General features: G+C 71.2%; 636 protein-coding genes, 4 tRNA genes, 1 other RNA gene, 10 pseudogenes and 2 riboswitches (1 of these 653 cut by a window edge). Of the genes and pseudogenes, 381 read left to right on the top strand and 270 right to left on the bottom strand.

Features of this window, described 5'->3' with window-relative positions; genetic code table 11:
* Positions 1-225: 225 nt before the first annotated feature.
* The gene (locus tag JMF97_RS07800) at positions 226-909 is read right to left on the bottom strand and encodes a hypothetical protein (protein WP_203220852.1); all 684 of its coding nucleotides are present in this window, start codon (positions 907-909) and stop codon (positions 226-228) included.
* A 71-nt stretch (positions 910-980) separates the two neighbouring features.
* Here JMF97_RS07800 and JMF97_RS07795 point away from each other — a divergent pair, with 71 nt between their 5' ends.
* The 3 genes from JMF97_RS07795 (at position 981) to JMF97_RS07785 (ending at position 5391) form a co-directional block, all read left to right on the top strand.
* Positions 981-3599, top strand: coding sequence for a valine--tRNA ligase (locus JMF97_RS07795; RefSeq protein WP_203220851.1), 2619 nt, complete (start codon positions 981-983; stop codon positions 3597-3599).
* Positions 3600-3757: 158 nt separating this feature from the next.
* Positions 3758-5029 (top strand): bifunctional folylpolyglutamate synthase/dihydrofolate synthase, encoded by a 1272-nt coding sequence (locus tag JMF97_RS07790; protein ID WP_238359019.1) that lies wholly within the window; start codon positions 3758-3760, stop codon positions 5027-5029.
* Positions 5026-5391, top strand: a complete 366-nt coding sequence (locus tag JMF97_RS07785; protein WP_013735434.1) for a DUF4233 domain-containing protein — start codon at positions 5026-5028, stop codon at positions 5389-5391. Before JMF97_RS07790 ends, JMF97_RS07785 begins: the two co-directional genes overlap by 4 nt.
* Positions 5392-5398: 7 nt before the next feature.
* Here the strand turns inward: JMF97_RS07785 and JMF97_RS07780 are convergent, their stop codons facing one another.
* Positions 5399-6811 carry a VOC family protein gene (locus JMF97_RS07780; protein WP_203220850.1) on the bottom strand — a complete coding sequence of 471 codons (1413 nt, stop codon included), beginning with the start codon at positions 6809-6811 and terminating at the stop codon, positions 5399-5401.
* Positions 6812-6954: 143 nt separating this feature from the next.
* Between JMF97_RS07780 and ndk the strand changes: the two genes are divergently transcribed.
* The gene (ndk, locus tag JMF97_RS07775; protein WP_102660988.1) at positions 6955-7380 is read left to right on the top strand and encodes a nucleoside-diphosphate kinase; all 426 of its coding nucleotides are present in this window, start codon (positions 6955-6957) and stop codon (positions 7378-7380) included.
* Positions 7381-7408: 28 nt separating this feature from the next.
* On the opposite strand, the gene sigJ is transcribed toward ndk, so the two are convergent.
* Positions 7409-8326, bottom strand: coding sequence for an RNA polymerase sigma factor SigJ (sigJ, locus tag JMF97_RS07770; RefSeq protein WP_307816809.1), 918 nt, complete (start codon positions 8324-8326; stop codon positions 7409-7411).
* Complete coding sequence (locus tag JMF97_RS07765) at positions 8275-8706, bottom strand: carboxymuconolactone decarboxylase family protein (RefSeq protein WP_199743934.1); 432 nt, start codon at positions 8704-8706, stop codon at positions 8275-8277. The genes sigJ and JMF97_RS07765 overlap by 52 nt, the downstream gene beginning before the upstream one ends.
* A gap of 525 nt (positions 8707-9231) precedes the next feature.
* On the opposite strand from JMF97_RS07765, the gene ileS reads away from it, so the two are divergent.
* Both ileS and JMF97_RS07755 read left to right on the top strand, forming a co-directional pair.
* Positions 9232-12408, top strand: a complete 3177-nt coding sequence (gene ileS, locus JMF97_RS07760; protein ID WP_203220849.1) for an isoleucine--tRNA ligase — start codon at positions 9232-9234, stop codon at positions 12406-12408.
* A 166-nt stretch (positions 12409-12574) separates the two neighbouring features.
* Positions 12575-13276, top strand: coding sequence for a lysophospholipid acyltransferase family protein (locus JMF97_RS07755; RefSeq protein WP_203220848.1), 702 nt, complete (start codon positions 12575-12577; stop codon positions 13274-13276).
* Positions 13277-13286: 10 nt separating this feature from the next.
* Here the strand turns inward: JMF97_RS07755 and JMF97_RS07750 are convergent, their stop codons facing one another.
* A complete protein-coding gene (locus tag JMF97_RS07750; RefSeq protein WP_203220847.1) occupies positions 13287-14759 on the bottom strand; it encodes a cryptochrome/photolyase family protein in 1473 nt (490 codons plus the stop codon).
* 50 nt (positions 14760-14809) lie between these two features.
* Positions 14810-15910 (bottom strand): hypothetical protein, encoded by a 1101-nt coding sequence (locus tag JMF97_RS31140; RefSeq protein WP_412101349.1) that lies wholly within the window; start codon positions 15908-15910, stop codon positions 14810-14812.
* Between the two features lie 659 nt (positions 15911-16569).
* Here JMF97_RS31140 and JMF97_RS07740 point away from each other — a divergent pair.
* The 6 genes from JMF97_RS07740 (at position 16570) to obgE (ending at position 25025) form a co-directional block, all read left to right on the top strand.
* Positions 16570-18555, top strand: a complete 1986-nt coding sequence (locus JMF97_RS07740; RefSeq protein WP_203220846.1) for a TIGR03960 family B12-binding radical SAM protein — start codon at positions 16570-16572, stop codon at positions 18553-18555.
* A gap of 26 nt (positions 18556-18581) precedes the next feature.
* Positions 18582-19364, top strand: coding sequence for a TIGR03936 family radical SAM-associated protein (locus JMF97_RS07735; protein WP_203220845.1), 783 nt, complete (start codon positions 18582-18584; stop codon positions 19362-19364).
* Between the two features lie 131 nt (positions 19365-19495).
* Positions 19496-22594, top strand: coding sequence for an Rne/Rng family ribonuclease (locus tag JMF97_RS07730; protein WP_203220844.1), 3099 nt, complete (start codon positions 19496-19498; stop codon positions 22592-22594).
* Positions 22595-22869: 275 nt separating this feature from the next.
* Positions 22870-23184: a 50S ribosomal protein L21 gene (gene rplU, locus JMF97_RS07725; RefSeq protein WP_013735422.1), complete on the top strand. Its 315-nt coding sequence runs from the start codon at positions 22870-22872 to the stop codon at positions 23182-23184.
* 11 nt (positions 23185-23195) lie between these two features.
* Complete coding sequence (gene rpmA, locus JMF97_RS07720; protein ID WP_013735421.1) at positions 23196-23450, top strand: 50S ribosomal protein L27; 255 nt, start codon at positions 23196-23198, stop codon at positions 23448-23450.
* Positions 23451-23540: 90 nt separating this feature from the next.
* Complete coding sequence (obgE, locus tag JMF97_RS07715) at positions 23541-25025, top strand: GTPase ObgE (RefSeq protein WP_203220843.1); 1485 nt, start codon at positions 23541-23543, stop codon at positions 25023-25025.
* A gap of 18 nt (positions 25026-25043) precedes the next feature.
* On the opposite strand, the gene JMF97_RS07710 is transcribed toward obgE, so the two are convergent.
* Complete coding sequence (locus JMF97_RS07710) at positions 25044-25520, bottom strand: DUF4383 domain-containing protein (RefSeq protein ID WP_102659210.1); 477 nt, start codon at positions 25518-25520, stop codon at positions 25044-25046.
* A gap of 421 nt (positions 25521-25941) precedes the next feature.
* Here JMF97_RS07710 and JMF97_RS07705 point away from each other — a divergent pair, with 421 nt between their 5' ends.
* On the top strand, positions 25942-26328 hold the full coding sequence (locus JMF97_RS07705) for a hypothetical protein (protein WP_203220842.1): 387 nt from the start codon (positions 25942-25944) through the stop codon (positions 26326-26328).
* Positions 26329-26391: 63 nt separating this feature from the next.
* Here the strand turns inward: JMF97_RS07705 and JMF97_RS07700 are convergent, their stop codons facing one another.
* Entirely contained in the window at positions 26392-26610 is a 219-nt protein-coding gene (locus tag JMF97_RS07700; protein ID WP_012014682.1) for a DUF397 domain-containing protein, read from the bottom strand.
* A gap of 65 nt (positions 26611-26675) precedes the next feature.
* Here JMF97_RS07700 and pepN point away from each other — a divergent pair, with 65 nt between their 5' ends.
* The 10 genes from pepN (at position 26676) to JMF97_RS07650 (ending at position 38021) form a co-directional block, all read left to right on the top strand.
* Positions 26676-29189 (top strand): aminopeptidase N, encoded by a 2514-nt coding sequence (gene pepN / locus JMF97_RS07695; RefSeq protein ID WP_203220841.1) that lies wholly within the window; start codon positions 26676-26678, stop codon positions 29187-29189.
* A gap of 72 nt (positions 29190-29261) precedes the next feature.
* A complete protein-coding gene (nadD, locus tag JMF97_RS07690; RefSeq protein WP_203220840.1) occupies positions 29262-29858 on the top strand; it encodes a nicotinate-nucleotide adenylyltransferase in 597 nt (198 codons plus the stop codon).
* Between the two features lie 110 nt (positions 29859-29968).
* Complete coding sequence (gene rsfS, locus JMF97_RS07685; protein ID WP_203220839.1) at positions 29969-30373, top strand: ribosome silencing factor; 405 nt, start codon at positions 29969-29971, stop codon at positions 30371-30373.
* Entirely contained in the window at positions 30370-30996 is a 627-nt protein-coding gene (locus JMF97_RS07680; protein ID WP_203220838.1) for a histidine phosphatase family protein, read from the top strand. The genes rsfS and JMF97_RS07680 overlap by 4 nt, the downstream gene beginning before the upstream one ends.
* A 163-nt stretch (positions 30997-31159) precedes the next feature.
* Complete coding sequence (locus JMF97_RS07675) at positions 31160-32008, top strand: DegV family protein (RefSeq protein ID WP_043725501.1); 849 nt, start codon at positions 31160-31162, stop codon at positions 32006-32008.
* A gap of 19 nt (positions 32009-32027) precedes the next feature.
* Positions 32028-32795, top strand: a complete 768-nt coding sequence (locus tag JMF97_RS07670) for an SDR family NAD(P)-dependent oxidoreductase (protein ID WP_203220837.1) — start codon at positions 32028-32030, stop codon at positions 32793-32795.
* Between the two features lie 103 nt (positions 32796-32898).
* The gene (locus JMF97_RS07665; protein WP_412101254.1) at positions 32899-33972 is read left to right on the top strand and encodes a ComEA family DNA-binding protein; all 1074 of its coding nucleotides are present in this window, start codon (positions 32899-32901) and stop codon (positions 33970-33972) included.
* 113 nt (positions 33973-34085) lie between these two features.
* Positions 34086-36443: a ComEC/Rec2 family competence protein gene (locus JMF97_RS07660; protein WP_203220929.1), complete on the top strand. Its 2358-nt coding sequence runs from the start codon at positions 34086-34088 to the stop codon at positions 36441-36443.
* Between the two features lie 145 nt (positions 36444-36588).
* Positions 36589-37569 (top strand): DNA polymerase III subunit delta, encoded by a 981-nt coding sequence (holA, locus tag JMF97_RS07655; RefSeq protein WP_203220836.1) that lies wholly within the window; start codon positions 36589-36591, stop codon positions 37567-37569.
* A complete protein-coding gene (locus JMF97_RS07650; RefSeq protein WP_203220835.1) occupies positions 37566-38021 on the top strand; it encodes a hypothetical protein in 456 nt (151 codons plus the stop codon). The genes holA and JMF97_RS07650 overlap by 4 nt, the downstream gene beginning before the upstream one ends.
* Before the next feature lie 49 nt (positions 38022-38070).
* Here the strand turns inward: JMF97_RS07650 and rpsT are convergent, their stop codons facing one another.
* The gene (rpsT, locus tag JMF97_RS07645) at positions 38071-38337 is read right to left on the bottom strand and encodes a 30S ribosomal protein S20 (RefSeq protein WP_203220834.1); all 267 of its coding nucleotides are present in this window, start codon (positions 38335-38337) and stop codon (positions 38071-38073) included.
* Positions 38338-38460: 123 nt separating this feature from the next.
* Positions 38461-39447 carry a phosphotransferase family protein gene (locus JMF97_RS07640; protein ID WP_307816807.1) on the bottom strand — a complete coding sequence of 329 codons (987 nt, stop codon included), beginning with the start codon at positions 39445-39447 and terminating at the stop codon, positions 38461-38463.
* Positions 39448-39528: 81 nt separating this feature from the next.
* On the opposite strand from JMF97_RS07640, the gene JMF97_RS07635 reads away from it, so the two are divergent.
* The 3 genes from JMF97_RS07635 to JMF97_RS07625 all read left to right on the top strand — a co-directional run bounded on the left by JMF97_RS07635 (position 39529) and on the right by JMF97_RS07625 (position 42549).
* Positions 39529-40062: a DUF4240 domain-containing protein gene (locus tag JMF97_RS07635; protein ID WP_203220833.1), complete on the top strand. Its 534-nt coding sequence runs from the start codon at positions 39529-39531 to the stop codon at positions 40060-40062.
* Positions 40063-40157: 95 nt separating this feature from the next.
* Complete coding sequence (gene lepA / locus JMF97_RS07630) at positions 40158-42035, top strand: translation elongation factor 4 (RefSeq protein WP_203220832.1); 1878 nt, start codon at positions 40158-40160, stop codon at positions 42033-42035.
* A 226-nt stretch (positions 42036-42261) separates the two neighbouring features.
* Complete coding sequence (locus JMF97_RS07625) at positions 42262-42549, top strand: GlsB/YeaQ/YmgE family stress response membrane protein (protein ID WP_203220831.1); 288 nt, start codon at positions 42262-42264, stop codon at positions 42547-42549.
* A gap of 160 nt (positions 42550-42709) precedes the next feature.
* Here the strand turns inward: JMF97_RS07625 and JMF97_RS07620 are convergent, their stop codons facing one another.
* The 3 genes from JMF97_RS07620 to JMF97_RS07610 form a co-directional block, all read right to left on the bottom strand.
* Positions 42710-43615 carry a phytanoyl-CoA dioxygenase family protein gene (locus tag JMF97_RS07620; protein WP_307816805.1) on the bottom strand — a complete coding sequence of 302 codons (906 nt, stop codon included), beginning with the start codon at positions 43613-43615 and terminating at the stop codon, positions 42710-42712.
* Between the two features lie 219 nt (positions 43616-43834).
* The gene (locus JMF97_RS07615) at positions 43835-44698 is read right to left on the bottom strand and encodes a hypothetical protein (RefSeq protein ID WP_203220829.1); all 864 of its coding nucleotides are present in this window, start codon (positions 44696-44698) and stop codon (positions 43835-43837) included.
* A gap of 121 nt (positions 44699-44819) precedes the next feature.
* Complete coding sequence (locus tag JMF97_RS07610; RefSeq protein WP_203220828.1) at positions 44820-45608, bottom strand: enoyl-CoA hydratase-related protein; 789 nt, start codon at positions 45606-45608, stop codon at positions 44820-44822.
* Between the two features lie 20 nt (positions 45609-45628).
* Here JMF97_RS07610 and hemW point away from each other — a divergent pair, with 20 nt between their 5' ends.
* Positions 45629-46852, top strand: coding sequence for a radical SAM family heme chaperone HemW (gene hemW / locus JMF97_RS07605; protein ID WP_203220827.1), 1224 nt, complete (start codon positions 45629-45631; stop codon positions 46850-46852).
* A gap of 7 nt (positions 46853-46859) precedes the next feature.
* Here the strand turns inward: hemW and JMF97_RS31745 are convergent, their stop codons facing one another.
* Entirely contained in the window at positions 46860-47441 is a 582-nt protein-coding gene (locus JMF97_RS31745; RefSeq protein WP_203220826.1) for a DUF4870 domain-containing protein, read from the bottom strand.
* 208 nt (positions 47442-47649) lie between these two features.
* Here JMF97_RS31745 and hrcA point away from each other — a divergent pair, with 208 nt between their 5' ends.
* The 3 genes from hrcA to JMF97_RS07585 all read left to right on the top strand — a co-directional run bounded on the left by hrcA (position 47650) and on the right by JMF97_RS07585 (position 50638).
* Positions 47650-48672 carry a heat-inducible transcriptional repressor HrcA gene (hrcA, locus tag JMF97_RS07595; protein ID WP_203220825.1) on the top strand — a complete coding sequence of 341 codons (1023 nt, stop codon included), beginning with the start codon at positions 47650-47652 and terminating at the stop codon, positions 48670-48672.
* 73 nt (positions 48673-48745) lie between these two features.
* Positions 48746-49891 (top strand): molecular chaperone DnaJ, encoded by a 1146-nt coding sequence (gene dnaJ, locus JMF97_RS07590; RefSeq protein ID WP_203220824.1) that lies wholly within the window; start codon positions 48746-48748, stop codon positions 49889-49891.
* Positions 49892-49903: 12 nt separating this feature from the next.
* On the top strand, positions 49904-50638 hold the full coding sequence (locus JMF97_RS07585) for a 16S rRNA (uracil(1498)-N(3))-methyltransferase (RefSeq protein ID WP_013735393.1): 735 nt from the start codon (positions 49904-49906) through the stop codon (positions 50636-50638).
* Between the two features lie 378 nt (positions 50639-51016).
* Here the strand turns inward: JMF97_RS07585 and JMF97_RS07580 are convergent, their stop codons facing one another.
* Positions 51017-51778, bottom strand: coding sequence for an SDR family NAD(P)-dependent oxidoreductase (locus tag JMF97_RS07580; protein ID WP_203220823.1), 762 nt, complete (start codon positions 51776-51778; stop codon positions 51017-51019).
* 90 nt (positions 51779-51868) lie between these two features.
* On the opposite strand from JMF97_RS07580, the gene JMF97_RS07575 reads away from it, so the two are divergent.
* The 10 genes and pseudogenes from JMF97_RS07575 (at position 51869) to JMF97_RS07540 (ending at position 60394) form a co-directional block, all read left to right on the top strand.
* The gene (locus tag JMF97_RS07575; protein WP_203220822.1) at positions 51869-52228 is read left to right on the top strand and encodes a histidine triad nucleotide-binding protein; all 360 of its coding nucleotides are present in this window, start codon (positions 51869-51871) and stop codon (positions 52226-52228) included.
* Positions 52225-53613 (top strand): serine hydrolase domain-containing protein, encoded by a 1389-nt coding sequence (locus tag JMF97_RS07570; RefSeq protein WP_203220821.1) that lies wholly within the window; start codon positions 52225-52227, stop codon positions 53611-53613. Before JMF97_RS07575 ends, JMF97_RS07570 begins: the two co-directional genes overlap by 4 nt.
* Before the next feature lie 185 nt (positions 53614-53798).
* A pseudogene (locus JMF97_RS31130) lies at positions 53799-54545 on the top strand (PhoH family protein); the annotation flags it as partial.
* Positions 54546-54752: 207 nt separating this feature from the next.
* Positions 54753-55310: pseudogene (locus tag JMF97_RS31940) on the top strand (LAGLIDADG family homing endonuclease); the annotation flags it as partial.
* A 144-nt stretch (positions 55311-55454) separates the two neighbouring features.
* Complete coding sequence (locus JMF97_RS31120; RefSeq protein WP_307816814.1) at positions 55455-55928, top strand: PhoH family protein; 474 nt, start codon at positions 55455-55457, stop codon at positions 55926-55928.
* 15 nt (positions 55929-55943) lie between these two features.
* Positions 55944-56417 carry an rRNA maturation RNase YbeY gene (gene ybeY / locus JMF97_RS07560; RefSeq protein WP_013735388.1) on the top strand — a complete coding sequence of 158 codons (474 nt, stop codon included), beginning with the start codon at positions 55944-55946 and terminating at the stop codon, positions 56415-56417.
* The gene (locus JMF97_RS07555; protein WP_193386335.1) at positions 56393-57799 is read left to right on the top strand and encodes a hemolysin family protein; all 1407 of its coding nucleotides are present in this window, start codon (positions 56393-56395) and stop codon (positions 57797-57799) included. The genes ybeY and JMF97_RS07555 overlap by 25 nt, the downstream gene beginning before the upstream one ends.
* Positions 57792-58169, top strand: coding sequence for a cytidine deaminase-like protein (locus JMF97_RS07550; RefSeq protein ID WP_102659185.1), 378 nt, complete (start codon positions 57792-57794; stop codon positions 58167-58169). The genes JMF97_RS07555 and JMF97_RS07550 overlap by 8 nt, the downstream gene beginning before the upstream one ends.
* Entirely contained in the window at positions 58166-59065 is a 900-nt protein-coding gene (gene era / locus JMF97_RS07545; RefSeq protein WP_013735385.1) for a GTPase Era, read from the top strand. Before JMF97_RS07550 ends, era begins: the two co-directional genes overlap by 4 nt.
* A 159-nt stretch (positions 59066-59224) precedes the next feature.
* Entirely contained in the window at positions 59225-60394 is a 1170-nt protein-coding gene (locus JMF97_RS07540; protein ID WP_203220820.1) for an acyltransferase family protein, read from the top strand.
* Here the strand turns inward: JMF97_RS07540 and JMF97_RS07535 are convergent.
* Positions 60381-61208: a DUF4097 family beta strand repeat-containing protein gene (locus JMF97_RS07535; protein ID WP_238358809.1), complete on the bottom strand. Its 828-nt coding sequence runs from the start codon at positions 61206-61208 to the stop codon at positions 60381-60383. The genes JMF97_RS07540 and JMF97_RS07535 overlap by 14 nt on opposite strands.
* Before the next feature lie 126 nt (positions 61209-61334).
* Here JMF97_RS07535 and recO point away from each other — a divergent pair, with 126 nt between their 5' ends.
* From recO to JMF97_RS07520, 3 genes are all read left to right on the top strand, one after another.
* Positions 61335-62147 (top strand): DNA repair protein RecO, encoded by an 813-nt coding sequence (gene recO / locus JMF97_RS07530; protein WP_203220819.1) that lies wholly within the window; start codon positions 61335-61337, stop codon positions 62145-62147.
* Positions 62148-62179: 32 nt separating this feature from the next.
* Positions 62180-62956, top strand: coding sequence for an isoprenyl transferase (locus JMF97_RS07525; RefSeq protein WP_203220925.1), 777 nt, complete (start codon positions 62180-62182; stop codon positions 62954-62956).
* Positions 62957-63021: 65 nt separating this feature from the next.
* Positions 63022-63207, top strand: a complete 186-nt coding sequence (locus JMF97_RS07520) for a hypothetical protein (protein ID WP_013735380.1) — start codon at positions 63022-63024, stop codon at positions 63205-63207.
* Positions 63208-63265: 58 nt separating this feature from the next.
* On the opposite strand, the gene gnd is transcribed toward JMF97_RS07520, so the two are convergent.
* The 4 genes from gnd to JMF97_RS07500 all read right to left on the bottom strand — a co-directional run bounded on the left by gnd (position 63266) and on the right by JMF97_RS07500 (position 68094).
* Complete coding sequence (gene gnd / locus JMF97_RS07515; RefSeq protein WP_203220818.1) at positions 63266-64711, bottom strand: NADP-dependent phosphogluconate dehydrogenase; 1446 nt, start codon at positions 64709-64711, stop codon at positions 63266-63268.
* 300 nt (positions 64712-65011) lie between these two features.
* On the bottom strand, positions 65012-65812 hold the full coding sequence (locus JMF97_RS07510; protein ID WP_203220817.1) for an energy-coupling factor transporter transmembrane component T family protein: 801 nt from the start codon (positions 65810-65812) through the stop codon (positions 65012-65014).
* Positions 65809-67380: an ABC transporter ATP-binding protein gene (locus tag JMF97_RS07505; protein WP_203220816.1), complete on the bottom strand. Its 1572-nt coding sequence runs from the start codon at positions 67378-67380 to the stop codon at positions 65809-65811. The genes JMF97_RS07510 and JMF97_RS07505 overlap by 4 nt, the downstream gene beginning before the upstream one ends.
* Positions 67381-67503: 123 nt before the next feature.
* Positions 67504-68094 (bottom strand): ECF transporter S component, encoded by a 591-nt coding sequence (locus JMF97_RS07500; RefSeq protein WP_203220815.1) that lies wholly within the window; start codon positions 68092-68094, stop codon positions 67504-67506.
* A gap of 70 nt (positions 68095-68164) precedes the next feature.
* A riboswitch (TPP riboswitch) is annotated at positions 68165-68270 on the bottom strand.
* 264 nt (positions 68271-68534) lie between these two features.
* Here JMF97_RS07500 and JMF97_RS07495 point away from each other — a divergent pair.
* The 5 genes from JMF97_RS07495 to JMF97_RS07475 all read left to right on the top strand — a co-directional run bounded on the left by JMF97_RS07495 (position 68535) and on the right by JMF97_RS07475 (position 72713).
* Complete coding sequence (locus tag JMF97_RS07495; RefSeq protein WP_307816813.1) at positions 68535-69533, top strand: permease; 999 nt, start codon at positions 68535-68537, stop codon at positions 69531-69533.
* The gene (locus JMF97_RS07490) at positions 69530-70255 is read left to right on the top strand and encodes a TIGR03943 family putative permease subunit (RefSeq protein WP_203220814.1); all 726 of its coding nucleotides are present in this window, start codon (positions 69530-69532) and stop codon (positions 70253-70255) included. The genes JMF97_RS07495 and JMF97_RS07490 overlap by 4 nt, the downstream gene beginning before the upstream one ends.
* A 26-nt stretch (positions 70256-70281) precedes the next feature.
* Complete coding sequence (locus tag JMF97_RS07485) at positions 70282-71112, top strand: alpha/beta fold hydrolase (protein ID WP_203220813.1); 831 nt, start codon at positions 70282-70284, stop codon at positions 71110-71112.
* Between the two features lie 135 nt (positions 71113-71247).
* A complete protein-coding gene (locus tag JMF97_RS07480) occupies positions 71248-71997 on the top strand; it encodes a sugar isomerase domain-containing protein (protein ID WP_203220812.1) in 750 nt (249 codons plus the stop codon).
* 215 nt (positions 71998-72212) lie between these two features.
* On the top strand, positions 72213-72713 hold the full coding sequence (locus tag JMF97_RS07475) for a DUF6328 family protein (RefSeq protein WP_013735371.1): 501 nt from the start codon (positions 72213-72215) through the stop codon (positions 72711-72713).
* A gap of 85 nt (positions 72714-72798) precedes the next feature.
* On the opposite strand, the gene JMF97_RS07470 is transcribed toward JMF97_RS07475, so the two are convergent.
* From JMF97_RS07470 to JMF97_RS07440, 7 genes are all read right to left on the bottom strand, one after another.
* The gene (locus tag JMF97_RS07470; protein WP_203220811.1) at positions 72799-73431 is read right to left on the bottom strand and encodes a hypothetical protein; all 633 of its coding nucleotides are present in this window, start codon (positions 73429-73431) and stop codon (positions 72799-72801) included.
* 331 nt (positions 73432-73762) lie between these two features.
* Positions 73763-74161, bottom strand: a complete 399-nt coding sequence (locus JMF97_RS07465; RefSeq protein WP_013735369.1) for a Fur family transcriptional regulator — start codon at positions 74159-74161, stop codon at positions 73763-73765.
* 127 nt (positions 74162-74288) lie between these two features.
* Positions 74289-74588, bottom strand: coding sequence for an ArsR/SmtB family transcription factor (locus JMF97_RS07460; protein WP_013735368.1), 300 nt, complete (start codon positions 74586-74588; stop codon positions 74289-74291).
* 37 nt (positions 74589-74625) lie between these two features.
* Positions 74626-75495 carry a metal ABC transporter permease gene (locus tag JMF97_RS07455; RefSeq protein WP_203220923.1) on the bottom strand — a complete coding sequence of 290 codons (870 nt, stop codon included), beginning with the start codon at positions 75493-75495 and terminating at the stop codon, positions 74626-74628.
* A complete protein-coding gene (locus tag JMF97_RS07450; protein WP_203220810.1) occupies positions 75492-76256 on the bottom strand; it encodes a metal ABC transporter ATP-binding protein in 765 nt (254 codons plus the stop codon). Before JMF97_RS07450 ends, JMF97_RS07455 begins: the two co-directional genes overlap by 4 nt.
* Positions 76253-77227, bottom strand: a complete 975-nt coding sequence (locus JMF97_RS07445) for a metal ABC transporter substrate-binding protein (protein ID WP_203220809.1) — start codon at positions 77225-77227, stop codon at positions 76253-76255. Before JMF97_RS07445 ends, JMF97_RS07450 begins: the two co-directional genes overlap by 4 nt.
* A gap of 68 nt (positions 77228-77295) precedes the next feature.
* Positions 77296-77553 carry a hypothetical protein gene (locus JMF97_RS07440; protein WP_203220808.1) on the bottom strand — a complete coding sequence of 86 codons (258 nt, stop codon included), beginning with the start codon at positions 77551-77553 and terminating at the stop codon, positions 77296-77298.
* Positions 77554-77582: 29 nt separating this feature from the next.
* Between JMF97_RS07440 and JMF97_RS07435 the strand changes: the two genes are divergently transcribed.
* From JMF97_RS07435 to JMF97_RS07425, 3 genes are all read left to right on the top strand, one after another.
* A complete protein-coding gene (locus JMF97_RS07435; protein WP_013735363.1) occupies positions 77583-77924 on the top strand; it encodes an antibiotic biosynthesis monooxygenase family protein in 342 nt (113 codons plus the stop codon).
* 139 nt (positions 77925-78063) lie between these two features.
* Positions 78064-78537: an Rv0361 family membrane protein gene (locus JMF97_RS07430; protein ID WP_203220922.1), complete on the top strand. Its 474-nt coding sequence runs from the start codon at positions 78064-78066 to the stop codon at positions 78535-78537.
* Positions 78538-78650: 113 nt separating this feature from the next.
* Positions 78651-80030, top strand: a complete 1380-nt coding sequence (locus JMF97_RS07425; RefSeq protein WP_013735361.1) for a glycine--tRNA ligase — start codon at positions 78651-78653, stop codon at positions 80028-80030.
* Positions 80031-80093: 63 nt separating this feature from the next.
* Here the strand turns inward: JMF97_RS07425 and JMF97_RS07420 are convergent, their stop codons facing one another.
* Positions 80094-81059, bottom strand: a complete 966-nt coding sequence (locus JMF97_RS07420; protein ID WP_203220807.1) for a type IV toxin-antitoxin system AbiEi family antitoxin domain-containing protein — start codon at positions 81057-81059, stop codon at positions 80094-80096.
* Between the two features lie 185 nt (positions 81060-81244).
* Between JMF97_RS07420 and dusB the strand changes: the two genes are divergently transcribed.
* The 3 genes from dusB (at position 81245) to JMF97_RS07405 (ending at position 83826) form a co-directional block, all read left to right on the top strand.
* Positions 81245-82408 carry a tRNA dihydrouridine synthase DusB gene (gene dusB / locus JMF97_RS07415; protein ID WP_203220921.1) on the top strand — a complete coding sequence of 388 codons (1164 nt, stop codon included), beginning with the start codon at positions 81245-81247 and terminating at the stop codon, positions 82406-82408.
* 97 nt (positions 82409-82505) lie between these two features.
* Positions 82506-83381, top strand: coding sequence for a helix-turn-helix domain-containing protein (locus JMF97_RS07410; protein ID WP_438803745.1), 876 nt, complete (start codon positions 82506-82508; stop codon positions 83379-83381).
* Between the two features lie 28 nt (positions 83382-83409).
* Complete coding sequence (locus JMF97_RS07405) at positions 83410-83826, top strand: nuclear transport factor 2 family protein (RefSeq protein WP_203220805.1); 417 nt, start codon at positions 83410-83412, stop codon at positions 83824-83826.
* A 73-nt stretch (positions 83827-83899) separates the two neighbouring features.
* Here JMF97_RS07405 and JMF97_RS07400 read toward each other — a convergent pair whose 3' ends face one another.
* A complete protein-coding gene (locus JMF97_RS07400; protein ID WP_203220804.1) occupies positions 83900-84553 on the bottom strand; it encodes a C39 family peptidase in 654 nt (217 codons plus the stop codon).
* Positions 84554-85174: 621 nt separating this feature from the next.
* Positions 85175-86995: a beta-N-acetylhexosaminidase gene (locus tag JMF97_RS07395; protein ID WP_438803744.1), complete on the bottom strand. Its 1821-nt coding sequence runs from the start codon at positions 86993-86995 to the stop codon at positions 85175-85177.
* A gap of 347 nt (positions 86996-87342) precedes the next feature.
* Here JMF97_RS07395 and ppdK point away from each other — a divergent pair, with 347 nt between their 5' ends.
* Positions 87343-90051, top strand: coding sequence for a pyruvate, phosphate dikinase (gene ppdK / locus JMF97_RS07390; RefSeq protein WP_203220802.1), 2709 nt, complete (start codon positions 87343-87345; stop codon positions 90049-90051).
* A gap of 44 nt (positions 90052-90095) precedes the next feature.
* On the opposite strand, the gene JMF97_RS07385 is transcribed toward ppdK, so the two are convergent.
* Positions 90096-90599, bottom strand: a complete 504-nt coding sequence (locus JMF97_RS07385; RefSeq protein ID WP_203220801.1) for a roadblock/LC7 domain-containing protein — start codon at positions 90597-90599, stop codon at positions 90096-90098.
* A 290-nt stretch (positions 90600-90889) separates the two neighbouring features.
* Here JMF97_RS07385 and JMF97_RS07380 point away from each other — a divergent pair, with 290 nt between their 5' ends.
* The 22 genes from JMF97_RS07380 to JMF97_RS07275 all read left to right on the top strand — a co-directional run bounded on the left by JMF97_RS07380 (position 90890) and on the right by JMF97_RS07275 (position 119885).
* Positions 90890-91243 carry a VOC family protein gene (locus JMF97_RS07380; RefSeq protein WP_203220800.1) on the top strand — a complete coding sequence of 118 codons (354 nt, stop codon included), beginning with the start codon at positions 90890-90892 and terminating at the stop codon, positions 91241-91243.
* Positions 91233-92456 (top strand): deoxyguanosinetriphosphate triphosphohydrolase, encoded by a 1224-nt coding sequence (locus tag JMF97_RS07375; protein WP_203220799.1) that lies wholly within the window; start codon positions 91233-91235, stop codon positions 92454-92456. The genes JMF97_RS07380 and JMF97_RS07375 overlap by 11 nt, the downstream gene beginning before the upstream one ends.
* A 139-nt stretch (positions 92457-92595) precedes the next feature.
* Entirely contained in the window at positions 92596-93438 is an 843-nt protein-coding gene (locus JMF97_RS07370; RefSeq protein WP_203220798.1) for a siderophore-interacting protein, read from the top strand.
* 134 nt (positions 93439-93572) lie between these two features.
* On the top strand, positions 93573-95438 hold the full coding sequence (gene dnaG / locus JMF97_RS07365) for a DNA primase (protein WP_203220797.1): 1866 nt from the start codon (positions 93573-93575) through the stop codon (positions 95436-95438).
* 2 nt (positions 95439-95440) lie between these two features.
* The gene (locus tag JMF97_RS07360; protein ID WP_203220920.1) at positions 95441-95977 is read left to right on the top strand and encodes a hypothetical protein; all 537 of its coding nucleotides are present in this window, start codon (positions 95441-95443) and stop codon (positions 95975-95977) included.
* 768 nt (positions 95978-96745) lie between these two features.
* Positions 96746-97717 (top strand): hypothetical protein, encoded by a 972-nt coding sequence (locus JMF97_RS07355; RefSeq protein WP_307816803.1) that lies wholly within the window; start codon positions 96746-96748, stop codon positions 97715-97717.
* A 504-nt stretch (positions 97718-98221) separates the two neighbouring features.
* Positions 98222-99400: an ROK family protein gene (locus tag JMF97_RS07350; RefSeq protein WP_102660518.1), complete on the top strand. Its 1179-nt coding sequence runs from the start codon at positions 98222-98224 to the stop codon at positions 99398-99400.
* Between the two features lie 49 nt (positions 99401-99449).
* Positions 99450-101018: a sugar ABC transporter ATP-binding protein gene (locus tag JMF97_RS07345; protein ID WP_203220796.1), complete on the top strand. Its 1569-nt coding sequence runs from the start codon at positions 99450-99452 to the stop codon at positions 101016-101018.
* On the top strand, positions 101015-102124 hold the full coding sequence (locus tag JMF97_RS07340; RefSeq protein ID WP_203220795.1) for an ABC transporter permease: 1110 nt from the start codon (positions 101015-101017) through the stop codon (positions 102122-102124). Before JMF97_RS07345 ends, JMF97_RS07340 begins: the two co-directional genes overlap by 4 nt.
* A gap of 94 nt (positions 102125-102218) precedes the next feature.
* On the top strand, positions 102219-103262 hold the full coding sequence (locus tag JMF97_RS07335; RefSeq protein WP_203220794.1) for a substrate-binding domain-containing protein: 1044 nt from the start codon (positions 102219-102221) through the stop codon (positions 103260-103262).
* Positions 103263-103318: 56 nt separating this feature from the next.
* On the top strand, positions 103319-104494 hold the full coding sequence (locus JMF97_RS07330) for a Gfo/Idh/MocA family protein (protein ID WP_412101348.1): 1176 nt from the start codon (positions 103319-103321) through the stop codon (positions 104492-104494).
* Positions 104495-104945: 451 nt separating this feature from the next.
* On the top strand, positions 104946-106106 hold the full coding sequence (locus JMF97_RS07325; protein ID WP_203220792.1) for an inositol-3-phosphate synthase: 1161 nt from the start codon (positions 104946-104948) through the stop codon (positions 106104-106106).
* Positions 106090-106959 (top strand): SCO3242 family prenyltransferase, encoded by an 870-nt coding sequence (locus JMF97_RS07320; protein WP_203220791.1) that lies wholly within the window; start codon positions 106090-106092, stop codon positions 106957-106959. Before JMF97_RS07325 ends, JMF97_RS07320 begins: the two co-directional genes overlap by 17 nt.
* Positions 106956-108017, top strand: a complete 1062-nt coding sequence (locus JMF97_RS07315; protein WP_203220790.1) for a sugar phosphate isomerase/epimerase family protein — start codon at positions 106956-106958, stop codon at positions 108015-108017. Before JMF97_RS07320 ends, JMF97_RS07315 begins: the two co-directional genes overlap by 4 nt.
* 116 nt (positions 108018-108133) lie before the next feature.
* Positions 108134-108751: an EboA domain-containing protein gene (locus tag JMF97_RS07310; RefSeq protein ID WP_203220789.1), complete on the top strand. Its 618-nt coding sequence runs from the start codon at positions 108134-108136 to the stop codon at positions 108749-108751.
* Positions 108751-109602, top strand: a complete 852-nt coding sequence (locus JMF97_RS07305) for a TatD family hydrolase (RefSeq protein WP_203220788.1) — start codon at positions 108751-108753, stop codon at positions 109600-109602. Before JMF97_RS07310 ends, JMF97_RS07305 begins: the two co-directional genes overlap by 1 nt.
* Positions 109602-110792: a metabolite traffic protein EboE gene (eboE, locus tag JMF97_RS07300; RefSeq protein WP_203220787.1), complete on the top strand. Its 1191-nt coding sequence runs from the start codon at positions 109602-109604 to the stop codon at positions 110790-110792. Before JMF97_RS07305 ends, eboE begins: the two co-directional genes overlap by 1 nt.
* A complete protein-coding gene (locus tag JMF97_RS07295) occupies positions 110789-112177 on the top strand; it encodes an alkaline phosphatase family protein (RefSeq protein ID WP_203220786.1) in 1389 nt (462 codons plus the stop codon). Before eboE ends, JMF97_RS07295 begins: the two co-directional genes overlap by 4 nt.
* Positions 112174-113241 (top strand): polyprenyl synthetase family protein, encoded by a 1068-nt coding sequence (locus JMF97_RS07290; RefSeq protein ID WP_203220785.1) that lies wholly within the window; start codon positions 112174-112176, stop codon positions 113239-113241. Before JMF97_RS07295 ends, JMF97_RS07290 begins: the two co-directional genes overlap by 4 nt.
* Before the next feature lie 306 nt (positions 113242-113547).
* Complete coding sequence (locus JMF97_RS07285; RefSeq protein WP_203220784.1) at positions 113548-116409, top strand: PQQ-dependent sugar dehydrogenase; 2862 nt, start codon at positions 113548-113550, stop codon at positions 116407-116409.
* Between the two features lie 80 nt (positions 116410-116489).
* Positions 116490-118607 carry a ThuA domain-containing protein gene (locus JMF97_RS07280; protein WP_203220783.1) on the top strand — a complete coding sequence of 706 codons (2118 nt, stop codon included), beginning with the start codon at positions 116490-116492 and terminating at the stop codon, positions 118605-118607.
* A gap of 270 nt (positions 118608-118877) precedes the next feature.
* A complete protein-coding gene (locus JMF97_RS07275; RefSeq protein ID WP_203220782.1) occupies positions 118878-119885 on the top strand; it encodes a sugar phosphate isomerase/epimerase family protein in 1008 nt (335 codons plus the stop codon).
* Between the two features lie 47 nt (positions 119886-119932).
* On the opposite strand, the gene JMF97_RS07270 is transcribed toward JMF97_RS07275, so the two are convergent.
* The 4 genes from JMF97_RS07270 to JMF97_RS07255 all read right to left on the bottom strand — a co-directional run bounded on the left by JMF97_RS07270 (position 119933) and on the right by JMF97_RS07255 (position 126459).
* On the bottom strand, positions 119933-121111 hold the full coding sequence (locus JMF97_RS07270; RefSeq protein ID WP_203220781.1) for an ROK family transcriptional regulator: 1179 nt from the start codon (positions 121109-121111) through the stop codon (positions 119933-119935).
* Between the two features lie 180 nt (positions 121112-121291).
* On the bottom strand, positions 121292-122377 hold the full coding sequence (locus JMF97_RS07265; protein ID WP_238358806.1) for a sugar phosphate isomerase/epimerase family protein: 1086 nt from the start codon (positions 122375-122377) through the stop codon (positions 121292-121294).
* Between the two features lie 78 nt (positions 122378-122455).
* A complete protein-coding gene (locus tag JMF97_RS07260; RefSeq protein WP_203220780.1) occupies positions 122456-125800 on the bottom strand; it encodes a ThuA domain-containing protein in 3345 nt (1114 codons plus the stop codon).
* 272 nt (positions 125801-126072) lie between these two features.
* Entirely contained in the window at positions 126073-126459 is a 387-nt protein-coding gene (locus tag JMF97_RS07255) for a hypothetical protein (protein WP_203220779.1), read from the bottom strand.
* A 275-nt stretch (positions 126460-126734) separates the two neighbouring features.
* Here JMF97_RS07255 and JMF97_RS07250 point away from each other — a divergent pair.
* The 4 genes from JMF97_RS07250 to JMF97_RS07235 all read left to right on the top strand — a co-directional run bounded on the left by JMF97_RS07250 (position 126735) and on the right by JMF97_RS07235 (position 127877).
* Positions 126735-126807 (top strand) — tRNA-Asn (locus JMF97_RS07250).
* Positions 126808-127067: 260 nt separating this feature from the next.
* Positions 127068-127141 (top strand) — tRNA-Ile (locus tag JMF97_RS07245).
* 83 nt (positions 127142-127224) lie between these two features.
* Positions 127225-127479, top strand: a complete 255-nt coding sequence (locus JMF97_RS07240; RefSeq protein WP_203220778.1) for a FitA-like ribbon-helix-helix domain-containing protein — start codon at positions 127225-127227, stop codon at positions 127477-127479.
* Positions 127461-127877 (top strand): type II toxin-antitoxin system VapC family toxin, encoded by a 417-nt coding sequence (locus JMF97_RS07235; protein ID WP_203220777.1) that lies wholly within the window; start codon positions 127461-127463, stop codon positions 127875-127877. Before JMF97_RS07240 ends, JMF97_RS07235 begins: the two co-directional genes overlap by 19 nt.
* Positions 127878-127950: 73 nt before the next feature.
* Here the strand turns inward: JMF97_RS07235 and JMF97_RS07230 are convergent, their stop codons facing one another.
* Positions 127951-128535, bottom strand: a complete 585-nt coding sequence (locus JMF97_RS07230; RefSeq protein WP_203220776.1) for a hypothetical protein — start codon at positions 128533-128535, stop codon at positions 127951-127953.
* 218 nt (positions 128536-128753) lie between these two features.
* Between JMF97_RS07230 and JMF97_RS07225 the strand changes: the two genes are divergently transcribed.
* Genes JMF97_RS07225 through JMF97_RS07215 form a run of 3 tightly spaced genes read left to right on the top strand, consistent with a single transcriptional unit; the run spans position 128754 to position 131116 of the window.
* On the top strand, positions 128754-129551 hold the full coding sequence (locus JMF97_RS07225) for an ABC transporter ATP-binding protein (RefSeq protein ID WP_203220775.1): 798 nt from the start codon (positions 128754-128756) through the stop codon (positions 129549-129551).
* The gene (locus JMF97_RS07220) at positions 129548-130309 is read left to right on the top strand and encodes an ABC transporter permease (protein WP_203220774.1); all 762 of its coding nucleotides are present in this window, start codon (positions 129548-129550) and stop codon (positions 130307-130309) included. Before JMF97_RS07225 ends, JMF97_RS07220 begins: the two co-directional genes overlap by 4 nt.
* Before the next feature lie 30 nt (positions 130310-130339).
* A complete protein-coding gene (locus JMF97_RS07215; protein WP_203220773.1) occupies positions 130340-131116 on the top strand; it encodes a helix-turn-helix domain-containing protein in 777 nt (258 codons plus the stop codon).
* A 2-nt stretch (positions 131117-131118) separates the two neighbouring features.
* Here JMF97_RS07215 and JMF97_RS07210 read toward each other — a convergent pair whose 3' ends face one another.
* From JMF97_RS07210 to JMF97_RS07200, 3 genes are all read right to left on the bottom strand, one after another.
* Positions 131119-131691 (bottom strand): hypothetical protein, encoded by a 573-nt coding sequence (locus tag JMF97_RS07210; protein WP_203220772.1) that lies wholly within the window; start codon positions 131689-131691, stop codon positions 131119-131121.
* 5 nt (positions 131692-131696) lie between these two features.
* Positions 131697-133784: a DUF4153 domain-containing protein gene (locus JMF97_RS07205; protein ID WP_307816802.1), complete on the bottom strand. Its 2088-nt coding sequence runs from the start codon at positions 133782-133784 to the stop codon at positions 131697-131699.
* A 127-nt stretch (positions 133785-133911) separates the two neighbouring features.
* Entirely contained in the window at positions 133912-134592 is a 681-nt protein-coding gene (locus JMF97_RS07200; protein WP_203220770.1) for a dihydrofolate reductase family protein, read from the bottom strand.
* Positions 134593-134834: 242 nt separating this feature from the next.
* Here JMF97_RS07200 and JMF97_RS07195 point away from each other — a divergent pair, with 242 nt between their 5' ends.
* A complete protein-coding gene (locus tag JMF97_RS07195; protein ID WP_203220769.1) occupies positions 134835-135644 on the top strand; it encodes a hypothetical protein in 810 nt (269 codons plus the stop codon).
* On the opposite strand, the gene JMF97_RS07190 is transcribed toward JMF97_RS07195, so the two are convergent.
* Complete coding sequence (locus JMF97_RS07190) at positions 135622-136929, bottom strand: RNA polymerase sigma factor (protein ID WP_307816801.1); 1308 nt, start codon at positions 136927-136929, stop codon at positions 135622-135624. The genes JMF97_RS07195 and JMF97_RS07190 overlap by 23 nt on opposite strands.
* Positions 136893-137264 carry a YciI family protein gene (locus JMF97_RS07185; RefSeq protein ID WP_013735319.1) on the bottom strand — a complete coding sequence of 124 codons (372 nt, stop codon included), beginning with the start codon at positions 137262-137264 and terminating at the stop codon, positions 136893-136895. Before JMF97_RS07185 ends, JMF97_RS07190 begins: the two co-directional genes overlap by 37 nt.
* A 132-nt stretch (positions 137265-137396) precedes the next feature.
* Between JMF97_RS07185 and JMF97_RS07180 the strand changes: the two genes are divergently transcribed.
* The 5 genes from JMF97_RS07180 (at position 137397) to JMF97_RS07160 (ending at position 140867) form a co-directional block, all read left to right on the top strand.
* The gene (locus tag JMF97_RS07180; RefSeq protein ID WP_203220768.1) at positions 137397-137666 is read left to right on the top strand and encodes a hypothetical protein; all 270 of its coding nucleotides are present in this window, start codon (positions 137397-137399) and stop codon (positions 137664-137666) included.
* On the top strand, positions 137666-138703 hold the full coding sequence (locus JMF97_RS07175; RefSeq protein WP_203220767.1) for a hypothetical protein: 1038 nt from the start codon (positions 137666-137668) through the stop codon (positions 138701-138703). Before JMF97_RS07180 ends, JMF97_RS07175 begins: the two co-directional genes overlap by 1 nt.
* Before the next feature lie 162 nt (positions 138704-138865).
* On the top strand, positions 138866-139252 hold the full coding sequence (locus JMF97_RS07170; RefSeq protein WP_203220766.1) for a GntR family transcriptional regulator: 387 nt from the start codon (positions 138866-138868) through the stop codon (positions 139250-139252).
* Positions 139249-140175, top strand: coding sequence for an ABC transporter ATP-binding protein (locus JMF97_RS07165; RefSeq protein ID WP_203220765.1), 927 nt, complete (start codon positions 139249-139251; stop codon positions 140173-140175). Before JMF97_RS07170 ends, JMF97_RS07165 begins: the two co-directional genes overlap by 4 nt.
* Positions 140172-140867, top strand: coding sequence for an ABC transporter permease (locus JMF97_RS07160; RefSeq protein WP_203220764.1), 696 nt, complete (start codon positions 140172-140174; stop codon positions 140865-140867). The genes JMF97_RS07165 and JMF97_RS07160 overlap by 4 nt, the downstream gene beginning before the upstream one ends.
* 170 nt (positions 140868-141037) lie before the next feature.
* Here JMF97_RS07160 and JMF97_RS07155 read toward each other — a convergent pair whose 3' ends face one another.
* Entirely contained in the window at positions 141038-143221 is a 2184-nt protein-coding gene (locus JMF97_RS07155; protein ID WP_203220763.1) for a carbohydrate-binding module family 20 domain-containing protein, read from the bottom strand.
* Between the two features lie 266 nt (positions 143222-143487).
* On the opposite strand from JMF97_RS07155, the gene JMF97_RS07150 reads away from it, so the two are divergent.
* Positions 143488-144417 carry an LLM class F420-dependent oxidoreductase gene (locus JMF97_RS07150; RefSeq protein WP_203220762.1) on the top strand — a complete coding sequence of 310 codons (930 nt, stop codon included), beginning with the start codon at positions 143488-143490 and terminating at the stop codon, positions 144415-144417.
* A 2-nt stretch (positions 144418-144419) separates the two neighbouring features.
* Here the strand turns inward: JMF97_RS07150 and JMF97_RS07145 are convergent, their stop codons facing one another.
* Positions 144420-144812, bottom strand: a complete 393-nt coding sequence (locus tag JMF97_RS07145; protein ID WP_203220761.1) for a hypothetical protein — start codon at positions 144810-144812, stop codon at positions 144420-144422.
* 59 nt (positions 144813-144871) lie between these two features.
* Here JMF97_RS07145 and JMF97_RS07140 point away from each other — a divergent pair, with 59 nt between their 5' ends.
* On the top strand, positions 144872-146107 hold the full coding sequence (locus JMF97_RS07140) for a D-arabinono-1,4-lactone oxidase (protein ID WP_203220760.1): 1236 nt from the start codon (positions 144872-144874) through the stop codon (positions 146105-146107).
* A 107-nt stretch (positions 146108-146214) separates the two neighbouring features.
* Here the strand turns inward: JMF97_RS07140 and JMF97_RS07135 are convergent, their stop codons facing one another.
* The 6 genes from JMF97_RS07135 to JMF97_RS07110 form a co-directional block, all read right to left on the bottom strand.
* Positions 146215-147354: a site-2 protease family protein gene (locus JMF97_RS07135; RefSeq protein WP_203220759.1), complete on the bottom strand. Its 1140-nt coding sequence runs from the start codon at positions 147352-147354 to the stop codon at positions 146215-146217.
* A 102-nt stretch (positions 147355-147456) separates the two neighbouring features.
* Positions 147457-147876, bottom strand: a complete 420-nt coding sequence (locus tag JMF97_RS07130; protein WP_203220758.1) for a PIN domain nuclease — start codon at positions 147874-147876, stop codon at positions 147457-147459.
* The gene (locus tag JMF97_RS07125; RefSeq protein ID WP_203220757.1) at positions 147873-148079 is read right to left on the bottom strand and encodes a type II toxin-antitoxin system VapB family antitoxin; all 207 of its coding nucleotides are present in this window, start codon (positions 148077-148079) and stop codon (positions 147873-147875) included. Before JMF97_RS07125 ends, JMF97_RS07130 begins: the two co-directional genes overlap by 4 nt.
* Positions 148080-148207: 128 nt before the next feature.
* Positions 148208-149014, bottom strand: coding sequence for a hypothetical protein (locus tag JMF97_RS07120; protein ID WP_203220756.1), 807 nt, complete (start codon positions 149012-149014; stop codon positions 148208-148210).
* A 105-nt stretch (positions 149015-149119) separates the two neighbouring features.
* Entirely contained in the window at positions 149120-149977 is an 858-nt protein-coding gene (locus JMF97_RS07115; RefSeq protein ID WP_307816800.1) for a L,D-transpeptidase, read from the bottom strand.
* Positions 149978-150243: 266 nt separating this feature from the next.
* The gene (locus JMF97_RS07110; protein ID WP_203220755.1) at positions 150244-151692 is read right to left on the bottom strand and encodes an alpha-amylase; all 1449 of its coding nucleotides are present in this window, start codon (positions 151690-151692) and stop codon (positions 150244-150246) included.
* A 234-nt stretch (positions 151693-151926) separates the two neighbouring features.
* Between JMF97_RS07110 and JMF97_RS07105 the strand changes: the two genes are divergently transcribed.
* The 4 genes from JMF97_RS07105 to JMF97_RS07090 all read left to right on the top strand — a co-directional run bounded on the left by JMF97_RS07105 (position 151927) and on the right by JMF97_RS07090 (position 156956).
* On the top strand, positions 151927-153741 hold the full coding sequence (locus JMF97_RS07105) for a ferric reductase-like transmembrane domain-containing protein (protein WP_307816799.1): 1815 nt from the start codon (positions 151927-151929) through the stop codon (positions 153739-153741).
* A gap of 2 nt (positions 153742-153743) precedes the next feature.
* Complete coding sequence (locus tag JMF97_RS07100) at positions 153744-155204, top strand: NADH-quinone oxidoreductase subunit NuoF family protein (protein ID WP_043721652.1); 1461 nt, start codon at positions 153744-153746, stop codon at positions 155202-155204.
* An 83-nt stretch (positions 155205-155287) separates the two neighbouring features.
* Positions 155288-155881: a redoxin domain-containing protein gene (locus tag JMF97_RS07095; protein WP_203220754.1), complete on the top strand. Its 594-nt coding sequence runs from the start codon at positions 155288-155290 to the stop codon at positions 155879-155881.
* A gap of 43 nt (positions 155882-155924) precedes the next feature.
* Entirely contained in the window at positions 155925-156956 is a 1032-nt protein-coding gene (locus JMF97_RS07090; RefSeq protein ID WP_412101251.1) for a cytochrome c biogenesis CcdA family protein, read from the top strand.
* Here the strand turns inward: JMF97_RS07090 and serS are convergent.
* The 4 genes from serS to JMF97_RS07070 all read right to left on the bottom strand — a co-directional run bounded on the left by serS (position 156942) and on the right by JMF97_RS07070 (position 161125).
* On the bottom strand, positions 156942-158222 hold the full coding sequence (serS, locus tag JMF97_RS07085) for a serine--tRNA ligase (RefSeq protein WP_203220753.1): 1281 nt from the start codon (positions 158220-158222) through the stop codon (positions 156942-156944). The two genes, JMF97_RS07090 and serS, sit on opposite strands and share 15 nt — an antisense overlap.
* Positions 158223-158343: 121 nt before the next feature.
* Positions 158344-159492: a DNA polymerase III subunit beta family protein gene (locus tag JMF97_RS07080; protein WP_307816798.1), complete on the bottom strand. Its 1149-nt coding sequence runs from the start codon at positions 159490-159492 to the stop codon at positions 158344-158346.
* A gap of 33 nt (positions 159493-159525) precedes the next feature.
* Positions 159526-160719: a saccharopine dehydrogenase family protein gene (locus JMF97_RS07075; protein ID WP_203220752.1), complete on the bottom strand. Its 1194-nt coding sequence runs from the start codon at positions 160717-160719 to the stop codon at positions 159526-159528.
* A gap of 43 nt (positions 160720-160762) precedes the next feature.
* A complete protein-coding gene (locus JMF97_RS07070) occupies positions 160763-161125 on the bottom strand; it encodes a hypothetical protein (RefSeq protein ID WP_238358980.1) in 363 nt (120 codons plus the stop codon).
* Between the two features lie 199 nt (positions 161126-161324).
* On the opposite strand from JMF97_RS07070, the gene JMF97_RS07065 reads away from it, so the two are divergent.
* Entirely contained in the window at positions 161325-164093 is a 2769-nt protein-coding gene (locus tag JMF97_RS07065) for a winged helix-turn-helix domain-containing protein (protein ID WP_238358804.1), read from the top strand.
* Between the two features lie 99 nt (positions 164094-164192).
* On the opposite strand, the gene JMF97_RS07060 is transcribed toward JMF97_RS07065, so the two are convergent.
* From JMF97_RS07060 to JMF97_RS07045, 4 genes are all read right to left on the bottom strand, one after another.
* Complete coding sequence (locus tag JMF97_RS07060; RefSeq protein ID WP_203220911.1) at positions 164193-164741, bottom strand: DsbA family protein; 549 nt, start codon at positions 164739-164741, stop codon at positions 164193-164195.
* A gap of 89 nt (positions 164742-164830) precedes the next feature.
* Positions 164831-165520: a BON domain-containing protein gene (locus tag JMF97_RS07055; protein ID WP_013735295.1), complete on the bottom strand. Its 690-nt coding sequence runs from the start codon at positions 165518-165520 to the stop codon at positions 164831-164833.
* 809 nt (positions 165521-166329) lie between these two features.
* Positions 166330-166734 (bottom strand): hypothetical protein, encoded by a 405-nt coding sequence (locus tag JMF97_RS07050; protein WP_013735294.1) that lies wholly within the window; start codon positions 166732-166734, stop codon positions 166330-166332.
* 122 nt (positions 166735-166856) lie between these two features.
* Positions 166857-167003, bottom strand: coding sequence for a hypothetical protein (locus tag JMF97_RS07045; protein WP_013735293.1), 147 nt, complete (start codon positions 167001-167003; stop codon positions 166857-166859).
* A gap of 358 nt (positions 167004-167361) precedes the next feature.
* Between JMF97_RS07045 and JMF97_RS07040 the strand changes: the two genes are divergently transcribed.
* Entirely contained in the window at positions 167362-167724 is a 363-nt protein-coding gene (locus tag JMF97_RS07040; RefSeq protein WP_013735292.1) for an STAS domain-containing protein, read from the top strand.
* A 4-nt stretch (positions 167725-167728) separates the two neighbouring features.
* On the opposite strand, the gene surE is transcribed toward JMF97_RS07040, so the two are convergent.
* The 6 genes from surE to JMF97_RS07010 all read right to left on the bottom strand — a co-directional run bounded on the left by surE (position 167729) and on the right by JMF97_RS07010 (position 174803).
* Positions 167729-168553, bottom strand: coding sequence for a 5'/3'-nucleotidase SurE (surE, locus tag JMF97_RS07035; RefSeq protein WP_203220751.1), 825 nt, complete (start codon positions 168551-168553; stop codon positions 167729-167731).
* Entirely contained in the window at positions 168550-169530 is a 981-nt protein-coding gene (locus tag JMF97_RS07030) for a 1-phosphofructokinase family hexose kinase (protein ID WP_307816796.1), read from the bottom strand. Before JMF97_RS07030 ends, surE begins: the two co-directional genes overlap by 4 nt.
* Before the next feature lie 218 nt (positions 169531-169748).
* Entirely contained in the window at positions 169749-170843 is a 1095-nt protein-coding gene (locus JMF97_RS07025) for a coiled-coil domain-containing protein (RefSeq protein WP_203220750.1), read from the bottom strand.
* 4 nt (positions 170844-170847) lie between these two features.
* A riboswitch (cyclic di-AMP (ydaO/yuaA leader) is annotated at positions 170848-170981 on the bottom strand.
* Between the two features lie 150 nt (positions 170982-171131).
* Complete coding sequence (locus tag JMF97_RS07020) at positions 171132-173246, bottom strand: HelD family protein (RefSeq protein ID WP_203220749.1); 2115 nt, start codon at positions 173244-173246, stop codon at positions 171132-171134.
* A 111-nt stretch (positions 173247-173357) separates the two neighbouring features.
* Positions 173358-174272: an alpha/beta fold hydrolase gene (locus JMF97_RS07015; RefSeq protein WP_203220748.1), complete on the bottom strand. Its 915-nt coding sequence runs from the start codon at positions 174270-174272 to the stop codon at positions 173358-173360.
* Positions 174273-174473: 201 nt separating this feature from the next.
* Positions 174474-174803 carry a hypothetical protein gene (locus JMF97_RS07010; RefSeq protein WP_013735286.1) on the bottom strand — a complete coding sequence of 110 codons (330 nt, stop codon included), beginning with the start codon at positions 174801-174803 and terminating at the stop codon, positions 174474-174476.
* Positions 174804-175116: 313 nt separating this feature from the next.
* Between JMF97_RS07010 and JMF97_RS07005 the strand changes: the two genes are divergently transcribed.
* Both JMF97_RS07005 and JMF97_RS07000 read left to right on the top strand, forming a co-directional pair.
* Positions 175117-175608 (top strand): DUF3145 domain-containing protein, encoded by a 492-nt coding sequence (locus tag JMF97_RS07005; protein WP_203220747.1) that lies wholly within the window; start codon positions 175117-175119, stop codon positions 175606-175608.
* A gap of 95 nt (positions 175609-175703) precedes the next feature.
* A complete protein-coding gene (locus JMF97_RS07000) occupies positions 175704-177452 on the top strand; it encodes a glycoside hydrolase family 3 protein (protein WP_203220746.1) in 1749 nt (582 codons plus the stop codon).
* Between the two features lie 45 nt (positions 177453-177497).
* On the opposite strand, the gene JMF97_RS06995 is transcribed toward JMF97_RS07000, so the two are convergent.
* From JMF97_RS06995 to JMF97_RS06970, 6 genes are all read right to left on the bottom strand, one after another.
* Positions 177498-178148, bottom strand: a complete 651-nt coding sequence (locus JMF97_RS06995) for a lipoprotein (protein ID WP_203220745.1) — start codon at positions 178146-178148, stop codon at positions 177498-177500.
* A gap of 146 nt (positions 178149-178294) precedes the next feature.
* On the bottom strand, positions 178295-179521 hold the full coding sequence (gene fabF / locus JMF97_RS06990; RefSeq protein WP_013735282.1) for a beta-ketoacyl-ACP synthase II: 1227 nt from the start codon (positions 179519-179521) through the stop codon (positions 178295-178297).
* Positions 179522-179523: 2 nt separating this feature from the next.
* Positions 179524-179763 carry an acyl carrier protein gene (locus tag JMF97_RS06985; RefSeq protein WP_013735281.1) on the bottom strand — a complete coding sequence of 80 codons (240 nt, stop codon included), beginning with the start codon at positions 179761-179763 and terminating at the stop codon, positions 179524-179526.
* An 84-nt stretch (positions 179764-179847) separates the two neighbouring features.
* The gene (locus JMF97_RS06980; protein WP_203220744.1) at positions 179848-180792 is read right to left on the bottom strand and encodes a beta-ketoacyl-ACP synthase III; all 945 of its coding nucleotides are present in this window, start codon (positions 180790-180792) and stop codon (positions 179848-179850) included.
* Entirely contained in the window at positions 180789-181787 is a 999-nt protein-coding gene (locus JMF97_RS06975; RefSeq protein ID WP_203220743.1) for an ACP S-malonyltransferase, read from the bottom strand. Before JMF97_RS06975 ends, JMF97_RS06980 begins: the two co-directional genes overlap by 4 nt.
* A 78-nt stretch (positions 181788-181865) precedes the next feature.
* Positions 181866-183149, bottom strand: coding sequence for a PucR family transcriptional regulator (locus JMF97_RS06970; protein WP_307816795.1), 1284 nt, complete (start codon positions 183147-183149; stop codon positions 181866-181868).
* Positions 183150-183280: 131 nt separating this feature from the next.
* On the opposite strand from JMF97_RS06970, the gene JMF97_RS06965 reads away from it, so the two are divergent.
* Complete coding sequence (locus JMF97_RS06965) at positions 183281-183649, top strand: hypothetical protein (RefSeq protein WP_203220741.1); 369 nt, start codon at positions 183281-183283, stop codon at positions 183647-183649.
* Between the two features lie 63 nt (positions 183650-183712).
* On the opposite strand, the gene JMF97_RS06960 is transcribed toward JMF97_RS06965, so the two are convergent.
* From JMF97_RS06960 to JMF97_RS06945, 4 genes are all read right to left on the bottom strand, one after another.
* Positions 183713-184363, bottom strand: a complete 651-nt coding sequence (locus JMF97_RS06960) for a hypothetical protein (RefSeq protein WP_203220740.1) — start codon at positions 184361-184363, stop codon at positions 183713-183715.
* 272 nt (positions 184364-184635) lie between these two features.
* The gene (gltX, locus tag JMF97_RS06955) at positions 184636-186045 is read right to left on the bottom strand and encodes a glutamate--tRNA ligase (RefSeq protein WP_126712825.1); all 1410 of its coding nucleotides are present in this window, start codon (positions 186043-186045) and stop codon (positions 184636-184638) included.
* Positions 186046-186060: 15 nt separating this feature from the next.
* Positions 186061-187332 carry an MFS transporter gene (locus JMF97_RS06950; RefSeq protein ID WP_203220739.1) on the bottom strand — a complete coding sequence of 424 codons (1272 nt, stop codon included), beginning with the start codon at positions 187330-187332 and terminating at the stop codon, positions 186061-186063.
* Complete coding sequence (locus JMF97_RS06945) at positions 187329-188678, bottom strand: GH1 family beta-glucosidase (RefSeq protein ID WP_238358802.1); 1350 nt, start codon at positions 188676-188678, stop codon at positions 187329-187331. The genes JMF97_RS06950 and JMF97_RS06945 overlap by 4 nt, the downstream gene beginning before the upstream one ends.
* A gap of 188 nt (positions 188679-188866) precedes the next feature.
* Here JMF97_RS06945 and JMF97_RS06940 point away from each other — a divergent pair, with 188 nt between their 5' ends.
* Positions 188867-189313 carry an SRPBCC family protein gene (locus JMF97_RS06940; protein WP_013735272.1) on the top strand — a complete coding sequence of 149 codons (447 nt, stop codon included), beginning with the start codon at positions 188867-188869 and terminating at the stop codon, positions 189311-189313.
* A gap of 86 nt (positions 189314-189399) precedes the next feature.
* On the opposite strand, the gene JMF97_RS06935 is transcribed toward JMF97_RS06940, so the two are convergent.
* From JMF97_RS06935 to aceE, 3 genes are all read right to left on the bottom strand, one after another.
* Entirely contained in the window at positions 189400-190326 is a 927-nt protein-coding gene (locus JMF97_RS06935) for a DUF8832 domain-containing protein (RefSeq protein WP_203220738.1), read from the bottom strand.
* Complete coding sequence (locus JMF97_RS06930) at positions 190323-191612, bottom strand: choice-of-anchor B family protein (protein ID WP_203220737.1); 1290 nt, start codon at positions 191610-191612, stop codon at positions 190323-190325. The genes JMF97_RS06935 and JMF97_RS06930 overlap by 4 nt, the downstream gene beginning before the upstream one ends.
* Positions 191613-191970: 358 nt before the next feature.
* A complete protein-coding gene (gene aceE / locus JMF97_RS06925; RefSeq protein ID WP_203220736.1) occupies positions 191971-194715 on the bottom strand; it encodes a pyruvate dehydrogenase (acetyl-transferring), homodimeric type in 2745 nt (914 codons plus the stop codon).
* 247 nt (positions 194716-194962) lie between these two features.
* Here aceE and JMF97_RS06920 point away from each other — a divergent pair, with 247 nt between their 5' ends.
* The 5 genes from JMF97_RS06920 (at position 194963) to JMF97_RS06900 (ending at position 199413) form a co-directional block, all read left to right on the top strand.
* A complete protein-coding gene (locus JMF97_RS06920; RefSeq protein ID WP_203220735.1) occupies positions 194963-195367 on the top strand; it encodes a YjbQ family protein in 405 nt (134 codons plus the stop codon).
* A gap of 94 nt (positions 195368-195461) precedes the next feature.
* Positions 195462-198188: a thiamine pyrophosphate-dependent enzyme gene (locus JMF97_RS06915; protein ID WP_203220734.1), complete on the top strand. Its 2727-nt coding sequence runs from the start codon at positions 195462-195464 to the stop codon at positions 198186-198188.
* Positions 198189-198299: 111 nt separating this feature from the next.
* A complete protein-coding gene (locus JMF97_RS06910; RefSeq protein WP_013735266.1) occupies positions 198300-198737 on the top strand; it encodes a DUF3052 domain-containing protein in 438 nt (145 codons plus the stop codon).
* A gap of 49 nt (positions 198738-198786) precedes the next feature.
* Positions 198787-199251, top strand: a complete 465-nt coding sequence (locus JMF97_RS06905; protein ID WP_203220733.1) for a peroxiredoxin — start codon at positions 198787-198789, stop codon at positions 199249-199251.
* Positions 199252-199338: 87 nt separating this feature from the next.
* Positions 199339-199413, top strand: a tRNA-Val gene (locus tag JMF97_RS06900).
* A gap of 166 nt (positions 199414-199579) precedes the next feature.
* On the opposite strand, the gene JMF97_RS06895 is transcribed toward JMF97_RS06900, so the two are convergent.
* From JMF97_RS06895 to JMF97_RS06880, 4 genes are all read right to left on the bottom strand, one after another.
* Entirely contained in the window at positions 199580-200080 is a 501-nt protein-coding gene (locus JMF97_RS06895; protein WP_203220732.1) for a hypothetical protein, read from the bottom strand.
* A gap of 27 nt (positions 200081-200107) precedes the next feature.
* Positions 200108-200890, bottom strand: a complete 783-nt coding sequence (locus JMF97_RS06890; protein ID WP_203220731.1) for a methyltransferase domain-containing protein — start codon at positions 200888-200890, stop codon at positions 200108-200110.
* A gap of 89 nt (positions 200891-200979) precedes the next feature.
* Positions 200980-201714, bottom strand: coding sequence for a VOC family protein (locus JMF97_RS06885; protein WP_203220730.1), 735 nt, complete (start codon positions 201712-201714; stop codon positions 200980-200982).
* A 63-nt stretch (positions 201715-201777) separates the two neighbouring features.
* Positions 201778-202311 (bottom strand): GNAT family N-acetyltransferase, encoded by a 534-nt coding sequence (locus JMF97_RS06880; RefSeq protein ID WP_203220729.1) that lies wholly within the window; start codon positions 202309-202311, stop codon positions 201778-201780.
* Positions 202312-202466: 155 nt separating this feature from the next.
* On the opposite strand from JMF97_RS06880, the gene JMF97_RS06875 reads away from it, so the two are divergent.
* The gene (locus tag JMF97_RS06875) at positions 202467-203264 is read left to right on the top strand and encodes an alpha/beta fold hydrolase (protein ID WP_203220728.1); all 798 of its coding nucleotides are present in this window, start codon (positions 202467-202469) and stop codon (positions 203262-203264) included.
* A 102-nt stretch (positions 203265-203366) separates the two neighbouring features.
* Here the strand turns inward: JMF97_RS06875 and JMF97_RS06870 are convergent, their stop codons facing one another.
* Complete coding sequence (locus JMF97_RS06870) at positions 203367-203933, bottom strand: dihydrofolate reductase family protein (RefSeq protein WP_203220727.1); 567 nt, start codon at positions 203931-203933, stop codon at positions 203367-203369.
* Positions 203934-204013: 80 nt separating this feature from the next.
* On the opposite strand from JMF97_RS06870, the gene JMF97_RS06865 reads away from it, so the two are divergent.
* Complete coding sequence (locus tag JMF97_RS06865) at positions 204014-204598, top strand: TetR/AcrR family transcriptional regulator (protein ID WP_203220726.1); 585 nt, start codon at positions 204014-204016, stop codon at positions 204596-204598.
* 76 nt (positions 204599-204674) lie between these two features.
* Positions 204675-205820 (top strand): polysaccharide pyruvyl transferase family protein, encoded by a 1146-nt coding sequence (locus JMF97_RS06860; RefSeq protein ID WP_203220725.1) that lies wholly within the window; start codon positions 204675-204677, stop codon positions 205818-205820.
* 55 nt (positions 205821-205875) lie between these two features.
* Here JMF97_RS06860 and JMF97_RS06855 read toward each other — a convergent pair whose 3' ends face one another.
* Positions 205876-206082, bottom strand: coding sequence for a DUF8847 domain-containing protein (locus JMF97_RS06855; RefSeq protein WP_203220724.1), 207 nt, complete (start codon positions 206080-206082; stop codon positions 205876-205878).
* 149 nt (positions 206083-206231) lie between these two features.
* Between JMF97_RS06855 and JMF97_RS06850 the strand changes: the two genes are divergently transcribed.
* Positions 206232-206753 carry a DinB family protein gene (locus JMF97_RS06850; RefSeq protein ID WP_203220723.1) on the top strand — a complete coding sequence of 174 codons (522 nt, stop codon included), beginning with the start codon at positions 206232-206234 and terminating at the stop codon, positions 206751-206753.
* Positions 206754-206955: 202 nt separating this feature from the next.
* On the opposite strand, the gene JMF97_RS06845 is transcribed toward JMF97_RS06850, so the two are convergent.
* Positions 206956-207972 carry a carbohydrate kinase family protein gene (locus tag JMF97_RS06845; RefSeq protein ID WP_203220722.1) on the bottom strand — a complete coding sequence of 339 codons (1017 nt, stop codon included), beginning with the start codon at positions 207970-207972 and terminating at the stop codon, positions 206956-206958.
* 115 nt (positions 207973-208087) lie between these two features.
* On the opposite strand from JMF97_RS06845, the gene JMF97_RS06840 reads away from it, so the two are divergent.
* The 3 genes and pseudogenes from JMF97_RS06840 to JMF97_RS32310 all read left to right on the top strand — a co-directional run.
* Complete coding sequence (locus tag JMF97_RS06840; RefSeq protein ID WP_203220721.1) at positions 208088-211396, top strand: DEAD/DEAH box helicase; 3309 nt, start codon at positions 208088-208090, stop codon at positions 211394-211396.
* Positions 211393-212005 (top strand): annotated as a pseudogene (locus JMF97_RS06835) (SWIM zinc finger family protein); the annotation flags it as partial. The gene JMF97_RS06840 and the pseudogene JMF97_RS06835, both read left to right, overlap by 4 nt.
* 86 nt (positions 212006-212091) lie before the next feature.
* Positions 212092-212319 (top strand): annotated as a pseudogene (locus tag JMF97_RS32310) (SWIM zinc finger family protein); the annotation flags it as partial.
* A gap of 41 nt (positions 212320-212360) precedes the next feature.
* On the opposite strand, the gene JMF97_RS06830 reads toward JMF97_RS32310, so the two are convergent.
* On the bottom strand, positions 212361-212618 hold the full coding sequence (locus tag JMF97_RS06830; RefSeq protein ID WP_013735251.1) for a DUF3040 domain-containing protein: 258 nt from the start codon (positions 212616-212618) through the stop codon (positions 212361-212363).
* A gap of 580 nt (positions 212619-213198) precedes the next feature.
* Positions 213199-213870, bottom strand: a complete 672-nt coding sequence (locus JMF97_RS06825; RefSeq protein ID WP_203220719.1) for a bifunctional DNA primase/polymerase — start codon at positions 213868-213870, stop codon at positions 213199-213201.
* A gap of 246 nt (positions 213871-214116) precedes the next feature.
* On the opposite strand from JMF97_RS06825, the gene JMF97_RS06820 reads away from it, so the two are divergent.
* The 5 genes from JMF97_RS06820 to JMF97_RS06800 all read left to right on the top strand — a co-directional run bounded on the left by JMF97_RS06820 (position 214117) and on the right by JMF97_RS06800 (position 218904).
* The gene (locus JMF97_RS06820) at positions 214117-215346 is read left to right on the top strand and encodes a helix-turn-helix domain-containing protein (protein WP_203220718.1); all 1230 of its coding nucleotides are present in this window, start codon (positions 214117-214119) and stop codon (positions 215344-215346) included.
* A gap of 16 nt (positions 215347-215362) precedes the next feature.
* Complete coding sequence (locus JMF97_RS06815) at positions 215363-215935, top strand: flavoprotein (protein WP_203220717.1); 573 nt, start codon at positions 215363-215365, stop codon at positions 215933-215935.
* Between the two features lie 127 nt (positions 215936-216062).
* A complete protein-coding gene (locus JMF97_RS06810; protein WP_203220716.1) occupies positions 216063-216965 on the top strand; it encodes a Nif3-like dinuclear metal center hexameric protein in 903 nt (300 codons plus the stop codon).
* A complete protein-coding gene (locus JMF97_RS06805; protein WP_203220715.1) occupies positions 216955-217692 on the top strand; it encodes a zinc ribbon domain-containing protein in 738 nt (245 codons plus the stop codon). Before JMF97_RS06810 ends, JMF97_RS06805 begins: the two co-directional genes overlap by 11 nt.
* Before the next feature lie 3 nt (positions 217693-217695).
* Positions 217696-218904 (top strand): bifunctional RNase H/acid phosphatase, encoded by a 1209-nt coding sequence (locus JMF97_RS06800; RefSeq protein WP_203220714.1) that lies wholly within the window; start codon positions 217696-217698, stop codon positions 218902-218904.
* A gap of 8 nt (positions 218905-218912) precedes the next feature.
* Here the strand turns inward: JMF97_RS06800 and JMF97_RS06795 are convergent, their stop codons facing one another.
* Positions 218913-219674 (bottom strand): sulfite exporter TauE/SafE family protein, encoded by a 762-nt coding sequence (locus tag JMF97_RS06795; RefSeq protein WP_203220713.1) that lies wholly within the window; start codon positions 219672-219674, stop codon positions 218913-218915.
* 163 nt (positions 219675-219837) lie between these two features.
* On the opposite strand from JMF97_RS06795, the gene rnpB reads away from it, so the two are divergent.
* An RNA gene (gene rnpB / locus JMF97_RS06790) (RNase P RNA component class A) lies at positions 219838-220253 on the top strand.
* Between the two features lie 697 nt (positions 220254-220950).
* Positions 220951-222525, top strand: a complete 1575-nt coding sequence (locus JMF97_RS06785) for a DUF6119 family protein (protein ID WP_203220712.1) — start codon at positions 220951-220953, stop codon at positions 222523-222525.
* Positions 222526-222582: 57 nt separating this feature from the next.
* On the opposite strand, the gene JMF97_RS06780 is transcribed toward JMF97_RS06785, so the two are convergent.
* Positions 222583-222993 carry a GntR family transcriptional regulator gene (locus JMF97_RS06780; RefSeq protein ID WP_203220711.1) on the bottom strand — a complete coding sequence of 137 codons (411 nt, stop codon included), beginning with the start codon at positions 222991-222993 and terminating at the stop codon, positions 222583-222585.
* A gap of 546 nt (positions 222994-223539) precedes the next feature.
* Between JMF97_RS06780 and JMF97_RS31115 the strand changes: the two genes are divergently transcribed.
* The 13 genes from JMF97_RS31115 (at position 223540) to JMF97_RS06715 (ending at position 234369) form a co-directional block, all read left to right on the top strand.
* Entirely contained in the window at positions 223540-223875 is a 336-nt protein-coding gene (locus tag JMF97_RS31115) for a hypothetical protein (RefSeq protein ID WP_238358800.1), read from the top strand.
* Positions 223862-224215, top strand: coding sequence for a hypothetical protein (locus JMF97_RS31110; protein WP_238358799.1), 354 nt, complete (start codon positions 223862-223864; stop codon positions 224213-224215). Before JMF97_RS31115 ends, JMF97_RS31110 begins: the two co-directional genes overlap by 14 nt.
* Positions 224216-224345: 130 nt before the next feature.
* Positions 224346-225167: a GntR family transcriptional regulator gene (locus JMF97_RS06765; protein WP_203220710.1), complete on the top strand. Its 822-nt coding sequence runs from the start codon at positions 224346-224348 to the stop codon at positions 225165-225167.
* The gene (locus JMF97_RS06760; protein WP_307816793.1) at positions 225155-225931 is read left to right on the top strand and encodes a glycosyltransferase family 2 protein; all 777 of its coding nucleotides are present in this window, start codon (positions 225155-225157) and stop codon (positions 225929-225931) included. The genes JMF97_RS06765 and JMF97_RS06760 overlap by 13 nt, the downstream gene beginning before the upstream one ends.
* A gap of 800 nt (positions 225932-226731) precedes the next feature.
* Positions 226732-227127: a transcriptional regulator gene (locus tag JMF97_RS06755; RefSeq protein ID WP_126711252.1), complete on the top strand. Its 396-nt coding sequence runs from the start codon at positions 226732-226734 to the stop codon at positions 227125-227127.
* A 199-nt stretch (positions 227128-227326) separates the two neighbouring features.
* Complete coding sequence (locus JMF97_RS06750; RefSeq protein WP_203220708.1) at positions 227327-228919, top strand: FtsK/SpoIIIE domain-containing protein; 1593 nt, start codon at positions 227327-227329, stop codon at positions 228917-228919.
* Positions 228916-229164, top strand: coding sequence for a hypothetical protein (locus tag JMF97_RS06745; RefSeq protein ID WP_203220707.1), 249 nt, complete (start codon positions 228916-228918; stop codon positions 229162-229164). Before JMF97_RS06750 ends, JMF97_RS06745 begins: the two co-directional genes overlap by 4 nt.
* A gap of 5 nt (positions 229165-229169) precedes the next feature.
* Positions 229170-229361: a hypothetical protein gene (locus JMF97_RS06740; RefSeq protein WP_203220706.1), complete on the top strand. Its 192-nt coding sequence runs from the start codon at positions 229170-229172 to the stop codon at positions 229359-229361.
* A complete protein-coding gene (locus tag JMF97_RS06735) occupies positions 229358-229900 on the top strand; it encodes a DUF2637 domain-containing protein (protein WP_203220705.1) in 543 nt (180 codons plus the stop codon). Before JMF97_RS06740 ends, JMF97_RS06735 begins: the two co-directional genes overlap by 4 nt.
* Positions 229897-231648: a replication initiator gene (locus JMF97_RS06730; RefSeq protein WP_203220704.1), complete on the top strand. Its 1752-nt coding sequence runs from the start codon at positions 229897-229899 to the stop codon at positions 231646-231648. The genes JMF97_RS06735 and JMF97_RS06730 overlap by 4 nt, the downstream gene beginning before the upstream one ends.
* Complete coding sequence (locus JMF97_RS06725; RefSeq protein WP_203220703.1) at positions 231648-231830, top strand: helix-turn-helix domain-containing protein; 183 nt, start codon at positions 231648-231650, stop codon at positions 231828-231830. Before JMF97_RS06730 ends, JMF97_RS06725 begins: the two co-directional genes overlap by 1 nt.
* Complete coding sequence (locus JMF97_RS06720) at positions 231830-233032, top strand: tyrosine-type recombinase/integrase (protein ID WP_203220702.1); 1203 nt, start codon at positions 231830-231832, stop codon at positions 233030-233032. Before JMF97_RS06725 ends, JMF97_RS06720 begins: the two co-directional genes overlap by 1 nt.
* 119 nt (positions 233033-233151) lie before the next feature.
* A complete protein-coding gene (locus JMF97_RS06715; RefSeq protein ID WP_203220701.1) occupies positions 233152-234369 on the top strand; it encodes a hypothetical protein in 1218 nt (405 codons plus the stop codon).
* Positions 234370-234631: 262 nt separating this feature from the next.
* Here the strand turns inward: JMF97_RS06715 and JMF97_RS06710 are convergent, their stop codons facing one another.
* Positions 234632-234823, bottom strand: a complete 192-nt coding sequence (locus JMF97_RS06710; RefSeq protein ID WP_203220700.1) for a hypothetical protein — start codon at positions 234821-234823, stop codon at positions 234632-234634.
* A 277-nt stretch (positions 234824-235100) separates the two neighbouring features.
* Here JMF97_RS06710 and JMF97_RS06705 point away from each other — a divergent pair, with 277 nt between their 5' ends.
* On the top strand, positions 235101-235538 hold the full coding sequence (locus tag JMF97_RS06705) for a helix-turn-helix domain-containing protein (protein WP_238358798.1): 438 nt from the start codon (positions 235101-235103) through the stop codon (positions 235536-235538).
* Between the two features lie 113 nt (positions 235539-235651).
* On the opposite strand, the pseudogene JMF97_RS06700 reads toward JMF97_RS06705, so the two are convergent.
* The 4 genes and pseudogenes from JMF97_RS06700 to JMF97_RS06685 all read right to left on the bottom strand — a co-directional run bounded on the left by JMF97_RS06700 (position 235652) and on the right by JMF97_RS06685 (position 238820).
* Positions 235652-236824: pseudogene (locus tag JMF97_RS06700) on the bottom strand (IS3 family transposase).
* Between the two features lie 89 nt (positions 236825-236913).
* Positions 236914-237858, bottom strand: coding sequence for a hypothetical protein (locus JMF97_RS06695; protein WP_203220699.1), 945 nt, complete (start codon positions 237856-237858; stop codon positions 236914-236916).
* 64 nt (positions 237859-237922) lie between these two features.
* Complete coding sequence (locus JMF97_RS06690; RefSeq protein ID WP_203220698.1) at positions 237923-238273, bottom strand: hypothetical protein; 351 nt, start codon at positions 238271-238273, stop codon at positions 237923-237925.
* A 106-nt stretch (positions 238274-238379) separates the two neighbouring features.
* Complete coding sequence (locus JMF97_RS06685; protein ID WP_203220697.1) at positions 238380-238820, bottom strand: hypothetical protein; 441 nt, start codon at positions 238818-238820, stop codon at positions 238380-238382.
* Positions 238821-239020: 200 nt separating this feature from the next.
* On the opposite strand from JMF97_RS06685, the gene JMF97_RS06680 reads away from it, so the two are divergent.
* Positions 239021-240865 (top strand): TIR domain-containing protein, encoded by a 1845-nt coding sequence (locus JMF97_RS06680; protein ID WP_203220696.1) that lies wholly within the window; start codon positions 239021-239023, stop codon positions 240863-240865.
* A gap of 99 nt (positions 240866-240964) precedes the next feature.
* Here the strand turns inward: JMF97_RS06680 and JMF97_RS06675 are convergent, their stop codons facing one another.
* Together JMF97_RS06675 and JMF97_RS06670 are read right to left on the bottom strand one after the other, a co-directional pair.
* Complete coding sequence (locus tag JMF97_RS06675; protein ID WP_307816791.1) at positions 240965-241447, bottom strand: roadblock/LC7 domain-containing protein; 483 nt, start codon at positions 241445-241447, stop codon at positions 240965-240967.
* Positions 241444-241815, bottom strand: a complete 372-nt coding sequence (locus JMF97_RS06670) for a roadblock/LC7 domain-containing protein (RefSeq protein WP_203220695.1) — start codon at positions 241813-241815, stop codon at positions 241444-241446. The genes JMF97_RS06675 and JMF97_RS06670 overlap by 4 nt, the downstream gene beginning before the upstream one ends.
* Before the next feature lie 385 nt (positions 241816-242200).
* Between JMF97_RS06670 and JMF97_RS06665 the strand changes: the two genes are divergently transcribed.
* Positions 242201-243067: an AraC family transcriptional regulator gene (locus JMF97_RS06665; protein ID WP_203220694.1), complete on the top strand. Its 867-nt coding sequence runs from the start codon at positions 242201-242203 to the stop codon at positions 243065-243067.
* Positions 243068-243074: 7 nt separating this feature from the next.
* Here JMF97_RS06665 and JMF97_RS06660 read toward each other — a convergent pair whose 3' ends face one another.
* From JMF97_RS06660 to JMF97_RS06650, 3 genes are all read right to left on the bottom strand, one after another.
* Complete coding sequence (locus tag JMF97_RS06660) at positions 243075-243887, bottom strand: nucleotidyltransferase domain-containing protein (RefSeq protein WP_203220693.1); 813 nt, start codon at positions 243885-243887, stop codon at positions 243075-243077.
* A complete protein-coding gene (locus JMF97_RS06655; protein ID WP_203220692.1) occupies positions 243868-244377 on the bottom strand; it encodes an NUDIX hydrolase in 510 nt (169 codons plus the stop codon). Before JMF97_RS06655 ends, JMF97_RS06660 begins: the two co-directional genes overlap by 20 nt.
* A gap of 289 nt (positions 244378-244666) precedes the next feature.
* Positions 244667-245800: a hypothetical protein gene (locus tag JMF97_RS06650; RefSeq protein ID WP_203220691.1), complete on the bottom strand. Its 1134-nt coding sequence runs from the start codon at positions 245798-245800 to the stop codon at positions 244667-244669.
* 85 nt (positions 245801-245885) lie between these two features.
* On the opposite strand from JMF97_RS06650, the gene JMF97_RS06645 reads away from it, so the two are divergent.
* A complete protein-coding gene (locus JMF97_RS06645; protein WP_203220690.1) occupies positions 245886-247313 on the top strand; it encodes an RNB domain-containing ribonuclease in 1428 nt (475 codons plus the stop codon).
* A 91-nt stretch (positions 247314-247404) separates the two neighbouring features.
* Positions 247405-248103 (top strand): NADPH-dependent F420 reductase, encoded by a 699-nt coding sequence (gene npdG, locus JMF97_RS06640; protein WP_203220689.1) that lies wholly within the window; start codon positions 247405-247407, stop codon positions 248101-248103.
* Between the two features lie 52 nt (positions 248104-248155).
* On the opposite strand, the gene JMF97_RS06635 is transcribed toward npdG, so the two are convergent.
* The 3 genes from JMF97_RS06635 to JMF97_RS06625 form a co-directional block, all read right to left on the bottom strand.
* Positions 248156-248662, bottom strand: a complete 507-nt coding sequence (locus JMF97_RS06635) for a hypothetical protein (RefSeq protein ID WP_203220688.1) — start codon at positions 248660-248662, stop codon at positions 248156-248158.
* 82 nt (positions 248663-248744) lie between these two features.
* Positions 248745-249590 carry a 3-methyl-2-oxobutanoate hydroxymethyltransferase gene (gene panB, locus JMF97_RS06630; RefSeq protein ID WP_013735229.1) on the bottom strand — a complete coding sequence of 282 codons (846 nt, stop codon included), beginning with the start codon at positions 249588-249590 and terminating at the stop codon, positions 248745-248747.
* A 112-nt stretch (positions 249591-249702) separates the two neighbouring features.
* The gene (locus JMF97_RS06625) at positions 249703-251469 is read right to left on the bottom strand and encodes an NAD+ synthase (protein WP_203220687.1); all 1767 of its coding nucleotides are present in this window, start codon (positions 251467-251469) and stop codon (positions 249703-249705) included.
* A 212-nt stretch (positions 251470-251681) separates the two neighbouring features.
* Here JMF97_RS06625 and glnA (JMF97_RS06620) point away from each other — a divergent pair, with 212 nt between their 5' ends.
* The 3 genes from glnA (JMF97_RS06620) to JMF97_RS06610 all read left to right on the top strand — a co-directional run bounded on the left by glnA (JMF97_RS06620) (position 251682) and on the right by JMF97_RS06610 (position 256859).
* On the top strand, positions 251682-253031 hold the full coding sequence (gene glnA / locus JMF97_RS06620) for a type I glutamate--ammonia ligase (RefSeq protein ID WP_203220686.1): 1350 nt from the start codon (positions 251682-251684) through the stop codon (positions 253029-253031).
* Between the two features lie 97 nt (positions 253032-253128).
* A complete protein-coding gene (locus tag JMF97_RS06615; protein ID WP_013735226.1) occupies positions 253129-253554 on the top strand; it encodes a DUF350 domain-containing protein in 426 nt (141 codons plus the stop codon).
* A gap of 263 nt (positions 253555-253817) precedes the next feature.
* Positions 253818-256859: a carbohydrate binding domain-containing protein gene (locus tag JMF97_RS06610; protein ID WP_203220685.1), complete on the top strand. Its 3042-nt coding sequence runs from the start codon at positions 253818-253820 to the stop codon at positions 256857-256859.
* Between the two features lie 101 nt (positions 256860-256960).
* Here the strand turns inward: JMF97_RS06610 and JMF97_RS06605 are convergent, their stop codons facing one another.
* Positions 256961-257506, bottom strand: a complete 546-nt coding sequence (locus JMF97_RS06605) for a hypothetical protein (protein ID WP_203220684.1) — start codon at positions 257504-257506, stop codon at positions 256961-256963.
* Between the two features lie 150 nt (positions 257507-257656).
* Positions 257657-258532: a S66 peptidase family protein gene (locus JMF97_RS06600; protein WP_203220905.1), complete on the bottom strand. Its 876-nt coding sequence runs from the start codon at positions 258530-258532 to the stop codon at positions 257657-257659.
* A gap of 126 nt (positions 258533-258658) precedes the next feature.
* Between JMF97_RS06600 and JMF97_RS06595 the strand changes: the two genes are divergently transcribed.
* Complete coding sequence (locus JMF97_RS06595; RefSeq protein WP_203220683.1) at positions 258659-259426, top strand: type 1 glutamine amidotransferase; 768 nt, start codon at positions 258659-258661, stop codon at positions 259424-259426.
* Entirely contained in the window at positions 259426-262536 is a 3111-nt protein-coding gene (locus JMF97_RS06590; RefSeq protein ID WP_203220682.1) for a bifunctional [glutamine synthetase] adenylyltransferase/[glutamine synthetase]-adenylyl-L-tyrosine phosphorylase, read from the top strand. Before JMF97_RS06595 ends, JMF97_RS06590 begins: the two co-directional genes overlap by 1 nt.
* Before the next feature lie 45 nt (positions 262537-262581).
* Here JMF97_RS06590 and JMF97_RS31935 read toward each other — a convergent pair whose 3' ends face one another.
* The 3 genes from JMF97_RS31935 to JMF97_RS06575 form a co-directional block, all read right to left on the bottom strand.
* Positions 262582-266226 (bottom strand): caspase, EACC1-associated type, encoded by a 3645-nt coding sequence (locus JMF97_RS31935; RefSeq protein ID WP_203220681.1) that lies wholly within the window; start codon positions 266224-266226, stop codon positions 262582-262584.
* Positions 266227-266230: 4 nt separating this feature from the next.
* On the bottom strand, positions 266231-266599 hold the full coding sequence (locus tag JMF97_RS06580; RefSeq protein ID WP_203220680.1) for a hypothetical protein: 369 nt from the start codon (positions 266597-266599) through the stop codon (positions 266231-266233).
* Between the two features lie 150 nt (positions 266600-266749).
* Positions 266750-268417, bottom strand: a complete 1668-nt coding sequence (locus tag JMF97_RS06575) for a hypothetical protein (RefSeq protein ID WP_203220679.1) — start codon at positions 268415-268417, stop codon at positions 266750-266752.
* 44 nt (positions 268418-268461) lie between these two features.
* On the opposite strand from JMF97_RS06575, the gene mptB (JMF97_RS06570) reads away from it, so the two are divergent.
* The gene (mptB, locus tag JMF97_RS06570; RefSeq protein WP_203220678.1) at positions 268462-269862 is read left to right on the top strand and encodes a polyprenol phosphomannose-dependent alpha 1,6 mannosyltransferase MptB; all 1401 of its coding nucleotides are present in this window, start codon (positions 268462-268464) and stop codon (positions 269860-269862) included.
* 116 nt (positions 269863-269978) lie between these two features.
* Positions 269979-271499, top strand: a complete 1521-nt coding sequence (gene mptB, locus JMF97_RS06565) for a polyprenol phosphomannose-dependent alpha 1,6 mannosyltransferase MptB (protein WP_203220904.1) — start codon at positions 269979-269981, stop codon at positions 271497-271499.
* A gap of 7 nt (positions 271500-271506) precedes the next feature.
* On the opposite strand, the gene JMF97_RS06560 is transcribed toward mptB (JMF97_RS06565), so the two are convergent.
* The 4 genes from JMF97_RS06560 to glnA (JMF97_RS06545) form a co-directional block, all read right to left on the bottom strand.
* Positions 271507-272490: a hypothetical protein gene (locus tag JMF97_RS06560; protein ID WP_203220677.1), complete on the bottom strand. Its 984-nt coding sequence runs from the start codon at positions 272488-272490 to the stop codon at positions 271507-271509.
* The gene (locus tag JMF97_RS06555; RefSeq protein ID WP_203220676.1) at positions 272487-272846 is read right to left on the bottom strand and encodes a PadR family transcriptional regulator; all 360 of its coding nucleotides are present in this window, start codon (positions 272844-272846) and stop codon (positions 272487-272489) included. The genes JMF97_RS06560 and JMF97_RS06555 overlap by 4 nt, the downstream gene beginning before the upstream one ends.
* A gap of 37 nt (positions 272847-272883) precedes the next feature.
* Positions 272884-273438, bottom strand: a complete 555-nt coding sequence (locus tag JMF97_RS06550) for an RDD family protein (protein WP_203220675.1) — start codon at positions 273436-273438, stop codon at positions 272884-272886.
* 160 nt (positions 273439-273598) lie between these two features.
* Positions 273599-275023, bottom strand: a complete 1425-nt coding sequence (gene glnA, locus JMF97_RS06545) for a type I glutamate--ammonia ligase (protein ID WP_102657836.1) — start codon at positions 275021-275023, stop codon at positions 273599-273601.
* Positions 275024-275345: 322 nt separating this feature from the next.
* On the opposite strand from glnA (JMF97_RS06545), the gene JMF97_RS06540 reads away from it, so the two are divergent.
* Positions 275346-275681 (top strand): RDD family protein, encoded by a 336-nt coding sequence (locus tag JMF97_RS06540; protein WP_050814782.1) that lies wholly within the window; start codon positions 275346-275348, stop codon positions 275679-275681.
* Between the two features lie 152 nt (positions 275682-275833).
* Here JMF97_RS06540 and JMF97_RS06535 read toward each other — a convergent pair whose 3' ends face one another.
* The 3 genes from JMF97_RS06535 to lipA all read right to left on the bottom strand — a co-directional run bounded on the left by JMF97_RS06535 (position 275834) and on the right by lipA (position 279453).
* Positions 275834-276523 (bottom strand): DUF4191 domain-containing protein, encoded by a 690-nt coding sequence (locus JMF97_RS06535; protein WP_013735213.1) that lies wholly within the window; start codon positions 276521-276523, stop codon positions 275834-275836.
* A 96-nt stretch (positions 276524-276619) separates the two neighbouring features.
* Positions 276620-278287: a glycosyltransferase family protein gene (locus tag JMF97_RS06530; RefSeq protein ID WP_438803747.1), complete on the bottom strand. Its 1668-nt coding sequence runs from the start codon at positions 278285-278287 to the stop codon at positions 276620-276622.
* A 119-nt stretch (positions 278288-278406) separates the two neighbouring features.
* A complete protein-coding gene (gene lipA, locus JMF97_RS06525; RefSeq protein WP_203220674.1) occupies positions 278407-279453 on the bottom strand; it encodes a lipoyl synthase in 1047 nt (348 codons plus the stop codon).
* A gap of 416 nt (positions 279454-279869) precedes the next feature.
* Between lipA and aspS the strand changes: the two genes are divergently transcribed.
* A complete protein-coding gene (gene aspS, locus JMF97_RS06520; RefSeq protein ID WP_203220673.1) occupies positions 279870-281156 on the top strand; it encodes an aspartate--tRNA(Asn) ligase in 1287 nt (428 codons plus the stop codon).
* Positions 281157-281222: 66 nt separating this feature from the next.
* Here the strand turns inward: aspS and lipB are convergent, their stop codons facing one another.
* Complete coding sequence (gene lipB, locus JMF97_RS06515) at positions 281223-281864, bottom strand: lipoyl(octanoyl) transferase LipB (RefSeq protein ID WP_203220672.1); 642 nt, start codon at positions 281862-281864, stop codon at positions 281223-281225.
* A 58-nt stretch (positions 281865-281922) separates the two neighbouring features.
* A complete protein-coding gene (locus JMF97_RS06510) occupies positions 281923-283740 on the bottom strand; it encodes a DUF6311 domain-containing protein (protein ID WP_203220671.1) in 1818 nt (605 codons plus the stop codon).
* Between the two features lie 175 nt (positions 283741-283915).
* Between JMF97_RS06510 and JMF97_RS06505 the strand changes: the two genes are divergently transcribed.
* Positions 283916-285166, top strand: a complete 1251-nt coding sequence (locus tag JMF97_RS06505; protein ID WP_203220670.1) for an extracellular catalytic domain type 1 short-chain-length polyhydroxyalkanoate depolymerase — start codon at positions 283916-283918, stop codon at positions 285164-285166.
* A 12-nt stretch (positions 285167-285178) separates the two neighbouring features.
* On the opposite strand, the gene JMF97_RS06500 is transcribed toward JMF97_RS06505, so the two are convergent.
* The 3 genes from JMF97_RS06500 to JMF97_RS06490 are packed head-to-tail and all read right to left on the bottom strand — an operon-like array spanning position 285179 to position 288181.
* Positions 285179-286078 (bottom strand): TIGR01777 family oxidoreductase, encoded by a 900-nt coding sequence (locus JMF97_RS06500; protein WP_203220669.1) that lies wholly within the window; start codon positions 286076-286078, stop codon positions 285179-285181.
* A gap of 46 nt (positions 286079-286124) precedes the next feature.
* The gene (locus tag JMF97_RS06495; protein ID WP_203220668.1) at positions 286125-286778 is read right to left on the bottom strand and encodes a DUF4276 family protein; all 654 of its coding nucleotides are present in this window, start codon (positions 286776-286778) and stop codon (positions 286125-286127) included.
* A complete protein-coding gene (locus JMF97_RS06490; protein ID WP_203220667.1) occupies positions 286775-288181 on the bottom strand; it encodes an AAA family ATPase in 1407 nt (468 codons plus the stop codon). Before JMF97_RS06490 ends, JMF97_RS06495 begins: the two co-directional genes overlap by 4 nt.
* 375 nt (positions 288182-288556) lie before the next feature.
* Here JMF97_RS06490 and JMF97_RS31100 point away from each other — a divergent pair, with 375 nt between their 5' ends.
* Positions 288557-289195 carry a DUF305 domain-containing protein gene (locus tag JMF97_RS31100; protein WP_203220666.1) on the top strand — a complete coding sequence of 213 codons (639 nt, stop codon included), beginning with the start codon at positions 288557-288559 and terminating at the stop codon, positions 289193-289195.
* A gap of 115 nt (positions 289196-289310) precedes the next feature.
* Here the strand turns inward: JMF97_RS31100 and JMF97_RS06480 are convergent, their stop codons facing one another.
* From JMF97_RS06480 to lpdA, 4 genes are all read right to left on the bottom strand, one after another.
* Positions 289311-291080: an LVIVD repeat-containing protein gene (locus JMF97_RS06480; protein WP_238358796.1), complete on the bottom strand. Its 1770-nt coding sequence runs from the start codon at positions 291078-291080 to the stop codon at positions 289311-289313.
* A 252-nt stretch (positions 291081-291332) separates the two neighbouring features.
* The gene (locus JMF97_RS06475) at positions 291333-292664 is read right to left on the bottom strand and encodes a low temperature requirement protein A (protein ID WP_203220665.1); all 1332 of its coding nucleotides are present in this window, start codon (positions 292662-292664) and stop codon (positions 291333-291335) included.
* A 335-nt stretch (positions 292665-292999) separates the two neighbouring features.
* The gene (gene sucB / locus JMF97_RS06470) at positions 293000-294814 is read right to left on the bottom strand and encodes a 2-oxoglutarate dehydrogenase, E2 component, dihydrolipoamide succinyltransferase (RefSeq protein ID WP_203220664.1); all 1815 of its coding nucleotides are present in this window, start codon (positions 294812-294814) and stop codon (positions 293000-293002) included.
* A 73-nt stretch (positions 294815-294887) separates the two neighbouring features.
* Entirely contained in the window at positions 294888-296279 is a 1392-nt protein-coding gene (gene lpdA, locus JMF97_RS06465) for a dihydrolipoyl dehydrogenase (RefSeq protein WP_203220663.1), read from the bottom strand.
* Between the two features lie 180 nt (positions 296280-296459).
* On the opposite strand from lpdA, the gene JMF97_RS06460 reads away from it, so the two are divergent.
* A complete protein-coding gene (locus JMF97_RS06460; protein ID WP_013735200.1) occupies positions 296460-296789 on the top strand; it encodes a hypothetical protein in 330 nt (109 codons plus the stop codon).
* A 64-nt stretch (positions 296790-296853) separates the two neighbouring features.
* On the opposite strand, the gene JMF97_RS06455 is transcribed toward JMF97_RS06460, so the two are convergent.
* Positions 296854-298422, bottom strand: a complete 1569-nt coding sequence (locus JMF97_RS06455; RefSeq protein ID WP_203220662.1) for a leucyl aminopeptidase — start codon at positions 298420-298422, stop codon at positions 296854-296856.
* Between the two features lie 160 nt (positions 298423-298582).
* Here JMF97_RS06455 and gcvT point away from each other — a divergent pair, with 160 nt between their 5' ends.
* A complete protein-coding gene (gene gcvT, locus JMF97_RS06450) occupies positions 298583-299707 on the top strand; it encodes a glycine cleavage system aminomethyltransferase GcvT (RefSeq protein WP_203220661.1) in 1125 nt (374 codons plus the stop codon).
* 130 nt (positions 299708-299837) lie between these two features.
* On the opposite strand, the gene JMF97_RS06445 is transcribed toward gcvT, so the two are convergent.
* From JMF97_RS06445 to JMF97_RS06430, 4 genes are all read right to left on the bottom strand, one after another.
* Positions 299838-301127, bottom strand: a complete 1290-nt coding sequence (locus JMF97_RS06445) for a DUF2314 domain-containing protein (RefSeq protein ID WP_203220660.1) — start codon at positions 301125-301127, stop codon at positions 299838-299840.
* A gap of 66 nt (positions 301128-301193) precedes the next feature.
* On the bottom strand, positions 301194-301967 hold the full coding sequence (locus JMF97_RS06440; RefSeq protein WP_203220659.1) for an adenosylcobinamide-GDP ribazoletransferase: 774 nt from the start codon (positions 301965-301967) through the stop codon (positions 301194-301196).
* Positions 301957-303909, bottom strand: a complete 1953-nt coding sequence (gene cobU, locus JMF97_RS06435; protein WP_203220658.1) for a bifunctional adenosylcobinamide kinase/adenosylcobinamide-phosphate guanylyltransferase — start codon at positions 303907-303909, stop codon at positions 301957-301959. Before cobU ends, JMF97_RS06440 begins: the two co-directional genes overlap by 11 nt.
* Positions 303910-303974: 65 nt before the next feature.
* Entirely contained in the window at positions 303975-304181 is a 207-nt protein-coding gene (locus JMF97_RS06430; protein ID WP_013735194.1) for a hypothetical protein, read from the bottom strand.
* 188 nt (positions 304182-304369) lie between these two features.
* Between JMF97_RS06430 and JMF97_RS06425 the strand changes: the two genes are divergently transcribed.
* Entirely contained in the window at positions 304370-304570 is a 201-nt protein-coding gene (locus JMF97_RS06425) for a hypothetical protein (protein ID WP_013735193.1), read from the top strand.
* Positions 304570-305358 carry a site-2 protease family protein gene (locus JMF97_RS06420; RefSeq protein WP_203220901.1) on the top strand — a complete coding sequence of 263 codons (789 nt, stop codon included), beginning with the start codon at positions 304570-304572 and terminating at the stop codon, positions 305356-305358. The genes JMF97_RS06425 and JMF97_RS06420 overlap by 1 nt, the downstream gene beginning before the upstream one ends.
* A 58-nt stretch (positions 305359-305416) precedes the next feature.
* Here the strand turns inward: JMF97_RS06420 and JMF97_RS06415 are convergent, their stop codons facing one another.
* Together JMF97_RS06415 and JMF97_RS06410 are read right to left on the bottom strand one after the other, a co-directional pair.
* Positions 305417-306415, bottom strand: a complete 999-nt coding sequence (locus JMF97_RS06415) for an aldo/keto reductase family protein (protein WP_013735191.1) — start codon at positions 306413-306415, stop codon at positions 305417-305419.
* Positions 306416-306544: 129 nt separating this feature from the next.
* Positions 306545-308062 (bottom strand): annotated as a pseudogene (locus tag JMF97_RS06410) (WG repeat-containing protein); the annotation flags it as partial.
* Positions 308063-308507: 445 nt separating this feature from the next.
* On the opposite strand from JMF97_RS06410, the gene JMF97_RS06405 reads away from it, so the two are divergent.
* Both JMF97_RS06405 and JMF97_RS06400 read left to right on the top strand, forming a co-directional pair.
* On the top strand, positions 308508-309278 hold the full coding sequence (locus JMF97_RS06405; RefSeq protein WP_203220656.1) for a hypothetical protein: 771 nt from the start codon (positions 308508-308510) through the stop codon (positions 309276-309278).
* A 614-nt stretch (positions 309279-309892) separates the two neighbouring features.
* A complete protein-coding gene (locus JMF97_RS06400) occupies positions 309893-311092 on the top strand; it encodes a hypothetical protein (protein ID WP_203220655.1) in 1200 nt (399 codons plus the stop codon).
* A 359-nt stretch (positions 311093-311451) separates the two neighbouring features.
* On the opposite strand, the gene JMF97_RS06395 is transcribed toward JMF97_RS06400, so the two are convergent.
* Positions 311452-311616 (bottom strand): hypothetical protein, encoded by a 165-nt coding sequence (locus JMF97_RS06395; RefSeq protein WP_203220654.1) that lies wholly within the window; start codon positions 311614-311616, stop codon positions 311452-311454.
* Between the two features lie 254 nt (positions 311617-311870).
* On the bottom strand, positions 311871-312431 hold the full coding sequence (locus JMF97_RS06390) for a helix-turn-helix domain-containing protein (protein ID WP_203220653.1): 561 nt from the start codon (positions 312429-312431) through the stop codon (positions 311871-311873).
* Between the two features lie 66 nt (positions 312432-312497).
* On the opposite strand from JMF97_RS06390, the gene JMF97_RS06385 reads away from it, so the two are divergent.
* Together JMF97_RS06385 and JMF97_RS06380 are read left to right on the top strand one after the other, a co-directional pair.
* Positions 312498-313256 carry an AzlC family ABC transporter permease gene (locus JMF97_RS06385; protein WP_238358795.1) on the top strand — a complete coding sequence of 253 codons (759 nt, stop codon included), beginning with the start codon at positions 312498-312500 and terminating at the stop codon, positions 313254-313256.
* Positions 313250-313558 carry an AzlD domain-containing protein gene (locus JMF97_RS06380; RefSeq protein ID WP_203220652.1) on the top strand — a complete coding sequence of 103 codons (309 nt, stop codon included), beginning with the start codon at positions 313250-313252 and terminating at the stop codon, positions 313556-313558. Before JMF97_RS06385 ends, JMF97_RS06380 begins: the two co-directional genes overlap by 7 nt.
* Before the next feature lie 5 nt (positions 313559-313563).
* Here the strand turns inward: JMF97_RS06380 and JMF97_RS06375 are convergent, their stop codons facing one another.
* From JMF97_RS06375 to nadA, 3 genes are all read right to left on the bottom strand, one after another.
* The gene (locus JMF97_RS06375; RefSeq protein ID WP_203220651.1) at positions 313564-314166 is read right to left on the bottom strand and encodes a DUF3043 domain-containing protein; all 603 of its coding nucleotides are present in this window, start codon (positions 314164-314166) and stop codon (positions 313564-313566) included.
* 85 nt (positions 314167-314251) lie between these two features.
* Positions 314252-315607, bottom strand: a complete 1356-nt coding sequence (murA, locus tag JMF97_RS06370; RefSeq protein ID WP_013735182.1) for a UDP-N-acetylglucosamine 1-carboxyvinyltransferase — start codon at positions 315605-315607, stop codon at positions 314252-314254.
* Positions 315608-315830: 223 nt separating this feature from the next.
* Complete coding sequence (nadA, locus tag JMF97_RS06365) at positions 315831-317006, bottom strand: quinolinate synthase NadA (protein ID WP_203220650.1); 1176 nt, start codon at positions 317004-317006, stop codon at positions 315831-315833.
* A 68-nt stretch (positions 317007-317074) separates the two neighbouring features.
* Between nadA and JMF97_RS06360 the strand changes: the two genes are divergently transcribed.
* The 4 genes from JMF97_RS06360 to JMF97_RS06345 all read left to right on the top strand — a co-directional run bounded on the left by JMF97_RS06360 (position 317075) and on the right by JMF97_RS06345 (position 320491).
* Complete coding sequence (locus JMF97_RS06360; RefSeq protein ID WP_203220649.1) at positions 317075-318214, top strand: glycerate kinase family protein; 1140 nt, start codon at positions 317075-317077, stop codon at positions 318212-318214.
* A gap of 184 nt (positions 318215-318398) precedes the next feature.
* Entirely contained in the window at positions 318399-318767 is a 369-nt protein-coding gene (gene erpA / locus JMF97_RS06355; protein WP_007072244.1) for an iron-sulfur cluster insertion protein ErpA, read from the top strand.
* 214 nt (positions 318768-318981) lie between these two features.
* Complete coding sequence (locus JMF97_RS06350; RefSeq protein WP_203220648.1) at positions 318982-319959, top strand: carbohydrate kinase family protein; 978 nt, start codon at positions 318982-318984, stop codon at positions 319957-319959.
* 43 nt (positions 319960-320002) lie between these two features.
* Positions 320003-320491 (top strand): hypothetical protein, encoded by a 489-nt coding sequence (locus JMF97_RS06345; protein WP_203220647.1) that lies wholly within the window; start codon positions 320003-320005, stop codon positions 320489-320491.
* A gap of 137 nt (positions 320492-320628) precedes the next feature.
* On the opposite strand, the gene JMF97_RS06340 is transcribed toward JMF97_RS06345, so the two are convergent.
* Both JMF97_RS06340 and JMF97_RS06335 read right to left on the bottom strand, forming a co-directional pair.
* Positions 320629-320850, bottom strand: coding sequence for a sulfurtransferase TusA family protein (locus tag JMF97_RS06340; protein ID WP_203220899.1), 222 nt, complete (start codon positions 320848-320850; stop codon positions 320629-320631).
* A complete protein-coding gene (locus JMF97_RS06335; protein WP_203220646.1) occupies positions 320850-322001 on the bottom strand; it encodes a cysteine desulfurase family protein in 1152 nt (383 codons plus the stop codon). The genes JMF97_RS06340 and JMF97_RS06335 overlap by 1 nt, the downstream gene beginning before the upstream one ends.
* 193 nt (positions 322002-322194) lie before the next feature.
* Between JMF97_RS06335 and ctaC the strand changes: the two genes are divergently transcribed.
* Both ctaC and JMF97_RS06325 read left to right on the top strand, forming a co-directional pair.
* Positions 322195-323166: an aa3-type cytochrome oxidase subunit II gene (gene ctaC / locus JMF97_RS06330; RefSeq protein WP_203220645.1), complete on the top strand. Its 972-nt coding sequence runs from the start codon at positions 322195-322197 to the stop codon at positions 323164-323166.
* A 10-nt stretch (positions 323167-323176) separates the two neighbouring features.
* Positions 323177-323605, top strand: coding sequence for a cytochrome c oxidase subunit 4 (locus tag JMF97_RS06325; RefSeq protein ID WP_203220644.1), 429 nt, complete (start codon positions 323177-323179; stop codon positions 323603-323605).
* Positions 323606-323898: 293 nt separating this feature from the next.
* Here JMF97_RS06325 and JMF97_RS06320 read toward each other — a convergent pair whose 3' ends face one another.
* From JMF97_RS06320 to JMF97_RS06305, 4 genes are all read right to left on the bottom strand, one after another.
* Positions 323899-324087 (bottom strand): hypothetical protein, encoded by a 189-nt coding sequence (locus JMF97_RS06320; RefSeq protein WP_203220643.1) that lies wholly within the window; start codon positions 324085-324087, stop codon positions 323899-323901.
* Positions 324088-324385: 298 nt separating this feature from the next.
* Complete coding sequence (trpD, locus tag JMF97_RS06315) at positions 324386-325441, bottom strand: anthranilate phosphoribosyltransferase (RefSeq protein WP_203220642.1); 1056 nt, start codon at positions 325439-325441, stop codon at positions 324386-324388.
* Between the two features lie 81 nt (positions 325442-325522).
* Positions 325523-325921: a response regulator gene (locus tag JMF97_RS06310; RefSeq protein WP_203220641.1), complete on the bottom strand. Its 399-nt coding sequence runs from the start codon at positions 325919-325921 to the stop codon at positions 325523-325525.
* A 164-nt stretch (positions 325922-326085) separates the two neighbouring features.
* Positions 326086-327009, bottom strand: a complete 924-nt coding sequence (locus JMF97_RS06305; RefSeq protein WP_238358937.1) for a cytochrome c oxidase assembly protein — start codon at positions 327007-327009, stop codon at positions 326086-326088.
* Positions 327010-327176: 167 nt separating this feature from the next.
* On the opposite strand from JMF97_RS06305, the gene ctaE reads away from it, so the two are divergent.
* From ctaE to JMF97_RS06280, 5 genes are all read left to right on the top strand, one after another.
* Positions 327177-327776, top strand: coding sequence for an aa3-type cytochrome oxidase subunit III (gene ctaE, locus JMF97_RS06300; RefSeq protein ID WP_043721570.1), 600 nt, complete (start codon positions 327177-327179; stop codon positions 327774-327776).
* Between the two features lie 65 nt (positions 327777-327841).
* Positions 327842-328681, top strand: a complete 840-nt coding sequence (qcrC, locus tag JMF97_RS06295; protein WP_203220639.1) for a cytochrome bc1 complex diheme cytochrome c subunit — start codon at positions 327842-327844, stop codon at positions 328679-328681.
* A gap of 70 nt (positions 328682-328751) precedes the next feature.
* Positions 328752-329828 (top strand): cytochrome bc1 complex Rieske iron-sulfur subunit, encoded by a 1077-nt coding sequence (gene qcrA, locus JMF97_RS06290; RefSeq protein WP_203220638.1) that lies wholly within the window; start codon positions 328752-328754, stop codon positions 329826-329828.
* Positions 329825-331444: a cytochrome bc1 complex cytochrome b subunit gene (gene qcrB, locus JMF97_RS06285; RefSeq protein ID WP_203220637.1), complete on the top strand. Its 1620-nt coding sequence runs from the start codon at positions 329825-329827 to the stop codon at positions 331442-331444. Before qcrA ends, qcrB begins: the two co-directional genes overlap by 4 nt.
* Positions 331445-331613: 169 nt before the next feature.
* Positions 331614-332312, top strand: a complete 699-nt coding sequence (locus JMF97_RS06280) for a DUF4142 domain-containing protein (RefSeq protein ID WP_203220636.1) — start codon at positions 331614-331616, stop codon at positions 332310-332312.
* A gap of 367 nt (positions 332313-332679) precedes the next feature.
* Here the strand turns inward: JMF97_RS06280 and JMF97_RS06275 are convergent, their stop codons facing one another.
* The 5 genes from JMF97_RS06275 to JMF97_RS06255 form a co-directional block, all read right to left on the bottom strand.
* Complete coding sequence (locus JMF97_RS06275) at positions 332680-332967, bottom strand: Lrp/AsnC family transcriptional regulator (RefSeq protein WP_013735163.1); 288 nt, start codon at positions 332965-332967, stop codon at positions 332680-332682.
* Positions 332968-333065: 98 nt separating this feature from the next.
* Positions 333066-333917: a nucleotidyltransferase family protein gene (locus JMF97_RS06270; RefSeq protein ID WP_203220635.1), complete on the bottom strand. Its 852-nt coding sequence runs from the start codon at positions 333915-333917 to the stop codon at positions 333066-333068.
* A gap of 164 nt (positions 333918-334081) precedes the next feature.
* Positions 334082-334624: an NUDIX hydrolase gene (locus tag JMF97_RS06265; RefSeq protein ID WP_102659478.1), complete on the bottom strand. Its 543-nt coding sequence runs from the start codon at positions 334622-334624 to the stop codon at positions 334082-334084.
* A gap of 70 nt (positions 334625-334694) precedes the next feature.
* Positions 334695-336485, bottom strand: coding sequence for a RelA/SpoT family protein (locus tag JMF97_RS06260; RefSeq protein WP_203220898.1), 1791 nt, complete (start codon positions 336483-336485; stop codon positions 334695-334697).
* Positions 336486-336614: 129 nt separating this feature from the next.
* Positions 336615-338369 carry a DEDD exonuclease domain-containing protein gene (locus JMF97_RS06255; protein ID WP_203220634.1) on the bottom strand — a complete coding sequence of 585 codons (1755 nt, stop codon included), beginning with the start codon at positions 338367-338369 and terminating at the stop codon, positions 336615-336617.
* A gap of 127 nt (positions 338370-338496) precedes the next feature.
* Between JMF97_RS06255 and JMF97_RS06250 the strand changes: the two genes are divergently transcribed.
* From JMF97_RS06250 to JMF97_RS06240, 3 genes are all read left to right on the top strand, one after another.
* On the top strand, positions 338497-339999 hold the full coding sequence (locus JMF97_RS06250) for an NYN domain-containing protein (protein WP_203220633.1): 1503 nt from the start codon (positions 338497-338499) through the stop codon (positions 339997-339999).
* A 156-nt stretch (positions 340000-340155) separates the two neighbouring features.
* Positions 340156-341412: a M48 family metallopeptidase gene (locus tag JMF97_RS06245; RefSeq protein ID WP_203220632.1), complete on the top strand. Its 1257-nt coding sequence runs from the start codon at positions 340156-340158 to the stop codon at positions 341410-341412.
* A complete protein-coding gene (locus tag JMF97_RS06240) occupies positions 341412-342536 on the top strand; it encodes a glycosyltransferase family 4 protein (RefSeq protein WP_203220631.1) in 1125 nt (374 codons plus the stop codon). The genes JMF97_RS06245 and JMF97_RS06240 overlap by 1 nt, the downstream gene beginning before the upstream one ends.
* A gap of 13 nt (positions 342537-342549) precedes the next feature.
* On the opposite strand, the gene JMF97_RS06235 is transcribed toward JMF97_RS06240, so the two are convergent.
* The 5 genes from JMF97_RS06235 to JMF97_RS06215 form a co-directional block, all read right to left on the bottom strand.
* The gene (locus JMF97_RS06235; RefSeq protein ID WP_238358931.1) at positions 342550-344202 is read right to left on the bottom strand and encodes a putative bifunctional diguanylate cyclase/phosphodiesterase; all 1653 of its coding nucleotides are present in this window, start codon (positions 344200-344202) and stop codon (positions 342550-342552) included.
* A 79-nt stretch (positions 344203-344281) separates the two neighbouring features.
* Positions 344282-345091, bottom strand: a complete 810-nt coding sequence (locus tag JMF97_RS06230) for an SAM-dependent methyltransferase (protein ID WP_203220897.1) — start codon at positions 345089-345091, stop codon at positions 344282-344284.
* A 163-nt stretch (positions 345092-345254) separates the two neighbouring features.
* Positions 345255-345923 (bottom strand): response regulator transcription factor, encoded by a 669-nt coding sequence (locus tag JMF97_RS06225; protein ID WP_007072219.1) that lies wholly within the window; start codon positions 345921-345923, stop codon positions 345255-345257.
* 7 nt (positions 345924-345930) lie between these two features.
* Complete coding sequence (locus JMF97_RS06220; protein ID WP_203220629.1) at positions 345931-347625, bottom strand: GAF domain-containing sensor histidine kinase; 1695 nt, start codon at positions 347623-347625, stop codon at positions 345931-345933.
* A 14-nt stretch (positions 347626-347639) separates the two neighbouring features.
* The gene (locus tag JMF97_RS06215) at positions 347640-349439 is read right to left on the bottom strand and encodes an AMP-dependent synthetase/ligase (protein WP_203220896.1); all 1800 of its coding nucleotides are present in this window, start codon (positions 349437-349439) and stop codon (positions 347640-347642) included.
* A 146-nt stretch (positions 349440-349585) separates the two neighbouring features.
* Between JMF97_RS06215 and JMF97_RS06210 the strand changes: the two genes are divergently transcribed.
* The 6 genes from JMF97_RS06210 (at position 349586) to JMF97_RS06185 (ending at position 354816) form a co-directional block, all read left to right on the top strand.
* A complete protein-coding gene (locus tag JMF97_RS06210; RefSeq protein ID WP_203220628.1) occupies positions 349586-350041 on the top strand; it encodes an SRPBCC family protein in 456 nt (151 codons plus the stop codon).
* 40 nt (positions 350042-350081) lie between these two features.
* The gene (locus JMF97_RS06205; protein WP_203220627.1) at positions 350082-350756 is read left to right on the top strand and encodes a hypothetical protein; all 675 of its coding nucleotides are present in this window, start codon (positions 350082-350084) and stop codon (positions 350754-350756) included.
* A gap of 70 nt (positions 350757-350826) precedes the next feature.
* The gene (locus JMF97_RS06200) at positions 350827-351774 is read left to right on the top strand and encodes an ROK family glucokinase (RefSeq protein WP_013735145.1); all 948 of its coding nucleotides are present in this window, start codon (positions 350827-350829) and stop codon (positions 351772-351774) included.
* 1 nt (position 351775) lies between these two features.
* Positions 351776-352486 carry an endonuclease/exonuclease/phosphatase family protein gene (locus JMF97_RS06195; RefSeq protein WP_203220626.1) on the top strand — a complete coding sequence of 237 codons (711 nt, stop codon included), beginning with the start codon at positions 351776-351778 and terminating at the stop codon, positions 352484-352486.
* Positions 352487-352579: 93 nt separating this feature from the next.
* On the top strand, positions 352580-353986 hold the full coding sequence (locus tag JMF97_RS06190) for a flavin-containing monooxygenase (protein WP_203220625.1): 1407 nt from the start codon (positions 352580-352582) through the stop codon (positions 353984-353986).
* Positions 353987-353991: 5 nt separating this feature from the next.
* Positions 353992-354816, top strand: coding sequence for an alpha/beta hydrolase (locus JMF97_RS06185; RefSeq protein WP_203220624.1), 825 nt, complete (start codon positions 353992-353994; stop codon positions 354814-354816).
* Between the two features lie 72 nt (positions 354817-354888).
* Here JMF97_RS06185 and JMF97_RS06180 read toward each other — a convergent pair whose 3' ends face one another.
* The 4 genes from JMF97_RS06180 to JMF97_RS06165 form a co-directional block, all read right to left on the bottom strand.
* Positions 354889-356301, bottom strand: a complete 1413-nt coding sequence (locus JMF97_RS06180) for an alpha,alpha-trehalose-phosphate synthase (UDP-forming) (protein WP_203220623.1) — start codon at positions 356299-356301, stop codon at positions 354889-354891.
* Positions 356302-356479: 178 nt separating this feature from the next.
* Entirely contained in the window at positions 356480-357328 is an 849-nt protein-coding gene (locus JMF97_RS06175; RefSeq protein ID WP_203220622.1) for a DUF308 domain-containing protein, read from the bottom strand.
* Between the two features lie 208 nt (positions 357329-357536).
* Positions 357537-358958 carry a serine hydrolase domain-containing protein gene (locus JMF97_RS06170; protein WP_238358791.1) on the bottom strand — a complete coding sequence of 474 codons (1422 nt, stop codon included), beginning with the start codon at positions 358956-358958 and terminating at the stop codon, positions 357537-357539.
* Between the two features lie 64 nt (positions 358959-359022).
* Positions 359023-362643, bottom strand: coding sequence for an ATP-binding protein (locus tag JMF97_RS06165; RefSeq protein WP_203220620.1), 3621 nt, complete (start codon positions 362641-362643; stop codon positions 359023-359025).
* Positions 362644-362820: 177 nt separating this feature from the next.
* Here JMF97_RS06165 and JMF97_RS06160 point away from each other — a divergent pair, with 177 nt between their 5' ends.
* Positions 362821-363018: a hypothetical protein gene (locus JMF97_RS06160; RefSeq protein ID WP_162097625.1), complete on the top strand. Its 198-nt coding sequence runs from the start codon at positions 362821-362823 to the stop codon at positions 363016-363018.
* An 88-nt stretch (positions 363019-363106) separates the two neighbouring features.
* Here JMF97_RS06160 and JMF97_RS06155 read toward each other — a convergent pair whose 3' ends face one another.
* The gene (locus JMF97_RS06155; protein WP_013735136.1) at positions 363107-363799 is read right to left on the bottom strand and encodes a Crp/Fnr family transcriptional regulator; all 693 of its coding nucleotides are present in this window, start codon (positions 363797-363799) and stop codon (positions 363107-363109) included.
* Between the two features lie 259 nt (positions 363800-364058).
* Between JMF97_RS06155 and JMF97_RS06150 the strand changes: the two genes are divergently transcribed.
* The 7 genes from JMF97_RS06150 to JMF97_RS06120 all read left to right on the top strand — a co-directional run bounded on the left by JMF97_RS06150 (position 364059) and on the right by JMF97_RS06120 (position 368863).
* Positions 364059-364556, top strand: a complete 498-nt coding sequence (locus JMF97_RS06150; protein ID WP_203220619.1) for a polyadenylate-specific 3'-exoribonuclease AS — start codon at positions 364059-364061, stop codon at positions 364554-364556.
* Between the two features lie 81 nt (positions 364557-364637).
* Positions 364638-365168: a pyridoxamine 5'-phosphate oxidase family protein gene (locus JMF97_RS06145; RefSeq protein WP_203220618.1), complete on the top strand. Its 531-nt coding sequence runs from the start codon at positions 364638-364640 to the stop codon at positions 365166-365168.
* A gap of 147 nt (positions 365169-365315) precedes the next feature.
* Complete coding sequence (locus JMF97_RS06140) at positions 365316-366344, top strand: 6-phosphofructokinase (protein WP_013735133.1); 1029 nt, start codon at positions 365316-365318, stop codon at positions 366342-366344.
* A gap of 69 nt (positions 366345-366413) precedes the next feature.
* Entirely contained in the window at positions 366414-367232 is an 819-nt protein-coding gene (gene proC, locus JMF97_RS06135; RefSeq protein WP_043721554.1) for a pyrroline-5-carboxylate reductase, read from the top strand.
* Positions 367233-367358: 126 nt separating this feature from the next.
* Positions 367359-367727, top strand: coding sequence for a DUF2203 domain-containing protein (locus JMF97_RS06130; RefSeq protein ID WP_307816788.1), 369 nt, complete (start codon positions 367359-367361; stop codon positions 367725-367727).
* 113 nt (positions 367728-367840) lie between these two features.
* The gene (locus JMF97_RS06125; protein WP_203220617.1) at positions 367841-368434 is read left to right on the top strand and encodes a GNAT family N-acetyltransferase; all 594 of its coding nucleotides are present in this window, start codon (positions 367841-367843) and stop codon (positions 368432-368434) included.
* Positions 368435-368437: 3 nt separating this feature from the next.
* Positions 368438-368863, top strand: a complete 426-nt coding sequence (locus tag JMF97_RS06120; RefSeq protein WP_203220616.1) for a hypothetical protein — start codon at positions 368438-368440, stop codon at positions 368861-368863.
* Positions 368864-369054: 191 nt separating this feature from the next.
* Here JMF97_RS06120 and JMF97_RS06115 read toward each other — a convergent pair whose 3' ends face one another.
* Together JMF97_RS06115 and JMF97_RS06110 are read right to left on the bottom strand one after the other, a co-directional pair.
* Entirely contained in the window at positions 369055-369744 is a 690-nt protein-coding gene (locus JMF97_RS06115; RefSeq protein ID WP_203220615.1) for an NADPH-dependent F420 reductase, read from the bottom strand.
* Between the two features lie 172 nt (positions 369745-369916).
* Positions 369917-370402 carry a glutathione peroxidase gene (locus JMF97_RS06110; protein WP_203220614.1) on the bottom strand — a complete coding sequence of 162 codons (486 nt, stop codon included), beginning with the start codon at positions 370400-370402 and terminating at the stop codon, positions 369917-369919.
* Between the two features lie 202 nt (positions 370403-370604).
* On the opposite strand from JMF97_RS06110, the gene JMF97_RS06105 reads away from it, so the two are divergent.
* The 4 genes from JMF97_RS06105 to JMF97_RS06090 all read left to right on the top strand — a co-directional run bounded on the left by JMF97_RS06105 (position 370605) and on the right by JMF97_RS06090 (position 375514).
* A complete protein-coding gene (locus JMF97_RS06105; RefSeq protein ID WP_203220613.1) occupies positions 370605-372212 on the top strand; it encodes a glycosyl hydrolase family 18 protein in 1608 nt (535 codons plus the stop codon).
* Positions 372213-372413: 201 nt separating this feature from the next.
* Positions 372414-372893 carry a hypothetical protein gene (locus JMF97_RS06100; protein ID WP_203220612.1) on the top strand — a complete coding sequence of 160 codons (480 nt, stop codon included), beginning with the start codon at positions 372414-372416 and terminating at the stop codon, positions 372891-372893.
* 86 nt (positions 372894-372979) lie between these two features.
* Positions 372980-374386, top strand: coding sequence for a class II 3-deoxy-7-phosphoheptulonate synthase (locus tag JMF97_RS06095; protein WP_203220611.1), 1407 nt, complete (start codon positions 372980-372982; stop codon positions 374384-374386).
* A gap of 105 nt (positions 374387-374491) precedes the next feature.
* Positions 374492-375514 carry a threonine aldolase family protein gene (locus JMF97_RS06090; RefSeq protein WP_203220610.1) on the top strand — a complete coding sequence of 341 codons (1023 nt, stop codon included), beginning with the start codon at positions 374492-374494 and terminating at the stop codon, positions 375512-375514.
* A gap of 187 nt (positions 375515-375701) precedes the next feature.
* On the opposite strand, the gene JMF97_RS06085 is transcribed toward JMF97_RS06090, so the two are convergent.
* Entirely contained in the window at positions 375702-376574 is an 873-nt protein-coding gene (locus JMF97_RS06085; protein ID WP_203220609.1) for a deoxyribonuclease IV, read from the bottom strand.
* Positions 376574-378562 (bottom strand): Stk1 family PASTA domain-containing Ser/Thr kinase, encoded by a 1989-nt coding sequence (pknB, locus tag JMF97_RS06080; RefSeq protein WP_203220608.1) that lies wholly within the window; start codon positions 378560-378562, stop codon positions 376574-376576. Before pknB ends, JMF97_RS06085 begins: the two co-directional genes overlap by 1 nt.
* Before the next feature lie 164 nt (positions 378563-378726).
* Between pknB and JMF97_RS06075 the strand changes: the two genes are divergently transcribed.
* Positions 378727-379104 carry an Rv2175c family DNA-binding protein gene (locus JMF97_RS06075; protein ID WP_203220607.1) on the top strand — a complete coding sequence of 126 codons (378 nt, stop codon included), beginning with the start codon at positions 378727-378729 and terminating at the stop codon, positions 379102-379104.
* Between the two features lie 356 nt (positions 379105-379460).
* Here the strand turns inward: JMF97_RS06075 and JMF97_RS06070 are convergent, their stop codons facing one another.
* Both JMF97_RS06070 and JMF97_RS31090 read right to left on the bottom strand, forming a co-directional pair.
* Positions 379461-380543, bottom strand: coding sequence for a polyprenyl synthetase family protein (locus JMF97_RS06070; protein ID WP_203220606.1), 1083 nt, complete (start codon positions 380541-380543; stop codon positions 379461-379463).
* Between the two features lie 9 nt (positions 380544-380552).
* Positions 380553-380984, bottom strand: coding sequence for a helix-turn-helix domain-containing protein (locus JMF97_RS31090; protein WP_238358790.1), 432 nt, complete (start codon positions 380982-380984; stop codon positions 380553-380555).
* Positions 380985-381216: 232 nt separating this feature from the next.
* Between JMF97_RS31090 and metF the strand changes: the two genes are divergently transcribed.
* From metF to JMF97_RS06050, 3 genes are read left to right on the top strand one after another with little or no spacing between them, the layout of a single operon-like run.
* Positions 381217-382134 carry a methylenetetrahydrofolate reductase [NAD(P)H] gene (metF, locus tag JMF97_RS06060; protein ID WP_203220605.1) on the top strand — a complete coding sequence of 306 codons (918 nt, stop codon included), beginning with the start codon at positions 381217-381219 and terminating at the stop codon, positions 382132-382134.
* 43 nt (positions 382135-382177) lie between these two features.
* Positions 382178-382867: a CDP-alcohol phosphatidyltransferase family protein gene (locus JMF97_RS06055; RefSeq protein ID WP_203220604.1), complete on the top strand. Its 690-nt coding sequence runs from the start codon at positions 382178-382180 to the stop codon at positions 382865-382867.
* Between the two features lie 36 nt (positions 382868-382903).
* The gene (locus tag JMF97_RS06050; protein ID WP_307816785.1) at positions 382904-383851 is read left to right on the top strand and encodes an RNA polymerase sigma factor; all 948 of its coding nucleotides are present in this window, start codon (positions 382904-382906) and stop codon (positions 383849-383851) included.
* A gap of 48 nt (positions 383852-383899) precedes the next feature.
* On the opposite strand, the gene JMF97_RS06045 is transcribed toward JMF97_RS06050, so the two are convergent.
* The 7 genes from JMF97_RS06045 to JMF97_RS06015 all read right to left on the bottom strand — a co-directional run bounded on the left by JMF97_RS06045 (position 383900) and on the right by JMF97_RS06015 (position 390150).
* Positions 383900-384670 carry a GNAT family N-acetyltransferase gene (locus tag JMF97_RS06045; protein ID WP_203220603.1) on the bottom strand — a complete coding sequence of 257 codons (771 nt, stop codon included), beginning with the start codon at positions 384668-384670 and terminating at the stop codon, positions 383900-383902.
* A gap of 105 nt (positions 384671-384775) precedes the next feature.
* The gene (locus JMF97_RS06040) at positions 384776-386263 is read right to left on the bottom strand and encodes a phytoene desaturase family protein (RefSeq protein ID WP_203220602.1); all 1488 of its coding nucleotides are present in this window, start codon (positions 386261-386263) and stop codon (positions 384776-384778) included.
* Between the two features lie 55 nt (positions 386264-386318).
* Positions 386319-387446, bottom strand: coding sequence for a glycosyltransferase family 2 protein (locus tag JMF97_RS06035; RefSeq protein ID WP_203220601.1), 1128 nt, complete (start codon positions 387444-387446; stop codon positions 386319-386321).
* On the bottom strand, positions 387443-388300 hold the full coding sequence (locus JMF97_RS06030) for a carotenoid biosynthesis protein (protein WP_203220600.1): 858 nt from the start codon (positions 388298-388300) through the stop codon (positions 387443-387445). Before JMF97_RS06030 ends, JMF97_RS06035 begins: the two co-directional genes overlap by 4 nt.
* On the bottom strand, positions 388297-388860 hold the full coding sequence (locus tag JMF97_RS06025; RefSeq protein ID WP_203220599.1) for a GNAT family N-acetyltransferase: 564 nt from the start codon (positions 388858-388860) through the stop codon (positions 388297-388299). Before JMF97_RS06025 ends, JMF97_RS06030 begins: the two co-directional genes overlap by 4 nt.
* Positions 388857-389594 carry a monooxygenase gene (locus tag JMF97_RS06020; protein ID WP_203220598.1) on the bottom strand — a complete coding sequence of 246 codons (738 nt, stop codon included), beginning with the start codon at positions 389592-389594 and terminating at the stop codon, positions 388857-388859. Before JMF97_RS06020 ends, JMF97_RS06025 begins: the two co-directional genes overlap by 4 nt.
* A gap of 67 nt (positions 389595-389661) precedes the next feature.
* Complete coding sequence (locus JMF97_RS06015; RefSeq protein ID WP_102660451.1) at positions 389662-390150, bottom strand: YbaK/EbsC family protein; 489 nt, start codon at positions 390148-390150, stop codon at positions 389662-389664.
* Positions 390151-390691: 541 nt separating this feature from the next.
* On the opposite strand from JMF97_RS06015, the gene JMF97_RS06010 reads away from it, so the two are divergent.
* Together JMF97_RS06010 and imuA' are read left to right on the top strand one after the other, a co-directional pair.
* Positions 390692-391141, top strand: a complete 450-nt coding sequence (locus JMF97_RS06010; RefSeq protein ID WP_102660452.1) for an SAV_6107 family HEPN domain-containing protein — start codon at positions 390692-390694, stop codon at positions 391139-391141.
* 158 nt (positions 391142-391299) lie between these two features.
* Entirely contained in the window at positions 391300-392019 is a 720-nt protein-coding gene (imuA', locus tag JMF97_RS06005) for a DnaE2-dependent mutagenesis accessory factor ImuA' (RefSeq protein ID WP_203220597.1), read from the top strand.
* Positions 392020-392057: 38 nt separating this feature from the next.
* On the opposite strand, the gene JMF97_RS06000 is transcribed toward imuA', so the two are convergent.
* Entirely contained in the window at positions 392058-392561 is a 504-nt protein-coding gene (locus tag JMF97_RS06000; protein WP_203220596.1) for a hypothetical protein, read from the bottom strand.
* A gap of 143 nt (positions 392562-392704) precedes the next feature.
* On the opposite strand from JMF97_RS06000, the gene JMF97_RS05995 reads away from it, so the two are divergent.
* The 6 genes from JMF97_RS05995 (at position 392705) to JMF97_RS05970 (ending at position 401718) form a co-directional block, all read left to right on the top strand.
* The gene (locus JMF97_RS05995; RefSeq protein WP_203220595.1) at positions 392705-394309 is read left to right on the top strand and encodes a DNA polymerase Y family protein; all 1605 of its coding nucleotides are present in this window, start codon (positions 392705-392707) and stop codon (positions 394307-394309) included.
* Between the two features lie 72 nt (positions 394310-394381).
* A complete protein-coding gene (locus JMF97_RS05990; protein WP_203220594.1) occupies positions 394382-397837 on the top strand; it encodes an error-prone DNA polymerase in 3456 nt (1151 codons plus the stop codon).
* Between the two features lie 51 nt (positions 397838-397888).
* Positions 397889-398695, top strand: a complete 807-nt coding sequence (locus tag JMF97_RS05985) for a methyltransferase domain-containing protein (RefSeq protein WP_203220593.1) — start codon at positions 397889-397891, stop codon at positions 398693-398695.
* Positions 398692-399909, top strand: a complete 1218-nt coding sequence (locus JMF97_RS05980) for an alkaline phosphatase family protein (RefSeq protein WP_203220592.1) — start codon at positions 398692-398694, stop codon at positions 399907-399909. Before JMF97_RS05985 ends, JMF97_RS05980 begins: the two co-directional genes overlap by 4 nt.
* A 38-nt stretch (positions 399910-399947) precedes the next feature.
* Positions 399948-401207 carry a DNA polymerase IV gene (locus JMF97_RS05975; protein WP_203220591.1) on the top strand — a complete coding sequence of 420 codons (1260 nt, stop codon included), beginning with the start codon at positions 399948-399950 and terminating at the stop codon, positions 401205-401207.
* 115 nt (positions 401208-401322) lie between these two features.
* On the top strand, positions 401323-401718 hold the full coding sequence (locus tag JMF97_RS05970) for an SCO2097 family morphological protein (RefSeq protein WP_013735102.1): 396 nt from the start codon (positions 401323-401325) through the stop codon (positions 401716-401718).
* A gap of 692 nt (positions 401719-402410) precedes the next feature.
* On the opposite strand, the gene JMF97_RS05965 is transcribed toward JMF97_RS05970, so the two are convergent.
* From JMF97_RS05965 to JMF97_RS05955, 3 genes are read right to left on the bottom strand one after another with little or no spacing between them, the layout of a single operon-like run.
* A complete protein-coding gene (locus tag JMF97_RS05965) occupies positions 402411-404885 on the bottom strand; it encodes a transglutaminase TgpA family protein (protein WP_203220590.1) in 2475 nt (824 codons plus the stop codon).
* 16 nt (positions 404886-404901) lie between these two features.
* Positions 404902-406197 (bottom strand): DUF58 domain-containing protein, encoded by a 1296-nt coding sequence (locus tag JMF97_RS05960; RefSeq protein WP_203220589.1) that lies wholly within the window; start codon positions 406195-406197, stop codon positions 404902-404904.
* A gap of 1 nt (position 406198) precedes the next feature.
* Entirely contained in the window at positions 406199-407251 is a 1053-nt protein-coding gene (locus tag JMF97_RS05955) for an AAA family ATPase (protein WP_013735099.1), read from the bottom strand.
* Between the two features lie 456 nt (positions 407252-407707).
* On the opposite strand from JMF97_RS05955, the gene leuS reads away from it, so the two are divergent.
* Complete coding sequence (gene leuS, locus JMF97_RS05950; RefSeq protein ID WP_203220588.1) at positions 407708-410566, top strand: leucine--tRNA ligase; 2859 nt, start codon at positions 407708-407710, stop codon at positions 410564-410566.
* Between the two features lie 73 nt (positions 410567-410639).
* On the opposite strand, the gene JMF97_RS05945 is transcribed toward leuS, so the two are convergent.
* Positions 410640-411485: a hypothetical protein gene (locus tag JMF97_RS05945; protein WP_203220587.1), complete on the bottom strand. Its 846-nt coding sequence runs from the start codon at positions 411483-411485 to the stop codon at positions 410640-410642.
* Positions 411482-412393 carry an ABC transporter ATP-binding protein gene (locus JMF97_RS05940; RefSeq protein WP_203220586.1) on the bottom strand — a complete coding sequence of 304 codons (912 nt, stop codon included), beginning with the start codon at positions 412391-412393 and terminating at the stop codon, positions 411482-411484. Before JMF97_RS05940 ends, JMF97_RS05945 begins: the two co-directional genes overlap by 4 nt.
* A gap of 132 nt (positions 412394-412525) precedes the next feature.
* Here JMF97_RS05940 and JMF97_RS05935 point away from each other — a divergent pair, with 132 nt between their 5' ends.
* The gene (locus tag JMF97_RS05935; RefSeq protein WP_203220585.1) at positions 412526-413794 is read left to right on the top strand and encodes a sensor histidine kinase; all 1269 of its coding nucleotides are present in this window, start codon (positions 412526-412528) and stop codon (positions 413792-413794) included.
* Entirely contained in the window at positions 413791-414447 is a 657-nt protein-coding gene (locus tag JMF97_RS05930) for a response regulator (RefSeq protein WP_203220584.1), read from the top strand. Before JMF97_RS05935 ends, JMF97_RS05930 begins: the two co-directional genes overlap by 4 nt.
* Positions 414448-414607: 160 nt before the next feature.
* Here the strand turns inward: JMF97_RS05930 and JMF97_RS05925 are convergent, their stop codons facing one another.
* The 3 genes from JMF97_RS05925 to JMF97_RS05915 form a co-directional block, all read right to left on the bottom strand.
* A complete protein-coding gene (locus JMF97_RS05925) occupies positions 414608-415237 on the bottom strand; it encodes a TVP38/TMEM64 family protein (RefSeq protein WP_238358912.1) in 630 nt (209 codons plus the stop codon).
* Positions 415238-415386: 149 nt separating this feature from the next.
* On the bottom strand, positions 415387-416109 hold the full coding sequence (locus JMF97_RS05920; RefSeq protein WP_203220582.1) for a type 1 glutamine amidotransferase: 723 nt from the start codon (positions 416107-416109) through the stop codon (positions 415387-415389).
* On the bottom strand, positions 416099-417346 hold the full coding sequence (locus JMF97_RS05915) for a Mur ligase family protein (RefSeq protein WP_043721531.1): 1248 nt from the start codon (positions 417344-417346) through the stop codon (positions 416099-416101). The genes JMF97_RS05920 and JMF97_RS05915 overlap by 11 nt, the downstream gene beginning before the upstream one ends.
* 345 nt (positions 417347-417691) lie before the next feature.
* Here JMF97_RS05915 and mraZ point away from each other — a divergent pair, with 345 nt between their 5' ends.
* The 24 genes from mraZ to JMF97_RS05795 all read left to right on the top strand — a co-directional run bounded on the left by mraZ (position 417692) and on the right by JMF97_RS05795 (position 442807).
* Positions 417692-418123 (top strand): division/cell wall cluster transcriptional repressor MraZ, encoded by a 432-nt coding sequence (gene mraZ, locus JMF97_RS05910; protein ID WP_013735092.1) that lies wholly within the window; start codon positions 417692-417694, stop codon positions 418121-418123.
* Positions 418124-418332: 209 nt separating this feature from the next.
* Positions 418333-419433 carry a 16S rRNA (cytosine(1402)-N(4))-methyltransferase RsmH gene (rsmH, locus tag JMF97_RS05905; RefSeq protein WP_203220893.1) on the top strand — a complete coding sequence of 367 codons (1101 nt, stop codon included), beginning with the start codon at positions 418333-418335 and terminating at the stop codon, positions 419431-419433.
* Positions 419430-420038: a cell division protein FtsL gene (ftsL, locus tag JMF97_RS05900; protein WP_203220581.1), complete on the top strand. Its 609-nt coding sequence runs from the start codon at positions 419430-419432 to the stop codon at positions 420036-420038. Before rsmH ends, ftsL begins: the two co-directional genes overlap by 4 nt.
* A gap of 3 nt (positions 420039-420041) precedes the next feature.
* Positions 420042-422258, top strand: coding sequence for a penicillin-binding transpeptidase domain-containing protein (locus JMF97_RS05895; RefSeq protein ID WP_203220580.1), 2217 nt, complete (start codon positions 420042-420044; stop codon positions 422256-422258).
* 159 nt (positions 422259-422417) lie between these two features.
* Positions 422418-423938 carry a UDP-N-acetylmuramoyl-L-alanyl-D-glutamate--2,6-diaminopimelate ligase gene (locus JMF97_RS05890; RefSeq protein ID WP_203220579.1) on the top strand — a complete coding sequence of 507 codons (1521 nt, stop codon included), beginning with the start codon at positions 422418-422420 and terminating at the stop codon, positions 423936-423938.
* Entirely contained in the window at positions 423935-425359 is a 1425-nt protein-coding gene (locus JMF97_RS05885) for a UDP-N-acetylmuramoyl-tripeptide--D-alanyl-D-alanine ligase (protein ID WP_203220578.1), read from the top strand. Before JMF97_RS05890 ends, JMF97_RS05885 begins: the two co-directional genes overlap by 4 nt.
* Positions 425356-426489: a phospho-N-acetylmuramoyl-pentapeptide-transferase gene (gene mraY, locus JMF97_RS05880; RefSeq protein ID WP_203220577.1), complete on the top strand. Its 1134-nt coding sequence runs from the start codon at positions 425356-425358 to the stop codon at positions 426487-426489. The genes JMF97_RS05885 and mraY overlap by 4 nt, the downstream gene beginning before the upstream one ends.
* A 436-nt stretch (positions 426490-426925) precedes the next feature.
* On the top strand, positions 426926-428338 hold the full coding sequence (locus tag JMF97_RS05875) for an FtsW/RodA/SpoVE family cell cycle protein (protein ID WP_238358906.1): 1413 nt from the start codon (positions 426926-426928) through the stop codon (positions 428336-428338).
* Complete coding sequence (murG, locus tag JMF97_RS05870; protein WP_013735084.1) at positions 428338-429444, top strand: undecaprenyldiphospho-muramoylpentapeptide beta-N-acetylglucosaminyltransferase; 1107 nt, start codon at positions 428338-428340, stop codon at positions 429442-429444. The genes JMF97_RS05875 and murG overlap by 1 nt, the downstream gene beginning before the upstream one ends.
* On the top strand, positions 429441-430973 hold the full coding sequence (murC, locus tag JMF97_RS05865) for a UDP-N-acetylmuramate--L-alanine ligase (protein WP_203220576.1): 1533 nt from the start codon (positions 429441-429443) through the stop codon (positions 430971-430973). Before murG ends, murC (JMF97_RS05865) begins: the two co-directional genes overlap by 4 nt.
* Positions 430970-431785, top strand: a complete 816-nt coding sequence (locus JMF97_RS05860) for a cell division protein FtsQ/DivIB (RefSeq protein WP_203220575.1) — start codon at positions 430970-430972, stop codon at positions 431783-431785. Before murC (JMF97_RS05865) ends, JMF97_RS05860 begins: the two co-directional genes overlap by 4 nt.
* A gap of 242 nt (positions 431786-432027) precedes the next feature.
* On the top strand, positions 432028-433143 hold the full coding sequence (ftsZ, locus tag JMF97_RS05855; RefSeq protein WP_013735081.1) for a cell division protein FtsZ: 1116 nt from the start codon (positions 432028-432030) through the stop codon (positions 433141-433143).
* A gap of 9 nt (positions 433144-433152) precedes the next feature.
* Positions 433153-433899, top strand: a complete 747-nt coding sequence (locus JMF97_RS05850; protein ID WP_203220574.1) for a YggS family pyridoxal phosphate-dependent enzyme — start codon at positions 433153-433155, stop codon at positions 433897-433899.
* 194 nt (positions 433900-434093) lie between these two features.
* A complete protein-coding gene (locus tag JMF97_RS05845) occupies positions 434094-434786 on the top strand; it encodes a cell division protein SepF (protein WP_203220573.1) in 693 nt (230 codons plus the stop codon).
* Positions 434787-434815: 29 nt separating this feature from the next.
* Positions 434816-435121, top strand: coding sequence for a YggT family protein (locus JMF97_RS05840; protein WP_013735078.1), 306 nt, complete (start codon positions 434816-434818; stop codon positions 435119-435121).
* 44 nt (positions 435122-435165) lie between these two features.
* On the top strand, positions 435166-435966 hold the full coding sequence (locus JMF97_RS05835) for a DivIVA domain-containing protein (RefSeq protein WP_013735077.1): 801 nt from the start codon (positions 435166-435168) through the stop codon (positions 435964-435966).
* A gap of 68 nt (positions 435967-436034) precedes the next feature.
* A complete protein-coding gene (locus tag JMF97_RS05830) occupies positions 436035-436589 on the top strand; it encodes a hypothetical protein (protein WP_203220572.1) in 555 nt (184 codons plus the stop codon).
* Positions 436590-436598: 9 nt separating this feature from the next.
* Entirely contained in the window at positions 436599-436895 is a 297-nt protein-coding gene (locus JMF97_RS05825) for a DUF167 domain-containing protein (RefSeq protein WP_203220571.1), read from the top strand.
* Positions 436896-437240: 345 nt separating this feature from the next.
* Positions 437241-437660, top strand: a complete 420-nt coding sequence (locus JMF97_RS05820) for a TraR/DksA family transcriptional regulator (RefSeq protein ID WP_043725316.1) — start codon at positions 437241-437243, stop codon at positions 437658-437660.
* Between the two features lie 68 nt (positions 437661-437728).
* Positions 437729-438352 carry a signal peptidase II gene (gene lspA, locus JMF97_RS05815; RefSeq protein ID WP_203220570.1) on the top strand — a complete coding sequence of 208 codons (624 nt, stop codon included), beginning with the start codon at positions 437729-437731 and terminating at the stop codon, positions 438350-438352.
* The gene (locus tag JMF97_RS05810) at positions 438349-439293 is read left to right on the top strand and encodes an RluA family pseudouridine synthase (RefSeq protein ID WP_203220569.1); all 945 of its coding nucleotides are present in this window, start codon (positions 438349-438351) and stop codon (positions 439291-439293) included. Before lspA ends, JMF97_RS05810 begins: the two co-directional genes overlap by 4 nt.
* Positions 439294-439335: 42 nt before the next feature.
* Complete coding sequence (locus JMF97_RS05805) at positions 439336-440373, top strand: hypothetical protein (RefSeq protein ID WP_203220568.1); 1038 nt, start codon at positions 439336-439338, stop codon at positions 440371-440373.
* A gap of 96 nt (positions 440374-440469) precedes the next feature.
* A complete protein-coding gene (locus tag JMF97_RS05800; RefSeq protein ID WP_203220567.1) occupies positions 440470-441909 on the top strand; it encodes a MinD/ParA family ATP-binding protein in 1440 nt (479 codons plus the stop codon).
* Between the two features lie 49 nt (positions 441910-441958).
* A complete protein-coding gene (locus JMF97_RS05795; RefSeq protein ID WP_203220566.1) occupies positions 441959-442807 on the top strand; it encodes a DUF2567 domain-containing protein in 849 nt (282 codons plus the stop codon).
* Here JMF97_RS05795 and JMF97_RS05790 read toward each other — a convergent pair.
* On the bottom strand, positions 442719-443420 hold the full coding sequence (locus tag JMF97_RS05790; RefSeq protein ID WP_203220565.1) for an LON peptidase substrate-binding domain-containing protein: 702 nt from the start codon (positions 443418-443420) through the stop codon (positions 442719-442721). The genes JMF97_RS05795 and JMF97_RS05790 overlap by 89 nt on opposite strands.
* A 107-nt stretch (positions 443421-443527) precedes the next feature.
* On the opposite strand from JMF97_RS05790, the gene hisD reads away from it, so the two are divergent.
* The 8 genes from hisD to hisF are packed head-to-tail and all read left to right on the top strand — an operon-like array spanning position 443528 to position 449326.
* Entirely contained in the window at positions 443528-444847 is a 1320-nt protein-coding gene (gene hisD / locus JMF97_RS05785; protein ID WP_203220564.1) for a histidinol dehydrogenase, read from the top strand.
* On the top strand, positions 444844-445959 hold the full coding sequence (locus JMF97_RS05780; protein WP_203220563.1) for a histidinol-phosphate transaminase: 1116 nt from the start codon (positions 444844-444846) through the stop codon (positions 445957-445959). The genes hisD and JMF97_RS05780 overlap by 4 nt, the downstream gene beginning before the upstream one ends.
* Positions 445959-446570, top strand: a complete 612-nt coding sequence (gene hisB, locus JMF97_RS05775) for an imidazoleglycerol-phosphate dehydratase HisB (protein WP_203220891.1) — start codon at positions 445959-445961, stop codon at positions 446568-446570. The genes JMF97_RS05780 and hisB overlap by 1 nt, the downstream gene beginning before the upstream one ends.
* Positions 446571-446604: 34 nt before the next feature.
* Positions 446605-446778 carry a CG2302 family histidine operon protein gene (locus tag JMF97_RS05770; protein ID WP_013735064.1) on the top strand — a complete coding sequence of 58 codons (174 nt, stop codon included), beginning with the start codon at positions 446605-446607 and terminating at the stop codon, positions 446776-446778.
* Positions 446775-447428, top strand: coding sequence for an imidazole glycerol phosphate synthase subunit HisH (hisH, locus tag JMF97_RS05765; protein WP_203220562.1), 654 nt, complete (start codon positions 446775-446777; stop codon positions 447426-447428). Before JMF97_RS05770 ends, hisH begins: the two co-directional genes overlap by 4 nt.
* Positions 447429-447479: 51 nt before the next feature.
* Positions 447480-447803 carry a hypothetical protein gene (locus JMF97_RS05760; RefSeq protein WP_102659150.1) on the top strand — a complete coding sequence of 108 codons (324 nt, stop codon included), beginning with the start codon at positions 447480-447482 and terminating at the stop codon, positions 447801-447803.
* A gap of 19 nt (positions 447804-447822) precedes the next feature.
* Positions 447823-448548, top strand: coding sequence for a bifunctional 1-(5-phosphoribosyl)-5-((5-phosphoribosylamino)methylideneamino)imidazole-4-carboxamide isomerase/phosphoribosylanthranilate isomerase PriA (priA, locus tag JMF97_RS05755; protein ID WP_203220561.1), 726 nt, complete (start codon positions 447823-447825; stop codon positions 448546-448548).
* Positions 448549-448558: 10 nt separating this feature from the next.
* On the top strand, positions 448559-449326 hold the full coding sequence (gene hisF, locus JMF97_RS05750; protein ID WP_203220560.1) for an imidazole glycerol phosphate synthase subunit HisF: 768 nt from the start codon (positions 448559-448561) through the stop codon (positions 449324-449326).
* 12 nt (positions 449327-449338) lie between these two features.
* On the opposite strand, the gene JMF97_RS05745 is transcribed toward hisF, so the two are convergent.
* Both JMF97_RS05745 and yczE read right to left on the bottom strand, forming a co-directional pair.
* The gene (locus tag JMF97_RS05745; protein ID WP_203220559.1) at positions 449339-449800 is read right to left on the bottom strand and encodes a hypothetical protein; all 462 of its coding nucleotides are present in this window, start codon (positions 449798-449800) and stop codon (positions 449339-449341) included.
* 143 nt (positions 449801-449943) lie between these two features.
* Complete coding sequence (gene yczE, locus JMF97_RS05740; RefSeq protein WP_238358897.1) at positions 449944-450597, bottom strand: membrane protein YczE; 654 nt, start codon at positions 450595-450597, stop codon at positions 449944-449946.
* Between the two features lie 61 nt (positions 450598-450658).
* Here yczE and yczR point away from each other — a divergent pair, with 61 nt between their 5' ends.
* Both yczR and JMF97_RS05730 read left to right on the top strand, forming a co-directional pair.
* Positions 450659-452116, top strand: coding sequence for a MocR-like transcription factor YczR (yczR, locus tag JMF97_RS05735; protein ID WP_043721521.1), 1458 nt, complete (start codon positions 450659-450661; stop codon positions 452114-452116).
* Positions 452117-452172: 56 nt separating this feature from the next.
* Complete coding sequence (locus JMF97_RS05730) at positions 452173-453471, top strand: low temperature requirement protein A (protein WP_307816783.1); 1299 nt, start codon at positions 452173-452175, stop codon at positions 453469-453471.
* Between the two features lie 75 nt (positions 453472-453546).
* On the opposite strand, the gene JMF97_RS05725 is transcribed toward JMF97_RS05730, so the two are convergent.
* The 3 genes from JMF97_RS05725 to JMF97_RS05715 all read right to left on the bottom strand — a co-directional run bounded on the left by JMF97_RS05725 (position 453547) and on the right by JMF97_RS05715 (position 457197).
* Positions 453547-455370 carry an AMP-dependent synthetase/ligase gene (locus tag JMF97_RS05725; protein WP_203220557.1) on the bottom strand — a complete coding sequence of 608 codons (1824 nt, stop codon included), beginning with the start codon at positions 455368-455370 and terminating at the stop codon, positions 453547-453549.
* Positions 455371-455509: 139 nt separating this feature from the next.
* Positions 455510-456442 (bottom strand): terpene synthase family protein, encoded by a 933-nt coding sequence (locus JMF97_RS05720; protein WP_203220556.1) that lies wholly within the window; start codon positions 456440-456442, stop codon positions 455510-455512.
* 125 nt (positions 456443-456567) lie between these two features.
* Positions 456568-457197 carry a TIGR03085 family metal-binding protein gene (locus JMF97_RS05715; protein ID WP_203220555.1) on the bottom strand — a complete coding sequence of 210 codons (630 nt, stop codon included), beginning with the start codon at positions 457195-457197 and terminating at the stop codon, positions 456568-456570.
* A gap of 160 nt (positions 457198-457357) precedes the next feature.
* Here JMF97_RS05715 and JMF97_RS05710 point away from each other — a divergent pair, with 160 nt between their 5' ends.
* Both JMF97_RS05710 and JMF97_RS05705 read left to right on the top strand, forming a co-directional pair.
* Positions 457358-459226 carry an ABC transporter ATP-binding protein gene (locus tag JMF97_RS05710; protein ID WP_203220554.1) on the top strand — a complete coding sequence of 623 codons (1869 nt, stop codon included), beginning with the start codon at positions 457358-457360 and terminating at the stop codon, positions 459224-459226.
* A gap of 112 nt (positions 459227-459338) precedes the next feature.
* Positions 459339-461108: an ABC transporter ATP-binding protein gene (locus tag JMF97_RS05705; RefSeq protein WP_203220889.1), complete on the top strand. Its 1770-nt coding sequence runs from the start codon at positions 459339-459341 to the stop codon at positions 461106-461108.
* On the opposite strand, the gene JMF97_RS05700 is transcribed toward JMF97_RS05705, so the two are convergent.
* The 3 genes from JMF97_RS05700 to JMF97_RS05690 form a co-directional block, all read right to left on the bottom strand.
* Entirely contained in the window at positions 461109-461714 is a 606-nt protein-coding gene (locus tag JMF97_RS05700) for a TetR/AcrR family transcriptional regulator (protein ID WP_203220553.1), read from the bottom strand.
* A 70-nt stretch (positions 461715-461784) separates the two neighbouring features.
* Positions 461785-462540 (bottom strand): ABC transporter permease, encoded by a 756-nt coding sequence (locus JMF97_RS05695; RefSeq protein WP_203220552.1) that lies wholly within the window; start codon positions 462538-462540, stop codon positions 461785-461787.
* Positions 462540-463271, bottom strand: coding sequence for an ABC transporter ATP-binding protein (locus JMF97_RS05690; protein ID WP_203220551.1), 732 nt, complete (start codon positions 463269-463271; stop codon positions 462540-462542). Before JMF97_RS05690 ends, JMF97_RS05695 begins: the two co-directional genes overlap by 1 nt.
* A gap of 175 nt (positions 463272-463446) precedes the next feature.
* Here JMF97_RS05690 and JMF97_RS31930 point away from each other — a divergent pair.
* The 4 genes and pseudogenes from JMF97_RS31930 to JMF97_RS05675 form a co-directional block, all read left to right on the top strand.
* Positions 463447-464133: pseudogene (locus JMF97_RS31930) on the top strand (phosphoribosyl-AMP cyclohydrolase); the annotation flags it as partial.
* Positions 464134-464379: 246 nt separating this feature from the next.
* Positions 464380-464808: a phosphoribosyl-AMP cyclohydrolase gene (gene hisI / locus JMF97_RS31080; RefSeq protein ID WP_126711057.1), complete on the top strand. Its 429-nt coding sequence runs from the start codon at positions 464380-464382 to the stop codon at positions 464806-464808.
* Complete coding sequence (locus tag JMF97_RS05680; RefSeq protein WP_102659138.1) at positions 464805-466358, top strand: anthranilate synthase component I; 1554 nt, start codon at positions 464805-464807, stop codon at positions 466356-466358. The genes hisI and JMF97_RS05680 overlap by 4 nt, the downstream gene beginning before the upstream one ends.
* A 175-nt stretch (positions 466359-466533) precedes the next feature.
* The gene (locus JMF97_RS05675) at positions 466534-467088 is read left to right on the top strand and encodes a Trp biosynthesis-associated membrane protein (RefSeq protein WP_203220549.1); all 555 of its coding nucleotides are present in this window, start codon (positions 466534-466536) and stop codon (positions 467086-467088) included.
* A 1155-nt stretch (positions 467089-468243) separates the two neighbouring features.
* On the opposite strand, the gene JMF97_RS05670 is transcribed toward JMF97_RS05675, so the two are convergent.
* Positions 468244-468495, bottom strand: coding sequence for a hypothetical protein (locus JMF97_RS05670; protein WP_203220888.1), 252 nt, complete (start codon positions 468493-468495; stop codon positions 468244-468246).
* A gap of 441 nt (positions 468496-468936) precedes the next feature.
* Here JMF97_RS05670 and trpC point away from each other — a divergent pair, with 441 nt between their 5' ends.
* The 5 genes from trpC to JMF97_RS05645 all read left to right on the top strand — a co-directional run bounded on the left by trpC (position 468937) and on the right by JMF97_RS05645 (position 474422).
* The gene (gene trpC, locus JMF97_RS05665) at positions 468937-469740 is read left to right on the top strand and encodes an indole-3-glycerol phosphate synthase TrpC (protein ID WP_013735045.1); all 804 of its coding nucleotides are present in this window, start codon (positions 468937-468939) and stop codon (positions 469738-469740) included.
* A gap of 37 nt (positions 469741-469777) precedes the next feature.
* Positions 469778-471037, top strand: coding sequence for a tryptophan synthase subunit beta (gene trpB, locus JMF97_RS05660; protein WP_013735044.1), 1260 nt, complete (start codon positions 469778-469780; stop codon positions 471035-471037).
* Entirely contained in the window at positions 471034-471849 is an 816-nt protein-coding gene (gene trpA / locus JMF97_RS05655) for a tryptophan synthase subunit alpha (protein WP_203220548.1), read from the top strand. Before trpB ends, trpA begins: the two co-directional genes overlap by 4 nt.
* 163 nt (positions 471850-472012) lie before the next feature.
* Positions 472013-473224, top strand: coding sequence for a prolipoprotein diacylglyceryl transferase (gene lgt, locus JMF97_RS05650; protein ID WP_203220547.1), 1212 nt, complete (start codon positions 472013-472015; stop codon positions 473222-473224).
* 13 nt (positions 473225-473237) lie between these two features.
* Entirely contained in the window at positions 473238-474422 is a 1185-nt protein-coding gene (locus JMF97_RS05645) for an FAD-dependent oxidoreductase (protein ID WP_203220546.1), read from the top strand.
* Positions 474423-474957: 535 nt separating this feature from the next.
* On the opposite strand, the pseudogene JMF97_RS05640 reads toward JMF97_RS05645, so the two are convergent.
* Positions 474958-475794 (bottom strand): annotated as a pseudogene (locus JMF97_RS05640) (GNAT family N-acetyltransferase); the annotation flags it as partial.
* Between the two features lie 148 nt (positions 475795-475942).
* On the opposite strand from JMF97_RS05640, the gene gltB reads away from it, so the two are divergent.
* The 7 genes from gltB (at position 475943) to JMF97_RS05605 (ending at position 487792) form a co-directional block, all read left to right on the top strand.
* Complete coding sequence (gene gltB, locus JMF97_RS05635) at positions 475943-480691, top strand: glutamate synthase large subunit (protein ID WP_203220545.1); 4749 nt, start codon at positions 475943-475945, stop codon at positions 480689-480691.
* On the top strand, positions 480684-482192 hold the full coding sequence (locus JMF97_RS05630) for a glutamate synthase subunit beta (protein ID WP_203220544.1): 1509 nt from the start codon (positions 480684-480686) through the stop codon (positions 482190-482192). Before gltB ends, JMF97_RS05630 begins: the two co-directional genes overlap by 8 nt.
* Positions 482193-482395: 203 nt before the next feature.
* Positions 482396-483199: an SGNH/GDSL hydrolase family protein gene (locus JMF97_RS05625; RefSeq protein WP_203220543.1), complete on the top strand. Its 804-nt coding sequence runs from the start codon at positions 482396-482398 to the stop codon at positions 483197-483199.
* A gap of 155 nt (positions 483200-483354) precedes the next feature.
* Positions 483355-486036, top strand: a complete 2682-nt coding sequence (locus JMF97_RS05620; protein WP_203220542.1) for an FtsK/SpoIIIE domain-containing protein — start codon at positions 483355-483357, stop codon at positions 486034-486036.
* A 2-nt stretch (positions 486037-486038) separates the two neighbouring features.
* Positions 486039-486914, top strand: coding sequence for a hypothetical protein (locus JMF97_RS05615; protein ID WP_203220541.1), 876 nt, complete (start codon positions 486039-486041; stop codon positions 486912-486914).
* 154 nt (positions 486915-487068) lie between these two features.
* Positions 487069-487332, top strand: coding sequence for a DUF6244 family protein (locus tag JMF97_RS05610; RefSeq protein WP_102660593.1), 264 nt, complete (start codon positions 487069-487071; stop codon positions 487330-487332).
* Between the two features lie 34 nt (positions 487333-487366).
* Positions 487367-487792: a calponin homology domain-containing protein gene (locus JMF97_RS05605; protein ID WP_203220540.1), complete on the top strand. Its 426-nt coding sequence runs from the start codon at positions 487367-487369 to the stop codon at positions 487790-487792.
* A gap of 47 nt (positions 487793-487839) precedes the next feature.
* Here JMF97_RS05605 and JMF97_RS05600 read toward each other — a convergent pair whose 3' ends face one another.
* Both JMF97_RS05600 and JMF97_RS05595 read right to left on the bottom strand, forming a co-directional pair.
* Entirely contained in the window at positions 487840-489195 is a 1356-nt protein-coding gene (locus JMF97_RS05600) for a S8 family peptidase (protein ID WP_238358786.1), read from the bottom strand.
* 162 nt (positions 489196-489357) lie between these two features.
* The gene (locus JMF97_RS05595) at positions 489358-489843 is read right to left on the bottom strand and encodes a hypothetical protein (protein WP_203220539.1); all 486 of its coding nucleotides are present in this window, start codon (positions 489841-489843) and stop codon (positions 489358-489360) included.
* A gap of 152 nt (positions 489844-489995) precedes the next feature.
* On the opposite strand from JMF97_RS05595, the gene JMF97_RS05590 reads away from it, so the two are divergent.
* Positions 489996-493754, top strand: coding sequence for an NACHT domain-containing protein (locus tag JMF97_RS05590; RefSeq protein WP_307816780.1), 3759 nt, complete (start codon positions 489996-489998; stop codon positions 493752-493754).
* A 120-nt stretch (positions 493755-493874) separates the two neighbouring features.
* On the opposite strand, the gene JMF97_RS05585 is transcribed toward JMF97_RS05590, so the two are convergent.
* From JMF97_RS05585 to JMF97_RS05570, 4 genes are all read right to left on the bottom strand, one after another.
* Complete coding sequence (locus tag JMF97_RS05585; RefSeq protein ID WP_203220538.1) at positions 493875-494420, bottom strand: Fic/DOC family protein; 546 nt, start codon at positions 494418-494420, stop codon at positions 493875-493877.
* Between the two features lie 28 nt (positions 494421-494448).
* The gene (locus JMF97_RS05580) at positions 494449-495045 is read right to left on the bottom strand and encodes a type II toxin-antitoxin system antitoxin SocA domain-containing protein (RefSeq protein ID WP_203220537.1); all 597 of its coding nucleotides are present in this window, start codon (positions 495043-495045) and stop codon (positions 494449-494451) included.
* Positions 495046-495204: 159 nt separating this feature from the next.
* Complete coding sequence (locus JMF97_RS31075; protein WP_238358785.1) at positions 495205-495342, bottom strand: hypothetical protein; 138 nt, start codon at positions 495340-495342, stop codon at positions 495205-495207.
* Between the two features lie 116 nt (positions 495343-495458).
* Positions 495459-495854, bottom strand: coding sequence for a hypothetical protein (locus JMF97_RS05570; protein WP_238358784.1), 396 nt, complete (start codon positions 495852-495854; stop codon positions 495459-495461).
* A gap of 236 nt (positions 495855-496090) precedes the next feature.
* On the opposite strand from JMF97_RS05570, the gene JMF97_RS05565 reads away from it, so the two are divergent.
* On the top strand, positions 496091-496900 hold the full coding sequence (locus JMF97_RS05565; RefSeq protein ID WP_412101247.1) for a helix-turn-helix domain-containing protein: 810 nt from the start codon (positions 496091-496093) through the stop codon (positions 496898-496900).
* Positions 496888-497082, top strand: coding sequence for a DUF397 domain-containing protein (locus JMF97_RS05560; protein ID WP_203220534.1), 195 nt, complete (start codon positions 496888-496890; stop codon positions 497080-497082). Before JMF97_RS05565 ends, JMF97_RS05560 begins: the two co-directional genes overlap by 13 nt.
* Positions 497083-497203: 121 nt before the next feature.
* Here JMF97_RS05560 and JMF97_RS05555 read toward each other — a convergent pair whose 3' ends face one another.
* On the bottom strand, positions 497204-498313 hold the full coding sequence (locus tag JMF97_RS05555) for a M14 family zinc carboxypeptidase (protein ID WP_238358783.1): 1110 nt from the start codon (positions 498311-498313) through the stop codon (positions 497204-497206).
* Positions 498314-498904: 591 nt separating this feature from the next.
* On the opposite strand from JMF97_RS05555, the gene JMF97_RS05550 reads away from it, so the two are divergent.
* Positions 498905-499714 carry a TerC family protein gene (locus JMF97_RS05550; RefSeq protein WP_203220532.1) on the top strand — a complete coding sequence of 270 codons (810 nt, stop codon included), beginning with the start codon at positions 498905-498907 and terminating at the stop codon, positions 499712-499714.
* Between the two features lie 225 nt (positions 499715-499939).
* A complete protein-coding gene (locus JMF97_RS05545; RefSeq protein WP_203220531.1) occupies positions 499940-500830 on the top strand; it encodes an esterase/lipase family protein in 891 nt (296 codons plus the stop codon).
* Positions 500831-501103: 273 nt separating this feature from the next.
* Here JMF97_RS05545 and JMF97_RS05540 read toward each other — a convergent pair whose 3' ends face one another.
* Entirely contained in the window at positions 501104-501976 is an 873-nt protein-coding gene (locus JMF97_RS05540) for an aldo/keto reductase (protein ID WP_203220530.1), read from the bottom strand.
* A 194-nt stretch (positions 501977-502170) separates the two neighbouring features.
* Between JMF97_RS05540 and JMF97_RS05535 the strand changes: the two genes are divergently transcribed.
* The 5 genes from JMF97_RS05535 (at position 502171) to JMF97_RS05515 (ending at position 507288) form a co-directional block, all read left to right on the top strand.
* Complete coding sequence (locus JMF97_RS05535) at positions 502171-502539, top strand: YciI family protein (RefSeq protein WP_013735016.1); 369 nt, start codon at positions 502171-502173, stop codon at positions 502537-502539.
* Between the two features lie 243 nt (positions 502540-502782).
* Positions 502783-504231 (top strand): pyruvate kinase, encoded by a 1449-nt coding sequence (gene pyk, locus JMF97_RS05530; protein WP_043721498.1) that lies wholly within the window; start codon positions 502783-502785, stop codon positions 504229-504231.
* The gene (locus JMF97_RS05525; protein ID WP_013735014.1) at positions 504228-505112 is read left to right on the top strand and encodes an acyl-CoA thioesterase; all 885 of its coding nucleotides are present in this window, start codon (positions 504228-504230) and stop codon (positions 505110-505112) included. Before pyk ends, JMF97_RS05525 begins: the two co-directional genes overlap by 4 nt.
* A gap of 84 nt (positions 505113-505196) precedes the next feature.
* A complete protein-coding gene (locus JMF97_RS05520; protein WP_013735013.1) occupies positions 505197-505658 on the top strand; it encodes an RrF2 family transcriptional regulator in 462 nt (153 codons plus the stop codon).
* Positions 505659-506325: 667 nt separating this feature from the next.
* Positions 506326-507288, top strand: a complete 963-nt coding sequence (locus JMF97_RS05515; RefSeq protein ID WP_203220529.1) for a sulfite exporter TauE/SafE family protein — start codon at positions 506326-506328, stop codon at positions 507286-507288.
* A 24-nt stretch (positions 507289-507312) separates the two neighbouring features.
* Here JMF97_RS05515 and JMF97_RS05510 read toward each other — a convergent pair whose 3' ends face one another.
* Positions 507313-508740, bottom strand: coding sequence for a pyridoxal-dependent decarboxylase (locus tag JMF97_RS05510; protein WP_307816778.1), 1428 nt, complete (start codon positions 508738-508740; stop codon positions 507313-507315).
* Between the two features lie 212 nt (positions 508741-508952).
* On the opposite strand from JMF97_RS05510, the gene JMF97_RS05505 reads away from it, so the two are divergent.
* Positions 508953-511232, top strand: a complete 2280-nt coding sequence (locus JMF97_RS05505) for a rhamnogalacturonan lyase family protein (RefSeq protein ID WP_203220528.1) — start codon at positions 508953-508955, stop codon at positions 511230-511232.
* A 274-nt stretch (positions 511233-511506) separates the two neighbouring features.
* Here JMF97_RS05505 and JMF97_RS05500 read toward each other — a convergent pair whose 3' ends face one another.
* A complete protein-coding gene (locus JMF97_RS05500) occupies positions 511507-512511 on the bottom strand; it encodes an LLM class flavin-dependent oxidoreductase (protein ID WP_203220527.1) in 1005 nt (334 codons plus the stop codon).
* Between the two features lie 55 nt (positions 512512-512566).
* Positions 512567-513046: an Lrp/AsnC family transcriptional regulator gene (locus tag JMF97_RS05495; protein ID WP_203220526.1), complete on the bottom strand. Its 480-nt coding sequence runs from the start codon at positions 513044-513046 to the stop codon at positions 512567-512569.
* A 101-nt stretch (positions 513047-513147) separates the two neighbouring features.
* Here JMF97_RS05495 and JMF97_RS05490 point away from each other — a divergent pair, with 101 nt between their 5' ends.
* On the top strand, positions 513148-514305 hold the full coding sequence (locus JMF97_RS05490; RefSeq protein ID WP_203220525.1) for a trans-sulfuration enzyme family protein: 1158 nt from the start codon (positions 513148-513150) through the stop codon (positions 514303-514305).
* A gap of 33 nt (positions 514306-514338) precedes the next feature.
* On the opposite strand, the gene JMF97_RS05485 is transcribed toward JMF97_RS05490, so the two are convergent.
* A complete protein-coding gene (locus tag JMF97_RS05485; RefSeq protein ID WP_203220524.1) occupies positions 514339-515079 on the bottom strand; it encodes a terminase gpP N-terminus-related DNA-binding protein in 741 nt (246 codons plus the stop codon).
* Between the two features lie 32 nt (positions 515080-515111).
* A tRNA-Leu gene (locus tag JMF97_RS05480) sits at positions 515112-515188 on the bottom strand.
* A gap of 105 nt (positions 515189-515293) precedes the next feature.
* Here JMF97_RS05480 and JMF97_RS05475 point away from each other — a divergent pair.
* The 11 genes from JMF97_RS05475 (at position 515294) to polA (ending at position 527883) form a co-directional block, all read left to right on the top strand.
* Complete coding sequence (locus JMF97_RS05475; protein ID WP_013735005.1) at positions 515294-515914, top strand: ANTAR domain-containing response regulator; 621 nt, start codon at positions 515294-515296, stop codon at positions 515912-515914.
* Between the two features lie 51 nt (positions 515915-515965).
* Positions 515966-517117, top strand: a complete 1152-nt coding sequence (locus JMF97_RS05470) for a hypothetical protein (RefSeq protein WP_203220523.1) — start codon at positions 515966-515968, stop codon at positions 517115-517117.
* Between the two features lie 273 nt (positions 517118-517390).
* Positions 517391-518557: a branched-chain amino acid ABC transporter substrate-binding protein gene (locus JMF97_RS05465; protein ID WP_203220522.1), complete on the top strand. Its 1167-nt coding sequence runs from the start codon at positions 517391-517393 to the stop codon at positions 518555-518557.
* Positions 518558-518659: 102 nt separating this feature from the next.
* Positions 518660-519613 carry a branched-chain amino acid ABC transporter permease gene (locus tag JMF97_RS05460; RefSeq protein WP_203220521.1) on the top strand — a complete coding sequence of 318 codons (954 nt, stop codon included), beginning with the start codon at positions 518660-518662 and terminating at the stop codon, positions 519611-519613.
* Complete coding sequence (locus tag JMF97_RS05455) at positions 519610-520719, top strand: branched-chain amino acid ABC transporter permease (RefSeq protein WP_203220520.1); 1110 nt, start codon at positions 519610-519612, stop codon at positions 520717-520719. Before JMF97_RS05460 ends, JMF97_RS05455 begins: the two co-directional genes overlap by 4 nt.
* The gene (locus JMF97_RS05450) at positions 520712-521560 is read left to right on the top strand and encodes an ABC transporter ATP-binding protein (protein WP_438803742.1); all 849 of its coding nucleotides are present in this window, start codon (positions 520712-520714) and stop codon (positions 521558-521560) included. Before JMF97_RS05455 ends, JMF97_RS05450 begins: the two co-directional genes overlap by 8 nt.
* Positions 521544-522260: an ABC transporter ATP-binding protein gene (locus JMF97_RS05445; RefSeq protein ID WP_203220519.1), complete on the top strand. Its 717-nt coding sequence runs from the start codon at positions 521544-521546 to the stop codon at positions 522258-522260. The genes JMF97_RS05450 and JMF97_RS05445 overlap by 17 nt, the downstream gene beginning before the upstream one ends.
* A 33-nt stretch (positions 522261-522293) precedes the next feature.
* A complete protein-coding gene (locus JMF97_RS05440; RefSeq protein ID WP_203220518.1) occupies positions 522294-523205 on the top strand; it encodes an ABC transporter substrate-binding protein in 912 nt (303 codons plus the stop codon).
* 1 nt (position 523206) lies between these two features.
* Positions 523207-524187, top strand: a complete 981-nt coding sequence (locus tag JMF97_RS05435) for an amino acid ABC transporter permease (RefSeq protein ID WP_203220517.1) — start codon at positions 523207-523209, stop codon at positions 524185-524187.
* Positions 524184-525008: an amino acid ABC transporter ATP-binding protein gene (locus JMF97_RS05430; RefSeq protein ID WP_438803741.1), complete on the top strand. Its 825-nt coding sequence runs from the start codon at positions 524184-524186 to the stop codon at positions 525006-525008. Before JMF97_RS05435 ends, JMF97_RS05430 begins: the two co-directional genes overlap by 4 nt.
* Before the next feature lie 175 nt (positions 525009-525183).
* On the top strand, positions 525184-527883 hold the full coding sequence (gene polA / locus JMF97_RS05425) for a DNA polymerase I (RefSeq protein WP_203220516.1): 2700 nt from the start codon (positions 525184-525186) through the stop codon (positions 527881-527883).
* A 56-nt stretch (positions 527884-527939) separates the two neighbouring features.
* Here polA and JMF97_RS05420 read toward each other — a convergent pair whose 3' ends face one another.
* Positions 527940-528287 carry a MerR family transcriptional regulator gene (locus JMF97_RS05420; RefSeq protein WP_203220515.1) on the bottom strand — a complete coding sequence of 116 codons (348 nt, stop codon included), beginning with the start codon at positions 528285-528287 and terminating at the stop codon, positions 527940-527942.
* Positions 528288-528518: 231 nt separating this feature from the next.
* On the opposite strand from JMF97_RS05420, the gene JMF97_RS05415 reads away from it, so the two are divergent.
* Positions 528519-529109, top strand: coding sequence for a hypothetical protein (locus tag JMF97_RS05415; RefSeq protein WP_203220514.1), 591 nt, complete (start codon positions 528519-528521; stop codon positions 529107-529109).
* 24 nt (positions 529110-529133) lie between these two features.
* Here JMF97_RS05415 and JMF97_RS05410 read toward each other — a convergent pair whose 3' ends face one another.
* From JMF97_RS05410 to JMF97_RS05370, 9 genes and pseudogenes are all read right to left on the bottom strand, one after another.
* Positions 529134-529883, bottom strand: a complete 750-nt coding sequence (locus JMF97_RS05410) for an SDR family NAD(P)-dependent oxidoreductase (protein ID WP_203220513.1) — start codon at positions 529881-529883, stop codon at positions 529134-529136.
* Positions 529884-529960: 77 nt separating this feature from the next.
* On the bottom strand, positions 529961-530455 hold the full coding sequence (locus tag JMF97_RS05405) for a DinB family protein (protein ID WP_203220512.1): 495 nt from the start codon (positions 530453-530455) through the stop codon (positions 529961-529963).
* Positions 530456-530494: 39 nt separating this feature from the next.
* The gene (locus JMF97_RS05400) at positions 530495-530917 is read right to left on the bottom strand and encodes a DUF3140 domain-containing protein (RefSeq protein WP_203220511.1); all 423 of its coding nucleotides are present in this window, start codon (positions 530915-530917) and stop codon (positions 530495-530497) included.
* Entirely contained in the window at positions 530904-531122 is a 219-nt protein-coding gene (locus JMF97_RS05395) for a hypervirulence associated TUDOR domain-containing protein (protein ID WP_013734991.1), read from the bottom strand. Before JMF97_RS05395 ends, JMF97_RS05400 begins: the two co-directional genes overlap by 14 nt.
* 106 nt (positions 531123-531228) lie before the next feature.
* On the bottom strand, positions 531229-531723 hold the full coding sequence (locus tag JMF97_RS31925) for a Uma2 family endonuclease (RefSeq protein ID WP_307816777.1): 495 nt from the start codon (positions 531721-531723) through the stop codon (positions 531229-531231).
* A 100-nt stretch (positions 531724-531823) separates the two neighbouring features.
* Positions 531824-532126, bottom strand: a pseudogene (locus JMF97_RS05385) (SAM-dependent methyltransferase); the annotation flags it as partial.
* Between the two features lie 83 nt (positions 532127-532209).
* Positions 532210-533034 carry a class I SAM-dependent methyltransferase gene (locus JMF97_RS05380; RefSeq protein ID WP_203220510.1) on the bottom strand — a complete coding sequence of 275 codons (825 nt, stop codon included), beginning with the start codon at positions 533032-533034 and terminating at the stop codon, positions 532210-532212.
* A 132-nt stretch (positions 533035-533166) separates the two neighbouring features.
* Entirely contained in the window at positions 533167-533664 is a 498-nt protein-coding gene (locus tag JMF97_RS05375) for an SAM-dependent methyltransferase (protein ID WP_203220509.1), read from the bottom strand.
* 32 nt (positions 533665-533696) lie between these two features.
* A complete protein-coding gene (locus JMF97_RS05370) occupies positions 533697-535091 on the bottom strand; it encodes an NsdA family TPR-like regulatory protein (protein ID WP_203220508.1) in 1395 nt (464 codons plus the stop codon).
* A 262-nt stretch (positions 535092-535353) separates the two neighbouring features.
* Here JMF97_RS05370 and JMF97_RS05365 point away from each other — a divergent pair, with 262 nt between their 5' ends.
* The 3 genes from JMF97_RS05365 to murC (JMF97_RS05355) all read left to right on the top strand — a co-directional run bounded on the left by JMF97_RS05365 (position 535354) and on the right by murC (JMF97_RS05355) (position 538297).
* Positions 535354-536004: a hypothetical protein gene (locus JMF97_RS05365; RefSeq protein ID WP_203220507.1), complete on the top strand. Its 651-nt coding sequence runs from the start codon at positions 535354-535356 to the stop codon at positions 536002-536004.
* A gap of 2 nt (positions 536005-536006) precedes the next feature.
* Positions 536007-536489: a helix-turn-helix domain-containing protein gene (locus JMF97_RS32195; RefSeq protein ID WP_203220506.1), complete on the top strand. Its 483-nt coding sequence runs from the start codon at positions 536007-536009 to the stop codon at positions 536487-536489.
* A 362-nt stretch (positions 536490-536851) separates the two neighbouring features.
* Positions 536852-538297, top strand: coding sequence for a UDP-N-acetylmuramate--L-alanine ligase (murC, locus tag JMF97_RS05355; RefSeq protein ID WP_203220505.1), 1446 nt, complete (start codon positions 536852-536854; stop codon positions 538295-538297).
* Between the two features lie 3 nt (positions 538298-538300).
* Here murC (JMF97_RS05355) and JMF97_RS05350 read toward each other — a convergent pair whose 3' ends face one another.
* A complete protein-coding gene (locus JMF97_RS05350; RefSeq protein WP_203220504.1) occupies positions 538301-539698 on the bottom strand; it encodes a UDP-N-acetylmuramoyl-tripeptide--D-alanyl-D-alanine ligase in 1398 nt (465 codons plus the stop codon).
* Between the two features lie 465 nt (positions 539699-540163).
* On the opposite strand from JMF97_RS05350, the gene JMF97_RS31065 reads away from it, so the two are divergent.
* Positions 540164-540595 (top strand): hypothetical protein, encoded by a 432-nt coding sequence (locus JMF97_RS31065; protein WP_238358780.1) that lies wholly within the window; start codon positions 540164-540166, stop codon positions 540593-540595.
* A gap of 195 nt (positions 540596-540790) precedes the next feature.
* A protein-coding gene (locus JMF97_RS05340; protein ID WP_373307069.1) for an IS5 family transposase occupies positions 540791-541629 on the top strand; the annotation gives its coding sequence in 2 pieces (ribosomal slippage) (positions 540791-541156 and positions 541159-541629; 837 coding nt in all).
* Between the two features lie 776 nt (positions 541630-542405).
* Here the strand turns inward: JMF97_RS05340 and JMF97_RS05335 are convergent.
* Both JMF97_RS05335 and JMF97_RS05330 read right to left on the bottom strand, forming a co-directional pair.
* Positions 542406-543794 carry an IS701 family transposase gene (locus JMF97_RS05335; RefSeq protein WP_203220259.1) on the bottom strand — a complete coding sequence of 463 codons (1389 nt, stop codon included), beginning with the start codon at positions 543792-543794 and terminating at the stop codon, positions 542406-542408.
* 67 nt (positions 543795-543861) lie between these two features.
* Positions 543862-544875 (bottom strand): hypothetical protein, encoded by a 1014-nt coding sequence (locus JMF97_RS05330; protein ID WP_203220503.1) that lies wholly within the window; start codon positions 544873-544875, stop codon positions 543862-543864.
* 1377 nt (positions 544876-546252) lie between these two features.
* On the opposite strand from JMF97_RS05330, the gene JMF97_RS05325 reads away from it, so the two are divergent.
* Positions 546253-546717: a hypothetical protein gene (locus JMF97_RS05325; protein WP_203220502.1), complete on the top strand. Its 465-nt coding sequence runs from the start codon at positions 546253-546255 to the stop codon at positions 546715-546717.
* Positions 546718-546773: 56 nt separating this feature from the next.
* A complete protein-coding gene (locus JMF97_RS05320; protein ID WP_203220501.1) occupies positions 546774-548213 on the top strand; it encodes an FtsK/SpoIIIE domain-containing protein in 1440 nt (479 codons plus the stop codon).
* Between the two features lie 24 nt (positions 548214-548237).
* Here the strand turns inward: JMF97_RS05320 and JMF97_RS05315 are convergent, their stop codons facing one another.
* Positions 548238-548576 carry a hypothetical protein gene (locus JMF97_RS05315; RefSeq protein ID WP_203220500.1) on the bottom strand — a complete coding sequence of 113 codons (339 nt, stop codon included), beginning with the start codon at positions 548574-548576 and terminating at the stop codon, positions 548238-548240.
* Positions 548577-548699: 123 nt separating this feature from the next.
* Positions 548700-549269 carry a hypothetical protein gene (locus JMF97_RS05310; RefSeq protein ID WP_203220499.1) on the bottom strand — a complete coding sequence of 190 codons (570 nt, stop codon included), beginning with the start codon at positions 549267-549269 and terminating at the stop codon, positions 548700-548702.
* A gap of 457 nt (positions 549270-549726) precedes the next feature.
* Here JMF97_RS05310 and JMF97_RS05305 point away from each other — a divergent pair, with 457 nt between their 5' ends.
* Complete coding sequence (locus JMF97_RS05305; RefSeq protein WP_203220498.1) at positions 549727-551103, top strand: replication initiator; 1377 nt, start codon at positions 549727-549729, stop codon at positions 551101-551103.
* A gap of 217 nt (positions 551104-551320) precedes the next feature.
* Here JMF97_RS05305 and JMF97_RS05300 read toward each other — a convergent pair whose 3' ends face one another.
* Positions 551321-552739, bottom strand: coding sequence for a recombinase family protein (locus JMF97_RS05300; protein ID WP_203220497.1), 1419 nt, complete (start codon positions 552737-552739; stop codon positions 551321-551323).
* 21 nt (positions 552740-552760) lie between these two features.
* Positions 552761-553282, bottom strand: a pseudogene (locus tag JMF97_RS05295) (class I SAM-dependent methyltransferase); the annotation flags it as partial.
* Between the two features lie 325 nt (positions 553283-553607).
* Here JMF97_RS05295 and rpsA point away from each other — a divergent pair.
* Together rpsA and coaE are read left to right on the top strand one after the other, a co-directional pair.
* Positions 553608-555095 carry a 30S ribosomal protein S1 gene (rpsA, locus tag JMF97_RS05290; RefSeq protein WP_013734988.1) on the top strand — a complete coding sequence of 496 codons (1488 nt, stop codon included), beginning with the start codon at positions 553608-553610 and terminating at the stop codon, positions 555093-555095.
* A gap of 196 nt (positions 555096-555291) precedes the next feature.
* Complete coding sequence (gene coaE, locus JMF97_RS05285) at positions 555292-556473, top strand: dephospho-CoA kinase (RefSeq protein WP_203220496.1); 1182 nt, start codon at positions 555292-555294, stop codon at positions 556471-556473.
* 7 nt (positions 556474-556480) lie between these two features.
* Here coaE and JMF97_RS05280 read toward each other — a convergent pair whose 3' ends face one another.
* Complete coding sequence (locus JMF97_RS05280) at positions 556481-558064, bottom strand: hypothetical protein (protein ID WP_203220495.1); 1584 nt, start codon at positions 558062-558064, stop codon at positions 556481-556483.
* A gap of 301 nt (positions 558065-558365) precedes the next feature.
* Between JMF97_RS05280 and uvrB the strand changes: the two genes are divergently transcribed.
* Positions 558366-560474, top strand: a complete 2109-nt coding sequence (uvrB, locus tag JMF97_RS05275; protein WP_203220494.1) for an excinuclease ABC subunit UvrB — start codon at positions 558366-558368, stop codon at positions 560472-560474.
* Between the two features lie 120 nt (positions 560475-560594).
* Complete coding sequence (locus JMF97_RS05270; protein WP_203220493.1) at positions 560595-561449, top strand: helix-turn-helix domain-containing protein; 855 nt, start codon at positions 560595-560597, stop codon at positions 561447-561449.
* A gap of 136 nt (positions 561450-561585) precedes the next feature.
* On the opposite strand, the gene JMF97_RS05265 is transcribed toward JMF97_RS05270, so the two are convergent.
* Positions 561586-561879, bottom strand: coding sequence for an antibiotic biosynthesis monooxygenase family protein (locus JMF97_RS05265; protein WP_203220492.1), 294 nt, complete (start codon positions 561877-561879; stop codon positions 561586-561588).
* Between the two features lie 244 nt (positions 561880-562123).
* Between JMF97_RS05265 and JMF97_RS05260 the strand changes: the two genes are divergently transcribed.
* Entirely contained in the window at positions 562124-563122 is a 999-nt protein-coding gene (locus JMF97_RS05260) for a TerC family protein (RefSeq protein ID WP_203220882.1), read from the top strand.
* A gap of 22 nt (positions 563123-563144) precedes the next feature.
* On the opposite strand, the gene JMF97_RS05255 is transcribed toward JMF97_RS05260, so the two are convergent.
* Positions 563145-564020: a serine hydrolase gene (locus JMF97_RS05255; protein WP_203220491.1), complete on the bottom strand. Its 876-nt coding sequence runs from the start codon at positions 564018-564020 to the stop codon at positions 563145-563147.
* Between the two features lie 82 nt (positions 564021-564102).
* A complete protein-coding gene (gene typA, locus JMF97_RS05250) occupies positions 564103-565971 on the bottom strand; it encodes a translational GTPase TypA (RefSeq protein WP_203220490.1) in 1869 nt (622 codons plus the stop codon).
* 130 nt (positions 565972-566101) lie between these two features.
* On the opposite strand from typA, the gene JMF97_RS05245 reads away from it, so the two are divergent.
* Entirely contained in the window at positions 566102-567493 is a 1392-nt protein-coding gene (locus JMF97_RS05245; RefSeq protein WP_203220489.1) for a DedA family protein, read from the top strand.
* 43 nt (positions 567494-567536) lie between these two features.
* Positions 567537-568427: a lytic transglycosylase domain-containing protein gene (locus JMF97_RS05240; RefSeq protein WP_203220488.1), complete on the top strand. Its 891-nt coding sequence runs from the start codon at positions 567537-567539 to the stop codon at positions 568425-568427.
* On the opposite strand, the gene JMF97_RS05235 is transcribed toward JMF97_RS05240, so the two are convergent.
* On the bottom strand, positions 568421-570508 hold the full coding sequence (locus JMF97_RS05235; protein ID WP_203220487.1) for an MMPL family transporter: 2088 nt from the start codon (positions 570506-570508) through the stop codon (positions 568421-568423). The two genes, JMF97_RS05240 and JMF97_RS05235, sit on opposite strands and share 7 nt — an antisense overlap.
* Positions 570509-570712: 204 nt before the next feature.
* Here JMF97_RS05235 and JMF97_RS05230 point away from each other — a divergent pair, with 204 nt between their 5' ends.
* The 3 genes from JMF97_RS05230 (at position 570713) to JMF97_RS05220 (ending at position 573973) form a co-directional block, all read left to right on the top strand.
* Positions 570713-571231 carry a MarR family winged helix-turn-helix transcriptional regulator gene (locus tag JMF97_RS05230; RefSeq protein WP_203220881.1) on the top strand — a complete coding sequence of 173 codons (519 nt, stop codon included), beginning with the start codon at positions 570713-570715 and terminating at the stop codon, positions 571229-571231.
* Between the two features lie 4 nt (positions 571232-571235).
* The gene (locus JMF97_RS05225; protein ID WP_203220486.1) at positions 571236-572912 is read left to right on the top strand and encodes a CocE/NonD family hydrolase; all 1677 of its coding nucleotides are present in this window, start codon (positions 571236-571238) and stop codon (positions 572910-572912) included.
* A 164-nt stretch (positions 572913-573076) separates the two neighbouring features.
* Positions 573077-573973 carry a hypothetical protein gene (locus tag JMF97_RS05220; protein ID WP_203220485.1) on the top strand — a complete coding sequence of 299 codons (897 nt, stop codon included), beginning with the start codon at positions 573077-573079 and terminating at the stop codon, positions 573971-573973.
* Between the two features lie 67 nt (positions 573974-574040).
* On the opposite strand, the gene JMF97_RS05215 is transcribed toward JMF97_RS05220, so the two are convergent.
* Complete coding sequence (locus JMF97_RS05215) at positions 574041-574244, bottom strand: cold-shock protein (protein WP_013734973.1); 204 nt, start codon at positions 574242-574244, stop codon at positions 574041-574043.
* A gap of 236 nt (positions 574245-574480) precedes the next feature.
* Between JMF97_RS05215 and JMF97_RS05210 the strand changes: the two genes are divergently transcribed.
* Positions 574481-575089 (top strand): DedA family protein, encoded by a 609-nt coding sequence (locus JMF97_RS05210; RefSeq protein ID WP_203220484.1) that lies wholly within the window; start codon positions 574481-574483, stop codon positions 575087-575089.
* Positions 575090-575107: 18 nt separating this feature from the next.
* On the opposite strand, the gene JMF97_RS05205 is transcribed toward JMF97_RS05210, so the two are convergent.
* Together JMF97_RS05205 and JMF97_RS05200 are read right to left on the bottom strand one after the other, a co-directional pair.
* Positions 575108-575761 carry an MBL fold metallo-hydrolase gene (locus tag JMF97_RS05205; protein ID WP_203220483.1) on the bottom strand — a complete coding sequence of 218 codons (654 nt, stop codon included), beginning with the start codon at positions 575759-575761 and terminating at the stop codon, positions 575108-575110.
* A 6-nt stretch (positions 575762-575767) separates the two neighbouring features.
* On the bottom strand, positions 575768-576484 hold the full coding sequence (locus JMF97_RS05200; RefSeq protein WP_203220482.1) for a maleylpyruvate isomerase family mycothiol-dependent enzyme: 717 nt from the start codon (positions 576482-576484) through the stop codon (positions 575768-575770).
* Positions 576485-576651: 167 nt separating this feature from the next.
* Between JMF97_RS05200 and rsgA the strand changes: the two genes are divergently transcribed.
* From rsgA to JMF97_RS05185, 3 genes are all read left to right on the top strand, one after another.
* Complete coding sequence (gene rsgA, locus JMF97_RS05195; protein ID WP_203220481.1) at positions 576652-577665, top strand: ribosome small subunit-dependent GTPase A; 1014 nt, start codon at positions 576652-576654, stop codon at positions 577663-577665.
* Between the two features lie 433 nt (positions 577666-578098).
* Positions 578099-581083: an excinuclease ABC subunit UvrA gene (gene uvrA / locus JMF97_RS05190; protein WP_203220480.1), complete on the top strand. Its 2985-nt coding sequence runs from the start codon at positions 578099-578101 to the stop codon at positions 581081-581083.
* A 261-nt stretch (positions 581084-581344) separates the two neighbouring features.
* Positions 581345-581824 (top strand): Rieske (2Fe-2S) protein, encoded by a 480-nt coding sequence (locus tag JMF97_RS05185; RefSeq protein ID WP_203220479.1) that lies wholly within the window; start codon positions 581345-581347, stop codon positions 581822-581824.
* Between the two features lie 129 nt (positions 581825-581953).
* Here the strand turns inward: JMF97_RS05185 and JMF97_RS05180 are convergent, their stop codons facing one another.
* Entirely contained in the window at positions 581954-585214 is a 3261-nt protein-coding gene (locus JMF97_RS05180; RefSeq protein WP_203220478.1) for a penicillin acylase family protein, read from the bottom strand.
* A 193-nt stretch (positions 585215-585407) separates the two neighbouring features.
* Between JMF97_RS05180 and uvrC the strand changes: the two genes are divergently transcribed.
* On the top strand, positions 585408-587381 hold the full coding sequence (gene uvrC / locus JMF97_RS05175; RefSeq protein ID WP_307816775.1) for an excinuclease ABC subunit UvrC: 1974 nt from the start codon (positions 585408-585410) through the stop codon (positions 587379-587381).
* Between the two features lie 8 nt (positions 587382-587389).
* On the opposite strand, the gene recQ is transcribed toward uvrC, so the two are convergent.
* Positions 587390-589360 carry a DNA helicase RecQ gene (gene recQ / locus JMF97_RS05170; RefSeq protein WP_238358779.1) on the bottom strand — a complete coding sequence of 657 codons (1971 nt, stop codon included), beginning with the start codon at positions 589358-589360 and terminating at the stop codon, positions 587390-587392.
* Between the two features lie 313 nt (positions 589361-589673).
* Between recQ and JMF97_RS05165 the strand changes: the two genes are divergently transcribed.
* Positions 589674-589988, top strand: coding sequence for a hypothetical protein (locus JMF97_RS05165; protein WP_238358778.1), 315 nt, complete (start codon positions 589674-589676; stop codon positions 589986-589988).
* Between the two features lie 476 nt (positions 589989-590464).
* Here the strand turns inward: JMF97_RS05165 and JMF97_RS05160 are convergent, their stop codons facing one another.
* The gene (locus JMF97_RS05160; protein WP_203220477.1) at positions 590465-590857 is read right to left on the bottom strand and encodes a VOC family protein; all 393 of its coding nucleotides are present in this window, start codon (positions 590855-590857) and stop codon (positions 590465-590467) included.
* A gap of 99 nt (positions 590858-590956) precedes the next feature.
* On the opposite strand from JMF97_RS05160, the gene JMF97_RS05155 reads away from it, so the two are divergent.
* Positions 590957-591625, top strand: coding sequence for a hypothetical protein (locus JMF97_RS05155; RefSeq protein ID WP_203220476.1), 669 nt, complete (start codon positions 590957-590959; stop codon positions 591623-591625).
* Between the two features lies 1 nt (position 591626).
* Here the strand turns inward: JMF97_RS05155 and JMF97_RS05150 are convergent, their stop codons facing one another.
* Positions 591627-592271 carry a hypothetical protein gene (locus JMF97_RS05150; RefSeq protein ID WP_203220475.1) on the bottom strand — a complete coding sequence of 215 codons (645 nt, stop codon included), beginning with the start codon at positions 592269-592271 and terminating at the stop codon, positions 591627-591629.
* Between the two features lie 208 nt (positions 592272-592479).
* Between JMF97_RS05150 and rapZ the strand changes: the two genes are divergently transcribed.
* From rapZ to JMF97_RS05110, 8 genes are all read left to right on the top strand, one after another.
* On the top strand, positions 592480-593394 hold the full coding sequence (gene rapZ, locus JMF97_RS05145; protein WP_013734956.1) for an RNase adapter RapZ: 915 nt from the start codon (positions 592480-592482) through the stop codon (positions 593392-593394).
* Complete coding sequence (locus JMF97_RS05140; protein WP_013734955.1) at positions 593391-594365, top strand: gluconeogenesis factor YvcK family protein; 975 nt, start codon at positions 593391-593393, stop codon at positions 594363-594365. The genes rapZ and JMF97_RS05140 overlap by 4 nt, the downstream gene beginning before the upstream one ends.
* Positions 594366-594419: 54 nt before the next feature.
* Entirely contained in the window at positions 594420-595400 is a 981-nt protein-coding gene (gene whiA / locus JMF97_RS05135) for a DNA-binding protein WhiA (RefSeq protein ID WP_013734954.1), read from the top strand.
* A 324-nt stretch (positions 595401-595724) separates the two neighbouring features.
* A complete protein-coding gene (gene gap / locus JMF97_RS05130) occupies positions 595725-596729 on the top strand; it encodes a type I glyceraldehyde-3-phosphate dehydrogenase (protein WP_013734953.1) in 1005 nt (334 codons plus the stop codon).
* Between the two features lie 5 nt (positions 596730-596734).
* Positions 596735-597952 carry a phosphoglycerate kinase gene (locus tag JMF97_RS05125; RefSeq protein ID WP_203220878.1) on the top strand — a complete coding sequence of 406 codons (1218 nt, stop codon included), beginning with the start codon at positions 596735-596737 and terminating at the stop codon, positions 597950-597952.
* Complete coding sequence (gene tpiA / locus JMF97_RS05120; protein WP_203220474.1) at positions 597952-598743, top strand: triose-phosphate isomerase; 792 nt, start codon at positions 597952-597954, stop codon at positions 598741-598743. The genes JMF97_RS05125 and tpiA overlap by 1 nt, the downstream gene beginning before the upstream one ends.
* A 95-nt stretch (positions 598744-598838) precedes the next feature.
* A complete protein-coding gene (secG, locus tag JMF97_RS05115) occupies positions 598839-599093 on the top strand; it encodes a preprotein translocase subunit SecG (protein WP_013734950.1) in 255 nt (84 codons plus the stop codon).
* 137 nt (positions 599094-599230) lie between these two features.
* A complete protein-coding gene (locus JMF97_RS05110; RefSeq protein WP_203220473.1) occupies positions 599231-599575 on the top strand; it encodes an RNA polymerase-binding protein RbpA in 345 nt (114 codons plus the stop codon).
* Positions 599576-599740: 165 nt separating this feature from the next.
* Here the strand turns inward: JMF97_RS05110 and pgl are convergent, their stop codons facing one another.
* From pgl to tkt, 6 genes are read right to left on the bottom strand one after another with little or no spacing between them, the layout of a single operon-like run.
* Positions 599741-600505 (bottom strand): 6-phosphogluconolactonase, encoded by a 765-nt coding sequence (pgl, locus tag JMF97_RS05105; protein WP_203220472.1) that lies wholly within the window; start codon positions 600503-600505, stop codon positions 599741-599743.
* A gap of 60 nt (positions 600506-600565) precedes the next feature.
* Positions 600566-601582: a glucose-6-phosphate dehydrogenase assembly protein OpcA gene (locus JMF97_RS05100; protein ID WP_203220471.1), complete on the bottom strand. Its 1017-nt coding sequence runs from the start codon at positions 601580-601582 to the stop codon at positions 600566-600568.
* A 31-nt stretch (positions 601583-601613) separates the two neighbouring features.
* A complete protein-coding gene (zwf, locus tag JMF97_RS05095; RefSeq protein ID WP_203220470.1) occupies positions 601614-603128 on the bottom strand; it encodes a glucose-6-phosphate dehydrogenase in 1515 nt (504 codons plus the stop codon).
* Positions 603129-603165: 37 nt separating this feature from the next.
* Complete coding sequence (locus JMF97_RS05090; RefSeq protein ID WP_203220469.1) at positions 603166-604794, bottom strand: glucose-6-phosphate isomerase; 1629 nt, start codon at positions 604792-604794, stop codon at positions 603166-603168.
* Positions 604795-604842: 48 nt separating this feature from the next.
* Complete coding sequence (gene tal, locus JMF97_RS05085) at positions 604843-606000, bottom strand: transaldolase (protein WP_203220468.1); 1158 nt, start codon at positions 605998-606000, stop codon at positions 604843-604845.
* A 17-nt stretch (positions 606001-606017) separates the two neighbouring features.
* Positions 606018-608156: a transketolase gene (tkt, locus tag JMF97_RS05080; protein ID WP_203220467.1), complete on the bottom strand. Its 2139-nt coding sequence runs from the start codon at positions 608154-608156 to the stop codon at positions 606018-606020.
* Between the two features lie 280 nt (positions 608157-608436).
* On the opposite strand from tkt, the gene JMF97_RS05075 reads away from it, so the two are divergent.
* The 3 genes from JMF97_RS05075 (at position 608437) to JMF97_RS05065 (ending at position 610960) form a co-directional block, all read left to right on the top strand.
* Positions 608437-609393 (top strand): heme o synthase, encoded by a 957-nt coding sequence (locus JMF97_RS05075; RefSeq protein ID WP_013734942.1) that lies wholly within the window; start codon positions 608437-608439, stop codon positions 609391-609393.
* Positions 609394-609694: 301 nt separating this feature from the next.
* Positions 609695-610030 (top strand): hypothetical protein, encoded by a 336-nt coding sequence (locus tag JMF97_RS05070; protein WP_203220466.1) that lies wholly within the window; start codon positions 609695-609697, stop codon positions 610028-610030.
* A 6-nt stretch (positions 610031-610036) separates the two neighbouring features.
* The gene (locus tag JMF97_RS05065; protein ID WP_203220465.1) at positions 610037-610960 is read left to right on the top strand and encodes an ATP-grasp domain-containing protein; all 924 of its coding nucleotides are present in this window, start codon (positions 610037-610039) and stop codon (positions 610958-610960) included.
* A 221-nt stretch (positions 610961-611181) separates the two neighbouring features.
* Here JMF97_RS05065 and JMF97_RS05060 read toward each other — a convergent pair whose 3' ends face one another.
* On the bottom strand, positions 611182-612171 hold the full coding sequence (locus tag JMF97_RS05060; protein ID WP_203220464.1) for a COX15/CtaA family protein: 990 nt from the start codon (positions 612169-612171) through the stop codon (positions 611182-611184).
* A gap of 97 nt (positions 612172-612268) precedes the next feature.
* On the opposite strand from JMF97_RS05060, the gene JMF97_RS05055 reads away from it, so the two are divergent.
* The 11 genes from JMF97_RS05055 to JMF97_RS05005 all read left to right on the top strand — a co-directional run bounded on the left by JMF97_RS05055 (position 612269) and on the right by JMF97_RS05005 (position 624748).
* Positions 612269-613060, top strand: a complete 792-nt coding sequence (locus tag JMF97_RS05055; protein ID WP_203220463.1) for a helix-turn-helix transcriptional regulator — start codon at positions 612269-612271, stop codon at positions 613058-613060.
* Positions 613057-614487, top strand: a complete 1431-nt coding sequence (sufB, locus tag JMF97_RS05050; RefSeq protein WP_013734937.1) for a Fe-S cluster assembly protein SufB — start codon at positions 613057-613059, stop codon at positions 614485-614487. Before JMF97_RS05055 ends, sufB begins: the two co-directional genes overlap by 4 nt.
* A gap of 78 nt (positions 614488-614565) precedes the next feature.
* Positions 614566-615708: a Fe-S cluster assembly protein SufD gene (gene sufD, locus JMF97_RS05045; protein WP_203220462.1), complete on the top strand. Its 1143-nt coding sequence runs from the start codon at positions 614566-614568 to the stop codon at positions 615706-615708.
* On the top strand, positions 615708-616052 hold the full coding sequence (locus tag JMF97_RS05040; RefSeq protein WP_203220461.1) for a non-heme iron oxygenase ferredoxin subunit: 345 nt from the start codon (positions 615708-615710) through the stop codon (positions 616050-616052). The genes sufD and JMF97_RS05040 overlap by 1 nt, the downstream gene beginning before the upstream one ends.
* Complete coding sequence (gene sufC, locus JMF97_RS05035) at positions 616052-616825, top strand: Fe-S cluster assembly ATPase SufC (RefSeq protein WP_203220460.1); 774 nt, start codon at positions 616052-616054, stop codon at positions 616823-616825. Before JMF97_RS05040 ends, sufC begins: the two co-directional genes overlap by 1 nt.
* Positions 616826-616850: 25 nt before the next feature.
* Positions 616851-618155 carry a cysteine desulfurase gene (locus JMF97_RS05030; RefSeq protein WP_203220459.1) on the top strand — a complete coding sequence of 435 codons (1305 nt, stop codon included), beginning with the start codon at positions 616851-616853 and terminating at the stop codon, positions 618153-618155.
* 42 nt (positions 618156-618197) lie between these two features.
* On the top strand, positions 618198-618674 hold the full coding sequence (gene sufU, locus JMF97_RS05025) for a Fe-S cluster assembly sulfur transfer protein SufU (protein WP_126710522.1): 477 nt from the start codon (positions 618198-618200) through the stop codon (positions 618672-618674).
* A complete protein-coding gene (locus JMF97_RS05020) occupies positions 618671-619108 on the top strand; it encodes a metal-sulfur cluster assembly factor (protein WP_203220458.1) in 438 nt (145 codons plus the stop codon). The genes sufU and JMF97_RS05020 overlap by 4 nt, the downstream gene beginning before the upstream one ends.
* A 225-nt stretch (positions 619109-619333) precedes the next feature.
* The gene (locus JMF97_RS05015; RefSeq protein ID WP_203220877.1) at positions 619334-619981 is read left to right on the top strand and encodes a LysE family transporter; all 648 of its coding nucleotides are present in this window, start codon (positions 619334-619336) and stop codon (positions 619979-619981) included.
* Positions 619982-620287: 306 nt separating this feature from the next.
* The gene (locus JMF97_RS05010; RefSeq protein WP_238358777.1) at positions 620288-623905 is read left to right on the top strand and encodes a M12 family metallo-peptidase; all 3618 of its coding nucleotides are present in this window, start codon (positions 620288-620290) and stop codon (positions 623903-623905) included.
* Between the two features lie 195 nt (positions 623906-624100).
* Positions 624101-624748, top strand: coding sequence for an acVLRF1 family peptidyl-tRNA hydrolase (locus JMF97_RS05005; protein WP_203220457.1), 648 nt, complete (start codon positions 624101-624103; stop codon positions 624746-624748).
* A gap of 11 nt (positions 624749-624759) precedes the next feature.
* Here JMF97_RS05005 and ypfJ read toward each other — a convergent pair whose 3' ends face one another.
* Positions 624760-625665: a KPN_02809 family neutral zinc metallopeptidase gene (ypfJ, locus tag JMF97_RS05000; protein WP_203220456.1), complete on the bottom strand. Its 906-nt coding sequence runs from the start codon at positions 625663-625665 to the stop codon at positions 624760-624762.
* Positions 625666-625913: 248 nt separating this feature from the next.
* Here ypfJ and JMF97_RS04995 point away from each other — a divergent pair, with 248 nt between their 5' ends.
* The 4 genes from JMF97_RS04995 (at position 625914) to JMF97_RS04980 (ending at position 630902) form a co-directional block, all read left to right on the top strand.
* Entirely contained in the window at positions 625914-627518 is a 1605-nt protein-coding gene (locus JMF97_RS04995; RefSeq protein WP_203220455.1) for an ABC-F family ATP-binding cassette domain-containing protein, read from the top strand.
* 239 nt (positions 627519-627757) lie between these two features.
* Positions 627758-627985 (top strand): helix-turn-helix domain-containing protein, encoded by a 228-nt coding sequence (locus JMF97_RS04990; protein ID WP_007072022.1) that lies wholly within the window; start codon positions 627758-627760, stop codon positions 627983-627985.
* Positions 627986-628028: 43 nt separating this feature from the next.
* Positions 628029-628796, top strand: coding sequence for an enoyl-CoA hydratase/isomerase family protein (locus tag JMF97_RS04985; protein ID WP_203220454.1), 768 nt, complete (start codon positions 628029-628031; stop codon positions 628794-628796).
* Positions 628797-628925: 129 nt separating this feature from the next.
* On the top strand, positions 628926-630902 hold the full coding sequence (locus JMF97_RS04980; protein WP_203220875.1) for an ABC transporter ATP-binding protein: 1977 nt from the start codon (positions 628926-628928) through the stop codon (positions 630900-630902).
* A gap of 24 nt (positions 630903-630926) precedes the next feature.
* On the opposite strand, the gene mug is transcribed toward JMF97_RS04980, so the two are convergent.
* The 6 genes from mug to JMF97_RS04950 form a co-directional block, all read right to left on the bottom strand.
* Positions 630927-631568 (bottom strand): G/U mismatch-specific DNA glycosylase, encoded by a 642-nt coding sequence (gene mug, locus JMF97_RS04975; RefSeq protein ID WP_203220453.1) that lies wholly within the window; start codon positions 631566-631568, stop codon positions 630927-630929.
* Positions 631565-632326 carry an SDR family oxidoreductase gene (locus tag JMF97_RS04970; protein ID WP_203220452.1) on the bottom strand — a complete coding sequence of 254 codons (762 nt, stop codon included), beginning with the start codon at positions 632324-632326 and terminating at the stop codon, positions 631565-631567. The genes mug and JMF97_RS04970 overlap by 4 nt, the downstream gene beginning before the upstream one ends.
* Before the next feature lie 83 nt (positions 632327-632409).
* Entirely contained in the window at positions 632410-632925 is a 516-nt protein-coding gene (locus JMF97_RS04965; RefSeq protein ID WP_238358776.1) for an SCO6045 C-terminal-like domain-containing protein, read from the bottom strand.
* Entirely contained in the window at positions 632922-633740 is an 819-nt protein-coding gene (locus tag JMF97_RS04960; RefSeq protein WP_203220451.1) for an MbnB/TglH/ChrH family RiPP precursor modification enzyme, read from the bottom strand. The genes JMF97_RS04965 and JMF97_RS04960 overlap by 4 nt, the downstream gene beginning before the upstream one ends.
* On the bottom strand, positions 633737-634669 hold the full coding sequence (locus JMF97_RS04955) for a TIGR04222 domain-containing membrane protein (RefSeq protein WP_203220450.1): 933 nt from the start codon (positions 634667-634669) through the stop codon (positions 633737-633739). The genes JMF97_RS04960 and JMF97_RS04955 overlap by 4 nt, the downstream gene beginning before the upstream one ends.
* A gap of 89 nt (positions 634670-634758) precedes the next feature.
* Positions 634759-635331 (bottom strand): TetR/AcrR family transcriptional regulator, encoded by a 573-nt coding sequence (locus tag JMF97_RS04950; protein ID WP_013734917.1) that lies wholly within the window; start codon positions 635329-635331, stop codon positions 634759-634761.
* 154 nt (positions 635332-635485) lie between these two features.
* Between JMF97_RS04950 and JMF97_RS04945 the strand changes: the two genes are divergently transcribed.
* Together JMF97_RS04945 and JMF97_RS04940 are read left to right on the top strand one after the other, a co-directional pair.
* Positions 635486-636130, top strand: a complete 645-nt coding sequence (locus JMF97_RS04945; RefSeq protein WP_013734916.1) for an HAD family hydrolase — start codon at positions 635486-635488, stop codon at positions 636128-636130.
* Positions 636131-636303: 173 nt separating this feature from the next.
* Entirely contained in the window at positions 636304-637239 is a 936-nt protein-coding gene (locus JMF97_RS04940; RefSeq protein WP_203220449.1) for an RIO1 family regulatory kinase/ATPase domain-containing protein, read from the top strand.
* Between the two features lie 50 nt (positions 637240-637289).
* On the opposite strand, the gene JMF97_RS04935 is transcribed toward JMF97_RS04940, so the two are convergent.
* A complete protein-coding gene (locus JMF97_RS04935; protein ID WP_013734914.1) occupies positions 637290-637538 on the bottom strand; it encodes a DUF2630 family protein in 249 nt (82 codons plus the stop codon).
* Between the two features lie 452 nt (positions 637539-637990).
* Here JMF97_RS04935 and JMF97_RS04930 point away from each other — a divergent pair, with 452 nt between their 5' ends.
* The 7 genes from JMF97_RS04930 to JMF97_RS04900 all read left to right on the top strand — a co-directional run bounded on the left by JMF97_RS04930 (position 637991) and on the right by JMF97_RS04900 (position 645998).
* Positions 637991-639328: a cytochrome P450 gene (locus JMF97_RS04930; RefSeq protein ID WP_203220873.1), complete on the top strand. Its 1338-nt coding sequence runs from the start codon at positions 637991-637993 to the stop codon at positions 639326-639328.
* A gap of 5 nt (positions 639329-639333) precedes the next feature.
* Entirely contained in the window at positions 639334-640227 is an 894-nt protein-coding gene (locus JMF97_RS04925; RefSeq protein WP_438803746.1) for a terpene synthase family protein, read from the top strand.
* Complete coding sequence (locus tag JMF97_RS04920; protein ID WP_203220448.1) at positions 640224-641834, top strand: prenyltransferase; 1611 nt, start codon at positions 640224-640226, stop codon at positions 641832-641834. The genes JMF97_RS04925 and JMF97_RS04920 overlap by 4 nt, the downstream gene beginning before the upstream one ends.
* A 109-nt stretch (positions 641835-641943) precedes the next feature.
* The gene (locus JMF97_RS04915; protein WP_203220447.1) at positions 641944-644511 is read left to right on the top strand and encodes a sensor histidine kinase; all 2568 of its coding nucleotides are present in this window, start codon (positions 641944-641946) and stop codon (positions 644509-644511) included.
* 89 nt (positions 644512-644600) lie between these two features.
* Complete coding sequence (locus JMF97_RS04910) at positions 644601-645023, top strand: roadblock/LC7 domain-containing protein (RefSeq protein WP_013734909.1); 423 nt, start codon at positions 644601-644603, stop codon at positions 645021-645023.
* Positions 645024-645028: 5 nt separating this feature from the next.
* Entirely contained in the window at positions 645029-645415 is a 387-nt protein-coding gene (locus tag JMF97_RS04905) for a DUF742 domain-containing protein (protein ID WP_203220446.1), read from the top strand.
* Positions 645396-645998 (top strand): GTP-binding protein, encoded by a 603-nt coding sequence (locus JMF97_RS04900; protein WP_203220445.1) that lies wholly within the window; start codon positions 645396-645398, stop codon positions 645996-645998. Before JMF97_RS04905 ends, JMF97_RS04900 begins: the two co-directional genes overlap by 20 nt.
* A gap of 69 nt (positions 645999-646067) precedes the next feature.
* Here JMF97_RS04900 and JMF97_RS04895 read toward each other — a convergent pair whose 3' ends face one another.
* A complete protein-coding gene (locus JMF97_RS04895) occupies positions 646068-648923 on the bottom strand; it encodes an aconitate hydratase (protein ID WP_203220444.1) in 2856 nt (951 codons plus the stop codon).
* A gap of 159 nt (positions 648924-649082) precedes the next feature.
* On the opposite strand from JMF97_RS04895, the gene JMF97_RS04890 reads away from it, so the two are divergent.
* Positions 649083-649457, top strand: a complete 375-nt coding sequence (locus tag JMF97_RS04890; RefSeq protein WP_203220443.1) for a VOC family protein — start codon at positions 649083-649085, stop codon at positions 649455-649457.
* Positions 649458-649888: 431 nt separating this feature from the next.
* On the opposite strand, the gene JMF97_RS04885 is transcribed toward JMF97_RS04890, so the two are convergent.
* Positions 649889-650542: a C39 family peptidase gene (locus JMF97_RS04885; protein ID WP_203220442.1), complete on the bottom strand. Its 654-nt coding sequence runs from the start codon at positions 650540-650542 to the stop codon at positions 649889-649891.
* A gap of 971 nt (positions 650543-651513) precedes the next feature.
* On the opposite strand from JMF97_RS04885, the gene JMF97_RS04880 reads away from it, so the two are divergent.
* Positions 651514-653187: a right-handed parallel beta-helix repeat-containing protein gene (locus tag JMF97_RS04880; RefSeq protein ID WP_203220441.1), complete on the top strand. Its 1674-nt coding sequence runs from the start codon at positions 651514-651516 to the stop codon at positions 653185-653187.
* 19 nt (positions 653188-653206) lie between these two features.
* Here the strand turns inward: JMF97_RS04880 and JMF97_RS04875 are convergent, their stop codons facing one another.
* Positions 653207-653395, bottom strand: a complete 189-nt coding sequence (locus JMF97_RS04875) for a hypothetical protein (RefSeq protein ID WP_203220935.1) — start codon at positions 653393-653395, stop codon at positions 653207-653209.
* Between the two features lie 19 nt (positions 653396-653414).
* Between JMF97_RS04875 and JMF97_RS04870 the strand changes: the two genes are divergently transcribed.
* The 5 genes from JMF97_RS04870 (at position 653415) to pulA (ending at position 661789) form a co-directional block, all read left to right on the top strand.
* The gene (locus JMF97_RS04870) at positions 653415-654074 is read left to right on the top strand and encodes a hypothetical protein (RefSeq protein WP_203220440.1); all 660 of its coding nucleotides are present in this window, start codon (positions 653415-653417) and stop codon (positions 654072-654074) included.
* Between the two features lie 37 nt (positions 654075-654111).
* Complete coding sequence (locus JMF97_RS04865; protein ID WP_102657599.1) at positions 654112-654501, top strand: DUF6841 family protein; 390 nt, start codon at positions 654112-654114, stop codon at positions 654499-654501.
* A 109-nt stretch (positions 654502-654610) separates the two neighbouring features.
* Entirely contained in the window at positions 654611-655348 is a 738-nt protein-coding gene (locus JMF97_RS04860; protein WP_203220439.1) for a hypothetical protein, read from the top strand.
* An 88-nt stretch (positions 655349-655436) separates the two neighbouring features.
* On the top strand, positions 655437-656165 hold the full coding sequence (locus JMF97_RS04855; RefSeq protein WP_238358775.1) for a cellulose binding domain-containing protein: 729 nt from the start codon (positions 655437-655439) through the stop codon (positions 656163-656165).
* 137 nt (positions 656166-656302) lie between these two features.
* The gene (gene pulA / locus JMF97_RS04850; RefSeq protein ID WP_203220438.1) at positions 656303-661789 is read left to right on the top strand and encodes a pullulanase-type alpha-1,6-glucosidase; all 5487 of its coding nucleotides are present in this window, start codon (positions 656303-656305) and stop codon (positions 661787-661789) included.
* A gap of 222 nt (positions 661790-662011) precedes the next feature.
* On the opposite strand, the gene JMF97_RS04845 is transcribed toward pulA, so the two are convergent.
* From JMF97_RS04845 to JMF97_RS04835, 3 genes are all read right to left on the bottom strand, one after another.
* The gene (locus JMF97_RS04845) at positions 662012-663709 is read right to left on the bottom strand and encodes a right-handed parallel beta-helix repeat-containing protein (protein ID WP_203220437.1); all 1698 of its coding nucleotides are present in this window, start codon (positions 663707-663709) and stop codon (positions 662012-662014) included.
* 369 nt (positions 663710-664078) lie between these two features.
* Positions 664079-665716 (bottom strand): right-handed parallel beta-helix repeat-containing protein, encoded by a 1638-nt coding sequence (locus JMF97_RS04840; RefSeq protein WP_438803740.1) that lies wholly within the window; start codon positions 665714-665716, stop codon positions 664079-664081.
* Between the two features lie 370 nt (positions 665717-666086).
* Positions 666087-667568: an aminopeptidase P family protein gene (locus JMF97_RS04835; RefSeq protein WP_203220435.1), complete on the bottom strand. Its 1482-nt coding sequence runs from the start codon at positions 667566-667568 to the stop codon at positions 666087-666089.
* A 189-nt stretch (positions 667569-667757) separates the two neighbouring features.
* Here JMF97_RS04835 and asnB point away from each other — a divergent pair, with 189 nt between their 5' ends.
* Positions 667758-669719 carry an asparagine synthase (glutamine-hydrolyzing) gene (gene asnB, locus JMF97_RS04830; protein WP_203220434.1) on the top strand — a complete coding sequence of 654 codons (1962 nt, stop codon included), beginning with the start codon at positions 667758-667760 and terminating at the stop codon, positions 669717-669719.
* Between the two features lie 71 nt (positions 669720-669790).
* Here asnB and JMF97_RS04825 read toward each other — a convergent pair whose 3' ends face one another.
* Complete coding sequence (locus JMF97_RS04825; protein WP_203220870.1) at positions 669791-670864, bottom strand: lytic polysaccharide monooxygenase auxiliary activity family 9 protein; 1074 nt, start codon at positions 670862-670864, stop codon at positions 669791-669793.
* A gap of 400 nt (positions 670865-671264) precedes the next feature.
* Between JMF97_RS04825 and JMF97_RS04820 the strand changes: the two genes are divergently transcribed.
* Positions 671265-672200: a PfkB family carbohydrate kinase gene (locus tag JMF97_RS04820; protein ID WP_126710538.1), complete on the top strand. Its 936-nt coding sequence runs from the start codon at positions 671265-671267 to the stop codon at positions 672198-672200.
* Between the two features lie 47 nt (positions 672201-672247).
* Here JMF97_RS04820 and JMF97_RS04815 read toward each other — a convergent pair whose 3' ends face one another.
* From JMF97_RS04815 to JMF97_RS04795, 5 genes are all read right to left on the bottom strand, one after another.
* Complete coding sequence (locus JMF97_RS04815; protein ID WP_203220433.1) at positions 672248-673078, bottom strand: MBL fold metallo-hydrolase; 831 nt, start codon at positions 673076-673078, stop codon at positions 672248-672250.
* Positions 673075-673479 (bottom strand): thioesterase family protein, encoded by a 405-nt coding sequence (locus JMF97_RS04810; protein WP_126710540.1) that lies wholly within the window; start codon positions 673477-673479, stop codon positions 673075-673077. The genes JMF97_RS04815 and JMF97_RS04810 overlap by 4 nt, the downstream gene beginning before the upstream one ends.
* 108 nt (positions 673480-673587) lie before the next feature.
* Complete coding sequence (locus tag JMF97_RS04805) at positions 673588-674976, bottom strand: PH domain-containing protein (protein ID WP_232510836.1); 1389 nt, start codon at positions 674974-674976, stop codon at positions 673588-673590.
* 179 nt (positions 674977-675155) lie between these two features.
* Positions 675156-675695, bottom strand: coding sequence for a PH domain-containing protein (locus JMF97_RS04800; protein ID WP_013734886.1), 540 nt, complete (start codon positions 675693-675695; stop codon positions 675156-675158).
* A 93-nt stretch (positions 675696-675788) separates the two neighbouring features.
* The gene (locus tag JMF97_RS04795) at positions 675789-676064 is read right to left on the bottom strand and encodes a hypothetical protein (RefSeq protein ID WP_203220431.1); all 276 of its coding nucleotides are present in this window, start codon (positions 676062-676064) and stop codon (positions 675789-675791) included.
* Positions 676065-676308: 244 nt separating this feature from the next.
* On the opposite strand from JMF97_RS04795, the gene JMF97_RS04790 reads away from it, so the two are divergent.
* Genes JMF97_RS04790 through JMF97_RS04780 form a run of 3 tightly spaced genes read left to right on the top strand, consistent with a single transcriptional unit; the run spans position 676309 to position 679366 of the window.
* Entirely contained in the window at positions 676309-677418 is a 1110-nt protein-coding gene (locus JMF97_RS04790; RefSeq protein WP_013734884.1) for an AAA family ATPase, read from the top strand.
* On the top strand, positions 677397-678419 hold the full coding sequence (locus JMF97_RS04785) for a DUF58 domain-containing protein (RefSeq protein ID WP_203220430.1): 1023 nt from the start codon (positions 677397-677399) through the stop codon (positions 678417-678419). The genes JMF97_RS04790 and JMF97_RS04785 overlap by 22 nt, the downstream gene beginning before the upstream one ends.
* On the top strand, positions 678416-679366 hold the full coding sequence (locus JMF97_RS04780; protein ID WP_203220429.1) for a VWA domain-containing protein: 951 nt from the start codon (positions 678416-678418) through the stop codon (positions 679364-679366). Before JMF97_RS04785 ends, JMF97_RS04780 begins: the two co-directional genes overlap by 4 nt.
* Positions 679367-679514: 148 nt before the next feature.
* On the opposite strand, the gene JMF97_RS04775 is transcribed toward JMF97_RS04780, so the two are convergent.
* Positions 679515-679676 (bottom strand): hypothetical protein, encoded by a 162-nt coding sequence (locus JMF97_RS04775; protein WP_203220428.1) that lies wholly within the window; start codon positions 679674-679676, stop codon positions 679515-679517.
* 502 nt (positions 679677-680178) lie between these two features.
* Between JMF97_RS04775 and fabG the strand changes: the two genes are divergently transcribed.
* The 4 genes from fabG to JMF97_RS04755 all read left to right on the top strand — a co-directional run bounded on the left by fabG (position 680179) and on the right by JMF97_RS04755 (position 683634).
* Entirely contained in the window at positions 680179-680883 is a 705-nt protein-coding gene (fabG, locus tag JMF97_RS04770; RefSeq protein WP_203220427.1) for a 3-oxoacyl-ACP reductase FabG, read from the top strand.
* Positions 680884-680902: 19 nt separating this feature from the next.
* Entirely contained in the window at positions 680903-681670 is a 768-nt protein-coding gene (gene fabI / locus JMF97_RS04765) for an enoyl-ACP reductase FabI (protein WP_203220426.1), read from the top strand.
* 112 nt (positions 681671-681782) lie between these two features.
* Complete coding sequence (locus JMF97_RS04760) at positions 681783-682814, top strand: ferrochelatase (protein ID WP_203220425.1); 1032 nt, start codon at positions 681783-681785, stop codon at positions 682812-682814.
* A 40-nt stretch (positions 682815-682854) separates the two neighbouring features.
* Positions 682855-683634, top strand: coding sequence for an HAD-IIA family hydrolase (locus tag JMF97_RS04755; RefSeq protein WP_102657660.1), 780 nt, complete (start codon positions 682855-682857; stop codon positions 683632-683634).
* A gap of 24 nt (positions 683635-683658) precedes the next feature.
* On the opposite strand, the gene JMF97_RS04750 is transcribed toward JMF97_RS04755, so the two are convergent.
* The 3 genes from JMF97_RS04750 to JMF97_RS04740 all read right to left on the bottom strand — a co-directional run bounded on the left by JMF97_RS04750 (position 683659) and on the right by JMF97_RS04740 (position 685913).
* The gene (locus JMF97_RS04750; protein WP_203220424.1) at positions 683659-684435 is read right to left on the bottom strand and encodes an alpha/beta fold hydrolase; all 777 of its coding nucleotides are present in this window, start codon (positions 684433-684435) and stop codon (positions 683659-683661) included.
* 113 nt (positions 684436-684548) lie between these two features.
* Positions 684549-684914 (bottom strand): Rossmann-fold NAD(P)-binding domain-containing protein, encoded by a 366-nt coding sequence (locus JMF97_RS04745; RefSeq protein WP_238358851.1) that lies wholly within the window; start codon positions 684912-684914, stop codon positions 684549-684551.
* A gap of 204 nt (positions 684915-685118) precedes the next feature.
* Positions 685119-685913, bottom strand: coding sequence for an Rv1486c family protein (locus JMF97_RS04740; protein ID WP_102657619.1), 795 nt, complete (start codon positions 685911-685913; stop codon positions 685119-685121).
* Positions 685914-686209: 296 nt separating this feature from the next.
* On the opposite strand from JMF97_RS04740, the gene JMF97_RS04735 reads away from it, so the two are divergent.
* Entirely contained in the window at positions 686210-687022 is an 813-nt protein-coding gene (locus JMF97_RS04735; RefSeq protein ID WP_203220423.1) for a DUF3097 domain-containing protein, read from the top strand.
* 138 nt (positions 687023-687160) lie between these two features.
* A complete protein-coding gene (locus JMF97_RS04730; protein WP_203220422.1) occupies positions 687161-688441 on the top strand; it encodes an AI-2E family transporter in 1281 nt (426 codons plus the stop codon).
* 64 nt (positions 688442-688505) lie between these two features.
* On the opposite strand, the gene JMF97_RS04725 is transcribed toward JMF97_RS04730, so the two are convergent.
* The gene (locus tag JMF97_RS04725; RefSeq protein ID WP_203220421.1) at positions 688506-689825 is read right to left on the bottom strand and encodes a serine hydrolase domain-containing protein; all 1320 of its coding nucleotides are present in this window, start codon (positions 689823-689825) and stop codon (positions 688506-688508) included.
* 83 nt (positions 689826-689908) lie between these two features.
* On the opposite strand from JMF97_RS04725, the gene JMF97_RS04720 reads away from it, so the two are divergent.
* From JMF97_RS04720 to JMF97_RS04705, 4 genes are all read left to right on the top strand, one after another.
* Complete coding sequence (locus JMF97_RS04720) at positions 689909-690379, top strand: NfeD family protein (RefSeq protein ID WP_203220420.1); 471 nt, start codon at positions 689909-689911, stop codon at positions 690377-690379.
* A gap of 4 nt (positions 690380-690383) precedes the next feature.
* Entirely contained in the window at positions 690384-691493 is a 1110-nt protein-coding gene (locus tag JMF97_RS04715) for an SPFH domain-containing protein (protein ID WP_203220419.1), read from the top strand.
* 381 nt (positions 691494-691874) lie between these two features.
* Complete coding sequence (locus tag JMF97_RS04710) at positions 691875-692684, top strand: hypothetical protein (RefSeq protein ID WP_203220418.1); 810 nt, start codon at positions 691875-691877, stop codon at positions 692682-692684.
* A 262-nt stretch (positions 692685-692946) separates the two neighbouring features.
* A complete protein-coding gene (locus JMF97_RS04705) occupies positions 692947-695133 on the top strand; it encodes a transglycosylase domain-containing protein (protein WP_238358850.1) in 2187 nt (728 codons plus the stop codon).
* A 301-nt stretch (positions 695134-695434) separates the two neighbouring features.
* Here the strand turns inward: JMF97_RS04705 and JMF97_RS04700 are convergent, their stop codons facing one another.
* Complete coding sequence (locus tag JMF97_RS04700; protein ID WP_307816771.1) at positions 695435-697282, bottom strand: thiamine pyrophosphate-requiring protein; 1848 nt, start codon at positions 697280-697282, stop codon at positions 695435-695437.
* A gap of 91 nt (positions 697283-697373) precedes the next feature.
* Complete coding sequence (locus tag JMF97_RS04695) at positions 697374-698132, bottom strand: CE1 family esterase (RefSeq protein WP_203220417.1); 759 nt, start codon at positions 698130-698132, stop codon at positions 697374-697376.
* A gap of 234 nt (positions 698133-698366) precedes the next feature.
* Between JMF97_RS04695 and JMF97_RS04690 the strand changes: the two genes are divergently transcribed.
* The 5 genes from JMF97_RS04690 (at position 698367) to JMF97_RS04670 (ending at position 702795) form a co-directional block, all read left to right on the top strand.
* Positions 698367-699341 carry an ArsR/SmtB family transcription factor gene (locus JMF97_RS04690; RefSeq protein ID WP_203220416.1) on the top strand — a complete coding sequence of 325 codons (975 nt, stop codon included), beginning with the start codon at positions 698367-698369 and terminating at the stop codon, positions 699339-699341.
* An 89-nt stretch (positions 699342-699430) separates the two neighbouring features.
* Positions 699431-700375, top strand: coding sequence for an RNA polymerase sigma-70 factor (locus JMF97_RS04685; RefSeq protein ID WP_203220415.1), 945 nt, complete (start codon positions 699431-699433; stop codon positions 700373-700375).
* A gap of 115 nt (positions 700376-700490) precedes the next feature.
* Positions 700491-701699 carry an NAD(P)/FAD-dependent oxidoreductase gene (locus tag JMF97_RS04680; RefSeq protein WP_203220414.1) on the top strand — a complete coding sequence of 403 codons (1209 nt, stop codon included), beginning with the start codon at positions 700491-700493 and terminating at the stop codon, positions 701697-701699.
* 9 nt (positions 701700-701708) lie between these two features.
* Complete coding sequence (locus JMF97_RS04675; protein ID WP_203220413.1) at positions 701709-702236, top strand: hypothetical protein; 528 nt, start codon at positions 701709-701711, stop codon at positions 702234-702236.
* A 10-nt stretch (positions 702237-702246) separates the two neighbouring features.
* Positions 702247-702795 (top strand): dihydrofolate reductase family protein, encoded by a 549-nt coding sequence (locus JMF97_RS04670; RefSeq protein ID WP_238358773.1) that lies wholly within the window; start codon positions 702247-702249, stop codon positions 702793-702795.
* Positions 702796-703017: 222 nt separating this feature from the next.
* On the opposite strand, the gene JMF97_RS04665 is transcribed toward JMF97_RS04670, so the two are convergent.
* Both JMF97_RS04665 and JMF97_RS04660 read right to left on the bottom strand, forming a co-directional pair.
* Positions 703018-703206, bottom strand: a complete 189-nt coding sequence (locus JMF97_RS04665; protein WP_203220412.1) for a DUF397 domain-containing protein — start codon at positions 703204-703206, stop codon at positions 703018-703020.
* Complete coding sequence (locus JMF97_RS04660; protein WP_203220411.1) at positions 703193-703990, bottom strand: helix-turn-helix domain-containing protein; 798 nt, start codon at positions 703988-703990, stop codon at positions 703193-703195. The genes JMF97_RS04665 and JMF97_RS04660 overlap by 14 nt, the downstream gene beginning before the upstream one ends.
* A 512-nt stretch (positions 703991-704502) precedes the next feature.
* On the opposite strand from JMF97_RS04660, the gene JMF97_RS04655 reads away from it, so the two are divergent.
* On the top strand, positions 704503-704838 hold the full coding sequence (locus JMF97_RS04655) for a hypothetical protein (RefSeq protein ID WP_203220410.1): 336 nt from the start codon (positions 704503-704505) through the stop codon (positions 704836-704838).
* Here the strand turns inward: JMF97_RS04655 and JMF97_RS04650 are convergent.
* Complete coding sequence (locus JMF97_RS04650) at positions 704744-705334, bottom strand: hypothetical protein (protein WP_238358772.1); 591 nt, start codon at positions 705332-705334, stop codon at positions 704744-704746. The two genes, JMF97_RS04655 and JMF97_RS04650, sit on opposite strands and share 95 nt — an antisense overlap.
* Before the next feature lie 58 nt (positions 705335-705392).
* On the opposite strand from JMF97_RS04650, the gene JMF97_RS04645 reads away from it, so the two are divergent.
* The 6 genes from JMF97_RS04645 (at position 705393) to JMF97_RS04620 (ending at position 712595) form a co-directional block, all read left to right on the top strand.
* Positions 705393-706316, top strand: coding sequence for a LysR family transcriptional regulator (locus tag JMF97_RS04645; RefSeq protein ID WP_203220409.1), 924 nt, complete (start codon positions 705393-705395; stop codon positions 706314-706316).
* Entirely contained in the window at positions 706313-706852 is a 540-nt protein-coding gene (locus tag JMF97_RS04640; RefSeq protein WP_203220408.1) for an RNA 2'-phosphotransferase, read from the top strand. Before JMF97_RS04645 ends, JMF97_RS04640 begins: the two co-directional genes overlap by 4 nt.
* A gap of 328 nt (positions 706853-707180) precedes the next feature.
* Positions 707181-708506: a CE1 family esterase gene (locus JMF97_RS04635; RefSeq protein WP_238358771.1), complete on the top strand. Its 1326-nt coding sequence runs from the start codon at positions 707181-707183 to the stop codon at positions 708504-708506.
* 234 nt (positions 708507-708740) lie between these two features.
* Entirely contained in the window at positions 708741-709892 is a 1152-nt protein-coding gene (gene argJ, locus JMF97_RS04630; RefSeq protein WP_203220407.1) for a bifunctional glutamate N-acetyltransferase/amino-acid acetyltransferase ArgJ, read from the top strand.
* A 67-nt stretch (positions 709893-709959) separates the two neighbouring features.
* A complete protein-coding gene (locus tag JMF97_RS04625) occupies positions 709960-710769 on the top strand; it encodes a TrmH family RNA methyltransferase (protein ID WP_043721406.1) in 810 nt (269 codons plus the stop codon).
* A 50-nt stretch (positions 710770-710819) separates the two neighbouring features.
* Positions 710820-712595, top strand: coding sequence for a PucR family transcriptional regulator (locus tag JMF97_RS04620; protein ID WP_203220406.1), 1776 nt, complete (start codon positions 710820-710822; stop codon positions 712593-712595).
* 60 nt (positions 712596-712655) lie between these two features.
* Here JMF97_RS04620 and JMF97_RS04615 read toward each other — a convergent pair whose 3' ends face one another.
* Positions 712656-714011, bottom strand: a complete 1356-nt coding sequence (locus tag JMF97_RS04615; RefSeq protein ID WP_203220405.1) for a MurL-like N-terminal domain-containing — start codon at positions 714009-714011, stop codon at positions 712656-712658.
* Positions 714012-714100: 89 nt separating this feature from the next.
* Here JMF97_RS04615 and murD point away from each other — a divergent pair, with 89 nt between their 5' ends.
* Entirely contained in the window at positions 714101-715456 is a 1356-nt protein-coding gene (murD, locus tag JMF97_RS04610; RefSeq protein WP_203220404.1) for a UDP-N-acetylmuramoyl-L-alanine--D-glutamate ligase, read from the top strand.
* A gap of 10 nt (positions 715457-715466) precedes the next feature.
* On the opposite strand, the gene JMF97_RS04605 is transcribed toward murD, so the two are convergent.
* Complete coding sequence (locus JMF97_RS04605) at positions 715467-716534, bottom strand: hypothetical protein (RefSeq protein ID WP_498043304.1); 1068 nt, start codon at positions 716532-716534, stop codon at positions 715467-715469.
* 321 nt (positions 716535-716855) lie between these two features.
* On the opposite strand from JMF97_RS04605, the gene JMF97_RS04600 reads away from it, so the two are divergent.
* Together JMF97_RS04600 and JMF97_RS04595 are read left to right on the top strand one after the other, a co-directional pair.
* Positions 716856-718163 carry an aspartate aminotransferase family protein gene (locus JMF97_RS04600; RefSeq protein ID WP_203220403.1) on the top strand — a complete coding sequence of 436 codons (1308 nt, stop codon included), beginning with the start codon at positions 716856-716858 and terminating at the stop codon, positions 718161-718163.
* Positions 718164-718281: 118 nt separating this feature from the next.
* Positions 718282-719772: a CoA-acylating methylmalonate-semialdehyde dehydrogenase gene (locus JMF97_RS04595; RefSeq protein ID WP_203220402.1), complete on the top strand. Its 1491-nt coding sequence runs from the start codon at positions 718282-718284 to the stop codon at positions 719770-719772.
* Here JMF97_RS04595 and JMF97_RS04590 read toward each other — a convergent pair.
* Positions 719744-721255, bottom strand: coding sequence for an acyltransferase family protein (locus tag JMF97_RS04590; RefSeq protein WP_203220401.1), 1512 nt, complete (start codon positions 721253-721255; stop codon positions 719744-719746). The genes JMF97_RS04595 and JMF97_RS04590 overlap by 29 nt on opposite strands.
* A 920-nt stretch (positions 721256-722175) precedes the next feature.
* Positions 722176-723159 carry an N-acetylglucosamine kinase gene (locus JMF97_RS04585; RefSeq protein ID WP_203220400.1) on the bottom strand — a complete coding sequence of 328 codons (984 nt, stop codon included), beginning with the start codon at positions 723157-723159 and terminating at the stop codon, positions 722176-722178.
* Between the two features lie 189 nt (positions 723160-723348).
* Between JMF97_RS04585 and JMF97_RS04580 the strand changes: the two genes are divergently transcribed.
* The 3 genes in view from JMF97_RS04580 to ngcE are tightly spaced (at most 26 nt apart) and all read left to right on the top strand, a layout consistent with a single transcriptional unit that may run on beyond the window.
* On the top strand, positions 723349-724308 hold the full coding sequence (locus tag JMF97_RS04580) for a MurR/RpiR family transcriptional regulator (RefSeq protein ID WP_203220399.1): 960 nt from the start codon (positions 723349-723351) through the stop codon (positions 724306-724308).
* The gene (locus JMF97_RS04575; protein WP_102657641.1) at positions 724305-725054 is read left to right on the top strand and encodes a sugar isomerase domain-containing protein; all 750 of its coding nucleotides are present in this window, start codon (positions 724305-724307) and stop codon (positions 725052-725054) included. Before JMF97_RS04580 ends, JMF97_RS04575 begins: the two co-directional genes overlap by 4 nt.
* Positions 725055-725080: 26 nt before the next feature.
* Positions 725081-725822 carry the 5' portion of an N-acetylglucosamine/diacetylchitobiose ABC transporter substrate-binding protein gene (gene ngcE / locus JMF97_RS04570; RefSeq protein WP_013734838.1) on the top strand. It continues 662 nt past the right edge of the window, so 742 of the gene's 1404 nt are visible here — the first part of the coding sequence; its start codon is at positions 725081-725083; its stop codon lies beyond the right edge, outside the window.

The following is a 725822-nucleotide window of genomic DNA, read 5'->3' as shown; positions in this document are numbered from 1 at the left end:
GAAGCAGAGCAAAGGGGTTCAGGCAGACATGCCCGGCTCGCCGGCTGGTGGCATTGTGTGGTGTCCTGACATGGCCCACGGCACGCCGTTAGGGGCGGTGGGTCGGCGCGAGGGTCATGCGGGCGAGAAGGGCTACTCAACGACGGAGACCGCCGGTGAGAGAGGCTGCTGGCGAGAGAGGGCCGCTGGCGAGACTGAGACTGGCGAGAGAGGTCGGTTGGAGGGTCAGTCACGGGTCTGTGCGGATTCTCTGATTTCGCGGAGGAGTCCTGCTGCTTCGTCGACGGGGCGGAAGGGGAACATGGCGATGGCCACGCTGCCGTGGTCGGCCCAGCCGCAGACGGCGAAGTCGCCGCCCTCGCCGCTGGTGGTGCCGCATTTCATCACGCCGCCGAGTCGGCCCGGGGTCATGTCGCGTAGGCCGGTCACCGCACCCGTCTCGTCGGACATCAGGCCGAAGAGGCTTTCCAGGTCTCGCTCGGGCTGCCAGAGCAGGGTGGTGCCGCCGAAGAACAGTACCGATCGGCGCTCGTCGGCGGGGTCTTGGTAGACGGCACCGAAGCTGGTGTCGAGCTGGATGTCGGCGGCGAGGCCGCTGCGCAGGTAGTCGGCGGTGCTCACGGCCCGTTCGCTGTCGTCGCGGGTGAGCCCTGCGATCGTGTCCGGCGTGGCGATCAGGGTGTCCTTCTGCTGGGCGATGCGCCAGCCCCAGGCGCCGAGCGCACCCACACCCGTCAGCGCCAGGACGGCCAGGAGGACGATCACGATGCGGCGTCGGCGGCCACGGACCGTGGTGCGATCCGGGTCGTCCTGCGGGTCGCGGTTGCTCAGCTCGATCGGCTCGTCGGTCAGGTCAAGCGGCGGAGCCCCCTCGTCGAGCTGGCGCGCGGTGCGATGTGCGTCCGACATAGCCGCCACCGTACGCGAAAGCACCGGTGGTGGACGTCGGGTCTGCGGAAGCGCTCCGTAGACTTTCTTAGGTGACCGAGAACCTGGATACCCGACGCCCCGACGCCCCGACCATCGCCGGCCAGTACCAGCCCGGTGAGGTAGAGCAGCGACGGTACGAGCAGTGGGTAGCCGACGGTCGGTTCCGGGCGTCGGCAGACAGTGACAAGCCACCGTTCACCATCGTGATCCCCCCGCCCAACGTCACCGGCTCGCTGCACATGGGCCACGCGCTCGACCACACGGTGCAGGACGCCCTGGTGCGGCGGAAGCGGATGCAGGGCTTCGAGGCGCTCTGGCTGCCGGGCATGGACCACGCCGGCATCGCCACCCAGAACGTGGTCGAGCGGCAGCTGGCCGCGCAAGGGCTGTCCCGCCACGACCTTGGTCGGGAGAAGTTCGTCGAGCGGGTGTGGCAGTGGAAGGCGGAGTCCGGGGGCGCGATCCTGGGCCAGATGCGTCGCCTCGGTGACTCGGTCGACTGGGACCGTGAGCGCTTCACCATGGACGAGGGCCTGTCGCGGGCCGTACTGACGATGTTCAAGAAGCTGTACGACGACGGCCTGATCTACCGGGCGAACCGGATCATCAACTGGTGTCCGCGCTGCCTGACCGCCCTGTCGGACATCGAGGTGGAGCACTCCGACGACGACGGTGAGCTGGTCTCGATCCGCTACAGCGACGACGTGGTGGTGGCCACCACCCGGGCCGAGACCATGCTCGGTGACACGGCGGTGGCGGTGCACCCGGACGACGAGCGGTACCGGCACCTGATCGGCACCGAGGTCGAGTTGCCGCTGACCGGGCGTCGGATCCCGATCGTCGGTGACGCGCACGTCGACCCGGCCTTCGGTACCGGCATGGTGAAGGTGACCCCGGCGCACGACCCGAACGACTTCGAGATCGGGCAGCGACACGACCTGCCCGCGTTGACGGTCATGGACGAGCGGGGTGTGATCACCGCGCCCGGCCCGTTCGAAGGGCTGGACCGGTTCGAGGCCCGCCCGGCGATCGTCGCGGCGCTGCGCGCCGAAGGGCGCATCGTGGCGGAGAAGCGGCCGTACGTGCACGCCGTCGGGCACTGCTCGCGGTGCCGGACCACCGTCGAGCCGCGGCTGTCGTTGCAGTGGTTCGTCAACACCTCCCCGCTGGCCAAGGCGGCCGGTGACGCGGTGCGTGACGGCCGGGTGGCGATCGAGCCGGCGGATCTGGCCAAGCGGTACTTCGCCTGGGTCGACAACATGCACGACTGGTGCATCTCCCGCCAGCTGTGGTGGGGCCACCGCATCCCGGTCTGGTACGGCCCGGACGGCGAGGTGGTCTGCGTCGGCCCCGACGAGCAGCCGCCGACCGGCGAGGGCTGGCACCAGGACGAGGACGTGCTGGACACCTGGTTCTCCAGCGGGCTGTGGCCGTTCTCCACCCTCGGCTGGCCGGAGCAGACCCCCGAACTGGCGAAGTTCTACCCGACCAGCGTGCTGGTCACCGGGTACGACATCCTGTTCTTCTGGGTCGCCCGGATGATGATGTTCGGCCTGTACGCGATGGACGGCAAGCAGCCGTTCGACGTGATCGCCCTGCACGGCATGGTTCGCGACGAGCACGGCAAGAAGATGTCCAAGTCGTTCGGCAACGTGGTCGATCCGCTGGACTGGATCGACCGGTACGGGGCCGATGCGACCCGGTTCACCCTGGCTCGGGGGGCCAACCCCGGCGGGGACGTGCCGGTCAGCGAGGACTGGTGCCAGGGGTCACGCAACTTCTGCAACAAGCTGTGGAACGCGACCCGCTTCGCGCTGCTCAACGGCGCGCACACCGAGGGGCCGCTGCCGGGTGCGGCCGAGTTGTCGACCGTCGACAGGTGGATCCTGTCCCGGCTGGCGCAGGTCACCGCCGAGGTGGACGAGCAGTTCGAGGCGTACGAGTTCGCCAAGGTCTGTGATCTGCTCTACCACTTCGCCTGGGACGACGTCTGCGACTGGTACGTGGAGTTGAGCAAGCCGGTGCTGGCCGCCGGTGGTGCCGCCGCCGACACCAGCCGCCGGGTCCTCGGGCACGTGCTGGACCAGTTGCTGCGGCTGCTGCACCCGGTGATCCCGTTCGTCACCGAGGAGCTGTGGACCGCGTTGACCGGTGGTGAGACGGTGATGACGGCCGCCTGGCCGGTCGCCGACCGGGCCCGGATCGACAGCGGCGCTGAGGCGGAGATCGCCACCCTGCAACGGGTGGTCACCGAGGTCCGCCGGTTCCGTTCCGACCAGGGGCTGCGTCCGACCCAGCGGGTCGCGGCCCGGCTCGACGGGCTGGCCGGGGCCGGTGTCGCGGCGCACGAGCCGCTGATCCGTTCCCTGGCCCGGCTCGACGCGGCCGGTGACGGCTTCCAGGCCAGCGCGACGTTGGCCATGCCGGGCGAGGTCAGCGTCGCGCTGGACACCCGGGGTTCGATCGACGTCGCCGCCGAACGCGCCCGGCTGACCAAGGACCGCGCGGCGGCCGAGAAGGAGGCCGGGCAGGCGCGGGCGAAGCTGGACAACCCGGCGTTCGTCGGTAAGGCACCGGAACCCGTGGTTGCGAAGATCCGTGATCGGCTCGCCGCGGCCGAGGCCGACCTGACCCGCATCGACGCCGCTCTGGAGGCGCTGCCCTCGTGACCGACAGCAACGAACACGACGACCGCAGTGGTGCGGGCCGACCGGCGGACGCCGGTCGGCCCGGCCGCGCCGACGAGCGCCCCGAGCGGGGCAAAGCCGCCGAGCGGGCCGCCTTCGCCGAGATCGAGGCGGAACTTGCCGGGCGCGGCTTCACCCGGATGGTCTTCGAACTGGACCGCATCTCGGACCTGCTCGACCTGCTGGGCAGCCCGCAGCGGGCGTACCCGTCGATCCACCTGACCGGCACCAACGGCAAGACCTCGACGGCCCGGATGATCGACTCGTTGTTGCGGGCGTTCGGGCTGCACACCGGGCGGTACACCAGCCCGCACCTGGAGACCGTGCGGGAGCGGATCAGCCTGGACGGTGAGCCGGTGGACGAGGCCCGCTTCACCGCCGTGTACCAGGAGGTCAAGCCGCTCGCCGAACTGGTCGACGACCGCTCGGCCGAGCCGCTGACCTACTTCGACATGACCACCGCGTTGGCGTTCGCCACGTTCGCCGACGCACCTGTCGACGTGGCCGTGGTCGAGGTGGGGCTGGGCGGGGCCGAGGACGCCACGAACGTGATCCAGGCCGGGGTGTGCGTACTGACGCCGATCGGGCTGGACCACACCGAGTGGCTCGGTGACACGTTGCAGGACATCGCGGTCGCCAAGTCCGGCATCATCCACCCGGGCGCGACGGTCATCGCCGCCGCCCAGGAGGAGGAAGCCGCGCGGCCGATCCTGCAACGCTGCGCCGAGGTCGGTGCCACCATCGCCCGCGAGGGCTCGGAGTTCGGCGTACTGCGTCGGGCGGTGGCGGTCGGCGGGCAGGTGCTCACGTTGCAGGGCCTCGGCGGGGTGTACGAGGAGGTGTTCGTCCCGCTGCACGGCGCACACCAGGCGCAGAACGCGGCGGTGGCGCTCGCCGCCGTGGAGGCGTTCCTCGGCGCCGGTGCCCGGCGTCAGCTCGACCTGGAGACGGTCCGGGAAGGTTTCGCCACCGCCAGTTCCCCGGGTCGGCTGGAGCGGGTGCGTACCGCCCCGACGATCCTGCTCGACGGCGCGCACAACCCGCAGGGCATGGCGGCCACGGTCACCGCCCTGCAGGAGGAGTTCGCCTTCAGCAAGCTGGTCGCCGTGGTGGGCACGCTTGCCGACAAGGACGCGGCCAGCATGCTGGAGCTGCTGGAGCCGGTGGTCGATCAGGTGGTGGTGACCCGCAACAGCTCGCCACGGGCCCTGCCGGCAAAGGAACTGGCCGCGCTCGCCGCCGAGGTGTTCGGGCCCGACAGGGTCGAGGTGGCCGAGGAGATGCCGGACGCGATCGAGGCGGCGGTGGCGCTGGCCGAGGAGGACGTACCGGGTGAACTGGCCGGGGTCGGTGTGATCGTCACCGGTTCCGTGGTGACGGTGGCCGACGCGCGCCGGTTGTTGAAGCGATGAGCGGGCCGGAGGGCCCGCAGCAGCGGCGCTCGGGGCTGCGTGACCCGCAGCGGGCGGTACGCGGTCTCGGGGCCGGCACCCTGGCCCTGGAGGCGCTGGTGTTGCTGCTGGCCATCCAGCCGATCCGGTTGGTCGGCGGTGACCTGAGCGCTGCCGCGATCGGGGCGGTGGTGGCGCTGGCCGTGGCCGCCGCCATGCTGGCCGGTCTGATGGGCCGGCCGTGGGCGTGGAACGCCGGCACGGTGTTGCAGGGGCTGCTGCTGCTCTCCGGGCTACTGCACTGGTCGCTGCTCGTGCTGGGGGTGATGTTCGCGTTGGTGTGGGCGTACGCCTGGCATGTCCGTCGGGTGATCCTCGGCTGAGCCGTGCTCAGGCGTCGGCGCGTTCCCGCCACTGGGTGAGGGCGATGCCGTGACCGTCCGGGTCACGGAACGCCGCCGCCCACACCTCCAGCCGGTTGCCCCGGTTGACGACCCTCGGGGCGTAGGTGAACCGCACACCGGAGTCGCGTAGCTGTTCGTACGCCCCCTGGATGTCGTCGACGTCGAGGTTGACGTGCACCAGTCGACGGCTGACCGGCTGGGCGCCGGACACCTCGCGCAGCACCAGTCGGGTCGCCCCGGAGGCGAGTACGGCGTTGCCGGAGCCCCGGTCGACCTCGGTGAAGCCGAGCCGCCCCTGGTAGAACGCCAGGGAGCGGGCAAGGTCGGTGACCAGCAGGGTGATGCCGACACCGCTGATCGGCGCGGCCGGGTCCGCGGTGTCGACGGCCTCCGGGTCGTACCCGAAGATCGCCTCGTCCAGCTTGCGGGCCTCGACGGCGTCGTCCACTGCGGCCTCGCTGTCGACGGCGGACGGTGCCGGGTCGCTCGCCGTCGACGGCACTGACGTGAGGTCGCCCGCGGCCGTCGGTCGTGGTTGCGGGTCGTCCAACGGGAGGTCGAGCGGGTCGAGCGGATCGGGTGAGCGGGGGGCCGGGTCGGCCAGTCGGGCCCCGCTCGGCTGGGCGTCGACGAGAGCCTCCGTGGACGCGGTGGCGGCGGCGAACCGTTCCTCGGCCGGGGTACGAGGTGCCGGCGTGGCCCGGCGGGGCAGCTGATGGTCGTTCGACTGTTCCACCACCGTCCCCTCCAGCACGACCGGGCTTCCCGGACGCTGACGGACCCGTACCGGCTCCCGTGGCTCGACCGGCTCGACGGGTTCGTCACCGCCGGGACCCGCCAGCGGATCACTCAGCGGGAAGTCGTCCTCCGGTGCCCGGCCGGCCCACGGCGGGGCCTCCTGACCGATGAGGACCTCGTCCGGGGGTACCTGGGTGGCGTACTCGGGAGGCGGCTCGGTGGGGTCGGTCTCGGCGTGGGTGGGCACCTCGTCCCAGAGCACCCGGACGTGTCGCGGGTCGTCCAGGGCCACCCGGATCGGCAGGCTCTGGCCCAGCGACGGCCACTTCGACACCGGTACCCGAGGCTCGATGATCTTCTTCGACCGGGGCGGTAGGCCCGGGGCGTCGATCACCAGTTGAAGTTCGCAGCGCCCGAAGGCGTACTGGGTGGGTGGCTCCGAGGCGCTGTGCACGTGCCCGGCGCCCACGACCCAGGTGCGCCCGCCGGCGCGGACCGTGGCCAGCGCGATCGCCAGCGCCAGGACCGCGACGCCCAGCGCCACGATGGCCCAGCTGGTCATGCCCAGGCCGAAAAGGATGACGAAGGAGGCCACGGTGCCGAGCACCGCAGCGACCAACTTGCGTACCGGTGCGATGGGTCGGTTCCCGCCGTTCGCCACAGTGGACCTCCCGGGTGGTCAGGGCCAGGCTAGGCCGGATCGGGGATCGGGGGAAGCACCGACCACCGCGCCGGCGCCGGGACCGGGTCGCTAGGCTGACCGTACCCAGCCCGACCGGCTTCCGCTCTGAGGAGGAACCCAGCGTGTCCAGCAGCAGCCCGGACGAGCGTACGCTCGTACTGATCAAGCCCGATGCGGTCCGCCGTGGATTGGTCGGCGAGATCATCTCCCGCTTCGAGCGCAAGGGGCTGCGGATCGACGCCATGGTGTCCAGGACGATGGACGCCGCGCTGGCCGACGAGCACTACGCCGAGCACGTGGACAAGGCGTTCTACCCGCCGCTGAAGACCTTCATGACCGGTGGTCCGCTAGTCGCCCTGGTGCTCTCCGGTGACCAGGTCATCGACGTGGTGCGTGGCCTGATCGGGGCCACCGACGGGCGCAAGGCCGCCGCCGGCACCATCCGGGGTGACCTGTCGCTCTCCAACCGGGAGAACCTGGTGCACGCCTCCGACTCGGCCGACAGCGCCAAGCGCGAGATCGCACTCTGGTTCCCCGAGCTGAGCTGACGACCTGCCGGGCGGCTGTTCAGGCCGCCTAGGTCAGCTTCTCCGGGTTCGCCACCAGGAAGATGTCGGTGATCCGACCGTCGGCGGTGGCGAGGGTGAGGGCGTACCGGTGACCGGCCGCGGTGACCACGACGGCGGCCGGCTGGCCGTTGAGTTCCGTGCGGTGCACGATGAGCGGCCAGCCCTTGGCGCGGATGCCCAGCAGGAAGCGGGCCACCCGGTCGACGCCGGTCACCGGGTTGCGGGCGGACCGCACCCGGCCGCCGCCGTCGCTCCACGCGGTCGCCTCGGCGGCCACCAGGTCGGTCAGCGCGGCCAGATCGCCGCCGTCGACGGCGGCGATGAAGGCGTCCATCAGTCGCTGCTGCTCCGTCCGGTCGACGGTGAAGCGGCGCTGGTCGCGGCCGATCCGCTTGGCGGCCCGATGATGCAGTTGCCGGCAGTCCTCGGCCGAGCGGTCCAGTAGCTCGGCGATCTCGGCGTACGGCATCTCGAAGGCGGTGTGCAGCACGTAGACCGCGCGCTCCGGCGGGGTGAGGCGTTCCAGCAGGTGCAGCAGCGCCATGGCGAGCGAATCGCGCAACTCGGCACGTTCCAGCGGGCCGAACGGCGACGGCGCGGTGGGCACCGGCTCCGGCAGCCACATCCCGACGTACGCCTCCCGGGCCGCCTGCCGAGCGCGGAGCCGGTCGATGGCCAGATGGGTCACCACCCGTGACAGGTAGCGGCGCGGCTCGGCCACGCCGGCCCGGTCGACCCGCATCCACCGCAGGTACGCCTCCTGGAGCACGTCCTCGGCGTCGTGCCGGCTGCCGAGCAGCCGGTAGGCCAGACCGAGCAGCATCGGCCGGTGCGCTTCGAGCGCACCGGCCGCCTCCACCGCGTCGATCGGGCTCAGACCTCGGTCGGCAGGTCCTTGCGGAAGGTCACCGCGATCCGGTTCCACACGTTGATTGTGGCGATCGCCAGCACCAGGTCGGCGAGGGCCTTCTCCGGCCAGACCTTCGCGGCGGCCGCCCAGACGTCGTCGGGTACCCCGTGCTCGCCGAGGCGGGTGACCGCGTCGGTGAGCGCCAGCGCGGTCCGCTCCCGCTCGTCGAAGAAGGGCGCTTCGCGCCACGCCGCCACCGCGAACAGCCGCCGATGCGACTCCCCGGCATCCATCGCATCCCGGCTGTGCATGTCGACGCAGTACGCGCAGCCGTTCAGCATCGACGCCCGCAGTTTCACCAACTCCAGCACGGTGTGATCCACGTTGGCCCGGACGTACTTCTCCAACCCCAGCACGCTCTGGTACGCCTCCGGCGCCACCTCAGCCACATCCATCCGCTGCACGACAACCCCTCCTGACAGTGCCTCCAACACCCCCACGACGCCCCACCCCACCCCCACCGTGACACCCCACCCCTGTGACCCCCACCACCCCCGCCCCCGTCGCCTCGCGCCGCCCTACCCCGCCTCGGCGCCGCCGATCTTGCACTTTGTGTCGGTGCATATCCATCCAGAAGCCGCGTAAGGGCGACCAGAAGTGCAAGATCGCGGGAGAGGGGGTGGGGGAGAGGGAGGGGGTGGGTTATGGGGAGGTGGGGGGCGGGTGGGGTGGGTAGGATGGGGGGAGTGGCGATGATCCGGCTATCACCGGGGAGTCTCCGGAAGAAAGGGCCTTGTGCCCGAGTAGAACCGGACGGGTTCGGCCCGTTACAGCCGGCCTAACGAGCGGGCGGTTGATCCTGACCGTCAAGCGGGGTGGTACCGCGGGCCTTGCCCGGGGCGCTGGTGACGGCGTACCGGAGACGGGCTCGTCCTCGCAGACCCACACACAGTGAGCGTCAGCGAGGAGAGCGACAGGCGATGGCCTATCCGTTGCACGACCCGACCGCCGCCGGTGTCCCGGCGAGCCCGGACCTGCCCGCGGTCGAGCGCCGGGTGCTGGAGCACTGGACGGCCGACAAGACCTTCGAAGCCAGCGTCGAGCAGCGGCCGGCCTCCGGCCGGCAGTCGGAGACGGGCGCCGACGGCGGAGACGCCGACAACGAGTACGTCTTCTACGACGGCCCGCCGTTCGCCAACGGGCTGCCGCACTACGGACACCTGTTCACCGGGTACGTCAAGGACGTGGTGCCGCGCTACCAGACCATGCGCGGTCGGCGGGTGGAGCGGCGCTTCGGCTGGGACTGCCACGGCCTGCCCGCCGAGGTGGTAGCGGAGAAGCAGCTCGGCATCACCAGCAAGGCGGAGATCCTCGACCTGGGCGTGGCCCGGTTCAACGAGGCGTGCCGCACCTCGGTGCTGGAGTTCACCCACGACTGGGAGCGGTACGTCACCCGGCAGGCCCGCTGGGTCGACTTCGCCAACGACTACAAGACCCTCGACCTGGACTACATGGAAAGCGTCATGTGGGCCTTCAAGACCCTGCACGATAAGGGTCTGGTCTACGAGGGCTTCCGGGTGCTGGCGTACTGCTGGCGCTGTGAGACGCCGCTGTCGAACACCGAGACCCGGATGGACGACGTCTACCGGGACCGGCACGACCCGACGCTGACGGTGTGGTTCGAGCTGACCGCCGAGGAGTCCGCGCCGGAACTGGTCCGTGGGCCGGTGCGGCTGGGGGTCTGGACCACCACGCCGTGGACCCTGCCGTCGAACCTGGCGCTCGCCGTCGGCCCGGACATCGAGTACGCCGTGCTGGAGCGCGACGGCGAGCGGTACCTGGTGGGCGCCGGGCGGGTGGCCGCGTACGCCAAGGAACTTGAGGGGTACGAGCAGGTCGGCACGGTGCGCGGGGCGGACCTGGTGGGGCGGCGCTACACCCCGCTGTTCGACTTCCTGGTCGAGCAGGCCGGTGAGAACGCGTACCAGGTGCTCGGGGCGGAGTTCGTGACCACCGAGGACGGTACCGGGATCGTGCACCTGGCCCCGGCCTTCGGTGAGGACGACCAGAACGTCTGCAACGCCGCCGGCATCCCCACCATCGTCACCGTGGACGACCACACCCGGTTCACCGCGCTGGTCCCGCCGTACCAGGGTGAGCAGGTCTTCGACGTCAACAAGCCGGTGATCCGGGAGCTGAAGGACCGGGGGGTGGTGCTCAAGCAGGACACCTACACCCACTCGTACCCGCACTGCTGGCGCTGCGACACCCCGCTGGTCTACAAGGCGGTGTCCTCGTGGTTCGTCGCGGTGACCAAGTTCAAGGACCGGATGGTCGAGCTCAACCAGCAGATCAACTGGACCCCGGGGCACATCAAGGACGGCTCGTTCGGCAAGTGGCTGGCCAATGCCCGGGACTGGTCGATCAGCCGGAACCGGTTCTGGGGCTCCCCGATCCCGGTGTGGCGCTCGGACGACCCGAACTACCCCCGCATCGACGTGTACGGCTCGCTGGCCGAGATCGAGCGGGACTTCGGCGTACGCCTGACCGACCTGCACCGGCCGGCGGTCGACGACCTGGTCCGCCCCAACCCGGACGACCCGACCGGCAAGTCGATGATGCGTCGGGTGCCGGAGGTGCTGGACTGCTGGTTCGAGTCCGGTTCGATGCCGTTCGCCCAGGTGCACTACCCGTTCGAGAACCGGGACTGGTTCGAGCACCACTACCCGGGCGACTTCATCGTCGAGTACATCGGGCAGACCCGCGGCTGGTTCTACACCATGCACGTGCTGGCCACGGCGCTGTTCGACAGGCCGGCGTTCCGTAACTGCCTCAGCCACGGCATCCTGCTCGGCTCGGACGGGCGCAAGATGTCCAAGAGTCTGCGCAACTACCCGGACGTCTACCACGTCTTCGACTCGTACGGCTCGGACGCGATGCGCTGGATGCTGATGTCCTCGCCGGTGCTGCGCGGCGGGGACATGCCGGTCACCGAGTCGGGCATCCGGGACGCCGTCCGGCAGGTGCTGCTGCCGCTGTGGAACGTCTGGTACTTCTTCTCGCTCTACGCCAACGCCGACGGCTACACCGCCCGGCGTCGGACGGACAGCACGCACCTGCTCGACCGGTACGTGCTGGCCAAGACGAACGAGCTGGTGGCGACGGTCGGCGCGCAGATGGACGCGTACGACATCTCCGGCGCCTGCGCCACCGTGCGGTCCTACCTGGACGCGCTGACCAACTGGTACGTGCGTCGCTCCCGGGACAGGTTCTGGTCCGGCGACGCCGACGCGTTCGACACGCTGTCGACGGTGCTGGAGACCCTGTGCCGGGTGGTGGCGCCGCTGGCGCCGCTGACCGCGGAGGAGATCTGGCGCGGGTTGACCGGCGAGCGGTCGGTGCACCTGACCGACTGGCCGGTCGCCGAGGAGTTCCCGGCCGACCACGACCTGGTGGCCGCGATGGACAACGTCCGGGCGGTCGCCTCGGCGGCGCTGTCGCTGCGCAAGGCCAAGGGTCTGCGGGTGCGGTTGCCGCTGTCCACGCTGACCGTGGCCAGCCCGGTCGCCGAGCAGTTGCGTCCCTTCGCCGACCTGGTCGCCGACGAGGTGAACGTCAAGCAGGTCGTCTTCACCGGGGACGTGTCGGCGTACTGCCAGCAGGTGCTGACCGTGGTGCCCCGGGCGCTCGGGCCCCGGGTCGGCAAGCAGGTTCAGCAGGTGATCAAGGCGGTCAAGGCGGGGGAGTGGGAGCTGGTCGACGGCGACCCGGTCGCCGCCGGGGTCACCCTCGCCGAGGGCGAGTACGAGCTGCGCCTGATCGCGGCCGACGCCGAGCACTCGGCACCGCTGCCCGGCGGCGAAGGGGTGGTGGTGCTGGACACCACGGTCACCCCGGAACTGGCCGCCGAGGGGCTGGCCCGCGACGTGGTCCGGGTGGTGCAGCAGGCCCGGCGCGACGCCGACCTGGACATCTCCGACCGGATCGTGGCGACCGTCGACGCCTCGGCGCAGGTGCGGGAGGCGGTGTCGGCATACGCCGACTTCGTGGCCCGGGAGGTGCTGGCCGACCGGGTCGACTTCGCCGAGGGGATCGACGGGTTCGCCGGCGAGGCCGGTGAGGGCGAGCGGGTCACCGTCTCGGTCCGCCGCGTCTGATGGATGAGCAGGGGCCCTTGTCGACGCCCTCGGGCGGCAGCAGGGGCCCCTGTCACGATCCGTCGTCCAGCCAGCGGATCCGGCCCACCTCGCGCATCACGACGTGCGTCCGTCCGCTACGGTGTCAGCGCCCCCACTGCGTACATCACCCATCGTCGGAGGACCAGTGCCGCTGCTCTACACCATCGGCAAGCTCACCGTGGCGCCGACGCTGCGGCTGGCGTTCCGACCGACCGTGGAGGGTCTGGAGCACGTACCGGAGACCGGTGGGGCGATCTTCGCCGGTAACCACCTGTCGGTGGCCGACGAGTTGTTCCTCGGCACGGTCGTCCCCCGGCACCTGGCCTTCTGGGCCAAGTCCGAGTACTTCAGGGGCACCAGCCTCAAGGGGCGGTTCTCGAAGTTCGTCCTCACCGGCCTCGGCGCGATCCCGGTGGAGCGGGCCGGTGGGCGGGCGGCGCTGTCCGCGTTCGACGCGGCCATCCCCGCGCTCAAGGGCGGTGATCTGGTGGCCGTCTATCCCGAGGGCACCCGCTCGCCGGACGGGCGGCTCTACCGGGGCCGCACCGGAGCGGTCCGCCTCGCCATCGCGGCCGGGGTGCCGATCATCCCGGTCGGCATGATCGGGACCGACAAGGTGCAGCCGATCGGCGCTCGGGTGCCGCGCCCCTTCACCGGCAAGAAAATCACCGTCCGGTTCGGCAAACCGCTGGACTTCACCGGCCGGCCGGACGACCGGCTGTCGCTGCGGCAGATGACCGACGAGATGATGGCCGAGATCCAGAAGCTCACCGGTCAGGAGTACGTGCCCCGGTACGCCCCGCCGCGCGCCCAGCCGAAGGCCACCGGCGAGCCGAGCGCCGACTGACCCACGCCGGTCACGGCGCCTTCGAGGCGCGGCGTTTCTCCTGGTCGCGTACGGCGTCGAGGTCGCCGAGCCGGTTCATCTGCGCCATCGTGCGCGCCATCCGGGCGTTGGCCGGGATCCGGTCGCGGTTGCGATCGAGGAACGACCAGTAACCGGCGGTGAACGGGCAGGCCCGCTCACCCAGGCGGACCTTCGGGTCGTACCGGCAGCCGCCGCAGTAGTCGCTCATCCGGTTGATGTACGAGCCGCCGGCCACGTACGGCTTGGTGCTCATCCGTCCCAGGTCGGCGTACTGGCTCATGCCGACGACGTTGACGGTCATCACCCAGTCGTAGCCGTCGACGAAGCTGCGGCGGAAGAAGTCCACCACCTCGGCCGTTCGCCAACCGCGCTGCAACGCGTAGTTGCCGAGCACCATGAGCCGGGGGATGTGGTGCACCCAGCCGTGGTCACGCAGGTCGGCCAGCACATCCGACAGGCAGTGCGCCTGCACCGCGTCGGCGTCCAGGTCGCGGAACCAGCCCGGCATCGCCGCGCGGGCACCCAACGCGTTGCTCCGCTGGTAGCCGGGCTCGAAGTACCAGTACAGGTTCCAGACGAAGTCCCGCCAGCCGAGGATCTGCCGGATGAAGCCCTCCACGCTGGGCAGCGGCACCTTCTCCTTGCGGTACGCCTGCTCCGCGCCCCGGATCGCCGCCATCGGGTCGAGCAGCCCGAGGTTGAACGAGGAGGAGAGCATGCTGTGCGCCAGCCACGGGTCACCGGCGAGCATGGCGTCCTCGTACGGGCCGAAGTGGGGCAGTCGATGCTTGAGGAAGTGCCGCAGCCGTGCCTGGGCCTCCTTGGCGGTGGCCGGGAACCGGCGGGGACCGTCCCGCCCGACGAACCGGATGCCCTCCCGTTCCCAGCGGTCCAGATCCTCGCGCACCTCGGCGTCGATGTCGTCCTCGCGGGGCATCGGCGGAGGCGGTACGTCGAGCCGCTCGACACCCTTCGGTGGCGGCTGGCGGTTCTCGGTGTCGAAGCTCCACCGCCCGCCGACCGGCTCGGCACCGTCGACGAGCACCCGGTGGTGTTCCCGGGCGAACCGGTAGAAGGTCTCCATCCGCAGCGCGCCGCGCCGAGCGTCCGCCCAGTCGGCGAACTCGTCCAGCCCGGTGACGAAGCCGCGGGGCGGCAGTACGGTCACCTGGTCCAGCCCACGGACGAAGTCCAGCGCGGCCCGGGACGTCGGGTGGCAGACCTCCAGCGGTTCGCGTACCCGCCGCAGTGCCTGCCGGTAGGTCTCGGCGCGCAGGAAGATCGCCTGATCGCCCAGTTCGGCCGCCCGGTGGCGCAGGGCGGAGAGCACCAGGTGGGCCTTCTGCCGGTGGAAGGCCCGACGACGGAAGACCGCCTTCGACTCGATCAGCAGCACCGGCTGGCGGCGCTCGTCGAGGAAGTGTGGTCCGAGTTGGTCGGCGAACAGCCAACGCCGAGGCATGACCCGATTGTCCCCGAGCGGGCGCGGGCCGGGGTGGAAACCGGTGCAGGTCAGGCCGGCGTGATGATCTCTTCCCGCAGGGTGTCGAGCAGCCGGGCGCTGTCGTCCACCGAGAGGCCGGTGAACACCGCAGTGGTGAGGCTGCCGTGGTCGACGGAGGTGCAGACGACCACCCCGATGCCGTCGGAGGTGCCCACCGCGCAGCGCCCGTGCCGCCCCCGTACGCCGGTGTCGACCACCTCCGCCGCGCCGAGGGAGTACTCCTGCGTGAGGCGTTCGATCTCGGCGTCGGCGTCGCCTGACGGGTCGAACCGGAAGCCGGTGCCACCGAAGACCGTCACCCGCTTGCCGACGCTTGTGGTGTACACCCCGGCGAAGATGTCGTCGGCGAGCAGGTGCGCCTGGCGGGTCTGGGTCTCCAGCTTCCGGGCGGTCTGCGCGTTGCGCGGATCCTCCCGCAGGCGCAGATCCGCCACCTGCCTGGGAAGCGCGGCGTCCGCCGGGTACTGGGTGGCCATCGGCATGCCGTAGTAGGCCGGGCAGCCGCAGCAGCAGGCCAGCGTCAACAGCAGTACCCAGGGCCAGCGGCGCCGTTTGCGGGCCCGGACGGGCCCGGCGGGCGGTTGCCAGCCGGGCGGCGCGGCCGGTGGCAACTTCTTCGCCTTCCGCCCTCGGGGAGGTGGTGGCGGCGGCCCGACCGGGGCCGGCGGTCGGGCGGCGGGGCGAGTCGACGGCGCGGGCGCCTGGTGCACCGGTGGCGGCGAATACCCTGCTTGCGGATACGCCGGAGACGCCGGTGGCATCGGGGGAGCCGGCGCCGCCGCCGGCGGGGGAAAGCTGGCGGCCGGTGGCTGGTGGGCCGGTGGCGTCGGTGGGCCGGAGTACGGCCGGGTCGGCGGTGGGGCCGGGTAGGACAGTGTCGGCGGGAGCGCCGGGAAGTCGGCCGAGTGCAGTTCCCAGCCGCTGGTGTCGACGCCCGCCCACGGGTCGACCGGGGTCTGGTGCTCCGGCTGGTGGGCCGCGGCGACCGGCGGCGGCGGGGTCGGCTCGGCCGACTCGCCCCAACTGGGGCGGCGCGGCGCTGCCGGCGGTACGGCGGCCGACCCGCTCCAGCGCGGCGCGGGCTCCTCGTCCGGCAGCGGTTGTGGCATCACGCGAGTGCCCTGCGGGCCGACAGCCGTCGGCGGGAGGCCGGCGGGCTGCGCATCGCCCGGGTCGACCGCGGTGCGCTGCGCGTCGCCGGGGTCGATTGCGGTGCGCTGCGCGTCGCCCGGGTCGATTGCGGTGGGGTGCTCGTCACCGGAGCTGCCGGTGGCCTGGCCGGGGCTGCGCGGCTCGTCGTCGGGTTGTCCCGGCGCGGTGGCGGTCGGTGCCGTGGCGTCGGCGTTAGCCGGCGGGGCTGCCGTGGCGTCGCTTCCGACGGGGCTGTCCTCCCGCGTCGGCTGGTCCGCGTCACGCGGCGGGCTGGTGGGGTCGGGCGCGTCGGCAGGCAGCACCTGGGTGCCGTCAGGGCCGGTGGGGGCCCCGAGGACCACCGGGGTGGGCTGTTCCTGGGTGACCGCGGGCTCCCCGTCGCGGTGTGCGTCCGGCCGGTTCCCGTCGACCGGCCGGTCGGTACCCGGCTGCGGCTCCGGCATCGCGGCAATCTCCTCTCACGCCGACCCGAGGTTAGTACCGTCGTGCCAGCGTGTCCGAATCAGGCCGCGTCCGGTACCGGTGGTCGGCCCCGGCAGGGGTACCGGTGGCCCGGCGTGCCGGGGGGACAGGTGTGGCGCGGCCGTCGACGGGCGGGCGCGTACCCTTGGGCATCATGAGCGTCCCGTCCACCACACCGCGCCCCGTCGCGGCCAATTCCGTGTGGCCCCGGCTGGAGCCGCTGCTGCCCCAGGTGACCAAGCCCATCCAGTACGTCGGTGGCGAGCTGGGTGCAGTGGTCAAGGACTGGGACTCGGCGACCGTACGTTGGGCGCTGATGTACCCGGACGCGTACGAGGTCGGCCTGCCCAACCAGGGCGTGCAGATCCTCTACGAGGTGCTCAACGAACTGCCCGACACCCTCGCCGAGCGGACGTACGCGGTCTGGCCGGACCTGGAGAAGCTGATGCGCGCCCACGGCGTGCCGCAGTTCACCGTCGACGCCCACCGGCCGGTACGCGACTTCGACCTGTTCGGCGTGTCGTTCGCCACCGAGCTGGGTTACACCAACCTGCTCACCGCGATCGACCTGGCCGGCATCCCGCTGCTCGCGGCGGACCGGACCGACGCCGACCCGGTGATCGTGGCCGGCGGGCACGCCGCGTTCAACCCGGAGCCGATCGCCGACTTCGTCGACGCCGCCGTGCTGGGCGACGGCGAGGAGGCGGTTCTGGAGATCACCGCGATTCTCCGGGACTGGAAGGCCGAGGGGTGCCCCGGTGGCCGCGACGAGCTGCTGCTGCGGCTGGCGCGTACCGAGAGCGTCTACGTGCCGCGCTTCTACGACGTGGACTACCTGCCCGACGGCCGGATCCAGCGGGTCGTGCCGAACCGGGCGGACGTGCCGTTCCGGGTGCACAAGCGCACGACGATGGACCTGGACGCCTGGCCGTACCCGAAGAAGCCTCTGGTCCCGCTGGCCGAGACGGTGCACGAGCGGTACGCGGTGGAGATCTTCCGGGGTTGCACCCGGGGCTGCCGGTTCTGCCAGGCGGGCATGATCACCCGACCGGTACGCGAGCGGTCCATCACCACCGTCGGGCAGATGGTGCAGCAGGGGCTGGAGTTCTCCGGCTTCCACGAGGTGGGGCTGCTGTCGCTCTCCTCGGCCGACCACTCCGAGATCGGCGACATGTGCTCCGGCCTGGCCGAGCAGTACAAGGGCACGAACGTGTCGCTGTCGCTGCCGTCGACCCGGGTGGACGCGTTCAACATCGAGCTGGCCCAGGAGCTGTCCCGCAACGGGCGGCGGACCGGTCTGACCTTCGCCCCGGAGGGCGGGTCGGAGCGGATCCGCAAGGTCATCAACAAGATGGTCTCCAAGGACGACCTGATCCGTACGGTGGTCACCGCGTACACCAACGGGTGGCGGCAGGTGAAGCTCTACTTCATGTGCGGGCTGCCCACCGAGACCGACGCCGACGTCCTGGAGATCGCCGACATGGCCCACGAGGTCATCCGGGCCGGTCGGGCCGCCACCGGGTCCAAGGACATCCGCTGCACGGTCTCCATCGGCGGGTTCGTGCCGAAGCCGCACACCCCCTTCCAGTGGGCGGCGATGGAACGGCCGGAGGTCATCGACCACCGGCTCAGGCTGCTCAAGCAGGCGATCAACGCGGACCGCTCGCTGGGCCGGGCCATCGGCTACCGCTACCACGACGGTGAGCCGTCCCTGATCGAGGGCCTGCTGTCCCGGGGCGACCGCCGGGTCGGTGCGGTGATCCGCAAGGTCTGGGAGAACGGCGGCCGGTTCGACGGCTGGAGCGAGCACTTCTCGTACCAGCGCTGGGTGGAGGCCGCCGCCGAGGTGCTGCCCGCCTTCGGGGTGGACCTCGACTGGTACACCACCCGCGAGCGCGACGAGCTGGAGGTCCTGCCCTGGGACCACCTGGACTCGGGCCTGGACAAGGACTGGCTCTGGCAGGACTGGCAGGACGCGCTCAGCGAGTACGAGCAGGACGACTGCCGGTGGACGCCGTGTTTCGACTGCGGCGTCTGCCCGACCATGGACACCGAGATCCAGATCGGTCCGACCGGCCGGAAGCTGCTCCCGTTGACCCCGGTCAACGGCTTGAAGCTGCCCACCGGCGCCCAGCAGTGATCTGATCGGGTCTCTCAACGAGGAGCATGAAGATCAGTAAGAGACCACAGCCCGAAGGGGGCCAGGCGCCGGTCGTCCAGCGTGTGCGGATCCGGTACGCCAAACGGGGCCCGTTGCGGTTCACCTCGCACCGGGACTTCGCCCGGGCGTTCGAGCGTGCGTTGCGCCGCGCCGGTGTGCCGATGGCCTTCTCGCAGGGCTTCACCCCGCACCCCAAGATCTCGTACGCCAGTGCGGCGCCGACCGGGGTGGCGAGCGAGGCCGAGTACCTGGAGATCGGCCTGCGTGAACCGGTCGACCCGGACGCGCTGCGCCTGGCGCTGGACGCCGCGCTCTCACCCGGCCTCGACGTGCTCGACGCCGTGGTGGCCACCGGCAGCGGGTTGCCCGACCGGATCGAGGCGTCCCGGTGGCGCGTCGAGTTGCCGCAGGTCGATCCGGAGGTGCTCGCCAAGGCCGTGGCCGCGTTCAGCGCCGCCGAGGAGGTCCAGGTGGAGCGGATGACCAAACAGGGGCGGCGCACCTTCGATGCGCGGGCCGCGGTCATCGCCATCGATGTTGACGTTGCGTCGGTGACGCCTTCCGAGGCATCAGCCGTACCGTGTGCGATACTCGAACTGGTTGTACGGCAGGTCACCCCGTCCGTACGACCCGATGACGTCCTTTCCGGCCTCCGCGTGGTGGCCGGCCTGGAGCCGCCGGTGGCCCCGAAGGTGATCCGGCTGGCTCAGGGCACGCTGACCGCGCAGGGTGCGATCGTGGATCCGCTGGACGCGGATCGCGACGGGGCAACCATCGGCGGACGCTGACCGACGGTCGGCGTCCTGGCAGGCAGACTTCGCCGGTCGCGCACGCCGTGCGCCCGGGGAAACACCTTTTGCGGCATCCCTGCGTGGCAGCGCTCACCCGCGCCCGGGGAAGCCAGAACTGGAGAACGTCCATGCTCGAGAACGAGCCCGAGGGCGGCGAACGGACCGGTGTGAACCCGGCCGCCGAGCCCACCACCGTCGACGCGGCGAGCGAGGCCGGCGGCACCGCCACGCCGCAGGAGACCACTGCCACCGGAGCGGGTGCCACCCCGTCGCAGGAGGCCACCGACACGGTGAGTGGTACGGCCGACCTGGCGGGCGTGCCCACCGGCGAGACACCACCGCGGCGGCGGACCACCCGACGGCGCGCCACCCCGGTCAGCCAGCCCGAACAGACCGATGCTCCGGTGGACGCGCAGAGCACGCCGGCCGTGGGCAGTGCGGAAGCCCCGCAGGCGGAGGTCCTGGCCCCGGTCTCCGGTGACCTGGAGGCGGCACCCAAGACCACACGGCGACGCCGCAAGGCCACCACCGCGGCGAAGAGCACCGAGGAGCCCCTGGCCGCGGCCGAGGTCGAAGTGGCCGCCGGTGACGTCGTACCGCCGGTCAAGGTGACCCGTACCCGGCGGCGGAAGGCCACGCCCGCGGCGGTCGAGCCGGCCGTCGAGACCCCGGCGGAGGTGCCGAGCGCCGAAGAGCCGGAGGTCGCGACCGAACCTGCCGCCGGAACCGACTTCGGAGCCGCAGCCGTTCCGGCCGAGAGCGCTGCCCCCGCACCTGACGAGTCCACCGAAGAGGTCGAGCCGACGGCGCAGACGCCGGCTGCGGGCGCGGCGGCCGAGCCGGCACCGGGCGCGGTGCCGCCACCGGTGACGCAGGTGCCACCGGCGCCGGAGGCGGTCGCGGAGCCGGAGCCTCGGTCGCGCCGCCGCCGGGCCGCGCTCACCGCCCCGACGGTGCTGTTCATGGCCCCCGAGGAGATCACCGCCGCCCGTATCGCCGCCGCCGCGGCGGCGGCCGAGGAGGAGGTCGCCGAGGAATCGGTCGAACCCTCCCGCCGCCGGCGGCGTAGCCGGCGCGAGCCCGAACCGGTCGTGACGGTCGAGGCCGACGAGGAACCCGCCGTCGAGGAGGTCGAGGAGACCGCCGACGAGGACGAGGACGAGGAGACCGCCAGCGCACGGCGTCGTCGTCGGCGTGGTCGCCGGGGCCGGGGACGCGGCAAGGGTGGCGCGGAAGAGGCCGAGGACGGCGAGGACGCCGAGGCCGAGGCCGAGACTGAGACCGCCGAGGCGGGAGAGACCGAAGCCGAGGCCGAGGCCGAGACCGACGAGAACGGCGATGACACCGAGGGCGACGGGTTGACCCGGCGGCGTCGGCGACGGCGTCGGCGCGGTGCCGGTGACACCGAGGGCGCCGCCGATGACGGCGTGCCGACCGTGGTGAAGATCCGGGAGCCCCGTCGTACGGTCGACGAGGTGCAGGGCGTCTCCGGCTCGACCCGGCTGGAGGCCAAGCGGCAGCGCCGTCGGGACGGTCGTGAGCAGCGCCGTACCCGCCCGCCGATCCTCAGCGAGTCCGAGTTCCTGGCCCGCCGGGAAGCCGTCGACCGGGTGATGGCGGTACGCCAGCGCGGTGACCGTACCCAGATCGCGGTGCTCGAGGACGGCGTGCTTGTCGAGCACTACGTCACCCGCAGTTCCACCGGCACCATGGCCGGCAACGTCTACCTCGGCAAGGTGCAGAACGTGCTGCCCAGCATGGAGGCGGCGTTCGTCGACATCGGTCGCGGTCGCAACGCGGTGCTGTATGCCGGCGAGGTCAACTGGGACACCAGCGGCCTGGAGGGTCGGGCCCGCTCGATCGAGCAGGCCCTCAAGTCCGGCGACTCGGTGCTGGTGCAGGTCACCAAGGATCCGATCGGGCACAAGGGCGCCCGGCTGACCAGCCACGTCGCGCTGTCGGGCCGGCACCTGGTGTACGTGCCCGGTGGCAACGCCTCCGGGATCAGCCGCAAGCTGCCCGACACCGAGCGCAAGCGCCTGCGTGACGTGCTGAAGAAGTTGGTGCCCGACGGTGCCGGGGTGATCGTCCGGACCGCGGCCGAGGGGGCCAGCGAGGACGAGCTGGCCCGCGACGTCAAGCGGCTCCAGGCGCAGTGGGAGGACATCCAGGCCAAGGCCGCCGAGGGCGGCGCCCCGGTGCTGCTCTACGAGGAGCCGGACTTGGTCATCCGGGTGGTCCGGGACCTGTTCAACGAGGACTTCCGGGAGCTGGTGATCGAGGGCGACCAGTCGTACGACATGGTCGAGTCGTACCTGTCGCACGTCTCGCCGGACCTGCTCGCCCGGCTGCGCCGGCACGTGGGCACGACGGACGTCTTCGCCGAGTACCGCATCGACGAGCAGATCCTCAAGGGGCTCGACCGCAAGGTCTTCCTGCCCTCCGGCGGTCACCTGGTCATCGACCGCACCGAGGCGATGACCGTGGTCGACGTGAACACCGGCAAGTACACCGGTGCCGGCGGCAACCTGGAGGAGACGGTCACCCGCAACAACCTGGAGGCGGCCGAGGAGATCGTCCGTCAGCTGCGGCTGCGCGACATCGGCGGCATCGTGGTGATCGACTTCATCGACATGGTGCTGGAGTCGAACCGGGAACTGGTGTTGCGCCGGTTGACCGAGTGCCTGGGCCGGGACCGTACCAAGCACCAGGTCACCGAGATCACGTCGCTGGGCCTCGTGCAGATGACCCGTAAGCGGATCGGCGCCGGTCTGCTGGAGGCGTTCAGCGAGACCTGCGAGTGCTGCAAGGGCCGGGGCCTGGTCATCCACACCGAGCCGGTGCCGGAGAAGCCCCGCTCCGGTGGCGCGGAGAAGGTCAAGGCGGTCGCCTCGGCTGCTGCGCCGACGACGGAGCAGCCGACCGCCTCGTCCCGGCGTCGGGCTCGCAAGAGCGCTGCGGCCGAGCGGACCGTGGTGGAGGTCGCCGAGGTCGACGACACGAGCAGCGCCGACGCCGACTACCACGACACCATGGGCTACGACCTGTCGCGCTACGAGGCGGAGACCCCGGCCACGCCGGACGTCGCCGACAGCCAGCAGGGTGAGTCGGCTCGGCTGGCCGCGCCGGACGACCCGGATGCGCTCGCCGAGGACGACGAGGACGACAGCGGCTCCGGTCGCCGTCGCTCCCGCCGGGCCGGTGCTCGGCGCCGTACCCGCCCCTGAGCTGAGCACACTCGTGGTGGCCCCTCCCTGCGGTGACGTCCGCGAGGAGGGGCTGCTGCGTGTCGGCGGTCGGGCCGGGCCCGGCGTGGGGCGGGGGCGGTTTGGGGCGCGGGGCAGGCATGGCGTACGCTTGCCTGCGGCGCACCCTTGTGTGCCGAGTTCTCGCGTGCCCGCGCCGCCGTGCCTCTGCTACCCGGCGAGCCGCCGCGGGGACGACCGACCGGCAACGGTGGGAAAAGACGCTAGCAGCCTCAACGACAGGGAGTGCGCCTCCGATGTACGCGATCGTCAAGACCGGCGGCAAGCAGTACAAGGTCGCCGAAGGCGACGTGATCGAGGTCGAGAAGCTCGTCGGTGCTCCCGGCGACGCGGTGAAGCTCGCCGCGGTGCTCCTCGTCGACGGTGACGACCTGGTGACCGACGCGGCCAAGCTCGCGCAGGTCGAGGTGTCCGGCGAGATCGCCGCACACACCAAGGGCCCGAAGATCCGGATCCACAAGTTCAAGAACAAGACCGGCTACCACAAGCGCCAGGGTCACCGCCAGCCGCTGACCCAGGTCAAGGTGACCGGCATCTCCAGCGGGAAGTAGGTCGTCTCAAGATGGCTCACAAAAAGGGTGCGTCCAGCTCGCGTAACGGCCGGGACTCCGCGGCCCAGCGGCTCGGCGTGAAGCGCTTCGGTGGTCAGGTCGTCAGCGCGGGCGAGATCATCGTCCGGCAGCGTGGCACCAAGTTCCACCCCGGTGACCTGGTCGGCCGCGGCGGAGACGACACGCTCTTCGCGCTGGCCGCCGGTGCGGTCCAGTTCGGCAGCAAGCGCGGTCGCAAGACCGTCAGCATCGTGCCGCAGCAGTAACTCTCCGGCGTGAGCGGGCCGTGGACCTGATGTCCCGGCCCGCTTCGCCTTTTCAGATGCGGGGCTGCTCCCCGCTGGAAGGATTGCGGCGTGACGATGTTCGTTGACCGGGTCGTCCTGCACCTGCAGGCCGGCGACGGTGGGCACGGCTGTGTCTCGATCCACCGGGAGAAGTTCAAGCCGTTCGGCGGCCCCGACGGGGGTAACGGCGGGCACGGCGGCAGCGTCTCCCTGGTGGTCGACCCGCAGGTGCACACGCTGCTCGACTTCCACTTCCGCCCGCACATCAAGGCGCAGAACGGCCGCGGCGGCGCCGGCTCCAACCGGGACGGCGCCAACGGCGCGGACCTGGTCCTCACGGTGCCCGACGGCACGGTCGTGCAGACCCTGGACGGCACCGTGCTCGCCGACATGGTGGGTGCCGGCACCACCTTCGAGGTGGCCCGGGGCGGTCGTGGCGGCCGGGGCAACGCCTCGCTGGCCAACGCCCGCCGCAAGGCCCCCGGCTTCGCCGAGCTGGGCGAGCCGGGTGAGCACCTGGACGTGGTCCTGGAACTCAAGAGCGTCGCCGACGTCGGTCTGGTGGGTTTCCCGTCGGCCGGTAAGTCGTCGCTGATCTCGGTGATCTCCGCAGCCAAGCCGAAGATCGCCGACTACCCGTTCACCACCCTGGTGCCCAACCTCGGTGTGGTCCGGGTCGACAACCACACCTTCACCGTGGCCGACGTGCCGGGCCTGATCCCCGGTGCGGCCACCGGCAAGGGCCTCGGGCTGGAGTTCCTCCGGCACATCGAGCGGTGCGCCGTGCTGGTGCACGTCATCGACACCGCGACCCTGGAGCCGGGTCGGGACCCGCTGGCCGACATCGACACCATCGAGGCGGAACTCGCGGAGTACGGCGGTCTGGCCGATCGGCCGCGGCTGGTCGCATTGAACAAGATCGACGTACCCGACGGGCGGGATCTGGCCGACATCGTCCGGCCCGACCTTGAGGCGCGGGGACTGAAGGTCTTCGAGGTGTCCGCGGCCACCCGGGAAGGGCTCAAGGAGCTCACCTACGCGATGGCGGCGATGGTGGAGCAGTCGCGTGCCGCGGCGCCGCCGGCCGAGCCGACCCGGATCGTGCTCCGGCCGAAGGCGGTCGACGACGCCGGCTTCACCATCGAGGCGGAGCCGGACGGCTCGTACACCGTGCGGGGTGTCCGCCCCGAGCGGTGGGTGCGCCAGACGAACTTCGACAACGACGAGGCGGTGGGCTACCTCGCCGACCGGCTGGCCCGACTCGGTGTCGAGGACCAGTTGGCCAAGGCGGGCGCCCAACCGGGCGATCTGGTCCGCATCGGTGAGCGGGAGTTCGACTGGCAGCCGACCCTCTACGCGGGTGCCGAGTTCACGCCCGGGGCCCGGGGACGTGACGTCCGGCTGGAGGAGAAGTCGACCCGGGCGAGCGCGGCCGAACGGCTGGCGGCCCGCAAGGCTCGCCGGCAGCGGCCCGCCGACGAGGTGGAGGCGGCACCCGTGGCTGCGGCGACCCTTGAGGATGCGGCGGCCATCGAGGCGGACGACGCCGAGTAGGCCGACCGCTGCGGAAGATCAGGGGCGGTCGAGGGGATCGTCGAGTCGACCGCCGGTGCCGACGTTGTTGGACAGCAGCAGGCCCAGGGCCAGCATGCCGAAACCGAGCCCGAGGTGCAGGAAGTCGTCCGCGCCGTTGACCGGGATGAAGTTGGCGCTGCTGTCGTCCTCGGTCGCCCACCCGTACAGCCACAGGGCGAGGTAGACGGCCCCGCCGGCGGTCAGGAAGATCCGCGCGCCGGCCAGCCGGCGGGCCAGCACCAGGCCGATCAGGCCGAAGCCGAGATGCAGCAGGTTGTGCAGGATCGAGACCTGGAACAGGCCGAGCAGCTTCGCCCCGGAGTGGTGCCCGGCGAAGGTCATGTCGCCGTAGCCGGTGGTGATGCCGGGGATGAAGCCTGCCACGCCGAGGACCAGGAAGAGGGCTGCCACGGCCAGGGCGGCGAGTTGGACGCGGCTACGTCCGGGCCGACCGCGGCGTGCGTGATGCGCCATTTATGTCACCCCTGTGGATCTGGATACGCGCGCGGCCGAGGGGGCGGCGAGGCTGGGCGATCTCGCTGGCCCGTTGGTCCTCCATTGTCGTAAGCCCGGCGGTGCTCCCGCAGCGAAACGACCAATCAGACACGGCCCGCCAGGGCGCCCGTGGCTACGAGATCTTCGAGAAGAAGTAGGACGGGTGCCTGCGGACGGTGTTGCACCCGGCCTGACGCGCCGGGGCTGTCGTTGTCGACTCGCGGACCCGGGTGGTGTGGGCCAGCTGGCCCCTCCCGGGAGCAGACGTTCCTGGTTGACTGCGGTCAGCGTCGGCGACGCCGCCCACCCGGGCGGTGTGCACCGCGTCGGCCGGCCTGCGGCGGAGCGTCGGCGGGGCGGGGTGCGGCAGGTGGGCCGGCGGGCACGCGGGGGAGGACGCATGCGGGACAACAGGCCGCCACACTGGCGGCGATGGATGGCCGGGGCGCTGTGTGGTGGCGGCGACCCACCACTGATCGGGCCGCCCCGGCGGGTGGTCCGGCCGGAACGGTGCTTCACCGCGCACCTCGGCTTCACCGCGCCTGATCTGGCGACCGCACGGGAAACGGCGGTCGGATACGCGGAGGCGCTGAGCGTGTTGCGGGCCGAGGTGGCGCTCGGCGCGTCCGCGGTGTCCCCGGCCGAGGACTGGCGGCGGGCCGAGCGGCTGTTCTGCGGGGCGGTCGGCCCCGACGGCGAGCGTTGCGTCGACGTCGCCGGTCACCCGGGGTTCCATCACGCGCCGGGGCCCGGTGGGCTGGGTTGGGGTGATGGCGATGTCGTCTGAGGGATCGCCCCGGTCCGGCACGGCGGGGTCGGGCCCGCCGACCGGGGCGGTGGGTCCCGCCGGTCAGTCGAGGTCGAACTCACCGTCCTGGGCGCCCGCGACGAAGGCGTCCCACTCGGCCTGGGTGAACACCAGCACCGGGCCGTCCGGCTCGGCGGAGTTGCGCATGCCGATCAGGTCGTCGACGAAGGCGACCTCCACGGCGGCCTCGGAGGTGTCCCCCTCGGCACGCTGCCAGACCGCCCGGGAGAGGTCGAAGTCGCCCTTGGGGTGCGTTGTCATGGTCCAGTCCTCCAGCGTCGGTGGGTGGGGGCGCTCCATGCGACCCCATCCGGCAGGATAAGCGGATGCCGAGCCTGAGCCGTGCAGAGTCGACCGCGCGTGGCGCGTCGATCGCCGTCGAGTCGTACCACGTGGATCTCGACCTGACCGGGGGCGGCGAGCGGTTCCGGTCGCAGGTCACGATCCGGTTCACCGCCACCGGCACCGAGACCTTCGCCGAGGTCAAGCCCGCAGAACTGCTGGCCGTACGCCTCAACGGCGTCGACCTCGACCCGGCCGCGCTGGACGACAACCGGCTGGCCCTCACCGGGCTGGCCGAGGAGAACACGCTGACCGTCGAGGCGGAGATGGCGTACACCAACACCGGCGAAGGGCTGCACCGGTTCGTCGACCCGGCCGACGGGGAGACCTACCTCTACGCCATGTCCTTCCTGGACGACGTGCAGCGCATCTTCGCCGCCTTCGACCAGCCCGACCTGAAGGCCCCGGTGACCCTCTCGGTCATCGCACCGCCACACTGGACGGTCGCGGCCAACGCCGAACTGGCCGTCCAGCCCGGGCCGGGGCGTTGGGAGTTCGCCCCCACCCTGCCGATCTCGACGTACCTGTTCAGCCTGATCGCCGGGCCGTGGCATGTCCGCCGCGACGAGCACGACGGCGTTCCGCTCGGCATCTACTGCCGGCGTTCCCTGGCCGAGCACCTGGACGCCGACGCCGAGGAGATCTTCACCGTCACCAAGCAGTGCCTCGACCGCTTCCACCGGCTGTTCGACGAGCGCTATCCGTTCGGCAAGTACGACCAGGCGTTCGTGCCGGAGTTCAACGCGGGCGCCATGGAGAATCCCGGGCTGGTCACCTTCCGCGACGACTACGTCTTCCGATCCGCGGTCACCGACACGCAGCGTGAGCTGCGGGCCACCACCATCGCCCACGAGATGGCCCACATGTGGTTCGGCAACCTGGTCACCATGCGGTGGTGGGACGACCTGTGGCTCAACGAGTCGTTCGCGGAATACCTCGGCACCCGGGTCACCGCCGAGGCGACCCGGTTCGACCAGGCATGGACGACGTTCGCCATGCGCCGCAAGGCGTGGGGGTACGCGGCGGACCAGCGTCCCTCCACCCATCCGGTGGCTCCGGACGAGCTGTCCGACGCGGCAGAGGCGCTGCTCAACTTCGACGGCATCTCGTACGCCAAAGGTGCCAGTGTGCTGCGGCAACTGGTGGCGTGGCTGGGCGACGAGCCCTTCCTGGCCGGGCTGAACGACCACTTCTCCCGGCACCGGTTCGGCAACGCCACCCTGGCCGATCTCCTCGCCAGCCTCGGCGCGGCGAGCGGGCGGGACCTGGCCGGTTGGGCGCAGGCGTGGTTGCGTGCCGCCCAGGTCAACACGTTGCGGGCCGAGGTGGCCCTGGACGCCGACGGCCGCTACCGGGAGGTGGCGGTCCTGCAGACCGCGCCGTCGACGCATCCGGTGCTGCGTCCGCACCGCATCGGCGTGGGGCGGTACGCCGTCGACGGCAGCGCCGACCGCTTCGAGGTCGACCTGGATCCGAGCACCGACGGTGGCCGGACGGTGCTCGACCGGTTGACCGGTGAGCCGGCGTCGGCCGTCCTGCTGCCCAACGACGGTGACCTCACCTTCGCCAAGATCCGTCTCGATTCCGCCTCGGTCGACGCGGTGCCGCTGCTGCTTCCCCGGCTGACCGATCCGCTGGCCCGGGCTCTGCTGTGGGGCGAGGCGCTGGATGCGGCGACCGACGGTGAGCGGCCGGTGATGGCGGTGGTGGAGCTGATCGGGAAGGCGCTGCCCACCGAGACCGAGGTGATCATCGCCGAGGACGTGCTGGCCCTGAGCCGTTCGCTTGTCGACCGATACCTCGATCCGTCGATGCGGCAGACCGCCCTGGCGGTGATCGACAAAGCCTGCCGCCGGATGCTCGACACGGCTCCCGCCGGCGGGTCCATGCAGCTGGCCGCGGCGCGGGGCCGGATCGCCGCGACCACCGACGCCGCCCTGCTCACCGGTTGGCTCGACGGCCGAGGTGTCCCGGACGGCCTGGCGGTCGACACCGAGTTGCGGTGGAAGATCCTCGGTCGGCTGGTGGTGCTCGGTGCGGCGGGTGCGGCCGAGATCGAGGCGGAGGCGACGGCCGATCGGAGCGCCGCAGGTGCCGAGCATGCCGCGCGGTACCGAGCCGCGCTGCCGGATCCGGCAGCCAAACAGGCCGCCTGGCAGATGATCGTGGCCGACACCACGGTCTCCAACCGGCTGATCGAGGCGACCGCGGCCGGCTTCTGGCAGCCCGAGCAGGCCGAGCTGACCGCCGAGTACGTGCCGCGCTACTTCGCCGACATGCCGGCCATGGCGCGACTGCGTACGCCCTGGGTGGCCGACGAGGTGGCGAAGCTCGCCTTCCCCCGCTACGCGGTGGCGCAGCCCACCCGGGAGGCGGCCGCGGCGCTGCTGTCCCGGGACGACCTCACGCCCGGCCTGCGCCGGGTGATCACCGACGCCGACGACGACCTGCGTCGTGCCCTGGTCGCGCGGACGGCGGTGGCTGCCACGACTGCCTGATCTGCGTGGCGGGACGTGAGCTCTCCGTCATGCCCGGCCTGAAATGAGGCCGGCTCGGACTACGATCATGGGGTGACGGAAGACAGCCGGCGGATCGGGATCATGGGCGGCACGTTCGATCCGATCCATCACGGGCACCTGGTGGCCGCCAGTGAGGTCGCGGACCGGTTCGGGCTGGACGAAGTGATTTTCGTGCCGACCGGCGAACCGTGGCAGAAGGCGGATCTTCCGGTCAGTTCGGCCGAGGACCGTTACCTCATGACCGTGGTCGCCACCGCCTCCAATCCACGCTTTCAGGTCAGTCGGGTGGACATCGACCGTGGCGGCCCGACCTATACCGTCGACACCCTGCGGGACCTGCACGCGATGTACGGCCCCAAGGCGCAACTGTTCTTCATCACCGGCGCGGACGCGCTGGAACGCATCCTGAGCTGGAAGAACCTCGACGAGATCTTCGAACTCGCCCACTTCATCGGGGTGACCCGACCGGGATTCGCATTGTCCGACGCTCACCTGCCCGCCGACACGGTCAGCCTGGTCCAGGTGCCGGCGATGGCGATATCGTCCACCGATTGTCGGGCGCGGGTCGCCCGCGGTGAGCCGGTCTGGTACCTGGTGCCGGACGGTGTGGTGCAGTACATCGCAAAACGGCGTCTCTATCAGCAGTGATACGTCCACTTATGCGATAGATAATGTCGATTCCGGGCTTAAACTGGCAGGTCGCGTTTGCGGGCCGTGTGAGAGGCTTGGGGTATCGCACGGTTGATCGAAGGAGAACGGTGACTGTTTCCGAGCGCGCTCACGAGCTGGCGATCGCCGCAGCCCAGGCGGCGGCGGACAAGAAGGCTCAGGACATCGTCATCATCGACGTGGGTGACCAGCTCGCCATCACCGACGCGTTCGTGCTCGCCGCGGCGTCGAACGAGCGGCAGGTGCTGGCCATCGTCGACGCCATCGAGGAAGCCCTGCTCAACCTGCCGGAGAAGGCGAAGCCGATTCGGCGCGAGGGTGAGCGCGGCGGGCGCTGGGTGCTGCTCGACTACGTCGACGTCGTGGTGCACGTCCAGCACACCGAGGAGCGCGAGTTCTACGCCCTCGACCGGCTCTGGAAGGACTGCCCGACCATCCCGTTCGTCGACCGGGACCTGGCTCGCGTCGAGGCCGCCGCCGGATCGGGCGAGTGACCCGGCTGCTCATCTGGCGGCACGGCAACACCGACTGGAACGCCGCCAGCCGGGTGCAGGGGCAGTCCGACATCCCCCTCAACGATCTCGGCCGTGAGCAGGCCCGCGAGGCCGCGCCGTTGCTCGCGGCACTGCGTCCGGACGCGATCGTCGCCAGCGACCTGAGCCGCGCGGCGGACACCGCCGCCGCGCTGGCCGCGCTCACCGGCCTGCCGGTACGCTCCGACGCCCGGCTGCGGGAACGCCACTTCGGCCGGTGGCAGGGGCTTCTGCTCACCGAGGTCGCCGAACAGTTCCCCGACGAGTACGCCCGTTGGCGAGCCGGTGATCCAGCACCCGGGGCGGACGTCGAACCCCTCGACGAGCTGGGCAAGAGGATGGGCACCGCCCTGCACGAGATCGCCGACGAGATGGCCGGTGGCACGATCGTCGTCGCGACCCACGGCGGCGCGGCACGGCAGGGCTGCGGGCAACTACTGGGCTGGGACCACTCCGTGCTGCGTACCGTCGGCCCTCTCCGCAACTGCCACTGGACCGAACTCCACCACCACCCCGAACAGGGCTGGCACCTCCGCGCCCACAACGTAGGCCGCATCGCCACACCCCCCACCGAACCCGTCTGAACCGCGCCGCCGCCGGTTGAGTAGTTGATCAAGAAGTTTGCGTCGTGGTTGCGTCGATCGGTGACGCAAACCTCTTGATCAACCAGGTGGGTTGGGGCCCGGGGTGGGTTTTGGGGTTGAACCGGTGGGGGCGAGGGCGGGAGTGATCCGCTACGGTGCCGGCATGCCCGTCGCGGTCGTGACCGACTCCACCACCTATCTGCCACCCGAACTGGTGCTGGCGCACCGACTGACCGTGGTGCCGCTGACCGTGGTGCTCAACGGTGTCGAAGGGCTGGAGGGAGTGCAGGTCTTCCCCGCCGACGCCACCCGGGCCCTGAGCGCACGACGGATCTCGGTGAGCACCTCCCGCCCGTCACCCGAACAGTTCACCCGCACCTACCGCAGCCTGCTGGAGGCCGGCGCGGAAGGCATCGTCTCGGTGCACCTGTCGGCCGCGCTCTCCGGCACCGTCGAGGCCGCCGAGTTGGCGGCGGCCCAGTTCGGCGGGCAGGTGACGGTGGTGGACAGCCGCTCCTGCGGCATGGGCCTCGGCTTTGCGAACCTCGCCGCAGCCCGGGCCGCCGCGCAGGGCGCCGACCTGGCAGGCGTACGCGCCGCAGCCGTCGACGCGGCGGGGCGTACCGCCACCTTCTTCTACGTCGACACGCTGGAGTTGCTGCGCCGGGGCGGCCGGATCAACGCGGCCGAGGCACTGCTCGGCACGGCACTGTCGGTCAAACCGATCCTGCACATGCCCGACGGCGGAATCGTGCTGAAGGACAAGGTGCGTACCGCCAGCCGAGGGGTGGCGCGCCTGGTCGACCTGGCCGTCGAGGCGGCCGGCGACGCACAGGTGGATCTCGCCGTCCACCACCTCGCCGCGCCGCAACGCGCCGAGGATCTGCTCGGTGCGCTGACGGCTCGGCTCGGCGACCGGCTGCACGACACGTACGTCACCGAGGCCGGTGCGGCCGTCGCCGCCCACGTCGGCCCCGGCCTGGCCTGCGTGGTGATCCACCGACGGCCGTGAAGCGTGAGCGAGGTGGCGGATGTCCTGTGTGGTGACCGGAGGCGGGCGGGGGATCGGACGGGGGACCGTCGAGCACCTGCTCGCCGGTGGTGAGACCGTGGTGGTGATCGAGCGGGACGCCGACGTGGTGGCCTGGGTGCCCGGGCATCCCCACGCGGACCGCCTGACCGCCGTGCTGGGCGACGCCGCCGACGAAGCGGTCACCGCCCACGCCGCCGACCTGGCGGAACGGCACCAGCCGCTCACCGGATGGGTGAACAACGCCGCGGTGTTCCGGGACGCCTCCGTGCATGACGCCCCGGTGGACGAGGTGCTCGACCTGATCACGCGCAACCTGCGGCCCGCCGTGGTCGGGGCGGCCACCGCCGTACGGCGTTTCCTCGCCGCCGAGACGCCCGGCGCCGTCGTGAACGTCTCGTCCCACCAGGCGAGCCGTCCGGTGCCGGGTTGTCTGCCGTACGCCACCGCGAAGGCCGCCGTGGAAGGACTGACCCGGGCGCTCGCGGTCGAGTACGGCCGGCACGGCATCCGGGTCAACGCGGTCGCGCTGGGTTCGGTGACGACCGAGCGGCACGAGGCGTTCCTCGCCAGCCAGGACGCCGGTGAGGCGCAGCGGATCGAGGCCGAGTTGGCCCGGCTGCACCCGGTGGGTCGGATCGGACAGCCGCAGGACGTGGCGGGGGCGGTGGCATACCTGCTGTCGCCGGCCGCCGGCTTCGTCAACGGCGTGATCCTGCCGGTCGACGGTGGGCGCAGCGTACTCGGCCTCGACCCGGAGTCGGCCTAGCACATTGAGGGCATGATCAGGGCGTTGTCCACAGAGCACTGGTTGTCCACAGCGAAGCGTTCGTGACCGACGGGCGCCGTCCCGATCGTCCTAGCCTCGCGCGGTGTCCAACGACGAGGAGACGGCGGTACGGGCGCGCCTGTGGCGACTCATGCCCGGCGCGGCCGAACGGGCTGCTGACGTAACGGCGGTTCCCGGCGCACCTGTTGCCGAGCCGGAATCCGAGGACTCAGGCCTGCCCGAGTTCTCCCTGCGCGGCCCTCGTTCGGCGTCGGTGGCGGCCTCCACGCCGCTGGATTGGCCGACGGTACCGCTACCCGTCCGCCCCACCACCATCGGCCGGAACCCCCTGCCGCCGACCGTCACCGGGCCATCCGTGGCTGGGCCTGCCCGGTTGGCTGGGTCGGGGTGGAGTGACGTCGAGCCGTCGGTCGGGCCGGGGGCGGCTGATCCGGGGCCGTCGGTCGGGCCGGAGTCGCCCGATTCGCGGTCCGGGCTCGACGCGGCCGAGGTCGCGTCGGTGTCGCGGTTGCCGGGGCCGGGGGCGTTCGATCCGGGTCGGCGGGGGGTTCGGGCGCTGGCCGTGGTGGCGGTCCTGGTGGTGCTCGGTGCCGCCGGCTGGACCTGGCGATCCCGACCCCAGGTCGAACCGGTCAGCGCGGTGACCGGTGCCCCCACGGCGGTCCCGTCCGACAACCCGGGAAACGAGCCGGGAGACGAGCCGGCCGACGGGGCGACCGGCGAGGTGGTGGTCGCGGTGGCGGGCAAGGTCCGGCGTCCCGGGCTGGTGCGACTGCCGGCCGGTGCGCGGGTCGCCGATGCCGTCGAGGCGGCCGGCGGAGCGTTGCCCGGAGTGGACGTGGCCATGCTCAACCCGGCCCGCAAGGTCGCCGACGGCGAGTTGATCGTGGTCGGCGTGGCGGCGGCCACCCCGGCGGTGGGGGCTGCGCCAGGTGCCGGCCCGGCGGCGGGCGCGGACCCGGGTGGACGGCTCAACCTCAACACGGCGAGCCAGTCCCAACTGGAAACACTGCCCGGTGTCGGGCCGGTGCTGGCCCGACGCATCATCGAGCACCGCGACGAGCACGGCGGCTTCCGGTCCGTCAGTGACCTGCGCCAGGTCAACGGCATCGGCGACGCACGGTACGAGGAACTCAAAGACCTGGTGACGGTGTGACGACGGACGGGGCACCCACCTCCCGGCGCACCTCGGCGCTGGCCGGGCTGGTGCGCTCGGGCGACGGCACCTTCGGAGCGGCCGGGGCGATCGTCGGCCTGGACGGTGCCCAGATCCCCGATCTCCGGCTGGCCGGGCTGGCCGTGGCAGCGTGGCTGACCGCCCTGGGCGGGCTGCACGTCGACGCCAGGCGGGCGCTGCTGGTGGCCGCCGTCGCGGCCGGTCTGGCCGTGCTGCTGGCACTGCACCTGATCGGGGTGGCCGGCCGTCCCGGCACGGTCGCACGTCGCTACGGCTGGATCGTGGTCTCGGTACTGATCGGCGTGGTCTGCGGCGGCGCCGCGACCTCGGCCCGACTGGCCGTACGCGACGCCGAGCCGATCCGCGCACTTGTCGACGACCGGGCACAGGTCACCGCCGAACTGGTCGTCCGGGACGATCCGCGACCGGTACGCGGCGGCATCGTGGGCCGCCCGCCCACCCTGCTGGTACGGGCCAAACTGGTGAACGTCACCGGCCCGGAGGGGCAGCGGGTGGCCGTACCGGCCCGCGTGCTGGTGCTCACCGACGATCCGGCCTGGCGGCACCTGCTGCCCGGGCAACGGCTCACCGCCGAGGGGCGGCTGACCGAACCGCGCGGTGGTGACCTGACCGCCGCCGTACTGCTCGCCGCCGGTCCGCCGGACCTGCTCGGGGCACCCTCGGCGCTGCAACGGGCCGCCGGTCGGCTGCGTGCCGGTCTGCAGCAGGCGTGTGCGTCGTTGCCGGACGAGCCCGGTGGCCTGCTGCCCGGGCTGGTGGTCGGCGACACGAGCCGGCTGCCCGACACGGTCGAAGAGGACTTCCGCGCCACGGGAATGACGCATCTCAATGCGGTATCCGGGTCCAATGTCGCGATCATCGCCGGGGCGGTGTTGCTGGTGGCCCGCTGGGCGCGGGCCGGCCCCATGCTGGCCGCCGTGCTCTGTGGGCTGGCTCTGGTGGGCTTCGTGATCCTGGTGCGTCCCTCGCCGAGTGTGGTCCGGGCGGCCACCATGGGTGCGATCGGGCTCGCCGCGCTGGCCGCCGGCCGCCCCCGAGCGGCGGTACCGGCGCTGGCCGCCGCCGTGGCGGTGCTGGTGCTGGTCGACCCGGATCTGGCCGGGGATCCCGGCTTCGCGTTGTCGGTGATGGCCACCGGTGGTCTGTTGCTGCTCGCGCCACGGTGGCGTGACGGGCTGCGGCGGCGGGGCGTACCTCCGGGGGCGGCCGAGGCGCTGGCGGTGCCGGCTGCCGCGCAGTTGGCCTGTTCACCGGTGATCGCCGGTCTGTCGGGCACCGTCAGTCTGGTCGCGGTGCCGGCGAACCTCCTCGTGGTGCCGGCGATCGCCCCGGCCACCGTGCTCGGTGTGGTGGCCGCGACGGTGTCGCCGGTCTGGCCCTTCGGCGCCGAGATGGCCGCCTGGTTGGCGCACTGGCCGGCGTGGTGGTTGGTGCTGGTCGCCCGGTACGGCGCACGCATGCCGATGGGGAACCTGCCCTGGCCGGGCGGGGTGACCGGGGCGCTGTTGCTGGCGGCGCTGACCGTGGCCCTGTTGGTCGCCGCCCGGCGGCCGGTGGTGCGCCGCCTGGTCGCGGTGGGCACGGTCGCTGTGATGCTCGGCACCGTGCCGGTGCGGGTGATCGCGCCGGGCTGGCCGCCGAAGGGCTGGGTCATCGCGGTCTGCGCCGTCGGTCAGGGTGACACGGTGGTGTTGCCGGTGGCGCCCGGGCGGGCGGTCGTCGTCGACACCGGCCCGGATCCGGGGGCGGCGGACGCCTGTCTGCGCCGGCTCGACGTGCGCCGGGTGCCGTTACTGGTGGTCAGCCACTTCCACGCCGACCACACCTCAGGGATGGCGGGGGTGTTCCGGGGGCGGCGGGTCGACCTGGTGTCGACTCCGCAGTGGCCGGAGCCGGCAACCGGGCGGAACCAGGTCCACGACACCGCCGCCACCCACGGCACCCGGGTGGTGCCTGTTGCCGCCGGATGGCGGTACCAGGCCGGGGCGGTCGACCTTCTCGTCGTCGGCCCGCCCTACCCGATGCGGGGAACCCGGTCGGATCCGAACAACAACTCGCTGGTGCTGCTCGCCACGGTGGCCGGGGTGCGGATCATGCTCACCGGCGACGCCGAGACCGAGGAGCAGCAGGCACTGCGGGAACGGTTGCCCGCACACCGGCTGCGGGCCGACGTGCTGAAGGTTGCCCATCATGGCAGCGCCTTCCAAGACGCAGCCTTCCTGGACGCGATCGCACCGGCGGTCGCTCTGGTGCCGGTGGGTGCGGGCAACACCTACGGGCATCCGAGCGACGCGGTGCTGGCCCGGTTGTCCCGAGGCGGGGCACGGGTGCTGCGTACCGACGTCGACGGGGACGTGGCGGTGGTGCTCGCCGCGTCCGGGCTGGCCGTGGTGCTGGGCGGTGTCGACCTGAGCCGGTCCACCCCGTGAAGCATGCTCATTACCGACCAGCAAATAGACCCCAATTTATGGGGATTGGCGGCAAATTAGATATATGTCTGGATTTGCGCTGTGTGCGGGGTCCGCCCGTGCGGTGCGGCTGACCGGACTGGACCGGGCCGCTGAGCGTGCGAATATGGGCGGCGTGACCGCCGCCAGTGCCGCTCCTATTGTGCTCGTCCTCGGTGATGAGGAGCTGCTCGCCACGCGTGCGGTGGCCGAAACCGTCGCCGCCGCCCGGGCCGTCGACCCGGACGTCGATGTCCGCGAATACCAGGCTGGTCAGCTCAGTGTCGGTGAGATCGACGAGATGCTCAGCCCGTCGCTGTTCGGTGGTCGCCGGGTGCTGGTGCTGCGTTCCGGTCAGGACGCCCGTAAGGACCTGGTCGCGGCCCTGCTGGCGTACGCGAAGAATCCCGACCCGGACGTGCAGCTGATCGTGCAGCATCTCGGTGCGGCCAAGGGCAAGGCGTTCGCCGACGGGCTGAAGGCGGCCGGTGCCCACATCATGCCGGCAGCCAAGCTGAAGGGGCACCGTGACCGGGTGGCCTTCGTCCGGGACGAGTTCCGTCGGGCCGGCGGGCGGTGCACCGACGACGCCGCCGAGGCGTTGATCGCCGCGGTCGGCAACGACCTGCGGGAGCTCGCCGCGGCCTGCGCACAGCTGATCGCCGACACCGACGGTCGGATCGGCGCCGACACCGTGGCCCGCTACTACCGGGGCCGGGTGGAGGTGAGTGGCTTCACCGTGGCCGACGCCACCATGGTCGGTGACCTGCCGGGTGCGCTGGAGGCGCTGCGCTGGGCCCTGCACGTCGGAGTGGACCCGGTGCCCATCGCCGATGCGCTCGCCGACGGGATCCGGACCGTCGCCCGGGTCGCCTCCGCCGGGAGGGGCAGCCCGTACCAGTTGGCGAGCAGCCTGGGCATGCCGCCGTGGAAGGTCGAACGGGCCCAGCGGCAGGCACGTGGCTGGACGCCCGAGGGGCTGGTCCAGGCGATGCAGGCGGCGGCCGAGTGCAACGCGGCGGTCAAGGGCGGCTCGGACGACCGGGCGTACGCGCTGGAACGGGCCGTCTTCTCAGTGGCCGCCGCGCGGCGGGACGGCGCCAGATGAGCGGAGCCTCCCGTGGCTCGTGGGCCACGATCCCGGCGGACGAGCAGCGGTACCGCCCGTTCTACGCCCGGGCGCTGAGGCTGCGTTTCGTCAACCCGGGCGGGGTGCTCTGCTTCCTGTTCTTCGAGGGTGCGATCGCGTTGGCGACCCTGCTCGTCCTCGCCGAACTGGTCAAGTGGTGGGCGATCGTGGTGCTGCCGACGGCGGTGGCCGTCATGGTCAAGCTCAACGATCTGGTGGCCGCGGTGGTGGTCCGTTCGGCGGCCGCCGTACCCGAGCAGGAACGCGACCGGTTCCGACGGCAGATGGAACCGGTCGTGGGGCGGGCCCAGGTCGACTGGCTGCCGCACAGCGTGCCCGGTGTGGTGGTCCGGGTCGGGTCGGCGGACAGCGTCAAGCGGACCGGCGGCACCGACGCAGCGTCCGGTCGGTCAGCAGGCAGACGAGAGTAAGCCCCAGGGCGGGGGCCCCGGGGCTTACGTCAGGTCAGCGGTCGCTGGCTCAGGAGGCGAGCGACGCCACGCGCTTGGCGATCGCCGACTTGCGGTTCGCCGCCTGGTTGGCGTGGATGACGCCCTTGCTGGCCGCCTTGTCCAGCTTGCGGGAGGCCTCCTGCATGAGCACGGCGGCCTTCTCGGTGTCACCGGCCTCAGCGGCCTCGTGGAACTTGCGGATGGCGGTCTTCAGCGACGACTTGACCGACTTGTTACGCAGCCGGCGCTTCTCGTTCTGCCGGTTGCGCTTGATCTGGGACTTGATGTTCGCCACGCGACAGCCTCGTCTTGATAGCTCGGGTTGGTCAGCTTGTGCGCGCGACGAGCATGCGTCATCGCTGCGCGAAGAGCCAGGTTACCAGGTCGGCTCGGACGAGCCAAAACGGCACCCGACCAGTCAGGTCCACGCCTGGCGGCGGGCCAGCCAGGCCAGCGCCTGCTCGCCGGTCCACCGCTGGTGGGCGGGTAGCTGGGCCGACGCCGTCGGTGGGGGCGAGGCGGCGGCCGTCAGGTGGTAGCCGGCCAGGGCGGCCAGCGTCACGTCCAGCGCGTCGGCCGGCGCGTCGGCGGCGGCCGGGTGGGTGGCGAAACGGGTGTCCACGTCCAGGCCGCTGGCGTACCCGGTGATCAGCAGTCCGGCCAGGTCGAACCAGGCCGGCCCGTGACACAGCCAGGTCCAGTCGCAGAACCAGGCGGTCGCGTCGGCGCCGATCAGGACGTTGTCCACCCGCAGGTCACCGTGGGTCAGGCCGGTCGCCTCGGCGGCGTATCCGGGCAGTTTCGACTCCAGCGCGACCAACTCGGCCAGCCGGCCCGCCACCGGTGCGGGTAGCGGTGGTGCCGGTTCCCGGCCGGCGGCCACCTCGCCCCACCAGAGGATGTCCTCCCGGGCCAGGTCGGCCAGGCGGGGCAGCCCGAGATCGGCGAGGTCGGCCGGCGGCTCGGCGAGCGCGGCGGCGATGTCGACGAACCCGGCGAGGGTGGCGTCCAACTCCGCTGGATCCCACGGCAGCCGGGGTGTGTGCCCGTCGACCGGGTCCAGGCAGAGCGCGTACCAGCCCGCCTCCCACAGGGTCCAGCGCAGTCGCGGAACGGGCAGCCCGGTGGGTAGCCGGGTGAGGATGGCGGCCTCCCGGGCGTACCAGTCGACCAGGTGTGGCTGCTCGGCGTGGGCCGCGGCCTTGACGAACGCGCTGCCGCCGTCGGCGGTGCGCAGCACCGCGGCGAAACCCCGGGTGAAGCCGGCGGTGGCGACCCGGGCCTCGACCACCGGCGCGCCGAGGCGGGCCGACAACGCGGACCGGACCGCCGCCGGCAGGGCCGCCCAGCCGGGCCGCTGGGCGGTGGCGTGGTACGACACGGGCGACGCAGGCGAGTTGCTCACCCCACCATGCTGCCGGCAACCGTGCGGTGGCGTCCGCGTGCCGTGCGGTGGTGGTGGCGGCGTCTGCCAGACTGCCAGGCCATGAGGACCGACGAGTTCTGGCAGTTGATCGACAGCGCCCGGTCCGGTGGGGGAGAGCCGGACGCCATCGCCGCTCGGGCCGCCGCGCTGCTCGCCGCCCGCGACCCCGAGGAGATCATCGGGTACGCCCGCCACCAGCGGCGTGTCCTCACCGCCTCCTACCGGGTCGACCTGTGGGGTGCGGCGTACCTGATCAACGGCGGCGCCTCCGACGACGGCTTCGAGTATTTCCGGGGCTGGCTGATGACCCAGGGTCGGGAGGTCTTCGCCCGTGCCGTGGCCGACCCGGACTCGCTGGCCGACCTGCCGCGCGTGCGGTCCGCCTCGCTCAGCGGCGAGGAGTTCGAGTGCGAGGACATGTTGGCGGTGCCGTGGGACGCGTACCGCAAGGCGACCGCGACCGAACTCCCCACCGACCGGGAATCGCCGCCGGTGCCCGACCTGAACGACTTCTGGGACTTCGACGACGCCGACGAGGCGCGGCGTCGGTTGCCCAAGCTCGCGGCCCTCTTCGTGGAGCCGCCGCAGGAGTGACGGACGCCCGGCCGACGCTCGGCGGGGACGTGGGAGCATAGAGGGGGCCGGCACGAGCCGGCCTGCTCAACGTCAGCCGACCAGAACGGACCGCTGTGCCACCGACGCTCGATACCGGCGCGAACGCTCCTGGTGCCACCGACCCGGCGCGGATCAGGAACTTCTGCATCATCGCTCACATCGACCATGGGAAGTCGACCCTGGCCGACCGGATGTTGCAGCTCACCGGTGTGGTCGACCCTCGGCAGATGCGTGCGCAGTACCTCGACCGGATGGACATCGAGCGCGAGCGCGGCATCACCATCAAGAGCCAGGCCGTACGGATGCCGTGGACCATCCGCGATGGTGAGCGGGCCGGCGAGCAGGCCGTGCTCAACATGATCGACACTCCGGGGCACGTGGACTTCACCTACGAGGTGTCCCGCTCCCTGGCCGCCTGCGAGGGCGCGATCCTGCTGGTCGACGCCGCCCAGGGCATCGAGGCGCAGACCCTGGCGAACCTGTATCTCGCCCTCGAGAACGACCTGCACATCATCCCGGTGCTCAACAAGATCGACCTGCCGGCCGCCCAGCCGGAGAAGTACGCCGAGGAGCTCGCCCACCTGATCGGCGGTGACCCGGCGGACTGCATCAAGGTCTCCGGCAAGACCGGCGTGGGTGTGCCGCACCTGCTCGACGAGATCGTCCGGCAGTTCGTTCCGCCGGTCGGTGACGCCGACGCGCCGGCCCGCGCGATGATCTTCGACTCGGTGTACGACGTCTACCGGGGCGTGGTCACCTACGTCCGGGTGATCGACGGGCGGATCAGCGCCCGCGACCGGATCAAGATGATGTCCACCGGCGCGGTGCACGAGTTGCTGGAGATCGGCGTCATCTCGCCGGAGATGGTGAAGTCCGACGCCCTCGGTGTCGGCGAGGTCGGTTACCTGATCACCGGTGTGAAGGACGTCCGCCAGTCCCGGGTCGGTGACACGGTCACCATCAACGGGCGCCCGGCGGCCGAGCCGCTCGGCGGCTACAAGGACCCGAAGCCGATGGTCTACTCGGGTCTTTATCCGATCGACGGCTCGGACTACCCGGCCCTGCGGGACGCGCTGGACAAGCTCAAGCTCAACGACGCCGCGCTGACCTATGAGCCGGAGACCTCCGGCGCGCTCGGCTTCGGGTTCCGCTGCGGCTTCCTCGGCCTGCTGCACCTGGAGATCATCGGGGAGCGACTGGAGCGCGAGTTCAACCTGGACCTGATCTCCACCGCCCCGAACGTGGTCTACCGTGCCATCCAGGAGGACGGCACGGAAGTCATCGTCACCAACCCGAGCGAGTACCCCACGGGCAAGATCGCCGAGGTGTACGAGCCGACGGTGCGGGCCAGCGTGCTGACCCCGAACGACTACGTCGGCGCGGTGATGGAACTGTGCCAGAGCCGCCGGGGCAGCCTGCTCGGCATGGAATACCTCTCCGCCGACCGGGTGGAGCTGCGCTACACCCTTCCGCTGGCCGAGATCATCTTCGACTTCTTCGACCAGCTCAAGAGCCGTACCAAGGGCTACGCCTCGCTGGACTACGAGCCGACCGACGAGCAGGCGTCCGACCTGGTGAAGGTCGACATCCTGCTGCACGGCGAGCCGGTGGACGCCTTCAGCGCCATCGTGCACAAGGACAAGGCGTACGCCTACGGCACCACGATCGCCGCGAAGCTGCGAAACCTGATCCCGCGCCAGCAGTTCGAGGTGCCGATCCAGGCCGCCATCGGCAGCCGGGTCATCGCCCGGGAGACCATCCGGGCGATCCGCAAGGACGTGCTCGCCAAGTGCTACGGCGGTGACATCAGCCGCAAGCGCAAGCTGCTGGAGAAGCAGAAGGAAGGCAAGAAGCGGATGAAGATGGTGGGCCGGGTGGAGGTCCCGCAGGAGGCCTTCATCGCCGCACTCTCCTCCGACTCCGGCGACGGGAAGCCCGCCGGCAAGAAGTAACCCCGCCGCAGGCGCGGTCGTCGTTTTCGCCGCAATGGCGGTCACCAGGCAATCCGGTGACCGCCATTGCGGCGAAACCGTGTTGACCCACGGGTACGGGCAGGGCGGTGAAGCCGGCGGACTGTCGACCGGCATAGGTCGGTTTGAGTTCTTCGCGGGTCGGGCATTAGGCGGTCACGACAGGAAAACCACAAATGTGGATCGTCTTTTGTGAAGGAGAGCGACCATGGAGCTCACCGTCTGGGGCATCATCACCGCGCTGATCGTCGGTCTGATCGTCGGCGCACTGGGCCGCCTGGTGGTGCCGGGCCGTCAGCCCATGCCGATCTGGCTGCACATGCTCATCGGTGTCGGTGCCGCGCTGCTCGGTACCGTGATCGCCCGCGCCTCCGGCTTCGCCGAGACCGCCGGCATCGACTGGCGGGAGCTGATGCTCCAGGTGCTGCTGGCCGCCATCGCGGTCGCGCTGGTCGTCGGGGTCGGCCGCAGTCGCCGGGGCGTCACCCACCGGTAATCGCTGATCACGAAAAAGGCACCCGACCTCAATGGTCGGGTGCCTTTTCGTCAGCCGTCCACGTTCCGCCTACCGCGACCATCCTGTCGCGGTAGGCAGCGCGGCAAAAGGCCCTTTGTCCCACGCGACAGCGTCGGACAAAGGGCCTTTTCCTAGATGCTCAGCGGAGCCAGGGGATGTTGCGGTTCAGCAGACCGCGCTCCTTGAGCTCCTTGCGCAGCGGGATCTCGTCGTCGATGTAGCCGTCCCAGTTGATGCCCCAGTAGTTCGCGGTGTGGGTGCCCTCACCGCAGAGCTGGCGCTGCACCGGCGTGCGGTTGTTCCACCACTCGCCATCCTTGTCGATGTGCAGCTCGTCGAGCGGACGGATCCACCGGTAGGTGTAGCCGACGAAGAGCATCTTGCGGGTGATGGTCGACAGGTTCGTCGACCGCGAGTGCCACTGGCGCCGGTCGAAGATGAAGGCGTCGCCCGGCTTGGCGGTGATCTCGACGGTGCCCTCCGGGTCCGGGTTGTGCACCGTGGTGTCCGCCGGACGCGGCAGCGAGTTCCACAGGTGGCTGCCCGGGATGACCTTGGTCGCGCCGCGGCCGGTCTCCGAGAGGTCGGAGAGCACGTAGGCGACCTTCAGCGAGAACATCGGCCGGGGCAGGTTCGGGTCCATCGTCTCCGGGTCGGAGTTCTGCCGGTACCCGTCCTGGTGCCACCCCCAGTACGGCTTCTCCGGCTCCAGCGCCGGAGGAGTCACGTCGAGGTGGTTGTGGTGCGAGTAGATGTTCCACCCGGCCAGGCCCCACATGTACGGGAAGGCGATCGGGTGGGTGAGCAGGTCACCGAAGAGCTCGTCGCGCTCAAGGAAGCCCAGCAGGTGCAGGGTGCCGTCCTTGGTCGTGTTGCCCTTGGCCTTCTCCTCGGCGTACACCCGGTCGACCGCGGCTTCGAGGGCCGCCCGGTGGTCCTCGGTCAGGACGTTGCGCAGCAGGAGAAAGCCCTGCTCGTGGAACTCCTTGCGGTCGACGTCACTGATCGGTTCATAGCCGGTGCGGTCGCCGTAGTCGAAAGCCACGTCGTACCCCTCCCCAAGAGGTGAAACCATTTCTGGCACAGGTGGCCGATCGTAACGCGCCATCGCATCGGCTGCCGGACCGCCCGCATCGATCCCGGCGATGATGGCGACGCACCGCATTGACACGACTACCGGCAGCCACTCAGAGTGGCAATGCCGGGCTATTGATGGCGGAATGCCGGTTTTTGCGGTTACTGCGGGTAAGGAGATCGGGGCCTGTCAGGCGTCCGCGAATACCTCGGCGACGACCTCGGCATGCTCTGGCGAACCGTCACCGACCCGGCTCCACGAACCACCCCGGTTGGTCCACTCCAGGTCGCCGAAGCGCACCCGTTTCACCCCGTGATCGTTGGCGTGGGCGACCAGCCAGTGCGCGTACCGCCAGCCCTCGAGTTGGTTCGCCGCGGTGACCGTGAGCCCGGTCAGATGCGCCGTGGTCGCCGAGGCGGTCAACCCCCAGTCGAGGTTGAGACCCTGGGTCAGCGCGGTGGCGGCAGCCTCACCCCGCATCGCCGGATCGCCGCCGAAGGTGCAGACCACCGCACCCGTGGCGTGGCCGAGCAGCGCGCGGGTGAGCACCTCCGACTCGTCGGCCCACTTCTCGTACGCCTCCGGGAAGGCGGACCGCTGCACCTTCTGCGCCGCGTCGGTGACCCGCATGTCCTGCCAGCCGCGCACCTTCTTCAGCGCGGCGTAGAACCGGTCGGCCGCGTACCGGGGATCACGGATCTTCTCGGGGGTGCCCCAGCCCTGGCTCGGCCGCTGCTGGAACAGGCCGACCGAGTCGCGGTCACCGCCGGCCAGGTTGCGCAGCCCGGACTCCTGGTAGGCGGTGGCGAGCGCCACCACCACGGCCCGGTCGGGAAGCTCGTGCTGGATGCCGATGGCCGCGATGGTCGCCGCGTTGGCCATCTGATGAGCGTCGAGGGTCACCTTCCCGTCGGCCTGCACCGTGCAGGCCCGGCTGGCCAGCGGCAGCCGTAGTCGCTCTCCCACCTGCCGCATGCCGAGCACGATGCCGATCACGGCGACCAGCACGACGACCAGGAAACCGCCCACGACCACCCGAGTTCGCACCCACACCTCCCGTACGACGTCCGCCGAAAGCGTACGTCCCTCAGCGCCCGGCTTGGGTCGTCCGACCAGTTCCACCGCAAGCGCGCGATCCGCGTCGGGACGGAAGTTCCCCGATAGCGGCCGATCCTCACCTGTCGAGTTCGGCGACCCAGCGCGGCGGACGCTTCTCCCGGAACGCGGTGACCCCCTCGATGCCGTCACCGGACAGGAAGTAGCCGGTGGACAGGGCGCTCAGCTCCGCAAGGTCGGCGCGCAGGTCGGTGGCGGGCGGACGGCGCAACAGTTCCTTCGCCCCGGCCAGCGCCGACGGCGCGCCCCGCACCAGCGAGTCGAGGTAGCGCTGCACCGAGGCGTCCAACTCGTCGGCCGGCACCGCGGCGGTGACCAGACCGATCTGCGCCGCCCGCCGGCCGTCGAAGGTGTCGCCGGTCAGGTACAGCTCGGCCGCCGCCCGGGGGTGCAGCCGGGGCAGCACGGTCGCCGAGATCACCGCCGGGATCACCCCGATGCGTACCTCGGTGAAGGCGAAGGTGGCCTCGGCGGCGCAGATCGCCAGGTCGGCCGCCGCGATCAGGCCCAGACCACCGGCTCGGGCCGGGCCGGCGACCCGGGCCAGCACCGGCTTCGGGCACTGCCAGACCGCCGCGAGCACGTCACCCAGCATCCCCGCGGGCACCGTCCCGCTGGCGTACGCCGCTGCCGTCTCCTTCAGGTCCGCCCCGGAACAGAAGACCGGGCCGGTGTGGTCCAGCACGATCACCCGGACCGTGTCGTCGGCGACCGCGGCGTCCAGCCCGGCCAGCAGTTGGGTCATCAACGGCGTGGAGAGCGCGTTGCGGTTGTGTGGGCTGTCCAGGGTGAGGGTGCTCACCCCGCGGGCCGTGGTGACCCGTACCAGCGCGTCGGGAGAGGTCATGGGAGGGCACACTAGTGGCCATGCCCGGCGTCCTTCCAGCAGGCGAACCCGTCCCGACCGACGGGTCGCTGCCCGCCTCCGCCCGAGCGAGCGTCGGTGACCAGGGCTTCGGCGTGTACGTGCACGTGCCCTTCTGCGCCAGTCGCTGCGGCTACTGCGACTTCAACACCTACACCGCCGAGGAGTTGGGTGGCGGCACCAGCCGGGACAGCTACGCCGACACCGTGCTGGCCGAGTTGGCGCTCGCCGCGCGGGTGCTGGGCGACCGTCCGCCCCGTCGGGTGGAGACCGTCTTCGTCGGCGGTGGGACCCCCACCCTGCTGCCCGCCGACGACCTGGCCCGCATCCTCGACGCCATCGACCGCACCTGGGGACTGGCCGCCGACGCCGAGGTGACCACCGAGGCCAACCCGGAGTCGGTCACCCCTGCCTCCCTCAAGGAGTTGCGGGCCGCCGGCTACACCCGGATCTCGCTGGGCATGCAGTCGGCCGCCCCCGGGGTGCTCGCCGTGCTCGACCGCCGACACAGCGCCGGCCGGGCCACGGCCGCCGCGCTGGAGGCCCGCGACGCCGGGTTCGACCACGTCAACCTGGATCTGATCTACGGGACGCCGGGGGAGCGGCCGGAGGACTTCGCCGCCTCGCTGGACCAGGTCGTGACGGCGGGCGTCGACCACGTCAGCGCGTACGCCCTGATCGTCGAGGACGGCACCCGGCTGGCCGCGCGGATGCGTCGCGGTGAGCTGCCGTACCCGGACGACGACGTCGCCGCGGACCGCTACCTGGCCGCCGAGGCCGCCCTCGACGCGGCCGGTTTCTCCTGGTACGAGGTGTCCAACTGGGCCCGTACGCCATCCGCCCGCTGTCGGCACAACCTGCTCTACTGGACCGGCGGCGACTGGTGGGGCCTCGGGCCGGGGGCGCACAGCCACGTCGGCGGGGTGCGCTGGTGGAACGTCAAACACCCCACGGCGTACGCCCAACGCCTGGCGGCCGGCCGGTCACCCGGCCTGGCCCGGGAGGTGCTGACCGCCGACGAGGCCCGGATGGAGGAGGTCATGCTCCGGCTGCGGCTGGCCGACGGCCTGCCGCTGGACGTCCTCGACGACGCCGGGCGCGCGGCTGCGGCGCGGGCGGTGGCCGACGGCCTGCTGGCCGCTCCCGCCCACGCGGCCGGCCGCGGGGTGCTGACCCTGCGCGGCCGGCTGCTCGCCGACGCCGTGGTGCGTGACCTGCTGCCCTAGCTGCCGATCAGCCCTTTATGAAGGAGTAGCTCATCGGGTACCGGTAGAGGACGCCTTCGTTGGCCTTGACCCCGCCGATGATGCCGAAGATCAACGGCACGAGCCAGACCAGCATCGGGACGAAGAACAGAATGCCGCAGGTGATCGCGGTGAGCACCCAGCTCAGCAGCCCGACGACCGCCCAGGTGAGCTGGAAGTTGAGGGCCGCGACGGCGTGCGCCCGGACGACCGGGGACTGCTGCCCGCGGGTCATGTTCGCGATCAGCGGCGCCACCCAGCCGAGCAGGCCACCACCGACGACCACGCCGAGCGGGCCGCCGAAGTGGGCGATCAGGGCCCACGTCTTGTCTTCGTTGGTGCCGTAGCCACCGCCGGGCGCGCCGTAGCCGCCGGTCGGGTAGCCGACACCGGGCGGCGGGTAACCGCCAGGCGGCGGATAACCACCCGGCGGTGGGTAGCCGGCCGACGGAGGCTGGTCACCGGGCGGCGGGTAGCCGCCGGGCGGGGGATATCCGCCCTGGCCAGACGATCCGGAAACGGGAGCCGTGGGATCGTCGCCGAAACTCGGGGGACGAGGTGGTTCAGTCATGGGGCTCACGGTAGGTGCCAGCGGCAATGGCGCACCATAGCGACACCGGCGAGTGTCAAGTCTCCGATCGGACTGCGGACAACTCCGTTTTCTTGATCATCGCGCTGCCGGGGGCCTCGACGTAGACTGGCACTCGCTACAGTCGAGTGCCAGGGCGTCCGCCGGAGGTGGGTGACGCTCGACACTGACCTGCGACAGGAGGTGGGAGATGGGTCTCGACGACCGCAAGCTCGCCGTACTGCGGGCGATTGTCGAGGACTACGTCGCCACCCAGGAGCCGGTCGGCAGCAAGGCCCTGGTCGAGCGGCACCAGCTCGGTGTCTCGCCGGCCACCGTCAGAAACGACATGGCCGTGCTGGAGGAAGAGGGCTACATCCGGCAGCCGCACACCAGCGCCGGTCGAGTGCCCACCGACCGCGGCTACCGGCTCTTCGTCGACCGGTTGAGCCGGGTCAAGCCGCTCAGCCCGGCCGAACGCCGGGCGATCGAGCGATTCCTGGCCGGCGCGGTCGACCTCGACGACGTGGTGCACCGCACCGTCCGGCTGCTGGCACAGCTGACCCGGCAGGTCGCCGTGGTGCAGTACCCCAGCCTGGCCCGGTCCCGCGTACGGCATCTGGAGCTGGTGCCGATCTCCACCACCCGGCTGATGCTTGTGGTGATAGCCGACACCGGGCGGGTCGAGCAGCGGCTGGTCGAGCTGCCCGCCCCGATCTACGCCGACGACGTGCTGGATCTGCGCCGGACGGTCAACGAGAAGCTGGTCGGCATCCAGTTGTCGGAGACCCCACCGCTGGTGCAGGCCCTCATCGACGAGTGCGTCCCGCACCTGCGTCCCGCCATGACCACCCTGTCCACTGTGTTGCTGGAGACACTTGTCGAGCGGCACGAGGAGCGGATCGCGCTGGCCGGCACCGCCAACCTCGCCCGCGGCGGTCTACTGGACTTCCAGGGTTCCCTACGGCCGATCCTCGAAGCCCTCGAGGAGGAGGTCGTGCTGCTCAAACTCATCGGCGAGGTGGAGCCGAGCACGCTACGGGTACGCATCGGTGACGAGAACGAGATCGACAACCTGCGGGCGGCCTCCGTGGTCAGCACCGGCTACGGCCCGGGCGCGACCATCGTCGGGGGGATGGGCGTGCTGGGGCCGACCCGGATGGACTACCCCGGGACCATCGCCACGGTGAGGGCCGTGGCACGCTACGTGGGCGAGCTGCTGGCCCAGAACTGATCAGTCAGGGCCGACGGTGGGCTGCCGCCGCCGACCGGCGTAACGCGAGACGAACACGAGGACACGGAACGCAGTGGCCAGGGACTACTACGGCATTCTCGGCGTCAGCCGGGGCGCCTCCGATGACGAGATCAAGCGCGCGTACCGCAAGCTCGCGCGGCAATTCCACCCGGACGTGAATCCGGATCCGGAGGCACAGGAGAAGTTCAAGGACATCAACGCCGCGTACGAGGTCCTCTCGGACGATCGGAAACGGCAGATCGTCGACCTCGGTGGCGACCCGTTGGCCCCGGGCGGTGGCGGTGCCGGTGGCCCGGGCGGGCCCGGCGGCGCCGGTCCGTTCGTCGGCTTCCAGGACATCATGGACGCCTTCTTCGGCGGGGCCACCGGTGCCGGCCGGGGACCGCGACCGCGTACCCGACCGGGTGCCGACGCGATCCTGCGGCTGGAACTGGACCTCCAGGAGACCGCCTTCGGGGTGGAGGCGCCGATCACCGTGGACACCGCGGTGCTCTGCACCACCTGCTCCGGTGCGGGTACCGCCGCCGGCACCCACCTGGCGACCTGCGAGGCGTGCGGTGGCCGGGGCGAGGTGCAGTCGGTGCAGCGCACCTTCCTCGGTCAGGTGGTCTCCGCCCGGCCGTGCACCGTCTGCCAGGGCTACGGCACCACCATCCCGCAACCCTGCCCGACCTGCGCCGGTGACGGCCGGGTCCGGACCCGCCGGTCGCTGACCGTCAAGATCCCGGCCGGGGTCGAGGACGGCATGCGGATTCGGCTGGCCCAGCAGGGCGAGGTCGGCCCGGGCGGTGGCACCGCCGGTGACCTCTACGTCGAGATCCACGAGCGCCCGCACGACGTCTTCTCCCGCAAGGGCGACGACCTGCACTGCCGGGTGACCGTGCCGATGACGGCCGCGGCGCTCGGCACCCGGCTGACCATCAAGACGCTCGACAGCGAGGAGCCGGTCGACGTCAAGGCGGGCACGCAACCCGGCAGCACGCTGCGGCTGCGGGCCCGGGGCGTACCCCATCTGCGGGGCACCGGTCGTGGTGACCTCTACGTCCACCTCGACGTGCGTACCCCGACGAAGCTCGACGCCGACCAGGAGCGGATGCTGCGCGACTTCGCCAAGACCCGCGGCGAGGAGGTCGCCGAGCTGACCAAGCAGGGCGGCTTCTTCTCCCGGATGCGCGACGCCTTCAACGGTCACGGCTGACCGGTCCGTCTCGTGTCCGCTCCGCTGTTCCTGGTCGAGTCGCTGCCCACCGCCGACACGATGGTGCTCGACGGCCCCGAGGGGCACCACGCCGCCACCGTGCAACGGCTACGGGTCGGCGAGGAACTGCTGCTCGGCGACGGCCGGGGCGGCACGGCCGCCGCCGTGGTCAGCGCCGTCGGCCGGGGCACCCTCGACATCGAGATCACCAGCCGGGGGTACGTCGACGCGGCGAATCCCCGGCTGGTGGTGGTGCAGGGCATCGCCAAGGGCGACCGGGGTGAACTGGCCGTACAGGCGATGACCGAAGCGGGCGTGGACGAGATCGTCCCCTGGGCGGCCGGCCGGTCGGTCGCGCAGTGGCGAGGGGACCGGGGCGTACGGGCCCGGGACAAGTGGGTGGCCACGGCCCGCGAGGCGGCGAAACAGGCCCGCCGGGCGTGGCTGCCCGTGGTGGCGGGCGCACCGGACGAGCCCACCGCATCGGTGGCCCGACGCATCTCCGGCGCCGCCGCCGGCTACGTCCTGCACGAGGAGGCGACCGACCGGCTCACCACCGTCGAGTTGCCCGACCAGGGCGAGATCGTGCTGGTGGTCGGCCCCGAGGGCGGCATCACCCCGGCCGAACTGGCAACCTTCCAGCAGGCCGGCGCACACCCGGTCCGTCTCGGACCCTCGGTGCTGCGTACCTCCACCGCCGGCGTGGCCGCCCTGGCCGTCCTCGCCACCCGCCTCCTGCGCTGGTAGTGCCATCCGCCGGGTCTCCCGGCTTCCTGGCCGCTCGACTGCCCGGGATCTTTTGCGACCGCCCTGCCCCCGTCGCCAGCCGCCCCGTCCCCTGCCGCCCGCTGCTGGCCGCGTGGCCTCTATGGCTCCTTCCGCGTCACCCGAAGGTCTCTGCCTGGCGCCCTTTGCTCTGCTTCAGCGGACGCAATGGTTTTCGCCGCTGGCTGTTGCGTTGGTTGAAGCAGAGCAAAGGGCACCGGAAGGGCACTGGAAGCCGCACCATCGCCATCACCGGGAAGTCGTCGGAGACCGACTGATCGGTGCGGGATGGCGATGGGCTTCGGTGGTCTGCATGCCGGGGACGGTCGTAGCCGTCCACCAGCCTGGTGGTCTTCTGCGTCAGGTGCGCAGGTAGGAGGCGCCGTTGAGGTCGATGATGGTGCCGGAGGCCCATTCCGCCTCGGGGCTGGCCAGCCAGTGCACGGCGGCGGCGATCTCCTCGGGGCGGGCCACCCGGTCGAACGGGCTCTGTGCCCGGATGGCGTCGCCGCGCGGGGCCTTCAGGTGCTCGTTGGTCATGTCCGTCTCGACGAAGCCGGGCGCGACCGTGGCCACCGCGATGCCGTACGGCGCCAGGGCCACCGCCAACGACTGGGCCATCGCGTTGAGACCGGCCTTGCTCGCGCCGTACGCCGGATTGGTCGGCTCGCCGCGGAACGCGCCGCGCGAGGAGACGTTGACGATTCGCCCACCTCGCGTGCGCATGTGCTGAGCGGCGCACCAGGCGGCGTTGGCCGCCCCGAACAGGTTGGTGTCGCAGACCTCGCGCCAGCGTTGCCGCCACTGCTCGTAGCCGCTGCCGAAGACGGGATGCGGGGGATCGGCCGGCCCGAACACGCCGGCGTTGTTGACGAGCACGTCGAGGCCGTCGAGGCGGTCGGCGGCCTCGTCGACCATCGCCCGTACCGCGTCGGGGTCCGCGAGGTCGGCGCGGACCACCACGTGGCCGTTGCCCGGGAGTTCGGCCCGCAACTGCTCGGCCAGGTCGGCCGAGTCGCGGTGGTGGATCGCCACCCGGTCGCCGGAGGCGGCGAACGCCTGCACCACCGCCCGCCCGATGCCACGTGAACCGCCCGTGACCAGCACTGCCCGTCCTGCCATGGGCGACATCCTGCCGTACCGCGCGGCGGCCTCGACGAGGGGCTGCTCCACCTGAGGCGTCGAGCACGCGCTCTTCCTTAGACTGCCCGGGTGAGTACTGACTGTCTGTTCTGCCGGATCGTCGCCGGGGAGATCCCGGCCACCGTGGTCCGCGAGACCCCCACCACGCTCGCCTTCCGGGACATCGACCCGAAGGCGCCGGTGCACGTGCTGGTCATCCCCAAGGAGCACTACGCCGACGTGGCCACCCTCGGCCAGGGTGACCCGGCGCTGGCCGGTGAGGTGCTCGCCTCGGCCGCCGCGGTGGCCGAGGACGAGGGGCTGCTCGGCGACGGTTTCCGGCTGATGTTCAACACCGGCCCGTACGGTGGCCAGGAGGTCTTCCACGTGCACGCGCACGTGCTGGGTGGTGCGCCGCTCGGACCGATGCTGGCCCGGAGCATGGCGTGAGTTCGGCCGCCGGCCGTACCGCAGCCGCCCAGCACCTCGAACGGCTGGTGCGGCAGGTCCAGGCGCAGGCTCGGGTGCCGGCGGTCTCGGCCGCCGTGCACCGGGCCGACCGGGCGCTGTGGACGTGCACGGTCGGCGGCACCGGCAACGACACCGCGCTGGACGAACATACCCGGTTCCGGATCGGGTCGGTGACCAAGACCTTCACCGCCGTACTGGTCATGCAGTGTCGCGACGACGGGCTGCTCGACCTCGACGATCGGTTGGACCGGCACCTCGACCTGCCGGCGCACGGCGAGCTGACCGTACGCCGGTTGCTGTCGCACACCGCGGGCCTGCAACGCGAGCCGTACGGCGACGTCTGGGACACGCTTCAGGCGCCCGACGCCGACCGGCTCGTCGCCGAGCTGGACCGGGCCGAGCGGGTGTTGCCGCCCGGCCGCCGGTTCCACTACTCCAACCTCGGCATGGCGCTGCTCGGCCGGCTGGTCGGGCAGGTACGCGCAAGCACCTGGGCCGAGGTGCTGACCGAGCGGGTGCTGACTCCGCTCGGACTGACCAGCACCACGGTTTCGCCCGGCCCCCGGGCGGCCACCGGTTACCTGGTCGACGCGTACTCCGACGAGGCGCATCCGGAGCCACCGACCGACTTCGGCGCCGTCGGTCCGGCCGCCCAGCTCTGGAGCACGGCCACCGACATGGCGCGCTGGGCGGCCTTCCTGGCCGACCCGGCGGCGATGGACGCGACCGGCCGGGTGCTCAGCCCGACCACCTGTGCGGAGATGCGCTGGCCGGTCACGGTCACCGACGAGGCGCTCTGGAACGCCGGTTTCGGCCTCGGCCTGATCCTGGTGCCGCAGGGCGACCGGGTGGTGCACGTCGGGCACGACGGTGCCATGCCCGGATTCCTGGCCGGGGCGTACGGCCGTCGGGGCGGCGAGGGCACACCGGCCGCCTTCGGGGCTGCCGTGCTGGGCTCCTCGGGCACCTCGGCGGAGCTGCTGGAGCTGCCGCACCGGCTGCTCGCCGCCGCCGCCGAGCACGACCCGGCCGAGATCACCCCGTGGCGACCCGGCGACCCGGCCCCCGCCCATCTGCGTGGGCTGCTCGGCCGCTGGTGGGGCGAGGGTTTCCAGTACGTGTTCAGTTGGCGGGACGAGACCCTGCAGGCCCGGGGCGCGGACGATCCGCCGGGCAAGCCGCCGGCGGTCTTCGCGCCGCTGCCGGACCGGCCGGACGTGTTCCGTACGGTCTCCGGGCGGGAGGTCGGCGAGTTGCTCCGACTGACCCGCGACGGCGACGGGGTGGTGGTCCGGATGCACTGGGCGACCTACCGGTTCACCCGGCACCAGGAGGCCTTCGACGGGTACGACTTCCGGGCCTGACCGCCCGGACCGCTGCGCCTTTTGTGCCGGTTCGTCCGCTCGTGTACGCCTGTGTCGTACCGGCGGAATTGGGCAGCGTGTCCGCGCGGGCGACCCGATACGATGGAGGTAACGTCAGCACGCCGTGGCGCCAGGCCCGGCACCGAGATCGAGAGCAGGTGGCGCAGGGCCTCGCGGCCCGACCTATGACCGGCACCCCACCTCCCGGCCCACCCCGGGTGCAGACCAGGATCACCGTCCCCGACTCGAAGATCATGGTGAACCTGCTCGGCGCGGGTGACGAGATCCTGCGACTGGTCGAGCGCTCGGTGAACAGCGACGTGCACGTGCGAGGAAACGAGATCACCCTCACCGGCGCGCCCGCCGACAACGCCCTCGCCGAGCGGATCTTCAGTGAACTGCTCGAACTCATCGAGAAAGGCGAGACCCTGACCACTGATGCTGTCCGGCGTACCGTCGGCATGCTGGAGCAGGGTGGCACGGAACGGCCCGCCGAGGTGCTCACCCTCAACATCCTGTCCCGGCGCGGGCGCACCATCCGGCCCAAGACCCTGGGGCAGAAGCGCTACGTCGACGCGATCGACGCGCACACCATCGTCTTCGGCATCGGCCCGGCCGGTACCGGCAAGACCTACCTCGCCATGGCCAAGGCGGTCCAGGCGTTGCAGGCCAAGCAGATCAACCGGATCATCCTGACCCGGCCCGCCGTCGAGGCGGGGGAGCGGCTGGGCTTCCTGCCCGGCACCCTCAACGAGAAGATCGACCCGTACCTGCGCCCGCTCTACGACGCGCTGCACGACATGCTCGACCCGGAGACGATCCCGAAGCTGATGGCGGCGGGCACGATCGAGGTCGCCCCGCTGGCGTACATGAGGGGCCGGGCCCAGCCGTACGATTCGCGGGTTCTCACCCCTGAAGGGTTCAAGCGGTTCGGTTCGCTTCAGGTCGGTGACCTGGTCATCGGCTCGAACGGCAGGCCGACCCCGGTGATCGGCATCTACCCGCAGGGGCCTAAGCAGGTCTACCGGGTCACCACCGGAGACGGAGCCTCCACCCTGTGCTGCGGCGAACACCTCTGGACGGTCGCTACCGCTGAGGACAAGCGACGCGGACGTCGGCGCACGCTCGAGACGCAGGAGATGATCGGCCAGGAGTGGCGGGGCCACACCCGCCGGTACGAGCTGCCGGTCGTGGCGCCCGTGCAGATGGAGCCGCAGGACGTCCCGCTCGACCCGTACGCGCTCGGTCTGCTGCTCGGCGACGGTGCCATCTCGTCGCGAGCGACGCCCGGATTCAGCACCGCGGATCCGGAACTCGCCCACGCTCTCGAAGCGGCGCTCGCCGGCATCGAACTCGTCCGCAAGAGCGAGTACGACTACGTGCTGCGGCACGTCGACGGGCACCGGGGCGGGGTGATCGTTGCGAACCCGGTGACGGTCGCGCTCCGTGAGCTGGGCCTGGCCGGGACCAAGTCGGGCACCAAGTTCGTTCCCGAGGTCTACCAGCGCAACAGCCTCGACGTCCGGTTGGCCGTCCTGCAGGGGTTGCTGGACAGCGACGGCGGGCCGGTCGTGCAGGCCGGACGCACCTGCCGGGTGCAGTACGCGACGACCTCGGCTCGACTGCGCGACGACGTCATCTACCTGGTCCAGTCGCTGGGTGGGGTCGCGACCTGGCGCGGTCGCGCGGCCGAGGGCCGCACGCCCGGTTGGGCGAAGGGCCGCCCGGTCCATTACCGGTCTGACGCGTACGTCGTGGAGATCCGCCTACCCGAGGAGATTCCGCCGTTCCGGCTGGCCCGCAAGCGCCAGCGGTACTCCGAGTACGGCGGCGGGCGGCCGATGCGGTTCATCGACTCGATCATCCCGGCCGGGGTGCAGGAGACGATGTGCATCCAGGTGGCGGCGGAGGACTCGCTCTATGTCACCGACCACTTCCTGGTCACGCACAACACCCTGAATGACGCGTTCATCATTCTCGACGAGGCGCAGAACACCACGCCCGAGCAGATGAAGATGTTCCTCACCCGGCTCGGCTTCGGCTCGAAGATCGTGGTGACCGGTGACGTCACCCAGGTCGACCTGCCCGGCGGGACGACCAGCGGCCTGCGGGTCGTCCGGGAGATCCTGGCCGGCGTCGAGGACGTGCACTTCGCGCAGCTGTCCAGCGCCGACGTGGTACGCCACCGACTGGTGGGTGAGATCGTCGACGCGTACGCCCGCTGGGACGCCGAGCGGGAGAACCAGCAGGCGCAGGCCGTGCACGCGGTGCCGGGGCGCAACGCCCAGGGCAACCGCGCCGGTCGGCGCCGCTAGACCGAGGGAAGACAGTTGTCCATCGAGATCGCCAACGAGTCGGGTGTCGCCGTCGACACCGACGCCGTGCTGGCCGTCGCCCGGCACGCACTCGACGAGATGGGGGTCAACCCCCTCGCCGAGCTGTCCGTGCTGCTGGTCGACGTCGGCTACATGACCGAGCTGAACCATCGCTGGATGGGCGGCGACGGCCCGACCGACGTGCTCGCCTTCCCCATGGACGAGGGCAGCATCGACCACGGGCCGGGTGAGAACGCGGCCGTCGGCGGCGAGCCGGCCCTGCTCGGTGACATCGTGCTCTGCCCGGAGGTGGCGGCGAAGCAGGCCGCCACCGCGGGCCACAGCGCCGACGACGAGCTGCACCTGCTCACCGTGCACGGCGTCCTGCACCTGCTCGGCTACGACCACGCGGAGCCGGAGGAGGAGCGGGAGATGTTCGGGCTCCAGGCCCGGTTGTTGTCGAGCTGGCGGTCGACCCGCACCCGGTGATGGATACCTCGCTGGCCGCGTCCGCCACCGGCCTTCCCGACCTGCAACTGCTCGCCTTCGCCGCCGGGCTGGTGGTGCTCGGCGGTCTCATCGCGATGACCGAAGCCGCCCTGGCCGCGGTCTCGCCGGCTCGGGCCGCCGAGCTGGCCCGGGAGGGTGCGCGGGGCGCGCCCACCCTCCAACTGGTCGCCGGTGACGTGGTCCGCCACCTCAACCTGCTGCTCCTGCTGCGGCTGCTCGCCGAGCTGACCGCCACCACGCTGGTGGCCCTGGTCGCGGTGGACACCTTCGGTGCGGGTTGGCGGGCCGCGCTGGTCACCGCCGGGGCGATGACCGTGGTCAGCTTCGTCGTGGTGGGTGTGGGTCCGCGCACCATCGGGCGGCAGCACGCGTACGCGGTGGCCCGGTTCGCCGCGCCGCTGGTGCGCTGGCTCGGCCGGGCGCTCAACCCCCTCGCATCGCTGCTGATCCTGATCGGCAACGCGGTCACGCCGGGTCGCGGGTTCCGCGAGGGACCCTTCGCCACCCAGGTCGAGCTGCGGGAACTGGTCGACCTCGCCGAGCAGCGGGGCGTCGTCGAACACGGCGAACGGCAGATGATCCATTCCGTCTTCGCGCTCGGTGACACCATCGCCCGCGAGGTCATGGTGCCGCGTACCGAGATGGTGTGGATCGAGTCGACCAAGACGCTGGCGCAGGCGTTGGCGCTGTTCCTGCGGTCCGGCTTCTCCCGCATCCCGGTGATCGGCGAGAGCGTCGACGACGTGCTCGGTGTGCTCTACCTCAAGGACCTCATCCGGCGTACCCAGGGTGGTGCCGCCGAGGACCGCCAGCTGCCGGTGGCCGAGCTGATGCGCCCGGCCACCTTCGTGCCGGACTCCAAGCCCGTCGACGACCTGCTGTCGGAGATGCAGGCCGCCCGCAACCACCTGGTGATCGTCGTCGACGAGTACGGCGGCACCGGCGGGCTGGTCACCATCGAGGACATCCTGGAGGAGATCGTCGGCGAGATCACCGACGAGTACGACGTCGAGCGTCCGCCGATCGAGCAGCTGCCCGACGGCGCGGTGCGGGTCACCGCCCGACTGCCGGTCGAGGATCTCGGCGAGCTGTTCGACACCGAGCTGCCGCACGACGAGGTGGAGACCGTCGGCGGCCTGCTCGCCCAGTGCCTCGGCCGGGTGCCGATCCCCGGAGCGGAGGTCGAGGTGGCCGGGCTGCAACTGCTCGCCGAGGGCACCACCGGCCGACGCAACCGGATCGACACGGTGCTGGTGCGCCGGGTCGAGCCGACCGACACCCAGGACAACCCGGGCGGTGGGCCGACCGCCTCCCGGGGCGACACCGATCGATCAGAGGAGAGGCAACCCGCCGATGCCTGAGTCACCTGCCGTACCAGCCGCCGTACCCGCCGGCTCCGAGCTCAGCGCCGAGGACGGCAAGCTGGTCATCCTGGCCCGGGGAGCCCGGGGTCGGGTGGGCGCCGTGGAGGGTGCCGCGGTACGCGACCAGGACGGTCGGACGTACGCGGCGGCCAGCGTGTCGCTGCCCTCGTTGACGATCACCGCGTTGCAGTTGGCGGTCGCCTCGGCGGCGGCGGCCGGCGCCACCCGGTTGGAGGCCGCCGCCGTGGTCACCGAGGCCTCCACTCTCGACGGTGCGGGGTACGCGGCCGTCCGCGACCTGGCCGCCGATGCGCCGGTGCACGTGGCCGCGCCGGACGGCACGGTGCTCGGCACGGTGACCGAGTGAGCGCCGCGCCGACGCCGCGCGCCTACCGGGCGGGCTTCGCCTGTTTCGTCGGTCGACCCAACGCCGGCAAGTCGACGCTGACCAACGCGATCGTCGGGCAGAAGATCGCGATCACCTCGAACAAGCCGCAGACCACCCGGCACATCATCCGGGCGGTGCTGCACCGGCCGGACTCGCAGCTCGTGCTGGTGGACACGCCGGGTCTGCACCGGCCGCGCACCCTGCTCGGCGAGCGGCTCAACGACCTGGTCCGGCAGACCTGGAGCGAGGTCGACGTGATCGGCCTCTGTATCCCCGCCGACGAGCCGATCGGCCGTGGCGACCGGTTCATCACCGGCGAGCTGGCCGAGTTGAAGGCCACCGTGCTGGCGGTGGTCACCAAGACCGACCTGGTGGACAAGAAGCGGCTGGCCGAGCAGTTGCTGGCCGTCAGCGAGCTGGGCGAGTTCGCCGAGGTGGTGCCGGTCAGCGCGGTCGCCGGGCACCAGGTGGACACGCTCGTCGAGGTGATGACGCGGTATCTGCCCGAGTCTCCGCAGCTCTATCCCGACGACATGCTCACCGACGACCCGGAGCAGGTGCTGGTCGCGGAGCTGGTCCGGGAGGCCGCCCTGGAGGGTGTCCGGGACGAGCTGCCGCACTCCATCGCGGTGGTGGTCGAGGAGATGATCCCCGAGGGGCAGCTGACGAAGATCTACGCCGATCTGTACGTCGAGCGGCCCAGCCAGAAGGCGATCGTCATCGGGCACCGGGGCAGTCGGCTCAAGGCGGTGGGCACCGCCGCGCGGCGGCAGATCGAGGAGCTGCTGGGCACCCGGGTCTATCTCGACCTGCATGTGCGGGTGGCCAAGGACTGGCAACGCGACCCCAAGCAGCTGCGCAAACTCGGCTTCTGACAGCGCCGGTAATCCGGACTTCTCGCGCTGCATCTGACTGATCGGTACCGGTCAGGCATATGGGAAGGTTCACTATCTGGTCGGGCCTCTGGGCGTTTCCACCGCCCACCCCGGAGGGTAGAGAGACGTACCTATGCCCCCGGATACAGATGCAGGCTGATGCGAAATCGATACCTGGACCTGCTGCGCTTCCTGGCCATCGTTCGAGTCGTCGTCTACCACGTCACCGGTTGGGCGTCGCTGACCCTGCTGTTCCCGGCGATGTCGGTGATGTTCGCGCTGGCCGGGTCGTTGATGGCGACCTCGCTGCTCAGGTCCGGTCCCACCGCGGTCGGCCGTCGGCTGCGCCGGCTGCTGCCGTCGCTGTGGGTGCTGGCCGCGATCTTCGTACCGGCGATGCTGCTGACCGGGTTGCCGCTGACACCGAAGGTGCTGCTCTGGCTCTTCCCGGTCGCCGATCCACCGGCGAACTACTGGGGCGCGTTGGCGCTGAGCCCGATCTGGTACCTGCGGGACTACCTGTGGTTCGTGCTCGCCTCACCGGTCGCGCTCTGGCTGTTCCGGCATTATCCACTGCCCACCCTGCTCGCCCCGTACTGCCTGCTGCTGGCGATCGAGTTGGGCATCTACCCGAACGCCCCCGGCGTGCTGCGGGAGTTCGGGCTCTACTTCGGTGCCTGGCTGCTCGGCTTCGCCCACCAGGCGGGAATGCTGCGCCGCCTGGCGAACCGGGTGCTGGTGCCGACCGTGCTCGCCCTCGCGGCGACCGGTGGTGCCTGGTTGCTGGCCCATCCGGGGCCGCGCGGCTACGACCTGAACGACAACCCGCTCGGCAACGCCCTCTGGTCGGCCGCGTTCATCCTGGTGGCGCTGGGACGGGCCCCGGCGAGTGCGGACTGGGTCGACCGCAACCCGGTGTTCGGTCGCGCAGTGACCGTGCTGAACCGCCGGGCGTTGACCGTCTACCTGTGGCACATGGCGTTCGTGGTGGCGCTCACCCCGCTGGTGGACGTGGTCGGCTGGTCGCATCAGGACCTGCTGGGCCTGGCGATCCGGGTGATGCTGGTCTTCCTGCTGGTGGGGGTGGTGACCGCACTTGTCGGCTGGGTCGAGGACGTCGCGGCGGGGCGCCCGCCCGAGTTGATCCCCGGCGGACGCCGCCACGCCGTGCCCGCCGCCCACCGGCACGCGGAGTCGCGCCGCGGTGTCGCGCCCGATCGGGCCGCCGTGCCCGGCGAGATGGCGGTACCGGGTCAGCGTGACCGGGCGGCCGAGCCCCGGGAAGACGCGGTGTCGGGTCGGCGGGGCCGGGACGTCACCGGGTCATGACGGAGATGTCGCCGCTGCCCGTCCGCACGTCGAGCACCAGGGCGGCGGCCGGGTCGTTCGGCACGCTCACGTCGACCGAACCGGAACCGGCCTCCGACCGGATCTGGTAGCTGCCGGCGGGTACCCGCAGCTCGACGCTGCCGCTCGACGCGTGCGCGCGGGCCGAGGCGGGTGCGTCCAACTCGACAGTCACGTTGCCCGACGAGGCCTCTGCGTCCACCTCGCCGCGCAGTCGAGTGGCGGTGATGTCGCCGGAGCCGGTCCGCAGCACCACGGTGGAGGTCAGGTCGTACACCTCGATCTCGCCGGAGCCGCTCTCCACCCGGACCGGACCGGCGGCGCCGACCACCCGGACGTCGCCGGAACCGACCGTCACCTCGACCTGTCCCACCCAGCTCAGGTCGATGTTGCCCGAACCGGTCTCGCCCTCGACCCGGACCCCCTCGCCCGCGACCACCTCGTAGGAGACGCTGCACCGGCGGCCGCACGAGGTGTCGAGCACCAGTTCGCTGCCCTTGATCTCGTACGTGATCCCCGGCTCGTCGCCCTGGTAGCGCACCACCCGCTTGATGCGGATCCGGTCCGGTTCGCCGTCGGCGCGGATCACCACGTCACCGGCGCCCGGCAGCAGGCGGATGGTGCTGATCCGGGCCTCCTCGGTGGTGTCGAAGTCGAGCCGACGGAAGGAGAGGTTGTTGCAGCCGGCCAGGACGGTCAGGGCGAGCGCCGCGGCGATCACCGTGCCGACCCGACGGACCGGGGTACGCCGAGCTTGACGAGCAGGTCGAGGGGGAATGGTCCGGTGTGCAGCCATGCCGAGCACGCTAACGCCGGTGCTGGTGGGGGCACATCCGGGTCAGCGGCCCCCGATACCCGGAGCGGACCCTGAAATCCGACCCGGGGTGCCGACGGGTGTCCGGCCGCGAGGGACAATGACGCGATGGCCGGATACCGCCGACAGCTCTACCGCGACGACGCGGTGGTGCTGCGCGTACAGAAGCTCGGCGAGTCCGACCGGATCGTCACCCTGCTCACCCGGCGGCACGGCCGGCTGCGGGCGGTCGCCCGAGGCGTACGCCGGACGACCTCCAAGTTCGGTGCCCGGTTGGAGCCGTTCGGCCATGTCGACCTGCAACTCGCCGGTGACCCCAAGGGGGAGTTGGGCAGTTCGCTGCACACCGTCAGCCAGGTCGAGGGGATCGACCTGTACGGCAAGCGGTTCCTCGGTGACTATCCCCGCTACACGGCGGCCAGCGCGATCGCCGAGACCGCCGAGCGGCTCACCCCCGTCGAGCGGGAGCCGTCGTTGCGGCTGTTCCAGCTCACCCTGGGTGCGCTGCGGGCCCTCGCCCAGGGTGAACACGCCATCACCCTGGTGCTCGACGCCTACCTGCTGCGGGGCATGGCTCTGGCCGGCTGGGCGCCGGCGTTGACCGCCTGCGCCGTCTGCGGCACCCCCGGCCGGCACCGAGCCTTCTCAGTGCCCGCCGGCGGCGCGGTCTGCCCGGACTGCCGTCCCCCCGGTGCCGCCCATCCCGCCCCGGCCACCATCGACCTGATGTCCGCGCTGGTGGGCGGAGACTGGCGGGTCGCCAACGCCACCGACACCGGGGTACGCCGGGAGTGCAGCGGGCTCGTCGCGGCGCACCTGCAGTGGCATCTGGAGCGCACGCTACGCTCGCTGCCGCTGGTCGACCGGGGTGGCCCGGCGACCGCTACGGTCCCAGAGCGTGAACAGGGGAGAACCGAGTGATCCGATCCATCAGGGCCGGCCGGCGCGAGCCGGTGCCGCCGACCCCGCACCCGTCGGGTGCCCGGCCGCCGGCGCTGCCGCCGGGGGCGGTGCCCCAGCACGTCGCCGTGGTGATGGACGGCAACGGCCGCTGGGCCAAGGAGCGTGGGCTGCCCCGCACCAAGGGACACGAGGCGGGGGAGTTCTCCCTCTTCGACACCGTCGAGGGGGCCATCGAGATGGGCATCCCCTACCTGTCGGCGTACGCCTTCTCCACCGAGAACTGGCGGCGCTCGCCGGACGAGGTCCGGTTCCTGATGGGCTTCAACCGCGACGTCATCCGTCGACGCCGGGACCAGTTGATCGACCTCGGGGTGCGGGTGGTCTGGTCGGGGCGGGCCGGGCGGCTGTGGAAGAGCGTGATCAGCGAGTTGCAGACCGCCGAGGAGATGTCGCGGGGCAACTCGACGCTGACCCTTCAGTTCTGCGTCAACTACGGCGGGCAGGCGGAGATCGCCGACGCCGCCGCCGCGATCGCCCGGGACGCGGCCGCCGGGAAGCTCGACCCGGCGAAGGTGACCGAGAAGACCGTCGCGCGTTACCTCTACCACCCCGAGGTGCCCGAGGTGGACCTGTTCCTGCGGCCCTCCGGTGAGCAGCGCACCTCGAACTTCATGCTCTGGCAGAGCGCGTACGCCGAACTGGTCTTCCTGGACACGCTCTGGCCGGACTTCGACCGCCGCCACCTGTGGTACGCCTGCGAGCTGTACGCCCAGCGGGACCGCCGCTTCGGCGGCGCGCTACCCAACCCGGTGGCACCGACCACCTGAACGCATAGTGTCCGCCCGGATTGGGTACCACCGCTGGCAGCAGCCACTGACGGAGGTGAAACCACATGATCCGCAAGCGCGTTGCCCAGTGGGCGGTGATGGCCGTGGCGGTTCCGTTGGCGGCAGCGGGTGCTCGCCGGCTCAGTCACACGCTGGAGTCGCGGCGCGGCCCCTCCGGGGCCAGCCGCATGCTCACCCGGGGAGCCGACCTGCTGCGCCCCCAGAAGGCCCGGCGTCGCCGCTTCTTCTGACCCCGTAACCTGACGCGCCCTGTCCCGGTGTCCCGGGGCAGGGCGCGTCAGCGTCAGCTCAGGCGTCGACCTCGGCGCGGTCCGGGGTGGCCCACAGGGTGTGGAAGGAACCGTCGCGGTCGACCCGACGGTAGGTGTGTGCGCCGAAATTGTCCCGCAGGCCCTGGATCAGGGCGGCGGGCAGCCGCTCGGCGCGCAGCGCGTCGAAGTAGGCCAGGGACGAGGCGAAGGCGGGAGTCGGGACGCCGGCCTGCGCCGCCTCGGCCACCACCCGCCGCCAGCTGGGCACGCCGTCGCGCACGGTGTCGGCGAACCACGGCGCCACCAGCAGGGTGGGCAGCTCCGGCTGCTCGTCGTACGCCTGCTTGATCCGGTCCAGGAAGCGGGCCCGGATGATGCAGCCGCCCCGCCAGATGCGCGCCGTGCCGCCCAGGTCGATGTTCCAGTCGTACTCGGCGCTGCCGGCACGGATCTGGTCGAAGCCCTGGGCGTACGCCACGATCTTCGAGGCCAGCAGGGCCCGGCGGACGTCCTCGATGAACGCCTCGCGGTCGGTGACCTGCCACTTCTCCCCGGAGTCGGGGAAGGCCCGGAGGGCGGCCTCACGCTGCCCGACGTGCCCGGACAGCGACCGGGCGAAGGTCGCCTCGGCGATGCCGGTGATCGGGATGCCCAGGTCGAGGGCGATCTGGACGGTCCACCGACCGGTGCCCTTCTGCTCGGCCCGGTCCTGCACGACGTCCACGAACGCCTCGCCGGTGGCGGCGTCGGTGTGCGCCAGCACGTCGGCGGTGATCTCGATCAGGAACGACTCCAGCTCGCCGGTGTTCCACTCCCGGAAGATCTCCGCGAGTTCCGACGGCGTCGCGCCCAGCCCGGCCCGCAGCAGGTCGTACGCCTCGGCGATGAGCTGCATGTCGGCGTACTCGATGCCGTTGTGGACCATCTTGACGAAGTGCCCGGCGCCGTCCGGCCCCACGTGCTGGCAGCACGGCTCACCGTCGACCTGCGCGGCGATCTTCTCGAAGATCGGGCCGAGCTTGCGGTACGACTCGACCGAGCCACCCGGCATGATGCTCGGCCCCCACAGCGCGCCCTCCTCGCCACCGGAGACACCGGTGCCGACGAAGTGCAGGCCGTGGGCCCGCAGCGCCTCCTCCCGCCGACGGGTGTCGGCGAAGTGCGCGTTGCCGCAGTCGATGATGATGTCGCCCTCTTCGAGCAGCGGCACCAACTCGTCGATCACCGCGTCGGTGGGGCCGCCCGCCTTGACCATGATGATCACTGCGCGGGGGTGCTCCAGCGCGGCGACGAAGTCCGCAAGGGACTCCGTCGGGACGAAGGTGCCCTCGTCGCCGTGCTCGGCCACCAGCGACCGGGTCCGCTCCGGCGAGCGGTTGTGCAACGCCACGGTGAACCCGTTGCGGGCCAGGTTGCGGGCCAGATTTCGACCCATCACCGCCAGCCCGGTCACACCGATCTGCGCCGTAGCCCGATCCGCCATCCTCGTCGCCACCTTCCGCGTCTGTCAGTAGTGCTGCGACGGTAGCGCGCTTCGATGCCCGCCCGCGTCATCCCCCACCCCTGGTCACCATGTGGTCGCCCCCCGCACCCCACCCCACCCTCACACCCTCTCGCCCAGGCCCTCTCACCCCGCGCGCCCAGGCCCTCTGGCGTCGTCGATCATGCACTTTCGGTCGCCGTTACGCGCAGATTATCCCCTTTGGGGGGACGACAACTGCATGATCGACGGGGAGCCCAGGGGCGAGAGTCCAGGGAGGGGTGCCCAGGGGAGGGTGCGGGGTCAGGGGGTGAGGGGGGTGAAGGTGCCGAGGGTGATGCTGATGGTGAGGGCGGCGGCGGCCAGGGCGGGGGCGCAGATGAGCAGCAGCCAGTCGGCGGTGCCGAAGGGCTGGTGGCGGGCGAAGGTGCGCGGGACGGCGGAGTCGAAGCCCCGGGCGTCCATGGCGACGGCGAGTCGGGTGCCCCGGCGGATCGCTCCGACCAGCAGGGTGAACGCGGTCGAGACGAACAGCCGCAGCTTGGCCACCGGGTTGCGACCGGCCTCCACGCCCCGCGCCCGGCGGGCCATGGCGATCATCTGCCACTCCTGGCTGAGCAGCGGCAACAACCGGAACGCGGCCAACGCGCCGATAGCGAACCGGGCCGGTGCCTTCGCGTTCTGCACCAGCGCGTCGGCCAGATCGGTCGGATCGGTGGTGGCGAAGACGATCACGCCGGGCAGCGCGACCGCGAACAGGCGCAGCACCAGGCCGAGGGCGGTGAGCAGCACCGACGAGGTGACCATGATCGGCCCGGCGTCGAGCAGCACCCGTCCTGACCGGTCGGCGGCGAACAGGACCAGGGTGACCAGTACGCCACCGGCGGCGAGCAGCAACGGCCAGGCCCGACGGAACAGCACCCGGTACCGCAGGCCGAACAACGGCAGTACCGCCATCTCCACTGCCAGGGCGATCGCCGGAGCGACCGGATCCAGCGTCGCCAGCAGCGGGAAGGCGAACAGCAGCGCCGCCGCCAGCTTGGCCACCGGATTGCGGCGGGCCAGCGGGGCGTCCGGCCGCGCGACCGGTTCGAGGTCGATCATCGTTGCCCCGCCGTCGCCGGCCCGGCATCGTCTGTCGGTGACGTCCGCATCCCACCCTCGCTCCCCGCCGGCCGTCCACGATCAACAGGGCGGCCGTCACCCGGCTCGCGGGTGGGCAGGTCGGGGCGCTCGCCCGGGTCGTCGCCGCGGCGCGGTACGGGCCGCAGGGTCAGGGTGCGGTCGGCCAGCGCGGCCACGAAGTCGGTGTCGTGGGTGACAGTCACCAGGCCGTGGCCGGCGTCGCGCAGTTCCGCGAAGAGGTCCACCAGCTCCCGCCAGGTCCGCCGGTCCTGCCCGAAGGTGGGCTCGTCGCAGATCAACAGCCGGGGCGCGGTGGCCAGGGCGGTCGCGACGCTCAGCCGCCGCGCCTCCCCACCGGAGAGGGTGTACGGGTTCGCCCCGGCCAACTTGTCCAGCCGCAGCCGTTGCAGCAGGTCGTCGACGCGCTGGCGGACCACCGCGTCGGTGGCGCCCGTCCGGCGCGGACCCAACGCCAGTTCGTCGAAGACCGTGCTGGTGACGAACTGGTGCTCCGGATCCTGGAACACCGAGCCGATCCGGCGCGCCAGCGCGGGCGCACGCCACCGGTGCGGTGCCGTGCGGGCGTCGGCCCCGGCCAGTTCCGTGCTGCCCGACAGTCGTCCGGTGCCGGGCTTGAGCAGCCCGCCGAGCAGCAACGCGAGGGTGGACTTGCCGGCGCCGTTGGGACCGAGCACGGCGAGCGCCTCACCGGCGCGTACGGTCAGGTTGGTGGGGGCCAGCCGGGGTGGCTGGCCGAGCCGGTCGGCGGTGAGCAGCACCTCGCCGGCGGGGGCGGTGGCCGGGCGTGGCGGGAACTGCCGGCCCGGCACCCAGACGCCGTCGGCGGCGAGGGCGTCGCCGTGCGCGGCGAAGACGGCTTCCGGCGTACCGTCGGCGCGCACGCCGCCACCGGCTTCGAGCACGACCACCCGGTCCACCAGGGGCAGGGCGTCGGCGATGCGGTGCTCGACCAGGATCAGTGTGGTGTCGCCGTCGACTGCGCGGGTGATCGCGGCGCGGACCAGGTCGGCACCGGCCGGGTCGAGGTTGGCGGTGGGCTCGTCGAGCAGCAGCAGGTCGGGGCGCAGCGCGAGCGCACCGGCCAGGGCGAGTCGCTGCTGTTCGCCGCCGGAGAGCGCCGCGGTGCGACGGTCCCGGTGGTACGGGAACCCGACCCGGTGCAACGCCTCGTCGACGCGGGGCCAGATCTGTGCCGCCGGTACGCCCCGGTTCTCCAGCCCGAACGCCACGTCGTCGCCGCTGCGGGCCATGACCAGTTGGGACTGCGGATCCTGAAAGACGATGCCGACCCGCTCACGGACCTCGGCCGGCGGGCGACCGTCGATCTCGATGGTGCCCTCCTGCTCACCGGAGTCCTCCGGCAACAGCCCCGCCAGCGCGGCCAGCACCGTGCTCTTGCCCGCCCCGGAAGGCCCGAGCAGCAACACCCGTTCCCCCCGCCGCACCCACAGATCCACCCCGCGCACGGCCCAGGCCCGCCGCCCCGCATGCCGCCACCCGAACCCCCGCAGCCGCACCCCACCCACCCCGTACCTCCCTCCTCCCGTACACCCACCAACCACCCACCCACCGCGCGTTGATCAAGAAGTTTGCGTCTGAGAGATGCAGGTCGACAGACGCAAACTTCTTGATCAACAGGGGCAGGGGGGTCAGACGAGGGTTTGGGTGCGGCCGGAGGGGAAGCGGGACAGGGCGCCGGTGCGGGCGAGGGAGTTGGTGAGGGCGTACGCGCCTGCGCCGGCGATCGCGGCGGCGCTGAGGATGGTGAACAGGGCGTACGGGATCCGGTAGCTGACCAACTCGTACGCGTTGTTCCAGACGAAGAAGTCGAACAGCGCGGCACCGAGGCCGGTCATCGCGCCGGCGAGCAGTGCGGTCGGCAGCCGGAACGAGCGGTAGCGGAAGGCGGCGAAGGCCAGTTCCGCGCCGAGGCCCTGGATCAGGCCCTGGACGATGGTGACGCCGCCCCACTCCGAGCCCAGCAGCGCGGAGACCGTCGCCGCGACCGCCTCGCAGAACAGCGCGGCACCCGGCTTGCGGATCACCAGGCCGCCGAGCACCGCGGGGATCAGCCAGACGCCGTACATGATGGCCTGGCTGGCCGGGAAGAAGGCGAAGGCCGGGTCGACGGCCCGCCAGAGCAGGCCCCAGGCCCAGAAGATCACACCGAAGGCGACGGCGATCACCGCAGCCACGACGATGTCGATGGTGCGCCATCGGTTGCTGGTCGGTCGAATCATGATTGCTCCCAGTCCAGTGTTCGAACCAGGTAAGACGCACGCCGCGCCCGACGGCACCGGGCCGTGGCGGGCTGGAGGTGGACCGAACTCCCTGCGCTGGCATTACCCAGATCAGGTACGGAGGGTCTGCGGGTGAACCCGCACTCTCAGCGCTGTGCGCTCCCCTGTCGGAGGTGAAGTTGTCTCGCCGACGCTAACACCTTTAAAGATCAACAGGCAATGTGATCTACGCAGGTCACGCCCGGTGCGGCCCGAGCCGCCCGTACGCCCGCCCGCCGCACCCACCCGTTTCCGTGACATTCATCGACGTTGTCGGTTCCGGACGGTAATCTCAGCCCGCCGAATGTCCCGGGTGAAGAGACGACAGGGTGAGCACAGACACGGATCACGCCGTACCGGCCGACGAACCGCAGGGCCGTCCGAGCGGCGTCACCACCGAGGTGCCGGCGACCCACCCGGACGGCTCCACACCACCCCGACGCTGGCTCGGCGACCGGATCGGCTCGGTCGAGGTGCTGGCCGGGCTGCTGATCCTGCTGATCATCTTTCGGGATCCGCTGGCCGGGGCGCTTGACGATCCGCGCCTGCAGACCTGGACCACGGTGTTCGTCTCGATCATGGTGCAGGCGGTGCCGTTCCTGGTCTTCGGGGTGCTGCTCTCGGCCGTGATCGCGGTCTTCGTACCCCGGTCGTTCTGGGCCAGGGCGCTGCCCCGGCACCCGGCCCTGGCGGTGCCGGCGGCCAGCGCGGCCGGCGTGGTGCTGCCCGGCTGCGAGTGCGGATCCGTGCCGATCGCCGGCTCGCTGATCCGTCGCGGGGTCACCCCGGCCGCCGCCCTGGCCTTCCTGCTCGCCGCACCCGCGGTCAACCCGATCGTGCTGACCGCCACCGCGGTCGCCTTCCCCGACAACCCCGAGATGGTCCTCGCCCGGGGCCTGGCCAGCCTCGTGGTGGCCATGGTGATGGGTTGGCTCTGGCTGCGCCTCGGGCGCACCGAGTGGATCAGGATGCCGCGCCGACCCGAGTTGGACGACCCCCGGCGCGGGCGGGCCTTCTGGGCCGCCGTCCGGCACGACGTCACCCACGCCGGTGGCTTCCTGGTGCTCGGCGCGATGGCCGCCGCCAGCATCAACGTCCTGGTGCCGGAACGCTTGTTGCAGACCCTCGCCGACAACGCCTGGCTGTCCATCCTGGCGCTGGCGGCACTCGCCGTGCTGCTCTCGCTCTGCTCCGAGGCGGACGCCTTCGTGGCCGCCTCGCTGTCGCAGTTCTCCCTCACGTCCCGACTGGTGTTCCTGGTGGTGGGGCCGATGGTCGACCTCAAGCTGATCTCGATGCAGGCCGGTGTCTTCGGCCGCCGGTTCGCGTTCCGGTTCGCGCCGACCACGTTCGCGGTGGCCCTGCTGATCGCCGTCGGTGTCGGGGCGGTGCTGCTGTGAACCGGCAGGCGCAGGCGGTGGTCCTGCTGCTGCTCGGCGGCGCGGTGCTGCGGGCCAGCCTCTCCGACCTCTACCTGCGCTACGTCAAGGAAGGGCTACGACCGTTCCTGATCCCCGCCGGCCTGTTGCTGGTGGTCGCCGCGATCATGACCCTCTGGTACGAGCTACGCCCGGTCCTCACCCGCGCCGACGAACCCGCCGACGACCACGACGACCACACCCACCACGAACCGCGCGTCGGCTGGCTGCTCATCCTGCCCGTGCTCGGCCTGCTGCTGGTCGCCCCGCCGGCCCTCGGCTCGTACGCGGCCAGCCAGTCCGGCACCGCGCTGAACGCCCCACGACAGTCGGACTACCCGCCGCTGCCCGACGCCGACCCCGCGCCGGTCAGCGTCCTCGACTACGCGGCCCGGGCGCTGTTCGACCGAGGTGCCTCGATCGGCGACCGACGCGTGCTGCTGACCGGCTTCCTCGCCACCGGCGAGGACGGCCGCCCCATCCTGGCCCGCATGGTGCTGTCCTGCTGCGCGGCCGACGGGCGGCCGGTCAAGCTCGGCCTCACCGGCGACGTGCCGACCGGTCTGCCCGACGACACCTGGGTCGAGGTGATCGGTCGGTACAGCGACCGGATCGGTCGTGACCCGATCAACGACGCCGAGATCCCCTACCTGCAGGTCGAGTCCTGGCGGCCGATACCCACCCCCAAGCAGCAGTACGACTGACCGTCCACCTCGGTAGGCTGCGAGTCATGCACATCGACGCCCGAGGGATGCGGTTCGACGTCATGGCGGGCGGCCCGGAGCACGGCGAGCCGGTGCTGCTGCTGCACGGCTTCCCGCAGCACGCGGGCGAGTGGAACGACGTGACGCCGACCCTGCACGTGGCCGGTCTGCGCACCTACGCGGTCAACCAGCGTGGCTACTCGCCGGGCGCCCGGCCCACGGAAGTCGAGGCGTACCGGTTGAGCGAGCTGGTCGCCGACGCGGCCGCCGTGCTGGACGCCCTCGGCGTCGACTCCGCCCACGTGGTGGGGCACGACTGGGGTGCCGTGGTGGCCTGGGCGCTGGCCGCCGAGCATCCGGAGCGGGTCCGCACCCTGACCGCCGTCTCCGTGCCGCATCCGGCCGCCATGGCGTACGCGCTCAGCGAGGATTCGCAGCAGAAGGCGCGCTCGGCGTACATGCTGCTGTTCCGTCGGCCCGGGGTGGCCGAGAAGACCCTGCTGGCCCTGGGCGCCCGCGGGCTGCGCCGGATGCTGCGCGGCGTCGGCGACGCGGCGCGGGTGTCGGCGTACGCCGAACCTATGCGCGAGCCCGGCGCGTTGACCGCGGCGCTGAACTGGTACCGGGCGATGTCCTGGACGGACCTGGCGGCGACCGGCCCGTCGCACGTGCCGACCACCTTCGTGTGGAGTGACCGGGACGTGGCGATCGGGCGTACGGCTGCCGAGGCCTGCGTCAAACATGTGCAGGGGGACTACCGGTTCGTCGAAATCGCCGGGGTCAGCCACTGGATCCCGGACGAGGTGCCGACGCGGCTGGCCGAGGCGATCGTGGCCCGGGTGCGTTCTGCCGCCTGAGCCCGGCGTCGGCGGTGCCGTTGTGCCCTGATGCCTGCGGAGGGCTGGCGGAGTTACCGGCGGAAGGGCTGGGGAGGGCTGGCGGAGTTGCTGGCGGCTGGCGGAGTTGCTGGTCGGCGAGGAAGCGGAGTGACGATGACGTTGAGTGCCGACGGTTACCTGGCCGTGGTGACCGCGACGATGAACCGGGTGGCGCAGAGTCAGCGGGACCAGGTGGCCCGCGCCGCGGACCTGATCGCCGAGGCGATCCGGGCCGACGGGGTGGTGCACGCCTTCGGCACCGGCCACTCCGAGGCGCTGGCGATGGAGATCGCCGGCCGGGCCGGTGGGCTGGTGCCGACCAACCGGATCGCCCTGCGTGACCTGGTGCTGCACGGCGGAGCGTCCGCCGATGTGCTGGGACCAAAGCTGGAACGGGACCCGTCGGTGGCCCACCGCCTCTACGAACTCGCCCCGGTCGACCCGGCCGACATCTTCGTACTCGCCTCGAACTCGGGAGTGAACGGGGCGATGGTGGAGTTCGCCTCGCTGGTACGCGAGCGCGGCCACCGGCTGGTGGCGATCACCTCGGCGGAACACTCGGCCCGGATGGAGTCCCGCCATCCGTCGGGCCGCAAGCTCGCCGACTTCGCCGACGTGGTGCTGGACAACGGCGCCCCGTACGGCGACGCGACCCTGCCGCTGCCCGACGGTGGCGCGGTCGGTGCGGTCTCCTCGATCACCGCCGCGTTGCTGGCCCAGCAGATCGTGGTGGAGGTGGTGGCCCGGCTGCTCGCGGCAGGTGAACGTCCGCCGGTCTACCTGTCCGCCAACATCGCCGGCGGCGACGCACACAACGACACCCTTGAGGCCCGGTACGCGGGACGGATCCGCCGCGGCTCCTGAGCGCCGGGCTTTCTGAGCGCTGCGGTGTCATGAGCGCCGGGCCTCCTGAGCGCGGCGCTTCCTGAGTGCCGCGGATCTGAGCGCGACGGTGGTTTGGCCGGGGCGCAGCAGCGGTGGTCCTGCGAACCGGTTTCGGATCGACGGCGGTGGGGCAATCAGCGTTGCCGCCGTCGCCGAACCGGTCCGGCGGCAGGCCGTACCCCCGGAGGTCAGCGGTGTCCAAGGAAACCGAGAAGCAGCGGTGGCAGCGCAACTTCGCCGACCTGTTGCAGGAGTTGCGGGTCGCGCAGACCGGCGTGCAGATCCTCTTCGCCTTTCTGCTGACCCTGCCGTTCAGCAACGGCTTCGGCAGCACCAGCCCGTTCCAGCGGGACGTCTACATCGTCGCGTTGCTCGCAGCAGCGGGTGCCACCGCGATGATCATCTCGCCGGTGGCGTTCCACCGCGCGCTGTTCCGTCAGGGACGTAAACCGGAGTTGGTACGGTTCGCGCACCTGATGGCCTCCGGCGGCCTCGCCCTGATGCTGATCGCGATGGTCAGCTCGGTCCTGCTGATCACCGACTTCGTGCTCGCCCGCCCGATCGCCTTCCTGCTCAGCGCCGTCACCGGACTCTGGTTCCTCACCTTCTGGCTGATCCTGCCCTTCTCCCGCCGCAACTGGGGCGACGACGACATCGACGACGACGAAGACCCCAGCGGCCTGGCCAACACCTAACCCACCCCCTGCCTGCCCCCACCTCGCCCCGTTGATCAAGAGGTTTGCGTCGGGATTCGAGCCGATGCTGACGCAAACCTCTTGATCAACGCGGACGGGTGGCTGGGGACGGTGGGGTGGGGGTGCGGAGGCCCAGGTGGCGGAGTTCGAGGGTGGCGAGGGCGGTGATGGTGTGCTCGTCGCCGTCGCGCCATGCCTGGGCCACGTCGGGGTTGATGCGGGTGAGTCGGCGTAGGGGTTGGTTGGCGAGGGCGCGCAGGGCCAGCAGGTCCTGACCGGCGGGTGCGGCGGCCAGTGTCGCCGCCGAGCCGGCCCGGCGCATCCAGCGCACCCGCAACGGCAGCCAGCCGAACAGCACCAGCCCGAGCGGGACGATCATCATCCCCACCGACAGTGCCAGGGCCAACTGGTCGACAAGTTCCTGCTGGTCACGCCCAGCCTCGGCGAGCGACCGCGCCGCGTCCGCCGCCCGCTCGAACGGCGCCGTCAACTCGTCACCCACCAGAGGCACCCGGCCGACCTTGCCGCCGGCCTCGGCCAGGTTGTCGGCCAGCCCACCGCCGGCCCCTTCCAACTTCTGCCCGGGTACGGCCAACCTCTGCACCAGGTCGTGCAACCACAACGCGCCCCGGATCGTCCCGTAGACCCAGGCGACGACAAGCAGATCGGTGAGCACCTGCCGTAGTGCCACCGGAAAGCGATCAGCGTAAATCTTCACGCCGCCCACCCTGCCACGCCCGACCCACCCCCGCCTCACCCACCCAGCCATAGTCGATCTTGCCAAGCCCTCGCCCCGACGTTGCAGGCCACGGCCGACGAGCGCGCTCGCCCAGCCCTCCCCGCCGCGCCCGCTTCTCCCGCCCACGCCGTCCCGCCTCGCCCCGCACTCCCGCTCAGCCCAGCCCCGCGTCCCGCTCCAGCCCCGTCGATCTTGCACTTTCGGTCGCCGATTTGCCCCCTTTTACGGCCTTCGCGGCGACACAAAGTGCAAGATCGCGTGGGCGTGGGCGTGGGTGCGCGGCGGAGGCGCGCGGGGGCGAGGAAGGGGATCAGGGGGTGCAGGTGGGGCAGGTGCCAAAGATTTCCAGGGTGTGGCTGACGTTGGTGAAGCCGTGTTGGGCGGCTACCTTGTCGGCCCAGGTCTCCACTGTGGGGCCGGCGACCTCGACCGTGCGACCGCAGGCTCGGCAGACCAGGTGGTGGTGGTGTCCCTCGCTGCACCTGCGGTAGAGGTGCTCGCCGCCCGGCGGGCGCATCACGTCGATCTCGCCCGCGTCCGCCAGGCCCTGCAAGGTCCGGTACACCGTGGTCAGGCCGACCCGCTCGCCGCGATCCCGCAGCATCGCGTGCAGATCCTGGGCGCTGTGGAAGCCTTCCACCTCGGCCAGCAGGGCGCTCACCGCCGAGCGCTGCCGGGTGTTACGGACCGCCGTCCCGCTGTCGCTCATGACGGTACTCCACTGCGCCGCTCATCACCCCGAGGCGCGGTCGCGCTGAGCCGGCGGATTCGCTCCCTCAGGACGGCACCGGCGTCGCCTCCGGGCATGGACTTGCTGAGCCGGCCGGTTCGTTCGCTCATGATCCCTCCCCGGCATGGCTTACCGCGTCGGCGACGATGTGCGCAACATGCTCGTCGACCAAGGCGTACGCGATCTCCCGGCCGCGCCGGGAACCGCGGACCACGCCGGCGCCGCGCAGCACCCGTAGATGCTGGGAGACCAGCGGTTGGGCGACGCCCAGCTTGTCGACCAATTCGTGCACGCAGCGCTCGCCGCCGGCCAGCTCGCTGACGATGGCGAGCCGGATCGGCGCGGAGAGGGCACGCAGGAGCTCACTTGCGCCCTCGTACGCGTCGTATCCGGATTCGCTGCTCACTCTGCAACGGTAACCAATACCGACAGGGTCATCGTGGTCAGGACCGGTCGAGCACCACCTCGGGTGGTTCCGGTGTCAGCACCGGCTCCGGTCGGGTCCGGCGGATCCGACGCCAGCCGGCGGCGAACAGGGTGATCACCACGAACGAGGCGATCGCGAGCACCACCACCGAGGCGCCGGGCGCGGTGTCGGCGACCGCCGCCACCCAGATGCCGGCGCCGGCGGCGAACAGGCCGAGGGTCATGGCCGCCGTCATGGTGGCGCGGAAACCCCGGGTGACCTGTTGGGCGGTGGCCACCGGCACCACCATCAGCGCGCTGATCAGCAGTACGCCGACCGCCCGCATCGCGATCGTCACGGTGATCGCGGTGGTGACCGCCAGCAGCAGGTTCAGGGCGCGTACCGGCAGGCCGGAGACCCGCGCGTACTCCTCGTCCTGGCAGACCGCGAAGAGCGCGGGCCGCAGGGCGACCATCGTGATCAGGACGGCCACACCGAGCACCGCGATGGTGACGAGGTCGCTGCGGGAGGTGGTGGTGAGCGCCCCGAACAGGTACGCGTTGAGGTTCGCGCTGGTGCTGTCCGACAGGCCCACCAGCACCACGCCACCGGCGATGCCGCCGTAGAAGAGCAGGGCCAGGGCCAGGTCGCCGGAGGTGCGGCCCCGTTCGCGGATCAACTCGATGGCGACCGCACCGATCACGGCCGCGATCACCGCCATGATCACGGGGGAGGTGCCGAAGAGCAGGCCCGCGCCGACACCGGTCAACGCGACGTGCCCGATGCCGTCCCCGATCAGCGCGAGCCGCCGCTGCACCAGGTAGATGCCGAGCGCCGGTGCGGCCACCCCGATGACGAGCGCGCCGATCAGCGCGTTCTGCATGTATTCGTACTGGAAGAGGGTCAATTGGTGCCCCACAGCCCGGCGGGTTCCTCGGGACAGTGCGGATGCACGTGGTCGTGGTCCGGCGCCGCGTGGTGCCCGGCCGGTTCCGGCACCGCGCCGTCGTGCGCGATCAGACCCTGGTGTACGACGACCGCCCGGCTGATCAGCGGCTGGAGCGGACCGAGCTCGTGCGCCACCAGCAGTACGGTGCCGCCGCCGTCGGTGAAGCCGCGTAGCGCCTCGGCGAACGCCTCCTGGCTGGCGGCGTCCACCCCGGCGGTCGGCTCGTCCAGCACCAGCAGTTCGGGCTTACCGGCCAGCGCGCGGGCGATCAGGGTGCGCTGCTGCTGCCCGCCGGAGAGGGTGGACACCGGGTCCTTCGCCCGGTCGGCCAGGCCGACGGCGTGCAGCGCCTCGGTGACGGCCTTGCGGTCGGCGCGCCCCGGTGGCCGCAGGATGCCCCGGCGGGCCAGCCGGCCGGAGGCCACCACCTCGCCCACCGTGGCCGGTACGCCGCTGCCCGCGCCGAGGCGCTGCGGGACGTACCCGATGCGGTGCCACTGCCGGAACCGGCGTGCCGATTCGCCGAAGAGGGTCACCGAGCCGGAGCTGAGCGGGACCAGTCCGAGCACGGCGCGGATCAGGGTCGACTTGCCGGAACCGTTGGCGCCGAGGATCGCGACCACCTCACCGGCGGTCACGGTCAGCGAGACGTCGCGCAGCACGGGGCGGCCGTCGTAGCCGACCACCCCGTGCGCGACGGTGATGACTTCAGGTGTCACGAGCAGCTCAACGCCGTCCGAAGGGTCTCCAGGTTGGTGCGCATCACCGAAAGGTAGTCCTCCTCGCTGTTCTCGGTGGACAGGCCCTCCAGCGGGTCGAGCACCGCGGTCTGCGCGCCCACCTCCCGGGCGATCGTCTCGGCGACCTTCGGGCTGACCAGCGTCTCGAAGAAGATCGTGGTGGCGCCGTGCTCGCGCGCCTCCTCGGTGACCGCGGCCAGCCGCTGCGGCGACGGCTCGTCCTCCGGCGTCAGCCCGGTGATGCCGATCTGCTCCAGCTGGTAGCGCTGCGTGAGGTACCCGAACGCGGTGTGGCTGACCACGATCTCCCGGCGCTGGCAGGTCTTCAGCCCCTCGGTGAACTCGGTGTCCAGCTGCTCCAGTTCGGTGCGCAGGGTGGCGGCCCGCTGGGTGTAGTCGCCGGCCCGCTCCGGGTCGACGGCACCGAGCCGCTCGGCCAGCTTGTCGCCGATGGTGGCCAGCCGCGTCGGGTCGAGCCAGACGTGCGGGTCCTTCGCGCCGTCGGACACCTCGTCGGCATGCTCGCCCTCGTCGGCGTGCTCGTCGCCGTGGTCGTGGTCGTGGCCGCCGGCGGTGGCGTCCAGCAGGGGCTCGACGGCGGCCACGTCGAAGGCCCGGTCGCCGCCGTTCTGCTCGATCGCGGCGTCGACCGCGGGCTGGAAACCGTCCAGGAAGATGATCAGCTTGGCGTCGATGATCTGGCCGACCTGCCGCGGGTTCAGCTCCAGGTCGTGTGGCTCGGCACCCGGACGGGCCAGGTTGGTCACCGTCACGGCGTCCCCGCCGATCCGCTCAGCCAGGAACTGCAAGGGGTAGAAGCCGGCCACCACGTCGACCCGCTCCGGGTCGCCACCGGAAGTGGTGTCGGTGCTGCAAGCGGCGACGCCGGTCAGGGCGAGCAGCGCGGCGGTGGCGGTGGCCAGGACTCGGGGGGTGGTGCGGAAGGTCATGTCATCGACTGTCCGCGACAATGACAATGATTGTCAAAAACGCATAATTGCATGTCGGAGCAGGTCGATCAGAGCAGCTTCACCAGGCCGACGGTGACCAGCAGGGTCAACATCAGCAACCGGATCACCCGGGTCGGCAGCGTCTGCACCGGCCAGGTTGTCACCAGCAGGGCGGCCACCACGGCGGCGAGCAGCAGGGTGAACAGCCCGCCCAGCGGGCCCGGGGTGAAGAACGCGACAAGTACGAGAAGCAGGGTGACCAGGAACACGGTCGTCGGGTTGGTCCGGGCCAGGCGGTCGGTGATCCGGCGCTGCGTACGCTGCATCCCACAGACTTTACGAGGAGGAGTGTCCGGTGCTCGTGACCAACCGGTTCGTGGTCGACGACGACGGCGCGCAGGATTTCACCGAACGGGCCCACGCCGCTCTCGCGGCCCTGGCTGCCCGCCCCGGTTACCTGCGCGGGCAACTGGTCCGGGCGCTGGACGACCCGCGACACTGGTGCCTGGTCACCGAGTGGGAGTCGGTGGGCACCTACCGCCGCGCGCTCGGTGGCTTCGACGTCAAGGTCACGGCGATACCGCTGCTCGCCGAGAGCATCGACGAGCCGTCCGCGTACGAGACGTTGGCCAGCGCCGCGCCCGACGGCGACGTGGTGGTGGTCGACAGCGATCGCGCTGCGGGTCCTTACCGCTGAGCTGTCGGGCACTACGCTGGCTGCTATGACCGATCCCGGACCGGCGGCCCCACCACCCCAGCCCCCGCTGCCCGGCCAGCAGAATCCCCAGCCGCCGAGCCACGGTGCCTTCGCGCCGCCCGGTGTGGTCGAGTCAGGCGTGCCGACACCGCCGACCGGCCCCGGAGTGGCGCCGCCGTTCGCGGCGCCGCCGACCGAGGGCGGTCGCTCCCGACTCTGGCTCGGTCTCGGCGCCGGGGCGTTGGCGCTGGTGCTCTGCTGCGGTGGCGGGGGCACCGCGGTGGTCGGCCTGCTGGTCAGCGGGGTGCAGGCGATCGAGGAACAGGGCCGTACGGTCTCCAGCGACTACTACCGCGCCCTGGCCGACGGCGAGTACGGCCAGGCGTACGACCAGCTCTGTGAGGACGCCAAGCGGCGCGAGTCCCGGCAGGAGTTCGAACGCCGGGCCGCCGCCGAGCCGCAGATCGTCTCCTACCGGGTCGGCAGCGTGGACACCACCACGCTGACCGTGCCGGTGGACGTCACCCTCGCCGGCGGTGGTCAGGAACGGCAGCAGGTCGTGCTAGCCCAGGACCAGCAGACCGGTGGCATGGAGGTCTGCGGAGTCAACTGACCGACCGCAGGTAATGTGCTGGGTTCGGGAGGACGGCAGTCGTACCGTTGTCCCGAACTGTTCCTTCCATCCCACCGCGTCCCCGCCGACCGCCAGTCGGCGTAGGAGGAAACATGCCAGCAGACCGTATCGACGCCATCGTCAGCCTCGCCAAGCGCCGAGGCTTCGTCTTCCCCTCCAGCGAGATCTACGGAGGCACCCGATCGGCGTGGGACTACGGCCCGCTCGGCGTGGAGCTCAAGGAGAACGTCCGCCGGCAGTGGTGGAAGACCATGGTCCAGCAGCGTGACGACGTCGTCGGGCTGGACTCCGCGGTGATCCTGGCCCGGGACGTGTGGGCGGCCTCCGGCCACCTCGACGCCTTCGTCGACCCGCTGACCGAGTGTCAGTCCTGCCACAAGCGGTTCCGCGCCGACCACCTGGAAGAGGCGTACGCGGAGAAGCACGGCAAGCCGCTCGCCTCGCTCACCGAGCTGAACTGCCCGAACTGCGGCAACAAGGGCACCTTCACCGAGCCGAAGATGTTCAACGGGCTGATGAAGACCTTCCTCGGCCCGGTGGAGAGCGACGAGGGCCTGCACTACCTGCGCCCGGAGACCGCCCAGGGCATCTTCGTCAACTACAACAACGTGGCCAACGCGGCGCGGAAGAAGCCGCCGTTCGGCATCGCGCAGACCGGCAAGTCGTTCCGCAACGAGATCACCCCGGGCAACTTCATCTTCCGTACCCGCGAGTTCGAGCAGATGGAGATGGAGTTCTTCGTCGAGCCCGGCACCGACGAGCAGTGGCACGAGTACTGGCTCTCCGAGCGCTGGAACTGGTACGTCGACCTCGGGCTCTCCGCGGAGAACATGCGCTTCTACGAGCACCCCAAGGAGAAGCTCTCCCACTACTCGAAGCGCACCGTCGACATCGAGTACCGGTTCCAGTTCGGCGGCAGCGAGTTCGCCGAGCTGGAGGGGATCGCCAACCGCACCGACTTCGACCTCTCCACGCACAGCAAGCACTCCGGGGTCGACCTGTCGTACTTCGACCAGACCAAGAGCGAGCGCTGGGTCCCGTACGTGATCGAGCCGGCCGCCGGCCTGACCCGCGCGGTGCTGGCGTTCCTGCTCGAGGCGTACGACGTCGACCAGGCTCCCAACGCCAAGGGCAAGATGGAGGAGCGCACCGTGATGCGCTTCGACCCGCGGCTGGCCCCGGTCAAGGTGGCGGTGCTGCCGCTGTCGCGCAACGAGGCCCTCTCGCCCAAGGCCAAGGACCTCGCCGCGCAGCTGCGCAAGCGCTGGGTGGTCGAGTTCGACGACTCGCAGGCGATCGGCCGCCGCTACCGCCGCCAGGACGAGATCGGCACCCCGTTCTGCGTCACCGTCGACTTCGACACCCTGGACGACAACGCGGTGACCATCCGCAACCGGGACACCATGGCCCAGGAGCGGATCGCCCTGGACCAGGTCGAGCGCTACCTGATCGACCACCTCCCCGGCTGCTGACGTGTAAGGAAGGGCCCCTTCTTAACGCCTGGCGTAGAGGAGGGGTCCCTTCTTAACAAGGATCTAGGCCGGCGGAGCGGACCGGTCGACGCGTACCCGGGCCGTGGCACCGAAACCGCGGCGGGAGTCGTACGCGTCCTCCACCGTGCGGCGCACCCGACGCGGCTCGCGACGGATCTGCGCGGGCGTGAAGTGCAACACCAGGACGCCGAGCCGACTCAGCTCGTTGTGCCGATCAAGCGTGCGCGTCCAGTCCGCAGGTCGGAAGTGGTACTCCTGTGAGTCGACCTCCAGCGCCACCGCCGCGTCGGCCAGATAGCCGTCAGGCGTCGGCAGCGACGCACCGTTCGCATCGAGCAGCCGCGGATTCCAGTGGATCTCGCTCAGCACGCCGCTGTCCGCCAGACACTCCCGCAACTCCGCCTCGGGCGCGGACCGGACACCCGCCGCCACCTCCGCGAACGCCTTCCTGATCAGCGCCGTCCGGCTGCGCCGGGCCCGCCTGATCTCCTCGTCCAGGGACGTGAGGTCGGCGTACCCCCGCTGCACGGCCTCGGCCACGATGGCGCGCACCGGGCGGAGTTGCCGCAGGTCACGCGCAGCGTCGACCACCGCGCGGGCGGGTGAGCACACCGGGTACAGCGGCGTGGCCCGGGCCCGGCCGTCCAGGGCGAGCGCCCGCGAGATCACCGCGTAACCTGCCGACGTGCGTCGTGCGTGATGCGGCACGATCAGGTGTACGTCGTCGCTGCGCGGGCTCTGTCGGAAGCCGTACCAGGACAGTGCGGCCAGGCTGGTGAGCTGTGCCTCGCCACCGGCGTACAGCGCCGCCGAGATGCGCCGCTGCTCGTCGGTCAGGGTGCCGGTGACCAGGGCGTACGTCGCGGGCAGGACCCGCTGCCAGAGCCCGCGCCGCGTCTGCCGGTACAGGTACATGTCGTCGAAGCCGCAGGCCAGCAACTGGGCACGACTGACGATCTGCTGTTGCCGCTCGGCCAGCTCGGAGAACTCGGGTGGATGGGTACGCATGCCGCGCAGCATCACCGGCCCGCCCGGCCCGTGTCCCGCCCGAGCCGGGCACCTGTGGACAACCGCGCACGCTGTGGACGACGCACCGCCTTCGGCGTGAGTGTGTTATGCGTCGCGTTAACAGGGGGCCCTTCCTATGCACGAGGCGTTAAGAAGGAGCCCTTCCTTACACTTGGACGGTGACGATGTCGAGTGCTGCGCTGGGGCCGTTGACCATCGGACGGCACCAGGTGTGGCCGCCGGTGGTGCTCGCGCCGATGGCAGGCATCACCAACGTCGGTTTCCGGCAGCTCTGCCGGGAGCAGGGCGGCGGCATCTACGTCTGCGAGATGATCACCACGGTCGCCCTGGTCGAGCGGAACCCGAAGACCCTGCGCATGATCGCCTTCGGGGCGGACGAGAGCCCGCGCAGCCTCCAGCTCTACGGCACCGACCCGGAGATCACCGCCGCCGCCGTGCGGATCGTGGTCGAGAAGGACCTCGCCGATCACATCGACCTCAACTTCGGCTGCCCGGTCCCGAAGGTCACCCGACGCGGCGGTGGCGCGGCCCTACCCTGGCGCCGCCGACTCTTCGCCCGCCTGGTCAAGGCCGCGGTGGACGCCGCCGCACCCGCCGGGGTGCCGGTCACGGTCAAGATGCGCAAGGGCATCGACGACGACCACCTGACGTACGTCGAGGCGGGGCTGGCCGCGCAGGACGCCGGCGTCGCCGCGGTCGCCCTGCACGGGCGTACGGCCGCACAGCGCTATTCGGGCACCGCCGACTGGGACGCCATCGCCACCCTCAAGCAGGCCCTCGACGTGCCGGTGCTCGGCAACGGCGACATCTGGGAGGCCGACGACGCGCTGCGGATGGTGGCCCACACCGGCGTCGACGGCGTGGTGATCGGCCGCGGCTGCCTCGGCCGCCCGTGGCTCTTCGCCGACCTGGAGGCGGCCTTCGCCGGGCGTACCGACCGGCGCCTGCCCACCCTCGGCGAGGTGGCGCTGACCATGCGCCGGCACGCCGAGCTGCTGGTCGACCAGTTCACCGCCGGCGCCCGCAACCCGGCCCGGGGCGAGCGCGACGGCTGCACCGACTTCCGCAAGCACGTCGCCTGGTACCTGAAGGGCTTCCCGATCGGCAGCGAACTGCGCCGCGCCCTGGCCATGATCGACAGCCTCGCCCAGCTCGACGACCTGCTCGGCAAGCTGGACCCGACCGTGCCCTTCCCGACGGAGACCCTGGGCCAGCCGCGCGGACGAACCAACTCACCCGGCAAGGTCTTCCTCCCCGACGGCTGGCTCGCCAGCCGCGACGACGACACCGTCCCCGAAGGCGCCGAACTGGCCGACTCCGGCGGCTGAGCGCTGACCGGCGGCCTTCGGGCATTACCTGGCAGGTAATCGACTCCGCGCGGGTGATCCGGCACGCTGGCGTTGACGCCCGAGGACGAGGAAGCCGATGAACCCTGCCCCCACCGCTGTGTCGATCGAGCCTGCGGCCGCCCGCGCGGGACGCGGTACCGCCGGAGCTGCCGTGACCGCCACCGTGCCAGCGCTCTCGATCGGCGCGGCGCTACGCCGGTGGCGGGAAATACGGCGGTTGAGTCAGCTGGAGTTGGCTGTGCGGGCCGACATCTCCACCCGCCATCTGAGCTTCCTCGAGACGGGCCGCTCGCGGCCGAGCGGCGAGATGGTACTTCGCCTCGCTGAGCACCTCGACCTGCCGCTACGCGAACGCAACCGGCTGCTGTTGGTGGCGGGCTACGCGCCGGCGTACCCGCAGACCGCGCTGACCGCCTCTCGGATGGCGCCGGCCCGCGCCGCCGTCCGGCAGGTGCTGGCCGGCCACGAGCCCTACCCGGCGGTGGTGGTCGACTGCAGTTGGCAGATGGTGGACGCCAACCAGAGCCTGACCATCTTCACCGATCTGGTCGCGCCCGACCTGCTGGCGCCTCCGGTGAACGTGCTGCGGGTGAGCCTGCACCCGGACGGCCTCGCCCCGCACATCGCGAACCTCGGCCAGTGGCGTGCGCACCTGCTGGCTCGGCTGGCTCGGCAGGTCGAACTGACCGGTGACGCCGGGCTGGTCGCACTGGACGACGAGTTGCGTGGCTATCCGAGCGACGGCCCGGAACCGGACATCGGGCTGCCCGGCCCGGGCGACATCGTGGTGCCACTGCGACTGCGGCACGACGGTGGGGAGCTGGCCTTCATCAGCACCATCGCGACGTTCGGTACGCCACTGGACGTCACCCTGGCCGAACTGTCCATCGAGTCGTTCTATCCGGCGGACGAGCGTACGGCGGTGCTGCTGCGCGAACGCACCCGACGGTGACCGTGCCCCCGACCTTGGAGGTCTTGACGTGTCCGCTACCCGGCAGACTGTCGACACGCTGCTGTCCCGCATCGTCGCCGGTGCAGCACCCGAGCGGATCGCCGAGCTGTACGCCGACCAGGTGGACTGGCAGGTCAGCTGGCCGGGCACCGAGCACCTCGACGTGCCGTGGATCCGTCCGCGCTCAACCCGTGCCGACGTCGCCGACCACCACCGCACGCTGGCTGCGGCCACCGTGCCGGGCCAGGCCGAGGCGACCGTCACCGGCATCCTCGTCGATGGGCCGGACGCCGTGGTGTTCGGCCAGGTCGCCCAGACGGTACGCCGTACCGGCAAACGGTTCACCGCTCGTTTCGCCCTGCACCTCACGGTGGCCGATGGCCGGATCGTCCGGCACCACGTTTACGAGGACAGCCTCGCCATCGAGGCAGCCTGCCGGAGTTGACGCCCACGGGTGGACGACGGCAAGGGCCGACCCCCGTTCGGGGTCGGCCCTTGCCGTTCGCGATGGCGGATCGTCAGCTGGTGGCGGTGTAGCCGCGGGTGGCGATCCAGTCGGCGAGGTCGTCGGTGGTGAGTTGGTAGGTGGCGGTGGCCGGGTTGGCGGAGTCGGCGATGGTGACGGTGTCGCCTCCGTCGTGGTAGCCGGTGACGCTGATGTAGTGGCCACCTTCGAAGCTGTGGGTGGTGCCGGTGGTGTCGGTGGTGGTGCCGGCGATGTTGGCGACCACGGCGTGGCCGTTGTCGACGGTGCGCTTGATGTCCTCGCGCAGCTTGTCGGTCTGCTTGTCGTCGGCCTTGGCACCGGGGATCTCCACCGAGCGGTAGACGTCCTTACCGGTTTCCTTGTTCAGGACCGGGGTGATGTCGTTGATGGAGTCGGTGCCGTTCTCGGTGGTGCCCATCTCCTTGGCCATGGTGTGGACGTCGATGTTCTTGCCCTGCACGCTCAGGGCGTTGCGGGCGGCGGCGGGGCCGCAGTAGTAGAAGTTGGGCTGGGCTTCGTAGCGCACGTCGAGCTGTCGTTCGCCGCCGGGCTTGCGGTCGGCCTGCACGGCGGTGGGGGTGCTGGGTGCGGCCTGGGCGGCGATGGCGGGGCCGGCGATACCACCGGCGGTGGCGGCGGCAGCGGCGATGGTCAGAGCGGTCTTACGCAGCATGGTGGTACGCATGATGGTGTTCCGCCTTCCGTTCCGGGGGTGCACGCGGCGGTCAGCGCGGGGGGCGCGTGTTGCCGCGCGAAGAGGGGGAGATCGTGCGAAGTAGATGTGGGCGGTAGGCCCTGCTCGGGCATCGCGGGCCTGCTGGGCCTCATCGGCCGGGGGGCCGGTCACGATGTCCGGGAGATGTGTAACGCCGGGTGGGGGGCGGTCATTCCGGCCCGGTTCCCGGGGGCGTCGCCGAGGGGGCGTCGCGGTTACCCCCTGTACAACGCCCAGGCTGGGGGCATGATTCCGCGACCACGGTGACCCAGCCCACTGGCCGCCGGGGCATCCGTCGGACATATCACCCAAGGTGTCGCTCGGCATGGGCGACGACACCCGCCGTTCACCACGGCGGCCCCCAGCCCGCCTCGACGACCGGGTCCGCCCTCGCCGTTACGCCGAAACGGTGGGGTCCAGAGCGGTAGGAAACCACCATTCCGGCGTAATGGAGCCGATCACGCAGGTCAGGTCAGTCGATCCAGTCGCGCCTGCACAAACGCCCGCGATCATCCGCGAGTAGCGGGATCGCCTGCACATGCAGCACGACCCGCGCATGGCCGCACTACCCCTAGCCCATCGCTGAGAGCGTCAGTCTTGGGCGGTATTGGTCGCGTTTTGGTTAGGTGGCGCGGGCCGGGGTGCGGGGACTGAGGGCTGCGATGGCCAGGGTAGGTCGGGCGAGCGGTGGAAGGTGATCCCGGCCGCAGTCCAGCGCGGGGCGTGGCCGGCCAGCCGCTGCCGGAAGTCAGACCAGTCGTGGGTGGCCCGAGCGGGCTGGCCGGACCTGGGTGACTGCTCGGGCGGGGCGGGTTGGGCGGGCTGGTCGGACCGCGGGGACTCGGCGGGCTGGTCGGGCTGGGTGGACCGCGGGGACTGGTGGGGCTGGGGGGACTGGGGGGACCAGGCCAGTTCGGCGATTGCGGGTAGGCGGGGGAAGAGCATGAACTCGATCTCGGTGCGGGTGGTGACGGACTCGGTCCAGAGCGGTGCCTCGATGCCGAGCACCGCGTCGGCCGGTACGCCGGTCAGGTGGGTGGCGGGGTCCCAGTCGTACGCCTGGTGCACGTCGATGTGGGCGGCCCAGTCGTGGCCGATCGGGGTGTCCGGGGCGTACTTCATGTCCAGGTAGACGTGGTTGGCGGGGGAGAGGATCAGTTTGGCGCCTCGGCGTACCGCGTCGGCGGTGACCGGGTCGTCGGGGCGGGTGCCCCACCACTGCAGGATCCGGCCGTCGGTGTGCGCGGCGGGGGCGATCTGGTGCCAGCCGATGACCGTCTTGCCGAGCCCGGTCACGATTCGTTGTACCCGTTCGACGAAGCGGGTGTAGATCTCGGCGGGCACCTTGAACGCCTCGTCGCCGCCGATGTGCAGCCACGGGCCGGGGGTGAGCGCGGCGAGTTCGCCGAGCACGTCGGCGACGAAGTCGTACGTGCGCTCGCTGGTCGGGTCGACGTAGCTGAACCCGATCTCGGTGCCGGCGTACGGCGAGGGGGTTGTTCCCGGGGGTGCCAGCTCAGGGTGGGCGACCAGCGCGGCGTTGGTGTGGCCGGGCAGGTCGATCTCGGGGATGACGGTGATGTGCCGGGCGGCGGCGTACGCCACGATGCGCCGGTAGTCGGCCTGGGTGTAGTGGCCGCCGGGACCGCCGCCGACCTCGGTCGCTCCGCCGACGGCGGCCAGCCGGGGCCAGGAGTCGATGGCGATGCGCCACCCCTGGTCGTCGGTGAGGTGCAGGTGCAGCCGGTTGAGCTTGTACCGGGCCAGGTGGTCGATGACCCGCAGCACGTCGGCGACGCCGAAGAAGTGCCGGGCCACGTCGAGCATGGCGCCGCGGTGCGGGTACCGGGGGCGGTCGAGGATCGATCCGCCGGGCAGTACCCACCGCTCGGCGACCGGGGTGCGGCTCTCGATGGCGGCGGGTAGCAGTTGGCGCAGTGTCTGCACCCCGTGGTGCAGGCCGGCGGCGGTGCGGGCGCGCAGGCGTACCCCGTCGCGTGTGACGTCGAGCCGGTAGCCCTCGGCGCCGAGGGCGGCCTCGTCGGTCAGCTCCAGGGCTATGCCGCCGGCGGGCGGTTGCCCGACCACGTCGGTCACCGGCAGCGGGTAGCCGGTGGCGGGGCGGAGCAGCGCGGCGAGTTGTTCGCCGACGGCCAGTGCGGCCGGGTCGGCGCTGACCCGGATCACCGCGTCGGCGGGCAGCAGGTAGTCGGCGTCGGCATCCGGCTCGACCCGCTCGGGCGCCGGGACCACATCACCGAGCCGGACCACCGAGCCCAGCCGGACCGGCGCGGCCGGGGCGAGCTGCGTCGCCGCCGCCCGCTCCGCCGCGCCCGCCAGCTCCCCGGCGGTACGCGTGGTGCTCTCGGCCGGGTGCAGCGGCTGCGGTGGGGTGCCAGGCGGCGAGGACAACGACGGCTCCGAGGACAACGAGGGCTCCGAGGACAACGAGGGCTCCGAGGGGGTGTATTCGCGGCAGGGGTGGCAATGGTGCGAGGTGTGGTCACAGTGCGTGTCGTCAAGAGTACGGCGAGGTCGCCCAATGCGTATTCGTGCGTATGGAAACGTTCCCAGAAACCGCGACGATCGCGGACGGTCGTGATTGCTGTGCCTATTGTCACCGAATGGCCCCGAGTCACTCGTTGTTCGCTTAACCTTCGCCCACCGATCGGCACAACTCCCTGGATTGCCAGCGAGTACTTCCGGGGTAGAAAACTGAACCTTCGTTAAGTGTCAGTCCGGGCGCGTGGGAGGCTCTGGTGGCAGCGCAGGAAACGGTCGAGCACAAGTACGTCTACGACTTCGCCGAAGGCAACAAGGATCTCAAGGACCTGCTCGGCGGCAAGGGTGCCAACCTGGCCGAGATGACCAACCTCGGTCTGCCGGTTCCGCCCGGCTTCACCATCACCACCGAGGCGTGCCAGGCGTACCTGGCCAGCGGGGAGCAGCCCGACGGGCTGGCCGACCAGATCGCCGCGCACCTGGCCGCCCTGGAGCAGGGCATGGGTCGACGCCTCGGCGACCCGGACGACCCGCTGCTGGTCTCGGTACGGTCCGGGGCGAAGTTCTCCATGCCGGGAATGATGGAGACCGTCCTCAACGTGGGGCTCAACGACCGCAGCGTGGTCGGGTTGGCCGCGCAGGCCAACGGCAACCAGCGGTTCGCCTGGGACTCGTACCGGCGACTGATCCAGATGTTCGGCAAGACCGTCTGCGACGTGCCGGGCGAGGAGTTCGAGCACGCGATCGACGAGGCCAAGCGGGCCAAGGGCAGCACCGACGACCTGGACCTGGACGCGGACGACCTGCGCGCGCTCGTCGACACGTACAAGAAGATCTTCAGTAAGCACACCGGACGGGAGTTCCCGCAGGACCCCCGCGAGCAGCTCGACCTGGCCATCCGCGCGGTGTTCGACTCGTGGAACGCCGAGCGGGCGGTGATCTACCGCCGGCAGGAGCGCATCCCGGCCGACCTCGGCACCGCGGTCAACGTGGTGGCGATGGTCTTCGGCAACCTCGGCCCGGACTCCGGCACCGGCGTCGCGTTCACCCGTGACCCGGCCAGCGGCGCACAGGGCATCTACGGCGACTACCTGGCCAACGCCCAGGGCGAGGACGTGGTCGCCGGCATCCGCAACACCGTGCCGTTGCAGGAGTTGGAGCGGATCAACAAGGCCGCCTACGACGAACTGCTCGACTACATGGCCCGGCTGGAGCGGCACTACAAGGACCTCTGCGACATCGAGTTCACCATCGAACGCGGCAAGCTGTGGATGCTCCAGACCCGGGTCGGCAAACGTACCGCCGCCGCCGCGTTCGTCATCGCCGGCCAACTGGTCGACGAGGGCCTGATCGACCTCGACGAGGCGCTGCACCGGGTCAACGGCGCCCAACTGGCCCAGCTGATGTTCCCGCGCTTCCAGCTCGACCACGGCTTCGAGGCGGTCGCCACCGGCATCGGCGCCTCGCCGGGCGCGGCGGTCGGCAAGGTGGTGTTCACCTCGGCCCGCGCCGTCGAGTTGGCCGGTCAGGGCGAGGACGTCATCCTGGTCCGCCGGGAGACCAACCCGGACGACCTGAACGGCATGATCGCGTCCAAGGGCATCCTCACCTCACGGGGCGGCAAGACCAGCCATGCCGCCGTGGTGGCCCGGGGGATGGGCAAGACCTGCGTCTCCGGTGCCGACGCGCTCGACATCGACGTGCCGAAGCGGCGGTTCACCGTGGCCGGGCAGACGGTCACCGAGGGCGACGTGGTCTCCATCGACGGCACCACCGGCAAGGTCTACCTGGGCGAGGTGCCGGCCACCCCGTCGGAGGTGGTGCAGTACTTCGAGGGGGAACTCGACCCGGAGGCCACCGACAACGCGCTGGTCAAGGCCGTACACCGGATCATGTCGCACGCCGACGCCACGCGGCGGCTGGCGGTACGCACCAACGCCGACACGGCCGCCGACGCGGCGCGGGCGCGGCGCTTCGGCGCCGAGGGCATCGGCCTGTGTCGCACCGAGCACATGTTCCTCGGCGATCGTCGGGAACTGGTCGAGCGGTTGATCCTGGCCCGCGACGCCAAGGAACGCGACGAGTCGCTCGCCGCGCTGCTGCCGTTGCAGCGGGCCGACTTCGTGGAGATCTTCCGGGCGATGGACGGGCAGCCGGTCACCGTCCGGCTGATCGACCCGCCGCTGCACGAGTTCCTGCCGCCGCTGGAACAGCTCGCCGTCGACGTGGCGGTGGCCCAGGAACGCGGCGAGGACGTGGCCAAGGAGGAGGCGCTGCTGGCCGCCGTACGCCGGATGCACGAGGAGAACCCGATGCTGGGGCTGCGCGGCGTACGCCTCGGTCTGGTCATCCCCGGCCTGTTCGCGATGCAGGTCCGGGCGATCACCGAGGCCGCCGTGGAGTGCACCCGCCAGGGTGTGCGCGCCTGCCCGGAGATCATGGTCCCGCTGGTCGGCGCGGTGCAGGAACTGGAGACGGTACGCACCGAGGCCGAGCGGATCATCGCCGAGGTGGTCGGCGGCAGCGACGTCGAGGTGCTGATCGGCACGATGATCGAGGTGCCCCGGGCGGCGTTGACCGCCGGGCAGATCGCCGAGGCGGCCGAGTTCTTCTCCTTCGGCACCAACGACCTGACACAGATGGGCTGGGGTTTCTCCCGCGACGACGTGGAGGGCGCCTTCTTCTGGCGCTACCTGGAACTGGGCATCTTCGGCATCTCGCCGTTCGAGTCGATTGACGCCGACGGCATCGGCCGGCTGGTGCGGATCGCGGCCGAGGAGGGGCGGGCCGCCCGCCCCGGCCTCAAGCTCGGCGTGTGCGGCGAGCACGGCGGCGACCCCGACTCGGTGCACTTCTTCCACTCCGTCGGGCTCGACTACGTCTCCTGCTCACCGTTCCGGGTGCCGGTGGCCCGGCTGGAGGCGGGCCGGGCGGCAGTGGTCACGGCGGGCTCGGACAGCCGCTGAACGGATCGGGTCGGCGGGCGATCGTCCGCCGACCCGGCCGGTGCTCAGATCGGTGGCCGCCGCCAGGTGATGTGCGGGTCCCGGCGGGGACGTGGGCCGGGCAGGCTGGCCATCGGGGTGCGTACGGCCAGCGGGGCGCGCCCGTCGGTCTGCAGCGGCGGCATCGGCGTCGATCGGCGGCAGGCGGCAAGCGTCGGCCCGGCCCGATGCACCATCGCCAGCGCCTCCTCGCGCAGCGCGACCAGGTCGGCGCCGGGGGCGGTGACCACGGTCAACAGGACGTCCCCGCCGACCGGATAGGTGATCACACAACCGGCTGCGGTGTGCACCACGGACTCGTGGAACGGGCCCTGCCGGACCGTCGCCGCCATCCGGTTGCCGACACCGAAGTTCGCGGCGGCCAGGGCCGCCAGGTAGGTGGCGTCCGTCGTGGGCAGGTCGCTGGAAATCAACAGGCCGTCGGTGCCGGCGAGCACCGCGCCGGTGACCTCGGGTCGGCGTCGGCGCAGCCCCTGCAACTCGGTGCCCATCATCGTTTCCGCGTTCACGAGCGTGTCTCTCCCACCGGTCGTGTCTCCGCCTCAACAGGTGACGTTCCGCGATGGCGACGCTACCCGTGGGCGTCGATAAACGCGATCCCGTGACCGTCGGCAATCGGACGACAACTCTAGTCTGATCGGAGGATGTGAACTCGTCGGCCTCAGTTCGTCGTCGCGCCGTCCGGCGCGGTCGGGCGTAACCTGATGCTCTCCGGAGGACCGTCGTCGCAAAGGGGTGGCCGGATGAGTGTGCGTACCGGGCTGTCGGGTCCTGCCGGTGACCGACCGGAGGTGTCGGCATGACCGTCGTCTGGGCGAGCCTGACCATCGACGCCCGCGATCCGGCCCGGTTGGCCCGCTGGTGGGCCGAGGCGCTCGGCTACCAGGTGATCACCGAGCAGCCCGACGAGGTGGAGATCCGGCAGTCCGCCGACCGGCTGCCCGGCATCGTCTTCGTACCGGTCACCGGTGCCAAGGAGAGCAAGAACCGGCTCCACCTCGACCTGCGCCCGGCCGACCGGGAGGCCGAGGTGGAACGGCTCGTCGACATGGGTGCCCGGCACGTCGACGTGGGCCAGGACGGTACCGACTGGACGGTGCTCGCCGACCCGGAGGGCAACGAGTTCTGCATACTCGCACCGCGTGACAACTGACGCGCAGCGGCGGGTGACGGAGCCGGTCAAGGACGCCGGGGGAGGCCGTTCGCCGTACGAGCGGGACCGGGCCCGGGTGCTGCACTCGGCGGCGTTCCGTCGGCTCGCCGCGAAGACCCAGGTGCACACGGCCGGCACGGACGACTTCCTGCGTACCCGGCTGACCCATTCGCTGGAGGTGGCCCAGATCGCCCGGGAGATGGGCGCGCGGCTGGGCTGCGATCCGGACGTCGTGGACACCGCCGGGTTGGCGCACGACCTGGGGCACCCGCCGTTCGGACACAACGGCGAGGCCGCCCTAAACACGGTGGCCGCCGCCTGCGGCGGCTTCGAGGGCAACGCGCAGACGCTGCGGGTGCTGACCCGTCTGGAAGCCAAGGTGTACGACGCCGACGGCACCTCCGTCGGGCTGAACCTCACCCGCGCCTGCCTCGACGCGGTCAGCAAGTACCCCTGGCCACGTCGGCCGGGCCGGCGCAAGTTCGGGGTGTACGCCGACGACCGGCCGGTCTTCGACTGGCTGCGCCACGGCGCGCCGCCCGGCGAGCGGCGCTGCCTGGAGGCGCAGGTGATGGACTGGGCCGACGACGTCGCGTACTCGGTGCACGACGTGGAGGACGGCATCCACGGCGGATACCTCACGCTGGGGTTGCTGCTCGCCGACGCCGACGAGCGGGCCGCCCTCTGCGCCGACGTGGCCGCCACCTACTCCGCCGAGCCGCCCGACTACCTCGGCCAGGTGTTGATGGAGGTGCTGGCCGACCCGCTGCTCGCTCCGTTGGCCGGCTACGACGGCAGCCACCGCGCCCAGGCCGCGCTCAAGGCCACGACCAGCGTGCTCACCGGCCGCTTCGTGGCGGACGCGGTCGCCGCCACCACCGCCCGGTTCGGTCCCGGCCCGCACCGTCGCTACGCGGCCGACCTCGTGGTGCCCCGCTCGCTGCGGGCCCGGTGCGCCCTGCTCAAGGGCATCGCCCTGCGCTACGTCATGCGTCGTCCCGGGGCGCAGGGGCGCTACCAGCGGCAACGGGAGATCATCACCGACCTGGTACGGGTGCTGACCGATCGGGCCCCTGATGCCCTCGATCCGGTGTTCGCCCCGCTGTGGCGCGCCGCCGGGGACGACGCGAGCCGACTGCGGGTGGTGATCGACCAGGTGGCCTCCCTCACCGACCCGGCCGCCCTGGCCTGGCACGCCCGCCTGACCGACTGACGCCGCCCGGCGGCTGCCCTGGCCCGGCCCGCCTGCCGGACCAACTGATGCCGCCCGGCGGCTGTTCTCGCCTGGCCCGCCTGCCGGGCCTGCTGATGCCGCTCGGCCGGGAGTCGGTGGGTGAGGTTAGCCTAACCAGATGACGGAGCGCCCGAAGACAGTCACCGCCACCCGCGTGGTCCGCACCGAACGACCCACCGCGCACGTGGTCCGATTGGTGTTCGGCGGGCCCGAGCTGATCGGCCTGCCGGTGGGCGAGTTCACCGACCACTACATCAAGTTCGTCTTCCCGGTGCCGGGGGTCGACTACCCGCGCCCGATGGAACTTGCCGCGATCAAGCGGGAACTGCCCCGCGAGCACTGGCCCCGGCTGCGCGCGTACACCGTGCGGGACTGGGACGCCGCGACCGGGCAGATGACCGTCGACGTGGTGTACCACGGTGACGCCGGCCTCGCCGGGCCCTGGGCCGCCGCCCTGCGACCCGGCGACGAGGTGCTGTTCACCGGCCCCGGTGGGGCGTACGCGCCGAGCCCGGACGCCGACTGGCACCTGATGGTCGGCGACGACAGCGCCCTGCCGGCGATCGCCGCGTCCCTGGCCCGGCTGCCGGTGGGCGCGCCCGCGCACGTCTTCGTCGAGGTCGACGGCCCGGCCGACGAGCAGCCGCTGCCCAGCCCCGGCAAGGTGCAGCTGACCTGGCTGCACCGCAGCGGAGGCCCGGTCGGTGCGGCCCTGGTCTCCGCCGTCCGTGAGCTGGAGTTCCCGCCCGGCACCGTGCACGCCTTCGTCCACGGCGAGGCCGGCTTCGTCCGCGACCTCCGCCGCCTGCTGCGAGTCGAGCGAACGGTCCCCCGCGAATCCCTCTCCATCTCCGGCTACTGGCGCCAAGGCCTCGACGACGAAGGCTGGCGCGCCACCAAACCCGACTGGAACCGCCAGGTCGAAGCCGACGAACAACCCCACCCGCTCCCCGCCCGTTGATCATGAGGTTAGCGGCGGGCTTGATCTCCGAAAGTGCCGCCAACCTCATGATCAACAGGGGGTTGCTGTGGTGGGGGGTCGGTCGAGTCGGGTGGGGTGGGCGGGGGAGGATGTGAGGAGAAGGGGGTGGGGGTGTGGCGGGGCGGATTCGGGACGAGGACATCGCGCTGGTTCGGGAGCGGGCCTCCATCGCTGAGGTGATCTCCGACACGGTGACCCTGAAGTCGGCGGGCGCGGGCAACCTGAAGGGGTTGTGCCCGTTCCACGACGAGAAGAGTCCGTCGTTCAACGTCTCGCCCGCGCGTAACGTCTGGTACTGCTTCGGCTGCGGTGCCGGTGGCGACGCCATCAAGTTCCTGATGGACGCCGAGCACCTGAGCTTCGTCGAGGCGGTGGAGCGGCTCGCCGCCCGGGTCGGCCTGCAACTGCGGTACGTGGAGGACGACCGGTCCACCCCCCGCCGGGAGCGACCGCAGCAGGGGCAGCGGCAGCGGCTGGTCGCCGCGCACGCCGCCGCGGCGGAGTTCTACACCGCCCAGCTCACCACGGCCGGCGCGCGTGCCGCCCGGGAGTTCCTGGCCCAGCGCGGCTTCGACCGGGCCGCCGCCGAACGGTACGGCTGCGGATTCGCCCCCGAAGGCTGGGATCCGCTCACCCGACACCTGCGCCAGCGCGGGTTCAGCCACGACGAACTGGTCACCGCCGGGCTGTCCCGACCGGCCCGCTCGGGCAGCCTGATCGACCGGTTCCGGCGTCGGCTGCTCTGGCCGATCCGCGACCTGACCGGCGACGTGATCGGCTTCGGTGCCCGCAAGCTGTTCGACGACGATGACGGCCCGAAGTACCTCAACACCCCCGAGACGCCGATCTACAAGAAGTCGCAGGTGCTCTACGGCATCGACCAGGCCAAACGGGAGATCGCCAAGCAGGGCCGGGTGGTGGTGGTCGAGGGCTACACCGACGTGATGGCCTGCCACCTGGCCGGCGTACCGACCGCGGTGGCGACCTGCGGCACCGCCTTCGGTGGCGACCACATCGGCGTACTGCGCCGGCTGCTGCTGGACACCGACGCCGTGGCAGGGGAGATCATCTTCACCTTCGACGGGGACGCCGCCGGGCAGAAGGCCGCGCTGCGCGCCTTCGAGGACGACCAGCGCTTCGTCGGGCGTACCTTCATCGCGGTCAGCCCCGACAACATGGACCCGTGCGAGCTGCGCCTGGCAAAGGGCGACCTGGCCGTCCGCGACCTGGTCGCGCGCCGCGAGCCGCTCGTCGACTTCGCGCTGCGCCACGTGATCAGCCGGTTCGACCTGGACACCGTCGACGGGCGGGTCGAGGCGATGCGCCGGGCCGCGCCGCTCGTCGCCAAACTCAAAGACCAGGAAAAACGCCCCGAGTACGTACGCAAGCTCGCCGGTGACCTCGGCATGGAGATCGAGCCGGTGCAACGGGCCGTGCTGGCCGCCGCCTCCGGACGACCGATGGACGCCGCCCCGGCGCGTCCGGCGCGCAGCGAGGCGGCCGTGGACAGTCCACAGTCGATGGTCGAACGGGAGGCGCTCAAACTGGCCCTCCAGGAGCCGGTGCTGGCCGGGCCGATGTTCGACGCGGTCGAGGCGACCGACTACCGGCACCCGGTGCACGTGGTGGTGCGTACCGCCATCGCCGAGGCCGGTGGCGCCGCCTCCGCGACCGCCGGTGCGGTCTGGGTCGAGGCGGTACGCGACGCCTGCGAGGACCTCGCGGCCCAGGCCCTGGTCGGCGAGTTGGCGGTCGAGCCGCTGCGGATCGACGGCGAGCCCGACCCGCGGTACGTCTCGATCACCATGGCCCGCCTGCAATGGGGATCGGTCACCGCCCGGATCCGGGACCTCAAGTCGCGGATCCAGCGGATCAACCCGGTCAGCAACAAGGACGAGTACTTCGCCACCTTCGGTGAGCTGCTCTCGTTGGAGCAGCACGCCCGGGCCCTGCGCGAGCAGGCAGCGGGAGGATTGTGATGATCAAGTTGTTCCGTCGCCGACCCAAGCTGCCGCCCGCCGCCCGGCCACCCCTGGAACGCGACGAGCGGGTGCTGGCCTGGGCCGCTGTCGGCAACGGCGAAGGCGACGGGGTGGTCGTCGCCAGCAACCTCGGGCTGTGGCTGCCCGGCCGTGGCCACCGGATCGGCTGGCACGACATCGTCAAAGCGGTCTGGTCGGGCCGGGAACTGACCGTCACTCCCGGTGAGCAGGTCGCCGAGCGGGACGGCTATCTCGTCATCGCCGACCGCCCGGCGGAACGCTACCTGCTGCTCGACCCGGGCGAGCTGCCGCACCAGGTCCGCGCCCGGGTCACCAAGTCGGTGGCGTACACCCAGCATCACGCCCTGCCCGGCGGTTCCGGCCGGATCGTCGGTCGGCGGGTACCCGGCGTCGACGGTCTGACCTGGATGGTCCACTACGACATCGGCACGCCTGTGGACGACGAGGCCGTGATCGCCGAAACCGACCAACTGGTCGCAGCGGCCCGCGTCGCCACCACTCCCGAGGGCCTCTGACCCCCGCCCCCTCCTGCTCGCACCGTTCTTTCGCGCCGCGCCGCGCTTTTCTGTCGCACTGCGCCGCGCCGCTTTTGTTGCGCCGCGCGGTTCTGTCGCACCGCTGTTTGCGTCGCGCCGCTCTGCCGCGCTGCGTGGTTCTGTCGCGCCGCGTTTCGTAGCCCTAGCGCCCAACGTTTACAGCGTGGTGTTGCGCCTCGCGCGGCTTGTGGTGCAAACGTCGCGCCTCGTGGTGCCGCGCCTCGCGCCTGAGTTGTCGCATCGGGATTGCGTCGACTCGATCTGGGATCGAGTGGCTAAGCCGCGGAGGGAAACCACTCGATCTCAGATCGAGCGTGACCTTGAGCGGCGAAATGCCCATCCCCGACTGAGTCGCCGCAACCCGAGCAGATCTTGGTACGAAAACGCCGCCCCAGGGGCAGTTCCGCACCAAGATCTTGAGCGTTGGCCAGGGCGGGACGAGGTTGGAAGTGTTGGCCGGGGCGGAGCGGGGCGGGGCGGGGCGAGGTTGGGAGTGGTGGCCAGGACAGGCCGATCGGCACCAGCACCACCGTCATCGCAGAGGTTGGGAGTGTCGACCAGGGGCGGGCGAGGGGTGTGCGGGGCCCACGTCGCACGGATCTTTGCCATTTGGTGGCGGGAGTGCTTGGTGCTGGCCAGGCCGACCAGCATCACGTCAAGTCCGGCCCGTTGCACGGGTGCATCGATGGAACGACAAGTGTCCAAGATCTGGTAGAGAGATGGTGGTCGGGCGGCCACGGTAGGCGGGTGACTGTTCCTGACGAGCGGGCGGGAGTGCTGGAGCGGCTCGTGGCCGAGCAGGCCGGGGTGCTCACTGTCGCGCAGGCCCGTACGGTGCTCGGCGAGGGGGCCGTGCGAGGGCTGGTGCGTTCCGGGCGCTGGCGTTCGATCAGTCGAGGGTTGCTGCTGGCTGGTAGCGGGCGGCTGACCAGGGAACAGCAGTTGTGGGTGGCGGTTCTTGCGGCGGGGTCGGGTGCGGTCCTCGCGGGTGCCACGGCGGCCATCGAGGCCGGGGTACGCGGTCTGCGGATCGAACCCGTGCATGTGCTCGTGCCGTCGACCCGTCGACCGGGCCGTCGGAGCCTGCGGGGGATGCCGATCGACATGGCGGCCGTGGCGGTGCATCGGACGACGGTGTTGCCCGCCGAACACCTTGAAGTGGGCCGTCCACCTCGGACCATCGTCGCTCGGGCGCTTGTCGATGCGGCCGGGTGGGCGTCGTCTGCTCGGCAGGCGCAGGAGATCGTCGCGGGCGGGTGCCAGCAGGGGCGGGTGTCGCCCGAGGAGGTGGCGGCGGTGCTCGATGTGTTGCCTCGGGCGCCTCGGCGACAGATGATCCGCCAGAGCATCGACGGGATGGCCGGGGGTGCTCAGGCATACGGTCGGATGGAGTTCGTCAGGTGCTGCCGTCGGGCGGGGCTGCCGGAGCCCGATCTGTCGTCACGGCGCACCGACGGGTCCGGACGGGCCGGCTGGTGGGACGCGTACTGGCGGGCGTGGCGGGTGCACGTGGAAATCGACGGTACGCATCAAGGAGACGTGCGCGATTGGGTGGACGTCCGCCATCAGGTGGCGGACCTGGAGCGTCAGAACGATATCTCGACCACTGGCGATCGCGTCCTGCGATTTCCGGCCTGGCTGGTGCGGACCCACCCGGAGCAGGTCGCCGACACCGTACGACGTGCTCTGCTCGCCGGCGGCTGGCGGCCCGACGAGTGAATCCTGCGGCCGAACCACGATCGCAGACATTGTCGATCATCGCTGTGTGTATCCCTGTTCATCGTCGGGGAAAGCGAATTTCTCGGCGTCGATTCAGGTTCATTGAATGCGACGAAGGTCGTTCGGACCGGCTGTGGGGGAGGTGAACCGGCAGCGGCCGAGCGTCGGGGAGTCGTCGGATGCCGCGTGGTGACGCTCCGTGAGTGATCTTGCGGAGTGTGGCGGGTGTGAAGCCGGGAGCGCCGGCTTCCGTCGGGCCGTCGAGACGATCTCCATCGAAGCTCATCATGATCGCGAACTGTGCCCGGGAGGTGACTCTTCGGAGCCCTATTGACCTGCGGAAAGGCGATCGGTCGGCACCGGCGGTAGCTTTTGCTTGATCCAACAAAAGTTGGCACCGATTCTCTCTAAGGTCTGGACACCGCGCATCGAAGGCTCCTACTGTGTCGGGCACTACACGTCGGTATTTCATCGATGTGAACGAGCCCGGTGGAGAGGTGAGCCGTGCACACCGCCGACCCCCTGCACGTACGGTTGCTGCGGTTGCTCCGTGACGAGGGCGCGCTGTCGCGCGCCGAGCTCGCCGACCGGCTGGAGATGCCTCGCCCCCGGCTGCTCACCGAGCTGGAACGGTTGGTCAGCCTCGGGTTCGTCGCCGAGGCCGGCAAGGCCGCCTCCCGTGGTGGACGTCGCTCCACCCTTGTCGAACTCAGTCCACACCTGCGGTTCGCCGCCGTGGACCTCGGTGCCAGCTCCATCGACGTCGAGGTGGTCAACGGCCGCCTCGAACCGGTCGCCGCGTACGCGGAGTCGGCCGACATCCGGTCCGGGCCCAAGGCCATCCTTCAGCGGGTCAGCGAACTGCTGCACAAGGCCCGGGTGGACGGTGCCTACGACCGGCTCGACGCGGTCGGCATCGGGGTGCCCGGCCCGGTCAGCTTCCGCGACGGCGTGCCGGTGTCCCCACCGATCATGCCCGGCTGGGACCGCTTCCCCGTCCGGGAACTGCTCACCCGCGAGCACGGCTGCCCGGCCGTGGTCGACAACGACGTCAACATCATGGCGATCGGCGAGCGGCACGGCGGCGTCGCCCACTCCGTCGACGACTTCCTGTTCGTCAAGATCGGCACCGGCATCGGGTGCGGCATCTACCTCAGCGGCGATGTCTACCGGGGCACCGACGGTTGCGCCGGGGACATCGGCCACATCCAGGTCGACCCGCACGGGCCGATCTGTTCCTGCGGCAACGCCGGCTGCCTGGAGGCGCTGTTCAGCGGGGCCGCGCTGGCCAAGGACGCCACCGCCGCGGCGCGTACCGGTGCCTCGCCCGCGCTGGCCGAACGGCTGACCGCCAACGGCACGGTCACCGCCCTGGACGTCGCCGCCGGTGCGGTCGAGGGCGACGTGACCTGCATCCAGCTCATCCGCGAGGGCGGCCGGCGGGTGGGCAGCGTCCTCGCCGGGCTGGTCAGCTTCACCAACCCGTCGATGATCGTGATCGGTGGTGGTCTCGCCCAGCTCGGGCACGTGCTGCTCGCCGAGATCCGCAGCGTGGTCTACCGCCGCTCGCTGCCGCTGGCCACCGGCAACCTCCCGGTGGTGCTCTCCGAACTGGGCTCGCGCGCCGGCGTCGCCGGTGCCGCCGTGCTCGCCAGCGACCTGGCCTTCGGGGAGGCGACGTGAACCACCGCCAGACAACGGACCGAGGCCCGAAGTGGAGTGGAGAGCCGGCATGAGCGAAACCGGACGTCCCCTGGTCGAGGCACCCGCCGACGCCGTCGCCGGTGAGGTGGTGCTGCGGCTGTCCGAGGTGGTGAAGACCTTCCCCGGCGTACGCGCCCTGGACGGGGTGCAGTTGGAGGTCCGCGCGGGCGAGGTGCACTGCCTGCTCGGGCAGAACGGCGCCGGCAAGTCCACCCTGATCAAGGTGCTCGCCGGGGTGCACCGGCCCGACTCGGGGCTGGTCGAGTGGCGGGGCCAGCCGGTCAGCTTCGCCAACCCGCAGGCCGCCATGCGCGCCGGCATCGCCACCATCTACCAGGAACTCGACCTGGTCAACGACCTCTCGGTGGCCGAGAACGCCTTCCTCGGCCACGAGCCGCGCAGCCTGGGCTTCATCCGCCGGGGCCACATGGCCCGCCGTACCCGGCAGATCCTCGGCCGCCTCGGGCACGCCGAGATCCCGCCCGGACGGATGGTCAGGGCGTTGCCGGCGGCCGGCAAGCAGGTGGTCAGCATGGCCCGCGCGCTCTCCCACGAGGCCCGACTGATCATCATGGACGAGCCGAGCGCGGTGCTCGCCCACGACGAGGTCGAAAACCTGTTCCGGATCATCCGTGAGCTGACCGCCCAGGGCATCGCGGTCATCTACATCTCGCACCGGTTGGAGGAGATCCGCGAGATCGGCGACCGGGTCACCGTCCTCAAGGACGGCCGGACCACCGCGGCGAACCTGCCGGCCCGCGACACCCCGACCCGCGACCTGGTCTCCCGGATGACCGGCCGCACCATCGAGTACGTCTTCCCGGAGCGCTCCGCCGACACCACGGCCGGCGAGCAGCTGCTCGAAGTCGACGGGCTGACCCGATCCGGCGAGTTCGCCGACGTCTCGCTCACCGTCGCGGCCGGCGAGATCGTCGGCATCGCCGGCCTGGTCGGCTCCGGTCGCTCCGAGGTGCTGGAGACCATCTACGGTGCCCGTCGCGCCGAGTCGGGCACCGTCCGGATGGCCGGCAAGACGCTGCGGCCCGGCAGCGTCGGCGCGGCCGTACGGGCCGGTCTGGGCATGGCCCCGGAGGAGCGCAAGAGCCAGGCACTGCTGCTCGGCGAACCGATCTACCGCAACGTCACGCTGGCCACCTTCGCCCGCTACGCCCGGCTCGGCTTCACCGACATCGGCAAGGAACGGGCCGAGGCCGACCGGATCGCCGAGAGCCTGGAGATGCGGCCGCGCGACGTGAGTCGGCCGGTACGCACGCTCTCCGGCGGCAACCAGCAGAAGGTGGTGGTCGGGCGCTGGCTGCTCGGCGGCACCCGGCTGCTGCTGCTGGACGAACCCACCCGGGGCGTGGACGTGGGCGCCCGAGCCGAGCTGTACCAGGTGATCCGGGAACTCGCCGCGCAGGGCGTCGGGGTGCTGCTGGTCTCCAGCGAGGTGCCCGAGGTGCTCGGCCTGGCCGACCGGGTGCTGGTGATGCGGGAGGGGCGGGTCGTGCGTACCGCTCCCGCCGCCGAACTCGACGAATCCACCGTCCTCGACCTCGTGATGTCGGGGTCCCTGATGGAAGGCGCAGCGGCATGACCGATAGTCCGCCCACGACCTCGCTGCCGGCGCAGTCGCCGCCGGTAGACCCGGCCGAGACGGAGGTGGCTGGGCACAAGGCATCGGCCGGTACCGCTCGACTGTCCTGGTGGCACGGCGACGGCGGTGACGGGGCACGGCGCAACCTGGCCCTGATCGGGGTGCTGCTGATCCTGTTCGTGATCGGCGCGGCGACCCGCTCGGATCTCTACTCCAACCCGGACTGGGTCTGGGCGAACATGCTCAGCATCCTCAAGCTGGCCTCGGTGGTCGGGGTGGTCACCGTCGGGATGACCTTCGTCATCATCGGCGGCGGCATCGACCTCTCCGTCGGCGCGATCGTCGCGCTCGCCGGGGTCTGGTGCACCACGGTCGCCACGCAGAGCTTCGGCGCCGCCGGCATGATCTTCACCGCGATCGTCGTCGGGATGGCGGTCGGCCTGGTCAACGGCACCCTCATCGCGTACGGGCGACTGGTGCCGTTCATCGCCACGCTGGCCATGCTGGTGGCGGCCCGAGGGCTGGCCGCAGAGATCTCCGACAAGCAGACCCAGATCTCGCAGAACAGCACCATCAACGGCATCGCCAGCAACAGCCTGCTCGGCATCCCGCTACTGGTCTACATCCTGGCCGCGGTGGTCATCGCCGGCTGGGTGCTGCTCAACCGCACCACCTTCGGCCGGCGTACGGTCGCCGTCGGTGGCAACCCGGAGGCCGCCCGGCTGGCCGGCATCAACGTCAAGCTGCACACCCTGCTGCTCTACGTGCTGTCGGGGCTGTGCTGCGGCATCGCCGCCATCATGCTCACCGCCCAGGCCACCTCGGCGCAGGCGGCGATGGCGAACCTCTACGAGTTGGACGCGATCGCTGCCGTGATCATCGGCGGCACGCTGCTCAGCGGCGGGCGGGGCACCATCGTCGGCTCCCTGCTCGGTGTGATCATCTTCGCCACCATCACCAACCTCTTCGCCATCAACGGCCTCTCCACCGAGGCCCAGAACATGGTCAAGGGCGGCATCATCGTCGCCGCCGTCCTGATCCAGCAGGTCCAGTTCGGCAGCCTGTCCCAGTTCTTCCGTCGCAACAATCGGCTGACCACCAGCTGAACACCGATTCACCCAGATCACCGGCGCACATCGACGGTGGTCGGGTCTCGCACACCCAAATTTCCTCTCCACCACTGATAATCAGGAGGTCGTGATGACCCAGCACAGTCGCCGCCGGCTGCTCTTCGGCGGGGCGGCCGTCGGGGCCGGCGTACTGCTTGCCGGCTGCACCAGCAACGAACAGGGCACGCCGACCGAGGCGCAGACCAAGGCGGCCGAGGGCGGCGGCAACGCCGAGCCCGGCAAGCAGGTGACCATCGGCTTCTCCGCCCCGGCCGCCGACCACGGCTGGATCGCCGCGATCACCAACAACGCCAAGGCCCAGGCCGCTGCCTTCTCCGATGTGGAGTTCAAGACGGTCGAGGCCGGCGCGGACGCGGCGGCCCAGCGCGCGGCGCTGTCCACGCTGATCGCGCAGAGGCCCGACGTGATCGTGTTGCTGCCGCACGACGGCAAGGAACTCAACTCGTTCGGCCTGGAGGCGATGGCGGCCGGCATTCCGGTGGTCAACCTGGACCGGGCCTTCCCGGACGCCAAGGCGTACCGGTTGCAGATCAAGGGCGACAACTACGGCATGGGCGTGGCCGCCGCCACCTTCATCGTCGAGCAGCTCAAGGCCAAGGGCGTGAGCAACCCGGTGATCGCCGAGATCGCCGGCATCGACTCGCTGGAGCTGACCCAGGAGCGTACGAAGGGCTTCAACGACACGCTCGCCCAGCACGGCCTGAGGGTGAAGAACCGGCGGGCGGCGGAGTTCACCGTCGACACCGGGCAGCGTGAGGCGAGCCAGCTGCTCCAGGCAGAGCCGAAGATCGACGCGATCTGGAATCACGACGACGACCAGGGCATCGGTGTCCTGGCGGCGATCAGCCAGGCCAACCGCAACGAGTTCTTCATGGTCGGCGGCGCCGGTTCGAAGAAGGCGATGGAGGACATCCAGGCCGACAACACGGTGCTCAAGGCGACGGTGACCTACAGCCCGTCGATGGCCTCGTCGGCCATCTCGCTGGCCCGGCTGATCGGCCAGGAGCGGGGCATGTCCGACCTGGTGGAGCTCCAGGTGCCCAAGGAGATCATCCTCGCCTCCGAAACGATCACCAAGGAGAACGCGAGCAACTACCTCAAGCTCGGGTTCTGACACGACCGGGGGGAGACCCAACCTTGTCCACGAACGACAACGAACTGCGGGTCGGCATGGTCGGCTACGCGTTCATGGGTGCCGCGCACTCACAGGCGTGGCGCACCGTGAACCGGGTGTTCGACCTGCCGGCACGGGCCCGGATGGCGCTCATCTGCGGCCGGGACGCCGGGAAGGTGGCCGAGGCCGCCGACCGGCTCGGCTGGGACGAGCACACCACGGACTGGCGGGAGCTGGTGTCCCGACCAGACATCGACGTGGTGGACATCTGCACACCGGGTGACAGCCACGCCGAGATCGCGTTGGCCGCGTTGGCCGCCGGCAAGCACGTACTGTGCGAGAAGCCGCTGGCCAACACAGTCGCCGAGGCGCAGGAGATGGCCGCCGCGGCGGCCGTCGCCCGCGCCGGCGGGGCGCGGTCGATGTGCGGATTCAACTATCGGCGGGTGCCCGCGGTGGCGCTGATGCGCCAGCTGGTCGCCGAGGGGCGGCTCGGCGAGATCCGGCACGTGCGGGCCACCTACCTGCAGGACTGGATCGTGGACCCGCAGTTCCCGCTGGTCTGGCGGCTGCGTAAGGAGGTGTCCGGCTCCGGCGCGCTGGGCGACATCGGTGCGCACATCATCGACCTCACCCAGTACGTCACCGGTCAGCAGATCACCGGCGTGAGCGCGGTGACGGAGACGTTCGTCAAGGAACGGCCGCTGCCGAGCGAGTCCAGCGGGCTGGCCGCGCAGACCGACGGAGGCAGCGCCGCCACCGGACCGGTCACCGTCGACGACGCGGCGATCTTCGTCGCCCGGCTCAACGGTGGGGCGTTGGCCACGTACGAGGCGACCCGGTTCGCCACCGGACGTAAGAACGCTCTCCGGGTCGAGATCAACGGGTCGCTGGGCAGCGTCGCCTTCGACCTGGAGCGACTCAACGAGCTGGAGTACTACGACGCGACGCGACCCACCGCCGAGCAGGGCTTCAGCCGGATCCTGGTGACCGAGGGCGAGCACCCGTACCTGTCGGCCTGGTGGCCGCCGGGACACATCATCGGGTACGAGCACTCCTTCACCCACCAGATGCGCGACTTCATCGAGGCGGTGGCGACCGGGGTCGACCCGAGCCCGTCCTTCGCCGAGGCGTTGCAGGTGCAACTGGTGCTGGACGCGGTGGTCCGGTCGGCCGAACTGGGGTCCTCGTGGACCGCTGTGGAGCCGGCACTGGCGACGGCCACCGCCTGAGCCACCTTCGGTACCCGACCGGCGAGGGCCGGCCGCGGTTGCGCCCCGCGGCCGGAACGGGTCGGGTACCGGAGGACGTGCCCTCGGGCCGCCCGGCCCGCAGGGCACGAGCAATGCGGTTCCTCCGGTGCGGTCGGACCGGGATTCCCCGGCCGCACCGGAGGACCGCCGCCCGACCAACCGGCCCCAGGACCCACCCGGGGCTTGCACCAGGAGTTTTCAGGTCGTCGTCCGGCCGGTCGCGCTGCCATGCGGCCGGACCGGATGCGGGTAGGCAGAGGCGAGACGCCGACCGTCGCTGCCTGCCAGCCCCGTCCGTCCGTACCGCTCCGGGTTACCGGTCCGGTGGTGACGCCGCCGACGTCGGCGCCGGTCGGTGACTCGCATCGGAGCGGACGGCGGACGGGGCGCAACATCCCCAGGACGGTCCTAACGAACGGGAAGGAGCGCCATGCGTACGGGTGTCTGGCTGGTGGGAGCGCGCGGCTCGGTCGCGACCACCAGCATCGTCGGGGCGCTCGCGCTGCGCGCCGGGCTGACCAGGCCGACCGGGTGTGTCACCGAACTGCCCGCAGTGGGTGGTCCCGCCCTACCGACCTTCTCCGACCTGGTCTTCGGTGGGCACGACGTGGTCGCCACCCCACTGGCCAAGCGAGCCGAGACGCTCGCCGCCGCCGGGGTGCTGCCCGCTCGGCTGGTCGCCGCGCTGCCCGAGGAACTCGCCGCGGTCGACCAGGAACTGCGTCCCGCGCCGACCGACGGCAGCCAGGCCGACCGGGCCGCCGCGATCGTCCGCGACCTCACCGAGTTCCATGACCGACACGGGCTGGCCCGGGTCGTGGTGGTCAACGTCTCGGCCACCGAACCGGCCCCCGAGCCGCACCCCGCCCACGCCGACCCGGCCGCGCTCAGCGCCGCCCTCACCGGCCCCGACGAGGTGCTGCCACCCAGCTCGCTGTACGCGTACGCGGCGGTGACGGCGGGCTGCCCGTACGTCGACTTCACCCCGTCGACCGGGCTGCGGCTGCCGGCGCTGAACGCGCTGGCCTTGCAGCACCGGGTGCCGTACGCCGGGCACGACGGCAAGACCGGCGAGACGCTGCTCAAGTCCGTACTGGCTCCGATGTTCGCGATGCGCAACCTGCACGTGCGCTCCTGGTCCGGCACCAACCTGCTCGGCGGGGGAGACGGCGCCACCCTGGCCGACCCGGCCGCCAACGCCGCCAAGGTACGCAGCAAGCAGCGGGTGCTCGGCGAGACGCTCGGCTACCTGCCCCAGGGCGACACCCGCATCGACTACGTCGAGGAACTGGGCGACTTCAAGACCGCCTGGGACCTGATCACCTTCGCCGGCTTCCTCGGCACCGGCATGCGCCTGGAGTTCACCTGGCACGGCTGCGACTCGGCGCTGGCCGCCCCGCTCGTACTGGACCTGGCCCGGCTCACCGCCGCCGCGCACGCCGCCGGACATAGCGGGCCGCTGACCGAGTTGGCCTTCTTCTTCAAGGATCCGCTCGGGGAAGGCACCCACTCGCTGGCCGACCAGTGGACCCGGCTGTGCGAGTTCGCCCACCGGCTGCACACCGGAGGCACCGATGACCCGCGTGGCTGACCTCGTCGAGTTGGTCCGGGCCCCGGCCGCCCTCTCGGTGCCCGGTGACGTGGTCGCCGGCGCCGCTGCGGCCGGCGCGCTCGGTCCCCGTACGCCGGCTCTGGCAACCGCGTCGGTGCTGCTCTACTGGGCCGGCATGGCCGCCAACGACTGGGCCGACCGAAAGCTGGACGCCGTCGAACGCCCGGAGCGGCCCATCCCGAGCGGGCGGATCAGCCCTGGCGCGGCGGTCGGCCTCGCCGCCGGCCTCACCGCCGCGGGCGTCGGCCTCGCCGCCGCCGCCGGGGGCCGCCGCGCCGCCGCCGTCGCGGTGCCGCTGGCCGCCACCATCTGGGGGTACGACCTCCTGGCCAAGAACACCGCCGCCGGCCCGGCCGTGATGGCCGCCTGCCGTGGGCTGGACGTGCTGCTCGGTGCCGCCGGCGGCCGCCCGCTCCGGGCACTGCCCGCAGCGGTGACCGTGGCCGCACACACCTGGACCGTCACCGCCCTGTCCCGACGCGAGGTCGACGGCGCTGACAAGGGGCTTCCGCTGCGTACGCTCGCCGGCACCGCCCTGGTCGCGGCGAGCGCCGCGGTACCCCCCGGCCGCCGTGCGGTCGGCGCGGTGGCGGCGGCGCTGCCGGCCGTGCTCGCCGGGTGGTACGCCGCCCGCTACGGCGCCGCGCAGGCACGGGTGGTCAGCGAGCCCACCGCCGGCCGGGTCCGCGCGGCGGTCGGTGCCGGCATCACCGGTCTGCCCGCCCTGCAGGGCGCATTGACCGCGCGGGCCGGTGCCGGCCTGCTCGGGGTGGCCGTGGCGGCGGCGGCACCGCTGGGCCGACGGCTGGCCCGGAAGGTCTCCCCGACATGACCGCCGCCGAGGGCACGCCCGTCCCCGCGGTCGGCGGGCCTGGCGGCCTACGCTTCGGGTACGGCACCAACGGCTTCGCCAACCATCGTCTCGACGACGCGCTGGCGGTCATCGCCGACCTCGGTTACGTCGGTGTCGCGCTGACCCTGGACCACGACCATCTCGACCCGTTCGCGCCGGAACTGGCCCGGCGGGTCGACGCCGTCGCGCGTCGGCTGACCGAACTCGGCCTCGCCGTGGTGATCGAGACCGGTGCCCGGTACCTGCTCGACCCGTGGCGCAAGCACGCCCCGACGCTGCTGCACGACGACGCCGCGCTGCGGGTGGAGTTCCTGCGCCGGGCCGTGGCCATCGGCGCCGACCTCGGTGCCGAGGCGGTCTCCTTCTGGGCCGGGGTACGCCCCGAAGCGGTCGCACCGACCCTGGCCTGGGACCGCCTGGTGGCCGGCTGTGCCACAGTGGTCGAGGCGGCCGACCGGGCCGGCGTGACGCTCGGTTTCGAGCCCGAGCCGGGCATGCTGGTCGAGGACATCGCCGGCTGGCGACGGCTGCACGCTGCGCTCGACGCACCGGCCTGCCTGGGCATCACCCTCGACATCGGACACTGCCGCTGCCTGGAGTCGCTGTCCGTGCCCGACTGCGTCCGTGACGTCGGCCCGCACCTGGTCAACGTGCAGATCGACGACATGCGGCGCGGTACGCACGAACATCTGGAGTTCGGCGAGGGCGAGATCGACTTCCCGCCGGTGCTGGCCGCGCTGCGCGAGGTCGACTACCGAGGCCTGGTCGCAGTCGAACTACCCCGCCACTCGCACGCCGCACCGGCCGTAGCAGCCCGCTCGCTGGACTACCTCCACATCGCCTCCACCGCGCTCCCCACCCCCGCCACGCCGGTGGCCAGTACTTCTGAGCGTGCCGCCGCTGCGGACGGCATTCCTACCGAACCCCTTTGCTCTGCTTCAACGGACGCATCACTGGCGTCCGATATCCGGACAGCGACCGCTGCGTGGGTTGAAGCAGAGCAAAGGGGCCGTGGGGACGATTCGGGCCTGCGATGACGAGGCAGCGTGGCATGACGACGCCCGGCCGCCGGAACAACGGGGTGGCACCAGGCGGCAAGGCACCGAGGCACGGCAGGCAGCAACGTGGCACGGAGAGAGAGGTGAGGACGGCGATGAGACCGGACGACCTGCGGGCGGCCCTGCGGGGCATACCCGATCCGGACTGGCTGGTGGCGGCCCTGGCGGGCGTCGCGGCGCAGCCGTCGGCGATCACGAGGTTCTTCCCGGCGGTCGGTCGGCGCTGCGGTCGGGCCGAGCTGCCCGACCTGCCCGGGTGGACCGCTGACGAGGCGGCCCGGGCGCTGCTGCTGGCCAACCTGCCGTCCGAGCATGCCGAGCGGGCCGAAGCGTTGTACCGCACCGGTGACGCCGCCGAGAAGCGGGCAGTGCTCAAGGCGTTGCCGCTGCTGCCGATCGGTGCGGCCGGGGTGCCGCTGCTGCACGATGCGCTGCGTACCAACGACACCCGGCTGGTCGCCGCGGCGCTCGGGCCGTACGCGGCGAATCTCGACGCGTCGACCTGGCGGCAGGCGGTGCTCAAGTGCGTCTTCACCGGCGTACCGCTGGCGGTGGTGGCGGATCTCGACGCCCGCGCCGACGGGGAACTGGCGGTGATGCTCGCCGGGCTCGCCGCTGAGCGGCAGGCCGCGGGCCGGAGCATGCCCGACGACGCCACCGCGCTGCTGGACCGGCTGACCGCCGGCAGCCAACCGCACCACAGGGAGGCGTGATGCGCATCTTCGACCCGCACATCCACATGACGTCCCGCACCACTGACGACTACGAGCGGATGGCCGCCGCGGGGGTGCAGGCGATCGTCGAGCCGGCGTTCTGGCTGGGCCAACCGCGTACCAACGTCGGATCGTTCACCGACTACTTCGACTCGCTGGTCGGCTGGGAGCCGTTCCGGGCCGGGCAGTTCGGGATTCGGCACCATGCCACGGTCGCGCTCAACCCGAAGGAGGCCAACGACCCGCGTTGCCGGCCGGTGCTCGACGTGCTGCCCCGCTACCTGGAGAAGGACGGCGTGGTCGCGGTCGGCGAGATCGGGTACGACTCGATGACGCCGGAGGAGGACGCCGCCTTCGCCGCCCAACTCGCCCTGGCGGTCGCCCACGACCTGCCGGCGCTGGTGCACACCCCGCACCGGGACAAGGCCCGCGGCGTCGACCGTACCCTCGCCGTGGTCGCCGAGTCCGGCATCGAACCGGGGCGCGTGGTGGTCGACCACCTCAACGAGGTGACCGTGAAGCAGGTCCGGGACACCGGCTGCTGGCTCGGCTTCTCGATCTATCCGGACACCAAGATGTCGCCGCCCCGGATGGTCGAACTGCTCAAGGCGTACGGCACCGAGCGGATGCTTGTCAACTCCGCCGCCGACTGGGGGCGGTCGGACCCGCTGCTGACCAAGGCCACCGGCGAGGCGATGCTGGCTGCCGGGTTCACCGACGAGGACGTCGACCGGGTGCTCTGGCGCAACCCGATCGAGTTCTACGGGCAGTCGGGTCGGCTCGACCTCAGCGACGGTGACGGTGCCGAGGCCACCTTCGCCGGCAACTCGATCCTGCGTGGCGGCGGCTGATGCGACTACGGCATGCCGGCGGGCGCACCATCCACCTCGGCTACTGCACCAACGTGCATCCCGCCGAGGACCTCGCCGGCATCCTCGCCCAACTCGACCGCTACGCGCTGCCGGTGCGTACGGCGCTCGGTGCCGACCTGCTCGGCCTGGGCCTGTGGCTGGCCGCCCCGGTCGCCGCCGAACTGGCCGCCGACGCGGGCGCCCGCCGTCGGTTGCGCACCGAGCTGACGGTACGAGGGCTGGAGGTGGTCACGCTCAACGGCTTCCCGTATGCCGCCTTCCAGGCGCCGGTGGTCAAGGGCGCGGTCTACCAGCCGGACTGGACCACGCAGCAGCGGCTGGACTACACCCTGGATCTGGCCCGGGTGCTGGCCGATCTGCTGCCCGACGACGCCGCCCGGGGCTCGATCTCCACCCTGCCGTTGGCCTGGCGTACGCCCTGGGACGCCGCCAGTGCGGACGCGGCCCGGCGGCGTCTCGATCAGCTTGCCGCCGGCCTGGCCGCCGTCGAGCGGGACAGCGGCCGGGCGATCCGGGTCGGCTTCGAGCCGGAGCCCGGCTGTGTGGTGGAGAGCAGCGCGCAGGCGGTGTCGGCGTTGTCCGGGGTGGACACCGAGCGGCTCGGTGTCTGCCTGGACCTGGCCCATCTCGCCTGCGCGTGGGAGGAGCCGAGCGTCGCCCTCGACCGGCTGGCCGCGGCCGGCCTGCCGGTGGTGAAGGTGCAGGTGTCCGCCGCGCTGCAGGCCTCCGACCCGGCGGGCGAGACGGCCGCGCTGCGCCGCTGGGTCGAGCCGCGGTTCCTGCACCAGACCCGTACCGTCGGCTGCGCCGGGTCGCACGACCCGGCGGATCCCCGGTGGGCCGCCGACGACCTCGATCTCGCTCTCGACGCCGGGCTGCCGGGCCCGTGGCGGGTGCATTACCACGTGCCGTTGCACGCCCCGCCGGAACCGCCGCTGGACTCGACCCTGCCGGTGCTGCGCGCTGCGCTGGCCGCCCTCTTCAGCGGGGTCGACGCCGGCTGCGACCACCTCGACGTCGAGACGTACACCTGGGGGGTGCTGCCGGCCGCGCGGCGCCCCGGCACCGACGCGGAGCTGGCCATTGGGATCGCCGCCGAGCTGGCCTTCGCCCGCGACGAACTGGTCGCCCTCGGGCTGACCCCGACCGAAACGGTGGTTACCCCATGACTCGTAAGCTGCTGGTGCTGGACGTGGTGGGGTTGACCCCGCGGCTGCTGGCCCACATGCCCCGGCTGCGCGCGGTGGCCGACACCGGCTTCTCCGCCGAGTTGGGTACGGTGCTGCCGGCGGTGACCTGTTCGGTGCAGTCGACCTTCCTCACCGGTGCGCTGCCGACCGAGCACGGCATCGTCGGCAACGGCTGGTACTTCCGTGACCTCGGTGAGGTGCTGCTCTGGCGGCAGCACAACGCGCTGGTCGGCGGGGAGAAGCTCTGGCAGGCCGCCCGGCGGGTACGCAGCGACTACACGGTGGCCAACGTCTGCTGGTGGTACGCGATGGGCGCGGATGTCGACTGGACGGTCACCCCGCGACCGGTCTACTACGCCGACGGCCGCAAGGAGCCGGACTGCTACACCGATCCGCCGCAGCTGCACGACGATCTCACCGCGCGGCTGGGCACCTTCCCGCTGTTCACCTACTGGGGGCCGGGCGCGGGTCTGCCGTCGTCGAGCTGGATCTGCCGGGCCGCCGAGCAGATCCTCACCGAGCAGTCTCCCGACCTGACCCTGGTCTACGTGCCGCACCTGGACTACGACCTGCAACGCTTCGGGCCGTCCGCACCCCAGGCCGCCGCCGCGGCAGCCGAACTCGACGGGGTGCTCGCGCTGCTGTTGGACGCCGCGCAGGCCCGGGACACGACGGTGGTGGTGCTCTCCGAGTACGGCATCACCGACGTCTCCCGGCCGGTCGACGTGAACCGGCTGCTGCGCGCCGAAGGGCTGTTGCGGGTGCACACCCAGGCCGGCATGGAGTACCTCGACCCGTGGACGTCGCGGGCGTTCGCGGTCGCCGACCACCAGATCGCCCACGTCTACGTCCGCGATCCGGCGGACGTGCCGGCGGTGGCGAAGCTCTGCGCCGGGCTGCCCGGGGTGGCCGAGGTGCTCGACGCGGACGGCAAGGCGGCACACGGGCTGGACCATCCGCGCGCCGGTGAACTGGTGCTGGTGGCCGAGCCCGACGCCTGGTTCACGTACTACTACTGGCTCGACGAAGCCCGGGCACCGGACTTCGCCCGACTGGTCGAGATCCACCGCAAACCCGGGTACGACCCGGCAGAGCTGTTCTTCGACCCGGCCGCCCCGGGCGCGGCGAAGCGCCGGGCGGCCGTCGCGCTGGCCCGCAAGAAGCTGGGCATGCGGTACCTGATGAGCGTGGTCGGCCTGGACGCCGGTGCGCGGGCGGTACGCGGCTCGCACGGTCGACTGCCGGCCGACCCGGCCGACGGGCCGGTGCTGCTCTGCTCCGACCCGTCACCGGCCCGGGACCGCATCGCCGCCACGGAGGTGAAGGGGCTGCTGCTGGAGCTGGCCGGACTGGAGGCGTCGTGACGGCCACGATCGCTCCGACCGACGCGAACGAACTGCGGGCCCGGTTCGACGCGGAGTTGACCGCCTTTCTCGACCGGCAGGACCCGGACTGGCCGGACGGCGCGCCCCGGGGCGTCTTCACCACGCTGCACCGCTTCGTGCTGGCCGGCGGCAAGCGGCTGCGACCGCTGTTCTGCTACTGGGGCTGGCGGGCGGCCGGTGGCCCGGACAGCACCCCGATCGTGACCGCCGCCGCGGCGCTGGAGCTGTTCCACGCCTTCGCGTTGATCCACGACGACATCCTCGACGGCAGCGACCGCCGTCGGGGCGAACCCTCGGTGCACCGGATCTTCGCCGACCTGCACACCCGGTCGTCCTGGCGGGGCGATCCGGAGGCGTACGGGCGCAACACCGCGCTGCTCTGCGGGGACCTCTGCGCGGCCTGGTCGGATCAGATGTTCCACGAGTGCGGGTTGGACGCCGAGTCGGTGCACCGGGGTTACGCGGTCTTCTCGTTGATGCGTACCGAGGTGATCGCGGGGGAGTACCTCGACCTGGTCTCCGGTGTCGGGGGCGGCTCGGTGGCCAGCGCGCTCACGGTGATCCGGATGAAGGCGGCCCGGTACACGGTGACCCGGCCGTTGCAGATCGGCGCCACGTTGGCCGGGGCGCCATCGGAGCTGGTCGACGCGCTGGCCGAGTTCGGCGACCCGTTGGGCGACGCCTTCCAGCTACGTGACGACGTGCTCGGGGTCTTCGGTGATCCGGCGGTCACCGGCAAGTCGATCCTCGACGATCTGCGCGAGGGCAAGCCGACGGTGATGATGGCGTTGGCCCGCGACGCGGCGAACCGGGCGCAGAGTGCCCGGCTGCGGGAGCTGTTCGGCAATCCTGACCTGGACGCCGAGGGCGCCGCCGAGCTGCGCGAGATCATCGAGAGCACCGGTGCGCGTACGACGATCGAGCAGATGATCCAGGTGCGGGCCGACGCCGCGTTGGCCGCTCTGGCGCAGACCACGGTGACGCCGGAGAGTCGGGCGGCGCTGACCGCGTTGGCGGCCCAGGCGGTCGACCGCCACCGTTGACGTGCAGGTGGATCGGTTGGAACCTCCCCAACTTCTGATCAGATCAACGAAAGTCCATGCGTCCTCGGCGGAAGGTATGGACACATCGACGAATGCCATTTAGTGTCATAGCCGGTACCGAAATGTTTCGATGAGGTGAACCGGCGGCGCGGGAACCCTCGGACCGACCCGTCTCCATCCCCCGCGCGACCACGCACCCCGGCCATCGGTCGTCCGGGCGATCCCCCCGCTACGGCATTCGGCGCGACGGCGCGCGCCCCGCCCTGGCTTTACCCGTCAGGAAGGGACAGCCCTCCAATGTCCACAATGGACAGCACTCGCCACCCCGCACGGTGGCTCACCTCCGGCGCGGCCCTGCTCCTGGCCGTCACGGCCGGCACGGTCGCCCTCGGTGCCGGTCCGACCGCGATCGGCGGACCGACTCCGGCCCAGGCCCACCCCATCGTGGCCACCGACTTCCAGCAGGTCACCCTCGCCAAGGGGGTCGCCGAGGTCGGCGAGCCGATGACTCTCGCGGTACTGCCGGACCGCTCCGTCCTGCACACCGCCCGCAACGGCACGTTGCGCCGCACCGACGCGGCCGGCAACACCACGGTGATCGGCACGATCCCGGTCTACACCCACGACGAGGAAGGGTTGCAGGGCGTCGGCGTGGACCCCAACTTCGCCAGCAACCGGCACATCTTCCTCTACTACGCGCCGCCGCTGTCCACCCCCGGCGGCGACGCCCCGGCCACCGGCACCAGCTTCTCCGCCTGGCAGGGCGTCAACCGGCTCTCCCGGTTCACCCTCAACGCCGACTTCACCGTCAACCAGGCGAGCAAGGTCGACGTCCTCGACGTCGCCGCCGACCGCGGCATGTGCTGCCATGTCGGTGGCGACATCGACTTCGACGCCGCCGGCAACCTCTACCTCTCCACCGGTGATGACACCAACCCCTTCGACTCCGGCGGCTACGCCCCGATCGACGAGCGGACCAACCGCAACCCGGCGTACGACGCCCAGCGCAGCGCGGCCAACACCAACGACCTGCGCGGCAAGATCCTCCGGATCAAGGTCAACGCCAACGGCTCGTACTCGATCCCGGCCGGCAACATGTTCGCCCCCGGCACCGCGAACACCCGCCCGGAGATCTACGCCATGGGCCTGCGCAACCCGTTCCGGATGAGCGTCGACAAGGCCACCGGCATCGTCTACGTCGGCGACTACGGGCCGGACGCCGGCTCCACCAGCGCCCGTGGCCCCTCCGGCCAGGTCGAGTTCAACCGGATCACCGGCCCCGGCTTCTACGGCTGGCCGTACTGCACCGGCACCAACACCACCAACGAGACGTACGCCGAATGGAACTTCGCCAACAACACCGCCGGGGCGAAGTACAACTGCACCGGCGGCGCCACCAACAACTCGTTCCGCAACACCGGCCTGACCACCCTGCCGGCGGCCAAACCCGCCTGGATCCGGTACGCCGGAGACGCCGGCAGCCCGCCCGAGTTCGGTGGCGGCTCCGAATCCCCGTCGGGCGGGCCGGTCTACCGCTACAACGCCGCGTCGACGTCGACCACCAAGTGGCCGCAGAGCTTCGACGGCCAGTTCTTCGCCGGTGAGTTCGGTCGAGGCTGGATCAAGCCGATCCACGTCAACGCCGACGGCTCGGTGGGCAGCATCGACGCCTCGTTCCCGTGGAACGGCAAGCAGGTCATGGACATGGCCTTCGGCCCCGACGGCGCGCTGTACGTGCTCGACTACGGCACCGGCTACTACAACGGCGACGCCAACTCGGCGCTGTACCGCTACGACTACGTCGGCGGTGGCAACCGGGCGCCGACGGCGGTGGCCTCGGCGAACCGCACCTCCGGGATCGCCCCGTTGACGGTGAACTTCTCCTCGGCCGGGTCATCGGATCCGGAGGGCGGGACGCTCACCTACTCGTGGGCGTTCGGCGACGGCACCACCTCGACGGCCGCCAACCCGAGCAAGACGTACACCGCCAACGGCAACTACACCGCCACGCTGACCGTACGCGACCCGCAGGGCGCCACCGGCACGGCGAGCGTACGCATCGGGGTCGGCAACACCGCCCCGACGGTCACCATCACCAGCCCCGGCAACGGCCAACTGTTCAGCTTCGGTGACACCGTGCCGTTCAGCATCACCGTCACCGACCCGGAGGACGGCACCATCGACTGCACCCGGGTCAAGATGACCTACGTGCTGGGCCACGACAGCCACGGCCACCAGATCACCTCGCAGAACGGCTGCACCGGCACGATCGCCGTACCGGTCGACGGTGAACACGACGACGCGGCCAACATCTTCGGCATCTTCGACGCCGAGTACACCGACGCCGGTGGGCTGACCACCCACACGCAGCACACCCTGCAACCGCGCAAGCGGCAGGCGGAGCACTACAAGACCGCCTCCGGTGTCGACGCCTTCGACAAGCCGACCGCCGAGGGCGGCAAGACCGTCGGCAACATCAACAACGGTGACTGGGTTGCGTTCGAGCCGTACCGGCTGGGCAACGTCACCTCGTTCAGCGCCCGGGTCTCCTCCGCCGGCGCCGGCGGCACGCTGCAGGTGCGGGCCGGCTCGGCCACCGGCACCGTCCTCGGCTCGGCGACCGTTCCCGTCACCGGGGCCTGGGACAGCTTCACCACGGTCACCGGTGCCGTCAGCAACCCGCCCACCGGCACCACCACGCTCTACCTGACCTTCGCCGGCTCGGGCACCGGCCACCTCTACGACCTGGACTCGTTCGCCTTCACCACCGGCAGCGGTGGCGGCGACCGGGCCGGACCGATCACCGGCCTGGGCGGCAAGTGCCTCGACGTACGCAACGCGGCGACCGCCGACGGCACCCAGGTCCAGATCTTCACCTGCAACGGCAGTGCGGCGCAGACCTGGACGGTGACGCCGAACTCGACGATCCGCGCGTTGGGCAAGTGCCTGGACGTCAACGCCGCCGCCTCGGCGGACGGCACGAAGATCCAGCTGTGGACGTGCAACGGCGGTGTCGCCCAGGTCTGGTCGGCGCAGTCGAACGGCACGTTGCGTAATCCGAACTCGGGTAAGTGTCTGGACGTGTCGAACAACAGCTCGGCCGACGGCCAGGCGGTGCACCTGTGGACCTGCCACACCAACGCCAACCAGCGCTGGATCCTTCCGTAGCTGCAAGGAAGGGCCCCCTGTTAACGCCTAGTGTTGTACAAGGGGCCCCTCCTAACACGACGATCGTTTGGGAGAGCGACATGCGCAGACTGCTCCGCCCCGTTCTCGGCGTGGCCACCGCGGCCCTCGCCGTGATCGCCTGCACCACCCCGGCCACCCCGGCCAGCGCCGCCGACACCCCGTACGACGTGCTGGTCTTCTCCAAGACGGCGGGCTTCCGGCACGACTCCATCGCGGTGGGCACCCAGACCATCCGTGACCTGGGCGCGGCCAACAGCTTCACGGTCACCGCCACCGAGGACGCCGGTGTCTTCACCACCGGCAACCTCGCCCAGTACGAGGCGGTGGTCTTCCTCAACACCACAGGCGACGTGCTCAACGCCAGCCAGCAGACCGCCTTCGAGTCGTACATCGGCTCCGGTGGCGGCTACGTGGGTGTGCACGCCGCCGCGGACACCGAGTACGGCTGGTCGTTCTACGGCAACCTGGTCGGGGCGTACTTCCGCTCCCACCCGGCCATCCAGCAGGCCACCGTCCGGGTGGAGAACCGCGCCCACGCGGCCACCGCCCACCTGCCGCAGAACTGGACCCGCACCGACGAGTGGTACGACTTCCAGGCCAATCCCCGCCCGGGCGCCCGCATCCTGGCCAACCTCGACGAGTCGTCGTACTCCGGTGGGGTGATGGGGGCCGACCACCCGATCGCCTGGTGCAAGACGTACGCCGGAGGCCGATCCTTCTACACCGGGGCCGGGCACACCCAGGCGTCGTACTCCGAGCCGGCCTTCCGGGCGCACCTGCTCGGCGGCATCCGGTACGCGGCCGGCCGCACCAAGGCCGACTGCCGGGCGGAGACCGGCTACACCACGCTCTACAACGGCTCGACCACCGGCTGGTCGCAGGCCGGTCCGGGCAGCTTCACCAACTCCGACGCCACGCTCAGCTCGACCGGCGGGATGGGCCTGTACTGGTACAGCGCGAAGCAGTTCACCAACTACTCGCTCAAGCTGGACTGGCGGGTCGCCGGAGACGACAACTCGGGGGTGTTCATCGGCTTCCCGCCGTCGAGCGACCCGAACTCGGCCATCAACAACGGCTACGAGGTGCAGATCGACCCCACCGACACCGCCGACCGCACCACCGGCGCGGTGTACGGCTTCAAGTCCGCCGACCTCGCCGCCCGCGACGCCGCGCTGAACCCGGCGGGGGAGTGGAACACCTACGAACTGCTGGTCGAGGGGGAGCGCCTGCAGGTGTTCCTCAACGGGGTGAAGATCAACGACTTCACCAACACCGACCCGGTCCGCTCGCTCGCCGGCCACATCGGCATCCAGAATCACGGTACGGGCGACGACGTCTCGTTCCGCAACATCCGGATCAAGGAACTGGGCGGCACGAACCCGCCGCCGGGCAGCAACACGACTGTGCAGGCCGAGGCGTACAACTCGGCCAACGGGGTGACCGTGGTCGGCAAGACCGGCGCCAACGGCGGCCAGGTGCTGGGTTACATCGATCCGGGTGACTGGGCGGCGTACCACAACCTGGACCTGACCGGCGTCACCTCGCTGCGGGCCCGGATCGCCTCCGCCGGCCCCGGCGGGACCATCCAGGTGCGTACCGGCTCGACCACCGGCACCGTGCTCGGGTCGGTGTCGGCGCCGAACACCGGCAACTGGAACACCTTCGTCGACGTCAGCGCCCCGCTGTCCAACGTCCCGTCCGGCACCCGCAACGTCTACCTGACCTTCACCGGCTCGGGTGGCAGCCTCTTCGACGTCGACGACTTCACCCTGGTCCGGGGCGGTGGCGGCAGCACCGGCACCGGCCCGATCACCGGGCTGGGCGGCAAGTGCCTCGACGTGCGCAACGGTTCGTCGGCGGACGGCACGCAGATCCAGATCCTCACCTGCAACGGCAGTGCGGCGCAGACCTGGACGGTGACGCCGAACTCGACGATCCGCGCGTTGGGCAAGTGCCTGGACGTCAACGGTGGCGCCTCCGCGGACGGCACGAAGATCCAGCTGTGGACGTGCAACGGCGGCGGCGCGCAGAACTGGTCGGCGCAGTCGAACGGCACCCTGCGCAACCCGCAGACGGGCAAGTGCCTGGACGTGTCGAACAACAGCTCGGCCGACGGCCAGGCGGTGCACCTGTGGACCTGCCACACCAACGCCAACCAACGCTGGATCCTCCCCTAGCTGAAAGGAAGGGCCCCTTGTTAACGCCTGGCGTGGTACAAGGGGCCCCTATTAACACCTGCGAACGGGAGGGCCTTTTGCGTCGCGGGTGACGGGCCTAGAGTGAAGGCGGCGACCGCGAGGTGGCCGGTGAGCCGACGGGAGGCGCAACCCGTCGGCCCCAGGCGTGACCACGCCCACCGGCACACCGTCGAGGCCGCCGCCTCCGGCATCCCTCGCCCCGGTCCGCAGTCACGGAATCCCCAACACCACGACAGGGGAAAAGGACAGATGGCGCGACCGATCACGCTGTTCACCGGCCAGTGGGCCGACCTTCCGTTCGACGAGGTGTGCCGGCTCGCCGCCGAGTGGGGCTACGACGGCCTGGAGCTGGCCTGCTGGGGCGACCACTTCGAGGTCGACAAGGCCCTCGCGGACGACTCGTACATCGAGCGCAAGCGCGAGACGCTGGCCAAGCACAACCTCCAGGTCTTCACGATCTCCAACCACCTGGTCGGCCAGGCGGTCTGCGACCACCCGATCGACGAGCGGCACCAGGGCATCCTGCCCGCCCGGATCTGGGGCGACGGCGAGCCCGAAGGCGTACGCCAGCGGGCCGCCGAGGAAATCAAGGACACCGCCCGCGCGGCGGCCAAGCTCGGCGTCAACACCGTCGTCGGCTTCACCGGCTCGTCGATCTGGCACACCCTGGCGATGTTCCCGCCGGTGCCGCCGTCGATGCTCGACCGCGGCTACCAGGACTTCGCCGACCGGTGGAACCCGATCCTCGACGTCTTCGACGAGGTCGGGGTGCGGTTCGCCCACGAGGTGCACCCGAGCGAGATCGCCTACGACTACTACACCACCAAGCGGACCTTGGAGGCGATCGACCACCGGCCCGCCTTTGGCCTGAACTGGGACCCGTCGCACTTCGTCTGGCAGGAGCTGGACCCGGTCAACTTCATCTTCGACTTCGCCGACCGGATCTACCACGTCGACTGCAAGGACGCGAAGGTGCGTACCGGTGACGGCCGGCGCGGCCGACTGGCCTCGCACCTGCCCTGGGCCGACCTGCGGCGCGGCTGGGACTTCGTCTCCACCGGCCACGGCGACGTGCCGTGGGAGGACTGCTTCCGGGCGCTCAACGCGATCGGCTACGACGGGCCGATCTCGATCGAGTGGGAGGACGCCGGCATGGACCGCCTGGTCGGTGCCCCCGAGGCGCTGCAGTTCGTGCGCCGGCTCGCCTTCGACGCCCCCTCCGCCGCCTTCGACGCGGCGTTCAGCAGCAAGGACTGACCGCGCCTTCCGCGCGGCCCGGCGACCACCGGGCCGCGCGGGCGCGGTCAGCCGGACGTGAAGACGTGATCGCTGGCCAACCGGGCCGCACCCACCAGGGCGGCCCGGTCGGCCAGGTCGGAGAGAACCACCGGCATCGTCCCGGTGGCCAGCGGCGCGGACCGGCGGTAGACCACGCCACGGATCTCGGAGAGCAGGATGTGCCCGAGCCCGTCCGGTGCCCCGCCGATCACCACGATGCCCGGGTTGAAGAAGCTGACCAGTCCGACGAGTACCCGCCCCACCCGGCGGGCCGCGTCGCGGACCAACGCCTGGGCGGCTGGATCACCGGCGGTCGCCGCCGAGGCGATGTCCGGCACGGTGAGCGTGCCGGTCTCGGCCAGCCGGGCCGCCAGCAACTCCGACCGGCCACCGCGGGCAGCCGCCGACGCCGCCCGGCTCAGCCCCGCGTCCCCGCAGTACGCCTCCAGGCAGCCGAATTCGCCGCAGGCGCAGACCGGCCCGTCCTCACCGAGCGGCAGGTGGGCGATGTCACCGGCGCTGCTCGTCGCCCCCCGGTAGAGCGAACCGCTGAGCACCAGCCCGCAGCCGATCGCGGTGCCGAGCTTGAGGTAGAGGAAGTCGTCGAAGGTCCGGCCGATGCCGGCGTGCTGCTCACCGAGGGCGAGCACGTTCGCGTCGTTGTCGACAAGCGCCGGACAGCCCAACTCGGTGGCGAACGCGTCCCGGACCGGGAACCGCTGCCAGCCGGGCAGCACGGCCGGCGCGACCGAGGCGCCGCCGTCGACCGGCCCGGGCAGCGCGATGCCGACCCCGGTGAGTTCGGCGACGCCGAGTTCGGCGCGAAGCTTCTCGACCAGTTCGACGGCGCGGGCGATCACCGGCTCCGGCCCGCCCCGAACGTCCGCCGGTTCACCGGTCTCGGCCAGCACGTTGAGCTCACCGTCGGTCAGCGCCACGCTGATCCGGTCGGCCGCCACGACGACGCTGGCGAAACGCACCCGACCGGCGAGGCGCAGCAACGACGACCGGCGTCCGCCCCGGGAGGCGGCCTGCCCGGCGGTCTCGACCAGCCCGCGGGCGACGAGCCGATCCAATTCGGTGGTGAGCGTCGAGCGGGACAACCCCAGGATGTCGCCCAGCTCCACCCGGGAGCGGGGGCCGTCGTCGCGCAACAGCCGGACCAGCCTCGCCTGCTGCGGATTCTCTGGCCGGACGAGTGTCATCACCAACACCTCCCGTCCGAAGTCTTCCATGTAGGTGTTTCCAGCCTGTAGCGAGCCGGGGCCGCATCCGTCACCGGATGCGGCCCCGGGATTGAAGATGTCACCGCGGGCGGTGCCGGCACGGCGGGCGGGCCCGCCGGAACCGGGACCGCGTCCACGGTCTCCCGCATGTCGAGTCCGTCAGCCCCGCAGACCCGACATGTGCTGGTAGCTCACCTCGGCGTAGCGCAGCGAACGGCCCGGGTCGGCGGCCCCGCCCGGCGCATTGTCCTGCTCCCACATCGGGTTGTGGTAACCCTTGGCGCCCATGTTGGCGAAGAAGTTGCCGTAGTCGATGTCGCCCTGGCCGAGCGGCACCATCTCGTACCCGGCCGAGACGTTCGGGTTGAACGCGCCGTCCTTCGCGTGGAACAGCGGGAACCGCATGGTCCGGGTCGCCACCGTGGCCAACGGGTCGAAGACGTCGGTCTGCAGGTTGCCGTCCGCGTCGGTGTAGGTGCGGAAGCGGTGCTGGGCCACGTGCGCCCAGTAGATGTCCATCTCGAAGAAGACCTTGTCGGCCTCGGTCTTGTCGAAGAAGTACTCCAGCTTCCGGATGCCCGAGGAGCGGGTGGGTCGACCCAGCCCGTCCAGCGGCCCGCTGTCGAGCAGGAAGTTGTACGCCGCGTCGTGGTTGTGCGTGTACAGCTTCAGCCCACGGGCGCGGGCCATCTCACCGAACAGGTTCCACCGGTCGGCGGCGGCGTCCCAGTCGGCCTTGTAGTTGCTGTTCGTCGGGTCGCTGCCGGTGCCGATGTGCTGCATGCCGAGGATCTCGGCGGTGTCGAGGGTCCGCTCGAACGCGGCGATGGTGTCCGGCGTGACGGTGCTGGGGATCGAGGCGTGCGAGCCGTTGGCGCGCAGCCCGTTGTCGTCCAGGATCTTCCGGATCTCCGTCGGGGTGATCTGCCGGCCCAGGATGCTCGTGTGCTGGGTGTAGCCGGCGAACTCCACCTCCTTGTAGCCGATCTCGGCGAGCCGGCCGAGCACCCGCTCGAAGCCGTACGGCACTCCGCTGGTGTCCGGGGCGGCGCTGATCCGGTCCCGGACGCTGTACAGGATGATGCCCCGCTTGCCGGGCGGGACGAGCACCCCGTTGCCGTTGCCCTTGCTGTTGGCAACGGCGGCGGAGCCGAAGCCGGTGGCGCCGACGGCCGCCGCGCCGGCGACCCCGGCGAAGGCGCCGAGTATCCGACGCCGGCTCATTCCGTGCTGACTGTCGCTCATGTCCTACTGCCTTTCTCGGTGGTGTTTACCGGTGGGGTGGCTGGGGTCGTCGGGTGGACGACCCCAGCCGGAGGGTGCCTACGGGGTCAGGCCGATGCCCGGACCGTTGAACTGCACCCAGTTGAGGTTGCCGAAGCCGCCGGCCGGGCCGCCGGCGACGGTGGTGAACACCAGGTACAGCCGGAACGTCTCACCGGGGTCGGTGATCGGCACGCTGGTGCTGGTGAAGGCGTTGTTGCCGGTGGTCGCGTTGACCGTGGCGGTGGTCAGCAGCGGACCGGTCGGCGAGTCCCGGCGGAACTCGACGTTGAAGCGTGGCTGCCCGGCCGTGGCCGCGCTGCCACCGGAGGTACGCAGCGTCACCGAGTCGATGTTCCGCAGGTTGACCGTGCCGTTGACGGCGATCCAGTCACCGTTGTCGAGGCTGCCGCGTTGCTGCCCGCCGCCGGTGTCCGCGGTGTTGCCGACCGTGGTGCCGGACTGGTTGCGGGCGAACTCCACCTGCTGCAACTTGTCCTGGATGACCTGCTGACCGATGGTGGTCAGCGGCGGCTGACCGTTGGCGCCTTTGTCGGTGTAGGTCGCGCTGATCACGCCGTAGATGTAGCCGCCGTGTGAGGCGTCGTCGGCGAGCGTGGGCAGCACTCCGGAACAGCCGAGCTGGTTGGCCTCCCCGTGCCCGTGGTCGTCGTGGCCGAGGACGAAGGTGACCTCCACCTTCGTGCAGTCGACCGGGCCGTCCTCCGGGTCGGTGACCGTCACCGACCAGGGGATGTCGTCACCCCAGCTGAAGAAGCCACCCTCGATCGGTACGTCCACCCGTACCGTCGGGGCGGTGTTGCCGACCGTGATGGTGGTGTTCGCCGTCGCGGTCTTGCCGCTGGAGTCGGTCACCGTCAGCCGCGCCGTGTAGACGCCGTTGCTGGTGTACGTGAACGAGGGGTTCGGGTCGACGGAGTCGGTCGTACCGTTGCCGTCGAAGTCCCAGGCGTACGAGATGGAGTCCGCCGGATCCGGGTCGCGTGACCCGTCACTGGAGAACGCCACGGTCAACGGGGCCTGCCCGTTGGTCGGGGTCGCGTTCAGCACGGCCGTCGGCGCCCGCAGGCCCTTGACGTAGCTGAACTTCACCATCGCCGCGTCCGGGTTGATGTTGAAGAACCCGTCCCCGTACGTCAGCAGGTAGAAGTTGCCGTCGGGGCCCCACATCATGTCCATCGGGTTGTCGCAGAGGAACGGCTTGGCCGGCGTGACCGGGCCTCCGCCGCAGCTCAACAGATCGTTGATCTTCAGGATGCCGCCCTGCGAGTCGAGCCGGACCTCCCGCAGGTAGTCCCGGGTGAACTCGCCGAAGAAGATCGCGCCGTCGTAGTACGCGGGGAATTTCGTCTCCGACCTCAGCTCCGGGTCGTAGTCGTACTTCGCCGCGCCGTGCGGACCCACACCGCCGGTGCCGAGCTCCGGGAAGAGCACCGGGCAGGTCTGGGTCGGGGTGGACAGGTAGGACTCCGGGCAGGGCGTCGGGGCCTGGAAGGAGTACCAGAGCTCCGACTCCTCCACCGGCGGCAGGTCGACCAGGCCGGTGTTGTGCCGGGAGGTGTTCTTCGGTGCCGCACAGTCGAACGGCGCGATCGGCGAGATCGGGCTGGTGGTCCAGTTCATCTCGAAGTACGGCAGGTCCGGCTGTACGCACAGCGGCCAGCCGTAGTTCGCGGGCTTGTCGACCACCATCATCCGGCCGGTGCCCGCCGGCCCTCGCCCGACCGTGGCGGTCGAGGAGTCGGGGGAGTAGTCGGTGATGTACGCGACGTCGTTCTTGTCCAGGGTGATCCGGAACGGGTTGCGCAGCCCCATCGCGTAGATCTCCGGTCGGGTTTTGTCACCCGGATCCTGCGCCTCGGGGAACAGGTTCCCCTCGGGGATGCTGTAGCTGCCGTCCGCCTGGACCTTGATCCGCAGGATCTTGCCCCGCAGGTCGTTGGTGTTGGCGGAGCTGCGCCGGGCGTCCACGAACGGCGCCTGGTAGACCCCGCTCGCGCTCACCGAGTCGTTGTGCGGGGAGAAGCCGCCCGAACCGCCGCCGCCGGCCGGGGTGTCGTCCCCGGTGACCAGCCACAGGTTGTTCTCCGAGTCGAAGGCGATGTCGCCGCCGACGTGACAGCAGGCGCCCCGGTCCACCGGTACCTGCATGATCTTCTGCTCGGTGCTCAGGTCGAGCGAGGGGTTCTCGCCGTCGACGAACTTGAACCGCGACAGCTGGAAGTAGCCCTTCCAGTTGTCCCAGGCGTTCGGGTTGGTGCTGGTGGTGGGCGCAGCGCCGGTGGGAGTGTCGCCCGGTGGGGCGTAGAACAGGTAGACCCACCTGTTGGTGGCGAAGTCCTTGTCGATCGCCGGGCCGTACATCCCGTCCTCGCTGTGGGTGTAGACCGGGATCTGTGCCAGCAGGGTGGTGCGGTTGCCGTCCGGCTCGTGCAGCCGTACGCCGCCACGGCGGTCGGTCTGGATGACCCGCCCGTCGGGCAGCACGTCGAAGCCGATCGGCTCGTTGACGTTGGGCTGGGCGCCGATCACCGTCATCTGGTAGTTGGCCAGCACGGTCGCGCCGCAGTCGCCGTCGGTGACGCCGGCCGCCCACTGGATCGCGCCGCCCAGGTGAGCGCGCAGGTCGGTGCCGCTGAAGCTCTCCGGGGTTGCCCCGAGTCCGGTGTAGAACGAGCGTCCGCCCTGGTAATCCTTGCACCAGGTGATGGGGTGGTCGAAACCCATGCTGCCACCGGTGTACGTCTTCTCGTCCACCGTCGCCAGGACGTGCGAGAAGCCTCGGACGTTGGCCGCGAAGTTGTACCAGCGGTCCGTCGTGGTCCACCGCTCGGGCAGCGAGGCCGAGGCGGGGTGCACCCGGTCGGCCACGGTCACCGTGGCGGCGCTGGCCGGCGTCGCCGCGCCGACGGCGCGGGTGCCGAGGACCTCGTCGAGGAAGTCCCAGCCCGGCTCCGCCTCGATCGCCGAGTGCACGCCGACGAAGCCGCCGCCGGCGCGGTAGTACTTCTCGAACGCGGCTCGTTGGTCGTCGTCGAGCACATCGCCGGAGGTGTTCAGGAACACCACGGCGCGGAACTGCTTGAGGTGCGGCTCGCGGAACTTGCGGGCGTCGTCGGTGACGTCCACCGTGAACCGTCGTTCCTTGCCGAGCTGCCGGATGGCGTCGACGCCGGCCGAGGTGGCGGGGTGGGTGCCGTCGGCCGACCGGGTGAAGACCAGCACCTTGTACTGGATGCCGTTGTTTGTCGATGTCGCCTCGCCGGCTACCGGCGCGGCTTGCGCCGGCGTGCTCTGCGGGGCGCCGGTCGCGACGAGCGTCGCGCCGACGAGGGTGAGCAGACTCAGATAGGTGAGGGCTCTGCGGCCCAACGGTCTGTGCATCGAACCTCGCTCTGATCGGTCAGTCCCACCCCGGCACGCGCGTGCCGGGGTGGTTGGGGGTTACCAAACGAGCCTGGCCAGGTCTAACGAGGACGATATTTGCGGCCGACAATAAAGAGAAGAGGTTGGGGGCAGAAGTTTCAGCGATATCGCCGGGACTTTCGTTCAATACGGGCGAAAGTTACCGCGAGGCTGGACACTTTGCCCTGACGTGCGCACACAGCAGCCGGGCCCGACCGCCACAGTGGCGATCGGGCCCGGCTGAAGGGTTGCTACAGGTTCGTGCCGTTCGTGCCGGACGGCTTGCTGCGGGCCGTGGCCGACGTCGTCGACCCGGCGGTCGATCCCGACGAGCTGGGGCCCGGCTTGGCACCGGCCGTGGCCGGCGTGCCGGCGAAGGCGTCGTCGGCGGCGGTGGGACCGTGCTTGCCGTTCTGGTTCAGCTTCTCGCCCAGCTTGGAGTGGCCGAGCTTGTCCTTGCCCTCGTGGTAGAGCCGGCTGGCCTGGGCCTGGGCAACCCCGGCCGCCTCCTGGACGGTCGGGTGGTCGAGTACCTTGCGGCCCTGGACCATCAACTCCTCGTACTTCTCACGGCCGGCACGGGCGCCCAGGACGAACCCTGCAGCCAGCCCGCCAAGGAACATGATCTTTCCGCGCATGGCGGCTCCTCTCGTACCTGACGCGCCGTCGACCCACCCTCGATCGCCGGGGGCGGGGCCGACCAGTTCGCGCCTGCGTCCTGTCGTCGGCAGCTAACTACCCATCCTGCTCTCTGCTCATACCTCCTTGTGCCCCGATGGCGATTTGCCCCAGACAATCCGATCGGTCGGTCCGATGATCAGGAGGGTAACCCCCTGGACCAAGACCCCCCGGAGTCCTGTACTCTTGTGCCCGGCGCACGGCGCGGAGAGATCCGCACCGGGCGGCGGTGCAGTCCCCCGTAGCTCAATTGGCAGAGCAGCCGGCTGTTAACCGGCAGGTTTTTGGTTCGAGTCCAAACGGGGGAGCTTGCTCTCCAGCACGACATGCCCACCGGCAACCCGGTGGGCATTCGCCGTTTCCGGGCCGCCCGAGATGTCCGTACCTCACCACTACCAGGGCTTCAGCTGCATCGACCGTGCTGGTGCGCCCGGTGGGCGGGGCGGGATCAGATTTACCCGCCGCCCGCTGTATTCTCGCGTTGCCCATCGTGCTGCTGAGGCGGAGGGCGACGCCGGTATGAGCGGCCGGTGATCGACAGGGGCGGGATGACTCCGGCCCTGGTGCCGGGGCGGTAGCTCAGCCGGTTAGAGCAGGGGACTCATAATCCCTCGGTCGCGGGTTCGAGTCCCGCCCGCCCCACAGACTTCTCTGACCTGCGGTTCTTGGTCCGTGTCTCAGCCGTCATGGGAATCAGCGAGCGGGACTGCATGCATAATGAATGCATGGTTGCTCTTCAGATCCGGGACGTGCCGGAAGAGGTGCGAGACACCCTGGCGGCCCAGGCCAAGGCGCGTGGGCAGTCACTCCAGGCGTACCTGCTGGAGTTGGTGGAGACCCAGGCTCGACGGCTGCGCAACGCGGCGGCCCTTGATCGCTTCGCCGGTCGATCGGACGGTACTCGCTCCCTGCCGGGAGAGAGCGCCGCCGAGTTGGATGACCAGCGGGAGCAGCGCGGACTGTGGGGAAGCGGCGCGTGATCGTGGTGGATGCGTCGGCTCTGGCTGATGCCCTGGTCGACGACGGGCCGGTCGGCGACGCGGCGCGGGCGGAACTGAGCGGAGATCCGCACTGGGCCGCGCCGAGCCATCTTCTGATCGAGGTCATGTCGGTGATCAGAGGCAAGGTCCTCGGTGGGAAGCTCGCCCTTGCTCGGGCACAGGAGGCGATCGACACCCTGCCTTCGTTGGTCATCGACGAGGTTGGTGTCGCGACACTGCTTGATCGGATGTGGCAGTTGCGGGGCAACGTCACGGCGTACGACGCGGCGTATGTCGCGGCGGCGGAGTTGCTGGCCTGCCCGCTCGTGACCGGTGATGGTCGGCTCGTCAAGGCCAATGGTGTGCGCTGCGAGATCCGGCTGCTCGCGGCGTCTTGACGGTAGCCGCCCGAGGGCCATCGGCCTGACACCCGTGGGGCGGCGGCCAAACGCGTCAAGGCGGACCCACGCCTCAGCCCGCACTGAAGTGCGCGCAGGGCAGCTCAGCCCTACGCTGCCAGACGCTTCCCACGAAGGCGACGGGGTAGCTGACCTCTCTGATCTGTCGGTCGCCGGTCTCGACTGAGAACCGCATCGACAGCGGCTCACTTCCGAAGGCGATCGAGCATTCAAGGCGGAGCTTGACATCGATCCAGCCGGTACCGCCGGGACGTACCTGCTGAGACTGGCCGGTGTCACGGACCAGGACGCCGGGTCCTTGGCCTGTAGCCGCACGAACCGTGATCGGCGCAGGGCCGGCGTTGATCACTGCCAGCTGCCCGTCCATCTGTAGGACGCCCTTGACGTCCGAACCCCCACCGCTGCCTGATGAAGGAAAGGCCACCAGGGAGACGGAAGCGGTCCGCTGCCGTTCTTCCCGCGAGTCCCGCAGCTCGCTGACACCAACACCGCCAATCACCACGCCGGCCACGAAGGCAGCGACGAGCCGCACACGCATCCACCGTCTGGCCCTGCGGCGGTCAGGGGTGGCGCTGCCCGACTCCGCCGGCTGGTGAGTGTGCTCGTCCAAGTCAATTACTTCACGTTCCGCCGACATGGCGTCAGCCTAAGGCTCTCCCTGGCCGCGCGTCGGCCCGCCGTACAGCCATTCGTACAGCCAAGACCGTCCGCAGACGCCGACCAAGCCCGACAGCGACGGACACGCTGACATGGCATGCCACGCTAGACAGGGACCGTACGCGTCGAAAGCCTTTGTCAGGGGGCGGCGGACGGGGCTTGACCCTGACGCAGCGTCAACCCTCCATGCTGCCGGTCATGAGCATTCCACCACCAGCCGGTCAGGTCGAAGGGCCGGCGATCCAGGTACGAAATCTGGAGAAGTCGTTCAAGCAGTTGCCGGTGCTGCGCGGCGTGGACCTCGACGTGGCGCGGGGCAGCATCGTCGCGCTGCTCGGCTCGAACGGGGCGGGCAAGACCACGCTGGTGAAGATCCTGGCCACGCTGCTGCGGGCTGACGCGGGCACCGCCCGGGTCAACGGCTTCGACGTCGCCGGGCAGGCCGGCCAGGTACGCGAGTCGATCAGTCTGACGGGGCAGTTCGCGGCGGTCGACGAGATCCTCACCGGGCGGGAGAACCTGGTCCTGGTCGCCCGGCTCCGGCATCTCGCGGAGCCGGGTGCGGTCGCGGAGGACCTGCTGCGGCGCTTCTCGCTGACCGAGGCGGCCAACCGGCGGGTGGCGACGTACTCCGGTGGCATGCGCCGCCGGCTGGACATCGCGATGAGTCTGATCGGCAACCCGTCGGTGATCTTCCTCGACGAGCCGACGACCGGGCTGGACCCGCAGGCGCGCATCGAGGTGTGGCAGACCGTCAAGGAACTCGCCGGAGGCGGTACGACCGTGCTGCTCACGACTCAGCATCTCGACGAGGCGGAGCAACTCGCCGACCGGATCGCGATCCTGCACGAGGGTCGGATCCTCGTCGAGGGGACCCCCGACGAGCTCAAGCGGCTGCTCCCCGCACCCGAGGTCGAGTACGTCGAGAAGCAGCCGAGCCTGGAAGACGTCTTCCTCGCCCTCGTCGGCACCGCAACGGAGAAGGCAGACCGATGAACAAGCATCTTCTCGGCGACACGACGGTCCTGCTGGGCCGCTCACTGCGCCACATCGCCCGCAGCCCGGACACCATCATCACCACCGCGATCATGCCGATCGCCTTCCTGCTGCTGTTCGTCTACGTCTTCGGCGGCGCGATCGAGACCGGGTCCGAGTCGTACGTGGACTATCTGCTGCCCGGCATCCTGGTCATCACGATCGCCTCCGGCATCTCCTACACCGCCTTCCGGCTCTTCCTGGACATGCAGGGCGGCATCGTCGAACGGTTCCAGTCCATGCCGATCGCCCGGTCCGCCGTCCTGTGGGCGCACGTCCTGACCTCGCTGGTCGCGAACCTGATCTCGCTGGCGGTCGTCATCGGCGTCGCCCTGGTGGTGGGCTTCCGCACCGGGGCGGGGGTGCTGGGGTGGCTCGCGGTCACCGGCATCCTGGCCCTGCTCACCCTGGCGTTGACCTGGCTCGCCGTGCTGCCCGGCCTCACCGCGAAGTCGGTGGACGGCGCGAGCGGGTTCGCGTACCCACTGGTGTTCCTGCCCTTCGTCAGCTCGGCCTTCGTGCCCACCGAGTCGATGCCCGGCCCGGTCCGGGCCTTCGCCGAGCATCAGCCGGTGACCGCGATCGTCGACGCGATCCGGGACCTGTTCGCCGGGCAGCCGGTCGGTGCCGACATCTGGGCCGCCCTGGTCTGGTGCGTCGGCATCCTCGTCGTCGCCTACGTCCTCGCGGTCGTCACCTACCGGCGTCGGGTCGCCTGAGTCGGCCGCGGCAGGGGGCAGGATCAGAGCATGCTGACGATCGGTCAACTGGCGGCGTACGCCGGTGTCACCGTGCGCGCGGTGCGGCACTATCACCAGGTCGGGCTGCTGCCCGAGCCGGACCGGGACGCTTCCGGTTACCGGCGCTACAGCGCCAGGGCGGTGGTGTCCCTCGTGAAGATCCGTACGCTGGCCAACGCCGGTGTGCCGCTGGCCCGCATCGGTGAATTGCTCGACGCCGATCCGTCGACCTTCGCCGACGCGGTCCGGGCCATCGACGAGCGGCTGCGCGACCAGATCGAGCGGTTGGAGACCAGCCGCCGACAGATCGCGCAACTGGTCGGCGGCGACCGGCTGACCCTCCCGCCGGAGGTCACCGCCTACCTCGATCGGCTCCGCGAGATCGGGGTGTCGGAGCGGGTGGTGGAGGGCGAACGGGACGGCTGGATCCTGGTCGCCGCGCGCTGGCCCGAACGGGTAAGCGAGTTCATACCCGGCAAGCTCGCGCAACTCCACGATCCGCAGGTCGTCCGGCTCTACCGGGTGCTGTCGGAGGTCTTCGACGACGAGCCGGGTGACACCGACGACCCACGTCTGGCGGAAGCCGCCGACATCATGGTGAGCCTGGCCGAGCAGGCGTACCGCGCCGGCGAGATCCTCACCGACGAGGCGTCCGACGAGTCGCCGCACGACCTCGTCGACGTGCTCGCCGTGGAGTCCGACCCGAGGGTGCAGCGGCTACGGGACCTGCTGCGTGAGCGTGGCTGGGCCGGATGGAACCGGATGGAGCCGCTGGCAGGGCGCTGACCTCAGGCGTCGCACGCAACGCCGATGCCGAGCCGTACCTGCGACGTCTGCCCCTGCGACCGGATCGTCAGCGGCAGGCAGGTCGGCTGCGCGACCCACGTGCCGCCGACGAAGGCCAGCCACTGGGCCTGGTCGTCGTCGGCGGCACAGTCCCGCACCTGAACGCTGACCGCTAGTTCCGCCGGACGTCCCCAGCCGACCCGGGCCCGGTCCTCCCAGCCGGGCCCGACCCGCAGGTCGACCACGGCGCCGACACGTACGACAAGGCCCCATTTGGCGAACAGCCGGGCCGCCGGATCCGGTTTCTCCGATTCGTGGACTCCGAGCACCTCCCGGTCCGGCACCGCGACGTCCTCACCCACGATGCGGTAACCATCCGGTGGTTCCCGCAGCGCGTCGACAGCGGCGGAACACGGCACCACCCTGTCGCCGGCCTGGCTCGACGGGGTGGTGTCGGGGGCGGACGGGGACGTGGCAGGCGGCACGTCCTGACCGGCATCCTCGGCCGTACAGGCGGCCGAGGTGACGAGCAGGCAGCAGGCGAGCGGCCACGACAGGATTCGGCTGGTCGGCATCCGTGTCATCCTCCTGGGCGTCGGGTCTTCGGCAGGTCGAACTGGTCGGCGCGGCGGCAGTCGCGCTGGTTGCCGATCGCCTCGGGTCCCAGCCGGTCGAGCACCGCCCGGGCCCGGTCCCGACCCCGGTTCCAGGCGTACCACGGGTCCGGTTCGGCCAGGTCGTCGGTGATCCAGCTGAGCGTGCAGCGGCGTACCGGGTCGGGCAGAGCGGCCAGGGCGGGCGTGGCGTCGGCGGAGAGGGCGCGCAGGTACCAGGCGTCGATGCGGCCGGTCTCCTGGTACCGGGCGACGTTGCGCCGGGCCGCGTAGTCCTCGGGGTTGAGCACCGCCAGGCCGAGCAGCAGCACCACCGCGAGCGCCGTGGCCAGCCGGGGGATCCAACCGCCGCGCCAGCGTACGCCGGCCACCAGGATCATCAGGAAGACCGCGCCGAGCAGCAGCTCGAAGGCCATCACGAAGATCCGCTCGCCGGTGAAGCTGTAGACCTTCTGGTACGTGTACATCCGCGACAGCGCGGACACCACGATGACCACGGTCAGGGCGCTGAGCAGGCCGAGCAGGACCCGCAGCAGCACCCGGTCGAGGTGGCGGTCCCGGCGGGCGAAGCGGGTCACGCCGCCGAGCACCGCCAAGGTCAGCACGGTCACCACGACCAGCTGCCAGAAGCCGCTGCGGGCGTACTCGGCGTAACTCAGGCCGGTGGTCCGCAGCACGTGCCGCTGCCCGCCGAAGAGCACCGTGAACTGCACCGCCACGAAGCCGCCGAACAGGGCGGTCAGCGCGGCGATCGGCGGCGCCCATTCCAGCAGGCCGACGCGGCGTTCGGTGGGACGGTCCACTGCGGACAGATCGGGCGGCGCGGCGAGCGTGTAGACGGCGGCCACCGCGATCAGGCCGCCCACGGCCGCCAGGAACAGCCACCGGAATACACCACTGACACTGATCTCGGGCAGCAGCACGCCGAGGACCTGCGAGAACGCCGCGTCGGCGGAGGAGAGCAGGGGACCGAACACCATCAGGACGACCACGGTGGCGACCACCGAACCGACCACCCGCCGTACGCTGCCGGGGCTGCCGGGCGCGCGCAGGTGTCGGCGTACCCAGGGCAGCCCGCGCAGTCCGGCGATCGGTGCGGCCACCAGGCTGAACAGGATCGACCGCACCCGCTGCCCACCGACGATGGCCAGGGCGGCGCAGCCCAGTGCCCCCAGCACGCAGAAGGTCACCAGCCACCAGGCGTTGCGGAAGGCCAGCACGGCGAGCAGCGCCAGGGCGGCGCCGGCCCAGCCGGCCCGCACCCACCGTTCGGTAGGGGCGAGCTCGGCGGTGTGTTGCCGTACCGCCACGACGACCGCGACGGTGAGCACCAGCCAACCGAGGAACCAGCCGATGCCGGTGCGCCCCAACGGCACGAAGGCCGCCACCCCCAGCGCGCCGATCAGCACGGCCAGCGGGGTGGCCAGGTGACCTGTCGACTCCGGGCCGGGCCACACCCGCTCGAAGAACGTGGGCGGCGGTGGGGTCCGGCGGAAGGCGTACCCGGGGCCGGGCGGCGGATACGAGGCCGGAAGTCCACCCGGCGTCACCGCCACCGGCCCGCCGCCCGCCGGCTGGCCTGCGGGTGGGGACTGGCTGGAGGGTGGAGACTGGCTCGCGGATGACGGCTGACCGGCAGGGGCGGTGGTCGGTGTCCGCTGGGCGGGCATTGCCGCCGAAGCCGCCGGCACTGCCGGATCCGCCGAAGCCTGCGTGGCAGGTGGTGCAGCGGGTGAAGCCGGGGTCGGCGCGGGCGATGCCGCCGCGGCGACGGCGGGTGGCACGGCGACGCCAGCGGCCTCGGCTTCCTGCACCAGCGGTAGGAAGATCGCGTAGCCCCGGGTGCCGGCCGGCACCTGCACCGGGATCGCCCAGGCGGGTTGGTCGGTCGGACCGGGCCACACGATGGACGGCAGCCCTTCGACCGCCGGTACGACCAGCAGCCGGGGCGCCGCCCCGGCGGGATCCGCCGGGACGGCGACGGTCGGGGCAGCGGCCTCGCGGGATTCCCCGATGGCAGCCGGGGACGGCTCGACCGGTGGCGGCTCGGACACCGCACCTCCTTGGACGACGATTGCCGTCACTCTAGGCGCGGACGCGCATTCTCGACGCCCCGTGTCGCCGAGCATGCGCCGCGCCGCAAACCCGCCGGACGCGCCACCACCCCGGAGGACTCCGCCCCTAGCTGCGGCCCCGGTCGTCGAGGGTGAGGGGAGCACGCCCGTGCACCGCGTACCGGATGTGGGTGATCTGCGGGGCCGACACGACTCGGGTCGGGGTCAGCTCGATGGCCTCGAACTCGTCCACGGCCAGGTCGGCGTCGAACAGCCGCATCCCGGTGCCCAGCACCACCGGCGCGATGTGCAGCTCGAACTCGTCGAGCAGCCCGGCGCGCAGGACCTGCCGGAACAGGGTGCCGCCCCCGGAAACCGCCACGTCCTTGCCACCTGCGGCGGCCCGGGCCTGCGCCACCGCGCTGGCCACGCCGTCGGTGACGTACGTGAAGCTGGTGCCGCCCTTGCGCACCACGGTCGGGCGGGGCCGGTGGGTGACCACGAAGACCGGTGCCCGGAACGGCGGCTCGTCGCCCCACGGCACCTCACCGCCGTCGGCCATCCGCCGACCCATCACGTACGCGCCGGCCGCCTCGAACGACTCGGCGAGGATGTCGGAGTTGACGTCCTGCGCGCCACCGGCGAAGCCCTGCCGTTCCCGCCAGGACATCGCCTCGGTGGCCCACCGTGTCACCCGGAAGAAGCCGTGGCTCTCCGCCGACTGCAGCCAGTCACCGTCGCCGTCGTGCCGGGGGCCGGCGTAGAAGCCGTCCAGCGACACCGACATCTGCGCGGTCACCTTGGTCATCTTGTTCCTCTCGGTCTCGCGGCACCCGCCACGGGTGCCCGCCCGCCGATGGATCGGAGTCGAACCGACCCCAACTACCGCGATTGACTGTGATCTGAATCACTGACAGGTAGGACGGGTCGAACCTCGTTGCGACGCCGCTGTCTGCCTGGAGACAGAGACGTTCGCGCCGCCGGGTGGACCGTCATCATTCGGTGAGAGATCCACTGCTCGTGGACTCGTGCTTCAAGACGGAGGAACCGATGAGGACACTGTCCCTACGACGGTCGGCCGCCACACTGGCCGCCGCACTGGTCGCCACGCTCGCTGTTGCCCTGCTGCCCGCCACGCCGGCGCTCGCACTGCCCTCAGGTGCCGGCTGGTCGGCCTCGTGGAGCTACTACCAACCGAACGCCTACCAGTACTCCGGCACACTGCCCGGGGTACGCCTGACCGGTTACGCCACCGACAACGCCGGCACCTCGGCCACGCTCGGCACCATCGAGGACACCGCGGCGGACGGACGCTGCGCCCGGGTGATGCTTTACGCGTACGGTGTCGGCTACATCGCCGACCGCACCACCTGCGGTAACGGCAGCTACCTGACATACAACACGGTCAGCTACGACCAGGGGCTGTTGGTGATCGTCTATCGGATGATCGACGGAACGAACACCAACGACAAGGGTTTCTACATGTTCATCCCCGGCTCGGCCACCGATTCGGGGCTGCGCACCGTCGGGACCGGGGCCAGCTGGTCGTACTACACCTCCACGGCGTACCAGTACACGGTCACCCGATCCGGCGTCAGCCTCATCGGATACGGCGTCCACCAGGTTGGGGATCTGCGTTCCTCGCTGAACACGGTGGAGAAGACCGCCGTCGCCAAGGGGGCGTGCGCCAGCGGGAAGGTCACCGGTGGGACGACCGTCAGCGGTAGCACCTGCCTCAACGGCGGCACCACCTCCTTCCACCGCAACGACCACAGCTACAACCTGGAGGCGTCCGCCTGCTACAAGCCTTTCCTCGGTACCGAGCGCTGCCTGGCGGTCAACATCCCCGAGCCCTGGTGACCCCTTCACTGCAACCAGAGTCACGTGCGGCGGCAGCCCGCCGGAGCAGGTGCCGGCGTTCGGGGTCACTGCCGGCGAGCTCCGCCGCCCGCCACCAGGCCGTTGCCGCGCTGGCCCGGTCGCCGGCCAGCTCCAGCAGGTGCGCGCGGACGGCGTACAGCCGGTGGTGCCCGGCGAGGATGCCCGATTCCAGTTGCGCCAACAGGGCCAGCCCAGCGGCCGGCCCGTGCACCATGCCCACCGCCACGGCCCGGCTCAGGGTCGCCACCGGGTTGGGTGCCAGGCGTTCCAGCAGCTCGTACAGGGCCAGCACCTGCGGCCAGTCGGTCTCCTCAGTGGTCGATGCCTCGGCGTGCACGGCGGCGATCGCGGACTGGATCTGGTACGGCCCCGGGGTCGAGGTGGTCAGGGCCTGTTCCACCAGCGCGCTGCCCTCGGCGATGGCCGTACGGTCCCATCGGCGACGGTCCTGCTCGGTCAGCGGCACCAACTCGCCGTCCGGGCCGACCCGCGCGGCGGACCGCGCCTCGGTCAGCATCATCAGCGCGAGCAGGCCGGTGGTCTCCCCGTCGTCGGGCAGCCGGTCGTGCAGTCGGCGGGTCAGCCACAGCGCCCGCCGGGTCAGGTCGGGCCGGTGCAACCGCGGGCCGCTGCTGGCGCTGTAACCCTCGTTGAAGATCAGGTACAGCACCTGGCGGACCACGGCCAGCCGGGCGCTCTGTTCCGCCTCCGGCGGCAACTCGAACCGGGCGCCCACCTCGCGCAGCCGCTGCTTGGCCCGGAAGATCCGCTGGCTCATGGTCTTCTCCGGCACCAGGAACGCCGCCGCGACCTCCGCCGTGGTCAACCCGCCCACGGCCCGCAGGGTCAGGGCCACCTGCGCGCTCGTCGGCAACGCCGGATGGCAGCAGAGCAGGAAGAGTTCCAGCAGGTCGTCGCGGGGCACGTCGGCGTCCGACGGCGCTGAGACCAACGCGTCACGCGGGGTGGTGTCGAGCACCGTACGCTCGCGGCGCGCCCGGGCGACCTCGGACCGCACGTGGTCGACGTAGCGGCGGGCGGCCACCGTGTGCAGCCAGGCCGCCGGATGCTCCGGTACGCCGTCGCGCGGCCACGTCTCGACGGCGGCGACGATCGCCTCCTGCACGGCGTCCTCGGCCGCGCTGAAGTCGCCGTAGCGGCGGACCAGCACGCCGAGCACCTGGGGGGAGAGCCGGCGCAGCAGTTCGGCAGCGGCCTCGTCGAGGCTCAGTTCTCGACCCCGTCGCGGATCATCAACGGCCACATCTCGATGCCGCCACCGACGCCGGGAGCGAACCGCAGCCCCGGGTACGACCGGGCGATCTCCAGCGCCCGTTGCTCACTGTCGACGTCGACCACGAAGTACGAGCCGACGTACTCCTTCGCCTCCAGGTACGGCCCGTCGGTGACCACCGGGGTGTCGCCGGCCATCCGCACCGAGCGGGCCGGGGCGTCCAGCCCCTGCACGTCCACCAGTTCACCGCGGGCGCGCAGTTCCTCGTTGAAGGCGTCCACCTCGCCGATCAGCGTGGCCAGGTCGCCGGCGGGCAGGCTGCCCCAGATCTGCTCGTTGCCGTAGATCAGCATCAGATACTTCACGTGGAACCCTCCGTCACGGTGTCCGCAAGGTGACAGGACGCCCGGGCCTGCCCCGATGCACTGTTGTAGCAGGTCAAGAGGTTGCGGATGGCGGGCCACATCCGACTCTGCCCGAGCCAGGAAGGACTCGCCATGGCCGCTCCCACCGTGACCGCCTCTCTCAACGCCGCCAGCTACGCCCCCGGTGCCCAGATGCTGCTCACCGTCACCTACGGCGACCCCGACACCAAGACCGTCACCGTCACCGTCGTGGTCACCGACGCCCAGGGCAACAGCAGCGCACCGGCCAAGGTCAACGCCGTCATCGACCCGCTCACCGTCACCGTCACCGACGACTCGAAACGTACCTGGACCCGGGTGTCGGACAACGGCAGCGTGGCCGTGTACCGGGCGGTGGCCTGATGCCCCGGGTGACCGTCACGGTGCGTGACTCGTCCGGGCAGACCGCGACCGCCGTCGCCAACTACAGCCTCGCCCCGCCGGTGCTCGGTGGCTACTACCTGTCCGGCAACGCCGACCCGACGACCGACATGTCGGGCGGCAACTTCCGCTCGCTGACCCAGTACCGCAGCTTCGCCGACAGCAACATCTTTCCCGGCTACAACCGGCCGTGGCTGGTCACCCTCGGCCGGTCCGGGGTGCAGATGAACATGGTGCTGGAACTCAAGCACTACGGGGCCGGTGACACCGGGTCCCAGACCTTCACCGTGGACGGGGTGCGCTACACGGTGCCGGCCCCGGCGATGACCATCCAGCAACGGCCCGGGACGGTGTGGCCGAAGGCGTACGGCTACAGCCAGGTGATCTCGGGGCAGTGCGACGGGCTGTTCGCGCGGGCGCTGTCGCAGTACCGGACGCTGGGCTTCGGGGTGAACATCCAACTCGCCTCCGAACTCGACACCGACCACGAGTTCGGCACCACCGAGGCCGGCAAGGGGTACACCTGGGCGGAGTCGGACGCCCGCGCGGTGCAGGCGATGACGTACATCGTCAACTGGTTCCGGGCCAAGGCCCTGCCGCCGGGAACCACCTTCTCGGTCGGCGTCGGCGGCTTCGACCGGGCCTCGTTCAAGCGCACCCATCCGGAGTCGCTGATGTCGCGCCTGGACTACCTGCAGTGGAACGTGTACGCGACGAGCGCGTCGGACACCGCGCTGGCCCGGTTCCGCCGTACCAAGGACTGGGCGGTGGCCGACCTCGGCCCGGTGGGGTTGTCCCGACCGGTGATCGTCGCCGAGTGGGGGGTCCGGGTCGCCGAGATCCCGGACCAGGCGGCCTGGATAGCCACGGTGCCGGCCGCGATCGCCCGGCTCAACGCGGAGCGCGGGCCGATCTTCGCCCGGACCAACTACTTCAACTCCGGCTGGGGCACGTTGAGCCCGAAGGCCACCGGGTTGGCCGCGTTGCGGTCCGCGTACGCCCGCTCGCCGTACGCCTGAGCCGGCCGGTGGTGCCGGGAGCGTGCCCGGCGCCACCGGCCCCTTGCCGCCCGGTGACCGGCTCTTTGCCGCCCGCGGCCGGACAGCCGACGACTGCCGTGCCTTGACATCGAGCCGCGTTGGTTGCATGGTTAGTTACATGAGTAATGAACCAGCCAACCGATGGAGCGCAGCGGGGTGGCGGGTGTGATGGACGACGGCCGGCCGATCTTCCAGCAGATCGCAGAGCTGCTGGAGAGCTCGATCCTGGACGGGACGCTGGCCGAGGAGAGCCAGGTGCCGTCGACGAACGAGCTGGCGGCCTTCCACCGGATCAATCCCGCGACCGCCGCCAAGGGCGTCAACAAGCTGGTCGACGACGGAACGCTCTACAAGAAGCGAGGAATCGGGATGTTCGTCTCCTCCGGCGCCCGCGCCAAGCTGCGCGCCCGCCGCCGTGACGAGTTCGCCCGGCAGTACGTGCAACCGCTGGTGGCCGAGGCACGCAAGCTCGGCATCGACCCGGCCGAACTCAAGCACATGATCGACAACTGGGAGGAGACCCGATGAGCCCGGTGGTCACCGTCACCGACCTCACCAAACGGTACGGCGACGTCACCGCGCTGGACCGCGTCAGCTTCACGCTCGCGGAGAACCGGATCTACGGCCTGCTGGGGCGCAACGGCGCCGGCAAGACCACCCTGATGCAGCTGCTCACCGCGCAGATCTTCGCCACCAGCGGGGAGATCAGCGTCTTCGGTGAGCACCCGTACGAGAACGAGCGGGTGCTCTCCCAGATCTCCTTCATCAAGGAGAGCCAGACCTACCCGTCGAACCTGCGGGTCAAGCACGCGCTGCGGGCCGCCGCCCTGGTGTACCCGAACTGGGACGAGGAGTACGCCCAGCAGTTGGTCGAGGACCTCCGGCTGCCGCGTGAACGCAACGTCCGCAAGCTCTCCCGGGGCATGCTCTCCGCGCTCGGCATCGTCATCGGACTGGCCGCCCGGACCCCGCTGACCTTCTTCGACGAGCCGTACCTCGGCCTCGACGCGGTGGCCCGGCAGATCTTCTACGACCGGCTGCTGGCCGACTTCACCGAACAGCCGCGCACCATCGTGCTCTCGACTCACCTGATCGACGAGGTCAGCGACCTGATCGAACACGTCCTGCTGATCGACCAGGGTCGCCTGTTGCTGGACAGCGAGACCGACGCGCTGCGCGGGCAGGTGGTCACCGCCTCCGGTCCGGTCGCGGCGGTGGACGAATTCGTCCGCAGCGGCACCGAACTGCACCGGGTACGCCTCGGCGGAACGGCCCGGGCCACCGTGCGCGGTGACTTCGGCGCGGCCGAGCACGAGCGGGCCCGCGCACTGGGCGTGGACCTGGTCGCCTCGTCGCTGCAGGACATCGTCGTACGCCTGACCACGTCGTCAAACGGACCCGCAGCGGACGCCGGCAGCGCCGTCGCGGCCGACAAGGAGGCCGTCCGATGAACCGCACCCTGACCGTCGCCCGGATGCAGTTCGTCGCCTGGCGTACGGTGATCGGCTGGCCGTGGGCGATCCTGCTGCTCAGCTTCGCCATCAACCTGGCGTTGTTCAGCGCGATGGGTGAACGGGAGGACTTCGAGCCCACCACCGGCGGCCTGATGAGCATCTACGTGGTGATGTTCGTCGCCAGCATCAGCGCGATCACGATGGACTTCCCGTTCGCGATCGGGCTCGGTGTCTCCCGTCGCAGCTTCTACCTCGGCAACGTGCTGCACTTCGTCGGTCAGGCGATCGTCTACGCGGCGGTGCTCTACCTGCTGGCCGTGATCGAAGAGGCCACCGACGGCTGGGGCGTGAACCTGCGCTTCTTCGGCATCCCGTTCCTCATGGTCGAGCACCCGCTCCTGCGGTACCTCGGCTTCGCGATCCCGTTCCTGCTGCTGGGCTTCGTCGGCATCGCCATCGCCGTGGTCTTCAAGCGCTGGGGGATGAACGGCATGCTCACCCTGTCGACGGTGGCGCTGGTCGCCGTCGGTGGCTCCGCGGTGCTGATCACCTGGCAGGGCTGGTGGTCGGCGATCGGTCGCTGGTTCGCCGACCAGCCCGGCGCCGCCCTGCTGGTCGGCTGGCCCGCCCTGCTGACCGTGCCGCTCGCCGTGGTCAGCTACCTGATCATCCGCCGCGCCACCCCCTGATGAAAGGAAGGGCACCTTGTTAACGCCTGCGGTAGAGCAAGGGCCCCCTTTTAACACCACGACCGGCTGCACCGCAGGGCGCGACGGCTCACCGTGAGACAACGGGGGCGGCCCCTCCCGATCGGGTTCGGGAGGGGCCGCACGGGGGTACGGTCAGCGCCAGGTGTTGGTCAGCGCCAGGTGTCGGTCAGGGTCACTGAGCCGGACGCGGTGGCGGTGCGGTTCGCGCCCGACTCCCAGACCACCTGGCCGGAGTCGGTGCGTTTGACGTACTTGTAGGAGAAGGCGGTGCCCGCCGGCAGGCTCAGCTGCCCGGTCCACACCGGGTACGCCGTCGGCGAGAGCCGTACCCCCTTGGCCGGGTCCCAGCCGCCGAGGGCGGGCAGGTCACCGACGACGTAGATGTTCTGGCCGTACACGGTGCTGGCGGTGGCCCGGAAGGAGACCGTGGCCTCGCCGGGCGGGTTGCCCCCCGGTTGGTTCCAGGTCACGGTGTAGGCCGTTCCGCCGGTGCCGGTGCGGTTGGGGTCGTTCTCCCACTGCACGCCGTTGCCGATCTTGACCAGCTTCCACTCGAAGGCGGTACCGGCCGGGATGTCGACCGAGCCGCTCCAGGTCGGCTGGCTGCCCGAGGTGGTGGACAGCTTCACCCCGTTGGCCGGGTTCCAGGAGCCGAGCTGCGGGAGCGAGCCGACCACGTACACCTCCTGGCCGGGGTTGGTGGTGACGGTGGCGGTGAAGCGGGTCGACCCGGCCGGCTGCGACGGGCTCGCCGTCGGCGTCGGAGAGGCGGTCGGGGAAGCGGTGGGCGTGACGGTCGGAGTTGCCGTCGGGGTCGGGCCGTCCAGGCGCGCCTCGACGTGCAGGGCCACCGCCTGGTCGGCCGGGATGGCGGCGCTGAAGCTGCCACCGGAGACGGTCACCGCGCCGCCGGGGCAGGCCCCGGTCGACCGGTTGTACGCGCCCCGACCCACGTTGCAGTACCGGCCGTCCGGCAGCGAGGTGCTGAAGCTGCGGCTCCACGTGCTGCCGGTGGCGTTGAAGGCGGCGTACCCCCGGTTGCCCCGGGCGAACGCGAGCCGGCCGTTGCCGTCGGTGACCACCGAGGAGATGCCGGTGCCGGCGACCGCGTTGCGGAAGCCCGGCATGCCGGCCACCCCCGCGTCGCGGTGCTCGCAGATCCAGGCGCTGCCGGCGCAGTCCGTGGCCAGGGTGGTGCCGTTGGAGGCACTCGGCGGGCCCTGCCCGTGCACCGAGCCGAACGCGTAGCTCGACATCAGCTGGGGACGGCCGTACGGGTGGGCCATCATGAACGTGTCCGCCAGGTAGTAGCGGGCACCGTTCTTGTAGGTGAGCGTCGGGCTCTCCCGCTGGGTGTCGTGGTTGTCGATGAACACCACCGCCTGCTGCCCGGTCAGGCCACCGTAGTTGGGCAGGTTGCCCAGCTGCGCGATGTTGCCGTCGCGGAAGGCCGACGAGACCGCCCGCTGGTAGTCGAAGTTGGTCACCCCGCCGTACGGCGCGTACGCGGTGTAGGGGATCGTGCCGTCGCCGTACACCTCGTGGAACAGGTCCGGTCGGCCGCCGAAGCCGGGCACGTCACGCAGCCGGTTGATGATGTCGGCCAGGTGCGACTCCTGCACGTGCTTGGCCGCGTCCACCCGGAACCCGGCCACGCCCAGGTCGATCACCGCGTTCATGTACTTGGCGATCTTCCGCCGCACCTCGGGGTCGGCGGTGTTCAGGTCGGCCAGGTCGAGCAGCTCGCAGTCCTGGACCTCCTGCTTGTTGCCCCAGTTGTTGATCTTCCGGTAGCAGGGCCCGAAGTCGGCGTAGCCGTAGCTGTCCCCGGAACCGTCGTTGAACAGGTTCGGGTAGCTGTACTTGCTGTAGACCGTGCCCGCGCTGCCGGGGCCGCTGTTGGCCGACCCGGTGCCGCTCATGTGGTTGAGCACCATGTCCACGTAGATCTTCACGCCCTGCGCGCGGCAGCGCTCGACCATGTCGACGAACTGGGCCTTCGAGCCGCGCCGGGTGGCGTCCAACCGGTACGACACCGGCTGGTAGTCCTGCCACCACGGGTAGGTGGCGCCCTCGGCGCTGGGCAGCACCACGTGTTCCTGCGGCGGGGAGACCTGCACGCCGCCCCAGCCGTTCGGGCCGAGGTTGGTCTCGCACTCGGTGGCGATGGAGTCCCACCGCCACTGGAACAGGTGGACGATCGCGTCGCCGTTGGCGCGTACCTCGGCTGCGCTGGCCGGGGCGGTGCCGGCGGCGACGACGGTGAGGCTGGCCGCGACAAGTGTCGCGGCCAGGGCCGCGGGTATCGCGGCGCGGGGACGGGGAACTCGCACGGGCCCTCCTCGGGGGACGGTCAGGCAGAGGTGGTGATAGCTAAGGTTCCTGCAAGTTATGCAAGAACTTGCGATGATGCGTGACCGTAACAGTGGCATCGATCCTTGGGAACCTCTGATTCGCAAGTCGCCCGTATGAGAACAGGCTCTTGCGGACCGCTGCAATCACTGCAAGGATTTGCGTCCACTTCGCTCGAAACAACCGGTGGCTCACACCGGCGGCACAAGTCGGGGCGGTACGGCCGTGAGCTTTCTATGCTCGACTCATGGAACTGCGGATCTTCACCGAGCCCCAACAGGGCGCGACCTACGACGACCTGCTCGCCGTGGCCCGTCGCGCCGAGGAGACGGGCTTCGGCGCCTTCTTCCGGTCGGACCACTACCTGAAGATGGGGTCGGTCAGCGGCGACCCCGGCCCCACCGACGCCTGGACGACCCTGGCCGGCCTGGCCCGTGACACCCGCTCCATCCGGCTCGGCACGCTGATGACCGCCGCGACGTTCCGGCTGCCCGGCCCGCTCGCCATCACCGTCGCGCAGGTCGACCAGATGAGCGGCGGACGGGTCGAGCTGGGCATCGGCACCGGCTGGTACGACGCCGAGCACAGCGCGTACGGGATTCCGTTCCCGGCGCTGGGGGAGCGGTTCGACCGGCTCGAAGAGCAACTCGCGATCATCACCGGGATGTGGCGGACCACGGCGGGACAGACGTTCGACTACACCGGCCGCCACTACCAGGTCAGCGACTCACCGGCCCTGCCGAAGCCGGTGCAGCGGCCGCACCCGCCGATCCTGCTCGGCGGCATGGGCGCGAAGCGTACGCCGCAACTGGCCGCCCGCTACGCCGACGAGTTCAACCTGCCGTTCGTCTCGATCGCCGACACCGTCACCCAGTTCGAGCGGGTCCGGGCGGCGTGCCAGCGCATCGACCGGGACCCGACCGAGCTGGTCTGGTCCAACGCGCTGGTGCTCTGCTGCGGCAAGGACGACGCCGAGGTGACCCGACGGGCCGCCGCGATCGGCCGGGAGCCCGACGAGCTGCGTGAGAACGGCGTGGCCGGCACCCCCGCCGAGGTCGTCGACAAGATCGGCCAGTACGCCGCCGTCGGCAGCCAGCGCATCTACCTGCAGGTGCTCGACCTGAGCGACCTGGACCACCTGGACCTGGTCGCCGGCGAGGTGATGCGCCAGCTCTGACGTCAGCGGACCGACGAACGCACCACCGTGTCCAACCGACCGTCCCGATCACTGTCCAGGTAGGTGACGTCGGGGATCCCGTCACCGTCGAGGTCGAACTGCACCACGTCGGCCACCCCGTCGCCGTCGACGTCGGTGACCACCTGCACCGAGCCGTCCAGGTGCCGGCTGACGATCGACCGGCCGCCGCCCGCCTGCCGCGGCGGCGGCCCGGGGGCGGGCACCGGCGTCGGCGCCGGTCCGGGCGACGGGTTCGGTTGCGGGCCGGGCTGGCTCGCCACATCCGAGGCGTACGCCGGACCGCTGGCCGGCTCGACGCCGCTGCCGCCCGGATCGATCTCCTCCTCGGAGGGGTACACGTCGCCACGAGGGGCGGGATCACGGTAGCTGCTCATCGGCGTAGGGTTCCCCGACGGAGCCGGCGGTAACCGCCGCCGCGGAGAAGGGGGTCGCAGTGCCGACGCACCGTAACTGGGCCGGCAACATCCAGTACTCCGCCCGGGCGTACCACCGGCCGACATCGGTGGCGGAGCTGGCGGCACTGGTCGCCGGCAGCGACCGGATCCGGGCGGTGGGCAGCGGACACTCCTTCAACCCGCTCGGCGACACCACCGGCGACCTGGTCACCCTGGCCGGGCTCCCGGCCGACGTACGGCTGGACGAGGAACGCCGTACCGTCGACGTCCCGGCCGCCATGCGCTACGGCGACCTGGCCGGGTGGCTGCACGAGCGGGGGTACGGCCTGGCCAACCTCGCCTCCCTGCCGCACATCTCGGTGGCCGGCGCGATCGCCACCGGCACGCACGGCTCCGGCGAGCGCAACGGCAACCTGGCCACCGCCGTCGCCGCCCTGGAACTGGTCACCGCCACCGGCGAGCTGCGCACCGTGCACCGCGACAGCGACGACTTCGCCGCGATGGTGGTCTCCCTCGGGGCACTGGGCATCGTCACCCGGGTCACCCTGGACGTGCTGCCCACCTTCGACCTGCGCCAGTACGTCCACCTCGACCTGCCCCGCCCGGCGCTGGACGAGGCGCTCGGGTCCGCGTACAGCGTCAGTGTCTTCACCGACTGGCGCTCGACGCGCGGCACCCAGGTCTGGCGCAAACAGCTCGCGGACGCCCCCGCGCCCCCGGCGGGCTGGCTCGGCACCACGGCGGCCGACCGGCCCTGTCATCCGGTGCCCGGTATGCCGACGGCCAACTGCACCGAACAGCTCGGCGTGCCCGGACCGTGGCACGAGCGGCTGCCGCACTTCCGGCTCGGTTTCACCCCGAGCAGCGGCGACGAACTGCAATCCGAGTACCACCTGCCCCGCGCCGACGCGGCCGACGCGCTGGCCGCCCTGGACGAGGTGGCACACCTGATCGCGCCGGTGCTGCAGATCAGCGAACTGCGGACCATCGCCGCCGACGACCTCTGGCTCAGCCCGCAGTACCACCGCGACAGCCTCGCGATCCACTTCACCTGGATCGCCGACACCGCACGGGTGCTGCCGGTGGTCGCCGAGGTGGAACAGGCCCTGGCCCCCTTCGCCCCCCGCCCCCACTGGGGCAAGGTCTTCACCACCGCCCCCGAGACGATCGCCGCCACCTACCCCCGCTGGCCCGACTTCGCCACCCTCCTCCACCACATGGACCCCACCGCCAAGTTCCACACCCCCACCCTCAACCCCCTCTTCCCCCGCTGACGCCCCCGCGCCGCCCGCCCTGTGTCTGCGGCGATCTTGCACTTTTGGTCGTTGATATGCCGCTTTTATCCCGGTATGGGTCGACGGAAAGTGCAAGATCGGCGGGGTTAGTGGCCGGTGGTGACCTGGTCGCGGAGGTGGCCGCGTTGGACGGCGCGGCTGATGTCGCTGGGGGAGACGATGCCGACCAGGGTGCCGTTGGCGACTACCAGGGCTCGGCCGTCGGCGCACTCGCTGAGGCGGGGCAGCAGGTCGGTGAGCTGCTCGTCGGGGGAGGCGAGCACCAGGTCGTCGGCCCGGCAGGCCACCGCCTCCAGCGTGGTGCTGCTGCGCTGGTCGCTCGGCACGCCGCGCACCCGGTCGAGGGTGACCAGGCCGACCGGCCGCCCGTCCTCGGTCAGCGGCAGCGCCGTGTGCCGGTACGCGAACAGGTAGTTGTCGACGAAGTCGGCCACGGTCAGCTGACCCGAGGCGGTCTGCGGCTGCGGGGTCATCACCTCGCCGACCCGTACCCCACGCAGTGCGCTGCCCATCCGGGCCTGCCGTTCCTCCATGCTGGCCGCGCCGATCAGGAACCAGCCGATCAGCGCCAACCAGAGCCCACCGAAACCGGCGCCGCTGAGGAACCGCCACAACCCCAGCCCGATCAGCAGCACACCGAGTACCCACCCCGCCCGGGCCGCCACCACCGACGCCCGGGTCCGGTCCCCGGTGGCCTTCCACACCGCCGCGCGCAGCAGCCGCCCGCCGTCCAGCGGCGCCGCCGGCAGGACGTTGAACAGGGCCAGCAGCAGGTTGATGCCGGCCAGCCAGGCCATCACGCCCAGCAGCAGCCCCTGTACCCCGGCCACCCCGAGGACCATCGCGATCACCCCGAAGAACGCCCCGATGATCAGGCTAACCAGCGGCCCGACACCCGCGATCCGCAACTCCGCGCCCGGCGTACGGGCCTCACCGCGTAGTTCGGCGACCCCACCGAAGAGCCACAACGTGATCCCCTGCACGCCCAGCCCGTTGCGCTTGGCCACCACCGCGTGGGACACCTCGTGGGCGAGCAGACCCAGGAAGAAGACCACCGCAGCGGCCAAACCCGCGAAGACGTACGCGACGACCGACCGGCCCGGGTACGACGCCGGGAACAGGTTCGCCGACAACCCCCACCAGATCAGCGCGAAGATGACCAGGACACTCCAGTTCACGCCGACCGGTACGCCCGCGATCCGACCGAGCCCGAAACTCGCCCTCATGCCTGCGGTGATACCCCCGGAGGCTTGACCCATGCCGTGTGGGCGACTTGCGCGCGCCGATCGTCGGCGTTTCGCTTTCACCGAATCGGCCAGTCCCGATGGTCAGTCGGCGGTCCCGGCCGGGACGACCCAGGTGGTGGGCTGGCCGGTGATCGCGGTGATCATGTCGTAGTCGCCGTCGTAGTGCAGCACCGTGGCTCCGTGCCGCTCTGCGGTCGCGCCGATGACCAGATCAGCCATCGAGAGGGCCCGGTGGTTGCCCTTGTGCAGTGCCTGGAGTTGGACTTCGACCGCCCGGTCCCAGACCTCGTCCGGCGTGGCAAGCCAGTGAAAGCCGCCGAGCAGCCAGCGCGCCCGTTGAGCGTCCTTGACCGTCCGGGCGCTCTGGATCACCTCGATCTCGGTCGCGCCACATACCGCCAACAGGCCACGCTCGGACAACTCATCGAGCACTGCCGCGACGGCCGGTTTGGGCCAGCGGGCAAGCGCGGACTTGTCGAGCAGGTACAGCTCTCGACTCACGCCGCATCCGGCGTCGAGTCGGCGTGACCCGTGAGGCCGGGCAGGCCGCCGCTCTTGAGCCAGTCGGCGAACTCGCGCCTTTTCTCCCGATCGACGGCGGCCTTCAGGGCCGCGTTGACCGTCGCCTTCTTCGTGGTCGTGCCGAAGATCTTGGCCGCCTCGGCAAGCAGTTCGTCATCGACGTCGAGGATCGTCCTGGACAAGAGTTCCTCCAATCGGCGCTCCCGCGATGATATCAACTTTCCGTAATCTTGATATCTAATGGCCGTCCGGTGAGCGTTCTGAGCGAGCCGTTCGATTCATCGTGACCTGATCGTCCGTTATCCGCACTTCAGATGGCGGTGGTGATCGAACCGACCTGGTGCCAGAGCAGTGCAGCGACCAGGCTGGCCAGCAGGGACGTGGCGGCGAAGACCGGCCACGACGTCGGGGCCCGACGGTACGCGAGCAGCACGGTCGCCCCGATCATCGCGAGCAGGACGCTGACCGTGGCGGACAGCACCCGGCCCAGGAAGAACGCGTCCAGGGCGTGCCAGGCGCGGAAGATCATCAGGAACTCCAGGCCCTGACCGGCAAGGAGCCCCAGCGCCGCACCAGCGGCCACCGACGCCGCGATCCGCGTCCCCCGTCGAACGAGCGCACCCAGCCCGCCCAGCAGGACACCGGCGACGACCGAGGCGGCGAGCCAGAACGCGGTGGCCCGCCCGACCGAGGCCAGACTGTTCAGGGCGGCGGAACTGCCGTCCTCAAGGGCGCCGAGACGCCAGCGGCGGCCGTGGGCGACGATCAGTCCGTAGTAGACCACCGTCGCCGTCACCAGGACGACGGAGGCGCTGATCGTCGCCACTGCCCGACTGATCGGCGCCAGGGCCCGGCTGGTCGTCAGGTAGCCGGCCAGCAGGGCTGCGCCGCCCCAGGCGAAACCGGTACTGGTGAGGGTCAGCACGACCATCCCGGCGATGCCGGGTAGTTCGTCACCGACGAAGGCGAACAGGCCCAGGCCCGCTCCGACCAGCAGCAACGGCGTCCACGACAGACCCCGGTACGCGGTGACAGCACGCAGCGCGGCGGTGCGAGCCCGGCGCAACCCGACCTCACCGTCGCCGGAGCGAGTGATCTGGCGACGCGCGGTGGTCATCGGTGATCCCCACTGCCCGGCCGCCGATGGGCAGCGTTGCGGGTGTTCATGCCGGGCGAGCATGCCACGACCGGTCAGGTTGCGCGTACCCGAATTGGCCGGCGGTCAGGCGGTCGGGGGTGGGGTGGGGAGCGTGTCGACGACGGTCACCGGGCTGCCCGGGGGTACCTCCTTGAGCAGCAGTTGCTGCCCGGAGGGGGTCAGTCGGATGCAGCCGTTGGTGGTCTGCCGGCCCAGTTCCCCGTCGTGGTACCAGGTGTGGATGCCGATGTGCGCGCCGCGCAGACCGGCCGGTACGGATTCCGGGTCGTCGGGCACCGAGCCGAGGGCGTAGATGTCGACGCCACCGTAGACCGACTCCGGCGGTGGCGTACGCCCCAGCACGAAGGTGCGGCCCAGCGGGGTCTCCTGGCCGCGCTGGCCCAGGCTGACCCGCCAACTGCGCTTCGCGACGCCGTCGCGGTACCAGGTGAGCCGGTACGGCACCCGCTCGACGACGATCTGGTCCCGCAGCTCGACCGTGTCGAAGCCACCGGGGGGCAGCCAGGCCAGCTTGCGGTTGGCCGACGGCAGCAGCACCGCCGTCCAGCCGGCCTCGCGGCGCGCCACCGGGACGGTCAGATCCACCCCGCTGATCGTGGGCATGAGGAAAGCGATCGGCCGCCCACCGGGCCCGTCGTAGGCGGCGAGACGGCGCTGCGGGCGTACGCCCTCGGTGAGCGGCGTGGTGTCCAGCGCGTCCGGATCGTCGGGGAAGCCGACAGGTGCCGGATCGTAGTCGATCTCCGGCAGGTCATCCGGGGCCGGCGCGACCGGCGCGACCGTCTCGGCGCTCTCCGTCGGCACCGGCACCGTCGGCACCGGCACCTGATCGCTCGGCCGGGCCACCGGTGCCGGCCCGGCCGAGGGCGTCAGCGCCCAACCGGCGTACGCCGACCCACCCACCAGCACCGCAACACCCACCGCGGCAACGACCCCCCGCCGCCCCCGCCCAACCTTCCCAAAAGCCACAACCCACCCTAACCTCCCCACCCACCCCACCACCCCCAAACCCACCCTGAACCGTGTTGATCAAGAGGTTTGCGTCGGGATCGAGCCGATTCCTGACGCAAAGCTCTTGATCAACGAAGCGGGAGCGTGGGCAGGAGCAGGGGTGGGGTGGAGGTGAGGACGGGAGGGGGAGGAGGCGAGGGGTGGGGGCGGGCAGGGGGAGGAGGGCGGGGGTGGAGTTAGGGGAGGCGGGCGGAGATGTGGATGGCTATGGCGTCGTGGGCGGGGACGTTGGCGGTGAACCAGCCGTTGGTGTCGACCGTGATGATCGGGCCGGAGCAGGTGCCGGACGAGAAGGTGCCGTGGATGACGTCGCAGTAGCGGCCGGCGGGCAGGCCGGTGTAGTAGGAGCGGCCGTTGATGGCGAAGTCCTCGTCGTTGATGGTGATGAAACCCTTGCCGGTACGGCTGAAGGCGATGTGCTGGGCGCCGTTGTCGTACCAGTTGCTGACGCCGGTGCCCTCGGTGGCGTTGCGGAAGCCGACCATGTTCGCGATGACCGGCCAGCGGTGCTCGCACTCCCAGCCGGAGTAGCAGACCGTGTTGCGGGTCTTGTTGTTGCTGTCCGAGGGTGGGCCCGCGTCGCGGCTGCTGTAGGTGTAGCTGGACATCACCGTCGGCGAGCCGTACGGCCAGGCCAGCATGAAGGCGTTGGCCAGCGCGTAGATGCCCCGGTCGCGGTAGGTGAGCACGCCGCCGTCGTCGCGTTGGGTGTCGTGGTTGTCGATGAAGACCGAGGAGACTCCGCTGGGCAGGTGGCCCCAGCCCGCACCGAAGTTGCGCAGGTACGCCAACCGCTCGGAGCGGAAGACCCGGGCCAGGTCCTTGCCGTAGCGGAACTCGTGCACGTCACCGTTGCCGGTGTACTCCTCGGGCCGGATGGGCTCGCCGGCACCGTAGATGACCTCCTGCACGATGTACGGGCGGCGGTTCAGTCGACTGAGGATGTTGGCGATGTCGGCGGCGGGCATGTGCTTGCTGGCGTCCAGCCGGAACCCGTCGACCCCGAGCGACAGCAGATCGTTGAGGTACGCGGCCAGTCGCGAGCGGACGTAGTCCGAGCCGGTCTTCAGGTCGGCGAGGTTGACCAGTTCGCAGTTCTGCACCTCGTACCGGTCGTTGTAGTTGACGATGTCGTTGTTGCCGTTGCGGCCGCAGTAGTGGAAGTCCTGCGCCTGGTAGATGCCGGGGTAGACGTGGTGCTGGTACGACGATCCGGCCCAGCCGGTGCCACCGCCCGACTGCCCGGACATGTGGTTGACGACGGCGTCGACGATCACCTTGACGCCGGCCGCCTGGCAGGTGGCGACCATGGACCGGAACTGGTCGCGGGTGCCCTTGCGGGATTCGATCCGGTAGCTGACCGGCTGGTACGCCACCCACCACTGGTTGCCGCGGACGTGCTCCTGCGGGGGTGAGACCTGGACGTAGCCGTAGCCCTTCGGGCCGAGGGTGCTGGTGCACTCGCTGGCCACCGAGGGCCAGTTCCACTCGAAGAGGTTGGCGATGACCTTCTTGCTGCCGGTCGGGGCGGCGACGGCCGGGGGTGCCGTCACGACGGTGGGGGCGAGCAGGGTGGCGATCGTGCCGAGGGCCACGATCGCCGTACGGAGTCGACGTCGGTGCATCGGGAGCTCCTGGGGGAGTGAGGGCTGCCTGAATCTTGCATCGATGCTGAAAAATTTCAGCAAGGTTACAAGTTCATTTCATCGACTGTCAACGTATGGATGTGCGTCAGTGCGCGGATCGGGTCTACACGCGCCGGGCGGGGGGACGGTTCGACAACTCGTGGAGATTTTTTCGGCGCGGGCTGATCCGTCCGGCATCCGACTGCGTACTGGAGTGGGGAACAGGGTCGGCCGGTGGTACGCCGCCGCGAGACGATCGAGGAGCACATGGCCCGGGCTATGCAGAACGAGACGACGCCTGCCGTCCGTACCAGCAGCAGCAGTAGAGGCGTCCAGGTGGCCTCCCGCGGTCAGATCCTGGCGCTGTCCGCGTCCGGGCTCGCCGCGGTGTGGGCGCTGGTCATGCTCACCGGCGCCGGCCAGAAGGCGTACGCGATGGGCTTCTTCTTCACCGAGTTCTTCGCCGGGGTGATCGCCCTGGTCGCGCTGAGCCTCACGGTGATGATGGGGCTGCTCTCCACCGACCGGCTGGTGCTGCTCATCCGGCACCGGGTCCTGTTGCAGTCCGCGCACAGGGCCACCGGCATCCTCGGGGTGGCGGGTCTGGGCTTCCACGTGATCACCAAGATCACCACCGGGCGGGCCGGGATGACGGACGCGGCCGTGCCGTTCGTCGGTGGGCGGGGCCTCTACGTCGGGCTCGGCACGATTGCCGCGCTGCTCATGGTGAGCGTGTTGTGGACGGGGATCATCCGGGCCCGGTTCGCCGACATCGGTCCGAAGTGGGTGTGGCGGGCGCTGCACTCCCTGGCGTACCTCTCCTGGCCGTTCGGCATCTTCCACGGCCTCGGTGCCGGCCGCCCGCCGGCCACCTGGGTCAGCCTGAGCTACGGGCTCTGCGTGGTGCTGGTCGTGATGGCGCTGATGGTCCGCCTCTCGGTCACCCTTCAGCGGCGCAGTCGCGAACGGCACCAGGCCGCCGCCCTGAACGAGGCGATGACCGGCAAGGGCAGTGACGAGACCCGGCCGAAGACCCTGCTCGGCAGCCTGACCAAGCGGGCCGGAGAGGGCGAGCGGACCCGCCGCGACACCAGTTGGGCGGAGAGCACCTCCGGCACCTGGGCCAGCCCCACCATCCGGCGCAACGACCCGGAACGCTTCACCGTGCCGGTGGTCCCGGAGCCGGGCACGCTGCGGGGACCCGTCCGCCCCGGGCGCCGGGACGAGGAGTTGGAGCCGTTCGCCCGGCGTACGTCGTGGCGCGACGAGGAGGACCTGGAGCGCGCGGTACGACGGGAGACCGAGTTGCTCGAACCGGTGGCCCGTCGGCGCCGCGATGAGGAGCCGGTCGGGCGGCGTGGTTCCCGCCGCGAGGAGGAACTGGAGCCGGCACCGCGCCGCTCCCGGCTCGACGACGACGCGGAACCGCGTCGTTCCCGACGGGACGAGGAATCGAGCCGGCGCCGCGTCGACCGGCGGGAAGAGGAGTACGAGCCGGTGGCCCGCCGCGCCACCCGACGCCGCGACGCGGAACCGGTGGCCGATGTCGACCGTGAGCCGGGCGGCCGGCGCTACCGCGACGACGAGGCGTACGGCCGCTCGCGGCGGTCCCGGTCCGACGTGGACGCCGGCACCCGCTACTCGGCACCCCCGCAGGGCCTCGTCGACGAGCCGGAGGAGCCCTGGGACAGCCCGCGCCGTTGGGAGTCCACCGCACCCATCTCCGGCGCGCCGATCTCGGGCTCGCCCATTTCCGCTTCACCGATCTCGGGCTCACCGATCTCCGGTTCGCCGATCTCGGCCGCGCCGCGCAGTGGTGGTGGTCGGCACAGCGCCGACGACGACGGCCCGGAGGCGGAGACCGACTACTGGCGTCCCCCGGCCCGGTACGCCCCGGACGACGTCGCCGACGACGACACCCCGACCCTTGTCGACCTGGCCGCCCGGCGGGCTCAGCGGGCGGCCGCGGACAGCCGGCGTCGCCGCCGGGCCGACCCGGACTCGGTCGACGGGGCCTACTGGGCCGGCCTGCGAGGTGAAGCCAAGTGACGATGCGCACCACCGTGCCACCGGTCGCCTGCGTGGGCGAGCCACGGATCACCGCCGGGTTCGCCGAGTTCGGTCGCCTCGACCTGCGGGCGCACGAGATGGTGCACGGCCCGATCAGCCCGATGGAACCGTCCAGCCTGCTGCGACTGGCCGAAGGCATTCAGCTCAAGGGCAAGGGCGGTGCCGGGTTCCCGTTCGCCCGGAAGCTGCGCGCGGTGCTGGAGTCCTGCGAACGCCAGGACCTGCCGCCGGTGGTGGTGGTCAACGCCACCGAGGGTGAGCCGGCCAGCTGGAAGGACAAGGTCATCCTGACCCGGGCGCCGCACCTGATCCTCGACGGCGCCGCCCTGGCCGCGTTCGCCCTCGACGCCGAGGAGATCGTGCTCTGCGTGGCCGACGACCTGATCGGCCGGGACTCCCTGATGGAGGCGCTGGAGGAGCGCCGGATGCCGGTACCGACAAGCGTGGTCACCGTGCCGCACCGCTTCATCAGCGGCGAGGGTGGTGCGCTTGTCAACGGGATCAACGGCCTGCCGCACATCCCGCCCGGTACGAAGAAGCGGTCCAGCGACTCGGGCGTCAACAACCTGCCCACCCTGCTGTCCAACGCCGAGACGTACTCCCAGATGGCGATCGCCGCCCGGCTCGGCCCGTACGAGTACGCGGCGCTCGGCACGGACGACGAACCCGGCACCGTGCTGCTCAGCATCACCGGCGCGGCCAAACGCCACGCGGTGGTCGAGTGCGCCGCCGGCACCCCGCTGCGGGAGATCCTCGAACTCTGCGAGGTGCCCGAGGGGCCGGGCATCCTGATGGGCGGCTACCACGGCAAGTGGATCACCTGGGAGGCGGCGAACAAGGCCGAGGTCTCCCGCAAGGGGCTCGCCGCGGTCGGCGGCACCCTCGGCGCCGGCATCATCGTCCCGCTCGCCAACGACACCTGCCCGCTCGGCGAGGCCGCCCAGGTGGTGCGGTACCTGGCCGGTGAGTCCGCCGGGCAGTGCGGCCCGTGCAAGCGCGGCCTGCCGGACCTGGCCCGCGCCGTCGACCTGGCGGTCTCCGGCAGCGCCCCGGTGGAGGTCGTGCGCGCGGCGGCCGGCGACGTCAAGGGACGCGGCGCATGCAGCCACCCCGACGGTACGTCCCGATTCGCGCTGTCCGCGATGGAGGTCTTCGCCGAGGACCTGAAGAAGCACACCACCGGCGAGGGCTGCGGCCGACGGGTCAAGGGTGTGATGGGCCTGCCCGGTGCGCCCGACCCGGATCCGCAGAAGCTGGTCCTGGACTGGTCCCGGTGCGACGGTCACGGGCTCTGCGCGCACGTGGTGCCGGACTTCATCCGGCTCGACCAGAACGGATACCCCGCCTTCCCGCCCACCCCCGTACCGACCTGGCTGCGGGAGGGCGCGTCGAAGGCGGTCAAGGTCTGCCCCGAGTTGGCACTACGACTGACCAAGGCCTGACGGGCCGCTCCGGCCCGCCCGGCAGCTTCCGACCCTCAGCGGACCGACCCGGCCCGCCACGTGACCCGACGAAGGAGACGCGGATGGGGACGGCACGAACGACCGGACGACTCGCCGCCGCCCTGCTGGCTGTCGCCCTGGCCGGGGCCGGCTGCGGCACCGAGGCGGTCGCGCCGGCGAGTGCGCCGCCCGCCGCCACCCCGGCCGGTAGCGAGGCCACTCCCGCGGGCGGTGCCGTCTCCCCGGGGGCCGCGCCCACCGGCCCGGTCACGGTGCCGGACACCCTCCGGTTCACCGGCAGGACCCTCGACGGTACGGCCTTCGACGCCGCCGGTCTGGCCGGTCGTCCGGTGGTGCTCTGGTTCTGGGCGCCGTGGTGTGCCGCCTGCGCGAGCCAGGCGTGGACGGTGGCCGAGATCGCCCCCGGCTTCCGCGACACCGTGCCGATCATCGGCGTCGCCGGCCTCGGCGAACACCAGGCGATGGCCGACTTCGTCACCGAGTTCGAGTTGGCACCGGTGACGCAACTCGACGACCGTGCGGGGGCGATCTGGCGGCGCTTCGAGGTCACCGAGCAGAGCACCTTCGTGATCATCGACCGGGACGGCCGGGTGGTGCACCAGGGTTGGCTGGACGGGGAGGACCTCACCCGCCGGGTCACCGCGCTGGCCGCCTGATGCCCGAGACGCACCGGCGCCGCCCGCTGCGGCCGGGAGGTGGTTGATGGAGGCCACGCTGTTGCTGGCGCTGACCGCGGGGATGCTCGGCGCGGTGAACCCGTGCGGCTTCGCGATGCTGCCGGCGTACCTGTCGCTGTTGGTCGCCGGGGCCACCGACACCCGCGGCGCGGTACGGCGGGCGCTCACCGCCGCCGCCGCGCTCACCCTCGGGTACGTCGTCGTGTTCGGTGCCTTCGGCCTGGCGCTGGCTCCGGTCGCCGGCTGGTTGCGCCCTCGGCTGCCCTGGTTCACTGTCGGGCTCGGGCTGCTGCTGGTGCTGCTCGGCTGCTGGCTGCTCGCCGGCCGGCGACTGCCCACCCTGCGCCCGTTGGCCCGGGCACCCCGACTGACCCGTTCGCTGCCGTCGATGGTGCTGTTCGGCATGGCGTACGCGATCGCCTCGCTGGGCTGCGCCATCGCACCGTTCCTGGCGATCGTGGTGACCAGCCTGCAGGCCGGTACGCTGCCGCGCGGGCTGGCGCTGTTCGGCGCGTACGCCCTCGGGATGGGTCTGGTGGTGGCGGTGGCCGCCCTCGGCGTGGCCCTGCTGCGCGGGGAGGTGGTGGCCCGGCTGCGCGGCGCCGGCGCGTGGGTGCCCCGGCTCAGCGGCCTGGTGCTGCTGCTCGCCGGCGGCTACGTCGCCTGGTACGGCTGGTACGAGGCTCGCCTGTTCGCCGGCCACCGAGCCGCCCTCACCGACCCCGTCATCCTCACCGCGGCCCGTGTCCAACGCTGGCTGGCCGCCACCCTCGACACCGCCGGCCCCACCACCCTGGCCCTCCTCCTAGCCACCCTCACCGCCCTAACCCTCCTCACCCGCCCCCGCCCCTCCAGCCCCCGCCCCCGCCCCGGCCCCGGCCCCGGCCCTCGCCCCCGCGATCTTGCACTTTCTGCCTCGACAAAAGCGGCGAATGCGGACGTTCCAGCGACCATAAGTGCAAGATCGACGCAGAGATCGACGCCGCCACCAACGACGCAGAGGTCGGCGGTGGCGGGGTGGGGTGAGGGGGAGGGTGGGTCAGCGGGGGGTTAGGCGGTCGGTGCCTAGGCGGGGGCGGAGGACCTCGGGGACCAGGACCGAGCCGTCGGGCTGCTGGAACTGCTCCAGGATGGCCGGGAGGAGGCGGCTGGTGGCCAGTGCCGAGCCGTTGAGGGTGTGGACGAAGCGGGTCTGCTTGCCGCCCGGCTCCCGGTAGCGGATCGCCGCCCGGCGGGCCTGGTAGTCACCGCCCCAGGAGACCGACGAGACCTCCTTGTACTTGCCGGTGCTCGGCATCCACACCTCGATGTCGAGGGTCTTGCGCATCGAGGCGCTGGAGTCGCCGGCGGCCAGCAGGCTGCGCTGGTAGTGCAGGCCGAGCCCTTCGACCAGGCTCTCCGCGTGGGCGACCATCTGCTCCAGCGCGGCGTCGGCCTGCTCGGGCAGGGTGAACTGGAAGATCTCCACCTTGTTGAACTGGTGACCGCGGACCGTCCCGCGCTCGTCCGAGTGCGACCCGGCCGCCTCCCGCCGGTAGCAGGGGGTGTACGCGAACACCCGCAGCGGCAGCGACGCGGTGTCCAGGATCTCGTCCTGGTACGCCCCGAGGATCGCCGTCTCCGCAGTGGGCAGCAGGAACTGCCCGCGCGGGGCGGACTGCTTGTCCAAGTGGTAGACGTCGTCGTAGAACTTGGGGAACTGGCCGGCGGCGAAACCGGCGGTGTCCAGCAGCAGGTGCGGCGGGAGCAGGAACTCGTACCCGGCCTCGATGTTCCGCTCGATCAGCCAGTTGATCAGCGCCCACTCCAGCCGGGCGCCCAGCCCGGTGTACATCCAGAAGCCCGAGCCGCCCAGCTTGACGCCGCGCTCGTGGTCGACCAGCGCCAGCCTCCGGCTCAACTCGACGTGGTCGCGGATCTTCTCGATGGCCGGTGGGGCGCCGAAGGTCTTGACCACCCGGTTGTTTTCCTTGCCGCCGGGCACCACGTCGTCAGCGGGCAGGTTGGGCAGCTCGCTCATCACGGTACGCAGCCGGGACTGCACCTGGTCGAGTTCGGCCTCCAACTCGGCGACCTGCTTGCGGCCGGTCTCGTCGGTCACCTGCGGCTCGACACCGGCCCGCTTGGCCTGCGCGTACGCCCGGGCCTCGGCCTTGCGACGCTGCCGCTCCCCGTCGATGTCGGTGATCAGCCGGCGGCGTTCCCGGTCGAGGTGCTGGATCTCGTCCAGCGCCCGGTCGACCTCGGCGGCATCGAGCCGCTTGGCCAGGGCGGTCGCCACCGCGTCGCGATCCTTACGGATCAACTCCATGTCGAGCATGCTGCTCCGTACCTTCAGGTCAGGCTGACCCGGTGATGCTACCGCCGTACGCGGATCGCCTTGCCCCCCGCACCCGACCGTCCACCGTCCGCAGCGGCTCGGCCGCACAGCCGGATCGGCCTCAGAGTCGGATCGGCATCAGGATGGAGAAGGCGCCCTCGTCGTCCGGGCGGCGGATGGTCAGCGGCGTGAGCGGGCTGTCCAGCTCCAGCGTCAGGTGCCGGCCGCCCGCCGCGTCCAGCGCGTCGAGCAGGTACTCGCCGTTGACTCCGACCCGCAACTCGGTGCCGTCCGCGCCGGCCCGGTCAGCACCGGCGGCCAGGCCGGGACGATCCGGATCGCGCAGGTCGTCGGGGCCGAGCAGGCGGAGCCGGTCCGGCGGGCCGAGACCGAGCACCGTCACCGGCCACGACCGGCCGGCGTACTCCCGTACGACCGTGGGCCCACCGGCCCGCAACGCGGTGACCAGCCACTCCGCGTCGACCGGTACCCGTCGGGTCGGCCCGGTGGCACCGGATCGTGGCAGCAGCGCGTGGTAGTCCGGGAAGTCGTACGGCAGCGCGGTGGCCCGCAGCTCCTGCCCGGCCACGTCGGCGACCAGCGACGAGCCGGACACGGTCAACTCGACCAAGACCCGATCAGCGCCAGCGGATGCGGATGCGGATGCGGATGCGTCGAGCAGGTGGCGCAGGGCGTCCACCGTGTCCAGCGGCAGCAGGGTCCGTACCGCCGGGCCGTGCACCGTCGCCTCGGCAGTCGCCACGGCCAGCCGGTGCCGGTCGGTCGCCACCAGTTCCAGGCCCGAGTTGGTCACGTCGAACAGCACACCGGTCAACGCCGGCACCGTGGGGTCGGTGCCGACGGCGAACCGTACGGCGTCCACGGCGGCGGCCAGCGCGGCACCGGTCAGGGTGAGTCGGGTGATCCCGGGCTGGTCGGCCGGCAGCAGCGACCGCAGCCGGGACACCTCGCGACGCGCGTCGGCCAGCCCCTGCTCCAGCCGCCGCAGGTGCGTGTCGAGCAGCCGGTGCACCAGCGCCGGTTCGGCGCGTACCGCCTGGGCGATCTCGGCGACCGGCATGCCGACCCGGCGCAGGCCGGCCACCAGTTGCGCCGGTGCCACCTGGTCGTCGGTGTAGCGGCGGTAACCGGTGACCGGGTCGACCCAGGCGGGCACCAGCACCCCGGCGGCGTCGTAGAACCGCAGGGCGCTCACCGTGAGCCCGCTGGCCCGGGCCAGCTCGCCGATGCTGCGCAGGTCACTGTCCACGCCGCGATCCTGCCCCCTCGACCTGCTTGAGGGTCAAGCCGCCGTCGCCCGTCCTTCGTCCAGGACCCCGAAGGTGAGGCCGGCGGTGGTGAGGCGGTGCAGCAGGGCGTCGCCCATCGCGGTGACCGGGGTGACCTGCCCGGCGGTGGGCGGCAGGTCGTCCAGGGCCAGGCAGAGCGCCGACTCGGCGAGCATCTTGGCGGTCTCGTCGTAGCCCGGATCTCCACCGGCCACCTCGGTGACCACCCGCCGGTCGCCACCGCGACCCACGAACCGGACCCGGAACCACGACTTCGCCCGCTGCTCGGGGCTCGGTCCCTGGCCGGAAGCGAGCCGGCCGAGCAGCCAACGCCGGGTCGGCGGCAGCTTCACCAGCGCGGTCAGCGCGCCCAGGCCGGCGCCGGCGACCAGCACCGTCGGCAGCCGCCGTACCGCCGCGAAGTGCCGGTAGCGGAAGTCCGGCCCGTACTCCGGGCGGGCTGCGGCCGATCGGCGGACCACCTGCGGGTCGATGGTGGGCAGCGGCACCGCCCAGACCGGCAGATCGCGGGAGCGGGCCACCTTGCCGGGCACGGCCCGCACCTGGCGGCCGGTCGGGCGCGGCTCGACGGCGCGGCGTTCGCGGGCCGCCCGGGCGGTCTCGGCGGTACGCGAGAAGGCGGTCAACGCCGAGTGGTAGGTGCCCGCGGAGACCCGGCCACCGGCGCGTACGTAGCCGTCCACGGTGATCGGCACGTCGGCCGGCAGATGCTTGATCGTGAACCAGACCCCCAGGTCGTGGGGGATCGAGTCGAAGCCGCAGGCGTGCACCAGCCGGGCACCGGTGCGTACCGCCTCGGCGTGGTGGCGCACGTACATCAGGTCCACGAACTCCGGCTCGCCGGTGATGTCCAGGTAGTCGGTGCCGGCGGCGGCACAGGCGGCCACCAACGGTTCCCCGTGCCGGATGTACGGCCCGACGGTGCTGGCCACCACCCGCGTGGCATCGGCCACCGCCCGCAGCGAAGCCGGGTCGGTGACGTCGGCGGTGAGCAGCGGCAGTTCCGCCAGCGCCGGGTCGACCGCGGCCAGCCGGTCACGGACCGTGGCCAGCTTGTCGGGGTTGCGTCCGGCGATCGCCCAGCGCAGCCCGGGTGGGGCGTGCCGGGCCAGATAGTCGGCGGTGAGCCCGCCGGTGAAGCCGGTCGCCCCGAACAACACGATGTCGTACGCCCGCTCCGCCGTCATGCCGAGATGATGCCAGCCGGAACGCGTCACCGCTGCGCACCGGTCACCGGTCCCGGCCGGTCGGGGGCAGCTCACCGGTCTCGGCGAGCTGCTTGGCCTGCCACAACGCGTGGCGGACCGCGAGCTGTGGTTCGTCACCGATCAGGTGCGCGGCCAGCCCGGTGGGCGCGGGTTCGGTGACCGGTCGGGCGGCCAACTCCGTACGCCGACCGTCGGGCGGGCTCCGCAGCTCGACCTGGACGGCGCCGTCGAGGCGGCGCAGCGGCTCCGGCCAGACCCCTTCCGGCAGCACCTCCCCGGGTGGCCGGGCGATGGCCACCACCTGCCACGGCTCGGGCCACCGGCGGGCGGAACGGGAACGCCGTCTAAGCCGGCGGACGACGGCGGCGCGTACGGCCCGGAGCAGGGCGGCGCCGAGGACACCCGTCACCGCGAGTGCCGTTCTGAGCTGTCCCACCCGTCACCTCCCGTGCTCCGCGCGATCTCCATGGTCAGCGCGCTCCGGGTGAACCGGGCTCCTCCCGAAGGGGTGAACCGCCCGGTGCCGGGTAACCGCCGGACCGCAGGGCCTGGGGAGAGTGGACGCGTCCGTGGGGGTGGGCCGGATGCCGGATGACCGCAGCGAGGTCCGGGTTGCCGCACGGGCCCGTACGCCGGGCGGGCCGGCCGTGCTGGCGTCCCGCCTGTCGCCCGCCGTGCTGCCCGAGCCGGTGGTGCTGCGGCCACGGCTGGCCCGGTTGCTCGACGAGGCCGTGGCCCGGCCGGTCACCCTGCTGCGTGCCCCGGCGGGCTGGGGCAAGACGACGTTGCTCGCCTCGTGGCGGCGCACGGCCACGCAGCGCGACTCGGGCACCCCGCCGCCGGCCTGGGTCTCGGTCGAGGCCGGCGACGACGCCGAGCGGCTCTGGGCGTACCTCGCGGCGGCCCTGCGCTCGATCGTCGACGTGGCGGCCACGCCGATTCCCGACCGGCCACCGGGCCCGGACGAGTTGGAGGTGCTCGCCGCCGCGCTGGCCGCCCGGGAGCAGCCCGCGGTGCTGGTCCTGGACGACCTGCACCGGGTCACCGACCCGGCGGCGGTGGCCGGGCTGGAGTTCCTGCTGCGCCACACGGATCAGCGGTTACGTCTGGTGGTGACCGGACGCTCCGGCCCACCGCTGGCCGTGCAACGTCTGCGGCTGGCCGGTGAGTTGACCGAGATCGGACCGGACGAACTGGCCTTCACCGGCGACGAGATCGCCGACCTGTTGACCGCGCACGCGGTGGCGGTCCCGGTGGCCGCGGTACGGCGACTGAGGCAGCGCACCGAGGGTTGGGCGGCGGCGCTGCGGATCGCCGCGCTGGCGCTGCGCCAGCAACCGGATCCGGAACGCTGGATCGACCAGCTCGGTGCCGACCACCCGGAGATCGGCGGCTACCTGCGCGAGGAGGTGCTCGCCGGGCTGACGCCGCAGGACCGCGAGCTGCTGCGGCGGGCCGCGGTCGCGGACACCGTCTGCGCCGGTCTCGCCGCTGCGCTGACCGACGACCCGACCGTCGAGGGGAGGCTGAGCGGTCTCGCCGAGGACGCCGGGTTGCTGCACCACGACGGGGGACGCCCGGCGTGGTACCGCTGTCATCCGCTCCTGGCGGACCTGCTGCACCGCGAGTTGGCTCGGTTGCCCGCCGACGAGCTGCGTGACCTGCACCTTCGTGCCGCCGGCTGGTATGCCGGCAACGGCCGACCGGCCGAGGCGTTGCGGCACGCGCTGGCCGCCGAGGACTGGGTCAGCGCCGTCGACCTGTTCGTCACCCGGTGGCCGGAACTCGTCGGAAACGACCGGGTCGACCGGGACGTCCCCGCCGCGGCACCTCCGCCGGAGGCGGTGGCGCGGGATCCGGAGCTGGCGCTGGCCTGTGCCGCCGACCGGGCCCTGCACGGCGACCGGGAGGCGGCGCGGGCGCAGCTGCGGCTGGCCGCCGAGCACGGCGGCGCGCTGCCCGAGCCACGTCGGGGCCGGTTCGGCCGCCTGGCCGCCGCCGTGACGCTCACCCTGGCCCGGTCGACCGGCGACCCCGAGACGGTACGCACCGCCGCCGCCCGGCTGCTCGCCACCGCCTCCGCAGCGGGCGTCGCCCCGGTGGCCCGCGTCGAGGAACGGGCCGCCGGGCAGACGCCTCGTGGCGACGCGGGTGACGACGCCGACGTACGGGCGGTGGCCGGCACCGAACTGGCCCGGCTGGCGCTCGACGCCGGGGAGCTGACCGAGGCGGCCGACGGGTTCGCCGCGTCGTTGACGGCCGCCCGGGTGACCGGCCGACTCCGCCCCGAACTGGTCTGCGCCAGCCGCTGGGCGTTGCTGGCGGCGCTGCGTGGGCACCTGGGGGCGGCCGAGGAGGCAGCCCGGGCCGCACTCGCGCTGCCGCCCTGCCAGGGCTGGTCGGCCCAGCTGGACTGCGGGTACGCGTACCTGGCGCTGGGGTTGGTGGCGCTGCACCGGGACCAGCCGGCGGAGGCCGCGGCGAACCTGACGCTGGCCGCGGCGGCGACCGGCGACGCACCGGCCGGTGCGGTGGCGGCCTGGTGCCACTCGATGCTGCGTCACGACGAGGGTGACCTCGTCGAGGCGCACCGCCTGCTCGGGCAGGCTCGGGAGTGCTGGTCGCAGCGCTCCGGCCCGGTGGCGGCCTGGTTGCTCGCCACCGACGTGGATCTGCACGCGGCCCGAGGTGACCTGTCGACCGCCCGCGAGCTGGCCGCCGCCGGGATGGCGCGGTTCACCTCACCGACGCAGGCCGGGCCGGCCTTCCCGGCAGCCGTGCTGTCGGTCGCGGCGGCCCGGGTGGAACTGCGGGCCGGTGACCCGCACGCCGCCGCGCGGCTGCTGCCGGACTGGGCCGCCGGGCCGGCAACCGACTGGCCCCTACCGGTACGCCTCGACGCCGCGCTGCTCGACGCGGTGCTCGCCGGGCGCGGCGGCGACGAGCGCCGGGCCGGGCGCACCCTGGAACAGGCGCTCGACCTCGCCGCCCCCGACGGGTACCGCCGCCCGTTCACCCGCGCTGAGCCGGGCCTGCGTCACCTGCTCACCGCCCACCTCGACGCCGGTACGGCGCACTGGCCGACGGTCAGTGACCTCGTCCGGGCGGTGGACCCGCCGACGGACCTCGCCGCGTCCGGTGCGTCGGTGGCCCCGCTCGACGAGCCCTTGACCGAGCGGGAACTGACCATCCTGCGCTACCTGCAGAGCATCCTGTCCAACGTGGAGATCGCGGCCGAGCTGTCGGTGTCGGTGAACACGGTCAAGACGCACGTGCGCAACATCTACCGCAAGCTCGACGCCACCCGACGCCGCGACGCCGTCCGCCGGGCCCGCGAACTCCACCTCATCTGAGTGGGCGGTGCCGGCGGGCCGTAGGCGGACGACGTCCCGTCACCGGATCCGGGCGGCCGGAACCGGCGGCGACGGTGGCCGGATCAGGTGGTGGCCGGATCAGGTGGTGGTGGCGGCGTCGACGGTGGCCAGCAGGGTGGCCAGGTCGAAGTCGCCGTCGTGGCGGGTGTCGTTGACGAACAGGGTCGGGCTGGCGTCCACGCCGCTGCGGATGCCGCTGACGAAGTCGTGTCGGATCCGGTCACCACCGGCGTGTCGACCGATCTCCGCGTCCACCTCGTTCACCGGCAGCCCGAGCTGCTCCACGCCGAGCATCAGGTGCACCCGGTCCAGCTGCTCCTGGTGCTCGTAGAGCCAGTCGTGCATCTCCCAGAACCGTCCCCGCCGTCCGGCGGCCTCGGCCGCCTCGGCGGCCATCTCGGCGTACGGGTGCAGGTTCGCGATGGGGAAGTGCCGGTAGACCAGGCGGACGGTGTCGGCCCGCTCTCGGAGCACCTCCTGCAGGCTGGCGTGCGCCTGGCCGCAGAAGGGGCACTGGTAGTCGCCGTACTCGACGATGGTCACCGGCGCGTCCGTCGGACCTCGGACGTGGTCGTGTTCCGTGACGGGTGTGCGGAGCCGCGCAGTGACCTGCAGTGGTGTGGTCAGCTGATCGGTCATGAGTGCCAGACTGCTGCCCGGCCGGGTGAGGAGGGCTCACCCGGCCCGGGTGGTTGCGGCGTACGCCGCCGGGGCGCTCAGCGCAGCACAGGTGCCACGGCGATGTGGTTCTGTACCTCCCGGATGCCCGGCGCGGACCAGACGACCCGCTCCACCTCGGCGCGTTCGGGCATCGAGTGCACCAGACCGCCCAACAGCACGGTGTCGCCGTGCACCCGTACCGTCACCTGCTCGGCGTCGGTCGCCCGGTTGCGGGCCAACGCGTCGACGATCCGGTCGGCCAGCCTGCTGCCGTCGGGACGCACCGTCGGCCGTACGGTGATCCCGTTGCTGATTCCGCGTACGCCGTTGAGCTGGTTGACCGATTCCTCCGCGGCGCGGCGTTGGTACTCCCATTCGACCTGGCCGTGCAGGGTGACCCAGCCGTCCGCGACCGTCACGTCGAGCTGCTCCACCGGCACGAAGGCACGCCACTGCAGGGCGTGTTCCACCGCGGTGGCGATCTCCGGATCGGTGCGCTCCGCACCGGTGATCAGCCGTACGGCGATGTCGTTGGCGACCACCCGGACCTGGGCGACCCGGTGTGCCGCGCGTTCCGCCGCCCACTTCTTGGCGTAGCTGTCCACCCGGCCGGTCAGCGTCACCACGCCCTCGGCCACGGTCACCCCGATCTCGTGCGGCTGTACGCGGGGCTCCCAGTCCAGTTCGTCGAGTACCGCGGAACGGATGTCCTGATCGATGCGGTTGATCGTCGAGATGCTGGCCATCGCCTTGCTCCTCCCTTGCCGGCGTGGCGCGGCCCGCTTTGCCGGGTCCGCGGCACTCAGCCTGGTGGCGGTCCGGGTGATCCGGCCTCACCCGGGTCGGAGGAGGTCCGTGGGAGCGCTTCCATTTGCTTCCCGAAACGGTTAGGGTGAGCCCATTCCTCGGGTGCGGGAGCCAATCGCGCCGGTGCCGGAGCCAGGGCAGCTCCGTTGGGTGTCTGCTGTGCGTCCACCCACCTCGGTCACGGGGTGTGGGGCGTCTCCCCCCGAGAGGAACTCAGATGCGGAGAGGTCTCGTCGATCCGGCGGTGTCCGCGCCCGGCTGTGCCGGCGCCGGACCCGTCCTGCGAGCCCGACCGGGGGCACCGTCCGCCGCGACCACGCCACCCACCACCGGCACCGTACGCCTGAAGGCCCGGCCCGCTAAGGAGGGCGAACTGTGGCTGGCTGGGCAGGGTGGGCCGGGGCGTCGCACCGGAGCCACCCGCCTCACGTCGACGACCGTCAGCAGCGCGGGCTTCTTCTTCCCCGAGCCCGACCGGCCAGACGGCGTCGCCCCCGGGTCCGTCCGCGTCCACCCCGGCCACCGGCCCGGCCGCGTTCCCGACCCGCCCGCCGCCGTCGGGCGGCTGTCCGGCCGCCTGCCTCAGCGCCGGCTCGTGACGCGAGTGAGCTTCCGACGACCACCACCCGCACCACTCGCTGGCCGTCCACACCCGGTCAGCGCAACGGACCCCGTCCGACCGGATCGGTCGGACGGGGTCCCGTCCCGAGCTGAGCCCGTTCGACGCCAGCAGGGTGAAGGCCGCCGCTCAGCGGTCGGTCTCGGCGGGGGAGTCGGGGCGCTCGACGTCCACGAACTCGATGTCGTCGACGGACCGGTCACGGCTGCCCGCGGCGCGGGCAGCGGTGCCGGCAGCCCAGCCGAGCGCGGCACCGACCAGCGCCGCGCCGATCAACAGGGTCCACGGCAGGGCGGGACGGCGACCGGCCAGGGCGTCGAAGGCCCGGGTGGCCCGGCGGCGGGCCTCCTCGGCGGCCGATCCCACCAGCTCCCCGGCGTCGTCGGCCAGCCCCGCAGAGGTGTGCCGGGCGGAACGGGCGGTGTCCCGGAGGTTGTCACCCGCGGTACTCACCGCCGACACGAGGTGGTGCCAGGCGTCGTCCGCGATCCGCTCCGGCTTGCTGCGGCGTTCCAGCAGGTTGGTTCCGAACATGGTTCCCTCCTCGACAGGACCGAGGCCGGTGCCCGCATGAGACCTCCTCGGCGGCTTGCCCGGCGTGCGGCGGGGGTACGCCTTCGGAGGCTGTGCCCCGCCGGATGCCCCCGCAAACCGGATCAGCGGGACGACACCACCGCGACGGCAGCCCGGGCGAAGTCGTCGTCGTCATCGTCGTCGTCATCGCCCCCGCCGCCGAAACCGCAGGCCAGGACGAGGGTGAGCAGTGCACTGACGCCGGCCAGGGTGGCGAGCCTGCGAAGCATGTCGTCGTCCTCTCATCGATTCGGTCAGTGGTGATGCTAGGCACATTCCTGCCCTGACCGCAGCCCGGCTACCAGCGGAGCCGGCCTCACGGCGGACGCCTCGCCGCGCTGGATATCGAAACCGCTGGCATCGGCCCGCTACCCTGGTTCGACGGCGTGGGCTGGCGCGCGGTGTGGAATAGCGGCCAGCGCGTCGAGTGATAGGACATGAAAAGTCCGGACAAGGGCGACTTGGCACGCCCCTGTCCGCGAATTGCTCATCCCGAGGGGTGGCGACCGAGGCCGTTGGAGGAATACTCTCGGTCGCGGCCCGCGTACTGATGAGGCGCCCGTCGTACGGGCGAGTGGAGGTGCTCGCGTGAGCCTGTCGATCCTGCAGACGGTTCGGCCTGGTGGTGTCATCGAGATCGCCCCGCGAGGGGAGATCGACGTCGACACCGCGTACGAAGTGAAAGAGGCCATCGCCGAGGTGCTGGCCAAGGGCCGGCCGGCCCGGATCGAGCTCAACATGCGGCTGGTCACCTTCATCGACTCGGTAGGCATCAGCGCGATGGTCGCCGGATTCCAGACTGCCGAGGTCAGTGGCGTGAAACTGGTCGTGACCGAGCCGAGCCGGTTCGTGCACCGGCAACTCTGGGTGACCGGCCTGCTCGGCCTGTTCGGCGCCCCCGAGCCGTACTACGCGGGGGCCGCCACACCCGAGGTCCTTCCGGGGGCCTGACCCCTCATCCGGCGTCGAGGCCGGACAGATCAATATCGGTCGCCTCGGTGATGGCCCTAACCGCCGTCACCGAGGCGTAACCCTCGGCGAGCAGGGCCAGGTCGGTACCGGGCTGCACCGCCTGACCGGGCTCCTCCAGCGACGTGCGGACGAAACCGTGACCGGATTCGGCGACCGTCATCTGCACCTGGCCGAAGGTGGCCAAGCTGCCTCGGCGTACCCCGCGAAGCCGCTCGTACGGCAGATCCGGCGCGTTCACGTTGAGCACGCTCGCCACCGGCCCGGTGGGTAACCTGGGCAGCAGGTCCAGCGCGACCCGGGCGGCGGTCGCCCAGTGCCGGTCGGCGTCGCGTACCCGTGCGGCGGCGGCCACCGCCGCACCGCCGCTGGCCGCGGTGGCCTCACCGGCCGACAGGACGTCCAGGGACACCGCCATCGCCGCACAGCCGTTCGCGGCGGCGGTGAACGCGGCACCCACGGTGCCGGAGTGCAGCACCGCGCGACCGGCGTTGGCACCACGATTGATTCCGGACAGCAGCACCTGCGGCGGTGGCCCGAAAGCGCCGTGCACGGCGATGAGCGCGATGAAGCCGGGAGAACCGCCGACCGCGAAGGCGGGCATGCCGTCCAGGTCCGGTAGCGGGTGCTGGTGGACCACCACCCGACCGTCCTGCTCGATCGCGCTCATCGCGGCGCTGGTGCCGCTGGCCTCCTCCAGCGGGGCGGCCACCACCACGTCCAGACCCCGGTCGACGGCGGCCCGGGCCAGCGCGTGGATGCCGGGAGCGGCGATCCCGTCGTCGTTGGTGATCAGGACCCGCAGCGTCATCGCCCGCCCGCCCGGTGGGCCAGCTCGTCGGGGGTCGTGCGGTGCTGCGGCCGGATGCTCGCCGGCTCCAGCTGCACCCGCTCCACCAGGCCGGTGATCGAGTCGACCCGGCCGGTGCCCAGCCCGTGGCGCGTGACGTTCAGCGCACCCGCCGCCGCCCCGGTACGGATGGCGGTGCGGACGTCGCCGCCCTGGGCCACCACGGCGGCCACCCCGGCGGTCATCGAGTCGCCCGCGCCACGCGGGTCGGCCGCTTCCAGTTGGGGCATCAGCACCTCGAACACCTCGCCGTCGACCAGGGCCAGCGCCGGCTTCTCGGCCCGACTGACCACCACGTTCTCCGCGCCGGCGGCGTGCAGGTCGTACATGGCGCGGGTGAGCTGTTCCTCGTCGTCGTCGGCGGCTCGGCCGTCCGCGATCAGCTCCTCGTGGCTGACCTTGAGGAAGAACACGCCGCTGTCCACGACCGCCGTCAGGTGTTCGCCACTGAGGTCCACCACCACCCGGCTGCCGTTGGCGCCGAGGTCGGCGGCGAAGCGCCGGTACAGGTCGGCGGGCACCAGTGACGGGTCGTTCGGACCGCTGAGCACGCACACCTCCGCGCGTAGCCCTTCGCTGAGGGCGAGGTTGTACAACTCGTCCAGCTCGTGCCGGCTCAACGGTTGGCCGGGCACGTCGACGATCTCCTGCCGGGTGCCCCCGCGGCGGTCGTGCACGTACCCGCCGCTGCCGCCGGAGTCGCGGTTCACCAGCTTGAGGTCCACTCCCTCGCTGACCAGCAGCGGCGCCAGGACCTCCCCGATCTCGCCGCCGAGCGCCGTGCAGAGCACCACGTCGACACCGAGCGACAGCACCATCCGGGCCTGCCAGACGCCCTGTCCGCCGGGGTGCAGGTGCAGCTCCGGTACGTCGCTGGGCTGGTCGACGGTGACGGTCAGCAGCGGTGTGGGCGCGAAGACCATGACGTGCCCGGTCACCGGGCCCACCCGCAGGTGCCGGACCGGGTGAACCGCGTGGTGGGTTGTCTCATGCGAGTTGCGCCCCCTCGTGGCGAAATGTCCACTTCCGTCTTAGACGGTAACCAAGGTGGCGGATTCGCGCGCGTCGACGGGCGGGGGAGTGCGGCGTTTCGCCGTGCGGGCACGATGCGACGCCGCCGGGTGGAAGTCCCACCCGGCGGCGTCGTGTGAACGGGTCAGTACACCGACAGGTGCACGTGGTTGGTGTGGTCGCTGGACGGGTCGCCGCGACCGCCGCTGTAGGACTTCCAGCCGCTGCTGGGCAGCCAGATCTGCTTGTACCAGATCACGTAGAGCACGGCGAGCCGGTCGGCGTTGTTGACGAAGTACGCCGCCAGGTTGTTGCCGTACGTCCGGTCGCCGCCCGTGGCGACCCCACCGAAGCCGTTCTTCTGCGCGGCGAAGTCGCAGGCCCGGCCCTTGGGGTGCTCGCCCGAGCCGCCCGAGCGGTAGCAGGAGACGTACCGGGTGAAGCCGGCCGCCTTGGCCTGGTTGAGCGCGTGCAGCGTGCGCGGGGTGATGCAGCCGTTGGCCGGGGTCGGGTCGTTGACACTGCACGACTCCGAGGGCCACGAGCCGTCCGAGTTGCGGGGCGCGGGCTTGGCCGTCGGGCTGGAACCGCCACCACGGCTCGGGGTGCGGGCGGCGCGTTCCGCGGCCTGGGCGCGTTCGGCCGCCTCCGCCCGCTCGTTGGCCACGGTCAGTGCCCGCTCGGCCTGGTCCTTGCGCTTGGCCATCACCGCGACCTGCTTGCGCTGCTCCTGGACCTCGACGTCCAGCGCCTGCTTGGTCCTGCTGACCTCGTCGCGGGTGGCCCGCAGCTCACCCAGGGCACGCTCCTCGTTGGCGGCCACCGCGTCCAGCGCCGCCGCCCGGTCCATGAAGCCGGCCGGAGAGCCACTGTTGAGCAGCGCCGACGCCGCGCCGAGCCGGCCGCTGCGGTACGCCTGTGCGGCGATCTCGGCGACCTTGGCACCGCGTTCGGTGAGCTGGTTCTCGGTGGCGGTGAGCTGTGTGGCCAGTTGCTTCTGTCGCTTGACCGAACGGTCCAGCGCGGCCTTGGCGTCGAGGTAGCCCTTGCTGGCCGCCTCCAGTTGGGCGCGCAGCGCCGGGGTGCCCCCCTCGTCACCGACGTCGGCGGGAGCCGCCGCCAGTAACCCGTGTGCCGCGGCCGGGCCGGGAACGAGCGCGACGCCTACGGCGAGAGCGAGCGCCGCGCAGATCAGGGCCGCCGTTCGGGCGGCCGGTTTCACGGTTGCCACTGCTGGCATGCACATGTCCTTCCGTCAGCCGCCGACCGGGTTAGCTGACGGGTTCGGGACGGAAGATCCCTACCGCGCGTGCGCGGATGCACCCCAGGAACATGGTTCCCCGGCTCGCCCCTGCGGGCGATTAGGCGGCGACCACCGCCGGCACCGGTGGGTGCCGCCTGGCGGAGGCCGGGTCCGAGCCTACCGGTGCTGCTGTGACCCGTGCAGCCGGTGTGACTCGTGGTGTTCGTCCGGTCACCAGGAAATCGGACGAAAGTATCATTTGTGGCGAATTGCGGTAGCTCGGTGTCAGGTGGCCACATCGACCGTGGTGAGCCGCTGGGTGGCCCGGGACAGCGCGACGTAGAGCGTACGCACACCGGAATCGGGCACCGCGCGGATCTCACTCGGCGCGACCAGCACCACCGCGTCGTACTCCATGCCCTTGGCCTCCAGGCTCGTCACCACCTGCAGGCGGTCGCCGCCGAGGCCATCGAGCCAGCCCGTCACCTCGTCCCGCCGCGGCACCGGAGTGATCACTCCGACGGTGCCCTCGACCTCGCCGAGCAGGGTGCGCGCGGCCGACACCACGCTCGTCGTCAACTCGGCGGCCGGCACCACGAGCTGCACCGGGTCGACTCCGGTGGAGCGGACCGCCGTGGGCAGCGGGAGATCCGGGTACACCCGGCGGATCTCCTCGGCCGCCACCGCGAAGATCTCCGCCGAGTTGCGGTAGTTGGTGGTGAGGGTGAACCGGTGACGCGGACGCCGACCCAGGGCCTGCTCCCGAGCGCGGTTCAGCTCCTGCGGGTCTCCCGTCCAGGCGGTCTGCGCCGGGTCACCGACCACGGTCCACGAGGCCAACCGGCCCCGCCGGCCGATCATCCGCCACTGCATCGGCGAGACGTCCTGCGACTCGTCGACCACCACGTGGGCGTAGTCCCGGTAGTCCTCCGGGCGTTCGCGGGCGGCCTGTCGGGCGGCCCGCTGCCGGTCGGCGAAGGTGCTCAGCTCCCGTACGCCGCCGGCCAGCTGGAACGGATCCCGCTTGGCCCGGGCCGGGCGTACCGGCTTACCGAGCAGCGTGTCCAGCTCGTCGAGCAGCGCGGTGTCGGCGACCGTCGGGCCGTGAGTGGCCAGCCCTCGGTAGGCCTCGCCCAGCAGCCGGATCTCGGCCCCGGACAGGATGCCACCGGCGTACCGGCGCAGCCGCTCGTGGTCGGCCAGCCAGCCGAGCACGTGCCGGGGATGCAGCCGGGGCCACCAGGCCTTGAGGAACTCCCGGAAGTCGCTACGGTCGATCAACTCGTCCTCGAAGGCGCGCTGCTCGGGCAGGCCGGCGATGCCCAACCGGCGGGCCTGGGCCCAGAGCGCGGCGAGGATGCCGTCGAAGCCGGCCCGGCGTACCTCGTTGCGGCGGGCGCCACGGGGCAGCGCACGGTTCCAGACCGTGTTCAGCTCGGCCCGCTCCAACCGCAGCAGCTGTCCCCGGTAGAGCAGCCGCAACTCGGTGGGGGCGCCCGGCGCGGTGTCCCGCACGGCGCGCTCCAGGACCCGCCGCATCCGCAACGATCCCTTGATCGCGGCCACCCGGGGCGGGTCGGTGCGGGTGGCGACCAGGCCGGGGAAGATGCTGCCCAGCGACTGCAGGGTGGCGTTGTCCTCGCCCAACGACGGCAGCACCGAGGCGATGTAGGAGACGAAGACCGAGGACGGGCCGACGACCAGGATGCCGCCTCCGGCGTACCGGCTCCGGTCGGCGTAGAGCAGATAGGCGGCACGGTGCAGGGCCACCGCCGTCTTGCCGGTGCCGGGGCCGCCGGAGACGAGCGTCACCCCGGAACCGGGGGAGCGGATCGCCTCGTCCTGCTCACGCTGGATGGTCGCGACGATGTCGCGCATGCCCCGGCCGGTGGTGCGGGACAGGGCCGCCAGCAGCGCGCCGTCGCCCACCACCGGCATGTCCGGCGGTGCGGCTTCCGGGTCGAGCAGGTCGTCCTCGATCCGGGTGACCCGTTCCCCGCTGGACTGGATCGTGCGGCGGCGTACCACGCCGAGCGGCTCGGCGGGAGTGGCCTGATAGAACGCGGCGGCGGCGGGAGCCCGCCAGTCGACCACCAGGGTGCTGGCGTCCTCGTCGCGGATGCCGAGCCGCCCGACGTAGATCACCTGCCCGTCCCGCAGGTCGAGGCGGCCGAAGACCAGCCCTTCGTACTCGGCGTCGAACAGGTGACGTCGCTGCGCGGCGTGGAAGACCATCGCGTCGCGTTCGACGAGTGCGCCGAAGTTGCCGACCCGGGCCAGCCGGTAGCCGTCCCGTTCGGCGCGCACCGCCCCGCGCCGCAGCTCGGCCAGTCGTGCGTACACCCGGTCGAGATGCCGTTGCTCGACGGCGATCTCCTGATCCAGGGTGCTCTGATCCACCGCTCGTGCTCCTCGTCCCGCCGCCCGGCCAACCGCACGAGATTACGCCCCACCGTCCACGTGCAAGGAAGGGCACCTTGTTAACGCCTCAGGTAGAGCAGGGGTCCCTTGTTAACAGCCGTGGACGGGGCTGGTGTCGACGACCCGGCGCAGCACGCCGGAGAGGGCCCCGTTGACCTCCTCTGGGCGTTCCATCATCAGCATGTGGCCGGCGCCGGGGCACACCACCAGGTCGGTGGCGGGCAACGCCTCGGCGATCGACTCCGCGCACGGCGGTGGGGTGAGCCGGTCCCGGTCCCCGACCAGGGCCGCCGCCGGCAGATGGGCCAACGCGGCGAGGGTCTCCAACCGGTGCTGGGCGCCGATCGACGCCCGAAACCCGCCGATCGAGCGCAGCGAGGCACGGGCCACCGCCGAGGTGACCAGGCGGATGTCCGCCGGATCGCAGCGCTCACCGAAGAGCATCCAGCGGATGCTGGGCTGCAACGCCCGCAGCAGGGCCCGGGGCGGACGCCACGAGCCGCAGCGGGCCAACACCCCGGCCCCGGTGGTCTCGGCCAACCGGATGATCCGGGCGATCCGCGGCGAAAGGCCGTAGACGGTGTGCGTGTGCCCCTCGGCGGTGGTGGAGACGAAGAGCAGTCCGGCCGTACGGTGCGCGAAGTGCTCGGGGTGGCGGTGGGCGTACTCCATGATCGTCATGCCGCCCATCGAGTGGCCGACGAGCACCACCCGGCCGCCGGAGGAGACAGTGTCCAACACGGCGGCCAGATCATCGCCGAGCTGGGCGAGGGTGGCCGTGGGCAGCGCCATGCAACTGGACCGGCCGTGCCCGCGCGCGTCGTAGGTGACCACCCGCACCGACGGATACGTCTCGCGCAGCGCCGCCACCTGCCGGTGCCAGCTGCGCCCGTCCAGCGTCCAGCCGTGCAACAGCACCACGGTGACCTCGGCGTCCGCCGGTCCGCTGGCTTCCACATGCAGGCGTACGTCGTCAGGAAGCCGTACCTCGACCTGCTCTGGCATCGCCACCTCCCCCATGGCCGCGCGAGTGCGCAACACCGGGGATACCCGGTGGTAACACCGGCTACCCGCCATGACACCACGAGAACCGCGATGTTGAGAAGATTCCGGTTTGGGCCCCCTGCTCGACCGGCCGGGCCGGAGACGACGAAACGCCCGCCGGGCAGACCCGACGGGCGTTTCGTGGTGGTACGTGAGGCTGGCTCAGCCCTCGAAGACGCCGGCCTCGACCAGGCGCTTCTCGGCGGCGTCCCAGCCGTCGCCCGGGTGGGCGGCGTTGAGGCTGTTGATCTCCGCCCGGATCTTGGCGGCGTGGCCGGCGGCGGCCAGCACCCGGATCTCCTCGACGAAGGCCTCGGAGTCGGTGCGCAGGTGCACGGTCTTGCCGTTGGTCAGGTTCCGCACGTAGGCGTGCTTGCCGCCGTTGAGCGGGATCAGGTACTTGAACTCGCCCAGCACGCTGAGGGCGCCACCCTGGCCAGCCTGGCCGGCCCGGACTGACGCGCGCGCGGTCTTAGAGGTGTTGCTCGCCACGGAGGTACTCCTTGCAAGACGTACGGAGGACGGAACGTCCGGGGGCTGTTGCGGGGCGGCACCCGATGGGAGACCCCGCGAGAGGCTTACGCGGCACAGGCCGCCGATGGAACTGTACACGACCCACGATCCCGGCTGGTCATCGCGGCGTCACGAGGTGGAACGGCGGTCACCTGTCCGGGTATTCCGACCGGCGGATTTTCCGATTCCCTGGCGCACCATCCGTCCCACCAGTCATCATGTGTGACAACAACGCACCCGGAATCGGTCGAGGTCGTAGGGGAAGACGCACCTCGCTCTCCGGGAGGTCACCGTGCCAACGCGTGGCGTCGTATACGTCCATTCGACCCCGCTCGCCGTGTGCTCACACGTCGAGTGGGCGATCGCGCGCGTCCTTGCCGCGCCGGTCAACCTGCAATGGACCGCCCAACCCGTCGATCCCAGCGCCCGCCGGGCCGAATGCGGCTGGTCCGGTCGCGCCGGGACGGGTGCCGAACTGGCTGCTGCCCTCCGGCAGTGGCCCATGATCCGTTTCGAGGTCACCGAGGAGCCCAGTCCGGGCACCGACGGTGAACGCTTCATGTACGTCCCCGGCCGCGGGCTGTTCCGGGCCACCGTGGGCGCGGCCGGGGACATCCAGCTCGGCGAGGACCGGCTGCGCAGCATCATGGCCGCCGCGCGGGGACCCGAGGCCCTCGCACACGCTCTCGACAAGGCGCTCGGCAGCGCCTGGGACGCCGAACTGGAGCCGTACCGCTACGCCGGGGACGGCGCGCCGGTGACGCTGCTCACCCGGGTCGGCTGAGCGTCGCCGACCGCCCGGGATCTCGGTCCGGGCGGTCGGGGGCGTCGCCCGGTCGCCACCGGACCAAGTTGCCCGATACGCGGTGAGCTGGTGGGATGGGCCGCGTGTCGACTACCCCTCGGCGTGTCGCCGCCGTGCTCGTCGCCGTGACCATGCTGCTCGCCTCCGGTTGCTCCCAGCACGGGCAGCGTCCCGGCTCGGCCCCGGCGTCCGGCTCGACGTCACCGTCCGCTCCGGCGGCACCGGATCCCTCGCCGAGCGCCACCCCGGACGACCCGGCCACCCGGGCCGCCGCCCTGGTCGCCGAACTCGGCGACGAGGACCTGGTCGGCCAGGTGCTCATGCCGTACGCGTACGGCGACCGGGCGACCCAGGTGTCGGCCGGATCGGCAGCCGGAAACCGGGCCCTCGCCGGAGTGGACACCCCGACCGAGATGATCGAGAAGTACCGGCTCGGCGGACTGATCCTGGTCGGCTTCAGCGCCGACGACCCCACCCAGGGCAACCAGCCGACCACCAACGTCGACAACCCGAAGCAGGTCCGCGAGTTGACCACCGGGCTGCGCGAGGCCGCCGGGAAGCTGGCCGCCGGTGCGGCGCCCCTGCTCATCGGCACCGACCAGGAGTACGGGGTGGTCACCCGGGTCACCGAGGGGGTGACCCTGCTGCCCAGCGCCCTGGCCGCCGGTGCCGCCGGTGATCCCGCGCTGACCGAGGCGGCCTGGCGGGCCGCCGGCACCGAACTGGCCGCCATGGGCATCAACGTCGACTTCGCGCCGGTCGCCGACGTGCTTGTCACCCGCAGCGCGGTGATCGGGTCCCGATCCTTCGGCGCGGACCCGCAGCGCGCCGGGCAGCAGGTCGGCGGGGCGGTACGCGGACTGCAGGCCGCCGGGGTGGCGGCCACCGTCAAGCACTTCCCCGGGCACGGGCACAGCGCCGACGACTCCCACCAGGACCTGCCTGTGCTCAGCCAGTCCCGCAAGAAGTTGGCGGCGCAGGCCTGGCCGCCGTTCACTGCCGGCGTCGAGGCCGGTGCGCTGGCCGTGATGTCCGCCCACCTCGACGTCCGGGCGGTCGACCCCGGTGTGCCGGCGACCTTCTCGTACAAGCTGCTCACCGAGGTGCTGCGCGGCGAACTCGGCTTCCAGGGCGTGGTGGTCACCGACGGTATGAACATGCCACCGGCGCGCCGCTGGGGACCGGGCGAGGCCGCGGTACGCGCCCTGAAGGCCGGCAACGACCTGATCCTGATGCCGCCGAACGTGAGCCAGGCGTACGACGGGCTGCTGGCGGCGTTGCGGGACGGCTCGCTGCCCCGGGCCCGACTGGTGGAGGCGGTCACCCGGGTGCTGACCATGAAGTTCAGCCTGGCCGGCGCGCCGACGCCGGAGCTGTCGACGCTGGCCACCCCGGCGCACCGGGCGGCGGCACGGGCGTTGGCCGCCGCCGCGGTGACCGTGCTGCGCGGCCGGTGCGACGAGGTGGCGATCCGTGGACCGGTCACCGTCACCTCCTCCGACGGGCGGGCGCACACCCGGGCCGCGTTGACCGAGGCGCTGACCGAGGCCGGGGTGCGGGTGGTGCCCAACGGCGGCACGATCGTGCACCTGGTCGGGTACGGCGACCGCGCCGGGGACCTGCGGGCCGACGCGGCGGTCACGGTCGCGATGGACCTCCCGTACGTGCTGGGTCAGGCGAAGTCGCCGACGCTGCTGGCCACGTACTCGTCGAGTCGGGCCTCCATGGAGGCGCTCGCCGACGTGCTGGCCGGCAAGGCCACTCCGCCGGGGCGTTCCCCGGTCAAGGTGTCCGGACTGCCCGCCACCACCTGCGCCGGCTGACCCAAGCGGTCAGCACGGGCGTCGGCGGTTAGGCCGTCGCTGGTCTCAGGGCGTCGCGGTCAGCGTGTCGCGGGCCAGCCGGTACGCGGGCAGCAGATCGAGTGGGTCACCGAAGCTCGTGCTGCTGGCTTCCAACAACACCGTCGTCCCGCCGGCCCGGACCGCCAGCGCCCACTCCCGGATGTCCTCGTCGAGCAACTCCCGATGGCTCAACCAACTCGCCTCGATCACGTCGAGGTCGCCGACACGGGTCTGGCGGTACTGCGGATCGGTCGCCTTCTGCTCGGCGGCGACGAACGCCTCCAGCGTCTGCCGGGCCGGGGTGTCCGCGTCGTCGGCCGTCCACACCCGCAGGAAGCCCGACGCGACCGCGCGGCCGTCCACCTCGCAGCGCGCGGTCGTGCCGCCGCGTCGGGTCAACGCCTCGGCCACGGCGGCGGCCACCTCGTCGTTCGGGTCGGCGGTCTTGATCTCACTTACCCGCCACCCGTCGGCCAGTCCGAACGTCACCGGCAGCGGACAGGGGGCACCGGCGCCGACCGTCTCGCTCGCCGTGGCTGCGGTCACCTCGTCATGCCACGGCGCACCCGTCGCGCCACCGCCGGGCTGCTCGCCGGTGTCGGTCTGCGCACCGCCGCCGCAACCGGTGAGCAGCCCGATGGCCAGGGCCGCCAGCGCGAGCCGGGATCGTCGCACGATGTCCACTCCCCGTTGTTGATCTATAGGAGCGCTCAGCAAAGCGAAACCGGGGGGCGCCGTCAAGTCGGTAAGCGCGCTGCGCCCGACAACACGAAACCCCTGCCGTCGCCACGACAGCGACGGCAGGGGTGACGGGCGGACGGTCAGGCGCGGGTGAAGACCAGCGCCACGTTGTGACCACCGAAGCCGAACGAGTTGTTCAGCGCGGCCTCGATCGACATCTCGCGGGCCTTGTTGGTGACCACGTCGAGGTCGAGACTGTCGTCCGGGTCGTCCAGGTTGATCGTCGGGGGCACCACGCCGTCGCGGATCGCGAGGATCGTCGCGATCGACTCCAGCGCACCGGCGGCGCCGAGCAGGTGCCCGGACATGGACTTGGTCGCGGTCAGCACCGGGTGGTCGCCCAGCGCCTGGTGCAGTGCCTTGATCTCGGCCAGGTCGCCCACCGGCGTCGAGGTGGCGTGCGCGTTGACGTGCACGATGTCCGACTTGGCGACGTCCGCGTCGGCGATCGCCTTCTCGATCGCCCGGATCGCCCCCGCACCCTCCGGGTGGGGCTGGACGATGTCGTAGCCGTCGGAGGTGATGCCGGAGCCGGCCAGCCGGGCGTACACCCGGGCACCTCGGGCGGCGGCGTGCTCGGCGCGTTCCAGCACCACGATGCCGGCACCCTCACCGAGGACGAACCCGTCCCGACCCTTGTCCCACGGCCGCGACGCCCGCTGCGGCTCGTCGTTGCGGGTCGACATGGCCCGCATCGAGGCGAACCCGGCGATCGGCAGCGGGTGGATGACCGCCTCGGTGCCGCCGGCCACCACCACGTCGGCGCGGCCGGACCGGATCATGTCCAGACCCAGCGCGATCGCCTCCGCACCGGTGGCACAGGCACTGGCCACCGAGTGCACCCCAGCCTGCGCGCCGAGTTCCAGGCCCACCCAGGCGGCCGGGCCGTTGGGCATCAGCATCGGCACGGTGTGCGGGGACACCCGGCGGGGGCCGGAGGCCTCCAGGATGTCGTCCTGGGCGAGCAGGGTGACTGCGCCGCCGATGCCGGAGCCGATGCTGACACCCACCCGTTCCCCGTCGGGCCGGGCGTCGGCCAGGCCGGCGTCCGCCCAGGCCTGGTGGGCGGCGATCAGGGCGATCGCCTCGGAACGGTCCAGCCGGCGCAGCTTCACCCGGTCCAGCACGGTGGCCGGGTCGACCGCCAGCTGGGCGGCGATGCGGACCGGCAGCTGCTCGGCCCACTCCTGGGTGAGCGCACTCACCCCGGAGCGGCCGTTGAGCATGGCGTCCCAGGTCGACGCGACGTCCCCGCCCAGCGGGGTGGTCGCGCCGAGCCCGGTGACGACGACGTCGGATCGAGTCATGATCAGGACTGCGCCTCGATGTAGCTGACCGCGTCGCCGACCGTCTTGAGGTTCTGCACCTCGTTGTCCGGGATCTTGACGCCGAACTTCTCCTCGGCCGCCACCACGACCTCCACCATCGAAAGGGAGTCGACGTCCAGGTCGTCGGTGAAGGACTTCCCCTCGGCCACGTCGTCCGGGCTCACCCCGGCAACCTCTTCGAGGATCTCGGCGAGGCCGGCGGTGATCTCGTCACGGGTCATTGCGGTGGGTTCCTCTCATCGGGTTTCTCTCGGCGGCGGCGACGCCACCGCCTTGCTCCTCGGCGACGACGCGCCGAGGGGGTATCAGGGGCAGCGGATGACCTGACCGGCGTAGGTCAGGCCGCCGCCGAAGCCGAACAGCAGCACCGGCGCGCCCGAGGGCACCTCACGGCGCTCGACCAGCTTGGACAGGGCCAGCGGGATGCTGGCCGCGGAGGTGTTGCCGGACTCGACGAGGTCCTTGGCGATGATCGCCTGCGGGATGTTCAACCGCTTGGCGATGCCGTCGATGATCCGGGTGTTGGCCTGGTGCGGCACGAAGGCGGCCAGCTCGGACGGGTCGACCCCGGCCCGCTCGCACGCCTGCAACGCCAGGGGCGCCAGCGCCGTGGTGGCCCAGCGGAACACCGTCTGGCCCTCCTGGGCGACGTACGGACGCCAGCCCTCGATGCGTACCGCGTCGCCCCGCTCGGGCACCGAACCCCAGACCACCGGGCCCACGCCGGGCGCTTCGTCCGCGCCGGTGGCGGTGACCACCGCGGCACCCGCGCCGTCACCGAAGATGATGCAGGTGGAGCGGTCGGTCCAGTCGGTGAACTCGGAGAGCTTCTCGGCGCCGATCACGATGGCGTTGCGGCTGGCACCGGCGCGGATCGCGTGGTCGACCGTGCCGAGCGCGTACGCGAAACCGGAGCAGGCGGTGTTGACGTCGAACGCACCGGGGGCGCTGATGCCCAGCTTGTCGGCGACCCGGCAGGCCACGTTCGGGCTGCGGTCGACCGAGGTGCAGGTGGCGACGACGACCAGGTCGATGTCGGCGGCGGTCAGGCCGGAGTTCGCCAGGGCCTTGTCGGCGGCGGCAGCGGCCATGTCGGCGACGGTCTCGTCACCGGCGATGCGCCGGCTGACGATGCCGACCCGGTCGCGGATCCACTCGTCGTTGGTGTCCACCAGTTGGGCGATGTCGTTGTTGGTCACCACCCGGGACGGCTGGTAGTGGCCTAGCGAGAGGATCCTGCTGCCGCTCATGCCGAACTCTCCCTACGGTCGGTCTCGTCGCGAGACTCGTTCGAATCGAGCCGGCTGCCCGGCTCCTGGCGGGCGGTCGTGCCGTGCCGGGCGATCAGGTCGCGGGCGGCGGGCAGGTCGTCCGGGGTGTTCAGGGTGACGATCTCCGGGGCGCCGTTGCCCTTGAGTTCCCGCTTCACCAGGCCGGCGAGCGTGCCGGCGGGCGGCAGTTCGATCACCGCGGTCACGCCGAGGTCGGCGAGGGTGGCCATGCAGAGGTCCCACCGGACCGGGGCGGTGACCTGGCGAACCAGCCGTTGCAGGACCTCCCGGCCGTCGTCGACCGGCGTGCCGTCAAGGTTGGACAGCAGGATCCGGGTCGGGTCGTCCGGGGTGATCCCGTCCGCCACCGAGGCCAGCGCGGCCTCCGCCGGGGCCATGTACGGGGTGTGGAACGCGCCGGCCACCTGGAGGCGGATGATCCGCGCCCGGGTCGGTGGCTCGGCGGCGAGCTTCTCCAGCCCGGCGACCGCACCGGCGGCCACGATCTGGCCACTGCCGTTGCGGTTCGCGGCGTGCAGGCCGTGCCCGTTGATCACGGCGACCACCTCGTCCGGGTCGCCACCGAGCACGGCGGCCATGCCGGTCGGCTCCAGCGCGCAGGCGGCGGCCATCTCCCGGCCGCGTACGCCCGCCAGGGTGATCGCCGCCTCGGTCGACAGGGTGCCGGCCAGTGCCGCCGCGCCGAGTTCGCCGACGCTGTGCCCGGCGGTGAGGGCCACCTCGGTCAGCGGCAACTGCTCGGCGGCGAGCAGGGCGGCGGCCACCAGCAGCGGCTGGGTGCGGGCCGTGTCCCGGATCTCGTCGGCGTCGGCCTTGGTGCCCAGGTGCACCAGATCGACCTCGGCCAGTGTCGACCAGCTGCGCAGCCGGTCTTCAACGCCGGTCAGGTCGAGCCAGGGAGTGAGGAAGCCGGGTTTCTGAGAACCCTGGCCGGGGCAGAGTACGGCGAGCACGTGTATGACTCTCCCGGATAGCCACGCGATGCGCTGTGCCGACTGACACCAAACCGCACTAGGACCTTTGGAGGGATCCTACAAAGATTGGCGATGATCGTCACTTGCCTGTGATCTTTTACCGGCGGGTGGGGGCAATGTCTGGGTCGGTACCACCGGGTCCAGCCGACCCACCGTCAGCGCGACACGCAGGGCGAAGGCGTCCCGCGGCATCAGCGGGCTGAACCCGGTGACGTCGGAGATCCGCCGCAGCCGGTAACGCACCGTGTTCGGGTGCACGTACAACGCCCGGGCGGCGCTCTCCAGCGTCCCGCCCGCCGCGAAGAAGGCGTCAAGCGTCTCCAGCAGCTCGCCGCCGGCCCGCGCCAGCGTCGCGTACACGTCGTGCCGCAGCCGCCGACGGGCCTCCGCGTCACCGGCCAGAGCCCGCTCCGGTAGCAGGTCGCCGGCGTGGACCGGGCGGGGCGCGGTGGGCCAGGCCGGTGCCGCGCGGTAGCCGGCCAGCGCCGCCCGCGCCGACTCGGTGGCCTCGTCCAGGCTCGGCACCGCCGGGCCGACCACCACCGGCCCCGGACCGAACGCGGTGAGCAGCTTGCCGGTGGCCGCCACCGGCTCGGCCGCCCCGCCGAGCACGATCACCAGCCGGTCGCCGTGCACGCCGCCGATCACCTCCACACCGATACGCCGCGCCTGGCGGTAGACGTTGTGCAGGACGGCGGCGACCTCACCGCCCGGGGAGGTGCCCACCGCCACCGCCACCGGCGGCGCGTCCGTCCAGCCGAGGGCCGCGGCGCGGCTGGCCAGCACGTCCGGGGAGTCGCCACGCAGCAGCGCGTCCACCAGCAGGGCCTGCAACCGCGCGTCCCACGAGCCACGGGACTCCGCCGCCCGCGCGTAGACCCGGGCGGCGGCGAACGCGATCTCCCGGGAGAAGCGCAGCACCGCATCGCGCAACTGCGGCTCCTCGCCCGGGGCGGCGAGCTCGCTCACCTGCTCCTCGACCACGTCGATGGTGACCTTGATCAGCGCCACGGTCTGCTGGAGGGTGATCGAGCGGGCCAGCGCCTGGGGCGCGGTGGCGAAGACCTCGTCGGAGACCTCCTGGGTGCCCTCACCGGTGCCACCGCCCGACCAGAGCCACTGCACCAGGGAACGGACGCCGGCCTGAGCCACCAACATCACCCAGGAACGCTGGTCGGCCGGCAACTCCCGGAACCAGGGCAGCGTCTCGTCCATCCGGGCCACGCTGTCGGTGGCCAGGGTGCCGGCCGCGCGTTCGATCCGGCGCAGCGTGGCCGACAGTTCCGTCCCGCCCGATCCGCTCACCCTCCTAGCCTGACATGCCCTGAACTGGACCTTCACGGCAGCCGTCCGGTCCCATCCCTGACCTCGACCGGGTACGCGGTGCGTGGCGCGTCGGTATCGGCCAGTACCGTGTCAGGACACGTCGGGTGGGCACCGGCGGGTGAGGGCGAGAGCGTGAGGAGAAGCCGATGGCGCAGGGGGACGCCGAATACGGCTGCGCCCAGGACGAGCCGAGCCGACCGGGCGCTCACGAACAGCCGGCCACCGCCAAGCACCATCACCACCGGCGGCCGACCGGCCTCAGCCAACCGGCCGACGCGCATGCCGGCTGGACGCCCGAGCGGTGCGACGAGGAGCCGGCGGTCGCGCGACCCGGCCCGACCGAGCCGGTGGTGCCCCGGCAACGGGCCGCCGAACCACCGGTCGAACCGGTCGAGCCGGACGCCTCCGGCTGCCGCAGTGAGCGGCCCGGCTGGGCCGGTGCACACCGGCACGGCCCGGTACGCCCGGCTCGCCGCGCCACCCGGCGGGAGCGCCCACCCCGACGCTGGTGCTGAGGAACCCGACGATCAACGGCCGGCCGGGCCGGCCTCGCGCGGGTGGGTGGTCGACCTCGACGGTCAGCGGGTCCGGCGGCGGATCAGCAGGGCGATCCCGGCGAGCCCGAGGGTGATCACGACGACCACCGCGACGTTGAGCAGCAGGAGGCGACGCAGCTCCCCGAAGGCCTCGTTGATGTCCTGCGCCGGGTTGAGGGTGTCCTCCGGGATGATCCGTTCGCCGCCGCCGACGCCGCCGCTGACCGCCTCGTACGTGCGCTCCAGCGGTACGCCGGCGGTGCGCAGCGTCTCGGACATGGTGACGCGGCCGAGGAACCAGGCCGCCGTGGTCTTGCGCGAGTCCGGCTGCTTGGCCGGCCGGTAGACCCGGGGCCCGCCGACGGCCTTCGGGTAGAGGTCGTAGGTCTGCTTGGGAACGTCGCCGGCGAGCACCACGACTGTGTACTTCGGACCGAGGTTCGCCTTCTTCGGGCTGCCCGACTGGCGTACCAGCACCTTGGCGCTGACCTGGTCGACGATGGCCTTGACATGCTCGGGATGCTGCTCGGTGCGCAGTCGCAACGGTTCGGCGAGGCCGTGCCCGGTGATGTCCACCCCGGCCGGCGGCGACTTCGGTGCCGCCTTCGCCGGTTCCGCCACGGTGAGGGACAGCAGCATGGCCGCCAACCCGCCCAACGCCACTACGGCCAGTCGCCTCATCCGTCGGACCATGCCGCCTCCTCGCCCCGTTCGATGGTGGCTCTGCTGCAGGAGTCACGTGCCGGAAGCTGACGGCGGTGACCGTACCCGCAGGACGGGTACCCACCTAAAGACTCCGCCGAACGTCGATCGGTTGCAGCCGGTGGAACACTAATTGGAACTATCTGCGATCTCGACTCGGCACGGTAGCGGTCGTCAAGCAGTGGGCGGATCTTACCTGTGCCGGGACCAGTGATGCAGGCAGGATAACCTGCCGCCGCAACCGGGGCGGTGTCGGTGGCCGGCTAGACGAGGCGTAGCCGGGCGGCGCGCAGCCGGGTCAGCGTGCGCTCGGGGCCGAGCACCTCCAACGACTCGAACAGCGGCAGGCCGACGGTGCGGCCGGTGACCGCGACCCGTACCGGCGCCTGGGCCTTGCCGAGCTTGAGTCCACGCTCGGCACCGACGGCCTCCAGGGTGGCCTTGAGCGTCTGCGCGTCCCAGGAGTCGACCGCCTCGAAGGCGGCGATGGTCGCCTCCAGCAGCTCGGCCGATCCCTCCTTCATGGCCTTCGTCCAGGCCGCCTCGTCGATCAGGGGCGTCGCCACGAACAGGAAGTCGACGTTCGGCACGATCTCGCTGAGCACCGCGATCCGGGTCTGGGCCAGGGGCGCCACCGCGGCGAAGACCGCCGGGTCGAACTCCTCGGGCTGCCACGGCGGCGGCGCGATGGTGCCGGTGCCGGTCAGCCACGGCCGGCAGGCCTCGATGAACTCCTCGACCGGCAGCGCCCGGATGTACTCGCCGTTGAACGCGCGCAGCTTCTTCTCGTCGAAGAACGCCGGTGACGGGTTCACCTCCGACAGGCGGAACTCGTCCTCGATCACCGACCAGGGCACGATCTCCCGGTCCCCGGAGGGCGCCCAGCCCAGCAGCATCAGGTAGTTGCGCATGGCGGCGGCGAGATAGCCCTCGTCCCGGTACGCCTCCAGGGCGACCTTGTCGCGGCGCTTGGACAGCTTCTGCCGCTTCTCGTTGACCACCACCGGCACGTGCGCCCAGACCGGCGGCTTGACGCCGAGGGCGTCCCAGAGCAGCTGCTGCTTGGGGGTGTTGGGCAGGTGCTCCTCGGCCCGGATCACGTGGGTGATCCCCATGGTCATGTCGTCCACGACGTTGGCCAGCAGGAACACCGGCGAGCCGTCACCCCGGGCGATGACGAAGTCCTCGATGAGCTTGTTCTCGAAGGTCGGCTCGCCGCGGATCAGGTCGGTGACCACCGTGGTGCCCTCGTCCGGGGTGCGGAACCGCAGCGCCCGGCCCTCGCCCGGCGGCAGACCCCGGTCGCGGCAGTAGCCGTCGTAACCGGTGTACTGGTTGCCGGTGCGGGCCTGCACCGCCTCGCGGGTGCAGTCGCAGTAGTACGCCCGGCCCGAGTCGTGCAGCCGGGCGGCGGCGGCGCGGTGCTCCTGGGCGTACGAGGACTGGAAGTAGGGGCCCTCGTAGCTGTCCCGGGAGATGCCGATCCAGTCCAACGCCGACAGGATGCCCTCGGTCCATTCGGGCTTGTTGCGCGCCGCGTCGGTGTCCTCGATGCGCAGCACGAACACCCCGCCCTGCTGCTTGGCGTAGATCCAGTTCTGCAGTGCCGAGCGGGCACCGCCGACGTGGAACATACCGGTCGGGGATGGGGCGAAGCGCACACGTACCGTCACGACCACAGCCTACCGTCAGGGCACCGAGCGGATCTTCAGCACCAGCACGCTGCCGAGGACGGTCACCGCGGCCGTGGTCGCGTACAGCGCCGGATAGCCGCCCAGGTACACCACGATCGGGGCGGCGATGGCCGGGCCGAGCACCTGCGGCGCCGAGTTGGCGATGTTGATCACGCCGAGGTCCTTGGCCCGGTCGGTGGCCCTCGGCAGCACCTGCGTGATCAGGGCGGCGTCCACCGACAGGTACACGCCGTAACCGGCACCGAGCAGCAGCGCGGCGACGATCGCCATCGGCCAGGTGGGCGCGGCGGCCAGCAGCAGCGCCGCCACCGCCATCACGATCCCGGCGGCGATCACGAAGACCTTGCGTCTGCCGGAGCGGTCCGACAGCCGGCCGGCGATCACCGTGGTGGCCATCAGCCCGGCGGTGTAGAGCAGGATCAGCACCAGCAGGCCGGTGTCGGGGTCGGCCAGCCGTACCTCGTCGGTGAGGAAGTAGAGCAGGTAGAGGGTGCCGAAGGCGTTGCCGAGCTGGACCAGGAACCGGGTGATCCAGGCCCAGCCGAAGTCGGGGTGGCGACGCGGCGACACCCACATGCCGGCCAGCATGCCGCGCAGCGCCGGCCGGTGCGTACGCGGCAGTGGGTCGTCGGTGGTGCGCAGGGCGAACGGCACCGCGAGCAGCACCACCGCCGCGGCGATCGCGTAATAGCCCGCGGCGTTGCCGGTGACCACGGCGGTGACCAGCACCACGCCGAGCACCAGTCCGAGCGCCTGCGGGATGCCGACCCAGCCGGAGACGCCGCCCCGCTGCGCCACCGGCACCCGGTCCGGTACGGCGGCGGTCAGGCTGGCCAGCATCGCGTTGAAGCACACCTGCGCGGCGACCCAGCCGACCGTGACCGCGGCGACGGTACGCGCCTGGGCGAGCAGCACCAGCGCCAGCGCACCGATCAGCGCCCCACCGACGGTCCAGACGTGCCGGCGACCGAGTTCCCAGCGCCCGAACCGCAGGCAGGTCCGGTCCGACAGCGCTCCGGCGAGCGGGTTGGCCAGCACCGCGGCCAGCGCGCCCACCCCGGTGACCACCGCCAGCATGGTCTCCTTGTCCGTCGGCGCGATCTGCTCGATCTGCTGCGGCAGCAGCACCTGGATCGGGGTGAAGAACGCCATCCAGACGCCGAGGTTCGCGGCGAACAGCAGCGCGATCCAGCCTCGCCGTACCGGCACCGTCGGCTCGGCGAGCGCCGCCGGCAGCGAGGCCGGCATCGGGTCGACGGTGGTCACCGGGCGGTGTCCCGCCGGGCCGTCGCGATGACCTCACGCAGCCAGGCGTACGACGACTTCGGGGTACGCCGTCCGGTGGGGTAGTCGACGTGCACCAGACCGAAGCGCTTGGTGAAGCCTTCGGCCCACTCCCAGTTGTCCAGCAGCGACCAGACGAAGTAGCCGGTGACGTCCACCCCGTCGTCGACGGCGGCGCGTACCGCCCGCAGGTGGGAGTCGAGGTAGGCGATCCGGTCCGGGTCGTGCACCCGGCCGTCGGTGTCGGGCTCGTCGTCGTAGGCGCAGCCGCTCTCGGTGATCTGGACGGGTGGCAGGTCGGCGCCGTAGCGAGCGTGCAGCCAGCCGAGCAGTTCGCGCAGCCCGTCCGGGGCCACCGGCCAGTCGAAGGCGGTACGCGGGTAGCCGTCCAGCGGTACCAGCTCGAACGGCAGCGGTGAGCCCTCCTCGGGTGCCCGTACGCCGGTGGGGTTGTAGTAGTTGACCCCCAGCACGTCGATCGGCGCGGCGATCACGTCGAGGTCGCCGTCGCGCACCGCGCTCTGGTCGAAGCCCAGTTCGGTCGGATAGCCGCGACCGAACAGCGGGTCAGTGAACAGCTGGTTGTGCAGCGCCTCGTACGCCGCGACGGCGGCCAGGTCCGCCGGGCCGTCACCGGCGGCGCGTACGGGGGAGTAGTTGTTGGCGATGGCGACCGGCCCGGCGGTCCGGGCGCGCAGCGCGGTGACCGCGAGACCGTGGCCGAGCAGTTGGTGGTGGGCGACCGGGAAGGCGTCGAAGAGCAGCGCCCGGCCGGGCGCGTGTTCGCCGGTGCCGTGACCGAGGCCCATGTGGATGAACGGCTCGTTGAGGGTGATCCAGAGTTTGACCCGGTCGCCGAGGCGCTCGGCCACCAGGTCGGCGTACTCGGCGAAGCGGTGTGCGGTGTCCCGGTTGAGCCATCCGCCGGCGTCCTCCACCGGCTGGGGCAGGTCCCAGTGGAACAGCGTGGCGACCGGGTCGATGCCGTGCTCCAGCAGCCCGTCGACCAGCCGTTCGTAGAAGTCCAGCCCAGCGGGGTTGACCGCGCCGCTGCCGGTCGGCCGCACCCGGGGCCAGGCCACCGAGAACCGGTACGCGGTCACGCCCAGCTCGGCCATCAGGGCGATGTCCTCGGCGTAGCGGTGGTAGTGGTCGCAGGCGACGTCGCCGCTGCTGCCGTCGGCGATCCGCCCGGGGGAGTGCGCGAAGGTGTCCCAGATGGACGGTCCGCGGCCGTCGACGGCGGCCGCGCCCTCGATCTGGTACGCCGATGTGGAGACGCCCCAGCGGAATCCGGCGGGGAAGCTGGGCATAGGTGCGGTCGGCATGCGCCCTCCCTGAGAAACGCGAAACGTGTTCGCGACTCTAGGGCGCGCAGGGGCTCGGGTCTATAGGCCGATGTGCATGGGAAGGCAATACCTTTCGGCGTGTCTTTTGCGAACACGTCCACATACGTCCGATTTGACGCATAGAGTGCCGATATCGTGGGATGTCCTCACTGGAGGAAGACGGAATAATGATCCTCGTGGAACGCAGCGCGCACGTGGCGGCGCCGGTCGAAGCGGTCTGGGATGTGGTACAGCGGGCCGAGCAGTTGCCCGCCTGGCTGGCCGGCGTCCGTGCGGCCGAGGTTCTCTCGGGAGAGGGCTTCGGCAGACGGCAACTGGTCCAGGCCGGACGCGGCGCAGCACACGAAGCCGAGGTGATCGCCTACCAGGAACCGACGCTGATCGGCTGGCGGGAACGCGCGAAGGGCGCCGGTGCCCGAGCGGAGGCGCGCACCGAGATTTACGTCCAGCTCACTCCCGACGAGGAGGAGGGCGGCACGATCGTGCGGCTGATCGTCGTACGCTGGCCGGCCGGCCCGGTCAAGGCCGCCCTGCTGCGACTCGGCCTGCGTCGGGTCGGCGCCGATCTGGAGGACTCGCTGGCCCGGCTGACCGATCTGGCCGCCGTCGGCTGACCGGCCGCGTCCTGGCGTCACCCGCGACGGTGGCGGCCCCGGTGTCCCGTCCAGAGGCACCCGGGCCGCCACCGCTTTCGCGACGCTCACACGATGACGGTGAACGCGGCGACGCGTACCTCGTCGAGATGCCGGAACTCGAAGAACAGCCGATAGGTGCCGGCCGACGGGACGGTGACCCCGAACGCCACCACCGAGCTGGGTTGGCTCGCCGCCGCCGGATGCACGTGCAGGTACGCCAGGTCACCCTGCCGCAGCGCCACCAGGTGCCCGTACGCGCCCAGGTGCAGTTGCAGGTCGTTGACCGGCTGCCCGTCGCGGCCGAGCCAGACCAGCACCTGGTTGGACTCGCCGGCGCGCAGGCCGCCGTCCAGGGTGACCGTGTAGCCGTCGACCAGCACCGTCTCCTCGGGCGGGGCGAGTTCCTCGGCCGCGTACCGGCCGGGAACCGGCAGGTCGACGCCGAGCGTGGTGCCGGCCGCCGCCCCCGTCGGCCAGAAGTCGGCGATCGCCCGTAGCGGGCCGGGTGCGGCCGGGGTGATCGTGACCCGCCAGCTGCCGTCCGGCGACATCTCCGGATGCACGTGCTGATACCCGCCCAGGTCGCGGCCGACCAGGATCAGGTGCAACGGCCGGTCGTGGACCACCTGGAAATCGGTGAGCGCCGCGCCGGCCGGGTCGGTGATCCGGAAGACCAGCTCACCCGGCTTGCCGGCACGCAGCCTCGCCTGGTCCACGGTCAGCGTCCAGCCGTCCCGGGAGACCTCCAGCCCGCCGGGCCCGTGATTGGCGTGGGCGAGCGCCCCGGCCGCCGCCGGCCGGGCCGGAGCGGTCGTGCCGCCGGCCCGACCCGCGAAGAAGCCGACCGCCAGGGTCAGGCCGAGCACCAGGACGGCGGCGGCGTAGCGACCGACCCGACCCACCGGTGCACCGTCGGGGCCGGGGCGCCCCGGCTGGGACGCCCCGTCCACGATCTCGGCGAGGGTCGCCGGCCGCTGGTCGGTCGTGGTCACGACAACCGGGGCTGCAACACGAACAACCCCTGCTCGATACCGCTGACCACGACGATGCCGCTGGGATAGTAGGGATAGACGCTCCACGCGCCGTTCATCGACGCGCTGTTGCTCGACGGGTAGATGTCGAAGAAGCCGGCCTCGGTGGCCCGGCCGCTGGACACGTTGGTCAGGTCCAGGATGCGCAGCCCGGCCCGGTAGTTGGCCTGGTAGCTGTACCTGCCCTTGACGTACTGGTTGTGGTCGGTGGCGGCGACCCCGCTCGGCGCGCTGTAGGTGCCGATGTGCCGGGGAGCGTCCAGGTCGGCCAGATCCCAGATGTACGTCTGGGTGTTCACCCCGCGCCGGGACTCGTCCAACTCGTCGTCGAGCAGGAAGTACCGCTGGTCCTCGGTGAACCACCCCTGGTGGGTGTACGCCCGACCGGTGTAGCCGATGCGGGCCAACTGCCGGGGCGACGACTTGCTCGTCACGTCGACGATGGTCACCGTGTCCTCGTTGGAGCTGACACAGATCTCCCGGCCCGAGTACGCGGTGTCCGGCCCCCGGTAGACGACGCACTGGGTGTCGTGGGTGTAGCCGTCGTTGCTGACGCAACCCGCCGAGACCGGAGACTTCGGGGTCCGAATGTCGATCATGTGCAGGCCGCCGCTGCACGTGTTGGTGCCCACCGCGTACGCGTACCCGGTCTGCTCGTTGATCGCGATGTTGTGCGAGTTGCCGAAGCGGTTGTAGTGGACATCCGCCGTCCAGGTCTGCGGGCTGGTCACGCCACGCAGCCGGGTGAGGTCGAAGACCTGCATGCCGTGACCGGAGACGTCCGCCACCACGTACGCGTGGTCGCGGTAGACCTTGATGTCCCGCCAGACCGCCGTGCGGTTCTGGTACGCGGGCAGGTTGCCCAGGTAGACCGGGGCGCTTGGGTTGGACACGTCCACGAAGGAGGTGCCGTTGCGGCGGCCGACCAGCGCGTACTCCTTGCGGGTCTGCGGGTCGGTCCAGCCCCAGATGTCGTTGGCCTGGCTGCCGCCGATGCTGGACAGCGGCATGAACGACAGCAGGTCCACGTTGCGGCAGGGGTAGCCGGCTGCCTGACCGTTGGTGCAGGCGGTCGCGGCCTGGGCGGCCATCTGCTGGGTGGGTTCACGCTGGGCCATGAACTCCTGGGCCGAGGCCCGCCCGGCGGGGGTCGCGGGATCGTGGGCCACCGAAGGCGAGCCCGGCCCGAGCATCGACACCACCAGGGCGCCGACAGCCAGGGCCAGGCCGATCCGGACAGGTCGCATGTGCACTCCCTCCCGTCGCGCCCGGCCGTCGACGGCGTCCGGGCCGGCGGTGGGACGGCGCGACGGGATAGTCCACCCAACCGACCCAATGCCCGCAAGGAGCCAACGCCTATAGACCATTCTGAATGAACCGTGTTACAGGCAACAGCACCGGCCAATACCACCTGCGTCATACCACCCCCCACCCACGGGGCCGGACTCGCTTGTTGATCATGAGGTTGGCGGCACTTTGGAGATCAGCAACTGCCGCCAACCCCATGATCAACCAGGTGGGTGGGGTGGGTGGGTGGGTGGGGGTGGGGTGGGAGGCCGAAGGGCCCGGCGCGGGGTGCGCCGGGCCCTTCGGGGGTGGAACTGTTTAGCTGTCGCCGCCGGTTTCGCCGACGGGGGCGGCGTTGACGTCGTCGATGGCGTACTTCTTGGCGGCCTCGGCCGGTACGTGGGGCGGTACCGTCCCGCGCAGCGCGAGCTGGCGCAGGGTCGCCACCGTCACCGACTCGGCGTCGACGTGGAAGTGCCGGCGCAGGGCGTGACGGGTGTCGGACAGGCCGAAGCCGTCGGTGCCCAGCGAGGTGTAGTCACCCGGCACCCAGCGGGAGATCAGGTCCGGCACCGCGCGCATCCAGTCGCTGACCGCGACCTTCGGCCCGTCGGCGTCGGCCAGCTTCCGCTGGATGTACGGCACCCGCTGCTCCGCGCCCGGGTGCAGGAGGTTGTACTCCTCGCACTCGACCGCGTCGCGGCGCAGCTCGGTCCAGGAGGTCACCGACCAGACGTCCGCGGCCACCCCCCAGTCCTGGGCGAGCAGCTGCTGCGCCTTGAGCGCCCACTGCATGCCGGTGCCGGAGGCCAGCAGGTTCGCCCGCGGGGCGTCCCCGTCCACCGACGGGGCGGCCGAGTAGCGGTAGATGCCCTTGACGATGCCCTCGGCGTCCACACCCTCCGGCTCGGCCGGCTGCTGGATCGGCTCGTTGTAGATGGTGAGGTAGTAGAAGATGTTCTCCTGCTGCTCCCCGTACATCCGGTGCAGGCCGTTCTCCACGATGTGCGCGATCTCGAACGCGAACGCCGGATCGTACGCCACGACCGCCGGGTTGGTGGCCGCGATCAGGTGGGAGTGACCGTCCTCGTGCTGCAGACCCTCACCGTTGAGCGTGGTGCGGCCCGCGGTGGCGCCGAGCACGAAACCGCGCACCATCTGGTCGGCGGCGGCCCAGAAGCCGTCGCCGGTGCGCTGGAACCCGAACATCGAGTAGAAGATGTACATCGGGATCATCGGCTCGTCGTGGGTGGCGTACGAGGAGCCGGCCGCGGTGAAGGAGGCGACCGAACCGGCCTCGTTGATCCCCTCGTGCAGGATCTGCCCGACGGTCGACTCCTTGTACGACAGGAACAGGTCCCGGTCGACAGCGGTGTACCGCTGACCGTGCGGCGAGTAGATCTTCGCGGTCGGGAAGATCGAGTCCAGGCCGAAGGTACGCGCCTCGTCCGGGATGATCGGCACCCAGCGCTTGCCGAACTGCTTGTCCTTCATCAGGTCCTTGAGCAGGCGGACGAAGGCCATCGTGGTGGCCACCTTCTGCTTGCCGGAACCGCGCTTGATGTCGGCGAAGCGTTCGCTGCCCGGGATCGGCAGGGACTTGGCCTTGGTCCGCCGCGACGGCAGGTAGCCGCCGAGCTGCTGACGCCGCTCGTGCAGGTACTGCATCTCGGCGGACTTCTCGTCCGGACGGTAGTACGGCGGCAGGTACGGGTTGTCCTCCAGCGCCGAGTCCGGGATGTCCAGGTAGAGCCGGTCGCGGAAGGTCTTCAGGTCCTCCAGCGTCAGCTTCTTCATCTGGTGGGTCGCGTTGCGGCCCTCGAAGTGCGAGCCGAGCGTCCAGCCCTTGATCGTCTTGGCCAGGATCACCGTCGGCTGACCGGTGTGCTCCGTCGCCGCCTTGTAGGCCGCGTAGAGCTTGCGGTAGTCGTGCCCGCCCCGCTTGAGGTTCCAGATCTCGTCGTCGCTGAGACCCTCGACCATCTTGCGGGTCCGCGGGTCACGGCCGAAGAAGTGCTCCCGCACGTACGCCCCGGACTCCGCCTTGTAGGTCTGGTAGTCGCCGTCGGGCGTGGTGTTCATGAGGTTGACCAGCGCGCCGTCGGTGTCGGCGGCGAGCAGCGGGTCCCACTCCCGGCCCCAGACGACCTTGATCACGTTCCAGCCGGCACCCCGGAAGAACGCCTCCAGCTCCTGCATCACCTTGCCGTTGCCCCGCACCGGCCCGTCCAGCCGCTGGAGGTTGCAGTTGATGACGAAGGTGAGGTTGTCCAGCTCCTCGCGGGCGGCCACCCCGATCGCGCCGAGGGTCTCCGGCTCATCCATCTCGCCGTCGCCGAGGAACGCCCAGACGTGCTGGTCGGAGGTGTCCTTGATGCCCCGGTGGTGCAGGTAGCGGTTGAACCGGGCCTGGTAGATGGCGTTCAGCCCACCCAGACCCATCGAGACCGTGGGGAACTCCCAGAAGCCCGGCATCAGCCGCGGGTGCGGGTACGACGGCAGGCCGCCGCCGGGGTGCGACAGCTCCTGGCGGAAGCCGTCGAGCTGGTTCTCGCTGAGCCGGCCCTCGAGGAACGCCCGGGCGTACATGCCGGGGGAGGCGTGACCCTGGTAGAAGATGTGGTCGCCGCCGCCCGGGTGGTTCTTGCCCCGGAAGAAGTGGTTGAAGCCCACCTCGTACAGCGAGGCGGAGCTGGCGAAGGTGGAGATGTGGCCGCCGACACCGATCTCCGGCCGCTGGGCGCGGTGCACCAGCATCGCCGCGTTCCACCGCACGTACGCCCGGATCCGCCGCTCGACGTGCTCGTCGCCGGGGAACCACGGTTCCCGCTCCGGCGGGATGGTGTTGATGTAGTCGGTGGTGGTCAGCGACGGCACCCCGACCTGGCGCTCGCGAGCGCGCTCCAGCAGACGAAGCATCACGTAGCGGGCACGCTTGGCGCCGCGCTCGTCGATGACACCGTCAAGCGACTCGACCCACTCGCTGGTTTCTTCCGGGTCGATGTCTGGAAGCTGGCTAGGCAGGCCGGCCGTGATCACCGGGCGCTTGCGTTCCGTAGCCACAGGCGTTCCCTCGGTTGTGTTTGGGACAGGTCTCTAGCGCCATCCTGCCCCGTCGTACCACTTGTCGTCACGCCCACCCGTGTCAAGGGCGATGCGCAACACAGATACTCATCAGTAACGTTGGTCTTTTCGTACTTACCGGCTTCCGAGCTGTGGTGGAAGCGGTGCGGGCCACGGTTCGGCCCGGACGGAGTGACGATCACCACGGCTCAGGTGCGAACCGGTCGACTACGGCAGAATGCGACACATGCGCAGTGAGGTGATCACCGTCCGGACCGGCTCCCGGCCCACCGTGCAGGACATCACCGCCCAGGCGGAGTCGTTCGTCTCCGGGCAGGGCGACGGACTGCTGCACGTGTTCGTGCCGCACGCCACCGCCGGGGTGGCCATCATCGAGACCGGCGCCGGCTCGGACGACGACCTGCTCACCGCGCTGGACTCGGTGCTGCCCACCGACAACCGCTGGCGGCACCGACACGGCTCACCCGGCCACGGGCGTGATCACGTGCTGCCCGCCTTCGTCGCCCCGTACGCGACGCTGCCGGTGCTCGGCGGCCGGCTCGCCCTGGGCACCTGGCAGTCGATCTGCCTGGTCGACACCAACGGCGACAACACCACCCGCCAGGTCCGTTTCTCGTTCCTGCCCGGCTGATTCCCGTTTCTGCCCGGCTGACCGCATCCGCTGAGTCGAGGCCGGACTGCGACACGAGCCGGGTTCGAGTGGGCGAGGTGTGCTCCGGTCGGTAATGCTGTCCGACGTGACCACCCCGCAGGATCTTGACGACCGACTCCGGGAGTCCCTGGCCGCGTTGACCATGCCGCGGCACCGTACCGACCCGGCCCAACCGGTGGCCGAGGGCGCGGCGCTGACCGGCGCCCAGCTGTTGGAACTCTTCGACGCCCAGATCACCAGCCGGCAGCTCGACCTCGCCGGGCGTTGGCTGCGCAGCTTCGGCGAGGGCTACCACACGATCAGCTCGGCGGGCCACGAAGGCAACGCCGCGGTCGCGGCGGCGCTGCGCCCCACCGACCCGGCGCTGCTGCACTACCGCTCGGGCGCGTTCTACTGCGTCCGCGCCGCCCAGGCCGCCGAGCCGCCGACCGGTTCGATGCTGCTGACCCCCGACAACGGCCCCGACGGTACGCCCGCACACCCGGCCGACCCCGCGGAACCGAACGACGCACCTGATCCGGCCGGCTCGGCGGAGCAGGTCGACCCGGTCGACCCGGCGGACAACGCCTCGACGGGCCGGAAGACGGACGACGCCTCGACCGACCGGGCGGCCGACGATGAGCACGCCGGACCTGCTGTCGATGGTGCCCCGACCGACCCTGCTGACTCGGCGGACCCGGTCGACCCGGCTGTCCGGGCCATCCCGGCCGCCCAGGTTGTGGCGGGCCAGCCGGCCACTTCGGCCACGTCGGTCGTTGCAGGGGAGCCGGACGACTCGGCGGACCCGGCCGCGCCGGCCGGTGACGAGGGCGCAGGGGGTGCTCGTCTGGCGGTGGTGCGGCGGCCGGTGGTGTCGGCGTACACCGAGGCGGCGCGGGACGTGCTGCGCGGGATGGTGGCCTCGCGTGAGGAGCCGACGGCCGGTGGCCGGCACAAGGTCTTCGGTCGCGCCGACCTCACCGTGGTGCCGACCACCTCCACCGTCGCCTCGCACCTGCCCCGGGCGGTGGGCATGGGACTGGCGGTGGAGCGGCTGCGTCGCCTGGACGCCCGGGGCGTCGCGGCACACCTCGACGTGGCCCCCTGGGCGCCGGACGCGATAGTGGTCTGCTCGTTCGGTGACGCCGCGATCAACCACGCCGACGCCACGGCGGCGTTCAACACCGCCGGCTGGTACGACCACACCGGCCTGCGTATCCCGGTGCTGTTCGTCTGCGAGGACAACGGCCTGGGTGGTAGTCTGCGGTCGCCGCAGGGCTGGGTGGCGACCGCACTGCGCGCCAAGCCGGGCATCCGCTACTTCGCCGCCGACGGCGCCGACCTGGTGGCGACCTACGAGGTGGCGCGCGAGGCGGCGGCCTGGGTCCGTCGCCACCGTCGTCCGGCCGTGCTGCATCTGAGCACCGTCCGGCTGCTGGGGCACGTCGGCGCGGACGCCGAGAGCGCGTACCGCAGCGCGGAGGAGATCGCCGCCGATCTTGCCGCCGATCCGCTGGTCGCCACCGCGCGGCGGCTGGTCGAGGCCGGTCTGGCCGGTGGCGCGGAGCTGCTGGACCGCTACGACGAGATCGGCTGGCAGATCCGTCGGCTCGCCGAGCAGGTGCTCGACGAGCCGAAACTGAACAGCCCCGCCGAGGTGATCGCCCCGCTGGCGCCGCGCCGCCCGGTGCGGGTCGCCCAGGCGGTCGCCGACGCGGGCGCCCGAGCCGCCGGGCCGGACGCGGGGGCACGGCTGGAGGCGTTCGGCGGCAAGCCGCCCGAACTGTCGGGCCCGCTCACGCTCGCCCAGAGCGTCAACGCCGCGCTCACCGACGCCCTGCTGGCGTACCCGCAGCTGGCCGTCTTCGGTCAGGACGTCGCCGCCAAGGGCGGCCGGTACGGGGTGACCAGGGACCTGCGCGACCGGTTCGGCCCGGCCCGGGTGTTCGACACGCTGCTCGACGAGACCTCGCTGCTCGGCCTGGGCCTCGGCGCGGGACTGGCCGGCATGCTGCCGGTGCCCGAGATCCAGTCTCTGGCGTACCTGCACAGCGCCGAGGCCCAGGTGCGCGGCGAGGCCGCCACCATGGGGTTCCTCTCCCAGGGGGCGCTGCGCAACCCGATGGTGGTGCGGGTGGCGGGCCTGGCGTACCAGGAGGGCTTCGGCGAGGAGGTCGGGGACGACAACTCGGTGGCCGTACTGCGGGACGTGCCCGGCCTGGTGATCGCCGTGCCGGCCCGACCGGACGACGCGGCGGCGATGCTGCGCACCTGCCTGGCGAGCGCGGCGGTGGACGGCAGCGTCTGCGTGTTCCTGGAGCCGGTCGGGCTCTACCACGCCCGCGACCTCTACGCCGACGGCGACGGGGAATGGTCGGCCGGCTACGCCGAGCCGGGGGCCTGGGCGAGCGGGCACGTCCCGGTCGGCCGGGCCCGGGTGTACGGCGTCGGCTCGGCCGAGGACATCACGATCGTGACCTTCGGCAACGGCGTACGGATGGCGTTGCGGGCGGCCTCGGTGCTGGCCGACGAGGGGATCGGCACCCGGGTGGTGGATCTGCGGTGGCTCGCGCCGCTGCCGGTGGCCGACCTCATCCGGGAGGCCGCCGCGACCGGGCGGGTGCTGGTGGTGGACGAGACCAGGCGCTCCGGCGGCGTCGGCGAGGGCGTGATCGCCGCCCTGGTCGACGCCGGATATGTCGGGGCGGCGCGCCGGGTGGCGGCAGTTGACTGTTTCGTGCCTCTGGGTCCGGCTGCCCGTCAGGTCCTGATCTCCGAGGAGGCCATCACCCAGGGTGCCCGTACGCTGCTGGCACGGTAAATTTCGTTCCACCCGGTGCGCCACTTGCGCGCGGCGGCACAACTGTGTGGACTTGCCTGACGGCGCCGGCCGGGTGCCGCGAGCTTGGACGAGATGAGGAGGCACGCGACAGTGAGCGCGACCGCTGGTCAGGCTGCCGACGGGGTACGCAGCCTGGCGGACCGGTTCGGCATCGAACCGGGAATGGTCGTCATGGAGATGGGCTACGACGACGACGTCGACGCCGATCTCCGGGACGCCCTGACCGACCGTTGTGGAGACCTGGTCGACGAGGACACCGACGAGGTGGTCGACGCGGTGCTGGTGTGGTATCGCGACGGCGACGGTGATCTTTTCGAGCTTCTCGTCGACGCCCTCGGCCCGCTGGCCGACAACGGGGTCGTGTGGCTGCTGACGCCCAAGGCCGGCCGCGACGGCCACGTCGAGCCGAGTGAGATCGCCGAGTCCGCTCCCACCGCCGGCCTTCAGCAGACCTCGACCGTCAACGCCGGCAAGGACTGGAGCGGCGCCCGTCTCGTGCTACGTCGCGGCGCAAAGGCCAAGAAGTAGTCTCCCGCCCGACGTACACCCGCATCCCGACCCGATCCAAGGAGTTCGCATGCCCATCGAGGTTGGCGCAGAGGCGCCGGACTTCGTACTCAAGGACCAGAACAACCAGGAGGTCCGGCTCTCCGACTTCCGTGGTCGGCGTACCGTCCTGCTGGTCTTCTACCCGCTGGCCTTCAGTGGCTACTGCCAGGGCGAGCTGTGCGAGGTCCGGGACAACCTCAACGACTACGTCAACGACGACGTCCAGGTGCTGACCGTCAGCGTGGACTCGGTCTACGCCCACAAGATCTGGGCGGACCGGGAGGGCTACCAGTTCCCGCTGCTGGCCGACTTCTGGCCGCACGGCGGCGTCGCCCAGGCGTACGGAGTCTTCAACGACGTCGCCGGTGTCGCCAACCGGGGCACCTTCATCATCGACAAGGCCGGTGTCGTCCGCTTCGCCGAGATGAACATGCCGGGCGAGCCGCGCGACCAACAGGACTGGCGCAAGGCACTGGCGGACGCCACCGCCTGAGCCCGGTCCCAACGGGTGCGACCGTCCGGCAGGGCCGGCGCGTGGCAGGGTAAGCTGCCAACCGCCGGTCCGCCGTACGGCGTTTCCGGGCGCGTAGCTCAGTGGGAGAGCACTCGCCTTACAAGCGAGGGGTCGCAGGTTCGAAACCTGCCGCGCCCACCAGTACCAACGGCGGTAGGGCCGGGGCGCCCTCACCGTTACGGCGAAGTGGCGGAATCCAGGCGAGCCGGAAACCACCATTACGGCGTAACGGAGCCGATCACCTCGCAAGAGCCGACCGTCGAGGGTCTGGCGCAGGGCGTCAACCGGTCACCCGGCAGTAGCGCTGCTACGTTCTTCGCGTTGGCAGGTGGGTCATTGTCGCGTGGGTCAGCATGCCGATCGCGCTTCCGACGAGAATGCCGACCAGGGTCGCCCACTGCGCCCCGATGCTGGCTTCGAGCAGGGCGTTGATGCCCAGGCCGGCAGGCACCCCTGCCGCTGTGCCCGCCCCGAGGGCCCACCAACGATGCCGTACGCCCGCGACGTGCAGTTCGAGGTAGGGCGGCAGGATCGCGAGGAACACGATCAGCAGCGGGGTCGAGGGAATCAGCAGGATGAGGGCCGTGCCGGCGATCGCCCCGATGACGAGAGTCAGCAGGCCGAGACCGATTGCCTGGTCCAGGTCAACGGGCAGGTGGCTCATGCCCGGCTGCCGTCGCCAGAGCCGTCGCCACCTGTTGGTGAAGGTGTGCTCGGGCGCCCGGCGGACCTGCGGCTCGGCCGGTGGAGAAGCACCGCCGGGGCCGGCTGTGCCGTCGGGAGCGGAGGACGCGTCCGGCGAAGCCATGACAGCAATTGTGGCGCGTTCCGACCGTCAGGTGACGGTGGCGGCGGTGAGAAAGAACGTGACTGTGTAGGTGAATCGGTGGGTGTTGACGGCCTCGTCGAACTGGTCTTCGAAGGCGCGGGCTTCGCCGGGGTCGAGGGCACCGCGTTGAGCTGCGGTGGCGGCCCAGCTGCGCAGGCCGAGGACGTTGTCGACGGCGGTCGGGTCTCGTACGACGAGTGTTCGGGGTTCGACGGTGATGTCGACCAGGCCGTGTGCGGCGAGCAGGCCGGCGTGTCGGTGGGCCAGGGTGCCGTTGCGGAGAAGGACATCGGCCCGGAACCTCAGCACGCGCCGGGCCAGGTCCTGGTCGGCGATGTCGAGCACCTGGGTGTCGTAGTCGGGGTCGGCGAGGACGATGCGACCACCTGGTCGTACAACCCTGACCAGGTCGGTGACCGCGGCGTGGGGGTCGGCGAGGTGTTGTACGGTGCGGTCGGCCCATGCCCCGTCGAAGGCATGAGTGCGAAACGGCAGGTGGTGGGCGTCGGCGACGGCGCATCCGGTGAGGCCGCGGGCCCGCATGGCAGCAGCCATGGTCAGCGAACGATCCACGGTCGCCACGCTGACCTCGTGTGCGTCTCTCAGGTGTGCCGCGCTCGCTCCGGTGCCGGCGCCGACTTCGAGGTAGCGGCGGCCGGGCGTCGGATCGAGCAACTCGCGGACCCGCTGCTGGTACGCCCGGTAGAAGGGCTCCTCGGCGAGGCGGTCGAGCACGCCGACCCACGAGTCCGGGTCTGACTGGCGGTCGACGGCGGTGAACCCGTGCACGATCGGCAGCCTATTGCGTCAGCGCTGCTGCTGGCGGCCTGGATCTCGGCTACCGGGTCGGCCTCGGAGGTGGCGTACCGGAGGCCGGGTCAGCGTGGGGCGAGCAGACAGAACTCGTTGCCCTCCGGGTCGGCGAGGACCCTCCAGTGGACGTCGTCGTCCAGGTCGATGGCGGTGGCGCCGAGCGCCCGCAGCCGCGCCGCCTCGGCCTCCAGGTCGTCACCGGGGTACGGGCGGACGTCGAGGTGGACCCGGTTCCACCCCGTCTTCGCCTCCGGGTTACGGACGAACCGCAGGTAGGGGCCGACGTCCTTGGCGGAGCGCAGCACCGCGTGCTGGTCGGTCACCTCGTGCACGGCCCAGTCCATGGCGTTGCCCCAGAAGTCGACCATGGCGCGGGGATCTGTGCAGTCGGCCACCACCGTCGCGATCGGTCCGGTGTCTCGGGGCGAGGTGCGCCAGTCCAGCACGCAGAACTCGTTGCCCTCCGGGTCGGCCATGACGGTCCACGGCACGTCGCCCTGGCCGATGTCCGCTGGGGTCGCGCCGAGATCCGTGAGGCGGGCGACCAGCTGGGCATGATCGGCCGCCGAGGTGGTGGCGAGGTCGACGTGTACGCGGTTCTTCACCGTCTTGGGTTCCGGGCGGGCGACGAGGTCGATGTAGACGACGGCGGGGTCGGGGTAGGCGAAGCCCTCGGGTTCGAGGTTGGTCACGCCCGGTCCTTCGCTGGAGATTCCCCAGCCGAGCACCTCGGCCCAGAAGCGGCCCAGCGCGGCATCGTCCCGAGCCTTCATGTTGATCTGAACAAGTCGCGTCGCCATGTCGGCGATGCTAAGTCCTCTGGCCTGTGACCGTTGGCCCGCGCCGGGCGCAGCGGGAGATCCTCAGCGGCCGATCGGCGCCGCCGACCGGGTGAACACCGCCAACGGGCGATCGTTCACCTGGAACGAGAATCGGCGTACCCAGCCTGCGCGTTCGTAGAGTCGGGCCGCTGCGGAGTCGGGGTGGGTGGCCAGCCACGATGCTCGGTCACCGACCTGGCGCGCCAGCAGTTCCCGGCCCACGCCGTGGCCTTGATGTGCCGGCGCGACCATCAGTTCGGCGACCACCAGGGCCGGTGCCACCAGCAGGTCCGCCACCTCCGGTGGTGCCGCCTCCCGTACCGCGATGTCGAACGCGTTCGCTGCCGGCAGCGCGGTCGGCGCCGGCCACCCGTAGACCGCGCCGACGATCTCACCGTCCCGCTCGGCGATCGAGCCGTACGCCCCGGGTTGGCTCGTGTGCCGTGCCAGCCGGGCAGGGAAGTCGGCGATCTTCTCGGCCGGCTCGCTCCACGGCGGGGCCGCGAAGCAGTCCCGGTAGATCGGATGGAGCTGCGCGACCAACTGCCGTAGCCCGGCTCCGTCCAGCTCTCTCATCACCAACGACAACGACCCCACCCACCTTGCTGCCAAAGATTTGCAACTACTAGAAGATGGCGAGAAGGGTACGTGCCGATGATCCAGCCGGCAACCGGCACCTGCCCGTACCGGTGTCGTGCCACCGTGGTCGCAACGGCGGCGGAGGGGGACTGGTGAGCTACGCGCAAATCAACGGCGTCCGGTTCTGGTACGAGACGCACGGTGCCGGCCGACCGCTGGTGCTGCTGCACGGCGGGTTCGGTGCGGTGGAGACGTTCGCCGCGATCCGGCCGGCGCTGACCCGGCGGCGTCGGGTGATCAGCGTCGACCTGCCCGGTCACGGGCGTACCGCCGACGTCGACCGGCCGCTGCGCTACGAGTCGATGGCCGACGACGTCGCCGCGCTGATCGTCGATCTCGGGCTGGCCCCGGCCGATGTGCTGGGCTTCTCGCTCGGCGGTGGGGTGGCGCTGCGGCTGGCGATCCAGCATCGGGAGCTGGTGCGTCGACTGGTCGTGGTCTCCGCGCCCTGTCGACGTCAGGGCTGGTTTCCCGAGGTGCTGGCCGGGATGCCCGACCCCGACGAGGCGGCCGGTGATCAGCTGCGCGGCGCCCCGCCGTACCAGCTCTACCAGGCCGTCGCGCCCCGCCCGCAGGACTGGTCGCGACTCTGGGTCAAGACCGGGGAACTGCTCCGCCGGGAGTACGACTGGTCGCCGGAGGTCGCCGCGCTGACCACGCCGACGCTGCTGGTCTTCGCCGACGCCGATTCGGTCCGGCCGGACCACATGGTGGAGTTCTTCGGACTGCTCGGCGGTGGTCACCGCGACGCCGGCTGGGACGGCACCGACCGCCCCGACGCCCGGCTGGCCGTCCTGCCGGGGCTCACCCACTACGACATCGTCGACTCGCCCGCCCTGCCCGCCGTGGTCCTCCCCTTCCTCACCCACACCCTCAACACCCCCGCCTGACCCGTCGTCGCTCGGTCGGCAACTTCCCTGATGGTGCTGCCTCGGCGCGCAGGCCAGGCAGCAACAACAGGGAAGTTGCAGGAGCGACGACGGCCTCGGTGCTCATCGGGTGTAGTGCAGGACGACGACTCCGGCGTCGGTGGGGGTGGCGGCGAGCAGGGTGAGGTGTTGTGGGGTGAAGGGGTGGTCGAGCAGGGGGATGCCGCTGCCGGCGACGACGGGGTTGACCTTGATGACCCACTCGTCCACCTCGGACAGGAGTTGCCCGGCGAGGTGGCCGCCGCCGCAGAGCCAGAGGTCGCCGCCGGGGCGTGCCTTGAGGTCGCGGACGAAGGCTGCCGGGTCCCCGGAGACGATCTCCACCGCCGGGTCGTCGGACGGTGGCAGCGAGCGCGAGAAAACGTACTGCTTCAGATGGGCGTACGGGCTGGTGACGCCGACGCGAAGGGCCGGCTCGTAGGTGGCCCGGCCCATCAGGACCGTGTCGAACCGGCCCTGCGGGCGGTCGATGCCGAGCTGCGCGTGGGCGAAGGTCGGGAAGGTCTGCGGCCACTGGGTGGCGAGGTGTCCCGCCGGGTCGGGGTGCAGGTCGAAGAAGTCGTACGACCCGTCGGGGGCGGCGATGAAACCGTCGACGGTGGTGGCCACGTAGTAGACGAGCTTACGCAAAGAGGACTCCCAATCACTACGGCTGTTGTGGTCTGCTGGCAACGTACAACAGGTGTTGTGGTTGCTGCTAGGGTTTTTCCGTGGCGCGCAACCCGCAGCGGCGGGCGGCCCTGGCGGACGCCGGGCTGCGGGTGCTGGCCGCCCACGGCGCCCGCGGCCTCACCCACCGGGCCGTCGACGCCGAGGCGGGGGTGCCGGTCGGCACCACCTCCAACTACTTCCGCTCCCGCGACGCCCTGCTCGGTGCGCTCGGTGAGCGGATCTTCGAACGGTTCGCCCCGGACGACGCGGTCGTGGCCGAACTGGCCGCCCGTCCACCCTCCTCAGCCCTGCTCACCGACTACGTCCGGTACATCGTCGAGCGCACCACCCGACACCCGGAACTCACCCGTGCCCTGATCGAGCTACGCCTGGAATCGGCCCGCCGCCCCGACCTGGCCCGGATCCTCGGCGACACCCTGCGCCGCGGCTACCGCGCCGACGTCGCGTACCACCTCGGCGCCGGGCTGCCCGGCGGCGCGTTCGAGGTGGCCCTGCTGCGCTACGCCGTGGACGGGCTCCTGCTCGACCTGCTCACCACCTCGATCGACGCCGGGTTCGACCCCGACCAGGTGGTTGCCGCCCTGGTGTCCCGCCTGGCCGGCGACGTCCCGCCCGGCGGCTGACTCTCCGTCACGGCGATGACTGTTCGGCGGTGCAGCGGGGAAACGTTGATCTGACGCACCTGGGGAGGAGCGACGGATGACGCGTGGCGGACTGACCATCGGCGTGCTCGGCTCATACGGTGGCCGCAACCTCGGCGACGAGGCCATCCTCACCGGCCTGCTGACCGACCTGCGTCAGCAGGAGCCGAACGCCCGGATCATCGTCTTCTCGCGAAACCCCGAACACACCGCCGTGGCCCACCCGGACGTGGAAGCGGTGCCCTGGGAAGGGGTCAGCCGCACCGACTCCGCCCTCGTACTGTCCCAGCTCGACCTGCTCATCCTCGGCGGTGGCGGGATCCTCTACGACAAGGAGGCCCGCCGGTACCTGCGGGTGGTCCGGGTCGCGCAGGAACGGGGCCTGCCGGTGCTGACCTACGCGGTGGGTGTCGGGCCACTGAGCGAGATGGTGGACACCGGCATGGTGCGCGAGACGCTGGCCGGCGCCACCCAGGTGACCGTACGCGACCAGGAATCGCGGATGGTGCTGGAGGAAGCCGGGCTGCTCAACCCGATCACCGTCACCGCCGACCCGGCGTTCCTGCTCGAACCCGAGGAGTTCCCGGCGGAACTGCTGCGCGAGGAGGGTGTGCCGGCCGGTAAACGGCTGGTCGGGATGAGCGTACGGGAGCCGGGCCGGGCCGCCGAACGACTGGACGTGGACGGCTACCACCGGCTGCTCGCCCAGATCGGTGACTTCCTGGTGCACCGCATCGACGCGCACGTGTTGTTCGTACCGATGGAACGCGACGACATCCGGCACTCGCACGGCGTGCTGTCGCACATGATCGCCGCCGAACGGGGCCGCATCCTGCACGGCACCTACTCGCCCCAGCAGGTACTCGGCCTGATGCGCCACTTCGACCTGGCGGTCGGCATGCGGCTGCACTTCCTGATCTTCGCCGCGATGATGGGTACGCCGTTCCTGCCCCTGCCGTACGCCGGGAAGGTCTTCGACCTGGCGCAGCGACTCGGAGTGCCGGCGCTGCGCGGCGTGGAACGCGAGGTGGAGGGCCCGTTGCTGGCCGAGGTCGACCAGCTGTGGGACGAACGCGAGCAGCGGGCCGAGACCACCGCGCAGCGGGTGGCGCAGGTCTGCGACGAGGCCCGCGGCACCTCCCAGGTGACCCGGGCGGTCCTGGAGAGCCTGCGCAGCCGCTCCCTGGTCGAGGTCGGCGCCTGACCTTCGCTGCACCCCTCGCGGTCGGACTGCCGGGCCGGCGGTGCGGGCCTCGCGGTCAGACTGCTTGGCCGCGCCAGCGGTAGCACCACTGCTGGGCTTGGGCATCGATCGATTCCAGCTCGTAGATGTCCGCCTCGGCCAGGCCGCCCGACCCTACGTGATGGTGGGTCAGCGGGGGTCGACCGTTCGGATCCAACTCGACGGTGACGTGCTGACCGTCCGCAGAACCGCCCACCAGCGGGATCTCAACCGTTGCTGCCATGCGCCCATCCTGCCCCGAGCACCGCGCCCCCGCAGCGGATCGGCAGGCCCACGGCACCGAGCCCGCTGGCCGGCGCTCGCCGAGCAGGGCGATGTCCCGCTCGCGGCGGAGCGCGTTTCGCGTCTGGCCGCCCGGGATACCGTGTCGACATGGCGGAGATCGCGATTGACCCGACACTCGGGCCGGTGGTCAACCGGACGGCCGGCGAGCGGGAAGTCCTCGAATCCTTCCTGGATTTCCATCGGACCGTCCTGCTGCGCAAGCTGCACGGCCTCACCGAGGCCGACGCGGCCCGCCGTCTGGTGCCCTCGGCGACCACCGTCGCCGGGCTGGTCAAACACCTCACCGAGATCGAGCACAACTGGTTCCACATCCTGCTGGAGCCGTCGCCCGGCGAGACGTTCCCGACGACCGACGAGGCGGCGCTGGCCAGCTTCACCCTCGCCGAGGGCGACACCGTGGAGCGCCTGGCCGCCGACTACCAACAGGTCTGCGCCCGGTCCCGGGAGATCGTGGCACGCTTCGACCTCGACCACGTCGTGCCACATCCGCAGCTCGGCGAGGTGTCGGTGCGCTGGATCCTGGTGCACATGATCGAGGAGACGGCCCGACATGTCGGACACGCCGACATACTCCGGGAACTCACCGACGGCACCACCGGCGCCCTCTGACATTCAGATCGTCGAACCTGCTCGCCCGCGCGACCCCTGAGCGGGCCATGGTCGTGCTCGACCAGGGGTGCAGACCATGATCGTGCTCGACCCAGGATCGAGTGGCTTGGTCAGCGGAGGATAGGCACTTGATCCCAGATTGAGAACGATCATGGCGAAGGTCTCGGCAACGGCGCGGCGGAGCGGGCCACGGGGCGTGGGGTCAGGGGCGGGGGAGGAGACCGGGTGGGTACTCCATGCCGTCGTGGGTGCAGGCTGCGGCGGCGACCCGGGCCGCGTACTCGGCGGCTTCCGCCCATGTCGCGCCTCGTGAGCGGGCGGCGATGATGCCGGCCGCGAAGGCGTCCCCGGCACCGTTGGTGTCCACCACCGGGCCGGGCGGCGTGGCCGCCGGAATCCGGGTGACGACACCGCCGAGGTGCAGATCCGCGCCGTCGGCACCCCACGTCACCAGCACCGGCCGCTGTGCCGCCGCCGGGTCACCCAGCGCGTCGGGCAGCACCCTCGCCGGGTCACCCAGCGCGTCGGGCAGCACTCCCGCCGGGTCGCCCGGCGCGGTGGCCGTCACCGTCGTCGGATCGCCGGACGTTGCGGGCATCTCCCTCGCCGAGTCGTCCAGCGGGGCGGGTGCAGCGGTCGTCCGGGTGCCCAGGGCGACTCCGCTGACCAGCACCAACTCGGCTACCTCGGCGAACGGGCGGTGGTACGGATTCTGCCCGTCCCAGTCGTGCAGGTCGGTGGAGCTGCCCACACTCTCGCCCAGCATGTCGCCGAGAGCGGGCAGCAGGTCCCGTACCCAATTCATGATCGAAAGGTGGATGTGCGTGGCCTGCCGGACCAGTGTCGCCACCTGTGCCACCGGAAAGGGTGCGGTCCCGTCGGAGGGGCGGGGGTCGTACAGCGACATCCGCCGTCCGGCGGGATCGACCAGGTTGACCGAGCGGCGGGTACCGGCCGGCGTCTCGGCCAGCACGGCGTGCACCCCGGTGCGGGACAGCGCGGCCCGCACCACGTCGCCGGCCGGGTCCGTGCCGAGCGTGTCGACCACCGTCACCCGTAGCCCGAGGGCGTGCGCGGCGAGCGCCACGCCGGCACCGGTGTTGCCGATCCGCAGGTCGATCGGTTCGACGGTGACGGAGTCGACCACCGGCAGGGGCAGTGCGGGCACCCGGACCCGGACGTCCACGCCGAGGCCGCCGAGCACCAGTAGGTCGCACATGGCGCCGACGGTAGCGGGCCGGGTCCGCCTATCCTGACCCGGGTGTTAAGCAGGGGCCCTTGCTCTACCGGAGGCGTTAACAAGGGGCCCTTCCTTTCAACAAGGTGGGATGCGGGTGCTGGTCGTTCATGGGGCGTGGCTGCCGGGTCGGGGGCTCGCTGTCTGGGGTGAGGACAGCACCCTGCCGCCGCGCGCCGCGCGCCGTCCCGGCCGGGTACCCCGGGAACGCCCGCATCCGTTCGCCGCCGCGCACACCACGCTGGCTGCCGCGCTGGCCGAGGTGGCCGAACCGACAGACCTCGGCACCGCGCTGCTCCGCCTGCCCACCCGCGCCGGATCACCGGTCGACTCGCCGGAGCTGGTCCGGACCGCCGTCGTGGACCCGGTCCGCGGCCCGGTCACCCTGGCCGGCTGGCGGGTGCCCATCCTGGCGTACGCCCCGGACGCGGCGCTGTCGTTGCTGCGTACCCTCGACGGGCTGACCGCCGTGCCCGGCGCGACGCTGCGGCACCTGACGGAACTGGCCACCTTCGCCGCCGACCTGGCCAGCCGGGGCCGGGTCCTGCCCGGCCTGGCCGCGCCGCCGGCACCCGGCCTCGCCGCGCCTGGCAGAGCCGCACGTGGCTCGACTTCCCGTGGCGGCACGCGCGGCTCGGCAGCCGGTCGGGGGAGCGCGGTCGGGGCCCGTGCGGTGTGGCGACCGCTGCTCACCGGGACCGACGCGGCCTGGGCTCGGGCATTGGCGCTGGCCCTGCCACCGGCCGCCCGCGCGGTGGCCGAGGCCGACCTGCCCGCACTGCCGGCCGAAGAAGTCGCCCTACCCCCGACACCGACCGGGACCGGCTCGGCCGCGACGGGCTCGGCGGCGACGGCGGGGCCGGTTGAGGCGGACGTGCCGGCCGCGCTGGCTGGTGCCGGTAGACGGACGGGACCGGACGCTGAGGGTGCGGCCGGGGCGGGGGTGCTGGTGGGTGATGCGCTCGATGCGCTCACCGATGCGGCGGTGCGGGCGGCGCTGCCGCAGACCACCTTGGCGCGCGGGGTACGCCGCGACGGGGCGGTGGCGGCCTGGCTCGGTGCGCTCACCGGGCCACAGCGCGGGTTCACCGCCGAACCGGCGGCGCTTGATGTCCTGCGGGACGAGTTGGAAGCCTGGCAGCGGGACGCGGCCGGCGGGACGGTACGGGCCAGCTTCCGGCTCGTCGAACCACCCGACGACGAGATCGAGACACCGCTGACCGTGGTACCGGCCGACCCGGACACGGTAGTGGCGACCGAGGGGACGTGGCGGGTGGAGTTCGGACTCCGCGCTGCCGACGAGTCCGGTCTGCACGTCGACGCCGGGCAGGTGTGGTGGGGTACGGCCGTACCCACGCTGGACAGTCCGCAGGAGACGCTGCTGGCGGAGCTGGGCCGGGCCAGCCGGCTGTGGCCGGAGCTGGACTCGGCGTTGCGGACCGCGACGCCGGAGGCGCTGGAGCTGGATGCCGAGGGCGCCCACCGGTTCCTGCGCGAAGGTGCCCCGCTGCTGCACGCGGCCGGCTTCACCGTGCTGCTGCCGTCGTGGTGGCAGCGGCCGTCGGCGCGGCTCGGCGCGCGGCTGCGGGCCGGTTCCCGCACCGCGCCCGGCACGGTCGCCGCCGCCGGTGAGCGGGTCGGGCTGGATGCGCTTGTCGACTACCGGTGGGAGATCGCCCTGGGCGATCAGCCGCTGACCGCCGAGGAACTGGCCCGCCTCGCCGAGTTGAAGACGCCGCTGGTGCGGCTGCGCGGCCACTGGGTCGAGCTGGACCCGAAGCGACTCGCCGCCGGTCTGCGGCTGTTGCGGTCCACCGGTGAGCTGACCGTCGCCGACCTGCTCCGGTTGGGGCTCGCCGACGCCGAGCAGCCGGACGCACTGCCGGTGCTGGAGGTCAGCGCGGACGGGGCGTTGGGTGATCTGCTCGCCGGGTCGGTGGAACGGCGACTCGCCCCGTTGACCGAGCCGCCGTCGTTCGCCGGGACTTTGCGGCCGTACCAGCGGCGTGGTCTGGCCTGGTTGACGTTCCTCCAGTCGCTCGGGCTGGGCGGGGTGCTCGCCGACGACATGGGGCTGGGCAAGACGGTGCAGCTGCTGGCGTTGTTCGCGGCCGACCCGCCGCAGGCCGGGCCGACCCTGCTGGTGTGTCCGATGTCGCTGGTCGGCAACTGGCAGCGGGAGGCCGCCCGGTTCACCCCCGAGCTGCGGGTGCACGTGCACCACGGCGCGCAGCGGGCCCGGGGCGCCGAGTTCGGCGACGCCGTACGGGCTGCGGATCTGGTCCTGACCACGTACCCGACGGCGGCCCGGGACGCGGCGGACCTGGCCGGTGTCGACTGGCACCGGGTGGTGCTCGACGAGGCGCAGGCGGTGAAGAACGCCGCCACCCGGCAGGCCGAGGCGGTCCGCGCGCTGCCCGCCCGGCACCGGATCGCGGTGACCGGTACGCCGGTGGAGAACCGGCTGGCCGACCTGTGGTCCATCATGCAGTTCGCCAACCCGGGACTGCTCGGCCCGGCGGCGACGTTCCGTAAGCGCTTCGCCGAGCCGATCGAACGCCACGGTGACACCGACACCGCGGAGCGGCTGCGTCGGATCACCGGCCCGTTCGTGCTGCGCCGACTCAAGACCGACTCGTCGATCATCTCGGATCTGCCGGAGAAGCTGGAGATGGAGGTCGTCTGCAACCTGACCGCCGAGCAGGCGGCGCTCTACCAGGTGGTGGTCGACGACATGATGGCCCGGATCGAGGCCAGCGAGGGCATCGAGCGGCGTGGCCTGGTGCTGGCCACCATGACCCGGCTCAAGCAGGTCTGCAACCACCCCGCCCAGTTGCTGCGCGACGGTTCGACGCTGGCCGGGCGTTCCGGCAAGCTGGCCCGGTTGGAGGAGATCCTCGACGAGGTCCTCGCGGCGGGGGAGAAGGCCCTGCTGTTCACCCAGTACGCGGAGTTCGGCGGGATGCTGCGCGGTCACCTGTCGGCCCGCTTCGGCCGGGAGGTGCTGTTCCTGCACGGTGGCCTCGGCAAGGCCGACCGGGACGAGATGGTGACCCGGTTCCAGTCCGACGACGGCCCGGCCCTGTTCGTGCTCTCCCTCAAGGCCGGCGGTACCGGGTTGACCCTGACCGCCGCCAACCACGTGGTGCACGTGGACCGGTGGTGGAATCCGGCGGTGGAGGACCAGGCCACCGACCGGGCGTTCCGCATCGGTCAGCGCCGCCGCGTGCAGGTCCGCAAGTTCGTCTGCGCCGGCACGGTGGAGGAGAAGGTCGCCGCGATGATCGCCGACAAACGCAGTCTGGCCGCGTCGGTCGTCGGCACCGGCGAGCAGTGGGTCACCGAACTGTCCACCAGCCAGCTGCGCGAGCTGTTCAGCCTGGAGGCCGGGGCGGTGGCGCAGTGACCAGCCCGACCGGTACCGGCGGACGGGGTCGGTTCGCCGACTACGGGCGGCCCCGCCGGGTCGACGGCGGATTACGGGCCCGCAGCAGCCGAGGCGCCATCGGGGTGTCCTGGTGGTCGCGGCGGTTCCTGGAGGTGCTGGAGTCGTTCGCGCTCGGCACCCGGTTGACCCGTGGCCGTGCGTACGCCCGGGCCGGTCAGGTGGTACGCCTCGACATCGCCCCGGGCACGGTCACCTCGACGGTGCAGGGCTCCCGCCCCCGGCCGTACCAGGTCCACATCGCACTGCCGGTGTTCCCGGAGCAGTTGTGGGCACGGATCGAGGCGGAGCTGGCCGGGCAGGCGTTCTTCAGCGCCCGGCTGCTCGCCGGTGACCTGCCCGCCGAGCTGGAGGAGCTGTTCACCGCCGTCGGTGCACCGCTGTTCCCGGCCACCGTGACGGAGCTGGCGCAACGCTGCTCCTGCCCGGACGCCGCGGTCCCCTGCAAACACCTCGCGGCCACCTTCTACCTGCTCGCCGAGGCGTTCGACGCGGATCCGTTCGCCCTGCTGCACTGGCGTGGCCGCAGCCGCGACGCCCTGCTCGACCGGCTCCGCGAGCTACGTGGCACCGGCACCAAGCCGAGCAGCACAGGCAGCTCGCCCCGCAGTGCCGGCATCGAGCCGAGCAGCACAGGCACCCTCGGAACCGATCGGCCTGCGGCGGCGGGTGCGGCGCGAGCCCTCGCCGATCTGCCCGTCGCACCGTTGGCGGAGACGGTCGATCGGTTCTGGCTGCCGCCCGTGCCCCTGCCGGATCGCCCGCCGAGTCTGGCGAGCCGTCCGGATCTGCTGTTGCGGCAGCTCGGTGCACCCGCACCGGCGATCGGTGGACCGGGTCTTCTGGAGCGACTGCGTCAGGCGTACCGGCAGCTCGGTGAGTGAGCGGGCGCGGCGTCGACCCGGTCGGGCAGCTTCGGCGGTGTTCAGAGCCAGCGTTGCCGGAACCGCCACATGAGTACGGCGTTGGTCAGCAGCACCACGGCGAAGATCGCCCCGGTCAGTCGTCCGAACGCCACGGTCGCGGCCGGTAGGGCCGCCCACAGCAGGATGGTCAACAACAGCAGCCATCGTCCGCGTCGACCCCGGGCCCGGTTGTCGAGCCGGGCGAAGAACGCCGGGTCGCTCTCTCGGAGATTGCGGGTGATCTGCTCAAAACGACGCTGATCCTCTTTGCTGAGCATGTGCCTTCCCCTCACGCGTTCAGCAACGGCGAGGCGGAATACCCACTGGGGTCACGGCTCACGCGCTTCTCCTGCTGCTTCTTTCGCCAGCAGGGCGGGCAGGCCCTTCCGACAGGTGCGGGGCAGGGCGGCCGTCCGGGACGTCCCGGACCATGTCGACCCGGGGTGGGCGTCACCGCCGGGTCAGCTCGATGCCGGCGTGCCTGCTCGTGCGATCTGTACCCGAACCGCCCGCGACTCCCATTACGGCCTCGCCGACGCGACTCGACAGGGCGACTCGACAGGGGCGACTCAGCAGGCGGGCCTGCTCACAGCCAGCGGGTCGGTCGGTGAGTGGTCGCCGGGCGTGAACCGAGTGGGCGGGGCCGACCGGGGCGCGCGCCCGGTGGGCGGGTGGCGGCCCATCGGCGGCCGGGACGGTGCCGCCGTGGCGGCTCGGCACCGTTCGGGTGGTGTGTGGTGTCGTCCATGGACATCGCCGATCCCCGCTCCCGGCGCCGGGCTGCGCCGTCGTGGTGCTCAACGACCGCGCGCCGTCCGGCGTCGCTGTCCACACGGCCGACACCCCGGGTCGGTACGCTCACCTGCCTCGACGGGGCAACGGCAGGTGACCGGGCACCAGCGCCGGCACCAGGGTGATCCCGGTGGCCCGGAGCGCGTCGATCAGGGTGTTCTGGACCAGGTAGGAGTCCGGCAGCTGCCAGCGGGCCTGCTCCGGTGCCACCACCCAGCGGACCGGGCCCTCGGGTAGTCGGGTGGGCGGTGCCGCGATCCACGAGCCGGGACCGTGGCGTACCACCTGGAGACAGTGCTCCAACTCGGGGCGCAGCGGGTCGCCGGGGCGTACCAGGAACATCCACCGCCCGGTCGGTGTGACGAGCACCGGACCGCGGACGCCGAGGCCCGCGGGATGGGCGCGGACCGCGTCCAGCACGCGGCGGCCCAGGTCCGCGGCGACCTCCAGCACGTCGAAGGAACGCCCGGTGGGCAGCAGTACGCCGTGCGGCCGGGACCGCCACCAGTTCGCCACCCGGGCCGGGTCGGCGCTCGCGGCGTGCTCCCAGTCCTCAAGGGCCGGATGGCAGCCGACGGTGGGGCAGCCGGCTCGACCGCAGACGAAGCGGCTCCGTGCCAGGCAGGCGCCGGGGGTGACCTCCCAGCCGTGCATCGCGTACCGCACCGCTACCCGGCGCAGTCGTACCCGTTCCAACGGCGACAGGTGTGCCACCCGCGGTCCGACGTTCCCCCACATTGGCGCCATCTCCCCTCGCCGGGCCGCCCGGTGCAGTTCACACGTTGAGCACCGTCACTGCCATCGTTGACGATCGTTTGGTCTGACAAAGTGGCTCATGCAACTTGCACGAAAGCTATGAGGACTGGCCGTACGGCTGACGCACAACCAGTGCGACCAGCGGAAACCTGAAGACGGACGGTTGACCGCACCCGCGGAACAGCCCACGGCCCTTGGCTGCGGCTCCATCTAGGGAGGACTGGCGAGATGGACGAACTACCCATCGGGCGGCGGGTGGCCTACTGGCGAGGGCGACGGAAAATGTCGCAACAGGTCTTCGCCGACCGGTTGGGCAAGTCGAAGAGCTGGGTCGACAAGATCGAACGCGGCGTACGCCGACTGGACAAGTTCTCCGTCCTCTACGAGATCGCCGACATCCTCCAGATGGATGTGCAGTTGCTGCTCGGCAAGGACCCGGAGCGGCGCGGGGACACCCTCAACTGCATCGAGCAGTTCGAGGTCGAGGAGATCCGGGCGGCGCTGGAGCGGTACGACTCGGTCAGCGCGTACTTCGACGCCGCGCCGTGCCCACCTCCGCTGGCGGACATGAGCAAGGCCGTCACCCACGCCTGGCTGACCTACCAGTACGGCCGCTACGGCATGCTGATCCGGGCCCTGCCCAAGCTGCTGCGCGACGCCCAGGCCGCCGACGCCGCCTACGGCGGGGATCAGGCGGAGCGCGCCGCCCACCTGCTCGCGCAGGTCTACCAGATCGCCTCCTCGGTGCTGCGCAAACTGGGCGAGTGCGAGCTCGCCTGGCTCGCCGCCGACCGGTCCATCGCGGTCGCCCAACGCGCCGACGACCTGCTGCTCGCCGGGGTCGCCACCACCCGGGTGTGCAACGCCCTGGCGTCGATGGGACGATCCCGGCCCGCGCTGGAGTTGAACGTGCGGATCGCCAACCGGCTCGCCCCCGGCGGTCAGAACGACACCAGCCCGGAGCGCATCTCGGTGTACGGCATGCTGCTGCTGCAAGGCGCCATGGCCGCCGCCCGGATCGGCGACGCCGCCACCGTCGAAGATCTGCTGAACGGCGCGTACGCGGCGGCGCAGGAACTCGGCAGTGACCAGAACCACTACTGGACCTCGTTCGGGCCGACAAACGTCGAACTGCACCGGGCGGCGGCCGCCGTCGAGTTGGGCGACGGTGGCCGGGCGGTCGAGGTGCACCAGCTCAAGCTCCAGAACCCGGCCTTCGACGCGCTGCTGCCGGAACGCCGGGCGCATCACCTGCTCGACCTGGCCCGCGGCTACGCCCAGATCGGCGACGTGGCCAACGCGGGGGAGATGTTGCTGCGCGGGGACCGGCTCGCCCCGTCCGAGATCCGCTGCCGGCCGATCGCCCACGAGGTGATGTCCGACGTCCTCCGTCGCACACGTGGTGCGCCGCCTTCGCTGATCGCAGAGTTGGCTGAGCACATGGGAGTAGGGGTATGACTTCGGGGCCGGTCTGATGACCGGTTCGCACCGCCATGACGGGCACCGTGAGGTGCTGTACATCATCGCCTGCGGTTCGCCGCTGGCCCGAGACGTGGGTCGGCTCGTCGAGCTGGCCCAGCAGGACGGCTGGGACGTCTGCGTGGTCACCACGCCCGACGGCGCCAAGTTCGTCGACCGCGCCGCGTTGGCCCGCCAGACGGGCCACCCGGTGCGTACGCACTACAAGAATCCGGGTGATCCGGACGTGCTGCCGTCGGCCGACGCCATCGTCGTCTGCCCGGCCACGGTCAACACGGTCAACAAGTGGGCGGCCGGCATCGCCGACACCCTCGCCCTCGGGTTGCTGATCGAGGCACAGGGCCGGGGCATCCCCCTGGTCGTCGTGCCGTACACAAACGTCGCGATGGCCGCACACCCGGCCTTCCGGACGGCGATCGACCGACTGACCGAGTGGGGGGTACGCGTGCTCTTCGGCGACGACGTCCTCCCGCTGCACCCACCCGGAACAGGGGAGCGGTACCAGCACGCCTTCCCCTGGCCACTCGCCCTCACCGCGCTGCACGACCACCTCGTCCACACTTCGTGAAAGGAAGGGCCCCTTGTTAACGCCTTCGGTAGAACAAGGGGCCCTTGTTAACAACCGCACCCCGGCCGGTCCGGCGGCGGGCGGGTGACGTCCCGCCTCGGCGCTGACGCCGGTAAGCTGGCCCGTCGTGAGCACAACCACAGCCGTGCCGACCGTCGCCGACGTCGTGGCCGAGCTGGAGCGGCGCTACCCGCCGAGCTGGGCCGAGGAGTGGGACCGCGTCGGCCTGGTGCTCGGTGAGCCGGACGCCCAGGTGCGCCGGGTTCTCTGCGTCGTCGACGTGGTCCCCGAGACGGTCGCCGAAGCCCTCGCCGCCGGCGTCGACATGATCGTCGCTCACCATCCGCTGCTGCTGCGCGGCGTCTCCTCGGTCGCACCGACGACGTACAAGGGCCGGATCATCCACCAACTGATCAAGGCCGACATCGCGCTGTACGTCGCACACACCAACGCCGACGTGGCCGCCCCCGGCGTCTCCGACGCCCTCGCCGGCCGGCTCGGCCTGACCGACCTGCGCCCCCTGCAACCGGCCCGGCCCGGCACCCCGGCCGCCGGTGAGGGCCGCGGCGTGGGCCGCATCGGCCGGCTGCCCCGACCGATGAGCCTGGCCGAGCTGACCCGACACGCCACCACCGTGCTGCCCGTCACCGCCGTCGGAGTACGCGCCGCTGGCGCACCGGACCGCATCGTGCGTACCCTCGCCGTCTGCGGTGGGTCCGGGGACAGCTTCCTGGCCGACGCGAGCGCCGCCGGCGTGGACGCCTACCTCACCGCCGACCTGCGCCACCACCCGGCCGGCGAACACCTCGCCACCGGAGGGCCGGCGCTGCTCGACGCCACCCACTGGGCGACCGAGCGACCCTGGCTGGACGACCTGGCCGCGCTGCTGCGGGGCACGTCGGGCGTCGAGGCCCTGGTGTCCGACCTGGACACCAGCCCGTGGACCGTACACGCAGCCCCACCCTCAACGGGCCGGCCCGCAGTGGCCGAACCCGTAGCGGACGACAAGGAGCCCGACCGTGAAGGCTGACCCCCAGGTCCAGCGCCGCCTACTCGACCTCCAGGCGATCGACACCGCCCTCGCCCAGCTCGCCCACCGGCGGCGGTCGCTGCCCGAGCGCGCCGAGCTGGAGTCCCTGGCCCGGGAGCTGTCCGCCCTGGAGGACGAGCGGGTCCGCGCCCAGGTCGCGGTCGACGACCTGGACCGGGACATCGCCCGACTGGAGAAGGACGTCGACCAGGTACGGGCGCGCAAGACCAAGAACGAGGACCGGCTGGCCGCCGGCACCGGCCCGGCCCGCGAGCTGGAGGCACTGCAACACGAACTGGTCTCCCTCAACCGTCGGCAGGGCGACCTGGAAGACGCCGAACTGGAACTGATGGAACAGCGCGAAACCGCCCAGGCGGTACTGGACGGCGTCGAGCAGCGGCTCGCCGAGGTCCGCGAACGGCGGGCCGCCACCGAGCAGCGACGCGACGAGAGCCTCGACGAGATCGGCCGGGAGGAGGAGTTCAAACGCTCCGCCCGCCAGCCGCTCGCCAACGACCTCCCCGCCGACCTGGTGCAGCTCTACGAACGGATCCGTGCCGACACGGGCCTCGGCGCGGCGCTGCTCTACGCCGGCCGTTGCGGCGGCTGCCGCCTGGAGCTCTCCGGTGCCGACCTGGCCCGCATCCGCAAGACCGACCCCGACGAGGTGGTCCGCTGCGAGGACTGCCGCCGGATCATGGTCCGCACCAACGAGTCCGGGCTGTAACCGGTGGCACCGCGTACCGTCCTGGTCGAGGCCGACGGCGGTGCCCGGGGCAACCCGGGCCCGGCCGGGTACGGCGCGGTGCTCCGCGACCCGGCCACCGGCGAGGTGCTGGCCGAGCGCAGCGCCGCCATCGGCACCGCCACCAACAACGTCGCCGAGTACCAGGGCCTGCTCGCCGGCCTGACCGCCGCCGTCGAGCTGGGCGCCACCGAGGTCGAGGTCCGGATGGACTCCAAGCTGGTGGTCGAGCAGATGTCCGGCCGCTGGCAGATCAAACACCCCGGGCTGCGTCCGCTCGCCGCCCAGGCCGCCCAACTGGTCGGCCGCATCGGTACGGTCCGGTTCACCTGGATCCCCCGGGACCGCAACACCCACGCCGACGCCCTCGCCAACGCCGCCATGGACGCCGCCGCGACCTCCGGCGTCGCCGTACCCTCCGTCGCGCCGCCCCGCGTGGTCGAGCCGCCCCGCGAACTCGGCGGCCCGCAGCCCGCCGGCGGCGGCGCGGCCACCGTCGCCGCCCACGCCGAGACGCCCGGCACCGACCTGACCAGCGCGCCGGTCTCCTGGGAACCCCGGCCCAGCTTCACCGCCACCCGGCTGATCCTGGTCCGCCACGGCGAGACCGAGTACACCGAACAGGGCCGCTACTCCGGCCGCGGCGACGTCGCGCTGTCGGCGAAGGGCCAGGCCCAGGTGCGGGCCACCGCCGCCCGGGTGGCGGCGCTCGCCCCGCAGGCCGCCGCCGTGGTCAGCTCACCATTGTCCCGGTGTACGGCCACCGCCGAGGCGATCGCCGCCGCCATCGGCGACCTGCCGGTACGCCCCGACGACGACCTGATCGAGTGCGACTTCGGTGCCTGGGAGGGCCGCACCTTCGCCGAGGTACGCGAACAGTGGGCGGGCGAGTTGGACGCCTGGCTAGCCTCCACCCGCATCGCCCCACCCGACGGCGAATCCTTCGCCCAGGTCGCCGACCGCTGCGCCCGGGTGACCGAACGCCTCGTCGGGGCGTACCCCGGCCAGACCGTGGTGGTGGTCTCGCACGTCTCGCCGATCAAGCTGATGCTGCGCGACGCCCTCGCCGCCACCGACGCCTTCCTGCACCGGCTCTACCTCGACGCCGCCGGCATCTCGGTGCTGGACCGCTGGCCCGACGGCGGCATCGCCGTGCGCACCGTCAACGACACCGCCCACCTCGCCGAGCTGTAGAGCACCCTTCAGCGCAGCGCCCGCCACAGCAGGTACAACCCGATCGTGGTGCCGAAGACCACGATGATCGCCTTCAGCAGCTTCGACGGCAGCCGGCGGACCAGCCGAGCGCCCGCGTACCCGCCGACAAGCGTGGCCGGCGCCAGCAGCGCCACCCCGGCCCAGTTCACCGGCCCGGCGAGCGCGAACACGGCCACCGTGGTCAGGCCGATGATCGCGGAGAGCAGGTTCTTGATCGCGCTCACCCGGGCCAGCGTGGCGTCCAACACCAGGGCCAGCGCGGCGACCAGCATCACCCCGACGGCCGCGCCGAAGTAGCCGCCGTACACCGAGGCCAACGCCACCACGACCTGGATCGTCAGACCCCGCCGCCGGGTCGGCACATCACGCGGATGCCCCACCAGCCGCCGCAGCGGATCCTGAAACGCCAGCAGCGCCGTCGCCCCGAGCACCAGAAACGGTACGACCACCTCGAACGCCCGTGCCGGAGTGACAAGCAGCAGCCCCGCACCGACCAGCGCGCCGACGATCGTCGTCGGCACCAGCGTGACCAGCAGCCGCCCCCGAGGCAGATCCATCCAACTGCCCGCCACTGCCGCGCCGTACCCCGGGAACACCGACACCGAGTTGGTCACGTTCGCCGGTACCGGGGGCAACCCCACCGCCAGCAGCGCCGGAAACGTGATCAGCGAACCACCCCCGGCCACCGCGTTGACCGTACCGGCGGCCAGACCGGCCGCGAGCAGCAACGCGGCGTTCGCAAGATCCATACTCGCCGAGGCTAGTCGGCCCGACCTGCGACAGCGAGCCCACCCGCATTATCCGACCTGGTGGTGGCCTGGGTGCTGCTCTGGTGCCGGTCGTCGCTGTCGGGTGCGCACGGCCGTGGCAATAGGTCCCCGGCCGGTGTCGTTAGGATGAGTGCGCGACGGACGAGTCGACCGGGCGGTCGCGTCGGCGGGCAGCAGCCCGCCGCCGAGGAACGTCCGGACTCCACAGGGCAGGGTGGTTGCTAACGGCAACCCGGGGCGACCCGCGGGACAGTGCCACAGAAAACAGACCGCCGACCCCAACGGGGACGGTAAGGGTGAAACGGTGGGGTAAGAGCCCACCAGCACCCCGGGTGACCGGGGTGGCTCGGTAAACCCCACCCGGAGCAAGGCCAAGAAAGGGCCGTCACCGCATGATGACGACCCGCGCAGACGCTTGAGGGCTGCCCGCCCGATGTCTGCGGGTAGGCCGCACGAGCCTGTCGGCAACGGCAGGCCGAGATGGATGGCCGCCGCCGGCGCCAAACCCCTCGGGGTACGCGCCGCGCACAGAATCCGGCGTACAGGTCGACTCGTCCGTCGCCCACCAGCTCAGAGCCTCGATCATGGCTCTGAGCTGGTTCTATGTTCGGGTGTCGATAGTCGTTCATGGTCAACATTGGGCGGCGTTTGACGGCCCACCGACGGCCCAGACGGCCCAGAGACGGCCCAGGAGTGCATCAGTTGATCTCGTCTGCGGCGGCGGCTTGGTGGGGCTCGGTGGCGCCTGGTTTTCATCGACGGCGGGCAACGGTGGGGAAGGGGGCCGGGCACGTCCTAGCGATGGAGGTGGTGTCGTGAGCCGGTGACACGGTGGCAAGCCAGTCCCGGGGTTGGACTGGCGCGGCAGCCGGAAGCCCCAACCACCTGACCAGGGCGACTCGCCGGCTTCCGTCACGGCCTCGCTGGGCCTGGCTTCTGACGTGCTGGGGGCGGTGTCCCGGCGGCTGTCGGTGGCTCACCGCCCCGGCGCTGTAGGCGTCCGGGGCGGCTTGCCGCCGGCCGGGCTTGCCGCCCCGCACCGCGCTCCGCGCGGTGCCTTGATCCAAAACAGACCTATTCGGCAATGGCTACCACTAATCAGAGCGAGGAATTCGCTAGCGTCGTCTACTCGACACTGCGTTTATTGCCGCCAAGCTTAAAAAGCCGAAACGGTGCAAAGTGATGCCATGCCGTTTCGTGGGGTGTCCAGCGTCCTCTATCGTCAACGCTCCCTGTCGCTCACTTTGGGGGAACGATGGATCTCGCTCTGTACTTGCTCCGAGATGATCTAGATGAAGGGGATTGGGGGCTTCGCTCGGTGGCAGCCGACTACAAATGGGTTGAAGTAAAAAATATTCCTGGCATTAAGATGTCGCTGTTTGTCCGCACATCGAAGGAGAACGTGCCTGCCTGGCAGGAAGACTTAATGAAAATAGCGGCGAATCAGCAGTCTGAGTTTTTGAAAGGCTTGCAAAATAAGAGCACAGGAGCCCTGCTGTTAGTTGAGCGGCGTGGGCGTAGGTTCGTGTTAGTCTATGGCTCTGGTCGGCATGCTGTAGATCCAAACAGTATCGAAACGGGCTTCGGCTTGCAGGTGGCGGCTAACGTTGTCGATCCGGAATCCCTTCGTGGGGTGGATACGCGTTCGATCCTTGGTTCAGGTCGCAGCCAGACTGTTTCGCTGCCTTCTGCTGGCCCACTCTATCGCCTTGGGATCGAGCCGACCGTCGACCTGGTTAGGTACCTTGAAGGCAGGCCGCCTGAGGAGTTTGCGAACGGAATTGCGGGCGGCGATGTCCTTCGACTCAATCTGAAGCAGTTTAGTTTCCGTGAACTGCCGACGAAGCTCGATGAGGTGCTAGAGGCATTCGAATCCAGGGAGTATAAGGATAAATTCCCATTCCTAGATTATTTCTCGCGCGTCTCCCGCGCAAACGTTGAGCTGTGTTCGCGCCTCAGTTTGGAGGTAGAGAAGTCTCTACGCGCAGGGGAGCGAAGGTTCGACTTCATGATTCCCGACCTTGACCGACAGGGTAAGCCTGAGAAATTTGCTTTCAGATTTGGCCGGAGGGAGAGTGGGGCGCATTCCGAGATAAGCAAAGAAGTTGTACTTGATCTCATTTCGAGGTGGAAAGTTTCGGATCCCTTAAAAAATCTGAAAGTGAGGGCCTTTTACGAAGGTATAGAGAAGCCTGTTCGGTCGTCTCTTTTGCCGTATGTCGTTGGCGAGGTTCGTCTTGACGATACCCTCTATGCTCCGTGCGCGGGCGTCTGGTATCGGATCGACCCAGACCATTTAAAGGCGTTGAACCGTCGAATAGAAGCTATTGTGGAAATCACCGAAGATTTAGCGCTTGGGCCATGGGGTTCTGGCTATGCCGACGAAGGTGATTACAACTCGAAAGCAACGCCACGGGGCGCTGCGCCGGTTGTGCTGGACAAGAATTTGTTCTATAGCACAGGGGGACGGAATCTTAAAGTTGAAGTATGTGACTTGCTTACGGAGCGGAGGGAACTGATCTGTGTGAAGAAGATGACGGAATCTGCCACTCTCTCACACTTGTTTGCACAAGGGTCGGTTTCGGCGCGCCTGTTTCGCGACAACCTTCGATACCGCGATACGGTTCTAAACCATTTGAGAAAGTTGCTGCCGGACGCAGGTGTCGGCGCATTCGAGGACTGGACAGTAGTTTTCGCCATTGCAACCGAAAGGCCTGGTCGCCTTTCGGAAGAGTTGTTTTTTTTCAGTAAGGTCAATTTGGATATTGCCGCTCAGGCTATCAATGGCGCAGGGATGCGTGTTGCCCTCGCGAAAATCGATCTAGCCTAGGGTGGGACCTGTGATGAGTTAGAGCGCACGCTCTGACCATGGCCAACGCTGGTTCTGTTACGGGTCGGAGGGTTGCAGGCGGTAGGTGATGATGACGGTGTTGACCTGCTCGCCTTGTTTGATAACGGTCTGGTGCTCGATTAGGTCCGTTCCGATGTCAACTCTAAACAGCGCTGCCAGGCGCGCATCCGCCTGCACCTTTTGCTGTCTATCGCCGGAATCTCTGGCGTTGATACGGGCGGGACTGGTCGCGTACGTTCCCCTGCCGTGCTCGGTGGCGGCATAGCCTTCGTCCCGTAGCGCGGTTATCGCCTTGCGGACCGTGCCACGGGCCACCCGGAACTCCACAGTGAGGGCGCTTTCGGCCGGTAGCAAGGAGCCGGGTGGGATTTCGCCGCTCTCGATTCGATTCCGCAGTTCGTCGGCGATGGTGCGGTAACGGGGTTGTCCGTAGTGCGGGGTGGGCACCTAGTCACCGTACCTGGCACTTGTCTTACCAAGTGTCAAGCGGAAGCATCGTTTTGATGTGTAGACAACTCGTCCACTTGTAGGTACGTTTCCGAGTGTGCGGCTGGGTTGACGGCGTGTATCAGGGGTGGTGCTGCGTCGGCCTGGTCGTGCGTGAGGCGCGGCGTCCTGGTGGGCCGGTTGCGGTGGCCGCGCGTCAAGGTGGTTCGGCGATACCCGACCCGTCCGGTGTCGGACGGTGCGCCGTGCCCTCTGTCGGGCCGGCGGCCGATTAGTCCCCCTGGTCGGTCGCCGGCTCCCTACGTGTGGAGGTGCGATGTCTGGCTCTCATCGTCGACGTCCCTGGTACCGATCGTGGCGTTCACGCCGACAGACAGACCGGATGACCCCGGTAGCGAACGGCAGTCGGGGTGAGGCCCGTCCCGTCGGCTACGGGAATTCGGTGCGGTGGTCGATGGAGCGGGCGCGGGAGTTGCCCGCGCTGTCTCGTCCGCCCTTCATGACTCTCGGGCAGGCGTTCCGGGGAAACGGTGGGCGGTGGCCGCGATGAGTCAGCCACGTCAGCCGTCGACGGCGCTCGTGCATCCGGCCTGGTGCTCGCCGGACCGCTGCGGGCACCTGGTGCCGCCTGTCCTGGCGCACATGGGGCGGCGTCACCGGGGCGTACTGCTGAAGGTCGGTGAGGTCCGGCCGTCCGGGTCGGTCGTGTCGTACCTGATCGCGTCCGACGACGGGGCTGCCAAGGTCATGGTGCATGCGTCCTGTCTGGCGGGTGCCGGCTGGGCCGAACTGTCGCTGTCGCAGGCCGGGCAGTTGGTTGAGCAGTTGCGGTCGTTGCTGGCGCAGGCCGGGTGCCAAGGGGGCGAGTATGGGGGCGACTGACGAGCCCATCGGCGCGCGGCCGGGTAAGGCAGCTAAGGCGGCGAGCGACGCTGCGTGTCCGGACTGGTGTCGAGGTTGCGGGCCGAACGACCCGATGCACCGCGGGCTGCTCGCCACGGTCGGCACCGAGCGAAGCGGCTGGGTGAGCGTGCAACTGCTGCTGGACCGTTTCCGGCGGCGTGACCCGATGGTGAAGGTCGACGCGACCCGCGATGGTGCGACGGAATCCGTGCTGCTGTCGCGCGTGCATCTCGATCGGCTGATCTACGAACTGACCTATGCCCGGTTGCGGGTGATGACCAAGGGACGACCGTTGGAGGGACACCATGACCGCGACTGACGGTCGTAGCACTCGCCGTACTCCGCCGGCTGCTCACCGTCTGCGCCGGCCGGTGGTCGAGGTGCCTCCGGTGCCGGAGCGGCCGGCGGGTGGGACCACCTGGCAGTCGTTGGAACGTCTAGGGGGTACGGTGACCGGTGTGCATGGCCGGGACTGGCGCCCTCGTTACCTGCAACTCGCCGAAGAGTTGCGGGTCAAAATCACGAGCGGTGAACTCGCCCCCGGCACGCTGATGCCGTCGGAGACGGAGTTGGCCGAGACGTCGGGCCTGTCGCGTACGAGTGTCCGCAACGCTATCCGGCAGCTCCGTGAGTGGGGCCTGGTCCGTGCGGAGCAGGGGCGCGGCACCTACGTACGGGCACCTCGCCAGCGGGTACGGCGTCGCAACGCGGAGCGGTACCAGTGGGAGAAGGACCGGGTCCTGCTCGACGAGGCCGAGCGGCTCAAGACCGGCGCGACCGAGCATGACACCGGCCTGACCGTCGATGACCTCAAGTTCCACGCCGAGTACACCCGCGTAGAAGCTGACGCGGAGATGGCGGCGGCCCTGCACGTTGAGCCGGGTACGCCGTTGCTGCGGCGGGTGTACTGGACGTCGTCGCGGCATGAGAACGCGCCGCTGACCATGTCGTACTCGTACCTGCCCTATGACCTGGTGGCCGCGAACCCGGACCTGCTCGACGCCAGCAATGAACCCTGGCCGGGTGGTTCCCAGCATCAGCTCTACACGGTCGGCGTCGAGTTGGACCGGATCGAGGACGAGGTTCGGGCGCGTCCGCCGTCGCCGGATGAGGCGGAACTGCTCGACATCGACCCCGGCGTCTCTGTGCTGACCGTGCGCAAGACGTCCATCGACACCACCGGCCGGGTCGTCGAGGTGGCCGACGTGGTGATGCCGGGGGACCGGACCGAGCTTGTGTACTCCCACGAACTGCAACGGTGGAAAACTTGACGCACCTCGTCTCGGTCATCACCCCGGTCCACGCCCCGAGCATCGAGTATCTGGCCGGCGCGTACGACTCGTTGGTCAAGCAGGACATGCCCGACGGGTGGGACTGGCAATGGCTCGTCCAGGAAGACGGGCAGACCGGCGCGTTGAACGGGGTGCTGCCGGACGACCCTCGCATCAGCATCGGCGGCGGTCGTCCCGGCGGCCCCGGTGTTGCCCGTACCCTCGCTCTCTCCCGCGTCGCTGGCGACCTGGTCAAGGTGCTCGACGCGGATGACCAACTCACGGCAGGCGCCCTTGCCCGGGACATCGCCGCCTTCGAGGCTCACCCGTACATCGGTTGGACGACTTCCCGCGTTCTGGATTTGATGCCCGACGGTTCGACTGTCGGATGGGACAAGGACCCGGACGGCGGACTGATCGACCGCGGTGCCGTCCTCACCTTCTGGCAAGCCAACGGCTACCGCGCCCAGGTTCACCCCGCCACGCTGTGCATCCGCCGGGATCTGCTCCTGGCCCTCGGCGGCTGGATGGCGCTCCCGGCCTCTGAGGACACCGGCCTTCTCCTAGCCGTCAGCGCGGTCAGCCAGGGCTACTTCACGCGCGAACACGGGCTGCTCTACCGCAAGTGGCCCGGCCAGGTCACCAGCCAAGCCGCCCACCGCGAACCCATTGAGTACGAGGGCCGCATGAAAATCATTGAGGCCAGAGCTGTAGCCCTGGCCTCAATGCTCCCCAACGGGTTGCCGCTCACTCCTGCGACGTAGCCTTATGTCCCGGCGCCAATGGGTGTGCCGCTGCTTCCTCATCTTTGTCTAATTGAGACGCCGTTGGACGGGACTTCTGCACGACACGCGTAGTGCCCACCCCCACCGTCAAGGGTAGGGCCCGCGCTGCGGATGAGCAGGTGAGCGAACCCGCAGATGGCCGCGTACGAGGTGGACAATGCCGAGCCTCGCGCAATGCCTCCACTGCTATGTCGTTTATGTCGTTCGATTGATCCTGATCGTCACAGATTGCGGGACTCCGCCGTCTGAGTGCAACGACATCACTAGCTTTCCAAGCAATTCCTGATTGCCGGCAGGTATGCTCGATGGCTTCGTGCGTCGCAATCCATGAGGAATTCTAGATATGCGTCTCAGTGTCTCTGCTATTAAAAGAATTATGACTATAATCGTAAGACTCCCCCCTGGCTGGAATAGGTCGATGCATGCCAAAATGGGCAACACCATCGGCGGTCCTCTCTAACCTTTTTTGGGCCTCCGGGGCCCGCGTGTTTGATGTGTCAAAGCGTAGCACGAATGGCCTTGGCTTCCAACCTGTCGCATTTCCGTGCTAATTGTTTTAATAGTAATTCAGGGGCGGTGGCCCGTCGCTTCTCTTAATTATTTAGTTAGGAGTGGGGTCTGCGGTTCTATTGGATTTGTGTGTGGCGGGTAATTCCGGAGGAGGGTAAAGGGGGCAAATTGGGCAAGGTTGTCCATCTAGGGTTGTTGACTTGTCTGCCAAGTGCCGTCTACCTTGGACCGCAGCTTGGCAGACAAGTTAACAACCTGGAGGGTGAGCGATGGCTCTGCGTGGCGGTACGAGGTTCGCCGTGCGGTTCGAGGACGTGTTCCCGGCGGGGTGCGCGTTGGTGCCCGAGTCGCTGGGTGAGGTCGAGGACTACGACGAGAAGACGGGTCGGCGGTCCCCGGCGAAGGACAAGGTGACCGGTCAGCGGGTGTGGCAGGTCCGGGTGATGGACCTTGACCCTGAGCTGGGGAAGCGGTCGCGGGAGACGACGGTGAAGATTTCGGCTGACTATCAGCCGGTGCCGCCGTCGGGTGCGCCGTTCGAGGCGGTGGAGTTCGACGGGATGACGGTGACGCCGTACGTGGCGAACAACGGTCGGATGGCGTATTCGCTGCGGGCGACCGGGCTGCGGGCTCCGGTGGTCGGCGGCAAGAAGGCGGCGGCGTAGCCGCATCAGGTCGGGGGCGGGGCTGTCTGGTCTTGGCGGACGGCAGCCCTGCCCCCTGGTGTCTCTTCCCCTGCTCTGTCGAGAGAGGTCGTGACGTGTCCAAGGGTAGGCGTCGGGCTGGTCGTGGCTGGCCCGGGTGTGGCGTGTGTCGGTCGTTGCGGGGTGCCTGGTGATTGGGCGGCCTCGCGGTGAAGTGGTGATGACCTCGGCCGGGGATCTGATGGTGATCCGGCCGAAGCGGATCGCGCTGCCCTTCTGGGCGGTGCTGCTCGGGCTGGTGTTGCGCTGGTCCGGCCGGGCCGTGTGGTGGTGCCTGCGGCATCCGGTGGCCACCGGCTCGGCGGTATTGGCGTTGTGGCTGTACGTCGAGTTCGGCTGGTCCGGCCTGGTGGTGCCGTTGGTGCTGGGGTCGGCGGCCTCGGCGGTGTGGCGGTGGCGTGACGAGTCGTCCTGGTGGACCTGGCTCGCCGGTCCGCTGCTCGGCGCATTCCGGCGGGTGTTCGTCTATCGGCGGGTGTGGCGGGAGGCCATGACGCTGTGCCGGCTCGCCGACACCTACGACCATCGGCCTGTCCTGCCGCAACTGCTGCGGGTGCGCTCGGATCAGGCGCTCGATGTGCTGACCGTCCGCATGGTCCGGGGTCAGACACCGGAACAGTTCCAGGCGGTCAGCGCCAACCTGGCGTACGCCTTCGGCCGGCGACACGTCCGGGTCTACTCGGAACGTCCCGGCGACCCACCGACCCGTATCGGACACGCGGCCTGGCTGCTGCGGCTGGTCGATCGGGTGCGTTTCCGGGATCGGCCGACGCTGGTCTACCTGGCGGTGGTGCGTACCGATGCGCTGCGCACGGTGGTCCCGCCGTTCGACGTGCCGGCGGTGCCGGACTTCACCGCGCTGCCCCTGGCCCGGCGGGAAGACCTGCGCCCCTGGTCGCTGCACCTGCTGGCCACGCATGTTCTCGTTGGCGGGGCGACCCGTTCCGGTAAGGGGTCGGTGTTGTGGTCGCTGGTGCGGGTGCTCGGCGGCGGGATCGCCTCCGGCCTTGTCCGGCTCTGGGTGATCGACCCGAAGGGCGGGATGGAGTTCGCGCTTGGCCGTCCGATGTTCGCCCGGTTCGCCTGCAAGTCGTTCGAGGCCATGGCCGATCTTCTCGACGAGGCGGTCACGGTGCTGCGGGAGCGGCAGATCCGGCTTGCGGGCATGGTTCGGGTGCACACGCCGACGGAGGCTGACCCTCTGGTCGTGGTCGTCGTCGACGAGATGGCGGCACTGACCGCGTACCTGCAAGATGTCGAGCTGCGTAAGCGCATCGCCTCGTCGCTGGGGTTGCTGCTGTCCCAAGGGGCCGGGGTCGGTGTCCTGGTGGTGGCGGCGTTGCAGGATCCGCGTAAGGACGTGCTGCCGTTTCGGGACCTGTTTCCGACCCGGATCGCGCTCGGGCTGACCGAGGCGTCACAGGTCGACATGGTCCTTGGTGACGGTGCCCGCAGCCGGGGTGCCCTCGCCGATCAGATGCCCCGGTGGGCCAAGGGTGTTGGGTACGTGATCCTCGACGGCACTCCCGACCCGATGCGGGTCCGGTTCTCGTACGTCTCCGACGACGACATCCGCGACATGGCCCGCCAGTACCCGGCGCCGGTCGATGCGGCGGACATCCTCGCCCAGGTCGGCCGGGAGACCGCCCCCGAACCGGCCCGGCCTCCGCTGCCGCGCAAGCCGTCCGGCCCGCTGTTACCCGAATCGCTGCGCAACCTCCTCGACCGCGACACCGGGGGTGAGGGCCGATGACCGCGTCTGGTTGCCGCTTCTACCGGCTGCGTACCCCCGAACCGGTCACCGCCGTGTCCGTGCGCGTCGACCCGGACCGGCCCGACCCGTACCCGGTCTATCTCGCGGTCGGTGCGGGACGGCGGCGGATGTCCCTGACCCCGGACGAGGCATGGGCGCTGTGGCGCTGCCTCTCCGAAGCGGTCGCCTCCCTCGGCACCCCGCCCGACTACATCCGCACCGACATCCGACCGGCCCGGAGGTAACCGCCGTGAACACCCTCACCCGCATCATCAACCGGCTCCGGCGTCCGCTGCACATCCGGCTCGTCGGCCCCTCCCACCAGACCGCCGCCGCACTGCACGGCCTGGCGCACATGGTCAACCGCCGTCACGACATGAACGGCCGGCGCATCCGCATCGACCTGACCATCCGCGAGAAGCCGTTGGAGGAATGGCGATGACCACGCGCACCGAATCCGCGGTACGCCTGGTGATCCTGCTCGCCATCGGCACCATGGCCGGCGCTGCCGCCTTCACCCACGTACACGACCTGTCCGTTGCCCACGGTCAGCCGCACTGGATCGGCTGGGCCAACGCGGTAGCCGTCGAGCTGATGGCGATTTACCTCGGCCTGGAACTACGCGCTCGGCGTCGTGCCGGTCGTCCCGTCGGCCTGGTCGCCTTGCTCCTGGTGGCGTTCGCGCTGCTGTCCCTTGCCGCCCAGGTCGCCGGAGCCGAACCGTCCGTGTGGGGCTGGATCGTCGCGGCGGTGCCGTCGCTGGCCTTCCTCGCCCTGGTGAAGGTCGTCCTGTCCAACGCCCCGGTCACGCCACCGGCCGTCGAGCCGGACCAGCCGACCGCGCACCGGACCGAGGAACCTGAGCTGGCCACCGCCGTCGAACCGGTCCGCCCGGCTGAACCGGCGGCCGTCATCCCGGCGGCGCTGCCTCCGCGCGTCGTTCAGCCCAACCGGCCGCACGTCGTCGGGATCATCCGATGACCGCTGCCACCCTGCCCGGCCTCGAACCCGCCCCGACCCCGGCTGCGCCACCTCGGCCGGGGTCGCGGGCGGCCCGCATGGCACTGCCTCGCTCGGTCGACGTGCTCAAGGAGATCGCGGCCGAGTACGGCGTCTGCGTCCGTCCCCTGGCGATGCGCCGTACTGACCTGAACACCGGGCTGACCGAGGTCATCGACCTGCCCTGCGGCGCGACCCGCGAAGACAAGTGCGCGCCGTGTGCGAAGAAGAACCGCCGGCTTCGGCAGGCACAGATTCGCGAGGGCTGGCACCGCGACGACGAGCCGCTACCGCCACCGCAACCGGCGACCGAGGAACAGCAGGCGCTGATCCTGATGCGCGGTCACCTGGAGTTCTCCCGCGACGAGGCATCCCGGGCCAGCCAGTGGGACCAGGTCGAAGACCTCGACGAGGCAATCCGCGAAGTCGAAGAGGCAATCGCGGCCGAAGGACTCCGGGGCCGGGTCGCCCCGCCACATTCGACCGGCGACGACGACCAGGCCGACGACGACACCGGCCGGCGCCGCAAGCGCTCCACCCGCCGTCGCCAGGACACCCCCGACCTACCTCGGCGCAAGGTCGAGCGTCGCACCGTCGGCAAGACCTACACCGCCCCCGACGGCACCACCTACCGGCCGTCGATGTGGCTGACGCTCACCCTCGACTCGTACGGCCCGGTCCGCCCCGACGGCACTCCTCTCAATCCCGACCGGTACGACTACCGCCGCGCCGCCTGGGACGCCGTTCACTTTCCCCGGCTACTCGACCGGTTCTGGCAGAACCTGCGCCGCTGCGAGGGATGGAACGTCCAGTACGCCGGCTGCGTCGAGCCGCAACGCCGTCTTGCTCCTCACGCGCACTTCGCCATCCGGGGCACCATTCCCCGCGACGTGCTCCGCACTGTGGCAGCAGCCACCTACCACCAGGTGTGGTGGCCGGCGGTGGATGTGCAGCGGTACACCCTCGACCGGCTCCCGATCTGGGACGAGCAGGCTTCCGCGTGGGTCGATCCGGACACCCGCGCGCCGCTGATCACCTGGTCGGAAGCCCTCGACGCCATCGACGACGACCCGGACGCGGAACCGGTGCACGTGGTGCGCTTCGGCTCCCAGGTCGACGCACGCGGCGTAATGCCCGGCACCGAAGATGCCGAACGGACCATCCGCTACGTCACGAAATACATCACCAAACACACCGGAGACGTCCACAAGGCCACCACCGACCGGCAACGCAAACACCTCGACCGCCTCTGGCAGGAACTCCAAAACACCCCCTGCACCGACCGCTGCGCCAACTGGCTGCTCTACGGCATCCAACCGAAGCGGGCACACGCGAAGCTCAAGCCGGGTCGCTGCAAAGGCAAAGTCCACCAACGCGACACCCTCGGCATCGGCGGCCGGCGAATCCTCATCTCCCGCGACTGGTCCGGCAAGACGCTGAGCGACCACAAGCACGACGTACGCGCCTGGGTGCGCGCACTGCTCGGCGTCACCGTCGGCCTGAAGGGCGTCAACGACCAGGGCGCCACCGTCGAACCGGTCCGCCACGCCTGGGAACTCGCCCGTCCTGACGATCCCGACGTCGGCCCCCTCGCTCACCGACTGCTGCGGGCGATCGGTGAACGCGCCCGCTGGCGCTCCGAACTCCTCGCCGCCAAGGACCGCGCCGCGCAGCTCCCCGACACCGCATCGACGACGGAAACGGACGGCAAGACGGGGGAGGGGCAGTAGTGGCGGCGAACGACGGACTCTGGACGATCAGGGACGTGGCGGCGTACCTGCGGGTACCGACCGAGACGCTGTACCGCTGGCGCAAGGTCAAGTACGGTCCGCCGGCGGCCCGGGTCGGCCGACACCTGCGGTACGAACCGGAAGCGGTCCGATCCTGGGTACGTGAGCAGGCGGCGGCCTGATGGGACACGTAGAGGATCGCTGGTACAACGTCATCCACCATCCCACCGGCCGCAAGGAGCGGGTGAAGTCCGAGCGGTTTGGCAAGGGCCTGCGCTACCGGGTCCGCTACATCGGTCCGGACGGTCGGGAGCGCAGCCAGTCTTTCCCCGACCGGGCCAAGCGGGACGCTGAGGCTTTCCTCGTCTCGACGGAGACGGACAAGCTCCGGGGCTCCTACGTCGACCCGAAAGCCGGCCGAATCACCTTCGCCGAGTACGCGGAGGACTGGCTACGCACGCGCTCCTTCGACGAATCGACCCGGGAGAGCACCGAGTTCCGGGTACGCAAGCACCTGGTGCCGTTCTTCGGCTCTCGGCAACTGGCCGAGATCAAGCCGGGCCACATCCGAGAGTGGGACGCGGGCATGGTCGGCAAGCTCGCTCCGGCGACTCGGGCCGTGATCTTCGCCCACCTGCGAACCATCCTCGGCGCGGCCGTCGATGACGAACGGATCGCCAAGAATCCGTGTTCGGCAAAGTCGGTGAAGCCGCCGCGACCAGTTCAGCGCCGGGTGGTGCCGTGGCGGTACGACCAGGTTTCGGCAATCCGCGGTGGCCTCGCCCAGCGGTACCGCCCCATGGTCGACCTGGGGGCCGGCTGCGGTCTGCGGCAGGGGGAGATCCTGGGCCTCGGGGTCGACGACATCGACTTTGACACGGGCTGGGTGCACGTGTGCCGTCAGGTCAAGCTTGTCCGCTCCCGGCTCGTCTTCGGGCTGCCCAAGAACGACCGGGACCGCCGGATACCGCTGCCCGACTCCGTCGCCCAGGTGCTGCGCCAGCACGTCGACGACTTCGCCCCGGTTTCGCTCACCCTGCCGTGGGAGGACCCGGCCACCGATGAGCGGGTGACGGTGCCGTTGCTGTTCACCACCACCCGGCGTGGCGCGATCAACCGACGCACCTTCGACAACAAGAGCTGGCGGCCCGCTGTCGTGGCGGCCGGCATTACGCCGACCCGCTTCACCGGGATGCACGCGCTACGTCACTTCTACGCCTCGTCGCTGCTCGACGCGGGGGAGAGCATCAAAGCCCTCGCCTCCTACCTCGGCCACGCCGACCCTGGCTTCACCCTCCGCGTGTATACCCACCTGATGCCCGCCAGCGAGGAACGCACTCGCAGGGCCATCGATGATCTGTTTACTGCCGGAAATCTGACATGAGTTGATGGCTGACGTTTCCCAAGGGGGAGCATGGCAGGGCCGTTCTAGAGGAAGGCTCGCATGTTGAGTCCGGTTAGACAACGCTGTTGCGATGAGTTCATATGTTATGGGTAAGAGCGTTGCTGGTAGCTCCGGCGATAGCGCTTGCCTCGCTTCTGCTCTTAATGCTGTTAAGTGTTCCGACCCTGTTTCTTGTTAGGCGTGGAGTTGTCGTCTTCGGTGAAAGGCTGCTTAGGCTGCCGGTGGCGTTGAGCATTAAGGGGGTTCGGCGGCTCCCGAAGAAGGCGAAAGTGGCCCTCGCCTTCACGGCTTCCTTTGGTGCCTTCTGCTTCATTGTGGTGGCAGCTTTCACCTTCGGGTTGCTTGTTTCTGTACTGTTGGAGGTGGGTGCTGGCAATCTGGTTTACTTCCTCTATGCTCTGCCGACTTTCATTCTCTTTGAAGTGATCTTCGGCTTCTCTGGAGTAAAAAGAAAGGCTCTTTGGCGGGTTCGGAAGATGGTGCAGGAGGATTCTCTTCCTATTGATTTCGCAAGGGCTGCAGTGGTTCGGCTCATGGTGCTTAAGATAATAAAGAGTGGGTCTGCTTCGGTCGTGCCTGTGGCGGTGATGGCTTCAGTGTGGATGGGAGTGTACTTCTCAATATTCCACGAAACCGGCATGCATCCAGAAGCTTCGAAGACCGCTTCCCTTGCTGCGATTCTGGCGATCGCCTCCTGCTACTTGGTCGCGTGGCTGGCCGGTAACCTTATCTTTCATGCGATAGGCAAGGCGGCACCCCTTCTTCGCGCCGTTGAGGCATTGGAGTCTGCGTCTGCAGATTCCCGGCAAAGTGTTGGTCAAGGCGATCCACTTGGTCACCGGCGAGCCGCCTTGCTTTCGGCTGTTCGGGATGTTGAGAGACTTCTGTGGTCCTTGGACTCACGTGGCCCGAAGGGTGTGGCGAACTCCTTCGCTGTGCTGCTTCGGGCCGGTTCGGCACATGTTCAGTCTTTTTGTGGCTCGCGCGATTCTCTGAGTAGGGACCTTCCGGAGTCGATGGACTTGACTATTAGATGGATGAGGTTGCTGCTCTTGGGTGCGGCCAGGGATGACGTCTATGGCAGAGCTGCAGATTTGTGGCAGACGTTTGATGGTGATGGTAGACCGATAGTCCAATCTCCTCGGAAGCGATTTGCCCGATTGAAAGAAGTTGGCTTGGTTGTTGGCCGGAGCGTTGAGCCGGCGGGACGTGCAGCTCAGGTTGTTGTGCAACTAGCACTATTTGGGGCTATTGCGGCGCTGGTGGTCCTAGGAAAAATCGATCTTGCGGAGATGGTCAAGAAGGTTCTCCAATGAGTTGCGGGCGTAACCATCCGCCGAAGGAGGAACCCTGACGGCCCGGCGACGGCCCACACAAGCTGTCGCCGAGCTTCGGCCCTAGTCACGGGGCGTGTCACTTTCAGAATCCGGCGTACAGGTCGACTCGTCCGTCGCCCACCAGCTCAGAGACCTGATCAAGGCTCTGAGCTGGCCGTATGTCCGGGTGACGATGGTCGTCGTTGGCCAACTCGACGGCGGTCGAGGTGCTGGCTCCCGTGCTGCTTTGCTGGCCCGCCGCCTATGCGAACCTTCCAGAGCCGCCCAGTCGGATGTCCAGGTCGCGCAGGAGTACGCCGAGCCTCCTGCTGGTGTCGGTGTCCATGTGCGGGATTGGTCTGCCTGCGGCTTGATGCTCGCCCAGGTTGTACAGGGCATCGCGAAGGTCCTCGGCGGTGGCGGGGTCGAGTCGCAGCTCGATCGCGTCGTTCATGCTGTGACGGTAGAGCTGCCGGCAGCAGGCGTGAGGGCGGTGTCCCGACTTGCGCTGCCTCACTGCCGGACGCGGTCATGGTCGGCAAGCTGGCTCCGGCGACCGGGCCGTGGTTTTCGCCCTCCTGCCCTATCGCGACTGGCCGCCTTGACCCAGCAGGCTAGGGCGCGTCGATGGTCGTCCATGGTCAACATTTGCCCGACGTCTGAGGGGTCATCGACGGCCGAGTCTGCCGTGGCGAGTTGTGTTTTGGTGTTTGAGACGCATTCTGGCGAGTATGGGTGGGGAACTCCTGACCACAGGCCAGGTGGCCAAGCTGCTGGGCTCATCGCGTCAGCAGGTGGTCAACCTGTGCGAGCGCGGGGACCTGCCGTTCGTGCGGGTGGGTGCGCACCGCAGGATCAGACGGGAGCATGTCGAGGCGCTGTTACAACCCAGGCGGGCGTTGACCCGTGATCAGCTCAAGTCGCTGTGGCTGCACCAAGCGGTCGCGGGCAGCCTGGTCAGCGATCCGGACGAAGTGCTGGGTAAGGCGTCGGTGAACCTTGATCGGCTGCTCCGGCAGCATCGGGGGACCATGACCGAGGTCTGGCTGAGGCGTTGGCAGGACAAGATCAGCGAAGGGGTTGGGTCCGTCCTTCGAGTGTTGACCTCGGAAGATCCGGACGCTGTCGAGTTGCGGCAGAACTCACCGTTCGCTGGTGTGCTTTTGTAGCCGCAGCGCCGGAAGGTTCTTGACTCCTTCAAGAGCAGTGGCTGGCACCGGGTGACATGAAGCGTGCAGAGTTGGAGCATGGGGTCTGCTGCACCGATAGGTGACAGGTCAAGTCACGCGGCCTGACTGGCCGGTGGGGTCATGATGGTCTCGAACTCGATAGGGGTCAACCGGTGTAGCGAGTGCTGCCGGCGTCGTCGGTGGTAGGTCCGTTCGATCCAGGTCACGATCGCGATCCGCAGCTGTTCGCGGGTGGGCCATGCGCGCCGGTCCAGGACGTTGTTCTGTAGCAGGCCGAAGAACGATTCCATGGCGGCGTTGTCGCCGGCGGCGCCGACGCGACCCATGGAGCCCACCATGTCGTGGCGTGCCAGAGCTCGCACGAACTTCCGGCTGCGGAATTGGGATCCGCGGTCGGTGTGCAGGATGCAGCCGGCCACGTCTGCGCGTCTGGCGGCGGCGTTGTCCAGTGCGGCGACGGCCAGTCGGGACTTCATCCTCGCGTCGATCGAGTAGCCGACGATCCGGTTCGACCAGACGTCCTTGATCGCGCACAGGTACAGCTTGCCCTCGCTCGTGTGGTGCTCGGTGATGTCGGCCAGCCACAGCCGGTTCGGGCCCTCGGCGGTGAAGTCCCGACGCACCAGATCGTCGTGCACCGGGGGACCCACGCGCCGACCCTTACCGCGGCGCTTCTTGCCGAACGCGCTCCACCAGCCGTTACCCGAGCAGATCCGCCACGCGGTCCGGTCCGCCATCGACTCACCCGCGGCACGGGCTTCGTCGGCCAGGAACCGATACCCGAACTCCGGGTCGTCGCGGTGAGCGGTGAGCGGTGACCAGAGCGTCAGCCCGGTACGCCTCGGCCAGTTCGCCGGCCCTGACGGGATGGGCCAGCCACCGGTAATACGGCTGACGAGCGATCTTCAACACCCGGCACGTCACCGCCACGGGTATCCCGTCAGCGGCCAGCTCCCTCACGAGCGGGTAGAGCCTTTTCCCGGCAGATTCGCCTGCGACAAGTAGGCGGCGGCCCGACGCAGGACCTCGTTCTCCTGCTCCAACAACTTGATCCGCTTACGGGCCTCGCGCAGCTCAGCCGACTCACTACTGGTCACACCAGGCTTGACGCCGTCCTCGACGTCGGCTTGACGAAGCCACTTGAACAACGTCATCGGATGGACACCGAAGTCCTTGGCGATCTGCTCGACCGTCACACCCGCGTCGCGGTCACGGGCCACCCGGACGACATCTTCGCGGAACTCTCGAGGGTAGGGCTTGGGCACAGTGGCATCCTTCCAGCCTGCCTGGACGGCAAGCCATCTCAGATGTCACCTATCGGTGCAGCAGACCCTGTCCTGAGATCGGCGGGTCGCTAAGCGATGACCTGATAGCGGGCAAGCATCGACATGATGGTTTCGATGCGGGCTGTCAGTAGCTGGTCGGGCGGGTGATGCACCTGCACCGTCGTGACGATGGAGCCGGGGTCGTTCGCCAGCTCCAGCCGGAGCGTGGTGGTCCCGGCGAGTGGATAGTCGTACCAGCCGTGTGGGTCTTCGGCGTCGGTCCCGTTCAGCCCGGCCTCGATGGCGTCCCAGTCCCAGTCGTCGGCCTCGTAATCGACCAGGGCTGCCAGTGACTCGACCAGTGGGCGGATGTTCGCGGTGAGGACCCAACTGCTGGTGCTCGTAGTCTCTGCTGCGGCAGCGTCGGCAGCGACCTCGACGAGGCGAGCGATCCACAGCAGATCCCGTGTCCAGAAGAAGGCCGCCCGATCGTCCTGCCAAAGGCCGGGTCGGAGGCGTGCGCGGAGCGATTCGACGGCGGTGGCCAGGAGATGCCGTTGCGCAGGCGTCAAAGGGCCGCCCGCAGCCACACACGCCGTGACGCACAGGTCCACCTGCTCGGCCACCGGGTCGGACGATGCCAGCAGGGCGGCAGGGCGATCACTTCGCCAGAGCCTCAGGGCGTGCAGGGCCGCTTCCCGGGGAGCGCCGTACCAGTGTCCGCGGCGTTTGTAGGGATTCTGCTCGTCCGGGTGTGGGCTTCGACGGCCACGACGCTTCGCCGCCCTGCGCGTTGCGGCGTAACTACGGAACTCGGCGCGTCGCAGGTCCTTGCTCACGGACAGGGCGTCGAGCGCGCGGAGCAGGGCCGCCTCCTCGCGGTGGAACGGCCCGGCCAGCTCCTTGAGGAAGCTCAGCGTGGCCTGGAAGCCGATCGGTCGGTACAGCTGCACGCAGGAGCGCAGCGCCGACACCCGTTTCTGGTACGGCAGGCCGGGATCACGCACCCGTCGGGCGTAGGCGCTGAAACTCACGCCGACGAGGCTAGGCGCTGTCACAGGCAGCGCGTCGAACGGTGGTGCGGGTGAGGGACGGCAGCTACCGGAACTCGTGGATGACCTCGATCTGTCCGACGATGTGGCTGTTGAACTCGTCCAGTTCCTCGGCGGGTACCCACAGCTCAAGGATGGTGTCGCCGCCGGCCTGGCGGACGGGGTAGCGGCGCAGGAAGTCCGTCTCGACGTGGAAGCGGGTCACGTACCCGACGCCGGAGGCGGGGACGTTCCAGTCCCGGGCGATCTTGATGGCGTAGTCCTCGTTCAGCACGGGGTAGAAGATCGGCTGGTCGGGCAGGCGAGGCGGCCACGCGCGCCACCCGGACGCGCGGACCAGCTCCAGCTCCCGCGGTCCGGTCGGGCGCCACAGCACCGTCGTGCTCACGTCGCTCATCCTGACCCCGCTGCCTCCGTCGATCGTGAGCCGGACAGTATCGGCTCATCCACGACGGACACCACCGCATTCACCGCCCGGCAGCGGGCGAGCCAGGGCCCGCCGATCAGTGCGGGGTGGGCTCGTGGCCGGCCATGCCATGGGTACGACGGCGCTGCTTCATCTCCGCCTCGTAGATGTGCCGTCGGCCGTCGGCAAGCGTGTCCCGGGCGTACCGTTCGATCTCCTGGAATGCGGCGTAGTAGCCGTCGTCGAACTCTTCCATGATCTGGAAGGTCCAGCGGCCGGGTAGCACGTTGCGGCCGAGCAGTTCGTGCTCGACCCGGTCGGCGACGGCGTCGTGGCCCGCCTCGCGCAGGAGGGTCACCACCCGGTCCAGGGTCAGGTCGGCGCCGCCGACGAGTTGGTGCGCCGAGTAGAGATGTCCGCGTACCCGGTGGATGGTTTCCAGGGCTTTGCTCAGCTCGCCCAGGGCCTCGACGGTGGTGTCGTCGACGCCGGTCGGGCGGGAGTGCTCGTCGTCCACCGATCTGTTGTCAGCTGCCATGGCCGCTCAGTACCCAGGCTCGCGGCCACCACGCACAATGCCTCACCTGGGGCGATCTGATCGGTGCCCAGTTGACGATTCACGGTCCTTGTCGCGGTCCTTATAGTCAAGGCGGGTGCAAGGCGACGTCATGTTGTCTCGCAGTGTCGGGGACGACGGTCGCCGTGGCCGCAGGTGGACGACCGATCGAGGGAGCCCCGATGAGTTTCGTATTCGTAGCTTCCTCGGTCGAGGGGAAGCCCTATGCGGAGGTGGTCGCGCGTCTTATCGCGGGGCATGGTGGTCGACCGTTGCTCTGGTGGAGCCAAACCGCATTTCCGGTCGGTGTCACCCTGGTAGAGTCCCTGTTTGAGATCAGTAGCAGAGTGGACAGCGCGATTATCGTGATGACCCCGGACGACGAGACCCTCCGCAGAGGCGTCAAATCCTACAGTCCGGGTCAGAATGTTTTGCTTGAGTACGGTTTGTTTGCCGGGCGCCTGGGTCGATCACGTGTCGCGGTCGTCACTATCGGTGATCCAAGGATGCCCTCCGATCTGGAAGGTGTCCACCATGTGCGTCTGCCTCCGCTGCCGCCGGATTCGGACGTGGAATCGTACTCGGCAATTGAGGCGGCGCCCCGGATCATTCCCTGGTTACAGGCGCTGGACGCCGGCAGCAGTGACGGCATGAGAATCGCGAGCCTGGTCAGCCGACTGGCGCCGGGCGCGAAGCCCGCGCACCGGATCCGGATCAAGAGCCGGATCCTGTGCGAGCAGGTGGACCCGGACGACTTTCCCCGGCTGACCGCCGAGCACCTCGAGCATCTCCTGCTCAAGTACACGTACCGCCCGGACGACCACCAGGAGGTCGGCTACTCGAAGCGGACGAACGTGTCGGCGTACCTCGATCTCTCCGGTCTGCCGGCCGGCTCGCCCGACGAGCGGGATCTTGCCGGGCATCTGGCCCGGTACGTGGCGGAGTTGATCTCGGATGGCGGCCTGCGGCCGACGGTGATCGCCATCTCGAAACTCGCCTCCCAGGGGCTGCTGCGGACTGCGGCCCAGCGGTTGTCGATCCCACTGATCATGGTCAGTCCGTACGGCCCGAACGCCGACGCCCCGATCGAGGGATTCTTCGAGCCCGGGGACAGGGCGATCCTGCTGCACGATGTCGCGCTCAGTGGCCAGCATCTGGTCGACTGCATCGTCACGCTACGATCCCACGGACTTACGGCCAACGATCTGGTCACCCTGACCCGACATCGTGCGGCCGACGGTAGTCTGCCGGCACTCATGCGAGAAAATCGGATAAACGTGCACTGTGCCTCTTTGCTCCTGCCTGAAAAGGGCAGGGTCTTGTCGGGAATGCCGAGCGTCGACAATGACTCACCGGCAGTGATTCCCTGTGTTCTCTGTGATGTCATCCAGAACAAGGACGGCGTACCGGTCCGGGCGATGTTCGATCGCGACGAGTTGCCGACCGAGATCCTCCGGGAAACCCAGAACTTCGCGCTGATCGCAGATGTCGCGCCGCTGATGCCGGGGCACGCGTTGCTGGTGTCGAAACGTCACGCCATCTCGATGTCGAAGTGTTCGCCGCAGGAACTCGCCGAACTCGACGTGTTCCGGCGGGAAGCCGCGGAGATACTCGCCGCCGCCTACTCACGTGACGTCGTCGCCTTCGAGCATGGTCTGTGCAACCGGTCGAAGATGGCCAACTGCGGCATCGACCACGCCCACATGCATCTCGTTCCGCTGGGGTTCTCGCTGCGGCCGATGCTCACCCAGGATTTCGCGCCCCGGCAGCTGCGGTCGCTCGAATCGCTGCCGGAGGCCGCCGCCTGGCGGGACGAATACCTGCTGCTCATCGAAGATGCCGACGTGGTGCAGCTGGTCTTCACGGAGACTCCGACGCGGCAGTACTTCCGTCGGGTGGTGTCCGCGATCACCGGACGCGACGTGTGGAACTGGAACGACGAGGTGCTGTTGCGGGAGAACCGGGAGGCACGCGAGTGGATCCTCGGCGTCCACCAGGTCTTCAACGGCTCGGCCGGGCAGTCCTGAGCGGCGGCGCCCAAGAAAGGGGCGAGCGCACCGCCGTCGCGTAGCGAGGAACACGCAGGCGGGGAGCCGCGTGGCGTACGCGATGGCGGTGCGCTCGGGTCAGCGGGTGCCGACTGCCGGGGCGAGCAGCGTGGCCAGGCGGTCGGCGACCGGTGGGGCGTGCAGGTGCAGTCGGGCCACGTTGATCGTGTCGGTGCCGACCACGGAGAGCAGGGCGTGCGCACCCACCGCGTACACGGCGAAGTAGCCGCCGTCGTTGCGGACGGTGGACTGACGGAACGCGCCCTGACCGAGCCGGTGGCTGACCTGGCGGCCGAGGCCGAAGGCCGTCGCCGCCATCGCGGCCAGGTCGTCCGGGTTCAGCGGGGCCGGCAGTTCGTGGGCGATGCGCAGGCCGTCCACGCCGCCGAGGACGCTGCCCTGCACGCCGGGGACCTGCAGGCGCAGCTCGGTCAGCTCGGTCCCGATCGCCGGGTACGGCAGGGACGGGTTGCCGGCCAGCGACGGCGGGAGTTTGGGTGGGGGAGGGCCGGCGGGGGGCGCGGCGGTGCGGCGGGGCAGCATGGTGTCTCGGTCGCTCACAGTTCCAGCTGCTCCTCGATGGTGCGCAGCTGGTGCCGGGCGAGCGCCAGGTTGGACCGGGCCTTGCTGAGCATCAGGTAGAGGAACAGACCCTTGCCGGTGGGGCCGGTCAGCGGCCGGATGATGTGGTACTGCCCGCCCAGGGTGATCAGCATGTCCTCGATGTCGTCGTTGAGCTTGAGCATCTCGATGGTGCGCATCTTGGCGCGGACCACGTCGGTGTTGCCGGCCGCCGCGATGGTCAGGTCGATCTCCGGGGTTCCGCCGGCCACGCCGAGCGTCATTCCGCTTGTGTAGTCGACGAGCGCGACGCCGATCGCACCGTCGATGCTCATGGCGTCCTTGAGTGCGGTGTCGAGGTTGGCCACGGTTCCTCCAGGTCCGACTGACGCGGCTACCCACGCCAGCGCAAGGTCTTCCGAAAGATTGATCTCGACGAAGAAATCTCGCACGAGAGTGGCACACGTTCCGTCGCGGCTGCACCCCGAGCAGCGTGAACGGGCTGAGCGGGCGATCCGGGTTGGCCGCCGGGCCGAGCGAGATCGACGCTGCGGCGGATGTCTGCTGGCTCACATCGCTGCTACCTACTCCGTCCGTGAGCTGGGATGTCTGCCAACGATGATCTGCTATCGGACGTCGGCGAGTAATCGCCGACGGCCCCGGCAGCCGACCCGACCTGACCGGGCACAGCATGTCGGGTCGCCGGGCCCGACGCGGCCATAGCGTGGATCGCACAAGGGAGGGAGATCCGGGGTGCTGGAGCGGTTGAACCAGGCGATGGACCATCTCGAACAGCATCTCGACCGGCCGGTCGAGATCGCCGAACTGGCGCGGATCGCGGTCACGTCGGAGTACCACTTCCGGCGGCTGTTCTCCGCACTGGCCGGCATACCGCTGTCCGAGTACGTGCGCCGCCGCCGACTGACCATGGCAGCGGCGGAGGTGGTCTCAGGGGAACGCACCCTGCTCGACATCGCGATCCGCTGGGGGTACGGCTCGGCCGAGGCGTTCGCCCGTGCGTTCAAGGCCGTGCACGGCGTCGGTCCGGGCGAGGCCCGGCGTACGAAGAGCCCACTGCACGCCCAGCCCCGGGTGTCCTTCCGACTCGTCGTCGAAGGGAGTAGCAGCATGCGATACCGCATCGTCCGCAAGGACGCGTTCCAACTCGCCGGCCGTAAGGCGCGGGTGCCGCTGGTACACGAGGGCATGAACCCGGCGATCGTCGCCTTTGTCAAGAGCATCGAGCCGGCGACCCGGGAGCGGATCGAGGCGTTGTCCGACCAGGAACCGGCGGGGATCGTCAACGTCAGCGACGGGCTGACCGGCAACCGCGAGGAGGGCACCGAACTGGACTACTGGTACGGCGTCGTCACCGGCGCCGACGTGCCGGGTGACCTCGACGTGTTGCCGGTGCCGGCGGGCGACTGGGCGGTGTTCGAGGTGTCCGGGGAGTTCCCCGCCGCCGTGCAGTACCTGTGGCGGGACGTGTTCACCCAGTGGTTCCCGTCCAACCCGTACCGTTCCCGTCCCGGGCCGGAGATCTCGCGTACCACGGTGTCGGCCGACGGCACCCACGCGGAGGCCGAACTGTGGGTCCCGGTGGAGCCGGTGCCCGCCTGAGCCCCGATCAGTACGCCGGGTCCTCGTCACCGATGGCGGCGAGGACCCGGCGCTGAAACCCGCGGGCCCGTGGGCCGGTCGGCGGGGTGCCGCCGGTGCGGGCGGCGATCGACTGCTCGACCAGGTCGACGGTGTCGGCGTCGACAAGCGGCCCGGCCTCGTCGAGCAACCGGCGGCCGGCGGCCACCTTGGGCAGCCACACCCCGTGGCGTAGCCGCACCCACGATCGGCAGGCGCCGAGGACGGCGTCCTCGGCGCCGGGTGCCGGCAGGTCACCGGGGGGAACCGGCCGATCGAGCCACCATCGCAACGCGTCGCGCACCAGCCGGCGCAGGTCGCTCGGGGCCAGGTCGGCGAAGGCCTCGGCGGCGGGCGGGCCGAACAGGGCCCGTCCGCTCTGGTGCAGGATGCTGCGGTCCAGGCCGTACCAGAACAGGCCGTCGGTAGCCGGACGGTCCGCCGGCGTGTACGACACCCGGAAGTCCATCCCCGCGCCGGTGTTCAGCTCGACCTCGAACCCCGGCTCGCAGGTGCCGGAACGGGCCACCTCCCGCCGGTACACCACCAGCTCCAGACCCCGCGCCGGGCAGGGCAACGCTTCGTGGCGCAACCGGGCCACCAGCTCACCCGCGACCGCCCGGTCCAGCCGGTCGGCGCAGACCAGGGCCACGTCCACATCGCTGCGGCCTGGCTGGTAGGCCGCCAACCCCACCGAACCCGCCGCGTACGCACCACACAGCCGGTCGCCGAGCACCTCACCGGCCACCGCGACAAGCGTGGTCAGGTACCGCCGCAGCGGCTCATCCGTGCTCAAGCTCACCGGGCTCGCCCCACAACGTGCCCGGCGGCAGGAAGAAGGCCGCCGCCTCCGGGCCGAGGGCGTGCCGGATGACCAGCCGGGAATGCTCGTCCAACTCGGGCAACCGGCCCGGCGGGAACCAGCCCACCGCCAGCGACTCGTCGTCGTTGACCCGCGCCTGCCCACCCAGCAGCCGGCAGTGGAACCCGAGGTTGAGGTACTCGCACAGGTCCCCGTTGGGGTAGCGGTGCGGATGCGAGACGGCGCTGCTGAGTCGCAGCGGCTCGACCGTCAGGCCGGTCTCCTCCAGCACCTCACGCACCACTGCGGTGGCCGGCTGCTCGCCCGGCTCGACGAAGCCGCTCACCACCGCCCAACGTCCGTCGTCGGCACGTTGACCCAACAGCAGTTCGCCCGCCTCGTTGCGGACCACCGCACTCACGCTCGGCAGCCAGAGCAGGTCATGTCCGACGTGCTTACGCATCCGCAGGATGTAGTCCGGTACGCCCACCCGCCGACCTTAGCCCCGGCTCCCACGCCCCCTCCCACCCGGCACCCGCCCCGCTGATTGCCACGCCGTCGGCGGATCGGCCGGTTTCGGCCCACCGGCCCCACCAGCCGGTCTACTGTGGAAACGGCTGGTGACTTGTGCTGTTCCGGTGGCGGGCCGCCGCATACCGGTGCACAGTGATCCCATGAGCGACAGCGGACGTGGACGCTACTACTGGTGTACGCGACACCACCGGGTCGAGACCGAGGCCAACATGTGTGCGGCCCGGCACGTTCTCGGACCGTACGCCTCAGCCGCCGATGCGGAGAACGCCCTCCAGCAGGTGCAGGAGCGCAACGAAGCGTGGGAGGCCGAGGACGCTCGCTGGGTCGGGGAGGACAAGGAGTAGACGACGCGGGACGCCTCCCGCGTCGAGAGCACCGCGTGCGCCGCGAGGGCGGTGACACGTCCCCAAGGAGGGAACCGAGATGGCCGAAGCACAGCAGGCCACCCGCCCGGCCGCGAAGCGTACCCCCGCGCGGAGAACCGCCGCGACGGAGCGCACCGCGGGCCTGACCCGTACCCCGTCCAGTCGTCGGGCCGACGGCACCGCGCCGGCCGTCCGGAAGAGGGCTGGCGCGCGTGCCTCGGCGGCCACGAGCACCGCCGCCACGGCACCGGCGAAGAAGGCACCCACGAAGACGACCGCCGCGAGGAAGACCACGGCGAAGACGACCGCAGCGAGCAAGGCACCCGCGAACAAGGCGGTGAGCAAGGCACCTGCGAAGAAGGCCACCACGGCGACGGCGAGCAGGGCGGCGACGACCGGTACGTCCACGGCAGCGGCCCGCAAGACGACCGCGACCAGGGCAGCCGCGACCAAGGCAAGTGGGACCAGGGCAACTGGGACCATGACAAGTCGGACCAGGGCGGCCGCGAGCAAGGCATCTGCCAAGGCGACCGCGACCAAGACGACCGCGACCAAGGCACCTGCGAAGAGGGTGACCGCCGCGAAGAAGGCGACCTCGACCCGGCCGACGACCAGCGCGCGGAAGACCACCGCGAAGAAGGCCCCCGCGCCGAAGACTGCGGCGAAGAAGGCGCCCGCGACGAAGGCCGCGACCCGGAAGGCGACCACCGCTGCGGCGGCCAGCAAGACGGCACCGGCCCGTAAGACAGTGTCCGCGACGAAGGCACCGGCCCGAAAGACGGTGTCGACGTCGACCGCGAAGAAGACGGCGGCAAAGAAGGCCCCGGCGAAGAAGGCGACCGCAACCCGGACGACCTCGACCAGGGCGTCCGCGACCAAGGCGACCGCGACCCGGGCTCCGGCGAAGAAGACGGCGGCGGCGAAGAAGGCGACCTCGGCCCGGCCGACGGCGACCGCGCGGAAGACCACGGCGCGGAAGACCACGGCGCGGAAAGCGTCCGCGAAGTAGGCCACCAGCACCGCCGGCTGACCCGGCGTACGCCCGAGGGCCCGTCGGTCGGGGGAGGGCGCGACGGGCGCGACCTGTCAGGATTGGCCCATGGTCATCCGACGCGTCCTCGCACCGCGTATCGACTTCGGGGCCCTGCGCCGTGAGTTGGGGTTGCCCGACGACTACCCGCAGGAGGCGCGGCGGGAGGCCGACGAGGCCGCCGCCGCGCCACCCCGGCCCGCCGTCGACCGCACCGACATCCCGCTGGTCACCCTCGACCCGCCCGGCTCGCGGGACCTCGACCAGGCGATGCACCTGAGCCGCCGCGCCGGCGGCGGCTTCCGGGTGCGGTACGCGATAGCCGACGTCGCCGCCCACGTACGCCCGGGTGGTGCCCTGGAGGAGGAGACCTGGCGGCGGGGGCAGACCGTCTACCTGCCCGACGGCAACGTGCCGCTGCACCCGCACAGCCTCGGTGAGGGCGCGGCCAGTCTGCTGCCCGACGTCGACCGGGCGGCCGTGCTGTGGACCGTCGACCTGGACGCCGACGGCGCCACCACCGCCGTGCGGTTGGAACGCGCCCTGGTGCGCAGCCGAGCCCAGCTGGACTATCCGACGGTGCAGGTCGACGCCGACGCGGGTCGGCTGCCGGAGCCGATCGCCCTGCTGCCCGAGATCGGGGCGCTGCTCACCACCCGGGGACTGCGTCGCGGGGCGATCAACCTGCCCATCCCCGAGCAGGACGTGGAGGCCGACGGCGACGGCTGGCGGCTGGTGCTGCGGGCCCCGGTGCCGATGGAGGAACACAACGCGCAGATCTCCCTGCTGACCGGGATGGCCGCCGCCGACCTGATGCTGGCCGGTGGGATCGGCCTGCTGCGGACGATGCCCGCGCCGAAACCGGAGGCGGTGCAGCGGTTGCGTACGGCGGCCGCCCCGCTGGGCGTGCACTGGCCGGACGAGGTCAGCGTCGGTGAGCTGCTGCTCGGGTTGGATCCCGGGCAGCCTCGGGACGCCGCGTTCGTGGACCAGGCGGCCGAGCTGATGCGGTCGGCCGCGTACACCGCCTTCGACGGCGAGTTGCCGGAGCTGTCGACGCACGGCGGGGTCGCGGCCGCGTACGCCCATGTCACGGCCCCGTTGCGGCGACTGGCCGACAGGTACGCCACGGAGGTCTGCCTGGCCCTGCACGACGGCCGGGCGGTGCCCGACTGGGCCCGCATGGCGCTGCCCCGGCTGCCTGCGGCGATGGCCGCCACCGACCGGGTCGCGTCGGCGGCCAGCCGGGGCGCGATCGACCTGGCCGAGGCGGTCCTGTTGCAGCATCGGGTGGGTCAGACGTTCGACGCCGCCGTGCTGGACGTGACCGCGCCCTCGAACGGGCGGGGGAATCGGCCGCCCGGCGGCACTGTCGCGTTGGACGATCCGCCGGTACGAGCCCGCTGCCTCGGCGAGTTGACGCTCGGTACCCGGGTGCGGGTCCGGTTGGTGACCGCCGACCCGGCCACCCGGTCGGTCGCCTTCGAGCTCGCCTGACGCTGCCCGTCGTGCCGTCGCCGCGGGCAGCGTGCGATGTCACAACGACAGTCGGTGCTGTCAGCCGGGTGCGACTGAAAGGATGACGACCATGGCATACGACCCCAGTGACCTGCCCGACGTCTCCGGGCTCACGGTCGGCATCATCGGCGGCACCGGCGACCAGGGCCGGGGGCTGGCCTACCGCTTCGCCCGCGCCGGTCAGACCGTGCTGATCGGCTCCCGTTCCGCTCAACGGGCCGCGCAGTCGGCCGAGGAGATCGCCGCGCTGCCCGGCGTGCCGGCCGGCGGCAGCGTCACCGGGGCGGACAACGACGAGGTGGCCCGGCGCAGCGACGTGGTGATCATCGCGGTGCCCTGGGACGGGCACGCCGCCACCGTCGCCGCGCTCGCCGAGCCCCTGGCCGGCAAGATCGTGGTCGACTGCGTCAACCCGCTCGGCTTCGACAAGCAGGGCCCGTACGCGCTGCCGGTGCCCGAGGGCAGTGCGGTCCAGCAGGCCGCCGCGCTGCTGCCCGACTCCCGGGTCTGCGCGGCGTTCAACCACGTCAGCGCGCCGCTGCTGGCCGACCCGGAGATCGACCGGATCGACCTGGACGTGTTGATCTGCACCGAGGACCGGGAACTGGCCGGTGTCGTCGCCGCCCTCGCCGCCCGGATCCCCGGCATGCGGGGCGTCTACGCCGGGCGGCTGCGCAACGCCCATCAGATCGAGGCGTTCACCGCGAACCTGATCGCGATCAACCGCCGGTACAAGACCCACGCCGGAGTGCGCGTCACCGATCTCTGACCGGACAGCGGTGTGGCCCGGCCCTGTGGGGCCGGGCCACACCAGGCAACGGTCAGAAGTTGATGTCGACGCCGGTTTCCTTGCAGGCCGCCGTGAGGTTCGCGGCGGTCTTCTGGAAGGCAGGCTTGTCGCCGGCCGCGACCGGGTCGGACGACTCGGCGACCTCCGTCACCGCGGTCTGGAACTCCTTGACCGCGTTGGCCACCTTGCTGTCCGTGCTTGCGGCGTCGGCGGCCTTGCCGAGTGCCACGGCCATGTCGGTGTAGGTCTCCGACAGCATCTTGACGGTCGGCTCCTTACCGTCCTGGAGCGCGTCGAACAGCACCTGCTTCGACTCGTCCCCGGCCTTCTTCACGGCCTCACAGATCTCCTTGTCGCCCCCCGCATCCGCTGCGGCCGGTGCCGAGGCATCCGGGGTGGGTGCGGCGCTGGTGGTTGCGGGCGCGGTGGTGGCCGAAGCGGACGTGGCCGGCGCCTCGGTGTCGTCCCCGCCGCAGGCGGTGAGGGCGAAGGCCGTGACCCCGGCCAGGGCGAGTACGAAGAGACGATTACGTTTCACGGTCGCGAAGCGTAGTGGCCCCTGTCCAGCGGCCTGTGTCCCGGGCCACCGCCACCCGATCTTGAGGTACCTCGATGCGCGGTCAGAAGGTGTGTTCGGCGGCCGGGAACTCGCCACCACGGACCTCGTCGGCGAAGCGGCGGGTCGCCTCGCCCAGCGCGCCGGCCAGGTCGGCGTAGCGCTTCACGAAGCGCGGCGCGCGGCCGGTCCGCAGGCCGGCCATGTCCTGCCAGACGAGCACCTGGGCGTCGGTCTCCGGCCCGGCGCCGATCCCCACCGTGGGGATGCTCAACTCGCCGGTGATCCGCTTGGCGACCGCACCCGGCACCATCTCCAGCACCACCGCGAAGGCACCCGCCTCGGCGACCGCCCGGGCGTCGGCGACCACCTCCTCGGCGGCGTCACCGCGGCCCTGCACCCGGTATCCGCCGAGGTTGTGCTCGCTCTGCGGGGTGAAGCCGATGTGCGCCATCACCGGGATGCCGGCGCCGACGATGGCGGCGATCTGGTCGGCGCAGCGCCGGCCACCCTCCAGCTTCACCGCGTGGCAGCCGCCCTCCTTCATGAACCGTACGGCGGTGCGCAGCGCCTGCGTCGGCCCCTCCTCGTACGAGCCGAAGGGCAGGTCGCCGACGACGAGCGTCTGCCGGGTGGCCCGGACCACCGCCCGGACCAGGGGCAGCAACTCCTCGGCGGTCACCGGCAGAGTCGTCTCGTAGCCGAACACGTTGTTCGCCGCCGAGTCACCGACGAGCAGCACCGGGATGCCGGCGGCGTCGAAGATCGACGCCGTGTACTGGTCGTACGAGGTGAGCATCGCCCACTTCTCGCCGCGCTCCTTGGCGGCGATCAGGTCGCGGGTGCGGACCCGGCGGGTGGCCGGGCCGCCGTAGAGGGCGGTCACCTCGGCCGGAGTGGATTCCACCATGACGCATCTCCTTTCCTCGAGGCCGCGTACGCGGTCCCCGGGCACTGCGGCGATCGTCGCACCGTCGACTCCGCCCGCGACAGGTCGCAGTGGAGGAATTCACTCCCGGCGCTCAGCCGTCCTCGCGCCACCGGTTGGTGATCGGCAGCCGACGGTCGCGGCCGAACGCCTTCATGGAGATCTTCGTGCCGGGTGCGGACTGGCGTCGCTTGTACTCGGCGGTATCCACCATCCGCAGCACCTTGTCCACGACCGCCGCGTCGTGGCCGGAGGCCACCAGGCCGTCGCGGCCCAGGTCACCGTCGACGTAGCCGATCAGGATCGGGTCGAGCACGTCGTAGTCGGGCAGCGTGTCGCTGTCGAGCTGGCCCGGGCTCAGCTCGGCGCTCGGCGGCTTGCCGATCGAGTTCTCCGGGATCGGCGGCGTACCGCCCGACCGGGCCGCCTCGGCGTTGCGCCACTTGGCCAGCCGCCACACGAGCGTCTTCCACACGTCCTTGATCGGGTTGAAGCCGCCGACCGAGTCGCCGTAGAGGGTGGAGTAGCCCACCGCCAGTTCGCTCTTGTTGCCGGTGGTGAGCACCAGGTGGCCCTCCTGGTTCGACAGGGCCATCAGGATCACCCCGCGTACCCGGGCCTGGAGGTTCTCCACCGCCACCCCGGACAGCGACAGGTTCGCCAGGAAGGTGTCCACCATCGGCTGGATCGGCTCGATCCGGTAGTCCAGCCCGGTGCGCTTGGCCAGGTCGGCGGCGTCCTCCCGGCTGTGCTCCGAGGAGTGCTGGCTGGGCAGCGAGACGCCGACCACCCGGTCGGGGCCGAGCGCGTCCACCGCGATGGCCGCCACCACCGCCGAGTCGATGCCGCCGGAGAGGCCGAGCACCACCGACGGGAAGCGGTTCTTGTTGACGTAGTCGCGCAGCCCGAGCACCAGCGCCTGCCACACCTCCGCCTCGTCGGCGACCGGCTCGATGACCCCGCCGAGAGCCGCCGGGCCGTCCGGGGCGGGCGGGAGGCCCTCGACCGTACGCCGGACCAGCCGCAACCCGTCGCCCACCTGGCCGCCGTCGGCGATCTCGTCGCCCTCGGCGGCCGACGGCACCTGTACGTCGTGCACGAGCAGGTGCTCGACGAACTGCGGTGCCCGGGCCAGCAGGGTGCCGTCCGGCGCGACGATCATCGAGTCGCCCTCGAAGACCAGCTCGTCCTGCCCGCCGACCATGTTGACGTAGGCGATGGTGGCCTGGGACTCGGCGGCCCGGCGGCGCACCACCGGCAGCCGCAGGTCGTCCTTGTTCAGCTCGTACGGCGAGCCGTTGATGCTGACCACCAGCCCGACGTCGGCCTGCCGGGCGGCGGCGAACGGCCCACCGGCCTGCCACAGGTCCTCGCAGATGGTCAGCGCCACGTCCACGCCGCCGAGCCGGACGACGGTGAGCGTGTCTCCGGGCACGAAGTAGCGGTCCTCGTCGAAGACGCCGTAGTTGGGCAGGTGATGCTTGAAGTAGGTGATTCGCACCTCACCCCGGTGCAGCAGCGCGGCGGCGTTGCGGGCCCCACGGCCCGGCTCGGCGTCCCCGCTGACCTGCGGTGGCCCGTCGGCGTCCAGGTAGCCCACCACGATCGGCACCTCACCCAGCCCGTCGGCGGCGAGGTCGGCGGCGAGCCGGTCCAGTGCCGCCTTCGACGCGGCGACGAAGGACCGCCGGAAGACCAGGTCCTCCACCGGGTACCCGGTCAGCACCATCTCGGGGAAGAGCACCAGCTGGGCGCCGGCGTCGGCGGCGCGGCGGGACCAGGCGCGGACGATGTCGGCGTTGCCGGTGAGGTCGCCGACGCTGGGGTTGACCTGGCACAGGGCGAGACGCAGGGTGGGCATGTCCTCATCTTGCCCCAGCGGGATGAGGTCGACACGTCGGCGTGGGCAGCCGATGCCCCTCGGTCCGGGCCACCGACCGTACGTCGGGACTGCGCGGGACGCGGCGTCGGCGGTTCGCGTAACGTCTGCGTAATCGGGCCGGTGAAGACTGGTCGGTCAGGTCGGGTAAAGCCCGGTCGAAGGCGGACATAGAGTCGCGGAAGGTTGAGGCAGTGGACCGTCAGCAGGAGTTCGTCCTCCGTACGCTGGAAGAGCGGGACATCCGCTTCGTCCGGCTCTGGTTCACCGACGTGCTCGGCACGCTCAAGAGCGTCTCGGTCGCCCCCGCCGAGTTGGAGGCCGCCTTCGACGAGGGCATCGGGTTCGACGGCTCGGCGATCGAGGGCTTCGCCCGGGTCTTCGAGTCGGACATGGTGGCCATGCCCGACCCGACGACCTTCCAGGTGTTCCCCTTCGAGGGCGGGGTCAGCGGCGAGAGCGCCCGGATGTTCTGCGACATCCTGCTGCCCGACGGCAGCCCGTCCTGGGCCGATCCGCGGCACGTGCTGCGTCGGGCGCTGTCCCGGGCGGCGGAGAAGGGCTTCACCTTCTACACCCACCCCGAGATCGAGTTCTTCCTGCTGGAGAACGGGCCGGCGGACGGCTCGGTGCCGATCCCGGTGGACACCGGCGGCTACTTCGAGCACACCACCCACGCGGTGGCCCGCGACTTCCGCCGTCAGGCGGTGCTGGCGCTGGAGCGCATCGGCATCTCGGTGGAGTACAGCCACCACGAGGTGGCCCCCGGCCAGCAGGAGATCGACCTGCGCTACGCCGACGCGCTGACCACCGCCGACAACGTCATGACCTTCCGGCACGTGGTCAAGGAGGTGGCGCTCTCCACCGGGGTGCAGGCCACCTTCATGCCCAAGCCCTTCACCGACCAGCCGGGCAGCGGCATGCACACCCACCTGTCGCTGTTCGAGGGGGAGCGCAACGCGTTCCACGACCCCAGCGACCCGATGAAGCTGTCCAAGGTGGCTCGGGCGTTCATCGCCGGGCTGCTGGCGCACGCACGGGAGTACACCGCGGTCACCAACCAGTGGGTGAACTCCTACAAGCGGCTCTTCCCGCAGGCGCTGCCGGACCGGGTCACCGAGAGCCCGGCGTACGTCTGCTGGGGGCACCTGAACCGTTCCGCGCTGGTCCGCGTCCCGGCGTACGGCAAGCCGAACTCGGCCCGGGTGGAGATCCGCTCGCCCGACTCGGCGGCCAACCCGTACCTCGCCTTCGCGGTGCTGCTCGGCGCCGGGATGAAGGGCATCGAGGAGGGGTACGAGCTGCCGCCGGGCGCCGAGGACGACGTCTGGGCGCTGAGCAGCGCCGAGCGGCGGGCCATGGGGTACGAGCCGTTGCCGGAGAACCTGGCCGAGGCGATCGACGTGATGGCCGGCTCGGAACTGGTCGCCGAGGTGCTCGGCGAACATGTCTTCGACTTCTTCCTGCGCAACAAGCGCTCCGAGTGGGAGCAGTACCGCCGCGAGGTCACCCCGTACGAGCGTCAGCACTACCTGTCGCTGTAACCCGACCACCGCTGCCGGCCGTTGCGGCCTGCCGCTATCGTCTCGATCACCGTGCCGGCGCCCTGCCGGTCGGAGATGACGGTCGGGGAGGCAGTCGGTGTTGGAGGATCTGCTCAGCGGAGCCTGGCAGAGTGTGGTGTTCGGTGTCGTGGGCGTCGGTCTGATGGCCGCCGGCTTCGGGCTGGTCGACCTGCTCACCCCCGGCAAGCTGCGGGACCTGATCTGGGTACGCCGTAACGCCAACGCCGGATTGCTGCTCGCCGCCAACCAGCTCGGCGTCGCCGGGATCGTGTTCACCGCGATCCTGACCAGCTATCACGACTTCGCCAAGGGACTGGCGTCCACGGTGCTGTTCGGACTGATCGGTCTCGGCATCATGGCGCTGGCCTTCGTCGTGCTGGACCTGCTCACCCCGGGCAAGCTCGGCGAGGTCGTCTGCTCCGACGAGCCGCACCCGGTGGCGAAGGTCAGCGCCGCCAGCCACTTCGGTGCCGCGCTGATCGTCTGCGCCTGCATCGCCTGAGCTGATCGAGCATCCACCCCGGTCGGGCACCTGCCCGGCCGGGGTGTGCCGTGTCCGGGGACGTTTGTCGGCTGGATGCCCCTGGAATTCTTGCGAACCATTTCCATGCTCTCCACCAGCGGAAATCCATCGATGACCAAAACTGTCTCTGGTGGACAGCGGATACGTGCTGGTAACTTCCTCGCAACCTTTGCTGCAAGGGCTTGCAACACCTTTCGCGTTGTTGCGCCGGGCTGAGCCCGACGCGGGGTGTCAGGAGAGCCATGGAACACCGTTCGACGAGCCGTACGGGCACGCGCGGCCGAAAGCGGGGACGGTGGGGAGTTCTCGCCCTCGCCGCCGCCCTCGTGGTCAGTCTGCTGCCGGTGACGCCGGCCGCCGCCGCCAACACGATCACGGTCTACTACCAGCCACCGGCCGCCTGGGGCGGCTCGGTCAACGTCCACTACGGCGTCGACGGCGCCGCCTGGACCCCCGTGCCCGGCGTCGCCATGGAGCCGGCCTGCACCGGCTGGCAACGCAAGAGCATCGACCTGGGTGCCGCCACCGGCCTGCAGGTGGTCTTCACCAACGGCACGGGAACCTGGGACAACAACAACGGGGCCAACTACCGGCTCGGCACCGGCTCGGCGACCGTGTCCGGCGGGCGGATCGGCGGCGGCGACCCGTGCGCCGCGAGCAGCCCTTCGCCGACACCGAGCGGTACCCCCGGCGGAGTGACCGCCGAGGTCTACTACCGGCTCACCACCCGTGGCTGGAGCGCCGCGAACATCCACTACCGCCCGACCGGCGGTGCCTGGACGACCGTGCCGGGGACGGCCATGGAGGTGGCCTGCGCCGGGTGGGCCCGCAAGGTGCTCGACCTGGGATCGGCCGGTGGCCTCACCGCGGCCTTCAACAACGGCGCCGGCCAGTGGGACAACAACAACGGCGCGGACTACGCCATCGGCACCGGCCGCAGCACCGTCTCCGGCGGCGTGGTCACCCCGGCCGCAGCCGACCCGTGCGGGCCGCCCGCCCCACCGGACACCACCGCGCCCTCCGTCCCGACCGGACTCACCGCCACGGTGGACAACGTCCAGGTCACCCTGACGTGGACGGCGTCGACCGACGACCGGGCGGTGACCGGGTACGAGGTGACCCGCACCGGCGGCACGACGGAACCGGTGACGGTGACCACCACCGGCACCCGCCACGTGGCCAACGGTCTGTCGCCGCGTACCGCGTACCGGTGGACGGTGCGGGCACGCGACGAGGCCGGCAACCGGTCGGCGGCGAGTGACCCGGTCACCGCGACCACCGGCGACGCGCCACCCGCCCCGGCCGGCGGCAGCCCGCTCGGCGGTGACCCCCGCGAGGACACCATCTACTTCGTGATGACCGCCCGGTTCGCCGACGGCGACCCGAGCAACAACCGGGGCGGCAGCCAGCACGTGCGCTCCGGCAACGCGGCCAACGACGACCCGATGTTCCGGGGCGACTTCCAAGGGCTGATCGACAAGCTCGACTACATCAAGGCGCTCGGCTTCTCCGCACTGTGGATCACCCCGGTGGTGCTGAACCGCTCCGACTACGACTTCCACGGCTACCACGGCTGGGACTTCCACCGGGTCGACCCGCGTCTGGAGAGCCCCGGCGCGAGCTACCAGGATCTGATCAACGCCGCGCACGGCAAGGGCATCAAGATCTTCCAGGACGTGGTCTACAACCACAGCTCACGGTGGGGGGCCAAGGGCCTGTTCACCCCCACCGTGTACGGCGTCCGCGACGAACAGTGGAAGTGGTACTACGACCAGCCGCAGGCCGGCCGGGAGTACGACCCGATGGACGAACACGACGGTGCCGACCCGACGCTGACCGCCGCGCAGAACGCCCAGGCCAAGGGCCGCCCGTACAACGGTGACCTGTGGTCGTCGTCGGCCCCCGAGGACAACCGCTGTCTGCGCTGGGGCACCCCGAACGGTTCGTACAGCCGGGAGGGCTACACCGTCTACCACTGCCAGTGGCCCGTGCCGACCAGCGGCCTGTTCCCCGCCGACCTCTACCACCAGTGCTGGATCGGCAACTGGGAGGGCGAGGACTCGCGCAGTTGCTGGCTGCACGAGGACCTGGCCGACTTCAACACCGAGAACGAGCGGGTGCAGCAGTACCTGATCGACGTCTACAACAAGTACATCGACATGGGCGTGGACGGCTTCCGGATCGACACCGCCGTACACATCCCCCGGGTCACCTGGAACCGCCGCTTCCTGCCCGCCATCCAGCAGCACGCGGTGGCCCGGCACGGCGAGAAGGGCAAGGACTTCTACGTCTTCGGCGAGGTGGCCGCGTTCGTCAACGACAAGTGGAACCGTGGCTCGGTCAACCACTCCGCCCAGTTCTTCACCTGGAAGGAGCGCCGCGACTACAGCCCGGGCGACGTCCGCGCCGCCATCGAGCAGTACGAGTACGAGCAGCTGCTCGGCACCGGCAACCAGCCGACCAGCGACAACGCCTTCCTGCGCGGCAACGACTACCACACGCCCGACCACTCGCGGTTCTCCGGCATGAACGTCATCGACATGCGGATGCACATGAACTTCGGCGACGCGAACAACGCCTTCGGCAACGGGCGGGACTCCGACGACAGCTACAACGACGCCACCTACAACGTGGTCTACGTCGACAGTCACGACTACGGGCCGAACAAGTCCTCGGTGCGCTACACCGGCGGCACCGACGCGTGGGCGGAGAACATGAGCCTGATGTGGACGTTCCGGGGCATCCCGACGCTCTACTACGGCTCGGAGATCGAGTTCCAGAAGGGCGCGCCGATCGACTGCGGCCCGAGCTGCCCGCTGGCCACCACGGGCCGGGCCTACTACGGCGGTCATCTGGCCGGCAGCGTCACCGCCGCCGACTTCGGCGTGGTCGCCAGCGCCTCCGGCACCGTCGCCCAGACCCTGGACAGGCCGCTGGTCAAGCACGTGCAGCGGCTCAACCAGATCCGCCGGGCCATCCCCGCCCTGCAGAAGGGGCAGTACTCGACGGCCGGGATCAGCGGTAACCAGATGGCGTACAAGCGCCGCTTCACCGAGGGCGGGGTGGACAGCTTCGCGCTGGTCACCGTCTCCGGCAGCGCCACGTTCACCGGCGTACCCAACGGCACCTACACCGACGCGGTGACCGGGGACGTCAAGGTCGTCACGAACGGCACCCTGACCGCTTCGGTCAGCGGGAAGGGCAACCTGCGGGTGTACGTGCTCAGCCTGCCCGGCAACCCGGCCCCCGGGAAGATCGGTGCGACCGGCCCGTACCTGAGGTGATCCTCGGGGTGTGAAACGCCGGCGGGGGCGGCATCCGGTTCTCGGATGCCGCCCCCGTCCTGCCCGGTGTCACCGAGCTGGCACGTACCCGTGCCGGGGCGTCACTTGCCGGCGGTGTCGTCCTGACCGCCCTTGTCGCCCTTGGCGCCGGGGCCACCGAAGACGCCGGCCTCGACGGCCGCGGTGATCGCGTCGGCCTGCTCCTGGGTGAGCTTGCCCTCCTCGACCGCCTTGGCGAGCCGCTCGGCCATGGCCTCCTTGCGGTCCTCGGGGGAGTGCTGCGGCCCACGGTCGCCACCGCGCTTGTGCTCGCCGCCACGGTGCTGGTCGCCACCGCGACCCTCGGGGCGCTCGCCTTCCGGCTTGCCCTGCGGCTTGTGCTGCTCGCGGAGCTTCTCCAGGGCCTCGGTCACCTTGTCGGCGGGCACGCCCAACTCCTCGGCCAGCAACTCGGCGAACGCCTGATGGCGCTCACCGCGCTCGGGCCGCTGCTCGTCCTTGCGGTCCTCGGCGCTCGTGCTGGCGCTCGGGCTCGGGGTGGCCTTGTCGTCGGCGAGCGCCACGGTGGGAGCGGCGATCCCCACGGCGAGCACACCCGCGGCAGCCAGTCCGCCCAGCAGGTGCTTCTTCGAAATCGTGCGGGACATCGGTCCTCCAACTCGTCGGTGATGCGATGACGTCACCGACAGTGACCCGCCAGTCTGGGTGAGGCCCATGCCGAACCTGTCAGCGGGCTGGCAATTCGGCCGAAATAATCCGACATACCTGCCCTCGGGGGTCGATGCGAGGGCAGACGGTCAGCAAACGGCGGGGGCCACGGTGAGGGTGCCGGCGTCCGCGTCGAGGGTGGCCAGGGTGCCCACCGGGACGGAGAGCTGACCGGGGCCGTGTCCGATCGGCAGCCCGCCCAGCACCGGCACGCCCAGGTCACCGAGGCGTTCGGTGAGCACGTCGGCCACGCTGACCTCCCAGCCGTCCGCACAGTCGGTGAACTGGCCCACCGCCACCCCGGCCAGCCCGTCCAACGCACCGGCGCGACGCAACTGGGTCAGCATCCGATCGACCTTGTACGGCGGCTCCTGCACGTCCTCCAGCAACAGCACCGCCCCGGTCAGGTCCGGCATGTCCGGGGTGCCCAGCGAGGCCACGATCAGGCAGAGGTTGCCGCCCAGCAGCCGACCCACAACCCGCCCCGGCACCCGTACGGCGAAGGTCTCCTCGGCCTCGACGGCGCGTACGGTGACCGGTTCGGTACGGGTCAGCGCGGCGTGCAGCGACTCGGCGGAGGCCAGCGGGGTGCGCTCGTCGCGCCAGGCCGCCCCCGGTCCGTGCACCCCGGCCAGCCGGGCACCCCGCCACAGCGCCAGTTGCAGGGCGGTGATGTCGGAGAAGCCGGCCACCACCTTCGGATCCCGGCGTACCGCCGCCATGTCGATCGCATCCACCACCCGCTGCGCCCCGTAGCCGCCCCGGGTGCAGATGACCCCGCGTACCTGCGGGTCGGCGAAGGCGGCGTTCAGGTCGGCCGCGCGCAGCGCGTCGACGCCGGCCAGGTAGCCCTGCCGGGCGTACACGTTGCGGGCGAGCACCGGCCGCAGACCCCAGCCGGTGAGCAGTTCGATGCCCCGCGCCACCCGCTCCGGGCGGGTCGGCCCGGACGGCGAGACCAGCATCACGGTGTCACCCTCGCGTAGGGCCGGCGGGCGTACGACGTGGTCAGCAGCGGTGTGGTCGGACACAGCCGGAGAGCCTAGTCCCGCGCGCGGCCCCGATCGGCCCGACCGGATAGCCTCGACGACGTGGGAACTGCGTTGGTGATCGAGAACGACCCGACCGACGATGCGCGGCGGTTGGGGGAATGGCTGACCGAGGCGGGTCTGGAGCTGTCCGTGGTTCGCCCGCACGCCGGCGACCAACTTCCCGCCGACCTCGCGGGCTACGCCGCGCTGGTGGTGCTCGGCGGCGACCAGCAGGCGTTCCCGACAACCGACGGGACCCCGTCGGCTGCCTGGTTCCCCGACGTGGAGGCGCTGCTGCGTAAGGCGGTCCGGCACCGACTGCCGACGCTGGGCATCTGCCTCGGCGCGCAACTGCTCGCCACCGCCCACGCCGGCACCGTCGAGCGCAGCCCCGCCGGGCCCGAGGTCGGCCCGGCCGTGGTCGGCCGGCGCGACGCCGCCGAGAACGATCCGCTGTTCCGGTACGTGCCGCTGATCCCGGACGTGTTGCAGTGGCACGCCGACGAGATCACCGAACTGCCCGTCGGCGCCACCCTGCTGGCCGCCTCCACCCGCTATCCGCATCAGGCGTTCCGCCTCGGCGACCGGGCCTGGGGCCTGCAGTTCCACATCGAGTGCGACACGGCGATGATCGCCGACTGGGCCACCGACTCGGCGTTGCTGGCCGAGCTGGGCTACGACCGGGATCTCGTGGTCGCCGCCTGCGACGCGGTGATGGTCGACGTGGAAGAGGTCTGGCAACCGTTCGCCGCCCGGTTCGCCGCGCTGGCCCTCGGCGAACTGGACGACGACGGGCCGCGCCGCACTCTGCCGCTGCTCGGGCACTGATGGGCCGGCCGACCAGCGCCACCGGCCGGCTCGCCCGGTACGGCTTTGACATCACCGACTCCGACGGCGGTGCCCGCGCCGCCGACCTGCTCGGCCCGACCGGCCTGGACCTGTGGCGACCGCAGACCCAGGAACCCAGCGGCGAGGCGGCCCAGGAGTTGCTCACCGCGCTGTCCCGGGCCGCCGACCCGGACCTGGCGCTGCGCCAACTGCACCGCCTCGTCGAGGCGGAGCGCCGCAGCCGTACCGGCGTCAACGGCACGGCCGCCGGTACGGACACGTCCGGGGCCGGCGGCTCGGGTGGTGCTGCCGGCGGCAGCGGTGCGGGTGACAGCGGCTCGGGCGGCATCGGGGCAGGATCTGCCCTGCTCGCGGCCCTGCACGACGATCCGGGGCTGCGGCGCCGGCTGATCGCCGTGCTGGGGGCCTCCTCGGCATTGGGTGACCATCTCGTCGCCAACCCCGACCAGTGGGCGGTGCTGCGGACCGAGCCGGACGGGCTCGCGCCGACCGCCGACGGGCGGCTGGACGCGACAGGTGACGGCAACCCGGTGGCGGTGCTGCGTCGGGCGTACCGGCTGGCGTTGTTGCGGATCGCGGCGGCCGACCTGACCGGCGGGCGCGGCCTGGAGCAGACCATGGTCGCGCTCTCCGCGCTGGCCGACGCCACCCTGTCGGCCGCCTACGACATCGCCGTGAGCGAGCTGCCCGAGGGCACCGCCGAGCCCCGGTTGGCCGTGGTGGCGATGGGCAAGTGCGGTGGCGGCGAACTCAACTACGTCTCCGACGTGGACGTGATCTTCGTGGCGGCCGAGGACGACGACCTCGCCGCGGCCACCACCGTGGCCACCCGGCTGATCCACATCTGCGGGCTGGTGGCCTGGCCGGTCGACGCCGCGCTGCGTCCCGAGGGCAACCGGGGTCCGCTGGTGCGCACCCTGGCCAGCCACCTGGCGTACTACCGCCGCTGGGCCCGCACCTGGGAGTTCCAGGCCCTGCTCAAGGCCCGCCCGGCCGCCGGTGACCTGGCGCTGGGTCAGGAGTGGATCGACACGCTGGCCCCGCTGCTCTGGCAGGCGGCCGAGCGCCCGGAAGCGGTCGAGGACGTCCGGGCCATGCGTCGCAAGATCATCGACCACATCCCGCCGAAGGAGTTGGAGCGCGAGATCAAACGCGGCCCCGGCGGGCTGCGGGACATCGAGTTCGCGGTGCAGCTGCTCCAACTGGTGCACGGGCGCGGCGACGAGTCGCTGCGTACCCCCGGCACCATCCCCGCCCTGCGCGCGCTGGTCACCGGCGGCTACGTCGGCCGGGCCGACGGGGAGGCGCTGCTGCGCGGCTACCGCTTCCTGCGCGGCGTCGAGCACCGCCTGCAACTGCAGGGCCTGCGGCGAACCCACACCGTGCCCACCGATCCGGGCGCGCTGAAGTGGCTGGCCACCGCCCTCGGGTACGCCGCCAGCCCAGGACGCAGCGCCGTCGAGGCCTTCCGCGCCGAGTGGAACACCCACGCCACCGAGGTACGCCGGCTGCACGCCAAGCTGCTCTACCGCCCGCTGCTGGAGTCGGTGGCCCGGGTGCCGGCCGACGGTCTGCGGCTGACCCCCGAGGCGGCCCGCAACCGGCTGGAGATCCTCGGCTTCGCCGACCCCGCCGGGGCGCTGCGTCACCTCCAGGCCCTCACCGGCGGGGTGAGCCGCACCGCCGCGATCCAGCGAACCCTGCTGCCGGTGCTGCTCAGCGAGTTCGCCGACGCCCCCGAACCGGACCGTGGCCTGCTCAACTACCGCCAGGTCTCCGACTCCCTCGGCAGCACCCCCTGGTACCTGCGGCTGCTGCGCGACTCCGGGCCGGTGGCCCGCCGCCTGGCCCGGGTACTCTCCTCCTCCCGGTACGCGGCCGACCTGCTCGCCCGCGAGCCGGAGGCGTTGCGCATGCTGGCCGAGGAGAGCGAACTGCGTGCCCGGCCCCGCGACGTGCTCTGCGACGGGTTCGCCGCCGCAGCGGGCCGGCACACCGACCCGGTCGAGGCCATCCGGGCGGTCCGCGCGCTGCGTCGCCGGGAACTGCTCCGCCTCGCCTGCGCCGATGTGCTCAGCCGGGCCGGTTCGCTGGCACCCTCGCGGGGCGACGGCGAACGGGCCACCCCCGGACTGGCCGACATCACCGCGGTCGGCACCGCCCTCTCCGACGTCACCGACGCCACCCTCGCCGCCGCGCTGCGCACCGCCCGGGCCGCCCAGCCGCCGATGCCGGGCCTGAAGTTCGCGGTGATCGGCATGGGCCGGCTAGGCGGGTACGAGTCCAACTACCTCTCCGACGCCGACGTGCTGTTCGTCTACGAGCCGCCCGAAGGCGTCAGCGAGAGCGCCGCCAGCGCCGCCGCCCAGGCCATCGCCGAGGAACTGCGCCGACTGCTCGGCATGCCCGCCCCCGACCCGCCGCTCGGCGTCGACGCCGACCTGCGCCCGGAGGGCCGGCAGGGGCCACTGGTCCGCAGCCTCGCCGCCTACCAGCAGTACTACGCCCGCTGGTCGAAGGTGTGGGAGGCCCAGGCGCTGCTGCGCGCCCGCTGCGTCTGCGGCGACGCCGACCTGGGCACCCGGTTCGAACAGCTCGTCGACCCGGTCCGGTACCCGGCCGACGGGTTGACCCGGGAACAGATCATCGAGATCCGCCGGATCAAGGCGCGGGTGGAGACCGAGCGGCTGCCCCGGGGCGCCGACCCGGCCACCCACACCAAACTGGGTCGGGGTGGTCTGGCCGACGTCGAGTGGGCGGTGCAGCTGCTCCAACTGCGCCACGCCGGGGCGTACCCGGCGCTGCGCGGCACCCGTACCCTCGACGCCCTCACCGCCGCCCGTGACCTGGGCCTGGTCGACCCGGCGGACGCCGAGGCGATGGCGGCCGGGTGGACCCTCGCGGCGCAGGTCCGCAACGCGCTGATGCTGGTCCGGGGCCGGGCCGGGGATCAACTGCCCCGGCACGGCGTGGAACTGGCCGGGGTGGTCCGGCTGCTCGGTGCCGAGGACCCCGGCGAGTTCCTCGACGAATACCTGCGCACCGGCCGCCGCTCCCGTACCGCCGCCGAACGCGTCCTGGAGATGTAAGGAAGGGCACCTTATTAACGCCTGCAGTAGAGGAAGGGCCCCTTCTTAACGCCGGTGCTTGTCGTACAGCGTCCACGCGGGTACCCGGACCGCACGGGTGTTGTCGTCGGTCAGGACGGCGAGACGCTGGTACTGCAGGCGCAGGTGCCGGGCAAGGTCCGCGTCGGCGGTGGAGCGGTCCAGCAGTACGGCGGTACGCCCGTCGACGAGGGCATCACATCGGTGTCCGTTGACCGTCGCGCCGAGCGTGACGGCGCCCGTGTCCCCGGTCAGGTGGTCGTAGAGCCGTTGCAGTACGGGGTCGTACGCCTCCTCGCCGGCCGGGGCGCCCGCGGCCGCGAGATCCGCGCCGAGGCCCGTGCGGGTGGCCCAGAACTGCTGGTTGCCGACGACGAGCAGGTGGGCTCGGGCGCGGCTGATCGCGACGTTCCAGAGATTCCGCTCCCCCTCCAACCAGGCGACGCTGCTCGCCGGCATCGCCGGCCCGGCCACCAGGCCGAGGACGATGACATCACGCTCCCCACCCTGGAAGGTGTGCACGGTACCGACCCGGACCCGCGGCTCGTCCCGCCACCGACCGGCCAGGCGTTCGGCCTGCGCCTTGTACGGCGTGACCACGCCTACGGTGGCTTCGGGCGGCAGCACCTTCAGCAGGTAGTCGAGACAGTCGTGAATCTTCGCGGCCTCCGCCCCGTTGACCCATGAACCCCCGTACGGTGGCCGAGCCGGCTGCCCTGCCACCGGCACCCACACCACGGGCGGGCGGTCGATCCGGTGCTGGCGCCTGGTGTCCGTCAGCACCGTGAGCCGCCCACCGTAGAACAGGCGGTTCACCAGGTCGGCGATCTGTGGATGGCAGCGGTAGTGCTCGTCGAGCAGCTGGCTGCCGCCCGCCGCGCGTTCGGCCGCGTGAAAGGCCGAGTGCCTGCGGTAGGAGAGCTGCCGATCCTCCAGCCAGTCGGCCCGTAGGCCCGCACTGCGGCGTGCCGTGGTCTCCCGGTCGGCCGTGAGGCCGGGAATGTGCGGCAACTGCATGGGGTCACCGATCACGAGGGCACGTCGAGCCCGGAACAGCAGCGGAATGATCTGCGGCACCGAACACTGGCTCGCCTCATCGATGACGACCAGGTCGAACAGGCCGGCCTCAGGCGGAAAACGACGTGCCGAGAGACTGCTCACCGCCCAGCCGCGTACCGCGCCGAGCGTGCGCTTGACCGCCGGCCAGTCGCCGGCGCCGTCACGCCGTACCTTCAACAGGCCCTCGATCAGATGCCGTCCGCTCTGCACGTGGGCCCGCACCGCACTGTCGACGAGCACGTGGGACGCCTGCTGCGCGGCCGCCTCGGCCCGCGCCAGGTCGGCGGCCAGCCAGTCGTCGTCCGGCTGGCCTTCGGCCTGCCCCCGTAGCGTGATCCAGTGGCGCTGCGCGGCGGCCAGGTCGGACCATGCCCGGCAGGTCTGCGGGGTCGGCGAGCCGGGGTGCCCCAACGATCGCAGGAACCGCCGCCGACGCCAGGCACCGAGCAGCCCGGCGTCGGCGCAGCGTCGCGCCCGGCGTTCCCACCGGGCGAGCCGATCATCGCCACCGAAGCGGTCGGTCAGTTCCTCGACGGTGCCGCCGAGCGCGTCGGCGAGCCGTTCTCGGGCCAGCGCCACGTGCAGGAGTTCCCGTTCCCGCGTGGCGATCTCGGCGAGCCGGGAACGGGCGGCGTCCAGCGTGGCGTGTTTCTGGTGCAGCGCAGCCCGCGCGGACGAGGGATTGATGCTCGCCGGCCCGAGCGTCACCAACTGGGTCAGCTCCGCCGTCTCATTGTCGGCGTAGTTGATCGCGCCGGTGCGGCTGCCGGTACGCACCAACAGGCCGGGAAGCAGTCTCCTGCACCGTTGCCACACCTCGTCGACGGCGGTGTTGTTCGTGGACGCCACAAGCACCTTCTGCCCGGCCGCGACGGCTGTCGCCACGGCGTTGGTGACGAGTTGGCTCTTGCCGCTGCCGGGTGGCCCGGTGGCAACCGTCAGCGTCGCCGTCATCGCGGACTCGATCACCGCCCGCTGGGACTCGTTGCACGGCAGGGGGGTGACCAGGCTGATGCTCGGCGCGTCGACCGGCTGCCGCTCATCGCCCAGCAGGGCACCGAGCGCCGTACGACCGATCTGCGCCGTCGAGGCCCGGATCTGGGCAAGATCCTTCAGCAGGCCCGCGACCGCCTGGTTGCGTGAGACCCGGTGCAGGACGGCGACATTGCGCGCGCCCGCAGTGGGTGTGCGCTGGTCGAGGACGCCAGCCAGCAGCTCCGGCCGCAGTTCCTCCACCATCGGCAGCTCGAACTCGGTCTGCAACAGTGCGCGCACGTCCCGGACCATCTGGCCGTACATGCCGGCATGCCAGGTCGCGAAGTACGTGGAGAGCAGGTGCTGGGTCTGCTCGGGCCCGAGCCGCTCGCGGGCGAGCCCGGGATGGGGCTGAGCCGGGCCGACAGCCGCCAACCGCAGCGTGTCGCCGTCGTCGATCACCTCCACCCGTCGTACCAGCAGAGGCGCGAAGCGGGGTTCCCGCCACGGTCGGTCCGGCGGGCCGTACAACAGGACGGCGGGGTAACCGGCCCACAGTTCGTCGCCGGATTCCGTGACGGTGCGCGCCCAGTCGGCGGTGCCGTCGGTGAGTACGACGTGATCGTCACCGTCCTCGCCACCGGAGAGGACGCGTTCGCGGCCGGGCAGCAGCACGTACCGGTCGCCTTCGTCGCTGAGCTGCAACAGCGGGCTGTCGTCGGTGTTCTGCAGACACGCCTCGTAGTAGCTGAGCAACTGTGTCCACCCCGGACTGGCCGGTACGTCACCCGAATGCTGCTTCGGTGACTCGGATCGGCCGCCCCCGGTGTTTGTCGGATCGGGCGGTGTCGCCTCCAGCCGGACAGCCCCGCCGGAGATCACGTCCGCGAGGATGACCTTCGAGTTGACGCCGACGGAGGAGTAGACGGGGGCTTGGCGGGAGCCGAGTTCGTGCGCGCGTACCCGGGGTGCCACGTAGTGGAAGAGGTCCTCGACGGACACCTTGCCGTCGCCGTCGTGGTCGGCGCGACCGGTCTGCAACGCGGTGACGATCTCGGCGGTGAACACCGAGGGGGTGGGGCTCGCGGACGCTGCGGACGTGCCGGCGTACGACACCTCGCCGACCCCGGACGAGGACAGGACGTAGACACCTCGGGTTTGCAGCGGTGCCGTCTGCCTGGCGCCCTTCTCGTCCCGGGTACGCAGTCCGACCGCGAACCCGCCGCTGTCGCAGGCGTCGATGATGGTGACCTTCCGAGGGGCTCGGCATCCCTCAAGTTGCTCGTTGACGAAGCCGGCGGAGACCGCCGTCTCGGCCGGACGATCCGGATCGGTGTCGCGGGCCACGAAGAAGAACTCGCCGGAGCTGAACCGCAACCGGAAGCCGTGGCAGCTGATGTAGAGCAGGGCGAGGTCCGCCGGACCGGCCTCCTCCAGGAAACGGCTGATCTCCTGGCGCATGTCGACCGCGGTCGGATCCGGCAGCGAGGTGACGTCGTCGAACCTGCCGATCGCCGGATGCCGGAGAACCTGGCTCATAGCCCAGATGTCGGCCCGGCAGGACGGCAGTGGGTTGAAGGCGGCGCTGTCGTAGCGCTCCACCCCGATGAGCAGAGCCCGGCGTGCCCCGGACGACACGCCGCTACTGCCCACCATCTCGTAGGAACAGTTCGACGAGGCGCTCCTGACTGGCGGTCGTCGTCGCGGGCAACTCGATGCTGCGGTCACCGATGGTGAGGCGTACCCGCCGGTTGCGGTCGCGTTCGAGCCACGCCTGAATCGTCGCGAGCAGGACGCGACCACCGGCGTGGGCACCGGCCGTGAGGAAAACCCACAGCGAGGCGTCGTTCAGCAGTTCGGCGCCCTTCGTACCCGGGCGGCCGGACGAGACCCTGGCCTCCTCCGGCCGGACGTCGAGGCCGTCGATCGCCGCCAGTTCGCCTACCAGCGATCTGGCCAGTCGCTCTGCCCGGAGCACGTCGCCGTCCGCGAGAATCTGCACCTGCGCCACGGCGTTGTCCGCCACGGGTCCTCCAGTCGTCAGCAACGAGGGCCTTGTCGGGAGCGCAAAGGGTAGCGACCGGGACGAAAGATCACCGTCCCTTGTGGTCGATCTGTCGACTATCCGACCCCCGTGCCCGGTAGTCGGCGGGTCACCGGATCAACTGCCGAGGGTGTACGTGCCGGCGCGCGGCACGGTGACCACGGTCCAGCCCTCGTCGGCGGCGACGGTCGCGCCGTCGGAGGCGGTCAACCAGCGGCTGTGCCGGACCCGGATCGGCACTGTCCCGGCACTGGCGGTGCGGAACGTGACCGAAGCGCCGTCGGCGTGCAGCACCTCGCCGGGCGCCCCGACCAGGGGCGTCGGGTCGCTGACCGCGTACAGCCGCCAGTGCCGGTCGGACCAGACCTCGGTCAGGTACGGCAGCCCGCCGTCGACCAGTTCGGCCTCCGCCCGACCCACCCAGGACAGTGGGGCGTCCGGCACCGCGACGTACTGCACCGCGTTGTCGTCCAGCCAGGCCCGGTAGCTGTCGACCGTCAGCGGTACGCCGGTGCCGGTCGCACCGGGCACGGTGGTGAAGAACAGCGGGTTACGGTCGATGTCGGCCTGCCGCAGCCAACCTCGGGCCAGCGGCACCTCGCCCAGCCGGGCCGCCTCCCAGTAGTTACGGGTCGGCGGCACCTCCACCCGGCCGGTGAGCCCACGCCGCTCCACCTCGGCGCGCAGCGGGGCGTAGTAGCCGGGGTCGCCGGTCGGATCGCCGATGCTCCGCAGGTCGGCGGGGACCACCGGCGGCTGCCACCAGCACACCACCGCCAGCAGCACAGCCAACGCGACCGCCCCGACCCGCCGTGGCATCGCGCCCACCGACGGCGGCAGGGCAGGCGGTTCCGGCGGTGGCTGGGCGGCCGGGGGGCCCGTCCGCCGGGCCGATCCGAGCCAGGCGGGGCGGTGAGCGGCGGCGGCCAGCAGCGGCAACGCGAACATGCTCGCCAGGCGGGTGGCGTTCAGGCCGACCGGGGTGTGTACCAGCGCCGCCGCGACCACCCCGGCGGCGGCCAGCAGCGCCCCGACCCACACCGGCCGGTACCCGACAAGCACGGCCACCAGCAGGGCCGTCACCGTCGCCCGGATCGTGTCGGTACGGCTGATGTTCATCCAGCCGCCGTCGCCGAACAGCAGCGCGGTCACGGCCAACGGCAGGGCGGCGGTCACCGCCAGGGTCAGCCCGTCGGCGTACCGGCGCGACAGCAGCAGGGCGACGCCGGCCAGGCCGACGAAGAGGCCGGCCACCGGACTGGTCGCCGAGGCCAGCAGCGCCCCGACCCCGGCCAGCACGAGCGGCAGCCGACCGGAGCGGACCGGAGCAGCCCCGTCCGGCTCGGACGATGCGCCGGACGATCGCCAGGTGAGGGCGAGCAGGGCGGCCAGGCCGAAGGCCACCCCGAGGCCGTACGTGATCCGGCCGGAGATCAGGTTGCCGGCGATGGTGACCACCCCGACCAGGCTGCCGAGCAGCGGCCGGGGCACCCGGGTACGGACCAGCAGGGCGGCCAGCGCGGTCGCCGCCGCGACGAGGGCGACGACGCCGGTGAGGCGTACCCCGAGCAGGGCCATCACCGGCTGGGCGAGCAGGCTGTAGCCGAACTGCTGGACCCCGCCGTACCAGCGAAGGTCGACCGGGGTCGGGCCGTGCGCGGCGAAGAAGTCGGCCCGGGCCACCTGCGCCGCCAGGTCCGAACCCATCGCCGGGAGGATGAGGTACGCCACACCGAGCGCACCGGCACACGCGGCGGCCAGCGCCACCACCCGAGAGCCCCGCATGCCCACCTCCGTACCGCGCTCACGGTACTGGCAGCATGGCGGGCGTGCCCCATCACCTCGTGCGCTGGACTGGACTAGCCGGATCGATCATGTTGGCGGTGGCTGCCTTCCTCGGCGGAGCCCTGCCCGACGGGGACCTGCGACCCGACCCGGTGAAGATCTGGCTCGGCCCGAACGGGCCGTGGATCATCGGGTTGTGGCTGTTCGGCACCATCGCCATGGCGGTGGCCTGGTGGGTGCTGCGGGACCGGGTGCCGTCGGCCCGCTGGGCGCTGACCACCGCCGCCCTGTGGATCCTGCCCTTCCTGGTCACCCCGCCGCTGGGCAGCCGCGACGCGTACGCGTACGCCTGCCAGGGGGCGAGCTACGCCAACGGCATCAGCCCGTACGAGTACGGCGTCTCCACCCTGCCCTGCCCCTGGCTGGACACCATGTCGTACATCTGGCGGGACACCCCGGCGCCGTACGGTCCGCTGTTCGTGGTGATCTCCGGCGCGGTGGTCGCCGCGACCGGGTCGCTGTTCGGCAGCATCGCGTTGTTCCGGGTGCTCGCGGTGGCCGGTGTGGTGCTGACGGCGGCCTGCCTGCCGGTGCTGGCCCGCCGCTGCGGCGTGCCGGTCGGCCGGGCGCTCTGGTTGGCCCTGGCCAGCCCGCTGGTGGGGGTGCACCTGATCTCCGGGGTGCACAACGACGCGATGATGGTCGGGCTGATGGTGGCCGGACTGGCCATCGTGGTCACCTGGCCGGGCCGCACCTGGCACCTGCTGGCCGGGGGATTGGTGCTCGGCCTGGCCGCCGGCATCAAGGTCACCGCGCTGGTGGTGGTCCCCTTCGCGGCCCTCGCCGCGATCCCTAACGGTTTCTCGCTGCGCGGCCTGCTGCGCGACGGTACGCCGGTGGTCGGTGGCTCGGTGGCCACCCTGTTCGGGGTGACCCTCGCCGCCGGCCTGGACCTCGGCTGGATCACCGGGCTCTCGCACGGCAACGAGGTGATCGCCTGGACCTCGCCGCCGACCGCGGTCGGACAGACCATCGGCTACCTGGCGTTGCCCTTCGGCCTGCACATCGACGCCCTGCCGGTGACCCGGGGCATCGCCATGGTGGTGCTGGCGGCGCTGCTGGTCTGGCTGTGGTTCCGGGCCCGGTACCGGGAACCCCTGTGGCACGCCGCGCTGGCCCTGACCGCGGCGGTGGCGCTGGCCCCGCTGTTCCACCCCTGGTACTGGTTCTGGCCGCTGGTCCTGCTCGCCGCCACCGCCCACCGCACCTGGTGGTTCAGCGCGGTGACGATCTACTCCGCCTTCCATGTGCTGGCCGACGGGACCGGGCTGCCCCGGCACACCAAGACGATCGGTGCCCCGCTGATGACACTGTTCGTGATCGTGGTGGCGGTTAGCTTGGTACGGTCGGCTCGGGCGACTCGCCGACCCGTTCCCGTGGACTGAGGAGAGGTACGCCGGTGACCGACCCCGGCGCCCCCCACCCCGACCCGGCCTCGACCACCGAGGCCGGCTCGACCATCGGCCGCGAGGGCTCGACCATCGGCCGCGAGGGCGGCTCGATCGCCGATCGCGAGGCCGGTTCGGTCACCGGTCGTGACCGGGTCGCCCGGTGGGTCGGGCTGGCCGGAGCGGCGCTGCTGGCCGCCGCCTCCTTCCTGGGCGGTGCGCTGCCGGAGCGGACCACCAACCCTGCGGTCGACGGCCCGCTGACCGTGATCCTCTGGCTGGCCGGCACCACCGCCATGGTCGGTGCCTGGTGGGCGCTGCGTGGTGGTGCGCCGTCGGCGGCCTGGGCGTACCGGACTGCCGGGCTGTGGGCGCTGCCGCTGCTGTTCAGCGCCCCGCTGGGCAGCCGGGACGTCTACTCGTACGCCTGCCAGGGCTGGGTGTACGCCGATGGCGGTGACCCGTACGCCATCGGGGTGGCTGCGGCCGGCTGCCCCTGGCTGGACGCGGTCGCGCCGGTCTGGCGGGACACGGCCGCCCCGTACGGCCCGTTCTTCGTGCTGCTCGGTGCCCTGGCCGTGGTGCTCGGCGGTGGCCTGGTCGGCACGGTGGCGCTGCTGCGGGTGCTGGCGGTGGCCGGGTTGCTGGTGGCGGCGCTCTGCCTGCCCGGGCTGGCCCGGGCGGCCGGCGTGCCGACCCGACGGGCGACCTGGCTGGTGCTGGCCTGCCCGCTGGTCGGCGTCCACCTGGTGGCCGGTGCGCACAACGACGCGGTGATGCTCGGCCTGCTCCTGCCCGGCCTCCTGCTCCTGGTCCGCCCTCCCGGCCGGCCGGGGGTGCTGGCGGTCGCCGGGCTGCTGGCCGCCGGGGTGCTGCTCGGGCTGGCGGTGTCGGTGAAGGCCACCGCCGTGGTGGTGCTGCCGTTCGCGGCGCTGGCCGCGGTACGCGGTCGACACACGGTCGCGGCGCTGCTGCGCGACGGCGGGCTCCTCGCCGTCGGGGTGGTCGGCGCGCTGGTGGTGACGTCGCTGCTGCCCGGTCTCGGGCTGGGCTGGATCGGTGGGCTGGGCAGCAGCGGGGACACCGTGCAGTGGACCTCGCCGCCGACGGCGGTCGGCATGGTCGTGGACTACGTCGGCAGGTTGGTCGGCCGGCCACCCGGCGCGGTGCCGGTGACCCGTGTCGTCGGCCTGGTGGTGCTGGCCGCGTTCCTCGTCCTGCTCTGGTGCCGAACCTGGTCCGCCCTGCGCACCCCGGCCGCCCGGTCCGACGGAGCCGGAGGGTGGGTCATCAGGTTGGCCGCACGGGCCGGCGTGGTGCGTCCCGCTGATCCGAGGACGCCGCCGGGGGAGCGGCGGTTGAACCTCGGTGCCGCCGGCATGGCGTTGGTGGCGACGGTGGTTCTCGCGCCGGTGTTCCACCCCTGGTACGCGACCTGGCCGCTGGCGCTGCTCGCGGTGACGGCGACGCGTACGGCCTGGTTCGCGCTGCCCTGCGCGGCGGCGTCCTTCCTCGCCCTGCCCGACGGCAGCAACGTGGCCCGGCTGGTGAAGGCACCCGGCGCGGTGGCGATGACCCTGCTGGTGCTGGCCGTGGTGCTCCGCGCACCCTCCTGGCTACGACGCCCTCCCTGACCGCCGGTCAGCGACGGCTGCCGCAGGTGGGGCAGGCAGCGGCGGCGGACGGGGTGCCCAGGCGGCGGCGCAGGGCGACGGCGGCCGGCAGCAGGGCCGGTCCGAGCAGGGCGACGGCGAGCGCAACGCCGACCATCGTCGGGTACGTGGGGCGTGGGGCACCACTGGCGAGACCGTCCACCGCCCCGGCCAGCAGGTGCACGTTGAGCAGGCCGACCGGGGTGAGCAGGGCCATCGCGGCCCAGCCGCCCCGCGCGTCCCGCCGCATGCCCAGTCCGATCGCCAGCAGGAGCACGACCAGCAGCAGCACCGTGCCGATGGGCGGCTGGAACTCTCCGCCCCCACCACGGTAGGCGCTCCAGTACGCACCGACCCCCATCGCGTACGAGAGGAGACCACCGCCGACCGCCGCCGTCACCGGCAGAACTCGGGCCGGCACCGGCAGGCCGTCATCGACCGCGAGCGCCAGCACGCCGAGCGCGACCATCGGGGCCACCACCAGCAGCGGTGGCCGTGGCACACCGGCGAGCACGCTCACCGCCGGCACCGCTGCGGTCATCAGCAACGCCACGCCGATCGCCACTCGGGCGGGTCGGCCCGGTGCGACGGCGACGACAAGCGCGGCGATCAGCCAACCGCACCATGCGACGATGCCGACCGAGACGAATGGGCCGAACACCGGCACGCCTGCCTCGGCGGGCGGCAGTTGCTGCTCGGCGAACACCCAGAAGCCGGCGAGGAAGGCGGCGGTGGTCAGGGCGAGCAGCCCGGCCAGGCGTACGCCGGGAATCAGGGCGGCGGCGCCGGCGGCGCGCAGCCGCTGACGCAGACCGCCGCGCCCGAGGTCCGTGGCCTCCGCGAGGGAGGGCCAGCGCCGATCCGGTCCGGCCAGGTCGAGGTACGTCCCGATGATCTCGTCGCCGCGTTCGCGCCGGTAGTCCGCCGGGTACGCCCGCAGCAGCCGTCGGTAGCGTCGCTCCAACTCGTTCATGCCAACCCCCCGGCCGTACGCGGAGTCAGCGCCTGGGTCTTGTGGGCGCGCAGCCGAGCGGTGGCCGCTTCGACGTTGCGCCGCAGTCGTTCGGTCTCGGCGGCGAGGATGCTCGCCCCGCTGGGGGAGAGGCGGTAGTAGCGGCGCAGCCGCCCGTCGACGGTCTCCTCACGGTCGAGTTCCACCAGCCCGGCGTCGGTGAGCCGGTCCAGCGCGCCGTAGAGGGTGCCGGGGCGCAGCGAGAGTCGTCCGTCGGAGAGAGCGGCGACCTCGCCGATGATCGCGTAACCGTGCATCGGCTCGCGGGCGAGCGCGGTGAGGATGAGGTAGGTCGGTTCGCGTAGCGGCGTATCCATGGCCCGAATATATCGGACGCGAAGGTATTGGGTGGGGTCACCGGATGTCGGCGGCGTGCAGGTGTCGGGTGGCGGCACGGTCGATGCTGGTCCGCGCCAGGGAACCGGCCACCCCCAACCCGGTCGCCGCGCTCAGCACCACGATGGCGAACACGATCGGCATGAACACCGTCCGGACCACCATGGCCCAGCAGCCCTTCAAGCCGATGCGACCGCCGTCCCTGGCCCGTACGAGCTGCGTACCGGTGAGGACCGCACCGAGCGCGCGGCCGTTGCCGTAGCCCAGGCCGTACAGCATCGGCACCACGAAGCACGACGCGATCGCCAGCACGGTGACGGCGTCGACGGAGAGGCCCTGCCCACCGTCATGCAGCACCGCCAGCACGACGACACAGACCCCCACCCCGAACAGGCACGCCACCGCGTCGACGAACCAGGTCAGGAACCGCGCCACCACACCCGCCCGCACGTACGGGGTGCCATTGTCGAATGTGGCCACCCGTTTGGCGCTGCCCGGTCCCCAGGCCTGCTCCGCGTACGCCTTGGCGGCCTCCAGCCGGGTCGGCGGCCGGTCGAATCCGCGGACGGTCATGGCACTCTCCTGTCGATCTTCTGTCACGTTGCCGGCATAGTCTGCGGCAGCTTCGACAGGGTGACCGGACAGGGGTGACGCAGCAGTTGTCGGGTGACCCCCGACGCGGTCGGGCCGGCCCCGCGAACGCGGAGCCGGCCCGACCGGGAGCTGATTGTGATCAGCAGTCGAAGTACATGGCGAACTCGTGCGGGGTCGGGCGCAGACGCACCGGGTCGACCTCGTTGGCCCGCTTCCAGTCGACCCAGGTGGAGATCAGGTCCGGCGTGAAGACGCCGCCGTCGAGCAGGTAGTCGTGGTCGGCCTCCAGCGAGTCCAGCACCGCCGGCAGCGAGCCCGGCACCTGCTTGACGTCGCCCCACTCCTCCGGCGGGAGGTCGTAGAGGTCCTTGTCGATCGGGGCCGGCGGCTCGATCTTGTTCTTGATGCCGTCCAGGCCGGCCATCAGCATCGCCGAGAAGGCGAGGTAGACGTTGGCCGACGGGTCCGGCACGCGGAACTCGACGCGCTTGGCCTTCGGGTTGCTGCCGGTGACCGGGATGCGGGTGCAGGCGGAGCGGTTGCGCTGCGAGTAGACCAGGTTGACCGGCGCCTCGAAGCCCGGCACCAGACGACGGTACGAGTTGACCGTCGGGTTGGTGAAGGCCAGCAGCGACGGGGCGTGGTGCAGCAGACCGCCGATGTACCAGCGGGCGGTCTCCGACAGGCCGGCGTAACCGGTCTCGTCGTAGAACAGCGGCTCACCGTTGAGCCAGAGGCTCTGGTGGGTGTGCATGCCCGAGCCGTTGTCGCCGAAGAGCGGCTTCGGCATGAAGGTCGCGGTCTTGCCGGCGGCCCAGGCCTGGTTCTTGACGATGTACTTGAACAGCTGCATCTGGTCGCCGGCGTGCAGCAGGGTGGAGAACTTGTAGTTGATCTCCGCCTGGCCGGCGGTGCCGACCTCGTGGTGCGAGCGCTCGACGGTGAAGCCGGTGTCGATCAGGCGCCGCACGATCGAGTCGCGCAGGTCGGCGTAGTGGTCCACCGGCGGCACCGGGAAGTAACCACCCTTGTACGCGGTCTTGTAGCCGCGGTTGCCGCCCTCTTCCTCGCGGCCGGTGTTCCAGGCGCCCTCGATCGAGTCGATGTAGTAGAACGACTGGTGCGCCGAGGTCTCGTGGCGGATCGAGTCGAAGATGTAGAACTCCGCCTCGGCACCGAAGTACGCGGTGTCCGCGATGCCGCTGGCGGCGAGGTACGCCTCGGCCTTCTTCGCCACGTTGCGCGGGTCGCGGGAGTACGCCTCGCGGGTGAACGGGTCGTGGATGAAGAAGTTCAGCGCGAGGGTCTTCTGCGCGCGGAAGGGGTCGATGAAGGCGGTCGCGACGTCCGGGAGAAGGAGCATGTCCGACTCGTGGATCGCCTGGAAACCGCGGATCGACGATCCGTCGAAGGCGAGACCGTCGGTGAAGAAACCCTCGTCGACAGACTCCACCGGCAGGTTGAAGTGCTGCATGACGCCGGGTAGGTCACAGAAACGAACGTCGACGAACTTTACGTCCTCGTTCTTGAGGTAACGCAGGAGTTCCTCGGGATTGGCGAACACTAGTCCTCCTGGCACGTCCACGGGTAGCTCGGCTCCTGGCGACGCTATGGCCGTGGGGTTGCCCGGCCATGTCTCCAGTGTTTCTGCCGTGTTACGTCCCTCGCGGTGTGTCACGGCTGACATGATGCGGACGCCGAAACCGGAGGGACTGGTCCGGCTGTGCCAGTCTAGTGAAACTTCCTGCTATTGGTCCGATTCCACACCACGCGCACGGACCTGTTCCGGGCCGGTAGGGCAGCGCTGAGTAATCTTGGCCGCTGTGACAACCCAGCCGCACGCTTCGCCGCCGCCCGCAGCCGACCCCGACTTCGTACCGGCCGAACTGGGCCGCCGCTTCGGAGCGCTGATCATCGACTGGGTGCTGTGCCTGCTCGCCGCCGGCCTCTTCGCCAGCCCGACGCGTGACGGCTGGGCGCCGGTACTCGTGCTGATCGTCGAGTACGCCATCTTCCTCGGCCTGTTCGCCCAGACCCCTGGCATGTACCTGACCCGGATCCGCTGCGTCGCCTGGTCCGACGGCGGCCGCATCGGCCTGCTGCGCGCCCTGCTGCGCGGTGTGCTCCTGGCCCTGGTGGTCCCCGCCCTCCTCATGGACCACAACCGCCGCGGCCTACACGACCGCCTCACCAACTCCGTAATCACCCCCGCCCCCCGCTGACCCCACCCCCCCGCACCCCCACCACCACCCCCACGTTCCCGCGATCTTGCACTTCTTGACCCCGCAAAGCGTCTCAATCCCGGCATAACGGCGACCAAAAGTGCATGATCGCCGGGGCGGGGCGGGGCGGGGCGGGGCGGGGGGTGAGGGGGTTAGCGGCCGCGCATTTGGCGGAAGGCGCCTCGGGGTGGGCGGAGGTTCTTGGGTACGGCGCCCTTGGGCATCTGCGGGCGGGCGGTGAGCGCCTTGAGCCGCTTGTCCAGGGAGTTGACGTCCTTGCCGCTCAGGTTGCGAGGCAGCCGCATCAGCGTCATCCGCAGCTTACGGATGGGCAGTTCGCCCTCTTCCTGACCGATGACGTAGTCGTAGAGCGGGGCGTTGCCGATCACCTTGGCGAGCCGGCGCTTCTCCTGGCTGAGCAGGCTGCGTACCCGCTGCGGGTTGCCCTCGGCCAGCAGGATCACCCCGGGGCGGCCGATGACCAGGTGAACCATGTCCATCTGGGTGGTCGAGCTGACCGCGGGGGAGACCCGCCAGTCGCCGCGCATGCTCTCCATGATCTGCGCGGCCGCGCCGGGCTGGCCCTCGGCGGCGTTCATCATCGCCCGGTTGGACCGCAGGTTGAGCACGATCAGCAGGCAGAGCAGGGCGAACAGGATGCCCAACGGCAGCCACAGCCAGCCCCAGAGCACGATCGCGACGACGGTCAGCGCGAGTGGGATCAGCACCGCGCCGGCGGCCAGCGGCGCGAACCACTTGTCCTGCTTGGCGGTGAACCGGAACACCAACCCGATCTGCTTCAGCCGCTGGCCGAACGAGACCTTCTCCTGGGGCTTTGCCATGCCGTCGAGTCTAGTGGTCGCGCGCCGCGCCGTTGATCGGCGTCCGGTCCCGGTCGGTCGACTCGGCTGATCATCGGTCTGACCGGGGCCGCTGGGTCAGCCGTGGGGCAGGTAGACGTGCCAGCCGTCGACGGTGAACCGGTCGAGGGAGTCGAGTCGCTGGTCGAGGCGGGCCGCGAGCGGGGACCCGTCGGGCGCGACCCAGGCCGCCCCGACCGCCGCGTGGACGGCCGTGCGGTACGGGCGGTAACGGTCGTGGCCGGGACGCAACTCGTCGTCGACGACCGCGCAGATCACGTCCTCCCCGCTGGCGAAGGTGAGCCGGTTGCAGGTCCAGTAGGTGCCGTAGACGTGCCGTACGCCCTGTTCGCGTAGCGCGGCGACCAGCGCGGTGTGCCGCCCTTCGTCGGCGTGCACGGCCGGCACCCGACCCACCGCGCCCGCCGTCGCGACGATCGCGGTGCCCAGCGCCGCGGTCAGCACCAGCACCGCCGCGACGCGGACGGCAGCGGCAAGCTGCCGGGTCAGCCGGTGGTCCGCCGCGACACCGGTGGGCAGGCGTCGCCGGCGGGTCGCCCTCCATACGGGCCACAACAGCACCGGTACGGAGATCAGCAGGCAGGACAGGTAGCGGGAGCTTTCCACAGGCGTCCGCCCGGCCGCACTGCTGACCGTGTACGCGGCAATGGTCGCCACCGCCGCCCCGACCAACGCCAGCGTCACCGCCGCACCCACCCGTGCCGCCGCACCGCCACCCGCTGCGGCCCCCGGACCCGCTGCTCCGGAGGCAGCCGTGGCCGTTCCAGCCGGGGTAGGGGAGGTGAGCGGGTGGCGGAGGGTGTGCCAGGCGGTGAGGGTGGCGGCGGCCAGCAGCACCGGCAGCGCCACCGCCCACCAGAGCTGCCAGCCGGCGCACCGGCCCGGGTCACAGAAGCCCATGCCGAGCGCCGGGCCGAGCACCAGCCCGCCGTACAGCCGGTCGAGCCAGCCGGCGGGCTGCTCGGCGCCGCTGGCGGTGAGCACCGCCGTGAGCGGGTTGCGGCTGGTCACCAGGCTGTCCACCAGCAGCGGTGCCGCGCCGACCAGGGCACCGAGGGTGAGCAGCCCGCCCGCTCGGCCACGCAGCTCACGCCAACCGAACGCGATCAACACCAGCCCGGTGCCGGCGACGTACGGCAGCACCAGCGGGTCGACCCAGACCATCAGCCCGGCGAGTAGACCCCACGCCGTCGCGCGGGGCAGCCGTCGACCGGGACGCCCGACCGCCAGGTCGTACGCCAGCAGGGCCAGTGCCGCCCCGGCGACGTTCATCTCCGGGTAGCCGCCGCCGGCGATCAGCTGGTTCTTGACGATCCGGTCCGAGCCGAGGGCGAGCAGGCCGACCACCAGCAGGGCGAACCAGTGGTCCCCGGTCAGCCGTAGCGTCAGCCGCCAGATCAGCAGCACGAACAGCGCGTACATCGCCAGGGTGGGCAGCCGGAGCACGAACGTCGACGGGCCGGCCACGGCGAACAGCGGCGCGGCCAGCCACGCTTCGAGGGTGCCCATGTACGACTGGCCGTAGAACCAGACGGGGAACTCCTGGCCCCGCGAGATGTGCAGCGCGGCCAGGCCCATGGTGGCCTCGTCGCTGTTGGTGGGCGGCGCGTCGAACAGCATCAGCCCGAGGCGGTAACCCACCCCGGCGAGGAACGCGAGCACGGTGAGCAGCACCGGCAGCCGGGGGCTGCGCGGCAGCCGGAGCGAATCGGGCAGCGTCCGCAGGGTCGCCGGGAGCGCGCGCAGCGCGGGTCGTGGCTCTCGGCGTACCTCGGTCACCTGCCGATCATGGCACCCGGCCGCCGCCTGCCGACGGCGCTCGCGCGGCGCGGCGGCCGGGAAACTCAGCCGGCGACGGTGACGCCCTCGCGGGCGGCGAGAGCCTGCTGGTAGAGCCGGCCGGCACGGTACGACGAGCGCACCAGCGGCCCGCTCATCACCCCGGCGAAGCCGATCTCCTCGGCCTCGGCGCTCAGCTCGACGAACTCCTCCGGCTTGACCCAGCGCTCCACCGGGTGGTGCCGGGGCGTGGGGCGCAGGTACTGGGTGATGGTGATCAGCTCGCAACCGGCGTCGTGCAGGTCGCGCAGCGCCTGAGAGATCTCGGCGCGCTCCTCGCCCATGCCCAGGATCAGGTTGCTCTTGGTCACCAGGCCGGCGGCGCGGGCCTGCCGGATCACGTCCAGGGACCGCTCGTAGCGGAACGCCGGCCGGATCCGCTTGAAGATCCGCGGCACCGTCTCCACGTTGTGCGCGAGCACCTCGGGCCGGGCGCTGAAGACCTCGGCGAGCTGCTCCGGTACGGCGTTGAAGTCGGGGATCAGCAGCTCCACGCCGCAGCCGGGCTGGAGGGCGTGGATCTGCCGAACCGTCTCGGCGTACAGCCAGGCGCCGCCGTCGGGCAGGTCGTCACGGGCGACGCCGGTGATGGTGGCGTACCGCAGGCCCATCGAGACCACGGACTCGGCCACCCGGCGCGGTTCGTCGGCGTCGAACTCGGCCGGCTTGCCGGTGTCGATCTGGCAGAAGTCGCAGCGGCGGGTGCACTGGTCACCGCCGATGAGGAAGGTGGCCTCCCGGTCCTCCCAGCATTCGTAGATGTTGGGGCAGCCGGCCTCCTGACACACGGTGTGCAGCCCTTCGCGGGAGACCAGCCCGCGCAGTTGGGTGTACTCCGGGCCCATCTTGGCCTTGACCTTGATCCACGGCGGTTTGCGTTCGATCGGCGTCTCGGCGTTGCGGGCCTCGATCCGCAGCAGCCGTCGCCCCTCGGGGGCGGGCGTCGCGGTGCGCGTGGCCTGGCCGGTCGTCGGTGCGGTGTGCTCGATCGTCACAAAAACGAGCCTACGCCGGATGGTGGCTGTCGATGAACAGCGGGCGACCGCCGTCACCCCGCAAATCCTGTGACGCCGGACACCGGGGACGGGAAAAACGGGTAACACGGCGACGGCGGGTGCTGCTAGCGTCTCCCGCACGAAGCGACGACGGAGCCGAGTAGCGCCCCGATCCGCCAGTTGAAGAGAGCCGCCGGTTGCTGCGAGGCGGTCTGGCACCGGGTCGCGAAGACCCTCCCGAGCTGCGGGAAGAACAGCCCAGGTGAAAGGAAGGGCCCCCTCTTAACGCCTCCGGTAGAGGCGGGGCCCCTTCTTAACACCCAGAGCCCAGTAGAGCCCGCCCGGCTGGCCCCGGTGAAAAGGCGACGAACGAGGCTTCCGCTGCGGCGGGAGCGAAGGTGTGGTGGCACCGCGAGGTTCCCGCTCGCCCACACCTCCCGGGGATCGCGTTGCGATTGATCGAGGAGGTAGCCGTGCAACGCATCCTGTCCGACCAGCTCACCCGGTACACCGGCGGTACCGTCCGGATCGCCGGCTGGGTGCACCGCCGCCGACTGCTCAAGTCGGTGGCCTTTCTGATCGTCCGCGACGCCGCCGGCCTCGCCCAGGTCGTGGTCACCGACCCGGCGGTACGCGCCGAGATCGAGGCGTTGCCCGAGGAGACAGTCGTCGAGGTGGTGGCCACGGTGGCGGCGAACCCGGCCGCGCCCGCCGGGGTCGAGCTGACCGACCCGACCGTACGCCCGCTCGGCCCGCCCGCCGTACCGCCGCCGTTCGACCTGTACCGGCCCACCCTCACCGCCGGCCTGCCCACCCAGCTCGACCACGCACCGGTCGCGCTGCGCCACCCGAGTCGTTCGGCCGCGGTGCGGGTGTCGGCGGCGGCGGTCGCCGGGTTCCGGGCCACGCTGGACGCCCGCCGGTTCGTGGAGATCCACACGCCGAAGGTGGTCGCCTCGTCCACCGAGAGCGGGGCGAACGTGTTCGCGCTGGACTGGTTCGGCCGGCCCGCGTACCTGGCGCAGTCACCACAGTTCTACAAGCAGCTCATGGTCGGTGTGGTCGAACGGGTCTACGAGGTCGGGCCGGTGTTCCGGGCCGAGCCGCACGACACCGTACGGCACCTGGCCCAGTACACCTCGCTCGACGCCGAACTGGGTTTCATCACCGACCACCGGGACGTGATGGCGGTGCTGCGGGACACCCTGGCCGGGATGCTGGACACCGTCGCGGACCGGGCCGGTGCCGCACTGGCCACCCTCGGCGTGACACCACCGCAGGTGCCGGCGCGGATTCCGGAAGTCCACTTCACCGAGGCGCTGCGGATCGCCGGCGCTCCCGCCGACGAACCGGACCTGGCGCCCGCGCACGAACGGGCGTTGGGCGAGTGGGCGCGGCGGGAACACGGCTCGGACTTCGTCTTCGTCACCGGCTATCCGATGGCGAAACGACCCTTCTACACCCATCCCGACCCGGCCCGGCCGGACTACTCGAACGGCTTCGACCTGCTGTTCCGTGGCCTGGAGTTGGTCACCGGCGGCCAGCGCCTACACCACCACGCCGACTACCTTGCCGCCCTCGCCGCCCGCGGTGAGCCGGTCGACCCGTACGCGGGCTACGTCGACGCCTTCCGCCACGGCCTGCCCCCACACGGCGGCTTCGCCATCGGCCTGGAACGCTTCGTCTCCCGCCTCACCCGCGCCCCCAACATCCGCGAGGTAACCCCCTTCCCCCGCGACCTCCACCGCCTGACCCCCTGAACCTTCCAGGAGTTGATCAAGAGGTTTGCGTCGGCGACAGCACGATTCCCGACGCAAACCTCTTGATCAACGCGGCGAAACCGTGGGGAGGTGGGTTTCGACTACCGGGAGGACGTCGGTGACGGTGATGGGGCGGTTCAGTTCGGCGGAGAGGGAGGTGACGCCGGCGTCGCGGATGCCGCACGGGACGATCTTGTCGAAGTGGGTCAGGTCGCAGTCGCAGTTGATCGAGAAGCCGTGCAGGGTGACGCCCTGGGCGACCCGGATGCCGATGGCGGCCACCTTGCGGGCCGGGCCCCGGTCGTCCTCCGGCACCCAGACGCCGCTGCGCCCCTCGATCCGGCCGGCGGTCAGACCGAACTCGGCGCACACGTCGATCAGCATCTGCTCGACCCGCCGCACGTACGCGACCACGTCGATCGGGTCGGGCAGGCGCAGGATCGGGTAGCCGACCAGCTGCCCCGGACCATGCCAGGTGATCTTGCCGCCCCGGTCCACGTCGACCACCGGAGTGCCGTCCATCGGGCGGTCCCACGGCTCGGTGCGCTTGCCGGCGGTGTAGACGCTCGGGTGTTCCAGCAGCAGCACGGTGTCGCCGGACTCACCGGAAACCACCGCGTCGTGCAGGCGGCGCTGCTCGTCCCAGGCGGCGGTGTAGTCGAGGACACCGGCGCGTACGGCCGTCAGGCCGGAGGTCGTCGTGGTCACGCGTTCCAGCCTAGACCCGTACTCGCTGGTCACCTGGGGTGAGCCGGCTCACCTGCGATCAGTCCTCGCGGACCCGCCAGAGCCAGACGTCCTCGACCCGTTCCGGCTCGCCGAGCAGCATGGTCAGCGTCCGGCGCAGCGCCTCCTCGTCGACCGGCCACTTGGCACCGTGCACCTCGTCGGGGAGCACCACCGTCTCGATGCGCCAGTGCTCCAGATCCGCCCGGACCTCCTCGCGGGTGCCCTCGGTGACGATCGGCGGCAGGCCGGTGCGGGCGGCCTGGTCGAGCAGGGCGCTGAAGGGCCGGGGCACCGGCCCGATCCGGCCCCGGCCGTCGGGACCGCCGGGGCCGAGGAAGAACCCGGACGGGATGGCGAACTCACCCTGCCGGTTGGCCAGGGCGTACGCCTGCCAGCGTTGACCGTCGGGGTAGACGTCCAGGGCCAGCGGGGCGGGGGTCAGCACGCCGCCGGGGGAGACGTACTCGCGCCAGGCGCCCGAGGTGATGAAACGGGGGATCGGCTCCCGTTCGATGGTCAGCAGCGGCGTCGGGAACAGCGGCAGCAACGCCGCCACGAACCCGAGCGTCCAGGCCACCGCCGCCGCCCGTCGCGGTGGTCGCTGCCGCAACTGGTCGATGGCGTACGCCAGCAGCACGCCGATCACCGGCGTCACCACCAGCGCGAGTCGGGCGGGCAGCGCGGCGTTCACCACCGGCAGCTGCCCGAGCAGGTCGAACGGCATCGGCAGGTCGGTACGCCGACCGTCCACCTTCGCCACCGGCCCGAAGGAGAGCACGGTGAAGACCACCGCCACGATGCCGAGTGCCCACAGGGTGGCCCGTCGGCGCACATCGGCGCGTCGCCACAGCAGCACGAAGCAGCAGAGCGTCAGCACCAGCAGCGGCCACCCGAAGAAGGAGTTCTCCTCGGTCGGGTTCGGTGCCAGCGTGGTACGCAGACCCGCCTCCCCGGCCAGCGAGCGGCGCGGGAACGCCGCGTACGCGGCGATGTCCTCCGAGTGGATCACCGCGTCGAAGCCGGTGCCGTGGAAGCGCTGCGGCCCGGCGAAGTGCAGCCACAGCGGGTACGCCAGCAGCACCCCGGCGACCACCGCGGTCACCGCGAGGCCGCGCAGGAACGACGGCAGCACCGCCCGCGCCTCCGCCCGGTTGGCCGGGTGCAGCGCCCACACCGCCACGAACAGACCGAGCGCCAGGGCGGTGAAGAACAGCCCCTCGGCGGCGATCGAGAAGGAGATCGCGACGAGCACGCCCAGGATCACGCCGTCGCGCAGCCAGTGCCCCGGGCGGCGCAACGCGAACAGCCGCCACACCAGCAGCGGCACCAGCCAGCCGGCGGTCCAGTTCAGGTGGGCGTTGGCATGCGAGACCATGCCGGGGGAGAAGCCGATGAACAGCCCACCGACGGCCGCGGCGAGCGGACTGCGGACCAGGTGCCGGGAGAGCAGCCAGTACCAGGCGATGGCGGTCGCGGCCAGGTTCAGGGTGAGGATCACCAGAAAGGTGGCCGGCGGCCCGATCAGGTACGTCAGCGGGGCGAAGACCACCGCGTACACCGTGATCGAGGTGTTGACCGCGAGGTTCACCCCGTCCGGGACGTTGATCAGGTACGTGTAGAGCGGGTTGTCCCCGTGGCTGACCGCGTGCCCGCCGAAGGCGAGCAGCCATTCGAACAGCGCCTGGTCGCTGGAGTTGACGGTGATCGCGCGACCGTTGGGGTCGCGCCACAGCCCGCTTGTCACCCAGACGGCGAGCGCCAGCGCGACGAGTGTCGCGATCAGGTCGGCGCGTCGATCACGGGTGGCACGTACAGGCGAGGTGGGCGCGGACGCCACGGACGGCGAGGTGGGCACCTAGCGGACGTTACCAACCGCACCCGGACACGCCGGCACTTCCGGGTGCAAGTCAGGGGCCCACACCCGGACATCGACGAATGTGTGCATCCTCACCATGTCATCGGCCGGACGCAGCTGCGTAACCTCGCGGCAATCATCGGTGACCCAGCTCACACCGTCCCCTGGAGGTCCCGTGCGCCGCATCCGTACCCGTTCCGGCCGGCTGGCCGGCGTACTGGCCGGTCTGGTCGTGGCCGCCGCCGCGCTGGTGGCCGTCGCCACCCCCGCCCAGGCGGCGTCCCTGACCCAGGTCGCCAGCTTCGGCTCCAACCCCGGCAACCTCGCCATGTACGCGTACCGGCCGGACAACCTGCCGTCCGGCGCGCCGGCGGTGGTCCTGCTGCACGGCTGCGCCCAGGACGCCGCCGGCTACTTCGCCAACTCCGGCTGGCGCAAGTACGCCGACCAGTGGAGGTTCGCGGTGATCGTGCCCGAGCAGCGGTCGGCCAACAACTCCAGCGCCTGCTTCAACTGGTTCGAGACCGGCGACACCAGCCGGGGCCAGGGCGAGGCGCTGTCCATCAAGCAGATGGTCGATCACGCCCGGTCCGCCTACGGCACGGCCGCCAACCGGGTGTACGTCAGCGGCCTGTCCGGCGGCGGCGCGATGAGCGCGACCATGCTCGCCACCTACCCGGACGTCTTCGCCGGCGGCTCGGTGATCGCCGGCATCCCGTACCGCTGCGCCACCGGGATGGTCAACGCTTTCTCCTGCATGAGCCCCGGGGTGGACAAGACGCCGGCGCAGTGGGGTGACCTGGTGCGCGCCGCGTACCCCGGCTACACCGGGGCGCGGCCCAGGGTGGCGATCTGGCACGGCACCGCCGACTACACGGTGACGCAGGCCAACGCCGTCGAGTCCCGCGACCAGTGGACCAACGTGCTCGGCGTGTCGCAGACCCCGACCAGCACCTCGGCACTGCCCGGCGGCACCAGCCTGGAGGTGTACGGCAACGACGCGGTACGCCTCTACCGGGTCTCCGGCATGGGCCACGGCACCCCGGTCAACCCCGGCTCCGGCGTGGATCAGTGCGGCACCGCCGCCGCGTACTTCCTGAACACCATCTGCTCGGCGTACCGGGACGCGCTCTTCTTCGGCCTGGACGGCGGTGGCACGCCCTCGCCCACCCCGAGCCCGAGCCCGAGCCAGACGGTCTCCCCGAGCCCGACCGTGTCGCCGCGCCCGACCGCCACGCCGAGCCCGACGGGTGCCCCGGTCTGCGTCACCGCCAGCAACTACGCGCACGTGATCGCGGGCCGCGCATACCACTCCGGCGGCTACGCCTACGCCAACGGCTCGAATCAGCGAATGGGTCTCTACAACACCTTTTACACCACCGCCCTGCGCCAGGTCGCCGCCAACCACTGGACCATCGGCTGCTGAGCGGGGCCGGGATCAGTCCTGCAACGCGGCCGCCAGGGCGCTGGGCAGGTCGGGGTGGCGGAAGGTGAAGGAGGCGCGGGTCAGCACGCCGGGTAGCACCCGGGTGCTGGTCAGCGCCTCCTGGGCGAAGCCACCCAGGGCCACCTTCAACGCCACCGCCGGGATCGGGATGACCGCGGGACGGTGCAGCTGGCGGGCCAGTTCCCGGGTGAACTCGGCGTTGGTGACCGGCGCCGGGCCGACCACGTTCACCGGCCCGGCCAGGTCGGCGCGGGCGAGCAGACAGGTGGTGGCGTTCAGCCAGTCGACCATCGAGATCCACGGAATCCACTGCCGGCCGCTGCCCAGCCGCCCGGCGATGCCGAGCTTGAACGGCAGCAGCATCGGCTTGAGCAGCCCACCGTCGCGGTGCAGTGGCAGACCGGTGCGCAGCCGCACCACCCGTACCCCGGCGTCCTCGGCCGGTCGGGTCGCCGCCTCCCACACCCGGGCCACGTCGGCGAGGAAGCCCTCACCGGCCGGCGCGTCCTCCTCGACCACCTGGTCGCCGGTGTTGCCGTACCAGCCGATCGCCGAGGCGTTCAGCAGCACCTCCGGCCGATCCGCGGCCGGCAGCCCGGCGATGGTGATGGCCAGGGTGCTTGTGGTGTCCACCCGGCTGGAACGGATCAGCTGCTTGTACCTGTCGTTCCAGCGGCGGTCACCCACCCCGGCACCGGCCAGGTTGACCACCGCGTCCGCCTCGGCGACCAGAGCCGGGTCCAGCTGCGCCGCCGACGGCGACCACTGCCGCTCGTCGGGGGTACGCGGTGGCCGCCGGACCAGCCGGGTCACCTGGTGCCCGTCGGCGACGAGCAGGTCGACCAGCTGGGTGCCGAGGAAGCCGGACGCACCGGCCATGAGGATCCGCATGCTCATATCTTCGGGTACGCGCGACCGCCAAGCCGAGTCACCTCCGTCACCGGGGTGGACTGGATCTCCAACGCTTCACGACATCGTCGATGGCCGCGACCAGTCTGGCCCAGCTGTCCAGGCGGAGAACAGGGCCGGTCGGGTCGAGTCGTTCCAGCAACTGCCTGCGGTGTTCGTTGAAGCGTCCGACCACCGTGTCGCGCCGTCTACCGGACTCCTCAGACGCTGCCAGCAGGCAGGAACGGAGAATGCTCTTGGGATCAGCCCGTGACTCGACCTCGTGAGGTCTCGGAAGGTTCAACCTTGCTCGTCCCCGGGGGTTGCCGGCGACGTGACGGATGGCGGCTTCGTCCAGCAGCAGCCATGCCTCGGTCATGCGAACCGGAATGACCGGGACGAGTTCGGTCGACACCCCCAACGATCGCACCGCCGACTCGATCTCCAGTCGGCGGGCGTGTTCCCCCGCGTTGTCCGCGTCCCGATGGACGACGATCACATCGACCGGATCCCCGACGAGTTCGAGCCCGGCCCGCACCCGGGACGCCACATCGCGGCCGACTCCGGAGAGGCGCGAGAAATCGGGTGTGGCCAGGTTGACTGGGCAGCCTTTGTGGAAGAACAAGCGCTCGATATGCGCGGCCAGGGGCCCGTCCGAGGTGCCCTCTGGTACGAACAGGCCCGAGTGGGTTTGGGTGATCATGCGGTCAGGCCCGGGGGAAGGCGTAGCTTGGCCTCGGGTGGCTCGGCAAGGTAGGCCACGACGTCGGCCATCGAGAAGGCTGGTTTTCCTCGTTTAGCCCGCCACGACTGGCGGTACGGCAACAGGGACAGAGCTCGCGCTGCCTCACCGGCGGGAGCCGCCTTCAGTCGCAGGTCAGCGAGCAACAGATCACCAGGATCGCAGAGCTGTACCACCCCGGGCGAGTGGGTGTTGATGATGACTTGACGGAACGGATTGTCGTCGCTGGGCCGATCGGTGGGGTCGACGGCGAGGTCGCGGACGAGCTGCACCATGGCCGGCAGATTTGCCGGGTGGATGCCGTTCTCCGGTTCCTCCATGCAGATGAGGCCGGTGAACTCTGCGTCCTCCAGGAGGACGCAGAGCGCGAGGAAACGCAAGGTGCCCTCGGACAGTGCGCGTGCGGGAAGCCGTAGGCCCCCCCGCTCACGAAGGAAGAGCGTGAAAAGCTCCCGAGCTTCGTCGAACTCGACCGTCAGATCCTCGACCGCGACGCCGGAAAGGTCCGAGAGTCTGCCGGCCACCCTCGCGTAGACCCGATCCGGCTCGACCGACCAATCCCGGCCGTGTGCCACTCGATAGAGCGTGGCGGGAAGGTGGCGGCCGTTGGTGGCCAGTGATTCAGCTCCGGTGGTGCCGTCCGGTGTTCGCAACGCGGACGGTTCCAGGGCGAGCCGTCGCCAGCTTCTCATCTCGTTCCGCGCGGCCAGTAGCGTCGGATCGTCCGCGGTGATCTTCGTGCTCAGTACCGTCCGTACCACCCGGCCGGCCGGCCGGGACTTCTCCACCCGGTTCCGATGGTCGTGGACGTTGATCAACCGCTCGTTGCCGCTGCCGCCGTCGGTGGACAAGAAGACGCGATCCCGGTCTTCGCCGATCAGGACGGTATCGAGAAAGGCCGCAGCGGCGGGGAAGGCGAGTCGAGCGCGAGCGTTCGGTATCTGTCGCAGGTCCTCGCGGAGCAGATGAAGTCGTCCCACCGAATGCTCGCCGCGCGAGGACTCGTAGCTGAGCAGCACCTCGTATCGCAGGTAGGTGGCGGCCGGACGAGCCCGCTCGCCGAGCTCGTCCTCAACCTCGGCGGGGACGATCATCTCCGCTGCGATCTTGATTCGGTGCTCGTGTTCCCGGTAGCCGTCCCAGAACAGGTCACGCGGGTCGCCACCCTTGGACCCGGCCAGGCCGCGCACCCGCAGGGCGGCCTCGGTCAACGAGTCGGTCGCCAGATACGAGAGGAACTCGATGGCGTCGAAAAGGTTCGACTTGCCCATACCGTTGGCACCGGCGATACAGGTGAAAGGGCCGAACTCGACGTCTACGTCGAGCAGGTTCTTGAACCCCTGCACCTGGAGCCGCGTCAGCATGCGCTGAGCCTAGCCGGAGTTGTGTGTCCACCCGGTCCGCCGTCGTCGGCGCGGCGTGGACACCAGCGGCCTGACAGGTCTGTCGGGTCGAGCCGCAGCTCGATGGGGCGGAAGCCTGGCTGGGCGTAGCGTGCCGATGGACTCGCGCTGAGATCGGGTCGTAGCGTTGCAGAGGGTGGGGCGTGAGTGGCCCTGGGGCCGTTCGTCCGGCATGAATGGTCCGTCCGGGTGGTCCATGGTCGCACGACCAGCAACCGCCCGGTCCCTGGTGACGGAGACGAGCATGAGGCACTATGGCCTTCGCATCTGTGCAGCTCAAGCTTCAGATTGGGTACAAGAGTCATGCCGCTGTCTCGTCGTATGATCATTTCGGCTGTGGCCGTCACGGCCGTGGTCGGTTCGGGGGTGGCATATGCCGCCTGGCCGGACAGCGAACCCCCGCCGTACCGCCCGCCGAGCTCGCATGTGGTCCAGCCGGGTGCTCCGGGTCAGTCCGGCAAGACCCTTTCGGAGGACGAGGTGGCGAAGATTTCGCCGCCCAAGTTCACCGCGGCTGACACGATGTTCATCCAGGGCATGATCCCGCACCACCAGCAGGCGCTGACGATGACGGCGCTGGTGACGGACCGTACGAAGAATGCCGACATCAGGCTGCTCGCCAAGCGGATCGACGTCTCGCAGCGCGACGAGATCTCGCTGATGCAGCAATGGCTCACGGAGCGGAACGTGCCGACCAGCGGGCCGAACGCCGGTCATACCGGGCACGAGCTGATGCCGGGGATGCTCACCCCCGAGCAGCTCGACCAGCTCAAGCAGGCCCGGGACGCGGAGTTCGACAAGCTCTTCCTCACCCTGATGATCCGTCACCACGAGGGGGCGGTGTCGATGGTGGAGGAGCTGTACGCCTCCGGTGGCGGGCTGGAACCGGCCGCCGACCAGTTCGCCCGGGAGTTCGAGGCCGACCAGAGCATCGAGATCGCCCGGATGCAGAAGATGCTTGCCGCGATGAGCTGAGCGGCTCGCCGTGGTCCTGCTGTCCGAGCAGGACCACGGCGAAGTAACGCAAAGGCGAGGGGCACCTCGACTCGAAGGGTTTCGAGTCGAGGTGCCCCTCTACTTCAGGAACAGATCAGAGCGAGGCGCGCAGGTCCAGGATCGCCTGCTTCAACGCCTGGTGCTCGTCCCCACGGATCTGGTTGGAGATGGCACCGAGCTGGGCCACCGCCGCGGAGCGCTTGCCCTCGGCAGCGAACTTCTCAGCCCGCTCGAGGAACTTGTCCACCTGGGACGTCATCGGGTGACCCAGGGTGTTGGCACGGACCGCCTGGTCGTAGTGGGCCCGGGCAACCGCGAAGCTCGGGGTCCACTCGATCTTCGGCTGGTGCTGGGCGTTGAACTCGGGCAGCTTGACCTGCGAGGCCGCCTTGATCTCCGCCGCAGACAGGTGCTGGCTGGGCTTCAGCGCGAAGACGTCGAGACCGCGAGCCATCTCGTTGCCGAACAGGTTGCCGTTGTACCAGTACACCGACCAGTAGCCACCGCTGACGATCCGGTCCGGGTTGATCGGGCCGCGGTCGAAGAAGGCGATCTCACGCGGGTTGGCGGAGTCGGTGAAGTCGAACACCGACAGACCGCCCTGGTACCAGGCCTGGACCATGATGTCACGGCCGGGGACCGGGATCAGCGAACCGTTGTGCGCGACGCAGTTCTCGGCCAGCGTCTGCGGAGCCGGCAGCTTGTAGTAGCTGCGGAACTCCATCTTGCCGTCGACGATGTCGAAGATGGCGTTCGCGCCCCACTCCGGCTGGTCGGTGTCGCGGCAGCGAGCACCGCTACCGCCGCCCCACTCGTCGGTGAAGATGACCTTGGTGCCGTCGTTGTTGAACGTCGCCGAGTGCCAGTACGCGAAGTTCGGGTCGGAGACCTCGTCGATCCGGACCGGGTTCGCCGGGTCCGAGATATCCACCAGGATGCCGTTGCCCTGGCACGCACCCGCAGCCAGCCCGATCTCCGGGTAGGCGGTGATGTCGTGGCAGGTGTTGGTGTTCGGCGACGGCGACCAGGTGCCACCCGACGGGTGACGCGGCGTGGTCGGGCCGTTCTGCAGGCCGTCGATCCGGCCGGTCGCCGGGTCGGTGAACAGGCGAGCCTCGTTCACCACGGCGGCCTGGTGGGGAGCGGCCAGCGGAACCTTGATGACCTCGATACGCCAGCGCGACGGGTTCTCGCCGTCGGCCGGGTTGTTGTTGCAACCCTCCAGCGTGGAGGCCGGCCGCACGCCGGCGGTACCCGAGTTGTAGATGTAGACGTGGTTCTTGTCCTTGGGGTCAGTCACCACGGTGTGCGTGTGCGAGCCGCGGCAGAGCTGCACCGCAGCGACCTGCACCGGGTTGCGCACGTCGCTCACGTCGAAGATGCGGACGCCCTGGAACCGGGTGCCGACGCTGCTGTTGGTGCCGCAGTCGACGCGGCCGCGGGTCTCCTCGACCGACATGAAGACCAGGTTGCCGAAGACCGACGGGTCACCCTGGCCACCCGGGCAGACCACGCTGGTGACCAGCGCCGGGTCGGCCGGCTTCGAGACGTCAACGATGTTGAAGCCGTTGTAGTTGCCCAGGAAGGCGTACTTGCCGCCGAAACCGAGGTCCGAGGCGATGAACGAGCCGGCGCCCGGGTTGTTGGGGTCGACGAAGCCGGCCGGCTTGGGCCGGTTCGCCAGGTGCTCCAGGTTGCTGATCGCCGTTTCAGCGTCGAGCCAGCCGGCACCGAGCCCGACTCGCGGGTCGGGCTCCGCCGCCGACGCGGTGCCCGGCAGGGCACCGGCAAGAAGCAGCCCGGCGGCGATCACGCCGAGGGCTTGCCGGCCCCGGCGGGGCCGAGAGGGGGTTCGAACTGTCATTGCCTGCCTTTCGGTGGAACGACCGACGCGGGGGGTTCCATCAGGAAGGACGCGTCGTGTGCGTAGGACCGTACCGACGACGGAACTTCTGGCGTCTCCGCCGAACGGGTGAAGAAAAAGCCAGGTGGGAGCGGAGGACGGCGGCTTTCGTCAGGTACCGGAAACAACCCGGTTGATCTTGGTCGATCATCCGCCATTCGTCGAATGATCACCTGCGTGTCGCCCGGACGGTCGCGAGTGGAGGGTGATTCGTCAGGGTGTTAGCGTGTCGGGCGGATCCTCGTGCCAGCGGGCCCGGTAGGCGGCCTCGTGGGCCTCGTGCGCGGTCCGCTCCTCGTAGACCACCGCGCGCAGCGCCCGCCGACCCCCCGACATCAGCACCACCTCGGCGGTGATCAGGCCGACGCAGATCGCGGTGAGCAGACCCATGGTGACCAGTCCGGGCAGCACCATGGCGACCGGGATGCAGGCCGCGAGCACCCCCAGCGTGCCGAGCCGCAGCCAGGACAGGGTGTGCAGGGTACGCAACTGGAACAGCATGTTCCCGGCCAGATAGAAGATCACCCCGCCGAACAGCAGCGGTACGTCCGGCCCGTGCGCCGGCTCGCTGAACGGGACGCCCGGTTCGGCGATGTCGTGCACGATGCCCTCGGCGCCGAGGGCGAACATGATGATCCCGGCGATCATCGGCAGATAGAGGTACGCGTACGCGTCGCGGGCCATCAGCACCCGTGGCCGGCCGAGGGTGGCGTGCAGGGCGATCCGGGCCGCCGGCCCGATCACGTCGTAGTGCAGCCACCACAGGGCGGCGGTGAAGACGATCCCCAGCACCGCGGCGGTCACCCCGGGCCAGGTGGGCGCCTGGCCGATCAGGTTGCTGCCCAGACCGACGGAGATCACCGACTCGCCGAGCGCGATGATCAGAATCAGGTCGTACCGTTCGGTCCAGTGCTCCGCGGAGGTCACCTCCCAGCCCCACGTGCTGGCGAGCAGGCCGGTGCCGTACTGGAGCAGGATGACGGTGACCCACAGCCCGTCGCGGATCACCTCGGCCATCCCCGTGTCGGTGAGCTTGCCGGGCAACAGCGCCGCCACCAGCAGCAGTACGGTGCTCAGGGTCAACTCGGGGGCGTACCGCATCAACTGCCGGCGTTCCGTCGGGTTGTCCCGGACGATGTGCAGGAACAACGCCAGGTGCACGGCTCGGATGACCACGTAGCTGATCGCCACCACGACCGGCCCGGCGTGGGTGCCGTGCGAGTCCTGGAACGCCTGCGGCAGGGCGAGGGCGAACGAGAACAGCGCCGCCATGCCGGCCACCATCAGCACCGGCACGAAGCCTTCGCCGATGCGTACCCGGGTCGCCACCACCGTGTGCACCACCCAGCACCACCAGAGCACGGACAGCACCAGCAGGGCGTGGAACAGACTCCGCCCGGTGATCTCCGTGGCGGTGGTGCGGGCGATGTTGAAGAACGAGAAGACGAAGACCAGGTCGAAGAAGATCTCGAACTTGTCGACCCGGGCGCCCGGCGCGATCCCGACGGCCGGCCCCAGCCGTCCGCGCCAGCCCTTCTCACTCACCGCCTGAGTTTCCCAAGCTCAGGACAGGGAGGGGCGAATTTCGCCCCCAGCCCACCCACCGAGCCCTCCCCGCCCTCCATCCACCCCGCCCTCCCGCCCACCCGCCACCGCCCCGCTACCACCCCGCCGATCATGGACTTTCGGTCGGCACATAAGGGGTGCATTAGGGCAAATCAGCGACCGAAACTGCATGATCGACGGGGCGAGCGGTCGGGGCAGCGCGGGGCGGGGTGGGGCGGCGCGGGGTGGGGCGGTGCGGGGGAGGGAGAGGGGTGGGGTGGGGGAACGCGAAGGGCGCCCCCGTCCCCGGGGGCGCCCTTCGTGGTGTTCGGGTGTTACAGGCCGAGTTCGGCTTCGAAGTTGCCGGCCTCGAGCCGCTCCTTGACCGCGGTCAGGAAGCGGGCCGCGTCGGCGCCGTCGATGATGCGGTGGTCGTACGACATGGCCAGGTAGACCATCGAGCGGACCGCGATGACCTCGCCCAGCTCGGGGTCGTTGACCACGACCGGGCGCTTGACCACGGCACCCGTGCCGAGCATCGCCGACTGCGGCGACGGCACGATCGGGGTGTCGAACAGCGCGCCCCGGCTGCCGGTGTTGGTCAGCGTGAAGGTCGCACCGGCGATCTCGTCCGGGCTGATCTTGTTGGTGCGGGTGCGCTCGGCCAGGTCGGCGACGCGCTTGGCGATGCCGCCCAGGTTGAGGTCACCGGCGTTGTGGATGACCGGCACCAGCAGGCCCCGCTCGGTGTCCACCGCGATGCCGAGGTTCTCGGCGTCCGGGTAGGTGATCGTGCCGGCGTCGAGGTCCATCCGGGCCTGCACGATCGGGTACGTCTGGAGCGCCTCGATGGCCGCCAGGGCGAAGAACGGCAGGAACGACAGCTTGACGCCGTGCCGCTGCAGGAACGAGTCCTTGGCCCGGGCCCGCAGCTTGGCGACCTTGGTGACGTCCACCTCGACGACCGTGGTCAGCTGCGCGGTCTCCTGAAGCGACTGGTGCATCCGCTTGGCGATGGCGGCGCGGATGCGCGGCAGCTTCTCGGTGGTGCCACGCTTGGCGCTCGGCTGCGGCTTGGCGGCCGGCTGTGCCTGCGCCGCCGGCTGTGCTGCCGCCGGGGCGGGCGCGGCCTTGGCGGCGCGGGCCTTCTCCGCCGCGTCCAGCACGTCCTGCTTGCGGATCCGGCCACCGACACCGGTGCCGTTGACCGAGGCCAGGTCCACGCCGTGCTCACTGGCCAGCTTGCGCACCAGCGGGGTCACGTAACCGGCCGCCTCGCCGTTGGCGCTGGGTGCGGCAGCGGGCTGCGCGGTCGGGGCCGGGGGAACGGCGGCCTGCTCGGTCTTGGCCGGCTCCGGCGAGGTCTCCGCCTCCGCGGCCGGCTCGTTGTACGACGAGCCGGGCGTCGGCTCGGAGACCTGCGGTTCCGGCTTGGCCTCGGGCTTCGGCTCCGGCTTGGCTTCCGCCTGCGGCTTCGGCTCGGGCTTGGCCTCGGTCGGGGCGGCACCGGCGGCGCCGATGACGGCCAGCGTGGCGCCGACCTCGGCGGTCTCGTCCTCGGCGACCTTGATCTCCAGGACGGTGCCGGCCACCGGCGAGGGGATCTCCGTGTCGACCTTGTCGGTGGAGACCTCCAGCAGCGGCTCGTCCACCTCGACGGTCTCGCCGACCTGCTTGAGCCAGCGGGTGACCGTACCCTCGGTGACGCTCTCGCCCAGCGCGGGCATCTGCACCGGGGTGCCCTCGCCCGACGGCGCGGCGGCCGGGGCCGGCTGCTCGGCCGGCTCCTGGACGGCCGACTGCTCCGCCTCGGCCTGCGGCTGCGCGGCCGCCTCGGCGGCCTGCTCGGCGGGCGGTGACTCCTGGTGCTCGGCGGGGGCCTGCCGCTCGGACGGGCCGCCGGCCGACTCGCCTTCGCCGGAGATGACCGCCAGCTCGCTGCCGACCTCTGCCGTCTCGTCCTCGCCCACCACGATGCGGGTCAGCACGCCGGCCGCCGGGGACGGGATCTCGGTGTCGACCTTGTCCGTGGACACCTCGAGCAGGGGCTCGTCGACCTCGACGGTGTCACCCTCCTGCTTGAGCCAGCGCGTGACGGTGCCCTCGGTGACGCTCTCGCCGAGCCGGGGCATGGTGACCGATACCGGCATGTTCTCCAGACTCCTTCATTTCCCTGGTGGGGGGATCATCGCCCGTCGCCGGACGCCGCGGGTACGTCGTGGGTCAGGCGTGCGCGTGCAACGGCTTGCCGGCGAGGGCCAGGTGTGCCTCGCCCAGGGCCTCGTTCTGCGTCGGGTGAGCGTGCACCAGCTGCGCGACCTCGCCCGGGTACGCCTCCCAGTTGTAGATCAGCTGCGCCTCGCCGATCAGCTCGCCGACCCGGGCGCCGACCATGTGCACGCCGACCACCGGGCCGTCCTCGACGCGGACCAGCTTGACGAAACCGGTCGTCTTGAGGATCTGGCTCTTGCCGTTGCCGCCGAGGTTGTAGTTGTACGTCTTGATCTTGTCGGTGCCGTACTGCTCCTTGGCCTTCGCCTCGGTCAGGCCGACCGAGGCCAGCTCCGGGTCGCAGTAGGTGACGCGCGGGATGCCCGCCTCGTCGATCACCGCCGGGTTCTGCCCGGCGATCTGCTCGGCGACGAAGATGCCCTGCTGGAAGCCGCGGTGGGCGAGCTGGAGGCCGGGCACGATGTCGCCGACGGCGTACACGTTCGGCACGTTGGTGCGCAGCCGCTCGTCGGTCAGCACGTAGCCGCGGTCCATCTTGACGCCCTGCTCCTCGTACCCGAGGTTGGCGGTGTTCGGGCCCCGGCCGACGGCGACCAGCAGCAGCTCGGCCTCGACGGTCTCGCCGCCGGCGATGGTCACCTTGACGCCGCTGTCGGTCTTCTCGACCTTCTCGAACGGCTTGCCGACCTTGAAGTTGATCTTCCGCTTGCGGAAGGCCCGCTCCAGCGCCTTCGACGACTCCTCGTCCTCGGCCGCGACCAGGCGGGGCAGCGCCTCGATGATGGTCACGTCCACCCCGAAGGACTTCCACACGCTGGCGAACTCGACGCCGATCACGCCGCCGCCGAGCACGATCGCGGAACTGGGCACCCGGTCCAGGACCAGGGCGTGGTCGCTGGTGATCACGCGCTCGCCGTCGACCTCCAGGCCCGGCAGGCTCTTGGCGTACGACCCGGAGGCCAGCACGATGTTGCGGCCGGTGTACCGCTTGCCGTCGACCTCGACCGCGTTCGGCGCGACCAGCTTGCCGGCGCCGGCCACGAAGGTGATGGCCTTGTTGCCGGTGACCAGACCCTGCAGGCCCTTGTAGAGCCGGGAGACCACGCCGTCCTTGTACGAGTTGACCGCGGCCATGTCGATGCCGACCAGCTCGGCCTTCACGCCGAACTGCTCGGACTCGCGGGTCTGGTCGGCGATCTCGGCGGCGTGCAACAGCGCCTTGGTGGGGATGCAGCCGTTGTGCAGGCAGGTGCCGCCGAGCTTGCCCTTCTCCACGAGTGCGACCGACAGCCCCAGTTGGGCGGCGCGCAGGGCGGTCGCGTAGCCGCCGCTACCACCTCCGAGGATGACGATGTCGAAGGTTGCGTCGTTCGGCTCGCTCACGTCCAACTCCCAGGTCGCTTCGCTGCATCGGGGGTCACGGCGGGGTAACAGGGACACACCCCACCTCGGCCATCTTGTCACCACCGCGTCGCGAGCGCGTACCGAGGTGCCCAATGACACGTTGTCGCCACGTACCCTTGGCACTGCCTTCGATGACGCGACAGGTGGGGAGACGGCTCAGTGGGACTGTTCCGGCGACGCAAGCGGGCACGCGCGGCCGAACCTGACCGTACGGCCAATCGCGCCGATCTGGAGCACCTTGAGAATTTTGTCCGCACCCGAAAGGGTGTCGAGGCGTACATCGAGCCGCGCACCACGGTCACCGAGACCACGGTGATCCTGATCGCCGACGACGGCGAGTGGACGCGGCGGCGCATCAACGGGCCGGACGGGGCGCGGCGCTTCGCCTACCGGTTGAGCATCCCGATCTACGACGTGGCGCTGATGGGCTATCCGCAGCGCATGCGCGACTACAACGAGCGCCGCAAGCGCCGCCCGGAGCTGTACTGAGCGACGTGTTAAGAAGGGCCCCCTGCTATACGCGAGGCGTTAACAGGGGGCCCTTCCTTACCCGTCAGCCGTTGGCGGCGACGTCCTCGATCAGGTGCAGCAGGGTGCGCACCGGCACGCCGGTGCCGCCCTTGGTCAGGTAGCCGGTCGCCTCGCCCGAGTGGTAGGCCGGGCCGGCGACGTCGATGTGCGCCCAGGCGACGTCGTCGGTGACGAACTCGCTCAGGAACACCCCGCCCTGCAACATGTGCCCGGCCCGCTCCATGCCCGCGTTGACCTGCGAGATGTCGGCCACGTCGGAGTTCATGCCCTTGCGTACGTCGTCGGGCAGCGGCATCGGCCAGGCCGGCTCGCCGACCGCGTCGCCGGCGGTACGGACCCGCTCGCACAGCTCGGGCGTACCCATCACCCCGGAGATCCGCTTGCCCAGCGAAATCACCTGACCGCCGGTCAGCGTGGAGGTCTCGAAGAGGTAGTCGGTGCCGTCGGCGCAGGCACGGGCCATCGCGTCGCCGAGGATCATCCGGCCCTCGGCGTCGGTGTTGAGCACCTCCACCTTCTTGCCGTTGAACATGGTGATCACGTCACCCGGCCGGTACGAGCTGCCCGACGGCATGTTCTCCGCGATCGGCACGTACGCGGTCACCGCCACCGGCGGCTTCAGGTCGGCCACCGCCAGCATGGTCGCGGCCACCGCCGCCGCCCCGGCCATGTCGGACTTCATCTCCCACATGCCCTGCGACGGCTTGATCGAGATGCCGCCGGTGTCGAAGGTGATGCCCTTGCCGACCAGCGCCACCCGCTTGCCGGTACCACCCTCGGCAGGGCTGTACGTCAGCTTGACCAGCCGAGGCGGGGCCTCCGAGCCCTGCCCGACGGCGATGATGCCGCCGTAGCCGCCTTCGCGGAGCGCGACCTCGTCGAGCACCTCCACCCCGAGGCCCGCCGCCCGGGCGGCGTCGGCGACGGCATCGGCGAAGACCGGCGGCCGCTGCTCGTTCGGGGCGATGTTGACCCAGTCCCGGGTCAGCCGTACGGCGGCGGTCACCGCCATGGCCCGGTTCACCTCGTTGCGCGCACCGGTGTCCGCGGCGTCCGGCACGGCGATCAGCACCTCGGCCACCGGATCGCGCCGGGTCGGCTGCGGCCGGGTCTTGTAGCCGGCGAACCGGTACCCGCCGAGCAGCGCACCCTCGGCGACGGCACGCAGCGCGGTGCACGCGTCGGCATCGTCGGGCAGCGGCAGCGCCAGCGCCACCCGGGCCGAGCCGGCCAGCGACCGTACCGCAGCTCCGGCGCCCCGACGCAGGGTTTCCGGGGCGGGCGCCGCACCGCTGGGCTCCGGGCCGAGGCCGACCGCGGCGATTACCGGGGCGGTGATCGTGCCCAGGGTCGCCAACTTGATCACCTCGCCCGCGCCGCCGGTCGCGCCGAGCAGCGCCAGCGTCTCGGTCAACGCGCCGTCGAAGGCGGCGGCGATGCTCTCCGCGCCGCTGGCCAGCAGCAGGCTGCCGCCGCGGCCGCTGGTGGCGTCCTCGCCGGCCGTACTGTGCACACCGATCACGATCGCGTCGACGGCGAGTTCGGCGGGGTCGGTGTCGACCAGGCTCAAGTTGGTGCTGGACGATGTCACGGAAGCTGCTCCCGGGCAGGCCGGGCCGGTCGCATGGTGGCGTACCGGCGATGGAGTTGGCGGCGAGTGGTTACCCGCCGGGCGTTGATGCTGCCCCGCCGAATCCCGGGGGGTCCCGCCGATGCTAACCAGACCGTCGGGTCCCGGTAAGTTGCGACCCATGACCGACGTGAGCATCGACGCCGCCGAGACCCGGCTGCGGCGTACCCCGCTGGCCGAGCGGCACACCGCCCTCGGCGCAAAATTCGCCCCCTTCGGTGGCTGGGAGATGCCACTGGAGTACGCCGGTGGCGGGGTGCTGCGGGAGCACACGGCGGTCCGCACCGACGTCGGCGTGTTCGACGTCTCGCACCTGGGCAAGGTGCGGGTGACCGGGCCGGGGGCGGCGGAGTTCGTCAACGCCTGCCTCAGCAACGACCTGGGCCGCATCGAGCCGGGCCGGGCGCAGTACACCCTCTGCTGCGACGAGGCCACCGGCGGCGTGGTCGACGACATCATCGCCTACCTCTACGCCGACGACCACGTCTTCCTGATCCCGAACGCCGCGAACACCGCCGAGGTGGTGCGCCGGCTGCGCGCCGCTGCCCCGCCGCAGGTCACGGTCACCGACGAGCACGAGGCGTACGCGGTCCTGGCCGTGCAGGGGCCGCGCTCGGCGGACCTGCTGGACGCCCTGGGCCTGCCCACCGGGCACGAGTACATGAGCTTCTCGCCGGCCACCCTCGACGACGTCGAGTTGACCGTGTGCCGGACCGGCTACACCGGCGAGCGCGGCTACGAACTGGTGGTCGGAGCCGCTGACGCGGTCACGGTCTGGGACGCGCTGTTCGCCGCCGAACCGACGCCGCAGGCGTGCGGACTGGCCGCCCGGGACACGCTGCGCACCGAGATGGGGTACCCGCTGCACGGGCAGGACCTGTCGTTGGAGATCAGCCCGGTGCAGGCCCGTACGGGCTGGGCGGTGGGCTGGGACAAGCCGGCCTTCTGGGGCCGCGACGCGCTGCTCGCGGAGAAGGCCGCCGGCCCGACGCGTACGCTGCGCGGCCTGACCATCGCCGGTCGGGGTATCCCCCGCCCCGGCATGGCCGTCTTCCACGGCGACACCCAGGTCGGCACCGTCACCAGCGGCACCTTCAGCCCCACCAACAAGCAGGGCATCGCCCTGGCCCTCATCGACACCGCCCCCGCCCTTCCCGACGGCACCGAACTCCAGATCGACATCCGAGGCCGCCACACCCCCGCCCACCTCACCCGCCCCCCCTTCACCCACCCCTCCGTCAAATAACCCCCACCCCCCACCCCCACCCCTCGCCCAGTTGATCATGAGGTTGACGGCAGGAATTGACCTTCAAACTGCCGCTAACCTCATGATCAACTGGGAGGGTGGGGGTGGGGGAGGGAGGGGAGGCGCGGGGTCAGGGGGTGGGTTTTTCGCCGGCGTCGAGGACGGCTTGGGTCCAGCCGCCTTCGATGACGCCGGTGGAGTCGAGCAGGGCCCAGTCGACGATGTCGGTGGCTTCGATCACCACGGGGGAGCCGATGCGTACGGTCGGGTCGGTGTTGGCGTCGCTGGCGCTGGCGGCGACGATGCGCTCCGGGGTCTCCCAGGAGGTCACGCCCGCCCAGACGTACTCGGGTCCGTCGTCGCCGGGCAGCCCGTACTTGACCACGAGTTGGGTCTCCGGTGGCAGGTGGCCGGCGTTGAAGCGGGCCCGGATGTCGCCCAGGCTGGCGCGGGCGGTGGCGATCGCCCGGCTCATCGCGTCACCCGAGCGGGCGTACCGCACGTCGGGCTGGATGCCGGCGAAGAGGGTGGCGCAGGCGGCGGCGAAGTAGCGTCCGTCCGGGCCGGGGTGCCCGGCCGGCGGGCGCAGGCTGAGGAACGAGTCGGCGTCCGGGTCGGTGGCCGGGTCGAGTTCCAGCCGCAGCAGCACCGGCGCCGTCGCCCCGTGCTGCTCCGGATTGCCGTACGCCACCGCGATGTCGTGCCCGGTCACCGTGGCCAGTACGGGCAGCTGCACGAACGCGGGCACTTCCTCGCCGGTCAGTCCGTCGGTCCAGTCCCGCAGCAGCCGGCGGGCGGCGCCGGTCATCACCGCACCCCAGGCCCGGGTGAGATGGTCCGGTACCCCCTGGGCCTGTAATTCCAGCAGACCGAAGCGGCGCAGTCCCTTGGTGGTGAACCACAGCCCCTCGGCGTCGGAGGAGTAGGGCACCAGCACCCAGTCGATGAGTCGGACCCGGCCCCGGTCGTCCGGCAGCGACCGCAACGCCGCCGCCGGGTCCAGGAACTGCAGGCCGAACACGTCGACCACGTCCCCGCCGACCGCCTCGGCGATGGCCGCGGCCACCGCCCGGGCCGCCCACTCGTGCGCCGGTGGCCAGCCCGGCCGGTACTCGGCCTGCACCACCACCAGGTGGCTGGCAGCGGCCAGCCGATCCAACTGCGCCTCGCTGGCACCGAACGCGGTGAGCAGGTCCGGCGGCAGTTCGGGGAACTCACCGATCGGGCGTACGTCGACGCTCATCAGTGGACTGTCCAACATCTGCTTGGCCAGGCCGTGCACCGGCTCGGCCAGTCGACCGGCCAGACCCCGCACCGCCGTACGGGCGCTCACCGCCGGCAGCCCGGTCGTCGGCACCAGGTACGTCGCGCTGAGCGATTCCGGGACCGGTACGGGCAGGAAGTCGTCGGTGATGAGCATGAGTTCCCCCGCAAGGCCGTGCCGGTGCTGTCGTGCAAGAACGCTACCCGCCGCCCGTGGTCCCGTTCAGCCGGACAGCACCAGACCCAGGTAGACCAGCGTGGTGACCAGTTCGACGCCGGCACCGAGCACGTCGCCGGTGATCCCGCCGAGCCGGCGTACCACGTGTCGCAGCAGCGCGGCGGCGACGGCGAGTGCGGTGAGTACGACCAGCGGCCCCTGCCAGGGCCGGTCCGGCACCGCCGGCACCGCCAGCAGCGTGACCGCCGCGATGCCGGCGACCAGGGCGACCGGGCCGACGGTGCCGGCCACCAACGCGCCGAGCCCTTCCGGGCGCGCGGCCGGAACACCGCGTCGACAGGCAAGCGTCACGCCGAGCCGGCCGGCCGCGCTGGCCGTGACGACCGCCGCGAGTACGGCCGGACCCGGCCCGTCGACCAGTTCGGCCAGTGCCGCCACCTGCATCAGCAGGACGAGCACCAGCGCGACCACACCGAACGGTCCGACGTCCGGCTTCTTCATGATCTCCAGCGCGGCCGGTCCCCGCCGGTACGACCCCAGCGCGTCCACCGTGTCGGCCAGCCCGTCGAGGTGCAGGCCCCGGGTGAGCAGGGCGCTGACCGTGACGGCCACGGCGGCGGCGACAAGTGGCGCGGTCAGCGAGCCGAGCAGCAGCAGTACCCCGGCGACCGGTACGGCCAGCAGCGCGCCGACCAGCGGGGCCAGCGCCATCGCCGTACCGGCCGTGGCCCGGTCGACGCGGCCGGGGCGTACCGGTGCCACGGTGAAGGTGGTCAGGGCCAGCCTGGCCCCGTCACCGAGCCGGCGATCAGCCGGCACGCGAGCCGGAGTGGTCCGCCGGCGCGGGCTGCGTGCTGGTCGGGCCCGGCCCCTCGGGCTCGGGTTCCCGGAAGTCCGGCTCGCTCTCGACGTCCGATTCCGGTGCCTCGTCGGCCTGCGGCGAACCGCCGTCGTCGAGGCTGCCGTCGTCGAGGCCGATGTCGCTCGGGCCGTTGTCGTCGGGGCCGGCACCTGCGGTGCGGTCCGGGCGGGACGGCAGCGCGGCGGCCAGCGTCAGCGCCGAGCGCAGCAACGGCAGCACGGTGAGCGCGTTCGCCCCCTCACCGAGGTCCAGCTTCAGCTGTGCCAGCGGGGTCAGACCGAGCACGTCGGCGGCGAGCCGGACGGCGGGTTGGCCACCGTCGTCGGCCAGCAGGCACCAGTGTCGGGCCTGACCGGCGAGATCCCGGCTGACCAGCGCCGCGGCCACGCCGACCGGCCCGTCCAGCAGCACCGGGGTGCGACGTGCGGTGGCACCCAGCAGGACGCCGGTGGCCACCGCGATGTCGCCGCCGCCGAGCTGGGCCAGCACTTCCTTGGCGTCCCGGGCGATGCCCCGGGTGCGGTGCAGGGCGTCGCGGATCGCCGCGCAGCGGATCATCCAGGACGCGTCGTCGAACTCGCCGCTCTCGTTGATCACCCGGGCGAGCACAGCGGGCGCCTCGGCCCCGGCGGTCGCCGCGAGCACGGCAGCCGCCGCAGCCTCGGTGCCCGCGCCGCACGCGGCCAGCACCAGCAGTTGTACGCCCGCGTCGGCGGCCTCCTCGGCCAGCTGCCAGCCGTAGCTCAGCGCCGACTCGATCTGCTCGGCGGTGAGCGCCGGCTCGTGTTCGATCGGCGCGGCCGTCGGCGCCTCGATCACCTGCAGACCCGCTGCGCTTTCGGCGGCGAGCCGAGCGAGCACGCCCTGACCGGCGCGGGCCTGGTCGGCGCGGCGGCCCGACTCGCCGGGACGGGTGCCCGCCGCGGCGCCGCCCTGGTGGTCACCGTGCAGCAGCAGCACCCGTACCGATCGCCAGGGCTGCGGGGTCGACGTGCCCTGGGTGCCGGCGGCGAACGAGACCACCTGCTCCAGGACGCCGAACCCACGACCCGGCACGTCCAGGGTGGCCAGTCGCTCCACGGCCTGCGGCCCGGCGTACTCGTCGGGCATGGGTAGTTCCAGCCCGGGCTCGACGGCCGGCCCACCGGCGGCCACCGGATCGACGATGGTCGGCGTCGGCGCGGCGTACGCCGACCCGGCCGGCGGCAGGGGAGTCGTCACCGGCGGGGAGACCGGCGTGGGCACCGCGGCCACGACCGGTCCGGCCTGCGTCGGCACGGTCGCACCGGTGGCCGGGACGGCTGCACCGGCGGCAGTGACCTCGGTGACCTCGGTGGCGGTGGACAACGCGGGCGCGGTGGCCGGCTTGAGCTGGCAGGGCTGCCCGGCGACCACCAGGAGCACCACGTCGCAGACGCCCGCCACGGCCCGGTTGACCACGCCCAGCGCGTCGGTGAACGCCCGGCCCAGCGGCGTCGTCGGCACCAGGGAGAGCCCGACCTCGGGGCTGACCAGCACCAGCCGTGCCGCACACCCGCGTACGGCGGTGATCAGCTCGTCGATCGTGACGGTGTCGTCGGCGGGCTGGTGGGCGGGGTCGAGCAGCACCGTCACCCAACCACCGAGGTCATCGACGAGCAGCGTCTCGTCCGGCCGGGCAGCGGAGATCACGTCGGCGAGCCGGCGCGGGTCGCTCGCGGTCTCCTCGGTGCTCCAACCGGCCGGTCGGCGGGCGCGGTGCGCGGCCAGCCGGGCCGCCCATTCCGCGTCGTCGTCACCAGCGGCAGTGGCCACGTACCGCACCGTGGCCGCGTCAGCCACCAGGGACTCGGCGAACTCCGACTTGCCGGAGCGGATGCCGCCCAGCACCAGGACCCGGTTCCACCCGTCGAGGGACATGCTCGTACCTTACGACCAGCCGACCGACGCGGGCATCGCAGGTGCGCCGCGCCGTCCGAGGCCGCTCACCGCTCGCCGGGAGGCTGGTAGAAGTAGTCGTTCGGGTTGACGTCGGCAGGCTTGGTGTCCTCCTGCCAGGCCCCCTCACCCGGGCGCGCGACCAGGGCGTCGATCAGTGCCTCCCGGTCCATCTCGCGCGCACCCTCGATGCCACCGCGTACCGCGATGTCCCGTAGCTCCGCGGTGTCCATCTTCGGTATCGGCTTGGTCATCGCCCCTCCTGTGCCGCTTCGGTTGCCAGCGGCATACCCGGCGGTGAGCAGGTGAACCGCCCCGACCTGGCGTCGCCGGAGCCACGCCGGGGCGCGTGCCGTCAACCGCCCGATGCCCGTGACAAGGTCGACTCATCCACGGGCGACTACGCTGGCACGGGACATCAGCGGTGAGGGGAGACGCGCACATGGCGTGGAGCTGGCGGTACGAGGGCGCGAACGGCGAGTCGGTCGAAGGGCCCGCCGAGTCGTTCGGCAGCCAGGCGGACGCCGAGTCCTGGATCGGCCAGACCTGGCGCGAGCTCGCGGCGTCCGGCGTCACATCGGTCACGCTCGTCGAGGACGACCGGGTGGAGTACCGGATGAGCCTGCTGCCCGTGGCCGAGTGATGGGCCCCCGGGACGCCGAGCCGCTGGTGCTCGGGGTGCCCCGGGCGGCCTTCCGGCCCAGCCCCATCTTCCTCGCCCTGGTCGCCCTGCTGATCACCTGCGGCGTGCTGACCTGGCACGGCATCGGCAACGTCCGGCTCGCCGTCTTCGGGTTCGTGGTGACCGGCTGGGTGGTCTCGCTCTGCCTGCACGAGTACGCGCACGCGCTGGTGGCCTACCGGTTCGGCGATCGTGGGGTGGCCCACCGCGGCTACCTGACGCTGAACCCGCTCAAGTACAGCCACCCGCTGCTGTCGATCGCGCTGCCGGTGGTGGTGGTGCTGCTCGGCGGCATCGGCCTGCCCGGCGGTGCGGTCTGGGTGGATCGGCACGTGATCGCGGGCCGACTGCGGCACACCCTGGTCAGCCTCGCCGGCCCCGCCACCAACGTGGTGTTCGCCCTGGTGCTGGTGGCGGTGCTGCGCCTCGGCGCACCCGGGGGCGGCCCGGTGGAGTTCTGGGCGGCGGTGGCCCTGCTCGGCTTCCTCCAGCTGACCGCGAGCGTGCTCAACCTGCTGCCGGTGCCCGGTCTGGACGGCGGCAACATGATCCAGCCGTGGCTGAACCCGCAGTGGCGGCGGATGTACGACCTGTTCGCCCCGTACGGTTTCATTCTGCTTTTCGCGCTGCTGTGGAACCCGCGCATCGGTGGGTGGTTCTTCTCGGCGGTCTTCGCGGTCGCCGACTTCCTCGGCCTGCCGCCGTGGCTCTACGCCACCGGCCTGGAGCTGGTCCGCTTCTGGAGCTAACTCCGATGTGACCGTGACCGGGCCGGTCGACCTGACAGGTCGACCGGCCCGGAATCGTTCAGGGCCGCTCGGCCGGGGATTCGGTGCGGGCGGGGTCCCGTTCGGTCACCGGCTCGACGATCTCGTCGATGGCCTTGAGCAGGCCGGCGTCGAGCTTGACGCCCGCCGCCTTGACGTTGTCGTGCACCTGCTCGGGGCGGGACGCGCCGATGATGGCCGAGGAGACGTTCGGGTTCTGCAACACCCACGCGATGGCGAGCTGAGCCATGCTCAATCCGGCCTGGTCGGCCAGCGGGCGCAGCTGCTGGACGCGGGTCAGCACGTCGTCGGTCAGGAACTTGGCGATGAAGTTCGCGCCCGACTTCTCGTCGGTGGCCCGGGAACCGGCGGGCGGCGGCTGACCGGGGAGGTACTTGCCGCTCAGCACGCCCTGCGCCATCGGCGACCAGACGATCTGCCCGACGCCCAGCTCCTCGCTGGTGGGCACGACCTCGCTCTCGATGACCCGCCAGAGCATCGAGTACTGCGGCTGGTTGGAGACCAGCGGGATGCGCAGCTCGCGGGCCAGCGCGTGGGCCTCGCGGATCTGGGACGCCTTCCACTCGGAGACGCCGATGTAGTGCGCCTTGCCGGAGTGCACGACGTCGGCGAACGCCTCCATCGTCTCCTCGAGCGGGGTGTGATAGTCGTACCGGTGGGCCTGGTAGAGGTCCACGTAGTCGGTCCGCAGCCGGCGCAACGAACCGTTGATCGACTCCATGATGTGCTTGCGGGACAGGCCCCGGTCGTTGCGGCCCGGGCCGGTGGGCCAGTACACCTTGGTGAAGATCTCCAGGCCTTCCCGCCGTTCGCCTTCCAGCGCCCGACCGAGCACGTCCTCGGCCCGGGTGCCGGCGTAGACGTCGGCGGTGTCGAAGGTGGTGATGCCGGCGTCCAGGGCGGCTCGGACGCAGGCGAACGCCGCGTCCTCCTCGACCTGCGAGCCATGGGTGATCCAGTTGCCGTACGAGATCTCGCTGACCATCAGGCCGGAACGGCCCAGGTGTCGGAATTCCATTCCCTGAGCCTAGTCCGCACCCCCACCCTCCGCTCTCCCTCCACTTCTGAGGTTGATCAAGAGGTTTCCGTCACCGAAGCCCGCATGACACGACGCAAACCTCTTGATCGACTTTGCCCCGGGATGGGGTCAGAGGAGGGGGGTGGTGTCGGTCAGGAGGGATTCGATCTGGGTGATGACGTCGTTCGGGTGGGAGAAGACCGGGTCGATGAGGGGGGCGCCGCGGCGGTCGAGGGCGCCCCAGCGGCCGATGCCGTTGGTGGCGAGGAAGGCCACCGGGTGGATGAGCAGCGCAGGGTGTGCGGGTGCGACGATCACCTGGCCGGTCCGGTCCACCACGCCCTTGCGTCCGGCCAGGTCCACGACGGCCAGGCCCTCGTCGGTGAAGCCGTCGACGTACCGGCCGTCGGCCAGCCTGGTGTGGAACCCGTGGTAGCGGGTCGGCACCACGATCTGACCGGCCGCGTCGACCGCACCCCAGCCCTCCCGGCGTACGGCCGCCACCCCCTTGCGGAACGGCCGCACGTCGCCGAAGCCCGGCGGTACGGCCACCTCACCCGTGGTGTTCACGGCGAGCCAACCGCTGTCGTCGCGTACCACCCAGGCCAGGCCGTCGGAGAACGGCTGGGCGGCGAGGTACGTCGGCCCGACCACGACCTCACCGGTCAGGCCGATCAACGACCAGCGGTCCGACTCCGGGCCACGCACCCAGGCCAGACCGTCGGAGAACGGCTGCGCCTCGGTGTAGCGCGCCGGCACGACCATGTCACCGGCGGCGTCCGCGTAACCCCACAGACCCTGACCACCGTCGCGGGCAGGCACCGGACTGCGGTCGCGGTCCAACACCTCGTCCCACCCCCGGGGGTACGGCCCGAAGCCACGTTCCGCGGCGCGTGCCGCCACCGCGTCCAGCCCGATCCGTACCCGGGCGAGCAGTTCGGCGTCACCCTCGCCGCGCAGGTCGAGAGCCCGTTCGAAGTGGTGACACGCCTCCATCAACCGGCCCTGGTCGTAGCAGGACCGCGCCGCGTGTTCGTGCAGGGCCGCCCGCAACCGGTCCGGCAACTCGGCCGAGTTCGCCTCCGCGAACAACCGGTCGGCCTCGGTGAAGTCACCACGCCAGCGCAGCACATGCGCCAACCGTGCCTGGGCCAGCGCAACCCGACGCAACTCCCCGGTCGCCTCGGCGTAGGTCAGGGCCATCCGCCCGTCGTCCAGCGCGTCGTCGAGGTCGCCGAGCACCCGGGAAGCCACCGCCCGCAGGCTCAGCAGTCGGGCTCGGGAGCGGTTGTCGAGGGCCGAGGCGAGCTTGTCGGTCAACCGCTGCCGTACCGTCCGCAGCTCCTCCGGGTCGTCCACGACCTCGCGAAGGTCCTCCGGGTCCAACCGCCAGCGGTAACTGGCCAGCACCTGTTCAGGATCGGCCGGCGGCTCCGGCTCCTCGTCCACCGCCACCGCATCCTCAACCGGCGGCGCGGAGACCGGGGCGAGTACTTCCTCTGCTGGTGGCGCGGAGACCGGGGTGAGCGGTTGGTCTGCTGGCAGCGCGGAGGTCGGGGCGAGGGCTTCGTTTGCTGGTGGTGCGGAGCTGGGGGTGAGCGTTTCGTCAGCTGGTGGCGCGGAGATCGGGGCCAGCGCTTGGTCTGATGGCGGCGCGGAGATCGGGGTGAGTGCTCGGTCTGCGGGTGGTGCGGAGGTCGGGGTGAGCGCTTCGTTTGCTGGTGGTGCGGAGACCGGTGCTGCCGCAACCGGCGGTGCCCAGTCCGGGCTGGCCGTCGCTGGCGGTGTGGAGTCCGGGCTGGCGGTGAGCGGCGGTATCGAGCCCGGGCTGGTGATGGCGGGAGGTGTCGAGTCCAGGCTGATGGTGAGCGGTGGTGTCGAGTCCAGGCCGGCGGGAATCGGTGACGTGAAGTCCGGGCTGGTGGCAGGTGGCGTGGAGTCCGGGCTGGCCGTAGCTGGCGATGCGAAGTCAGGGTCGGACGGGATCGGTGGTGCGGGGACCGGTGGTGCGGGCTGCGGTGGAATTGGCGGTGCAGACGTTGGCGCTGCCGTTGGCGTGGGTGTTGACGGCAGGGCAGCGTCTGGTGTCGGCATGGCCGGCGAAGCGGTCTCCTGCGGCGCGGAGGGCAGCCGCCCCGGTTCCGCCGTGGCCGGGGAAAGAGTGTCCGGGGTGGACGTGACCGGCGGTGCGGAGACCGGAGCTGTGGACGGTGGCGTGAGTTCCAGGCTGGCCGGCGGTGCGGAGATCGGCGTCTGCCATGGCGGTGCGGACGTGACTGGCGGTGCCGAGACCGGTGTCTGCCATGGCGGTGCGGAGACTGGCGTCTGCCATGGCGGTGCTGGCGTCGGATCGGCCGGTGGTGCGGAGACCGGCCGTGCGGTGGGTGGCGGTGCGGTGGTCCCGTGGCTTGGTGGCGCGGAGGTCGGCGAGAGGGACGACGTCTGGTGGGACGTCGCCGCGAGAGGCGGTACCGGGTCCGGTTCGCTGGCGAGCGATGGTGCCGAGACCGGCCGGGTGTTCTCCGTGTCGTCGGGCCAGCTCACCGGCTCTGATCCGCCGACTGCCGCAGCGCTGCCGGGCGACTCGTCGAACCGGGCGGGAGTCTCACGCTCGGTCGGGACTGGCTCCTTGCGCCCGGAGGTGGGGGCCGGGCTGGGCGCGGGCGACCCGAACCACGCCTGCGGTCCGTCGGACGGCGGGCTGACCCGTGGCGAGGTCTCCGGTGCCGGTGGGACATACCGGGTGGGTGGCGGAGGCGTCGCGGTGAATCCAGGACCGGCGACCGGCGGTGCGGCCGGGACGCCGGACGTCGGCGGACCCGAGACCGGCGACGGCATCGGCGGCGTGGCGACCGACCCGTAGGCGGGCGGCGTGGAAACGGGCCGGTGAACAGGCGGCCCTGCAGCCGGGGGCCCAGCGGTCGGGGGTGCGGAGACGGGTCGGTGGGTTGGCGGCGCGGTGGCCGGGGGTGCGGAGACGGGTCGGTGGGTGGGCGGTGTGGTGGTCGGGGGTGCTGACACGACCACGGGGGTCGGGACCGGCGGTGGAGTGGCCACCACCGGCTGGTCGTGCAGCGGCGCGGGTCGCACCTGGTGTTCGTGCAGTGGTGCCGGGCGTACCTCGTGCTGGTGCAGCGGTGCGGGTCGTACCGTCTCCCCACCCCCTGCCCGGTCGGCCCCCGAGGCGGCGGGCCGCTCGTGGCTCGACCCCGGACGTTCCGGTCGCTCCTGGCTCGGTCCGGGTCGCTCCGGCCGTGCCTGGCTCGGTCCGGGTCGCTCCGGCCGTGCCTGGCTCGGTCCGTGGCGCTCGGGTGCCTCGTGGATCGGCCGGGAACGGTCCGGCCAGGGCTGGTCGGCGCGGTGCGGGTGCTGGTCGGGCCGGTGTTGGTCGGAGCGCGGGGCCCTGGGACGGTCCGACACCGGGCCTGCGCCCTCGGGCCAGTCGCGTGCCACTGCCGGGACTGAAGGCCGATCGCGGTGCGGGTCGACGGCGCCCGGCCGATCGCGGTGCGGGTCGACAGTGCCGGGCCGGTCGCGGTGGGGGTGGATGGGGTCTGGCTGGCCCTGGTGCGGGGCGGGGGAGACCGGGCGGGCACGCCCGGCGGCCGGGGAGACGGGCTGCTCGGGCACCACCGACAGGTGACGGCGGGGCGGGTCGTGGTCGGGGGCGGGCGAGACGGGCCGGTCGGCGTCGGGCCGTTGCGCGGCCGGCCGGTCCAGGTGGCGCTCCGACCCGGGACGGTCGGGGGCGGCGGGTCGCCGGTCCTCGCGTCCGGGGCGGTCGCCGGTTTCGGGTACGACAGGACGCTGGTACTCCCGGTGGTCCCGACCGGCGCTCGGGCGCAGCGGTCCCGGCTCGGGCCAGGGGAGGCCGCGGCGCGGCGGTTCGGCGTACCGCTGGGGGTCTCGGACAGCCGGCTCGGTGCGGGAGCGCTCCGGCGACCAGTCGGGGCGGGCCTGCTCGTCGTGCGGGCGACGGGCCGGCTCGTCGTCGACGTAACCGTCGGGGTACGGGGCAGCATCGGGGTCACCGACGGTGAACTGCTCCCGGTAGCCGTCCACCCGCGGCCCGTCGTCGTAGCTGGGCTGACCGGGATGGCTGCTCCACTGGTAGCGGGGACGCCGCGAGTCGTCTCCGGGGGAGCGGCGGTCGGCGTCCTCGACGGGCCGGTGCGTGGCGGGGCGGTGGGGTTCCCGGCCCGGCTCGGGCGCCCAACCGCGCTCCGGTCGCCCGGCCGGCGACCCGGGCGCGCCACGCCGGTACGGATCGCCGTCGGTCGGCTCGGGTCGGCGTGGGCGTTGGGCGTGCCGGTCGGCATCGCGGTCGCGCCACTGCGGATCGTGGTGCGGATAGCGGTCGGGCTCACGCCGGTCGGGCCCACGTGGATCAGGCTCACGCCGGTCGGGCCCACGTGGGTCGGGCTGGCGGCGGTCGGGCTCACCTCGGTCGGGTTGACGGCGCGCGTACCGGTCGGGGGCGCGTCGCTCGGGCGGCTCGAAGCCGCCACGGTCCCGGCGATCCCGGTGCGGCGGGTACCCGTCGACGTCGGGCTGGGCGTACCGCTCACCGGCGCGCTGGTCTCGCTGGGCCGGCGCGCCGGTGACACCGGTCGCCTGTGGACCGGCGTCGGACCAGGTGACACCGTCGCGTCCGCGTACCGGCTCGACGGGCGGTGACCACCGGCCGTCCGCCCGCCCCGGCTGGTTGCCCGGATACGGGGACTGGTCGTACGGGCGTCCGCCGTTGCCGCCGTCGGGACGCCGCTGAGCAGGCCCGTCCTGGCGGCCCGGCCAGCCGTCCGGCTCGTCGTTCCAGGAACGACCCACGTACGTGCCGTCGGGCCGGGTGGGTGCCAGCGGTGGCACCTCGGCCCGGCCGACCGCGCTCGCCCGACCCCACGCCCGTGGCTGCTGATGGTCCTGACCGTCGTCGCCTGGGTAGCGCTGGCCCGGGAACTGGGGCTGCCATTCGGTCGTCGGCTCGACGACCCAGGACGGCTCGGCGGGATCGTGCCACCGGTCGGCGTAGCCGCGACTCATCCGCCGGACCTGTCGTGCCGCCCAGGACGTGGGCGGCGGGTCGGGTGACGCTGCGGGACGACCGGGCCGGGCAGCCCGGACTCGGCCATGCCGAGCCCGCGGACCGGCGTCCGCTCGCTCACGGCCGCGCCCCGATGGTCGGCTCGCGTCCGCTCGCTCACGGCGAATGTCACCTCGTCGGAAATGGTCGCTGGGCACCCGCCCGGAATCGGCCAAACTCGCTCGTCCCGGCACCGAATGGCTGCGCAAGGAGGGTAGCGGCGTGGGCTCGGTCGACGCCACTGTGGCACTCGCGACGGACCCAAACGTTATCCAGTTGATCCGGACATTTGGGTCTTTGGTCGAATCGGACTTCCGGCGACGAACCCGGCGGGCTGCGTACGCCGTCCGGTCGCCGGCCCCCGCCGGGCGCGACTCAGGAATGCTCCATGATCAGTACGAAGAAGGTGCCCGGTTCGAGGGCCTCGTACCGGTGCGGCGCGTCACCGGCGAAGGTGGCGTAGTCGCCCGGGCCGAGTTCCACCTGCTCGTGTTCCGGACCACAGCGCATCCGGCCGTTCCCCACCACCAGGTGTTCGACGGTGCGTGGCGTGTGTGGCTCCGCGTTGCGGATCCGCCCCGGCTCCAACTCGATCAGGTAGACGTCCCGGCGGGCGTGCGCGGTGCCGGCGGTCAACAGGGTGCCGGTGAAGTCGGCGTGCTCGGAGCGCACCCGGGGGCCGTCGCCGGCCCGGATCACCCGTACCGAGTTCGCCGGTGGCTCGACCAGCCGGCTGAACGGTATGTCGAGCGCCACACACAGGGCCCAGAGCGTCTCCATGCTCGGGTTGCCCAGGCCGGCCTCGAGTTGCGACAGGGTGGACTTGGCGATCCCCGCCCGGCGGGCGAGTTCGGTCAACGAGATGCCGACGCGCTGCCTTTCCTGGCGGAGAGCAGCGGCGATGGTGGCCAGCGGGGGCGAAGGATCCGGGGGCATTGTTCGCTCCGTCGTGCACATTGTTCTATTTGACGAACATGAAGGGCCTGTTCATCATGATGAACCATGCGTACGCCAGAACGAACAGCGGGTGCCGGCATGCTCCGCGACGTCGCCGCCATCGGCGCGGCGATAGTGGCCGTCGGCGCCTCGTTCGGTGCGGTGGCGGTCGCCGCGGGGCTGCCCGTCTGGGCCGTCATCGCCATGTCCCTGTTCGTCTACGCGGGCGGCGCGCAGTTCATGGCGGTCGGGCTGGCGGCTGCCGGTAACCCGATGGCCGCCGTGCTGGCCGGACTGCTGCTCAACGCCCGACACCTGCCGTTCGGGCTGACCCTCGGCGACAGCCTCGGTCGCCGGCTCTGGCAACGACTGCTCGGCAGCCACCTGATGACCGACGAGGCGACCGCCTTCGCGCTCGCCCGTCCGGCCGGTGAGGTGCGACACCGCGCGTTCTGGCTGGCCGGCACGCTGCTCTTCGTGGCCTGGAACGCCGGCACGGTGCTCGGCGTACTGGCCGGTGGGGTGGCCGGAGACCCGGCCACGCTCGGGCTGGACGCCGCCTTCCCCGCCGGGCTGATCGCCCTGCTGCTGCCCACCCTGCGCGACCCGGACACCCGACGGGCGGCGCTGGGTGGCGCGGCGCTGGCGGTGCTGACCACGCCGGTGCTGCCGGCCGGTCTGCCGGTGCTGCTGGCGCTGGCCGGGCCGGCGTTGCTGGCCGTACACCGGCTCAGGCGGCCACCGGCGGCCCCGACCGCGCAGGTCGTCGAGCCTGCGGACGAGGCTCACGCGGTGCCGGCCGGCCGGAGGGAGTCGTCGTGCTGATCGCGGTGATCGTGGCGCTGGCCGTCGGGACGTACGCCTTCCGGGTTTCCGGGGTGCTGCTGCGCGACCGACTCGACCTGCCGACGTGGGCGCGGCAACTGCTGCCGGTCGCCGCGGCGGCCCTGCTGGCGGCGTTGGCGGCGACCGCGGCGTTGACCGAGGGCACCGGGTTCGCCGGCTGGGCCCGGCCGACCGGGGTGCTGGTGGGCGTGGTGCTGGCGTGGCGACGAGCGCCGTTCGTGCTCGTGGTCGTCGCCGCCGCCGGCACCACGGCGCTGCTGCGCCTGCTCGGCGTGCCCTGAGCTGCTCAGACGGGGTCGCCGATGGCGACCTTGGGCTCCGGGGTACGCAGCTTCCGGAAGGTGATCGCCCGCATGATCGCGTAGAGGTACAGCGAACCCATCCGCTGGGTGGACTGCGGGAAGCGGGTCCGGACCAGCTTCTTGATCTTGCGAGAGATCAGCACCGAGTCGATCACCACGCCGATGGCCAGGGCACCCCACAACAGGTTGGAGGCCAGCCGGACCGCCGGGGGCATCGCCTGGTTCGAGCCGATCAGCACGATCAGCGCACCACCGAAGAACCAGGTGCCGACGGTACGCCGGGCGTCGACCACGTTGCGGGCGAGCAGTCGCTCGGGACCCCGGTCGCGGGGGCCACCCTCACGCCGGAACTCCGCGGCCGCCTCGGCCCGCCGCTGCCGCCGGAGAGCCTTCGCCTCCTCCTTGCTCAGCGGCTTGGTCGTGCCCGGTGGGCGACGGCCACTGGTGGGGCGCTTCGGCGTCTCACGTCCCTTGCTCGGGGTGTAACCACGCGGACGGTTGGCCTCGGCCTCCTCCTCGGCCGGGGTCAGCGGCTCGGTGGCGGGGTCGGCGAGGTCGGCGGACTTGCGACGAAACAGCGACGGCACGCGGCAAGGGTAGCCAACGCCACGTGGCCGTTGCACATCGCGGGTGTGACGGCCACGTGGCGGACAACTGGTGGTGTGGCCGGGATTACGGCCGCTCGACGTGCGCGCCGAGGTCGGCGAGCTTGGCCTCGAAGTCCTCGTAGCCCCGGTTGATCAGGTCTACGCCGTACACCCGGGAGGTGCCCTCGGCGGCCAGCGCCGCGATCAGGTGGCTGAAGCCGGCCCGCAGGTCGGGGATGACCAGGTCGGCGGCGTGCAGCTTGCTCGGCCCGGCGATCACCGCCGAGTGCTTGAAGTTGCGTCGGCCGAAGCGGCACGGGGTGCCGCCAAGGCAGTCCCGGTAGACCTGGATGTTGGCACCCATCGAGTTGAGCGCCTCGGTGTAGCCCAGCCGCTGCTCGTAGACCGTCTCGTGCACGATCGACAGGCCCCGGGCCTGGGTCAGCGCCACCACCAGCGGCTGCTGCCAGTCGGTCATGAAGCCCGGGTGCACGTCGGTCTCCAGCGCGGTGGCCTGGAGCTCGCCGCCCGGGTGCCAGAAGCGGATGCCGCCCTCCTGGCCCGGCTGCCCCGGGCGCGGGGGCCGGGTGTCGGTGACCTCGTACTCGCCGCCGATCGAGCGGAACACGTTCAGGAAGGTCATCATGTCGGCCTGCTCGGCGCCGAGCACCTCCACGTGACCGCGGGTGGCCAGTGCCGCCGCCGCCCAGCTCGCCGCCTCGATCCGATCCGGAATCGGCCGGTGGGTGTAGCCGTGCAGTTTCGGCACGCCCTGGATCTCGATCACCCGGTCGGTGTGCACCTTGATGATCGCGCCCATCTTCTGAAGCACGCAGATCAGGTCGATGATCTCCGGCTCCACGGCGGCGTTGCGCAGCTCGGTGACGCCCTCGGCCATCACCGCGGTGAGCAGCACCTGCTCGGTCGCGCCCACACTCGGGTAGGGCAGCGCGAACTTGGTGCCGTGCAGGCCGTTCGGCGCGGACAGGTGCAGCCCTTCCGGGGTCTTCTCGACCGTCGCACCGAACTCGCGCAGCGCCTGGAGGTGGAAGTCGATCGGCCGGGGCCCGATGTGGCAGCCGCCCAGGTCCGGTATGAAGGCGTGCCCGAGACGGTGCAGCAGCGGCCCGCAGAACAGGATCGGGATCCGGCTGGAGCCGGCGTGCACGTTGATCTGGTCGGTGCTGGCGCTCTCCACGTTCGCCGGGTCGAAGACCAGCTCGCCGTCCTCGACGCCGTCGCTGACCTTGACACCGTGCAGGCCGAGCAGCCCTCGGACAACCTCCACATCACGGATCTTGGGTACGTCGAAGAGCCGGCTCGGGCTGTCGCCGAGCAGGGCGGCGACCATTGCCTTGGAAACCAGGTTCTTCGCACCACGCACGCGGATCCGCCCCTGTAGCGGGGTGCCTCCGTGTACGACCAGAACGTCGTCGGTCAACGCAACCTCCAGCGCGTGCGTGCTGCCGTTTCGATGTGGGGACACCACCGGTCGCTACCCGGGAAGCGGTCGCGCTCAAACGCACGCGCCGCGGGTGCCATCGCCCGGCAGCATAGCCCTCCGTGATGAGAATGGATTCGGTCACACCGCATTGGAGGGCATTTATCGGTGATCCGGCACTTTCGCGTACGAGTGTTGTTACCGAGAGTGATTACTCTCCCGGTCAAGCGCCGGGCAGCGCGAGCATCTGATCCAGGGCCACCCGGGCGTGGTGCGCGGTGTCGGCGTCGACGGTGATCTGGTTGACCACCCGGCCCGCCACCAGCTCCTCCAGGGCCCAGACCAGGTGCGGCAGATCGATGCGGTTCATCGTCGAGCAGTAGCAGACCGCCCGGTCGAGGAACATGATCTGCTTGTCCGGGTGGGCCAGCGCGAGCCGGCGTACCAGATTCAGTTCGGTGCCGATCGCCCACGCGGAACCGGCCGGCGCCGCCTCGATGGTCCGGATGATGTACTCGGTCGAACCCACCAGATCGGCGGCGTTGACCACCTCGTGCCGGCATTCCGGGTGCACCAGCACATTGACCCCGGGCACCCGCTCCCGGACGTCGTTCACACTGTCCAGGGTGAATCGCCCGTGCACCGAACAGTGCCCGCGCCAGAGGATCATGCGGGCGTCGCGCAACTGCTCGGGGGTGAGCCCGCCGCCCGGCTTGTGCGGGTCGTAGAGCACGCAGTCGTCCAGCGAGAAGCCCATCTCCAGCACCGCCGTGTTGCGGCCCAGGTGCTGGTCGGGCAGGAAGAGCACCTTCTCACCCTGCTGGTAGGCCCACTCCAGGGCCCGCTTCGCGTTCGACGAGGTGCAGACCACCCCGCCGTTGCGGCCGACAAAACCCTTGATGTCGGCCGAGGAGTTCATGTAGGTGACCGGCACGGTCTGTGCCGCGATGCCCAACTCGGTGAGCACGTCCCAGGCGTTCTCGACCTGCGGCAGCGCCGCCATGTCCGCCATCGAGCAGCCGGCCGCCAGGTCGGGCAGGACGACCCGCTGCGTGTCGGAGGTGAGGATGTCGGCGCTCTCGGCCATGAAGTGCACACCGCAGAAGACGATGTACTCGGCATCCGGCCGGGCGGCGGCCTCGCGGGCCAGCTTGAACGAGTCGCCGGTCACGTCGGCGAACTGGATCACCTCGTCGCGCTGGTAGTGGTGGCCCAGCACGAAGACCTTGTCGCCGAGGGCGGCCTTCGCCGCTCTGGCCCGGGCCACCAGGTCGGGGTCGCTCGGCGCCGGCAGGTCACCCGGACACTCCACGCCACGTTCGGTGGCGGGGTCGCTGCCGCGGCCGAGGAGCAGCAACGCAGTGGCGGTGTTTGAGGGCTCAACCCAGGTCGACGTCACGCCCTCCATGGTCCCACAGCGGGGCACGTGCGCCGCCCTCGCCGCTGTGGGCTGCCACACTGCCAGGCATGCGCGTACTGCTCTGTCCGGACAAGTTCGCCGGCACGTTGTCGGCACCCCAGGTGGCCGCCGCCGTGGCCGACGGCTGGCGGGAGATCGCCCCCGACGACGATCTGCTGGTCAGGCCGTTGGCTGACGGGGGACCCGGGTTCATCGACGTGCTCGCCGCGGCGCTGCCCGGCCGGCGGATCCCGGTGGCCACCGTCGACCCGCTGGGCCGTCCGGTTCCCGGTGAGATCCTGCTCACCGACGACGGGGCGACCGCCTGGCTGGAGAGCGCGCAGGCGTGCGGGCTGCACCTGCTCGACGCGGGCGAGCGCGACCCGAGGACCACTACCTCGTACGGGCTGGGGCTGCTGATCACGGCCGCGGTGGAGGCCGGTGCCCGCACGGTGGTGGTCGGGCTGGGCGGTTCGGCGACCAACGACGGCGGCGCGGGGATGCTGGCCGCGCTGGGCGCCGTCGCGCTGGACGACACCGGGACGGCCCTGCCGTACGGCGGCGCCGCGCTGACCGCCGTGGCCACCCTCGACGGGGCGCCCCGGCTGCGCGACGTACGGCTGATCGCCGCCACCGACGTCGACAACCCGCTGCTCGGCCTGCACGGGGCGAGCAACGTCTTCGGACCGCAGAAGGGTGCCGACCGGGCCGACGTGCTGCTGCTCGACGCCGCGCTGCAACGCTGGGCCGAGGTGCTCCAGCAGCAGGTGCCCGGCTGCCCCAGCGGCCTGGGTGCGCTGCCCGGCGGGGGTGCGGCCGGGGGCATCGGCGCGGCGTTGCTGGCCCTCGGTGGCCGCTGCGAGTCCGGGATCGGGCTGGTCAGCCGGGCCGTCGGCCTGAACGCCGTGCTCGACGGTGTCGACCTGGTCATCACCGGGGAGGGCAAGTTCGACCACCAGTCGCTGCGCGGCAAGGTGGTCGCGGGCGTCGCCGGGGCAGCGCGTGACCAGGGCGTACCGTGCGTCGTGCTGGCCGGCCAGGTGAGCACCGGACGGCGGGAGGCCGCCTCGGTCGGGGTGACCGAGGCGTACAGCCTGGTGGAACACTTCGGTGGGGAGGAGCGCGGCGGCCTGACCGCGGCCCTGGAACGCCCAGGGGAGGGGCTACGGGCGCTCGGTGCCCGATTGGCCCGCCAATGGAGCCGCTGACTGCTGCTGGAGGCCCCGGTTCGGCCGCTGGCTGCGGTCCTCGGCAGAGCGGCTGGTCACGCCATCGGGTGACGGGGCTGTCGGCGGCCTACAATCGAGAACTGGACCACTGTGGGAATCGCTGACCGGCGACTGATGTTGGCCAGGGGAAGACCACACCGAACGCGCGCAGGGAGAATTCCACGTGACCACGCCAGCGCAGACCGAGTCGACCGAGGCCAAGGCCCCCACGTCCGTCGTCCTCACCGACGTCGCGGCGCAGAAGGTCAAGGCCCTGATCGAGCAGGAAGGCCGCGACGACCTGCGGCTCCGGGTCGCCGTGCAGCCGGGCGGCTGCTCCGGCCTGCGATACCAGCTTTTCTTCGACGAGCGTTCCCTCGACGGTGACGTCGTCACCGACTACGACGGTGTCGAGGTAGTCGTCGACCGGATGAGTGCTCCGTACCTGACCGGCGCCACCATCGACTTCGCCGACCGGATCGACGCCCAGGGCTTCACCATCGACAACCCCAACGCGGGCAACTCCTGCGCCTGCGGTGACTCCTTCAGCTGATCACTCCACGACGAAGGGGACGGCCTCCGGCCGTCCCCTTCGTCGTCCCCACCAACGCTGCCCCCTGTTGATCAAGAGGTTTTGGTCGGATGTCGGCGGCTATCCGACCAAAACCTCTTGATCAACGGGACAGGAGGGGTGTGGGTGGATGGGTGTGGGGTGGCGGGTGGGGCGGTAGGCTGTTCGGGCTCTGTTATCGACCCTGAGGGCTGCCATGAAGATCGCCGTAACCGGCTCGATCGCTACCGATCACCTGATGAGCTTTCCGGGTCGGTTCGCTGACCAGTTGATCGCTGACCAGTTGCACCAGGTCTCGCTCTCCTTCCTGGTGGACGACCTGGTGCTGCGTCGCGGCGGGGTAGCGGCCAATATCGCGTTCGGCATGGGGCAGCTCGGGCTGCGTCCGGTGCTACTCGGCGCCGTCGGCGCCGACTTCGCCGACTACCGTTCCTGGCTGGAACGGCACGGGGTGGACTGTGACTCGGTGCACATCAGCGAGGTGGCCCACACCGCGCGTTTCGTCTGCACCACCGACACCGACATGTGCCAGATCGCCTCGTTCTACGCGGGCGCGATGAGCGAGGCCCGCAACATCGAGTTGCAGCCGGTCGCCGAGCGCCTCGGCGGGCTCGACCTGGTGCTGGTCGGCGCCAACGACCCGGAGGCGATGCTGCGCCACTCCGCGGAGTGCCGGGAGCGCGGTTACCCGTTCGCCGCCGACCCGTCGCAGCAGCTCGCCCGGATGGACGGCACGGACGTGGTCGGGCTGGTCGACGGCGCCGACTACCTGATGACCAACGACTACGAGAAGTCGCTGCTGCAGAGCAAGGCCGGGCTGAGCGACGATCAACTGCTGGACCGGGTCAAGATCCGGGTCACCACGCTGGGCAAGCGCGGGGTGGAGATCGTGGGGCGGGACATCGACCCGATCCACGTACCGATCGCCCGGGAGGCGCAGGCGGTCGACCCCACCGGGGTCGGTGACGGCTTCCGTGCCGGCTTCTTCACCGCGCTGTCCTGGGGCGTCGGGCTGGAGCGCGCCGCGCAGGTCGGCTCGCTGCTCGCCACGCTGGTGCTGGAGACCGTCGGCACCCAGGAGTACCAGGTACGGCGGGACCTGTTCGTCAAGCGCCTCGCCGAGTCGTACGGCGACGAGGCCGCCGACGAGATCCGCCCGCACCTGCTGCCCTGACCGTCACCGTTCGGTCTGGTCTCGTACTCATAGACTCCCGCCTGTGCGATTTCGACTCGCGACAGCTGGAGTAGTCGTTGTCGTCCTCGGTGCGGCGGCGGTGGCCGGGATGCGCTGGTCGACCGCCGGCGAGCCGGTCTGGGTCGCGGCACCGTCGGCGGCATCGACGGTGCTGCCCGAGGGCGCCAACTACGAGACGGTCGTCGACACCCGGGCCGCCTCGGTCTTCGACGATCTGCACAACGATCGCGGCGTTCCGCGGGTGCAGACCTACGCCATGCCGCCCGTCACCACCTGGGATCAGGTCCGGTCCGCAGTCGCCGGTCAGCTCGACGGATGGACAGAGGTCGGGGACTGCGTCGACACGGGCGAGCGGCAGGTCCAGTGCTCCTGGTCGGAACCGACCCGCTGGTGGCCCCGCCTGGTGCGGATCGTCTTCCTCCGGCCACCCGCGCCGGGTGCCGCCGATGCCCATGTCTGGCCGGACAACACCTTCCTGGTGATCGGCTCCGCCCGGGGCGCCAACCGCTGACGCCGGCCCGACGACCACCCTCGTCGAACACCGACGTGGGCGGGCCACCGGAACCGGCGAAGACGTACCGGACCAGCGACCCGTCGTCGGGCAACCGCCCGGACCGCCACGTTGCTGACGCGGCGGGTGGACGAGGGTCACTGTCGGCGGCGGACATGGTGGGCGGTGCCGGAGGTGCCGAGGAACTCCTGGTCACGCATCCGGCACCAGGCCGGAATGTCCACCGCCGCCGCCGGATCGTCGGCCAACACCCGCAGCACCGCGCCGACCGGAAGCGCCGGCAGCCGGCGGGCCAGCGCGATCACCGGCAGCGGGCAGCGCTGACCGAGACAGTCGAGGACCTCGTCGGGTTCGGCGATCACAGCCCGACCACCCCGGCCTGGGCCCGCAGGTCGGCGACGATGCCGGGCAGTTCGGCGAGGAACCGTTCCACGTCCGCCTCGGTGCTGCCGGAGTGCAGCGAGACCCGGACGTTGCCGTGCGAGAGCACACCCATCGCCTCCAGCACGTGCGACGGGCGCAGCGTCGAGGAGGTGCACGAGGAGCCCGACGAGACCGCGAAGCCACGCCGGTCCAACGCGTGCAGCAGCGCCTCGCCGTCGACGTACAGGCAGGAGAAGGTCACCAGGTGCGGCAACCGGTGCTCGGGATCACCGACCACCTCCACATCGGGCACCTCGGCGGCCACCCGGGCCCGGATCCGGTCCACCAGGGGCGTCAACCGGGCCGCCTCGGCCGCCGCGTCGGCCGCCGCCGCGCGCAGGCTCGCCGCCGCCGCGACCACCGCCGGCAGGTTCACCGTGCCGGGCGTACGCCCCGACTCACGCTCGTCGGCCGGCCAGGGCGACTCCCAGCGGGTGCCCTTGCGGACCACCAGCAGCCCCACGCCGGGCGGTCCACCCCACTTGCGGGCGCTCGCGGTCAGCACCGACCAGCCCGGCGGCACCGGCATCCGCCCCACCATCTGGGCGGCGTCGACGTACAGCGGCACCCCCGCGTCGGCGCAGACCGCCGCCGCTGCCTCCACCGGCTGGAGCGTGCCCACCTCGTGACTGGCCGCGATCAGGGCGGCCAGCGCCACCCCGGAGCCGGTGACCGCCGCCGACCAGGCGTCCAGATCCAGCCGGCCGAGCCGGTCGACCGGCACCTCGACGGCCGTACCACCACCGGCCGTGTGCTGCTGCGCCGCATGCAACACCGCGGAGTGTTCGATCGCCGAATGCACCAGCACGGCACCGGCACGTCGTCGCCCCCGCAGGCCGCCGAGCACGGCGGAGTGGGCTGCGGTCGTACCGCTGCTGGTGAAGGAGAGCTCGTCGGGGCGTACGCCCAGGGTTTGTGCGGCGGCCTCGCGCGCGGCGTCGAGCAACTGGCGCGCCCGCCGAGCGGAGGTGTAGAGCCGGTCGGGGTCGGCCCAACCGTCGTCGAGGGCGGCCAGCAGCGCCTGCCGCGCTACCGGGTGCAGCGGCGCGGCGGTGGCGGCGTCCAGGTAGACCGAGGATGGAATCACATCTACCCACGCTATCGCCCTGCACCGCGACAAGATCCCCCGTCGGGGGCGGACACTGACCCCAACCGGGTCGAGCCCGTCATGGTCGAGTAATCTGCGACCGTCGGTGACGCCTTTGCCGCTGGTGTGGCGGCTCCGCTCGGCGGAGCCGGCCAGATGAAGACACCGCGGCGCGCTAGGGAGGCAGGACCAGGTGGTCGCAAGGAGTTCGGAGGTACGGCCGACGGCCGTACGGCACAGCGCATCCCCGGGAGCTGGTGCTCGGCGGGGGCGTCGTGCCGGGCGTCTCGCCGGGCTCGGATTCGGTGGGGCGGCGCTGCTGGTCCTGCTCACGGGCTGTGACGTCGGCGCGGCGTTCGGGGGCTTCGGCTGGCCGCAGGGTGGCATCACCCCGGAGGCCCGGCGGATGTACGACCTGTGGATCGCCTCGTGCATCGCGGCGCTCGCGGTCGGTGTCTTCGTCTGGGGCCTGATCTTCTGGTGCGTGGTGCGGTACCGCAAGCGCGGCAACGAGCTGCCCGTGCAGACTCGCTACAACCTGCCGATGGAGTTCCTCTACACCATCGCGCCGGTGCTGATCGTCGCCGTGCTCTTCTACTACACCGCGATCGTGCAGACCGACGTGGTGAAGACGACCCGCAACCCCGACGTGACTGTCGAGGTGGTCGCCTTCAAGTGGAACTGGCAGTTCAACTACCGCGACGGCCAGGGCGTGGACGCCAACACCACCGCCTCGGTGCTGGGCACCAGCGAGGTCATCCCGATCCTGGTGCTGCCGAGCAACCGCTCCATCCGGTTCGAGGAGACCAGCAAGGACGTCATCCACTCGTTCTGGGTGCCGGAGATGCTGTTCAAGCGGGACGTCTTCCCCGGCAACATCCGCAACGTCTTCGAGGTCTCCTCGCTGGAGTCCGAGGGTGCGTACGTGGGCCGCTGCGCCGAACTGTGCGGCAGCTACCACGCCTTCATGAACTTCGAGCTGCGGGTCGTCTCGCCGGAGAACTTCGACCGCTTCCTGGCGGCCAAGCAGGACGGTGCCTCGACCCAGGATGCGTTGACCGCCATCGGCGAGGAGCCGTACGCGATCACCACCAAGCCGTTCGAGACGCGGCGTACCCAGGACAACTTCAACCAGGGCAGCGCGCCCGTCGGCGCGGGAAGCTGAGGCAACGGGCATGAAGACCGAGTGGCGCATCTTCCTGACCATTGCCTCGTTCCTGCTCTTCGCCGCCGTCCTGTACGGCGGCTGGACCTGGGCCGACTCCGACGGTCGCGTCGAGTGGATCGGCACGGTGGCCCTGCTGCTGTCGTTCCTGCTCTGCTCGATGTGCGGCGGCTTCTTCTGGTTCGTCTCGCGGCGCATCGACCTGCGTCCGGAGGACCGGCCGGACGGTGAGATCGCCGACGGCGCGGGCGAGATCGGCTTCTTCAGCCCCGGCAGCTACTGGCCGTTCGGGCTGGCGGCGGCCGCCACGATCGCCGGCCTGGGTCTGGTCTTCTGGCAGATGTGGCTGCTCGGCCTCGGTGCCGTCGCGGTCATCTTCGCCGCCTGCGGCCTGCTGTTCGAGTACTACACCGGCACCCGCCGCACCGCCGAACACTGACCCACCCACCCCCGACACCGCACGAAGGCCCGCCTCCTTCAGGAGGCGGGCCTTCGTGCATACGCCCCCGCGCTCCGGTCCGCATCCTCGCGCGTCTCGCCCCGTGCGCCCTCGCGCTGCGCGTCCACCCTGCGCGTCCCCGCCCTCGCGCGCCGCCGCCCGCCCCTGACCGTCGATCTTGCAGTTTTGGTCGCGCTTTTGTCAGCGTATGCGGCTTTTGCGGGGACGGAAAGTGCAAGATCGACGGGGAAAGGTGCTGTGGGGGAGAGGAGGGAGGGGAGGGGATGGAGGGGTTAGGCGGCGCGGCGGGTGGTGGGGAGGGGGTGGCGGAGGGGAGTGGGGGTGGGGGCGAGGAAGAGGGCGGTGCCGCAGCGGGTGCAGGCCAGTTCGGGGCAGGTGGGGCCGTGGCCGTCGAGGCAGGGTGGCACCTCGAACAGTTGTGGGCCCTCGCAGGTGTCGCAGTGCAGCTCGCGCTCGGCCATGAAGACTCCTCCTGCTGCTCGGCCCAGGTCGCGGCGGCGCTTGCCGGGCGGCGGGGGCACCGGGGTGGCCGTCGCAGCGAGGGACCGCTGCGTTCCGGCTCGACGGTGCGGGGCCGAGGGGCGATCGTGGGAATTACTCACCTGTAGTTTCCCACGCTGCTCCGACACTTCCGCCGCCACCACGACCTCGTCCCCGCTGTGCTGGCCCTCAGCTACGCCCGACCTCACCTGGGCTCGGCCGTCCTCACCTGAGCACGGCCGAGACCAGGTCACGGTCGGCGGGTTGGGGGTTGAGGGGTCAGGCGGTCTGGGTGGACTGGGCGACCTTGATCCAGTGGTCCAGGGTGCGGGCGGCGGCGCCGGAGTCGATCGACTCGGCGGCGCGGTCGAGGCCGGCGCGGAGCGCGGTGGTGAGGTCGCCGTCCAGCGGGCCCTGGGTGGCCAGCGCCGCGGCGGCGTTGACCAGGACGGCGTCGCGGACCGGGCCGGGCTCACCGGCGAGCAGGCGATGGGCCACCTGCGCGTTGTACGCGGCGTCGCCGCCCCGCAGGTCAGCGAGGGTGGCCCGGGGTACCCCGAGGTCGGTCGCGTCGACCAGGGCTTCCCTGACGGTGCCGCCCTGGGCGACCCAGAAGCGGGTCGGCGCGGCGGTGCTGAACTCGTCCAGGCCGTCCTCGCCGCGCATCACCAGCACCGAGTCGCCCCGGGCGGCGAACACGGCGGCCATCACCGGCGCCATGGTGGCGTCGAAGCAGCCGACCGCGCCGGCACGGGGGCGCGCCGGATTGGTCAGCGGGCCGAGGAAGTTGAACGCGGTCGGTACGCCCAGCTCCCGCCGGACCGGGCCGGCGTGGCGCATGCCGGGGTGGAACCGGGCGGCGAAGCAGAATCCGATGCCCGCCTCGGCCACACACCGGGCCACCTGTTCGGGGCCGAGATCCAGCGGTACGCCGAGGAACTCCAGCAGGTCGGCGGTGCCGCAGGAGGAGGAAGCGGCCCGGTTGCCGTGCTTGACGACGCGTACCCCGGCCCCGGCGACGACCAGGGCGGTCATGGTGGAGATGTTCACAGTGTGGGCGAGGTCTCCGCCGGTGCCGACCACGTCCAGCGCGCTGGCGCGTACCTGCTCGGGGAGGACGACCGGGACGGCGCGGCTGAGCATCGCCTCCACCAGACCGCCCAACTCCGCCGGTGTCTCGCCCTTGGCGCGCAGCGCCACGGCAAAGCCGGCGATCTGAGCCGGCGCCGCCGCGCCGGACATGATCTCGCCCATCGCCCAGGCGGTGTCGGCGGCGGAGAGTTCCTCCCCGCGCAGCAGCGCGGTGAGCAGGTGCGGCCAGGTCCGTTCGCCCATTGCGGGCCTCCCGAGCAGACGAGTGCGGGTGGGGACCGGCGCCGGCTCGTCCCGGCGCCGTGGCGGTGCCGGTGCGGAACGTCAGGCGGCGGGCGCGTGCGTCCGCAGCAGCTCGATCACGGTGGCGGCGGCGGTCACCGGGTCGAGCGGGTGGACCAGGGTGGCGTCGACCTCGGCGTACGCGGCGAGCCAGCGGTCAGCGGCCCGGGCGATCACCACACAGGTCAGGGGCGCCTCGTCGAAGTCGTCCTTGATCTGCCGGGCGATGCCGATGCCGCCACCGGGGGAGGCCTCGCCGTCGAGCAGCATCAGGTCGATCTCGTAGTCGTCGACCAGCCGGACGCACTCGGCGTAGGTGGACGCCTCGACGAACTCGATGCGCAGGTCGGCCGCGGGGCGGGTGCCGACGGCGAGCCGCATCCGGTCCCGTACCTGCGGGTCGTCGCTGTAGAGCAGGACGGTGCACAGACGATCGCTCATGCCGACACTCCGCTTCGCTTCCTGCCGCTCGCCACCGAGGATCGCGGCGTGCCGGATGACCCGCCCGCTGATGGCTTCGAGACGGCTTTCACCTCGTAGCTGCGTGGCCGATCGTACCGGTCGGTGTGCCCTGCGCCGCACGCCCCCCGTGACGGTCGGCGAGGTCAGCCGGTGGCCTCGGTGGCGCGCTGGCGGGCCTCCTGGCGGTCCAGTTCGCGGTCGACCCGGCGGGCCTCCCGTTCGGCGTGGCGCATCCACTGCACGACCAGGACGGCGAGCATGGTCACACTGACGAACTCGCCACCGGCCCACAGGATGCCGCCGGCGAGCACCTGGTCCTCCCGCGGATCGGCCCAGCTCAGGCCCAGGGAGGGGTACCAGTCGCCGCCGAAGAGGGTGCTGCTCTGCATGATGGTCAGCCCGAGCACGGTGTGGAACGGCACCGACAGCAGCATCAGCAGCGCCCGGGCGGGGTGCGGCCAGCGGCCCGGTAGCGGGTCCAGGCCGAGCAGCGGCCAGAAGAACACGCAGCCGGTCATGATGAAGTGCGCGTGCACCAGCTCGTGCGCCCAGCCGTGTTCCAGCGTGTAGCGGTACAGGTCGGTGAAGTAGAGCGCGAACGGGTTGACCACGAAGATGGCGAACGCCACCAGCGGGAAGCTGTAGATCCGGGCGATCCGGCTGTGCACCACCGCGAGCAGCCGCTTGCGCGGGCCGGGCGGCAGCGTCCGCAGGGCCAGGGTCACCGGTGCGCCCAACGCCAGGAAGATCGGCGAGATCATGGACAGCACCATGTGCTGGACCATGTGCACCGACAGCAGCGTGGTGTCGTACGCGCCCAGGCCGGTGAGGGTGACCGAGGCGATGCCGCCGAGGCCGGGCCCCAGGAAGAAGACCGTACGTGCGACCGGCCAGCGGTCGCCGCGTACCCGCAGGCGGTTCACTCCGTAGAGGTAGAGGCCGGCGGCGAGCACCAGGACGACGGCGAGCCAGTTGTCCAGCCGGGCCTCGGTGACCACTGTGGTCACCGAGAACGGCGGCAGGGCGCCCTCGGCCGCCAGCACCGAGGCGCCGCCGGGGCCGGGCAGGCCCGCCGTGAGCTGCGGCGCGGCCGGTGCGGCCAGGAAGATCGGATCGACGTGCAGCACGCCAATCAGCCTAGGTCAGGCGAACCGGACGGTACCGATCGGGCCATCTGTCCCCGGGTTTGGCCCCCCGCTGATCGCCGGCCGTGGTCAAGGGCAATAATGACCGCGTGACTGCGGCCCCAGCCATTGACAAGAGCCGGATCCACTCTCTGACGCGTCCCAACATGGTCAGCGTCGGGACGATCGTCTGGCTCTCCAGCGAACTCATGTTCTTCGCGGCGCTGTTCGCGATGTACTTCTCGATCCGCGCGGCGGCGCCGGAGCAGTGGGAGAAGCACACCGCGGTACTCAACGTCCCGTACGCGACGACCTTCACGTTGATCCTGGTGCTCTCCTCGATCACCTGCCAGATCGGCGTGTTCGCGGCGGAGCGAGGTGACGTGCACGCGCTGCGGCGCTGGTTCACGATCACCTTCGTGATGGGCCTGATCTTCGTGATGGGTCAGGCGAACGAGTACCGCGAGCTGGTGCACCACGGCATCAAGATCAACGAAGACGGTTACGGCTCGATGTTCTACCTCACCACCGGCTTCCACGGCCTGCACGTGATCGGTGGTCTGATCGCCTTCGTGATCTTCATGATCCGTACCACGATGGGCCGGTTCACCCCGGCGCAGGCCACCTCGGCGATCGTCGTGTCGTACTACTGGCACTTCGTCGATGTCGTGTGGATCGGGCTCTACGCCATGATCTACTGGCTCCAGTGATCTTGGCGCCCGCACGCCGTCGCTCCACCCCCTGAGACAGGTCCAACCGGTTAAGGACACAGCTCATGACTTCTGACAACGACCGCCGACGCGGTCTGCTCGCGCGGCTGCGCGGGCGGCCCGTGGCACGCAGCAGGGGCCGCCGCCGGCTGGGTGCCGCGGTCCGGCTGGTCGCCGCGTTGATGCTGGCCGGCGGCGCGTACACGCTTCTGGCTCCGAGTGCGTCGGCGCAGGACAACCCGCCGTTGAGCGGGGCCGCCGCCGACGGCAAGGCGCTGTTCGACGTGAGTTGTGTGACCTGCCACGGTCGCAACGCGCAGGGGGTCGAGGGGCGCGGGCCGAGCCTCATCGGCGTCGGCGCGGCCTCGGTCGAGTTCCAGGTCAGCACGGGCCGGATGCCCATGGCTCGGCAGGAGGCCCAGGCGCAGCGCAAGCCCGAGGTGTTCAGCCCCGACGAGATCGACCAGTTGGCCGCGTACATCCAGCAGTTGGGTGGCGGCCCGGTCGTGCCGGCCGGTGACAACCTGCACGCCGATGGCAACGTCGCGGTGGGCGGTGAGCTCTACCGGATCAACTGCTCGCAGTGCCACGCGTTCAGCGGCGGCGGCGGTGCCCTCTCCTCCGGCAAGTACGCGCCGAGCCTTTCGCCGGCCACCGACCGGCAGATCTACGCGGCGATGCTGAGCGGACCGCAGAACATGCCGGTGTTCGGCGACAACCAGATCACGCCGGAGCAGAAGGCGGACATCATCGCCTACATCCAGCAGTCGCTGAAGCACGACAGCGACCCGGGTGGCGTGTTCAACCTGGGCCGCTACGGACCGTCGACCGAGGGTGTGGCGATCTTCCTGGTCGGCATCGTCGCGCTGGTCTTCACCAGCCTGTGGATCGCAGGCAAGTCGTGACCGACCTGATCTCCCGAGTCAGTGCTGTGGTGCCGCCACGTGCCGGCGCCGAGCGGAGCGAGGTGGCGGCATGAGCACCCACACGGCCCACCCGGGCCACGAGCAGGTCGACGTGAACGACCCCCGGCTGAGCCAGTTCGACATCGTCCGTGAGGGCGCTCGCCGGGACGACATCGAGATCGTGCACTACGAGCCGCAGGTCATGCCGGGCAGCAAGGCCGAGCGCCGGCTGGTCCGTACGGTGGCCGCGATGTTCCTGCTCACCGGCCTGGCCGCGACGGCCTTCCTGGTGATCTACATCTGGTGGCCGTGGGAGTACGAGATGGGTCGCGGCGGCGACAAGCTCTACACCCCGCTGCTCGGCCTTACCCTCGGAGTCGCCCTGCTGGGCCTCGGCTTCGGCATCCTCACCTGGGGCAAGAAGTTGCTGCCCAAGGAGGTGTCGATCCAGGACCGGCACGAGGGCGCGGTGTCCGCCGACGACCAGCGGATCACCGGGCAGACCATGGCGTACATGGCCGACGAGCTGGGCGTGAAGCGCCGTCCGCTGCTCGGTGTCTCGCTGCTGGCCGGCCTGGCGCCGGTCGGTGCGGTCGCCGCGGCGCCGCTGGTGGGTGGGTTGATCTCCAACCCGCACAAGAACAACCAGATGATGGTCACCGGTTTCAGCCCGCAGGACGGGCAGAGGATCCGTCTGGTACGCGAGGACGGCCGGCCGATCCGACCGGCGGACATCAGCGCCGGTGGCCAGATCACCGTCTTCCCCGGCATCGAGCACGGCGTGAGCAACCTGCACGCCGACTCGCCCACCCTGCTGATCCACCTGCGCGAGGCCGACGCCGAGGAATCGCGCCGCAACAACGAGCGGGTGGGCCACGGCGGCTACATGTGGGGCAACTACGCCGCGTACTCGAAGATCTGCACGCACGCCGGCTGCCCCGCCAGCCTGTACGAGCAGCAGACCAACCGGCTGCTCTGCCCGTGCCACCAGTCGCAGTTCCTGATCACCGACAACGCGAAGCCCATCTTCGGTCCGGCCAGCCGGCGACTGCCGCAGTTGCCGATCGAAGTGGACGCTGAGGGCTACTTCGTGGCGAAGTCCGACTACACCGAAGCTGTCGGGCCCGACTTCTGGGAGCGGCCGTGAAGCGGCGCAAGTTTGACATGGCGGCGATGCCCGCCAAGACCGGCCGCGCCGTCGACGAGCGCTTCCAGGTAGCGACCCCGCTGCGCCGGCTGCTGAACAAGGTCTTCCCGGACCACTGGTCGTTCCTGCTGGGCGAGATCGCGCTCTTCTCGTTCATCGTCCTGCTGCTGACCGGTGTCTTCCTGACGTTCTTCTTCGAGCCGGCGATGACCGAGGTCATCTACAACGGCAGCTACGCCCCGCTGCGGGGCACGCCGATGTCGGCCGCGTACGCCTCGACCCTGGACATCTCGTTCGACGTCCGGGGTGGCCTGATCATGCGGCAGATGCACCACTGGTCCGCGCTGCTGTTCATGGCCGCGATCGTGGTGCACATGCTCCGGGTCTTCTTCACCGGCGCGTTCCGCAAGCCGCGGGAGACCAACTGGATCATCGGCTCGCTGCTGTTCTGGGTCGGCTTCCTGGCCGGCTTCACCGGCTATTCGCTGCCGGACGACGGCCTCTCCGGCACCGGTCTGCGGATCGCCTCGGCGATCATGCTCTCCATCCCGGTGATCGGGTCCTGGGTGACCTCCTCGGTCTTCAACGGCGAGTTCCCCGGCACGATCATCATCAGCCGGTTCTTCATCGCCCACGTGCTGCTCATCCCCGGCCTGCTGGTCGCGCTGATCAGCGTCCACCTCGGGTTGGTCTTCAAGCAGAAGCACACCCAGTGGCCGGGCCCGGGCCGGACCAACGGCAACGTCGTGGGCGAGCGGATGTTCCCCCGGTACGCGATCAAGCAGGGCGGCTTCTTCATGGTCGTCTTCGGCGTGATCGCGCTGATGGGCGGTCTGTTCCAGATCAACCCGGTCTGGCTGTTCGGCCCGTACGAGGCGTGGGTCGTCTCCGCGGCCAGCCAGCCCGACTGGTACGTCATGTTCCTGGACGGCTCGACCCGGTTGATGCCGGACTGGGAGATCTTCATCCCGATCGGCGACGGCTATGTGATTCCGCCGCTGTTCTGGCCGACAGTGGTGCTACCCGGCATCCTGGTCATGCTCTCCCTGTTCTATCCGTTCATGGAGGCTCGCTACCTGAAGGACTACCGGAGCCACAACCTGCTCCAGCGTCCCCGCGACGTCCCGTTCCGTACCGCCCTGGGCATGATGGCCATCACGTTCTACGTGATCCTGACGCTCACCGGTGCGAACGACGTCATCGCCGACAAGTTCCACATCAGCCTGAACGCGATGACCTGGGCCGGCCGGATCGGTCTGCTGGTCCTGCCGCCGATCGCGTACTACATCACCTACCGGATCTGCCTCGGCCTCCAGCAGCACGACCGGGAGGTGCTGGCCCACGGTGTGGAGACCGGCATCATCCGACGGCTGCCCGACGGCCGGTTCGTCGAGGTGCACCAGCCGCTCAGCTCGGGTGGTGAGCACGGCGAGCTGCCGTACGCCGGTTGGGTCGTGCCGAAGAAGATGAACCGGCTCGGGGCGCTCGGCCCGGCCATCCGGGGCTTCTTCTACCCGATCGAGAAGCCGGCCGAAGCGCCGGTCTCGCCGGGGCACCCGCCGGTCGAGCCCCGCGCCGAGCGGGAGGAGATCAGCAGCGGAGACAGCCGCGGCTGAGTCGACTCGCACAGTGGGACGTGGCGCCCGCCGGATCATTCCGGCGGGCGCCACGCCCTTTTCCCGCCCTTCGCCGCCCCGTCGGAGCTTCCCGCCCGTCACCGGATCGCAGGAATAACCCCGGTCAGCCGGGTATCCGTGCGGTCCAACGTCTCAACGGGGAGGAAGCATGTTGGGTATCAAACGCCTCGGCCTGCTGGCCGCACTGGTGCTGGTGGGTGTCGCACCCGCCGCAGCAGCGCAGGCGGCGGCGCAGCCGTCTGAGCAGGACACCCAGTACCTGCAAGCGATCCACCAGGTCAACCTCTACGAGGTGAAGGCCGGCGAGCTTGCGGAGAAGAAGGCCCAGGACCAGCAGGTCAAGGACCTGGCACAGATGATCGTCACCGATCACAAGGATCTCGACCAGCAGGTCAAGGACCTGGCCGGGCAGCTCAACGTCCAGTTGCCGAACGAGCCCACTCCTGATCAGCGGACGGCTCTCGACCAGCTGAACAACGCCAGTGGTGAGGAGTTCGACCGGCTCTGGGTGACCCAGGGTCTGGCCGGCCACCTGCAGGCCATCCAGGCCACCCAGACGGAGATCTCGCAGGGTACCGAGACCCAGGTGGTCCAGCTGGCGCAGACCGCTCTGCCGGTCCTGCAGGCGCACTACGACGCCCTGGTGCAGCTGGCTGAGCAACTCGGCATCCCGGTGCCGGAGGCCAGCGCGAGCGGCACGCCCAGCCCGGGCGGTACCGTCCCGGCTCCGGGTGGCACCACGCCGGCCCCGAGCGGCACCACGCCGGCTCCGGGTGGCACCTCCACCGAGGAGGCCCCGGCTCCGGGCAGCACCATCACCGAAAGCCCGGCGCCCCAGCAGAGCTGACCACCAGCACAACCAGCCGGCCCAGCCCACCAAGGCTGGGCCGGCTCTCACCCACCCCCACCCCTCTCACCCTCCCCGCGCCCTCGCGCGCTCTCCCTCCCCGCGCTCTCCCGCGCTCTCCCGTGCTCTCCCCGCCGATCTTGCACTTTTGGTCGGGGCATTCAGTAGCAAAAGGTGCAATTCGGCGACCGAAAGTGCAAGATCGGCGAGCTGGGGGCGGGGCGGGGCCGCGGCGGGACGGCGCGCGAGACAGGGCGGGTGGGGCGTGGCAGGGCAGAGGGCTCGGCAGGGCGTAGGCAGGGCAGAAGGGGGCGGGGTGTGGCGCGCCAGGGCGGGGTGCGGCGCGGTGAGGGCGTGTTGGGCGGGGTCAGTCGGCACCGGCTAGGCCGATGGCGAAGGCTTCTTCCAGGTCGTGGCGGGAGTAGGCGCGGAAGGCGATGTGGGACTCGGTGTTCAGTACGCCCGGCACCTTGGAGATGCTGCCCGCGATCACCCGGGCGATCTCGTCGAACTCGCGGACCCGGACCATGGCGATCAGATCCACGTGTCCCGCCACCGAGTAGACCTCGCTCACCCCGGGCAGGTTGGCCAGGGCCTCGGCCACCTCAGGAATCGCGTCGGTGGCGCAGTCGATCAGCACGATCGCGGTGATCACTGGAGGTTCTCCGTTCGTCGGTCTTCCCCGCCCATGCTAGGGCCCGCCGACGGAATCGGGGCTGCTGGGACGGTCAAAGCCCCGGGCTCCGAAACGGGTCAGGATGCGGGGACGGTCAGGTCTTCGTCGACTCGGATCACGTCGTGGAGATTCTCGTCCGCGTGGACGGTGGCGCCGGACCAGAGCACACAGCGGGTCACCGTGCCGCGTACGGTGGCGCCTGCGCCGATCACCGAGTGGTGGCAGTGGCCGGTGACCGTGGCGGTCGGATCGACCAGGCTGTCGTCGCCGGCGGCGTGCAGGTTGGCGGTGAGGTAGTCGGCGGGGGTGCCGGTGTCGTAGAAGGTGCCCGGGTAGGGGACCACGGTCAGGCGACCGGCGGCCTCGGCAGGGCGCCACACCGCTCGGACCAGGTCACCGAAGGTCGGTGGCAGTTCCCGGACCAGCCGCCAGGGCAGCAGCGAGAAGCCGGTGAAGAGGTGGCCGTCGAAGGTGCCCGGTGCTGTCGGGTCGGGTGCGGGCTGGCCGAGCAGGCGTACGGATTCGCCGTCCCAGTCGTGCAGCAGCGCGGCGATGTCGGGCCCGGGCGGTGACGTCGGGTCGGCGAGGTACGCGTCGGCGTTGCCGACCAGTACGCCTCGACCGGCGATCCAGTCTCGCAGGTTGCCGATCCCACCGGCGGTGCCGAGCGGAGCGCCCTGCTCCACCGAGAGGTGGGCTCGGGTGCCGACCTGCTCGACCACCTGGTCACCGAGGTAGCAGGCGTTGACAGCGACCTGCTGCGGCCCGGTCAGGCCGAGCCCGGCGAGCCGGGCCAGCGCGCGATCCAACAATGACACGTTGCCTACCGGGCAGAGCGCCTTGGGCAGCCGTTCGGTCAGCGGGCGCAGCCGGGTGCCCTCGCCGGCAGCGAGCACCACCGCGCAGAGTCCACCGTCGAGACGCGCCACGGCCCTCTCCCCGGGCCCGCCGGAGGTCGCTGCCACGCGGGCCGCCGGAGCCGCCGAGGATGCCGCAGCTGACGACGACGCCGATGCCGATGCCGATGCCGACGAGGATGTCGCAGCTGACGACGACGCCGATGCCGGCGAGGATGTCGGGTCGGGCGCGCTGGTCATGGCAGGGTGTCGGGTAGGGGTGGCGGGAACTGCCCGGCCAGTGGACCGATGTCGTAGTAGGCGAGCAGCCGCGCGGTGGGCCAGGTCAGCTTGGGCAGGTCGTCCAGCGGATGCCAGGCGGCCTCGAAGACCTCGGCCCCGTCCACGGTCAGCGTGGTGCTCGACGCGGGCACCTCGGCGGTGAAGACCACGTCCACCCAGCCTTTGGCGTGGACGACGGCGTTGGGGGTCGCCGGGGTCAACTGGGTGGGGGAGAGGCGTACGCCCGACTCCTCGTGCAGCTCGCGGGCCGCGCCCACGGCGGGGTTCTCGCCGCGTTGCAGCAGACCGGCCGGCAGCGACCAGCCTCGGCCGGGTGGCTGGCGCAGCAGCAGCAGCCGACCCGCGCCCTCGGCCTCGCTGTCGTGCACCAGGGTGACCGCGCCGACGATGTATTTCGGCACGGCCAGCCGCACCAGCCGACGCCGTACCGACGGCGGAAGCCGATAGAAGACCTGGTATGCGACGGCGCGTCCGATGCGGCGCGAGCGGGGGGTCATGGGTTCAGGCTAGTGGCCGCGAGACGCGCTCGCGCCCGAGGAACGCGGTGCGTCACTGCCGGTGGTCGCCTTACTGCCGATGGTCGACGAGGTCGATGAGCTGGCGTACGACGGCGTCCGGTTCGAGCACCCGGTCGAAGACCGCGACCAGCAGGGTTTCCAGGTCGGGGTAGCCGAGTTCCTCCGACAGCCGCAGCAGCGGCAGGTCGCTGGCCAGCCCTCGGTTGTGTTGGCGCAGAGCGAGCCCGATGGTGGCCCGGCCCAGCCGGACCTTGTCGCTGATCGAGATGCCGGGCTCACTGTGTTCGGCGAACCAGCGGTTGATCTGCATCTGCGCGTGCGGCGACTTGACGAAGCCGAGCCACTCGCGGCGCGGGCCGCGCGGGGCGACCTCGGCGTCGAGAGAGCACTCCTCGTCGGTCTCGGTGAAGATCTCGACCACGTCGCCCTCCTCCAGCTCGGAGGAGAGCGGGACCAACCGACCGTTGATCCGGGCGGCGAGACATCGCTCGCCCCGGTCGGTGCCCAGCTCGTAGGCCAGGTCGACAGGGGTCGCCCCGGCCGGCAGGACGATCTGCCGACCTTCGGCGACCACCTGGATCTGTGCCTCGGCCAGGTCACAGCGCAGCGACTGGAGGAACTGCGCCGGATCGGCGGCGTCCTGCTCCCAGTCCAGTACCCGGCGCAACCAGTCGAGCTGTTCGGTACGGGCCGCCGGCGCGCCGCCGGCGCGGGGGAAGCGGAAGTCGGCGGCCACCCCGTACTCGGCCGAGCGGTGCATCTCCTCGGTGCGGATCAGCACCTCCACGGTGCGGTCGCGGGGGCCGCAGACGCTGGTGTGCAGAGAGCGGTAGAGGTTGTTCTTCGGCGAGGCGATGAAGTCCTTGAACCGGCCGGGCACCGGTCGCCACAGCCCGTGGATGGCGCCGAGGGCCGCGTAGCAGTCGGTGGCCGGGCCGTCCACCACGACGGTGATGCGGGGCAGGTCGTACGGCACGGTGTGGCCGCCGGCGACCGTGTCCTTCCAGATCGAGTAGAGGTGCCGGGGTCGGGGCGCGACCTGGGCGTCGACCCGGCTTCGCCGCAGCGCCACCTTGGCCTGGGCCACCACGTCGTTGAGGTAGCTGTCCCAGCCGGGGCGGTCGTGCACGTGGCGGGCGATGCGGGCGTGCTCCTCCGGCTCCAGGTGCAGCAGCACCACGTCGTCCAGTTCCCGTTTGAGGGTCTGGATGCCGAGCCGGTCGCAGAGGGGTACGAGCACCTCGAGGGTCTTGCGGGCGATCCGTTCCCGCGAGGCCGCCGAGCGTACGCCCAGGGTGCGCATGTTGTGCAGCCGGTCGGCCAGCTTGATGATCAGCACCCGGACGTCCTTGCCGGCCGCGATGATCATCTTGCGGATGGTCTCCGCCTCGGCGGCCTGACCGTAGAACGCCTTGTCGAACTTGGTCACCCCGTCGACCAGGTGGGCCACCTCGTGGCCGAAGTCCTCGGCGAGGGCCTGCAACGTGTAGCGGGTGTCCTCCACGGTGTCGTGCAGCAGCGCCGCGACCAGCGTGGTGGTGTCCATGCCCAGCTCGGCGCAGATCTGCGCGACCGCGAGCGGGTGGGTGATGTACGGCTCCCCGCTCTTGCGGAACTGGCCGCGATGCATGTTCTCGGCGATCGTGTACGACCGGCGCAGCACCGCGGGATCGGCACCCGAATGGATGCTGCGGTGGGTGCGGACGAGCTGCCCCACCGGCTCGGTGTCGGTGGTCGGCCAGCTCAGCAGCGACCGGAGTCGGCGGGCGAGCGGTAGTTCGCCTGGCTGGGCGGGAAGTGCGCCCCGCAGGGCGCCGCCGCGTCCGGCGTCGACGTCCACGTGGGACACCCCCTCACTTCCGCACCGGCGCGCCAGCGGATCGGCAACCGGGAGCAGAACCTCGAAACGGGCAGGACTGCACTCCCTTAACAGACTAAGTGAGTCGACGTAGTCCGATCGGACAGTTGCTCATGAGCGTTCGGACCAGAGTTGATGGGACGCTGCGTTCTCGGCCTTGGTCAACAGGTCACGGAAGCGACCCGCGCCGGACACCGGAGAGGCCCAACCGGCCGACATCTCCACCAGCCGGGTCTCCGGCCGTTCCAACCAGGACAGGATCCGTTCCGACTCCTCCGGGGTGGCCGCCGGGACCGGGCCGTGCCCGGCCGACACCGTCTCGGCGGTGGCCCGGATGGTGGCCAGGGTCGGTCGTGGGTGGACCCCGGGCGGGCTGACCCCCGCGCCGGCGAGCCGACCGTGCCGCACCAGCGCCAGCTCCCAGCCGCCGCGTTCGGCCGGCCGGGCGGCGGCCACCTCGGCGATGCTGGTCAGCGCGGCCAACCGCTGCATGCGTACGGTCGCCCGCAGCACCGCCGCCAACCGCGACCGGAGCACCGCCGCCTCCTCGTAGCGCTGACCGGCGGCCAGCGCCTCGATCCGGGCCAGCAGGGCGTCCACCACCGGCTTGGCGTCGCCGGTGGTGGCCTCGGCGAACGGCGTCACCGCGACCGCGTCGTACTCCTGGGGGGTGATCCGGTGCTCGCACGGTGCCAGGCAGCGACCCAGCTCGGCCAGCGCGCAGGCCGGCGTGACGGTGCGCAGCGACAGCCGGTGGGTGCACTGACGCAGGGGCACCGCGTCGTGGAAGCCGGCGGCGGCCAGCTCCGCGGCCCGCCGCGAGGAGAACGGCCCGAGGTAGGCGCGGTCGTCGGGGGAGATCTCCCGCACCACCGACAACCGGGGGTACGGCCCGTCGGTCAGCTTCAGCCAGACCACCCGCTCCGGATATTTCGACCGCCGGTTGTACGGCGGCGCGTGCGCCCCGATCAGCCGCAGCTCCCGGACCTCCGCCTCCAGCGAGTGGGCGCACTCCAGCGCCTCGACCCGCTCGGCGGCGGCCAGCATCTCCGAGATCCGGGCGCGCTTCTCCGCGGCGGTGAAGTAGCTGCGGACCCGGGTGGCGATGTCCCGCGAGGTGCCGACGTACAGCGGTCGGTCGTCGGCGGCCCGGAAGATGTAGACCCCGGGGGAGCGGGGCAGCCCGTCGGCCAGGTGCCGCTTGCGGCGTTGCGTCGGGGTGACCGCGCGGGCGAACTCGATGGCCTCGCCGATGGTGTCGACCCGGTGCCCGCCGAGCCGCCCGATCAGCCCGTGCAGCACGTCCACGGTCGCCCGGGCGTCGTCCAACGCCCGGTGCGTCGGGGTGGTGCCGGCCCGGAAGTAGGCCGCCAGGGTGCCGAGTTTGCGGTTGGGCACCTCGTCGCGCAGCAGCACCCGCCGGGCCAGCGCGGCGGTGTCCAGCACCCGGGGGTTGGGCCAGCGGTAGCCGTGCCGGGCACAGGCAGCCTTGAGAAAACCGACATCGTACGGGGCGTTGTGGGCGACCAGCACGGCATCGGAGACGAACTCCAGGAAGCTCGGCAGCACCTGCTCGATGGGGGGCGCGGGCAGCAGCATCGCCTCGGTGATGCCGGTCAGCACGGTGATGAACGGTGGAATCGGCACACCGGGGTTGACCAGGGTGGCCAACACCCCCAACTCCTCCCCACCGCGCACCTTCACCGCGCCGATCTCGGTGATGCCGCCGCCGTCCGGTGCCCCACCGGTGGTCTCCAGGTCGACGACCACGAACGTCGTCGCGTACAGCGGCAGCGCCGGATCGACGCCGTCGACGGCCGGGTCGAGCCCGGCCAGCGCCGGCTGGAGGTATTCCTGTGCTGCCATCGGCGGCACGGTAACCGTCCGGTCCGACACTCCCGCCCCACCGGTCCCATTCGCCACCACCGGTCTAGGATGAGAGATCGGCTCACTCACCGGGCGGTGGGCCCGGTCGCGGTGGGAGACTTGCCACATGCCCCTCACCGAGCCGCACGATGACAACCTCTCCCAGGAGGAGCAGGTCGTCGCGGTGCCGGCTGCCGGTGACCTCGCCGATGTCGCCGCCGCCGGGGGGTTGGGGGACCCGCAGACCACCGCCGATGGCGGTGCCGACGCCGGGACCGCCGGCGCGCAGAGCGCCGCCGATCCGGATGCCGAGCAGACGCCCGAGCCGGAGCCGAGTCTGCCCGAGCCGGTCCGGCAGCGGATCGTCTCCCTCACCGCCGCCGTGCTGCCCGGCCTGCCCGGCGACGAGGTGCCCGTGCCGCTGCGTCGGGTCGCCAAGTTCGCCCCCAACCGGCGGGCCCGCCTCGGCGCGCCGGTGATCGCCGCCCAACTCGCCGCCGACCCGCTGTTCCGTCAGCGGGTCACCGCCCGGGTGCTGGCCGACGCCGGTGACCTGGGTGCCGCCGTCGTCGACGGGACGGCCCCCGCCGCCGCCGACCCGGTCGAGGTGGCCGCCCTGGCCTACCTGGCCCGGCCGCGCGGGTGGCGGCAGCTGATCGACGCCAGCGGCGCGGCCGTCCGCGCCGAGGCCGACACCGCCGTGGTGGCCGAACTGGTCCGCCAGGCCGAGCAGCGGGCCAACCGGGCCGACCACGACCGCGCGGTGGCCCGGGTCGAGGCCGACAAGCTGCGCGACGAACTGGCCCGGGTCCGCGAGGAACTGGGTCAACTGCGCGAGGAATCCCGCCAGCTGGCCCGGACGCTGCGGGAGAGCCAGGCCCGCGAACGCCGGGCGAGCGAACTGCTGGCCACCGAGCGGGGCCGGGCCGCGCGGGCGGCGGCCGACGCGGACGCCGAACTGCGCCGGGCGCGGGCTCGACTGGCCGAAGCCGAGGCGGCGGCCGGGGTCGCCCGGGCCAGCGCCAAGGAGGCCCGGTCGGTCGACGACGCCCGCCTGTGGCTGCTGCTGGAGACCATCGGGCAGGCCGCCGTCGGGCTGCGCCGGGAGTTGGCCCTGGACCCGGTGGAGAAGCTGCCCGCCGACTTCGTCGCCGACTCCTACGCCGACTCCTCGACGGCCACCTCCACCGGGGCCGCGGCCCGGGCCCGGGACACCGACGACCCGGCCCGACTGGACCAGCTGCTCGCCCTGCCCCGCGCCCACCTGGTGGTCGACGGCTACAACGTGACCAAGCGGGGCTTCGGGGAGATGTCGCTGGAACAGCAGCGCAAGCGGCTGATCACCGGCCTGGGCGGGATCGCCGCGCAGACCGGTGACGAGGTCACCGTGGTCTTCGACGGCGCCGAACGGATGCACGGGCTGCCGCCCACCCCCCGCGGGGTACGGGTGCTCTTCTCCCGCAAGGGCGAGACCGCCGACGAACTGATCCGCCGGCTGGTCCGCGCCGAGCCACCGGGGCGTCCGGTGGTGGTGGTCTCCTCCGACCGCGAGGTCGCCGACGGGGTACGCCGGCACGGTGCCTACCCGTTGGGCGCGGACTCGCTGCTGCGCCGCCTGTCCCGCTCCTGACCGGACCGGCTGCGCTCCACTCGGGTGGGGACACCCCGGGCCGGGCAATAGGATTGGCGCCCATGGCGACAGGAGCGACGGTATGAGAGGCAGAGCGGACGGCCGGTCCGATACCGGTCGCTGCGCCGGGTCGCCGCAGGCGGGTCGGGTGGCCCGGTGAGCCCGCGCGGTTGGGCCGTGCTCACCCTGGCCGGGCTCGGCCTCGCGGTGCTGGTGGCGGCCCTGGTGCTGATCCCGTGGAACCGTCCGCCCGCGCCCCGCGCCGACCAGCTCGCCGCGCTCCGGGACCTCCCCGGCGACCAGGTGGAACGGGCCCGACAGTTCCGCTCGGCGCTGCGCCCCGGCAGTTGGGCGGCGCTCGGTGTCGGGCTGCTGGTGGCGCTCGCGCTCGGGCTCACCCCGCTGGGCAGCCGCCTGATCGAACTGGCCGGGCGCCCCTTCGGTGACCACTGGACCGCGCAGGCGATCCTCGGCGGGCTCGCCGTGGTGCTCGTGGCCGACCTGGTCACCTTGCCCTTCGCCGCCTGGCGACACGGCGTGCTCACCCGGTGGGGACTGGCCACCAACGGCTGGGCCGGCTGGGCCGTCGACCTGCTCAAGTCGTACGCCGTCAGTGCCGTCATCGGCGCGGTGGCGCTGCTCGGCTTCTACACCGTCGTGCGACTCGCCCCCCGCTGGTGGTGGGCGTTCGGCGCGGCGGGGGCGGCGACCCTGGTGGTGCTGCTGTCGTTCGTGCTGCCGGTGCTGGTGGAGCCGGTGTTCAACCGGTTCAGCCCGATGGAGCCGGGGCCGCTGCGCACCCAGCTGATGGACCTGGCCGCCCGCGACGGCGTGCCGGTGCGCGACGTGCTGGTCGCCGACGCGTCCCGGCGCACCCGCGCGGTCAACGCCTACGTCTCGGGATTCGGCCCGACCCGCCGGGTGGTGGTCTACGACAACCTGCTGCGGGAGGCGACCGACGCCGAGGTGACCGCCGTGGTGGCCCACGAACTCGGCCACGCCAAGGACCGGGACGTCCCGGTCGGTACCCTCACCGGCGCGCTCGGCGCGGCAGCCGCCGTGGTGGCGCTCTACCTGATCGGCTCCTGGCCGCCGCTGCTGCGCCTGGCCGGTGTCGGCTCGGTCGCCGAGCCGCGCGCGTTCGGGCTGCTGCTCGCCCTGGTCACGGTGGCCGGGCTGATCTTCGCGCCGGTGCAGGCGTTGATGTCGCGCCGGGTCGAGGCGCGCGCCGACGCGCACGCGCTCGCGCTCACCGGTGACCCGGCCGCGTTCGAGTCGATGCAGCGGCGACTGTCCTCGGTCAACCTCTCCGACCCGGATCCGCCCCGCTGGGAGTACCTCTACTCGGCCTCCCACCCCTCCACCGTGGAGCGGATCGCCGCCGCCCGCGCGTACGCCAGAAAGGCCGGTTGATGGGTCGCACGTTGCTGGTCACGAACGACTTCCCGCCGCGTCCCGGCGGCATCCAGTCGTTCGTCCACAACCTGGCGGTACGCCAGCCCGCCGGCTCGGTGGTGGTGTACGCGTCGAGTTGGCCGGGTGCCGACAAGTTCGACGCCGACCAGCCGTTCGAGGTGATCCGCGAGCGCACCCGGATGCTGCTGCCGACCCCGCTGGTGGCCCGCCGCGCCGCCCGGCTGGCCCGGGCCTACGACTGCGACAAGGTCTGGTTCGGGGCGGCCGCCCCACTGGGCCTGCTCGCCGCGGGGCTGCGCCGCCGGGCCGACGTACGCCGGGTGGTCGCCCTCACCCACGGGCACGAGGTGGGCTGGGCGGCGCTGCCGCTGGCCCGGACCGCCCTGCGGCGCATCGGTCGGGGCACGGACGTGGTCACCTACCTCGGGGAGTACACCCGCAGCCGGCTGGCCCGCGCCCTGGACGGGCTGACCGAGCTGCGGCAACTCGCCCCCGGCGTGGACACCGAGCTGTATCACCCGGCCGTCGACGGCACCGAGGTACGACGCCGGCTGGGGCTGGCCGACCGGCCGGTGGTGGTCTGCGTCTCGCGGCTGGTGCCCCGCAAGGGCCAGGACATGCTGATCCGGGCGATGCCGCTGATCCAGCGTCGGGTGCCCGACGCGGCGCTGCTGGTGGTCGGTGGCGGACCGTACCGGGCGACGCTGACCCGGCTGGCCCGCCAGGTCGGCGTCGAGCGGGAGGTGGTCTTCACCGGCTCGGTGCCCGCCGAGGAACTGCCCGCCCACTACGCCGCCGGTGACGTGTACGCGATGCCCTGCCGGACCCGCAACCGTGGGCTGGACGTGGAAGGGCTCGGCATCGTCTACCTGGAGGCGTCGGCGACCGGCCTGCCGGTGGTGGCCGGTGACTCCGGCGGCGCACCGGACGCGGTGCGGCAGGGGGAGACCGGCTATGTCGTCGACGGCCGGGATCTCACCGCACTCGCCGACCGGGTGGGCACCCTGCTGGCCGACCGGGACCTGGCGCGGACCTTCGGTGCGGCCGGTCGGGCCTGGGTGGAACGGGAGTGGCGCTGGGAGACCCAGGCCGACCGCCTGACCGCCCTGCTGAACGGCTGACCGTCGGCGCTCCTCAGCGCAGCCGGGCGAGGATGTGATCGGCGGGGGCGGGACGGCCGAAGTGCCAGCCCTGGCCGGCGTCGCAACCGATCGCGCGCAGCCGCTCGGCCTGCCCGACGGTCTCCACCCCCTCGGCGGTCACCGTCAGGTCCAGCGCGTGGGCCAGCGAGACCAGCGAGGCGAGGATCCGCTCGTCGGCGGCCTCCGGGGCGCGCAGGCCCCGGACGAACTCGCCGGCCACCTTCAGCTCGGTCACCGGCAGGTCCCGCAGGTAGGCCAGGTTGCTGTAACCGGTGCCGAAGTCGTCGATGGCGATGCGTACCCCGAGGTCGGCAAGCGCCCGTAGGGCCCGCACCGGCTCCTCGGCGCTGCTCATCATCATGCTCTCGGTGATCTCCAGTTGGAGCCGGTTCGGTGGCAGGCCGGTGCGCTGCAGCAGGCCGCACACCTCCTGCACCAGATCGGGGCGGCGCAGCTGACGTACGGCCAGGTTGACGCTGACGTACGGCGGTTCGCCGGTGGCGGCCGACCAGCCGACCGCCTCCCGGCAGGCCTCGGCGAGCACCCAGGAGCCGAGCGGCACGATCAGCCCGGTCTCCTCGGCCAGCCCGATGAAGCTGTCCGGACGCAGCACCCCCAACTGCGGATGCTGCCAGCGCACCAACGCCTCGACCCCGAGCACCGAACCGTCCTGCAGCGAGGTCAACGGCTGGTAGTCGAGGTAGAACTCGCCCCGCTCCAGCCCGCCGGGGATGGCCGCGCTGAGCGCCTGCCGAGCCTGTTCCCGGCTGTCGCGTTCGGCGTCGTACAGTGCCCAGCCCGCACCGCCGGCGCTCTTGGCCCAGTGCAGGGTGCTGCCGGCGGCCCGCCACAGGTCGTCCGGTGTGGTGCCGGCGACCTGGCGTTCCACCACGCCGACGCTCGCGGTGACCGTGACGTCGTGCCCGCCGACCAGCACCGGCTCGGCGAGGGCGGCCAGCGCCGACTCGGCGACCGCCACCACGTCACCGGTGCCGGTGGAGCGTTCGACGAGGATCATGAAGGCGTCCCCGCCGAGGCGGGCCACCAGGTGAGGTTCCACAGCGCGGCTGAGCCGGTGGGCCGCCGCCACTAACGCCCGGTCGCCGATCTGGTGCCCGTACGAGTCGTTGATCCGTTTGAACCGGTCGATGTCGAGGAAGCACAGCCCGACCCGGTGGACGTCGTCGCGAGGTTCGCTGCAGACCGCGGCGAGCCGTTCGGCGAACAGCGTCCGATTGGGCAGGTCGGTGAGCGGGTCGTGGGTGGCCTGGTGCCGGAAGCGTGCCTCGCTGGCCCGCAGCGCCCGCTCCGCGTCGGCCCGGGCGATCAGGGCGGCCCGCCGGATCGCCTCCTGCTCGTCCAACGTCCGGTCGCGCAGCGCGCGGGCGTAGCCGGTGGCGATCGCGGCGAGCAGCCGGGCCATCCGGTCGGCGATGTCGTCGGCGACCAGGTCCAGGTCGCGTACCAGCCGGAGTTGGATCACCTCGACGGTACGACCGAGCGCCTCGGCGGAGGCGATGTGCGAGGCGACCAGTTCGGTGGCCACCCGGTGCCCGGCGCGCAGGTCGAGCGGTTCCGTGCGCAGGGCTGCGGCCAGCTGGTCGGTGAGCCGCTGCAACAGCAGCTCCAGCTGGGCGTGCGTCATCGGGAAATAGCTGGTGCCCGCCAACGCCTTGGCCCACGCCCGAGCGAACGCGCCGGGGCGGGCGGGACCGTCCGGAGGCTCACCCACCGAGTCGCCCGACCCCACCGAGGAAGACGGCCCGCTCGGCGTCCTCGGCGCTGTCCGGGGTCTCCGGCCGCCACTGCGGCACCCACACCACCCCGGGCTCGACCAGCTCGAAGCCGTCGAAGAACGCGGTCAGCTCGGCCCGGCTGCGGACCCACAGCGGATTGTCGGTGCGCTGGTAGACCTTCTGCGCCTCGGCCCGCTCGGCCTCGCTGCGACCGTCGTCGCTGGCCTGCGACAGCACCAGGTAGCTGCCCGGGGCCAACGCCGCCCGCAGGGTGCCCAGCACCTCGGCCGGCCGGTCGTGCTCACCGACGAAATGCAGCACTGCCACGACCAGGACGGCGACCGGCTGCGAGAAGTCGATCATCGCGCGGACGTCCGGGTGGGCGAGGATGCGCTCGGGATTGCGGAGGTCCTCCTGGACGACCGTGGCGCTCTCGTTGCCGGCCAGGATCTCCCGGCTGTGCGCCACCGCGACCGGGTCCACGTCGACGTAGACCACCCGGGAGTCGGGGGCGTGCCGCTGGGCGATCTCGTGCACGTTGCCGACGGTCGGGATGCCCGAACCGATGTCCAGGAACTGGCGGATCCCCGCCTCGGTGAGGAACTGCACGGCCCGGCGCAGGAAGGCGCGGTTGGCCTGGGCCATCAGCGGAGCCTCCGGAACCGCGGCCACCATCGCCTGGGCCGCCGCCCGGTCCACCGCGAAGTTGTGCGACCCGCCGAGGTAGTAGTCGTACATCCGAGCGACGCTGGGCCGCTCGACATCGATCGTCTCGGGTGCCCAGTCCGGCCGCTGCAATGTTCTCACTCCTCCGCACACGGTGTCGGCGTCAATGCCCCGGCGGGTATTCTGCCCCGCTTTCGTCACCGAGACCATAGTGCGTCCGCAAACGCAGGTCGATACGAAAGTTCCGTGCCCGCGCGGTGGCGGACACGGATCCCTTCGTCGACGTGGGTGTTGCTCAGAACTTGGGCGCGTCCGGGGCTTCGAGCAGACCGAGCCGCAGCGCGGTCATCAGCGCCTGGGCCCGGTTGGCCGCGCCGAGCTTCTCGTAGAGCTTGGAGATGTGCGTCTTGGCGGTCGACTCGCTGACGAACAGCTGCTTGGCGATGCCGGCCACGCTCATGCCGTCGGCGAGCAGCCGCAGCACCTGGCCCTCGCGCGGCGACAGCTGCGGCCCGGACGGGGCCAGCCGGCGCTTCATCGCCTCGGCCAGGTCGGCGGCGGTGAAGGCGCTGGGGGAGGAGGCGGCGTGCCGGGCGGCGGCGACGACCTCGTCGGCCGGCGCGGTCTTCGGCACGAACGCGCTCGCCCCGGCCTCCAGGGCACCGAAGAGCTGGTCGTCGCCCGCGTACATGGTGAGCACCACGATGCCCATCGACGCGCTGGACTTGCGCAGTGCGCGGGTGGCCTCCAGGCCGCTGCCGTCGGGCAGCCGCAGGTCCATGATCACCACGTCCGGCTGCAGCGCGCCGGCCTGCCGTACGCCCTCCGCCGCCGTGGCGGCCTCGCCGACGACCTCGAACTGCCGGTCGCGCTCGAAGGCGTGCCGCAGGCCCTTACGGATCAAGTCGTGGTCGTCGACAAGGAGGACCTTGGTACGGGTAGCCGGTGTCGGACTTGTGGTCATCCTCGGGTTACTCCCCTTCTGCTGCGGCGGCGCTACCGCGAAGGTTATCGCGCCGGGGCGACGAGCCGACCACCACCGCCACGGTCGTCCCACTGGGCTGACGTGGTCTGATCTCCAACCGGCCCCGGATACGTTCCGCCCTCTCGGCCATGATCGCAAGCCCATAGTGCCCGTCGGAACGTTGGTCACCTATGCCGTGACCGTCATCCGACACTTCGATCTGGGCGTACGGCGGATCCACCTCACAGGTGACCCAGAGGTTGGTCGCCCCGGCGTGCTTACGGGCGTTGGTCACCGCCTCCTGGGCGATGCGCAGCAACTCGGCCTCGGTGGCGGCGGGCAGCCGGGCGGTGGACTCGTCCAGCGACAGGTGCACCCGCAGCCCGCCGGAGGCCCCGACGGTACGGGCGTACTCGGCGATCGCGGCGGCCAGACCGCCGTGCCGGTCCACCTCGCTGCGCAGCTCGAACAGGCTCAGCCGCAGCTCGGTGATGACCCGGGTGACCTCCTGACGCAGGGTCCGCAGGCTCTCGGCGGTCTCCTCGGCGTCCTCGTGCACGGTGGCCAGCGCGTTGTCGATGCCGTAGCCGACCATCACCAGTTCCTGGGCCACCCCGTCGTGGATCTCGCGGGCCAGTCGCTGCCGCTCCTCGTTGGTGGCCAGCGACCGCACCTCGTCGAAGAGCAGGGCGGCCTCCAGCCGCAGCGCCGCAGGCCCGGTCAGCCCGGTCACCTCGGCCGTCACCGCCGACGGGTAGGCGTGCGCGGCGTCGGCCTCCAGCACCACAAGGCCGACCGTGCGGACCCCGGCGACCAGCGGCACGATCAACGCCGACACGTCCCCACCCCGGTGCGAGCGGGACTGGGAACGGGCCGCGGTCTGCGGCTGCTGACTGGCCCAGGCGTCGGCGATGGCCGAGTCGGCGTCGAGCGTGGTCTCCCAGTCGACCCGGTCCGCGCCGATCTGGGCGAGCACCACCAGTCGCCCGCCGCCGCTGGCGGAGAGCACAGCTCCCCGGTCGGTGCGGGCCACCGTGCGCAACTCCTCCAGCAGATGCTCGGAGATCCCACCGGGGTCCAGCGTCGCGCCGGGCAGTTGGCGGGCGACGGTACGCAGCTGGGTCAGCAGCCGGGTCGCCTCCGCGTACGGCTGGGGTTTGGTGTCCTGCCGCAGCTGCATCACCCGGTGCAGCGTCTGCGCCGCGTAGAGACCGAGCACGGCCAGGATCAGCCACTGGGCGCAGACCGCGAGGTAGCCCGTCTGGGTCATCTGCCGCGCCCCGCCGACCTCGGTGAACGCGCCGGTGATCAGCAGGGTGGCGGCGACCGTCGCGATCAGCAGAGCGCCCTCGCGGAACCGGCGTCGCAGCGCGGTGACCGTCACCGGCACCGCCAGGTACGGCAGCACCGCGGAGGCGCCCAGCCCGTCGATGTGCCCGCCGATGGTGGCGACCGCCGCGACCTGACTCGCCGCCAGGCCGAGCACCACCACCTCCGCCGTCCGGCTGATCGGCCCGATCAGCCAGTGCTCGGGGGCCATCGACGCGGGCAGGCCGGCGACCGCGAGCAGGACGATCCACCAGAGCTGGGTCAGGTCACGGGTGGCGAGCAGGGTGAGGACGGCGACCAGGGCGAGCACGACCACCCGGGTCGCCGAGGCGAGCGGATGGGAGCGGGCCAGGGCGGTTGTCGAGGCGGACACGTGACGGATGGTAGTCAGCCGCGGTAGATGTCTGCGATTTCCGCCGCGTACGTCTTGTGGACAACTTGACGCTTGACCTTCATCGACGGGGTCAATTCGCCGGTGGCCTCGGTGAAGTCCTGGGGCAGGATGCGCCACACCTTGATCGCCTCGGCCTTGGAGACCGACTGGTTGGCCAGGTCCACCGCGCTCTGGATCTCCGCCCGCAGCCCCTCGTGCTCGCGCAGCGTCTCGGCGCTGGTGTCGGCGGGCAGGCCGACCGACTCCAACCAGGCCGGCAGCGCCTCCTCGTCGAGGGTGATCAACGCGGCGATGAACGGCTGCCGGTCGCCCACCACGACGCACTGGCTGATCAACTGGTGGGCCCGTACCTGGTCCTCCAGCACGGCCGGGGCGACGTTCTTGCCGCTGGCCGTCACGATGATCTCCTTCTTCCGACCGGTGATGGTCAGGTAGCCGTCACCGTCCAGCGAACCGAGGTCGCCGGTGCGGAACCAGCCGTCGGAGCTGATCGCCTCGGCGGTCGCCTCGTCGTTGCGCCAGTACCCCTGGAAGACGATGTCACCGGCGATGAGCACCTCGCCGTCGTCGGCGATCCGGATGGTCACCCCGGGCAGCGGCCGACCGACCGTACCGATGCGGGTGAAGCCCGGCAGGTTCGCCGACGCCGCCGGGGAGGTCTCGGTCAGGCCGTACCCCTCGCAGACCGGCACTCCGACGCCCCGGAAGAAGTGGCCCAACCGGGCGCCGAGCGGCGCTCCACCGGAGATCGCGTCCCGGCAGCGTCCGCCGAGCGCGGCCCGCAGCTTGCCGTAGACCAGCTTGTCGAAGAGCGCGTGCTGGACCCGCAGCGCCAGACCCGGCCCGGCGGAGGTCTCCAGCGCCTCGCTGTAGGCGATGGCGACCGCCTCGGCCCGGGCGAAGATCTTGCCCTTGCCGGCGGCCTCGGCCTTCTGCTTCGCGCCGTTGTAGACCTTCTCGAAGACCCGGGGTACGGACAGCACGAAGGTGGGTTTGATCTCTTGCAGCTCGGGGACCAGGTTCTTGACGTCCGAGCAGTGCGCCATGGTGGCCCGGGCCTGCACCACACCGATCTGGATGAGCCGGGCGAAGGCGTGCGCCAGCGGCAGGAAGAGCAGCGTGGAGGCGTTCGGGCCGAACAGGTTCGGCAGCACCGGCACCGCGTTGGCGATGTCGGAGTACATGTTGCGATGGGTGAGCACGCAGCCCTTGGGGCGGCCGGTGGTGCCGCTGGTGTAGATGATGGTCGCGATGTCCGCCGACCGCAGCCCGGCGCGCCGCTGCTCGATCTCGGCGGGCTCCACCATGCTGCCCGTGGTCATCAGCTCGTCGATCCCGCCGAGGTCGATCTGCCACAGGTGCGTCAGCTCGGGCAGCCGGTCGCGGACGCCGGCCACCAGGGTGGCGTGCGCGGTCGACTCCACCACGGCGGCCACCGCGCCGGAGTCGGCCAGGATCCAGGCGGCCTGTTCGGCGCTGGAGGTCTCGTAGACCGGCACGGTGACCGCACCGGCGGCCCAGATCGCGTAGTCGACCAGGGTCCACTCGTAGCGGGTCCGGCTCATCAGCGCGACCCGGTCACCGGGCCGGACGCCGGCGGCGACCAGGCCGCGGGCGACCGCGACGACCTCGTCGCGGAACTGGCGGCAGGTGACCTCCACCAGGCCGCCGGTGGAGTCGCGGCGGATGAACTGCACCGCGTCCGGCGCGACCTCGGCGTTCTCCCAGACGGGATCGGTGAGGTTTGCCGAGTCGCCGACGGTGACGATCGGCGGGACGGAGAACTCGCGCACCTGCACTCCCTCGTGCTTGCACTGGCCGGTCCGGGTGCCACCGGCGGGTCTGCTCATCTCGAAACCTACCTGCCCCGTCGCTGACGAGCACATCGCAGGTGGGGCGGCGCGGCACGACCGGCTCCCGGGGCGGGTAGCCTCCCCCCATGGCGGACTCCTCCACCCAGTCGATCACCATTGCCGCGTCACCGGACCAGGTGGCGGCGGTCATCTGTGACTTCCCGAGCTATCCCCGGTGGACCGACGCGATGCGCGAGGTCGAGGTCATCGAGGAGTACGAGGACGGTTACGCCAGCCAGGTCCGTTTCGTCCTGGATGCCGGCGTGCTGGCCGACGAGTACGTGCTGGAGTACGCCTACGCCGAGGACCTGTCCCGCATCGAATGGCACCTGGTGACGCCGTCGAAGATGCAGAAGCTCCAGCGCGGGTCGTACGACCTGGTCGGTAATGCCGACGGGAGCACCACCGTGACCTACACCCTGGAGGTGGAACTCGCGGTCGGGATGCTCGGAATGTTCCGGCGCAAGGCCGAGAAGATGATCATGGACACCGCGTTGAAGCAGCTCAAGCGCCGGGTAGAAGCAACTGGTTCGGCGCAGTGACGCGTCCGGCGGCACGGTCGCCACGGTAGAGGAGCCCACGATGGGTGCAACGGATCCGGGTTCGGCCCGACAGGAGGCGGAGCGGCTGGTCGCCACTCTGCTGGCCAGCGCGCGGTTGGCCGCCGGCAACCCCGGTACAGGGCCGCTGGGCTCACTGAGCGGGATCATGACCAGTGTCCTCGGTCACAACGACTCGTCCGAGGCGTCCGGGGCCGCAACCGGCCCGGGTTTCGCCACCGGTGCGCCGGAATGCTGCGTCTGTCCGGTCTGCCGGGGAATCGCCGCGTTGCGCGATCCGAGTCCGGAATTCGCCGAGAGGTTGGCCACCGGCGCGGGCGATCTGGCCGCCGGACTGGCGAGCTTTCTGCGGGCCTTCGCCCCACCCGAGGCGCCCGACGACCCCTCCGGCGGCCCGGGCGGGGACCCGGACAGCGACCACGTGTGGCGCGAGGCGACCCGTACCGGGCATGATTCTCAGCCGGCACCGGATCGGCACGTCTGGACCGCCGCGACGCGAGCGGAAGAGGGTGCCGTCCCGGCCGTCCCGCCCGTCGATGCCGCCGGGCCGGTCGCGGACGCCGTAGGCCCGACGCCGGAGACCGGCCGCCCGGTGGTGCCCGCCTCACGGACGCCGGACGGCGAGCACCGGACCGCGTCGGAGGCCGCGGCGCCCACCAGCGCCGAGCAGCAGGGCGCAGCAGGCGACGAAGCCTGATCTCAGGACGACCCGCACCACCGGCCAGGGCGCAGGTACGCGCGGGGCACAGCAGAGGGGAGTGGCAGCGGTGACGCTGACCATCGGAGTCGACGTGGGTGGCACGAAGGTGGCCGGCGGTGTCGTCGACGACACCGGCACGGTGCTGGTGCAGACCCGACGGGACACCCCCGCCGACGACGTGGGCAAGACCCGCGACGTCATCACCGAACTCGTCGCCGAACTGGCCGCCGGGCACGACATCCAGGCGGTCGGCATCGGCGCGGCCGGCTGGATCGACGCCAGCCGCTCCACCGTGCTGTTCGCCCCGAACCTGGCCTGGCGGGACGAGCCGCTGCGGGCGTACGTCAGCGCGGCGGTCGGCCTGCCGGTGATCGTCGAGAACGACGGCAACGTGGCCGCCTGGGCGGAGTTCCGCTACGGCGCGGCCCGCAACGCCGACGACTCGATGGTCATGTTCACCATCGGCACCGGCGTCGGCGGCGGCATCGTGCTCGGCGGTGACCTGGTCCGGGGCGCCAACGGCATCGCCGCCGAACTGGGTCACATGCTCACCGTCCCGGACGGGCACCAGTGCGGCTGCGGTCGGCTCGGCTGCATCGAGCAGTACGCCAGCGGCAGCGCCCTGGTGCGCTTCGCCCGCGCCGCGGCCCGGCAGGAGCCGCAGCGGGCCACCGCGCTGCTGGAACTCGCCGACGGCGAGGCCGAGGCGATCACCGGCCCGATGGTGACCGCCGCGGCCAAGAGCGGCGACCCGGTCTCCGCCGAGGCGTTCGCCCAGGTCGGGCGCTGGCTCGGCACCAGCATGGCGGACATGGCGCAGATGCTCGACCCGCAGGTGCTCGTCGTCGGCGGTGGCGTCATCGACGCCGGTGAGCTGCTGATGGGCCCGACCCGGCGGTCGTACGCCGAGTCACTCGCCCAACGCAGCCGGCTGCCGGTGGCCGAGATCCGCCCTGCGGAGTTGGGTAACGCCGCCGGGGTCATCGGCGCGGCCGACCTGGCCCGGCGGATCTGAGGTGGCCGACGCCTCCTGCGGCGTGCCGCTGCGCGTCGTGTCGTACAACGTGCACGGCCAGCGCGACGACGTCGCCGCGCTGGCCACGGTCGTCCGCCAGTTGGCACCCGACGTCGTGATCGTCCAGGAGGGGCCGCGTCGGTTCGGTTGGCGCGCGAAGTCGGCCACGCTGGCCGCCTCGTTCGGTCTCGTGGTCGCCGCCGGCGGGTTGCCGGCGCTGGGCAACCTGCTCCTGGTCAGCCTGCGGGTACGGGTGACCGGGGTGCGGCACCAGCGCTTCCCGCTGACCCCCGGCCGGCACCTGCGCGGTGCCGCGTACGCCGACTGCGTGGTGGGTGGCGGGGCCCGCTTCACGGTCGCCGGCTCGCACCTGGCCACCGACCCGGTCGAACGGCCCGACCAGGCGAAACTGTTCAAGCGCGAGCTGGACGTCGCGCCGTTGCCGGTGATCGCGGCGGCCGACCTCAACGAGGAACCGGACGGCCCGGCCTGGTGCACCGTCGGGCAGGGACTGACCGATGCGGCGGTGGCGGCGGACCGGGCCGACCGGCTCACCTACTCCTGCGCGGACCCCCGGCGACGCATCGACGGGGTCTTCGTGGACCCCCGGATCACCGTGGTCGACTACGACGTGCTGGACACCCCGCTGAGCCGCCGCGCCAGCGACCATTTTCCGATCGTCGTCGACCTGCTCCTACCCGTCGCCGATTGAGCGACGGCGCTCGGACGGGCTGGACATACCGCGCGGATGTGGAGAGGATTTCGCGCGACCCGGCAGGCGTGCCGAGACGAAGGAGATCCCCCGGTGCCTACCCCCACCGAGCACGGCCGGCCCGATGCGGAGACGACCACACTGGCCCGCAGCCACGACGGTCGCCCGATCGCCGACCGGGGCGACACCGTCTGCGTCATCGGCGCCGGAGCCAGCGGCCTGACCGCCATCAAGAACCTCGCCGAGCACGGCTTCGGTGTCGACTGCTACGAGCGGGAGACCGGCATCGGCGGTGCCTGGAACTGGCGGCACGACCGCAGCCCGGTGTACGCCAGCACCCACCTGATCTCGTCGCGGCCGTTCACCCAGTTCCCCGACTTCCCGATGCCCGACGACTGGCCGGACTATCCACACCACAGCCAGCTGCTGTCCTATTTCGAGCGCTACGCCGACCACTTCGACCTGCGCCGACACATCTGGTTCGGCACCGAGGTGGTGCGGATCGAGCCGGTCGACGGCGATCGGTGGGACGTCACCACCCGCAGCACCGGCGGCTACGGCCCCGAACGCACCTCCCGGTACGCCGCCGTGCTGATCGCCAACGGGCACAACTGGTCGCCGAAGCTGCCCCGCTACGACGGGTTGGAGCAGTTCCGGGGCGAGGTCATGCACGCCTCGTCCTACAAGGACCCGGCACAGCTGCGCGGCAAGCGGGTGCTGGTGGTGGGCGCCGGCAACACCGGCTGCGACATCGCCGTGGAGGCCGCCCAGCAGGCCTCGCACTGCTGGCACTCCACCCGCCGGGGCTACTGGTACGCCCCCAAGTACGTCTTCGGTCGTCCGGCCGACCAGGTCAACGACACCCTGCTGGCGCTGCGGGTGCCGCTGCGGCTGCGCCAGTGGCTCTACCACCGCACGTTGCGGCTGACCGTCGGTGACCTGACCCGCTTCGGTCTGCCCGCACCCGACCACCGGGTGTACGAGACCCACCCGATCGCCAACAGCCAGCTGGTCTACCACGTCGGCCACGGCGCGATCACCCCGGTGCCGGACGTCGCCCGGCTGCACCCGCACTCGGTGGAGTTGACCGACGGTCGGCAGATCGACCCGGAGCTGGTCGTCTTCGCCACCGGCTACCTGCCGCGCTTCGAGTTCCTGGACGCGAAGATCCTCGGTGACGACGAGGGCGTGGGACGCCCCCGGTTGTGGCTCAACGCGTTCGTGCCGAACCATCCGACCCTCGCCGTCGCCGGCCTGCTCCAGCCGGACTCCGGTCTGTTCCCGCTGGTGCACTGGCAGGCGGTGCTGTTCGCCCGGCTGTTGCAGGCCCGCATTACCCGCCCGGACCGGGCCGACGCCTTCGCCGGTCGGGTCTCGGCGGGCGCGGGCGAGCGCTACTCGGGACGGGTCAAGGACTCGACCCGGCACTGGTTCGAGGTCGGCCACGTCGACTACCTGCGCGCCCTGGAGCGTGCGCTGCGTGACCTGGAGGGCAAGTGACGCAGGTGAGCGAGCGGCCGCGGATCGTGCGCGGCTGGGAGTGGGCCCGTCCGGTCCGGCCGGTACGGCGGGAGGTGCTCAGCGCCGTTCCCGAACTGGAGGAGGGGCAGCCGCCGCTGTTGTTCGTACCGGGCTTCGGGCACGGCGCCTGGGCGTACGCGGAGCACTGGCTCGGGCACACCGCCTCCCGGGGATTCCCGGCGTACGCGGTGAGCCTGCGCGGGCACGGCGGCAGCGGCCCCGCGCCGGAGGCGGACCTGCGGGCGTACGCGCACGACGTGGTCCAGGCGGCGGCGGGCCTGCCGCGCCAGGCGGTGCTGGTGGGGCACGGCGCCGGGGCGCTGGTGGTGGCGCACGCCCTGGCCCGCTACCCGGCCCGGGCGGCGGTGCTGGTGGCCCCGGTGTTCGGTGGCTGGGCGAGCCTGGGCGCGGCGCTGCGTCGCAACCCGTTCGGCACCCTGCCGGCGGTGTTCGGCGGCGGCCTGCGGCTGAGTCGAAGCCAGCTGTTCAGCCGGGAACTGCCCGAGGCCGAGGCCCGGCGGTACACCGCCCGGCTGGGCCGGGCCGCCCGGCGCGCCCAGTGGCAACTGCTCACCGGTGCCGACCCGGAACCGCCGGTGGGCCGCCCACCGGTGCTGGTGCTGGGCAGCCCCGACGACCGGGTGGTGCCGGCGGCGGCGCTGACCCGCGCCGCCCGGCGTTACGGCTCGGCCCCGCTGCTCTTTCCGGGCATGGGACACGACCTGATGCTGGACGCCCGGTGGCAGGAGCCGATCGACGCCATCCTCGACTGGCTGCTCAAACACCCGGGCCGCACCGGCCGACCCTGATCGGGCCGTCGGGTCCGCCCTGACCGGGGCGGTGGGCCGACCCACGCGGTCGGGTCGGCCCGGTGGCTCGGCTCAGCCGCCGAGCCGGGTGAGCAGCAACCCGGTCTGGTCCAGGGTGGACAGATAGGAGCGGGCCCAGGCGCGGATGTCGTGCTCCCGCAGGTGCGCGCGCATGGCCTGCATCCGTGCCCGTACGTCGGCCGGCTCGGCGCGCAACGCCGCGAGCAACCCCTGCTTGAGCCCTTCCAGATCGTGCGGGTTGACCAGGTACGCCTGCGACAGTTCGGCGGCGGCCCCGGCGAACTCGCTGAGCAGCAACGCGCCGGCGTCGTCCACCCGGGCGGCCACGTACTCCTTGGCGACCAGGTTCATCCCGTCCCGCAGCGGGGTCACCGCCATCACGTCCGCGATCCGGTAGAGCGCGGCCAGTTCGGTCCGGTCGAACGGCTGGGTGAGGTAGTGGATCGCCGGCTCGCCCACCCGGCCGAACTCGCCGTTGATCCGTCCGACCTCGCGTTCGACCCGGTCGCGGAGGATCTGGTACTGACCGACCCGTTCCCGGCTGGGCACCGCCACCTGCACCAGGACCGTGTCGCGGACCTTGACGTGTCCACCTTCGAGCAACTCGCTGTAAGCCTTGAGCCGCTGCTCGATGCCCTTGGTGTAGTCCATCCGGTCGACACTGAGGATGACCTGGTCCGGGCTGCCGAGGTCGTGCCGCAGCCGGCGGGCCCGGTCGACCACCTCGGGTCGGCCGGCGAGCGCCGCCATCTCGGCGGTGTCGATGGAGACCGGAAACGCTCCGATGCGGACGATCCGGTCCTCGACCGCGATCCGCCGGTCGGTGGCCGGCAGACCGAGCACCTTGGTCACCAGTTGGGCGAAGTTGTGCGCGGCCTGGGCCCGCTGGAAGCCGACCAGATCCGCGCCGAGCATCCCGTGCAGCAGTTCGGCGCGGCGCGGCAACTGCATGAACAGCTCCGGCGGCGGAAACGGCACGTGCAGGAAGAAACCGATGCGCAGGTCGGGCCGCAGGGCACGGAGCAGGCCCGGCACCAGTTGCAGGTGGTAGTCCTGCACCCAGACCACCGCGCCGTTGTCGGCGACCTGGGCGGTGGCCTCGGCGAAGCGCTGGTTGACCCGCTGGTACGCGTCCCACCAGCGCCGGTGGTGCTCGGGTTGCTCCACCGCGTCGTGGTAGATCGGCCAGAGGGTCGCGTTCGCGAAGCCCTCGTAGTGATCGCGCAGGTCTTCGCTGCTCAGCGGCACGGTGTGCATGCGTACCCCGTCGACGTCGGGCAGGGTGGGCGCGGGACCGGTCCCGCCGGCCCAACCGACCCAGGTCGCCGGGGTGTGTCTCAACAGGGGGTGCAGGGCGCTCACCAGGCCACCAGGACTGCGTCGCCACTCGCAGGCGCCATCGAGCGCCACGTTGTCGTTGATGGGGAGGCGGTTGGCCACCACCACGAGGGAGCTCTGTCGCATCTCGGGCATTCCGATCAGCAGGGGAGTGACCGCCACGAGAAAAAGGAACAACCGGGCAGTCGGAGGGTGACGTGACGTACTGTCGGTATTCCTACTGACAGTAAGTTACACCACTGTTACATCCCTCCGCGTAGGCGGTCTGCGTCTCGGTATCCGGGCGGCTACCGACTCGGCGGGCTCAGACGACCGCCCCGTCGTCGGGATCGCGTTCCTCGTCGCCGGGACGCAGCCGCCACACGAGCGTGACGAAACCGGCGAGGATGCCGGTGAAACCGAGCAGCGTCACCACGCCCCGGTCGGCAGGGACCAGGTCGGGGAAGAGGAACAGCACGAACCCGAGCAGTACGGCGAGCACGCCGGCCACCGCGAACTTCGACACCCGGGGCAGCGGTGGGGGCGGGGGCGGCACGTAACGCTCGTCGGCGTCCGGGTCGTCGGGCAGGTCCGCGCCGAAGGTGTCCAGGCCGTCCAGCAGGGAGGGGCCGTCACCGTCGCGTGGGCCACGGCCCACCGAGACACCGGAGATGTCCGCCGCGTACGGCAACCGGCGTACGCCGGTCGCGGTCGGCCCGGCCGGCTCGTCCGGGCCCGGCAGGGTCGCGGTCGTGGTGGTGCCCGCCCGACCCGGCGGCTCGTCCACGTCCTCCGCGGCCGGCCACGGGTGCGCCCCGGCGGCCGGGGAGGCGTTGAACCCGGCGACGATCTGAGCCCATTCGGCGTCGATGTCCGGTTCCTCGTTGACCCGCCCCGAGGTGCCCTCGTCGGACAGTTGGTTGAGGTAGTCCCGGGCCGTGCTCAGGTGCGAGCGGTCCACGTAGAGCCGGTCGACCGGCCGAGGCGGGACGGTGGTGGTGCGGGTGACCGGATTCAGATCCGCCGACGGTTGCAGGTAGGCGGCGATGCCGCCGGCCGCCAGCACGTCGAGCAGGTGCTCGCCGACGCGCGGATCGACGTCGCCGGCCACGGCGTACTCGTTCGCGTCGATCCCGTTGTCCCGCCGCCCCCGACGGGCTCCACCCGCTGACACCGGACCATCCTCCTCATCGCGCCGCCGGCGCGCCCCGCGTCCAGCCCCTGGGCGCCACCCACACGCCGTGCCCTGAATCGTGACACGTCCGGACCGGGTTCGGGGAGTGCCTTGTGGCGTGGGGTACCCGGGCGCGTCCCGCGTCGCTGGTCGACACGCGGCTCTTTGTCCTTTTGTGCGGCGCGTGCCAGGCGATCCGGCGGGACGGTCAGGCGCAGAGGTTCGCCACGGCGACCCGGACCGGGTCGGGGTTGGCCCAGCTCCAGTTGGGGTGCGCGCGGTTGGTGAGCAGGACGAGCACGATCCGGCGGCCGGGGTGCACGAGAAGCGAGGTGCCGGTGAAGCCGGTGTGTCCGAAGGTGCGACTGGTGGCGAGTTTGCCCATGAACCAGGGCTGGTGCAGCACCACCCCCAGACCATGGTCGGAGGTGCGGTCGGGACGTTCGGCGTCGACGGCGGGCAGGCCGACGTTGACGTTTGTCAGCATCCTCGCGGTGGTCTCCGCAGAGAGGATCCGGGTGCCGCGGTAGGTGCCGCCGTCCAGCAGGAGCTGCCCGATGACGGTGAGGTCGGCGGCGGTGGAGAAGATGCCGGCGTGCCCGGCGATCCCACCCAGGTGGTTGGCGACGTCGTCGTGCACGGTGCCACGCAGCAGTCCCCGGCTGGAGCGGGCGTCGGTGGCGACGAGTCGGGCGGCCTGGTCGGCGCTGCTGAGCCAGGTCTTCGGGTTGAAGCCGGTGTCGCGCAGACCGAGCGGGCCGGTGATGCCGGACTTGAGCGCCTTGTCGAGCCGTTGGCCGGTGACGTGCTCGACGAGTTGGGCGGCGACCATGAGACCGACGCTGGAGTAGCGGAAGACCGTGCCGGGGGTGGCGCCCTTGATCAGCGGGGTGGCCAGCACGGCGGCCCGCCGGGCGGCGTCGTCGGGCAGACCGGTGACCTTGGCACCGACCGGCAGCCCGCTGGTGTGCGCCAACAGCATGCCGACGGTGACCTTGCTCTTGCCGGCGCCGGTGAAGCCGGGCAGATACTCCACCACGGGGGCGTCGAGGGCGATCCGGCCGGCGTCGACCTGCTGCAAGGTCAGGATGGCGGTGAACACCTTGGTCAGCGAGGCGGTGTCGAAGATCGAGTCGTGGCGCATGGCGACCTGCTTCGACTCGGGCAGTAGCACCGGGCCGGCACCGTAGCGCAGCGCCTTGCCGACCACGGCCCGGGCGACGAGCTTGCCGTCGACCTGCACGTAGGCCACCGCGCCCGCGTACGCGGGGTGGTTCGGGTTCTGTGCCGTGGGCTTCAGGTGCCGGGTCAGCTCCATCGTCAGGGCCCGGCTCAGCGGTGACGGCGTGCCGATGCCGGCCTGCCCGCTCAGGCTACCGTCGGCCGCCGCCTCGGCCGAGCTGCCCGGCGCCGCGCCGAGCGCCTCGCCGGCCGCCGAGGAGGGCGTCGCCGTGGGCGGCGCACTCGACGCCCCGGCGCGGGGACGGTGCGTCGCGGCAGGGCCGGTGGGGGACCCGGTGGCGGCAGCGGCGTCCGGCGTGGACGGCGACGCGGGCTGGCGGCAGCCGGCGACGGCGGCGGTGACTGCGGCCAGGCCGAGCCCGAGCACGGTACGACGGTGCACAGACATGCGCCGCATCATGACAGGCCTGGATCGTCCGACAAAGCCCCTCGGCAAGGCCTGGGCGGCGTGGTCAGCTGGCGAGGGGCTGCGCGCCGACCGGGGGGTGGGCCAGGGCGAGCAGGCCCGGTGCGGCATTGCGGTGGGCGAAGGCGCGTAGCTCGCTCGACAGCGGGCCGGCCGCGGCCGGGTCGTCGCCCGCCGTCAACTCCCGTATCGCGAAGGTCAGCGACAACATGCGGTCGGTGACGTCGGGGATGCCGGCGTAGATCTCGGCGGCGGCCAGGTGCAGCTCGGCGGCGTGCCGGTGGTCGCCATCGGCACCGGCCAGGGCGGCCGTCACGGTCCGCAACGCCGCCTCCGACCAGGGCGTACGGTGACCGACCTGGTCGAGCATGGCGCGTACCCGGGCGGCGGACCGGCGACCGGCGAGGGTGGCCGCCCAACCGACTGCGGCGATCCACTCGCCGCTGGCCAGCGCCGGGATCTTCGTCCACGCCTCGGCCAGCTCGTCGACCAGAGCGGCGGCCTCGGCGGTGCGCCCCTGCACCGCCCGGCACAGTGCGCCCATCGCCAGCATCGTCCAGTGCAGCCGATGGAAGCCGCTGCGCCGGGCGGTGTCCAGCGCGGCCGCCACATCGTCGTACGACGGCGAGGGCTGTCCCGTCGAGAGCGGTGTGGGGTCGGCGACGTCGGACGCTGAGGCTGCGGCACCGGCAGCCCGCTGCGTCTGCGGCGTGGCGGCCGGCGGCACCGGCTGGCCACGCAGCACGAGCAGGCACGACCGCAGCCCACGGACCTGCATGTCCCAGCTGCCGGTCGGGGTGTCCACGAACGCCTCGGCGGCGGCGAGCAGCCGGCCGAAATCCCCCTCGAACCAGGCCCGCATCGCCTCGCCCGAGTAGCTGGTGGTCAGCGTCTGCCCGCTCGCGGTACGGGCCGGGGCGGCCGAGAGCAGCGCGTCGGAGCGCAGCCAGTCGCCCTCCTCCCGCACCGCGTACGCGAGGTTCTGGGTGGCTCTGGGCAGCGCCAGCAGCTGCCGGGCCCGGCTGAACTCGACGATGGCGTACAACTCGTCCAGGCCGGAGCGGTCGCCGGCCTGGTAGCGGGCGGTGGCGGCGGTGATCCGCGCGTTGGTGCGGATCTCGGTCAACCCGAGCCGCTCGCCGATCTCGGCCGCGGTGTCGGCGGCTGCCACCGCCGCGTCCCGCTCGTAGTTGAGCATGTGCAGCCGACCCAGCTCGGCGTAGGCGTCCGCCTTCTGGGCGCTGTCCGGCAGCGGCTCGAACAGCCGTACGGCGTGGTCCAGGCAGGCCAGCGCGGCCTGCCGGTCGGCGCGCAGCCACGCCGCCTGACCGAGCAGCGTCCAGGCCCGCGCCGCGCACGCCTCGTCGCCGTGCGCCAGCAGCCGGTCGGCCAGCGTCTGCACCTGCTCGGGCCCACCACCGGAGAGGAACGCGTTGCCGTCGCGGTAGAACGAGATTTCCGTGCTCAGCAGCTCCAGCTGGAGCCGGCCCACCGGGTCGGAGTCGTCGGCCAGCCCGAGTGCCCGGCCCGCGTGCCCGGCGGCGGCGTCCAACCCGTGCAGGGCGTACGCCCGGCGGGCCGCCCGGTGCAGCGCGGCCCGTGCCGGGCCGGCGTACCGGGTGGTGTCCATGCCCAGCGACCGGGCGATCTCGTGTGCCGCCCAGCGATGATGAGCCAGCACCTCGGCCAGGTCGGTGTCCCGGCTCTGCGACAGCGTGTCCAGCCAGTCCGCCGTGCGCTCGTGCCGGGCCACCCGCTCGGTACGCGGCAACCGCTGGTAGCAGACGTCGCGCACCAGCACGTGCCGGAACCGGTACTCCGGCTGACCGGCCATGGTGGACGCACCCTGCTCGTGCACGAAGTCCCGCTGCTCCAGCCGGCGCAGGGCCCGCTCGACCGCCTCGACCGACTGGCCGACCGCCGCCGCCACCGCGCCCGGCCAGAACTGCACCCCGACCACGGCCGCCGCCAGCAGCACCGCACGTTCCTTCGCGTCGAGCAGGTCGACCCGGTTGGCGATGACCGCGTGCACGCTCTCCGGCATCGGCAGGTCGAGGTGCTTCTCCAGCGACCAGCCTCGCCCCGACTGGCGCAACGCGCCCTGCTCGATCAGCATCCGGACGTACTCGTGGGCGTAGAGCGGGTTGCCGCCGGCCACCTCGATCAGCGGGGTGAGCAGGTCGGCGGAGAAGGCGGCCTGGCCGAACATGTGCGCGTACAACGCGGCGATGCCGGTGTCGCGCAGCGGCGGCAGGGTGATCGTCACCGAGCCGGTGATCGTCCCCGCCCAGCTCGGGTCCCGGTCGACCAGCTCGGGCCGGGCGGTGCAGAGCAGCAGCAGCGGCACGTCCCGGGCCGCCGCGCCGAGCAGTTCCACGAAGCGCAGCATCGCGTCGTCGGCCCAGTGCAGATCCTCGAAGACCAGCACGGTGGGGCGGCGGGCGGCCAGCGCCAGCAGGAACCGCCGCCACGCCGACTCCGCCTCCTCGGCGGGCAGCGGGGTGCCCGCCAGGCCGACCAGCGGGCGCAGCGCGTCGGCCACCCGGTCGCGTTCGCCGGGGCCGACCAGTTCGCCGACGGCCGCGGCGAGCCGTTGCGCGGCGGTGCCGGCCGGGTCGGTGTCGAGGATGCCCGCCTCGGCCTTGACGATGTCGGCCAGCGCGGCGAACGTGACGTTCTCGCCGAACGGCGGGCAGCGTCCGACCCGCCAGGTCAACGGCTCGTCCACCAGCCGGTCGGTGTGCCGGTGCAGCTCCCGGACCAGCCGGCTCTTGCCGATACCGGCCCGTCCGAAGACGGTCACCACCTGGGGTCGACGGTCGCGCAGACTGCGGTGCAGGGCGTTGACCAGCATGCCCAGCTCATGTTCGCGGTCGATCAGCGGGGTGGCGTCCGGTTCCCGGTCGGCGGGCTGCTGGCGTACCGCGGCCAGGGCCAGCCACACCTCGGTCGGTGCGCTGCGCCCGCGCAGGGTGACCGGCGGCTGCTCCTCGTAGCGGATGGTGTCGCGGGTCAGCGCGTGGGTGGTGCCGTCGACCAGCACCCCGCCCGGCGGTGCCACGGACTGCAACCGGGAGGCGGTGTTGACCACGTCACCGGCCACGATCGCCTGCCCACCGTCGCGGGCGGCGGCCACGTCGACAAGCGCCTCGCCGGTGGCCACCCCCACCCGGAACCGCAGCCCGTCGGTGCCGGTGGGCGTGAAGCGGGTGAGCACCCGTTGCAGCTCCAGGCCGGCCCGGACGCACCGCAGCGCGTCGGTCTCGGTGGCCACCGGCGCGCCGAACAGCGCCATCACCGCGTCGCCGATGTACTTCTCCACCACTCCGCCGTACTGGCCGACCACCCGTCGGGCGGCGGAGAAGAACCCGGTCTGCATGCCCCGGACCAGCTCCGGGTCGGCCCGCTCGACGTACGGGGTGAAGTCGATCAGGTCGACGAAGAGCACGCTGACCCGGCGGCGGTCCTCCTGGGGGATCGCCGGGGCACGATCGTTGCCGGCCCGGGGCGCGCCGCAGGAGGTGCAGAACGCCACGTCGGGCGCGAGTGGGCGCAGGCAGTGCGGGCAGACGGCACCGAGCTCCGCGCCGCAGCCACCGCAGAAGCGGTCACCGTCGGCGGCGGTGCGTCCACAGCGATCACACTGAGTGGCGATGACACCCTCCACTGGTGAGCCCCGACGCGGGGCGCACGACCGAGTATCGCTGCCCAGCCCAGTGTCGGGTACCGGGCTGTTGGCTTGTGGACACTCCACCGGGCAGTGCGCTCCGTGGCGCAACGGCTAGATTCAGGCAACCGATTCGTTGATCGTTATCAGAGGGGGGACAGCCTCATGGTGTACGTCATGTTGAGCAGCGACTGGACCGACGGTAACGGCGTCACCCACCTGGCGGGGGACACGGTGGATGTGGACGCCGCGACCCTCGCTCAGCTTCAGGCCCAGGGCATCGTCGGTGAGGTGCCGGGCAAGGGCAAGGACGGCACGGACTGGGCGGGGCCGGGCGGCACCGACTGGGCCGGGCCCGGGAGCACCAAGCCCTGACCGAGCTGACACACGGGCGGCGTCGGGACCTGTTCCCGACGCCGCCTTCGTGTGTTCCGGCTTGGTGATCAGTGCGCGCGGCGGCCGGTCAGCGGTCGCTCATGCCGGCGCGGCGGCGCAGTGCCGGCACGTCGGTGACCACGATCCGCCGGCCCTCGGTACGCAGCCAGCCCCGGTTGGCGAACGAGCCGATCGCCTGGTTGACGCTCTGCCGGGAACCGCCGGCCATCTCCGCGAGCTGGCTCTGGTTCAGCTCGATGGTGATCATCGGAGCCTGGCTCTCGCCGGCGAGCCGTACCAACGTCTTGGCGACCCGGCCGGGCAGGTCGAGGAAGACATGGTCGGCGTTCTGCTCGGTCAGCCGGCGGATGAGCGCGCCGAGGGACCGCATCACCGCGTCGAGGATGCGCGGGTTCGAGTGCACCAGCTCCATGAAGGCGCCCCGGGACAGGGCCAGGGCGGTGCAGTCCTCGATCGCCTCGGCCGAGGCGGACCGGGTGGAGGCGTCCAGCAGGGAGACCTCACCGAGCACGTCCGGTGGTCGGATCACCGACAACACGGCCCGCTCGCCGGTCGGCGCGGTGCGGAACACCGCGACCGCACCCCTGCGCAGCACGATCAGCGACTCGCCCGGGTCGTTCTCCACGAACAGCAGCTGACCCTTGCGATACGTCCGGGGCACCGCGGCGGCGATCACCCGCTGGCGTACCTCGGGTTCCAGCCCGGCGAACATCTCCACACCGGTGAGAGCGTCGCCCGGCTCTGGCAGGCGCATCTCCACGGCCCCACCCCTCCCCGGTCAAGGACCCAACTCGCTCACCGGGTGAGCCTGGCGGCCCTGACAAGGCGGACTGACACCCGATCGGCGTCCGGTAGCGGTACACATCAGATCATGACGGTCCGGTCGCGTGGTGTACACCCCTCAAGTCGCTTGTGTGACAGCTTCAGCTGCGATGTCACCGTTGCGGGTGGCGTGGAAGCGCTCCCGGTGTCTCGCCCCGCTCGTCAGCGCGGTTCGGGCGTCGGCGAGGATGGCGGGGATGGTCTACCGCTATTTCTACGACTGCGAATTCATCGAGGACGGCCGCACGGTCGAACTGGTGTCGATCGGCATGGTCGACGAGTACGGCCGCGAGTTCTACGCGGTCTCCACCGAGTTCGACGAGTCCCGAGCCGTGCCCTGGGTCCGCCGCAACGTCCTGGACAAGCTGCCCTCGCCGGCGGATCGGGCCTGGCGTTCCCGCGAGCGCATCCGCGACGAGTTGTACGACTTCCTCGTCGAGCCGCTGCGCGCCGGCAACGGCGAGGAGTTGGAACTGTGGGCCTGGTACGCCGCGTACGACCACGTGGCGCTGGCCCAGCTCTGGGGTGCCATGCCGGCGCTGCCCCGGGAGATCCCCCGGTTCACCAAGGACCTGCGGCAGCTGTGGGACGACCGGGGTCGCCCCCGGCTGCCGAACGCCGACGCGGCGCGGCACGACGCCCTGGTCGACGCCCGGCACAACCTGGCCCGGTGGCGGGCGATGACCGGATCGTAGGTTTGGCTGGTTCCGTCCCGGGCACCGGTTCGGCCTAGCGGGGGTCGACGTGAGGGAGCACCGCCATGAGCGAGCGCCAGCATGACTGACGAGGCGACGGCCGTCGGCGCGGCCCGGGAGCGGATCACCGAGCTGATCCGGGCGGCGGGCAGTTGCACGCTCACCACCATCTCGCTCGACGGTCGGCTGGTGGGCCGCCCGATGCTTCTGCAACGGGCGGCGTTCGACGGCGAGCTGTGGTTCTTCGGGTACGCCCGGTCGGCGACGGTGCGTCAGCTGCGGGTCAACCCGGAGGTCGAGGTGAGCTTCGCCGACCCGGAGGATCAGGTCCTGGTGTCGCTCTCCGGCACCGCGCGCGACGACCACGACCCGACGCGGGCAGCGCGGCTCTGGCGTCCGGAACTGGCCACCTGGTTCCCGGACGGGCCGGCCACGCCCGGCCTGACCCTGATCGCCGTGCACGTCACCGCTGCCCGCTGCTGGGACCGCGCCGGCGCTCGACAGGATCTGCTCGGCGGCGCCAGATCCGCGCCACCTGGTGCGTCGGCGTTTGCGCCGGGTGGTGCGTCGGTCGCGGCCGGTGCACCTCGTGATCATGCTACTGAGCGGTAGCGGGTCGCGGTGTCCGGTCGGACCAGCGGCGACTACAGTCGCAGTGACGGCCCGCCCCGGGCCGGCAACGGCGCCGAAGGTCTGACGTGACGCATATCCTGGGGCTTGATCGGGCTTGACCAGATGCTCCCAGGAGGATGAGCGATCATGCGTATCGGCGTGCTCACCGGCGGCGGCGACTGCCCCGGTCTCAACGCGGTCATCCGGGCGGTGGTCCGTAAGGGCGTCGCCAGCTACGGCCATGAGTTCGTGGGTTTCCGGGACGGTTGGAAGGGCCCGCTGGAGGGCCTGTCCCGCCCGCTGGGCATCGCGGAGGTCCGGGGGATCCTGCCGCGCGGCGGCACCATCCTCGGCTCCTCGCGGACCAACCCCTTCAAGATCGAGAACGGCGTCGAGCGGATCAAGGAGAACCTGGCCGCCCAGGGCGTCGACGCGTTGATCGCCATCGGCGGTGAGGACACCCTCGGTGTCGCCACCAAGCTGCACGAGCTGGGCGTCCACGTCATCGGTGTGCCGAAGACCATCGACAACGACCTCGGCGCCACCGACTACACCTTCGGCTTCGACACCGCGGTCAACATCGCGATGGAGGCCATCGACCGGCTGCACACCACCGCCGAGAGCCACCACCGCACCCTGGTGGTCGAGGTGATGGGCCGGCACGCCGGCTGGATCGCCCTGCACGCCGGCCTGGCCGGCGGCGCCAACGTGATCCTGCTGCCGGAGCGGGCCTTCGACGTCGAGCAGGTGGCCGGCTACGTCGAGAAGCGCTTCCAGCACCAGTACGCGCCGATAGTCGTGGTCGCCGAGGGCGCCCAGCCGCTGGAGGGCCAGATGGTCCTGCAGAACCAGGAACTGGACGCGTTCGGCCACGTCCGGCTCGGTGGCATCGGCCAGTGGCTGGCCGAGCAGCTGGAGGCCAAGACCGGCAAGGAGGCCCGTACCGTCGTGCTCGGGCACATCCAGCGCGGCGGCACCCCGACCGCGTTCGACCGGGTGCTGGCCACCCGGCTCGGCCTGCAGGCCATCGACGCCGCGCACGAGGGCGACTGGGGCAAGATGGTCGCGATGCAGAGCACGGACATCGTCCGCGTCCCGCTCGCCGACGCCACCCGGGAGCTCAAGACCGTCCCGCTGGAGCGCTACGCCGAGGCCGAGGTCTTCTTCGGCAGCTGATCGTGGTTCCGGCGTCGCGGCGGGCCGCCCGGTCCGCCGCGACGCCGCTTCCCAGAGGGGGTACGTCAGGTGTCAGCCGGAGTGCGCACCGTCGCGGTGATCGGCGCGGGCAAGATCGGCGAGTTGATGCTGTCCGGGCTGCTGCGCTCGGGCTGGCCGGTGGACCGCCTGCTGGCCACCGCCCGCCGCCCGGCCCGCGCCGAGGAGTTGACCGCCCGCTACGGCGTACGGGTGGTGGACAATCTCACCGCGGTCGACGAGGCCGACGTGCTGGCCGTGTCGGTCAAACCGCAGGACGCGGCGGTACTGCTGGACGAGATCGGGCCGAAGGTGCCCGGCGGCAAGCTGGTCATCTCCCTCTGCGCCGGCCTGCCCAGCAGCTTCTTCAGCCGCCGACTGCCCGAGGGCACCCCGGTCGTACGGGTCATGACCAACACCCCCGCCCTGGTGGACGAGGCGATGACCGCCATCTCCGCCGGTGCGCACGCCACCGGGGAGCACCTGGCGCTGGCCGAGGAGATGTTCAAGCCGCTCGGCTCCACCATCCGGGTGCCGGAGAGCCAGCAGGACGCGGTGACCGCCCTGTCCGGTTCCGGCCCGGCCTACTTCTACCTGCTGGTCGAGGCGATGACCGACGCCGGCATCCTGCTCGGCCTGCCCCGCCAGGTGGCGCACGACCTGATCGTGCAGACCGCGATCGGCTCGGCGGTGATGCTGCGCGACTCCGGCGAACACCCGGTGAAGCTGCGCGAGGCGGTCACCTCACCCGCCGGTACCACCATCTCCGCCGTCCGCGAGCTGGAAAACCACGGCGTACGCGCGGCACTGCTGGCCGCCCTGGAAGCGGCCCGCGACCGGGCCCGCGAACTGGCCGCCCAGGCCGAGTGAAGGGCCTCGGCCAGCCGATGATCCACTCCGTTGCGCCGATGTGGCGGTATTCCCGGGCCGGTGATGCCGCCAGATCGGCGAAACGGAGTCGATCATGCCGGGCGCTGGTATTCCCGGCAGGTCCCGGTGACGCATACTGACGCGGTGTTCACTCTCGCCCAGGCCCGGCACCTGGTGGCCACCCTGCACCCGCGCATCGACGAGCTGATCCGGGTCCGCGCCGACCTGACCGAGCTGCAGGTCGATCTGGCCAACCACGGGCTCAGCGCACTCGGCGGACGGCCCGAGCTCAAAGGGCTGGAAGCGCGCCTGCACGCGATCTGCGACGAGATCGGGCAGCACGGCATCGAGATCAAGAGCGTGGCGCCGGTGCTGCTCGACTTCCCCGGCGAGCGCGAGGGCCGGCAGGTGCTCTGGTGCTGGCTGGAAGGGGACGCCGACGTGCGCTGGTACCACCGCGCCGACTGCGGCTTCGCCGGTCGCCGCCCCCTCTGATCTCCCCTGATCTCCGCGCCGGGCCCGGGTCCGGTGTGGAGGCCGCGTCGATCCGATGGCGACACTCGCTACGGTGGGCGTGGATCATGCTGACCAACGGGGGAGGGCACTGAATGTTTGCCGTACGGTTGACCGCCGATGCTGAGCTGCGTCCGCTCAATCCGTGGCACGCGGAGGAGTTCCTGGCCAACCTGGACCGGGCCCGCAAGAACATGACGCCCTGGGTGTCGCCGGCCTTCGTGGCCACCGACCTCGACGGGGCACGGCTCGTGCTGCAGCGTTACGCCGACCGGTGGGCCCGCGACGACGGCGGCATCTGGGGCATCTGGTCCCACGGGACGCTTGTCGGTGGGGTGCTGCTGGTGTCACTGAACGCCGGGACGGGAGTCTGCGAGGCGGGCTGCTGGTTGGAGCCGGCCGCAGAGGGACGCGGGCTGGTGACCCGCGCGGTCAGCCGGCTCATCGACTGGGCGGTCGACGAGCGCGGCCTGCACCGGGTCGAGTGGCGTGTCCTCAGCGGCAACGTCCGCAGCATCGCGGTGGCCCGTCGGCTCGGCATGCGTCGCGACGGCGTACTGCGTGAGGTGGTTGCGGGCCCGGACGGGCGGTCCGACCTGGAGATCTGGTCGCTGCTGGCCCCGGAGTGGCGCGCCCACCGCGCCGGTGCGCCGCGCGGTACGGATGGCGGCGAGCGACTAGAACAGTAGGGTATGGCGCGCCCGACGGCTCTCCTCCGACCTGCACCGGCCCGACAGGTTCTGCCCGTCGTCGCCGCGAGCACGGCGGGGGCGAGTGTGGTCGCGCTCGCTGCCCTGGGGGCGGCCGGCCACGGCGGCTACGCGAGCGATCCGGTCGGCGCTGTCGCCCTGGCCGCGGCGGCGACGGTCAGCATCGTCGTGGCTGCCCGGCTCGGTCGGTCGGGCCACCGCACCGCGGTCCCGCTGGCGCAGTTCGGCCGCGCGGTCGTCATCGTCGACTACCTGCTCCAGGTGGCCCTGCTCCAGGTGGCCCTGGTCGCCGCGATCGGCTGGTACGGGCTGCGCGCCGCCACGGACCGCGAGGCGCGGGACACCGCCCCGCCGGCGGCCGACGATCGCTCCACCGCCGCCCCGCACACGGACCCCGCCGTCGCGTGACACGCGTGGAGTCCGCCTACCGTGTGACACGCGCGGAGTCCGCCTGCCCCCTGACGCGCACAGGATCCGCCTGCCGCGTGACACGCGCGGAGCCTGCCTGCCGCGTGACGTGCAGGGGATTCGCCGGCGCGTGACGCGGGCCGGGCGGGCGGGTCGGCGGAGAAACCGACCCGCTCGCCGGCGGCGTCCGGTCAGTTCCGTTCGGCCTTGGCCAGTGCGGCACGCACCTTGTCGGCGTCGCCGGGGGCCTCCTGCTCCCAGTTCGCCGGGTCGGCGGAGTAGATGGTGCCGTACGCCGGGGTGTCCGGCTGGAACCGCCAGCTGTCGGCCAGCGTGCCGGCGTCCACCGCGTCGTAGCCGATCCGGTCGAGGAAGGCGGTGACGACGGCCTTGGCCTCGGCGTCATCACCGGCGATCGGCAGCGCACTGCGGTCCGCGCCGCCGGCGGGCCGGGCCAGGGCGAGCAGGTGCCGGAAGAAGATGTTGTTGAACACCTTCACCACCCGGGCCTCGGGCAGGTGCTGTTGCAGCAGCTCACTGCTGGTGACGCTGCCCTCGTCCAACTCGGGGATCTGGCCGTCGCGCTGCGGGTAGTAGTTGTTGGTGTCGATGACGACCTTGCCGGCCAGCGGCTGCGCCGGCACGGCCCGGTACGACTTCAGCGGGATGCTGACCACCACCAGGTCACCGGCGCGAGCCGCGGCGTCGACGGTGCCCGCGCTCGCTCCCGGCCCCAACTCGTCGACCAGGTCGGACAGTGTCTCCGGCCCCCGCGAGTTGCTCAGTACCACCTCGTACCCGGCCGCCACCGCCAACCGCGCGACGGTGCCTCCGATGTGTCCACTTCCGATCAACCCCACGACCGACACGTCAACTCCCATCGACTCGGCTCTCCCGTCGAACCTACTCGCCCGCCGGACACTTCCGGCCGATCCCGGGTGATCTCCGCCCGATGGACATGCGGAGGCAACGGACCCGGAACGGCGAGCGCACCCGGAACGGCGACGGCACCCGGAGCCTCGGGCGCCGTCGCCGGTGAGTCAGGCAGCGGGGTCAGGGCAGGGTCTTCTCCACGGTGGCGCGCAGCGTGGGGTCGTCGGGGGTGACCGTCGGGGCGAAGCGGGCGGCCACGGTCCCGTCCGGGGCGATGAGGAACTTCTCGAAGTTCCACCGGACGTCACCGGTGTGGCCGTCGGCGTCGGGGGTGTCCACCAGGGCGGCGTAGAGCGGATGACGGTCGGGGCCGTTCACCGCGACCTTCTCCGTCAGCGGGAAGGTGACGCCGTAGTTGACCTGGCAGAACTCGCTGATCTCCGCAGCGCTACCGGGTTCCTGGCCGGCGAACTGGTTGCACGGGACGCCGAGCACCACCAGGCCACGGTCGGCGTACTCGTCCTGAAGGGCCTGCAGGCCGGCGTACTGCGGGGTGAGGCCGCAGCGGGAGGCGACGTTGACCACCAGCAGGGCGCGGCCACGGTACTGCGCGAGATCGGCGGGGCCGCCGGTGAGGGAGTTGATCGGAGTGTCGAAGACGGACATGACGGTGAGGGTATCGCCGAACGTCGGTGCGCGGCGCGGGGCTACCGCTCGGTAATGGCCGCTCACCGGCGAAGACCCGTCGGGCGACGCGGGTTTCGCCCGAGCCGACAAATCGATACATCGACATCTTGACGAAGTGGAGTCGTGTGAGTAGCGTCTCATCAACCTTTTGGAAAGTTTCCTAACTGTTTGGAGACGCCACATGAAGAGATCGCTCCGCCGGGCCCTCTGGGTCGGCGCCGTGGTCGCGGTGACCGTCGCCTCGGTCCCGATGGCCACGGCGTTCGGCGCCGGAAGCGTGACCACCTCGTTCACCCGGGTGCAGGACTGGGGGACCGGTCACGAAACGAGGGTCACCATCACCAACGGTTCCAGCGCCAGCGTCAGCACCTGGCGCATCGAGTTCGAGCTGCCCTCGGGCACCAGCATCAGCAGCTCCTGGGACGCCGACGTCACCCGCAACGGCAACCGGTACGTGGCGGTCAAGAAGAGCTGGGCCGGCGCGCTGGCGCCCGGCGCCTCCTTCAGCTGGGGCTACAACGGCACCGGTGCGTACCGGGCGCCGTTGAACTGCACCGTCAACGGCGCCGCCTGCGGCGGTGGCACCCCGCCCCCGACGAGCCCGCCGCCGCCGACCACGACCGCACCGCCGCCGCCGACCTCGCCGCCCCCGACCACGCCGCCGCCCCCGCCGGCTGGACAGAAGGTGGTCGGCTACTTCGCCCAGTGGGGCGTCTACGCCCGCAACTACCACGTCAAGAACATCCACACCAGCGGCTCGGCGTCCAAGCTGACCCACATCCTGTACGCCTTCGGCAACACCACCGGCGGCCGGTGCACCATCGGTGACAGCTACGCCGACTACGAGAAGGCCTACACCGCGGCGGAGAGCGTCGACGGCGTCGCCGACACCTGGGACCAGCCGCTGCGGGGCAGCTTCAACCAGCTGCGCAAGCTCAAGCGGATGTACCCGCACATCAAGGTGATCTGGTCCTTCGGCGGCTGGACCTGGTCCGGCGGCTTCACCCAGGCCGCACAGAACCCGACCGCCTTCGCCGAGAGCTGCTACAACCTGGTCGAGGACCCGCGCTGGGCGGACGTCTTCGACGGCATCGACATCGACTGGGAGTACCCGAACGCCTGCGGCCTGACCTGCGACGCCAGCGGCCCGAACGCGTTCCGGAACGTGGCCAGCGCGCTGCGTACCCGGTTCGGCTCGAACAACCTGGTCACCGCCGCGATCACCGCCGACGGCAGCAACGGCGGCAAGATCGACGCGACCGACTACGCCGGCGCCGCCACCCACCTCAACTGGATCATGCCGATGACGTACGACTACTTCGGCGCCTTCAACGCGCAGGGCCCCACCGCCCCGCACTCGCCGCTCTACTCGTACTCCGGCATCCCGCAGCAGGGCTTCTGGTCGGACGCGGCCATCCAGAAGCTCAAGAGCAAGGGCATCCCGGCCAACAAGCTGCTGCTCGGCGTCGGCTTCTACGGTCGAGGCTGGACCGGGGTCACCCAGTCCACGCCGGGCGGCACCGCGACCGGCCCCGCCCCGGGCACCTACGAGCAGGGCATCGAGGACTACAAGGTCCTCAAGAACACCTGCCCGGCGACCGGCACCATCGGTGGCACGGCGTACGCCAAGTGCGGCAGCAACTGGTGGAGCTACGACACCCCGTCGACCATCGGCGGCAAGATGACGTACGCGAAGAACCAGGGCCTCGGTGGCGCCTTCTTCTGGGAACTCTCCGGTGACACCAGCAACGGAGAGCTGATCGGCGCCATCCGCAACGGCCTCGGCTAGATGTAAGGAAGGGCCCCCTGTTAACGCCTCCGGTAGAGCACGGGCCCCCCGTTAACACTCCGGCAGCTCGATCTTGCCGCGTGTTAACAGGGGGCCCTTCCTATGCAAAAGGCGATAACAAGGGGCCCTTCCTTACACCCGGGTGGGGTGTGACAGACTCGCCGGTCGAACGGTGCGATGTCCGCAGATCGGGAGGTAACGATGCGGGTGTACCAGCGCTCGGCCGCCCTCGTCCTGCTCGCGACCGTGCCGTTCGCGCTGGTCGGCTGCGGACTGATCGGCGGCGACGAGGAGCCGGCGGAGCAGCCCGGTCGGGCACCGGCCGACGAGGCCCTGGCGAAGTCCCGCGAGCGGGTGCAGGCGTACCTCGACGCGATGACCGCCAAGGACGTCGCGGCCGGGCGCAGCCAACTCTGCACGGTGCTGCACGAGTCGTTCGACGCGGCGGCGACCGGGCCGAACGGCGACTTCGCCGACCACTTCACGGTGACGCAGACCGAGATCGTCGACATCCGCCCGGGACCGGTCGGGCAGGAGGTCAGCACTGTGGTCACCGTCACGGTGGGTAAGCGCGAGGCCAGCCGGTCGCTGCTGTTCACGGTCACCCGCGACGGCCTGGACTGGTGCATTTCGGGCGAGCAGCCCGGTGGACACAGCCCGTCTCCGACGCCGACGCCCTGACCTGCGGCAGCGCACCGCGTCGTCCATCTGCCGGAACCCGGCCCCTCACTGGTCGGTCACCCGGTCGGCCGCCGTAGGCTTTTGTCATGCGCCATGAGTGGCACCAGTTGAGTCATCCGGCGGTGGGCAGCCCGGTGCTGCAGACCAGCCGTCCGACCGTCGACTCCGCCGAGGACGAGGCCCTCGGTCTGGACCGCTGGCGGCAGCTGCCCCGCGCCCAGACCCCGCCCTGGGAGGACCCGGCCCAGGTGGCCGAGGTCTGCAAGGTCCTCGACCGGGTTCCGTCGGTGGTCGCCCCGTACGAGGTCGACCAGTTGCGTCAGCGTCTCGCGCTGGTCTGCGAGGGCAAGGCGTTCCTCCTCCAGGGCGGTGACTGCGCGGAGACCTTCGCCGACAACACCGAGAGTCACCTGCTGGCCAACGCCCGTACGCTGCTGCAGATGGCGATCGTGCTCACCTACGGCGCGTCGCTACCGGTGGTGAAGGTGGCCCGGGTCGCCGGGCAGTACACCAAGCCCCGGTCGCTGCCGACCGACGCCCGCGGCCTGCCCGCCTACCGCGGCGACATGATCAACTCGCTGGAGGCCACGCCGGAGGCGCGGGTCGCCGACCCGCAGCGCATGATCCGGGCGTACGCGAACTCCGCCGCCGCGATGAACATGCTGCGCGCCTACCTCGCCGGTGGGCTGGCCGACCTGCACGCGGTGCACGACTGGAACAAGGGCTTCGTGCGCAACTCCCCGGCCGGCGAGCGGTACGAGGCGATCGCCCGCGAGATCGACCGGGCCCTGGCGTTCATCCGGGCCTGCGGGATGACCGACGACGAGGCCCTGCGTACGGTCACCCTCTACTGCTCCCACGAGGCCCTGGCACTGGAGTACGACCGGGCGCTGACCCGGGTCTCCGACCGCCGGGCGTACGGGCTGTCCGGGCACTTCCTGTGGATCGGCGAGCGCACCCGGCAGATCGACGGCGCGCACATCGACTTCATCTCCCGCATCGCCAACCCGATCGGGGTCAAGCTCGGCCCGACCACCACGCCGGACGAGGCGATCGAGCTGTGCGAGAAGCTGAACCCGGAGAACATCCCCGGTCGGCTCACCCTGATCAGCCGGATGGGCAACCACAAGGTACGCGACGCGCTGCCGCCGATCGTGGCCAAGGTCACCGCCGCCGGGGCGAAGGTGGTGTGGCAGTGCGACCCGATGCACGGCAACACCCACGAGTCGTCCAACGGCTACAAGACCCGCCACTTCGACCGGATCGTCGACGAGGTGCTGGGCTACTTCGAGGTGCACCGGAGCCTGGAGACCCACCCCGGTGGCCTGCACGTCGAGCTGACCGGTGAGGATGTCACCGAGTGCCTCGGTGGTGCCCAGAACATCGCCGATCTCGACCTGCCCGACCGCTACGAGACCGCCTGTGACCCGCGCCTGAACACCCAGCAGTCGCTGGAACTGGCCTTCCTCGTAGCGGAGATGCTCCGGGGCTGACGCGTGATCGGCTGGCATGACTGTGGCGGACGCGAGGAGTGACCTTGCGAGCCCCACAGTCGGCAGCTGTCTGGCCTGACTGTGGCTGACGGGATGGAGCGTGACATGCCGATTGATCTGCGTTCGGACACGGTGACCCGGCCCACCCCCGGGATGCGGGAGGCGATGGCCACCGCCGAGGTCGGCGACGACGTCTACGGCGAGGACCCGACGGTCAACGCGCTGGAGGCCGAGGTCGCCGCGCTGTTCGGGCACGAGGCGGCGCTGTTCTGCCCGACCGGCTCGATGGCCAACCAGATCGCCCTGCAACTGTCCGTACCGCCCGGCGCGGAGCTGCTCTGCGACGCCGACGCGCACGTGATCACGTACGAGATGGGGGCCGCTGCCGCGTACGGCGGCATCACCTCGCGGACCTGGCCTGCGGTGGGCGCGGACGTGGACCCCGACGTGGTCGCCGGCATGATCCGTCCCGACGGCTACTGGGCGGTGCCCACCGCCGCGATCGCGGTGGAGCAGACCCACAACCGCGGCGGTGGCGGGGTGATCCCCCTCGACACGCTGCGCCAGTTGCGCCGGATCGCCGACGAGGCGAAGGTGGCGCTGCACTGCGACGGGGCGCGGATCTGGCACGCCCACGTCGCCGACGGGGTGCCGCTGGCCAGCTACGGCGCACTGTTCGACACCCTCTCGGTCTGCCTCTCCAAGGGACTCGGCGCGCCGGTCGGCTCGCTTGTCGTCGGCGCCGCCGACAAGATCGAACGGGCGCGGATGATCCGTAAGCGGATGGGCGGCGGGATGCGTCAGGCCGGCGTCCTCGCCGCTGCCGGCCGGTACGCCCTGGCACACCACATCGACCGGCTCGCCGAGGACCACGCGAAGGCGGCCCGGCTGGCCGAGGCGATCGCCCCGTTCGGGGTGCTGGCCGCGCCGGTACGCACCAACCTGGTCCCGCTGGACCTGACCAAGGCACCTATGGACGCGCACGCGCTGGCTGCGGCGGCCCGTGCCGAAGGCGTACTCATCTCGGTGCTCGGCCCCCGCATCGCCCGCCTGGTCACCCACATGGACGTCACCGACACCACCGTCGACCAGGCCGCCACCACCCTCACCCACATCCTCCGCACCTGACCCCCACCCCCACCTCGGGCCTCGCGCTCTCGCCCCGCCTCGCCCGTGCCTTGCGCTCCCGCGATCTTGCACTTTTGGTCGCTGAAATGCCCCGTATGCGGCTTATGTGACGACAAGAAGTGCAAGATCGCGGGCGCAGACGCGGGCGCGGGCGCGGGGGGACGGGGAGGGAGGGAGTGTGGGGGAGTTAGGGGTGGAGGCGGCGGAGGGTGGCGATGTCGGCGGCGTGACCTTCGTGGCGGTCGGTGGGGGTCTCCACGAGGATGGGGACGCCGGCGGTGGCGGGGTGACGCATCAGTTCGGCGAAGGCGGGCTCGCCGATGCTGCCCTTGCCGATGTTCTCGTGCCGGTCACGGGTGGAGCCGCACAGGTCCTTCGAGTCGTTGGCGTGCACCAGCTGGAGCCGATCCGCGCCGACGGTCGCCACCAGGGTGTCCAGCGTCTCGGTCATGCCGCCTTCGGCGGCCAGGTCGTGCCCGGCCGCCCAGGCGTGGCAGGTGTCGAAGCAGACGCCCAGCCAGGGGTGTCGGTCCACCGCGTCCAGGTAGGGGCCGAGCTGCTCCACCCGACAGGCCAGTGACCGGCCGCCACCGGCGCTCGGCTCGACCAGCAGCATCGGACCGCCGCTGTCGGCGGTCGAGTCCAGCAGCGGCAGCAGGGATTCGCGTACCTGCCGCATGGCCGCCTCGGCGTGCCCGGCGTCCACCGCGCTGCCGGCGTGGAACACCACCGCGCGGGCGCCGATCGCGGCGCCCCGGCGCAGCGCGTGGGCCAGGGTCTGCTGCGATCGTTCGACCGTGGCCGGGGTCGGCGAACCCAGGTTGACCAGCAGCGACGCGTGGATGTAGACGGCGACTCCCCGTTCGGCGCAGCCGTCGCGGAACAGGGCGTCCTGCACCGGGTCACCGGCCGGCATCGCCCACCCGCGGGAGTTGCCGACGTACACCTGCGCCACCTCGGATTCGGCGGCGTCGAGGTAGGGCAGCGCCGCCTTCGCCAGCCCACCGGAGGTGGGCGTGTGCGAGCCGATCGGCCGGTGGCCGGGTTGCGTAGCTGTCATCAGAAGCATCCGATGGTGATCTGGGTACCCGGTGCCACCTGCGCGTTCTCGTTCGGGTTCTGGAACCGGGCCACGGCCTCCGGGTTGAACTGCACGGCCACCGGGAAGCCCTGACTCTCCAGCACCTGCTTGGCCTGCTGGCACGGCAGGTCGATGACCCGGGGTACGGTCACCAGCGGTGGACCCTCGCTGACCTCCAGCCGGATCTGGGCACCCTTCTCGACCCCGCTGCCGTCGGCCGGGCTCTGCCCGAGCACCTCGTCGCGAGGCTTGTCGGACTGCTTGTAGGTCGGTTCCACCAGGACCAGGCCGAGCTGGGCGATCTGCGTACGAGCGTCGTTGAGGCTCTTGCCGACCAGGTTCGGCACGGTGATCGGGGCGCGGCCCTTGCTCAGGATGACGGTGATCTTGTCGCCCGGCTCGACCTCCTCGCCCGCCTCCGGTTTGGTGGCCACCACGACGCCCTCGGGCAGGCCATCGTCGTACCGGGCGCTGCCCTTGACGACCTTCAGTTGGGCGTTGACCAGGTCGGCCTCGGCCAGGTCGAACTCCTTGCCCACCACGTCGGGCATCGGGAACCGGGCCGGCCCCAACGACAGGGTCAGGGTGATGGTGCCGCCCTTGAGGATCCGGGCGGCCGAGGTGGGCTGCTGCGCCACCACACCGTCGCGCGGGATCTGCTCGTCGTGGCGTGGGTCGGCGTACTGGAGGGTGAAGCCGCCCTGCGCGGCCTGCGCCTCCGCCTGGGCCTTGGTCATGCTGACCAGCTGCGGGGTGGTGGTGTAGCGGCCCACGCCGAACCACCATCCGCCGAGAGCGGCCACCAGGCCGAGCACCACCACGACGGCGGCGACCGCGAGGCGGCTGCTCGAATCGCCGAACAGTCGGGCACGCCACCCGGCAAGCTGGGAGAACCGGTTCCCGTCCTCGTCCGGAACCGCCCGCCGACGACCCCGGGTGGGCGCGCCACCCTCCGGCAGTCGGGCCCAGGTCGGCCGCTCGGCGGGGCGGACCGCTGCCACCACCATGGTCGGCTGGGCGACCGCCGGGCCGTCGGACACCGCGGACAGCATGGCGGTCTGGGCGTTCGCGTTACCGAGCCCGTCGCGGGCGACCTGCACCTCGGCCAGCAGGGTCGCGGCGTCGGCCGGACGGCCCGCCGGGTCGCGGCGGGTGGCTCGGGCGACCAGGTCGTCGAGGGCCTTCGGCAGGCCGGGCACCAGGGTCGACGGCGCCGGTACGTCCCGATCGACGTGTTGCCAGGCGATGTCGATCGGACGATCACCGTCGTACGGCACTCGGCCGGTGAGCATCTCGAACAGCACGATGCCGCTGGAGTAGACATCGGTACGGGCGTCGGCGCGGCCGGTGGTGACCAGCTCCGGGGCGACGTACGCCACGGTGGCCATCAGTTGGTTGCCGCTGTCGTGATCGGTGCTCGCCTCCACGGCTCGCGCCAACCCGAAGTCGGTGACCTTCACGACGCTGTCGACGAGGTTGGCCGGGCCGCCGCTGGGTGCCTCGGCGACGAGCACGTTCTCCGGCTTGACGTCGCGGTGCACCAGCCCGGCCCGGTGGGCGGTGGCGAGCGCGGCGAGTATCTGCTCGGTGATGGCCAGCGCCTCGTCCGGGTTGAGCCGGCGCCGCTCGGTCAGCACCTCACGCAGGGTGCGCCCCCGGACGTATTCCATGACCAGGTACGGCCGCCCACCATGGGTGCCCTGGTCGTAGACCGCCACCACGTTGGGATGGGTCAACCGGGCGATGGTCTTGGCCTCGTCGGTGAACCGCTCGACGAAGCCGGCCAGGCCGGCCCGATCGGTCGGCCCCTGCGACGAGTGAATGATTTTGACCGCCACGGTGCGTTCGAGTCGCTCGTCGGTGGCGGTGTACACGGTCGCCATGCCGCCACGGGCGACGCGACCGCGGATGCGGTAACGCCCGTCGATCAGCGAGCCCAGCAACGTGTCGGCGACCTGTGTGTCCATCGGCAGGCAGTCTATGTGTCGGGGGATGAAGGTTGAACAGGATGCTACCGCCGAGCGGACCATCTCGGGCCCGCCGTGGCGTGACAGGCTGTGGTCGATCCTGGTCAGGGTGGGTGCCGGGAGGCTGTTGACCTGGTGCCGGGAGGACGTGGCAGGGTGGTCGAGTGACCGACTCCGTACCCACCGACAACGCCGCGCCGCAGACCACCGGGCCGACGGACTGGCTGACCCTGCCGGACGTCGCCGAGCGGCTCGACCTGACGATCAGCAAGGTGCACCAGAAGATCAGGGATCGGGAACTGATCGCGGTACGCCGCGACGGTGTCCGCCGGATTCCGGCCGACCTGGTGGCCAACGGCACCGTACTCAAGCACCTGCCCGGCGTACTCAACCTGCTGGCCGACGCCGGCTACGACGACGAGGCGGCGCTGCGCTGGCTCTACGAGCCCGACCCGACGCTGCCGGGTGGCACCCCCGCCACCGCCCTCGCCGGCGACCAGGCCCGCGAAATCAAACGCCGCGCCCAAGCCCTCGGCTTCTAACCCCCACCCTCGTCACTCCCACCCCCACCCCACCCTTGCCACCCACCCTCGCCGCCCCGCCACCCTTTCGCCCCGTCGATCTTGCACTTTGTGTCCCCGCGAATGGTGCAAATCATTCATAAGTGCGACCAAAACTGCAAGATCGACGCGGCGAGCGCCGCGTGGCGAGGGCGCGTGGCGAGGGCGCGTGGCGAGGGCGCGTGGCGAGGGCGCGTGGCGAGGGCGGCGTAGTGAGGGCGAGAGGGCGGGGTGAGGTTGCGGGGAGGGCACGGCGAGGCCAAGGCACGAGGCCAGGCACCGCGAGGCTACGGCGCGGCGAGTTCAGGGCGCGGCGCGGCCGGGGGTGGGAGGGTGGGTTAGTCGGTGCGGCGGGTGGCGGCTATGGCCAGGTCGACGAGGGACTGGCGAGCCTCGGTGTCCAGGTCGACGGCGGTCAGCGCGGCGAGTGCGGCGTCGGTGAGGGTGACGATGCGTTGCTCGGTACGGGCCAGTGCGCCGGTGCTGGTGATCACGTCCCGTAGCCGGGCCACTCCGGCCGCGTCCAGGGCGGGGTCGCCGAGGCCGGCGAGCACCACCTCCCGTCCGGCCTCGTCCGCCGCCTCCAGGGCCGCTGCCACCAGGTAGGTCCGCTTGCCCTCGCGTAGGTCGTCGCCGGCCGGCTTGCCGGTCTGGGCGGGGTCGCCGAAGACTCCCAGCACGTCGTCGCGCAGCTGGAACGCCTCGCCCAACGGCAGCCCGTACGCCGAGTAGGCGACCCGGATGTCCGCGGGGGCGTCGGCCAGCGCAGCGCCCAGCAGCAGCGGTCGCTCGACGGTGTACTTCGCCGACTTGTAGCGGGCGATCTTGCTGGCCCGTTCCAGCGAGGCGTCCCCGGTGGCCTGGGTCACCACGTCGAGGTACTGCCCGACGGTGACCTCGGTGCGCATCTCGTCGAAGTCCGGCCGGGCCCGGGCGACGGTGCGGGGATCCAGCCCGGCGGAGTGCAGCAACTCGTCGGACCAGACCAGGCACAGGTCGCCCAGCAGGATCGCCGCCGCGTCGCCGAAACCGTCCGGGTTGCCGCCCCAGCCGGCCGCACGGTGCCAGGCGGCGAATCGGCGGTGCACCGCCGGCTCGCCGCGCCGGGTGTCCGAACGGTCCATCAGGTCGTCGTGGATCAGGGCGCTGGCCTGGACGAACTCCAGCGCCGAGAGGGCGGTCACCACGGCGTCGGTGTCCACTCCGCCGGCACCTCGGTAGCCCCAGTAGGCGAAGGCGGGCCGCAGGCGCTTGCCCCCGCCGAGCACGAACGCCTCGATCGCCTCGGCGACCGGCACCAGTGCGTCATCGAGGTCGGTCATCCACAACCGGCGACCGGCGAGGAAGTCGGACAGGGCCTGGTCCACCCGTTGGCGGAGGCCAGCCCGGTCGACAGGAGAGACAGGAGCAGCGTGGGTCACGTCCCGACGCTAATAGGTCAGGTCGCCGCGTGCTGACCCACCCACGTTCCGGCGCGTCGCGGATCGCCCGGTAAGCCGCGTCGGTGGGCGTGGCGAAGCCGGTCGGCAGCGGCCGACACGCCGGTCACGGTCGTTCTTCGGACAGGTCGCGTCACCATCGGTGAGTACGGTTTTGCCTGCTGACGGGCGGGTCGGCGACGTGCCCGACGAGCCGAGCGGCGGTCTGGTCGGCACGCCGAGGACGATGGCCAGCCAGGCGTGCCAGTAGCGGCCGGGCGTGCGCCGACGGCGTTCCCAGCGGGATATCTCGTGCCGACTGAGTGTCGGCACCCCGGCGGCGGCGCACAGTTCGGCGGCGAGCCGGGACTGGCTCCAGCCTCGGGCGAGGCGTAACCGGGTCAGCGGCGGCCCGGACAGCGGATCGGGCGGGTGCGGGGGCATCGGTCCTCCGGAGGTCGGCGCGCGCTGGTGACCGGCCCGGAACCCGGACCGCCCACCGGTGGATCGTGACCCCCGCGCGGCCCCCTGCGGTCGTCGACCGCCCGCGCTGAGTCATGGTTATCGCAGGGGTCCGACGTTTCCGTCCGCGAACGGGTCGAGAACGATGCGGGCAGTGATCCCTGGCTGTGGGAAGAAGATGGGGATACGCGGCCGGTCCGGCTAGAGTCGACGCGTGGCGCTCGGTCTACCGTCGATCCTCCCCAATCCGCAACCGGCGATCGGGGAGCTGGTCCGTGACCGCCAGCCGACCTTCTCCTTCGAGTTCATGCCGCCGAAGACGGAGCAGGGCGAGCGGCAGCTCTGGCAGGCCATCCGCGAGCTGGAGCCGTTGCAGCCGTCGTTCGTGTCGATCACCTACGGTGCCGGCGGAACCACGCGGGACACCACGGTCGCGGTCACCGAACGGGTGGCCACCGAGACCACCCTGCTGCCGATGGCCCACCTGACCGCGGTCAACCATTCGGTGGCCGAGTTGCGGCACGTGATCGGGCGGCTGGCCGGTGCCGGGGTGCGCAACGTGCTGGCGGTGCGGGGCGACCCGCCCGGTGATCCGACCGGCGAGTGGGTGCGGCACCCCGACGGCATCGACTACGCCGAGGATCTGGTGCGCCTGGTCCGCCGCTCGGGTGACTTCAGTGTCGGCGTGGCCGCCTTCCCGTACCGGCACCCGCGCTCGCCGGACATCGCCAGCGACACCGAGTACTTCGTCCGCAAATGCCGGGCCGGTGCCGAGTTCGCCATCACCCAGATGTTCTTCGACGCCGACGAGTACCTCCGCCTGCGTGACCGGGTGGCCGCCGCCGGCTGCGACACCCCGATCCTGGCCGGGGTGATGCCGGTGATCCGCATCGGCACCATCGAACGCTCCGTGCAGCTGTCCGGGGCACCCTTCCCGCCTGCGCTGGCCGCCCAGTTCGAGCGGGTCGCCGACGACCCGGAGGCGGTCCGCCGGCTCGGCATCGAGCAGGCCAGCGAGATGTGTCAGCGGCTGCTCGACGAGGGCGTGCCGGGGATCCACTTCATCACCTTCAACCGGTCCACCGCGACCCGGGAGATCTGGCAGAACCTGCGGGTGGGCGCCTCGACGTGAGCGTGCCGGCGCGATACCTCAGCGCCGCCGTGACGGTTGAACCGTGGTGGGCAGACAGCTGAACTGGAACGAGTACGCCACTGCGTGGGCGCGGCTGCACGGTGGGTTCGACCCTCGGGCGGCCACTCCGGTGGTACGCGCCTGGCTGCGCCTGTCGTACCATCTCGGGTTTCTGCTGGGCCGGTTGCGGGTCGGTCCGACCGCGGTGACTGCGGTCGGCGTGCTGCTCTGCCTCTGCGTGCCGTTGTTCGCGGTCCGGGCGGGCGACGGTCCGTTCCTCGGTGCCCTGTTCGTGTTGCTCGCCTCGGTGGCCGACAGCGTCGACGGGGCGGTGGCGGTGGTCACCGGTCGTACGACGCGACTCGGCTACGTCTACGACTCGCTTGCCGACCGGATCGGTGAGGTCGCCTGGCTGGTGGCGTTCTGGCTGGTCGGCGCGCCCGGCGCGCTGGTCGCCGCGGCGGGCGCGCTGTCCTGGTTGCACGAGTACGTCCGGGCCCGGGCGGTAGCCGCCGGGATGCGGGAGATCGGCGCGGTGACGGTGGGGGAGCGGCCCACCCGGGTCTGCGTGGCCCTGGTGGGACTGCTGCTGGCCGGTCTGACCGGGCTGATCCAGCCGGATCTGGCGGCCGGCACCATCACCATGGCGACCGCGGTGTGGGTGCTGCTGGCCGCGTTCGGGCTGGGGCAACTGCTCTCCGCCGTACGCCGGGCACTGATCGACGCAGGGTGATCGGCCCGCGGGTCGGAGGGTGGCTAGTCTTGCCCGGTGACAACTGCAACGACGGGGGATCTTTCGGACGTCGCGTTGGTCCGGGCGGCGCAGGCCGGTGACATCGGCTGCCTCGGGCTGCTGCTGGCGCGGCACGCGGCGGCGATGCGGGCGGTGGCGTTGAGTGTCTGTGGTCACCGGCCGGAGGCCGAGGACGCGGTGCAGGAGGCGGCGCTGATCGCGCTACGCCGCATCGGTGACCTGCGCGACCCGGCGGCCGTGGGGCCGTGGCTGCGGACGATCGTGCGTAATGTCGGCCGGCTCCAGTTCCGGGCCAAGCGGGAGGTGCCGGTCGACCAGTTGGAGCTGGTCGCGTCGCCGGACGGCGGGCCGGATCCCGAACGGATCGTGGAGCGCACCGCCCATGCCGACTGGCTCTGGACCGCCATGCACGAGCTGTCGCCGAATCTGCGGCTGGTCACGATGCTCCGCTACTTCACCGAGGTCACCGCGTACGACCAGATCGCCGCGCTCTGCGGGGTGCCCGTCGGTACGGTGCGCAGCCGGCTGCACCAGGCGCGGACGAAGTTGACCGACGCGCTGCTGGCGACGGCCGACGCCGTACACGATGACGTGGCCGTGCTCACCCGGCGGCGTCGGGCCGAGGCGGAGGAGATGCTGTGGTCCGGACGGCACGGGAGCTTCGCGCGGACCCTTGCCGAGACCTGGAGCCCGGCGGTCCAGACGTGGTGGTCGGACGGTCGCCGCACCAACGGCATCGACCCGTTGGCCCGGACGATGTACGCCGACGTGCACGACGGGGTGGTCTACCGGCTGGCCAACATCGTGGCGGCGCGGGACGTGGTGATCCTGGAAACCGATCTGATCAACCCGCCGGAGGATCCGTTCCACTGCCCACCGAGCGCGGTGTGGGTGCAGTCCCTGGAGGCGGACCGGGTGTCGCGGCTGCGGGTGTTCCATCCCGCCCGCGCCAAGGGTCGGTGACCGCGAGGGTGGCCGGATGCCCGGCCACCCTCGCGCTCCGGCAAGGCGTTACAGGCTGAACAGCCGGTAGTGGTCGATGGTCTCGAAGCCCATCCGCCGGTAGACGGGTTCGCCGGCGGAACTGGCCTGTAGTGTGCCGACGCGCAGGCCACGCTCCCGCCCGGCCCGCAGCGCGGCAGCGGTGACGGCCGTGCCGATGCCTCGGCCCCGCAGTTCGGCGACGGTGCTGACGACGTAGATTCCGGCCACCCCGTTGCTGATCAACGTGGCGGCCGTGCCGACCACCCGACCGTCGAGACGGGCGACGAAGCGGAGCAGTTCGGCTCCGTCGGCCGGGCGGTCGATCTCCAGTCGGGTGACGGTGGCGACGGCGTCGTCGGGCACCCCCAGCGCGGGCCCGTACACCTCGACGAAGGCGGGGATCTCCGAATCGTCGATCTGGTCGACGACCAGGCCCGGCGGGCCGGGAAGCTCGGCCACCCGGTCCAGGTCGACGGCCATCACGGGCATCATCGACACCTGCCTGCCGCCCAGCGCGGTCAGGGCGTCGGCGATGCCGGGATCGCTGTCCGCGCCGACCCACCAGAGCCAGGGCGTACCGGTGAGCCGCCGGCCGGCCTGCGCCACGGTCTCGTCGATCGGCCGGTTGCGTACCCGCAGGACCCCGTTGAGCAGCGGATGTGGCACGTCCGTGCGGAAGATGGGCAGGTCGTCGTCGGCCCCGTCCGGGCTGACCCAGCCGCACCAGTAGGCCCGGTTGTTGGCCAGTTGTGCCGGCAGGTCGTGGATCGAGGTGACGACATCGTTCGGGTGCATCATGTCGACACGTTGTCCTCGGCCCTGCGGTAGTTCGACGCCCCGCCGAACTTCCGCTGTGGCGGCGCTCACGATGCGGTGGCGGCGTTCACCGCCTGGTGGGCACGCCTACCAGGCGGGACCGACGGCGTCGGCGACGATCTGCGCGGACAGGGTCACCATCGGCAGGCCGCCGCCCGGATGGCCGGAGCCGCCGACCAGCCACAGACCGCGCGCCGGCCCCCGGTTGGCCGGGCGCAGCAGACCACCGGCGGTGCCGTAGATGGTGCCGCCCGGGGCGCCGGTGGCGGTAGCCAGGTCGGCCGGGGTCCGGATGTCGCGGAACACCAGCCGGTCGCGGACGTCCACGCCGCGTTCGGCGAGCACGTCGAGAATCCGATCGGCGTACGCCTGCGCCAGCCCCGGCCGACGCCAGTCGACCGCACCCGGTGCGGTGCCCTGCCGGGCGGCGTTGACAAGCACGAACCACGCCTCGTGGCCGTCCGGGCGGACCGTCGGGTCGTCGGCCACCGTGACGAAGATCGTCGGGTCGGCGGCCGGTCGGGCCCGTACCCCCCGACCCGGGTCGCCGAAGACCGCGTCGAACTCGGCGTCGTAGTCGCGCGGGAAGAAGACGTTGTGGTGGGCCAGCCCGCTCTCGCCGCGTACGCCGAGCAGCAGCACGAAACCGGCCAGGCTGCGGTCGGTGAGCCCGGCCAACCGGCGCGCGTCGGGCAGCAGGTCACGGTAGACGGTCAGCGCGTCGACGTTGGCCACCACCACGTCGGCGGGGATCGGGGCGCGCTGGTCGGCGATGCGTACCCCGTGCACCCGACCGCCGGTGGCGTCGATCCGGGTGACCGTGGTGCCGGTGCGCACCACCACCCCCAGGTCCAGGCAGCGCGACAGCAGCGCGTCGGCGAGGGTGCCCAGACCGCCACGCAGGTACCAGCCGCCGAAGGTCAACTCGGCGTAGGGGACCGCGACCAGGGCGGCCGGGGCGCGCCGTGGGTCCGCGCCGGTGTAGGTGGCGTACCGGTCCAGCAGCATCCGCAGCCGAGGATCGGACAGGTGTGACCGGCCCAGTCCACGCAGGCTCTGCCCGGGGCGGATCGCGGCCAGGTCACCCAGCCGCCAGGCCAGTCGGGCCAGGTCCCGGGGCGAGTCGACGCGGCGACGCAGGATGTCGTGCTCGCTGGCCCGCCACACCCGGGCCGCGCGCCGCCACAGCCGTTGCCAGTCGGCGGCGGCCCGGTCACCGAGGGCCGCGCCGATGCGGGCGGTGAACTCCGCCGGCTCGGCGCAGGAGTCCAGCACCGCAGCACCGTCGTCGAAGACGTGCCGCACGATCGGGTCCAGCGGCACCAGGTCGAGATATTCGTCCAGCTTCGCCCCGGTCGCCTCGAACAGCTCGTGGAAGACCTCGGGGAGGGTGAGCAGGCTGGGTCCGGTGTCGAAGTGGAACGGGCCCGCCTCGGTGTCGCGGGTGTGTCGCCCGAGCTTGCCACCGACCGTGTCGGCCTGTTCCAGGACGGTCACCTGGTGCCCGGTGACGGCCAGCCGGGCGGCGGTGGCCAACCCGCCCACCCCGGCGCCGACGACCACGATCCGCGCCATGCCGCGTCCTCCTAGACCGTGTCGAAGTCCTCGCTCCGGCCCGCCGCAGGCGGATCTAGCCGACCGGACGGCCGCGCCAGGACAGGCGCCGCCGCTTGCGCAGATGGTACGACCGTAGGGTCAGCCAACCGAGGACCGCGACCGACACGGGGTGGCTCAGCGCGTCGGGCCAGGCCCGCCCGCCGGTGGCGTGGGCGCTGACCACCCGTCCCACCACCCCCGCCAGGTACGTCAGGGCGGCCACCCCGGCCAGGGCCGGTGCCCCGGCCAGCAGGGCGGCCACGGCGACCAGCGGCGGCGCGGTGTAGAGCAGGAGCAGCAGACCGACCACCAGCGCGGCGGCCAGCGGATGCCCGAACGTGGCCCACAGCGACTTGGTGTAGCCGTCGCGCAGCTGCGGCCAGCTGTCGTACATCCGGCAGGAGGCCAGCCGGGAGCCGTCGGCCAGGGTGATCCGACCGCCGGCACGTTTCACCGCGCGGGCCAGCTCGATGTCCTCCAGCACCCGGTCGGCGACCGCCGCGTGCCCCCCGGCCCGCAGGTAACCGGCCCGGTCGACGACCAGGAACTGCCCGCCGGCCGCGGCCAGCGACGGCCGCGGCGAGCGTTCCATCGCCCGCAGCGGCAGGAAGGTCAGCCACAACCACTGCAACAACGGCTGCACCAACCGGTCGCCCACCGTCCGCACCACGATCTTCGGGTACGGCGACAGCAGCTCAGCCCCGGCGGCGCGCAGTTCGGTGACCGCCGCCGCCACGGCGTACGGCGCAAGCACCACGTCGGCGTCGACGAAGACCAGCGCGTCGGCCGAGGTCTCGACACGGCCGGCCAACTGCCAGCAGGCGTGCGGCTTGCCCAACCAGCCCGGTGGCGGGGCGACCCCGGTGAGCAGGGTGACCCGCGGATCGTCGCCGACCACCGCGCGGACCACCTCGGCGGTGCCGTCGGTGGAGCCGTCGTCGAGCACCACGATCCGCAGCCCCGGTACGCCGCGCTGGGCGAGCAGCGCCCGCAGGCACGGGGTGACCCGGTCGGCCTCGTCGCGCAGCGGCAGCAGCACGCTCACCCGCTCGTCGGTCTGCACCGGCCGGTCCGCCGGGCGGCGCAGCCACCGGCCGGCGTTGACCAGGGTGTGCGCGGTCAACGCGACGACGACGAGCAGGACGACGAGCGGCCCGGTCATGCCGCGACGTCGGCCCTGGCGCGCTCCGCGCCGGCGTGGTCGTCGCCGGTCCGGCGGGCCCGCAGCAGCGTCACCGCCAGCGGCACCGCGATCACCGCCATGCCGACCCCGCCCCACAGCGCGGAGGCGGGCAGGTCCAGGAAGACCGCGTGGGCCAGCACACTGGAGGCGTACGTCCACAGGTAGAGCGCGTACATCGGTCGGTCGCGGACGTCGGTGTCGGCCACGGCGGCACCGGCGAGCGGCCGCAGCGCGGTCATCACCAGCACCCCGAACAGCAGCCAGCCCAGGTAGTTGCTGACCGGGATGCCGGCCAGCCCGGGCAGTGCCGGGGTGGCGTCGCGCCACACCCAGTGCCCCTCGGCGACCATCTGCGGGTCGAGGAAGAGGTCCCAGGTGGCCAGGCCGAGGGTGGCCAGCCCGATCCGCGCCGGCCACCGCCACCACTCGCGTGCCCTGCCGCCGCCGATGAGTCGGGTCGCCACCAGCCAGGCCGGCCAGGTCATCCAGGTCCAGGCCAGCGGGATGATCAGCGGCACCCCGGCCAGTTTCGGGCCGAGTTGGCCGGAGTAGTCGTAGCTGCCGAACGGGAATCCGGTGGCCACCCCGAGGGCCTCGATGGCGAAACCGCCGCCGCTGGCCAGTGCGATCAGCGCGAACGCCGTACGCGGGCCCCGGCTGAGCAGGGCGTGGCCGACCGAGAGCAGGTAGCCGAGCACCACGGTGGCGACGGTCAGCCGGGCCCGGGTCGTCCCGCTGGTCAGCGGGTAGCAGATCTGCGCCAGCACCAGCAGGGCGAGCATTCCCCAGGCGTACGCCCGGGTCGCCGACCGGGCCGATGGTCCGCCGTTCATGATCGCGGCGGCGGCGTGGGCGCGGGTAGGGGCAGATCCCGGCCGAGCACCCCGAACGGACGTTCGTCGCCGGGGAAGTGGAAGTCGCGCAGCAGGTCGACGAAGCCGAACCGGCGGTACAACCGCCAGGCGCGGGAGGTCTGCTCGTCGGCCTCCGGGGTGGACAGCAGCGTGGTCGCGCCCTCGGCCATGGTGAGCAGCGCCCGCAGCTGCCCGGCGCCCAGGCCGTGTCCCTGCGCCGGTGGGCGTACGTGCAACTCGACCACCTCGAAGCAGTCGGTCAGCCAGCGTCGTCGGGCGTCCGGGTGGAGTGCCCGCCAGACCTGGTCGTGCCACCACTGGCCGGGGCCGCCGAGGTAGCCGTAGCCGAACCCGGCCAGGTGCCCCTCGGCGGTCAGGCTGGCGACGGCCCGGAAGCCGGGACGGCGTACGTGGGTGGCGATGTAGCCACGGCGGGCCTCCAGCAGGTCGGCGCGGTAACCCATGGCCTCGCCGTAGACGGCCACCACGTCGTCCAGCCGTCGGAGGAGATCGTCCGGTGTCCACCGCACCAACCTCATGCCCGTCCACCCTTCGCCGGGTCGCCGTCGACCCACCCCAGTACCGTCCGGTCACCGATCACGTCACGCACCTCGAACCGGGTGAAGAGCTCCTCCGCGTACCACCGCGCGGTCTCCGTCCGGGTGATCGCGGCCCGGTGCTCCGGGTGACGGTACGCGAACCCCACCAGGTCTGTCGGATCACGCCACACACTCACCGTGCCCTGCCAGCCCAGCGGGGCCTCGCCGACGCCGAAGCGGGCCAGCAGGCCGGGCGCGGCGTGCAGGGCCGCGGCCACCGGCGGGATCGCCCGCCAGAAGGTGAGCGCGCGGGTCGGTCGCAGTCGGGCCCGGGTCAGGGCCAGCACCGGCCCGCTGACCCGGCCACCGGTCGGCTCGCCGAACGGCCGTCGGCCGGACCACTCGCCCCGGCTGCTCAGTGGCCGCAGGTCGAGCCGGACGCCGGCCACGGCGATGCGGGACCAGGCTCGACCCACCGATGATCCGGCGAACCGGGTGGCCGCGGCGGGGGAGTCCCACACCGTCAACGCCGCCCAGCGGGTCAGGTCGGCGTCACCCGGCCCGAAGCCGGTGCCGGTCCCGGTGCCGAGCAACTTGCCGAACCGTACGCCGGGCAGGGCGCGCAACCGGCGCGGATCCCGCGCCATCCGGACCAGCGCCCGGCCCACGGCGGCCCGGGGAATCCGCCACACATGCAGGGTGACCAGCTCCGGAACGTGCTCTGGCCCGCTCACGCCGTCGCCTTGCTGCGCTCGCCGCCGGCGCGAGGCACCACGCTGCTGTGCTTGATGGTTCGCTCGCTCACGCCACGTCGGTCGGGGTTCCGCCGGTGATCCGCAGCAGTTCGGCGTACGTGGTGGGAAAGACCGCCTGCGGTACGCCACCGGCGGCCCAGACCTCGTCGTACTTGTCCAGGGCGTTGTCCACCAGGGTGCGCAGCGGCTGCGGATGCCCCACCGGGGCGACCCCGCCGATCACCTGGCCGGTGTGTTCCTTGACGAACTGCGGGGTGGCCCGGCGCAGCCGGGTGATGCCGAGCCGGGCGGCCAGACCGGTGGTGTCCACCCGGTGCGCGCCGGAGGTCAGCACCAGCAACGGGGCTCCGTCGGCGTCGAAGACGAGCGAGTTGGCGATGGCCCCCACGTCGACGCCGAGCGCCTCGGCGGCGGCTGCGGCGGTGTGCACGGCGTCGGGCAACAGGCGGACCGTGGCCGGTGCGTCGGAACCGTTGCGCGCCTGTGCGGCGTCGAGCGCGTCCTGCACCGCCCGGACGTTCGGGTGTGACTGCATCCCGCCATTCTTCCCGGTGCACGGCCGGGCGGTGCAGCCGGAGTCGGTGGGCAGCCGTCGCTGACGGGCCGTCGGGGCTGCCGGGACTGCCGGGGCTGCCGGGCTCGGGGCGGAGCGGGGAAATCGGTGACCGGAGGATGCCGGCGCGCGCCACACGTTGCATTTTCGTCGGGGGGAGGGTGTACTGTCAGCAGCAGTTAGAACGAGTGTTCGATTGAGTCGAACGTTCGTTCCAACCCCCTCGGGGCGGGTGTTTCGCGGCATCCGGCTCCGAGAGAGGTGCGGTACCGCGGACCGCACCGGGCTTCGGGCAGTCGCGAGTCCGGACCCATCAGGCAGGAACGTCGCTCGCCGCCCACGACCCCCGGGCGGCGGGCGACGGACCCGCCGGTACGCCGGCCGGGTGTGGTGTGGGGAAGCTCCACACCCGGCCCGGCCGCCCATCTGGTGCGTCTTCCTCCGCACCGCCCGCCGCGGGTGTCCCGCGCCGACGGATCTCCTCCGTCGGGCGATCGCCCGCCCCGGTCCGCCTGGAGGAGACATGCCGACCAGCCCGGCCCAGGTGCCGACGGTGCCCGCGCACGTGCTGCCGCACCGCACTCCCGCCCAACTGCTGGCGGTGGCGCGGCAAGGGCTCGCCGAAGCCGCTCGGACGAGTCCCGACGGTCTCCGGTACGCCACCGCCCACCTCGCGGCCCTGCGTGCCGCCGCCGCGGTGCTCGCCGCCCGCGCCCGCCCCGCGCCCACCCGCCGCAGCCGGATCACCAGTGTCTGGGTCCTGCTCGCCGGCGTCGCCCCCGAGCTGAACGAGTGGGCCAACTACTTCGCCGTCGCCGCCGGCAAGCGGGCCGCCGCCGAGGCCGGCATACCTCGGGTGGTCACCGCCCGGGAGGCCGACGACCTGCTCCGTGCCGCCGGGGAATTCGTCACGGTGGTCGAGTCCGCACTCGGCATGGCCCATCAGCCGGCGATCGAAGGGCTCGTCGCCTGAGTCTCGGCGTCCGGTCACCACCGGCGGGACCCAGGGTGACCGGACGCCGTCCGACAACGCGCCGACCTGACCATGCCGTGTCGGCACGTCCTCATCCGAAGCAACGACAGCACCATCCCCGGGCCGGTGCCCGGGGCGATCCGACGGGGGTAGATCCGATGGCGGGCCGCATGGTCGTCGGTTCTGCCGCGCTGGCCGCGCTGGTGCGTCCGGCCAGCGCCCCCGATCCGGCGGGCGTCCACCGGATGCTGCCGGTACGGCCCGAGCTCAGTGGGTTGCTGCCCGGCCGAGGGTTGCGACGCGGCAGCACCATCGCGGTCGGCGTCGGGCAGCCCCGGCACAGCGGCACCACATCGCTGTTGCTCGCTCTGCTCGCCGAGGCGTCCCGCGCCGGCTCCTGGTGTGCGGTGGTCGGGATGCCGACCTTCGGGCCCGGCGCGGCGGCCGAGGCGGGAATCGCCCTGGATCGGCTCGCCCTGGTGCCGCAACCCGGTCCGGAATGGCCCACCGTGGTCGCCGCGCTCATCGACGGGGTCGACGTGGTGGTCACCGCCGTACCGGCCGCCGTCTCCGCCACCGTCGCCGGCCGACTGGCCGCCCGGGCCCGGCAACGCGGCAGCGTGCTGGTGCCGTACGGCCGGTGGGACGGCGCGGATGTGACGCTCCAGGTGGTACGCGGGGTGTGGGAAGGGCTCGGGTCGGGGCGAGGGCGGCTGCGCCGCCGCGAGGTGACCATCTCGGCGCGTGGCCGAGGTGCCGCCGCCCGCCCCAAGGAACTCACGGTGTGGCTGCCCGGTGCCGAACTGACCCGGGTCATCCCCCCGCCGGCACCGACCGTCCGGCCGGAGGCCCCGCTACGCGTGGTGGCCTCGGCATGAATGTCCGCTCCCGGACAAACCGTCAGCTCGGTGCGCGGTCAGCGGGGGGTGGCTCGCCGGGTGGGGCGGGCACCGGCGGCTCGCCACAGCGCCGTGGCGAGCCAGAGCAGCCCGGCGCCGACCAGTACGCCGTGGGAGATCCGGACCGCCGCCGGGGTGAAGAACTGGGGCAGGAAGAGCAGGAACCCGAGGGCGAACGGCACCCCGCTGAGCCGGGGCAGCAGGTTGTCGCGCCAGATCGCCACCGCGGCGAGGGTGGCGCCGACACCGAGCGCCAGCAGGCCGATCCCGAAGGTGGAGATCGCGATCGGGTCGTACCGCACCTGATCGGCCAGGGCGAGCAGGTCGATCTGTGGGTCGGTGGCGGCCTGGCGGGCGATCGCGTGCAGGCCGAACGCCTCGGCGCCGTAGTACGGCAGCACCAGGCCGGCCCCGACGGTGCTGGTGACGAAGGCGGCCACGAGGGTGCGGCCCGGCCCGGTGCCGGCGACGGTCCGGGCGAGGACCAGCAGGCCGAGCGGCACCAGGATGAAGCCGATCATGGCGAAGGTGTGCGAGGGCACCCAGAGTGCCGGCGGACATCGCGGCGAGGGCGCCGGCCGCGGTGGATTCGTCGTGCCAGGGCCATTAGCTTTCTGGGTCAAGTCGGCCTGGTCGTGATCACCACCATCTCGAGGTACGGCCGATGACACGGACCCTGCTGCTCTGGTGCCCGGACTGGCCGGTGCTCGCCGCCGAGATCATCGACGGGGTGCCGGCCACCGGGCCGGTGGCGGTGCTGCACGCCAACCGGGTCCTCGCCTGCTCCGAACAGGCCCGGGCCGAGGGGGTACGCCGAGGGCTGCGCCGGCGGGAGGCACAGGGGCGCTGCCCGGGGCTGACCGTCGTCGACCACGATCCCGGCCGGGACGCGCGGGCCTTCGAGCCGGTGGTGGCCGCGGTCGAGGAGGTGGCGGCCGGGGTCGAGGTGATCCGCCCCGGAGCCTGCGCGTTGCCCGCCCGAGGGCCGAGCCGCTACCTCGGTGGTGAGGAGGCGGCGGCCGAACGGATCGTCGAGCACGTCGCGCAGAACTGCGCGGTGGAGAGCCAGGTCGGCGTCGCCGACGGGGTCTTCGCCGCCGGGTTGGCCGCCCGACAGGGGCGGATCGTGCCGCCCGGTGGGACGCCGGAGTTCCTGGCCGCCCAGCCCGTCGAGGCGCTCGGCCGGCCCGCCCTGGCCGACCTGCTGCGCCGGCTCGGAGTGCGTACGCTCGGTGACTTCGCCGCGCTGTCCGCCGGTGACGTGTTGGCCCGGTTCGGCTTCGACGGGGCGCTGGCCCACCGGATGGCCGCCGGCCGGGACGACCGCCCGCTCGCGGTCCGGCGTCCCCCGGTCGACCTGACGGTCACCACCGACCTCGACGAGCCGATCGAGCGGGTCGACGTCGCGGCGTTCGCCGCCCGGACGCTGGCCGAACGGTTGCACGAGCGGCTCGCCGGGCACGGGCTGGCCTGCACCCGGCTCGGCATCGAGGCGGTCACCGCGCACGGCCAGGAGTTGCACCGGGTCTGGCGGCACGACGGTCTGCTGAGCGCGGCGGCGATCGCCGACCGGGTCCGTTGGCAACTGGACGGCTGGCTCACCGGCGCTCGCCGGGGCGGCCCGGCCCGGCCCAGCGCCGGGATCATCCGGCTGCGGTTGGTGCCGGACGGGGTGCTGGCGCAGGCCGGCCTGCAACCCGGGCTGTGGGGCGAGACCGGCGAGGAGCGCGAGCGGGCGCATCGGGCGCTGAGCCGGGTGCAGGGACTGCTCGGCCCCGAGGCGGTGGTCACCGCCGTGCTCGGCGGCGGGCGGTCCCCGGCCGACCAGGTACGGCTGGTCCCGTGGGGCGACGAACGGCTACCCGCCCGTCCCGATGCCGTTCCGTCGGCTGCTCGTTCGGGTGCACCGCTGCCGTCCTGGCCGGGGCGGCTGCCGCCGCCCTCGCCGGCGGTGGTGCTGCCCACTGCGCTCGCCGTACAGGTGTGGGATGCCGCTGGGGAGCCGGTGACGGTGAGCGCCCGGCTGGCGATGAGCGCCCCGCCGGCCCGGCTGAGCATCGATGCGACAGCCGAAGCCCTGGTCCCGGTCGGCGTGGGCAGGGGAGCCGAGATCGTCGGCTGGGCCGGTCCGTGGCCGGTCGACGAGCGGTGGTGGGCTCCGGCCGAGGCCCGTCGCCGAGCCCGCTTCCAGGTCTGCCTGGCCGACGGCACCGCACTGCTGCTCGCCGTCGAGCGCGGCCGATGGCTGCTGGAGGCGATCTATGACTGACGTGAATCTTGGTACGAAACGGCCCTCCCGAGGGCCGGAACGTACCAAGATCGTGGCGGCGAGGTGGGGACGATGAGTTTCCACAATCCACGGCTGCCGTGGTCGGAGCTGGAGCGGGTGCTCTCCGGTCGGCCGGGGAGCGGGAGAGGCAGCGGGGGCGGGCAGAGCGGCGGGGCCAGGAGCGGCGGGAGCGGGCAGGGCAGCGGGGGCAGGAAGGGCAGCGGGAAGGGGGAGGGTGGCGGTGGGGAGCGGCATCTGCATGTGGTGGATCCGCTCGCCGTCGACGCCGACGGGGGTGACTCGCCGGCCTGGAGCCGGCGGCGGGAGCACTACAGCCCGCCGGAGCTGACCCGACCCGACGGCGTGCTGCCGTACGCGGAACTGCACGCGCACACCAACTTCAGCTTCCTCGACGGCGCCAGCCACCCGGAGGAACTGGTCGAGGAGGCGACCCGGCTGGGGCTCACCGCGCTCGCCGTCACCGACCACGACGGCTTCTACGGCGTGGTGCGCTTCGCCGAGGCGGCCCGCGCCCTGCACCTGCCGACGATCTTCGGGGCGGAGCTGACCCTCGGCCTGCCCGGCCCGCAGAACGGGGTACCCGACCCGCACGGCAAGCACCTGCTGGTGCTGGCCCACGGCCACGAGGGGTACGCCCGGCTGGCCACCACCATCGCCCGCGCCCACCTGCGGGGCGGTGAGAAGGGCCGCCCGGTCTACGGCGAGCTGGAGGAGATCGCCGCCGACCTGCGCGACCACGTGCTGGTGCTGACCGGCTGCCGCAAGGGACACGTGCCGGCCGCCCTGCTCACCGAGGGGGTCGACGCGGCGGCCCGCGAGTTGGACCGGCTCACCGACATGTTCGGCGCGGAGACGGTGGCGGTGGAGCTGACCGACCACGGGCATCCGGTCGACGGCGACCGCAACGACGCCCTGGCCGAGTTGGCCGCCGCCGCCAGGCTGCCCACCGTGGCCACCGGCAACGTCCACTACGCCACCCCGGGGCGACGTCGACTGGCCACCACCCTGGCTGCCGTACGGGCCCGGCGCAGCCTGGACGAGATGGACGGCTGGCTGCCCGCCGCCGGCACCGCCCACCTGCGCTCCGGTGCCGAGATGGCGGCCCGGTTCGCTGCGTACCCGGGTGCGGTGGCCCGGGCCGCCGAGTTCGGCGCGGAACTCGCCTTCGACCTGCAACTCGTCGCGCCGCAACTGCCGGCGTACCCGGTGCCGCCGGGGCACACCGAGATGAGTTGGCTGCGGCAGCTCACCGAGGCCGGCGCGCGGGAACGCTACGGCCCGCGCGAGGCGCACCCGCAGGCGTACGCGCAACTCGACCACGAGCTGAACATGATCGAGGCGCTGGGCTTCCCGGGCTACTTCCTGGTGGTCTACGACATCGTCGAGTTCTGCCGCCGGGCCGACATCTACTGCCAGGGCCGGGGCTCGGCGGCCAACTCGGCGGTCTGCTACGCCCTGCGGATCACCAACGTGGACGCGGTCCGGCACCGGCTGCTGTTCGAACGCTTCCTGGCTCCCGAGCGCGACGGCCCGCCCGACATCGACGTGGACATCGAGTCCGACCGCCGGGAGGAGGTCATCCAGCACGTCTACGCCCGCTACGGCCGGGAGCACACCGCCCAGGTGGCCAACGTGATCTCGTACCGGCCCCGGTCAGCGGTGCGGGACGTGGCGAAGGCGTTCGGATTCTCCCCCGGCCAGCAGGACGCCTGGAGCAAGCAGATCGACCGCTGGGGTGATGTAGCAGCGGTGGACGTGCCGGAGATCCCCGAGCAGGTGATCGCGTACGCCAACGAGGTGCAGACCTTCCCCCGGCACCTGGGCATCCACTCCGGCGGCATGGTGATCTGCGATCGGCCGGTGATCGAGGTGTGCCCGGTGGAGTGGGGGCGGATGCCCGGCCGCAGCGTGCTCCAGTGGGACAAGGACGACTGCGCCGCCGTCGGCCTGGTCAAGTTCGACCTGCTCGGCCTGGGCATGCTCTCGGCGCTGCACTACGGCTACGACATGATCGGGATGAGCCTGGATCTGGGCGACATGACGCTCGACGACCCCGAGGTCTACGACATGCTCTGCCGGGCCGACTCGGTCGGGGTGTTCCAGGTGGAGAGCCGAGCCCAGATGGCCACCCTGCCCCGGCTCAAGCCGCGCGAGTTCTACGACCTGGTGGTCGAGGTGGCGCTGATCCGGCCCGGCCCGATCCAGGGCGGCTCGGTGCACCCGTACATCCGGCGCAAGAACGGGCAGGAGCCGGTGACGTACGCCCATCCGCTGATGCGCAACGCCTTGGAGAAGACCCTGGGGGTGCCGCTGTTCCAGGAGCAGTTGATGCAGCTCGCCATCGACCTGGCCGGCTTCGACGCGGCCGAGGCCGACCAGCTGCGCCGGGCGATGGGGGCGAAGCGTTCGGTGCAGCGGATGGCCCGCATCGCCGACCGGCTCTACACCGGCATGGCGCAGCGGGGCATCACCGGCGAGTTGGCCGACGACGTCTACCGCAAGCTCACCGCCTTCGCCAGCTACGGCTTCCCGGAGAGCCACGCGATGAGCTTCGCCTACCTGGTGTACGCCAGCTCCTGGCTCAAGCGCTACCACCCGGGTCCGTTCCTGGCCGCGCTGCTCAGCGCCCAACCGATGGGCTTCTACTCGCCGCAGACCCTGGTCGACGACGCCCGCCGGCACGGCGTGCAGGTACGCCGCCCGGACGTCAACGCCAGCGGGGTGCAACCGGTGCTGGAGTCCACAGCGGACACCCGATGGGGCAGCCAACCCGGGGAGCCACCGCACGCCTGGGGGTTGGGCGGGCCGGCGGTACGACTCGGGCTGTCGGGTGTGCGTACCCTCGGCGAGCCGGTGGCGCAGCGGATCGTGGCGGAACGGACGGCGCACGGGCCGTACCGGGACATGCCGGATCTGGCCCGGCGGGTCGGTCTGACCGCCACCCAGCTGGAGGCCCTGGCCACCGCGGACGCCTTCGCCTGTTTCGGACTGACCCGGCGGCAGGCGTTGTGGGCGGCCGGCGCGGCGGCGCAGGACCGACCGGACCGGCTGCCCGGCACGGTGACCGGCGCGGCCGCGCCCACCCTGCCCGGAATGGAGGCGGTGGACCGGCTGGTCGCCGACGTGTGGGCCACCGGGTTGTCCCCGGAGAACCATCCGGCCCGCTTCATCCGCCCTCAGTTGGAGGCGATGGGCGCGGTGCCGATCGACCGGCTGGGCCGGGTCGAGCCGGGTCGGCGGATCCGGGTCGGCGGGATCGTCACCCACCGGCAGCGGCCGGCGACCGCGGGCGGGGTCACCTTCCTCAACCTGGAGGACGAGACCGGCATGCTCAACGTGACCTGCTCACCGGGGTTGTGGCAGCGCCAGCGGCGGGTGGCCCGGACCAGCGCCGCGCTGGTGGTACGGGGGCGGCTGCAACGACACGAGGGGGTGACCAACCTGGTCGCCGACCGGTTGGAGGCCATCGAGCCGCCGGTCCGGCCGGCCTCCCGCGATTTCCGCTGACGACGATGGACAGCACCGCCGCGGCGGACCCGACCGGGGTGACCGGGGCCGATGCCCCGGGGACTCAACCTCGGCTGCAGGGCCGGCGGGGCAGGCCCTAGGCTCGACCGGGTGGAACAGACCCCAGGCGCGGCCGGGCCGCCGTTGACCCCCCGTACCGCCGTGGTCTGGTCGGTGCTGCGCGCCGAGCTGGACCGTCGGCCCTCCGCCGAACTGACCGTGCTGGACGTGGGGGGCGGCACGGGCGGCTTCGCCGTGCCGCTGGCCCAGGCCGGGCACCAGGTCACCGTGGTCGACGCCAGTCCGGACGCGCTCGCCGCGCTCAGCCGGCGGGCCGCCGAGGCCGGGGTGGCCGACCGGGTACGCGCGGTGCAGGGTGACGGTGACGCGCTCGCCGGGCTGGTCGAGCCGGACAGCGTCGACCTGGTGCTCTGCCATGCCGTACTGGAGGTGGTCGACGAGCCGGCGTCGGTGGTGACCGCGCTGGCCACCGCACTGCGTCCCGGCGGCGCGGCGAGCGTGCTGGTCGCCGGCCGGTCGGCGGCGGTGCTCGGCCGGGCCATGAACGGGCACCTCGACGTGGCCGCCACACTGGCCACCGACCCCACCGGCACCGCCAGGCCCCGGGACACGTTGCGCCGCCGCTTCGACGCCGAGAGCGCCGCCGCGCTGTTGACCGCCGCCGGCCTCACCGTCGAGGAGATCCACGGCGTACGCGTCCTCGCCGACCTGCTGCCCGCGGCCGTGGCAGACGGCCAACAGGGTGCCCTGGTCGAGTTGGAACGGGCGCTGGCCGCCCGCTCGCCCTGGCGGGACCTCGCCGTGCAACTGCACCTGTTCGCCCGCCGCCCGGCATGACCGACACCACCGCCACGCCCGGCGTCACCGCCGTGCCGCATCCGGGAGGCAGCGAACGCGTCCAGGGCTCTCTCCTCGCACCGGTGACGCCGGAGTACGGCGGGAGAAGCCTGGCGGACGTGCTGCCCAGCGCACTGGCGGTGCTCGGCGTGCCCGGCGGCACCGACCTGCTCGGGCTCGCCGACGAACTGGCCGGGGTGCGCCGCGTCGCGGTGCTGCTTGTCGACGGGCTCGGCTGGCACCAGCTCCCGATCGCCGCACCGTACGCGCCGACCCTGGCCGGGCTGACCGCCACCACGGGACGACCGCTCACCTGCGGATTCCCCTCCACCACCCCGACCAGCCTGGTCACCCTGGGCACCGGCACGGCCTCCGGCGCGCACGGCGTGCTCGGCTTCACCCTGCGGGTGCCGGGCACCGACCGGGTGCTCAACCACATCGAGTGGACCGACGACCCGCCACCGATGCGCTGGCAGCCGGTCACCACCGCGCTGGAGCGGGCCCGGGCCGCCGGTGTCGCGGTGACCGTGGTCAGCCGGCCGGAGTTCGGTGGCAGCGGCCTGACCGTGGCCGCCAACCGGGGCGGCGACTACCGGGGCGCCGCCGGTGTCGACGCGCTGGCCGCCACCATGCTGGCCGCCCTGGCCGCCGGGACCGGACCCACCCTGGTCTCCGGCTATCACCCGGACGTCGACCGGCACGGCCACCTCAGCGGCGTCGACTCGGTGCCCTGGCGGACCGCCGTCACCGACCTGGACGCGCTGTTGGCCCGGCTGGTGGACGGGTTGCCGTCGGACGCGGCGCTGCTGGTCACCGCCGACCACGGGCAGTTGAACGTGCCGGCCGAGCACCGGTTCGACCTGGACACCGACCCCCGGTTGACCGCCGGGTTGCAGGTGGTCGCGGGGGAACCCCGGGTGCGTTACCTGCACGTCGTCCCCGGGGCCACCGAAGACGTACGGGCCGCCTGGTCGCAGGTGCTGGGCCCGGCCGCCCGGGTGCTGACCCGCGACGAGGCGGTGGCCACCGGCTGGTTCGGGCCGGTACCCGAGGAACACCTGCGCCGCATCGGCGACATCGTGGTGGTCTGCAACGACACGTACGCCGTGCTGGCCAGCCGGTCGGAGAGCCCGATGCTGTCCCGGCTGGTGGGTTTCCACGGCGCGGACACGGCGGCCGAGATGACCATTCCACTGCTGGTCGTACGGGGCTGACCGGCCTGGATGTCGGTGCCGGGCGCTAACCTGCCCAGGTGGGCCGCAGCCAGTCGTTACCCCGGGGCGGTGATCCCCGCTTCGGGCCGGACGCCGACGACACCGGCTGCCCGATCCTGCACGTCGACATGGACGCCTTCTACGCCTCGGTGGAGGTGCGGCACCGGCCGGAGTTGCGCGGCCGGGCCGTCGTGGTCGGCGGAGTCGGGCCGCGCGGGGTCGTCAGCTCCGCCAGCTACGAGGCCCGACAGTACGGCGTACGCAGCGCGATGCCCACGATGCGGGCCCGCGCCCTCTGCCCGCACGCGATCTTCCTGCCACCGGATTTCACCCGCTACACGGCCGCCTCCCGGGCGGTCATGCAGATCTTCCGGGACGTCACCCCGCTGGTCGAGCCGCTCTCGCTGGACGAGGCGTTCCTCGACGTCGCGGGGGCCCGGCGGCTGTTCGGCTCACCCGCCACGATCGGCCGCCGCATCCGTGAACGGGTCGCGGCCGAACAGGGACTGACCTGTTCGGTGGGGGTGGGGCCGAGCAAGTTCGTCGCCAAGCTCGGCTCGACCCGGGCCAAACCCGACGGGCTGCTCGTCGTACCGGCCGCCCAGGTGCTCGACTTCCTGCACCCGTTGCCGGTGTCGGCGCTGTGGGGGGTGGGGGAGCGTTCCGCCGAGGCGCTGCTGCGGCTCGGTCTGCGTACCGTCGGTGACCTCGCCCAGGCGCCGATCGGCATGCTGCGTACCGCGCTGGGTCAGGCCGCCGCCGCGCACCTGCACGAGCTGGCCTGGGGGCGGGATCCGCGCCGGGTCAGCCCCGAGCAGGTGGAAAAGTCGATCGGCGCGGAAGTCACCTTCGACCTCGACGTCGACGACCCGGAACAACTGCGCCGGACGTTCCTCGCGTTGGCCGAGAAGGTCGGTGCTCGACTACGCGATGCCGAACAGGTCGGGCGGACCGTGTCGATTAAAGTGCGGATGTCGGATTTCCGCACCATCAGTCGATCGCGCACTCTGGAAGTACCCACCGACGTCGCTCGGGAGATCTTCGACATAGCGTGGTCTTTGTTCGCCGCCCTGCCTTCCGGCGAGCAAATCCGTCTCGTCGGCGTACGAGCGGAAGGACTGCACCGGGCGGACGCCACACCCCGGCAGCTCACCCTTGGTGAACCGGAGCGCGGATGGCGGGAGGCGGAGGTCGCCGCCGACGCGGCGGCTGCCCGATTCGGGCGGTCCGTCATAGGCCCGGCGAGTCTTCTCAGCGGCCGAGATACGCGACGAAAGGAAAATCCGACGCGGCCATAGGTCGTCCCGCTTTCCGACGCGCGAGCCCCCTCGTAGACTTGCGGGTAAGCAGCCGGTTGGCTGCCACGGTCTGTCGGCCCGACCGGACCGACCAACGTGACCGGGGAGGAGTGCCGTGCCGCTCTCGGAGCACGAGCAGCGGCTGTTCGAGCAGATCGAGCGGTCGCTTGCCGAGGACCCCAAATTCGCCTCGGCCGTGCGCGCCAGCGATCCGCGCTTCCACGCGCGGCGTCGCCTGCTCGTCGCTGCCGGCCTGATCATCGCCGGCTTGGCGTTGTTGGTATATGGCGCGGTGATCAAAACTCCGCCGCTGGCAGTGGCGGGATTCGTTGTCATGCTGGCCTCGGCCGCGTTCGCGGTGCAGTCGCACCGTCGATCGCAGTCGCCGGACCTGCACGTGGTCGGGGGCACGGCGAGTCGTCGCCGATCCCGCGGTCGTGCCGGCCGGCGGCCGGGCTTCATCGACCGGATGGAGGACCGGTGGCGGCAGCGCCCGGAGGGGCACCGCTGACCCGGTGATCCGGCCCGTGCAGCCTTAGGCGGCGGATCGCGTCACCGGGCCCACCCCGGGGCGCACACCTGAGCTCGATCGACCCCCGGTCGATCGAGCCATCCGCCTGCCCCACCCCACCCCACGCGCCCCCTCACCCACCTCGCGCTCACCCACCCCCCTTGGTCGGGCGTCCCCGGCACCCCCGCACCCGGTCCCGTGTGACCCTGCGCCCTCGTGGGCCTCCGTGCCCGCCTCGCCCGTGCACCCTGCATCTCGCCCAGTGCCCACCGCTCGCCCCGCGCCCCTGCGTTCGCCCTGCGCCCCGCGATCTTGCACTTTCGGTCGGGGCTTACTGGGGCAAGACGGTCATTTAGCTGACCAAAACTGCAAGATCGCGGGCGTGAGGATCCCGTGCCCGCGTCGCGCACCCTGTCCCGCCCTGCGGCGCGCACCGTGTCCCGCCCCCGTCCTGCGTTGCGTCCCGCCTCGCCCCGCGCCCCGCGATCTTGCACTTCTGGTCGGGACTTATTGCAGCGAAACGGTCATTCGGGCGACCGAAACTGCAAGATCGCGGGGCGCGGGGCGCGGGGCGGGGTGGCTGGCTCGGCGTGACGCTGGCCTGTCGACGGGGTACCAGCCGGGGCGGCGTAGGGCACGGGTGGGTGAGGTGGGGCAGGAGGGCGTGGGGTAGGAGGGGCGTGGGGGTGGGGTTAGCGGGTGGTGCGGGTGGCGAGTAGGCGGCGGGGGTTGAAGCGGAGGAGTCGGGATCGGAGTTGTCCGCCGGAGGTGACCAGGCGGGCGGAGGTGTCCGCGACGGCGGTACGCCAACGGCCCAGCACCGAGGGCGGCAACGCGGTCGCCAACAGGCGGGTACGGCGGTCGGCCTGCCCGGCGAGGGCGCTGCGCACGGTGCGTAGCGCGGCTGGCAAGGGCTCGCCGGTCAGCGGGTCGCGCGCGTAGCGGGCCCGCTCCTCGGCCCGTCCGAGCAGGCGTACGGCCGTACCGGCGTCGGTGTCGGTGCCGATCGACTCCCGGGCCAGCCGGTCGGCGGTCGCCCGGGGGGTCTCCGTCGGGTCCACCCGGACCCGGTAGTCGACAAGTGTGTCGATCAGCTCGTCCCAGGCGGCGTGTGCGTCCGCGCGGGCCCGGTCCGGATCGGTGCTGACAGTTACCCGTGGTTGACCAGTGGTGGTCGGGTCGGCGGTCGACGGGTCGAGGGTCCGGGCGATCGGGGCGAGTCGGCCGCGTCGTCGCCGCAGGGCGAGTCGGCGCAGCGCCGGTACGGCGAGCAGGGCGAGCAGCGCCAGTAGGCCGGCGGCGGTCAGCCAGGGCCAGGTCGACGTACGGCTGGCCGGGGTGTTCGGGTCGGTGCCCGCGCCGGTGTCGACGCCTTCCTCGAACTGGTTGGGGCCGCTGTCCGGTGTCTCCGTGGTGTCGGTCTCCTCGGGCGTGTCCGACGTGTCGGTCTGCGGCGTGGTCTCCTCCGGGGCGTCGACGTCCGGCGCCCAGGCGGAGCGGGTGGAGCCGGGCACCCCGTAGGTCGGGGTGGCGTCGAACGGGACCCAGCCGATCTGGTCGAAGTAGACCTCGGTCCAGGCGTGCAGGTTCCGGTTGGTCAGGGTCAGCGTGTCACCGCTGCGCCGGTTGCCGTTGGTGAAGCCGAACGCGACCCGGGCCGGGATGCCGGCGTCGCGCACCATCCAGGCCAGTGCGGCGGCGTACTGCTGGCAGTAGCCGGCCTTGTTCTCCAGGAAGTCGAGGATCTGCTGGCCGCTGGTGCCTTCGGTGGTGCTCAGCTGGTAGGTGAAGCCGTTGTCCTCGGAGAAGTAGTCGTAGAGGGCGCGCACCTTGTCGTACTCGGTGCGCTTGTCCTGGGTCAGCTCCGCGACCAGGGCCCGCACCTCGGGCACGTCGGGGGTGACGGTCTGCTGCCGCCGCAACGGCAGGTCGGCCGGCAGCGGCTGCGCCGAGCGCAGGGCCTGCGGGGTGTACGTCGAACGTACGTAGTTGAACGAGAACTTCTTGCCCCGGGAGTTGTCCCGGTTGGAGAAGAGCACCTGGAGGTTGGGGTCGTAGAACCAGTTGTTGCCGAGATCGGAGAAGTTGACCGGCTCGGTGTAGAACGGCAGCAGCGGCATGTTCAGCTCGCGGGACACCTCCACGGTGGCCCGGTGCTGCGTACGCTCGACGCCGGGTCGCAGCTGCCCGCCCGGTTCGGGCAGGTCCCCGGTGGCCCGCTGGCCGTTGGGGCCGCGGACCCGGAAGCCGTCCGCGCGCAGGTCGTCGGCGACGCCGAAGCGCAGGTAGAAGGGCTCCTCCTCGGTGGTGGTGACCTTGACCAGGTCGGTCACCTGCGACTGGTTGAGTTCACCGCTGAGCGCGGCGAACAGGTCCACCCGACCGGGGGAACCGCCCAGTCCCGGGCCGCCGAGGCCGGAACCGGCACCGGAGTTCAGCGAGTTCATCAGGCCGACGGTCATCCCCGGCACGGCCAGCGGCACCAGGACCGCCAGCGCGAGGCCCAGCACGGCCAGCCGCCGGCCGGCGGCGGCCAACGGGGAGGCCTCCCACACGTCGACGTCGCGGCCGTCGCCGGTGAACCGGCGGCCGAACCGGCGGACCCGGTCCACGTTGTCGGTGACGAGCAGCCAGAGGAAACCGGCGGCGCCGATGGCGAACGGCAGCGGCGGGACGCTGTCCACGTAGACCGCCACCGGCACCGAGTAGATGGCCAGCATCGGCAGTCCGGCCAGGGCCGGGCGGCGCATCCCGACGCAGAGCACGTCCACCAGCACCGCCACCGAGCCGATGCCGAGCACGGTGACGAACAGCAGCGGATCGGTGTCGGGAACCTTGACCCCGTAGGAGCGCATGTCGTCGACCGAGCCGGTGAGCAGCTCGGCGAAGTGCCCGAAGGTGCCCGGTGCGGGCAGCACGGCCAGCAACTCGGAGCCGCTGGGGAACAGCCAGGTCAGGGCGAGCACGAGGCCACCCAGCATGGCCAGCACCTGGGCCCAGAGCGGGGCCCGGCCGAGCCGGGCCAGCGCCGCCGCGGCGGCCACCGCGGCCACCGCGATGACGGCCTGCACGAACCACGTCCAGCGTTCGAAGATGGCCGACAGGGGCGCGGCGGCGAGCAGCGTCGCTGCGGCGGCCACCAGGCCCAGGTTCCGGTGGGCGATCATGAGGGGGACCTTCCGTTCATCGCACGCCGCCGGCCACCGTCTCGGCCATCGCCGCACGCAGGGCGAACCCTTGTGAGCCGCGGCCGGCCTGCGGCCAGAGCGCCGGCAGTCGCGCGCCGTGGTCGACGCCGATGACCCGCCATCCGGCCTGGAGCAGGACCAACGCGGCGGCGTCGTGTGCCTGGTCGGCCTCGGCCCGGGCGTGTGCGGGCAGGTTGAGCCAGGCGGAGCTGTCCAGCAGGAAACACACGCAGGTGGCGTTGTTGGCCCGGAGGCCGGCGAGCAACTCCGCCTCGGCGGTGCTCAGCGACCCGAACAGGCCGATGACCAGGCCGCCGTCGGCGCGCTGCCGGACGTGCTGCATCAGGGTGGTGATCTCGACCCGCTGGTCCAGCCGGACCTCCGCGAGATGGTCGAGCAGCAGGCCGTCGCCGCCCTCGCCCGCGTCGACGTCCGCGCCGCCCCCGGTGACCAGACGCAGCTTGTAGCCGGCCTGACGCAGGTGGACGGCGATGCTGGCCGCCCCCGAGACGGCCCATTCGAAGCTGGCCGTCGGCCCGTCACCGTGGTGGCCGTACGCCCGGGTGTCCAGCACGACGGTGGCCCGGCTCTCCCAGGGCTGCTCCTCGCGCCGCACCATCAGCTCACCCGTACGGGCGGTCGACTTCCAGTGCACCCGGCGCAGATCGTCGCCGCGCCGGTACTCACGGGTCGCCGCGTCGTCCTCGCCGTGCACCGCGACCGAGCGGGCCCGGCTCTCCCCGCTGCCGGTGTACTCCCCGGGCAGCCGCACCGACGGCAGGGGCACCACCTGCGGGATGACCGTGAGCCGGTCGGTGCCGGGGAAGGCCCGGGTCAGTTCGCACAACCCGAACGGGTCGGTCAACCGGACCACCAGCGGACCCACCTCGTACCGGCCGCGGACGTCGGCCCGCACGGTGTACGCCACCGAGCTGGCCTGGTGTGCGCCGAGGCGTTCCAGCACCACCCGGGGGCGGCTGCCCAGCGCGTACGGCAGGCGGTCCTCCAGCAGCAGGGTGCCGGTGGGCAGCCGGGACATGTTCTGCAACCGCAGCACCACCCGGGCGCTCGCGCCGACCGGTACCCGGTGCGGCTCAAGCGACCGGTGACAGGCCAGCTTGTACCGGCTACGGCCGACGTAGAAGGCGGCCAGCAGGGGCAGGACGGCCAGCAGCACGGCCACCCGCAGCAGATCCTTCTCGCCGAGGATGCCGGCGGAGATGGCCGCCGCCACCGCGGCGGCCAGGAACGAGCGGCCACGGGTGGTCAGTCCGCGCAGACCGTCACGCACGTCACGGCCTCCGCGGCTCGAAGGGGGGCCGGCCGTTGCCGGTCGGCGGCCGGTTGTCGTACGGCGAGCGCTTACGGTCGTGCGGCAGCGGCAACCGGTGCACCAGGTCGGCGATGATCGCGTCGGTGGTGCGGCGGGCGAGCTGGGCGTCGGCGGTCGGGATGAGCCGGTGCGCCAGCACCGGCACCGCGAGGACCTGAAGATCGTCCGGCAGCACGTAGTCGCGCCCGTCGAGGGCGGCCACCGCCCGCGCGGTACGCAGCAGTTGCAGCGTGCACCGGGGGGACGCGCCGAGCCGCAGGTCGGGCGACTCGCGAGTCGCCGTGACCAGGTCGATGGCGTACTGCTTGACCGCGTCGGCGACGTGCACCTGCCGGACGTGGCCGATCAGCCGGCGTACCGTCTCGGCGTCGGAGACCGGCCGCAGCGCCGCCAGCGGATCCACCGCGCCGTGCGCGTCGAGCATGGCCAGCTCGGCGGTCGGGTCCGGGTAGCCCATCGCGATCCGGGCGGTGAAGCGGTCCCGCTGCGCCTCCGGCAGGGGGTACGTCCCCTCCATCTCGATCGGGTTCTGAGTGGCGATCACCATGAACGGCGTCTGCAGCTGGTAGGTCACCCCGTCGACGGTGACCTGGCGTTCCTCCATGCACTCCAGCAGGGCGGACTGGGTCTTCGGCGAGGCCCGGTTGATCTCGTCGCCGACGACCAGGTTGGCGAAGACGGCACCCGGCCGGAACTCGAAGTCGTGCGTCTCCTGGTTGTAGACGCTGACCCCGGTGACGTCGCTGGGCAGCAGGTCGGGGGTGAACTGGATGCGCCGTACCGAGCAGTCGATCGACCGGGCCAGGGCCTTGGCCAACTTCGTCTTGCCGACCCCCGGCACATCCTCGATGAGCAGGTGACCTTCGGCGAGCAGGACGGCCAGGGCGAGCCGCACGGTGGCGGTCTTGCCCTCGATTACCTGTTCGATGTTGGCCACGATGGCGTCGCTCGCGGCGCGGAACTCGTCGAACGGCAACAGGCCGCCAACCTCGTCCCAGGTCTGCTGTGTCACGGGCCTCCTCCTCGTCGCCATCACGGCAGCTCTGTTGTAAGAGCACCTGGCCCCGCCGTTGGGTTCGCGACGTGCAAGCCTCGTCTGCCGCAACAATCTCACTGGCCTCTCAGGCTAACCATGTTTGTCGCCGACGCCGACCTGCGCAGCTGTTTGAGTGCTTACGCAACGGTTTGTCACTCACGCAGCGCATGTCGCTGGTTCTTGTCGGGTGATGGGGGTCCGGGTGGGTGGTGCACGACGCGGTCGTACCGGTTGGCGGTACACTGCCGGACATGGCCGGAGTCTTCCTGCTTACCCAGCCGTGCTGATGCGCTGAAGGCGCGACAGCACGGCGGCCCCTCCTGCGTGAGGGGCTTTTTCGTGCCCGCCGCCGGGTCGGGGCGGGCCGCCGAGACAGATCCGAGACCAGCCAGCACTCCGACAGACTCCGCCGAGCGATGCGAGGAGAAGGCCATGAGCGAGCGGCAACGAGCGAGCGAGGCAGCCACCCCGACGAGCGACACCCCACCGTTCCGGTACACCGCGACGCTGGCCGACGAGATCGAACGCCGCTGGCAGGACGTCTGGGAACGCGACGGCACCTTCCACGCGCCGAACCCGTCCGGCCCGCTGGCCGACCCGGGCCACCCGCGCTCCGGCGCCGAGAAGCTGTACGTGCTGGACATGTTCCCGTACCCGTCCGGCGCGGGTCTGCACGTCGGGCACCCGCTGGGCTACATCGGCACCGACTGCTTCGCCCGCTACCAGCGGATGGCCGGGCGCAACGTGCTGCACGCGATGGGCTTCGACGCGTTCGGCCTGCCCGCCGAGCAGTACGCGGTGCAGACCGGCACCCACCCGCGGACCACCACCGAGGCCAACATCGAGCGGTACCGGGAGCAGTTGCGCCGGCTGGGCCTGGCCCACGACCAGCGGCGTTCGGTGGCCACCATCGACACCGACTTCTACCGCTGGACCCAGTGGATCTTCCTGCAGATCTTCAACTCCTGGTACGACCGCGACGCCGGTCGGGCCCGTCCGATCAGCGAGCTGACCGCCGAGTTCGCCGGCGGTACCCGACGCACCCCGGACGGACGCCCGTGGGGTGAGCTGTCCGCCGCCGAGCAGCGGGCGATCATCGACGACCACCGCCTGGCGTACGTGTCGCAGGCGCCGGTGAACTGGTGCCCCGGCCTGGGCACCGTGCTGGCCAACGAGGAGGTCACCGCCGACGGCCGCTCCGAGCGGGGCAACTTCCCGGTCTTCAAGCGCAACCTGAAGCAGTGGATGATGCGGATCACCGCGTACGGCGACCGGCTGCTGGACGACCTGGACAAGCTGGACTGGCCCGAGCCGATCAAGCTGATGCAGCGCAACTGGATCGGCCGCTCCACCGGCGCCCACATCGACTTCCCGACGGCGACCGCCCCGATCCGGGTGTTCACGACCCGGCCGGACACCGTCTTCGGGGCCACCTACATGGTGCTGGCGCCCGAGCACGAGCTGGTCGACGCGCTGGTGCCGGGCGCCTGGCCGGAGGGGACCCGGGACGCGTGGACCGGCGGGCACGCCAGCCCCCGGGCCGCCGTCGAGGCGTACCGCAAGGCGGCGGCGGCCAAGACCGACGTGGAGCGGCAGGCCGACACCAAGGAGAAGACCGGCGTCTTCACCGGGGCGTACGCCACCAACCCGGTCACCGGCGGGCAGATCCCGATCTTCATCGCCGACTACGTGCTGGCCGGCTACGGCACCGGCGCGATCATGGCGGTGCCCGCCCAGGACGAGCGGGACTGGGACTTCGCCGAGGTCTTCGAGCTGCCGATCGTGCGTACCGTGGCGCCGCCGGAAGGCTTCGACGGCAAGGCGTACACCGGGGACGGGCCGGCGATCAACAGCGCCGCGCCCGACCGCGGCCTGGACCTGAACGGCCTGGGGGTGGCCGACGCGAAGGCCCGGATCATCGCCTGGCTGGAGGAGACCGGCAACGGTCAGGGCGCGACCACCTACCGGCTGCGGGACTGGCTGTTCAGCCGGCAGCGCTACTGGGGCGAGCCGTTCCCGATCGTGTACGACGCCGACGGCACCGCCATCGCGCTGCCGGAGGAGATGCTGCCGGTCGAGCTGCCCGAGGTGGACGACTTCTCCCCGCGCACCTTCGACCCGTCCGACGCCGACAGCGACCCGGAGACGCCGCTGTCGCGCCGCCGCGACTGGGTCGAGGTGGAGCTGGACCTGGGCGACGGGCCCAAGCGGTACACCCGCGAGACGAACGTCATGCCGCAGTGGGCCGGCTCCTGCTGGTACGAACTGCGCTACCTGGACCCGACCAACGAGGGACGGTTCGTCGACGCCGACAACGAGCGCTACTGGATGGGCCCGCGCAGCGAGGGCGACTGCGGCGGCGTGGACCTGTACGTCGGCGGTGCCGAGCACGCCGTCCTGCACCTGCTGTACGCCCGGTTCTGGCACAAGGTGCTGTACGACCTGGGCCACGTCTCCAGCTTCGAGCCGTTCCGCAAGCTGTTCAACCAGGGCTACATCCAGGCGTACGCGTACACCGACGCCCGGGGCGCGTACGTGCCCGCCGAGGAGGTCGTCGAACGCGACGGCGGCTTCTACCTGGGCGACGTCCAGGTCAACCGCGAGTACGGCAAGATGGGCAAGTCCCTGAAGAACGTCGTCACCCCGGACGAGATGTGCGCCGCGTACGGCGCCGACACCTTCCGGGTGTACGAGATGTCGATGGGGCCGCTGGAGGTGTCCCGCCCGTGGGAGACCCGGGCGGTGGTCGGCTCGTACCGGTTCCTGCAGCGGGTCTGGCGGGCCATCGTCGACGAGCAGACCGGCGCGTCCCGCGTGGTCGACACCCCCGCCGACGAGGCGACCCGGCGACTGCTGCACAAGGTGATCGACGGCGTCCGGGGCGACATGGAGGCGATCCGGTTCAACACCGCGATCGCCAAGCTGATCGAGCTGACCAACGGGGTGACCCGGTTGCCGGCGACCCCGCGCGAGGTGGCCGAGCCGCTGGTGCTGATGCTGGCCCCGGTCGCCCCGCACATTGCCGAGGAACTGTGGCGGCGGCTGGGCCACGACACCTCGCTGACCTACGCGGACTTCCCGGTCGCCGACCCGGCCCTGCTGGTCGCCGACTCGGTCACCTACCCGGTGCAGGTCAACGGCAAGGTCCGGGGCCGCATCGAGGTCCCGGCCGACGCGACCGAGGAGAGCGTGCGGGAGCAGGCGCTGGAGGCGGTGGCCGCCGTGCTGGCCGGCAAGGACCCCCGCAAGGTCATCGTGATCCCCGGCCGCATGGTCTCCGTGGTGTTGTGAAAGGAAGGGGCCCTTCTTAACGCCTCGTGTAGAGGAAGGGCCCCTTCTTAACATCAGGCGGCAGCGCGCCGCGTTACGGCTCGCGGTGGCGCAGCGCGAGCACGGTGACCACGGCGGCCACCGCTGCCCAGACGGCGTACGTGGTCCAAGAACCGGCGACGGTGGCCGGGTAAGGGTCGGCGATCCACGGCGGGGACCCGGTCGGCTCCATCAGCCGCTGCCAGGCCGGCATCGGCAGGGCCTGCCGGAGCAGCGCGCTCCAACGTTCGTCGGCGTCGACGGCGGTGGGCAGCAGGAGCAGCACCGTGGCGGCGGTGACGATCGCGGGCGCGGTGTGCCGGGTCAGCGCCGCCAGGGCCATGCCGACCAGCGCGCTGAGCGGTACCAGCAGCGCGGAGGCGGCGATGCCGCGCAGCGCGCCGTGGTCGCCGATCGACATGTTCGCGCCGACGTCGGCGAGGATCGCCTGCGACACCGCGAACGCCGTCACCGCGCCGAGCAGCCCGAGCAGGGTCAGCACCCCGGTCAACACGGTCAGCTTGGCGGCGGCCACGGCGCCGCGCCGGGGGACGGCCGCGAAGGTGGTACGCATCAGCCCGGAGGCGTACTCGCCACCGATCGCCACCGCGCCGACGCCACTGGCCGCCAGGACGACGAACATCTGCGCCTCGGTGGGGAAGGCGTCCCAGAGCGGGGAGCGGACCGCCCGCCGCTCGGCCGGCCAGTCCGGCCAGCCCGCCTGGGTGGCCAGCGCGGCGTGCACGGCGAGGCCGACCATGGCGAGCAGGATCAGGGCGAACGCGCCCCAGGTCGAGCGCAACGACCAGAGCTTGATCCATTCGGCGGCGAGCAGGTCACGGAAACGGGCCGGCTGCCGTGTCCGTGCCGGCGCGGTGGGGGACGGGGACACGGTGGTCATCGGCCCTCCCCGGCGGTGTACTCGACGTCGGCGGCGGTGAGGGCCATGAAGGCATCCTCCAGCGAGGCGGTGCGGGTGGTCAGTTCGTGCAGCGGAGTCCGCAGGCCCAGAGCCAGCTCGCCGATCCGTTCGGCGGTCACGCCGGTCACCGTCAGCGTCCCGTCCGGATCGGACCGTACGGTCGCACCCTCGGCGGCCAGCGCCGTCACCAGCGACGCCGGATCGGCGGTACGCACGGCCACCTCCGGCCGGCCGGCGCGGGCGGCGAATTCGGCCAGCGACTCCTCGGCGATCAACCGGCCCCGGCCGATCACCACGAGTCGGTCGACACAGTGCTCCATCTCGCTCATCAGGTGGCTGGAGACGAAGACGGTACGGCCCTCGGCGGCGAGCCGCCGGAACAGCTTCCGTACCCAGCGCACCCCCTCCGGGTCCAGCCCGTTGAACGGCTCGTCGAACAGCAGCACCGGCGGGTCCCCGAGCAGGGCGGCGGCGATGCCGAGGCGCTGCCGCATGCCGAGGGAGAATCGGCCGATCCGGCGGTCGGCGACGCTGTCGAGGCCGACCCGGCCCAGCACCTCGTCGACCCGTCCGACCCCGATGCCGTTGCTGCGGGCCAGTGCCGCCAGGTGGGCTCGGGCGCTACGCCCACCGTGCACGTCCCCGGCGTCGAGCAGCGCACCGACGTGTCGCAACCCGCGGGGAAGGTCCCGGAACCGGAAGCCGCCGACCGTGGCGGTGCCGCTGCTCGGCTCGGTCAGCCCGAGGACCATGCGCAGGGTGGTGGACTTGCCGGCGCCGTTGGGGCCGAGGAAGCCGGTCACGTGACCCGGCCGTACGGTCAGGGTCAGGTCGTCGACGGCGGTGGTGCGCCCGTACCGCCTGGTCAGGCCATCAAGCTCGATCATGATGTCCACCCTTCCGAAGACCGGGTCGCGCGGCGTCGGCTCGCGGGCCACACCGCTGCGCCGGGCACTGGCCCACGGGCGTACGCCTGCGGGCCGATGCCGTGGTGGTGGCCGGCTCGATACCGTTTGCCGATGGACGTCACCACCCGGATCCGGCTGCGTACCGCCCTGTCGGCGATGCGGACGGTGCTGGTCTGGGCCGGGGTGGCCATCCTGCCGCTGCTCTGGGTGATGGCGCCGGCGGCGGCGACGACCGGCAACGGGATCGGCGTGCTGGGCTGGTGGCTGCCCGAGCGGTACCTGGTGCCGCTGCTGATCGTGGCCCTGCCGGCGGCGTTGCTGCGCCGTCGGCCGCTCACCGGACTGGGGCTGATGCTGGTCGGGGCGACGCTTACCAGCGTCACCGTGCACGGCGGAGACCAGGGTTATCTCGGCCGGCTCTTCACCGTGCAGTTCCTCGCCGTGGACGCGGCGCTGGGCGTGGTCGCCGCGAACCGGTCCCGCCGGGTGTCCGGGCTCGCCGCCGTCGTGGTGCTCGGGACGCAGATCCTGGTGGCCTTCGTCAACAGCGGCGTGGAACCGGTGGATCAGGCCCTGCTCTCCGGGCTGGCCGTCGCGACGGCATGGACGCTCGGCAACTCGGTGCGGTCGCGGCGCGAGCACGCGACCGCGCTGCGGGCGCACGCCGCCGCCGAGGCGGTCACCGCCGAACGGCTGCGCATCGCCCGCGAGCTGCACGACGTGGTGGCGCACAGCATCGGCGTGATCGCCATCCAGGCGGGCGTGGGCGCCCGGGTGATCGACACCCAGCCGGTGCAGGCCCGCGCCGCGTTGCGCACCATCGAGGCGACGAGCCGGGACACCCTGGCCGAGCTGCGGCGTACCCTCGGTGCGCTGCGCCGCGGGGTGGGGGAGTCGGCACCGCTGGACCCGACGCCCGGCCTGGCCGACCTGGACCGGCTGGTCGTGGCGACGGCCGACGCCGGAGTCCGGGTCGAGCTGCGCCGGCACGGCGCGCGTCCGGTCCCACCGGAGGTGGATCTCGCCGCGTTCCGGATCGTCCAGGAGTCGCTCACCAACGTGGTACGCCACGCAGAGGTCGACGCGTGCCGGGTGTCTGTCCGGTGTGATCCCGACTCGGTCGTGGTCGAGGTCGTCGACGAGGGCCGGGGCGGCCGGATCGGCGCCGCTGGGCACGGGCTGATCGGGATGCGGGAACGGGTCCAGGCCCTCGGTGGCCGGTTTCACGCCGGTCCTCGACCCGAGGGCGGCTTCCGGGTGACCGCCCGGCTGCCGCTCTCCGTACCAACCGGCGCCGACCAGCCGATCGATGGTGATCGGCCGACTGACGGCGAGTTGCCGATTGACGGCGAGTTGCCGGGTGCGGCGGTGGGGCGGTGAGGGTCCGGGTGCTGCTCGTCGACGACCAGCCGTTGATCCGGGCCGGGTTGCGGGTGCTGATCGCCGACGTGCCGGACATGGAGGTGGTCGGGGAGGCCGGTACCGGCGCCGAGGCGGTGCGCCTGACCCGCGAGGTGGTGCCCGACGTGGTGTTGATGGACCTGCGGATGCCGGGCACGGACGGCATCCAGGCGACCCGCCAGATCATCGCTGCTGGTGGTCCCACCCGGGTGCTGGTGCTCACCACCTTCGACGACGACGAGCACGTGCACGGCGCGTTACGCGCTGGGGCGAGCGGCTTTCTGGTCAAGGACATGGCGCTGGAGGACATCCTCGCCGCGATCCGGGTGGTGGCCGCCGGGGACGCGTTGATCGCCCCCGGGGTGACCCGCCGGCTCATCGCCGAGTTCGTCCGCCGGCCGGCAGCGGCGTCCCGCTCGCGGTCGTTGGCCGGGATCACCGACCGGGAGCGCGAGGTGCTCACCCTTGTCGGTCAGGGCCTGTCCAACGCCGAGATCGCCGAGCAGCTCGTGATCAGTGTGGCGACTGCGAAGGCGCACGTGGCTCGGCTGTTCAGCAAGCTCGGCGCCCGGGACCGGGTACACCTGGTCATCGCCGCCTACGAAACCGGCCTGATCACCCCACCGGGCTGACCCGCCATCGACCCGTGGTGCGGGCGACAGCCCCGCACCTCCCCGCTGCTGTTTCAGGGAAAGTGCTGCCTCGGTGCCTCCAGAGGCAGCAACTTCCCTGAAGTTGCGCGGAGCTGTGCGGCCCAGCCGGCGAAGATCCGCTCCTCCCGGGCCGCGGCGGTCAGTGGACGTCGGATCGAGGGCGGCGTTCGGCGCGCCACCAGCGGGTGAGCAGTACTGCGCTGGCGATGAAGCCCAGCGCGGCGGGGGCGGCGGCGTACCAGTTGATCCCGCCGGGGGAGGTGACGGCGGCACCGAGGGCCGCGTAGCCGAACGCGGTCGGCGCGGAGGCGAGCACGCTGCCGGTGAGGAACGGCAGCAGCCGCGCGCCGGTGGTGCCGTAGCCGTAGCTGACCAGGCCGAACCCGGAGATGGGCAGCAGCCGTACGGTGATCACCCCGAACACGCTCTGCCGGGTGAACCAGCGGTCCAGCCGGGCCAGCCGGCCGCGTACCCGTTCGGCGACGAAGTCCCGCCCGAGCAGCCGGCCGACCGCGAAGCCGACCGCCGCCGCGAGCAGGGCGGCCCCCAGGGCGTACAGGGCGCCGGGCAGCATCCCGAAGATCGCGCCGGCGGCGAGCGTGATGAAGGTACGCGGCACCAGCGCGACCAGCAGCAGCGCACCGCCGAGGACCGCCGCGACCGGGGCGAACCCGCCCAGCCGGTCGGCCAGGTGCGGCAGCGTCGCCGGGTCGGGCAGCGGCGTGAGCAGCAGCATCACCCCGAATCCGGCGAGCAGGAACAGCAGCATGCCGAACCGCAGCGCCGACGACGTCGCGACGACGTGCCACACCCGCCGCTCCGCACCGCCGGACGACGCACCGTGCGGCGACAAACCGCCGGACGGAGCGCCGCCGGGGTCTGGTGACCGGCGGCCGAGCAGCCGCCGGACGGCCGGGATCATGGCCGGGCGGCAGCTGCCACCGCGGTTCGACGCTCGGCGCGCAGCCGGTCGGCCCAGGTGTCGTCCAGCGGCGGCAGCTGCTGGGCGCCGGTGGCCCAGCGCAGCAGCAGGTCGGCCAGGGCCGGGTTGCGGGCCAGCGCGGGCCCGTGGGAGTACGTGCCGAGCAGCTTGCCCCGCCAAGCCCCCTCGGTGGCGCCGTCGTTGCCGACTCCGGCAGTGACCCGGGCCAGCGGGGACACCCCGGGGCCGAGCCGGGTACGGCCGCCGTGGTTCTCGAAGCCGGTCAGCGGCGGCAGGCCCAGCCGGGCGTCGATGTCCCCGGCCAGCTCGCCGACCGCCCGGCTGGCGCCCCGGTCCGAGCTGAGGTCGAGCAGTTCCAGGCCGCGGTACTGGGTGCCCTTGGCGAAGAACGAGGTGCCGAGCAGTTGGTAGCCGGCGCAGACCCCGAACACCACCGAGCCCTGGGCCACGGCCCGGTGCAGGCCGCCGTCGGCGAGCAGTCGCTGTGCTCCGAGCGCCTGCGGCCCGTCCTCGCCGCCACCGATGAGGTAGATGTCGGCGGTGGTCGGCAGCGGCTGGTCGGAGCGGACCTCCAGCACCTCGACCGGGAACCCGCGTTGACGCGCCCGCCGGGCCAGGATCAGCGCGTTGCCCCGGTCGCCGTAGGTGGACAGCAGGTCGGGGTAGATCCAGACGATGCGCAGGGTCTCAGTTGACACGGTCCAACTCCGCTCGGATGTCCTGGAACGCGGTGTAGTTCGCGATGACCTCCAGCCGCCCAGGCGGTACCGCCCGTACGGCGTCGTCGAACGTGCGTACGTGCTGGAACGGTACGTCGTTGACGTCGAGGCGGACCGCCAGGTCGTACGCCCGGTCGCCGGTGATCAGCACCTGGCGTCCGCGCAGCGGGGCGAAGTCGACGTCGAACAACCATGAGGTGTCCAACCCGTCGGGATCCCGCGCGTTGATCGACAGCAGTGTCGGCGCCAGCTCGGCCATGTCGAACGCCTCCAGCCAACTGGCCGGGTTCTTGGCCAGCAGCAGGCGGACCGTACGCCCGTCCCGGACGACCTGGGCGTAGCGTCCGGCGACCGAGGTGACATCGGCCAGGCGCGGAACGGCGTCGAACGGGCGTACGCCGAACTCGGCGGCGACGGCCAGCGCGGTGGCCGCGTTGCCGACGTTGACCTTGCCCGGAAGCTGGAGCTTGACCTTGTACCAGGCGCCGGTCGGGTCGAGGACGCCCTGGTCGTCGACGGTCCACTGCGGCTGCGGCCGGCGCAGCGGGCAGCCGGTGCACCACCATTGCTCGCCGGAGCGCTGGATGGTGGACCCGCACTCGGGGCAGACCCAGGAGTCGTCGTGCCAGCGCTGCCCGGCGGAGAACCAGGTGACGTGCGGCGGCGTGATCCGCTGGTCGTGGGTGGCCGGCGGGGTGGCCGCCCAGACCACCATCGGGTCGTCGGCGTTGGCGACGATGCGGATGTCGGGGTGCCGGACCAGCGCCGCGCGCCAGAGCTGCGCCATCATGGCGACCTCCTTGGCCCGGTCCAGCTGGTCGCGGGAGAGGTTGAGCAGCGCCACCACGTGCGGCTCGGTCGCCTCGATCACCTGCGCGAGGTAGTGCTCGTCGACCTCCAGCACGGCGTACGGGGTGCTGCCCGCCTTCGCCAGCGCCGAGGTGTGGCCGGTGGGCATGTTGGCGCCGAACGAGTTGGTGGCGACCCGACCGAGCACGCCGACGGCCGCGGCGGCCAGTCGGGTGGTGGTTGTCTTGCCGTTGGTGCCGGAGATCAGCGCGATGGCCCGACCGGCGGAGAGGTGGGCCAACAGGTCCGGGTCGATCTTCAAGCCGATCCAGCCGCCGATCACCGAACCGTCGCCACGGCCCGCAGCCCGCGACAGCGCCGCGGCGGTCCGTGACACGGAACTGGCCACCTTTGCCCGAAGGGGCATCTTTGCGTCCGTCACGCGAGCGAGGTTACCGGACCATGGCAGGGCTCAGATTGCCGATCCGTTCGGGTGGGCTTTGTCGGCGATGTGGTCGGTGGCGGCTGGCCGGCCGGAGTCGATCTATGTCGGATAGCGGACCGGGCCGCGGTACCCACTGCGCCCTCCACTCCGCCCCACCCCGACTGACGTGCGCTTTTGTGGTCCAACACGGCGCGCCACGCGGTCCAATCTGGTTGCGGGTGGAGGGAAGTGGAGTAGAGTGGGGCGCATTGGTGAGGCCGGGAGGGCCCACCGGCCCGGGGGGTCAGCGGCGCGCGAACGCCGCTAGAAGGGCGAGGGGGTTGGGCCGTGTTTCTCGGCACCCACACTCCGCGTCTGGACGACAAGGGCCGGTTGATCCTTCCGGCGAAGTTCCGGGATGAGCTGGCGGGGGGTGTCGTGATCACCAAAGGGCAGGAGCGCTGCCTCTACGTCTTCCCGACGCCTGAGTTCCAGCGCATCGCGGATCAGTTGCGTGCGCAGCCGATGACACACAAGGCGGCCCGGGCCTACAGCCGTGTCTTCTTCGCCAGCGCACACGACGAAGTGCCCGACAAGCAGGGCCGGGTGACGATCCCGGCACACCTGCGCAGCTACGCGGGGCTCGACCGGGACCTGGTGGTCATCGGCGCGAGCACCCGGGTGGAGATCTGGGACAAGGTCGCCTGGGAGACCTACCTCGCCGAGAGCGAAGACGACTTCGCCGACATCGAGGAAGGGGTGCTGCCCGGCGGTCTGTAGGGCGTGACGACGCCCGACGTACTGCGAGATCTCCAGCCGCTTTCGAGTTCCTGGCATCCCTTCCCCGGTGCCAGGCGCACGATCCGACACGGAGGGCTGTGGCCCGACGGGCGGGCGGGGAGCGGATGGGGATCTGGCGGTACGACGGCACGGCGTCGTCCGACGAGCAGGACGCAGAAGAAAACAAGGTCAAGCCAGTGGGGGTCGACATGGGGGAGCTACGCGGCACGCATGTGCCGGTGCTGCTTGAGCGGTGTCTCGAGCTGCTGGCCCCCGCACTGGGCCGCGGCGGGCGCACCGTGCACGTCGACGCGACACTGGGTCTGGCCGGCCATGCCGAGGCGGTCCTGCAGGCGCATCCGGAGACCATCCTGGTGGGCTTGGACCGGGACACCGAGGCGCTCGACCACGCTCGGGTGCGGCTGGCCCGCTTCGCCGACCGGGTCCACCTGGAGCACGCCGTCTACGACGAGCTGCCCGAGGTGCTCGACTGGCTGGGCTATCCGACCGTCGACGGGATCCTGTTCGACCTCGGCGTCTCCTCGCTGCAACTCGACGCGCCCGACCGCGGGTTCGCGTACGCGCAGGACGCGCCGCTGGACATGCGGATGGACCAGACCCGGGGGGTGACCGCCGAAGAGGTGGTCAACACGTACACCCATCCGGAACTGGCCCGGGTGCTGCGGGTGTACGGCGAGGAGAAGTTCGCCGGCCGGATCGCCTCGGCGATCATCCGGGAACGGGAACGCGCCCGGATCACCTCGTCGGCGCGACTGGCCGAGCTGGTCCGGGAGTCGATTCCGGCACCAGCCCGACGAACGGGTGGACACCCGGCAAAGAGAACGTTTCAGGCTTTGAGGATCGAGGTAAACAGGGAACTGGCAGTGCTGGAGACGGCGCTGCCGGCCGCCCTGGACCGACTCTCCGTCGGCGGTCGTCTGGTGGTCCTGTCCTACCACTCGCTGGAGGACCGGCTCACCAAACAGGCGCTCGCCGACCGGGTCCGCAGCACCGGCCCGATCGACCTCCCGGTCGAACTACCCGGGTCGGAGCCGACGTTCCGGCTGCTCAGCCGGGGTGCGGAGCTGCCCGGGGAGGCGGAGGTCGCCGCCAACCCGCGAGCCGCCTCGGTGCGGCTGCGGGCGGCGGAACGGATCGACCCGCAGGCCCGGCAGCAGGGGCGTACCGACCGCGAACGGTACCGCCGCCGGGTCAAGGCGATGCACCAACCGGGGACGGGATCGGCCGTCGGATCCGAATCGGGTCCGCGGCCGGGGGAGACGACGGACGAAAAGGGGGAGGGAACATGAGCGTAGACAAGCGCCGGAACATCGCCGGCGCCGGACAGCGCGCACCGCGGTCGGGGGGCCGGATCGCGGCGGAGCGGGTTCGGGGGACCGGGGACACCACCCGGCGTACGGAGCGGATGAGCCCGCTGGAGCAGACTCGCGCCCGGGGGGCGCGCGAGTTCCGCACCGAGGGCAGCGCCGCGTTGCGGCCGGTCGAGCGGGCCGGTGTCAGCGAGCCGCAGCGGGAGGCGGCACCGCGACTGCGGGTCGCTCCGCCGCCGCCGGTGCGGGTGCCTCGGGCGCCGTTCGCGGCGCTGGTGGTGATGCTTGTGGTCGGCGGGGTGCTGGGCATCCTGGCGGTCAACACGAAGATCAACGAGAACGCCTTCCGGTTGCTGGAGTTGCAGGAGCAGCAGGCCAAGCTCGACGTGGAGCAGCAGCAGCTGACCAAGCAGATCGCCGACGCCGAGGCGCCGGGCAACCTGGCCGCCCAGGCCCGCAAGCTGGGGCTGGTCGAGTCGGGGGAGCCGGCCCTGATCCGGCTGCCCGACGGCAAGCTGATCGGCGTGCCGCAGCCGGCCGGTGGGCAGGCGTCGATCACGAGCACCCAGGGCGCGGAGGGGTAGACCGTGCCATCGAGGTCGGAGGAACCGCGCCGGGACGCCACAGGCTCCCGGCGCGGTTCGTCGCGTGGTGCATCGGATCGGGGGGTACCGCCACGCGCCACCGGGGAGCGCGGTGGCGAACCGGGCATCGGTGGCATCTCCGACGCCCGGGCGTACACCCCGCGGGGCCGCACCATCCGGGAAGGCGGCGGCACCCCGGCGGCCGGGCGGACCGAGCAGCGGCGTACCCCGCGGAGCAGCCGGTCGCAGGATCCGTTCCGGCCGGCCCTGCAGGTGCTCGACGGTGGTCGGGCGGCGGCGACCCGCGCCGGTGGCCGGCAGGGCGGTCCGACCCGTCGGGACGGCGGCACCGGCCGGACCCCGGTGGTGCGTACCGTCACGGCCCGCACCCCGCGTGGCGAGGCGGTCGAGCCGCCACGTCGGCGGGTCGGCGGCCGGGACCCTCGCCGCGAGGACCGGGCGGCCCCGCGCCGCCCGGCCCGCAAGCCGCCCCGCCCGCCGCGGCTCGCCGATCCGGTGCGCCGGCTACGGCTGGGCACCGCGTTGGTGATGGCCATGTTCGTCGCGATCGGCATCCGGCTCGTCGTGCTCCAGGCGGTGGACACGCCCGCGTACGCCGACGGCGGGGTGGCCGACCGGCTGCGGACCGTGCAGCTACCCGCGCCGCGTGGGGCGATCTACGACCGGGACGGCGCGGCCCTGGCGCACAGCGTCGAGGCCCGCTACGTCTACGCCGACCCCACCCGGGTCGAGGACATCGAGTCCACCGCCCGGACGCTCTCCCCGCTGCTCGGCATCCCCGCCTCGGAACTGGCCGAGAAGATGCGACCCCGCAAGCGGTACGGCGTCGACTCGCGGTTCGAGTACCTGGCCCGGGGAGTGGACATCGACCGGGCCCGCGAGATCATGAAGCTCGAACTGTCCGGCATCTACACCCAGCGCGACGAGCGACGCGAGGTGCCCGGCGGTGACCTGGCCGCCAACCTGATCGGCTTCACCAGCATCGACATGGCCGGGCTGGAAGGGCTGGAGGCGCGCTACGACGACCTGCTGCACGGCGAGGACGGCGAACGGACCTTCGAGATCGGCCTCGGTGCGCCCATCCCCGGCGGCTACAGCCGCACCACCCCGGCCAAGCCGGGCAGTTCGATGGTGCTGACCATCGACCGGGACCTGCAGTTCATGACCCAGCGGATCCTCAGCGAGCAGGCCAAGGCGGCGCAGGCCAGCACCGCCGCGGCGATCGTGCTGGACGTGCGTACCGGTGAGGTGCTGGCGCAGGCCAGCGAGCCGACCTACAACGCGGCGCGGCCGCAGCACAGCGACCCGACCGACCGGGAGGACGCGGCCACCAGCTTCGTGGTCGATCCGGGCTCCGTGCACAAGGCGATCACCTTCGGGGCGGCGCTCCAGGAGGGGGTGATCACCCCCGACACGTCGTTCCCGGTGTCCAACGCCATCCGCAAGGGCGACACCTGGTTCCCGGACACGCACTTCGCCAACGGTCGCCGGATGAGCGTGGCCGGGATGATGGCCTACTCCTCCAACGTCGGCACCATCCAGATCGCCGACAAGCTCGGCCCGGAACGCCTGATCGACTACCAGCGCCGCTTCGGCCTGGGCAAGCCGACCGGTGTCGGCATGCCGGGGGAGGCCAGCGGCCGGCTGCTGCCGTTGTCGGAGTGGAGCGACTCGTCGCACGGGTCGGTGCCGATCGGGCACAGCGTGGACGCCACCCCGTTGCAGATGGCCGCCGCGTACGCCGCCATCGCCAACGACGGCACGTACGTCCAGCCGCACCTGGTCAAGGAGACGATCGACCCGCAGGGCAACCGGACCCCGGCCGAGCCGCCGGCGACCCGTCCGGTGCTCAGCCCCGACAACGCCAAGGCGTTGCGGACCATCATGGAGGCGGTCACCACCGTGGAGAACGCCACCGGGCTCGCCGCCGCTGTCCCCGGCTACCGGGTGGCCGGCAAGACCGGCACCGGCTGGCGGCTGGTCGACGGCAAGAAGCAGCCCGGCGACGTGGCCTCGTTCATCGGGATGGCGCCGGCGGAGAACCCGCGCTACGTGATCGCGGTCTTCGTGCACAGCCCGAGCGGTGGTGGCGGAAAGGTCGCAGCTCCGGCATTCCGGGACATGATGACCTTCACCCTGCGGCACTTCAAGGTGCCGCCGTCGAGCGAGGCGGCGCCGAAGTTCACCGTCTTCCCGTAGGCCGCAGTGCGCCACGGTCGACCCGCCGGCACACCCGGCCGGTGGGTCGACCCCGCCTTCGGTTCGCCGGTCGCTCACGACCTGCGGTTCGACTCCCTGTGGCGGAGATTCAGGCGCGCCGTGCGGCCATCAGCGGGCGACCGGGTAGGGTCTGACGCCGTGCGCGGCAATCCTCGTCCCCGTACCGTGACCGGAATCCGGCTCGGTGACCTAGCCGCCCGGCTCGCCGTGGCGCCCCCCACCACCGTCGATGCGACGGTGACCGGGGTGACCCACGCCAGTGGTGAGGTCCACCCCGGCGACCTGTACGCGGCCCTGCCCGGCGCCCGGCGGCACGGCGCGGAGTTCGTCGCCGACGCGGCGGCGGCCGGCGCGGTCGCCGTGCTCACCGATCCGGCCGGTGCCGAACTGGCCGCCGGGCACGGGTTGCCGACCCTGGTGGTGGCCGACCCGCGTGCGGTGCTCGGCACGCTCGCCTCGGCCGTCTACGGCGACCCGACCGAGAAGTTGACGGTGATCGGGGTGACCGGCACGGCTGGCAAGACCTCCACCGCGTACCTCGTCGAGTCGGGGTTGCGGGCCGCCGGTCACACCACCGGCCTGATCGGCACCGTGGAGACCCGCCTCGGCGATCTGGTGCTGGACAGCGTACGGACCACGCCGGAGGCCACCGACCTGCACGCGATGCTCGCCGCCGCGCTCGAACGCGGCGTCACCGCGGTGGTCATGGAGGTGTCCAGCCACGCCCTGGCGATGGGGCGGGTCGGCGGGGTGCGTTTCGACGTGGGCGGCTGGACCAACTTCGGCTCCGACCATCTCGACTTCCACGCCGACGCCGACGACTACTTCGCGGCCAAGGCCCGACTGTTCGACGGCCGCTGCGCCCACGAGGTGCTCAACCATGACGACCCGGCGCTGAAGGCCCTGTTCAAGCCCGCCACGATCAGCTACTCGGCCGCCGGTGACCCCTCCGCCACCTGGTGGGCGGAGGACGTCGACGGCGAGGGGTACGCCCAGCGGTTCACCCTGCACGGCCCGGACGGGCTGGTCCTCGACGCCGGGGTGGCGCTGCCCGGACGGCACAACGTGGCGAACGCCCTGCTGGCCGTCGCCGTGCTGGTCGCCGCCGGGGTGGATGCGGCCACCGCGGCGCGGGGGGTGGCCGCCTGCGGCGGCGTACCGGGGCGGCTGGAGTCGGTGGGCGTGGCCGGCGGGGTGCGCGGCGTCGTCGACTACGCGCACAAGACCGACGCGGTGGTGGCCGTGCTGGCCGCCCTGCGGGAACTGAGCAGCGGCCGGCTGATCTGCGTGATCGGCGCGGGCGGTGACCGGGACCGGGGCAAGCGGCCGGCGATGGGCGCGGCCGCCGCAAAGGGAGCCGACGTGGTGCTGGTGACCGACGACAACCCGCGCACCGAGGAGCCGGCGACGATCCGCGCCGAGGTGCTCGCCGGGGCGTACGACGCCGGGACGCGGACCCGGATCCTCGAGGTGGCCGGGAGGCGGGCGGCCATCGACGAGGCGGTCCGCCAGGCCGAGCCCGGCGATGTGGTGGCGGTGCTCGGCAAGGGCCACGAACGTGGTCAGGAGATCGCCGGTGAGGTGTTTCCGTTCGACGACGTGACCGAACTGGCCGACGCGCTGCGGGCCCGCTTCGGCAGCCTGGGAGGCCAGCGATGATCGCACTGAGTCTGGCCGAGATCGCGTCGGCCGTCGACGGGCGGCTGGTGGCCGCCGACCCGACCGCACAGGTCACCGGCAGCGTGGAGTTCGACTCCCGCAAGGTCACCTCCGGCGGGCTCTTCGTCGCCTTCGACGGGGAGAAGGTGGACGGGCACGACTACGCCGCGGCAGCGGTGCAGGCCGGGGCGGTCGCGGTGCTGGGCACCCGTGAGGTGCCCGGGGTGCCGATGGTCGTCGTCGCCGACGCGTTGACCGCGATGGCCCGGTTGGCGCGTGCCGTGGTGGACCGGCTGCCGCAGCTGACCGTGATCGGGTTGACCGGTTCGTCCGGCAAGACCACCACCAAGGACCTGATCGCGCAGCTGACCGCGCGGCTGGGGGAGACGGTGGCGCCGCCCGGGTCGTTCAACAACGAGCTGGGTCACCCGTACACGGCGCTGCAGGCGGTGCCCTCGACGCGCTACCTGGTGCTGGAGAAGGGTGCCCGGGGCATCGGGCACGTGCGGTACCTGTGCGAGGTGGCGCCGCCGCGCATCTCCGTGGTGCTCAACGTCGGGGTCTCGCACATCGGCGAGTTCGGCTCGCAGGAGAACATCGCGCTGGCCAAGGGTGAACTCGTCGAGGCGCTGCCGGCGGACGGCCTGGCGGTGCTCAACGCCGACGATCCGCTGGTCGACGCGATGGCCGGCCGTACGGCCGCCCGGGTCGTCCGCTACGGCGAGGCGGCGCACGCCGACGTGCGGGCCGTGGACGTGACGCTGGACGAGCGGGGGCGGCCCGCGTACACCCTGGTGACGCCGGAGGGCAGCGCGACGGTGCGGCTCGCGCTGACCGGGCGGCATCAGGTCTGGAACACTCTCGCCGCCGCGGCGGTGGCGCGGGAACTCGGCATGCCGTTGGTCGAGATCGCCGTCGCGCTGGGCGAGCTCGGGCTGGTCTCGACCCGCCGGATGGACGTCTTCGAGCGCACCGACGGCGTGACGGTGATCGACGACTCGTACAACGCCAACCCGGCGTCGATGTCGGTGGCGTTGCGGGCGCTGGCCGGCGTCGGAGCGGGACGCCGCACCCTCGCGGTGCTCGGCTACATGGCCGAGTTGGGCGAGTTCGAGGCGCAGGGACATACCGAGGTGGGCCGGCTCGCGGCCGAGTTGGGCGTCGACCGGCTGCTCGTGGTTGGCGAGGCGGCGGCGCCGATCCACCACGGGGCGACATCGGTAGGTGACTGGGGAGGAGAATCGGTGCTGCTCACCGATCAGGCGGCGGCCGTTCAGGTGCTGCGCAGCGAGCTACGGCCGGGGGACGTGGTCCTGGTGAAGGGGTCCCGGTACCGGACCTGGGAGGTGGCCGACGCGCTGCGTGCCGACGCCGTCGCCACCGGACCGGCTGATCCGACGGCCGGAGGTGGCGCCGCGTGAGGGCCGTCATCGTGGCCATCGGGGTGGCCTTCCTGGTCTCGCTGTTCTGCACCCCGATCGCGATCCGGGTCTTCACCCGGCTGAAGGCGGGCCAGCCGATCCGGGCCGAGGGCCCGCAGATGCACCAGGGCAAGAAGGGCACGCCGACGATGGGCGGCGTGGTGTTCATCCTCGCCACCGTGATCGCGTACGTCGCCGGTCACCTGGCCCTGACCACCCTGCCGGACGCGCAGATCGCCCAGGTCGAGCCGACCATCACCGCGCTGGTGCTGCTGGGGCTGATGGTCTTCGCCGGCGCGGTCGGCTTCATCGACGACTTCCTCAAGGTGCGCAAGCGGCACAGCGGTGGCCTGAGCGCCAAGGGCAAGCTGCTCGGGCAGATCCTGGTCGGCGCGGTGTTCGGCGTGGTCGCGCTCTGGTTCCCGTCCACCATGACCGACTCCTCCGGCGCGGTGACCAACACCGAGACGGTCGGCAGCACCACGCTGAGCTTCATCCGGGACATCCCGGCCCTGGACGTCACCAAGATCGGCGCGGTGATCATTTTCATCTTCGTGGTGATGGCGGCGACCAACGGGGTGAACCTCACCGACGGCCTCGACGGCCTGGCCACCGGCGCGTCGGTAATGGTGCTCGGCGCGTACGCGGTGATCGCGTTCTGGCAGTACCGGCACTGGTGTGCCGACCCGGCGTACACCGCCAACCCGAACAACTACTGCTACACCGTCCGGGATCCGCTGGAGATCGCGTTGATCGCCGGAGCGGCGGCCGGCGCCTGCGTGGGCTTCCTGTGGTGGAACACCTCGCCGGCCCGGATCTTCATGGGCGACACCGGCGCACTCGGCCTGGGCGGCCTGATCGCCGGCATGGCGATGTCCACCCGCACGATCCTGCTGCTGCCGATCATCGGCGGCCTTTTCGTGATCATCACCATGTCCGTGGTGATCCAGATCATCTCCTTCAAGACCACCGGCAAACGCGTCTTCCGCATGTCCCCCCTCCAGCACCACTTCGAACTGGCTGGCTGGAGCGAGGTCAACATCGTGGTCCGCTTCTGGATCATCGCCGGCATCGGCGTAGCCATCGCCCTGGGCCTCTTCTACAGCGACTTCCTAGCCAACATGGGCTGACCCCCTGGACTCACCCTGTTGATCAAGAGGTTTGCGTCTCCGGACGGCGCATTTTTGACGCAAACCTCTTGATCAATGCGGAGAACGAGGGGTGGGGTGGGAGGGGGTGCGACACGCCGAGTGGGGGATACCGGGGGTGTGGGGTGGTGGCAGCGGCGATGATGGCGCTGTGGGGGAGGCGCGGGGAGACAGCGGCACGGCGGGCAGTGGCATGGCGGACGGCGGTCGGCGGCGGCGGGCCGGTGGTGCGGCGGCTGGTGCGGCTAAGGCGGACGGGGCGGTGGAGGCTGGGCGGGTGGCTGAGGCCGACCGGACCGCGGACACGGTACGGGCGGCGGGATCGGCCACCAGTGGTGCCGGGCGTACGGCTGGGGCGGGTGGGCCGGGGCCGGTAACGCCGGGTGGGCCGTGGCGTGGGCTGGACGCGTTGGGCGGGCTGGCCGCGTTGCAGGGCCTGCTGGCCCGGCCGCTGGCCTCGTACCATCTGCTGCTGGCCAGCGCGGGGCTGCTGCTGCTGATCGGCCTGACCATGGTCTTCTCGGCCACCAGCGTGCGCGACTACGCGGCGGGCGGCAACGCCTCGGCCTCGCTGGTCAAGCAGGCGATCTTCGCGGTGATCGGCATCGTGGCGTTCTGGGTCTGCCAGCGCCTGCCGGTACGCACCTACCGGGCGTTGGGGCGGCCGGTGCTGGCCATCGCGGTGGGGCTGCTGGTGCTGCTGAACGCGTTGGTGGCCTACGGGCGGCTGACCGGCGCGCCGGCGAGGATCGGGCCGATGGAGGCCGAGCTGCTCGGGCTGTACGTCGGTGGTATCGGGGTGCAGCCCTCGGAGGTGGCGAAGTTCGCGCTGGTGCTGTGGGGGGCGTACGTGCTGGCCCGCAAGGGCGCGGCGCTGGGCTGGTGGCGGGAGCTGGCCACCCCGCTGTTCCCGGTGGTGGGCCTGATGTTCGTCCTGGTCGGCTACAACGACCTGGGCAGCATGCTCTGTCTGATGGCGCTGGTGATCGGCCTGCTCTGGGCGGCCGGGGTGCGGCTGCGGGTCTTCGCCACGCTCAGCGCGATCGGTCTGGCCGGCATCGGCCTGCTGGTGGCGGTGGCCTCCCTCGGCGCTGGTTCCGGGGTCCGGGGGGAGGAGAACTACCGGCTGCAACGACTGACCATGTTCGTCAGCCCGCCGCCGCTGGAGCAGTGCCGGGACGACTTCTGCTACCAGATGGTGCAGGCCCGGTACGCCATCGCCAACGGGGGCTGGTTCGGCACCGGCCTGGGTCAGGGGCGCAGCAAGTGGGACTGGCTGCCGGCAGCGGAGAACGACTTCATCTTCGCGGTGATCGCCGAGGAACTCGGCGTGGTCGGCTGTGTCGTGGTGGTCACCCTGTTCGCCGTGCTGGCCTACACCGGCCTGCGGATCGCCCGGCGGGTCGACGATCCGTTCCGACGGCTGGCGGCGGCGGGCGTCACCGCCTGGCTGATCGGGCAGGCCTTCATCAACATCGGCGGCGTGATCGGCCTGCTGCCATTGACCGGCGTACCGCTGCCGTTCATCTCGGTCGGCGGTAGCGCGCTTGTCGTCACCCTCGCGGCGGTCGGCATGCTGGCGTCCTTCGCCCGTGCGGAACCCGATGCGGCCCGGGCCCTGCATGCCCGCCCGCCCGCCCGATGGGTCCGACTAGTGTGGGCTCCGTTGCCGCCGCTTCCCGGTCGGCGTCGCCGTGCGGCGTCGCCGTCGGCTGCCCGAGGATCCGTGCCCCGGGCCCGTAAGCGGCGTGAGGACGACCAGGCCGCACCGCGTGGCGCCCGGGACGGCCGGGGTCGCAGTGGGTCGGTGGCGAGCGAGAGGAGACGTTGATGGGTCCGCTGCGTTCGGTGGTGCTCGCGGGCGGTGGCACCGGGGGACACATCTACCCGTTGCTCGCCTTCGCCGACTGCCTACGCCGACACGACCCCGGCGTCCGGATCACCTGTCTCGGCACACCCAAGGGCCTGGAGAACCAGCTGATTCCGCCCGCCGGCTACGACCTGCGCAACATCCCGGCGTACCAGCTCCCTCGGTCGATCAACATGAACCTGGTCCGTACCCCGGGCCGGATGTGGACCGCGGCCCGCGCCGCGGGCAAGATCATCGACGAGGTACGCGCCGACGTGGTGGTCGGCTTCGGCGGGTACGTCTCGGTGCCGGCGTACCTGGCCGCCTGGCGGCGGGAGCTGCCGATCGTGATCCACGAGGTGAACGTGCCGCCGGGGGTGGCCAACCGGCTCGGCATGAGGTTCACCAAGCATGTCGCGGTGGGCTTCCCCCACCAGCCCGCCCAAGCCGAGTCGTTGCGGGAGGCGCGGGTGGTCGGCGTGCCGCTGCGGCGCAACATCGCCGGGCTGGACCGGGTGGCCATGCGCGGCGCGGCCCGCGCCCACTTCGGGCTCCGTCCGGATCTGCCGGTGCTCTTCGTCGCGGGCGGCTCGCAGGGCGCCCGGTCGATCAACCTCGCGGTGGCCGGTGCGGCCAAGGAACTGGCCCGCAACGGCATCCAGGTGTTGCACGTGATGGGAGCCCGCAACGAGCCGGTGCCGATCCCCACCGACCTGCCGGTGCCGTACGTGACCCTGCCGTACCTGTCCGACATGGATGCCGGGTACGCCGCCGCCGACCTGATGCTCGGCCGGGGCGGCGCGATGACCTGCGCGGAGGTGGCGGCCATCGGCCTGCCCACCATCTACGTGCCGTACCCGCACAGCAACCAGGAGCAGAAGCGCAACGCGCTGCCGGTGGTCGAGGCCGGCGGCGGCCTGCTGGTCGACGACAGCGAGCTCACCCCGGACTGGCTGGAGCGTACGGTGATCCCGCTGATCCGCGACCCGCAGCGGCTGCACGCGATGGGCACCGCCGCCGCGGCCTACGGCCGACGCGACGGCGACGAGGCCCTGCTCAACTTCGTCTACGAGGCGGTCTCTCAATGAAGACGTTCAGTCCGGCGGGTACGTTGACGGCGGAGGATCTGGGGCACATCCACCTGATCGGGGTGGGTGGGGTCGGCATGAGCGGCCTGGCCCGACTGTTCCTCACCCGGGGCCTACCGGTCTCCGGCAGCGAACTGCGCGAGTGGCCGTCGCTGGCCGGCCTGCGGGCGCTCGGCGGGACCATCCACATGACGCACGAGCCGGCCAATCTCGACGGTGTCGACACGGTGGTCTACTCCTCGGCCATCCCGGCCGATCACCTGGAGATGGTCGAGGCGCGTCGGCGTGGCCTGCGGGTCCTGCACCGCTCCGAGGCCCTGGCCGCCGCGATGACCGGACGGCGTACGGTGGCGGTCGCCGGCACACACGGCAAGACCAGCACCACCTCCATGGTCACCATGGTGTTCCAGCAGGCGGGCGCCGATCCGTCCTTCGTGATCGGTGGCGAGATCTCCGAGGTGGGTTCGGGTGCGCATCACGGCACCGGCGAGTACTTCGTGGTCGAGGCGGACGAGAGCGACAGGTCCTTCCTCATCTACCGTCCGTTCGTCTCGATCATCACGAACATCGAGGCGGATCACCTGAACACCTACGGCGACCTGGCCAACCTGGAGGCCACCTTCGCCGAGTTCGCCCGGCTCACCGACCCGGACGGCTTCATCATCACCTGCGCCGACGACGCGGGCGGGCAGCGGCTGGCCGCCACGCTGCGGGCGGAGGGGCGTCGGGTCTACACCTACGGCGAGTCCGCCGACGCCGACCTGCGGCTCAGCGAGATGGCCTCCTCGGCGCGGGGTGTGCGCTACCTGGCCCACATCGACGGCCGCTCGCTCGGTGAGTTCCGGATGCCGGTGCCCGGTCGGCACATGGCCCTCAACAGCGCCTCGGCGGTGCTGGCCGCGTACCTGTTGGAGTTGCCGTTGCAGGCGGCGGAGGCGGCGCTGGCCGCGTTCCCCGGGGTGCGTCGGCGGTTCGAGCGCAAGGGCGTCGCCGACGGTGTCCTCGTCTACGACGAGTACGCCTACCATCCGACCTCGATGACCCTGGCGCTGCAGACGCTACGCGAGGTGGCCGGCGAGGGTCGGCTGCTGGTCGTCTTCCAGCCCTACCGGCTCTACCGGACCCGCGACCTGCAGTCGGAGATCGCCGAGGCGTTGGCGATCGCCGACGAACTGGTGCTGCTGGAGGTCTTCGGCCCGGGTGAGCAGCGTGGCCCGGGGGAGGGGTCGGCGGCGCTGATCGAGGCGGTGGCGTTGCCAGCGGAGCGGAAGGTCTTCGTCGACTCCTGGGACGCCGCGCCGGCGGAGGTGGCCCGTCGGGCCCGCCCCGGCGACGTCGTGGTGACCATGGGTGCTCCGCCGATCTCGCTGATGGGTGACGAGTTGCTGGCCGCGTTGAGCGCGCGTACCGCCGATCCGCAGCAGGCGGCCGGCACGGTGGCCGGTGGGCTGGCCGGCGGGTCGACGAGCATCGGCGGGACCGTTCCCGACGCCGCCGCGCGCAACGGTGCGGCGCCCGTGGCGGAATGAGTCCCGGTCCGGCGCGCGGGCGCGGTACCGGCGTCGACGGCGGCGGAGGGTGGCGTCCGGCCCGCCAGTGGCAGTTGGTGCGGGCCGGCCGGGACGCGGTTCCCGCCTCCACCCGACGGTTCATGGCGCGGGCCCGGCGTCGGCGGATGCGGGCGGCGCTGCCGTGGGCGGTGGTCGGCGGCATGCTCGCCGTGGCCGCTCTGGTGGCGTGGGTGCTGCTGGGCACCGGTCTGTTCGGCGTACGTGAGGTGCGGGTGGAAGGCGCCGAGCTGGTGAGCGCGGTGCAGGTACGCAACGCCGCCGGGGTGCTCGACGGTGCCCCGCTGGCCCGGGTGGATCTGGCCGAGCTGGCCGACCGGATCGGCACCCTGCCGCCGGTGGAACGGGTGACAGTGCACCGCGACTGGCCGGACGCGCTGGTCGTGCGGCTCACCGAACGTACTCCGGTGGCGGTGGTGCCACGCGGGGAGCAGTTCGTGGTGGTCGACGCCGCCGGGGTGGCGTTCCGCACGGTGTCGCAGCGCCCGGCGGATCTTCCGATGATCCGGCTGGCCGAGCCGGGCCCGGACGATCCGGCGACGGACGCCGGTCTGGAGGTGCTCGGCGCGCTCACCCCCGAGTTGCGCGAGCAGCTGGTCGAGATCACCGTCGAGGGTCTGGCCCGGATCAGCGTACGGCTGCGGGGCGATCTGACGGTTTTCTGGGGAGATACGACCCGGGGTACGGACAAGGCCAGGGTCGCCACCGCCCTGCTCGATCAGGACGCCACCCGCATCGACGTCAGCGCGCCGGACGTGGTGACCTTCCGATGAGCCGTTGATCAGGTTGTGACGCTTGGCGCTCCCTCCGGCGACACGCCGGAAAGGTCCTTGGCTCATCGCTCGGCTGCGCCTACGTTGCCCGAAAGAGGATCAGTGGTTGACATAACTGTAACCCTCTAGTAGAGGGTGAGGGTTTACCCCCTCGACCTCGCTGGTGACAGTCGCGTCGACCATGGGTCTGGCCGCGCCGTAACCGGTCGGGGAGTAGCCAATCTCGAAGGGAAGGACCGGAGATGACACCTCCGCACAACTACCTGGCGGTCATCAAGGTCGTCGGCATCGGGGGCGGCGGCGTCAACGCCGTCAACCGGATGATCGAGGTTGGGCTCAAGGGCGTCGAGTTCATCGCGATCAACACGGACGCGCAGGCGCTGCTGATGAGCGACGCCGACGTCAAGCTCGACGTCGGCCGTGAACTGACCCGGGGGTTGGGCGCGGGCGCCAACCCGGACGTCGGCAAGAACGCCGCCGAGGACCACCGCGACGAGATCGAGGAGGTGCTCAAGGGCGCCGACATGGTCTTCGTGACCTGCGGCGAAGGCGGCGGCACCGGCACCGGCGGCGCGCCCGTGGTGGCCAACATCGCCCGTAAGCTGGGCGCGCTGACCATTGGCGTGGTGACCCGTCCGTTCTCCTTCGAGGGCAAGCGGCGGCAGGTGCAGGCCGAGGCGGGCATCGACGAGCTGCGCAACCAGTGCGACACGTTGATCGTCATCCCGAACGATCGGCTGCTGGCGCTCGGGGACCGCAACATCAGCATGATGGACGCCTTCCGTACCGCCGACCAGGTCCTCCTCTCCGGTGTCCAGGGCATCACCGACCTGATCACCACCCCGGGTCTGATCAACCTGGACTTCGCCGACGTCAAGAGCGTGATGAGCGGCGCGGGCAGCGCGTTGATGGGCATCGGCAGCGCCCGCGGCGAGAACCGGGCCGTCGAGGCGGCCGAGGCGGCCATCTCCAGCCCGCTGCTGGAGCAGAGCATGGACGGTGCCCGCGGGGTGCTGCTCTCCATCGCCGGTGGATCGGACCTCGGCCTGTTCGAGATCAACGATGCGGCGCAGCTGGTCACGGACGCGGCGCACCCGGACGCCAACATCATCTTCGGTGCGGTCATCGACGACGCGCTCGGCGACGAGGTGCGGGTGACCGTGATCGCGGCGGGCTTCGACGGCGGCACGCCCGCCTACAAGGCGGCCGAGCCGGCCCGCAAGACCAACCAGAACCAGCCCGCGCAGCCGAGCACGCCGGTCGTGCCGTCGCCCGCCACCCCCGTGACGCCGCAGTCGCCACGCCGGGTGCTCTTCGACGACGTCGACGTGCCCGACTTTCTCAAGAACGGCTCCTGAGTACCGACCATGACCGACAGCGCCTCTCTGGTGCGTCCCGACCGGCGTGCCGAACTGGCCGCCGGGCTGGCGCGCGTACGGACCCGGATCGCCGACGCCTGTGCCGCGGTCGGCCGGGACCGGACCGAGGTGACCATGATCGCGGTCACCAAGACCTACCCGGCGGCCGACGTGATCGCGTTGGCCGGGCTCGGGGTGACCGACGTCGGGGAGAACCGCGACCAGGAGGCGGCGCCGAAGGCCGAGCAGGTCGCCCTGGCCGGGGTGGCCCCGCGCTGGCACTTCATCGGCCGGCTGCAACGCAACAAGGTCAAGTCGGTGGTCCGGTACGCCGACGTGGTCCAGTCCGTCGACAGCGTCCGGTTGGCGTCCGCCCTGGACGCGGCCACGACCGGCCGTCGGGACCGGCCGCTGGAGGTGTTCGTGCAGGTCAGCATCGACGGCGACCCGAGCCGGGGCGGGTCGGTGCCGGACTCGGCCGACCCGGACATCGGGCTGGGGCCGGTCACCGCCGCGGTGGCCGCCTCGGCGGGACTGCGACTGGCCGGGTTGATGGCGGTGGCGCCGCTGGGCTGGGAGCCGGAGCGTGCCTTCGCGCGCCTGGCCACCATCGCCGAGACGGTGCGCGCCGAGCATCCGCAGGCCGTCGCGCTGTCGGCCGGCATGAGCGGTGATCTGGAGGCGGCGATCGGCCACGGCGCGACACATGTCCGCGTCGGCAGCGCGTTGCTCGGAATGCGTCCCACGCTGCGGTAGCCTGGCCGCGAGGGAAGCAAATTACATCAGTGTTGTTTGTGGGGCGGCCTTACCGGCGACCGGGGGGCGTGACGTGCAACGCGAATTGTGCGTCAGGGGATTGCCGTTCCGGTCCGGTGGGCAGGAGTGGTCCACTCGCGACAGGCGACACGTACGGGGGCGTGTGCCGCACGGCGGACGGGAAGGGCGCGGGGATGGGTGCACTGCGCAAGGCGGGGGTCTGGCTCGGACTGGTCGAAGAGGACGACGAGCGGGCCTATGACGACGGTGGCTACGACAAGGGTGGCTACCGCGAGTCGCGCTACCGGCAGAGCCGGTATGCCGAGGAGTTCGCCGACGAGGTGGACGACGAGGCGGACGAGCCGCCCGCGCCTCGTCCGCGCATCGGCGACCGGGGGCGGCTCGGCGAGCGTTCCGGCGGTCGGCTGAGCGAGTCCGAGCGACTGGACTCCGAGCGCCCGGAGCGGGTCGAGCGGTCCAGCGTACGCTCGATCACCCGGTCGACGGGGGAGCAGTCCGGCGCGCTGACGTACCACACCCGGGACAACCTGGCGTTGGCGCCGCAGGCGCAGCCCCGCGAGCGGGCGGTGGTCCAGGAGGAGGAGCAGCGTTACCAGATCACCACGCTGCACCCCACCACCTACCGCGAGGCCCGCACCATCGGCGAGCACTTCCGGGACGGCGTCCCCGTGATCATCAACCTCACCGAAATGGATGAGGCGGATGCCCGCCGACTGGTTGACTTCGCCGCCGGGCTGGCGTTCGGGCTGCGCGGTACGATCGAGCGCGTGACCAACCGGGTGTTCCTGCTCTCGCCGGCCAATGTCCAGGTCACCGCGGAGGACAAGGCCAAGATTGCCGAGGGCGGGTTCTTCAGCCTGAGTTGACCCGCCCGACCCGAGGGACGTCGCCTGCCGTGTTGTCGATCTTGCTCCAGGTGCTCTACCTGATCACCTATCTCTTCCTGATCATTCTCCTTGCCCGGTTCGTCCTGAGCGCGGTCCTGCAGTACGGGCGGCGCTGGCAGCCTGGTCGCGGAGCATCGGCCGGACTGGAATCCGTGTGGAGCGTCACTGATCCCCCGCTCTGGGCGTTGAGGCGTGTGATCCCTCCGCTGCGAATTGGTACCGTGAGCATCGACCTGGCCTCCCTTGTGCTCCTGGTTATCCTGTTCGTGCTGATGAGGTTTGTGTTAGAGCCGGCGATCTTCAGGACCGCCTGATGACCGACGCGCTATCGCGGCCGCAACTGACCCGAGGAGTTTCGATGCCGCTGACCCCGGCCGACGTCCACAACGTCGCCTTCAAGAAGCCGCCGATCGGTAAGCGGGGCTACGACGAGGAGGAGGTCGACGCCTTCCTGGACGAGGTCGAGCGCGAACTCGCCCGTCTGATCGAGGAGAACAACGAACTGCGCGCCCAGGTGGAGCGCGGGGGACGGGGCGGTGCCCCCGCCGGTCCCGGCGGTGACGCCCGTCTGGCGGCCGAGCTCAACGACGTCAAGGCCCAGCTCGACCGGGTGCAGCGTGACAAGGCCGCCGCCGAGCAGGCCGCTCGCGCGATGCAGGCCGAGCTGGAGCAGGTGCGCGCCGCGACCGGTGGCGCCGTGCCGGGCGGTGACGGCGAGCAGCAGGCGCTGCGGGTCCTGATGATGGCCCAGCGGACCGCCGACGACCACGTCTCCGACGCTCGCCGCGAGGCCGACCAGCTGCTCTCCGAGGCCCGTTCCAAGGCCGAAGAGGTCACCCGCGAGGCCCGCGCCAAGGCCGACGCGCTGGAGCGGGACGCCCGGCAGCGGCACCAGGAAGCGATGGGTGGCCTCGACGCCAAGCGCACCGCGCTGCAGAAGCACATCGAGGAGCTCAAGCAGTTCGAGCGCGAGTACCGTACCCGTCTCAAGGCCTACCTGGAGAGCCAGCTGCGCGACCTCGACGGTCGTGGCCAGGGCCTGGAGGCGGAGATGACCCGTGGGGAAGGCACCCGCGCGGCCGGCAACGGCCTGGCCGCCGCAGGTCTCGCCGGCTCGTACGGCGGGGGTCGTTCCGGGGCACTCGAGGCCGGTCGCTGAACCGGGCGGCGACCGTCACGGCGGTCGCTCGCCCTGCCTCATCGTCTACGACGCGACGGGGGTGAGCCGTGATAGTCATCAGTCTCGCGCTCATCCTCGTCGCGGTGGCGCTCCTGGTGCTCGGGCTGGCCAGCGGATCCAGCCTGTTGCTGGTCGTCTCGATCGGCGCCAGCCTGCTGGCTGCGGTGGCGCTGGTCGCCGGCGCCCGCCAGGCGGCTGCCGCCCGGTCCACGACCCAGCGGGATGCCGCCGGTGGCCGATCGGTCACCATCCCGGCGCAGCATGTCCCACCGACCACGAACGCCGGCGCATCCGGGTGGCGGCAACCACCCGGCCCGCCGGCGGGGGCGGCACCGGGGACCAACGCCGGCACGGCGGAGGCGTACGACGACGAGCCCGCCGCGCAGGAGGTCACCCCAGAGCAGGCCGTCCTGGTGTCCCGGCTGTCCGACGAGGTCCGGGTGGTCGACGGCCGGCCCCGCTATCACCTGGACGAGTGTGCGCACCTGGTCGGGCGGGACCACGAGCCGCTGCCGGTCGCCGAGGCGGTCGAGTTGGGCTTCACCCCGTGCGCGACCTGCGCGCCCGACACCACTCTGTTGTCGCAGTCCGGACGGCGCTGACCTGATCCGATGGCCGACGACACGCTCACTGTCGCCGTCCGGGTGAAGCCGGGGGCGTCCCGTGCCCGGGTGGGTGGCCGGTACGACGGCCCGCACGGCCCAGCCCTGGTCATCGCGGTCAACGCCCCCGCCGTCGACGGCCGAGCCACCGAGGCCGCCCGCCGCGCCCTGGCCGAGGCACTCGGCGTCCGCCCCGCCACGGTCTCCCTCCGCACCGGCGCCACCAGCCGCGACAAACTATTCCAAATCACCCCCGCTCCCCCCACCCTCGCAGCCCACCTGACCCACCTCCTCACCACCCCCTGACCCACCCCAGCCAAGCCCCACCCCGCCAAGCCCCACCCCAGGTTGATCAAGAGGTTTGCGTCTCGGATCCGGCCGAGGATGACGCAAACTTCTTGATCAACCTGCGGGACGGTGGGGGTGGGGGGTGGGGGTCTGTTACGGTCGTTCCGGTTTGGGGTGAATCGGGGTGGGACGGGCGTTTCGGTGCGGCACGTTGTCGGACGCCTTTACGTTCCGTATCCTTGCGAACCTCCGGAGTGCGCGGCCACAGGGCCGCGCGCCCGTTTTGTACCTGGGGTGACCGATGCTGGTGACCCCGGTCCAGGCACCGCGGACGTCCGCGGTTCCGTGGCATAGGGAGTGATGATGGCCAAACCAGCCGACACCAGGACCGCTGGGCGCAAGCCCGCGATGAAGTCCACCCGCAGTGCCGCGGAGACCGACAAGATCCGTGCCGCCCTGGCAGCACGGCATGACGAGTTGCGCGCCGAGTACGATCAGACGCTGAGCGAGATCACCGAGCTGCAGCGCGAGCGCCTCACCGACTCGGCCGGGGACGACCAGGCCGACACCGGCACGAAGACGTTCGAACGGGAGCAGGAGATCTCTCTCGCCAACAGCATCTTGGAACGGATCACGCAGGTCGAGCGGGCTCTGGAGCGCCTCGACGAAGGTGGTTACGGCTGGTGCGAGCGGTGCGGCAACCCCATCCCGGTGGAGCGGCTGGCCGCCTTCCCGTCGGCCACCCTCTGTGTGACCTGCAAACAGCTGGCGGAGCGACGCTGACGGCGGGCTCCCCGGCGCTGGTGCACGGCGGTGCCACGGCACCGCCGTGATACGTCGATGGGGAGCAGATGAGCGCAGTACCGCCCGCTGAATCCGGCACCGCCGAGCCGGGCACCGCCACGAGATCGCGGCGTACACCCGTCACGATCCTGCTCGGCCTCGCGGCGTTCGCGGTGGTGGTCGACGTGCTCACCAAGCACCTGGCGTTGGTCGAACTGACCGACCGTGAGCCGGTACGGCTGCTGGGCGGGGCCGTCTACCTCTCCCTGACCCGCAACAGCGGGGCCGCGTGGAGCCTCGGCAAGGACTACACCTGGATCTTCCCGTTGATCGCGATCGGCGTGCTGGCCTGGATCGCCTGGATGGGACGGACCCTGCGGTCGGTGCCCTGGGCGATCTCGCTCGGCCTGGTGGTCGGCGGCGTCACCGGCAACCTGATCGATCGGATCTTCCGGGCGCCGGGCTGGTTCGTCGGTCACGTGGTCGACATGATCAGCGTGTTCGACCCGTACGGTCGGGTGTTTCCGATCTTCAACATCGCGGACAGCGCGCTGGTCTGCGGCGTGATCCTGGCGATCGGCCTGGAGTTCACCGGCCGTCAGCGCGACGGCACCCGGCTGGTCGGCGACGACCGCAAGGGCACCAAGCCCGCTGCGGAGAGTGCGGACGACGAGCGGCGGGAGCGGGCATGACGGGCACCTTCGCCGCCGGCGGCGACCACCGCAGCCTGCCCGTCCCCGACGGCCTCGACGGCATGCGGCTGGACCAGGCGGTCGCCCGACTGTTCGGGCTGTCCCGCACGGCCGCCGCCGCCCTCGTCGACGCCGGTGAGGCGCTCGTCGACGGCGCGGTGCGGCCCAACTCGCACAAGGTCCGGGCGGGTGCCTGGCTGGAGGTGACGCTGCCCGCGCCGGCCGCGGCGCCGGTGGTGGTGCCCCAGGCGGTACCGGGACTGCGGGTGGTCTACGCCGACGACGACATCGTGGTGGTCGACAAGCCGGTCGGGGTGGCCGCCCATCCCAGTCCAGGCTGGACCGGCCCGACGGTGATCGGCGGGCTGGCCGCGATCGGTCACACCATCGCCACCAGCGGCGCCGCCGAGCGTCAGGGCGTGGTGCACCGGCTCGACGTCGGCACCACCGGAATCATGGTGGTGGCCAAGAGCGAGCAGGCGTACAGCGCGCTCAAGCGGGCCTTCAAGTACCGCGAGGTGGAGAAGCGCTACCACGCGGTGGTGCAGGGGCACCTCGATCCGCTGCGCGGCACCATCGACGCCCCGATCGACCGGCACCCGCACCACGACTACCGCTGGGCGGTGGTCTCCGACGGTAAGCCGAGCATCACCCACTACGACACCCTTGAGGCGTTCCCGTCGGCGAGTCTGGTCGACGTCCGGCTGGAAACCGGTCGTACGCACCAGATCCGGGTGCACTTCTCCACCCTGCGCCACCCCTGTGTGGGTGACCTGACGTACGGCGCGGACCCGACTCTTTCCGCCCGGCTCAAGCTGGATCGGCAGTGGTTGCACGCCAGAGAGTTGAGTTTCGAGCACCCCCGTACGGGGGACGAGGTCCGCTTCGTCAGCGACTACCCTGACGATCTGGGACGCGCGCTGGAGATTCTCCGCGACTGACGCGCCCCGCCCGTCCCGACCGAACGACGAGGGGGCCCGCCCGTGCGCGCCGGCGATCTGCTGCGGCAGCTGGACCAGCGACTGCTGCCCCGCCTCGCCACCGTGTTGACCCGGCTCGACCAGAAGACGGCCCGGGCCTCGCTGCTCAGCTGGGTGGCGGTGCTGTCCTGCGCCGCCGTGCTGTTCACCGCGGTGTTCGCCACCGGCGGTCCACCGTTGTCCGACCGTACGGTCGGCGAGGTGACCCGGGTGGGGATCGCCGACGGTGACTCCATTCCCAGCTACGAGCGCACCGCCGCGGCGGACCTCGCCGGCCTGGCGCGCAGCGCGTCGCTGGCCGAGGGCACCTACGCCCTGGTCTCGCTCTCGGAGTACGTCACCCCGCAGTCGCTCGCGGCCGTGGTCGGAGACGTCGGGGTGTCCTTCGTGTTCGGGCGGGTGCCGCTGCCGGACCGGCAGACCGAGATCGTGCGCATCCCGGCCCAGCGGCTGCCCGACGACGTCACGGCCGGCATGGCGGACCTGGCCGCCCGCAAGGCGCGCGAGGCCGCCGACTACCGGTCCCGGGCCGCCGCGCTGGTCGGCGGCGACCCGCAGGAGCGTGAGCTGCGCCAGCTGTACGTCAGTGGGGCGCGCCTGGCGGAGCAGGAGGCCGCCGCCTACCGGACGGGCTGCGCCTGTGTCTACGCCGTGGTGGTCCGGGCCGAACCGGCGGTGCTGCGTGGCGTGGCGGCCCGTCCCGGGGTGCGGGTGGTCGACCCGGCGCCGGAGGTCAGGCGACTGGAACGCACCGTGTTCACGCCGCCCCTGCCGGAGCAGCGCGACGTGGCCCGTCCGCCGATCGACCGGGATCTGCTGCCCAGCACGTCGCCCAGTGCGAAGTCCCCGGCGCCGTCGCCGGAGGCGCCCGAGAATCGCGTGCCGCAGACGCCGGAAGTGACGGATTCGTCACCAGCGCCGGTTCCTTCCCGACTGGCCCCGACATCCGCCGCGCCGTCGGCGGCTCCCACCTCGACAGACTCGCTGCAGGACGGCGACGTGGACGCTCAGCTGGAGGGTGGTGCGGAGCTGACACCGTGACGGTCGGAGACACATCGGTGGGTGTCCCGGTGTGGCTTCCAAACGGTTTCGTTCGTAGCCTGTCAGACGGAGACCGAGGCGCTGGGGAGGCGAGCCGTGGACGGCAGCGAGACCGGTTGGGGACGGCCCGCTGAGCCGGCACCGCGGTGGCGGGCCCTGCTCGACCGAGCCCGCCTCGGTGGTCGCGGCGCTGAGCAGGCATCGACCGAGCGGCAGGCCGACGAGCCGCCACCGCCGACCGAGCCGCTACCGCGCCGCACGTCGAGCTCCGGCTACTCGGGCCGCGCCACGGCCGCGGGCCCACCGATGGATCGGGCGTACGGTGCCGAACCGGGCTACCGCGCCGAGGCGAGCTACCGGCTCGACGCCGCCCGACCGGCACCTCAGACGTACCGCGGTCAACCCGGATACCAGCCGGAGCAGCCGGCCTATCCGCAGGTGCCGGAGCCACGTCGGCCGGAGCCGGTGGAGTCCCGGTACACCCTGCTGGACAACGGTTACCGGCATGCCGCCCCGCCGATCGACTCCCGCTACGCCCTGCTGGACAACGGCTACCAGCCGCCCGCCCCGGCGCCCGCGCCGCCGCTGCTGCCCGGTCCACCCGCGCCACCCGCGCATCCAGGCCCTGCTGCGCCGCAAGGGCCTCCAGCGCCCCCGGCGGCGGTCGCGTCGGCCACGGTGGCCGGTCGCCCCGGGCGGATCGAGTGGCGGGCGCAGAGCGCCGAGAACGAGTGGGAACGCGCCGCCGCCGTGCTGCGCAAGGACCTGGGCACGCCGCGGGTGATCGCCTTCGCCAACCCCAAGGGCGGCGTGCACAAGACCACCGCCACCGTGCTGGGCGCGGCAACCATCGGCAGCGTACGCGGACGCGGCGTACTGGCCTGGGACGACAACGAGTTGCGCGGCACCCTCGGGCTGCGCGCCGGCAGCGCCCGCCACGCCCGGACCATCCGGCATCTGGTCTCCGACCTCGTGCAGATCGAGATCCGGGAGGGCAACGACCTGCTGGAGGCCCTCGACGACTACCTGCGGCACGCCTCCGACGGGTCGTACGACGTCCTCGCCGGTGAGGAGAGCCCTCGGTTCGCCCAGCGACTGGACCAGTTCACCGTCAAGCGGGTACTGGAGCTGCTCCGGCGCACCCACGACGTGATCTGCGTGGACACCGGCAACAACGTGGAGAGCCCGAACTGGCGTACGGTGATGCACGCCGCCGACCAGCTGGTGGTCACCACGGTGCCGCGGGAGGACGCCGCGTTCAGCGCGGACTGGATGCTCGATCTGCTGCACTCCGAGGGCATGGGTGAGCTGGCCGACAACGCGGTCACCCTGATCTCCTGCCCCACGCCGGGGCGGCTGCCGTTGCAGAACGACCTGGAGAAGCACTTCGCCACCCGGACCCGTGCGGTGGCCGTGGTGCCCTACGACCCGGCCCTGGAGACCGGCTCCTCGATTGAGTATCACCAGCTCCAGGGCGAGACCCGACAGGCGTGGATGCGGGCCGCAGCGGTGATGCTGGAGCCGTTCGCCCGCTGAGGCGACCACACCGTGTACACCTCGCGTCGGAAGCTGCGAGGATCATCGGGTGAGCCCGGAGATCCCCGCCGTCGAACCGCCCGCAGCTGCCTGGCCGGCCGACCCGCAGGCCCGCGTCGACCCACCGCGCCGGAATCTGGCGGTCGGCGCGGCGGCCGTACTCTGCCTGACCCTGCTCGGTGTGCCGTTGGGGCTGCTGTGGGCGGCGATCTCCCCGGCCACCCCGGTGATCAAGACCGCCGACGGCGCGGTCTACGGCCAACCTCAACCGGAGCAGCCGGTCGCCGCTGACGGCTGGTTCAGCCTGCTTGGCCTGGCCTTCGGGGTGCTCGCCGGGCTCGCCCTGTGGTTCGTGCTGCGCCGTCGCCGGGGCCCGGTCGGGCTGTTCGCGGTGGTGGTCGGCGCGTTGGCCGCCGCAGTGGTCGCCTGGCAGGTCGGTCGCCGGGTCGGGCTGAGCACGTACGAACGTCTGCTGGACACCGCGCCGGCGGGCACCGCCTTCACCAAGCCCGCCGACCTGCGGGCCGGTGGGATCGATCTGTTCCTCGGCGTGTTGCCGGTGCCGCACGGCAACCTGCTCCTGCCCGCGTTCGGCGCCGCGGTGACGTACACCCTGCTGGCCGGTTGGTCGCGGTGGCCCTCGCTGCGCCCCGAGCCGGAGCCCGACGTGGCCCTGCTGTACCCGGCGGCCGGCTACCCGCCGGGCGTACCCGGAGCGGCGCCCTGGCCAGCCGTGCCGGGCGCGGGAGCTGGCTACCCGCCCGCCGGACCCGGCGGCCCGTTCCCGGGACCCGCTGGGCCGGGCGGGGTCAGTTCGGGCCAGGCGGGGGCGTGGCCAGCTCCGCCAGCGGCACCGGAACCGCCCGCACCTGGCGCAGCAGAGCCGCCTCGCGGTTGAGCAGGGTCAGCTCGGCGCGCAGCCGGGCCGCCGTGTCGTCGATCGCGAGCAGCCGCTGCCGGTCCGCCACGCTCAGCGCCGCGGTGGCGGCCACCAGGTGGGAGAGCACGGTGGGATCCTCCGGCAGCTGTTCGGTCAGCTGACCGGCCTCGGGGCGCATCAGGCCGAGGTACTGCCGGAAGACGGCGATCACCCGCGCCGCCAACAGGTTGGCCGCCTCGTCCGGACCGGTCGGCTCGGGCAGCCAGCTCACCTCGGCGGTCAGGTACGGCGCGGCCTGCCGGTCGAGCTGAACGACGCGGAACCGGCGTCGCCCCACGGTGACGATGTCGAAGCCACCGTCGGCCAGCTCGGTGACCTGCCGCAGCTCGGCGGTGCAGCCCACGTCGTGCAGCGTCACCTCCCCGTTGCCCGCGACGACCCGGCCGGGGGCGGGTGCCACCTCCCAGCCGCTGCGGATGGCCACCACCCCGAACTCGCGTGGCGCCCCCTCGGGCAGCTGCATGAGGTGCCGGATCAGGGCGCGGTAACGCTCCTCGAAGATGTGCAGTGGCAGCACCAGCCCGGGAAAGAGCACCGTGGCGAGCGGGAACACCGGCAGCCGTGCGGTCACGGAATCGAGGGTAGCCGCACCGGTCGCGTGACGAGTGTCCCGGCTCACCGTCCCGGCCTACGGGCGGCGCGGGTCGCTCCCGCACGGGGCCGCCTAGACTCGCAGGGGTGTTGAACCGCATCGACCTGCGCGGCGGCGTGCCCGACCCGCGTGACCTGCTGCCTCGTGCCCAGCTCGACGTCTCCGTGGCCGTCGAGCAGATCCGTCCGCTCGTGACGGCGGTCCGGGAGCATGGTTACTCGGCGGTCCGCGAGGCCAGCGAGCGGTTCGACGGGGTGGCGCCGGAGGTGCTGCGGGTGCCCGTCGAGGCCATCGCGGCGGCGGAGAGCACGCTCGACCCGCAGGTACGGGCCGCGCTGCTGGAGGCGATCGCCCGGGTCCGCAAGGTGCACGCCGACCAGCGTCGTACCGATCACACCACCACGGTGGTGCCGGGCGGCACCGTCACCGAACGCTGGGTTCCGGTCGACCGGGTCGGCCTCTACGTCCCCGGTGGCCTGGCCATGTACCCCTCGACCGTGGTGATGAACGTGGTGCCCGCCCAGGCGGCCGGGGTCCGGTCGCTGGTGGTGGCGAGCCCGCCGCAGAAGGACAACGACGGGCTGCCCGATGCGCGGGTGCTGGCCGCCTGCGCCCTGCTCGGTGTCGACGAGGTCTACGCCGTCGGCGGCGCCCAGGCGGTGGCCATGCTGGCGTACGGCTGTGCGGTCGACGCCGCCGGCAGCGCGCACTGCGCCCCCGTCGACATGATCACCGGACCGGGCAACATCTGGGTCACCGCGGCCAAGCGGCTGCTGCGCGGCGTGGTGGGCATCGACGCCGAGGCGGGCCCCACCGAGATCGCGATCCTGGCCGACGACAGCGCCGACCCGGTGCACGTCGCCGCCGACCTGATCAGCCAGGCCGAGCACGACCCGCTGGCGGCCAGCGTGCTGGTCACGCCGTCGGTGGCGCTGGCCGACGCGGTGGACCGGGAACTGGTCCGGCAGGTGTCGGCCACCAAGCACACCGAGCGGGTCGACACCGCGCTGCGTGGACCGCAGAGCGGCATCGTGCTGGTCGACGACCTGGCGGCCGGGCTGCGGGTGGTCGACGCGTACGCGGCGGAGCACCTGGAGATCCAGACGGTCGACGCGCGGGAGTGGGCGATGCGGGTACGCAACGCCGGGGCGATCTTCGTGGGCGCGTACTCGCCGGTGTCGCTGGGTGACTACTGCGCCGGCTCCAACCACGTGCTGCCCACCGGCGGTTGTGCCCGGCACTCGTCCGGGCTGTCGGTGCAGTCCTTCCTGCGCGGCATCCACCTGGTGGAATACACCGAGGCGGCGCTGCGGGAGGTCGCACCGCACGTGGTCACCCTGGCCACCGTCGAGGATCTGCCGGCGCACGGCCAGGCGGTCAGCCTCCGCTTCCCGGAGATGTCATGACCCGGCTGGAGGATCTGCCGATCCGCGACGACCTGCGCGGCCGGTCGCCGTACGGTGCTCCGCAACTGGACGTGCCGGTGCGGCTGAACACCAACGAGAACTCGTACCCGGTGCCCGACGAGGTGGTCGAGGCGATCGGCAAGGCGGTCGCGGCCGAGTTGCGGGACCTCAACCGCTATCCGGACCGGGACGCGCTGGCGCTGCGCGCCGACCTGGCCGCCTACCTCGGTCACGGGCTCACCGCCGAGGGGGTGTGGGCGGCCAACGGCTCCAACGAGATCCAGCAGCAGCTGCTCCAGGCCTTCGGCGGTCCGGGGCGTACCGCCCTGGGGTTCGTCCCGGCGTACTCGATGCATCCGTTGCTGGCGCTGGGCACCGGCACCCGCTGGGTGCCGGCCCACCGGGGCGTCGACTTCGGTCTGAGCGTCGACGAGGCGGTGGCCCAGGTCCGCGAACACCGCCCCGACGTGGTCTTCCTCTGCTCGCCGAACAACCCCACCGGCACCGCGCTCGACCCGGCGGTGATCTCCGCCGTGCTGGACGTCGCACCCGGAATGGTGGTGGTCGACGAGGCGTACGCGGAGTTCGCCCGCCCGGGGACGGTCAGCGCGCTGGCGGTGCTGCCCGGTCACCCCCGGCTGGTGGTCACCCGCACGATGAGCAAGGCGTTCGGGTTCGCCGGTGGCCGGCTGGGCTACCTGGCGGCCGATCCGGCGGTGGTGGACGCGGTGCAGCTGGTTCGCCTGCCGTACCACCTCTCCGCGCTCACCCAGGCCGCCGCCCGGGCCGCCCTGGCCCACCGCGACGCCCTGCTCGGCACGGTCGCCGCGATCATGCAGCAGCGCGACCGGATCGTCACCGAGCTGCGTCGCCGTGGCCTGCGGGTGGCCGACAGCGACGCCAACTTCGTGCTGTACGCCGTCGACGGTGACCAGACCCTGGCCTGGCAGGCGATGCTCGATCATGGTGTGCTGGTCCGCGACGTCGGCCTGCCCGGCTGGCTGCGGGTGACCGCGGGCACACCCGCCGAGACCGACGCCTTCCTGGCAGCCATCGATCAGATCCAGCGCGCGGGCCTGTCAGCCCCGCAGCCGCGACCGAAAGGCACATGATGAGCCGGACCGCCCGGGTGGAGCGGATCACCAAGGAGACCAAGGTCCTGGTCGAGATCGACCTGGACGGCACCGGAGCGGCGGAGATCAGCACCGGGGTCGGCTTCTACGACCACATGCTGAACCAGATCGCCCGGCACGGCGGCTTCGACCTGACCGTCCAGACCGTGGGTGACCTGGAGATCGACGCGCACCACACGATGGAGGACACCGCGTTGGCGCTCGGCGCCGCGTTCGATCAGGCGCTGGGGGACAAGGCCGGCATCCGCCGGTACGGCTCGGCCACCGTCCCCATGGACGAGGTGCTGGTCCGGGCCGCCGTCGACCTGTCCGGTCGGCCGTACGTGGTGCACGACGAGCCGCTGCTGACCCCGTACATCGGGCCGGTCTACCCGACCAGCATGACCCGGCACATCTGGGAGTCCTTCGGTCAGGCGGCCCGGATCACCCTGCACGTGGACGTGCTGCGGGCGGCCCGTCCGGGGGGTCACCCGGACGCCCACCACGTGGTGGAGGCGCAGTTCAAGGCGGTGTCCCGGGCCCTGCGGGAGGCCACCGCGATCGACCCGCGCTCGGCCGGGGTCATCCCCAGCACGAAGGGTGCCCTGTGATGGCCGCCGGGCGGTACGGGCGGGGGTGGCGGCGATGAGCTCGATCCTGCCGACCCTGCTGTTGATCTTCGCCGGGGTGTTGGTGGGTGGGACCTGGTCCCTGCACCGGCAGGGCGCCCCGCGCGGGGCCGTCGTGGTCACCGCCCTGCTGGCGGTGCTGGCCACCGTGGCCGGGGTGCTGTGGCTGCTGCCCGGGGAGGGATCGTGACGGACCGCGACACCCCCCGGCCCCGGGTGGTGGTGCTCGACTACGGCTCGGGCAACCTGCGTTCCGCCGAGCGGGCCCTGGCCGCCGCCGGTGCCGACGTCACGGTCACCGACGACCTGGTCGCCGCGGCCGACGCCGACGGTCTGGTGGTGCCCGGCGTCGGTGCCTTCGCCGCCTGCATGGCCGGCATCGAGGCACTCGGCGCCGGCCCGGTGATCGCCGGGCGGGTCGCCGCCGGCCGTCCGGTGCTGGGCATCTGCGTGGGCATGCAGATCCTCTTCGACTCCGGCGACGAACACGGCGTGATCACCAAGGGGCTGGGTCTGCTGCCGGGCAACGTGACGCGGTTGCCCGCCGCCCGGCTGCCGCACATGGGCTGGAACACCGTCGCGCCGCCGGTCGGCTCGGTGCTGTTCGCCGGGTTGCCGGCCGACAGCCGGTTCTACTTCGTGCACTCGTACGCCGTCTGCGACTCCACCGCGCTCGTCGCGGCCGGTGCCCGGGTCACCACCGCCCACCACGACGCCGACTTCGTCGCCGCGGTGGAGCGGGGGCCCCTGTCGGCAGCCCAGTTCCACCCGGAGAAGTCCGCCGACACCGGTGCCACGTTGCTGCGCAACTGGCTGGACACCGTACCCACCGATGGCTGAACGGAACGGCCGGCCGGTCGGGTCCGACGGCCGGGTGTCGCGGAGGTCGCGGTGAGCAAGGAGCGAGCCCGTCGCCGTGCGGCCCGGGAGGCGGAGGCGGCGCGCCGACGGGTGGCCCGGGAACGGGCGCTGGCCCGCCGGGCCCGACGCCGGGCGCTGATCCGGCGGATGGTGCCGACCGTACGACGGGGTCGGACGGGACGTCTGTTGAGGTATTCGCGCCGCGAACGGGCCACCATCGTGGCGTTGACCCTGGCGGCGATCGCGCTGATCTGGGTGCTCGTGCCCGACCTGGCGCTGCGCGTCGTGTTGATCGTGCTGTTGCTGCTCGTACTGCCGGTGATCGTGGTGGTCGCCCTGGACCGCCGTTCCTGATCTGGAAGGACAAAGACACGTGAGCCTCACTCTGTTGCCCGCCGTGGACGTCGCCGACGGCCAGGCCGTCCGGCTCGTGCAGGGCGCTGCCGGCAGCGAGACCACCTACGGCGACCCGCTGGAGGCCGCCCTGGCGTGGCAGCGGGACGGGGCCGAGTGGATTCACCTGGTCGACCTGGACGCGGCGTTCGGCCGGGGTTCCAACGCCGGCCTGCTCGCCGAGGTGGTGCGTCGTCTCGACGTGCAGGTGGAGTTGTCCGGTGGCATCCGCGACGACGCCTCCCTACGTGCCGCCCTGGCCACCGGCGCGACCCGGGTGAACATCGGCACCGCCGCCCTGGAGGACCCGCAGTGGTGTGACCGGATCTGCGGCGAGTACGGCGACCGGGTCGCGATCGGCCTGGACGTGCGGGGACGTACCCTCGCGGCCCGGGGCTGGACCCGCGACGGCGGCGACCTGTACGAGGTGCTGGAGCGGCTCGACAAGGCCGGTGCCGCCCGGTACGTGGTCACCGACATCACCAAGGACGGCACCATGCGCGGGCCGAACCTGGACCTGCTGCGGGAGGTGTGCGCCCGCACCGACGCGCCGGTGATCGCCTCCGGCGGTGTCTCGACGCTGGACGACCTGCGTGCGCTGGCCACCCTGGAACCGATCGGCGTCGAGGGCGTGATCGCCGGGAAGGCGCTCTACGCCGGCGCCTTCACCGTCGCCGAGGCCCTCCAGGCCCTCGCCGAGCAGTGAGGATCTGGTCATGACGGTGGCGGTACGGGTGATCCCCTGTCTCGACGTGGACGCGGGTCGGGTGGTCAAGGGCGTCAACTTCCTCGATCTGCGTGACGCCGGTGACCCGGTCGAGTTGGCGGCCGCCTACGACCGGGCCGGCGCGGACGAGTTGACCTTCCTCGACGTGACCGCCTCGTCCAGCGACCGGGGCACCATGCTGGACGTGGTGCGGCGTACCGCCGAGTCGGTCTTCATCCCGTTGACCGTGGGCGGTGGTGTGCGGGCGGTCGCGGACGTGGACACCCTGCTGCGCGCCGGCGCCGACAAGGTCGGGGTGAACACCGCGGCCATCGCCCGGCCCGAGTTGATCGCCGAGATCGCCGACCGGTTCGGTCGGCAGGTGCTGGTGCTCTCGCTGGACGTCCGCCGGGCCCCGGCCGGCACCACCCCCAGCGGTTTCGAGGTCACCACGCACGGCGGCCGGCGCGGCACCGGGCTGGACGCCGTGCAGTGGGCGCAGCGGGTCGCGGAGTTGGGCGCCGGTGAGATCCTGCTCAACTCCATGGACGCCGACGGCACCAAGGCCGGTTTCGACCTCGAACTGATCGGCACGGTACGCCGGGTGGTCGACGTGCCCGTGGTGGCCAGCGGCGGCGCGGGCGAGGTGGCGCACTTCCCGCCGGCGATCGGCGCCGGCGCCGACGCGGTGCTGGCCGCCAGCGTCTTCCACTTCGGTGAGCTGACCGTCGGCGAGGTCAAGGACGCCCTGCGGACGGCAGGTCACCCCGTCCGCTGACGCCCCGCGTGGTCAGCCACGCCCGGAGTGCCCTTCGGGGGACTGCCGGGGCATCGGGATGGTCCGCACCAGGTATTCCTGCACGGCGGCGGCGTGCTCGGCCTCGTCCAGGTGCCATTCGGCGGTGCCCGGCGCGTGCCGGCGGTCGAGCACGCTCTGCACGGTGTCGACAGTGGTGGCCAGCCCGGCGGTGGGTCGGGAGCGCCAGAGCCGCTCACCGGCCGGGGTGAGCCGGAACCAACCGTCGGCGACGTCGACCAGGCCGGCGCCGAGCAGCCGCCGGATCGCCTCTTCGATGTCGTGCCGTTCGGGGATGCTCTGGTCGAGATGGTCGGCCGTGGAGAGCACGTCGGCCAGGCGTACGCCCTCGGGGCGGCGGGTGGTCGGAGACCGCCGGTGCCGCCCCGCGCCGCTGGCGATCACCAACGAGACGAAGATCCATGCATCGGTCCGACGCCAGGCGTTCTCCCCCATGTGAAGATTCTGCCGTCCGATCGGTGCCATGAAAACACCACCCACCCATGCGTTACGCCACGTAATGTGCGGGCTCGAATGGTCGGCGTTGACCTGGGTCTCGATCGCGGGCGCGCGGCGACGATGGTTGCGTTGAGTGATGGTCAGCCGGTCGGGGCCGTCTCGATCCGCGGTGTCGTCGCCCCGGGTTGCGGCTCCGGCACGTGGAACCGGGGCAGGAAGAACTGCGCCAGTGGCCCGATGGCCAGCGCGTAGGCGATCGTGCCGACGCCGAGTTTGCCGCCCAGCAGCGCGCCCACAGCCAGCACCACGACCTCCATGACGGTACGGACCAGGCGCAGCGACCGGCCGGGTCGGCGGGCGGTGAAGCCGGTCATCAGCCCGTCGCGGGGACCGGGCCCGAGGCGGGCGCCGAGGTAGAGGGCGGTGGCCATGCCGTTGCCCACGATCCCGGCGGTGAGCAGGGCGATCTGGGCGGCGAGCGGTTTCACAGGTGGCAGCAGGGCCAGGGTCAGGTCGACCGCCAGGCCGACCACGACGGCATTGGCGAGGGTGCCGATGCCGGGCCGTTGCCGCAGCGGGATCCAGGCCAGCAGGACCAGCAGGCCGACGACGATGACCACCGTGCCCATGCTGAGGCCGGTGAGTCGGGACACGCCCTGGTGGAACACGTCCCACGGGTTCAGGCCGAGTTCGGAGCGGACCATCAGCGCCATGCTGGCGCCGTAGAGGAGCAGCCCGCCGAAGAGTTGCACCAGGCGTCGGACCGGACGGTGGCGCAGGTTGCCAATGAGCATCACGCATGCCACCCTAGGGGCCAATTCGCGCCTTTGAAGAGCCAATATTCGGGGAGTGGCTGTGACAAGTCAGGTGCGGGGAGCCCAATTGGCCCGCCTGCTCGGGCAATGGCATGCGCTCCCGGGTCGTCGACGCAGTCCGGACTACGCCGCGCTGGCCGGTGCCGTACGGGGCCTGCTCGCCGACGGGCGGCTACCGCTGGGCGTACGCCTGCCGGCCGAGCGGGACCTGGCCGAGGCGCTGCAGATCAGCCGTACCACCGTCACCGCCGCCTACCGCGAGCTGCGCGACAGCGGACACCTGGCCAGCCGGCGCGGCGCGGGCAGCTGGACGATGCTGCCCGGGACGCACCGGGTGGCCAGCAACGGGCTGTGGATCCCGCTGGACGACCGGGAGATGCTCGACCTCGGCGTGGCGGCGCTGGCCGCACCGCCGGAGCTGCTGCCGGCCGCCCGCGCGGCCGCCGAGGACCTGCCGCGCTACCTCGGCGGGGCCGGCTACCACCCGATCGGGATCATCGAGCTGCGGGAGGCGGTGGCACAGGCGTACGTCGACCGTGGGCTGCCCACCTCACCGGACCAGATCATGGTCACCAACGGCACCCAGCACGCGCTGGACCTGGTGCTGCGGCTGGCGCTGGCCCCCGGTGGCAGCGTGCTCGTCGAGTCGCCGAGCTACCCCAACGCGCTGGCCGCGCTCGCCGCCCGACGGGCCCGGATCACCACCCACGGCCTCTCCGCCGAGCTCGACGGCTGGGACGCCGACCTGATGCTCGGCTCGCTGCGCCAGGTGCGCCCGCGCGTCGCGTACCTGATCCCCGACTTCCAGAACCCGACCGGCCACCTGATGCCGGCCGAGCTGCGGGAGCGGCTGGTGGCCACCGCCCACGCGGTCGGCACCGACCTGGTGATCGACGAGTCCTTCGTGGACCTGTCGCTGGACGACGCCGTGCTGCCGCCGCCGACCGCCAGCTTCGACCGGCACTCCCGGGTCGTCAGCATCGGCGGCATGAGCAAACCGTTCTGGGGCGGACTGCGGATCGGCTGGATCCGCGCCTCCGCCCCGCAGGTGCAGCGGCTGGCCGCCGCCCGGGTGGGCGTCGACATGGCGAGCCCGGTCCTGGACCAACTGGTCGCCGTGCACCTGATGGCCGCCGCGCCGGCCATCGTGGCCGCCCGGCGGGCGCAGCTGACCGAACAACGCGACGCGTTGCTCGGCGCGCTGGCCGCGCGGCTACCGGAGTGGCGGGTGAGTGTGCCGCGCGGTGGCGTCACGCTCTGGGCCGAGCTGGACGGGCCGATCTCCAGCGCCCTGGCGCGGGCGGCCGAGGAGGTCGGCGTACGGCTGGCGCCCGGTCCCCGCTTCGGCCTGGACGGCACCCTGGAGCGTTTCCTGCGGCTGCCGTTCACCCTGCCCTCGGCCGACCTGGTCGAGGCGGTCGGACGGATCGCCGCGGTCCGCTACGACCTGGACCGGGGCGGTGCGCCCCGCTGGCGGGAGCCGAGCGTCATCGCCTGAACCGGCACCTGTCGATTCGACCCCGCCGCAGCGGTGCGGGCGGGCAGACTGCCGAGGTGGGCGATGGTGGGCGGGTGGGCTGGTCGCGAGGGGTGTGGCCGAACGCGCCCGGTTCCCGCGTCACCCGCCTGGAACTCTTCTACGACCTGGTCTTCGTCTTCGCCTTCATCCGGGTCACCACGCTCACCGCGGAGACCCCCACCGCCCGTGGGCTGGTGCAGTGCCTGATCGTGCTGGCGCTGCTCTGGTGGGCGTGGACCGGCTTCGCGGTGGTCGGCAACGTGGTCCGTACCGACCAGGGCGTCCTGCCGTTCCTCACGTTCGCCACGACGGCCGCGGCCTTCGTGTTCACCCTCGCCATGTCGCAGGCGTTCCGGGACCGGCCCGGCGACCTTTCCGGCCCGCTGGTCTTCGCCGTCTGCTACTTCGTGGTGCGGGCCAACCAGGTGGCGATCCTCGGCTGGCTCGCCCGCGTCGATCCGGAATTGCGCCGCCGTTTCCTGCTCGTGGCCGGGCGTGGACTGGCCGTCGGGGTGCTGGTGCTGGCCGCCGCACTGCTGCCGCAGTCGTTGACCACCGAGACGGGCGAGATCAGTCTGCGGCTGACGCTGTGGATCGTCGCCCTGGCCGTGGAGTACGGCACCGGGTTGTTGTTGCGGGGCGGCGGCTGGACGGTGCTGTCGGCCGGTCACTGGGCGGAACGGCACGCGCTGATCGTGCTGGTGGCGCTCGGCGAGACGATCATCGCCCTCGGGTTGGGCGGTGGAATCGACATCGAGTCGCCGTTGACCTGGCGGGTGGTCGTCGCGGCGCTGCTCGCCGTGGCGGTGGTCAGCTCGTGGTGGTGGGCGTACTTCGACACCATGGCGTTGGCCATGGAGCAGGTGCTGCACCGCACCCGGGACCGGCTGGCCCGGGCCGTGCTGGCCCGGGACGCGTACACCTATCTGCATCTGCTGCTGGTCGCCGGCCCGATCCTGTTCGCCCTGGGGCTCAAGGGACTGATCGGCGGGCGGGGCACCCCGGAGGGCGAGTTGCCCGTCTTCGATCTGGCGGTGCTCTACGGCGGGGCGGCGACCTACCTGGTCGGGTTGGTGGCGCTCGGCTGGCGGGTGTTGCGCCTGGTGCGGTGGCCGAGCCTGGCCGCGGTGGCCGGGTTGGCGCTGCTGGCGCCGGTCGCCGCGAGGCTGCCGGCGGTGACGGCGCTGGCGCTGCTCACCGGGATCATGCTGGTGGCGACGGTGGTGCAGACGTGGGTGGACGCACCGCTGCGCCGCGAGGTGCGCGAGACGGCGTGGGCCGAGCAGGTCGCCGCCGAGGCCGAGCAGTCCGAGTGGCGCCGACGGCACCTGTGAGCGGCCCGACCTGGCTGCGCGCCGAGCCGGCCCCACGGGCGGGGCCGGCTCGTCCAGGTGCGCGCGGGTGTGCCGTCAGAGCTCGACGACAGTGCCGGTGTACATCTTGTCGATCTCGGTGGAGAAGTTGCTCTCCACCCCGCGACGCTTGATCTTCAACGACGGGGTGATCTCGCCGTCCTCGATGGTCAGGTCACGCGGCAGGATGGTGACCCGCTTGATGGTCTCCCAGCGGTTGAGCTTGCTGTTCAGTTGCGCGACGTACTCCTCGACCATCGCCTTCGCCTCCGGCGAGGCGACGATCTCGGCGTACGGGCGGCCCTCCAGCGGGGTGCCCGCCGCCCAGCCGGCGATGGCGTCCGGGTCGAGCGTGACCAGCATGGTGCAGTAGTTGCGGGCCTGGCCGATGACGACGGCCTGCGAGGTGTACGGGCAGGTCGCCTTGAACATGCCTTCGATGTACGACGGGGCGACGTACTTGCCGCCGGAGGTCTTGACCAGGTCCTTCTTCCGGTCGGTGATGCGCAGGTAGCCGTCGGCGTCGAGGTTGCCGATGTCGCCGGTGCGGAAGAAGCCGTCCTCGGTGAAGGCGGCGGCGGTCTCCTCGGGCAGGTTGTGGTAGCCACGCATCACCGGGCGACCCTTGATCAGGATCTCGCCGTCAGAGTCGATGCGGCACTCCAGATCGCCCATCGCCTTACCCACCGTGCCGATGCGCAGCCCGTCCGGCGGGTTGACGAAGTTGCCGGCGCTGGACTCGGTCAGCCCGTAGCCCTCGGAGATCGGCAGGTTCGCGGCGGCGAAGAAGGTGGCGATCTCCGGGCTGAGCGGGGCGGCCCCCGACACCAGGACCCGGATCCGGCCACCGAGGCGGGCCTGGAGCTTGCTGAAGACCAGCTTCTCGGCCAGCGCGTACTTGAACTTCAGCCCGCCGGGCAGCGGCTTGCCGGCCTGCTCCAGGGCGACCTTCTCCTTGCCGACCCCGACCGCCCAGGCGAAGATCTTCGCCTTCGCGCCACCGGCGTCCTGCGCGGTGGTCACCGACTTGTTGTAGACCTTCTCGAAGACCCGGGGCGCACCGCACATCAGCGTCGGCCGGACCACCGAGAGCAACTCGACCAGCTTGTCGACCCGACCGTCGACGTACGTCGGCAGGCCCACGTGGGTGGCGCCGCAGAGCAACGTCTTGCCGAACGAGTGCGACAGCGGCAGCCAGAGGTACTGCAGGTCGTCCTCGCGCAGCAGCCCGACCGCCTCCTGCGCGACACCCTCCCAGCACCAGCCGCCGTGCAGCAGCTCGACGCCCTTGGGCCGGCCGGTGGTGCCGGAGGTGTAGATCAGGGTGGCCAGGTGCTCGGGACCGATCTTGGCGACCAGGCGTTCGACCAGTTCCGGATCGTCGGCGAGCCGCTCGGTGCCCTGCTGTTCGAGCTGGGCCAGGGTCAGCTGGGGGATGGCCGCCGACGGGTCCGGCTCACCGTCGATGAGGACCACGTGGGTCAGCGCGGGCAGCTGCGCACCGGCGATCTTCGCCGCCTGTCCCGGGTCCTCGGCGAACAACACCTTCGAACCGGAGTCGGAGATGATGTAGGTCGCGTCGTCCGGTTCGGTGGTCGGGTAGACCGTGGTCGTCGCGCCACCGGCGCACATGATGCCGAAATCGGCGATGATCCAGTCGAGTCGCGTGTTCGCCAGGATCGCCACCGGATCCTCCTGGCCGACACCCAGACCGTGCAGACCGGCGGCGACCGCCTTGGCCCGCTCGGCGACCTGGGACCAGGTCAACCAGACCGGGGCATTGTCCGGACCGGGGCGACCGAAAGCGTGACGATCCGGGGTGGCTGCCACGCGCTTGAGGAACATGTCAGGAATGGAGCGGTACGGTACATCGAGAGCCATCGCTGTAGCCGCCTTCAGGGGGGTGGAGGCGTGACCATCGTCACGGCAGTGTTGGTTACCGAAGGGTATTGCCTGTGCGGGGCATCGGCTAGACCTCCGGATCATCCACCAGGCCCGTTTACCGTGCCGAACGCCTGTCTCAGGCGTACCGCTCCGCTGCCAGGGACCAGTCGTAGGTGGCCCGGATCCAGTTCCGTCGCGTCGTCAACGCCGGTCGTACCGCGTCGCCGTGCTGCGCCAACAGGGTGCTCTCGGTGCTCAGATAGGCGCCGAGTTCGTGGTTGAAGCGAGCCGCGGCGGCCCGCATCGCCGCCCGCTCGTCCCCGGTCTCCCGGCTCAGCACGGTGACCAGGTTGTGCGCGTCCGGGCCCGTCCGGTGCTCCTTGCGGTACGAGAAGACGTCGTTGCACCAGCAGATCAGGTTGGCGGCGAGCAACTCCAGGGCGGCCCACTGCGGGTCGGCCCGGCGTTCGACCGGCGGGAGACCGTCCAGGGCCAGGTCGGTCAGGGCGAGGCTGGGGAACACGCCGCCGGTGTGCCGGCGCATCTGCACGTACTCGTGCACCGGAGGCACCCGGTCGTGCTCCCGGTTGGCCGCCTCCCACAGCAGCGCGAGCAGGTATTCCCGCATGGCGGCGGTGAACCGCAGCATCACGGCCGGCCGGCCGTAGGCGCGCACCCGCCGGCACAGGTCGGCCAACGCCAGCCCCAGCGGGCCGGCGGCCGGTACGGTGCCCGGCCCGCCGTGCAGGTCCAGCACGTCCAGCAGGGCTGCCGCCGTGGGCGCAAGACGCGTCGGATCATTGCCCAGACCGTCCTCGTCGCAGGCGTCGTCCATCACAAACAGCCAGGTGATCAGGTCGGAGAGCAGGCGCAGGCGGTCACGGGGTGCCTGTGGGCAGGCCCGGCTGGCGAGCCCGGCGGCGTCGGCCCGATGTAGGCGCTGTCCGTTACTGATCAGCCCTAGCTCTTGTGCCCAGGTTGCGCTTTCCCGAGCCACCACTTCGGTGTCGCCGTGCTGGGACGTGGTGAAGGGGGGCTCGTGCAGTACCGAGAGCGCTAAGGTTCGCATGGAGTTCCCTGTTCCGCCGCCCCCGGAGCGGAGCGGCGCGGCCAGCGTACGGGAGCCTCGATCAACGCAGGGTGTTGGCTGTATAACGTTTCGGTTCTGTTCGCTGGCCGCTTCTGCACATTTGGCTAAAAGCCCAGCTTGGCGTCGCGTAGCCGATCCGCCGGGCCAGGGGCGCCGTCGATCTCCACTTGCGCCACCCGCTGCCGACCGGACAGGAACAGGATCAGCTCGCCCGGCGCGCCCACCAGCCGCAGCGGTTCGCCGCCCCGGCCGGTGGCCACCTCGCCGTGCCCCGGCGCGACGACTGTCAACTGGGCCGGGAACCGGCGTAGCGCCATCCGGGCCAGGGTGGAGCTGCGCCGCCACAGTGCCTGGTCCAGTTCGGCCGGCAACTGGCGCGGCTGCCACTGCGGCTGGGCCCGGCGTACGTCCTCGTGATGGATGAAGAACTCCATCATGTTGGCCAACTCGTCGGTCAACGGGTTGCTCATCGGGCTCCACACCGGAGGGTGGCGTACCTGGTCGAGCAGGTGCGCCCAGTCGCCCGCCGCGACCTGCCGGCGGATCCGCTCGCCGCGATCGCGCAGCGGGGCGAGCACGAGGCCGGCGGCGGCGTCCGGTCGACGCTCGCGTACCACCAGGTGTGCGGCGAGGTCGCGAACCGTCCAACCCTCGTTGATGGTGGGGGCGTCCGGTCCCAACTCTGACATCAGATCGGTGAGCGCCTGGCGTTCGGATCGGGCGTACCGCGGCATGACTGCGATGGTAGGTGCAACTGACCGGTTCTGCCGGGTTCGCCGGCGCGCCGGTTGCTCCGGCCGGGGGTGACGTCGGACATATCACCCGGGGTCGGCGGGACGAGCGGGCAACGGTAAGGATGAGAGAGGATACTGGCGGCTTACGGCGGGGGAGACAGTGGCGAGCGGGACAAGTCGGGACGTGCTCGGTCGCGGGCTGCGCGTCCTGGGACGGGCCATCCGCGAACAGCCGAGGATCTTCGCGGTCGCGGTCAGCGGCAGCGTGCTGTTCGGCGCGATGGTGGTGGCCAGCGCGTTCGTGGTCGGTCGGGTGGTCGGCGACGTGGTGGTCCCGGCGATCGAGAGCGGCTCGGCCGGGGTGAGCGCCCTGGTCATCGCGGCCACCGCGCTGTTCGCGCTCAGCGTGCTGCGGGTGGTCGGCATCTTCGGTCGGCGACTCGGCGCGGGATACATGCAGTACCGCCTGCAGGCCGAATACCGGCGTCGGGTCACCCGCCGCTACCTCGACCTGCCGTTGTCCTGGCACCACCGCAATGCCACCGGCACCCTGCTGTCCAACGCGAACTCCGACGTGGAGGCGGCCTGGCAGCCGATCGCCCCGCTGCCCTTCGCGGTCGGCACGCTGGTGATGTTGGTCGGCGCGGTGTCGTCGCTCTTCTTCACCGACTGGGCGCTGGCCCTGGTCGGGCTGGCGGTCTTCCCGGCACTGTTCGCGCTCAACGTCGCCTACTCCCGGCGGATGGCACCGCGGCAGGCCCGCGCCCAGCGGCTGCGGGCCGAGGTCAGCGGGATCGCCCACGAGAGCTTCGACGGCGCGCTGGTGGTCAAGACGATGGGCCGGGAGAGCCAGGAGACCGCCCGGTTCGCCGACCGGACCGGACAGCTGCGCGACGCGTTGATCTCCGTCGGGCGGCTGCGCGGCATCTTCGATCCGATGCTGGAGACCCTGCCCAGCCTCGGCACCCTGGCGGTGCTGGTGGTCGGTGCGTACCGCCTGCGCCAGGGGGCCATCGACGTGGCGGAGCTGGTCAGCGTGGCCTTCCTCTTCACCGTGCTGGCGTTTCCGGTGCGGGCGATCGGCTGGGTGCTGGCCGAGCTGCCGCGCAGCGTCGCCGGCTGGGACCGGGTCAGCCGGGTGCTCGACGCCACCGGCGAGATGCCGTACGGCGAGCAGCGGCTCGCGCCCACCGCCGCGCCGGCCTCGCTCACCTTCACCGACGTCGGCTTCGCCTACGAGCCCGCCGAGGCGCACCTGCCCGGCACGCAGGTGCTCGGTGAGGTCTCCTTCACCGTCGAGCCCGGCAAGACCGTCGCCCTGGTCGGGCCGACCGGTTCCGGCAAATCGACAATCGCTTCGCTGGCCGTGCGGCTGGTGGACCCGCTGGCCGGCACGGTCCGCATCGACGGGGTGGACGTGCGGCAGTTGACCGCCGATTCCCTCGCCGCCAACGCCGCCCTGGTCGCGCAGGTGCCGTTCATCTTCGACGACACGATCCGGGCGAACGTCTCGCTGGACCGGCCGGGCATCGACGACGAGGTGGTCTGGAGCGCGTTGCGGTTGGCCGAGGCCGACGGCTTCGTCGCCGCCCTGCCCGACGGGCTGGACACCATGGTCGGCGAGCGGGGCACCTCGCTCTCCGGCGGCCAACGGCAGCGCCTCACCCTGGCCCGGGCGCTGGCCGGGCGTCCCCGGCTGCTGGTGCTCGACGACGCGACGAGCGCGGTCGACCCTCGGGTGGAGGCCGCCATCCTGGCCGGGCTGCGCTCGTCGGCGACCGGTGGCCCCGGCGCGTCGATCCTGGTGGTGGCGTACCGCCGGGCCACGATCGCGCTCGCCGACGAGGTCATCTACCTGGAGCAGGGCCGGGTGCTCGCCCGCGGCACCCACTCGACGTTGCTGGCCACCGTGCCGGGCTACGCCGACCTGGTCACCGCCTACGAACAGGCTGAGGTCGACCACGAGAGCACCGCGCAGGACTACGACGAGGTGGCCCCCCTGCCCTCCGGCCTGGAGGTGGACCGGTGACCGCGAGGAACGCAGCGCAGCGGAGTCCCGCGGTCGGGAACGAAAGGTGGGTCCGGTGACCGCGAGGAACGCAGCGCAGCGCAGTCCCGCAGTCGGGAACGACGGTGGACCGGTGGACGCGGCCTCGGAACGGGTCGAGTCGACCTGGGCGACGCTGCGCCGTGGCCTGGCCCTGTCCCCGGAGTTGCGGGTGGGTCTGGCCGGCACGCTCGGTCTGGCGTTGATCTACATGCTCGGCCGGGTGGCCGTACCGGTGGCCGTGCAGCAGGGCATCGACCGGGGCATCGTCGGTGGGCTGGACCTGAACGCCCTGTTCGTCGTGGTGGCGGTGACCGCTGCCGTGCTGGTGGTGACCACCGCCTGCGGCTACCTGATGATGCGACGACTGTTCACCGTCAGCGAGACCGCGCTGGCCGGCGTACGGGTGCGGGCCTTCCGGCACGTGCACGACCTGTCGATGTTGCACCAGCAGTCCGAGCGGCGGGGTTCGCTGGTGTCCCGGGTGACCAGCGACGTCGACCAGATCACCCAGTTCCTCCAGTGGGGTGGCGTGATCCTGCTGGTCAACCTGGGGCAGTTGGCGGTCACCACAGTGGTGATGCTGGCGTACTCCTGGCAGTTGACCCTGGTGGTCTTCGCCGCCTTCGTACCGGCGGTCCTGGTGATCCGGCTGCTCCAGCGCCGACTGGCCGCCGCGTACGGGGTGGTCCGGCAGCGGACCGGCGCGTTGCTCGGCGCGGTCGGTGAGAGCGTGGTGGGCGCGCCGGTGATCCGGGCGTACGGCATCGCCGGGCGCACCGCCCGGCGGCTGGACCAGGCGATCGACAGTCAACGGCAGGCCCAGCAGAAGGCGATCCGGATCAGCATCCTGGGCAGCTCGGTCGGCGAGTTGGCCGCCGGGGTGGCGCTGGCCGGGGTGGTGGTCGTCGGTGTGCTTCTCGGCGCCGACCAGACGCTGAGCATCGGTGAGATCACCGCGTTCCTGTTCCTCGTCACGTTGTTCATCCAGCCCGTGCAGATCGCCACGGAGGTGCTCAACGAGGCGCAGAACGCGATCGCCGGCTGGCGTCGGGTGCTGGATGTGCTGGACGTGTCCCCGGACGTGGCCGACCCGGGCGAGCAGGGGCGGGAGTTGCCGCCCGGCCCGCTGGACATCCGGTTCGCCGGGGTGAGTTTCGCCTATCCGAACGGCCCGACGGTGCTGCACGACGTCAGCCTGGAGATCCCGGCGAAGAGCCGGGTGGCGGTGGTCGGCGAGACCGGCAGCGGCAAGACCACCTTCGCCAAGCTGCTCACCCGGCTGATGGACCCGACGCAGGGCGACGTGCTGCTCTCCGGGGTGCCACTGACCGACGTCCGGTTCGACTCGCTGCGTTCCCGGGTGGTGATGGTGCCGCAGGACGGCTTCCTGTTCGACGCCACCGTCGCCGACAACGTCCGCTTCGGCCGCCCCGAGTTGACCGACGAGCAGCTCACCGCCGCCTTCACCGAGTTGGGGCTGAGTGACTGGCTGGACGGCCTGCCGGCCGGGTTGGCCACCGGGGTCGGCGAGCGTGGTGAGGCGTTGAGCGTGGGGGAGCGGCAGCTGGTCGCGTTGGCCCGGGCGTACGTCGCCGATCCGGACCTGCTGGTGCTTGACGAGGCGACGAGCGCCGTCGACCCGGCCACGGAGGTCCGGCTGCAACGGACCCTGGACGCGGTGACCCGGGGCCGGACCACCCTGGCCATCGCGCACCGGCTATCCACGGCGCAGAGCGCCGACGAGGTGATCGTGGTGGACCGGGGCCGGATCGTGCAGCGCGGTCCGCACGACGAGTTGGTCGCCGACCCGGATTCGGTCTACGGCCTGCTCTACGCCTCCTGGCTGGAACAGACCCGCTGATCAGCCCGGCCCGTCGGGGAGCGGGGCGGTGAGGTAGCGCCCGATGGTGGGGGCGATCGCGGCGACCAGGACCTCGGGGTCGGCGGTGGCGATCGGCTCCAGCCGGATCACGTGCCGCATCACCGCCAACCCGACCAGCTGGCTGGCCATCAGTGACCCGCGTAGCGGCACCTCCGCCGGGTCGACATCGACGTGGTCGAGGATCGGACGCAGCACGTGGATGGTGACGAACTCGCGCAGCAGCCGGGCGGTCCATTCGTTGCTGACCGCGGAGCGCAGCATGGCGATCCCGGCGGTGCCGGCGGGGGAGTCCCACACCGACAGGAAGGTCCGCACGATCCGTTCGCCGAGGCCCGCGCGGTCACCGGCGAGCACCGCGGGCAGCACCTCCCGGGGGTCGAACGGCGCTTGCATGGCGGCCAGGAAGAGCTGGTCCTTGCTGCCGAAGTAGTGGTGCACCAGGGCCGGGTCCACTCCGGCGGCGGCGGCGATGGCCCGGATCGTGCTGCCGTCGTACCCCCGCTGCCCGAAGGTGGCCCGGGCCGCGTCGAGGATCGCCTCGCGGGTCGCCGGGTTGCCGGGGCGTCGACCGGTCCGCCGTGCCATCGTCCTCCTGTCGCCGGATGCCACGCCGCGTCCGGGCCCGGGGCCGACCCGGACGCCCGGACGCGAGGTGTCAGCTGCTGCGTCGTCGCAGGGTGGCCGCGGCGAGCAGCAGCGCCAGCACCGCCACGGCGGCGACCACGGCCACGTCGCGCCACATCGTCGCGGTCGGCTCGGCGTGCGCGCCCACCTCTTGAAGAGCCTCGACGGCGTACGTCAGGGGCAGCGCGTCGCTGACCGCCTGCAACCAGCCGGCCATCTGCTCCCTCGGTACGAACAGCCCGCAGAGCAGCAACTGCGGCGCGACCACGACCGGCATGAACTGTACGGCCTGAAATTCGGTGCGGGCGAAGGCGCTGCACAGCAGCCCGAGCGCGACGGCGAGCACTGCGTTCAACGCGGCGATCATGATCACCAGCCCGCTGCTGCCGGCGGTGTGCAGGCCGAAGACCCAGTACGCCACGGCCGAGGCGATGGTGGCCTGTACCGCGCCGGCCAGCCCGAAGGCGATGCCGTACCCGAAGAGCAGGTCGGCCTTGGCCAGCGGGGTGGTCAGCAGTCGTTCCAGCGTGCCGCTGGTCCGCTCGCGGAGCATGGCGATGCTGGTCACCAGGAACATGATGATGAACGGGAAGAAGCCGAGCATGACCAGCGCGATCCGGTCGAAGGCGGACGGCGTTCCCGGCACGCGGGGCTGGTCGGCGTACATGTAGTAGACGAGCGTGAGCAGCACGGTGGGCACCACCACGAGCAGGGCCACCGTACGCCGGTCGTGGCGCAGTTGACGCAGGATGCGTCCGACGGTGGCGACGAGAATCCGGCTGTTCATCACGCCTCCCCGGCCTGGTTCGTCTCGGCCGCCCTGATCAGCCGCAGGAACGCCTCGTCGAGGTCGTCCACCCCGGCGGCGGACCGGACGGCGTCCGGCGTGTCGTCGGCGACCAGCCGTCCGGCGCGGATCAGCAGCAGCCGGTCGCAGCGGGCCGCCTCGTCCATCACGTGGCTCGACACCAGCAGCGTCGTCCCGGTCGCGGCCAGTTCGTGGAAGCGGGCCCAGAGGTCGGCGCGCAGCACCGGATCCTGACCGACCGTCGGTTCGTCGAGCACGATCAACTCCGGGTCACCGACAAGTACGCAGGCCAGTGATGCCCGGCTGCGCTGCCCACCGGAGAGGTTGCCCACCAACTGTCGTGCCGCGGGCGCCAGGCCCACGTCGGCCACGGCCCGGTCCGCCTCGTCCGCGCCCCGGCCGTGCAGGGCGGCGAAGTAGCGGGCGTTCTCCCGGACCGTGAGGTCGGCGTAGACGCTCGGCGCCTGGGTCAGGTAGCCGACCCGGTGCCGCAGACCCGCCGAGCCGGCCGGCTGACCCAGCACGGTCACCGCGCCGGCCGTGATCACCTGCACCCCGACGATCGCCCGCATCAGGGTGGTCTTGCCGCTTCCGCTCGGCCCGAGCAGCCCGGTGACCGAGCCACCGGGGACGACGGCGTCGATGCCGTCCAGAACTCGCCGTCCGCCCCGGTCCACGACCAGGCCCCGGACGGCGATCGCGTCGACCATCGTCCACCTCCGCACAAACTCATCAACTGTTGAAATCAACGCTAGTTGAATTAGGTCGATCGGGAAAGGCCGGAAGTGAATCGCGGGGCGATACCACGGGCAACTAATGATTTAACGGACACCGAGTCCGTCATCGGGCATTGCACCTAGATCGGACCTGCGGCAGGATGGCGCAGTGGATCACGCTCCGTCATCGGACAGTCGATTCTTCGACGACTGGACCGCACGGCTGCGGGCGAGCGCCGACCGACCCGTGGTGGGCATTCTGCTCCGCGGCAGCCACGCCCGTCGGGCCGCCACCGCCCACAGCGACGTCGACGTCGACGTTCTGGTCGGCGGTGGTGCGCCGTACGCGGCCCGCCGGGCCTACATCGCGGAGCATTCCGGCCGGCTGACCCACGTCTCGGTCGCGGCTCGGGACATCCGGTCGTGGGTGACCCGACTGGGCGAACCGGCCGACTGGGCGTTCGGCCTGCCCGTGACGGCCCCCGCCCGGCTGCTGTGGGCGGATCCGCGCTGGCGGGCCCGCATCGACCTGCCGGTGCTCTGCCAGCCGGCCGACGAGCCACGGCTGGAGGAACTGATCGCCAGCCTCGGCAAGGTGGCCTCGGCCCGGGACGCCGACGACCGGCTCGGGGTCCGGCTGGCCGCCGCCGACCTGGCGCGGCTCTGCCCCTCGGTGCTGCGACTGGCCAATCCCTCCGTACGGGTGGTGTCCCGCCGGTCGGCGTTCACCGCCGCGCTCGACCTGCCGGTGGCACCCGCAGGCTACCGCGAGGACATGCTGCGCTGTCTCGGGTTGCGGCCCGGCTCGACCCGCCAACTGTGGGCCGCCGCAGCACGCCTGGTGGCCGGCACCCTCCCGTTGATCCGCCCGTACGCCGCCGAGGTGGCGGAGGTCGGCGGCGCGGATCTCGCCGCCGCCCTGCTCGACGGCCGGCTGGACCGCTACGTGGCCCAGCTGGGTCACCCCGTGGTCCCGCCCCAGCACACCGGCCAGGAGTCCGCCGCCGTGCCGTCGCCCGGTCGCGAGTCGACCGGGGTGGTGTCGTCCGACGGTCGGGAGGCCGCTGGGGTACCCGCTCCGCGTGCGGAACAATGGCTAACTGTGCCCGTACCTGACGCGCCGGTGACCGGCGCCCACCGCGAAGCGTCGCCTCCGCCCGGCGGCCCGGACCGGCCGTCCCGGCTCGACCCGGCGATCGCCGCCCGGCTGCGCCGGACCCCCGACGGCCTGGTGGCCGCCGTGGTCCGTCAGCACGACAGCGGTGAGGTGCTGATGGTCGCCTGGATGGACGACGAGGCCCTGCACCGCACCCTGACCACCGGCCGGGCCACCTACTGGTCGCGCAGTCGCCGGGAGTACTGGGTCAAGGGCGCCACCTCGGGCCACCACCAGTACGTCCGCTCGGTCGCGCTGGACTGCGACGGCGACGCCGTGCTGGTCAGCGTCGACCAGGTGGGTGCCGCCTGCCACACCGGGCAGCGCACCTGCTTCCACACCGAGCTTCCGGTCACCGGCGAGGTGACCTCGTGACCGACGGCCGGGTGAGCCCCGACGAGACCACCTTCACCGAACTGGCGGCCCGCTGGCGGGTGGTGCCGGTGACCCGCCGGCTGCTCGCCGACGCGGAGACCCCGGTCGGGGTCTACCGCAAGCTCGCCGGTGGCCCCGGCACCTTCCTGCTGGAATCCGCCGAACAGGGCGTCGGCTCGGCGGGGCTGGCCTGGGCCCGGTACTCCTTCGTCGGCGTACGCAGCAGCGCCACCCTGGTCGAACGGGACGGCGCGGCGGCCTGGCTCGGCACGCCCCCGGCCGGCCTGCCGACCACCGGCGACCCGGTCGAGGTGCTGCGGGCCACGGTGGCCGCGCTGGCCGGCCCGCCCGGCGACCCGCAGGGCGGGATGCCGCCGCTGACCGGGGGCATGGTCGGCTACCTCGGCTACGACCTGATCCGGCGGTTCGAGCGGCTGCCCGCGCTCACCGAGGACGACCTGGCCGTACCCGAACTGGGCATGATGCTCGCCACCGACCTGGTGGTGCTCGACCACTTCGACGGCTCGGCGATCCTGGTCGCCAACGCGATCCTGCCCCCGCAGGACGAGCCGGGCCGCGAAGCGCTCGTCGCCGCCGCGTACCACCACGCGGTGGGCCGGCTGGACGCGATGACCACCGCGCTGTCCCGGCCCATCCCGCCGATGGTCTCCACGGTGCACCGCCCACCCGTCGGCGAGGTACGCAGCCGTACCCCCGACGGCGGCTACCCCAAGGCGGTCGAGGCGGCCAAGGAGGCGATCCGGGCCGGCGAATGCTTCCAGATCGTGCTGGCCCAACGCTTCGAGCGGGACACCGCCGCCGACCCGCTGGACGTCTACCGGGTGCTGCGCACCACCAACCCCAGCCCCTACATGTACCTTCTGCGCTTCGACGACTTCGACATCGTCGGCTCGTCGCCCGAGGCGCACCTGAAGGTGACAATCGAGGACAGCGGCGAGCGACGAGCCCTGCTGCACCCGATCGCCGGCACCCGCCCGCGCGGCGCGACCCCGGAGGCCGACGCCCGCCTCGCCGCCGAACTGCTCGCCGACCCGAAGGAACGGGCCGAGCACGTCATGCTCGTCGACCTGGGCCGCAACGACCTGGGTCGGGTCTGCCGACCCGGCACCGTCGAGGTGCCGGAGTTCGCCACCATCGAGCGGTACAGCCACGTCATGCACATCGTCTCGACCGTGGTCGGCACCCTGCGCGAGGACCGCACGGCCTTCGACGCGCTGGCCGCGACGTTCCCGGCGGGCACCCTCTCCGGCGCCCCCAAGGTGCGCGCCATGGAGATCATCGAGGAACTCGAACCGGTACGCCGAGGCCTCTACGGCGGCACGGTCGGCTACTTCGGCTTCGGCGGCGACCTCGACATGGCCATCGCGATCCGGACCGCCCTGATGCGCGCCGGCCGCGCCTACGTCCAAGCCGGTGCCGGCGTGGTGGCCGACTCCGACCCGGCCGCCGAGGACCAGGAAACCCGCAACAAGGCCGCCGCAGTACTGGCAGCCATCGCCGCCGCCGAAACCCTGAGAGCAGCCCGATGACCGTTCATCCTCACCTGCCCGACGTCTCCGCGCCCCCGCATTCCGACACTCTGCCCGGGTTCGGTGCGTTCAGCGTGCTCGGTGCGCTGACCGGGTGCGGTGCGTTGACCGGGTTCGGTTGTGAGTGGGCAGGTTGTTGGCGCGGTGATTGCGGGTGACGGGTCCGGTGAGTGAAATGACAACCTCCGAGGTGGCGCGGCGGGTGCCCGAGCGGCGTGAGTTGGCGTACGCCGTGCTGCTCTGCCTGGCGGGCGCGGGGCTGGCGCTCTGGGCGGTGACCCGCACCTGGGTGGTGGACTCCACCACGTCGTCCGCCCTCGACGAAGGGGGTACCGGCGCGGGACTGCTGCCCTGGCTGCCGGCGCTCGCCCTGGTAGGGCTGGCCGGCGGGGGAGCGGTGCTGGCCACCGGAGGTTGGCTGCGCCGGGTGCTCGGTGCGCTGCTGGCGGCGTTCGGCCTCGCCCTGGCCGGCGGTGGCGGCTACGGGCTGCTGGCGGACCTCGGCGACCAGGTCAGTTCGCAGTGGCCCGCGCTCACCCTGCTCGGTGGCCTGATGGCGACGGCCGGCGGGGCGTTGACCGCGCTGCGCGGAAACCGTTGGCCGGCGATGAGCGCCCGCTACGAACGCCGATCGCGGCGGGACGCCGACACGTCCGGCCCCATCCAGGGTGCCGGCACCGTGGACGCCTGGGAGGCATTGGACCGAGGCGAAGACCCCACGATGCGCTGAGCCCTCCGTAGCCCTCCCGGACGGCACAGTCATGGGTGACATGCCGACCGAGCAGAAGCAGCAACAGCCAACCAGCCGCGAGGGGCAACCCGGCCCAGCCGACCGTCAGGTCCTGCGGCCAGTCAGGTCCTGCGGCTGTCGGGTCCTGCGGCCGTCAGATCCTGATGATTTGGTCCGGTGGGCGTCAGGTCCTCACGGTTACGTCCGGTGGGCGTCAGGTCCTGACGGTTCGGTCCTGCGGGCGTCAGGTCCCGACGGTCAGGTCCTGCGGGCGTCAGGTCCCCGGACGTTGCGCGTTGGGGCATCGGGTGCCCGGCGGTGAGCTTTGCGTCGGCCAGGACGCCACCAAAGTCCAGCAGAAGCGCCCAAGCGCTCATACTTCGAGACCAGCGATCCATAATTTGAGATCGGCAGCCAAGGTCACGCTCGATCTGGGATCGAGTGGCAAAGAATCGCGGTGAGACCACTCGATCCCAGATCGAGCGTGATCATGGGAATCCGCCGTGGTCGGGCACCCGGCTCTCGATCGGGTCGGGTCCCAACCAGCCCATGGCAGCAATGTGGGCAGGGCGATGAGGGTCTGGTGGGCGTTGGAAGCCGCGTCGCCCCACTCGCCCAGCTGGCCGCTCGCCCAGTGGGCCGCTCAACTCAGTGGCCGCTCGCCTCAGTGGCCGCTTTCAGTGGGCCAGCTGGTCGATCGCCCGCGGGTCAGGTGGGCCGGTCGTCGGCATGTCGGGTGGACGCTGGGCGTCGAGCGGCCGACCGCAAGCAGGTGTGCTCAATTCGTGAGATCCGTGACCCGCAATCTGGGATCGGCGACCATGGTCACGCTCGATCCCGGATCGAGTGGCAAGGAATCGCCGTAAGGCCACTCGATCCCAGATCGAGCGTGATCATGAGAAGCTGCCGCCGGCGGGTGTGCAGTGCAGGCAGGTCAGTGGCCGGCGTGGAATTGCTCGGTGAGGCGCGGCCCAGTCCCGCGATCTGTTGCTCGGTGGAACGACCTCAGTAGGCGACCAGTTGTTCGGTCGAGCGCGGCTCAGTTGGCCCATCAGCGCCCCGGTCAGCGGTCAGGTGGCAACCTGTTGATCGGTGGAGCGCAGCCGGGTGGACGACCTGCTGATCGGCGGAGCTGGCGAGTTGTTGAGCGGCTGGTCAGCTGACGGGTTGCTGGTCGCGGGTGCGGGCGGCGGCGAGTTCGGCGACCAGTTGGTTGAGGGCGGCGCGTTGGTCGGCGCGGGCACGGTCGGCGCAGATGGCTTCCCAGGCGTTGCCCTGTGCGGTCCGGATCCGGGTCGGACCGACCACGGCGCGCTCGACCGTGTGGACGACACCGACGGCGAGCGACGCGACGGTACGCGAGATGGTGGTGAGTCCGATGGTCTGGTGCGGCGCGGAGGAACTCATGAGAACCCCGAAGAGATCGTCGTGGTAGAGGGGCAAGCGCGTCATTGAGTCTGCCCGAGAACGATGCTGCGCGGCTCACGTTTCGTAGTGATGACTGCAACGTCAACTCTGCGGTAGCGGCCCTGACCAGGCAAAGGGCCGTTCGTCCTTGAGCTAGCTCACAGCATCGACGGCGGTCATCGCGGGTCGTGGGTTCCCGTCGGCCGAGCCTGCGCATGGGTGTCTGTCGATGTGGTGGTGACGTAGAGTCACGGTACGTTTGCGCAAGTCGGCCATTATGCCCGAGCCATTTCGTGAGGAGCGCCATACCCCCGGCGGGCGGTGCCTGGCAGAGCCACCTAGCATCGGCCCATGACACCCGGAGAGGGGAGTCCGTTGGTGACTGCTGAGCATGCGCACGCGGAGGGGGACAAAGCCGGTTCGTCGGCCGCCCCGACCAGCGTGCTCGACGAGATCCTGGCCGGCGTCCGCGAGGACGTGGCCCGGCGGCAGGAGCAGGTTCCGCTGGAGCGGATCCGCGAACTCGCCGCCGCCGCACCACCGCCGTTGGACGCGTACGCGGCCCTGCGGCGGCCGGGCGTCGCCGTCATCGCCGAGGTGAAGCGCTCATCGCCGTCCAAGGGCCAGTTGGCGGAGATCGCCGACCCGGCCGAGCTGGCCGGCGAGTACGCCGCCGGCGGGGCCCGGGCGATCAGCGTGCTCACCGAAGGGCGCTGGTTCGGTGGCTCGCTGGACGACCTCGCCTCGGTGCGGGCGGCGGTGAACATCCCGGTGCTCCGTAAGGACTTCGTGGTCTCCAGCTACCAGGTGCACGAGGCCCGTGCGCACGGCGCGGACCTGGTGCTGCTGATCGTCGCCGCGCTGGAGCAGAACGTGCTGGTCGGCCTGCTGGAGCGGATCGAGTCGCTGGGCATGACCGCGCTGGTCGAGGTGCACGACGAGGAGGAGGCCGACCGGGCTCTGGAGGCCGGTGCGCAGGTGATCGGCGTCAACGCCCGCGACCTGCGTACCTTGGAGGTCGACCGGTCGGTGTTCGAGCGGATCGCACCGGGGCTGCCGAGCAGCGTCGTCAAGATCGCCGAATCCGGCGTACGCGGTCCGCACGACCTGATCCGGTACGCCTCCGCGGGCGCCGACGCGGTCCTGGTCGGTGAGGGCCTGGTCACCAAGAAGAGTCCCCGCGAGGCGGTGGCCGAACTGGTCAACGCCGGAAACCACCCGGCCACGCCCCGCCCGGTGCGCTGACGTCGTACCGGTTGTCCTTCGAGGGAGAGGTTCCCCGATGAGCGCAGGTCACGGCAGGAGTACCGCGGAGTCGGCCGGCCCGGCGGCGCAGTTCCCGGACGCCGCCGGTCACTTCGGTCGGTTCGGCGGGCGGTTCGTGCCGGAGGCGCTGGTCGCGGCCCTGGAGGAACTGGACGTCGCGCACCGTACGGCGATGGCCGACGAGGCGTTCCGCGCCGAGTTCGGCGCGCTGCTGCGCGACTACGCGGGCACCCCGTCGCTGCTGTACGAGGCCCGCCGCTTCTCCGCCCGCGCCGGTGCCCGGGTGCTGCTCAAGCGCGAGGATCTCAACCACACCGGCGCGCACAAGGTCCGCAACGTGCTCGGCCAGGCGTTGCTCACCCGGCGGATGGGCAAGAAGCGGGTGATCGCCGAGACCGGCGCCGGTCAGCACGGCGTCGCCACGGCCACCGCCGCCGCCCTGTTCGACCTCGACTGCGTGGTGTACATGGGGCAGGTCGACACCGAGCGGCAGGCGCTGAACGTGGCCCGGATGCGGATGCTCGGCGCCACCGTCGTCCCGGTGACCACCGGCAGCCGTACGCTCAAGGACGCGATGAACGAGGCGATGCGCGACTGGGTCGCGAACGTCGACGACACGCACTACCTGATCGGTACGGCCGCCGGCCCGCACCCGTTCCCGGCGCTGGTCCGCGACTTCGTCCGGGGCATCGGCGACGAGGCCCGGCAGCAGTGCCTCGACCTGACCGGCGCGCTGCCGGACGCGGTGACCGCCTGCGTCGGCGGCGGCTCGAACGCGCTGGGCATCTTCCACGCCTTCGTCGACGACCCGCAGGTGCGGCTGTACGGCTTCGAGGCCGGCGGCGAGGGGGTGGCCAGCGGCCGGCACGCGGCCAGCATCACCGGTGGCTCCGCGGGCGTCCTGCACGGCACCCGCACCTACGTGCTCCAGGACGCCGACGGGCAGACGGTCGAGTCGCACTCGATCTCCGCCGGCCTGGACTATCCGGGTGTCGGCCCGGAGCACGCCTGGTTGCACGACACCGGGCGGGCCAGCTACCTGCCGATCACCGATGACGAGGCGATGGCGGCGTTCGAGCTGCTCTGCCGTACCGAGGGCATCATTCCGGCGATCGAGAGTTCGCACGCGCTCGCCGGCACCCTGGCCATCGCCGGGAAGCTCGCCGCCGAGCTGGGTCGCCAGCCCACCATCGTGGTCAACCTCTCCGGCCGGGGCGACAAGGACGTGCACACCGCCGGCGGGTACTTCGGCATCCTGGACGGGGAGTCGGCATGAGCGAGCAGAGCCGGATCGGGGTGGTCTTCGACAAGGCGAGGGCGGAGGGTCGGGCGGTGCTGATCGGCTGCATGCCGGCCGGATTCCCCACCGTCGAGGGCAGCATCACGGCGATGAAGGCGATGGTGGCGGCCGGGGTCGACGTGATCGAGCTGGAGATTCCGTACTCCGACCCGGTGATGGACGGTCCGGTCATCCAGCGGGCCAGCGACATCGCGCTGGCCGGGGGCGTACGCACCCGGGACGCGTTGCGGATCATCGAGGAGGTCACCGCCACCGGCGCGCCGGTGGTCACGATGACCTACTGGAACCCGATCGAGCAGTACGGCGTGGACGCGTTCGCCCGGGATCTCGCCTCGGCCGGTGGCACCGGACTGATCACGCCCGACCTGATTCCCGAGGAGGCCGGCGAGTGGCTCGCCGCCTCGGACGCCCACGGGCTGGACCGTACGTTCCTGGTCGCGCCCTCGTCGACGGACGAGCGGCTGGCGATGACCGTCGAACACTGCCGCGGTTTCGTCTACGCCACCGCCCTGATGGGCGTGACCGGTGCCCGTACGCAGACCTCGGAGGCGGCGCCCCTGCTGGTGTCCCGGGTCCGCACGGTGACCGACCTGCCCGTCGGCGTCGGCCTCGGCGTGGGCACCGGCGCCCAGGCGGCCACCGTCGCCGGCTACGCCGACGGCGTGATCGTCGGCAGCGCCCTGATCCGCTGCCTCCTCGACACCCCCGACGAACCCACCGCCCTCAAAGCCCTGACCACCCTCACCACCGCCCTGGCCACCGGCGTCCGCCACCCCGCGACCCCCTAACCCCCACACCCCTTTTCCCGCCGATCATGCACTTTTGGTCGCCCGTATGACTGGAATGTCGGGGTTTGTGGGGGCGGGAAGTGCAAGATCGCGGGGAGTGGGGGTGGTCGCGGTGGGTGGGCCGGGGTGACGGTGGGGGGGTTGGCAGCGGTAGGGTGCGCGCGTGAGTCTCGCCTCGCCGACGTACCTTGCCGCCATCCCCAGCCCGAGCACCGCCGTGTGGCACCTCGGGCCGATTCCCCTGCGGGCGTACGCGCTGTGCATCATCGCCGGCATCGTGGTGGCCTGCTGGGTCACCGACCGGCGACTGCGCCAGCGTGGGGTCGCTCCCGGCGCGGTGCTGGACATCGCCCTGTGGGCGGTGCCGGCCGGCATCATCGGCGCCCGGATCTACCACGTGATCACCTCACCCGCGGCGTACTTCGGCACCGGCGGTGACCCGATCAAGGTCTTCTACATCCACGAGGGTGGGCTCGGGATCTGGGGCGCGGTCGCCGGTGGCGCGGTCGGCGCCTGGCTGGCCGCCCGGCAGTTGGGCATCCCCTTCGCGGTGGTCGCCGACGCGCTGGCACCCGGCCTGCCCCTGGCGCAGGCGGTCGGCCGGCTCGGCAACTGGTTCAACAACGAGCTCTACGGCAGCCGGACCGACCTGCCGTGGGGCCTGGAGATCCACCGGATGGACGGCGGGCAGGCGCTGCGCGACGAGGCGGGCCGGCCGATCCTGGAGGAAGGGCTCTACCACCCGACCTTCGCCTACGAGGCGCTGTGGAACGTCGGCGTCGCGGCGCTTGTCTTCTTCCTCGACCGCAAGCTGCGGCTCGGCCGAGGCCGGGCGTTCGCGCTGTACGTGATGGGCTACACCGCCGGCCGCTTCTGGATCGAGATGATGCGCACCGACGAGGCGAACACCATCCTCGGCGTACGCCTCAACGTCTGGACCGCCGCGCTGGTCTTCCTCGGCGCGCTGGCGTACTTCCTGCTGGTCCGCGGCCCGCGCCAGTACCTGATCCCGATCGGCGCCTCCGTCGCTACCTCGACGGCGGCCACCGACGTCTCCCAGGTGGACCTGTCCGCCCGGCAGGCGAGCGAGCAGCCGGTCGCGCCGGACGGCTACCGGGTGGTCAGCGAGGAGCAGTTCCGCCACTGGCAGGAAACCGGCGAGGCGCCACCCGAGCCCACCGGCGCTTCCGATACGGGCACCGCCACCGGCGCTTCCGGGACGGGCACCGCCTCGACCGGCGACGCCGCGACGGGTGAGTCGGTGACTGCCGCGGGCCGGTCCGACGATGCGGTTACGGCCGAGGAGCGGCCAGGCGACGCGGCCACCGACGGTGGTGCGGCCGCCTCGGCTCGGCCCGCCGAGCGCGACAGCTGAACGAGGGGGCGGTATGCGGACCGCGGTGGTGGTCGGCGGCGGGTTGGGTGGCCTCGCGGTCTCGGGTGCGCTGGCCCGATCCGGCTGGCAGGTCACCCTCCTGGAACAGGCCGACCGGATCCGCCCGGAACCGACAGCCGTCGTGCTCTGGCCGAACGGGGTCCGCGCCCTCCGTGCCCTCGACCTCGGCGCCGGCCTGGACGCGGTCGCCACGGCGCTGCCCGATGGTGGGGTACGCCGCCCCGACGGTCACTGGCTGGTCCAGCCGCGTCCGGTCCCGGTCGAGCGGCTGCCCGTCGTGGTGCACCGGGAGGACCTGCACGACGCGTTGATCGCAGGGCTGGGTGACCGGGTCGAGCTGCGTACCGGGGTGACCGTACGAACGGTACGAGCGGCACCGGGTGCCCGCCCGGCGGTCGGCGACGGCCGGCACATGTACGAAGCCGACCTGGTGGTGGCGGCGGACGGCGTCGACAGCGTGATCCGTCGTCAGATCGCCCCCGGAGCCAACGTGGTCAGCTCCGGATGCGCCGCCTGGCGGGCGGTGATCCCCTGGTACCGGGCACCCAACCTGTCCGAGTCGGTCAGCGGCGAGATCCTCGGCGCGGGTTACCGCTTCGTGGCCGCCTCGCTGGGTGAGCGGGGCTCCTCCGGCGCTTCCAGCCGGGGCGGCATCTACTGGATGGCCACCGCCGCGGGCGCTGCCCGCCCCGAGCCGCCGCAGACCCAGTTGGCGCTGCTGCGCCGCTGGTACGCCGGCTGGCCCGGGCCCGTCGAGGAGTTGCTGGCCGCCACCGAGCCCGACGACCTGGTGCAGCAGGAGATCCGTGAGCTGCGCCCGTTGCCGAAGGCGTACGGCTTCCCGCTCGGACCGGGCGGGGTGGTGCTGCTCGGCGACGCGGCCCACGCCATGCCGCCGCATCTCGGCCAGGGAGCGTGCCTCGCCTTCGAGGACGCCGCGACGCTCGCCGCATTGCTACGCGAGTCGACGCTGCCCGACGCGGTGCTCGCGTACGACCGGGCGCGTCGCCCCCGCGCGGCCGCCGTGGTCCGTCAGACCCGTCGAATGTCCGCCGTGCTGCAGACCCGAGGCCGACTGGCCCTGCGCGCCCGCGACGTCGCCCTCAACACCATCACCCCGCGCATCCTCGGCACCGCCGCCACCGTAGCCGCCCAATGGCGCCCCCCACCCCCCTAACCCCACCCGCCCCCACCCTCCCCTCCCCACTCACCCGCACCCCTCCCCGCCGCCCCGCACCCTCGCCCCTCTCGCGGCGTCGATCATGCAGTTCTGGTCGGTGCAAAGGTGGCATAACGGGATCAAGGGGCGACTGAAAGTCCATGATCGCGGAGTGCGGCGGGGCGGGGCTGGTGCGGGAGTGCGCCCGCTCGCTCGCGTCCCCGCAGCTCTTGCGACGTCGATCATGTAGTTCTGGTCGGTGCAAAGGGTGGCAAAGCTGGACTAATGGGCGACCAAAGGTCCATGATTGCGAAGTGCGGCATGGGCACGCGGGAGTGCGTCCGCTCGTCCGCGTCCCCGCAGCTCTTGCGACGTCGATCATGCAGTTCTGGTCGGCGCAAAGGTGGCATAACGGGATGAACGGGCGACCGAAAGTCCATGATCGCGGAGTGCGGCATGGCTGGCGCGGGAGGGCGGCTGGGCGGGGCGGGTGCGCGGCGGGGGTGGGGGCACGGCGCGGCGGGTGGTGGGGGCACGGCGGGGCGGGTGGGGGGATGGTGGGGGGGTCGGCTATGCAGGCGGTGCCTATGCGGCGGAATCCGGCGCGGAGGTAGACGCGGGCTATCTCGTCGCTGCCGGCGGAGAGGAAGATCACCTCGACGCCCTCGGTGAGCAGGGCGTGGGACAGGGCGGCGGTGACGGCGGCGGCCAGTCCGCGGCGGCGGGCGCTGGGCAGGGTGGCGACTCCGGCGATCTCGGCGACGTCGTCGACGCGCATGGCCATACCGCTGGCGAGGGCACCGTCCGCAGGCGTCTCGGCTAGGGCGGCTAGGCGGCTGCCGTTGGCGATGCGGGTCAGTTCCTCGTCCAGGGCCGCGACCTCCAGGCCGTACAGGGCGGTGTCGCGCTGGGCCGGGCCGGCTTCGCCGCGGCTCGTGCCGGGGGCGGCGAAGCCGATCGCGGCGACGGCCCGGCGGGCGGCCACGTCGGCGGCGGTGGGCGGTGTCGAGGCGGTCAGGAGTCGCACCGGTACGTCGGTGAAGGTGGTCGGGTCGGCCAGGGCGGTCGGGTCGAGCACCAGCAGCGGGGCTTCCAGCACGGCGAGGCCGGCGGAGCGGGCCACCGTGAGCAGGTCGGGGTTGATCTCGTGCACCCATTCGAGGGTTTCGGGCAGGCCCAGTTGGCGTTGTCGGGCGCGAACCGCGGTCAGGTCGGCCAGCGACGGGGACCGGTCCGCGCCGCGACGAGGGCGGGCGTAGAAGGGCCATCCACTGCCTTCGCGGACGAACAGGACGCAACTACCGTGATCTTCCGCGCGAGCGGCGTCTCGCGGCACAGCGTCATAAAATTGTTCCAATCGGCCCAGCAGGTCAGCGTGGTCTGCATCCACCCGGCGAGACTACCTGTCCCAGAGTCTGGGCGGTGTGATCAATCTGCACTGGCCCTGCGTACCCAGCCCTAACGTAGACTCAGAAGTCCGTGTAGAGGGCCGACGTCGTCCCGACCATGATCCACCCTGAGTGACGACAGGAGGCCCGGTGGCCTTTGCGTACCCACACCGCCCCCAGCCGGCACCGCAACATTCCCAGGTGACGTCCCCCGCCGGCCTCTACGACGCCGCCCACGAGCACGACGCCTGCGGTGTTGCCTTCGTGGCCGACCTGCACGGTCGACGCTCCCATACGGTGGTCGCCAACGGTCTCGGCGCCCTGTGCCGGCTGGACCACCGGGGTGCCCGCGGTGCGGAACCGAACACCGGTGACGGCGCCGGCATCATGATCCAGGTGCCGGACGCGTTCCTGCGCGCGGTGGTGGACTTTCCGCTGCCTCCGGCCGGCGAGTACGCCACCGGTCTGGTCTTCCTGCCCGACGACGACGCCGGCGAGGCCCGCGCCCGCCAGGTCGTCGAGAAGTACGCCCTGGTCGAGGGGGCGGAGCTGCTCGGCTGGCGGGACGTGCCGGTCGACCCGTCCGACCTCGGCGCCACGGCGCTGGCGGCGATGCCCCGGGTGCGGCAACTGTTCCTCGCCGCCCGGCGGCTCACCGACACCCCGGCCGGCCCGGCCGGCTCCCCGCTGCGCGGCCTGGAGCTGGAGCGGGTCGCCTTCTGCGTACGCAAGCAGGCCGAGCGGGAGTCCGCCGAGCGCGGCGTGCCGGCGTACTTCCCGTCGCTGTCCGGGCGGACCATGGTCTACAAGGGCATGCTCACCCCGGACCAGCTGCCCGCCTACTATCCGGATCTGACCGACGAGCGGGTGGACAGCGCCATCGCCCTGGTGCACTCACGCTTCTCCACCAACACGTTCCCGTCCTGGCCACTGGCGCATCCGTACCGGTTCATCGCCCACAACGGTGAGATCAACACGATCCGGGGCAACCGGAACTGGATGCAGGCCCGCGAGGCGCTGCTGCGCACCCCGGAACTGTCCGGCAACATCCGCCGGGTCTTCCCGATCTGCACCCCGGCCGCCTCCGACTCGGCGAACTTCGACGAGGTCCTGGAGCTGCTGCACCTGGCCGGGCGGAGCCTGCCGCACGCGGTGCTGATGATGATCCCGGAGGCGTGGGAGAACGACCCGGACATGGCCGCCGACAAGCGCGCCTTCTACCGGTTCCACGCCAGCCTGATGGAGCCCTGGGACGGGCCGGCCTCGGTCGCCTTCACCGACGGCGAGATCGTCGGCGCGGTGCTGGACCGTAACGGCCTGCGGCCGGGCCGCTGGTGGCAGACCGCCGACGGGCTCGTCGTGCTGGGCAGCGAGGCGGGCGTGCTCGACCTCGACCCGGCCACCGTGGTCGCCAAGGGTCGCCTCCAGCCCGGCAAGATGTTCCTGGTCGACACCACCGCCGGTCGGATCGTGCACGACGACGAGATCAAGACCGAGTTGGCCGCCGCCCAGCCGTACGCCGACTGGCTGCACGCCGGGCTGATCGAGCTGGACGACCTGCCGGCCCGCGAGCACCAGGTCTACACCCACGATTCGGTACGCCGCCGCCAGCTGACCTTCGGTTACACCGAGGAGGAGCTGAAGATCCTGCTCGCCCCGATGGCCCGCACCGGCGCGGAGCCGATCGGCTCGATGGGCACGGACACTCCGATCGCCCCGCTGTCCACCCGGCCCCGGCTGCTCTACGACTACTTCCACCAGCTCTTCGCCCAGGTCACCAACCCGCCGCTGGATGCCATCCGGGAGGAGTTGGTGACCAGCCTGGCCTCGACCATCGGCCCGGAGGGCAACCTGCTCGACCCGGGACCGGCGAGCTGCCGGCAGATCGTGCTGCCCTACCCGGTGATCGACAACGACGAGCTGGCCAAGATCCTCAGCATCGACGAGGACGGCGACCTGCCCGGCTTCAAGGCGGTACGGGTCTCCGGGCTCTACCGCATCCGCGACGGCGGGGCCGGGATCAAGGCCCGGTTGACCGAGATCTGCCGGCACGTCTCCGAGGCCATCGAGGACGGCGTACGCATCCTGGTGCTCTCCGACCGGGACTCCAACGCCGACCTGGCCCCGATCCCGTCGCTGCTGCTCACCGCGGCGGTGCACCAGCACCTGGTCCGGGAGCAGACCCGCACCCAGGTGGCGCTGATCGTGGAGTCGGGCGACTGCCGCGAGGTGCACCACGCGGCGGTGCTGATCGGCTACGGCGCGGCGGCGGTCAACCCGTACCTGGCCTTCGAGTCGGTCGAGGACATGATCTCCACGGGCGCGCTGGCCGGTGTCGAGCCGCGTGCCGCGATCCGCAACTACGTCAAGGCGCTCGGCAAGGGCGTCCTGAAGATCATGTCGAAGATGGGCATCTCGACGGTGTCGTCGTACTGCGGTGCGCAGGTCTTCGAGGCGGTCGGGCTGGACACCCGCCTGATCGAGCGCTACTTCCGGGGCACCCCGAGCACGATCAGCGGGGTCGGCCTGGACGGCATCCACACCGAGGTGGCGGCCCGGCACGCCCTGGCCTGGCCGGCGCCCGGGGTCCCGGCCGGTGACCGGCTGCCGGTGGGCGGGGAGTACCAGTGGCGTCGCGAGGGTGAACTGCACCTGTTCAACCCGGAGACGGTCTTCCTGCTCCAGCACGCCACCCGCAGCCGCCAGTACGACGTGTTCCGCCGCTACACCGCCAAGGTCGACGAGCTGGCCGCCAAGGCCGGTTCGCTGCGCGGGCTGTTCCGGCTGCGTACCGGTGAACTGCCGCCGGTGCCGATCGAGGAGGTCGAGCCGGCCAGCGAGATCGTCAAGCGGTTCGCCACCGGTGCCATGTCGTACGGGTCGATCTCGGCCGAGTCGCACGAGACCCTGGCGATCGCGATGAACCGCCTCGGCGGCAAGTCCAACACCGGTGAGGGCGGCGAGGATGTCGACCGGCTGCACGACCCGCTGCGCCGCTCGTCGGTCAAGCAAATCGCCAGCGGCCGGTTCGGGGTGACCAGCGAATACCTGGTCAACGCCGACGACCTGCAGATCAAGATGGCGCAGGGCGCGAAGCCCGGCGAGGGTGGGCAGCTGCCCGGCAACAAGGTGTGGCCGTGGATCGCCCGTACCCGGCACGCCACCCCCGGCGTCGGTCTGATCTCCCCGCCGCCGCACCACGACATCTACTCCATCGAGGACCTCGCCCAGCTGGTGCACGACCTCAAGTGCGTCAACCCGGCCGCCCGGGTGCACGTCAAGCTGGTCAGCGAGGTCGGTGTCGGCACGGTCGCGGCCGGGGTGGCCAAGCTCAAGGCCGACGTCATCCTGATCTCCGGCCACGACGGCGGCACCGGCGCGTCCCCGCTGAATTCGCTCAAGCACGCCGGCACCCCGTGGGAGATGGGCCTGGCCGAGGCGCAGCAGACACTGCTGCTCAACAAGCTGCGGGACCGGGTCACCGTGCAGGTCGACGGCCAGCTCAAGACCGGCCGGGACGTGATCGTCGCGGCGCTGCTCGGTGCCGAGGAGTTCGGCTTCGCCACCGCCCCGCTGATCGTCTCCGGCTGCATCATGATGCGCGTCTGTCACCTGGACACCTGTCCGGTCGGCATCGCCACCCAGAACCCGGTGCTGCGGGAGCGTTTCACCGGCAAGCCGGAGTTCGTGGAGAACTTCTTCCTCTTCCTCGCCGAGGAGATCCGCGGCTACCTGGCCGAGCTGGGTCTGCGCAGCATCGACGAGGCGATCGGCCGCACCGAGCTGCTCGACGTGGCACCGGCGATCGAGCACTGGAAGGCAGGCGGGCTCGACCTGCACCGGGTGCTGCACCTGCCGCAGCTGCCCGAGGGTACGGCGCGTCGGGGCGTACGCGCTCAGGATCATGGCCTGGAGCTGGCGCTGGACAACCAGCTCATCGCGCTGGCCGAGCCGGCCCTGCGCGGCGGCGACGCACCGGTCACCCCGGTCCGGGCCGAGGTGACGATCCGCAACGAGCACCGCAGCATCGGCGCGATGCTCGGCGGCGAGTTGACCCGCCGCTACGGCGGCGCCGGGCTGCCCACCGACACCATCGAGTTCACCCTGCGCGGCACCGCCGGGCAGTCCTTCGGGGCGTTCCTGCCCCCCGGGATCACCCTGCGGCTGTACGGCGACGCCAACGACTACGTCGGCAAGGGACTCTCCGGCGGACGGCTGGTCGTCCGGCCGGCTCCGACGTCGCCGTTCGTCGCCGCCGACGCCGTCCCGGGTGGGCGCGCCGAGGACCAGATCATCGCCGGCAACACCATCCTGTACGGCGCCACCGGCGGCGAGGTCTTCCTGCGCGGTCGGGTGGGGGAGCGGTTCGCGGTCCGCAACTCCGGTGCGGCGGCCGTCGTCGAGGGCGTCGGCGACCACGGTTGCGAGTACATGACCGGCGGCACGGTGGTGGTGCTCGGCGCGACCGGGCGTAACTTCGCCGCCGGCATGTCCGGCGGTACCGCCTTCGTCTGGAACCTCGACCGGCGGCGGGTCAACACCGAACTGGTCGACCTGTCCGCGCCCAGCGAGACCGAGCGGGCCCGGCTGCACGAGCTGGTGCAGCGACACTTCGCTGAGACCGACTCGGCGGTCGCCGAACAGCTGCTCAAGCGCTGGCCGGAGGCGGTGGAGGAGTTCACCGCCGTGGTACCCCGGGACTACCGCCGGGTCATGGAGATCATGCAGGCCGCCGAAGCCGCCGGCCAGGACGTCGACGACGCGGTGATGAGCGCCTTGGCGGCGCCAGCCGCCACACAACCGCAGTCGGCGCCCACCGAAGCGTCGCAGCCGACGCCCGGTGAGGTGTCGCTGGCCCCCGCGAACCGGGTGGTCGCCCAGGAGGTGGCTCGTGCCTGACCCGAACGGTTTCCTGCGCTACCCCCGCCGGGTGCCGGCGCGCCGGCCGGTGCCGGTGCGCATCAGCGACTGGCGGGAGGTCTACCCGCCGGCCGGTGAGGAGCTGATCCGCGAGCAGGCGGCCCGGTGCATGGACTGCGGCATCCCCTTCTGCCACAGCGACACCGCCGGTTGCCCGCTGGCGAACCGGATCCCGGACTGGAACGACCTGGTCCGCACCGGCAACTGGGACGCGGCGGTGGACTCGTTGCACGCCACCAACAACTTCCCCGAGTTCACCGGTCGACTCTGCCCGGCGCCCTGCGAGGCCGCCTGTGTGCTCGGCATCGCCGGGGGTGACCCGGTGACCATCAAGCAGGTCGAGGTGGAGATCGCCGACGCCGCGGTGGCCCGCGGGCTGACCCCGCGTGCGGTGCCGCCACCGAGCGGGCGGTCCGTCGCCGTGGTCGGTTCCGGCCCGGCCGGGCTCGCCGCCGCGCAGCAACTGGCCCGCGCCGGTCACGCCGTCACCGTGTACGAGCGCGACGACGCGATCGGCGGTCTGCTGCGGTACGGCATCCCCGACTTCAAGCTGGAGAAGCGGCACATCGACACCCGGCTGGCCCAGCTGGCCGCCGAAGGGGTGCAGTTCCGCACCGGGGTGAACGTCGGCGTCGACATCACCGCCGAGCAGCTGCGCGAGCAGCACGACGCGGTGCTGCTGGCCTGCGGGGCGTTGCAGGGCCGCGAGACCGACACCCCGGGCCGGCAGCTGCGGGGCGTACACCAGGCGATGGCGCATCTGGTGGCGGCGAACCGGGTGGTGGCCGCGGCCGGTGAGGGGCGGCCCGCCCTGGCCACCCTGCCGGACGGCAACCCGATCGACGCGGCCGGCAAGCACGTCGTCATCATCGGCGGTGGCGACACCGCGGCGGACTGCCTCGGGGTGGCCCACCGGCAGGGCGCGGCCGGCGTACACCAGCTGGACCTGTACCCGCAGCCACCTCGGGCCCGCGACGAGGCGCGCGACCCGTGGCCGACCTGGCCGTGGATCCTGCGCGAGTACGCGGCCCACGAGGAGGGCGGCGAGCGGGTCTTCGCGGTGGCGGTGCAGGAGTTCGTCGACGACGGCACCGGGGCGGTCCGGGCGGTACGCATCGCCGAGGTGACCGTCGAGAAGCGTGACGGCCGACGGATCGTCACCACCGTGCCGGGCACCGAGCGGGAGTTGCCCGCCGACCTGGTGCTGCTGGCGATCGGCTTCGAGGGCACCGAGGAGCAGCCGCTGCTGGCGCAGTTCGGGGTCGCCCGCAACGCCCGGGGCGCGATCGACTCGCGGGCCGACTGGCAGACCGGGTCCGACGGCGTCTTCGTCGCCGGTGACATGCACCGGGGCGCCTCGCTGATCGTCTGGGCGATCGCCGAGGGCCGGGCCGCCGCCGCGGCGATCCACACCTACCTCGGCGGGGTGGGCGCCCTGCCCACTCCCGTCCGCGCCGACTCCCGCCCACTGGCGGTGTAAGGAAGGGCCCCCTTTTAACGTCTCGGGTAGAGCAGGGGTCCCCTGTTAACAGCACACGGCACCCGCCTGGTCGGTATCGATCGGGCGGGTGCCGCGCTATTCCCTTCATCGGCATGTTTCGATAGCATTACCGCCCAGTAACAACCCTTGGCCACGCGCGCGGTTCTCGGGCTCCACCACCACCCCCCTGTGGAGGTCCGTCCATGCCCCACCGTCCGCTGGCCCGCGCCCTCGCCGCGCTGGTCGCCCTCGCCACCGCCACCCTCGGCGCGCTGGCCGTCCCCGCCGCCGCCCAGGCAGCCGCCGCCCCCATCCACTACGTCGCCCTCGGTGACTCGTACTCCTCCGGTGTCGGCGCCGGCCCGTACGACCTGTCCACCTGCCTGCGCAGCCAGAAGTCGTACGCCCCACTGTGGGCCGCGGCCAACAACGTGGCCAGCTTCCGCTTCCCCGCCTGCGGCGGCGCGGTCACCGCCGACGTGCTCAACAACCAGCTCAGCTCGCTGAGCAGCACCACCACCATGGTCACCATCACCGTCGGCGGCAACGACGCCGGGTTCGCCGACGTGATGACCAGCTGCCGCTTCGGCAGCACCTCCAGCTGCACCAACGCCGTCAACCAGGCGAAGGCCTTCGCCACCGGCACGCTCCCGGCCCGGCTGGACCGCACCTACGCCGCCATCCGCGACCGGGCCCCCAACGCCCGGCTGATCGTGCTCGGCTACCCGCGCCTGTTCGAGACCGGCTCCTGTGGCCTGCTGGCGATGAGCAGCCAGAAGCGCACCCTGCTCAACGAGGCCGCCGACGTGCTCGCCCAGGTGACCGCCGACCGGGCCGCCGCGGCCGGCGCCACCTTCGCCGACACCCGGCCCACCTTCGCCGGTCACGGCGTCTGCGCCGCCCAGCCCTGGATCCGCGACGTCAGCGGCGTCATCGAGGCGTACCACCCGAACGCCGACGGCTACCGCCACGGCTACCTGCCGGCGCTCAACGCCGTCACCGGCTGACCGCCCACCCTCGACGGCCGGCGGTACGCGCCCGCGTACCGCCGGCCGACGTCGTCCACCGTGGAGCCGACACGACCGGGTGCGGACACGTGCCCGCCTCGCCGCGGTCCGTTAGGGTTTCACCGACCAGACGGCCGTCGGCGGAGGGGCAGACGTTGGGCAGGCTCGCGTCGGCGTACGGGCAGGCGATCGGCGCACACCGGGCCGCCCGGGCCCACCTCGACGCCGCCCGGAACGCGTTGCAGCAGAGCACACCCACCGCCCCGACGGTCGACCCCGACCTGCTGGCCCTGCTGGCCCGGGTCGGTGGCACCCTGGCCACCCCGACGCCCGGCACCCCGCTGGCCGGACAACCGGTGGCGGTACGCCTCGGCGAGGCGGTCACCGCCGGTGGCGGCTTCCCCGTCCTGGTGCCGCTGGGCGCCGGACACCACCTGGCCGTCGACACCGACGCCCGCGACCCGGCCGTGGCCGGGCTGCTGCGCGCGGTCGTGCTGCGCCTGCTCGCCACCGCCGCACCCGGCGGCGTCCGGGTCTCCGGGTGCGACAGCGCCGCCCTCGGCGCCACCTTCGGTCCACTGCGACCCCTGCTCGACGCCGGCGTCATCGACCCACCGGCCACCACCGAATCCGAGGTCGCCGCGCTGCTCGACGCCGCCGAACAGCACGCCCGTACCGCCCGGCAGGCCGACCGGCCGGACCAGGAACTGCTGGTGCTGGTCGCCGCGTCGGTGCCGTCGCCACGGGACGCCGCCCGGCTCGCCGCGCTCACCCACGCCGGGCCGGCCGCCGCCGTCTGCGTCCTGCTCGCTGGCTGGCGGGCGGCCGGTCCGGGTGAGCCGGCGCCGCCGCTGGGCGCCACCACCGTGCTCCGGATGATCGACGGGTACGCCCGCGTCGGCGACCCGCCGCACGCACCGTTCAGCGCCGACGGCAGCGGCCTGGCCGTCCCGGCGCGGCTCGACGGTGACCCGCCACCGGCCTCGGTCGCGGCGCTCGCCACCCACCTCGGCGAGGCCGCCCGCCGGGGCGCGACGATCGGCTTCGCCGACCTGCTGCCGCCGCACCGATGGGCCGCCTCGGCCCGCGCCGGACTGCGTACCGTGGTCGGTCGGGCCGGCCGCGAACCGTTCACCATCGCCTTCGACGACGCCACCCCGCACTGGCTGGTCGGTGGGCGCACCGGCGCCGGCAAGACGGTGTTCCTGCTCGACGTGCTCTACGGGCTGGCCGCCCGCTACGCCCCGAGCGAGTTGCAGCTCTACCTGCTCGACTTCAAGGAGGGGGTGAGCTTCACCGAGTTCGTCCCCACCGGCCGCGACCCGTCCTGGCTGCCGCACGCCCGCGCCGCCGGCATCGAGAGCGACCGCGAGTACGGCGTGGCCGTGCTCCGCGAACTGCGCCGCGAACTGCAGCGGCGGGCCACCGCACTGAAACGCCACGGCGTCACCAAACTGGCCGACCTGCCCGCCGACACCGCCATGCCACGGATCATCGCCGTGATCGACGAGTTCCAGGTGCTGCTCGCCGGCAACGACCCGATCTCCCGCGAGTCGGTGAACCTGCTGGAGGAGCTGGCCCGCAAGGGCCGCTCGTACGGCGTACACCTGGTGCTGGCCAGCCAGAGCACGACGGGCATCGAGGCACTCTACGGCCGCGCCGAGGCGGTCTTCGGGCAGTTCGCGTTGCGGGTGGCGCTGCCCGGCGGCGGGGGAGTGCTCGACCCGCTCAACGACGCCGCGGCCACCCTGCCGGTCGGCTCGGCCGTGATCAACACCGCCGCCGGGGTGGCCGGCGCGAACACGGTGATCCGTTTCCCCGACGCCTACGCCGCCGTCGACGAGTTGACCCGCCTGCGGCACGAGCTGTGGCAGGCCCGCCCGTCGGACGCCCGGCCACCGTCGGTGTTCCGGGGCTACGAGACCGCCCGCGTCGAGGACGACGCCACCTTCACCGGCCTGCGCCCCGGCGGTCGGCGACCCCTGGCCCTGGTCGGCCGCACCGTCGACGTGGACGGCACCAGCGCCCTGTTCATCATGGACACCGCACCCGGCCGGCACCTGGCCGTGGTGGGCACCTCCGCCGCCGGTGCCGAGGTGCTGCGCGCCGCTACCCTGAGCCTGGCCCGGCAGCACACCCCCGGCGAGGTGATCTTCCTGCTCGCCCCGCTGGTCGCCGCCGCCGACCCGGCCGCCGACGACACCGCCGCCACGCTCACCGCCGCCGGCCACCCCGTGGTACGCCTCGACGCCGCCGCCCTGCGCCGGCACCTCGCCACCCTGCCCGCAGCCGGCGGCCCCGGCCCGACCGCTGAACCGGCGGCGAGCGGATCGGCAGCGGCGAGTGGATCAGCGGTGGCGAGTGGATCAGCGGTGGCGAGTGGGCCGGCGGGGGTGAGTGGATCGGCAGGGGACGCCGGGGCGGTCGGAAGCGACATGCCTGGCACCGCGCCGGGACGTAGCTACCTGGTGGTGTTCGGGATGGACGCCGCGGCCGGGCTGCTCGCCGAGACCGATCCGGCCACCTTCCGATCCGGCCACGACGACCTGCGGACCCTGCTGCGCCAGGGCCCCGGCCACGGGGTGCACCTGCTCGGCTGGTGGCGCGGCCTGCGCCGGCTCGCCGACGACCTCGGCGGTACGCAGAACCGCGACGACGTCGCCTGCCTGGTCGCGCTGAACGTGCCCGGCGCCGACCTCGGCCTGCACCTCGGGGTACACGACCTGGCGTACACGCCCCGAGCCGACCGGGCCCTGCTGGTCGACCGGCACGACCAGCGGATCCGGCTGATCGTGCCGTTCGCCCGCGACGGGCACACCGCCGAAGGGCAGGAGTGAACGTGTCCACCTTCGACGAGTACGCCGCGCTGGTCCGTCACCTGTCCACCCAGCAGCGCGCCAGCGAGCAGGGTGTCGCCGCCGACGAACAGCGGCGACGGGATCTCGGCGCGACAGTGGAATACCTCGATCGTCGACTGCTCGCCCAAGGGCAGCGCCTCGACCAGCTCGGCCGCACCATGGGCGTCACCTCACCACCCCCCGGCCCACCGGGCACCGCGCCCACCGCCGGCCCGCCAGGTCCACCCGGCGTGCCCACCTCGGGCCCGCCTGCGCCGCCTGGTCACGTGGGAGCAGGTGGCTCGGGACCGGGGACGGGGTGGGACGGCGGCGCAGCCGCCGCGCCGGGGCGGTCGGGGGTCGGGGCGTACCCCCAGGTGGGTGTGGGGGAGGCGGAGCGGGCGTTGCCGGTGGCCTTGAGTGCGACGGCGGCGGGGGTGCCGGGGCAGCGGGCCGGGGAGGTCGATGCGGCGACGGAGCTGGAGATGGCCCGGCGGTGGGCCGACGAGGCTGACCGGTACGCGCAGCAGGCGGAGGTGCTCGCCCAGCGGCCGGCGCTGCTGCCGACCTGGTCGCCGATGGCGCGGGCGATCGCCGTCTACCTCGCTTTCGCCGCCGTGTCGGTGCTGATCATGCTGGTGATGGTGCTCGCCTCCGGGGTCGGCGTGGTCGGCGGATGGACGCTGTTCTCCTGGATGTGTGCCGGTCTGCCCGCTGCCTCGCTGATCGGTGGCTGGCTGGTGCTCGGCCGCTGGGGTCGGCCCGCCGTCGGCGCGATGACCGCACCCCGCTACCCGGTGATCGGCTTCCTGCTCTGCTTCCTCGCCGTCCCGCTCGCCTACTGCGGCTACCTCATCCTGATCCGCACCCTGCGCTGAACCGCCGTCGAGATCTTGGAACGTCAGCGCCCCTCCAGGGGCACTTTCGTACCAAGGTCTGCGCGGAGGTTCAGGGTGTCGCGGTGGGTGCGGGAGTCTCGTAGGCTCCTTCGTGGTTGCTCGTGGTGGCGGAGGGTCAGGTGGGGGAGGGCTTGTGAGTGCAGCGGAGATGATCGCCAGGCTGGCGGCAGCGGCGCAGAAGTTGGACGAGGCGAAGGCGAAGACGGCCGCCGCCGCGCAGGACGCGGCCGAGGCGCGGCAACTCGTCGCGGGCGCGTTGCAGGGCGTCGCCGCCGGGCCGCTGATCAACATGATCGATTCGTACCGGCAGGCGCTCGCGCAGGCCGCCCAGGGCGGTGAGCCGGCCAAGCAGCACGTCCAGGAAACCATCGCGAAGGTACGCGCACTGGGCAACTGACCGTCGACGGTGGCACGAGGGTGGGGGTGGCGCAGTGGGTGACGGCGGCGTGCTGGACGGGTTCCACATCGGACACGTGCCGGACGGGCTGGGCGATCTGGTCTCCGACTTCGCCAGCGAGTGGGGAGACGTGCAGATCACCAGCCGGGTCTGGGAGCGGCAGACCGCCGACGGATACCGGGTGGACCCGCGGGTGCATGTGCTGCGCGGGCCGCGGCTGAGTGACCTCGACGGGCTACGTGAATTCCTCGTCGACTATCACGAGCGGGAGTTCGACGATTCGCAGCTGATCGACTTCCCGCACCCCGACGGGCCCGGTCGGGCGACCGATGCGCAGGCGTTCTGGCTGACCGAGCCGGGAGTCGCGGTGACCGTGCTGGTCGACCCGGAGCAGGTTGGTCAGGACGACCTGTTCACCGTCGCGCGGGGCATCGTCGGGCAACGCGAGCAGGCGGGCTGAGGCGGGGCCGCAGTTCTGCTGCGGCCCCGCCGGTGCGAGTCGGGGAATCAGGAACCGGTCGGGCTCAGGGGAGCACCGTCCGGAACGGGGATGACCCCGGTCGGGCCGACGTAGAGCAGCCGGTTCGGCGAGCTCTCCGGGTTGGGGATCTTGTTCATGGTGGCGTTGCCCAGGATCACGTTGCCTACCTGCTGGGGGGTCAGGCCGGGGTTGTTGCCGAGGATCAGGGCGGCGGCGCCGGCGACGTGCGGGGCGGCCATCGAGGTGCCGCTGGCAATGTATGAGCTGCTGTCGCTGGTGTACCAGGCGGAACGGATTTCCTGGCCAGGGGCGAAGATGTCGGTGCAGCGGCCCCAGTTGGAGAACAGTGCCCGGGTGTCGCCGATGGTGCTGGCGTTCACCGTGAGCGCTTCGAGGACCTTGGCCGGGGTGTATTCGCAGGCGTCGGAGTTGTTGTTACCCGACGAGATCGCGTACAGCACACCTTTCTGGATGGAACCCCGGACCGCGTTCTCCAGGGTCAGGTTGCTGCCTTTGGCGCCGAGACTCATGTTCGCCACCGCCGTAGCCCTGGTCGTGTGCTGAACGGTCACCCATTCGACTCCGGCGATGACTGCCGCCGCACTACCCGTGTTGCCGCAGCCGAGGACCTTGACCGCAACCAGCGAAACGCTCTTGGCAACCCCGAACGCCCTGCCGCCGAGGGTGCCCGCGACATGCGTACCGTGGCCGTTGCAGTCGGTGTTGATCCCGTCCCCGGTGGTGTTGACGCCCCAGACCGCCCGGCCACCGAAATCGGCATGTGTCGTCCGGATCCCGGTGTCGAGCACGTACGCCCGCACCCTGTTCGTCGCGTCCGGGTACGTGTATTTGTTGTCGAGCGGCAGATGTCGCTGATCGATTCGGTCGAGCCCCCATGACGGCGGGTTCGTCTGGGTACCCGTGAGCCGGACCTCGATGTCCTGTTCGACGTACGCCACTCCCGGCTGGGCAGCGAGCCGACGCGCGTCCGCCTCGCTCATCGTGCCGGCGAACCCCTGCACGGTATGCGAGTAGGTGTGCGTGACCTTGACGTTGTATTTGGTGGTCAACTCGCGGGTCAACGCCTGGGTTTTCATGGCGGTGTCGTCCTTGAGCACCACGAGGTAGCTGTCCGGAATGGCGCTCGGGTTGCTGGCGCCGAGAATGTTGCCCTCGGCCGCGGCCGCCGGTGACGGGGCTACCGAGACCAGTAGGGCAGTTGCCATGGCAATCGCCGCTGAGCTGGCGAAACGCCGTCGCCAGGCTTTTCCGGCATCGTTCATGGTGATTCCTCCCATGCTGACGCTGAATGTGGGACCCCGTCGAACATGCAGAGCGCCATCTGCCGCGCAAGAATAACGAAATCGATCGGTAACCGTCAATTATCCGAATCGATATTGGTCTGCGCGGCATCAAGTGTCTGGAGGAACTGCTCAATATCTCGCAAACGTGTTTTAGTCGCGATAATGCATAGTAGGACGCATTTTCAAAAGCGGGTCGAGGAATTGCGGTTGTGCGAGTTGCGAAATGCACATCCCGCGGCGCTACACCGACGGCTCGTACCGGTCCTCGGCGGCCTCCGCCAGGTGGCACCGGACGATCGCCCGGCAGGAGGTGGCCAGCAACAACCCGATGCCAGCCGCCATGATCGGCAGCCCGACACCGAAGGACCGCTCGGCCACCGCATTCAGGCTGCTCTGCTCGCCCAACATGGCGAAGCTCGCCGCCACCACCGCAAGCGCGTTGACCAGGGTGCCCACGGCGGCCACCATGCCGGTCATCGCCGCCACCACGCTCCGCCGCGCCCACAGTGCCGCCCCGGCAGCCAGCAGCAGCCACGCGAAGGTGATCAGGGTCCAGCCGCCCCCGCTGCTCAGCGACGCGTACTCCCAGCCGGAGAACGACCACACGGCCCGGTTCCTCTTGAACCAGGGCATCAGGTATCCGACGAGGGTGACCAGAGTGGCCACGAGCATGCCCGTGTCGACGGCGACCAACCGGAGCGATGAGGTCTGCGGTGTCGTGGACATGGTCCTCCTCGTCATCGAGTTACGGAGCAGCATCGTACGCGCGCTCCATGATCGCGACTTGGCCGCTTGTGACCTCGACACAGACCAGGTGCAGTGTGTTGAACACGCTGCGTGGTGATGGATGTGGATGCCGGTGACTACACTGCGCGGCCGTGGAACCTGCTTCGCTCACCTCCGCCCTGGCCAAAGCGATCGTGTCGCAGTTGGTCAGACAGTTGGCGGGCCCGGCACTGACGAGCGTGAAGGCGCGCGTGCTGGGCGACCCGGAGCGCAAGGCGCTGGAGCAGGCGTTGGACCGCGCCTTCGGCCAGACCCGGCAGACGTACGGGCACAAGCTCGCAGACTTCGATGTCAATCTCGACTTCTGGCAGCATGAGGGTGCCACGGAATTGGCGAAGGTCCTCCTGCCCGGTGCGCAACCTTCGCCTGCGGCACTGGCCCGGCGGGCCGTCGAGTCGCTGGGAAGCTTCCAGTCCGACGACGAACAACTCGACCGGATCAACCTGCTCCGCCCGGTGTTCAAGGCGGTCCTCGACGCCCTGAGCACCGAGGTACGCCGCGAACCGGCCCTGCAAGTCCTGCTGCACCGTTCCGACGAGTCCCACACCGCCCAGGCGACCGGCAGGCTGGCCGAGCAGTCGGGTGCCGCCGGGGCCGGGGAGGACGACCTGCTGCACTACCTGACCTGGCTGATCGACCAGCACCGGTACCTGCCGACAGTGGGGGTGGTCCGCAACACCACCGTCCGGCTGCCGCTGACCGAGGTGTTCGTCGGGTTACAGGCCCAGGTCGACCGGCGCCCCGGCGACCGGGCGCGGGAATGGTTCACGCGGGAACGCGACAAGCTGACCGCGCTGATGGAGACCGGTCAGCTCGACCAGACCGGCTTCGAGGCCGCCCTGGATCGGTTGCAGCTGACCTACGGCCGGAAGTTCCCCGCCGATGGTGAGCGGGACGAGACAGCGGTGCTGCCGGTGCTGGACACGGTCGGCAGGAACGCCCAGTTGCTGGTGCTCGGCGACCCAGGTTCGGGCAAGACGACCCTGCTGCGCTACCTGGCCCTGACCCACGCCAAGGCCCGGATCGCCGATCTCACGAATCCGGCCACCCGGCTGCCGATCTACCTGCGGATCGGCGAGTACGCCCAGCATGGGCATCCCCGGGTGGGCATCGGCGAGTTCCTCGTCGAGCACCTGCGCCGCAACGAATGCCGTCCGCCGGGCCTGGCCGATCTGCTCCAGAGGCACCTCGACACCGGTCGGTGCCTGGTGCTGTTGGACGGTCTCGACGAGATCGCCTCTGCGGAGCTGCGGCGGGGGGTGGTCGCGGCGGTGGTCAACTTCGTCACCGCGCATGCCCGGCAGGGCAACCGTTTCGTGGTGACCAGCCGGATCTCCGGCTACCAAGCCGCGCCGCTACCCGACTCGTTCCATGCGGTGCGGCTGACGGAAATGGACGACGCGACGATCGAGGCTTTCCTGGAGGTCTACTGCCGGGAGGTGGAACAGGCCGAGACCCCGGAGCGGAGCGCCTCCGCGACCCGGGAGGCCGCCGCCCGGGAGGCCGCGGCGATCGGCGCGGCCCTGAAGACCACCCCAGGGGTACGCCGACTGGCCGCCAACCCGCTGCTGCTCACCGCCCTGGTCCTGGTGCACCGCTCCAGTGGGCGCCTGCCACACCGGCGGGTCGAGGCCTACATCGAGGTGTGTCACGCCCTGGGGCGCACCTGGCGCAGCGCGCAAGGTGTTGCGGAGGCCGACCTGCCGGACGAGCGGATCCTCAACCGGTGGCTGGCGCGGCTCGGGGCCTGGCTGCACGAGCACCGCCCCGAGGGAGCGGCCAGCAAGCTGGAACTGCTCGACGTGCTCGGTCCGCTCTGGGCGGCACACCACGGCAGCCCTTGGGATCCGCAGGTGTTGCGCGAGGCCGACCCGTTGGACACCGATCCGGGTCGGGGGGTGCTCGACTTCGTCAGGAAGGTCGACGCGCACACCGGGCTGCTTGTCGAGCGAGCCCCCGGCCGGTACGGCTTCGCCCACCTGACCTTCGAGGAGTACTACACCGGCCGCGCACTGGCCCTGCTCGGTTCGATCGAGAACCGGGCGAGCGAGATCCGCCGCCGGCTGCACGATCCCCGCTACGACGAGCCGATCCTGCTCGCCCTCGGCCTGATCGGCACCGACTACGCCGAGCAGATCGACGAGGTGGTCGCGCAGGCGATCTGGCCTGCGGCAGAACCCAGCGAGTACGAGGATCTGCTCGGACGTGACTTCCTATTCATGCTCCGGGTCCTGGCCGACGACGTGCCGCTGGCAAGGACCGCGACCATCGACGAGATCCTGCACCAGGCGATAGAGGAGTACGTCCACCCTGATTTCAGTCGATGCCGCTTCACCGCTTACCGGGAAGCACTGGTCCAGCGACTGAGTGGCCTCGGGGGCACCAGAGCTGGAGAGCGTTTCCGGGTCGCCCTCGACGCCTGGGTGAAGATCCTCGACTCTCTCGCGGGGTTACCGGATGCCACCGAGCCCGAACGCTGGTGCGAGCTGGCCGGGATCGCCGCCGCGCACGGTCGACTCCTCCCGACCACCCGCGACATGCTTGTGCGGCTCACGACGGATCTCTCTGATGTGAACCGGGCGATTCGGGCGATGGGAGTGTTGGCACACCAGGGTGCGCTGCCCAGCGAGTTGGTCGTGACGGCCTTGACGTTGCTGAGGAGCGAATGGGGTCCATTCGTTCAGGATCGCGTGCTGGTGGCCTTGCACCTTGGGCATGCTCTTACCCCTGGGGTGATCGAGGCGGTGACGAAGTTGGCGGCGAGCGCCCTCCACCCGTGGGCTCGGTCGCGGGCGGTGGAGGTGTTGGCGCTTCGTGGTCTGCTGACCGATGAGGTGATCGCGGCTGTCGTGGAATCGGCGACGGAACGGCCGGAGGAGGGGGCTCGGGCGCTGGTGGCGCTAGCGCGGGCCGGTGTGTTGACCGACGAGATGACCGCTGTGCTGGCAGGGTTGGCGACTGGCGCCGGTCGCCTGCATTTCTGGGTGATGGCGGTCCACGCGTTGGCAGCCGGTGATGAACCGACTCCGGAGGTGGCCGCTGCGTTGGCGGGGTTGGCGACGGGGGCTGCTGACCCCACGGTTCGAGTGGTTGCGGTGGAAGGCCTGGCGCGGCACGGACTGTTGACCGATGAGGCGGTGGCGGCAGCGGTGAAGGTAGCTACGAGCACCGGAGACCCCGAAACGCGGGTGCGAGCGATAAAGGTGTTGGCGGACGATGGCCGCTTGACCGGTGAAGCGGTGGTGGCCGCAGTGGGGTTGGTGACCGGGGCGGGCGACCCGGCCGCCAGGGCGTGGGCAATGAGGGCGCTAACCGGCGACGAGACGCGGACCAATGAGGCGCTCGCTGCGCTGGTGCAGGTGGCGACGGCCGAGGGCGAGGACCTCTCCGAGCGAATGCAGGCGGTGGAGGTGCTGGGCGAGGTTAGGGCGGTGGGCAGCGAGGTGGTCGCCGTCGCAGTGGGAGTCGCGACCGGCGAGCATCCACCGGAACTGCGGTCGCGGGCCATGGGAGTGCTTGCTGCCAGTGGGATGCTGACCGGGCCGGTCGCGGCTACCGCCCAGGAAATCGTTGCCGAACCGCACGAATGGTGGGTTCGACGCGACCTCGTGCGGCACCTGCGGTATGCCCCACCGACCGTGGGACTCATCGAGACACTGATGGCACTGTTCCGGGACCACAGCGACGAGGTCTGGACCGAGGTCGGAAAGACCCTCGTCGAGATCTCCCGTCGACACCCGGAGGTCGCCGCAGATATCCGGTCGAGACTGGCCGCTGCCTGCACCGACCCGTTGATGCCCCGGGACTTCGTGTACCAGGCGCTCCACCGTCAGGTTGAGGTCACCGGTTAGCGGCGCCGGGCTGTCGGCCGGCGGCTGGGTGCGACGCCCAGCGCGCCGCAGGGATGGCATCAGGGCTGATGCGCTGGCCCGTGGCCTGTGCTGGGAGAAGCATCGTAGGGCGGCAGTGTCTCAGGGCAGTCGCCGCACGACGGGGCGCAGCACTGTGATCAGCGGGTCGAGGTCGGCCGTGATGAGGTGCTGCTGGCAGGCGGTGATGTTCGCTTCCGCATTCAACTCGGACCAGTCGAGCAGGTAGCCGGCTGCCGCCGCTAGTTGCCGCAGGAACGAACGGATAGTTCGTCCGTTGCCTTCGCGGAAGGGGTGACACACGTTCAGCTCACCGTAGTAGTGCGCGAGGGCTTCGACGAACGCGTCCGGACGCAGACCGAGCAGGAAGCTGTCCTCGGGGAGCCGACTGAGGATGGCGCTTACTTGGTCGTCGATGAAGCGCCAGTGACAGAACCTTGCACCGGGCTTGCTGATGTCGACTGTCCTGGTTTCTCCGGCCCACGGGTACACGGCCGCGAAGAGGTGTCGGTGAAAGTCTTGGAGGTGTTCCAAGCCGTAGTTGCCCGGAAGGATCATCCGGGAGGCTTGCACCTCACGGATCGAGGCCAGCCTGGATTCGACCTCGTTCAGTTGCTTGATGTCGGAGATGCCCAGCTTGTTCTTCAAGCAGTCTGAGCCTGGCCAGCAGTACGGGTCAGTCTCGGTCACCGCAGATCCGGGCGATTTCTTGAGCGATCAGCTCGTCGGCGTCGATGACGCCGGAGGCGACATCGCGAAGCTTGTCCTGCCAGTCCTCGTCGAACTCGACACCTTCAAGTGCGGCGTTCGCGGATGCGAGGGTGACGGCGGTCTCGACGCTTGCCACCTGCCGGGCGAAGTATGTCCGCATCAGGTCGGTGCTGAGTTGTTCGGTCGAACTAGCGGACTCGGGAAGGGCACCGCGGGCGACGCGCCAAGGAAGCTCGTTGTGGGTCATGGTCGACAATTCAGTGGCTGAAAATTTGCCGTAGCTCTCGGTCACCCAACGGACTGTGGCCGCCTGGGCCGGTGTCAATAGAGACGGCTCGCCGTGCGGCCACTCGGACACGATGAGCTGCCGTCGGTGGTGGCGGTAGAGGAGCGGCACCACCGGGCCCTCGCGCCATGCCTCGATCGGCTCCTGAAACAGGGGGTGGCCCTCGCGCGCCAGGTGCCAGCCCTGGCAGTAGTAGACGAGCTTCTCCAACTTCATGGCGGTCATGGGGCCGAGTTCGCTCAACACCGCCGCCGCAACGTCGTGTGCGTTGGCCATCGGCGGCACCTCCTTCCCAGCTCCTCGATTTCCCGCCCTGAGCCTGCTTGCCACAAGCCTAGCGACCAGGGGAGACAATTCCGCCCTACCCTGGCCGACCATCTCCTCCGACCTGCTGCGCCACGGCGGCAATCAGCCTTATTCGCCTGGGCTGGCCGTTTAAGGCTCGGTGCGGACCGGGACCCAGTCGGTGAAACGCTGGTGCAGGTTGGTCGGGTAGGCGTCCGGGTGCAGGTCGGCGAGGTGTACGGCGGCCTGTTCGCGCAGGGTCACAAGGTGGACCAGTAGCCCTGGCATGTTATTGCGGTACTCGGCGAGCAGGCGCAGCTTCGCCGGGGAGCAGGGCCAGGCGGCCCCGCAGCCCCGGCAGCGCCACGTCGGGCGGGACGGGACGTGATCACGCAGGTGCACCCTCACTGCGCGGCCTTCGCGGTGGGGCGCCGGGCCGCAGCGCAGGTCCCGGTCGACGGTGGTACGGGTCGCAGCCCGTCGGGGCGTACGTAGAGTTCGCGCCGGTCGACCGCGGTGCCGCGCGCGTCGAGTTGGTACACCTCGATCCACGTCCATCCGCAGTAGGGATGCCGGTCGGTGCGTTCGCGGATCAGCCGTACCGTGATCGGCTGGCTGAACTGCGGCGACGCCGCACTGGTCAGCAGGTAGATCCCGGGGGCCACCCGAGGCGTGCCGTCCTCGCGGACCACCGCTGCGGTCGAGCGTGCCGGCGCTGTGATCGGGTGTGTCGGCGCTGCGGTCGGGCGGGAGGTCCAGCGGGACACGGGCACGGCATTTGCGGGCTTCGGCACGGCCACAGGCATTCTCCTTCCAGCGAGGTTATGGATGGGGGTCGCTGCGGTGGGGACATCCGGCAGCGACCCCCGCCACGTACGCGCCTGCCGGGTCGGGGGGATCGACCTCCACCAGGCACGCCGTGCTACTTCCACCCTGGACGTACGCCCCATACGGTGTGAATAGTCAGCACTCGATCGCGGAACGTAGCGGCCAGGTCCGGGTCTGGGTGGAGTCGTGCAGAGCGTCGGGGAAGGGTGTGGAAGTCGTGGGAATCTCGCCCTCGGAGTACCTGCTTCGTGAGTTGCGGCGTCGGCGGGGGGCCGCCGGGCTGACCCAGGCGCAACTCGGTGAGCGGGTCTTCTGCTCGGATTCGCAGGTCAGCGCCATCGAGACCGGCACGAAGCCGCCGACCCTGCCCTACCTGACCGCGGTGGACGGTGCCTTGGAGACCGGCGGCTACTTCGCGACCCTCTGGGACGAGCTGGTCAAGGGCGATTCCTCGCCGGTGTGGCTGCGTGAGTTGATCCAGATCGAGCGGGAAGCCACGGCGCTGCGCTGGTACGAGCATTCGTTCGTGCCAGGGCTGCTTCAGACCGAGGCATACGCCCGCGCGACCTTCCGCGCGGCGCGTACGCCGATTGCGGATCTGGATCAGCGGGTCACCGCGCGCATGCAGCGGCAGGCGGTGCTCGCCCGCGAGCCGAGCCCGCAGTTGTTCGTGGTGTTGGACGAGATGGTGCTGCGGCGGTCCTGCGGTGGCCCGGAGGTGATGTCCGAGCAGGTGAAGCACCTTCTCAGCTGTGCCCAGCAACCTCATATTCAGTTGCACGTGGTCCCGCTGTCGGCTGGTATCTATTCCGGGCTGGCCGGGGCGTTCATCCTGGCCGATCTACCGGACGGGTCACGCGCCGCCTATATGGACAATCAGCTGGCAGCGCAGATCGTGGGGCAGCCGGATTCGGTTGCTAGCCTGGGCCTGGCGTGGGACGCGGTCCGAGGCGAAGCCCTCCCGTTGGGGCAGACACTCGACGTGCTCAAGGAGGCGGCGAAGACATGGGCGACCTGACCGGCGCGCGGTGGCGTACTTCCTCCCGCTCCTCCACCAACGGCGGCGCCTGCGTCGAGGTCGCGGACAACCTGGCCGGCGTGGTCGGCGTACGCGATTCAAAGGATCCGACCGGCCCGGCGCTGACCTTCACCCCGACCGCCTGGCGGTCCTTCCTCACCCAGTTCCCCAGGCGTCCCTGACCCGCGCGACCCGGACCCGTACGACCCTGATCTGCGGTCCCCATCGGCGGCGCTGACACCGGCGGGTGAAACGGGTGTCGCCCCGGCCTCGACGGCCGGGGCGACGGTGTTGCTACCCAGATCAGTTGCGCGGGGCGTTGATCCGCTCGGGGATCAGCTCGTACCGCTCGGGGTCGATGGTGTTCAGCGTTCCGTCGGTGATCGAGTTGAAGATGCCGAAGAGCCCGTCCTCGATCTGCTTGGTCAGCATTCCGTGCTGCTTCTGGCCCCAGGACTGGGTCTGCCCACGGGTCTCGAACAGGATGGTGGCGCTGCCACGCAGGGCGTACGAACCCAGCGCGGTGCCCGGCAGGTTGGTGTTCTGCGGGTAGAGGGTCACCTTGCTCTGCGGCGAGTTGCCGGACTGCAGGGCGTCGTAGACCGCAACGTTCACCCGGCGCGAGGCGTCGTAGTCGAACTTCGGCCAGTTGCCGTGCTGGGCGGGGTTCGAGATGAAGCGCCCGGAGATGGAGAGGGTGGTGTAGTCGTCCATTCCCACGCCGGTGTAGCAGGCGGCCTGGTTGTGCAGGTCGACGAAGACGTCGACGGTGCCGAACTCCTGCTCCAGCGCGCGGTAGACCTCACGGGACGCCTGCGCTTCCGGGGTGATGTACCAGCCGGTGGAGGCGCTGTTGCCTGGGAAGTCACCCGGCTGCGGGACGTAGTCCAGGTTGGGGTGGAAGTCGCGGTTCACGTCGAATCCGCCGAGCCGGCTGTTGTAGTTCCAGGCCGGTCGCGCGTCGGCGAGCTGCGGGAAGTCGGCGACGACATCGCTCCAGGGCCGCGCGTTCTGCCGGGTGACCAGCTCGCCGCCGTCGGCGTTGAGCTTCGGCACGGCGACGATGGTGACCGCCTTGCGGATCTCCTCGGACCGCTTCGAGTTGTTGCCGAGGACCCGCAGGGCGTTGAGCAGGGCGGGGGTGCCGTGCATCTCGTTGCCGTGGATCTGGCTCTGGACCATCACCACGGTGTCGCCCTCGCCGACCCGGGCGGACCAGATCTCGCGGCCCTGGTTCGTGTAGCCGGCGACGTCGACCTTGACGTTGCCCTTGCTGGTGTGCTCGATCTGCTGGAGACTGCGGCGCAGTTCCTCGTGGCTGATGAAGCCCTGGACCGACTTGTTGCCGGTCTCGTTTCCGCAGTGCGATTCGAGCGGTTGGGCGGCTGCCGGGGCGGTAATTGACACCGCCATTCCGGGAAGGCCGATGAGTAGCGCGGCGGCGACTGCGACGTGACGCTTTACCCGACTTGGTGACGCTGACGGAATAGCTTGACGCATGGATAGCCCTCCACAGTGATCGGGTGGATCTAGTTCGTCACCTAAGCACACGTACGGGCAGCTAGCAATGGGTCAACGTGGATTGGCAGCCGGTCCCGGAGAGTCAATCTCAAGCTTTCCTCAATTGTCGCGATAAACTGCTGACAGCCGTCGCCGGCCTGTCTACGGTGCCACCTTCGATATTCGTCCGGACCTCGATTTCAATAGGGCGTTACACAGTCAGGTTCTACGATTGTAGAAGGTACCCCGCGCGGATCGGCGCAATTTTTCGACATCCGTATCGGTGGACCGGTCGGCACCCATTCCTTGGCTTGTCTCCGGCAGGCCGGGTTGGAGGGGCGGCAACCTCGGCGCTGCCGGTCACACCGGCGGGCCTGGCGTCGTCGGGCGGTCGCTGGTCGGGCGGGGTTGCGGAGCGGGGAGTGACGCGGTACGCCATGCTTGCGCAGATCACCGATGGTTCCGGGTGCCCCGCCCGGCGGTGGTCTGAGAGTCGAGGATGGAATGGAATTCTTGACCAGTCCCGAGCTATGGATCGCGTTCGCGACCCTGCTCCTGCTGGAGATCGTGCTGGGCATCGACAACGTCGTGTTCATCTCGATCCTGTCCGGCCGGCTACCCGAGCATCAACAGGCCCGAGCCCGTACGATCGGCATCTCGCTGGCCCTGGTCACGCGGCTGCTGCTGCTCGCCTCGCTGTCCTGGATCATCGGGTTGACCGCGCCCCTGTTCACCGTGCTCGGGCAGGAGATCTCCGGGCGGGATCTGATCCTGTTGCTCGGCGGCTTGTTCCTGGTCGGTAAGGCGACGTACGAGATCCATGAGCACCTGGAGGGCTCCGACCATGGCCGGTCGAACAAGAAGGTCGTGTCCTTCAGCGCGGTCATCGCGCAGATCCTGGTGCTGGACATCGTCTTCTCGCTGGACTCGGTGATCACGGCAGTCGGCATGGTCGACGAACTGGCCATCATGATCGCCGCCGTGGTGATCGCGATGATCATCATGCTGGTCTCAGCCGCGGCGGTCAGCAACTTCGTTAACCAGCACCCGACGGTGAAGATGCTGGCCCTGTCGTTCCTGCTGATCATCGGTGCGAGCCTGATCGCGGAGAGCTTCGACCAGCACATCCCGAAGGGCTACGTGTACGGGCCGATCGCCTTCTCCATCTTCGTGGAGTTCCTCAACCTGCGGGTACGGGCGCGGCAGCGCCGCGAGCGGGAGACGAAGCCGGTGCAGTTGCACCCGACGTACGTCAAGAACAGCCCGGCGCGGCCCGACCCCGAGCCCGAGCCGGAGGTGACCCCCGCCGGCTGAGTCTGCCCCGCGACCGTGCGCCGCCCGTACCCCGGTGGGTACGGGCGGCGTCTGTCGTGTATGGACAGTCGGCATCCTGGATGCCTGGTGAGGGTTGAGCTACCCGGGCGTAACTTTTCATTGACGTTTCTAGATTGTGACGGGATCATCATTGCACGGTCGATCGGACACACCCCCCACCCTTGCCCCGGCAACCCCGGGGCTCTCCCCTTGGGAGGTGCAGCGATGCTGCTCCGAAAGGCTGTCCCCGTCCTCGCGTTGACCCTCGCCGCCGTCCTGTCGGCACCTCCTGCCTCGGCCGCCGTGACCTCGGCCGCTGCGGTGGCTGCCGAAGCGCCGGCCAGCAACGTCGCCGTGACCTCCGGCCCATCGGTGGCCGCCAAAACGCCGGCCGGCACTGCCGCAGCCGAGGTGTCGGTCGCCAGCGCGGCCGGTGACGGGCTCGGTGCGCTCGCCGGTGCCAACCCGGTGATCGTGGTCGGTGGGCTCAGCGGCATCGCCGCGGTGTATCAGCCGCTGGCTGCCCGGCTGCGCGCCGACGGCTACCGGGTCTGGGTCTACGAGTTGCCCAATCTCGGGCTCGGCGACATCGCCGCTTCCGCCGGCAGCCTGCGCACCTTCGTCGGAAAGGTCCGCGCCAGCACCGGCGCAGCCAAGATCGACCTGGTCGCCCATTCCGAGGGTGGCCTGGTCAGCCGGTACTACATCAAGAACCTGGGCGGCGGCGACACCATCGGTCGCTACGTCAGCCTCGGCACACCCCAGTACGGCACCTACGTCGCCAACATGCTGGCGTTCCTCGGCCTGGGCAGTTGCGCCGGAATCGTCGCCTGCCAGCAGATGACCATCGGTTCGTCGTTCCTTGCCGCGCTCAACGCGGGTGACGACACTCCGGGCTCGGTCCGCTGGACCACCGTACGCACCTGGCAGGACGAACTCGTCCGCCCGGTCGACAACGCCACGCTGGCCGACGGCGCGACGAACGTCCTCATCCAGGCCAAGTGCCCCCTACGCGTGGTAGGTCACCTCGCCCTGGTCGTGGACGGCACCACGTACTCGATCATCCGCCAAGCCCTCCGCGACCACCCCATCAACCCCTCCTGCCTAGCCCTCTAGCCCTTCACCCACCCCACCCCCGCCCCGCACCCTCGTCGCACCGCCCCCACCCTCATAGCCGCCCCCGCCCACTCGCCCCGCCCACTCGCCCCGCCCACTCGCCTGTCGATCTTGCACTTATTGACGGGACATAAAGGTGCATAGGGCTTATTTAGGCGACCAAAAGTGCAAGATCGCGGGGCTGGGGCGAGGCGGGGCTGGGGCGAGGCGGGCCGGGGACGGGGCGGGTCGGGGGCGGGGTGGTGCAGGGTGGGGCTGGGGTGGGGAAGGGGGTTAGGCGGCGGTGGAGAGGGTTTTGTACTCGGTGTCGGTCAGGGTTACCTGGGCGGCGGCGACGTTTTCCTCGAGGTGGGCTACCGAGGAGGTGCCGGGGATGGGGAGCATGACGGGAGAGCGGCGCAGCAGCCAGGCGAGGGCGAGCTGGGCGGGGGTGGCGCCGTGCTCGGTGGAGATCGCGTCCAGCGGGCCGCCGGGGCGGGCCAGTTCGCCGGTGGCGATCGGGTACCACGGGATGAAGGCGATGTCGTTGTTCTCGCAGTAGGTGACGACGTCCTCGGCCTTGCGGTTGACCAGGTTGTAGAGGTTCTGCACGGAGGCGATCGGCGCGATCTGGCGGGCCGCCTCGATCTGCTCGACGGTCACCTCGGACAGGCCGATGTGCCGGATCTTGCCCTCGTTCTTGAGCAGCACCAGCTCGCCGAGTTGGTCGGCCAGCGGCACCTTCGCGTCGATGCGGTGCAGCTGGTAGAGCCCGATGCTCTCCAGGCCCAGGTGGCGCAGGCTCAGCTCGCACTGCTGCCGCAGATACTCCGGCCGACCGAGGGGACGCCAGTCACCCGGGCCGCTGCGCGACAGGCCGGCCTTCGTCGCGATGACCAGATCATCGGCGTACGGGTGCAACGCCTCCTTGATCAGCAGTTCGGAGACGAACGGCCCGTACGAGTCGGCGGTGTCGATGAACGTCACGCCCAGCTCGTACGCCCGGCGCAGGACCCGTACCGCCTCGGCCGGGTCCTTCGGGTCGCCCCAGACGCCCGGGCCGGTGATCTGCATTGCCCCGTATCCGAGCCGGTCGACGGTCAGGTCACCGCCGATCCGGTAGGTGCCGGCGGCCTTGGCGGGTCGAGTGTCAGCATTGCTCGCCATGTCATTCCCATCGCGTCGATCGTCCTCGTCGGCCAATCTAGTCGTCATTGCTGCTCCCTGCTCCGATCGCGACACCATCGTGGTGCGCCCCGGATCTGCTGAGCGCCCGGTGTGGCCTGCCGGTTCATGGAAGGCTGGACGGTACCGCCGCGCGTGCCGCCGTCGGGCGCGGACGGGCCGCGAAAGGGAGCGTCATGACCGCAGAGCCGAACCTCGACTTCGCGCTTGACACGTACGAGTGCGTCGTGCTTTATCCCGGCACGGCCGGACGGGCGCTGCCCGCCGAGACCATCCAGCGGTTGCAGGCCGAGCACGCCGAACACATGCAGGCGCTCCAGCGGCGGGGGATCATCCTGGTGGCCGGAGCGGTCGACGGCAACGAGGCCCGGGAACCGGACCCGCCGCTGGGCTTCGGTCTGGCCCGCACCGGTTCGGTCGACGACGTGCGCAGCGTGATGGACGCCGACCCGGCGGTGCAGGCCGGGCTCTACCGGGTGGACGTGATGACCTTCCTCTGCCCGGCCGGTTCGCTCGAGTTTCCGCTGGCCAAGACGGAAAGCTGAACCGCAGCGGGGGCTGACCTTCGGCAATCGTGCGGTCACGAGCGGTTGGCGGAGCGGAGCGGCTCGGCGCACCCTGGCATGGGAGGCGTACCATTCCCGGCGCGCGGTCGCTGATGCCCGCCATCGACGTTCCGGCGTGGCTACGCCCGCCGGCAGCGCGCGTACGTCGCGCGCCGTTGGACAATTGTTCCGCTTTGCGCAAGGGGTCGGCCCGTGGTCCGACCCGGAGGAGAGACTAGCCTGATGGGCGTGACACGCCGCGCGAAGATCGTTTGCACTCTTGGTCCTGCCACCTCGTCGCCCGAGCGCATCCGTGGGCTCGTCGAGGCCGGTATGAACGTGGCGAGGCTGAACTTCAGCCACGGCAGCCACGCCGATCACGAGGCGGTCTACCACCTGGTCCGCGAGGCATCGGAGGCCACCGGCAAGCCGGTGGCGATCCTGGCCGACCTGCAAGGGCCGAAGATCCGGCTGGGCCGCTTCGCCGACGGCCCGCACGAGTGGCGCACCGGCGACTCCGTGGTGATCACCGGAGACGACGTCGTGGGTAGCAAGGAGCGGGTCTCCTGCACCTACCGCAAGCTCCCGCAGGAGGTCAAGCCCGGTGACCGGCTGCTGATCGACGACGGCCGGGTGGCCGTCGAGGTCACCGACGTCACCGGCAACGACATCCGGGTGCTGGTCACCGAGGGCGGGCCGGTCAGCAACAACAAGGGCGTCTCGCTGCCCAACGTGGCGGTCAGCGTGCCGGCCCTATCGGACAAGGACGCCGACGATCTGCGCTTCGCGCTCGGCCTCGGCGTCGACCTGGTCGCGCTCTCCTTCGTCCGCTCCGCCGAAGACATCAAGCTCTGCCACGCGATCATGAACGAGGTCGGCGTACACCGGCCGGTGCTGGCCAAGGTCGAGAAGCCGGAGGCGGTCGACCACCTGGAGGCCATCGTGCTGGCCTTCGACGGGGTGATGGTCGCCCGCGGTGACCTCGGCGTGGAGTTGCCGCTGGACGAGGTGCCGCTGGTGCAGAAGCGCGCCGTGCAGCTGTGCCGGGAGAACGCCAAGCCGGTCATCGTGGCCACCCAGATGCTCGACTCGATGATCGAGAATTCGCGGCCCACCCGCGCCGAGGCCTCCGACGTCGCCAACGCGGTGCTCGACGGTGCCGACGCGGTGATGCTCTCCGGCGAGACCAGCGTGGGCAAGTACCCGGTGCTCACCGTCAGCACCATGGCCAAGATCGTCAGCACCACCGAGTCGGGCTCGATCGCCGTCCCCCGCCTCCAGCACGACCCGCGTACGCACGGTGGCGCCCTCACCGTCGCCGCGTCCTCGATCGCCCGGGCCATCGGCGCCAAGGCGCTTGTCGCCTTCTCGCAGACCGGCGACACCGTGCGCCGGCTCAGCCGACTGCACTGCGACCTGCCGCTGCTGGCCTTCACTCCGGTTCCGGAGGTACGCAGCCAGCTCGCCCTCTGCTGGGGTGTGGAGACCTTCCTGATGCCGTTCGTGCAGCACACCGACGACATGTTCCGGCAGGTCGACCAGGCGCTGCTCGGCCTCAACCGGGCCACCCCGGGCGACTACGTGGTGATCGTGGCGGGCAGCCCGCCCGGCACCCCCGGCTCCACCAACACCCTGCGGGTGCACCAGCTCGGTTCGCTTGTCGACGCCGCCTCGGCGCGGGCCCTGCAGTGACCGACGACCAGGTGCTCGTCGGTCAGGCCGCCGTCGACCAGCTGCTGGAGGTCCTCGACCTGGTGCCGACCGGCACCAGGTCGTTCCGGGGGATGAGCCCCCCGGTCGGACCCCAGCGGGTGTACGGCGGACAGGTCGCCGGCCAGGCCCTGGTCGCTGCCGGCCGCACCGTCGACCCGGAGCGGGTGGTCCACTCGCTGCACGGCTACTTCGTACGCCCCGGTGACCCGGTCGAGCCGATCGAGTACGAGGTGGAGAGCATCCGGGACGGACGGTCCTTCTCGGTACGCCGCTCGGTGGCGCTGCAACACGGCGAGCCGATCTTCTTCATGTCGGCGTCGTTCCAGCGCCCCGAGGAGGGGCTGGACCACCACGCCCCTGTCCCGCCGGACGTGCCCGCGCCCGACCAGGTGCCCACCATGTCCGACCGGCTGGCCCGCTACCCGGAACGCCTCGGCGTCTGGGGGCAGATCCCCCGGCCCATCGACGTACGCTACGTCGGCGAGCCCGGCTGGGTACGCCCCGGCGACCGCCCCGCGGACCCGCACCAGCGGGTGTGGATGCGCATCGACGGCAAGCTTCCCGACGATCCGCTGCTGCACGCCTGCGCCCTCACCTACGCCTCCGACCTCACCCTGCTCGACTCGGTGCTCTCGGTGCACGGCGAGGTGTGGGGCCCCGGCGGGGTGGTCGGTGCCAGCCTCGACCACGCGGTGTGGTTCCACCGGCCGTTCCGCGCCGACGAGTGGTTCCTCTACGACTGCTGGAGCCCGTCGGCCTCCGGCGCCCGGGGCCTGGCCACCGGCAGGTTGTTCACCATCGACGGACGGCACATCGCCAGCGTCGTCCAAGAGGGACTGCTGCGCCGCGTCGGCGCCTGATCCGGCGGCCGTACCATCCGGGTCAGCCGATCGGTGCAGGGGTGATCGTCCGGGTGGAGCCGCGGGCCGACTAACCTGTCGGGCATGCGACTCTCCGCCCGGGTGGACTACGCCCTTCGAGCGGTCACCGAGCTGGCCTCGGTGACCGGGGCCGGGCGTGGCCGTCCGGTGACCGCCGACCAGATCGCCCGCGCCCAGGACATCCCACCGAAGTTCCTGGAGAGCATCCTGCTGCAACTGCGCCGCGGCGGCATCATGCAAGCTCAGCGGGGCCCCGAAGGCGGCTACTGGCTGGCTCGACCCGCCGAGGAGATCTCCCTGGCCGACGTGATCCGGGTGATCGACGGCCCGCTGGCCCACATTCGGGGCCAACGGCCCGAGCAACTCGGCTACCAGGGTGCCGCCCGGGCGTTGCAGGACGTCTGGATCGCGCTACGCGCCAACGAACGCCAGATCCTCGAACTGGTCACCGTCGCCGACGTGGCGCAGGGCACGCTGCCCGAGCAGGTCACCAAGCTGGTCTCCGACCCCCGAGCCTGGACCTGACCGCCACTCCTGGACCTCTCACGCCCGCTCCTGGACCTGCCCGCGGCGCGTGCATCGGTGAGGTCCGGCGTCGCGGTGGATGAGGAAGCTGGACCCGACGGCGCGCGGGCTGGTCTGCCCTGATTCCGGGTGGCGTCGGTTCCGGTTTCCGGCTTATCGACCACACGCCCGCTCCTGGACCCGGCACCCGCTCCTGGGCTGGCTGCCCGCCTTCGCCTGGCTCCAGCCGCCGGGCCCACCGGTAACCCGCGAAATGCGGGCGTCCCCCACAACGCGCGCTCCCACTCGGCCGCGCAGGCAGAGGTACCCCTCGGCCCCTTTGCTCTGCTTCAACCGACGCACCGGTTTCGGCACCGAATCAGTGCGTGGGTTGAAGCAGAGCAAAGGGCCCTAGATGGAGAGCGGCGCCCAGGTGGGCAAGGGGTGGCTCGGGGTGGGCGAGCGGTGGCTCGGGTGAGGGAGCGGCGCCCAGGTGGACAAGCGATGGCTCGGGTGAGGGAGGAGCCGCTCAGATGGGGGAGCGGTGGCTCAGGTGGGGAGGGGGTTGAGGTGGGGGAGCGGGTGAGGGTGTCGTCTCATTGACTGATCGGGGGGTTGACCGCGGGCCCTTCAATGCCGCATTGTCGACCAAGTTGATAGGAGTTGCCGAAAAGTTGGGGGGGCGGCCGTGCGCAAGCTGCTGGTCATCGCGCTCGTCGGGCTTGCCGCCCAACTGGTCGACGGGGCACTCGGCATGGCGTACGGGCTGACCTCCTCCACGTTGCTGCTCCTGGTGGGGGTTGCGCCGGCTGCCGCGTCCGCCTCGGTGCACCTGGCCGAGATCGGCACCACGCTCGCCGCCGGCACCGCCCACTGGCGGTTCGGCAACGTCGACTGGCGAGTGGTGACCCGCATCGCCATCCCCGGCGCGGTCGGTGCGTTCGCGGGTGCCACCTTCCTCAGTTCGCTCTCCACCGAGGCGGCCGCCCCGTGGATGGCTGCGATCCTGTTCACGCTCGGGGCGTACCTGCTGGTGCGTTTTTCCCGGCCGTTGCGTCGCAACCCGGCGGCCGGGCGGCTGCGTGGGCGGTTCCTCGGGCCGCTTGGGCTGGTCGCCGGGTTCGTCGATGCCACCGGCGGCGGCGGATGGGGGCCGGTCGCCACGCCGGCCCTGCTGGTCAGTGGGCGGATGGAGCCGCGCAAGGTGATCGGGTCGGTGGACACTTCCGAGTTCCTCGTCGCGGTCTCGGCCAGCCTCGGCTTCCTCATCGGCCTGGGCACCGAGGGGTTCCTGCTGCCGATCGTGCTCGCCCTGCTCATCGGTGGTCTGATCGCCGCACCGATCGCCGCCTGGCTGGTGCGCATCGTGCCCGCCCAGATGCTCGGCGCGGCCGTCGGTGGCGTGATCGTGTTGACCAACGCCCGCATCCTCATGCGTACCGCCGAGCTGGAGGGCTCACTGCCGGTGCTGGTCTACGTGCTCCTTGCGGCCGGCTGGGTCACCGCCCTGGTGCTGGCGGTGCGGCTGGTGCTGCGGGCCCGCCGTCAGCGGGCAACCGCCGAAGCAGCCAGCGCCGCCGGCGCCGACGACGCTGACTCGGGCGCGGCAGGGGCCAAGGAGGTCACCGCCCTCTCCGGTGCCGATCGCTGAGCGAAGCTTCGTCCACCGTGGACGTCAGTCGGGCAGGGCCGCCGCCTGCGAAATCAGCTCCCACGCCTCGTCGACATGGGTCTCGGTGGTCTGCGGCGCGCCGACCGCCAGGCGTAGCGTGTGCTTGCCGGCCACCCGGGTGTGCGTCAGGTAGACCCGGCCGGTGCTGTTGACCGCCGCCAGCAGGCGTTCGTTCGGCCCGTCCGGGCCGCGCAACCGGAAACACACCAGGCTGTACGGGTGCGAGGCCATCAGTTCGAACCGGTCGTCGGCGCGTACCCGGTCGGCGAACCGGGCGGCCAGTGCTACCCCGCTCCGGATGTGCGCGCGCAGGCCTTCGATGCCGTACCAGCGCAGCACGAACCACAGTTTCAGGGCACGGAACCGGCGTCCCAGCGGCACCTGCCAGTCCCGGTAGTCGATCACCACGCCGGATTCGGTGGCGGCGTTGCGCAGGTACTCCGGCAGGACGGTCAGCGCCTGCACCAGTTCGGCGGCGTCGGCCACCCAGAAGGCGTCGCAGTCGAAGCCGGTGAGCAGCCACTTGTGCGGGTCGAAGCAGTAGGAGTCGGCGTACTCCAGGCCGGCGTGGCCGAACCGCAGCTCCGGGCAGATCGCCGCCGCCCCGGCGTACGCGGCGTCGACGTGCAGGAACACCTGGTGTTCGGCGCAGATCGGGCCGATCTGCGGCAGGGGGTCGATCGCCGTGGTGGAGGTGGTGCCGACGGTCGCCACCACCAGGGCCGGCACCACCCCGGCGGCCCGGTCCGCCTCGATCGCCGCCCGCAGTGCCGCCGGTGACATGGCCCGGGTGACCGGATCCACCTCGATCAGCCGTACCCCGTCCACGCCCAGCCCGGCGATCCGGGCCGCCTTCTCGATCGACGAGTGCGCCTCGGTCGACGCGTACACCCGGTAGCGGCGGTCGACGCCCACCTCGCGCCACCGCCCGCCGCCGGCCCGGTGCAGAGCGACCAGGGTGGCGACAAGCGTGGCCGACGAGGCCGAGTCCTGGATGACCCCGCCGCCGGGGCCGGTGGAGCGGAACCGGGCCGGCAGGTCCAACGCCTGGGCCAGCCAGTCGAGCATCACCGTCTCCAGCTCGGTGCAGGCCGGTCCGGTGGCCCAGAGCATGCCCTGTACGCCGAGACCCGCGCTGACCAGGTCACCCAGCACACTGGGACCGCTGGTGTTGGCCGGGAAGTACCCGAAGAAGCCCGGATGCTGCCAGTGGGTCAACCCGGGTGCGACCAGCTTGTCCAGGTCGGCGAGGACGGACTCGACGGGTTCGCCCTCAGCCGGGGGAGCGGTCGGCAGCCCGGCCGCCACCGCGCCGGGCCGGTCCTGGGAGGTCACCGGGCGCTCGGGAAGGGTGGCCCAGTAGTCGGCGATCCAGTCGACGACCGCGTACCCGGCCTGACGGAACTCCTCCGGTGTCATGTGCGCTGCCACGGGGGAAGTTGACCAAAAGGGCTGGCCCGGGGGCAAGCTGTGGCCGACCGATTGTGTGCCGAAAACGCGTGCCCTAGCATCGCAGCTGCGCGGGAACCAAATTACCGACGTCGATGCGTCGGGATCTCTGCCGCCAGCGCGGCACCCGCCGGCAACGGGCACGCCGGCGAAGCCACCACTGCCGCGCGCCCGACCTCCACCGGAGGACCTTCATGCCCCGCACCATCCGTCGGGTCATCGTGCTCGCCACCGCCACGGCAACCACCCTCGCCGCCGGCGTACTGACCACCCTGACCGCCTCGGCCGCCGCCACCGGCTGCCGGGTCGACTACCGCATCACCAACCAGTGGGGCGGCGGCTTCGGCGCCGACGTCACCGTCACCAACCTCGGTGATCCGCTCAACGGCTGGACGCTCACCTGGGCCTGGCCCGCCGCCGGCCAGCAGGTCACCCAGGCGTGGAACGCCACCGTCAGCCAGTCCGGCGCGCAGGTCAGCGCCCGCAACGTCGACTACAACGCCACGATCGGCACCAACGCCAGCACCGGCTTCGGGTTCAACGGCTCGTGGACCGGCACCAACCCGGTACCCACCAGCTTCGCCCTCAACGGCACGACCTGCACCGGTGCCACCAGCCCGACCACCCCGCCGCCGACGACCCCACCGCCCACCACTCCGCCGCCCACGACTCCGCCTCCGACCACTCCACCACCGACCACTCCGCCGCCGCCGACTCCACCGCCCGGGTCGATGCAGGCGGAGAACCTGGACCGAGGGCTGGTGAGTGTCCGGTCCGGGTCGGCCAACCTGGTCTCCTGGCGGCTGCTGGGCACCGAGACCACCGGGGTGGCGTTCAACCTCTACCGGGGCGGCACCCGGGTGAACGCCAGCCCGATCACCGGGGCCACCAACTACCTGGACAGCGGGGCCGCCGCCGGTGCCTCGTACACCGTGCGGGCCGTGGTGGGCGGCGTCGAACAGGCCGACTCCGCCCCGGCGGTGCAGTTCCCGGCCGGCTACCTCGACGTACCGTTGCAGGTTCCGCCGGGCGGCACCACGCCCAGCGGTGAGGCGTACAGCTACTCGGCCAACGACGCCAGCGTCGGCGACCTCGACGGCGACGGCCGGTACGAGTTCGTGCTCAAGTGGGAGCCGTCCAACGCCAAGGACAACTCGCAGTCCGGCTACACCGGCAACGTCTACGTCGACGCGTACACCCTCACCGGCACCCGGCTGTGGCGCATCGACCTGGGTCGCAACATCCGGGCCGGCGCCCACTACACCCAGTTCCAGGTGTACGACTACGACGGTGACGGCCGCGCCGAAGTGGCCATGAAGACCGCCGACGGCACCCGCTCCGGCACCGGACAGGTGATCGGCAACTCCGGCGCCGACCACCGCAACTCCAGCGGCTACGTGCTCGCCGGCCCGGAGTACCTGACCATGTTCGACGGCCGTACCGGTGCCGCCCTCTCCACCGTCAACTACGACCCGCCCCGCGGCACCGTCTCCTCCTGGGGCGACTCGTACGGCAACCGGGTCGACCGGTTCCTCGCCGCCACCGCCTACCTCGACGGCCAACGCCCCTCACTGATCATGGCCCGGGGCTACTACACCCGCGCGGTCATCGCCGCCTGGGACTTCCGCAACGGCAGTCTCACCAAGCGGTGGACCTTCGACTCCAACGCCAGCGGCAACGGCGCCGCCGCCGGGCAGGGCAACCACAACCTGTCCGTCGCCGACGTCGACGCAGACGGCCGACAGGAGATCGTCTACGGTGCCGCCACCATCGACGACAACGGTCGACTACTGCACTCCACCGCCACCGGCCACGGCGACGCCATGCACGTCGGTGACCTCGACCCGACCCGCGCCGGCCTGGAAGTCTTCAAGGTCAACGAGGACGGCAGCAAGCCCAGCTCCTACCTCGCCGACGCCCGCACCGGGCAGCTCATCTGGTCCACCCCGGCCAGCGGGGACAACGGCCGGGGAGTCTCCGGCGACATCTGGGCCGGCAGCCCCGGCGCCGAATCCTGGTCGTCGGCGGTCAGCGGCCTGAGCAACACCCGAGGCCAGAACGTCGGCCGCAAACCCTCCTCGACCAACTTCCTGATCTGGTGGGACGGCGACCCGGTACGCGAACTGCTCGACGCCACCCGCATCGACAAGTACGGCCCCAACGGCGACACCCGCCTGCTCACCGGCGCCGACGTGGCCTCGAACAACGGCACCAAGGCCACCCCCGCGCTGTCCGCCGACATCCTCGGCGACTGGCGGGAAGAGGTCGTCTGGCGCACCAGCGACAGCCGGGCGCTGCGGATCTACAGCACACCCACCCCGACGAGCACCCGCATCCACACCCTGATGCACGACCTGCAGTACCGGGTCGCCGTCGCCTGGCAGAACACCGCCTACAACCAGCCGCCGCACCCGAGCTTCTTCCTCGGCGACGGGATGGCCGTTCCGCCCGCCCCGCGCATCTACCTGCGCTGACGCCGGAAAGCTGAGGCCTGAGAAAGGGACAGGCACCGGGCCGCAATCGCGGAATCCGCTCAACTGCGGCCCGGTGCCCCACACCGCGGCACCCCCGACCCGTCCCGACCGGAGAGTGCCGTACCACCACCGGATATGAATCTAAGCGCACTCCGCGTCGCGGGGGTGACGCTCCCATGAAGATCGTGTTTCACGGCACAGAACCGCTGTGACCTGGGCCACCACACCCGGGCCGCCAGACCTGCCGGCCCGCGCCCCACACCTGTGCCTTCACTCAGCGTCGCAGGCCCCCGGCGACCCGCTCGGCGATCAACTCGAACGAACGCACCCGGTCGTCGATGTCGTACACCATCGTGGTGAGCATCAACTCGTCCGCCCCGGTACGCGCCAGCAGGTCGCCCAACTGCCGGGCCACCGTCTCCGGCGAGCCGGTCGCCTGCCCCTCGCGCCGCTGCGCCACGAACTCCCGCTCCAGATCGGTGTACGGGTACGCCGCCGCCTCCTCGGGCGAGGCCAGCGGCTCCGGCCGCCCGGACCGCAACCGCAGGAACGACAACCCGGCCGGCCCCGCCAACCACTCGGCCCGCTCGTCGGTCTCCGCGCACACCGCGTTCACCGCCACCATCGCGTACGGCTGCTCCAGCCACCGCGACGGGCGGAAACTCTGCCGGTACAACGTCAACGCCGGCAGCGTGTGCTGCCCGCTGAAGTGATGCGCGAACGAGAACGGCAACCCCAACGCGCCGGCCAGCTGGGCGCTGAACCCGCTGGAACCCAACAGCCACACCGTCGGCCGCTGACCCCGCCCCGGCGAGGCCATGATCCGCCCCGAGCGGTCCTCGTCGAAGAAGTCCATCAGCGCGGCCAACTCCTGGGGGAACTTCTCCGCCGACAGCCCTTCCATCGTCCGGCGCAACGCCAGCGCGGTCACCTGATCCGTACCCGGTGCCCGGCCGATGCCCAGGTCGATGCGGCCCGGATGCAGCGCGTCCAGGGTGCCGAACTGCTCGGCCACCACCAGCGGCGCGTGGTTGGGCAGCATCACCCCACCCGAACCCAGCCGGATCCGGCTGGTGTGTGCGGCCAGATGGGCGATCAGCACCGCCGGCGCCGACGAGGCGATCGCCGGCATGTTGTGGTGCTCGGCCACCCAGAACCGGTGATAGCCCAGTTCGTCGGTGCGCCGCGCCAACTCGGTGGTGTGCCGCAACGCCTCACCGGCGGAGGCGCCGGCGGCGACGGGGGCGAGGTCCAGAACAGAAAGCGGTACGTCGATCACAGCGGCTGCCAACCCGCGAGATGCCGGTTTTGTTCCCGCCGGGACCTGGACGTGATCAGCCCGACCCGCGCGCCTGCTCGAAGATCAGGCTGGTCTGGGTGTGCTGCACCGCCGGATCCACCGCCAGATGATCAAGCACGAAGTCCCGCAGCGCCTCGGCCGAGGCGGCCCGCACATGCAGCACGTAATCCTCCGCCCCCGCCACATGGAACACCGACACCACGCCCGGTAGCCGTACCGAACGGGCCCGGAAGGCGTCCACCGCCGCCCGCGCGTGCTCGGTCAGCCGTACCGACACCAGCGCCTGCAACGGCAGACCCAGCGCGGCCGGATCCACGTCCGCGTAGAACCCGCGGATCGCCCCGCTCTCCCGCAACGCCCGGGTACGCGCCAGACAGGTCGACGGGGCCACCCCCACCCGCTCGGCCAGGGCGTTGTTCGGCAGCCGCCCGTCGGCGGACAACTCCGTCAGGATCGCGCGGTCGGTGTCGTCGAGGCCGGTGAACGGCCGTAGAACATTCGATAGCGGGGGCATGAAGCGATCTTCCAACGAACAAGCGCGCACCGGGAAGGGGATATTACGAATTAGTTTCGGATCTGTTGCCAAGGATGCACCGGTCATTCGATCCTTGCCGCATGACGACCGTGGACACCCGAGCCGTGCACGCCGGCCGTGAAGACCTCACCCGCCTCGGCGTCCACGTGCCGCCCATCGACCTGTCGACCACCAACCCCCTGCCCTCGGTCGACGGCGGCGGCGACGCGTACGAGACACTCGCCACCGGCAACCCGCTACCCGCCGGCGCCAGCGCCGTCTACCAGCGGCTCTGGAACCCCACCGTGGCCCGCTTCGAAACCGCCCTCGCCGAACTGGAAGGCACCGCCGAGGCCGTCGCCTACGCCAGCGGCATGGCCGCCCTCACCGCCGCCGTACTCGCCGCCACCCGCGACGGCAGACGCCACCTGGTCGCCGTACGCCCCCTCTACGGCGGCACCGACCACATCCTGGCCACCGGCCTGCTCGGCACCGAGATCACCTGGGCCCGACCCGACCAGGTCGCCGCCGCCATCCGCCCGGACACCGCCCTGGTGATCGCCGAAACCCCGGCCAACCCCACCCTCGACCTGCTCGACATCGCCGCCCTGGCCGACGCCGCCGGAGACGTGCCGCTGCTGATCGACAACACCGTCGCCACCCCGATCCTCCAACAACCGGCCCGGCGCGGCGCCCGACTCGTGCTGCACAGCGCCACCAAGAGCATCGGCGGCCACGGCGACGTCCTCGCCGGAGTGGTCGCCTGCGACACCGAATGGGCCGCCCGACTGCGCCAGGTCCGCGCCGTCACCGGCGCCATCCTGCACCCCCTCGGCGGCTACCTGCTGCACCGTGGCCTGCAGACCCTGCCGCTGCGGGTCCGCGCCCAGCAGGCCGGTGCCGAGAAACTCGCCGCCTGGCTCAGCGAACACCCCGCCGTCACCCGGGTACACCACCCCGGCCTCGACGACCCCGCCGGGCTCGTCGGCCGGCAGATGTCCGGCCCCGGCAGCCTGCTCGCCTTCGAGGTACGCGGCGGCGCCCCCGCCGCCGCAGCCGTCGCCGGCGCCTGCCGGCTCATCACCCACGCGGTATCGCTCGGCGGAGTCGACACCCTCATCCAGCACCCGGCATCGCTGACCCACCGACCCGTCGAGGGCGACGCCAAACCCGCCGCCGCCCTGCTGCGCCTCTCCGTCGGCCTGGAGGACCCCGAGGACCTGCGCGAAGACCTGGCCCGGGCGCTCGCCGCAACCTGACGCTTTGCCGCGCCGCCACGGACGGCCCGGGGTTCACGACTTCGGGCCGACGTGGCGGTCCAGCGCGGCGACCGCCTCGCGGCGGGCGACGGAGAGACTGTTGCGGCGGTTCATCGCCCAGGCGACGCCGAGCAGGTCCAGCGCCCACTGGCACAGGCCCATGATGTCGGTGGACTCGTTGACGAACATGTAGCGGGGATAGGCGTACTCCCGCCCCCTGACGGTGACCCGGTTGGTGAAGCGGGCGCCGTCGGAATGGAAGAGCCCACGCAGGAAGTCGCCAGCATTCCTGCTGACGATGCTCTCCTGCCAGGCGGCGAGGGTGATCGGCCGCTCGTGCTTCTTGCCGGGGCCGTGTTGTGGCAGCAGACAGGGCCAGTGTTTGCCGTAGCTCTGCACACTGACGCAACCCGGCTGCGACACCCGCTGCACCTTGGCGGCAAGCACGTCTCGCATGGCTGTCTCGCAGGCGTCGATCAGGCCCGGCCAGGCCTTGCTGCAGGAGATTCGGAGCACCGGCACGCGTACGGTGGTCGCGAGATGGCCGTCGCCGAGGTAGAGGCCGAGCAGATAGGCGTAGGCGACCGGTGTCGGGGCGCCCTCACGGCATCGAAAGCAGCGAAAGGCGCTGCCCAGCGTCTTTGGTGCGGCGGAACTCCTGCACCATTGGCGCACCGTCGCGTAGGGCAGACCGAAACGGCGGGCGACGTCGGCGACGGTGGCGCCTGACAGATACATCGCCCGTGCCTGGACGCGCAGATCAGGAGGGTGCACGGGGTCATCGTCGAACGCACGTGCGACATTTCTGGTGTCCCCGGTGGGATTCGAACCCACACTGTCGGAGGTTTGAGCTCCGTTTCTCTACCGATTGGAATACGGGGACAATCTGCTCAACGCCTGTCGCGTCGACCCACAGGGTACCCACTACGCTAGGGGCGGCGACACCCGGTACCGCGGGTGTCAGGGCTCAGACTGGTGGGAGTGGCTCGTGGCCGAGACGCAGACGGATGCCGCGCGCAGGCGGGTACTGATCGCCGAGGACGAGGCGCTGATCCGGCTGGACCTGGCCGAGATGCTGGCCGAGGAGGGCTACGAGGTGGTCGGGGAGGCCGGCGACGGCGAGACCGCCGTCCGGCTGGCCGAGGAACTCAAGCCCGATCTGGTGATCCTCGACATCAAGATGCCGATCATGGACGGGTTGGCCGCCGCCGAGCGGATCGCCGGGTCCCGGATCGCTCCGGTGATCATCCTGACCGCCTTCAGCCAGCGTGACCTGGTCGAGCGGGCGCGGGCGGCAGGTGCGATGGCGTACCTGGTCAAGCCGTTCCAGAAGAGCGATCTGGTGCCGGCGGTGGAGATCGCGCTGTCCCGCTACTCGGAGATCGCCGCGCTGGAGGCCGAGGTCGCCGGGCTGACGGACCGGTTGGAGGTCCGGAAGACCGTCGAGCGGGCCAAGGGTGCGCTGATGACCACGTACAACATGACCGAGCCGCAGGCCTTCAAGTGGATTCAGCGTACGGCGATGGATCACCGGATGACCATGAAGGAGGTCTCCGAGCGGATTCTCGCCGAGACCGCCGGCGGTGAGGTGACGCAGCCGGCTCCCTGAGTCGGCTGTGCGACGGGCGCGGCGAGAGGCCGGGGTCGATAGCATCGATCCGTGGTGATCCGGCGGTGGGTCGCGGTCGTCGCCGCCGTGGCGGTGACGTCGGCCGGCTGCTCCCGACCGGCCGCCGAGCCCGCCGAGCCGGCGCCGGTGCGCCCGGCCTGGCAGGCGATGGCCCTGCCGGCGACGTCCGGGGACTCCGCCCGGCTCCTGGTACGGGACGCGACCGTCTGCGGCGGGCGCTGGTACGCCGTCGGTGCGGTCGCCGATCCGGCGGGGCGGAACGCACCGGCTGCCTGGTCCACGGTGGACGGTCTGATCTGGTCACCGATCCGGCTTGTCCCGTCGAGTGTGTACGGTGCCCGGCACGTGCTCTACGCGGTGGCCTGCCGGGATGCCCGGTTGGTGGCGTTGGGCGCGGCGAGCGGGGGCGCGCACGGGAATCCGCGTACCGCCACCTGGTTGCTGCACCCCGACGGCGCGTTACGTGAGGTGGGGGCCGGGTTCGAATTGTTCGGCGGGCCGCGGGCGGTGAGTGTGTCCCGGGTGGCGGCCGGGCCGCGGGAGTGGCTGCTGGTGGGTGCCCGGGTGGCCGGGGCGGCGGTGTGGAGTTCCGGTGATGGTGAGCGCTTCGCGGTGCACGAGGCGTTGCCGGAGCTGGCCAGCGATGATCGGGGCCGGACGGTGGCGTACGACGCGGTGGCGGTGCCCTCGGGCTGGGTGTTGGTGGGTGCGGTGTTGACGCCGGGTGCCGTGCCGGTGGCGTGGACGTCGTCGGATGCGCGGGTGTGGCGGCGGGCGGTGTTGCCGGGAGTGGACGGTCCGGGTCAGGCGCAGCGGGTGGTGGCCGCCGATGGTGCGGTGCTGGCGGTCGGTCCGGTGCGTACGGGCTTCGGGGTGTGGCGGTTGGCGGAGCCGGGTTGGCAATGGGTCGGCGGGTTCGGTGGTGGTCGGGGTGCGTTGTCGGTGCGTGCTCTGGTGGCGTCGGCCGGCCTGGTCGTGGCGGTGAGCATCGACGCTGATGGTCACCGTCTGTGGTGCTCGGATGATCTCGGGAAGTCGTGGCGTCCGGTGCACCTGCCGGTGGTGGTGCCGTCGGGGGATACGGGGCTGGTGGTGGCGCTCGAAGAAGGTCGGCTTATGGTGTTTGCGGATACGGGAGTCGGGTCTCGCGCCTGGTGGGCGCACCTCCCGGCGGGTTGCTGAAGGAAGATCATTCAGCAGCGGTCGTCGCCGACAGAACGAAGGTGAATCGGCCTCGTAGCCGATCAATCAACGGTGCCCTCTTACAGCGATCGCACCCTATCCACCACGGCGTGTAACGGTTCGGTCAACGGCCCCTTCCGGGGCTTACGTCGTGCCTGCACCGTGGGATAACGTCCGGCCCCAGACCGGCGACGACGGTCTGGTTCGTCCGCCCCCGCAATGGCCAATTGGTAGCGGGTGGTTCGGGCCATGGGACTGAGGAGGGTTCGGGCCTTGAGGCAGAAGCTCGCACGTTTGGTCGGTGGGGTGGCGATCGCCGCGCTCGCCCTTGGCGGTACGGCCGCCTGCAAGTCTGACAGTGGAACCGACGAGGCCAGCGGCGGTGACGGCTGCGGCAGCAAGATCGCCTTCTTCGGCGCGCTGACCGGCCCGAACGCGGCCCTGGGCATCAACATGAACGGTGGCGTCAAGCTCGCCGTCGACAAGTACAACAAGGAGAACGCGGACTGCCAGGTGACCCTGGTGCCGCTGGACTCCCAGGGTAACCCGGAGCAGGCGCCGGGTCTGGCCCAGCAGGCGATCGACGACACCAAGATCCTCGGCATCGTCGGTCCGGCGTTCTCGGGTGAGTCCGAGGCGGCCAACCCGCTGTTCTCCGAGGCCGAGCTGGTGCACATCACCCCGTCCGCGACCCGGCCGAGCCTGGCCGACCAGGGCTGGAAGACCTTCTTCCGGGCGGTCGGTAGCGACTTCAGCCAGGGCCCGGCCGCCGGTCGGTACATCAAGGACGTGCTGAAGGCCGAGAAGGTCTTCGTCATCGACGACCAGTCCGCGTACGGCGCCGGCCTGGCCGACGAGGTCAAGAAGGTTCTGGGCGCGGCTGTCGTCGACAGCGACAAGGTCCAGGGCGACGGCAAGCAGAACGACTTCTCGGCCACCGTCACCAAGGTCCGGTCCTCGGGCGCGACCGCGATCTTCTACGGTGGCTACTACCAGGAGGCCGGCCTGATCCGTAAGCAGCTCACCGCTGCTGGCGTCACCGCCACCCTGGTCGCCGGTGACGGCGTCAACGACGCCGCCTACATCGAGGGCGCCGGTGCGGCGGCGGCTGAGGGCACCATCCTCACCTGCCCTTGCCAGCCGGCCACCGAGGCGCGCGGCAGCTTCGTCGAGGACTTCAAGGCCCTCAACGGCAGCGACCCGGGCACCTACAGCGACACCGCCTTCGACGCGGCGAACATCCTGCTCGCCGGCATCAAGGCCGGTAACACCACCCGCACCAAGATGCTGGAGTTCGTGAAGGGCTACACCGGCGAGGGTGTCGCGGCGAGCTACAAGTTCACCGAGACCGGTGAGCTCGACCCGGCTCAGGTCAAGGTCTGGGCGTACAAGGTCGTGGGCGGCAAGGTTGTTCCGGACCAGGAGGTCCCGAAGGCCTGACCGGTCCCGTAACGGTTCCGCTGTGATCGTGGGGTGCGGCCGGGGAGCACCTTTCCCGGCCGCACCTTCACTGTCTTCCCTTCCTGTACGGAGTGCCCTTCCTTGAACTTCAACGCCCTATTCTCCGATTTCGGGGGATATACGATAACCGGGCTGACGGTGGGCGCCATTTATGCCCTCGTCGCGCTGGGTTACACGCTGGTCTACGGCGTGCTGAGACTCATCAACTTCGCCCACTCCGAGGTCTTCATCGCCGGCGCCTTCGCCGCGATCTGGGGTTGGGCCGCACTCGGTCTGGATCGTGACTCGGTAGCCAGCGGCTTCGGCTCGATCGTCCTTTATCTTCTGGTCGGTGCGCTGATAGCCGCGGTGGCGTCCGCAGGCACCGCGACGGTGGTCGAACGGGTGGCGTACCGGCCGTTGCGTAAGCGCAACGCCCCACCGCTGGCCTTCCTGATCACCGCGATCGGCGCCTCGATCGCGATCGCCGAGGCGTTCGGTATCTACACCCGGCGGCTCCCGGTCGGTGCGCCCACGATCGTTCGGCCCGACCTCGTGCTGTTCGAGGTCGCCGGTACCGAAGTGACCATGGTGCAGGTGCTGGTCATCGTGTCGGCGCTGGCGATGATGGTCGCGCTGGACCTGTTCATCAACCGCAGCCGGATCGGTCGGGGCATCCGCGCGGTCGCGCAGGACCAGAACACCGCGGCGCTGATGGGCATCAACAAGGACCGGATCATCCTGGTGGTCTTCATCATCGGTGGTGTGATGGCCGGTGTCGCCGGGATGCTCTACGACATCCGGATCGGCACCCTGACCTACAGTGTCGGCTTCCTGCTCGGGTTGAAGGCGTTCACCGCGGCGGTTCTGGGCGGCATCGGCAACCTGCGCGGTGCGCTGGTCGGCGGACTGCTGCTCGGCCTGGTCGAGAACTACGCGTCGGCCCTGTTCGGCGCGAACTGGAAGGACCTGGTCGCCTTCGTCGTCCTGGTCGTGCTGCTGATGTTCCGGCCGACCGGTCTGCTGGGCGAGTCGTTGGGGAGGGCCCGCGCATGACAAGCGTGAGGGAATGGATCTACTCAGGTCGCCACGCGGTCAGTGAGCGCTGGCACCACGCACCCCGTTGGATGCGATGGGCCGTCATCGCGGCAGTGATCGTGTTCTTCTACGCGTTGCCGAACCGGGAGTTCTACCAGTGGCTCGGGCCGATCCCGACCACCGGGTCGAACTTCGGGCAGGTGCTCTTCACCATCTCCATCTACGTGCTGCTGGCCGTCGGTCTGAACATCGTGGTCGGTTTCGCCGGCCTGCTCGACCTCGGCTACTTCGGCTTCTTCGCGGTCGGCGCGTACACGGTGGCGGTGTTGACGTCGCCGAGCAGTGACCTCAAGACGCTCTGGCCGTGGCTGTTGGCCCTGCCGGTGGCGCTCGTGCTCACGATGATCTCCGGCGTGATGCTGGGTACCCCGACGCTGCGGCTGCGGGGCGACTACCTGGCCATCGTGACCCTCGGCTTCGCCGAGATGATCCGGGTGGCGGCGACCAGCTCCGAGTTCCTCAAGGGGCAGCGGGGCTTCAACCAGATCCCGCACCCGCCGGGCAGCTACTCCGACGGCAAGCCGATCTTCGGTGTGCTGGACCCGCGGCCGTACTACTGGCTGGTGCTGACGCTGATCATCCTGGTGGTCATCGGGGTGCGGAACCTCAACCGCAGCCGGGTCGGCCGGGCCTGGATCTCGATCCGTGAGGACGAGGACGCGGCGCAGCTGATGGGTGTGCCGACGTTCAAGTTCAAGCTCTGGGCGTTCGCCTCGGGTGCGTTCATCGGTGGTCTGGCCGGGGCGCTCTTCGCCGGCAAGCAGAACTTCGTCAGCTCGCAGAACCTGGAGCTGCTCAACTCGATCATCATTCTGGCCGCGGTCATCCTCGGCGGCTCGGGCAACATCGTCGGCGCGATCGTCGGTGGCGGCCTGGTGGCGTACATGATCGAGCGGTTCCGTGGCATCGAGTTCTTCGGCGTCGAGCTGTACGAGTACCGATTCATGTTCTTCGGCCTGGTGCTGGTGGTCATGATGATCTTCCGGCCGCAGGGCTTGATTCCGAACCGACGAAGGGCGGCGGAGTTCAAGGACCGCCGCAAGGAGGTGATCGTCGGTGGGTGAGACCGTGCAGAAGCCGACCGTTCCTGAGCAGGCCGGTGCCCCGGTGGTGGAGTCCACCGCCAAACGGGAGCCGCTGCTGGAGGTCGACCACGTCACGCTGCGTTTCGGTGGCGTGGTGGCCCTCAACGACGTGAACTTCACCCTCTACAAGGGTGAGATTCTCGGTCTGATCGGCCCCAACGGCGCCGGCAAGACCACCTGCTTCAACGCGATGACCGGCATCTACCAGCCCTCCGAGGGTGAGATCCGGTTCCGTGGTGAGCGGATCACCGGCAAGAAGAAGCACCACATCACCAAGATGGGCATGGCGCGGACGTTCCAGAACATCCGCCTGTTCCCGGAGATGACCGCGCTGGAGAACATCCAGGTGGGCGCGGACGCGCACCACAAGACCAGCGTCCTGTCCGCGCTGTTCCGGCTGCCCCGGCACCGCCGGGAGGAACGCGACGGGCTGGAGAAGGCCGAGCGGCTGCTGGAGTTCGTCGGTATCCCGCACCGGATGCACGACGCCGCCCGCAACCTGTCGTACGGCGAGCAGCGCCGGCTGGAGATCGCGCGGGCGCTGGCCACCGACCCGGTACTGCTCTGCCTGGACGAGCCGGCTGCCGGCTTCAACCCGGCCGAGAAGGAGGAGCTGCTCCAGCTCATCCGCAAGATCCGGGACCAGGGCGTGACCGTGCTGCTCATCGAGCACGACATGCGTCTGGTCATGGGAGTGACCGACCGGATCGTCGTGCTGGAGTTCGGAAAGAAGATCGCTGATGGGCTCCCCGCCGAGGTGCGTGAGGATCACCGGGTGATCGCGGCTTACCTGGGGGTGCCGGATGACGACGCTGCTTGAGATCGAGGACGTCAGTCTGCTCTACGGGCGGATCAAGGCGCTGCACGGCATCAGCCTGACCGTCAACGAGGGTGAGATCGTGGCCCTGATCGGTGCCAACGGCGCCGGCAAGTCCACCACGATGCGGGCCATCTCCGGGATCCGTCCGATCGCCTCCGGGCGGATCGTGTTCAACGGTGAGGACATCAGCAAGCTCCGGGCCGACCTTCGGGTACGGCGTGGGCTGTGCCAGGCGCCCGAGGGTCGGGGCATCTTCCCCGGCATGACGGTGCTGGAGAACCTGGACATGGGTGCCTACACCCGGCGGGACCGCGCCGAGGTGGCCAAGGACCTGGCGAAGGTGCTGGATCTGTTCCCCCGGCTGGCCGAGCGACGCAAGCAGGTCGGTGGCACGCTCTCCGGCGGTGAGCAGCAGATGCTGGCGGTGGGTCGGGCGTTGATGAGCCGGCCCAAGCTGCTGCTGCTCGACGAGCCGTCGATGGGTCTGGCACCGATGCTGATCCAGCAGATCTTCAGCATCATCACGGAGATCAACCAGCAGGGCACCACGATCCTGCTGGTGGAGCAGAACGCACAGCAGGCTCTGGCCCGGGCGCACCGCGCGTACGTGCTGGAGACCGGCCGGATCGTCAAGGAAGGCAGTGGCGCCGACCTGCTGCACGACCCGTCGGTCAAAGAGGCCTACCTCGGCGTGGCCTGAACGGCCGTCACCCCTCTTCGCAAGGAGTACGACATGTTCAACCTCAAGGGTCGTCGCCGGGCCGTCATCGGTGTCGCTGGTGCGGCGCTGCTCACCCTCTCGATGGCGGCCTGCGGCGAGCAGGAGAGCTCCGACGAGCCCGGCGCGGGCCCGTCGGTCAGCGCGGCGCCGGACAACGATCTCGCCGCCAAGGTGCCCGACGCGATCAAGGCCGATGGTGTGATCAAGGTCGGCACCGACGCGACGTACGCCCCGGCGGAGTTCCTGGACAACGACGGCAAGACGGTGATCGGCTTCGACGTGGAGCTGTTCAACGCGGTCGCGCAGAAGCTGGGCCTGAAGGCGGAGTACGAGTCGGCGCCGTTCGACGCGATCCTGCCGGGTGTGCAGTCCGGCAAGTACGAGATCGGTGTCTCCTCGTTCACCATCAACGCCGACCGGCTTCAGTCGGTGAACATGGTGAGCTACTTCTCCGCCGGCACCCAGTGGGCCACCAAGTCGGGTAACCCGGCCCAGGTGGACCCGGACAACGCCTGCGGCAAGAAGATCGCCGTGCAGGTCGGCACCGTGCAGCTCGACGACATCACCGCCCGGTCGAAGGCGTGCACCGACGCCGGAAAGCCGGAGATCACCATCGATCAGTACCAGGCGCAGAGCGACGCGACGGCCGCCGTGGTCAGCGGCAAGAACGACGCCATGCTGGCCGACTCCCCGGTCGGCGCGTACGCGGTGAAGCAGAGCAACGGCCAGCTGGAGGTGCTCGGCGACATCTACGAGTCGGCGCCGTACGGCTACGCGGTCCACAAGGACCAGGCCGCCTTCGCCGAGGTGCTGAAGGAGGCCGTGCAGGCGGTCATCGCCGACGGCAGCTACAAGGCGGCCCTGGAGAAGTGGGGCGTCGAGGGTGGGGCCATCACCACGTCGGAACTGAACCCCGCCGGCTGACATGTCAGTCGACACTGATTCACCCGAACGGGCACGGCCGGAACCCATCCAGGCCGTGCCCGTGCGGCATCCCGGGCGGTGGGTCGCCGTCGCCGTGATCGGGGTGCTGGTGGCCATGTTCGTGCACCTGCTGGTGACGAACGAGGCGTTCAACTGGTCGTTCATGGTCGACAACATGTTCCGGCCGCCGATCATGGCCGGTGTCCGCGGCAGCCTCGCGCTGCTGGTGACGTCCATGCTGATCGGCATCGTGCTGGGCATCGTCCTTGCGATCATGCGACTGTCGGGGAACCCGATCCTGCGCGGCGTGGCGTGGGCGTACACCTGGTTCTTCCGGGCGGTGCCGCGGTTGGTGCTGGCGATCCTCTTCGGAAACCTGGGCCTGCTGTGGTCCCGGATCGAGATCGGGTTGCCCTTCGACCGGCAGATCGGCGCGCTGTTCGGGGTGCAGGACTTCGAGGCGCGGCTGTTCGGCTTCTCGGCGATGGACCTGCTCACCGGGTTCGTCGCCGGCATGCTCGCGCTCGGGCTCTCCGAGGCCGCCTACATGGCGGAGATCGTCCGGGCCGGCATCCAGTCGGTCGACGAGGGACAGACCGAGGCGGCCCAGGCGCTGGGCATGACCCAGGGGCAGATCCTGCGTCGGATCGTCCTGCCGCAGGCCATGCGGGTGATCGTTCCGCCGACCGGCAACGAGACCATCGCGATGCTCAAGGACACCTCGCTGGTGGCCTTCGTACCGGTCTCCACCGAGCTGTTCTTCCAGCTCAGAGCCGTCGGTAGCCGGACCTTCCAGGTCTTCCCGATGCTTGTCGCGGCGACCCTGTGGTACCTGCTGCTGAGCAGTGTGCTGCTGGTCGGGCAGTACTACCTGGAGCGGCACTTCGCCAGGGGCAGCGGTCGCGCCGGTCAGGCCAGGGCCCGGCTGCGGGGCATGGCGGTCGGTGGCGGCGGCGCCGCCGGAGGGGCAGGGGGCGTATGACGCAGGCGAGCGTGCCGGCCCAGGCCGGCATCCCGGCTCAGTCCGGTGCCCCGGCTCAGTCCGGGCCGATGGTGCGGGCCGAGCAGGTGCACAAGTCGTTCGGCTCGATCGAGGTGCTCAAGGGCATCGACCTTGAGGTACGCGCCGGGGAGGTGTGCTGCCTGCTCGGGCCCTCCGGCTCGGGCAAGTCGACCTTCCTGCGCTGCATCAACCACCTGGAGAAGATCAACGCTGGGCGGATCTGGGTGGACGGCGACCTGATCGGCTACCGGGAGCGGGGCGGCAAGCTGCACGAGATGCGGGAGAAGGAGGTCGCCGCCCAGCGCCAGGCCATCGGCATGGTGTTCCAGCGGTTCAACCTGTTCCCGCACAAGACCGCCCTGGAGAACGTCACCGAGGCGCCGCTGCTGGTGCGCAAGGAGAAGCGGGCCGAGGTCCGCGACCGGGCGGTGGCGCTGCTGGAACGGGTCGGCCTGGGTGACAAGCTGAGCAACTACCCGAGCCAGCTCTCCGGTGGTCAGCAGCAGCGGGTGGCCATCGCCCGCGCCCTGGCCATGCAGCCCAAGCTGATGCTCTTCGACGAGCCGACCAGCGCGCTGGACCCGGAGCTGGTCGGCGAGGTCCTCGACGTGATGAAGGACCTGGCCCGCGACGGCATGACGATGATCGTGGTCACCCACGAGATCGGTTTCGCCCGCGAGGTCGGCGACTCCCTGGTCTTCATGGACGGCGGCGTGGTGGTCGAGCAGGGCAACCCCCGCGAAGTGATCGCCAACCCCCAACACGACCGCACCAAGACCTTCCTGGCCAAGGTGCTCTAACCCCCCCACCCCACCCCCTTCTTGATCCGCGTTGATCATGAGGTTGGCGGCAGTAGCTGATCTTCAAAGTGCCGGCAACCTCATGATCAACGCGGGTGGGTGGGGGTGGGGGTGGGGAGGGGTGGGCGCGAGGTGGCGGCGGGAGTTGTCGGCGGGACGGACTAGAGTCGCTGCCGTGACAGCTACGACGCCGCGCCTGCTCCTCGTCGACGGACATTCCCTGGCATACCGGGCGTTCTTCGCCCTGCCTGTGGAAAACTTCTCCACCACGACGGGGCAGCCGACCAACGCCGTCTACGGCTTCACCTCGATGCTGATCAACGTGCTGCGCGACGAGCAGCCCACCCACATCGTGGTCGCCTTCGACGTGTCCCGCCGCTCCTTCCGCACGGAGAAGTACGCGGAGTACAAGGCCGGCCGCAGCGAGACCCCGACCGACTTCAAGGGCCAGGTCAGCCTGGTCAAGGAGGTTCTCGCGGCGCTGCGGATCCCGGTGGTGGAGAAGGAGGGCTACGAGGCCGACGACATCATCGCCACCCTCGCCTGCCAGGCCCGCGACCAGGGCATGCCGGTGCTGATCTCCACCGGTGACCGGGACGCCTTCCAGCTCGTCGACGAGCAGATCACCGTGCTCTACCCCCGCAAGGGCGTCTCCGACCTGGCCCGGATGGATCCGGCCGCGGTCGAGGCGAAGTACGGTGTCGGCCCCGGCCGCTACCGGGATCTGGCCGCGCTGGTCGGCGAGACCAGCGACAACCTGCCGGGCGTGCCCGGCGTCGGCCCGAAGACCGCCGCCAAGTGGATCAACACGTACGGCGGGGTGGACGGCATCATCGCCCGCGCCGACGAGATCAAGGGCAAGGCCGGCGACAGCCTGCGGGAACGGCTCGCCGACGTGATCCGCAACTACGAGATCAACTGCCTGGTCGCCGACCTGGACCTGCCGATCCGCCCCGAGGACGCCCGCTGGCAGGGGTGGGACCGAGAAGCGGTGCACCAGGTCTTCGACACCCTCCAGTTCCGCATTCTGCGCGACCGGCTCTACCAGTACCTCGACGCCGTCGAGCCGGAGGCCGAGGCGGGCTTCGACCTGACCGGTGAGGTGCTCGCCGCACCCGGTGCGCTGACCGGCTGGCTGGAGACGCACGCGTCGCCGGGCACCCCGGTCGGGATGGCGGTCAAGCTGGACACCGGCCCCAACCGGCGGCACACCGCCACCGTCACCGGCCTGGCCCTGGCCACCGCCGACGGCGCGGCGGCCTGGTTCGACCCGAGCAGGCTCGACGAGAGCGACGAGGCGGCACTGGCCGGCTGGCTGGCCGACGAGACCCGCCCCAAGGTGCTGCACGACAGCAAGCCCGCCGTGCTCGCCTTCGCCGCGCACGGCTGGTCCCTGGCCGGCATCGCCCGGGACACCCAGATCGCGGCCTACCTGGCCCGCCCCGACCAGCGCTCCTACGACCTGACCGACCTGGCCCTGCGTTACCTGCACCGGGAGCTGCGGGTCGACGTTCCCGACGACGGCCAGCTCACCCTCGACGGGCTCGGCGGCGACGGCGAGGCCGAGCAGAACCTCATGCTGCACGCCCGGGCCACCCTCGACCTGGCCGACGCGATCGACGCCGAACTGTCCCGCGACGGGGAGCAGTCCGCGCGGCTGATGGCCGGGGTGGAGCTGCCGTTGATGCGGGTGCTGGCCGGCATGGAGCGTGTCGGCATCGCCGCCGACACCGACTACCTGTCCGAGTTGGAGGCGCACTTCGCCGCCGAGGTGAAGGCCGCCGCCCAGGGGGCGTACGCGGTGATCGGCCGGGAATTCAACCTGGGCTCGCCCAAGCAGCTCCAGGAGATCCTCTTCGGCGAGCTGAATCTACCCAAGACCAAGAAGATCAAGACGGGTTACACCACCGACGCCGACGCGCTGCAATGGCTCTACGCGCAGACCGAGCATCCGCTGCTGCACCACCTGCTGCGCCACCGCGACGTGGCCCGGCTCAAGTCGACGGTGGACGGTCTGCTCAAGTCGGTCTCCGACGACGGGCGCATCCACACCACCTTCAACCAGACGGTGGCAGCCACCGGCCGGCTCTCCTCCACCGAGCCCAACCTGCAGAACATCCCCATCCGCACCGAGGAGGGACGGCGCATCCGCCGCGCCTTCGTGGTGGGGGAGGGCTACGAATGCCTGCTCACCGCCGACTACAGCCAGATCGAGATGCGGATCATGGCGCATCTCTCCGGTGACGAGGCGCTGATCGAGGCGTTCAACTCCGGGCACGACTTCCACGCGGCCACCGCCTCCTCGGTCTTCGAGGTGGCGGTCGCCGAGGTCACCCCGGACCAGCGGCGCAAGATCAAAGCCATGAACTACGGCCTGGCGTACGGGCTGAGCGCCTTCGGCCTGTCCCAGCAGCTCGGCATCACCGCCGAGGAGGCGCGCGGGCTGATGGAGGTCTACTTCGCCGGGTTCGGTGGGGTCCGCGACTACCTCCAGGAAGTGGTCGCCCGGGCTCGCCAGGACGGCTACACCTCCACCATCCTGGGCCGCCGCCGCTACCTGCCCGACCTGGTCAGCGACAACCGGCAGCGCCGGGAGATGGCCGAGCGGATGGCCCTCAACGCCCCGATCCAGGGCTCGGCGGCCGACATCATCAAGGTCGCCATGCTGCACGTCGACACCGCCCTGCGCGACGCCGGGCTGCGCTCCCGGATGCTGCTCCAGGTGCACGACGAACTCGTCTTCGAGGTCGCACCGGGGGAGCGGACGACCCTGGAGGAGCTGGTCCGCCGCGAGATGGGCGGGGCGTACCCGCTCTCCGTACCCCTGGAAGTCTCCGTCGGCGAAGGCCGCGACTGGAACAGCGCCGACCACTGACATCTCGACGAGACCTTGGTACGAAAGTGCCATTATGAGGGGTTTCGTACCAAGATCTAATCGACGCTGTCGAGTGCGGCGGCGAGGCGGTCGCGGATGCTGCGCTGCTGGGCGAGCCGGGCATCGAGGGCGGCGAGTCGGGCCCGGGCCACCTGGAGGCCGGCGGGTGACGGCGGAGCTGTGGTCACGTCGCCGTCCAGGCAGGGCAGAAAGAAGTCGACATCCTGGAGGGTCAGCCCGGCGGCGAGCAGGTGCCGGATGTTACGGACCCGGGTCACGGTGCTCGCGTCGTAGCACCGGTAGCCGTTGGCGGAGCGGCGCGATTCGATCAGACCGTGCTGCTCGTAGTGGCGCAACGCCCGAGGGGTGCTGCCGGTGGCCCTGGCCAGTTCCCCGATCCGCATCCGTCGACGCCGTTCCCTTCGTGCATCCCGCCGACCTGCCAGCCGATCCCCGTCTGTGGACCGATCCCCGTCTGTGGACCGAGCCTGTCTGCCGGCCGAGCCCGCGACGGGCGGAGCCGGCTGAGCGGAGCGAGCCTATCGGGACTGACGTATCGTCGTCGCGGGCCCGAGGCGGGGGAGCACGGGGCGATCAGGCACCGTTCCGGGCCCTTGTGCTGAAGGCGAGCTGGCATGGGCACCGATATCGCAGGTGGGGTGGAGGTCCGCCCGCACGGTCCGGGTTCACCATGGCTGCTGACCGACGTCAGTCCGGATGACCTACCTCGTCACTACGATGCCTTCGGGCTGCTGTTCGGGGTGCGGAACTACGCCGGGTTCGAGCCCGTCGCGCCCGGTCGTAACCTGCCGGAGGACGCCGGCCCGGACCTGCGTGCTCTCCAGTACGACGGCACGCACGATCACACGTGGGTGACCTGGACCGAGTTGGCCCGCATCGACTGGAACGCCCTGGCGCCCCGCGTTGACGACCGGATCCACGAGTACGAGCTGACCAGCGAAGGCCCACGGTTCATCGGCAAGGCCGGCCACCACGGGCACGCCTGGCGGGCGGTGGCCGGTGAACACGCCGACCCCAGGGGCAGCAGCTATCCGGAGGGTACGCAGTGGCGCGCCGACGATCGGATGTGGCGGGTGGAGCGGCTCCGGCCGGCAGACGTGTTGCGCGTCGATCCGCAGTTGCGCGCGCTCTTCGACATCATGCGCGATCTCGCCGAGCGGCATGGCGGCGACAACGTACGGCTGGTGGTCTGGTTCGACAGCTGAGCAGCCGACGACCGGGAGGGCCGGTCAGCCGATGACCGCCCCGCCGTCGACCGGCAGCACCACCCCGGTGAGGAAGCCCGCCGCCGGTTCACAGAGTCGCCGGATGGCCCAGGCCACCTCCTCGGGAGTTCCGACGCGGCCCAGCGGCGTACGGTCGAGTTGCCAGCGCCGCAGTGCCGCGCGCTGTTGAGGGGAGAGCCCCTGGTGTTCGCCGATGGGCGTGTCGATCGCCCCGGGGGCAACCGCGACCACCCGGATGCCGCGCGGCGCCAGTTCCACCGCCCAACTGCGGGTCAGCGAGTCGAGGGCGGCCTTGCCGGCGGCATACATCGAGGCACCCGGCCAGGCTCGCTGACCGACCGCCGTGGTGACGTTGACGATCACGCCGCAGCTCACGGTGAGCGCGCCGAGGGCGGCGTGGGCCAGGCGGGCCGGGGCGAGCAGGTTCGTGGCGAACTGGGCGTGGGTCGCTGCCTCGTCCAGTTCCGCGAGCGGGCCGGCACCGGCGATCCCCGCGTTGTTGACCAACACGTCCAACCGGCCGTAGCGGTCGAGTGCGGCGTCGACCACCCGGCGGGGCGCGTCGGCAGCGGTCACGTCGACGGCCAACGGGGCGATCAGCGGGTGGCCGGTCGCGGTGTCGGCGAGCGGCGCGCTTCGGCGGCCGACCGCCAGCACCTGGGCACCGTCGGCGCTGAACCCTCGGGCGGTGGCGCGGCCGATGCCGGTGCCGGCACCGGTGACGACGACGACTCTGCGCTGCACATCGTTCATGCCGTCGATCCTGCGACCCTGCCGTCAGTGGCAAGGTCAAGTGCGCGTCGGTGACCGGCCTCGGCCAGGTCGAGGGATCAGCGGCCGGTGGCGCCGTCGAGGAGTTCCCGCAGGATGTCGGCGTGCCCGACGTGCCGGGCGGTTTCGCCCGTCATGTGGGCGAGCACCCAGCGCAGGGTGCGGGGTTCGGCGTTCACCGGACTGGCGGTACGGGCGTCGAGGCCGCCGGCCGCGATGATGTGCGTGTCGCTCTCGGTGATCGCGTTCCGGTAGTCGGCGATGACCTCCTCCGTACGGCGATCCGGCGCGACCACCATGCCGAAGTCGACCTCGGCGTGGCGCGGGTCCCCGGCCAGGGTGTACCCGAACCAGTACCGCTCGGCGGCGGTCAGGTGCGCGACCAGGCCCAGCAGGGTGGTGTCCGACACCACCAGCCGCCGTCGCAGTTGCTCCTCGTCCAGCCCGTCGACCTTCTTCAGTACGCAGGACCGGGCGAAGGACAGGAACGCCAGGGCGGTGTCCAACTCGCCGTCGTCGTTGAAGGGCACAGCCTCACGTTGGGACTCCAGCATGGACCGACCCTAGGCGACCAGGCGCCTGCCCGGCAGTCGTCAGGCCGGTCGGGGCCGGCGGGCCTCCGGCGGGGCCCCGTGCCGTTGGAGGGCCTTGCGGGAGGGGTCGCCGGGCGGCGGCAGTTTGGCCTTGACCGGGTCGTGGCCCCAGTTCATCAGGGAGTAGCGCCATCGGGTCGCCCGTACGTCGCCGCTGGGTCGTTGGGCCATGTGTCGCCGGACGTACCCGACGACCTTGCGCATGTGTTTGTAGTCCGCCTCGGTGAGCTGGTCGCGTTTGCGTCGCAGCAGGTCGATGATTCTCCGGCCGGACTGGTGGCCGACCGACTCACCGCCGCCCTTGTGCCAGCCGACCTGTTTGGACTCCTCGGTCTCCAACCAGGTGGACAGCTCACCGGGCTTCATGTTCACCGCCTCGGTGAACTCCCGGTAGGTCTGGTCGGGATCGTCACGACCGCTCACGACGCAACACCTCCGGCCGGTGGGCGACATCCCTGCCCGAGTCGTCGTTGGTGATCCGGTACTGCGGGTCCTCCGGGGAGGCGTTCACCGGATGTCCTCGGACGTGGGTACGTTCGGTGAGCTTCTCCTTGACGACCCCGTACGCCCGGCCGCTGTGGCTGGCCCAGGAGACATGGTCGCCGGTGTGGAACTCCGTGTCGGCCATGCCGCCGGGTTACCCGAGGTCGCCCGGGAAAAACGACCAGCTGGTACGGGCTACGGGACGATCTCGGCGATCGGCAGCTTGATGTCGAAGGGCTCGGTCAGCTCGATCAGGTCGGAACTGTCCGCGGCGAGTTCGTACTGCCGTTCCCCGCCCGGCCCGATCCGGTCACCGAGCCGGTACGCGTACAGGTGTACCGGGTCCTGTTCGATGCGCCAGTAGAACGGGATGCCGGCGGCGGCGTACTCACCCGGCTTGGCGAACCGGTCGACCCGTCGGGTGCCGGCGAGACGATCTCCACGGCCAGGACCACGTCCGCCGGCCGGAGCCGGGACCGCTCAGCCGGCAGCCCGGCGCGGTGCAGCACCACGTCCGGTTGCCGGCTGGTGTTGTGGCTGAGGGCTACCCCGACCGCCTGGGTGGCGTGCAACTGCGCCGGAGCGTGGGAGTGCAGCCAGAGCCACAAGAGGCTGGAGATGTTCTGGTGGCCCAGGGTGGGGGAGGGTGTCTCGTGGATGACTCCATCGACGAGTTCGACGCGGGGGGCGTCGTCCGGCAGGGCGAGCAGGTCCTCCAGCGTGTAGTCGGCACGCTGCTGCCGCATCGGATCCGGACACCAGGGGCCAGGCGATGTCGGCTCGGTGCTCACCGTGTGAGCATGCCGTCGCTGCTGCACCCCTGGTCGCACCTGGAGTGCGGCCCGCTCAGGCGGGGGGTTTCTCGCTGACGAAGATGGCGGTGCCGGGGAAGAGGCGGCCTCGCAGCGGGCTCCACTGCCCCCAGATCCCCTCGTGTCCCTCCGGCCACTCCGGTTCCACCAGGTCCAGCAGCCGGAACCCGGCGCCGACCAGTTCGCGGACCCGGTCGCCGAGGGTGCGGTGCTGCTCGACGTAGCTGGCCGCGCCCTGCTCGTCCTGTTCCACGTACGGGCGGGTGTCGAAGTACGAGTGCACCGCGGTCAGCCCGCCCTCGCCCGGGTCGTCCAGGAAGATCCAGCGCATCAAGTGGATATGATCTTGCACTATCAAAAACGCCTGGTCATGCCTGGTGATATCTCCGCGACGTGCCCTGCCGCTCTTCGTGTGCTAGGTCACACGGCGGCTGGACGGCGGGCTACGAAGATGGCGGTGCCAGGGAACAGCCGACCGCGAAGCGGGCTCCACTGGCCCCAGACTTCCTCGTGCCCCGGCGGCCACTCCGGTTCAACCACGTCACAGAGAATGAAGCCGGCGGCCGTAAGCTCTCGGACGCGATCGCCGAAGGTGCGGTGCGCCTCGACGTAGGTAGGCACTCCTGTCGAGTCCTGTTCGACATACGGGCGGCGGTCGAAGTATGAGTGGACAGCCGTTAGGCCGGCCTCGCCGGGATCATCGAGAAAAATCCAGCGCATCGGGTGAGTAACGGCAAAGACCCATGCCCCACCGGGGCGCAGCACCCGGAACACTTCGCGCATGAGCGCTTCGGAGTCTGCGACGAACGGGACAGCGCCGAACGCGGTATGCACCGTATCGAAGGTGCCCGCCTGAAAAGGCATCGCCAGGGCGTCGGCTTGTACGAGCGGCACATGCACGCCCGAGCGTTCGGCGGCCAGCTTGGCGTGCCGCAACATGCCGGTGGAAAGGTCCAGCGCCGTAACGTCGGCCCCTTGGCCGTCTAGCCAGCGTGAGCCCGCAGCCGCGCCGCAGCCTATCTCCAGGACTCGTGCTCCCTTCACGTCGCCGAGCAGCCTTGCATCTGCTTCGCGTAGGCCCTCAGGGCACCACACAAGGTCAACGTCTCCGAGGAAAGCGCCGTGCTCTTCCTGGTAGCTGTCAGCGTCCTCATCCCACCAATGCCGGCTCGCCGCCCTGCCTTCTAGATCTGAAACAGCGCGGCGGGTGACACGGGCTTCGGGGGATTGTGAGGGCTCGGTCAAGTTGAATCCGATCGTGATTGTGGGTGACGGGCAATCCGTAGGGGTGTCTATCTTTGCAGGTAGACACCCCTACGGCTTCATCGGTAGTGGCCGGTGTCGTTTAGTCTGTAGGAGTTCGGGCTCACACCGGACTCACTTTGCTTGGGCCTCTGCGGGATCTGCGAAGTACAGTCCGAGCATCTGAGTCGGCCAGGCCGGTTGCTTGACCTCGCCGCGTGGGCCGAACTCTGAGAACCATGGCTTGATGTCCAGGACAGGCGTGCCATCTACGGCGTCTAGTTCCTCGACATGCAGGTCAAGGCCGTCGACCTTGACCAGGCGGCAGCGGGACACGCCCAACCAGTTGATGCGACGCATGTTCCGGTGGCCGAAGATGCCGACCTCTGGCCATTCCGGGTTGTCTCTAGGGCGGCGTGCACCCAGGTTCAGATCGGTCGGATCGGTGAGGTGGAATCGAAATACGATCTCAAGGTGAGAGAAGTCCTCTAGCCCTCTGGTGGCTGCTGGGGTGAACAGCTCACTATCGACTCGAATAATGGCCCTACTTCCACCCCAATAGTCATCCGTCGGCTCGGATCTTCCGCCTATGACCCGCGCAATTGATTCCACGGCGAACTTCTCGGCTGCCATTCCAGTCTCCCGCTTCTGTTGCTGGCTGTCGTTTAGGCGAAAGTTGAGAGGTAGCTTTTGGCGCGTGCATCCACGTCTCGGACTGCTCGGACAATGCGGCGTCTGTAGGGGGAAAGGATGGCGCGCATCTCGGCGGCAACCTCGCGCGTGCGGCCCGATCGGACGCCTTCCATTGCATCGAGGGCACGGGACCACGTTGCGCAGGCTTCTTCGATCTCGCCCTGCCTAGCCTGGACGGCTCCCATATATCCGAGCGTGACGGCGTGGGTCCGAGTGAAGGTTGACGCCTTGCGCGTCCTGACGCTGCGGCGAAACTGAGTCGTTGCGCCGGCCAAGTCACCGGTGTCGCGCAGCGCGCAGGCCGTCTCATGCGCAAGGCTCGCTTCACCGAAGAAGAAGACGCGGCCGGGCTCATCGTCTCCGCCGGTGGCGGCGGAGAGGTCGTCCTCGGCTCGGAGGAGTGCGCGAGCCGCCTTTTGCGTTTCGCCGTTTACTGCTAGTGCGCGTGCGTAGACCACTCCAAGCAAGGCTCGTTCTCGTGGAGCTGCCGCTTGGTACCGTTCGCCGTCGACGGATGCCGAGGCGAGGTTGAGAGCACGCTTGCGGTGGCCGAGGTCGATGGCTTGGTGTGCCATCGCGCGCAGTACATGGCCTGCCATTGCTGGATTGTCGGCTTCTGCGGCCAGTTTGACGGCGATGTTGAAGTAGTGCTGAGCCACGTTGTGTTCGCCGTTGTCGAATGCCATCCAGCCGGCGAGGTAGGAAAGCTCGCTGGCGGCGGTGAACATGTCGCGCCTCAGAATGTCGTCGGCGTAGCGTCCGTAAAGAAAGCTTGCCACGTCGGAGCCGAGGTATTGGACGACAGCCGAGCGAGCATGCCCGCCGCCCCGACGCTGGTCGACGCGGGAAAACAGGGACATCATGTCGTGCACCGCGTCTACGTCGCCCCGGCTCACGGTCCTGCCGCCTGCCGCACCGCGCGCTCGGCCACGTTCGGCCATTTGCGACCACCAACGATCGGAGGGCAGAGTCAGCGCAGCGAGCGAATAGGCGGCGGTGCTGAGAACGCGCCTACGTTCAGCGTCCACGTCGACTCTCCCGAGTTCGGTTAGCGCTGCCAGCGTATCGACTCGCCATCCGAGCATGTCCTTGGAGGACAGCGGCGGGGCGGGCAACCCGATCTCGTCGAGGGTGATCACCCGGCCGAGCTTCCGTGACAGTGCCTCGCACAGCAGCATGGGTGCCCGCCCAGAAGGCTTGGAGCCTGCTATCCAGTGTGAGACGTGGGAGCGGCCGACTCCGGCGAACTCGGGGGCATTGCTCTCCTTCGCGACGCGGACGAACGCGCGTGCCACCTCGGCGTGCGACATGCCGGCCTCGGTGATGACGGCTGCGAGCTTGGCGTTGCCGGATCGCGCTTGCGGCACGTTGCACCCCCGCTAGAAGTTGATCTTTCACCGCGTTCACCGGTTCGAGGTGCGTCACAGCGTACCTACCGCCCGTGGTTTGCGGTTCGCTACAGGTACGCCGGACCACGACCGATTTGGTGGATGAGTCGCCTGGTCGCACTGGCCCTGCGTACGGAACCTCAAGAGACGTGATGGTTCGCGCACCGCTGCGGAGTGCGCGTATCCCTCGCCTTACCCGTGTGTCGCCGAGACAAGCAATGACCAGGAACGGATTTACATCGTGGCGTATCAACCGGGACCAAACGATCTGTTGCGCGCGGCGCGGCTGGCGCTGCGGTCCCCTTCGGGGTCGGGCCGGCCGATGTCGCGGCAGGAGTTGGCGGAGGCTGTCAATGCGTGGTTGTACGAGCACGCGGGGCGTCGGTTCGCTATCCATGCCGGCTACATCGGCAATCTTGAACGTGGTACCACTCGGTGGCCGTCTGCGCACTACCGCACGGGGTTACGCGCGGTGCTTGGCAGGGCCACGGATGCGGAACTCGGCTTCTTCATCATCCAGGGGCACGCCAAAGATCGCGACACGAGCATGGTGGGGCAGGCTCCGGCCACCGGGCGGCCTGACGCAGCGGCCGACATCTGCCCGGCGAGTTCACCGGCAGCTACCGGTCAGAGTGCCACCGCTCCCGGCGGGTTACCGGTTGCGTCGGCCGGCGCGGCGGCGGTGCGGGTCAGCGTCGGCTCGGGCGCGGCCTCGGTTATGTGGCACGAGGGGTCGCCCGGCTGCATCACGTTGGTGGCCGGTCCGCTCCGGGTGCTGATCGACGTGTCGGGCGTTGGCGTTGGTCTGGTCGACGCTGCTCCGGCTGTGGCCGGTGCGGATGCGGGCCGTGGGGCGCGGGTGTACTCGTTGGCTGAGCGACGGGCGCAGTAGCGATGGCTGCCGTCACGCCTTCACACGCCACGGCGCAGCGCGTGGCGATCAAACCGGCCCCTGAGTCCCTGACGCCTGGCGTTGTCGCGGATGCTCGTCGGTCGTTGGGGGGTCAGTTGGCGGTGACCCGTAAGGCTGTTGGTGTCACTCAGGTGCGGCTTGCGCGAATGGTGCAGTGGTCGCGAAGCACTGTGGCCAATGTGGAGACTGCGCGCCAGTTGGCCCCACGGGAGTTCTGGCTTGCCTGCGACGTGGCTTTGGGCGCGGGTGGGCTGCTGGTGGCGGAGTGGGCGCGTACTGACGCGCTGGCACGTCGCCTGCGGGAACAGATGGTGTCGGAACTTGTTCGGCAGCGCCTTACCCAGTCACCGCCGATGTGCGTGTGCCGGGATCTGCGGCGGCTGCTCGACCTGGCGAACTCGTCGCGGTCGCTTGGGATCTCCCCCGCCGCTTTCATTTCAGGAGACGGAGCCGGTCATGGATGACGACGACGCGGATCTGATCCGTCCCCGGCACCGGCCACATCGGTCGCGTCGATTTCCCGGTGGTAGGCCGTGTGCCTGTCCGTCGTGCCGCACAACGCGAAAGCGGCAGCGCAAACCGCCGGACCTGGCAGGGCCGTCCGCTGATTCCCTCCCGGCTCCTGCTGTACCCCTGCTGCCGCCTGCTGCGGCGGGGCTGAAGGACTGGCCGACGCAGATCGATTGGACTCGCGCGGCCGAGCTGGTGACCCGGGGCCAGCTTGGGCGCGCGCAAGGAATCGCACGAGTGGAAGGAGTGAATTCCTCTCGCACGTCAGCTCATGGCACCAACTCGTCAGCTCTGACTCAGAAGGAGACACGGCACCATGACCGACACGATCACTGGTAACCCGACGATCGAGGCGTACACCGGCCCGATCGACCTGTCCCGTCCGCACTTCGTGGGCGTTGGAGGCTGCGCGATGTCCGGCCTGGCGCGGCTGCTGGCCGAGCTGGGTCACGAGGTCAGCGGCAGCGACCTGCACGACTCGGCCGCTTTGGCAGCGCTGCGCGCGGCGGGCGTGCGAGTCCAGATCGGACACGACGCGGCGCGCGTCGAGGGCGTGAGTTGCGTCGTCTACACCACGGTCGCGCAGAACGCGGCGGAGGTGCGTGCGGCCCGTATCGCCGGCATCCCGGTGGTGCACCGGGCGCAGGTGCTCGACGCATTGGCCGCCGGGCGGCGGCTGGTGGCGGTGTCCGGCTCGCACGGCAAGTCCACCACGGCGGGGATGCTCGCTCACGTCCTGCGCGCCCTCGGGCAGGACCCGACCTACCTGATTGGGGCTGACCTGACCGGGGCGGGTTCTGGCGCCCACCTCGGCGCGTCCGGGCTGATGGTGGCGGAGGCGGATGAGTCGGACCGGTCGTTTCACTTCCTCAGCCCGTCGATCGCGGTCATCACGAACGTGACCGACGATCACCCGGAGAACTTCGCCAGTCACGCCGACGTGCTGCGGGCCTACGTCGAGTTCGGCGGTCGGGTCACGCCGTCCGGCGTCCTGGTCGTCAACGCCGATTGTGTGGGCGCGACGGTGGCGGCCGACGTGATCGCCGACGAACGGCCCGACCTGACGGTGCTGCGGTACGGGCGGGACCGGACGGCGGACGTGCGGCTGTTGGACGTCAACGCCGAGGGATGGAGCGCATCCGCGACGGTCCGAATGCCCACCGGCACGGAGGTCGTCCTGACTCTGCCGACTCCGGCGGCGCACCACCTGGACAACGCGGCGGCGGCGGTGGCGTGCGCGGCGACGCTGGGTCTGGACCCGGTGGAGGTGGCCGGGGCGGCGTGCACGTTCGGCGGGGTGCGTCGCCGGTTCGAGCACATCGACACGCGGGCCGGGGTGACGGTGATTGACTCCTACGCCGATCACCCGAACGAGATCGCCGCCGACCTGGACGCCGCGCGCACGCTGGCGCGGGGGCGGGTGTTCGTGGTGTTCCAGCCGTCCGGACACGCCCGCGTGCTGGCCTTTGACGACCGCATCGGCAGCCTCCTGGCGGACAAGGCCGATCACGTCCTGCTTCTGGACGTGCACGGCACCGTCCCGGTGGGGCGACCGGTGGCGGACTCGCGGGGGATCATGGCGCGGCTGCGTGAGGGCCGGTACTGCCTGCCGCTCGGCCCGGACCACGCGGCCCGGGTCATCGCGCGGATGGCCGGGCGCGGTGACGTGGTGGTGACGATGGGAACCGGTGACGTGACCGGCTACGGCGCGGCGATCCTGGACACCCTGGGCAGCCGATCCGAGGTCGCGCTGTCCGCGTGACCCCTATGCCTGGGCGGTGACAGCGCCGGGCTCGTCGTTCAGCTTGTCCGCGAGCGCGAGGAGCCCGGCGCTGTTTGCTGCCTTCACCAACACGACATCGCCCGGACGTAGCCCGTCGCGCAGCATCTCCCACGCCTCGGCCACGTCCGCCGCCCGATCCACGGTGGTGCCGGTGCCGGCGGCTCCGGTCACGTACTGTGCGGCGTCGTCCCCGCCGATCGCCACCAACCATCCGGCCCCGATCTCGGCCACCTGCTGCCCGATCTCCCGGTGCACCTGGGGGGCGTGCTCGCCCAGCTCGGCCATCTCACCGAGCACCGCCACGGCCCGCCGGCCGTCCCCGGTCATCGCGTGCAGGGCGCGCAGAGCGGCACGCATGGCGTCGGGCGCGGCGTTGTAGGCGTCGTTGATGACCGTCACGCCATCTGAGCGGGTGGTGACCTGCATCCGGCCCGGCGACACCGCCTCGGCTTGCGACACCGCCTCGGCTACCGCCTCGATCGGATGGCCCAGACCGAGGGCGACGGTGGCGGCGGCGAGCGCGTTGGACGCCTGGTGCAGCCCGTAGAGGCGCAACCGCACCTCGGCGGCCTGGCCGTCGTGCACGAGCCGGAACCGGGCGCGGCCCAGCTCGTCCACGCTGACGCTCTCGGCGCGCACGTCGACGGGTTGCTCGATGCCGTAGGTGAGCACCCGGGCGAGGGTGCGGGATGCCATCGCGGTCACCAACGCATCATCGCCGTTGAGCACTGCCAGCCCGCCGTCCTGCGCCGAGGGCAGCGCTTCAACGATCTCCCCCTTGGCCTGGGCGATGTTCTCCACCGACCCGAACTCGCCCAAGTGCGCGTGCCCGACCCGGGTGACGACGCTGACCGTGGGCGGGGCGATACGGGTCAGGTAGGCCACGTGCCCGACGCCCCGCGCGCCCATCTCCAACACTAGGTAGCGGGTGTCGGTGGTGGCGCGGGTGACCGTGTACGGCAACCCAAGCTCGTTGTTGTTCGACGCCCGGTTAGCCACGGTCGGGCCGAACGCGGGCAGCACCTGGGCGAGGATGTCCTTGGTCGAGGTCTTGCCCACCGACCCGGTCACCCCGATCACCGTGGTCTGCGGCAGCCGGTCCACCATCGCGCGGGCCAGCCGTCCGTAAGCGGTGGGCACGTCCTCCACGACCACCGCCGGCACCCCGACCGGCCGCGACGCCAGCACGGCGACCGCGCCCGCCTCGATCGCCTGGGCGGCGTAGTCGTGCCCGTCGACGCGCTCACCGGGCAACGCCACGAACATGCCGCCGGGTTCCACGCGCCGGCTGTCGAACACCACCGGGGCCGTCACCGTCACCGGGCCGGCGGCGTCGTGAACGGCTCCGCCGACAACGGTCGTGATCTCTTGCAGAGTCATCGGAAGCACGGGATGAACCTACCGTGCGCGGTGCGCGGGGTAGGTGGTCACCGGGGGGTGTAGCCGAATCGTGGGGCCTGTCCGGCTGGTAGCCGCTGACAAAAGCTCGACTGGCGCGATGTCAACTGTCGCTAGCGCTACTGGCAGTGTGCCAAGCTGTGATTTATGTACCGCATCTCGGCTGTCCGTCGCCGGAGCGTGTGGGCTCGACGGCAGGCGCGTCGGCGTTCGCGTTCGGGGCGGTGGGTGTTACCGAAGCCCCGTACACGGGTGGCGTGGGCGTCGTGGGTTGATGACCTGCGCAATCTGTGGTCCGAGATCGCTCATGATCAGGTGTGGCGGGCTCAGTCGGAAGGTGCGGACGCGCCGGTGAAGGTGCTGCCGGTGGGTGATCCGGCGGTGCCGTTCGGTCAGCGTGCTGCGGAGCCTCGGGGGTTGTCGGAGGCGGCGCGGCGTCGTCGGGCGTTGGCCGATCAGGTGGTCAATGCTCTTGCGAATCAGCCGACGATCGACCCGTGGCGCGCCGGAACGGATGTCATCGTGCAACAGGTGTTGCCCGCTCGGTTGGGTGATGATCCGGCGATGCGGCAACCCTTTGTAGAGGCTGCCGCTGTGGTGGAGCGTGGCGGCCCGGGTGTGCTGCGAGTCGTTCCCGGTGACGGTGGGGTGGCGCTGCGCGTGCACGGGCCGTCGTGGTCGCTGGTGTTCCGGGTCAGTCCTTTCGTGGACGCGATTGTGGTGTTCGTGGATGCGACGTCCCGCTACGGGTGGCGGGTTGAGGACGACACCGAGTCGCGGGAGCTGATCGAGGAAGCGGTGACGCAGGTGGTGGCGGAGGCGGCCCGTTACGGGTGGGGCGGGGACAAGCACCCCGCGACGGTCGCTCCGGTCGCTTGATGGCCGGTCGGCCGCCTCGTGGGTGTGGTGCGCGTTCACGGGGGCGGCCGGACTAGGCGTCTAGGGCCTGTGTCGAAGTCGGTGCCGGGGCTTGAGCTGCCGGCTTGAGGATCTTCGCGTGTCGGTGTTCGTGATGTAGCGAGGTCTCCGGTATCTGGTTCAGCGACCAAGCAGAACCCGAACACCGGAGACCTCGTGGACACCCTAGCGGTGGCGAGGCGGCATGACCTGACCGACGCTCAGTGGGTGGCGCTGGAGCCGCTGCTGCCCGTGGGGCGTGGGCCAGGTCGGCCGTCGGCATGGACGAAACGGCAGCTCATTGATGGGATTCGGTGGCGGACACGGGTCGGTGCCCCGTGGCGGGACATGCCGGAGTGCTACGGGTCCTGGGCTGCGGCGTACGGGCTGTTTCGGCGTTGGCAGCGTGATGGGACCTGGGCGAGGATCCTGACCGTGTTGCAGGCCCTGGCTGACGCGTCCGGGCGCGTCGTGTGGGACGTGTCGGTAGACTCGACGGTCGCCCGAGCGCATCAGCACGCTGCTGGGGCGCGTAAAAGGGGGATCTGCAGGCTGAGTCGCCGGGCGGGACCACGGTCGAGCCGACCGACCACGCGCTCGGGCGATCGCGGGGCGGCCTGACAACGAAGGTGCACCTGGCGTGTGAGCAGGGGCAGAAGCCGTTGTCGATCGTGGTGACCGCCGGGCAGCGCGGAGACAGCCCCCAGTTCGTCGCGGTGCTCGACGGTATCCGGGTGCCCCGCCTGGGTTCGGGGCGGCCCCGGACTCGCCCGGACCGGGTCCTGGCTGACAAGGCGTACACGTCGAAGGCCGACCAAGACGCCAACCGGCGCAAGAAGGGATCCAAGGGCGGTCGACCCCCGGCCTTCGACTCACAGCGGTACAAGCAGCGTCACGCCGTGGAGTGCGACATCAACCGCCTCAAACGCCACCGCGCCGTGGCCACCCGGTTCGACAAACTCGCCGTCCGCTACGAAGCCACCATTCACATCGCCGCGATCAACGACTGGCTGTGACCGGACCCGGCACCACACGAGGTGGAGGCTCGCACGCTCGCTGCCATGGGCTGCCCTGGAGAGCGAGGGGAAAACCTGCCCGTCGAATTCGCTGGTCGGCTGTCTGCACGGAGAAGTTGACGGACAGCGGCTCCGGTGTGAAGGCAGTTGCGCACTCGAGCGTGACCTCGACGTCGATCCAACTCGTTCCGCCCGGGCGGACCAGCCAGGATTGGCCTGTACCACGTACCAGGACGCCCGGTTTCCGTGCCTCATCTACCTGCACTATGACGGGTGCCTGGCCGGCGTTGAACAACACCAGTTGCGCATCGAGTCGCACCGTCCCGACGCCGTTCAAGCTTCCCCAACTGTTGGACGGGCCTGGTAAGGCCACCAGTGTGACGGTGCTGGCCTCGGCCCGTTCCTCGCGAGAACTCCACACCTCGGCACCGCCGACGCTACCGAGCGCCAAGCCGACTACCAAGGCAACGACCATATAGGCAGCGCCCTTCCGTCCGGGCCTAACTCCGGCGGAGAGGCCCCCATCCGAGTCACCAAGCTCAGCGCCATGCATGTCCAAATCGATGACTCCATGGCTCGCCGTCATGGCGACAGACTAGGGGTTGGTCTTGCCCGAGTTTGGTCAGCGTGGCGGAATGCCGTGATCAGGCCCTCGCCGACTTTGATACAGGCCCTAGTAGTGCTTTGTTAGGTTGGGACGAGTTGGCGGCAGAGGGGGCAGAACCCGAGCCAGGTCGCGAGTAGGTACTGCAGTTGCCGCAGGACGGCGTACAGGCTCAGGTCTGCCCCACTGCTTTTGGGCGCGCCAGCCGCAGTTGGGTGAGGAACAGTTGGGCGGCCGCGGCGAGGGTGACGTGGCGGTGCCAGCCGATCCAGGAGCGTCCTTCGAAGTGGTCGAGGCCGAGGGCGGTCTTGAGTTCGCGGTAGTCGTGCTCGACGCGCCAGCGGCTCTTGGCCAGGCGGACCAGTTCGGCAAGTGGTGTGTCGGCGGGCAGGTCGGACAGCCAGTAGTCGCTGGGTTCGTCCTGGCCGGGAGGCCACTGCACGAGCAGCCAGCATTCGGGCAGGACACCGTCGTCACCGCGGTGCGGTCCGCGTCGGACGGCCCGGCCGGCGGGGCGCACCCGCAGGGCGAAGAAGTGTCCGGACAGGTCACCGACGGGCCGGTCGGGGTCGCGGTCGGGTGCGGGTAGCCGGGCACGCCAGCGCACCAGACGCGCCGCGTCGGCGCCGTGGGCGAGGGCCAGGTCCTTCAGGCTGCGAGCAGGGTGGGGGTACTTCGGTGTGGGATGGGGGCCGACTCCGGCGTAAGGGACCTCGACGGGCTGGGCGTCACCGGGTTGAGCCGTGGTGCTCGACGTGGTCGCCACGATGTAGCTGATGCCGCGTTCGGTCAGGCCCTGACGGAACTCCGCGACCTGGCCGTAGCCGGCGTCCGCGGTCAACAGCGGCGGACGCAGCCCCCATACGGCCAACTCGTCGAGCATTTCCAGGGCCATCAGCCACTTCGGCCGGTACCGCTCGGCGTCGGGGACCTTCGATGCCGTGCGCCGCCGGCGGATCTGGTCGATCTGCTCGGCAGGCGGCACCTGCACACGCACATGTGGTTTCTTCGCCCCGGCCTGGTCGCGCGTGACCGGCTGCTGGCGCAGCCTGCGGGCGTGCGCGTTCGCGGGCTTGCCGTCCGGGCCGGGGACGCAGGTGTCGTCCCATGACTCCGGCACGAACAGCCGCCAGTTCAGCACCGCCGAGGCGGCGTCGGTCGCCGCGTGGACGCTGACGGCGATCTGGCAGTTGGCGACCTTGCCGAGCGTGCCGGAATACTGCCGGGCCACACACGCCGATGCCTTGCCGTCCTTGGGAAACCCGGTGTCGTCCACCACCCACACCTGCGGCGCCACCAGGTCGACCGCGGCCGCCGCCAGCCGCCGTCGTACACCGGCGACATCCCAGGTCGAGGAAGTCAGGAACTGCTGCAACTGCTGGTGATCGACCCCGAGTCGTCCGGCCATCGGCTGCATCGACTTACGCCGGCCGTCCAGCATCAGCCCACGCAGATACCGCAGACCGGTTGCTCGCTGGTCCGACCGCCGCAACCCCGCGAACACCCCTGCCGCGAAGTCCTCCAACTGCGCCCGCACCCGAGCGATTTCCCGCTCATCCACGCACGCACCCAAACACCAGCACGACGCTCATACAAGCGACACGCCACAACGACCTAACAAAGCACTACTAGCTGTGTGGTCGCTGTTGGGGTAGACGCCGGGCGATGAGTCGTCGGAGTTGCCGGGCGGCGGTGGCGCGGCGTTTGGATGCGTTGCTTGGGGACAGGTTCAGATCGGCGGCGACTTGGCCGAGGGGTTCGCCATCGAGGTAGGTGCGCCGCAGGAGTTCGGCGCTGGTGGGGTCGATCCGGTCGGCGGGTGGCATCTGTGCGGACTGGGCGACGAATTCTTGTAGGCGGGCGATGACGGCCTCCGTGCCTCGCCGGTCGGGTCCGTTGTGGTGCTTGGCGTGGTGGGCGCTGAGTTCGTCGTCGCCGCCCACGGGCATCTCTCGGGGTTCTTCCTCGCGGAGGCGCGCGATGCGGGCTTGGTGCTCGGCTGCGGTTTCGTCGGGGCGGCGGGTGCGCTGTTTGCGGCGGTGTGCGGTGCGTCCGCTGGCTTGGTCGTACGCGCCGCCAAGCAGCCGGGAGTAGACGTTGGGCCGGGCGATGTCCAGCCGCCACCGCGTGTGGCCGGCCGCGGTGGTCACGGTGGCTTGCATCCGGTCGAGGAAGGCGTGAATCAGCCGGTACTGAGCTTGTATGACGCGGTTGGCGGGGTCGTCGGGCATGGCGAGGCGGGCGGAGCGGGACAGGAGTCCACCGGCGGCGACGCCGAGGGCGTAGAGGTTCCAGTCCTCGCGGTTGTCGGGGTCGTCGCGGACCTGGCCGACGATGTGCCGCCATACCTGGTCTTTGATCTCGCGGGTGGCGTCGTCGGCGAGCAGGCGGCGCAGCACCTGATCGGCGGGGGCGGGGCGGGGGTCGTCGCTGCCGGTGATCCATCCCTTCGGCACGCCGACGCGGCACAGCGCGATGGCGGCGGAGAGGACTTGGCTGGTGGGCAGGGCCTTGTGTTTGAGCAGTGCGGCTACCGGGTCGGATGGCTCGTCGGTGCCGGTGGCCGGTGGGCGGCGGAAAGTGAGCTGGCCGGGCACGGCGATGCCGTGGGGGTGCCTGGTGGGCACTCGGTGTTCGGGCACGGGTTCGTGTCCTCCCAACGTCGCCTCGGGCTGGGTGGGACACGCCGGGCCGCCTGTCGGCGGTGATAAGCCGGGTCGACGCTGACCCTTTGTGCGGTCCCCGGCGTGCTGCGGACACCGCCGGGAGTCGCACAAGCGTACGAGAGATCGCGTGTGGGTGCCGCGGCATTGTGCGGCCCCCGCTGCGAGCGTTCGTCGTCGCTCGGCTCCACAACCGACAGCCGGACCGACCCCCCCATGCCGGCCTGACCGTGATCTCTTGAGAGTACGCGCGGGCCAGAAAAAATCTTCGAGTTGCACCGACGAAGTTTTTGATCTTGGAATATTCGGACCTCGAACGGTCCCCTTCAGTTGGTAGAAGGACCCTTACTCACGACGCGACGCCCCGGGGAGGGGGTGGAGATCATGGATCCCGGGTCGGCGGTGGCGTTGTGCCTGCTGGTGCGGTGTTCACCGTGTTCAGCGTCGGCGTTCGGGGGCAAGCCGGCTTGCCGGCGCGGCAGCACCTCAGAGCCCGGCCGTGGATCGACCGCACGGGCGTCGTCGGTGCTTTCGATGTTGTGGCCTACGGTTTCGGCTGGTGTTGGCTGGATCGGTGAGGTCCGGTCGCGGTTCGGGCGTGTCGGCTGGCACCCTGGTCGCGGCGATACTCCGCGTGCGCCCATCTCGCTGCCGGGTGTGGTCGCGGTCTGCTCGTGCCATCGTCCATCGTGGTCGCTGGCGGGGTCGCGTGTGCCCGTGCTCCGGGGTCCGGCGTGAGGCTCTGACGCATGGCGTTGGTGCTGGTCGTCTCCGGTGTCGTGTGCGCTCTGTTTCCTTCTGGGGCGGGGCGGGGGACCGGCCGCTAGGCCGCAGCCCCCGACCCCGCCCACCGCTCCTTTCCTCTCCTTCCCTCTGTCGCGGGATCGGCCACGCCGATCCCGTTTCTTGACCAAGTAGGGAAACTCGTACGCACCTTCGTCCCTCCGGGGTGCTGACCGCGCTCGCTTCGCCCCTGGCGTTCTGGCCGTGATCGTTGGTCGCCCGGTGCGCTGGGTCTGCGCCGGTTCCCGTGCTGCCGTCTGCTCGTGGCCGTTCGGCTGCGAGTTGTCGCGGCGTCTGCTCGCCCGGCTCGCGTCGGCTGGCCTTGTCCGCCCGGTCCTCGGTCGCCGGCATGGGTCGCCTCGCCTCGGGCTCGGTCCCGTCGTGCTCGTCGTCCTGGTCCTGGGCGGTACTGTCGCCGCCGTCTGTCCTTTATGGAGGTTTGCTGTGCCATGTCATGCCGGCCGCGCCGTCGCGTGGCCGTTCCCGTCGTGCCTCGTGTCGGTGGTGCGGAGTCGTGGCCCGCCCCGGGCTGCCCGGCTCCGTGCTGTCCCTGTCCCGACGACCGCATCACCTGTGAGCACCACCTGTACGGCACCACCTGTAGAGCACTACCTCATCCAACCTTTGGAGTTTGTTGTGAACAGCATCCCTGTTGATCTTTCTCGTCTGACCGGCCTGCTGTGCGTGGCTGCGCCGGAACCCAAGACCGATCTTGACGGCGAGCAGCGCAAGGACCGCGACGGTAACCACCTGTGGGTGACCGGGCTCGCGGTGCGCCGCGCCGGTACCCGCAAGGCATCGGTGATCGACGTGCAGACCTCCGCCCAGCCGGAAGGCGTCACGGAGGGCAGCCCGGTCGGCGTGACTGAGCTGGACGTGTCGCTGTGGGAGATCGAGGGTCGGCACGGCTTGTCCTACCGTGCGGCGTCGATCTACCCGGTCCGTCCCCGTACCGACAACCGCGCGGGCTCGTCGTCTGCTGCGGTACCGGGTCCGCCTCAGCGGGAGCGCGGCGGCGGTAAGGCCACCGGCTCATGATCGCCGCAGAGGTGATGTCGCCGGCATCGGCCCCGCCGCCTACGCCGTCACCGTCGATGACTCCCGGGTTCCCCGGCTTCGCGCCGGAGTTCCCGGGGGTCACCCTGGAACGGATCCAGTCATGGCTACCCACCATTGTCACCGCCGCTGTGGTCCTGGGTGCCGTTATCGTCGCGCTGGTCGTGGTGTCGCGGTTGCTGCGCCGGCTGGCACCCCGCGTGCACTGGTACCTGTTCGGGTTTCCGCTGCTGCGCACGAGGATGCGCCGGTCCTGGCGGCACCTGTGCCTCAACGCGGATTTGACCGGCACCGACCGGCCCACCACCGAGCAACTCGGGCCGTTGCTCGTGAGGGGTCGGCCGATCATGCCGGTCCTGCCGTTGCTGCGGCGTATCCGACCCCGCTCCTTCGGGGCGACGGCGGTGATCCTGCTGCACCCGGGGCAGGTCCCGGAGCCGTTCGTCAACGCGGCGGAGGCGATGGCGCACGCCTGGGGTGTGCACGCGGTGCGGGTCGACGCGCGACGACGCGGCCGGGTCCGGTTGACCATCCTCACCGCCGATCCCCTTACCGCGAAGCGGACGGAAGCGGCGACCTGGGCGACCGGGCCGCCACTGAAGGAGGCCGCGATGACCTCCCGCCCCTCGGAGGCCATCGAACCGCTTGCCTCGGCGGTTGCGGTGCCGGCGGACCTGGCGGCCGATGTGGGGCAGCGGGAGGACGGGCAGCGGTGGGTGGTCGACCTGGTGACCTTTCCGCACTGGCTGATCACCGGGGCCACGCAGTCGGGCAAGTCCACGCTGATCAATGCCGCCGTAGCGCGGTGGGCGGCGCGGCCGGTGGCGCTGGTCGGGATCGACTGCAAGGGCGGCATGGAGCTGGCTCCACACGCACCCCGGCTGTCTGCTCTGGCCACCGACCGGGCGGAAGCGGCGGACATCCTGGCCGCACTCGTCGCGGAGACACAGCGGCGGATGGGCCTGTGCCGCCAGCACGGGGCGCGCAACATCTGGCAGCTTCCGCCCGATGCGCGGCCGGTGCCGGTGGTCGTGATCGTCGACGAGTTGGCCGAGCTGTACTTGGTCGCCTCCCGGGCGGACAAGGATGAAGCGCTGCGGGCCACGACGAACCTGTTGCGGCTGGCGCAGCTCGGCGCGGCCCTGGGCGTGCACGTGATCGTGGCCGGGCAGCGGGTCGGTTCCGACTTCGGCCCTGGCGTGACCGCGCTGCGTGCCCAGCTCGCCGGTCGGATCTGCCTGCGGGTCAACGACGAGGAAACCGTGAAGATGACTCTCGGTGACCTCTACCCGGACGCGGTGGACGCCGCCCAGCAGATCGACCCGGCGGTAAAGGGCATCGCGGTCACCACCGCCGACGAAGCCGGCTGGATCCGCGCCCGCTCGGTCTACCTGTCGCCGGAGGAACTGGCGGCGGTCATTGCGGCCACGGCACACCTGGCGCCGCGACTGCCGGGGCTAACCCCACCGGATGCGTGAAAGGAGAGCCGGGACTGACCGAGCCTAGAAATTGATCTCGTCGTCGTTGTCTGGTGCTGGAACCCAATACGGTTCTTGCTCTGTGGGGATAACGAGGGCCGCTGCCGGACGCGACCGCGCCCACCTCAGAACCTCGTCGCGGGTGCCTTCGATTTCCTCTATGCCGGCCGTGTGGCCTCCTGGCAGGGGGTCTACCCACTTCGCGGCCCACACAATGCGTCGTTCTAGGCTGCGGCCCTTGTGGAGGTAGACGGTGCCATGTCCGGGGCGGGGAGAAGGCGTGACCTGTTCGGGTGCGATTTCTTCGTCGCGCATATCGGCAGGCAGGTAGAAGGCTTCCGTGCGGCGGCGAGACTGCTCCATGAGCGGATGCTACCCGACTCTTTCAGATCCGGGAGGCAATGCGGATCGAGCGCCGCGTGATCAATTGCCGATCACGCGGCGCTCGACCGTCAGAGGTTACTCAGACAGTTTTCGCTCGGTGCGTCAGGACGGGCTCCACCCGGAGCCGTACCAGGCGCTACCCATCTGCGGCGGGTTGTCGAGGTTGTAGGCACCGGCGGAGTTGCGGTGGAACTTTGGGCTCTTGATGAAGGTGTACCAGCGGCCGGGGTACGAGCTGGACGGGTCTGTCCAGTCGAACTGGTGAGCCACCCCGGCGTGAGCCACGGTGCCCTCGTACGCGCTGTAGCCGCCCGAGCCGAAGCAGTTCACCAGCGCCGAGGCTCCATAGGGGCCGCCGCTCCACGTCCGGTACGACGCGCCACCGCTGACCGGGTAGCCCTCGGGGTGGGCGCTACTGAAGTACAGCCGCTCGCCGGAGGCCCGGACCTGCTTGGTGCCGCGCGTTGACTCGAACTGGAACGGCTTTGAGGTGGAGCTGCCTCCGCTGAACTTCACCTCGATGAAGAACTCGGTGCTGCCCAGGGTGGTGCCGTTGTAGCCGTAGACGCCATCGCCGCTGAACTCGGCCCAGTAGTTCGCGACGTAGTACCAGCAGCCCAACGCCGAGCAGGTTCCCGCGTTGGCCCGCACCTTCGACGTGTCCGGGCACATCCACGCACCCTTGCGTGCGCTTACCGGGCTGGAGCACTGGTCGGCCCCGGTTGTGGTCGTGGTTTCCGTGTATGCCTTCGTAGTAGCGGCAGGGCTGGAGTCTGCGACTGCGGGGGCGGCGCTCGCAGCGAGTCCGCCGACGATCACCAGTATTGCGGTGAGTAGCAGCCTTACGAATCGATTGACCATCGCCTCTTCTTCCGTGTGGGCGTCCGGCGGTTGCTGTTCGGCTATTCGCCGTCCACCGTGATTTCGGGGGATGGGGCATGCGGAATCCGGGGCCCTGAGTCGACAGACGCTCACATGCCTGCCGGAACGCTATGGCCATCGTGGCTGGGCATGCAAGGACATCGATTGTCGGAGTTGGACTCCGACATTGTTAAGCAAGAAATAGACCTGAGATTTCTGGACGGGGATTCCCATGCGCGAAAATAACTCAAGTCGCGACTTTCAACGATTGACCTTCACCGACCGCGAGATCCTGTCCACGGCCACGCACCCCGACTTCCGGGCCTGGCTGGCGCGTGTCCGGCACATCGGCGGTTGCCAACATCCCGTGCACCTGGTCGGCCACACGATGACCGTGGACGCCGCCACCGGCCGCCTGGTGCACGCGTTCACGTCGGCGGAGCAGCCGCACGGGCGGCTCACCATCGCCTGCGGCAACCGCCGCCAGTCCCGCTGCGAACCGTGCGCCCGGCTGCACCAGGGCGACACGTACCAACTTGTTGTGTCGGGGCTCGCCGGCGGCAAGGGCGTCCCCGACACTGTGCGCAGGCATCCGCGTGTGTTCGTGACGTTCACCGCGCCGAGCTTCGGCCCGGTCCACCGGCACACCACCGACGAGCCCTGCCGGCCGTCACGCGGTCGTCGGGGCCTCGTCTGCGGTCACGGCCGGCCGTTGTGGTGCCTCGACCGGCACCCGAGCGGCGACGCGCTCACCGGCTCCCCACTGTGCCCGGAGTGCTACGACTACCCGGCCGCGGTGCTGTGGAACGCCCACACCCGCGACCTGTGGCAACGGCTGCACCGCAACCTCTACGAGGGCATCGCCACCACGCGCGGCATTTCCCGCACCGCCGCCCGCAACACGGTCCGCGTCGCCTACGCCAAGGTCGCGGAGTACCAGCGGCGCGGTTCGGTGCACTTCCACGCCGTCATGCGCTTCGACGGCCCCACCCCCGAGACCCCAACCCCGGCATGGGCAACCCTGCCGCTGCTGGTGCAGACCATCCGCACCGCGACGCGCCGGGTGCACCTGGCCGTGCCCGGCCTCGACACCATCTTGCGGTTCGGGGCGCAGCTCGACATCCGGCCCATCCTGCCCGGTCGCGGCGGCGACGACGACTTGACCGAGCGGGCCGTGGCCTCCTACATCGCCAAGTACGTCACCAAGCCTGATGTCGCCGGCATCACCGTGGACCGGCCCATCCGCCACGCCATCAGCATCTCGGTGCTTCCCGTCACCGAGCACGCCCGCACCCTCATCCGCATCTGCTGGACCCTCGGCAGGCGACCCGAGTACAAGGCGCTGAACCTGCGGCGGTGGGCACACCAACTCGGCTACCGAGGCCACATCGCCAGCAAAAGCCGCGCCTACTCCACCACCTACACCGCGCTACGCGCCGCCCGCGAACAACACCGCCGCGACCAGCACCAGGAGGACACCCACGACGACACCCCCGACGCCATCACCGACAAACACTGGACCTACGCCGGAACCGGCCACACCGCCGGACAAGCCATGTTCGCCGACGCCATCGCAGACGACCTCCAGGCCGCCCGCGATGCCGCTCAGGACGTACGTGCGGGCGGTGACCGCGATGGGCCGTGAAACCGCACCCGCCCGCGCAAGTCGCCACCCTCGGGCTCTCCCAGGCGGCCAGACGGGCGGACGGACTCGACGCCACAACGCCGAGTACGTACGCAAGCTGCTTGACGGGTGGCCCCCGTTGACAGAGGAACAACGCTCGGCGCTCGTCCTCCTTATCCGACGATCGGATCGGCCGGCAGCATGACAAGCCGATCGCTCGTCATGCTGCCGGCGGTCGTCAGCTCGCCCGACGCGCCGAATCCTTCGGCGTGATTCTCACCGTCTCGGGGTCGAACCCCTTGCGCCCCCGAACGGCGGGAAGGATGGTGACGTCCATGAGCGTGCCGATGATCTCGCGGCGTTGGTCGTTGGTCACCTCGTCGGAGTACCACCACTCCCGCACGTTCGGGGCGGCAACAGCCGGGCCGAGGACGTCAACGCGGCCCGCATCGGCCATTTTCGCCTCGATCTCGGCAATATCTGCCTCGGCTGCCTCGGTGCCAGCGAGCATCGTTGACCTCGGAATGCGTTTCTTGGCGTAGTCGATCCCGAGTTGCTTGAGCAGAACGCGGCTCGCCTCCAACTCCTCACGCAGCGCGTCCACGTCCGGGCGATCGTGGTCGACCAGCAGATCAGCCCCGTCACGCTCGATGATGGCGATCACGACATCACTCACCAGCTCGTCCACGGGCTCAACCGCCCGGCTGACATGCTTACCCGTGCGGCACGTGTAGTTCTTCGCCCCGGTCTTCGACTGGCCGCTCATGTTGACCGTCTCACCGCAGACACCACAACGGGCCAGCCCGGTATTCATCCCCTTGGCGGACTTACCGGTCCTCTTGCGAGATGGGTTCTCTAAGATCGCCTTGACCGCCCGCCATGTCGCCTCGTCCACCAGGGCCGGCCAGGCTGCCTTGGTGACCACCTCGCCCCGGTGCGAGCGCAGACCGGCGTTACGTGGGCTGGTGAGCCACTTGCGCAGCGTCTCCGTCCGCCACAGGTTTCCCTGCCCGGTTCGCAGCCCGGCATCGTTCAACATGCGAACCTGCGCCGCGAGCTTGCCCTTGGCGAGAATTGCCCGATAGACCGCCTTCGCCGCCTTGGCCTCCGCTTCGCGCTTCGTCACGCGGTCAGGCTCGTAGCCGAACGGCCGGGGACCGGGGGCCGGGCGTCCCTTCTCGGCGTGCTGGCGGTTCGCCCGCTTCTGGCGCTCCGACTTCAACTCCGTCTCGTACCGCGCGTCACTCGCCGCGTTGTCGAAGAATTTGCGCCCCTGCGGAGTCGAGAGGTCGAAGGTCATCCCGCGAGCGTAAGAGACGATCACCGGCTGAGGTGCGGCAAGACACGTCTCGTAGAACCGATATTCGTCGGTCTTCGTCTTCAGCAGCCGCTCGCTCGACCACGCGATAACCACGTTGATCTCACCGGCGGCAATGAGCTTCAGCAGCTTCTCGAAGCCGGGCCGCCGACGCATCGCGGACTTGTCGTTGTCAACAAGCCGATGCGCTACCGGCCACCGGTTGTACTCCGCGTGGCCATCGCAGTCCTCACCCTGCCGGGCGATGCCTTCGCCCTCGCGGCTCGTGCCCTTGTGCGGGTCGTCGGAGAGGCGGAGACAGATCGCGGCTCGCCGGTCCTGGCTGCTCAGCAACGTCATGCATCAATACTAGCAAGATCATACCCACCCGATCGGGTGGGTGACCGAGAAGACCCAGCGACCCCCGGGGCGCAGCACCCGGTGCACCTCGCGCATCAGGGCCGCCGAGTCGGCGACGAAGGGCACCGCGCCGAAGGCGGTGCAGGCGAGGTCGAAGCTGGCGTCGCGGAAGGGCAGCGCCAGGGCGTCGGCCTGGGCCAGGGGTACGCGTACCCCGGTGCGCTCGGCGGCCTGGACGGCGTGGCGCAACATGCCGGCGGAGAGGTCCACGGCGACCGGCCAGGCGCCCTCGGTGGCCAGCCAGCGGGCGCACGAGGCGGCGCCGCAGCCGACCTCCAGCACCCGGCGTCCGGCCACCTCGCCGAGCAGCCGGGCGTCGGCCTCGCGCAGCCCCTCCGGGCACCAGACGAAGTCCACCTCGCCGAGGAAGTGTCCGTGTTCGGCCTGGTACGCGTCGGCGTCGGCGTCCCACCAGTGGCGGTTGGCGCGGCGTGCCTCGGTGTCGTCCACCCGGCGCCGGGTCACCCGGTTGTCGTCGTCCACCCGTTCACGCTAGGCCCCTGGGGTGCGCGGGCTCGGGGTGGCCCCGGTGCCGGCTGCGGCCCTCCGGGCGAAATCTCCGCTTTCGCGGGTGGTGCGGTGATGAGGAGACGGGAGGGCTTGCACGCTGTGGTAATGCAGCGGGTAGGGTATTGGATGCGCTCGCGGATCGTGTGCCTCGGCAGGGAGCAGGTGCGCGGTCGACGGAGTCACATCAAGAACTCGTTACGCGATTTTTGGGTGGGCCCGCCGACGGATCCGTTGGCGCGCACAGGTCACCGCGACACCAGCCTGCTGTGACACACATCCGACCGGAGCAACCGCCCACATGACGAGCAGCATCGAGGCCCCCTCGAGCGCCACCAAGGTCACCGTCGACGACCTCGGCTCCGAGGAAGCTTTCCTCGCCGCGATCGACGAGACCATCAAGTACTTCAACGACGGCGACATTGTCGAAGGCACCGTCGTCAAGGTCGACCGGGACGAGGTCCTGCTCGACATCGGCTACAAGACCGAGGGTGTCATCCCCTCTCGGGAGTTGTCGATCAAGCACGATGTGGATCCGGCAGAGGTCGTCTCGGTCGGTGACCACATCGAGGCCCTGGTCCTCCAGAAGGAGGACAAGGAGGGGCGGCTGATCCTCTCCAAGAAGCGGGCGCAGTACGAGCGGGCCTGGGGCACGATCGAAAAGATCAAGGACGAGGACGGTGTCGTCCGCGGTTCGGTCATCGAGGTGGTCAAGGGTGGCCTCATCCTCGACATCGGGCTGCGCGGCTTCCTGCCGGCCTCCCTGGTCGAGATGCGGCGGGTGCGCGACCTGCAGCCGTACGTCGGCCGCGAGCTCGAAGCCAAGATCATCGAGCTGGACAAGAACCGCAACAACGTGGTCCTGTCCCGCCGGGCGTGGCTGGAGCAGACGCAGTCCGAGGTGCGCACCGAGTTCCTCAACAAGCTCCAGAAGGGGCAGGTCCGCAAGGGCGTCGTCTCCTCGATCGTCAACTTCGGCGCGTTCGTCGACCTGGGCGGCGTGGACGGCCTGGTGCACGTCTCCGAGCTGTCCTGGAAGCACATCGATCACCCGTCCGAGGTCGTCGAGGTGGGCCAGGAGGTCGAGGTCGAGGTCCTGGACGTCGACCTGGACCGCGAGCGGGTCTCGCTGTCGCTGAAGGCGACCCAGGAGGACCCGTGGCGGCAGTTCGCCCGCACCCACGCGATCCAGCAGATCGTGCCGGGTAAGGTCACCAAGCTGGTGCCGTTCGGTGCGTTCGTCCGGGTGGACGACGGCATCGAGGGCCTGGTCCACATCTCCGAGCTGGCCGAGCGTCACGTGGAGATCCCGGAGCAGGTCGTCCAGGTCGGCTCCGAGGTCATGGTCAAGGTCATCGACATCGACCTGGAGCGCCGCCGGATCTCGCTGTCGCTCAAGCAGGCCAACGAGGGCTTCGTCGAGGGCGAGGAGCACTTCGACCCGACCCTCTACGGCATGGCCGCGACCTACGACGCCGAGGGCAACTACATCTACCCGGAGGGCTTCGACCCGGAGACGGGCGAGTGGCTCGAGGGGTACGACAAGCAGCGCGAGGCGTGGGAGAACCAGTACGCCGAGGCGCGGCAGCGCTGGGAGGCGCACCAGAAGCAGGTGCAGACCTCTCGGGCCGCCGAGGCCGAGGCCGCTGCCAACCCGCAGCCCGCCGCCACCGGCACCACCACCACGACCAGCGCGGCACCCAGCCGCCAGGCCGAGGAGCCCGCTGGCACGCTGGCCACCGACGAGGCGCTCGCCGCTCTGCGCGAGAAGCTCGCCGGCGGTAAGTGACCCGCTAGGCAACACCGCAGGGCCCCGCTTCGACCCGGATCTCCGGGTCCGAGGCGGGGCCCTCGCCATCTGCGGATGCGGGTGGGGCGCACCAGGCCCACCTCGGGGCACTCGCGGCTGTGAATGAGGCTCGCCGGGCGCGGACATGGCGGGCTCCTGTTTGGCGGTGCGGCGATGATCGGGTTGACTGAGTGCCGTGCTGAAGGTGGGGTTGACCGGCGGGATCGGTTCGGGCAAGAGCGCGGTGGCGCGGCGGCTGGTCGAGCGCGGCGCGGTGCTCGTCGACGCCGACCAACTCTCCCGGGAGGTGGTGGCCCCCGGCACCGACGGGCTGGCCGAGGTGGTGGCCGCCTTCTCCGCGCGGGTACTGGACGCCGACGGCGCCCTCGACCGGGCCGCGCTCGCCGACGTGGTCTTCACCGACGAGGCTGCCCGCCGCCGGTTGGAGGCGATCGTTCACCGCCGGGTGCGGGCGCGTACCGCCGAGCTGGTCGCTGCCGCGGCACCCGACGCCGTGGTGGTCAACGACGTACCGCTGCTGGCGGAGGTGGGGCTGGCACCCACGTACCACCTTGTGGTTGTGGTGCAGACGGCGCTGGCGACCCGGTTGCAGCGGCTGACCCGCGACCGGGGGATGAGCCGCGCGGACGCCGAGCGGCGCATCGCCGGCCAGGCCGACGACGCGAGTCGGGCCGCGGTGGCGGACGTGCTGCTCAGCAACGACGGCACCCTGGCGCAGCTGCACACGGCGGTCGACGCGCTCTGGGACGACCGCCTGGTGCCCTACGAGGAGAACGTGCGGCATCGGCGGGCGGTCCGGGCGCAGCGGGTGACGCTTACCGAACCGGATCCGACCTGGCCGCAGCAGTACGCCCGGCTGGCCGCCCGGATCCGGCACGCGATCGCCCCGGCGGAGCTGCGGATCGACCACATCGGCTCCACCGCGGTGCCGGAGCTGGCAGCCAAGGACGTCATCGACATCCAACTCGGCGTGCCGTCCCTGGCCGAGGCCGATGGGCCGCTGGCGCAGCGACTCGCCGACGCCGGTTTCCCCCGGATGCCCGGTGACTGGTGGGACACCCCACGGCCGGCGGGCACCGGCCGGTGGGAGAAGCGCCTGCACGGCAGCGCCGACCCGGCCCGTCCGGTCCACCTGCACCTGCGGGTGACCGGGTCACCCGGCTGGCGGTACGCCCTGCTGATGCGCGACCACCTGCGGGCCGATCCGGACCGGCGGGCCGCCTATCTGATGCTCAAGCGGGAACTGGCGGCCTCGGCACCGGACAGCGGGACGTACGCGACGGCGAAGGACCCGTGGTTCGACGAGGAGCACCTGCGGGCGGAGGAGTGGGCGGCCAGGACCGGATGGCGTCCGTAGCCCGCGGTCAGCGAGCCTTGGTCGGCCTGGTCAACGAGGGCACCCGGCCGGGTGTCAGGTCGAGTTGGGCCCAGGCGCCGGCCTTGCTCGGCAGCTCCAACCGGCGGAGCAGGCCGGAACGGTCGATCCAGTAACGGGTCCGGCCGGCGCCGGTGCCGACCTCGACGACGTCGACCACGGAGCCGGCGAGGTTGTCGCCGCGTACCCGGTGCGGGTTGCCGGTCGGACCACCGCCGCGGGCGGCGCGTAGCGCCCGCGCCACGAGTGGGTCCAGCGCGTCGGTGCGGTGCGCGCCGGCCCGCCATCCGGTGGCCGGTGGTGGCAGCGGCGGTGGGCCCGCCTGGTCGTCCGACGCTGACGCGTCGATCCGGGTGACGCCGGTGCGGTCCCGGCGGACCAGGGTGCGGGGGGAATCGGGGCTGTCCAGGTCGGTGACGCCGAGGTAGGCGGTGCCCGAGGTCCAGCTCAACCAGCCGGTGCCGCGTAGGTTGGCGTCGGCCGACGCGGGCACGGTCAGGGTGACGGCGGCACCACCGGCGGCCCGTAACCGGGCGGGTAGGTGCAGCCATCTGTCGCGTTCGGCGGTGGTGAGGGCGCGGGGCAGGCCGGGACGGCCGCCCAGCGCGTCGACCGGCCGCAGGGTCGGCCGATCGGTGCGGTTCAGGTGTACGGTGACCCGCCCGAGCGCGGCGACCGTGGTCTCCAGCCGGTGCAGCCGGCCGGCGCTGTCCAGCCAGTAGCGGGTGGTGCCCGCTGCGCCGGTGCCCGGCGGGGCGGCCTCCAGGATGTCGACGTCCTCCCCGTTTCGTCGGTCCCGGCCGACCCACCGGCCCGACAGGTCGTCGGCCGGGTCGGGACGTTCGGCGCTGAGCGCGAAGATCATGGTCAGCAGCGGGGTGAGCCGCTGCTCCGCAGGGATCCGCCAGCCGTCGACCGGAGGGATCAGCGGCGGCATCGCGGGTGCCGGTACCGCGGTGGGGTCGGGCCGGGACACCAGCACGGCCGGGCTGGCCTGCGCCAGACCGCGCAGCGCGCCGGCACCGGGCCCACCCACGTCGACGTAGACCAGTTGCCGGGCCCAGTCGACCCAGCCGAGCAGGTCGGTGCGGTTCGTGCCGGCGCCGATCGTGACGTGCAACCCGGCGCGCAGGTCGCGCTGGTTGGTCACCCGCATGACCGCCAACCGGTCCCGTTCGGCCGAGGTCATGTCACGTGCCGCCGGCTCGTCCGGGGGCCAGGTGACCAGGGTGACCACCAGCATGACGGCGGAGAGCACGGCGGTGAGCGCGAGCCCGGTCAGGGTGAGCCGCCGTCGCCGGGCGGACCTCTGCCGGGCCTCGTCGGCCTCCTCGTCGGCCCCGGCGAGGTCGTCGTCGGCTGCGTCGGCGCCGGTGGGGTCGGTGGCTGAACCGAGCAGGCGGTGGGAGAGCGCGGCCCGGCGGGTGCCGGCCCGTCCGGGCAGGCCGGCGGCCGGCGATCCGTCGAGTCCGATGCCGGCGGGGGGCCCGATGCCGGCGCGATGTCGGCGCGGGCCGGCGCGGTGCCGATGGTCGCTTCGGGCACCGGACGTCGGTCGCGAACTGTTCTCCACGGAGAGTGAACGCCTCGGACCGGGATCGGGTGACGACATAGGGGCGCTCGCGGCGGCCGGTCTGCGCGTCGTCCGCGCGACCACGTCGGGTGCGCACGCCGCAAATCCGGGTGCTGCGACCCCACTGCGCCGGCGGCAGCATGACCTGTGCGGCCCGCCACCTGCCCGGTCGGCCGCCGCGAGCGGCCTACGGGGAAAGGGTAGCCGGGTGAGAAGAACCACACAATGCGAATATTGAGGCCGGTCACGTGCGGTGCGTACTCGCCGCGGAGTGTCAGGCCCCCCGCGTACCGTGGATGGTATGGCGCTCGACATTCCCCGGCTCGACGGTCGCTTCAAGGTCATCAGCGAGTTCCAGCCGGCCGGCGACCAGCCGGCCGCGATCGACGAGCTGGAGCGGCGGGTGCGTCGCGGTGACCGGCACACGGTTCTGCTCGGCGCGACCGGCACCGGCAAGAGCGCCACCACCGCGTGGTTGATCGAGCGGATGCAGCGCCCCACGTTGGTGCTGGCGCCCAACAAGACGCTCTGCGCGCAGCTTGCCAAGGAGTTCAGCGAGCTGCTGCCGGACAACGCGGTGGAATACTTCGTCTCCTACTACGACTACTACCAGCCCGAGGCGTACATTCCGCAGACCGACACCTACATCGAGAAGGATTCCTCGGTCAACGAGGAGGTCGAGCGGCTGCGGCACTCGGCGACGATGTCGTTGCTGACCCGCCGCGACGTGGTGGTGGTGGCCACCGTGTCGGCGATCTACGGCCTCGGTACCCCGGAGGAATATCTCGATCGGGCGGTGCGGGTCGCCGTGGGCCAGGAGCTGGATCGCGACCAGTTGCTGCGTCGCCTCGTCGACATCCAGTACACCCGCAACGACATGGCCTTCCAGCGCGGCACGTTCCGGGTCCGCGGCGACACGCTGGAGATCATTCCGGCGTACGAGGAACTGGCCGTCCGGATCGAGCTCTTCGGTGACGAGGTGGAGAAGCTCTACTACCTCAACCCGCTCACCGGTGACGTGGTGCGCGAGGTGGATCACCTGCTGATCTTCCCGGCGACGCACTACGCGGCCGGGCCGGAGCGGATGGAGCGGGCGATCCGCGACATCGAGACCGAGCTGGCCGAGCGGCTGGCCGAGCTGGAGCGCCAGGGCAAGCTGCTGGAGGCGCAGCGGCTGCGGATGCGCACCACGTACGACATCGAGATGATGCGGCAGGTCGGCTTCTGCTCCGGCATCGAGAACTACTCGATGCACATCGACGGCCGGTTGCCCGGCAGCCCGCCGCACTGTCTGCTCGACTACTTCCCCGACGACTTCCTCACCGTCATCGACGAGTCGCACGTGACCATCCCGCAGATCGGCGGCATGTACGAAGGCGACGCCTCCCGTAAGCGGATGCTGATCGACCACGGGTTCCGGCTGCCCAGCGCCGCCGACAACCGACCGTTGCGGTTCGACGAGTTCCTGGAGCGGGTCGGTCAGATGGTGTTCCTGTCGGCCACCCCGGGGCCGTGGGAGCTGGAGCACGCCCAGGGCGAGTTCGTCGAGCAGGTGATCCGTCCGACCGGTCTGGTGGATCCGGAGGTCGTGATCAAGCCGACCAAGGGCCAGATCGACGACCTGATGCACGAGATCAAACTGCGTACCGAGCGCGACGAACGGGTCCTGGTCACCACGCTGACCAAGAAGATGGCCGAGGATCTGTCGGATTATCTGCTGGAGAACGGCATCCGGGTGCGTTACCTGCACTCCGAGGTCGACACGCTGCGCCGGGTGGAGCTGCTGCGGGAGTTGCGCCGGGGCGACTACGACGTGCTGGTCGGCATCAACCTGCTGCGGGAGGGCCTCGACCTGCCGGAGGTCTCGCTGGTGGCGATCCTCGACGCGGACAAGGAGGGCTTCCTGCGCAGCGGTCGGTCGCTGATCCAGACCATCGGTCGGGCGGCCCGTAACGTCTCCGGCCAGGTCCACATGTACGCCGACAAGATCACGCCGTCGATGGCGGACGCGATCGGCGAGACGGACCGGCGTCGGGCCAAGCAGATCGCGCACAACGAGGCGCACGGCATCTCACCCGAGCCGCTGCGGAAGAAGATCCACGACATTCTCGACGACATCTACCGCGAGGCGGAGGACATCGAGGCGACCCGGGTGGGCGGTGCGGTGCGGCAACTGTCCCGGGGCAAGGCGCCGGTGAAGGAGACCCGTAGTCGGGCCCGGGCCGGTGCTGCCACGCCTGCGCGGGAAGGCATGGCGCGGGCGGAGTTGGCGCAGCTCATCCAGGAGCTCAGCGACCAGATGCTGGCCGCCGCGCGGGAGCTTCAGTTCGAGTTGGCCGCCCGGATCCGCGACGAGGTCTCGGAGCTGAAGAAGGAACTGCGGGGGATGGACGCGGCCGGCGTGCGGTGATCCGGGCCGACGGCACTCTTCTCGGCGAAAGCTGTTCCGGCCGGGGAGAGTAGCGGAATGCGAGCATCCTATTGCGCTGGGTGATCGTCGTGCGTACTCTCCCTGCGTGGGGAGGCGGGAATGCCGTTGCCAACGAGTCCGGTCATTCGACGAGCGCGGCTCGGAGCCGAGCTGCGACAGCTGCGGCGACGAGAGACATTGACACTGGAACAGGTGTGTGACCGGCTCGGTTGGGCATCCACTTCCAAGCTGTCCCGCATCGAGTTGGGGCAGAGCCGCCCCGATCTGGCCGACGTGCTGGATCTGCTCGACGTCTACCAGGTGCCGCCGTCGCAACGCGATGCGTTGATCGTCATCGCCCGCGACGCCGCGACCAGCCGTGGCTGGTGGAAGGCGCTGGGCGAGATGGGGGAGCGGCAGCGCACCTACGCCGAGCTCGAAGCCGGCGCGGCGGGCATAGTGGAATACCAGCCCTGCGTCGTACCGGGTCTACTGCAGACCTCGGCGTACGCCCGCCTGCGCATCGTCGCCGGTCAGCTCATCGATCCCCAGGTGGATGTGGAGGCCGATCTGCGGGCCCGGGCGGCCCGGCACGCGGTGCTGCGTCGGGTCGAGCCGCCGCGCTACACGGCGCTGATCACCGAGGTGGCCTGCGCGCCGGCCTGTGATCCCGACGAGGTCTGGCGTGGTCAACTGCGCCACCTGCTCGACCTGACCGAGTTGCCGCACGTGACGATCCGGCTGCTGCCGAGCGGGGCCGGGGCCGGGCCGCTGCCGCTGACTCCGTTCTCCTGCTACTCCTTTCCCGACCCGGCGGATCCTCGGACGGTGATGCTGGAGGCGCTGACCACGGACGTGCGGTTGACCACCGCGACCGACGTCGACCGGTACGAGCGGGTGACGCAGCAACTGCTGGAAGCGGCGTTGCCGGAGAAGGAGACGGCACGGGTGCTGGCCGGCTGGCTCGACGGGTGAGCTGGGTGCGTCGGCACCTCGCCCGGCGCCCCCGTAGCCGTCGGGAGTGGTGCCGACGCGAGGCGCAGGATAAGCGAGGGATACGACAAAATCCCGACGCCTGAGGTCGGCGTCGGGATCGGTGGTACCGGCGAGGTCAGGCCGGCACGTCCACGAAGTGCTCGACTCGGGGCGGGCTGGCGAAGTACGGGCCGATCAACTCCCGCCACCGGACGAACCTTTCGCTGGCCCGGAAGTTCTCCTCGTGCGCCTGGACCGAGTCCCATTCGACAAGCAGCACGAAGCGGGAGGGCGATTCGACACCCCGGGTCATCCGTACCGAGCGGCAACCGGGGGTGCCGGCCAGCACGGGATGTCCCTCGGCGTACGCGGCGGCGAAGGCGTCTTCCTGGCCGGGTACCACGTCGATCAGCGCGACCTCAAGAACCATGCCGGCAGCCTGCCATGGCGGGACGTGCCTCGGTGGGCGACCGCCCCGATTCTCACACCCCGGTCAGGCGCGGCGAATTACACCTAGCCTCCTAGGAAGCCTAGGGTGGGTGACCGAGGGCAACCCCGAGGCGGCACCGCTCGACGATCGATGGTTGTCGTACGCCAGAATGGTCGGCGCTCGGCCCCGTCTCCGGCGAGGCGTGCATGTGCCGGTTGCTGGGTCTGCCAGGAGGATGAGACTGTTGGACGTGTCCGGACTCGTGTGGGCGATCACGCTCGTCGCGCTGACCGCGGTGCTCCTGGTGGATCTGTTCATCATCGGGCGTCGACCGCATGAGCCGAGCGTGCGTGAGTCGAGCCTCTGGGTTGCCTTCTACGTGGGACTGGCCCTGCTCTTCGGCGTCGGGCTCTGGCTCACCGCCGGGGGCAGCGTGGCCGGGCAGTTCTACACCGGCTGGCTGACCGAGTACAGCCTCTCGGTGGACAACCTCTTCGTTTTCATGATCATCATGGCCCGTTTCGCGGTGCCCCGGCAGTACCAACAGAAGGTGCTGCTCGTCGGCATCGTGCTGGCGCTGATCATGCGAGGCGGCTTCATCGCGCTGGGCGCGGCGCTGATCTCACAGTTCAGCTGGGTCTTCTACATCTTCGGCGCGTTCCTCATCTACACCGCGATCAACCTGGCCCGGCAGGGCGAGTCGGCCGAGGACGAGTTCCAGGAGAACGTGCTGATCCGGTGGAGCCGGCGCGCGCTGCCGATCTCCCGGGGCTACGACGCCGCGCGGCTGACCACCCGCGAGCAGGGCCGACGGATGTTCACCCCGATGCTCATCGTCATGATCGCGATCGGGACGACCGACCTGCTCTTCGCGCTGGACTCGATTCCGGCGATCTTCGGCATCACCCACGAGCCGTACCTCGTCTTCACCGCCAACGTCTTCGCGTTGATGGGGCTGCGGCAGCTGTACTTCCTGCTCGGAGGACTGCTGAACCGCCTGATCTACCTGAGCTACGGCCTGGCCGTGGTGCTCGGGTTCATCGGGGTCAAGCTCATCCTGGAGGCGCTGGCGGAGAACTCGTTGTTCTTCCTCAACGGTGGGGAGCCGGTGGGTTGGGCGCCGCACATCCCGATCTGGCTGTCCCTGCTGGCGATCGTGGGCATCCTGGCCGTGGCGACGGTGGCCAGCCTGGTGAAGTCGTCGCGGGACCGGCGACGGGATCTCACCGGGGCGGGACGCTGAGGCGAGGCCGCGCCGGCGGGGCTCAGCGCGGGTCGGCCGTGGTGAGGTCGTGGCGAGCCTGCCAGACCTGCGCCGAGATGTCGGCGACCAGTTCGCGGGCGTCGGCGTCGGTGTCCTGGCTGCGCTGGTCGTCGTCGAGCGGGGTGGTGGTGCAGACGACGAGCAGGTACGGGGCGGCGTCGTCGGGGAAGACCACGGCGGCACCGTGCCGGACCCCGCGTACCCAGCCGTTCTTGTGAGCCAGCCGGGTGCCGGCAGGCAGCCCTTCGGCGATGTCCTGCCGGATCTGCTGCCCGCTGAGCACGTCGAGCATCGTCGCGCAGCCGGCCGGTGAGGCGATGGGTCCGGGCCGGGTGACGCCGGTGGCGACGGCGTCGAGCAGGGCGGCCAGGTCGGCGGCGGTGACCAGGTTGCTGATCCCGGCCTCCCGGGCGGCGAAGTCCTCGATGCCCCGCCGGGTGACACTGTGCCGGGCGCCGACGCGCGCCCAGACCTCCGCCACGGCGGGCAGTCCGACGTGCTCGATGAGCAGGTTCGTGGCGAGGTTGCTGGATCGTACGATCATCCGCTCGGCGAGCCACCGCAGCGGCACCCGCTGCCCGAGTCGATCCCACACCTCGGTGTCGTTGTCGTACGCCGGGGCGCAGGAGAAGGGGGCGGCGCCCGCGCGGGCCGAGGTGAACAGGTTGGTCACCTCGACCGGGGTGTCCAGGTCCGGGCCGTCGGTCTCCGCCGTGTGGTGCACCGCGGCGAGCACGGCCAGTTTCATCGTGCTCGCCGCGTAGTGGGTGACCTCGGTGTGCCGGGTCCAGGTGGGCGGCGCGTCGAGCCGACCCGCGTACACCGAGATCGTCCCGGGCACCTCATCGAGTCGCGCGTCCAACCCGTCGAAGATCACCCGCCGAGGGTAACGGAAAGGAAGGGCCCCTTCTTACCGTCTGGTGAGGTGAAGGGGCCCCTTCTTAACATCCGCGCGAGGGTCAGCCGGCGTGCTTGCGGCGGGCGGTGGCGCGGGCCCGCTGGGTCTGGTCGAGGGTCACCTTGCGGATGCGTACGGCGGCCGGGGTGACCTCGACGCACTCGTCCTCGCGGCAGAACTCCAGGGCCTGCTCCAGCGACAGCTTGCGCGGCGGGATCAGCTTCTCGGTCTCGTCGGCGGTCGACGAGCGCATGTTGGTGAGCTTCTTCTCCTTGGTGATGTTGACGTCCATGTCGTCGGAGCGGGAGTTCTCCCCGACGATCATGCCCTCGTACACCTCGGTGCCGGGCTCGACGAAGAGCTGGCCGCGTTCCTGGAGGTTGGTCATCGCGAACGCGGTGACGTTGCCGGCCCGGTCGGCGACCAGCGAGCCGTTGTTACGGGTACGCAGCTCGCCGAACCAGGGCTCGTAGGACTCGAAGACGTGGTGCAGGATGCCGGTGCCCCGGGTCTCGGTGAGGAACTCGGTGCGGAAGCCGATCAGGCCGCGCGCCGGGACCAGCCACTCCATCCGGATCCAGCCGGTGCCGTGGTTGACCAGCTGCTCCATCCGGCCCTTGCGGGTGGCCAGCAGCTGGGTGATCGCGCCGAGGTACTCGTCGGGGGCGTCGATGGTCAGCCGCTCCACCGGCTCACAGGTCTTGCCGTCGATCTCCCGGGTCACCACCTGGGGCTTGCCGACGGTGAGCTCGTAGGACTCGCGGCGCATCTGCTCGACCAGGATGGCCAGCGCCAGCTCGCCTCGGCCCTGCACCTCCCAGGCGTCGGGGCGTTCGGTGGGCAGCACCCGCAGCGAGACGTTGCCGACGAGCTCCTTGTCCAGGCGGTCCTTGACCATCCGGGCGGTGACCTTGGCGCCCTTGACCCGACCGACAAGCGGTGAGGTGTTGGTGCCGATGGTCATCGAGATGGCCGGCTCGTCGACGGTGATCAACGGCAGCGGCTGCGGGTTCTCCGCGTCGGCCAGGGTCTCGCCGATCATGATCTCGGGAATGCCGGCGACGGCGATGATGTCGCCCGGCCCGGCCGAGTCGGCGGGCTTGCGCTCCAGGCCCTCGGTCATCAGCATCTCGGAGATGCGAACTCGCTGGGTGCTGCCGTCGGTGCGGCACCAGGCCACGGTCTGGCCCTTGGCGATGGTGCCCTGCCGGACCCGGCACAGCGCCAGCCGGCCGAGGAACGGGGAGGCGTCGAGGTTGGTGACGTGGGCCTGCAGCGGCGCCTGCTCGTCGTACGCGGGCGGCGGGATGGTGTCCAGCAGGGTACGGAACAGCGGCTCCAGGCTGGTGCTGTCCTGCGGCACGGAACCGTCGGCGGGCTGGGTCAGCGAGGCGATGCCGTCGCGGGCGCAGGCGTAGACGATCGGGAAGTCGATCTGCGCCTCGTCGGCGTCGAGGTCGAGGAAGAGTTCGTACGCCTCGTCGACGACCTCTTTGATCCGGGCGTCCGGACGGTCCACCTTGTTGATCACCAGGATGATCGGCATGCGGGCCTTGAGGGCCTTGCGGAGCACGAACCGGGTCTGCGGCAGCGGGCCCTCGCTGGCGTCGACCAGCAGCACCACCCCGTCGACCATGGTCAACCCGCGTTCCACCTCGCCACCGAAGTCGGCGTGACCGGGGGTGTCGATGATGTTGATGGTGACCGGGTCGGAGCCGTCGGCGGGCAGGTAGCGCACGCCGGTGTTCTTGGCCAGGATGGTGATGCCTTTTTCTCGTTCGAGGTCCATCGAGTCCATCACCCGCTCGGTCACCTCGCCCCGGGCGCCGTAGGCGCCGGCCTGCCGCAACATGGCGTCGACCAGGGTGGTCTTGCCGTGGTCGACGTGAGCGATGATGGCGACGTTGCGGAGGTCGGTGCGAAGCTGCATGAGTTCCATCCTCCCGCCTGTGCGGACGAGATGCCGCGTCGGGGTCGCCGATGGGCGAGTGCGCTGCGCCACATGTCGGTGCTGTCACACTGACGGGGCAGCCTTGCTGAGGTGACCCCGGGGGGCCGGCGTGCATGAACTGCTGAGTTCGGTGCAACACCTGCCGTCCTGGTTGATCTACGTGGTGGCGGCGCTGGTGGTCGCGGCGGAGACCGCGGTGATCGTCGGGCTGGTCGCTCCCGGTGAGGCCACCCTGCTGCTCGTCGGTTTCCTCGCGTACACCGGCACTCTCCGGCTCGGTCCGGCGCTGCTGGTGATGATTCTCGCGGCCACGGTGGGGGACGCGGTGGCGTTTCGCGCCGGTCGCCGGTACGGGCCTCGGCTGCGGGCCAGCCGGTGGGGCGCCCGGGTGGGGCCGCACCGCTGGGCGCGGGCCGACGCGATGGTGGCGCGGATGGGCGGCCGGGGAGTCTTCACCGCGCGGTGGGTGGCCTTCGCCCGTACGTTGGTGCCTCGGCTCGCCGGGGCGGCGGGCATGCCGTACCGGCGGTTCGCGCCGTGGAACCTGGCCGGGGTGATCACCTGGGTCGGCGCGTCGGTGCTGGCGGGCCGGTTGGCGGGCGAGTCGTACCAGACGGTGTCCCGGCTGCTGGGCCAGGCGACCGGGGCGTTCCTGGCCCTGGTGGCGGCGCTGGTGGCGGTGGTGCTGGCGGGCCGGTGGCTGGGCCGCAACCCCGACCCGGTGCGGGCGCTGCTGAAACGTGCCGCCCGGCTGCCGCCGGTGCGCTGGCTGTCGGCCCGGTACGGGCTGCTGTTCTTCCTGCTCAGCATGCGGTTCGGGCCGACCTGGGCGTTGCTGGCCAACCTGACCGCCGGGGTGGGGCTGCTGTTCCTGGTCGCGTTGGCGGTCGCCGGGACGATGCGGGCGGCGGTACGGCACAGCGGCCTGGCCCTGGTCGACGGCGTGATCGGCGGGTGGTTCGCGGCACGTCGGACGCCCGACGCGGTGGAGGTGACGCAGTTCGCCGTCTCGGTGCTGCGCGGCTCGGTGCTGATCGTGCTGGTGGCCGTGGTCGCCGCGGTGCAGGCCTGGCGGCACCGGCCGTGGCAGGCCGACCTGCTCAGCGTGGTCGGCACGATCGGCGCGTTCGTGCCGCTGGTGGTCCTGGCGGTGGTGACCGAGCTGGCCGCCGACGGCCGGGTGGCGCACTTCTCCACGCAGAGCGCGGTGGTGACGGCCAGCCTGTGCATGCTGGCCTGGCTGCTGTCCCGCGAGGCACGGTGGCCGGTCGCGGTGGCGCTGTGGACCACCGCCGTGGCCGGCGTGGTCGGCATCGGTGGCGCCCGCCTCTACCTGGGACTGAGTACGGCCAGCGGCACCGTCGCCGCGGTGTTGCTGGGTGCGGCGTGGACGGCCGTGTTCATGGTCGCCTGGGCCACCCGGGACCGTGCCCTGGCCGCCGGCAACGCCCCCGGACGCCGTCGGCGCGGCAGGCGAGGGGACCACCTCGCCGATCGCTAGCTGTTAGGGTGCGGCGGTTCGTCGCTGCCGGAGGGGGATCGACATGGGACGCAACGTCGGCCGTTTCACCGTGGCGCTGGTTGCCGGCCTGCTGCTGGTCACCGGGGGTGCATGCGCCAGGGTGGACACTCCGGCCGCGGAGTTGCCCGCCCCGGTCGCCCTGCCCGAGGAGGAGACGCAGCCGTCGAGCGAGTCGGCCGAGCCGAGCCCGACGCCCGAGGCGGTGGAGTCGATGGGGGCCGCGCCGAAGGTCAGCCGCAGCCCCAGCGCGAGTCCCAAGGCCTCCGCCTCGCCGAAGCCGTCGCCGAAGCCCAAGCGCACCAGCACCGCGCCGCGCGCCGTGCCGAAGCCGCCGACGGAGACGAAGGTGCCGCCAGCGCCGCCCAAGCCCGCGCCGAGCAGCTGCAAGCCCAGCTACAAGGGTGACCAGGCGAGTCGGGCGCAGGCCAAGGCCGCGCTGACCGAAGCCGCGGGTCGGGTGTACTGGCCGACGTCGGCGCCGGACATCCGGGTCCCGGTGAACCTGATCAAGGCGACGGCGTGGCAGGAGAGCGGCTGGCAGTCCAACATCGTCGCCTGCGACGGCGGCATCGGCCTGATGCAGGTGATGCCGGACACCGCGACCTGGATGAACCAGCGGTTCGGCCAGAACTACGACGTGTGGGACTACCGGGACAACGCCTACCTGGGTGGCACCTACCTGGCCTGGCTGACCAAGTACATCGGCGACATGTACTTCGACGCCGACTACCGGCTCGACACCGACCTGTGCACCAGCGAGCTGAACTCCTGCCTGCTCAACGCGGTCATCGCCGCCTACAACTACGGTCACGGCGCGGTAGCTCGGGAGGGGCAGCCGTTGGCCATCCCCAACCCGAGCTACGTACGCAACGTGCGAGCCCTGATGACGGAGTGCGTCTGCCTGGGCTACTGAGCCTGCTCGGGGGTGATCCGACCGGGCCACCAGAACCGCTCGCCGAGCAGGAACGCCAGGGCCGGGACGACGACCGTACGCACCAGCAGGGTGTCCAGCAGCACGCCGAGGCAGACGATGATGCCGATCTGGGTCAGGGTGATCAGCGGCAGCACCCCGAGGACGGCGAAGACCGCCGCGAGCAGGATGCCGGCGCTGGTGATCACCCCGCCGGTGACCCGCAGCGCGGAGAGCATGCCCTTGCGGGTGCCGGTGCTGCGGGCGTCCTCCCGGGCCCGGGTGACCAGGAAGATGTTGTAGTCGACCCCGAGCGCGACGAGGAACACGAAGGCGAGCAGCGGCACGCCGGTGTCCATCGCCGGGAAGTCGAAGATGTGCTCGAAGATCAGCCACGCCCCGCCGAGGCTGGCGAAGTACGAGGCGACGACGGTGGCGACCAGCAGCACCGGGGCGAGCAGGCCGCGTAGCAGCAGGACCAGCACCGCGCCGACGAGCAGCAGGATGAGCGGCAGGATGAGGCGCAGGTCCTTGGCGTCGGCGGCGGCGGAGTCGTACCGGCCGGCGACGGTGCCACCGACGACCGCTCCGGACGGTTGGTCGACCCCGGCGGTGGCGGGCGGCGCCGAGTTGTCGACGGCCCCGACGGTGTCCCGGAGCTGCTCCAGGGTGCGGTTGGCGGCGGCGGTGCCCGGCTCGGCGTCGAGCACCACGTCGACCTGGGCCACGTCGGCGCCGGCGGGACCGGGCCGGGCGGAGGCCACTCCCGGCACCTCGGCGGCGGCCGCGGTGACCGCCGGCACGGCACCGGGGTTGGTCATCACCGCGAGCGGCTGGGTGGTGCCGGCGGGGAAGGCGCCGGCGAGGGTCTGCGCCCCGGCCACCGCCTCCGGCTTCACCCGGAACTGCTCGGTCTCCGACAGCCCGGTGCGGATGCCGAGGCCACCGAGGGCGAGCCCGGCGAGCAGCAGGGTGGCGAGCACCGCGACGGGAACCGGGCGACGGATCACGGCGGCACCGAGCCGGCCCCAGATCCGGCCCTCCCGGCCGACGCTGCCGACGGTCGGCACGAACGGCCAGAACAGGCGGCGGCCGAGCAGCACCAGCGCGGCGGGCAGCACCAGCAGGGCCGAGGCCATGGCGAGCAGGATGCCGGTGGCGCAGGCCACGGCGAGCGCACGGTTCGTCTCCTGCTGGCTCAACAACAGCGTGAGTACGCCGAGCATCACGGTGCCGCCGCTGGCCAGGATCGGTTCGGCGGTACGGCGCAGGGCGGCGCGCATCGCCGCGAAGCGGTCCTCCTCGCGGCGCAGTTCCTCCCGGTAGCGGGCGATCAGCAGCAGCGCGTAGTTGGTGGCGGCACCGAAGACGAGAACGCTGGCGATGCCGGTGACGGCGCCACCGGCGAAGTTGATGCCGACCGCCGGGATGATCGTTTCGAGCGCGCGCAGGGTGATCTGTTCGGTGGCGGCCACGATGACCAGGGGAACCAGCCACAGCACCGGACTGCGGTAGGTGATCAGCAGCAGTACGGCGACGACGGCGGCGGTGAACGCGAGCAGGGTGACGTCGGCGCCCTCGAAGACCTTGGTCAGGTCGGCGGTGAAGGCGGGCGGGCCGGTCACCTGGACGGTCAGGTCCCCGGGGAATTCGGCGAGTTCGGCGCGCACCTGGGCCACCCGTTCGGCGACCGCCTCCTGCCCTCCGGTGGCGTCCAGCGGTACGGCGACCAGGGCCACCGTGTTGTCGGGGGACAGCTGCGGCGGGGCGACCTGGCCGCCGGCGGCGAGCCGACTGAGGCTGCTGGTGTCGGCGGTGATCGCCGCACGGTCCGCCTCGCTCAGCGGTGCGCCGTCGTCGCGGCTGACCACCACGACGGCCGGCTGGACGCCGCTGGCGGGCAGCTCCCGTTGCAGGCGCTCGACCTGGGTGGACTGCCACTGCTCGGACAGACCGGTGGCGGAGACCGGTGCCGGGTTGCTGGGAATGGGTAGCCCGAAGACGGCCACGCCGACGAGGACGGCCACGGCCACGGTGAGCCAGGCGGTCCGGCGGCTGCGGGCGACGCGGGTGAACAGAGACATGCTCGGCGCTCCGGTCGTTGGAATCGGCCCGGCTCCCGCCGAGGGAGCCGATAGTTTGATTGTCGAGATTCTTGCTTATCAAGAAACAACGCGCAACAGCTCTCCGTTGTCAAGTATCTTGACTGTCGAGAGATATAACACCCTGGGCTATGCTGCGCATCCGGGGACCTCGGGAGGAAGCGGCGGGACGTGGCAGGGCACGGGATGTACCGGCGGCGTGACACCCGACGGGAGATGTTGGTCGCGGAGATCACCGCCGAGCTGCGGCGCTACTGCGTGGACGCGCAGCACGTCGGGCACGCCTTCGCCGGCCAGCACGGCCTCAACGGCACCGACCTGCAGGCGTTGATCGCGGTGATGGACGCCGAGTTGTCGGGTGAGCCGATCACTCCCGGCCGGCTCGCTGAACATCTGGACCTCTCCTCCGGCTCCGTCACCGCGCTGATCGACCGGTTGGAGCGGGCCGGGCACCTGCGGCGTGACCGGGACACCACCGACCGGCGCAAGGTGCTGCTGCACTACGCGGAGCAGGGCGCCACCGTCGCCCGGGACTTCTTCCGCCCGCTCGGTGAGCGTACCGACGGGGTGATGGACGAGTTCCAGGACGAGGAACTTGAGGTCGTGTACCGGTTCATCACGGCGATGGGCCAGTCCCTGCGGGAGCACCGCGACGCGATCCGCGACGGCCGGGTCACGCCGCCGCCGCGGCACCGGGCGGGTTGAGCCCGTGCTGGATCGGGTGGCGTCCCGGCTCGCCGTGGCCGCGTTGCGGCTGCCCCGGGCGCGTACCCGAAGGATCACCGTCCGCCGCGACATCGCGCTGCGGGTCCGCGACGGGGTGATCCTGCGTACCGACCACTACGCGCCCGACCTGCCGGACGCGCCCACCATGCTGATCCGTACCCCGTACGGCCGGGGCGGGCCGATGCGGCTGCTCTGCCGGCTCGCCGCCGAGCAGGGATTCCACGTGGTCATCCAGTCGTGTCGCGGCACCGACGGCTCCGGCGGCACCTTCGATCCGTTCGTGCACGAGCGCGAGGACGGGCTGGACACTCTCGACTGGCTGCGCCGGCAGCGGTGGTGGAGCGGCGCGTTCGGCATGTTCGGCGCGAGCTACCAGGGTTTCGTGCAGTGGGCGCTGGCCGCCGACGCGGGCGAGGAGCTGCGGGCCATGGTCGCCGTGGCCACCGCGTCGACCACCCGTGACTCCACGTACGCCGGGGAGTCGTTCGCCCTGGACACCGTGCTGACCTGGGTGGAGTTGCTGCAGGCGCAGACCGTGCCCTGGCTGGCCCGGCAGTGGGAACTCAAGCGGGGGCAGCCGCGACTGGCCGCCGCGCTGTCCCACCTGCCCCTGGTCGAGGCCGACCGGGTCGCCACCGGGGTCACCGTGCCGTTCTTCCAGCAGTGGCTGCGCCACCACACCCCGCAGGCGGACTACTGGCGCAGCCGCGTCTTCGATGACCGGCTGCACCTGGTCCAGGCGCCGGTGGCGATGGTCAGCGGCTGGCACGACATCTTCCTCCCCGCCCAACTGCGCGACTACGCCGCGCTGCGCGCCCTCGGTGCCCGCCCGCGTCTGATCATCGGCCCGTGGACCCACGGCAGCCCCGGCCTGTTCATCGCGGCACTGCGCGAGGGACTCGACTGGCTCGGCACCCACCTGCCCACCACCGCCACCGCCCAGCCCACCCCTCCGGCGGACGGGCCAGTGCGGATACATGTGGGTGGTGACGGGGGCGGTTGGCGCGATCTGCCGGACTGGCCGCCGCCGGCCCAGGCCACCCGGTGGTACCTGCACCCACAATCGGCGCTGCGCACCGCTGCGCCGGTGCCGTCACCGCCGGACGGATTCTGGTACGACCCGGCCGACCCGACGCCCTCGCTCGGTGGTCCGCTGCTGGTGGCCCAACGGTCCGGGCCGGTGGACAACCGGCCCGTCGAGGCGCGACCCGACGTGCTGACCTGGACCAGCGAGTCGTTGACCGGCCCGCTGGAGGTGATCGGGCCGGTGCAGGCGGACATTCACGTACGCAGCGACCTCGAACACTTCGACGTCTTCGTGCGACTGTGCGATGTCGACCGCCGGGGTCGGTCCTGGAACATCTGCGACGGGCTGGTCCGGATCGATCCGCGGCGCTTCCGGGTCGACGGCTCCGGCGCGGTGGCGGTCACCGTACCGATGTGGCCGGTCGCCCACCGCTTCGCCGCCGGGCACCGGCTACGGCTTCAGCTCTCCGGCGGTGCCCACCCCCGGTACGTCCGCAACCCCGGCACCGGTGAACCACTCGGCACGGCGATTACCCTTCGTGGCGGCTTTCGGGAGATTCTGCACGACCCGGAGCGGCCGTCCGCAGTGGTCCTGCCGGTCGTCCACTCTGGCTCTCAGCTTGCTCCAAGCTGAAACAAAGCCCCTCTGAGCTGGGCATTCGCCGGTTCTGCGGGCTATCGTGGTGGCACGCCCGGCGCCGTGCAGCTGACAGTCGGGCTCGCCTGTGAGGCTTCCCTACCGCGTCACGCGGTGTCACGGTCGTGCCCGGCTCCGACGAGACCGCAAAGGGGGACCCCATGACGCGGGCACCAGACAACCTGATGGCCGTCCGCCGGTTACTGCTCGACCACCTCAACCGCGACCCCAACCGGGCGCGCGACGAGGATCTCGAACCCAACGAGGTCGGCATCGTCGGCGATGCCAATCACCGCGGCGGATACCACTGTGGGTCCGACCGGGTGGTGACCAACGACTACTCGGTGGTCGAGTCGTCGCGGGACCGCAACGGCCTGACCCTCGATGCCGCCGCGCTCGACGTGGGCATGTTCCAGGTCACCGTCGACGGCCGTCGGCACAACCTGGCGAGCTTCTCGACCTGGTGTGTGGCGCAGTGCGTCGCCAACGCCGCGGACACCCGCGACATCAGGGAGATCATCTACTCGCCGGACGGCAAGGTGGTCCGCCGTTGGGACCGGCTCGGCCGGCGTAACACCGGCGATCGCTCCCACCTGTGGCACACCCATTTCAGTTTCTTCCGCGACTCGATCAAGGCGAACCGCGACCAGAGGCCGCTGTTCCGCCGGTACCTGACCAGCATCGGTCTCATCACTCAGAAGCCGGAGGCGAACGACATGACACCCGAGGAGCACAACTGGCTCAAGACCGTGCACCGCAACCTGACCGTCCTGGACGGACGCAATCCGATCGGTCAGACGTACACCCGGATGGCCATGGGGGAGGACCACACCGACCCGAAGTTCCAGGTGGGGCATCCGACGCTGCGCAGCATCGGGGCGCAGTTGACCGCGCTCCAGACGGCGATGGACTCGCTGATGAAACGCGACTTCACCGACGAGCAGGCGATCGTCGCCGGGGTCCTCGCCGGCCTCACCCCGCAGGAGATCGCCGCGGCGATCCCGCCCACCGTCGCCGAGCAGGTGGTGCGGGAGTTGGGTCGACGGCTGGCCGCCTGACCGTGGCCGGACACCTCGCAGGTTAGCGGTGGCGGCGGCCGGAATCGGCCGCCGCCACCGGCACCGGTTACAGCGAGCGGACGTTGTCCGCCTGCGGACCCTTCTGCCCCTGGGTCACATCGAACTCGACCTTCTGACCCTCGGTCAGCTCCCGATATCCGGAGCTGGCGATCGCCGAGTAATGGACGAACACGTCAGGTCCGCCGCCGTCCTGCTCGATGAAACCGAAGCCCTTTTCCGAGTTGAACCACTTCACGGTGCCGGTTGCCATGCGTTCTCTCTCCCTGTTCCAGCGGGCGACCCCCGACTGCGCGCCGGTGATCGCCCGATACTTTCCCGACATTAGCCGGTGAAAGGCCGATTTGCCGGGTGAAGTGCCTCAGGTGTCGGAGGAGCGACGCAGATGGCCGCCCCCGCGCGTCTCCGGGATCACCCGGAGGTGATCTCCGTCAACGTCGGGTGGAAACCCGATGTTCGTCGTGGCGGTGAGGCCATAGCGTACGAGGCATGGCAGACGAGCTGGCCCAGGTCGGAGAGTTACCCGTCGCTCTGCTGATGGCCGTGCTCGGGGTGGTCATGCTCTTCGACGCGGTGCCGCTGTTCGGCGTCCTGGTCCCCGGAGACGTGGCGGTGCTCGCCGCGGTGGCCGTCGGCACGCCCAGCACCGGCCTGGCGACCTTCGTCGCCGTGGTCACCGGGTGTCTCGTCGGCTGGTCGCTGACGTTCCTCGTCGGCCGGCGCTGGGGTGAGCGGCTGCGGCACAGCCACTTCGGCGCCTGGGTCGGGGAGCCCCGCTGGGCGGCGGCCGAACGCATCCTCCGTCGCGACGGCGGGCGGCTGGTGCTGATCGCGCCGTTCCTGCCGGTGTTCAACGCGCTGCTGCCGCTGGCTGCGGGCGGTCTGCGCATGTCGTACCCCCGGTTTCTCGGCTTCGCGGCGCTCGGCGCGGGCGCCTGGGCCGGTCTCTACCTGGCGGTGGGCACCGCGTCACGGTCGCTGGCCGGCCTGTTGCCGAAAGGCCTGAGCCCGTTGCTGGTCACCATGGTCGGAGGTCTGCTGCTGGCCGCGGTGGTGCTGCTCGGCACCCGCCGTCGACTGCGTACGGTCACCAACTGACCCCCGACCACGCGCCGCTCACCAGCCGCGAGCCCGCCACTCACCGAGGTGGGGACGCTCCGCACCGAGCGTCGAGTCCCGTCCGTGGCCCGGGTAGAACCACGTTTCGTCCGGCAGCCGGCCGAACAGCTTGTGCTCCACGTCGTCGATCAGCGCCGCGAACCGCTCCGGATCCTGATCCGTGTTGCCCACCCCGCCCGGGAAGAGGCTGTCGCCGGTGAACAGGTGCGGGATGCCGTCGGGGTCGCGGTAGAGCAGCGCCACCGAGCCCGGCGTGTGCCCCTTGATGTGGATGACCTCCAGGGCGCAGTCGCCGACCGGCACGGTGTCGCCGTCGGCGAGGGTCTGCGCCTCGATCGGCAGCCCGGCCGCGTCGTCGGCGTGCACCAGCGCGCGGGCACCGGTCTTGGCGACCACCTCCTCCAACCCCACCCAGTGGTCCATGTGCTGGTGGGTGGTGACCACCGCGGTCAACCCGGCGTCACCGATCAACTCCAGCAGGCGGGGCGCCTCGTTGGCCGCGTCGATCAGCACCTGCTCACCGGTTGCGTGGCAGCGCAGCAGGTACGCGTTGTTGTCCATCGGCCCGACCGACACCTTGGTGATGCTCAGCCGGCCGAGTTCGCGTACCGCGGCAGGTCCGCCGGGGGTGACTTCTCCGTCATAGGTCATGTCTGACTAGATCCATTCAGGTGGGTGGGGCAGTTGACCGTCGGGGGTGACGGTCAGGGTGGCACCGGGGCTGCGGCCGGTCAACCAGGCCGCGATCTCGACCGCCGGCCCGGAGACGACGGGCGCCTGCGCACGGTCCCCGATCACGAGTTCGTGACTCGTACCGTCGAAGCGCAGCACCAGCGCCGGCGCGTCGTCGCGGGCGGCCAGGTCGGTGGCCACCTCGTGCAGCAGCCGGTGACCGAAGGTCGGCGACCAGTCCCGTGGCCGGTAGTCGGCGGCCAGGTCGACGTGGTGGATCTCCACCTCCCGGAGCCGACGCCAGACGAGCAGCGAGGCCGGCACGGGACCGCGCCGGGTCTGCACGGTGGCGGCCCAGGCGGGTGCCGGCATCGCCGCGACCGCCTCGGCGTACCGGTCGGCGCTGCGCCGTAGGTCGTCCAACTGCTCGTCGGGCGGCCGAGGTGCGCCGGCTGAGATGTCGGCGGTCCGTGACTCGGCGCTGGCGTACATCGGGATCAACTCGCCGGTGCGGGCCGAGGTGAGCGCGTTGACCAGGGCGTCGGCGTTGCGGGACAGGTGGGCCAGGACATGACCGCGGGTCCACCCCGGCAGCAGCGACGGCTGCGCCAGGTCGGCGGCGTCGAACCGGGCCGCCGTACGGATCAGACGGGTCGTGGCGTCGTCCACGTCACCGGTCAACAGCAGGGGGTCCGTGGTCACGATTCGACCCTAGTCCGCTGCGCCGACCGCGTCGCCAGGGAATTCACTTCCCGCCCGGGACCACGCCTCCTACCGTGGGGGTGTTCGCGGCGCCGGAGCGGAGGAGGTGGTGGTCATGCCGGTCACCGCACGCCCGTATCACCCCCAGCGACCCTGAACGAGGAGCCTTGGACATCACACTGACCGCCCTGGGTTGGGACACCGACCGGGCGGCGCACCTGAGTCGTATCCACACCGATCATCGCCCGGGCCGGGTCGCCCGGGTCGACCGTGGCGTCTGCACCGTACTCACCTCCGACGGCCCGGTGCGCGCCTCCTGCGGCGGCGCCGTGCTGGCCGCGGCCGTGGGCGACGCCACCCGGCTGCCCGGCGCGGGCGACTGGGTGCTGCTCGGCACCTGGCCCGACGCGCGGGTCACGGTGGAGGCGGTGCTGCCCCGGCGTACCGCGCTGATCCGGCGCACCGCCGGCAAGGACGCCAGCGGTCAACTGCTGGCCGCCAACCTGGACACCGCCGCCGTGGTGGAGCCGGTGCACCCCGAGCCGAACGCGGCCCGCATCGAGCGGCTGCTCTCCCTGGTGCACGAGTCGGGCGCCCGGCCGCTCGTCGTACTCACCAAGACCGACCTGGCCGCCGACCCGGCGGCGGTGGCACGTCAACTCGCGGCCCTCGCGCCCGGGGTGCCGGTGCTGCCGGTCAGCGCCGAGACGGGCACCGGGCTGGACCCGCTGCGCGCCGAGGTGGCTCCCGGTCGGACGCTCGGTCTGCTGGGGCCCTCCGGCGCCGGCAAGTCGAGCCTGGTCAACGCGCTGGTCGGGGCCGTGGTCATGCCGACCCAGTCGATCCGTCGGGTCGACGGCAAGGGTCGACACACCACCACCTGGCGGGCGCTGGTGCCGCTGCCGGGCGGCGGCGCGGTGCTGGACACCCCGGGGGTACGGGCGGTCGGCCTGCTCGACGGCGAGTCCGGCCTCGACCGGGCCTTCGGCGACATCGCCGACCTCGCCACCGGCTGCCGCTACAGCGACTGCGGACACGAGGCCGAGCCGGGCTGCGCCGTACAGGCCGCCCTCGCCTCCGGCGAACTGTCCACCCGCCGCTGGCAGAGCTGGCGTCGCCTCCACCGTGAGCTGACCCACGAAACCCGCCGCCACACCACCCGCCCCCGCCACCCTCGCTGACCCACCCCCACCCCGCCGCGCCGGTCGCCCCGCGCCCGTCGCCCCGCCCTCTCGCTCGCTGCACCTTCATCCCGCCCCGCGCCCCCGCCCTTCGCCCACGCCCCGTCGATCTTGCACTTGTGGTCGCCTGAATGCTGCTTTTGGGTGGTTATGTCCCGACCGAAAGTGCAAGATCGGCGGGGCGAGAGGGTGAGGCGGGGGAGTGAGAGGGCGGACGGAGCCGGGGTGAGGGGCGGGGTGAAGGGGTGGGGGCGAGGAGGGTGAGGGGTGGTTGGTGGGGAGGGAGTGTGGGGTGGGGTTGTGTGGCGGGGGGAAGTTGTCGTAGGGCGGGTCTACAGTTGCCGGGGCGCGCTCTCCGCGCTGGCACAACCGCTGGGTTGATCCCGAAGCGGACAGATCCTCCTCGTCATCCTCACCCGGGAGTACACGGACCGTGGCCGACCGTCTGATCATCCGTGGCGCACGCGAGCACAACCTGCGTGACGTCAGCCTCGACCTTCCCCGGGACGCCCTGATCGTGTTCACCGGGCTGTCCGGGTCGGGCAAGTCGAGTCTGGCGTTCGACACGATCTTCGCCGAGGGGCAGCGCCGGTACGTCGAGTCGCTGTCGTCGTACGCCCGACAGTTCCTCGGCCAGATGGACAAGCCGGACGTCGATTTCATCGAGGGTCTGAGCCCGGCGGTGTCGATCGACCAGAAGTCCACCTCGCGTAACCCGCGCTCCACCGTCGGCACCATCACCGAGGTCTACGACTACCTGCGGTTGCTGTTCGCCCGGGTGGGCGAGCCGCACTGCCCGGTCTGCGGTGAGCGGATCTCCAAGCAGAGCCCGCAGCAGATCGTCGACCGGGTCCTGGCGATGGCCGAGGGCACCCGGTTCATGGTGCTCGCCCCGGTGGTACGCGGCCGCAAGGGCGAGTACGTCGACCTGTTCGCCGAACTCCAGGCCAAGGGGTACGCGCGGGCCCGAGTCGACGGCGTGGTGCACCAGCTCACCGACCCGCCGAAGCTCAAGAAGCAGGAGAAGCACACCATCGAGGTGGTGATCGACCGGCTCAGCGTGAAGCCCAGCGCCAAGCAGCGGCTCACCGACTCGGTCGAGGCGGCGCTGGGGCTCTCCGGCGGCCTGGTCCTGCTCGACTTCGTCGACGTGCCCGAGGGCGACCCGGAGCGGGAGCGCCGCTACTCCGAGCACCTGGCCTGCCCCAACGACCACCCGCTGGCGATCGAGGACCTGGAGCCGCGGGTCTTCTCCTTCAACGCGCCGTACGGCGCCTGCCCGGAGTGCACCGGTCTGGGCACCAAGAAGGAGGTCGACCCGGAGTTGCTCATCCCCGACCCGGAGCGGACCCTGCGCGAGGGCGCGATCCAGCCCTGGGCCACCGGCCACAACCTGGAATACTTCCTGCGCCTGCTGGAGGCACTCGGCGAGGCCCAGCACTTCGACATCGACACGCCGTGGCGGGCCCTGCCGTCGCGGGCGCAGAAGACGATCCTGCACGGCTCCGACGACCAGGTGCACGTGCGCTACCGCAACAAGTACGGCCGGGAGCGCTCGTACTACACCGGCTTCGAGGGCGTGGTGCAGTGGATCGAGCGCCGGCACTCCGACACCGAGAGCGAGTGGTCGCGGGAGAAGTACGAGGGCTACATGCGCGACGTGCCGTGTGCCGCCTGCGGCGGTGCCCGGCTCAAGCCCGAGGTGCTGGCCGTCACGCTGGCCGGGCGCAGCATCGCCGAGGTCTGCAACCTGTCCGTCGGTGAGTGCGCCGACCTGCTGGCCGGCATCGAGCTGACCGACCGGCAGAAGTTGATCGCCGAGCGGGTGCTCAAGGAGATCAACGCCCGACTGCGGTTCCTGCTCGACGTGGGTCTGGACTACCTCTCCCTGGACCGCCCGGCCGGCACGTTGTCCGGTGGTGAGGCGCAGCGCATCCGGCTGGCCACCCAGATCGGTTCCGGGTTGGTCGGTGTGCTCTACGTGCTGGACGAGCCCTCCATTGGGCTGCACCAGCGGGACAACCACCGGCTGATCGAGACCCTGGTCCGGCTGCGCGGGCTGGGCAACACGCTGATCGTGGTGGAGCACGACGAGGACACCATCCGTACCGCCGACTGGATCGTCGACATCGGGCCGGGCGCGGGGGAGCACGGTGGGCAGATCGTGCACAGCGGTTCGGTGCCGGCGCTGCTGGCGAACCCGGAGTCGATCACCGGGGCGTACCTGTCGGGTCGGCGGGAGATCCCGACGCCGAAGGGCCGCCGGCCGCAGACCCCGGGCCGGGAGTTGGTGGTGCACGGCGCCCGCGAGCACAACCTGCGCAACCTGACGGTGAGCTTCCCGCTGGGCCAGCTGATCGCGGTCACCGGGGTCAGTGGTTCCGGCAAGTCGACCCTGGTCAACGACATCCTGTACGCGGTGCTGGCCAACCAGATCAACGGCGCCCGGCTGGTGCCGGGCCGACACACCCGGGTCTCCGGGCTGGAGAACGTGGACAAGGTCGTCGGCGTCGACCAGTCGCCGATCGGGCGTACGCCGCGATCCAACCCGGCCACCTACACCGGTGTCTGGGACCACGTCCGCAAGCTGTTCGCCGAGACCACCGAGGCCAAGGTGCGCGGGTACGGACCGGGCCGGTTCTCGTTCAACGTCAAGGGTGGCCGCTGCGAGGCGTGCTCCGGCGACGGCACGATCAAGATCGAGATGAACTTCCTGCCGGACGTGTACGTGCCGTGCGAGGTCTGCAAGGGCGCCCGGTACAACCGGGAGACCCTGGAGGTGCACTACAAGGGCAAGACCGTCTCCGACGTGCTGGAGATGCCGATCGAGGAGGCCGCCGAGTTCTTCTCCACCATCCCGGCCATCCACCGGCACCTCAAGACCCTTGTCGACGTGGGCCTGGGCTACGTACGCCTGGGCCAGCCGGCGCCGACGCTCTCCGGCGGTGAGGCGCAGCGGGTCAAGCTCGCCTCCGAGTTGCAGAAGCGCTCCACCGGGCGGACAGTCTACGTGCTCGACGAGCCGACCACCGGCCTGCACTTCGAGGACATCCGCAAGCTGCTGATGGTGCTGGAGGGCCTGGTCGACAAGGGCAACACGGTGATCACCATCGAGCACAACCTCGACGTGATCAAGAGCGCCGACTGGCTGATCGACATGGGCCCCGAGGGTGGCCACCGGGGCGGCACGGTGCTCGCCACCGGCACCCCGGAGGAGGTCGCCGAGGTCGCCGAGAGCCACACCGGGCAGTTCCTGCGTACCGTGCTCAAGCTCGACGGCACGGCCAAGGGTGCGGCGGCGGCCACCGCCCGCGCGGCCAAGGCGAACGGCAACAAGACGACCGCAACCAGGGCAACCGGCACGAAGACGACCGCGACCAAGGCGCGGGCCGCACGCAAGAGCGTCCCGGCCGGCTGACCGGGCCCCCGGCCCACGGCGCGTAGGGATCTCCGAGGAGCCCGCGGGCCACTCCGCGCAGGCATCGCAGGGTGGCCCTCGGCCCTTGGCGTAGGCACCGCTGGTGACCTCGGACACCCGGTGTGGGCACCGCTGGTGGCTCTCGACCACCGGGCGTAGGCGGCGCCGGGTGGTCGATCGGGTGAACCGCCAGGCAGAGTGGTCCGGGTTGCGAAAACCTGACGAGGATCATGCACGGTGGTAGCCGAGGAGGGTGCGGGGATGACTGACGACCAGGTGGCGGGGGCGCGGCCGGTACGGACACGGCGGGCGCTGCTGGCCGGTGCGGGTGCGGCCGGGGCGGCGGCGATGTTGGCCGCCTGCGGCGGCGGGGACGACGACGGCGCGGCGACCACCAGCCCGGGTCCGCAGGTGACGAACACCGGCGACGCGGGTGGGGGCGGCCGCCAGGACAGCCAGTCGCTGGCCCGGACCAGCGACATTCCGGTCGGTGGGGGTGCCGTCCTGTCCGCCCAGGGGATCGTGATCACCCAGCCGTCGCCGGGGGAGTTCCGCGGCTTCGACCCGAAGTGCCCGCACCAGGGGTGCAACGTGACGACCGTCGAGGGCGGCACGATCAACTGCGTCTGCCACAACAGCCGGTTCTCGATCGAGGACGGCTCGGTCCAGTCCGGTCCGTCCCCCGCGCCGCTGGAGCGTAAGGACGTCAAGGTCTCCGGCGACCAGATCGCTCTCGCCTGACCCGCCGACCGGCGGGCTGTCGACGAGACGACACCCTGGCCGGCGGGCCGTCGACGAGACGACCCACCGGTCCGGGTCCAGGCGCAGCGGCCGTGGCCAGGGGGCAGCCCCGGCCACGGCCGATCGCGTTCAGTGGGCGTACACGGACAGCTCCCACAGGGAGAAGCCGTAGGTGGTGCCGCGGGTGAGGCCGGTCATCCGGACGTAGCGGGCCTGCTGCGGGGTGAAGGCCACCACGTCGGTGCCGCCGTCGCCCGCCGTGGTCGACCACACCGGCCGCCAGGTGCTTCCGTCGCCTGAGACCTCGACCCGGTACGACCGGGCGTACGCCGCCTCCCAGGCCAGCACCACCCGGCCGACCTGCCGCACGCTGCCCAGGTCCACCCGGATCCACTGGTTGTCCGACCAGGAACTGGCCCAGCGGGTGCCGAGGTTCCCGTCGACGGCCCGGGCGGCGCCGTTGCCGATTTGGCTGCTGGAGGCGGTCACCGGCCGCCCGACGGCCAGGTTGGTCAGGTCGTCGCCGCGGCGCGCCGGGAACGAGACCACCTGCTGGTAGGTGGGCCGGTTCTGCCAGGCGATGGTGGCGTGCTTGATGCCGCCCAGCGGCGACTGGATGATCGCGTCGGCGCACCACTGGTCGCCGGCCGCACAGCTGGCGTCGCCAGGGTAGGTCGTGGTGGCCGGGGTGGCCGCCGCCGTGCGCAGGGTGTCCAGCAGGATCTGCCGGCACGCACCCAGGTTGCCGTTGCCGCAGAAGGTACGCCCGGGGCCACCGGCGACCGGGGCACCGAGGACCGCCCGCAGGTCCTTGTCGACGTAACCCCACCAGCCGTACTGGAACGCCGAGCCCTTGTGGGTCTGTGCCCCGTTGGCCGAGGACGGCAGGTTCGACACGTCACCCTGTTGGAGGCCGGAGGGCGACTCGTTGACCTGGAGGGTGTTGATCAGCGACTGGTAGAGGTCGGGGCCGAGCGGGTCCCGGAACATCCCCCGCACCAGCAGCGGCCACCAGGCGTCGAAGGTACGGATCGCCTCGGCGTGCTGGTACACCTTGCTGCCCTTGGCGGTCTCCACCCGCAGCGCCCCGGCCTGCCGCCACGCCTTCAGCCGGCTGATCTCGGCGGCCAGGGCGGTGTCGGTGACCGGCTGGCTCTCCAGCACCCGGATCAGCTCGTCGAGCACCTCCGCGCCGCGCAGGTCGGTCAGCCCGGCCCGCTGCACCAACTCGGTGAGCGAGCCTCGGTCGAACTTGCGGCCCGCCGCGATGGCCGCCTTCACCGGCTTGTCCAGCAGGTCACCCCGGTGTACGGCGCCGAAGCTGAAGTTGCCGTCGGCCGCCCCGAAGTCCTTGGCCTGCTTGTTGTTCCAGCTGATGTAGTAGTCCTGGTCGATCGACTGCGGGTGGGCCGAGCGCGGCGCGTACCGGGCGGTGCGGGCGTCCGGGTCGAAGTCCTGCCACTCGTAGGCGCGCTCGGCCTTCATCGGCAGGTTCGGGTTGCTGCCGGTGGCCCGCACCGGGTTCAGCCCGGAGTTGAAGTACGCCGACTGGGTGGAGTTGACGTAGAACCAGTTGAAGGCGTATTCGACGTTGTGGGCCGACTCCAGGAACGCCGACGCGGTGCCCATCTGGGTCGGGTCGTTGAACATCTGGAACCCGATCGCCGAGTCGGCCTCCCGCCCGTAGGTGGAGCGCAGCTGGGTGAAGGCGTGCGGGACGCCGCCGACGGTGCCGCGCCAGGCCACCAGCCCCAGCTTCGTACGCCAGGCGACCAGCTTGTACGACCCGGCCGGGGTGCTGTCGGCGACGGTCGGGTTCCACCGGTTGACGTGCGACAGTTCCTCCATCGCCAGGCACTGGCCGCGGAACAGGTAGTGGTTGCTGGCCAGGGTGGGCGTGCCACCACCCGGTACGCACAGCGGCACCGCGTACGTGTCGGTGATGTCGTGGACGGCGGAGGTGGCGCTCCACGCGTAGTCCTGGCCCCGGCCGAGCAGCACGTACAGGTTGAGTCCGGCGAAGGCGGCGCCCCGGGCGCTGATGCCGGGGCCCTGCAACTCCTGGACCATCAGCAGTTGCGGGGAGAAGTAGCCGGTCTGCGGCCCGAACACGGCGATCGGGTGGCCGGTGGCGGAGTGCTCGGCGGAGATCACCGCCGCGTTGGACATGCCCCGGTTGGCCGGGGTGATGGTCAGCCCGGACAGCGCGGCGGCCAGCTCGGAGGAGCTGGTGCTGCCGGCGGTGGTGGCGGAGCCGGTGGGGTCGGTGACGACCGGTTCGACCCGGGCGGAACCCGCGTCGGGCAGCACCACACTGGGAGCGTCGGGGGAGGCGTCACCGTACGGGAAGCTCTGCCCGTCGTGCAGGGTCAGCACGGTCTCCGGGTCGTTCTGGCCCCGGAAGCCGTTCCACACCCGGTCGCCCTCGACCGGGCCGTACTTGGCGCGGGCGGCGATGCGGACCAGCGCGGACTGCATCTCGTTGCCGCCACCGCCGCCGAACAGGCCGCCGACCACCCCGGCGATGGCGATCAGGTCGGTCATGGTGAACGGCTTCGGCCCACCGGCGTTGGTGATCGCATCCATGTGGCCGGTCAGCACGTACTCGCCGGGGCAGTTGCGGCCCGACATGCAGGTGCGGATGTACGCGTTGATGCCGGCGATGTACTCCTGCACGTCGGCGTAGAGCTGCTCGCCGCGCGCCCCGCCCTTGCGCCGCAGCGCCTCGACCTGGGCGGCCAGGTCGGCCTCGGTGTAGGGGGAGGTACGCCAGACGCTCTGTTCCAGGGCGCGGTTGCCGGGGGCGCCGCCGGCGAAGGAGGTCAGCGTGCCCCGCCCGACGTGGCGCAGCAGGTCCATGGTGAACAGTCGGTCCTCGGCGCCGGCGTAGCCCGCGCCGTACATGGTGCCGGCCCGGGTGCTCCCGGTGATGTGCGGTACGCCGGTGGCCTTGTCCCGCACGATCCGTACGTCGGAGCGCGGGGAGTAGTCGCGTTCGACCTGGTTGGGGGCGACACCGAAGGCGGCGTCGTGGAAGAACTCGCCGATCTGCTCCTCGCGCAGCCCGGCGTAGCCGTAGACCAGGTTGGCGTACTTGTCGAGCTGGTCGGCGGAGTGCCGGGGCAGGGTGCCGAAGGCCTGGTTGCCGAGGATCTCGACCAGGGTGGCGTTGCCGTTCTGACCGGGCGGCAGGATCTCCGAGCATTCGCCGAGGCAGTAGTCGTTGCCGGCGAAGGCGCTGGCGACGTTCACCGCGAGGGTGCTGTTCGCGGGCGCGGCGGCGGTGGTGGTGGCGGTGGCGCTGGGCGGGACGGCGACCAGCAGGGCGGCGACGGCGATGGCGCCGGTCGCACCGGCGAGCAGCCGGCGGGTGGCGGTACGAGCAGACATGGCGATCCTCTGTGGACGGGGGGCCATCGGGCGGGATCATTACATGAAGAACATTCGGTTACTGGATGGTAGGCCGCGTCGGTCGATATTGGAAGACGTCAATCAGGATGGTCGGCGCTGTCGACGCAGTCGGGTGGGAAGCCGTCGACCAGGGACGATTCGGGCTGTCGGGGGCGGCGGATAGGCTCGGAGCGTGGCTGATCCGTCGACCTACCGTCCCGCCCCCGGCACCATCCCGGAGTCTCCGGGGGTCTACCGGTTCCGCGACGGCACCGGCCGGGTGATCTACGTCGGCAAGGCGAAGAACCTGCGCAGCCGCCTCAACTCCTACTTCGCCGACCTGCTGGGGCTGCACGACCGCACCCGGCAGATGGTCACCACCGCCGAGGCGGTCGACTGGGTCACCGTCGGCACCGAGGTCGAGGCGCTCCAGCTCGAATACACCTGGATCAAGCAGTACGACCCGAGGTTCAACGTCCGCTACCGCGACGACAAGTCGTACCCCTACCTCGCGGTCACCCTCAACGAGGAATATCCGCGGTTGCAGGTCATGCGCGGGGCCAAGCGCAAGGGGGTGCGCTACTTCGGGCCGTACTCCCACGCCTGGGCGATCCGCGAGACGCTCGACCTGCTGCTGCGGGTCTTCCCGGCGCGGACCTGCTCCGCCGGGGTGTTCAAGCGTGCCGGTCAGGTCGGTCGGCCCTGCCTGCTGGGCTACATCGGCAAGTGCTCCGCGCCCTGCGTCGGCAGCGTCACCGCGCAGGAGCACCGCGAGATCGTCGACGGGTTCTGCGACTTCATGGCCGGGCGCACCGACAGCATGGTGCGCAAGCTGGAACGCGAGATGGCCCAGGCCAGCGCCGAGTTGGAGTTCGAGCGGGCGGCCCGGCTGCGTGACGACGTCGCCGCGCTGCGCCGGGCGATGGAGAAGCAGACGGTCGTGCTCGGCGACGGCACCGACGCCGACGTGGTCGCGTTCGCCGACGACCCCCTGGAGGCCGCGGTGCAGGTCTTCCACGTCCGGGGCGGCCGGGTGCGGGGCCAGCGCGGCTGGGTGGTGGAGAAGACCGAGGACCTCACCACCGGCGACCTGGTGCACCATTTCTGCACCCAGGTCTACGGCGGCGAGCACGGCGAGGCCGACGTGCCGCGCGAGCTGCTGGTGCCGGAGCTGCCCGCCGACGCCGAGGCGCTGGCCGACTGGCTGGCCACCCACCGGGGCAGCCGGGTCAGCTTGCGGGTGCCGCAGCGCGGCGACAAGCGTGCCCTGCTGGAGACGGTGGAACGCAACGCCAAGGACGCCCTGGCCCGGCACAAGCTCAAGCGGGCCGGCGACCTGACCACCCGCAGCAAGGCCCTCGACGAGATCAGCGAGGCGCTCGGCATGCGGACGGCGCCGTTGCGCATCGAGTGCTTCGACGTCTCCCAGATCCAGGGCAGCGACGTGGTGGCCAGCATGGTCGTCTTCGAGGACGGCCTACCCCGCAAGAGCGAGTACCGCCGCTTCATCGTCCGGGGTGCCACCGACGACCTGTCGGCGATGTCCGAGGTGCTGCGCCGCCGCTTCGCTCGCTACCTCGACGTACGCGCCGAGACCGGCGAGATCGGCGAGGAGACCGCCACGGATCCGGACCGCCCCGGCGTCGACCCGACCACCGGGCGGCCCCGCAAGTTCGCGTACCCGCCGCAGTTGGTGGTGGTCGACGGCGGCGCCCCGCAGGTCGCCGCCGCCGCGCAGGCCCTCGCCGAGTTGGGCATCGACGACGTGACGCTGTGCGGTCTGGCCAAGCGGCTGGAGGAGGTGTGGCTGCCCGACGACGACTTCCCGGTCATCCTGCCGCGCACCTCGGAAGGGCTCTACCTGCTGCAACGGGTACGCGACGAGGCGCACCGCTTCGCCATCACCTTCCACCGGCAGCGCCGCTCCAAGCGGATGACCACCTCGGCCCTGGACGACATCCCCGGCCTGGGCGACGTACGCCGCAAGGCCCTCCTACGCCACTTCGGCTCCCTGAAACGCCTCTCCACAGCCACCGTCGAGGAGATCACCGAAGTCCCCGGCGTCGGCCCCCGCACCGCCCAGGCGATCCTGTCCGCCCTCAACCCACCCGATGCCCCCGTTGATCATGAGGTTAGCGGCAGTGAGGGAGATCAACTTCGCCGCTAACCTCATGATCAACTTTGCGGAGGTTCGGTGAGCACGGTGAGGATCTGTTCGCCGTACTTGGCGAGTTTGGCCTCGCCTACGCCGCTGATCTGGGACAGCTCGGCCAGCGAGGACGGGGTGTCGGCGGCGATCTGGCGCAGCGTCGCGTCGTGGAAGATGACGTATGCGGGAACGCCCTGCTCTTTGGCGGTCGTCGCCCGCCAGGCGCGCAGCCGTTCGAAGGTGTCGGTCGCCTCGGGGGTCAGTTCGGCGACTACGGTGGCGGCGCCCCGCGGCTTGGCGGTGCGCGCCGCCTTGGCCGGGCGGGCCGCCTCACGGCGCAGCATCACGGTACGGCGCCGGCCCAGCACCTCGGCGCTGGCGTCGGTGAGCGCCAGGGTGCCGTAGTCGCCCTCGACGGCCAGCAACCCCTCGGCCAGCAGTTGCCGCACCACGCCACGCCACTCGGCCTCGCTGAGCTCACCGCCGATGCCGAACACGGTGAGCGAGTCGTGCCGATGTTGGGTGATCTTGTCGTTGCTGCGGCCCAGCAGGATGTCGATGCAGTGCCCGGCACCGAAGCGCTGGTTGCGTTCCCGATCGAGCCGGAACACCGTGGAGAGCAGCTTCTGCGCGGCCACTGTGCCGTCCCACGACTCCGGGGGCTCCAGGCAGGTGTCGCAGTTGCCGCAGTTCCCGCTGGCCGGCTCGCCGAAGTACTCCAGCAACTGCACTCGACGGCAGCGGACCGTCTCGCAGAGCGCCAGCATCGCGTCGAGGTGGGCGGCGAGGTTCCGCCGGTGCGCCAGGTCACCCTCGGACGTGTCGATCATCTTGCGCTGCTGCACGACGTCCTGCAGCCCGTACGCCAGCCAGGCGGTCGACGGTAGCCCGTCCCGACCCGCGCGCCCGGTCTCCTGGTAGTAGCCCTCGACCGACTTGGGCAGGTCGAGGTGGGCGACGAAGCGGACGTCCGGCTTGTCGATGCCCATCCCGAAGGCGATCGTCGCCACCATCACCACCCCGTCGGCCCGCAGGAACCGCTGCTGGTTGGCCGCGCGCGTCGCCGCGTCCAGGCCGGCGTGGTACGGCAGCGCGTCGATGCCGTTGGCGGCCAGGAACTCGGCGGTCTTCTCCACCGAAGCGCGGGACAGGCAGTAGACGATCCCGGCATCCCCCGGATGCTCGTCGCGCAGCAGGGCGAGCAGTTGCTTGCGTGGCTCCCGCTTCGGCACGATCCGGTACTGGATGTTGGGCCGGTCGAAGCTGGCCACGAAGTGCCGGGCCCCGGTCAGGTTGAGCCGGGTGGCGATCTCCGACCGGGTGGCGCTGGTCGCGGTGGCGGTCAGCGCGATCCGGGGTACGCCGGGCCACCGCTCGTGCAGCATCGACAGGTTGAGATAGTCGGGGCGGAAGTCGTGCCCCCACTGCGACACGCAGTGCGCCTCGTCGATGGCGAACAGGCTGATCCGCCCCCGGTCCAGCAGGCTCAGCGTGGCCCGGCTGGCCAACGCCTCCGGGGCCAGGTAGAGCAGATCGATCTCCCCGGCCACGAACTCCGCCTCGACCAGCCGGCGGGTGTCGAGATCGAGGGTGGAGTTGAGGAACCCGGCCTTCACCCCGACCGCGGTCAACGCGTCCACCTGGTCCTGCATCAACGCGATCAGCGGCGAGATCACCACGGCCACGCCGTCGCGGACCAGCGCCGGGATCTGGTAGCACAGCGACTTGCCGCCCCCGGTCGGCATCAGCACCAAAGCGTCCCCGCCGTCGACCACGTGGTCGATGACCTCGCGCTGGAAACCCCGGAAGGCGTCGTACCCGAAGACCCGCCGCAGCACATCAAGGGCCGCCGTCACCTTCTCACCGGCCGGCGCGTCGCTGTCGGTCACGTCAGCGAGGCTCAGGTCAACGGTGCTCAGGTCGGCGCTACTCAGGTCGGCGGTGCTCAGGTCAGCGAGGCTCAGGTCGGCGTTACTCACGTCGGCGGGGGAGACCATCCGAGGATTCTACGAGCCAACCCCGCCGGAGGACGGCCGGCAGACGCCCGTCGTCACGACGCACTTCTCAAGAGCGCGCTCGATACGGGATCGAGTGGCCATCCAACGCTCCGATGCCACTCGATCCCTGATCGAGCGTGATCTAGCGGTGCGAAGCCCGAGTTGCCGCTGTCGGTAGCTGCGAGAGTTGTCCGCTGCCGCGAGTCCTGACGGAGTCGCGCGAGTGCCTTGGTGATCTCGGCCCGCAGGCGGCCGTCTTGCCGGGAAGTCGCGCGAGTCTTGCCGGAGACGTAGGAATGTCCAGGAGAATGGCGTGGTGAGGGCGATCTACGCGGACGACGGCGATGGTGACCGGGAGGCCCAGCGGGTGGCCGAGCCCGGCCTGCACCCCGAAGCTGACAGCGTCGCCGATGCCGCCTCGCTCACGCTCGACGTCGACGGAGAGGTGTTCGCCCTACGCCCGGACGGACGCGGTGGCACCGACTACACGTGGCTGAGCGGGCCAAACCCCGGCTACGGATTCGGGATGAGTCCGACTGCGGACCTGTCGCTCGACGAGCACAGAGAGAACATCCGTGCCTTCCTGGCCATGGTCGACCGCACCACCGGATTCATCGAAGACGACTGAGCAGCAAGGCGCTAAGCCTGCCCCTGCCGCCATTCACCCAACCCTCCCGGCCGCCTCCCCTGGCCGCCTCCCCTGGTCGGCCCTCCTGGCCGCCTTCCCTGCCCATCCTCCTGGCCGCCCCTCGTGCCGCCCTTCCTGGCCGTCCCCCTCTTGGTCGTCCCCTGCGGGTAAGAACCCCCGGCAACCCCTTTGCTCTGCTTCACCCCACGCAACGCTTTGCCACCGAATCCGGTGCGTGGGGTGAAGCAGAGCAAAGGGCCGCGACCGAAGGGTGAAGCGCGACCGAAAGGAGAAGCGCGACCGAAGGGTGAAGTCCGACCGAAGGGTGCGGCGCGACCGAAAGGGGGAGCGACCGAAAGGGGAAGCGCGACCGAAGGGTGAAGCCCGACCGAAAGGGGGAGCGACCAGAAGGTGAAGCGTGACCAGAAGGTGAAGAGTGCGGCGGGCAGCGTTCCTCGATGGCAGATGTGCCGGTGTCAGGTGGTGCCGAGCAGGTCCCACCGGTTGCCGGCGATGTCGAGAAAGACCGCTACCCGGCCGTAGGACTCGGTGCGTGGCTCCCGGACGAAGGTGACTCCGGCCTGCGTCATCCGCTGGTAGGCGGCGTCGAAGTCGTCGACGCGGAGGAAGAAGCCGACCCGGCCGGCCACTTGGTTACCGACGGCGGAGCGCTGGTGTTCGCCGTCTGCGCGAGCGAGCAGAATTCCGGTCTGGGCGCCCGGCGGCCGGACGACCACCCACCGCTTGGGTCGCCCGTCATTGGTCAGCGACGGGGAGTCCTCGACGAGGTCGAAGTCGAGTACGTCGGTGAAGAATGCGATCGCCGGGTCGTACTCGTCGACGATCAGGGCGACCAGGTCGATCTGCATCGCGGCAGCGTACAGAGGGCGGCGTGGAAAATCCGGGCGGCGGTGCCGGCGCGATGACTCTGCTTGCGGTGCCCGGGCGCTGATCGTCACCATGCCGGGGTGGGGTCGGACTGGATCTGGGAACTGCACGTGCGGTCGGCGGCGGAGCCGGCTCTTCGTGAGCTGTACGCCTTGGCGGGCGCCCGGGGCCTGGTGCCGCAACGCCCCGACGGGCTGATCAACCTGTTCTTCGATTCGGACAGCGAGCTGCGTACGGTCGACGACCCGCAGGCGGCCCTGGAGGCCATGGCGACGGGCAGCGCGAGCGGCCAGTTCTGGACGAACGACGAGGTCGACGTCTTCTTCGTGAGGTGGGAGGCGGGGACTCTGACCTGGGCGTTGGATTCGGTGTTCTGTCACCGTCAGCCGGTGCCGGCGGCCGACACCTTCCGTGAACTGCACGCTCGGTTGACCGGCCTGTGGCTCGATGTCGCCGTACGGCTGCACGCCGACTTCGGGCGGATTCTCGACGAGTGGTCCACCGACCAGGTGTGGCACCTGGACATTCACGACGGCGTGCACCCTGCCGGGGGTTGGCCGGCGGAACTCGGCTGGTGGACCTATCTGGGCCCCGATCGTCGGCTGCCACCAGCACCGCTGCCCGAGATCGCCGCCCGGACGCGCCGGCTGCCGAACGGCGCCCTGCTCGTCGAACTCCTCGATGATCCGGCCGCCGTCGATCCGCTCCGCTACCAGGACATTCACACCCGCTGGCTGCAAGCTCCCTGAGTCACTGGGGGACCGGCACCGGTTTGGCCCAGCGGGGGGTGCCGGTGGGGTCGACGTAGCAGAGGGCGACCAGCAGATCGGCGGGGTCGGTGAGGGGGGTGGCGGCGTGGCCCATCCGGAACAGCGCGACCAGGTCGCCCTCGGCCACCGCACGGGTGCTGACCGCGCCGAGGTTGTCGGGGGTACGCAGCGAGTCGCTCGACTCCGGGCGGGAGACGGCACCGGCGAGGAAGTCGTACCGTGCGGCGAGTGTTTCGTACGAGTCGGCCCAGTTGAATCCGGTGCTGCCGGCGGCGTCCCAGCCACCGCTCGGTGGCACCACCCGGGGCGGGTCGAGCCGGTTGTCCAGCAGGATCACCTGGTAGGTGCCGGGCTGGCCCGGGCCGGACCACCGCAGCCGCAGCAGCACCGATTGGTTGTCGGGGTCCCCGGTCGGGGCGGAGCCGTTGCGCCAGCCGTACGCGCTGACCAGGTCGGCCACCTGGTCCGGTTGCGGCAGCATCGCCTCGACGGTGACGGTGACCGCGTCGGGGCCGGCGTTGTGCTCACGTTCGCGTTGCCGCGCGTGGTCGATCGTGGCCAGTACCGCGACGGTGACCGAGACGAGGGCCACCACCCAGCGCAGTCGCGCTCCGTGTCTGCCCATGGCCGGAGGATAACGCCGTCGCCCGCCGCGCGCCGTCAGTCAGCCGACAAGGCCGGTGGATGGGTGGTCGACAGCGGGTTGACCGGGGCGATCGGGCTGGCGGGGGAGCCTCGGGGCGTCGGTGGCAACGGTCCGGCGGGCCGCACTAGAGTCGCTTTGACCATGCCCGGTCGGCCTGACCGGAGCGCCACAGCTTGGGGGTTGATGGGTGGGCGAGGCGCACACGAACGGTCATCACGTCGGCGGCACCGGGGCGGCGGAGACGGACACCACGCTGGTCGTGGTCACCGGTCTGTCCGGTGGTGGGCGCAGCACCGTCGCCCGGGCCCTGGAGAACGTCGGCTTCTACGTCGTGGACAACCTGCCGCAGGCGTTGCTGCTGGACATGGCCGAGCTGGCGGTGAAGGCCGGCGGGGCCGCCCGGCGTACGGCGATGGTGTTGGACGTGCGGTCCCGGGCCTTCTCCACGGACCTGGCCGAGGCGATCAGGGAGCTCAAGGAGCGCGGGTACGCGCCCCGAGTGGTCTTCGTCGACGCCGACGACGAGGTGTTGATCCGCCGTTTCGAGAGCGTGCGCCGTTCCCACCCGTTGCAGGGCGACGGGCGGCTCGCCGACGGCATCGCGGTCGAGCGGGGCCTGCTGGAGGAGGCCCGCGACCAGGCCGACGTGATCATCGACACCAGCCACCTCAACGTCAACCAGCTGCGTCGGCGCATCGAGGAGCTGTTCGGCGGGGAGGACGCCCGCAAGCTGCGGGTCACGGTGATCTCCTTCGGCTTCAAGTACGGCCTGCCGCCGGATGCCGACTTCGTGCTCGACGCCCGGTTCCTGCCCAACCCGTACTGGGTGCCGGAGTTGCGGGAGCACACCGGCCGCGAGGAGGCGGTCAGCGCGTACGTGCTGGGGCAGGAGGGGGCGGACACCTTCGTCTCGGCGTACGCCGATCTGGTGGGCGCCACCACCGCGGGCTTCGAGCGGGAGGGCAAGCGGTACCTGACCGTCGCGGTGGGCTGCACCGGCGGCAAGCACCGCAGCGTGGCCATCGCCGAGGAGTTGGCCGCCCGGTTGCGTCGTGCCGGCCTGGCCGCCAACGCGCAGCACCGGGACCTGGGGCGGGAATGACGATCCGGGTGGTGAGCTTCGGCGGCGGGCACGGCCTGTCCGCCGCGCTGCGGGCGTTACGCCGCTGCGCACCCGAACTGGATCTGGACATCACCGCGGTGGTGACCGTCGGCGACGACGGCGGCTCCAGCGGGCGGCTGCGCGCCGAGCGGGGTGGGTTGCCCCCGGGTGACCTGCGGCAGGCGTTGGTCGCGCTGGCCGGTGACCACCCGGCCACCCGACGCAGCGCCGGGCTGTTCCAGCACCGCTTCGCCGCCGTGGCCACCGACGGTGGCCGACCTGACGCGCTCGCCGGTCACGCGGTGGGCAATCTGGTGATCTCCGGCCTGATGGAGTTGCTGGGCGACCCGGTGGCCGCGTTGGAACACGCCGGGGCGATGCTGGGTGCGGTCGGCCGGGTGCTGCCGATGTCCTGCGAGCCGGTCGACATCGAGGCGCGGGTGCGCGGCACGGACCCGGATCGCCCCGACGAGGTCCGCACCGTACGCGGCCAGCACCAGGTCGCGGTCAGTACCGGTCGGGTGGAGTCGCTGCGGATCACCCCGCAGGCCCCGGAGGCCTGTCCGGAGGCGGTCGCGGCGATCGGTGCGGCCGACTGGTTGATCTTCGGGCCGGGCAGCTGGTACACAAGCGTCCTGCCGCACCTGCTGGTACCACAGCTGGCCGCGGCGATCCTGGCCAGTTCCGCTCGACGGCTGGTCACCCTCAACCTCGCCGCCGAGCAGGAGACGCTCGGGCTGTCCGTCGCCGACCACCTCGCGGCGCTGCGGTGGTATCTGCCGGAGTTGACAGTCGACTACGTGATCGCCGATTCCAAGGCGGTCGGTGATCCCGCCCCGGTCGACCGTGCGGCAGAATCGCTCGGGGCCCGACTCGTCCTCGCCCCGGTAGCGGTCGACGACGGCACTCCCCGCCATGATCCGGCCGCGTTGGCCGCCGCGCTGGTGCCCGTACTGGGCGCCGATCGTTAGACACGTACGTAATCTCCGGCGACACGCCGGAACCGGTCCGTGAGGGGACGCACAATGGCGATGACGGCTGCGGTCAAGGACGAGCTGAGTCGGGTCGACGTGCCCAAGCCCTGCTGCCGGCGGGCGGAGATGGCCGCGCTGCTGCGGTTCGCCGGTGGGCTGCACATCGTCTCCGGGCGGGTGGTGGTGGAGGCGGAACTGGACACCGGCGCGGTGGCCCGCCGGCTGCGCCGGGAGATCGCCGAGGTCTACGGCTACCCGAGTGAGATTCACGTGTTGGCCTCCGGCGGGCTGCGTAAGGGCAGCCACTTCATCGTCCGGGTGGTCAAGGACGGCGAGGCGCTGGCCCGGCAGACGGGTCTGCTGGACGTGCGGGGTCGACCGGTGCGGGGACTGCCACCGCACGTGGTCGCCGCCAACGTCTGCTGCGCGGTCTCCGCGTGGCGGGGCGCGTTCATGGCGCACGGCTCGCTGACCGAGCCGGGCCGCTCCAGCGCCCTGGAGATCACCTGTCCGGGGCCGGAGTCGGCGTTGGCGCTGGTCGGCGCGGCCCGGCGGATCGGCATCACCGCGAAGAACCGCGAGGTGCGCGGCGTGGACCGGGTGGTGGTCAAGGACGGCGACGCGATCGCCGCGCTGCTCACCCGCATCGGCGCCCACGCCAGCGTGCTGGCCTGGGAGGAGCGCCGGGTCCGCCGGGAGGTACGCGCCACCGCCAACCGGCTGGCCAACTTCGACGACGCCAACCTGCGCCGCTCGGCGCGGGCGGCGGTGGCCGCGGCGGCCCGGGTCACCCGGGCCCTGGAGATCCTCGCCGATGACGCGCCGGAGCACCTGACCTCGGCGGGTCGACTGCGGCTGGAGCACCGGCAGGCGTCCTTGGAGGAGTTGGGCGCGTTGGCCGACCCGCCGCTGACCAAGGACGCCATCGCCGGGCGGATCCGCCGGCTGCTGGCGCTCGCCGACAAAAGGGCGCGCGACCTGGGCATCCCGGATACCGAAGCGGCCGTCACGCCCGACATGCTCGTGGTCTGATAGGACGGTGGGGTCGTCCGGCGTGGGCGGGCCGGTGTTTCGCCGGCGCGCCCTGTCGGCGCGGTGTGACGTCCCGTGTGGCGTAGGTGGGCAACCACCCGACGCAGCGCGGCTCGACGCGCTCGGATAGGGTCGCTTGCGTACGGCAAGGGGGCCGGAACCGGCGCACCCGCCGTACCCACCGCCTCGGGCGGTCAGGTCCCTCGGACCGCGGCGGGGTGGCCGAGATGAATCGTCAACGGCCGGCTCCAACGGTCGGCGCACATCACTTCGCCGGCCGAGGGTCTCCACGCCGGCGGACCAGAACGCGAGGAGATGGGACCTGTGACCATCCGGGTTGGCATCAACGGCTTCGGCCGAATCGGCCGTAACTTCTTCCGGGCAGTGCTGGCGTCCGGCGCTGACGTGGAGGTCGTTGCCGTCAACGACCTCACCGACAACGCCACGCTGGCCCACCTTGTCAAGTACGACAGCATCCTGGGCCGCCTCCCGCACGAGGTGAAGGCGACCGCCGACGAGATCACCGTCGGTGGCAAGACCATCAAGGCGTACGCCGAGCGTGACCCGGCCGCCCTGCCGTGGGGTGACCTGAACGTCGACGTCGTCATCGAGTCGACCGGCTTCTTCACCGACGCCAACAAGGCCAAGGCGCACCTCGACGGCGGGGCCAAGAAGGTCATCATCTCGGCGCCGGCCAAGAACGAGGACGTCACCGTCGTGATGGGCGTCAACGAGGGCTCGTACGACCCGGCCAAGCACAACATCATCTCGAACGCCTCCTGCACCACCAACTGCCTCGCGCCGATGGCCAAGGTGCTGCACGACACGTTCGGCATCGAGCGTGGTCTGATGACCACCATCCACGCGTACACCCAGGACCAGAACCTGCAGGACGCGCCGCACTCCGACCTGCGTCGGGCCCGCGCCGCCGCGCTGAACATCGTGCCGACCTCGACCGGTGCGGCCAAGGCCATCGGCCTGGTGCTGCCGGACCTCAAGGGCAAGCTCGACGGGTACGCGCTGCGGGTGCCGATCCCCACCGGCTCGGCCACCGACCTCACCGTCACCGTCGGCCGGGAGACCACGGTGGACGAGGTCAACGCCGCGCTCAAGGCCGCCGCCGAGGGCCCGCTGCGGGGCATCCTCAGCTACAACGAGGACCCGATCGTCTCCGCCGACATCGTCACCGACCCGGCGTCGTGCATCTTCGACGCGCCGCTGACCAAGGTCATCGGCAACCAGGTCAAGGTCGTCGGCTGGTACGACAACGAGTGGGGCTACTCCAACCGCCTCGTCGACCTCGTCAAGCTGGTCGGTCAGTCGCTGTGAGTGGGATTCGTACCCTCGACGATCTGCTCGCCGAGGGGGTGTCGGGTCGGCGCGTGCTGGTGCGCGCCGACCTGAACGTCCCGCTCGACAAGCAGACCGGTGCCATCACGGACGACGGCCGCATCCGGGCCGTCCTGCCCACCCTGGGCGCGCTCACCGAGGCCGGCGCCAAGGTGGTCGTCTGCTCGCACCTGGGCCGGCCGAAGGGCAGCCCGGACCCGCAGTTCAGCCTCAGCCCGGTCGCCGGGCGGCTGGGTGAGCTGCTCGGCGCCCCGGTGCACTTCGCCACCGACACGGTCGGCGAGTCCGCTCAGGCGACCGTGGCGGCGTTGGCCGACGGCGAGGTCGCGCTGCTGGAGAACCTCCGTTTCAACAAGGGGGAGACCAGTAAGGACGACGCCGAGCGGGGTGCGTTCGCCGACCAGCTCGCCGCGTTCGGTGACGCGTACGTCGACGACGCCTTCGGCGCGGTGCACCGCAAGCACGCCAGCGTCTACGACGTGCCGGCGCGGCTGCCGCACGTCGCCGGTCGCCTGGTGCTGCGCGAGGTGGAGGTGCTCTCCACGCTCACCGGCAACCCGGAGCGGCCGTACGTCGTGGTGCTCGGTGGTTCCAAGGTCTCCGACAAGCTCGCGGTGATCGAGGCGCTGCTGCCCACGGTCGACCGGCTGCTCATCGGCGGCGGCATGTGCTTCACCTTCCTCAAGGCGCAGGGCCACGAGGTGGGCACCTCGCTGCTGGAGAAGGAGATGGTCGAGACCTGCCGCAACCTGCTGGAGCGCTCCGAGGGCAAGATCATGCTCCCGGTCGACGTGGTGGCCGCGGACGCCTTCGCCCCGGACGCCGCGCACGACGTGGTCCCGGCCGACGGCATCCCCAGCCACCGGGTCGGCCTGGACATCGGGCCGGAGACGGTGGCCGGCTTCGCCGCCGCGCTGCGCGGCTCGTCGGCCAGCGGTACGCCGAACGCGCGGACGATCTTCTGGAACGGCCCGATGGGCGTGTTCGAGATGGCGGCGTTCGCCAACGGCACCCGGGGTGTCGCCGAGGCGATCGCCGAGTCCGACGCGTTCAGCGTCGTCGGTGGCGGTGACTCGGCCGCTGCGGTGCGGGCCCTGGGCCTGGACGAGAAGTCCTTCGGACACATCTCCACCGGCGGCGGCGCCTCCCTGGAGTACCTGGAGGGCAAGACCCTCCCCGGCATCGCGGCCCTGGAGAACTGATGGCGAGCGCTCCCCGCCGGCCCCTGATGGCCGGCAACTGGAAGATGAACCTCAACCACCTCGAGGCCAACCTGCTGGTGCAGAAGCTGGCGGCCAGCCTCACCGAGAAGCAGCTCACCGAGGTGGAGACGGTGGTCCTGCCGCCGTTCACCGACCTGCGGACGGTGCAGACCGTCGTGGAGGGCGACAAGCTGCTGATCGGCTACGGGGCGCAGGACCTCTCCGCGCACGCCTCGGGCGCCTACACCGGCGAGGTCGCCGGGTCGATGCTGGCCAAGCTCGGCTGCACGTACGTGGTGGTCGGGCACTCCGAGCGGCGGGAGTACCACCGCGAGGACGACGCGCTGGTGGGCGCCAAGGTGCAGGCCGCGCTGGCCAACGGGCTCACCCCGATCCTCTGCGTGGGGGAGGGGCTCGACATCCGGGAGCAGGGCGGGCAGGTCGCGCACTGCACCGAGCAGCTCGACGCGGCGCTCAAGGGGCTCTCCGCCGAGCAGGTGACCAAGGTCGTGGTGGCCTACGAGCCGGTCTGGGCGATCGGCACCGGCAAGACCGCCACCCCCGAGGACGCCCAGGAGGTCTGCGGCGCGCTGCGTACCCGGCTCGCCGAGACCTTCGACCAGGCCACCGCGGACCAGGTACGGGTCCTCTACGGTGGCTCGGTGAAGTCCTCGAACGTCGCGTCGATCATGGCCCAGCCGGACGTGGACGGCGCTCTGGTTGGCGGTGCCAGCCTCGACGCCGAGGAGTTCGCGAAGATCTGCCGGTTCCCGGAGCACATCACCGGCTGATCGCTCGCTATCCTTGACTCCGCCCGTCCGTCGGTCGGTGCCGCCGTGCCCGAACTGCCCGGGCGAGGATCGTAACGAGAGGACTGACCCCCGCCATGCCGATCTGGTTCGCCTACACGTTGATCGTGTTGCTGGTCATCACGAGCTTCATGCTCGTCCTGCTGATTCTGCTGCACCGGGGCAAGGGTGGTGGGTTGTCCAGCATGTTCGGCGGTGGCGTCAGCTCCAGCCTGGCCGGTTCGTCAGTGGCTGAGAAGAACCTGGACCGCTACACCGTCCTGGTGGGCATCGTCTGGTTCGCCTGCATCGTCGGGCTCGGGCTCTGGCTGCGGCTGCAGGTGGGCGTCTGATCAGGCGCCGCCAGTCGTACAATCTGCGCGCGGTCCGTCGTTCGACGGGCCGCGCGCAGTCCGTTTCACCCGCTGCACCGCGTCGCCCGCCGTCCACCCCTAGACGGCGGTCCCCTCCGACGACAGGAGCGAGCGCCGTGTCGAACGGCAATGTCATCCGGGGCGCCCGAGTCGGGTCAGCGCCGCCACGCCACCCCGAACGCCACCGGCCGGTGCCGTGCCGGTCGGTCAGCTTCTGGTGCCGCAACGGGCACCGCACCGACATCCGCATCGCCGCCGACGCGGCGACCCCGGAGCTGTGGGACTGCCCCCGCTGTGGTCTACCGGCCGGCCCCGACGCCCAGGACCCGCCCGGCCGGGTCCGGGCCGAGCCCTACAAGACCCACCTGGCGTACGTGAAGGAGCGGCGCACCGACGCCGAGGGCGAGGCCATCCTCGCCGAGGCCCTCGCCGCCCTACGTCACCGCCGCGGCCGACCGTAGCCGCATGATCGCGCTCGATCCGAGATCGAGTGGCCTCCCATCGAGTCGGAGGCACTCGATCCCGGATCGAGCGTGATCAACGCCCAGCCCAGAGCGTGCGGTGATCAACCCCCGCGCGACCAGCATCGTGCGTGATCAACGCCCGCGCGACCAGCGCGGGGGTGGTCAGCGGAGGCTGCGGAAGCGGGCGGGGACGGTGGCTGCGGCGGCGCGGTCCAGCAGCCACAGGGTGCGGCTGGTGCCCTGCACCCCGGCTGCGGGGATCTGCACCGGGCCGGCACCGGCCAGGGCCATGCCCACCGCGTGCGCCTTGTCGGCGCCACCGGCGACCAGCCACACCTCCTCGGCCGTGTTGATCGTCGGCAGGGTGAGGGTGATCCGCACCGGCGGCGGCTTCGGGCTGCCCCGTACCGCGCTGACCGGGCGGCTCTCGTAGTGCACCGGGTGCTCGGGGAAGACCGAGGCGACGTGCCCGTCCTCGCCGACGCCGAGCATCAGCACGTCGAAGTGGGGGAGCACGGCGGTGCCGGGCCGGGCGGCCCGGGCCAGCTCGGCCGCGTACTGTGCGGCGGCCTCCTCCGGGTCGAGACCGGCGTCGGAGGGCGGCATCGGGTGGATCCGCTCCGGTGCGACCGGCAACGCGTCGAGCAGCGCCGCGCGGGCCTGGGTCTCGTTGCGCTCCGGGTCACCGGCGGGCAGGAACCGTTCGTCGCCCCACCAGAAGTCGACCCGGGACCAGTCCACCGCGTCCTTCGCCGGCAGCGCGCCAACGGCCCGGTAGACGGCGGCGGCGATCCGACCGCCGGTGAGCACCACCGCCGCCTGCCCGCGCTCGGCCTGCGCGTCGAGCAGCTTCACCACCAACCGCGCCGCCACCGCCTGTGCCAGCAGATCGGCATCGGCGTGTACGGCGACACTCGCCTCACTCATGGTGTCCTTCCACGACCGTCACAGCGGTCGGTGTCGTGCCGTACCCCGGGGTGGGATCGGTCAGGGTTGAGCGCTTGTCGACGTGTGCGCGGTGACACCGGCCTCGGCCCGCTCGGCGGTGGCCGGGTCCTTCCAGACGTGCACCCGCTGGGCGGGGCGACGGTCGAGGGTGGTCAGTCCGGCGAAGGCACCCAGCGCCTCCGCGTACACCTGGTCGGGGCCGAGCCGGCGCAGCTCCTCGGCCAACTCGTCACCGAGCGGCCGACGAACCAGCGGCAGGATGCGGTCCTCCTGCCCGGTACGCCGGAAGATGGCCACGTTGTCGTCCCGGGTCAGCGTCAGCTCGTCGCTGTTGGCGCAGCGCAGCTGCACCTCACGCATCCGGGGGAACTCCCTGGTCCGCTCCCAGCGGGGCTTGATGCCCAACCGGCTGCGCAACCAGCCGCGCATCAGCGCAGCCGTCGGGTCGCTCGGCGGCGCGACCACCGCCGCCTCGGTCAGCTGCGCCTCGGTGGTGTCGAACGCACCCGCCACCACGGCCCGCCACGGGGTGATCCGGGTCCAGGCGAGGTCGGTGTCGCCGGGCGCGTAGTCGCGGGCACGTTGCCGCAGCGCCTCGATCGGGTCGGCGGCCTGGGCCGAGTCGGTGATCCGCCGGTCGGCGACCACGCCGAGGAAGTCGGTGGCGATCTCCATCGGCGGCTCGCCGTGCCACCAGGTCACCACCGGCACGTCCGGCACCAGCAGCGGCATCACCACCGACTCGGCGTGCAACGCCAGCCGGCCGTACATCCGCATGACGACCGCCTCGCAGGGGCCCAGCCGCCCGCCGACGACGATCTCCGCGTCGAGCCGGCTGCGGTCGCGTTCCAGATCGGAGCGTACGACCACCAGCAGCCGGCACGGGTGCGCGGCGGCGGCGATGGTGGCTGCCGCCTCCGCGTCGCGTACCCGCTTCTCGTCGACCACCACGATCAGGGTCAGCGCCATGCCGCTGGCCACCCCACCGGCGCTGCGCCGCTCGGCGGCGAGTGCCTTGACCACCTCGTTGCCGGTGGTGTCCCACAGTCCGATCAACGGAGCCTCCAGGTTCGCTCGTGGTGCCCGGTCACGCCCGCCGCCAGGCCCGGCCTTCGCGGGCCAGCATCGTGTCGGCGGCGCGGGGACCCCACTCGCCGGCCCGGTAGGGCTCGGGCTTCGTGCCCTCCCAGGCGTGTTCCAGCGGGTCCACCACGGCCCAGCTCTGCTCGACCTCGGCGGCGTCCGGGAACAGCGTCCGGTCGCCGATCAGCACGTCCAGCACGAGCCGCTCGTACGCCTCCGGGCTGGATTCGGTGAACGCCTCGCCGTACTGGAAGTCCATCGCGATGTCGCGGACCTCCATCGTGGTGCCGGGCACCTTGGACCCGAACTTGAGCACCACGCCCTCGTCCGGCTGGACCCGGATGACCAGCTGGTTGTTGCCGAGCATCTCCATGTCGGTGGGGTTGAACGGCAGGTGCGGTGCCCGCTTGAACATCACCGCGACCTCGGTCACCCGCCGGGGCAGACGCTTGCCGGCCCGGATGTAGAACGGCACCTCGGCCCAGCGGCGGTTCTGGATGCCCAGCCGCACCGCCACGTACGTCTCCGTGGTCGAGGTCGGCGGGACGCCGTCCTCCTCCAGGTAGCCCTTGGCGCGCTGGCCACCGACCCAGCCGGGCAGATACTGCCCGCGTACGGTGCCCTGGCTGACGTCCTTGGGCAGGGTGATGGCCTTGAGCACCTTGAGCTTCTCGGCCCGGATCTCGTCGGCGTCGAAGCTGGTCGGCTCCTCCATGGCGACCAGGGCGAGCAGTTGCAGCAGGTGGTTCTGCAACACGTCGCGGGCGGTGCCGACGGAGTCGTAGAAGCCGGCCCGGGAGCCGATGCCGACGTCCTCGGCCATGGTGATCTGCACCGAGTCGACGTACTGCGAGTTCCACAACGGCTCGAAGAGGCTGTTGGCGAAGCGCAGGGCGAGGATGTTCTGGACGGTCTCCTTGCCCAGGTAGTGGTCGATGCGGAACACGTCGCGTCGGGTGAACACGTCGTCCACCAGGTCGTTGAGGGCCTTCGCCGACGGCAGGTCGTGCCCGAACGGCTTCTCCACCACCACCCGACGCCAGCCGCCGCACTTGTCGTTGTCGGCCATGCCGGTGCGGGCCAACTGCTTGAGCACCACCGGGAACGCGGCCGGTGGGATGGAGAAGTAGAACGCCACGTTGCCGTGGATGCCGTGGCTGTCGCGCAGGCCGTTCAGGCACTCGGTGAGCCGGTCGAAGGCGGCGTCGTCGTCGAACGAGCCGCCGACGAACTTGATGTTGTGTTCCAGCCGCGACCAGACCTCCTCGCGCCACGGTGTGCGCGAGTGTGCCTTGGCCGCCTCCCGGGCCAGCGTCGCGAAGTCACCGTCGGCCCAGTCCCGCCGGGCGAACCCGACGACCACGAATCCGGGCGGCAACAGCCCTCGGTTGGCCAGGTCGTAGACCGCCGGGATCAGCTTCTTCTGGGCCAGGTCGCCGGTCACCCCGAAGATCACCAGAGCGCAGGGCTCCGGGATCCGGGGCAGTCGCCGGTCCTGCGGGTCGCGCAGCGGGTTCACGCCGCCTCCTCGCTCCGCTCGTCCACATCGTTCATCGTCATGCCCGCAGCGACCCGACCGCGTCGAGCAGTTGGGCCAGGCCCGCCGACCGGCCGGTCAGGTGCAGCCGTAACAGCGGGCGCTCGTGACCGGCCAGGGCCTGCCGGTCGCCGGCGGCCTGTGCCGCCTGCAGCTCCCCGAAGGAGTACGGCTCGCCGGGCACCGGCAGATCAACATCGACCGTACCGGTTATCTGGAGAAAGCTACCCAACCGTGGGCCACCGTTGTGGTACTGACCGGTGGCGTGCCGGTGGCGTGGCCCCCAACCGAAGGTGACCGGCCGGGCGGTGAGCTGCGCCAGCAGCGGGCGCAGCCGGGCCGCGTCGGCGTCGGCGTGCCGGTCGAGGTACGCCGTGACGGCCAGGTAGCCGCCGTCGTCCAGTCCGGACAGCAGGTGCCGGAGCGCGCCGGTCAGGTCCGCCGGTGTGCCCGTCGGGGCGTACACCTCGATCGTGCCCTCGACCGACGACGGTGTCGGTGCCGACGGACGTTGCACCAGGACGGCGGCGGTGTGCTCGTCGGCCGCGGACACGTCCGGCCGGTCGAACGGATCCACCCCGAGCACGTCGGCGGCCAGGGCGGTGGCGTACTGCCAGGCCAGGAAGTGGGCGCCGAGCGGCCCGTTGACCGCGATGTCGGGGGTGACGCCGAGGGCCGGCAGGTCACCTGCGGCGAGCGCGCCGCCGTAGCTGACGGTGAGCCGGTCCGGGCCCCTCAGGTGAGGGCTGGCCGGTGACTCGACCACCACCGGCAGGAGACCGAGCCCGTCCTTGCCGGTGGACTCGGCGAGCACCTGCTCGACCCAGTCGCCCAGCCCTTCGACGCCGGTGCCGTCGTCGACCAGGACGACCGTGTCCCGTCCGGTCGTGGCGGCGGTGGCCAGCGCGGCACCGAGCGCCAGGCCCGGGTTCGCGTCGGCACTGTCCAGGGTGGCCGCGAACTCCTCGGCCTGGTCCAGCAGGTCGGCCACCGCGACCCCGGCGAGCGCGCAGGGGACCAGGGCGTACGCGGTCAGCGCCGCGAAGCCGCCGTCGACCTCGGGGTCGGCGGGCACGGTGATCGCGCCCAGTTCGGCGGCGACCGCCGCCAGCGGCGAGCCCGGATCGGTGACCACGACGAAGTGCCGCCCCGTCTCCGACTCGGTCAGCCCCGAGTCGAGGAACGCCTGCCGGTAGGCGCGCCGGAGACAGTCGACCTCCGGCGTGCTGCCGGCCAGCACCACGACGGTGCGGGCCAGCCGGTCGGCCAGCGTGGCGCGTACCCGACCGGGGTCGGTGGTGTCGAGCACGGTCAGCGCCCGACCGGTGGTCCGGGCGACGACCTGCGCCGCGAGCGACGAGCCGCCCACGCCGGCGAGCACCACATGATCCAGGTCGGCCAGCTCCGCGGTCAGCTCGGCGAGCTGGGGGAGCAGCTCGCGGCCCCGCCGGTGGGCGTCCAGCCAGCCGAGCCGGCCGACCGCGTCCGGACCCCACAGCGTCGGATCCCTGGCGACCAGCCGGCGCGGTACGTCGGCGGCGACCAACGCCTGCCGGGTGGACGCCGACGCGCTGGCGTCCACCGCCCGCGCGCCGTGCACCGCGAGACCGCCAGCGGCCTCGACCGGTGCGGCCAGCAGATCACCCACGCCGCCGCCCGTCGCGGGCGGCGGCGTGAGCGACGCCGGGGCGAACCGTCACGCAGCTCCTCCGGCCCGCGCGGCGCCGCCCGGGTGACCGGTGCCCTGGGCAGCAGCGACCAACGACTTGCGTACGCCGTCGAGCAGCTCCTGCCAGCTGGCTTCGAACTTCTCCACGCCCTCACGTTCCAGCGTCTCGATCACGTCGGCCATGTCGACGCCGACAGCGGCGAGCCGCTCGAAGGCCTGCCGGGCGTCGTCGTACGCGTTGGTGACGGTGTCGGGGCGGGTCTCGCCGTGCTCAGCGTAGGCGTGGATGACCGCCTCCGGCATGGTGTTGACCGTTCCGGGGGCGATCAGCTCCTCGACGTAGATGACGTCCCGGTAGTCCGGGTTCTTCGTCGAGGTGGAGGCCCACAGCGGGCGCTGCGGGTGCGCCCCGGCATCGGCGAGGGCCTGCCAGCGGTCGCTGCCGAAGACCTCGCTGTAACGCTCGTACGCCAGCCGGGCGTTGGCCACGGCGGCCTTGCCGCGCAGCGCCTTGGCCTCGTCCGAGCCGATCTTCTCCAGCCGCTTGTCCACCTCGGTGTCGACCCGGGAGACGAAGAACGAGGCCACCGAGGCGATCGTGGACAGGTCGTGGCCGTTGGCCCTGGCCTGCTCCATACCGGCGAGGAAGGCCTCCATCACCTGCGAGTAGCGGTCCAGGCCGAAGATCAGCGTCACGTTGACGCTGATCCCCTCGGCCAGGGTGGCGGTGATCGCCGGCAGGCCGTCCTCGGTCGCCGGGATCTTGATGAACAGGTTGGGCCGGTCGACCAGCCACCACAGCGCCTTGGCCTCGGCCACGGTGCGCTCCGCCTCATGGGCCAGCCGCGGGTCCACCTCGATCGAGACCCGGCCGTCGACCCCGCCGCTGGCGTCGTACGCCGGACGCATCACGTCGCAGGCCCACCGCACGTCGTAAGTGGTGAGCATGCGGACCGCCTCCTCGACGTCGACGCCCCGCACGGCCAGGTCACGCAGCTGCCCGTCGTAGGTGTCGGCGTCGCTCAACGCCTTGGCGAAGATCGTCGGGTTGGTGGTCACCCCGACCACGTGCTTGTCCCGGCGCAGCTGGTCCAGCCCACCGGAGGACAGTCGTACCCGGGAAAGGTCGTCGAGCCAGACCGCCACCTTCGCGGCGGACAGCTCACCAAGCCTGTCGGTCGTCATGTGCGCCAACGCTCCCCTCAGTTGCCGGTGGTGAAACCGGTGATGTCCCCGACGCGGGTCAGCGCCGCGTGCGCGGCGGCGACGATCCGGTCGGGGGTGAAGCCGAACTGCTCGAACAGCACCGAGTGCGGGGCGCTGGCACCGTAGTGCTCCAGGCTGACGGTCTCGCCGCAGTCGCCGACGATCCCGCGCCAGGACATCGCGATGCCCGCCTCCACGCTCACCCGGGCCTTTACCCCGCGCGGCAGCACCGACTCCCGGTACGCCTCGTCCTGCTCGAAGAACCACTCCTGGCAGGGCATCGACACCACCCGGGTGGGGGTGCCGTCGGCCTCCAGCCGCTCCCGGGCGGTCAGGCAGAGCTGCACCTCGGAGCCGGTGCCGATGATGATCACCTGCGGCTTGCCGGTGGACGCCTCGGCCAGCACGTAGCCGCCCTTGGCGACGCCGTCCGCGCCGGCCAGCTGGGAGCGGTCCAGGGTCGGCAGCGGCTGACGGCTCAACGCCAGCGCGGTCGGCCGGTCGGTGTGCTCCAGGGCCTGCCGCCACGCCCACGCCGTCTCGTTGGCATCGGCCGGGCGGACCACGTCCAGGCCGGGGATGGCGCGCAGCGCGGTCAGGTGCTCCACCGGCTGGTGGGTCGGGCCGTCCTCGCCGAGGCCGATCGAGTCGTGCGTCCAGACGTAGACCACCGGCAGCTTCATCAGCGCGGCCAGCCGTACGGAGGGGCGCATGTAGTCGCTGAACACCAGGAAGGTGCCGCCGTACGGGCGGGTGCCACCGTGCAGGGCGATGCCGTTGAGGATCGCGCCCATGGCGTGCTCACGGATGCCGAAGTGCAGCGTGCGGCCGTACTCGTGGCCGGGGAACTCCTTGGTGGCGTACTGGCTCGGTACGAAGGAGGGCTCGCCCTTCATCGTGGTGTTGTTGCTCTCGGCCAGGTCGGCGGAGCCACCCCACAGCTCGGGCAGCACCGGGGCGAGCGCGCCCAGCACCTTGCCGGAGGCGGCCCGGGTCGCCACGCCCTTGGCGTCGGCCGGGAACTCCGGCAGCGCCTCCGTCCAGCCCTCCGGCAGGGCCCGCGCGGCCAGCCGGTCGTAGAGCGCGCGACGCTGCGGGTTGGCCTCGGACCAGGCGCCGAAGGCGGTCGTCCACTCCTGCTGCTCGGCCTCGCCGCGGCGCAGCGCACCCCGGGTGTGGGCGAGCACCTCCTCGGTGACCTGGAACGACCCGGCCGGGTCGAAGCCGAGGATCTCCTTGGTGGCGGCCACCTCGTCGGCGCCGAGCGCCGAGCCGTGGATCTTGCCGGTGTTCTGCTTGTTCGGTGCCGGCCAGCCGATGATGGTGCGCAGCGCGATGAACGACGGGCGGCCGGTCTCCGCCTTGGCGGCCAGCAGCGCCGCGTACAGCTCCTCGACGTTCTCGTGGTAGTCGCCCTGGTCGGCGTCGCCACGCCGCCAGTCGACCTTCTGTACGTGCCAGCCGTACGCCGCGTAGCGGGCCGACACGTCCTCGCTCATCGCGATGCGGGTGTCGTCCTCGATCGAGATCTCGTTGTCGTCGTAGATCACGCAGAGGTTGCCCAGCTGCTGGTGCCCGGCCAGCGCGCTGGCCTCGTGGCTGATGCCCTCCTCGATGTCACCGTCGGAGGCGATGCACCAGATGTGGTGGTCGAACACCGACTCGCCCGGCTCGGTCTCGGGGTCGAACAGGCCGCGCTCGCGGCGCGCCGCCATGGCCATGCCGACGGCGTTGCCCAGACCCTGCCCGAGCGGGCCGGTGGTGGTCTCCACGCCCGGGGTGTGCCCGTGCTCCGGGTGGCCCGGGGTGAGCGAGCCCCACTGCCGCAGCGACTTGAGGTCGTCCAGGCTGAGCGGGTAGCCGGCCAGGAAGAGCTGGATGTACAGCGTCAGGCTGGAGTGGCCGGCGGACAGCACGAAGCGGTCCCGACCGGGCCACGACGGGTCGGCCGGGTTGTGCCGCATGACCCGGTTGAACAACAGGTACGCCGCGGGGGCGAGACTCATCGCCGTACCGGGGTGGCCGTTGCCGGATTTCTCCACGGCGTCCATGGCCAGCACGCGGACGGTGTCCACGGCACGGCGGTCGAGGTCGGACCAGTCAAGTGCGGGGTGCTCGGGTCGTTTGGCAGCCACGGTGGTTAGTGCTCCTCGGCGAGATGGGCGGAACCCTCACTGGTGACCCTATCGAGCGTCCCGGAACGTGCGCCCGAGGATCTCAGCATGCTGGTCTGTACGGTTCGGCCCGGCCGCCCGGTTCAGCTGGGACGATCAGCCTTCGGTGTGACGGTTCGCACCGTTGCCGGGTCGCCCGGGCAGCCAAAACGACAACGCGTAGTGTGTGGGGCGGTTGTGTGTGGATCCGCTGGGTCCGACCGCCTCGATCTCCCCTGCCGACGCCGGAAGGTGGCAATCCGTGAGCATGATCACCGAGCGCCCGGTCAGTAACCCTGCCGGGGAGTCGCCGGTGTGCTCGGCGGAGGACTCGCCGGCCCGGTCCCGCGACGTGCGGGCGGTGGTGGCCGCGTACGTGTCGCTGACCAAGCCGCGCATCGTCGAGCTGCTGCTGGTCACCACCGTGCCGGCGATGATGCTCGCGCACGGCGGGCTGCCGTCGCTGTGGCTGGTCGCGGTGGTGCTCGTCGGCGGCTCGCTCGCCGCCGGTGCCGCCAGCGTCCTCAACTGCTACATCGACCGCGACATCGACCAGGTGATGCGGCGGACCAAGCGTCGGCCGCTGCCCGCGCACACCGTGACGCCGCGCAACGCCCTGATCTTCGGTCTGGTGCTGGCGGTGGTCTCGGTCGTGCTGATGGCGGCCTTCACCAACCTGCTCGCCGCCGGGCTGACCCTGGCCGCGATCGTCTACTACGACCTGGTCTACACGCTGTGGTTGAAGCGCACCACCACGGCGAACACCTTCTGGGGCGGGGCCTGCGGGGCCGCGCCGGTGTTGATCGGCTGGGCGGCGGTGACCGGTTCGCTGTCGCCGGTGGCCTGGGCGCTGTTCGCGGTGGTCTTCTTCTGGCAGATGCCGCACTTCTATCCCCTGGCCATGAAGTACAAGGACGACTACGCCCGCGCCGGCATCCCGATGCTGCCGGTGGTGGCCTCCGTCCGGCGGGTGAACGCCGAGATCGTGTTCTTCGCCTGGCTGACGGTGCTCTCCTCGCTGGCCGTCTGGGCGCTCGGCCTGAGCCCGGTGTACGGCGTACCGACGCTGGTGGTGGGTGCGATCTTCATCGTCGAGGCGCACAAGCTGGCCGGGCGGGCCCGGCGGGGCGAGGCGGTCAAGCCGATGCGGCTGTTCCACTGGTCCACGACCTACCTGACCATCGTCTTCGCCGCCGCCGCCCTCGACGCGCTCCTCTGAGGCGCGTTCCTCCGAGACGCCCCGGTAAGGCCCGTTTCGGCGCCGCAGTATAGGAAGGGTTCCTTCTTATCAAGTGGCAGCAGTCGATGTGGGTGTCTGAATTGTCGCCGTAGGTAGGCCGCGACGGATTCTGCGTGTTCCCGGCCGATTGAGCCCCATCTGACCGGTGGTTATGGCCGATTTAGGCCGGATAAATGCGGGCGAAAAGGTATCCCGTTTCCCTAAACCTTGGCGTTATCGGTATCACAAAAAGCTTACGGTTCTCCTACCTTCGGCCCCTTGTTTGCTTAGGCTTCGCGTTATGGCAGATGGTTCCGATACGACGCTGACGGCTGAACAGACCCCCTCCGGCTCGGTCCCCAACGGGCTGGTCGCGGGGATCAGGTCGTTCGCCGCCGGACATGGCGGGGCGAAAGCGGTCATCGAGTACGTCGGCAAGCGCGGTGCCCGGATCGTCCTGGTGGGTTCGGACGGTGCCTGGGGAGACCAGTTCGCAGAGGACACGGTCGTCGCCCGGGAGGCCTGCGCGCAGGCCGGGGTCGCCGTGGAGAACGCCTGGGAGCGGGAACTGATGGACCAGATGCGCCCGAGCAACGACCTCTGGCGTTCGATGGCCCGTCGCACGATGGCCCGTTGAGATAAATTGACCGACCACCACCAGCCGGCCCGGGGGAAACCCCGGGTCGCTCTCGTCACCTGTACCGAATTCGCCGAACTCGAAGCGGACGATCGCCTCGTGATCGAACCGCTGGCCGCCCGCGACATCGCCGCCGAACCGGTCGTCTGGGACGACCCGGCCGTCGACTGGGCCGGCTACGACCTGGTCGTGCTCCGCTCGCCCTGGGACTACATGTCCCGCCGCGACGACTTCGTCGCCTGGGCGGCCCGGGTGCCCCGACTGGTCAACCCGGCCGACGTGGTGCGCTGGAACACTGACAAGCGCTACCTCGACGAACTGCGTGCCGCCGGGGTGCCGACCGTACCCACCGGCTGGGTGCTGCCCGGTGAGTCGTGGCAGCCGCCCACCGACGACGGCGAGTACGTCGTCAAGCCGTCGATCAGCGCCGGCAGCCAGGACACCGGCCGCTACGACCTGGCCGATCCGGAGCACCGGGAACTCGCCGTGGCGCACGTACGCCGGCTCGGCGACGCCGGTCGGATCGCCATGATCCAGCCGTACCTGAACGCGGTGGACACCGCCGGGGAGACCGCGCTGCTCTACTTCGCCGGCCCGCAGGGGCTGGCGTTCAGCCACGCCATCCGCAAGGGGCCGATGCTGTCCGGTCCCGACCTGGGCACGGAAGGGCTCTACAAGCCCGAGGAGATCAGCCCGCGTACCGCCACCGCGGACCAGCTCGCGGTGGCCGAGCGCACCCTGGCCGTGGTGCCCGGCGGGACGGACCGCCTGCTCTACGCCCGGGTGGATCTGATCCCCGGCCCGGACGGCACGCCGGTGCTGGTCGAGTTGGAGCTGACCGAGCCGTCCCTGTTCCTCGGCTACGCGCCAGGCGCCCCCGACCGCCTCGCCGAGGCCATCCACACCCACCTGCCCCACCCACCCACCTGACCCCAGCGCCACCTCACCCCCGCCCCGCTGACGCGGCCGCCTGACCTCGCCGCCGCCCGACCCCACGCCCGACTTCGTCGGGTCAGGGGCGGGCGGGGCGGAGTCGGCTTGCACGATCCGGGATCGAGTGGCCTTGATCCCGAGGAAGGCCACTCGATCCCGGATCGAGCGTGATCTTGCGGCGATCCCAGCGGGCCGCGGCGGGGCGGGCGCGGGGCGGGTCAGGCGTGGGCGGTGACTGGCTCCGGGGCGGGGGTGACGGATCCGGGTGGGGTGGTCGGGGTGGTGGGGTCGGGGTGTGCGGGGCGGCGTTCGCGGATCGACCAGAGCACCGACAGGGTGGCCAGCCAGACCAGGCAGGAGCCGAGCATGTGGGCGCCCACCAGCAGCACCGGCAGGTTGGTGAAGTACTGCACGAAGCCGATCACGCCCTGGGCCAGCTCGACCAGCAGCAGGGTGCGGACGGCCCGTACCGCCCCCACGGGGGCGCCGAGGGCGCGCAGCGCCAGCCACAGGCCGACGGTCAGGCCGATTAGCAGGAAGACCAGGTCGGCGTGCACCTGGGAGATGGTCTGCGGGTCCAGGCCGTTGCGAACCGCGTCGGCGTCACCGGCGTGCGGGCCGCTGCCGGTGACCAGCACCCCGACGACGATGACCGCCGCGCTGACCACCACCGTGATCCAGGTCAGGGCGCGCAGCGGCGGGGGGACCAGGGCGACCTTCGGGCCGTCGGGTTCGCGCACCTGCCGCCACAGGGCGTACGAGACGAGCAGCAGCAGCATCGAGACCACGAAGTGGATGCCCACGATCGAGGGGTGCAGCTGGGTGCGTACGGTGATGCCGCCGATCACGGCCTGCGCCACGATGCCCAGTACGACGGCCAGCGCCAGGGGCAGCGCTCCCCGCCGACGCGGGCGGTGCGCCAGGACGGCCAGCAGGGTGGCGCCGGCGATCAGCACCAGGACGAACGTGAGCAGCCGGTTGCCGAATTCGATCACCCCGTGCATGCCCATCTCGGCCGTCGTGGTGTAGGAATCATCGGTGCACCTGGGCCAGGTGGGGCAGCCGAGGCCCGAGGCGGTCAGGCGGACCGCCCCGCCGGTGACGACGATCACCACGTTCGCCACGATGTTGGCGAACGCGAGGCGGCGGAGCAGCGTGCTGGAGACCGGGAACCGGGCAGGTCGCTTCACGGAGCGAATCCTACGCACCGTAGTTGTCCCCGATCGGGTGACTCCGCCCTTTCGGTGGCTCGGATCACCGGACCCCCGTTTGCAGGGCCTGATCGAATTACGTAACGTGGGCGTTGTGAAAAAGGCGGCAGGGCTCCCCGAGCACCCGTCGGCGGCCGATTCGGTCGCCGACCGCTCGACGCCACCCGCCTCCACCAGGCCGGTTGCGGATGCTACTCCCAGCGGCGACCTGTCGACCCGCAGCCGGGTCACCCAGCTGCTGCTGGAGCGCCGTGCCGCCACCGCCGCCCAGCTGGGCGGCGCGCTGGGGCTCAGCCCGGCGGCGATCCGCCGGCACCTCGACGCGATGCTCGCCGACGGTGACGTCATCGCCCGCGAGCAGACGGTGCGCGGTCACCGGGGGCGGGGTCGCCCGGCCAAGGTGTTCCTGCTGACCGATGCCGCGCGCAGCCGCTGCGGCACCCACCACTACGACAACATGGCCACCGCCGCGCTGCGGTGGATCGCCCGCACGGGTGGCCCGCGCGCGGTGGAGGAGTTCGCCGCCGAGCAGGTGGCCGCCCTGGAGGCGCGCTGTCAGGCGGCCCTGGCCGATGCCGGGGACGAGCCGATGGCGCGGGCGGAGGCTCTCGCCGCCGCACTGACCGCCGAGGGTTACGCTGCCAGTGCGTCCACGATCGCCTCCGGCGGCCAGCTCTGTCAGCATCACTGCCCGGTGGCGCACGTGGCCGCCGAGTTCCCCGCGCTGTGCGAGGCCGAGACCACGGTGATCTCCCGCCTGGTCGGCACGCACGTGCAGCGCCTGGCCACCATCGCGCACGGTGACGGGGTGTGCACCACGCACATTCCCGGTTCGCCGCCTGCCCAGTCCGGTATGACCGTCACCACTGTGAGGACAGATAGATGACCGAGCAGATCGTCCAGCCCCTGACCCAGGAGGAGCAGCTCGCCGCCCTGGGTAACTACGAGTACGGCTGGGCCGACCCGGACGTCGCCGGCGCTGTGGCTCAGCGTGGCCTCAACGAGGCGGTGGTGCGGGACATCTCGGCCAAGAAGAACGAGCCGGCCTGGATGCTCGACCTGCGGCTGAAGGGCCTGCGGCTGTTCGAGCGCAAGCCGATGCCGGCCTGGGGCGCCGACCTCACCGGGATCGACTTCGACAACATCAAGTACTTCGTGCGGTCCACCGAGAAGCAGGCCACCAGCTGGGAGGACCTGCCCGAGGACATCAAGAACACCTACGACAAGCTGGGCATCCCGGAGGCGGAGAAGCAGCGGCTGGTCGCCGGTGTGGCGGCGCAGTACGAGTCCGAGGTGGTCTACCACAAGATCCGTGAGGACCTGGAGGAGCAGGGTGTCGTCTTCCTTGACACCGACACCGCCCTCAAGGAGCACGAGGACATCTTCAAGGAGTACTTCGGCACGGTGATCCCGGTCGGCGACAACAAGTTCGCCGCGCTGAACACGTCCGTGTGGTCCGGTGGCTCGTTCATCTACGTGCCGAAGGGCGTGCAGGTGGAGATCCCGCTGCAGGCGTACTTCCGGATCAACACCGAGAACATGGGCCAGTTCGAGCGGACGCTGATCATCGTCGACGAGGGCGCATACGTCCACTACGTCGAGGGCTGCACCGCGCCCATCTACTCCTCGGACTCGCTGCACAGCGCGGTCGTCGAGATCATCGTCAAGAAGAACGCCCGCTGCCGCTACACCACCATCCAGAACTGGTCGAACAACGTCTACAACCTGGTCACCAAGCGCGCGGTGTGCCACGAGGGCGCGACCATGGAGTGGATCGACGGCAACATCGGCTCCAAGGTGACCATGAAGTACCCGGCGGTCTACATGACCGGCGAGCACGCCAAGGGCGAGGTGCTCTCGGTGGCGATGGCCGGCGAGGGGCAGCACCAGGACGCCGGCGCCAAGATGGTGCACGCGGCACCGCACACCAGCAGCACCATCGTGTCGAAGTCGATCGCCCGGGGTGGCGGCCGGACCTCGTACCGGGGCCTGGTGCAGGTGCTGGAGGGCTCGCACAGCAGCGCCAGCACGGTCAAGTGCGACGCCCTGCTGGTGGACACCATCTCCCGCTCGGACACCTACCCGTACGTCGACATCCGCGAGGACGACGTCTCGATGGGGCACGAGGCCACCGTCTCCAAGGTCAGCGAGGACCAGCTCTTCTACCTGATGAGCCGGGGCCTGAGCGAGGACGAGGCGATGGCGATGATCGTGCGTGGCTTCATCGAGCCGATCGCCAAGGAACTGCCGATGGAGTACGCCCTGGAGCTCAACCGCCTGATCGAGCTGCAGATGGAGGGCGCGGTCGGCTGACCCCGCCCGGCGGGCCGGCACGCCCGGCCCGCCATCCCAGCACCTTCACCGTCGTCGCAAGAACAGACCAAGGACGAGATGACTATCCAGGCTTCCGCGCCGCCGACCACCAAGTCGCAGGCGCTGCGCTCGTACGACGTCGCCGACTTCCCGGCCCTGACCGGCCTGGAGGAGGAGTGGCGCTTCACCCCGCTCAAGCGGCTGCGCGGGCTGGTCGGTGACGATCGCATCGCCACCGGCACGGTCCGGCACGAGTACGCCGACCTGCCCGAGGGCGTGCTGGTGGAGCGGATCGGCCGCGACGACCCGCGGGTCGGTACGGTGCTCACCCCGTTCGACCGGGTCAGCGCGCTGGCCTACGGCGGCGTCGAGCAGGCGCTGCTGGTGCGGGTGGCCCAGGACGCGGTGGTCAGCGGCCCGGCCGTGCTGCGGGTGGTCGGCGAGGGCAGCGAGGGTCTGGCCTTCGGGCACACCGTCGTCGAGGTGGGCCGGTTCGCCGAGGTGATCCTGGTGCTGGAGCACGTGGGTTCGGCGACCCTGGCCGACAACGTCGAGGTGACCGTCGGGGACGGGGCGAAGCTGACCCTGGTCACCGTCGCCGACTGGGCCGACGACGCCGTGCAGGCCCAGCACCTGAAGGTGAAGCTGGGCCGCGACGCCCGGGTGCTGCACGTGCAGGTGAGCCTCGGCGGTGACCTGGTCCGGCAGTACACCACTGTCGAGTACACCGACCGGGGTGGCGAGGCCGAGCTGTACGGCGTCTACTTCGCCGACTCCGGCCAGCACCTGGAGCACCGCCAGCTGGTCGACCACACCGTGCCGGACTGCCGCAGCTACGTCGGCTACCGGGGCGCGTTGCAGGGCGAGAGCGCCCACACCGTCTGGGTCGGTGACGTGCTGATCCGGGCCGAGGCGACCGGCACCGACACGTACGAGATCAACCGGAACCTGCTGCTCACCGACGGCGCGCGGGCGGACTCCGTACCGAACCTGGAGATCGAGACCGGCGAGATCGCCGGCGCCGGTCACGCCAGCGCCACCGGCCGCTTCGACGACGAGCAGCTGTTCTACCTGATGGCCCGGGGCATCCCGGAGGCCGAGGCCCGCCGGCTGGTGGTGCGCGGCTTCTTCGCCGAGCTGCTGAACAAGATCCCGGTCGAGGAGTTGCGAGAGCGGCTGGGGGAGACCATCGAGGCGCGGCTCACCAAGGCGGGCGCCTGATGATCCGGATCTGTGCGGTCGAGGACGTGCCGAAGGGCACCGCGATCAGCGCCGATGTCGAGGGCATCCAGATCGCGCTGGTGCACGGTGAGGACGACCGGTTCTACGCCGTGCACGACGAGTGCTCGCACGCCGCCGTGGCGCTCTCCGAGGGCGAGGTGGAGGGCTGCACGCTGGAGTGCTGGCTGCACGGCTCCCGCTTCGACCTGCGTACCGGCGAGCCGACCGGCCTGCCCGCGACCGAACCCGTCCCTGTCTACCCCGTCGAAGTCCGCGACGGCGACATCTACCTTCCCGTGGGCGACGACGGCCGCCCGAAGCCGAGCAATGGAGTGACCCGATAATGAGCACCCTGGAGATCCGTGACCTGCAGGTGTCGGTCAAGCTGCCCGAGGGTGAGCTCAAGCCGATCCTGCACGGGGTAAACCTGACGGTCAATTCGGGCGAAACCCACGCCATCATGGGTCCGAACGGCTCCGGCAAGTCGACCCTGGCGTACTCGATCGCCGGTCACCCGAAGTACGAGATCACCGGTGGTTCGGTGACCCTCGACGGCGTCGACGTGCTGGAGATGTCCGTCGACGAGCGGGCCCGCGCCGGCCTCTTCCTGGCCATGCAGTACCCGGTCGAGGTGCCCGGCGTGTCGGTGGCGAACTTCCTGCGTACTGCAAAGACCGCGATCGACGGCGAGGCGCCGAAGCTGCGGACCTGGGGTGCCGAGCTGCGCGGCGCGATGGAGCGCCTGCACATGGACCCGGCGTTCGCCCAGCGCAACGTCAACGAGGGCTTCTCCGGTGGCGAGAAGAAGCGGCACGAGATCGTGCAGCTGGAGCTGCTCAAGCCGAAGGTGGCCATCCTCGACGAGACCGACTCCGGCCTCGACGTGGACGCGCTGCGGGTGGTCAGCGAGGGCGTGAACCGGGTGCGTGACACCGGTGACACCGGCCTGCTGCTGATCACCCACTACACCCGGATCCTGCGCTACATCAAGCCGGACTTCGTGCACGTCTTCGTGGCCGGCCGGATCGTCGAGCAGGGTGGCCCGGAGCTGGCCGACAAGCTTGAGGAAGAGGGCTACGAGCGGTACGTGGCCGGGGCCGGTTCGGCGCGGGCCTGATCCCAAGGAAAGGCTGGTCACGACGATGACCACCATCGCGATCCCGCCGGGGATGCCGCAGTACGACGACGAGCCGCGCTACGACGTGGCGGCGGTACGCGCCGACTTCCCGATCCTCGGTCGGGAGATCAACGGCCATCCGCTGGTCTACCTCGACAGCGCCAACACCTCGCACAAGCCGCGTCAGGTGCTCGACGTGCTGCGCGAGCACTACGAGCAGCACAACGCCAACGTGTCCCGGTCGGTGCACACGCTGGGCACCGAGGCCACCGAGGGGTACGAGACGGCCCGGGCGAAGGTGGCGTCGTTCATCAACGCGCCGAGCGTCGACGAGGTGGTGTTCACCAAGAACTCCACCGAGGCGATCAACATCGTGGCGTACGCCTTCTCCAACGCCTCGCTGCGCGCGGACGCCGACCCTCGGTTCCGGCTCGGCCCGGGTGACGAGATCGTCATCTCCGAGATGGAGCACCACTCGAACATCGTGCCGTGGCAGTTGCTGGCCGAGCGCACCGGCGCGACGCTGCGCTGGTTCCCGGTCACCGAGCAGGGCCGGCTGGACGAGTCGGGGCTGACGGACCTGGTCACCGAGCGGACGAAGATCGTCTCGCTGGTGCACATGTCCAACATCCTGGGCACGGTCAACGCCACCGCGCGGATCACCGAGCGGGTCCGCGAGGTGGGTGCGCTGCTGCTGTGGGACTGCTCGCAGTCGGTGCCGCACATGCCGATCGACGTGGTCGACCTGGACGCGGACTTCATCGTCTTCACCGGGCACAAGATGTGCGGCCCGACCGGCATCGGGGTGCTGTGGGGGCGGTCGGAACTGCTCGCCGCGATGCCGCCGGTGCTCGGCGGCGGTTCGATGATCGAGACGGTGACGCTGGCCGGCTCGACGTTCGCCGCGCCGCCGGCCCGGTTCGAGGCGGGCACCCCGCCGATCGCCGAGGCGGTCGCGCTGGGTGCGGCCGTGGACTATCTCACCGCGCTCGACATGCGGGCCATCCAGTGGCACGAGAAGCAGTTGACCGCGTACGCCCTGGATGCTCTGGGTAGCGTGCCCGGCCTGCGGATCTTCGGCCCGGACGTGCCGATCGGCCGGGGTGGCACGATCTCCTTCGCCCTCGGCGACGTGCATCCGCACGACGTCGGGCAGGTGCTCGACTCCCTGGGTGTGCAGGTGCGGGTGGGCCACCACTGCGCCCGGCCGGTCTGCACCCGCTTCGGGGTGCCGGCGATGACCCGGGCCTCGTTCTACCTCTACACCACCACCGAGGAGATCGACGCCCTGGTGGCGGGCCTGGAGCAGGTGCGGAAGGTGTTCGAGTGAGCGGCGACGCAGGAGTCCGCGAGTCGACAGGAGCTCAGCCTGATGCAACTTGATGCTCTTTATCAGGAGATCATCCTGGATCACTACAAGCACCCGCAGGGGCGCGGGCTGCGCGACGCCGCCGAGCCGACCGACCGGGTGGCCGAGGCGCACCACGTCAACCCCACCTGTGGTGACGAGGTGACCGTGCGGGTGGCCACCGACGGCGAGGTGCTGCACGACGTGTCGTACGACGGCATGGGCTGCTCGATCAGCCAGGCGTCGGCCAGCGTGCTGCACGAGCTGCTGACCGGCCGGGAGGCGGCAGCGGCGTTCCAGGTGCACGAGGCGTTCGTGGCCCTGATGTCCGGCCGTGGCCAGGTCACGCCGGACGAGGAGGTGCTCGGCGACGGGGTGGCGTTCGAGGGTGTCGCCCGCTATCCCGCCCGGGTCAAGTGCGCGTTGTTGCCGTGGATGGCGTTCAAGGACGCCGCGGCACGCGCCGGTGTGGGCGCGAGCCCGACGGAGGTGAAGGCATGACCGAGGAAAGCAGCACGCCGGAGTCGGGCGCGGTGGCGACCGACAGCGCGGCGACGCCGGCCACCGATGCGTCGGCGACGCCCGCCGCCGATGGTGCGGCAGCGCGCGGCAAGGCCGCCGTGGCCGACGTCGAGGAGGCGATGAAGGACGTCGTCGACCCGGAGTTGGGCATCAACGTGGTCGACCTCGGCCTGGTGTACGGGGTGCACGTCGACGACGAGAACGTGGCCACCCTGGACATGACGCTGACGTCGGCGGCCTGCCCGCTCACCGACGTGATCGAGGACCAGGCCCGCCAGGCGCTGACCACCGGCCCGGGTGGCGGTCTGGTCAACGACATCCGGATCAACTGGGTCTGGCTGCCGCCGTGGGGCCCCGACAAGATCACCGACGAGGGTCGGGACCAGCTCCGCTCCCTCGGCTTCAACGTCTGACGCGTACGTCCAGCGCCCGGAGCCCGGCCGTTGCCGGTGCTCCGGGCGCTGTCTGTCCTGCCCCGGACGGCCTCACCCCGACCGGCGGTAAATCGCTGGCGCGGCGCGGGTCGCCGGGGGCAGGATCAGCCTCGTGTTCGAGGTGTGTCTGATCAAGTCGTCCGCTGTCGCCGTGACATTCGTCGCGGGCCGACAGCAGCGGTCGACCGGTTCCGCCTCGATCCGCTGCCGACCGTCGTGACCGGCGCGTTCCTGGCCGGCCTGATCGCCGGCTACGGGGTGGCCATCCCGGTCGGTGCGATCGCCGTCCTCATCCTCGGGCTCGCCGCACGGACGTCGTTCCGGGTCGGCGCGTCCGCGGCACTCGGGGTGGCCACCGCCGACGGGATCTACGCCGGGGTCGCGGCGTTCGGCGGGGCCGTCGTCGCCGGTTGGCTGGCGCCGCTGGCCACGCCGCTGCGGCTGGTCGCGGCCGGGGTGCTGGTGGGTCTGGCCGGGTACGGGGTGTGGCGGGCCCTGCGGCCGCGCGGCCGGACGCGAGCGGTCGGGGGACCGGCCACCCGGCGCGGGCTGGAGACCCCGATCCGGGCGTTCGCCGGGATCGGTGCGTTGACCCTGCTGAATCCGGCCACCGTCGTCTACTTCACCGCGCTGGTGCTAGGCCGGGTGGAACTCGGCGGGTCCGGGGTCGCCCTCGCGGCGCTCTTCACGCTCGGGGTGTTCCTCGCCTCCGCCAGCTGGCAACTGCTGATCGCGGCCGGCGGCACGATGATCGGACGGGTGCTCACCAGCGACCGTGGTCGTCTGGTGACCGCCCTGCTGTCGAGCGCCATCATCGCGGCCCTCGCCGTGGCCACCCTCATCGGTCGCTGATCGGGCGCAACCGCTCCAATGCGGACAGTCCGGCGGCGACAGTCGACCGACAATCGTGTCCCGGTGCGACTGTCCGGCCCGTTCTTACCCTGTTCAGGGGATGTCTGACATCCGCCGTCCACCTAGGGTTCTGTCAGATCCGTAGATCATCCACGGCTGTCCCGCGGATCCGGGCGGACGTGGTCGGTCTCACCCCTCCATCAACAGGGAGCTGACTTGAGGACCCCCCTCACCCACCCATCGGGTGGCCGACCGGCGCATGGTCGGTCACGTCGTGGTCGGCTGGCCACATTCCTGGTAACCGCGATGACCGCGGCGTTGCTGCCGGTCCTGGCGGCGCCGGCGACCGCGTCCGCCGCCCCCTCCGCCGAGGGACCGTGGCGGAAGGTGGACGGCAAGCCCGCGGCCACCAAGTCCGGCCGGGCGGCCGCGATCAAGGCGAAGCGGCTCAGTGCCTACACCCTCGACCGTGCCGGTATCAAGGGCGTGCTGGACAAGGCCCCGACGGAGAACCGCCGGGCGTTGCGCCAGTCGAAGCAGGTGGTGTCGCTGCCCGCGCCGGACGGCACCTTCCAGCGCTTCGAGCTGGTCAAGTCGCCGGTGATGGAGGCCGGTCTGGCCGCCAAGCACCCGGAGATCACCACGTACGCCGGTAAGGGTCTGGACGACCCGACCGCGACGATCCGGGCGGACCTGACCCCGCTCGGCTTCCACGCCTCGATCCGCTCGGCCGAGGGCGCCTGGTACATCGACCCCCTCTACGAGCGCGACCAGAGCCTGTACGCGAGCTACTTCGCCCGCGACCTGGAGGACCGGCACGGCGACTTCGTCGAGCGTGAGGACGTCGAGACGGCGGCCCACGCCCTGCACGACGAGATCCACGAGGCGCTCGACGAGCCGGTGGCCGGCCCGCGGGTGAACCTGCGCACCTACCGGCTCGCCTTCGTCACCGACCCGACGTACGCCAACTACTTCGGTGCGGAGAACGTGACCGCGGCGAAGGTGACGCTGATCAACCGGGTGAACCAGATCTACGAGGACGAGACCGCCATCCGGCTGGTCCTGGTCAACGACACCGACAAGACCAACCTGAACACCCCGGCCCTGGCCACCGAGCCGAACGGCCCGTGCGGCTCGGCGCCGTGCTACACCCCGGCCCAGGTCGCCGGCTGCAGCAGCGGCCTGTTGAACCGCAACCGGATCGTGCTCGGCCAGATCATCGGTGCCAGCAACTACGACGTCGGCCACATCGGCCTCGGCCTCAGCGGTGGCGGTATCGCCGGTCTCGGCGTGGTCGGCGGCGACGGCAAGGCCCGTGGCTGCACCGGTCTGCCGAACCCGGTCGGTGACTACTTCGCGGTCGACTATGTGGCCCACGAGATCGGTCACCAGTTCGCCGGCAACCACACCTTCAACGGCAACCAGCACAACTGCTCCGGCGGTAACCGCAGCGCGGCCAACTCGTACGAGCCGGGCAGCGGTTCGTCGATCATGGCGTACGCCGGCATCTGCCGGCAGGACAACCTCCAGCCGCACACCGACCCGTACTGGTCGCACCGGACCTTCACGGAGATCACGAACTTCGTGACCGCGAACCGGCCGGCCATCAACGAGGTGCAGACGGTGTCGCTTGTCGACTTCGACACCAACGGCGACTCGTTCACGGTCAACTACGGTGGCGTCGACTCGGCGCCGATCGTGCGCGGGGTCAACTACACCACCGCGGGGATCAAGGCGGCGATCGAGTCCATCGCCGGTTGGCCGGCGGGGGCAGGCGTCAACGTGGCCGCCTTCGGTGGCAGCGGCACGCTCAACGACACCGGCTTCCAGGTCACCTTCACCGGCACCCTGGCCGCCACCAACGTCGCCTCGCTGGCCCTGACCAACCTCAACGGGGTCACCGGCTTCGTCGGTGAGACCGCCAAGGGTGGTGCCATCGACAATGGCGGGTACCTGGTCGAGCAGACCACCAACCACGCCCCTGTGGTCACCGTGCCGGACAACGTCACCATCCCGGTGCGTACGCCGTTCGCCCTGACCGGTAGCGCCACCGATGTCGACGGTGACACCCTGACCTACCTGTGGGAGCAGAACGACCGGGGCGGCAGCGCCGGTACCGCGTTGATGAACAACACCAAGACCAACGGCCCGCTGTTCCGGGTCTTCGGTGAGCCGGCCTGGGTGTCCCCGGAGGACGCCCTGAAGTACCACTCGCCGGGCCAGAACGCGGTCACCACGAACTCCACCCGGGTCTTCCCGGACATGAAGCAGATCCTGGTGGGCAACACCAACGCCAAGACCGGTGCCTGCCCGACCCCGCCGGCCCCGCCGACCAGCGGTAGCGCCTCGAACGTCCCGCCGGAGATCCTGGACTGCTACTCGGAGTTCCTGCCCACCCGCGACTGGGTCGGCTTCAACAACGATCGGACGATGAACTTCAAGCTCACCGCCCGGGACGGTCGCCTCGGTGGCGGCGGCATCGGCAGCGCCAGCGTCGCGCTGACCCTGGCGCCGGACGCCGGACCGTTCCTGGTCACCTCGCAGGCCGCCGCCACCACCGTCGACGGTGGCTCGGCGCAGACCGTGACCTGGGACGTCGCCGGCACCGACGCGGCGCCGGTGAACACCGGCAACGTGAAGATCACGCTGTCGGTGAACGGTGGCGACACCTTCCCGTACGTGCTGGCCGAGAGCACCCCGAACACCGGTACCGCGACGGTGAACCTGCCGAACGTGGCCACCGACAAGGCCCGGATCAAGATCGAGGCGGTCGGCAACGTCTTCTTCGCCGTCAACGACGCCGAGTTCACCATCCGGTCCGCGCCCGAGGTGTCCCACGACGCCCCGGCCGGCGGGGTTAGCGTCCAGTACAGCGACGCCCTGGCGCCGACGGTGACGATCCGGGCGACCGACGGCGACACCGCCGGCTCGGCGCTCACCGCGTCCGCCACCGGCCTGCCGGCCGGCCTGGTGCTGACCGTGGCGAACACCTCCGGCACGGACACCCGGCCCGGCACCCGTACCTGGACGGTCACCGGCACCACCGCGGCGGCGCCGGGCGACTACCCGGTCACCGTCACCGTGGCCGACGGCTCCGGCCTGACCGGCAGCACCTCGTTCACCATCCGGGTGACCCCGGAGAACGCGGCGGCCACCTGGGCCGGGGACACGCTGGTGACCACCGTGACCAACGGTGCCGCCGGCAGCGCCCTGCTGCGGACCGTCCTGCGGGACAGCTCGGTGCTCCCGTCGAGCGCCGACACCACCGCCGGTGACCTGCGCAACGCCACGGTCACCTTCACCGCGAACGGAGCGACCCTCTGCACCGCCACGGTGGGCCTGCTCGGCGCGGCCACCACCACCGGCTCGGCGGCCTGCACGGCCACCCTGCCGGCGGGCACCCACACGGTCACCGCGACCGTCGGCGGCCACTACACCGGCAGCACCACCGCCACGGTGCGGGTGGCCGTCTCCGACGGCGGCTTCCTCACCGGTGGTGGTCACCTGACCGCCGGTCGGTCCGCCGGGACCTACCCGGCCGACGGGAACTCGAAGGTCTCGGTGGAGCTGAACGCCAAGCCGGCCACGAGCAAGAAGGCCGCCTCGGGCAAGGCCGACATCGAGTTCCGCTCCGGTGGCAAGACCTACACGATCAAGGCCACCACGGTCGCCGGCGGTGGCATCACCTCCGCCGGTAAGCGGGCCGACCTGCGCTACCAGGCCAGCCTGTACGACAGCAAGGGCAAGCTGGTCGCCAGCGGCCTGACGCTGGCGGTGACGGTGACCGACCGGGGCGCTCCCGGGCGCAACGACTCCGTCGGGCTCACCCTGTGGCAGGGCGGTGTCCTGCTCTTCTCGTCCGACTGGACGGGCACGGGGACCGGCGAGGTCAACCTGACCGGCGGCAACCTCACGGTGCACTGACCGACAGGTGACTGACGCGGGAGGACACCTCGGGTGTCCTCCCGCGTTCCGTTTCCCGGCCGGCGTGCCGGCCCAGCCCAGCAGGCGGCCAGGGCCAGCCACGGCCGTCACCTCGGGTCGTAGTTCGGCGTGCCCCAGCGGTCGGAGGGCCGTCCCGCCTGCCAGGGCCGCCGCCCGGTGTCGTACGGTCGGGGCATGAGCAGTCGACCCGCCGCCGGAGGAGGCCGGTGGGTCGAGGTCGACCCGGCCCGCCTGGCCCGCTGGGTCTCCGGCTTCGCCGACCGGCACGGCCCGCCGACCACCACGATCGAGGAGTACGGCCTACTGCTGTCGGCACCCGACGGTGCCACCGCCGAGCTGCACACCCCGCCCGGCGCGCCCGCGACACCGGATCTGGAGACCTTCGCCGCGCAGGCCGTCGCGCCCCGCCGGATCGGGCTGTTGCTGGCCCGCAAGGGCGCGGTGGCCGTCGGCATCGCCGAGGGGGAGCAGCTGCCGGTGCACAAGGTGGACACCCGGTACGTGCAGGGGCGTACGGCCGCCGGTGGCTGGTCGCAGCAGCGCTTCGCGCGGCGGCGGGACAACCAGGCGAAGGCGGCCCTGGGCGAGGCGACCGAACTTGCCGTACGGCTGCTGCTGCCGGAGGCCGACCGCCTGGCCGCGTTGGTCGCCGGTGGCGACCGGCGGACGGTGGACGGCATCCTCGCTGACCGGCGACTCGCCCCGCTGGCCGCCCTGCGCGCCGAGCGGCTGCTCGACGTTGCGGAACCCCGGTACGCGGTGCTGCTCGACGCGGCCACCGCCGCGCGGGCGATCCGCATCCTCGTCCGCGACCCCGCCTGACCGCCCTCGCCTCAGACCGCGCCGCTGAAGGTGTCGCAGGTGGCCGGGTCGCCGCTGTCGTAGCCGCGGTTGAACCAGCGCTTGCGGTCGGCCGACGAGCCGTGGGTGAACTCGTCCGGGTTCACCGGCCGGTTGGCCCGCTCGGAGATGGCGTCGTCGCCGATCGCCTCGGCGGTGTCGATGGCCTCGGCGATGTCCCGCTCGGTGATGCTGGTGAAGATCTTCTGGCCGCGGTCGTCGGCGGTGCCGGTGGCGTTCTTGGCCCACGCGCCCGCGTAGCAGTCGGCCTGCAACTCCAGCCGTACCGACAGTTCGTTGGCCGCGCCCGGGTCGCGCTGCTGGGCGCGGTGGACCTGCTCGTTGGTGCCGAGCAGGTTCTGCACGTGGTGGCCGTACTCGTGGGCCAGCACGTACGGCTGGGCGAACTCGCCGCTGGCGCCGAGCTGCTCGGAGAGCACCTCGTAGAACGACAGGTCGATGTAGACCAGCGAGTCTCCGGGGCAGTAGAACGGTCCGACGCCGGAGTCCGCCGAGCCGCAGGCGGTGTTGACGGCCCGGTCGAAGAAGACCGTACGGGTGGGGCGGTACTGCTCGCCGAACGCCTCCGGCAGGGCGGTACGCCAGTACGCCTGGATCGAGTTGACGTACAGGTTGTTGCGGCAGTCCAGGTGCTCCAGCGCGTCCGGGGCCTCCTCGCAACGCTGCTCCAGCGCGGCGTTGTCGCCCTCCTCGCCGGTCATTGCGTTCAGACCGAGGCCACCACCGACCAGGGCCACCAGCACGGCGATGACGATCCCGACGATGCCGCCGCGCCCGCCGCCGATCGGGATGGGGATGCCCATCCCGCCGCCTCCGCCGCTGCCGCGCCGGTCGTCGATCTGACTGGTGTCGATGCGGGCGTTCTCGTTCAGCTCCATGATGACCCCGATCGGTCGGTGATCAGTTGAGGGTGGTCGCGGTGCCGGAAACGGAATCCGGTGGGCGATCCGGTACCCGACGATCTTGGTTGATAATCCCCGGTGCCCGGCAACCGGGGCCGAGTACACTTGTCGCCGTGCTGCTCTGCGAAGGCTGAACGCCCCGCGCCGACGGGTCACCATGATCCGCCGGCGCTTTCGTGTGCCCTGAGTCAGCCCTCCGGATCTCGAGAGCGAGTACCCCAAACATGATCACTGCCACCGGCCTGGAACTGCGCGCCGGCGCCCGGATCCTGCTGTCCGACACGACGCTGCGGGTGCAACCCGGCGACCGCATCGGCCTGGTCGGCCGCAACGGCGCCGGCAAGACCACGACACTCAAGGTGCTGGCCGGTGAGGGCCAGCCGTACGCCGGGCAGGTCGACCGGCGCAGCCCGGTCGGCTATCTGCCGCAGGATCCGCGTACGGGCGATCTGGAGGTCACCGGCCGTGACCGGGTGCTCTCCGCCCGCGGCCTGGACACCCTGATGGCCGGCATGAAGGATCTGGAGGCGAAGCTCGCCGACGGTGGCGACGAGAAGCTGGTCCGCCGCTACGGCGCGCTGGAGGACCAGTTCGCCGCGCTCGGTGGGTACGCCGCCGAGGCCGAGGCGGCGCGGATCTGCGCGAACCTCGGGCTGCCCGACCGGGCCCTGGCCCAGACCATCGGCACCCTCTCCGGCGGTCAGCGCCGCCGCATCGAGCTGGCCCGGATCCTGTTCCGGGACGCCGGTGACAACGGCGGCGGGATCCTGCTGCTCGACGAGCCCACCAACCACCTCGACGCCGACTCGATCACCTGGCTGCGCGGCTTCCTGGCCAACCACAAGGGCGGGCTGGTGGTCATCTCCCACGACGGTGACCTGCTGGAGTCCGTGGTCAACAAGGTCTGGTTCCTCGACGCCACCCGGTCCGTGGTCGACGTCTACAACCTGGGCTGGAAGGCGTACCTGGAGGCGCGGGAGACCGACGAGCGGCGTCGCCGCCGGGAGCGGGCCAACGCCGAGAAGAAGGCCGGGGCGCTGATGGCCCAGGCGGACAAGATGCGGGCCAAGGCCACCAAGACCGTCGCCGCGCAGAACATGGCCCGCCGGGCCGAGCGGCTGATGTCCGGCCTGGAGGAGGTACGCGTCTCCGACAAGGTGGCAAAGGTGCGTTTCCCCGCGCCGGCCCCCTGCGGCAAGACCCCGCTGACCGCGACCGGCCTGTCGAAGTCGTACGGGTCGTTGGAGATCTTTACCGACGTCAACGTGGCGGTGGACCGGGGTTCCCGGGTCGCCATTCTCGGACTCAACGGCGCCGGCAAGACGACGCTGCTGCGGATGCTCGGTGGTCTGCTGGAGCCGGACACCGGCGAGGTGCACGCCGGGCACGGGCTGCGACTGGGCTACTACGCGCAGGAACACGAAACGCTTGACGTGCAGCGGACCGTGCTGGAGAACATGCGGGCCGCGGCGATCGAGCAGACCGACACCGAACTGCGCAAGATCCTCGGTGCGTTTCTCTTCTCCGGCGAGGACGTGGACAAGCCCGCCGGTGTGCTCTCCGGTGGGGAGAAAACCCGGCTGGCCCTGGCCACGCTCGTGTGTTCCGGTGCGAATGTGCTGCTGCTCGACGAGCCCACCAACAACCTGGACCCGGTCAGTCGGGAGCAGGTCCTCGACGCCATCGCCCGCTATCCCGGCGCGATCGTCCTGGTCACCCACGACCCCGGCGCCGTACTCGCGCTGAAGCCCGACCGTGCCATCCTCCTGCCCGACGGCGACGAGGACGCCTGGAGCGACGACCTCCTCGAACTCGTCGAACTCGCCTGACCGACCCATTCCCCTCCACCTGTTGATCAAGAAGTTTGCGTCTCAAATCGCGTTCGGATCAGACGAAAAGCTCTTGATCAACGGGGTGGTTGGTGGGCGGGGTGGGTTACCTATCGGGAAGCTGACATTGCATAGCGTGTCGGTTGGCGAATAGTTGATATCTGGCGCATGATCGTTCGAGACGGTCTAATAGGTGGGACCGTATCCGAACCGCACAGTCTGGGACGTGAGGACACAGCATGGCAGCCACGGGCACAGCCACCAGCACTGAGAAGGGTCGCCGGATCGTCGGAGCCGAGCGTCAGACGCTCGCCAAGGACCTGGTCAAGCGGTACACCGGGGGAGAGAGCATTCGTGCCCTCGCGGCCTCAACCGGCCGTTCCTACGGGTTCATCCACCGGGTACTCACCGAGTCCGGAGTGCAGCTGCGGCAGCGCGGCGGCGCGCGACGGCGTAAGAAGGCATGACGCGCCGGTTGACGGCGCCCATCGCCGTGACCCGGGCCGCCCGGTGACCACCGAGGCGACCGGGGTCCGGCTGGACTGCGACGGGCCGGTGGCCACAGTCACCCTGTGCCGGCCCGACGTGCTCAACGCGCAGACCCCGGCGATGTGGCGCGCGCTGAGCGAATTCTCCCGGGCCCTGCCCGGCGACGTACGCGTCGTGATCCTCCGTGGTGAGGGTCGCGCGTTCTCGGCCGGACTGGACCTGTCGGTCGCGGGTGCCTCCGGCCCGGATTCCTTCGCCGATCTGGCCGCCCTCCCCGAGCCGGAGTGCGCCGACCGGATCGCGGTCTACCAGTCCGCGTTCACCTGGCTGCACCGGCCGGACATCATCTCCATCGCCGCCGTGCAGGGCCACGCGATCGGTGCCGGCTTCCAGCTGGCGCTCGCCTGCGACCTGCGGGTGCTGGCCACCGACGCCAAGCTGTCGATGGCCGAGGCGACGATCGGGCTGGTGCCGGACCTGGCCGGCACCAAGCGCCTGGTCGAACTGGTCGGCTACGCCCGGGCGCTGGAGATCTGCGCCACCGGCCGGCGGATGGACGCCACCGAGGCGGACCGCATCGGGCTGGCCACAGTCGTCGTGCCCAACGCCGAGCTCGACGACGCGGTGCGGGATCTCGCCGCGGGCCTGCTCGCCAACAACCGCAACGCGGTCGTGGAGATCAAGGCGCTGCTCGCCGGTGCTGCCGGGCGCAGCCATGCCGAGCAGCAGCGGGCCGAGCGGGAGGCACAGACCCGGCGGCTGCGCGATCTCACGGGGCGCGGAGAATAGTAAGGACCGATCGGGAAGGTCCGGGTTACGTACGAGGTTGTCGTAGTCATCGGGAGAATCGACCCGACGGCAGTGTGATGTGCCGGCTCGAATGACGTGACGACCCCGGAGGTGGCGGTGTCCAACCACATGGCCGCTGGCGGCATGGGCGGTTGGGGCATGCTCCGGTCGATGCGCAGCCGCGACGAGATCTCCACCCACCGGCTCCAGCGCGGCGTGGCCCGGCGGATCGTGGCCTTCGCCCAGCCCTACCGGCGCGACATCGTCGTGTTCCTGCTGACGGTGATCATCGCGGCGGTGATCGGCGTGGCCACCCCGCTGCTCGCCGGCAACGTGATCGACGCCATCACCCAGGGCGGTCCCGACGGCGGGTCGGTGGTGATCCGGCTGGCGCTGTTCATCGCCGGGCTGGCCGTCGCCGACGCGCTGCTCTCGCTGGCGCAGCGGTGGTATTCGGCGCGTATCGGCGAAGGCATCATCCTCGACCTGCGCACCCGGGTCTACGACCACGTGCAGCGGATGCCGCTGCAGTTCTTCACCCGCACCCAGACCGGCGCGCTGGTCAGCCGGCTCAACAACGACGTGCTGGGGGCCCAGCGGGCCTTCACCTCCACGCTGTCCGGCGTAGTCAGCAACGTGATCCAGCTGCTGCTCACCGCCGCGGTGATGTTCACCCTCTCCTGGCAGATCACCGCGCTGTCGCTGGTACTGCTGCCGGTGTTCATCATCCCGGCCCGGCGGGTCGGGCGGCGGCTGGCCGAGATCACCCGAGAGTCGTACAACCTCGACGCCAAGATGAACGCGACAATGACCGAACGGTTCGGGGTCGCGGGCGCGTTGCTGGTCAAGCTCTTCGGCCGCCCGGATGCGGAGGCCGACCGGTTCGCCCGCCGCGCCGAGCGGGTCCGCGACATCGGCATCCAGTCGGCGATGTACTCGCGGACCTTCTTCGTGGCGATGATGCTGGTGGCCTCCCTGGCCCAGGCGCTCACCTACGGTCTCGGCGGTTGGCTGGCGGTCCGTGGTGACGTCAGCGCCGGCACCGTGGTCACCCTGGCGTTGCTGCTCACCCGGCTCTACGGTCCGCTCACCGCGCTGAGCAACGTCCGGGTGGACGTGATGAGCGCGCTGGTCTCCTTCGACCGGGTCTTCGAGGTGCTCGACCTGAAGCCGGCGATCACCGAGCGGCCCGGCGCGGTACCGGTGCCCAAGGGCACGGGCACGGTGGAGTTCCGCGACGTGCGGTTCCGCTACCCGAGCGCCGCGGAGATCTCGCTGGCCTCCCTCGAAGAGGTCGCCACGCTGGACCGTACGATCAACGAGCCGGTGCTCAAGGGCGTGTCGTTCAAGGTCGAGCCGGGCCAGATGGTGGCGTTGGTCGGCCCGTCCGGTGCCGGCAAGTCCACCCTGTCCATGCTGATCTCGCGCATCTACGACGTCACCGACGGGCAGGTGCTGGTCGGCGGAGTGGACGTACGGGACGCCACGCTCGCGTCGCTGCGCGACGAGATCGGCGTGGTCACCCAGGACTCCCACCTGTTCCACGAGACCATCGCGGAGAACCTGCGCTACGCCAAGCCCGACGCCACCGACGACGAGTTGTGGGCCGCGCTGGCCGGTGCGCAGGTCGCCGATCTGGTCCGGTCCCTGCCCGACGGGCTCGAGACGACCGTGGGTGAGCGCGGTTACCGCTTCTCCGGCGGGGAGAAGCAGCGCATCGCCATCGCCCGGCTGCTGCTCAAGGCGCCGTCGATCGTCATCCTCGACGAGGCCACCGCTCACCTGGACTCCGAGAGTGAGGCGGCGGTGCAGCGGGCGCTGTCGGTGGCGCTGACCGGGCGTACCGCGCTGGTGATCGCGCACCGGCTCTCCACCGTGCGGGACGCGGACCAGATCCTTGTCCTCGACGGGGGACGGATCGTCGAGCGGGGCCGCCACGAGGAACTGGTCGCCGTCGGCGGCCTCTACGCCGAGCTGTACCGCACGCAGTTCGCGGTGGCGGACTCGCCCAGCCCGTACGCGGACGCCGCGCACCCGGAACCGGTAGTCATCCCCACCCGCGAGTACGTCGCCGACGAGGCCCTGCCGCCCGCCGCCGCCAACTGACCGCCGGGCCACCTGACCCGCCGGCTACCCGCCGGCGGGCGGTCTGCCGGTGGCCTCGCGGAGGGCGGCGAAGGCCCCCGCGAGGGTTTCCGGGGTGTAGTGCGCGTTCAGGCCGCTCGGATTGGGCAACACCCAGAGCTGGGCGCCGGCCAACGGCTCGGGCTGTCGACCGAAGGTCGCCTTCGGCCGCGCGAACCCCACCCGGTACGCGGTCACCCCGACCACCGCCACCCACCGCGGCCGGTAGCGGGCGACCTTGCCGGTCAACTCCCGGGCACCGGCCACCAGTTCGGCGGCGGTCAACTCGTCGGCCCGGGCGCTGGCCCGGGCGACGATGTTGGTGATGCCCAGCCCGAGTTCGGGCAGGCTGTCCTGCTCGCTGGGGTGCAGCAGGCGCGGGGTGAAGCCGCTGCGGTGCAGCGCCGGCCAGAACCGGTTGCCCGGACGGGCGAAGTGCCAACCGGTGGCCGCCGACCACAACCCCGGGTTGATGCCCACGAACAGCACGTCCAGCCCGGCGCGGATGACATCCGGCAACGTCCTGTCGACGGCCGCGGCGAGGTCCTCGCGGCTGGGCCGCGGATGCGGGCGGGGTGTCACCGCCGCACCCGACCCGGTGCCGCGCCGGGTCTTCCGGTGCTGCTCGGCGGGCGGTTCGACGGTCACAGGCCGCGCAGCGCGCCACCGTCGACCGGGAGGGTGATCCCGGTGAGGTAGCTCGCGGCAGGGGAGAGCACGAACGCGGCGACCCGCCCGAACTCGGCCGGCTCACCGATGCGCCGCAGCGGGATTCCCGCCTCCGCCTCGGCCTGGGCCTGTTCCGGGTCGCCGCTGGCGGCGAAGAGTTCCCGGTTGCGATCGGTGAGGATGCGTCCCGGCAGCAGCCCGATGACCCGTACGCCGCGAGGGCCGTACTCGTCGGCGACGTCCTTGGCCACCCCGGCCAGCCCCGGCCGCAGGCCGTTGGAGATGCCCAGGCCGGTCACCGGCGCACGGGCCGAGGTGGACAGCACCAGCGCGATCGCGCCGCCGTCGGGCAGCGCCGCGGCAACCGTCCGCACCATCCGTACGCTGCCCAGGAAGACCGTCTCGAAGGCGTGCCGCCACTGTTCGTCGTCGACCGAGGCGGCGCTGCCCGGCGTCGGCCCGCCCACCGAGACCAGGGCCCCGTCGAGCCGGCCGAAGTGCTGCTGCGCCGCCTCCACCAGCCGACCGGGGGTGGCCGGGTCGGCAAGGTCGGCGGTGATGCCGACGGCCCGGTCCGGCCCGCCGAGGGCCGCGGTGGCGGTGGCCACCTCGTCGGCGCGTCGCGCCGAGAGCACCACCCGGGCACCGTCGGCCACCAGACACTGCGCGGTGGCGTAGCCGAGGCCACGGGAGGCGCCGGTGAGCACGTACACCCGGTCGGTCAGTCCCAGATCCATGCAGTCGATCCTGCCGCAGCGCGCCCGCGCCGAGCGACCGGGGGTTGCGTCGGGGTGCGCTGCGGCAGGCGGTGTCGGCGCTGCTACCGGGCGGTGCGAAGCAGGCGTACCCGACCGGCGAGTTGCACGGCGACGGCCGCGCCGGCCCGGCCGACGGCGGGCCACCGGCGGCGGCGTGGGGCTGCGTCCCCGTCGTAGCGGTAGGTCGCCTCGCGGACGGCCAGTTCCTCGGCGCCGAGCGCCGGCAGCGCGTGGCGGGCGTGCAGGACGCGGGCCAGGTCCCAGCCGTCACGGAGCCCGCCGAGGGTGGGTCGATCCGCCGCCCACTCGGTGAAGGTCGCCGGCCAGTGCGGGGCGAGCCCTGCGGCCAACAGCGGCCAGTGGCGGGCCACCTCGCCGGCCCGCTTGCGCAGCAACGCGGCCCGGGCGGCGGCCAACGGGGCCGGCGTGAAGCCGGGCGGTGGTGGCCCGCCGGCCACCAGGGCCGCGACGAGTTCCGCCTGCCGGGCGGCCAGGGATCCGGACGGTGGGCGGTGGGTGTCGGGCGTGCCCGGGCGGTCGCCGGTGGGGTCCGTGCCGTCGACGGGAGGCGCGCTCATGTGACCAGCGGAAAGCCGGTGGCGGCGGCCACGGCATCCAACTCGGCACGGAGCTCGGCGGCGGGTGGGTAGTGTCCGTCGCGTTCCAGCAGCACCGCCGGTGGGCGGTGTCGCGCGCACAGCTCGGTGAGCAGGTTCAGCACCGCCGGGGGCACCGGATCGGTGTGCGTGTCGTGGTAGAATCCGCCCTGCTCGGCGCCGCCGGCCACGTGCAGGTACGCCACCCGTTCCAGGGGGAGGCGGTCCAGCAGCGCGAGCGGGTCGGTGCCCCGGTTGACGGCGTTGGCGTGCACGTTGGCGATGTCGAGCAGCAGCAGCGCGTCGGTGCGGGCCAGGATCTCGCTGAGGAACGCCGCCTCGTCGAGTTCGTCGTCGGGCCAGTCGAACAGCGCCGCGATCGGCTCCAACGCGATCGGCACCGGCAGTTCGGCCTGGGCCCGCGCGACGTTGGCGCAGACCGCGTCGACCGCCTCACGGGTACGCGGCAGCGGCAGCAGGTGCCCCGCCTCCAGCCCGCCGGCCCGGACGAACGCGATGTGCTCGCTGACCAGTGGCGCGGCCAGCAGTTCGGCGACCGCCGCCAGGTGGGCCACCCGGGCCGGTTCGACCGGCTCGGCCCCGCCGAGGGAGAGCCGCACCCCGTGCGGTACGACGGTCACGCCGCGCTGTCGCAACTCGACAAGCGCGTCAGGCGGCGGACCGGCGGTGGGCACCGACTCGGCGATCACCTCCACGAAACGCAGGCCGGGCAGTTCGGCGACGAACCCGGCGATCTCGGGTCGCCAGCCGATGCCGACCCCGTGCGGGCCGGTCATCCGCCACACCCACCGCCGCCGCCGCAGCCACCACCACCGCCACCGTCACCGCTGCCACAGCCGCTCGCGCCGGCGGTGCTGCCTCCGCCGCAGCTGCCGCCCACCGTGCCTCCGCCGCCCGTCACCGCCTCACGCTGGATCTCGGCCTGCTGGGCGAAGGCCGGGTCCAGCGCCCAGAGCGAGGCGGTGCCGTAGAGCGCGACGGCCATGGCGGCTCCGGTGGCGCCGTAGACGGCGTACGCCGGGTTCGAGGCGGGCGCGAGGTGGCGGTTGCGTTGCCGCAGGCTGCGCAACGCGGCGTCGGCTGCCCTCGTCCGGCGGGGCACCCGGACGAACAGCACCGTGGTCAGCACCGCCAGCGCGCCGACGATGAACACGAGGTACCACACCGGACGGTCGTTGGCGATGCCGGCGACGATCCGGGCGACACCGAGCGCCACCATCGCGGCCAGCAGCAGGGCGCCCAGCCGCAGCGCCGCCCGGCGTTCCGGGGTGACCAGCAGGTCGTGGCGGGACAGACCGTCGCGCAGTTGGTCGAGCGCTCGGGTCACCCATTCGGTACGCCGCAGTTGCCGGGCGGAGCAGCGCTGGCGGGCCGCGTAGTGCACGGCCTGGTCGAGTGGAGTGGCGCCGGTCGACAGCGGGCCGTCGGCGGTGAGCTCGCCGCCGGGGCCTACGCCGAGCAGGCCCTGGCTGCGCAGGCTGCTGACCGAGGACCAGACGGCCCGGTCCTCCCCGCCGGTGAGGTAGGCGATCTGCTGCGGGCCGAGTTGGTCGGCGGGCGGCGCAAAGCGGCCGGTCAGCGTACGCAGTCGGAAGATCAGCACGCCGACGATGAGTACGACGGTGGCCAGCAGGTAGATGATCAAGAAGGTGCGACTGGGAATGCCCCAGGTGTGGAAATCGAAGTCTGCCGCGGGCTCGATCATGGCCAGCTCCTGTCGGGCGAGGGGACGCGCTTCATTGTGCGGCGACGATGCCAGCGATCGATGGTGGCCGAGGCGGGGTTACCTCGTCGTTACTTGCGGCGTACCGCTTCCTCGACCAGGTCGAGCACCGGGCCGAGGTCACCGGCCGGTCGTCCCATCGCCAGGTGCAGCACCAACCCGTCGTAGGCGAGTTCGAGGAAGCGGGCCAGCACGTCGATCGGGATGTCCTCGCGGAGTACGCCGGCGTCGCGCTGGCGGGCCAGCCGCTCCCGGGTCGCCTCGGCGATGGCCGCGGAGCGTTCCGCCCAGCGCTTGGCGAAAGCCGGGTCGGTACGCAGCCGCCGGGACACCTCCAGCTGGCTGCCCAGCCAGCCGGTGGTGTCCGGGGAGACCGCCCGGGCGAGCAGGTCACGCATCACCTGCACCAGACCGTTACGGGCGACCGTCTCCACCATGGTCGCCGCGTCGTCCTCGGCGACGGCGAGGAACAACGAGTCCTTGTCGCGGAAGTGGTGGAAGATGGCGCCTCGGGACAGCCGGGTCGCCTCCTCGAGGCGGCGTACGGTGGCGCCCTCGTAGCCGTGCCGGGCGAAACAGGCCCGCGCGGCGGCGAGAATCTCCTGTCGGCGGGCGTCGAGCTGATCCTGACTTACTCTGGGCACATCCTGATCGTCCCAGCCCACCAGGGGTTATGCAAACCGTACGTACGGCTTGGTACATCTGTCGAACAGGAAACCCGAATCGTGCCCCGGTCCGTCATCAGCGCGTAACGTCCGGCCCTGTCGGGCGGGTACCCGATTACCGTAGGGTTCCCGAGTGCCGCTGCTCCTGCTGGACCTGGACAACACCCTGCTCGACCGGGCCGGGCCGTTCCGCACCTGGGCAGAGCGTTTCCTCGACGGCATCGGCGCGCCCCCGGCCGACATCGACTGGCTGCTGTCCATCGACGCCGACGGGCTCACCGACCGCTGGGACGTCGCGGACGCCATCCGGGACCGCTACCGGCTGCGCATTCCCTCCATCGACCTGGTCGAGGAGCTGCACGACGGGGTCGTCGAGTTCACTCGACTCGATCCGTTGGTCGCCTGCGCGCTGCGGATCGCCGACGGTGCGGGCTGGATGCCGGTGGTGGTGAGCAACGGGGCGGTACGCCAGCAGGACGCCAAGATCCGGCGTACCGGCCTGGACCGGTACGTGGCGGACTGGGTGATCTCGGAGGAGGCCGGGGTCAGCAAGCCCAACCCGCGGATCTTCGCCCTGGCCGCCCAGCGGGTGCGGATGCCGCTGCGTGGTGCCTGGGTGATCGGGGACGGCCCCGAGGCGGACATCGGTGGCGCGACCGCCGTCGGCCTGCCCAGCATCTGGCTGCACCGGGGGCGACGCTGGACGGACGCGCGCTTCGCGCCGACCGTCACCGTCGACACGGTGATCGCCGCGGTCGCCGCCGTCATGGACGCGTGAGACCAGCCCGCGTGTCCGAGAAAAGCGATTGACGCTGCCCCGGGGGCGCAGCGAGCATGGTCCGCGCATCGTGCACCCGGGCGCTCGCCCGGTCGAGGAGAGGGGGTCGGTCATGGCCGTCTTCGCAGGTCACTTCCTGCCTCCAGTCACCTCGACCAAGGGATACCAGCATCGTGCGCGATCACGATTTCTCGGCGCGGGAGCGCCACACCCGCGGCAGACGCCGCTTCGATGACGACGAACCACAGTTCCTGAAGCGCGGGCGGGCGCGCGGCCCGGTGCCGGCCGACCCCTCCGACGAACCCGACCCGGACACCGGTGCCGTCTGGTCCTCCTGGGACGACGCCGTACACGGTCCGCAGCCCCATCCGGCCTGGCTGGTCACCGACCTGGCCGCGAAGGACACCGAGCTGGGGGTGCTCAAGACCGGCAAGGAGGCGGACGTCCACCTGGTCCGTCGGGCCGTCCCCGACAGTGACCGTTCCTGCGTGCTGGCGGCCAAGCGCTACCGCGATCCCCGGCACCGTCTCTTCCACCGCGACGCCGGATACCTGGAGGGACGCCGGGTCCGCCGGTCCCGGGAGATGCGTGCGATGACCGGTCGGACGGCGTTCGGCCGCCAGATGATCGCCGGGCAGTGGGCGGCGGCCGAGTTCGCCGCGTTGGCCCGGCTCTGGGAGATCGGCGAGCGGTACGGGACGGTGGCGGTCCCGTACCCGGTGCAGTTGCGGGACACCGAACTGATGCTGGAGTTCCTCGGCGATCCGGACACCGGACAGGCCGCCCCTCGGCTGGCCGAACTGCGGCCGGCCGGAGCCGAGCTACGCGGGCTGTGGGAGCAACTGGTCGAGGCCCTGTTGGTTCTGGCCCGGGCCGGGTACGCGCACGGCGACCTGTCGCCGTACAACCTGCTGGTGCACGCCGGGCGGCTGGTGCTGATCGATCTGCCGCAGGTGGTGGACGTGGTGGCGAACCCGCAGGGGCGCGACTTCCTGGCCCGTGACGTCCGGGTCGTCAGCACCTGGTTCGCCGCCCGTGGCCTGCCGGCGAGCCTCGCCGAACCGGCCGCGCTCACCGGACTGCTGGCGCGCGAGGCGGGCCTGCGCTGACGGTCGGCTCCGGGTGGCGGCATCGGCAACCACCCGGAGCCGGTCCATCGCTACTGGAGGTACCGCTCGACCTCCGACACCGGTCGGGCACCCTGCGCCTCCGGGTCGCCGTGTGCCTGCCGCGCCGCACGGCGGCGGCGGAGCAGGTCCCAGCACTGGTCGAGGGACGCCTCCAGCTCACGGAGCCGGGTGCGGGCCTCGTCGTCGGTGCCCGCCTCGGTGGCCTGCGCGTCGGCGCGCAACCGGTGCTCCTCGTCGACCAGTTCGGAGATCCGGCTCAGGATGGTCTTGTCGTCCATCTCCTGAGCGTGGCACAGCGAGCCGGGCCACGCCTGGATTCTCCGGCGGTCAGCCGTGGCGCGGCGGGCCGGCCGGTGCCGATGACTCACATGACGGACATGAAATAGATCACCCGGTCCGGGCGTGAACCCTCAGCCATCGATCGACGCCTGACCGTGGTCGCTGCGCCACGAGCGCCCTGCTGAGCTGGGCGGACGCGGCCGGATCGCGCGCCAAGTCGGTCGCAGGCGCCAGATCGGACCGGCCGGTGCCTGCCGTACGACGCTAAATCGGTTGTGGACAGCGGGAATGTCGACCATGAAGATTTCTCAGCACGCGACTAGTGACGGATGCCATATCGATGTCATGCTCATCGCAACCGTGGCATTTCGAAGAGTAACCCACACCCCGGGGGTCTGTGCGAGTGGGAACACACCACGTGACGACTGTCCAAACCCGACGAGCCGGATCCGTGCCGCTGCGGCACGTGTTGCCAGGCCTGCTGCGTGATCCGGCCCGCGCCCTGGTGGAGTGTGGTGAGCGGTCCGGTGGCGACGTCGTGAAGCTCAACCTCGGCTCCTTCCGGCCCTTCCTCATCACCCACCCCGAACACCTCCAGCGCGTGCTGCGGGAAAAGGCCGAGAACTACGTCCGGGCCGGTGACGGGCTCCAGTGGCGGCCGCTCAAGCGGCTGTTCGGCGACGGCATCCTCAGCGACGGTGAACACTGGACGAACAGTCGACAGATCCTCCAGCCGTTGTTCACCGCCCGGCGCATCGACGGGCTGGTCGACCGCCTCGCGGTGGCGATCGAGGAGTCGATCGACGAACTGGCCGAGCCGGCACGATCCGGCCAGCCGGTGGACATGGGCAAGGTGCAGGCCCAGGTGGTCTGCTCAGCGATCATGCGGGTCTTCTTCGCGGACAAGATCTCGGTGCCGGACGCGATGCGGATCATGGAGGCGCAGGACGCCATCGCCTGGTCGGTGATGCCCCGGATCCTGGTGCCCTGGGTGCCGCTGGCCGCGCCGATGCCCGGTGACCGCACGTTCCGCCGCGCCGTGCAACTCATCGACGACCTGCTGCTGCCGACCATCCGGGCCGCGCGGGACACCGCCGACGAGGACGGCGACGACATCATCTCCACCCTGTGGCGCGGGCGCACCGAGGACGGCGGTCGGCTGACCGAGCGTCAGGTGCGCAACGACACCGTGGCGATGGTGGCCACCACCACCGAGACCACGATCAGCGTGCTCACCTGGCTCTGGCCGCACCTGGAGCAGAACCCGGACATCGCCACCCGGCTCTACGAGGAACTCGACCGGGTCGTCGGCGACCAGCCGGTACGCGGACAGCACCTGCGCGAGCTGCGCTACACCCGGCAGGTGCTCGACGAACTGCTGCGGCTCTATCCGATCGGCTGGCTCTTCCCCCGGCTGGCGGTGCAGGAGGACGTCATCGGCGGGGTCCGGATCCCGGCCGGCTCCACCCTGGTGGTCAGTCCGCTGATCACCCACCGGATGACGCAGTTCTGGGACCGACCCGAGGTCTTCGACCCGGACCGGTTCCAGCCCGAGCTGGTCCGCGGTCGCCCCAAGTACGCGCACTTCCCGTTCGGCGGCGGCCCGCACCAGTGCATCGGGATGCACCTGTTCTACCTGGAGGCGACCCTGATCGTCGCCACCCTGCTCAGCCGGTACCGGTTCCGGTTGAGCCGCCCGAGCATCCCCGGGATCAAGGTGGCCGCCGCGCTGCGTCCGATGGACCGGGTCGAGGTCACCCTGCGGCCGGTGGCGGGTGTCGCGGCGTGACCCCGTTGACCGAGACGCCGCCGAGCACCGGCGGCGACCAGATGAGCGTGGCCGCGGAACAGGGACGCATCTGCGCCCTGGCCGCCAAGGGCCAGCGGGACCTGGCGAAGGTCGCCGCCACCTACCCCGAACTGTTTCCCGCCAAGCCGTTCGACGCGACCCTGTTCGGCAACGTGGCCATGGCCATCGCCTTCGGCGCACCCTGGTGTGACGTGGCCCAGCTGCGGCTGACCAACCGGGCGGTGCTGTGGGGGTTCGCCGTCGACTGGCTGGTGGACCACGAGGCCCGCTCGCGCGACGAGATCGACCGGCTGACCGCCCGCTGCCTCGCGGTGGCCGACGGCGCCACGCCGGAGCCCGGCGACGCCCTCGGCGGCTTCCTCGCCGAACTGCGCGACGAACTGGCCACCGTGCCGGCCTTCGCCGCGCACCGGGACCGCTGGCGGGAGGAGACCCGCAAGGTGCTCGCCGCCATGGCCCGGGAGTGGGACTGGAAGCAGAATCCCGACCAGCTGCCCAGCTTCGAGGAGTACCTCGACAACGCCGACAACCTGGCCTGCACGGTGGTCAACGTCGTGCACTGGATCCACACGGCCGATCCGGCGACCCTCACGCACCTGGACGCGATGCTCGCCGCGAGCGACCGGGTGCAGCGGATTCTGCGGCTCGTCAACGACCTCGGCACGTACGAGCGCGACCTGCGCTGGGGAGACCTGAACGCCCTGCTGCTCGTGCCGCGTACCGAGGTCGAGCAGCGCATCGCCGAACTGGTGGCGCAGGCCCGCCAGCTGCTGGACGGGCTGCGCGAGAACTGTCCCGTGCAGGCGGACTACCTGGCCCGGCAGATCGGCTTCAGCAGCGGCTTCTACCGCTCCACCGACTTCTGGGGGGTGCCGTGACGGCACCGACGCTCACCCTCGGCGCGGTCGCGGCGCCCGGGCTGAGCGATGCGGTCGGTGACCTGCTGGCACAGCTGGAGCAGCACCCGTACGGGCAGGTCAGCACCTCGGTGTACGAGACGGCTCGGCTGGTCGCCGACGCGCCGTGGGTGGACGGACACGCGCGGCGGCTGGCGTACCTGCTCGCCGAGCAGGGCGCCGACGGCAGTTGGGGCCCGACCGGCGGGTACGCCCTGGTCCCGACGGCGAGTGCGGTGCAGGCGCTGCTCGCCAGCCTCGTCCGGGCTGATCCGCCCGACCCGGCCGGGCCGGGCCGGGGCGAGGTCGTCGCGGCGGCCACCCGAGGGCTGGCGGCACTGGTCCGGTGCCTCGGAGACGACGCGGCCATGCCGGACACCCCGGCCGCCGACCTGATCGTCCCGGCCCTGGTGGCGCGCATCGACGCGCACCTGACCGAGTTGGCCGGCGCGCCGACGCTGACCGACGCACCCGGTGCGCTGCCCCGGGTCGACAGGCGTCGGGTGGACGCGGTGAACGCGCTGCTGACCAGCGGTCGGCCGGTACCCAGCAAGCTCTGGCACGCGTACGAGGTGCTCGGCCCGGCCGCCGCCACCCGCGACGACGTCGCCCCGGTCGACGGCGCGGTGGGTGCCTCGCCCGCCGCGACCGCCGTGTGGCTGGGCCACCGGCGCACCGACGATCCGGCGGCCCGGACGTACCTCGACGCCGTGGTGGCCCGGCAGGGTGGTCCGGTGCCGTGCTGCACACCGATCACCGTCTTCGAACGGTCCTGGACACTCGCCACGCTGGCCCGGGTGGGTGTGCCGGTCGACCCGGGCGCGCGACTGCTGGCCGAGCTGGCCGCCGCGCTCGGGCCGGACGGGGCGGCCACCGGGCCGGGCCTGCCCGCCGATGCCGACACCACCTCGACCGTCCTGTACGCCCTCGCCCGGCTGGGCCGCCCGGTGGACCCGGCCAGCCTGCTCCACTACGACCTGGGCAGTCACTTCTGCACCTGGCGCGGTGAGGACGGGCAGTCGGTCACCACGAACGCGCACGTGCTGGAGGCGCTGGGCTGGCACGCCCGACACGGCGCCGACCGGTACACCGCCCGGGTAACGTCGTTGGCTGGCTGGCTGCGCGACGTGCAGGGACCGGACGGCCTGTGGATGGACCGCTGGCACGCCTCGCCGTACTACGCCACCTGCTGCGCGGTGTCGGCGCTGGCCGGCTACGCGCCACCGGAGGTGGCCGACGCGGCGATCGACCGTGCGGTGGAGCGGATCCTGGCCGACCAACGCGACGACGGCGGTTGGGGGCGATGGTCCAGCACGGCGGAGGAGACCGCGTACGCGGTGCAGATCCTACTGGGCAGCGGCCGGCCGATCCGGCCGGCGGTGACCGCGGCGGTGTGCCGGGCGGTCGGGCACCTGCGAGCCGACCGATCCGACTACCCTCCTCTGTGGCACGACAAGGATCTGTACGCGCCTATTCTCATTGTCCGGGCAGCGGTCATCGCGGCGCGAAAACTGGTCCTTGCCGTGGCACCGACGATTAACCAGGCTTTGTCGACGACGACACCTGAAGCCGGGCGGAGCAGGGCATGATCACCAGCGCTTGAGTTGGCGCGGTGACGCTGTTAGCGTGCGCCGGGGTCGATGTGCGTGACGCGCTGCTGACCGACCGATCAATTAGCTCAGGGCCAGGGACGGTGTAATGGGTTCCCGCAGTTCGAATCTGCGTACCAAGGTCGTGGCCCTATTGGCCTCGCTGGTGGCACTCTGGGGCTTCACCGCCTGGGTCACCGTCCGAGAGGGAGTCAACCTCGTCGGTGTGCAGGCACTCGACGTACGGGTGTTCGACCCCACCGAGCCGCTGTTGCTCCAACTGCAGCTGGAACGGCGCAACTCGGTGGTCTACCTGGGACGGCCGGAGGAGTCACAGCGCGCAGAGCTGGAAAAACTGCGGCAGCGTACCGACGAGGTGGCCGGCGAGTTCGTCGAGTCCACGGACCACTGGCAGGTGAGCCTGCTCGGCAGCAAAGATCTGCACGAGCGAATCGACGCGCTGAACCGGGGACTGTCCGTGCTCTCGGAAACCCGCGCCGCAGTCGATCAGCGCAATATCAGCCGGAGCGAAGCCATGGCGGCCTTCACCGAGCTGATCGAAGTGATCTACGAGGTCTACGACGAACTCGGCAATCTCGATGACGAGGAGGTCGCCGAGAACACCGCTCAGCTGATCCGCCTCAACCGCGCTCGGGAACTGGTGTCCCAGGAGGACGCCATGCTGGCCGGAATCCTGGCCGCCGGTCGGATCACCCAGACCGAGCGGGCCGAGTTCACCCGCGTCGTGGGTGCCCGACAGTTCCTCGCGGAGCAGGCCGTCGTCCGGCTGCCGGAAACCGACCAGCGCCGTTACGAGCAGATGATCGCCGGTGCCAATTTCACCCGGCTGGCCAATCTGGAAAACCAGGTCATGCTCGCCAGCGGCACCTCACGCCCGCCGTTCGACAGCCAGAAGTGGAACGAGGCCTCCGCCGCCGCACTCGTCGAGATCGGCGACGTCGTGCTGGCCGGCGGTGACGAGATCGTCAAGCGGGCCACCCCGGTGGCCATCGGCGTCATCGTCCGGCTGGTCCTCGCCGCCGGCCTCGGCCTGCTCGCCGTCATCGCCTCGGTGGTCGTCTCGATCACCACCGCGCGGGCCCTGGTGCAGCAGCTGCAACGGCTGCGTGACGCCGCGATCCAGCTCGCCGACGAGCGGCTGCCGAGCGTGGTCGAGCGGCTCGGTCGCGGTGACCAGGTGGACGTGGCCAAGGAAGCGCCGCCGCTGCGGTTCGGTGACGACGAGATCGGCCAGGTGGGTAAGGCCTTCAACGTCGTGCAGGAGACCGCCATCCGTACGGCGGTGGAACAGGCCGAGCTGCGTCGGGCGGTCCGCGAGGTGTTCCTCAGCCTGGCCCGGCGTACCCAGGCCCTGGTGCACCGCCAGCTGACCCTGCTGGACGCGATGGAGCGGCGGGAGCACGACGCGGAGGAACTGGAGGACCTGTTCCGGGTCGACCACCTCGCCACCCGGATGCGGCGTAACGCCGAGAATCTGATCGTGCTCTCCGGCTCGACGCCGGGCCGCGCCTGGCGACGCAGCGTGCCGATGGTCGACGTGATCCGGGGCGCGGTCGGTGAGGTCGAGGACTACACCCGGGTCACCGTGCTGCCCATCGGCGGGGTGTCGCTCGCCGGCCGGGCGGTCGGTGACGTCATCCACCTGCTCGCCGAGCTGATCGAGAACGGGCTGTCGTTCTCCCCGCCGCACACCAGCGTCGAGGTACGCGGGCAGTTGGTCGCCAACGGTTTCGCCATCGAGATCGAGGACCGCGGTCTGGGCATGACCGAGGAGGACCTCGCCGCCGCCAACCACCGGATCGTGGACCAGTCCGAACTGAACCTCGCCGACGCCTCCCGGCTGGGCCTCTACGTGGTGAGCCGGTTGACCGACCGGCACGGCGTACGGGTCCGGCTCAAGGAGTCCGCGTACGGCGGCACGACCGCCGTGGTGCTGATCCCGAGCAACCTGATCATCGTTGACGGCAGCGAGCCGGAGGCCCTGGCCGGACCGGACGCCGACACGTCGACCCGGTCCGCCGAGCCGGTGCCGGGGACCGCGGTGCAGCGGTCGACCGCGCCGGTGGCGTTGGCCGCCCCGGCACAGCCGCCCGCGCCCCGCCCCGACCGCGACGCCGACGATGAGCACCGGGGCGCGGACCGACGTGCGGCCGACAGCCCGGTGGAGGTCCACCTCAGCGCGACCGACACCAGCGAAGGTGGGCTGCCGACCAGGTCCCGGCGTCGACCCGGACACTCCGCACTGGACGGGCCGACCATTCCGATCAGCCTGCCGGTCACCGGGGCGCCCGGGCCCGGGCTGCCGCAGCGTCCACTCGACACCCGTGACCAGCCGGCCGATGTGCCAGCCCCGGCGGGCGGTGCGGCGGCGGCGGCCGAGCCCGGTGAGGCCGTCCCGGTCGAGTCGGTCCGCACCGAGTCGGGCCTGCCGGTCCGCATCCGGCAGGCCAGCCTCACGCCGGCCCTGCGGGCCGAGCCTGAGGCCGCGGAGGAGGACGAGGACGTGATCCGCGAACCCGAACAGGTTCGACGAATGATGAGTTCGTACCAGACGGGCACCCGGCGTGGCCGCACCGACGCGGCCCGGCTGCTCGGTGGTGGCGGTCGGCCCGGCGACGCGGACGAGTCTGACGGCGCCGACCAACAGGAGTCCTGACCGGGGTGCAGGTCGTGCGGCGATCCGCCCGACCGACGGTCAGGACCAGATGAGCACGGCGATGAGCCGGGGGAGAAGAGGACGACGAAGTGGCGCAGAAGACGGCTTCGAGTGCCGACCTGACGTGGTTGCTGGACGATCTGGTCGGCCGGGTCAAGCAGGCCGAGCACGCGGTCGCACTGTCCGCCGACGGTCTGCTGATGGCCTCGTCGCAAGGGCTCAGCCGCGACGACGGCGAGCACCTGGCGGCGATGGCGGCCGGCATCCAGAGCCTGGCCCGAGGCGCGGGAAAGCGGTTCGGCGGCGGGCAGGTGCAGCAGACGATCATCGAGATGCAGTCCTCGTTCCTGTTCGTCACAGCCGCCGGTCGCAACGCCTGTCTCGCGGTCCTGGCCAGTGAGGACGCGGATGTCGGACTGATCGCGTACGAGATGGCCATGCTGGTCACCCGGGTCGGCAAGTTCGTCGCGTCGCCGACACGATCAGCCGAGCAGACCAACGGGGAGAAGTAACCCAGATGACGGTGCAGGGAGAGCCCGCCGACCACCAGTGGGTCGATGACCATGCCGGTCCGGTGGTCCGCCCGTACGCGGTCACCGGCGGCCGGGCTCGCCCGGTCACCGGCACGTTCGACCTGATCTCGCTGGTGATGGCGACCCGGACGGACGTCTCGCCGGAGATCGGGTTGGGCCCGGAGCACCTGGCGATCGTCGGTCTGTGCCAGCGGATGCAGTCCGTCGCCGAGATCGCGGCCCACCTCGACCTGCCGGTCGGCACCGTACGGGTACTGCTCGGCGACCTGGTGGCGCGCAGCTTGGTTCAGATCCGGGAGCCGCACAGCACCCTCGGCGTTCCCGACAACAGCATCTTCGAGGCGGTTATCAATGGACTACGGGCACTCTGAGCGGCCGTCGGGCGCGGTCGCGTTGCCCACGGCGATCAAGATCCTGGTCGCGGGTGGATTCGGGGTGGGTAAGACCACACTGGTCGGCGCGGTCAGCGAGACGCGTCCGCTGCGGACCGAGGAGGTGCTCACCGAATCGGGGGTGGGCATCGACGACCTGTCCGGCGTCGAGGCCAAGCGCACGACGACCGTGGCGATGGATTTCGGCCGCATCACCATCAGCGACGACCTGGTGCTGTACCTGTTCGGCACGCCCGGGCAGGACCGGTTCTGGTTCGTCTGGGACGAGCTGGCGCTGGGCGCGATCGGCGCGGTCGTGCTGGCCGACACCCGTCGGCTCGCCGACTGCTTCCCCTCCATCGACTACTTCGAAGGGCGGGGCACGCCGTTCCTGGTGGCGGTGAACTGTTTCGAGGGGGCGCGGCAGTACCGGCTCGACGAGGTGCAGGCCGCGTTGAACCTCGACCCCGAGGTCCCGGTGCTGCTCTGCGACGCTCGGCAGCGCGAGTCGGCCAAGGAGGTGCTCATCACGCTGGTGGAGCACGCGATGAAGCTGCGCGAGGCCCGTCGCAGCGCCGACTGAGGGGCATCTGAACGGACCGAGGGGCTCCTTCCCGCCTGCGCGGGAGGGAGCCCCTCGGACTGTCGGACGTCAGTTGGCGATCATCCGCCGCAGCACGTACTGCAGGATGCCGCCGTGGCGGTAGTAGTCCGCCTCACCCGGGGTGTCGATCCGCACCACGGCGTCGAACTCCACGCCGGTGTCGGTGGTGACCTTCACCGTACGGGGGGTCGAGCCGTCGTTGAGCGCGGTCACCCCGGTGACGGTGAACGTCTCGGTGCCGGTCAGCCCCAGCGAGTCGGCGTTCTCGCCGGCCGGGAACTGCAACGGCAGTACGCCCATGCCGATGAGGTTGGAGCGGTGGATCCGCTCGTACGACTCGGCGATGACCGCCTTCACGCCGAGCAGCATGGTGCCCTTGGCAGCCCAGTCCCGCGAGGAGCCGGAACCGTACTCCTTGCCGGCCAGGATGACCAGCGGCACCTCGGCGGCCTGGTAGGCCATCGAGGCGTCGTAGATGGAGGTCTGCTCGCCGGTCAGGTGGTTGACCGTGTAGCCGCCCTCGACCCCGGGCACCAGCTGGTTGCGCAGCCGGATGTTGGCGAAGGTGCCCCGGATCATCACCTCGTGGTTGCCCCGCCGCGAGCCGTACGAGTTGAACTCGTGCCGCGGCACGCCGTGCGCGGCGAGGTACTCGCCGGCCGGGGAGTCGGCCTTGATGGAGCCGGCCGGGGAGATGTGGTCGGTGGTCACCGAGTCACCCAGCTTGGCCAGCACCCGGGCGCCGGCGATGTCGGTCACCGGGGTCGGCTGCTGCGCCATGCCCTCGAAGTACGGGGGCTTGCGCACGTAGGTGGAGTCACCGTCCCAGGCGAAGGTGTCGCCGGTCGGGGTGGGCAGCGACTGCCAGCGTTCGTCACCGGCGAAGACGTCGGCGTACGCGGCGCTGAACCCGGTGGCGCCGATCGCCGAGGCGATGACGTCCTGGATCTCGGCGGTGCTCGGCCAGATGTCGCGCAGGTAGACCGGGTTGCCCTCGCTGTCCTCACCGATCGGCTCGTTGGCCAGGTCGATGTCCATCGTGCCGGCCAGCGCGTACGCCACCACCAGCGGCGGGGACGCCAGGTAGTTCATCTTGACGTCCGGGTTGATCCGGCCCTCGAAGTTCCGGTTGCCGGAGAGCACCGACACGACCGCCAGGTCGGCCTCGTTGACTGCGGCGGAGACCTCCTCCGGCAGCGGGCCGGAGTTGCCGATGCAGGTGGTGCAGCCGTAGCCGACCAGGTGGAAGCCGAGCTTCTCCAGGTACGGGGTGAGGCCGGCCCGCTCGTAGTAGTCCATGACGACCTTCGAGCCCGGCGCCAGGGTGGTCTTCACCCACGGCTTGCGGTTCAGGCCCTTGTCCACCGCGTTGCGGGCGAGCAGCGCCGCACCGATCATGACCTGCGGGTTGGAGGTGTTGGTGCAGGAGGTGATCGCGGCGATCACCACTGCGCCGTGGTCCAGCTCATAGGTGTTGCCGTCGTCGCCGGTGACCCGGATCGGGTTGCTGGCCCGCCCGCCCGCGCCGACTGCGGCGGTCACCAGGTCGCGCGGGGCGTCGGCCGGGTCGTTGACGCCGTTGGCGGGCGAGTCGCTGGCCGGGAAGGACTCGGCGCTGGCCTCGTCGGCCGGGCCGGCGGTGCCGAACGGCGCCTCCTGCTGCGGCACACCGGGCTCGCGGCTCGGGTCGCCACCGGTCTCGTCGGCGGCCACGTAGTCGGTGAGCGCGGCGCGGAACAGCGTCTTGGCGCTGCCCAGCGGCACCCGGTCCTGCGGGCGCTTCGGACCGGCGAGGGAGGGCTCGATGGTGCTCAGGTCGAGCTCCAGGCGCTCGGAGTACTCCGGCTCGGCCGCCGGGTCGTGCCAGAGGCCCTGCTCCTTGGCGTACGCCTCGACCAGCGCGACCTGAGACGCGTCGCGGCCGGTCAGCTCCAGGTAGCGGACGGTCTCGGCGTCGATCGGGAAGATCGCGACGGTGGAGCCGTACTCCGGAGACATGTTGCCGATGGTGGCCCGGTTGGCCAGCGGCACCGCGCTCACGCCCGGCCCGTAGAACTCGACGAACTTGCCGACCACCCCGTGCTTGCGCAGCATCTCGGTGATGGTGAGCACCAGGTCGGTGGCGGTGGTGCCGGCCGGCATCTCACCGGAGAGCTTGAAGCCCACCACCCGGGGGATCAGCATGCTGACCGGCTGGCCCAGCATCGCGGCCTCGGCCTCGATGCCGCCGACGCCCCAGCCCAGCACACCCAGGCCGTTGACCATCGTGGTGTGCGAGTCGGTGCCGACCACCGTGTCCGGGTACGCCTGACCGTTGCGCTCCATGATCGTACGCGCCAGGTACTCGATGTTGACCTGGTGCACGATGCCGGTGCCGGGCGGGACCACCTTGAACTCGTTGAACGCGGTCTGGCCCCAGCGCAGGAACTGGTAGCGCTCCTTGTTGCGGGCGTACTCCAGCTCGACATTGCGCTCGAAGGCGTCCTCGCGGCCGAACAGGTCGGCGATGACCGAGTGGTCGATGACCAGCTCGGCGGGGGCCAGCGGGTTCACCTTGGTGGGGTCGCCGCCGAGGTCGCGGACGGCCTCACGCATGGTGGCGAGGTCGACCACGCACGGTACGCCGGTGAAGTCCTGCATCAGCACCCGCGCCGGGGTGAACTGGATCTCGACGTTCGGGTCGGCGTTCGGATCCCACGCGCCCAGCTGGCGGATGTGCTCGGCGGTGATGTTCGCGCCGTCCTCGGTCCGCAGCAGGTTTTCCAGCAGGATCTTCAGGCTGTAGGGGAGCCGTTCGTGGCCCTCCACCTGGCTGATCTTGAAAATCTCGTAGCTCGCGTCTCCGACGCGTAGCTGGGTCTTCGCACCGAAGGTGTCGAGGCTCGCCACGTCGTACTCCTTCACACCAGCGACCGTGAGTAGTCCTGAGCAGTCTTTCGCACCGGCCGGGGCGCCGCCGTGGTTAGGGGACACTTACCGCCGATTCTCCCTGTCAACAAAACCGTACGTCCGTCTTGCTATGAGCGCAACCCGGTGTCATCGTGTGGACGGGAGGTGCTCATCATGATCCATCACGTCCAGCTCGCCTGCCCGCGCGGCTCCGAGGACCGGTCCCGGGCCTTCTACGTCGACCTGCTCGGCCTGACCGAACTGACCAAACCACCGGCCCTCGCCGCTCGCGGCGGTTGCTGGTTCACCGGGTACGGCGCCGAACTGCACCTCGGCGTCGAGGACGACTTCCGCCCCGCCCGCAAAGCCCACCCCGCCCTACTCCGACCCGACCTCGACACCCTGGCCACCCACCTCGCTGCCGTCGACTACCCGGTCACCTGGGGTAACGACGAACTCCCCGGCCTACGCCGCTTCCACACCACCGACCCCCACGGCAACCGCCTCGAATTCCTCACCCCCACCCGCCCCTCTCCCCGCTCGGGTTGATCAAGAAGTGCGGTGCTCGGTCGGCCGGTGCCGCGGGGTGGCCGCCGTACGGGTAGGTCCGCCTTCGCGTCTGGATCCGCCCCGTCGGGCGAAGCAAACTGCTTGATCAACGCGGGAGGGGTTGGTGTTGTGCCTACCCTGCGTCGTTCCGCCCTCGTGTCTGCGGCGATCTTGCAGTTTTGGTCGGGGCGAAGGGTTGTTTTCCGGGCGTTTTGGCGACCGTAAGTGCAAGATCGCGGGGGCTTGGTGGGTGCAGGGCTTGGTGGGTGCGGGGCGGGGCGGGGGCGGGCGGGGCTTGGCGGGGTGGGCTTTGCGGGCGGGGCGGGGTGGCGTGGGGCTTGGCGGGCTGGGGGCTTGGCGGGGTGGGGGTCGGGACGTGAAAAGGGCCGGCCCCCCATGTGGGGGCCGGCCCTTTCGGTGTTCGAGTGGTGTCAGCTGGTGGCGGTGTAGCCGCGGGTGGCGATCCAGTCGGCGAGGTTGTCGGTGGTGAGTTGGTAGGTGGCGGTGGCCGGGTTGGCGGAGTCGGCGATGGTGACGGTGTCGCCTCCGTCGTGGTAGCCGGTGACGCTGATGTAGTGGCCGCCTTCGAAGCTGTGGGTGGTGCCGGTGGTGTCGGTGGTGGTGCCGGCGATGTTGGCGACCACGGCGTGGCCGTTGTCGACGGTGCGCTTGATGTCCTCGCGCAGCTTGTCGGTCTGCTTGGTGTCGGCCTTGGCGTCGGGGATCTCGACCGAGCGGTAGACGTCCTTACCGGTTTCCTTGTTCAGGATGGGGGTGATGTCGTTGATGGAGTCGGTGCCGTTCTCGGTGGTGCCCATCTCCTTGGCCATGGTGTGGACGTCGATGTTCTTGCCCTGCACGCTCAGGGCGTTGCGGGCGGCGGCGGGGCCGCAGTAGTAGAAGTTGGGCTGGGCTTCGTAGCGCACGTCGAGCTGTCGTTCGCCGCCGGGCTTGCGGTCGGCCTGCACGGCGGTGGGGGTGCTGGGTGCGGCCTGGGCGGCGATGGCGGGGCCGGCGATGCCACCGGCGGTGGCGGCGGCAGCGGCGATGGTCAGAGCGGTCTTACGCAGCATGGTGGTACGCATGATGGTGTTCCGCCTTCCGTTCGGGGGTGCGCGCGGCGAGCGAGGGGGGTCGCGGTGGCCGCGCGAGAGGGGGAGATCGTGCGAAGTAGATGGGCCGTCTCAGGCAGCATCGTTTGGGCTGCTGCTGCTGTAGGCCTTGGTCGGGCGTCGTGAGGCCCGGTACGAACATCGCGGGAGGGCTGCTGGGCAGCTCATCGGCCGGAGGGGCCGTTCACGATGTCCGGGAGATGTGTAACGCCGGGTGGGGGGGGCGGTCATTCCGGCCCGGTCCCGGGGGCGTCGCCGAGGGGGTGTCGCGGTTACCCCTGTACAACGCCCAGGCTGGGGGCATGATTCCGCGACCACGGTGACCCAGCCCACTGGCCGCCGGGGCATCCGTCGGACATATCACCCAAGGTGTCACTCGGCATGGGCGACGACACCCGCCGTTCACCACGGCGGCCCCCAGCCCGCCTCGACGACCGGGTCCGCCCTCGCCGTTACGCCGAAACGGTGGGGTCCAGAGCGGTAGGAAACCACCATTCCGGCGTAATGGAGTCGATCACGCAGGTCAGGTCAGTCGATCCCGCCACGCCGGGCACGCTTGGCCGCCGGACCGCGCCTCGTCACGTCTGGCCGGCCGGTCGTGCCGGGTCAGGCCGGGGTTGGGTGTCGGGCGTCGGTCACCACGGCGGCCGCCAGCCCGTCTCTACGACCGGGTCCGCCCTTGCCGTTACGCCGTAACGGTGGGGTCGAGAGCGGTAGGAAACCGCCATTCCGGCGTAATGGAGTCGATCACGCCGGTCAGGTCAGTCGATCCCGCCACGCCGGGCACGCTTGGCCGCCGGACCGCGCCTCGTCACGTCTGGCCACCTGGTCGCGCCGGGTCAGGCCGTGTCGGGGCTGCGGGGGAAGTCGCGGTGGGGCGTTTTCGGACACCGGGAGCGGGAAAGCCGGGCGGGCAGGTAGCCGACACGAGCGGGGGAGGGCCCGTGGTGCAGCAGGGCCGATCCGTGGCAATCCGTCAGCATCCGGCGCCGGTGGCCGGGGCGCCGTTGTGGTGCGACGCGCGGGAGTACGGACTACAGGGCGACGGGACGACGAACGACCAGCCCGCGCTGGCGGCGCTGGTGGACCGCCTCGGCGAGGGGTACGCGGCCGACGGGCGGGCCCGGGTCATCTACTGCCCGCCCGGAATCTACTCGATCCGGGACGCGGGCACCGTGTGGCGCAGTGGGGTGTCCCTGATCGGCGCGGGCTCGGGCGCGACCCGGTTCCTGCTTAGCAACGAGGGCAACCGTGCCGAACCGACGCCGCTGGCGTACTGGACGACCGTCCAGCACGGCGCGGACCGCGACCGGCACATCGCCGACTGCACCTTCGCCGACTTCGAGATCGACGGCTCCGGCGTGGCCCTGACCCAGTACAACTACCTTGCGAAGGGGCTGGGGCTTCAGTACGTGGTGCGAGGTGTGTTCCGCAATCTGTACATCCATCACACCGGTGCCACCGGGCTGGGTTGTGACTTCCTCCAGGACTGCCTGATCGACGGGGTGGTCGTGGTGGGCTGCGGCCGGCTGGACAACGGCGAGCAGATGGGCGGCGCGGGGATCGGCGTCGGCATCGGTGGTTGGGGCGACGTGGAACGCTGCACCATCACCAACTGCACCACCCTCGGCAACGGCACCAACGGCATCTTCCTGGAGTTGCAGAAGCCGTACTGGACGCCACCGCGTGGGTATCGCATCATCGGCTGCCACAGCCAGGCCAACCGGTTCGGCATCTCCGACTGGGGGGCGGACGGGCTGATCGTGTCGGCCTGCACCATGACCGGCAACCTGGAGGCCGGCTTCGACGTGTCCGCCAACGGCACCGCCGGCATCGCCGGACGGGGCGGCATCCTCACCAGTTGCGTCATCGACCGCAACGTCGGCGACGGGATCAGTGTGGGCAACACCCCCGGGCCGTACACCATCGAGGGCAACCGGATCAGCGGCAACGGGCGTCATGGCTATCACCAGCACGACCTCGGCAATGGTTTCGAAGGACCGGCCATGGACATCGTCATCGACGGCAACCAGTTCTGGGACAACGGCCTGGACGGAATTCGGATCGACCGGCCGACGATCGACACGGTGGTGGTGGACAACCGGATCCGTAACAACGGACGGCAGTGCGCACCGGCCGCTGACGGCGCGGGCGAGTCGGTGCACTACGCACGCCGTGCCATGACGGACCGCTCCGCGCACTGGCCGGTCGACGGGCACCGGGGCAAGGTGCTGCGGGTCGGCAGCCGTTACGCCGTGGTGGTCGCCAACACCGACACCGACCTGGCCCTGGCCGACCTGCGTCCCGATGCCGAGAACGCGTGGAACGAGGACGTGCCGCCGCCCGGCGCCGCCTACGAATTGCCCAGCCCGGTACCGATCCGCGCCGGCATCACCATCAACAGCGAACTGCGCTCGGCGACGGTGCGCGGCAACCGGATCTGGGACAACCGGGAGAACCCGACGCAGGGCTACGGCATGTGGATCACAGCGCAGGGCAGTTGCGTGTCCTGCCGGGTCGAGGACAACGACCTGGCTGGCAACGCCGACGGAGCGCTGCGGCTGGAGAACCCTCCGGAGGGCGGTCGCTGGGAACGCAACCACGCCGAGGTGGACTGAGCCTCCGGTCGGGCTGTCGTCAGTCCTGCTCGGCGGCCGGGGAGAAGGAGTTGGCCTCCGCGTGCCGGTTGCGCAGGCGATCCCGGATCTCCTCCGGGGAGTACGCGCGTCGCCGTCGCTCGGCTCGCGCGATCACCACACCGGACGCCGCCACACCGGCCAGACCGGCGAGACCGAGAACCTTCCACCACCGCACTCGTCGCCGCATCCGCCTAGGGTAGACCCTCATGAGTATCAGCCTGGACGAGGCGGTCGAACTGACCCGTACCGGCGACGTGTGGGTGTTCCGGGGCCGCAGCGTGCCCGACCGGGCCATCCAGTGGACCACCAACAGCCCGGTCAACCATGTCGGCATGGCGGTCGTGCTGGACGACATGCCCCCGCTGATGTGGCACGCGGAGCTCGGCCGGTCGCTGCCGGACATGTGGACCGGCACCCACCAGCGCGGCGTGCAACTGCACGACCTGCGCGACGCGGTCTGCGTCTGGGCCAACCGGTACGGGCAGCGGGCCTGGCTGCGCCAACTGGAGCCACCTGCCGATCCGGAGATGGAACGGGCGGTGTTGCAGACCATCGCCCGGCTGGACGGCACCCCCTTTCCGTCCACCGCCCAGTTGGCGTGGCGGTGGCTGCGGGGGCGGGTGCCGACGCCGCAGCTGCCCATGCGGGCCGACCGGCAACGTCCCGCGCCCTCCGGCGAGTCGACCCTGGAGACCGCGTACTGCGCGGAGGTCGTCGCGGTCACCTACGAGGCGATGGGGTTGCTGCCCGCCGGTCGGCGTCCGAACTGGTACGACCCGGGTCGCTTCTGGAGCGGCGACGACCTCGGTCTGCACGGCGGCGCCCGGCTCGGCAGCGAGATCGAGGTACGGATGCCGGCCCGCTGAGGTTTGCTCGGTCGGCTGACCGGCAACTTCTGGCGGTGTGACTGCCTCCACCGATCTCGATGCCCTGACCGACTTCTTCGACCGGTACGGTGTGGCCCTGACCTCTGGCGACCTGCCGGCGATCGCCGGCTGCTACACCCTGCCGGGGCTGGTGGTCGCCGACACCTACAGCTTCTCGTTCACCTCGACTGCGGCGGTGGCACTGTCCTTCGTGGGGGCCGCGCCGGACTACACCGAGCGGGAACTGGTCGCCGCGCACGCCGACATCGAACAGATCCAGCCCATCTCGGCCCTGCTCACCCTGGTGGCGGTCCGCTGGGAGTTCCTGGACAGCCAGGGGCGGCAGGTGCCGGGCGAACGGTACCGCTACCTACTGCGGACGACCGACGACGGGCCGGTGATCTGCACCGTCATGCGAACCGGCTGAGACCGCCGTCCAGGACACGACCCCGCCGGTACGCCGAGGCGTCCCGATGGTTTTGTCCCCGGTTTCCCCGTCGCTAGGCTGACGCATCGGTGACCGTGAGGGGGCCTGGATGGCAGTGCGACCGGTGGGCGACGAGAACGGCGAACCGAGCGGCCGGCGGATCGTGCCCAACGTGATCGCCTCGGCCCCGTGGGTGGCGACCCTGGTCGGTGTCGCGGTGCTGGCCGTGCTGCTGGTGGTGGCGACGCTGTCGTTCCGCGAGCCGGAGCAGCCGGCGGCCTGGTCTCCCGGCCCGCCGATGGCCCTGCCGGCGCAGCAGTCCACACCCACCACCACGCCGACACGTAGCTCCGGTCCGACCGTCACGCCGACGACCGCACCGACCGCACCGACCGCCTCGGCACCCACCCGCAGTGCCTCGTCGGGCCCGTCCGTGCCGCCGTCGTCGCCCGCGTCGGCGCGGGCGGCCGACGACCCGCCCGCGTCAGCCACACCGACCGCGAAACCGTCGACGTTCATCGACCCGGGCGGGGTGGAAGCCACGTACCAGGTGATGGCCAGCGACCCGGGCTCCTTCCAGGCGGAACTGGTGATCAGCAACGACACCGCCGGGGCGGTGGGCTGGGTGGTGGATCTGCGCTTCACCAGCGAGGTCACCGGCGTCCGCGCTTCCAGCGGCCCGGGCGTGTCGGTGGGCATCAAGGGCGCGGGCTGGTACGTGCTCAGTGGTACCGGTCAGCTTGCCGCCGAGGCACAGCAGACGGTGCGGCTACGGGTCAGCCGTACCGGGGGTGGCGAATACCCGGCACAATGCACGGTCAACGGCTCGGCTTGCGCACTGTCCTGAGCGTCCTGTCGGGTCGCTGAAACTCGGTCTTACTTTTCGAGATCACCAATGATCGTTACCCTTGCCGGGCTGCCCGCTGAGGAGAGACATGTCCGGTATGCGTCGCGCTCCGCGTTCGATGCCGCCCCGTGGTGCCACCGCCGTGGCGTCCTCACCCTGGATCCTGGTGTCGATCGGGCTGGGCGCGATGGTGGTCCTGCTCGTCATCGCGGTGGGGGCGTACCGGGGGCCCGGTCCGGACTTCGACCCCGCCCCACCGCTGGGCGCCGTGCCGGTGCCGGAGCGCGCGGCTTCGACCGGACGGAGTCCGTCGGCGCTGCCGTCGCAGGTGGTGCCCGGGCTCACCCCGCGCCGCACCAACCCACCCCGACCGGCCGGTACGACGGTGGACTCACCCAGGCCGTCGGCCTCGGCCGTACGGTCGTCGCAGCCGCCCCGTCCGGCGATGCCGACCAGTAGCGCGCCGACCGGTAGCGCGCCCACCCGCGCACCCGCCGCACCGGCCCCGTTCGAGGCGCGCTACCGGGTGACCGACTCCTTTTCCGGCGGCTTCATCGCCGAGGTGTGGATCCGCAACACCTCTCGGCGCGACCGCGAGTGGGTGGCCCGGATCGAGTACCCGGGCGGACGGGTGGTCACGGCCTGGTTGGAGGGGGTGCCACAGGGGACGTTCCGGGGTGCGGGCGGCACCCTGACCTATCGCAGTGGCCCGGATCTGCCGGCGGGATCGGCCGTCGCCCTGCGCTTCCACATCGAGTTCGCCTCGCCCCGCCCGGCGAGCTGCACGGTCTCCGGGCGGGCCTGCACCGGCCTCTGAGGACGCACCGGCACCGCAACGAGCTTTCAAGCTTGCGCAAACTGTCGGCAATGTTGCCGGCTGATTTGCAAGGTATTGCAGAATGTTTCGGCAAGGGCTAGCGTGCGGGCCATTCAGCGACCAGAGGAAGGCCGTCGATGAAACCCCCGCCGAAACCGCGCAGAGCCCTGCTCGCCCCCGTCTTCCTGCTCATCCTCACCCTGCTCGGCGCGCCGGTGGTGGTGCACCAGCGCCCCGCCGAGGCCGCGAACAGCACCGGCTCGTCGAGCCCCACCGGGGCCGCGACCTGGCAGTCCGAGCCCAGCGCCAAAGCCCTGCTCGACGCCGGCAGCAGCCGGTCGCGGGCCGAGCAGTTCTACTTCGTACTGCCCGACCGGTTCGCCAACGGCGACCCGCGCAACGACCGGGGCGGCCTGACCGGCGACCGGCTGCGCACCGGGTACGACCCCACCGACAAGGGGTTCTACCAGGGCGGCGACCTCAAAGGGCTGATCGACCGGCTGGACTACGTCCAAGGGCTCGGCACCACCGCGATCTGGCTCGCGCCGGTGTTCAAGAACCGGCCCGTGCAGGGCAAGGGCGACGACGTCTCGGCCGGCTACCACGGCTACTGGATCACCGACTTCACCCAGGTCGACCCGCACTTCGGCACCGCCGCCGACCTGAAGAAGCTGGTCGCCTCGGCGCACAAGCGCGGCATCAAGGTCTACCTCGACGTGATCGTCAACCACACCGCCGACGTGATCACCTACGCCGAGGACAGGTACAGCTACCTCGACAAGACGACCGCGCCGTACCGCGACGCGCAGGGGCGGCCCTTCGAGGACCGCAACCACGCCGACGGCAGCCGTACCTTCCCGCAGGTGAACAACCGGTCGTTCCCGTACACCCCGACCTTCGCGAGCCCGGCCGACGCGAAGGTCAAGGTGCCGGGCTGGCTGAACGACCCGACCATGTACCACAACCGTGGTGACTCGACGTTCGTCGGGGAGAACAGCGAGTACGGCGACTTCTTCGGCCTGGACGACCTGTGGACCGAGCGTCCCGAGGTGGTCCGGGGCATGACGAAGATTTACGCCGACTGGGTACGCGACACCGGTGTGGACGGGTTCCGCCTGGACACCGTCAAGCACGTCAACCTGGACTTCTGGCCGCAGTTCAGCCGGGGCATCGAGCAGGCCGCCGCCCGCGCCGGCAAGAAGGACTTCTTCATGTTCGGCGAGGTCTACAGCGCCGACCAGGAGATCACCTCCAGCTACGTACGCGAGGGCGCGTTGCCCGCCACCCTGGACTTCGCCTTCCAGGAGGCGGCCCGCGGCTACACCGCGAACGACGGCTCCGCCAAGGCCCTGGCCGACGTGTACGCCCGCGACGACCTGTACGCCGCCCGGGACACCCACGCCGGTCGGCTGCCCACCTTCCTGGGCAACCACGACATGGGCCGGATCGGCTCCTTCATCGCCACCGGCCCCACCGACCCGGCCACCCACCTGCGCCGCGACCAGCTCGCCCACGAGCTGATGTTCCTCACCCGGGGACAGCCGGTGGTCTACTCCGGTGACGAGCAGGGCTTCACCGGCGCGGGCGGCGACAAGGACGCCCGGCAGCCGATGTTCGCCTCGCGGACCGCCGACTACCTCGACGACGACCTGCTCGGCACCGACCGCACCCACGCCGAGGACCAGTTCGACCGCAGTCACCCGCTGTACCGCACCATCGCCGGGCTGGGCCAGCTGCGCCAGGCACACCCGGCGCTGCGCGACGGGGTGCAGGTGACCCGGCACGCGGCCGACGGGCCGGGCGTCTTCGCCTTCTCCCGCTTCGACCCCGACAACCGCACCGAGTACGTGGTGGCGGTCAACAACGCGGCGACCGCGCAGACTGTCACCGTGCAGACCTGGTCGGCCGGCGCCACCTTCGCCGGCATCTACGGCACCGCCGGCCGGTCCACCGCCGCCGGCGACGGCACGCTGACCGTGACCGTGCCGCCGCTGTCCGCGGTGGTGCACCGGGCCGGCAAACCCGTCGCGCTGCCCACCGCGAAGCCGGGCCTCACCATCACCGCCCTCGACGCGCCGGCCACCCGGGCCGAGATCACCGCCCAGGTCACCGGGGATCCGCTGGCCACGGTCACGATGGCCGCCCGGGTCGCCGGTGGCCGGTGGACGTTGCTCGGCACCGCCCACCGGGCGCCGTACACCGTGCACCACGACCTGACCGGCCTGGCCGCCGGCACGAAGGTCGAATACCTGGCGGCGGTCCGCGACGGCCGGGGCCGCACCGCCACCACCCGCGCGACCACCACCGTCGGCACCCCGGAGCAGACCGGCTCGTCGCGTGACTGGCTGGTGGTGCACTACCAGCGGCCGGACGGCGACTACACCGACTGGGGCCTCTACACCTGGGGTGACATCGACCCCGAGTACGCCACCGACTGGCCGAAGGGGCAGCCGTTCGCCGGCACCGACGCGTACGGGCGGTTCGCCTGGGTGAAGCTCAAGCCGGGCGCGAAATCGGTCGGCTTCCTGGTGGTCGACGCCGACGGCACCAAGGACGTCGAGAACGACCGGACCGTGGACGTGACACAGACCGGCGAGGTCTGGGTCAAGCAGGGCGACCCGGCGACGTACCCGAGCCGGGAGGAGGCGGCCGGTGCGCCGGCGCCGCCGGTCGAGGACGGCACCGCGGTGATCCACTACCGGCGACCCGACGGCAACTACGACGGGTGGGGCCTGCACCTCTGGGACGGTGCCGCCAACCCCACCGACTGGGCGCGGCCGATGCCGCCGACCCGGATCGACTCGTACGGCGCGGAGTTCCGGGTGCCGCTGTCCGAGGGCGCGACCGGGCTGAGCTACATCATCCATCGCGGTGACGAGAAGGATCTGCCGCAGGACCAGCGGCTCGACTTCGCCGACGCCGGACGCGAGGTGTGGTTGCTGGCCGCGACGCCGGGCCGGCTGCTGCCGAACACGGCCACCGGCACCGGTACGGACACCGACATCGGCAAGCAGAAGGCGCACTGGATCGACAGGTCCACCGTGGCCTGGCGCACCGGTCCCACCGACGGCAAGGCGTACGCCCTGGTGACCGCGCCGGCCGGTGGGGTGCGGGTGGTCGACGGCGAGCTGGTCGGGGCGTACACCTCGCTGCCGTTGACCGCGCAGCGCAACGGGCTCACCGAGGCCCAGCGCGCGGTCTTCCCGCACCTGTGGGACCACCGGACCTTCAGCCTGAGCCCGCGGGATCTGGCAAAGGTGCCGGCGGCCCTGCGCGGGCAGTTGCTGGTCACCGAACGGGCCGCCGACGGCACCCTGCTCGGCGCCACCGGCGTGCAGATCCCGGGCGTGCTCGACGACATGTACGCCCCGGCGACGGCAGCCCGACTGGGCGCCACCTTCACCGGTGGCGTGCCGACACTGGCGGTCTGGGCCCCGACGGCCCGCAGTGTGTCGCTGGAGTTGTTCGACTCGCCCACCGCGACTCCGCGCCTGGTCGAGATGCGCCGTGACGACCGCACCGGAGTCTGGTCGGTGCGCGGGGCCCGGGACTGGACCGGTCGGTACTACCGGTACCGGGTGCAGGCCTGGCAGCCGGCGACGCAGCAGGTGGTCACCGCCTCGGTGACCGACCCGTACTCGGTGGCGCTGGCGGCGGACTCCACGCACAGCCAGATCGTCGACCTGGCCGACCCGAAGCTGGCCCCGGTCGGCTGGGCGAAGCTGCGCAAGCCGGCCGCGCCGCCGGCCGCCAAGGTGCAGATCTCCGAGCTGTCGGTACGCGACTTCTCCATCGCCGACACCACCGTGCCGGCCGACCGCCGGGGCACCTACCGGGCCTTCACCGATCCGAGCACCGCCGGGATGAAGCACCTGCGGGCGATCAGCGACGCGGGCGTCAACCACCTGCACCTGCTGCCCGCGTTCGACTTCGCCACCATCCCCGAGCGGCGCGCCGACCAGCGGCAGCCCGACTGCGACCTGCCCGCCCTGCCGCCGGACTCGGAACGCCAGCAGGAGTGCATTGCCGCGGTGCGCGACACCGACGGCTACAACTGGGGGTACGACCCGCTGCACTACACCGTCCCGGAGGGCGGGTACGCCGTCGACCCGGACGGTGCCCGACGCACCACCGAGTTCCGGCAGATGGTCGCCGGGATCAACGATGCCGGTCTGCGGGTGGTGCTGGACGTCGTCTACAACCACACCTCGGCCGCCGGCACCGACCCCCGCTCCGTGCTCGACCAGATCGTGCCCGGCTACTACCACCGGCTGCTCGACGACGGGACGGTGGCCACCTCCACCTGCTGCGCCAACACCGCACCCGAACACGCGATGATGGGCAAGCTGGTGGTCGACTCGATGGTCACCTGGGCCACCGCGTACAAGGTCGACGGGTTCCGGTTCGACCTGATGGGTCACCACCCGAAGGCGAACATCCTGGCCGTACGCAAGGCGCTGGATAAGCTGACGGTGGCCCGCGACGGGGTGGACGGGAAGAAGATCCTGCTCTACGGCGAGGGCTGGAACTTCGGCGAGGTCGCCGACGACGCCCGGTTCGTGCAGGCCACCCAGGCCAACATGGCCGGTACCGGTGTCGGCACCTTCAACGACCGGCTGCGGGACGCGGTGCGCGGTGGTGGCCCGTTCGACGACAACCCGCGCCAGCAGGGCTTCGCGTCCGGGCTGTTCAGCGACCCCAACGGCGACCCGATCAACGGCACCACCGCCGAGCAGCGGGCCCGGCTGCTGCACCAGCACGACCTGATCAAGGTGGGGTTGGTCGGCAACCTGCGCGGCTACCGGTTCACCGACTCGGCGGGCCGGACGGTCACCGGCGACCAGGTCGACTACAACGGCTCACCCGCCGGCTACACCGACGCCCCCGGCGAGGCGATCACCTACGTCGACGCGCACGACAACGAGATCCTGTACGACGCGTTGGCGTACAAGCTGCCGCAGGCCACCTCGGCCACCGACCGGGCCCGGATGCAGGTGCTCGCGTTGAGCACGGTGGTGCTGGGCCAGGGTGCCGGCTTCGTCACCACCGGCACCGAGCGGCTGCGGTCGAAGTCGCTGGACCGCAACTCGTACAACTCGGGGGACTGGTTCAACCAGATCCGTTGGGACTGCGCCCAGGGCAACGGCTTCGGTGCCGGTCTGCCGCCCGCCGAGGACAACCGGGACAAGTGGCCGTACGCGAAGCCGCTGCTGGCCGACCCGAAGCTGGTGCCGGACTGCGGTGCGATCGAGCTGACCGACGCCCGCTACGCCGAGCTGCTGCGGATCCGTAACTCCTCCCCGGTGTTCGGGCTGTCCACGGCGCAGGAGGTGCAGCGGCGGGTCAGCTTCCCGCTGTCCGGCACGGGCGAGACGCCGGGGGTGCTCACCATGACCCTCGACGCGCGGGGCCTCGGTGGGCAGTGGAAGTCGGTGACCGTGGTCTTCAACAGCACGCCTGAGACGGCGACCCAACGGGTCACCGGGCTGCGGGGCGCGGACGTGGCGCTGCACCCGGTGCTGCGTTCCTCGGCCGATCCGGTGCTGCGGACCGCCGCCTTCGCCGCGTCGACCGGCACGTTCACCGTGCCGGCGCGCAGTGTGGCCGTCTTCGTTCAGCGGTAGGCCGTACCACGCGAACGGGGGCTGGACCGCACGGTCAGCCCCCGTTCGTGCCCGCAGCGATCAGCCATCGACGGCCGTCCCGGGACGGTTCCGGTAAGCGGCGGCAGTGGCACCGACACCACGCCGTACGTCTCCCAGACCGGCGCGGACCGGCTCCCTTCCGTGGTCGGAAGGGAGCCGGTCCCGGTCGGAGCCGGTGTCGGTACCGGTCAACCGTGTGGATCAGCCGAAGCAGCCGTCCGGAATCACCGGGCTGCCGAGGCAGTTGGTGGGGCGGTTGTCGGTGATGACGGACTTGTCGTCCAACACCACACCGTCGTTGGTGGTGAAGACGCCGCCCGGCTTGTTGGTGGCGAAGTTGTGGGCCACCTTGGTCTTGGTCAGGTAGACCCAGCCGCCCTTGTTGAAGATGCCACCGCCGGTGGCGAACGGACCGACGGCACGGTTGCCGTTGACCTCGGTGTCCCGCAGCGTGGTCTTGCTGTCGTCGTTGAACAGGCCGGCGCCGAAGAACCCGGCGACGTTGTCCTTGATGACGCTGTCGTCGACCGTGGCGGTGCTCCAGTCGACCACGGCCAGGCCGCCGCCGACACCTGCGGTGCTGTTCTTCGCGACCGTGCTGTGCGCCAGGGTGAGCTGGCTCTTCTTGGCCGCGAGGATGCCGCCACCGGCGATCAGCGCGGTGTTGTCGGAAACCTTCGAGTGCTTGACGGAGGTCTGACCGCCGATGTCGAGGATGCCGCCGCCGAAGCCGGTGGTCTCGTTCCCCTCGATCTCGGACTTCTCGACGTACAGCGTGCCGTTGTCGATGCCGGCGTGGTGCAGCTTGCCCTTGTACGGCTTGAACTTGACCAGACCGTTGGAGATGCCCGCACCGCCGATGATCGCCTGGTTGTTCTTCACCACCGACTTCTCGATCTTGAGGACGCCGACGTTGAGGATTCCACCGCCGAAGAGGAAGGCGGTGTTGTCGACGACGCGGCTCTCGTGGAGCAGGGTCTGGCCGTAGTTGGCCACGGCGCCACCGCTGGCACCGGACTGGTTGTCGATGAACTCGGTGTCGTGGACATCGGCCCGACCGCCCGGCTGCACCAGCAGGCCCGCGCCGTCAAAGCGGCCCGGCTCCCAGTCGCCCTCGGCCTCGACCTGGCCCTCGGACTGCCACTCCTGCTCTCCGTCGACCTGGGCGGTGGCTGGCACCGCCGCCGCGTCGGTCTCGGCCGGCGGCGCGGCCGGTGCCTTCGGCGCGGCCTGCAACGCGGTGATCAGCGGCTTGCCGCCCTGTACCGCGTCCGTCGCCTCGCCCGAGCCCGAGAACTGCGACCACGTCTCCCGCGGCTCCGGCGCCGACACCTTCTTGGCCGGGGCGGTCTGGCCGCCCTTGATGGTCAGGCCCTTGAGGGTGAGTTCCCCGCCGGGGCCGACATTGAGGATGCGGAACGGCTTGCTCGTGGCATCCCGCTCGATCTTGGTTTTGTCGCCCTTGAGGGTGATCGGCTGGGTGATCTTCGGTAGGCCGTTGCCCCACTTGTCGTGCCGGGTGAGCTTGTAGGTGCAGTGCTCGGCCAGCCTCAGGGTGGCACCGTTCCTGTTGTTGGCGAGGGTGATCGCCTCGATCAGCTTGTCGGTGTCGCAGGGCACCTCCCTCGCCCGCTCGTCGTGCCGATCGCGGTCCCGCTTCTTGCCGTCGTGTTTCGCCTCCTTGCCGTGTTCCGCTTCGCCCTGGGCGTCGTCGCGGCTGACCTGCTGGGTGGTCGACCACTTCACCCCGTCACTGCCGCCGACCGCCCCGGCGCCGGCGACGCCGACCGCGGCGATGCTGACCACGCCGGTCAACCCGGCAACGCCGCTGGCCACCCAGAGCTTGCGGCGACGCTTCGGCGTCGGCCGATCATCGTTGTTCGCTAGGTAGTTGGACATCGGAGCTTTTGCCCTCTCCTCGTACCAGACAGGGTCGCTCCGCCTCAGGCGGGCGTCCCCTGCTACAAATCGGTTGTAGCTCCCAGAACCCACGGTATGAGAATCTTCCTCACCTCGCGGGCAAATGCGAAACGAACCCGCATTAGGGTCATTACCCGTCCCGCCACCGCAACCCACCCACCTCGACCCACCCCCGGCGCCGGCGGCTGATCAAGAGCTTTTGGTCGTGCTCCTCGCAGTTCGTGACGCAAACTTCTTGATCAACGCGACTGTGGGGTTGGGGAGCGGGGTTGAGGGAGGGCTCCTTCGGGGCGCCGGGTGGCGGCCCGGAGGAGCCCTCCGGCTATGTGGTCTGGCTCTCGGTGTGTCTCAGCCGAAGCAGCGGTCCGGAATGACCGGGCTGCCGAGGCAGTTGGTCGGGCGGTTGTCGATGACCGTGGACTTGCTGTCGATCTCGACGCGGTCGTTGTTGGTGAAGATGCCGCCCGGCTTCTTGGTGGAGAAGTTGAAGGCCACCTTCGACCGGATCAGGCTGACCTTGCCGCCGTCGTTGAAGATCCCGCCGGCCTGTGCGTACCTGCCGACCGCCTGGTTGGCGAGTACCTCGGTGTCCCGCAGCAAGGTGAAACCGAAGTTGAAGATTCCGCCACCGTCGCCGTCGGAGACGTTCTCCTTGACGAGGCTGTGTTCGATGACGGCCTTGGTGCCCTCACCGATGCCGATGCCGCCCGCGCGACCCTGGGTGGAGTTCTTCGCGACGAGCACGTGCTTGAGGGTCAGCTGGCTGTCGACGTTGGCGAGCACACCGCCGACATCGGAGCCCGCGGTGTTGTCGGTGAACTCGCTGTGGCTGGCCGAGGTGGTCCCGCCGTTGTCGGCCAGGCCGCCACCGTCACCCGCGGTCCGGTTGTGGCTGATCTTGCTCTTGAAGATGTAGACGGTGCCGCCCTCGATCCCGTACTTGTCGGACGAGCCGTTGGCGATGCCGCCGCCGCCTTCCTCGGCGCTGTTGCGAACCACCTCGGACTCCTCGACCTGGAGAGTTCCGGCGTTGAAGATGCCGCCGCCGAAGCCGCCAGCGCTGTTGCGCTCGATCAGGCTCCGGTCGATGCGCGTGGCGCCGAAGTTGGCGATGGCACCGCCGTCGCCGGCCGCGTGGTTCTGTACGAAGGTGCTGTGCTCGACGACGGCGCGACCACCCTGGTGGACCAGGAGGCCCGCGCCCTCGGTGGGCGTGTGACCGTGCCCGCCGGTGGGCCACGGAGCCGGCGTCGCCTCCGAACCGGGCCCGGCTCCGGGCGCGGCTGCCGCCTGAGGCGCGGCTGCCGGTGCGGCTGCCGCCTGAGGGGCGACCGCCGGTGTCCCGGGCGCGGCGTCAGCCGCCTCCGGCGTGGCCGTGGGGGCCGTCGCTTCCCCCTTCGACCCCCACCGTACGCGGGGCTTCGAGTCGTCCTTCTTCTTGTCGTCCTTGAGCTGGCCGCCCTTGATGGTCAGGCCCTTGAGGGTGAGTTCCCCGCCGGGGCCGACGTTGAGGATGCGGAACGGCTTGGCCGTCGGATCCCGCTCGATCCGGGTCTTGTCGCCCTTGAGGGTGATCGGCTGGTTGATCCGTGGCAGGCCGTTACCCCACTCGTCGTGCCGGGTCAGCGTGTAGGTGCAGTGCTCAGCCAGCTTCAGGGTCGCGCCGTCGGTCCGGTTGGCCAGGGTGATCGCGTCGATCAGCTTGTCGGTGTCGCACGGCACCTCCTTCACCCGTTCTCGGCCTTCGAAGCGCTTGCCCTTGCCGTCCCGGTCGCCCTTGCCGTCCCGGTCGCCCCGGTCACCCTTGCCGGACTCCGCGCCACCGGTCTCCTCGGCCTTGTCTGCGTCGCTGACGTGCTGTTTCGGTGCCGACGCCTGCGTGTTCGACGCCTGTTGCCGCTCGCCGGACTTCTGGTTACGGGCGGCCACGCCGCCCACGGCGGCCAAGCCGACGACACCGGTCAAGCCGGCTACCCCGGCGGCCACCCAAAGCTTCCGTCGTCCTCGTCTCGGTGGGGCCATGGGGGCCTCACCGGAGGGAGTCGTTAGGTCGTTGGACATCAGAGCCTTCCGCCCTTTCCTGCTACCAAACGGGCTCGCACCACCCGAAGGAGGCACGGGCAGCTACAAATCGGTTGCAGCCTCCGACGACCACCGTATGAGAAGGATCCTCGCGACAAGGGCGTATCCGAAAAACTCGCGCATTAGATATATTTCGGGCATCCGCCGGTCAAGGCGCCAGCCTGGGCAGGAAGCGGGTGACCAGAGCAACAAGAACGGGCCCCGCTCGGGGTGTGCTGGACGTACGAAACGTCGCACACCGCCGGGCGGGGCCCGTCGTGCGGTCGTGGCGCGGTCAGCCGGGCAGGCGCGGGCCCGCCTCACGCTGCTCGGCCAACCAGGTCTCCACCTCGTCGGACCGGCGGGGCAGGCCCGCCGACAGGTTCACCGCACCGGCGCTGGTGACCAGGATGTCGTCCTCGATCCGGATGCCGACGCCGCGCAGCTCCTCGGGGACCAGGTCGTCCTCCGGCTGGAAGTACAACCCCGGCTCGACGGTGAGCACGTACCCCTCGCCGAGGCTGCCGTCGCGGTATGCCTCCTTGCGGGCGTTGGAGCAGTCGTGCACGTCGATGCCGAGCATGTGCCCGAACCCGTGCAGCGTCCAGCGGCGGTAGACGGTGGAGTTCTCGTCCATCGCCTCGTCCACGCTCACCGGCAGCAACCCCAGGTCGGCCAGCCCCTCGGCGAGCACCCGCATGCAGGTCAGGTGGACCTCCTTGAAGGCCACGCCCGGCTTGATGACGTCGATGCCGGCCTGCTGCGAGGCGTACACGATGTCGTAGACCTGCCGCTGCAGTGCGGTGAACCGGCCGTTGACCGGCAGTACCCGGGTCACGTCGGCGGTGTAGAGGTTGCGGCCCTCCACACCCATGTCCATCAGCAGTAGCTCACCCGGCCGGGTGACGCCGTGGTTGTGCACCCAGTGCAGGATCGTGGCGTGCTCGCCGGCGCCGACGATCGAGCCGTAGCCGACGTCGTTGCCGTCGTGCCGGGCCCGCAGCGCGAAGATCCCCTCCAGCAGCCGTTCCGAGACCCCCCGGTCGGCCGGCAGCACCCGGGCCACGTCCTCGAAGCCGCGTACGGTGGCGTCGATCGCCTCCTGCAACTGGCCGATCTCCCACTCGTCCTTGACGAGCTTCTGCTCGGAGATGGCGATGGCCAGCTCCCGGTCCCGGGCCGGCTGGCCCTCCTCGCGTGCCCCGTCGTACGCGCGCACCGCGGCGTCCACCCGCGGATCGAACCCACGCAACACCCGGGTACGCGCCGGGGCCAGGTCGGCCAGCGCCCCGTCCAACTCGGTCAGGTCGACGGTGGGCAGGCCCAGCTCGGTCGACTTCTCGGTAAGCGTGTGCCGCCGCCCCACCCACAGCTCGCCGTGCCGGCTGCGGAAGAACTCGTCGTTCTCCCGCGAGCTGCGCGGCCGCATGTACAGGATGGCGTCGTGCCCCGAACCGTTGGGCCGCATCACCAGCACGCTGTCCGGATCCTGGTCACCGGTCAGGTACGCGAAGTCGCTGCCCGGACGGAACCGGTACTCGGTGTCGTTGGCCCGGATCTTCTCCCCGCCGGTGGGAATCACCAGCGTCTCGCCCGGGAAGGCGGCCGACAGGGCGGCGCGGCGCTTGGCGTAGTTCGGCACCTCCGGTCGGGGGCCGACCGGCAGCGTGGTGTCCCGCCAGCCCTGCCGCATGAACGCCAGGAACGCCGGGGGAAAGTCCGGGTCGTGTGACTCGGTGCCGTCGGCCGGCTTGCCGTCGGTGCGTTCCTCGGTCATGCCCGCTCCCTTCGTGTAGTCGCTGGCCCCGACCGTACCGCGAATCCGGCTCGTTCCGGCCAGGGTGATCATCCCGGCCGGCCCGGGTGACCGCACCGGAGACCGCACCGGACGGCACGCGGCGAGGTCGGCCAGCCGAGCCCGCCCGTGCCGCAACGCCCGATTCGTACGCGTGGAAAGATGGCAAACATGTGCGGACTCCTGGCTTTTTTCAGTGCACGCGGCGACGCCGCCGCTCACCGCGACAGCATCGCCGGAGCGTTGGAATGCCTGCACCACCGCGGCCCGGACGAGACCGGTGTCGAGGTGGTCGGGGACGCCACCGGCCGGTACGCGGACGGGGTGTTCGCGCACAAGCGGTTGGCGATCATCGACGTCGCGCTCAGCCACGAGCCGTTGCCCTACGCCGACGGGCGTTACCTGCTGACCTTCAACGGCGAGATCTACAACTACATCGAGCTGCGCGAGGAGCTGATCCGCGAGCACGGTGCCCGGTTCGCCACCAACGGTGACGGCGAGGTGATCGTCGCCGGCTACCACTACTGGGGCGAGCAGGTGCTCACCCGGCTACGGGGCATGTTCGCCTTCGTCATCTGGGACCGGCAGGCCCGCCGCGCGTTCGGCGCCCGCGACTACTACGGCATCAAGCCGCTGCACTACCTGGAGACCGCCGACGGGCTCTACCTCGCCTCGGAGAAGAAGGCCCTGCTGCCCTTCGCGCACTCCGCGCACATCGGCGACGCCGGGGTCGACACGGCGAACCTCAGCCACTACCTGACCCTCCAGTACGTCCCCGAGCCGGGCACCCTGCACAAGCAGATCAGCCGGATCGGGTCGGGGGAGTACCTCACCTGGACCCCGGGCGGGCGGATCGACGTACGCCGCTGGTACCGCCCGGTGTTCCGACCCGCCCCGGTCGCCGACGAGCAGAAGCTCTACCACGAGATCCGGGAGACGCTGCGCGAGAGCGTACGCATGCACATGCGCTCCGACGTGCCGGTCGGCTCGTTCCTGTCCAGCGGGATCGACTCCACCGCGGTGGTGGCCCTGGCCCGGGAGTTCAACCCGAACATCCTCACCTTCACCGTCGGCTACGACGTACCGGGTTACTCCGAGATCGACGTCGCCCAGGAGTCGGCCCGCCACCTCGACGTGACCACCATCCCGACCAAGATCGGGCCGGAGGACATGATCGAGGCACTGCCGAAGATCGTCTGGCACCTGGACGACCCGGTGGCCGACCCGGCGCTGGTGCCGCTCTACTTCGTCGCCAAGAAGGCCGCCGAGCACGTCACGGTGGTGCTCTCCGGCGAGGGCGCCGACGAGTTCTTCGGCGGTTACACGATCTACCGCGAGCCGCTCTCGCTGAGCAGCGTCAACGGCCTGCCCGGCGGGGTGCAGAAGGGTCTGCGGGCGGTGTCCAAGGCGATCCCGCAGGGCGTCAAGGGCAAGAGCTTCCTGGAGCGCGGCACCACCCCGATCGAGCAGCGCTACTACGGCAACGCGCGGATGTTCACCGAGGAGGAGAAGCAGCACCTGCTGCGTCGCTACGACCCCTCGGTGCGCTATACCGACGTCACCGCGCCGATCTACGCCGAGTGCACCGAGCTCGACGACGTCACCAAGATGCAGTACGTCGACCTCTACACCTGGCTGCGCGGCGACATCCTGGTCAAGGCCGACCGGATCTCCATGGCGCACTCGCTGGAGGTGCGGGTGCCCTTCCTCGACCGCGAGGTCTTCGAGGTGGCGGCCAAGATCCCGGTGGATCTGAAGCTGCCGCCGCGCTCCGACGCCACCAAGTACGCCATGCGCCAGGCGCTGCAGGGCGTGGTGCCGCCGGCCATCGTCAACCGCAAGAAGCTCGGCTTCCCGACCCCGACCCGGGTCTGGCTGCGCGGCGAGATGTACGAGTGGGCCCGGCACGTGTTGACCACCTCGGGCGCCGGTGACCTGCTCGACCTGTCGTACGCGCTGCGGCTGCTGGAGGAGCACAAGCGGGAGGAGGCCGACCACTCCCGCAAGGTGTGGACCGTGCTGATCTTCTGCATCTGGCACGCGATCTTCGTGGCGAAGACCCTGGACCCGGGCATCCAGCGCAACCAGTCCGCCCTGCTCACCAAGCCCGTCGTCGGCTCGATGGTGCGCTGAGGCTCAACCGGCGCTGATACGTGCAAGCGGAAGGGGGCCCCGATCGGGGCCCCCTTCGTGGTGCTTGATGGTCAGCTGGCGGAGCAGGTGACCGTCGGAGTCGAGCTGCTTCCACTGGCAAGGAAGCCGAAGCTCGTGGTGCCGTTGGCCCCGAGGGAGCCGTTGTACGACACGTTGCGGGCCGTCACGGTCGATCCGGACGTGGTGTGCGTCGCGTTCCAGACCTGGCTGATCTGCTGGCCGCTGGACAACGTCCAGCTCGCAGCCCAGCCGTTCAACGGCGAGGTGCCGGTGTTCTTGATCTCCACCTCGCCCTGGAATCCACCGGACCAGCTGTTGGTCACCTTGAAGGTGGCCGAGCAGCCACCGTTACCCGCCGGCGGCGGGGTGGTCGGCGGAGGAGTGGTGGGCGGCGGGGTGGTGGGCGGCGGGGTGGTGGGCGGCGGGTTCGTGCCACCGTTGCCGATGCCGGTCACCTCACCGTTGCCGCCGTCGAAGGTCACGTCGGAGCAACCGAAGAAGTTCTCCTGGCTGTCCGAGCGGACCCAGCGGGAGTAGATGATGTGCCGACCGCTCTTGTTCGCCGGCAGCGTGCCGGTGAAGTAGTAGTGGCCGTCGTTGGTGCCGACCGCGCCGCGCTGCGGCGGGTTGGTCACCGTCAGGAACGGCTGCTCCTCCAGGTCGCTCCAGGCCAGCGCGCGGTTCGGGCTCCAGCTGTTCTTGGTCACGTAGAAGTAGAACGTGCCCGGGTGGTGCGCCCAGTTGCTGTACCGGAACTCCATGGTGCGGCCGGCGGTCAGGTGGGTCAGCGGCCAGTCGTCGCGGGCCAGGTCGAAGCCGCGGAAGCCGGTGGCGCCGCCGCTGCACAGCTGACCGTCGGGGATGAAGCCGGTGGTGCGACCGCCGGCGTCCGAGCGCAGCACGCTGAACCAGTTGTACAGGGAGTTCGCACCGCTCTGCGCGACCGCGGCCGAGCAGGCCGGGTTCTGCGGACGGATCTCGCCGGTGGGGGAGAGGCCGTCACGCCAACAGAGGTAGGTGCGGGCGCCCGGCGTCATCGCCGCGCCGTGCGCGGCGGCCGGGTCGGGGCTGGCGGTCACGGCGACGACCGCGCTCGCAGCGAGGGTGACGGCCGCGAAGAACATCGCGGCCAAACGAGGACGGTGCACAGGTTCTCCTGACTCGCGGGGACACCGGTTTGGTGGCCCCGCCGGAACGCGCGGGGTGACGAGGTACGTCTGACCCGCTGCTGTGGCGGATGCGATCGATGCGGCGACCTGCGCCCAGGGCGGATGGCCCAACAGGCGGGTGCCGTCAGCATTCGGTCGACGCGTAAATGCCCTCGCGTGCGATGAACCCGGCGCCGGTGGCGCGCAGCCCCGCGTCACCCGGCACTACCTATCCCAGCATGCCGGGCGCAACGGCGCAATAGTCATTTCTCGATGTCCGATTTCCACCCACATCCAATACCGCGGCTTGCGCGCCCGAACCGCCCGCACTGTGCCAGCCTGAGCATCACGACTGCCGACGGGAGGGACCGGCTCGATGGGATACGCGGTGGTGCTCGGCGAGGCCCTCGTCGACCTGCTCGACACGGAATGCGACGGCGTACCGGTCTACCGGCAGGCCATCGGCGGTGCCCCGCTGAACGTCGCGGTGGGCATCGCCCGGCTCGGTGGTGCGGCGCAGTTCGTCGGCTCGCTCGGCGACGACGCCCTCGCCGAGCGGATCCGCACCTTCCTCACCACCACGGGGGTCGGCCTGGCCGGCACGGTCACCGCCGCCGTACCGACCACGTTGGCCGTGGCCACCTTCACCGGCGCCGAGCCGGACTTCCGCTTCTACGGCGATCCGCCGTCGTACGCCCTGTTGAAGCCGGACGACCTCGACGTCGCGCTGATCGAGGGCGCGGACGTGCTCTCCTGCGGCTCGATCGTGCTGCTGTCACCGGGGCCGCTGGCCGCCGCGCGGCGGGCCTGGTCGCTGGCGACCGGCCTGCGGGTGTTCGACCCCAACGTCCGGCCACGGCTGCTGTCCGACCCGGCGGCCCTGGCCGCCCTGCGCGAGGTGGTCGCCGAGTTCGCCGCCGGGGCACACCTGGTCAAGCTGAGCAGCGCCGACGCGGAGGCGCTCTATCCGGGCGAGCCGGTCGAGGGTGTGGCCGCCTACCTGCGGGAGCTGGGGGCGGGCACCGTCGTGGTCACCCTCGGTGCCGCCGGCGCGGTGCTCGCCGCCGCCGGTGCCGATCCGGTACGGGTGCCGGCGCCGAGCGTGACCGCGGTCGACGCCACCGGAGCGGGTGACTCGGTGCTGGCCGCCCTCGTCGCCGACCTGCTGGTCGCCGGTGAGCCGAGCGACCCGACGGGGTGGACCGAGCGGGTCGCCTTCGCGCTGCGCGTCGCCGGGCTGGTCTGCGAGCGTGCCGGCGGCGCCGTCGCCATGCCCACCCGAGCCGAGGTCGCCGACCGCTTCCCCACCTGACCGGGCCAGGCACGCCCCGCACCAGGCCGAGCGGGCCCGGCGTCAGGTCAGGCGGTGCCGTCCAACTCGGCGTAGCCGCGGTGGGCGGCCAGCAGCGCGGGGCGGGCCGGGAACGGTGCGTCGGCGGCGACCCGTTCCGGTGGCGTCGAACCGGTGTGCCCGGCCCGGATCAGCCAGGCCAGCTCGACCAACTGGGCGTGCTGTGCCCGGACGAACTCGGTGTCCACCGGCGTACCGTGCCCCGGCACCACCACCGTCGAGTCGGTCGTCCAGCGCAGCAGTTCGGCCACCGCCTCGGGCCACTGCAACGGGTAGGAATCCTCGAATGCGGGCGGCCCGGACTGCTCGACCAGATCACCGGCGACCAGCACGTCGGCGTCGGGTACGTGCACCACCAGGTCGGCGTCGGTGTGCCCCCGACCGGGATGGCGCAGCACCACCTGCCGGCCCCCGATGTCGAGGGTGGCCTCGGTGTGGACGGTGTGGGTGGGTGCCAGCACGGTGACCTCGGCCAGTTCGTCGGCCAGCTCGGGGTGCTCGTCGCGCAGTTCCGCGTACGCCTCGCGGCGGAGCCGTTCCGGGTCGTCGCGCAACGCCGTCGCGGCCAGTTCATGCGCCCAGATCGGGCGCGGCGGGTCGCCGGCGAGGGTGGCGTTGCCGAAGCAGTGGTCGAAGTGGTGATGAGTGTTGACCAGGGTCAACGGATCATTGGTGACCGCGCGTACGGCGGCGCAGAGCTCGACCGCCTGCCCGACGGTGGACAGGGTGTCGACCAGCAGCGCCTCCCCGTCGCCCAGCACCAGCGTGACGTTGACCGCGAGCAACGGCTCCCGCAGCACCAGCACCCGGTCGGCGACCTCGACGAAACTGCCGCTCATGACGACCGGCCCGCCCGCTCGATGAAGCGCTGCCGGTCGAGCACCACCCGCTCCACCCGTCCCTGCGCGACCGTCTGCTCGCCCTCCACGACTGTCACCTCGAAGGTCAGCCGCCGCTTGTCGACAGCCGTCAGTCGGGCCTGCGCCGTCACCGTACGACCGACCGGTGTCGCGGCCAGGTGCTCCAGTTCGACGCGGGTGCCGACGGTGGTCGTCCCGGCGGGCAGGTGACGGGCGGTCGCCGCCACCGTCGCCGCCTCAGCCAGCGCGAGCACCCGTGGGGTGCCGAGCACAGGTACGTCACCGGAGCCGACGGCCTGGGCGGTGTCGTCGTCGGTGACGGTCAACTCGACCCGGGCCGCCAGGCCCGGCGTCAGGACACGATCCGGCTGCTCCTGCATGGCCACAGCGTAGGTGCTCGCCCCGACCCGGGCGCGCAGCCGGCCACCATCACGCTCGATCAGGGCCTGAACAACCGCGACCCGCCGGCGTCGGCCGGCGTCGCGTGGTCACTCCTGGCGGCGGGCGGCGTGACCGCGCGCGGACAACTCCGCCGCCAGCGCCCACGCCTCGGCGAGATCCCGGTCCACCGCCGCGGCCCCGGCCCCGCCCGCCGTGTCGGCGTGCACCGTGGCCAGGCGCAGCCGGCGCTGCAACGGCCCCTGCACCACCCGGACGCTCTGCAACCGGGCGTACGGCACGACCGTCACCTGGCGGGTGAGCAGGCCGGAACGTACTGCGAAGACCTGCTCGGTCAGGCCGGCGCCGAGCACCCGACGGCTGAGCGGGTTGAGCCAGCGGGCCCGCTCCGGCGGCGGCGTCAGTGGCAGCGACGACAGGTCGACCCCCGGCAGCACCTCGGCCACGATCGCCTCGGCGGTGGGGAGGTCACCGACCGGCAGCAGGCGATCCGGCCGGCTGCGCTGGTCCGGCTCGCCGGCGGTGTAGCCCGCCACCTCCAGGCGCAGCCGCAGCCAGCCCTTGAACCGCCAGAGCAGCGGCCAGGTCACCCCGATGGTCTGCACCCGGTGCAGCGGTACGGTCTGCACCCTGGTCTCCAGCAGGCCGTTGCGGATCCGCAGGCGGTCGTCGTCGCGAGCCAGTTGGAACTGCCAGTCGTCGAGGACCCGGCGCACCGGTTGCAACACGATGCCCGCCATCGCGGTCAACGTGCTCGCCACCGCGATGAACGACCAGGTGCCCTCGGACAGGAACTGCGCGGCCACGAAGACCACACCGAACGGCAGCAGGAACGCCTGCGGGGTCAGCAACTGGCTGACCAGCAGATCCTGATTGCGTACGGAGTGCAGTGGCCGGCCGGTCGACGGCTCGGCGTTCGGCGTCGCCGTCGGTGCGTACGGTGGCGCGGCACCTGTCACCCCGGCAGCCGGTGCCCCGGCAGGCGGTCGGCCCGCCAGCGACAGCAGGCGTTGCCGCAGCGCGGACGCCTCGGTGACGCTGAGGAAGGCCAGCGGCGCCTCGGTCTTACCTCCGCCGACCACCTCCAGCCGCAGCTCGGCCAGCCCGGTCAGCTGCGCGAGCAGCGGCCGGACGACCTCGACGGCCTGGAGGCGTTCCAGCGGAATCGCGCGGGTCCGCCGCCAGAGCAGCCCCTCGTGGATCCGCAGCTCCCGGCCCACCACCTGGTAGCCGGTGTTGTACCAACTCACCACGGCCAGCACCGCAGCGCCCAGGACGATCACGGTCACCATCGCGGCGAACCAGCCGAAGCCGACCCGGGACAACGTCGACCAGGACAGCCCGGCGATGACCACCACCAGCGACCTCGCGCTGTGCAGCACCGGGCTCAACGGATGCAGCCGCTGTCGGGTCTGCGCCGTGCCCGGCTGCCCCGACCACCCGTCGGGTGGATACTGCGGCGGCACCGCACCCGGCACATACCCGAGCGGATACCCCACCGGTGGCGGCCCGACCGGCGGCCCAGCGGGTGCCTGCCACCCCGTCGGTGGCCCGACTGGCGGTGGCCCGGCCGGGGGGAGACCCGGCGGCGATTCGGATGGCGGCGTGGTGCCGGGTGATGGCGTGGCGCGCTCCGAGTCCCAGCCGGTGTGGTCGCTCACAGCCCTTCCGCCCGGTCCTCGCCGAGCGCCGTGAGCCGGTCGCGCAACCGGGACGCCTCCGCGGGCCGAAGACCCGGCACCCGGGCGTCGCTCGCCGCCGCGGCGGTGTGCAGCTGCACGGTGGCCAGGTCGAAGGCCCGCTCCAGCGGACCCGCGCTGACATCGACGAACTGCATCCGGGAGTACGGCACGATGGAGAGCCGGCGGACCAGCAGCCCGTGCCGCACCAACAGGTCGTTCTCCCGTTCGGCGTAGCCCCAGGCGCGCACCGCCCGGACGATGGTCACCGCCCGCCAGACGGCGAACACCAGGACCACGCCGAGCGCCAGGCCGAAGGGCCAGGCGCCGGTGAACCCCCAGGCGACCCCGATCATGATCGACAGTACGACCACCACGCCGGACAGCCGCAGCAACTCCACCCAGATCAGATCGGACGAGATCGACTGCCACCGGACGGTGTTCGGCCACGGCTCAAGTGGGCCGGGCTGCCCGGCAGCCGACGCTGGCACCTGGCCGCCCACCTGCTCACCGCTCACGGGGCACGCCTTTCGTTCGCGACTGCGGGGCTCGCAAGCTCACTCCTCGCGCTCACGGTGCTGGCTCTGTTCGCGACTGCGGGGCTCGCAAGCTCACTCCTCGCGCTCACGGGACGGGCCTTCCGTTGTACGCGTCCACTCTTGAAGCGTAGGCGATTCGGTCAGCGGGGCGACCTCGCGCAGGAAGCCCCGCGCGGTGAGGAAATCGCCGAGATGGCCACGGTGCGCGTTGCAAGCGAGCCAGGTCTTGCGTCGCTCGGGCTGGTGCAGGCGCGGATTGTTCCACCGAAGGGACCACTCGGCCGGGGCGTGACAGCCACGGGCCGAACAGACCAGGGTCGTGGCGGTGGAGGGATCGGGCTCGCTCATCCCGGCCAGTCTAGGTCGGCGAATGAGGAGAAGAATTGAGCGCCGGGCGGCCACGGGGGAAGCCGCCCGGCGACGGATGAATGGTACACACGCCGGGGCGCAATCTGTCCACTGGTGATCGGCGATTGGCGTGGCGGCGGACGGCGTGGCGAAAATCGGTCGCTCCCGCCGTCCGTACTGAGCCGGGCATGCGAGGCTTGGTAGCGCACACGCCGCGACGACCGATTCATGCTGTGGAGGACCGGTGGCCCAGCCGACCACGCCCGACGCCCCGACACCGAACGGGACCCAGCCGCAGACGCCCGGCGCGCCGACCACCCCGGCGCAGGACGCGGGCCTGCTGGAGCGGGCCCTGTTCGAGATCAAACGGGTGATCGTCGGGCAGGACCGGATGGTGGAGCGGATGTTCGTGGCCCTGCTCGCCCGGGGGCACTGCCTGCTGGAGGGCGTGCCGGGGGTGGCCAAGACGCTCGCGGTGGAAACCCTGGCCAAGGTCGTCGGTGGCTCGTTCGCCCGGGTGCAGTTCACCCCGGACCTGGTGCCGGCCGACATCATGGGTACCCGGATCTACCGGCAGTCCAGCGAGAAGTTCGACGTCGAGCTGGGCCCGGTCTTCGTCAACTTCCTGCTCGCCGACGAGATCAACCGGGCTCCGGCGAAGGTGCAGTCGGCGCTGCTGGAGGTGATGAGCGAGCGGCAGGTCTCCATCGGCGGGGAGAGCCACCGGGTGCCGAACCCGTTCCTGGTGATGGCGACGCAGAACCCGATCGAGCAGGAGGGGGTCTACCCGCTGCCGGAGGCGCAGCGGGACCGCTTCCTCATGAAGATCGTCGTGGGTTACCCGACCGACGCCGAGGAGCGGGAGATCGTCTACCGGATGGGTGTCGCGCCACCCGAGCCCACCGCCGTGTTCGACACCGACGACCTGATCGCCCTGCAGAACAAGGCCGACCAGGTGTTCGTACACAACGCGCTTGTCGACTACGCGGTGCGGCTGGTGCTGGCCACGCGTACGCCTGCGGAGCACGGCATGCCCGACGTGGCGCAACTGATCCAGTACGGTGCCAGCCCACGGGCCTCGCTCGGGCTGGTCCGGGCGACCCGGGCGCTGGCCCTGCTGCGCGGCCGGGACTACGCCCTGCCGCAGGACGTGCAGGACATCGCGCCGGACATCCTGCGGCACCGGTTGGTGCTCAGCTACGACGCGCTCGCCGACGACGTGCCGGCCGACCACGTGGTGCACCGGGTGATGTCGACCATCCCGATGCCGTCCGTGGCGCCCCGGCAGCAGGCGACCCCGACGCCACCGGCAGCGGTGGCACCGACCTCGGGGTGGCCCGGGCAGCGGCCGTGACCTCCACCACCCCTCCCGCCGGCCACCGGCAACGCGCACCCGACGCGACGGACAACCGCTCCGGCGCGGTGCTGTCCCGGCTGCAACTGCTCGTCACCCGTAAGCTCGACGGCCTGTTGCAGGGCGACTACGCCGGCCTGCTGCCCGGGCCGGGCAGCGAGGCGGGGGAGTCGCGGGAGTACCGCCCCGGCGACGACGTACGCCGGATGGACTGGCCGGTCACCGCCCGCACCACCACCCCGCACGTGCGGCGTACGGTGGCCGACCGGGAACTGGAGACCTGGCTGGCGGTGGACCTGTCGGCGAGCCTGGACTTCGGCACCGGACGATGGCTCAAGCGGGACGTGGTGATCGCCGCGGCGGCGGCCATCACCCATCTGACCGTACGCGGCGGCAACCGCATCGGCGCGGTGGTCGGCAGCGGCGACGAGGTGCCCGCGCCACGCCGGGGTCGCCGGTCGGCACCCGCGCCGGTCGGGCCCGGGCGGCTGGTCCGGATGCCGGCCCGCTCCGGGCGCAAGGAGGCGCAGGGCATGCTGCGCGCCATCGCCGCCACCGAGAGCCGACCCGGCCGCAGCGACCTCGGCGCGCTTGTGGACATGCTCAACCGCCCACCCCGACGGCGTGGCGTCGCGGTGGTCATCTCCGATTTCCTCGCCCCGCCGACCCAGTGGGCCCGCCCGCTGCGCAAACTGCGGGTACGCCACGACGTGCTGGCGATCGAGGTGGTCGACCCGCGCGAACTGGAGCTGCCCGACGTCGGGGTGCTGCCGGTCGTCGACCCGGAGACCGGGGAACTGCACGAGGTGCAGACCGCCGACCCGAGCCTGCGGCACCGGTACGCGGCTGCGGCAGCCGCCCAACGGGCAGAGATCTCCGCCGCGATGCGGGCCGCCGGTGCCGCACACCTACGACTGCGTACGGACCGAGACTGGCTGCTGGACATGGTTCGCTTCGTCGCCGCACAACGGCACGCGCGTACCCGGGGGACGACACGATGATCCGACTGCTCCAACCGTGGTGGCTGCTGGCCGTACTGCCGGTGCTCGCCCTGGCCGCGCTCTACGTCTGGCGTCAGTTGCGCCGCCGCGACTACGCGATGCGGTTCACCAACGTGGACCTGCTGCGTACCGTGGCGCCGAAGGGGCTGGGCTGGCGCCGGCACGTGCCGGCGACCGCGTTCCTGCTCGCCCTGCTGGTGCTGGCCGGCGCCCTGGCCCGCCCGGCGATGGACACCCGGGAACCGCTGGAACGCGCCACCATCATGCTGGCCATCGACGTGTCCCTGTCGATGCAGGCCGACGACGTGCCGCCGACCCGGCTGGAAGGGGCCCAGGAGGCGGCCAAACAGTTCGTCCGGGAACTGCCCGAGACGTACAACGTGGGCCTGGTCTCCTTCGCCAAGTCGGCGAACGTGCTGGTGCCGCCGACCAAGGACCGCCCGGCGGTGACCAGCGCGATCGACGGCCTGGTGCTGGCCGAGGCGACCGCGACCGGTGAGGCGGTCTTCACCTGCCTGGAGGCGATCCGGTCGGTCCCGGCCGACGGCGCGGCCGGCATCCCGCCGGCCCGGATCGTGCTGCTCTCCGACGGCTTCCGCACGGCCGGCCGATCGGTGGAGGAGGCCGCCGCCGCGGCGCAGGCGGCGAACGTACCGGTCTCCACCATCGCGTTCGGCACCGACGCCGGTCACGTCGCCATCGGCGGACAACTGCAACGGGTACCGGTGGACCGGATGGCGCTTGCCGCGCTGGCCGAGACGACCGAGGGCTACTTCTACGAGGCCGCTTCGGTGAGCGAGCTGAAGCAGGTGTACCAGGACATGGGCAGCTCGATCGGCTTCCGCACCGAAGCCCGCGAGATCACCCAGTGGTACGCGGGCATCGCCCTACTGCTCGCCCTCTGCGCCGGCGCCACCAGCCTCCTCTGGTCCTCCCGCATGCTCTGACCCCCACACCCCGCGATGATCGCGCTCGATCCAGGATCGAGCGGCTTCGCGCGCACTGCCAGCCACTCGATCCCATATCGAGCGCGATCTTGCCGGGGTTCCGGGCGTGGGCCCAGTGGACCTCAGGGCCGACGAGGGGCGGGGGTGGTCAGTGGTTGCCGCTGGCGAGGACGAAGAGGACGGCAACCCAGACGGCGGCGAGGGTGAAACCCAGCGGGGCGACGTAGCGGCTCATGACAGGCTCCGGGGTGAGCGGTTCGTCGGCCCGGGACACGGGTGGGCCGGCGAGGAGTGAATCGGGGACGCACACACACGAAGTCGTGACCGGGGGGCTTCCGGGTGGCACCCGCAGGATCGACCACCCCGGCTTGTGGGCCGGAGGGCGGTGGCGGGGTGCGCGGGGAGCGGGCCAGCTCAGGCGGAGTGACGCTCAGCGTGGCTGGCGGTCGGCCCGGCCACGACTGGGAGGATCGCTATCTGGCACAGCGATCACCTCCTGGAGTCGGCTCGGTCCGGGCGATACGGGCCGCGTACGACCCGCAAACGGGAGTCAGCGTACACCCGCGATCGAAGCGGGCGCATCCGGCCGACCCGCCGTCGGACGCCGGGGGACGACTGCCCGACGCCGGTCGGTGGCGGAGTGCGGAAAGGGCTGGCCGCGACCGGTCGAGGGTGGGATGAACCCCCGTCGGCACCGTCCGTCGTCCGAGGTGGAAGTGATCACCGTACGTGCGGTGACGTGGGTCGGGTTAGCGATTACTGTGCGGTAGCGCCTAGTCTCCAACCCGCAGCGATCTTTGGAGGGGACGTACGTGTCTCGAACTGTCTTGGTCACCGGCGGCAACCGCGGCATCGGCCTGGCCATCGCACAGGCCTTCGCCAAGCAGGGTGACCGGGTGGCGATCACGCACCGGGGCAGCGGAGCGCCCGACGGGATCTTCGGCGTGCGTTGTGACGTCACCGACAGCGAGTCGGTCGACGCGGCGTTCGCTGCCGTGGAGGCGGAGTTCGGCCCGGTGGAGGTGCTGGTCGCCAACGCCGGCATCACCGACGACACGCTGCTGCTGCGGATGTCCGAGGAGCAGTTCACCCGGGTGCTGGACACCAACCTGACCGGGGCGTACCGCTGCGCCAAGCGGGCGTCGTCGAAGATGCTGCGGGCCAAGTGGGGTCGCATGATCTTCATTTCGTCGGTGGTCGGCCTTTCCGGCGGCCCCGGCCAGGTCAACTACGCGGCCAGCAAGGCCGGCCTGGTCGGTGTTGCCCGCTCGATCACCCGCGAGCTGGGCACCCGCAACATCACCGCCAACGTCGTCGCACCCGGCTTCATCGAGACCGACATGACCGCCAACCTCTCCGACGACCGCAAGGCGGAGATCCTCAGTTCCATCCCGGCGGGCCGGATGGCCAGCCCGGAGGAGGTCGCCGCGGTCGTCACCTGGCTGGCCGGCGACAGCGCCGGTTACATCTCCGGCGCGGTCATCCCGGTCGACGGCGGCATGGGCATGGGTCACTGAGTACGGAGGAATGAGCATAATGTCCGGACTGCTGGCCGGTAAGCGGCTGCTCGTCAGCGGCGTCATCACCGACGCCTCCATCGCCTTCTCGGTGGCCAAGCTCGCTCAGGAGAACGGCGCCCAGGTCGTGCTGACCGGGTTCGGCCGGCTTTCGCTGGTGGAGCGGATCGCCAAGCGGCTGCCCGAGACGGCGCCCGTGATCGAGCTGGACGTGACCAACCCGGAACACCTCGCCGGGCTCGCCGACTCCGTCCGTGAGCACGTCGACGGCCTCGACGGGGTGGTGCACTCGATCGGGTTCGCCCCGCAGAGCTGCCTCGGCGGCGGGTTCCTCGACGCGTCCTGGGAGGACGTGGCCACCGCGCTGCACGTCTCCACGTACTCCTACAAGTCCCTGGCCATGGCGGCGCTGCCGCTGATGTCGCCGGGCGGTGCGGTGGTCGGGTTGACCTTCGACGCCACCCAGGCCTGGCCGGTGTACGACTGGATGGGTGTGGCCAAGGCCGGCCTGGAGTCCGCCTCCCGCTACCTCGCCCTGCACCTGGGCAAGCAGGGCATCCGCAGCAACCTGGTCGCCGCCGGGCCGCTGCGGACGATGGCCGCCAAGTCGATCCCCGGCTTCGAGCAGTTCGAGGACGCCTGGTCCGAGCGGGCCCCGCTGGGCTGGAACCTCACCGACCAGGAACCGGCCGCGCGGGCCTGCCTGGCGCTGCTGTCGGACTGGTTCCCCGCCACCACCGGCGAGATCGTCCACGTCGACGGCGGCTACCACGCCATCGGCGCGTAGGTGTAAGGAAGGGCCCCCTGTTAACGCCTGCGGTAGAGCAGGGGGCCCCTCTTAACGGCCGGGACCCGGGGGCGTTGCCGGATCGCCGCCCGGCAGGGGCAAGAATGGGACCATGGCGTACGACGCGGTGGTGCTGGTGTCCTTCGGCGGCCCGGAAGGGCCCGACGACGTGCTCCCCTTCCTGCAGAACGTGACCCGGGGGCGGGGCATCCCGCCGCAGCGCCTGGCCGAGGTGGCCGAGCACTACCGGCACTTCGGTGGCGTCTCCCCGATCAACCAGCAGTGCCGGGAGCTGCTCGCCGCGGTCCGCGCCGACTTCGCCGCCCACGGTCTCGACCTGCCGGTGTACTGGGGCAACCGGAACTGGCACCCGATGCTCGCCGACACCTTCGCGCAGATGCGCGACGACGGCGTACGGCGGGCGTTGGCCTTCGTCACCAGCGCCTTCGGCGGGTACTCCTCGTGTCGGCAGTACCAGGAGGACATCACCGCCGCCCGAGCCGCGGTCGGTCCGGACGCGCCGGTGATCGATAAGCTCCGCCAGTTCTGGGACCATCCCGGCTTCGTCGAACCGCACGTCGACGCGGTACGGGCAGCGCTGAGCCAGCTCGACCCGACCCGCCGGGACCACACCCGACTGGTCTTCACCGCACACTCCGTACCCGTGTCGATGGCGGACAGCGCCGGCCCGCACGGCGGCCGGTACACCGCGCAGCTCACCGAGACGGCCCGGCTGGTGCACACGGCCGCCGCCCCCGACCTGCCCTACGACCTGGTGTGGCAGAGCCGCTCCGGGCCGCCGCACGTGCCGTGGCTGGAGCCGGACATCAACGACCACCTGACCGCCCTCGCCGCGAAGGGCGTCACCGCGGTGGTGGTCAGCCCGATCGGCTTCGTCTCCGACCACCTCGAGGTGATCTGGGACCTGGACACCGAGGCGCGGGACACGGCCACGCGGCTCGGCCTGGAGTACGTCCGCGCGCAGACCCCCGGCACCGACCACCGCTTCGTGACCATGGTCCGGGAGTTGGTGCGGGAACGCATCGACCCGGCCGGGGTCGACAGGCGTCGCCGCCTCGGCGAGCTGCCGATGTGGGACACCTGCCCCTCGGTCTGTTGCGTCCCGCCCCGCCGCCCCTCCTGACCGGCCACTGCCGACCCCGACACCCCTGCGGAGAACGAGCATGCAAGACCGTAAACCCGTCGAGAGTTGGCTCACCGACATGGACGGTGTGCTGGTGCACGAGGGCCAGCCGGTGCCGGGCGCCCCGGAGTTCATCAAGCGGATGCGTGCCTCCGGCAAGCCGTTCCTGGTGCTGACCAACAACTCCATCTACACCCCGCGTGACCTGCGGGCCCGCCTCGCCCGGATGGGTCTGGACGTACCGGAGCAGGCGATCTGGTCCTCCGCGCTGGCCACCGCCCAGTTCCTGGCCGATCAGCGCCCGGGCGGCACCGCGTACGTGATCGGGGAGGCCGGACTGACCACGGCGCTGCACGCGGTCGGCTACGTGCTCAGCGACTTCGCGCCCGACTACGTGGTGCTGGGGGAGACCCGCACCTACAGCTTCGAGGCGATCACCAAGGCGATTCGGCTGATCAACGACGGGGCGCGGTTCATCTGCACCAACCCGGACGCCACCGGCCCGTCGGTCGAGGGTGCCCTGCCGGCCGCCGGCTCGGTGGCCGCGATGATCTCGAAGGCGACCGGGGTGGAGCCGTACTTCGTCGGCAAACCCAACCCGATGATGATGCGCTCGGCGTTGAACACCATCGACGCGCACTCGGAGAGCACCGCGATGATCGGCGACCGGATGGACACCGACATCCTCTGCGGCCTGGAGGCCGGGCTGGAGACCATCCTGGTGCTGACCGGCATCAGCACCCGCACGGAGGCGGAACGCTACCCGTACCGACCGTCGCGCATCGTCAACTCCGTGGCCGACCTGATCGACGAGATCTGACGCGACGGGCGTCAGTCGCTGGCGTCAGTGCTGCGCCGGGTCGCGGCGGAGGAAGTCGGCGACGACCGGGGCCAGGGTGGCCGCCGGTACGCCGTGCCACTCGCCGGGCAGGCTGCGTTGTTCGGCGGCGGGCAGCAGCGCGGCAGTGGTGGCGGCCATCGCGCTCAGGTCGGCCGTGCTGCCGGCGCTGTGCAGGACCAGCGTCGGCGTGGTCACCCGGCGAAGCAGCGTCGCGCCGGTGGCTTCGCTGAGCAGACTGTCGTACGCCAGGGTGTGCGCGACCGAGACCATCGCCGCCCAGTGCGGGGTGCCACGCATCCCGGCCAGCAGATCATCCGGTACGCCGATGCTGGTCAGGAAGAACGTCACCGCCTCCGCGCCGGTCAGCTCGCGCAGCTTCGCGGTGAACGCGCGTTGCTCGGCGGAGTCGTCGTCGGCGTCGAGCGGCGGCTCCAGCAGGACCAACCGTCGTACGTCGCAACCGGCGTCGGCCGCGTGCAGGGCGAGCAGACAACCGGAGGAGTACCCGTACAGCGAGGTGGGTGAGCCGGCCTCGGCGATCAGCGCGGCGAGATCCTCGACCTCGCGTCGCGGGGCGTACGGCGGCGTGTCACCGCTCTCCCCGCGCCCGCGCCGGTCGTACCGGTAGATCGTGAAGTCGGACGCCAGCAGCTCGGCCAGCTCTCCCAGCGGGCTGTTGGCGCGGTAGTGCCCCGCCGCGTCGATGAGGATCAGCGGCGGGCCGGCACCGTCGCGCTGGTAGGCGATCCGCGTCCCGTCCCGCGAGGTGACGTACGACATGGACCGAACAGTACCGGCCATACCTGCCGCCCGTTGCCCGTCACACCCGGGGTACGCGGCGGCCGGCCGGGTCCACGGAAGGGGATCCGGCCGACCACCACTGCGAGGCGCGGTCAGCTCTGCGTGATGTCGGTGCTCAAGGCGAGGTCGCGACCGGCCTCGATGTCGCTGGTCAGGGCCTCGACGCGGTTCCTGGCCAGGCCGTACGAGTCGGAACCGAGCAGCTGGTGCAGCGGCGCCTCACCCGTGTCGGCGACCGTGATGATGGCGGCGGCCGCCTTGACCGGGTCACCGAGCTGGGTGCCCGGCATGGCCAGGTGCGCCTCGGTCATCTCGCGGATCGCCTCGTAGCCGCTCGCGGTCGCCCGGGGCAGCCCCAGCGACGACGTACGCAGGAAGTTCGTGCGGGTGTAACCCGGCTCGACCACGTTCACCTTGATGCCGAAGTCGGCCACCTCCGCCGCGAGTGAGTCCGACAGGCCCTCCAGCGCGTACTTGGCCGAGCAGTACAGGCCCCAGCCGGGGAGGCGGTCAGCCCCAGGATCGACGAGACGGGTGATGGCGGCGACGTTGTCGCCCCGGTCCTTCCTGACTACGGGCGCAGCGGGGCGTCGCCGACGGCGACGGCACTACGGGCGTCGCGGGCGGCGTCGAGACTACGGCGTAGTGGGGCGGCGATGGGGCTACGGGCGTAGCGGGGCGTTGCAGGCGGCGACGAGCGCCTGGCGACAGGCGGTGGTCAGCGGGCGCAGGGCGGCGTCGCGCTGCTGGGCCTCGTGGTTGTTGACCGCGCCGCCGGGCGCGGCGTGCCCGGCCAGGGCGAGCACCCGGTCGAGTACGGCGGCCCGGGCGAACAGCCGACGGGCCCGCGGGTCGAAGCCGGGCGGCAGGTCGGTGGTGCCGTCCGGGCGGCGCAACGCCTCCAGGGCACCGGCCAACTCGGGACGCCACTGGGCGACGTCGAGTCGGGTCAGCGCCGCCGTCGTGTCGGCCAGCGCGGCGGCCAGCTCCGCCTCCGCCTCGGCAGCACCGGGCAGGGTGAGCGATGCGGCCGGGGCGTTCGCCGGCAGCGGGTAGACCCGCCAGAGCACCGTCTCGAAGGTGTCCCCGGAGCCGGAGGTGTGCACCCGTACCTCGGGGATCAGGCCCATCGCACCGGCGACGACCGCCTCACCGGCGAGCAGGGCGGCCCCGGCGAAGTCACCCGGACCGGGCAGGCCACGAGGGTCGCCCGGTGCCGGCAGCACCAGCCGGATCTCGTCCGGTGAGAGCTTGGCCAGGGTGGGCAGGGCCTCCCGCAGCGGCACGTCCGTCCAGGTGCCGGGCGCGTCGGCGACGTGGTGCTCCTCGTCACCGGCGACTTCGTCGGCGACCTCGTCAAAGGGCACCAGCCCGGCGCGCCATGCGCGCACCCAGGCAACGAACCGGCTCGACCGGCGCGGCGCGAGGATGGCCGCACCCGCAGCGGGGGTGGACATGCCGAAAGAGTACGTGCTCACGCCCGCCCCTGTCTCGGCTGCCGCGCCCCACCCCCACCCACCCACCCCTCTCCACCCCTCCCACCACCCCTTCCCCCGCCCCTCCCATGCCGTCGATCTTGCAGTTTTGGCCGCCGTTACATCCGCTATGCACCTTCCGCGGCGACAATTTCTGCAAGATCGACGGTCTCGGTGCAGGGTCCCCGGGGCGGATCCCTTGGGTGGGGAGGGAAGGGGTGGGGGTGGGGCGGCGGGTCGAGGTGTGGGGTGGGGGTGGTGGGACTAGCGTGCGAGGGATGGGGCGGCGGTATGGCGAGGACGTGTTGGCGGGGAACTGGCGGCGTCGGACGGTGATTCCGGAGGTCGACGCCGAGACCGACCTGGTGGTCGAGGACGCCGATTCGGGCTTCTGCGGCGCGGTAGTGGGTTTCGAGTCCGGTGCGGTCGTGCTGGAGGACCGGCACGGTAAGCGGCGCAACTTCCCGCTGCGGCCGGCCGCGTTCCTGCTCGACGGTCGGCCGGTCACCCTGCGCCGGCCCGCCCGGGCGCCGGTGCCGGCCGCGCGTCGGCGTACCGCCTCGGGTTCGATCGCGGTGGACGGGGTACGTGCCCGTGTCGCCCGGGCCAGCCGGATCTGGGTGGAGGGTGTGCACGACGCCGCCCTGGTCGAACGGATCTGGGGCGACGACCTGCGCATCGAGGGCGTGGTGGTGGAGCCGTTGGAGGGCATCGACGACCTGGATGCCGCGGTACGCGAGTTCGGGCCGGCCCCGCACCGGCGGCTCGGTGTCCTGGTCGACCATCTGGTGCCCGGCTCGAAGGAGAGCCGGATCGTGGCCCGGGTGACCTCGCCGTACGTGCTCGTCACCGGGCACCCGTACGTCGACGTGTGGCAGGCGGTGAAACCGGCGGCCCTGGGCATCCGGGCCTGGCCGGTGGTGCCGCCGGGGCGGCCGTGGAAGGAAGGCGTCTGCGCGGCGCTGGGCGTGGCCGAGCCCGCCGACATGTGGCGGCACATCCTGTCCCGGGTGAACACGTACGCCGAGGTGGAAACCCCCCTGATCAACGCCATGGAACGATTGATCGACTTCGTCACCGAGCCGGCCTGATCCCGGCGTACTCCTCAGCCCTCCGCCCACCGCCGTCAACGCGCCGCGGCACGCCGCCCCGGACGCGCATGTCCCGGTTCTGGCAGTGGAGCGCTACGGTGTACCGCCTGATCCCTACCATTCCCCCGGGGGTGCCGGTTGAGTCGGTTCGAGCAGCCGCGACGGCGGGTGCGTCAGGCGTTCCAGGCGGGCCGTGAGTCGGTCCGCGCCGCCCGAGAGCGGCAGCGCGAACGGGCCGCGATCCGGGCGGAGGAAGCCCGGCCCGACCCGCTGCCCTGGCGACCGGAACCGCCCGTCGACGGTGGCGGTTCGACGACCAGCCGCGACGACTCCGACGTGCCGAAGGCGCTCCGGATCGCCGCCGCCTGGTCGTGGCGTCTGATCGTGATCGGGGTCGTCGGCTGGGCGCTGCTGCGCTTCATGGGCGCCATTCGCATCGTCATCGTTCCGCTGCTGGTCGCCCTGCTGCTCACCGCGTTGCTGGCGCCGGCCGTGGGCTGGCTGCTGCGCCTGCGCGTTCCCCGGTCACTGGCCACCGCCGTGGTGCTGATCAGTGGGCTCGGCGCGGTGGTCGGCACGCTGACGCTTGTGGTCAACCAGTTCATCGTCGGTCTGCCGGATCTGAGCGTACGGGCCGCGGCCGGCATCGGGCAGATCCAGGACTGGCTGCGCGACGGCCCGCTCGGGCTCTCCGACGGTCAGCTCAACGGGTACGTCGAGGCCGGGCAGAAGTGGATCAACGAGAACAGTCAGTCGTTGACCAGCGGCGCGATCAACACCGCCGGCACGGTGGTCGAGGTGTTCACCGGCACCCTGCTGGTGCTCTTCGCCATGTTCTTCTTCCTGCGCGACGGTGACCGGATCTGGCGGTTCCTGGTCGGGATGCTTCCGGTCGCCGCCCGCTGGCGGGCCGATGACGCCGGTCGGGCCTCCTGGCTGACCCTGGTGGCGTACGTCCGGGCCACGGTGCTGGTGGCCTTCATCGACGCGCTGGGCATCGGCATCGCGCTGGTGCTGTTCGACGTGCCGTTCGCCTTCCCGCTGGCCGCGCTGGTGTTCCTCGGCGCGTTCATCCCGATCGTCGGTGCCACTCTGTCCGGCGCGGTGGCGGTGCTGGTCGCCTTGGTCGACAGCGGCTGGGTCACCGCGCTGGCCATTCTCGGCGCGGTGATCGTGGTGCAGCAGTTGGAGGGCAACGTCCTCCAGCCCTGGATCATGGGCAGGGCGGTGGCCCTGCACCCGCTGCCGGTGGTGCTGGCGGTGACCGCCGGCGTGGTGCTCGACGGCATCGTCGGCGCGCTGGTGGCCGTACCGTTGATCGCCGTGCTCAACACGGCCGTGCGCCGCCTGGCCCGGCGCCCACCGGAACCGCCCCCGCCGATCCCCGACGCCGTGGTGGTCCGCTCCACCGCGCCCTGAGCCACCCGATCCGACCGGCCCAACCCCGACCCACGTGGCCGTGGCGGTGCCGCGCCGGGGCCGGTCACGGCGCGTCGTCGGGGGAGCGGGTGAAGACGAAGGTGGCGATGTCCAGCGCCACCGGAGTGCCGGCGTCGTCGCGGAGCACGGCCAGCACCTCGCCGTTCTCCTCGCCGCGGACGGCCCGCCACCGGTCCGGGCCTTCCGGGACGAAGTGGCTGACCGGATCACCCGGCATGGTCCCGAGCAGCTCGCCGGTCGCGGCATCCCAGGTGACGTCGAGCGGCAGGCCCATCCACCACCAGCGGCCGGTGAGGGCGGCCACGTCGGCCGGGGGCGGTGCGTCGACCGGGCGCCACGGCCGGGCCGGTGTCGGTTCGGCATCCAGGACCTGGGTGAGCAGCTGCCGGCCGAGCGTGCCGAGGCCGCCGCTGCGGAAGGAGTACGCGTTGGTGAAGCCGACGACCCCGGTACGACTGGGCCGGTGCACCTCCAGCACGGCGAGGTAACCGGGCATCGAGCCGCCGTGCCCGGTGTACACCCGCTCGCCCTCGCGGTGCAGCGCCAGGCCCAGTCCGGGGCCGGCCCGCCAGGAGTCCGGGTCGATCATCGCCATCGGGATGCACATCTCGTCGAGGGTCTGCGGGGCGAGCACGGCCGGATCGGGCTCGGCGAGGAAGGCCGCCCAGCGGGCCAGGTCCGCGACGGTGGACCAGAGCTGCCCGGCCGGTGCCATCGCGCCGGTGTCCGCACGCGGTTCCTCCCGCAGCGTGTCGTGCCACGGGTGCACCACGTAGCCGGGGGCGAACGGTGCGGTGGCCGCGTACGTGGTGCGGTTCATGCCCAGCGGGTCGAGGATCCGCTCGGACAGCAGCTGCGCCCACGGCGTCTTCGTGATCCGTTCCAGCGCCCCGCCCAGCAACCCGTACGCCAGGTTGGAGTAGTGGAACGTGCGGTGCGGCGGGTAGGCGATCTTCGCGGCGGAGAACCCGGCCAGCAGGGTGGGCAGGTCGACGCCGGCGTTGCGTTCCCACCACGGTCCGTCCGGCTCCCGCTGGAGTCCGCTGATGTGCCCGAGCAGCTGCCGCAGGGTGACCGGCCCGGCCGCGTCGGCCTCCGGCAGATGCCGCCGCAGCGGGTCGTCCAGGGCCAGCCGACCGGCGTCACGTTCCTGCATGATCAGCACCGCGGTCATCGTCTTGGTGATCGAACCGATCCGGTACTGGAGATCGGCGTCGGGTGCCGGGTTGCTGCCGGCGGCGGCCACGTGGGCCAGCGTGCCGTCGCGCACCACACCGAGAATCAACGACGGAACGTGACCGGCCACCTGGGCGTCGGCCACCACGGCGTCGACCTGTCGGGTGGTTTCGGGACGCAGAGACATCTTTCTCCCTCGGATAGTGGTGACCGGGAGCTTACGATCATGTCAATTCGATGACACGTGCATTGTCATGTCACGATCGTGTTATGGATGCCGTGTTCTGGATCGTGCTGGGCGTGGTGCTGGCGGTCGCTGAGATCTTCACGGCGACCCTGTTTGTGCTCATGTTCGCGGTCGGTGCGTTCGCCGCTGCCGGTGCCGCCGCGCTAGGTGCTCCGGTGGCGGTGCAGGCGGTCGTCTTCGCCGCCGTCTCGGCGCTGACGGTCCTGGCGGCGCGGCCGGTCATCCGGCGACACAGGCAGTCGGCGTTGGAGAGCGGCGACACCGCGTTCGGGATCGAGGCGATCGAGGGCTCCACTGCCCTGGTGTTGGAGCAGGTCGACTCCGACCGGGGCATGGTGAAGATCGACGGCGAGGTGTGGACCGCCCGAGCGTACGACGCCACCCAGGTTTTGGCTCCCGGTGAACGGGTGCAGGTTATTCAGGTCAAGGGAGCGGTAGCCCTGGTCTGGCGGGATGTTGCAACGCCCGTTGAGCTACCCGAAGCGGAGAGGTGAACGGATGGAATTCGTATTCCCCGTCCTGTTGATAGGTATCGCGCTGATTTCGGTGATCACTCTGGCGAAGGCGCTGCGGATCGTTCCGCAGCAGCGCCAGGACGTGGTCGAGCGGCTGGGTCGCTACAAGCGCACGCTGAACCCGGGTCTGAACCTGCTCGTGCCGTTCGTCGACTCGGTGCGTACCAAGGTCGACATGCGGGAGCAGGTCGTCAGCTTCCCGCCGCAGCCGGTTATCACCTCGGACAACCTGGTCGTCTCGATCGACACCGTCCTCTACTTCAAGGTGGTGGACTCGGTCCGGGCCACCTACGAGATCTCCAACTTCCTCCAGGCCATCGAGCAGCTCACCGTCACCACGCTGCGTAACGTGATCGGCTCGCTGGACCTGGAGCGCGCGCTGACCAGCCGCGAGGAGATCAACCGGCACCTGTCCGGCGTACTGGACGAGACCACCGGCCGGTGGGGCATCAAGGTGACCCGGGTGGAGATCAAGGCGATCGAGCCGCCGCCGAGCATCCGCGACTCGATGGAGAAGCAGATGCGCGCCGAGCGGGACCGCCGTGCCGCGATCCTCAACGCCGAGGGGCACAAGCAGTCGCAGATCCTCACCGCCGAGGGTGAGAAGCAGGCCGCGGTGCTGCGCGCCGACGGTGACCGGCAGGCCCGGATCCTCCAGGCCGAGGGTCAGGCCAAGGCGATCCGGACCGTCTTCGACGCGATCCACACCGCCAACCCGAGCCAGAAGGTGCTCGCCTACCAGTACCTCCAGGCCCTGCCGCAGATCGCCAACGGCACCGCCAACAAGGTCTGGATCGTGCCGGCCGAGCTGACCAAGGCCCTGGAGGGCATGGGCGGCGCACTCGGCGGGCTGAGCCAGATGGTCGGCGACGCGCCGAGCCCAAAGGCCTCCGACGACGCCAGCGCCGTCGAGCGCGAGGCCGCCGAGGCGGCCCAGGCCGCCGCCGCTGCCGCCCAGGAGATCCACAACGAGGTACGGGTGGCCGAAGCGCAGGCCACCGGCGGCAAGGCCCCGCAGGGCCTGCCCGCCCCTGAGCCGGTCTCGCCGACGAGCCTGCTCAACGACCCGGCCGACCAGCGCGAGCGCGGCTGATCCATCAACCGGCGGGCGCGCCCACCCTCACGGGCGCGCCCGCCGTTACGCCACTGTCCGTGCTACCCGGCCGGTGCCGACCTCCGATGGCACCGTATCGCCGCAACGGCGCTGTCCGGCCGACCCCGATCCCGCCGTTTCGCCGTAACGGCGCTGCCCCGGCGGGCCCCGACCCCGCCGTTTCGGCGCGACGGTGCGGTCCGGTCGGCGTTGATTCCGCCGTTTCGGCGTAACGGAGTCGATCTCCGGTTGGCAGTAATGCGAGAAAGCCTCATGAGGTGCTCCGGTGTTTGCCACCATCGGTCCTAGGGCCGGTCTGGTCAGGCACCGGGGCGCTTCTCCTGCGCCCCACGGGATGCCCGTGGATGAGCGAGGTGAGGCATGGAACCGCTGCGCCGTTTGTGGTCCGCGCCGCAGGTGCCGGGCAAGCACGACCCCCAGGGCCCGTTGGGCACCCGGCGGACCGGCGGCGGCTTCGGCGTACTGCCCTTCATCGACGACCCCGCTCCACCCGGGCCCGCCACCAACGCCAGCTGGGCGTGGTCACTGCGCCGGCTGGCCCGCGCCGCGGTCTGGCTGCTGCCGGCGTACGCGATCCTCTACGGCCTGGTCGCGATGGCCAGCGACGGTGGTGTCGGCAACGACCCGTACCCGGCCGACGGTCGGGCGCTGTACCTGGTCGGCTGGGTGGCCGCGGTCTGGCTCGGCCTGCTGGCCCTGCTCGGTCTGACCGGTCTGCTCGCCGCCACCCGCAGCCGCCATCCCGCCGTGGCCGGGCTGCTGGTCAGCATCGCCGGCACGGTGTTGATGCTGCCGTTCGCCGGGCTGGCCGAGCAGACACCCGTCTTCGGCACCACCGCCCGGACCCTGGTGCTGGTCGGCGCGACCTGCTACAGCCTGGGCTGGCTGCTCACCGGCTGGGCGGTGGCCCGATCAGGCATGTTCAGCATCGGTGACGGCACCATGCTGATGATCGCGAGTCCGCTGCTGGGCCTCGGCGGTGCACTGATCGGCTCCCTGCAGACCTTCGGTGCGATCTTCGTACTGATCGCCGGCATCGGCATCGCGTACCGTTCCGGCCGGCTGATGCCCCGGGAGATCCTCAACGACGCGGCCAGCGCCAGCGTCGCCACGGCCGGCCCACCCGGCCCGCTCGGCCCCGGCGGCGCCGGCCCACTCGGCGCGGCCTGACCCAACCCGCTCGGCCCCGGCGCGGCCTGACCCAACCCGCTTGCCCGTGGGGCGCGGCCGGACCACCCTTCCGGCCGCGCCGTCCTTGGCGTCCCCTGCATCGCTCGGCGTCACCGTCGTGCCGGGCTGGGCGGTGGTGTCCGTGTTGCCGGCCGCAACCGGGCTGACCAGCGCACAAGCGGCTGGCAAATGGCGGTGAATTGGCTGACAACCACCGCGTACGGGTGGTCGGAAGGTGGCATTCGCGGCAATCCTGGTGACCATGGCCACCCCTACGCCGCTGTCGCGGCTGTTCACCGTGCTGCTGACCGGCGTGCTCGCCGGACTCGTGCTGGCGGTCGCCGTACTGCCGGTCAACCTGGTGTTCGGCTTCGCCGCCCGGGCCGCACTCGGTAACTACGCCGCGCTGCCGGACGCGCTGCGGACCCCGGCCACTCCGCAACGTTCCTACCTCTACGCCAACGACGGCAAGACGTTGATCACCACGTTCTACGACGTCAACCGCACCGACGTGACGCTGGCGGAGATCGCGCCGGTGATGCGCCAGGCGATCGTGGCCGCCGAGGACCGCCGCTTCTACGACCACGGTGGCGTCGACCTGCGCGGCATGTTCCGGGCCCTGGTCAGCAACGTCACCTCCGGCACCGAGCAGGGTGGCTCGACGCTGACCATGCAGTACGTGCGCAACGTGCTCAAGACCGACCCGAACCGCACCGCCGAGGAACGGGCCGCGGCCACCGAGCAGACCATCGGGCGCAAGATCCAGGAGATCCGGTACGCCAACGCGCTGGAACAGCGCCTCGGCAAGGACGAGATCCTCAACCGCTACCTCAACATCGCGTACTTCGGCTCCGGGGCGTACGGCATCTCCGCCGCCAGCCAGCGCTACTTCTCCAAGGCGCCGGCCGACCTGACCCTCGCCGAGGCGGCCTTGCTCGCCGGCCTGGTGCAGGCGCCGGAGGCGTACAGCCCGATCGACGGTGACGCCGACGCGGCGCTGACCCGGCGGGCGTACGTGTTGGATTCCATGGTCGCGACCGGGGCGATCACCGCGGAGCAGGCGACAAGCGCGAAGGCCGAGAAGGTGAAGCTGAACCCCAGCGAGCAGGCCAACGGCTGCGCGGCCACGGTCAGCTCCCGCGAAGGGTGGGGCTTCTTCTGCGACTACCTGCGCCGTTGGTGGATGGAGCAGCCCGCGTTCGGCGACACCGTCGCCGAGCGCGAGCAGGCGCTGCGCCGGGGCGGCTACAGCGTGGTCACCACCCTCGACCCGCAGATCCAGAAGACCGCCCAGCAGCAGGCCACCAGCATCTACGGGTACGACAACAAGCGCGCGGTGCCGATCGCCGCGGTCGAACCGGGCACCGGTCGGGTTCTCGCGATGGCGGTCAACCGGCACTACAGCCTCGACGACAACCCGGACGGGCAGCTCAACTACCCGAACACTGTCAACCCGCTGATCTCCGGTGGCGGCAGCGTCGCCGGCTACCAGGCCGGCTCGACGTTCAAGCTGTTCACCATGCTCGCGGCGCTGGAGTCCGGCCGTACCCTGTCGACCGGGTTCGACGCGCCCAGCCGGCTGCCCACCCGGTACGCCGCCGGCACCGACGACAGCAGCTGCGGCGGCCAGTGGTGCCCGGCGAACGCCAACCCGCAGTGGATGGACGGCTACCGGATGATGTGGGACGGCTTCGGCCGCTCGGTCAACACGTACTTCGTCTGGCTGGCCGAGCAGGTCGGCCAGGACAAGGTGGTCGAGATGGCCCAGCGGCTGGGCATCACCTTCCGGGCCGAGGCCGACGCGCGCTTCGCCGAGAACAACGCGGCCAACTGGGGAGCCTTCACCCTGGGCGTGTCCGCCACCACCCCGCTGGACCTGGCCAACGCGTACGCCACCGTGGCCGCCGAGGGCACGTATTGCGCGCCGGTGCCGGTGGTGTCGGTGACCGCGCCGGACGGGCAGCGGCTGTCGGTCGGTGACCCCTCCTGCCGGCAGGTGCTCGACCCCGACGTGGCGCGGGCCGCCACCGACGCGGCACGCTGCCCGGTCGGCCAGCAGTCGGCGTTCGCACAGTGCAACGGCGGTACGGCCACGGCGGTCAACCGCATCCTCGAAGGCCGCCCGGTGGCCGGCAAGACCGGCAGCTCCGAGCAGGCCGCCACGGAAACCTTCGTCGGCTTCACCCCGCAGGTCGCGGTCGCCGGCATCGCCGCCAACCCGGACGACCCCACCGACCTGGTCGGCTCTGCCGTGCAGGCCCGGGTGATCGAGGCCGTCGCCCGGATCATCCGCACCGCCGTCGACGGCCAGCCGCAGGAGTCCTTCACCGCCCCCAGCCGGGACCTGGTGGGCACCCCCCGCCGCCCGGTCGAACGCGACCCGGTGGTGCCCGACCGCCGCCCGACCGACAACAACGACCTACGCCGCTGGTTCCAAAACCGAGGCTGACCCACCCACCCGCACCACCCCACCCGCCCCACCCGCCCCGCCCCGTGTCCCGCGATCTTGCACTTTGTGTCGCCGCATGCAGGTCATAACCCCCTGAATCGGCGACCGAAAGTGCAAGATCGCCGGGGCGGGTCGGGCCTCGCCGTGCCGCGCTGCGCCGCCCCGCCCGTGTCCGGCGATCATGCACTTTGTGTCGCCGCATACAGGTCATAACCTCCTAAATCGGCGACCGCAAGTGCAAGATCGCCGGGGTGGGCCGGGGTGGGGTGGGGTGAAGGCAGGGGTGAGGGGTGGGGGTGGGTTAGCGGCGGGGGCGGTAGGTGGTGACCATGGTGGGGAGGCCGCGGCGGATGATGCCGGCCCAGTCGGTGTCGCCGCGCAGCATGGCGGCGGCGGTCTTGCGGACCTGGTCGGCGGTGAAGTGCGGGGGCATCATCAGCTCGGCCGGGTCGACCAGGGCGTTGATGACGGTGGGGCGGTCCGCCTGCAGGGCTCGGTCCCAGGCGTCGTTCACCTGATCCGGGTGGTCGACCAGGTCGCCGCGAAGCCCGAGCACCTCGGCCCAGCGGTGGTACGCGATGTCGGGTAGCTGCTGGCTGTCCGGGAACATCGGGGTGCCCTCGGTGGAGCGTTGTTCCCAGCTGACGAACGCCAGATCCCGGTTGTTGAGCACCAGCACCACGAAGCGGGGGTCGGCCCAGTCGCGCCAGTACTTCGCCACCGTGATCAGCTCGTTGACCCCGTTCATCTGCATCGCCCCGTCACCGATCAGGGCCACCAGCGGCCGGTCCGGGTGGGCGAGCTTGGCGGCCAGGGCGTACGGCATGCCGCCGCCCATGGACAGCAGGGTGCCGGAGAGGCTGGCCAGCATCCCGGGGCGGACCTTGATGTGGCGGGCGTACCAGGCGGTGGTGGTGCCGCAGTCCACGGCGAGCATCACGTTGTCGGGCAGCCGCTCGCTGAGGCTGACGAACAGCCGCTGCGGGTTGACCGGATCGGCGTCCTGTTCGGCGAGTTCACGTTGCGCCTGCCGCCAGGCGGCGGTGGCCCCGGCGATGGTCTGCCGCCAGCGGGTCGGTCCGGGGCCGGGCCCCAGTTCGTGCAGCAGGGCCCGCAGGGTGGGCGCGGCGTCGCCGGTCAGGTTCACCTCGGTCGGGTACCGCAGGCCCAGTTGGGTGCCGTCGTGGTCGATCTGCACGGCCCGGGCCTGGCCGGGTGGCGGATAGAACTCGGAGTACGGCATGTTGCTGCCGACGATCAGCAGCCGGTCGCACTCCCTCATCAGTTGCCAACTCGGTCGGGTGCCGAGCAGTCCGATGGCACCGGTCACCCACGGTTCCCGGTGGTCCACGACGGTGAACCCGAGCAGGGCGGTGGCCACCCCCGCGCCGAGCCGGTGGGCGATCTCGCGCACCTCGTTCTCGGCGCCGATCGCGCCCTGGCCGACCAGCATGGCCACCCGTTCGCCGCTGCGCAGCACCTCGGCGGCGTGCCGGACGTCGGCCTCCGGCGGCACGGTCGGTCCGCTGCTGGGCACGCTGCTGGTGTGGTAGAAGCCGTGCGCGTGCGGCGGATCGGGTACGGCGGGCTCGTCCTGCACGTCGAGGGGGAGGACCAGCGCGGTGACGGTACGCCGGGCCAGCGCGGTCCGGCAGGCCCGGTCGACCAGGTGCCGTACCTGGGAGGGGTGGTCCAGTTGGGCCAGGAACGCCGCCGCGACGTCCTTGTAGAGGGCGAGCAGGTCCACCTCCTGGTAGTAGCCGCCGCCCTCGGCGGTGAGCGCGGTGTGTCCGACCAGCGCCACCACCGGCTGGTGGTCCAGTTTGGCGTCGTAGAGGCCGTTGAGCGCGTGGATGGCCCCCGGCCCGCTGGTGACCAGGATCGCGCCGAGCGGCCCGCCGCCGTACTTGACGTGGGCGGAGGCGGCGAAGCCGGCGGTCTCCTCGTGCCGTACCTGGATGAACTGCGCCTGTTGGTGGGTGCGTTGCAGGGCGGAGGTCATGCCGTTGATGCCGTCACCGGGATAGCCGAAGTACCGGCGTACGCCCCAGCAGGCGAGCCGATGCACGATGTGATCCGCCACGGTGGGGTTGCGGGGCAGGGGCCACGGGTCGGCCGGCACCAGACTGTCGACGTTCGCTGCGCTCACCTGGGTCGCCTCTCGGGTAGTACGGGCGAACGCGCATTCCCGTTACTATCCGGACAAAACCCTCTGGCTGTGGCGGTTCCCGACCGTGCCGTCAGGTCCGGCGCGGGTGGGCGGCGAAGAACGTCCAGATCAGCTCGGTGGCGTTCACCTCGACCTCGGGAGCGCTGAGCCGGTCACCCGAGGCGCCCGGCCAGGAGTGACCCATGCTGCCGATCAGGTACACGTCGAGGTCGCTGCCGTCGACGCAGCGCGCCCGGGTGAGGGTGACGTCCTCGGCCGGAGCGGCCGGCGGCGGGGTCACCGGGGTGCAGCCCAGCCGCTGCCGCCAGCGGTCGATCCCGGTGCGGAACGGCAGGGCGTACCGGTCCCGTTCGCCGATGAACGTGACCACCGATACCGGCCGCTGCGGCGCGTACTCGTCGGCGTTTGTCCGTTCGCCGATGAACCCGCCACTGACCACTCCGATCGCGGCGAACGTGCCGCCGGCCTCCGCCGCGGCCCGGAAGCTCAGGTCACCGCCGTTGGAGATGCCGGTCAGGTAGACCCGGTCGGGATCGACGTGCCAGGTGTCGACCAGGTGGCCGGTGAGCGCGGCGAGGAAACCCACGTCGTCGGCGTTGCCGCAGCAGGCCATGGCGTTGAATCCACCGTCGACGCCGTCCGGGTAGGCGACCAGGAACCCCTCCCGCTCGGCCACCGAGTCCCAACCGAACAGCTGGCTCATCTCCAGACCGGTACCCGGGTACGGGTGCAGCGCGATCACCAGCGGCACCGGCCGCGCCGCCGGGGCGTACCCGGGTGGTGCGTGCAGCCGGTAGCTGCGACTCAGCCCGCCATGGTCCAGGGTCAACGCATGTTGCCCCGGCCCAGGCGACACGGCGGGAGCCGCCCCCGACGTCGTGGGCGGCGCTTCTCCGCCACCACCACACGCCGCGGCCCCCGCCAGCAGGAAAGCCGACACGCACCACCCGAGCATCCGACGCACGCCGCCCCCTCCCGGCCGTAGGTCCACCACACCGTCGCCGCTGAGCCGTCACCGCAACAACCCTTTCGGCGTACGCCGAAAAGCTGGCACCCTTGAGTAGTGATCACCTTGCGGCTCGGCGCGGCGGACCTGACCCGGATCAGGTTCGGTAGCCGCCCCCACCCGGTCGGCACCGCGATCCTGGCCAGCCAGGCGCTGCGGGATCCCGTGGTGGCCGCGCGGATGCCCGGCCTGGCCGCCCGCGCGCAGGCCGCCTCGGCGAGCACCGCCGCGCTGCGGCACCTGCTGCCGGCGCGGGGCCTGCTGCCCGACTTCCTGACCCCGCACCAGGGCATCGAATCGGTGGCCGCCGGCATCGAGTCGATCATGTCCACTCCGCGTCGCCGGATCACGGCCGAGCTCACCGAGACGTACGCCAAACTGCCGCCCAGCCTCTGGCGGCGGCGTTTCGTGGCGGCCGACCCGCAGATCCTGGAGCTGCTGACGAGGGCGGTGGACCGCTACTTCGACGCGGTGCTCGCCCCGTCCTGGTCCCAACTGACGGCCGCGCACCGCGGTCACGTCGAGCACCGCTCCCGCACGTACGCCCGGTCCGGAGTGGACGGTCTGCTCAACGAGCTGCACCCGTCGATCCGGTGGCGCCCGCCGATCCTGGAGATCGACAGTTGGTGGAGCGCGGAGCTGACCGGCAACGGCGAGGGCATCCTGCTCATCCCCGGCCCGCTGGCCGGTCTGCGTCCCCGCGTGCTGGTCCGACCGGGTCAGCCGGTGCTGCTGGTGTACCCGGTGGATCCTCCGCCCGAATCGCCGCCGACCAGGCACGATCCACTCGCCCAGCTCCTCGGTGGGACCCGTGCGGCGGTGTTGCGGCAGCTCGGCGAACCCGGCCCGCACACCACCACGACGGTGAGCCGGCTCGTCGGAATCAGCGTGTCGTCGGCCTCCGAGCACACCGCCGCGCTGCGGGGCGCCGGCCTGGTCGACAGCGAGCGCGTCGGCGGTGCCAAGGTGCACCGACTCACCCCGCTCGGCATCCACCTGCTCGCCGGCGACGTCAGCTCACCGACAGGCTGACGCCCGCCCGTCCGCTCGCCGCGAGGGTGACGTCCGCTCGATGAGGGGGTGACGGGCGGTGCCTCGCCCGGGTGGGTGACACTCGAACCATGTCGCTCAGCGCGCACGACCTCGACCTGTTCGAGCAGTCGAGAGCTCGACTGGAGGCGGTGGCCTATCGCCTGCTCGGCTCGGCCGGCGACGCCGAGGACATGGTCCAGGAGACGTTCCTGCGCTGGCAGGCCGCCGACCGGGCGGGGGTCGAACAGCCCGCCGCGTGGCTGACGAAGGTGCTGACCAACCTGTGCCTCAACCAGCTCACCTCGGCCCGGGCCCGGCGGGAGAGCTACGTGGGCATGTGGCTGCCGGAGCCGTTGCTGGCCGGGGACCGGATGCTCGGCCCGGTCGACACCGTCGAGCAGCGCGAATCGGTGTCGCTGGCGGTGCTCACCCTGATGGAGCGGCTCTCGCCCAACGAGCGTGCCGTGTACGTCCTGCGTACGGCGTTCGGCTACCCGCACGCGGAGATCGCCGAGATCCTCGACCTCACCGAGGCGAACTGTCAGCAGCTCTACCGGCGGGCCCGGCAGCACATCGCCGCCGGCCGGGCCCGGGTCGAGGTCGACGAGACCACCGCCCGGACCATCGTGGCGGAGTTCCTCGCCGCGGCCAGCAGCGGCGAGACCGCACGGCTGGTCGAGTTGTTGACCGATGACGTGATGAGCACCGGGGACGGTGGAGGCAAGATCCCCGCCCGGGGCACGCCGATCGTCGGTGCGCTGGCGGTGGCCAGGTTCCTGCGCGGCGTCTTCCGGGCCACGGATCTCCGCCGGCAGGTGCTCGGCGGGGCGGCGACACTGTACGCCGAGATCGTCAACGGGGCGCCCGCGGTGCTGGTCGTCGTCGCGGACCGGGTCGTCGGGGTGCTGTCGTTGGAGATGACCGCCGAGGGTGTGTCGGACATCCACGCCCAGGCCAATCCCGACAAGCTCGACCGGGTCACCCGGCTCTGGTCGGCCTCCGCGCGCTCCGCGCCCGTCGTCGACAGCTGGTGACCCAGGCCACAGCCGAATCCTGTCAGCAAACGCGGCGCTGCCCGGTTCAGGAAGCGTACGCCGCCGACCGGCCCGTCCCGGTCGACGGCACCGCACGCAGACAGGGAGTGGGAGCATGACGCATCGCATCGTCGTCCTCGGTGCCGGCTACGCCGGGGCGACCGTCGCCGGTCGCCTCGCCCGGCGACTGCACCCCGACCAGACCGAGATCACCGTCGTCGACGCGTCCGCCGACTTCGTCGAGCGGGTCCGCCTGCACGAGTACGCCGCCGGGTCGGAACTCAAGCGTCGTCCGCTGCGCGACGTCTACGCGGGCACCGGCGTGCGGGTCCGACTGGCGCGGGTCACCGGCGTCGACGTCGGAGCCAGGACCGTCACGCTGACCGGTGCCGACAAGATCGATTACGACACGCTGGTGTACGCCCTCGGCAGCGCCTCCGCCGACCACGGTGTCCCCGGCGTCGCCGAGCACGCGTACGACGTCGGCAGCGCCCGGTCCGCGCTGCGGTTGCGCGAACGCCTGACCGACCTCGGCGCGGGCGGCACCGTCCTGGTCGTCGGTGGGGGACTCACCGGCCTCGAAGCGGCCACCGAGATCGCCGAGGCCCGACCCGACCTCGCCGTCGCGATCGCCACCCGGGGCGGCCTCGGTGACTGGCTCGACGCGCGGGCCGGCCGGTACCTGCGGGAGGTGTGCGACCGGCTCGGCATCACCGTCCACGAGCACACCGACGTCAGCCGCGTCGAGGCGAACGGCGTCGTCACCGGCACCGGCGAGGTCATCGCGGCCGAGGTGACCGTCTGGTCCGCCGGCTTCGCCGTGTCGTCGCTCGCCGCCACGACGGCCTTGCAGGTCGCACCGACCGGGCAGATCGTCGTGGACGCCACGATGCGCTCGGTGTCGCACCCTGACGTGTACGCGGTCGGCGACGCCGCTCTCGCCGAGGGCCCGGGCGGCAAGCCGTTGCGGATGTCCTGCGCCACCGGAATCCCGACGGGCTGGCAGGCGGCCGACGCCATCGTCGCCCGACTGACCGGGCGACCGGTCCGCAGGATCCCGATCCGCTACTTCAACCAATGCATCAGCCTCGGCCGGCGCGACGGCATCATCCAGACGGTGACCGCCGACGACCGGGCGAAGGCGACACACCTGCGGGGCCGGCTGGCGGCCCGCTACAAGGAACTCGTCTGCCGGGGTGCCGCCTGGGCCGTGTTCCACCCGACGCTGCTGGTGCCCTTCCGCCGTCGCCGCATCACCAGCCCGGCGGCCACCGCGGAGCGCCACGCGCGTTCGGTGAGCTCCGATGTCGGGGGTGCCCACTAGAGTCCCGGTATGGCCGATGGTGAGCTGCCGGAGCACGCGCGGCGCCGGCAGCTGATCCACCGGTACGTCGACCGGAAGGTGGTCTGGCGAGCCCGGATCTACGCCGCGGTGTTCGGGGTGACGCTTGTCGTCACCCTCGTCGACGCGGTGGTCGCCGGCGGCTGGGGGTGGCTTCGGGCCCTGGTCGGGATCGTTGTCGGCGTCATCGTCGGCGTCGCGGCGAGCCGGATGTCGCGACTGCGGTGGGACGGTTTCGAGCAGCGGGTGGTCGGCAGGATCGACGCGATCGGCGTCGTCGTGCTGGTCTGCTATCTCACGTTCAGCTTCCTGCGGGCCCGCATCGTCGGCCTGTGGGTGCCGGCCTCGCAGGTGGCGGCGACGAGCATGGGCCTACTGAGCGGGGCGATGTTCGGGCAGATCCTCGGCATCCGCCGAGGGCTGCGCCTGCTGGGCCGCCGCCTGGTCGCGCATCCCACCGCAACGACGGCGACCGGGCCGCCGGTCGATGGAGATCATGACCGTGACCACACGCGATGAGGCGGGCTGAATGGCACCTTTGCGGTATTCCATCAACATCACAGTGGACGGCTGCTGCGATCACCTCGCGGTCTCACCGGACGAGGACCTGCATCGGCACCACATCGAGAACCTCGCCCGGGCTGATGCGCTCCTCTTCGGCCGGGTGTTGTACGAAATGATGGAGGAGGCGTGGCGGCCGTCCGCGTCGGAGGTGTCGAGACCCGACTGGATGGAACCCTTCGCCCGGACGATCGACGCGGCGAAGAAGTACGTCGTGTCGAGCACCCTCGAACAGGTCGACTGGAACGCCGAACTGGTGCAGGGTGATCTGGGCAAGGCCGTCGAGCAGATCAAGCGGGAGTCGCGCACGGGCGTGTTCGTCTCCGGCGTGCAGCTTCCGCTGGCGTTGGCCGAGCTGGGCTTGATCGACGAGTACGAGTTCGTAGTGCATCCCCGGATAGCGGGTCGCGGACCGCGACTGTTCGAGGGCTTGGCGAAGCACGTCGACCTGAAGCTCGAAAGCCGCTTCGAGTTGGCCTCCGGCGCCTCGGTGATGCGGTACGCGCCAACCAGCTGACCGCGCCGCTGGTCGCCGCCCACAGCGACAGCGACCCGGCCAGGCAGGAGTGCCATGGCCGGGTCGGCCGTCTCTCGCCCGGCCGCTTGGGCTCGCCGGGTGGGTCGTGTCTCGCCCGGCCGATTGGGCGGGGCGTGTTCTCGCCAGGTCCGTCGTGCCTGGTGGCGCTGGTTGACCGCTGGGGTTGGCGACGCGGTCGAGCTGCGGTACTGGCGGTGCGGGTCAGTGCCGTCGGGCCAGTTCGAGGAACGACCGCCAGGCGGCCGGGGCGAAGGCGAGCACCGGCCCGGCCGGATCCTTGCTGTCGCGCACCGCAACGACGCCTACCAGGTTGTCGGCCACCTCGACACAGTCACCGCCGGACGAGTTGCTGCGGGTGGACTTCCGCCACCGGGCGTCACTGAGGTCCATGCTGGCTCTCAACTTCCTTGATGAGGTCGAGGGAGAGGTCTTCCGGAAGGGCGACTGTCCGCACGCCCTCCCATCTGCCGAGGAGCTTAATCACCTTCTCGTCGGTGTCGGCGGACTCGCCGCCGAGCTGGCTGTCCAGGTGTCCGATCCAGGTGCCGTCGGGCAGCATGGCGAGCAGAAGCGGCCCGTCGAGGCCGACGTGCAGGCCGGCGCGGGCCGGGATGATGTGGATGTGGACGTGCGGTAGCTCGGCCTCCCGCACCAGGTGCGCGAGTTGTTCGGCCATGATGGCGTTGGCGCGACGTAGGGCTGCTTCGTCTATTACCGCGAAGATCTGCGGCGGGCGCTCGCGGCGCAGAATCTCCTGGCGCTCCATCCGGGCCGCCACCTGCTGCTCGATTTCCTGCTCCGGACAGGTGTCGTCAAACCGCAGCACCGTGCGCGCATAGTTCTCGGTCTGGAACAGGCCGGGGATGAGGGTCGGGTTGAAGTAGCGCAGTTGCTTTGCGGCGCGTTCGGCTTTCAGCCAGGGCATGAACCAGGCGGGCTGGGCGTCCTGCTGGGCGGTGCGCAGGAGGGACTCGAAGAGGCCGCCAGTTTCCAGGATCTCGTCCGCGCGGCGGGCGTACGGCAGGTCGACCGGGCGGGTGCCGGTTTCCACGGCGGACACTGTGGAGGCCGAGTAGTTGGTGCGTTTGCCGAACTCCTCCTGGTTCATGCCGGCCAGTGCCCGCTGCTTGCGTAACTGGACGCGGATCAGATCCACGCTCTGCTCACCTTCCACCGCGCCTCCAGGAGCCTCGTCAAGATCGCCAACGGCTGCCGAGCGGCCGCCAAGATCCACGGGATGTCACCGAGGTCAGGCTCGATGCGTTCCGAGCGTAGTGCTGTGGTCAGCAGACTGTCACGCAAGCGGATCCGCTCCCATCCAGACAGGGACGGGGCGGGTTCTGCACCGGGGCCGCCCTCGCGCTTCCCCCGCGTCGGGGCGGCCCCGGGTTAATCACTCGCTGTGGGTGCGTTTCTTGCTGCTCTGGCGACAAGAAACGTACCCAGATCTGTCTTTCGTGGAGGTCGACCATGCCGGTCGCCGGAGTTCGATGCCCGACCACAACGCCGCCGCGCCGCCGCGCCCGCGCCCGCCGCCCGACGACGCCGCCCGACAGCTCCTGGTCGGTCGGGCGTGGTCGGCCGGTGTGCCGGTTGGCGGGGCGGCGACGCCAGTGGGTGTCGGTCGAGTTGCCAGGTCCTGGCGGGTCGGCCGGTCGACGGTCGGCGGGGGAAGGGGGACCGTCGGTGATCAGCACTCGCCTGCCCACGCCGGGCCGAGGGCTGTACCCGCAACGTCCCGGCGCAGTCGGCACCGGCCCGCCGCACACGCCGCTGCGTCCGATGTGGTGCTGCCGGGCCTGCGGGCAGCCGTGGCCGTGCGCGCCCGCGCGGCTGTTGCTGCGCGCGGAGTACGCGCGCAACCGCACCGGGCTGTCGATCTACCTGGCCGGGCTGATGTACGAGGCCATGCGCGACCTCTACCACCTCAACCCGCACGACGGTCCGGACCCGAAGACGCTGTTCGACCGGTTCCTCGCCTGGGGCTCGCCCCGCAGGCGGAGGGTGGAAGCGAGTCGATGATCAGGCGTTCGACGTCGGCCCAGGTGGGTGTGAGGTGACCGTAGTCGGGGACCGGGCGGCGCTGGGGGCCGAAGAAGTACTGGTGGGTGACGGCACCCCGGATCGCGGCGTGTACCTCGGGATGGTCGTCGACGAAGTGGGTGAGCGCCAGGTCGAGGCAGTGTTGCCGCTTGTCGGCGCGGGCCCGGCAGAACCGTACCTGCGCGGGGTCGACGCCGCTGCGCCGGTGGAAGTCGTGGGCGGCGAGCCAGCGCAGGGTACGGGCCTGCACCCGCGGGCCACACTTGGAGACCAGCCAGACCCGGCCGTCGAAGCGGGGGACCAGGCGGGCGATGGTCTCCACCGCACCGGGTACCTCGGGGGTGGCCAGCATGGTGGCCTCGTTGCCGCTGAAGAAGGCGGTGTCGTCGCTGCTCGGGTGGGCGGAGCCGTCGATGATGACCCGGCCGATGTCGATGCCGAGTCGGGGAATGTCCTCGTTCACGTCACCCAGCATCGGGCCGGATGAGCGTACGCAGAACTATTGTTTTGCCGGTGATCTATAGTGCTGCGTTATGACTGGGCGGGAGTTGCTGGAGGCCGATGCGCTCCGCTGTTTCGCGGTCTTCGCCGAGCACCGCAACTTCACCGCCGCCGCGGCGGCACTGCACATCAGCCAGCCCGCCCTGCATGTGAAGATCCGTAAGCTGGCGGCGGCTCTCGACGTCGACCTGTACCAGCGCGACGGGCGGCGGCTGATCCTGACCGTCGCCGGTGAACGCCTCGCCGCGTACGCGTTGGACTCGCGGCGGCGGACCGACGAGTTCCTCAGGGAACTGCACCACGAGTCGACGCCCACGCTGACCGTCGCGGCCGGTCGGGGCGCGCTGCGCTGGGTGGTCGGCGAGGCGATCCGGCAGGTCGGTCGGCAGGGCCGCCGGGTCCACGTGATCACCGCTGACCGCGATGCCGCGCTCGCGGCCCTGCACGCGGGTCAGGCCGACCTGGCGGTCATCGCCCACGATCCGCCGACGCGGCAGGTCGAAGCGGTTCAGATCGCCGCGTACCGGCAGGTGCTCGTGCTCGGCGAGCGGCACCCGCTCGCCGAGCGTCGGCAGGTCCGGCTGCGCGACCTCGACGGCCTCGACCTGGTGGTACCCCCGGCCAATCGACCGCACCGGCGGGCGCTGGACCGGGCGCTGCTCGATGCGGGCGTACGGTGGCAGGTCGCCGCCGAGGTCGACGGCTGGGACCTGCTGGTGCACCTGGCCGGGCTGGGTGTCGGGGCCACCGTGGTCAACGGCTGCGTGGGGCTGCCCGACGGTCTGCGCGCCGTGCCGATCGACGGCCTGCCGAAGATCCGCTACTGGGCCACCTGGCGGCAACCGCGAGCCCATCTGGTCCGCGACTTCCTCAGCCAGTTCCCGCCGCCCGACGGCACCGGCCGAACCGGGGTGTCCCCGCCCGTCGAGCCCGACCGGGCCGGAACGCCCCGATGACCGGGCGGCTCACCTCGACCAGCAAGTTCCTGTCGTACGTGCTGCGGCATCGGCCGGACGCCGTCGGGGTCACCCTCGACGAGGCGGGCTGGGTGCCGGTGGACGTGCTGCTCGCCGCGCTGGCCCGGCACGGTCGGCCGGTCACCCCGGCGTTGCTCGACCAGGTGGTCGACGGCACCGACAAGCAGCGTTTCGAGGTCCGCGAGGGCCGGATCCGGGCCGCCCAGGGCCACACCATCCCGGTCGACCTGCAACTGGCACCGGCGGTGCCGCCGACGGTGCTCTACCACGGCACGGTGGTCCGGTTCCTGCCCGGCATCCGCGTCGACGGGCTGACGTCGGGTGAGCGTACCCATGTGCATCTGTCGTCCGACCTGGACACCGCCGCGCGGGTCGGTGCCCGGCGTGGCAGGCCGGTCGTGCTGCGTATCGACGCCGCCGGGATGCACGTCGCCGGCCTCGTTCTCTACCGGGCCGCCAACGGCGTCTGGCTCACCCGGCACGTGCCGCCGCGGTTCATCACCCTGCCGAGCTGACTCGGTGGCGGCGGGCCGCAAGCAAGACATCCACAAGCCTTGATATGTTATCGCTCACACGATACGGTCCGAGCGGGAGCCGGGCACACGCTTGACGCGCCCTGAAGCCGGTCCGGGATTCCGGCGAGTGGGCGAGACCGCGACGCCGACCGACGGGCGACGTGGATCCCGACCGGGTGCCGCCGAATCGATCACGGCCGCCCCGGGGTCCGCGGTGGGCACGTCCGTGCCGGACGGGTACGCGGAGCAGGGCGAGCTCATCGACCACCACCAACGGTGCAGCGGCACCTTCCGCGCGTCCGGTGCGACGCGGAGACGGAGCAACATGATGGTGAGACCCAGATCGATCTTCGGGCCCGCCGCGATCGCGGCGATGCTCGTGCTGAGCGTGGGCGGGGTGGCGCTGGCCACCGGCCCCACCGCGACGGCGTCGACCACCGACGTCGGCACCCTGGCCGCCACCGCAGGCTGCGGCCGCGCGCCGGGGCTCAACAGCGGTACGCACACGATCCAGAGCAACGGCAAGAGCCGCAGCTACATCCTGCGGATCCCGGCCAACTACAACAACAACCACCCGTACCGGCTGGTGCTCGGCTTCCACTGGCGCGGCGGCTCGGCCGTCGACGTGGACACCGGGCAGACGGTGCAGCGGGACACCTGGTCGTACTACGGGCTGCGGCAACTGGCCAACAACAGCACCATCTTCGTGGCGCCGCAGGGCCTCAACGCCGGCTGGGCCAACTCCGGCGGCGAGGACGTCACCTTCGTCGACGACCTGCTCCGGCAGGTGGAGGCGAACCTCTGCGTGGAGACCACGCAGCGCTTCGCCCTCGGCTTCAGCTGGGGCGGCGGGATGAGCTACGCGCTGGCCTGCGCCCGACCCAACGTGTTCCGCGCGGTCGCGGTGTACGCCGGTGGCCAGATCAGCGGATGCAGCGGCGGCAACGGTCGGATCGCCTACTTCGGGGCGCACGGCATCCGGGACAACGTCCTCGGCATCTCCGGTGGACGGTCGCTGCGCGACCGGTTCGTCAACAACAACGGGTGCACCCCGCAGAACCCGCCGGAGCCGTCCCAGGGCAGCCTGACCCACCGCACCACCACGTACTCCGGCTGCGCGGCGGGCTACCCGGTGGTGTGGGCCGCCTTCGACGAGGGGCACATCGCCGCACCGCAGGACGGCGCACCCGGTGACAGCGGTTCCCGGACCTGGCTGCCGGCGGAGACCTGGCGGTTCTTCACCCAGTTCGGCAGCGGCACCCCGCCGCCGGACCCGACCACTCCGCCGCCCGGCCCCACCACGCCGCCGCCCGGCCCGACGACCCCGCCGCCGGGTGGTGCCTGCCGCGTCGCGGTGACGGTCAACGCCTGGAACAACGGCCTGACCCAGGACCTCACCATCACCAACACCGGTGGCAGCGCGATCAACGGCTGGTCGCTGGTGTTCACCCTGCCCGGCGGGCAGAACATCACCGGTGGCTGGAACGCCAGCTACTCGCCCACCTCCGGGCAGGTGACCGCCCGCAACGTGTCGTACAACGGCAGCATCGCCCCGGGTGCCTCGGTCAGCATCGGCTTCCAGGCCACCCACACCGGCGACTCGGCGAGACCGTCGTCGTACACGCTCAACGGCGCCACCTGCACCATCGCCTGACCCCCGATCGACGGTCCCCGGCCACGCCACCAGCGCGGCCGGGGACCGCCGCGCGCCGGGCCTCGGCGCGCCGAGCAACAACGCCGAAGTTGCTGGATGCGGGCCGGGTCGATACCGCAACATCGGCGTACCTGTCGGGCGTGCTCCCGTGCGGTGGCCGGGGACCGACAAGGATGCGTGTTTATGCTGAGGGGCGCATAGTCTTGCTGCGGAGTCGATGAGGAGAGTCATCAGGTGGACGTCGCCGCCCCTCGGGGTTTTCGTGCACTGGTCGGCAACGTCGGTCTCCGCGACGACGGCGACGACTTCACCGCGCTCGTCTCGGAAGTGCCGGCGGTCAGCGCGGCGGTCTTCACCCGCTCGCGGTTCGCCGGGCCCAGCGTGCTGCTCAGCCGATCGGCCCGTACGTCGGCGGCGCGTGGGGTGGTCGTGCTCGCCCGCAACGCCAACGTGGCCACCGGCGACGAGGGCATGGCCAACGCCCGGGAGATCCAGGCCACGGTCGCGGCGGCGGTCGGGCTGGAGGCGGACGAGCTGCTGATCGCCTCGACCGGCGTGATCGGCCGGCAGTACCCGATGCCCCGGCTGCGCGAGCACCTGGCCGAGCTGCGCTGGCCGTTCCCGCCCGCGGATTTCGACCGGGTGGCTGCCGCGATCATGACGACCGACACCCACCCGAAGGTGGTACGGGCACGGTGTGGCGAGGCCACCATCGTCGGGGTCGCCAAGGGCGTCGGCATGATCGAACCGAACATGGCCACCCTGTTGACCTTCTTCTGCACCGACGCCGAGATCGGATCCGACGATCTCGACCGGGTGTTCCGCGCGGTGATCGACCGGACCTTCAACGCGGTGAGCATCGACACCGACACCTCGACCAGTGACACCGCGGCCATCTTCGCCAACGGGCTCGCCGGACCGGTGGACGTCGACGAGTTCGCCGAGTCACTGCGTACCTGCGCCCTCGAACTGGTGCGGATGGTGGCCCGTGACGGTGAGGGGGCCAGCAAGCTGATCGAGGTCCGGGTGACCGGGGCCCGCGACGACGACCAGGCCAAGCGGGTCGGCAAGACGATCGTGAACTCGCCGCTGGTGAAGACCGCGGTCCACGGCGCCGACCCGAACTGGGGTCGGGTGGCGATGGCGGTGGGCAAGTGCGAGGACGACGACGACATCCGGCCGGAACGGGTTCGCATCGGTTTCGGTGGGCTGGCGGTCTATCCCACGCCGGCGACCGACGAGGTGCTGCGGTTGTTGCAGGAACACCTGCGCCGCGACCACGTGGTGATCGAGGTCGACCTCGGCATCGCCGCCGGGTCGTTCGTCGTCTACGGCTGCGATCTGACCGAGGGGTACATCCGGATCAACGCCGACTACACCACCTGACGACGCCCGGGGTGCAGCTGTCCGGGGCCGGGCCGGCGAGTCAGGCGCGAGGCGGCAGAATTGCCGGGTGCCTGTGGAGCTGATCACCGAGCCGGACGACGAGCGGATCGCCGACTATCGCGCGCTCACCGACGTGGAGTTGCGCACCCGGTGGGAGCCGCCGCACGGGCTGTTCATAGCCGAAGGGGAGCTGGTGCTGCGCCGGGCGCTGCGGGCCGGCTACCCGGCCCGGTCGTACCTGGTCGACGCCAAACGGGTCGACCAGCTCGCCGACCTGGACACCGGCGACGCCCCGGTGTACGCCGCCACCCCCGACGTGTTGCAGGAGGCCACCGGCTTCCACGTGCACCGGGGGGTGCTCGCCTCGTTCCGCCGCAAGCCGCTGCCCAGCGCCGCCGAGGTGCTGGCCACGGCCCGTCGGACGGTCATCCTCGAAGACGTCAACAACCACACCAACCTGGGGGCGATCTTCCGGGCCGTCGCCGCGCTCGGGGTGGACGCGGTGCTGCTCTCGCCGTCCTGCGCCGACCCGCTCTACCGGCGCAGCGTACGGGTCAGCATGGGCGAGGTGTTCGCCGTGCCGTACGCGAAACTGGATCCCTGGCCGACGGCGTTGGCGCAGGTACGCGACGCCGGCTTCACCGTGCTGGCGATGACCCCGGCCCCCGACGCGGTACCCATCCAGCGGCTGACGCCCGCCCAGCGGGCCCGGGCCGCGCTGCTGCTCGGTGCCGAGGGCGCCGGGCTGACCCAGGCGGCGATGGCCGCCAGTGACGTGCGGGTGGTGATCCCGATGCGGCGCGGTGTCGACTCGCTCAACGTCGCCGCGGCCACCGCCGTGGCCTGCTGGGAACTGGGGCGCGACGACCCGCTCTGAGCTGACCTGCGGTTACCGGCAGCGGAATCACGGACGGTAACGTGTCGCGGGTGTTCCCCACCGTCCGTCAGGTCCTGGCGCTTGACCCGGTCCGTCGTGGCGCCCCGCGTCTGGTCGCCGGAGAGGCGGGACTGGACCGGCCGGTGCGGTGGGTGCACGTGGCCGAGGTACCCGACATCGCCACCCTGCTCGGTGGTGGCGAACTGGTGCTCACCACCGGCATCGGGTTGCCGGCCGACGACGCCGGGCTGCGGGCGTTCATCGCCGACCTGGCCGGTGTCGGCGTCTCCGGACTGGTGGTCGAACTCGGTCGCCGCTACCTCACCGGGGTACCGAAGGTGATGGCCGCCGCTGCCGGGCGGCACGGCCTGCCGCTGGTGGAGCTGCGCCGGGCCACCCCGTTCGTACGGATCACCGAGGCGGTGCACGCCCTGATCGTGGACGCCCAGCTCACCGAGTTGCGGGCGACCGAGGAGATCCACCAGCGGTTCACCGAACTGTCGGTGGAGGGCGCCGAACCGGACGAGGTGATCCGGCAGGCCGCCGAGCTGTCCGGCTGCCCGGTGGTGCTGGAGAACCTGTCCCGTCAGGTGCTCGCCTACGACCCGGCGCGGGAGAACGCCGCACTGCTGCTCGACGGGTGGGAGCAGCACTCGCGTCGGATCCGGCCCGCCGGGCGTACGGCGTACGACCCGGACAGCGGCTGGCTGGTCACCATGGTCGGCGCCCGGGGCGAGGACTGGGGTCGACTGCTGCTGCGCTGGCCGGGCGGTGTCGACCTCAGCCCGGGCGGCGCCGACCCGCGCGGACCGGGCGACGACGAGTCGGGTAAAGCGGACGCGGTAAGTGGCCTCGCCGTGCCGCCGACCCGGCTGACCATCCTGGTGGAGCGGGCCGCATCGACCCTGGCCCTGGGGCGGCTGATCCGCCGCGACGCCGAAGGGTGGGAACGGCAGATCCACCGCACCCTGCTCACCGCGCTGCTGGACCGCACCCGGCCGGTCGACGAGGTGGCCCTGCGGGCGCGGGCGCTGGGGCTGACGCTGGACCGCCGACACCTGGTCGGGGTGGTGGTGCGGCATCGCGGTGAGGACCCGGCAGACAACGGCCCGGCCGCTGACCCGGGTGGTGATCCTGGCCTGGCCGGCGTGGAACCCGGGGCGGCCCGCCTGCGGGATCTCGCCGAGACGGTAGGTCAGGCGCTGCGCGAGGCGAAGCTGACCGGGCTGACCAGTGCGGTCGACGACCAGGCGGTCGGGGTGCTGCTGGCTCTCGCCGACGCGGCGGGGGAGGAGCGTGCCCTGACGGCGTTCGCGGCCGCGCTGCGCCGTACCCGACCCGACAGCCGCCCGCCCGACCCGGCGTCGCGCCGCCCCGGCAACCTGATCATCGCCGCCGGCTCGGGCGTGAGCAGCCTGCGGGAGGCGGGACGATCCCTCATCGAGGCCCGGCAGGTCGCCGAGGCGGCCCGGCGGGACCGACGAGACCTGCCGATCTTCCGGCTGCCGCACGTCGGGCTCGCCGGGCTGCTGCACCTGCTGCGCGACGAGCCGCGCCTGCAGACGTTCGTCGAGCGCGAGCTGGGAGCCCTGCTGGCGTACGACGCCCGGCATCCGCGCGAGCAACTGCTCGGCACCCTGCGCGCGTACCTGGAGCAGGGCCGGAACAAGTCGGCGGCGGCCTCGGCGGCGCACCTGTCCCGACCTGCCTTCTACGAACGGCTGGCCCGCATCGGTCGGATCCTCGACGTCGACCTGGACTCGGTCGACGCCTGCCTCTCCCTGCACGTCGCCCTGCTCGCCCTGGACGCCATCCGCACCCCCTGACTCCCTCCCCGCGCGGCGCTCACCGCCCCTTGTGCGTGGCGGTGCGGCGCTCACCGCCCCTTATGCGGTGAGCGAGTTCAGGGCCTTGGCGTAGGTGGGCGGCACGTAGGAGGGGCCGCCGCTCGGGGTGAAGGTGTCGGAGCTGGCGGCGGTCTCCCAGACGGTGTCGGGCAGGGCGGCGACCAGGGCGGTCACCACCGCAGTGTCCCGCCACTCGGGCTGCTGGGCGAGCAGGCTCAGCGCGACCACCGACTCCTCGACCTCGCCGACGCACTCGAACGGCTTGTGCCCGTCGATGCCGAGCAGTTCCCGGTACCCGGGGATCTGGGTGGCGTCGGCGAGCAGGTCACCGCCGAAGATGTGGGTGATCCGCTCGCGGGACATGAACGGCGCCAGCGCCAGGAAGACGAACCGGCACTTGGGGCAGTCGCGGCACCAGCGTTCGCTCGCGTCGCGCAGCTTGAAGGCGGCGTTGCAACTGGTCACCACGTCGTCGTACCGGTCGATGGTGGCGAACAGTCGGGCGATGTGCAGCTCCGACAACGGGCGCAGCAGGGAGAAGTACGGCTCGGTCAGCCCGGCGTGCTCGGCCAGGGCGGCCCGCAGCAGCCCTTCGGCCGCCACCCCCTTGGACCACTGGTGGTTGATCTCGTGACCGTTCCAGATCAGGTTCGGGTCGGAGGCAGAGCGCTCGTTGGACATCACCACCGGGCCCAGGCCGTGCAACACCGCCGTGGCGACCGCGATCAGTGAGTTGATCGCGGTGACCGGGATGTGCCCGTTACGGGCCCCGGCCGCGTTCAGCTCGAACAGCACCGGGTCGAGGCGTCGCCGCGCCGCCAGCGCGGTGAGCCCGGAGGCGGCGTTCACCGCCTTGATCACATGGTTCGGGTTGACCGAGAACGGCACCGGGTCGAGACCGGCGCGGCGCAACGCCTCCAGGCTGACGATCGAGTCCTTGCCGCCACCCACCGCAGACAGCGGCCGCCGGTCGGAGTTGTCGTACTCGGCGGCGGGGCGTACCCGGCCGGGCGGGATCTGCGGCGTCAACTCCAGCACGTACGGCAGCTGGTTGCGGTAGGCGTACTCGGCCAGGCCCTTGGTGTAGACGGCGGTGACGAACTCGGCGGCGGCCGGGCCGAGCGGCGCCGGCAGCACGAGCTGCCCCGGCGCGGCGGCCTTGTAGTAGCTGACCCCGGCCACCACGTGCAGCAGCTCCAGGACCCGGCCGAGGGCCGCCACGGCCGCGTCCGACGGTGACTGCTCGGGAACCGGCAACGTGATCACTTCGGTGAACCGCTGCTCGCCGTCCGGGCCGGTCAGCGCGTAGTCGAACAGCGCCTCGCCGGTGGAGAGGTCGATCGAGTAGGACGGGAAGGTGAAGGAGTCCATCCGCGCCAGCTGCGTGTTGGGCACACGCCATACTAGGCCCTGGTTCGTCCGGCCGTGCCCGGCTCCGCCGGACCGTGTACGTGCCCTGCCCGCCGTCGCCCCGAGGAGAAGTTGTGCGCCTGTCTGACCTGCGCGGACGTACCGTCGCCGTCTGGGGGGCCGGCCGGGAGGGCCGGGCCGCGGTGATCGCGATCGCCGCCCATGGGCCGGCGGACCTGGTCGCCGTGGACGACAGCGCGAACTTCCTCACGCTGCCGTGGGAGGGGCCGCTGGCCGAGGCCGCCCCGCTGATCACCGGCGAGGAGGGCTTCGCGCGGCTGGCCGCCGCCGACGTGGTGGTCCGCTCGCCGGGCGTGCCGCAGACCCACCCGTGGCTGGTGGAGCTGCGTCGCCGGGGCGTCACGATCACCCAGGGCACCGCGTTGTGGATGGCCGACCACGGGGAGCGCACCGTCGGGGTGACCGGCAGCAAGGGCAAGAGCACCACGTCCAGCCTTATCCACCACCTGTTGACGGCGATGGACCGGCCCAACGTCTTCGGCGGCAACATCGGCGTACCGACGCTCGACCTGCCGGAGGCGGAGTTGTACGTGCTGGAGCTGTCCAGCTACCAGTGCAGCGACCTGACCGACTCGCCCCGGGTGGCGGTGGTGACCGCGTTGTTCCCCGAGCACCTCGACGCACACGGCGGCGAACGGGAGTACTACCGCGACAAACTCAACCTGATCGCGTACGGGCCGCGCACGGTGGTGGTCAACGGCGCCGACCCCCGGCTGGCGTTCGAGCTGGGCGACCGGGCGGCGATCCGCGCCGGCACCGCGGAGTCGGTGAACGTGGCCGGCGGGCCGGACGGTACCCCCTGGTTCCACCTGGTCGACCGGCCGCTGTTCCCCCGGGCGGTGCTGCCGCTGGTCGGCCGGCACAACGAGGGCAACCTCTGCGTCGCCCTGGCGGTGCTCGACGCGCTCGGTGTGGACATCGTCGGCCGCAAGGACGCCCTGGCCGTGGCGGTGGCCGAGTTCCAGGGGCTGGCCCACCGGCTGACCGAGATCGTCGACCCGTCCGGCCTGACCTTCGTCGACGACACCCTGGCCACCAGCCCGTACGCGGCCATTCACGCCATCGACGCGTACGAGGGACGGCCGTTGACCGTGATCGTCGGCGGCAACGACCGAGGTGTCGACTACACCCCGCTGCGGGAGCACCTGGCCGAGCGGGAGTTGACCGTGATCGGCATCCCGGACAGCGGCCCACGCATCATCGAAGCGCTCGCCGGCCTGCCGAAGGTGCGTACCGACCTGGTCGACGACCTCACCACCGCCGTCCAACTGGCCCGCCAGGTCACCCCGGCCGGCGGCGTCGTCCTCCTCTCCCCGGCCGCCCCCAGCTACGGCCGCTTCCGCAACTTCGAACACCGCTCGGAGGTCTTTGCCCAAGCCGTCCGAGCCACCGCCCCCACCCACCCCTGACCCTTGTTGATCATGAGGTTGGCCGGGAATTTTGTCCTGATTCACTGCCGCTAACCTCATGATCAACAAGGGTGGTGTGGAGGGTGCGGAGGGAGCGGATGGTGGAGCGGATCTCCTGGAGGTAGCGGCCGGGGGTGGGGGTCGGCTCGGGTAGCTGGGTCAGGTCGGGCAGGGTGGGGTCGACGCCGATCGTGTCGACCTCGCAGTGGTACGGCAGGGCGAGGGTGCGTAGGGCGTCGCAGTGCTGGAACGGTACGTAGATCGGTGCGGTGACCAGCAGTACGTCGTCGGCGCGGGCGAGTTGGGCGTGCTCGGCCCAGAAGCGCTGGGTGTCGGCGGTGTGCGCGCGGCGGCGTTCCGGCTCGCTCGACGGGGCGGCCAGCACCCGCACCGGCGGCTGCCCGGCGGGCCGGTAGGTGCGTGACGACCAGGAGTGGTGCGGGTGGTCGGCATCCAGGCCGTCCTCGGTTTCCGGCGTGGACACCGCGAACGTACGCCGTACCGCCGCGTCCAGCGCGTCGACCTCGGTGTCGCAGCCGGTCACCCCGACCTCGGCGAGGGTACGCCGTTCCACCTCGGACAGCGGCCGGAAGCTGCCCAGCACCGCCACCTCGCCGGCGACGTCCACCCCGGTGCGCAGCAGATGCCCGGCGTACGCGACCCGGCGCAGGCAGGCGTGCGCCAGGCCGCCCAGCACCACCAGATGGGCGTACCGGTTGCGGGCCGGTGGCCGGGCGCGGACCAGGCCGAGCGCGTCGGCGCAGCGGTACACCAACTCGACGGTGGCCGGGTCGAGGGTGGGTTCCCGGGCCTCGGGGCGTTCCCGGCCGGCGCGGAAGTCCCAGCACCGGGCGGAGAAGTCGTCCAACCCGGCGAGCACCGCGCCGAGATCGCCGCGTGGCCATCGCCCACCGAAGTGCGCCACCAGCCCGCGTAGCGGGGCACTGCCGACCCAGCCGGCGATGCCGTCCACGCGCACATCCCCGCCGGTCTCAGCCGCCCTGCCGGTCCCGCTGGATCTGCCGGTCCCGCTGGCTCTGCCGGTCTCAGCGGCCCAGGCGGCCTGCGGCAGGGGCACGGTCGGGGTGCTCGGCGGTGCCGGGGACGAGCGGTTGGGGTCGGTGGTGCCGGGCGACGGAACGGCACACTCAGACACGGATCGGATGCTACCGGCCGACGGCGGCACCCCGTCGCAGTAACGAGGTGTTGGCCGGGCTGGCAACGGAAAACGCGGCCCGTGGCCCGATGCGGCCACCGGAAGCGCGGCGATGCGACCGAAGCGCCACGGAAAGCGTTGACGTTGTGTCAGGGAGTGTGGGTCCATCCGCGACACGTTGACTCTTGTCCGGGCAGCGACGGTGGTGAAAGCGTGCCGGTACCGCGAACCGAAGGGGCGACGATGACCTCCGACGACCTGCTGGCTCGACACCGGGCCGTGCTTCCGTCCTGGATGCTGCTCTACTACGCCGATCCGATCGAGGTGGTCTCCGGCGAAGGCCGCCGGGTCACCGACGCGCAGGGCCGCACCTACCTGGACTTCTTCGGCGGGGTGCTGACCAACATGATCGGGTACGACATCCCCGAGATCCGGGAGGCGGTGCAGCGGCAACTGGCCACCGGGATCGTGCACACCTCGACGCTCTATCTGATCCGTCAGCAGGTCGAACTGGCCGAGAAGATCGCCCGCCTGTCCGGCATCCCGGACGCGCGGGTCTTCTTCACCAACTCCGGCACCGAGGCCAACGAGGCCGCGCTGCTGATGGCCACCAACTTCCGCCGCTCCCACCAGGTCCTCGCGGTCCGCAACAGCTACCACGGCCGGTCGTACGCGACGATGGGCATCACCGGCAACCGGGGCTGGTCGGCAAGCCAGCTCAACCCGCTGCAGGTGGCCTGGCTGCACTCCGGTGAGCGGCTGCGCGGTCTGCTGTCCCGACTGCCGGAGGCCGACCGGATCGACGCGGCGGTGGAGGACCTGCGGGAGGTGCTCGCCACCCAGACCAGCGGGGACGTGGCCTGCCTGCTCGCCGAGCCGATCCAGGGCGTCGGCGGCTTCGTACACGGCCCCGACGGGCTGTTCGCCGCCTGGAAGAAGGTCCTCGACGAACACGGCATCCTGCTCGTCTCCGACGAGGTGCAGACCGGTTGGGGGCGTACCGGCGAACACTTCTGGGGTTACCAGGCGCACGGCGTCACCCCGGACCTGCTCACCTTCGCCAAGGGCATCGGCAACGGCTTCGCCCTGGCCGGCGTGGTCGGTCGGGCCGAGGTGATGGAGTCGGTGCCGGCGATCAGCTTCTCCACCTTCGGCGGCAACCCGGTCTCCACCGCCGCCGGCAACGCGGTCCTGGACTACCTGCTCGACCACGACCTCCAGGCCAACGCCGCCCGCACCGGCGCGATCCTCGTCGACGGCCTGCGCGCCGCCGTGGGTGGCCTCGACTGCGTCGCCGAGGTACGGGGCAAGGGCCTGATGCTCGGCGTCGAGTTCGTCCGACCGGGCACCGCCGAGCCGGACGCGGCACTGGCCGCCGGCGTCTTCGAGGCGTGCAGGGCCGGTGGCCTGCTGGTCGGCAAGGGCGGCCTCCACGGCAACGTGCTGCGGATGGGACCGCCGCTGACGCTGACCGAGGACGAGGCCCGCGAGGGTCTGGCCATCCTGGTCGAGGCGATCCGCTCCTGCGCCGCCGAGGCGGTGGCCCCGTGAGCGCGAGGAGTGAGCCGGTTCTGCGAGCCCCGCAGTCGCGAACGAAGGAGGCATCCGTGAGCGCGAGGAGTGAGCCGGTTCTGCGAGCCCCGCAGTCGCGAACGAAAGGCTGTTCAGCATGAACCTCATCGGGCACTTCGTCGACGGCAAGCGGGTCAGCGGCAGCTCGGCGCGCCGTGGTGACGTCTTCGATCCGGCCACCGGTCGGCGTACCGCGCAGGTGGAGCTGGCCTCCGCCACGGACGTCGCGGTCGCGGTGGAGGCCGCCGAGCGGGCGGCCCGCAGCTGGCGGGACGCCTCGCTGGCCAAGCGGACCGCGGTGCTGTTCGCCTTCCGCGAGCTGGTCCACGCCCGCCGCGACCGGCTCGCCGAGGTGATCACCGCCGAGCACGGCAAGGTGCTCGCCGACGCCGCCGGCGAGGTGCAACGCGGCCTGGAGGTCATCGAGTACGCCTGCGGCATCCCCTCGGCCCTGCGCGGCGGCTACAGCGAGAACGTCTCCACCGAGGTCGACTCGTACAGTCTGCGCCAACCGCTCGGGGTGGTCGCGGTGATCAGCCCGTTCAACTTCCCGGTGATGGTGCCGCTGTGGTTCGTCCCGGTGGCGGTGGCCGCGGGCAACGCCGTGGTGCTCAAGCCGAGCGAGAAGGACCCGAGCGCGGCCCTGCTGCTGGCCGAATGGTTCGCCGAGGCCGGCCTGCCCGACGGGGTGCTCAACGTGGTCAACGGCGACAAGGAGGCGGTCGACACGCTGCTGGAACACCCGGCGGTCAAGGCGGTGTCGTTCGTCGGCTCCACCCCGGTCGCCCGGTACGTGTACCAGCGCGCCACCATGGCCGGTAAGCGGGTGCAGGCGCTCGGCGGGGCGAAGAACCACATGGTGGTGCTGCCCGACGCCGACCTGGACCTGGCCGCCGACGCGGCGGTCAACGCCGGGTTCGGTTCGGCGGGGGAGCGGTGCATGGCGATCTCCGCGCTGGTGGCGGTGGAACCGGTCGCCGACGAGTTGGTGGCGCGCATCGCGCAGCGGATGGCCGGCCTGCGTACCGGCGACGGTCGGCGCGGCTGCGACATGGGTCCGCTGGTCACCGCCGCGCACGCAGACCGGGTACGTTCCTATGTGGACGCCGGGGTGGCCGCCGGCGCGGTGCCGGTGATCGACGGCCGCGACGTGACCCCCGACGGCGACCCGGACGGCTTCTGGCTCGGCCCCACCCTGTTCGACCACGTCACCCCCGACATGTCGATCTACACGGACGAGATCTTCGGGCCGGTACTGTCGGTGCTGCGGGTCGCCTCATACGACGAAGCGGTGGCACTTGTCAACGCCAGCCCGTACGGCAACGGCACGGCGATCTTCACCAACGACGGCGGTGCCGCCCGGCGCTACCAGCACGAGGTGGAGGTCGGCATGGTCGGCGTCAACGTGCCGATCCCGGTGCCGATGGCGTACTACTCGTTCGGCGGCTGGAAGTCCTCGCTCTTCGGTGACCTGCACGCGCACGGCCCGGACGGCGTCGCCTTCTTCACCCGGGGCAAGGTGGTCACCAGCCGCTGGCTCGATCCCCGCCACGGCGGGGTCAACCTCGGCTTCCCCACCCAGACCTGAGCAGCCGCAGCGCACCCGCCCCGACCAGGTACGCCACCAACGCGGCCACCGGCAGGCCGAACGGGTCCGGCGCGGTCTTCGCGGCGACGCTGTTGGCCGCCATCGCGTACACCACGGCCGCGTAACCGGCGACGGCGGTCGCGCCCCGGGCCACCGCCCACCGGCGCGACCGTCCGGCTCCCCCCGGACGGTCGGCTCCGCCCTTGCGTTGCTCGGGCTGCCGGCTGTTGGGCGGTTGATCCATGCGGTGGCGCTGCCCGCTGTCCGGTCGGTGCTGGCTGGTGGACTGCGGGTCGGTGGGCTGGTGTCGGGTCGCTGTTGAGCGGCCGGTGCGGGCTTCGATCGGGCCGAAGATCGTGACCAGTACGGCCAGCACCGCGCTCAGCATCAGCAGCCAGGGCAGCCGCCAGGCGAACCAGGCTCCCGTTCCGGCTGCCGGGGTGGGCAGCACCCCGAGCGCGTCCAACGCACCCACCAGCAGGATCACCGCGCTGAGGTGCCAGAGGAAGACGGTGAGCACGACCGAGTTGACGCCGATCACCGCCTGCCACGGTCGACTGCGGTGCAGCCACCGTTCGGCCCGGTCCCGCAGCAGCAGGATCAGCCCGAGCTGGGCGGTGGCCACGGCAAGCAACACCACGCTGGGCGGGGCGGCGTTGTCCAGCCGCTCACCCGGCACATTGATCATGCTCACCGGGTACGGTCCCGGTCCGGTGAGCAGCACCGCCACGGCCAGCCCACCCGCGATCATCAGCAACGCCGCCCGCCGCGACATCGGCAGGCAGCGGGTCCGGACCCAGGCGAAGCCACCTGTCGGTTGGCAGTTGCCCCGGCGGGCGTCGTACCAGGCGAAGCCGACCTGGTGGATGGCCAGCCAGCCGAACAGGTAGTTGGGTAGCGCCAGGTCGGCCGGACCGAACGCGCGGCCGAGGTCACCCAGCGCGACCAGCAGCGCCAGGACCGCGAGCACCGCCAACCCGAAGCGGCGGTGCAGCGCGTACATCACCGGGGTCAGCGGCACCACCGCGAGGTAGGCGGCGAGGAACCACAGCGGGACGGTCGCGAACCAGACCACCGTACGCACCTGACCCGGCTCGGCACCGACCAGCCGGGCGATCAGGGCGCTGCCGGCGAGCACCAGCACCAGTGCGGTGGTCGGCCGCAACAGCCGGGCGCTGCGCCCGAGCAGCCATCCGGTGGCGTCCCCGCCCCGAGCCCGCTGTGATGCGAGGGAGGCGGCGTTGGCGTACCCGCCGACCAGGAAGAACACCGGCATGACCTGGACGATCCAGGTCAGTGGATAGGCCCACGGTATCGCCGGCAGAGCCGAGTGCCCGTCGGGCCGCCCGTGCGGGCCGTAGTAGATGGTGGCGATCATCCAGTGACCGAAAACGACCAGCACGATCGCCAGGGCCCGGAGCAAATCGAGATAGCGCTCGCGGTCGGCCGGCGTCCGTGCGGCGAGTCGGGCCAACCGGCGCATGCACCGAGCGTATGCGAGCCGTCATGATCATCCGAGGCGATGCCGGTGCCCGGTTGGCGTCACGCCCTTGAGCAGGCCGCCACGACCGTCACCCTTCTGGCCTCCCACCAACCCGGCCATGCCCCCTGCAGGCCCTTTGCTCTGCTTCAACCCACGCAACAGTGCCCGCCGACGCCCTTCCACCCCGAGCCCGCGGCCAGCCCGGCCCTCGGCGGGGTGCCCGCGTAGGGGAAGCCCGCGCAGGGATGCCCTGGGTGGCGGAGGTCAGGGCGGGGGTGTGAGGGGTGGCAGAGGTCGAGGCGGGGGTTGCCATGGGTGGCGGAGGTCAGGGCGGGGGTGTCAGGGGTGGCGGAGGTCAGGCCCAGGGCTGTGAGGGGTGGCGGAGGTCAGGGCGGGGGGTGTGAGGGGTGGCGGAGGCTAGGGCGGGGGTGCTAGGGCGGGGGTGCTAGGGCGGGGGTGCCCGGCCTGGGGCGCCAGGGCAGAGTTCCCGCGCGGGGCCTTCAAGGTCACGCTCGATCCTGGATCGAGTGGTATGCCATCGTCTCCGACACCACTCGATCCCACATCGAGCGTGATCTTGACAGCCTGGCACGCGTTTCTACGCGCAGTGACACCTGTCGCGGCGATTAGGCGTGGTTCTGGCGGCGTGGCGGATCCCATCCGCGCGGCGTCGCCTGTCCTGTCTCGGCGTCGACCACGTCAAGGGCCTCCCCGCAACTGCGACGTGGCAGTTCTGACGGCGTGATGCAGGTGGCTGCGCGCGTGTGAGGGCTGCGCGCGTGCGGGTGGCTGCGCGCATGTGAGGGTTGCGCGCGTGTGTGGGTGGGCGCGGTCAGGGGGCGGCGCGGTGTGGGTGGGCGCGGGCTGAGGGCAGCTGCGGTCAGGGGGTGGGCGCGGTCAGGGTGTGAGTGGGCGCGGGGTCAGGGGGTGGGTGGGACCAGGCGGGCGTGGAGGGTGGTCGGGTCGGTGGCCTCGGGTAGGTCGCGGGCAGCCAGCCACGCCGCTGCGGCGGCGCCGTCGCCGGCGGGGACGATCGGTGCGTGCGGCCAGCGTCGGCGGGCCTGGGCGTACACCGAGGCGGCCAGCGGGTTGTCGCCGGTCAGCAGGCCACCGCCGAGCACCAGGGCCTGTACGTCGTCGGGGGGACGGATCCGCCCGAGCGTGGCGATCAGCAGGGCGGCGGCCTCGGCGATCAGCGCGGCGGCGGTGGGGTCGGCGGCGGTGTCGAGGACGAGCGGGGCGAGGCGGGCCAGTTCGACCGGTGGGCGGCGGGTGACGGTCTGGATGAGGGTGTCCACGGTGACCCGGGGGTGGGGGGCCACCTCGGCCGAGCCGGTCAGTTCGGTGAGCACGCGTCGGCCCAGGTCGCCGGGGTCGGTGCCGGTGTCGAGGGCGGTGAGCAGTCGGCGTACCGCCTGTCGGCCGAGCCAGAAGCCGGAGCCGGCGTCGCCGAGCAGCCAGCCGTGCCCGTCGGCGGCGCGGTCCAGCCGCAGGTCGCGTACCTGTGCGGCGACGGCGCCGGTGCCGGCGATGAGGATGGTGCCGTCGGGGTCGGCCGTGCCGGAGGCGTACGCGATCAGGGCGTCGCCGTGCACGGCGTACGGGCAGCGTAGTCCGGCGGCGGTCCAGGCGTGGTCGACGGCGGTCCGGGCGGCGGGGTCGGCGCGTAGTCGGCCGGCTCCGGCCAGCCCGATCACGCCGGCCCGGACGCGGGTCGGGTCGACGTCGGTGAGGGCCTGTCGTAGCGCGATCAGGAGTTGCTCGGCGGCGTGGGCGGCACCGTGGCTGGTGGGGTTGCCGCCGCCGGCGCGGCCGGTGCCGAGGCGGTCACCGTCGAGAGTCACCGCGAGCGCGCGGGTGGACGTACCGCCGACGTCGAGGCCGACCACGACGCTGCCGGACACCGTCCCACCTCCTTGATCGATGTGCGTTCAGGCTGGTCACGGTCGTTGGCCGGGGCGCTGTACGCAACTGTCGGGGCCGGAATGTCCCAGGTAACAGTTTGAAAACTTCGCCCACGGTCTTGACATGGAGGTGGCTTCAGTAAGAACTTTTACCACTAACAGTTAACAGTCTTTTCGGAAAGGCGTCCCATGGTTGATCACGAGGCGGACACCTCCGCGGGCACCGCGGTGGCCGATGCCGACGGGGTCGACCGGCGAGGGGTCGGCGTCGCCTCCGACGGCGTGCTGGCCCGGGTACGGGCCGGTGTCGACGAGCTGACCGGCGCGCTGCGTCGCGTCGCCGAGCATGTGCTCAGCGACCCGGAGGCGGCGGCCCGCGCCACCATCGTCGAGCTGGCCGAACGCAGCGGCACCTCACCGGCCACAGTCACCCGGTTCTGTCGGGCGATGGGCTTCGAGGGCTACGCCGACCTGCGACTGGGCATCGCCGCCGAAACCGGCCGGGCCCGCTCGGCGGGCTGGAGCGTCGACATCGGACGCGAGATCCAGCCGAGCGACCCGCTGGAGCGGGTGCTGGAGCAGATCATCGTGGCCGACACCCGAGCCATGCACGACACCGCCGCCCTGCTCGACCTCGGCGAGGTGGAACGGGCCGCGGTCGCCATCGCCGGGGCCAGCCGGGTCAACATCTTCGGTGCCAGCGGCAGCGCCCTGGTGGGCGAGGAGATGCAGTTCAGCCTGCACCGCATCGGGGTGGCCGCGTGGGCGTGGAACGACGTGCACTCCGGGCTCGCCGCCGCCGCGCTGCTGCGGCCGGGCGACGTCGCGTTGGGCATCTCGCACAGCGGTCAGACCCGGGAGGCCATCGAGATGCTCGCCGAGGGCGGCAGCCGAGGCGCGATCACCGTCGCGCTGACCGGGTTCCGCCGCTCCCCGCTGGCCGAGCTGGCCGACATCGTGCTGCTCACCGCGAGCCAGGCCACCACCTTCCGCCCGGACGCGCTGTCGGCCCGGCACCCGCAACTGGTCGTGCTGGACCTGCTCTACATCGCGGTCGCCCAGCGCACCCACGACCGCGCCCACGCGGCCTTCCGGCGTACCGCCCAGGCCGTCGACGGGCACAAGGCCGCGAGGGGAGCCACCGCATGATCAGTGCCCAGGGGTACGCCGACGCCGTCCGGCCGGTGCTCGACCACATCGTCGACGCCGGTGCCGAACCACTCGGCCGGGCCGCCGACCTGATCGCCGACAGCCTGCGGGCCGGCGGGGTGCTCCAGGCGTTCGGCGCCGGGCACTCCGAGGCGTTCGCCGCCGAGCTGGTGGCCCGGGCCGGCGGGCTGGTCCCCGCCAACCGGCTCAGCCTGCACGACCTTGTCCTGCACGGCGACGCCCCACGCGACGTGCTCACCGACCCGAAGCTGGAACGCGATCCGGCCGTCGCCCACCAGCTCTACGAGATCGCCGCACCGCAGCCACAGGACGTGTTCGTGGTGGCGTCCCAGTCCGGCATCAACGGGTCGGTTGTCGAACTTGCCCTGCTGGCCACCGGACGCGGTCACCCCTTGATCGCGGTCACCTCGGTCGAGCACACCGGTCGGGTCGCTCCGCGCCATCCGTCCGGTCGGCGGCTCGTCGAACTCGCCGACGTCGTGCTGGACAACGGCGCGCCGTACGGCGACGCACTGCTGCCGCTCGAGGGCGGCGGCGCGGTCTGTGCGGTCTCCTCGGTCACCTCGGCGCTGCTGGCGCAGCTGTTGACCGCGGAGGTCGTACGACGGTTCCACCAGGTCGGAGAGGTGCCCCCTATCTACCTCTCCGCCAACGTCCCCGGTGGGGACGCGCACAACCTCGCCCTCGAGTCGCGGTACGCCGGGCGTCTCCGGCGCACCGCCTGACCCGACACCACAAGGAGAGACGAACGATGTCCGTTAACCCCGATCTCAACCGCCGGACCCTGCTGCGCCGCGCGGCGGCCGCGGGTCTCCTGGTGACCCCCGCCGCGGGTCTGCTCAGCGCCTGCGCCGGCAGCACGCCGAGCCCGAGCACCGACAACACCGGGGAGAAGAGCAACGACAACCCCTTCGGCGTGCAGGAGAACAGCGCCGTCAAGGTGGTCATCTTCAACGGTGGCCTGGGTGACGCCTGGGCGCAGGAAGACAAGGCGATCTTCAACGCCAAGCACCCGACCGTCACGGTCAACATGAGCTCCACCCAGAAGATCAAGACCGAAGAGCAGCCGAAGATGGCGACCACGCCCAGCGACGTGGTGATGAACTCGGGCGCCGACATGATGGACGTCAGCACCCTGGTCAACGAGGGCGCCATCGAGCCGCTGGACGACCTGCTCGCCGCCCCCGCCTGGGACAGCCCGGGGACCGTGGCCGACACCCTGCTGCCGGGCACCGTCGCCGACGGCACCTTCCAGGGCAAGTTCTACGTGGTCAACCTCGCCTACACGGTCTGGGGCAACTGGTACAACGCCGCCCTGTTCAGCAAGGAGGGCTGGGTGCCGCCGAAGACCTTCGAGGAGTTCTTCGCCCTCGCCCCGAAGATCAAGGCCAAGGGCATGGCACCGTACGTGTACGACGCCGTGCACGGTTACTACCCGCGTTGGGCGCTGATGGCCACCATCTGGAAGTCGGCAGGTAAGCAGGCGGTCATCG

The organism is Micromonospora fiedleri (assembly GCF_016774385.1).
GTDB classification, from domain to species: domain Bacteria; phylum Actinomycetota; class Actinomycetes; order Mycobacteriales; family Micromonosporaceae; genus Micromonospora; species Micromonospora gifhornensis.
This window is presented reverse-complemented; position numbering and strand designations above follow the sequence as displayed.

What these genes read in the sequence shown, in the direction of transcription:
- JMF97_RS07210 (WP_203220772.1), bottom strand. Translation starts at nt 131,691, where the DNA reads ATGCCGACCAGCCGAATCCTGTCGTGGCCGCTCGCCTGCTGCCTGCTC.
- JMF97_RS06120 (WP_203220616.1), top strand. Translation starts at nt 368,438, where the DNA reads ATGGCGCGCCCGACGGCTCTCCTCCGACCTGCACCGGCCCGACAGGTT.
- JMF97_RS06555 (WP_203220676.1), bottom strand. Translation starts at nt 272,846, where the DNA reads ATGGATACGCCGCTACGCGAACCGACCTACCTCATCCTCACCGCGCTC.
- JMF97_RS06030 (WP_203220600.1), bottom strand. Translation starts at nt 388,300, where the DNA reads ATGAACGGCGGACCATCGGCCCGGTCGGCGACCCGGGCGTACGCCTGG.
- JMF97_RS04965 (WP_238358776.1), bottom strand. Translation starts at nt 632,925, where the DNA reads ATGAGCGCGCCTCCCGTCGACGGCACGGACCCCACCGGCGACCGCCCG.
- JMF97_RS06000 (WP_203220596.1), bottom strand. Translation starts at nt 392,561, where the DNA reads ATGATCGGCTTCATCCTGGTGCCGCTCGGCCTGCTGGTCCTCGCCCGG.
- JMF97_RS07635 (WP_203220833.1), top strand. Translation starts at nt 39,529, where the DNA reads ATGAGGACCGACGAGTTCTGGCAGTTGATCGACAGCGCCCGGTCCGGT.
- JMF97_RS05925 (WP_238358912.1), bottom strand. Translation starts at nt 415,237, where the DNA reads ATGCTGCTGTTCCTGCTCGCCGGATTCGGGGTGATGCTGCTGCTCACG.
- JMF97_RS05010 (WP_238358777.1), top strand. Translation starts at nt 620,288, where the DNA reads ATGACCGCGGCGTTGCTGCCGGTCCTGGCGGCGCCGGCGACCGCGTCC.
- JMF97_RS07025 (WP_203220750.1), bottom strand. Translation starts at nt 170,843, where the DNA reads ATGCCAGCAGTGGCAACCGTGAAACCGGCCGCCCGAACGGCGGCCCTG.
- JMF97_RS07170 (WP_203220766.1), top strand. Translation starts at nt 138,866, where the DNA reads ATGGAGCGCAGCGGGGTGGCGGGTGTGATGGACGACGGCCGGCCGATC.
- uvrB (WP_203220494.1), top strand. Translation starts at nt 558,366, where the DNA reads ATGGCGCTCGACATTCCCCGGCTCGACGGTCGCTTCAAGGTCATCAGC.
- JMF97_RS05215 (WP_013734973.1), bottom strand. Translation starts at nt 574,244, where the DNA reads ATGGCAACCGGCACCGTGAAGTGGTTCAACTCGGAAAAGGGCTTCGGT.
- JMF97_RS06785 (WP_203220712.1), top strand. Translation starts at nt 220,951, where the DNA reads ATGGATCTCGCTCTGTACTTGCTCCGAGATGATCTAGATGAAGGGGAT.
- JMF97_RS07580 (WP_203220823.1), bottom strand. Translation starts at nt 51,778, where the DNA reads ATGGCAGGACGGGCAGTGCTGGTCACGGGCGGTTCACGTGGCATCGGG.
- JMF97_RS04665 (WP_203220412.1), bottom strand. Translation starts at nt 703,206, where the DNA reads ATGGACCTCAGTGACGCCCGGTGGCGGAAGTCCACCCGCAGCAACTCG.
- JMF97_RS05700 (WP_203220553.1), bottom strand. Translation starts at nt 461,714, where the DNA reads ATGGCACGGCGGACCGGTCGACGCCCCGGCAACCCGGCGACCCGCGAG.
- pepN (WP_203220841.1), top strand. Translation starts at nt 26,676, where the DNA reads ATGCCGAGCCTGAGCCGTGCAGAGTCGACCGCGCGTGGCGCGTCGATC.
- secG (WP_013734950.1), top strand. Translation starts at nt 598,839, where the DNA reads ATGCCGATCTGGTTCGCCTACACGTTGATCGTGTTGCTGGTCATCACG.
- JMF97_RS07160 (WP_203220764.1), top strand. Translation starts at nt 140,172, where the DNA reads ATGAACCGCACCCTGACCGTCGCCCGGATGCAGTTCGTCGCCTGGCGT.
- JMF97_RS05850 (WP_203220574.1), top strand. Translation starts at nt 433,153, where the DNA reads ATGACCGACAGCGCCTCTCTGGTGCGTCCCGACCGGCGTGCCGAACTG.
- JMF97_RS05670 (WP_203220888.1), bottom strand. Translation starts at nt 468,495, where the DNA reads ATGAGTTCCTCCGCGCCGCACCAGACCATCGGACTCACCACCATCTCG.
- JMF97_RS06425 (WP_013735193.1), top strand. Translation starts at nt 304,370, where the DNA reads ATGGCGTGGAGCTGGCGGTACGAGGGCGCGAACGGCGAGTCGGTCGAA.
- JMF97_RS05520 (WP_013735013.1), top strand. Translation starts at nt 505,197, where the DNA reads ATGCGACTCTCCGCCCGGGTGGACTACGCCCTTCGAGCGGTCACCGAG.
- JMF97_RS06140 (WP_013735133.1), top strand. Translation starts at nt 365,316, where the DNA reads ATGCGTATCGGCGTGCTCACCGGCGGCGGCGACTGCCCCGGTCTCAAC.
- hrcA (WP_203220825.1), top strand. Translation starts at nt 47,650, where the DNA reads ATGGGTCTCGACGACCGCAAGCTCGCCGTACTGCGGGCGATTGTCGAG.
- JMF97_RS04590 (WP_203220401.1), bottom strand. Translation starts at nt 721,255, where the DNA reads ATGCGCCGGTTGGCCCGACTCGCCGCACGGACGCCGGCCGACCGCGAG.
- JMF97_RS04885 (WP_203220442.1), bottom strand. Translation starts at nt 650,542, where the DNA reads ATGCGTACCACCATGCTGCGTAAGACCGCTCTGACCATCGCCGCTGCC.
- JMF97_RS05240 (WP_203220488.1), top strand. Translation starts at nt 567,537, where the DNA reads ATGGGACGCAACGTCGGCCGTTTCACCGTGGCGCTGGTTGCCGGCCTG.
- JMF97_RS06915 (WP_203220734.1), top strand. Translation starts at nt 195,462, where the DNA reads ATGCTGTCCGACGTGACCACCCCGCAGGATCTTGACGACCGACTCCGG.
- JMF97_RS06045 (WP_203220603.1), bottom strand. Translation starts at nt 384,670, where the DNA reads ATGATGCACCCGAACGATGTCGTCACCTCGATCCACGACCTGCCGGCA.
- JMF97_RS04855 (WP_238358775.1), top strand. Translation starts at nt 655,437, where the DNA reads ATGTCCGGTATGCGTCGCGCTCCGCGTTCGATGCCGCCCCGTGGTGCC.
- JMF97_RS04750 (WP_203220424.1), bottom strand. Translation starts at nt 684,435, where the DNA reads ATGTCGTACGTCACCTCGCGGGACGGGACGCGGATCGCCTACCAGCGC.
- eboE (WP_203220787.1), top strand. Translation starts at nt 109,602, where the DNA reads ATGCGACTACGGCATGCCGGCGGGCGCACCATCCACCTCGGCTACTGC.
- JMF97_RS07275 (WP_203220782.1), top strand. Translation starts at nt 118,878, where the DNA reads ATGGCGCGACCGATCACGCTGTTCACCGGCCAGTGGGCCGACCTTCCG.
- JMF97_RS06605 (WP_203220684.1), bottom strand. Translation starts at nt 257,506, where the DNA reads ATGTCCCGCACGATTTCGAAGAAGCACCTGCTGGGCGGACTGGCTGCC.
- leuS (WP_203220588.1), top strand. Translation starts at nt 407,708, where the DNA reads ATGAGCGAGCGGCAACGAGCGAGCGAGGCAGCCACCCCGACGAGCGAC.
- JMF97_RS06930 (WP_203220737.1), bottom strand. Translation starts at nt 191,612, where the DNA reads ATGCGACCTGTCCGGATCGGCCTGGCCCTGGCTGTCGGCGCCCTGGTG.
- JMF97_RS05440 (WP_203220518.1), top strand. Translation starts at nt 522,294, where the DNA reads ATGTTCAACCTCAAGGGTCGTCGCCGGGCCGTCATCGGTGTCGCTGGT.
- JMF97_RS07675 (WP_043725501.1), top strand. Translation starts at nt 31,160, where the DNA reads ATGCCCGTCGCGGTCGTGACCGACTCCACCACCTATCTGCCACCCGAA.
- pyk (WP_043721498.1), top strand. Translation starts at nt 502,783, where the DNA reads ATGGGCGTGACACGCCGCGCGAAGATCGTTTGCACTCTTGGTCCTGCC.
- JMF97_RS07445 (WP_203220809.1), bottom strand. Translation starts at nt 77,227, where the DNA reads ATGACCTTCCGCACCACCCCCCGAGTCCTGGCCACCGCCACCGCCGCG.
- JMF97_RS07540 (WP_203220820.1), top strand. Translation starts at nt 59,225, where the DNA reads ATGCGAAATCGATACCTGGACCTGCTGCGCTTCCTGGCCATCGTTCGA.
- JMF97_RS06035 (WP_203220601.1), bottom strand. Translation starts at nt 387,446, where the DNA reads ATGACCGGGCCGCTCGTCGTCCTGCTCGTCGTCGTCGCGTTGACCGCG.
- gnd (WP_203220818.1), bottom strand. Translation starts at nt 64,711, where the DNA reads ATGGCGGATCGGGCTACGGCGCAGATCGGTGTGACCGGGCTGGCGGTG.
- JMF97_RS07335 (WP_203220794.1), top strand. Translation starts at nt 102,219, where the DNA reads ATGACCCAGCACAGTCGCCGCCGGCTGCTCTTCGGCGGGGCGGCCGTC.
- JMF97_RS07325 (WP_203220792.1), top strand. Translation starts at nt 104,946, where the DNA reads ATGCGTACGGGTGTCTGGCTGGTGGGAGCGCGCGGCTCGGTCGCGACC.
- JMF97_RS06180 (WP_203220623.1), bottom strand. Translation starts at nt 356,301, where the DNA reads ATGCGACAGAGCTCCCTCGTGGTGGTGGCCAACCGCCTCCCCATCAAC.
- JMF97_RS07175 (WP_203220767.1), top strand. Translation starts at nt 137,666, where the DNA reads ATGCCCCGGGTGACCGTCACGGTGCGTGACTCGTCCGGGCAGACCGCG.
- JMF97_RS06750 (WP_203220708.1), top strand. Translation starts at nt 227,327, where the DNA reads ATGACCTCGGCCGGGGATCTGATGGTGATCCGGCCGAAGCGGATCGCG.
- JMF97_RS06965 (WP_203220741.1), top strand. Translation starts at nt 183,281, where the DNA reads ATGGCGCAGGGGGACGCCGAATACGGCTGCGCCCAGGACGAGCCGAGC.
- JMF97_RS06025 (WP_203220599.1), bottom strand. Translation starts at nt 388,860, where the DNA reads ATGAGGTTGGTGCGGTGGACACCGGACGATCTCCTCCGACGGCTGGAC.
- JMF97_RS05210 (WP_203220484.1), top strand. Translation starts at nt 574,481, where the DNA reads ATGGCAGACGAGCTGGCCCAGGTCGGAGAGTTACCCGTCGCTCTGCTG.
- JMF97_RS06745 (WP_203220707.1), top strand. Translation starts at nt 228,916, where the DNA reads ATGACCGCGTCTGGTTGCCGCTTCTACCGGCTGCGTACCCCCGAACCG.
- JMF97_RS05945 (WP_203220587.1), bottom strand. Translation starts at nt 411,485, where the DNA reads ATGACCACCGTGTCCCCGTCCCCCACCGCGCCGGCACGGACACGGCAG.
- JMF97_RS07055 (WP_013735295.1), bottom strand. Translation starts at nt 165,520, where the DNA reads ATGGCCAGCATCTCGACGATCAACCGCATCGATCAGGACATCCGTTCC.
- JMF97_RS04680 (WP_203220414.1), top strand. Translation starts at nt 700,491, where the DNA reads ATGACGCATCGCATCGTCGTCCTCGGTGCCGGCTACGCCGGGGCGACC.
- cobU (WP_203220658.1), bottom strand. Translation starts at nt 303,909, where the DNA reads ATGTCCCTCGACGGGTGGAACCGGGTCCTGGTGCTGGGCGGCATCCGC.
- JMF97_RS04990 (WP_007072022.1), top strand. Translation starts at nt 627,758, where the DNA reads ATGGCAGCCACGGGCACAGCCACCAGCACTGAGAAGGGTCGCCGGATC.
- JMF97_RS05580 (WP_203220537.1), bottom strand. Translation starts at nt 495,045, where the DNA reads ATGGCCAACGCACACGACGTTGCGGCGGCGGTGTTGAGCGAACTCGGC.
- JMF97_RS07320 (WP_203220791.1), top strand. Translation starts at nt 106,090, where the DNA reads ATGACCCGCGTGGCTGACCTCGTCGAGTTGGTCCGGGCCCCGGCCGCC.
- surE (WP_203220751.1), bottom strand. Translation starts at nt 168,553, where the DNA reads ATGACGCTGCGGGTCCTGATCACCAACGACGACGGGATCGCCGCTCCC.
- JMF97_RS04685 (WP_203220415.1), top strand. Translation starts at nt 699,431, where the DNA reads ATGTCGCTCAGCGCGCACGACCTCGACCTGTTCGAGCAGTCGAGAGCT.
- JMF97_RS04720 (WP_203220420.1), top strand. Translation starts at nt 689,909, where the DNA reads ATGGATGCCGTGTTCTGGATCGTGCTGGGCGTGGTGCTGGCGGTCGCT.
- yczE (WP_238358897.1), bottom strand. Translation starts at nt 450,597, where the DNA reads ATGCTCATTGGCAACCTGCGCCACCGTCCGGTCCGACGCCTGGTGCAA.
- JMF97_RS05375 (WP_203220509.1), bottom strand. Translation starts at nt 533,664, where the DNA reads ATGGCAGCCGAGAAGTTCGCCGTGGAATCAATTGCGCGGGTCATAGGC.
- JMF97_RS04845 (WP_203220437.1), bottom strand. Translation starts at nt 663,709, where the DNA reads ATGTCCAACTACCTAGCGAACAACGATGATCGGCCGACGCCGAAGCGT.
- JMF97_RS06600 (WP_203220905.1), bottom strand. Translation starts at nt 258,532, where the DNA reads ATGCTGGTCTCGCCGTCCGGGCCGACCCGCCCGGAGCGGGTGGCGCGG.
- JMF97_RS06320 (WP_203220643.1), bottom strand. Translation starts at nt 324,087, where the DNA reads ATGGCCGAGCGCGAGCTGCACTGCGACACCTGCGAGGGCCCACAACTG.
- JMF97_RS04710 (WP_203220418.1), top strand. Translation starts at nt 691,875, where the DNA reads ATGGAACCGCTGCGCCGTTTGTGGTCCGCGCCGCAGGTGCCGGGCAAG.
- serS (WP_203220753.1), bottom strand. Translation starts at nt 158,222, where the DNA reads ATGCTCGACATGGAGTTGATCCGTAAGGATCGCGACGCGGTGGCGACC.
- JMF97_RS04810 (WP_126710540.1), bottom strand. Translation starts at nt 673,479, where the DNA reads ATGCAGGAGCAGCCGGATCGTGTCCTGACGCCGGGCCTGGCGGCCCGG.
- JMF97_RS07280 (WP_203220783.1), top strand. Translation starts at nt 116,490, where the DNA reads ATGCGCAGACTGCTCCGCCCCGTTCTCGGCGTGGCCACCGCGGCCCTC.
- JMF97_RS06385 (WP_238358795.1), top strand. Translation starts at nt 312,498, where the DNA reads ATGCGTACGCCAGAACGAACAGCGGGTGCCGGCATGCTCCGCGACGTC.
- JMF97_RS06825 (WP_203220719.1), bottom strand. Translation starts at nt 213,870, where the DNA reads ATGTGGGGGAACGTCGGACCGCGGGTGGCACACCTGTCGCCGTTGGAA.
- JMF97_RS04780 (WP_203220429.1), top strand. Translation starts at nt 678,416, where the DNA reads ATGATCCGACTGCTCCAACCGTGGTGGCTGCTGGCCGTACTGCCGGTG.
- JMF97_RS31925 (WP_307816777.1), bottom strand. Translation starts at nt 531,723, where the DNA reads ATGCGGCAGCAGCGTGCCGACTACACGCTGGAGGACCTGCTCGCCCTG.
- JMF97_RS07380 (WP_203220800.1), top strand. Translation starts at nt 90,890, where the DNA reads ATGACCGTCGTCTGGGCGAGCCTGACCATCGACGCCCGCGATCCGGCC.
- JMF97_RS07045 (WP_013735293.1), bottom strand. Translation starts at nt 167,003, where the DNA reads ATGCTTCGCAGGCTCGCCACCCTGGCCGGCGTCAGTGCACTGCTCACC.
- JMF97_RS05410 (WP_203220513.1), bottom strand. Translation starts at nt 529,883, where the DNA reads ATGAACGATGTGCAGCGCAGAGTCGTCGTCGTCACCGGTGCCGGCACC.
- JMF97_RS07180 (WP_203220768.1), top strand. Translation starts at nt 137,397, where the DNA reads ATGGCCGCTCCCACCGTGACCGCCTCTCTCAACGCCGCCAGCTACGCC.
- JMF97_RS06445 (WP_203220660.1), bottom strand. Translation starts at nt 301,127, where the DNA reads ATGCTCATCACCGACGACTTCCTGCCCGTACCGGTCCCGGAATCGCTC.
- JMF97_RS07260 (WP_203220780.1), bottom strand. Translation starts at nt 125,800, where the DNA reads ATGCACAGACCGTTGGGCCGCAGAGCCCTCACCTATCTGAGTCTGCTC.
- sucB (WP_203220664.1), bottom strand. Translation starts at nt 294,814, where the DNA reads ATGCCGGTATCGGTCACCATGCCCCGGCTCGGCGAGAGCGTCACCGAG.
- JMF97_RS07625 (WP_203220831.1), top strand. Translation starts at nt 42,262, where the DNA reads ATGGAGCTCACCGTCTGGGGCATCATCACCGCGCTGATCGTCGGTCTG.
- JMF97_RS05315 (WP_203220500.1), bottom strand. Translation starts at nt 548,576, where the DNA reads ATGGAGCAGTCTCGCCGCCGCACGGAAGCCTTCTACCTGCCTGCCGAT.
- JMF97_RS04735 (WP_203220423.1), top strand. Translation starts at nt 686,210, where the DNA reads ATGGGGCGGCGGTATGGCGAGGACGTGTTGGCGGGGAACTGGCGGCGT.
- JMF97_RS05300 (WP_203220497.1), bottom strand. Translation starts at nt 552,739, where the DNA reads ATGACGTTGCTGAGCAGCCAGGACCGGCGAGCCGCGATCTGTCTCCGC.
- JMF97_RS07735 (WP_203220845.1), top strand. Translation starts at nt 18,582, where the DNA reads ATGAAGATCAGTAAGAGACCACAGCCCGAAGGGGGCCAGGCGCCGGTC.
- JMF97_RS06690 (WP_203220698.1), bottom strand. Translation starts at nt 238,273, where the DNA reads ATGAGCGACGTGAGCACGACGGTGCTGTGGCGCCCGACCGGACCGCGG.
- JMF97_RS04835 (WP_203220435.1), bottom strand. Translation starts at nt 667,568, where the DNA reads ATGACCGAGGAACGCACCGACGGCAAGCCGGCCGACGGCACCGAGTCA.
- JMF97_RS07340 (WP_203220795.1), top strand. Translation starts at nt 101,015, where the DNA reads ATGACCGATAGTCCGCCCACGACCTCGCTGCCGGCGCAGTCGCCGCCG.
- JMF97_RS06100 (WP_203220612.1), top strand. Translation starts at nt 372,414, where the DNA reads ATGCGGGTGTACCAGCGCTCGGCCGCCCTCGTCCTGCTCGCGACCGTG.
- JMF97_RS06160 (WP_162097625.1), top strand. Translation starts at nt 362,821, where the DNA reads ATGTTGAGCAGCGACTGGACCGACGGTAACGGCGTCACCCACCTGGCG.
- JMF97_RS07150 (WP_203220762.1), top strand. Translation starts at nt 143,488, where the DNA reads ATGGAACTGCGGATCTTCACCGAGCCCCAACAGGGCGCGACCTACGAC.
- imuA' (WP_203220597.1), top strand. Translation starts at nt 391,300, where the DNA reads ATGGCGGGCCGCATGGTCGTCGGTTCTGCCGCGCTGGCCGCGCTGGTG.
- JMF97_RS07285 (WP_203220784.1), top strand. Translation starts at nt 113,548, where the DNA reads ATGGACAGCACTCGCCACCCCGCACGGTGGCTCACCTCCGGCGCGGCC.
- JMF97_RS06015 (WP_102660451.1), bottom strand. Translation starts at nt 390,150, where the DNA reads ATGCAGTCACACCCGAACGTCCGGGCGGTGCAGGACGCGCTCGACGCC.
- JMF97_RS05535 (WP_013735016.1), top strand. Translation starts at nt 502,171, where the DNA reads ATGACCGCAGAGCCGAACCTCGACTTCGCGCTTGACACGTACGAGTGC.
- JMF97_RS07215 (WP_203220773.1), top strand. Translation starts at nt 130,340, where the DNA reads ATGCTGACGATCGGTCAACTGGCGGCGTACGCCGGTGTCACCGTGCGC.
- rplU (WP_013735422.1), top strand. Translation starts at nt 22,870, where the DNA reads ATGTACGCGATCGTCAAGACCGGCGGCAAGCAGTACAAGGTCGCCGAA.
- JMF97_RS07065 (WP_238358804.1), top strand. Translation starts at nt 161,325, where the DNA reads ATGCCGGATGACCGCAGCGAGGTCCGGGTTGCCGCACGGGCCCGTACG.
- JMF97_RS07255 (WP_203220779.1), bottom strand. Translation starts at nt 126,459, where the DNA reads ATGCGCGGAAAGATCATGTTCCTTGGCGGGCTGGCTGCAGGGTTCGTC.
- trpD (WP_203220642.1), bottom strand. Translation starts at nt 325,441, where the DNA reads ATGGGCGAACGGACCTGGCCGCACCTGCTCACCGCGCTGCTGCGCGGG.
- JMF97_RS05185 (WP_203220479.1), top strand. Translation starts at nt 581,345, where the DNA reads ATGACTGACGACCAGGTGGCGGGGGCGCGGCCGGTACGGACACGGCGG.
- JMF97_RS32195 (WP_203220506.1), top strand. Translation starts at nt 536,007, where the DNA reads ATGGCTGCCGTCACGCCTTCACACGCCACGGCGCAGCGCGTGGCGATC.
- JMF97_RS07790 (WP_238359019.1), top strand. Translation starts at nt 3,758, where the DNA reads ATGGTCTTCGAACTGGACCGCATCTCGGACCTGCTCGACCTGCTGGGC.
- JMF97_RS05675 (WP_203220549.1), top strand. Translation starts at nt 466,534, where the DNA reads ATGACAACCTCCGAGGTGGCGCGGCGGGTGCCCGAGCGGCGTGAGTTG.
- JMF97_RS06730 (WP_203220704.1), top strand. Translation starts at nt 229,897, where the DNA reads ATGACCGCTGCCACCCTGCCCGGCCTCGAACCCGCCCCGACCCCGGCT.
- JMF97_RS05720 (WP_203220556.1), bottom strand. Translation starts at nt 456,442, where the DNA reads ATGCGAACCTTAGCGCTCTCGGTACTGCACGAGCCCCCCTTCACCACG.
- JMF97_RS05420 (WP_203220515.1), bottom strand. Translation starts at nt 528,287, where the DNA reads ATGCGGATCGGGGAACTGGCCAGGGCCACCGGCAGCACCCCTCGGGCG.
- JMF97_RS04755 (WP_102657660.1), top strand. Translation starts at nt 682,855, where the DNA reads ATGCAAGACCGTAAACCCGTCGAGAGTTGGCTCACCGACATGGACGGT.
- JMF97_RS05220 (WP_203220485.1), top strand. Translation starts at nt 573,077, where the DNA reads ATGACGCGGGCACCAGACAACCTGATGGCCGTCCGCCGGTTACTGCTC.
- JMF97_RS05415 (WP_203220514.1), top strand. Translation starts at nt 528,519, where the DNA reads ATGGGCACCGATATCGCAGGTGGGGTGGAGGTCCGCCCGCACGGTCCG.
- JMF97_RS07110 (WP_203220755.1), bottom strand. Translation starts at nt 151,692, where the DNA reads ATGCACCGACGTCGACTCCGTACGGCGATCGTGGCCCTCGGCACGATC.
- JMF97_RS07310 (WP_203220789.1), top strand. Translation starts at nt 108,134, where the DNA reads ATGAGACCGGACGACCTGCGGGCGGCCCTGCGGGGCATACCCGATCCG.
- JMF97_RS05140 (WP_013734955.1), top strand. Translation starts at nt 593,391, where the DNA reads ATGACGATCCGGGTGGTGAGCTTCGGCGGCGGGCACGGCCTGTCCGCC.
- JMF97_RS06985 (WP_013735281.1), bottom strand. Translation starts at nt 179,763, where the DNA reads ATGACCCGTGACGAGATCACCGCCGGCCTCGCCGAGATCCTCGAAGAG.
- JMF97_RS06010 (WP_102660452.1), top strand. Translation starts at nt 390,692, where the DNA reads ATGCCGACCAGCCCGGCCCAGGTGCCGACGGTGCCCGCGCACGTGCTG.
- JMF97_RS31120 (WP_307816814.1), top strand. Translation starts at nt 55,455, where the DNA reads ATGCGGTTCATCGACTCGATCATCCCGGCCGGGGTGCAGGAGACGATG.
- JMF97_RS06040 (WP_203220602.1), bottom strand. Translation starts at nt 386,263, where the DNA reads ATGGCGCGGATCGTGGTCGTCGGCGCCGGGGTGGGCGGGTTGGCCACC.
- JMF97_RS04670 (WP_238358773.1), top strand. Translation starts at nt 702,247, where the DNA reads ATGGCACCTTTGCGGTATTCCATCAACATCACAGTGGACGGCTGCTGC.
- JMF97_RS05495 (WP_203220526.1), bottom strand. Translation starts at nt 513,046, where the DNA reads ATGCCCCCGCTATCGAATGTTCTACGGCCGTTCACCGGCCTCGACGAC.
- JMF97_RS06500 (WP_203220669.1), bottom strand. Translation starts at nt 286,078, where the DNA reads ATGCGGATCCTCATGGCCGGTGCGTCCGGCTTCCTCGGCACCCAGCTG.
- JMF97_RS07265 (WP_238358806.1), bottom strand. Translation starts at nt 122,377, where the DNA reads ATGAGCGACAGTCAGCACGGAATGAGCCGGCGTCGGATACTCGGCGCC.
- JMF97_RS06240 (WP_203220631.1), top strand. Translation starts at nt 341,412, where the DNA reads ATGGGTCGCACGTTGCTGGTCACGAACGACTTCCCGCCGCGTCCCGGC.
- JMF97_RS07295 (WP_203220786.1), top strand. Translation starts at nt 110,789, where the DNA reads ATGACTCGTAAGCTGCTGGTGCTGGACGTGGTGGGGTTGACCCCGCGG.
- JMF97_RS07315 (WP_203220790.1), top strand. Translation starts at nt 106,956, where the DNA reads ATGACCGCCGCCGAGGGCACGCCCGTCCCCGCGGTCGGCGGGCCTGGC.
- JMF97_RS07500 (WP_203220815.1), bottom strand. Translation starts at nt 68,094, where the DNA reads ATGATTCGACCGACCAGCAACCGATGGCGCACCATCGACATCGTCGTG.
- JMF97_RS05965 (WP_203220590.1), bottom strand. Translation starts at nt 404,885, where the DNA reads ATGATCGCCCACCGGAACCTGGGCCTGGTGGCCGCCGCAGCGACGCTG.
- JMF97_RS05180 (WP_203220478.1), bottom strand. Translation starts at nt 585,214, where the DNA reads ATGTCTGCTCGTACCGCCACCCGCCGGCTGCTCGCCGGTGCGACCGGC.
- rpmA (WP_013735421.1), top strand. Translation starts at nt 23,196, where the DNA reads ATGGCTCACAAAAAGGGTGCGTCCAGCTCGCGTAACGGCCGGGACTCC.
- JMF97_RS04725 (WP_203220421.1), bottom strand. Translation starts at nt 689,825, where the DNA reads ATGTCTCTGCGTCCCGAAACCACCCGACAGGTCGACGCCGTGGTGGCC.
- JMF97_RS06360 (WP_203220649.1), top strand. Translation starts at nt 317,075, where the DNA reads ATGCGCGTACTGCTCTGTCCGGACAAGTTCGCCGGCACGTTGTCGGCA.
- JMF97_RS04760 (WP_203220425.1), top strand. Translation starts at nt 681,783, where the DNA reads ATGGCGTACGACGCGGTGGTGCTGGTGTCCTTCGGCGGCCCGGAAGGG.
- JMF97_RS06110 (WP_203220614.1), bottom strand. Translation starts at nt 370,402, where the DNA reads ATGTCCGTCTTCGACACTCCGATCAACTCCCTCACCGGCGGCCCCGCC.
- JMF97_RS06255 (WP_203220634.1), bottom strand. Translation starts at nt 338,369, where the DNA reads ATGGCAGCACAGGAATACCTCCAGCCGGCGCTGGCCGGGCTCGACCCG.
- JMF97_RS06550 (WP_203220675.1), bottom strand. Translation starts at nt 273,438, where the DNA reads ATGACCGTCCGCGGATTCGACCGGCCGCCGACCCGGCTGGAGGCCGCC.
- JMF97_RS06575 (WP_203220679.1), bottom strand. Translation starts at nt 268,417, where the DNA reads ATGCGGGGCTCTCGGGTGGTGGCGCTGGCCGCCGCGTGTGCCGGTGCG.
- JMF97_RS06415 (WP_013735191.1), bottom strand. Translation starts at nt 306,415, where the DNA reads ATGGAATTCCGACACCTGGGCCGTTCCGGCCTGATGGTCAGCGAGATC.
- JMF97_RS04705 (WP_238358850.1), top strand. Translation starts at nt 692,947, where the DNA reads ATGGCCACCCCTACGCCGCTGTCGCGGCTGTTCACCGTGCTGCTGACC.
- JMF97_RS07465 (WP_013735369.1), bottom strand. Translation starts at nt 74,161, where the DNA reads ATGAGCGACAGCGGGACGGCGGTCCGTAACACCCGGCAGCGCTCGGCG.
- ftsL (WP_203220581.1), top strand. Translation starts at nt 419,430, where the DNA reads ATGAGCGTAGACAAGCGCCGGAACATCGCCGGCGCCGGACAGCGCGCA.
- pulA (WP_203220438.1), top strand. Translation starts at nt 656,303, where the DNA reads ATGAAACCCCCGCCGAAACCGCGCAGAGCCCTGCTCGCCCCCGTCTTC.
- JMF97_RS06535 (WP_013735213.1), bottom strand. Translation starts at nt 276,523, where the DNA reads ATGGCAAAGCCCCAGGAGAAGGTCTCGTTCGGCCAGCGGCTGAAGCAG.
- JMF97_RS05625 (WP_203220543.1), top strand. Translation starts at nt 482,396, where the DNA reads ATGCCCCACCGTCCGCTGGCCCGCGCCCTCGCCGCGCTGGTCGCCCTC.
- JMF97_RS06895 (WP_203220732.1), bottom strand. Translation starts at nt 200,080, where the DNA reads ATGGCTTCGCCGGACGCGTCCTCCGCTCCCGACGGCACAGCCGGCCCC.
- tal (WP_203220468.1), bottom strand. Translation starts at nt 606,000, where the DNA reads ATGACGACCGACAGGCTTGGTGAGCTGTCCGCCGCGAAGGTGGCGGTC.
- JMF97_RS06250 (WP_203220633.1), top strand. Translation starts at nt 338,497, where the DNA reads ATGCCCCTCACCGAGCCGCACGATGACAACCTCTCCCAGGAGGAGCAG.
- JMF97_RS05745 (WP_203220559.1), bottom strand. Translation starts at nt 449,800, where the DNA reads ATGGGGGAGAACGCCTGGCGTCGGACCGATGCATGGATCTTCGTCTCG.
- JMF97_RS05160 (WP_203220477.1), bottom strand. Translation starts at nt 590,857, where the DNA reads ATGCAGATCGACCTGGTCGCCCTGATCGTCGACGAGTACGACCCGGCG.
- JMF97_RS07535 (WP_238358809.1), bottom strand. Translation starts at nt 61,208, where the DNA reads ATGGCTGCACACCGGACCATTCCCCCTCGACCTGCTCGTCAAGCTCGG.
- JMF97_RS05810 (WP_203220569.1), top strand. Translation starts at nt 438,349, where the DNA reads ATGACGGGCACCTTCGCCGCCGGCGGCGACCACCGCAGCCTGCCCGTC.
- JMF97_RS04970 (WP_203220452.1), bottom strand. Translation starts at nt 632,326, where the DNA reads ATGGATCTGGGACTGACCGACCGGGTGTACGTGCTCACCGGCGCCTCC.
- JMF97_RS07305 (WP_203220788.1), top strand. Translation starts at nt 108,751, where the DNA reads ATGCGCATCTTCGACCCGCACATCCACATGACGTCCCGCACCACTGAC.
- rsmH (WP_203220893.1), top strand. Translation starts at nt 418,333, where the DNA reads ATGGGGGAGCTACGCGGCACGCATGTGCCGGTGCTGCTTGAGCGGTGT.
- JMF97_RS06125 (WP_203220617.1), top strand. Translation starts at nt 367,841, where the DNA reads ATGTTTGCCGTACGGTTGACCGCCGATGCTGAGCTGCGTCCGCTCAAT.
- pknB (WP_203220608.1), bottom strand. Translation starts at nt 378,562, where the DNA reads ATGGACACACAGGTCGCCGACACGTTGCTGGGCTCGCTGATCGACGGG.
- JMF97_RS31140 (WP_412101349.1), bottom strand. Translation starts at nt 15,910, where the DNA reads ATGCCACAACCGCTGCCGGACGAGGAGCCCGCGCCGCGCTGGAGCGGG.
- JMF97_RS04820 (WP_126710538.1), top strand. Translation starts at nt 671,265, where the DNA reads ATGGGATACGCGGTGGTGCTCGGCGAGGCCCTCGTCGACCTGCTCGAC.
- JMF97_RS07440 (WP_203220808.1), bottom strand. Translation starts at nt 77,553, where the DNA reads ATGCAGCGTACGCAGCGCCGGATCACCGACCGCCTGGCCCGGACCAAC.
- tpiA (WP_203220474.1), top strand. Translation starts at nt 597,952, where the DNA reads ATGGCGAGCGCTCCCCGCCGGCCCCTGATGGCCGGCAACTGGAAGATG.
- JMF97_RS05835 (WP_013735077.1), top strand. Translation starts at nt 435,166, where the DNA reads ATGCCGCTGACCCCGGCCGACGTCCACAACGTCGCCTTCAAGAAGCCG.
- JMF97_RS05350 (WP_203220504.1), bottom strand. Translation starts at nt 539,698, where the DNA reads ATGACTCTGCAAGAGATCACGACCGTTGTCGGCGGAGCCGTTCACGAC.
- JMF97_RS07425 (WP_013735361.1), top strand. Translation starts at nt 78,651, where the DNA reads ATGCCAGCAGACCGTATCGACGCCATCGTCAGCCTCGCCAAGCGCCGA.
- JMF97_RS06280 (WP_203220636.1), top strand. Translation starts at nt 331,614, where the DNA reads ATGTTGGGTATCAAACGCCTCGGCCTGCTGGCCGCACTGGTGCTGGTG.
- asnB (WP_203220434.1), top strand. Translation starts at nt 667,758, where the DNA reads ATGTGCGGACTCCTGGCTTTTTTCAGTGCACGCGGCGACGCCGCCGCT.
- JMF97_RS06350 (WP_203220648.1), top strand. Translation starts at nt 318,982, where the DNA reads ATGAAGATCGCCGTAACCGGCTCGATCGCTACCGATCACCTGATGAGC.
- JMF97_RS05265 (WP_203220492.1), bottom strand. Translation starts at nt 561,879, where the DNA reads ATGGTTCTTGAGGTCGCGCTGATCGACGTGGTACCCGGCCAGGAAGAC.
- JMF97_RS05845 (WP_203220573.1), top strand. Translation starts at nt 434,094, where the DNA reads ATGGGTGCACTGCGCAAGGCGGGGGTCTGGCTCGGACTGGTCGAAGAG.
- hisB (WP_203220891.1), top strand. Translation starts at nt 445,959, where the DNA reads ATGAGCCGGACCGCCCGGGTGGAGCGGATCACCAAGGAGACCAAGGTC.
- JMF97_RS07710 (WP_102659210.1), bottom strand. Translation starts at nt 25,520, where the DNA reads ATGGCGCATCACGCACGCCGCGGTCGGCCCGGACGTAGCCGCGTCCAA.
- JMF97_RS05725 (WP_203220557.1), bottom strand. Translation starts at nt 455,370, where the DNA reads ATGGCTCTCGATGTACCGTACCGCTCCATTCCTGACATGTTCCTCAAG.
- JMF97_RS05545 (WP_203220531.1), top strand. Translation starts at nt 499,940, where the DNA reads ATGCTGCTCCGAAAGGCTGTCCCCGTCCTCGCGTTGACCCTCGCCGCC.
- JMF97_RS06855 (WP_203220724.1), bottom strand. Translation starts at nt 206,082, where the DNA reads ATGGCAGCAACGGTTGAGATCCCGCTGGTGGGCGGTTCTGCGGACGGT.
- JMF97_RS07400 (WP_203220804.1), bottom strand. Translation starts at nt 84,553, where the DNA reads ATGCGTACCACCATGCTGCGTAAGACCGCTCTGACCATCGCCGCTGCC.
- JMF97_RS05405 (WP_203220512.1), bottom strand. Translation starts at nt 530,455, where the DNA reads ATGCTGGAGTCCCAACGTGAGGCTGTGCCCTTCAACGACGACGGCGAG.
- JMF97_RS05490 (WP_203220525.1), top strand. Translation starts at nt 513,148, where the DNA reads ATGACGACCGTGGACACCCGAGCCGTGCACGCCGGCCGTGAAGACCTC.
- JMF97_RS05770 (WP_013735064.1), top strand. Translation starts at nt 446,605, where the DNA reads ATGAGCTCGATCCTGCCGACCCTGCTGTTGATCTTCGCCGGGGTGTTG.
- trpB (WP_013735044.1), top strand. Translation starts at nt 469,778, where the DNA reads ATGAGCGCAGGTCACGGCAGGAGTACCGCGGAGTCGGCCGGCCCGGCG.
- JMF97_RS05695 (WP_203220552.1), bottom strand. Translation starts at nt 462,540, where the DNA reads ATGAACAGCCGGATTCTCGTCGCCACCGTCGGACGCATCCTGCGTCAA.
- JMF97_RS06880 (WP_203220729.1), bottom strand. Translation starts at nt 202,311, where the DNA reads ATGAGAGAGCTGGACGGAGCCGGGCTACGGCAGTTGGTCGCGCAGCTC.
- JMF97_RS07370 (WP_203220798.1), top strand. Translation starts at nt 92,596, where the DNA reads ATGACGGAGCGCCCGAAGACAGTCACCGCCACCCGCGTGGTCCGCACC.
- JMF97_RS05915 (WP_043721531.1), bottom strand. Translation starts at nt 417,346, where the DNA reads ATGCCCCTTCGGGCAAAGGTGGCCAGTTCCGTGTCACGGACCGCCGCG.
- JMF97_RS04875 (WP_203220935.1), bottom strand. Translation starts at nt 653,395, where the DNA reads ATGCGGCGACGAGTGCGGTGGTGGAAGGTTCTCGGTCTCGCCGGTCTG.
- JMF97_RS05205 (WP_203220483.1), bottom strand. Translation starts at nt 575,761, where the DNA reads ATGACCTATGACGGAGAAGTCACCCCCGGCGGACCTGCCGCGGTACGC.
- JMF97_RS06610 (WP_203220685.1), top strand. Translation starts at nt 253,818, where the DNA reads ATGGAACACCGTTCGACGAGCCGTACGGGCACGCGCGGCCGAAAGCGG.
- JMF97_RS05020 (WP_203220458.1), top strand. Translation starts at nt 618,671, where the DNA reads ATGACCGAGGAAAGCAGCACGCCGGAGTCGGGCGCGGTGGCGACCGAC.
- JMF97_RS05690 (WP_203220551.1), bottom strand. Translation starts at nt 463,271, where the DNA reads ATGGTCGACGCGATCGCCGTCCGGGGCCTGGTCGTGGACCGGGGCGGA.
- JMF97_RS04955 (WP_203220450.1), bottom strand. Translation starts at nt 634,669, where the DNA reads ATGATCGAGCCCGCGGCAGACTTCGATTTCCACACCTGGGGCATTCCC.
- JMF97_RS04600 (WP_203220403.1), top strand. Translation starts at nt 716,856, where the DNA reads ATGACCTCCGACGACCTGCTGGCTCGACACCGGGCCGTGCTTCCGTCC.
- JMF97_RS06720 (WP_203220702.1), top strand. Translation starts at nt 231,830, where the DNA reads ATGGGACACGTAGAGGATCGCTGGTACAACGTCATCCACCATCCCACC.
- JMF97_RS07420 (WP_203220807.1), bottom strand. Translation starts at nt 81,059, where the DNA reads ATGCGTACCCATCCACCCGAGTTCTCCGAGCTGGCCGAGCGGCAACAG.
- JMF97_RS05645 (WP_203220546.1), top strand. Translation starts at nt 473,238, where the DNA reads ATGCGGACCGCGGTGGTGGTCGGCGGCGGGTTGGGTGGCCTCGCGGTC.
- JMF97_RS06645 (WP_203220690.1), top strand. Translation starts at nt 245,886, where the DNA reads ATGGTCATCCGACGCGTCCTCGCACCGCGTATCGACTTCGGGGCCCTG.
- JMF97_RS05595 (WP_203220539.1), bottom strand. Translation starts at nt 489,843, where the DNA reads ATGTCCACGACACCGCAGACCTCATCGCTCCGGTTGGTCGCCGTCGAC.
- JMF97_RS04815 (WP_203220433.1), bottom strand. Translation starts at nt 673,078, where the DNA reads ATGAGCGGCAGTTTCGTCGAGGTCGCCGACCGGGTGCTGGTGCTGCGG.
- JMF97_RS06830 (WP_013735251.1), bottom strand. Translation starts at nt 212,618, where the DNA reads ATGCTCAGCAAAGAGGATCAGCGTCGTTTTGAGCAGATCACCCGCAAT.
- JMF97_RS04900 (WP_203220445.1), top strand. Translation starts at nt 645,396, where the DNA reads ATGGACTACGGGCACTCTGAGCGGCCGTCGGGCGCGGTCGCGTTGCCC.
- JMF97_RS05320 (WP_203220501.1), top strand. Translation starts at nt 546,774, where the DNA reads ATGACTCCCGGGTTCCCCGGCTTCGCGCCGGAGTTCCCGGGGGTCACC.
- JMF97_RS06420 (WP_203220901.1), top strand. Translation starts at nt 304,570, where the DNA reads ATGGGCCCCCGGGACGCCGAGCCGCTGGTGCTCGGGGTGCCCCGGGCG.
- JMF97_RS07100 (WP_043721652.1), top strand. Translation starts at nt 153,744, where the DNA reads ATGCGCACCACCGTGCCACCGGTCGCCTGCGTGGGCGAGCCACGGATC.
- sufC (WP_203220460.1), top strand. Translation starts at nt 616,052, where the DNA reads ATGAGCACCCTGGAGATCCGTGACCTGCAGGTGTCGGTCAAGCTGCCC.
- JMF97_RS07345 (WP_203220796.1), top strand. Translation starts at nt 99,450, where the DNA reads ATGAGCGAAACCGGACGTCCCCTGGTCGAGGCACCCGCCGACGCCGTC.
- JMF97_RS05550 (WP_203220532.1), top strand. Translation starts at nt 498,905, where the DNA reads ATGGAATTCTTGACCAGTCCCGAGCTATGGATCGCGTTCGCGACCCTG.
- JMF97_RS06325 (WP_203220644.1), top strand. Translation starts at nt 323,177, where the DNA reads ATGAAGACCGAGTGGCGCATCTTCCTGACCATTGCCTCGTTCCTGCTC.
- JMF97_RS04915 (WP_203220447.1), top strand. Translation starts at nt 641,944, where the DNA reads ATGGGTTCCCGCAGTTCGAATCTGCGTACCAAGGTCGTGGCCCTATTG.
- JMF97_RS06430 (WP_013735194.1), bottom strand. Translation starts at nt 304,181, where the DNA reads ATGACCAAGCCGATACCGAAGATGGACACCGCGGAGCTACGGGACATC.
- JMF97_RS07610 (WP_203220828.1), bottom strand. Translation starts at nt 45,608, where the DNA reads ATGACCTCTCCCGACGCGCTGGTACGGGTCACCACGGCCCGCGGGGTG.
- JMF97_RS07195 (WP_203220769.1), top strand. Translation starts at nt 134,835, where the DNA reads ATGAGGACACTGTCCCTACGACGGTCGGCCGCCACACTGGCCGCCGCA.
- JMF97_RS07050 (WP_013735294.1), bottom strand. Translation starts at nt 166,734, where the DNA reads ATGTTCGGAACCAACCTGCTGGAACGCCGCAGCAAGCCGGAGCGGATC.
- JMF97_RS07095 (WP_203220754.1), top strand. Translation starts at nt 155,288, where the DNA reads ATGGGGACGGCACGAACGACCGGACGACTCGCCGCCGCCCTGCTGGCT.
- JMF97_RS04645 (WP_203220409.1), top strand. Translation starts at nt 705,393, where the DNA reads ATGACTGGGCGGGAGTTGCTGGAGGCCGATGCGCTCCGCTGTTTCGCG.
- lspA (WP_203220570.1), top strand. Translation starts at nt 437,729, where the DNA reads ATGAGCGCAGTACCGCCCGCTGAATCCGGCACCGCCGAGCCGGGCACC.
- JMF97_RS06625 (WP_203220687.1), bottom strand. Translation starts at nt 251,469, where the DNA reads ATGCCCACCCTGCGTCTCGCCCTGTGCCAGGTCAACCCCAGCGTCGGC.
- JMF97_RS06205 (WP_203220627.1), top strand. Translation starts at nt 350,082, where the DNA reads ATGGGTGCAACGGATCCGGGTTCGGCCCGACAGGAGGCGGAGCGGCTG.
- JMF97_RS31110 (WP_238358799.1), top strand. Translation starts at nt 223,862, where the DNA reads ATGGGGGCGACTGACGAGCCCATCGGCGCGCGGCCGGGTAAGGCAGCT.
- sufD (WP_203220462.1), top strand. Translation starts at nt 614,566, where the DNA reads ATGACTATCCAGGCTTCCGCGCCGCCGACCACCAAGTCGCAGGCGCTG.
- JMF97_RS06755 (WP_126711252.1), top strand. Translation starts at nt 226,732, where the DNA reads ATGGCTCTGCGTGGCGGTACGAGGTTCGCCGTGCGGTTCGAGGACGTG.
- pgl (WP_203220472.1), bottom strand. Translation starts at nt 600,505, where the DNA reads ATGAGTGAGGCGAGTGTCGCCGTACACGCCGATGCCGATCTGCTGGCA.
- JMF97_RS05230 (WP_203220881.1), top strand. Translation starts at nt 570,713, where the DNA reads ATGTACCGGCGGCGTGACACCCGACGGGAGATGTTGGTCGCGGAGATC.
- JMF97_RS06980 (WP_203220744.1), bottom strand. Translation starts at nt 180,792, where the DNA reads ATGAGCGGCAGCAGGATCCTCTCGCTAGGCCACTACCAGCCGTCCCGG.
- JMF97_RS05070 (WP_203220466.1), top strand. Translation starts at nt 609,695, where the DNA reads ATGGCAGATGGTTCCGATACGACGCTGACGGCTGAACAGACCCCCTCC.
- JMF97_RS05980 (WP_203220592.1), top strand. Translation starts at nt 398,692, where the DNA reads ATGACCGACACCACCGCCACGCCCGGCGTCACCGCCGTGCCGCATCCG.
- JMF97_RS07240 (WP_203220778.1), top strand. Translation starts at nt 127,225, where the DNA reads ATGGTTGCTCTTCAGATCCGGGACGTGCCGGAAGAGGTGCGAGACACC.
- JMF97_RS06860 (WP_203220725.1), top strand. Translation starts at nt 204,675, where the DNA reads ATGACGCGTGGCGGACTGACCATCGGCGTGCTCGGCTCATACGGTGGC.
- JMF97_RS06960 (WP_203220740.1), bottom strand. Translation starts at nt 184,363, where the DNA reads ATGGTCCGACGGATGAGGCGACTGGCCGTAGTGGCGTTGGGCGGGTTG.
- JMF97_RS04905 (WP_203220446.1), top strand. Translation starts at nt 645,029, where the DNA reads ATGACGGTGCAGGGAGAGCCCGCCGACCACCAGTGGGTCGATGACCAT.
- JMF97_RS07200 (WP_203220770.1), bottom strand. Translation starts at nt 134,592, where the DNA reads ATGACCAAGGTGACCGCGCAGATGTCGGTGTCGCTGGACGGCTTCTAC.
- JMF97_RS05430 (WP_438803741.1), top strand. Translation starts at nt 524,184, where the DNA reads ATGACGCAGGCGAGCGTGCCGGCCCAGGCCGGCATCCCGGCTCAGTCC.
- JMF97_RS04960 (WP_203220451.1), bottom strand. Translation starts at nt 633,740, where the DNA reads ATGACCGGCCCGCACGGGGTCGGCATCGGCTGGCGACCCGAGATCGCC.
- ypfJ (WP_203220456.1), bottom strand. Translation starts at nt 625,665, where the DNA reads ATGGAGCTGAACGAGAACGCCCGCATCGACACCAGTCAGATCGACGAC.
- JMF97_RS06150 (WP_203220619.1), top strand. Translation starts at nt 364,059, where the DNA reads ATGGTCTACCGCTATTTCTACGACTGCGAATTCATCGAGGACGGCCGC.
- JMF97_RS04980 (WP_203220875.1), top strand. Translation starts at nt 628,926, where the DNA reads ATGGCCGCTGGCGGCATGGGCGGTTGGGGCATGCTCCGGTCGATGCGC.
- hemW (WP_203220827.1), top strand. Translation starts at nt 45,629, where the DNA reads ATGCCCGGCGTCCTTCCAGCAGGCGAACCCGTCCCGACCGACGGGTCG.
- JMF97_RS31090 (WP_238358790.1), bottom strand. Translation starts at nt 380,984, where the DNA reads ATGCCCCCGCACCCGCCCGATCCGCTGTCCGGGCCGCCGCTGACCCGG.
- JMF97_RS05985 (WP_203220593.1), top strand. Translation starts at nt 397,889, where the DNA reads ATGCCCCGGGGACTCAACCTCGGCTGCAGGGCCGGCGGGGCAGGCCCT.
- hisF (WP_203220560.1), top strand. Translation starts at nt 448,559, where the DNA reads ATGACGGTGGCGGTACGGGTGATCCCCTGTCTCGACGTGGACGCGGGT.
- JMF97_RS04870 (WP_203220440.1), top strand. Translation starts at nt 653,415, where the DNA reads ATGAGTATCAGCCTGGACGAGGCGGTCGAACTGACCCGTACCGGCGAC.
- JMF97_RS06590 (WP_203220682.1), top strand. Translation starts at nt 259,426, where the DNA reads ATGGGCCGGCCGACCAGCGCCACCGGCCGGCTCGCCCGGTACGGCTTT.
- JMF97_RS04575 (WP_102657641.1), top strand. Translation starts at nt 724,305, where the DNA reads ATGATCAGTGCCCAGGGGTACGCCGACGCCGTCCGGCCGGTGCTCGAC.
- JMF97_RS06945 (WP_238358802.1), bottom strand. Translation starts at nt 188,678, where the DNA reads ATGCCGACCGCACCTATGCCCAGCTTCCCCGCCGGATTCCGCTGGGGC.
- JMF97_RS07075 (WP_203220752.1), bottom strand. Translation starts at nt 160,719, where the DNA reads ATGACGGCGGAGCGGGCGTACGACATCGTGTTGTTCGGGGCGACCGGC.
- murG (WP_013735084.1), top strand. Translation starts at nt 428,338, where the DNA reads ATGGGTCCGCTGCGTTCGGTGGTGCTCGCGGGCGGTGGCACCGGGGGA.
- JMF97_RS06560 (WP_203220677.1), bottom strand. Translation starts at nt 272,490, where the DNA reads ATGAACGAGTTGGAGCGACGCTACCGACGGCTGCTGCGGGCGTACCCG.
- JMF97_RS05560 (WP_203220534.1), top strand. Translation starts at nt 496,888, where the DNA reads ATGGGCGACCTGACCGGCGCGCGGTGGCGTACTTCCTCCCGCTCCTCC.
- JMF97_RS07705 (WP_203220842.1), top strand. Translation starts at nt 25,942, where the DNA reads ATGCGGGACAACAGGCCGCCACACTGGCGGCGATGGATGGCCGGGGCG.
- sufU (WP_126710522.1), top strand. Translation starts at nt 618,198, where the DNA reads ATGCAACTTGATGCTCTTTATCAGGAGATCATCCTGGATCACTACAAG.
- JMF97_RS07750 (WP_203220847.1), bottom strand. Translation starts at nt 14,759, where the DNA reads ATGCCTCGGCGTTGGCTGTTCGCCGACCAACTCGGACCACACTTCCTC.
- sufB (WP_013734937.1), top strand. Translation starts at nt 613,057, where the DNA reads ATGACCGAGCAGATCGTCCAGCCCCTGACCCAGGAGGAGCAGCTCGCC.
- ileS (WP_203220849.1), top strand. Translation starts at nt 9,232, where the DNA reads ATGGCCTATCCGTTGCACGACCCGACCGCCGCCGGTGTCCCGGCGAGC.
- recQ (WP_238358779.1), bottom strand. Translation starts at nt 589,360, where the DNA reads ATGGTCTCCCCCGCCGACGTGAGTAACGCCGACCTGAGCCTCGCTGAC.
- JMF97_RS06210 (WP_203220628.1), top strand. Translation starts at nt 349,586, where the DNA reads ATGGCGGACTCCTCCACCCAGTCGATCACCATTGCCGCGTCACCGGAC.
- JMF97_RS07270 (WP_203220781.1), bottom strand. Translation starts at nt 121,111, where the DNA reads ATGACACTCGTCCGGCCAGAGAATCCGCAGCAGGCGAGGCTGGTCCGG.
- JMF97_RS04635 (WP_238358771.1), top strand. Translation starts at nt 707,181, where the DNA reads ATGGTGAGACCCAGATCGATCTTCGGGCCCGCCGCGATCGCGGCGATG.
- JMF97_RS05030 (WP_203220459.1), top strand. Translation starts at nt 616,851, where the DNA reads ATGACCACCATCGCGATCCCGCCGGGGATGCCGCAGTACGACGACGAG.
- JMF97_RS05990 (WP_203220594.1), top strand. Translation starts at nt 394,382, where the DNA reads ATGAGTTTCCACAATCCACGGCTGCCGTGGTCGGAGCTGGAGCGGGTG.
- JMF97_RS06685 (WP_203220697.1), bottom strand. Translation starts at nt 238,820, where the DNA reads ATGGCAGCTGACAACAGATCGGTGGACGACGAGCACTCCCGCCCGACC.
- JMF97_RS06310 (WP_203220641.1), bottom strand. Translation starts at nt 325,921, where the DNA reads ATGAGCGATCGTCTGTGCACCGTCCTGCTCTACAGCGACGACCCGCAG.
- JMF97_RS05455 (WP_203220520.1), top strand. Translation starts at nt 519,610, where the DNA reads ATGACAAGCGTGAGGGAATGGATCTACTCAGGTCGCCACGCGGTCAGT.
- JMF97_RS05540 (WP_203220530.1), bottom strand. Translation starts at nt 501,976, where the DNA reads ATGGCGAGCAATGCTGACACTCGACCCGCCAAGGCCGCCGGCACCTAC.
- fabI (WP_203220426.1), top strand. Translation starts at nt 680,903, where the DNA reads ATGTCCGGACTGCTGGCCGGTAAGCGGCTGCTCGTCAGCGGCGTCATC.
- JMF97_RS07000 (WP_203220746.1), top strand. Translation starts at nt 175,704, where the DNA reads ATGGGCCGCGTGTCGACTACCCCTCGGCGTGTCGCCGCCGTGCTCGTC.
- JMF97_RS07135 (WP_203220759.1), bottom strand. Translation starts at nt 147,354, where the DNA reads ATGAGGGCGAGTTTCGGGCTCGGTCGGATCGCGGGCGTACCGGTCGGC.
- fabF (WP_013735282.1), bottom strand. Translation starts at nt 179,521, where the DNA reads ATGACTCGATCCGACGTCGTCGTCACCGGGCTCGGCGCGACCACCCCG.
- JMF97_RS06680 (WP_203220696.1), top strand. Translation starts at nt 239,021, where the DNA reads ATGAGTTTCGTATTCGTAGCTTCCTCGGTCGAGGGGAAGCCCTATGCG.
- JMF97_RS06170 (WP_238358791.1), bottom strand. Translation starts at nt 358,958, where the DNA reads ATGTCTGTGCACCGTCGTACCGTGCTCGGGCTCGGCCTGGCCGCAGTC.
- qcrC (WP_203220639.1), top strand. Translation starts at nt 327,842, where the DNA reads ATGACTTCTGACAACGACCGCCGACGCGGTCTGCTCGCGCGGCTGCGC.
- JMF97_RS05940 (WP_203220586.1), bottom strand. Translation starts at nt 412,393, where the DNA reads ATGATCGAGCTTGATGGCCTGACCAGGCGGTACGGGCGCACCACCGCC.
- JMF97_RS05825 (WP_203220571.1), top strand. Translation starts at nt 436,599, where the DNA reads ATGGCCGACGACACGCTCACTGTCGCCGTCCGGGTGAAGCCGGGGGCG.
- JMF97_RS05040 (WP_203220461.1), top strand. Translation starts at nt 615,708, where the DNA reads ATGATCCGGATCTGTGCGGTCGAGGACGTGCCGAAGGGCACCGCGATC.
- JMF97_RS05435 (WP_203220517.1), top strand. Translation starts at nt 523,207, where the DNA reads ATGTCAGTCGACACTGATTCACCCGAACGGGCACGGCCGGAACCCATC.
- murC (WP_203220576.1), top strand. Translation starts at nt 429,441, where the DNA reads ATGAAGACGTTCAGTCCGGCGGGTACGTTGACGGCGGAGGATCTGGGG.
- JMF97_RS06735 (WP_203220705.1), top strand. Translation starts at nt 229,358, where the DNA reads ATGACCACGCGCACCGAATCCGCGGTACGCCTGGTGATCCTGCTCGCC.
- JMF97_RS07740 (WP_203220846.1), top strand. Translation starts at nt 16,570, where the DNA reads ATGAGCGTCCCGTCCACCACACCGCGCCCCGTCGCGGCCAATTCCGTG.
- JMF97_RS07650 (WP_203220835.1), top strand. Translation starts at nt 37,566, where the DNA reads ATGAGCGGAGCCTCCCGTGGCTCGTGGGCCACGATCCCGGCGGACGAG.
- JMF97_RS07730 (WP_203220844.1), top strand. Translation starts at nt 19,496, where the DNA reads ATGCTCGAGAACGAGCCCGAGGGCGGCGAACGGACCGGTGTGAACCCG.
- JMF97_RS05235 (WP_203220487.1), bottom strand. Translation starts at nt 570,508, where the DNA reads ATGTCTCTGTTCACCCGCGTCGCCCGCAGCCGCCGGACCGCCTGGCTC.
- JMF97_RS06705 (WP_238358798.1), top strand. Translation starts at nt 235,101, where the DNA reads ATGGGTGGGGAACTCCTGACCACAGGCCAGGTGGCCAAGCTGCTGGGC.
- JMF97_RS06795 (WP_203220713.1), bottom strand. Translation starts at nt 219,674, where the DNA reads ATGGATCTTGCGAACGCCGCGTTGCTGCTCGCGGCCGGTCTGGCCGCC.
- JMF97_RS05505 (WP_203220528.1), top strand. Translation starts at nt 508,953, where the DNA reads ATGCCCCGCACCATCCGTCGGGTCATCGTGCTCGCCACCGCCACGGCA.
- JMF97_RS06845 (WP_203220722.1), bottom strand. Translation starts at nt 207,972, where the DNA reads ATGTGCGACCTACTGGTGCTCGGCGGCCTCGGCGTGGACGTCCGGGTC.
- JMF97_RS07550 (WP_102659185.1), top strand. Translation starts at nt 57,792, where the DNA reads ATGCCTGAGTCACCTGCCGTACCAGCCGCCGTACCCGCCGGCTCCGAG.
- trpA (WP_203220548.1), top strand. Translation starts at nt 471,034, where the DNA reads ATGAGCGAGCAGAGCCGGATCGGGGTGGTCTTCGACAAGGCGAGGGCG.
- JMF97_RS07520 (WP_013735380.1), top strand. Translation starts at nt 63,022, where the DNA reads ATGATCCGCAAGCGCGTTGCCCAGTGGGCGGTGATGGCCGTGGCGGTT.
- JMF97_RS06885 (WP_203220730.1), bottom strand. Translation starts at nt 201,714, where the DNA reads ATGGCGACGCGACTTGTTCAGATCAACATGAAGGCTCGGGACGATGCC.
- gcvT (WP_203220661.1), top strand. Translation starts at nt 298,583, where the DNA reads ATGACCGACGTGAGCATCGACGCCGCCGAGACCCGGCTGCGGCGTACC.
- JMF97_RS07510 (WP_203220817.1), bottom strand. Translation starts at nt 65,812, where the DNA reads ATGATCGACCTCGAACCGGTCGCGCGGCCGGACGCCCCGCTGGCCCGC.
- JMF97_RS04640 (WP_203220408.1), top strand. Translation starts at nt 706,313, where the DNA reads ATGACCGGGCGGCTCACCTCGACCAGCAAGTTCCTGTCGTACGTGCTG.
- JMF97_RS05150 (WP_203220475.1), bottom strand. Translation starts at nt 592,271, where the DNA reads ATGGGCAGACACGGAGCGCGACTGCGCTGGGTGGTGGCCCTCGTCTCG.
- JMF97_RS04825 (WP_203220870.1), bottom strand. Translation starts at nt 670,864, where the DNA reads ATGTTCTTCGCGGCCGTCACCCTCGCTGCGAGCGCGGTCGTCGCCGTG.
- JMF97_RS04935 (WP_013734914.1), bottom strand. Translation starts at nt 637,538, where the DNA reads ATGGACGACAAGACCATCCTGAGCCGGATCTCCGAACTGGTCGACGAG.
- qcrA (WP_203220638.1), top strand. Translation starts at nt 328,752, where the DNA reads ATGAGCACCCACACGGCCCACCCGGGCCACGAGCAGGTCGACGTGAAC.
- JMF97_RS05715 (WP_203220555.1), bottom strand. Translation starts at nt 457,197, where the DNA reads ATGCCGCGGTACGCCCGATCCGAACGCCAGGCGCTCACCGATCTGATG.
- JMF97_RS06490 (WP_203220667.1), bottom strand. Translation starts at nt 288,181, where the DNA reads ATGCTGACGCGGCTCCAGGTGCAGGGGTTCAAGAACCTGCTCGACGTA.
- ftsZ (WP_013735081.1), top strand. Translation starts at nt 432,028, where the DNA reads ATGACACCTCCGCACAACTACCTGGCGGTCATCAAGGTCGTCGGCATC.
- JMF97_RS07330 (WP_412101348.1), top strand. Translation starts at nt 103,319, where the DNA reads ATGGTCGGCTACGCGTTCATGGGTGCCGCGCACTCACAGGCGTGGCGC.
- JMF97_RS06235 (WP_238358931.1), bottom strand. Translation starts at nt 344,202, where the DNA reads ATGACGCACGCCCAGCTGGAGCTGCTGTTGCAGCGGCTCACCGACCAG.
- JMF97_RS31115 (WP_238358800.1), top strand. Translation starts at nt 223,540, where the DNA reads ATGAGTCAGCCACGTCAGCCGTCGACGGCGCTCGTGCATCCGGCCTGG.
- panB (WP_013735229.1), bottom strand. Translation starts at nt 249,590, where the DNA reads ATGGTGGAATCCACTCCGGCCGAGGTGACCGCCCTCTACGGCGGCCCG.
- JMF97_RS04675 (WP_203220413.1), top strand. Translation starts at nt 701,709, where the DNA reads ATGGCCGATGGTGAGCTGCCGGAGCACGCGCGGCGCCGGCAGCTGATC.
- JMF97_RS06115 (WP_203220615.1), bottom strand. Translation starts at nt 369,744, where the DNA reads ATGGGAGTTGACGTGTCGGTCGTGGGGTTGATCGGAAGTGGACACATC.
- JMF97_RS04650 (WP_238358772.1), bottom strand. Translation starts at nt 705,334, where the DNA reads ATGCTGGGTGACGTGAACGAGGACATTCCCCGACTCGGCATCGACATC.
- JMF97_RS07785 (WP_013735434.1), top strand. Translation starts at nt 5,026, where the DNA reads ATGAGCGGGCCGGAGGGCCCGCAGCAGCGGCGCTCGGGGCTGCGTGAC.
- JMF97_RS07485 (WP_203220813.1), top strand. Translation starts at nt 70,282, where the DNA reads ATGCACATCGACGCCCGAGGGATGCGGTTCGACGTCATGGCGGGCGGC.
- JMF97_RS06390 (WP_203220653.1), bottom strand. Translation starts at nt 312,431, where the DNA reads ATGCCCCCGGATCCTTCGCCCCCGCTGGCCACCATCGCCGCTGCTCTC.
- typA (WP_203220490.1), bottom strand. Translation starts at nt 565,971, where the DNA reads ATGCAGCTTCGCACCGACCTCCGCAACGTCGCCATCATCGCTCACGTC.
- JMF97_RS05860 (WP_203220575.1), top strand. Translation starts at nt 430,970, where the DNA reads ATGAGTCCCGGTCCGGCGCGCGGGCGCGGTACCGGCGTCGACGGCGGC.
- JMF97_RS06905 (WP_203220733.1), top strand. Translation starts at nt 198,787, where the DNA reads ATGCCCATCGAGGTTGGCGCAGAGGCGCCGGACTTCGTACTCAAGGAC.
- JMF97_RS31075 (WP_238358785.1), bottom strand. Translation starts at nt 495,342, where the DNA reads ATGCCAGGGCTACTGGTCCACCTTGTGACCCTGCGCGAACAGGCCGCC.
- JMF97_RS05270 (WP_203220493.1), top strand. Translation starts at nt 560,595, where the DNA reads ATGCCGTTGCCAACGAGTCCGGTCATTCGACGAGCGCGGCTCGGAGCC.
- murC (WP_203220505.1), top strand. Translation starts at nt 536,852, where the DNA reads ATGACCGACACGATCACTGGTAACCCGACGATCGAGGCGTACACCGGC.
- JMF97_RS05555 (WP_238358783.1), bottom strand. Translation starts at nt 498,313, where the DNA reads ATGGCGGTGTCAATTACCGCCCCGGCAGCCGCCCAACCGCTCGAATCG.
- whiA (WP_013734954.1), top strand. Translation starts at nt 594,420, where the DNA reads ATGGCGATGACGGCTGCGGTCAAGGACGAGCTGAGTCGGGTCGACGTG.
- JMF97_RS07165 (WP_203220765.1), top strand. Translation starts at nt 139,249, where the DNA reads ATGAGCCCGGTGGTCACCGTCACCGACCTCACCAAACGGTACGGCGAC.
- JMF97_RS06405 (WP_203220656.1), top strand. Translation starts at nt 308,508, where the DNA reads ATGGCCGGCGAAGCGGTCTCCTGCGGCGCGGAGGGCAGCCGCCCCGGT.
- JMF97_RS07015 (WP_203220748.1), bottom strand. Translation starts at nt 174,272, where the DNA reads ATGCCAGAGCAGGTCGAGGTACGGCTTCCTGACGACGTACGCCTGCAT.
- JMF97_RS07700 (WP_012014682.1), bottom strand. Translation starts at nt 26,610, where the DNA reads ATGACAACGCACCCCAAGGGCGACTTCGACCTCTCCCGGGCGGTCTGG.
- JMF97_RS04795 (WP_203220431.1), bottom strand. Translation starts at nt 676,064, where the DNA reads ATGAGCGAGCCCGATCCCTCCACCGCCACGACCCTGGTCTGTTCGGCC.
- JMF97_RS05885 (WP_203220578.1), top strand. Translation starts at nt 423,935, where the DNA reads ATGATCGCACTGAGTCTGGCCGAGATCGCGTCGGCCGTCGACGGGCGG.
- JMF97_RS07120 (WP_203220756.1), bottom strand. Translation starts at nt 149,014, where the DNA reads ATGACCACCGCGCGTCGCCAGATCACTCGCTCCGGCGACGGTGAGGTC.
- JMF97_RS04715 (WP_203220419.1), top strand. Translation starts at nt 690,384, where the DNA reads ATGGAATTCGTATTCCCCGTCCTGTTGATAGGTATCGCGCTGATTTCG.
- JMF97_RS05935 (WP_203220585.1), top strand. Translation starts at nt 412,526, where the DNA reads ATGGACGTCACCACCCGGATCCGGCTGCGTACCGCCCTGTCGGCGATG.
- JMF97_RS05005 (WP_203220457.1), top strand. Translation starts at nt 624,101, where the DNA reads ATGAGCAGTCGACCCGCCGCCGGAGGAGGCCGGTGGGTCGAGGTCGAC.
- JMF97_RS06815 (WP_203220717.1), top strand. Translation starts at nt 215,363, where the DNA reads ATGACCGGTTCGCACCGCCATGACGGGCACCGTGAGGTGCTGTACATC.
- recO (WP_203220819.1), top strand. Translation starts at nt 61,335, where the DNA reads ATGGCCGGATACCGCCGACAGCTCTACCGCGACGACGCGGTGGTGCTG.
- JMF97_RS06710 (WP_203220700.1), bottom strand. Translation starts at nt 234,823, where the DNA reads ATGAACGACGCGATCGAGCTGCGACTCGACCCCGCCACCGCCGAGGAC.
- JMF97_RS05310 (WP_203220499.1), bottom strand. Translation starts at nt 549,269, where the DNA reads ATGTGCCCGGACACGTCGAAGGTGCGGGCCAACGCGGGAACCTGCTCG.
- JMF97_RS04860 (WP_203220439.1), top strand. Translation starts at nt 654,611, where the DNA reads ATGGCAGTGCGACCGGTGGGCGACGAGAACGGCGAACCGAGCGGCCGG.
- JMF97_RS07410 (WP_438803745.1), top strand. Translation starts at nt 82,506, where the DNA reads ATGAACCCTGCCCCCACCGCTGTGTCGATCGAGCCTGCGGCCGCCCGC.
- JMF97_RS04890 (WP_203220443.1), top strand. Translation starts at nt 649,083, where the DNA reads ATGATCCATCACGTCCAGCTCGCCTGCCCGCGCGGCTCCGAGGACCGG.
- JMF97_RS04595 (WP_203220402.1), top strand. Translation starts at nt 718,282, where the DNA reads ATGAACCTCATCGGGCACTTCGTCGACGGCAAGCGGGTCAGCGGCAGC.
- JMF97_RS07145 (WP_203220761.1), bottom strand. Translation starts at nt 144,812, where the DNA reads ATGAGCAGCTACCGTGATCCCGCCCCTCGTGGCGACGTGTACCCCTCC.
- JMF97_RS07480 (WP_203220812.1), top strand. Translation starts at nt 71,248, where the DNA reads ATGACGTTGAGTGCCGACGGTTACCTGGCCGTGGTGACCGCGACGATG.
- JMF97_RS07800 (WP_203220852.1), bottom strand. Translation starts at nt 909, where the DNA reads ATGTCGGACGCACATCGCACCGCGCGCCAGCTCGACGAGGGGGCTCCG.
- JMF97_RS06085 (WP_203220609.1), bottom strand. Translation starts at nt 376,574, where the DNA reads ATGACAGCTACGCAACCCGGCCACCGGCCGATCGGCTCGCACACGCCC.
- JMF97_RS31745 (WP_203220826.1), bottom strand. Translation starts at nt 47,441, where the DNA reads ATGACTGAACCACCTCGTCCCCCGAGTTTCGGCGACGATCCCACGGCT.
- JMF97_RS05995 (WP_203220595.1), top strand. Translation starts at nt 392,705, where the DNA reads ATGACACGGACCCTGCTGCTCTGGTGCCCGGACTGGCCGGTGCTCGCC.
- JMF97_RS06225 (WP_007072219.1), bottom strand. Translation starts at nt 345,923, where the DNA reads ATGACCACAAGTCCGACACCGGCTACCCGTACCAAGGTCCTCCTTGTC.
- JMF97_RS06495 (WP_203220668.1), bottom strand. Translation starts at nt 286,778, where the DNA reads ATGATCACCCAAACCCACTCGGGCCTGTTCGTACCAGAGGGCACCTCG.
- JMF97_RS06480 (WP_238358796.1), bottom strand. Translation starts at nt 291,080, where the DNA reads ATGACAGTTCGAACCCCCTCTCGGCCCCGCCGGGGCCGGCAAGCCCTC.
- JMF97_RS07220 (WP_203220774.1), top strand. Translation starts at nt 129,548, where the DNA reads ATGAACAAGCATCTTCTCGGCGACACGACGGTCCTGCTGGGCCGCTCA.
- JMF97_RS06090 (WP_203220610.1), top strand. Translation starts at nt 374,492, where the DNA reads ATGCCGATTGATCTGCGTTCGGACACGGTGACCCGGCCCACCCCCGGG.
- JMF97_RS06850 (WP_203220723.1), top strand. Translation starts at nt 206,232, where the DNA reads ATGGCGGAGATCGCGATTGACCCGACACTCGGGCCGGTGGTCAACCGG.
- JMF97_RS04580 (WP_203220399.1), top strand. Translation starts at nt 723,349, where the DNA reads ATGGTTGATCACGAGGCGGACACCTCCGCGGGCACCGCGGTGGCCGAT.
- JMF97_RS04995 (WP_203220455.1), top strand. Translation starts at nt 625,914, where the DNA reads ATGATCACTGCCACCGGCCTGGAACTGCGCGCCGGCGCCCGGATCCTG.
- JMF97_RS05820 (WP_043725316.1), top strand. Translation starts at nt 437,241, where the DNA reads ATGGCCAAACCAGCCGACACCAGGACCGCTGGGCGCAAGCCCGCGATG.
- JMF97_RS06265 (WP_102659478.1), bottom strand. Translation starts at nt 334,624, where the DNA reads ATGACCCCCCGCTCGCGCCGCATCGGACGCGCCGTCGCATACCAGGTC.
- JMF97_RS07670 (WP_203220837.1), top strand. Translation starts at nt 32,028, where the DNA reads ATGTCCTGTGTGGTGACCGGAGGCGGGCGGGGGATCGGACGGGGGACC.
- JMF97_RS05780 (WP_203220563.1), top strand. Translation starts at nt 444,844, where the DNA reads ATGACCCGGCTGGAGGATCTGCCGATCCGCGACGACCTGCGCGGCCGG.
- JMF97_RS07230 (WP_203220776.1), bottom strand. Translation starts at nt 128,535, where the DNA reads ATGTCGGCGGAACGTGAAGTAATTGACTTGGACGAGCACACTCACCAG.
- JMF97_RS07225 (WP_203220775.1), top strand. Translation starts at nt 128,754, where the DNA reads ATGAGCATTCCACCACCAGCCGGTCAGGTCGAAGGGCCGGCGATCCAG.
- JMF97_RS05395 (WP_013734991.1), bottom strand. Translation starts at nt 531,122, where the DNA reads ATGGCCGACACGGAGTTCCACACCGGCGACCATGTCTCCTGGGCCAGC.
- dusB (WP_203220921.1), top strand. Translation starts at nt 81,245, where the DNA reads ATGTCGAGTGCTGCGCTGGGGCCGTTGACCATCGGACGGCACCAGGTG.
- JMF97_RS05445 (WP_203220519.1), top strand. Translation starts at nt 521,544, where the DNA reads ATGACGACGCTGCTTGAGATCGAGGACGTCAGTCTGCTCTACGGGCGG.
- JMF97_RS04740 (WP_102657619.1), bottom strand. Translation starts at nt 685,913, where the DNA reads ATGTCCACCCCCGCTGCGGGTGCGGCCATCCTCGCGCCGCGCCGGTCG.
- holA (WP_203220836.1), top strand. Translation starts at nt 36,589, where the DNA reads ATGGGCGGCGTGACCGCCGCCAGTGCCGCTCCTATTGTGCTCGTCCTC.
- rpsA (WP_013734988.1), top strand. Translation starts at nt 553,608, where the DNA reads ATGACGAGCAGCATCGAGGCCCCCTCGAGCGCCACCAAGGTCACCGTC.
- JMF97_RS07765 (WP_199743934.1), bottom strand. Translation starts at nt 8,706, where the DNA reads ATGGATGTGGCTGAGGTGGCGCCGGAGGCGTACCAGAGCGTGCTGGGG.
- JMF97_RS06105 (WP_203220613.1), top strand. Translation starts at nt 370,605, where the DNA reads ATGAAGAGATCGCTCCGCCGGGCCCTCTGGGTCGGCGCCGTGGTCGCG.
- JMF97_RS06820 (WP_203220718.1), top strand. Translation starts at nt 214,117, where the DNA reads ATGGACGAACTACCCATCGGGCGGCGGGTGGCCTACTGGCGAGGGCGA.
- npdG (WP_203220689.1), top strand. Translation starts at nt 247,405, where the DNA reads ATGGCATACGACCCCAGTGACCTGCCCGACGTCTCCGGGCTCACGGTC.
- JMF97_RS06145 (WP_203220618.1), top strand. Translation starts at nt 364,638, where the DNA reads ATGACTGACGAGGCGACGGCCGTCGGCGCGGCCCGGGAGCGGATCACC.
- JMF97_RS06940 (WP_013735272.1), top strand. Translation starts at nt 188,867, where the DNA reads ATGATCCTCGTGGAACGCAGCGCGCACGTGGCGGCGCCGGTCGAAGCG.
- JMF97_RS06095 (WP_203220611.1), top strand. Translation starts at nt 372,980, where the DNA reads ATGCGCCATGAGTGGCACCAGTTGAGTCATCCGGCGGTGGGCAGCCCG.
- JMF97_RS06920 (WP_203220735.1), top strand. Translation starts at nt 194,963, where the DNA reads ATGCGCAGTGAGGTGATCACCGTCCGGACCGGCTCCCGGCCCACCGTG.